This is a genomic window from Aquirhabdus parva, from assembly GCF_003351745.1.
In the GTDB taxonomy this organism is placed as follows: domain Bacteria; phylum Pseudomonadota; class Gammaproteobacteria; order Pseudomonadales; family Moraxellaceae; genus Aquirhabdus; species Aquirhabdus parva.
Window position 1 is genome coordinate 2,650,143 of record NZ_CP031222.1, and the last position, 922,746, is coordinate 3,572,888.

Annotated in this window: 844 protein-coding genes, 4 tRNA genes, 8 pseudogenes and 1 riboswitch (2 of these 857 running past the window's edge); of the genes and pseudogenes, 380 read left to right on the forward strand and 476 right to left on the reverse strand. The window is 48.4% G+C overall.

All coding sequences use genetic code 11. The features are described 5' to 3' along the window. The 4 genes in view from HYN46_RS11915 to xdhC are tightly spaced (at most 10 nt apart) and all read left to right on the forward strand, a layout consistent with a single transcriptional unit that may run on beyond the window. Nucleotides 1-68: the 3' end of a nucleoside deaminase gene (locus tag HYN46_RS11915; RefSeq protein ID WP_114899590.1), read on the forward strand. It extends 466 nt beyond the left edge of the window; only the last 68 of its 534 coding nucleotides appear in the window; the start codon falls outside the window, past its left edge; it ends in the stop codon at nucleotides 66-68. 10 nt (nucleotides 69-78) lie between these two features. Next, entirely contained in the window at nucleotides 79-1,674 is a 1,596-nt protein-coding gene (gene xdhA / locus HYN46_RS11920) for a xanthine dehydrogenase small subunit (protein WP_114899591.1), read from the forward strand. 3 nt (nucleotides 1,675-1,677) lie between these two features. After that, nucleotides 1,678-4,128, forward strand: a complete 2,451-nt coding sequence (xdhB, locus tag HYN46_RS11925; RefSeq protein WP_114899592.1) for a xanthine dehydrogenase molybdopterin binding subunit — start codon at nucleotides 1,678-1,680, stop codon at nucleotides 4,126-4,128. Continuing rightward, nucleotides 4,125-5,180 (forward strand): xanthine dehydrogenase accessory protein XdhC, encoded by a 1,056-nt coding sequence (xdhC, locus tag HYN46_RS11930; RefSeq protein WP_114899593.1) that lies wholly within the window; start codon nucleotides 4,125-4,127, stop codon nucleotides 5,178-5,180. Before xdhB ends, xdhC begins: the two co-directional genes overlap by 4 nt. A gap of 25 nt (nucleotides 5,181-5,205) precedes the next feature. Here xdhC and HYN46_RS11935 read toward each other — a convergent pair whose 3' ends face one another. Together HYN46_RS11935 and HYN46_RS11940 are read right to left on the reverse strand one after the other, a co-directional pair. After that, nucleotides 5,206-5,802, reverse strand: coding sequence for a cupin domain-containing protein (locus HYN46_RS11935; protein WP_210009166.1), 597 nt, complete (start codon nucleotides 5,800-5,802; stop codon nucleotides 5,206-5,208). Between the two features lie 208 nt (nucleotides 5,803-6,010). After that, entirely contained in the window at nucleotides 6,011-7,108 is a 1,098-nt protein-coding gene (locus HYN46_RS11940) for a porin (RefSeq protein WP_162818182.1), read from the reverse strand. Between the two features lie 209 nt (nucleotides 7,109-7,317). On the opposite strand from HYN46_RS11940, the gene HYN46_RS11945 reads away from it, so the two are divergent. Continuing rightward, nucleotides 7,318-7,965, forward strand: coding sequence for a DUF6670 family protein (locus HYN46_RS11945; protein ID WP_162818183.1), 648 nt, complete (start codon nucleotides 7,318-7,320; stop codon nucleotides 7,963-7,965). A 21-nt stretch (nucleotides 7,966-7,986) separates the two neighbouring features. Here the strand turns inward: HYN46_RS11945 and HYN46_RS11950 are convergent, their stop codons facing one another. Continuing rightward, entirely contained in the window at nucleotides 7,987-8,511 is a 525-nt protein-coding gene (locus HYN46_RS11950; protein WP_228254944.1) for a GNAT family N-acetyltransferase, read from the reverse strand. Between the two features lie 25 nt (nucleotides 8,512-8,536). Beyond that, nucleotides 8,537-8,920 carry a MerR family transcriptional regulator gene (locus tag HYN46_RS11955; protein WP_114899597.1) on the reverse strand — a complete coding sequence of 128 codons (384 nt, stop codon included), beginning with the start codon at nucleotides 8,918-8,920 and terminating at the stop codon, nucleotides 8,537-8,539. 125 nt (nucleotides 8,921-9,045) lie between these two features. Between HYN46_RS11955 and HYN46_RS11960 the strand changes: the two genes are divergently transcribed. Further along, entirely contained in the window at nucleotides 9,046-9,441 is a 396-nt protein-coding gene (locus HYN46_RS11960) for a hypothetical protein (protein WP_114899598.1), read from the forward strand. A 100-nt stretch (nucleotides 9,442-9,541) separates the two neighbouring features. Here the strand turns inward: HYN46_RS11960 and HYN46_RS11965 are convergent, their stop codons facing one another. After that, complete coding sequence (locus tag HYN46_RS11965; protein WP_114899599.1) at nucleotides 9,542-10,570, reverse strand: adenosine deaminase; 1,029 nt, start codon at nucleotides 10,568-10,570, stop codon at nucleotides 9,542-9,544. Between the two features lie 280 nt (nucleotides 10,571-10,850). Here HYN46_RS11965 and HYN46_RS11970 point away from each other — a divergent pair, with 280 nt between their 5' ends. The 5 genes from HYN46_RS11970 (at nucleotide 10,851) to guaD (ending at nucleotide 17,492) form a co-directional block, all read left to right on the forward strand. Continuing rightward, on the forward strand, nucleotides 10,851-12,440 hold the full coding sequence (locus HYN46_RS11970) for an ABC transporter ATP-binding protein (RefSeq protein ID WP_114899600.1): 1,590 nt from the start codon (nucleotides 10,851-10,853) through the stop codon (nucleotides 12,438-12,440). Nucleotides 12,441-12,513: 73 nt separating this feature from the next. After that, nucleotides 12,514-13,584 carry an ABC transporter permease gene (locus HYN46_RS11975; RefSeq protein ID WP_114899601.1) on the forward strand — a complete coding sequence of 357 codons (1,071 nt, stop codon included), beginning with the start codon at nucleotides 12,514-12,516 and terminating at the stop codon, nucleotides 13,582-13,584. A gap of 61 nt (nucleotides 13,585-13,645) precedes the next feature. Next, nucleotides 13,646-14,563 (forward strand): ABC transporter permease, encoded by a 918-nt coding sequence (locus HYN46_RS11980; protein ID WP_114899602.1) that lies wholly within the window; start codon nucleotides 13,646-13,648, stop codon nucleotides 14,561-14,563. 183 nt (nucleotides 14,564-14,746) lie between these two features. Continuing rightward, a complete protein-coding gene (locus HYN46_RS11985; RefSeq protein ID WP_114899603.1) occupies nucleotides 14,747-16,108 on the forward strand; it encodes an 8-oxoguanine deaminase in 1,362 nt (453 codons plus the stop codon). 67 nt (nucleotides 16,109-16,175) lie between these two features. Next, entirely contained in the window at nucleotides 16,176-17,492 is a 1,317-nt protein-coding gene (gene guaD, locus HYN46_RS11990; protein WP_114899604.1) for a guanine deaminase, read from the forward strand. A 42-nt stretch (nucleotides 17,493-17,534) separates the two neighbouring features. Here the strand turns inward: guaD and dctA are convergent, their stop codons facing one another. Both dctA and HYN46_RS12000 read right to left on the reverse strand, forming a co-directional pair. Beyond that, on the reverse strand, nucleotides 17,535-18,809 hold the full coding sequence (gene dctA / locus HYN46_RS11995; protein ID WP_114899605.1) for a C4-dicarboxylate transporter DctA: 1,275 nt from the start codon (nucleotides 18,807-18,809) through the stop codon (nucleotides 17,535-17,537). Nucleotides 18,810-19,045: 236 nt separating this feature from the next. Further along, the gene (locus HYN46_RS12000) at nucleotides 19,046-19,939 is read right to left on the reverse strand and encodes an outer envelope protein (protein WP_114899606.1); all 894 of its coding nucleotides are present in this window, start codon (nucleotides 19,937-19,939) and stop codon (nucleotides 19,046-19,048) included. 299 nt (nucleotides 19,940-20,238) lie between these two features. Here HYN46_RS12000 and puuE point away from each other — a divergent pair, with 299 nt between their 5' ends. From puuE to uraD, 6 genes are all read left to right on the forward strand, one after another. Next, on the forward strand, nucleotides 20,239-21,189 hold the full coding sequence (puuE, locus tag HYN46_RS12005) for an allantoinase PuuE (protein WP_114899607.1): 951 nt from the start codon (nucleotides 20,239-20,241) through the stop codon (nucleotides 21,187-21,189). Nucleotides 21,190-21,226: 37 nt separating this feature from the next. After that, the gene (gene alc / locus HYN46_RS12010) at nucleotides 21,227-22,249 is read left to right on the forward strand and encodes an allantoicase (RefSeq protein ID WP_114899608.1); all 1,023 of its coding nucleotides are present in this window, start codon (nucleotides 21,227-21,229) and stop codon (nucleotides 22,247-22,249) included. A gap of 18 nt (nucleotides 22,250-22,267) precedes the next feature. Continuing rightward, nucleotides 22,268-22,789, forward strand: coding sequence for an ureidoglycolate lyase (locus HYN46_RS12015; protein ID WP_228254804.1), 522 nt, complete (start codon nucleotides 22,268-22,270; stop codon nucleotides 22,787-22,789). A 21-nt stretch (nucleotides 22,790-22,810) separates the two neighbouring features. Beyond that, entirely contained in the window at nucleotides 22,811-23,149 is a 339-nt protein-coding gene (gene uraH / locus HYN46_RS12020) for a hydroxyisourate hydrolase (protein WP_114899609.1), read from the forward strand. 54 nt (nucleotides 23,150-23,203) lie between these two features. After that, nucleotides 23,204-24,505: a urate hydroxylase PuuD gene (locus tag HYN46_RS12025; protein WP_114899610.1), complete on the forward strand. Its 1,302-nt coding sequence runs from the start codon at nucleotides 23,204-23,206 to the stop codon at nucleotides 24,503-24,505. Between the two features lie 203 nt (nucleotides 24,506-24,708). Further along, complete coding sequence (uraD, locus tag HYN46_RS12030; protein ID WP_114899611.1) at nucleotides 24,709-25,266, forward strand: 2-oxo-4-hydroxy-4-carboxy-5-ureidoimidazoline decarboxylase; 558 nt, start codon at nucleotides 24,709-24,711, stop codon at nucleotides 25,264-25,266. 121 nt (nucleotides 25,267-25,387) lie between these two features. Here uraD and HYN46_RS12035 read toward each other — a convergent pair whose 3' ends face one another. The 4 genes from HYN46_RS12035 to HYN46_RS12050 all read right to left on the reverse strand — a co-directional run bounded on the left by HYN46_RS12035 (nucleotide 25,388) and on the right by HYN46_RS12050 (nucleotide 30,651). After that, entirely contained in the window at nucleotides 25,388-26,401 is a 1,014-nt protein-coding gene (locus HYN46_RS12035) for a LysR substrate-binding domain-containing protein (protein WP_114899612.1), read from the reverse strand. A gap of 203 nt (nucleotides 26,402-26,604) precedes the next feature. Then, nucleotides 26,605-27,888, reverse strand: coding sequence for a replication-associated recombination protein A (locus tag HYN46_RS12040; RefSeq protein ID WP_114899613.1), 1,284 nt, complete (start codon nucleotides 27,886-27,888; stop codon nucleotides 26,605-26,607). Between the two features lie 48 nt (nucleotides 27,889-27,936). Further along, complete coding sequence (locus HYN46_RS12045) at nucleotides 27,937-28,425, reverse strand: hypothetical protein (RefSeq protein ID WP_114899614.1); 489 nt, start codon at nucleotides 28,423-28,425, stop codon at nucleotides 27,937-27,939. Nucleotides 28,426-28,461: 36 nt separating this feature from the next. Further along, complete coding sequence (locus tag HYN46_RS12050; RefSeq protein WP_114899615.1) at nucleotides 28,462-30,651, reverse strand: RelA/SpoT family protein; 2,190 nt, start codon at nucleotides 30,649-30,651, stop codon at nucleotides 28,462-28,464. 386 nt (nucleotides 30,652-31,037) lie between these two features. Here HYN46_RS12050 and mazG point away from each other — a divergent pair, with 386 nt between their 5' ends. The 16 genes from mazG to HYN46_RS12130 all read left to right on the forward strand — a co-directional run bounded on the left by mazG (nucleotide 31,038) and on the right by HYN46_RS12130 (nucleotide 47,571). Further along, the gene (gene mazG / locus HYN46_RS12055; RefSeq protein WP_210009619.1) at nucleotides 31,038-31,835 is read left to right on the forward strand and encodes a nucleoside triphosphate pyrophosphohydrolase; all 798 of its coding nucleotides are present in this window, start codon (nucleotides 31,038-31,040) and stop codon (nucleotides 31,833-31,835) included. 5 nt (nucleotides 31,836-31,840) lie between these two features. Then, entirely contained in the window at nucleotides 31,841-32,854 is a 1,014-nt protein-coding gene (moaA, locus tag HYN46_RS12060; RefSeq protein WP_114899617.1) for a GTP 3',8-cyclase MoaA, read from the forward strand. Between the two features lie 124 nt (nucleotides 32,855-32,978). Next, entirely contained in the window at nucleotides 32,979-34,700 is a 1,722-nt protein-coding gene (pcnB, locus tag HYN46_RS12065; RefSeq protein ID WP_114900739.1) for a polynucleotide adenylyltransferase PcnB, read from the forward strand. Beyond that, nucleotides 34,701-35,252 carry a 2-amino-4-hydroxy-6-hydroxymethyldihydropteridine diphosphokinase gene (gene folK / locus HYN46_RS12070; RefSeq protein ID WP_114899618.1) on the forward strand — a complete coding sequence of 184 codons (552 nt, stop codon included), beginning with the start codon at nucleotides 34,701-34,703 and terminating at the stop codon, nucleotides 35,250-35,252. Nucleotides 35,253-35,324: 72 nt separating this feature from the next. Then, complete coding sequence (gene panB, locus HYN46_RS12075) at nucleotides 35,325-36,122, forward strand: 3-methyl-2-oxobutanoate hydroxymethyltransferase (protein WP_114899619.1); 798 nt, start codon at nucleotides 35,325-35,327, stop codon at nucleotides 36,120-36,122. A 62-nt stretch (nucleotides 36,123-36,184) separates the two neighbouring features. Next, complete coding sequence (gene panC, locus HYN46_RS12080) at nucleotides 36,185-37,048, forward strand: pantoate--beta-alanine ligase (RefSeq protein WP_114899620.1); 864 nt, start codon at nucleotides 36,185-36,187, stop codon at nucleotides 37,046-37,048. Nucleotides 37,049-37,284: 236 nt separating this feature from the next. Beyond that, nucleotides 37,285-38,136: an RNase adapter RapZ gene (rapZ, locus tag HYN46_RS12085; protein WP_114899621.1), complete on the forward strand. Its 852-nt coding sequence runs from the start codon at nucleotides 37,285-37,287 to the stop codon at nucleotides 38,134-38,136. After that, complete coding sequence (locus HYN46_RS12090; protein ID WP_114899622.1) at nucleotides 38,133-38,423, forward strand: HPr family phosphocarrier protein; 291 nt, start codon at nucleotides 38,133-38,135, stop codon at nucleotides 38,421-38,423. Before rapZ ends, HYN46_RS12090 begins: the two co-directional genes overlap by 4 nt. 126 nt (nucleotides 38,424-38,549) lie before the next feature. Beyond that, nucleotides 38,550-39,077 carry a ribosome biogenesis factor YjgA gene (yjgA, locus tag HYN46_RS12095; protein WP_114899623.1) on the forward strand — a complete coding sequence of 176 codons (528 nt, stop codon included), beginning with the start codon at nucleotides 38,550-38,552 and terminating at the stop codon, nucleotides 39,075-39,077. Nucleotides 39,078-39,314: 237 nt separating this feature from the next. Further along, nucleotides 39,315-39,767 (forward strand): pilin, encoded by a 453-nt coding sequence (locus tag HYN46_RS12100; RefSeq protein ID WP_114899624.1) that lies wholly within the window; start codon nucleotides 39,315-39,317, stop codon nucleotides 39,765-39,767. Between the two features lie 123 nt (nucleotides 39,768-39,890). Next, complete coding sequence (tfpZ, locus tag HYN46_RS12105) at nucleotides 39,891-40,625, forward strand: TfpX/TfpZ family type IV pilin accessory protein (protein WP_114899625.1); 735 nt, start codon at nucleotides 39,891-39,893, stop codon at nucleotides 40,623-40,625. A 147-nt stretch (nucleotides 40,626-40,772) separates the two neighbouring features. Further along, nucleotides 40,773-42,533, forward strand: a complete 1,761-nt coding sequence (locus HYN46_RS12110) for a PglL family O-oligosaccharyltransferase (RefSeq protein ID WP_162818184.1) — start codon at nucleotides 40,773-40,775, stop codon at nucleotides 42,531-42,533. Nucleotides 42,534-42,757: 224 nt separating this feature from the next. Then, a complete protein-coding gene (gene tig, locus HYN46_RS12115) occupies nucleotides 42,758-44,092 on the forward strand; it encodes a trigger factor (RefSeq protein WP_114899627.1) in 1,335 nt (444 codons plus the stop codon). A gap of 203 nt (nucleotides 44,093-44,295) precedes the next feature. Continuing rightward, a complete protein-coding gene (gene clpP, locus HYN46_RS12120; RefSeq protein WP_265935993.1) occupies nucleotides 44,296-44,916 on the forward strand; it encodes an ATP-dependent Clp endopeptidase proteolytic subunit ClpP in 621 nt (206 codons plus the stop codon). Between the two features lie 57 nt (nucleotides 44,917-44,973). Further along, nucleotides 44,974-46,317 carry an ATP-dependent protease ATP-binding subunit ClpX gene (clpX, locus tag HYN46_RS12125; RefSeq protein ID WP_114899628.1) on the forward strand — a complete coding sequence of 448 codons (1,344 nt, stop codon included), beginning with the start codon at nucleotides 44,974-44,976 and terminating at the stop codon, nucleotides 46,315-46,317. Nucleotides 46,318-46,488: 171 nt separating this feature from the next. Continuing rightward, entirely contained in the window at nucleotides 46,489-47,571 is a 1,083-nt protein-coding gene (locus HYN46_RS12130) for an AI-2E family transporter (RefSeq protein ID WP_114899629.1), read from the forward strand. A gap of 14 nt (nucleotides 47,572-47,585) precedes the next feature. Here HYN46_RS12130 and hemW read toward each other — a convergent pair whose 3' ends face one another. Continuing rightward, nucleotides 47,586-48,794 carry a radical SAM family heme chaperone HemW gene (gene hemW / locus HYN46_RS12135; RefSeq protein WP_265935979.1) on the reverse strand — a complete coding sequence of 403 codons (1,209 nt, stop codon included), beginning with the start codon at nucleotides 48,792-48,794 and terminating at the stop codon, nucleotides 47,586-47,588. A gap of 14 nt (nucleotides 48,795-48,808) precedes the next feature. Here hemW and HYN46_RS12140 point away from each other — a divergent pair, with 14 nt between their 5' ends. The 3 genes from HYN46_RS12140 to HYN46_RS12150 all read left to right on the forward strand — a co-directional run bounded on the left by HYN46_RS12140 (nucleotide 48,809) and on the right by HYN46_RS12150 (nucleotide 50,442). Next, the gene (locus tag HYN46_RS12140) at nucleotides 48,809-49,267 is read left to right on the forward strand and encodes an EVE domain-containing protein (RefSeq protein ID WP_114899630.1); all 459 of its coding nucleotides are present in this window, start codon (nucleotides 48,809-48,811) and stop codon (nucleotides 49,265-49,267) included. 64 nt (nucleotides 49,268-49,331) lie between these two features. Continuing rightward, nucleotides 49,332-50,144, forward strand: a complete 813-nt coding sequence (locus HYN46_RS12145) for a hypothetical protein (protein ID WP_114899631.1) — start codon at nucleotides 49,332-49,334, stop codon at nucleotides 50,142-50,144. A 115-nt stretch (nucleotides 50,145-50,259) separates the two neighbouring features. Continuing rightward, the gene (locus tag HYN46_RS12150; protein WP_114900742.1) at nucleotides 50,260-50,442 is read left to right on the forward strand and encodes a DNA gyrase inhibitor YacG; all 183 of its coding nucleotides are present in this window, start codon (nucleotides 50,260-50,262) and stop codon (nucleotides 50,440-50,442) included. Between the two features lie 7 nt (nucleotides 50,443-50,449). Here HYN46_RS12150 and HYN46_RS12155 read toward each other — a convergent pair whose 3' ends face one another. Next, nucleotides 50,450-51,571 carry a GGDEF domain-containing protein gene (locus HYN46_RS12155; protein WP_162818185.1) on the reverse strand — a complete coding sequence of 374 codons (1,122 nt, stop codon included), beginning with the start codon at nucleotides 51,569-51,571 and terminating at the stop codon, nucleotides 50,450-50,452. Between the two features lie 259 nt (nucleotides 51,572-51,830). Continuing rightward, nucleotides 51,831-53,138, reverse strand: a complete 1,308-nt coding sequence (locus HYN46_RS12160) for a GGDEF domain-containing protein (RefSeq protein WP_114899633.1) — start codon at nucleotides 53,136-53,138, stop codon at nucleotides 51,831-51,833. Nucleotides 53,139-53,725: 587 nt separating this feature from the next. Here HYN46_RS12160 and HYN46_RS12165 point away from each other — a divergent pair. Beyond that, a complete protein-coding gene (locus HYN46_RS12165) occupies nucleotides 53,726-54,568 on the forward strand; it encodes a class II glutamine amidotransferase (protein WP_114899634.1) in 843 nt (280 codons plus the stop codon). 119 nt (nucleotides 54,569-54,687) lie between these two features. On the opposite strand, the gene hemH is transcribed toward HYN46_RS12165, so the two are convergent. From hemH to HYN46_RS12180, 3 genes are all read right to left on the reverse strand, one after another. Beyond that, entirely contained in the window at nucleotides 54,688-55,710 is a 1,023-nt protein-coding gene (gene hemH, locus HYN46_RS12170) for a ferrochelatase (RefSeq protein ID WP_114899635.1), read from the reverse strand. After that, nucleotides 55,711-56,793 carry a DUF4062 domain-containing protein gene (locus HYN46_RS12175; RefSeq protein ID WP_114900743.1) on the reverse strand — a complete coding sequence of 361 codons (1,083 nt, stop codon included), beginning with the start codon at nucleotides 56,791-56,793 and terminating at the stop codon, nucleotides 55,711-55,713. Nucleotides 56,794-57,040: 247 nt separating this feature from the next. Further along, the gene (locus tag HYN46_RS12180; protein ID WP_114899636.1) at nucleotides 57,041-57,955 is read right to left on the reverse strand and encodes a LysR family transcriptional regulator; all 915 of its coding nucleotides are present in this window, start codon (nucleotides 57,953-57,955) and stop codon (nucleotides 57,041-57,043) included. Nucleotides 57,956-58,104: 149 nt separating this feature from the next. On the opposite strand from HYN46_RS12180, the gene HYN46_RS17615 reads away from it, so the two are divergent. The 3 genes from HYN46_RS17615 to HYN46_RS12195 all read left to right on the forward strand — a co-directional run bounded on the left by HYN46_RS17615 (nucleotide 58,105) and on the right by HYN46_RS12195 (nucleotide 58,840). Next, nucleotides 58,105-58,197 carry a hypothetical protein gene (locus tag HYN46_RS17615; protein ID WP_114900744.1) on the forward strand — a complete coding sequence of 31 codons (93 nt, stop codon included), beginning with the start codon at nucleotides 58,105-58,107 and terminating at the stop codon, nucleotides 58,195-58,197. Nucleotides 58,198-58,262: 65 nt separating this feature from the next. Beyond that, entirely contained in the window at nucleotides 58,263-58,649 is a 387-nt protein-coding gene (locus HYN46_RS12190; protein ID WP_114899637.1) for a hypothetical protein, read from the forward strand. Then, on the forward strand, nucleotides 58,646-58,840 hold the full coding sequence (locus tag HYN46_RS12195; RefSeq protein ID WP_114899638.1) for a helix-turn-helix transcriptional regulator: 195 nt from the start codon (nucleotides 58,646-58,648) through the stop codon (nucleotides 58,838-58,840). Before HYN46_RS12190 ends, HYN46_RS12195 begins: the two co-directional genes overlap by 4 nt. Nucleotides 58,841-58,844: 4 nt before the next feature. Here the strand turns inward: HYN46_RS12195 and HYN46_RS12200 are convergent, their stop codons facing one another. From HYN46_RS12200 to HYN46_RS17535, 10 genes are all read right to left on the reverse strand, one after another. Beyond that, nucleotides 58,845-60,362, reverse strand: coding sequence for a TolC family protein (locus tag HYN46_RS12200; protein ID WP_162818186.1), 1,518 nt, complete (start codon nucleotides 60,360-60,362; stop codon nucleotides 58,845-58,847). Nucleotide 60,363: 1 nt separating this feature from the next. Beyond that, nucleotides 60,364-62,508 carry a peptidase domain-containing ABC transporter gene (locus tag HYN46_RS12205; RefSeq protein WP_114899640.1) on the reverse strand — a complete coding sequence of 715 codons (2,145 nt, stop codon included), beginning with the start codon at nucleotides 62,506-62,508 and terminating at the stop codon, nucleotides 60,364-60,366. A 34-nt stretch (nucleotides 62,509-62,542) separates the two neighbouring features. Further along, nucleotides 62,543-63,811, reverse strand: coding sequence for an HlyD family secretion protein (locus HYN46_RS12210; protein ID WP_114900745.1), 1,269 nt, complete (start codon nucleotides 63,809-63,811; stop codon nucleotides 62,543-62,545). 288 nt (nucleotides 63,812-64,099) lie between these two features. Next, nucleotides 64,100-64,396 carry a DUF167 domain-containing protein gene (locus HYN46_RS12215; protein WP_210009175.1) on the reverse strand — a complete coding sequence of 99 codons (297 nt, stop codon included), beginning with the start codon at nucleotides 64,394-64,396 and terminating at the stop codon, nucleotides 64,100-64,102. Nucleotides 64,397-64,465: 69 nt separating this feature from the next. Further along, nucleotides 64,466-65,038 carry a YggT family protein gene (locus tag HYN46_RS12220; protein WP_114899642.1) on the reverse strand — a complete coding sequence of 191 codons (573 nt, stop codon included), beginning with the start codon at nucleotides 65,036-65,038 and terminating at the stop codon, nucleotides 64,466-64,468. 94 nt (nucleotides 65,039-65,132) lie between these two features. Beyond that, on the reverse strand, nucleotides 65,133-65,969 hold the full coding sequence (gene proC, locus HYN46_RS12225) for a pyrroline-5-carboxylate reductase (RefSeq protein WP_114899643.1): 837 nt from the start codon (nucleotides 65,967-65,969) through the stop codon (nucleotides 65,133-65,135). A 189-nt stretch (nucleotides 65,970-66,158) separates the two neighbouring features. Then, the gene (gene tilS, locus HYN46_RS12230) at nucleotides 66,159-67,475 is read right to left on the reverse strand and encodes a tRNA lysidine(34) synthetase TilS (protein WP_114899644.1); all 1,317 of its coding nucleotides are present in this window, start codon (nucleotides 67,473-67,475) and stop codon (nucleotides 66,159-66,161) included. A 43-nt stretch (nucleotides 67,476-67,518) separates the two neighbouring features. Beyond that, a complete protein-coding gene (locus tag HYN46_RS12235; protein ID WP_114899645.1) occupies nucleotides 67,519-68,349 on the reverse strand; it encodes an acetyl-CoA carboxylase carboxyltransferase subunit alpha in 831 nt (276 codons plus the stop codon). 58 nt (nucleotides 68,350-68,407) lie between these two features. Next, a complete protein-coding gene (gene ppx, locus HYN46_RS12240) occupies nucleotides 68,408-69,937 on the reverse strand; it encodes an exopolyphosphatase (protein WP_114899646.1) in 1,530 nt (509 codons plus the stop codon). A 221-nt stretch (nucleotides 69,938-70,158) separates the two neighbouring features. Further along, nucleotides 70,159-70,290 (reverse strand): hypothetical protein, encoded by a 132-nt coding sequence (locus tag HYN46_RS17535; protein WP_265935980.1) that lies wholly within the window; start codon nucleotides 70,288-70,290, stop codon nucleotides 70,159-70,161. 169 nt (nucleotides 70,291-70,459) lie between these two features. Between HYN46_RS17535 and trxA the strand changes: the two genes are divergently transcribed. Then, a complete protein-coding gene (gene trxA, locus HYN46_RS12245; protein ID WP_114899647.1) occupies nucleotides 70,460-70,786 on the forward strand; it encodes a thioredoxin in 327 nt (108 codons plus the stop codon). A gap of 759 nt (nucleotides 70,787-71,545) precedes the next feature. Further along, nucleotides 71,546-72,817 (forward strand): transcription termination factor Rho, encoded by a 1,272-nt coding sequence (rho, locus tag HYN46_RS12250; RefSeq protein WP_114899648.1) that lies wholly within the window; start codon nucleotides 71,546-71,548, stop codon nucleotides 72,815-72,817. 75 nt (nucleotides 72,818-72,892) lie between these two features. On the opposite strand, the gene HYN46_RS12255 is transcribed toward rho, so the two are convergent. Next, nucleotides 72,893-73,360 carry a copper resistance protein NlpE N-terminal domain-containing protein gene (locus HYN46_RS12255; RefSeq protein ID WP_114899649.1) on the reverse strand — a complete coding sequence of 156 codons (468 nt, stop codon included), beginning with the start codon at nucleotides 73,358-73,360 and terminating at the stop codon, nucleotides 72,893-72,895. Nucleotides 73,361-74,086: 726 nt separating this feature from the next. Here HYN46_RS12255 and mtlD point away from each other — a divergent pair. Beyond that, complete coding sequence (mtlD, locus tag HYN46_RS12260) at nucleotides 74,087-76,249, forward strand: bifunctional mannitol-1-phosphate dehydrogenase/phosphatase (protein ID WP_114900746.1); 2,163 nt, start codon at nucleotides 74,087-74,089, stop codon at nucleotides 76,247-76,249. Here mtlD and dinB read toward each other — a convergent pair. Both dinB and HYN46_RS12270 read right to left on the reverse strand, forming a co-directional pair. Then, entirely contained in the window at nucleotides 76,246-77,319 is a 1,074-nt protein-coding gene (gene dinB, locus HYN46_RS12265; RefSeq protein WP_114899650.1) for a DNA polymerase IV, read from the reverse strand. The two genes, mtlD and dinB, sit on opposite strands and share 4 nt — an antisense overlap. 39 nt (nucleotides 77,320-77,358) lie before the next feature. Further along, a complete protein-coding gene (locus tag HYN46_RS12270) occupies nucleotides 77,359-77,685 on the reverse strand; it encodes a rhodanese-like domain-containing protein (protein ID WP_407640804.1) in 327 nt (108 codons plus the stop codon). A gap of 137 nt (nucleotides 77,686-77,822) precedes the next feature. Here HYN46_RS12270 and HYN46_RS12275 point away from each other — a divergent pair, with 137 nt between their 5' ends. The 4 genes from HYN46_RS12275 (at nucleotide 77,823) to HYN46_RS12295 (ending at nucleotide 81,042) form a co-directional block, all read left to right on the forward strand. After that, a complete protein-coding gene (locus HYN46_RS12275) occupies nucleotides 77,823-78,311 on the forward strand; it encodes a YajQ family cyclic di-GMP-binding protein (RefSeq protein WP_114900748.1) in 489 nt (162 codons plus the stop codon). A 59-nt stretch (nucleotides 78,312-78,370) separates the two neighbouring features. Next, the gene (locus HYN46_RS12280) at nucleotides 78,371-78,868 is read left to right on the forward strand and encodes a DUF4442 domain-containing protein (RefSeq protein WP_322887809.1); all 498 of its coding nucleotides are present in this window, start codon (nucleotides 78,371-78,373) and stop codon (nucleotides 78,866-78,868) included. A 252-nt stretch (nucleotides 78,869-79,120) separates the two neighbouring features. Then, nucleotides 79,121-79,612, forward strand: a complete 492-nt coding sequence (bfr, locus tag HYN46_RS12285) for a bacterioferritin (RefSeq protein WP_114899652.1) — start codon at nucleotides 79,121-79,123, stop codon at nucleotides 79,610-79,612. 587 nt (nucleotides 79,613-80,199) lie between these two features. Then, nucleotides 80,200-81,042: a metal-dependent hydrolase gene (locus tag HYN46_RS12295; RefSeq protein ID WP_114899654.1), complete on the forward strand. Its 843-nt coding sequence runs from the start codon at nucleotides 80,200-80,202 to the stop codon at nucleotides 81,040-81,042. Nucleotides 81,043-81,101: 59 nt separating this feature from the next. Here HYN46_RS12295 and HYN46_RS12300 read toward each other — a convergent pair whose 3' ends face one another. The 17 genes from HYN46_RS12300 to HYN46_RS12380 all read right to left on the reverse strand — a co-directional run bounded on the left by HYN46_RS12300 (nucleotide 81,102) and on the right by HYN46_RS12380 (nucleotide 100,906). Then, entirely contained in the window at nucleotides 81,102-81,638 is a 537-nt protein-coding gene (locus tag HYN46_RS12300; RefSeq protein ID WP_114899655.1) for a hypothetical protein, read from the reverse strand. A 164-nt stretch (nucleotides 81,639-81,802) separates the two neighbouring features. Next, on the reverse strand, nucleotides 81,803-82,153 hold the full coding sequence (locus tag HYN46_RS12305) for a zinc ribbon domain-containing protein YjdM (RefSeq protein ID WP_114899656.1): 351 nt from the start codon (nucleotides 82,151-82,153) through the stop codon (nucleotides 81,803-81,805). Nucleotides 82,154-82,383: 230 nt separating this feature from the next. Further along, nucleotides 82,384-82,794: a hypothetical protein gene (locus HYN46_RS12310; RefSeq protein WP_114899657.1), complete on the reverse strand. Its 411-nt coding sequence runs from the start codon at nucleotides 82,792-82,794 to the stop codon at nucleotides 82,384-82,386. Nucleotides 82,795-83,073: 279 nt separating this feature from the next. After that, on the reverse strand, nucleotides 83,074-84,558 hold the full coding sequence (locus HYN46_RS12315; protein WP_114899658.1) for a bifunctional 2-methylcitrate dehydratase/aconitate hydratase: 1,485 nt from the start codon (nucleotides 84,556-84,558) through the stop codon (nucleotides 83,074-83,076). A 60-nt stretch (nucleotides 84,559-84,618) separates the two neighbouring features. Further along, nucleotides 84,619-85,812, reverse strand: a complete 1,194-nt coding sequence (gene prpF, locus HYN46_RS12320; protein ID WP_114899659.1) for a 2-methylaconitate cis-trans isomerase PrpF — start codon at nucleotides 85,810-85,812, stop codon at nucleotides 84,619-84,621. Nucleotides 85,813-85,958: 146 nt separating this feature from the next. After that, on the reverse strand, nucleotides 85,959-86,996 hold the full coding sequence (locus tag HYN46_RS12325; RefSeq protein ID WP_114899660.1) for a DUF1176 domain-containing protein: 1,038 nt from the start codon (nucleotides 86,994-86,996) through the stop codon (nucleotides 85,959-85,961). Nucleotides 86,997-87,096: 100 nt separating this feature from the next. Then, nucleotides 87,097-87,762: an RluA family pseudouridine synthase gene (locus tag HYN46_RS12330; RefSeq protein ID WP_114899661.1), complete on the reverse strand. Its 666-nt coding sequence runs from the start codon at nucleotides 87,760-87,762 to the stop codon at nucleotides 87,097-87,099. A gap of 136 nt (nucleotides 87,763-87,898) precedes the next feature. Further along, the gene (locus HYN46_RS12335) at nucleotides 87,899-88,777 is read right to left on the reverse strand and encodes a CPBP family intramembrane glutamic endopeptidase (protein ID WP_162818187.1); all 879 of its coding nucleotides are present in this window, start codon (nucleotides 88,775-88,777) and stop codon (nucleotides 87,899-87,901) included. A 303-nt stretch (nucleotides 88,778-89,080) separates the two neighbouring features. After that, nucleotides 89,081-91,681 (reverse strand): Fe/S-dependent 2-methylisocitrate dehydratase AcnD, encoded by a 2,601-nt coding sequence (gene acnD / locus HYN46_RS12340; protein ID WP_114899663.1) that lies wholly within the window; start codon nucleotides 91,679-91,681, stop codon nucleotides 89,081-89,083. Between the two features lie 459 nt (nucleotides 91,682-92,140). Then, nucleotides 92,141-92,749, reverse strand: coding sequence for a hypothetical protein (locus tag HYN46_RS12345; RefSeq protein WP_114899664.1), 609 nt, complete (start codon nucleotides 92,747-92,749; stop codon nucleotides 92,141-92,143). Between the two features lie 148 nt (nucleotides 92,750-92,897). Continuing rightward, nucleotides 92,898-94,553 carry a DUF4139 domain-containing protein gene (locus HYN46_RS12350; RefSeq protein ID WP_162818188.1) on the reverse strand — a complete coding sequence of 552 codons (1,656 nt, stop codon included), beginning with the start codon at nucleotides 94,551-94,553 and terminating at the stop codon, nucleotides 92,898-92,900. A 173-nt stretch (nucleotides 94,554-94,726) separates the two neighbouring features. Beyond that, nucleotides 94,727-95,857 carry a bifunctional 2-methylcitrate synthase/citrate synthase gene (gene prpC, locus HYN46_RS12355; protein ID WP_114899666.1) on the reverse strand — a complete coding sequence of 377 codons (1,131 nt, stop codon included), beginning with the start codon at nucleotides 95,855-95,857 and terminating at the stop codon, nucleotides 94,727-94,729. A 111-nt stretch (nucleotides 95,858-95,968) separates the two neighbouring features. After that, nucleotides 95,969-96,850 carry a methylisocitrate lyase gene (gene prpB / locus HYN46_RS12360; RefSeq protein WP_407640760.1) on the reverse strand — a complete coding sequence of 294 codons (882 nt, stop codon included), beginning with the start codon at nucleotides 96,848-96,850 and terminating at the stop codon, nucleotides 95,969-95,971. 223 nt (nucleotides 96,851-97,073) lie between these two features. Further along, nucleotides 97,074-97,394 carry a hypothetical protein gene (locus HYN46_RS12365; RefSeq protein WP_114899667.1) on the reverse strand — a complete coding sequence of 107 codons (321 nt, stop codon included), beginning with the start codon at nucleotides 97,392-97,394 and terminating at the stop codon, nucleotides 97,074-97,076. Nucleotides 97,395-97,448: 54 nt separating this feature from the next. Further along, a complete protein-coding gene (locus tag HYN46_RS12370) occupies nucleotides 97,449-98,468 on the reverse strand; it encodes an EF-hand domain-containing protein (RefSeq protein WP_162818189.1) in 1,020 nt (339 codons plus the stop codon). Between the two features lie 175 nt (nucleotides 98,469-98,643). Beyond that, nucleotides 98,644-99,351: a response regulator gene (locus HYN46_RS12375; protein WP_114899669.1), complete on the reverse strand. Its 708-nt coding sequence runs from the start codon at nucleotides 99,349-99,351 to the stop codon at nucleotides 98,644-98,646. Then, the gene (locus HYN46_RS12380; RefSeq protein WP_114899670.1) at nucleotides 99,344-100,906 is read right to left on the reverse strand and encodes an ATP-binding protein; all 1,563 of its coding nucleotides are present in this window, start codon (nucleotides 100,904-100,906) and stop codon (nucleotides 99,344-99,346) included. The genes HYN46_RS12375 and HYN46_RS12380 overlap by 8 nt, the downstream gene beginning before the upstream one ends. Before the next feature lie 169 nt (nucleotides 100,907-101,075). On the opposite strand from HYN46_RS12380, the gene HYN46_RS12385 reads away from it, so the two are divergent. The 3 genes from HYN46_RS12385 (at nucleotide 101,076) to creC (ending at nucleotide 103,976) form a co-directional block, all read left to right on the forward strand. Then, nucleotides 101,076-101,561, forward strand: coding sequence for a GNAT family N-acetyltransferase (locus HYN46_RS12385; RefSeq protein ID WP_114899671.1), 486 nt, complete (start codon nucleotides 101,076-101,078; stop codon nucleotides 101,559-101,561). Between the two features lie 122 nt (nucleotides 101,562-101,683). Beyond that, a complete protein-coding gene (gene creB / locus HYN46_RS12390) occupies nucleotides 101,684-102,439 on the forward strand; it encodes a two-component system response regulator CreB (RefSeq protein ID WP_114899672.1) in 756 nt (251 codons plus the stop codon). Nucleotides 102,440-102,482: 43 nt separating this feature from the next. Then, nucleotides 102,483-103,976, forward strand: a complete 1,494-nt coding sequence (gene creC / locus HYN46_RS12395; RefSeq protein WP_114899673.1) for a two-component system sensor histidine kinase CreC — start codon at nucleotides 102,483-102,485, stop codon at nucleotides 103,974-103,976. Between the two features lie 58 nt (nucleotides 103,977-104,034). Here the strand turns inward: creC and HYN46_RS12400 are convergent, their stop codons facing one another. Beyond that, nucleotides 104,035-104,799, reverse strand: a complete 765-nt coding sequence (locus HYN46_RS12400) for a ferredoxin--NADP reductase (protein WP_228254945.1) — start codon at nucleotides 104,797-104,799, stop codon at nucleotides 104,035-104,037. Nucleotides 104,800-104,954: 155 nt separating this feature from the next. Here HYN46_RS12400 and HYN46_RS12405 point away from each other — a divergent pair, with 155 nt between their 5' ends. Then, nucleotides 104,955-105,845 carry a LysR family transcriptional regulator gene (locus HYN46_RS12405; RefSeq protein WP_114899675.1) on the forward strand — a complete coding sequence of 297 codons (891 nt, stop codon included), beginning with the start codon at nucleotides 104,955-104,957 and terminating at the stop codon, nucleotides 105,843-105,845. A gap of 70 nt (nucleotides 105,846-105,915) precedes the next feature. On the opposite strand, the gene nuoN is transcribed toward HYN46_RS12405, so the two are convergent. The 14 genes from nuoN to ypfJ form a co-directional block, all read right to left on the reverse strand. Then, complete coding sequence (nuoN, locus tag HYN46_RS12410; RefSeq protein ID WP_228254807.1) at nucleotides 105,916-107,493, reverse strand: NADH-quinone oxidoreductase subunit NuoN; 1,578 nt, start codon at nucleotides 107,491-107,493, stop codon at nucleotides 105,916-105,918. 3 nt (nucleotides 107,494-107,496) lie between these two features. Continuing rightward, the gene (gene nuoM, locus HYN46_RS12415) at nucleotides 107,497-109,179 is read right to left on the reverse strand and encodes an NADH-quinone oxidoreductase subunit M (RefSeq protein WP_114899676.1); all 1,683 of its coding nucleotides are present in this window, start codon (nucleotides 109,177-109,179) and stop codon (nucleotides 107,497-107,499) included. A 1-nt stretch (nucleotide 109,180) separates the two neighbouring features. Next, entirely contained in the window at nucleotides 109,181-111,049 is a 1,869-nt protein-coding gene (gene nuoL, locus HYN46_RS12420) for an NADH-quinone oxidoreductase subunit L (protein WP_114900751.1), read from the reverse strand. Nucleotides 111,050-111,060: 11 nt separating this feature from the next. Next, nucleotides 111,061-111,366, reverse strand: coding sequence for an NADH-quinone oxidoreductase subunit NuoK (nuoK, locus tag HYN46_RS12425; protein WP_114899677.1), 306 nt, complete (start codon nucleotides 111,364-111,366; stop codon nucleotides 111,061-111,063). Then, nucleotides 111,363-111,989, reverse strand: a complete 627-nt coding sequence (gene nuoJ, locus HYN46_RS12430) for an NADH-quinone oxidoreductase subunit J (protein ID WP_114900752.1) — start codon at nucleotides 111,987-111,989, stop codon at nucleotides 111,363-111,365. Before nuoJ ends, nuoK begins: the two co-directional genes overlap by 4 nt. Then, nucleotides 111,989-112,537: an NADH-quinone oxidoreductase subunit NuoI gene (nuoI, locus tag HYN46_RS12435; RefSeq protein WP_114899678.1), complete on the reverse strand. Its 549-nt coding sequence runs from the start codon at nucleotides 112,535-112,537 to the stop codon at nucleotides 111,989-111,991. The genes nuoJ and nuoI overlap by 1 nt, the downstream gene beginning before the upstream one ends. A gap of 22 nt (nucleotides 112,538-112,559) precedes the next feature. Then, on the reverse strand, nucleotides 112,560-113,600 hold the full coding sequence (gene nuoH / locus HYN46_RS12440; RefSeq protein WP_114899679.1) for an NADH-quinone oxidoreductase subunit NuoH: 1,041 nt from the start codon (nucleotides 113,598-113,600) through the stop codon (nucleotides 112,560-112,562). Between the two features lies 1 nt (nucleotide 113,601). Beyond that, the gene (gene nuoG, locus HYN46_RS12445) at nucleotides 113,602-116,358 is read right to left on the reverse strand and encodes an NADH-quinone oxidoreductase subunit NuoG (protein WP_114899680.1); all 2,757 of its coding nucleotides are present in this window, start codon (nucleotides 116,356-116,358) and stop codon (nucleotides 113,602-113,604) included. A gap of 9 nt (nucleotides 116,359-116,367) precedes the next feature. Further along, nucleotides 116,368-117,864: an NADH-quinone oxidoreductase subunit NuoF gene (gene nuoF / locus HYN46_RS12450; protein WP_114899681.1), complete on the reverse strand. Its 1,497-nt coding sequence runs from the start codon at nucleotides 117,862-117,864 to the stop codon at nucleotides 116,368-116,370. After that, entirely contained in the window at nucleotides 117,861-118,388 is a 528-nt protein-coding gene (gene nuoE, locus HYN46_RS12455; protein WP_114900753.1) for an NADH-quinone oxidoreductase subunit NuoE, read from the reverse strand. The genes nuoF and nuoE overlap by 4 nt, the downstream gene beginning before the upstream one ends. A 15-nt stretch (nucleotides 118,389-118,403) precedes the next feature. Then, nucleotides 118,404-120,212 carry an NADH-quinone oxidoreductase subunit C/D gene (gene nuoC, locus HYN46_RS12460; RefSeq protein WP_114899682.1) on the reverse strand — a complete coding sequence of 603 codons (1,809 nt, stop codon included), beginning with the start codon at nucleotides 120,210-120,212 and terminating at the stop codon, nucleotides 118,404-118,406. A gap of 165 nt (nucleotides 120,213-120,377) precedes the next feature. After that, nucleotides 120,378-121,058 carry a NuoB/complex I 20 kDa subunit family protein gene (locus HYN46_RS12465; RefSeq protein ID WP_114899683.1) on the reverse strand — a complete coding sequence of 227 codons (681 nt, stop codon included), beginning with the start codon at nucleotides 121,056-121,058 and terminating at the stop codon, nucleotides 120,378-120,380. Beyond that, nucleotides 121,055-121,618, reverse strand: coding sequence for an NADH-quinone oxidoreductase subunit A (locus HYN46_RS12470; protein WP_114899684.1), 564 nt, complete (start codon nucleotides 121,616-121,618; stop codon nucleotides 121,055-121,057). Before HYN46_RS12470 ends, HYN46_RS12465 begins: the two co-directional genes overlap by 4 nt. A gap of 489 nt (nucleotides 121,619-122,107) precedes the next feature. Beyond that, complete coding sequence (gene ypfJ / locus HYN46_RS12475; RefSeq protein ID WP_114899685.1) at nucleotides 122,108-123,022, reverse strand: KPN_02809 family neutral zinc metallopeptidase; 915 nt, start codon at nucleotides 123,020-123,022, stop codon at nucleotides 122,108-122,110. 281 nt (nucleotides 123,023-123,303) lie between these two features. On the opposite strand from ypfJ, the gene HYN46_RS12480 reads away from it, so the two are divergent. Beyond that, complete coding sequence (locus HYN46_RS12480; protein ID WP_114899686.1) at nucleotides 123,304-124,473, forward strand: phospholipase A; 1,170 nt, start codon at nucleotides 123,304-123,306, stop codon at nucleotides 124,471-124,473. A gap of 682 nt (nucleotides 124,474-125,155) precedes the next feature. Continuing rightward, nucleotides 125,156-127,090 carry a DEAD/DEAH box helicase gene (locus tag HYN46_RS12485; protein ID WP_114899687.1) on the forward strand — a complete coding sequence of 645 codons (1,935 nt, stop codon included), beginning with the start codon at nucleotides 125,156-125,158 and terminating at the stop codon, nucleotides 127,088-127,090. A 99-nt stretch (nucleotides 127,091-127,189) separates the two neighbouring features. Here the strand turns inward: HYN46_RS12485 and HYN46_RS12490 are convergent, their stop codons facing one another. Together HYN46_RS12490 and HYN46_RS12495 are read right to left on the reverse strand one after the other, a co-directional pair. Further along, entirely contained in the window at nucleotides 127,190-128,155 is a 966-nt protein-coding gene (locus HYN46_RS12490; protein ID WP_114900754.1) for a SphA family protein, read from the reverse strand. A 149-nt stretch (nucleotides 128,156-128,304) separates the two neighbouring features. Beyond that, nucleotides 128,305-129,480, reverse strand: coding sequence for an MFS transporter (locus HYN46_RS12495; RefSeq protein WP_114899688.1), 1,176 nt, complete (start codon nucleotides 129,478-129,480; stop codon nucleotides 128,305-128,307). 308 nt (nucleotides 129,481-129,788) lie between these two features. Here HYN46_RS12495 and HYN46_RS12500 point away from each other — a divergent pair, with 308 nt between their 5' ends. Continuing rightward, on the forward strand, nucleotides 129,789-130,448 hold the full coding sequence (locus tag HYN46_RS12500; protein WP_114899689.1) for a TetR/AcrR family transcriptional regulator: 660 nt from the start codon (nucleotides 129,789-129,791) through the stop codon (nucleotides 130,446-130,448). 28 nt (nucleotides 130,449-130,476) lie between these two features. Here HYN46_RS12500 and HYN46_RS12505 read toward each other — a convergent pair whose 3' ends face one another. Next, nucleotides 130,477-131,631, reverse strand: coding sequence for an alanine racemase (locus HYN46_RS12505; RefSeq protein ID WP_114900755.1), 1,155 nt, complete (start codon nucleotides 131,629-131,631; stop codon nucleotides 130,477-130,479). A gap of 63 nt (nucleotides 131,632-131,694) precedes the next feature. Next, entirely contained in the window at nucleotides 131,695-132,993 is a 1,299-nt protein-coding gene (locus HYN46_RS12510; RefSeq protein WP_114900756.1) for a D-arabinono-1,4-lactone oxidase, read from the reverse strand. A 499-nt stretch (nucleotides 132,994-133,492) separates the two neighbouring features. On the opposite strand from HYN46_RS12510, the gene HYN46_RS17300 reads away from it, so the two are divergent. The 6 genes from HYN46_RS17300 (at nucleotide 133,493) to HYN46_RS12535 (ending at nucleotide 137,235) form a co-directional block, all read left to right on the forward strand. Continuing rightward, nucleotides 133,493-133,672, forward strand: coding sequence for a hypothetical protein (locus HYN46_RS17300; protein WP_162818190.1), 180 nt, complete (start codon nucleotides 133,493-133,495; stop codon nucleotides 133,670-133,672). Nucleotides 133,673-133,951: 279 nt separating this feature from the next. Next, nucleotides 133,952-134,818 carry an ABC transporter ATP-binding protein gene (locus HYN46_RS12515; protein WP_114900757.1) on the forward strand — a complete coding sequence of 289 codons (867 nt, stop codon included), beginning with the start codon at nucleotides 133,952-133,954 and terminating at the stop codon, nucleotides 134,816-134,818. A 46-nt stretch (nucleotides 134,819-134,864) separates the two neighbouring features. Continuing rightward, complete coding sequence (mlaE, locus tag HYN46_RS12520; RefSeq protein WP_114899690.1) at nucleotides 134,865-135,644, forward strand: lipid asymmetry maintenance ABC transporter permease subunit MlaE; 780 nt, start codon at nucleotides 134,865-134,867, stop codon at nucleotides 135,642-135,644. After that, nucleotides 135,641-136,171, forward strand: a complete 531-nt coding sequence (gene mlaD, locus HYN46_RS12525; RefSeq protein WP_114899691.1) for an outer membrane lipid asymmetry maintenance protein MlaD — start codon at nucleotides 135,641-135,643, stop codon at nucleotides 136,169-136,171. The genes mlaE and mlaD overlap by 4 nt, the downstream gene beginning before the upstream one ends. A gap of 101 nt (nucleotides 136,172-136,272) precedes the next feature. Then, entirely contained in the window at nucleotides 136,273-136,899 is a 627-nt protein-coding gene (locus tag HYN46_RS12530) for an MlaC/ttg2D family ABC transporter substrate-binding protein (RefSeq protein WP_114899692.1), read from the forward strand. A gap of 9 nt (nucleotides 136,900-136,908) precedes the next feature. Beyond that, nucleotides 136,909-137,235, forward strand: coding sequence for an STAS domain-containing protein (locus HYN46_RS12535; protein ID WP_114899693.1), 327 nt, complete (start codon nucleotides 136,909-136,911; stop codon nucleotides 137,233-137,235). Nucleotides 137,236-137,312: 77 nt separating this feature from the next. On the opposite strand, the gene HYN46_RS12540 is transcribed toward HYN46_RS12535, so the two are convergent. From HYN46_RS12540 to HYN46_RS12585, 10 genes are all read right to left on the reverse strand, one after another. Further along, nucleotides 137,313-139,379 carry a glycosyltransferase family protein gene (locus HYN46_RS12540; RefSeq protein WP_114899694.1) on the reverse strand — a complete coding sequence of 689 codons (2,067 nt, stop codon included), beginning with the start codon at nucleotides 139,377-139,379 and terminating at the stop codon, nucleotides 137,313-137,315. Beyond that, nucleotides 139,376-140,161 (reverse strand): ABC transporter ATP-binding protein, encoded by a 786-nt coding sequence (locus tag HYN46_RS12545; RefSeq protein WP_114899695.1) that lies wholly within the window; start codon nucleotides 140,159-140,161, stop codon nucleotides 139,376-139,378. Before HYN46_RS12545 ends, HYN46_RS12540 begins: the two co-directional genes overlap by 4 nt. A gap of 4 nt (nucleotides 140,162-140,165) precedes the next feature. Then, nucleotides 140,166-140,942, reverse strand: coding sequence for an ABC transporter permease (locus tag HYN46_RS12550; RefSeq protein ID WP_114899696.1), 777 nt, complete (start codon nucleotides 140,940-140,942; stop codon nucleotides 140,166-140,168). A 297-nt stretch (nucleotides 140,943-141,239) separates the two neighbouring features. Beyond that, nucleotides 141,240-142,259, reverse strand: coding sequence for a CorA family divalent cation transporter (locus HYN46_RS12555; RefSeq protein ID WP_114900758.1), 1,020 nt, complete (start codon nucleotides 142,257-142,259; stop codon nucleotides 141,240-141,242). Nucleotides 142,260-142,439: 180 nt separating this feature from the next. Further along, nucleotides 142,440-143,069, reverse strand: coding sequence for a ComF family protein (locus HYN46_RS12560; protein WP_114899697.1), 630 nt, complete (start codon nucleotides 143,067-143,069; stop codon nucleotides 142,440-142,442). 2 nt (nucleotides 143,070-143,071) lie between these two features. Beyond that, entirely contained in the window at nucleotides 143,072-145,138 is a 2,067-nt protein-coding gene (gene recG / locus HYN46_RS12565; RefSeq protein WP_114900759.1) for an ATP-dependent DNA helicase RecG, read from the reverse strand. Nucleotides 145,139-145,276: 138 nt separating this feature from the next. Further along, nucleotides 145,277-145,537: a hypothetical protein gene (locus tag HYN46_RS12570; protein ID WP_114900760.1), complete on the reverse strand. Its 261-nt coding sequence runs from the start codon at nucleotides 145,535-145,537 to the stop codon at nucleotides 145,277-145,279. Nucleotides 145,538-145,755: 218 nt separating this feature from the next. Then, nucleotides 145,756-145,983, reverse strand: a complete 228-nt coding sequence (locus HYN46_RS12575) for a hypothetical protein (protein ID WP_114899698.1) — start codon at nucleotides 145,981-145,983, stop codon at nucleotides 145,756-145,758. Between the two features lie 271 nt (nucleotides 145,984-146,254). Then, nucleotides 146,255-147,301, reverse strand: coding sequence for a GGDEF domain-containing protein (locus HYN46_RS12580; protein ID WP_114899699.1), 1,047 nt, complete (start codon nucleotides 147,299-147,301; stop codon nucleotides 146,255-146,257). A gap of 188 nt (nucleotides 147,302-147,489) precedes the next feature. Further along, nucleotides 147,490-148,323: an inositol monophosphatase family protein gene (locus tag HYN46_RS12585; protein WP_114899700.1), complete on the reverse strand. Its 834-nt coding sequence runs from the start codon at nucleotides 148,321-148,323 to the stop codon at nucleotides 147,490-147,492. A gap of 359 nt (nucleotides 148,324-148,682) precedes the next feature. Between HYN46_RS12585 and HYN46_RS12590 the strand changes: the two genes are divergently transcribed. Then, nucleotides 148,683-151,376 (forward strand): TonB-dependent receptor plug domain-containing protein, encoded by a 2,694-nt coding sequence (locus HYN46_RS12590; protein ID WP_322887810.1) that lies wholly within the window; start codon nucleotides 148,683-148,685, stop codon nucleotides 151,374-151,376. A gap of 77 nt (nucleotides 151,377-151,453) precedes the next feature. Here the strand turns inward: HYN46_RS12590 and HYN46_RS12595 are convergent, their stop codons facing one another. Beyond that, the gene (locus tag HYN46_RS12595) at nucleotides 151,454-152,683 is read right to left on the reverse strand and encodes a hypothetical protein (protein WP_114899701.1); all 1,230 of its coding nucleotides are present in this window, start codon (nucleotides 152,681-152,683) and stop codon (nucleotides 151,454-151,456) included. Nucleotides 152,684-152,917: 234 nt separating this feature from the next. After that, nucleotides 152,918-154,846, reverse strand: a complete 1,929-nt coding sequence (gene dxs, locus HYN46_RS12600; protein WP_114899702.1) for a 1-deoxy-D-xylulose-5-phosphate synthase — start codon at nucleotides 154,844-154,846, stop codon at nucleotides 152,918-152,920. A 514-nt stretch (nucleotides 154,847-155,360) separates the two neighbouring features. Between dxs and ribA the strand changes: the two genes are divergently transcribed. The 4 genes from ribA to aroE all read left to right on the forward strand — a co-directional run bounded on the left by ribA (nucleotide 155,361) and on the right by aroE (nucleotide 159,286). Next, nucleotides 155,361-155,984 carry a GTP cyclohydrolase II gene (gene ribA, locus HYN46_RS12605; RefSeq protein ID WP_114899703.1) on the forward strand — a complete coding sequence of 208 codons (624 nt, stop codon included), beginning with the start codon at nucleotides 155,361-155,363 and terminating at the stop codon, nucleotides 155,982-155,984. Nucleotides 155,985-156,021: 37 nt separating this feature from the next. Next, nucleotides 156,022-157,434: an O-antigen ligase family protein gene (locus tag HYN46_RS12610; protein WP_228254946.1), complete on the forward strand. Its 1,413-nt coding sequence runs from the start codon at nucleotides 156,022-156,024 to the stop codon at nucleotides 157,432-157,434. Between the two features lie 71 nt (nucleotides 157,435-157,505). Next, the gene (gene hemF, locus HYN46_RS12615) at nucleotides 157,506-158,474 is read left to right on the forward strand and encodes an oxygen-dependent coproporphyrinogen oxidase (protein ID WP_114899705.1); all 969 of its coding nucleotides are present in this window, start codon (nucleotides 157,506-157,508) and stop codon (nucleotides 158,472-158,474) included. Beyond that, nucleotides 158,471-159,286, forward strand: a complete 816-nt coding sequence (gene aroE, locus HYN46_RS12620) for a shikimate dehydrogenase (RefSeq protein WP_114899706.1) — start codon at nucleotides 158,471-158,473, stop codon at nucleotides 159,284-159,286. The genes hemF and aroE overlap by 4 nt, the downstream gene beginning before the upstream one ends. A gap of 78 nt (nucleotides 159,287-159,364) precedes the next feature. Here the strand turns inward: aroE and HYN46_RS12625 are convergent, their stop codons facing one another. Together HYN46_RS12625 and HYN46_RS12630 are read right to left on the reverse strand one after the other, a co-directional pair. Continuing rightward, nucleotides 159,365-159,724, reverse strand: coding sequence for a hypothetical protein (locus HYN46_RS12625; RefSeq protein WP_114899707.1), 360 nt, complete (start codon nucleotides 159,722-159,724; stop codon nucleotides 159,365-159,367). Nucleotides 159,725-160,028: 304 nt separating this feature from the next. Next, on the reverse strand, nucleotides 160,029-160,892 hold the full coding sequence (locus HYN46_RS12630; RefSeq protein WP_114899708.1) for a LysR family transcriptional regulator: 864 nt from the start codon (nucleotides 160,890-160,892) through the stop codon (nucleotides 160,029-160,031). Nucleotides 160,893-160,991: 99 nt separating this feature from the next. Here HYN46_RS12630 and HYN46_RS12635 point away from each other — a divergent pair, with 99 nt between their 5' ends. Then, nucleotides 160,992-161,927 carry a DMT family transporter gene (locus HYN46_RS12635; RefSeq protein WP_114899709.1) on the forward strand — a complete coding sequence of 312 codons (936 nt, stop codon included), beginning with the start codon at nucleotides 160,992-160,994 and terminating at the stop codon, nucleotides 161,925-161,927. A 142-nt stretch (nucleotides 161,928-162,069) separates the two neighbouring features. Then, entirely contained in the window at nucleotides 162,070-163,890 is a 1,821-nt protein-coding gene (locus tag HYN46_RS12640; RefSeq protein ID WP_114899710.1) for an acyl-CoA dehydrogenase C-terminal domain-containing protein, read from the forward strand. A gap of 49 nt (nucleotides 163,891-163,939) precedes the next feature. Here HYN46_RS12640 and HYN46_RS12645 read toward each other — a convergent pair whose 3' ends face one another. Together HYN46_RS12645 and HYN46_RS12650 are read right to left on the reverse strand one after the other, a co-directional pair. After that, the gene (locus HYN46_RS12645) at nucleotides 163,940-164,485 is read right to left on the reverse strand and encodes an RNA 2'-phosphotransferase (protein WP_114899711.1); all 546 of its coding nucleotides are present in this window, start codon (nucleotides 164,483-164,485) and stop codon (nucleotides 163,940-163,942) included. 135 nt (nucleotides 164,486-164,620) lie between these two features. Further along, nucleotides 164,621-165,454, reverse strand: coding sequence for an alpha/beta fold hydrolase (locus tag HYN46_RS12650; RefSeq protein WP_114899712.1), 834 nt, complete (start codon nucleotides 165,452-165,454; stop codon nucleotides 164,621-164,623). 299 nt (nucleotides 165,455-165,753) lie between these two features. On the opposite strand from HYN46_RS12650, the gene HYN46_RS12655 reads away from it, so the two are divergent. From HYN46_RS12655 to pta, 5 genes are all read left to right on the forward strand, one after another. After that, nucleotides 165,754-165,963 (forward strand): PspC domain-containing protein, encoded by a 210-nt coding sequence (locus HYN46_RS12655; protein ID WP_114899713.1) that lies wholly within the window; start codon nucleotides 165,754-165,756, stop codon nucleotides 165,961-165,963. Nucleotides 165,964-166,390: 427 nt separating this feature from the next. Further along, entirely contained in the window at nucleotides 166,391-168,469 is a 2,079-nt protein-coding gene (locus HYN46_RS12660; protein WP_114900762.1) for a M13 family metallopeptidase, read from the forward strand. 121 nt (nucleotides 168,470-168,590) lie between these two features. Beyond that, nucleotides 168,591-170,666, forward strand: a complete 2,076-nt coding sequence (locus tag HYN46_RS12665; protein WP_114899714.1) for a M13 family metallopeptidase — start codon at nucleotides 168,591-168,593, stop codon at nucleotides 170,664-170,666. A 186-nt stretch (nucleotides 170,667-170,852) separates the two neighbouring features. Next, complete coding sequence (locus HYN46_RS12670; RefSeq protein ID WP_114899715.1) at nucleotides 170,853-172,064, forward strand: acetate/propionate family kinase; 1,212 nt, start codon at nucleotides 170,853-170,855, stop codon at nucleotides 172,062-172,064. An 85-nt stretch (nucleotides 172,065-172,149) separates the two neighbouring features. Beyond that, nucleotides 172,150-174,273: a phosphate acetyltransferase gene (gene pta / locus HYN46_RS12675; RefSeq protein WP_114899716.1), complete on the forward strand. Its 2,124-nt coding sequence runs from the start codon at nucleotides 172,150-172,152 to the stop codon at nucleotides 174,271-174,273. Nucleotides 174,274-174,310: 37 nt separating this feature from the next. On the opposite strand, the gene HYN46_RS12680 is transcribed toward pta, so the two are convergent. Beyond that, nucleotides 174,311-174,652, reverse strand: coding sequence for a hypothetical protein (locus tag HYN46_RS12680; protein ID WP_162818193.1), 342 nt, complete (start codon nucleotides 174,650-174,652; stop codon nucleotides 174,311-174,313). 156 nt (nucleotides 174,653-174,808) lie between these two features. On the opposite strand from HYN46_RS12680, the gene HYN46_RS12685 reads away from it, so the two are divergent. Then, nucleotides 174,809-175,264, forward strand: a complete 456-nt coding sequence (locus HYN46_RS12685) for a hypothetical protein (RefSeq protein WP_114899718.1) — start codon at nucleotides 174,809-174,811, stop codon at nucleotides 175,262-175,264. Nucleotides 175,265-175,365: 101 nt separating this feature from the next. Here HYN46_RS12685 and HYN46_RS12690 read toward each other — a convergent pair whose 3' ends face one another. Next, nucleotides 175,366-175,641 carry a DUF4124 domain-containing protein gene (locus HYN46_RS12690; protein ID WP_114899719.1) on the reverse strand — a complete coding sequence of 92 codons (276 nt, stop codon included), beginning with the start codon at nucleotides 175,639-175,641 and terminating at the stop codon, nucleotides 175,366-175,368. After that, nucleotides 175,638-176,318 carry a histidinol-phosphatase gene (locus HYN46_RS12695; RefSeq protein WP_114899720.1) on the reverse strand — a complete coding sequence of 227 codons (681 nt, stop codon included), beginning with the start codon at nucleotides 176,316-176,318 and terminating at the stop codon, nucleotides 175,638-175,640. The genes HYN46_RS12690 and HYN46_RS12695 overlap by 4 nt, the downstream gene beginning before the upstream one ends. A 301-nt stretch (nucleotides 176,319-176,619) precedes the next feature. Here HYN46_RS12695 and HYN46_RS12700 point away from each other — a divergent pair, with 301 nt between their 5' ends. The 4 genes from HYN46_RS12700 to HYN46_RS12715 all read left to right on the forward strand — a co-directional run bounded on the left by HYN46_RS12700 (nucleotide 176,620) and on the right by HYN46_RS12715 (nucleotide 181,449). Next, the gene (locus HYN46_RS12700; RefSeq protein ID WP_114899721.1) at nucleotides 176,620-177,102 is read left to right on the forward strand and encodes an RNA pyrophosphohydrolase; all 483 of its coding nucleotides are present in this window, start codon (nucleotides 176,620-176,622) and stop codon (nucleotides 177,100-177,102) included. A 144-nt stretch (nucleotides 177,103-177,246) separates the two neighbouring features. After that, nucleotides 177,247-179,532, forward strand: coding sequence for a phosphoenolpyruvate--protein phosphotransferase (ptsP, locus tag HYN46_RS12705; protein ID WP_114899722.1), 2,286 nt, complete (start codon nucleotides 177,247-177,249; stop codon nucleotides 179,530-179,532). 3 nt (nucleotides 179,533-179,535) lie between these two features. Further along, nucleotides 179,536-180,399, forward strand: coding sequence for a tetratricopeptide repeat protein (locus HYN46_RS12710; protein WP_114899723.1), 864 nt, complete (start codon nucleotides 179,536-179,538; stop codon nucleotides 180,397-180,399). A gap of 117 nt (nucleotides 180,400-180,516) precedes the next feature. After that, complete coding sequence (locus tag HYN46_RS12715) at nucleotides 180,517-181,449, forward strand: patatin-like phospholipase family protein (RefSeq protein ID WP_114899724.1); 933 nt, start codon at nucleotides 180,517-180,519, stop codon at nucleotides 181,447-181,449. A 35-nt stretch (nucleotides 181,450-181,484) separates the two neighbouring features. Here the strand turns inward: HYN46_RS12715 and HYN46_RS12720 are convergent, their stop codons facing one another. From HYN46_RS12720 to HYN46_RS12735, 4 genes are all read right to left on the reverse strand, one after another. Continuing rightward, on the reverse strand, nucleotides 181,485-182,543 hold the full coding sequence (locus HYN46_RS12720; RefSeq protein ID WP_162818194.1) for a hypothetical protein: 1,059 nt from the start codon (nucleotides 182,541-182,543) through the stop codon (nucleotides 181,485-181,487). Nucleotides 182,544-182,649: 106 nt separating this feature from the next. Beyond that, a complete protein-coding gene (locus HYN46_RS12725; RefSeq protein ID WP_114899726.1) occupies nucleotides 182,650-183,936 on the reverse strand; it encodes an MFS transporter in 1,287 nt (428 codons plus the stop codon). 147 nt (nucleotides 183,937-184,083) lie between these two features. Beyond that, nucleotides 184,084-185,358 (reverse strand): MFS transporter, encoded by a 1,275-nt coding sequence (locus HYN46_RS12730; protein WP_114899727.1) that lies wholly within the window; start codon nucleotides 185,356-185,358, stop codon nucleotides 184,084-184,086. A gap of 157 nt (nucleotides 185,359-185,515) precedes the next feature. Beyond that, the gene (locus tag HYN46_RS12735; RefSeq protein ID WP_114899728.1) at nucleotides 185,516-185,980 is read right to left on the reverse strand and encodes a lecithin retinol acyltransferase family protein; all 465 of its coding nucleotides are present in this window, start codon (nucleotides 185,978-185,980) and stop codon (nucleotides 185,516-185,518) included. 277 nt (nucleotides 185,981-186,257) lie between these two features. On the opposite strand from HYN46_RS12735, the gene HYN46_RS12745 reads away from it, so the two are divergent. Then, nucleotides 186,258-186,746 carry a helix-turn-helix domain-containing protein gene (locus HYN46_RS12745; protein WP_114899730.1) on the forward strand — a complete coding sequence of 163 codons (489 nt, stop codon included), beginning with the start codon at nucleotides 186,258-186,260 and terminating at the stop codon, nucleotides 186,744-186,746. Nucleotides 186,747-186,776: 30 nt separating this feature from the next. Here HYN46_RS12745 and HYN46_RS12750 read toward each other — a convergent pair whose 3' ends face one another. From HYN46_RS12750 to HYN46_RS17505, 3 genes are all read right to left on the reverse strand, one after another. After that, nucleotides 186,777-187,508 carry a CDGSH iron-sulfur domain-containing protein gene (locus HYN46_RS12750; RefSeq protein WP_114899731.1) on the reverse strand — a complete coding sequence of 244 codons (732 nt, stop codon included), beginning with the start codon at nucleotides 187,506-187,508 and terminating at the stop codon, nucleotides 186,777-186,779. Nucleotides 187,509-187,760: 252 nt separating this feature from the next. Next, nucleotides 187,761-188,450 carry an HAD-IA family hydrolase gene (locus HYN46_RS12755; protein ID WP_114899732.1) on the reverse strand — a complete coding sequence of 230 codons (690 nt, stop codon included), beginning with the start codon at nucleotides 188,448-188,450 and terminating at the stop codon, nucleotides 187,761-187,763. A gap of 120 nt (nucleotides 188,451-188,570) precedes the next feature. Further along, nucleotides 188,571-189,506: an RluA family pseudouridine synthase gene (locus HYN46_RS17505; protein ID WP_228254947.1), complete on the reverse strand. Its 936-nt coding sequence runs from the start codon at nucleotides 189,504-189,506 to the stop codon at nucleotides 188,571-188,573. Nucleotides 189,507-190,914: 1,408 nt separating this feature from the next. Here HYN46_RS17505 and HYN46_RS12765 point away from each other — a divergent pair. The 8 genes from HYN46_RS12765 to plcR all read left to right on the forward strand — a co-directional run bounded on the left by HYN46_RS12765 (nucleotide 190,915) and on the right by plcR (nucleotide 204,878). Continuing rightward, the gene (locus tag HYN46_RS12765; protein ID WP_114899734.1) at nucleotides 190,915-194,382 is read left to right on the forward strand and encodes an Rne/Rng family ribonuclease; all 3,468 of its coding nucleotides are present in this window, start codon (nucleotides 190,915-190,917) and stop codon (nucleotides 194,380-194,382) included. Nucleotides 194,383-194,578: 196 nt separating this feature from the next. Beyond that, nucleotides 194,579-196,435: a long-chain-acyl-CoA synthetase gene (locus tag HYN46_RS12770; RefSeq protein WP_114899735.1), complete on the forward strand. Its 1,857-nt coding sequence runs from the start codon at nucleotides 194,579-194,581 to the stop codon at nucleotides 196,433-196,435. 262 nt (nucleotides 196,436-196,697) lie between these two features. Further along, a tRNA-Lys gene (locus tag HYN46_RS12775) sits at nucleotides 196,698-196,773 on the forward strand. Nucleotides 196,774-197,180: 407 nt separating this feature from the next. Further along, nucleotides 197,181-197,771, forward strand: coding sequence for a TetR/AcrR family transcriptional regulator (locus tag HYN46_RS12780; RefSeq protein WP_162818195.1), 591 nt, complete (start codon nucleotides 197,181-197,183; stop codon nucleotides 197,769-197,771). 11 nt (nucleotides 197,772-197,782) lie between these two features. Next, a complete protein-coding gene (locus HYN46_RS12785) occupies nucleotides 197,783-200,017 on the forward strand; it encodes a fatty acid desaturase (protein WP_228254809.1) in 2,235 nt (744 codons plus the stop codon). Between the two features lie 81 nt (nucleotides 200,018-200,098). Next, nucleotides 200,099-201,550, forward strand: coding sequence for a coniferyl aldehyde dehydrogenase (locus HYN46_RS12790; protein ID WP_114899737.1), 1,452 nt, complete (start codon nucleotides 200,099-200,101; stop codon nucleotides 201,548-201,550). 471 nt (nucleotides 201,551-202,021) lie between these two features. Then, a complete protein-coding gene (locus HYN46_RS12795; protein WP_114899738.1) occupies nucleotides 202,022-204,217 on the forward strand; it encodes a phosphocholine-specific phospholipase C in 2,196 nt (731 codons plus the stop codon). Between the two features lie 49 nt (nucleotides 204,218-204,266). Beyond that, nucleotides 204,267-204,878, forward strand: a complete 612-nt coding sequence (gene plcR / locus HYN46_RS12800) for a phospholipase C accessory protein PlcR (RefSeq protein WP_114899739.1) — start codon at nucleotides 204,267-204,269, stop codon at nucleotides 204,876-204,878. A 170-nt stretch (nucleotides 204,879-205,048) separates the two neighbouring features. Here plcR and HYN46_RS12805 read toward each other — a convergent pair whose 3' ends face one another. Then, a complete protein-coding gene (locus HYN46_RS12805; RefSeq protein ID WP_162818196.1) occupies nucleotides 205,049-205,789 on the reverse strand; it encodes a hypothetical protein in 741 nt (246 codons plus the stop codon). 363 nt (nucleotides 205,790-206,152) lie between these two features. Here HYN46_RS12805 and HYN46_RS12810 point away from each other — a divergent pair, with 363 nt between their 5' ends. The 6 genes from HYN46_RS12810 (at nucleotide 206,153) to HYN46_RS12835 (ending at nucleotide 210,276) form a co-directional block, all read left to right on the forward strand. Continuing rightward, entirely contained in the window at nucleotides 206,153-206,629 is a 477-nt protein-coding gene (locus tag HYN46_RS12810) for a VOC family protein (protein WP_210009179.1), read from the forward strand. A gap of 77 nt (nucleotides 206,630-206,706) precedes the next feature. Next, nucleotides 206,707-207,465, forward strand: a complete 759-nt coding sequence (locus tag HYN46_RS12815; protein ID WP_114899742.1) for a YciI family protein — start codon at nucleotides 206,707-206,709, stop codon at nucleotides 207,463-207,465. Beyond that, nucleotides 207,458-207,985, forward strand: a complete 528-nt coding sequence (locus tag HYN46_RS12820; protein WP_114899743.1) for an SRPBCC family protein — start codon at nucleotides 207,458-207,460, stop codon at nucleotides 207,983-207,985. The genes HYN46_RS12815 and HYN46_RS12820 overlap by 8 nt, the downstream gene beginning before the upstream one ends. A 46-nt stretch (nucleotides 207,986-208,031) precedes the next feature. After that, nucleotides 208,032-208,460 carry a YciI family protein gene (locus tag HYN46_RS12825; protein WP_114899744.1) on the forward strand — a complete coding sequence of 143 codons (429 nt, stop codon included), beginning with the start codon at nucleotides 208,032-208,034 and terminating at the stop codon, nucleotides 208,458-208,460. After that, on the forward strand, nucleotides 208,457-209,764 hold the full coding sequence (locus tag HYN46_RS12830; RefSeq protein ID WP_114899745.1) for an RNA polymerase sigma factor: 1,308 nt from the start codon (nucleotides 208,457-208,459) through the stop codon (nucleotides 209,762-209,764). Before HYN46_RS12825 ends, HYN46_RS12830 begins: the two co-directional genes overlap by 4 nt. Before the next feature lie 41 nt (nucleotides 209,765-209,805). Next, nucleotides 209,806-210,276: a GyrI-like domain-containing protein gene (locus HYN46_RS12835; RefSeq protein WP_114899746.1), complete on the forward strand. Its 471-nt coding sequence runs from the start codon at nucleotides 209,806-209,808 to the stop codon at nucleotides 210,274-210,276. Between the two features lie 69 nt (nucleotides 210,277-210,345). Here HYN46_RS12835 and HYN46_RS17425 read toward each other — a convergent pair whose 3' ends face one another. The 5 genes from HYN46_RS17425 to HYN46_RS12860 form a co-directional block, all read right to left on the reverse strand. Further along, nucleotides 210,346-211,551 carry a beta-propeller fold lactonase family protein gene (locus tag HYN46_RS17425; protein WP_210009181.1) on the reverse strand — a complete coding sequence of 402 codons (1,206 nt, stop codon included), beginning with the start codon at nucleotides 211,549-211,551 and terminating at the stop codon, nucleotides 210,346-210,348. Nucleotides 211,552-211,804: 253 nt separating this feature from the next. Next, the gene (locus tag HYN46_RS17430; RefSeq protein WP_210009183.1) at nucleotides 211,805-213,223 is read right to left on the reverse strand and encodes a lactonase family protein; all 1,419 of its coding nucleotides are present in this window, start codon (nucleotides 213,221-213,223) and stop codon (nucleotides 211,805-211,807) included. Nucleotides 213,224-213,469: 246 nt separating this feature from the next. Further along, complete coding sequence (locus tag HYN46_RS12850; RefSeq protein WP_114899747.1) at nucleotides 213,470-214,858, reverse strand: LLM class flavin-dependent oxidoreductase; 1,389 nt, start codon at nucleotides 214,856-214,858, stop codon at nucleotides 213,470-213,472. Between the two features lie 141 nt (nucleotides 214,859-214,999). Continuing rightward, the gene (locus HYN46_RS12855) at nucleotides 215,000-216,058 is read right to left on the reverse strand and encodes an ABC transporter substrate-binding protein (RefSeq protein ID WP_114899748.1); all 1,059 of its coding nucleotides are present in this window, start codon (nucleotides 216,056-216,058) and stop codon (nucleotides 215,000-215,002) included. 243 nt (nucleotides 216,059-216,301) lie between these two features. Beyond that, nucleotides 216,302-217,423: a sigma-54 interaction domain-containing protein gene (locus HYN46_RS12860; protein ID WP_114900764.1), complete on the reverse strand. Its 1,122-nt coding sequence runs from the start codon at nucleotides 217,421-217,423 to the stop codon at nucleotides 216,302-216,304. A gap of 356 nt (nucleotides 217,424-217,779) precedes the next feature. Between HYN46_RS12860 and HYN46_RS12865 the strand changes: the two genes are divergently transcribed. The 4 genes from HYN46_RS12865 (at nucleotide 217,780) to HYN46_RS12885 (ending at nucleotide 223,358) form a co-directional block, all read left to right on the forward strand. Continuing rightward, nucleotides 217,780-220,131 (forward strand): TonB-dependent receptor, encoded by a 2,352-nt coding sequence (locus tag HYN46_RS12865; RefSeq protein WP_114899749.1) that lies wholly within the window; start codon nucleotides 217,780-217,782, stop codon nucleotides 220,129-220,131. Nucleotides 220,132-220,264: 133 nt separating this feature from the next. Further along, nucleotides 220,265-220,486, forward strand: a complete 222-nt coding sequence (locus HYN46_RS12870) for a hypothetical protein (protein ID WP_114899750.1) — start codon at nucleotides 220,265-220,267, stop codon at nucleotides 220,484-220,486. Between the two features lie 544 nt (nucleotides 220,487-221,030). Continuing rightward, nucleotides 221,031-221,729, forward strand: a complete 699-nt coding sequence (locus HYN46_RS12875; RefSeq protein ID WP_114899751.1) for a hypothetical protein — start codon at nucleotides 221,031-221,033, stop codon at nucleotides 221,727-221,729. 48 nt (nucleotides 221,730-221,777) lie between these two features. Then, a complete protein-coding gene (locus tag HYN46_RS12885) occupies nucleotides 221,778-223,358 on the forward strand; it encodes a hypothetical protein (protein ID WP_162818197.1) in 1,581 nt (526 codons plus the stop codon). Nucleotides 223,359-223,938: 580 nt separating this feature from the next. On the opposite strand, the gene HYN46_RS12890 is transcribed toward HYN46_RS12885, so the two are convergent. From HYN46_RS12890 to HYN46_RS12900, 3 genes are read right to left on the reverse strand one after another with little or no spacing between them, the layout of a single operon-like run. After that, nucleotides 223,939-224,757 (reverse strand): ABC transporter permease, encoded by an 819-nt coding sequence (locus tag HYN46_RS12890; RefSeq protein ID WP_114899754.1) that lies wholly within the window; start codon nucleotides 224,755-224,757, stop codon nucleotides 223,939-223,941. Next, complete coding sequence (locus HYN46_RS12895; protein WP_114899755.1) at nucleotides 224,754-225,602, reverse strand: ABC transporter permease; 849 nt, start codon at nucleotides 225,600-225,602, stop codon at nucleotides 224,754-224,756. Before HYN46_RS12895 ends, HYN46_RS12890 begins: the two co-directional genes overlap by 4 nt. Continuing rightward, nucleotides 225,599-226,687, reverse strand: coding sequence for an ABC transporter substrate-binding protein (locus tag HYN46_RS12900; RefSeq protein ID WP_114899756.1), 1,089 nt, complete (start codon nucleotides 226,685-226,687; stop codon nucleotides 225,599-225,601). The genes HYN46_RS12895 and HYN46_RS12900 overlap by 4 nt, the downstream gene beginning before the upstream one ends. A gap of 429 nt (nucleotides 226,688-227,116) precedes the next feature. On the opposite strand from HYN46_RS12900, the gene HYN46_RS12905 reads away from it, so the two are divergent. Further along, the gene (locus tag HYN46_RS12905) at nucleotides 227,117-227,746 is read left to right on the forward strand and encodes a nitroreductase family protein (protein WP_114899757.1); all 630 of its coding nucleotides are present in this window, start codon (nucleotides 227,117-227,119) and stop codon (nucleotides 227,744-227,746) included. A 110-nt stretch (nucleotides 227,747-227,856) separates the two neighbouring features. Here HYN46_RS12905 and HYN46_RS12910 read toward each other — a convergent pair whose 3' ends face one another. From HYN46_RS12910 to HYN46_RS12930, 5 genes are all read right to left on the reverse strand, one after another. Next, entirely contained in the window at nucleotides 227,857-229,722 is a 1,866-nt protein-coding gene (locus tag HYN46_RS12910; RefSeq protein WP_114899758.1) for an ABC transporter ATP-binding protein, read from the reverse strand. Nucleotides 229,723-229,726: 4 nt separating this feature from the next. Next, entirely contained in the window at nucleotides 229,727-231,517 is a 1,791-nt protein-coding gene (locus tag HYN46_RS12915) for an ABC transporter ATP-binding protein (RefSeq protein WP_114899759.1), read from the reverse strand. A gap of 218 nt (nucleotides 231,518-231,735) precedes the next feature. Continuing rightward, nucleotides 231,736-232,431, reverse strand: coding sequence for a class II aldolase/adducin family protein (locus HYN46_RS12920; RefSeq protein WP_114899760.1), 696 nt, complete (start codon nucleotides 232,429-232,431; stop codon nucleotides 231,736-231,738). Between the two features lie 331 nt (nucleotides 232,432-232,762). Continuing rightward, nucleotides 232,763-232,978 (reverse strand): TOBE domain-containing protein, encoded by a 216-nt coding sequence (locus HYN46_RS12925; RefSeq protein WP_114899761.1) that lies wholly within the window; start codon nucleotides 232,976-232,978, stop codon nucleotides 232,763-232,765. 149 nt (nucleotides 232,979-233,127) lie between these two features. After that, nucleotides 233,128-233,946 carry an ABC transporter ATP-binding protein gene (locus tag HYN46_RS12930; protein WP_114899762.1) on the reverse strand — a complete coding sequence of 273 codons (819 nt, stop codon included), beginning with the start codon at nucleotides 233,944-233,946 and terminating at the stop codon, nucleotides 233,128-233,130. Nucleotides 233,947-234,259: 313 nt separating this feature from the next. Between HYN46_RS12930 and HYN46_RS12935 the strand changes: the two genes are divergently transcribed. Then, nucleotides 234,260-234,335, forward strand: a tRNA-Lys gene (locus tag HYN46_RS12935). 102 nt (nucleotides 234,336-234,437) lie between these two features. Here HYN46_RS12935 and HYN46_RS12940 read toward each other — a convergent pair. Both HYN46_RS12940 and HYN46_RS12945 read right to left on the reverse strand, forming a co-directional pair. Beyond that, nucleotides 234,438-235,124 carry a hypothetical protein gene (locus HYN46_RS12940; protein WP_114899763.1) on the reverse strand — a complete coding sequence of 229 codons (687 nt, stop codon included), beginning with the start codon at nucleotides 235,122-235,124 and terminating at the stop codon, nucleotides 234,438-234,440. A 197-nt stretch (nucleotides 235,125-235,321) separates the two neighbouring features. Beyond that, nucleotides 235,322-237,187: a sigma 54-interacting transcriptional regulator gene (locus HYN46_RS12945; RefSeq protein WP_228254948.1), complete on the reverse strand. Its 1,866-nt coding sequence runs from the start codon at nucleotides 237,185-237,187 to the stop codon at nucleotides 235,322-235,324. A gap of 340 nt (nucleotides 237,188-237,527) precedes the next feature. On the opposite strand from HYN46_RS12945, the gene HYN46_RS12950 reads away from it, so the two are divergent. The 8 genes from HYN46_RS12950 (at nucleotide 237,528) to HYN46_RS12985 (ending at nucleotide 244,577) form a co-directional block, all read left to right on the forward strand. Next, complete coding sequence (locus tag HYN46_RS12950) at nucleotides 237,528-238,010, forward strand: MSMEG_0572/Sll0783 family nitrogen starvation response protein (protein WP_114899765.1); 483 nt, start codon at nucleotides 237,528-237,530, stop codon at nucleotides 238,008-238,010. An 11-nt stretch (nucleotides 238,011-238,021) separates the two neighbouring features. Then, nucleotides 238,022-239,002 (forward strand): Nit6803 family nitrilase, encoded by a 981-nt coding sequence (locus HYN46_RS12955; protein WP_114899766.1) that lies wholly within the window; start codon nucleotides 238,022-238,024, stop codon nucleotides 239,000-239,002. Beyond that, the gene (locus HYN46_RS12960; RefSeq protein ID WP_228254810.1) at nucleotides 238,989-240,083 is read left to right on the forward strand and encodes an MSMEG_0568 family radical SAM protein; all 1,095 of its coding nucleotides are present in this window, start codon (nucleotides 238,989-238,991) and stop codon (nucleotides 240,081-240,083) included. Before HYN46_RS12955 ends, HYN46_RS12960 begins: the two co-directional genes overlap by 14 nt. Nucleotides 240,084-240,093: 10 nt before the next feature. After that, complete coding sequence (locus tag HYN46_RS12965; protein ID WP_114899767.1) at nucleotides 240,094-240,660, forward strand: MSMEG_0567/Sll0786 family nitrogen starvation N-acetyltransferase; 567 nt, start codon at nucleotides 240,094-240,096, stop codon at nucleotides 240,658-240,660. Beyond that, the gene (locus HYN46_RS12970; RefSeq protein WP_210009185.1) at nucleotides 240,650-241,690 is read left to right on the forward strand and encodes a sll0787 family AIR synthase-like protein; all 1,041 of its coding nucleotides are present in this window, start codon (nucleotides 240,650-240,652) and stop codon (nucleotides 241,688-241,690) included. The genes HYN46_RS12965 and HYN46_RS12970 overlap by 11 nt, the downstream gene beginning before the upstream one ends. Then, complete coding sequence (locus HYN46_RS12975) at nucleotides 241,671-241,961, forward strand: MSMEG_0570 family nitrogen starvation response protein (protein WP_114899768.1); 291 nt, start codon at nucleotides 241,671-241,673, stop codon at nucleotides 241,959-241,961. The genes HYN46_RS12970 and HYN46_RS12975 overlap by 20 nt, the downstream gene beginning before the upstream one ends. 49 nt (nucleotides 241,962-242,010) lie before the next feature. Continuing rightward, nucleotides 242,011-243,321 carry an MSMEG_0569 family flavin-dependent oxidoreductase gene (locus HYN46_RS12980; protein ID WP_228254811.1) on the forward strand — a complete coding sequence of 437 codons (1,311 nt, stop codon included), beginning with the start codon at nucleotides 242,011-242,013 and terminating at the stop codon, nucleotides 243,319-243,321. A gap of 233 nt (nucleotides 243,322-243,554) precedes the next feature. Beyond that, nucleotides 243,555-244,577, forward strand: coding sequence for a putative solute-binding protein (locus HYN46_RS12985; protein ID WP_114899769.1), 1,023 nt, complete (start codon nucleotides 243,555-243,557; stop codon nucleotides 244,575-244,577). Nucleotides 244,578-244,607: 30 nt separating this feature from the next. Here HYN46_RS12985 and HYN46_RS12990 read toward each other — a convergent pair whose 3' ends face one another. Next, the gene (locus HYN46_RS12990; protein ID WP_162818198.1) at nucleotides 244,608-245,891 is read right to left on the reverse strand and encodes a hypothetical protein; all 1,284 of its coding nucleotides are present in this window, start codon (nucleotides 245,889-245,891) and stop codon (nucleotides 244,608-244,610) included. 177 nt (nucleotides 245,892-246,068) lie between these two features. Then, nucleotides 246,069-247,769, reverse strand: coding sequence for a dihydroxy-acid dehydratase (gene ilvD, locus HYN46_RS12995; protein WP_114899771.1), 1,701 nt, complete (start codon nucleotides 247,767-247,769; stop codon nucleotides 246,069-246,071). A 448-nt stretch (nucleotides 247,770-248,217) separates the two neighbouring features. On the opposite strand from ilvD, the gene fmt reads away from it, so the two are divergent. Together fmt and rsmB are read left to right on the forward strand one after the other, a co-directional pair. Beyond that, nucleotides 248,218-249,186 carry a methionyl-tRNA formyltransferase gene (fmt, locus tag HYN46_RS13000; protein WP_114899772.1) on the forward strand — a complete coding sequence of 323 codons (969 nt, stop codon included), beginning with the start codon at nucleotides 248,218-248,220 and terminating at the stop codon, nucleotides 249,184-249,186. Then, on the forward strand, nucleotides 249,183-250,562 hold the full coding sequence (rsmB, locus tag HYN46_RS13005; protein WP_114899773.1) for a 16S rRNA (cytosine(967)-C(5))-methyltransferase RsmB: 1,380 nt from the start codon (nucleotides 249,183-249,185) through the stop codon (nucleotides 250,560-250,562). Before fmt ends, rsmB begins: the two co-directional genes overlap by 4 nt. A 58-nt stretch (nucleotides 250,563-250,620) precedes the next feature. On the opposite strand, the gene HYN46_RS13010 is transcribed toward rsmB, so the two are convergent. Continuing rightward, nucleotides 250,621-251,166: a TetR/AcrR family transcriptional regulator gene (locus tag HYN46_RS13010; RefSeq protein ID WP_114899774.1), complete on the reverse strand. Its 546-nt coding sequence runs from the start codon at nucleotides 251,164-251,166 to the stop codon at nucleotides 250,621-250,623. Nucleotides 251,167-251,307: 141 nt separating this feature from the next. On the opposite strand from HYN46_RS13010, the gene HYN46_RS13015 reads away from it, so the two are divergent. Further along, a complete protein-coding gene (locus HYN46_RS13015; RefSeq protein WP_114899775.1) occupies nucleotides 251,308-251,883 on the forward strand; it encodes a hypothetical protein in 576 nt (191 codons plus the stop codon). Between the two features lie 21 nt (nucleotides 251,884-251,904). Continuing rightward, complete coding sequence (locus tag HYN46_RS13020; protein ID WP_114899776.1) at nucleotides 251,905-252,702, forward strand: SDR family NAD(P)-dependent oxidoreductase; 798 nt, start codon at nucleotides 251,905-251,907, stop codon at nucleotides 252,700-252,702. A gap of 83 nt (nucleotides 252,703-252,785) precedes the next feature. Here HYN46_RS13020 and HYN46_RS13025 read toward each other — a convergent pair whose 3' ends face one another. Together HYN46_RS13025 and rocF are read right to left on the reverse strand one after the other, a co-directional pair. Then, entirely contained in the window at nucleotides 252,786-253,049 is a 264-nt protein-coding gene (locus HYN46_RS13025) for a hypothetical protein (protein ID WP_114900768.1), read from the reverse strand. Between the two features lie 79 nt (nucleotides 253,050-253,128). Beyond that, nucleotides 253,129-254,073 carry an arginase gene (gene rocF, locus HYN46_RS13030; protein WP_114899777.1) on the reverse strand — a complete coding sequence of 315 codons (945 nt, stop codon included), beginning with the start codon at nucleotides 254,071-254,073 and terminating at the stop codon, nucleotides 253,129-253,131. Between rocF and HYN46_RS17540 the strand changes: the two genes are divergently transcribed. Continuing rightward, entirely contained in the window at nucleotides 254,072-254,203 is a 132-nt protein-coding gene (locus HYN46_RS17540; protein WP_265935982.1) for a hypothetical protein, read from the forward strand. The genes rocF and HYN46_RS17540 overlap by 2 nt on opposite strands. On the opposite strand, the gene ampD is transcribed toward HYN46_RS17540, so the two are convergent. Together ampD and HYN46_RS13040 are read right to left on the reverse strand one after the other, a co-directional pair. Further along, nucleotides 254,204-254,803, reverse strand: a complete 600-nt coding sequence (ampD, locus tag HYN46_RS13035) for a 1,6-anhydro-N-acetylmuramyl-L-alanine amidase AmpD (RefSeq protein WP_114899778.1) — start codon at nucleotides 254,801-254,803, stop codon at nucleotides 254,204-254,206. Continuing rightward, complete coding sequence (locus tag HYN46_RS13040) at nucleotides 254,800-257,175, reverse strand: DUF1631 family protein (protein ID WP_162818199.1); 2,376 nt, start codon at nucleotides 257,173-257,175, stop codon at nucleotides 254,800-254,802. Before HYN46_RS13040 ends, ampD begins: the two co-directional genes overlap by 4 nt. 275 nt (nucleotides 257,176-257,450) lie before the next feature. Between HYN46_RS13040 and nadC the strand changes: the two genes are divergently transcribed. Then, nucleotides 257,451-258,311 carry a carboxylating nicotinate-nucleotide diphosphorylase gene (gene nadC / locus HYN46_RS13045; RefSeq protein ID WP_114899780.1) on the forward strand — a complete coding sequence of 287 codons (861 nt, stop codon included), beginning with the start codon at nucleotides 257,451-257,453 and terminating at the stop codon, nucleotides 258,309-258,311. Between the two features lie 103 nt (nucleotides 258,312-258,414). On the opposite strand, the gene HYN46_RS13050 is transcribed toward nadC, so the two are convergent. Both HYN46_RS13050 and rph read right to left on the reverse strand, forming a co-directional pair. Continuing rightward, entirely contained in the window at nucleotides 258,415-260,262 is a 1,848-nt protein-coding gene (locus HYN46_RS13050; protein WP_114899781.1) for a ricin-type beta-trefoil lectin domain protein, read from the reverse strand. Nucleotides 260,263-260,527: 265 nt separating this feature from the next. Then, complete coding sequence (rph, locus tag HYN46_RS13055; protein ID WP_114899782.1) at nucleotides 260,528-261,244, reverse strand: ribonuclease PH; 717 nt, start codon at nucleotides 261,242-261,244, stop codon at nucleotides 260,528-260,530. A 188-nt stretch (nucleotides 261,245-261,432) separates the two neighbouring features. Between rph and HYN46_RS13060 the strand changes: the two genes are divergently transcribed. Then, entirely contained in the window at nucleotides 261,433-262,005 is a 573-nt protein-coding gene (locus HYN46_RS13060) for a TMEM175 family protein (protein WP_114899783.1), read from the forward strand. Nucleotides 262,006-262,017: 12 nt separating this feature from the next. Here HYN46_RS13060 and HYN46_RS13065 read toward each other — a convergent pair whose 3' ends face one another. Both HYN46_RS13065 and HYN46_RS13070 read right to left on the reverse strand, forming a co-directional pair. Then, nucleotides 262,018-262,881 carry an alpha/beta fold hydrolase gene (locus HYN46_RS13065; RefSeq protein WP_114899784.1) on the reverse strand — a complete coding sequence of 288 codons (864 nt, stop codon included), beginning with the start codon at nucleotides 262,879-262,881 and terminating at the stop codon, nucleotides 262,018-262,020. 24 nt (nucleotides 262,882-262,905) lie between these two features. After that, on the reverse strand, nucleotides 262,906-263,688 hold the full coding sequence (locus HYN46_RS13070) for a nitroreductase family protein (RefSeq protein WP_114899785.1): 783 nt from the start codon (nucleotides 263,686-263,688) through the stop codon (nucleotides 262,906-262,908). A gap of 366 nt (nucleotides 263,689-264,054) precedes the next feature. Between HYN46_RS13070 and HYN46_RS13075 the strand changes: the two genes are divergently transcribed. Beyond that, on the forward strand, nucleotides 264,055-264,438 hold the full coding sequence (locus HYN46_RS13075) for a DUF1801 domain-containing protein (RefSeq protein WP_114899786.1): 384 nt from the start codon (nucleotides 264,055-264,057) through the stop codon (nucleotides 264,436-264,438). 38 nt (nucleotides 264,439-264,476) lie between these two features. Here the strand turns inward: HYN46_RS13075 and HYN46_RS13080 are convergent, their stop codons facing one another. After that, nucleotides 264,477-264,878: an SMI1/KNR4 family protein gene (locus HYN46_RS13080; RefSeq protein WP_114899787.1), complete on the reverse strand. Its 402-nt coding sequence runs from the start codon at nucleotides 264,876-264,878 to the stop codon at nucleotides 264,477-264,479. A gap of 320 nt (nucleotides 264,879-265,198) precedes the next feature. Beyond that, a complete protein-coding gene (locus HYN46_RS13085; RefSeq protein ID WP_114899788.1) occupies nucleotides 265,199-265,861 on the reverse strand; it encodes a hypothetical protein in 663 nt (220 codons plus the stop codon). 250 nt (nucleotides 265,862-266,111) lie between these two features. Here HYN46_RS13085 and dnaJ point away from each other — a divergent pair, with 250 nt between their 5' ends. From dnaJ to HYN46_RS13105, 4 genes are all read left to right on the forward strand, one after another. Further along, the gene (gene dnaJ / locus HYN46_RS13090) at nucleotides 266,112-267,239 is read left to right on the forward strand and encodes a molecular chaperone DnaJ (protein WP_114899789.1); all 1,128 of its coding nucleotides are present in this window, start codon (nucleotides 266,112-266,114) and stop codon (nucleotides 267,237-267,239) included. A gap of 213 nt (nucleotides 267,240-267,452) precedes the next feature. Further along, nucleotides 267,453-268,262, forward strand: coding sequence for a 4-hydroxy-tetrahydrodipicolinate reductase (gene dapB / locus HYN46_RS13095; protein WP_114899790.1), 810 nt, complete (start codon nucleotides 267,453-267,455; stop codon nucleotides 268,260-268,262). A 66-nt stretch (nucleotides 268,263-268,328) separates the two neighbouring features. Next, nucleotides 268,329-269,003, forward strand: coding sequence for an START domain-containing protein (locus HYN46_RS13100; protein ID WP_114899791.1), 675 nt, complete (start codon nucleotides 268,329-268,331; stop codon nucleotides 269,001-269,003). Between the two features lie 76 nt (nucleotides 269,004-269,079). Beyond that, entirely contained in the window at nucleotides 269,080-269,802 is a 723-nt protein-coding gene (locus HYN46_RS13105) for an LbetaH domain-containing protein (RefSeq protein WP_114899792.1), read from the forward strand. A 30-nt stretch (nucleotides 269,803-269,832) separates the two neighbouring features. Here the strand turns inward: HYN46_RS13105 and ispH are convergent, their stop codons facing one another. After that, on the reverse strand, nucleotides 269,833-270,783 hold the full coding sequence (gene ispH / locus HYN46_RS13110) for a 4-hydroxy-3-methylbut-2-enyl diphosphate reductase (RefSeq protein WP_114899793.1): 951 nt from the start codon (nucleotides 270,781-270,783) through the stop codon (nucleotides 269,833-269,835). Between the two features lie 190 nt (nucleotides 270,784-270,973). On the opposite strand from ispH, the gene gmk reads away from it, so the two are divergent. The 3 genes from gmk to HYN46_RS13125 all read left to right on the forward strand — a co-directional run bounded on the left by gmk (nucleotide 270,974) and on the right by HYN46_RS13125 (nucleotide 272,717). Continuing rightward, entirely contained in the window at nucleotides 270,974-271,597 is a 624-nt protein-coding gene (gene gmk / locus HYN46_RS13115) for a guanylate kinase (protein WP_114899794.1), read from the forward strand. 175 nt (nucleotides 271,598-271,772) lie between these two features. Continuing rightward, nucleotides 271,773-272,399, forward strand: a complete 627-nt coding sequence (locus tag HYN46_RS13120; RefSeq protein ID WP_114899795.1) for a DsbA family oxidoreductase — start codon at nucleotides 271,773-271,775, stop codon at nucleotides 272,397-272,399. 51 nt (nucleotides 272,400-272,450) lie between these two features. Then, complete coding sequence (locus tag HYN46_RS13125) at nucleotides 272,451-272,717, forward strand: hypothetical protein (protein ID WP_114899796.1); 267 nt, start codon at nucleotides 272,451-272,453, stop codon at nucleotides 272,715-272,717. Between the two features lie 26 nt (nucleotides 272,718-272,743). Here the strand turns inward: HYN46_RS13125 and HYN46_RS13130 are convergent, their stop codons facing one another. The 8 genes from HYN46_RS13130 to HYN46_RS13165 form a co-directional block, all read right to left on the reverse strand. Continuing rightward, on the reverse strand, nucleotides 272,744-273,439 hold the full coding sequence (locus tag HYN46_RS13130) for an N-acetylmuramoyl-L-alanine amidase family protein (protein WP_114899797.1): 696 nt from the start codon (nucleotides 273,437-273,439) through the stop codon (nucleotides 272,744-272,746). Between the two features lie 46 nt (nucleotides 273,440-273,485). After that, nucleotides 273,486-274,049, reverse strand: coding sequence for a GNAT family N-acetyltransferase (locus HYN46_RS13135; RefSeq protein WP_114899798.1), 564 nt, complete (start codon nucleotides 274,047-274,049; stop codon nucleotides 273,486-273,488). A gap of 41 nt (nucleotides 274,050-274,090) precedes the next feature. Then, nucleotides 274,091-274,540: a hypothetical protein gene (locus tag HYN46_RS13140; RefSeq protein ID WP_114899799.1), complete on the reverse strand. Its 450-nt coding sequence runs from the start codon at nucleotides 274,538-274,540 to the stop codon at nucleotides 274,091-274,093. 37 nt (nucleotides 274,541-274,577) lie between these two features. After that, nucleotides 274,578-275,087: a DUF6622 family protein gene (locus tag HYN46_RS13145; RefSeq protein ID WP_114899800.1), complete on the reverse strand. Its 510-nt coding sequence runs from the start codon at nucleotides 275,085-275,087 to the stop codon at nucleotides 274,578-274,580. Between the two features lie 163 nt (nucleotides 275,088-275,250). After that, nucleotides 275,251-275,751 carry a helix-turn-helix domain-containing protein gene (locus HYN46_RS13150; RefSeq protein WP_114899801.1) on the reverse strand — a complete coding sequence of 167 codons (501 nt, stop codon included), beginning with the start codon at nucleotides 275,749-275,751 and terminating at the stop codon, nucleotides 275,251-275,253. A 188-nt stretch (nucleotides 275,752-275,939) separates the two neighbouring features. Next, nucleotides 275,940-276,473, reverse strand: coding sequence for a thioredoxin family protein (locus HYN46_RS13155; protein ID WP_114899802.1), 534 nt, complete (start codon nucleotides 276,471-276,473; stop codon nucleotides 275,940-275,942). A 55-nt stretch (nucleotides 276,474-276,528) separates the two neighbouring features. Beyond that, nucleotides 276,529-277,086 carry a protein-disulfide reductase DsbD domain-containing protein gene (locus tag HYN46_RS13160; RefSeq protein WP_114899803.1) on the reverse strand — a complete coding sequence of 186 codons (558 nt, stop codon included), beginning with the start codon at nucleotides 277,084-277,086 and terminating at the stop codon, nucleotides 276,529-276,531. Between the two features lie 140 nt (nucleotides 277,087-277,226). Further along, a complete protein-coding gene (locus tag HYN46_RS13165; RefSeq protein ID WP_114899804.1) occupies nucleotides 277,227-277,787 on the reverse strand; it encodes a fatty acid desaturase CarF family protein in 561 nt (186 codons plus the stop codon). 169 nt (nucleotides 277,788-277,956) lie between these two features. On the opposite strand from HYN46_RS13165, the gene HYN46_RS13170 reads away from it, so the two are divergent. The 5 genes from HYN46_RS13170 (at nucleotide 277,957) to HYN46_RS13190 (ending at nucleotide 282,942) form a co-directional block, all read left to right on the forward strand. After that, nucleotides 277,957-278,718 (forward strand): helix-turn-helix domain-containing protein, encoded by a 762-nt coding sequence (locus HYN46_RS13170; protein WP_114899805.1) that lies wholly within the window; start codon nucleotides 277,957-277,959, stop codon nucleotides 278,716-278,718. A 151-nt stretch (nucleotides 278,719-278,869) separates the two neighbouring features. After that, nucleotides 278,870-279,142 carry a DNA-directed RNA polymerase subunit omega gene (gene rpoZ / locus HYN46_RS13175; RefSeq protein WP_114899806.1) on the forward strand — a complete coding sequence of 91 codons (273 nt, stop codon included), beginning with the start codon at nucleotides 278,870-278,872 and terminating at the stop codon, nucleotides 279,140-279,142. A 223-nt stretch (nucleotides 279,143-279,365) separates the two neighbouring features. Continuing rightward, entirely contained in the window at nucleotides 279,366-280,505 is a 1,140-nt protein-coding gene (locus HYN46_RS13180) for a hypothetical protein (protein ID WP_114899807.1), read from the forward strand. After that, entirely contained in the window at nucleotides 280,496-280,960 is a 465-nt protein-coding gene (locus HYN46_RS13185) for a three component ABC system middle component (RefSeq protein ID WP_114899808.1), read from the forward strand. Before HYN46_RS13180 ends, HYN46_RS13185 begins: the two co-directional genes overlap by 10 nt. Then, complete coding sequence (locus tag HYN46_RS13190; RefSeq protein ID WP_114899809.1) at nucleotides 280,957-282,942, forward strand: DUF3732 domain-containing protein; 1,986 nt, start codon at nucleotides 280,957-280,959, stop codon at nucleotides 282,940-282,942. Before HYN46_RS13185 ends, HYN46_RS13190 begins: the two co-directional genes overlap by 4 nt. A 184-nt stretch (nucleotides 282,943-283,126) precedes the next feature. Here the strand turns inward: HYN46_RS13190 and HYN46_RS13195 are convergent, their stop codons facing one another. The 3 genes from HYN46_RS13195 to rlmD all read right to left on the reverse strand — a co-directional run bounded on the left by HYN46_RS13195 (nucleotide 283,127) and on the right by rlmD (nucleotide 287,886). Next, complete coding sequence (locus HYN46_RS13195) at nucleotides 283,127-283,732, reverse strand: MarC family protein (protein WP_114899810.1); 606 nt, start codon at nucleotides 283,730-283,732, stop codon at nucleotides 283,127-283,129. A 118-nt stretch (nucleotides 283,733-283,850) separates the two neighbouring features. Further along, a complete protein-coding gene (locus tag HYN46_RS13200; protein ID WP_114899811.1) occupies nucleotides 283,851-286,214 on the reverse strand; it encodes a RelA/SpoT family protein in 2,364 nt (787 codons plus the stop codon). Nucleotides 286,215-286,464: 250 nt separating this feature from the next. After that, the gene (gene rlmD, locus HYN46_RS13205) at nucleotides 286,465-287,886 is read right to left on the reverse strand and encodes a 23S rRNA (uracil(1939)-C(5))-methyltransferase RlmD (protein ID WP_114899812.1); all 1,422 of its coding nucleotides are present in this window, start codon (nucleotides 287,884-287,886) and stop codon (nucleotides 286,465-286,467) included. Nucleotides 287,887-288,343: 457 nt separating this feature from the next. Between rlmD and HYN46_RS13210 the strand changes: the two genes are divergently transcribed. The 6 genes from HYN46_RS13210 to HYN46_RS13235 all read left to right on the forward strand — a co-directional run bounded on the left by HYN46_RS13210 (nucleotide 288,344) and on the right by HYN46_RS13235 (nucleotide 294,445). Beyond that, the gene (locus HYN46_RS13210; RefSeq protein WP_114899813.1) at nucleotides 288,344-289,366 is read left to right on the forward strand and encodes a sulfate ABC transporter substrate-binding protein; all 1,023 of its coding nucleotides are present in this window, start codon (nucleotides 288,344-288,346) and stop codon (nucleotides 289,364-289,366) included. 165 nt (nucleotides 289,367-289,531) lie between these two features. Next, the gene (locus HYN46_RS13215) at nucleotides 289,532-290,371 is read left to right on the forward strand and encodes an RBBP9/YdeN family alpha/beta hydrolase (protein WP_114899814.1); all 840 of its coding nucleotides are present in this window, start codon (nucleotides 289,532-289,534) and stop codon (nucleotides 290,369-290,371) included. Further along, the gene (gene cysT / locus HYN46_RS13220; protein WP_114899815.1) at nucleotides 290,371-291,204 is read left to right on the forward strand and encodes a sulfate ABC transporter permease subunit CysT; all 834 of its coding nucleotides are present in this window, start codon (nucleotides 290,371-290,373) and stop codon (nucleotides 291,202-291,204) included. The genes HYN46_RS13215 and cysT overlap by 1 nt, the downstream gene beginning before the upstream one ends. A gap of 63 nt (nucleotides 291,205-291,267) precedes the next feature. Beyond that, nucleotides 291,268-292,149 (forward strand): sulfate ABC transporter permease subunit CysW, encoded by an 882-nt coding sequence (gene cysW / locus HYN46_RS13225; protein WP_114899816.1) that lies wholly within the window; start codon nucleotides 291,268-291,270, stop codon nucleotides 292,147-292,149. A 73-nt stretch (nucleotides 292,150-292,222) separates the two neighbouring features. Then, nucleotides 292,223-293,281 carry a sulfate/molybdate ABC transporter ATP-binding protein gene (locus HYN46_RS13230; RefSeq protein WP_114899817.1) on the forward strand — a complete coding sequence of 353 codons (1,059 nt, stop codon included), beginning with the start codon at nucleotides 292,223-292,225 and terminating at the stop codon, nucleotides 293,279-293,281. Nucleotides 293,282-293,518: 237 nt separating this feature from the next. Then, nucleotides 293,519-294,445, forward strand: coding sequence for a CysB family HTH-type transcriptional regulator (locus tag HYN46_RS13235; protein WP_114899818.1), 927 nt, complete (start codon nucleotides 293,519-293,521; stop codon nucleotides 294,443-294,445). 76 nt (nucleotides 294,446-294,521) lie between these two features. Here HYN46_RS13235 and HYN46_RS13240 read toward each other — a convergent pair whose 3' ends face one another. The 4 genes from HYN46_RS13240 to HYN46_RS13255 all read right to left on the reverse strand — a co-directional run bounded on the left by HYN46_RS13240 (nucleotide 294,522) and on the right by HYN46_RS13255 (nucleotide 299,000). Next, nucleotides 294,522-295,154 carry a sterol desaturase family protein gene (locus tag HYN46_RS13240; protein ID WP_114900769.1) on the reverse strand — a complete coding sequence of 211 codons (633 nt, stop codon included), beginning with the start codon at nucleotides 295,152-295,154 and terminating at the stop codon, nucleotides 294,522-294,524. Nucleotides 295,155-295,243: 89 nt separating this feature from the next. Next, the gene (locus HYN46_RS13245; protein WP_114899819.1) at nucleotides 295,244-296,257 is read right to left on the reverse strand and encodes an AraC family transcriptional regulator; all 1,014 of its coding nucleotides are present in this window, start codon (nucleotides 296,255-296,257) and stop codon (nucleotides 295,244-295,246) included. A gap of 12 nt (nucleotides 296,258-296,269) precedes the next feature. After that, complete coding sequence (locus HYN46_RS13250) at nucleotides 296,270-296,773, reverse strand: hypothetical protein (RefSeq protein WP_162818200.1); 504 nt, start codon at nucleotides 296,771-296,773, stop codon at nucleotides 296,270-296,272. 244 nt (nucleotides 296,774-297,017) lie between these two features. Continuing rightward, entirely contained in the window at nucleotides 297,018-299,000 is a 1,983-nt protein-coding gene (locus HYN46_RS13255) for a phosphocholine-specific phospholipase C (RefSeq protein WP_114899821.1), read from the reverse strand. 477 nt (nucleotides 299,001-299,477) lie between these two features. On the opposite strand from HYN46_RS13255, the gene HYN46_RS13260 reads away from it, so the two are divergent. Further along, nucleotides 299,478-300,005 carry a DUF805 domain-containing protein gene (locus HYN46_RS13260; protein ID WP_162818201.1) on the forward strand — a complete coding sequence of 176 codons (528 nt, stop codon included), beginning with the start codon at nucleotides 299,478-299,480 and terminating at the stop codon, nucleotides 300,003-300,005. An 870-nt stretch (nucleotides 300,006-300,875) separates the two neighbouring features. Here HYN46_RS13260 and recD read toward each other — a convergent pair. The 3 genes from recD to HYN46_RS13280 are packed head-to-tail and all read right to left on the reverse strand — an operon-like array spanning nucleotide 300,876 to nucleotide 309,969. Continuing rightward, a complete protein-coding gene (recD, locus tag HYN46_RS13270; RefSeq protein ID WP_114899824.1) occupies nucleotides 300,876-302,609 on the reverse strand; it encodes an exodeoxyribonuclease V subunit alpha in 1,734 nt (577 codons plus the stop codon). After that, entirely contained in the window at nucleotides 302,606-306,376 is a 3,771-nt protein-coding gene (locus HYN46_RS13275; protein ID WP_114899825.1) for a UvrD-helicase domain-containing protein, read from the reverse strand. Before HYN46_RS13275 ends, recD begins: the two co-directional genes overlap by 4 nt. Further along, the gene (locus HYN46_RS13280; RefSeq protein ID WP_114899826.1) at nucleotides 306,373-309,969 is read right to left on the reverse strand and encodes an exodeoxyribonuclease V subunit gamma; all 3,597 of its coding nucleotides are present in this window, start codon (nucleotides 309,967-309,969) and stop codon (nucleotides 306,373-306,375) included. The genes HYN46_RS13275 and HYN46_RS13280 overlap by 4 nt, the downstream gene beginning before the upstream one ends. Before the next feature lie 235 nt (nucleotides 309,970-310,204). On the opposite strand from HYN46_RS13280, the gene HYN46_RS13285 reads away from it, so the two are divergent. Then, nucleotides 310,205-310,732, forward strand: a complete 528-nt coding sequence (locus HYN46_RS13285) for a hypothetical protein (RefSeq protein ID WP_114899827.1) — start codon at nucleotides 310,205-310,207, stop codon at nucleotides 310,730-310,732. Nucleotides 310,733-310,816: 84 nt separating this feature from the next. Here HYN46_RS13285 and HYN46_RS13290 read toward each other — a convergent pair whose 3' ends face one another. Next, a complete protein-coding gene (locus HYN46_RS13290) occupies nucleotides 310,817-311,098 on the reverse strand; it encodes a hypothetical protein (protein WP_162818202.1) in 282 nt (93 codons plus the stop codon). Nucleotides 311,099-311,346: 248 nt separating this feature from the next. Next, entirely contained in the window at nucleotides 311,347-312,954 is a 1,608-nt protein-coding gene (locus HYN46_RS13295; RefSeq protein ID WP_114899829.1) for a phosphate--AMP phosphotransferase, read from the reverse strand. A gap of 180 nt (nucleotides 312,955-313,134) precedes the next feature. Here HYN46_RS13295 and HYN46_RS13300 point away from each other — a divergent pair, with 180 nt between their 5' ends. The 6 genes from HYN46_RS13300 (at nucleotide 313,135) to HYN46_RS13325 (ending at nucleotide 318,683) form a co-directional block, all read left to right on the forward strand. Next, nucleotides 313,135-313,848 carry an FFLEELY motif protein gene (locus HYN46_RS13300; protein WP_114899830.1) on the forward strand — a complete coding sequence of 238 codons (714 nt, stop codon included), beginning with the start codon at nucleotides 313,135-313,137 and terminating at the stop codon, nucleotides 313,846-313,848. Between the two features lie 101 nt (nucleotides 313,849-313,949). Continuing rightward, nucleotides 313,950-314,870: a bifunctional demethylmenaquinone methyltransferase/2-methoxy-6-polyprenyl-1,4-benzoquinol methylase UbiE gene (gene ubiE / locus HYN46_RS13305; protein ID WP_114899831.1), complete on the forward strand. Its 921-nt coding sequence runs from the start codon at nucleotides 313,950-313,952 to the stop codon at nucleotides 314,868-314,870. 57 nt (nucleotides 314,871-314,927) lie between these two features. After that, nucleotides 314,928-315,614 (forward strand): ubiquinone biosynthesis accessory factor UbiJ, encoded by a 687-nt coding sequence (locus HYN46_RS13310; protein WP_114899832.1) that lies wholly within the window; start codon nucleotides 314,928-314,930, stop codon nucleotides 315,612-315,614. 106 nt (nucleotides 315,615-315,720) lie between these two features. Beyond that, nucleotides 315,721-317,337, forward strand: a complete 1,617-nt coding sequence (locus tag HYN46_RS13315) for an ABC1 kinase family protein (RefSeq protein WP_114899833.1) — start codon at nucleotides 315,721-315,723, stop codon at nucleotides 317,335-317,337. Nucleotides 317,338-317,374: 37 nt separating this feature from the next. Continuing rightward, the gene (gene mutM / locus HYN46_RS13320) at nucleotides 317,375-318,220 is read left to right on the forward strand and encodes a bifunctional DNA-formamidopyrimidine glycosylase/DNA-(apurinic or apyrimidinic site) lyase (RefSeq protein ID WP_114899834.1); all 846 of its coding nucleotides are present in this window, start codon (nucleotides 317,375-317,377) and stop codon (nucleotides 318,218-318,220) included. Between the two features lie 112 nt (nucleotides 318,221-318,332). Then, nucleotides 318,333-318,683: a hypothetical protein gene (locus HYN46_RS13325; RefSeq protein ID WP_114900770.1), complete on the forward strand. Its 351-nt coding sequence runs from the start codon at nucleotides 318,333-318,335 to the stop codon at nucleotides 318,681-318,683. A gap of 121 nt (nucleotides 318,684-318,804) precedes the next feature. Here the strand turns inward: HYN46_RS13325 and mscL are convergent, their stop codons facing one another. From mscL to HYN46_RS13345, 4 genes are all read right to left on the reverse strand, one after another. Then, nucleotides 318,805-319,239: a large conductance mechanosensitive channel protein MscL gene (gene mscL, locus HYN46_RS13330; protein WP_114899835.1), complete on the reverse strand. Its 435-nt coding sequence runs from the start codon at nucleotides 319,237-319,239 to the stop codon at nucleotides 318,805-318,807. A gap of 228 nt (nucleotides 319,240-319,467) precedes the next feature. Next, complete coding sequence (typA, locus tag HYN46_RS13335) at nucleotides 319,468-321,306, reverse strand: translational GTPase TypA (protein ID WP_114899836.1); 1,839 nt, start codon at nucleotides 321,304-321,306, stop codon at nucleotides 319,468-319,470. A 248-nt stretch (nucleotides 321,307-321,554) separates the two neighbouring features. Next, nucleotides 321,555-322,646 (reverse strand): OmpA family protein, encoded by a 1,092-nt coding sequence (locus tag HYN46_RS13340; protein ID WP_114899837.1) that lies wholly within the window; start codon nucleotides 322,644-322,646, stop codon nucleotides 321,555-321,557. 391 nt (nucleotides 322,647-323,037) lie between these two features. Beyond that, on the reverse strand, nucleotides 323,038-324,195 hold the full coding sequence (locus tag HYN46_RS13345; protein WP_114899838.1) for an OmpA family protein: 1,158 nt from the start codon (nucleotides 324,193-324,195) through the stop codon (nucleotides 323,038-323,040). 1,105 nt (nucleotides 324,196-325,300) lie between these two features. Between HYN46_RS13345 and HYN46_RS13350 the strand changes: the two genes are divergently transcribed. Both HYN46_RS13350 and HYN46_RS13355 read left to right on the forward strand, forming a co-directional pair. Next, nucleotides 325,301-326,479, forward strand: coding sequence for an acetyl-CoA C-acyltransferase (locus tag HYN46_RS13350; protein WP_114899839.1), 1,179 nt, complete (start codon nucleotides 325,301-325,303; stop codon nucleotides 326,477-326,479). 147 nt (nucleotides 326,480-326,626) lie between these two features. Further along, nucleotides 326,627-327,142: a GNAT family N-acetyltransferase gene (locus HYN46_RS13355; protein ID WP_114899840.1), complete on the forward strand. Its 516-nt coding sequence runs from the start codon at nucleotides 326,627-326,629 to the stop codon at nucleotides 327,140-327,142. Nucleotides 327,143-327,161: 19 nt separating this feature from the next. Here HYN46_RS13355 and HYN46_RS13360 read toward each other — a convergent pair whose 3' ends face one another. From HYN46_RS13360 to HYN46_RS13390, 7 genes are all read right to left on the reverse strand, one after another. After that, entirely contained in the window at nucleotides 327,162-328,070 is a 909-nt protein-coding gene (locus HYN46_RS13360; protein ID WP_114899841.1) for an ADP-ribosylglycohydrolase family protein, read from the reverse strand. Between the two features lie 22 nt (nucleotides 328,071-328,092). Next, on the reverse strand, nucleotides 328,093-328,896 hold the full coding sequence (locus tag HYN46_RS13365) for a tRNA threonylcarbamoyladenosine dehydratase (RefSeq protein WP_114899842.1): 804 nt from the start codon (nucleotides 328,894-328,896) through the stop codon (nucleotides 328,093-328,095). After that, nucleotides 328,874-329,722 (reverse strand): TatD family hydrolase, encoded by an 849-nt coding sequence (locus tag HYN46_RS13370; protein WP_114899843.1) that lies wholly within the window; start codon nucleotides 329,720-329,722, stop codon nucleotides 328,874-328,876. Before HYN46_RS13370 ends, HYN46_RS13365 begins: the two co-directional genes overlap by 23 nt. Nucleotides 329,723-329,734: 12 nt before the next feature. Then, complete coding sequence (locus tag HYN46_RS13375) at nucleotides 329,735-330,583, reverse strand: RsiV family protein (RefSeq protein ID WP_114899844.1); 849 nt, start codon at nucleotides 330,581-330,583, stop codon at nucleotides 329,735-329,737. A gap of 214 nt (nucleotides 330,584-330,797) precedes the next feature. Next, on the reverse strand, nucleotides 330,798-331,643 hold the full coding sequence (locus HYN46_RS13380; protein ID WP_114899845.1) for an RsiV family protein: 846 nt from the start codon (nucleotides 331,641-331,643) through the stop codon (nucleotides 330,798-330,800). A 182-nt stretch (nucleotides 331,644-331,825) separates the two neighbouring features. Beyond that, nucleotides 331,826-332,452, reverse strand: coding sequence for a hypothetical protein (locus tag HYN46_RS13385; protein ID WP_114899846.1), 627 nt, complete (start codon nucleotides 332,450-332,452; stop codon nucleotides 331,826-331,828). Nucleotides 332,453-332,574: 122 nt separating this feature from the next. Then, nucleotides 332,575-334,164, reverse strand: coding sequence for a peptide chain release factor 3 (locus HYN46_RS13390; RefSeq protein ID WP_114899847.1), 1,590 nt, complete (start codon nucleotides 334,162-334,164; stop codon nucleotides 332,575-332,577). Nucleotides 334,165-334,663: 499 nt separating this feature from the next. Here HYN46_RS13390 and HYN46_RS13395 point away from each other — a divergent pair, with 499 nt between their 5' ends. After that, a complete protein-coding gene (locus HYN46_RS13395; protein WP_114899848.1) occupies nucleotides 334,664-336,472 on the forward strand; it encodes a hypothetical protein in 1,809 nt (602 codons plus the stop codon). Nucleotides 336,473-336,619: 147 nt separating this feature from the next. Here HYN46_RS13395 and HYN46_RS13400 read toward each other — a convergent pair whose 3' ends face one another. From HYN46_RS13400 to HYN46_RS13420, 5 genes are all read right to left on the reverse strand, one after another. Beyond that, nucleotides 336,620-337,105 carry a hypothetical protein gene (locus HYN46_RS13400; RefSeq protein ID WP_114899849.1) on the reverse strand — a complete coding sequence of 162 codons (486 nt, stop codon included), beginning with the start codon at nucleotides 337,103-337,105 and terminating at the stop codon, nucleotides 336,620-336,622. A gap of 136 nt (nucleotides 337,106-337,241) precedes the next feature. Continuing rightward, complete coding sequence (locus HYN46_RS13405) at nucleotides 337,242-338,498, reverse strand: MFS transporter (RefSeq protein WP_114899850.1); 1,257 nt, start codon at nucleotides 338,496-338,498, stop codon at nucleotides 337,242-337,244. Beyond that, nucleotides 338,495-338,824 carry a hypothetical protein gene (locus tag HYN46_RS13410; protein WP_114899851.1) on the reverse strand — a complete coding sequence of 110 codons (330 nt, stop codon included), beginning with the start codon at nucleotides 338,822-338,824 and terminating at the stop codon, nucleotides 338,495-338,497. Before HYN46_RS13410 ends, HYN46_RS13405 begins: the two co-directional genes overlap by 4 nt. Nucleotides 338,825-338,826: 2 nt before the next feature. Then, nucleotides 338,827-339,381, reverse strand: a complete 555-nt coding sequence (locus HYN46_RS13415) for an isochorismatase family protein (RefSeq protein ID WP_114899852.1) — start codon at nucleotides 339,379-339,381, stop codon at nucleotides 338,827-338,829. 40 nt (nucleotides 339,382-339,421) lie between these two features. Further along, entirely contained in the window at nucleotides 339,422-339,874 is a 453-nt protein-coding gene (locus HYN46_RS13420) for a MarR family winged helix-turn-helix transcriptional regulator (RefSeq protein WP_114899853.1), read from the reverse strand. A 235-nt stretch (nucleotides 339,875-340,109) separates the two neighbouring features. Between HYN46_RS13420 and HYN46_RS13425 the strand changes: the two genes are divergently transcribed. The 4 genes from HYN46_RS13425 to HYN46_RS13440 all read left to right on the forward strand — a co-directional run bounded on the left by HYN46_RS13425 (nucleotide 340,110) and on the right by HYN46_RS13440 (nucleotide 342,182). Continuing rightward, nucleotides 340,110-340,829, forward strand: a complete 720-nt coding sequence (locus HYN46_RS13425; RefSeq protein ID WP_114899854.1) for a helix-turn-helix transcriptional regulator — start codon at nucleotides 340,110-340,112, stop codon at nucleotides 340,827-340,829. Between the two features lie 77 nt (nucleotides 340,830-340,906). Further along, on the forward strand, nucleotides 340,907-341,278 hold the full coding sequence (locus tag HYN46_RS13430) for a VOC family protein (protein ID WP_114899855.1): 372 nt from the start codon (nucleotides 340,907-340,909) through the stop codon (nucleotides 341,276-341,278). After that, nucleotides 341,275-341,703 (forward strand): EVE domain-containing protein, encoded by a 429-nt coding sequence (locus HYN46_RS13435; protein WP_210009187.1) that lies wholly within the window; start codon nucleotides 341,275-341,277, stop codon nucleotides 341,701-341,703. Before HYN46_RS13430 ends, HYN46_RS13435 begins: the two co-directional genes overlap by 4 nt. A 101-nt stretch (nucleotides 341,704-341,804) precedes the next feature. Beyond that, nucleotides 341,805-342,182, forward strand: a complete 378-nt coding sequence (locus HYN46_RS13440) for a hypothetical protein (protein WP_210009189.1) — start codon at nucleotides 341,805-341,807, stop codon at nucleotides 342,180-342,182. A gap of 142 nt (nucleotides 342,183-342,324) precedes the next feature. Here HYN46_RS13440 and HYN46_RS13445 read toward each other — a convergent pair whose 3' ends face one another. Beyond that, nucleotides 342,325-344,088, reverse strand: a complete 1,764-nt coding sequence (locus HYN46_RS13445) for a peptide-N4-asparagine amidase (protein ID WP_114899857.1) — start codon at nucleotides 344,086-344,088, stop codon at nucleotides 342,325-342,327. 350 nt (nucleotides 344,089-344,438) lie between these two features. Between HYN46_RS13445 and HYN46_RS13450 the strand changes: the two genes are divergently transcribed. The 8 genes from HYN46_RS13450 (at nucleotide 344,439) to HYN46_RS13485 (ending at nucleotide 350,897) form a co-directional block, all read left to right on the forward strand. Further along, the gene (locus HYN46_RS13450) at nucleotides 344,439-344,738 is read left to right on the forward strand and encodes a hypothetical protein (protein WP_114899858.1); all 300 of its coding nucleotides are present in this window, start codon (nucleotides 344,439-344,441) and stop codon (nucleotides 344,736-344,738) included. Nucleotides 344,739-344,952: 214 nt separating this feature from the next. Beyond that, nucleotides 344,953-345,888: a DUF6662 family protein gene (locus HYN46_RS13455; RefSeq protein WP_114899859.1), complete on the forward strand. Its 936-nt coding sequence runs from the start codon at nucleotides 344,953-344,955 to the stop codon at nucleotides 345,886-345,888. Between the two features lie 9 nt (nucleotides 345,889-345,897). Further along, complete coding sequence (locus HYN46_RS13460; RefSeq protein ID WP_114899860.1) at nucleotides 345,898-346,422, forward strand: FMN-binding protein; 525 nt, start codon at nucleotides 345,898-345,900, stop codon at nucleotides 346,420-346,422. Continuing rightward, nucleotides 346,403-347,305 (forward strand): FAD:protein FMN transferase, encoded by a 903-nt coding sequence (locus HYN46_RS13465; protein WP_114899861.1) that lies wholly within the window; start codon nucleotides 346,403-346,405, stop codon nucleotides 347,303-347,305. The genes HYN46_RS13460 and HYN46_RS13465 overlap by 20 nt, the downstream gene beginning before the upstream one ends. Continuing rightward, nucleotides 347,295-347,759 (forward strand): hypothetical protein, encoded by a 465-nt coding sequence (locus tag HYN46_RS13470; protein WP_114899862.1) that lies wholly within the window; start codon nucleotides 347,295-347,297, stop codon nucleotides 347,757-347,759. The genes HYN46_RS13465 and HYN46_RS13470 overlap by 11 nt, the downstream gene beginning before the upstream one ends. 295 nt (nucleotides 347,760-348,054) lie before the next feature. Continuing rightward, nucleotides 348,055-348,993 (forward strand): chromate resistance protein ChrB domain-containing protein, encoded by a 939-nt coding sequence (locus HYN46_RS13475; RefSeq protein WP_228254812.1) that lies wholly within the window; start codon nucleotides 348,055-348,057, stop codon nucleotides 348,991-348,993. Next, nucleotides 348,990-350,354, forward strand: coding sequence for a chromate efflux transporter (chrA, locus tag HYN46_RS13480; RefSeq protein ID WP_114899864.1), 1,365 nt, complete (start codon nucleotides 348,990-348,992; stop codon nucleotides 350,352-350,354). Before HYN46_RS13475 ends, chrA begins: the two co-directional genes overlap by 4 nt. A gap of 303 nt (nucleotides 350,355-350,657) precedes the next feature. Beyond that, entirely contained in the window at nucleotides 350,658-350,897 is a 240-nt protein-coding gene (locus tag HYN46_RS13485) for a hypothetical protein (protein ID WP_114899865.1), read from the forward strand. A gap of 67 nt (nucleotides 350,898-350,964) precedes the next feature. On the opposite strand, the gene HYN46_RS13490 is transcribed toward HYN46_RS13485, so the two are convergent. Next, nucleotides 350,965-351,633: an O-methyltransferase gene (locus tag HYN46_RS13490; RefSeq protein ID WP_114899866.1), complete on the reverse strand. Its 669-nt coding sequence runs from the start codon at nucleotides 351,631-351,633 to the stop codon at nucleotides 350,965-350,967. A gap of 190 nt (nucleotides 351,634-351,823) precedes the next feature. Next, a riboswitch (yybP-ykoY riboswitch) is annotated at nucleotides 351,824-351,977 on the forward strand. Nucleotides 351,978-352,071: 94 nt separating this feature from the next. Here HYN46_RS13490 and HYN46_RS13495 point away from each other — a divergent pair. Further along, on the forward strand, nucleotides 352,072-353,073 hold the full coding sequence (locus HYN46_RS13495; RefSeq protein WP_114899867.1) for a sodium:calcium antiporter: 1,002 nt from the start codon (nucleotides 352,072-352,074) through the stop codon (nucleotides 353,071-353,073). Nucleotides 353,074-353,193: 120 nt separating this feature from the next. Next, entirely contained in the window at nucleotides 353,194-353,385 is a 192-nt protein-coding gene (locus HYN46_RS17305) for a hypothetical protein (RefSeq protein ID WP_162818028.1), read from the forward strand. Nucleotides 353,386-353,428: 43 nt separating this feature from the next. Here HYN46_RS17305 and HYN46_RS13500 read toward each other — a convergent pair whose 3' ends face one another. Then, complete coding sequence (locus HYN46_RS13500; protein WP_228254813.1) at nucleotides 353,429-353,608, reverse strand: hypothetical protein; 180 nt, start codon at nucleotides 353,606-353,608, stop codon at nucleotides 353,429-353,431. Nucleotides 353,609-353,889: 281 nt separating this feature from the next. Here HYN46_RS13500 and HYN46_RS13505 point away from each other — a divergent pair, with 281 nt between their 5' ends. Continuing rightward, nucleotides 353,890-355,053 (forward strand): DUF4382 domain-containing protein, encoded by a 1,164-nt coding sequence (locus tag HYN46_RS13505; protein ID WP_114899869.1) that lies wholly within the window; start codon nucleotides 353,890-353,892, stop codon nucleotides 355,051-355,053. Nucleotides 355,054-355,151: 98 nt separating this feature from the next. On the opposite strand, the gene bla (HYN46_RS13510) is transcribed toward HYN46_RS13505, so the two are convergent. Continuing rightward, the gene (bla, locus tag HYN46_RS13510; RefSeq protein ID WP_114900772.1) at nucleotides 355,152-356,051 is read right to left on the reverse strand and encodes a class A beta-lactamase; all 900 of its coding nucleotides are present in this window, start codon (nucleotides 356,049-356,051) and stop codon (nucleotides 355,152-355,154) included. A gap of 366 nt (nucleotides 356,052-356,417) precedes the next feature. Here bla (HYN46_RS13510) and HYN46_RS13515 point away from each other — a divergent pair, with 366 nt between their 5' ends. Then, complete coding sequence (locus HYN46_RS13515; protein ID WP_114899870.1) at nucleotides 356,418-357,041, forward strand: protease pro-enzyme activation domain-containing protein; 624 nt, start codon at nucleotides 356,418-356,420, stop codon at nucleotides 357,039-357,041. Nucleotides 357,042-357,168: 127 nt separating this feature from the next. On the opposite strand, the gene HYN46_RS13520 is transcribed toward HYN46_RS13515, so the two are convergent. The 3 genes from HYN46_RS13520 to HYN46_RS13530 form a co-directional block, all read right to left on the reverse strand. Then, nucleotides 357,169-358,524, reverse strand: coding sequence for an outer membrane protein transport protein (locus HYN46_RS13520; RefSeq protein WP_114899871.1), 1,356 nt, complete (start codon nucleotides 358,522-358,524; stop codon nucleotides 357,169-357,171). 494 nt (nucleotides 358,525-359,018) lie between these two features. After that, nucleotides 359,019-360,092 (reverse strand): lipase family alpha/beta hydrolase, encoded by a 1,074-nt coding sequence (locus HYN46_RS13525; RefSeq protein WP_114899872.1) that lies wholly within the window; start codon nucleotides 360,090-360,092, stop codon nucleotides 359,019-359,021. A 168-nt stretch (nucleotides 360,093-360,260) separates the two neighbouring features. Next, entirely contained in the window at nucleotides 360,261-361,310 is a 1,050-nt protein-coding gene (locus tag HYN46_RS13530; RefSeq protein WP_210009191.1) for a lipase secretion chaperone, read from the reverse strand. A gap of 248 nt (nucleotides 361,311-361,558) precedes the next feature. On the opposite strand from HYN46_RS13530, the gene HYN46_RS13535 reads away from it, so the two are divergent. Together HYN46_RS13535 and HYN46_RS13540 are read left to right on the forward strand one after the other, a co-directional pair. After that, nucleotides 361,559-362,563, forward strand: a complete 1,005-nt coding sequence (locus HYN46_RS13535; RefSeq protein WP_228254814.1) for an AraC family transcriptional regulator — start codon at nucleotides 361,559-361,561, stop codon at nucleotides 362,561-362,563. Between the two features lie 121 nt (nucleotides 362,564-362,684). Continuing rightward, a complete protein-coding gene (locus HYN46_RS13540) occupies nucleotides 362,685-362,903 on the forward strand; it encodes a hypothetical protein (protein ID WP_114899873.1) in 219 nt (72 codons plus the stop codon). A gap of 91 nt (nucleotides 362,904-362,994) precedes the next feature. Here HYN46_RS13540 and HYN46_RS13545 read toward each other — a convergent pair whose 3' ends face one another. After that, a complete protein-coding gene (locus HYN46_RS13545; RefSeq protein ID WP_114899874.1) occupies nucleotides 362,995-364,404 on the reverse strand; it encodes a glycoside hydrolase family 130 protein in 1,410 nt (469 codons plus the stop codon). Nucleotides 364,405-364,556: 152 nt separating this feature from the next. After that, nucleotides 364,557-364,925 (reverse strand): hypothetical protein, encoded by a 369-nt coding sequence (locus HYN46_RS13550; RefSeq protein ID WP_114899875.1) that lies wholly within the window; start codon nucleotides 364,923-364,925, stop codon nucleotides 364,557-364,559. A gap of 1,117 nt (nucleotides 364,926-366,042) precedes the next feature. Here HYN46_RS13550 and HYN46_RS13560 point away from each other — a divergent pair. The 3 genes from HYN46_RS13560 (at nucleotide 366,043) to HYN46_RS13575 (ending at nucleotide 370,167) form a co-directional block, all read left to right on the forward strand. Next, nucleotides 366,043-367,932 (forward strand): S53 family peptidase, encoded by a 1,890-nt coding sequence (locus HYN46_RS13560; RefSeq protein WP_114900775.1) that lies wholly within the window; start codon nucleotides 366,043-366,045, stop codon nucleotides 367,930-367,932. 335 nt (nucleotides 367,933-368,267) lie between these two features. Next, nucleotides 368,268-368,537, forward strand: a complete 270-nt coding sequence (locus HYN46_RS13570; RefSeq protein ID WP_114899877.1) for a hypothetical protein — start codon at nucleotides 368,268-368,270, stop codon at nucleotides 368,535-368,537. 559 nt (nucleotides 368,538-369,096) lie between these two features. Next, the gene (locus tag HYN46_RS13575) at nucleotides 369,097-370,167 is read left to right on the forward strand and encodes a hypothetical protein (protein ID WP_114899878.1); all 1,071 of its coding nucleotides are present in this window, start codon (nucleotides 369,097-369,099) and stop codon (nucleotides 370,165-370,167) included. Between the two features lie 68 nt (nucleotides 370,168-370,235). Here the strand turns inward: HYN46_RS13575 and HYN46_RS13580 are convergent, their stop codons facing one another. The 4 genes from HYN46_RS13580 to HYN46_RS13595 form a co-directional block, all read right to left on the reverse strand. Beyond that, complete coding sequence (locus HYN46_RS13580; RefSeq protein WP_114899879.1) at nucleotides 370,236-371,486, reverse strand: MFS transporter; 1,251 nt, start codon at nucleotides 371,484-371,486, stop codon at nucleotides 370,236-370,238. 44 nt (nucleotides 371,487-371,530) lie between these two features. Continuing rightward, a complete protein-coding gene (locus tag HYN46_RS13585) occupies nucleotides 371,531-372,340 on the reverse strand; it encodes a siderophore-interacting protein (RefSeq protein WP_114899880.1) in 810 nt (269 codons plus the stop codon). Nucleotides 372,341-372,411: 71 nt separating this feature from the next. Continuing rightward, nucleotides 372,412-373,116, reverse strand: coding sequence for a PadR family transcriptional regulator (locus HYN46_RS13590; protein WP_114899881.1), 705 nt, complete (start codon nucleotides 373,114-373,116; stop codon nucleotides 372,412-372,414). A gap of 620 nt (nucleotides 373,117-373,736) precedes the next feature. Then, a complete protein-coding gene (locus tag HYN46_RS13595; protein WP_114899882.1) occupies nucleotides 373,737-374,219 on the reverse strand; it encodes a hypothetical protein in 483 nt (160 codons plus the stop codon). Nucleotides 374,220-374,494: 275 nt separating this feature from the next. On the opposite strand from HYN46_RS13595, the gene HYN46_RS13600 reads away from it, so the two are divergent. The 4 genes from HYN46_RS13600 to HYN46_RS13615 all read left to right on the forward strand — a co-directional run bounded on the left by HYN46_RS13600 (nucleotide 374,495) and on the right by HYN46_RS13615 (nucleotide 378,317). Then, a complete protein-coding gene (locus tag HYN46_RS13600) occupies nucleotides 374,495-374,926 on the forward strand; it encodes an SRPBCC family protein (RefSeq protein ID WP_114899883.1) in 432 nt (143 codons plus the stop codon). 663 nt (nucleotides 374,927-375,589) lie between these two features. Then, nucleotides 375,590-377,356, forward strand: a complete 1,767-nt coding sequence (locus HYN46_RS13605; protein WP_210009193.1) for a S53 family peptidase — start codon at nucleotides 375,590-375,592, stop codon at nucleotides 377,354-377,356. A gap of 145 nt (nucleotides 377,357-377,501) precedes the next feature. Then, the gene (locus HYN46_RS13610) at nucleotides 377,502-377,798 is read left to right on the forward strand and encodes a DUF1330 domain-containing protein (protein ID WP_114899884.1); all 297 of its coding nucleotides are present in this window, start codon (nucleotides 377,502-377,504) and stop codon (nucleotides 377,796-377,798) included. A 150-nt stretch (nucleotides 377,799-377,948) separates the two neighbouring features. Beyond that, complete coding sequence (locus tag HYN46_RS13615) at nucleotides 377,949-378,317, forward strand: hypothetical protein (RefSeq protein WP_114899885.1); 369 nt, start codon at nucleotides 377,949-377,951, stop codon at nucleotides 378,315-378,317. A 103-nt stretch (nucleotides 378,318-378,420) separates the two neighbouring features. Here HYN46_RS13615 and HYN46_RS13620 read toward each other — a convergent pair whose 3' ends face one another. After that, entirely contained in the window at nucleotides 378,421-378,645 is a 225-nt protein-coding gene (locus HYN46_RS13620) for a hypothetical protein (RefSeq protein ID WP_114899886.1), read from the reverse strand. Between the two features lie 260 nt (nucleotides 378,646-378,905). Here HYN46_RS13620 and HYN46_RS13625 point away from each other — a divergent pair, with 260 nt between their 5' ends. Beyond that, nucleotides 378,906-379,190: a hypothetical protein gene (locus HYN46_RS13625; RefSeq protein WP_114899887.1), complete on the forward strand. Its 285-nt coding sequence runs from the start codon at nucleotides 378,906-378,908 to the stop codon at nucleotides 379,188-379,190. A gap of 75 nt (nucleotides 379,191-379,265) precedes the next feature. On the opposite strand, the gene HYN46_RS13630 is transcribed toward HYN46_RS13625, so the two are convergent. Both HYN46_RS13630 and HYN46_RS13635 read right to left on the reverse strand, forming a co-directional pair. Then, nucleotides 379,266-379,499 carry a hypothetical protein gene (locus HYN46_RS13630; RefSeq protein WP_162818203.1) on the reverse strand — a complete coding sequence of 78 codons (234 nt, stop codon included), beginning with the start codon at nucleotides 379,497-379,499 and terminating at the stop codon, nucleotides 379,266-379,268. 239 nt (nucleotides 379,500-379,738) lie between these two features. After that, on the reverse strand, nucleotides 379,739-380,428 hold the full coding sequence (locus HYN46_RS13635) for a TetR/AcrR family transcriptional regulator (RefSeq protein WP_114899889.1): 690 nt from the start codon (nucleotides 380,426-380,428) through the stop codon (nucleotides 379,739-379,741). A 197-nt stretch (nucleotides 380,429-380,625) separates the two neighbouring features. Here HYN46_RS13635 and HYN46_RS13640 point away from each other — a divergent pair, with 197 nt between their 5' ends. After that, nucleotides 380,626-381,804 (forward strand): serine hydrolase domain-containing protein, encoded by a 1,179-nt coding sequence (locus tag HYN46_RS13640; protein ID WP_162818204.1) that lies wholly within the window; start codon nucleotides 380,626-380,628, stop codon nucleotides 381,802-381,804. Between the two features lie 280 nt (nucleotides 381,805-382,084). After that, the gene (locus HYN46_RS13645) at nucleotides 382,085-383,455 is read left to right on the forward strand and encodes a DUF2252 domain-containing protein (RefSeq protein ID WP_210009196.1); all 1,371 of its coding nucleotides are present in this window, start codon (nucleotides 382,085-382,087) and stop codon (nucleotides 383,453-383,455) included. Between the two features lie 95 nt (nucleotides 383,456-383,550). Here HYN46_RS13645 and HYN46_RS13650 read toward each other — a convergent pair whose 3' ends face one another. The 3 genes from HYN46_RS13650 to HYN46_RS13660 form a co-directional block, all read right to left on the reverse strand. Beyond that, entirely contained in the window at nucleotides 383,551-384,282 is a 732-nt protein-coding gene (locus HYN46_RS13650) for an energy transducer TonB family protein (protein ID WP_162818205.1), read from the reverse strand. Nucleotides 384,283-384,353: 71 nt separating this feature from the next. After that, nucleotides 384,354-384,866, reverse strand: coding sequence for a DinB family protein (locus HYN46_RS13655; protein WP_114899892.1), 513 nt, complete (start codon nucleotides 384,864-384,866; stop codon nucleotides 384,354-384,356). Nucleotides 384,867-384,959: 93 nt separating this feature from the next. Then, nucleotides 384,960-385,709, reverse strand: a complete 750-nt coding sequence (locus HYN46_RS13660) for a sulfite exporter TauE/SafE family protein (protein ID WP_114899893.1) — start codon at nucleotides 385,707-385,709, stop codon at nucleotides 384,960-384,962. A 133-nt stretch (nucleotides 385,710-385,842) separates the two neighbouring features. On the opposite strand from HYN46_RS13660, the gene HYN46_RS13665 reads away from it, so the two are divergent. The 3 genes from HYN46_RS13665 (at nucleotide 385,843) to HYN46_RS13670 (ending at nucleotide 387,633) form a co-directional block, all read left to right on the forward strand. Next, on the forward strand, nucleotides 385,843-386,754 hold the full coding sequence (locus HYN46_RS13665) for a LysR substrate-binding domain-containing protein (RefSeq protein WP_114899894.1): 912 nt from the start codon (nucleotides 385,843-385,845) through the stop codon (nucleotides 386,752-386,754). Nucleotides 386,755-386,876: 122 nt separating this feature from the next. Then, nucleotides 386,877-387,092, forward strand: coding sequence for a hypothetical protein (locus HYN46_RS17310; RefSeq protein WP_162818206.1), 216 nt, complete (start codon nucleotides 386,877-386,879; stop codon nucleotides 387,090-387,092). Between the two features lie 79 nt (nucleotides 387,093-387,171). Next, nucleotides 387,172-387,633, forward strand: a complete 462-nt coding sequence (locus tag HYN46_RS13670) for a DUF1398 domain-containing protein (RefSeq protein WP_162818207.1) — start codon at nucleotides 387,172-387,174, stop codon at nucleotides 387,631-387,633. A 71-nt stretch (nucleotides 387,634-387,704) separates the two neighbouring features. Here the strand turns inward: HYN46_RS13670 and HYN46_RS17315 are convergent, their stop codons facing one another. Both HYN46_RS17315 and HYN46_RS13675 read right to left on the reverse strand, forming a co-directional pair. Then, a complete protein-coding gene (locus tag HYN46_RS17315; RefSeq protein WP_162818208.1) occupies nucleotides 387,705-387,854 on the reverse strand; it encodes a hypothetical protein in 150 nt (49 codons plus the stop codon). Between the two features lie 370 nt (nucleotides 387,855-388,224). Beyond that, on the reverse strand, nucleotides 388,225-388,599 hold the full coding sequence (locus tag HYN46_RS13675) for a DUF6572 domain-containing protein (protein WP_162818209.1): 375 nt from the start codon (nucleotides 388,597-388,599) through the stop codon (nucleotides 388,225-388,227). Nucleotides 388,600-388,901: 302 nt separating this feature from the next. Between HYN46_RS13675 and HYN46_RS13680 the strand changes: the two genes are divergently transcribed. The 3 genes from HYN46_RS13680 (at nucleotide 388,902) to HYN46_RS13690 (ending at nucleotide 391,634) form a co-directional block, all read left to right on the forward strand. Then, nucleotides 388,902-389,393, forward strand: coding sequence for a hypothetical protein (locus tag HYN46_RS13680; RefSeq protein WP_114899897.1), 492 nt, complete (start codon nucleotides 388,902-388,904; stop codon nucleotides 389,391-389,393). Beyond that, nucleotides 389,393-389,695, forward strand: coding sequence for a hypothetical protein (locus HYN46_RS13685; protein WP_114899898.1), 303 nt, complete (start codon nucleotides 389,393-389,395; stop codon nucleotides 389,693-389,695). Before HYN46_RS13680 ends, HYN46_RS13685 begins: the two co-directional genes overlap by 1 nt. 181 nt (nucleotides 389,696-389,876) lie before the next feature. Beyond that, a complete protein-coding gene (locus tag HYN46_RS13690) occupies nucleotides 389,877-391,634 on the forward strand; it encodes an Ig-like domain-containing protein (protein WP_114899899.1) in 1,758 nt (585 codons plus the stop codon). 86 nt (nucleotides 391,635-391,720) lie between these two features. Here the strand turns inward: HYN46_RS13690 and HYN46_RS13695 are convergent, their stop codons facing one another. Then, nucleotides 391,721-392,446, reverse strand: a complete 726-nt coding sequence (locus HYN46_RS13695) for a TetR/AcrR family transcriptional regulator (protein ID WP_114899900.1) — start codon at nucleotides 392,444-392,446, stop codon at nucleotides 391,721-391,723. Nucleotides 392,447-393,065: 619 nt separating this feature from the next. On the opposite strand from HYN46_RS13695, the gene HYN46_RS13700 reads away from it, so the two are divergent. The 8 genes from HYN46_RS13700 (at nucleotide 393,066) to HYN46_RS13735 (ending at nucleotide 401,640) form a co-directional block, all read left to right on the forward strand. Beyond that, nucleotides 393,066-393,743, forward strand: coding sequence for a thermostable hemolysin (locus HYN46_RS13700; RefSeq protein WP_114899901.1), 678 nt, complete (start codon nucleotides 393,066-393,068; stop codon nucleotides 393,741-393,743). After that, on the forward strand, nucleotides 393,730-395,346 hold the full coding sequence (locus HYN46_RS13705) for an AMP-binding protein (RefSeq protein ID WP_114899902.1): 1,617 nt from the start codon (nucleotides 393,730-393,732) through the stop codon (nucleotides 395,344-395,346). Before HYN46_RS13700 ends, HYN46_RS13705 begins: the two co-directional genes overlap by 14 nt. A gap of 42 nt (nucleotides 395,347-395,388) precedes the next feature. Beyond that, nucleotides 395,389-395,733: a darcynin family protein gene (locus tag HYN46_RS13710; protein ID WP_114899903.1), complete on the forward strand. Its 345-nt coding sequence runs from the start codon at nucleotides 395,389-395,391 to the stop codon at nucleotides 395,731-395,733. A 45-nt stretch (nucleotides 395,734-395,778) separates the two neighbouring features. Next, the gene (locus tag HYN46_RS13715; RefSeq protein ID WP_114899904.1) at nucleotides 395,779-396,675 is read left to right on the forward strand and encodes a diiron oxygenase; all 897 of its coding nucleotides are present in this window, start codon (nucleotides 395,779-395,781) and stop codon (nucleotides 396,673-396,675) included. A 33-nt stretch (nucleotides 396,676-396,708) separates the two neighbouring features. After that, nucleotides 396,709-398,121 (forward strand): MFS transporter, encoded by a 1,413-nt coding sequence (locus tag HYN46_RS13720; protein WP_114899905.1) that lies wholly within the window; start codon nucleotides 396,709-396,711, stop codon nucleotides 398,119-398,121. 173 nt (nucleotides 398,122-398,294) lie between these two features. Then, nucleotides 398,295-399,176: a TauD/TfdA family dioxygenase gene (locus HYN46_RS13725; protein WP_228254815.1), complete on the forward strand. Its 882-nt coding sequence runs from the start codon at nucleotides 398,295-398,297 to the stop codon at nucleotides 399,174-399,176. 9 nt (nucleotides 399,177-399,185) lie between these two features. Further along, nucleotides 399,186-400,331, forward strand: a complete 1,146-nt coding sequence (locus tag HYN46_RS13730; protein ID WP_114899907.1) for an aminotransferase class III-fold pyridoxal phosphate-dependent enzyme — start codon at nucleotides 399,186-399,188, stop codon at nucleotides 400,329-400,331. After that, nucleotides 400,297-401,640, forward strand: a complete 1,344-nt coding sequence (locus HYN46_RS13735) for an aspartate aminotransferase family protein (protein WP_114899908.1) — start codon at nucleotides 400,297-400,299, stop codon at nucleotides 401,638-401,640. The genes HYN46_RS13730 and HYN46_RS13735 overlap by 35 nt, the downstream gene beginning before the upstream one ends. Before the next feature lie 54 nt (nucleotides 401,641-401,694). On the opposite strand, the gene HYN46_RS13740 is transcribed toward HYN46_RS13735, so the two are convergent. From HYN46_RS13740 to HYN46_RS13760, 5 genes are all read right to left on the reverse strand, one after another. Further along, the gene (locus tag HYN46_RS13740) at nucleotides 401,695-402,042 is read right to left on the reverse strand and encodes a cupin domain-containing protein (protein WP_114899909.1); all 348 of its coding nucleotides are present in this window, start codon (nucleotides 402,040-402,042) and stop codon (nucleotides 401,695-401,697) included. Further along, nucleotides 402,039-402,722, reverse strand: coding sequence for a biuret amidohydrolase (biuH, locus tag HYN46_RS13745; protein WP_114899910.1), 684 nt, complete (start codon nucleotides 402,720-402,722; stop codon nucleotides 402,039-402,041). The genes HYN46_RS13740 and biuH overlap by 4 nt, the downstream gene beginning before the upstream one ends. Nucleotides 402,723-402,758: 36 nt before the next feature. Continuing rightward, nucleotides 402,759-404,321 carry a regulator gene (locus tag HYN46_RS13750; RefSeq protein ID WP_114899911.1) on the reverse strand — a complete coding sequence of 521 codons (1,563 nt, stop codon included), beginning with the start codon at nucleotides 404,319-404,321 and terminating at the stop codon, nucleotides 402,759-402,761. Between the two features lie 60 nt (nucleotides 404,322-404,381). Continuing rightward, complete coding sequence (locus HYN46_RS13755) at nucleotides 404,382-405,059, reverse strand: cysteine hydrolase family protein (protein WP_114899912.1); 678 nt, start codon at nucleotides 405,057-405,059, stop codon at nucleotides 404,382-404,384. A 137-nt stretch (nucleotides 405,060-405,196) separates the two neighbouring features. Beyond that, nucleotides 405,197-405,985 (reverse strand): DUF3472 domain-containing protein, encoded by a 789-nt coding sequence (locus HYN46_RS13760; protein ID WP_114899913.1) that lies wholly within the window; start codon nucleotides 405,983-405,985, stop codon nucleotides 405,197-405,199. A gap of 451 nt (nucleotides 405,986-406,436) precedes the next feature. Here HYN46_RS13760 and HYN46_RS13765 point away from each other — a divergent pair, with 451 nt between their 5' ends. From HYN46_RS13765 to HYN46_RS13775, 3 genes are read left to right on the forward strand one after another with little or no spacing between them, the layout of a single operon-like run. Beyond that, nucleotides 406,437-406,892, forward strand: coding sequence for a hypothetical protein (locus HYN46_RS13765; protein ID WP_114899914.1), 456 nt, complete (start codon nucleotides 406,437-406,439; stop codon nucleotides 406,890-406,892). A gap of 43 nt (nucleotides 406,893-406,935) precedes the next feature. Beyond that, entirely contained in the window at nucleotides 406,936-407,370 is a 435-nt protein-coding gene (locus HYN46_RS13770) for a hypothetical protein (RefSeq protein WP_114899915.1), read from the forward strand. Beyond that, nucleotides 407,370-407,756, forward strand: coding sequence for a hypothetical protein (locus HYN46_RS13775; RefSeq protein ID WP_114899916.1), 387 nt, complete (start codon nucleotides 407,370-407,372; stop codon nucleotides 407,754-407,756). The genes HYN46_RS13770 and HYN46_RS13775 overlap by 1 nt, the downstream gene beginning before the upstream one ends. Nucleotides 407,757-407,830: 74 nt before the next feature. On the opposite strand, the gene HYN46_RS13780 is transcribed toward HYN46_RS13775, so the two are convergent. From HYN46_RS13780 to HYN46_RS13790, 3 genes are all read right to left on the reverse strand, one after another. Beyond that, the gene (locus tag HYN46_RS13780) at nucleotides 407,831-409,195 is read right to left on the reverse strand and encodes an NHL repeat-containing protein (RefSeq protein ID WP_114899917.1); all 1,365 of its coding nucleotides are present in this window, start codon (nucleotides 409,193-409,195) and stop codon (nucleotides 407,831-407,833) included. 114 nt (nucleotides 409,196-409,309) lie between these two features. Further along, on the reverse strand, nucleotides 409,310-409,717 hold the full coding sequence (locus HYN46_RS13785; protein WP_114899918.1) for a rhodanese-like domain-containing protein: 408 nt from the start codon (nucleotides 409,715-409,717) through the stop codon (nucleotides 409,310-409,312). 33 nt (nucleotides 409,718-409,750) lie between these two features. Beyond that, nucleotides 409,751-410,059, reverse strand: a complete 309-nt coding sequence (locus HYN46_RS13790; RefSeq protein WP_114899919.1) for a DUF1272 domain-containing protein — start codon at nucleotides 410,057-410,059, stop codon at nucleotides 409,751-409,753. Nucleotides 410,060-410,154: 95 nt separating this feature from the next. Between HYN46_RS13790 and ftrA the strand changes: the two genes are divergently transcribed. Together ftrA and HYN46_RS13800 are read left to right on the forward strand one after the other, a co-directional pair. Continuing rightward, complete coding sequence (gene ftrA / locus HYN46_RS13795; protein WP_114899920.1) at nucleotides 410,155-411,111, forward strand: transcriptional regulator FtrA; 957 nt, start codon at nucleotides 410,155-410,157, stop codon at nucleotides 411,109-411,111. Nucleotides 411,112-411,163: 52 nt separating this feature from the next. Then, nucleotides 411,164-411,607 carry a hypothetical protein gene (locus HYN46_RS13800; protein ID WP_114899921.1) on the forward strand — a complete coding sequence of 148 codons (444 nt, stop codon included), beginning with the start codon at nucleotides 411,164-411,166 and terminating at the stop codon, nucleotides 411,605-411,607. Nucleotides 411,608-411,609: 2 nt separating this feature from the next. Here the strand turns inward: HYN46_RS13800 and HYN46_RS13805 are convergent, their stop codons facing one another. Further along, the gene (locus HYN46_RS13805; RefSeq protein ID WP_210009198.1) at nucleotides 411,610-412,500 is read right to left on the reverse strand and encodes a LysR substrate-binding domain-containing protein; all 891 of its coding nucleotides are present in this window, start codon (nucleotides 412,498-412,500) and stop codon (nucleotides 411,610-411,612) included. Nucleotides 412,501-412,616: 116 nt separating this feature from the next. Here HYN46_RS13805 and HYN46_RS13810 point away from each other — a divergent pair, with 116 nt between their 5' ends. From HYN46_RS13810 to sigJ, 6 genes are all read left to right on the forward strand, one after another. Further along, nucleotides 412,617-412,802 carry a 4-oxalocrotonate tautomerase gene (locus HYN46_RS13810; RefSeq protein ID WP_114899923.1) on the forward strand — a complete coding sequence of 62 codons (186 nt, stop codon included), beginning with the start codon at nucleotides 412,617-412,619 and terminating at the stop codon, nucleotides 412,800-412,802. Nucleotides 412,803-412,890: 88 nt separating this feature from the next. Next, nucleotides 412,891-413,649, forward strand: a complete 759-nt coding sequence (locus HYN46_RS13815; protein ID WP_114899924.1) for an SDR family NAD(P)-dependent oxidoreductase — start codon at nucleotides 412,891-412,893, stop codon at nucleotides 413,647-413,649. Between the two features lie 292 nt (nucleotides 413,650-413,941). After that, nucleotides 413,942-415,057, forward strand: a complete 1,116-nt coding sequence (locus tag HYN46_RS13820) for a DUF6670 family protein (protein WP_228254816.1) — start codon at nucleotides 413,942-413,944, stop codon at nucleotides 415,055-415,057. Between the two features lie 111 nt (nucleotides 415,058-415,168). Then, nucleotides 415,169-415,597: a hypothetical protein gene (locus HYN46_RS13825; protein WP_114899926.1), complete on the forward strand. Its 429-nt coding sequence runs from the start codon at nucleotides 415,169-415,171 to the stop codon at nucleotides 415,595-415,597. A gap of 156 nt (nucleotides 415,598-415,753) precedes the next feature. Beyond that, entirely contained in the window at nucleotides 415,754-416,188 is a 435-nt protein-coding gene (locus tag HYN46_RS13830; RefSeq protein ID WP_114899927.1) for a carboxymuconolactone decarboxylase family protein, read from the forward strand. Beyond that, a complete protein-coding gene (sigJ, locus tag HYN46_RS13835) occupies nucleotides 416,158-417,090 on the forward strand; it encodes an RNA polymerase sigma factor SigJ (RefSeq protein WP_228254817.1) in 933 nt (310 codons plus the stop codon). The genes HYN46_RS13830 and sigJ overlap by 31 nt, the downstream gene beginning before the upstream one ends. 79 nt (nucleotides 417,091-417,169) lie before the next feature. Here sigJ and HYN46_RS13840 read toward each other — a convergent pair whose 3' ends face one another. Continuing rightward, entirely contained in the window at nucleotides 417,170-419,242 is a 2,073-nt protein-coding gene (locus tag HYN46_RS13840; RefSeq protein ID WP_114899928.1) for a phosphocholine-specific phospholipase C, read from the reverse strand. Between the two features lie 90 nt (nucleotides 419,243-419,332). Here HYN46_RS13840 and HYN46_RS17320 point away from each other — a divergent pair, with 90 nt between their 5' ends. Beyond that, the gene (locus tag HYN46_RS17320) at nucleotides 419,333-419,614 is read left to right on the forward strand and encodes a hypothetical protein (RefSeq protein ID WP_162818210.1); all 282 of its coding nucleotides are present in this window, start codon (nucleotides 419,333-419,335) and stop codon (nucleotides 419,612-419,614) included. A gap of 352 nt (nucleotides 419,615-419,966) precedes the next feature. Next, the gene (locus HYN46_RS13850) at nucleotides 419,967-421,007 is read left to right on the forward strand and encodes a threonine aldolase family protein (RefSeq protein WP_114899929.1); all 1,041 of its coding nucleotides are present in this window, start codon (nucleotides 419,967-419,969) and stop codon (nucleotides 421,005-421,007) included. A 156-nt stretch (nucleotides 421,008-421,163) separates the two neighbouring features. Here the strand turns inward: HYN46_RS13850 and HYN46_RS13855 are convergent, their stop codons facing one another. Next, complete coding sequence (locus HYN46_RS13855; protein ID WP_114899930.1) at nucleotides 421,164-422,516, reverse strand: agmatine deiminase family protein; 1,353 nt, start codon at nucleotides 422,514-422,516, stop codon at nucleotides 421,164-421,166. 621 nt (nucleotides 422,517-423,137) lie between these two features. On the opposite strand from HYN46_RS13855, the gene HYN46_RS13860 reads away from it, so the two are divergent. Together HYN46_RS13860 and HYN46_RS13865 are read left to right on the forward strand one after the other, a co-directional pair. After that, a complete protein-coding gene (locus tag HYN46_RS13860; RefSeq protein WP_114899931.1) occupies nucleotides 423,138-424,238 on the forward strand; it encodes a saccharopine dehydrogenase family protein in 1,101 nt (366 codons plus the stop codon). Then, the gene (locus HYN46_RS13865; RefSeq protein WP_228254818.1) at nucleotides 424,235-425,173 is read left to right on the forward strand and encodes a metal-dependent hydrolase; all 939 of its coding nucleotides are present in this window, start codon (nucleotides 424,235-424,237) and stop codon (nucleotides 425,171-425,173) included. Before HYN46_RS13860 ends, HYN46_RS13865 begins: the two co-directional genes overlap by 4 nt. A gap of 50 nt (nucleotides 425,174-425,223) precedes the next feature. On the opposite strand, the gene HYN46_RS13870 is transcribed toward HYN46_RS13865, so the two are convergent. Continuing rightward, a complete protein-coding gene (locus tag HYN46_RS13870) occupies nucleotides 425,224-426,915 on the reverse strand; it encodes a Hint domain-containing protein (RefSeq protein WP_114899932.1) in 1,692 nt (563 codons plus the stop codon). A gap of 1,650 nt (nucleotides 426,916-428,565) precedes the next feature. On the opposite strand from HYN46_RS13870, the gene HYN46_RS13875 reads away from it, so the two are divergent. From HYN46_RS13875 to HYN46_RS13895, 5 genes are all read left to right on the forward strand, one after another. Then, a complete protein-coding gene (locus HYN46_RS13875; RefSeq protein WP_114899933.1) occupies nucleotides 428,566-428,835 on the forward strand; it encodes a hypothetical protein in 270 nt (89 codons plus the stop codon). An 86-nt stretch (nucleotides 428,836-428,921) separates the two neighbouring features. Further along, nucleotides 428,922-429,551 (forward strand): DNA-3-methyladenine glycosylase family protein, encoded by a 630-nt coding sequence (locus HYN46_RS13880; protein WP_114899934.1) that lies wholly within the window; start codon nucleotides 428,922-428,924, stop codon nucleotides 429,549-429,551. Nucleotides 429,552-429,677: 126 nt separating this feature from the next. Further along, entirely contained in the window at nucleotides 429,678-430,613 is a 936-nt protein-coding gene (locus HYN46_RS13885; protein WP_114899935.1) for a hypothetical protein, read from the forward strand. 130 nt (nucleotides 430,614-430,743) lie between these two features. After that, entirely contained in the window at nucleotides 430,744-430,902 is a 159-nt protein-coding gene (locus HYN46_RS17325) for a hypothetical protein (protein WP_162818211.1), read from the forward strand. A 414-nt stretch (nucleotides 430,903-431,316) separates the two neighbouring features. Then, entirely contained in the window at nucleotides 431,317-431,748 is a 432-nt protein-coding gene (locus HYN46_RS13895; RefSeq protein WP_114899937.1) for an Hsp20/alpha crystallin family protein, read from the forward strand. Nucleotides 431,749-431,935: 187 nt separating this feature from the next. Here the strand turns inward: HYN46_RS13895 and HYN46_RS13900 are convergent, their stop codons facing one another. The 41 genes from HYN46_RS13900 to HYN46_RS14100 all read right to left on the reverse strand — a co-directional run bounded on the left by HYN46_RS13900 (nucleotide 431,936) and on the right by HYN46_RS14100 (nucleotide 468,355). Further along, the gene (locus HYN46_RS13900) at nucleotides 431,936-432,397 is read right to left on the reverse strand and encodes a hemerythrin domain-containing protein (protein WP_114899938.1); all 462 of its coding nucleotides are present in this window, start codon (nucleotides 432,395-432,397) and stop codon (nucleotides 431,936-431,938) included. Nucleotides 432,398-432,665: 268 nt separating this feature from the next. After that, a complete protein-coding gene (locus HYN46_RS13905) occupies nucleotides 432,666-434,111 on the reverse strand; it encodes a right-handed parallel beta-helix repeat-containing protein (RefSeq protein WP_114899939.1) in 1,446 nt (481 codons plus the stop codon). 150 nt (nucleotides 434,112-434,261) lie between these two features. After that, on the reverse strand, nucleotides 434,262-434,777 hold the full coding sequence (locus tag HYN46_RS13910; protein WP_114899940.1) for a lysozyme: 516 nt from the start codon (nucleotides 434,775-434,777) through the stop codon (nucleotides 434,262-434,264). Continuing rightward, nucleotides 434,774-435,049, reverse strand: a complete 276-nt coding sequence (locus tag HYN46_RS13915) for a phage holin family protein (protein WP_114899941.1) — start codon at nucleotides 435,047-435,049, stop codon at nucleotides 434,774-434,776. Before HYN46_RS13915 ends, HYN46_RS13910 begins: the two co-directional genes overlap by 4 nt. Before the next feature lie 88 nt (nucleotides 435,050-435,137). After that, on the reverse strand, nucleotides 435,138-435,482 hold the full coding sequence (locus tag HYN46_RS13920; protein WP_114899942.1) for a hypothetical protein: 345 nt from the start codon (nucleotides 435,480-435,482) through the stop codon (nucleotides 435,138-435,140). Between the two features lie 10 nt (nucleotides 435,483-435,492). After that, complete coding sequence (locus HYN46_RS13925) at nucleotides 435,493-437,259, reverse strand: autotransporter outer membrane beta-barrel domain-containing protein (RefSeq protein ID WP_114899943.1); 1,767 nt, start codon at nucleotides 437,257-437,259, stop codon at nucleotides 435,493-435,495. After that, entirely contained in the window at nucleotides 437,235-437,564 is a 330-nt protein-coding gene (locus HYN46_RS13930) for a hypothetical protein (protein WP_114899944.1), read from the reverse strand. The genes HYN46_RS13925 and HYN46_RS13930 overlap by 25 nt, the downstream gene beginning before the upstream one ends. 115 nt (nucleotides 437,565-437,679) lie before the next feature. Next, nucleotides 437,680-438,375 carry a hypothetical protein gene (locus HYN46_RS13935; protein WP_162818212.1) on the reverse strand — a complete coding sequence of 232 codons (696 nt, stop codon included), beginning with the start codon at nucleotides 438,373-438,375 and terminating at the stop codon, nucleotides 437,680-437,682. A gap of 404 nt (nucleotides 438,376-438,779) precedes the next feature. After that, nucleotides 438,780-439,541: a hypothetical protein gene (locus tag HYN46_RS13940; RefSeq protein ID WP_114899946.1), complete on the reverse strand. Its 762-nt coding sequence runs from the start codon at nucleotides 439,539-439,541 to the stop codon at nucleotides 438,780-438,782. Nucleotides 439,542-439,630: 89 nt separating this feature from the next. Then, on the reverse strand, nucleotides 439,631-440,563 hold the full coding sequence (locus HYN46_RS13945) for a phage baseplate protein (protein WP_114899947.1): 933 nt from the start codon (nucleotides 440,561-440,563) through the stop codon (nucleotides 439,631-439,633). 124 nt (nucleotides 440,564-440,687) lie between these two features. Next, nucleotides 440,688-441,350 (reverse strand): hypothetical protein, encoded by a 663-nt coding sequence (locus HYN46_RS13950; protein ID WP_114899948.1) that lies wholly within the window; start codon nucleotides 441,348-441,350, stop codon nucleotides 440,688-440,690. Nucleotides 441,351-441,392: 42 nt separating this feature from the next. Beyond that, nucleotides 441,393-443,465 (reverse strand): hypothetical protein, encoded by a 2,073-nt coding sequence (locus HYN46_RS13955; protein WP_114899949.1) that lies wholly within the window; start codon nucleotides 443,463-443,465, stop codon nucleotides 441,393-441,395. A gap of 209 nt (nucleotides 443,466-443,674) precedes the next feature. Further along, entirely contained in the window at nucleotides 443,675-444,328 is a 654-nt protein-coding gene (locus HYN46_RS13960; protein WP_114899950.1) for a hypothetical protein, read from the reverse strand. Nucleotides 444,329-444,501: 173 nt separating this feature from the next. Next, nucleotides 444,502-445,557: a hypothetical protein gene (locus tag HYN46_RS13965; protein ID WP_114899951.1), complete on the reverse strand. Its 1,056-nt coding sequence runs from the start codon at nucleotides 445,555-445,557 to the stop codon at nucleotides 444,502-444,504. 161 nt (nucleotides 445,558-445,718) lie between these two features. Continuing rightward, a complete protein-coding gene (locus HYN46_RS13970) occupies nucleotides 445,719-447,038 on the reverse strand; it encodes an MORN repeat-containing protein (protein ID WP_162818213.1) in 1,320 nt (439 codons plus the stop codon). A 33-nt stretch (nucleotides 447,039-447,071) separates the two neighbouring features. Then, on the reverse strand, nucleotides 447,072-447,368 hold the full coding sequence (locus HYN46_RS13975; protein ID WP_114899953.1) for an SH3 domain-containing protein: 297 nt from the start codon (nucleotides 447,366-447,368) through the stop codon (nucleotides 447,072-447,074). Nucleotides 447,369-447,814: 446 nt separating this feature from the next. Next, complete coding sequence (locus tag HYN46_RS13985) at nucleotides 447,815-448,489, reverse strand: hypothetical protein (protein WP_114899955.1); 675 nt, start codon at nucleotides 448,487-448,489, stop codon at nucleotides 447,815-447,817. A gap of 96 nt (nucleotides 448,490-448,585) precedes the next feature. Continuing rightward, nucleotides 448,586-449,428 (reverse strand): hypothetical protein, encoded by an 843-nt coding sequence (locus HYN46_RS13990; RefSeq protein WP_114899956.1) that lies wholly within the window; start codon nucleotides 449,426-449,428, stop codon nucleotides 448,586-448,588. Between the two features lie 91 nt (nucleotides 449,429-449,519). Continuing rightward, nucleotides 449,520-449,765, reverse strand: coding sequence for a hypothetical protein (locus HYN46_RS13995; protein ID WP_114899957.1), 246 nt, complete (start codon nucleotides 449,763-449,765; stop codon nucleotides 449,520-449,522). Nucleotides 449,766-449,843: 78 nt separating this feature from the next. Beyond that, nucleotides 449,844-450,086 (reverse strand): hypothetical protein, encoded by a 243-nt coding sequence (locus HYN46_RS14000; protein ID WP_114899958.1) that lies wholly within the window; start codon nucleotides 450,084-450,086, stop codon nucleotides 449,844-449,846. 20 nt (nucleotides 450,087-450,106) lie between these two features. Next, complete coding sequence (locus tag HYN46_RS14005; protein ID WP_114899959.1) at nucleotides 450,107-450,799, reverse strand: hypothetical protein; 693 nt, start codon at nucleotides 450,797-450,799, stop codon at nucleotides 450,107-450,109. A 448-nt stretch (nucleotides 450,800-451,247) separates the two neighbouring features. Further along, a complete protein-coding gene (locus tag HYN46_RS14010; protein WP_114899960.1) occupies nucleotides 451,248-451,985 on the reverse strand; it encodes a hypothetical protein in 738 nt (245 codons plus the stop codon). Beyond that, the gene (locus HYN46_RS14015; RefSeq protein WP_114899961.1) at nucleotides 451,985-452,788 is read right to left on the reverse strand and encodes a hypothetical protein; all 804 of its coding nucleotides are present in this window, start codon (nucleotides 452,786-452,788) and stop codon (nucleotides 451,985-451,987) included. Before HYN46_RS14015 ends, HYN46_RS14010 begins: the two co-directional genes overlap by 1 nt. A 37-nt stretch (nucleotides 452,789-452,825) precedes the next feature. Next, nucleotides 452,826-453,902 carry a hypothetical protein gene (locus HYN46_RS14020; protein ID WP_114899962.1) on the reverse strand — a complete coding sequence of 359 codons (1,077 nt, stop codon included), beginning with the start codon at nucleotides 453,900-453,902 and terminating at the stop codon, nucleotides 452,826-452,828. 38 nt (nucleotides 453,903-453,940) lie between these two features. Beyond that, nucleotides 453,941-454,822: a hypothetical protein gene (locus HYN46_RS14025; RefSeq protein ID WP_114899963.1), complete on the reverse strand. Its 882-nt coding sequence runs from the start codon at nucleotides 454,820-454,822 to the stop codon at nucleotides 453,941-453,943. Further along, nucleotides 454,819-455,031, reverse strand: a complete 213-nt coding sequence (locus HYN46_RS14030; protein ID WP_162818214.1) for a hypothetical protein — start codon at nucleotides 455,029-455,031, stop codon at nucleotides 454,819-454,821. Before HYN46_RS14030 ends, HYN46_RS14025 begins: the two co-directional genes overlap by 4 nt. A gap of 48 nt (nucleotides 455,032-455,079) precedes the next feature. Next, nucleotides 455,080-455,667, reverse strand: coding sequence for a hypothetical protein (locus HYN46_RS14035; protein WP_114899965.1), 588 nt, complete (start codon nucleotides 455,665-455,667; stop codon nucleotides 455,080-455,082). Beyond that, nucleotides 455,657-456,568: a hypothetical protein gene (locus HYN46_RS14040; RefSeq protein ID WP_114899966.1), complete on the reverse strand. Its 912-nt coding sequence runs from the start codon at nucleotides 456,566-456,568 to the stop codon at nucleotides 455,657-455,659. Before HYN46_RS14040 ends, HYN46_RS14035 begins: the two co-directional genes overlap by 11 nt. Next, nucleotides 456,565-458,178 carry a packaged DNA stabilization protein gene (locus HYN46_RS14045; protein ID WP_114899967.1) on the reverse strand — a complete coding sequence of 538 codons (1,614 nt, stop codon included), beginning with the start codon at nucleotides 458,176-458,178 and terminating at the stop codon, nucleotides 456,565-456,567. The genes HYN46_RS14040 and HYN46_RS14045 overlap by 4 nt, the downstream gene beginning before the upstream one ends. Continuing rightward, a complete protein-coding gene (locus tag HYN46_RS14050) occupies nucleotides 458,171-458,557 on the reverse strand; it encodes a hypothetical protein (protein WP_162818215.1) in 387 nt (128 codons plus the stop codon). The genes HYN46_RS14045 and HYN46_RS14050 overlap by 8 nt, the downstream gene beginning before the upstream one ends. An 8-nt stretch (nucleotides 458,558-458,565) precedes the next feature. Then, nucleotides 458,566-458,748: a hypothetical protein gene (locus HYN46_RS14055; RefSeq protein ID WP_114899969.1), complete on the reverse strand. Its 183-nt coding sequence runs from the start codon at nucleotides 458,746-458,748 to the stop codon at nucleotides 458,566-458,568. Between the two features lie 101 nt (nucleotides 458,749-458,849). Then, on the reverse strand, nucleotides 458,850-460,097 hold the full coding sequence (locus tag HYN46_RS14060) for a P22 phage major capsid protein family protein (RefSeq protein ID WP_114899970.1): 1,248 nt from the start codon (nucleotides 460,095-460,097) through the stop codon (nucleotides 458,850-458,852). A 71-nt stretch (nucleotides 460,098-460,168) separates the two neighbouring features. Further along, nucleotides 460,169-461,002 carry a hypothetical protein gene (locus HYN46_RS14065; protein ID WP_114899971.1) on the reverse strand — a complete coding sequence of 278 codons (834 nt, stop codon included), beginning with the start codon at nucleotides 461,000-461,002 and terminating at the stop codon, nucleotides 460,169-460,171. A gap of 12 nt (nucleotides 461,003-461,014) precedes the next feature. Continuing rightward, nucleotides 461,015-463,378 carry a portal protein gene (locus tag HYN46_RS14070; RefSeq protein WP_114899972.1) on the reverse strand — a complete coding sequence of 788 codons (2,364 nt, stop codon included), beginning with the start codon at nucleotides 463,376-463,378 and terminating at the stop codon, nucleotides 461,015-461,017. A gap of 109 nt (nucleotides 463,379-463,487) precedes the next feature. Beyond that, on the reverse strand, nucleotides 463,488-463,790 hold the full coding sequence (locus tag HYN46_RS14075; protein WP_114899973.1) for an STAS-like domain-containing protein: 303 nt from the start codon (nucleotides 463,788-463,790) through the stop codon (nucleotides 463,488-463,490). A 1-nt stretch (nucleotide 463,791) separates the two neighbouring features. Beyond that, nucleotides 463,792-464,763, reverse strand: a complete 972-nt coding sequence (locus HYN46_RS14080; protein ID WP_210009200.1) for a hypothetical protein — start codon at nucleotides 464,761-464,763, stop codon at nucleotides 463,792-463,794. A 111-nt stretch (nucleotides 464,764-464,874) separates the two neighbouring features. Continuing rightward, nucleotides 464,875-465,090 carry a hypothetical protein gene (locus tag HYN46_RS17330; RefSeq protein WP_162818216.1) on the reverse strand — a complete coding sequence of 72 codons (216 nt, stop codon included), beginning with the start codon at nucleotides 465,088-465,090 and terminating at the stop codon, nucleotides 464,875-464,877. Between the two features lie 163 nt (nucleotides 465,091-465,253). Further along, nucleotides 465,254-465,643 (reverse strand): VOC family protein, encoded by a 390-nt coding sequence (locus tag HYN46_RS14085; protein WP_114899975.1) that lies wholly within the window; start codon nucleotides 465,641-465,643, stop codon nucleotides 465,254-465,256. Between the two features lie 17 nt (nucleotides 465,644-465,660). Continuing rightward, entirely contained in the window at nucleotides 465,661-466,128 is a 468-nt protein-coding gene (locus HYN46_RS14090) for a hypothetical protein (RefSeq protein ID WP_114899976.1), read from the reverse strand. A 111-nt stretch (nucleotides 466,129-466,239) separates the two neighbouring features. Continuing rightward, entirely contained in the window at nucleotides 466,240-467,841 is a 1,602-nt protein-coding gene (locus HYN46_RS14095) for a terminase (protein WP_228254819.1), read from the reverse strand. Beyond that, nucleotides 467,831-468,355, reverse strand: a complete 525-nt coding sequence (locus HYN46_RS14100; RefSeq protein WP_114899977.1) for a terminase small subunit-like protein — start codon at nucleotides 468,353-468,355, stop codon at nucleotides 467,831-467,833. Before HYN46_RS14100 ends, HYN46_RS14095 begins: the two co-directional genes overlap by 11 nt. 275 nt (nucleotides 468,356-468,630) lie before the next feature. Between HYN46_RS14100 and HYN46_RS14105 the strand changes: the two genes are divergently transcribed. After that, the gene (locus HYN46_RS14105) at nucleotides 468,631-468,849 is read left to right on the forward strand and encodes a hypothetical protein (RefSeq protein WP_114899978.1); all 219 of its coding nucleotides are present in this window, start codon (nucleotides 468,631-468,633) and stop codon (nucleotides 468,847-468,849) included. A 90-nt stretch (nucleotides 468,850-468,939) separates the two neighbouring features. Then, nucleotides 468,940-469,137: a hypothetical protein gene (locus HYN46_RS17335; RefSeq protein WP_162818217.1), complete on the forward strand. Its 198-nt coding sequence runs from the start codon at nucleotides 468,940-468,942 to the stop codon at nucleotides 469,135-469,137. A gap of 49 nt (nucleotides 469,138-469,186) precedes the next feature. Here the strand turns inward: HYN46_RS17335 and HYN46_RS14110 are convergent, their stop codons facing one another. Beyond that, nucleotides 469,187-469,432, reverse strand: a complete 246-nt coding sequence (locus HYN46_RS14110) for a hypothetical protein (protein WP_114899979.1) — start codon at nucleotides 469,430-469,432, stop codon at nucleotides 469,187-469,189. A 478-nt stretch (nucleotides 469,433-469,910) separates the two neighbouring features. Here HYN46_RS14110 and HYN46_RS14115 point away from each other — a divergent pair, with 478 nt between their 5' ends. The 4 genes from HYN46_RS14115 to HYN46_RS14125 all read left to right on the forward strand — a co-directional run bounded on the left by HYN46_RS14115 (nucleotide 469,911) and on the right by HYN46_RS14125 (nucleotide 472,397). After that, on the forward strand, nucleotides 469,911-470,111 hold the full coding sequence (locus HYN46_RS14115) for a hypothetical protein (RefSeq protein ID WP_114899980.1): 201 nt from the start codon (nucleotides 469,911-469,913) through the stop codon (nucleotides 470,109-470,111). A 279-nt stretch (nucleotides 470,112-470,390) separates the two neighbouring features. Further along, on the forward strand, nucleotides 470,391-470,594 hold the full coding sequence (locus HYN46_RS17340; protein ID WP_162818218.1) for a hypothetical protein: 204 nt from the start codon (nucleotides 470,391-470,393) through the stop codon (nucleotides 470,592-470,594). 136 nt (nucleotides 470,595-470,730) lie between these two features. Next, nucleotides 470,731-471,000, forward strand: a complete 270-nt coding sequence (locus tag HYN46_RS14120) for a hypothetical protein (protein WP_114899981.1) — start codon at nucleotides 470,731-470,733, stop codon at nucleotides 470,998-471,000. Between the two features lie 524 nt (nucleotides 471,001-471,524). Beyond that, nucleotides 471,525-472,397 carry an AEC family transporter gene (locus tag HYN46_RS14125; RefSeq protein WP_114899982.1) on the forward strand — a complete coding sequence of 291 codons (873 nt, stop codon included), beginning with the start codon at nucleotides 471,525-471,527 and terminating at the stop codon, nucleotides 472,395-472,397. Nucleotides 472,398-472,745: 348 nt separating this feature from the next. Here HYN46_RS14125 and HYN46_RS14130 read toward each other — a convergent pair whose 3' ends face one another. From HYN46_RS14130 to HYN46_RS17350, 13 genes are all read right to left on the reverse strand, one after another. After that, a complete protein-coding gene (locus HYN46_RS14130) occupies nucleotides 472,746-472,952 on the reverse strand; it encodes a hypothetical protein (RefSeq protein WP_114899983.1) in 207 nt (68 codons plus the stop codon). Between the two features lie 143 nt (nucleotides 472,953-473,095). Further along, complete coding sequence (locus HYN46_RS14135) at nucleotides 473,096-473,563, reverse strand: hypothetical protein (protein WP_162818219.1); 468 nt, start codon at nucleotides 473,561-473,563, stop codon at nucleotides 473,096-473,098. Nucleotides 473,564-473,874: 311 nt separating this feature from the next. Then, nucleotides 473,875-474,069 (reverse strand): hypothetical protein, encoded by a 195-nt coding sequence (locus tag HYN46_RS17345; protein ID WP_162818220.1) that lies wholly within the window; start codon nucleotides 474,067-474,069, stop codon nucleotides 473,875-473,877. 43 nt (nucleotides 474,070-474,112) lie between these two features. Then, nucleotides 474,113-474,352 carry a hypothetical protein gene (locus HYN46_RS14140; RefSeq protein WP_114899985.1) on the reverse strand — a complete coding sequence of 80 codons (240 nt, stop codon included), beginning with the start codon at nucleotides 474,350-474,352 and terminating at the stop codon, nucleotides 474,113-474,115. A 196-nt stretch (nucleotides 474,353-474,548) separates the two neighbouring features. Continuing rightward, nucleotides 474,549-475,949, reverse strand: coding sequence for a glycosyl hydrolase family 28-related protein (locus HYN46_RS14145; protein WP_114899986.1), 1,401 nt, complete (start codon nucleotides 475,947-475,949; stop codon nucleotides 474,549-474,551). A 188-nt stretch (nucleotides 475,950-476,137) separates the two neighbouring features. Then, nucleotides 476,138-476,638 carry a hypothetical protein gene (locus HYN46_RS14150; RefSeq protein WP_114899987.1) on the reverse strand — a complete coding sequence of 167 codons (501 nt, stop codon included), beginning with the start codon at nucleotides 476,636-476,638 and terminating at the stop codon, nucleotides 476,138-476,140. A 45-nt stretch (nucleotides 476,639-476,683) separates the two neighbouring features. Continuing rightward, on the reverse strand, nucleotides 476,684-477,031 hold the full coding sequence (locus HYN46_RS14155; RefSeq protein WP_114899988.1) for a DUF968 domain-containing protein: 348 nt from the start codon (nucleotides 477,029-477,031) through the stop codon (nucleotides 476,684-476,686). Beyond that, the gene (locus tag HYN46_RS14160; RefSeq protein WP_114899989.1) at nucleotides 477,024-477,521 is read right to left on the reverse strand and encodes a VRR-NUC domain-containing protein; all 498 of its coding nucleotides are present in this window, start codon (nucleotides 477,519-477,521) and stop codon (nucleotides 477,024-477,026) included. Before HYN46_RS14160 ends, HYN46_RS14155 begins: the two co-directional genes overlap by 8 nt. Next, nucleotides 477,518-478,147, reverse strand: coding sequence for a hypothetical protein (locus tag HYN46_RS14165; RefSeq protein WP_114899990.1), 630 nt, complete (start codon nucleotides 478,145-478,147; stop codon nucleotides 477,518-477,520). The genes HYN46_RS14160 and HYN46_RS14165 overlap by 4 nt, the downstream gene beginning before the upstream one ends. Further along, entirely contained in the window at nucleotides 478,140-479,261 is a 1,122-nt protein-coding gene (locus tag HYN46_RS14170) for a hypothetical protein (protein ID WP_114899991.1), read from the reverse strand. Before HYN46_RS14170 ends, HYN46_RS14165 begins: the two co-directional genes overlap by 8 nt. Continuing rightward, on the reverse strand, nucleotides 479,254-479,436 hold the full coding sequence (locus tag HYN46_RS14175) for a hypothetical protein (RefSeq protein WP_114899992.1): 183 nt from the start codon (nucleotides 479,434-479,436) through the stop codon (nucleotides 479,254-479,256). The genes HYN46_RS14170 and HYN46_RS14175 overlap by 8 nt, the downstream gene beginning before the upstream one ends. Nucleotides 479,437-479,583: 147 nt before the next feature. Then, the gene (locus HYN46_RS14180) at nucleotides 479,584-479,808 is read right to left on the reverse strand and encodes a hypothetical protein (protein ID WP_162818221.1); all 225 of its coding nucleotides are present in this window, start codon (nucleotides 479,806-479,808) and stop codon (nucleotides 479,584-479,586) included. 532 nt (nucleotides 479,809-480,340) lie between these two features. Continuing rightward, the gene (locus HYN46_RS17350; RefSeq protein ID WP_162818222.1) at nucleotides 480,341-480,514 is read right to left on the reverse strand and encodes a hypothetical protein; all 174 of its coding nucleotides are present in this window, start codon (nucleotides 480,512-480,514) and stop codon (nucleotides 480,341-480,343) included. Nucleotides 480,515-480,651: 137 nt separating this feature from the next. Between HYN46_RS17350 and HYN46_RS14185 the strand changes: the two genes are divergently transcribed. Then, the gene (locus tag HYN46_RS14185) at nucleotides 480,652-481,353 is read left to right on the forward strand and encodes a S24 family peptidase (protein WP_228254820.1); all 702 of its coding nucleotides are present in this window, start codon (nucleotides 480,652-480,654) and stop codon (nucleotides 481,351-481,353) included. Nucleotides 481,354-481,518: 165 nt separating this feature from the next. Here HYN46_RS14185 and HYN46_RS14190 read toward each other — a convergent pair whose 3' ends face one another. Together HYN46_RS14190 and HYN46_RS14195 are read right to left on the reverse strand one after the other, a co-directional pair. Further along, nucleotides 481,519-481,887 (reverse strand): hypothetical protein, encoded by a 369-nt coding sequence (locus HYN46_RS14190; RefSeq protein ID WP_114899994.1) that lies wholly within the window; start codon nucleotides 481,885-481,887, stop codon nucleotides 481,519-481,521. 402 nt (nucleotides 481,888-482,289) lie between these two features. After that, nucleotides 482,290-483,282, reverse strand: coding sequence for a hypothetical protein (locus tag HYN46_RS14195; RefSeq protein WP_114899995.1), 993 nt, complete (start codon nucleotides 483,280-483,282; stop codon nucleotides 482,290-482,292). A 207-nt stretch (nucleotides 483,283-483,489) separates the two neighbouring features. Between HYN46_RS14195 and HYN46_RS14200 the strand changes: the two genes are divergently transcribed. The 3 genes from HYN46_RS14200 to HYN46_RS14210 all read left to right on the forward strand — a co-directional run bounded on the left by HYN46_RS14200 (nucleotide 483,490) and on the right by HYN46_RS14210 (nucleotide 485,979). Continuing rightward, nucleotides 483,490-484,068, forward strand: a complete 579-nt coding sequence (locus tag HYN46_RS14200) for a hypothetical protein (RefSeq protein ID WP_114899996.1) — start codon at nucleotides 483,490-483,492, stop codon at nucleotides 484,066-484,068. Nucleotides 484,069-484,397: 329 nt separating this feature from the next. Continuing rightward, complete coding sequence (locus tag HYN46_RS14205) at nucleotides 484,398-485,705, forward strand: type II toxin-antitoxin system HipA family toxin (RefSeq protein WP_114899997.1); 1,308 nt, start codon at nucleotides 484,398-484,400, stop codon at nucleotides 485,703-485,705. After that, nucleotides 485,698-485,979, forward strand: a complete 282-nt coding sequence (locus HYN46_RS14210; protein ID WP_114899998.1) for a helix-turn-helix domain-containing protein — start codon at nucleotides 485,698-485,700, stop codon at nucleotides 485,977-485,979. Before HYN46_RS14205 ends, HYN46_RS14210 begins: the two co-directional genes overlap by 8 nt. 56 nt (nucleotides 485,980-486,035) lie before the next feature. Here HYN46_RS14210 and HYN46_RS14215 read toward each other — a convergent pair whose 3' ends face one another. Further along, nucleotides 486,036-486,884, reverse strand: coding sequence for an alpha/beta fold hydrolase (locus HYN46_RS14215; protein WP_114899999.1), 849 nt, complete (start codon nucleotides 486,882-486,884; stop codon nucleotides 486,036-486,038). Between the two features lie 378 nt (nucleotides 486,885-487,262). Between HYN46_RS14215 and HYN46_RS14220 the strand changes: the two genes are divergently transcribed. After that, nucleotides 487,263-487,541, forward strand: a complete 279-nt coding sequence (locus HYN46_RS14220) for a hypothetical protein (protein WP_114900000.1) — start codon at nucleotides 487,263-487,265, stop codon at nucleotides 487,539-487,541. 30 nt (nucleotides 487,542-487,571) lie between these two features. Continuing rightward, complete coding sequence (locus tag HYN46_RS14225; protein ID WP_114900001.1) at nucleotides 487,572-487,874, forward strand: hypothetical protein; 303 nt, start codon at nucleotides 487,572-487,574, stop codon at nucleotides 487,872-487,874. Between the two features lie 111 nt (nucleotides 487,875-487,985). Here the strand turns inward: HYN46_RS14225 and HYN46_RS14230 are convergent, their stop codons facing one another. The 5 genes from HYN46_RS14230 to HYN46_RS14250 all read right to left on the reverse strand — a co-directional run bounded on the left by HYN46_RS14230 (nucleotide 487,986) and on the right by HYN46_RS14250 (nucleotide 492,557). Next, nucleotides 487,986-489,371, reverse strand: a complete 1,386-nt coding sequence (locus tag HYN46_RS14230) for a hypothetical protein (protein WP_114900002.1) — start codon at nucleotides 489,369-489,371, stop codon at nucleotides 487,986-487,988. 436 nt (nucleotides 489,372-489,807) lie between these two features. Beyond that, nucleotides 489,808-490,320 carry a DUF3592 domain-containing protein gene (locus HYN46_RS14235; protein ID WP_114900003.1) on the reverse strand — a complete coding sequence of 171 codons (513 nt, stop codon included), beginning with the start codon at nucleotides 490,318-490,320 and terminating at the stop codon, nucleotides 489,808-489,810. An 84-nt stretch (nucleotides 490,321-490,404) separates the two neighbouring features. Then, nucleotides 490,405-490,977 (reverse strand): hypothetical protein, encoded by a 573-nt coding sequence (locus HYN46_RS14240; RefSeq protein ID WP_162818223.1) that lies wholly within the window; start codon nucleotides 490,975-490,977, stop codon nucleotides 490,405-490,407. Nucleotides 490,978-491,022: 45 nt separating this feature from the next. Further along, entirely contained in the window at nucleotides 491,023-491,877 is an 855-nt protein-coding gene (locus tag HYN46_RS14245; RefSeq protein WP_114900005.1) for a pirin family protein, read from the reverse strand. 287 nt (nucleotides 491,878-492,164) lie between these two features. Next, on the reverse strand, nucleotides 492,165-492,557 hold the full coding sequence (locus HYN46_RS14250) for a hypothetical protein (RefSeq protein ID WP_114900006.1): 393 nt from the start codon (nucleotides 492,555-492,557) through the stop codon (nucleotides 492,165-492,167). 562 nt (nucleotides 492,558-493,119) lie between these two features. Here HYN46_RS14250 and HYN46_RS14255 point away from each other — a divergent pair. Next, nucleotides 493,120-494,109, forward strand: coding sequence for an SLAC1 anion channel family protein (locus HYN46_RS14255; protein WP_114900007.1), 990 nt, complete (start codon nucleotides 493,120-493,122; stop codon nucleotides 494,107-494,109). Nucleotides 494,110-494,210: 101 nt separating this feature from the next. Here HYN46_RS14255 and HYN46_RS14260 read toward each other — a convergent pair whose 3' ends face one another. Then, entirely contained in the window at nucleotides 494,211-494,858 is a 648-nt protein-coding gene (locus HYN46_RS14260; protein WP_114900008.1) for an MOSC domain-containing protein, read from the reverse strand. Nucleotides 494,859-495,079: 221 nt separating this feature from the next. On the opposite strand from HYN46_RS14260, the gene HYN46_RS14265 reads away from it, so the two are divergent. Next, nucleotides 495,080-495,787: an SDR family NAD(P)-dependent oxidoreductase gene (locus HYN46_RS14265; protein ID WP_114900009.1), complete on the forward strand. Its 708-nt coding sequence runs from the start codon at nucleotides 495,080-495,082 to the stop codon at nucleotides 495,785-495,787. Between the two features lie 118 nt (nucleotides 495,788-495,905). Here the strand turns inward: HYN46_RS14265 and HYN46_RS14270 are convergent, their stop codons facing one another. The 3 genes from HYN46_RS14270 to HYN46_RS14280 all read right to left on the reverse strand — a co-directional run bounded on the left by HYN46_RS14270 (nucleotide 495,906) and on the right by HYN46_RS14280 (nucleotide 498,103). After that, a complete protein-coding gene (locus HYN46_RS14270) occupies nucleotides 495,906-496,850 on the reverse strand; it encodes a LysR family transcriptional regulator (protein ID WP_114900010.1) in 945 nt (314 codons plus the stop codon). 172 nt (nucleotides 496,851-497,022) lie between these two features. Continuing rightward, nucleotides 497,023-497,385 (reverse strand): nuclear transport factor 2 family protein, encoded by a 363-nt coding sequence (locus HYN46_RS14275; protein WP_162818224.1) that lies wholly within the window; start codon nucleotides 497,383-497,385, stop codon nucleotides 497,023-497,025. Between the two features lie 76 nt (nucleotides 497,386-497,461). Continuing rightward, the gene (locus tag HYN46_RS14280; protein WP_114900012.1) at nucleotides 497,462-498,103 is read right to left on the reverse strand and encodes a DsbA family protein; all 642 of its coding nucleotides are present in this window, start codon (nucleotides 498,101-498,103) and stop codon (nucleotides 497,462-497,464) included. 363 nt (nucleotides 498,104-498,466) lie between these two features. On the opposite strand from HYN46_RS14280, the gene HYN46_RS14285 reads away from it, so the two are divergent. Continuing rightward, nucleotides 498,467-498,943: a RidA family protein gene (locus tag HYN46_RS14285; RefSeq protein WP_114900013.1), complete on the forward strand. Its 477-nt coding sequence runs from the start codon at nucleotides 498,467-498,469 to the stop codon at nucleotides 498,941-498,943. Here HYN46_RS14285 and HYN46_RS14290 read toward each other — a convergent pair. Further along, complete coding sequence (locus HYN46_RS14290; RefSeq protein WP_265935983.1) at nucleotides 498,940-499,902, reverse strand: GlxA family transcriptional regulator; 963 nt, start codon at nucleotides 499,900-499,902, stop codon at nucleotides 498,940-498,942. The genes HYN46_RS14285 and HYN46_RS14290 overlap by 4 nt on opposite strands. A gap of 866 nt (nucleotides 499,903-500,768) precedes the next feature. On the opposite strand from HYN46_RS14290, the gene HYN46_RS14300 reads away from it, so the two are divergent. Further along, nucleotides 500,769-501,932: a hypothetical protein gene (locus tag HYN46_RS14300; RefSeq protein ID WP_114900782.1), complete on the forward strand. Its 1,164-nt coding sequence runs from the start codon at nucleotides 500,769-500,771 to the stop codon at nucleotides 501,930-501,932. Between the two features lie 521 nt (nucleotides 501,933-502,453). Here the strand turns inward: HYN46_RS14300 and HYN46_RS14310 are convergent. From HYN46_RS14310 to HYN46_RS14335, 7 genes are all read right to left on the reverse strand, one after another. Then, the gene (locus tag HYN46_RS14310; protein WP_210009202.1) at nucleotides 502,454-503,845 is read right to left on the reverse strand and encodes a lipase family protein; all 1,392 of its coding nucleotides are present in this window, start codon (nucleotides 503,843-503,845) and stop codon (nucleotides 502,454-502,456) included. Nucleotides 503,846-504,043: 198 nt separating this feature from the next. Then, nucleotides 504,044-505,048, reverse strand: coding sequence for an AraC family transcriptional regulator (locus HYN46_RS14315; RefSeq protein ID WP_162818225.1), 1,005 nt, complete (start codon nucleotides 505,046-505,048; stop codon nucleotides 504,044-504,046). A gap of 278 nt (nucleotides 505,049-505,326) precedes the next feature. Then, nucleotides 505,327-505,545 (reverse strand): MBL fold metallo-hydrolase, encoded by a 219-nt coding sequence (locus HYN46_RS14320; RefSeq protein ID WP_114900018.1) that lies wholly within the window; start codon nucleotides 505,543-505,545, stop codon nucleotides 505,327-505,329. Next, nucleotides 505,538-505,699, reverse strand: a complete 162-nt coding sequence (locus tag HYN46_RS17355) for a hypothetical protein (protein WP_162818226.1) — start codon at nucleotides 505,697-505,699, stop codon at nucleotides 505,538-505,540. The genes HYN46_RS14320 and HYN46_RS17355 overlap by 8 nt, the downstream gene beginning before the upstream one ends. Before the next feature lie 167 nt (nucleotides 505,700-505,866). Further along, on the reverse strand, nucleotides 505,867-506,106 hold the full coding sequence (locus HYN46_RS14325; RefSeq protein WP_162818227.1) for a helix-turn-helix domain-containing protein: 240 nt from the start codon (nucleotides 506,104-506,106) through the stop codon (nucleotides 505,867-505,869). Nucleotides 506,107-506,504: 398 nt separating this feature from the next. Continuing rightward, nucleotides 506,505-506,990, reverse strand: a complete 486-nt coding sequence (locus tag HYN46_RS14330) for a hypothetical protein (protein WP_114900020.1) — start codon at nucleotides 506,988-506,990, stop codon at nucleotides 506,505-506,507. 10 nt (nucleotides 506,991-507,000) lie between these two features. Then, on the reverse strand, nucleotides 507,001-508,050 hold the full coding sequence (locus tag HYN46_RS14335; protein WP_228254821.1) for a helix-turn-helix domain-containing protein: 1,050 nt from the start codon (nucleotides 508,048-508,050) through the stop codon (nucleotides 507,001-507,003). A gap of 223 nt (nucleotides 508,051-508,273) precedes the next feature. On the opposite strand from HYN46_RS14335, the gene HYN46_RS14340 reads away from it, so the two are divergent. From HYN46_RS14340 to HYN46_RS14350, 3 genes are all read left to right on the forward strand, one after another. Beyond that, on the forward strand, nucleotides 508,274-509,077 hold the full coding sequence (locus tag HYN46_RS14340) for an SDR family NAD(P)-dependent oxidoreductase (protein ID WP_114900021.1): 804 nt from the start codon (nucleotides 508,274-508,276) through the stop codon (nucleotides 509,075-509,077). Then, nucleotides 509,077-509,379 (forward strand): YciI family protein, encoded by a 303-nt coding sequence (locus tag HYN46_RS14345; RefSeq protein ID WP_114900022.1) that lies wholly within the window; start codon nucleotides 509,077-509,079, stop codon nucleotides 509,377-509,379. Before HYN46_RS14340 ends, HYN46_RS14345 begins: the two co-directional genes overlap by 1 nt. Nucleotides 509,380-509,525: 146 nt before the next feature. Continuing rightward, complete coding sequence (locus HYN46_RS14350) at nucleotides 509,526-510,167, forward strand: YceI family protein (protein WP_162818228.1); 642 nt, start codon at nucleotides 509,526-509,528, stop codon at nucleotides 510,165-510,167. Nucleotides 510,168-510,442: 275 nt separating this feature from the next. Here HYN46_RS14350 and HYN46_RS14355 read toward each other — a convergent pair. Then, nucleotides 510,443-511,799: pseudogene (locus HYN46_RS14355) on the reverse strand (transporter). A gap of 155 nt (nucleotides 511,800-511,954) precedes the next feature. Beyond that, nucleotides 511,955-513,391, reverse strand: a complete 1,437-nt coding sequence (locus tag HYN46_RS14360; RefSeq protein WP_114900024.1) for an efflux transporter outer membrane subunit — start codon at nucleotides 513,389-513,391, stop codon at nucleotides 511,955-511,957. A 99-nt stretch (nucleotides 513,392-513,490) separates the two neighbouring features. Here HYN46_RS14360 and HYN46_RS14365 point away from each other — a divergent pair, with 99 nt between their 5' ends. The 6 genes from HYN46_RS14365 (at nucleotide 513,491) to HYN46_RS14390 (ending at nucleotide 521,051) form a co-directional block, all read left to right on the forward strand. Next, nucleotides 513,491-514,108 carry a TetR/AcrR family transcriptional regulator gene (locus HYN46_RS14365; RefSeq protein WP_114900025.1) on the forward strand — a complete coding sequence of 206 codons (618 nt, stop codon included), beginning with the start codon at nucleotides 513,491-513,493 and terminating at the stop codon, nucleotides 514,106-514,108. A gap of 87 nt (nucleotides 514,109-514,195) precedes the next feature. Beyond that, nucleotides 514,196-515,302, forward strand: a complete 1,107-nt coding sequence (locus HYN46_RS14370; protein WP_114900026.1) for an efflux RND transporter periplasmic adaptor subunit — start codon at nucleotides 514,196-514,198, stop codon at nucleotides 515,300-515,302. After that, complete coding sequence (locus HYN46_RS14375) at nucleotides 515,299-518,367, forward strand: efflux RND transporter permease subunit (protein ID WP_114900027.1); 3,069 nt, start codon at nucleotides 515,299-515,301, stop codon at nucleotides 518,365-518,367. The genes HYN46_RS14370 and HYN46_RS14375 overlap by 4 nt, the downstream gene beginning before the upstream one ends. A gap of 41 nt (nucleotides 518,368-518,408) precedes the next feature. Beyond that, nucleotides 518,409-519,728 carry a hypothetical protein gene (locus tag HYN46_RS14380; protein WP_162818229.1) on the forward strand — a complete coding sequence of 440 codons (1,320 nt, stop codon included), beginning with the start codon at nucleotides 518,409-518,411 and terminating at the stop codon, nucleotides 519,726-519,728. After that, nucleotides 519,722-520,291: a hypothetical protein gene (locus tag HYN46_RS14385; protein ID WP_114900029.1), complete on the forward strand. Its 570-nt coding sequence runs from the start codon at nucleotides 519,722-519,724 to the stop codon at nucleotides 520,289-520,291. Before HYN46_RS14380 ends, HYN46_RS14385 begins: the two co-directional genes overlap by 7 nt. A 163-nt stretch (nucleotides 520,292-520,454) precedes the next feature. Next, nucleotides 520,455-521,051, forward strand: coding sequence for a YceI family protein (locus HYN46_RS14390; RefSeq protein WP_162818230.1), 597 nt, complete (start codon nucleotides 520,455-520,457; stop codon nucleotides 521,049-521,051). A 55-nt stretch (nucleotides 521,052-521,106) separates the two neighbouring features. Here HYN46_RS14390 and HYN46_RS17620 read toward each other — a convergent pair. The 4 genes and pseudogenes from HYN46_RS17620 to bla (HYN46_RS14405) all read right to left on the reverse strand — a co-directional run. Further along, nucleotides 521,107-521,211: pseudogene (locus HYN46_RS17620) on the reverse strand (hypothetical protein); the annotation flags it as partial. Nucleotides 521,212-521,282: 71 nt separating this feature from the next. Then, nucleotides 521,283-523,544, reverse strand: coding sequence for a fatty acid desaturase (locus HYN46_RS14395; protein ID WP_228254822.1), 2,262 nt, complete (start codon nucleotides 523,542-523,544; stop codon nucleotides 521,283-521,285). Nucleotides 523,545-523,552: 8 nt separating this feature from the next. Then, nucleotides 523,553-524,143, reverse strand: coding sequence for a TetR/AcrR family transcriptional regulator (locus HYN46_RS14400; protein ID WP_114900031.1), 591 nt, complete (start codon nucleotides 524,141-524,143; stop codon nucleotides 523,553-523,555). 351 nt (nucleotides 524,144-524,494) lie between these two features. Then, on the reverse strand, nucleotides 524,495-525,355 hold the full coding sequence (gene bla / locus HYN46_RS14405) for a subclass B3 metallo-beta-lactamase (RefSeq protein WP_407640805.1): 861 nt from the start codon (nucleotides 525,353-525,355) through the stop codon (nucleotides 524,495-524,497). Between the two features lie 171 nt (nucleotides 525,356-525,526). Here bla (HYN46_RS14405) and HYN46_RS14410 point away from each other — a divergent pair, with 171 nt between their 5' ends. Next, on the forward strand, nucleotides 525,527-526,285 hold the full coding sequence (locus tag HYN46_RS14410; protein ID WP_162818231.1) for a tetratricopeptide repeat protein: 759 nt from the start codon (nucleotides 525,527-525,529) through the stop codon (nucleotides 526,283-526,285). A 109-nt stretch (nucleotides 526,286-526,394) separates the two neighbouring features. On the opposite strand, the gene HYN46_RS14415 is transcribed toward HYN46_RS14410, so the two are convergent. From HYN46_RS14415 to HYN46_RS14440, 6 genes are all read right to left on the reverse strand, one after another. Next, complete coding sequence (locus HYN46_RS14415) at nucleotides 526,395-529,040, reverse strand: TonB-dependent receptor plug domain-containing protein (RefSeq protein WP_114900033.1); 2,646 nt, start codon at nucleotides 529,038-529,040, stop codon at nucleotides 526,395-526,397. A 195-nt stretch (nucleotides 529,041-529,235) separates the two neighbouring features. Further along, nucleotides 529,236-529,835, reverse strand: coding sequence for a hypothetical protein (locus HYN46_RS14420; protein WP_114900034.1), 600 nt, complete (start codon nucleotides 529,833-529,835; stop codon nucleotides 529,236-529,238). Nucleotides 529,836-529,846: 11 nt separating this feature from the next. Next, nucleotides 529,847-531,922, reverse strand: a complete 2,076-nt coding sequence (locus HYN46_RS14425; protein ID WP_114900035.1) for a zinc metalloprotease — start codon at nucleotides 531,920-531,922, stop codon at nucleotides 529,847-529,849. 237 nt (nucleotides 531,923-532,159) lie between these two features. Further along, entirely contained in the window at nucleotides 532,160-534,268 is a 2,109-nt protein-coding gene (locus HYN46_RS14430) for a hypothetical protein (RefSeq protein WP_114900036.1), read from the reverse strand. Between the two features lie 993 nt (nucleotides 534,269-535,261). Further along, the gene (locus HYN46_RS14435) at nucleotides 535,262-536,209 is read right to left on the reverse strand and encodes a Vgb family protein (RefSeq protein WP_114900037.1); all 948 of its coding nucleotides are present in this window, start codon (nucleotides 536,207-536,209) and stop codon (nucleotides 535,262-535,264) included. A gap of 14 nt (nucleotides 536,210-536,223) precedes the next feature. Next, complete coding sequence (locus HYN46_RS14440; protein ID WP_114900038.1) at nucleotides 536,224-537,279, reverse strand: isopenicillin N synthase family dioxygenase; 1,056 nt, start codon at nucleotides 537,277-537,279, stop codon at nucleotides 536,224-536,226. 317 nt (nucleotides 537,280-537,596) lie between these two features. On the opposite strand from HYN46_RS14440, the gene HYN46_RS14445 reads away from it, so the two are divergent. Further along, entirely contained in the window at nucleotides 537,597-538,394 is a 798-nt protein-coding gene (locus HYN46_RS14445) for a hypothetical protein (protein WP_114900039.1), read from the forward strand. 12 nt (nucleotides 538,395-538,406) lie between these two features. Here HYN46_RS14445 and HYN46_RS14450 read toward each other — a convergent pair whose 3' ends face one another. After that, on the reverse strand, nucleotides 538,407-539,624 hold the full coding sequence (locus HYN46_RS14450) for a hypothetical protein (protein ID WP_162818232.1): 1,218 nt from the start codon (nucleotides 539,622-539,624) through the stop codon (nucleotides 538,407-538,409). A 271-nt stretch (nucleotides 539,625-539,895) separates the two neighbouring features. Here HYN46_RS14450 and HYN46_RS14455 point away from each other — a divergent pair, with 271 nt between their 5' ends. Then, nucleotides 539,896-540,870, forward strand: a complete 975-nt coding sequence (locus tag HYN46_RS14455) for a zinc-binding dehydrogenase (protein WP_114900041.1) — start codon at nucleotides 539,896-539,898, stop codon at nucleotides 540,868-540,870. Nucleotides 540,871-540,916: 46 nt separating this feature from the next. On the opposite strand, the gene HYN46_RS14460 is transcribed toward HYN46_RS14455, so the two are convergent. Then, nucleotides 540,917-541,210: an immunity protein TriTu family protein gene (locus tag HYN46_RS14460; RefSeq protein ID WP_114900042.1), complete on the reverse strand. Its 294-nt coding sequence runs from the start codon at nucleotides 541,208-541,210 to the stop codon at nucleotides 540,917-540,919. 115 nt (nucleotides 541,211-541,325) lie between these two features. Between HYN46_RS14460 and HYN46_RS14465 the strand changes: the two genes are divergently transcribed. After that, on the forward strand, nucleotides 541,326-542,489 hold the full coding sequence (locus HYN46_RS14465; protein WP_114900043.1) for a hypothetical protein: 1,164 nt from the start codon (nucleotides 541,326-541,328) through the stop codon (nucleotides 542,487-542,489). A 149-nt stretch (nucleotides 542,490-542,638) separates the two neighbouring features. Further along, on the forward strand, nucleotides 542,639-543,835 hold the full coding sequence (locus tag HYN46_RS14470) for a hypothetical protein (RefSeq protein WP_162818233.1): 1,197 nt from the start codon (nucleotides 542,639-542,641) through the stop codon (nucleotides 543,833-543,835). Nucleotides 543,836-543,915: 80 nt separating this feature from the next. Here the strand turns inward: HYN46_RS14470 and HYN46_RS14475 are convergent, their stop codons facing one another. Together HYN46_RS14475 and HYN46_RS14480 are read right to left on the reverse strand one after the other, a co-directional pair. Next, nucleotides 543,916-544,776, reverse strand: coding sequence for a class I SAM-dependent methyltransferase (locus tag HYN46_RS14475; protein WP_114900045.1), 861 nt, complete (start codon nucleotides 544,774-544,776; stop codon nucleotides 543,916-543,918). A 157-nt stretch (nucleotides 544,777-544,933) separates the two neighbouring features. Continuing rightward, the gene (locus HYN46_RS14480) at nucleotides 544,934-546,022 is read right to left on the reverse strand and encodes an AraC family transcriptional regulator (RefSeq protein WP_114900046.1); all 1,089 of its coding nucleotides are present in this window, start codon (nucleotides 546,020-546,022) and stop codon (nucleotides 544,934-544,936) included. Nucleotides 546,023-546,191: 169 nt separating this feature from the next. On the opposite strand from HYN46_RS14480, the gene HYN46_RS14485 reads away from it, so the two are divergent. From HYN46_RS14485 to HYN46_RS14495, 3 genes are all read left to right on the forward strand, one after another. Continuing rightward, entirely contained in the window at nucleotides 546,192-547,184 is a 993-nt protein-coding gene (locus HYN46_RS14485) for a lipase family alpha/beta hydrolase (protein ID WP_114900047.1), read from the forward strand. A 125-nt stretch (nucleotides 547,185-547,309) separates the two neighbouring features. Beyond that, nucleotides 547,310-548,350 (forward strand): lipase secretion chaperone, encoded by a 1,041-nt coding sequence (locus HYN46_RS14490; RefSeq protein ID WP_114900787.1) that lies wholly within the window; start codon nucleotides 547,310-547,312, stop codon nucleotides 548,348-548,350. A gap of 256 nt (nucleotides 548,351-548,606) precedes the next feature. Beyond that, a complete protein-coding gene (locus HYN46_RS14495) occupies nucleotides 548,607-549,515 on the forward strand; it encodes a LysR family transcriptional regulator (protein ID WP_114900048.1) in 909 nt (302 codons plus the stop codon). Between the two features lie 76 nt (nucleotides 549,516-549,591). On the opposite strand, the gene HYN46_RS14500 is transcribed toward HYN46_RS14495, so the two are convergent. From HYN46_RS14500 to HYN46_RS14515, 4 genes are all read right to left on the reverse strand, one after another. After that, nucleotides 549,592-550,812 carry an NAD(P)/FAD-dependent oxidoreductase gene (locus tag HYN46_RS14500; protein ID WP_114900049.1) on the reverse strand — a complete coding sequence of 407 codons (1,221 nt, stop codon included), beginning with the start codon at nucleotides 550,810-550,812 and terminating at the stop codon, nucleotides 549,592-549,594. Nucleotides 550,813-551,010: 198 nt separating this feature from the next. Next, a complete protein-coding gene (locus HYN46_RS14505; protein ID WP_114900050.1) occupies nucleotides 551,011-552,189 on the reverse strand; it encodes a saccharopine dehydrogenase family protein in 1,179 nt (392 codons plus the stop codon). A gap of 84 nt (nucleotides 552,190-552,273) precedes the next feature. Next, entirely contained in the window at nucleotides 552,274-553,239 is a 966-nt protein-coding gene (locus tag HYN46_RS14510; protein ID WP_114900051.1) for a metal-dependent hydrolase, read from the reverse strand. 31 nt (nucleotides 553,240-553,270) lie between these two features. Next, the gene (locus tag HYN46_RS14515; RefSeq protein WP_114900052.1) at nucleotides 553,271-554,128 is read right to left on the reverse strand and encodes an SDR family NAD(P)-dependent oxidoreductase; all 858 of its coding nucleotides are present in this window, start codon (nucleotides 554,126-554,128) and stop codon (nucleotides 553,271-553,273) included. A 143-nt stretch (nucleotides 554,129-554,271) separates the two neighbouring features. On the opposite strand from HYN46_RS14515, the gene HYN46_RS14520 reads away from it, so the two are divergent. Both HYN46_RS14520 and HYN46_RS14525 read left to right on the forward strand, forming a co-directional pair. Continuing rightward, nucleotides 554,272-554,907, forward strand: a complete 636-nt coding sequence (locus tag HYN46_RS14520) for a TetR/AcrR family transcriptional regulator (protein ID WP_114900053.1) — start codon at nucleotides 554,272-554,274, stop codon at nucleotides 554,905-554,907. Between the two features lie 292 nt (nucleotides 554,908-555,199). Beyond that, entirely contained in the window at nucleotides 555,200-555,769 is a 570-nt protein-coding gene (locus HYN46_RS14525) for an isochorismatase family protein (RefSeq protein ID WP_114900054.1), read from the forward strand. Between the two features lie 65 nt (nucleotides 555,770-555,834). On the opposite strand, the gene HYN46_RS14530 is transcribed toward HYN46_RS14525, so the two are convergent. Beyond that, complete coding sequence (locus tag HYN46_RS14530) at nucleotides 555,835-556,473, reverse strand: glutathione S-transferase family protein (RefSeq protein ID WP_114900055.1); 639 nt, start codon at nucleotides 556,471-556,473, stop codon at nucleotides 555,835-555,837. Nucleotides 556,474-556,748: 275 nt separating this feature from the next. Continuing rightward, the gene (locus tag HYN46_RS14535) at nucleotides 556,749-557,966 is read right to left on the reverse strand and encodes an alkane 1-monooxygenase (RefSeq protein ID WP_114900056.1); all 1,218 of its coding nucleotides are present in this window, start codon (nucleotides 557,964-557,966) and stop codon (nucleotides 556,749-556,751) included. A 228-nt stretch (nucleotides 557,967-558,194) separates the two neighbouring features. Here HYN46_RS14535 and HYN46_RS14540 point away from each other — a divergent pair, with 228 nt between their 5' ends. Next, entirely contained in the window at nucleotides 558,195-559,784 is a 1,590-nt protein-coding gene (locus HYN46_RS14540; protein WP_114900057.1) for a Na+/H+ antiporter, read from the forward strand. 50 nt (nucleotides 559,785-559,834) lie between these two features. On the opposite strand, the gene HYN46_RS14545 is transcribed toward HYN46_RS14540, so the two are convergent. Next, nucleotides 559,835-560,653, reverse strand: a complete 819-nt coding sequence (locus HYN46_RS14545; RefSeq protein WP_162818234.1) for a hypothetical protein — start codon at nucleotides 560,651-560,653, stop codon at nucleotides 559,835-559,837. A 646-nt stretch (nucleotides 560,654-561,299) separates the two neighbouring features. Between HYN46_RS14545 and HYN46_RS14550 the strand changes: the two genes are divergently transcribed. Further along, on the forward strand, nucleotides 561,300-563,096 hold the full coding sequence (locus HYN46_RS14550) for a S53 family peptidase (RefSeq protein ID WP_114900059.1): 1,797 nt from the start codon (nucleotides 561,300-561,302) through the stop codon (nucleotides 563,094-563,096). Nucleotides 563,097-563,216: 120 nt separating this feature from the next. On the opposite strand, the gene HYN46_RS14555 is transcribed toward HYN46_RS14550, so the two are convergent. The 4 genes from HYN46_RS14555 to HYN46_RS14570 all read right to left on the reverse strand — a co-directional run bounded on the left by HYN46_RS14555 (nucleotide 563,217) and on the right by HYN46_RS14570 (nucleotide 570,700). Next, nucleotides 563,217-564,581 carry a copper resistance protein B gene (locus HYN46_RS14555; RefSeq protein WP_114900060.1) on the reverse strand — a complete coding sequence of 455 codons (1,365 nt, stop codon included), beginning with the start codon at nucleotides 564,579-564,581 and terminating at the stop codon, nucleotides 563,217-563,219. A gap of 3 nt (nucleotides 564,582-564,584) precedes the next feature. Then, on the reverse strand, nucleotides 564,585-566,249 hold the full coding sequence (locus HYN46_RS14560; protein WP_114900061.1) for a copper resistance system multicopper oxidase: 1,665 nt from the start codon (nucleotides 566,247-566,249) through the stop codon (nucleotides 564,585-564,587). A gap of 197 nt (nucleotides 566,250-566,446) precedes the next feature. Beyond that, a complete protein-coding gene (locus tag HYN46_RS14565; protein ID WP_114900062.1) occupies nucleotides 566,447-568,000 on the reverse strand; it encodes an FAD-dependent oxidoreductase in 1,554 nt (517 codons plus the stop codon). Between the two features lie 162 nt (nucleotides 568,001-568,162). Further along, the gene (locus tag HYN46_RS14570) at nucleotides 568,163-570,700 is read right to left on the reverse strand and encodes a heavy metal translocating P-type ATPase (protein WP_114900063.1); all 2,538 of its coding nucleotides are present in this window, start codon (nucleotides 570,698-570,700) and stop codon (nucleotides 568,163-568,165) included. Nucleotides 570,701-570,783: 83 nt separating this feature from the next. Between HYN46_RS14570 and HYN46_RS14575 the strand changes: the two genes are divergently transcribed. Next, nucleotides 570,784-571,197 (forward strand): MerR family transcriptional regulator, encoded by a 414-nt coding sequence (locus tag HYN46_RS14575; protein WP_114900064.1) that lies wholly within the window; start codon nucleotides 570,784-570,786, stop codon nucleotides 571,195-571,197. 104 nt (nucleotides 571,198-571,301) lie between these two features. After that, on the forward strand, nucleotides 571,302-572,744 hold the full coding sequence (locus tag HYN46_RS14580; RefSeq protein WP_114900065.1) for a DUF3336 domain-containing protein: 1,443 nt from the start codon (nucleotides 571,302-571,304) through the stop codon (nucleotides 572,742-572,744). 184 nt (nucleotides 572,745-572,928) lie between these two features. Here HYN46_RS14580 and HYN46_RS14585 read toward each other — a convergent pair whose 3' ends face one another. After that, entirely contained in the window at nucleotides 572,929-573,816 is an 888-nt protein-coding gene (locus HYN46_RS14585) for a LysR family transcriptional regulator (RefSeq protein WP_114900066.1), read from the reverse strand. 436 nt (nucleotides 573,817-574,252) lie between these two features. Here HYN46_RS14585 and HYN46_RS14590 point away from each other — a divergent pair, with 436 nt between their 5' ends. Together HYN46_RS14590 and cpaB (HYN46_RS14595) are read left to right on the forward strand one after the other, a co-directional pair. Continuing rightward, a complete protein-coding gene (locus HYN46_RS14590; protein ID WP_114900067.1) occupies nucleotides 574,253-576,073 on the forward strand; it encodes a metallopeptidase in 1,821 nt (606 codons plus the stop codon). 112 nt (nucleotides 576,074-576,185) lie between these two features. Beyond that, a complete protein-coding gene (gene cpaB / locus HYN46_RS14595) occupies nucleotides 576,186-576,863 on the forward strand; it encodes a metalloprotease secretion chaperone CpaB (protein ID WP_114900068.1) in 678 nt (225 codons plus the stop codon). Between the two features lie 413 nt (nucleotides 576,864-577,276). Here the strand turns inward: cpaB (HYN46_RS14595) and HYN46_RS14600 are convergent, their stop codons facing one another. Continuing rightward, entirely contained in the window at nucleotides 577,277-577,468 is a 192-nt protein-coding gene (locus HYN46_RS14600) for a hypothetical protein (RefSeq protein ID WP_114900069.1), read from the reverse strand. A 430-nt stretch (nucleotides 577,469-577,898) separates the two neighbouring features. Between HYN46_RS14600 and HYN46_RS14605 the strand changes: the two genes are divergently transcribed. Genes HYN46_RS14605 through HYN46_RS17360 form a run of 3 tightly spaced genes read left to right on the forward strand, consistent with a single transcriptional unit; the run spans nucleotide 577,899 to nucleotide 578,532 of the window. Continuing rightward, a complete protein-coding gene (locus HYN46_RS14605) occupies nucleotides 577,899-578,105 on the forward strand; it encodes a hypothetical protein (protein ID WP_162818235.1) in 207 nt (68 codons plus the stop codon). Then, a complete protein-coding gene (locus HYN46_RS14610; RefSeq protein WP_114900071.1) occupies nucleotides 578,102-578,398 on the forward strand; it encodes a hypothetical protein in 297 nt (98 codons plus the stop codon). Before HYN46_RS14605 ends, HYN46_RS14610 begins: the two co-directional genes overlap by 4 nt. After that, the gene (locus HYN46_RS17360; RefSeq protein WP_162818236.1) at nucleotides 578,395-578,532 is read left to right on the forward strand and encodes a hypothetical protein; all 138 of its coding nucleotides are present in this window, start codon (nucleotides 578,395-578,397) and stop codon (nucleotides 578,530-578,532) included. The genes HYN46_RS14610 and HYN46_RS17360 overlap by 4 nt, the downstream gene beginning before the upstream one ends. A 53-nt stretch (nucleotides 578,533-578,585) precedes the next feature. On the opposite strand, the gene cpaB (HYN46_RS14615) is transcribed toward HYN46_RS17360, so the two are convergent. From cpaB (HYN46_RS14615) to HYN46_RS14645, 7 genes are all read right to left on the reverse strand, one after another. Then, the gene (gene cpaB, locus HYN46_RS14615; protein ID WP_114900072.1) at nucleotides 578,586-579,284 is read right to left on the reverse strand and encodes a metalloprotease secretion chaperone CpaB; all 699 of its coding nucleotides are present in this window, start codon (nucleotides 579,282-579,284) and stop codon (nucleotides 578,586-578,588) included. Nucleotides 579,285-579,437: 153 nt separating this feature from the next. After that, on the reverse strand, nucleotides 579,438-581,264 hold the full coding sequence (locus HYN46_RS14620; protein ID WP_114900073.1) for a zinc-dependent metalloprotease family protein: 1,827 nt from the start codon (nucleotides 581,262-581,264) through the stop codon (nucleotides 579,438-579,440). A gap of 352 nt (nucleotides 581,265-581,616) precedes the next feature. After that, the gene (locus HYN46_RS14625; RefSeq protein WP_114900074.1) at nucleotides 581,617-582,666 is read right to left on the reverse strand and encodes an NADP(H)-dependent aldo-keto reductase; all 1,050 of its coding nucleotides are present in this window, start codon (nucleotides 582,664-582,666) and stop codon (nucleotides 581,617-581,619) included. A gap of 89 nt (nucleotides 582,667-582,755) precedes the next feature. After that, on the reverse strand, nucleotides 582,756-583,625 hold the full coding sequence (locus HYN46_RS14630) for a cysteine ABC transporter substrate-binding protein (protein WP_114900075.1): 870 nt from the start codon (nucleotides 583,623-583,625) through the stop codon (nucleotides 582,756-582,758). 39 nt (nucleotides 583,626-583,664) lie between these two features. Then, a complete protein-coding gene (locus HYN46_RS14635; RefSeq protein ID WP_114900076.1) occupies nucleotides 583,665-584,408 on the reverse strand; it encodes an amino acid ABC transporter ATP-binding protein in 744 nt (247 codons plus the stop codon). 3 nt (nucleotides 584,409-584,411) lie between these two features. Further along, nucleotides 584,412-585,077, reverse strand: a complete 666-nt coding sequence (locus HYN46_RS14640; RefSeq protein ID WP_114900077.1) for an amino acid ABC transporter permease — start codon at nucleotides 585,075-585,077, stop codon at nucleotides 584,412-584,414. After that, nucleotides 585,067-585,726, reverse strand: a complete 660-nt coding sequence (locus tag HYN46_RS14645; RefSeq protein WP_114900078.1) for an amino acid ABC transporter permease — start codon at nucleotides 585,724-585,726, stop codon at nucleotides 585,067-585,069. The genes HYN46_RS14640 and HYN46_RS14645 overlap by 11 nt, the downstream gene beginning before the upstream one ends. Nucleotides 585,727-586,275: 549 nt before the next feature. Here HYN46_RS14645 and HYN46_RS14650 point away from each other — a divergent pair. From HYN46_RS14650 to HYN46_RS14660, 3 genes are all read left to right on the forward strand, one after another. Beyond that, nucleotides 586,276-587,259 (forward strand): DUF1852 domain-containing protein, encoded by a 984-nt coding sequence (locus HYN46_RS14650; RefSeq protein WP_114900079.1) that lies wholly within the window; start codon nucleotides 586,276-586,278, stop codon nucleotides 587,257-587,259. Nucleotides 587,260-587,294: 35 nt separating this feature from the next. Beyond that, entirely contained in the window at nucleotides 587,295-588,329 is a 1,035-nt protein-coding gene (locus HYN46_RS14655; RefSeq protein WP_114900080.1) for a methionine synthase, read from the forward strand. A 110-nt stretch (nucleotides 588,330-588,439) separates the two neighbouring features. Next, nucleotides 588,440-588,931 carry a flavin reductase gene (locus tag HYN46_RS14660; protein ID WP_114900081.1) on the forward strand — a complete coding sequence of 164 codons (492 nt, stop codon included), beginning with the start codon at nucleotides 588,440-588,442 and terminating at the stop codon, nucleotides 588,929-588,931. A gap of 89 nt (nucleotides 588,932-589,020) precedes the next feature. Here the strand turns inward: HYN46_RS14660 and HYN46_RS14665 are convergent, their stop codons facing one another. The 3 genes from HYN46_RS14665 to HYN46_RS14675 form a co-directional block, all read right to left on the reverse strand. After that, the gene (locus tag HYN46_RS14665; RefSeq protein ID WP_114900082.1) at nucleotides 589,021-590,430 is read right to left on the reverse strand and encodes a flavin-containing monooxygenase; all 1,410 of its coding nucleotides are present in this window, start codon (nucleotides 590,428-590,430) and stop codon (nucleotides 589,021-589,023) included. Nucleotides 590,431-590,522: 92 nt separating this feature from the next. Beyond that, complete coding sequence (locus HYN46_RS14670; protein ID WP_114900083.1) at nucleotides 590,523-591,365, reverse strand: SDR family oxidoreductase; 843 nt, start codon at nucleotides 591,363-591,365, stop codon at nucleotides 590,523-590,525. A gap of 113 nt (nucleotides 591,366-591,478) precedes the next feature. After that, nucleotides 591,479-592,723 carry an oxygenase MpaB family protein gene (locus HYN46_RS14675; protein ID WP_114900084.1) on the reverse strand — a complete coding sequence of 415 codons (1,245 nt, stop codon included), beginning with the start codon at nucleotides 592,721-592,723 and terminating at the stop codon, nucleotides 591,479-591,481. Between the two features lie 135 nt (nucleotides 592,724-592,858). Between HYN46_RS14675 and HYN46_RS14680 the strand changes: the two genes are divergently transcribed. Further along, a complete protein-coding gene (locus HYN46_RS14680) occupies nucleotides 592,859-593,473 on the forward strand; it encodes a TetR/AcrR family transcriptional regulator (RefSeq protein ID WP_114900085.1) in 615 nt (204 codons plus the stop codon). A 70-nt stretch (nucleotides 593,474-593,543) separates the two neighbouring features. Here the strand turns inward: HYN46_RS14680 and HYN46_RS14685 are convergent, their stop codons facing one another. Continuing rightward, nucleotides 593,544-594,752 carry an acyltransferase family protein gene (locus HYN46_RS14685; RefSeq protein ID WP_114900086.1) on the reverse strand — a complete coding sequence of 403 codons (1,209 nt, stop codon included), beginning with the start codon at nucleotides 594,750-594,752 and terminating at the stop codon, nucleotides 593,544-593,546. 322 nt (nucleotides 594,753-595,074) lie between these two features. Between HYN46_RS14685 and HYN46_RS14690 the strand changes: the two genes are divergently transcribed. Further along, nucleotides 595,075-597,666 carry a TonB-dependent receptor plug domain-containing protein gene (locus tag HYN46_RS14690; RefSeq protein WP_210009213.1) on the forward strand — a complete coding sequence of 864 codons (2,592 nt, stop codon included), beginning with the start codon at nucleotides 595,075-595,077 and terminating at the stop codon, nucleotides 597,664-597,666. A gap of 89 nt (nucleotides 597,667-597,755) precedes the next feature. Here HYN46_RS14690 and HYN46_RS14695 read toward each other — a convergent pair whose 3' ends face one another. Continuing rightward, the gene (locus HYN46_RS14695; protein ID WP_407640761.1) at nucleotides 597,756-598,211 is read right to left on the reverse strand and encodes a carboxymuconolactone decarboxylase family protein; all 456 of its coding nucleotides are present in this window, start codon (nucleotides 598,209-598,211) and stop codon (nucleotides 597,756-597,758) included. Nucleotides 598,212-598,759: 548 nt separating this feature from the next. Here HYN46_RS14695 and HYN46_RS14700 point away from each other — a divergent pair. Then, entirely contained in the window at nucleotides 598,760-600,064 is a 1,305-nt protein-coding gene (locus HYN46_RS14700; protein ID WP_114900087.1) for a M12 family metallo-peptidase, read from the forward strand. A gap of 69 nt (nucleotides 600,065-600,133) precedes the next feature. Here the strand turns inward: HYN46_RS14700 and HYN46_RS14705 are convergent, their stop codons facing one another. Then, on the reverse strand, nucleotides 600,134-601,291 hold the full coding sequence (locus HYN46_RS14705; RefSeq protein WP_114900088.1) for an oxygenase MpaB family protein: 1,158 nt from the start codon (nucleotides 601,289-601,291) through the stop codon (nucleotides 600,134-600,136). 107 nt (nucleotides 601,292-601,398) lie between these two features. Here HYN46_RS14705 and HYN46_RS14710 point away from each other — a divergent pair, with 107 nt between their 5' ends. The 4 genes from HYN46_RS14710 to HYN46_RS14725 all read left to right on the forward strand — a co-directional run bounded on the left by HYN46_RS14710 (nucleotide 601,399) and on the right by HYN46_RS14725 (nucleotide 604,478). Continuing rightward, entirely contained in the window at nucleotides 601,399-602,025 is a 627-nt protein-coding gene (locus tag HYN46_RS14710; RefSeq protein WP_162818237.1) for a PadR family transcriptional regulator, read from the forward strand. A gap of 236 nt (nucleotides 602,026-602,261) precedes the next feature. Continuing rightward, nucleotides 602,262-603,242, forward strand: a complete 981-nt coding sequence (locus tag HYN46_RS14715; protein WP_162818238.1) for a putative solute-binding protein — start codon at nucleotides 602,262-602,264, stop codon at nucleotides 603,240-603,242. Next, nucleotides 603,229-604,020, forward strand: a complete 792-nt coding sequence (locus HYN46_RS14720; RefSeq protein WP_114900091.1) for a glutathione S-transferase family protein — start codon at nucleotides 603,229-603,231, stop codon at nucleotides 604,018-604,020. Before HYN46_RS14715 ends, HYN46_RS14720 begins: the two co-directional genes overlap by 14 nt. Beyond that, the gene (locus HYN46_RS14725) at nucleotides 604,017-604,478 is read left to right on the forward strand and encodes a hypothetical protein (RefSeq protein WP_114900092.1); all 462 of its coding nucleotides are present in this window, start codon (nucleotides 604,017-604,019) and stop codon (nucleotides 604,476-604,478) included. Before HYN46_RS14720 ends, HYN46_RS14725 begins: the two co-directional genes overlap by 4 nt. 103 nt (nucleotides 604,479-604,581) lie before the next feature. Here the strand turns inward: HYN46_RS14725 and HYN46_RS14730 are convergent, their stop codons facing one another. From HYN46_RS14730 to HYN46_RS14740, 3 genes are all read right to left on the reverse strand, one after another. After that, entirely contained in the window at nucleotides 604,582-605,001 is a 420-nt protein-coding gene (locus HYN46_RS14730) for a hypothetical protein (RefSeq protein ID WP_114900093.1), read from the reverse strand. 603 nt (nucleotides 605,002-605,604) lie between these two features. Then, entirely contained in the window at nucleotides 605,605-607,860 is a 2,256-nt protein-coding gene (locus HYN46_RS14735; protein ID WP_114900094.1) for a SulP family inorganic anion transporter, read from the reverse strand. A gap of 384 nt (nucleotides 607,861-608,244) precedes the next feature. Then, complete coding sequence (locus HYN46_RS14740) at nucleotides 608,245-608,433, reverse strand: hypothetical protein (RefSeq protein ID WP_114900095.1); 189 nt, start codon at nucleotides 608,431-608,433, stop codon at nucleotides 608,245-608,247. A gap of 302 nt (nucleotides 608,434-608,735) precedes the next feature. Here HYN46_RS14740 and HYN46_RS14745 point away from each other — a divergent pair, with 302 nt between their 5' ends. Next, nucleotides 608,736-609,638, forward strand: a complete 903-nt coding sequence (locus HYN46_RS14745) for a helix-turn-helix domain-containing protein (RefSeq protein WP_114900096.1) — start codon at nucleotides 608,736-608,738, stop codon at nucleotides 609,636-609,638. Between the two features lie 135 nt (nucleotides 609,639-609,773). Then, nucleotides 609,774-610,775, forward strand: coding sequence for an aldo/keto reductase (locus tag HYN46_RS14750; protein WP_114900097.1), 1,002 nt, complete (start codon nucleotides 609,774-609,776; stop codon nucleotides 610,773-610,775). A 66-nt stretch (nucleotides 610,776-610,841) separates the two neighbouring features. Here the strand turns inward: HYN46_RS14750 and HYN46_RS14755 are convergent, their stop codons facing one another. Together HYN46_RS14755 and HYN46_RS14760 are read right to left on the reverse strand one after the other, a co-directional pair. After that, nucleotides 610,842-612,500 (reverse strand): ATP-binding protein, encoded by a 1,659-nt coding sequence (locus tag HYN46_RS14755; protein ID WP_114900098.1) that lies wholly within the window; start codon nucleotides 612,498-612,500, stop codon nucleotides 610,842-610,844. A gap of 161 nt (nucleotides 612,501-612,661) precedes the next feature. Continuing rightward, entirely contained in the window at nucleotides 612,662-613,378 is a 717-nt protein-coding gene (locus HYN46_RS14760; protein ID WP_114900099.1) for a response regulator, read from the reverse strand. 645 nt (nucleotides 613,379-614,023) lie between these two features. Here HYN46_RS14760 and HYN46_RS14765 point away from each other — a divergent pair. The 12 genes from HYN46_RS14765 to HYN46_RS14820 all read left to right on the forward strand — a co-directional run bounded on the left by HYN46_RS14765 (nucleotide 614,024) and on the right by HYN46_RS14820 (nucleotide 632,538). Beyond that, the gene (locus HYN46_RS14765; RefSeq protein ID WP_210009221.1) at nucleotides 614,024-614,623 is read left to right on the forward strand and encodes a TetR/AcrR family transcriptional regulator; all 600 of its coding nucleotides are present in this window, start codon (nucleotides 614,024-614,026) and stop codon (nucleotides 614,621-614,623) included. A gap of 131 nt (nucleotides 614,624-614,754) precedes the next feature. Beyond that, nucleotides 614,755-615,576: an oxidoreductase gene (locus HYN46_RS14770; protein WP_114900101.1), complete on the forward strand. Its 822-nt coding sequence runs from the start codon at nucleotides 614,755-614,757 to the stop codon at nucleotides 615,574-615,576. 31 nt (nucleotides 615,577-615,607) lie between these two features. Beyond that, nucleotides 615,608-616,615 (forward strand): NADP-dependent oxidoreductase, encoded by a 1,008-nt coding sequence (locus tag HYN46_RS14775; protein WP_114900102.1) that lies wholly within the window; start codon nucleotides 615,608-615,610, stop codon nucleotides 616,613-616,615. A gap of 205 nt (nucleotides 616,616-616,820) precedes the next feature. After that, a complete protein-coding gene (locus tag HYN46_RS14780) occupies nucleotides 616,821-618,737 on the forward strand; it encodes a M66 family metalloprotease (RefSeq protein WP_162818239.1) in 1,917 nt (638 codons plus the stop codon). Nucleotides 618,738-619,317: 580 nt separating this feature from the next. Next, complete coding sequence (locus tag HYN46_RS14785) at nucleotides 619,318-622,191, forward strand: ribonucleoside-diphosphate reductase subunit alpha (RefSeq protein WP_114900104.1); 2,874 nt, start codon at nucleotides 619,318-619,320, stop codon at nucleotides 622,189-622,191. Nucleotides 622,192-622,402: 211 nt separating this feature from the next. Then, nucleotides 622,403-622,762 carry a hypothetical protein gene (locus HYN46_RS14790; RefSeq protein WP_114900105.1) on the forward strand — a complete coding sequence of 120 codons (360 nt, stop codon included), beginning with the start codon at nucleotides 622,403-622,405 and terminating at the stop codon, nucleotides 622,760-622,762. A 566-nt stretch (nucleotides 622,763-623,328) separates the two neighbouring features. Then, the gene (locus HYN46_RS14795; protein ID WP_114900106.1) at nucleotides 623,329-624,609 is read left to right on the forward strand and encodes a ribonucleotide-diphosphate reductase subunit beta; all 1,281 of its coding nucleotides are present in this window, start codon (nucleotides 623,329-623,331) and stop codon (nucleotides 624,607-624,609) included. A gap of 98 nt (nucleotides 624,610-624,707) precedes the next feature. Further along, complete coding sequence (locus HYN46_RS14800) at nucleotides 624,708-625,364, forward strand: hypothetical protein (RefSeq protein ID WP_114900107.1); 657 nt, start codon at nucleotides 624,708-624,710, stop codon at nucleotides 625,362-625,364. Continuing rightward, a complete protein-coding gene (locus HYN46_RS14805; protein ID WP_162818240.1) occupies nucleotides 625,336-626,388 on the forward strand; it encodes an ATP-binding protein in 1,053 nt (350 codons plus the stop codon). Before HYN46_RS14800 ends, HYN46_RS14805 begins: the two co-directional genes overlap by 29 nt. Nucleotides 626,389-626,589: 201 nt before the next feature. Continuing rightward, nucleotides 626,590-627,390: a GNAT family N-acetyltransferase gene (locus HYN46_RS14810; protein WP_114900790.1), complete on the forward strand. Its 801-nt coding sequence runs from the start codon at nucleotides 626,590-626,592 to the stop codon at nucleotides 627,388-627,390. Nucleotides 627,391-627,631: 241 nt separating this feature from the next. Next, entirely contained in the window at nucleotides 627,632-629,776 is a 2,145-nt protein-coding gene (gene katG / locus HYN46_RS14815) for a catalase/peroxidase HPI (RefSeq protein ID WP_114900109.1), read from the forward strand. 524 nt (nucleotides 629,777-630,300) lie between these two features. After that, the gene (locus HYN46_RS14820; protein ID WP_114900110.1) at nucleotides 630,301-632,538 is read left to right on the forward strand and encodes an NADP-dependent isocitrate dehydrogenase; all 2,238 of its coding nucleotides are present in this window, start codon (nucleotides 630,301-630,303) and stop codon (nucleotides 632,536-632,538) included. Nucleotides 632,539-632,683: 145 nt separating this feature from the next. On the opposite strand, the gene HYN46_RS17435 is transcribed toward HYN46_RS14820, so the two are convergent. Further along, complete coding sequence (locus HYN46_RS17435; protein ID WP_210009223.1) at nucleotides 632,684-633,598, reverse strand: DinB family protein; 915 nt, start codon at nucleotides 633,596-633,598, stop codon at nucleotides 632,684-632,686. Nucleotides 633,599-633,632: 34 nt separating this feature from the next. Then, the gene (locus tag HYN46_RS14835) at nucleotides 633,633-634,043 is read right to left on the reverse strand and encodes a cupin domain-containing protein (RefSeq protein WP_162818241.1); all 411 of its coding nucleotides are present in this window, start codon (nucleotides 634,041-634,043) and stop codon (nucleotides 633,633-633,635) included. A gap of 360 nt (nucleotides 634,044-634,403) precedes the next feature. Here HYN46_RS14835 and HYN46_RS14840 point away from each other — a divergent pair, with 360 nt between their 5' ends. Beyond that, nucleotides 634,404-635,042 (forward strand): TetR/AcrR family transcriptional regulator, encoded by a 639-nt coding sequence (locus tag HYN46_RS14840; protein WP_114900112.1) that lies wholly within the window; start codon nucleotides 634,404-634,406, stop codon nucleotides 635,040-635,042. On the opposite strand, the gene HYN46_RS14845 is transcribed toward HYN46_RS14840, so the two are convergent. The 5 genes from HYN46_RS14845 to HYN46_RS14865 all read right to left on the reverse strand — a co-directional run bounded on the left by HYN46_RS14845 (nucleotide 635,036) and on the right by HYN46_RS14865 (nucleotide 639,263). Next, nucleotides 635,036-635,893 (reverse strand): arginase family protein, encoded by an 858-nt coding sequence (locus tag HYN46_RS14845; protein WP_114900113.1) that lies wholly within the window; start codon nucleotides 635,891-635,893, stop codon nucleotides 635,036-635,038. The two genes, HYN46_RS14840 and HYN46_RS14845, sit on opposite strands and share 7 nt — an antisense overlap. A 31-nt stretch (nucleotides 635,894-635,924) precedes the next feature. After that, nucleotides 635,925-636,926 (reverse strand): hypothetical protein, encoded by a 1,002-nt coding sequence (locus tag HYN46_RS14850; protein WP_228254824.1) that lies wholly within the window; start codon nucleotides 636,924-636,926, stop codon nucleotides 635,925-635,927. Between the two features lie 365 nt (nucleotides 636,927-637,291). Further along, on the reverse strand, nucleotides 637,292-637,834 hold the full coding sequence (locus HYN46_RS14855; RefSeq protein ID WP_114900115.1) for a GTP-binding protein: 543 nt from the start codon (nucleotides 637,832-637,834) through the stop codon (nucleotides 637,292-637,294). A 3-nt stretch (nucleotides 637,835-637,837) separates the two neighbouring features. After that, nucleotides 637,838-638,794, reverse strand: coding sequence for a hypothetical protein (locus HYN46_RS14860; RefSeq protein ID WP_114900116.1), 957 nt, complete (start codon nucleotides 638,792-638,794; stop codon nucleotides 637,838-637,840). 112 nt (nucleotides 638,795-638,906) lie between these two features. Further along, nucleotides 638,907-639,263 (reverse strand): roadblock/LC7 domain-containing protein, encoded by a 357-nt coding sequence (locus HYN46_RS14865; protein WP_114900117.1) that lies wholly within the window; start codon nucleotides 639,261-639,263, stop codon nucleotides 638,907-638,909. Between the two features lie 407 nt (nucleotides 639,264-639,670). On the opposite strand from HYN46_RS14865, the gene HYN46_RS14870 reads away from it, so the two are divergent. Continuing rightward, the gene (locus HYN46_RS14870; RefSeq protein ID WP_114900118.1) at nucleotides 639,671-639,856 is read left to right on the forward strand and encodes a CopG family transcriptional regulator; all 186 of its coding nucleotides are present in this window, start codon (nucleotides 639,671-639,673) and stop codon (nucleotides 639,854-639,856) included. A 130-nt stretch (nucleotides 639,857-639,986) separates the two neighbouring features. Here the strand turns inward: HYN46_RS14870 and HYN46_RS14875 are convergent, their stop codons facing one another. Together HYN46_RS14875 and HYN46_RS14880 are read right to left on the reverse strand one after the other, a co-directional pair. Beyond that, entirely contained in the window at nucleotides 639,987-640,343 is a 357-nt protein-coding gene (locus HYN46_RS14875) for a roadblock/LC7 domain-containing protein (RefSeq protein WP_114900119.1), read from the reverse strand. Between the two features lie 666 nt (nucleotides 640,344-641,009). After that, nucleotides 641,010-641,849 (reverse strand): hypothetical protein, encoded by an 840-nt coding sequence (locus HYN46_RS14880; RefSeq protein WP_114900120.1) that lies wholly within the window; start codon nucleotides 641,847-641,849, stop codon nucleotides 641,010-641,012. Between the two features lie 119 nt (nucleotides 641,850-641,968). Between HYN46_RS14880 and HYN46_RS14885 the strand changes: the two genes are divergently transcribed. The 4 genes from HYN46_RS14885 (at nucleotide 641,969) to HYN46_RS14900 (ending at nucleotide 646,389) form a co-directional block, all read left to right on the forward strand. Beyond that, complete coding sequence (locus HYN46_RS14885) at nucleotides 641,969-642,889, forward strand: LysR family transcriptional regulator (protein ID WP_114900121.1); 921 nt, start codon at nucleotides 641,969-641,971, stop codon at nucleotides 642,887-642,889. A gap of 113 nt (nucleotides 642,890-643,002) precedes the next feature. Beyond that, on the forward strand, nucleotides 643,003-643,773 hold the full coding sequence (locus HYN46_RS14890; protein ID WP_114900122.1) for a hypothetical protein: 771 nt from the start codon (nucleotides 643,003-643,005) through the stop codon (nucleotides 643,771-643,773). 298 nt (nucleotides 643,774-644,071) lie between these two features. After that, the gene (locus HYN46_RS14895) at nucleotides 644,072-645,247 is read left to right on the forward strand and encodes a zinc-binding dehydrogenase (protein ID WP_114900123.1); all 1,176 of its coding nucleotides are present in this window, start codon (nucleotides 644,072-644,074) and stop codon (nucleotides 645,245-645,247) included. A 230-nt stretch (nucleotides 645,248-645,477) separates the two neighbouring features. Continuing rightward, on the forward strand, nucleotides 645,478-646,389 hold the full coding sequence (locus HYN46_RS14900; RefSeq protein WP_114900124.1) for a DMT family transporter: 912 nt from the start codon (nucleotides 645,478-645,480) through the stop codon (nucleotides 646,387-646,389). Between the two features lie 39 nt (nucleotides 646,390-646,428). Here the strand turns inward: HYN46_RS14900 and HYN46_RS14905 are convergent, their stop codons facing one another. Together HYN46_RS14905 and HYN46_RS14910 are read right to left on the reverse strand one after the other, a co-directional pair. Continuing rightward, a complete protein-coding gene (locus HYN46_RS14905; protein WP_114900125.1) occupies nucleotides 646,429-647,934 on the reverse strand; it encodes an FAD-dependent monooxygenase in 1,506 nt (501 codons plus the stop codon). Nucleotides 647,935-648,244: 310 nt separating this feature from the next. Continuing rightward, a complete protein-coding gene (locus HYN46_RS14910; RefSeq protein WP_114900126.1) occupies nucleotides 648,245-648,736 on the reverse strand; it encodes a hypothetical protein in 492 nt (163 codons plus the stop codon). A gap of 253 nt (nucleotides 648,737-648,989) precedes the next feature. On the opposite strand from HYN46_RS14910, the gene HYN46_RS14915 reads away from it, so the two are divergent. The 3 genes and pseudogenes from HYN46_RS14915 to HYN46_RS17625 all read left to right on the forward strand — a co-directional run. Then, nucleotides 648,990-649,634 carry a riboflavin synthase subunit alpha gene (locus HYN46_RS14915; RefSeq protein ID WP_114900127.1) on the forward strand — a complete coding sequence of 215 codons (645 nt, stop codon included), beginning with the start codon at nucleotides 648,990-648,992 and terminating at the stop codon, nucleotides 649,632-649,634. 19 nt (nucleotides 649,635-649,653) lie between these two features. Beyond that, entirely contained in the window at nucleotides 649,654-650,199 is a 546-nt protein-coding gene (locus tag HYN46_RS14920; RefSeq protein ID WP_114900128.1) for a chorismate mutase, read from the forward strand. Between the two features lie 150 nt (nucleotides 650,200-650,349). After that, nucleotides 650,350-650,469: pseudogene (locus HYN46_RS17625) on the forward strand (LysR family transcriptional regulator); the annotation flags it as partial. Here HYN46_RS17625 and HYN46_RS17510 read toward each other — a convergent pair. Further along, nucleotides 650,425-650,571 (reverse strand): hypothetical protein, encoded by a 147-nt coding sequence (locus HYN46_RS17510; protein ID WP_228254825.1) that lies wholly within the window; start codon nucleotides 650,569-650,571, stop codon nucleotides 650,425-650,427. The pseudogene HYN46_RS17625 and the gene HYN46_RS17510 overlap by 45 nt on opposite strands. Nucleotides 650,572-650,595: 24 nt before the next feature. Between HYN46_RS17510 and HYN46_RS14925 the strand changes: the two genes are divergently transcribed. From HYN46_RS14925 to fdhD, 3 genes are all read left to right on the forward strand, one after another. Further along, nucleotides 650,596-651,255, forward strand: coding sequence for a LysR family transcriptional regulator substrate-binding protein (locus HYN46_RS14925; protein ID WP_228254826.1), 660 nt, complete (start codon nucleotides 650,596-650,598; stop codon nucleotides 651,253-651,255). A 192-nt stretch (nucleotides 651,256-651,447) separates the two neighbouring features. Further along, the gene (locus tag HYN46_RS14930; RefSeq protein ID WP_114900130.1) at nucleotides 651,448-653,859 is read left to right on the forward strand and encodes an FdhF/YdeP family oxidoreductase; all 2,412 of its coding nucleotides are present in this window, start codon (nucleotides 651,448-651,450) and stop codon (nucleotides 653,857-653,859) included. Between the two features lie 88 nt (nucleotides 653,860-653,947). Then, nucleotides 653,948-654,724: a formate dehydrogenase accessory sulfurtransferase FdhD gene (gene fdhD / locus HYN46_RS14935; RefSeq protein WP_228254949.1), complete on the forward strand. Its 777-nt coding sequence runs from the start codon at nucleotides 653,948-653,950 to the stop codon at nucleotides 654,722-654,724. A 23-nt stretch (nucleotides 654,725-654,747) separates the two neighbouring features. On the opposite strand, the gene HYN46_RS14940 is transcribed toward fdhD, so the two are convergent. Then, nucleotides 654,748-655,422, reverse strand: coding sequence for a DUF4850 domain-containing protein (locus HYN46_RS14940; RefSeq protein WP_162818242.1), 675 nt, complete (start codon nucleotides 655,420-655,422; stop codon nucleotides 654,748-654,750). Nucleotides 655,423-655,747: 325 nt separating this feature from the next. Between HYN46_RS14940 and HYN46_RS14945 the strand changes: the two genes are divergently transcribed. Beyond that, nucleotides 655,748-656,155: a DUF3597 domain-containing protein gene (locus HYN46_RS14945; protein ID WP_114900133.1), complete on the forward strand. Its 408-nt coding sequence runs from the start codon at nucleotides 655,748-655,750 to the stop codon at nucleotides 656,153-656,155. 67 nt (nucleotides 656,156-656,222) lie between these two features. Here HYN46_RS14945 and HYN46_RS14950 read toward each other — a convergent pair whose 3' ends face one another. From HYN46_RS14950 to HYN46_RS17585, 13 genes and pseudogenes are all read right to left on the reverse strand, one after another. Continuing rightward, the gene (locus tag HYN46_RS14950) at nucleotides 656,223-657,779 is read right to left on the reverse strand and encodes an FGGY-family carbohydrate kinase (protein ID WP_114900134.1); all 1,557 of its coding nucleotides are present in this window, start codon (nucleotides 657,777-657,779) and stop codon (nucleotides 656,223-656,225) included. A 47-nt stretch (nucleotides 657,780-657,826) separates the two neighbouring features. Beyond that, entirely contained in the window at nucleotides 657,827-659,314 is a 1,488-nt protein-coding gene (locus HYN46_RS14955; protein ID WP_114900135.1) for a glycerol-3-phosphate dehydrogenase/oxidase, read from the reverse strand. Nucleotides 659,315-659,380: 66 nt separating this feature from the next. After that, nucleotides 659,381-660,985, reverse strand: coding sequence for an FAD-binding oxidoreductase (locus tag HYN46_RS14960; protein ID WP_114900136.1), 1,605 nt, complete (start codon nucleotides 660,983-660,985; stop codon nucleotides 659,381-659,383). Nucleotides 660,986-661,307: 322 nt separating this feature from the next. Next, complete coding sequence (locus HYN46_RS14965) at nucleotides 661,308-661,601, reverse strand: hypothetical protein (protein WP_114900137.1); 294 nt, start codon at nucleotides 661,599-661,601, stop codon at nucleotides 661,308-661,310. Nucleotides 661,602-661,612: 11 nt separating this feature from the next. Continuing rightward, nucleotides 661,613-666,241, reverse strand: coding sequence for an RHS repeat-associated core domain-containing protein (locus HYN46_RS14970; protein ID WP_162818243.1), 4,629 nt, complete (start codon nucleotides 666,239-666,241; stop codon nucleotides 661,613-661,615). Between the two features lie 165 nt (nucleotides 666,242-666,406). Beyond that, nucleotides 666,407-666,646 (reverse strand): hypothetical protein, encoded by a 240-nt coding sequence (locus HYN46_RS14975; RefSeq protein WP_162818244.1) that lies wholly within the window; start codon nucleotides 666,644-666,646, stop codon nucleotides 666,407-666,409. Nucleotides 666,647-666,924: 278 nt separating this feature from the next. Next, entirely contained in the window at nucleotides 666,925-668,160 is a 1,236-nt protein-coding gene (locus tag HYN46_RS14980) for a serine hydrolase domain-containing protein (protein ID WP_210009225.1), read from the reverse strand. Between the two features lie 331 nt (nucleotides 668,161-668,491). Beyond that, nucleotides 668,492-668,941 (reverse strand): hypothetical protein, encoded by a 450-nt coding sequence (locus tag HYN46_RS14985; protein WP_114900140.1) that lies wholly within the window; start codon nucleotides 668,939-668,941, stop codon nucleotides 668,492-668,494. After that, nucleotides 668,938-669,618 carry an RHS repeat-associated core domain-containing protein gene (locus HYN46_RS17515; RefSeq protein WP_114900141.1) on the reverse strand — a complete coding sequence of 227 codons (681 nt, stop codon included), beginning with the start codon at nucleotides 669,616-669,618 and terminating at the stop codon, nucleotides 668,938-668,940. Before HYN46_RS17515 ends, HYN46_RS14985 begins: the two co-directional genes overlap by 4 nt. Before the next feature lie 105 nt (nucleotides 669,619-669,723). After that, nucleotides 669,724-670,050 carry a DUF6572 domain-containing protein gene (locus tag HYN46_RS14995; RefSeq protein ID WP_114900793.1) on the reverse strand — a complete coding sequence of 109 codons (327 nt, stop codon included), beginning with the start codon at nucleotides 670,048-670,050 and terminating at the stop codon, nucleotides 669,724-669,726. Between the two features lie 514 nt (nucleotides 670,051-670,564). Continuing rightward, nucleotides 670,565-670,669, reverse strand: a pseudogene (locus tag HYN46_RS17630) (RHS repeat-associated core domain-containing protein); the annotation flags it as partial. Between the two features lie 142 nt (nucleotides 670,670-670,811). Beyond that, nucleotides 670,812-671,117, reverse strand: a complete 306-nt coding sequence (locus tag HYN46_RS15005) for a hypothetical protein (RefSeq protein WP_210009227.1) — start codon at nucleotides 671,115-671,117, stop codon at nucleotides 670,812-670,814. A gap of 107 nt (nucleotides 671,118-671,224) precedes the next feature. Further along, complete coding sequence (locus HYN46_RS17585; protein ID WP_210009229.1) at nucleotides 671,225-672,172, reverse strand: RHS repeat-associated core domain-containing protein; 948 nt, start codon at nucleotides 672,170-672,172, stop codon at nucleotides 671,225-671,227. A 343-nt stretch (nucleotides 672,173-672,515) separates the two neighbouring features. On the opposite strand from HYN46_RS17585, the gene HYN46_RS15015 reads away from it, so the two are divergent. Both HYN46_RS15015 and HYN46_RS15020 read left to right on the forward strand, forming a co-directional pair. Beyond that, on the forward strand, nucleotides 672,516-673,790 hold the full coding sequence (locus HYN46_RS15015) for a hypothetical protein (RefSeq protein WP_114900142.1): 1,275 nt from the start codon (nucleotides 672,516-672,518) through the stop codon (nucleotides 673,788-673,790). Further along, complete coding sequence (locus HYN46_RS15020; protein ID WP_114900143.1) at nucleotides 673,784-674,353, forward strand: hypothetical protein; 570 nt, start codon at nucleotides 673,784-673,786, stop codon at nucleotides 674,351-674,353. The genes HYN46_RS15015 and HYN46_RS15020 overlap by 7 nt, the downstream gene beginning before the upstream one ends. A gap of 7 nt (nucleotides 674,354-674,360) precedes the next feature. Here HYN46_RS15020 and HYN46_RS15025 read toward each other — a convergent pair whose 3' ends face one another. The 7 genes and pseudogenes from HYN46_RS15025 to HYN46_RS15055 all read right to left on the reverse strand — a co-directional run bounded on the left by HYN46_RS15025 (nucleotide 674,361) and on the right by HYN46_RS15055 (nucleotide 681,383). Further along, complete coding sequence (locus tag HYN46_RS15025) at nucleotides 674,361-675,428, reverse strand: AraC family transcriptional regulator (RefSeq protein WP_162818246.1); 1,068 nt, start codon at nucleotides 675,426-675,428, stop codon at nucleotides 674,361-674,363. Nucleotides 675,429-675,545: 117 nt separating this feature from the next. After that, nucleotides 675,546-676,622 (reverse strand): AraC family transcriptional regulator, encoded by a 1,077-nt coding sequence (locus tag HYN46_RS15030; protein WP_114900145.1) that lies wholly within the window; start codon nucleotides 676,620-676,622, stop codon nucleotides 675,546-675,548. 98 nt (nucleotides 676,623-676,720) lie between these two features. After that, nucleotides 676,721-676,798, reverse strand: a pseudogene (locus HYN46_RS17635) (rubredoxin); the annotation flags it as partial. Nucleotides 676,799-676,850: 52 nt separating this feature from the next. Further along, the gene (locus HYN46_RS15040) at nucleotides 676,851-677,810 is read right to left on the reverse strand and encodes a TonB family protein (protein WP_114900146.1); all 960 of its coding nucleotides are present in this window, start codon (nucleotides 677,808-677,810) and stop codon (nucleotides 676,851-676,853) included. A gap of 197 nt (nucleotides 677,811-678,007) precedes the next feature. Continuing rightward, nucleotides 678,008-679,498 (reverse strand): flavin-containing monooxygenase, encoded by a 1,491-nt coding sequence (locus HYN46_RS15045; protein ID WP_114900147.1) that lies wholly within the window; start codon nucleotides 679,496-679,498, stop codon nucleotides 678,008-678,010. Between the two features lie 29 nt (nucleotides 679,499-679,527). Continuing rightward, nucleotides 679,528-680,358: an SDR family NAD(P)-dependent oxidoreductase gene (locus tag HYN46_RS15050; RefSeq protein WP_114900148.1), complete on the reverse strand. Its 831-nt coding sequence runs from the start codon at nucleotides 680,356-680,358 to the stop codon at nucleotides 679,528-679,530. A 59-nt stretch (nucleotides 680,359-680,417) separates the two neighbouring features. Then, nucleotides 680,418-681,383, reverse strand: coding sequence for a metal-dependent hydrolase (locus HYN46_RS15055; protein WP_114900149.1), 966 nt, complete (start codon nucleotides 681,381-681,383; stop codon nucleotides 680,418-680,420). A 581-nt stretch (nucleotides 681,384-681,964) separates the two neighbouring features. Here HYN46_RS15055 and HYN46_RS15060 point away from each other — a divergent pair. Genes HYN46_RS15060 through HYN46_RS15075 form a run of 4 tightly spaced genes read left to right on the forward strand, consistent with a single transcriptional unit; the run spans nucleotide 681,965 to nucleotide 683,720 of the window. After that, nucleotides 681,965-682,420, forward strand: coding sequence for an SRPBCC family protein (locus HYN46_RS15060; protein WP_114900150.1), 456 nt, complete (start codon nucleotides 681,965-681,967; stop codon nucleotides 682,418-682,420). Nucleotides 682,421-682,445: 25 nt separating this feature from the next. Continuing rightward, nucleotides 682,446-682,859, forward strand: a complete 414-nt coding sequence (locus HYN46_RS17640) for a GFA family protein (protein ID WP_114900796.1) — start codon at nucleotides 682,446-682,448, stop codon at nucleotides 682,857-682,859. Between the two features lie 59 nt (nucleotides 682,860-682,918). Beyond that, on the forward strand, nucleotides 682,919-683,386 hold the full coding sequence (locus HYN46_RS15070) for an SRPBCC family protein (RefSeq protein ID WP_114900151.1): 468 nt from the start codon (nucleotides 682,919-682,921) through the stop codon (nucleotides 683,384-683,386). Further along, the gene (locus HYN46_RS15075) at nucleotides 683,373-683,720 is read left to right on the forward strand and encodes an ArsR/SmtB family transcription factor (RefSeq protein WP_228254828.1); all 348 of its coding nucleotides are present in this window, start codon (nucleotides 683,373-683,375) and stop codon (nucleotides 683,718-683,720) included. The genes HYN46_RS15070 and HYN46_RS15075 overlap by 14 nt, the downstream gene beginning before the upstream one ends. 33 nt (nucleotides 683,721-683,753) lie before the next feature. Here the strand turns inward: HYN46_RS15075 and HYN46_RS15080 are convergent, their stop codons facing one another. Together HYN46_RS15080 and HYN46_RS15090 are read right to left on the reverse strand one after the other, a co-directional pair. Next, nucleotides 683,754-685,397 carry a S41 family peptidase gene (locus HYN46_RS15080; protein ID WP_210009233.1) on the reverse strand — a complete coding sequence of 548 codons (1,644 nt, stop codon included), beginning with the start codon at nucleotides 685,395-685,397 and terminating at the stop codon, nucleotides 683,754-683,756. An 88-nt stretch (nucleotides 685,398-685,485) separates the two neighbouring features. Next, nucleotides 685,486-685,644 (reverse strand): annotated as a pseudogene (locus HYN46_RS15090) (helix-turn-helix domain-containing protein); the annotation flags it as partial. A 776-nt stretch (nucleotides 685,645-686,420) separates the two neighbouring features. On the opposite strand from HYN46_RS15090, the gene HYN46_RS15095 reads away from it, so the two are divergent. Then, nucleotides 686,421-688,310 carry a M4 family metallopeptidase gene (locus tag HYN46_RS15095; protein WP_114900155.1) on the forward strand — a complete coding sequence of 630 codons (1,890 nt, stop codon included), beginning with the start codon at nucleotides 686,421-686,423 and terminating at the stop codon, nucleotides 688,308-688,310. A gap of 92 nt (nucleotides 688,311-688,402) precedes the next feature. Here HYN46_RS15095 and HYN46_RS15100 read toward each other — a convergent pair whose 3' ends face one another. Continuing rightward, nucleotides 688,403-688,807, reverse strand: a complete 405-nt coding sequence (locus HYN46_RS15100; protein WP_114900797.1) for a PaaI family thioesterase — start codon at nucleotides 688,805-688,807, stop codon at nucleotides 688,403-688,405. Between the two features lie 194 nt (nucleotides 688,808-689,001). On the opposite strand from HYN46_RS15100, the gene HYN46_RS15105 reads away from it, so the two are divergent. The 5 genes from HYN46_RS15105 to HYN46_RS15125 all read left to right on the forward strand — a co-directional run bounded on the left by HYN46_RS15105 (nucleotide 689,002) and on the right by HYN46_RS15125 (nucleotide 694,554). Beyond that, nucleotides 689,002-689,436, forward strand: coding sequence for a PaaI family thioesterase (locus tag HYN46_RS15105; RefSeq protein WP_114900156.1), 435 nt, complete (start codon nucleotides 689,002-689,004; stop codon nucleotides 689,434-689,436). 209 nt (nucleotides 689,437-689,645) lie between these two features. Further along, nucleotides 689,646-690,167 (forward strand): MarR family winged helix-turn-helix transcriptional regulator, encoded by a 522-nt coding sequence (locus HYN46_RS15110; protein ID WP_114900157.1) that lies wholly within the window; start codon nucleotides 689,646-689,648, stop codon nucleotides 690,165-690,167. Between the two features lie 111 nt (nucleotides 690,168-690,278). Next, complete coding sequence (locus HYN46_RS15115) at nucleotides 690,279-691,769, forward strand: efflux transporter outer membrane subunit (RefSeq protein WP_114900158.1); 1,491 nt, start codon at nucleotides 690,279-690,281, stop codon at nucleotides 691,767-691,769. 32 nt (nucleotides 691,770-691,801) lie between these two features. Beyond that, the gene (locus HYN46_RS15120) at nucleotides 691,802-693,001 is read left to right on the forward strand and encodes an efflux RND transporter periplasmic adaptor subunit (RefSeq protein WP_114900159.1); all 1,200 of its coding nucleotides are present in this window, start codon (nucleotides 691,802-691,804) and stop codon (nucleotides 692,999-693,001) included. After that, nucleotides 692,998-694,554, forward strand: coding sequence for a DHA2 family efflux MFS transporter permease subunit (locus HYN46_RS15125; protein ID WP_114900160.1), 1,557 nt, complete (start codon nucleotides 692,998-693,000; stop codon nucleotides 694,552-694,554). The genes HYN46_RS15120 and HYN46_RS15125 overlap by 4 nt, the downstream gene beginning before the upstream one ends. A 230-nt stretch (nucleotides 694,555-694,784) precedes the next feature. Here HYN46_RS15125 and HYN46_RS15130 read toward each other — a convergent pair whose 3' ends face one another. The 3 genes from HYN46_RS15130 to HYN46_RS15140 all read right to left on the reverse strand — a co-directional run bounded on the left by HYN46_RS15130 (nucleotide 694,785) and on the right by HYN46_RS15140 (nucleotide 696,834). Next, on the reverse strand, nucleotides 694,785-695,198 hold the full coding sequence (locus tag HYN46_RS15130) for a nuclear transport factor 2 family protein (RefSeq protein WP_162818248.1): 414 nt from the start codon (nucleotides 695,196-695,198) through the stop codon (nucleotides 694,785-694,787). A gap of 365 nt (nucleotides 695,199-695,563) precedes the next feature. Next, a complete protein-coding gene (locus tag HYN46_RS15135) occupies nucleotides 695,564-696,067 on the reverse strand; it encodes a DinB family protein (protein ID WP_114900162.1) in 504 nt (167 codons plus the stop codon). A gap of 119 nt (nucleotides 696,068-696,186) precedes the next feature. Beyond that, nucleotides 696,187-696,834 (reverse strand): TetR/AcrR family transcriptional regulator, encoded by a 648-nt coding sequence (locus HYN46_RS15140; RefSeq protein WP_114900163.1) that lies wholly within the window; start codon nucleotides 696,832-696,834, stop codon nucleotides 696,187-696,189. Nucleotides 696,835-696,906: 72 nt separating this feature from the next. Between HYN46_RS15140 and HYN46_RS15145 the strand changes: the two genes are divergently transcribed. Together HYN46_RS15145 and HYN46_RS15150 are read left to right on the forward strand one after the other, a co-directional pair. Next, complete coding sequence (locus HYN46_RS15145; protein WP_114900164.1) at nucleotides 696,907-698,028, forward strand: DUF2306 domain-containing protein; 1,122 nt, start codon at nucleotides 696,907-696,909, stop codon at nucleotides 698,026-698,028. 231 nt (nucleotides 698,029-698,259) lie between these two features. Continuing rightward, the gene (locus tag HYN46_RS15150; RefSeq protein ID WP_114900165.1) at nucleotides 698,260-699,507 is read left to right on the forward strand and encodes a S41 family peptidase; all 1,248 of its coding nucleotides are present in this window, start codon (nucleotides 698,260-698,262) and stop codon (nucleotides 699,505-699,507) included. On the opposite strand, the gene HYN46_RS15155 is transcribed toward HYN46_RS15150, so the two are convergent. Continuing rightward, a complete protein-coding gene (locus HYN46_RS15155) occupies nucleotides 699,479-700,372 on the reverse strand; it encodes an AraC family transcriptional regulator (RefSeq protein ID WP_114900166.1) in 894 nt (297 codons plus the stop codon). The genes HYN46_RS15150 and HYN46_RS15155 overlap by 29 nt on opposite strands. Before the next feature lie 224 nt (nucleotides 700,373-700,596). Here HYN46_RS15155 and HYN46_RS15160 point away from each other — a divergent pair, with 224 nt between their 5' ends. Then, nucleotides 700,597-701,190: an NAD(P)H-dependent oxidoreductase gene (locus tag HYN46_RS15160; protein ID WP_228254829.1), complete on the forward strand. Its 594-nt coding sequence runs from the start codon at nucleotides 700,597-700,599 to the stop codon at nucleotides 701,188-701,190. Between the two features lie 120 nt (nucleotides 701,191-701,310). Here HYN46_RS15160 and HYN46_RS15165 read toward each other — a convergent pair whose 3' ends face one another. Next, nucleotides 701,311-701,505, reverse strand: a complete 195-nt coding sequence (locus tag HYN46_RS15165; protein ID WP_114900168.1) for a hypothetical protein — start codon at nucleotides 701,503-701,505, stop codon at nucleotides 701,311-701,313. Between the two features lie 258 nt (nucleotides 701,506-701,763). Here HYN46_RS15165 and HYN46_RS15170 point away from each other — a divergent pair, with 258 nt between their 5' ends. Beyond that, entirely contained in the window at nucleotides 701,764-702,342 is a 579-nt protein-coding gene (locus tag HYN46_RS15170) for a TetR/AcrR family transcriptional regulator (RefSeq protein WP_162818249.1), read from the forward strand. A 22-nt stretch (nucleotides 702,343-702,364) separates the two neighbouring features. On the opposite strand, the gene HYN46_RS15175 is transcribed toward HYN46_RS15170, so the two are convergent. The 3 genes from HYN46_RS15175 to HYN46_RS17365 are packed head-to-tail and all read right to left on the reverse strand — an operon-like array spanning nucleotide 702,365 to nucleotide 704,071. Continuing rightward, on the reverse strand, nucleotides 702,365-703,480 hold the full coding sequence (locus tag HYN46_RS15175) for a pyridoxal-phosphate-dependent aminotransferase family protein (RefSeq protein ID WP_114900170.1): 1,116 nt from the start codon (nucleotides 703,478-703,480) through the stop codon (nucleotides 702,365-702,367). A gap of 56 nt (nucleotides 703,481-703,536) precedes the next feature. Beyond that, nucleotides 703,537-703,911 (reverse strand): hypothetical protein, encoded by a 375-nt coding sequence (locus tag HYN46_RS15180; RefSeq protein ID WP_114900171.1) that lies wholly within the window; start codon nucleotides 703,909-703,911, stop codon nucleotides 703,537-703,539. Further along, a complete protein-coding gene (locus tag HYN46_RS17365; protein ID WP_162818250.1) occupies nucleotides 703,901-704,071 on the reverse strand; it encodes a hypothetical protein in 171 nt (56 codons plus the stop codon). Before HYN46_RS17365 ends, HYN46_RS15180 begins: the two co-directional genes overlap by 11 nt. A 428-nt stretch (nucleotides 704,072-704,499) precedes the next feature. Here HYN46_RS17365 and HYN46_RS15185 point away from each other — a divergent pair, with 428 nt between their 5' ends. From HYN46_RS15185 to HYN46_RS15190, 3 genes are all read left to right on the forward strand, one after another. Continuing rightward, nucleotides 704,500-705,471 (forward strand): DMT family transporter, encoded by a 972-nt coding sequence (locus HYN46_RS15185; protein ID WP_114900172.1) that lies wholly within the window; start codon nucleotides 704,500-704,502, stop codon nucleotides 705,469-705,471. 187 nt (nucleotides 705,472-705,658) lie between these two features. Continuing rightward, nucleotides 705,659-705,934 carry a hypothetical protein gene (locus tag HYN46_RS17370; protein WP_162818251.1) on the forward strand — a complete coding sequence of 92 codons (276 nt, stop codon included), beginning with the start codon at nucleotides 705,659-705,661 and terminating at the stop codon, nucleotides 705,932-705,934. Further along, nucleotides 705,873-707,381, forward strand: coding sequence for a hypothetical protein (locus tag HYN46_RS15190; protein ID WP_114900173.1), 1,509 nt, complete (start codon nucleotides 705,873-705,875; stop codon nucleotides 707,379-707,381). The genes HYN46_RS17370 and HYN46_RS15190 overlap by 62 nt, the downstream gene beginning before the upstream one ends. A gap of 74 nt (nucleotides 707,382-707,455) precedes the next feature. On the opposite strand, the gene HYN46_RS15195 is transcribed toward HYN46_RS15190, so the two are convergent. Together HYN46_RS15195 and HYN46_RS15200 are read right to left on the reverse strand one after the other, a co-directional pair. Then, entirely contained in the window at nucleotides 707,456-708,220 is a 765-nt protein-coding gene (locus HYN46_RS15195) for a class I SAM-dependent methyltransferase (RefSeq protein ID WP_114900174.1), read from the reverse strand. Nucleotides 708,221-708,319: 99 nt separating this feature from the next. Beyond that, complete coding sequence (locus HYN46_RS15200) at nucleotides 708,320-708,739, reverse strand: (R)-mandelonitrile lyase (RefSeq protein WP_114900175.1); 420 nt, start codon at nucleotides 708,737-708,739, stop codon at nucleotides 708,320-708,322. A gap of 274 nt (nucleotides 708,740-709,013) precedes the next feature. On the opposite strand from HYN46_RS15200, the gene HYN46_RS15205 reads away from it, so the two are divergent. Next, nucleotides 709,014-709,907, forward strand: coding sequence for a LysR family transcriptional regulator (locus HYN46_RS15205; protein WP_114900176.1), 894 nt, complete (start codon nucleotides 709,014-709,016; stop codon nucleotides 709,905-709,907). A gap of 23 nt (nucleotides 709,908-709,930) precedes the next feature. On the opposite strand, the gene HYN46_RS15210 is transcribed toward HYN46_RS15205, so the two are convergent. The 7 genes from HYN46_RS15210 to HYN46_RS15235 form a co-directional block, all read right to left on the reverse strand. Continuing rightward, a complete protein-coding gene (locus tag HYN46_RS15210; protein WP_162818252.1) occupies nucleotides 709,931-710,530 on the reverse strand; it encodes an OmpW/AlkL family protein in 600 nt (199 codons plus the stop codon). Between the two features lie 159 nt (nucleotides 710,531-710,689). Beyond that, the gene (locus tag HYN46_RS15215) at nucleotides 710,690-711,004 is read right to left on the reverse strand and encodes a cyd operon YbgE family protein (protein WP_114900178.1); all 315 of its coding nucleotides are present in this window, start codon (nucleotides 711,002-711,004) and stop codon (nucleotides 710,690-710,692) included. An 11-nt stretch (nucleotides 711,005-711,015) separates the two neighbouring features. Next, nucleotides 711,016-711,135 (reverse strand): cytochrome bd-I oxidase subunit CydX, encoded by a 120-nt coding sequence (cydX, locus tag HYN46_RS15220; protein WP_114900179.1) that lies wholly within the window; start codon nucleotides 711,133-711,135, stop codon nucleotides 711,016-711,018. Between the two features lie 16 nt (nucleotides 711,136-711,151). Continuing rightward, entirely contained in the window at nucleotides 711,152-712,303 is a 1,152-nt protein-coding gene (cydB, locus tag HYN46_RS15225; RefSeq protein ID WP_114900180.1) for a cytochrome d ubiquinol oxidase subunit II, read from the reverse strand. Between the two features lie 10 nt (nucleotides 712,304-712,313). Continuing rightward, the gene (locus HYN46_RS15230; protein WP_114900181.1) at nucleotides 712,314-713,900 is read right to left on the reverse strand and encodes a cytochrome ubiquinol oxidase subunit I; all 1,587 of its coding nucleotides are present in this window, start codon (nucleotides 713,898-713,900) and stop codon (nucleotides 712,314-712,316) included. Nucleotides 713,901-713,935: 35 nt separating this feature from the next. Beyond that, nucleotides 713,936-714,091, reverse strand: a complete 156-nt coding sequence (gene cydP, locus HYN46_RS17375; RefSeq protein ID WP_162818253.1) for a cytochrome oxidase putative small subunit CydP — start codon at nucleotides 714,089-714,091, stop codon at nucleotides 713,936-713,938. Nucleotides 714,092-714,431: 340 nt separating this feature from the next. Beyond that, nucleotides 714,432-714,839, reverse strand: a complete 408-nt coding sequence (locus HYN46_RS15235; protein WP_162818254.1) for a SpoIIAA family protein — start codon at nucleotides 714,837-714,839, stop codon at nucleotides 714,432-714,434. A 318-nt stretch (nucleotides 714,840-715,157) separates the two neighbouring features. Here HYN46_RS15235 and fnr point away from each other — a divergent pair, with 318 nt between their 5' ends. Then, nucleotides 715,158-715,913, forward strand: coding sequence for a fumarate/nitrate reduction transcriptional regulator Fnr (gene fnr / locus HYN46_RS15240; protein WP_114900183.1), 756 nt, complete (start codon nucleotides 715,158-715,160; stop codon nucleotides 715,911-715,913). 435 nt (nucleotides 715,914-716,348) lie between these two features. After that, complete coding sequence (locus tag HYN46_RS15245) at nucleotides 716,349-717,554, forward strand: alkane 1-monooxygenase (protein WP_114900798.1); 1,206 nt, start codon at nucleotides 716,349-716,351, stop codon at nucleotides 717,552-717,554. 89 nt (nucleotides 717,555-717,643) lie between these two features. Here HYN46_RS15245 and HYN46_RS15250 read toward each other — a convergent pair whose 3' ends face one another. The 3 genes from HYN46_RS15250 to HYN46_RS15260 all read right to left on the reverse strand — a co-directional run bounded on the left by HYN46_RS15250 (nucleotide 717,644) and on the right by HYN46_RS15260 (nucleotide 719,237). Beyond that, complete coding sequence (locus HYN46_RS15250) at nucleotides 717,644-718,138, reverse strand: hypothetical protein (RefSeq protein ID WP_162818255.1); 495 nt, start codon at nucleotides 718,136-718,138, stop codon at nucleotides 717,644-717,646. 33 nt (nucleotides 718,139-718,171) lie between these two features. Continuing rightward, on the reverse strand, nucleotides 718,172-718,555 hold the full coding sequence (locus HYN46_RS15255) for a hypothetical protein (protein ID WP_114900185.1): 384 nt from the start codon (nucleotides 718,553-718,555) through the stop codon (nucleotides 718,172-718,174). 103 nt (nucleotides 718,556-718,658) lie between these two features. After that, nucleotides 718,659-719,237: a TetR/AcrR family transcriptional regulator gene (locus HYN46_RS15260; RefSeq protein ID WP_114900186.1), complete on the reverse strand. Its 579-nt coding sequence runs from the start codon at nucleotides 719,235-719,237 to the stop codon at nucleotides 718,659-718,661. Between the two features lie 162 nt (nucleotides 719,238-719,399). Here HYN46_RS15260 and HYN46_RS15265 point away from each other — a divergent pair, with 162 nt between their 5' ends. Beyond that, the gene (locus tag HYN46_RS15265) at nucleotides 719,400-720,287 is read left to right on the forward strand and encodes an iron-containing redox enzyme family protein (RefSeq protein WP_228254830.1); all 888 of its coding nucleotides are present in this window, start codon (nucleotides 719,400-719,402) and stop codon (nucleotides 720,285-720,287) included. An 81-nt stretch (nucleotides 720,288-720,368) separates the two neighbouring features. Then, a complete protein-coding gene (locus HYN46_RS17380) occupies nucleotides 720,369-720,533 on the forward strand; it encodes a hypothetical protein (RefSeq protein WP_162818256.1) in 165 nt (54 codons plus the stop codon). A 275-nt stretch (nucleotides 720,534-720,808) separates the two neighbouring features. Here the strand turns inward: HYN46_RS17380 and HYN46_RS15270 are convergent, their stop codons facing one another. Then, the gene (locus HYN46_RS15270) at nucleotides 720,809-722,338 is read right to left on the reverse strand and encodes a hypothetical protein (RefSeq protein ID WP_114900187.1); all 1,530 of its coding nucleotides are present in this window, start codon (nucleotides 722,336-722,338) and stop codon (nucleotides 720,809-720,811) included. 203 nt (nucleotides 722,339-722,541) lie between these two features. On the opposite strand from HYN46_RS15270, the gene HYN46_RS15275 reads away from it, so the two are divergent. After that, complete coding sequence (locus HYN46_RS15275; protein WP_162818257.1) at nucleotides 722,542-723,240, forward strand: TetR/AcrR family transcriptional regulator; 699 nt, start codon at nucleotides 722,542-722,544, stop codon at nucleotides 723,238-723,240. A 43-nt stretch (nucleotides 723,241-723,283) separates the two neighbouring features. On the opposite strand, the gene HYN46_RS15280 is transcribed toward HYN46_RS15275, so the two are convergent. Continuing rightward, nucleotides 723,284-724,162 (reverse strand): OmpA family protein, encoded by an 879-nt coding sequence (locus HYN46_RS15280; protein ID WP_114900189.1) that lies wholly within the window; start codon nucleotides 724,160-724,162, stop codon nucleotides 723,284-723,286. Nucleotides 724,163-724,191: 29 nt separating this feature from the next. Continuing rightward, entirely contained in the window at nucleotides 724,192-724,749 is a 558-nt protein-coding gene (locus HYN46_RS15285) for a hypothetical protein (RefSeq protein WP_114900190.1), read from the reverse strand. Between the two features lie 438 nt (nucleotides 724,750-725,187). On the opposite strand from HYN46_RS15285, the gene HYN46_RS15290 reads away from it, so the two are divergent. Beyond that, nucleotides 725,188-725,982, forward strand: a complete 795-nt coding sequence (locus tag HYN46_RS15290; RefSeq protein ID WP_114900191.1) for a PaaX family transcriptional regulator C-terminal domain-containing protein — start codon at nucleotides 725,188-725,190, stop codon at nucleotides 725,980-725,982. Nucleotides 725,983-726,157: 175 nt separating this feature from the next. Here HYN46_RS15290 and HYN46_RS15295 read toward each other — a convergent pair whose 3' ends face one another. Further along, nucleotides 726,158-727,171 (reverse strand): fatty acid desaturase family protein, encoded by a 1,014-nt coding sequence (locus HYN46_RS15295; protein WP_114900192.1) that lies wholly within the window; start codon nucleotides 727,169-727,171, stop codon nucleotides 726,158-726,160. Between the two features lie 32 nt (nucleotides 727,172-727,203). Continuing rightward, nucleotides 727,204-728,880, reverse strand: coding sequence for an acyl-CoA dehydrogenase family protein (locus HYN46_RS15300; protein WP_114900193.1), 1,677 nt, complete (start codon nucleotides 728,878-728,880; stop codon nucleotides 727,204-727,206). Nucleotides 728,881-729,294: 414 nt separating this feature from the next. On the opposite strand from HYN46_RS15300, the gene HYN46_RS15305 reads away from it, so the two are divergent. Beyond that, the gene (locus tag HYN46_RS15305; protein WP_114900194.1) at nucleotides 729,295-730,827 is read left to right on the forward strand and encodes a TerC family protein; all 1,533 of its coding nucleotides are present in this window, start codon (nucleotides 729,295-729,297) and stop codon (nucleotides 730,825-730,827) included. 11 nt (nucleotides 730,828-730,838) lie between these two features. Here HYN46_RS15305 and HYN46_RS15310 read toward each other — a convergent pair whose 3' ends face one another. Then, the gene (locus HYN46_RS15310) at nucleotides 730,839-731,378 is read right to left on the reverse strand and encodes a hypothetical protein (protein WP_114900195.1); all 540 of its coding nucleotides are present in this window, start codon (nucleotides 731,376-731,378) and stop codon (nucleotides 730,839-730,841) included. A 155-nt stretch (nucleotides 731,379-731,533) separates the two neighbouring features. Here HYN46_RS15310 and HYN46_RS15315 point away from each other — a divergent pair, with 155 nt between their 5' ends. Then, nucleotides 731,534-732,220, forward strand: a complete 687-nt coding sequence (locus HYN46_RS15315; RefSeq protein ID WP_114900196.1) for an MgtC/SapB family protein — start codon at nucleotides 731,534-731,536, stop codon at nucleotides 732,218-732,220. A gap of 12 nt (nucleotides 732,221-732,232) precedes the next feature. Here HYN46_RS15315 and HYN46_RS15320 read toward each other — a convergent pair whose 3' ends face one another. Further along, nucleotides 732,233-733,825, reverse strand: coding sequence for a phytoene desaturase family protein (locus HYN46_RS15320; protein ID WP_114900197.1), 1,593 nt, complete (start codon nucleotides 733,823-733,825; stop codon nucleotides 732,233-732,235). Nucleotides 733,826-734,008: 183 nt separating this feature from the next. Here HYN46_RS15320 and HYN46_RS15325 point away from each other — a divergent pair, with 183 nt between their 5' ends. Further along, nucleotides 734,009-734,542 (forward strand): PadR family transcriptional regulator, encoded by a 534-nt coding sequence (locus HYN46_RS15325; RefSeq protein ID WP_114900198.1) that lies wholly within the window; start codon nucleotides 734,009-734,011, stop codon nucleotides 734,540-734,542. 469 nt (nucleotides 734,543-735,011) lie between these two features. After that, nucleotides 735,012-735,722: a hypothetical protein gene (locus HYN46_RS15330; protein WP_114900199.1), complete on the forward strand. Its 711-nt coding sequence runs from the start codon at nucleotides 735,012-735,014 to the stop codon at nucleotides 735,720-735,722. A 23-nt stretch (nucleotides 735,723-735,745) separates the two neighbouring features. Here HYN46_RS15330 and HYN46_RS15335 read toward each other — a convergent pair whose 3' ends face one another. The 5 genes from HYN46_RS15335 to HYN46_RS15355 form a co-directional block, all read right to left on the reverse strand. Then, entirely contained in the window at nucleotides 735,746-736,771 is a 1,026-nt protein-coding gene (locus HYN46_RS15335; protein ID WP_210009235.1) for a 2-dehydropantoate 2-reductase, read from the reverse strand. A 91-nt stretch (nucleotides 736,772-736,862) separates the two neighbouring features. Then, on the reverse strand, nucleotides 736,863-737,504 hold the full coding sequence (locus HYN46_RS15340) for a lipase family protein (RefSeq protein WP_114900201.1): 642 nt from the start codon (nucleotides 737,502-737,504) through the stop codon (nucleotides 736,863-736,865). A 113-nt stretch (nucleotides 737,505-737,617) separates the two neighbouring features. Further along, nucleotides 737,618-737,938 carry an Mpo1-like protein gene (locus HYN46_RS15345; protein WP_114900202.1) on the reverse strand — a complete coding sequence of 107 codons (321 nt, stop codon included), beginning with the start codon at nucleotides 737,936-737,938 and terminating at the stop codon, nucleotides 737,618-737,620. Between the two features lie 157 nt (nucleotides 737,939-738,095). Further along, nucleotides 738,096-738,812: a Crp/Fnr family transcriptional regulator gene (locus HYN46_RS15350; protein WP_114900203.1), complete on the reverse strand. Its 717-nt coding sequence runs from the start codon at nucleotides 738,810-738,812 to the stop codon at nucleotides 738,096-738,098. A 130-nt stretch (nucleotides 738,813-738,942) separates the two neighbouring features. Then, entirely contained in the window at nucleotides 738,943-740,316 is a 1,374-nt protein-coding gene (locus HYN46_RS15355) for an MATE family efflux transporter (protein ID WP_210009243.1), read from the reverse strand. A 192-nt stretch (nucleotides 740,317-740,508) separates the two neighbouring features. On the opposite strand from HYN46_RS15355, the gene HYN46_RS15360 reads away from it, so the two are divergent. The 3 genes from HYN46_RS15360 (at nucleotide 740,509) to HYN46_RS15370 (ending at nucleotide 743,327) form a co-directional block, all read left to right on the forward strand. Then, nucleotides 740,509-741,435, forward strand: coding sequence for an alpha/beta fold hydrolase (locus tag HYN46_RS15360; RefSeq protein ID WP_210009245.1), 927 nt, complete (start codon nucleotides 740,509-740,511; stop codon nucleotides 741,433-741,435). A 127-nt stretch (nucleotides 741,436-741,562) separates the two neighbouring features. Beyond that, complete coding sequence (locus tag HYN46_RS15365; RefSeq protein ID WP_114900801.1) at nucleotides 741,563-742,153, forward strand: TetR/AcrR family transcriptional regulator; 591 nt, start codon at nucleotides 741,563-741,565, stop codon at nucleotides 742,151-742,153. Nucleotides 742,154-742,247: 94 nt separating this feature from the next. Continuing rightward, nucleotides 742,248-743,327: an MBL fold metallo-hydrolase gene (locus HYN46_RS15370; protein ID WP_114900204.1), complete on the forward strand. Its 1,080-nt coding sequence runs from the start codon at nucleotides 742,248-742,250 to the stop codon at nucleotides 743,325-743,327. On the opposite strand, the gene HYN46_RS15375 is transcribed toward HYN46_RS15370, so the two are convergent. Both HYN46_RS15375 and HYN46_RS15380 read right to left on the reverse strand, forming a co-directional pair. Further along, the gene (locus HYN46_RS15375; RefSeq protein WP_114900205.1) at nucleotides 743,278-744,780 is read right to left on the reverse strand and encodes a heavy metal sensor histidine kinase; all 1,503 of its coding nucleotides are present in this window, start codon (nucleotides 744,778-744,780) and stop codon (nucleotides 743,278-743,280) included. The two genes, HYN46_RS15370 and HYN46_RS15375, sit on opposite strands and share 50 nt — an antisense overlap. Beyond that, entirely contained in the window at nucleotides 744,746-745,432 is a 687-nt protein-coding gene (locus tag HYN46_RS15380; protein ID WP_114900802.1) for a heavy metal response regulator transcription factor, read from the reverse strand. Before HYN46_RS15380 ends, HYN46_RS15375 begins: the two co-directional genes overlap by 35 nt. A 483-nt stretch (nucleotides 745,433-745,915) precedes the next feature. Here HYN46_RS15380 and HYN46_RS15385 point away from each other — a divergent pair, with 483 nt between their 5' ends. Together HYN46_RS15385 and HYN46_RS15390 are read left to right on the forward strand one after the other, a co-directional pair. Next, nucleotides 745,916-746,158, forward strand: a complete 243-nt coding sequence (locus tag HYN46_RS15385; RefSeq protein ID WP_114900206.1) for a hypothetical protein — start codon at nucleotides 745,916-745,918, stop codon at nucleotides 746,156-746,158. A 302-nt stretch (nucleotides 746,159-746,460) separates the two neighbouring features. Beyond that, the gene (locus HYN46_RS15390) at nucleotides 746,461-747,504 is read left to right on the forward strand and encodes an NAD(P)H-quinone oxidoreductase (RefSeq protein ID WP_114900207.1); all 1,044 of its coding nucleotides are present in this window, start codon (nucleotides 746,461-746,463) and stop codon (nucleotides 747,502-747,504) included. A gap of 34 nt (nucleotides 747,505-747,538) precedes the next feature. Here HYN46_RS15390 and HYN46_RS15395 read toward each other — a convergent pair whose 3' ends face one another. From HYN46_RS15395 to HYN46_RS15415, 5 genes are all read right to left on the reverse strand, one after another. Continuing rightward, on the reverse strand, nucleotides 747,539-748,846 hold the full coding sequence (locus HYN46_RS15395) for a carbohydrate porin (protein WP_162818258.1): 1,308 nt from the start codon (nucleotides 748,844-748,846) through the stop codon (nucleotides 747,539-747,541). 68 nt (nucleotides 748,847-748,914) lie between these two features. After that, nucleotides 748,915-750,504, reverse strand: coding sequence for a GMC family oxidoreductase (locus HYN46_RS15400; RefSeq protein WP_114900209.1), 1,590 nt, complete (start codon nucleotides 750,502-750,504; stop codon nucleotides 748,915-748,917). A 64-nt stretch (nucleotides 750,505-750,568) separates the two neighbouring features. Continuing rightward, nucleotides 750,569-751,126 carry a sugar dehydrogenase complex small subunit gene (locus HYN46_RS15405; RefSeq protein ID WP_114900210.1) on the reverse strand — a complete coding sequence of 186 codons (558 nt, stop codon included), beginning with the start codon at nucleotides 751,124-751,126 and terminating at the stop codon, nucleotides 750,569-750,571. 8 nt (nucleotides 751,127-751,134) lie between these two features. Then, nucleotides 751,135-752,478, reverse strand: coding sequence for a cytochrome c (locus HYN46_RS15410; RefSeq protein ID WP_114900211.1), 1,344 nt, complete (start codon nucleotides 752,476-752,478; stop codon nucleotides 751,135-751,137). 393 nt (nucleotides 752,479-752,871) lie between these two features. Continuing rightward, entirely contained in the window at nucleotides 752,872-753,168 is a 297-nt protein-coding gene (locus HYN46_RS15415; protein ID WP_114900212.1) for a hypothetical protein, read from the reverse strand. 165 nt (nucleotides 753,169-753,333) lie between these two features. Here HYN46_RS15415 and HYN46_RS15420 point away from each other — a divergent pair, with 165 nt between their 5' ends. Beyond that, a complete protein-coding gene (locus tag HYN46_RS15420) occupies nucleotides 753,334-754,209 on the forward strand; it encodes a LysR family transcriptional regulator (protein ID WP_114900213.1) in 876 nt (291 codons plus the stop codon). A gap of 30 nt (nucleotides 754,210-754,239) precedes the next feature. On the opposite strand, the gene HYN46_RS15425 is transcribed toward HYN46_RS15420, so the two are convergent. The 3 genes from HYN46_RS15425 to HYN46_RS15435 form a co-directional block, all read right to left on the reverse strand. Continuing rightward, entirely contained in the window at nucleotides 754,240-755,034 is a 795-nt protein-coding gene (locus HYN46_RS15425; RefSeq protein ID WP_162818259.1) for an alpha/beta fold hydrolase, read from the reverse strand. A 237-nt stretch (nucleotides 755,035-755,271) separates the two neighbouring features. After that, the gene (locus HYN46_RS15430; protein WP_114900803.1) at nucleotides 755,272-755,970 is read right to left on the reverse strand and encodes an alpha/beta hydrolase; all 699 of its coding nucleotides are present in this window, start codon (nucleotides 755,968-755,970) and stop codon (nucleotides 755,272-755,274) included. 114 nt (nucleotides 755,971-756,084) lie between these two features. Next, nucleotides 756,085-756,888, reverse strand: a complete 804-nt coding sequence (locus HYN46_RS15435; protein ID WP_114900215.1) for an SDR family NAD(P)-dependent oxidoreductase — start codon at nucleotides 756,886-756,888, stop codon at nucleotides 756,085-756,087. Between the two features lie 214 nt (nucleotides 756,889-757,102). Here HYN46_RS15435 and HYN46_RS15440 point away from each other — a divergent pair, with 214 nt between their 5' ends. After that, complete coding sequence (locus tag HYN46_RS15440) at nucleotides 757,103-757,603, forward strand: hypothetical protein (RefSeq protein ID WP_114900216.1); 501 nt, start codon at nucleotides 757,103-757,105, stop codon at nucleotides 757,601-757,603. 198 nt (nucleotides 757,604-757,801) lie between these two features. Beyond that, entirely contained in the window at nucleotides 757,802-759,682 is a 1,881-nt protein-coding gene (locus HYN46_RS15445; RefSeq protein WP_114900217.1) for a potassium transporter Kup, read from the forward strand. A gap of 77 nt (nucleotides 759,683-759,759) precedes the next feature. On the opposite strand, the gene HYN46_RS15450 is transcribed toward HYN46_RS15445, so the two are convergent. Next, a complete protein-coding gene (locus HYN46_RS15450) occupies nucleotides 759,760-760,455 on the reverse strand; it encodes a VIT1/CCC1 transporter family protein (RefSeq protein ID WP_114900218.1) in 696 nt (231 codons plus the stop codon). A gap of 570 nt (nucleotides 760,456-761,025) precedes the next feature. Between HYN46_RS15450 and HYN46_RS15455 the strand changes: the two genes are divergently transcribed. The 3 genes from HYN46_RS15455 to HYN46_RS15465 all read left to right on the forward strand — a co-directional run bounded on the left by HYN46_RS15455 (nucleotide 761,026) and on the right by HYN46_RS15465 (nucleotide 764,756). Beyond that, nucleotides 761,026-762,675 carry an NRAMP family divalent metal transporter gene (locus tag HYN46_RS15455; RefSeq protein ID WP_210009249.1) on the forward strand — a complete coding sequence of 550 codons (1,650 nt, stop codon included), beginning with the start codon at nucleotides 761,026-761,028 and terminating at the stop codon, nucleotides 762,673-762,675. A gap of 38 nt (nucleotides 762,676-762,713) precedes the next feature. Beyond that, nucleotides 762,714-763,430 carry an MgtC/SapB family protein gene (locus tag HYN46_RS15460; RefSeq protein WP_114900219.1) on the forward strand — a complete coding sequence of 239 codons (717 nt, stop codon included), beginning with the start codon at nucleotides 762,714-762,716 and terminating at the stop codon, nucleotides 763,428-763,430. A gap of 111 nt (nucleotides 763,431-763,541) precedes the next feature. Beyond that, complete coding sequence (locus HYN46_RS15465) at nucleotides 763,542-764,756, forward strand: esterase/lipase family protein (protein WP_162818260.1); 1,215 nt, start codon at nucleotides 763,542-763,544, stop codon at nucleotides 764,754-764,756. Here HYN46_RS15465 and HYN46_RS15470 read toward each other — a convergent pair. The 6 genes from HYN46_RS15470 to HYN46_RS15500 all read right to left on the reverse strand — a co-directional run bounded on the left by HYN46_RS15470 (nucleotide 764,707) and on the right by HYN46_RS15500 (nucleotide 772,724). Continuing rightward, complete coding sequence (locus HYN46_RS15470) at nucleotides 764,707-767,106, reverse strand: molybdopterin-dependent oxidoreductase (RefSeq protein ID WP_162818261.1); 2,400 nt, start codon at nucleotides 767,104-767,106, stop codon at nucleotides 764,707-764,709. The two genes, HYN46_RS15465 and HYN46_RS15470, sit on opposite strands and share 50 nt — an antisense overlap. Nucleotides 767,107-767,296: 190 nt before the next feature. Beyond that, nucleotides 767,297-767,719, reverse strand: a complete 423-nt coding sequence (locus tag HYN46_RS15475; protein WP_114900222.1) for an EamA family transporter — start codon at nucleotides 767,717-767,719, stop codon at nucleotides 767,297-767,299. A gap of 74 nt (nucleotides 767,720-767,793) precedes the next feature. After that, entirely contained in the window at nucleotides 767,794-768,639 is an 846-nt protein-coding gene (locus HYN46_RS15480; RefSeq protein WP_114900223.1) for an SDR family NAD(P)-dependent oxidoreductase, read from the reverse strand. 127 nt (nucleotides 768,640-768,766) lie between these two features. After that, nucleotides 768,767-770,167 carry a WS/DGAT/MGAT family O-acyltransferase gene (locus HYN46_RS15485; RefSeq protein WP_114900224.1) on the reverse strand — a complete coding sequence of 467 codons (1,401 nt, stop codon included), beginning with the start codon at nucleotides 770,165-770,167 and terminating at the stop codon, nucleotides 768,767-768,769. A 722-nt stretch (nucleotides 770,168-770,889) separates the two neighbouring features. Beyond that, a complete protein-coding gene (locus HYN46_RS15495; RefSeq protein ID WP_114900226.1) occupies nucleotides 770,890-771,975 on the reverse strand; it encodes an AraC family transcriptional regulator in 1,086 nt (361 codons plus the stop codon). Between the two features lie 122 nt (nucleotides 771,976-772,097). After that, nucleotides 772,098-772,724 carry a hypothetical protein gene (locus HYN46_RS15500; protein WP_114900227.1) on the reverse strand — a complete coding sequence of 209 codons (627 nt, stop codon included), beginning with the start codon at nucleotides 772,722-772,724 and terminating at the stop codon, nucleotides 772,098-772,100. 426 nt (nucleotides 772,725-773,150) lie between these two features. On the opposite strand from HYN46_RS15500, the gene HYN46_RS15505 reads away from it, so the two are divergent. Continuing rightward, nucleotides 773,151-775,316 carry a TonB-dependent receptor gene (locus HYN46_RS15505; protein ID WP_114900228.1) on the forward strand — a complete coding sequence of 722 codons (2,166 nt, stop codon included), beginning with the start codon at nucleotides 773,151-773,153 and terminating at the stop codon, nucleotides 775,314-775,316. A gap of 76 nt (nucleotides 775,317-775,392) precedes the next feature. Here HYN46_RS15505 and HYN46_RS15510 read toward each other — a convergent pair whose 3' ends face one another. The 4 genes from HYN46_RS15510 to HYN46_RS15525 all read right to left on the reverse strand — a co-directional run bounded on the left by HYN46_RS15510 (nucleotide 775,393) and on the right by HYN46_RS15525 (nucleotide 777,404). Then, nucleotides 775,393-775,644: a putative hemolysin gene (locus HYN46_RS15510; RefSeq protein ID WP_114900229.1), complete on the reverse strand. Its 252-nt coding sequence runs from the start codon at nucleotides 775,642-775,644 to the stop codon at nucleotides 775,393-775,395. Nucleotides 775,645-775,813: 169 nt separating this feature from the next. Beyond that, the gene (locus HYN46_RS17645) at nucleotides 775,814-776,062 is read right to left on the reverse strand and encodes a putative hemolysin (protein ID WP_114900230.1); all 249 of its coding nucleotides are present in this window, start codon (nucleotides 776,060-776,062) and stop codon (nucleotides 775,814-775,816) included. A gap of 494 nt (nucleotides 776,063-776,556) precedes the next feature. Next, nucleotides 776,557-776,772 (reverse strand): CsbD family protein, encoded by a 216-nt coding sequence (locus tag HYN46_RS15520; protein WP_114900231.1) that lies wholly within the window; start codon nucleotides 776,770-776,772, stop codon nucleotides 776,557-776,559. Nucleotides 776,773-776,993: 221 nt separating this feature from the next. Then, nucleotides 776,994-777,404: a low affinity iron permease family protein gene (locus HYN46_RS15525; RefSeq protein ID WP_114900232.1), complete on the reverse strand. Its 411-nt coding sequence runs from the start codon at nucleotides 777,402-777,404 to the stop codon at nucleotides 776,994-776,996. A gap of 283 nt (nucleotides 777,405-777,687) precedes the next feature. Here HYN46_RS15525 and HYN46_RS15530 point away from each other — a divergent pair, with 283 nt between their 5' ends. Further along, nucleotides 777,688-777,888, forward strand: coding sequence for a hypothetical protein (locus tag HYN46_RS15530; RefSeq protein WP_114900233.1), 201 nt, complete (start codon nucleotides 777,688-777,690; stop codon nucleotides 777,886-777,888). Nucleotides 777,889-777,955: 67 nt separating this feature from the next. Here the strand turns inward: HYN46_RS15530 and HYN46_RS15535 are convergent, their stop codons facing one another. Further along, nucleotides 777,956-778,417: a hemerythrin domain-containing protein gene (locus HYN46_RS15535; protein ID WP_114900234.1), complete on the reverse strand. Its 462-nt coding sequence runs from the start codon at nucleotides 778,415-778,417 to the stop codon at nucleotides 777,956-777,958. A gap of 264 nt (nucleotides 778,418-778,681) precedes the next feature. On the opposite strand from HYN46_RS15535, the gene HYN46_RS15540 reads away from it, so the two are divergent. After that, nucleotides 778,682-779,527: an undecaprenyl-diphosphate phosphatase gene (locus tag HYN46_RS15540; protein ID WP_114900235.1), complete on the forward strand. Its 846-nt coding sequence runs from the start codon at nucleotides 778,682-778,684 to the stop codon at nucleotides 779,525-779,527. A 46-nt stretch (nucleotides 779,528-779,573) separates the two neighbouring features. Here the strand turns inward: HYN46_RS15540 and HYN46_RS15545 are convergent, their stop codons facing one another. Beyond that, entirely contained in the window at nucleotides 779,574-780,179 is a 606-nt protein-coding gene (locus HYN46_RS15545) for a GNAT family N-acetyltransferase (protein ID WP_114900236.1), read from the reverse strand. 248 nt (nucleotides 780,180-780,427) lie between these two features. Between HYN46_RS15545 and HYN46_RS15550 the strand changes: the two genes are divergently transcribed. The 3 genes from HYN46_RS15550 to HYN46_RS15560 all read left to right on the forward strand — a co-directional run bounded on the left by HYN46_RS15550 (nucleotide 780,428) and on the right by HYN46_RS15560 (nucleotide 783,066). Continuing rightward, entirely contained in the window at nucleotides 780,428-781,108 is a 681-nt protein-coding gene (locus tag HYN46_RS15550) for a dienelactone hydrolase family protein (protein ID WP_114900237.1), read from the forward strand. Nucleotides 781,109-781,273: 165 nt separating this feature from the next. Then, a complete protein-coding gene (locus tag HYN46_RS15555) occupies nucleotides 781,274-781,879 on the forward strand; it encodes a TetR/AcrR family transcriptional regulator (RefSeq protein WP_114900238.1) in 606 nt (201 codons plus the stop codon). Next, entirely contained in the window at nucleotides 781,876-783,066 is a 1,191-nt protein-coding gene (locus HYN46_RS15560) for an MFS transporter (RefSeq protein ID WP_114900239.1), read from the forward strand. The genes HYN46_RS15555 and HYN46_RS15560 overlap by 4 nt, the downstream gene beginning before the upstream one ends. Nucleotides 783,067-783,101: 35 nt before the next feature. On the opposite strand, the gene fadI is transcribed toward HYN46_RS15560, so the two are convergent. The 8 genes and pseudogenes from fadI to HYN46_RS15600 form a co-directional block, all read right to left on the reverse strand. Beyond that, on the reverse strand, nucleotides 783,102-784,406 hold the full coding sequence (fadI, locus tag HYN46_RS15565; RefSeq protein WP_114900240.1) for an acetyl-CoA C-acyltransferase FadI: 1,305 nt from the start codon (nucleotides 784,404-784,406) through the stop codon (nucleotides 783,102-783,104). A gap of 429 nt (nucleotides 784,407-784,835) precedes the next feature. Beyond that, nucleotides 784,836-785,771, reverse strand: a complete 936-nt coding sequence (locus HYN46_RS15570; RefSeq protein ID WP_114900805.1) for an alpha/beta hydrolase — start codon at nucleotides 785,769-785,771, stop codon at nucleotides 784,836-784,838. 141 nt (nucleotides 785,772-785,912) lie between these two features. Beyond that, nucleotides 785,913-787,103 carry a PepSY-associated TM helix domain-containing protein gene (locus HYN46_RS15575; protein ID WP_114900241.1) on the reverse strand — a complete coding sequence of 397 codons (1,191 nt, stop codon included), beginning with the start codon at nucleotides 787,101-787,103 and terminating at the stop codon, nucleotides 785,913-785,915. Nucleotides 787,104-787,238: 135 nt separating this feature from the next. Beyond that, nucleotides 787,239-789,368: a TonB-dependent receptor gene (locus tag HYN46_RS15580; protein ID WP_210009251.1), complete on the reverse strand. Its 2,130-nt coding sequence runs from the start codon at nucleotides 789,366-789,368 to the stop codon at nucleotides 787,239-787,241. Between the two features lie 40 nt (nucleotides 789,369-789,408). Beyond that, nucleotides 789,409-790,647 (reverse strand): MFS transporter, encoded by a 1,239-nt coding sequence (locus tag HYN46_RS15585; protein ID WP_114900242.1) that lies wholly within the window; start codon nucleotides 790,645-790,647, stop codon nucleotides 789,409-789,411. Between the two features lies 1 nt (nucleotide 790,648). Beyond that, nucleotides 790,649-792,514, reverse strand: coding sequence for an IucA/IucC family protein (locus HYN46_RS15590; protein ID WP_114900243.1), 1,866 nt, complete (start codon nucleotides 792,512-792,514; stop codon nucleotides 790,649-790,651). A 257-nt stretch (nucleotides 792,515-792,771) separates the two neighbouring features. Further along, nucleotides 792,772-793,242: pseudogene (locus HYN46_RS15595) on the reverse strand (methylated-DNA--[protein]-cysteine S-methyltransferase); the annotation flags it as partial. A 100-nt stretch (nucleotides 793,243-793,342) separates the two neighbouring features. Then, nucleotides 793,343-793,585, reverse strand: coding sequence for a hypothetical protein (locus tag HYN46_RS15600; protein ID WP_114900245.1), 243 nt, complete (start codon nucleotides 793,583-793,585; stop codon nucleotides 793,343-793,345). Between the two features lie 264 nt (nucleotides 793,586-793,849). Here HYN46_RS15600 and HYN46_RS15605 point away from each other — a divergent pair, with 264 nt between their 5' ends. Genes HYN46_RS15605 through HYN46_RS15615 form a run of 3 tightly spaced genes read left to right on the forward strand, consistent with a single transcriptional unit; the run spans nucleotide 793,850 to nucleotide 796,646 of the window. Beyond that, nucleotides 793,850-794,623: a COG4705 family protein gene (locus HYN46_RS15605; protein ID WP_114900246.1), complete on the forward strand. Its 774-nt coding sequence runs from the start codon at nucleotides 793,850-793,852 to the stop codon at nucleotides 794,621-794,623. A 23-nt stretch (nucleotides 794,624-794,646) separates the two neighbouring features. Further along, nucleotides 794,647-795,309 (forward strand): response regulator, encoded by a 663-nt coding sequence (locus HYN46_RS15610; protein WP_114900247.1) that lies wholly within the window; start codon nucleotides 794,647-794,649, stop codon nucleotides 795,307-795,309. Next, a complete protein-coding gene (locus HYN46_RS15615) occupies nucleotides 795,285-796,646 on the forward strand; it encodes an ATP-binding protein (protein ID WP_114900248.1) in 1,362 nt (453 codons plus the stop codon). Before HYN46_RS15610 ends, HYN46_RS15615 begins: the two co-directional genes overlap by 25 nt. A gap of 12 nt (nucleotides 796,647-796,658) precedes the next feature. Here HYN46_RS15615 and HYN46_RS15620 read toward each other — a convergent pair whose 3' ends face one another. From HYN46_RS15620 to HYN46_RS15640, 5 genes are all read right to left on the reverse strand, one after another. Further along, entirely contained in the window at nucleotides 796,659-798,128 is a 1,470-nt protein-coding gene (locus HYN46_RS15620; protein WP_210009253.1) for a metallophosphoesterase family protein, read from the reverse strand. Between the two features lie 45 nt (nucleotides 798,129-798,173). Beyond that, nucleotides 798,174-798,860, reverse strand: a complete 687-nt coding sequence (locus HYN46_RS15625; protein ID WP_114900249.1) for an energy transducer TonB family protein — start codon at nucleotides 798,858-798,860, stop codon at nucleotides 798,174-798,176. Then, nucleotides 798,857-799,258 (reverse strand): ExbD/TolR family protein, encoded by a 402-nt coding sequence (locus tag HYN46_RS15630; protein WP_114900250.1) that lies wholly within the window; start codon nucleotides 799,256-799,258, stop codon nucleotides 798,857-798,859. Before HYN46_RS15630 ends, HYN46_RS15625 begins: the two co-directional genes overlap by 4 nt. A gap of 2 nt (nucleotides 799,259-799,260) precedes the next feature. After that, nucleotides 799,261-799,947 carry a MotA/TolQ/ExbB proton channel family protein gene (locus tag HYN46_RS15635; protein ID WP_114900251.1) on the reverse strand — a complete coding sequence of 229 codons (687 nt, stop codon included), beginning with the start codon at nucleotides 799,945-799,947 and terminating at the stop codon, nucleotides 799,261-799,263. 116 nt (nucleotides 799,948-800,063) lie between these two features. After that, nucleotides 800,064-802,331 carry a TonB-dependent receptor gene (locus HYN46_RS15640; RefSeq protein ID WP_114900252.1) on the reverse strand — a complete coding sequence of 756 codons (2,268 nt, stop codon included), beginning with the start codon at nucleotides 802,329-802,331 and terminating at the stop codon, nucleotides 800,064-800,066. A 479-nt stretch (nucleotides 802,332-802,810) separates the two neighbouring features. On the opposite strand from HYN46_RS15640, the gene HYN46_RS15645 reads away from it, so the two are divergent. Continuing rightward, the gene (locus HYN46_RS15645; protein WP_114900253.1) at nucleotides 802,811-803,263 is read left to right on the forward strand and encodes an SRPBCC family protein; all 453 of its coding nucleotides are present in this window, start codon (nucleotides 802,811-802,813) and stop codon (nucleotides 803,261-803,263) included. A gap of 402 nt (nucleotides 803,264-803,665) precedes the next feature. Here HYN46_RS15645 and rtcA read toward each other — a convergent pair whose 3' ends face one another. Beyond that, nucleotides 803,666-804,679 (reverse strand): RNA 3'-terminal phosphate cyclase, encoded by a 1,014-nt coding sequence (rtcA, locus tag HYN46_RS15650; RefSeq protein ID WP_114900254.1) that lies wholly within the window; start codon nucleotides 804,677-804,679, stop codon nucleotides 803,666-803,668. A 61-nt stretch (nucleotides 804,680-804,740) separates the two neighbouring features. Further along, nucleotides 804,741-805,970: an RtcB family protein gene (locus HYN46_RS15655; protein ID WP_407640807.1), complete on the reverse strand. Its 1,230-nt coding sequence runs from the start codon at nucleotides 805,968-805,970 to the stop codon at nucleotides 804,741-804,743. Between the two features lie 275 nt (nucleotides 805,971-806,245). On the opposite strand from HYN46_RS15655, the gene rtcR reads away from it, so the two are divergent. From rtcR to ntrR, 6 genes are all read left to right on the forward strand, one after another. Next, nucleotides 806,246-807,829, forward strand: a complete 1,584-nt coding sequence (gene rtcR, locus HYN46_RS15660; protein ID WP_114900256.1) for an RNA repair transcriptional activator RtcR — start codon at nucleotides 806,246-806,248, stop codon at nucleotides 807,827-807,829. A 236-nt stretch (nucleotides 807,830-808,065) separates the two neighbouring features. Continuing rightward, entirely contained in the window at nucleotides 808,066-809,052 is a 987-nt protein-coding gene (locus HYN46_RS15665) for a putative solute-binding protein (protein ID WP_114900257.1), read from the forward strand. Between the two features lie 98 nt (nucleotides 809,053-809,150). Next, on the forward strand, nucleotides 809,151-809,570 hold the full coding sequence (gene yidD, locus HYN46_RS15670; RefSeq protein WP_114900258.1) for a membrane protein insertion efficiency factor YidD: 420 nt from the start codon (nucleotides 809,151-809,153) through the stop codon (nucleotides 809,568-809,570). A gap of 184 nt (nucleotides 809,571-809,754) precedes the next feature. Continuing rightward, nucleotides 809,755-810,666, forward strand: a complete 912-nt coding sequence (locus HYN46_RS15675) for a phosphoribosyltransferase family protein (protein WP_114900259.1) — start codon at nucleotides 809,755-809,757, stop codon at nucleotides 810,664-810,666. After that, the gene (locus HYN46_RS15680) at nucleotides 810,663-812,150 is read left to right on the forward strand and encodes a nicotinate phosphoribosyltransferase (protein WP_114900260.1); all 1,488 of its coding nucleotides are present in this window, start codon (nucleotides 810,663-810,665) and stop codon (nucleotides 812,148-812,150) included. The genes HYN46_RS15675 and HYN46_RS15680 overlap by 4 nt, the downstream gene beginning before the upstream one ends. 27 nt (nucleotides 812,151-812,177) lie before the next feature. Beyond that, nucleotides 812,178-812,930, forward strand: coding sequence for an ADPR responsive transcriptional repressor NtrR (gene ntrR / locus HYN46_RS15685; RefSeq protein ID WP_114900261.1), 753 nt, complete (start codon nucleotides 812,178-812,180; stop codon nucleotides 812,928-812,930). A 92-nt stretch (nucleotides 812,931-813,022) separates the two neighbouring features. Here ntrR and HYN46_RS15690 read toward each other — a convergent pair whose 3' ends face one another. The 4 genes from HYN46_RS15690 to HYN46_RS15705 are packed head-to-tail and all read right to left on the reverse strand — an operon-like array spanning nucleotide 813,023 to nucleotide 816,834. Beyond that, nucleotides 813,023-813,931 (reverse strand): alpha/beta hydrolase, encoded by a 909-nt coding sequence (locus HYN46_RS15690; protein ID WP_114900262.1) that lies wholly within the window; start codon nucleotides 813,929-813,931, stop codon nucleotides 813,023-813,025. A 29-nt stretch (nucleotides 813,932-813,960) separates the two neighbouring features. Beyond that, nucleotides 813,961-814,809: an SDR family oxidoreductase gene (locus HYN46_RS15695; RefSeq protein ID WP_114900263.1), complete on the reverse strand. Its 849-nt coding sequence runs from the start codon at nucleotides 814,807-814,809 to the stop codon at nucleotides 813,961-813,963. Between the two features lie 56 nt (nucleotides 814,810-814,865). After that, nucleotides 814,866-815,282, reverse strand: a complete 417-nt coding sequence (locus HYN46_RS15700; RefSeq protein ID WP_162818263.1) for an SRPBCC family protein — start codon at nucleotides 815,280-815,282, stop codon at nucleotides 814,866-814,868. A 55-nt stretch (nucleotides 815,283-815,337) separates the two neighbouring features. Next, nucleotides 815,338-816,834 (reverse strand): flavin-containing monooxygenase, encoded by a 1,497-nt coding sequence (locus HYN46_RS15705; protein ID WP_114900265.1) that lies wholly within the window; start codon nucleotides 816,832-816,834, stop codon nucleotides 815,338-815,340. 206 nt (nucleotides 816,835-817,040) lie between these two features. On the opposite strand from HYN46_RS15705, the gene HYN46_RS15710 reads away from it, so the two are divergent. Both HYN46_RS15710 and HYN46_RS15715 read left to right on the forward strand, forming a co-directional pair. Further along, nucleotides 817,041-817,673, forward strand: coding sequence for a TetR/AcrR family transcriptional regulator (locus tag HYN46_RS15710; protein WP_114900266.1), 633 nt, complete (start codon nucleotides 817,041-817,043; stop codon nucleotides 817,671-817,673). 111 nt (nucleotides 817,674-817,784) lie between these two features. Then, on the forward strand, nucleotides 817,785-818,825 hold the full coding sequence (locus tag HYN46_RS15715) for an SDR family oxidoreductase (RefSeq protein WP_114900267.1): 1,041 nt from the start codon (nucleotides 817,785-817,787) through the stop codon (nucleotides 818,823-818,825). A gap of 67 nt (nucleotides 818,826-818,892) precedes the next feature. Here HYN46_RS15715 and HYN46_RS15720 read toward each other — a convergent pair whose 3' ends face one another. Both HYN46_RS15720 and HYN46_RS15725 read right to left on the reverse strand, forming a co-directional pair. After that, on the reverse strand, nucleotides 818,893-819,990 hold the full coding sequence (locus HYN46_RS15720) for a fatty acid desaturase family protein (RefSeq protein ID WP_114900268.1): 1,098 nt from the start codon (nucleotides 819,988-819,990) through the stop codon (nucleotides 818,893-818,895). A 61-nt stretch (nucleotides 819,991-820,051) separates the two neighbouring features. Beyond that, on the reverse strand, nucleotides 820,052-821,164 hold the full coding sequence (locus HYN46_RS15725; protein ID WP_114900269.1) for a ferredoxin reductase: 1,113 nt from the start codon (nucleotides 821,162-821,164) through the stop codon (nucleotides 820,052-820,054). Nucleotides 821,165-821,280: 116 nt separating this feature from the next. On the opposite strand from HYN46_RS15725, the gene fabR reads away from it, so the two are divergent. Further along, nucleotides 821,281-821,961: an HTH-type transcriptional repressor FabR gene (gene fabR / locus HYN46_RS15730; RefSeq protein ID WP_114900270.1), complete on the forward strand. Its 681-nt coding sequence runs from the start codon at nucleotides 821,281-821,283 to the stop codon at nucleotides 821,959-821,961. A 31-nt stretch (nucleotides 821,962-821,992) separates the two neighbouring features. Here fabR and HYN46_RS15735 read toward each other — a convergent pair whose 3' ends face one another. The 3 genes from HYN46_RS15735 to HYN46_RS15745 all read right to left on the reverse strand — a co-directional run bounded on the left by HYN46_RS15735 (nucleotide 821,993) and on the right by HYN46_RS15745 (nucleotide 829,549). Then, entirely contained in the window at nucleotides 821,993-824,602 is a 2,610-nt protein-coding gene (locus HYN46_RS15735; RefSeq protein ID WP_114900271.1) for a TonB-dependent receptor, read from the reverse strand. A 257-nt stretch (nucleotides 824,603-824,859) separates the two neighbouring features. Beyond that, nucleotides 824,860-827,976: a BACON domain-containing protein gene (locus HYN46_RS15740; protein ID WP_162818264.1), complete on the reverse strand. Its 3,117-nt coding sequence runs from the start codon at nucleotides 827,974-827,976 to the stop codon at nucleotides 824,860-824,862. A 325-nt stretch (nucleotides 827,977-828,301) separates the two neighbouring features. Then, a complete protein-coding gene (locus HYN46_RS15745) occupies nucleotides 828,302-829,549 on the reverse strand; it encodes a lytic murein transglycosylase (RefSeq protein WP_114900273.1) in 1,248 nt (415 codons plus the stop codon). A 268-nt stretch (nucleotides 829,550-829,817) separates the two neighbouring features. Here HYN46_RS15745 and HYN46_RS15750 point away from each other — a divergent pair, with 268 nt between their 5' ends. Next, nucleotides 829,818-830,432: a LysE family translocator gene (locus HYN46_RS15750; protein ID WP_114900274.1), complete on the forward strand. Its 615-nt coding sequence runs from the start codon at nucleotides 829,818-829,820 to the stop codon at nucleotides 830,430-830,432. Between the two features lie 41 nt (nucleotides 830,433-830,473). Continuing rightward, nucleotides 830,474-830,956, forward strand: a complete 483-nt coding sequence (locus tag HYN46_RS15755) for a YchJ family protein (RefSeq protein WP_228254832.1) — start codon at nucleotides 830,474-830,476, stop codon at nucleotides 830,954-830,956. Between the two features lie 9 nt (nucleotides 830,957-830,965). Here HYN46_RS15755 and rpe read toward each other — a convergent pair whose 3' ends face one another. From rpe to HYN46_RS15795, 8 genes are all read right to left on the reverse strand, one after another. Beyond that, nucleotides 830,966-831,658, reverse strand: a complete 693-nt coding sequence (rpe, locus tag HYN46_RS15760; protein ID WP_114900276.1) for a ribulose-phosphate 3-epimerase — start codon at nucleotides 831,656-831,658, stop codon at nucleotides 830,966-830,968. Nucleotides 831,659-831,800: 142 nt separating this feature from the next. Continuing rightward, a complete protein-coding gene (locus tag HYN46_RS15765) occupies nucleotides 831,801-832,172 on the reverse strand; it encodes a 5-carboxymethyl-2-hydroxymuconate Delta-isomerase (RefSeq protein WP_114900277.1) in 372 nt (123 codons plus the stop codon). Between the two features lie 14 nt (nucleotides 832,173-832,186). Then, on the reverse strand, nucleotides 832,187-833,395 hold the full coding sequence (locus HYN46_RS15770; RefSeq protein ID WP_228254950.1) for an MFS transporter: 1,209 nt from the start codon (nucleotides 833,393-833,395) through the stop codon (nucleotides 832,187-832,189). A 505-nt stretch (nucleotides 833,396-833,900) separates the two neighbouring features. Then, nucleotides 833,901-835,178, reverse strand: coding sequence for a dicarboxylate/amino acid:cation symporter (locus HYN46_RS15775; RefSeq protein ID WP_114900278.1), 1,278 nt, complete (start codon nucleotides 835,176-835,178; stop codon nucleotides 833,901-833,903). Between the two features lie 305 nt (nucleotides 835,179-835,483). Beyond that, nucleotides 835,484-835,762, reverse strand: coding sequence for a peptidylprolyl isomerase (locus HYN46_RS15780; RefSeq protein WP_114900279.1), 279 nt, complete (start codon nucleotides 835,760-835,762; stop codon nucleotides 835,484-835,486). A 29-nt stretch (nucleotides 835,763-835,791) separates the two neighbouring features. Further along, on the reverse strand, nucleotides 835,792-836,430 hold the full coding sequence (locus HYN46_RS15785; RefSeq protein ID WP_114900280.1) for a LysE family translocator: 639 nt from the start codon (nucleotides 836,428-836,430) through the stop codon (nucleotides 835,792-835,794). 124 nt (nucleotides 836,431-836,554) lie between these two features. Further along, a complete protein-coding gene (locus HYN46_RS15790) occupies nucleotides 836,555-838,150 on the reverse strand; it encodes a flavin-containing monooxygenase (protein ID WP_114900281.1) in 1,596 nt (531 codons plus the stop codon). 47 nt (nucleotides 838,151-838,197) lie between these two features. After that, entirely contained in the window at nucleotides 838,198-838,869 is a 672-nt protein-coding gene (locus HYN46_RS15795) for a TetR/AcrR family transcriptional regulator (protein WP_114900282.1), read from the reverse strand. A gap of 281 nt (nucleotides 838,870-839,150) precedes the next feature. On the opposite strand from HYN46_RS15795, the gene HYN46_RS15800 reads away from it, so the two are divergent. Next, nucleotides 839,151-839,753 carry a glutathione S-transferase family protein gene (locus HYN46_RS15800; protein ID WP_114900283.1) on the forward strand — a complete coding sequence of 201 codons (603 nt, stop codon included), beginning with the start codon at nucleotides 839,151-839,153 and terminating at the stop codon, nucleotides 839,751-839,753. Between the two features lie 5 nt (nucleotides 839,754-839,758). On the opposite strand, the gene putA is transcribed toward HYN46_RS15800, so the two are convergent. Then, nucleotides 839,759-843,481 carry a bifunctional proline dehydrogenase/L-glutamate gamma-semialdehyde dehydrogenase PutA gene (putA, locus tag HYN46_RS15805; RefSeq protein ID WP_114900284.1) on the reverse strand — a complete coding sequence of 1,241 codons (3,723 nt, stop codon included), beginning with the start codon at nucleotides 843,479-843,481 and terminating at the stop codon, nucleotides 839,759-839,761. Nucleotides 843,482-843,644: 163 nt separating this feature from the next. Between putA and HYN46_RS15810 the strand changes: the two genes are divergently transcribed. The 3 genes from HYN46_RS15810 (at nucleotide 843,645) to HYN46_RS15820 (ending at nucleotide 845,371) form a co-directional block, all read left to right on the forward strand. After that, on the forward strand, nucleotides 843,645-844,103 hold the full coding sequence (locus HYN46_RS15810) for an Lrp/AsnC ligand binding domain-containing protein (RefSeq protein WP_114900285.1): 459 nt from the start codon (nucleotides 843,645-843,647) through the stop codon (nucleotides 844,101-844,103). A 53-nt stretch (nucleotides 844,104-844,156) separates the two neighbouring features. Then, a complete protein-coding gene (locus HYN46_RS15815) occupies nucleotides 844,157-844,900 on the forward strand; it encodes an SDR family oxidoreductase (RefSeq protein WP_114900286.1) in 744 nt (247 codons plus the stop codon). Nucleotides 844,901-844,984: 84 nt separating this feature from the next. After that, the gene (locus HYN46_RS15820) at nucleotides 844,985-845,371 is read left to right on the forward strand and encodes a VOC family protein (protein ID WP_114900287.1); all 387 of its coding nucleotides are present in this window, start codon (nucleotides 844,985-844,987) and stop codon (nucleotides 845,369-845,371) included. A gap of 226 nt (nucleotides 845,372-845,597) precedes the next feature. Here HYN46_RS15820 and guaA read toward each other — a convergent pair whose 3' ends face one another. Then, nucleotides 845,598-847,187, reverse strand: a complete 1,590-nt coding sequence (gene guaA / locus HYN46_RS15825; RefSeq protein ID WP_114900288.1) for a glutamine-hydrolyzing GMP synthase — start codon at nucleotides 847,185-847,187, stop codon at nucleotides 845,598-845,600. A gap of 251 nt (nucleotides 847,188-847,438) precedes the next feature. On the opposite strand from guaA, the gene gpmI reads away from it, so the two are divergent. Both gpmI and HYN46_RS15835 read left to right on the forward strand, forming a co-directional pair. After that, complete coding sequence (gene gpmI, locus HYN46_RS15830) at nucleotides 847,439-849,034, forward strand: 2,3-bisphosphoglycerate-independent phosphoglycerate mutase (protein WP_114900289.1); 1,596 nt, start codon at nucleotides 847,439-847,441, stop codon at nucleotides 849,032-849,034. A gap of 194 nt (nucleotides 849,035-849,228) precedes the next feature. After that, the gene (locus HYN46_RS15835; protein WP_114900290.1) at nucleotides 849,229-850,743 is read left to right on the forward strand and encodes a S41 family peptidase; all 1,515 of its coding nucleotides are present in this window, start codon (nucleotides 849,229-849,231) and stop codon (nucleotides 850,741-850,743) included. A 43-nt stretch (nucleotides 850,744-850,786) separates the two neighbouring features. Here HYN46_RS15835 and HYN46_RS15840 read toward each other — a convergent pair whose 3' ends face one another. Both HYN46_RS15840 and HYN46_RS15845 read right to left on the reverse strand, forming a co-directional pair. Beyond that, nucleotides 850,787-851,380: a hypothetical protein gene (locus HYN46_RS15840; RefSeq protein ID WP_114900291.1), complete on the reverse strand. Its 594-nt coding sequence runs from the start codon at nucleotides 851,378-851,380 to the stop codon at nucleotides 850,787-850,789. Further along, entirely contained in the window at nucleotides 851,355-852,866 is a 1,512-nt protein-coding gene (locus HYN46_RS15845; RefSeq protein ID WP_114900292.1) for a sigma-54-dependent transcriptional regulator, read from the reverse strand. The genes HYN46_RS15840 and HYN46_RS15845 overlap by 26 nt, the downstream gene beginning before the upstream one ends. Before the next feature lie 382 nt (nucleotides 852,867-853,248). On the opposite strand from HYN46_RS15845, the gene rsmH reads away from it, so the two are divergent. The 6 genes and pseudogenes from rsmH to mraY all read left to right on the forward strand — a co-directional run bounded on the left by rsmH (nucleotide 853,249) and on the right by mraY (nucleotide 861,003). Beyond that, the gene (gene rsmH, locus HYN46_RS15850) at nucleotides 853,249-854,220 is read left to right on the forward strand and encodes a 16S rRNA (cytosine(1402)-N(4))-methyltransferase RsmH (protein WP_114900293.1); all 972 of its coding nucleotides are present in this window, start codon (nucleotides 853,249-853,251) and stop codon (nucleotides 854,218-854,220) included. After that, nucleotides 854,217-854,702: a cell division protein FtsL gene (locus HYN46_RS15855; RefSeq protein ID WP_228254833.1), complete on the forward strand. Its 486-nt coding sequence runs from the start codon at nucleotides 854,217-854,219 to the stop codon at nucleotides 854,700-854,702. Before rsmH ends, HYN46_RS15855 begins: the two co-directional genes overlap by 4 nt. Further along, nucleotides 854,699-856,534, forward strand: coding sequence for a peptidoglycan D,D-transpeptidase FtsI family protein (locus HYN46_RS15860; RefSeq protein ID WP_114900294.1), 1,836 nt, complete (start codon nucleotides 854,699-854,701; stop codon nucleotides 856,532-856,534). Before HYN46_RS15855 ends, HYN46_RS15860 begins: the two co-directional genes overlap by 4 nt. 58 nt (nucleotides 856,535-856,592) lie before the next feature. Beyond that, complete coding sequence (locus HYN46_RS15865) at nucleotides 856,593-858,212, forward strand: UDP-N-acetylmuramoyl-L-alanyl-D-glutamate--2,6-diaminopimelate ligase (RefSeq protein WP_162818265.1); 1,620 nt, start codon at nucleotides 856,593-856,595, stop codon at nucleotides 858,210-858,212. Nucleotides 858,213-858,367: 155 nt separating this feature from the next. Next, nucleotides 858,368-859,810: pseudogene (locus tag HYN46_RS15870) on the forward strand (UDP-N-acetylmuramoyl-tripeptide--D-alanyl-D-alanine ligase); the annotation flags it as partial. A gap of 110 nt (nucleotides 859,811-859,920) precedes the next feature. Continuing rightward, the gene (mraY, locus tag HYN46_RS15875) at nucleotides 859,921-861,003 is read left to right on the forward strand and encodes a phospho-N-acetylmuramoyl-pentapeptide-transferase (RefSeq protein ID WP_114900297.1); all 1,083 of its coding nucleotides are present in this window, start codon (nucleotides 859,921-859,923) and stop codon (nucleotides 861,001-861,003) included. A gap of 67 nt (nucleotides 861,004-861,070) precedes the next feature. On the opposite strand, the gene HYN46_RS15880 is transcribed toward mraY, so the two are convergent. Together HYN46_RS15880 and gacA are read right to left on the reverse strand one after the other, a co-directional pair. Next, on the reverse strand, nucleotides 861,071-862,693 hold the full coding sequence (locus HYN46_RS15880) for a sensor histidine kinase (RefSeq protein WP_162818266.1): 1,623 nt from the start codon (nucleotides 862,691-862,693) through the stop codon (nucleotides 861,071-861,073). Nucleotides 862,694-862,739: 46 nt separating this feature from the next. Beyond that, a complete protein-coding gene (gene gacA / locus HYN46_RS15885) occupies nucleotides 862,740-863,375 on the reverse strand; it encodes a response regulator transcription factor GacA (RefSeq protein WP_114900810.1) in 636 nt (211 codons plus the stop codon). 676 nt (nucleotides 863,376-864,051) lie between these two features. On the opposite strand from gacA, the gene HYN46_RS15890 reads away from it, so the two are divergent. From HYN46_RS15890 to HYN46_RS15900, 3 genes are all read left to right on the forward strand, one after another. Continuing rightward, the gene (locus HYN46_RS15890; protein ID WP_114900299.1) at nucleotides 864,052-865,224 is read left to right on the forward strand and encodes a serine hydrolase; all 1,173 of its coding nucleotides are present in this window, start codon (nucleotides 864,052-864,054) and stop codon (nucleotides 865,222-865,224) included. Between the two features lie 350 nt (nucleotides 865,225-865,574). After that, entirely contained in the window at nucleotides 865,575-867,251 is a 1,677-nt protein-coding gene (gene gshA / locus HYN46_RS15895; protein WP_228254834.1) for a glutamate--cysteine ligase, read from the forward strand. A 57-nt stretch (nucleotides 867,252-867,308) separates the two neighbouring features. Further along, nucleotides 867,309-867,821 carry a disulfide bond formation protein B gene (locus tag HYN46_RS15900; protein ID WP_114900301.1) on the forward strand — a complete coding sequence of 171 codons (513 nt, stop codon included), beginning with the start codon at nucleotides 867,309-867,311 and terminating at the stop codon, nucleotides 867,819-867,821. A gap of 92 nt (nucleotides 867,822-867,913) precedes the next feature. Here the strand turns inward: HYN46_RS15900 and HYN46_RS15905 are convergent, their stop codons facing one another. From HYN46_RS15905 to HYN46_RS15950, 10 genes are all read right to left on the reverse strand, one after another. Then, nucleotides 867,914-868,504: a YidB family protein gene (locus HYN46_RS15905; RefSeq protein ID WP_114900302.1), complete on the reverse strand. Its 591-nt coding sequence runs from the start codon at nucleotides 868,502-868,504 to the stop codon at nucleotides 867,914-867,916. A 234-nt stretch (nucleotides 868,505-868,738) separates the two neighbouring features. Beyond that, nucleotides 868,739-869,197 (reverse strand): hypothetical protein, encoded by a 459-nt coding sequence (locus HYN46_RS15910; RefSeq protein WP_114900303.1) that lies wholly within the window; start codon nucleotides 869,195-869,197, stop codon nucleotides 868,739-868,741. 8 nt (nucleotides 869,198-869,205) lie between these two features. Then, nucleotides 869,206-869,487, reverse strand: coding sequence for an FAD assembly factor SdhE (locus tag HYN46_RS15915; protein WP_114900304.1), 282 nt, complete (start codon nucleotides 869,485-869,487; stop codon nucleotides 869,206-869,208). Beyond that, nucleotides 869,487-870,209 (reverse strand): ABC transporter ATP-binding protein, encoded by a 723-nt coding sequence (locus tag HYN46_RS15920; RefSeq protein WP_114900305.1) that lies wholly within the window; start codon nucleotides 870,207-870,209, stop codon nucleotides 869,487-869,489. The genes HYN46_RS15915 and HYN46_RS15920 overlap by 1 nt, the downstream gene beginning before the upstream one ends. Beyond that, complete coding sequence (locus tag HYN46_RS15925; protein ID WP_114900306.1) at nucleotides 870,206-871,078, reverse strand: ABC transporter ATP-binding protein; 873 nt, start codon at nucleotides 871,076-871,078, stop codon at nucleotides 870,206-870,208. The genes HYN46_RS15920 and HYN46_RS15925 overlap by 4 nt, the downstream gene beginning before the upstream one ends. After that, nucleotides 871,071-872,159 (reverse strand): branched-chain amino acid ABC transporter permease, encoded by a 1,089-nt coding sequence (locus tag HYN46_RS15930; protein WP_228254835.1) that lies wholly within the window; start codon nucleotides 872,157-872,159, stop codon nucleotides 871,071-871,073. Before HYN46_RS15930 ends, HYN46_RS15925 begins: the two co-directional genes overlap by 8 nt. Further along, nucleotides 872,159-873,088 (reverse strand): branched-chain amino acid ABC transporter permease, encoded by a 930-nt coding sequence (locus HYN46_RS15935; protein WP_114900307.1) that lies wholly within the window; start codon nucleotides 873,086-873,088, stop codon nucleotides 872,159-872,161. The genes HYN46_RS15930 and HYN46_RS15935 overlap by 1 nt, the downstream gene beginning before the upstream one ends. A gap of 149 nt (nucleotides 873,089-873,237) precedes the next feature. Then, the gene (locus HYN46_RS15940; RefSeq protein WP_162818267.1) at nucleotides 873,238-873,912 is read right to left on the reverse strand and encodes a hypothetical protein; all 675 of its coding nucleotides are present in this window, start codon (nucleotides 873,910-873,912) and stop codon (nucleotides 873,238-873,240) included. 36 nt (nucleotides 873,913-873,948) lie between these two features. Beyond that, nucleotides 873,949-876,315 (reverse strand): GSCFA domain-containing protein, encoded by a 2,367-nt coding sequence (locus HYN46_RS17385; protein WP_162818268.1) that lies wholly within the window; start codon nucleotides 876,313-876,315, stop codon nucleotides 873,949-873,951. Nucleotides 876,316-876,620: 305 nt separating this feature from the next. Beyond that, nucleotides 876,621-876,896, reverse strand: a complete 276-nt coding sequence (locus HYN46_RS15950; protein WP_114900309.1) for a metal/formaldehyde-sensitive transcriptional repressor — start codon at nucleotides 876,894-876,896, stop codon at nucleotides 876,621-876,623. 96 nt (nucleotides 876,897-876,992) lie between these two features. Here HYN46_RS15950 and dmeF point away from each other — a divergent pair, with 96 nt between their 5' ends. Next, the gene (dmeF, locus tag HYN46_RS15955) at nucleotides 876,993-878,072 is read left to right on the forward strand and encodes a CDF family Co(II)/Ni(II) efflux transporter DmeF (protein ID WP_114900310.1); all 1,080 of its coding nucleotides are present in this window, start codon (nucleotides 876,993-876,995) and stop codon (nucleotides 878,070-878,072) included. A gap of 61 nt (nucleotides 878,073-878,133) precedes the next feature. Here the strand turns inward: dmeF and folP are convergent, their stop codons facing one another. The 3 genes from folP to rlmE all read right to left on the reverse strand — a co-directional run bounded on the left by folP (nucleotide 878,134) and on the right by rlmE (nucleotide 881,888). Next, on the reverse strand, nucleotides 878,134-878,982 hold the full coding sequence (gene folP / locus HYN46_RS15960; protein WP_114900311.1) for a dihydropteroate synthase: 849 nt from the start codon (nucleotides 878,980-878,982) through the stop codon (nucleotides 878,134-878,136). Between the two features lie 87 nt (nucleotides 878,983-879,069). Beyond that, nucleotides 879,070-880,974, reverse strand: coding sequence for an ATP-dependent zinc metalloprotease FtsH (gene ftsH / locus HYN46_RS15965; RefSeq protein ID WP_114900312.1), 1,905 nt, complete (start codon nucleotides 880,972-880,974; stop codon nucleotides 879,070-879,072). A 221-nt stretch (nucleotides 880,975-881,195) separates the two neighbouring features. Further along, nucleotides 881,196-881,888 carry a 23S rRNA (uridine(2552)-2'-O)-methyltransferase RlmE gene (gene rlmE / locus HYN46_RS15970; RefSeq protein WP_114900313.1) on the reverse strand — a complete coding sequence of 231 codons (693 nt, stop codon included), beginning with the start codon at nucleotides 881,886-881,888 and terminating at the stop codon, nucleotides 881,196-881,198. Nucleotides 881,889-882,170: 282 nt separating this feature from the next. On the opposite strand from rlmE, the gene yhbY reads away from it, so the two are divergent. Together yhbY and HYN46_RS15980 are read left to right on the forward strand one after the other, a co-directional pair. Further along, nucleotides 882,171-882,494 (forward strand): ribosome assembly RNA-binding protein YhbY, encoded by a 324-nt coding sequence (gene yhbY / locus HYN46_RS15975; protein WP_114900314.1) that lies wholly within the window; start codon nucleotides 882,171-882,173, stop codon nucleotides 882,492-882,494. A gap of 326 nt (nucleotides 882,495-882,820) precedes the next feature. Beyond that, nucleotides 882,821-885,655, forward strand: coding sequence for an aconitate hydratase (locus HYN46_RS15980; RefSeq protein WP_114900813.1), 2,835 nt, complete (start codon nucleotides 882,821-882,823; stop codon nucleotides 885,653-885,655). Between the two features lie 55 nt (nucleotides 885,656-885,710). On the opposite strand, the gene HYN46_RS15985 is transcribed toward HYN46_RS15980, so the two are convergent. Genes HYN46_RS15985 through HYN46_RS16000 form a run of 4 tightly spaced genes read right to left on the reverse strand, consistent with a single transcriptional unit; the run spans nucleotide 885,711 to nucleotide 889,219 of the window. Continuing rightward, a complete protein-coding gene (locus tag HYN46_RS15985; protein WP_114900315.1) occupies nucleotides 885,711-886,499 on the reverse strand; it encodes a crotonase/enoyl-CoA hydratase family protein in 789 nt (262 codons plus the stop codon). Nucleotides 886,500-886,543: 44 nt separating this feature from the next. Beyond that, nucleotides 886,544-887,629 (reverse strand): AraC family transcriptional regulator, encoded by a 1,086-nt coding sequence (locus HYN46_RS15990; RefSeq protein WP_114900316.1) that lies wholly within the window; start codon nucleotides 887,627-887,629, stop codon nucleotides 886,544-886,546. Nucleotides 887,630-887,666: 37 nt separating this feature from the next. After that, a complete protein-coding gene (locus tag HYN46_RS15995; RefSeq protein WP_114900317.1) occupies nucleotides 887,667-888,431 on the reverse strand; it encodes an SDR family NAD(P)-dependent oxidoreductase in 765 nt (254 codons plus the stop codon). Then, nucleotides 888,431-889,219 carry an SDR family NAD(P)-dependent oxidoreductase gene (locus tag HYN46_RS16000; protein ID WP_228254836.1) on the reverse strand — a complete coding sequence of 263 codons (789 nt, stop codon included), beginning with the start codon at nucleotides 889,217-889,219 and terminating at the stop codon, nucleotides 888,431-888,433. Before HYN46_RS16000 ends, HYN46_RS15995 begins: the two co-directional genes overlap by 1 nt. Nucleotides 889,220-889,424: 205 nt before the next feature. On the opposite strand from HYN46_RS16000, the gene HYN46_RS17550 reads away from it, so the two are divergent. The 3 genes from HYN46_RS17550 (at nucleotide 889,425) to HYN46_RS16010 (ending at nucleotide 891,330) form a co-directional block, all read left to right on the forward strand. Next, on the forward strand, nucleotides 889,425-889,553 hold the full coding sequence (locus HYN46_RS17550; RefSeq protein ID WP_265935984.1) for a hypothetical protein: 129 nt from the start codon (nucleotides 889,425-889,427) through the stop codon (nucleotides 889,551-889,553). Further along, entirely contained in the window at nucleotides 889,550-890,227 is a 678-nt protein-coding gene (locus HYN46_RS16005; protein WP_114900318.1) for a glutathione S-transferase family protein, read from the forward strand. Before HYN46_RS17550 ends, HYN46_RS16005 begins: the two co-directional genes overlap by 4 nt. A gap of 239 nt (nucleotides 890,228-890,466) precedes the next feature. Further along, nucleotides 890,467-891,330: a metal-dependent hydrolase gene (locus tag HYN46_RS16010; RefSeq protein ID WP_114900319.1), complete on the forward strand. Its 864-nt coding sequence runs from the start codon at nucleotides 890,467-890,469 to the stop codon at nucleotides 891,328-891,330. A 104-nt stretch (nucleotides 891,331-891,434) separates the two neighbouring features. On the opposite strand, the gene HYN46_RS16015 is transcribed toward HYN46_RS16010, so the two are convergent. Further along, nucleotides 891,435-892,013, reverse strand: coding sequence for an FMN-dependent NADH-azoreductase (locus tag HYN46_RS16015; RefSeq protein ID WP_114900320.1), 579 nt, complete (start codon nucleotides 892,011-892,013; stop codon nucleotides 891,435-891,437). A gap of 165 nt (nucleotides 892,014-892,178) precedes the next feature. Here HYN46_RS16015 and HYN46_RS16020 point away from each other — a divergent pair, with 165 nt between their 5' ends. Continuing rightward, a complete protein-coding gene (locus HYN46_RS16020) occupies nucleotides 892,179-893,123 on the forward strand; it encodes a LysR substrate-binding domain-containing protein (RefSeq protein ID WP_114900321.1) in 945 nt (314 codons plus the stop codon). 59 nt (nucleotides 893,124-893,182) lie between these two features. Here the strand turns inward: HYN46_RS16020 and HYN46_RS16025 are convergent, their stop codons facing one another. After that, nucleotides 893,183-893,587, reverse strand: coding sequence for an OsmC family protein (locus HYN46_RS16025; RefSeq protein ID WP_114900322.1), 405 nt, complete (start codon nucleotides 893,585-893,587; stop codon nucleotides 893,183-893,185). 119 nt (nucleotides 893,588-893,706) lie between these two features. Further along, complete coding sequence (locus HYN46_RS16030; protein WP_114900323.1) at nucleotides 893,707-894,573, reverse strand: pirin family protein; 867 nt, start codon at nucleotides 894,571-894,573, stop codon at nucleotides 893,707-893,709. 295 nt (nucleotides 894,574-894,868) lie between these two features. Here HYN46_RS16030 and ppc point away from each other — a divergent pair, with 295 nt between their 5' ends. From ppc to HYN46_RS16045, 3 genes are all read left to right on the forward strand, one after another. Next, nucleotides 894,869-897,577, forward strand: a complete 2,709-nt coding sequence (gene ppc / locus HYN46_RS16035) for a phosphoenolpyruvate carboxylase (RefSeq protein ID WP_114900324.1) — start codon at nucleotides 894,869-894,871, stop codon at nucleotides 897,575-897,577. 110 nt (nucleotides 897,578-897,687) lie between these two features. Beyond that, entirely contained in the window at nucleotides 897,688-898,536 is an 849-nt protein-coding gene (locus tag HYN46_RS16040; protein ID WP_114900325.1) for a YfaP family protein, read from the forward strand. 149 nt (nucleotides 898,537-898,685) lie between these two features. Next, nucleotides 898,686-899,249, forward strand: a complete 564-nt coding sequence (locus HYN46_RS16045; protein WP_210009255.1) for a 1-acyl-sn-glycerol-3-phosphate acyltransferase — start codon at nucleotides 898,686-898,688, stop codon at nucleotides 899,247-899,249. Between the two features lie 113 nt (nucleotides 899,250-899,362). On the opposite strand, the gene HYN46_RS16050 is transcribed toward HYN46_RS16045, so the two are convergent. Continuing rightward, the gene (locus HYN46_RS16050; protein ID WP_228254837.1) at nucleotides 899,363-900,049 is read right to left on the reverse strand and encodes a phage tail protein; all 687 of its coding nucleotides are present in this window, start codon (nucleotides 900,047-900,049) and stop codon (nucleotides 899,363-899,365) included. A gap of 556 nt (nucleotides 900,050-900,605) precedes the next feature. After that, nucleotides 900,606-901,112 carry a nuclear transport factor 2 family protein gene (locus HYN46_RS16055; protein WP_114900326.1) on the reverse strand — a complete coding sequence of 169 codons (507 nt, stop codon included), beginning with the start codon at nucleotides 901,110-901,112 and terminating at the stop codon, nucleotides 900,606-900,608. A gap of 191 nt (nucleotides 901,113-901,303) precedes the next feature. Here HYN46_RS16055 and HYN46_RS16060 point away from each other — a divergent pair, with 191 nt between their 5' ends. The 3 genes from HYN46_RS16060 to HYN46_RS16070 are packed head-to-tail and all read left to right on the forward strand — an operon-like array spanning nucleotide 901,304 to nucleotide 902,739. Next, the gene (locus HYN46_RS16060; protein WP_114900327.1) at nucleotides 901,304-901,657 is read left to right on the forward strand and encodes an ArsR/SmtB family transcription factor; all 354 of its coding nucleotides are present in this window, start codon (nucleotides 901,304-901,306) and stop codon (nucleotides 901,655-901,657) included. Continuing rightward, nucleotides 901,638-902,162 (forward strand): SRPBCC family protein, encoded by a 525-nt coding sequence (locus HYN46_RS16065; RefSeq protein WP_210009257.1) that lies wholly within the window; start codon nucleotides 901,638-901,640, stop codon nucleotides 902,160-902,162. Before HYN46_RS16060 ends, HYN46_RS16065 begins: the two co-directional genes overlap by 20 nt. Beyond that, nucleotides 902,155-902,739: a dihydrofolate reductase family protein gene (locus HYN46_RS16070; RefSeq protein ID WP_114900328.1), complete on the forward strand. Its 585-nt coding sequence runs from the start codon at nucleotides 902,155-902,157 to the stop codon at nucleotides 902,737-902,739. Before HYN46_RS16065 ends, HYN46_RS16070 begins: the two co-directional genes overlap by 8 nt. A 197-nt stretch (nucleotides 902,740-902,936) precedes the next feature. On the opposite strand, the gene HYN46_RS16075 is transcribed toward HYN46_RS16070, so the two are convergent. The 11 genes from HYN46_RS16075 to HYN46_RS16125 form a co-directional block, all read right to left on the reverse strand. Continuing rightward, nucleotides 902,937-903,012, reverse strand: a tRNA-Glu gene (locus HYN46_RS16075). Between the two features lie 36 nt (nucleotides 903,013-903,048). Next, a tRNA-Ala gene (locus tag HYN46_RS16080) sits at nucleotides 903,049-903,124 on the reverse strand. 59 nt (nucleotides 903,125-903,183) lie between these two features. Then, nucleotides 903,184-904,707, reverse strand: coding sequence for a glutamate--tRNA ligase (gene gltX, locus HYN46_RS16085; RefSeq protein WP_114900329.1), 1,524 nt, complete (start codon nucleotides 904,705-904,707; stop codon nucleotides 903,184-903,186). Between the two features lie 112 nt (nucleotides 904,708-904,819). Further along, nucleotides 904,820-905,614, reverse strand: coding sequence for a YfaP family protein (locus HYN46_RS16090; protein WP_114900330.1), 795 nt, complete (start codon nucleotides 905,612-905,614; stop codon nucleotides 904,820-904,822). Continuing rightward, nucleotides 905,604-907,346: a DUF2300 domain-containing protein gene (locus HYN46_RS16095; RefSeq protein ID WP_114900331.1), complete on the reverse strand. Its 1,743-nt coding sequence runs from the start codon at nucleotides 907,344-907,346 to the stop codon at nucleotides 905,604-905,606. Before HYN46_RS16095 ends, HYN46_RS16090 begins: the two co-directional genes overlap by 11 nt. A gap of 1 nt (nucleotide 907,347) precedes the next feature. Further along, on the reverse strand, nucleotides 907,348-912,021 hold the full coding sequence (locus HYN46_RS16100) for an alpha-2-macroglobulin family protein (protein WP_114900332.1): 4,674 nt from the start codon (nucleotides 912,019-912,021) through the stop codon (nucleotides 907,348-907,350). Then, nucleotides 911,952-912,695 (reverse strand): DUF1175 family protein, encoded by a 744-nt coding sequence (locus HYN46_RS16105; protein WP_228254838.1) that lies wholly within the window; start codon nucleotides 912,693-912,695, stop codon nucleotides 911,952-911,954. The genes HYN46_RS16100 and HYN46_RS16105 overlap by 70 nt, the downstream gene beginning before the upstream one ends. A gap of 30 nt (nucleotides 912,696-912,725) precedes the next feature. Then, on the reverse strand, nucleotides 912,726-914,687 hold the full coding sequence (locus HYN46_RS16110; protein ID WP_114900333.1) for a DUF2138 family protein: 1,962 nt from the start codon (nucleotides 914,685-914,687) through the stop codon (nucleotides 912,726-912,728). Nucleotides 914,688-914,965: 278 nt separating this feature from the next. Beyond that, nucleotides 914,966-915,292 (reverse strand): chaperone modulator CbpM, encoded by a 327-nt coding sequence (locus tag HYN46_RS16115; protein WP_114900334.1) that lies wholly within the window; start codon nucleotides 915,290-915,292, stop codon nucleotides 914,966-914,968. A gap of 53 nt (nucleotides 915,293-915,345) precedes the next feature. After that, nucleotides 915,346-916,353: a DnaJ C-terminal domain-containing protein gene (locus HYN46_RS16120; RefSeq protein WP_114900335.1), complete on the reverse strand. Its 1,008-nt coding sequence runs from the start codon at nucleotides 916,351-916,353 to the stop codon at nucleotides 915,346-915,348. A 95-nt stretch (nucleotides 916,354-916,448) separates the two neighbouring features. After that, nucleotides 916,449-918,215 (reverse strand): NAD-dependent malic enzyme, encoded by a 1,767-nt coding sequence (locus HYN46_RS16125; protein WP_114900336.1) that lies wholly within the window; start codon nucleotides 918,213-918,215, stop codon nucleotides 916,449-916,451. Between the two features lie 182 nt (nucleotides 918,216-918,397). Here HYN46_RS16125 and HYN46_RS16130 point away from each other — a divergent pair, with 182 nt between their 5' ends. The 4 genes from HYN46_RS16130 to pgaD form a co-directional block, all read left to right on the forward strand. Continuing rightward, a complete protein-coding gene (locus HYN46_RS16130; protein WP_162818269.1) occupies nucleotides 918,398-918,892 on the forward strand; it encodes a GNAT family N-acetyltransferase in 495 nt (164 codons plus the stop codon). 370 nt (nucleotides 918,893-919,262) lie between these two features. Then, nucleotides 919,263-921,233, forward strand: coding sequence for a poly-beta-1,6-N-acetyl-D-glucosamine N-deacetylase PgaB (gene pgaB, locus HYN46_RS16135; RefSeq protein ID WP_114900338.1), 1,971 nt, complete (start codon nucleotides 919,263-919,265; stop codon nucleotides 921,231-921,233). Between the two features lie 9 nt (nucleotides 921,234-921,242). Beyond that, nucleotides 921,243-922,532, forward strand: a complete 1,290-nt coding sequence (gene pgaC, locus HYN46_RS16140; RefSeq protein WP_114900339.1) for a poly-beta-1,6-N-acetyl-D-glucosamine synthase — start codon at nucleotides 921,243-921,245, stop codon at nucleotides 922,530-922,532. After that, nucleotides 922,525-922,746 carry the 5' portion of a poly-beta-1,6-N-acetyl-D-glucosamine biosynthesis protein PgaD gene (gene pgaD, locus HYN46_RS16145; protein ID WP_162818270.1) on the forward strand. Its footprint extends 201 nt past the window's final position, so only the first 222 of its 423 coding nucleotides appear in the window; its start codon is at nucleotides 922,525-922,527; its stop codon lies beyond the right edge, outside the window. The genes pgaC and pgaD overlap by 8 nt, the downstream gene beginning before the upstream one ends.

Here is a 922,746-nt window from a genome sequence, read left to right on the forward strand (position 1 = left end):
CAACTACCGTGATTGGACCCTGCCTAATTGAAGAAGCTGCTGCCGTTCACGAAGGTTTTTGGAAATAACGAGGTCGATATGTCTTCACGCGCTATTCAATTTTACTTCCGCGGTGAAGTCCAGCAGGTGGAGGCGATTTCCCCCACCCGTACCGTCTTGCAATACTTACGCGAAGATTGCCACCATACCGGTACCAAAGAAGGCTGCGCCGAAGGAGACTGTGGCGCGTGTACGGTTGTGGTCGGAGAACTGGCTTCATTAGACGGTAAAGAATGCTTGCAACTACGTACGGTCAATTCATGTATTCAATTCCTCCCGACGTTAGATGGCAAAGCCTTATTTACGGTTGAAGATCTGGCGCAGATTCAAGCACTGCAAACCCTTAAAGACACTCATTCGCCTGCGATTAATGCGCATTCAGCCCATGCTGCAAGCAAAACACTGCACCCGATTCAGCAAGCGATGGTAGATCACCACGCCTCACAATGCGGTTTTTGCACGCCGGGCTTTGTGATGTCGCTGTGGGCAATGTACGAAAACCAAACCCATGCCCCTACTCGCACGGAAGCCACTGAACACATCTCGGGTAATCTGTGCCGCTGCACAGGCTACCGTCCCATCCTAGATGCCGCCATTGCAGCTTATGACTTGCCACGGGTCACCCTTGAACGCGAACCGATCATCAGTACGCTGAAAGCCCTAGAAGCACTCCCCGCACTGAGCTATCACATCGCAGGTCAACGGTTCTTTGCACCAAGGACTCGGGCAGAACTGGCAGTATTACGCATTGAATATCCACAAGCGCGTTTGCTTGCGGGAAGCACTGATGTCGGTCTCTGGATTACCAAACAAGGTCGTCAGTTGAGTGATGTGATTTATTTAGGTCATGTTACGGATCTTAAAAAAATTGATCATCAAGATGCTTACATTGAGATTGGTGCGATGGTATCGCTAACCGATGCCTTCGCCACGCTCACTCGTCTAGATACAGGCTGGACAGAATTGGCACGGCGCTTTGCCTCAGAACCGATCAAAAATGCGGGGACCTTGGGTGGCAATGTCGCCAATGGATCACCGATTGGCGACTCCATGCCCGCGCTGATTACACAGTCTGCGGAGATTGTGCTGCAGCACGGTGCATCCACTCGCCGCCTGCCCCTTGAAGATTTTTATCTCGATTACCAAAAAACGGCGCTGATGAATGGAGAGTTTGTTGCGGCGATTCGTGTGCCCATCTCTAAAACAATCGCGGGGATGTCTGCATACTTTCATACCTACAAAATCGCCAAGCGCAATGAGCAGGATATTTCTGCGGTATGTGGCGCATTTGCGGTAGTACTCAATTCAGCAGGAATCGTACAAAGCGCACGAATTGCCTATGGGGGTATGGCCGCCATTCCCAAACGCGCGGCATCTTGCGAGGCCGCACTGGTTGGGCAGCCATGGTCAAAGGCTCTCATTGAATCCGCAAAAAAAGCATTACAGCTAGACTTTGCACCGCTTAGCGACGGTCGCGCCAGTGCTGAGTATCGTCAGGTTATCGCGGCAAATCTCTTGACCCGCTTCTGGTTTGAGACCCTTCCAGCAGACGCTGCCACTCATGGCGCTCATGGACAGGCACCACACGTCAAGCGCTTAAGTGATCTGATCCCGACTCAAGCGGTGGAGGGCTAAGTCATGAATCAAGCGACGAATCTATCTGAAGTCATTCACATCAATAAAGACCCCGCGCTCAAGAACGCTGGGCCTATCGGCAAATCGATCCCGCATGAAAGTGCGCATCTGCATGTCAGCGGTCAAGCAACCTATATCGATGACCTACCCGAATGGGAAGGCACCTTGCATGCCGCGCTCGGTCTATCCACCTGCGCGCATGGGCGGATTAAGAAACTCGACTTAAGTGCGGTATATACGGCGGCTGGCGTGCGCTGCGTCTATTTGGCTAAAGATATCCCTCATCATAATAACTGCGGCCCCATCGTCGCCGATGAACCGATCATCGCTGATGATGTCATTCAATTTTATGGACAAGTCATTTTTGTGGTTGCGGCGGATACCTATCAACAGGCACGTGCCGCAGTGCGTCTGGCTAAAGTCGAATATGAAGCTTTTGAACCCATCCTAACCATTGACGATGCCATCAAGGCAGAGTCTTGGGTTTTACCTCCAGTCGATCTCAAGCGTGGTGAAACGGCAGAAAGTCTGAAGAACGCCCCCCATCGTCTGCAAGGATCGAGCGCTGTCGGTGGACAAGAGCACTTTTATCTGGAAGGACAAATCTCTTACGCCTACCCCAAAGAAGATCACACCATTCACGTTCACTGCTCAACCCAGCACCCCACTGAAATGCAGCATCTCATCTGCCATGCACTGGGTTATCGTGCCCATCAAGTCAGTGTGGAAGCTCGGCGTATGGGCGGCGGTTTTGGCGGCAAAGAATCGCAATCAGCGCAGTGGGCCTGCATCGCATCGCTACTCGCCGTCAAAACGGGGAAGCCGGTCAAACTGCGCCTTGATCGAGATGATGACATGGTCGCAACGGGCAAACGTCATGGTTTTGATTTTGAATGGGATGTCGGCTTTGATGATGAAGGACGCATCCTAGGACTACAAATTCAAATCGCCTCCAACTGTGGTTTCTCAGTGGATCTATCGGGTCCTGTGAATGACCGTGCAATCTGTCATATCGACAATGCCTACTATCTGGATGCGGTTGCAATCCGTAGTCTACGCTGTAAGACCCACACGGTCTCCAATACGGCCTTTCGCGGATTCGGCGGCCCTCAAGGCATGTTCCCGATCGAATACATCATCGACGATATTGCCTACTATCTAGGCCATGATCCTTTAGCTGTCCGTCTAATCAACTTCTATGATGATGTCACGCAGATCGCAGCCCACCCTGAAACTGCACGGAATACCACCCACTATGGCACGACCATTACGGATAACGTCATCCCAAGTCTCGTCAAAGAGTTGGCGCAAAGCTGTGATTACACTGCCCGGCGGGCAGAAATTGACGCATTCAATGCACAAAGCCCTATTATCAAGAAAGGTTTTGCACTGACACCGGTAAAGTTTGGGATTTCATTTAACGCGACGCTATACAACCAAGCGGGTGCCTTAGTCCATGTCTACAGTGACGGTACTGTACTGCTCACCCATGGCGGCACAGAAATGGGACAAGGTTTATATAGCAAGATTCGCCAGATTGTCGCCCATGAGTTTGCCATTCCCTTAGCCGATGTCCGTTTCTCGGCAACCGATACCAGCCGAGTACCCAACACCTCTGCAACGGCTGCCTCAAGCGGTACCGACTTAAATGGTAAAGCCGCACAAGCCGCTTGCATCACGATTCGCACCCGTCTCGCGATCTTTGCAGCAGAGCTTGCCCATACAACACTGGATCATGTTGTGTTCAGTGAGGGTCACGTCTATGCTGGAACTGACGACGCGATTGATGGTAAAGGATTGCAAAAATGGACCTTTGGCGAATTGGTGCTGCGCGCCTATCAAGCACGGATTCAGCTCTGGGACAGTGGTTTCTATAAGACCCCCGATATCCACTGGAATCCCGCCATTCGTTTTGGAAGACCTTTTTACTACTTCGCGTATGGCGCTGCCGCAACCGAAGTCGCTATTGATACCCTAACCGGTGAAACACAGATCCTACGTGTGGATGTACTGCATGACGTGGGGCAATCAATTAACCCCGCTATTGATATTGGTCAGATTGAAGGTGGCTTTATTCAAGGCATGGGCTGGCTGACCAGCGAAGAGCTGTATTGGGTCAAAAGCGGTGCCAAGACCGGGCATTTATTTACCCATGCGCCATCGACCTATAAGATTCCCACCGCTGCCGATTGTCCTTCGATTTTTAATGTCAAACTCTTCAACAATCAGAATGTTGAAAACACTATACATCGCTCTAAAGCAGTCGGTGAACCGCCATTTATGCTGGCACTGTCCGTCTTTTCTGCACTACGCGATGCGGTGAGCGCTGCGGTGGAAGCCGAAACAGGCATCAGAACCAAACTCAAGCCTAAGCTTGAAGCACCGGCTACACCTGAATCGATATTGCGGGCAATTCACCTTGGAATCAGCCAGCCCTTCGGACCACGGCCATGAAAGCATGGCTCAATACCTTGCCGACATGGCTGCTATCTCGGGATTGTGTTCTGGTCACCGTTGCTCGGGTCGAAGGCTCTACCCCGCGTGAAGCGGGTGCATCCATGTTGATCGGTGTTGATGAGACGGGTCAAACGCTCCAAGTCGATACGATTGGTGGCGGTCATCTGGAATGGCAAGCGACCGACATCGCTCAAAAGATGCTGGCAGGCTCAGAGCCTATACATCCGATTCACTTTGAACGCTTTAATCTCAGTGCCCGCTTAGGACAATGCTGTGGCGGCGTTGTATGGCTCATTTTTGAAAAGATCGCACCGGATCATTCGCAAAGTTGGCAAGCATTTATCAAGGCGTTAGAACAAGGCGCATGCCTACTCCGCACGCTTCGCCATGATCAAAGTCACTCGACGTGGACGACCCAATCAACGGGTAAAAATCGTGTCCAGCTCGACCATAGCACCGCAAAAAAATCGACGGTGGGAAAAAGTCAGACACCCGAAACTTTATGGCAATTTGAACAAGAAATTCTGGGTAGCCCATTTACGGTTTACCTGTTTGGTGCAGGACATGTTGGTCGTGCTGTGGTCGAAGCGCTACGTCCGCTTGATGCGAAAATTCGCTGGATCGACTCCCGCGATCATGGCTTTCCTGAGCATCAAGAAGCACATATTGATTATGTCAGTAGCGACGAGCCTGAAGATGAAATTGCACGAGCTCCAGCCAATAGCTACTTCCTGATCATGACGCACAACCATGCGCTTGATTTTAGATTGTGCTTAGCGTTATTCAAACGTAACGACTTTGCCTACTTTGGCTTGATTGGTTCGGAGAGCAAACGGGCTGTCTTTGAGCATCGCCTGCATGCACGCGGGGTTGACACCCTCCGTTTTCAAGAAATGACCTGCCCGATTGGCATTCAAGGCATCTACAGTAAAGAACCGGCTTTGATTGCAGTGTCAGTGGTTGCTCAAATGCTACAAGTCCACACTACCCGCCTCCAGACCGAACGGATCTATGGTGGCAAGACTTATCAGTCATCAAACTTGAGCTAGCGAAATCGACCTAGGACACCACACACTATGGCTTGCGCGTCAAATGGGTGATGATTTCGGCATGCTGCGGAAAAGCAGCAAGCAGTGCGCTACGCGATCCAATTTCAAAATCTTCAAAATCAAATCCCGGACTCACGGTGCAACCGACTAGCGAATACTCACTGCCTACCGCCGGTTCAGCCGCAAACCAGCTGCCACGCGGTGCCAGCGCTTGGAAGACCTGCCCCTGATGCGGATCATTTCCCAGCAGATGAATGATCAGTTGACCATCAGGCATCAACACATACAGTTTCAGCGGTCCCCCAGCATAAAAGTGCCATAACTCATCGGATTGCAAACGATGAAAGGTACTGTAATCACCTTTGTTTAATAGAAACTCAATTGCGGTGCTTGTCGAGCGTGGGCCTTTGTAGCGTGCGGGGAGCATCGCTTGTGTGTATTGCTCCTCAGACTTATACGTCTGCTTGTAGTAGCCCCCTTCAGGATGAGGCTCCAGCGAAAGTAATTTGACGAAATCTGACGACTGATCATGTGGTGACATGGCACACCCTGAAAGCAGCAAATAGGCAGGAATGGATATCGTCCAGAAACAATGACGCATCGCATGACGTAGATATTTCATTGCTCAGATCCGTCCTTTATCAAGGCTTAAGCTAACTTCGCTAGACAAGTAAGCTGGTCTCTTTAAACTAACGGATATGACTCATTGAACATAGCTTAATCTGGATATAACGTCTATCTGATTAACAGCATATAAGCGTTGAAATCGGAATGAACTAAATCAAACGATGTGAGGCAATTTTTTTAGAGTGACTCGTCCCCTATAGACTTTAGAATCGGTAGCGCACGCCTACGGCCGTAGACATCTGATTCTGATTGGGATATCCACCACCGACAAAATCAGCATGAGTATTTACAAAAGACTCCGTCGCGCCGCCTTGATTATGTAAGTACGCCAAATTGGCCGTGAGACTGAGCGGCTTGGAGATCTTATATTCACCCGACAAACGATACATGAGTGTCTGGTTAGACAACGTCGTATTGTCACGATAAATCACATTGGCGGATCCCGTAAACGCTGAAGTAAACGGATAGTCCACTCCGACTTCTACAGCATACGCTTTGCGTGCCGACATGGCACCGATGGACTGTAACTTGGCTGGACCTGAAATATCGGCATATGTCAGTCCCAGTCTGCCGTTAATCCAACCCCAGTTATAACTGCTGCCCAAAGTGGTGAGCAAATATCGATTGCCCGTATAATTTTCATCCACCCCAGTGTCTTCCTCATGGTTATGGGTTAAGCCCACCATGAGTGGACCTGACGTATATTTGACACCCAAACTATACATGGAGCCCGCTTGCTCGAGTTTACGGTAATCATTCAGCCCATACATGGCACCGACTTGCAGACCTGAGATTTCAGGTGAGGTGTATTTCACGGTATTACGATACAGCTCGCTGATCGCATCAAACTCGGAGAATTTGAAAATTGCCCCAGTGTTATAGCCCCCCTTAAACACAGTGCCAAAGAACCAGTCGTCATTAAAATCCCACTGTTTACCCAGCGTAAAAGTCCCCCATGGACTTTCAAGCCCGGCATAGGCATTGCGTGAGAAGAGCTCATGGTTAGTTGGAATTTGTAGTCTGGAAGGGCTAAAACTTGCCTGAAGATTCACGATCGCCTTGAACCCAGAGCCAAAATCATAACTGCCGCCTAGACCGAGACCCGATGCACTTAAAATCCCATCGGTCGTATCGGTCTTGATTTGATGTCCATCTCCGGTATGCGTCACCGCTACTAGACCCGTATCAATCAAACCAAATGCCTTCAATGTGGCATTGCCGCTGGTCACAGTTAAATCCGCACTTGCATTACTACTCCCTAATACCGCAGTGCATGTCAGCGCTGCTAAGGGGATATTCATAAACTTCATCGGTACAGCCTAAGTATCATTCTAATCAGTTCTTATTTTAGCTTATTCCAACCAAGCATATAGTTATCAATTAAATATAATTACCTTTTGGTCAAAATTAACACTGCATATATTTGATTCTTCATCCTAACAAATGCATTTTATTAAGAATAATCAAGATAAATGATCCTCTCACTTCCCCCACCAATGTGCCATATCCATTGACTCTATCGGCACGTGAAGATTTTGCAGTTGATATCAATCTCACTGCCACTGGCGATATCACATGGTTTGGTCACAGCCCCATTTACCAGCATTTTAGTTTATTGATGCGGTATGAAGGGACGGTCATCCATCAGGGGCAATCAACCCTAGTCAAAGGGCTATGTACTTGGGAAAACTGGCAGACGGTGTCTTTATACCTTCCTGTAAACAAACTGATTCCACGGCGCTTTAAACTGGGTGCAGATTTCTTCACCTATCAAGTGATCAATTTGGATCAGGATACGCAATTGCTTCTCGGCTATGTTGCTTTTCTGGATAGACCTATTGCCACAGTCGCTTACTTAAGAACAGTCGACGGCGGGAGTCAAAGACTGGATGCTGATGTCCGCTTTCAAGTCTTGACTGCCCAAGTGGAGCCAGCCATAGCACCAGACGGATCCGCCATGACATTGCCGCAAACCTTTCGCTGGACTATCACAGATGGCAAAGGAGAGCGTCTTTTTGAAATCAATGCAACCGTCGATACGCCCATGCTCTATGGCTTGGCAGCGGGGTATGTTGGTGCATATCACTGGGAGGGGACCCGGAATGGTCTGCCGCTGACTGGTCGCGGCTATGTAGAATATATCGATCAGCGTGACTAAGATCACATCGCAAAACCGAATCTATAGTTTAAAGATAAAATGAATATCCTCAGGCTCCAGTGCATACAGCGCTGGATCTGGCTCTAGAGTCATCATGCAGCCTAAGCTTTGGTAAAAATGAACGGTACTCTCGGATGGCGTTGCGGATATATAGAGAAATTGGGCGCCACGTCTTCTTGCCTCGGCGACTGCCAAGTTGAACAGTTTCCTCCCTAGTCCTTTGCCGCGGTATGCACTACTGACATGCAGAAACTTCAATTGCAACTGGTCCTGATCCTGACCCAAAAAACGATTATCAACCACCACAACGCCAATGAGTTTTCCACCCTCAAACAGTCCATAAAACCAACCGCCACGATCATAACAAGCCTCTAAAATCGGCGTATATTGCGCAGCCTCTCCCTCTGGCCAGCCCCCCATATCATAGTGCTCGGGCGTTAAGACCAACTGACCATCGATCAGATAGTAGATATGATGAATGATCTCGCTGCGATCAATCGTCCATACATCTTTGATCTCATCACGGCTCAACGCTCTACCTAACATCACACTAATCTCTTTATAAAATGAATCATCGCGTTACGGCGGCTATAGACAATGACGTATCCACGGGACAGGTCAACACACTAAACGTGTCCGTCAGCTCTTTTCTCATGGCGTAAAGTGCTGTTATTTTTTGATCGATCTGATCGATCTTGGCTGCCAAGCGTTTCTCGATCTCCATGCGCCCAAATTTCCCATCCAGTACATCTGGCATGATGTCTTTAATTTCTGAGAGTGAAAAACCCAGCGTCTGGCTACTCCGAATAAATTTCACGTGACGAACATCGTCATCTTTATAGAATCGATAGCCATTGTCTTGGCGCTTGGGCGTTCCCAACAGACCTTGCTTTTCATAATAACGAATCGTATCTGTCGTCGTTTGAGTCACTCTCGCCAGTTCACTGATATTCATTGACCCACTCCTTTGTCTACAGCCCAATCATAACACTTGACCTTGGTCTATAGACCAAGGTTTAAGGTGCATTTTCTAGGGCAATTTGACAACGCCCAGTACTAACTCTCTATAGAAGGTAGTGAATGATGATAAATACTCAATATCGAAAAATTGTCCGCGCTTCGGCAATTTATGACTTGCTGGTGACAGCACCTTTTGCAACACCGTGGACATTTGCAGTCGTATACCAACTCTTAAACATGATCGCCCCTGTCCCGCCCTTCGAACCTACCCATATTCTTTTTGTCAATCTCTTTGGCTCAATCGTGCTGGTCTGGTCGATTTTGAGGATTCGCGATCCTCAGCCTATTTACGGTTTTTATGATTCGATAGGTCGGGCACTTTTTTCAATCTGGTTTTTTTATTATTTAATTCGTTACGACATCAATCCGGTTACTTGGATTTTTGCCGTACTTGAACTATCGTGGTTTGTGATTCAGGCCTATGGATTCATCAGACTGTCTAAGCAAAGGGTCTGAGTAAAAATAGATCAACTCATGTCAATGAAGCATGATGACAATAAACTTGAGAACTAAGACCTTGCTGACTATTGTTGCAAGGTCTTAGTTGTATCCAAAGTTACTGAACACGCCATGCAGCCCAAACCCGGTCAATCTCCGCCAGCCACTTGGCTTTCTCGGCATCACTCATCCATGCCGCTTCAAAACTATTTTTAGCCAATTGCACTATATCAGCATCCGATAAATCTAAAGCCGCACGGCACGCGATAAAATTGTCATTCACATAGCCGCCAAAGTAGGCAGGATCATCAGAATTGATCATGACGGCTAAACCCATGTCCAGCATCTTTTTCAGCGGATGCAGCTTCAAATCGTTATAGACCTTTAAGCGCACGTTAGACAGCGGGCAAACAGTCAGCGGCATCCGCTCTGCAACGAGACGCTTGACCAAGGCCTCACTTTCAAGACTGCGAACACCATGATCAATGCGCTTGACCTGCAATAGATCTAGGGCTTCATAGACATACTCAGGCGGACCTTCTTCACCTGCATGGGCAACGACCGGTAGATTCAGCGCATGACAGCGTGCATAGAGACGCTCAAATTTTGAAGGTGGGTGACCCTTTTCACTGGAATCCAGACCAAAACCATCAATCCCAGATAGATATGGTATGGCCTGCTCAAGCACCTCAAAGCCTTCCGCCTCAGACAAATGCCGCAGAAAACTCATGATCAATTTAGAGGTCAAACCCCATTTGGCCTGCGCATCATCCAGCGCGCGGCGTATGCCGTTGTAGACGGTGGCAAACTGAATACCGCGCATCGTATGTGTTTGCGGATCAAAGAAAATCTCGGTATGCACCACATGATCCTGATGAGCTTTTTTAAGGTATGCCCAAGTCAAATCATAAAAATCCTGCTCATGGATCAGGACATCCGCCCCTGCATAGTACAAGTCTAAAAAGGACTGCAAATCTTTGAAATCATAAGCTGCGCGAATCGCATCGATGTCCGCATAATTTAACGTCACGCCATTGCGCTCGGCCAGCATCAGCATCATTTCTGGCTCTAAGGAGCCTTCGATATGCAAGTGCAGCTCGGTTTTGGGTAATTGTTGAATCAAAGAATCCAGAGGATGTGTGGTCATGCTGTTTCGCCCGCATAGATGAGGTGACTGGCAAATCTGCCTACACGTTTTGACGCCAATCACCATAAATGAATCTGCATAAAATACACTAATCTAGAGCCTGATAGCGTCTACTTTATGCTTTATATGCAATCTGCTATAGCAAATATAGATGGATACAAACGGTATCTGATTATGGCTCAGCGATTGCTTACTATTTGATGATGCTTAAAACATTAAGCGTGAACCGATGGTTCGTGCTTAATCAGCGCTTGACTCAAAACACAGTTCAGGAAATCTCATGACGCCGACGACCGAATCCATAGCACCGGCTCCATCACAAGATGCGACGCGATTTTTGCCCAAGCGTTTAGAGCTGCACAACATCACCAAACGCTATAGCAGCGTCGTGGCGAATGATGATGTGAGTCTCAGTGTTGCCGCAGGTGAAATTCATGCTGTGCTGGGTGAAAATGGTGCCGGAAAAAGCACCTTGATGAAGGTCATTTACGGTGCGACCAAAGCCAATCAAGGACATATCATTTGGAATGGTCGCGAAGTTGAAATCGACAATCCAGCGGCTGCACGTCGTCTCGGTATCGGCATGGTCTATCAGCATTTCTCACTGTTTGAAACCTTAAGTGTGGTGCAGAACATTGCGCTGGTATTGGAAGAGAAATATGACTTGGCAGGGCTTGCCGCGCGGGTCAAAGCCGTGTCAGAGAAATATGGTCTACCGCTTGACCCGCATCGACTTGTCCATAGCTTGTCGGTTGGTGAGCGACAACGCGTTGAAATTGTGCGCTGTTTATTGCAGAACCCCTCACTGCTGATTCTGGATGAACCCACCTCAGTCCTCACCCCTCAAGCCGTACTCAAGCTGTTTGAAACCTTGCGTCGTCTGGCCAGTGAAGGCGTTTCGATCCTCTATATCAGCCATAAGCTCCACGAGATTCAAGAGCTGTGTGATAGCGCAACGATCATGCGTGGCGGTAAGGTCACAGGCACTGCCAAACCCAAAGAAGAGACGACGGCAAGCCTTGCACGCATGATGATTGGTCGCGATCTACCTGCTTATGAAAGCCCTGTCTATCAAGGCACCAGTCGCCCTATCCTGCAAGTCAGTCATCTCAGCTTAACGTCGGAAGATCCTTTTGGTACACAGCTAGATGATATTAATCTGACTGTCAACTCAGGAGAGATTCTAGGCATTGCAGGTATATCGGGCAATGGTCAAGCAGAATTACTTGCCGCATTGTCAGGTGAAATGACCAGTAAAAAACAACATATTTCGTTAGACGGTATTGATGTTGGACATCTGGATGCGGGCAAACGTCGTGCGTTAGGCCTCGGTTTTGTACCCGAAGAGCGCCTAGGGCGAGGCGCTGTACCGGCCATGTCACTCACACAAAATGCCCTCCTCACTGCACATGCACAAGGCTTCGTAAAGTTCGGGCTGGTCAGTTACCAGAAAGCCCGCGCGTTTGCTCAAGCGTGTATTACGCGCTTTGATGTGCGTACGGGTGGACCAGAGTCTGCGGCACGCTCCCTATCAGGCGGTAATCTACAAAAATTCATTGTGGGCCGTGAAATCATGCAAACCCCGAAAGTCATGATCGTTGCCCAACCGACTTGGGGCGTGGATGTTGGCGCATCCGCCTTCATACGTCAAACCCTGATTGATTTGTCTAGGCAAGGGGTCGCAATCCTCGTCATTTCTGAAGAGCTTGAAGAATTGTTTGAAATCAGCGACCGCATCGCAGTCCTTGCAGAAGGCAAGCTCTCCGATGCCCGGTTAAAATCTGAAACCAATGCCGAGGCTATTGGCCTCATGATGTCAGGTCTCAAAAGCCAAAAGACAGCAGAAAAACCTGTGCTTGAGCCTGCATAACCCGATTATTTTTAAATTTTTATTATTTTTTTATATAGAGCATTGATGTTCACCAGAATTTTAGGACTGCCCTATGCACTTACTTGAGCCACGCGCCCATCCGTCACAACTCATGAAATGGCTGTCGCCTTTGATTGCGATTGCCCTCATGCTGATCACGGGAAGTCTGCTATTTCTTGCACTGGACAAGAATCCGATTGAAGCGTTTAAGGTCTTTTTTATCGATCCGCTGACCAGTAGCTATGGATGGGGTGAGCTCTTAATCAAAGCCAGCCCGCTGATCCTGATCGCTCAGGGTCTTGCGATTGGCTTTCGAGCCCGTATCTTTAACATCGGTGCCGAAGGTCAATTGATCATGGGCGCACTGTTTGGCGGGGGGATCGCGATCACGTTTCAGGGCATGACCGGATGGTGGATTCTGCCCTTGATGGTCATTGGTGGTGCAATCGGTGGTGCATTATGGGGCGCCCTGCCTGCACTTCTTAAGACCCAATTCAACGCCGAAGAGACACTGACCACATTAATGCTCAATTATGTGGCAACCTTTATTCTGCTCTATATGGTTAATGGTCCATGGCGCGACCCTGCAGGCATGAACTTTCCACAATCGATCATGTTTGATGGCAGTACGCTCCTCCCCATCCTGATTGAAGGGTCACGGGTAAATGCCTCGGTGTTTATCACCCTCTTCGCCGTGTTCGCGTTTTGGCTATTCACCTCGCGCAGTTTTCTTTCTTATCAATTAGAAGTCGGTGGTCAAGCTCCTGCTGCATCGCGTTATGCGGGTTTCTCCGCCAAGCGCACAGTGTGGTTCAGCCTCTGTATCTCAGGAATGATGGCCGGAATCGCAGGTGTTGGTGAAATCGCAGGGCCTGTCGGTCAGCTCAACCCCAACATCTCCCCAGGCTATGGTTTTGCCGCGATCATTGTCGCGTACTTAGGGCGCTTAAACCCAATCGGCATGGTGTTATCTGGGTTTCTGATGGCGCTTCTTTATCTCGGCGGAGAGGCTGCACAAATGTCCATGCAATTACCCGCGGCGATCACGGGATTGTTTCAGGGCATGTTGCTGTTCTTCCTGCTGGGGTCTGATGCGTTTATTGAGAATCGTCTACGCCGCCGTGCAGGAGCAAAACCTGCATAGCAAGTTTGCACAGAGATAAGAAGCCCTATTTTGAATTATTGGATTTTGAGGAAATAACGCCATGCTTGATTTAGTTCCGATCCTTGCAGGCACGCTCGCAGCGGGCACGCCGCTCATTTTTGCGGGTCTCGGCGAATTAGTCACCGAACGTACTGGAGTCATCAATCTCGGTGTCGAAGGTATGATGCTGATTGGTGCGGTGGCAGGTTTTGCCTGTGCGGCTGAGACAGGTATGGGCGCTGGAGCAGGACTGCTTGCCGGTGCAGCGGCTGGCATGGGAGCCGCGTTGCTCTTTGCCATTCTGGCCCTATCTTTAGCCGCAAACCAAGCGGCATGTGGTCTGGCGCTCACCATCTTTGGTGTAGGACTTTCGGCGTTTATTGGTCAGCACTATGTCAGTTATAGCCTACCGGGTCTAAAACCGTGGGATATTCCGCTGCTCTCGGACATCCCCTTTCTCGGCAAGGTTCTCTTTCACCAAGACTTCGTGGTGTATCTTTCGATCATTGCCTTTGGGATCGTCTGGTGGGTACTGGCCAAGACACGTTTAGGGCTATTGCTTAAAGCGGTGGGCGAATCCCCGGAAGCTGCCCATGCAATCGGCTATCCAGTGCTGGCCATTCGCTACGGCGCTACCCTGTTTGGCGGAGCGATGGCCGGTATAGGCGGTGCTTATCTATCTACGGTCTATACCCCACTTTGGGTTGAAAACATGGTCGCCGGTCGCGGCTGGATTGCAATTGCATTGGTAGTCTTTGCCACATGGAAACCTGCTCGCCTGATGCTGGGCGCTTACCTGTTTGGCGGTGTTACCATCCTGCAATTCCAAGCGCAGGCACTGGGCATTAATCTTCCCGTACAGCTCTTGGCGGCCTTACCGTACGCCGCAACCATCGTTGTGTTGGTCGTCATTTCACGTGATCGAAAGGTCCTGCAGATGAATTTGCCTGCATCACTTGGTAAATCATTTTTACCCTAGGGTGATGCCGATCAGATTTCCTTGTTTTATCAAAGCCAGATGAAACAAGGAAATAAATCCCAAAACGATAGAGCCCCCATTCATTCAGGGGATACACCACCATCGACCACTTCTCCCATGCAATCCCTGAGAGAAATATATACCTGCTCCAAAACTGCACTTGTAATGAAATAAGGAAAACCCATGTCTACACTCCTCCTCAACCATGCCGACGTCGTCATCACCATGGATACTACGCGTCGAGAAATCAAAGATGGAGCCGTATGGATTCGGGATGGCGTGATTGAGGCCGTAGGGAGCAGTGCAGAACTGGCAATGTATGCTGCCAAGGCAGATGAAGTCATCAATATGACAGGACGCATTGTGCTTCCAGGATTGATTAATACCCATCACCATATGTACCAAAGCCTGACTCGCACGATCCCTGGGGCACAAGATGCCGAGCTTTTCGCATGGTTACAGCGGCTCTATCCGATCTGGGCTGGACTCACACCAGAGATGATCAAGGTTTCAACGCTAACAGCCATGTCTGAGCTCATTCTGTCGGGTTGCACCACATCCAGCGATCACTTGTATATCTATCCCAATGGCTGCCGTCTGGATGACTCAATTGAAGCAGCCTATCAGATTGGCATGCGCTTTCATGCCTGCCGTGGCAGCATGAGTGTGGGCGAAAGCCAAGGGGGTCTTCCGCCTGATCATCTGGTCGAAGCAGAAGACTTTATCCTCAAAGACACACAGCGTCTGATAGAGCGCTGGCACAACCCCGAACGCCACGCCATGTTGCGTATTGCAGTTGCACCTTGTTCACCCTTCTCCGTCAGTCGCGATCTCATGCGTGAATCCGCAGTACTCGCCCGCTCTTATCACGTCTCTCTGCATACCCATTTAGCCGAAAATGATAACGACATTGCTTATAGCCGCGCCAAGTTCGGTATGACCCCAGCCGAATATGCGGACTCACTGGGTTGGGTGGGTGAAGATGTCTGGCACGCGCATTGTGTCAAACTGGATCATGCAGGAATTGCGCTGTTTGCACGAACAGGCACGGGGATTGCACATTGCCCTTGTTCCAACATGCGACTGGCTTCGGGCATTGCCCCCATTCCAGCCCTTCGGGAAGCAGGCGTTGCTGTTGGACTGGGTGTCGATGGTTCAGCCTCCAATGATGGCGCGCATATGCTCGGTGAAGCGCGACAAGCCATGCTGCTTGCACGCGTGGGTCATGGCCAGTCGGCAATGAATGCGCGGCAAGCCCTAGAGATGGCCACACTGGGCGGCGCACGCGTATTGGGCCGGGATGATATCGGGGCACTAGCGATAGGTATGTCTGCCGATGTGGTTGCGTTTAGAAGTGATACTTTGGCGATGGCAGGAGCCGCCGTGCACGATCCTGTCGCGGCTTTAGTCTTTTGTGCGCCTCAGCAAGTCGATCTCTCCGTGATCAACGGCAAAGTGGTGGTGCGCGATGGACATCTGACAACGGTTGAACTGCCCGTCTTGATTGAGCAGCACAATCATTTTGCGCGTCAGCTCATGATTTAAGTTTTCTCACAATTGTTAATTCTTTCTTTCGAATACGTGCATCATTCATGCACTGAGGCACAGGGTTATGTCATCCGCTTTAACGTTGGTTCGTGGTCAAATTTTGCACTTTCTGAGTGACCCTATTCAGGACGATCCGTCATCGTATGAATACTTCGCAGACGGCGCTTTATGGATTGAGCAGGGTAAGATTCTCAAAGTCGGCAACTGGGAAACGATCACCTCGACCATCACACCAGAAAAACTAAGTCGGGCAACGCTGTATGACTATTCGGGCAAACTCATCATGCCAGGACTCGTCGATACCCATTGCCACTATCCCCAAGCCAAGGTCATCGGGTCTTATGGGCGACAGCTTCTGGATTGGCTCAATGACTACACCTTCCCCACCGAAGCGGCATTTGCAGATCCCGATGTTGCATTGCGCGGTGCGGAATACTTCGTCAAGCGCCTGCTGGCTCACGGCACCACCACCGCCTCAGTCTTTGCGACGGTGCATCCGACATCCGTCGATGCCTTTATGCAAACCGCAGAGAAATATGGCTTAAGAATGCTGTGTGGCAAGGTCATGATGGATCGCCACTGTCCAGATAATCTACGAGACACTGCGCAACAATCTGGAATTGAAAGCCAAGACTTGATTGATCGTTGGCATGGCAAGGGGCGTCTACGCTATAGCATCACCCCACGCTTTGCACCGACCTCAACGCCGGAACAACTCCACATCGCGGGTGAGCTCTATCACAGTCGCCCAGATTTACATGTCCAGTCTCATCTTGCTGAAAATTGGGATGAGATTCATTGGGTGCGTAGCTTGTTTCCAGAGCTCTTCGATTACCTGAATGTCTATGAGTACTATGGATTGACGGGAGAGCGAACCATTTACGGCCACTGCATTCACCTATCCCCGCGTGAAATCCAATCGATGAGCGAGCAAGGCACTGCCGCAGCCTTCTGTCCGACGTCTAACTTATTCTTGGGCAGTGGCTTCTTTGATTACAGTAAAGTGGCCGAAGCCAATGTTCGCATCGGCCTTGCAACCGATGTCGGCGGAGGCACCTCATTCAGCCTGATTCGTACCCTGGGTGAAGCCTACAAAGTCTCTCAAGTGCACAAACAACCGCTGTCCGCACTGCGCGGCTGGTATTTGGCGACCTTAGGCGGGGCTAAGGCGCTTTATCTCGATTCGTTTATTGGTAACTTCACATCCGGTAAAGAAGCCGACTTTATCGTCATCGACACCAGTACAATTGAGGAACTGGATTATCGCCTACAAGGTGTAGAGTCGTTATCTGAGCGGCTTTTTGCGCTGATGATCATGGGTGATGAACGCAATATCTATGCGACTCATATTCAAGGCAATAAAATCTCCTTTGACGCATAACTCAAAGATCAAGTCATATCAGGGACCTGAGTTAATGAATACTTAACGCAGGTCTTTAATCGATACGGCATCCAGCATTTTTTGCGCTTGCACCCGATCAATATCTCGTTCCCAAACAGCAATCACCACAGTCGCAGCACAATTGCCAATCAAATTGGTCAGTGCACGTGCAATCCCCACAAACCAATCAATCGATAGAATCAGGACCAGACCAATGGCGGGAATCGCCGGAATCGCGGACAACGTCGCGGCCAAAATCACGATCGCAGACCCCGGAATGCCATGTGCACCTTTAGACGTCAGTAGTGAAACCAGCAGAATCAACCCCAAATCATGCATGGATAGCGGCGTATTGGTCGCTTGTGCAATGAACACCACCGCGAGACTCAGATAAATCGAAAATCCATCCAAATTGAATGAATACCCTGTTGGAATCACCAAGCCGACCGTTGACTCTTTAATGCCGAGTTGGGTGAGTTTACGCATAATTTGTGGCAAGACTGCATCAGAGGATGCCGTACCCAATACGATGAGTAACTCTTCGCGTAAGTATCCGATCAGCTTAAAAATATTAAAACCAACCAACTTCAAGATCAGTCCCAAAATCACCACGATAAAACTGATGCAACTGATATAAAAAACCAGCACCAGCATCCCCAACTGCTTGAGAGATGCCACGCCATATTTCGCCGTGGTATATGCAATTGCACCCAGCACACCCAATGGCGCCAATTTAATAATCATGCCCATGATGCGGAAGAGAATTTGTGACAGGCTCTCCAACAAGTCTGCCACCGGCTTGGCGGACTCACAAATCATCGACATACCTGCGCCAAAGAGCAGCGCGATCAATAGCACCTGCAAAATATCGCCTTGCGCAAAAGCATCCACAACCGTCGAGGGAATAATATTGAGCAAATAATCAGACACACTGTGCAGACTTTTGGTGCGCTCGACATAAGTCGCCATGGATGTCCCGTCAAGCGTCTGGGTATTGATATTCATCCCGACACCCGGCTTTAAGACAAAAGCCATGAGCAGTCCTAATGCCAGTGCCACCGTGGTCACAACCTCAAAATAGAGAATCGTTTTACCGCCTACCCGCCCGACTTTCTTGAGGTTACCTGCCCCATAAATGCCAAGTACCACCACGCAAAAGACGATCGGTGCCACAATCATCTTGATCAGTTTAATAAAGCCATCGCCAAGGGGCTTTAGATCTAAACCCAAATCAGGCACGATCACACCAATGATGACGCCCACAATCAACGCAAAGAGCACTTGGATAAATAATGATTTTTTGATGAAGGTCGGCATAGATGCTCTCAAAACAAAAAGCGCTCAGTTGCTCAAACAGCAAACAACTCACGCAAAATAAAACGATCTGTCAAAATTAAAGGTGCAATAACCACGCCATCAAGAAACCAGATGGTCGTTATAAATTACTCTTTAAAAGCATTATTTTTATGAAATGAACTAGATACCCACCGTCAAAACAAAATAATATCCCCAAACTTTACGTCAGGGGATATCGTTAAGCTTTTACATGCAGACTAAAAATGATATTCCGCTCGGATCATCGGCGTACTTGCCGTTGCACCCTTGCCCGCTTGGGATTCTGGGTTACCGAATTTGTTATGCCAATATTCATACTCAGCACCTACGCGGAACGTCTTTTTAGACATGCCCAGATCAGCACCTAAGTCATACATGACCTGCATATCGACATGAGTTTCAGGCGCGGTTGCACTACCAAACTCATTTTTCCCTTTAGGCCCGATAAAAAGTGCATAGCCCTCAAAGGATAAAGGCAACGAGAACACCGGCATGCCCCAAACCATTTCTAACATCGGATGGGTATCGTAGGTATATCGCTTATCAATCCCCGCAGGATCATTGCTCTCATTCAGTGCCAAGACGCTGATTTTAAGAAATCCCGGCACATCCATCATGATAGTAGGTCCAAGCACCAGCATGCGCTTTTTAGAACCATAACTGTCATTTTTGGTATTAAGGTCAAAACCACCGGTAATCCCAAACCCTTGAATCGGACCAATCTTTAAGTCCTTTTTAAACGCTTTGCCTAAATCAAAAGTATTGCGATACACCACATATACCTCTTGAGCGCCGTCTTTAGTACCTTTGCCCGGATCTTTATCATCCGATAGCAGCACATCTGCATTAAAGAAGTTGGTACCGTATTTATAGCCGCTGACGTGATTTAAAGAGATGATATTCTTACTGATATCCTGACGACTGCCATCGGGTTTGTTGTCATAGGGTTCAGCGAATGTGGTGCCATAACGCCATCCCAATGACGTATCACTCCATTCTGCCGCATGAATTTGTGTCCCCAAAGCCAACAGTCCCAGTCCGCAAAGCAGGCTTTTCTTTAACTTTTTCGTCGGAACGGTCGTGTTTAAAACGCTGACTGACTGAGCAATCATGATGAATCCCCCATAAGCTTAAGTGATGATCTTACGACTAAGTCAATTTTGTGATTAACTTATTTCTTATTATTCAATTTGCAAAACTCTGACCAATATTAAGACTATAGATAGTCCCGCATGTTCTCCATAACTGATCTTGTATAAGAAATAAAGCTCTGCCAATATAAGCTAAAATGATCAAAATCACGGATTTATTCCGCCCCCGATTCAAGCATCGTCTAGATAAAATTGATGCTGTTTCCTGCGAAAATTCAATGCATAGGATTCATTTAGCGGTCTTTTGAGGAGCGACAAGTATGTCCAAGTCCATCACCAGTTACCCGCGTGATTTGATCGGTTATGGTGCAACACCGCCGCATGCCAACTGGCCCAATGGAGCACGCATCGCTGTCCAATTTGTACTGAATTATGAAGAGGGCGGTGAAAACAGCATTTTGCATGGGGACGCAGGATCAGAACAATTCCTCTCCGAAATGTTTAATCCTCCGGCATTTGAGGACAGGCATTTATCAATGGAATCCATCTATGAGTATGGTTCTCGTGCTGGGGTGTGGCGCATTTTGCATGAATTTGAACGGCGCAATCTACCCCTAACCATCTTTGGTGTTGGCATGGCTTTAGCACGCCACCCAGAACTGGCTCTGAAGTTTCAAGAACTGGGGCATGAAATTGCCGCGCACGGCTTGCGCTGGATTAGCTATCAGAACATTGATGAAGCCACTGAACGTGCCCATATGCAAGAATGCATCACGCTTTTCAAGGAACTCTATGGCACTGTGCCACAAGGCTGGTATACCGGCCGCGATAGTCCCAACACACGGCGTCTACTGGTTGAACTGAATCAACTCGAACAAGGCGCAATCTTGTATGACAGTGATTATTACGGGGATGACTTGCCCTTTTGGACACAAGTCGAGTTATCGAACGGCGAGAAAAAACCACACTTAATTGTGCCCTATACCTTAGATACCAATGACATGCGCTTCTCATTGCCACAAGGTTTTGCAACGGGAGATGATTTTTTCCACTATCTACGGGATGCCTTCGATGTCCTGTATGCCGAAGGCAGCTCAACACCCAAAATGCTTTCTATCGGCCTGCATTGCCGACTGATTGGACGACCAGGGCGCTTCAAAGCCTTACAGCATTTTTTAGATTATGTGCAAAAACACGATCACGTCTGGGTTTGTCGTCGTGTCGATATTGCAAAGCATTGGATCGAAAACCACCCTTTTCAAACCCCTTAAACGCATTTATTTAAATTTTACTGTAGAGAAACGCCTCATGGATTTTATTGAATCACCAGCCGTTGAACTCCCTGAGTTTGCCAAGATCGGTATGAACCTTGCCGATGGCAGTTTAAATGCAGTCGTGCTTAGCGTGACCGATGAGTTCTTCGCACCGCGCGAGCGCATGCTCAACCCTGCACCAGCTCGCTTCTATCCTGGGCTGTATGATGATAATGGCAAGTGGATGGATGGCTGGGAAACTCGTCGCCGTCGCAATACCGGCCATGACTGGTGCGTGGTTCGCTTGGCCTATGCCGGCACTCTGCTGGGCGTAGATTTTGATACCAGTTTTTTTTCCGGAAACTTTCCACCGGCGGCGTCCCTTGAAGGCTGTTTCTGTGCAGAAGGAGATCCCGATGAACAAACGACGTGGGTGACGCTGATTGATTCAGTTGCCCTATCCGGTAATCAACATCACTTTCATGCGATTGACAGTCAGCAAACGATTAGTCATGTGCGCCTGCATATTTGGCCGGATGGCGGCATGGCACGATTGCGCATTTATGGTTTGCCATGGTGCAACTGGGAAAATCGGGATTTGAGTCAAAGCTACGACTTAATCGCCCTTGAAAATGGCGGTCGCCAGATCGCATGGAGTGATGCCCACTACGGTGAACCCCGTCAGATTTTAAAACCGGGTCGCGGTAAAGACATGGGGGATGGGTGGGAAACACGCCGTCGCCGTGAGCCCGGCAACGAATGGTGCATACTGGCCCTTGGGCAAGCGGGCACGATTGAAAAAATTGAAATTGATACCGCGCACTTCAAAGGAAATTTCCCGGATCGTTTTTCGATTCAAGCCGCATTTGAAGAGGTGACTTTAGAGCGGGCATTAGTCACCCGCAGTATGTTCTGGCCTTATCTCATTCCTGAACAACCCCTGACTGCCGATAGTATCCATAGCTATATCAATGAAATCAGCAAGCTCGGAAAAATCAGTCACGTTCGTCTCAACAGCATTCCCGATGGCGGTATCAGTCGTTTACGCCTTTGGGGCAAAGTCGACTCAGTACAGTGAGCGCTTAAGGAGCATGTCATGTCTGACCAGATGACCTTGAACATCGAGCCATTGACGGCTGAATCCTTCGCCCCTTTTGGTGAGGTGATTCAGACCGAATCTGCACACTCATTCCTGATTAACAACGGCACGACTGAACGTTTTCATGCCTTGGCTGCAGTTGAACTGCTCGAAGAGAATAGTGACGTCACACGAGAGAATCACTGCCGTGCCATCATTTCTATTTTCCGAGCAGAGGCACGGCACTTTCCATTTTCGGTCAGCATGCTGGAAAAACACCCCCTCGGTAGTCAGGCCTTTATCCCGCTTTCAGGTGAACCTTATTTGGTGGTCGTAGCAACAGGAATGGACTCACCTGGGCAACTGCGCGCTTTTATCGCCACGGCAACCCAAGGCGTCAATTATCGCGCTGGAGTTTGGCATCACCCCTTATTGGCCCTACATAAAACCTGTGATTTTCTGGTAGTTGATCGCCAAGGCTCGGGGGTGAACTGTATCGAGGATGATCTAGACCCACCCTATCTACTCATTTATCCGTAAAGGTTTTCCATGGAGTCGAAAATGCTGACAATCAGCACGCATGTTCTCGATACCAGTCGCGGTTTACCCGCTGCCGATATCCCTGTGGAACTCGCCATTTGGCAAGATCATGCATGGCATCATTTGGGATCGGGAGTGACCGATCCCGACGGGCGAATCCGCTATTGGGGCGAGCAAGTCTTTACGCTCATTGGTCACTACCGCCTGACCTTTCACTTAGTTGATTACTTTGCAGCACGTGAACAAGCGGCTTTCTTTCCTGAAGTCAGCCTACAGTTTCAGTCCGATGGTGCGCTCAAACACTTGCATGTTCCCTTACTCCTCAACCCATACGGCTATAGCACTTATCGCGGTAGCTAATTTTTTTGATCATTATTTTTAAACGTTTACGCTAAAAAAAGCGTGGGAGATGCCATGAGTGCATATCTGTTGGACTGGCTGAATTTACTGGTTCGTTTTATCCACGTGATCACGGCAATTGCCTGGATTGGCGCATCATTCTATTTCGTCTGGCTCGATAATAGCCTCGCAGAACCCCCTCAGGAGAAAAAAGACAAAGGGATCAAGGGCGACCTCTGGGCGATTCATGGCGGCGGATTCTATGAGGTTGCCAAATATCAGCTCGCACCGCCAGAGATGCCCAAGCATCTGCATTGGTTTAAATGGGAAGCCTACAGCACGTGGCTAAGTGGTTTTTTATTGCTATCGCTCATGTACTTTTTTGGCGCAACGACCTATCTCATTGATCCCAGCAAGGTTGCGTTCACACCTAAAGTCGGCGTTGCCGTAGCGCTTGCCGCCATCTTTGGCAGTTGGTTGATCTACGATGCGCTCTGTCGCACCAACTTCGCACGTACTCAAGGTAAAGCCTTCGCCGCGCTGCTCATCGTATTGATAGGTCTGCTCAGTTTTACCCTCAACCACATTTTTAGTGGTCGCGCTGCTTATCTACTGGTCGGGGTATCGATCGGCACCTGTATGGTTTTCAACGTTTGGCGGGTCATCATGCCTGCTCAAACCAAACTGGTAGAAGCCGTACGCTTCAACAAAACTCCGAATCCGGCCTATGCTCAAGCGGCAAAACTACGCTCACTGCATAACAATTACGGCACCTTACCGATCGTTTTTCTCATGCTGAGCAACCACTATCCGATGACCTATGGCAATGCCCATGCATGGCTGGTACTGGTAATTTTGGTATTACTGGGCATGTGGGTACGTCATTTTTTCAACCTGCGCCATCATGGCAAAATTCATCCCCCAATCCTGATTAGCGGGTTTATCGCATTCTTCGCCTTGGCCTTCATCTTAAAACCGCCTATGCCAGAGGCTCCTAAGCCCGTGAAGCGCGTACCGCGCATTTCAACGCCAGTGACTGAAGGTCTATCCCAGAATACAACGCCCACCAGCAGTGTCGCGCCAACAGTAACCAACGCGGTTCAAGCCCCTTCAGGGGATATCAACATGCAAGCACAGTCGATCATCAAAGAACGCTGTGCCGTATGTCACTCCAAAACACCAACCGACCCAACATTCACGACAGCCCCCATGGGTGTGATGCTAGACAATGAAGCTCAAATGAAGCAATGGGCAGCACGCATTCGCGCCAATGCGGTCGACAGTCACACCATGCCGTTTATGAATAAAACCGGCATGACCGATGCAGAACGTGAACAACTTCGCACATGGCTCGACAGCAGCACAAATAAACAATAAATCAATACCCTATCTCATATAACCTCCATCAGCTCAATGCTGCACGTGCTGATGGGTTTATATGAATTAGCACAACTTCGGTATATGCATGTACCCACTTGATGCCGTTTACAGAATCTTATACTTTCACCGTATACACAAAGATTGATAGATCAATCCATACCGAAACCCGATACAAATCGCCAAGCGCAGGGAAACCTTTTATGACCTTGACCACACTGCCAAAGATTGACGCGCAGCCGACATCGCATATCGCGGTCACCGCCCTGTCGAAATTGGATCAATCTGATTTTGTGCTCAAATTAGAAGGCATTTTTGAACATTCACCCTGGGTCGCTGCACGCGCTTGGGCAGACCGCCCGTTCCACAATCGCAGTGACCTTGAACGTGCGCTGCAATCCGCAATGTGGTGCGCCAGCCGTAATGAACTATTAGATCTGATTCGTGCTCACCCTGAACTTGCGGGTAAAGCAGCCGCTTCAGGACAACTCACCAAAGAATCCACTCATGAGCAGGCGGGTGCAGGGCTTAACGCGTGTACCCCCGAGCAACTGGTGAAGATCCAGCAACTCAATGCTGCTTATATGGAAAAGTTCGGTTGGCCCTTTATCGTCGCTGTGCGCGGCATGAATGTTGATGCCATCATAGCCGCGATTCAAACTCGGCTTGATCACACGGCTGAGCAGGAATTTGAGCAGGCTCTACAACAAATCAGCCGTATCGCCAGCCTACGCCTAGATGGACTTTTGATTGATGCTTAATTGATATCTCAAGGCAGGCGGTCATATCAGCCATAAAAAAAGCACTATACCTTCTCGGTACAGTGCTTTTTTATCGCTTCCTTTTAAATCATTGCATATACGTTTTAGTGCAAGTCAAAGATTAAGCATAAGCGACATGAGGAGCTGGCTGCTTGGTTGACACGGGTGCTTGAACTTTTGCCGGTGCGGACTGTGGACGCAAATACGCAGACTTGGTATCTCGCATCACCGCAATCACTTGTTCACGGAACCAACGACACTCTTCGGAATGGTGTGATCGATCATGCCAAAGTAAATAGAATGGAATCGGCGGGAAATCAATCGGAATATCAGAGACCTTAAGCGGCATCAATGAGCAGAAATGTTCTGCAAAGATACGCGGAGCAGAAAACACTGCATCCATCTGCATCAGCATATACGGCACCATATTAAAATACGGGACATACACCACCACATTGCGCTTCAAGCGCTCTTTGGCCAGATGTAAATCAATAACGCCACGCTGTCCTACCGTATACGGTGTCGGCACCAGATGCTCTGCATTCAAGTAGGTATCTTTGGTCAGGGTCTGACCTGCCAATGGATGCGCTTTACGCATCAAGCACACCACTTCATCTTCGAACAATGGTGCTAAACGTAAATGCTCTGGAGGCTGGGGCCAGTTGGCAATCACGCCATCGAGCATCCCTGTTTCTAATGCATTGCTATAGTTAAAATCAGGTCCGAGTGAATGTAGAATCACCTGAGAATTCGGTGCAAGCCTGCGAATCCGGCTCATCATCTCACCGAGCATCACTGCACTTAAATAGTCCGGTGTTGCCAAGTTATAGACTCGACGTGATTGGCTAGGGTCAAAACGCACTTGTTGAATGCCGATTGCCTCAATTTGGCTCAGCGCGGTACGCACGGGTTCGAGTAATGCTTGTCCACGCTCCGTTGGAATCATACCGTTGCGGCTACGCACCAATAGTTGATCCCCGGTAATTTCACGTAAACGACGAAGAGAAGTACTGACTGCTGGTTGTGACTGGTTCAAACGCCTTGCTGCATTTGACACACTACTTTCCGAAAGCAACGCATACAAAACTTGTAATAAATGAACGTCTAACGATTCCCACTTGCTGGAAGTACTCATTGCTTTAACCTCAATTTTTTCGTGATACAGATCATGTATTTTGAAAATGTTTTTTCAGTTTTTAAAATACAGATCGTGCATTTTCAAAATGAAAAACATACTAACCATGTGGTAAGCAATATTCGTTCCAAGAATCCATTTTTTACGAAAAAAAATTCAGGACAATGTATTTCTGTCAAGAGGGTCAAACTATATAGACCTTATTACTTTTTCTTAAAGTTCTGCCACTTATCGCTCATTGCCTTAGCCGTTTCACGCTCACGCGGGTTATCGCCAGCTTGATAAAAAATCGTCCCTTGCAAACGTTCTGGTAAAAATTCCTGCTGTACAAAGTTCCCTGCAAAGTCATGCGCGTATTTATAGCCCACGCCATAGCCTTGCTCTTTCATTAGCCGAGTTGGAGCATTACGAAGGTGCATCGGCACTGGAAGCTCTGCGGTTTTCTCGGCCAGATCCAATGCGGCGTTGATCGCAAGATAGGTACTATTGCTCTTCGGACTGGTCGCCAAATACACCACCGTTTGCCCCAAAATAATGCGACATTCTGGATAACCAATCGCCTGCACCGCACGGAAGCACTCCCCTGCAAGGAGCAATGCATTGGGATTGGCATTGCCAATATCTTCTGATGCCAAGATCAGCATACGCCGCGCGATAAATACAGGGTCTTCCCCGCCTTTAATCATGCGTGCCATCCAATACAGCGCCGCATCGGGATCACTGCCGCGCATCGACTTAATAAACGCAGAGACAATATCGTAGTGCTGGTCACCCGATTTATCGTAGCGCACAATATTTTGCTGGGCACTTTGCAGTACTAAGTCATTAGTGATTACTACATCAGCATCGACAGGCTGAGTATCTACAATCAACTCCAGCAGATTGAGTAGTTTTCGTGCATCCCCGCCAGACAACTGCAACAATGCATCTGGTTCACGCAGAACGATACTGCGATTCTTAAGTTCGGTATCAAGGGTTAGCGCCCGCTCAACGACCGCAATCAGTTCCTCACGACTCAGTCCGTGCAGGGTATAAACCTGACAGCGGGATAACAGCGCAGAATTCACCTCAAAAGAAGGGTTCTCGGTGGTAGCACCGATCAGCGTAATTTTGCCCTTCTCAACCGCAGCAAGCAGTGCATCTTGTTGAGATTTATTGAAGCGATGAATTTCATCGATAAACACTACTGGTGGCGCCAGTAACCCAGCTTGCTCACCGCCCTGTCCAATCACATCACGAATATCTTTAACACCCGCACTGATCGCCGACAGACTAATCAGTGGACGATCAACGGCCTCGGCCAAGAGTAATGCCAACGTCGTCTTACCGACACCAGGAGGTCCCCAAAAGATGATGGATGGCAAGCGCCCCTGATCAACGGCTTGTCTCAGTGGACCATGCTCACCCAATAAATGCTGCTGACCAATAACATCGGATAAACGACGCGGACGGATACGTTCAGGAAGGGGTATTAGAGAAGCTGTCATAAATACTGTGAATTCTATTCAAGAGAAGAGTTTATATATGGGGATGGATTATGCTAATCCAGCTAACCCTGTAAAACGTTTAATCAACATATCCCAAGCATCCGCGATTAAGTCCTCGTCGCCACCATTATCAAACTTTGACTGACAATAACTCAGCAACTCTTTGTAGCGTCCCTGTGATAATTTGATTCGAGCTGACTCAATAAAAACATCCATCCCTCGAATGCCTTTTGCATAAGTGACTAAATATGCAGATCCACCGCGCTCAAGCATTTCTTGCGCGAGCTCAGAGACTACACGATTTACACCCCATGCTTCATAGGCAAATAATGTTTCAGCTTTATACAGTGCTGCGATGAGTTCTATAGATGCCTTATTTTTTTCTGTTTTAAATATCTCACAAACTTCTCGTCTGAAAAGCATATTTGAATCCTCAAAGGATTCTGCATGCTTACCATTCCATGCAAAACAAATTTGATCTTCCATAGATGGATTATAGTTATTAAAAAACTTTTCTGCGGGGCTACTATTCTCCATATAACAAACTAGTCCATTCTTATAAAAATAAAACTCTTAAACCCCGAACCGCGTCACCCTCGGAAAATCGAGCAATATCCGCATTTCCTGAATCAAACGGGCAAGGTGGTTACGATCACGGACTAAAACAGAGAGATTGCTGGACTCTTCCAAGCTTTCTAAACGCTCAACCCCACCTTGAAACTGGCGGATCAAATAAATGAGCTGTGTGCTTTCTTCATCAGTGATCGGACGATCGATTTTGAGATGTACAGGGAAACGTGGGTCGGTATCTGTAGCAGTTTGCCAATGTAATCTCACCACATTTTCAGGATGGCGATTGAGTTCATGCTTTAAATTCGGACAACGTCTACGATGAACGACGAGACCGCGTCGGGTGAGATGACCATCGATACGGTCACCGAGGATCGGAATACAGCATGGTGCATAACGCACATCCAAGCCATCCGTACCGACGATCAGATTATTGGATTGATTTACATGCAGTGAACTTTCAGCGACTGCCGCACCATGCGATTCCGAAAGGTGCGTGAGCAGTCGTGTCGCAACCATTTGCGGGAGTAACGCGCCCAAGGCAATTTTCTCAAAGAGTTGGGCTTTACTTTTGAGGTGCTGCCAGTCCAAGACACCTAACCAATCGTCATCCGACAAACTTTGAATATCAATTTGATAGAGTTGCAGTGCACGGCTTAAAGCTTGTTGACCCAAGGCCAGACGATCCGTGGGTTCAGAGGCTTTCAACACTTGCTGGATAGCGCGTCGTGCCTTACCAGTATTCACAAAACCTAGCCAATCCGGATTAGGAGTTGCTAAATCATCGGTAATGATCTCGACCACTTGTCCAGTACTAAGCGGTGTCGCAAGTGGACAAGGCTGACCATCAATGGTTGCAGCAATCGCATGATTCCCTAGATACAAGCTCGCGGCGTAAGCAAAATCAACCGCGGTCGCGCCCTGTGGTAACTCATGCAAATCCCCATCAGGCGTATAGACCGAGATTTTTTCACGATGCAGATAATCCAGCAGCGCATCAAAAGTATTGGTCGCACAATCTTTATCGATCAGCTCACCCAAATTACGCAAGGACGCCTGAATCGCAGAACGAGATGACTGCGGCGCAATATCACCCAGTACAACACCCAATTGCGCTGCTTTGCGCATTAACTGAGTACGGAGCGTGATGTCCAGTCGTCCCCGCTCGTCACTAAGTGACAACTGCAATGCTTGATTACCGCCAGGTAGTGGATTACGAATATGATCCGTCAATTGTGACCATAAGAAATGCTCACGAACCACTGCAGCAAACTGATCGCACTCAGCAATGCTTTCAAGTTCTATCTCATAAGCATGGGTATGGAGTAACGTCGGGATATCCGCATGTTCATTTAAGAAGCGCTGATAGAGCGTAATGTCATTATTAATACAAATCGGGGTGCCATGTAAGTGATGGCCTGCAATAAAGCGCCCAATCTCGCCTGCCCAATGCTGCTTTGCACGAAGTCGGTCATCAGTACTTTGTACCAGTTCATCATGCAGACGCTTAAACAGCTCAGGCTCTAGATTTTCATAACACAAAATTTCAAGCTGATCGGCAATCTCATTGACGCCAACCAATCGTCCCATCGGGACAAAAATATTCAAGGTTTCCGAAGCAATCGCTCGTCGTCGATCAGGCTTGAGCGCTGCAAGGGTCGACATATTATGCAGACGATCTGCAAGCTTAATTACGATCACTCGAGGATCATTTAAGGTCGCAGTCAGAATTTTACGTAAGGTCGCAGCTTTATTATCATTTTTGTCATTTGAAACTGTGAGCTTGGTCAAGCCATCCACAATATCGGCAACGGTTTGCCCAAAACGCTCTTCAATTTCTTCTTTACTGACGTCAGTATCTTCAATCACATCATGCAGTAGGGCAGCCATCAGGCTTTCCGTGTCGAGGCGCATATTACCCAATACTTCAGCCACGGCAATCGGATGCACAATATAAGGCTCACCACTTTTGCGTGTTACGCCTAAATGCGCGGTATCGGCAAAAGCGCAAGCATCCATGACTTGTTTAATTTGCGAGTCGAGCAGATATTCACTAAGCGTCGCCCGTAGACCAGCCGTCAAGTCTGGAAGATGACTCCAACTTGAATGGGTGAAACCTGCTTTTTCAAAAGCAGTTGGCTGGACGCGCCCTTGATTTGACTCAAGTTCACGATCTGGCGTCGCGGTTGTCATGGGTGGTCAACTAGGCAAATGAATACGAATACAACGAACACACCTAAATGAAACGCATATCACGGTATATTGTCAATGAATATAAGCTATTTTTTTATCAGAATAAACAAAATACCGCCAAGCCTATCGACTAATTCACAACTTATCCGTCTTTCAGTAATGCAACTTTATCATCTCGTAAGTTAAAGCACAGATCGCATCACTATAGAGAAGCACTGCCCTTTCACGTACAATTGATTTGAAGAGACACGCACCATCGATCCACAGCAGGTTCAAAATCTCTATTTCACATTTTGCCACTTTCATTCATCCCCCTAGCCATGACGACCAATCCAATGATCTCAGAGCCATCGACCCACTCCCAACAAAAGAATGTGAGCGAACCGCTGCTTGAGCTACTCGCCGTCATGAGCCGCCTTCGTGCGGAGTGTCCATGGGATCAGGCGCAAACGCCAGCCAGTCTGACGCGCTACGCCATTGAAGAAGCCTACGAAGTCGAAGCCGCGATTCAAACAGGCAATATTGATCATATTCGTGATGAACTCGGTGACTTGCTACTACAGGTGGTCTTTCAAGCACAAATGCATGCTGAGCAAGGACACTTTAATTTTTTTGACATTGCCCAGACCCTTTCGCAAAAACTGATTCGACGTCATCCACATGTCTATGGTGATGATGTTGCGGCGCAAGCATCTGATGTGAGTGTGCTTTGGGAGCAGGTTAAGCAAAGGGAACGTGCAGCCAAGGGTGAGCAAACTTCCATTTTAAATGATGTTAAACATGGCTCCCCGCTCATCCAAGCCCAGTCTTTACAAAAACTCGCTGCCAAAGTCGGCTTTGACTGGCCGGATGTCCAAGGTGCACGTGATAAACTGTCTGAAGAAATTGCCGAACTGGATGAAGCCATCGCCGCAAAAGATCTCACAAAGATTGAAGATGAACTGGGCGATAGTTTCTTTGCACTGGTCAATGTGGCAAGAAAATCAGGGATTCAGAGCGAAAGTGCACTACTCGGCACCATCGCGAAATTTCGTAGACGCTTTAGTTTCGTGGAGAAACAACTCAAAACTCACGGGATCAGCCTTGAGGAAGCGGATTTAGCCACCATGGATCAGTTATGGGATGAGGCAAAACGCTTAGAGCGCCTCCCCACCCAATCGACTTTAGACCGGGAGCAACAATAACGCGCATGAATGCACATGCTGATCAACTCAAGAAGCCTGAGCTCATCGACCCTTTCGCGCGATCGATCAAGTACGTTCGGCTGTCGGTCACGGATCGTTGTGACTTCCGCTGCGTGTACTGTATGAGTGAGGACATGCGATTCCTACCTCGAAACCGCGTTTTGACATTAGAAGAACTGGTGCGCTTAGGTCAAATCTTTGCCAACCTCGGTGTAGAAACCTTTCGCTTGACTGGTGGTGAACCGCTGATTCGTCGAGATATACCATGGTTAGTTGAGCAACTGGCGAAATCTGGTGAGGTCGTCATGACCACGAATGGCTCACGTTTAGACAAACTGGCTGCACCCCTCAAACAAGCAGGCTTGTCCCGCCTTAATATCAGCCTAGATACACTCAACGACAAGCAATTCCATGAATTAACCCGTACAGGTCATCTCAAAGATGTGTTAAATGGCATTGATGCCGCTCAATCAGCGGGATTTTCAATTAAGCTCAATGTCGTCATGATGAAGGGACGCAATGACGATCAAATCTTGCCTCTGGTTGAGTTTGCAACTGCACGCGGTTTAGATATCAGCTTCATTGAAGAAATGCCACTGGGCGTTATCGATGAACACTCAAGACAACTGGCTTTTATGTCAAGTGCAGATGTACGCCAAGTGATCCAAACGCATTTTGATTTACAACCGAGCACACATCACACTAGCGGCCCCTCACGCTATTGGCAAATCGCTCAACCTCAAAATCCGCATGCCAGTCGCGTCGGTTTTATCTCTCCACATAGTCATAATTTTTGTGGAGACTGCAATCGAGTACGCGTCACTAGCGAAGGACGCCTCCTACTCTGTTTAGGTAATGAGGAAGGGACCGATTTAATGCCCTTGTTACGCGGAGGGGATGATGATGAAGTGATTGCCTCTCGTATCAAAACCGCACTTCTGATGAAACCCGAAAAACATCACTTTGACCTGAACAACGAACCACAAATTGTGCGCTTTATGAATATGACTGGAGGCTAATCATCAGCACCATGTCATTGATCACGAAATGAACCATTAAAACAATCCTTAAAACAGTTGCATAATGTAGTATTATCTCTCCAGTATTATGCAATTCCGCTCACATTAAGGAGCATCTGTGCCTCTGAAAACCCTCTCCGCCTCAAGTTTAGGTCTTAACGAATCCATGGTTTCCGCCGCAATTTTGGATGTCATCGACACCCTCATGCGTGCAGGATTTAAGGCATATATCGTTGGCGGCGGTGTACGCGACTTATTATTGGGTTTACGTCCTAAAGATTTTGATGCGGTAACCAACGCAACTCCGGCCCAGATTCGCGAAGTTTTTGGCAAACGTTCACGCATTATCGGACGACGTTTTGAGCTTGCTCACGTCTACTCCGGCCGTGAGATGATCGAAGTCGCCACCTTCCGCGCCCCTCCACGCAAAGTCTCAACAACTGCTTCTGGCATGATCACCCGGGACAACGTCTGGGGAACGATTCAGCAGGATTATGTGCGCCGTGACTTCACCATCAATGCCATGTATTACCAGCCACGTGAAGGAGTCGTTCTAGACTTTACCCACGCCATTTCAGATATCAAAAATAAGCAACTGACCTTACAAGGCAAACCTACCGTCCGCTTTGAAGAAGATCCGGTACGGATGTTGCGGACCTTGCGCTTTGCGGCGAAACTCGAGTTCACGATTGATCCTGAGATCACCAAAGTCTTGACACCTGCAATGACCCAATTATTGCTTGAAGTCTCCCCACACCGTATTTACGATGAAACCCAAAAGATGTTTTCAGGAGGTCACTTAGCACCCCTTCTGCCTCTCATGGTTCAATATCATGTCTGGAATAGACTCTTTGTTGACGTTTCTCCAGAACTCACACCTTTGATCAAGCAAGCTGCAGAAAACACGGATGCGCGGATCGCCATCGGCAAGAGCATTAACCCTGCGTTCTTTTACGCCGTGTTGCTCTGGGAACCGTTCCTTGCTCGCGTCAAAGAACTGGTAGCCACGGGCGCTCCGCATTCCATCGCTTGGACACAAGCGGGTCTTGATGTTCTCCGTCGTCAGTCTAAACACACCGCCATTCCACGCTTTAGCGAAATGTTCATCCGTGAAGTATGGGAATTACAGCCGCGTTTAGAACAGCCAAAACCGCGCCAAGTTCCAGCACTGGCTGCACACCCGCGCTTTCGTGCAGGCTTTGACTTTTTGCTTATGCGTGAGCAAACCGGTGATGTATTAGTAGGCACCATGGGGCAATGGTGGCATGACTACCAAACTCTGAGTAATGATGGTCGTGAACGCGCCATTGCCGACCTCAACCGTTTGCAGCAGCGTCTACAACGTAAACGTCAAGCGGGTGAAACTGTACAGCCCTTACAAGCGGTAATCGCGGAAGCTGATCATAGCGTTTCTACAGTAGAAATCACGGCTCAAAACACGGTGGATAACGCAACATTGAATATCACGACACCGACAACTAAAGCAAAGCGTGTACGAAACCGTAAGCCCAAAACAGCAACACATGAGCAAACCCTTGCAGCGCTTGCAGCTGAAGTACAAGAGGCGGCGATTTTTGACGAAAGCACGCCATTAAAATCAGCCCCAACACGTGAAAAGCCATTGGAGTCGGTGGAAGCTATTCAGTTACTGCCTTCCGATGATCCTGCGATGATCCATGCCAATCTTCGTGCAAAGCGCCGATCCAATCGTAACGACTCCCAAGGATCAAGCAATGGCAGCGATACTCGCTATAGCCTCGCCCCACGTCGTCGTCAACCACGCAGTAAACCGATTCAAATCGAGCCAACTATTGCGCCGTCAACCTCAGCAGAAGACGCGTCATAAATGGCGCGTGTTTTTATTGGTTTAGGTAGTAATCTTGCGAATGAATCTGGTGACTCACGCCAGATTCTGCGTGATGCAGTTCATGCATTACAGGCTCTGAGTACGAGCAAAACTCAAGTCTCAAGTTTATATGCCAGCAGCCCAATGGGTCCCCAAGACCAACCTGATTATTTGAATGCTGTCGCTCTGATTCATACAACCCTCCCTCCTCATGACCTACTTGATGCCTTACAAAAGATAGAGCAACGTGCGGGTCGTGTTCGCGTTCGTCGTTGGGGGGAGCGTACCCTCGATTTAGATATTCTTATTATGGATGAAGGAGACCTTCCCTCCAGCGATAATGCAGAAAACCCTTTTCCTAAACAGATCATTATGCATGATGAACGCCTCAGCATTCCCCATATCGGAATTTTAGAACGCTCATTTGTCGTACAACCACTCTTGGAACTCGACGCGAGTTTGAGCATCGGTGGTATTATCTTGACCAAATGTTCTGCCGCAACAGCACAAACCGGAATCCGGATTGTTGAAAATGTTGATTGGGCAGATTAAAGCCGTATTGCCCTGTCATCCTCCCCTAAACACGTCACAGATCGATGTGATGCAAAAAAGGAAGTCACTTAAATGATTCGTCTCAGTCAATTAGCCCAATATAAAGCTGAAGGTAAACCTTTCTCATGCCTGACTTGCTACGATGCCAGTTTTGCCAAGGCTATGGAAATCGCTGAAATCGACTCTATTTTAATAGGCGACTCGCTGGGCATGGTCATCCAAGGACACGACTCCACACTTCCCGTTACTGTTGAAGATATTGCTTACCACACCCGTGCAGTTGCACGCGCCAATCATCATGCGTTTATCATGGCCGACTTACCATTTATGTCCTACGCCACACTGCCCGATGCGATTCGTGCCGCAACCACGATGATGCAAGCAGGCGCACATGCGGTAAAGCTCGAAGGCGGTGCTTGGCTGGCAGAAACGATCCGTGTACTCAAACAAAACGGCATTCCTACGTGCGTTCATCTGGGGTTAACACCTCAATCTGTTAACGTTTTTGGTGGCTACAAACTGCAAGGGCGTAACCGTGACGCGGCGGATCATCTTTTGGCCGATTGCCAAGCCGTTGTCGATGCTGGCGCTGCATTATTATTGCTCGAAGTCGTACCTGCGCAACTTGCAAAAGAAGTTCAGGCACGATTTAATGTGCCTGTAATTGGGATTGGTGCAGGTGTTGATTGTGATGGTCAAGTATTGGTCATGCATGACATGCTGGGATTGAACTTTGAAAAACCGGCGCGATTTGTTCATGACTTCTTACAAGGCAAAGGCAATATTGTCGATGCGTTTCGTGATTTTCATCATTCCGTACAAAAGCGAGCGTATCCTGAGGCTAAACATGCCTTTCATATCGCGCTGTAACCCATTCGTTTGCTGTATTTTGAAGTCATTATTTAAGATTTAATTCGTAGAGTAAGCTAAGCATGAGAACCGAAACCACTATCCAAGGGCTACATGCCGCACTCAGCCCTGTGCGTGCCAGTCGTAAAAGTATTGGTTTTGTCGCGACAATGGGCAACCTGCATGAAGGTCATCTCAAACTGGTACAAGAAGCCAGTCAGCTCTGCGATGTAGTGGTGGTCAGCATCTTTGTAAATCCAACCCAATTTGGTCCAAACGAAGACTTTGCCAACTACCCCCGAACCTTTGAAGCTGACAGTAACCTTTTGGCTGAAGCAAACTGCGATATTTTATTCGCACCAAGCACTGAACAAATTTATGGCGAGCAACCTCAAAAAACAACGGTTCAAGTGAATTCACTTGCGGACGATCTTTGCGGTCGAACTCGTCCCGGACATTTCACCGGTGTAGCAACCGTTGTCACTAAACTGTTTAATATCGTTCAACCCACAGTTGCCCTCTTTGGTGAAAAGGACTATCAACAGCTCGCTATCATCCGCCATCTAGCCAATGATCTCTGCTTTGATGTTGATGTCATTGGTGTACCCACAGTACGTGCAGAAAATGGCTTAGCACTCAGCTCACGTAATGGCTACTTATCTGAAGAAGAGCTGATTCTCGCACCCGCTATTTATGCGGCTCTGCAAACGATTCAAGCGCAAATATTAGATGCATCTGAAAATGGTAAAATTGATTTTGATGGATTCGCAGCAGAAGGCCGCAAGGCACTTGAAAAGCAACAATTCGCTGTTGATTACGTTGAAATCCGCAATCCAGACCTTACTCCTGCGCAAATCGATCAGGGCAAATGGGTCATTTTGGTCGCAGCAAAACTTGGGAAAACACGTTTAATCGACAATTTGACAGTCACTCTGCCCAGCGCATAAAAGTAATATCTTATTTTCTATAAAAGCTGAATTCATTTACATTTCGAAATAAACCCTCACACCGTGGGGGTTTTTTTTTCGATAAAAGACCGCTCATAATGATAAAATCAATTGTATTCATCACGTGTAAAACGATTATGATGACACTCTTAACAGAAAACTTAGCTGAAAAGCGCTTTTGTCATCATTATTGCGAATAATAATGAATTGGAAAACTTTATTGTGAAGATCATATTTTGAAAAAACTTCTTATCGTATCAGGTCGTTCTGGAGCAGGGAAAAGCTCGACACTGCACATGCTTGAAGACCTTGGCTATTATTGTATTGATAATCTGCCTGTCTCTTTGCTGCCTGAAATTGTGGCAAAACTAAACGCCCAAAAAAATATCGAAATGCTGGCGCTAGGGGTTGATGTCAGAACGCCTCAATCCGATCTCATGCAATTCGAAGACATCCTCGAACAACTCCGCCAACATGGCGAGATCGAAGTGATCTTCCTAAATGCTCGCGATGATGTATTGTTGGCCCGCTATGGTGCTACACGCAGACGCCATCCGTTGACGGATCGATACAACACCATTGCAGAAGCTTTGCAAGCAGAAGACTCCTTGCTTTCAGGCATCGCACGTCATGCAACCCTAACGCTGGATACCAGCAACCTGAATGTGCATGAACTGCAACATACGCTGTCCGTAAAAATGGGCCAAAATGAACGTATGATTCTGATTCTACAGTCATTTGGCTACAAGCGCGGTGTTCCCCTTGATGCGGATTTCGTTTTTGATGTGCGTCACCTTCCTAACCCACACTGGCAACCCGAACTACGCGCTCTGACTGGGATGGATCTGGAGGTCCAAGAATTCCTGAACGGTAATGCAGATGTGACGGAAATGTATAATGACATCCTTGCTTTTCTGCTAAAATGGCTTCCAGTTTTCGCAGCAAGTCATCGACATTACTTGACGGTGGCTATTGGTTGTACCGGTGGCCAGCACCGCTCCGTTTATTTGGTTAACCGACTTGCTGATGCACTTAAAGCGCAATGGCCCACCCAAACCCTTCACCGTGAATTAAAGTATTGGTCATGAGTACAGCACAAAACGATCCAATTGACACCACGCTCGACGTGATCAATAAATTAGGCTTACACGCACGTGCTTGCGGCAAGCTTATAGAAGTGACCTCTCGCCATCGCTGTGATATTCGTATTGGTCGAGATGACAGTCTGGTTGACGCAAAAAATATTATGGCTTTGCTGATGTTAGGAGCAGGTAAAGGCTCAACGCTAAGGCTCGTCATCCAAGGATCTGACCAAGACAAAGCTCACGATGCCATACGAGAGTTATTCGCTCTGAGATTTCACGAAGCGGAATAAAGCATTTCTAACCCGTTTTACAGGTACAAGAGGATATTCCCCTTATCTTCTTGAATACTCGCCCTCTATTAATTCTTTATTTTTTAATATTCATTCATTTTTTTAGAGTTGATTTAAAAAACCATTATGCGTAAAAAACCCCATACCGATATCCCTGACTTTGAAGATCTTGAAGATCGCCCAAGTCGAACAGAACAAAAAAAAGCAATGGCTCGCTTACAGCTCTTGGGAGAAAAGCTTGCAGCGTTACCACCAGAGCGCATTAAAGCATTACCCGTCAATGAAGTATTGATCGATAATTTGCTAGAGATGGGTCGTATTCCTAGCTTTGAAGCACGTCGTCGTCAATCGCAACTTATTGGAAAACTGCTCAAACGTGAAGATGAAAGTGCTGTTCTAGCGACTTTTAACGCCAAACAACCCGCAAAAAAGCAAGCACAAATCACACGTTGGGTGGATCGTCTTATTGCACAAGGTGACGGTTCATTAAATGACTTCGTACGCCAATTCCCTGCCGCCGAGCGCCATACTTTACGCCAACACGTCATGCGTGTGCAGAAAGCCAAAGTCGAACAAGCTTCGGAGGAAGAACAAGCAGATGTACTGCGCGCACTCGAAAATTATGTCCATCAAGTAGCCCTGCTTTCTGATTAAAATCCGCCCTTTAGCTGCTGTAATACATAGCGACTACATCAGCTAACACAATAATTCACTATCTGACATAAATTGTCACAGATACACATTGATCACAAACATCCTGCCTATTATCAAATTCACATATCTAACTAATTTATATCAATTAAATATAATAATTTAAAATTGGCACGCCTTCTGCATAATCTCTAACAGAATCAGTACGTACTGATTACTTATTCCTCTAGGAGAGTTAAAATGAATACTGTACAAAAGGGTTTTACATTGATCGAATTGATGATCGTTGTTGCGATTATCGGTATTTTGGCAGCGATTGCTATTCCTGCTTATCAAGATTATATCGCTCGTTCACAAGCCTCTGAGGGTGTGTCTCTTGCGGATGGTATGAAAGTAACCATCGCAGACAATTTGCAAAATGGAGACTGTATTGATAGCGTAACCACAGCTAATAATACAGTAAATGGCAAGTATGTACAAAACGTCCTCTCCACTAAAACCGCTGCTTCTGCAGGAACTCCAGCTGTTTGTCAAGTAACCGCAACTTACGGTAGTGGTACTGCAGGGACTAGCGTTTCAGCTGGTATCAATGGAAAAACATTGATTATGACTCTCAATGGTAATGGATCATGGGTTCAAAGCGGTGGCACTATTCTTGCGAAATATGTTCCTAAAGCTTTAACTACTTCATAAGATGAATTAGATTATTAACCAACAATAGGCTGACAATACGGTCTATTGTTGGTTAACAGATTGAGTAGATGCAATCGTTTCAGTCAAACACTATAAACTTTAAGCATATGAGATATTCATAATATGCCTCCCCGTCTAAAAGCATTTGCTATTCATCTGATTGCATCCATCTTATTAGCCATTTTTGCTTTGATCTTGGTATTTCTCATTTGGTATCCCGCACCACTCGCACAAGCCGTAGGTGTAACTCACATATTCCTACTTATGCTAGGAATCGATGTAATACTAGGGCCACTTCTTACACTATTTGTATACAAAACGGGGAAACGCACACTAAAATTGGATCTAACCATTATTATTGTTATACAGCTTGCAATGTTTGGTTACGGCCTGAATACCGTGGCACAAGGACGTCCAGCTTGGTTAGTATTCAATAACGATCAATTTTACCTCGTACGACCATCCAATATTGACCCGCTAATATCGAGAAAAGCAGCTCCTGAGTATCGTTCGGCATCTTGGTTCGGTCCCAAATGGGTTTCTGTACAGTTACCAAGCGAAAAAATGGCGAGACGATCTATCATTTCAGAAACGCTTCAGTCAGGTGCAGGATTATTCAATAGTCCTACGTTATATGGTCCAATCCAACATGATCTAACCAAAATTGAATCACAAGCGCGTGACTTTCGGGAATTAGAAAAATTTAATTCGCCATTAGCTATTGAATCTACAATAAAAAAATGGCCAAAAGCTATGAAATGGCTACCATTATGGAGCAGCCAAAAAGGAATGACTGTTCTTTTGGATGGAATGGGTAATGTAATTGCAATCACTGACTTAAATCCGTGGAAGCAATAATATAGAACCTATATTATATGTTTGTAAATCTACGCCAAGCGTAGACATAATGAAATTTATAGGCAGTGTCTAACAATAATCCGTACACTTAACAAAAAATGTCTATAATCACAGCATCCAATTAAAACCCTGACACTAAGGTTGCAAGTGACAAAAACCATAATCTCCACACTGGCTGGCTTATCTCTCTTAATATCGTGGCTTATTCCCCATCACTATAACCCTTGGTTAACGAGTGACAGTGAGTTCTTAGCTTTTATTGCCGTATTACTCCTTTCCCCATTATTGTTTAATGCAAAAATCGCCCTACCTCGTATCAGTATCTTTATCGCTTTATGCGCGCTCATTCCAATCATCCAATGGGCATTCGGTGTCATTTTCTTTTTGGGCGATGCGGTTATTGTCTCGTCTTATTTGCTTGGTCTTGCAACTGCAATCATGTTAGGGCATAACTTCGCAGCCAATGAAAATGCCCGAAACCATGCCTACCTAGGTTTAGCCAGCATACTGATTATTGGGTCGGTAATCTCGACATGGCTAGCATTTCGACAATGGCTCCAATTTGATAGTGGCTTTAATAGTTTTTCTGCTTATATCCCACCTAATTCAGGCTATAGACCTTTTGCCAACTTTGGACAACCTAACAACTTAGCAACACTCCTGTGCATGGGTTTGGCTAGCGTTTGGTATTTATTTGAACGACATCTAATTAGACGCATTGCAGGTAGTTTGTTAGCGGTATTTCTGATTTGCGGGGTGACACTCACCCAATCTCGCACCCCCTGGGTCGGATCATTTTTTGTGTTGGTCTGGTGGGCTTGGAAAAGCCGCTTTATCAGCCCTCGCCTTTCTTGGCTCAGCCTGATTGCTTGGATCACCTTATATGTCGTTCTGATCTTAAGTCTGCCGACTGTTACTGACTACTTAAGAGTAGGAGAAGTCGATTTAGCAGGCCACGCACAAGCTTTTGAACGTTTGGGTCTATGGCAACAGTTCAGTCTGGCCGTCATTGATGGCCCATGGTGGGGCTATGGCTGGAATCAGGTCAGTGTGGCGCAATTGGCAATGTCAAATGTGTTTCCAGTAGCACAGATGACTAATTCGAGTCATAACATTTTACTCGACTTGCTTGTCTGGAATGGACCCATTGTCGGGATGATCATGATCTCTGTAATCGGGGTCTGGATTTGCCGTTTGGGATATTCAGCAAGAAATCAGGAAACCATCTTTGGTCTCATGGCGGTGGGTTTTGTACTCATACATGGCATGCTTGAATATCCACTGTGCTATGCCTACTTTCTATTACCTGTGGGATTCCTGCTGGGTTTAAGCAATGGTGAGCTTGCTCAGCCGATTACCTCCCCATTACTACGCTTCAAATGGGCTACCATACCTAATGTCACACTGCCGCACGTTGCATTTGCAAGCTTTTTAGTTTTGAGTGCCGGTTGCATAGCCTGGATTGGGCAAGAGTATTCAAATCTTGATAAGAACTACCGTGCTCAGAAAGTAGTGGAGCAAAATACTGCAAAACCGCTTTCAACCGAAGCCCATGCTATTTTGCTCACTCAACTCCGTGATCGCCTCCGTTTAAAGCACTCAGATCCAGCGGCCCGCATGACAGCTCAGCAATTGGATTGGACGCGCAACGTAGCCTATCGCTATCCACAAATAGCCAATCTTTACCACTATGCCGCAGCATTGGCACTCAATAATCAGCCGACTAAAGCCCAGTTAGAACTCACCAATCTGCGAGCCTTGTATGGTGAAACGGTATACACGAATGCATTGAATCAACTCGAAGCACTGGAAAAACAGACCAGCACATTAAGTACGCCACTGATGCAGAATCAGAAACCTTGCCGGAACCACCGCAAACACACGCATTGCCATAGCGTAATCCAGTGAATTCAAGAGATAGATCAGAGTGACGCAAACAAATTTCTTGCGTCTATCTCATTCCTTTTGAATCCGCCGACAATATCGCTTATACTTCGCCACTAATTTTTTCATGCAATGCGACCCGTAGCTTGTAGAGCCTCTTTTTAAGCTTCCGTACTGCAGAATTTAACTGATTTTAGCTATTTTTTTACAAACAACCCTAATTATCATTTTCTAGGATCGAGGAAACCATGCAAATTACGACTGAAGTGGTCTCTGGGCTAGAGCGCCGCCTGAACGTTACCGTTCCAGCACAACGTGTTAAATCTCAATACGACGCACGTTTGAAGCGCGTTGCCAAAACAGCAAAAATCAACGGTTTTCGTCCAGGTAAAGTGCCACTATCCCGTATCCAAGCTGAATATGGTCAAGGCATTCAACAAGATGTGATCAACGATCTCGTTCGTGATACGGTATTTGAAGCGATTGAACAAGAAAAAATTCAAGCTGTGGGCATGCCAAACATTGAATCAGTCGATGTCAATGATGCTGGCTTAACCTATAAAGCGCTCGTTGAAGTTTACCCAGTTGTGACAGTAAACAGCTTTGATGGTTTAACTGTTGAACGTCAAATCAGCACAGTTAATGATGCCGATGTCGATACTATGGTTGATAATCTACGTAAACAACGTCAAAGTTTTGCCGTTAAAGATGGTGCATCTGCTGACGGCGATCAAGTTACCTTTGATTTCGAAGGCAGCATTGATGGCGAACTCTTTGATGGCGGCGCAGCAAAAGACTTTAAACTGGTCTTGGGCTCAAACAAAATGATTCCTGGCTTTGAAGCCGGCATCGTCGGCATGAAAGCAGGCGAAGAAAAAGTAATCGACGTTACCTTCCCAGCTGATTATCAAGCTGAGAACTTGGCAGGCAAACTGGCTCAGTTCAAAATCAACGTATCACAAGTTGAAACTGCACAGCTTCCAGAAGTTGATGCTCAGTTCCTGCAATTATTCGGTATCGACCTTGCGCCAAATGAAGGTGGAATTGAAAAGCTCAAAGCAGACGTTCGCAAAAACATGGAACGCGAAGTGAAAAGCAGTTTGCGCAACCAACTGAAACAACAAGCATTTGATGCTGTTCTTGCAGCCAATGAAATTGAAGTGCCTAAAGCAATGATCGCTGAAGAAACAACCCGTCAGCGTAAATTGATGCTTCAGCAATTTGCACAGCAATTTGGTGGGGCACAACAATTTGATGAAAGCATGCTGCCTGATGAATTGTTCCGCGACAAAGCAGAACGTTCAGTAAAGCTTGGCGTATTGATCAGCAAAGTTATTGCGGATGCGAACCTGCAAGTGGATCAAGATCGCGTTAAAGCGATGATCGCTGAAACTGCAGAATCCTATGAAGATCCAAGTGAAGTGATTGAATACTACACCAACGACAAGCAACAACGTGCTCAAGTTGAAGCTGTCGTTCTTGAAGACCAAGTCGTTGATCACATTCTTGCGGGTGCTAAAGTGACTGAAGTCACTGTGGACTACCAAGAGCTGTTAAAACGCAACCAACAGCAACAAGGTTAATGCCATCGATTAAAATCAGAAATTAAGACAAGTGCTTAAAATCTGGTTTTCAGATCGATTTGATTAAAAAAGGCGCTAATAGCGCCTTTTTTTACAAATAAATTTTACAGTTGCCCTTTGCAATTTAGTGCAATATCCCCCATATTCAAGAATTAGCCCCTAATATCTACATAGCATTCATATTAAAAGGAAGAGATACGGTGATTGATTTATACACCCCTGAACGCAATGCTCTAGTGCCTATGGTCGTCGAACAGTCTGCTCGCGGCGAACGCTCTTTTGATATTTTTTCTCGCTTGCTCCGTGAACGCGTCATTTTCTTGACTGGCGAAGTTGAAGACCATATGGCGAATCTCGTCGTTGCTCAACTCCTCTTCCTAGAAGCAGAGAACCCAGACAAAGATATTCACTTATATATCAACTCCCCTGGCGGCTCAGTGACTGCAGGTATGGCGATTTACGACACCATGCAATTCATTAAACCCGATGTCTCGACCATTTGTATCGGTCAAGCCTGCTCCATGGGCTCTTTCCTGCTCACCGCGGGCGCCAAAGGCAAGCGTTTTGCACTGGATAACTCGCGTGTGATGATTCATCAACCGCTAGGTGGCTTCCGTGGCCAAGCCTCGGATATCGAGATTCATGCACGTGAAATTCTGTATATCCGCTCAAAACTGAACAGCCTTTTGGCACACCATACGGGTCAATCGGTGGAAACTATCGAAAAAGACACGGATCGCGATAACTTTTTAAGTGCTGAAGCTGCACGCGATTATGGTTTGGTCGATGCTGTGTTAACGAAGCGACCAAGTGTTGCTGAATAAGCTCAACAACAGCTTCGGTTTTGCTATAATTATTCACATTATTACTTGGGAGCTCCCATGACTGACCTTCCCAAAAACTCAGGTCATAGCGACAAGAGTTGTTCATTCTGCGGCAAACGTCAGGATGAAGTTAAAAAACTGATTGCAGGCGAAAACGCATATATCTGCAACGAATGCGTTGATATCTGTATTGATCTGGTTCAGACCCCTGCTCCTGCAGCAACAGGCTCGTGGGCAGAGCGTCCTTTGCCTAAGCCTGCTGAAATTCGTGCAGCGTTGGATCAATATGTGATCGGCCAAGAGCAAGCGAAGAAAACGCTTGCCGTTGCGGTTTACAACCATTACAAACGTTTGAAAGCATCTCATAACGTGCCAGCCAAAACCGGTGCACGTGAAGCTATGGTTGAGCTATCAAAGAGCAATATTCTCCTCGTCGGCCCGACGGGTTCAGGGAAGACGTTGCTTGCTCAAACCTTAGCCCGTCTGCTCGATGTCCCGTTTGCCATGGCCGATGCCACAACCCTCACCGAAGCGGGTTATGTCGGTGAAGATGTTGAGAACATCGTACAAAAACTGCTGCAAAAAGCAGAATACGATGTCGAAAAAGCCCAAATGGGTATTATCTACATTGACGAAATCGATAAAATCAGCCGCAAAAGCGACAACCCTTCCATCACCCGCGATGTTTCCGGTGAAGGCGTCCAGCAAGCTTTGCTCAAAATGATCGAAGGCACGGTTGCGTCTATTCCACCACAAGGCGGCCGTAAGCATCCACAGCAAGAGTTTGTGCAAGTTGATACCTCAAACATTCTCTTCATTTGCGGTGGCGCCTTCTCGGGTCTAGAGAAAGTGGTTAAACAGCGCAGTGAAAAAGGCGGCATTGGCTTTGGTGCTGATGTGAAGAGCAAAGATGGAACCAAGACTTTGGGACAATTGTTCCGCGAAGTCGAACCGGAAGATCTGATCAAATATGGTCTGATCCCTGAGTTCATTGGTCGTTTACCTGTGCTGGCTACGCTTGAAGAGCTGGATGAACAAGCCCTGATTCAGATTTTGACCGAACCACGTAATGCATTAACCAAACAGTACCAACGTCTGTTTGAAATGGAAAATGTGGATTTGTCTTTTGACGAAGCATCGTTAAAAGCGGTTGCCAAGAAAGCACTGGAACGTAAGACTGGTGCCCGTGGTCTGCGTTCAATTCTGGAAAACGTACTCTTGGACACGATGTACGATCTACCTTCCATGAAAGATGTCGGTACCGTTCAAGTGACTGAAGCAGTCATCAACAGCGGTGAGAAGCCTACGCTTAAGCCAGAACGTCTTCCGGCAGTCGCCAACGACAGCAAAGACCCGTTAGAGCATTTGCAAGTTCTAGAAAACACTCAAAAACTTGCTTAAACTCCCTCGGTCATTGATCTGATCTAAAGCCGCCTATACAAAGGCGGCTTTTTATTGGCGAATGAATCGCGAATACATAACTCTGACAAACCAGTGCCACTTTTTTGACTATCGTAGACTCATGCACTTGCCCGCAATTCATCCACGATAGAACAAGAGCTTGAGAGTTTTATGCCTGTAACATCAATGACCCAGCGTTTCTTATTACTCATTTTACTCACCGGGCTGCTGTTACTAAGCTATCAAGTTCTTGTCTTTTTTATTTCCCCTGTACTCTGGGCGGCCATACTGGCTTATGTCACATGGCCCCTTTATAGCCGCCTGCGCAGCCGATTGGGGGAACGCAATAATTTAAGCGCCCTACTCATGACCTTTGCACTGATCTTGGTTGTCGGTATCCCCGTACTCATTGGAACTTTCTTACTACAACAAGAAGCCCGTAATCTCTATCTCAGTCTGCAAGGACAAATTGCCGAAGGGCGACTCATCGTGCCAGATTCCGTGCTGAGCTTACCTGCAATTGGCGGTGAGATTAAAATCATTGTCGATAAAATCAATAACGATCCGAGTGAAACAGTACAAATGATTCGTCAGTGGACCCAAGCCCATCTGACCTACGGTAAAGTGATTATCAATGAAATCTCTCGCAATGCCGCAAAACTTGGCTTTGCCTTAATGACGGTATTCTTTCTCTATCGTGATGGCGATACCGTACTCAAGCAAATCCGTCGAGCGCTGCACCACATCATGGGACAACGCGTGGATGGCTATCTGTCTGAAATTGGTCTCACCACGCAGGCGGTGGTCTATGGTATTGGGTTAACGGCATTGGCTCAGGCGTTACTTGCAGGTATTGGATATGCGTTTGCTGGTGCCCCTAGCCCAATCCTCCTCACTGTCATGACATTGTTATTCGCCTTGATCCCTTTTGGAACTCCGTTTGCGTGGGGTGGCGTCAGCTTATGGCTTCTTGCTCAAGGCCATACGATACCCGCCATTGGCTTGGCACTTTGGGGAGGGCTGGTAGTGAGCTGGGTGGATAATATTATTCGCCCCATGGTCATCTCTGGAGTCACGCAGGTGCCCTTCTTACTGATCATGTTCGGTGTTTTAGGAGGGCTGGGTGCCTTTGGTCTCGTAGGCTTATTTATCGGGCCTGTCATTCTGGCCGTTTTACTCGCAGTCTGGCGCGAATGGCAAGCACGTGGCATCGTGATTGATGATGAACAAGCCATCCCCGAAGAGCAGCCATAACAACTCCTCAATGTTCAATCATCGGGCACGCTAAAGCGTTCGAGTACGGCATTGAGGTAATTAAAGCCCAATGCCGAACAAACCAGCTGTGATGGATTTGGCTGCATTAGCTGTTCTTGCTGCAATGCGCTAACCGTAGACCAGATTCGATCAAGCGATAATCCTGTCCGCTCTGCAAAGTAAGATTGTGGCACGCCATCTACCAAACGCAATGCATTCATCATAAACTCAAAAGGTAAGTCTTCTGCTATCACAGGCTCAAACTGTAAGGCAGGGGCCGGAACCTGCGCTAAATAATCCTTGGGCAATCGTGACTTTTGGAACCGATAAATCGTAGGCGTCTCACTGTCCTGCTCTTGCACAGTGATTTTGCCGTGAGCGCCCGCACCGATTGCTAGATAATCACCAAACTGCCAATAGTTTAGGTTATGACGACTGGGCAGCTCCTTCGCCCAAGCGGAGACCTCATATTGCACATACCCATGCGCACGCAATAACGCCTCACCAGCCGACTGGATGTCTGCCAAGCGATCTTCATCAGGAAGTACGGGCTGAGTCCGAAAAAAAACTGTATTGGGTTCAATCGTCAATTGATACCAAGAGATATGCGTTGCCCCACAGTCCATTGCGCTCTGGAGATCAAACAGGGCCATTTCCACCGTTTGATTAGGTAATCCATGCATCAAATCCACATTCAATCGATCAAAACCATCTGCGCGCGCACGTGCAATCGCAAGTCTAGCCTCATCTGAGCCATGAACTCGCCCTAATGTATGCAACAGCTCATCATTAAACGTCTGTACACCCAGTGACAATCGGTTAATACCTGCAATCAGATACTCTGAGAAAGGCGCATGTTCGAGCGTTCCCGGATTAGCTTCTAACGTGATTTCACAATCAGCGGCAAACTCAAAAATTTGGCGTAGCTCAGCGAAAAGCCATTGATAACCTGCTGCAGAAATGAGAGATGGCGTCCCTCCCCCAATGAACACACTCACCAAAGGTCGATTCTGGGCCCATGCGGCTTGCTGCTTGGCATCGGCGAGCAGCGCAGAAAGATACTCTTGCTCTAAACTGATGGATAACGTGCCTTCTACCGAAAATGTACCTTGCGGCACGGCATGTGAGTTAAAATCACAATAAGGGCATTTTTTTACGCACCATGGCATGTGGATATACAATGCTAAGGGAATGTGAGAATCAACAGTGATAAAAGGACTCAAAACGGGAGCATCCTATGGCCTATTGGCTAATGAAATCTGAACCAGAAACATTTGGCATTGAACATCTTAAAGCACGTGGCACGGCACTTTGGGATGGCGTACGTAACTATCAGGCACGTAACTTTTTACGACAAATGGCTGTGGGTGATGAAGCACTATTCTACCACTCAAACACCAAAGTGCCGGGAATAGTTGGACAGATGACGATTAGTCGTGCGGGCTATCCAGACCCTACGCAGTTTGATCCCCATCACAAATACTATGATCCGAAATCGACATTGGATAATCCACGCTGGACAGGCGTCGATGTTAAGTTTGGTGAAATCTGGTCGAAGCAACTACCGCTGGAACAATTACGATTGATGCCGGAGCTTGAAAGCCTCGCTTTGGTTCGCCGTGGCAATCGTCTTTCGCTCATGCCTGTCAGTCCTGCTGAATGGCAAGCCATTATGAAGAAGCATCAAAGCCTATAACGTCCAATATAGAATTTCAATCTTGAGATTGAATATCACGCAAGACCGAAAAAAAGGAATATTCATGTTACACAACAAAAAAATGCTACTCATCGGCCTGACCGCCAGCATCCTGCTCTCTGGCTGTGGCGGCGGTACGGGTGATGCGATTGTTGATGCGATTACACCGCCGGCCCTCACCGATGGTGCTGGAGGCCGTTTCTACGGCTATTATGTACAAAGTGCAGATACCGCAGATACGCCCTCAACCGTAGGCGGAATGTATCTGTCTTTGCCCAATAGTGAAGGCGGGTTTAATGGTCGTATGTCTTATCAATTCTTTGATTGTCAGCGGACCAATGCCCTGCAAATCACAGGGCAAAAAACTACGGCTTACCTCACCGGAAAAACCGTAGGCTCGCTAGACACCTTGAATTGGGATCAGCTGAATCCTACATTTGCGGCAACATTCTCAGGTAGCTACTCTCGGGCAACCGATAATTATTCTGGCAAATACAATCGCATAGACAAAAGTGGTGATGATCGTAAAACCGTCAATAACTGTGGAAGTTATACCGTTGCAGATAAAGGTACTTGGCAAGTTTACAAAGACTCCGTTACTTTTCCCAATAATTTTGCATTAACGCAAACTGGCGATCTGATTAACTGGACCTTTGTAAGCAACGCCACTCGCGCAGTGGTCTTGATTGTCGATCCAAGCCAAGTGGATAGTTCAAACAATGCGGTTGTGCGTCAGATCATTGCACCTGCAACGACGCTCATCACCAATGCAGTTAATAATAATGTCGCCCGCGGTCAACAATATCTGGCAGTGGTTGAACTGTTTGATATCAATAATACGCCTGTGGCTTTTAAGACCCTTGCCGTCAAGTTCTAATGGCCCCATAACAGCCTTTTTCGATATCGAATATTGCTGAAACTATTTTTCAGCAATATTCATTCTAAAATCTCATCAACGAAGGAAAACCATGACTACACCATCAACTCCTGCCATCCCAAGTTTTCCCTGTCCTCAGTGCGGTAAGCCGTCCCACTGGACCGACAATCCCAGCAGACCTTTTTGCTCTGAGCGCTGTAAACTGATTGATTTAGGCGCATGGGCCAATGAAGAATATCGAGTTCCAGAACGTCAAACTACGACTCGCTATGATACCAATCATGATGATGAGGTATAGAGCAAGGTCATGAGGTAAATACGACATCCGACTCTTTAAGAGCGGCGATAGGCACTTGATCATAGTGCATGACCAGATTCGTACCATTCTGCTGGGCTTGAGCGAGTGCTTGTTCAGCTTGTATCAAAATTGAATCGGCTCCCACCATGCCAAAAGGCAGACAGGTAGAGACACCAATACTCGCCGTTATCTGTATCTCAAGTCCAAACCCATCTGCAATGATGAGATTCTCAATCCGAACCCTGATTCGCTCTGCGACAGCCAAACCCACTTCACGATGGGCAGCAGATAAAATCACAATAAAATGATCATCGTCGAAGCTGCCTGCTAAATCTTGATTACGCAAACTAAGCTGTAAAAGTTTGGCAATCTTTTTCTTCAACTCATTGCAAAAAGTACGGCCATACGTTTTTTGAATATATTCAATTCTGTCGATGGCAATTAACAAAGTCGATATTTCTTTCTGATCTGAACTCAGTGTCACTAAACGCTCTAAGTGTTGATCAATACTGTAGCGACTTAGAAGATGGGTAAGCGAGTCTAGTTTGCTTTGCATCGCCGCATCGCGTTCGCGTTGACTCCATTGCCTTAAAATCACATCCATAATAAATAAGATAAATAGCAAAGGTGGCAGGGTAAAATAAAGCTGACTATATAAATAAAACGATGCAAAACCTTGCATCCCCACTAGGTCCTGATGGGTGAACAGTGGCGCATAAGGAATCACGTTCAGATTACTGGCTATAGTTAAAAGTACCATAGTCAACATCGTCAGAACGGCCATGATCAGCACAATTTTACGCGGAAATAAAACTAGTCCAATCAAAGGTGTTCCAATTACAAATACCCCTGTCGCAGGACTCAAGACGCCTAAACAATATCCTGATATACACATCGCAGTTGCGAAAAAGATGATACAAAAGATTGGAAAATAACGATTGACCCGCGCACTGGTCCGCCATGTATAGCCAAAAATCATTGCAGCAAATGCAATCATCAGAATGACCACATCTTTCCATAGTAAGATCGTCGAATTGACATTAATGAAATGGTGTAATGTTGGATGAAGCATGACAAAAGCAACATACAGCGCATACGATGTAAATAACACAACCATAATCGCAAGCAAGAGGATGCTCTTTTGAATAAAGCTCCACTCAATAATGATCAAAGAGCTGAGGTTTTTTTGGCGTATGTCACGAATGTGTTGTCTAATTTTTTTAAGTGTTAATGCTTGGGCCACCATGGTTCACATACCCATTTTAATAATATACGCTCAAAAATCAGAGCAGATCGAAAGTTCAAGCCTTCCATTCGATATGGCCTAAATTCAATACATTTTAGCGATTTATAGTGACCTAGTATACAAATTATCGACTAACAGTTTATTAAATTGAAGGAGGTATGGGATATGCCCCCATATGTTTAACCAGTGCCCCTTCTTCACTAACTTCAGCTTTAGCATCATAAATATGGAAATCGGGGGCTTGCTCTACAACCAACTGATCAAAATGAATGACTTGATTCCGTCCGGCATTCTTAGCGAAATAGAGCGCTTGATCGGCCTCGTGTAGCATAGGATCGATACCCGTCATCACTTGGGGGGCGCAACTGGATACCCCAACACTGGTCGTGATCTTAATCTCTTGTCCGTTTTTATCCAGAATGCGAATCGCTTGTATGCGATTACGTATCCGCTCCGCCACTTGCATACCTACCTGACGCTCAGAGCGGGCAAGGACAACGATAAACTCTTCACCACCAAAGCGTCCTGCGACATCATTTTTACGCATACTCTGTTGTAGCACCTGACCAACCGCCTTGAGTACCTCATCACCGATCATATGACCATGAGTATCATTAATCTGTTTAAAGTGATCAAGGTCCAAAATCAAAATCGAGATTCGCTCCGCTTCCGTACTTTCAATAATCAAGCGCTCAAGATGTTCATTAATCGTTCGCCGATTAAACAGATTGGTCAATGAATCGAGTTGACTGAGTAACGTCACTTCCCGCCCACGCATATGCCATTGCTTTAAAATCACATCAGCAGCAACCAAGATAATTAGCGACGGGGGCAGCATAAAATACATCTGGCTATAGAAATAGAAGCGTGAATGCTGCTTTAAATCTAAAATACCGCCGCTAGCAAAGAGTGGTGCATACGCAATCCAGCCTGATACACCAGCAAAAGCAAGCGATGTCATCAAAATCGTCGCAAGTATGGTCACCCACAACACCATCCCACGTGGAAACAAAGCGAGTCCGATCAGTGGCGTGCCGATGAGGAAGATGCCCGTGGCAGGGCTCATGGCACCAACCAGATACCCAGTAAGGCACATGGAGATCGCATAAAAGACAATAATAAAGAGAGGTAGATGTCGATTAGCCCAAGCACTTTTACGCCAGATATAGCAACAACAGAAGAAAATAGCAGCAAGTAGGGTGACTAGAATATCTTTCCAAATCAAAATTTTGAAAAGAGGAACATTAATATAAGCCGCCCACTCTGGATTCAGCGGTACTGCAAACATATAGAGTACATAGGAAGAATAAAGCATGATCATGAATACGAGCAACAGCATGCTTTTTTGAGCAAAACTCCACTCCATCACGATAACCGAACCAAGCGTCCGTTTATATAATGCAATAATTTGCGCTTTGAGGTCTTTGGGGTTTAAATCACTGATATTCATGTTCCGTCACAAATCAGCTAGCGTGTATTGTTCGTAAGACTGTAATGAAATAGTCTACATCCACCAACTCTTTTATGGTGATTTCCGACCAGCTCACTTATTGCCCTTATGAACGCGTTTTTTTGCTGTGTTGAAAGTCATACGTCCTTTATGACTAGTACGAGTATTCTAGCGCAAAAATTATGCAGTTGTGCTCATTTTTCGTCTGACATTTCATACCTCTGAAACAATCACTTTATTTCAACACTGGTAAAACACCCTATTTGATCGGATATGGGATCCATTTTCACGTTATCATTTGGCATAAGGATTGCTGCACTCTTAGTGATAAAGCCGTCTGACTGCATTGCTTCAGGATAAAAATTTGCTCCTTTTGCACTCTATAGCACAAGTGATGCAAACCAATCCTATATTCATTATTTGCATTAAGGTCGTTATAATCGGCAGAATTAAGACTATAAGTTCATGTGGCTTTCTTGCGTTTTAGATGGCGTAATGGATGTCTGATTTCAAAGCATCGATAGCACGTCAGAATATTAACTCTGTCGAACTATGCGATGAATGCCAAAATGGAGCCTAACTTCGATATGTGCCAATTACTCGGCATGAACTGTGCGACACCAACTGATATTACCTTTTCATTTAAGGGATTCTCGCAGCGTGCGGGCGTGACTTCGGATCATGCCGACGGCTGGGGAATTGCTTTCTTTGAAAATAAAGCCTGTCGCCTGTTTATTGACAATCAATCTGCGGTGAACTCACCGATTGCGGATTGTTTACGTCGTAATCCGATTAAGTCCAAAAACGTGATCGCGCATATTCGTAAAGCTACACAAGGCAATATTGAAGTTGAAAATAGCCATCCGTTCATGCGGGAACTATGGGGGCGGCACTGGATCTTTGCCCATAATGGCGATCTCAAAAATTATGCCCCAGTATTAAATGGCACCTACTTGCCTGTAGGAACGACAGACAGTGAACTGGCGTATTGTGCTCTGTTGCAAGGACTACGAGATCGCTTTGGTAACAATGAACCGGATCTTGCTGAAATTTTCTCGGTGCTGGCCGAACTTGCGCCGACCATTGCAGCCCATGGTACTTTTAACTTTATGCTGTCCAATGGTCAGGCACTCTTTGCTTATGCGACAACAAACTTGCATTGGCTGATTCGCTCGTGGCCTTTTAGCCAAGCCCATCTGGTCGATATGGATCTCGACATCGACTTTAGTCATTATGCTAAGCCTGATGATCGTGTTGCGGTCATTGCAACTGAACCGCTGACAGACAATGAACAGTGGACTGCTTTTACTTCGGGAGAATTACTGGGTTTTGAAAATGGTCATTTACGCTATCAAGCACAAACCCACGTCAAACTCATAGAGCCGCCCACGCAGCCTGTTCAAGAACAAGCCTTTGCCAATGCTGTTTAATTCCCCATAGCAACAAAAAAATCCCTTCCAGAAATAAAAAGGAAGGGATTTTTTTTATCCGATAAAGAAACTAAATCTCTTAGAACACTTGTCGACTCAAAACCATTTTGACAGTGGATTTAAGATATCGCCTCAAAGCCGTCTAGAATAGGATTAATCAGCGCTGCCATCATTTCAATATGGGCAACATCAGCATTCAGCGCTGGGATATATTGATAGGATTGACCACCCGCGCTAAGGAATACGTCACGATTTTCGATCGCAAGTTCTTCTAGCGTTTCTAAACAGTCTGCTGAAAACGCGGGACTGATAATCTGTACCGACTTGACGCCCGCTTGCGCCCACTCAGTCAGCAATACATTGGTATAGGGCTTAACCCACTCTTGTTTGCCAAAGCGCGATTGAAAGCTGATTGCCCACTGATCATCACGTAAACCCAATGCCTCTGCCACACGTTTAGCTGTCACATGACAACGCTCAGGGTAAGGATCGCCGCGCTCTGCATAAGGGATAGGAATACCATGAAAGGACATTAGCAGTCGATCAGGAGTCCCATGCTCAACTTGATAACGTCGCACACTATCAGCAAGCGCTTGGATATATAAGGGATGCGCAAAATAATCTTTAATAAAGGTCACTGTGGGTAAATTGCGCTGTGTCTGCATCCAGCGTGTTGCCACATCATAAACAGCGCCCGTGGATGTAGCTGAATACTGCGGAAAAAGCGGCAAGATAATGATCTGCTCGACCCCATCAGCGGATAAACGATCCAATGCTGCTGCCAAACTCGGAGTACCATACGTCATCGCAGGCAGCACCGCGACATCCCGATGTACTATCTGAAAATCAAGCATTTGCTGAAGTGCATTGGCCTGCGCGTTCAAAATTAACCGCATCGGTGAATCACCCATGGCCCAGATCGAAGCGTAGGCATGCGCAACACGCTTGGGCCGAAATGGCAGCACAAACAGATTAAGAATGATTGCCCAGATAACCCGCGGAATCTCTATCACCCGCGAATCGGAGAGAAACTCGCGTAAAAAACGCCGCACAGCCTGCGGCGTTGGCGCATCAGGGGTACCGAGATTAACGAGGAGCACAGCACGTTGGATTGCAGAAGTATCCTGGGAATTCGATGTCATCTATGAACCTGTTTCAAGGCGCTGACCTGCCATGAGTTTATTAAGTTGACTCTCTCCCTGCGGTGATAAGCCCCATAGGATGCGATGCTTTTCATCACGGCCGACTGGGACAATCCATTTATTATTTTTAAGCTGCATTTTAATGGCATGCAATGCACGAATATTAATCTGACAGCGAGCAGTCGCATGGGCACGCGGCATGGAATCTTTGACATCGCCCAGTGCTGAGATGTTCAAATAATCATTGATGATCCGCGCAAAGTCCTCTTCAGGTGCAGGCGGACGAAAGCCCGGACCCATTGCCATGAGCAGTTCATTCCATGACATTTGACGACGTGGACGCAGTTCTCGGAAATTACCATCCTGATAGGCATGAACACGATAGTCAAAAGCAACCACCTCATCCCCACGGACCACTGGGACCTCAAGCGGTGCCGGTTTTTCTTCGATATCCACAAAAGCCTGTTCAACTTCGGCATCCACAGGGGTCGGTCTCGCTGTAGAGCGACCACGACCTAGCGTCGTCAGTTGTTGAACTTTAAGACGTAGCTTCTCATTTTCAGCCTGCAATGCTTGCATCGGCCCATCGTTTGGACGCACCCAACCCAAGGAGGGGTAACGCTGTGTAAGTTGTGGCATGGCATGACGCAAAATCACTTCAAGTTCACGCGGTTCGCGGAACGTGACCACCATATCACGCTCGCGTTGCAATTGACGGCGGAAATCTTGAAATTTAACCTGCCCTTCTTGCGTCTTTTCCTGAAAATCTGGGGAACGCGTCTCAGGTGACTCGTGCAGAATCACAAAAACTGGTTTTTGTTTGGTAATGGCATAGATGTATTCAAGATGGACGTAACTGACGCCCGAAGCCGATAATTCACCATAGCGAGAACCCAGCATCAATACGAAATAATCGCAATCATCGATTTGACGGCGAGCAAAAGCTGTCGTCAGCGGTGTACGAGTCTCTAGTCCCCACGAGAAAAAGCCTAAACTGGCCAAAGTTTGTGCCAGTACCGACCGCTCAGCTTGCATATCCGCGCCAGTCGTACTGATAAATACATGATACCGCTTGTCGATCATCTGATCGCTCCCATTCATGACTGCCTTTGGCAATCTGCAGATTCATCCTTTTCTGCTTTCCCGATGAGTGTACATTTGCAAAGATGAGCACGCAACTAGCTCAACGCCCAACTCATGCAATAAATACGTCAATATGTGACATATTCTGCATAAAAGTGTTAAAAAGCATCATCCGCCTAAATTAACATCACCTCTCAACGATAAACTTTGCAGTCTGAGCATGAATAAGCCGTGACAAAAAATGTCACTATCGCCCTTGTGTCATGCGCGCCAGTAAGGTTAAAAAGCCCTGCATAAACACCAACTCCTGATCGACCTCGCGTACGGCGGCATAGAGCGTACGGCGTAATCCTAGCGGAGCTGCTTCAGCATTTTTTGGAATTAAACGGCGACTGACCACCCAGCCTTTTTGCTCATAATCCTTCACCACCCAATCGGGTAATGCCGCTATACCACGACCACTCGCGACTAACTGAATCAGCATCGGCGTCAGTTCAGTAGTGCGTAATTGAGCAGGCTTTAAGCCATAAGGGGTTAAATACCCCGCGACAATATCTAGTCGAGTCGGCTCAACCGGATAAGCAATTAGCGTCTGTGCTGCGACTTCTTCGGCATGAATCACCTCTTGTGCAGCAAGGGGGTGCGATGGTGCCAGGACTAGCCGGGATTCATAGTCAAATAAGCGCAGATACTGAATGCCCTTGACGGGTAAGCAATCGGTAGTGACCAATAAATCAATCTCGCCCTGCTGTAACTGCGTATGGGGCTCTGGCTCAAAACCACTGGCAAAGTCTAAATCGACATCGGGAAAATCCTGCCGATAGCGATTCAGAACCGGCATTAACCAGTCGAAGCAGCTATGGCACTCCGATGCCAGCAACAAACGACCAGTTTGTCCATGCGCCAGTCGCGTAAGTTCCGCACGCGTCATCTGTACCAACGGTAAGACTTGATCGGCAAGCTGGAGTAAGCGTAATCCGGCTGCTGAAAACTGGAGAGGCTTGGTCTTGCGATTGACCAACGACATCGATAACCATTGCTCAAGCTCTTTGAGTTGATGTGACAACGCTGAGGGGGTGAGGTGTAGATGCTCAGATGCGGCGGCCAAGGAGCCTTGCTCACGGAGCGCGTGCAATGTTTTCAAGTGGCGAATTTCCAGCATGAAGCGCACCTTTTCAAAATAAAAATATTTTAATGTTAATATTATTCATCTTATCATGAAAAAGATGAGCCTAATTCATGTTTGTAAAATAGTCACACTAGAACAGCGAAATTCTTGTTAGGCCGTAATAAAAATTAACCACGACTCATATCTTTGGATATCCGCGCATTGGCGAAAAACGTGAAATGAAGTTTGCGGAAGAATTTTATTTAGCAGCCGTTTCTATTCCAAGTAAAATGTAAAGTTTACTTGACATATTTTTATTTAACACTAAGATGTAAAGCATACTTTACATCTCTGGGGGTGCATGATGATCTCAACAAACTATAAATATGCTTACTTGGCTGAATTAACAGGCTCACTACTGGTGTATTTCATTACACTTGCGGCGTCTTTAACGCTCGGCGAACGAGTGTCGGGTATCTCGCAAACTCTTATCTATATTACCCCCATGTTGCCTGTACTCTTGATTATTTGGGCGATCGTTCGACAGTTTCGCCGCTCCGACGAACTTCTGCGTAAAACAATTCTCGAGCATATTGCAATTGCTACAGCAATTACTGTGGGTTGGACATTTACCTATGGCTTCCTTGAAAATGCAGGTTATCCCAAATTGAGTATGTTTATGGTTTGGCCAGTAATGGGGGTACTGTGGGCAATCCTTGCCATTTTTGATCGACGATACCATCAATGAAGAATATTATCCGTGATTTACGCGCAGAGCGCGGCTTAAGCCAAGCCGCTTTAGCCGATTTACTAGGAGTATCACGTCAAACCATCAACGCGATAGAAACGGGGCGCTACGACCCCAGTCTGCCTCTCGCATTTGCGATAGCTAAGATATTCTCATTAAACATTGAGGCCATTTTCTCTATTGATGAGTAAAAGCTCATAGCGCCCAAAGTCCAAGTCGCCCTAGGCTACTGGCCAACTTCAAACGTGCCACATGCCAATTCGAAAGCGCCTGTACACGTTGCTGCTCCGCTTTACTTAAAGCGCTTTGCGCATTCAGCAACTCAATAATGCTCCCTACTCCGGCCTTATAACGACCTTTCGCGGTATCGAACGCTTGTCGTGCACTTTTGAGCAGGTCGTCAGTGGCTTTAAGTCCTTCTGTCTCCGTGGCCAAAGCTTGATAGTTTTTCCATACCTCTAGCGAAACTTGCTGTTCAGCATTCTCAAGCTCCACGGATTTCAGTTCTGCTTGTGCTTTGGCTGCACGTACACGATAACTACGACCAAACCCTTCAAAGAGCGGAATTTTTAATTGTATCCCCACGCTACTATTATCAGACTCAGTCGCAGAAGGCGGTTGACCGATTTGCCGATTGCGGTTTGCCGACCCAAACAAAGACACTGAGGGTAATCCTTCATCGCGTACGGCATTCACATTGGCATTGGCGGCTGCCAGCTGTGCTTGTGCTGCCCGTAAACTGGGATGGGTACGCTTGGCATCAGCAATCAGTTGATTGATTGAGGTGACAAATGCCGTATCCGGCAAATCACGCGTATCGGTACTGACTGTAAAAGGTGTATTCGCATCGACACCCATCGCAACGGCAAGCGTACCTTGGGCAGTTCTCAAATCCCCTAATGCTTTCACACAATCCAGACGCGCTTGAGCGTAATCCGTCTGGGCTTGTAGCTTATCTACGAGCGTACCTGCCCCTGCATTATATTTGGCCTCGGCAGCCTTGAAACTTTCACCAGAAGTCTTTTCTGCCTCACTATAGGCATCCAGAGCACTTTGGGCGCTCATCAAATCATAGTAGGCTTGTGCGGCGGCGACAAAAACCTTCTGTAATGTCAGGTCTTGGGTGGCATTGGCTGCAATCAGCAATTGCCGTGCGTTTTCAAGATTGGCACGACGCAGCCCAAAATCAAACAGTACCCAATTGGCATTCACACCAATATTATGGGCCGAGGTCTTAGAATTAAAGCTTAAATCGGGTCGATCCTGCACCTGATAATTATTCGGTCCTCGACTATAGCTTAATGTTGCATCGGCGGTAGGGAGAAAGGCCGCTTTCGCAACACCGACCTGTGCAGCTTGAATCTTGACGTTGACCCACGCTTGACGCGCTTCAGTGTTACTACACATTGCCCGCTCAACGACCTCAAGCAAATCGACCGAAGTCTTGATACTGCCCCACGTACAGGGATCAGCCATGGCTCTGTCTGGCGCAGTACTACTCGCGGTGGGTTTTGTCGCAGGTTCAGCCCCAGCGGTAGAGAGTGATTCGAGTTGAGGCTGTTTTTTTTCCAACACTTGACCTTTAGAAGGTGTTTTTGAATAGAGCTTTTTTACCGAAAAAGGATCTATTTCAAAGGCATGTGCAGGATTTACGGTCGCATAAAGTGCGATCAACACCCCAACCGTGACCCCGTGACGAGCAAACTTGCTCATATCATTGCTCACTTGACGGTTGTAGCCCCGCCTCAACGGGGACATCGTGTACGACTTTACCGCCTGACAGTACAATCACACGCTTGGCCGATGCAATCGTTTCAGGACGATGGGCAATGATCACCCGGGTCACATCCAGTGACTTCACGACCTGATTGACCTCTTGTTCTTTAGCGATGTCCAAATGACTGGTTGCTTCATCGAGAAAGAGAATCTTTGGACGCTTATACAGCGCACGGGCAAGGAGAACACGTTGTTTTTGCCCACCCGATAAGACTGTGCCCATATCACCGACTAAGGTGTTATAACCCATCGGCATTGCAGAGATTTCAGCATCTACGGCGGCCATCTTGGCGCATTGTTCAACCCATGTCTGATCGGCTTTGGAATCAAAGAAACTGATGTTATCCGCAATCGAGCCAGCAAAAAGCACGTCGTCCTGAAGCACCGTACCGACCATGCTGCGTAGCGTATGGATACCAAGCTGCTTGGTACTGATTCCACCAATCAGCACATCACCGTCAGTCGGTGGTAATACACCCAGCAACACATTCATCAGCGTGGTTTTGCCACAGCCCGAGGGACCAATGATGGCGACGGAATCCCCAGCACTGATCGTAAAGTTCACATCATCCAAAACATAAGGTTCTTGGTCTGAATAGCGATAGCGTAAATTGGTTACGGTAATGGACGGCGTGAGTGGTGCATCCTCAGCCAGCGTTTGACGCCCAAAGACTTCCTCAGGCTCAGTCAACACGATATCTGCTAGACGCTCACCTTGCAGTTGCAGCATTTTGACTTCGACAAACTTATCAATCAACGAGCCCACCCGTCCATCAAACTGCCCTTTATACGCCATGAAGGCCATCAAGGCGCCGACACTGAAATTACCATCCAGCACCAGTAAAGCACCGAGCCAAATGATCAAGATGTTTTCAACGCCAAATAAGACACCATTAAACAGTCTAAACAGAATTTGTAATTTTTGAGTCCGTAAGCCAGCATTGGTTTGATCAACCACAAGCGTCAGCCATGTCGAACGGCGCTCATCTTGGCGTTCAAAGAGTTTGATCGCTTTAACGCCGCGCACCGTTTCCATGAAGTGGCTTTCTTGCTTGGCTGAGTGAATAATTTGCTCTTCAGTGGCATTACGCAGGGGGCGATACCAGATCCAGCGGCTCAAGGCATACAGAACCATCGCCGCAATGGCGATCAATGCTAGCTTTGGACTATAGATAAACATCATGATGAGCGTCACAACGGTCATCAGACCATCCAGAATCGCCTCCAAAAAAGTCGCGGTCAACGTATGCTGAATCTGGTCGATCGAACCAAAGCGTGAAATCACATCACCCAAATGACGTTTCTCGAAGTACTGCACAGGGAGGCGAATGAGGTGAGTAAAGACATTGGCGCGCCATTGCACGTTGAGTGTCGTCCCCATATACATGATGACCCAAGAGCGCATCACACTGACTGCTTGTTGCATCAGCATTAAAATCCCAAAACCTATCGCCAAGGTCGCTAGCAGATCACGATCAGCAGTCACAATCACATTATCGATTACCCACTGCATAAAGAATGGACTAACAAGTGCGAAGACTTCTAAAGCAAGCGCAAGCAATAAGATCTGACTTAAAGAGCGCCATAGTCCTTTAACATGCCCCATGAGCTCACGCAGTCGAACCGCCTGAACCTCTTCTTTCTTCTTAAAATCAGGGTTGGGCCATAGCTCAAGCGCTACGCCTGTGAAGGACTTAGAGACCTCATTCATCGATAACTTACGGGAGCCAAAAGCAGGGTCATAAATAATGACCGATCCGCTATGGACTTCTTTGAGCACGACAAAATGATTAAAGTCCCAATGCAAAATGCACGGTAGCTTGAGTTGATCGAGATCCTCAAGCTCCAGCTTCAATGGGCGGGTTGCCAGTTCTAATCGATTGGCTATTTGAATCAGATTAGCCAGTGTTGCGCCCTTCAGCGAGATCGGATAAGAGCGGCGTAATGTTGCCAGATCAGTACGATGACCATAGAAACCCGCAACCATGCCTAAACAGGCAAGACCACACTCCGTCGCTTCGGTTTGCAGTATAAGTGGTAATTTTTTAGAAAACCCAAAAGACAGCTCATCAAGAAAAGTCATCATTAGCAGCCTAAAATAGAGGACTTAAAAAAAATTAAAGTTTACCGGTCAAGCTATACAGGGGCTCCAGCACCCACTCATACAAATGACGCTTCTCTTGCAGGATGTCAGCATCCAGCAGCATGCCTGCTTGTAAGGATTGCGCTTTGCCGTAGGCTTGGACGGTTTGCTGATTCAATTTGACCGTAATGCGGTACAGGGGTTCACTATTTTGAGTTGTACCATTGATCGGGATACTCATATTGGTGATTTCACTGCTCGGCAAAGCCGTCTTGGATACAGAAATCACGACCCCTTTAGCATGACCAAACTTTTGATAAGGATAGGCCTGATAGCGTAGTAACACTGAATCACCCGGTTTGATAAAACCAATCGCTTTACTCGGGACATACAACTGCGCCTGTAAGATCGAACCGCGTGGCACAATACTCACCAAAGGCCTATTGTTATCCACTGTTTGCCCGACTTCCGCAGTTACTGTAGTCGCAATACCCGACTCGGATGCGGTAATCACCAAACGTCTTTTCGCTTCGCTCTCGGTCAGTTCCTGACTCGTACTGGCAAGTGTGCGATCAATCTGCGCCAACTGGTTTTGTTGATTGAGCGATAAACTACCGAGCGTGTGTTGCTGGGCATCCAATTCACGTCCAACCGTAATGCGATCCCGCTGCAGACTTTGCAGCCGATTGCGTTGATCGAGCAAGTCTTCTTGTTTTTGTTGAAATTGTTCTTTTGAAATATAATCTTGATTCAATAGACTTTGATAGCGACTGATGGTTTGTTCAGCTAATGCTACGCGGCTTTGTTGACCTTGAATTTGACCCGCCAAAGCAGAAAGCTCTGCGCGTAAATCGGTCACTTTTCGGGCCTGTGCAGCTTGGTCATCTTGCTGAATGGCTTTAGTCTTGATTAACTCATCGCGCAAGGACTGCTCGCGCGCTTGAACCTGCCGACTGATCGCATTTTGCGTATCGCCTTGCGTGCTTTGACGTTCACTGGATAGAACGTACAGGACATCACCTTGCTTAACCGCCTGTCCTTCGACCACTTTTTTCTCTAAGACAATGCCCGGCTGCTGCGCATAGATTTGCACAAGTCCCGTATTGGGGATAAGTTGCCCTGTAACCGTACTGCGCTTGGTATACGTTCCCCAGATCAGAAACAGGACCACAATCAGCGCAAGAATGCCTGCAAATGCAGTCATCATGCTAAAAGAAATGGGACGCGCAAGAATGATGTTGCCCAGCCAATTGACCTGTTGGGCATTCAACGCTTCTGTTCGGAAAAGTGGCTTGTTTGACATGGTTAATTTTTCTATATTTGATTTTTTAAATTGTAATTTTTTAAATTGAATCACTTGTTTCAAATTTGTTCCACATCACTAACACCTCCATTCCAAGCTATATCTACTGGCTGGTCAATGTAAGGCCTTAGTCTTTGAAAAAGTATTCCTATTAAGACGAATAGTCAACTATAACTATATAGATTTAGGCGAAAAGATGTCTATTAGTTTACAAAAAGAATAGGAGTCGATCTCCACTATAATCCAAATTCGGAGGCTCAAGATTCATCAGAAATTGATGATTGTCAGTCAATCAATATCGTTCAGTAGCGCAGGGATCACTTTTGGCTGATCAACCAAAATCCGCTTAATCTTTGAGGCTTCGCCGCTCTGAAGCGTGACTTGCCGAAGGGGCACATCAAATTGCTTTGCAATAAAGGCACACAGCACTTGGTTGGCTTTACCATCAATGGGTGGCGCCGCCAAACGAATTTTTAACATGGACGTAGGGATATTCGATGCAGGATGATTGATCGTCTCAAGCCCAAGGATCTCAGTTTTTTTAGCATTGGGCTGAACTTTGACAAAGAAAGCAAAAGCAGGCACAGAGTCACTCAAAATGCATGACTCACTTTTGAATAATGCGAATGACTGTCTGTGCTGCTAAAAAACAAGTTAGAGCATCCCTTGCAGCAGGAAATTATGTGCATAGCTGAGCAAGAAACGCGTAGCACCAATAGCAAGTAACGCAACCAATGGTGACAGATCCAGAGGCCCTAAATCCGGCATAAACCGTCTAAAAGGCGCATATAATGGCTCGGTCATTTGCATAACCAGTACAATCATTGGCGTCGGTGCTTGCGTAAACATCATGACAACGCTTGAAATTATGGACACATAAATCAGAATCTTACACATCCACAAGAAATCATCGAGCAGACCAAAAACCAACTCTAGAAGCAATACATCCGGTCCGATATTGGTTGAGCCATTCAACAAGTTCGTACCGCCTAGATCGACCAAACGAACCAGAACCATCAGTCCAAGTGCGGCCAAATTGATACGACCTTGACCGACTGTTGGTAAAATACGGCCAAAAATATCTACAATGTGCGTCGCACGAACCGTCGACATCACAATCGGGTTGTAAGGATCAACCTGAGTCAACTGCATCATAAAGCGCAGGAATAACAACAACATCGCCACACCAGTGACGATGTTAAAAATCTGTAAAATTAACGAATCCATACAACCGCGTCCTCATTTCTATTTTGTAAAACTTAGTCGATCAAGCATGACAATACATGTCGGGGAATGCGACTTGATATCAAAAGCGACGGTATCAATTGGCTGACAATTCGATACTACGTTTTCCCGCCGCACCTAATGCATCGACGATATGCGTGCGCACAGCATGATCATCCAGATAGTCTATCGCTGCTGCCGTTGTGCCGTTTGGAGATGTCACTTTTTGACGGAGTTTTGCTGGACTGTCTTCACTGATAATCGCCATCTGTGCTGCACCAAGCGCCGTTTGTAAGGTCAAGGCACGTGCAGTCCGTTCATCGAGCCCTTGCGCGATTCCCGCATCAATCATGGCTTCCATCAAATAAAAGAAATACGCTGGACCAGAACCGGATACCGCAGTGACCGCATGCATCAATGATTCATCCTCAACCCACAGCACTAAACCTGCTGCTGAAAGAATGGTTGCTGCCATATCTCGATCCAGTTGACTCAGCAGGTCATCTGCATACAAGCCAGTCGCACCTGTTTGTACCAAAGCAGGAGTATTAGGCATCGCACGTACAATTCGCTCATGTCCTGCAAGACCATGAGCAATCGTCGCAACCGAAATGCCAGCGGCAATGGAAATCACCAGCTTATCTGCAACCAGATCAGCCAATTCAGCCAATACCGCTTGAATGATTTGCGGTTTTACTGCAAGTACAACAACATCTGCACCATTCACCGCTTCAGTCGCGGTCGCAAACGCCCCGACGCCACGCAAGGCCAATATCTCTCGCAACTCAGCAACGGGCTCAGCAACGCGAATCATTGTCGCAGGTAAACCTTCCGCCAAAAGCCCACCAATCAATGCCTGCGCCATGTTCCCGCCACCGATAAATGCAACAATTTTGGTTGAATCAATTGGGGTCACATTGTGTTGTACGCTCATAAAACTAAATCCACGAAATTATTCATAAAAATTATAAAGATTCATCATAGAACAAATCATCAAAAACAAATCATTAAAACTGTGATCCTTTGATCACGATAAGCTGATCATCATCTGTGGCTGCTTAAAATAAACATGCCAAAATCACAGATGATCTCGCCACTGAGCATAACCAAAATCTATTGGAATTTAATGACACTGGATCATTCCCCAACCGGAAGTTTCGACGACCTGAGCCACAGGCCAAAATCCTGCCGCACTAAGGAGTGCTAAAGGCTCTGCATCTAAAGTTTCAAGTACCTGAACTTGCTCACGCTGCCAAGGTGACAAATCCAATGACTGTAACAGTTTTTTGAGTGGCCAGCGCCCCACCCGCCCAGATAAATGTAATGACTCTCCCAGACGACGTGGGCGAAGTCGTAAGGGTTGTCCTAAAAATGTTGGAGACAAGCCACTGGGCATCGATTGAACTTGCCACTTACCCGTGGCTAAATCCAACTGCTGCTCCAGCACAAAAGATCTTTCCTGAATATCGGCTTTAGGCAAATCAAGCGGCAAACGAAACAATCGCCCCTGATAACGCCTAAACTGATAGCTGGCTGTACCCGACTGCCAAATCACTACAGGTGTCGCATCCATTTGGGCATCCATCATCTGCCGTACGGCCTCAACTCGACTCAGTGGTGGAGCATAGCGCTCATCTCCCTGCATCCAGCGCGATAACAGCCACCGTGTCCGCGCCTCGGACAACGTCTGGATCGCAGCAATATCAAGGGTGTTTTGTGATCGCCGTACTGATGCAATATCCAGCAGACCTTGCTCTGTAAGCATAGATTCCGCATCAGCCATCAGTCGTGCAGTGCGTGTCATTGCTGCTTCAAATCCCGGCCACTGGGCTTGCAGCACAGGCCACACTTTCTCGCGTAATACAACTCGATCAAAACTCAAATCATGATTGGCCGGATCATCCACCCAACGTAATTGATGCTGCTCAGCGTAATACTGAATATCTGCACGAGAAACATGCAAGAGCGGCCTGACAATGGTCAATCCGTCTTGCACATTGACTTCCCGCATCGCCGCTAAGCCACTCACGCCGCTACCACTCAGCAAACGCATCAAGACCGTTTCGGCTTGATCTTGTTTATGATGCGCCAGTACCAGCACCTCATCTGCGTCAATCACGTCCTTAAATGCACGATAGCGTGCAATGCGCGCCTCATTTTCAAGATTGCCGGATGCAACTTGAACTTTCTTAACCACCACATCCAGATTTAAGGCTTGTGCCTGAGTGACCACTTGACGGGCCCACTCGCTAGAAGGTGCTTGTAAATCATGGTCCACGTGAACTACGCGCAGCCCAAAGCCAGACTCCGCTTCAGCGCAAATACGCTTCAGCGCAAACAGCAGAGCAATGGAGTCTAATCCGCCACTACAACCCAACAAAAAACGCTGATTCGGTTTAAACCGTTTCAGCGTTTCCTTAATCGCCTGTTCAATCAGCATGCAAGCTGCATCCGTTTTGTCTGAGCCTCACCCGCCGTTCTCATCATGTGATCGGTAAAGCGGGTAAACGACTCCCAAATTTCATCAATCGCTGATAACGTGCTTCAACCAGTTCTGCCACTGGTAATGCACTGAGTTGATCAAGCCATGCCGTCAACGCCACACGCAGTGCATCCACAGCATGATCTGGCGTCAAATGCGCACCCTCACCTTCACTGATCACTTGATCAATCAACCCCAAAGCTTTTAACTTCTGCGCAGTCAATGCCAATGCCTCACTGGCGCGCTCAGCCTGTTCGTTAGTTTTCCACAGAATCGAGGCACAACCCTCGGGTGAAATGACGGAATACATACTGTTTTCAAGCATCAGAACTTTATCCGCAACTCCGATTGCTAGTGCACCCCCTGAGCCGCCTTCACCAATCACAGTCGCAATAACCGGTACTTTCAACGTGGAGAGTACCGCCAGATTTCGCGCAATCGCTTCCGCTTGTCCGCGCTCTTCCGCACCTACACCTGGGTAAGCACCCATAGTGTCGATAAAGGTCAATACGGGTAAGCCAAAGCGTTCTGCCATTTCAAACAAACGCTGTGCTTTGCGATAACCTTCGGGATTGGTCATGCCAAAATTATGATAAATCCGCTCAGCAGTTGTCCGCCCCCGATGCTGCCCAACCACCATCACTGGGCGGCCATTGAATCGGGCTAATCCACCAATCAGTGCGTGATCATCACCAAAAGCGCGATCGCCATGCAAGATATCAAACTCTGTAAATAAGCCATTCACATAATCTAAAAATTGCGGGCGATCCGCATGCCGTGCAATTTGCACAGTCTGCCATGCGCTTTTAATCGGATTCAGTGATGCATTCATGTTTTATCCTATTCAATCATGAGCCAATTAAGGCGAGCAAACTGCTTTTAAAACACCATTATGCTTCAATTTCGGCTTTAATCAATTGCACGATATCCAATTCAATCCCCCAATTCGCAAACTGGACAATCTCCTGCTGCAGATCCGCTTGCAGCATAGGCCACTCAGCACCATGCTGATCGACCGCCAACTGCCACGTTTTCTCATCAATAATCGATAACACAAATGTCGGTACGACTTGATCATAGCGAGAATGATGGAACAGGACCGATAAGCGTAACAACAGACATAATGTTAATAACGACTGACCACCGGCATGCAGCACTTGCGCGCGTGTTTCAACCCGAAGCTTACGGCGATGCAGACCAACGAGAAAAGACAGACGTAATTGATCGACCTTAGAAAAGCCGGGCACATCAGAATGCTCAAGCAGGTACGCCCCATGACGATGATAACTACCATGGCTAATGGCCAATCCAATTTCATGCAAATAAGCCGCACGACGCAGTAAATCACCGTCTTCTTCATCAAGCTTTAAGGCATCTGCCACTTGCTCAAACAAAGTACGCGCGGTCAATGCAACCCGCTCTGCTTGACGAGGGTCAGCGTAGTAACGCGCCATCAAAGCTTGGACACTGCGATCACGCACATCTTCATGGCGGAAGCGTCCGAGCAGATCATACATGACCCCCTCACGCAGTGCGCCATCGGAATAGCCCATTTTTTCGATGCCGAGAATTTCAAATAAGCCCATGAGTATGGCAAGACCGGCAGGCAATACCGCTTTACGGTCTTCTTTTAAACCTTCGAAATAAATGTCATCGGTATGCTTCCACTTCAAGATCTGCTCACGCAATTTTTCGAGTGCCGCATACGTGATATGCCCTTGTTCGTCTGTGAGTCCTTGCTGCATGAGCAACTGACGCGCAGCCTTAATCGTACCGCTTGATCCGACCACCGTGTCCCAACCCGTTTCACGATAAATCGCTGCAATCGCAGTCACTTCCTTACGTGCTGCAGCTTTGGCACGTTCAAAAGACATTGGATTGATCTGGCCATCTAGGAAAAACTGGCGTGTATAAGCAACGCAGCCCATCTGTAGCGATTCAGTTTGTAGTGGCTCAAAATCCTGACCAATAATAAACTCAGTCGAACCACCACCAATATCGACCACCAACCGACGACCACCAGCCGCCGTAGTATGCGATACACCCAGATAAATCAGACGCGCCTCTTCACGACCGGCAATAATCTCAATCGACTTCGGCAGTATCCGTTGCGCTTTATCTATAAACTCTTGGGCATTGGTCGCTTCACGCAGTGCATTGGTCGCCACAATGCGCATCCGCTGGGGAGTGACACTCCCAAGCCGCCCCACAAAACGGGAAAGACAATCTAATCCACGCTGCTGCGCCTCTAAACTCAACACTTTGTCAGCATCTAAGCCTGCGGCTAACTGCACTTTTTCTGACATTGATGCAACTTTACGCACTTCGCCGTGATCTAAACGCGCGATTGCTAAATGAAAACTATTCGACCCGAGATCAATCGCGGCCAAAAGTTCTTCTTCAGGGAAAAAATCAGCCATCAGCAAATCCAAAAACGATAAAAACCATTAAAAGAAAAAAGAAAAATTGGAGAAATTCTCATCCAAAAAAAACGCTAAAACACGATTGGGGGTTAACTCGCTACCCGTCCTAGTCGCTTGCATCAAACGTATCACACGTCAATTGACCTGAGTTTAACGCGAAACGTCACCAAAGCCCAACCAAAACGTCATCCAAATCGACTCAAAATGCTACCAATATTTCACCATGTCGTCATATTAATGATATCGATACGCGTTAATAGGCGACTTTGGTCGGCATAACTCGCTGATTTAAAACTGACATCATCGACAGAACCGATCAGCCCCATCAGAAGAGCCCATTTGACAGTCAAGGCTTTACCCTTGAAAATGGCAACATTACCCTACATATCAACACTACGCAGTTTGAGTAGCGCCATGCTTTAATCACGGAAAGATCGATACTGGTAAAACATCCCAATGATCTTTCATGATTAAACATGTGTATCGTAGGTCTACCGATTCACCTATTTGGAGTCCGCCATGAGCGACCTGATTATCAACACCACTGACAGCAACTTCAAAACCGACGTCTTGGATTCAGACATCCCTGTACTCGTTGATTTCTGGGCAAGCTGGTGTGCACCTTGTAAACAAATCGCTCCAGTTCTGGAAGCACTGTCAGCAGAATACGAAGGCAAAATCAAAATCGTCAAAGTAGACGTGACTGCCAACGAACAAACTTCTGTGGATTATAACATCCGTAACATTCCTGCTCTCTTGATCTTCAAGAACGGTGAGAAAGTAGATCAAAAAGTTGGCGCAGCACCGCGCTCACAATTGGTTTCATTCATCGAACAACATATCTAACAGATCTTGAGTGATGGGCATGCAATGCATGCCCATTGCCGCTTATGCGTTTTTTTGTATTGTTTTTAAATTTAGATGCGTTACAACATTGACAAGTGCTTATCAAAGCTCTTATAGTTCCTAATAAGGAAAAGATGTTTATTTTTTGATAGACTGCACTGCCAGTTGATTCAAGACGACCGCTCGGTCAAACCTACTTCACTCCTATAAAATTTGTTCCGAATCGATTTAAATTTAATAATTTTGCTTTGATACTTTATCTAGGTTACAAAGTAATCTGAATCAAACGATTTTAAGTCTGTTTTTGTTTCAGAACCAACGCTTTATGATGTTGTAAAGATGATGCTTTTAAGATAACACAACGACGTTACTATCTTAAACAAACACAAAATATGACTGTCCGGGATGACGGCATTTTACTTAGTGATTCACTTGATCATTTTTAGCAACCCTGCATTCAGAGCATAAAGTCTCTTACTCTCTGATGGTTCGCGTTCCCGCTAAAACTAATCAATATCATCTGGCTAGACTGTACACATCCCTCTCAACAACTTTAATTTTTAATTTAAGACACTTCATGCACTGCTCACTGTATTTACACGCGATTGGTCCTTTTCGGATTTCGCAAAACCACAGGTCGCACCTAGAAATGCCCCAACTTGTCTTTTTAGCTGAACGAAACCAATCCTCATTGAACGATATCAATACCATGCAACATTTTGTTTCTCCCTCCCTCCTCCATTCCACGAATCCTGCTCTATGAATCTTACAGAACTTAAGAAAAAACCAATCAGCGAACTTGTGCATATCGCTGAACAAATTGGCTTAGACAATATGGCGAGAAATCGCAAACAAGATATTATTTTTGCACTGCTTAAACGCCATGCCATGAACGGCGATGAAATCTTTGGCGATGGTGTCCTTGAAATTTTGGGTGATGGTTTTGGCTTTCTGCGCTCGGCTGAAGGCTCTTATCTTGCTGGTCCTGACGACATCTATGTCAGCCCAAGTCAGATTCGACGCTTCAATCTGCGTACAGGTGACACCATCAACGGTACGATTCGCCCACCGAAAGAAGGTGAACGCTACTTCGCACTGCTTAAAGTGAATCAGATCAACTATGATTCTCCTGAAAACGCCCGCAATAAAATCCTCTTTGAAAACTTGACCCCACTGTTCCCAACGGAACAGATGATCATGGAATTAGGCAACGGCACAACTGAAGATCTCACAGGTCGTGTTATCGACTTGATGGCGCCGATTGGTAAAGGCCAACGTTCTATCGTGGTTGCACCGCCTAAAGCCGGTAAAACCATGTTGCTGCAAACTCTGGCGCAGTCAATTACCCGCAATACGCCAGAAGCCTATTTGATCGTTCTCTTGATTGATGAACGTCCTGAAGAAGTCACGGAAATGCAGCGTACTGTCCGTGGTGAAGTGGTTGCATCGACCTTTGATGAGCCACCAGCACGTCACGTCCAAGTAGCTGAAATGGTCATCGAAAAAGCAAAACGCCTTGTTGAGCATAAGAAAGACGTGGTGATTCTGCTCGACTCAATCACACGCCTCGCCCGTGCTTACAACACTGTGATTCCATCCTCTGGTAAAGTCTTGACTGGTGGTGTGGACGCACATGCGCTTGAACGTCCAAAACGCTTCTTTGGTGCGGCACGTAATATCGAAGAAGGCGGATCACTGACTATCATCGGTACCGCGCTGATTGAAACCGGTTCAAAAATGGATGAAGTCATTTTTGAAGAGTTCAAAGGAACTGGTAATCAAGAGATCAATCTTGAACGCCGTATCGCTGAAAAACGCGTGTTCCCAGCCATGAATATCAAGAAATCCGGTACGCGTCGTGAAGAGCGCCTGATGGATGAGGATACCTTACGTAAGGTCTGGATCCTGCGTAAATTGCTACATCCGATGGATGAGCTTCAAGCGATTGAATTCTTGCTTGATCGCATGAAAGATACCAAAACCAACGATGACTTCTTTGATCAAATGAAGAAGAAATCCGCTACGGCGTAATGCCCTAGGCAATAAAAAGCCGCACACATCGAAAGATGGTGCGGCTTTTTTGTGTTCAGAATAAATAAGGAATACTTAAGACTTCTTCAATGTATACATTGCAGCTTGTTCACCGGCAATCGGTTTACATGAGGTATCGTATTTAACAATGCCGCCGGGCACTACGCCAAAACATACGATATTGCCAGGGACAGCACTATCGGACTTTAGCGCAATATTGGTGCCGTCTTTGCTGGCTAGCCACAGTCCTTTCACTTCAGGTTGCTTAAACTCTTTCTCACGGACATAGGTTTCATTGGAGGTATAAGTACCATCTGCATTCAGTTGAATGATGGTTTTAATACTAGAATCTCCGCCTGGCAGAGTGCCCTCATATTTTCCTGCAATCGCAATTTGGTTCGCGGTGGGTGCTGGAGCTGATGCAGTGGCCTCAGCAGGCGCCGCATCGGCGGCAACACGTTGCTCGTGTTTATTACAGGCAGACAAGAACGTCACCAGAAAGACGCTACTCCACACCAGCAACATGGGCTTATTGATATTCATATACTTTTCCAAAGCGACTAAACCAGACGTTCATTTTAGAGCATCCCACCTTTAAAAAGATGCCCCACGCGTCCCGTTTATGTAAATAATCTCGCTCAAACAGATGTTGAGCGCACAGCTACAATGCCCCAACGATGTTTTATGTCTAGCGCTTACAATTTTAACGTAAGATGACACAGTGCTGCGGTTTGAGGATGTTTTACATCTTTTAACATACTGACACCACTCATACCGACAACAAACTTTACCATGTGGTAAAATAAATTTCGCAACTGAACATGGGTTGCTCAATCAATGCCCCATGTCAGATCAGAGCAGTATAGGAAAGTTCATGATTGAAATCATTCGTGGAATGATTTCCTGTATATAAAACGATAAGTCATCACCTCATTCCTGCGACTCACACGTGATCAACAGCTTCATGTTGAACACCTCAAAATACAGCCTCAAAAATAAATACGATAAATTTATATAAAAACAATGCGCTAAGCATGATACGGCATGCCCATGACCAAACAGGATGTCTCATTTTAAAAGCGCAAAGATGAACGCTTATCCATGAATCACGACGGTATTTCGCTGCCAAGCTACTAACCGTTTTAACTTTTCGTCAATCAACTCGATGACGATTACTTATAGACCCATACATGAACACGACAGAGAACCATCTATGAGCTGACATCCATTCCATTTTCATGACTACGCAATTGCGTCAAAGGTATGTATATGATTTTTAAAGATAGGACCATCAAGGCTGCCATTTTCGATATGGATGGCACCATGTTTGATACAGAACGACTTCGTTTTAAAACAATCCAGCAAGCGTCCGATGAGCTCTTTGGAACACCCATCAGTGATGAAGTCCTGATGGGCTCACTGGGTCTGAGTGCAAAGAAAGCCGAAGAGCTTGCCAAAAGTGTCTATGGCATAGACTACCCCTACAAGGATATCCGTCGCCGTGCCGATGAGCTAGAGCTAGCCCACATCCGGACACACGGCGTTCCTATCAAAAAAGGACTGTTTCAAGTTTTAGAACGACTCAAAAAAAATGATATGTTGATGGCCGTTGCCACATCAAGTCGCCGAGAGATTGCTGAAGAATATCTGATCAATGCCAATGTGATGAAATACTTTGATATCACCGTGTGTGGTGATGAAGTGCAGTTGGGCAAACCTCACCCAGAGATTTTCTTAACCGCAGCGCATGAACTGAACTGCGCTCCTGAACATTGCTTTATGTTTGAAGACTCTGAAAATGGTTTGCTGTCGGCCTTTGGCGCGGGTGGGATTCCCATCTTGATTAAAGACATCAAAGAACCTCGCCCTGAAATCAAGCAAAAAGCGTTTCAGTTTTATGAAAGCATGACTGAGTTTCTGCAAGAGTTGGCAGATGCAACACCAAACTTACCGATCCCCAAACTGATCGATGCTTTTCCTCAAGCCATTAATCAATTAAAAGTGGGTATCCATGGTTTTGGCGCCATGGGCGGTGGATATCTGACGCAAGTCTTCTCTCATTGGGATGGTTACACTCGCCCGATGGAAATCACAGCCGCCACAGGCAATAGCGTCCTGAGAAATCTGATCAATGCCTTCGGCAAATATCATGTGGACTACAGCAAACTTGCCTTTGACCAGACCATTGATCATATTCGATTGATTGATATCGCTGATGAAGAGGCCATGCTTCAGATGTATGTGGAATCTGAGATCATCGGCTTATGCCTACCAGAAGCGGCGATCAAACAACAAGCGACCGTGATTGCCCAAGGCTTACTTGCGCGTCACAACACTAATGGTCGCGAGATCACGCTATTAATTATCTTAAATAAAGTGTCTGGTGCGACCTTTGTGAAAAAGCATGTCAAGCAAGCCTTGTCCCTGCTAACGGATGAGATGACATGCAAACAGATCATTGATCACGTTTACTTTACCGAAACCGTGGTGAATCGCATAGTCAGTAAGGCCTCGAATAAAGCGCTGATCAAACAGGCCAAGATCAATTTTTATAGTGTGGAAGGGAGTCTAGCGGATAAGAATCTGCTCTCACGCAAAAATATCCGCACCATACTGCCGCAAGGCGAAGACCCAGCTGATCAAAGCATTCAAAGCATCTCTGAGAAACTGGATGTAATGTCGAATATCACCGATATCGTCAATTCGTTTAACGTGACGGTCTTTAATAGCGGCCCTGAAATGGCACTGTATGCTCAAAAAGGCAGTAAAATTCTGGAGCAATTAAGGCAGGTTCAAGTTTTTGATAATATGAAAGAAATTCAGATGATCAAAAACAAACTGCTTAATGGCACCCATGCCATCATCGCATGGTATAGCAGTTTACTGGGTTATCAAAGTATTGGTCAGGGCATGGGTGATCCACGGGTTTTGGCACTGGTCAAAAAACTGGTCAACCATGAGATCAAACCCGCCATTCTGAAAGAGTCTCCTGTCTCCGCCAACTTTATGAATACCTTTATTCATAATTTTATTCAAAGCTGTAAGGTCTCCTTTAAAGACCCTTGCTCACGCGTGGCTCGCGATCCCTTACGTAAACTGCAAAGAAAAGAACGCATCATCGGCAGTATTGATCTGGCACAGAAATATGAAATTGCCACGCCAATGCTGGAATTTGGCACCGCGCTGGGCCTGCTCTATGCAGTGCGTCTGATCAATCCGAATGACAAAGAAAGTCTGTTGATTCATTCGATCTATGAGGAACATCAATCGATCGTACCCATACTGACCTATCATGGTCGCTACAATGGTCAAAGCTATCAAAGCCTTGATCTGGAAAAAGACCATGCACTAATTGAACGGATTACGGATCACTTTAATCGCTTAAACGACCCGTCACTCAATCACCTTGATTGGCCGCTTGAAAAAGCCTAATCGAACAACTCCCCTTGCAGCGAGATCTCATCTCGCTCAACAAAGCCACTGAGCCCCACACCCACGAGTCGATAGTGAGTGCTTTCTGGCAGTTGAACACGCTCGCAGAGTGCGAGCGCGATTTGAGTAAATTCCGCTTCTGAACGAATTACGTGCTGCGGTGTAAAACTGCGGGTGATACTTTGAAACTGAGCCGTTTTAAGCTTTAAGACCACCGTGCGTCCAATACGATTGGTCTTCTTGGTCGCATTCCATGTTCTGAGCGCCAACTTCTGAATGGCTTCATGCAAAGCACTCAGGGGAAGATCGATACTAAAGGTATCTTCAGATGAGATCGACTGCACGGGTTGATTGGGCTCGACCGTGCGCTCATCGATGCCCCGCGCGCACTCAAACAGTCGCCGACCAAAACGCCCAAAACGTTGCTCAAGCTCCACAAGCTCTCGTTGTCTTAAATCCGCAACCGTTGCGATGCCAAGTTCTGTCAGCTTGGCCTGCATCACCTTGCCCACGCCATGAATCTTCGACACAGGCAGCGGTTGTAAAAAAGCTTCAACCTGATGCGGACGAATCACAAACAGGCCATCGGGCTTACGCCAGTCCGAGGCGATCTTGGCCAACAATTTATTCGGTGCTACGCCTGCTGATGCCGTAAGTCCAATCTCTTCACGAATCTCTGCACGGATTTGAGTGGCTATCGCAGTTGCTGATCCCAAATCTGCCTTGGGGGCAGTGACATCGAGATAAGCCTCATCTAAAGACAAGGGCTCAATCAGATCGGTATAACGATGAAAAATCTCATGCATCTGCCGCGAAGCCGCTTTATAACGGACAAAGTCGGGAGGAACAAAGACGGCATCAGGACATAAGCGCTCGGCACGGATTGCCGACATGGCAGAGCGTATACCAAACTTTCTGGCCTCATAGGACGCCGCACAGACCACCGAGCGCTCCCCTTTCCATGCTACCACGACTGGTTTGCCACGCAAGCTGACATCATCACGCTGCTCAACTGAGGCATAGAAGGCATCCATATCGATATGGATGATTTTCCGTGGCGATGTGCTCATGACCGATTTCGCTGTGGTTAGACTTTGCTTAGACGGCGTTTATGCTTCGCTGACAATCGGCCAGCCGGCCGCTTTTGCACCACGCGTGCCGCCTTTTAGTTCAACATAATCACGTGTGGGGTCTAAGGCTTCCAAAATCGTTACTGCACGACCCGCTTTAGTGCCACCGCCGCACAGTACATACACTGGCTCACCTTGAGGAATGCCAGCAAGGGTAGATGCATCCAGATGCTCAATCGGACGATTCACCGCACCCACGATATGCCCCTCAGCAAAAGACTTGCTATCTCGGACATCCCAGACATGCAGCTCTGGCTTATCCTGTTGAACCGCTGGAAAATCCGTAATTGCTAATTGTTTAATCACCGCACTACTCCTCATGATTTGAACTGATGCGTTCATTCAACTTAACACTTCATACACGTCAAAGCGCTGACACACCGCGTTTTGTAGGTACAATTTGCTATAATGACGCCATTCAATTTATCCGTATAGGTTACCTTATGCCATCACTCGATATTGTCTCAGAATTAGAGCTTTTTGAACTCAATCATGCTGTACAAAACACACAAAAAGAAATCCAGACCCGTTTCGATTTTCGCGGTAGTGAAGTCAGCATTGAACTGAATGAAAAAAACAAAGAAATTAAAATCAAAGGCGAAAGTGATTTTCAGGTTGAAAACGTTTACGCCATGTTAGAAAACCACATGACCAAGCGCAAAGTGGACATCCAAAGTCTGGACCCACAAGACATGACTGCGTCTGGTAAGTTCATCACCCAATTGATCAAACTCAAAGATGGACTTGACTCAGATAGCGCAAAAAAAATTAATAAAGCCATTAAAGAAAGCGGTATTAAAGTTCAATCTTCAATCCAAGGTGACAAGATTCGCGTCACAGACAAAAAACGCGATACCTTGCAACAAATCATGGCTTATCTGAAAGAACAACAGTTCGGTTTGCCATTGCAGTTCAACAACTTTAAAGACTGATACGGCATAACCCCATCAGATCTAGACACTAAAACCCCTTGCAGGATTGAGAGTACATTATGAGTAAGAATCTAATCGCCACTATCGTGAACGGAACCAAACTGCTACCGGCATCGGTTCGCGTTCGAGTACTCTCTACTGCTTTTGGTAAAGCGGTTCCTATGGTTGGCACAGCAGGTATCCGCTACGAATTGGTCACTCCAGAAAAAGTGATCTGCACCATCAAAAATCGTCGCCCCATGCAAAACCATATCCATGGTGTGCATGCGGTTGCCATGGCATTGGTTGCAGAGACCGCAACTGGCTTTGTCACCTCGATGAACCTGCCAGATGGTGAAAAACTGGTGCTGATTAAATCAATGAAATTGGAATACAAAAAAGTTGCCAAGGGTGATATTACTGCTGTCGCAACTTTGACCCAGACTCAACGTGAATTGATTGCCACTACCCCTAAAGGTGAAGTGACGGTCTCTTGTATCATCACCGATGAAACGGGCCAAAGCCCTGTTGAGTGCGAAATGATCTGGGTTTGGGTACCTAAGAAAAGAGCCGCTTAATTCTTTGCACCGCGCCATCGCTCAAGCCTCTCAATGATCGCTTGAGTGATGATTATCTAGTTTTCACTTTAGATCATAAAATAATCATATCCGTGAATCGGAATCACTATCAAACGTAAACAAATCTACTTTTGAATCCTATTCTTGATAGTCACAAAACTCCTCAATATTTGATTTTAAATTGATTTATTCTGTTGCCCTAGGCGTTTACAATCTGCTCCAGATTAATTAAAACTCACAAGGAGTCCTATCATGTCATTACGTGGCGACCCGCAAGTTATTGCCTATCTCAATAAAGTTCTGCTTAACGAATTGACTGCCATCAATCAGTATTTTCTGCATTCCAAAATGTTTAAAAACTGGGGCATCACTAAACTTGCTGAACATGAATGGCATGAGTCCATTGATGAGATGAAACATGCTGACCGACTGATTGAGCGTATCCTGTTTTTGGAAGGTCTACCGAATCTGCAACAACTGGGTAAATTGCATATCGGTGAAGATGTCAAAGAAATTCTGACCTGTGATTTGGGTATGGAAATGCAAGCACATCCCGATTTGAAAGATGCCATTGAACACTGTGAAAAAGTCCGTGACTATGTGTCGCGTGATCTGTTTAACGACATTCTGGAAAGCGAAGAAGAACACATCGACTGGCTGCAAACCCAGCTTGATCTGATCGAGCGTATCGGCATTCAGAACTATACTCAATCTCAACTCGGCTCTTCCGCAAACGATTCTTAATAGGAAACTAGACGACTAGTCGTCCGTTCTTATTTCATAAAAACGCCCAGATCGGGCGTTTTTTATTGTCTACCATAAATAAAGACTTGGCATATCTATAAAACGCGCATAAAAAAAGTCCGCCGGGGGAGGCGGACTGAAAAGGGGTCTTACTGTCTTTGGGGGACATAAGCAGTATATGTCCACATGCAGCTTGAGTCTGTTGCTAGGCTGTCCTAACTCTGTAAACAAATGTCAATTATGTAATGATTAAAACAAAATTGACACTATTTATCAGAATCTTGAAAACTATAATAATACATTAATAAACAACATATTAAATAAATCTATAGCACGCTTCAACTTCATAGAACGTTGACCGATTGCTTGGATAAATGTTAACACGTTTTTACCGTTCGGTTCAATATCGAGAAATAAAAAATATTCATGCTTTAAGAAATTGGTCAGAACCGACTTTTTTGATGCAGAAATGATCGATTTCGCCATTTGATTTGACACGCCTCATTGTCATGATGATCCTCTAAAAAAGCTTGTTCGCACGCTGTTGATGATCAATCACGTGTAAAACATCGTTTGGAGACTGAGCCATGACTGTTGCTATTCGACCCATTACCCGCCCGAAAGCCATCGGCATTACCGTACGTCGCCTCGCTTTTCAGCCTGCGCGGATACCGCGTCAGTACTTTGCACGGTCGCCGCTGGTCTCTCATTTGCTGACTGCCCTCTCCTCGACCTTTCCGATTGGTGAACAGTTCTTTGTTCATAGCGTGCGGAATGTGCGTGATCGGGTAAAAAACGATGCCCTACAAACCCAGATTTCTGCTTTTATTGGTCAAGAGGCCATGCACTCACAAGCGCATAGCCAATTCAACCAAAGCTGGCGTCGGGATGACTATCAACTGGATAGCTTTATGGCGTGGCTGGCACGTGAAGACAAACGAATCAAAGCCGTACCTGCACGCTATCAACTGGCGGTCACCTGTGCCTTTGAACACTTTACTGCGATGCTTGGCGAATACATCCTACGCAATCCCAAGTTGGTTGAGTCCTTTGACCAAGAAGCCATGCGCCTCTGGCTCTGGCATGCGATTGAAGAAGCAGAACACAAGAGCGTCGCTTTTGATGTTTATCAAGAAGTCTTCAATGATCTCAAAGTACGCCGTCAGGTGATGCTCTCCGTCACCACGGGATTTGCTTCACTGGTGGCCTATAGCACTTGGCGATTATTTTGGCAGGATCGACGCAATAGCCTATTTGCGCTACGCGGCAATCTGCGCGGTGTGGCTTTTCTCGGTCATATGTTCATCACGTTGGTGCCAGAGTATCTGGACTATTTTAAAGCCGACTTCCATCCTGCGAAACGAGATCGTACTGCCCTGCTAGATCACTGGCGTAAATATCTGGATGAGACAATGAAAATCGCTGCGTAAAGCGGATGAGCACAAAACAAGAAAGGGAGCATCAAGGATGATGCACTACTCATTAAATTTTAAGCTTTACTGATGGCGCGTACGCGCTCAGCCAGAAAGCTCTGTAAGTCACTATAGCTATAGATATCGGCATCATCACCTATACGGACAATAATCGTCACCAGCATATTATTGATCGGTGCTGCATAGATCTCGACGCGCTGACGCTGGTTTTGCACATCGCGGGTGCGGTAGGTAGTATGCAAAAAATCATGATTGTTGATGGTCAACTGATCAGGATCGGTCGCACTCATTAAACTGCACTTGGATGCCTTAAAATCACGCTCAACTTGTTTACGCAGGATCGAGAAAGCTGCAGCGGTTTTGGGTTGTTCGATGCTCTTGAGTAAGCTGGGTGTTTGGCTAAATTCAATGGTTCCCAGCGGCGACTCAAAGCGCTCGGCATGTTTGGTTGCCGACACTGAACGCCAGTCGTCTGAGCTGGCTTTAGGGGATGAGATTTGAGAGATCGTCACCGCTTGGTCTTCATAGGACTTACACCCACTCAGCAGCGATGCAGCCACCAGCAGTCCTGCGGCAACCTTCCATGTTTTCATTGATCTAGGCGTCCTTATCCTATCAAACAATTCAAAATACAAATATCTTTACCGGTTGGTCATAAATTAGACGATGATTCATCATACAGATTCATGACTTTAACCATGCAAAAAAACCGCCAGTTTACGGGCGGTTTCTGATAAACGGTCACAAATAAAGCAAATTATGCCTTTTTGACAAACTCTGACTTCAGTTTCATGGCGCCAATGCCATCAATCTTGCAGTCAATATCATGACCATCACTGGCATCAGGCAACAAGCGAATGTTTTTAACCTTAGTGCCTACTTTAACCACTAAAGATGAACCTTTGACTTTTAGATCTTTAATCACCGTCACGGTATCGCCATCTTGCAGCAAGTTGCCATTTGAATCTTTAATCACAGCACTGTCATCGGCTGCTTCAGTCGTGGCACGCTTACTCCACTCGTGGCTGCACTCTGGGCAAATATATAAATCGCCGTCTTCATAGGTATATTCGGATTGGCACTTTGGACAGTTTGGCAATGCGCTCATGGGAAAAGGCCCTTAAAAAGGGTGCATTGTAACCGAATTGGAAGAATTTATGCGCATCACATGCACATCAAATGATAATGATATACAGAACCAATCCCTTAACATCAATACCCTACCCCAGAAACAGATTGTCTGAAGTTATTCTTGATCTAGATCAATATCAGGACAGCACTAAGATCAAGATACAGTATCTCAATCTATTGCTGTCCTCTCGCTCGCTGATGAACCCTCTACATCATTGCAGATGCCGCAATGATCACGACCAGACTCGCAACAATGAACAACAGCGTGGTTTCCACCAATCCAGCCGCACGCGCTACCCGCTCTTCGCTAGAAGACAGGAGCAGCACAGGAAACTCTCTTAAGAAGATCAATGCTGAAAAAATCTGAACCACCACACAGAAACCGATCAGCAAGAAAGCAATCGGATGTTCCATACGGCTGGTATGCATTGCAGAGGTGGCAGAACTCGGATCGAAGAATGCGGTGATGATGGGTGCATCGGAGAACAATTTCCCGCCTATGGGTTCCATGGCGTAGAAAAACACACTTCCAATAAAAGAACCAATAAAGACCATGGCCAAGAACCATGGTGGGCAAACAGGTTTATACGACAGTACATTGCGACTAATTGCAGCCATGATATCTCTCCTTGTATCTAAACTCTACAAAGACAGCGGCTTAGCAGCTAACGTGTCTACAACGGTCTACTTTGGCACATCAGCTCTTTTTAAACACCCAAGCCTTAAGCTTTGCGTGGTTTATTCTTGAATAATGTCTGATTATTCTTTGAGCTTTTAATTTAATTTATACCCTTTATGAATCATTGTCAAATCGTAAGAACACAGCACGAATAGAGATCAACACTATGAATTATATCATTAATTTAAGAATATAAAACCAGCTCATCACGCCTATCCCTAGATCACAAACAAATCCATAAACTCATGCACAGGCGTTGCCTCTAATTGCACCGGATCATTGGTCAGATTCACGATCTCCTCAACCCGAATCGGCACAAAGCGCGTAGCCAGATTAGTCTTAAATTTCTCGATCAGCACTGGTATACCTTCTACACGGCGACGACGATGCCCGAGCGGATACTCTACTTCGACCTTCGCCGTTGAGGTTCCGTCTTTAAAGAAAATCTGAATGGCATTGGCAATTGAGCGGTAGGCGGGATCGTAATATTCCGCACTATAGCGCGGGTCTTCGACTACGATCATCTTGTCGCGTAGCACATCAATCAACGGATGTGCTGCATGGTAATCATCTTCATAGTCATCCGCCGTCAGGTTCCCTGTGATGAGGGGCACTGCCACCATGTACTGCAGACAGTGATCACGGTCGGCAGGATTGGCCAAAGGCCCGACTTTAGAGATAATCCGGATGGCGGAATCATGGGTGGTGAGAATGATTCTATCAATCTGATCCAGTTTGTCTTTGACTATCGGATGCAGGATAACAGCCGCTTCACAAGCCGTCTGACTATGAAACTCGGCAGGAAAACTGATCTTAAATAAAATATTTTCCATCACGTATGAGCCATAGGAGCGCTGGAATTTAAACTGGCGATCTTCAGGTGCTTTAGTCGCTAGATCTTTATTGGTATGGCTAAACAAGACATCATAAAACCCCCACTGAGGTGCAGTCAGTGCACTGGGAATGCCCATCTCGCCGCGCGCTGCGATGTCAACAAGACGTACCGCACGCGAGGTCGCATCGCCAGCCGCCCATGACTTACGTGAACCAGCATTCGGCGCATGGCGATAGGTCCGCAGAGACTGACCATCGACAATCGCTTGAGATAATGCTGCCATGGTGCGTTCACGATCCAAACCGCGTAACTTTGCTATGACCGCAGTAGATGCCAGCTTGACCAAGAACACATGATCTAGACCCACACGGTTAAAGGAATTCTCCAGCGCAATCACGCCTTGAATCTCATGTGCCATGATCATTGCTTCAAGCACTTGCTTCATGGGGATCGGCACTTTACCACGCGAGACTTGCACCTGAGACAGATGATCAGCAACCGCCAGAATCCCACCAAGGTTATCTGAAGGGTGCCCCCACTCTGCGGCAAGCCATGTATCGTTGTAATCCAGCCAGCGAATAATCGCGCCGATATCCCAAGCGGCTTTCACCGGATCAAGCCGAAACGATGTACCGGGCACACGTGCGCCATGCGGCACGATCGTACCTTCGACGATGGGACCGAGCAGTTTGGTACATTCAGGGAAACGCAGGGCCAGTAAGCCGCAGCCAAGGGTGTCCATCAGACAATGACGCGCGGTGGTGAGTGCTTCAATACTCTCGATCTGGTAGTGAAGCACATAATCCGCAATGTCCTGAATCACGTGATCGTAATCAGGACGGGTATTGAGGTCAAATGTAGCAGTCATAGCGAAGCTTCCTGCTGATCGGGGAGCTCAGGACAAGCTCCCCGCACTCACAAGCATACTCTAGAACGTGTCGCCAGGGATGCGCACCCAACCTTCCATCAACACACGCGCACTGCGGCTCATGATTGCTTTGGTCACGGTCCACTCGCCATCCACTTGAGTTGCTTCCGCACCGACACGCAAGGTGCCTGATGGATGACCAAAACGTACCGCAGTACGCGCGCCACCGCCAGCCGCAAGGTTCACCAACGTACCGGACACTGCCGCAGCAGTACCGATTGCGACGGCTGCTGTACCCATCATCGCGTGGTGGAGTTTACCCATCGACAGCGCACGTACTAACAGATCCACATCCGCAGCGTTAACCGCTTTACCACTTGAAGAGACATAGTCTTTCGGTGGGGCAACAAAGGCGATTTTGGGGGTATGTTGACGTTTGGCGGCCTCAGAAATGTCTTTGATCAAGCCCATACGCAGCGCACCATAAGCACGAATAGTTTCAAACATCGCAAGTGCTTTGGCATCGCCATTGATCGCCTCTTGCAGTTCAGTACCGGTATAGCCAATAGCATCAGCATTGACAAAAATCGTTGGGATACCAGCATTAATCATGGTCGCCTTGAATGTGCCGACACCCGGAACTTCGAGGTCATCCACCAGATTGCCAGTTGGGAACATCGAACCGCCCGCACCGTCTTCACCTTCATCGGCAGGATTCAAGAATTCGATTTGCACTTCTGCCGCTGGGAAGGTCACGCCGTCCAGCTCGAAATCACCGGTTTCTTGCACTTCGCCATTGGTAATCGGTACATGGGCAATGATGGTTTTGCTGATATTGGCTTGCCAAATGCGTACGATGGCAACGCCGTTTTGTGGGATGCGGCTGGCATCGACCAAGCCTGAACTAATCGCAAAAGCGCCTACTGCCGCAGACAGATTCCCGCAGTTGCCACTCCAATCCACAAACGCAGTATCGATAGACACCTGACCAAACAAATAATCGACATCGTGATCAGGCTGGGTACTTTTCGATAGGATCACGGTTTTGCTGGTACTGGAGGTCGCGCCGCCCATACCGTCGATTTGCTTACCGTAAGGGTCTGGACTACCGATCACACGTAGCAGGATTGCATCGCGTGCTTTGCCCGGCACTTGTGCCGCTTCTGGCAGGTCGGTCAGATTAAAGAAAACGCCTTTGCTGGTGCCACCACGGATGTAGGTTGCTGGGATTTTAATTTGGGGAACGTTGCTCATTAGGGTACCAAATGACTATTTAAACTTGCTAAGGATTATAGCGGCAATGCCCTATGGATTATAGGGAAAATGATGCTGCTTATTGTTGTGCATCCATAGGTCACATGCGTATCACGCCCTAATGCTCCTATGGAAATCAAACAAATCTAACGCACCGTTGAGACAAAGGTCGGCAAATTCCATGTTCCGCCGGCTGCCACAGCTTTACACTCGCCTGTCGTCGAGGCACCTGTATGAATAAACTGCTTGCCATCCCATGCCCATGACTCTGATGACCAACAATCTCCAACGCCACGCCCTTTTTGCGCAGAGGTGATTTTACCTTCCTGATAATCACTGGCATCCGTGGTAACGAGAACGGGATGGTAAGGGGCTTTGGCATCAATAACCCAGTAACCATACCCTTCGTTATATGCCGCGCGCCAACATAATGCAGAAGTAAGTAACTTCTGGTCATTGAGGCGTGTAATCGAGATTTCGCTGGCTCCTTCCTGTGGATCAGTCAGCATAGAACAAGCGTCATCATCACTTTTAAAGGTAGCCTTCAAAGCCGCACGGAGCTGACTCAGTTGTGTGGAATTCCACTGCACAGGTGACGATTTGACTTTAACTGTGGTGATCAGCGGCTTAGGCAATGCCGGCAATACATTGGCTTCGGTCAAAGCGCCTTTCTTCACAATGGCACCTGTGGTGTTGATACGGCCTTGCACGTCATCCATTTTGAGCAACACGGCGGCCACGCCTTTATCCGAGACACGCCACTTTTGCTGCTTACCGATAAAATCAATCAGGCTGGTCTTTTTCACTGAGGATAATATCCCTTCAACCTGCGCACTCGATAAGTGCCCGAGAAAATCACCATCTTTACTAATGCTTACTTTTCCAAAATTCTGACCATTAATCTTCATTTGCACTTCGGTATCTGTCGGGTCGGTATCAGTAGCGCCTAAACGAATCTGGCCGACGACCGCTTGATTCTTACCCGCTGCACGGGTCAACAATACAGAGACAGGTTGTTGAGTTCCATCATCTTCATTTTGATAACCCGCCGCACGACAAGTCCGCGTGTTATCACAGACGATCTCCCAATCGCCAGAGGTAAAGGAAATACCGTTTTCAATGGGATCGGCATATGCAAACTGTCCGATCATCAGCCCTAGAGATAACCAAGCCAAATTTTTCATTTTTATTTTCCGTTGTTATGGTGTTTGGTATAGCGCTTCTAAGCTTAAACGGAATGAATCTGCTGATCTAGCGGATCGCGATGTTTTATCGCTATGCTTTCTAAAAAGGCACTTGAGATCGTAGCTCTATCGGATGACCCTGTAGCGGATGTTCAAAGGCCAAATAACTGGCGTGTAAGGCCAAACGATTCAAGCGACTTTGCAGAGGATCAGGGTGATATAGCTTATCGCCGGTAATGGGATGACCGATATGCGCCAGATGCACGCGTAGTTGGTGTGAGCGTCCAGTGATGGGCTCTAATAAAATACGGCTGTGGTTCTCGCCAGCGTTATAGTCGAGTTGCTGGTAGAGCGTTTGGGCGGTTTTACCGATCTCAAAGTCTACTTTTTGTTTAGGACGATTGGGCCAATCGGTGATCAGCGGCGCCTCTATACTCCCCTCACCGATCAAATTGCCTTGGACTAAGGCGATATAGTGCTTCTTGACCGTGCGCGCCTGAAACATTTTACTTATGGCGACTTCCGCATCACGATGTTTGGCAAACATGAGAATGCCTGATGTCGCCATATCCAGACGATGAGTGACTTTTGCGTTGGGGTGTTTTTCTAATATGCGCAGGTAGGCACTGTCATGATGTTCAGGCAGGCGCCCAGGAACCGACAATAAGCCTGCGGGCTTATCGATCACCACAAGGTCATCGTCCTCAAACAGAATGGTTAAGGGATCTTGGGGTGGGGTGTAGATGAAGTTGTCGTTTAGGGGCATGGGGATTTATGGAGTAAAGTTGATTAAACAGTTTTGAAGTAATACGCAAGCTATTTGCATCAGCTTAACCAATTTATTAGGGACGTGAACGTGCTGATAAGGTTGACCCTGTAAAGCAACGGCACTCTTAAGACTTTTATTCATTTCGCGATTTATAGCGCAGGACTATGTATACATAGAATCCAAAAATCACAGGAAGCATGATGTAACTTGCCTCTGTGCCAAGTGATCCTCCATTGAGCCAAGCGGGTCCTAGAAACTCTGATTGAAGTAACGTACCAATGGGTTTATTACCGCCATTAGGCGTACCAATGACAAAAAACTGCATGAAATCGAAGGTAGTATGAAACCCCACAGCCAGCCATAGACTACCAGTACGCCGCACTGTGATGCATAAGACGATGCCAAGTATAACGATATTGAAGATATCTATGAAATTTTCTTCAGGCTTGTTCAAATGCATCGCACCGAAAATGAGTGAGGTGATCACGGCAGCAGGCCAAAACCCGATGCCACGACCCAGTACCTGCAACCCATAACCACGGAGCCACATTTCTTCACTAACTCCAAGGAAGATCATTGCCACAATCCACAAGAATGGTTGTACGAACCAATCATTTCCTTGCAATGCAAATCCGTGAATCTCTAGCCCTCCAAATGCATACATACCGCCAGCAACGATACCCGCAACAGCGATCCCTAGTGCGACTCCTTCCCAGAAATATCCTCGAAATGCATCACTGATAGGTAAACCATAGCTGTCAACTCTTCGACGTTCACATGTTGCCATAATCCAAGTGGCAGCAAAAATAGCTATTGTTCCCAAAACTTCAGAGATGAGTATCACTCCTGAATTAAGCGTGTGCTCATCAACTTGGAGTAGATGACAAAGCCAGGGTCTGACATAAACTTCTAAACCGATATAAAAAAACGTTGCAAGCAAGAAAAATGCGGCGAAGCGCCAACCTGTGCGTATTCCGCTTTTGTTCATGAAGATGCTTTTGAGGGTTATCAATTTATTTCCTTCATAAAAATCGATTTGATTTAGATATAGCCCTAAAACCTAGAGGCCATTTTTAAAACTGATCCAATCTACAAATTCTTGTTGAATCATTGTTAAAAAAACAAACCAAATAGTCGGAAATTAACGTAGAAAATTTATGAAGTTGTGCATAAATCAAAGAGTAATGAATATTATTTAAACAATCAACAAGAGTATTTACTTGGAAAGTAAAATATTTATCTAATAGAATTTAGTGACCACATTTAATAAAAAACCCCATCTTTCGACAGGGTTCTTTTGAAACTCAAAGGCTAATTAAGCCACCGCACCTTCCAAGAAGTCCTGTGCAAAGCGCTGCAATACACCACCCGCTTCATAGATCAACACTTCTTCAGCGGTATCCAGACGGCAAGTCACTGGCACTTCCACGCGCTCGCCATCCTTACGATGGATGACCAAGGTCATGGTTGCACGAGGAGTCGGCGTACCAATCACATCAAATACCTCAGTACCGTCGATGTTCAACGTCTTGCGGTTTTGACCCGCTTTAAACTCAAGCGGCAGTACACCCATACCAATCAGGTTGGTACGGTGAATACGCTCAAAGCCTTCAGCCACAATCGCCTCAACACCAGCCAGACGTACACCTTTAGCAGCCCAGTCACGGCTTGAACCTTGACCATAGTCAGCACCAGCAATGATGATCAGTGGTTGTTTGCGATCCATGTAGGTCTCAATCGCTTCCCACATGCGTGTTACTTTACCTTCTGGCTCAACACGGGTCAGTGAACCTTTCTTCACTTGACCATCGACTACTGCCATTTCGTTGACCAATTGCGGATTAGCAAAGGTCGCACGCATAGCCGTCAGGTGGTCACCACGGTGAGTCGCATAGCTGTTGAAGTCTTCTTCTGGCAGACCCATTTTATGCAGATACTCACCCGCAGCACTGTTCATCATGATCGCATTTGATGGTGACAAGTGGTCGGTGGTGATGTTGTCTGGGAGTACCGCCAGAGGGCGCATACCAGTCAAGGTACGTGGGTTCGCCGCCAGTGCACCTACACCCGTTGTATCCCAGTAAGGAGGACGACGGATGTAAGTCGACATTGGGCGCCAGTCATACAATGGACTTGCCGCTTCTTCTACCTTGCCCAAGTCAAACATTGGGATGTAGACCTTGCGGAATTGTTCTGGCTTCACGCTCTTGGCAACCAAGGCGTCGATTTCAGCATCCGATGGCCAGATGTCTTTGAGGCGAATCTCTTTGCCTTCATGTACACCAAGCACGTCTTTTTCGATATCGAAACGAATCGTGCCTGCAATCGCGTAGGCAACCACGAGTGGTGGTGATGCCAAGAATGCTTGCTTCGCATACGGATGAATACGACCGTCAAAGTTACGGTTACCGGATAGTACAGCAGTCGCATACAGGTCACGGTCGATAATTTCTTGCTGGATCACCGGATCAAGCGCACCGCTCATGCCGTTACAGGTGGTACAAGCGAATGCCACGATACCAAAGCCTAATTGCTCCAGATCAGTCAACACGCCTGCTTCCTGCAAATAAAGCTCAGCGGCTTTAGAACCCGGTGCAAAGGATGATTTGACCCATGGCTTACGCACCAGACCAAATTCCAGCGCTTTGCGTGCCAACAGACCTGCGGCTACGGTGTTACGAGGGTTACTGGTGTTGGTACAGCTGGTGATCGCAGCGATGATCACTGCGCCGTCTGGCATTTCGCCTTCGACTTCTTCCCAAGCACCAGAGATGCCTTTTGCTGCAAGATCAGCAGTTGCTACGCGTGCATGCGGGTTTGAAGGACCCGCCATGTTACGGCCTACAGCTGACAAATCAAAGGTCAGAACGCGTGGATAAACGGCTGTTTTGAGGCTCTCTGACCAAAGGCCAGTTTCTTTAGCGTAGATTTCTACCAGTTCAACTTGTGCATCATCACGACCAGTCAAACGCAGATAATCAAGCGTTTGGTTGTCGATGTAGAACATGCCCGCGGTTGCGCCGTATTCTGGAGTCATATTGGAGATCGTTGCACGGTCACCGATCGATAGATCATCTGCACCTTCACCGAAGAATTCGAGGTATGCAGAGACCACACGCTCTTTACGCAAGAATTCGGTTAATGCCAGCACGATGTCCGTTGCAGTGATGCCCGGTTGACGTTTGCCAGTCAACTCAACGCCAATGATATCTGGCAGACGCATCATTGATGCGCGGCCCAGCATAACGGTTTCAGCTTCCAGACCACCCACACCAATCGCGATCACACCCAGTGCATCGACGTGCGGTGTATGGCTGTCAGTACCCACACAAGTATCTGGGAATGCAACGCCGTCACGTGCTTGAATCACTGGAGACATTTTCTCCAAGTTGATTTGGTGCATGATGCCGTTACCCGCTGGGATCACGTCTACGTTTTTAAATGCTGTTTTGGTCCACTCAATGAAGTGGAAACGGTCTTCGTTACGACGGTCTTCGATGGCGCGGTTTTTGGCGAACGCATCTGGATCAAAACCACCACACTCCACAGACAGTGAATGGTCAACGATCAACTGTGTCGGGACCACAGGGTTTACTTTAGAGGGATCGCCGCCCATGTCTGCAATCGCATCGCGTAGACCCGCCAAGTCAACCAATGCAGTCTGACCCAAGATGTCATGACAAACCACACGGGCTGGATACCAAGGAAAATCCAAGTCTTGCTTGCGTTCGATCAATTGTTTGAGCGAATCCGTCAAAGTTGCAGGATCGCAGCGACGCACGAGGTTCTCTGCCAATACGCGTGAGGTATAAGGCAATTTGGCATAAGCGCCCGGCTCGATTGCATCGACAGCACTACGGGTGTCGAAATAATCAAGGTTGGTACCTGGAAGGGGTTTGCGGTTTGCTGTATTCATATGACGTCTAGGCTCAATCATTAACATTCAAAGGGGCTGGGTAGCGGGTGAGTCGATTAGATCGACCTGCGCCTTCTTCTGCCGATCTGCAATGCAGGATCAGCACGACCTTGCTTCGCTCAACGCGAAAAATCTAATCCATGCTCAAATAAGACTATTGTTTGTCTCTTAAGAGGCATATCGAGCAATCCGTAGATGCTGGCTTAAAAGGGCTTCAAAATGATGTTCGCTTTAAAGCTGCAGTATTGTACTCCTTCAAAATACCATTTCCCAAATCTTATATTAATCAAAAAGATAACCTTATATTTTGAATATTTTTAGAGTTTTTACTCAAAATCAGGCCATTTCGAGGGGGTTTAAAGGGTTCTTTTTCAAAAAAAAAGAACCAAATACAACTAACTATATAATTTATATAATAATAAATTTTAATTTTTAAATATGATAAATCACCAAATCTGGTTAGATCTTGGGCTTAATGGCCTGTACCATCCCTTTTAGCATCGCCAAGCGTGCCATGGCCTGTGCCTTGTAGGCAGCGGAGAAGCGTCTTTTTTGAATATGATTGCTCAACTCAGCAATCATCGACTCCGGTTGATTGAACAACTGCTGCACTTGAGCGCGGTCTTCAGCCGTCATCTTGCGAGGATTGAGCTTTGGCGCAAGCTGCCGCCACTCCAGCTTAAAGGCACGCAACTTCATGTCTTGGATATCCAGATACTCTTGATCATAAGTGCCCCACTGCTTTGTGAACGCGTCAATGTACATGGTATCGATCAAGTCCAACTGACTATGGGTGAATTGCGTCATCTTTTGAGTATCGCCAGTATTGGCTTGTGCTGTGATGAGCGTGGCTTCATAGCGATCTGGATTGAGGATTTTACGCAAGCGCATGCCATCTGGATCGGCATAGGTCATCAGGTGTGCAGGATGCCGACTCTGGGCTAATTTATAGGCATTAATATCGTTGTTATACGCCGCAAGTGCTTGGCTAAATGTTTCCTTATTCTGCTCGGCATGCAGTCCATTTGCAGATAGGAGCAGACAAAATATCCCTATAATTTTTTTCATGATTTCCTAATCAAATAAAATCCCCTAAGCCCGCAAATTAGCATACTCCAAATGAAGATCGTACAAAAATTGTCTCACAAGATGTGATGAATTTCTCAGATGAAAAAGGCTCAGATTTTCTAAGCCTCTATATAAACCTCACAATGGATTAGCGCTCAATCACGCGTGCATCTTTCGGAGAGCTGATCGTGTAGTTGGCAGCAAAACGTGTTTTTTTGTTTGCACCCAACTCCGTACTCCACAGTGTCAAACCTTGCTGTTTATTCCAGTTTTGTTTCGTTGGTGTCGGCTCAAACTGACTGGTGATATGGATGTTACTATCTAAAGCGACTGGGGCTGCTTCAAAGACTTGTAAAGTAATAGACTGATTATGCTTGTTTTCAACCACATAACCATGGACTACCTGACGCTCATGACGTGAACCGGTAAATCCTGCGACGGATTGCGTGTCTCGCACAGGTTCAGATAGAACACGAACCAACTCATCACGACCAAAAGGCAAATCCTGCTTGTCGGTCTGATCAACATTGAAATTGGTTGATCCAACAAAAGCGCCGTCACGATAGAGTTGCATCGGCCCTTCAGGCCAGATCCCCTCAGGTGGCGCAATCTCTGCTACCAAATAGGCATTTGCATCGAGCAGTGGACTGGTTCGAGCCACGATCTTGGCCATTTGATCGATCTGACCGAATGAAAATGCAATACGCTCGCCATTTGAGGGAACATCGATGTTGCCGGGAATATTAAACGCGGTGGTGTAGCCGTAGTTCACTACTTCGGGCGTATAATTTGGTTGCATCGCTGAACCAGACTGTCTAATCGGTATGTCTTCTGTCAATTGCGGTGTTGCTATTGGCGCTGGGGCTGGTGGGCCATATTCGAATGCGGAACTGGCCGCAGCAAAACGACGTTGTGGCTGTGGGGGCGGCAAAATATCAACGCCCCATTGCCTTGGAATCGGTGAGCTCGCATTCGCATGAGGCTGTCCTGTCGAAAGCGTCAAATTGACCCCGGACCAATCCTCCCCTGTCGATTGACTCACCATTGCCCGACGCTCAATGTTAAGTTTTCCTGTGCTCGTATCTAAAGATGCTCGATAAGCAGGTGACCAGTTTGGTCCGTGCACTAAATAATTCAAGCGGATTTCCGCATTTCTAGCCGTATACAGTGTCGCCTTTACGGTCGTGACTTTATCGTGCTTCTGTGTACGATCCCGCTCTGCAATTAAGGGTTGCAGTTGCTTGTCCAAGTTTTCTATTTTTTTGTCTAATTGATACTGTCTTACATTGTTATCTTGTCCAGAACGGCGCAAAGCATCGATTGTTGCTGTGATATTCTCGCTTTTAGAGCGAACTTTCCATGGGTGATCTGGGTCATAGGTATAGCTCTTCAAATACCCCTTCACCGTATCCAAAGAGTCACTCTCAGCTTGCAGAGCCGCCTTCTGATCTTGCAAGGCATCGATACGGGCATCTAATGGATGTGCTGCACAGGTCGTGGATAAACTGCGATCCTGAGTATCTACGGTCATCTCACCAATACTGACCCCCGTATCCGCAGTGATCTGCAAGCTTTGGGGATCCAGTCCTGCAGGCAAGCAATCAAAAATGACCGTTTTGGTTCCAGCATCGACCGTCATAGCACGCTGCACCGTCGCGGTTCCCGGATAGACGGTAACCGCAGTCAGATGCGAACTGGCCTCTGCCACCAAAGGCAGACCCAATAAAAGGACGAGACAGGAAGATGAGGGTAAATGAGGTGCAATAGCGCGTTTTAAAATAAGAGACGACAAGGGCTTAGGCATATCCATATCTCAAGAAGAATTGTTATCCATGATCTTTTGAGCATAGCAACATGTCGATCAGCCTGCCATAGCGATTTGATGACAATCACAGCGCTTGAGCTTTAGGAAAATGCTCAGCAATAAAAAAAGCCCCTTGGAATAAAGGGGCTTTTTTTGATTAATGCAGTAGCTAATTAGCCACGTGCAGCAATCGGGGTCACTTTACGCAGTTCTGGACCAGTATATTCAGCACTTGGACGAATGATACGATTGTCAGCGCGTTGTTCCATGACGTGTGCAGCCCAACCCGTTAAACGGCTGATCACGAAAATTGGCGTGAACAGTTTGGTTGGAATACCCATGAAGTGGTAAGCCGATGCATGGAAAAAGTCTGCATTACAGAACAGTTTTTTCTCACGCCACATGACTTCTTCACAGCGTACAGAGACTGGATACAGTACGGTATCACCGACATCAGCCGCTAGCTTTTCTGACCATTGCTTGATGATGCCGTTACGTGGATCGTTGTCTTTGTAGATCGCATGACCGAAGCCCATGATTTTGTCTTTACGTGCCAGCATCGCCAACATTTCTTGTTCAGCATGGTCTGGGCTGGTGAATTTTTCAATCATGTCCATAGCTGCTTCGTTTGCACCGCCGTGCAGAGGGCCACGCAGTGAACCAATCGCAGCAGTCACACAAGAGTGCATATCGGACAAGGTTGATGCACAAACACGTGCAGTGAAGGTTGACGCGTTGAACTCATGCTCTGCGTACAGAATCAAGGATACGTTCATGGTCTGTGCATGCAGTGCATTTGGTTTTTCACCTTTCAGCAAATGCAGGAAGTGTGAACCAATGCTGTCGTCATCGGTTTCAGTTTCGATGCGCACACCGTCGTGCGAAAAACGATACCAGTAGGTGATGATCGATGGGAATGCTGCCAATAAACGGTCAGTGGCGTCTTGCTGCTCTGCAAAGCTCAGCTCAGTTTCGAGGTTGCCCAGCATCGATGCGCCAGTACGCATCACATCCATTGGATGCGCTTCTTTTGGAATGTTTTCCAAAACGGTTTTCAGTGCTTGTGGCAAACCGCGTAAGGTTTTCAGTTTGGCTTTATAGGCTGCCAGTTGTGCTGCGGTTGGAAGTTCACCAAAGAAAATCAGATAGGCAACTTCTTCAAACTCGCAATGTTCTGCAAGGTCACGAACATCATAGCCACGGTAGGTCAGACCTGCCCCTTCTTTCCCTACGGTTGAGAGTGCAGTTTTACCTGCAACTTGTCCACGTAGCCCCGCACCGGATAATACTTTTGCTTCTGCCATGTTGTTTATTCCTATCGATTGTTGATTTAAAGGATAACGTCTACATTCTATTTTTAAAGCGAATCCCCACTCACCTGCATTTCTTCAAGCAGGTCAGCGGGATTTTTAAACTTATTTCTCAGATTTAAACAATGCGTCGAGTTTATCTTCGTAGGAGTAGTAATCCAGGAACTTGTACAGGTCGACACGCTTTTGCATCAGGTCGAGTACGTTGACTTGAGTCCCTTCTTTACGTACGGCTTCAAATACGGCCAGTGCCGCTTTCTGCATTGCGCGCGTGCCAGACAGCGGGTAAAGCACCATCGCGATGTCTTGTTCGCGGAGTTGTTCAACCGTGTAGTACGGGGTATCGCCGAACTCGGTGATATTGGCAAGAACGGGAACTTTAACCGCGTCACAGACCTTTTTGTACATGGTGATGTCGGTCATCGCTTCTGCGAAGATCGCATCCGCACCCGCTTCAACGAATGCACAAGCACGGTCAATCACGCCTTGCAGACCTTCAGCTTGCAACGAATCAGTACGCGCCATGATGACGAAGTCAGAATCGGTTTTAGCATCAACTGCTGCTTTGACGCGGTCAACCATTTCACCTTTGGTGACGATTTCTTTATTTGGACGATGACCACAGCGTTTTTGCGCGACTTGGTCTTCAATATGCACAGCAGCGACCCCAGCGCGGATCATTTCTTTAACGGTACGGCCGATGTTGAATGCACCGCCCCAACCCGTATCGATGTCCACAAGGAGTGGTGTATCGACCACGCTAGTGATACGGCGTGCGTCAATCAACACATCTTCAAGTGAAGTAATGCCCAAATCAGGCAAGCCATAGGAGTAGTTCGCAACGCCCGCACCGGATAAATAAATCGCTTTGTAGCCCACTTGAGTGGCCATCATGGCGGCATAGGCATTGACCGTGCCCATGATTTGTAGTGGTTTTTCAGCCGCTAAGGCTTCCCGAAAACGTTTACCTGCACTGCTTGTAGACATCAAAAACACTCCTGACAATTGAATCCTAGCCTTATCTTGAGCACGCTAGGATGAGATGAGCATATAAAATTTTGCCGATATTGTAGCGGATTCTTTACACAAGTTGAGTAATTCACTCCATCACGCTAAAAAATTCTCAATATAGCGCCTTTATAACGCCCTCTAGAAACGCAAAAGCCCAATATGGAGAACCATATTGGGCTTTGATATTGCTGATAAATCATTAAGGCAATTTGACAATGCCATAACCTGCGCCACTACGCTGATAGTAGTGTTTATTGGCAAAATAATAGGTTTGGTGATGGGATTTCACAATCCGGTAGCGATGCGGTAAGGTCTTAATCCATCCTTTGGTCGATGGTGGGGTCACCGCGGCTTTAGGATGAGCTTGATGCCATTTTGCGTCATGGACGGATTCAGCACGATACTTGCTGCTGGGTTGCTGTGGAATCGCTTGTGCAACCTGTAACGACCCAGCCCATAGCCCAAGCACCACGAGTGTGCCCAGACCTGCTTTCAACGTGATTGGATTTGAAGTACTCACACCTTCCCCTTTTTCATAACACCATCAAGTATTTAATACTTGATGGATGACGTTTTATGACGATGTTTTGGCATGCTGATTCTTGAAAAAAGCATGGAGCTCATCTTGACTAATCTGACCGTTATGATCTGTATCAATTTCATTAAAGTGTTGTGCGATTTTTGGAGCATTTGCTTGAGCTTCGCTCAAGCTAATCTGACCATCGCCATTGGTATCAATTTTCTTGAACCAATCGCCACGATCACGCCATGGGCCGCGATCATCACCGCCATGATGATGCTCATGACCAAACAAACGACCCCATAAATGATGCCAAAAACCACCATGATGAGGCTTGAACGCCAGCCATTCTGCCAAGGTCAACTGGCCATCATGATTGGTATCCGCCTTTTTAAAGGCTTCGGTACGCATCTCGATGCGCTTGGCATCCCATTTTGCTTTCTGAGCCTCATGGTAAGCCTTCAGTTCATCCTGACTAATCAAGCCATTATGATCAGTATCGATCTCATTAAAGTGCTTGGCAATAAATGGGGCATTCGATTGCGCTTCAGCAAGACTAATCTGATTGTCATGATTAGCATCTACTTTTTGCAGCCATTCTGCAAGATGTTTAGCACCGCGATCCGCTTCTGGAGGTGGTGGTGGTTGATCCCCAGCATGTTCTGGGCGCTCATCGGGGCGACCTTGATCTGGACCTCCACGATGCCCCTCAAAACGATGCTCAGGACGTGGCGGTTTAAACGCTAACCACTCTTGCAAACTTACCGTACCATCTTTATTGGTATCAGCGAGATTAAAAAGTTCGGTACGACGCTGAGTGCGCTGTTGCTCACGTTCGGCTTTATGCTGTTCGTGCCACGCTTTACGCTGTTCAGAGGTCAATTCTGGTTTAGCAGCCGGAGCAACACTGGCTGATGCTGTGGCTACAGCGGCACTTGCCGCACTATCATCGGCCCAACTCGCCATGGACAATCCACCACAACCGATCACGACTGCCGCGATCAGAGAGTGCTTAAAACTCGGCTGTTTGCTGAGCTGTTTTTTTGACAATTGCTTCGAAATAAATGTACTCATTTGATGACTCCGATTTGTCGGTACGGCTAATTGCCGCTTTTTGTGGACAAGACCAAAGTAACGTTCAAATGTCGGTACAATTTGCAGGAAATGAGGAGAAAACAAGGAGCTATATGCCTTTGCGTGACTTATACACGCTTTAGGTACATCACCTATTTTCTCCGCTTTTTTTATCCTACAGCTCCAGTTTATAGCCCACGCCATAAATCGAACGGATCACATCTTCAGGGGCAACCACGGCCATTTTCTTTCTTAAGTTTTTGATATGACTATCAATAGTGCGATCCGTAATGATGCGCTGATCATCATAGACATGATTGATCAACTGATCGCGTTGAAACACGCGCCCCGGAGCATCGGCCAAGGTCTTCAGCAAACGAAACTCAGCCGGGGTAAGCTCTAACAATTGATCGTGATAACGCGCTTCAAAACGTGCCTCATCCAGCTGTAATTGCGGAAAATGAGTCAATCCAGTGGTTTTGATACCCTGATCGCCATGCGGAATACGACGTAAAATCGCCTTGACGCGCGCCATCACTTCACGCGGGCTAAATGGCTTGCAGATATAATCATCGGCACCAATCTCAAGCCCGATCAAGCGGTCGATCTCTTCAACCCGTGCTGTAATCATGATGATTGGTACTTGGCTGATCCGGCGCAAGTCCTTGCAGACATCTAGACCATCACGTCCGGGCAGCATCAAATCCAGCAAGACCAGATCGGGTTGATCTGCTTTGGCATGTTCGCTGTAAAATTTCGCAACGTCACGACCGTCAGAAATCCAATGCGTCGCATAATCATTGGCGGTTAGGTAGTCGATCAGTACTTGTGCCAGTTTCGGCTCGTCTTCAACCACGAGCACTAAGGCTTTCTTCTCAGTCATCACTCTTTCCTTCTAAAGCTGGGTTCTCGTTAGGCAGTACAATATCAATCCAAATGCCTCCGAGCGGTGAATGTTTGGCTTGGATCGTGCCCCCATGCGCCTCAACAATCGTCTGGCAAAGCGGTAAACCTAAACCTGCGCCGCCCGTAGCCCGATTACGCGAGCTTTCCACTCGATAAAGACGCTCAAACAGTTGTGGCAACTCTTCGTCAGACACCCCCGGAGCTGAGTCTTGCAAACTGATGTGGACACCATGATCGGTACGCCGCACGGTAAATTTGACTTGTCCATTGGGGTCGGTATAACGCAGTGTATTTTCAAATAAGTTCTTAAATAACTGGGTTAATCGACGCTCATCGCCATACAGAAGCACAGGCTGATCAGGCTGTAGCACATATAAGGTTAATTGCTTCTGCTTGAATCGCTCTTGAAAAAGCGAAATCACATGATGCAAGCACGCATTAATGTCCATCTCTTGCATTTGATAACGTAAACCGCCGACATCTGAAAGCGATAACTGATAAAGGTCATCAACGAGCTGACTTAAGGCTTGGGTCTCGGATAATAATGAGCTCATCGCGGCAACATCGGGCTTTCTTATTCCATCCTGAATGGCTTCCAGCTCGCCTTTGAGGATGGCCAGCGGCGTTCGCAGTTCATGAGAAATATCCGCTACAAAATCGCGGCGCATTTTTTCATTGCGCTCAAGCGTTGCCGCCAGATGATTAAAGTCTTTTGCGAGCTGCCCCAACTCATCTTGCTGGTCCACATGGGTACGGGTCTCGTAACGACCTGCAATCAACTGCTGAGTTGCATCGGCCAAGCGGCGAACCGGTGCAAGAAACAGCCGAGCGAGCATCAATGCAGCGATGATCGCAACAATTGCTGCACCGAGCATAATCAGTAAACTCGACTTACGTTGCTGAGCCAAAAACTTCTGTTCAGCAGGCATTGCTCGTCTTTCACGCGGAGAAACTGCAAGCCAGCCTACGGGATTAGAATGAAAGAGGATAGGATAACGATGCGAGGCTTGAGAGAGATCGGTCTTACCCGCGATCACAACGCCTTTCTCATCGAGTAAACTCCAATGGGCAAAACGTCTGGAGCGATAATCCGAATTTGGTTGTGGACGTTTAAACTCTGCGGGATGTTGTACGCCCTCAGGAGATTTCTTCGGCTCGGCTTTAGCAGCCGCTGCATCATGGATATCCTGAAGTGTTTTTTTCTCAGACTCACTTACCAGACCTTTGAGCTGGTCACCAAAGGAAGGATCCATGGGTTGCCTGTTATTCAGCCCTCGCCAGATGCCGTCAGAACGCAGAATATCCCGCCATAGTTCGGGCTTATTACGAATAAAATCCCAACTGCCTTTATCATCATAAAGATCAGCAAGCGTCACCGACATCGCTTGTGCACGCTGATCATCCTGCTGTTCATTAAAGGCATTAAAACTATGACGCAGACTCCACGTCATGGCCCCACCCATTGCAAAAATGACCAGCGCACTAATGCCCAGAATGGCTATAAACAACTTGGTGGTGATGGCTATCCGCATGATAACCCTACCCGTAATTCCTTGATCATTGTACTCACGTCATTCAATTTTAAGGCTTTGAAGCATAGTATGCGAGGCAAATCCTGCATTCAAGTTGTGCGATGTATCCTTGTCAGCATAGACTAGGGTCTTTCGTGACATGAATTTTAAAAATAAAGGCAGGGAACCTATGATCATCAAACGCCTCGATCCAGACGCTGATGAAGCACAAATGATTATCACGCAGTCTGATGCCTATATGGCCAGCCTCTACCCCAGCGAGAGTAATCATCTGGCCAGTACCCATGCGCTTAAACAATCCAATGTACTGTTCCTCGGCGCTTATGTTCTAAACCCTGCTCAAGAAGAGAAACTCGCAGGATGCGGCGCAGTACGAATCCGCATGGATGATGGACACTATGGGGAAATTAAACGTCTGTTTGTCTTTGAGGAATACCGTGGTCTTGGGATTTCAAAAGAAATCATGTGTGCCCTTGAGTCCTCCCTGATTGATCAGGAAATCTGGATTGCCCGCTTAGAAACGGGGGTCAAACAGCCCGAAGCCATCGCACTTTATCAGAAAATCGGTTATATAGAGCGAGGTCCATTTGCGAGCTATCTACCTGACCCCCTGAGCTTATTTATGGAAAAAACGCTATCGCCCCATGCGCTATAGACCGTTCCATACGATACGTTTCGAGATAGGCCATCGAAACTTCACCTAAAATCCATAATCGATACTGGACATCAGTTGCGATTCATTCCAATAATGCATGATCATTTCTGACCTGACTGGCTATGTCTTCGATCACTCCTCCCGCAACGACTAAAAGAATCCTGTTGGTTGAAGATGACCCAGCCATTGCTGAACCACTCATTTATGCGCTGCAACGCGAAGGCTGGTTGGTCAATTGGGTCACGCTTGCCGCACAGGCCTTAGATCGACAAGCAGCGACACCACACGACTTTATGATTCTGGATGTCGGACTTCCTGATATGGATGGCTTTGATCTATGCCGTGCCATCCGGAAACAGTGGAGCACTCCGCTGCTCTTCCTCACCGCACGCAGTGAGGAAATCGAACGTATCATTGGTCTTGAGATTGGCGCCGATGATTACTGTGCAAAACCCTTTAGCCCGCGTGAAATTATCTCCCGTATTAAGGTCATCTGGCGACGGATGCAGAGTCCAGAGGTCGCACCTAGCCAGATGACCTCAAGTCCAGAACCTGTGCCGGACATAGAGCAACTGATTGCTTGGGGACCCTGGCACTTGAATCTGCTGACCTTTCATGTGCTTTATCACGCGCAGCCCTTGAGCCTAACCCGCTATGAACTCCGCTTACTGGAAGTGTTGTTGAGACACCCTGAGCGCGTCTGGAGCCGTAACCAGCTGATGCAAGCGGCATGGGAGCACCCGGATCATAGTTTAGAGCGCACCATCGACAGCCATATAAAAACTTTGCGTCAGAAGCTACGTGCGATTGATCCCATCGACCCAATTCAGACCCATCGGGGATTGGGTTATAGCTTAAGTCGTTCATCAGCAGATTAACGATGCTTGTCTATAATCGCAGGACGCGCAGCGGAGTACACCCATGTCGATCTTTTTAAGAATCTGGCTGGCTTTTGCCATCGTGCTGTTGGTCGGTAGTTACTTTACTTTAAGCGCCATGCAAAACCAAATTAAGCCAAGTGTGCGACAGGTTGTTGAAGAAATACTCGCTGACAATGCCAATATCATCGCCACGTTGATTGCAACTGACGTCGCTAACGGTCAAGTCCAGACCCCTGAATTTCAGCAAAAGATGCAGCAAATTCTGAGTCGCAAACTGGACGCCAAAATCTGGAATCAACAAAAAGATAACATCAGCCAGCAGCTTTATATCACCGATAGCAAAGGCGTGGTGCTCTACGACTCGCAAGGTCTTGCCGTGGGCCATGATTATTCCCGCTGGAATGATGTCTATCTGACGCTGCGCGGTCACTATGGTGTGCGCTCAACGCGTACTAACCCCAATGATGCCAGTACCTCTACCATGTATGTTGCCGCACCGATCCTCTGGCAAGGACAACTCATCGGTGTGCTTTCACTGGCAAAACCCGGAATATCAGTACAACCCTATATCGACCGTGCACAACATGAAATGATGTTTAGGGCGGTGTGGATTGTACTGTTGTCCTTGATTGTCAGTGGCGGTGTGGCATGGTGGCTGCGACATGGTATTGAACAAGTACGACGCTATGCCTTGGCGTTTACACCCAGATCTGCCACTGAGTCGCATTCACAAGATTCTGGCTATGCGCCCAGTAAGCCTGCTAAACCATTACGCTTTTGGATTGCCCGTGAGCTCAACGATCTGACCAAAACCATTGATGACATGCGCGAGGCTCTGGCAGGTAAGGCCTATGTCGAAAACTATGTCCATACCCTCACCCATGAGCTCAAAAGTCCGCTGACCGCAATCGCCGCCAGCGCCGAACTCTTGCAAGATGATTTACCGACTACGGATCGTCTGCGTTTTGCCAAGAACATTCATGAACAGACCGAGCGCCTGCAACTGCTGATCGAGCGCCTACTTTTACTCACCCGATTAGAGAAACAGCAGGATCATCTGGAACAACCTCTTGATCGACAACCAGTCTTACTCATCGAGCAGTTTAAGCAATTGCTGCATGAGCGCAGCGCCCTGATCGAAACACGGCAATTGCAGATCACGCAGGATATTCCCAATAACACCACGCTCAATGCCGAGCCTTTCTGGTTAGGTCAGGCCTTGGGTAATCTTTTGGATAATGCCATTGATTTCACGCCGCAGGGTGGTCGCATTCTGATCAGTGCCGGCCTTGCCACAGATCAGGAGCATAGCCTACGGATTCAAATCCAGAATGATGGTCAAGCGATTCCCGACTATGCGTTGCCACAAGTCTTTGATCGTTACTTCTCATTGCCTAGGCCCGGCAGTGGACGTAAAAGTACGGGAATCGGTCTAACGCTGGTGCGTGAGGTGATGGCGCTGCATCAAGGCTATGCGCAGATTGAGAATATTGCGAACGGCGTATTGGTCAGTCTGTACTTTAAACAAACTTAGGGAATAGCGTAGAGGCGTTGATTTTTATGAGAGTTCAACACCTCTAAACATTTGCAATCTACCAGTAATTCTCAACCGCGATATTGCCTACCCCACGACGATTCATGGTCAAGCCACGGGCTTTTAAGGCATTGCGCGTATCGTCCACCATTTGCGGATTGCCGCATAACATCACATGACTACTCTCGGGACGGAGTTCTACCCCAGCGGCCTCTTCCAATCGACCTGATGCAATCAATGTTGGCAATCGCTGGTGCAGTGGATAGTTAGAATCACGCGTCACAATGGGCAGGAATTGAAAACTGGCACCACCTTCATCACGGAATAGCTCGGGGAGCGCATTGATCTCGGTGACATACGCCAGTTCTTCCAACGTACGGACACTGTAGGCCAAAACAATATGCCGATAGCTCTGCCAGACTGTAAAGTCTTGCAAGATCGATAGAAATGGCGCAAGCCCTGTTCCGGTTGCCAGCAGCCAGAGGTCTTGTGGCAAAGGCTCCTGATAGCGTGCAAGCGTCAGATACCCGTAAGGGATACGTTCAAGCAGTAATTGATCACCGGCCTTTAAAAACTGCAACTTTGAGGTGAATGCACCATCCGCCACCACAATGGAGAAAAACTCCAGCTCTTCGGCAAAGGGCGATGACACCACAGAATAGGCACGGACTATCGGTGCTGCATCTGGGACTTCAATGCCAATGCGAGCAAACTGTCCGGCGTCAAAACGAAAATGGGCAGGACGCGTCATAACAAAGCTAAATAGAGTTGGGCTCCAACGACGTACGCTCAGGACGGTTTCTCTGGTGTATTTCTCGCTCAGGGCATCCACCACAGGCGCACTTACTCCCTCATCACTCACGCAAATATCTCCCCAACGGACTTTAACTGACTTAACTGACTGGGCCTATCTCACCTGCCAACATGGTAGCATGTCGCTTGCTTAAAGTGATTCATCAACTTGATTGAGATTGATCCATGCGTATGACCTTGCGCCAGCTTGCCGTTTTTGTTGCCATTGCCCAAGAGGGAACCGTTACCCGCGCCAGTGAAGCCGTGCGCCTCACCCAAAGCGCCGCCAGTATGGCGCTGTCCGACCTTGAAAATGGCATCGAGTCCCCCTTATTTGATCGTCAGGGCAAGCGTCTGCATTTAAATGATTTAGGACGCTATCTTCTGCCCCAAGCACTAGAAATTTTAGGTCGTGCGGAAGCATTTGAACAAGCAGCGCGTGGTGAGCTACAAACCGTTGATCTGCGTCTCGGCTCAACGCTCACCATCAGTGACTATCTAATGCCTGACCTGATGGCGGGTTTCTTGCTGAAGAAACCCGATGCACACCTGCGCCTGCAAGTGGGCAACACTCGCCAGATTATCGAAGCAGTCAGCCAGTTCCAACTGGATTTGGGATTGATTGAAGGCTCATGTAACCTCCCGCAGTTGCAAGCAATTCCATGGGGGGCGGATGAACTGGCGGTGTGCAGCGCGCCAACCCATCCCCTAGCGATCAAACAGCAGCACACAGCACTTCATCTTGATGACTTCCGAGATGCTGACTGGATCGTACGTGAGGAAGGCTCAGGTACCCGCGAGGTCTTTGATAAGATCGTGTTGAATGATCTACCGGATGCCCGCTTACGCCTGACATTGGGTCATAATGAAGCGATTCTAAAAGTGGTGGCTGGTGGGATTGGCATTGGCTGTGTATCGCGTCTTGCCGTTGAACCGATGATTGATGCAGGTCAATTGGTGGTATTGAATACACCGTTCTGGATGTTGATTCGCCCGTTCTTCTTGCTGGTACATCGTCAGAAGTATCAAGGACCAGGTATGAAGGCGTTTATGACGTATTGCCAAGAATCAATTTAACACAAAAAAAATGGGCAATAAAAAACCAGACATCGCGTCTGGTTTTTTATTATTTAAGCCTAATTTAGGTTTAGAAGCGTGCCATCGCAGCCAGTGCCAAGAGTGGCGCAGGATAGACCCCGAGGATCAACACCAGCAGAGAGCATAAGAGCACGACCACCCCACCCGCTTGCGTGCCCCAGTTGCCTTGCGCATCCAGCCCTTTGGTTTTGGCAGGAGTCATATAGAGCACGACCAATACACGCAAGTAGTAGTACAAGCCGATTGCACTACCCAAGATCACCACGGCAAGCAGATACCATGCACCGCCAGTGGTCGCAGAGAGGATCACGAAGAACTTCCCGATAAAACCAGCAGTCAGTGGAATACCAGCGAGTGACAGCATCATCACGGTCAGTACCGCAGTCAGTACCGGACGACGCCAGAACAAACCACGATAATCTGCCAAAGACTCCGCTTCATCGCCGTCATAAGGGCTCGACATCAAGGCCACTACACCAAAAGCACCAATCGTGGTCAGCACATAAGCGACCAAGTAGATATTGACAGTCGGTAAGCTTGCAGTACCTGCAACCACGATCGCAATCAGGATGTAACCCAAGTGCGCGATAGATGAATAACCTAGCAGACGCTTGATGTTAACCTGACGTACAGCCAATAAGTTACCAATGATCACGGACAATACTGCAATGACGGTCAGGACGATACGTGTCCCTTCCATCGCCAGTGCACCACTGCTGAACAAGAAGCGCAGGAGCAATGCCAAAACTGCGACTTTGCTGACCGTCGCCAAAAATGTGGCAACGGGTGCAGGCGCACCTTGATAGACATCGGGTGTCCAACGATGGAACGGCACCAATGACAATTTAAAAGAAACACCCACCAAAATCAGGCCAACACCCGTCACTGCAAGCGGCGCATGTAAGGTGCGCACCAAGACTTCGCCCAATTGACGGAAATCCAGTGTGCCGCTGTAAGCATACAAGAAAGCCATACCCATCAGGATCGATGCAGAAGCCGTTGCGGATAGCACCATATACTTGATGCCTGACTCCAACGCTTTGCTGCGCTCGTGGGTATACGCGAGCAATCCATAAGTTGGTACAGAAAGTAGTTCAAGACCGATAAAGAAAGAGGTCATGTTCTGCGCACAAACCAGCAGCATACCGCCTGCGATTGCAATCAACAGCAGAATATACAGCTCTTCTTTATTATCTTTATAGTCATGAATGTAGGCATGGGCCAAGGTACAGCACGCCAAACCTGCAATCAGGATCAGAATAATATAGAACTGTGCAAAACCATCCACCACGAACAGCGAGTTAATCGCATTGATTGCAGCGACTTTGCCCGTCACAAATTGCTCAGGCAGAAAGTCTAATTGGATAAATTCTTTAATCCCGAAACTTTGATCAGGACCTAATTGGAAATAACGACGCAGCACTTCCATCGGAATAATTTGCAAACGATGGACCGCAGGTAAGAACACCGATAACAGCGCCGCATTCAGACCAATCACCGTCACCGTCGCACTGAGGTTATGGTGACGCTTAATCGCAATCAGCAGCATTACTAAAACGGAGGTCAAACTGACAATAAAGACTGGCATTAAAGGCAGAAAATCGACCAAATTGAGTTCATTCGTCATGGCTTAGTGAACTCCCGTGCCAGTTGTTGTCGGTAAAGCTGGAACTGCTGCTGGAAACAGTGGCGAAGTAAACGAATTACTGATCCATTGCATGGTTTGATTCGAAGTATCCAAAACAGTTTGAGGATACAAGCCGAGCCACACCAAGCCGACAGCCATCACCACCAGCAGTGATAATTCACGTGCATTGAGATCAGTGATGGCAAAGGTTGCTGATGTAGCAGGGCTGTTGTGATGATGATCAGCAACAGGCGCTGTTGCTACAGGCTCATCATTTTCGTCATGTGCAGGAATCACGGTTTCATGTGCATGACCAAATAAGGTCTGGTGAATCATGAACAGTGAATACAGACCAGCAAGGACTAAGCTGACTGTCGCAAGCACCGTATACCACGGGTACTGTTTAAACGCACCGAGTAGAATCAGGAACTCACCGATAAAGTTTCCGGTACCGGGAATACCCAGTAAAGCAGCACTAAAGAACATCAAGAAGACGGGTAAGTAGCGCGCACGTCCCCACATTCCGCCCATCAGACGCAAGTCACGGGTATGCAGACGTTCGTAAATTTGACCGCTCATGATAAACAGTGCAGCGGATGACAAACCGTGTGCCAGCATTTGGACCATCAGACCTTGCATGGTCAGCAGATTGCCGGAATAGATCGCCAGCAGAATAAAACCCATGTGCGACACACTGGTATAGGCAATTAGACGCTTGATATCGGTCTGCAGGAATGCAACCCATGCGCCGTAGAACACGCCGATCATCCCGAGGGTAATCGCAATCGGTGCAAACTCTGCTGATGCGTGCGGGAATAATGGAATCACGAAACGCAATAGACCATAAGCCGCTGTCTTGATCAGAATACCTGCCAAGTCGACCGAACCCGCTGTGGGTGCTTGCGCATGCGCATCAGGCAACCAGCCATGGAGTGGCACAACCGGTAGCTTCACCGCAAAAGCAATAAAGAACGTCAGCATCAGCGCATATTCAAAGCCCGGTGGGAACTGCGTGCCCAGCAATGCCATATAGTCAAAGCTGAGTTGATGTGTTTGCTGATAGCGGATCAAGACCAGAGCCAAGATACCGACCAACATGATCAGACCCGATGCTTGGGTATAGATGAAGAACTTGGTCGCTGCATAGACACGGCTGTGACCATTCGATCCGGCATGACCCCACAGTGCGATCAGGAAGTAGATCGGCACCAGCATCATTTCCCAGAAGAAGAAGAACAAGAACATGTCGATCGCGAGAAACACACCGATCACACCGCCCAAGCTCCACAGCAGATTCAGGTGGAAGAAGCCCACATGTTTTTGGATCTCCCCCCAAGAACAGCCCACAGCGAGCACACCCAAAAGTGCAGTCAAAGCGACCATCATGAGTGAAAGACCATCCAGCGCCAGATGGATATTAATCCCCAACTGCGGAATCCACTGGACTAAATATTCTGCTTGCCATACAGGCGCTGTACCCGGTTGCACCAGATTATGCGCAGATAAGCTGTAATCACCGTGTATCCAGAGGTGTATCGTCAAACCCAACGTCAACAACATACCGAACAAGGCAATCCAACGCGGAAAGCTGATACTAATTTTTTCGCCAACCCAGCACAGAAATCCTGTAATAAAAGGAATCAGGATCAATAGCGGTAAAATCAGGTTATTTTGAAAATGTTCCATCTTATTTCCCCATCACCTGAATTGCCAACAGTGCAAAGAGCAATATGATTGCACCGAACGCAGTACTTGCAGCATAACCGCGTAATGAACCGCTTTGACCTTTGGTCGCCATAGCATTACCACCGCGTACAATTGCAGGGACGATACTCCAAAATTTATCCACAGGATCGCTTTTCACCAGACGTGCGATGAACAAGAACGGTTTGGTAAAGATGATGTCAAACAGTGCATCAAAACCACATGCGTTATACAGCCAATAGCCAAGGCCTGCACCAATCGTGGTTTGGTTAAATTTGTTGACCAAAGTGCGTTTGCCTGAGAACAGGATAAAGCCTACCAATACACCGCCCAATGCAGTCGCAATGGAGAGGTACTCGATAAAGTGTTCGTCATGTTCAAACTGAGCCAGTGCTTTAAAGTCAGGCAATACGCCTGCCAGTGGTGGATGAATCAACGCACCAACTGCGGTTGATAACACCAGCAACACAGACAGTGGCAACCAGTAGCTTGAGCCTTTAATCGCATGGGCATGACCATTCGGTTGACCATGGAACACAGTCCAGATCAGACGGAAGGTATACACCGAGGTCAGGAACGCACCTAGTAAGCCCGCATAGAACAAGCCTTGATGACCTGACGCCCATGCCTGCCACAGAATCGTATCTTTAGAGTAGAAACCGACGGTGATGAATGGTAACGCAGCAAGCGCACCACCACCGACGAGGAAACAGACATAGACGAATGGAATCTTTTTCCAGAGGCCACCCATCTTGAAGATATTCTGTTCATGATGCGTCGCAATAATGACCGCACCCGAAGAGAGGAACAATAATGCTTTAAAGAACGCATGTGTCATCAGATGGAAAATCGCCGCTTGCCATGCTCCAACACCGAGCGCCAAGAACATATAAGCAATCTGACTCATGGTTGAATAGGCCAACACGCGTTTGATATCGGTTTGTGCCAGTGCAGAGAAACCCGCCACCAACACACCGACCGCACCGACTTGACCCACAAACTCAAGAATGTTTGGCGCCATCAGGAATACGGGATGTAGACGTGCAATCAGATACACACCCGCGGTCACCATGGTTGCCGCGTGGATCAACGCAGAAACTGGAGTTGGACCCGCCATCGCATCGGCAAGCCAAGTATGCAGCGGAATCTGCGCTGATTTACCCATCGCACCGCCAAGGATCATCAGCGCAATCAATTGTACGTTTGCGCTATTGGCAATCAGTTCAGGCGCGCGCTGAATGATTTCCTGAATATTCAGGGTACCCAGCTCACGGAACAAGAGGAACATTGCAATCGCAAGGAATACGTCACCGACACGGGTCACGGTAAATGCTTTGATCGCTGCACGGCCATTGGCCAGATCAGAATAGTAGAAACCGATCAGCAAGTACGAACAGATCCCCACGCCTTCCCAGCCCAAGTACAACAGGACGAGGTTGTCACCTTGTACGAGCAGCAACATGCTGGCGACAAACAGGTTCATATAAGAGAAGAAACGGGCATAGCCGACTTCACCACGCATATACCATGATGCAAACAGATGAATCAGGAAACCGACACCAGTAATGATACCGGTCATGGTCAATGCCAGACCATCTAGATGCAGTCCAAAAGCAGGTGCAAAGCTACCGACTTGCATCCAAGTCCATAGGACTTGATGCGCAGCAATCGCATGATCACCAACAGGGATATGCAGGAACTCAAAACCGACCAATGCTGCAACCAGTGCAGACAAGGCCATGCTACCAACACCCACCAGTGCAGCGACATTCTCAGATAAACGATCACGGAAGATCGCTAAAATCAGAAAGCCTACCAGCGGAAAGAGAAATGTTAAAGGCAAGTAAGAAATCATTGATAGGCTCATCCGTGCATCTCACTGGCCGCATCGATATCCAAGTGCTGGAATCGACGATAAAACTGCAACAGGATCGCAAGACCAATACTGGCCTCCGCTGCGGCAAGGGTCAGAATCAGGATGAACATCACCTGACCATCGGGTTGCACCCAGCGCGAACCTGCGACCACAAATGCCAGCGCCGCTGCATTCATCATGACTTCTAAACTCATCAGGATAAACATCAGATTACGACGTGCCATCACACCATAAAAACCCAGCGCAAACAGAATTGCCGAGATCACCAAGCCATGTTCTAAAGGAATGATCATTTCGATGCCCCTTTATTCTGAGATTGTTGGCGAGCCAACTGTTTTTCTTTAATTTGTGCAGTCGTTTCTGCAGCGACATCACGGATCGCGATCGGGTCATTGAAGCCATCGGTATTGCGACCCAAATGGTACGCAGCAACCAAAGCCGCCAGCAGCAGTAAAGAGGCAAGCTCAACCAACAGCAAGTATGGCCCAAACAGGGAAATACCAACCAGTTTGGCATCGACCACCTGAGTACCAGTGATCGCGGTCTGTGGATCGTATTGACCACTGGCTAAAAGCCAGACCACAGCCAGCGCGAGTAAGAACGATAAACCAGCCGGCCATGCCCATGTCTCCGCTGTAAACCAGCGTTTTTCTTGTGCAGTCGTCGCCTGACCCAAGTTCAGCATCATAACCACGAACACGAACAGCACCATGATGGCGCCTGCATAGACAATCACTTCCAGCGCCGCAGCAAATGGTGCACCGAGACAGAAGAACAAACCAGCAACCGAGAGTAAGGAAACAATCAGACTGAGCAATGCGTGAACCGGATTGGTATTGGTTACGGTGCGAATGGTTGCAAAGATCGCAACCACGGCAATCGCGTAGAACGGCCAAGCGTTCAATATGGTCGTCATCATGGCAACAACCCCTTCACGTCGACTGGAGCCGCTTCGTGCTCACCAGAACCTTTAGGTTTGCCCGCAATAGACATCCCCGCTACGCGGTAGAAGTTATAGTCGTGGTATTTACCAGGACCTGAGATCAACAGATGTTCTTTTTCGTAGACCAGATTTTGACGGTCAAATTCAGCCATTTCAAAATCAGGTGTCAATTGAATCGCAGTCGTTGGACAAGCTTCTTCACACATACCGCAAAAAATGCAACGACTGAAGTTGATGCGGAAAAACTCTGGATACCAGCGTCCGTCCTCTTTCTCCGCTTTTTGCAGTGAAATACAACCGACCGGACATGCCACCGCACACAGGTTACACGCCACACAGCGCTCTTCCCCATCGGGATCACGGGTCAGGATAATCCGACCACGATAACGCGGCGGCGGATTAATCGGCACTTCAGGATACATTAAGGTGTCGCGCTTACGCCATGCATGGCTAAACACCATCAGCAAGCTGCGAATTTGAGACCAGACACCGGTCAATAAGTTTGCACTAGAATTATTCATTATGTTCATTCCAAAGCATGCTTTAAGGCTGCAACGGGCTGGTATAAAGCACCATGCCGGCAGTAACCAATAGATTCAATAACGTAATCGGTAAACAGATTTTCCAACCGAAATTCATGATTTGGTCATAACGTGGGCGCGGTAATGCGGCGCGAACCAAGATAAACATCATGACGAAAAATACAATCTTCACGACAAACCAGAAAATGGCCGGTACGTAAGGAATATTCCAGTTAAACGGCGCAAGCCAGCCACCAAAGAACAACGCACTGATCAGGGCAGACACCAGAATTACGCCGATATACTCACCGACGAAGAACATCCCCCACTTCATCCCTGCGTATTCCGTATGGTAACCCGCACCCAGATCCTGCTCGGCTTCTGGCGCATCGAATGGACTACGGTGAGTCACTGCCACGCCCGCAATCGCGAAGGTGATGAAACCGAGGAATTGTGGAATGACAAACCAAAGATGGGTTTGCTGATATTCAACGATGTCACGTAGGCTAAAGCTACCCACAGTTGCAACCACGCCCATCAGCGACAAGCCCATGAACACTTCATAGCTCACGGTCTGTGCAGCGGCACGAATACCACCGAGCAACGCGAATTTGTTATTCGATGCCCAACCGGCGAACATCACGGCATATACGCCTAGACCCGCCATGGCAAAGAAAAACAGAATGCCAATATTCAGATCAGCCACACCCCATGTCGGGGTGAATGGCACAACGATAAAGGACAACATCAATGCACCCATACCAATGGCAGGCGCAAGGATAAAGGTCAGTTTGTCAACGAATGGTGGAGTCCAGTCTTCTTTAAAGAACATCTTCAGCGCATCGGCGATGATCTGAAACAGACCAAAAGGACCCACGCGATTTGGACCATAACGATCCTGCCATAGCGCAAGGACACGGCGCTCAACAAAGCTTAAGAAACCTGCAACCATAACCACGAGTAACAGGATCAAGACCGCCTGTACAACCGAAAAGGTAATATCCCATTGCGATTGGGTCAGCGTGCCTGCCAGAAAATTCGGTAACGTTGGGTCAGCTCTCATCTTAGCCCCCTACCGCAGCAGATTGAACTTGTGGCGCCGCTTGAATCACGACCGCTTGGGACAGATCCAGTGCTGTGAGTTGGCCGAGAGGATAACCGATCACGCCCACAGGCAAGTTTTCAGTAACAACGATCGGTAAACGCACTTCATCAGAGCCAACTTGCAACAGAACATCTTGACCATCTTTCAACTTCAACTGTTCAGCCGTTTCAGTGCTTAAGGTCAACACCGCATCGCTGATACGTTCTTGCATGACGGGTGCACGTGCTGCCATCTCATCAGATGCATAGAGATTGGCGATCGGTAACAGTTTATAACCCACGCCAGCATCTGCATCAGGCGCGACATAAGTGCGTTTTGCAGTTTTGCGCAGTAGATCGAACAGACGTACGCCCGGATCACCCGCTTTCAGATGTCCACCCACTTCGTCTTGGAATTTATTCCAAGATTGTGGTGAGTTCCAGCCCGGTGCCCATGCAAAGGGAATTAACGAACCTGACTCTTGAGGACCTACATAACCTTCCATCGAGAAGGTCAATGCTGAGTCTTTATCTTGCGGTTGGCGCGGTTCATGTACAGATACTTTGGCACGCATAGAGGTACGACCTGAGTAGCGACGTGGTTCACGTGCAATCTTCAAACCCTGAACACGATAACCCGCATTCGGCGCAGCTTCGACAATATGCTCAAGTGAAGGCACCAGACGTGCGATAGACTCAATCACATCATCTAGTACTGTCCATTCAATCGCACGATTTTCAAGACCGACCTTGATCGCATGCAACCAGCGCCAGCCTTCTTTGATCGTGATCTTCGCGTCGTAATAGCTCGCATCGAATACTTGGAAATAACGCTGTGCACGGCCTTCACCCGATACCACAGTACCGTCACCTTCAGCAAAACTCGCAGCTGGCAGCACAATTTGTGCTTGTGCAGTGGTCTCAGTCGCTTGATGATCCAGCACAATCACTTGCTGTGCTTTGGCAAATAACGCTTCAACCTTGGCTTTCGGCAAGCGACGGGTCAGATCATTTTCAGCAATAACCAGTACGTCGTAATCGGCATCCAGCAGGCTTTCAAGTGGCAATGCGCCACCATGTTGAGCAAGCAGTGCCAAGCCCATGGAGTTAACTTCAGGCACGACCAGATTGATACCGGCCAGACCAGCATCAGCACCTTGAGCCGCGAAATACACACCCAAGTTTTGAACAATTTGTGCAGCCGCTTCCAGCAGTGCAGGTTCACGTAAGGTGGTTCCCGTCACAACCAAAGGTTTCTTCGCGGCTTTTAATGTCTCTGCGATTTGATGAGCAAATTCAACAGCCTCTTCAGCAAGACCTGTCAACGGCTCACCAGCAATACTTGCTGCAACTGCAAAACCTAAGCGCGCGATATCATTCGGCGTAGCAACACATACGCCTTCTGCCAGTTCATCCAGTTTGGTTTCAGAGACTGAGAGAATAAAAATTGGGCTTTGTTCACGCTGACCGATACGACTGACTGGCTCTGCCAACCACTCTTGAGTTTTCAGCTTGGCTGCCATATTTTCACTGCGGGTTTTCGCAGCTTGGCGTACTGCTAAGGCAACACGTGCAGCAGTTTGAGTAATGTCTTCACCCAAGATCAACACCGCATCAGCGTCTTCTACATCACGCAAATTCGGGTTATAGATACCTTCGGTTTGCAAAATTTCAGCGGTTTTTTCGATGAGCAATTGTTCTTCGCGAGACACGCCCGATGAAAAGTTTGCCGTACCGACCAATTCACGCAGTGCAAAGTTGGTTTCAACCGATGCACGTGGCGAGCCGATACCGAATACTTTTTTGCCTTTTAAGGATGCAATCACTTGATCCAGTGCCGCATCAACCGTAATTGCTGACTGTTTGCCCGCTACAGTTTGCAACGGTTGACGTGGACGGTCCACCCGATTGACATAGCCATAACCAAAGCGACCACGGTCACACAGGAAGTATTGATTCACAGAACCATTGAAACGGTTTTCGATACGACGGATCTCGCCATAACGCTCACCCGGGGAAGTGTTACAGCCGCTGGAACATTGTTGGCAAACGCTTGGTGCGTATTGCATGTCCCACTTACGGTTATAGCGTTCACTATGAGTTTTATCGGTAAACACACCTGTAGGACAGACTTCAACCAAGTTACCGGAGAATTCACTTTCCAGTACACCTTCAGTCGCACGTCCAAAGTAAACATTGGATGCCGAGCCAAACACACCGAGATCTTTACCACCAGCGTAATCATTGTAATAACGAACGCAGCGATAGCATGAAATACAACGGTTCATTTCATGCGAAATGAATGGCCCGAGATATTGGTTCTGGTGAGTACGCTTGGTAAAGCGATAGCGACGACGGTCATGACCCGTCATCACGGTCATATCTTGCAAATGACAGTGACCACCCTCTTCACAGACTGGACAGTCGTGCGGGTGATTGGTCATCAACCACTCAACAACGCTGGCACGGAATGCAACCGCTTCAGCATCATCAATCGAAATATACATATTGTCGGTATTGGGTGTCATACATGACATGACCAAACGACCACGACCAGCGGCGGCATCTTCAGCGGTGTTGTATTGCTTCACCGCACATTGACGACACGCACCTACTGAACCCAGCGCGGGATGCCAACAGAAATACGGAATATCTAAACCCAGCGACAAACACGCTTTGAGAAGATTATCCGCTCCATTAACATCAAACTGCTTTCCATCGACATGAATGACTGCCATCTCGATTCCTTATGCTTGTATAACTGAAATATGATTAATTGCGTCAACCTTGGTTGCGCGCACGCCTGCTTCAAACTCTGAGCGGAAGAACTTGAGCGCACTTTGTAGCGGCTCCATCGCACCGGGCGCATGCGCACAGAACGTTTTTCCAGGCCCTAAGAAACGGGTGAGTTGCAGTAAGACATCAATGTCCTCTGCTTTTCCTTCACCCTGCTCCAGACCTTTAAGCAGTTTCACCGCCCACGGCAAGCCATCACGGCATGGCGTACACCAGCCGCATGATTCACGTGCAAAAAATTCTTCAAGGTTACGAACGGCTGAGACGATATTCTGAGTTTGGTCAACCACCATTAAAAGACCAGTACCCATACGGCTACCTGCCTTACCAATCGTGTCAAAGTCCATCGCCAGATCCAGATGCTCAGGCATCAAGAAGTCCGTCGAGGCGCCGCCTGGCAACCAGCATTTCAGCTCAAGGCCATCTTGCATGCCGCCAGCAAGTGCCAAAATTTCACGTGCGCTGGTTCCGATCGGCAGTTCCCAAAGACCCGGGAACTTGACCTTGCCAGATGCACCATAAATTTTGGTGCCTGCATCGCCGCTACGGCCATTGGACAAGCCTTTAAACCATGTCGCACCGCGTACGATAATCGCAGGTACGTTACACAGGGTCTCAACGTTATTCACGATCGTGGGTTTACCCCAAGCACCGGAAATTTGTGGGAATGGCGGTTTGGTCCGTGGATTTGCGCGGCGACCTTCCAGCGAATTAATCAGTGCAGTTTCTTCACCGCAGATATAACGCCCAGCGCCAGTATGCACATGCAGGTCGAAATTGTGACCAGAATCAAGGATATTCTCACCGAGATAACCCTTGGCTTTCGCTTGATAAATTGCGCTATTGAGATTCTTCGCGGCAAGAACATATTCCCCACGCAAGAAGATATAGCCCGTTTGCGCACCTATCGCATACGACACCAGAATCATCGCTTCAACCAATTGATGGGGAAGTTTTTCCATCAACAAGCGATCTTTAAACGTGCCTGGCTCCATCTCGTCAGCATTACAGACCAGATATTTCGGACCTACGTCTGGGGAGCCTTCTTTATTCATCGGAATCAAAGACCACTTGATCCCTGCTGGGAAGCCTGCACCACCACGACCACGCAACACTGCATCTTTCACAATCCCTTGCACTTCGGCCGGGGTCATCTTCAAAGCTTTCTTTAAACCTTCATAACCTTCCAAAGACTCATAGGTATCGATACTGAGCACTTGCTGGTGATGCTTCAAGCGCCAAGTCAGTGGATGTGTTTCTGCTGTACCGTTGCCATGTATTGGGGTTGGTTCAGTTTTAGGAATCTTTGCAGCTTCAATTTTTGCGGCTTTCGCAGCGGCCTCAATAGCTGCTTTTTCTTCAGCTTTTGCAATCGCAACGCCAGCTACAACGCTGACCGCACTGCCTTCTGGCAGATCTTTGTTGTCTGGTTTGTTTTCAGATGTCATAGGTATTGCTCCAATACTTCAGCAACTTGGGCTCGGGACACAAGTCCGTAGGTATCTTCATCGATCATGAGCGAAGGGGCTTTATCACAATTCCCTAAACAACAGATGGGCAACAGCGTAAAACGACCATCCGGTGTGGTCTGACCGTATTGAATGCCTAACTGTTTTTTAAACACATCAGCCAGGGACTCATTACCCATCAGAAAACACGCAATCGAATCGCACAGCAGGATCACATGGCGACCGACAGGTTGACGATAAATACGGTTATAGAAGGTCGCAACGCCTTCAACATCAGGGATCGAAATACCTAACACTTGGGCAATGGCATTGACTTGTGCATCATCCACCCAGCCATTGCGCTTTTGCACATGTTTGAGTGAGTCGAGTGAGGCCGCACGTGGATCTGGATAGTGGTGCATAAAATCATGCAGCGCAGCGCGCTCACTCTCGGTCAGAACCGCTTCAACATTGATATGGGGCTGCTGATCAGTAACAATTCGCGCTTTATTTTTTAAAATCATCATACAATTAATTCCTTAGCGGTCAACGTCAGCCATTACGAAGTCAATCGACGCCAAATATGTAATCAAATCTGGAACCATACTGCCATTAATCACCGAAGGCATTTGCTGGAGATGCGCATAACTTGGTGTGCGGATACGCGTACGATAACTCATCGTATTGCGGTCACTGGTCAGGTAATAGCTGTTAATTCCTTTGGTGGCTTCAACCATCATGCTCGCTTCACCTTCAGGCATAACCGGACCCCATGACACGCTCAAGAAGTGCGTAATCAGTGTTTCAATGTCTTGCAGGGTGCGGTCTTTCGGTGGTGGTACGGCGAGTGGGTGATCGGCTTTATATGGACCTTCAGGCATATTGTCCAAGCACTGTTTGATAATACGAATCGACTGACGCATTTCTTCAATACGCACCAGACAGCGGTCATAGGCATCGCCGTTATAGGCCAATGGGACTTCAAAGTCGAAGTTCTCATAACCGCAATAAGGACGGGCTTTACGTAAGTCGAAATCAACACCAGTCGCACGCAGACCTGCGCCAGTCACACCCCAAGCCAAGGCTTGACGTGCGTCATACTGCGCAACACCTTTGGCGCGGCCCATGATCATCGAGTTTTGGATCGCGGCTTTGACGTATTCGTCCAAACGCTTCGGCATCCACTCGACAAAATCACGAACCAGCTTGTCCCAACCGCGTGGCAAGTCATGGGCAACACCACCGATACGGAACCATGCAGGGTGCATACGGAAACCAGTAATGGCTTCGATCACATCATAGGCTTTTTGGCGGTCGGTAAACATAAAGAAGATCGGGGTCATCCCGCCCAAATCTTGAATGTATGTTCCCAAGAACAACAGATGAGAGGTAACACGGAAGAACTCACTCATCATGATACGAATCGTATTTACACGATCAGGCACCTTGATGCCCGCAAGCTTCTCAACGGACATTACATACGGCAAGTTGTTCATGACACCGCCGAGATAATCGATCCGGTCGGTATAAGGAATAAAGGAGTGCCATGACTGACGCTCTGCCATCTTCTCAGCACCACGGTGGTGGTAACCGATCTCTGGCACACAGTCGAGGATCTCTTCACCATCCAATTGCAGCACAATACGGAATGCACCGTGCGCTGACGGATGGTTTGGACCCAAGTTCAAGAACATGAAATCTTCGTTTTTATTGCCCCGCTTCATGCCCCAGTCATCAGGATTAAAGTTCCCTGACTCTTCTTCAAGCTTGTGCTTTTCTGCATTCAAACGATACGGATCAAATTCAGTTGCGCGTGCAGAATACTCTTTGCGCAGTGGATGACCTTCCCAGTAGTTAGGCAGCAGAATACGACGTAAGTGCGGATGGCCTGTAAAAGTAATCCCAAACATATCCCACACTTCACGCTCGTACCAGTTGGCATTTGGCCAGATTTTGGTTGCGGTCGGAAGGTTAACATCTGATTCTTTTAACGCAACCTTGATACGGATATCGCTGTTACGCTCTAAAGACAGCAAGTGATAGAACACTGTGAAATCAGAAGGCGGTAGACCTGCACGATGAGTACGCAAGCGCTCATCAATTGCCGAGAGGTCATACAACATCACGTAGGGTTTAGGCAGGGTACGCAAGAACATCAGCACTTCTAACAGCTGCGAACGTTCAACCCACAAGGTTGGCATATCGTCGTGCGTCGCTTGCAAAAACAGCGAATCACCGAACTTGACACGTAATTCCTCCACCACCGCGAATGCAGGGCGAGGATCTATAAAAGGTGCAGCTTGATTCGCATCTTGCGCATCAGATGCTACCGCTTGAGCTTCAGCCATTGCTAGACTTCCCAAATAACAACAATTTCTTAAATATGTTTTAAATGCTTTGTTTGGCGATCACTGACTCATCTGATGCTGCTTTTTACTTAACCGCTTATGCTACTTATTGATGCATGCAGATGAAATCAGGTCAAAAGTCCATACAAATTAAAGAGAAACTTCTTAGCTCGCATCATCCGGCGAACGCAGATTGGTCACCGCAATACGCTCAGCTTGTTTACGATCACGCTCAGGCTGCATGATGGGACGATACAGACCCTGATCACCAACAACACTCGATAAAGGACGACGTTCTTTACCGATTGAATCCTGAAGTAACATCAACGCTTGCAGAAAGGCTTCTGGACGCGGTGGGCAGCCTGGGATATAGACATCCACAGGAATAAATTTATCGACACCTTGCACCACAGAGTAAATGTCGTACATGCCACCAGAGTTGGCACACGCACCCATTGAAATCACCCATTTAGGTTCAAGCATTTGCTCATACAGACGCTGTACAACCGGTGCCATTTTGACAAAACACGTTCCCGCAACCACCATCAAATCGGCTTGACGGGGTGATGCGCGAATAACCTCAGCACCAAAACGTGCCAGATCATGCGGTGATGTGAAGGCAGTTGCCATTTCAACATAACAACATGACAAGCCGAAGTTATACGGCCAAAGTGAATTTTTACGACCCCAGTTCACAGCCAAATGCGCCAAGTCTTCAAGCTTGGTCATAAAGATGTTTTTATCAACTTGGTCTTGCAGCGGATCGCTGACAACTTCACTTGAATGATCGGGGTATTGCAGGGCTGTTTCGCCATCTTGAGTGGCGCGAGTCAGTGTGTATTTCATACGCTTTCCTTTTGCAGCTTAGCTTGTTGCACAGCATTTGCAGCTGCATCGATCGACTGTCCGGGAATCATGCCGCGATTATCAAGCTCGAGTTCTTCCATGGGAATGAACCGCGTGATTTCAGCAAGATCCAATGGTGCTTGTTCGCTGCCATGTTTTTGACGTGCAGCTTTTTCAAGCGCAAGGCGTTTTTCAGGCGCCCAATCCAGCGCACCAATGCGCCAAACATAGATCAACCCAACGAGCAGCACGACAATAAAGACAGCAACTTCGACAAAGCCTACCCAGCCATTTTCGCGGACGGAAACGGAGTATGCATAAAGAAAGAGGGCTTCAACATCGAAAATGACGAAGAACATCGCCACCAGATAAAACTTTGCGGACAACCGCAAACGAGCTCCGCCAGCACCAAGCTGACCTGACTCGAATGGTTCTTCCTTTGTACGACCCACTGCTTTTCCGCCCATCAAGAGAGGAACAGTCAGCATAAAGCCCAACAAAAAAACAACACCTAGAACAAAAGCAATCAACGACCAATGATGGGCTACGATGGCACTCATGCGGGGATTACTCCTGGCTTGCCAAGCTCTAACGATGAGAAAAACCCCAACGTCAGAACCTTGATTAAAGATTTTAAGTAAACATTTTTGGGTTGATCGCAACTGATTACCCGATCAAAAACGTTTACTTAAAATTTCATAGGCGAACTATACCTGATATAGACATCGCTTTTCTAGATGAAGCTCAAAAAAGCGCGGGGAAATAATGAACCAATGATTCTTTTTTAGCAACCATGACTTAGCTAAAACGCCACCTCTTCACGCCTTACACTGCTGCTCAGCCCACCCTTTCACGTCTAGCAATCAGGATGTTCCTGAAGACCTGCAAGCCCACTCAATAGCTACAAGGATGAACGCACGCACTTTATAAAAACAATCAAATAATGAAATACCCAACATCAACAAATCCATATCACCAAAGGCTAATAATGATCCATCCGATCATCATTAGCCCATGCCTGTAGCCCGCACTTGAAGCAACCGTCACGTTCAAATGGTCTGCCCAAACGTATCGCAGACCTCAATCCGCCCTTGTTGAAAGCCAAGCTGAAACCACTTGACACGCTGAGCACTGGTGCCATGGGTAAAGCTATCTGGGACCACATAACCACGAGCACGCTGCTGCAAACGATCATCGCCAATCGCGGTTGCCGCATTTAATGCCTCTTCAATATCACCCGCTTGCAAAAAATTCACCCGCTGCTGATTGCGATTTGCCCAGACCCCAGCAAAACAATCCGCCTGTAACTCCTGACGTACCGAAAGTGCATTGGACTGCACCTTACTCGCATTTTGCCGCGCACTTTGTATCTTATCTGCGATACCCAGTAAATTCTGGACGTGATGCCCGACCTCATGTGCCACCACATAAGCACGGGCAAAATCACCAGCCTCATCATTAGACCCTGATCCACTATTTTGCTGATCACCACTGATGCCTAACTGCTGACGCATGTCCTTAAAGAAATCCATATCAAGATAGACTTTTTGATCCATCGGGCAATAAAAAGGACCCATTGCCGACTCTGCTGCACCGCAACCAGACTGGATGGTACCGCTAAATAACGTTAACTTTGGCGGCTGGTAGGTCGCATGATGCTCTTGAAAGATCTGCCGCCAAGTATCTTCGGTATCCGCCAGCACTACACTGACAAACTTCTTATCCCGAGCACTCTCAGGCGTATCCACCACCGGCTGACCACTTTGGGTTACAGCCGACCCTGTCGATTGCACCTGTTGGCTTAAACCCAAAGTCACGGAAGGATCAATGCCGCACCCCTTCCAAAGCACCAGTGCTAAAACAAGCGTCCCTATGCCTACCCCACCGCCAACCCGAAAACCACGACCACTGCTTCCGCGAGCGTCTTCGACGTTGTCACTTTCTCTTCGATCTTCCCAACGCACAAGAGCACCTCTTCTCGAAACAAATGATTTAACTCGCTTATACACCAACATCCATAGACTGCATATAGTCAAAAAAGTACGCACAATGCGCGTATTAAGACTCAAATCTCCACAGCCTCTCTATTTTCAGCATCTTCCTCAAAATGGACACTGACTCATCATTTATTCATCTAAGACCTCAACGTAAAAAGGCATCATCAGAATGAAATTCATTTGTTTTTTGTACAAAATATGATAATGATGAGACATGATTCACACCAATCAGATAATTAGGATCCTCTATGGCGCGTTTACAAACGGCACTCTCTCTCTTGATCGCCAGTACAGCACTGCCTGCTTTTGCAGCCACACCCAAAGCAACACCGCAAAAGGCACCCAGTCTGGTTGAGATTCCATCCGCACCAGAAAACAATCCATCGCCAGCTACACCGCAGGCCTGTACGAGCATCGATGCCGATGCTGCGCGGCTTGCCTGCTATGATGTTGCATTAGGTCGGCAAGTCAATGTGCCCACCGCAACCCAAAATGATAATAAAGCGAAAGCCATTACCGTCACGCAGACTAAAGACGTCCCACTCTCGACTGCAATCAACCCTTTTGATGCAGCCAACCAAAGTACCACTCCGATTACACCCACGACATCGCTACTCGATCGACGTTGGGAGCTTTCTCCAGAATCAAAATTGGGGACATTTACACTACGCGCGCATAAGCCATTATATATTTTACCTATTTTCTACAACAACAACCCCAACACCACGCCATCAAGTCCTAACCCACTTAATACCGTGACTAAGCCATTGAATATCGACGATGCTGAATCAAAATTTCAATTCAGCTTAAAAACTAAAGCTCTAGAAAATATCTTTGGTAACAATGGTGACTTATGGCTCGGCTATACCCAGACATCCCGTTGGCAAGTCTACAACGCTGAGGATTCACGACCATTTCGTGAAACCAATTATGAGCCTGAAGCCAGTTTAATCTTCCGTACCAATTACAACTTTTTGGGCCTTGATGGCAGGTTACTCGGGCTTACCTTAGACCATCAATCCAATGGCCGTGCATTACCTCTCTCTCGCAGTTGGAATCGGGCGATCCTAAATATTGGACTTGAGCGCGGAGACTGGGTCGTTATGCTACGTCCTTGGTATCGTATACCCGAAAGCAAAGCTGATGACGATAATCCAGATATCAGCAACTACCTCGGCCGCGGTGACCTACAGATCACTCGGAAGTGGAATAACCAAGAATTCTCCTTAATGCTGCGTCATAGCCTCAAAACTGGTGATAAGTCACACGGCGCAGCACAACTCGACTGGACATTCCCGCTCCAAGGTAATCTACGCGGGTTTGTTCAGGTGTTTAATGGTTACGGTGAAAGCCTGATCGACTACAATCATCAATCTACTTACGTTGGGCTCGGCGTCTCTTTGCTGAACTGGTACTAGCCGCGAGATTACCCCAAAGCCCCCTCAGGCTCTCATCTGGAGGGGGTTCTATACAAAATGGACCACACAGTCAAAAAGAAATATTTTTTCTTTATACTATTTTTAGATTTTTAATGCTGATGCCTTGCTTATTGATCATTGTTGCCCTACAATCTCGCCACGCACTTTTCACGTTCATGCCTGAACTTTTCCACTGACCAGTCAGTTTAGTCACGCCGCCTTAAAACAGCCAAAACTAAGCGACTAAATTAAGCGTCCACATTCAAGAGAATGTAACCAACGCCCAAGTCGATAGCCTTATCGACAATCTTCAGGCCACGTCCAAAAGCATTTGTGTGTTTTTGTGTATAAGCCCTGCATCGTCTTTTTCAGGAAGCCTCTATTGAATTGATTCATTTTGAATCATTTGATCTGATTTGGCTTTGTTTAAAGAATTTAGGTCATCTATTTGATATGTCTCGTATGTGATGCTTTTGCTTTTTATTTTAGAGCAAGCAACCATGGCGAGCGAAAGTCAAACTACCGATGTGCCCACATTCAAAACGATACGAGACTCGTCAGACTTTATAACCGACGATATAAACGGTTTTATAAAGTAATACGTTGGTCCTTATCCCTGCTCGCGCCGATGCGCTATTTTGATTTTTTTTAATTGGAGTGTCCGAGAAACGGACAAAACCCCATGAGCATGACTTTTTCTGATTTTGAGCTAGCCCCTAGCCTACAACAAGCACTGACCGATCTTGAATATACCGCACCGACTGATGTTCAGTTGCAAGCGATCCCTGCAGCACTCGCAGGTAAAGACCTTCTCGTATCAAGCCAAACTGGTAGCGGTAAAACTGCTGCATTCTTGCTGCCAACGTTAAACGCTCTGGCGATGCAAGACCAACCATCCCTGAATGCACGTTTGAAAAACATGCCTTCACCGAACATTCTCGTACTCTGCCCAACCCGCGAACTTGCACAGCAAGTTAGTCAAGATGCAATCAAACTGGTTCGCCATGTACGCGGTGTACGCATTGCAACCGTTATGGGCGGCATGCCTTTCGGTAAGCAAATTGCACAGTTGAAAGGCGCGCAAGTTCTCATCGCTACACCAGGTCGTCTGCTTGACCTCGTAAACCGTCGTCAACTCGCACTGAACGAAGTCGATGCGTTGATCGTCGATGAAGCTGACCGTATGTTGGATCTGGGCTTCTCTGAAGACCTAGAAGCCATCGGTGACTTGGCTGCAAACCGTAAACAAACACTGATGTTCTCTGCAACATTCGCAGATCGCATCATCCATCTTGCAAAACGCATGATGAAAGCTGACCCAACACGCATCGCGATTGAAACAGGTCACTCAACCAATCTAGACGTCACCCAAACACTGCATTGGACTGATGGTTTTGAACACAAGAAAAAATTGCTGTCCCATTGGTTGAATGATGAAACCATGGATCAAGCCGTTGTGTTTGCAAGCACTCAAGAAGATACCGACATGTTGGCTGAAGAGCTGGCAATGGCGGGTCATCAAGTGGTTGCACTGCATGGTGCGATGCCACAAGCCGTACGTATGCGCCGTATCCGCAGCCTACGTGAAGGTAAAGTTCGCGTTCTGGTTGCAACCGATGTTGCGGCACGTGGTCTTGACGTTCCTGCGATCAGCCATGTAATCAACTTTGGCTTGCCAATGAAAAACGAAGACTACGTACACCGTATTGGCCGTACTGGACGTGCAGGTCGTAGTGGTCAAGCGATCACCTTGGCGACTCATCGTGAACGCAGCAAGATTCGTGCGCTTGAAGACTACTTACAAGCCAAAATCAACGTAACCGAAATCGCTGGCCTTGAGCCAAGCCCACCACCTGCAGGCAGCGATCGTCGCGGCCGTGACGGTGGTCGCGGTGGTTTTGGTGGCGGCCGCAACAGCGGTGGTTATGGCCGTGATGGCGGTGGTCGCAGTAGCGGTTATAGCCGTGATGGCGGCAGCCGTGATTCTGGTGGCTATCGCGGTAACCGTGATGGCGCAGCAGCACCGCGCGACTTCGGTAACAGCGAAGGTGGTCGTGGCTTTAGCCGTGACTCTGCGCCACGTGATTCAGCACCACGTGATTTCAATTCTCCACGTCCAGAACGTGATGGCCAACGCTTCAACAGCGACCGTCCACGTGGTAATGATGAAAACCGTGGCAATCGTTTTGACTCACGTCCAGCCGGTGATCGTCCACGTCCAGCGGGTGACCGCCCGTATCCATCACGTGATGGCGGTGCTCCGCGTAGCGCAGGTTTCAGCCGTGATGGTGGCGATCGTGCACCGCGTGGCGACTTCAACCGTGATTCAGGCGCAGGTCGTGGCTTTAGCCGTGATGGCGCTGCACCACGTCCGTTCAGCAGCCCGCGTGCGGGTGGCAACGAACGTAGCTTCAACTCAGAAGTAGGTGGTCGTAACGAAGGTCGTGTCGTTGGAGAACGTAACTTCAACCGTGAAGGCGCAGCCAACACTGCACCAGCGCGTCCACGTCGCGAATTCCAAGCTGGCAGCCGTGATGACCGTTTTGAACGTCAAGAACGCCGCTTTGGTGGAGACTCTGCTCCGCGCACTGACTTCCGCAAAAAACGCGAAGACTAATTTTATCTAAAAGATGAAATCAATGATCCCTCTGCATGTTGAAGCATGCAGGGGGATTTTTTATGGCTTAGTATCGGATAACGTAGATTGTTTTAATACTTAAAAAAGATACGGCAAGCTAACCTTCGCCCAAACCGTTTGTCCTTCAGGGCGATTACGTGCATCAAATTCTTTCTCCCAGCGCAATTCTGCCGACGCGTATTTTAAGAAAGTGAGATGCACGGCTGGGCCAATGGCAAAGGCTTGACCTCGATTTCCATTCGATACTGGCATACCCATCACGTCTGTGACGGCTTCACCATACTGCTTATCATCGGTCGTCTGCTTGAAGTAGTAGCCATTGACACCGAGGTGCAGGTTATCTGCCACTTTGTACGTCAGCGAATAATCAAAGTGAAAGATTTGCCCTGAGCGGTAATCGGTGTCTTTGTTTTTTTGATTAAAGCTGTACGAGAGTTTGGTAGAGACCTCGACGTTGTCATTGGGCTGCCAAGTAATTGGAAATACTGGCTTATAGGTATAGAAGTTATTGCTGGTATTGGCCAGACGCGTGGCATCATATTTTCCGGTTGGAACCGTGACTTCAAGTCCAGTACCCACAGTCAGATTTTTGCCAAAGCCCCACAAAATGATAGGCGCAAATTGAATATCACCAAGCCCATCACGACTGTCCTTATTCACTCCCCCGACAAAATCTGGAAATGAAACCGTTACTTTGGTGAATGGGACGGCAAGATACCCAGCGAGTCGACCGCCGCCGGGCAGCGTAATACCACTGAGATAATCAACACGAGGAATGATGCTGTTTGAATTGACCTTAAAGTCTGGGATATCTCCGCCTAGGATCGCCGAATTAAACTTCGTGGCGGAATAATGGTTGTAATACAGATCAAACACGAAAAGATTATCCGGTAAGCTGGCAAGATCCAGAGGGGCAACAAACATACCATCACTACCCGCGCCGACATTGTCAACCCCTGTTTCTGTGGCCAATGCCGAATGGCTAAAACACACAGCGACTGCCCCTGCTAAAGCGAGCTTGATAAACGAGATTCGATTTTCCATTTTCGATGACACCTCATGCATGATTGACTCAGCGCTCCATATCGATGGAACCCATTGGACAGAACTTTTCCTACCCCGCTCTTTTTTGCCTCCACTCCAACATTCAATAATTGATATAGAATTAATTTAAATTTTACTTAGACCATGTATTAATACTTCGTTACAGTCGCTGACTGGACGCTCCCACGATTACGCCGCCAGACCAGCAATAACGCCACCACCATCACTCCCGCAAACCCAATACTGACCAATGGAACACTTGCTGCGTTGTCATTTGTGACACTGAACGAAGCAATCAATGGCCCAAAGGCACAACCCAGCAACTGTGACGCTGGTACAAGCATGGCAACGCGCCCTGCTGGATCAGCAGCCATGGCTAGCCGAATTTGGAACGGCATAAAAAATTGCCAGACAAAGCCAAATCCTAAACACAACATGGCAAAAATCAGTGTATTGCCCGTAGGTAATACATAAATCACCAGCGCGATTGCGCCAATGAGAACAGCACCCACGCTCATCGTGATTAGCAATGGCAATTTTCTAACCAGCAGAATGGCAACGGCGCTGCCTATGATTTGTAAAAGTAGCACCCAAGCGATCAGCGTTTGCACACCGATAGCACCGAAACCCACGGCACGTCCCAGTGGATCCATATAAGCCCATAGCGCCCCTATCGCACTCAGAAATGCAAAGGGAACCGCCAATACAAACACTGTCATACCGGATGCAACTGGAGGTGTCGTTTCATCTACGAGCGTAGTGAGCTGTGTCGGAATAAACGGTAATAACAAAAGAGAGAGCAGCGCCAATATGGCAAGTGCAACAAAACCTGATTGCCAGCCACCCGAGGGCATGACATAGCGAGCCAAGAACAGTGTCACCAGCGCCTGCAAGAAGGTTTGCACCATCAGAAATAGCCCTGCCATCTGATCGGGATGTGCGGTACGGACAATCATACTGGTGGTTAACCACAGCATCGCACCTTCGATCAGTCCCGCGAACATACGCAGGATCGTAAAGGCAGTATCACCGCTGCCCCTCACCATGATCACATTGATGACGGCTAACAAGATAATCGTTACACACGCTATCCAGCGTAAACGATGTATAGAGAAGAATTTTTCCGCAAGAATGACACCGATACCAATCGCGAAAATCTCACCCATGGCGACAATCCCGACTCCCTCCATAGTGATTTGATGTTCTGCAACCAACTCACCCAGTAGTACAGGCTGCAAACCCAGTATCAGTAGCGCCAGAGAGCCCAGCATCAGTGCTGCGGCTTTCTCAAAGCGGCTGAACTGGAAAGGGGGTTTCGTCGTCATGCACATCATCCTGATGCTTAAGAAAGTGATAGATTGATCTTTAACCTTTGCATACCATCACGACTGATCTCATTTGCCGCGACGGATCATGCTCTTTGTATAAAAATGCACGCAAGTCCTTGCACAATCTCGGGTTGTAATCTTGAAAACCCGCCATAGAATGGGATAAGTCGGAGCGACGACAAATACCTATATTGTTCTGTTGTTGCTCATTCACCACTTGCACACAAATATAGTCATCACTATAATATAGTGATGACTATATTATAGCCAATGCAATTACGCAAGCCTCATTGGAAATATTTTTTATGGCCACTTCTCGCCCAAAAAAAACGGAATTGCTGGAACTGGAACCCAAGATGCAGCCCGCCCAAACGCGTGCGACTCAGACCTATGAACGGATTCTAGAAGCAGCAGCAGAAACACTGGCTGAGGTGGGCTTTGAACGGTTATCGACCAATCTGGTCTGCCAGCGGGCAGAACTCACGCCGCCAGCGCTTTATCGCTATTTCCCGAATAAATATGCGCTGTTGCATGAACTGTCACGTCGACTCATGGAGCGGCAAAATGCAATCATCCCGAAGTGGCTGACGCCAGAAGTGTTTACTGGTGGGCTCAAATCTTTAGAAGCCGCCCTACTCGGATTGCAGCTCGAAACTTATGAAATTACCCGTGAGACGACGGGAGGCATGTGGATTATTCGTGCCATGCGTGCCGTACCGATGCTGCAAGAAGTGCGTTTAGCTTCAGATCTGGAAGTATCAACCTATAATGTTGAACTCTTGCGTGAAGCATTGCCGCATATTGCCCCCGCCCAATTACTATTGATCAGCAGAGTTGCGATCGAGATGGCCTACTCCCCGATGGAAATGCTGTTCGATGATCCAGCACTGGAGCCCAAAGCTGTTATGTCAATCGTGGCCTCTGCTTTGGCGGCCTATTTCATCCGACTTGGTGCGGCTGAGTAATGTTGCTGTTTTAAATCAACGTCATGACTTAGATAAAAGTATGCCATGGCGTAAAACCTATACCATCATAAAGCCACACTTGCTCGAATTGACTGATGATGGATTCACTCTGCGTGGGTTGTAGAAAAACAAAATCGTCGACTTGAATTTGCGCAGATTTCGGGACATTCACCAAATCCTGATTACTGCTGCGTCCAAACAAGCGATTGGCATGTGCGCCTTGAGGATAAACATAGTCGGCCATCCACTTCCCTCCATAGATAAACAAAGCATCTTGAAAGGAAGGTAAACGGTCCAGTAAAGTCAGCCCGGGAATTTGCGTGGATGGCAGCTTCTTCAATACTGGCGCGGCAATCCACAGCGCAGACTGGAAACCATCGAGGCTTGGGATATCAAAGTCTTTAGGCTTGAGCAACATCGAGCCAAAGGACAGATCGTTACACACACTGTGTTCTGTATGCAGACTAAAGGTTGGGCTACCCGAGCCATTGAAACAAAGATTCTGATGGTAAAGCTTGGGAAAATCTTGCTGTATCGCATCAATATAATGCTGATAGTGCTGCTGTGACTCCGCATAGCCCTGTGCAATGGATTGAATAAAAGACGGAATCTTGGAAACATGGGCGTCATACCCCATCAAACCCGACAAGGCTAGATGCTCAGGATGTGCTTGAATCAAGGCCAAAAGCGCTTTAAATGGTGCAATATCTTTAATACCACCCCGATGCAGTCCGACATCAATCTCGATATTGATCTCAAGCTTTAGATTTTGTGCTTGAGCCAACGCCAGATATTGCTGCAATCGTTCCATAGTATCGACAAGCCACTGAATGCGTACGGTATCTAAAGCTTGATGCTGAGCATAGAATGCTTGTACGGCTTTGATGGGCATCGGTTTGCCAAGCAGGATATCGGATTCTGGGAATAGATGAATGACTTTGCGAATATGGGGCAGATGAAAAATCATAAACCGCTGACAGTCTAATGCCTGCGAAATGTATTGTAATAACTCCATTGCACACAGTGATTTAACAACAATTCTGGATTGCAACATCGCTGGCAACATACGCTGGACTCGAGCCAGATTGGCATCAAGACGCGCTTGATCGATGATCAGCGTCGGCAGTGCAAAATTGGCTCGCTTTAACGCGGCATTCAAGCACTTAAAATAGTCAGACATAATACTCGACATCCCTTTTCAGTATTGATCAGCCAACTACACTATAAGTCAGCCACGCTCCATCCATTACTCAATAAACAACTGACTCAAATGAGGATTCAACCACTTCCGGGTCGGATCAAGCGTCTCTCTGATCGCCATAAAATCATCCCAGCGCGGGTATAGTGGTTTGAGTTCGCGGCAACCTAAGGTATGTAGTTTGCCCCAATGCGGACGTCCTTGATATTTCCAAAAGATGGGCTCAATCAGCTTAAAAATTTCTCGGCAATCCTGCTTGTGATATTGATGGATCGATATCGATGCTGAATCTTGCTGATAAAAAGGACTCAGCCAAATGTCATCACCTTTGACATAGCGATATTCGATCGGGAAAAATACTGGCGCTTTGTGCTTCTTGAGCATTGAGACGACTTCGGTTAAACATGCCAGACCCTGTGCCGCCGGAATTTGATATTCCATTTCATTGAAGCGCGTTTCTCTGACAGCTGGGAATATATTTGATGACCAGTCCACACGTGTGGTGGGTTTGATAAACACACCCAGCATTTTCTGGATACTGTGTCCAAGACTTGGTAACGTCCGTGTCAGTTCGCAGCATGCGGTTAATAATGTATCTTCAGAGGGCCACGCCTTAGGCAGCGTTTGAATCTCATCAGTGGTGGGATCTAGAGTTTTCAACATGGCGGCAGAGCCATGGGCGAAGACAAAACATTCAATATGGCGATGCTCAGTTTTCCATTGATCCATATTGTCTAAAATGTCTTGTAGAGGCATCAGCTTGACTTGTTCTTTTAAACGATAACTAGGCACGTTCTGCATGGTGATCTGACTAAGCACCCCAAAACAACCCAGTGCAACACGCCCGGCTGTGAAAATCTCACTGTTCTGTGTTCGGTCACACTCCAGTAACTCCCCATCGGCAGACACCAATTGAAATCCTTCCACCAACCCTGACAAACAGGTCAGGGTTTGACCTGTACCATGTGTGCCTGTTGCAACCGCTCCTGCAAGGCTTTGCTCATCAATATCCCCTTGGTTGGCAAGCCCTTGATTAATTCCCGCCAACAACGGTCCCAGATTTTTGAGCCGTGTTCCCGCATGAATCGTACTTTGCATGAGATTTTGGTCATGACGCACTAGACCTGATAATCCATCCAGAGAAATCAGCGTATCGTCAGTAGACACTAAAGGTGTGAATGAATGCCCTGCCCCAACGACACGACATTTGCTTGATTGGCGAATAACTTGGCTAAGTGCTGCTAAATCATGCGGCATCGCATAGTGCTGGGGATTGGATTGTTGTAAGCCTGACCAATTCTTCCAGTGATTAGCGGTGTTTGCTAGCGTGTGAGTACGGTTTGTCATGGCGCGGGCAATTCCATTTTGGGCATCAAATGTGTTCTTTTGCTTATAAATCATGACAGAGTAGCGCAACTTCGTATGAAGACAAGGCCTCCTCGTTGTCACAACAACAGGGAATGCCTCTGCTCTAAGTTAGCTCTCTATACAACTTACAACAAAACGATAGTCATGACTATATTATAGTCGTGACCACTCTGCAAGCATTCTCGACAAAATCTTTCAGACAAGCTTTCTGACTACCAAGTTGCACTTTAGACATACACACTTGGGTTTAGAAAAGGATGGCCATCACTTATTCTTATCAATTTTCGTATGGTTTACATTCAGCAAAAGATAATCGAGTCATGTCAGAAAAAAATAATGACGTGGTGTTGATCGATAACCATAAATTAATGGATTAAAAATGAAGAGAATTACGGCTTAATCCGTCATACAATTTGTTTTTAAATTAAAAAAACTATGTTATTGTTTGTATCTAAACAATGCACGGAAAAGCAATGTCATGCCTTATATTTTTGTATTCCTCGTAGCAATTAATGCTGCGTATTTGGGCTACCAGTTATTACAAGAGAACCAACCGACGCTACTGCAACCCATAACTGCAGTGACTCATCAGGATTTTCCGGTGACATTAGAGTTGGTTTCGGAAAAACCTCTCTTTCCAGAGCGAAGTCACTCTTAATAAGATTGATGGCATGGGGAATTCAGCAACGATATTAGAAATATGAATATCAGTACGATAAATTATCGAACTATACCAAATGGCTTAAATAACCCACGACATGCATTTGAGAAATTACCAACAAAATATGAATCTTAGTCCACAATTCACACAAAGCTTGTACATACAGAACAAGCAACTCTCTCTCAAATGTAAGCAATTTTGTGCTACATTGCACAATACGCATTTTATAATTTTGGCTTCTGCTGCATGACGACACCTTCTGCACCATCACCGTCGATGACCAACTCTACTCTCCCCTCATCAGCAACCAACTTGGTTGAAGCCCGAGCGCTTTCTTTCAGTTGGGGCGAGCGTGTGATCTATGATCGTCTGAATTTAGTGATTCGTCGCGGTCAAGTCACTGGCATCATGGGGCCATCAGGAACCGGTAAAACTACTCTGCTTAAGCTTATTGGCGGACAACTGATCGCTGATTCAGGACAACTGCTACTGAATGGTCGCAGTGTTGCCGAGATGAACCGTACCGAACTGTTTGCCGCACGTGCTCGCATGGGCATGCTGTTTCAAAGTGGCGCATTGTTTACCGACATGAGTGTCTTTGAAAACGTTGCATTTCCACTGCGAGCCCATACAAATCTCTCTGAAAATCTGATCCGAGAATTAGTCGGATTAAAGTTAGAAGCTGTGGGTTTACGCGGCACTGAAGATTTGATGCCTGCGGAGCTCTCCGGCGGGATGAATCGCCGTGTGGCGCTGGCACGCGCCATTGCGCTCGATCCCGAATTGATCATGTATGACGAACCGTTTGCGGGGCAAGACCCGATTGTGATGGGTGTTTTAGTACGCTTGATTCGTTCACTGCGTGATGCGTTGGGTCTGACCACTGTGATTGTTTCCCACGATGTAACTGAGACCCTGTCTATTTCTGACTATGTCTATGTAGTTGCCGATGGCAAAGTCATGGGCGAAGGCACACCAGAACAACTTCGCCAATCCGACTCACCGTTCGTACAGCAATTCTTAAAAGGTGAAGCAGACGGTCCGGTTAAATTCCAGTACAGCCAGCTCCCCTATTTAGGCAATACCAGCAACAACATCCAGCAAGATGCTGTATCTGTTAATAAAGGCAAGGACAACGCATGAAGGTTTGGATTATGTTGTCATTATCGTCGACGAGAGAGCATCAGCAATGAAATGGATACAGTTACTGGGTCGTGATGTCATCGATCGCATTACTGGCATCGGCGCGGCTGGTGTATTGCTCGCACGTTCAGCATTTGGCATTCCAAAATGGTCGGGTATCGGCTTGTTTGGGCAACAAATGTACCGTGTCGGGGTGATGTCGCTCCTCATTATTTTAGTTTCAGGTTTATTTATTGGTTTAGTCCTAGGTTTACAAGGCTTTACGATTCTTTCTAAATACGGAAGCTCACAAGCACTTGGAACCATGGTTGCACTGACCTTAGTCCGTGAACTGGGCCCCGTGATCACTGCATTGTTGTTTGCGGGTCGTGCAGGTTCGGCACTCACCGCAGAAATTGGTTTGATGAAAGCCACGGAACAGCTCGCCAGCATGGAAATGATTGGCGTTGATCCGCTCAAGCGCATTGTGGCACCGCGCCTCTGGGCTGGGCTGATCAGCATGCCGATGCTGGCTATTGTGTTTTCTGCTGTCGGTATCTTGGGCGGTAAACTGGTCGGTGTGGACTGGTTAGGTGTAGACGAAGGGTCGTTCTGGAACAGCATGCAAGTCAATGTTAATTTTACCAATGACGTCATTAATGGCGTCATTAAAAGTGTGGTCTTTGGTGTCGTATGTACGTGGATAGCCGTCTATCAAGGCTATGCTGCCACACCGACATCGGAAGGTATTTCTACAGCAACGACAAACACCGTTGTGTATTCATCATTGTGTGTTTTAGGTCTTGATTTTATTCTGACTGCGGTCATGTTCGGAGGGTTGTCATGAGAACTCGTGGTGCAGAGTTTGGGGTCGGGATTTTTATTATTTTAACGATCGCCGCGATATTTTTTCTGGCGCTACGCGTCAGTGGTTTACTGAGTGAAATCGATAAAGGTGGCTATACAGTAACAGCACACTTTCAGAACATAGGTGGGCTTACCCCGCGTGCTAAAGTAACATTAAGTGGTGTGGTGATCGGACGTGTGACCAATATCGCTCTAGATCCAAAACGATTAGATGCGGTGGTCACCATGCAGATCAATAACAGCATGAAAGAAATCAGCACCGATTCCACCGCCAGTATTCTGACTGAAGGTTTGATTGGTGGACAATATATCGGAATTTCAGTGGGTGCCGATGACACGATGCTCAAAGAGGGTAGTGAAATCGAACAAACTCAAAGTGCACTGGTTCTGGAGGACTTAATCAGTAAGTTCTTATTCAGTAAAGCAACCGAGCCGACACCTGGTGCAACAGGCGCTGCTTCAGCACCTGCTGCGACTGCTAAAGCTGCCACGAGCGATGCATTCTAAGATTGAGGTTATGGCTTGACGTGCTCATGACGTGAGCCATGTCCTAACTTCCTAAAGGGTCAATCTGCAATTTTATTCGTAATATGTTTGGAGTTTTTTGAATGAAACGTATACTTTTTCCAGCGGTGACTGCACTGACACTGTCCAGCTTGTTCTCAATATCGACTGCATTTGCAGCCGTTGAACCTGCGCCCGTATTTGTCAAAAGAATTTCCGATGCGCTGATCACACGGCTCGTTAATGAACGCGGTTCGTATAAGAAGAACCCAGCGGTTCTCAACGACATCGTACAGCAAAATATTGAGCCCTATATCGATTTTGATGGTTTCTCACGTGGTGTCATGGGCCCATTTTATCGCCAAGCAACGCCACAACAACGTACTGCTTTTGCGCAAACCTTTAAACAAAGTCTGATCCGTACCTATTCTAAAGGTTTGGCGTCTTACGACAACGAAAGCTACACCATCCGCCCATTCGTTGAAGGCAAAGACCCGAGCAAAGCAGTTGTGAATATGGACTTTAAAACCGATACTGGCACCATCGTTCCTGTTGCTTATCAGTTGATCCAAAGCGGAGACTCATGGAAACTGCGTAACTTACAGTTGAATGGTATTGATATTGGCTTGACCTTCCGCAATCAATTTGCGACTGCAGTACAGACCAATAAAAATAACTTGGATCTGGCGATCAAGAACTTTATCCCTTCCGCCAATGCGTCTGGACAGTGAGTTTAGACCTTGAGTAATACTCAAATCGCACCAGAATCGGTTGATCGTACCCCTGCAAGCGTCACGTTTGCAGGGGATACACTGATCATTGATGGTTCAGTCCACTTCGGCAATGCCAATAGCATCTATGAACAAGGCGTCAGCGCTTTAAAAGGTTTAAAAACCGAGATGATTACTTTTGATTTGGCAGGGCTCAGTCAGAGTCATACGGTACTACTGGCCGTGATTGTGCAGTGGATCCGCCGCTTAAATGCGGGACAGCGTCTACATTTGGTCAATGTCCCTGCAAAAATGCAATCGATCATTCAAACCTCCCGCTTACAGGAAATTCTCTAAGCGGGTGTTTCGCTCAAATATTTATAAAAAGTCACTCCCACCCCTCTTGCAATTTGATCACTATAGTTGTTTCTTGACTAATCACGTTTATTGATCTGCGTCCATAATCTGAATGTATGAAACAACTCAAAACCAAATGAGAACGGTTTTCTGATGGCACTTGATGCAACTCGATGCCATTGACCTGTTTTCCTTTTAAGATCATTAGGTATCTGTCGCAATAAACAAAGCATCATGTACGTAAATCGCAATATAAACTTAATCTGTTCTTTTACTTTAAATGGTAAACACCGCCCAATTCGATGTAGTCCATGCACAATATATAAGTCTTTATTCATACTGAGATAACCATTTAATAGACGCTTTTGTAGATTCGCCGTGGACTGGAATGACAATCCTTTCGATTCATAATCAAGCGTTTGAGTTTTTCTAGCATGCAATAACGATTTTAAGTTTGCCGTCAAAGAAAAATGACTGCGCGACCACTGTTTGAGTGCGTGCTGATGATGGGGTATGCAGGGAATCTCACACAATTCATGCACGATCTGCTGTGCCGTGCGTTGTCTGGATTGGCGCCCACTAAAATTATAGTACAAGGCCTGCGCCACATTGTTCATGGATAACCAACCCGGTCCGCCGAAATGATCATAACAGTACACCGGAAGTCCAAGAACCAAGGCATATTGAACCGTCTTACCTATACTCACGATCGCATCATACTTCGCCAGTAATGCTGGTGTGACTGGCTTCATATGGTCAGGTAATCCTATATGATCGACCACAATATCATGATGCTTTTGTAAGATCTGCATGGCTTCCGCAAGCTCAGGGCATAAATGGTTGGTGACGATGGCAATATTTTTTTTCGTCGACACGAGTCTGACCGGTGCTTCAAAGTTTAAGAACTCATCGGGTGCGGCATTCGGAAAGACCTGACTCATACGCACATACTCGGGCACATTTTCCGCTAGCCAATCCTGATTCTCTTGCGAGTTCACCAATAACTGATGACCCGGCAACAAACTCATCGGCGGACACTCTAAGGACTCGGTAGGACCTAGAGAGGTATAAAAGGCTTGTGCGGCATGAATCTGTTTGTCTTGAAAAACGTAAGCATAGGTCGGCCAATGCTGAATCCACACCAAATCATAGGTCGATGACTCTGGTAGATCCATCAGCAGTTTGATATCGATATCCAGACTCCGCGCCAAGGCCTGTAGCTTACCTCCAAATTTGAATGCATAGAGATCTACGCTAAAGCCCATGTGTGAAAAAGCCTGATACAACTCCAATGCATAGAGTTCGGAGCCCGCCAGATCAAAGAGCCTAGAGGTGGCTATCAGCGCTCTTTTCGGCTTAAATCCGATGCCCTTGAGATCAAATGCATCTGCCACACAAACGATGTTATAGCTAGGCTTATTGGGAAATTTAAACGGCGCTGGATATGACCACTGGTGTAGTGCAATCCGTGCTGATTCAATAAATGCTCGATTGCTTGCACTGCTGGTATTGCTCAGCTTGGAGACAAAATTTGAGCGCACAAAATTCATATGGTGCATGGCGATTTGATCAGTATCAAAACGCTTAAACCGCCCAGTTGCATGGATTAATCGACGTGTCGGATCGACATGCTCTACAGGAAAACGAGATTGCCTCTCAAAGATCAGCCCCTCATCAATCTTGGCAATAAAGCAGACATTAGTCGTGTCCGGCGTTGCAGAGCGATAGATCGGCTGATGGAGATAAAAATAAGAAGACACACAGCTATAGCAGATTTCCTCATCTTCAATCTGCTGCTTGGCTGCCAGAAACTGATCAGGCATATAGAACTCATCCGCATCCATCAGCAGGAAGTGACTGGCCTGCTTGGCAATCGCCACATCCAAACCGATACGACGCTTACGGAATTCATTTTCAGCAGCACGTAGAGTCAGATCAGGCTCATAGCAAACCAAATCATCAACCAGTCCCGTCTGCTGCAGACGGTTAAGTACTGCCATTGCATTTGCTGAGATCCCCTGCCCCCAATTCGATTGGCACTGGTAAACAATCGATAAATGCTCAACCAAAGGACGCATATGAAGCACTGCATGCCAGAGCAGCTCCTCACCGTTGAAGAAATTAATGCTGGCGGAGAGTCTCATGATTCTGACTCCGCCAAGGCATGCTGCAGATACTGGGCGATGATGGTTTGCGGATCGCCATCCGCCACCAAGCGACCATGATCCAGCCAAATCACTCGTGTGGACAGCTCAGCGAGCAGTGCCATATCATGCGAAACAAAAACCATGATACTGGCACTATCGATAAACGACTGCATGCGGATGCGGGCTTTACGGATGAAGTCGTCATCAGCGCCAGCAAACAACTCATCCAAAATCAATATATCTGGCCTGATCGCGGTGGCTATGGCAAAGGCCAAACGCATATACATGCCCGTAGAATAATATTTCACAGGCGTATCGATAAAAGGCTCAAGTTCCGCAAAATCGATGATGTCCTGCTCGACACTTTTAAGAGTCTTGATACTGCAACCCAGTATGGCGCCATTCAGATAAATATTCTGGCGGCCGCTCAGTTCGGGGCTAAAGCCAGCGCCAATTTCAAGCAGCGGCGCGACTTTACCTTGAACATCAATGCGACCTGTGGTGGGCTCATAGATGCGGCAAAGGGTTTTCAAAAGCGTGCTCTTGCCTGCGCCGTTATGCCCAACGATCCCGACTCGCTCACCATGACCGATCTTGACACTCAAATGATCCAAGGCATGAAACTCGGTAAGCTTTTGATAGCTATTCTTTTTGAATAGACTTGAGAACACCTCTTTCATTGAGGTGCTCTTTTGCCGAAAGAGCTGGAAATTAAGCGATACATCCTGCACATGAATATGCGAAGGGATAGCTTTGGAAGAAGTGCTTGCTGAGGTCATGGCGCTACAACCTAAAAATGATTTTGCGATCGTTGGCTTTGAAGATCCAAATCCCCAAAAGCAATGAAGTCAGAGCAAGAACGCTACACATCCCCATGGAATGCCAGCTCGGCAATACGCCATTGGAAATCGGCTGCCTAAACACATCTAGAAAGTAATACATGGGATTGAGTTGAAAAAAGACACGATATTGCTCAGGAATCTGCGTAATCGGATAAATAATCGGCGTCATAAAATACAAGGCTTGCAGCAGCGCCGTGATGATGTTTTGCATATCCCGCACAAACACCGTGATAATCGACAGCATCAATCCCAGCCCAAAACTAAAGATGGCCAGTAGCAAGAACGACACGGGCAAAAACAGCAAACTCAGCGTCATCGGCGCACCAAGCGCCATAGCAATCAGAAACAAACACACCGTGCTGAGCAACGAGTCGATGAGTAGACCGATTGCAGTCGATGCCACAAACAACTGCTTAGGCAGATAAATTTTTTTGATAATGCTTTCTTTAGCAATCAGCACCCATGCACACTGACTTAGGGTGGTGGAAAATAAGGTCCAAGGAATCACCCCAGCAAACAAATACACGGCAAAATTCTTGACCGGCATATGCATGACCGTAGAAAAAACGATGGCCAACACCGCCATATTTAACAGCGGATTGATCAGCGTCCACAGAAAGCCTAATGCGGTTCGGTGGTAACGCAATGTCAGTTGCAAGCGCACCAATTGAACCAACACCACACGGTAATCATAAAGACCACCAAAGAACCATTTCATCAACTCGATTACTCATGAAGTCAGATTTAAAGACTTGTTTATTTATTCATATCAAAGATAAAATTTTCATAAACTTAGATGAATTAATAGGCAAGCTTAAACCGCATTCTTTGAGGAAATATGGGGCAAATATGAAGTAAAAAAGGAGATGTGGGCGTTTGTGTGAGTGCGATCTAGAAGATCATTTAAGAAAATGACTTGCCTATTTTACCTTCGACTAACCGCTTTGCTGCGATGAGTTTCAATGATGGGTAAAGAAAAAAAAGAGAATGCATCTGCATTCTCTTTTTTCAGGCGTTACAACCAACCACGTCTACGGAAATAGACCAGTGGCACGAGGAAGAATAATAGTACGATACCCATGGTAATGATAAAACCATAGTGACTATTGGGGCTGACAAAGGGCAAACCGTTGACGTTCATCCCAAAAACCCCCGTAACCAAAACGGGCGGCGCCAGCATACTAGAAATCACCGAGAAGCGTTTGATGATGTCACTTTGTTCAGTGTTAATAAACCCGGATGTGGTGTCGAGTAAGAAGCGGACCTTTTGAAATAAGAAGGCGTTGTGCTCAACCAGTGAGCGCACATCTTCATTGAGCTCGCGTACATCCACATCATACTCATGACTGCCTAAGGCACGTGGACGACTTAAGAAATTCAGCACGCGGCGCAAGTCGATCAGACAAAGTTGCGCTTTTCCAAGGACGTCATCCTGCTGCGCAAGACGGGTAACCATGTCATCCAGATCCAGATGATATTCACGGTGATGATTATTGAGGACTTCGGTGGTGCCTTGTTCCAGGTCTTTGTGCACATCTTCTAAGATGTCCGCCAATTCATCCAGCTTCGCTTCGAGCAGCCCCAAGAGAATCCATACTGGGTCTTTGTAGTTCAGGTCATAGTCGTTGCGATGTGCGCGGGCGCGAAAGGCTCTGAACGACAACAGCTTGTGACCACGCAGGGTAAATAAGCGATCCTTGTGCAGAATAAACGCAACGGTATGGGCTGAGGCGAGGATATTACTGGATAGCTCGCCCTCACCATCGGCAGTTGAATTTCTATTCTTACTGAGGAAATAGGTACTGATGTGCAACACGCCATCGTCATCGCGATAGTAGCGTGCAGATGCCGAAATATCTTCAAGCGATTTTAAGGTTGGAATATTCTGTTCATAGGCTTCAGTCACCCATTGCTGCTCTTCTTGCGAAGGCGCAATCAGGTCAACCCAGACCAGATCTGGTGCGAGATCAAATCCACCGCGTAACGTGACTTCTCGTAGACTGCCCTGCTCGGTGGCTTGAAAGGCTTCCAGCATAGCGTCTCCTCCCGCCATCTTGCGGAGTTGATGGGCTTGTTTTAAATGCTCGGCAAGCATCTCCCTATGAAGTTGTCTATTCTAATGATAGCGCCTGATAAAAGGCAGTATTTAACGTAAATTTTCACACTCTTTTCGCGCTTACCTGAAGAGAACTGCGTATTTTTTCGCCATGTTTTCTTATTTTGTTTGACGGCTGGCGATCACCATCGCTTCAACCTGCTGCACACCATGCTGTTTGAGAAATTGTGTGAGGCTAAGCAGCGTACTTCCCGTCGTCAATACGTCATCGATCAGGGCCACGCGTGCTGGCAATGGCTGACCACCTCTGCCCTCAAGGCCAAATACGTTGGCAACATTTTGCAGGCGTTCGCTGCGGCTAAGTCCCTTTTGCCGTAAGCCATCCAGACGCGTGATACCCGCCCATACCGGAATTTTCCACGTTTGTGCCAGCCGCTTGGCCAGTTCATGACTTTGATTAAAACCCCGCTCACGCAACCGCGTATCAGACAATGGAACCGCAAGCAGCGCATCCACATCCGGTCGTTGTAACTGGGTCAGCCCAAACTGCAATACTGCCATGAGATCCAGACGATCCTGATACTTATACAGATGAATCAACCGATCCATCGGCCATGCATAGTCAAAAGCAATCTGCACCGCCAAATCTTGCACCCAGCGCGTGTCTCTGCGCCAAGGTAAATCCCGATGACAACCGTCACAGATGGGCTGTTTAGACGCGGCAGAACTCACCTGACAGAGCAAGCAAGGCTGACATAGCTGAAAAGATCCCAGAGCAGAATGAGTCATGGCTAGACACGCGCATAGCGCGGTGCGGTCGGTAGCCAGCGGTTCATCAACGCGTCACAGGCCTCAGGTTGTGCTTTAAGCATCTGTGCGGCAACCTGTTGCGCCCGCGGCAATAGATAATCATCGCGCTGCAATTGTACCAAACGAAAACCTAATAGCCCTGTTTGGCGCGTACCCAAAATCTCGCCCGGCCCGCGCAGTTCTAAATCTTTCTCAGCTATCACGAAACCATCGGTACTATTGCGTAAGGTCGATAGACGCTCCACCCCCGTGTCAGAAAGGGGGGCTTTATACATCAGTACGCAAAAACTAGCCGTGGCGCCGCGACCCACTCGTCCGCGTAACTGATGCAATTGGGATAGACCTAAGCGCTCGGCATTCTCAATGATCATGAGTGAGGCATTGGGTACATCCACCCCCACCTCAATCACGGTCGTTGCAATCAGCAAGTGCAGTTCATTGGCTTTGAACTGTTGCATGACCGCCTGCTTTTCTTCGGACTTCATCCGGCCATGCACAAGTCCAATACGCAGATGCGGCAATCGGCTCGACAATTCGGCATAGGTATCTTCTGCCGCTTTCGCATCGAGAGTCTCAGACTCTTCAACCAAGGTACAGACCCAATACGCTTGCTTGCCTTGTGCACAGTTGGCGGATACTCGTGCAATGACTTCTTCACGACGTTCAAAGGGTACTGCCACGGTGGTAATTGATGTCCGCCCAGGTGGGAGCTTATCGATGATCGATGTATCCAAATCCCCATATACACTCATAGTCAGTGTACGAGGAATTGGGGTTGCGGTCATCACCAGTTGGTGCGGACTCATGCCCGCCATACCCTTCTCCCGCAGTGCCAGTCGCTGATCCACTCCAAAGCGATGCTGTTCATCGATGATAACCATCGCCAAATGGGCAAATTGCACACTGTCTTGAAATAGCGCATGGGTACCGATCACCAGCCCCGCTTCACCAGTACTGACCGATAACTCAGCTGCAGCCCGTGCCTTTCCCTTCTGCTTGCCCGCTAGCCATGCCACTTGAACCCCAAGCGGCTCAAACCAGTTTTTAAAATTGATGAAATGCTGTTCTGCCAAGATCTCAGTAGGTGCCATGAGCGCGACTTGCCATCCTGCCTCTAGTACGTGACACGCGGCGAGTGCCGCGACCAAGGTCTTTCCCGATCCCACATCGCCCTGCACCAAACGCAACATGGCATGCGCTTGCTGTAGATCACGCCCGATCTCCTGCCCAACCCGCTGCTGTGCCTGTGTCGGCTTAAACGGTAAACGAGCCAATAATTGCGGAGCGAGAGTCTGGCTCATCGGCACCACAGGTGCCTTTTTTAATTGCAAGTAATAACGCCGACTGAGCAAACTCGCCTGATGCGCGACCAACTCTTCAAAGATCAAACGAATCTGCGCAGGATGGCGATAAGATAACAGTGCGCTGACATCAGCATCACTGGCAGGCTGATGCACCTCGCGCAGCGCCTGACGCAAGCTATAGGGTTGCGGCAGTACTGTTGACGGTAGTAACTCTTGCAGATCGGTAGGAAATTTCTTGAGGACTTGATCGACCAGCATGCGTAACTTCGCCTGACTCAAACCTTCGGTGGTCGGGTAAATAGCGGTCAGACGTGAAGGTGGCAGCGCAGCCCCAGCACTCACCATCTGGATATCGGGATGCGACATTTCAAGGCCACGTCCCCCCATGCGCACCTCGCCAAAGGCGCGCAGTGTACGACCCGTTTGGAACTTATCTTTCATTCCGGGATACATTTGAAAGAAACGCAGGGTGATACGCCCGCTACCATCGCTCAGATGCACGAGCAGTGATGTCCGTCCACTATGACGTGAATTTGTAGAGGGATGCTCCGTTGACTGCACAACCGCTTCGATTAATGCGCTTTGCCCAGGACGAAGTTCAGGAATCGGAACGATACGGCTGCGGTCTTCATAACCTCGCGGCAAATGAAACAACAAATCGCTGGCCTTATAAATACTCAACTTTGCCAGCAACTGAGCAAGCTGCTCTCCTACACCAGTCAGCGTTCGTATCGAATCATTCATAAAAGAGGTCAACAACATACCAGAGAAAAAAGTTTATGCAGCGCTATGCCTATACTGTAAAACATTTATGTTCCATGTAGCCTCAATTAAATCATAAAAAAAGGAAGCTCATGGCTTCCTTTTTTAAACAAGCGGCAATTAAGACGCTGTTTTAGCCGCTTCAGTTGGAGCAGGAGCTGTTGCAGCAGCACTGCTTGCAGCAGCACTCGCATCCGCAGCAGCATCAGCTGCAGGCACAGCTGCAGTCGCAGCATCAGTCGCAGCTTGCGCAGCTTGTGCAGCACTATCTGCGGTGGCAGCAGCGGAATCTTGCGCTTTTTGTTCTTCATGTTTTTGACAACCCACAACAGCAAGTGTCGATGCAATTGCAGCAGCGATGGCGATGTTTTTCAATTGAATTGGCATAGCAGTGTCTCTCACAGATTTAAAAAGGGCAAACAAAACGATAGCACATCCTGTGACAATCACACACCATCCTTGTAATACAACGCCTCGCTATTTGATCAATCACACTCATGAATATGAATAGACATCCTGTTCAGGAGATGAACTCAAATCGCAGGCACAAAAAAAGGAAGCCGAAGCTTCCCTTTTTTCAACACTATACAAAGGATCGATTAAGATGCAGTTGTAGTAGTAGTTGTAGTAGTTTCAGAAGCTGGTGCAGTTGCAGTTGCTTCAGAAGCTGGTGCTACAGTAGAAGCTGGTGCAGAAGCTTCAGTTACAGCTGGAGCAGACGCTTCAGTTGTAGTTGTAGTTGTTGTTTCTTCAGCTTTCTTTTGGCAACCAACGATAGCTACAGAAGCAGCAATAGCAGCAGCGATTGCGATTTTTTTGAGTTGCATAGCATCACTCTCACAGATAAAAAAAGGGGGATTTAAAAACCAACTGTTAATCTGCACTTTTTTTGCTATTAATACCTACAATATCAAACCGTAGGCGCAAGAGCTCTCAGGACAGACTAAATGGTGATATGATCTTAGCATTGGTTTTTGTGAAAAACCACTGTTGTTTCATAAAATTTTTTTAAGTATCAATTCTTACAGAAACAAACAAAAATAATGCTTATTAAAATCAAAGCATTAAAATCAAATATCAAATAGCGATAAAAATGTACTATAAGCTAATATGCTCTTGTTTTTCCTCAGTAACAAAGATAATTCGGTCTGTTTTCTGCTGTTTCGCCTGTTCAAGGGAGTCATGCATTCGTCTCAGCAAGGGATCAATCGCGGCATGATCGAGTGAAATCTGACTCACGGCAAACGTTAATTGCAAGGCTTTTAAAGACTCCAAAATCTTGACCAGATCTTTGGCTAATACGCTGGCACCCGATACAGAGGTATCGCACAGCAAGATCACTAGATCCTGATCATCTAACTGTACGAAAACATCACTGCGGCGAATTCGTCCCAAAACCGATGCAGCAAAGGTCTGCATGGTTTGCACATGATGCACGCGGCCTTCGGCACGAATCATGATCAAGCTGACGGGAATCTTATTGCGCTGATGATAAGGCAGCAAGTAATGGAGGCTGGTGTGTAACGCTTTCAAACGAGGCAAACCACTAATTGGGTTCAAATCGGTTTCAATATCCGATTGCTCATGCCCGGTTTTCTCAAAACGCCAAGCACCAAGCAAAGCAAACAGCACCAATAACGCTTGCAGCGCATGGATCGGCATCGGCACACTGCTTGCCAAGACACCCGAAAAATGAGCGACAACTAAAGCACACACCCCTAAAATCAAACTCTGACTGAGGATAAAGCGTCCGTTTAAGCCTTGTAGCATCGCCAGCATCGCAGCAACAGCAACGCTAAAACCAACCAGAGCAACGCCAGGGAAAAGCGCTAATAAACACACCACAAGTATCGTATCGCAGATACTGGAGGCGACAAACACTTCACGCTTGTTGACCCAGATCATTTGACAGATAAACAGTGCTGCGCTCGCCAGACTATAAGCAAGACAAACCAGTGTAAAAGAGTTCATCAACCATTTTGTCAACGCAGCGATATGCCATTGCCCCAGCGGAATCAGCTCCCACTGCATGGTCCAGCCAAAGACGACCAGCGCCAGCAATCGAATCAGTAGACCCGAAAACTGCTGCTGAGCCAGGCGACGATAGATATTGGGAGAGATTAAAGCTGCAGGACGAGACAACATGAGTTAAGTCACAATGAAAAAAATAAAATGTCTGATGTTTAAGGTGATCATCTGTTCAAATGGCTTTAAAAGCAGAATCAGATCTAAAGTTACTTCCTTGAACAAGCCTTGATCTACAACATTTAACGATCTAAGCGCTGACCTACTATTGTGGTCAACGCACATGCATCAGTAATGAAAAAATGCTCTTAACGAACAGCATCACCCCAAGCAGGAACAACCGCTTGCATCAAAGGTTTCAACAATTTCAATGGGCAAGCAAAAACCTGACCATTATTTAGGAAGTCAGAACCTCCTTTAGCGTCCACCACAGTACCGCCAGCTTCACGAACCAATAGCTCACCTGCAGCGATGTCCCAGCTCTTCAAACCGAGTTCGAAGAAACCGTCATAACGACCCGCAGCCACATAGGCAAGGTCTAATGCGGCAGAACCACAACGACGTATTTGTGCACCTGCTTCGGTCACTGCAAGCAGTGATGCAAAATGCTCTTTTGCAAAACTTTTCACCACACCACCCCGTTCTGCACGATACGGGTGACCGACAGCAAGATTGGCATGTTCAAGGCTGACTTGTTCAGAAACACGCAGGCGTCGCTGATTCAACAATGCACCACGTCCACGGCTCGCACTGAACATCTCATCACGCACCGGATCATAGATGACACCATGTTCGGTCACGCCTTTATACTGCACAGCGATTGAGATGCAAAAATGCGGCAAACCGTTCACAAAGTTTGTCGTACCATCTAAAGGATCAATGATCCAGCACCATTCAGGCTCTGAACCTTCTTGAAAGCCCTCTTCTTCACCTAAAAAACTATGCGTTGGATAGCTTTTACGCAAAGTGCTGATGAGTAAACTCTCTGCATAACGATCGACACGCGTCACTAAGGTCGTCATACCTGCAGAGCCTTTGCTCTCCACTTGAAGATCAATTTTATGGCGGTTTTGATGCGCCTTAAGAATTTCGCTGCCGACCAATTGCGCTGCGCGCGTCGCCATCACCACCATTGGTTCCATGTACCGTCACTCTTTAATAAGGCTTGTCTATAATAAGTCGGGTATTCTAACGTATCTTCTACACCTAGGGCTAGAAAAGCGCTAAAAAAGCATGCTCTCCAATAAAAAAAAGGCGGTTTTCCTACACCTCGCCATATCCGAGATGTATTCAATACATTTAAAGGCGATCATCTCCTCCTGATGAGCAATCAAAAATCAAAATCCGCTTCAACATTCATGAGCACGACAACAACTTTAACTAGACAGTCCACATTTGACCTTTTAGTTAAAAAATGAATATCGTTGTCATTTTTTACTGAAAGTAAAAACGGTCAAGCATGCTAAATTTTGCGTTTACAAATTTAGACATGGTTTATGTAATGCCTCAACAATTCACACCATCTCGCTACACATTTCCCCTGTCAGCGCTAGCACTCGCACTGGCTTCACTGTCTACACAGGGTTATGCCGCAGACAGCAGTACGACTGCAGACGCTCCCCAACAAGTCACGGTCACTGGATCGCGGATTTCGCGTGCGCAAAAAGAAGGGGCAACCAGTGTCACGGTCATCACCAGTGCTGAACTGGAAAAGAAAGGCTACAGCAATGCATTTGATGCCTTAAATGGTCTGACCCAAAATACTGGCTTCACCCAAGGCGCCGACTTCGGCAACACCTTTACCCCTGCGGCAAATGCCATCAGCCTGCGCGGTCTGGGGCCAAACCACACCCTGACCTTGATCGATGGACACCGCGTTGCCGACTACCCAGTGCCTTATGATGGTTCTGAAAACTTCGTCAATCTGGCCAACATTCCCACAGCCATGGTGGATCGCATTGAGATATTAAATGGCGGTGCTTCCGCAATTTACGGATCAGATGCTATTGCTGGGGTGGTCAACATCATCCTTAAGAAGAAATTTGACGGGGTTGAAGTCAATGTCAAAGGTGGTGGCACCAGTCATGGTGGCGAAAATCTACGTTTCCAACTCAGCGGTGGCAAGACATGGGATGATCTCAATCTGGTCTATGGTCTTGAAGTGAGTGGACGCAATCCCATTTGGGCACGTCAACGCGATTTCATGTCGGACCGTACTCGCCTCGGTGAAGCACCGACTGTGGTGTTGGGGCGTAAAGACGCAGAGTCAGGCAAATATCTCAATTTGGGCGGTTGTAATTCTGCAGCAGGATTATTTGGCGGTAGTGTCAGCAGCATTGGCAACCGCTGTGTGAGTGGTAAGGCCAGCCCAGACTTCTGGACCGTACAAACGCTCAATCAAAGTGAAAACGGTTACTTTAGTCTGGACTACACCTTGAATGAACATACTCAACTCTTTGGTAATCTCTTGTTCGGTTTCAACCACACGGAAAACAACACCCGTGGACCCAGTTGGACCTCGGCGGCAAATTCAACGGGCTACTTCCTGAACCAAGCCACGGGCGGATATGAGTCGTGGACCAAACGCTTTGCCCCTGAAGAAGTGGGCGGTGTCGATCACACCAATAAAGAATGGGATGATACCTCGGCGAATGTGAACTTTGGCGTGCGTGGTGATATCGGTGATTCGACTTGGAAATATGAAACCGCTTATAGTGGCTCGACCTACACCAGCAAAGCCAGCGTCTATGGTCGCCTACTCTCAGGTATCGATACTTACTTCCTCGGCCCGCAACTGGGCGTTGATCCCGATGGTGTGCCAATCTACAACCCCAACGTGAACCGCTTGAGTCAACCTTTGTCGCCCACTGAATTCCAAAGTATTTCAGGACGCTCGATTGAACGCGATAAATCATGGCTACACACCATCAGCGCATCAGCCAACGGCGAGTTATTTGATCTTCCTGCCGGTGCGGTGAAATTAGCAGGAGTAGCAGAGTACGGTCGCCAAGGCTTTTCCAACACCCCTGATGCGCTGATCAATCAAGGGGCTTTTTATAATGCTTCGAAAACCAGCAGTTATGGCGGAACCCGCACGCGTCAAGCTGTCGGTACTGAACTATTCATCCCTGTTTCATCACTCCTCAATGTAAACTTTTCAGGACGTTATGACCGCTACGCCCTCTCCGACAGCAGCATCGATAAATTCACCTACGGCAGCAGCTTTGAATTCCGTCCCATGAAGAGCCTGTTGTTTCGCGGTAACTATGCATCAAGCTTCCGCGCACCCGACATGAATTATCTATATCTCAAAGAACAGCATGGCTACTATTCAAATACAACCGATTACTGGCGCTGTAAACAAGCTGGACAACCCTTGAGTACCTGTGATTTCAACAACATGTCCCCAGGTGCTAACTATACTCTGACGGGCAATCAGGCTTTGAAACCTGAGGACGGCAAATCATTTGGTTTTGGCTTTGTCTGGTCACCGACCAAGAAATTTGACCTGTCCGTAGACTACTGGGATATCACCATCAACAATTTGGTCACCAATCTCGACGCGGATAAAATCCTGCGTAATGAAGCAGATTGCCGCAGCGGGATTCGCGACATCAACTCCAGCCTCTGTCAAGATGCCATCTCTCGTGTCGTGCGTAATCCTGATAATGCGGTTGTTGATGCGGGCGTGATCAATCACATCAATATCATTCCGATCAATGCCGCTAGAGAACATGTGGCAGGCGTCGATTTGGTCGGCAAACTGCGCTGGGACAGCGAGGACTTTGGCAACTTCTTATGGACCACTAACTATACCCAAGTGGTACGCCATACCTATCAGCAGTCAGGCGACGATCCAAAAGATAACTACTTGGCTGACCTCACCAATACTGACTGGCCGAATAAGCTCAATACCAGTCTGACCTGGAATCAGGATAAAGTCTCCTCAACGGTATTGCTGAGCCGCAATGGTAAAATTCCTAATGGTGAACAAACAGGCTACCTTAAACCGGGTGTAACCGTTAACTGGAGCGCAAGCTACAAAGTCACTCCGAAAGCCACAGTCTCTCTGATCGTGAACAATGTCTTCAACACCATCAAACGCGACGACACTGGCGGCTGGCCTTATTACCCGGTGGGCAATTACTCCCCGTTTGGTCGTCAAGGCTGGCTGGAGTTTAATTACCACTTCTAAGGTTCACGCATATGTAGACACCATAAAAAGCCCACGTAATACGTGGGCTTTTTGTTGGGAATTTAAAAAAAGACTTGCTAGACAGGTTCTGCATAGTCGACGTTAAGACCAAACAAGTTCACGACATCCAGCAATTGATCACTTTCTGGTTCCAGTGTCGATCGATTCACGAGATAGTCACCATCCCAATCGGCATAACGCGTAGCATTACTGGCCAGATTCAACGCATAGTCATCATTAAACGCGGTTTTCTCACGTTGATTCTGCTCCAGTTGGAAACCTTGCTGCCCCAAAAAGAACACCAAATCGGTCATCGCGTTCTCAAGCCGCCAACCATTTGCGGCATAGAGCGCCATTTGTGGCATCGCATTCAAATCACAGGTCAGCCAAGCCGTACTGCGGGTTTGTAGGCGAATCCGCTCAAAGCTCTCAAACACCTCATAGGTAAAGGAGAATGGATTTTCAAAACGTCCCACACCCACAATATCCCCTTGACCCGCAAACTCAAGCTCAGTTGGCAATACCTGCTCATCAAAATATGCATGGAGCAAGCTGCTCAATGCCTCAACATCTGGAATTTCAAAGGCCGGATAGTACAAGCTCTGTTGCTGATGCGCAGGTTGGTACTGCATCGGGTGGTTTTGCGGCTGATACCGGTACTGCACTTCACCCTCGACCATTGCACTAAAGGCATAAAACGTCACCTCAGACACATGCAACAAATCATAGTGTGCAAGCACTGCTGCCACCAATCCACAGCTTTCCATCAGGCTCCGGCGATAATGTGGAATATGGTGTTCAGGTTCTGACAACACATCAGAGAGATACTGTGAATGAGGGCGCCAGAAATCCCACTCATACACAATACCTTGATCAGTACTTGCCGTGGTCAATACCGCAGGAGTCTTGGCATGTAACGTATTACTCTGATGTCTACGGGCGAGCGGATAAGTGGTTAAAGAAGCCGCAAGCTCTGAAATAGTCAAATGCGTACTGGAATAAACAGGTGGAACGGGTAAAGGTATCTGCTCAGGCACAATTAGCGGCAAAGGATGCGCGGTTAGAGCGGATGTGTTGGGTAAAACTTGTAGTGCGTGTTGAGAGGTTTGAGGTTGGATGGTGTCGATTGGAAGGGAAACTTGTGCATCTAAATGAGGCGGGCTGTGACCCTCATTTGCGCTGTGATGCATTTGGATATCGTGACCACTGATTAGATCATCTATGAAATCAGTCTTTTGAGATGGTGCTCCTGTCGTGTCAGTTTTAGTGCCGAGGGGGGTCGAATCGTCTACTCTTGAATCAGTCATTTGACACGCTCCAATCGTTAAAACTCAACTACGAATGTATAAGATAATGAGTCAAAATTGAAGCTTTTTTTGTCGGCTTGCTGTGAATCTTGCAAATGAATTGTTTCAAAGATTTTACATCACGTATCGTGCAAAAAACTGATCAAACGACATCCGAAACCTTCAAGCTCGTTGTTGTTTGATCAGTGCTTCACATACGCTAGAAGTTAGGTCAGGTATGTTAATCGTCACCTATTAAAGAGCCGCAAGCTTACTTAAAAAAGCACTGACTGAACGGCTAATCCCTGCGGCATCCAAGCCTTCTTCTTTTAGCATCTCCCCATGTTCACCATGAGCAAGGAAACGATCGGACAGCCCTAAATTTAGGACAGGCTTAATGATCAGCATCTGATGCAATGCTTCATTGACCGCACTACCCGCACCAGCCATCACCGCATGCTCTTCAACCGTGACAAAAGCCTGATGGGTTTGCGCAAGTTGTTCAAGAAGCGCAGTATCCAGCGGTTTGATGAAGCGCATATTCACCACGGTGATGCCCAGACCGGTCTCGGCCAATTGTGCCGCTGCTTCAAGCGTCACCGTTGTCCGGCTACCAAAGGCTAGGAACGCAATTTGCTGAGGATGATCCACATTAAACGTTGCTAATACCTCAGCCTTGCCTATAGGGAGTGCGGTAAATGTCTCTTCAATTTTGCTGCCTACACCAGCTCCGCGCGGATAGCGCACTGCGGCTGGACCCGGATGCTGATAGGCGGTATGGAGCATTTGTCGGCATTCATTTTCATCTTTTGGCGCCATGATCACCAGATTCGGTAATGTGCGCATGAAAGCATAGTCAAATGTACCCGCATGCGTAGCACCATCTTCTCCGACCAAACCCGCACGATCGATACCAAAGGTAACGTCCAGATTCTGTAAACAGATATCATGAATCAACTGGTCATAGCCGCGCTGTAAGAAGGTGGAGTAAATGGCAACCACAGGTTTGATGCCTTCACACGCCATACCAGCCGCAAGTGTCAGGGCATGTTGCTCGGCAATCGCCACATCAAAGAATCGATCTGGGTAGCGCTTGGCAAACTCAACCATGCCTGAACCTTCACACATGGCAGGAGTGATCGCAAGAAGGCGCGAATCCAATGCCGCCTGATCGCAGAGAAACTGACCAAAAACATCAGAATATTTGACCGGCTTATGCGAAGCATATTTGGTGCTAACCGCACCGAGCTTATTGGCGCCCAGTTTGGCAATGGCATGGTAACCAATCTGGTCTTGCTCAGCAGGAGTAAAGCCTTTGCCTTTGGTGGTATAGACATGCAATAAACGACAACCTTTACGGTCTTTTAGCGCATTGAGCACACGCAGCAGTTCAGGCAAGTCATGGCCATCAACTGGACCGAAATACTCAAAACCAATAGCTTTGAACAAATTATCGGTGTTAACTTTAAAATGATCTGATGTCGGTTTACGCGCGCGAAAATCCCAATTCGGGCGCTGGCGCACTTCAGGTGTGCCGTCATCATGAACATGGACATAGAGTCCGTTTTGCCATAAACCAGACAGATGGTGTGCAAGTCCTCCGACACTGCCTGAAATCGACATATCATTGTCGTTCAGTACGACCAATAAATCGGCTTGATGCTGAACAGCATCATTCATGGCCTCAAATGCCATACCTGCCGTCATCGCACCATCGCCAATCACGCAGGCAACACGCGCCTGCTGCTGCTGATAGCGCAGCGCCAGCGACATACCGAGTGCGGCGGATATCGAGGTAGATGAGTGGCCCACCCCAAAGGTATCAAATTCAGATTCATCACGCGCTGGAAATGCCGCCAAACCATTTTTACTGCGAATGGTCGGTAACCGTTCACGGCGACCCGTCAGCACTTTGTGCGGATAAGCCTGATGACCGACATCCCAGACCAAACGATCACGTGGCGTATCCAAAATACGATGCAGCGCCACAGTCAGTTCAATCACCCCCAGATTGGCACCAAAGTGTCCGCCACTTTGCCCTGCGGCATAGAGAATATAGGCGCGAAGTTCCGCCGCCAACGTCTGTAGCTCGGCTAAATCGAGGTTTTTCAGCTGCTCAGGGGCATCAATAGCGTCTAATAACGGCGTATCGGGGCGCAGCTCTGGAATTTGGGTATACATCATAGCGTTAAGATATGCCGGAAGCTTAGTTAAAAATATTTGCTAAACCAATGCTTTGTCTATAAGAGTAATCATTCAAAGTCACCGTTTGTATCACAGCAATTGCTAAAACTGCCAATCTAAAGTCGAATCGTATCACTCTCGCGCAAAATGACCTAGTCACAAGATGCAAAAGCATGCCTTGGAATCTAAAACAATGCACGATTTCAGATCAATTGCACATTTGTCATCCAAAATAATGCATTAAAGCAGACTTATGCCCATCGATTCACCAGCAGATCCCCATCGCCTAACAAATCCACGGATAAAAAACGACTTGAAATTCGCAGACCTCAGCCCGATTAATGATAAGTCCGTCTTATGACAGATCTGACATGTCGTCTATACATTCCTTTTGTTTTATCAAACAAACAGAAAAACTTAAATGACATTGTTACTAAGCCACATAGTGGGATCGCACCAAGCGGTCTAAAGCTAGGCTATAATATTAACCCTTTAACGTATGACAGAGCACGTAATGCCAGTAGAGTTCGTTGCTGCATCCAAACTGCCGACCAAGCATGGATTATTTGATATTTCAGTTTTTCAAGATCCTGAATCTGGTCAAGAGCATATCGCACTGTCTATCGGACTCGTTGTCGATCCATCAGTCGCGCCCTCTGATGCTGCAATCAGTACCAGTATCCCAACCTTAGTTCGCTTGCATTCGGAGTGCCTAACCGGTGATGCGTTTGGATCATTACGCTGCGACTGTGGCCCCCAGCTTAATTCAACGCTAGCGCTACTTGCCAAAAAAGGACGTGGCGCACTCCTCTATTTGCGTCAGGAAGGGCGTGGTATTGGGCTACCGAACAAGATCCGTGCTTATGCATTGCAAGATCAAGGCCATGACACACTGGATGCCAACCTGATGCTGGGTCTGCCCGCTGATGCACGCACCTATGAAATGTGTCAGGTGATGCTAAATTTCCTGAATGTACAAAAAGTTAATCTCATTACCAATAATCCAGCTAAAATCGAAGCCTTAGTTGCGCTTGGATTAGATGTCGTCGAGCGGACTCCATTACACGTCGGCGAGAATCCGCACAATGCTGCCTATATTGAGACCAAACAAAAACGTATGCGCCACATCAAAGCTTAGGGGCGAAACAGCCAAGTCTGAGGACAAAGGATTGTCCGTGCTCTTGCTCTGGGGCACTCCTCTATTGGCCTTTTTAGCCTTTTCAGGGCTGTCATCATCCTGGGTACAAGTGCCTTATGATGAATGGCGTCTGACTCAAGTCGTCATCCTACTGTTGCTCTCTGGTTTTGCGCTTTTTAGTACACTTCCTAAAAAATCGATACTCACACCTCAGACCCATCGTCTGCTTTCCATCGGCATTCTGATGACCTTTGCGCTCATCATCATGACCGTGTCACAGGCGCAATACCCTGAACGCGCACTCGCCGATGCTGCACTCTATACATTGCTGCTGGCGGGAATATGGGCACAAGCCATGCTCATGAAACGCGCCCCTGCGCTTGCACCTCAGATTGCAGCGACATTAGCACTACTGCCATTGCTCACCGTGATATTTTTACCCATCAGTATCATCACTGCGGTATTTACTCATCTAGAGTCGGTGTGGCATCAATCCTTTAGTAATATTCGCATGCTGGATGATGCTTTACTGCCGTGCTTATTTTTACTCTGGCAACGTCCTGCATGGCTTGCCTACCAGCCCACTAAAACACACTTTTTTAATGTTGCACTAACCTTTGCGCTCTCCGCCATTTCGATCTTATATTTGATCGCTTTCTGGATGGATGGCGCGCGGGCTGGACTGCTTACCATCATCATGGGTTTAGGTCTGATTGGATTATTGCGTCGTGACCAATGGTCATCATTACGCTTACCCCTTTTCACGCTGGTGGCATCCGGCTTGATCTACGCTCTCCTCGTCCGACTTCTTCCCGCAGATTTTGCGGTCAGTGTCATGCGCACCGATAGCTCCCAGCGTACCCTGCTATGGCAAAAGGCGCTCGACCTTTGGCAGGCCCATCCGGTACTAGGTGCAGGCGGTGATCATTTTGCACTAGCCAAACCTTGGCTACTCAATGCTCACCCACATAATTTACTCTTGCAATGGATCAGTGAATGGGGATTCGCTGGACTATTGACCCTGGTTCTGTTCTTACCCATCATGCTGAACATACTCCGTCATCGGCAAACCTTACCTGCCTTTGCCCTCGCTGCCGTGGCCGCAGTCTGTATCGATGCCATGGTTTCAGGCGTACTGGTCTATCCGCTCAGCCAGATGCTAGGGTTATGGTCTGTAGCATGGTTGATCTCTTTACTACCGAACACGCATCAAACCTCGACTGCATCAAACTCTGATAAAAAGTCTATTGCATCACACTTTCAAATTTGGCAACGAAGCTTTAAGATCGTCACAGCTTGGGCCATAGTTGCGATGCTGGTCATTCATGGCCACGACTTGGTCTGTATCCACTGCATCAGTGTCGATAACGAAAATGCACCACGGTTCTGGCAATTTGGTCGGGCATTACACCTTGAAAAACAACATATTGCGCCCGTCATCGACCCTTAAAAAAAGTATTCGTCATGATGCTATAGAGATAGCAATTGCATATATATTCTTAACCGCTTTAGAGAGATACGATGAATCCTCAAGATTTAAATGCTGCTCCAACATCTTCTGATATTGATCGTGTTCGTACATTTTTACTCGACCTACAAAGTCGCATATGTCAAGGATTAGAAACCGAAGAACAACTGGGCGGTGGCAGCGCACGCTTTGTCGCTGATGAATGGCAACGTCCAGAAGGTGGCGGTGGGCGCTCCTGCGTCTTACAAGGCGGCGATGTGATTGAAAAAGGGGGCGTGATGTTTTCACACATTGACGTGAAGCATCTCCCCGCGTCTGCGACAGCACGTCACCCCCAGATTGAGGGTGCAACAGCACAAGCATTGGGACTCTCTATCGTTATTCACCCGAAGAATCCGCATGTCCCCACGACCCACGCTAATATTCGTCTGTTTATTGCTCAAAAAGAGGGAATGGAACCCGTATGGTGGATGGGGGGTGGCTTCGATCTGACCCCCTACTATCCCGTACTTGAAGATTGTGTCGCGTGGCATCAGCATGCCTTTGAAGTCTGCGCACCGTTCGGGGAGGCAGTTTATCCTGAGTATAAAGCGTGGTGTGACCAATATTTTTATCTCAAACATCGAGATGAACAGCGCGGGATTGGCGGTCTTTTTTATGACGATCTGAATGTATGGGGCTTTGAACGTTGCTTTGAATTCATGCAAGCGGTTGGTCATGGTTTCTTAAATGCTTACCTACCCATTGTGCAAAAACGCAGGCAGACCCCATACAGTGAATCAGAACGTGAGTTTCAACTTTATAGACGCGGTCGTTACGTAGAATACAACTTGGTGTATGATCGCGGCACCTTATTCGGCTTACAAACGGGTGGCCGAATTGAATCGATTCTGGTCAGCTTGCCCAACCTCGTCAGTTGGCACTATCGCCCAGAATGGGCCATCGACTCGCCGGAAGCACGTTTGACGTCATATTTTTTAAAACCCCGTAATTGGTTGCAACTGGATCAACAATCAACATGACCGCTCAAAACTCTATAAAAAAATTCGCCGTGATTGGTAACCCGATTGCCCACAGCCGCTCACCCGAGATCCACCAAGCCTTTGGACGGGAGATGAGCATTCGGCTGCACTATGACAAAATTCTGGCACCGCTGGATCAGTTTGCAGACACTGTTCATGATTTTTTTGCACAAGGTGGTAGTGGCTTAAATGTGACTGTCCCCTTCAAAGAACAGGCCTTTCTACTATGTAACCATCTGACGGAGCGCGCTAAAGCGGCTCATGCCGTCAACACCTTATGGATGGAAAAAGATCAAATCCATGGCGACAATACCGACGGTGCAGGTCTCGTCAATGCGCTCAATTTATTGAATTGGCCGCTCGATAATAGTCGCATTTTGATTTTAGGCGCAGGTGGCGCAACGCGTGGTGTGGTTCTCCCCCTCGCTCAAGCGGGTGCGTTGGAAATCGTCATCGCCAACCGCACTCAAAGCCGTGCGGACTCCTTGGTGGCTGACCTCAGTCCCTTTATTTCACAATCGGCTCAGAACACATCCTTGAGTACCAGCACACTGGTCGATCTGACGGGTCACTTCGACATTATTATTAACGCGACCTCCGCCAGTTTAGATGGTAGTGCTATCACGCTGCCCTACACCCTCACTTTTGATTACGCGTATGAAATGGCTTACGGCAAGCCGTCTAGCTTTATTGAACATGCCAAACAGAAAGATGTGCCTACGGCTGATGGTTTAGGGATGCTGGTCGGTCAGGCTGCAGAAGCCTTCTTTGTATGGAATGGCGTACGCCCATCCATTGAGAGCGCACTATAAGCAGTGTATGAAGAAATATGGACAATAAAAAAACCAGAGTGGATACCACTCTGGTTTTTTTAAATCATGAAGGAGTACTTATTTCGCAGTTTGTGAAATATCAACTTTTAACGTGTCTGAAGTTGATGTTGGCGCACCGAAGGTTCCAGCAGCTTGGCCAGTAGGTTCTACGTCATGGAAGACTACGCCATTTTTCCAAACGACACGCTTCTCAGCAGAACCTTTCTCATCGATAGCTTCTTTTGCAACTTTATGGGCTTTATGTTTCACTTTTTTCACCGCTTCATGGGCGGGCTTTGCTGCGGCTGGGGCCGCTGCTGGCGCTGGCGCCGCAGGAGCAGCTGCTGGCGCATCGGCTGCATATAAAGGAAAGCTGATACCCATTGCTAAAGTAGCCGCTGCAAAAGTCAAACGAGTGAAATGTTTTGACATGTTCATCACGAAACTCCAAGTTAGTTTTCTATATTGATTACTGTATCTAATACAAATATTGAACTTTATATATCATGCTAAGTCAGAACAGATGCTTAGTTTGTCTATTATCTAACCTTAGAGCGCGATAAGAATACGACAAAAATGTTAACCTGCTCATATAAATAGAGTCTAAATGTTATTGAAGGGTGAGTTTATGTGATCATCGCTCAGATGCTGAGCAAAACCAAAAGTAACTACAAAGTAACCCCCTTCAAAAACGTATCATTAATGAATACATAACGTTGAAAAATTTATCATATGCACAAATCTAAATCTGGTGTGAATCAGGCTGCATAAAGCAGTCGACCAGAAAATCCATCACGGCTCGTACGGCAGGGGTATTGTGTAGGTCCTGATGGACGGCCAACCAAATCTCTCGCTCTAATCCACCGTCTCCAAGGCTAACTCGTGCAAGCCCTCCGAGCTCTCCTAAAAAATAAGGTAAGACCGCCACACCCACGCCAGCACACGCAGCGATGCGCTGAATTTCGGGACTGTTGGTGCGCAGAACAATCGGTCGATCCGCCAGATGAGCCGACAGCCAACGCTGTTGCACAGACTGGACCAGACTAGAATCAAGCTCAATAAATACATAATCCTCTGGCTTGGTTTTGGCTAGATAATCTGGTGCTGCATAAAATGCAAAGGGCATTATGCCAATTCTGCGTGCCACCAAGTCGTCTTCCGTTGGACGACTCAAACGTACAGCAATATCCGCCTCGCCATGCGGCAAGGAGGCAATCCGAGTTTCAGCAATCATCGAAAGCAGGATGTTAGGATACTGCTGACGCAGTTTAGCCAGATGTGGCACAATAAAGTTAGCCGCCGTGGCAGGCGGGACGCTGATAGAGACTTCACCACTGATCGACTGCTGCCCAGCCTTGGCAATCCGCCCAATTGAAAAAGCACCCTCCACCATTTGATCGGCAATACTGGCAATTCGCTCGCCGTCTACCGTCAGGACATAGGCACGCGGTCTGCGATCGACCAATTTAAGCTGAAGTGATGACTCTAGCGCCGCAATACGCCGCGCCACCGTGGCGTGGTCAACACCCAGTTTACGGGCTGCGGCTGACAGCGACTTCTCGTGTGAAAACACCGCAAAATAATGTAAATTTTCCCAATCTAACATGTGCATTTTTCCACAGTAGTGGTGAGTCTCTGTGGAATTGTACGCCTTTCAATTCACGTCCAATATATGCTTTATTGTTAACATTGGATCACATCTCAGATGACCTCCTCACTGCGCTATGCTTACTTAGGCATCATCCTGACCACTTTCTTTTGGGGCACCAACTTCAATGCTGGTGCCTATATTATTCGCTTCATGTCACCAATCACTGCTGCAACCGAGCGCTTCGTCATTGCCACATTGTTATTGGTGGTTATCTTTGGTGGTTTAGGCCGATTGCGCCTCACCGCGCTCAAGCAAAACTTGTTGCCGTTTATTGCTATTGGTCTTCTTGGGGTTGTCGGCTTTAACATGGCGATGTTTTTTGGCCTGCAATCCACCACACCGATCAATGGTGCACTGATCATGGCAACAACTCCACTGACCACACTGGCATTGGCTTATGTGTTTGAGCGTGAACAGATGACCCTGCATAAGGTGATTGGCCTGATCTTTGGTCTTGCAGGGGTCATTTTAGTCATCACCCATGGCGACCTCATGCATCTACTCACACTAAAGATTGCCCATGGTGATGTCATGATTTTGGCTGGAAGTGTGTCATTCTCACTGACCACGATTATTTCTAGACGCTTCGTTGTTGAAGCGACACCCCTTGAAACAACCACTTTCTCGATGTTGTTTGGCACCCTGATACTCGTGATCCTAAGTTTAATCTTTGAACATCCACTCACGATGATTACGGCAATGCCTGTATCAGTGCATATCGCTCTCCTTTATCTTGCCTTCTTTGGTTCGATGATCGCTTATTTATTTTGGTTTAATGGGATTCGGCACATCGGCTCAAGCCGTGCTGCTGCTTTTTTTAATTTAGTGCCAGTCTTTACCATGCTGGTTTCGATCATCTTTGGCGCTCTTCCCAATATTTGGCAAATTTTAGGTACTCTTGGCGTCATAATTGGTGTAATCTTTACCACTGGCGCTATTCAAAAGCGCAAAGCCACCTCTCTAAGCCCGCCAAAAACAGCTAACACATAATTAAAAAAAAAGTAATGGCTGAAATGACCAAAATTTATGGCAAATACAGACATGCAAAATTTGCCATAGCGGTTTATGATTCGCCGCAGCGAAATTATGATCGCCCTTCGCATTACTTACTTTACCCACTAAAGGGGTCACTATGCCAACCTATAAAGCACCGCTTCGCGACGTTCGTTTCTTAATGAACGAAATGTTTGATTTCCAAGCTCACTTTGCAACTTTGTCTAACGGCGCACTTGCCGATAGCGACACTGTGGACATGATTTTGGAAGGTACTGCTGACCTGTGTGAAAACGTTCTCGCACCTATCTATCAATCTGGCGACCAAGAAGGCTGTCATTTTGACAATGGCGTAGTCACCACGCCTAAAGGCTACAAAGAAGCTTACGATCAGTTCGTACAAGGCGGCTGGCAAGGCCTGTCTTACCCAGAACAGTACGGTGGTCAAGGTCTACCGATGTCACTGAACTTGGTTAAGTCAGAAATGATGGGAACCGCAAACTGGTCATTCACCATGTACCCAGGCTTAAGCTCTGGCTGTATGAATACCATTCTTCAGTACGGTACTGAAGAACAAAAAGACACCTATATGCCTAAACTGGTTGAAGGCACATGGAGTGGTACCATGTGTTTGACCGAACCACAATGTGGTACTGACTTAGGTCAGGTCAAAACCCGTGCTGAGCCAGAAGCTGACGGTACTTACAAACTTTTCGGTACCAAAATTTTCATCTCTGCGGGTGAGCACGATCTGGCTGAAAATATCATCCATATCGTTCTGGCACGTCTCCCAGATGCGCCTAAAGGCACCAAAGGGATTTCACTGTTTATCGTTCCTAAATTCATCCCTCAAGCTGACGGCACCATCGGTGAACGTAACCCAGTAACTTGTGGTTCAATCGAACACAAAATGGGTATCCGTGCTTCTGCGACTGCCGTATTGAACTTTGACGGTGCAATCGGTTATCTGATCGGTGAGCCTAACAAAGGCTTGAACGCGATGTTCACCTTCATGAACACTGCGCGTATCGGTACTGCTGTTCAAGGTATTGCACACGCTGAATTGTCTTATCAAGGTTCATTACCTTATGCCAAAGAGCGTATCTCGATGCGCGCACTGTCTGGCAAAAAAGATCCAGATAAAGTTGCTGATGCGATCATTCACCACGCCGATGTCCGTCGTCTGCTCCTGACTCAAAAAGCAGTGGCTGAAGGCGGTCGTGCGATGATCTATTATGCAGCGCAACTTGCTGACAAAATGACTGACGGTATCCTCAAAGGCGATCACGCTGAATACGAATACTGGGATGACAAACTCGGCTTCTACACCCCAATCCTGAAAGGTTTCTTGACTGAAATGGGTCTGGAATCTGCAAACTTGGGTATGCAAGTTTTCGGTGGTCACGGTTATATCAAAGAACACGGCATGGAGCAGATCGTTCGTGATGCACGTATCTCTACCCTCTACGAAGGTACTACAGGTATCCAAGCACTCGACTTGCTAGGCCGTAAAGTATTACTCGGTAGCCGCGGTAAAGTAGTCCGTGACTTCACTGGCGACATTCTGAAGTTCTGTGGTCGTCAAGCCAGCCACAAAAACATGCGCGGTTTTGCATGGGATCTGACCAAGATCTGTGCACAGTGGAATACACTGACTCTGCGCCTGATGTTGATGGCACGTAAAGATCGTGATGTGGTTTCAAGTGCATCTAACGACTACCTGATGTACTCAGGCTACGCGATGATGGCGTACTTCTGGGCTCAAATGGCTGCTAAGTCATTCGAATTGCTTGAGAAAGGTGGCAAAGAACAACCTGAGTTCTATCAAGCCAAGATCCAAACTGCTGAGTTCTTCTTCGAGCGCTTGTTGCCACGTGCACAAGGTCATGCTGAAGCAATGATCAAGCCATCTAAATCACTGATGCAGATGGATATCAGCAACTTCTCATTTGATTACTAATCATTTGAAGTGTTGAGAGTAAAAAAAGGAAGCCTGATGGCTTCCTTTTTTATGATCTCTCATCTCTGATAAACTCTCTAGGCACACTCTGCGTCAGCCAAACCCCATTTTCAGAAAGAAAAAATTTAAAACCTTGCTGCTGCATTTCTAGTGCATCAATCTCTAGCAAGACAGGTTTACCATAGCGTCGACCAACAGCAATGGCAGTGTCTTGATTATGAGATAAATGTACATAATGCCTTGATCCAGCCAGAAGCCCCTGCTCGCGTATGGATTCTAGAAACCGAGTGGCGGTTCCGTGATAGAGTGTTTCCGGAGGGATTTGTTCAGGAAAGCTTCGCTGCACCGTTTCAGTCGAGTGCCCTTGCACAGCACGAATCAAAGCGCCATCTTCTGAAATTGCAAAACGTTTTTTATCACTCCCATCAACCACGGCTTCAATAAGCTCGTAACTTAATTCTTTGCCATCTTTGCTTGCACCGGCAATGAGATCATCAATACTCACCCACCCCTCACGATCAAGCGTCAATCCTATCGCTTCAGGTTGGTGCCTTAAGACAAAACTTAAAAACTTACTGATTTCGGTATACGTCATTCAAACTCTCAACATGGTGCAGTATTCATTCATGATAACAGTGCTCAATAAACCGCAAATCATTAAATAATGAATAAATTGGCTACAAAAAAGACTCTGAATGACTTGGATTCAAAGCCTTTAATTTTTCACTATTTAACCCGCCAAAAATTCCAGCAGCGCCGCATTAACTTGATCCGCATGAGTCCATGTCAGACCATGGGGAGCGCCTTTGATCAAGACGAGCTTGGCATCTTTGACAGCTTGATGTGTTTTTGCACCTGATAACTCGAAAGGAACCATACGATCACTATCACCATGAATCACCAGAGTCGGAATGGTAAATTTTGCCAGATCCTTACGGAAATCCGTGCCCCAAACGCCCACACAATCAACAGTCGCTTTCGCTGATGCAGCAACAGCAATATTCCAACTGTATTGGACAACCTGATCACTAATCAGCACACCACCCAGCACATCAAGATTATAAAAATCTTTGAAAATTCCGGTCAGAAATGCAGGTCGATCGGTAAGTAGCCCTTGCTGAATACCTTTGAAAACACTGACATCAACGCCGTCCGGATTATCATCGGCTTTTTGCAAACATGGCGTGACACCACCAATGATAACCGCCTTACTTACCCGCTCAGTTCCATATAGACCGACATAACGCGCCACTTCCCCACCACCCATCGAGAAGCCCACCAACGTCACATCATGCAGATCCAGCTTGGTCAAAATTTTGTTTAAATCTGATGCGAAAGTATCGTAGTCATAGCCGGTAGAGGGCTGAGTAGAACGCCCAAATCCCCGACGATCATACGTGATGACTCGATACCCCGCTGCAAGGAGCGCCGCTGTTTGTTTTTCCCATGACGCCCCGCTCAGCGGCCAGCCATGAATCAGGACGACGGGCTTGCCCGAGCCCAAGTCCTCATAGTGCAGATTGATATGAATTGAGTTTTCGATTCCGACATTAACGAGACTCACGATATTTCTCCTGAAAAAAGAGGGTTCCTTTCCATCCCAGTGTGCAACGAAACGTCTTACAAATTTTCTGAAAATCGTGCTGATTGTGTTAATCATGATCGACCATCCGAATGAATAGTTGATGAATGCCAAGTGGATCACACCGCTGCATGAAAACAGATCAGTACATTTACAAATTCCGCTTATGCCGTCACATGCTGCTAATGAAACACCACATAGTCGCACTACATCCTGATATAGAAAGCATAGATAATGATTTCACTGCCACTTGGCAGAACAATTGACGGAGAACTGCTGCTATGAATGGTCTGCAACGCTCAACTCAACATCATATGATTGCTGGGGTTATGGGTGGGATTGCTGAACGGTTTGGTTGGAATGCTAACCTCGTCCGATTGGTGTTTATTGCAATATCGCTGGCCAGTGCAGCTTTTCCCGGAATCCTCGTCTACATCGTCCTGTGGATATTGATTCCCAAGCAACAGCCAAACGGCTGGGTATCACGTTAGTAGATAGCACCGAACCTTTTTTAAAAGCCATTAACGCTTTATAAGCCCAGTTACCCCACTGGGCTTTTTTTTGGTTGCGATTTCGTCTTGTCATGCATATCAATATAAGACTCTGTTCATTCTTTCAACAGTCTGTATAAATAAAATATTTATTAACAATTATGTTTATATTCATAAGCATATATTGATTATCTGGGAAAAATGACAATTCAACCTTCCTTTTCTATTTTTTATAATAATAACAAATACCTAAAATTTTTAGCTTCAGAAACAGGCTACAGAACCGGATCACACGGTCTCTATGTCAGTTACCATATTCAACAATAATCCTATTGCATCAAGCTGATATAGTCGAAGATTAGCTCAATATTTCCATGAGCCCCCTATATAACACCCTGCTAGAGGATTTTTATTCGTGAAGCATGTGATGACCCGAACTCTGATTGCCGCTGCCGTGCTCACGCAGATGACTGCAATCGCTTATGCTGTTGAAACAACAGCGACGCCTGCTGCACCTGTCGCAGCGACCGCCGCAACAAGCCCTGCGCCATTGATCTCAGGTATCGACGCACAAAATGCCGACACCAGCATCCGTGCACAAGATGACTTCTATGACCATGTGAATGGCAAATGGATCAAGAATACCGAAATCCCTGCCGACAAATCACGTTGGGGTGCATTCAATGAACTGGCTGAAAACTCACTGAATCAACTGCATACCATTGTTGATACCATCAGTGCGAAAAAAGACATTCCTGCGGGTTCCGTTGAACAAAAAATTGCAGACCTCTACGCTAGCTATACGGATGAAGCCGCACTAGAAAAACTCGGTGTGACGCCTCTGAATGCCGAGTTCGCCACCATTGATGCGCTGAAAGACAAAAAACAGATCGCAGCATACACCGCCCATTTAGCCAAGATTCAGGTCAGCTCACCTTTTGAACTGGGGATTGGTCAAGATGCCAAAGACTCAACCAAGATCGTTGCAGGCTTTGACCAAAGTGGACTCGGTCTACCTGATCGCGACTACTACCTCAAAGACGATGAAAAACTCAAAGATGCGCGCGTCAAATACCAAGCTTATGTCGAAAAATTGCTGACACTGTCTGGTGACGCAAAGGCCAAAGAAAATGCAGTCGCTATCTTGGCACTTGAAACCGAACTGGCAAAAGTACAATGGACCAAAGTGCAAAACCGCGACCCAGTCAAAACCTACAATAAAGTTGAAGTGGCTAAACTGGCAGGTCTAGTACCGCACTTTGACTGGAACAGCTACTTGGTGGATACAGGTCTCAAAGATAAAATCACCTATGTGATCGTTGCACAGCCTAGCTATCTCAAAGGCTACGACCAAGTCCTGCAAAAAACACCTTTGGACGTCTGGAAAGCGTATTACAAATTGCGCGTGCTGAGCCACTTTGCACCTGACTTGTCCAAAGCCTACGTTGATGAAAACTTTGCCTTCTACGGCACCACCCTACGTGGTACGCCTGAAAACGAACCCCGCTGGAAACGCGGTGTGAAAACCGTTGAAGCTGCACTGGGCGAAGGCTTGGGTAAACTCTACGTCGAGCAGTACTTCCCGCCTGAAAACAAAGCGCGCATGGAAAAACTGGTCAATAACTTGATCACCGCTTACCACCAAAGTATTGATACTTTAGACTGGATGGGACCTGCGACCAAGAAACAGGCGCAAAAGAAACTGGCTACCCTGATGATCAAGATCGGCTATCCAAAGAAATGGCGTGATTACTCTGCCCTTGAGATCAAAAAAGATGATCTGATCGGCAATGAAATCCGCTCTGCGGCTTTTGAATACGCCTATCAGCTCAACAAATTGGGCAAACCAGTTGATCGTGATGAGTGGGAAATGACGCCACAGACCGTCAATGCCTACTACAATCCATCACTCAATGAAATCGTGTTCCCAGCCGCGATCCTGCAACCGCCATTCTTCAATGCCAATGCAGATGATGCAGCCAACTATGGCGGTATCGGTGCGGTGATTGGTCATGAAATCAGCCATGGTTTTGATGATCAAGGCAGCCAATTTGACGAAGTGGGTAATCTGCGTAACTGGTGGACCAAGCAGGATCACGAGAAGTTCGCTAAAAAAACCAAAGCTCTAGTTGAACAATACAATGCCTATAGCCCAGTCCCTGGTTATAACGTCAATGGTGAGCTAACCCTCGGTGAAAACATCGCGGACAACTCCGGCCTTGCTATTGCCTACAAGGCCTACAAACTGTCTCTGGGTGGCAAAGAAGCACCAATCATTGATGGCACTACGGGTGATCAGCGCTTGTACTTAGGCTGGGCACAAGTGTGGCGCAACAAAATCCGTGATGCACAGGCGATTGTATTCGTGAAAACTGACCCACACTCTCCAGCGCAGTTCCGTGGTAATGGTGCGGTAGTCAACCAACCTGCATTCTACAAAGCGTTTGAAGTCAAAGAAGGCGACAAGATGTACTTGCCGCCTGAAAAACGCGTGATTATGTGGTAAATCGGGTGAACACATAAGACTGAAAATGAATGACCTGTTAAGCAATTAATGGGTCATTTTTTTAAACGAGTCACATCAAGCCAAACTTTTTTAAATCATATTGATCAGATCGAGATAATCCATGAAACAGATCATGACCCGTACACTACTTGCTGCTGCGATACTGAGCCAGATCAGTGGTCTATCCCATGCTGCAGAGACCACTGCGAACACAGCAACATCCACGACTACAGCAGCAACATTAGTTTCAGGCATTGACCCGAAAAACTTTGACCTCGCCGTACGCCCACAAGATGATTTCTATAAATACACCAATGGCACATGGCTTAAAAACACCGAGATTCCCAAAGACAAATCCAGTTGGGGGGCTTTTTATGAACTGTATGAGCAGTCTCTAACCCAATTGCAAACCATCATCACGCAAATGAGTGAAACAAAAGACTTGCCCAAAGGCAGCGTAGAAGAGAAGATTTCATATTTCTATCAAAGCTTTATGGATGAACTCGCTTTAGAAAAACTAGGGCTAACTCCCCTTGCTCCAGAACTGTCTAAAATCGATACGCTGAACGATAAAACCCAACTCGCCGCCTTGCTTGCCCATTTGTCTCTGATCAATGTAGTCTCCCCTATCGAGTTCGGAATCAAACAAGATGACAAAGACTCCACCAAAATGACCGTGGGCTTGGGTCAGAGTGGTTTGGGGCTACCTGACCGCGACTACTATCTGAAAGACGATGCCAAACTCAAAGATGCACGCATCAAATACCAAGCTTATATTGAAAAATTACTGAGCATGTCTGGCGATAATGCAGCAAAAAAACACGCGGCTGACATCGTGAAATTTGAAACCGATATCGCCAAGGCGCAATGGACCAATGTCCAGAACCGCGACCCGATTAAGACCTATAACAAAGTCACCACCGCAAAACTGCCGCTACTGACCCCACATTTTGATTGGAATGCCTATCTGACCAATGCCGGTCTGAAAGACAAAACCAATGAAGTGATTGTCAGTCAGCCCACCTACTTTAAAGCACTTAGTCACATTATCGACAAAACACCCGTAGACACATGGAAAGCTTATCTTAAGTTCCATCTGATCAATCATTTTGCACCGGATCTGTCCAAGGCTTACGTTGATGAAAACTTTGCTTTCTATGGTACGGTGCTGTCGGGCACGCCGGAGAATACACCGCGCTGGAAACGAGGCGTTCAGACCGTCGATGCGTCACTGGGTGAAGGACTCGGTAAAGTGTATGTCGACAAATACTTCCCGCCTGAAAACAAAGCCAAAATGCTGGTACTGGTGGATAACCTGATCAAGTCCTATAAGACCAGCATCAGCCAACTGGACTGGATGAGCCCAGCCACCAAAATTGAGGCACAGAAGAAACTATCTACGCTGATGGTCAAAGTGGGTTACCCCGACAAATGGCGTGACTACACATCTCTGGAAATCAAAAAAGACGATTTAATCGGTAACGAAATCCGCTCTGCGCTCTTTGCCAGCCAATATGAAATCAACAAGCTCGGCAAACCAGTAGACCGTGCGGAATGGGGCATGACACCGCAAACCGTGAATGCCTACTACAACCCATCCCTCAATGAAATCGTATTCCCTGCGGCAATCTTGCAGCCGCCATTCTTTGATGCCAAGGCAGATGATGCGGTCAATTACGGCGGAATTGGTGGGGTGATCGGACACGAAATCAGCCATGCCTTCGATGATCAAGGTAGCCAATATGATGAAGTGGGTAATCTGCGTAATTGGTGGACTGCCGCTGATCACAAGAACTTTGCAGTCAAAACCAAAGCACTGGTTGCGCAATACAATGCGTATAGTCCTGTACCCGGCTACAAGGTCAATGGCGAGCTGACACTGGGTGAGAATATCGCCGACAACTCGGGTCTGGCGATTGCCTATAAGGCGTATCACCTTTCACTGGCAGGCAAAGAAGCACCAGTGATAGACGGCAAGACTGGTGATCAACGCTTGTACTTGGGCTGGGCACAAGTCTGGCGTGAGAAAGTACGTGATGATGCCGCTATCATGGCGGTGAAAACCGACCCACACTCGCCGTCTGAATTCCGCGGTAACGGCGCACTACTCAACCAACCGGCTTTCTTCAAAGCCTTTGACATCAAGGAAGGCGACAAGATGTATCTGCCTCCCGAAAAACGCGTGGTGATGTGGTAAATCTGCATTCGTGCATTAATCAATCCCAGCCTGTTCAAGCAATAGGCTGGGATTCTTTTTGAAGCTCAAAGAAAAAACTTTCGTTACGCTTTAAGCACATATCACCTTCATTTTGGACTAAATTCTGCCGTCAAATCTTCATTTTTCCAGTCTATAATGCAATGAAGCTCATCACAGTCATCTCCTATGTCTCGTCCAATCTTAGTGATCAATTGCGGTTCATCATCGATTAAATTTGCACTTGTTCCCGAACACGTCGCCGCTCATCAAGTGCGTCGTTCAGGACTGGCGGAAAACTTAGGCACACCGGAAGCCTTACTGAATATCACGACCGAAGATGGCAAAAAAACGTCGGTGGCGATTCCCCATGCAGATCATCAAGCGGCACTGACAGAGATATTAAAAAGACTCGGGGATGAACTCCCTATAGCGATTGGTCACCGCGTGGTGCATGGGGGTGAGAAGTTCACTCATGCCGTGCAGATCGACGAATCGGTCTTAAAAGTGATTCGTGAAACTACACCGCTTGCCCCGCTGCATAACCCTGCGAACCTGCAAGGGATTGATGCGACATTAAAGCTGTTTGCAGATTTACCGCAAGTCGCTGTATTTGATACGGCATTTCACCAGACCATGCCCCCGCAAGCTTTTCGCTATGCGCTGCCAGAGGATCTGTATAGCAAGCACCACATTCGCCGCTATGGTTTTCATGGCACCAGCCATGCTTATGTCACCCAACATACCGACCAGCTTGTCGGTGGTGATAACAACGGCTGGATCTCTGCACATTTAGGCAATGGCTGTTCCACCTGTGCCGTCTGGCAAGGCAAGAGTATGGACACCAGTATGGGCCTAACGCCGCTTGAAGGTCTGGTCATGGGCACCCGCAGTGGCAATGTCGACCCCAGTCTGCACATTCATCTAACCCGAACACTGGGCTGGTCACTGGAAGAAATTGACCAGATCCTCAATAAAAAAAGTGGTTTGCTTGGTCTGTCGGGTTTGTCCAATGACATGCGCACGCTGACTGAAGCGGCTGCAGATGGACATCGCGGTGCAGAGCTTGCCATTGATGTCTTTTGCTATCGCCTTGCCCAGTCATTAGCGGCCATGAGTTGCGCATTGCCTGTGTTTACGGGCATTATCTTTACGGGTGGGATTGGCGAAAATGCAGCGGTGATTCGTGCCAAAACATTGGCGCTTCTCCCCCATTTTGGACTGTATCTCGACGCGGATAAAAACCAGAAAATGATCCGCGGTGCAGAAGGACGTATAGATCAGGGCGCGAATGACACGGAACTTGGGATCAACGCCTATTTAGGACGTCAGATCTGGGTGATTCCCACCGATGAAGAAGGTCAGATCGCACGAGAAACACGGAGTGTGCTGGGCTTATAAGAGTCACTCGCGTGGCACATTTCACGTGATAGCGCCAATAACACCACCAAAACATTAGTAACACCATTTTAAGGGACTTTTTTTCATGCAAACTTTTTTGATCGTCCCCACCGGTATCGGCGTTGGCCTCACCTCGGCCTGTTTGGGCTTAATTCGCGCACTCGATATGGCGGGTATGCGTGCGGGCTTTATGAAGCCTTTTGTCCAAGCCGAACTCAATGCCGATGGTGACGGCAGCGACCGCTCCAGTCTCTTGGTCAGTAAAACCTTAAATCGACCTGTGGTTCAAGCCATGCAGCAAAGCACGGTCGAACGTATGCTGGGTGATGGTCACATGGATGAACTGCTTGAGCAGCTCATGAGCATGAAAAATGAAAGCGGACAAGGTCAGGATGTCCTGATCGTTGAAGGCCTCGTCCCCACCAGCGAAAGCAGCTATGCTCCTCAGCTGAACGCGGCACTGGCCCAATCTCTTGATGCCAGCGTGATCATCGTCACCACAGCGGATATCGATCATCTGGAAGGACTGGCTGATCGTCTAGACCTCGTCGCACAAGCCTTTGGGGGCACCGCTTCAGAGCGCACCCTCGGCTATATCTTAAACCGTGTCAAAGGTGTGACCGAAGCTGCGTTGGGCGAGCCGGCTGAACTGGCCGTTCTGCAAAGTCGCATTATCCAAGCCTTAAAGCCACTTTCCCAAGATGTAGGCACGGATAATTTCCATTTGATTGGCGTAGTGCCTTTCAATGAAGCTTTAAGTTCCCCGCGTATCATTGATGTCGCACAAGTTTTAAGTGCCAAGTTCTTAAATCGCGGTGAAGCTACAGAGCGCCGCGTCCGCCGTGTTTCCTTATGTGCCCGTACCGTAAAGAATATCCTGTCAGCACTTACCCCAGACACCCTAATCGTCACCCCCGGTGATCGTGAAGATGTCTTGGTTGCGGCTTGCCTTGCCTCAATGAATGGCGTGCCGCTGGCGGGCGTGGTTCTGACCGGTGACTATCTGCCCGAAGAACCCTTGCTGCAGCTCTGTACCAATGCCTTTAAGTCGGGTCTACCGGTACTGTCCGTGGAAAGCGACTCGTTTGAAACCGTGCAGCGCTTGAGTCAAATGAGCAACGAAATCCCTGCCGATGACCATGACCGAGCGGAACAAGTCATGGCTACCGTAGCGCGCCACCTTGATGTTGACTGGCTGAAAAAACACTTCGCCGCACAGCGCTCTGAGCGACTGTCTCCATCGGCATTCCGTTATCAACTCGTCAAAAAGGCCCAAGCGGCAACCAAGCGGATTGTCCTGCCTGAAGGTGCTGAACCTCGCACTATTCAAGCAGCGGTCATCTGCCAAACACGCGGTATTGCGCATTGTATTTTGCTGGCAAAACGTGAAGAGGTTGAAGCGGTGGCATTGGCGCGCGGCATTACCCTGCCCCCTAGCCTTGAAATCATCGAACCTGAAAGCATCCGTGCACGCTATATCGCGCCTATGGTGGAACGCCGTAAAGGGAAGCTCACAACACAGCTTGCCGAAGCCCAATTGCAAGATACTGTGGTGCTCGGCACCATGATGCTGGCACTGGGTGAAGTCGATGGACTGGTGTCGGGTGCAATTCATACCACCGCCAACACCGTACGCCCCGCCTTCCAATTGATTAAGACGGCTCCCGGCTTTAGCTTGGTATCCTCAATCTTCTTTATGCTGCTCCCTGAGCAAGTAGTCGTCTATGGCGACTGCGCGATTAACCCAGACCCGACAGCAACCGAACTGGCTGAGATTGCGATCCAGAGTGCCGACTCAGCAGCAGCATTTGGCATTGAGCCACGAGTGGCGATGATCAGCTACTCAACCGGTGAATCCGGTACGGGTAGCGGCGTGGATAAAGTGCGTGAAGCCACCAAGATCGCGCAAGAGCGCCGTCCAGACCTGATGATCGATGGTCCATTGCAATACGATGCCGCCGCGATTGAAAGTGTCGGCAAACAAAAAGCTCCTGATTCCAAAGTTGCTGGACGTGCGACGGTGTTTGTGTTCCCTGACTTGAATACAGGGAATACCACTTATAAAGCCGTACAACGGAGTGCCAATGTGGTAAGTGTAGGACCCATGTTGCAGGGCTTGAATAAACCAGTGAATGATTTGTCACGCGGCGCATTGGTCGAAGATATTGTGTATACGATTGCGCTGACGGCGATTCAGGCTGAGGGATAAATCTTTCCAAGACGTTCTGGACAATGGTCCGAACGTCTTAAGCATAAAATAATCGATAAACAAAAATGATAAAAAATACCCCCGCAACATAGCGAAAAAAGCTTCGGGCTTTGTATGAGACACCGATTGGGGCTGTTTGAATCTGCGCATGGATTTGCGACAAGGTTTTGTTCAATGAAATGCGAGGGCCAAAAAGAAGAGAGATGCTATACGCTAAAAATGCTGCATATAAAAAAATGACAGTAAAACGATGTTCGAGGAACCGACTCACAACTGAATAGGCCATCACTACTATCAGAAGAAAATCTAACCAACGAGACTTTATAAACTGCACAGCGGATTGCTTTTCGTTAAACGGATTTTCTGTATTGCTGGCCATGATCGGCGTACCAGAGATATTTGCAATACAGTACTATTTCTACCAAAAAGTCAGAAATATTTATAGCTGATATGGTTATTTTATTTTTGGGAATGCACAGATATTGCAGTAATATCGAAATGAGAAAATGCCGTTCTAGTCTATGAAGTGAGGCAAATGATGAATCTTGCAACCGAAGCTTTAGCATACAAAAAAGCTCTACTCTGGAATGTAGTAACGCTCCCTGAAGTCATCCAATGGGCTGATCATTTGATTACAGTAGAAGATAACCCTGATCCGCAATTATACGAGATATCCCTTGCAAATAATAACCATCAAGCCAACGATGCTCTGACAGAACTTACAAAAGAAGCATCAATCCTTGATGTAACGTATAAAATAATAGAGATGCTTGCACGCAAAGCTTCTAAGAATGACATTAATTATAAATTCACTGCAGATATATTATATAGGATGGCATGTGAAAATTTTATTCTAGATGAGGATTCACAATTTGAAATGTCTCGACTAACTGATGCTTTATACCTTGCTGAAGAAAAAATTTACGGTGACCCAGAAGAGATCAAAACTGAAATACGTCAATTTCTCAATCAATATGCCACAAAAAAATAATCTAAACTAAAATTAATCAACAAAAACCAAGGTGATAACTTTTCTTTTCTCAACCTTGGTTATTAACGACTCATCCTTCAAATATCGGAAGTTTCACAATCTCACTTCACCCGCTGCGACGCTCTCTCCGCCTGATAATAGCGTTTTCGCTCAGCATACCGCTGCGCTTTGAAGTTGCGGACTTGAATCGCTTGGTGTCGCTGATATTCATAATGATCGGCCGTAAGCTTTGAATATGGCAACATGCGCGCATTCGATGCACATGACGTCTGGGAATAATGCACCCCACCACCTGCATCCTGACACTTATAAACATCATGTGCCAAGGAAACTGAAGAGACTAAACATAATCCTAAACCCACTAAAACGAGTCTCATCCCCAGACTCCTGCGCGAACCGACCAATTTTCTACCGGCCACTGATGATCCAATGCATGAGCATGCAGACGTTTATCTGGAGTCACCGTAATGGGATGATCGACAAAATTCAGTAAGGGCAAATCATTAAACGAGTCGGAATAGCCCCAGCTATTCTCCAGTTTCTGATCCGGATTATGCTGCGCCAGCCAAGCATTGAGATGATGTAACTTACCTGCTTGGAAGCACGGCTCCCCCACAAGCTTACCAGTGTACACGCCATCAATGATCTCAGGTTCGCTGGCAATCAAATGCGAAACGCCAAAAGCCTGTGCAATTGGGGCTGTGACAAAACTGTTGGTCGCAGTGATGATCACAATCTCATGACCCGCTTGACGATGTTTCTCAATCGCAGCGATCCCGAGTGGACGCATCGCCGGGCGAATGATAGTGTCTAGATATTGATCACTGATCGCTTTTAATACGCTCGGTGCTTTGCCTTTTAAAAATTGAAAAACGAATTCATTATAGGCCACGGCATCTAAAGTACCGGATTGATAATCTGCATAGAACTGGTCGTTACGTTTGCGGTGTTCGGCTTCATCTACCAAACCCTGTGCAATTAAAAACTCGCCCCACTCATGATCTGAATCCAAATCTAATAAGGTATGATCCAAATCAAATAACGCCAATTGCATGCTCGCCTCCAATGGGCTCAAAAGTTATCAAAACAGATTAAAAATACAGCGTTTTCGCCAATAATGTCGCTACATCTTGACTTGTAAAATTCACTTAGTGATTTAACTCACAAAAAACTGTAAAAACTATCGCCGTAAGCCTACAGAATTTCGGTAAAATAACATCAAATTTCATGTACTTTCCTTGCCTTTATATCAGCTTTTAGAAGATGTCATGATGTTATGCCCTAGTATGACACGCGATGATGAAAAATAAGGATGGTCATGCACCACATTAGGCATATTTTCTGGAATTGTTTCAATGATAGATGCAGATGGCTTTCGGCCCAATGTCGGCATGATTTTGTGCAATGCACAAGGTCAGGTGCTGTGGGCAAAACGAATCGGTCATAATGCGTGGCAGTTTCCACAAGGTGGGATTTCCGAAGGTGAAACCCCAGAGCAAGCGCTCTATCGTGAGCTTTGGGAAGAAGTCGGATTACAACCTACGCATGTGAAGATTCTGGCTCAAACCCAAGGCTGGCTTCCTTATCGGTTGCCACATCGCTATGTGCGGCAGGACGATGCTCCACCAGTTTGTATTGGACAGAAGCAAAAGTGGTTTTTACTACAATTGACCGCAAGTGAGTCAGAGATTCATCTGGATGCCCAGACTCCTGCAGAGTTTGATCATTGGATGTGGGTGAGTTATTGGTATCCCCTGACCGAAGTGGTGGCATTTAAGCGTGAAGTTTATCGCAAGGCATTGCTTGAGCTGATCCCGCATTTGCCCGTTTTAAATTAAACGTTGTTGGCTGAATAGACCATATAAAAGAATTGATGCGACCTAGCAATACGCCTCTTGATGAATGATCATTCTCATACGTCAATGCTTATTTATCCAGGGAAATAAAAGATAAGACAACCCTAAATCGGAATTGGAGATGTCATGCAGATTGAAAGCCTGCGCAAGATTGTACAAGACGTAGATGCCGCACCGAATCTCCATGCGGCACTCGAAGTCATGGTACAACTGGTTGCCGAAGCCATGGAGACGGAAGTGTGTTCGGTCTACCTTTTGGACGAACGCAATCAACGCTATATTTTGATGGCGTCCGTTGGCTTAAACGCAGATTCAGTCGGAGAAGTGTCTCTATCCACCACCGAAGGTCTGGTAGGCTTGGTGGGACAACGTGAAGAAATCGTCAGTCTTGAGGATGCCTCTAGCCATCCACGCTTCCGCTACTTGCCTGAAACGGGTGAAGAACGCTATAGCGCCTTCCTCGGCGTACCGATCATGTATCGCCGCAAGGTTATGGGCGTCATGGTTGTACAGCACCGTGAACGTCGTGCCTTTAGTGAAGCAGCAGAATCTTTTCTTGTGACGTTATGCGCCCAGCTTTCTGGTGCCATTGCTCACGCGCATGCGGTCGGGCAAGTGGATGTTTTTAGAAAACCCAATAGCGCATCCTCGCCGCAAGTATTCCAAGGTGTTTCTGGTGCGGGCGGTATCGCCATTGGTCGTGCAGTCGTACTGTATCCCCCAGCTGACCTGTCACTGGTTCCGGATCGCAAAATTGATGATGTGAAATCCGAGCTGGTCGTCTTTAAAGATGCACTTGAGATCGTACGCAAAGACATCCGCGATCTTGATGAAAAGATGCAAAAAGCCCTGCTCGAAGATGAACGCGCCTTATTTAGCGTTTATCTGCGGATGCTGGACGATCATGCACTCCCCGCCGAAATCAATGCCAAAATCAAAGCCGGCAATTGGGCGCAAGGTGCAGTCCGTGCGGTGATTGATCAACACACCGCCCACTTCGCGCAAATGAAAGATGAATACCTGCGTGAACGCGTCGCAGACTTGCGTGATTTGGGTCGTCGTTTGCTTGCACGCCTGCAAGCTTCCGACAATCAGCATCGTGAGATTGGTGAAGAAAGTATCCTGATCGGTGAGGAAATCTCGACCGCCATGCTGGTCGAACTCCCACTGGATAACGTTGCGGCGATTGTCACGACCGAAGGGGCTGCCAACTCTCACATGGTGATCGTGGCACGTGCGCTGGGTATCCCGACAGTGATTGGCGTCACCGAACTGCCGACGACATCACTGGATGATGTCGAGATGATTGTTGATGCTCATCAGGGTCGTATCTTCGTTCATCCGATCCGTCAGTTGCGTCAGCGCTACAAAGAGATTCAAAAAGAAGAGCAACAAGCCGCTCAAGACCTCAAAGCCTACGAGCGCCGCGAAACCATCACCCCAGATGGTCACGTGATGCCGCTGTATGTGAATACGGGTCTGATGATCGATGTGATTCGCGGGGCACAGCGCGGGGCCAAAGGCGTTGGACTGTATCGCAGTGAAATTCCCTTTATGCTGCGCGAGCGCTTCCCCGGTGAAGAAGAGCAACGTCTGATCTATCGCCAACAGCTCAGCCACTTTGCGGGCAAGCCCGTGGTCATGCGTACACTCGACATCGGTGCAGACAAAGACTTGCCCTACTTCTCAATTGAGGAAGAAAACGCCGCCTTAGGCTGGCGCGGCATCCGCTTTACGCTGGATCATCCTGAGATTTTCTCTGCGCAAATGCGTGCGATGCTTAAAGCCAGTATCGGACTCAATAACCTGCATATCCTCTTCCCGATGATCACCTCGGTCAGTGAGGTTGAAGAGTCGTTATACCTGCTTGATCGCTCCTTGCATGAAGTGCAGGAAGAGGAACAGGTCAAGATCAACAAACCCAAAGTCGGTGTGATGATCGAAGTGCCGAGCGTACTCAGCATCATTGATGAGCTGTCAGAGTTGGTTGACTTCTTCTCTGTCGGTTCTAACGACTTGACCCAGTATCTACTTGCGGTCGATCGTAATAATCCGCGTGTGGCGACCTTGTATAACCACTACCATCCTGCGGTACTTCGCACGCTGAATCAGTTGGTGAAACGCTGCCGTGAGCTAGATCGTCCTGTCAGCATCTGCGGTGAAATGGCGGGTGATCCGGGTACAGCGGCGCTGATGATGGCGATGGGCTTTAATGCCTTGTCGATGAGTTCATCCAATATTCTGAAAGTGCGTAAGGCCTTGATCCAGATCCCTCTGACTGAGGCGCAAGAGTTGCTTGCTGAAGTACTCAAGATGGATAACCCTGCGGTGATTCGCAGTTGGGTTGAGATGTTTATGATCAATAAAGGTCTGGGTAGTTTGATTAAGCCTGCGCAGAAGAGTTTGGGGTGAGTGATGCTTGCTGAAACAAAGGCTCAAGAACTGCATGAATTAGGGCAGCGCCTCAGTGATGAAGGAAAGGAGCAAGAAGCGATATCTGCTTATCTACAAGCAATAGAACTTGACCCTAAAAAGTCTGAGAGTTTTTATAATATTGGTCTAATTTATAAATATCAGAATGAATGGACCAAGTCTTTTGAATACAACCAAAAGGCCTACTCCCTTGATCCTTCTGATGAATCTGCAAGATGGAATCTGGCAATTGCAGCCACTGCTCTAAGAGATTGGGCAACAGTACGTCAGGCATGGCAAGACAATGGCATAGCTCTTGATGGAAAATCTGGCCCCATCGACATGAATTTCGGCATAACTCCTGTGCGATTGAATCCCGATTACGATGCCGAAGTAGTCTGGGCCACTCGAATAGATCCAGTCAGAGCCAGAATAGAAAATGTTCCCTACAAAGAATCTGGATTTCGGTACGATGATATCGTTCTGCATGACGGTGCCGCTGTCGGATACCGAAAGAATGGAAATAATGAATATCCGGTTTTTAATGTATTAGAACTTTTTGAGCGCTCAAAATTTTCGACAGCACTTGCATCTATTCAAATTAACAGCGAACAAGATATCGCTGTCCTTGAAAATTTATTCTCAAAATCTGTTCATCATTTTGAAGATTGGACAAAAAACGTCAGAACTTTATGTCGGCAATGCAGCGAGGGAATGCCTCACGAACATCACGATTCGGACTTAACACCCGACTTTAATCACGAAAGAACTTTAGGCGTAGCAGTACGTGAAGATGAATCGATATTACCAATATTTGAGGAGTGGCAAAGATTAACAGGCGGTAAGCTATTAAGTTTCAATAATTGACTTAAAAATAGTCCCGCTTCGAAATTGATCACTAATCCAACAAATCGCTTACCCGCTCCCCCGATAAACCCGCTTAAACTCTAGACAATACCAAATCGATTCTCATGGTGAACTCTCATGGCAAAGTATCGAATACTCAGTCTGGATGGCGGCGGTCTACGCGGTCTCATCACTGCCCGCTTGCTTGATCGCCTTAACAAACATCAGGATATTGCAGGATGGCTTGATGGCGTTCAATTCTATGCAGGCACATCCACGGGCGGCATTCTTGCGCTGGGGCTGGCTGCGGGCAAAACACCTAACGACATTGGTGATCTCTACAAAGATAAAGGCCGAGAGATTTTTGATGATAGTCTTTGGGATGATATCCGCGATCTGGGCCGGACTATCGGTGCGGAGTACTCAAATAAAAACTTAAAAGCAGAACTCAAAGCCATCTTCGGTAATCAGAAAATCACCGACCTCAGCAAGAAGGTCGCCATCCCAACCTTTGATCTCGACAATGGTGCACCAGCAAACCAGCGAACATGGAAACCCAAGATTTTCCATAACTTTAAGGGTTCAGACTGTGATGATGACTGCTTGATTGCAGACGTCGCCCTCTATACCAGTGCTGCGCCGACTTACTTCCCTTCAGCCGATGGCTATATCGATGGGGGCGTCTTCGCCAATAATCCCAGCGTGGTGGCGATTGCACAGGCGATCTCACAGAAGAATGATCCTACTGAGCGAGCAAGTCTTGATGAACTGGTTTTGCTATCTGTTGGCACGGGTGTAAGTCTGACTTATATCAAAGGACAAACCCTCGACTGGGGTTATGCGCAGTGGATCAAGCCACTGATCAATGTCTTGACCGATGGGGTGTCTGGCGTATCGGATTATCAATCGCGTGAACTACTAAATGATCGTTATCATCGACTACAGATTGTCTTCGCACCCAATGAGACGATTCCATTGGATGCGGTTGATAAGCTAGATCGTATGGAGCAGATCGCAGCAGAGTTTAATCTGGATGAGACCGTGGCGTGGATTAAGGATGAGTGGCTTTAAATCCGAAACTATGGATCAGAACACTCCAATATTAATTATTTACTTTTAGGTAGATAAGTTAAGCACTGTTTAATACTTTCTTTAGGAAGGAAAACACTGGGAGGCGTTCCTTCACCGTAAGCCCCAAACTCTTCAACATCAAACATAAATTGCAAGCCCAAAGGCGATGGGAGAAACTTTACCTGTTTGTAAGATTGCTGAGTAATTTTAAAGTATTTAGCACCACTTATTTCTCCCAACCCTTTGCGAACTAAATTAGAGAGCATTGCTAAGCAAGTCGGTGAGAATTTTAAAAAATGATCTAAAAATACTTCCTGTGATATACCAGATGCCCAAATATAATGTCTAGTAAGAGAACTATAGTGCCCATGTGCTGATCCTGCGTCATACCACCAAAACTCACTACTCAGACTCAATAAATTATTGTAGTAGCCAAGAATATAGATACCATTACTGCATTCCTGATCATGATCACATATAGCTGCATCTTCTAAGTTTCTTTTATCGATTTTCTCATCATTAAAAACAGGAAAAACGGCACTAAACTTAAAAGGACGAGTTGGATCAATAAATCCGACTTCATAAGACTCTAGTGGACGCGATGCATAAATACTTTTATGGGTCACTGATATCTCTTTGTATACGCTAATTTGTTGCATTGAGAAATTCAGCGTTTTTTTCTTTTGGTTCGCAGTATGCGTCCATATTCCCGATGCATTCTTTTTATCATTAGATAGCGTCCCAACAAACTCTTCTTTATAGAGCACCTTCCCTTCAGTATTCGGATCATCAGCTATTACTGAGAGTGTAAAAGAGTCTCCTTGAAAAGAACTCTGCCTAATTCCGATAGCCTCGCCTTTCAATTGTCTGGGATATTGATATGAGGAATATTTCTCATCCTCTTTAGAATAGTACAGTGTCATTTGAAAAGGCGTTCCGTCAGAGAAACGACCTTCATAAAAACCACCTACAATGGATTCAATACGGCTTTTATCTTTTAAATAGTTAACATCTGGATTATCCGTATCAGCAAAAGCACACTGCCAGAGACATAAAATTTGAACTACAAAGAGGAGTATCAGCTTATTTTTCATAGTTATTAGTCTGATGATAGGTGTTAGGCAATTTGGCATCATGTACAGAATGAAGTAGTTCTTCATCTCTATGCTACTTCATTACCCTACTACAAACATATGCAATTCAAGCTGTTTTTTTCATCATCAACAACGCAATCAGCGTGATCAATGCCGCCGTTGATAAATAAAAGCCGACATAGGCCAACCCATAATGCCCCGCCAACCATGTCGCGATATACGGCGCAAGCGATGCACCCAGAATCCCTGCAAAGTTAAACGCCAATGACGAACCCGTATAGCGCACAGGTGTGGGGAATAACTCGGCAAGTGCAGTGCCTAATGGTCCATAAGTAAACCCTAGAAGCACCGAACCAATACTGAGGCACACGAGCATTGCCCCCGCATCAGTCGTGGCAAACAGCGGCTCAAAGCCCAGTCCAAATGCAAGGATAGCAAGCGTCACAGCAATCAATACGGTGCGCGGACTATAGCGATCAGAAAGAAGCGCAGACAATGGGATGGTCAAGCAAAAGAATAAAATGGCGATCATCTGCAAGACTAAGAAGTCTTTGCGAGCAAAATGTAAGGCGGTGGTGCCCCAACTTAAGGTGAAGATCACGATCAAATAGATCAACACAAAACCTGCCAGCGCGACAAAGGTCCCAAGAAGTACCCGACCGCCATACTCTTTAAACACCGTACTGATCGGCAGCTTGACGCGTTCATTATTAGCAATCGCCTTTTGGAATTCTGGGGTTTCAGTCAACTTCAAGCGGACATAGAGACCGACCACAACCAACACGCTACTGAGCAAAAATGGAATGCGCCAGCCATAGTCAAAGAACTGGGCATCAGTCAGCGTCTTGCTCAGGATTAAAAATATTCCCGTGGAGCATAGGAAGCCGAGCGGGGCACCCATTTGTGGAAACATGCCGTACCACGCCCGTTTGCCTTGCGGTGCATTTTCGGTGGCGAGCAAGACTGCCCCGCCCCACTCTCCGCCCAGCCCCAAGCCCTGACCAAAGCGACATAAGGCCAGTAACAAAGGTGCAAGGATACCGATGGATGCATAAGTCGGGAGTAAACCGATGATGACCGTTGAGAGTCCCATGGTCAGCAAGGCTGCAACCAAAGTGACTTTACGTCCTACTCGATCGCCAAAGTGACCAAACACCGCAGAGCCAATCGGGCGTGCAATAAAGGCTAAGGCAAAGGTGGCAAACGACTGCAACGCCGCTGTGGTGGGATCACCCGCAGGGAAAAACAACTTGGGGAAAACCAATACCGCAGCAGTGGCGAAGATATAGAAGTCAAAGAATTCGATGGTGGTGCCAATCAGACTGGCAAAGAGGACTTGAGCGGGCGAATTAGCGGAAGAGTGGGCAGATATATCCGTACGTGTTGTCGTCATAAGTCATCCCCTTTGCGCTTTAATTCAAAATGATAGAACACCACACGTGTTATAAACGTTTTTCTCAGCCTTTGCTAAAAATCCAGATTAGGCGTACATCCATGTACGCCCCATACATCGTCCTTGAGGGAATTGCCCGTTTACGAGTTAGTCCGCTTTCTTGATCATCAGCAGTGCTGCTAATGTCAGCACTCCCGCAGCAGCCAAATAATAACCAACATAAGCCAAGCCGTAGTGACCCGCTAACCACGTGGCGATATACGGTGCCAGTGATGCACCGACAATACCGGCCAAGTTAAATGCAAGCGATGCGCCAGTATAGCGAACGGCTGTCGGGAAAAGCTCTGACAGCGCAGTGCCGAGTGGCCCATAGGTTAAACCCATGAGGCTTAGACCAATTGCCAGGAATGCGAGCACTTCAAATGAGCTACTTGCCGTAAACAGTGGTGCAAAACACAGACCAAAAACAATAATCGCAATCGTTGCCGCAATCAGCATGGTGCGTGAACTAAAACGATCAGCAAGCAGTGCAGAAACTGGAATCGCCAGACCAAAGAACAACACACCGCCCATTTGCAGGATCAGGAAGTCCTTACGGGTGTAGTGCAGTGCGCTGGTCCCCCAGCTAAGTGCAAACACAGTCATGAGATAAAACAATACGAAAGTAGCCAGCGCTGCGAATGTACCGACCAACACTTTACCGCCATGCTGAGACAACACCGTGCCTATCGGCAGTTTGACGCGTTCGTTGTTTTCAATCGCTTTTTTAAATGCTGGGGTTTCATGCAAGGTCAAACGTACATATAGACCGACCAAGACCAATAAGCTACTGGCCAGAAACGGAATACGCCAGCCAAAATCAAAGAACTGCGCTTCGGTTAACGATTGAGTCAATAGCAAAAATAAACCGGTGGAGCACAGAAATCCAATTGGCGCACCCAATTGTGGAAACATGCCGTACCATGCGCGTTTACCCGCAGGCGCATTTTCAGTGGCGAGCAATACCGCACCACCCCACTCCCCGCCCAAGCCCAGACCCTGACCAAAGCGGCAGAGCGCCAACAGCAATGGTGCCAGCACCCCAATCGACGCGTAGGTTGGCAGTAAGCCAATGATGACGGTCGAGATCCCCATGGTCAGCAGTGCCGCGACCAGTGTGGCTTTGCGACCAATCCGGTCACCAAAATGACCAAAGACTGCTGAGCCAATCGGACGCGCAAAAAACGCGAGGGCAAAAGTCGCTAGGGACTGCAAGGTTGCGGAAGTCGCATCGCCTGCAGGGAAAAAGAGTTTAGGAAAAACCAATACCGCTGCCGTGGCATAGATATAAAAGTCAAAAAACTCAATCGTGGTACCAATCAGACTAGCAAAAAGGACTTGAGCCGGTGAGTTGGTTTTGGAGAGCGCATGGGATTGAGACATCAATGATTGCTCATATTTTGGATTTATTGAAAGAACTAAAGCGAATTTAGAAGAGGCGTAGTCTAGTCGATTTTTAACCGAGTGTTAAGGGATGTAAACGGATTAGATCGCCATGCGCAGGCGATCTATCGAAACATCTTTTTTTATAATGAGGTGATTAGGATTGCACACGTGCCAAATGGCGTGCTTCCTGAACTGCGCGCCAGCCTGCCGCTACTTTGGAGGCCAAATTACCAATCCCTTCAAGCGTCGCAAAGCTAATGGCAGCAGCATTGAAGGTGAGTTTTTTGATTTGTGCACTGGAGTGCACGCCTGAGATGCACCAACTGACAAAGTGCTCGCAGTTATTAAACAAGATGTGATAGTCGTCTTCGCCCAAGCGGCTATAGGCGCGCTCAACGCTCTCTGCTCGGTCGAACTTGCGGTCATGCTCTTGCACCCAAAAGCCAAAGCCGTTATCAAAACGTTCAAGCGAAGTAATCGCAACAGGGCCTTTTACTGCGAAACCATCGATAAAGCCCGCATAATGCATGACGCGTTGATCACCGATATAGATGCCATGATGGGTAAAACCCATTCTTGGGGTGACGACATGATCACCGAGGCTGACTGACTTGCTCACACGCTATCTCCAACAAACAAAGGCGCTGCCACCTCAAAAAAATGCTCAACAAACAAAGGCGCTGCCACCTCAAAAAAATGCTCAACAAACAAATGGTGTCCAAAAAACCATCTGGTCAATTAACGTCCGCATATTACGCCTAACACAAGAGTTGCGTCAATCACATGTTTCCCGTTTTATGCAATTTTTGTAAAAAACGGACAATGCCCACTAGACACAATTTCTGAAATTTAAGGTATGCTAGGATTTAACAGATAATGACCAGTGAGTCCGATCCATGACCGCAGAGCTAGACTTATATACGAGCGTCCCTGCCCTCATTGGCTCTCTGCTCGCCAAGCGACGGATTGAACGGGATTTATCGCAGACGGAAGCCGCGCATTTTCTAGATATTGGCAACTCATCTTGGTCGCGGATTGAGAATGGTGAAAGCTCACTGACGATTGAACAGCTCTTTTCGATTTGTCATGGCATGGATTTAAAGCCGAGTGGTTTTTTGGCCTTGGTCGAAGAAAAACGTGACCTTCTAGCGCGTAAAGGCGTGGTGGTCAGCCTACATAAACTCAGCAAAAAGAAACAAGTCAAACTTGCAGATGCCTTAAAAGGTAAAAGCGGTAAGGACAGCAAAGGCACGTTTGTCATGGAAGTGACAGGCACGGGTCTCTGGCCGTTGATTGGCAATGTCATCTTTGAATCGGCAGGACTGATTACAGATGAAATCGCGCCAAGTATCACACCCAGCGCGGGTAAAAATAAGAAGAAATAAGAGAGCTATTGATGATTCGCATGCAATAAATCAAGCAATCCCATCGTGATACTTAAAAGAAGCATGGGTGCCATCGCAAAAAGGTTTATTTGACGACTGGCCACAGCGACACAGGGCTTGTCGATTGCGAATCTCATATGACTGTCCATCCGCACTTTCCACACGAACTCCACCACGTACCATCAGCGGTCCACTACAACCGATAGCCGGATCTTCAATGGGATGAATCCCGATGGTTTCTTTGCTTTCAATCGGTTGCTGCGTTTCTCGATCCCAGACCAACAAGCGACCACCAGCGCAGTTATGAACCATGAATTCGGTCAGCCGCTCATGCTGCTCCCCTTTCATCTGAACCTCACCCCAGACTTGATGGCCGTTATCGCAGAAGCGTGAAAAGGCACAATAAGACTCGTTGTCGGTTAGCAGTTGTGTGGGTCCGTCGAATTCTTTAGAGCCCGCCAAAAGGGGCTGAAAACTGGCCGTTTCGGTTAAATCAACAGGGGCTTTAAGATGTGAACCATCGCAAAAAGGCGCATGTTTGCTGTGTCCACAGCGACATAAAGCCATTGATTCTGAGGACTCGAAGGATTTGCCTGCGGCGTATCGACCCGAGTTACCCGTTTCATTTTTTTCGATAATCACTTGCTGGACTGGCGGCTTGCCGTGGACTAGATAAGGTCCGCCTTTAGTCACCTGAATATAGATATCTTCGGGTGCAGGCACAGTACCGATTTGAACGATATGATCAATCTTTGTTGTCATGACACTCACCTCTGAAAATACATTGATTTAAATGGTTTACAGGTGGTCACAGACCGCATGCTCACCCCATGAACGCAACAGCACTCATCACAATAAATAGGCTTTTCCTAACGGGGAGTCAATCAACAAACGATCGATATTCACAAAACAGCTATATATAGGGCGGTTAAATACAAAAAAGAATCCCTGCTCATGCGACTTAATGCATGAGCAGGGATTCTTTTGCAAATAGGCAGAGTTGCCGGAATGAGCTTAAACGCTTTGACTGACTTTAGTATTACCCAAAACGTGCCCTAGCTCAGCTACGGTACTGACCAAAGCCGTTGGTGCGCAGCTTGCCAACTCTTCACGCGAATGCGCACCCCACAACACACCCACTCTCGGCATATCCAAGGCTTGCGCCATTTTCAGGTCAAATGAGGTATCACCAATCATCACCGCGTCGGCAACATCGATCCCGGTTGCCTCAAGAATATGGGTCAACATCAACGGATCAGGTTTAGATTTAGCTTCATCTGCACTGCGTGTCATCACGAAGTAGTCACGCAGTCCACTTTGATCAAGCACACGATCCAGACCGTTACGATTCTTGCCCGTTGCTACAGCAATCTTGATATCGCGTGCACGTAATTCATCCAGAACATCGGTTAACCCTTCAAACACAGGCGCGATGTTGTTGTAGGTATGGTAATGCTTGGCATAGACCTGACGCATTTCATCATGACGATCCGCATGATTGGGGAATAAGCGATGCATGACTTCAGGCAGCGCCAGTCCAATGATGTGCTGTGCGGCCGCGGCGGGTAGATCGATGTCAAAATGACGCCCAACCGATTGTAAACTCGCCACAATCTGCCCCACCGAATCCATCACGGTGCCATCCCAATCAAAGATGGCGAGTTTTAGGTTATCGTTAAAACGGTATGTTCCAATCTCAGACATGCACTCATCATCCTCATCGCCAATAAAATCGCCAAAGACATGATGCTTTGGCGACTTTGATTTAAAATTTCAAACCTTTTCTGCGGTTAGCCGCAAAGGAAATGATCGTGCGTAATACGATCAACGATGCCCTTTCACTTCACCCTTCAATTGTTCAATCAACGTCACAAAGTCATCTGGCTTTGGTGATTCAAACAAAGGATAGCCAGGAACAGACAGACGCACAGCGTGTAAGCACAAACGGCGTGCTTCAGCACCTTGATAAGGACGCTCATGACCGTACTTGTCATCGCCCAAGAGCGGATGGTTGATCGACAAACCATGCACACGGATCTGATGGGTACGACCAGTTAGCGGACTCGCTTCAACCAATGTGGCATGCGCGTAACGTTCAACGACCACAAAATCCGTCTGACTTTCTTTGCCATGACTGTCTTTATCAGTCGCCACACGAACTCGGCGCTCACCGCTAGGCAGTTCGATTTTAGCTAGTGGCACATCGACGCGCTGTTTATCGAGTGTGACCACACCCTTCACGATAGCAAGGTAAGTCTTACGGATTTTGCCTTCGCGCAGATAATCCTGCAGCACCTTCAGCGTTGAACGCTTCTTGGCAATCATCAGCAATCCCGAAGTCTCGCGGTCTAAACGATGCACCAACTCTAAATAAGGCTTACCCAAAGTCTGACGAATCGCTTCGATCACGCCAAAATCCACACCACTGCCGCCATGTACAGCAAGACCTGCAGGTTTATTCAGGACGATTAAGCCTTCATCTTCATAAAGGATACGTTCCCGTAAGCTATCCGCAAGATTCTGCCCAATGACTGGCGGCGCGCCAATCTCACGCATACGGATCGGCGCAACACGAATCAAGTCACCAGTTTTGATACGGGTATCCTGTTTCACACGACCTTTATTAATGCGGACTTGCGATTCACGGATTAAGCGATAGATCCGAGTCTTGGGCACGCCTTTGAGACGTGCAACTAAGAAGTTATCTAGGCGCTGACCGTCATGATCTTCATCCACGGTATACCACGTGACTTGTGGCACATTGGTTTGGGCGGGGACAAAAGGCGCTTTCGGTTTAGGCGTGCCATTTTCAGACAGCTCTTCAACCACCTCAGAGGTATCTACAGGCTGATACTTCCAATACACCGCAGTTTCGGCACTACCGAAAATCGCATCTTCTGGATCCTCTTCATCGTTATACGCGGCTGCAGGCTTAGAGCGCGTATCAATGCGTTTGCGTTCTTCATGTTGCTGCGGTGCATCAGGACCGCGATGCTTGTTTTGCTGATTGCGATTTAAAAAGGTGCCAGCGCGTGAGCGCAATTGCGGCTTACCACGTGAATCTGGACGGCCACGCGACTCACCAGAACCACCACGGCGATTGCCAGATGCACGCTCATTGTCCCGAATACCCGCTTCTAAGCGATTTTCAGCAGCAGATGGCGCAGCGCGCTGTTCGCTTGGACGTGAATCCTCGGTTTGCGGACGCGCAGGGCGTTTTTTAGGTTTAAAAGCTTCTGAGCGACGGCTGTCAGCTGGGTATGAAGACGGTGCACGGCGTGATGGGGCGTGCGTTGATCGCACCCGAGTCTTATCAGAAGCGGGTTGCTCTTTACCACGGAAATCGTCATTTGACGGGGTTTCCGCATCTGAGCGGTGTTTTTTTGATGTTTGTGCGCGAGAAGTTGTCATGAAAATGTATGCTTGTTGCCAAAGGTTTGCTATAGTCGGCGCACGGAAAACGGTCTAGCCTGCTTGAAATCCAAAGCAACTAATGACTATCCGGACAAATACGCCCCGTCGAGGCTTTCTAGTATATCGACAAAACCCGTTCTTGCTTAACTCTTCGACACAGATTTATGTACACAACCGTGTAAATAGATCAACGGTGAAGAGTAACAACACGGTTAACGGTTCTTTTTGCCCTGATTGTTTAGACGCATGGCAAAGAACCACACATAAAACCGATGCACACCAGACAGGTTGATTGCCTGTATTTGCATCGATGCTTGATTGGTTTAGCCTGATGACAGGCAAGGAAGAGCACAGTACGCTTCATGGTTTTTGCTTACAACAAAGCCATGTAATCACAAGTGTCTAAAGCCCCTTGCATCATTCCGCACTCCACTCACAGACACTGATGTTGATACTGACTACACCCAAAATACTTGCTTTGCTGTTTAATTGAACTTCAACTTTAAGCAGCAAAGAGATGAATGAATGACTTATGCGCAAATCAGGCTTTGCCTGATGTAATGAATAGAACTATGCAGCAAGATGAGGATTTACACCCAAATCTTTTGCACTACATGCTTTTACCAAAAGTCCATGTGACTGGTTTCTAACGCGCTAATATTTCAGAACTTGCTAGACGTATTATTGTTGAATGATCTTGCAAGAGACCACCGTCTGCCGTGTGTGTCGCACCAAATAAAGGTGTCACACTGCAATGAAACGTATGCTGATAAACGCGACACATGCCGAAGAAATTCGCGTCGCACTGATTAACGGTCACCGTCTTTACGACTTTGACTTAGAAAACCGCACCCGCGAACAAAAGAAATCCAACATCTATAAAGGTCGCGTCACACGCGTCGAACCTTCCCTCGAAGCAGTCTTTGTTGAATATGGTTCCCAGCGTCAGGGTTTCCTGTCGATGCGTGAAATCGCCAATTCATACCTGAACAAAGATCCTCGCTCAACCAACAATATCCGTGAATTGATCACCGAAGGCACTGAGCTGCTCGTTCAAATTGAAAAAGAAGAACGTGGCAACAAAGGCGCTGCCCTCTCGACATTCATTTCACTGGCAGGTCGTTATTTGGTGTTAATGCCAAACAACCCTAAAGGCGGTGGTATCAGCCGTCAAATCGCGGGCACTGTCCGTGAAGAGATGAAAGAAATCCTGTCATCACTCGAAGTACCACGTGCCATGAGTGTCATCGTGCGTACTGCAGGGATTGGTCGTAGCCAAGAAGAGCTACAACAAGACTTGCAACACCTGCTCGGTCTTTGGCAACAAATTCAAAATCTAGCGCAATCTGGCCCATCACCAATGCTCGTCCATCAAGAAGCGGGGGTCGTTACCCGTGCAGTGCGTGATTACTTGCGTGATGATATCGGCGAAATCCTGATTGATAATGAACAGGCTTATAACGAAGCGTATACCTTCGTACAGCAAGTCATGCCGCATCAGATTCATAAAATCAAAAAACACTTGGCCAATGAACCATTGTTTGCAAGCTTTGGCATCGAAAGCCAAATCGAAACCGCTTATCAACGTGAAGTGAAGCTGCCATCAGGCGGTTCGATCGTGATCGATCAAACTGAAGCGCTGGTTTCTATCGACATCAACTCTGCTAAAGCCACACGTGGCGCCGATGTTGAAGATACCGCCCTCAACACCAACCTTGAAGCGGCTGATGAAATTGCGCGTCAATTGCGCCTACGCGACATGGGCGGTCTAGTGGTTATCGACTTTATCGACATGGGTAAAGATCGTAACCAACGTGCAGTTGAAGCACGTCTGAAAGAAGCCACCCAAAGCGACCGTGCCCGCATTCAATTCGGTTCACTGTCACGCTTTGGTCTGCTTGAAATGAGCCGTCAGCGTCTACGTCCATCCCTAGAAGAAGCGACGGGTTACGTCTGCCCACGTTGCCACGGCACAGGCATGATTCGTGACTTACGTTCATTGTCCCTGTCGATCATGCGTGCGATTGAAGAAATTGCGCTGCGCGAGCGTCAAGGCGAAGTCCAACTACAAGTTCCGATTGAAATCGCAGCGTTCTTGCTAAATGAAAAACGCGACTCTCTCGTTTACTTAGAGCAAACCAGCCGTTGCCGCATTACCATTTTGCCGCACCCACATCTGGAAACACCGCACTATCACATCAGCTTTAACCGTGAAGGCAATGCACCAGCAAGCTACGAGCTGATCGAACGTGATGAAGCCCTCGGTTATGAAACCGACTGGCAACAACCCGGTCAAGTAGCCGCCCCAGCGCCTGCACGTCAAAATCGCGCCGCTTCCGCTGCTCAAGCACCAGCTGCTGCACCAACAGCACCTGCCAGCGTTCAATTCGCATGGCTTGAAAACCTGTTCACCCCACGCCAAGCCCGCCCACAAGGTGCCGCAAGCAGCAATGATGCAGCCAGCGCCATCGAACAATTAGTCAATGGCGGCGCAGTCAGTCGTGGGATTTACGGTGAAGTCACCACACCAGCACCACGTGATCGCCATGCGGTTGCGGATGTACAACCCAACGCCTATGCGACGGGTACTCCCACAGCACAGGCAGGTCAAACCCCAGCGGCACAGCCGCAAGGGGGGTCCAACCAAAAGCGAGACCGAAACAACCGCAATCGACGCGGTCGGGACAACAATCCCAATAACAACACAAACGTCGATAACGGCGCAAACGACAACCTACAGTTTGCCCAACCTCCCGTTGACAACGCGGCCTTCGGAGACGAAGCCCCAGCACCGCGCCATCGCAACCGCCGTGGTGGACAAAACAACGGTCAAAACGCGAACCAAAACGATGCCGCCAATGTCGAACGCGACATCAACGCAGCGCCGGAGTCCAACAACTCAGGTAATGTTCCGCCTCGCCGTGATCGTAATAGCAATCGCAACAGCCGTGGGCCTCGCCAACGTGATGCGAGTGTACTTGCACCATCCGCTGACAACGCAGCATCCGCAGACGTCCAAGTCGCTGAGCTAAATGCAGCACCAGCCGCGATTGCAGAAGTTGCAGCAAACCCACTGGCAACGCAAGTGATTGCCAATGGCGATGAGCAAAGCACAGGCAATCTCGTAGTCTTTGGTCTGGATGACTCTGCATCCACCAGCACGACTCCACTGGTTAGTGAAGTGCCTGAAGTGGTTGCAGCAGCAGAACCATCAGAAGGCGTCCATGAAAATGGCCCAACTGAAGACGTGACTGCAGCCATCGCCGCTGAAGCCCCACGCGCCGCCAACGATCCACGTGAACGTCGTCGTCGCCGTGAATTGGGTCTGGATCAACCAGAGCCAGTCGCAGCAGTTGCCGCTGCTGAACCTGTTGTTCACTTTGAGCCTGTCGCTGTACATGGTTCAGTGGGTGAATATGTGGTTGACGTATTAGGCGCAGAAGGGACTACCCTGCTTGCTGAAGGTCGCGTTGTTGAAGCGTTCTTAAAAGCACTGCATGGTCGCCCAGTCGTCACAGCCCCTCTGGTCGTTGCAGAAGTCGCACCCGTTGTGACTGAAGTAGAGGCAGCACCCGTTGTTGCTACTGCAGCAGCGTCGTTGCCACCGATGACCACTGAAGTGATTGCACCGCCAGTCGCTGACCGCCCACGCGCAGCCAATGACCCGCGTATGCGTCGTCGTTTGGCCGCCGAAGCCGCAGCGCGTGCTGCTGCAGGTATCCCTGAGCCAGCCGAAGCCGTAGAAGTAGTCGTTGTCGCTGAAACGACAGAAGTTGCTGCGGCTGAAGCACCGGTTGAGGTGGTTGCTGAGACTACAGAGACCACTGCAGATGTCGTGACCGCACCAGTTGCAGTTGTGGAAGAAGCACCAGTCGCTGAAGCTCCTGTAGCCAGCTCAGGCTTGCAAGCCAACCTGATCTTCCCTGCCGCTGAAGAAACCATTGCTGTTTCAACAGAAACGGTAGCCGTTGAATCAGCAGTCAGTGAGTCAGTTGCTGCCCCTACAGAAGTTGTCGCAGAAGCTGAATCAGCACCTGTTGCAGTTGAAGTTGATGCTGAGCATGATGATGAAGACGGTGATGACTTCGTCGAAAGTGCGGAAGGATCAGATGAGGATCACTCCCACGAGCCTGAAAACTCAAATCTGGACAGCCGTGGTCGCCCACGTCGTCCACGTACTGGCGGACGTCCTCCAAAAAAACGTGCTCCAGCCGTCGAGTAAACCCCAAAAAGCAACCGATCACTTGATATAATGAGTGGTCGGTTTTTTTTAAGCATACCTTTATGAAACTTAATACGAAAACCAAATAGTTTAGGTATGCTACTGGCACTATTAGCCATCACCGCTGTATGCAGCAAAAATTCAAATTGAAGCGACAGCGTATTGATTAGTTTAGATTGATTACAGGAATCCATTTATGTCTTTATTCACAAGTAAACGTAAACCCGCGCACTCTGATGTGATTACGATTACCGATGTAGCTGAACGGATTCCCAATCTGATAAAAAAACTTCCCCATGTCGCACACGGTTTAATCCTCGCCAATGACTCCCGCCCCAATAAGCCTACAGGCTTCGGCGTAGAATTCGAAAAAGCCACACGCAGCAACCCGTACGGCATTGCGTTATATTATAAAGACACCCAATTTACCTATACCCAGTTCAACGAATGGGCCAATCGCATCGCACACTACTTCTTAAGCCAAGGCATCAAAAAAGGCGACGTCATCACGCTCTTTATTGAGAACCGCCCTGAACTACTGGTGTGTTCACTGGCTTGTGCCAAAGTGGGTGCCATTGCTGCACTCGTTAACTGTTCACAAACGGGTAAAGGCTTGACCCACAGTATCAATCTGGTCAAACCCAAAATGATTATTGTTGGTGATGAACTGACAGGGCCGCTGAAAGATGTGCGCTCAACGCTAGAACTCTCAGATGATCAATTCTTCTGGCTGGCCGACGCCGATACCCGTAAGCCAAACCCACAAATCAAAGCACCGGCAGGCTACCAAAATCTTGCTGATAAATTGACGAGCCAACCTCGCTTCAACCCACCGAGCAGCTATGAAGTCTTCCATCAGGATGGATTATTTTATATCTACACTTCTGGCACCACAGGTTTACCAAAAGCGGTCGTGTTTAAGCATGGTCGCTGGATGAAAGGCTACGGCACCTTCGGTCATATCATGAATCTGAACAAAGATGACATCATGTATGTCACCTTGCCCTTCTATCATGCGACCGCTATGGTTGTGTGCTGGTCTGCAGTTATTGCAGGCGCCAGTGGCCTTGCGATCCGTCGTAAATTCTCAGCGCGTGAGTTCTGGTCGGATGTACGCCGCTATAACGCTTCGGCGATTGGCTATGTCGGTGAGCTCTGCCGCTACCTGATGGATTCCCCAATGGATTCCGCAGACCGTAAACATCGCGTCACCAAAATGGTTGGGAATGGTCTACGCGCCAGTATCTGGCATGACTTCAAAAAACGCTTTGGTGTAGAGGAAGTCTTTGAGCTTTATGGCTCAAGCGAAGGCAACGTGGGCTTTAGTAATATTTTCAACTTTGAAAATACAGTGGGTTTCTCACCAGTTCCATATGCGATTGTGCGCTACGACCAAGAAAAAAATGAGCCGATTTTGAACAAGAAAGGCTTTATGATCAAAGTGAAAACAGGCGAAAGCGGTTTGTTGATCGGTAAGATCACTAAATCCTCTCCTTTTGACGGTTATACCGATCCAGAGAAGAACAAAGCCACGATTCTTGAAAATGTCTTTACCAAAGGCGACCGCTACTTCAATACCGGTGACTTAATCCGTGACTTGGGTTTCCGTCATGCGCAGTTTGTTGATCGTCTGGGTGATACCTACCGCTGGAAAGGTGAGAACGTCTCCACCACTGAAGTAGAAAACTGTATCTCCGACTTCCCTGCCATCTCTGAAGCAGTGGCTTACGGTGTTGAAATTCCGGGCACCAATGGTCGTGCAGGTATGGCAGCTATCACTCCCACACCTGATAGCAATATCGACTACACCGAACTGTTGACCTTCTTTAAAGGCAGCATGCCTGCTTATGCGGTTCCGATTTTTATCCGTGTTCAAGCACAGATGGAAACCACAGGCACCTTCAAGTACCAAAAGAACAACCTCAAGAAAGAAGGTTTTGATCCAAGCCAAACCAGCGACCCTCTTTTGGTCTGGTTACCAGGCACCACTTGCTACACCCCGATCACTGCAGAAGTGTTTGAAGGCATCCAGATCGGACAGTATCGTTTCTAATTTTTTTAGACTGTGATCAAATCAAGGACAGCATAAGCTGTCCTTTTTTTCGCCTATCTTCATCATTTGCTTAGAGATTGATCAGCATGGCTTTTGAGGCATTCCACTCAAAAAACGGAGAATTGCTCTTTATTTGTTCAGAAAACCCGTTATTTTCATCTTTTTTAGTGAAAATGGCTCTTTTATGTTCAAACGAATCATATCTCGTTAATTTTAGGTTGTCTTTCCCTGAAAAATTGATAGAATGTGCGCTCACTGAAACGGGTCGTTAGCTCAGTCGGTAGAGCAGTTGACTTTTAATCAATTGGTCGCAGGTTCGAATCCCGCACGACCCACCAGTGTTAAGATACTAAAGAAAGCCTTTGCATGATTGCGAAGGCTTTTTTTTATGCTTGTGGCGGACTCATATATTCCGTTCGAAAATAATGTGCGGAAAACCTATCGCCCAAATCACGCCATGTCGTGCAAACGACATGCTCACGACATGTGACCTTCCTCTTTTAAAGACTTTTCCCACAAATACAAGAAGAACCTGCACCTGAAAATACTTTTCCTTAGCATCCTCAACTCTGCAAAAACGCACTAAAGCTGTTTTTGGAGAAAGGTGCGTCAAAACATCTGATTAGCTCTATATGCAGTCCTCATCCTGTAAATTTTGCCTCATGCCTAATTGTTACTTCATTGACAATTGATCGTCTTACATTTAATCTACTTTCAAGTTGATTAAATGTAAAGAATGTGGCAAATGGCTAGACCCAAAAGAATTGAAGGTGACACGGATACGCCTGCAAAGATTATCAATGCCGCCCGTTTAGAATTTTCTCAGAGTGGTTTATCTGCTCGGCTTGAGGACATTGGAGCACGGTGTGGTCTGAGCCGTGCCTCCATCCTGCACCATTACGAATCCAAACAAATTTTATTAGATGCCGTTAATGAACACGCGATCAATAAAGCCCGCGAACGAATATTACAGGCCTCACTAAAGACTCAGAACGATTATTCAGCAACGATTCGTGGCGTAACCCTAGCTCTGCGGCAAATTGAAAATGAAGAAAATGGGACTGCTGCAGTCATATTACATGCCATATTTGCTGAGCTCGTAAGTACGAAATTAAAAATCATGATGCAAGAACTGTTGGCATTACTCGCACAATCCGCCATACAAGCAGGTGCTGAGGCCAGCCACTCTCCGGAACTGACGCGTGCGGCAATTGCACATATCGTCATGGGTGAACTCTGTCGTCTCGCCTTGGGCAAACAAGCCCATGATTATTGGGGCAGCGCTGATCCGATCCTTCCCCTCATGGACACCTTTTTTAAACTCCCCTCTGCTTGAGGAACCCCATTATGAATATCTCATCACATTTAATGCAAACCCCAGCCACCACACGTAGCTTGGCGGATGACTTACAACAGCTCTACGATGAAACGCGTGCAAAAGTAGGTCAAGAAGACATTGATCACATTGAAAAGATTGCAGCATATTCAAATGCGATCAAAGCACGCAGCCGTGAGCTGCTGCAAAAGGGCGGGAAGCCTGATGCCTTTAAACGCGGCGTAACTTTGGCTGTTCTGCATACCCTCCTGGAATTCGCAGAGCTTGGTCACAACATCATGCATGGGACTTATGACAATTTGCCTAATGCAAAACGATTCCATTCAGATCAGTGGGTCTGGGATTTCATCACCGATCCTGATGAATGGAAGATCATGCATCACCAGAACCATCATCCCTTTACCAATATCATCGACAAAGACCATGATATTGGCTACTCCATGATCCGGATGTTTGCAGGTCAAAACTGGTATGGTCACCATGCTCTGCAGCCCTTGGCGTTGGGTGCATTGGCCTTACCCAACTATTTCTTTAGTATGTATACAGCATCATCTGCTGCACGCGTAGAAGAGCGTCCAGCACTCGGTCTGAAAACTTTTGAGCGTGCATTTAAACTTTTAGGCAAGCATGCACGCCGCAATTACATCCAAGAACCTTTGGCTGCAGGTTCGCGCTTTTTGCATACAGTGGTTGGTAACTATCTGGGTATCGTACTCGGTTATGACCTGATTATTCTGATGCTTATGTTGGAGCACCATGCCCATAACGTGCAAGTCTTTGTTGATCCAGGCCCAGGTGAAAGTCGTGATGAATACTTCCGTCGCCAACTCCTCGCCACATCGAATTTCATCCCGACAAGTGCTATTGATAGCTATTTAAAGAGTATTTTGGATGAGGAAGTAGACTTCCCCAATCCACCTGACTTTGAAGTGTTTTATGGAGGCTTAAGCACCCATCTTGAACACCACTTATTTCCCGATTTGCCATGTAATCGCCAACGCGAGATTGTGCCGCAAGTACAAGCCATCTGTGCTGCACACGGTCTCCCCTACAACATCGTACCTTTTGAAGAAGCTATTCCGAATGTCATTAAACGCCTGATCAAATGGGCAGTGCCTGCTGGCGAGCAAGAACAGCAAAAAACGTTGACCTCCCTCGTTCGCCGCCCACGTCAGTTATTCAAACGTGTGAATCATGGTATGCGCTATAAGGTGCCATCACCCTACACGTATATCCAAACAACGCGATATTTCAATGCTCCAGCAGAAGTATTGGCTACACGCATTGAAGCTGGTGGACAAGCCCTCAGCATTCATCTGGCTAAACCACTGGGCTGGGACGAACAAGTCTGGGATGCTGGGGCGTATATCTCCTTGCGGATCAAAATTGGTAAAGAGGAATTTGTCCGTCAATACAGTCTGACCAGTGATAGCCTAGACAGCGATACCTTAGATATTACGGTCAAGCGGGTGGAAGGTGGACGCGTTTCCAACTTCATCAATGACACCGTGAAAGCGGGTCAGTTCATCACCCTTGTCGGTACACCGCAAAATGATGGCAGCTTTGTTGTGCAACAACTGCCCAAGCTGCCGATCTTCATCGCTGGCGGTGTCGGTATTACCCCGATCATCAGCATGATGCGTAAGCTACGCCGTGACAACACGGATGCCCAAGGCACGTTGCTGTATTTTAATCGCAACCCTGAATCCATTATTTTTGAAGATGAGATTCGCGCACTGGCAAAACAGGCACGCCTGAATGTACATCTGATCTGTGACAGTGCACCCGAGCATCGCACGGATCTCATCCAAGAGAAACTCTCTCCCAAGCTTTTAAAACAGTACATTCCTGATATCTGCACTGCTGATGTTTATGTCTGCGCACCCCCCGGATTTATTGATATCGTCAACACACAGCTCATCACGCTGGGTTTACCCGAAGGACGTTTTCATACCGAAAGCTTTACCCCACCGACCTTGGTAAGAGAACCCAGTGATGGTCGTCAATATCGCATCCACTTCAAACGAAGCGGTCAAGAAGTCACGATTGAAAGTAATGTAACCCTGCTTGAAGCCGCACGACAAGTCGGCATTCAGATTCCATCGGGTTGTGAGCGTGGCCTCTGTAAAGCATGCGTATGCACCAAAGTCAGTGGTCAAACCCAAGATGAAATCGGAAAGTCCACGCAGACCCGTATTACGATTTGCAATAGCATGCCGCGCTCAGATATTGAGCTCGATGTGTAACAAGACTTTGAACTCAAAAGTAATTTATATAGCTAACCCCGCCTTAGGACGCTAGGGCAACAACAATAGAGATTGATCCATATGAATACATCAGCCAATCTTACGCATATAGACAGTGCTGTACCTTCAGAAGTACAGCGTATCCATGACTTACTCAGTGCTCAAAAAGCAGCCTATCGCGCTAATCCCATGCCATCAGCGGCTGAACGCATTGAGCGTTTGTCACGCCTACGCCGTGTTTTAGTGACGCATCAAGATGCGATTGCTCAAGCCATCAGCGATGATTTCGGTAATCGGTCCATTGATGAAACCAAGATTTCAGAATTGATGACTTGCTTAGAATATATCGACTATGCCAGTAAACGGGTGGCCCGATGGATGCAACCGTCTAAGCGTCATATTGGACTCATTCACCAGCCTGCAAAAGGTTGGGTGTCTTATCAGCCTCTCGGCGTGGTCGGTATCATGTCACCGTGGAACTACCCTTTATTCCTCACCATTAGCCCACTCATCTGTGCACTGGCAGCAGGGAATCATGCCATGCTCAAAATGTCGAGTTCCTCGGCACGATTAGGTGCGCTTCTGGAAAAGATTTTTGCTGAGGTTTTTCCTCTAGAGCTTTTGGCAGTCGTGAATGGCGGCGGCATCATTTCGGATACCTTCTGTCGTCTGCCTGTCGATCTCTTGGTCTTTACAGGATCGAGTGCGATTGGCAAAACCGTAATGGCTGCTGCGGCAGAAAATTTGACCCCTGTGGTCTTAGAACTCGGCGGTAAATCACCAGTACTGGTGCATGACTCTGTACCCATGAAAGACGTGGCTGAGCGTGTGGCATTTGGTAAAGCATGGAATGCAGGGCAAACCTGTGTAGCGCCCGACTACATCTTGCTGCCGCGGGGTAAAACCCATGAGTTTGTTACCGAGATGCGAACATTGATCAGCAAGCACTATCCAACTCTGCTTGAAAACCCTGATTACACGTCGATCATTAATGATAAGCAATATCATCGCCTGCAAGGCTATCTAAGCGATGCACGTAAGCAAGGTGCAACGTTCTTTGAGATCAACCCTGCCAATGAAGACTTGAGTGGCACCCGCAAAATTGCGCCGACCCTACTTACCAATGTGACCGCCGAAATGGATGTTTGCCAAAATGAAATTTTTGGCCCGATCCTGCCGATCATTGAATACGACACGATTGAAGAAGCGTTGAACTATATCAATGATCGCCCACATCCACTGGCCCTGTATTATTTTGACTACGATGCAAAACGTGCTCAGTATATTGCGGACCACACCCACTCTGGTCAGTTTGGGATTAATGCCGTACTGACTCACCCTGTACACAGTGATTTGCCATTTGGTGGCGTGGGAAATGCAGGCATGGGCAAATATCATGCACAAGAGGGTTTTCTCACCATGAGTCATACCCGTGCTGTCCTGCAAAATCCAAAATTTTACAGTCTAAAAATGATCATGCCGCCCTTTGGTAAGCGCGCACATCAGATACTTGGCAAAGTATTCTTTCACTAAGATCTCTGTTTAAAGTTTCAATTCGGTAGCCATCAATGTATATGCGGTGGCTACCTTATTTTTATGAAACCATATTAAGTTTCAGTCAGAAAAGCCCTAAAGCACCTCTCCTATCCGAGCGTCTCTCTTAACAACGCCAAAGCCTGTTTACCCTCCATTTCATTGATTAAGCCTTCACCCTTCATCTAAATGGCGTTAAATGCCAAAAAAATGGTCATCTTCAGTCAAATTCCTCCTCCAGACATTCGGCATGATTGGACGCTAGTCGATGAGGCAGGAAATGGATAGCCACCTCATAGCCTGCAATATCTGAGGTTTTCCTCAGCACATTTACTACCCATAAAAAAGCATTTCTCATGATGCAGAGCAAGCACGATTGTCATATTTGCTCGGTAGCATATTGGGCCATGAAATAAAGGGTTCGGACGACTTCGTCTATACATTCAATGTCTATTTTAGGGAAGAAATAACGTGACAAACCCGCAAGATATCAATCGCCGCTTGTTCTTAAAGCATAGTGCTCAATTAGCAACTCTAGCTGGGGCAGCAGGATTACTCCCTGAAACTATCCAACGAGCTCTGGCGATTGCGCCGAATGTTCGTACGGGCACGATTCAAGACGTCGAGCATGTCGTGATCTTGATGCAAGAGAATCGCTCTTTTGATCACTACTTTGGCAATTTGAATGGCGTACGTGGTTTTAATGATCCGCGGGTACTCAAGCGTCAAGACGGTAAGCCTGTCTGGTATCAATACTACAATAATAACAATTACTCGCCTTACCACTGGGATACCAAAGTCACCTATGCCCAATGGGAAGCATCCAATTACCATGACTGGTCACCTTATCATGGCGTATGGAACGAAGGCCGTAATGATCAATGGATGACGATCCAATATCCAACGGCAATGGGTTACTTCAAGCGCAGTGATATTCCTTACTACTACGCCATGGCTGATGCCTTTACTCTGTGCGAAGCGTATCACCAATCGATGTTGGGTCCGACCAATACCAACCGCCTCTATCATATGACTGGTCGTTCCGCCCCTACAGGTGATGGCACAGGCGTTTACACGACCAATAGCATGGGCGATGGCACCATTGGCGTAAGCGGCACTGTAGATTGGATGACCTATCCAGAGCGCTTGAGTGCTGCAGGGATTAACTGGAAGATTTATCAGGAAGGAGGCTATCAATCCTCGTCGCTATGGTCGCTTTATATCAATCCTTTTAGCAAATACACGATTCAAGAAAAAAATAACTATGACTGTAATGCACTCGCATGGTTTAAGAACTTTAAGAATGCAGGGACTAGCTCTGACCTCTGGCAGCGCGCTATGGTCGCACGTGGCGTGGATAAGCTGCGCACGGATGTCTTAAATAACCAACTCCCGCAAGTGTCATGGCTGATCCCTCCTTACTGCTACTCCGAACATCCATGGTGGGGTCCTTCCTTTGGTGAATACTACGTCTCTAAGATCCTTGAGGCGCTGACCAGTAATCCAGAAGTGTGGGCAAAAACTGTCTTTATCATCAATTATGATGAAGGCGATGGATTCTATGATCACGTCTCCGCAGCAGTCCCCCCATGGAAAGCAGGAACAGGACTCTCGACCGTCAGCACTGTCGGTGAAATCGAACAATCCGGCCAACTCCCCATCGGACTAGGATATCGCGTTCCTCTACTGGCAATCTCACCATGGTCAAAAGGCGGTAAAGTCAGTGCTGAAGTCTTTGATCATACCTCCGTGCTGCGCTTCTTGGAAAAACGCTTTGGGGTGGTTGAAAGCAATATTTCACCATGGCGCCGTGCGGTTTGCGGTGATTTAACCTCGCTCTTTGATTTTTCTGGACAAAGCAATCCTACGGTAGAACCTGCGCTAACCAATGTGGCGCAAACCAACAGTCAAATGCTGGACGCCTACAACAAGCAGTATTACTACAAGAAGCCCGATTACTGGTCTTATCCGCCAACGGGCTTACCAGGACAAGAGTCTGGGCAACGCGATGCCTTAGCTGTGCCTTACGAGCTCTATGCCGAAGTCGCCATCACCAAAGCGACCAAAAAGCTGGTTCTATTCCTCACCAACAATGGTAAAGCGCTGCCCGGTAATCCTGAAGGCAAATCTGCGGCGGTCTTCCAAGTTCATGCCACCAATGGCAGCACCCCACGCTTCTATACCGTGACCAGCTATCTGGTCACCCAAAGCGATGGCAGTACCTTAGGTAAAACCATCAGCGATGACCTTTCTGCACTGGTAGATGCCAGCGGCAACTACAGCTTTCAGGTTCGTGGTCCAAATGGCTTCTACCGGGAATTCGTTGGCAATATTAATGCCGGTATCCAAAGCGCTGAACCTGCGATCTCTCTTGTATATAAAGTCGATGGCAACATCTACTTAAGTATCAAGAATAACGGGACACTGCCATGTCGGGTCACCGTACAGACCAACGCGGCGTATAGTAGTGAGGCGGCACATAGCTATGATATCGGCGTCGGTAGCACCATTCAGGACCTATGGAATCTACAAAGCAGCCAAGGCTGGTATGACCTCAGTGTCACGTCAACCAATACCTCGACCAGCTTCTTGCGTCGTCTAGCAGGGCATGTGGAGACTGGGGTTTTGAGTAAAAGCGATCCACTCTTGAACATCAATCAGGTCTAAACTACAGACCTGCGTTCAAACCCGTGTTTAAGAACATCAAGGATAGAGTATGAAGTCGATGTGGGTATGGATTTTTATCGGAGCGCTCTGCTGTGGATTGGCATTTGCGCTGTATACCCTCTCGCCTTCTGCCAATCCTATCCCCAGTGCCAGCGCTTCCTCAGGTGCTGGAATTCGCACGCCGATAGATACTAGAGAACCTGCAATGAAAGTTCAAAATCCTGCATCCTCTGTCTCAGCAGACATGGAGCATTTTCTAAAAAACGTATCGACCCTTTCAGATGCTGAACGCAAACAAACTGCACAAACGATTATCGATGAGCTAAAAGCCTCTGTCTCCGATGGTGCTGATCCGCGCACGGTCTTTCAGCAAATTGAACAATTCACGCCTTATGTAGAACCTGACCCAACACGACGGGAGGCAATGAACTTTGAAATCTGGCAGTCGTTAAGACAAGCCAATGTTCAACGCGAACTCCCGCCCACCCCAGCAGAGCAGCAGCAACTCAAAGACTATGCAGCGGCATCGGATCAGATTATTGAAGATGTGATGAAGACTGAAAGCGATCGTGAACAGCAGCACCGGGTGATTGACACCAAGCTTCGTGCGTTGCGGTTGCAGATTTTTGGGGAGGAAGAGCCGAGGGTGTTGAGAAGGTAACAGCGATATTTTTAGGGTTATTGTCATGGACTGATAAATACTTAAGCCATACATAAAAAAAGCCTTTGCAATTACGAAGACTTTTTAGCTTTGATTCAAATGAATAGACTAGAAACAGCTTACCTTTTGTCATAAACCCAAAGATAAGCCTTCTCCTTAAATCGACTGTCTTATTTCTGACTTTGCAATACCGTCGTCTCTTGAGTCACATAACCTGAAGCTGGTAAGGTTCCACTATACGAGTACGCATCAAACGTCTTGACCACCAGCCCAGTATTCACATCCCTCCAAGTCGAGGTGTTATCGATCACGTTTGTCCCTGTACTCGTGGTATAGGTGGTGGTACTGAGGATTTTAAGCGCGCTAAAGGTGCCTGCAGGTACAGTGACACTTTCCACACCAACCACGGCGCCGCTATTGGTGAAGGACTGTGGAATGCCATTGGTGCCGCATTTTTTTGAGTACGTCATATTCCACGTCGCTCCAACTGTGGTCGGAAAAGTCACACCGCCGCCATTTGGTGTAAATGTACAGATACCTGAACCGCCCACAGTTGTTGTGCCGTCAAGAGATTGTTCGGAGAGTTCTTGTCCAGAGCTATTTAGCGTTTCAAGATGGGGGGTGATGCCATACGACACCCCATTAAAAGCAATAGCAACTTTTGTAAAAGGATCAACGATACTTCGCGTAAAACTTGTAGCAGTCGCAGCAGTCACCGTATCGGTATACGACTCATTAATCGTGTTCGATGCATTATCAATAGTGGTCCGCGTCCAAACACGCTGTAAGCCCACGGCGGGGATAACAAATTTATAAGTCGTTGGGGCAATAATCGTATCGTTACTACCCCCACCACAAGCTGCCAATATTGACGTTAAAAGGATTAGACTACTTATTCTTCCTGATTTCATTATCTGTCCATGAGTGATGAGATGCGTAATGCACAGCTAGCATAACACTCCAAAAACATAGCGATTTATCCATTTTCTTCTCACTCACCTTTGCGATACAAAACGATACGTTCAACGAACAATCCAGACCAAATGGATCATATCCCGCCTACCCCATGATCATTTTCTAATCTATACTTTTCAAATAAAAATTTTTTTAATTATTTTTCTCATTCTTTGTCGAAAACAACAAATCTCGTTCGTCATAGTGGTGAGAGTTTAAAAAAGTATCGGTTTATGCGTCGCTCTCTGCACCCTTAGTGCTGCAAAACGCTTAAGCTCAGATCAACAATTTTTAATTTAAGTCGATAAGGAGTAAGGATTATGTCTAGCGTAAAACCCATTCCCGAAGGGATACACACCATCACCCCTCATCTCGTATGCGACGGTGCAGCCGATGCTATCGAGTTTTATAAGAAAGCCTTTAATGCCGTCGAGGTGACCCGCCTTGCAGGTCCGGACAACAAATTGATGCACGCCATGCTGCGCATTGGCGACTCAACCATCATGCTTAATGATGAGTTTAAAGATTGGGGAGTTCTTGGACCCAAAGCAATCGGCGGCACCGCAGTCACCATCCACCTTTATGTCACTGATGTCGATAGCGCCTTTGCACAGGCTGTCGATGCAGGTGCAACCGTAAAAATGCCTGTTGCTGATATGTTTTGGGGAGATCGCTATGGCGTACTGATCGATCCTTTTGGCCACAGTTGGTCGATTGCCACCCACAAGCAAGATTTGACCCCTGAACAAATTATTGAAGGGATGCATCAAATGACACCGGGCGAAGGCTGTAATTAACAACGGATTGGTATGGGCGATAGCACTTTGATTTCTATGTTATCGCTCACTATTCCTTTCATGACACGGAGCGCACCATGCGATTTTTGATTATTCATCAGTTAGACAATCCTTCGGCAGAAGCCATGGCTGCCGAAGCGGCTCTTATCAAAACAATGCTGCGGGATGATCCCGTCGTGGTGCAATCCGATGTCCTGCTCAGCAGTAGTCGCTTGCATCAGCAAATGCCTGCAGCGCGGTTGGAAGTGACCCAAACGCATGCGCCTGTGGTACTCGACCCATGGACAGATACAGCGGAATATACCCGCAGCTTCCTCCAGATCGATGTGCCAGACCATGAGGCGGCACTGGCTTGGGCTCAGCAATGGCCTGCAAGCCATGTGGATAGTGTAGTCGAAGTGCGTGCGGTCGGTTGCCCCGGCGGTGTGCACAGCGTCAGTGGTGATATCCCTGCTGACGCCAAGGCCGATACTGAACACTTTATGGTCATTATCCATGAAGAGAGTCTGCTCAGTGAAGGAACCGTGCCACCGCAGTCAGTGCTGGATGGCATGGAGCGTTACAACATTGAAAGTGTCGAATCCGGCATCTTGCTCGCAGGTCACGGTTTGCATCCCAGTCCTGACGGTGCACGGGTAAAATTTACCGCAGGCAAAGCAAGCGTCATCGATGGTCCGTTTAGTGAAAGCAAAGAGCTGATTGCAGGCTACTGGCTCATCCAGACCAAATCAAAGCAAGAAGCGATCGAATGGGCTAAAAACTACCCCTTCCCCGTATTTAACTCAGCCACGATTTCGGTTCTTCCTGTCGTCGGCTTGGAGCACAAACATGTTTAAAACAATCTTACTCATCGTCGTTGCAGTGATTGTCGCCATCTTGATCTATGCGGCAACACGTCCCGACAGTTTTAGTGTTGAGCGCAGTATCACCATTAAGTCTCCACCTGAAAAAGTCTATGCATTGATTAATGATTTTCACAGTTGGCCCACATGGTCCCCGTGGGAAAAACTTGATCCGACCATGACCCGCCACTACAGCGGTGCAGCGCAGGGGGATGGCACTGTCTATGAATGGATTGGCAATAGCAAAGTCGGTTCAGGACGAATGGAGATCACCAGCAGCGTGCCTGCCAGCAAGATTGTGATCAAGCTGGATTTTCTAAAACCCTTAGAAGCCCATAACACGGCGGAATTTACCCTACAGCCTGCCGGTGACAGCACCACGGTAACTTGGCGTATGTACGGCCCGAATCCCTATGTTGCCAAGCTCATACAAGTGTTTTGCAGCATGGACAAGATGGTCGGCAAAGACTTTGCAACCGGTCTGGCGAATCTTAAAGCCCAAGCTGAAAAATAAATTCATCACTCATATTTTTAATACGGTTTTATAAGGAGTAATACTCATGAGATTCATGCTCATCATGATCCCCAAGGGATACGAAAGTGCCACCCCAGACACCTTGCCCGATGCCGATGCAATCGCGACGATGATGAAATATAACGAAGATCTGCAAAAGGCGGGAATCTTGCTGGCGCTGGAAGGACTCCATCCACCCGCTGCGGGAACACGTGTGTCCTTTGGGAATGGTAAGCCTGTCGTCACCGATGGTCCCTTTGCCGAAGCCAAAGAAAGCGTGGGCGGTTATTGGATTATTCAAGTCAAATCCAAAGAAGAAGCCATAGAGTGGGTCAAGCGCTGCCCCGCTGGTGCGAATGACACGATCGAAATTCGTCAGATCTTTGAGCCAGCTGACTTCTCTGAAGATGTGCAGCAGGCCGTTGAAGAGTTCACTGAACGCTTTGAAAAATCTACCGAGACAACCCCATCATGACCGATATCCGCCGAACGATTGACGCAGTCTGGCGGATCGAATCCGCCAAGCTGATCGCTGTGCTTACCCGCATGGTTCGTGATGTCGGTCTGGCGGAAGAGTTTGCACAGGATGCACTGGTTGCAGCCCTTGAGCATTGGCCACAGACAGGCTTACCTGATGAGCCTGCCGCGTGGCTGATGACCGTTGGCAAACGCCGTGCCCTCGACCATCTACGTCGTCAAAAGCTGATTGATCGCAAGCACGAAGAACTGGGACGCGAGCTGGAATACGAACAACAAAGCATGATCGATCACGACTTTGATACCGCGCTTGAACAAGAGATTGACGAGCGTCAGACGGCCAATATTGATGATGATCTGCTGCGTCTGGTGTTTATTGCCTGTCACCCTGTATTGACCTCTGAAGCGCAAGTCGCGCTGACGCTCAAGCTACTGGGTGGACTGAGCACCGACGAGATTTCACGGGCATTTTTGGTCAGTGAACCGACCATTGCACAGCGCATTGTGCGTGCCAAACGTATTTTGAAAGAAGCTCAAGCCCCCTTTGAGCTCCCCCATAAAGAAGAACTGCGCGCCCGTTTAGCCTCTGTCCTTGCGGTGTTGTATTTGATTTTTAATGAAGGCTATGCCGCAACCAAAGGCGAAGACTGGATGCGTCCAGCGCTCTGTGATGAAGCCTTGCGACTAGGACGCATACTAGCTGAGCTGATGCCGCAAGAACCTGAGGTCCATGGATTGGTTGCGCTGATGGAAATCCAAGCCTCTCGCTTTCATGCCCGCACGAATGCCGCTGGCGTGCCGATTTTATTGATGGATCAGGATCGTAGCCGTTGGGATAAGCTCCTTATCCAGCGTGGCCTTGCGGCATTGAAGCGTGTCGATACCCTCGGGCAAGGCTATGGTCCTTATGCATTGCAAGCGGCTATCGCCAGTTGCCACGCCCGTGCCTATCGTGCGGAGCTCACCGACTGGACGCGGATCAGCGTGCTGTATGATGCTTTGGCAGCACTCTCCCCTTCACCCATCGTTGAGCTCAACCGTGCAGTTGCTGTTTCTATGGCATTCGGCCCCGCTCAAGGGTTGGCATTGGTGGATGAACTCCTCCATGAGCCGACTCTGGCCAAATACCATTTACTCCCCAGCGTACGGGGCGATTTCTTATTCAAGCTAGGACGATTCAGTGAGGCACAGCGTGAGTTTGAACGCGCAGCAACACTGACTCAAAACACCCGTGAACGTGATTTGCTGTTGACCCGTGCCCATAGCTGCATGGATCAGCATCCCGTTACCCTTTACTCTTAAGATGTACAGATCGATATTTCACTCCACAAGGAAGCCGCATCATGATCGACGATCCCGTTATTATTCATACTGAAGCCCAATTAACGGCAGTGATCCACCTCACCATTCCGCGCGAGGACTCCATAACATTCATGGGTCCTGCCATCCATGAAATTCTTGATGTCCTTAAAGAGCAAGGCATCACTCCTGCGGGTGCTTTGTTTTCCCATCACCTTAAAATGCCCACGGAAATCTTTGATTTTGAAATCGGGATTCCAGTCAATACCCCCATCACGGCGGCTAAACGCGTCAAACCCAGTACGCTGCCTGAGACTCGCATCGCCAGTACCACCTATCATGGCGGTTATGAAGGACTCGGGGATGCTTGGGGAGAATTTAAAGCATGGATCAGTACCCAAGAGCTTAAAGAAGCCCCTGATCTCTGGGAAAGCTATGTCTTAGGACCTGAAACCGATCCTGATCCAAAAACATGGCGTACAGTATTGAATCAGCCGTTGGTGGATGAAGCATAGACCCAAGCTTCTAGACAAAAAACCTAGACATATATATCTAGGTTTTTGTCATAATCACTCGTTACTTTCTTACTTTGAGAGCGTTATTCCGATTGGATGATTGGTCGGAGCATTAGTAATAATGTTTTGGAACAAAGGCTTCAATGACCCATCCGTCTGAATGGTATAACCCTCGACGGAACCATAGTTAGTGGTATAGACATATTGGTTTGAAGAGTCAATCACCAGAGCATTTGCTCCCCGAATCGTGACAGTAGACGTTGGTAAAAGTGGCAATGATCCATCGGCCCGCAAGCTAAATTGCCAAATATTAGTATTTCCAAAAGCATAGGCATTTTTGCCTGTTGAGTCGATCGCCATACCATATATAGGATTTGAGTATGTTCCTCCGCTGGGTATCGATGTTAATCCACCTGTTGCGCCGATCGAATAAACCGATACTATACCTGAATGAATTGCGCCTATCACATAAAAGGTATTGGTCACCAGATTAATCGCACTATCATTATTAAAAGTACCTGAAGTTTGCGGGAGTGACAGCGCAGTTAAGGCACCATCAGTAGCAATACTAAATCCATTAATCGCACCATCATTAACACTCTTGATTTGATATGCATAGTGACCCGTCTTATCTATTTTTAAATCGGGATAACCGGATACAGGAACAAAAGGGACTGTCATTGCAGTCAATGTGCCATCATTTTCAATATTAAACTGACTAATTCCAGCGCCACCGCTTGAGCTATTATTTGATACGTAAGCGTGTGTGCCTGTTGAATCAATCTTGATATTTTGATAATCGCCAGAGACATGATAAGCACCTATTAGCGTTGGTACACCCCCGCTCCCGATACGATATGCATTCACGATGCCAATACCGGCGGCATAAATATAAGGTCTAGTGGGGTGACTCGTAATAGCATGAAGCGTGGTACCACTAAATCCTGTCGGTGTTGTTGAAACTGGTGCAGATGAGAAAGCCCCGCTACTATCAATGCCATATTCAATAATGTCAGGACCAGTCAATACATACGCATACTTGGATGTTGGGGTTGGGGTTGGCGTTGGCGTCGGGGTTGGCGTTGGCGTCGGGGTTGGCGTTGGCGTCGGGGTTGGCGTCGGCGTCGGCGTTGGCGTCGGCGTCGGCGTCGGGGTTGGCGTTGGGGTTGGCGTCGGCGTCGGCGTCGACGGGTCATCAGATCCACCACAACCGGACAGAAGTACCGCCGCAATCAAGGTGAGGCTGGCAGACAGTGTGGACATATTATTTTTCATTTTTACACCATTGAGTCAAATCGATAGGGCAATACTGGCATGATCAGAATTTAAGCACAAGATATTTAAATTACCTTTTAAAACGATTTTATGCCCCCAGTTGTCGCAGATATCCTATCTCCAAAAAATAGCCCTGAAGCAAAAAATTTTGTCTCTGATACAGGCACCTAAATCATCCGTAATGAATAATAAAAAACCCCAGACAATAATCTGAGGTTTGATCATGAAAGTGAAATACTATTAAACGATTAAATCAGTGCCAAAGCACTATATCTATCGGAGAATCATTTGATGAGGATGACACCGGATTCTTAAACAGCGACTTCAACGATCCATCGGCTTGAACCGTATAACCAGCAACAGAATCAGTACCCGCGGTATAAAGAAATTTGCTCGATGGATCAATCCCGATAGCTGTCGCTGGAGTGGCTATCGTAACGATAGGATCATCTTTGATCGCACCATCAGCAGCTATACGAAATTGTAAAACATCAATATTATTATAGGCATACGCATTTTTTCCAGCAGGGTCAATAGCCATCCCATGTATGGAATACGCACTCGAATTCCAAGCGCCTATCGGTGAAAGTGCACCTGTTGCATTGATCGAATATGATTTGATCTTCCCACTAAAAAACGTTCCCATTTCATACAGTGTATTAGTCACAGGGTTAATTGCACTATCCAAGGTATAACCAAATCTAACCACGTTGAGGGGGGGCAACGCTGTTAAAGAACCATCTGATCCAATACTAAATCCTAGCAGATCACTATCATTTATACTCTCTAATAAGTACCCAAAACGACCTGATTTATCTATTTTCAAATCAAGAAATGCTGAACTAAGGGATATAGAAGGCACTGGCATCAGGGTACCATCACTTGCGATGTTGAATCGATCAATTTCAGCGCCGAAATGATAGCCATTAGCAGTTGCATAAAGATATTTACCAGAGGCATCTACCTTAAGACTCAAAAGATTACTGTTTGATGTTTTATACGTACCAATCAATACCAATACGCCATTTGTCCCAATACGATAAGCATTAATCACCCCATAGCTTCCTGCATAAACATAAGGACTAGAGGGGTGGGCCGTAATGGCATGAAGTGTTGAACCGCTAAATCCTGTCAATGTTGTCGCAGCAGATGAAAAATTTCCATTACTATCTATGCTGTATTCAATAATTCTAGGACCCGTAAATACAAAAGCATACTTGGAGGTGGGGGAAGTTGGAGTTGGAGTTGGAGTTGGAGTTGGGGTTGGGGTTGGGGTTGGGGTTGGAGTTGGAGTTGGAGTTGGAGTTGGAGTTGGAGTTGGAGTTGGGGTTGGGGTTGGAGTTGGAGTTGGAGTTGGAGTTGGAGTTGGAGTTGGAGTTGGGGTTGGGGTTGGGGTTGGGGTTGGGGTTGGGGTTGGGGTTGGGGTTGGCGTTGGGGTTGGCGTTGGCGTTGGCGTTGGCGTTGGGGTTGGGGTTGGCGTCGGGGTTGGCGTTGGCGTTGGCGTCGGGGTTGGCGTTGGGGTTGGCGTTGGCGTTGGAGTTGGCGTTGGCGTTGGCGTTGGGGTTGGCGTTGGCGTCGGGGTCGACGGGTCATCAGATCCACCACAACCGGATAGAAGTACCGCCGCAATCAAGGTGAGGCTGGCAGACAGTGTGGAAATATTATTTTTCATTTTTACACCATTAAGTCAAATTGATAGGGCGATACTGGCATGATCAAAATTTAATCACAAGTTATTAGAATCCCTATTTTGTAAATATATTCTGATATCAATATGGCTTTAAATAATGCGATATAAAAGTCAAAAATAGCATTGAGTCAACAAATCTTGACGGAAGCATAGGGTCTAACCCACAAAAAAATTCCTCATCAACACTTGCGATGAGGAACGATGGAAAGTACTTAATGAAACGATGCATTAAGCGTGTGAATACTGATCCTGTGCAATGACAGGCTCTTCCACTGCCGCCTCTTGGGCAACATCGGCTTTCACTCCGGTATGCGGATTGGCCGGACGTTTCAGACCCAGATTCTCGCGATAGGTCTTGCCCGTGTACTCGGTACGGAAGAGGCCTCTACGCTGGAGTTCTGGCACCACCAGATCGACAAAGTCTTCAAAACCTGATGGCAATAGCGGAGGTACCACGTTAAAGCCATCAGCCCCTTTTTCCACAAACCATTCTTCAATGGTATCTGCAACTTGTTTGGTTGAACCCACGACTTGGATATGCCCTTTGGCAACGCTAAAGCGCAGCACCAATTGGCGAATCGTCAGATTATCGCGCTTCGCCAGCTCCACCATCTGATGGAAACGACCTTTACCCGTTTCAGGTTCAGGCAGATCCGGTAGCGGACCATCCAGTGGATAGTCTGATAAGTCCACACCCGCCACTTCTACCCCATGACTAAAGTCCACGGCGTTTTGTAGCGCCTCAAACTTGTCACGCGCTTCTTGTTCGCTCGCGGCCACCACTACGGACAATCCTGGGGTGACTTTCAGTTCATCCGGATCACGCCCGTACTTCGCCATACGGCCTTTGACATCGGCATAGTAAGCCTGTGCCACGGCTAACGACTGCGCTGAAGAATAGGTCATCTCGGCGATCTTGGCCGCAAACTCACGACCCACTTCTGAGTTTCCAGCTTGTACAATCACCGGATAACCTTGAATCGGACGTGCGATATCGAGCAAGCCTTCGGTCTTGAAGTATTTGCCGGCTATCTTAACTTCGTGGGCGCTCTTGGGATCAAAGAAAACACCGCGCTCACGATCAGGATGATCATAGGTGTCATCATCCCAACTATTCCACAGCGCCTTGGCAATGCCTAAGAACTCATCCGCACGCTCATAGCGCTCTGCGTGGGTACGTGGCCCTAAACCAAAGTTCTGTGCGGTGGTATCCGAAAAAGAAGACACCACATTCCATCCAGCACGCCCACCGCTAATATGATCAAGGGAGGCGAATTGACGGGCGATGTTATACGGCTCGGTGTAGTTGGTGTTGGCGGTCGCAACCAGCCCGATGTTTTTGGTCACCGCTGCAATGGCTGACAATAAGGTAAACGGTTCAAACTGAAAGCTGCCATTCTGGTGGCTTTGTTTTTCCAGATTTTTGGCACTACGTCCAATAAAGTCGGCTAAAAAGAAGGTATCGAACTTCCCTTTCTCTGCAAGTTGAGCCATCTTAATCCAATAGGCAACGTCAGGTCGGCCGCTATCACGCGAGGATGGGTGGCGCCATGCCGCTGGATGATGACCAAAGCGCATGAAGAAGGCATTCAAGATCAATTGGCGATTGGATGACATAAGAGAGTCCTCTTGTTCTGCATGAAGTTTTTACATGAGCTTGCGACATGTAAAGTGTTGAATGAGTGTGAAATGATTGGCTTTAGAAATCAGCCTGAGACCCATCAAAACGTCTTGGATCGGTCTCAGGCAGCAAATGCGTTATGCAACAGACTTATGTTTTTCTACCGCTTCAAAAGGACGGATATCGATCCATTCCAAGACGTTGACTTGATTTGGGATAAACTTCCAGCGCCATAAGAAATCGGTGAAATCTTGTAGCGCGCGGATTGAGATATCGGACAGATCGGTCTTCAAACGCAGATGCGCATCGTTGCCGTAAGCCTGAGTAATCCAATACTCACTGCTGTTGGTTTCATGCGCGAGGAAACGACGCGTCTCATCGGGATGGGTCCATGCCCACTCTTCGGCACGGATCACTTGGTTGAGCAGACCTACGGTTGAATCAAAATGGTTTTCAATCAGGTTTTGATCCACCGTCAGAGTACGCGGCGTCCCGTTATTGGCACGAATGAGTGGATCAGGGTGGGAACCGGTATCGATCACCGTATGCAGACCAAACTGATAAGCCTGCTCAACGGCATGCGCGCCCTTTAAGAAAATCGCATCGACTTCACCACGTAACAATCCCACAAGCTCCGCATTACGACCACCCGCACGGCGGCTGCCGCCAAACAGTTGAGTTCCTGCGGCTTGTATGGCGGGGCTATCGCTATAGCTGCCATCCACGACATAATCGATCAACTCGACATCAGAAACTTCTAAGCCTTCCAGCTTCAGGGCATTTTCAAGGCCACGGATCGCCTGTGCACGAGCAAAGTCGATTTTTACTTTTTCCCACTTCGGCAGACCAAACTTTTTGCCTTTCAGGTCTTTTGCAGTCTTGATGCCGGAGTCGGGCAAGGTCAAGATTAACTGCACTTCATCCGCCCATGACAGACCGATCACACGGGTTTCACGACCAACCGAACGTGCCCAGATCGCAGGGATGTTGCCACCATGACGAACAGAGTTTTGTAAGGTATGGTCGAAATGCGACTCACGCACCGCTTGATCATTGGATTCGCGCAGGGATTTGATTTCTGTTTTCTGCACGTGGAATGCTTCTTTGAGCCATCCTTTCTGGATGGCGATCCCAAGGCCTGTTGGCACAGGGCAACGGGTATACCACAGGGTGTCTAGTTGTAGAGACTGGCTCACGATATTACTCCTTCATTAGATAGTGTCACCGGCCTTCTGGCTGGCGATTTACCCTGATGGAGCAACTGCTATGCCATATCTACAAGTTACTAATAATATTAATATTATTTAAATTTAGCCTTGGATATATGGTCAAAACTGTTGGATAGCCAACATCACAAATCAATCAGGTGTGGGGAAAGAAACAGCTCAGCAGCAGAACAGATACAACGTGACGGTCAACATGAAAGAACAGCTATGGCGTTAAATCACACTGCTCGAATCGGCCAATAGCCCATGGCGTTTGAGCATGGTTCGCATCACATTACGAGTCACCCCAAGTAGTGCAGCACTATGCACTTGGTTCTGGCGGGTATATTGAAAAACCTCCTGAACCACCAAACGCTCAAGGCTATCAAATAAATTTGGCGACGCCTTTTCAAACTCAATCTTCAGCGAGTGCGCGATCTGTGCAAAGGGATCAGCAGCGGAATCCAAAGGTGCTTGAGTTGGTGTCGAGAGTGGCGTATTCCAGTGACTCACGACCTGATTGGCATCTCCCCATCCCCCCTTCACCTTCAAATGCTCAGGTCGAACCTCTGAGGTCTCTGCAACCAATAATGCAAAATGAATGACGTTCTCTAGCTCGCGGATATTGCCCGGCCATGCATATGACAACAACGCTTCGCGCGCATCACTGGTGAGATGGGCGGTGCCGATGTTCATCCGTTTGCTGTATTGTTTGATGAAGTGATTCGCCAGTGGCAGGATGTCACCCGGTCGTTCACGCAGCGGTGGTAGGTGTACTTGGGCGATGTTGATGCGATACAACAAGTCACGTCTGAAATGTCCGGCATTCACAGCGGCATCCAAATCAACGTTGGTGGCAGCCACAAAACGTACATCCACAGGAATCGGTTTACGAGAGCCGATACGCACCACTTCTCGTTCTTGCAGGACGCGGAGCAGTTTGACTTGCAAATGTAGCGGTAGGTCGCCAATTTCGTCCAGAAATAAGGTGCCGCCTTGTGCAGCTTCAAACCAGCCTTCACGGCGACCCGTTGCGCCGGTAAAGGAACCGGCTTCATGACCAAACAATTCACTCTCGGCCAGTTGATCGTTAATCGCGCCGCAATTAACGGCTAGGAATGGTCCTTTGCGTCCACTGAGTTGATGGATGTGACGAGCGACCAGTTCTTTACCTGTACCCGTTTCGCCGATGATCATGACGGGAGCTTCGCTGGGTGCGAGGCGCTCAATCAACGTCAGCAGACGACAAGACACTGGATCGGTAAACACCAAGGCCTTAGCACGGATGCTCAGCGGCTGGGCATTGGTGCCTTCAAGCGATAGGACGATGGGTCGGTGCCAAACTTCATCTCTCATCAGGGTATCCATTAAGTTAAGGTCAACATTCAGGTCAGACCACATAGGAAAACATCGAATTATTGAAATATAGTAATCCATCACTGCCCATCAACTTATATGGATTGCTGGCTTAGATATCGCGGTAGTTTCTATTCGATGGCTCTCACGTTCATCTGCTGAAAACTCAACAAAGCACTGTTACATCCTCAACAATTCATCCTGTTTTTTGTTATCGATCTTCGACAAAATATTGACCAATCCAAATATAAACCATTAATAATATTTAATTAATTTTATTTTATATGCAATTGGCATAAAAGCTGCCCTACCTAAGCCGAAATACGCATATGCGTACATGAATTAGGGGAGTTTTTATGCAGTTTCAACAGAAGCCTCTTGCGAGGCTGATTTTTCAAGTATTATTTGGCGGGGTTTCGCTGGTCGGTGTTGCACACGGTGCAGAGACTGAGTCTGTCAGCACCGCCGCTCAAACCACAGGGACGGCACAATCCGCCGCAGTAGCACAGGCAGCTTCCGCAAAAAGCGATGACAGTACTGCCGATGCAAAACCTAATCAGCTGAATTCCGTGGTGGTGACTGCCAACCGCCGTAAAGAGCGGGTGCAGAAAGTACCTTCCGCAGTCAGTGTGATTAGTGGCAAAGACCTGATTGACAGTGGCGTTGGAAAAACCGCAGGTGAAATCGTTCAATCCATCCCCAATGCCTCTGCAGCAACCAGTGGCGGACACACGCGTCCACGCTGGTGGATCCGCGGTGTGGGAACGGGCACGCAAGGACTTGATTCGCCAAGCCCTGTCGCCATTTATCAAGATGATGTTTACTTAAACAATGCTGCAGCCACTGGCTTTCCGCTCTTTGATCAAGACCGTGTTGAAGTACTGCGCGGTCCGCAAGGTACGCTGTGGGGTAAGAATACGACCGGGGGTGCGGTTAACTTCCTGTCTAAACGTCCTTCATTTGATAATAACGGCTACGCCAAACTCGACTATGGCAGCTTCAATGACAAGACGATTCAAGCTGCTTATGGCGGAAGTATCATTGATGACACCTTGGCCTCCAGAGCATCGTTCTATCGTGAAAGTCGGGATGGCACCGATCGCAATGGTTACTCAGGACAAAAAGATGGTGGCTTTACTGATACCGCAGGTCGTATCCAGTTCCTTGCCCACCTGACTGATGACACGGAAGCATTACTCAACTTACACTTCCGTGATTACACCACCGATGGCACCACCGCCACTGTGATCGGCAGTGGCAAAAACGGTGCCTACTGGACGACAGGGATTCCTACACCTTACATCCCAGCGACTGGCTCGGATGATGTCAACGCCAACACCGATGCCACCAATACGATTCATCAAGAAGGTGCTAGCCTGAATCTCAAGTCACAGTTGGGTCGTTTGGAGCTCACCTCGATCACCGCCTTTGAGAAATACACCAACGAATCACTCACCGATGGCGATAACACTCCGCTTGAGTTATCTCGTACACATACCGATGCCAGCAGTCATCAATTCACTCAAGAATTCCGCCTCGCCTCACCGAAATCGGATCAACTCAGTTGGGTCGTTGGCACGCACTATTTTAGCGAAGGTATAGATTCCGATATCGCCGCTGCGACCCTACCTGTCAGCAGTAAACCGAGCAATCGTGCGACCGCCTACAACGATGTCGTCTTTAACCAAAGCACCGACAGCTATGCGGTCTTCGGCAGCACCACCTATAAATTCAATGAGCAATTCTGGCTGACTGGCGGTCTACGCTGGTCGACTGAAAAGAAAGATATTGATCTAACACGCTGGACTAACCCTGCCGCATCACCCGCACAATTTGGCAATCTACCGAGTTGGTGGTTACGCTCCGCAGTCAGTTCACCGCTGGTGATTAATGCCACCCAAGACGCGTCCAACAGTTGGAGTGATTGGACCTATGATCTAACGCCTGAATATCACTTCTCGGATACTGCGCGCATCTACGCCAAAGTAGCTACCGGTTTCCGTGGCGGCGGTTATAACAGCGCACCAACCTCACAAGCGGGTGTCAACGTCCTCAGTCCTGAACACCTACTCTCCTATGAGTTAGGCTTTAAATCAGAGCTGCTGGATGGCCGAGTGAACCTGAATGCCAACGTCTTTACCTATGACTACAAAGACATGCAGATCAATGCCGTGATCCCTTCCCCAACAGGCGCCTTGTCACAGCTTCGTAATGCCGCGCGCGGAAAAGCCAAAGGGGCAGAGCTGGAAGTTGAAGCATTGCCAATCCAAAACTGGCATCTCAAAGCCAATCTGGGCTGGCTGGACACGCGCTTTAAAGACTTCAAAGATGCCAGCGGTGACTACTCAGGCAATAAGTTTGTCCGCTCACCAGAGTGGACCAGCAGCCTCTCCTCTGAATACGACATTCCACTCGGCAATGGCTCTAAAATTAAACTGGCGGGTGATGCGCGCTATCAAAGTAAATTTTACTTCTATGCCAATAACCAAACCGATCCCAACCTCGCTCAGAATGCTTATGTGTTAGGTAATGCACGGATCTCGTTTATTCCCGCAAACAACAAGTTTACGCTGACTGCTTATGTCAACAACGTGACCGACAAGCAATACAAACAGCACACTTTGCCGGGCACCAGCGGTGCAACAGGCTCTACGGTCTGGTGGGGTGACCCGCGTACTTTTGGGGTGTCGGCTACGACCAAGTTTTAAGCGCGTTTGAGTATCGACAAAAGCCTCGAGAATCTCGGGGCTTTTTATCGATTGCATCGCCTCTAATAGAGTACCTATTGTTTAATCAATCGAGATAGAGGAGTATAGAAGAAGTAAATACTGGAGCTATATCATGTCTGATCGCCCTTACATTCCAATATTACTTGTCTCATCAGTCATAATGCTATTTGCTACGATAGGTAATGTATTAGTGTCCAAAATCGTGCCGCCTCTTGAAGCTTTTCGTTTACTCACTGTAGGCTTATTCTTCGGCATGACCTGCATGATGTGGGATCAAGAAAGAAAAAGAAAAAAACAAATGTCTATGGAAGACGATGATGCTCGGCTGGGATAATTCTGGAAAACACGCTTTTAAATGATTTCCAGCGTATAGAGTAGTTATCATTGTCTTCTGGCATTGTACAAATCGTATGAATGTGATCAGGTAAAAAGATCATCGCGTCAATCAGGATAGGATATTTTGAAATCATTTGTCGATGGGTTGCTATAGGCTTAACTCTATGGATTCGACTTTATCAGATGCTGTTGATGGGTTAAAACCCACCCTATGCCTTCTACTCAGATGTAAAAACCTACAAGGTATCTTGACTTAACGACAACTGAGTGACATATTCAGTTAAATATTTATAATTCACAAAAGTGTCTTATACGTCACACTTTGGTATTTTTTGAGTCAATGGTGACACATTAGAGTAGTTGGAGTTTTGAGAGTAAGTGATCTTCGGAAGTGCCGGACAACGGTAACATCTGGGGACGCGGCCACAAGAGTGATTATAGAAACTCTCAAGGAAGAGCAACATCTTCAAGAAGAAATGCCAGGCTACGCCTAGAGTATTCATAAATAATAAAGAACGACCAGAACAATAAGGGGAACTTTTTTGCTCACAAACATTTTTTACAGATCGCTGTTCGCTGGTGTTTTAGCTTTCAGCCTGACTTCTTGTGCGACGCTTCCACTGAAAGCACCTCTGGAAGATCGCTACGTAAACTTGGTTAATGAAGACCAACTTAATCAATCACGAACCCATATTGAGAACGCGAAGAGCAAGGTTCTGGCAGTCGTTTTCTCGAAGAACACGGTGAACTCTCTCACTTACAACGCCACTCTAAGGGAGCGGTTCAGCACCGTAATCGGCAGCATGAGTCTTAACCCAGATGAAATTGCGGAGGACCGTGAAATCGTCCTTTCGGAACAAGGGTTGATGGGCGCGCTCTTCCTTCCACTGAAGACCGTGTTTAAGGAAGTTCGTATCGTTAAAAGCATCCCAGAGGGCTTCGAGGGCGGTGCAGATTATGTCGGCGTCATGGATCTAGATCTCAACTTCATTAACCTAGACAGTAAATTCACCCCTTCTTCCATCATTCACAATGATCACACCGCGAATTGTTCGATCATCTTTATTGATCCCAATCTGGTAGCGGGCCCCGACGTGATTGCGAATGTAAAGCACAGGCAGGAGACGACTCCTAAGTTTGCAGGTGCCAACAACCGTGACTTTATGTACGCCGTGAAGATTGCGCGGACCAAATTGGTCAAAAGCTTTGCTGCGCAAGTAAAGACGGCTGTATCCCCGTAGAACTTTCGCTTCTGCAATCAAGACCCGACTAAAACTAGGGAGATTGAGTTGATTCCAAAATCTTATTCAGTCGGCGCTGTTTTCAGTTTCGGCTTGATGTGGCTCTCAGTCACGGCGTCATTCGGAATAGAAAGCGTGCTTGATAATCCGTCTTGCAGGGAAACATTGTCCGCCGATGAGGCGAATAAATTACGAATCTGTATGTCACGTAGCAATACCTGTGCAAAGTACTGGCCAAATTCATCGGCTGATCTGCAGGACTGCGGAAAGACAACAGCCTGGATTCGTGCTGCCATGCAGTGGCCTGAGAATCTCCAAAGAGAACTCTTCGGGACCACCATTTCTAACGCCCCTGAACCTGCTTGGAAGCAGCTAAAACGGATGGAGATTGAGGGTGCCTCACCACAATTTGATCTTTCAAAGCCGGCCAAAGCGAATCCATACTCAAAAACAACACAAGCGATCACGCCAGAAGCCGCTAAGGCAGCAGGTTTTAATCCGAGCATCCTTATTGGAATCATTCAGACGACAGGTCAAGTCATGCAGGACAAAGCCGCTCTGCAAGACCCTGAAGGATCTGCTGCGGCGAAGGACGTTCTGAAAACGGTAGGACTAGAGGACTACGCAGCGTCTGATCACGCTATACAAGATGGGCGGCAACGTGCCGCGCGTGCTGAAATGGAGAGGCAACGTGTGGCCGCCGAACAAGCGGCTCGCTTCAAGACAGCTCCCATCCCATCGCCGCCACGCTCCGTCACTACTACCTCTGAGCGCCCATATTCCACGGCTCAGACCATGCAGAGCTTAGAAAGCCTTGAAGAGCGGAAGCAACGCGCCGAAATTGATCGTCAGCAAGCACTGCGGAGCATGGGGCTACCGGTAACCTCCAGCAACGATCGGGTGGCGCCGAAAATCGGCGCATCGCCCGTGCAGACCACGAGCAGCTCGCGCGCTGGAGGTTTCGTGACGGCGAGTCCAATGCCGCCACCAGAACCACTAAAACCGCTGCCACCGCGGGTGTCTCCCGCTGCCCCATCTATTGAGCAGCGCTGGGCAACACCAGCGGATCGCCGCGCCGTGCCGACATCTGCAGACCTGCATTACCCGTTCGGGGTCGCACCGCCTCCCCCCATACTGCCGTCCAGCCTCAATCAGCAATCAACTGTGCGACCGCCATCGAACGTTCACAGCGGGTCCCAACTCGACTTGGGCAACTCCCAGTCGAACGAAGATCTTAGCTCGACCGAGCCTAGCGGCAACGAGAGCTCCGAATACTTACAAGCCATGCAGGAGCGCCAGCGGCTGGCGGATGAGGAACGCCGTCATGTCGCACAACGGAACGCCGAACGCGAGCTTGAACGTGAGCAGCAGAGCTCCTGCCGAACAGCACTCGCTCAAGTTCACACTGACATGAGCGATGCCTCAAGTCGTTGGACTGGCGCCCTGCAGTCTTTAAGCGGCACGCTCTGGTGGACGACCCGCCTGATCGACACGACCCGGGCCCAATGCGTGGGTGTGGAACCCGAATACTCCCAACTCCAAGAGCTTGTAAACGCGGCTGCACAAGCGAGGGCTGGTTGCGAACAGCTTACCGCTGGCGGCGGCGACTGTGTGCCCCATCCCTACTAACACGCGTAGATACCGTCTTGGCTGTCAACATCACTCAAGCTAATTTTGATTGATGATCGGCGTTGCCAAACCGCACGTTCTCCTTTCTTTATGTGACTTATAGAACGTTGTGATTGAGGCTCGGCTGGGATAATTCTGGAAAACACGCTTTTAAATAATTTTCAGCGTATAGAGTAGTTATCATCGTCTTCTGGGTGTCCAAATCGCATGAATGTGATCAGGTAAAAAGACCATCACGTCAATCTGGATCGGATATTTTGAAACCATTTGTCGATGGGCTTGGCGTAACTCATCGACATGCTGTGTGAGCAAACTTGACTGGCGACCTAATATATTAACCGTGAAAAAATAACTCCCTCCCAGTATTCGATCACGGCGATAAGCGGTAAAGCGGTATGGCTAGAATCCAAGAAAGGATTTAAATCTATGAACTCGGATTTATCAGATGTTGTTGATGGGTTAGAACCTAACCTAAGCCAACTAAATAAATTTCTACTAAAAACCATTATTCCTCCTATCGCCCCGCCATAAAAAAAGACCACTCCTTTAAAGAAATGGCCTTTTTAAGATCTCTACCACATCACTTACTATGCCGCGAGGTGTAAGACAGTGGCGGCCGCCATCTAAGCAACCTTCGAGACAAGCCCTGCACCACTTGAGTCATCAGTACCCCCAAGATCGTCACGGTAATCGCACAGATAAGGATGATATCCATATGTGCGCCGACTTCGGCAGTCATCATCAGATTGCCTAAACCCGCTCCCGCATTAAACAACAACTCACTGCCAATCGCAGTAATCCAGGCGAAGGTCACCGCATGCAAGAATCCCGTTAAAATACTCGGAATCGCCGCAGGTAAGCGCATACGCCAAAAGTACTGGCGACGATTGAACTGATAAACCTGTGCCAACTCCGCATGTTGAACATCAACCTGACGTAAGCCCTCATAGGTATTTAGCACTACAGGGAAAAAAGCCGCCAACGTGATGATGAACATTTTGGCTGGCTCGCCATTGCCCATCCAAAGACCAATCAACGGAGTGAGGCCTAAGATCGGGACTTGGCGAATCGAATGATATAGAGGACCAATCAGTGTGTTAGCAATCTTGGATATGGCCATCAATGCCCCAACCAGCAAACCCAAGACGATACCCAGCAGCAGTCCAACGGTCGTGCGATGCAGGCTACCGAGCAGATTAACCCACAGTTCGCCCGAGGCCAGCAAAGCCTTAAGAGATGACCAGACTTGCTGTAGAGGTACGAAGGCATAGGCATGGCTGGCATCCCTGCCTGACATATACTGCCATAGCAATAAGAGCAATACCGGAACCAGCAACCCTTTAAAATCCCAACGCATGATCCAGCGTTTCAATACGGACGGTTCATTGTTTTGGCTCATGTTGAAGTCTCCACCGGTTTCCAGCGACTGAATAAACGCTCGATGATGCGCAGCCCTTTATCCAGTCCAAAGCCAATCAGTCCAGTCAAAATCACGCCAACCATGACGATATCCAGACGCAGCATCTGACGTGCCATTTCCATCATCTGACCGATGCCACTGTCCGCAGCCATGAGTTCCACCGCAACCAGAATTAACCATGATCGACTTAAAGCAATACGAATGCCAGTCAATACAGGCGGCAATGTCGCAGGGAAGATGATTTTACTAAACCAAGTGAAGGGCTTTAACTGATAGACCTTTCCCAGTTCCAGATATTGATTGGGGATCGTACGTACGGCTTCCTGAGTCGCCATAGCGACCGGGAAAAAAGTAGCTTTGACAATGATCACGATCTTCAGGGTTTCATCAATGCCGAAGAACAAGACAAACATCGGGATAAGTACCAGCGTCGGCACTTGGCGTAGCGCTTCAAACAACAAACCAAAATAAGCACGTATCGTCTGCGACAGTGCTAAACCCACCCCAAATAAAACCCCACTGACCACCCCAATACCAAAGCCTGAAAACAGCCGGAAAAGGCTAGCATGCAGATGCGTTTGGAGCTCACCACTGTCTTTGAGCTCAACGAACGCATCCCAGACTACACTCGGTGGCACCACAATTTGCTCAGGAAAAAGTTGGGCTTTGGTCACCCAGTACCATGCCAATAACAACAAAACTGGCGAGATCCATCCCGCCAGTATCCCCAAGGATCGTCGCTGCAGTGGCCAGCTCCACTGAAAAGTTCGTGGCTGCGACTCGGTCTCCTCGTTCCTTACCTCATGTGCAGTCAACAACGTCATGGTTTCGCTCTCGCTGTACTGCTACTCCCCGCGCCATTACCAGTCGTCCAATATTTATCCAGCTTGAGATTTTTCAGCGCGACGGGGATAAATTTAGGTTCAAGCAATTGATTCGAATCCACGGGCTTGCGAATCAATTTAGCGCTCAGCGCGTAACTTGCGACTTGCTGATAATGTTGTGTGAGTGTCGGAGTGAACAGAGGTGACCAGTTTTGCTGCCATGAGCCATATTTATTCTGATACTCCCGTTGGATCACACTCTCAGGTTGCCCAAATTTGGTTTGCTCACGGATGAAGGTATCTTTATTTTTATCTTGTGAAATCCAGTACGCGGCGCGCACGTTCGCATCGACCAAGAGTTGGGTAATCTCAGGATATTTTTGGATGAAATCCGTGGCGCCCCATAGCTCAGCACGCATTTTCCAGTCGTCAGACAAATTCTGTGATGACCAGATGATTTTGCCCACGCCTTTATCCGCGAGGGTATAGGCATCACTCATCGTAAAGAAAGCATCGACACTGCCCGCAGCCAAAGCCGCAGCGCCTGCTTGCGGATTAAGGTTGATGACTTTGATGTCGTTAAAGGTCAGGTTATTGGTTGCCAATAGTTTGCCAAAGCTGACTTCCCAAGGACGACCACGGTGCAGGGCTATCCGCTTCCCTTTAAGATCAGTAATTGAACGAACATTGGAGTTAGGCGGTACGACCAGATAAACATTGTTGCCAACGCTCCCCGGCGCAATTAAGCGGGTTGAAGTGCCCGATGAATTTAAGATAACGGAGGGTAAATCGCCATAAAAAGCAAAATCGATCTGCTTATTGGTAAAGGCTTCATTAACCAGTGTTGCGACCGATGTTGGGGTAATAGGCACCCACTGCAGGGCTACATGACGCTTGGCCAGCTCGGATTTTAAAATCTCATCATTCGCTACGATCTGTGGCGAACCCACAAAACTGACTTTGCCGGAAACGGCATTAGCCACGACCGCAATACGTAGCGCTTGGGGCTCAGTTTCTGCATGGGTCTGCTGGATGAGCAGGGTCACAGGCAATACCAGAGTTAAAACCGTTTTAAAAAAACGCATATGCTTACCTCTCAATCACCGCTATGAAAAGCGGTTAAACGGATGTCTATCGACAAAAAATGATGGATCTCATCCTGATTGAGCAAGAGGCGCGCCAGCTTATTTTTAATAACCGAATTAAAATAACAATGTATTTAATTTCAATTAATTAAATAATTTTAAGGGCAAAAAAATGCTGCATAAAACTGAATTTGTATATTCAATAAAATGCTGATTTTCTATTTTTAAAGCGATTTTGATGAAAATGCAGCAGTTGCATTGTTGATTTTTCAACAGTCGATGTCGGGATTGAATCAGCCTATTTTTCACACCTTATAATTATTATATTTTTCAACATCTTAAATTTTAACTATTCAAACTTTATCGTGGCATGCTTTCTGCAAATCGAGCTCATCTTTTCAATTTTTTGGCCGATGGTCTGGAGTCATCATGAGCAAGTTCCCTACCCCTATTGAGATTCATGACGTGATCCGCGCACGCTGGAGCCCTCGCGTCTTTGATCAGAAGCGTCAGGTGAGTCATGATCAGATTCATAGCGTTTTAGAAGCAGCGCGCTGGGCACCCTCTTCTTACAATCTGCAACCTTGGCGCTTCATCGTCTGGAACAATCATCTCGATACCTCATCTTACGAACGCGCCTTTGCCACAATTGTTGAGAGAAACCAAGCATGGATTGGGCATGCACCAGTATTGATTGCGGTACTGGCTGATACACGCTCAACCGATGGCACGCCAAATAGCAATAACTCCGCGTCCTACGATACCGGTGCTGCAGCGCTGAGCCTTACCCTGCAGGCGCAGGTGCTTGGACTTATTACCCGCCAGATCGGTGGTTTTGATCGTGATGCACTACGAACTGCGTTTAATCTGCCTGAGCATATCCGCATCCTATCCTTGATCGGGCTGGGTTATCACAGTCCACATGACAATCACTTGAGTGAAGAGCTAAAAACCCGTGAATCCGCACCACGGGTGCGAAAACCGCTGGAAGAAATCGCTTTTGCCAATGGCTGGGGGCAGTCATTATTTGCGGAGAATACCCACAAAGAGAAGAACTGAGTTAAGGATAGCCCAGTGAAACGGGCGCTCAAGCCCTTTAAGCGTATTCAGGTCTGGACTGAATACGCTTTTTTTTATGGTCTGTACTTCTCATACTGTTTGAAGTGGGTTTAAACAGACGCAAGTGCTGGCGTTGTCAGAGGCACGATCGACACGCCATGGGCATTGCGCTCATAAGCACGGTAGAGGCTGGCGTAGATGCCATCTTGCGCTAGCAATTGCTGATGGTTATCTAGCTCGACCACTTGCCCATGTTGAATCACGGCGATCTGATCGGCATCGCGAATCGTGGTTAAGCGATGAGCAATGATGATCGCAGTGCGTCCTTCACAAAGCGTGCGCAGTGCACGCTGAATACGGCGTTCGGTAAGCACATCCACGGCCGACGTCGCCTCATCCAAAACCAAAATCGCAGGGTCTGCCACATACGCACGCACCAAACAGACCAGTTGCCGCTGACCATGACTCAGTGCACTGCCGAGCGACCCCACTTGAGTATGGTAGCCGTGGGGCAGCTTCTCCAAGACCTCATCCACACCCAAGGCACGTGCCGCAGCGATCAGCTGGTCATCACTGGACTCAGGTGCAGCCAGACGTAAATTATCCAAGATCGAGCCACTGAATAGCACATTGTCTTGGAGTACGACCCCGACATGGCGCCGTAGATCGGTTTGGCGAATATGGCGGACATCTACTCCATCGATAGTCACTGCACCTTCGTTCACATCATAAAAACGGGTCAGAAGCTGCACCAACGTACTCTTACCATGTCCTGTCGGTCCAACGATCGCCAATACCTGACCGGCAGGAACTTTCAAACTCAGGCTTTCAATCACGGAGCGACCTTTGGCTTGGTAGCGGAAATGAACCTGTTGAAACTCAACATCACCCCTGACTTCAGCGAGTGGCAGGATGCGCTCAGCATCATTCACATCAGGCTTGGTATCCAGCAGTAAGAAAATACGCTGGGCGGAAGCTGTGCCATTGGCATAACGCTCAAACAGATCATTAAGCTCCTGCAGTGGCCCCAAAAAAATAAAAATATAAAACATGCTGGCAGCGACCTGCCCCATGGTAATTACACCCAATGCCATGCCGCGTGCACCCACCAGCAGTAAGATCGCCATTGCCGTTGTGGTCAGTACCGCTGTAAACGGCGCAAACCAGCTGGAACGCAGATTGCCACGGATCAAAGCTTGATTGAAGTTACGCAGTAGACCACGATAGACGTTGAGATTATCCAGTTCACGCCCACCTTGTTTGATCAAGCGCACGCCTGCTACGGTCTCAACCAAATGTGCGGTAAAGCGACTGCGATTCTCAGCCACCACGGCCCAGTTTTTCTGGGAGATGCGCTTAAAGATTATTGTCGCCAGCAACAGTAAGGGAATCACGCCTGCCACGCTGGCAAACAACAGCGGCGAGATATGCCACAGCATAATCCCAGCCACGACTGAGCGCAGAATCGTAGAAAGAAACTCGGGCGGCCCCTGAATCAGTAGTGGCTCCAGCGTATTGACATCACTGTCTGCGCGCGCCGTGATCCGGCCGGCTTTGGTGCGATCAAAGTAACCGACACTCAGCGCCTGCACATGGCGGAAAATCTGAATGCGCAAATCATTGATCACCTGTATCGCTGCACTGCCTGACAGATATTGCCCGACTCCAGCCAGCAGAAAGCGCAGCGACCACGTCAGCCCTAGCCCAAAGGTCGCCCAACCCAGTACCGACCAGACCAAGTGATAACCACCCTGAGGATCAGGCAACAAGCCATGGTCAATCACAACGCGTACCAACCACGGTCTAAAAAAGATTGTCACCACCAACAGAATCTCAATCAGGATGGCACCCATCACAAACTTGCGCACTGGGCGCAGTAATGGCCATAAACGCCAGAACATCCCGCGATCCAATGACTGCTTGGCCAGCGCTTCTTCGAGCTCAATATCACTGAGCGCCTTATTTCCTCGAATCATGTTGTTATATTCCCATCAATTCACGGTATGCCGCGCTGGTTTCTTTGAGCTGATGATGCGTGCCTTGGGCTTGGATATGCCCATCTGCGAGGACGATGACGCGATCCGCCATAAGTACGGTCGATAGTTTGCTGGATACGATCAGTATGGTGATCGGATGACCGTTGTTTTGTTGATACTGTCTGACGTTATGCAGAATGGTTTGTTCAGTCGCTGCATCCAGCGCACTGGTCGCATCATCGAGTCCCAGAATCGAAGCGCGGGTTAACAGTGCACGGGCTAAACAAATACGCTGACGCTGACCACCCGATAGCGTGACCCCACGATCACCCAGCCGTGTCTCAAGACCATGCTCAAGGCGTTCAAGCACCTCACTCGCTGAAGCCAAACGCAGCGCTTCTAGCAACTCCTCGTCCGTGGCGTCGGATGCAGACTGACGCAGATTGCTGGCGAGTGTATCCGAGAAGAGAAAGCTCTCTTGCGGCACCACATGCACGCGTTGACGTAGCTCACTTAAATCCAGATGCTGGATATTTTGCCAACCATGCTGATCGTTGCCGATTGCGACGATTCCCTGATCTGCATCCATCAAACGCGGCAGCAGGCTCATCAGGGTACTCTTGCCCGAACCCGTTTGACCGACCAAAGCAACGATCTCACCCGGATTCACTTTAAAGGTACACTGCTGCAAGATCGCCTTACCGCCACCTTGTGCAGAGACTTTAACAAGATCAAAAGACAAACCCAGCGCGGTATCAGCCACCGCTTCCGCACCACTTAAAATCTCAGGCTCCGCGTCCAAGACATCCCATAGTCTTGCTGCGGAAGAGCGCGCATCGGCAAAGACCTGCATGACGCGACCTATCGTTTCTATGCGCAGAATCAAAGTATTGGCAATCAACACTGCTGCAACCAATTCGCCTAAATTTAGACGCCCTTGACTAACCAGCCACGCGCCATAACCCAATACCCAGACATGACCCAGTGCAATCACCATCTGTGGTAAAGGAATGCGGGAGGTAGCATAGGCCAGTGCAGTGCGGGCATGCGTCGTAAAGACTTGAACCTGCTGACTAAAACTTTCAATGCGAATAGGCTCTAGTGCAAAAGCCTTAATCACCCGCACACCTGCCACCCCCTCACTCAAGTTTTGATTGACTTGGTCATAGGCCTGCCCCACCGCCCGATCCAGTGTTACCAAGTGATTGGTTTGCTGCACCAGAATCAAGATGCCACCGAGAGTCAACAGCAACGGAACCAACCCAAGCCAAATGTCATACCAGCACATGATCCCTACGGCGGCGAGCACCACCACTCCTGTTTCAAAAACTTGGCGCCAGAAGTTAATCAGTGCGTCACGCAACTTGTCGGCATCCCGTGTGGTGCGGGTGACGATCTCGCCCACCCCATGCCGCCAGTGATACGCCAGATCCAACCGCTGTACTTGCGACAGAATGCGTTCACGCAGGATGAAAAGCAGATCCTGACCGATGGTCAACGACATGATGCCTGCCAGATACTGTAAGACCCCACGTGTCAGTGCGACACCGATTAAGACCAAAAGCCAGAATAACGCCACGTGATAATCCAGCACGCCGTTGGGCAACTGCACCACAGCCACGTGTCGCTCCACATCATGGACCGCACGACCAATCAACCACTGCTGTCCCGCTAGGCTTAGATTGACGATCAAAAACAAGCTCGCCGTCAGCGTAAAGCCCCATGGCATATAGCGATAAAGCAGCAGGCAGCGCAGCAATGGATAGCGCTGATTAAATGTGTTTACCTCGGACATATCGAGAACCTTAAAAGACTACACAAACCTATTTTTTTTAATGAGATATGGCTGATGACATCCCTCATCACTGCATCAGGTCGCATCATTTTTTTAGCATAACGTTTTATCTAATTTTCTAAATCGATATCAAGACAAGAACTGCTGCACCCCGTATTGCTACGCAGCAGCTCCTGAATTTCATGACTCTTGATCAACGTATAAAGATGGCTAATGTTTTAAGCAGCGCTATCCTGCTTTTTGACAAAGCCCATACTCCACTGCTGGTCCAGCACGCCCGGGCCAAACTCTTTAGATCCACCCAAATATTCAGCGACACCTTGGAAGTAAGCGCCCTCTTCAAGATTTAAAATAAACTTAGAGACCTCAATGATGCTCTGCCCCCAGAACGTGGCTCCGCCATTGGCTTCCAAAATCGCAGGCGTATGCGGATTGGCACGAATTACATCATTGATGAAAGCCGGCTCACCGGGACGGCGATCAACATAGACAGGGATTTCGCGCGCCAAGGTATGGCGCTGTGCCGCCGCGTAAAGGATGGGCAACACACGATGCGAGCTTGCCCAGCCACCTAAATAAGGGGTGTGAACATGAATGACCACATGAACATCGGCATTGGCTTCAAAGATCGGCGCGTAACGTGACCCCTGACGACCCGCAGCAGCCGCACCATGGACAATTTCACCCTCGAAAGTACCGACAACTGCGCGAGCCTCGGTTTCTCCTTTCCATAAATCAGGAGGGGTTAAGGCAACGACAAGCTTTTGATTGGGTACTCGTACATAAGCCTGAAAAGTTCGCGTTGCAGACAATGTGTTGGTTTCGGTAAGGATACGCAGCGACTTTTCAAAGTCGGCTTTGACGGCTGCGATAAAGGACAGTAACGATGAATCTTGGGATTGAATAGCGGACATGAGATGCTCTCCTGAACAATGAATATCACGTTAGCCTGAATCAATCAGGCGCTTATTGATAACAGTGCAGAAGCTATGCCAAGACAAATATTTAATTTAAGTTATTGTTTATAATTATTTATTTAAATTTTAAGCTTTCATGAGTACCGATCGATTGCGTACTACTAAACACTCAGCTGTTGAGAAATCACCAACAGGCGATTAATGATCTTGGGGGGATTTAGTCAATATGAAGTATGACTTGATGGGAGAAATAACCTGCGGTCTTGTTCTTATAGAAAAATACAATCAGCGCGTCAGATTCATCAAGACTCAAACGCGCCAGAAGTCATTACAGCGTTGCGAGTGATACATCGGTCGATTTAATCAATGCAACAACCGACTTGCCGACATCGAGTTGCAGCTCATCAACCGAACGAGTCGTGATGACAGAAGTAATCACTCCAGCAGCGGTCTCAATATCCACTTCTGAGACGACTGGACCGCGGATGATCTCTTTAATCGTCCCTTGGAATTGGTTACGCACATTAATGGCATGAATGGTCAAAATAACCTCCCTCAAAAGTAGTATTGAATAATATAAATGAATTGCATAACAAGTGATCCAATTCATAAAAAACAGTCTAGCCAAAAAAACACATAAACCAAAAGATGATTTTCAGATGAAGGTATATGCAAAAACGCCATATCACTCGCTCACCAAGAGAGTCGATACGCCTTCAAGTTCTGCAAAATCGGTTTAGCGGCTATTGGTGGCTCAGGGATCAACTCACCAAATTCAGCCAGTGCCTCACGCTTAATCGCCAACAGCTCAGGACTGTGCCGATCCCGTGGATGGGCTTGTGGGACTGAGATAATACGGCGAATACGCCCCGGACGTGGCTCCATAACGACCACCCGATTACCCAGAAAAACCGCCTCTTCAATATCGTGAGTGACCAAGATCATGGTGATTTTTTCAGTGCGCCAGATGCGCTCTAACTCCTGCTGTAAGTGCCCACGAGTAATCGCATCCAGAGCGCCAAAAGGCTCATCGAGCAGTAGGATATCTGGACGATTGACTAGCCCCCGCGCAATCGCCACACGCTGTGCCATGCCGCCGGATAATTGATGCGGATAGGCATGTTCAAAGCCATTGAGTTTGACCAGATCAATATGCTCTTGGATGGTGATTTTTTTTTGTTTTTCGCTTAAAGGCGCATTATTCAGAGCCAGCGCAATATTCTGTGTGACCGTAAGCCACGGCAATAAGCGATGCTCCTGAAAAACCAATCCGCGCTTTAAGCTGGTTCCGACCACGGGCTGATCACCGAGTAAGACCGTCCCCTGAAACTGGTTATCCAGTCCTGCGATCAGTCGCAGTAAGGTGGACTTGCCACAGCCACTGCTACCGACAATACTGATAAATTCACCTGGCTGGATCACCAGTGAAAAGTGCTCCAGCACGGATAGGCTCTGCCCCTTTTGCGTGAAGGACTTGTAGATATTTTGAAGCTGTAAGATGCCTGCGCCCATGGTGAGATCGACCAAAAAAAGAATATCTCAAGATTCTGCAAAGAATATACCAATAATCATGCTATTGATTTTTATATAAATATAAATTTTATCAAAGCTCGAAATGTTTAAAAATCAACAGTTGCTGCTGAATCCTTTATGAAAGAAATTCCATGTTCTATTGATATTGGATAAAGTCATTTATTGGCTTAAGTCCTGCTAAAGGCTTTGTATCAAATATTAAATCTTTGCTTCGAAAGGCTTTCTTGTTTATCGATATCTATAATATAATCGCCGTCCTCCTTGAAGATACCATCAGTATCGACAGTCAGATGGGTTGTTAGCTCAGTTGGTAGAGCAGCGGACTCTTAATCCGTAGGTCGTAGGTTCGAGCCCCACACAACCCACCATTTAATCAATCAAATAAATTAGATAGCATTAGATTCTATTCAAATAAAAAGGGGACTAAACCATGGTTTAGTCCCCTTTTTTTATTACCGAGTTAACTTCAATCAAGCAATCAAAAACTCTTCCAGATGCCGTGCGACCACCGGATAAAGATTCATGGGAATGCTGGGTGCCAGTTTACGCAGCATATGTTTATTGAGCATTTTGACGATACTGATCACGCCATCCAAAGTCTTGTTTACCACAAAATTAAATTTCATCAGTTCTTTTGGACGGATCAATAGTGGCTGCAAAGTCTCATCAAACACCTCGACCAGTAGGTCTACGATCTCTTGTACATCCGTGACACGCCCATCAGAAAGTTTGGCAAGGGCTTGTTTCAGCACGGCGGCAAAATCAGTGGTGATGTTAAACGCCATATAGGGTTTGGAACCACTGCCCAGATCCATCTGATGCATCAAGGTATAGTAGTGCGCGATGACGGGTGGTAAGCGATCATTGGAAATAAAGGGACCGATCCAGCGGATGTAGTGCCGAGCCTTTGATTTGATATCTTCAATCACGGCATTGGCGTCGAGCAAGTCTTTGGAAGGTTGCAGGCGTGAAAGCTCCTCAAAGATGCTGCCGAAACAGGTATCCAGAAGATCACAGTTTGCCTCAATCAACAATTCAAGACCGAGTTTCTTATCGGCATCGCTCACCCGTGAACGGGTACGTTGATAGAGCCCCTCTAACTCCGTAGTAATACGATCTTGCACGGTACTTGCAAGAAACGGCGCATTGATGCTCATTTTCTTTTATTCCAATTTTTGTGATGTTTCGGTTGTTTTTTTTATTGATCTTGAGCTTGATAAAATGCCCAATGATTCACCAATATCATGGCACTAGATGTATAGAAATGGCAAGTCCTGTCAAACAAAATTTTGACATTACAGTACAGTTTTATTGAGATCAGACTCTATCGATCATTAAATCGCCAAAAAATATCTTAACGCGATTCAAACTGCACATCCGCTTTCTTTAATCGGGAAGCGAGTGTCGTGGGCTTGATACCCAGTTTTGCCGCAGCCCCATCCGTACCAAACAATTTACCATTGCAGGCTTTGAGTGCCGCCAGCATGTTGCGATGCTCTAGATCACGAAGCTGAGCATCGGTGAGGATTTGATCCGATGCCGCATTGGAATTGATCACATCACTTGCCGCGATGGATGGGAATGAATCAGACAGTTCAATATTTAAATCTGCGCCGCGTGAGGTGATGAGGGCACGCTCAATCACATTCTGCATTTCACGGATATTCCCCGGCCACTCGTAGTGTTGGAGACGCTGGATATCACTCTTACTCAGGCGACGACCCGGCATTTTAAGACGTTCACTCACGCTCTTTAAAAAGTGTGTCGCTAGCAAAGGAATATCGCTGCGCCGCTCTCTGAGCGCTGGCGAATAAATCGGAAAAACATTCAAGCGGAAGAACAAGTCTTCGCGGAAACGCTTGGCAGCAACTTCACGGCGTAAGTCACGGTTGGTCGCAGCAATGACACGCACCGTCACATTCCGCGTGCGCTCTTCACCCACCCGTTCAAATTGCCCCTCTTGCAGGACACGCAAGAGCTTACTTTGTAGCTCCAGCGGGATCTCACCAATCTCATCGAGAAACAGGGTGCCGCCATTGGCCAGTTCAAAGCGCCCCACCCGATCACGAATCGCACCGGTAAACGCACCGCGCACATGACCAAAGAATTCACTTTCAAACAGATCATCGGGGATGGCTGCACAGTTGACGCGAATCAACGGTTGATCGCTGCGCTTGCTGGCTTGATGGATGGCACGCGCAATCAGCTCTTTACCCGTACCCGACTCCCCGTGAATCAGCACATTGGCATCGGTGGGTGCAACCACATCAATCTGCTTGGCGATTTGCAGGATGGCATCACTCTGACCGACGATCTCGCGGTAGTTATGCTCGGTCAGGATTTCTTCTTGCAGGTAGGCATTTTGTTCTTCCAAGCGTTTTTTAAGTGCTTGCAACTCAGTCAGTGCATTCTGCAATTGAGTCTCGGTGTTTCGTCGTTCCGTGATATCACGAAAAACCACGACTGCACCGACTATGCTGCCTGCTGAGATCACTGGCGTGCTGGTGAACTCGACGGGAAAGAAACTGCCATCGCGCCGCCAGAACACTTCTTGCAGACCCTCGTGCACCACACCATCACGTACTGCGGCATAGATCGGACAGTCTTCCACAGGGTAATGACTACCATCAGCATGGGTATGGTGATGAATGCGATGAATGTTTTTGCCCAGCATCTCTTCAGGCTTCCAACCAAGCATTCGCGCACCCGCAGGATTCACGAAGGTCGCAAGGCCTTCACTATTAATACTATAAATCCCATCACCAACCGCACTGAGCAGTAATTGATTACCGCGTTCTGATTCTTTAAACAGATTGAGAATGGTCTGCCATTCAAGCAGTCCGGCACGCATGGTGCGCTCAGTCTGTGCTTGGTCTTGTTGGTAGCGCTCATGATGCAGATCACGGATCACGAGAACTAAGTGGGGCTTGCCTTTGAGCTTGAGGTAAGTCGCCGAGATTTCGACCTCAATGCGATCACCGTCTTTATGAATGCAAGTCAGTTCATTCGACCATGCACTGCCATTTTCCATAGCCGCTTGCGTGAAGACGACCAGATCAGGCAGTTGTTCACGATGTCCGAGTACTTTGGTCGCAGATAACGAGAGCAACGCTTGTCGTGAATAACCCAGCAATTGACACGCTGCGATATTGACATCATCAAAGCGATTTTCAATTGGATTCAACACCAATAAAGCTTCGCCGCAGTGTTCAAACGCCATATGACGTGCTGAATTGGCCAGCCCCGCTTCTCCTGCGATGTATTCAATCTCATCCACGGCGATCCCCTCAAGCAAAACTACGAAATATCGTATATTAACTACGGATATTCGTAATTATACGATAGTTCGTAGAATTAAACGAGCAAAATAGACACACCACAAATTTTCAAAAATTTAATTATATCTAATCAATTCAATGTATTAATCATAAATACACATCATTTTGAAGCATTAGTTTTCCGTTGGCACAGTCCTCGCAATAACAGGGATAACAGCAGCACGATTTGGCACCACCAATACCCTGCTGTTTAAGCCCCTATCTATTCGGAGAAAATGCGTCATGCCTACCGTCAATATCCCAGCCTATAAAGATGGCGACTTCCTCGTAAACTACGAAGAAAAAGTCTTTGAAGACGTTAAAGCGGAGCCCGGCGAGAAAGCGTTAATCACCTTCCATACTGTGGCGTTTGAAGGCTCTATCGGTCTGGTCAACATGCTGCAAGCCAAACGCTTACTGCGCAAAGGTTTTGAAACCAAAGTCCTGCTTTACGGTCCAGGTGTGCAACTCGGCGTACAACGTGGTTTCCCAACCTTGGGTGCCGAAGCCTTCCCCGGTCACCTTGCCGTCAACAATCAGATCAAAGGATTCATTGCCGAAGGTGGTGAAGTTTATGCCTGTCGTTTTGCCCTGCAAGCCCTCTACGGTCAGACCGAAAAGGCCTTGATCGAAGGCATCCGCGCCATCAATCCGCTGGATGTCATGGACCTGCGCCTGCTGATGCGACGCGATGGCGCGCTCATTATCGACACGTGGACGGCATAAGGAGCAAAGGCATGACGATCATTAAAGCAGCCGCAGTGCAGTGCAGTCCTGTTCTGTATAGCCGTGAAGGCACCATCGCCAAGATCTGTGGCCTGATTGAGTCATTGGGTTTACAGGGCGTGCAATTCGCAGTCTTTCCTGAAACCGTCGTGCCATATTACCCCTATTTCTCCTTTGTGCAGCCCGCCTTCGCAATGGGGGCACAGCACTTGAAGCTGATGCAAGAGTCGGTGGTTGTCCCTTCAGCGGCCACTGAAACACTAGGCGAAGCCTGTCGTAAAGCGAATATGGTGGTCTCGATCGGTGTCAATGAGCGTGCTGGCGGCACGATTTATAACGCCCAATTGCTGTTTGATGCCGACGGCAGCCTAATTCAGCACCGGCGCAAAATTACCCCAACCTATCATGAGCGCATGGTCTGGGGTCAGGGTGATGGATCAGGTTTACGCGCGATAGACAGTCAAGTTGGGCGCATTGGTTCGCTGGCGTGTTGGGAGCACTACAACCCACTGGCGCGCTATGCCCTGATGGCCGATGGTGAGCAGATTCATGCTGCGATGTTCCCCGGCTCACTCGTGGGTGACATCTTTGCCGATCAGATTGAGGTCACCATTCGCCACCACGCACTGGAATCTGGCTGCTTTGTGGTGAATGCCACGGCGTGGCTTGAACCAGATCAACAAGCACAAATCATGCAGGATACCGGCTGTGGCATTGGGCCGATCTCAGGCGGTTGCTTTACCGCAATCGTTTCCCCCGAAGGCAAGCTGCTCGGTGACCCGCTGCGCAGTGGCGAAGGCGTAGTCATCGCTGATCTCGACTTAAGCCTCATTGATAAACGCAAACGGATGATGGATTCGGTTGGGCACTATAGCCGCCCTGAGTTACTGAGCCTGCTGATCGACCGCACCCCAACATCAACCACACACGACCGCATCACAACCCCTCATCCGCAGCACTCGAACCTGGAGCACGCTTATGTTGGCAAATGATCTGATGGCCAATGATTTGATGGCAGAGTTACAGTGTCATGGTGTCCTGTGGGATGGAGAGACTGGCCTTGCCCGTAAGGGTGGCGCAGGTCCTTCCGACCACAAGGCACTGAGCATGGGATCAAGAACGCTGATGATCCCGATCTTGAACCTAGCTTCACGCGAATCCCCCTACTCGGCAAAAATCAGTGCCAATGAAGAAGAAGCCTTTATCTTTCGCGAAGGGTTGCAAGTCGGGACTGTGAGCATTCCGCATATGCCCAAGTTCTATGGACTATCAACTGAGGATGGTACGCCCTATAGCCAGATTGCGACCCTGCATGGTCGTGACGTGTTGGCAACGACCATCTTGCAGCATTGCATCCGTATGAATGACCCTGCAACCGCCTGCCAATTCTGCGCGATCAGCCAATCGCTCAACTCCGGACAAACCATTGCCCGTAAACGTCCGGCACAACTGGCGGAAGTCGCCAAAGCGGCGGTGGAGCTGGATGGCGTCAAGCATATGGTGATGACCACTGGCACCCCGCAGACCTCAGATCGCGGTGCCGCAATCCTCTGTGAATCCGCCGCAGCTGTGACTCAAGCGGTGAATCTTCCCATCCAAGCTCAATGTGAACCCCCTGATGACAACATCTGGTTCCAGCGTCTCTATGACAGTGGCGTCGTGTCACTAGGCATGCACTTGGAAGCAGTCAATCCACAAATTCGCGCTCGTATCATGCCCGGCAAAGCCGAAGTACCGCTCAGCCGTTACTTCGAGGCATTCGCTGCGGCAGTGGATGTCTTTGGTCGCGGACAGGTCAGTACCTACATATTGGCGGGTCTGGGTGATACTGAAGACGAGATTTCCGACATGAGCGAACGCTTAGCAGTAATGGGGGTCTACCCTTTTGTGGTGCCGTTTGTCCCGATTGACGGGACGCCGCTGGCGCAGCATCCCAAACCCAATGCCGAGATGATGATGCGTCTCTATCCTCGCATCGGCAAGCATCTGCGTACCCATGGTTTGCACTCCGAGCAGATCAATGCCGGCTGCGCCAAATGCGGCGCCTGCTCCGCCTTGAAACAATACGAGTAGGAGTCCCGTCATGGCCACTGCATTCGATCTACATATCGATGATTTTATCGAACCTGCGTTCGTCCCCGCTGACATCCAAGTCAAACCGGTCAGTGAAGCGTGGGAAAGGCAAGGTTACTTTGCTTTGCGCAAACGCGTCTTTTCGCAAGAGCAGCAGTTGTTGCATCGTGATCGTGATACCCATGACTTTCAAGCAATTGGCATTGTGGCGATAGCCAATATCTGCGGTATGGCCGATCAAGTGGTCGGTGCGGTGCGCATCTATCATGCCGAAGCGGGTCTATGGTACGGCGGACGGCTCTGCGTTGCACCAGCCTATCGACATCACCATGATATTGGCAAGGCACTGATCAATGAAGCGGTTGCACGCGCCATAGATTTGGGCTGCATGCGCTTTCTGGCGACCGTACAAGTGTCCAATGAACACTACTTTCAGCAATTGCACTGGCAAACCTTAGAGCAGATCACACTGCTTGGTCGTCCACATTGCCTGATGCAAGCCGAACTTGCGCACTATCCCTTTATGCCGCGCGGTTTTACCCCGCCTTTGCATGTGAGTCACCATCATGCCTCTTGACTTCAGTTTGGATCAGATGATTCAGCAGATCCACGCCCTGCCGGCCATACAGGCTAAAAGGGACATTCAGACGGTCTCTCATTTACTGACGCGTGATGATGACATTCATGATCTGACCTTACGCTATGCCCTGCCCGGTGATGACTGTGCGGCGATTGCTAGCGGCGCTGGCTATCAGTTGCTGGCGATGGAAGGCATGCTACCAAGCTTTGTCCAAGCAGCGCCGTGGTTTGCTGGCTGGTCGGCGGTGATGGCCAATGTCAGTGATATTGCAGCTATGGGTGGACGCGCGACAGCCATCGTCAATGCCTACTGGCATCACGATGAAGATTCTGCCCGCGAAATCATGCGAGGTATCCGCGATGCCTGCCGCGCCTATGGACTCATACTCGCGGGGGGGCATAGCAGCATGGGTGCCCATGTCAGCGCGAATCTTGCCGTTGGTATCATGGGTTATGCGCATAAGTTACTCTCGACTTTTCATGTTGAACCCAATCAGTGTATCGCCATGGCTGTGGATTTAAGCGGTCAGTGGCATGCCAACACAGCCTACTGGAAAGCCTTTGAGGGCAAAGCAGATAAGGTGTTACGCGCACAACTTGAAGTCATCCCAAAACTGACCGAAGCAGGTCACTTGCTCGCTGCCAAAGACATCAGCAATGCCGGCATCTTGGGCACGCTGCTCATGCTGCTTGAGACCACGGGCTGTGGCGCCGAGATTAATTTGGATGCACTGCCTTGCCCAGAGGGCGTCGATCTTTTACGCTGGCTACAAATCTTCCCCAGCTATGGCTTTCTCTTCACCTTAAACAAAACCGATCTGCCTACAGTCATTGATGCCTTTGAAGCAGAAGGCATCACGTGTGGGGCAATCGGTCAAACCACGATGGATGGCAAGGTTCATCTGACCCATCAAGGACAGCGCGCACCGTTCTGGAATCTGCGTATCCAACCTTTCACGGGCTTTAGCTATGCCGCCAAGCCGACCCTTAAACCCAAGGAGCCGCATCATGCCCGCTGTCAACTTTGAAATTCAGTGGCCCGATGGTCAGATCAGCAGTGGTTACTCTCCGTCTACGATCATCCATGACTACTTGGCTGAAGGCGTCAGCTATCCGTTAAACGACTTTATGCAGCGTGCGGAATCAGGACTGAACGCTGCATCAGAACGTGTCCGTACGGTCTACGGCTATGCTTGTAGTTCTGCCATGGACTGCCTCTACATTCTGCAAGAACAAGCCAAAAAGTATCCTGACCCCGAGAGCCAGATTACCTTACTTCGCATGCGCCAATCGCCTTAAAGACCTGATATCTGACATTTCCTATTAGACCCTATTTTGGAGAACATCCATGAATTTCAGCATGATCCAACCCAGCATCTATCACGCCAGTCACTATCCCGTCATTATCGTTGGCGGAGGCCAGTCTGGGCTATCCGCCAGTCACTACCTCCAACAACTCGATATTGAGCATTTGGTGCTGGAGAAACACGAAGCCACTCATGCATGGCGTGAAAAACGCTGGGATGCCTTTAGCCTAGTCACACCCAACTGGCAATGTAACCTCCCCGGCTACCCCTACGCAGGCAATGATCCACATGGCTTTATGAAACGCGATGAAATCATTGCTTACTTGGATGGCTTCATCGACACCTTACAACCTCCGATTCGGGAAGGCGTGACGGTGAATCTGGTCACACCGCTTGAAAGTGGTGGATATGAACTGCAAACCACTGTCGGCACGTTCACTGCTGATCATGTCATCGTGGCATCAGGTGGTTATCACACCCCAATCATTCCTGACTTTGCTGCAAAGCTGCCAGCCACCATCACCCAGATCCACTCAGAACAATATCGTAATCCCGAGAGCCTACCTGAGGGTGCGGTACTCGTGGTGGGTTCAGGTCAATCCGGTGCACAAATTGCTGAAGATCTGCATCTGGCAGGTAAGCAGGTGTATCTCGCCACCGGTGATGCGCCGCGCTGCGCCCGCTTCTATCGCGGTCGTGATGTTGTGGATTGGCTGGCGGATATGGGCTATTACGATCTGCCGGTTGAGGAGCATCCACTGCGAGAAGGCGTACGGGATAACACCAATCACTATGTGACAGGTCGTGATGGCGGACGCGACATTGATCTACGCCGTTTTGCAAAGGATGGTATGGTGCTGTTTGGACGCTTAGAGCAACTCGATGGAGATACACTGAGCTTTGCGCCAACGTTGAAAGCCAATCTTGATAATGCTGATGCCGTCTACAACCGCATCAACCGCTCGATTGATCAATACATTGAGAAACAGGGCATTACTGCGGAAAGCGCCTCCAGATATGAACCGGTCTGGGAGCCTATGAACGAGCACAATACACTAAATCTGAATGAGGCTGGAATCACGTCCATCATCTGGTGTATTGGCTTTCGCCCTGACTTTAGCTGGGTGGATGTGCCGGTGTTTAATGCACAAGGCTACCCCAACCATCAGCGCGGCGTGACCACACACGCGGGGCTGTATTTCTTGGGATTGCCTTGGCTGTATACGTGGGGGTCGGGACGGTTTTCAGGGGTGGCGCGGGATGCGGAGTTTATTGTGCGGCTTATTGATGAGATCCGGGTGAAAGGGTATGTGGGTGCAAGTGAAAGTGGGTATGTGCCGAGTACGCTTTAGAATCCTACCCTGTCGTCAAACCAATAAAGCCGCAACACTAACATGCGGCCTGTTGCACTCCTAACCATGTATTTTCTTTCAAATACCAATATTCAGCGCCGCTGTGGGCCTTCATCTGATCAATTTCCCCCCCCTTCCAATCCCCTTCAATGCTTTTTAGGATTACAATGAATCAGATACGCATAAAATGTGACGTAATCGCGTAATATCGTGCTGAATGATGGGGATGATGTATGAAGAAAATTGCAATTGCGGCTTTACTGGCAGGCATCGGTTTGCAGGTCGCGCATGCCGCAGATGACAAAGTAACGATCTGCATTTTCGACCCTTCTGGTCAGCACGGTTATGCTTATGGCTATGCCAAAGACTATATGGTACAAGCACCACGCTTTGGCGTGATCAAACCGATTGATCTTAAAGTCTATACCAATGAAGAAGCTGTGGTGACTGACTTTAAAGCTGGACGCTGTGATGCAGCGATCATGAGCAGTCTGCGTGCTCGCGAGTTCAACTCATACACGGGTAGCCTAGATGCAGTCGGTGGACTCCAAAACATCAAAGACTTGAATATGGCACTCCAAGTGCTCTCTAGTAAATCTCTTGCCCCGAAGATGGTGCAAGGGGATTATGAGATTCTCGGCATCATCCCGATTGGTGCAGCCTACATGATGGTTGATGATCGCCGGATCAATACGTTTAGCAAAGGTGCTGGCAAGAAGGTTGCGATCTTAAATCTAGAAAAATCCGCCAATAAACTCGCACAAAAAATCGGTGCCATCCCCGTACGTGTCGATTTAAACACTGTTGCAGATCAGTTTAATAATCATAAAATTGATGTGCTAGCCGCGCCCGCTGTCGCATTTAGACCTTTTGAACTGGCCAAAGGTATGACTGGACCTGATGGTTCTGTAAAAGGGGGTGTGGTGCGCTTCCCTCTGGCGCAGATCACCGCTTCCTTTGTGGTGCGTAAGAGCAAGCTCCCCAGTCCTGACGTCAGTCAAAAGATCCGTGAATACATCTTTTCCCAGCTCGGTACAGCGTACAAGTTTATCGATAATGCGGAAAAAGATATTGATGATAAGTACTGGATCAATATGTCCCCTGCTGATCAGCAAAATACGCAAACCCTGATGCGTACTACACGTGTTGAGATGATCAAAGATGGCATCTATGATAAAGATATGATGCACTTACTGAAGAAGATTCGCTGCAAAACGAATCCGAATAATCCAGAGTGCAATTCAAACGACGAATAAGAAAACTGATACAAAAGATGTGGAGTAAAACTACTCCACATCCTCAAGTGCTGCAGAGAGCAAGGTTTCCACTTGCCAAACACGATATAAACTACAGAACACATGACGACGCCCACCGACTCGCAGAACAAATGCAGGCAGATCAGGCACGCCTAGCGCATCGGCACCTTTTTGATTGCGGTTGAGCCAGACCAGTGTACTCGCTGCATCACTGACTGCAACATCTGGCAGGACTTTGCTAAAGTGCGGGGCAAAGGCCATATCCGATCCTTTAGACCAAACACTCTCCAATAACTCCAGTGCCCGATTCATACGTGGCTCGTGCTTTAGGCTCGTCAGGGTCTTCGCCATCGCCATCACCCCGGCTTCATCTGGACGGCAAAATGGCGAGAATGGCACGTCAATCCGCTTGGCCAGACGTTGCGCCAAGCGCCAATCGAAGCGATCACGGCCCTGATAGGGCAATGGAAAAAACTTGATCTTCACATTGTAGTAGCCGACCATTTCTTGCTGTAGATAACGCAGCAGCAAGTAGGTAAACGGATCTTCCAGTGCACCATAGAACTTCAGAATCGGGCGCATCGCTTGAATATCGGCAAGCAGAACCGGGTCATTGACCAGATGCTCGCCCCACTCGACATGGTTGATCAAAAAGACCGGCTCGCTGGTCAGGAGTTTCTGCTGATTCAAACGCCGGGTTAAGCGCAGGAAGTCATCAATCGCCAAATAGCGACGCCCATCATGAATGATATACGCTTGATCCAATGGCTCATCGGTAAACTCGACTTCAGAGAGACTCGCGGTTTGTTCGACGGCACCAGTCCGCTGAAGAGCCATTTGATGTAAGAGTGCCAGTTTACCGCTTTGCCCTTGCCACACCATATGAAAGACATTTTGCAGCAAGTGCAAGAAGTCAGCACCCTTCAGCGGCGTTAAGCGTAAGATCTCCAAGCCCTGTGCCATCTGCCCTGCATCAGGCGCGACATAATTTTCCTGAAAAACAAAGCGATGCTGGTGGGCAAGCACCGCCGCATCATGATGGGTATAGCGTAGCCATTGTTCAGGGGTTAAAGACTTGGGTGGCTGCGCGGCTTGGGTGGAAATGATAATTTTAAACGGACGCATGCGCTCGATGAGCAGACTATCCAATTTTGCTAAGATTTGAACCAGTAAATAACTGTAAACATCGTCCAACCGAATAAACACCGTTAACGCATGACGGCCCGCATGTGCAGATAAGCGCGGCTGTCGAATCGGTCGTTGGAGCAACCAGCGTGACCGCAGAGGGTCTAACCATCTTCGCGTAAGCGACATTTTTTTGAATACCCAAAAGGCAAAAATTAACAGCTTAGTTTTTAACACAAAAGACGTCTGTTCGCCATGTTAAAACGAAGCAGACATCCATTGATTATGTATAAATCGATCTAAAAAAACGATCAGCCTGCATGACGCCAATCAGGATCATGCAGGGAAAAGCGGATGATAAACGACTTAATCTAGGTTTAAGTCGGTCACAGCACCAGTCGATGCGCTGGAAACCAAACGGGCATATTTCGCTAATACACCACGGGTGTATTTTGGCGCTGGGCGTACCCAAGCTGCACGGCGTGTCGCTAACTCTTCATCACTGACCGAAACAGAGATTTCACGGGTGACCGCATCGATAATAATGTTATCGCCTGTTTGTACCAGACCAATCACGCCGCCTTCAAAGGCTTCAGGCGTGATATGACCGACCACAAAACCATGTGAGCCACCACTAAAACGACCATCAGTGATCAGCGCAACAGATTTACCCAGACCTTTACCCATGACCGCAGATGTCGGTGACAGCATTTCACGCATGCCCGGACCGCCTTTGGGACCTTCGTCCTTGATCACGATCACATCACCTGCAACTACTTCACCATTTAAGATACCAGCCAGCGCAGCTTCTTCACCGCTATAGACACGGGCACGGCCTTCAAAGCGCAGGCCTTCTTTACCCGTGATTTTGGCGACTGCACCTTCACTGGCAAGGTTGCCTTTCAAAATTACCAGATGCGAGTCAGCTTTGATCGGCTTATCAAACGGCATGATAATTTGTTGGTCGGCTGGGTAATCTTGCACGTCAGCCAAATTCTCTGCCAAGGTTTTGCCGGTCACTGTCAAACATGAACCATCAAGCATGCCTTTATCCAGCATACGTTTCATCAGCGGTTGAATTCCGCCAATCGCGACCAATTCACTCATCATGTATTTGCCTGATGGACGGATGTCGGCCAGCAGTGGCGTGTCTTTACCAATGCGAACAAAGTCCTCCAAGTCCAGATCAACATCTACAGTGCGAGCCATGCCGATCAAATGCAGAACGGCGTTGGTTGAACCGCCGAGCGTAATCACGACTTTAATCGCATTTTCAAACGCGGACTTGGTCATGATGTCGCGCGGTTTGATGTCCAGACGCAGCAGGTTCATCACCGCTTCGCCTGCACGTTGGCAATCATTTTCTTTATCGCTGGATACGGCATCTTGAGCCGATGAACCAGGTAAGCTCATACCGAGCGCTTCAATCGCAGAGGCCATGGTATTGGCGGTGTACATGCCTCCACATGAGCCAGGACCGGGAATCGCAACTTCTTCGATTTGCTTGACTTGGATTGCAGACAGCTCACCTTTGGCATGCTGACCCACTGCTTCAAACACGGAGATGATGTCGGTATGACCCGCACCCGGTTTGATCGTGCCGCCATAAACAAACACGGATGGACGGTTCAAACGGGCAAGACCCATGATGCAGCCGGGCATGTTCTTATCACAACCACCGATGGCGATCAGACCGTCAAAGCCTTCACAGCCGGCAACCGCTTCAATCGAGTCCGCAATGATCTCGCGGGACACCATGGAATACTTCATGCCTTCGGTACCGTTTGCGATACCGTCAGAAATGGTAATGGTGTTAAAGATCACGCCTTTACCGCCAGCGGCATTCGCGCCTGCTTCAGCGATACGAGCCAGACCATCGATATGCATATTGCATGGGGTCACGTTAGCCCATGTTGATGCGATACCGATTTGTGGTTTTTTAAAGTCTTCATCAGTAAAACCGACCGCGCGCAGCATGGAACGGGCTGGAGCACATTCGATGCCGTCAACCACTTCAGAAGAGTGTTTGCGGAGATTTTCAGCGGATGGGGATGTCTTATCGTTCATGACTAAACCTTATCTTATATAGAAACTAAAAGCCTGATATCCGTCGTGAATATCAATAGTAATTGGGCTGGCGATCGGCAGGATGAATGGCGTATTACTGTCAACGAATCATCCAAACCGTACTGCTAATTGCGAGCTGCTGAGGCTATTTAGTCAAAACTGCGGATAACACTTTTGAGTAGAAACGTGGCAAGGGTGTATTGCGCACGCTTTGAATCTGAAAAAATCAGTCAGCGAAAAAATCTGGTGGCTAATTCTATCCTTCATGCCGTCAGAGGGAAAGGACAAAGCACAATAAAAATCAAAGTTCCCGCTATCCTTTTTCATTTTCCATACAAGACAACCAGTCAATGGGTTTATCGCATTCAGTACAGATCAATGAGACGCTAAGGCCAGCTTCGCGTTACAATAGTCGCTAAATCTTCATATGATCTATAAGAGTCGCTTCGTGAATCTGATTTTTGCCGGGACACCCGAATTTGCTGCAACCGCACTGCAAGCCTTGATCGATGCAGGACATCACATTGTCGCTGTATATACGCAGCCTGATCGACCATCAGGTCGAGGACAGAAACTCACGCCATCGGCAGTCAAGGCATTAGCGCTCGAACACAACCTGCCTGTCTACCAACCTGTCCATCTCAAAGCCTCAACCACAGAAGGTCTGGCTGCACAGGCAGAACTCGCAGCTCTGGTTGCAGATCATCAGGTCGATGTCATGGTGGTCGCCGCCTATGGCTTGATTTTGCCGCAAAGTGTGCTGGATATGCCACGTCTAGGCTGCTTGAATATCCACGCCTCCTTACTGCCGCGCTGGCGTGGGGCTGCCCCAATCCACCGCGCAATTCTGTCTGGCGATACCGAGACGGGCATCACCATCATGCAGATGGATGCGGGCCTAGATACGGGTGATATGCTGAGTAAGGTACATCTACCGATTGATCCTAAAGATACCAGCGCGACCTTGCATGATCGTTTAGCGGTCTTGGGGGGTAGCGCTATCGTGGATACTCTCGCCCATCTTGCGGACTATCACGCGCATAGAACGCCGCAAGCCAGTGGTCACGCCACCTATGCCGCGAAGCTCTCCAAAGCCGAAGGGAAGATCGACTGGTCGTGTGCCGCTATTGTCCTTGATCGTCTGGTCCGTGGACTCCAACCGTGGCCTGTCGCGTATACCCAGATTGGTGAAGATATCTTGCGTGTCTGGTCAGCGGAACTGGTGCATGATCGCGCCACACATACCGCAGCGCTTGCGGGTGAAATTATCGCTGTTGATAAACATGGCATCAGCGTTGTTTGTGGCGACGGTCAAGTGCTGCGCCTTACTCAGCTCCAATGGGCCGGCGGCAAACCGCTCAATAGTGTTCAAATTCTACAAGCCCAGAAACTTAGCGTCGGACAACAACTTCAATGAGCCAAGACAATTCGAAAAAATCGGCAAAACCACGTAAGTTTCATAATCCACCCGCCAATGCTCGCACTCGCCCAGCGCCGCTTAATTTACGCGCGCAAGTGATTCGTGTCATCATCGCAGTATTAGATGGTCAATCCTTAAGTGCTGTTCTGCCTGCAGCGCTCGAAAAGACGCTAGAACGGGATCGTGGTTTGTTTAATGAGTTGGTCATGGGTACGCTGCGCCACTGGTTTGCGCTGGATGCTGTTCTGCAACCCATGCTGGCGCGTCCGCTCACTGATAGCCGTGTACAAGCGGCCCTGCATTTAGGGCTTTATCAGATTTTTCAAACGCGCATTCCCGCACACGCCGCAATCAGCGAAACGGTGGATGCCGCTAAGCAACTTGGACAAGAAAAAGCCAGTGGCTTGGTCAATGCTCTGCTGCGTCGTACCCTGCGTGAACAGACCGAACTACAAGAGACTTTTGAAGCGCATCACGCGCTGCCCGACTGGTTCGCTGCGGCATTAGAACAAGACTGGGCAGAGGAATGGCAAGGTCTTGCGGAGTCACTGCGTCATAGCGCACCGCTGTTCCTGCGTGTCAATAAACGTCAGCGCACACGCACTGGCTACTTGGATGCACTGGCTCTACAAGGTATTAATGCCAACAGCACTGACAATACCACGCCTGAAGCGATTCAATTACTGCAACACGTCAATATCCCGAGCTTACCCGGTTACTTAGAAGGCTGGTTCTCGGTGCAGGATCTCAATGCCCAACGCTGTGCCGGACTATTCAGTGATGCACACTTTAACGGGTTAGATGGCAAAACGGTTCTGGATGCCTGTGCAGCTCCCGGCGGTAAAACTGCCCATCTCTTGGAGCAATTTAGCCCCACCCACATGACCGCAATCGACAGTGACTCCTACCGTCTAAAGCGCGTACGCGAAAACTTGAATCGTTTAGAACTGTTTGATCAGACTCGTGTGACCGTGGCAACGGCAGATGCAAGTGCATGGACGGCAGCGGAACCTGTGGATGCAATTTTGCTGGATGCACCGTGTAGTGCAACGGGTGTGCTGCGTCGCCATCCGGATATTCGCCTGCTGCGTCAATCTACCGATATTGCGACCACCGTTGCTCTGCAAGCCACACTGCTCGATCACTTGTGGACGCAGCTTAAAGTCGGTGGACGATTGGTCTACATCACCTGCTCTTTGCTTAAAGATGAAAACGAGCATCAGATTGCCGCGTTTCTTAAACGCACGCCCAATGCGACCGAGCGTGAGATTGATGCCAGTTGGGGCTTTAAACGTCCTGTTGGACGTCAATGCTTTCCGGAAACGGATGGCGGAGATGGCTTTTATTTTGCGGTGCTGGATAAGACCGCTTAAAGGAAATCATCGCCGATGCGTATTCAATGGTATGCGCATCGCCGATGTAAACTCTAGACTAGCTAATGCCAAACTGGCGTAAAAGCGTCTCGCAAATGCGCCGCTTCTCTTCCAAAGAATGTTCGTGTACCAGCAGCCCCTCGATCACAAAGACCAGCACTGTCGCTAAAGCGCCCACATCAGCTTCGGCAACATCATGGGCTTGCAATTCACTACGCAGCAACGCCTCACCCATACGATGAAAATTATCATGCCACAGGTTAATAGCCGGTGAGCTTTGTAAGCGCGAATGCACGGTGGTGATGAGCTTGCTGGATTCCTGCAAACGCGCAACCAGCCACAATAATTTATCGATCGGTTTCGGCAGAACGGCAGTGATATAAGCAAGCCATTGAGCTTGTAGCACTTCGGTCAATACCGTCGCTAGCACATCGTCTTTATCTTTAAAGTACCAATAGATCGTATTCGGAGCGATGCCCGCTGCTGCTGCCAACCGACTCATGGAAGTGGATTCAAAACCCTCTTCGATAAAAAGCTGGCGCGCCGTCGCTACGATTTCATCCAGCTTTTCCTGACGCTCTTGCGGACGTTTATTTTTTGCCATAGTGGGAAATCAATCAGTCATTGTTTGAAATTATATCTTGAATAGCGTTCAAGGTGTAGTTAGAATCCATTTCATCTTGAATAGTATTCAAGATGAAATTTAACCAAATTTGGGCCACGTCACCCGTGAAGGAGCAGAACAATGAGTTCAGCACTTGTTAGTCATACCGTAGAAGAATTAAAAAAACTCACGACAGAAGAACTTGTGGCGTTATTCAAGAGCTTACCCAGCCCTTCGATCACTGAAATGGATGGCGAATTCGCCGCTTGTCTCTTGCAGCAACCTTCATCACTATCGCGTCTTTTTGGGCACATCAGTGTCGCCAATCCGCTGATGCCATGGCTGTGCAAGGCATTCCGACCAGTCGACGCGGAATCAGGACGCGGATACAACACCTTTAGCCTACTGGGAAAAGTCGTACAGCGCTTTCCCATGCAGACCGTGATTGCCCCGTCACGTTATGACGGCAACCCTGCCTATACCTTGGTTTACCACCTCTATCACTCCATGTGCGGCGACATCCATATGGTCGATGAAGTCAGAAAAGTAGCCGATGGCGTTTATCTCGGAATTGGCACATGGGGCTTTACGCGCGCACAGCGCCAAATCCCACTGCCGTTTTTACTCGAAGGGCCGATCGGGGTATACCGCAAGGACATCGGTCGCAAACGCTCAGGTGCAGTGCTCGCCCGCGAAATCCCTGCACTCAACCGCTAACCTCTCAATCAGGAGCTAATAATGTCTTCCAACAATACCACCGCATTGATCACTGGCGCATCTGCAGGCATTGGCGCCTGCTTTGCACGCTTCCTTGCAGCCCAAGGTCATGACCTGCTACTGGTGGCACGCCGTGAGCAACGTCTACAAGAACTGGCAACTGAACTGCGTGCGCAGTATGGCATCCGCTGTGAAATTCTCGCAGCCGACTTGACAGATCGTCAGGCACCCAAGGCCATCATGGACTATGCCACAGAGCAAGGCTTAGAGATTGATGTGTTAATCAATAATGCAGGACTCTCGGGCAAGACCGCTTTCTCCGAGACCCCATGGGACATCCTTGATGCGGAATTGCAATTGATGGTCACGGCAGTAACTGAACTTGCCCACCGCGTACTCCCCGGCATGCGTGCACGCGGCTTTGGACGCATTATTAATTTGTCCTCTATCGCAGCGCTCTCCCCACCGGGTGGCAGCTTACTCTATAGCGGCATCAAAAGTTATGTCTTCCTTATGTCGCAGTCCTTGGATATGGAACTCAAACCCTACGGTATTCACGTCACGGCGCTGTGTCCCGGCTTCACCCACAGTGAGTTTCATGATGTGATGGGCACGCGTGATGCTGCAAACCATTTACCCGGCATCCTTTGGCAAGAGCCCGAAGCGGTCGTCAAGGAAGGATGGCATGCGGTAAACAAAGGTCAGCCTGTCTGCGTGCCCGGCACAGTCAATAAACTGCTGGCCGCCAGCATGCGCCCCATCCCGACACGTATTCAATATTTTTTAGGGAAGACCTTTAATCCGTTCAAGGAGAGCTAATTCAGGCTTTTAGTCAGTCATAGGGCACAGGACCGCATCGATCTTGTGCCTTATGTTTTTGAAGACATACTTACGAAGACGTATTACTTAAACAGCACTTTGCGTGCTTCCTGCCAGTCTTCCCAGCAATTCTCTGCAATCAGATCGGGAAAACCACGCGCTTTCTCCTGTGCAATCGCTTCGCTATACAGCACATTCATACATACCGCATGATCGCGAATTTTGAGCACTTCATCTTCTGTGAGTGGCGCACCACGTTCTTTTTCCAGCTTATACAGCAGCGCAACCAGCGGTGGTGTGAATACAAGGCACAGTGGATCGTCTACTTCAACTTCGTTGTTCGTCATAACACTCTTAGCTTTCAAAAAAAAGAATTCATCACATGCAATGATGTCACGAATCGACCCGTGCAACAATCCACAACCCTCAACCGGCTATGCGCTGAGGCCTACGCATCAACGTCGACTTACCAAATAAACTGCCGACCAAATCGACCGCCACATGTGCGGTTTGATTGCGTACATCCAGCGCTGGATTCAGTTCCACGATATCAAGTGACGCCATGAGACCCGTGTCGGCGATCATCTCCATACAGAGCTGTGCTTCGCGGTAGGTTGGACCACCGAGTACCGTCGTGCCTACTCCAGGTGCAAGCTCAGCATCCAAGAAGTCGACATCAAAACTGACGTGCAGATGGGTATCTTCATCAAGATCGGCCAGTGCAGCCTGCATGGTGCCGCGCATACCCACTTCGTCGATAAAGCGCATATCAAAGACATCCAGACCTTCTTGATAAACCAAGTGCTTCTCACCCAAATCCACACTGCGAATGCCGATCTGCTTGACCCAAGTTGATGAAATCGCTGGGGTATGCCCACCAATTCCGGTTAACTCTGGTGGTCCGTAGCCACACAGGCATGCCACGGGCATACCATGCACGTTGCCGCTCGGAGTTAAGGTATTGGTATTAAAGTCGGCGTGGGCGTCCAGCCAAATGATGCGTAGCTTCTTGCCGATATCGCGGCAATGACGTGCAACCGCACTGATTGAACCTATACCAAGACAATGATCACCACCCATCAGAATCGGTAAGCGACCCGACTGCAGCTCATGATAGACCGCATCATGCACGGACTGGTTCCATGCTGCGACTTCAAACAGGTGCCGGTAACCATTGACCGGGGGTAGCCATGGATTGGCAGGACCAAACAGATTGCCGCTGTCGAGGACATCGAGTCCCTGCCCTTTTAGAATCTCGACAATATTGGCGACTCGCAGTGCTTCAGGGCCCATCGATGCACCACGTGCGCCCGCACCAATATCTGTCGGTGCACCAATTAAACTGACATGCAGGTTAGGGGTCACAGTCATGATGGAATTACTCAATATATTTTTTCAAAAAAGTTCTTACTTAAACCTAGTCGTTAACGCAGCAATGCCCAAAAGAAGAGCCGCTTCATGGCTTGGCTTAAATACAGAGAATGCGATTGTTAAGCAATGATCACGCCAAGCTGCGACGTAACCGTAACCAATCGAAATGTACACCTGGATCGGTTTTGCGGCCGGGGGCGATATCACTATGCCCCGCCAAATGATTGACGGTATCGGGATACGCACGCTGGATGGCAGGAATCACTTGGGCGAGTGCAGCATACTGCGCGTCTGTGAACGGTAGATGATCGGCACCTTCAAGTTCAATGCCAATTGAGTAATCATTGCATTCAGGAACGCCCAAGTATGATGAGCGACCCGCATGCCATGCTCGGTCATCAAAGGAGACAAACTGAATAATCTCACCCACCCGTGTAATAAACAGGTGCGCAGAAACTTTCATATCTTTGATGATTTCAAAATAAGGATGTAGCGCGGGATCAAGCTGGTTTTGAAAGAAGATTTCGACATAACGCTCGGAAGCATATTTATCGAAATCTTCCAGCGTTTCAGCAGGCGGCAAGCTGATGTTATGAATCACAATCAAGCGCACTTTGCCATCAGGGCGTGCATTGTAATTGGGTGAAATGACTTGCTTTGCTGCACTCAGCCAGCCGGATTGAATCGTAAAGCCGGCTGAATCTGCAATGGAATTGCTGGTGGAACTCATGCTGATAATTTTCTTAACCCGTCAACCACAGATAATAGCGCACGATCGAACATTTGGGGTTGTTCTGTGAGCACAGCAGCACGATTTTGACTCAGTTCAATCGCCAATTGCATCATCGATAGCTCAGCCGCTTTGATACCGCGTTTATTGGCGAAGATCAGTTTTTCTGAAGAACGGATTTTAGCGACCAAGCGATGACGCACTGAGCTATCACTCTGTAAAAACTCTACCCATGTGCCTACAACCAGATGACGCACCTCAACCACATGCGGATCGTTGGGAGATAAAGTATCCCCCTCATAGATCGATGCCACTTGTGCTACAGGCATCGCCACAAACTTGATTTCATTAGGATGTGTGCTGGTCATCGCCTGCTGCACGGTGACTGCCTCGGCGCTCTCTTTGGCATTGGCTTTATTCTCAGGATCTAAAACTTCAACCAATGGTGCGCTCACACCATTGATGATCTCTTGATGACTTTGCAGGATCTCAGCAAGCATTTTTTCAAGCTGATGGGTGTCGAAGTTCACAGACATCAGTCCTTTACGCAAACTATTCAGCAGTTTAGGGGAGACCCCTTTTAAGCGCTCAATCCACTGCACATCACCCGCAGGCGGCAGCATACTCCAGATCAGCGCATCAACCACTTTGATCGACTGCCGCCATGACTCGGACTCAGTGCCTTCTTTCAGCGCGGACAGGTACAGCACATGCCGCCAGCCCTCTTGCAGAAGTTTGACAATCGACATCGGTAGCTTGAGGCCATTCAAACGACGGTTTAGGGCTTGCTGTACCAAAGTACGTGCAGCCTCAGCGCGGGCGCGGTTTTCTTCGGCTTCGCGCGTACGCGCATCCATGGCCGCCAGACGATCCTGCTGCTGTTGATAGAAATCTTGGAAGTCATTCAGAAGGCGTTCAAAGATACTAATTTCATCATGGAATTCGGTGAGGACGACAAAAACCACCTCTTCGACTTTCTTGTAGAGCACTTCACTGCTCTTGCTGTTCTCATCCCAGCTTTGGCCGGCTTTGGCGAGCAAGTTAAGCAGTTTACGCGCAGGATGATCTTCACCACTGAAAAAGCTCTTATCCACCAAGGCGACTTTCAGGATTGGAATCTGTAAACGACCAATCAATGCTTTCATCGCCGTTGGTAGTTCTTTGTCATCCAGAATATAGTCAAACAAGGTGGAGACCAAGTCGATCAGATTGGTTTCATTTTCTGCGATGACTTGCGTGCTCTCGGCATCGCTATGCAGATTCTGACGAATGTTATCGCGTACCGCAGCCACACTCTGCTGAATCTCGCTTTGCTGCATCGGCGTGCGCGGCTCAGCTGATTGCAGTTGTCCCAGTAAGCTCAAAAGCTCGGGTTGATCAAGCACCTGTTCATTGGCAAAAGGATGCGGATTAGGAACTTGCAATGGTGTACTGGCAATACTTTTGCTCATCGCCGCAAATAGCTTAGCCTGCTGAATCAACAATGCAGGATCAACCACCAGACCCCCATGCGGCGCAACATGCAGAATCGGAATGCCGTCTTCCATAATCGGTGGTGGCATGACAGGCTGTGGATTGACAGGTGTGGCACTGGCTTGAGCTGGGCCACTTGTAGAGGTTACAGGCTTAGGTTTTTCTGGCGCAACTGTTGACTTATTCGGTTGGAACTTATCGCGCTCTGGAACCTCTGCGTATTCAAGTGCAGGCAAAATCAGTGCTTTTAATTCATGTAGCGCAGGCAAATCCAGTTGGATCGCAAACTGACGAACTAGCGAGATACGCTGTGCAGGCAGCAATGACAATGGCGCAAGGCTATCGAGTAGCACCTGAAAAAGTGCACGCGGATGGAAAGGCAATTGGGTTTGATTGCTTAATTTTTCGGTAAAACGTCTTAAACGTTGAAAGGCATTACCCAAGTCCGGTTCAAGAGAATGAGCCAAACGATCCGCTAAAGCATCGACCGCAACCGCAACTTCAAAGTCGGCGGCATCCACCAGACCAATATGCTCAAAGTCGACATCGGGTAGTTTGCTTAGTTTGCTATCGCGAACTTGTTCAAGCTGCGAAAAACGATGCAACTGGGTATCCATGAAGGTCACGGCATTTTGTTCGATCAGCGTACGGCTACGGCGCAGCTCTGGAATGATCTCCATATAGCGTTGCTGCATCGGTGCTGGCAAGCTATCACAGCGCTCGATCACCCAGCCAGGGATCTCGTCCAAAAGCGTATTGAATTTGGGCGTAAAAAACTCTATGAGTGGCTGGCGGATCGCATCAGAAAAATGCGTGAGCGTCGCAGGAGCTTTGCTTTTTGACAATGCTCTTGGAAACAATGGATCATCTGGTAAAGACGAGTCTATATGAGAATTCATGGCATCATGCACAATATTTCAGTCCTTGAATGATAATATATACCGATTTTCGAGAGCCGCACAGTCGCTTTAGTCGATTAAACTAAGTTTATTACGCACTTCAATGTCAGTCAGTGCCACTTATGAGTACTGGTTGACACAAATTGTCATAGAAACAAAAATATATCGTGTATGACTGAACATACCACGCTAAATGCCGCAAATAAACCATCATCCACAGATTAATATATAATTTATTAATAATTTGCTAACCAGATGAACAGGATAAAGACTGTATGATTTCCGCCGAACTTCTAAACCGCACCATTTTGCGCAATATTGACCTCACCTTAGACGAAGATATCGGTAGCAACCTGGTTGCAGACAGCGGCGATATCACCGCACAGTTGATTCCCGAAACCGAGCAAGCCCATGCCCGAGTGCTGACCCGTGAGGCCATGGTGCTGGCAGGTCGTCCATGGGTCGATGCGCTGTTCGCCAAACTCGATCCGACCGTCGAGATTACGTGGCTGGCGGCTGAAGGCGATCATCTTGCTGCAAATACCGTTTTCTTGGAGCTCAAAGGCTCTGCACGCAGTCTACTGACTGGCGAGCGTCCCGCACTGAACTTTATTCAAACCTTGTCAGGCGTTGCGACTCGTGTTGCCGCTCATGTCAAAATCCTCGATGGATTAAGCACTCGCCTGCTGGATACCCGCAAAACATTGCCAGGTTTACGCATAGCGGAAAAATATGCAGTCGCAGTGGGTGGTGGTCAGAATCATCGCTTAGGGCTGTTTGATGCTTTCTTGATTAAAGAAAATCATATTCTGGCTGCAGGCAGCATCCAGCAGGCAATTACTGCGGCGCATCGCATTGCACCGGGTAAACCCGTTGAAGTGGAAGTTGAAACGTTTGAAGAACTCAACCTCGCCCTAGAAGCCGGTGCTGACATCATCATGCTGGATAACTTCAGTAATGACGACATGCGTCAAGCCGTCGCACATACCGCTGGCCGCAGCAAGCTGGAAGCCTCGGGTAACATCACCGATGCTAACCTGCGCAGCGTCGCAGAAACGGGAGTGGATTATATTTCACTGGGGACATTGACCAAGGACGTGAAAGCGATAGACCTGTCGATGCGCTTGGTGAAGTAGCTTTTATTTCAAGAAAATAACTCTCATCAACAAAAACAGGTTTTCAACATTGAAATTGAAAACCTGTTTTTTGTCAAACCATTATGATTTAGGAAATCCGTTGTTAAAAACGACTCCATTTAGGTGTAAACGAATACAAGACGAGATTACCATCATCTTGTAGTAATAGGAGCGCGCTGGTTGCCCCTGCAGTCTTACTATTCCACTGTGGGACATTGGTCGCTGAATACACTACAAAATTACCATCATTCTGTAAGACTGCGTAATTACCCGCTCCAAGTGTCTTGGTTTGAAAAGCAACAAAACCATCTGACAAGCGGGTCACAACCAAATTTCCAGATGCTTGCATCGTCAATGCAAACTTGCCATTACCGGATGTTACACTTTGACCCGAGATTAACTTTGACCCGCGCTGGAAGACATGGCCTCCTGTCCTGCTTGTTCCTGCGGTGGGATCTGAAAATCCGCTACTGAATTTAACAGCCAGATCATAGTTCACCAGATTGCCATCATCTTGAATCAGGAATACAGACGCCCCCGTATAACCTGTTTTAGCAGTCGACCATAAGGCATGGTCAGCACTGTCGGCCACTCCAAAATTACCATCATTTTGGATAAAACCCCTTATAGGAGTTTTTGCGCTTGTCGCAGTCGTCCATAACGAGGTATTACTGCTGTCAGTCAGGGTCAGATTGCCGTTTTGCAGGACATTCAAGTGATAATTCCCTGATGGTGAGCTCATGGTATCCAACGGACAAAGTGTCATGCCTTTGATGAGAAAGTTAGCATAGCTGGTCGGCGTCGCATTCAAACAACTCCAACTGGTTGAGTTCAAACTTTGAATCTCAGGCATGCTCCATTGCTGAGTTGTCAACGTGCTGCAATTTTGTACATTGACCAGAGGAGATGCTGCTGTCAAACACAAATTTGTGCCTTTTTGCACGATCTGACCATTCTGGAATCCCCATAACTGGGTCGCGTCACCTGTACACGATGCCACTGGAACACCTGCAGTATTGGTCAGACAGAGATGATTATTCTGAATCGCACCATTGCTTCCCAAGACCCAGCCTTGCTGACTATCAAAAGTACTGCATGTCCCTAACGCCGGTGTGCCGTTGTTATTGATGAGGCAATGGCCTTGCGCATCAAGGATTGGACCGCGTATCGAATTGTGAATCGCATTTTGCACCAATACATTTCCCGCCACCTTATCCACATTGGTGGTGGTATCGGGACTACAACTGTTGCCATTACTGGTAGAGCCGACTGTTGCGCTTGTTGCAACGCCGTTTACATTCACAATAGGCATGCCAAATGTGGCTTTGGTATAAGGCTGATCGGTACAGGTGGACAAGGGGCTGTTCCACTCAAAGAACTCAGTCCATGACACGGTGTTGCCTTTAGGATCAATGGCATCCCGACCTGTTTGAATACTGCCGACTTTATAAGAGGTATTGGTGGTTGTATCCGTGATGGTCAGACCAAACCATTGATCGCCTTCATTCACCAGATGGAACTGATAAGTGTGACCTGCTTGCCAGTAGATCGCCTGAGTACGGCAACTGACAAATGGAGAACCCTCGGTCCCATTTAAACAATAGCTCCCTGCATCACCCAATTTATAGACGTTCGGTCCCCAGATCGAGATCAGGAAAGTACGCTTACTGCCGCCATTGGACTGCATACCCATATAGCCCGTCAGTTTGGTCGGTGCAGCTGTGGTTGCCGCAAGGTCAAACTGATTACTCCAAAACACATTCGCCAGCGGACCTGGGTCTTGATTGACTTTAACGCTATAGGTGATATCGGTAATGGCAGTGACATTGGAAGGAAAAGACCACCAGATATAATTTCCGGGTGTCGTGCCTGTGGCTGCAAAAGCCCCCTGAGAACAGCACAACAAGAAAGCGAAGATCGCCCCTACTTTTTTGACAACATGATTTATCATCCGTTTATTCCTTAAACGTTATTAAACATCCTTGATTGATCAAACCACCAGATATCTCTCCCCTGAGATATCGCCAGACAAGGCTGGAATTGATCATTTTCCCAACCATGATTATAAAGATGTTCTGTGTATTTTTGATGCAACTCAATGGCTTAAATATGTTGTACCGATCACAGATTGTGTTTTATTTTTAAATAAATCCATCCTATAAGACGGCGCATAAAAAAACCCATTCGAAAATGGGCTTTTTTTACATCTTTAAAACTTACCAACCAAGCGCTTTCTGCTGAAGCAGGATCAAATCCTTGATGCCATCTTCGGCCAAAGCCAACATCTGATTACATTGCTCACGGCTAAACGGTTTAGTCTCAGCAGTACCTTGGATCTCGATAAACTCACCGGATTGAGTCATGACCACGTTGAGGTCAGTCTCGCATTTGGAATCTTCTTCGTAGCACAGGTCAAGTAGCGCTTCACCCTTGTACATACCCACAGAGATCGCGGCAACCAGACCTTTCAGCGGATCGGCGGTCAGTTTCTTTTGTGTCATCAGCACGCCCAGTGCATCCACCAGTGCCACTGCACTACCGGTGATTGCTGCGGTACGCGTACCGCCATCCGCTTGCAACACATCGCAGTCGATGGTGATGGTGTTTTCACCCATTTTCTTCAGGTCAACCATGGAACGTAGGCTGCGACCGATCAAACGCTGAATCTCTTGAGTACGGCCAGTCTGCTTACCGCGAGCGGCTTCACGGTCATTACGGGTATGGGTTGAACGTGGCAGCATGCCGTATTCCGCGGTGATCCAACCTTGGCCAGTACCTTTTAAGAAGCGAGGCACGCCATGTTCAATACTGGCGGTACACAGTACACGGGTGTCGCCAAACTCAATGAGCACAGATCCTTCTGCATGACGCGTGAAATTACGGGTGAAGGTAATTGGACGTAATTGGTCATTACTACGTTGATCGTGGCGCATGAGCTGTCATTCCGATAAGATGAAAAAAGAACTAAATAGGGTCTGCGGACATTCTATGGTGAATGATCGTCGTTGGGTTTCATTATAATGGTATCAACGATGATTAATCCGTAAAAAGGATGTATTTTTTCCAATCCTGTTGGACAGATCGAGAGCTATATTTTACCTTTTGAGAGCTTAAACCAACCATGAATACCAATCGATTAGAAGCCTTTAGTGATGGTGTGATCGCCATCATCATCACCATCATGGTCTTAGAGATCAAAGTGCCGCATGGCGAAACTTTAGAAGCATTAGCGCCACTCATCCCCGTACTTTTAAGCTACGTGCTGAGTTTTATCTACGTGGGCATCTACTGGAATAACCATCATCATTTCATGCATATGGTGCATAACGTCAATGGCAAGATTCTGTGGGCTAATCTGCATTTGCTGTTTTGGTTGTCCTTAATTCCCTTTGCCACTGGCTGGATTGGTGAAAATCATATCAGCGCCGTGCCTGTGGCGCTGTACGGCTTTATCTTAATGATGTGCGGGATAGCCTATACCTTACTTGCGCGTATCGTCATCAGCGTCCACGGACAAGACCCTAAACTGGCAGCAGCGATTGGACGCGACTACAAAGGTATCGTATCCGTCATCGCCTATCTATCCGCGATCCCACTGGCCTTCGTCAATCCATGGATCAGTATCGCACTGTACGTGGCGGTTGCCATACTCTGGTTCCTGCCTGATCGCCGGATTGAGCGCGTATTGGATTAGGATTCCAAAGCTTTAGGCATTCCAGTGGATGCGTGACTCAATGATTGTTGCAAGCACTTGAGGCGCTTCTTCTGGAATCCAGTGACTTAAGTTTTTCAGGATTTCCAGTTTGTAATCGGCATCGACAAAGCGATGCGTCAATTCAGCACCCGCTTTGGCTAAGGCCACATCCCCTTCACTCCAGACATGCGTGGTCGGAATTTTGACCTTGGTCAGCATGGTCTTAGGATTCATAAACGGCATAGCGCGATACCAATTGATCGCTGTGGTGAGTGCTCCGCGATCAACAATGTCATGATTAAAATGCTGAATTTGCTCAGGGGTCATGCCTGAATTTTTAAGCAAGCCTTTGATGGTCGGCGTTTTCATCGTCAGCCACTCGGGTACTCGTGGCAGTTGGAAGAGGACCATATAATACGATTTAAACAATTGATTACTGCTGAGCATCGAACGCACATAAGCCCCCGGATGTGGCACGGAGACCGTGGTCAAAGTCTTGATCGGATGAGTGTGTCTCTGCGCCACCCGCCATGCCACCATAGCGCCCCAGTCATGCCCAACCAAATGAATCGGCTGAGCAATCTGGTCAATCAACGCTTCAATATCAGCCGCTAAAAGATCCAGACGATAGTCACTGCGTTTTTGCGGGCGGGCTAAAGGTGAGTAGCCGCGTTGGTCAGGGGCAATGGTGCGATAACCCGCAGCATTCAAAAGACTGCTCACCTCTGACCATGACTCTTTGGTCGAGGGAAAACCGTGGAGCAAGACGACGACTTCGCCATCAAGCGGACCAGAATCAACGACATCAAAGGTAAGACCCTGATGCATGAACTGACTGATTCTTTGGCTGATCTTTGCATTACTCGACTTAGCCATCTTGAACTCCACGTTAAACAAACATTAAACCTTACGGATAAACAACTCACGATCAAAACGGACTTGCGGCCAGAACACGCCATCCAGTTCACGCTCACCTGCCCCAATGACCATAATCGGGAGTTCAGCAGAGGATAGATTCAGAATCTTACGTACCCGTACTTCATCAAAACCTTCCATCATGCAGGTATCAAAGCCATACGCGCGCAATGCCAGCACGAGATTCTCACACGCTAATGCAGTACTTTTGGTTGCCCAGAGTTTGACATCCTGACGGTTAAATGGACCGCGTGGTACGGCAGTGAATAATCCACCTAGTGCCACTGCTGATTTCTTCACAGCAGCAAAGCTATTCAATGGTCCTGGGTTATAGCTGAGGGGAATCAACTGATAATAGCGTTTGACCACAGTAGGCAGCGTGGGTGTAGGCCACTCGCGCAGCATTTGCCTTGCGAACTCATCAATGCGGTCGGTACGGGCAACGCAAACAATCAGCTCTTGTGCGGTGGATGCCGCGAGTTGACTCATACAGGCTTTGACCATTTGTTTTTTCTTATCAGGCGAGCGCACCACATAAAAAGTCCACGGCTGGAGGCCAGATGAATTTGGCGCCAGCATTGCCATATCAAGGCAATCATCCAGCACCGCTTCAGGAATTGGTTTACTGGTGAACTTGCGCACCGAGCGGCGGCTTTGCAGTACTTTTCTAAAATTTTCGACATCGATATCGGTCGGTGCAGGCTCGTAATAACGAGACTTGCCATTCATCATTACGGTTTTGGTTGTATCTGGTTCAACTGATTCCATGATTCTCTCGCCATATCTGTGTTTTTAGGGGGATGTAGGTTAAACATCTTGATCTTAAAATTTCAGCTTTACTCGGCAAAATAAATGCTGGTCCATTGAAGCATGACAGCCCGATTCATACCCTAGCCGACTGTGCTTAACAATAGCAGCCAAATCTTTACCTTTTTAGACAATATTTATTGTCAGTTAAAGCATGTTACACAGGTTCTTATTTGGAATCTAGTTGTGAAAACTGGTGAGTCATCTTACGCATCTCTACATAAATCAGTTGATCAGATGCAATCCATCCCAGTACTCTACTCAGGCTGGCACGGATGATGGACAATAAAACCAGATCAAAAAATTCCCCAATGAGGTGGATACAACATGGAAAAGAAAACGGCGACCAACGGTGAAACGCCTACTCAATTGATCGATGCAAAAATCGCAAGCTTAGATGATTGGCGCGGCAAAACCCTCGCCCATGTGCGCGCACTGATCAAACAGGCTGATCCTGATGTGATTGAGGAGTGGAAATGGAGTGTTCCGGTGTGGTCTCACGATGGGATCATCTGCACGGGTGAAACCTATAAAAAAGCCGTGAAGCTGACTTTCCCGAAAGGCGCTGCGCTGCCTGATCCGGCGGGACTTTTTAACTCAAGCCTTGAGGGCAATGTCAGACGGGCGATTGATTTGCATGAAGGTGTAGAGATTGATGAGGTGGCGTTTAAGGCGTTGATTTTGGCGGCGGTGGAGGTGAATCGGGGATAGGATTAATAAATGACCAGATGCTGCTAATGGATTAAAACTTATCCGACACTGGCTTCATCAATCTTACGTCGAATGAAGACATCAAAGCACGGCGCAACGACATTCACGACTATGTTGGTCGGATCAATTTCAACAACTTGCCAAGTTGTAACATCAAACCCTGTGTTGAAGCCTTGCAAGTCATCTCCAAACAGTAAAATATTTGATAGCAGAAAACTTTCTCCATAAACCTCCGAAGGCTCAAGCAAGCCGTCATAGAGCATATATGTGGACTCTCCAACCTCACCGTATCCGACTTCCTCAAGAAATGAAATATAATCTTGAGGAATACCAATATGGGTAGATTTGATTCGAGCAAGTTTAAAGTTTGAGACGGACTCAAGCTTATCAAGTGGCGTGCCGACTCTTTTTCCAGCAATCAGATCATCATAAAATTTCATTGTTAAGTCCCATTATAATTTCTGATGACAATACTTGCTCTTTTAATGCTTAAGAAACTTCAAATATATTTACAGCAGATGAGATTATAAATCTATAAACAGGTCTTTATCAGATACCACTGATGGGTTAAAACCCATCCTACGCTTTCTGAAATTTAACTAGCTACTGAAGGCAAGAGCCCAAATTCCTTTCTGATGTCATTTTTAAGCCTTTGCGAAATACTGGAACCAAATCTTGCAGAAGTTTTGATACTTTCATAAATTTCATCATCAGAATATCCAACATCTCTAGACTTATTAACCCGCTTAATTATCTCGGCTTATTCTTTGGCTGAGTCTTTTAAAAGACGCTCAAGCGGATCGTCTTCAACGGACTTCAAGTTTTTCATTACTTCGTTAATTTTTCTATCTGGTGTAAGGTAGTACTGACTCCCATAGAAAATGCGATTTGTATTAGTACATTCGCCGTTAAATTGATTAGCCGAGCCCTTAGGAGAGCTTACATCCTGATTTTTATCAGAAAGTAAATAATAGATACCAAAAGCAGTAGCTATTTCATTGTAAGTGAAGCCCTGTGAATGAGCTTTCTCGATTGCTATTGCGGTTTTATTTGTAATGGTCTTAGTAATGGGCATCTTCAAAAGATAGAAGAACTGTTCTGGTGAATAGCAATATTCTGATTGCGCTGCCTTAATTAATGCAAGTTCTTGTGAGGAAACTCCTGAGCCCGGTGCAGTTAGAATCGCTTCAACAGCAAGTCTTCTTTGCTCTTTACGATAATCATTTGCAAGTGAGAGGAACCCAGTTACTGCACCTAAAGCAGCAATTATTCCTAAAAAGAACCAAACTGCTGCATATAACCTAAACACAATAGGATGCTTTAATTTTAAATATTGTCCGAGTCGCCAAAACTGCATGGCTAGTAATGCCAATAGAAATATAGCAACCAAAGCAGCCACTACAGCCAGTGCGTAATAAATCATAATGGGTTCTTTTGAAATTGTGGTGTATGTATACAATCAACTACGTACGGTAGCAAGCGTAAATAGCCTTTAGCCGATCAATCCACATTCACTCTCTAGCCTAAAAACTACTTCATATCTCTAAAAACCCACTATTTTCCAAATTTCCCACTTTCTTATCGTCAAACTCTCTTGAAATGCATCCACCCTGCCCTCATCAAGCCGTCATTAGCCCTATTCTTTAGTTTTTATTTGTGGAGTGTTACCGCTCATGGCGAAGCGTGATTATTACGAAGTGCTGGGTGTCGCTAAAGGCGCAAGCGAAGACGAGATCAAAAAAGCCTATCGCAAACTTGCGATGAAATATCACCCAGACCGCAATCCAGACGACAGTTCTGCGGAAGCCAAATTCAAAGAAGCTTCTGAAGCTTATGAAATCCTCTCCGATGCCGACAAGCGCTCTGCCTATGACCGTATGGGTCATGCGGCATTTGACGGTATGGGTGGCATGGGCGGTGGCGGCGGCTTTGGCGGCGGCAACTTCCAAGATATGTTCGGTCAGTTTGGCGATATCTTTGGGGATATGTTCAGCGGTCGCCAAGGTGGCGGTCAATCACGCCAACGTCGCGGTGCTGACCTGCGCTACGTGATGGAACTCACTCTTGAAGAAGCCGTGAAAGGCGTGAAAAAGAATGTGACCTTTACCGCACCCGCACCTTGTACGGCATGTGATGGCAAAGGTGCTAAAGATCCGAAAGACGTACAAACTTGTGGTACCTGTCATGGTGCAGGTCAAGTGCGTATGCAACAAGGCTTCTTCTCGGTTAATCAAACTTGCCCAACCTGTCATGGTCGCGGCAAAACCGTTAAGAACCCATGTAATGTCTGTCATGGCAGCGGTGTCAAAGATAAATCCCGTACGCTCGAAGTCAGCATCCCAGCGGGTGTGGACAACAGTGATCGCGTGCGTCTAACCGGTGAAGGTGAAGCAGGCGGTGCAGGTGTACAACCGGGCGATCTGTATGTCGAGATCGTGGTTAAAGAACACAAAGTGTTCCAACGTGATGGCGCAGACTTGTATATGGAAGTGCCAATCAGCTTTACTGATGCTGCACTGGGTAAAGACGTTGAAATCCCGACCCTTGATGGTCGCGTCAACCTGAAAATTCCAGAAGGCACACAAACCGGTCGTCTCTTCCGTTTGCGCGGTAAGGGTGTGAAGCCAGTGCGTACCACGATGACAGGTGACCTACTCTGCCGTGTCACAGTTGAAACGCCAGTGAACCTGAATAACCATCAAAAAGAACTGCTGCGTGAGCTGCAAGGCTCGATGGATAACGGCGCGCAATCACCTAACAAAAAATCTTTTTTTGATCGCATTGGCGAGTTTTTCTCATAAGCCCTGAGCACCACATGTACAAAAAACGCCAGCGAATTTTCGACTGGCGTTTTTTTGTGGGCAAGCGATAAGAATCGACAACGCGTTTGACGGAGTTTATACGCCATCATGGATTCTTTTCAGCTACAATTCATGCCGTTCATTTTACATTTTAAAGGCAACGCTTCCTCTAAAATCAAGTAGAAGCAAGATGCCACAAGGACTTTAAACCGTATGACTACCTCCACACGCATTGGGATTTTAGGGGCTGGCGGCCGCATGGGACGCATCCTCATTCAAGCTGTCGCTGAAGCAGGCGCTACACTGGCTGCCGCAGTGGTATCACCGGGCAGTTCGCTGATTGGCGCGGATGCTGGTGAGATGGCTGGGATTCGTAAAAATGGCGTGAAGATCGTCGGCAATCTGGCTGATGAAATCCTGCACTGCGACGTAGTGATTGACTTCTCTACCCCTGCTGCAACCATGACCCATCTGGAAATGTGCCGCGCTGCGGGCAAAGCGATTGTCATTGGCACCACAGGCTTGACTGAAGAACAATTTGCCTTGATTGATGAAGCTGCACAGGATATCCCCGTGGTGTATGCCGCCAACTACTCTGTCGGCGTCAATGTCTCGCTGAAGCTTCTAGAACTGGCTGCAAAAGCCTTTGGCGATACCGTTGATATTGAGATCATCGAAGCGCATCATCGCCATAAAGTCGATGCACCGTCAGGCACTGCGTTTATGATGGGTCAATCCGTTGCGGGCGCACTGGGTCGTAACCTCAAAGAAGTCGCGGTGTATGGTCGTGAAGGCCACACAGGTGCGCGAGATCGTCAAACCATTGGTTTTGAAACCATCCGCGGTGGTGATATTGTTGGTGAACATACCGTGATGTTTATCGGTGAAGGCGAGCGGGTCGAGATCAAACATATGGCGACCAGCCGTATGAACTTTGCCAGTGGTGCTGTGCGTGCTGCGATCTGGGCTACACCGAAGCCCCCTGCACGCTATGATATGCAAGATGTCTTAAATCTAAAATAAACAGTAAGGCACGCTCGATTCGTCGGCGTGCCGTTACATCGATAACAAGGATAAGGAAAGACCGCCATGAAGAAGATGCTCAAAGTTGCCCTACTGCTCTCCACGCTAACGTTAGTCTCCAGTGTCTATGCCGAGGCCACACCACAAAAACTGTCGATTGATCGCGATGGGGTTAAAGTCTGGACTTATAAGGAAGACGGCAACCCTACAATGAACTTCCGTGCGACTACCGTGCTGGACAGTACCTTGGTGGGTGCTGTTGCCGTGGTCATGGATACCGATCACTCCTCAGAGTGGGCACCTTATACCGGTAAAGCACTGATTTTGGATCGTAATGATCAGGCAGGCACGTTCATCCTGCGTATGGATCTCGACTTTCCCTTCCCGCTCAAAGACCGTGATGTGGTGATCTCAGGCCGTTTAAGCCAAGCACCGGATGGCGTGGTCACGATCAAAAATGATGTGACGACTGATGGACGCGCGCCCGTACGCGATAAATTCATCCGTATCGACCACTACCAAGGACTCTGGCAGTTCAAACCGCTACCTAAAACTGCAAGCGGCAAGCCGCAAGTGGAAGTGACGGTAAGTGGCTATGCCGATCCGAATGGCATGTTGCCAAAAAGTATTGTGAATTTGTTTGTGCAAGAACAACCGTTTGAAATGCTGCGCAATATGAAAAATTATGTCAAAGCGGCAAAGTACCAGCAGGCGACTGTGGTGGGTGTGAAAGAGTTTTGATCTTGATTCCATCCTGTTCTTTACGGACAGGACGCCCGCTCCCCCTAGTCACCGGCCCTAATTCTGGATTTGCTGAATGAAAATTGTCACGGAACATGATTATATTGGGCAATCCAATGACCATCCTTGGCAATCCAAATTTGTGGTCTTGCAGTATGAGCAAGGAGGCTATTCATTTTTCCCTCATGCCATGTATCGAAACTGGTTTGATGATGAGGTAGACACAGGTCAGTTATTTATTGGTCGATGTTCAGGACTCGGAGTCGGCACCGTTGTGAACTGTGATACAGAGCATCAGTGTCTTCGTATTGGGCGTTTTGTGTCAGGTGGACAACGCTTACGTTTTCTGTTGAATGGGCAACATCACACCCAAACCATCTCCACTGCCATGCTCGGCATCCACGGCATGGGACTTCAGCACCCCTACCCCCCACAATATGCGGATTCAGTCATTAAAAATGATGTCTGGTTAGGTGATGAAGTAATGATGCTGGGTGGCGGTGTGGTTGAAAATGGCTGCATTATTGGCGCGCGCTCATTGCTTCCTCCCAATTTTAAATCTGAACCTTATGGCATTTATGCAGGTAGCCCTGCAAAACTGATTCGCTTTCGCTTCTCAGAAAAGATTCGTGAATGTCTGCTCCAGCTCGCTTGGTGGGATATGCCCCTGAGCTGGATTCAAACACACAATGCTTTTTTTCTTCAAGATCTGGGAACCGATGAAGGAAAGAGCCTAGAAATGCTCATGGAACTCATGCAATTAAAGACACAAGCTGAAGCGGTTCAACTCGAAGAATAAAACCGCATTGGAATCTGATTATCGAGCGTGTTAAGCCTGCGTCACCGCAATGCGTAGTTCTTTGGGCATGGAGAACACCACGTTCTCTTCACGTCCTGCCAGCTCAACGGGGGTCTGACCGCCCCACTCACGCAGACGTTGAATCACTTGGCTGATCAGAATCTCAGGGGCCGATGCACCTGCAGTCACGCCCACTTGCTTAGCGTCTTTAAACCATTCACGCTGCATCTCATTGGCGTTGTCCACCAAATAGGCATGTACACCTTCGCGCTCGGCCAGCTCACGCAGGCGATTTGAGTTAGAAGAGTTGGGGGAACCGACCACCAGAATCACATCGGCTTTGACCGACAGATCACGCACGGCGTCTTGGCGGTTTTGGGTGGCATAACAGATGTCATCTTTGCGTGGACCTTGAATCTCAGGAAAGCGCTCACGCAGTGCATCAATCACGCGTGCAGTATCATCCATCGATAGCGTGGTTTGCGTTACGAAAGCCAGTTTGCGATCCGAACGCACTTCAAGCTTGGCCACATCTTCTTCATCTTCAACCAAGTAAATCTTGCCGCCAAAGCCTGTATCGTACTGCCCCATGGTGCCCTCGACTTCGGGGTGACCTTGGTGACCAATCAAAATTGCATCTACACCTTCGCGCGCATAGCGAGTTACTTCGATATGAACCTTGGTCACGAGTGGACAGGTGGCATCAAACACTTTTAGCCCACGGCGACTGGCTTCGGTTTGCACCGCTTTAGAAACGCCATGCGCGCTGAAAATCACGATGGCATCGTCAGGCACCTGATCCAACTCTTCGACAAACACCGCACCACGCGCGCGGAGATCATCCACCACAAATTTGTTATGAACGACCTCATGGCGCACATAAATCGGCGCACCAAAGACTTCCAAGGCACGATTCACAATCGCGATCGCTCGATCTACGCCGGCACAAAAACCACGCGGGTTTGCTAATACGATATCCATGATGGCTACTCTAACTCTGGTCTACAAACAGGTGACGATGCTTATAAGCGATTTAAATTTCATTTTGCACTATAGATTACTGCATTGTGCAGCTTTTTATGTACTATATTGCCTACCCATATTTTATGCTGTTTTCATACTGCACAGTGTATGAGTAACACTTTTAACGAAAAGATTTTTGGAGAATCGCATGGCGGGCTTATTATTTGTGGTGGCTGCGGCCTCTGGCACAGGCAAAACATCACTGGTCAAAGCACTCCTTGAGCGCACACCTGAGCTCTCCTTGTCCGTTTCTCACACCACCCGCGCCATGCGTCCTGGTGAAGAGCACGGTGTGCACTATCACTTTACGGAAAAAACCGTCTTTGAACAAATGATCGGTGATGGCTATTTCATCGAGCATGCCGAAGTGTTTGGCAATTACTATGGCACTAGCCATACTGGCGTATCCCAGCAACTTGAACAAGGGCATGATGTCCTACTTGAGATCGACTGGCAAGGTGCTGAGCAAGTGCGCAAGATTTTCCCCAAATCGATCCAGATTTTTATCATTCCACCGAGTCTTAAAGCCCTGCGCGAGCGCTTGTCTAATCGCGGTCAGGATAGTGAGGAAGTGATTCAAACGCGCTTGAATGGTTCAGTGGAAGAGATTCGTCAGCATGTCAACTTTGACTATCTGATCGTGAACGATGACTTCGATGCGGCACTGTCTGATCTGCGTGCCATCATCCGTGCGGCTGGCCTCACCTCGGCACAGCAAGTGGTGAAGCAGCAGGATTTGCTGATTGCTTTATTGAATGGATCGCATGACTAAATAAGCATCCTCTCATCTATGCGTAAGACACCGAAGTCTTACGCATCAGTGACATAACACCTCAAATCTCACGGCTTGCATCACGCATAATCATCCCCATATTTAATGCACATCGACCACACGTGTCGCTTGTGCTTATTAGCATTTGGATGAGAATTGAGATTGGAGTTTGCGTATGAAAGTTGATATTTGGTCTGATATTGTGTGTCCATTTTGCTACATCGGCAAACGCCGTCTTGAAGCCGTCGCAGCGGAAGCAGGCATCACTCTCGATGTAACTTGGCATAGCTTTGAACTCGATCCCAATGCACCAACCAACCACTCAGAAGACCTCGCCACGCGCTTAAGCAAAAAATATGGCAGAACTCTTGAGCAAGTTGCCGAGATGCAAAAAGGCATCATCGCTGCGGGTGCAGAAGAAGGTATTCACTTCAAGTTTGATATTGCCCGCTCAGGCAACAGTTTTAATGCCCATCGCATCATCCATCTGGCGACCCAAAAAGGGCTGGGCAATGAAGCTGAAGAGCGCTTCTTTAAAGCCTACTTTATCGAAGGCGAAGCGATAGGTGACCGGGATACCGTTGAACGCTTGGCGGTCTCCATTGGGCTTGATCCTGCGGAAGTGAAGAATGTCTTGGATACTGATCTCTATGCCGATGCAGTGCGTCAGGATGAAGCCATTGCCCAGCAAGAATTAAAAGTTTCTGGTGTTCCTTTCTTTGTCTTCAATAATCGTCTCGCTGTATCGGGTGCCCAGCCGCGTGAAGTGTTTCATCAGGCGTTTCAGCAGGCTGCACAGTAAAATGGATAGACTCGGAGACTCTGAGCATAACCCTACCTTACAAGGATCAAAATGAATCCAAACGGTTATGAAGTCATCTTCCCTGAATGGTTTGAAGACTATGCTTGGGAATTCGAGTCAAAAGGTTGGCTAGATGGCATCATCATAAAATACGAAGAGCATGAATATCGTCCGGTATTTTATGATTCCGTCCGATTGGCACAAACCATTACTGATGATTTATCTTCTCAAGGCTGTTTCTTAGAGAAAAATCTCATTGTCGTTGAACGTATCAATCGTAAAAATCTATTGTCTGCGATAGAAGTTTTCATGACCTAAGAAAAAATCCGTCTTTAGCTTCAATATCAATGTTGATCACTTATACATACTTGAATGCCTGTTGAGATGGCATGTGCCACTCGCTTAATCGTCTCTGGCTGGCTCACACGAATCTCATCATCAGGATTGGCAATCACACCTATCTCGACCAACACTGAGGGCATGGGCGCAGTCTTCAGCACAATCAAATCATCATAGCGATGAACACCTAAGCGACGATCGATGAAAGGACGGTTCTCCCCAGCAATCGGCGTGGCATGATACAGCGAGGGCTTCTGTCCGCTCTTCAACATTTGCTGACCGATAGCCTGCGCACAGCGTACACTCTCAGCATATTTTGGATTTTTGGTCGAGACAAAGATCGAATAGCCTGAGAATTCACGGACTCGGCCTGCATCCATCCACGCTTTAAGAATAGAGTCATGGTGAATCGAGACAAATACATCTGCAGCGGGGTTATGGATGGCACGGTCAGGCAGTGCGATCTCCTTGCCATCTGCTGAGATACGCACTACGCGCTCATTGGCACGTATCAGGTCAGCCGCCAAGGCATCGGTCATATCCAGATTATAGCGATACTCGGCGCGCCCACTTGCAGCGGTGGCACCCGGATGTTCCGGCGTGTGTCCTGTATCTACGATGACAAGTGCCGCATGGGCAGGTAGGATCATGCCAATAGCCAAAACGGCGAGAAGGTGTCGGCACCCACTTAGATTAAACATTCAAACAGCCCCATAGCCCTCTCAGGCAATCCATTTAACGCATGACTTAATGCTGATTTGCATACAGATACTTGGTCATATCGGTATAGGAAAAATACTGATTATCGACCTTAAACATATCCCGCACTTCGCCCGTGATTTTAAAACCTGAACGGAGGTAAAGCCGAATGGCGGGAGTGTTATTGGACAGCACTTGTAAGTCGATCCATCCCACTGCGGTTTCTTGCTTAGCCCAGAGCTCGACATGTTCAATCAGCGCAGCACCCAATCCAATTTTACGGTGGGCTCGGTCAACTCCCATGCCCAGCAAGCAGCGTTCAGCACTCCACCGCTCGGTATGCGAGCGCAAGTCCACATGACCCACGATCTGTCCTGTCGCATTCCTCGCAACCCACGCCCGCCGCCAGCCATGTTGGGAGAGTGGAACATCCAGCGCACCTCTAAATGCTGCGGCACGCTGGGGTGAAAAGGCATGTTGACCTTGCGGCGAGGGCTGGAAATACGCGGTGCCATCCTTGCCGTTATCCGACAGATGATCATCCAGATAATCCATAAACTCAGCGAAGTCTAAGGGATGCAGGGGGACGATCTGGATTGATGATGGCAGCATCAGCACACGTTTCCTTTAACGCTTAACGAAGGTCTTTGAAATTAAGAGGACTGCAACGGTTTCACATCTGGATATAGTCGAGAAAATTTGATGATCGCTTCATCAGGTACACCAATCAGTATAGTGGCACTACTATCCCAACAAACAATCTCAAATTCCGCTTCAGCTAATTGAGGCTGAATCAGTTCTCGTCCCCAGTAGCTAGAATTGCCATCGGCGTGTGGGGAATCTTTAACGATGGGACGAAAGCCTTTAGGCAGCGCGCTAAATACAGCCCAAATAAACTGAACATCATGATTTGCCAAAAAGTGCTGTAAGTCCTCGCCCAAAATCCATTTATCGTCTTGATTAAAATCAGCAGTGAAATGATTCATCTCAATATCACTCACGTACCAATCGTATTCGGCAGCCAATATCCCGAGTGCATCCAAGGTTATTCGCATATTGGTAAAATAAGGAACTTGATTGGTTTTCTCAAGAATATAATTCATGGGTTATCAAGTTCCTGATTGATGTTCAACTTGAAAATTAAGTCATGGCTATGCTTTCTGGACGCTTCAGCGCCTTAAAAATCTGCGCAGCTATCCCACCCCATAATAAACCACAAACCATGCCCGACACGCCACCATAAATCAGGGGAGAAATATCCGTCTTTTGCAAGGTGCATTGCACAACATACACCGCCACTGCAAACTTACTCAGGAAAGCCAGCAGTGAAATCAGCAGCATACGGACTGTGCCCGGGCGGTGGATATGTCGGGTATGTGCATCATAGCGATAACCTTGCAAACCCTTAAATATCGCACCCCCTAAAGCCAGACCCACGATCAAGCCTAAGACTAGCCAGATCTCAAGTGCGAGTGCAACATGCCCGTATTTTGATAGCCCGATCCCCGCCCAGAGGGTAAAGCCCACGGGTAATATCAGCATGCCGGACAGTGGCATACTATTGGGACGCATGGCTTTCACACCGCGAATCACTAGAAATAATAAAATCAACCAGACCCAAAACGGCGTCATCACTAAAATCGTGCTCATGGTTTATCCTTCCCGATCAATTTGGATACTTAGAAATGAGATTTAAAAATTAAAGATGCGTGTGTACACCGCGCGCTATTTCATGCGCACGCAAGGTGACTCAATCAAAATTGGATAAAAGATCGATCAGCGGATTCTCATTTAGGTGGAATCCGCAATGTGTTTACAGCGACCTGCCGAGCCTTTTCTCCACCTGTTTCTTTTCCCACTTGGCATCGAAGAAAGGAAACAACATAAAGACACGTGCAGCGTGGAAGAGGATTGCAACGCCCCACCACAAGGCGACCCAGAGCACCCACAACACATGAGGATTGGTCACAAAATTGATCACAGCAAGCATACTGATGACCAATACATAGCGGATGAGATGCAGATAAAAACGTTTTAGGTCCTGAACATGGCGAAAAGCCAGTTCTTCATCAAGGCTTACGCCTCGGTTAAGCGCATGCTGTGTTTCTTGCGCATGAGATGGATCAGACATAGTGTCCTCCGTATGGATGGATGAAAAGTCAATTTCAAAAACGGCTGCAAGTGACTTTAAAGACTCGGTACTGGCAGTTTGACCTTGCTCAATGCGCTGAATCGTCCGAACACTAAGTCCAGAGAGTTCAGCCAACTGTTGCTGAGACCAACCGCGTTGTAATCTGAGTTTTTGGATAAGCATGATTGCCCCCTAAGTTCACTTGTACTGACTTTCACCCATTCCGGTGGATTTGACCACGACAGCCACCTGACTTTTACCTGACAGCGTCACGTCATCTCCGTGACTTCACACTGTCAGGCTTGTCATTGTTATGTTTTATCACTCCCTCTATCGATTAACAATCCATTTAGAAAATATCTCATCCCCCCTTATGCCGCTTTCCATTTCTCCAGAAACGCGGTGATATTCGCGATGCTATAGGACTTACCGTCTTCAAGATCACTGGTATCGTGCGAATGCAATAATTTGCCATCTTGATCCAAAACAAAAATATGCGGGTAGCCTGCGACTTTGGGGAACTGGGCAAGGAAGGCTTTGTTCTCATTTTCATCACTGAAATTGACATGAACCAACACGAAGTTCTTATCGCGTAATGCAGTCAATTCAGGATGACTGACAAAGATGCCTTCCAGACGACGACACCAGATGCACCAGTCGCCACCGACTTCAACCAGAATATGCTTATTGCCTTTCTTGGCATCCGCAATGGCCTGTGCTAAATCCTTGGACGGATCAGCCTTAATATCATAGATATGAGAGTCAACTTTGGCAGACTCGTGCTTCTTCACTGGCGCAGCGGTGGTATCAGCTGCGGCGCTCGCCGTCGTGGCAGGCGGGACATCAGCAAACGCCAATGCAGGGATGATGAGACTCAGCGCAAAACCATAAGATAAATATTTCATGCATGTTCTTCCAATATCAGGAGAGGATCAATTAAAGGGAGCGCTACTGCTTAACTCAGTGTGCGGCCAAGTGAGTCAAGGTGATCGGCACGGCTTTGGCAGTCACAGGTGCCGTACATTGCCCTTGTGGACTACACGTCATATAGCTGACCAAAACGTTATCGGTTAGTTTGCCACTGGCTGCTGCCGGTAAGGTGATCGGCAGACGCAAGGTCACAGGACCGTTGGGGTAGATTAGCAGTGGATCTTTGGCTTCAGGGATCACTTCCTTTAAGGTCGGGGCACTGTCGGTCAGTACACCTCGTGCCTTGATGGGTGAGTTTGCGGCAAGCTCGATCAAGGTCGGACGCCCAATGCCTTCTATTCCTTTACGCGGTAAGTCTTTGCTATACAGGTGATAGCCTTTTTGCAACGGCGTGAACTGCGCGACCAAGGTGGCTTGATGCTTCTGATCATATTCAACCGTAATCACTACCTTGGCTTCGTTTTCTTCAAAAGAAGCCAATGGTGTGGCAGGTGCCTTGGCATGGACCGAGACATTAAATCCAAGCAGCCCAATCAGGAGGGATTGAGCAGTCTTAACGGAAAAATTGGATGCTAAAGATTTTGACATGATGGGAAGCAATGTAAGGACAAGATGAAGTTGAATCTCTCATCCTACAAGCATTCCCGCAAGTCATTTTGCGTTTTTATTGATAAGCTTTTTACTTTCAGTCCTAAATCCTGACCAGTAGGATGATATTGCAATGAATTTTAGATAGCATCCTGACGACGGACCACACCCGTTACCCGCCAGATCGCCCACTCTAAGCCTACCCAAAAGTTAAGTTTTTCAAGCATTGGGTTCATCACGTTGGTGATCACACAGTAGTCGGTGTTCTTCAAGCCACTGTGGTGTTTGGCATGTTGACGCACGCCTTGCAGGATTTTCCAGTCTTGCAATTTGCTCACCAGTGCAGGACGTTCCATACGGTTTTGGTGTGACCATTTATGGATCTGGTTGCCATTGATACTCAGCACCATGAGCAGGATCAACCAAACGCTGATCTCTCCAAAAGCAAACCATGATACGGCAAGCACCACCAAACCAATCGCAATCAGGTCATAAGAACTCTGCCACCAGTTCTTCTTTAGGAAGTCACGCGGCTTCTCATGATGCAATAAATTCTCCCGGGCAATACCACCAACAAAACGCATCTCAGGACGTGCATAGGCATCTTCCAGCCAATGGACAAAGCCCGTAATAAAATCTGCCAATAGAACAATCAATAATGTTTTCAAAACTATAGATGTAATTACTATCGCCGTTACCATGATCAGTTGCTCCCATCAGAGCCGCCATGGCTCTGGATGACTTGAGCATAGTGAACGCAATTTATGCACACAATACCGACATATCAAGGTACTATATATCGATACCATGCGCATTATCTGATGATGCGAATGGCGCATATATCGATGTCAAATTGTTACCGAGTTGATCATGTCCAATACTGATTTACTGATTACTACCTTAAAACGCGTGCTGAAATCACGCGGGAAAACTTATGGTGAATTGGCCGAAGCACTGCACTTGAGTGAGGCGAGTGTTAAACGGTTATTTTCGGACAAGACCTTTACCTTGCAGCGTCTGGATGATATCTGCCAGTGGCTTGAGCTCGATTTCTTTGAGCTGGCACGGATTGCGCGCGGTGAATCGATGGCGGTCACAGAGATGACGGTTGATCAAGAGCAGATCCTTGCCAATGACTTACAGCTTTTGGGGATCTTTTATTTAGTACGCAACAACTGGCAGCTCGGCGACATTGTGCGTGACTATGACATCACGGAGCCTGAGTGTATTCGCCTCTTGATCAAGCTGGATCGTGCAGGCTTGATTGAACTCTTACCGGATAATCGTATTCGTCTGCGCGTTTCACGCCAAGTAAAACACCAAGCCTATGGTCCAATCCGCCTACAACATGGCGAAATGATGACCAATAACTTTCTTGGAGTGCGCTTTGATGAGCATGGCGGTTACTTTGAGTTTGTTGGCGGGGATCTATCCCCCGCCTCTGCTCTGATCATTCAGCGTAAACTGGATCGCCTTGCGGCAGAGTTTCATGAGCTGTCAGCACTGGATATCAACCTCCCCACACAGGACCGCACCTTGTATGGCCTAGCCTTTGGTATCCGTCCGTGGAATACGGCAGAGGAAATGTGTGGACTAAAGAGACGCACGAGCCGAGCTAAGTCCTCTTCATGACGAGATAATTCGACATAAGCGGTCCATCGATAAGTGATCGAAGGCACAGCGAATCAATCATGCGACAATCTGGGTCAAATCGCTTGTTTTATGGGCTTAAAATCTGTATCCTATGCAGTCCATTTTACCGTATACAAAGAGCGAGTTCAGCATGGCACGCGTGACTGTAGAAGATTGCCTAGGTGCAGTTGATAATCGTTTTGAATTGGTTTTAGTTGCTGCGAAGCGCGCACGTCAACTCGCTCGCGGTACCGCTGAGCCGACATTGGCTTGGGAAAACGACAAACCAACCGTGATGGCACTGCGTGAAATCGCTGCTGGTCACGTGACCAAAGACATCCTGAAAATGAAAGATGAGCCAGCACCGGTGTCAAACCTGGATGCGGTGATGTCTTCAATTTCATTGAATGACTTCACGTTCTAATCTTTAGAATGCCGGCATTAGCCAAATAAAAAATCCCGCATGTATTGCGGGATTTTTTTATGGTCATATCTTTAAATATAAAATAAACCAGTAAACATTGAATAAGTCATATTTAAAATTAGTTGGTGAGATAGTTGGCATAACTTATACAGATACCTAAATGATAATTCTATGGTATAAATGATTTAGCAAGTTCTTACTTTATAGAGTCTACGGAGGGGTCGTGACTAGAGAGAACAAAATTATCAATAGTGGAATAGCTTCTACTGAAGGAATTGTTTATCAATTTTATATAGCACTATGGCAATGTTTTCAGCTTGAAACAGGACAAAAACTCTGGATCGAAAAATTTGGAGATATTACTATTTCTGGCGAAGCTCAACTAGAAACTAAACATTACACTGATCCCTTAACAGATAGTCACCCAAATTTCTGGAAAACTTTGAAGAATTGGTTGCACCCGACCTTTAATCACTCTCACTACAAAAAACTTATTTTAATTACGAATCAGTCATTTGGATCTAAAAGTACGCTAATTAACTGGAATAGTGCCGATGAAAAGACGCGTTTGAAAATTCTAGAAGATATACTCCTAGATTCAGAAAAAAGACATACTAATATCGAAGGATCGAAGTCACCTTCACAGAATTTAATTAATCAACGAACTATACTCAATAAGCAACAAGACAAGTTAAAAGAAATCATACCCAAAATATATATATCTATAGAATATCCTGAGATGGATGAAATTTATAAAAGAATCTCCGATGTGCATGCAAGACTGATTCTTCAAGCAAAAAAAAATGATTTTTTTGAAGGTTTGATAGGTTATTTAATCACTCCATCAAAAATTAGTAATAGTTGGGAGATAACTTATGAAGGGTTCAATGAAAAAATAATTTCTTTAACTGAAGCTTATAAAAAGAACACTCAAGTTTTCCCATCCAAGTTTTTAATTGGTGAGGCCTCTGCTGACCAAATACAACAAAACTCCACCAAAAGATTTATAAAAAAAATATATCAAATAAATCACTTAGATGCGGTTTCTGATGCAATAACTCATTATCTAATAGCAAGTTTGACCGTATTGGAAGAATTCAAAAATTTTGAAGTTGATATGTCAAGCTATAACATCTATAAAAATAATCTCAAAGAAATACATAAAACTCAACATAGAAAAGCTAAAAGAAATTTGCTCGGAGATCCGATGATAGCATCACAGAACTTTTATGATGACCTGACTGGGGAAAACCCTTTGCCCTTCCCTGTTTTTAGAGATACTCCTATTGCATTTCGTAATGGTATATTTCATATATTGGCTGATGATAAGTTGGGTAATTTTGAGTGGAGGTTATGGGATTGACCAACGCTATAGAACATTTCGAAACACTTACAAGAAGTCCGCTAGTCTTAGCCAGAATCATAAATGCATTTTTCCAGCATTTACCAAATAAAGATAAAAGCTTCTTATTAGGATATTTAGTGCTTCCTATAGTTTTACATCCTGCATCTCAAGATTTTTTACGAAAAGCACGAAAAACAAGCTCCATAAGAACATTTTGTAATAACAGAGAGCTACTTGCAGGGCTTCCCCAACGTATAAATGCAATGCGTGTTATTACAAATCTTGCTATACAAAACTCACTAGACTGTGAACAACTCAAGCTCGGCCCAGATCTATCTTTGGACTTTATTGCTAATAAAAATCCAGAATCCATTCTAGAAAACCAACAAAAAGCTGCAAAAAATTTGGCTTTTATATTTGAACCTTATGATGTTCCTGCCATATATAAATTACTTGGAATTAAAGAGTTATGAATTGTTTTATAAAATTTATAGGAATTGTTGATAAAGAAAATCAAACTCACTGCATCGAATTCTTCAAAGGACTGAATATTATTACTGGTAAGTCTACGACAGGTAAAAGCGCACTAATCGAAATATTTGACTATTGTTTTGGAAGTGAAGATTACACAGTACCAAAAGGTGGATTAATAACTCGAAGAACTGAAATTTATTTCACAGCCCTGCAGTTTTCAAATTTTACACTTGTGCTTGCTAGGCGTGGCGAATCACAATCTTGCTTTATTAAAGAAATCTCAGATACCGATACTATAAAAAACTTACCGTCTGTGGACATAGATTTCTTTGATAAAAAATACTTTATGCCATTAAAAGATTTTAAAAAAGAATTAGGAAGATATTTTGAAATAACGCTTACTTCGGTTGATGAATCTATCGAAAGACGCCTTTACAATGATAAAAGATCACCTACCCCATCAGTCAGAAGCTTTACTTCATTCATGCTTCAACACCAAAATTTGGTAGCGAATAAGCATGCAATTTTTTATAGATTCGATGAGAAACAGAAAAAAGATCAAGCAATTGAACATTTTAAAATATTTTTAGGAATTGCTGAGCAAGAATATTTTGTACTCTCACAAAGACTAGACGAAATCAATCAGCGCTTAAAACAAATTGAAATTGCATTACCTAAAAGAGCGGATGAAAAAGAACGTACTGAACGGCACATTTCAAAACTACTTAAAGAATATCAATCTATTAGTGGTGTTCAGCTCTTAGATTCAGATGCTGTTAGCATAGTGAGAAACCCACAGCGAACACTAGACTTTATTGCAAATATTCCAATTCAAGTAGATGCTCTCAGCACAACATTTGAAAAACAAAGATTTTTACTTCAACAAGAACAATCTAGTACTCTTGCTAACTTGAGGGAACTACAACAAAAAAGTAATGCTTTATTAGCGTCGATTAATTATGCAGATAAATTCAAACTTTCAATCGAATCTATTGAGATACCAAGTTCAATTGACATTTCAGTTGCTACCTGCCCTTTTTGTTCATCCAAATCACATACTGTTGAACATGAGGTAAATCAACTTGAAAATGCTATTCATTGGCTTAATCAGGAACTTCGTTTAACACCATATATGCGCGAATCGTTTCATGAAGATAAAAAAAATATTGATAATCAAATCAATACAATAAAACTTAAATTGTCTTCCATTAATAATGCCATTAAAGCATTAGATCAACAAACCATTCATTTAGAAAAAAAAAGATCATTACCTGAACTTGCCACAAAAGCAAAACTTCACATTGAAATAATGTTGGAGGACTTAATTTCTCGTTCAACTTCAGACTTAGATATGGAGAAAGACAATCTAAATAGGGAAAAAAATATAGTCTTGACGAAACTCAAAAAGTTTAATGTTCAAGAAAAGCTAGAAGTGATTCAAGATCAAATAGTTGAATCAATGCGAGAAATTGGTAAAAATTTTGATTTTGAATATAAGCCTATCAACTTGAAATTTTCATTAGAAACTTTCGATCTTTGGCACGAAGATATTGATGGTAATAGAATACTCTTACGAGCTATGGGAAGTGGCGCTAATTGGCTTTATTGCCACTTAACACTATTTTTAGCACTGCATAGAATATTTGCTATACATAACCGAATATGCAAAATACCGCCAATTCTTTTTTTAGATCAACCAACTCAAGTTTACTTTCCGACTTTTCTAAATGATCACGAGGAAGAATTCGATTCTAAAAAGCTCTCAGAGCTGATAGGTCGTCAAGGAGATGAAGACCTAAATGCTGTCGTTAAAATGTACAATGAACTAATTAGATTTTGCAAAGAAACTGAAGAGCTAACCAACGTTGAGCCTCAGATTATAGTCACAGACCATGCCGATCGGCTGGATCTTGGTAATGGAAATGTATTCGAATCATATGTTAGAGCACGTTGGCGAACCCGAGGTTTTATTGCTGAATAATATTAAATTAATAAAAATTAATTACTTAAATACTAGACTACTTCCTAGCATCCGATGTTAGCAATGAAGTGAGCCGATGAATATGAGTTTCTTTTTTGAGAGTAAAGGAACTCATATTCATAACTGCTTTTCAGTATACTTATCCTGAACGCCAAACAATCACTATTATTTAAGATGCAATAGATTAAGACAAACTCTGAATAAAAATCCGCACCGACTTTAAGATCATCTCCACCGCCAGCACGACCAGAATCAAACCCATCAAACGCTCGAAAGCCTTGAGGACACTGTCCCCCAGTAAGCGCTGCATCTGACCCGACAGCAACAGTACCACGGCACAGACTGACATGGTCACCGCGAGTGCTGCAATCCACTCTAGCTTACGATCTGGCGCTTGCGATACCATCAGCATCACCGTTGCCATTGCTGAAGGACCCGCCAACATCGGCACTGCTAAGGGCACGATGAGGGGTTCTTCAGGTAAGACTTCATTTTGATTGCCATGGGAGGATGCCGCAGGAAAGACCATGCGCATCGCGATCAAAAACAAGATGATCCCGCCAGCCAGTTGCAATGACAGATCACTAAGCTGGAACATCTCCAAAAAGCGATGCCCGCCGAGCATAAACATCAGCAGAATGAAAAAGGCGATGGAGACTTCACGCAGGATAATCTTGGGACGGCGCTTAGGCGCGACCCCACGGAGTGCATTGACAAAAACAGGGACGCCGCCCAAAGGGTCGGTGATCAGCAACAAGAGTATTGTTGCTGAGACAAAGGTGTTATCCATTAAAGCTACTCTACAAGCGCTACTTTTAAGCGCTAGCTACAAAACACACGACTGCATTGATTGATCGAACCCCATCAGTCGTGCAAAAAACGATATTAAAACAGTTGCTTTGAAATAGCTATTTCATCCCGACCACTAACCGGCGTGCACTCATGATGCCCGGCTGTTGTTCAAGACGCGCAAGTAACCGTGACAATTGCGCCAAACCTTTCACTTCGATTTGCAGCTTCATATTGGCGATACCATTCGACTCGGTGATGGTATTCACTTGCTGGATATTGATTTGATCTGAGAAGATGACTGCGGTCAGGTCTTTGAGCAAACCACGACGGTCATAGGCTTCGATGACAATCTGCACCACTTGACCACTGGTCGGTTGCATCTCCCAGCCTGCTTCAACCGCACGATCTGCATCCTGCACAATCAAACGGCCATATTCAGGGCAGTTGAGATTATGAATACTGACACCGCGATGCTGGGTGATATAACCGGCAATGGGTTCACCATGCACTGGCTGGCAGCACTGGGCAACATGCAATTCGACATTATCCAGACCATCAATCAAGATGCCATGCTGTGACAGCGTACGGCTGGCACGGGCATTGAGCGTGGGTTTTAACACCAGCTCAGGCGTGTCCTCATCTGGTTGCATCTGTTTGTTGATCTGATTCATCAGTTGATGCAGGCTAATATCACCCGTCACAAGACCAATCAGAATGTCATCACCGCTTTTGACATTAAAGGCTTTGGCGTAGTCGGCCAGATCGATACTTTTGGGATGAATCGCCAGACGTGCCAGCTCTTTGACCAGTGTTTCACGGCCAATCTCAAGATTCTTGCTGCGATCCTGCTGACGGAACCAATAGCGCAATTTGTCACGCGCATGAGCGGTCTTGATATAGCCCAGCGAGTTCACCAACCAGTCACGGCTCGGATCACGGTCTTTCTTGGTCAGAATCTCGACCTGCTCACCGGTTTTTAGCTTATAGGTCAGCGGCACAAAGCGCTGATTGACGCGTGCGGCATAGCAGTGGTTCCCCACTTGAGTGTGTACGTGATAAGCAAAGTCGAGGACGGTGGCGTCTTTCGGCAATTCTTTGATGTCGCCATCACGACTAAAGACGTAGATTTTTTCAAACTCGCCCCAGTCGTTCAGCGGATCGATTTCGCCTTCATCAAAATCAGGATCATCCTGATTCTTCGATTTTTTTCCATCTTGCTTGTTTTTATTCTCTTGATAATTCTCAAGGACGCTACGCAATGAATGTAATTTATGATCGAAAACGATATCGCCATTCTTCTTGCCGGCTTTGGTGCCTTCTTTATAGTTGAAGTGGGCACAAACGCCGAGCTCGGCTTCGTTATGCATATCCATCGTACGGATTTGCACTTCAAGCGATTTGTTCTCAGCCAAGACAGCGGTATGTAGTGAGCGATAGCCGTTAGCTTTGGGATTGGTGATGTAATCATCAAACTGATCAGGGATATGACGCCAGAGTTGATGCGCCACACCTAAAGCGTGATAACACTCTGGCACCGAATCGACCAGCACGCGTAATGCACGAATATCATAGAGCTGATCAAAGCTGAGCTGTTTGCTCTTCATCTTGCGATAGATCGAATAGATGTGTTTTACCCGTCCAGTGACTTCTGCTTTGATGCCTTGTTCCGCGAGGGCATCTTGCAGCCTTTTAGTCATATTCTGGATGTATTGCTCACGCTCAAGGCGCTTCTCGCTGAGGAGTGTCGCAATTTCTTTATAGCGCTCAGGCGACAGGAAACGAAAGGCAATGTCTTCGAGTTCCCACTTGAGTTGGGCGATCCCTAAGCGATGGGCTAACGGTGCATAGATGGTGAGGATCTCACGCGCAACCCGCTCTTGACGTTCACGAGACGCATTGGCGAGCTCACGCACCGCAAAGGTACGTTCGGCCAGCTTGATGAGCACCACGCGCACATCTTCGGTGACCGAGATCAACATCTTATAGATGCCGGACAAATGCTCACGCTGGTTATTTTCGAAATGATCTTCCAGACGGCGATTGCGCTCAATCAGCTCAGACAAGCCCCCCATCGCTAGCGTACTGCGAATCAAGGCTTGGATATCGGGACCGAAAACCGTACCGACTTCTTCTAAGGTAATGAGGTTTTCACGCACGCTACGAAATAGAACGGCAGCAACGAGTGTTTCTTCATCCACACGCAGATGCGTCAGAATGTCCGCCATGCCCACACCGGCATGATAGGCGTTGGAACGCTGTTCGATACGGGTATGCGCCGCATTAAATGCGCGACTTGCAACCAGCTCGCAGGCTTGATGCAATTGGCGGATTGCCGATTTACTAAGTTGTTTAGAGAGGCGTTTTAACCAACCTTCTATATCCAACTCGACTTCGCCATATACCGCCGGCCCTGCACCAGACACCAGTGCACGACTTGCTTCATCCATACGCAGCGGTAAATCTTCGCGTATTCTGACCATATCAACCTCTCGCCATGAGCGCGACTTTTTAAATCACTTCCAAATCATTATTTTTGTTAAAACAACACGATAAAACACGTCGTGCTGTCCAAAGACTTCCCATAAAACCAATCTGCCAATCCCTAGCATGCCTTCTACAAAAAAGCGTGTTGGTGATGAAGATGCCGCACCCTTGCCCTCTATAAACATAAACATCATCTATAGATAGAGTCGGTCAAAGTGCCCGTGCAAAAGAAGCAATTTTTACAGCTTACTTTTTCACAAACAATGCTATCGACTCGACATGGCTTGTATGCGTAAACATATCCATCACGCCAGCCCGCTGCATCACATAGCCTGCAGCGGTCAGTATACCTGCGTCACGTGCCAGCGTCGCTGGATTACACGAGACATAAACAATCCGTTTGGCGTTGAAGCGGGACAGATAATGCATCACCTCTTCAGCACCCGTACGTGGTGGGTCAATCAATAAGGCATCAAAGCCTTGGGCTGCCCACGGCTGGTGGGAGAAGTCCTTGGTCAAATCCTGTGCATAGAACTGGACGTTATCAAGGCCATTCAGCGCTGCGTTTTCACCGCCGCGTTGCACCATCTCCTCACTACCTTCCACCGCAACCACTTGACCTGTACTGCCAACACGTCGTGCTAGAGGTAATGAAAAGTTACCCAGACCACAGAACAGATCCAAAACGCGCTCGCCTTCTTTTAACTCAAGCAAATCGCACGCCAACGTCACCATCTGGCGGTTGATATCGCGATTCACTTGGGTAAAATCAAGGGGTGAGAAAGCAAACTTTATACCAAAGTCAGGAAGCTCATAGTGCAAACGCATCGGAGCATCAGGTTTATCGATGCGATGAACAGTGTCGTAGTTGCCCGGTTGTAGGTACAACTGCCAGCCGAGATTGCGGGCGTAATTAAGCAATTTTTCTGTGTCAGTTTGATGAAGTGGTGACAAATGTCGCACAATCATCGCCACACTGCCGTCTTCATGCTCATCACCCACAGCAATCTCAAGCTGCGGAATCTGTTCGCGTGCTTGCAAGGTGCCAAGCAAGGCTTTGAGTTCTTCGATCCGACCGCCAATCTGTGCATCTAAAACTTTACATTCACTCAGCTCAGCCAGATAGCTGCTCTTGCGCTCACGGAAGCCGACCAGCATGGCTTCTTTCTTAATCACGTACTTAGCACCCAGACGCGCTTTGCGTCGATAGTCGGTGCGAGTCGAACGTAGAGCGGGCAGCCACTCTTTAGGCGCAAGTCCACCGAAGTGCAGGAAGTGATCGCTCAACACACTTTGCTTAAACGCGATCTGCGCATCGGTAGACCAATGCTGCAAGCTACAACCGCCACACACGGTGAAATGCGGACAAATCGGTTCAACGCGATCAGGCGATGGGTTTTCAACCGACAGTGCATCCGCTTCTTCATACTTTTTATGGCTTTCATGTACTTTGGCAACCACCGTCTCACCCGGCAGTGCAAAAGAGATAAAGACTTTCTTGCCCAGTTTTTCAATCGGATGCTGGTATTTGCTGACCGTCACGCCTTCATCACCCGTAGTCGGTTGTGATCCGTAGTGACTGACGCCGCGTCCTTCATGGGAGAGCTTTTCAATATTAAAAGTTAAAGCGGGCTGCTCGCGCAGTTTCTCGCGTTGATTACGTCTCATGTATAGGTATCTTCTTCAATGCTGGCTGGTATAAGTCAAAAGCGCGTTAAGACCATTTAAGCCTTGATGCCATCGTCCGTTTAAACGCATCGCATCAAGGGTGGGTGTTAAACGCTTTTTAAAAATCATTCTGGCTATAGGTATTTTCGAGTGCGCAATATTATAAAACAAAGCAGCCCTTCCCCTGTGACTTATTTTTCATGCATTTTGAGCTTTTGGTTCATTTTGGGCGGAAGCGATGAGTCAGGACAACGTATTGAGGTGGGCATTCGCATTTTTTCTAAACACTGACCACACCGCACTCGCCCCAGCCTTATTAATCACTTTTTCGTATAAGTAATTTACTTTTTAATCGTTCTATTGGGATTAGCTTCTTATTACGATACCAACATATAAAGCGTTCCATTCATCATTTTTTGTCATTAGTCAATTTATGTTAACAAAGGGGTCAAACAACATGTCATTCAATAAAGCCTTCCGTCCAGCGCTGCTCGCGATCAGCCTGCTCACCTCAAGTTTTGCTGCTGTTGCCGCAGGACCAAACGAACTACTCAACGTGTCTTACGACCCAACCCGTGAGCTGTATGAATCCTTTAACGATTCGTTTGCTAAATACTGGGAAAGCAAGACTCACCAAAAAATCACCATCAAACAATCTCATGGCGGCTCAGGCAAACAAGCCCGTGCAGTAATCGATGGTCTAGAAGCAGACGTAGTGACCTTGGCATTGGCCTATGACATTGATGCAATCGCAGACAAAACTGACCTGCTGCCAAAAAACTGGCAAGCACGCTTACCAAACAATTCTACCCCATACACATCAACCATCGTGTTTCTGGTGCGTAAAGGTAATCCAAAAGCAATCAAAGACTGGGGCGATATCATCAAGCCTGGCGTTGAAGTCGTAACGCCAAATCCAAAAACTTCTGGCGGTGCACGCTGGAACTACTTGGCAGCTTGGGGCTGGGCAAAACAACAACCAGGTGGCTCTGATAAAACCGCTCGTGACTTCGTACAACAAGTCTATGCCCACACCAAAGTACTCGACTCTGGCGCACGTGGCGCAACCACTACTTTCGTTGAACGCGGTCAAGGCGATGTGCTCTTGGCTTGGGAAAACGAAGCCTACTTGGCAGTACGCGAATCTGGCGACAAGTTTGAAATCATCACCCCAAGCAAATCAATCTTGGCAGAACCACCAGTGGCAGTCGTTGATAAAAACGTAGACAAACATGGTACGCGTAACCTTGCAACGGGTTATCTGAACTACTTGTACTCACCAGCAGGTCAGGACATCGCGGCGAAGAACTTCTATCGTCCACGTAACCCAACCATCGCTGCGAAATATGCCAAGACTTTTGCGCCTGTGAAACTGTTCACCATTGATAAAGAATTCGGTGGCTGGACTCAAGCACAGAAAGTTCACTTTGGTGACGGCGGTGTGTTTGACCAAATCATCACTGCAAATGGTACTAAATAAGCTAAAAGCCCTTAAACAGAACCTCCCCTTGTGATCAAGGGGAGTGATTCCCACAACAAAAAGCTGAATCGTTTCAAAACTTTTTTAGTCTTTGAGCGTCAAAAGCCTGAACTCCCATAACAACGAATTACCCATACAACCAAACGCAAAACAAAGGTGACGAGCATGACTACGCTTATCCTTCCGGGTGTCGGTGGTAGTGAGCCTGCGCATTGGCAGAGCTGGCTGGAAACCCAGCTTGTGGATGCCAAACGTGTGGAGCAAGCGGACTGGAATAGTCCGGTGCTGCATACATGGCGCCAGTCGCTAGACCGCGAACTCTTGTTAAATGCCACAGAGCCAGTCTGGATTGTGGCGCATAGCTTTGGTTGTCTGGTCACCATGTCGGCACTCTCTAGTCGTGTGCTAGCCAGTAAAGTCGCAGGCGTGTTGCTGGTTGCACCGGCATCACCAGAACGTTTTTCACTGGAAGGCTTTGCGCGTAGTAAAGATCAAGCGATTGATCCCCATGCACCGCAAGCGCCAGCACTGCTCAGTCGTATCCTCCCCCGTGCACCGCTTGGGGTACCGATCCGTCTGATCGCCAGTCGCACCGACCCGTGGATGACTTTTGAAGCCGCAGAATGGTGGGCAACCCGTTGGGGCGCAAAGCTGATTGATCTTGGCGATGCCGGTCACATCAATGTTGCGGCAGGCTTTGGGGCATGGCCACAAGTGATCAAAGAGCTGAATACGTTGAAATATGGTTCACAAGCCGTTAAGCAATTTGCCACACGTCACTTAGACGGCAGCGTAATTGCCAAAGATAATTCGCTGACGGATCGTTTAACGAAAGATGAGCCCAGTAGCACAGCATCAGATGAGAATGAGCTGCTCCCTACTTCGCCCATTGACACAACCTTAACGGCAACGCCTATCGAGCAATCCGCTTCAAATCAGGCTGCCTTTGGTCAAGAGTCGCATGGCATCGACACATTAAAATTATTGAATAAGCAGGTGGTGTAATGAGTTCAACCCGCGTTTTACCTGGGTTTGGTTTGTCACTGGGCTTTACGCTCGTGTATTTATCATTGGTGGTTTTAATCCCGCTGTCGGCGGTCTTTATTAAAGCTGCGGGGATCAGTGCAGATGATTTATGGAAACTGGTGAATTCACCCCGTGTACAAGCGTCGTTCTATCTGACTTTTGGCGCGTCATTGATTGCGGCACTGATTAATGTCTTTTTTGGTTTGCTGCTTGCGTGGTCTTTGGTGCGTTATTCCTTTCCGGGTAAGCGCTTGGTGGATGCCCTGATTGACTTGCCGTTTGCGCTGCCTACTGCGGTTGCCGGTATTGCGCTCACCACGCTATATGCCAGCAACGGTTGGATTGGTCACTTCCTTGAGCCATGGGGCATCAAGATCGCCTACACACGCATTGGGGTGACTTTGGCATTGATTTTTATTGGTTTACCGTTTGTGGTGCGTACCGTACAGCCTGTTCTGGCCGACCTTGAAGTGGAATTGGAAGAAGCGGCAGCAGCACTGGGTGCTCAGCGCTGGCAGACAATCTGGTATGTGATTTTGCCAGTCCTGTTCCCTGCCCTGCTGACAGGTTTTGCATTGGCGTTTGCACGTGCAGTGGGTGAATACGGTTCGGTGATTTTTATCGCGGGCAACATTCCGCTCAAGACCGAGATCGCACCGCTTTTGATCGTGTCGCATCTGGAAGAGTATGACTATGTTGGCGCTACGGTGATCGCTGCAATCATGCTAATCATCTCGTTTATTTTGCTACTGCTGATCAACGTGCTGCAGAACTGGGCTAGCCGTAAAACGGGCCGCACTGCCGTATCGTAAGCAGAAAAGATAATCCATAAACGACTGATTAAATAAAATTATTGTGAATTGTGAGCATAAACCATGAGTATCAACTCTTCACTGGGTAGCTATGAGTTAGCCAAGCGCCTTGAACGCAGTGACGCAACACGGGAAGCCGGGTGGCTACGCGGATTGATTTTAACCATTAGCCTCGTGTTCTTTGTGTCTTGTCTGCTGTTGCCACTGATTTTGGTGTTTGTCGAAGCGTTTAGAAATGGCTGGCAAACCTATCTGCAAGCCATCGTCGATCCTGAAACGATGTCGGCAGTCAAACTGACGTTACTAACGGCTGTGGTTGCCGTGCCTTTGAACGTGATTTTCGGAATTGCCGCGGCTTGGGCCATTGCCAAGTTTCAGTTCCGCGGTAAGGCCTTCTTGACCACATTGATTGACTTGCCGTTTTCGGTGTCACCCGTGGTTGCAGGTTTGATGTTGGTCTTGGTGTTTGGGACCCGTGGATGGCTCGGAGACTGGCTCAGCCATATTGATTTTAAAGTGATCTATACCCCGCTCGGTATCATTTTGGCGACTGTATTTATCACCGTACCCTTTGTCGCACGAGAGCTGATTCCACTCATGGAGTCGCAAGGCAATGAAGAAGAAGAAGCTGCGATTGTATTGGGTGCAAGTGGCTGGCAAACCTTCTGGAATGTGACGCTGCCGAATATCAAATGGGGTCTGCTGTACGGGGTGATTCTGTGTAATGCACGAGCGATGGGGGAATTTGGTGCGGTATCGGTGGTGTCCGGACACATCCGCGGCGAGACCAACACCCTGCCGCTGCAAGTTGAGATTCTTTATAACGAATACAACTTCAGCGCTGCATTTGCCGTGGCATCACTATTGGCTTTCTTGGCTCTGGTGACGCTGGTGATTAAAACTTGGGTTGAAAGCCGCGCTAGTCGTGATGCCAAAGCCGAATAAGACCTGATCTGGATTAGCAATACAGCATCGACGCTGACGCCATTAATGATAGTAATGAATTGAAGAGAATCTTATGAGCATACAAGTTAAGAATATTGATAAGTTTTTTGGTGAGTTTCACGCGTTAAAAGACATCTCCCTCGACTTCCCGGAAGGAGAACTGGTTGCCCTGCTCGGCCCATCAGGCTGTGGTAAAACCAGCTTGCTGCGCATCATCGCGGGCCTTGAAAGTGCCGATCACGGACAAGTGCTGCTGGAAGGTGAAGACGCCACCACGACCCACGTGCGCCAACGTCAAGTCGGTTTTGTGTTTCAGCACTATGCGCTATTTCGCCATATGACTGTATTTGACAACGTGGCCTTTGGTCTGCGCGTACGCCCACGCAGTACCCGTCCAAATGAAACCGAGATCAAACGCCGTGTATTGCAACTGTTGGACTTGGTGCAATTAGGCTTTCTGGCCGATCGCTTCCCTGCCCAGCTTTCTGGTGGACAACGTCAACGTATCGCCCTTGCCCGTGCACTGGCTGTTGAACCCCGTGTACTCCTGCTTGATGAGCCATTTGGTGCGCTGGATGCCAAAGTGCGTAAAGAACTGCGCCGCTGGTTGCGTAACCTGCATGACGAACTGCACATCACCTCGATCTTCGTGACCCATGATCAGGAAGAAGCGCTGGAAGTGGCCGACAAGATTGTCGTAATGAATCAGGGCAAGGTTGAGCAAATCGGTACACCGCGTGAAGTCTACGAGAAGCCAGCCACGCCGTTTGTGTTTGACTTCTTGGGTCAAGCCAATCGTTTTGAAGGTCAGGTGGATGGTCATCACTTGCAGATCAATCAGGATTCACTGGCACTGCCTGTCTCCTATCAGCAAGGCAATGTGATCGCGTTTGCGCGTCCACATGAGTTGGAGATTCTGACCACGGCACAAAGCACGCCGACCCTTGCAGCAACCGTGCTGCGTGAGGTGTGGGTTGCAGGACAGACCCATGTCGAAGTTCTCGACAGCAAAGGGCAAGTGATTGAAATCACGCTGGATGCAGAACGCTTGAAAGAGCTGGACCTAAAACCCCAGCAGCAGGTGTGGATTACCGCGCGTAACCTGCATGTTTTTGAAAACAAGCCTCATTAATACATCGCTTTAATATGAGTCGCCTGTTTTAACAGCAGTTAAATGCAAGATTGTTATAGAAATATTATTTTTTGAAGAATATTGCTTATTATCATTTACTATAAAGAAAATTGATTATAAGCACTTTATATTCTAAGTAGATTGTGCAGCCGCACATCACGTGGCATGTTTTTCATCAAACAATCGACGTGATGTGCGGCTTAAAGAACCACCGAAATAAGATGAGAGCAAAACATTATGAACTTTCAACAACTACGGATTATTCGCGAAACGATTCGCCAAAAATTTAATCTCACCGAAGCTGCGGCGGCTCTTTATACCTCGCAATCGGGTGTGAGTAAACACATCAAGGATCTGGAAGATGAACTGGGCGTGCAACTGTTTGTGCGCAAGGGTAAACGTCTGCTGGGTTTGACCGAACCGGGTCAGGCACTGTCGAGCATCGTGGATCGCATGCTGATTGATGCCGACAATATCAAGCGCCTATCCGCCGACTTCACCTCTACCAATGAAGGTGAATTGATCATTGCCACGACGCACACTCAAGCGCGTTATGTATTACCACCGATCGTGGCGCGCTTTAAACAAGCGTTCCCGAAAGTACATTTGATCCTACAACAAGCCAGTCCGGTTGAAATTGCAGAATTGGTCTCCCATGGTGAAGCGGATATTGGTATTGCGACCGAATCTTTGACGGGCTATCCGCAGTTGGTATCGTTCCCCTACTACCGCTGGGAACACAGCTTGATCGTGCCGCAAGGTCATCAGTTGTCACAGCAAAAGACCATTACCTTGTCAGACCTTGCCAACTGGCCACTGATCACCTATCACGGCGGTTTTACCGGTCGCTCCAAGATCGACGAGACCTTTAGACAAGCCAAGCTCACCCCTGATGTGGTGATGTCAGCACTGGATGCCGACGTAATCAAGACCTATGTCGAACTGGGCATGGGTGTAGGTATCGTGGCATCTATCGCCTTTGACCCTGAGCGTGACCGTCGTCTACAGCAGATCGAAACCTCGCTGTTTGGTGAAAACGTGACCCTGCTTGCGGTACGCCGTAACCATGTGCTACGCGGATTTGCCTATAAGTTTATCGAACTGTGCAACTCTGAACTCGACATCAAAGTCGTGCGTGAAGCGGCGCTGTCTGAGGTGGCATAAACCACCTCTTGCCTCCTCCTTTTCAGCGACAAAAAAAAACCCTCACATGATTGAGGGCTTTTTTATTCATCAAATCTTAGGACGCCATGATCGGCACTTCAATACCTAAACGCTGGTTTTCTTGCTCTTCTTCTCGGCGAGCATCCAATAAGACATAAGCCTTTGGAATCAAACGACGCGCGATGCGATTGACAGGACGTTCCACCCACGGGTGCAGTTTCATGCCCAGCGGATTGGTCTCGGCAATCGATACATCCCCGATCACCCGCGTGCCCATGATGTAATCAAACCATGGACGGGTCACGCACCAATTGGCGTTTTGATTACTGTTCATATGGTGCTCGTAGTGCCATGGCAGATTTTGCTTGGCCCACTCCGTATCCAGATGCGCTTTGCTATGTAGGCGCCAGTAGCGTGAAATCCCGTAATATAAGCCCATGGTAAAGAACGGTGCAACAGGTAGAAAGACCGTACTCGTCACCGCAAGCCCGATCAACGCCGTTTTTTCATTGTACATTTCGCTGTTTTTAAACATCGACTCGGCATAGCCTGCATCATGAAACTGATTCAGTCGTGCACGTTTATGGTGGGCGATATGGGTGAAAAACGGACTATTACGAAATTTGCTCGGGTACTCATGTAACCATACTTTGTGGGCATACCACTCAAACGCATTCGCCGCAAAAACCCCAACTGGAAAACCCAACATCATCATGGCCTCATCATTGTCGATGGGATCATTTTAGGAGTGTTTGGCCCATTCGCTTTGACTCTAGAGCCATTCATGCAGATGTCAGATCAGTCTACCTCGTTTGAATTTTGCTTACGATGGCGATAATCGGTAGGGGTTTCTCCAGTCCAGCGCTTGAACGCACGGGTAAATGCCGAAGGCTCTGAAAATCCCGTTAAATAAATGATTTGATCCAGAGGCAACTGTGTCCGGGACAGCAAGCGCCGTGATAAACGCTCGCGATAGGCCGCCACGACGTCATTAAAATTAGTGCCAATCTGCTGAAGATCACTGCGCAAAGTCCGTGCGCTTTTATCCAATTTGGCTGCGACCATTTCCAGCGTGGCCTGCCGCTCTTCCAGCAAACCACCCAGCTCGCGCTCCACCTGATAGATCAGTTCGCGCTTCTCAAGGTCGCCTAAATACTGCTTGGCAACCACTTCATGCATCAGCAGTAATTTGGGCTCTGCCGCAGGCGAGACTCGTTCGAGCTGATGCGCTGCAAACCGCACACTGCTTTCTGGCATACCTAAGAGAACTGGACAGCCATAAACCTCGATATAGCGTGCTGCATCTGCACCGTGTTCATAGTGCAGCCAGACTTCACTGGGTGCAAAGGCACCTTCGGAGATATAGCGGAAAAACTGTAAAAATATAGCAAAAGCGCATTCTTGATAGTGGCGTACAGGATGATCAAAACCGGTCAGAATCGCGGTGTCACCATCAATCCGAAGCTCAAACTTTAGGGCATCGGTCAGTAAGCGGTGATAACGCATGGCCCGCATGATTCCTTCGCCAAAGGTTGGGCTACTTAAAAATAAGTACTCCAGCACCTGCCCACGAAACGGCGGCATCAATCCACCAATCGTCAGACCAATGTCCGGATCTCCACTGATCCGTTCTGCCGCATCCCAAAAGCGCCGCTGGGTGGAGTTATTACGGCGTACACTCGTATCTGGTGGTTCATCCGGCAGATTGACACTCGAAAAGATCGCAGCCGTATCCAGCCCAGCTTTTTGCATGGCTTGGTAGGTCATCCACAGGAAGATGCCGGCGTCACTGGTCATGGCGGGGTGGGACATTTGGAGTTAAACCTATGACTGCTTGCGACACAAATCAGGTCTTAGCCCCCAGCTTAAACCAAAAGCATAAGCCCAATCGTTGGGTTGCCGATCCATGCCAAAATACTCAATCTCTGCGTTAAACGTGCCCTTACAAAAGATCATTGTTTTACCCAAACCGCGTCCTAAATCTCTCAGCTCTGACTCTTGTTTAAACTGCCAGCCATGTTTCGCAAGCTCATCGACGTAGTATTGTCGAATTTGCTGATAACTCGCTGTTGATAAGTAATAACCTTCAACCAAGGCATGCTGGTCTTTAAAAGTCGATTGATAATCTTGACTGATCGCGTGCGGCAAAGGGGCAATCGCTTTGAATTCTTTCTCTAATTCTTTTCGAACAGGCTCCCCAGTAGAAGGCTGCATCGAAAAATAAATAAAGACCGCTAAAAAGATAAGCGAGATTATTGTCCACAAAACACCCAACCATTTTTTTTCTTGCCAGAGGGTTTTTATAGAAGGTGTTCTTTTAAAATTCATCGGCGTCATGGATTAATACCATCAATGATTAAGGGCATACACGCGTCATTGGTCATGGCGTGGGTTTAAAACCTACGAATTCACTCACATCAACCCTCATGTTGAGATCAAGTATAGAATGAAATGACACTGATGGTTATCCCATTAAACATTCTCCTATTAAGTAAACATACATCATTTAGCCCCAGAAAATAAAAAAAGATGAGCAATTGCCCATCCTTTTTTAACTTACCCGAATCAGCTATTACCCCGAAACACTCTCAGTCCCCAACTCCACATGCCCTACAAAGCGACGTGAGAAGAGCGGATCGATGCTCACAGTTGCCGTGAAGTCATACCAGCAGTTGGTATAGAGCTGGACATTCCAGTAATCGGTCAAAGTCGAACCCGCAGTCAGGGTATAAGTCCACGGGCCATCACTGCGATAGCCATTTGAACGGACCGTAAAGGTGACTGAACTGGTGCTGTTGTTGGTCATGGTCAGGATTAACTTGGCTTGACCGGAGGTGGTGAAGTCATAAGAAGACGTCACTTCTACGGCAGCGCCTGCGGCATTGATATCGCCAATAAAGCGACGCAAGAAGCCATTAGGGCCATAGACTGACAGGTCGTACTTGCCTGCACCATAGGTCTGTACGCTGAAATAATCCGAAACTGGCGAACCATTCTTCACATCGTACTGCCACGGGCCATCGCTGCGGTAGTTATTAGGATAGATTGAATGATGCACCGATTCGTTGCCGATATTGCTCATGGTAATCCAGAAGCGTCCGGTGGACTTTTCCACACGTGAAGTCGCATTCGGCTGATAAGGAATCGCACGTGCAGGGCGAGTGCCACTTTCCTGAATGGGCATGCTCGGCGTGGTTGGTGCTTTCGGCGCTGGCAACGTTGAACACTGCGTTGCGGCTTGGGTCGCCAGCGTGCTGGTATTCGGCATCGCAGGAACGGTTACGCTGGTGCTGGTAAAGTTAAACGCTGAGGTTAAGTCGCCGCACACCTGACGACGCCAAGCAGAGATATTCGGCTCCTGCACGCCTGTCCACATCTCAAGGAAACGAATCACCGAGGTATGATCGAACACTTGCGAGCAGACATAACCACCCTTGCTCCACGGTGAAACAACAGTCATCGGAACGCGAGGTCCGAGTCCAATTGGCACTCCGCCGACAAACTCTGCCGCAGTGCCTGCAGGGGGCACAGGGGGCACGATGTGGTCAAAGAAACCATCATTTTCATCGTAGTTCAACAACATCACGGTTGAACCCCATACCGTTGGATCAGCGGTCAGTGCGGTTAAGACCTGATTGATCATGTCCGCACCTGCTGCTGGCGAAGAGCTTGGATGTTCAGAGGCAGACTCAGGAGCGACCACCCATGACACTTGCGGTAATGTTCCGTTTAACACATCGGCTTTAATCGCAGCGGCGACGTTTTGCACAGTGGTGTTCCCTGCGATCCTGGGCACAGAAACCATGCCGCGGTCATGCAGTGGATTCCCTGCTGGTGCGTTCTTGTACTGTTTAAACCAAGCTAAGGCATTGTCATCGTAGTTATCAGCGGTATCCTGATAGACCTTCCAACTGACGCCTGCGTTTTGTAGGCGCTCAGGATAGGTTGTCCAAGTAAAGCCAGGCTCATTATTATTAGTGATGGGTCCACCACCTGTGCCTGTTGGATCAACCATACCTGACCAAAGATATAGGCGGTTGGGATTGGTTGGGCCCATTTGCGAGCAGAAGTAGTGATCACAGATCGTGAAGGCATCGGCCAGTGCAAAATGAAATGGAATATCCGCACGCTGATAATAGCCCATGGTCAGGCTCGATTTGGCAGGTACCCAATTGTCATATTTGCCATTGTTCCATGCACTGTGGGTGCCTGACCATGAGTGATCTAAGTCTGCAACGCACTGTGCGCTGGTGGTTGCGGTATCCAGATGAAACGGCATCACCACGCTGGTGCCGCTTTTTTGGTTAAACACGGAGGTGCCATTTCTTTGCACAAACGCGGTACGGTCAGAAAAACCACGCACGCCCTTGAGAGTGCCGTAATAGTGATCAAACGAGCGATTTTCCTGCATGAAGATCACGACATGTTTGACTGCAGACAGTGAACTGCCTATGGCAGGTGCAGCCAGTGCGGCTTGAATACCGCTCGGCAATACGCCCGCTCCCATTACCGCTGCTGAACTTCCTAAAAAGCGACGACGTGAAAACTTGTCCATCCCTTAAATCCTTGTTGATTAAAATTTGAGTATTAAACCCGTGGTTTATGACAGCTCGGTGTCATAAACCACCTCAAAAAATATTTAATAATCAGTCTGAGACACGCATCACAGAGTTCATGTTTGGATTAAAAATGAATATTTTTTATCCATATCAAATCCATCTCGGCTCAATATTCGACATTTCTCAAACACAAAAAAATCAGGTCTGTCTTTTAAGCTACGTCTGCAAAGTAATGTGTATTGCAAAATAGACTAACGTGCAAGGAAGTGCGCAGTATGATTGATGGTCCGTTTAGAACGGCACAATCATCAAAAAATAATGTGGCAATGATCGTGTTTGGTGCTTTACCACGTCGAATATAAATGGATAAAATTCACACAATTCATCCATAATGAATGACGCGTGGCGCTTTTAATAACAATCACGCGATAAAAATCAAAGAATTGACTATCATGGCTTTTGGGGGCTTAGAGATGTGGCAGAAGAATAAATTTTCAGATTATCCGTTTTCAATCAAAGGGCGGTTTTCCAGACTGTCCTACTTGGCTTGGGCTGGACTACTCTCTCTTGTTACCCTGATCGTAGTCATGATCAATACACTACTGGTGTCCCGAAACATTAGTGCTGAAGCGATACTGGATCAGCCGCCATCACTGTCTTATCTGTTTTGGCCATCGTGGATCGTGCTGATCATTTCTTTCTATTTAAGTAACGTCTTTATGATCCGCCGCTTGCATGATTTAAATCGTACGGGTTGGCTTGCCCTGATTGTGTATCTGCCCGTGATTGGTTTTTTATTTTGGTTGTATTTGGTCGTTGCGCACGGCTCAACTGAACGCAATCGCTATGGTCGCCCGCGTGATGCAAGCGTTTGGGAGGGGATTTTTGGATTGGTTTGGGGCGGACTATTGCTTGGCGCGTTGTTATTTTTTGGCGTATATGCGGTTCTTAACCCCGGTATCCAGCACTTCGATATACTGAGCGTCTTCCTGAAGAAATAATAAGGGAGCTTTTAAAAGCGTTGCTTAAACGACGCGCATTAAAAAACCCGCGCTAATCTCATCCTGATAGCGCGGGTTCCACATGTCAACATCCTGTCATTGCTTCCATACCGTTTGTAGTTCATCATGAACCACTTACGTTTTCATCCTACGGCTGTCCTTCCCTCTGGCAATCCTTGCCGACATCCCTGTGCCGTGAAGCTATTATTATCAAAATTCCCTTTTGAAAATAGAGCAATTCACGTCTCATCATGTAAGCCAAAGACTACATCAGATGATTTAAGCACAATAACACGGCTTTACTACAATCTGGTTAAACTTCACAAGATATTGATAATATTATTAATTGTGAGAATTGCATCTCACTATTATTCCTTATCAGTCCAAAGATCAGAAGATGTTTAGAACCATATGTGTCCCCGTACACACTTTGCCAATTACGTCCTACTCGAATAGCCAACCGCACCGCTCTGAAGAGACTTCTTTTGAGATTTTGAGATTTTGAGATTTTGAGATTTTGAGATTTTGAGATTTTGAGATTTTGAGATTTTGAGATTTTGAGATTTTGAGATTTTGAGATTGATTAAATCTGAACTGCCAAAACTTTTCAAACGCGCAATAAAAAACCCGCACTAGTATCATCCTGATAGCGCGGGTTCCACATGTTAACATCCTGTCAATTGCTTCCATACCGTTTGTAGTTCATCATGAACCACTTACGTTTACGTCCTACGGCAGTCCTTCCTTTTGGCAATCCATGCCGACATCCCTGTGCCGTGCAGCTATTATTACGAAAAGCGGTCTGACAACATAGAGCAATTCACGTCACCTCATGTAAGCCAAAGACTACAAGAACATATAACGCCGACACTACCCTGCAATCTTTCTGGCAATCTGATTCATTAATCCACTGATCCGATTACTTTTTTTATGAATTGCTTGCAATAGCAGCGCTTGCTTTGACCAGACCTGTACACCCTCTTTCGCCCGCGTAATCGCGGTATAAATGAGCTCCCGAGTGAGCATCTCCTCCGCACTGTCATCCAAAACCATCGCCACCTGACGGAACTCTGAGCCCTGTGACTTGTGGATGGTCAATGCAAAAGCGGTTTCGATCTGCTCCGGTGGTAAACGTGTGGCGGCGATCGGAGCAGGACGATCAGGAAAATATACCCACTCCCGCCCCGTCTGATCGACCAGACAAACACCGATATCGCCATTGGAGATGCGTAGACCGTAGTCATTGCGGGTCATCATGGCAGGACGACCGCTATACCAGCCCTCACGCTTAATCAGACTGTGGCCCAGCGCCTGCTGCAAGGCTTCACCGATAGAACGATTAATTGCATGGGCACCGAGATCGCCTGCACGTTGGGCACAGAGCACTCGAAACTGATCAAAGGCTAAAAACAGGGCTTTTACTTGGTCTTCCGTCAAGGGATGGCTCGCCCCTTTCAGCTTAAGCAGTACCTCAAAATAAGGCTGAAATCCCTGCCAGAGTTGATGAAACACGGCGCTATTTGGGGTTTTGGCCAGATTAATATATTGCACCTGCGCACTGGTGGTCAGTGCCTTAAGAACCGCATCTTCCTGCTGATTCAACACCCCTGCGGCCAATAAACCAATCCCTTCATCAGCTTTAAAGCGGCTACTCTCTTGCAGCGCCACACGATAGGGGGCAAGAGCCGGCACTGCATCCAGATCAGCCAGTACCGCGCCTGCATCCACGGCGGCCAATTGATTGGCATCGCCCAAAATAATCACGCGAGTACCGACTGCAATGGCATCAAAGAGCAGGCTTGCCAGTGCCAGATCCAGCATCGAACCTTCGTCAATGACGATCAGATCAAATGGCAACGGCTCGCTGCGGTGATAACGCGGCGTACTACGCCCACCTAAACCGAGCAAGCGATGGATAGTTTGCGCAGTTTGGATCTGGGCACCACTCACCCCCGCCTGCTTAAACTCATTCGACAGGACGCTCTGCATCCGCTGCGCGGCTTTACCAGTCGGCGCGGCCAATGCAACGCGGAGTTGAGGCGCCGCTTGTTGTAAGGCTTTGACAATACGCGCCAGCGTATAGGTTTTGCCTGTGCCGGGTCCGCCAGTGATCAGGGTGAAGGGGTGACGCGCGGCCAGCTCAATCGCTTGGCGCTGTAAGTCTTTTAGGGATGTTTCTTGACTTAGATCCACAGCAACTGCGGCTGGTGCAGTCGCTGGATTGAGTAAAGCTGCCAAGCGCTCAGCAAGCTTCCACTCCTGATGCCAGTGGCGATAAAAATAGACATAGCGCGACTCTGCGTCCGCCTGTTCAACAACCAGCGGTGCAGGCTGAGTTAAGGCATGTTCGCCGCTTGCCACGAGGGGATGTCTGAGCCACTCCGCCTCTTCAGGGTTTAAATGATTGGTCGTTTGTTTAAGGCAAGTATCACCCAGCTCAAGTGCAGTTCCAAGCTGCACGATATACCCCGCAAGGGTTTCTCGGGTATGCGCTTGAGTCTCAGGAAATTTGCCTAACAGATTCTGCGCCAAGACCTGTGACCATGCGGGGACTTCATCTTGGGTGTCCTGTTGAGGCGTCTTTAAAAGAATCCTATCACTCATACGCCACTCCGAATCTGCGCTTGACCTAAGATCGCATCTAAGTCTAGTACCAACTGTGGATCTGGACGCCAATAGACGATCCCTGTTTGATCTGATTTGGCCTGCATGCCGCGTAAATACATATAGCAGGCCCCGCCTAAATGTTTGGTTATGTCATACCCGGGCAAACGCACTTTAAGATAACGATGCAACGCAACCAGATACAAGGCGGCTTGTAGCCAATAGCCGGAATGAGTCATGCTATCTTTCATGGCCTGATCGGTGTAGTACTGTAGTCCATCACCTAGATAATTACTCTTATAGTCAGCAACATAGAACTGCCCTTGATGCTCGTAGACCAGATCGATAAAACCTTTGAGGTAGCGAATGGCTTGAGTCTTGTGAATCTGCGGGACTTGGATGCCGCTCTCATGCAGACGTTTGACGAGGGCATCGCCATCAATGCGTTCATCTTTGAGCGAGAGATGGAACTCCAGCTCACGCACGCGGGCATTGAATTTTAAGTTCGACAGCTTCGCCCCATCGGGCAATGGCGCATCCACGATATCGCGGAACCACGGCACCATCGACTCAGGGTCTACATCGGGGATGGCATGACTCTGCATTTGCTTGGTGAAGGTATCGGTCCATTTGCTGCGCGCATTGTCATCATAGCGCGGGTCGAGATACTCCAGAATCTTATGCAGGCAGTTGCCGCCATTGGCACCGCGCTGGAAACGAAAGCGCACATCGTCAGATGGGATGTCCTCTTCAAAATCGAGAGAGGGCAGCAATAGCGAACCTTGTTTCATTTGCAATTCAAGCGCTTGTTTGGCTTGCTCTTGCTTGAGTTGCTTTGCGGTGAGCGGCACAGAAGCGGCAGGTGTAGACAAACGACTTTCCACAAAGTATTCGCCCTCTAACTCATCATCGGCATACTCAGGCGCCACCAGATCATTCGACAGCATCACTTCTAACTTGACCGGCTCGACATCGCGTACCAGCGCGCTAAAGCTGGTCATACCCCATGCTTTAAAGTGGCGATGGGCAATATGTCGTGTCGCCAGTTCGCTATGCTGAATCTTGGGCGGTTGATAGCGCCAATCAGCAGATTCCGGAAGTGGAGCTTCAATTTGCACCAGCCTGCTATGCTGGGCTACAAAATCAGCCACGCCTTGCGGGAACCAATGCGAAAAGGACGGCAGTGATGTTTGACCTTTGGAATTGGTCTTTTGTGCCTTTAAGAACAGATACTGGCGATACTTGGCACGGGTCAGTGCAACATAGAGCAAACGGCGCTCCTCGCCTACTTCGCGCTCTGCATGCTGATCAAGGATATCTTCATTTTGACTATCAAAGCCTAAAGTGCGCTGTTCATCTTCAAGATAAAATACCACCTCGGGCTGTTTAGTCCGTGTTGCCAAGGCCTTGTCTTTGATGCCCACGGCAAACACGATGGGGAACTCCAGCCCCTTTGAGCCATGAATAGTCATCATCTGGACACCGCTCTGACTCGGCAGTGCACGCTCGACTTCATCGCCGCGCTCGCTGGGTTTGGCGACTTGACGCAGCAGCCATGCCAGCAAATGATGCGCCCCCACGCGTCGCTCACTCTGCCGATGTAGCAGTTCAATCAAATGACGTAAATTCACTAAATGCCGCTCGCCGCTCACGCCCGAGACACCGCCTTGATCCCGCGCTAAACGCTGCCAAATCTGGTAGCGCCCGGCGATACGCTGCCATGCAGCCAGAAATCCCGACTTGGCCCAGACCTGTGCATCAATGGCAAAGGCGGCTTGCTGCTCAGCAAAATCCATCGCCTGTTGTTCAAGCGCGTCCAACTCTGTCAGTGTCTTGCCAATCATGAGCCCCGACAGTGCACGGCGGAAATAATCTTCGCGATAGGGTGACAGCATCAATTGCATGATTGCGGCGAGATCGTAGGTTAACGGGCTTAAAAACACGCTGGTTTTGGACTGACGCCAAACGGGAACATTCGCGGCTTGTAGGTATTGTTCAACAGTATTGAGATCACGATGGCTGGATGCCAGTACAGCGATGTCTTGCGGTAACACGGGTTTACCCTTGATCTGAAGCTGCCCCTGATCACTGGCTTGCAGCAACTGCATAATCCGCCATGCGGTCTGGGAGAGTTCATCACTGTCCTCAGTCAACTGCACCAGACGCAACGGCGTAGGATTTTCAATACCCTGATCAACCAGTGGCGCATGATCACGCGGAGCTGGGGTCACTTCAGGGTAATCGACACCATCACCTAAAGTGTCGTTGTGACTCAGGAAGGCATTGACCGCATCCACCAGAGGGGCAACTGAACGCTGATTCTGATCCAGCGCATGGACATGACCTGCATCACTGACCTGTTTCTTGGCAGAAAGGTAAGTATGGATATCACCCCCGCGAAAGCCATAAATCGCTTGCTTGGGATCCCCAACCAGTATCAGACACGGCGCATCAGGATCATCAATCTTAAAACGATTCTGCTGAATCTCGCTCTGGATGAACTGACGGTAAACCCGCTCAACCACGCGATCCTGATCGCTATTGGTATCCTGAAATTCATCGACCAGCGCGACCGGATAGCGATGACGAATTTGCTGTGCGAGTGCCTGCCCCGACTCCCCCTCCAGCGCTTGTGCCAGCATATGCATTTGCTCGGCAAAGGTCGTTTCACGATGCTCTGCAAGCAATTGCGGAAACTGCTCACGAACATGCAGCACAATGTGGTGATGCAAGTGCGCTTTGGCCTGTTTTAAGCTGTTTAGCAATCGACGGCGCAATAATGCAAAGTCTGTGACCAGTTGCGTTTGTGGGCTATTCAGTAAGTCCTGAATCCACGGTAGCTCATTGCCTGACTTATTGAAGTTGGTATTGAATTTTTGCTGTTCAAACAGGCTCAGTAACTTCATCTCGGGACGGCTGTCTGCCATGGTGAGGACATCTTCCAGACTGGCCTGACTTATCCAGTCAATCAGCGCTGGGAAAGACTCATGAAAATTGGCAAAAATGCGCCCACCCCAAAAATAAGGTTTGGCCCTAGCCCATGTTTCTAGCCACCCCGTCCAATCCTCGGCCTGAAGCTGGCTTTGAAAATGTTCAAGTGCAGGATAATCAAACTGAAAATCCGCTACAGGGGCAATCTGAGCACTCAGAAAGTTCATGACCGTCTGCACAACCCGCTCATGATCCGCAACGTCAGTGATCGCACCGCTCAGCACGAGCATCTCGATCAGACGCGGGTCTTGTTGGCTGCGCCATTCGCGTAGGGCATCATGGATCAACTGCTGGATCAACTGTTGATCTTGTTCACTGATCTCGCGTGGCTCGCCCTGCCCGACGTCAAAAGAAAACTCGCGCAGAATCTTCTGGCAGAAGCTATCTAGCGTGTTGATAAACAACTCATCAAAGGTTTCTAACGACAATCGTAATTGGTTCGACGCGGCTTGTTTTTCGGTGACCGTGAGCTTATCCAGCAAATACAACCCCAGCACATCCTTGTTGTCACTCGCACGCTGAACAGCCCGCTCAGGATGAGTGATCGATTCATTGAGTAGCGCCCAGACCTCCTGAATTCGTTGACGAATCCGATCTTGTAGTTCAGCAGCAGCGGCACGGGTAAAGGTCGTGGCGACGATCTGGCGGGTTTGCAGCTTGCGCTCAACCAGCAGGCGCACGATCAGTGCGGACAGTGCCCAAGTCTTGCCAGTACCTGCCGAGGCCTCGATCAGGTGCATACCATATAAATTCAGACTTAAAGCTGGTGTCGTCATTTGCTGGCGCCCCCGATCTCTTCATCCGCAATACTGATCTGCTCTACGAGCGGCGCATATAGCACTTCCGCATAGCGCTCAAAATCACGCATAAAGGCTTGTGCGGGGTCTTGTCCTTGGAGGATTAACTGCCAGTCGGGATGTAGAGCACAGTCTTCATTTTGCTGCGGTGGAACAAAGGCATTGAAATCATCGGCAGTCAGCCACTTTTGCAGCAGCTCGTCGAGTGCGGTGATCTTCACCTCACCAGTCTTTTTATCGATCTTGAACGCATCCACGACCAGCGCTGGCGGCAGTACAAAAGGCCGCTTTGCAGCGAGTTGCCAGACATACAGCCAATCTTGTAAATGCTTCAACGCATCCTCCATCGCCATTGGCTGGGCAATCAACGTCTGCGCGCTATACACTCCGATGCGCTGTCCAATCCCTTGCTCGACCTCTTGCGCGGTGGTCTTGCGCCATACTTGCCACAGCAAATGCTCAATCCAGAAGCGCAGTAAATGCTTACCGCGCCCACTACTGGCTGACTGGCTGAGCCACATGGACGCCTGCTGATCGGTCGGTACACGAATCGAAAGTTGCACCTCTGCCCGCTCTGAATGCCGCAAAATATCTGTTTCAGGGAGTGCGACTTTAAGCAAACGCTCGGTCAATGGGTTCACAAAGCCGCCGTAGAGCTGCAAACGCTGTTCAATGCTGACTTGCTCTCGCTCACCTTTTTGCCAATACGCCTTGCCTGCCGCACCGATCGGCAGTGCCGCAGACCACTGCGTGGCTTGCAAAGGCTGTGCACTCTGCTTGGCAAGTTGAAACTGATGGCGCAGTTGATACTCATCGAGTTTATTGAGGGTCAGTGGCTCATAGCCGGATAAGCCCTCCTCCAGATAAATCCGTCCGATCCGCGCCGCTGCCATGAAATAACGCGCTGGCTGGGTCAAGTCTTTAATCAATTGATTGGCATTGATCATGCCGATTTCAGCGTCTGCATCCTGTACTTTGTTCGTGGACAGATCCGCCCAGACCAACGGATCAGATTGCAACGTCTGTTGATTTAATTGCTGCGCGACTTCAAACCAGACACCGCGTGCACCCAAAGGCTGACGCGGGTCAAAGTTGGCTTGTTCAAACGGCAGCAGGGTATGTCGTTGATGAATGAACTGATCTAGTGGAGATACCCGTTGTTCAGGGTCGCTGGAACTCGGCATCGGACTTAAATGATCACGTAGAAAATCCATCAGCTCTTGCACGGGTGCCGCAGGCAGGCGCGGTTGATCATCCTGCACGTCTTGTCCATTGTAAAACAGCCAGCAGGCATCCGATGCGAGCAACAAAGCATCCAGAAATGCACCAAGATCATCTTCGGTACGTGAACGATCACCCAGAACTGATGGGAATGCGCCGATCAAATCAAAGGTATTCTTTTGTTCACGTTTGGGGAATTTCCCAGTATCCAGATTGAGCACCGCGATGACGCGATACGGTAGCGGACGCATGGTGCCGAGACGGGCAAAGGTCACGCGACCTGTCGGCGTGGAGCTCTGCATACTGGCGGTCAGGGCGGCTTGCAGCTCTTCAAGAACAAAGCGCAATGGCAGTCCAACAAACCCATCCTCTGAGCCTGCGTGGATGAGTGCGGCCTGAGTGTTTTTATCCATATCATCTAGCGCTTGCATGAGGCTTGCCCAACCGCGGGTATCGCGCTCCGCACTAAAGGCCTGCTGGAGATCCGCGCGCAGAATCGACAACCACTCTGCAATACTACGCTGCGTCGTCAGTTCGCCGCGATGTTGGTTTAAGTCCTGATACAACTGCTCCATCACCGCGATCAACTCAAAGTCATCACGCATGAGCGTCGTCATGGGCAAGGTGTCGGCATAAAGCATAGCCACAGGCATCGCCATGCCCAGAATCAAACGATCCAGCGCAAAGCGCAAGGTGAAACGCACATCCACATCGGCTGCACTTAAAGTCTGCGCCAGGTGCGCGCCATCGAAACCACGCCGAAAACCCGCCTCAACCAATAGCTCACCGATCCGCGTCACTTGCGGCACGCTTAAGTTATAACTCTGCTGAACCGGCGTGAGTGCTAACCAATCCAGCAAGGTCTCACAAGATAGACGCCCTGCCAGCAACATAAAACGACCCGCAAAGGCTTGCCACAAGGCTTCAACCTCAGGAGCCGCAAGCCCTGTGATCTCAATCGGCACACTGATCTCGGCATCGCTCTCAAACGTACGCGTGCTAGGGCTGCTGAACACCGCGCGAATCAACGGGGCGACATCATTAAGATCCGGAACCAAGACCAGAATATCGGAAGGCAAACGCGAAGCACTTTTAGCAACATCGGCCCCAAGCCACTGGATAATCTCCTCACGCAGCACCTCAAGCTGGCGCAATGCGGAATGGCAGGCATGGATCGCGAGTGACTGGTCCTGTGGATCAAAGTCCCAATCTTTGACATTGGACAGATCCAAGGCGTGCTGCTGAATCTGCTGTAAAACAGTGGGTTGATTAAGGCTTGTCGATTCAACGAAGGCGTCTTTCCAGACCTCTTGCACCTGCTCGGTAAACTCACCACCCGACAAATTGACCAACAGTTTAAAGACTTCCCGCGCTTGCTTGCCCATCCGGGTCAGCAGTGGATGCGTCTCGCGACCTTGGGCATCCAGTGCACGCTCACTCTGGCGACGTTTAAGCCAGCGGCTATCGACCAGATCCGCCCAGTATTCTTGCGAGGGGTTATAGTGCAGTAAGGTCACATCCACATACTGAGCTAGCTGGCGGATAAACATCAGCTCGGCCGGCGGCAGTTGAATCACGGTAAAAATGGTCAAGCTTTTGGGTAATTTTTTCGCCTGCGTAGGATCTTTTTGCAGGGTGGTCCAGAACTGCTGAACTTCGGCTTCTCGCCGTTCAAAGGTTTCGGCAAACAGGGTCTTCCATAGCCATGCTTGCCACGTCTGCATTTCGGCATAACGTTCAACCAGCCAGTCCGGTTTGTCCTCACCAGATAGACGCAGCAATCCACCGCGCCCCCAGATCCGTAACCACTCAGGTCGATAGGTCACATAACCAGCAAAAACTTGTGCGATCTGTGCTGACAGCACCCAGATTTTGCTTTTCACCTCGGCGTCATTACGCGCCTGCTGATCGGTGCTACTCCGATGTACTTGGTGAGTCATCAGTTTTTGGAGTAAAAAACTGAGTGCCGTCCGTGCGGCGGGATCAATGCTTTGGCTACCACCACTTGTAAAGGTACTTAGGTAAACCTGCCAGATATAGGCAAAGATTTTCCAGCGCATGATGCTGCCGGACAGTGGCGCTTGCTGCTGGATTTTTTGCGATAGGTCATTGGGATCGCGTTCCGCTAGACGTCCATAGAGTTCCCACTGAAACGCACCGATAAAATCGGTCGAGACTTGGGCAGCGATGCCATGCTGATTGGCCAAGTAAAGCTTTAACCACACCCCGACCCCATGCGACGGAATCAGGATTTGCCTCGACTCGAACACCCCAAGTGGATGATCGGCAAAGAAGCTCAGCATCTCTTCAAAAAGACGCTCAATCCGCTGGCTTTGCACTATTCTTAGCATAGATAACGCTCAAATTCCTTTACAAAACATCGCTTTTTCTGCAGTTGACTCAATGGATCGCTGACAATTGCCACACAGAGATTCGACATCTAAACATGTTTTCACTCTCGATTCACTATTATGTTTTGGGTATGATGCCTGAATGATCAATATTTTCGATTTGTTCACACCAGCCATCTCACAGATCCATGTGATAGATAAGCTCAGACCCATATAACAAGGAAAAGGGATACGTATGAAACTCGATAAATTACCCGGTCAAATCGACCCCAGCCTTGACCTCGACCAAGTCCGTCGCGAAGCCAAGGCCATGGTGAAAAAGCGCGCCTATATTTCGGCGGGTGTGTCGGCAGTACCCGTGCCGTTTTTGGATGTGATGGTTGACGCTGGCTTGCTCACTCAATTGATCCCTGAAATCAATGTGATGTTTGGTCTGGCTGCAGAGCGGATGCCCGCTTTTGATTTAGAAACTCGTGAAGTACATTGGAACGAGATGAGAGCTCGTGGACTTGAGTTTGCGGGTTTGGTCGCCACTCGCGGCGTGGTACGCATGTCCATTCAAGGCATGGCGACCCGTATACTGTCTAAACAAGTGATTAAGTTTATCCCGCTCGGTGGGCAAATTGTGGCCGCAACGATGGGCTATTATGTCATGAAGAAAATCGCAACAGATCACATCAACGAATGCTACGACCTCGCCAAAGGCTTGCAGAACAAACAAAGCGAGAAAGTGGTGGCAGGCCGGACAAAAAAGACCAAATAAGTCAGACGTATTTTAAGGCGTGATGGATATCACGCCTTTTTTATGATGAAGAGCGCAGTGTCAACGTCGTCTCTAAGACTACACTCAGTGCGTCTTTTGTTGCATCTCGATGTCCATCATTTCACGAGACAGAGACTCTTCAGAGCGTGGACTGAGCGCTGAACGGTAGAGATGATCCAGCAAGGTGAACGCCAAGATAATTAGCACACCACCGCCTAAATAGATCATCCATTTGATCGATGGACTGAAATAAACCAGCTTTTCAAGACAAAGACCAAAGGTCACTACGAACAAACCAATCATCATGTATTGCAGGAAAAATATTTTTTTCATCATGGCACCTGTTCTGGCAGATACAATCATCACCTAAAATCATGATTTTAATATGTTTATTATAATCCTTTACAAAGAACACATAACTCTCTTACTTGTTTACAATAATACATAAAAGCGTGAACTAAGTCACACCAATAATGCAAACCATTTGGTAAAACCACCTCTATTTTGTAACTAAATATATTCAGCCGAATCCAGAACTATTCGGCTAAAAAATATCCACCATCAATCCACTACATCCTTGTTTTTCAAAGTCTCCTTATAGTCCTCACTTTCTGTTAAAGCACCGACTCCAGACGTCGATTGAGGGACTCCAGCACCGCTAAACGGGCTGTTAACTTGTCATCCGATGCAATAATGACCCAAGGCGCCTCGGCGGTATTGGTGTGCTCAAACATATCGGCCGCTGACTGTAGATAATCATCCCAACGTTTACGGTTACGCCAATCATCCATGGTGATCTTAAAGCGCTTATGTGGTGTCTGCTGACGAGAGGTAAAACGCCGAGCCTGCTCGTCATTACTGATTGCCAGCCAGAACTTCAGTACGATCACCCCTCCTGATGTCAGATCACGCTCGAAGCGGTTGATCTCTGCATAAGCACTTTGCCACTCACCCGCTTTGACAAGACCTTCAATGCGCTCAACCAAGACTCTCCCATACCAAGAGCGATCAAAGATCGTCATCCCCACATGACCATTGAACTTTTCGGGTAGGCGCGACCAAAAGCGCCAGAGATAAGGATGACGCAGCTCATGGGGCTCAGGAGCAGCAATGGGGAAGACTTGATATTCACGGGGATCCAGCGATTCAACTACGCGAGTAATTGCGCCGCCCTTGCCAGCCGCATCCATACCTTCAAAAACCAGTACGATGGGACGATCACCGCGTCCGCGGATTAATGAAGCAAATTTCTTTTGCGCATCCTTTAAACGCGCCTTATACGTTTCCTTTTCCATCACGCTGCTATCCGGCAAGAGCAATGGTGCAGGGATCTCTGCCAACTGCCAGCGGCGTGCGGCTGTAGGGCTGGGTAGACGTGGAGTTTTCAGAGCATCGAGCACGATATGGCCAAACTTCAGATTACGCTCGCTGGCATCGCTACAATCAATATTGATCCAATCCGAACCCAACTCGGTGCGAAGCACTTGCAACTGATCATATTGCTCTTTATCACGCCAATCTAAACCATGCAGGTTTAACCAGCGCTCTTCGCTTTTATCCACCTCATCCAGACGCTTTTGCAGCCCATCCCAAGACAGGTCAAACCAGCATTTGCAGACCGTAATGCCTTGTGCACGTAAGTCTTGTTCAAAGGCATGCAGATGCTCAAGTTCACGTTGAAAGCGCGCACCTGTCATTTTCTGTGAGTCATCGCTGTCTTTACTGTCTTTATCCTTCTTCTTTTTGTCTGATTTTTTCTCTTGTTTATATGCCATATGGGCTTTAAGCAAATCACCGTACCAATTGCCAAACAGGATCACCGCCTCGCCTTTTTCTGGCAGTAAGGCAGCATCTTTGATCCATACGGGAGAATGGGGGGTCACGGGCATGCGTGCATGAACTTTAAATAAACGCGGATCAGCCCATGCACGCAGTTGGGTTAATGCCTCACCCTTGCCTGCCAGCTCAATACCGCTCATGAGAATGACCACTCCACGACCACGCGGTTTATCACGGGTATCGCGCAGGGCATACTGGGCTTCAATCAGAGCCAGCCTGAGACTATCTGGGGTATGCTGCCCCACATGAGGCACTGCCTGAATGCTGGCAACTTCATGCGCCACATCTAAGGGTTCAGTCACCACATCCTCTTGCACGACGGCTTGGTCCAGGCTTGTATCTAAAGTCTTTTGTGCTGTACTTTCCACTGTGGATTTGCCCATGTTTGTCACTTCCCTCAATCGACTTACGAAGAATATATTGTCTTTTAACCCTGTTTTCGCTAAAACTGCACGCCAATTGTTCAACATCCAGCCCGCACGACTCATCACTGTCATGGTTTTAGAGTATGCTTAGGTCTCTTTTGAACCCATTTATAACTCATCTGATTTGAATAAATAACTATGTCTAGTTTTGCTCCGATGCAAGCGTTGCTGTTACGTTACCATGCCCTTGAGTTCCATCATAATCCACAACTTGCCGCACGACTATTAGCTGTACAAAATTGGCAAAAGAAACGTATGGAACATACGCATAGAGCGTTGTTTGCTGTTCCTGCACATCAACTGATGACACAATATTTTTTGACCCGTCTCTATGCAGGCCCAGATTTTGCAATCTTGGCCAATCAATTTGAACGCGTGATTGCCAAAGCACAAAAGTTTGAAAAACTGGTGCCCGCAAGTACCATTCGTACCGGATGTGATGGTATCGAACTGGCAGTACTAGCCATTGAGCTAGATCAACAACTTGCAGAGCTTTTGTTGCAAGATCCTTTAGATAATACCGCGCTTGAATTGGATGATGATGCAGTGATTGCGCTCTACCATAAAGCCAATCAAGTCGAAGCTCGCCTACATCAGTTGGATCTACTGGATAAACTGGGATACAGTCTCGATAAATATGTGCGCTCCTTCGTGCTGCAAAGCGCTTTTAAAATGGCAAAGGGCGCAGCAAAACGCCATGATTTTGAACCGATGTATGCTTTTTTGGACGAAGGATTTGCGGCAATGAAACCGCTAAAATCAGCGGAAGAATTTGTGGGTGTCTTTACTCAGCAAGAACGACAAGTGATTGAACGTGTTCATGCGGGGACACCCAATCCTTTTGAACGCTAAGATCCAATGTTGATGCAGATCAAGGCATCAACCCATTACACTAACGGATCATCCATAACGGACCGTCCACAGCGCCACTTAGACAGTATGGAAGATAGAAGATGACTGACTCAAAACCAGAAGTAGAAGCCCAAACCGCAGTTGCACCTCAAGCGACGGGTACAAGCCCTTTCCATACAGGCGCGTTGCCGACGGGGACACCACAAGGTCAACAAAGCAGCTTGCCACAAGGGGCATCCACACAAGCGACTCCAGCAACTACGGCGGCCCCCACCAGCAATATCGGTGAAACCACCCACTTCGGCTACAAAACCGTACCGACCGCAGAGAAGCAAGCCAAGGTTGCTGAGGTGTTTCATTCGGTCGCTGCCAAATATGACCTGATGAACGATCTGATGTCGATGGGCATTCATCGCCTATGGAAACGTTTCGCCATTACCCTGTCCGGTGTGCGCCGTGGTCAGCATGTGCTGGACATCGCCGGCGGTACAGGTGATTTAGCGAAAGTATTTAGCCGTGAAGTGGGTTCGTCAGGTCGCGTGGTACTTTCAGACATCAACGAATCCATGTTAAACGTGGGTCGCGATCGCCTGCTGGATGCCGGCTGTAGCAATGTAGACTTTGTCCTTGCCAATGCTGAGACGCTAGAGCCATTTGCGGATGAGAGCTTTGATCTGTTGACCATCAGTTTTGGTCTGCGCAACGTGACCGATAAAGATGCGGCACTGCGCTCGATGTATCGTGTATTGAAACCGGGTGGTCGCTTGCTAGTCCTTGAGTTTTCGAAGCCTGTGTTTGAACCATTGTCCAAGGTCTATGACTTGTACTCCTTCACGGCACTGCCTTTCTTGGGCAAACTGATTACCAATGATGCCGAGAGCTATCGCTATCTGGCTGAATCAATCCGCATGCACCCCGATCAGCGCACCCTCAAACAGATGATGGAAAGCACCGGATTTAAAAACTGTGACTACCACAACCTGACCGGTGGTATCGTTGCCCTGCATCGCGGCTTTAAATAGTAGAGAACCCGATAACAAGGACATCGGCCCTTTGAGATTCAACACGGAGTACATGGCATGATCGCAACGCTTGCTCTTGCAGCCTTTGAGCGTCTGTTCAATGATTGGATCGACCTCGATGCCGCAACGCGCCTCGGCTTTGACCAACTCGCAGGCACAGTGCCCTCGACCAAGCTACTGCGGGTGGTGATTGATGCGCCAAGCTTGTCGGTAGATGTGCTGTTTGATCAAGGCCGGGTCCACCTGTCACCAACAGCATTGGGGCAACCTGAAAAACCGGTTTACTCCGTCTTTGAACAACGCCCTTATGACAAGGCACTGGCACCAGTCAAAGCGACTACCACGCTGCATGTGCCACATTTGATTGCCTTGGCGAAGCTCTTGGGTGCAGAGGCTGGTAGTACGGGGAATATTCCTATCCAAGGTGATATGTCGCTGCTGCAATCTCTGCAAAAGATCATGGCGCAAGCCGAACCCGATGTGGCGGGTAAGCTCGCCCCGCTCATCGGCGATATGCCTGCCCAGCAGATCGGTCAGTTCCTCCAGCAGGGTAAGCATGCAGTCCTGCAAGCAAGCAAAACCTTCTTAGCCAACAGTGAAGAATGGGTCAAAGACGACAGTCAACTGTTTCCAGCAAAATGGCAGAATGAACAATTCACCGAAGGGCTACAAGATATGCAAAGCGATGTGGAGCGGTTGCAGGCTCGTGTCGCACGGCTGCAAGCCCAGCAGAGTCAGCAATGATGGTGATGACAGAATTGATGACCACACCAATCATGCCTAAAAACGAGATAATATTAGCCTTCAGTACGCGCTTCTTAGCGAATACCCTTTTGGATCTAGACACCTTATGATTCCTCATCGCAAACGCTTACTTGAACTTTGGCGCATCGCTGCTCACTATCGCCTTGACACCCTGATTCCGCCCGAACAGATTCCCGATAAAGCCCGTCCTGCAATGACAGCGATTCGCCTGCATCCCGCAGCATGGAATAACCATACCCAAGACCCACTGCGTCTAAAAAATGCCTTACAAGACATGGGGGTGTTGTTTATCAAGCTGGGACAACTGTTGTCTACCCGTCGTGATCTGATTCCACCCGCATTGCTAGACCAATTGACTGAGTTGCAAGATCGCGTCACGCCCTTTCCTTATGCAGAGGCCAAAGCTCGAGTAGAAAGCTCTCTGGGTGCAACTCTTGAAACCTTGTTTGCCCGTTTCGATCCTATGCCACTGGCTGCAGCATCCATTGCTCAAGTGCATACCGCGGCATTTCATGATGGTCGTGAAGTCATCGTCAAGATTGTGCGCCCCAATATACGCCCGCAGATTATTCAGGATTTTGAGATTCTGGCGTGGATCGGTCATTGGCTCGAAGTGCGCGTCGAAGCCGCACGCGCACTGCACCTCAGCAAAGTGATTGATGATTATCGCCAAGTGATCCTAAACGAGCTCGATCTGGATCAGGAAGCGGCGAACACCATGCAGATGCGCCATAACTTCTTAGGCTCCAGCATGATGTATGTCCCTGAAGTCTATCGCAGTACGCGCGACATCATGATCGCGGAGCGCATCGTCGGGGCTCCCGTTTCGGACCTTGCGACTTTTGAGCGACTCGGCATGGATCGCGCTAGGCTCGCCGAGAAAGGTCTAACCATTTTCTTTACTCAGGTCTTCCGCGACAACTTCTTCCACGCTGACATGCACCCAGGCAATGTCTTTGTCGAGACCATCAATCCTGCTGAACCGCGCTTTATTGCACTCGACTGCGCGATTGTCGGCGAACTGTCCGATAATGACCGCCTGACCATCGCACGCATGCTGCTCGCCGTAATTCAAAGTAATTTCTCACAGCTTATTCAGATCGTGCATCAAGCCGGCTGGATTCCGCAAGGCACTGATCAAAATGCCCTGACGCGGGACATGCGCCGTGTGGTCAGCCCGATGATCTCAAAGCCCATGGATCAGCTCGACTTTGCCGGTATTCTGATGCAAGTTATGGACATCGCCAGACGCTATCGTTTAGATATTCCTCCGCAGCTCATGCTGCTGATCAAAACACTGGTGCATGTCGAAGGCTTGGGACGCGATTTGTACCCTCAACTGGACATCTGGAAACTGGCAAAGCCCATCCTCACCGAATGGGTTAGTCATCGCATGAACCCGGTCAAAGCAGTGCGCGATTTTGGTCAGCAAATCCCAGACCTGTTAATGGGTGCAACTGATCTGCCCGCGCTGCTCATCGACAGTCTGCATGGCATGCGTCAGCAAGGGGCTTGGCAAGACCGTCAATGGCGTGAACTACAGCAATTGCGCATGGACATCGTTCAGACCCGCCGTCGCGACTGGTTGGCTGGTAGTGGTTTTATTGCGCTGATCGCGATAGCCAGTAACGCGCCATGGCCGATTGCCAGCATTCTGATTGTCGTCGCCTTTTTTCTGGTTTTGTGGCGTGTGCTGATCTAAGCACGCGCGACAACACCCTCTGATAGAACGCCCTCTCATGCCTGAACTGCCAGAAGTCGAAACCACCAAGACCAGCCTTAAACCGCTGATTGGTCAACGCGTGACTGCAATTGAAGTCAGGCAGCCCAGCATGCGCTGGCCTGTGCCGAGTGATCTAGGCCTTCTGCAAGGTCAAACGCTGGTGAGTCTGGAGCGACGCGCCAAATATATCTTGGCGCATTTTAAGCATCTACAGACTGATCAAGCTGGGAATAGCTTACTACTGCACCTCGGCATGTCTGGCAGTTTGATGCTGGTACCCGCAGAACAACTGCTGCGCAAGCATGACCATGTGCTGATCAGCTTTGAACACACGCAACTGCGCTACCACGATCCACGTCGCTTTGGCGCAGTGATGTGGCTGGATCAGGACTCACAATCCCTGTTAGCAAAATTGGCCCCCGAACCGCTGACCGACGACTTCAATGCGGACTACCTGTTCGATAAACTGAAAAATAAGAATCTTGCGATCAAAGCCGCGATCATGGATAACCATTTGGTGGTGGGTGTAGGCAATATCTACGCGACCGAAGCCTTGTTTCACACCCATATCCACCCCCTGCGGCCAGCTAAAAGCCTATCTAAAGACGAAGTAATCTCACTCACCAGTGAGATTAAACGTATTCTTACTGCAGCGATTGCATTGGGCGGTTCAACCTTGCGTGACTACGTCAATGGCATGGGCGAAAATGGCTACTTTCAGCAAACGCTGGATGTCTATGGCCGGGCAAAACAGCCTTGTCATCAATGTCATACACTGATCGAAACAGTCAAAATTGGACAGCGTGCGAGTAGCTATTGTCCAAAGTGTCAACCGCTTGGCACAGTCGCCTCTATTGATTAAAAAATTACCCTCATTCACGAGGCTTAAGCACTTGCACGACTGCCTGAGGCGCGTTACAGTCACAGTAATGACACAGGAGTACAACAAAATGGTTTTATTACAGGGACAAATAATGAAACGTGCAATTGCTTCCATGCTTTTAGTCACAATGATGACCGTATCTCTTCCCGCCTCCGCAACCGATATCGTCGAAGACGATACCACAAGCAGCCGTCCGACCGTGTATGCCATGGGTCTGGATGCAGGCTTGGTTCGTCCTGTGGGCTTGGCAGCAACGGTGATTGGTGTCGGCTTATTCGTGGCAACCTTGCCGTTTAGCTTGCTCGGCGGCAATGTCAAAGAAAGTGCCAAGACACTTGTGGGCGACCCTGCCCGTCTGACCTTTTATCGCTGCCTCGGCTGCACCACCGGTCAAGACAATGAAAATACTACGGCTCATGAACTGCATGATGATGCGCAATAAGACTTTGCGTTAAGCGATTTATTCGGTCTATCGTTAGACTGTTGTAATAGTTATTCATGCTTTAGAACTGCATAAAAAAACGACCCTTGGGGTCGTTTTTTTATGTTCATCGTTAATGCAATTATGGACGGCGACGCAGTTCGTCACGGATCTCACGCAGCAAGGTCACATCTTCTGCAGGGGCTGGTGCAGGGGCTGGTGCAGCAGCTTCCGCCTTACGGACTTTGTTCACTGCTTTGACCATGAAGAATACAACCAATGCCAGTAGGAAGAAGTTGATCAGAATGGTGATGAAGTTACCGTAAGCCAGTACGGCAACATCAGCTTTTTTCAGCGCGTCGAGTGTAGTGAGGTGTTGCGGATTATCACCCAAAACCAGAAAGAGCTTGGAGAAATCAATCTTGCCACCAACGATAAAAGAAATGATCGGCATGATGAGGTCATTAACCACAGAATCGATGATTTTACCAAAAGCCGCACCGATGATCACACCCACCGCGAGGTCAACCATATTGCCTTTAACGGCAAAGTCCTTAAATTCTTGTACGATACTCATGAGGGAGACTCCAAAGACAGTTATTAGAACAAAAATGTTAAACAGTTATCAATTTTGACATCTTTCAGATTGCTTGACTGCCAATCTATGAGTCACTGTATACACTTTTTTTTTGAAAAATTCGAGTATCTTCATGTATGACATCAAGAAAAGAGCACAAACGGTCTATTTTTAGACATAAAAAAAACCGCTCGCAAATGCGAACGGTTTTTTTTATGCGTGGGTTAATTAATTGCCACGGCTATTACGTTTACGCTCGCTTTCGGTCAGGAAGCGCTTACGCAGACGAATTGACTTCGGTGTGACTTCAACTAGCTCATCATCTTCAATGAACTCAAGTGCTTGTTCAAGGGTATGACGGATTGGTGGAACCAGCGCAATCGCTTCATCAGTACCACTTGCACGCACGTTGGTCAGCTGTTTGGCTTTGGTTGGGTTAACCGCCATGTCGTCGCTACGTGAGTTGATCCCGATGATCATGCCTTCGTACACTTCAAGCTGTGGATACGCAAACAAGCGACCACGTTCTTGCAGGGTAAACAGCGCATAACCGAGTACAGTACCTTGTACCATCGACACGAGCACACCGTTTTGGCGTTTCGCGACTGAACCGGTTTGTGCCGGGCCGTAATGCGAGAAGCTCGAGGTCATGATGCCAGTACCAGAAGTCATGGTCAGGAACTCTGAGCGGAAACCGATCAAACCACGTGAAGGCACAGTTGCCTCGATGCGGGTACGACCTTTACCGTCTACTTCCATATTGGTCATTTCGCCGCGACGCAGACCCATTTGTTCCATGACGCCACCTTGATGTTGATCTTCAACATCAAACATGACATTTTCGTATGGCTCGCACTTCACGCCATCGATTTCTTTCATGATTACTTCAGGACGGGCTACACCCAACTCGAAGCCTTCACGGCGCATGTTTTCGATCAGAACAGACAGATGAAGTTCACCACGACCGGATACTTTGAAACGGTCTGGAGAATCTGTATCCTCAACACGCAGTGCCACGTTGTGAATCAATTCACGATCCAAACGATCACGAATCGCACGTGAGGTCACATACTTACCTTCTTTACCTGCGAATGGTGAGTTGTTGACTTGGAACTGCATGCTCACGGTTGGCTCATCCACGGTCAGTGGTGGCAACGCTTCGACGTTTTGTGGGTCACACAACGTATCAGAGATGTTCAAGCCTTCCATACCGGTTACACAGACGATATCACCAGCGCGTGCGCTGTCGACATCAATACGATCCAGACCGTGGTAACCCATGATCTTCAGCACGCGACCGTTACGCTTGTTGCCTTCTTTATCAACGATCACAACTTGGGTATTGGTTTTTACCGCACCACGTTGAATACGACCGATCCCGATAACACCCAAGTAGCTGGAGTAATCAAGGCTGGAAATTTGCATTTGGAACGGACCATCTGGATCCACATCAGGTGGAGCAACTTTTGAAACAATAGTTTCAAACAGTGGGGTCATGTCGTCAGCCAAATCATCAGGTGACAGACCTGCGATCCCGTTCAACGCAGATGCATAAACGATTGGGAAATCGAGCTGTTCTTCAGTTGCGCCCAAGTTATCAAACAAGTCAAATACTTGATCAACGACCCAATCCGGACGCGCGCCTGGACGGTCAACTTTGTTGATCACAACGATTGGCTTTAGACCCTGTGCGAACGCTTTCATAGTCACGAAGCGAGTCTGTGGCATTGGGCCATCAACTGCATCAACCAAGAGACATACGCAGTCAACCATTGACAGCACGCGCTCTACTTCACCACCGAAGTCGGCGTGTCCTGGGGTATCCACGATATTAATATCGTAAAGTTGACCGGTTTTCTTATCGGTCCAACGAATGGCGGTGTTCTTCGCCAAAATGGTAATGCCGCGCTCTTTTTCAAGGGCGTTAGAGTCCATTACGCGCTCAACTTCAGCAGCACGGTCACCGAAAGTTCCTGATTGTTGAAGTAGTTTATCAACAAGTGTTGTTTTGCCATGGTCAACGTGAGCGATGATGGCGATATTGCGAAGGTGCAGTAACTCTGACATGAAAAAGCCGCGAATAAATAAAAATGACGCGGCATTATACAGGAAAATAAGACCGTTTGATGACTAGCGGTTCAAACTGTATGCGATTTAATCAAATTATATGGTAACAAGCGTAAAAAAAACTCTAAAAACAAAAAACAGCCACCCAATGGGTAGCTGTTTTTTTACCAAACACTCAATGAACCGATCCAAGAATCAGCCCATTGAGTACGCTTGGGTGTAGCTGTGACGCCTCACCAAGTAACGAATTACTTAGTAACGGTACGGCTACCAGTGATCACTGCAACCACACGGCGGTTCAGAGCACGGCCTTCTTTGGTTTTGTTTGATGCAACTGGCTCATCCCATGAGTAGCCTTTTGCAGTCAAACGACCAGCATCGATACCGTAATCTTTAACCAGTGAAGATTTAACAGATTCAGCACGTGCTTGTGACAAGCGGTCGTTCAGTTTACGTGAACCAGTGCTGTCGGTATAACCTTTGATCTCAGCAGATGCATTGCTGAATTCTTTCAGCTTGTCTGCAACTTTTGCGATTTCTGGTTGATACTGTTTCTTGATGATTGATTTGTTGGTGTCAAAGAACACGCGCAATTCAAGTTTCAAGTCTTCGGTCAACACTTGTGGTGCTGGCGCTGGAACAACAACTGGTACTGGTGCTGGTGGTGGCACTTCAACTGGTGCTGGAGCTACGTATGGACGCTTGTGACCGCCCAAAGTGATTTGCAAACCAGTGAATGCTTTCCAGTCGAGCAAGCTATGGTCAGTATTTTCTACGCCACGGCCTTCAACACGAAGTGCCAATGCGTCGTTGATGCGATAGAACGCACCGAGACCCAAGTTAGCAATGGTGTCTTGGCTCTTAACGTGGAAGCCTTTATCGTTAACGTTCAGTTCTTGATGACCCGCACCGATCAGGATGTATGGCTTGAATTTGCCATCGTAATCATGAGTGATGAAGTCGCTGTTCAACAAGAAGTTACCTTCGATTGAACGTACACGGCCGTCGTGTTCACCATTGATGGTGCCACCTGGAACGTGAACAGAACCTTGGTTACGGGTTTCGTTATACTGAGCTTCGATGCTGAGTGATGGAGTCAACTCGTAACCGATCGCGATCGCGCCAAGTACATCACCGTAAGGCTTGAAACCTTCGCCGTAAGGCGCGTATTTGCCAACTTGGCTGCCTGGTTGTTTGATAGTGTCAGGAGCTGAACTATCAAAACCTTGCCAACCAACCATTGGGGTTACAGTCAGGCCAAGACCTGTGGTTTCAGCATGAACAGCTACTGATAGCGGGGCCGCTAATAGAACAGCCAACGCAACTCGATTTAACTTCATAAATTCCTCCAAAGGGACGTAAGAACAGTTTGAAATCGACCAGTGCTACACTTTTAGAATTTGGTCGAGAATCGCTCAAGTATTTAGGATGAAAAAATACTTTCTTGCTTGTAGCGCACACAATAGCACGATGTTTGAATTGAAGCGAGTGTTACATCTTGTTTCAATTAAAATTGAGCAAATTTTTTGTTATCAACAACAAACCGCTGCACGTAACTATTGCAAAAATTTTTTTATTCAAATATTTCTAGCTTTAAACCGCAGTATCTAGAACCAATTGAAAAAAAAACTTAACTCAAAAAAAACTATTTCAACCTACAAAACTAAGCATCTGGTCCATTGGAATGGACCAGATGCCTGAGGAAAACCTTTAAGTAACGTCAGATACGAATTACTTCGTAACTGTACGGCTACCTGTGATCACTGCAACCACACGACGGTTGAGTGCACGGCCTTCTTTAGTTTTGTTCGATGCAACCGGATCATCCCATGAATAACCCTTCGCAGTTAAACGACCACCGTCAATACCGTAGTCTTTAACCAATGATCCTTTTACTGCTTCAGCACGTGCTTGTGACAAGCGATCGTTCAGTTTACGTGAACCAGTGCTGTCGGTATAACCTTTGATCTCAGCAGATGCATTGCTGAATTCTTTCAGCTTGTCTGCAACTTTTGCGATTTCTGGTTGATACTGTTTCTTGATGATTGATTTGTTGGTGTCGAAGAACACGCGCAATTCAAGTTTCAAGTCTTCGGTCAGCTCTTGTGGTGCAGGTGGTGGAACAACCACTGGAGCTGGCGCTGGTGCTGGAGCAGGTGGTGGTGGCTCTACATAAGGACGTTTGTGACCGCCCAGTGTGATTTGTAAACCAGCCAGTGCTTTCCAGTCCCATGTACCATGAGAAGGTTCACTGATTGCACGACCTTCACCACGCAGTGCGAAAGTATCATTCAGGCGGTAGAACGCACCCAGACCTGCGTTGATAATCACACCCGTATCATGGATACGGAAGCCTTTATCATTGGACGTTAAATTCTGGTAACCCGTACCAATCAAGGCATAAGGTTTGAATTTGCCGTCGTAATCATGAGTAATGAAATCGCTATTTAGCAAGCCATTCAACTCATAAGAACGCGTACGCACATCCACCTTGCCCGGTTGAATCACGCCGCCATCACTCTTGGTGTAATGAACCGCACCGTCACCTTGCTTTTCTAAGTAGTTAAACTCAGTACTGAAAGATGGAGTCAGTTCATAACCCAGTGCTACGCCGTATACAACATCATCGTACGGGTTTAAAGCATGCCCATACGTTGGGAACTGTGCTTGACTGCCAGATTGTTTTAAATGTTTGGTCGTTTCAGTATGGTCCATTACACCGGACCAACCACCTAGTGGTGTGACACTCAGGCCCAAACCTGTTGTCTTGCCAAAAAGACCTGGGAAAGAATTGGTTACTGGATCCACAGGATCAGTAGAATCCGCATGAACAGCAACTGATAGCGGAGCCGTTATTAAAACAGCTAGCGCAATTCGATTTAGTTTCATAAATTCCTCCAAAAGGATATTAGAACAGTAATTAAATCGACCGGTGCCACACTTCAGAAAATCAGGTCGAATATACATCAACCACTCAAATTACAATATTATTCTGTAAACTGATTCACACATTATCACGATGTTTCACACGAAGCGAGCGTTACATCTTGTTTCAATTGTTAACGAACCTAGCGCTCGCATCTGTTGATGTTTAGTAAACATCCAATTCCATAGGACTGCAAGTAATTTCTTTCATATCCTAGGGATATTGTATAACAATCCATCTGCACCAGAAAAGCCGCGGCCGAATTTGAGCGCATCAAAAAAAACAAAAGCTCAGTCACATCCATCAACTTACGGACAAAATATGCAAATAAACCATTAATAAAAAACGATTTTATTTAATTCAACATCACCCCAAACCCAGTCAAGCATCAACGTTCCATATCAGTGCACCCAAGAACACCAAAACCCTCAAATACCGCACTCAACGAATAATTATAATCAATAAAAACATAAACTTATATTAAAATTAAGCCCATATTTTCATAAAACCAATACACGCACATTGTATGAGCATCAACTTACCACTTTAACCTCAAATACGCCTAATTTTTAAGCATTTTTACCGACGAAATGCTTAAATTTACCGACGTGAAACGTCACAATGTACAAAATAAATACGTTAGACCTGTCATTTTTTGCCTCAAAGCGACATTTTTTTAAACCACCCCAAAATTACTGAACAATAATACAGCAGCTCTCATTTTTTTACGAAATAAACATCTACCAAAAGCCAATCAATACACACTTTTAACAGAATCATCATAATCTTAGCGAATTACTTTATCAGTCTTCTATGATTAAACTCCCCTCATAAGCACCTTGATATCGCCTATTTAAGCACCTTGATATCGCCTATTATTGACTCCATCATGACCTCGTCAGTCAAAATGTATAGCGACAGCGTGCGTGTAGATTTTGTATCATTACGCCCGTTAAGTTCACGGCGATGTAACTACTATTTATTTCTTCTTTTGTTGTGCAGATTTAATCTAAAGTGTTTGCATCTATTAATTATTCCAAACTTTCATAGTCATCATCTGGAGCTCTCATGAGTGAATCTATCGTAATCGTTGGCGGTGCACGTACTGCTATGGGTGGTTTTCAAGGCGTATTTGCCAATGTTACCGCGCCAGAACTGGGTGCAACTGCGATTCGCGAAGCAGTCAGCCGTGCTGGCCTGCAACCAACCGATATTCAAGAAGTGATCATGGGCTGCGTACTCCCAGGTGGTTTAAAGCAAGGCCCTGCGCGCCAGGCAATGCGTAAAGCAGGCTTACCAGATACGACTGGTGCCGTGACGATCAACAAACTCTGTGGTTCAGGCATGAAAGCCGTCATGCAAGCCGCAGACATGCTGGCTGCAGGCAGTGCAGACATCGTGGTTGCGGGTGGCATGGAATCCATGAGCAATGCACCGTACATCCTGCCTAAAGCACGTACTGGCCTGCGTATGGGTCATGGTGAAGTCAAAGACCATATGTTCCTGGATGGCTTGGAAGATGCTGAAACCGGTCGCCTGATGGGTTCTTTTGCTCAAGACATGGCAAACACCTTGAGCTATACCCGTGAACAAATGGATGACTTTGCGATTCGCTCACTAAAGCGCGCGCAAACGGCAATCAATGAAGGCTACTTTAAAGATGAAATCGTACCTGTGACTGTAAAAGGTCGTGCAGGTGATGTAGAAGTGGTTCAAGATGAACAACCACTGAATGCCAAACTCGACAAAATTCCTACATTAAAGCCTGCTTTTGCCAAAGACGGTACGATTACTGCAGCTAACGCGAGCTCCATCAGCGATGGTTCATCAGCACTGGTTCTGACCCGCGAATCCACCGCGAAAGAAAAAGGCTTGACCCCGCTAGCACGTATCCTTGCCACGGCATCGAACTCACAACACCCAAGCGAATTCACGATTGCTCCAGTGGGCGCAATTGCTAAAGTTCTGCAAAAAACCGGTTGGGCAGCCAGTGATGTGGATCTGTGGGAAATCAACGAAGCATTTGCGATGGTCACCATGGCCGCTATCGACAAATACAGCCTCGATGCCGAAAAAGTAAATATCAACGGTGGCGCCTGTGCACTCGGTCATCCAGTGGGCTCAACCGGTTCACGCATCATCCTGACCCTGATCCATGCACTGAAGCGTACTGGCGGCAAAAAAGGGATCGCAGCATTGTGTATCGGTGGCGGTGAAGCCACTGCGGTCGCGATTGAGTTGGTTTAATCGGCTTAACGCGCTAAAGTAAAAAACGAGCCGAATGGCTCGTTTTTTTCGTCTCATGCAAAAATATCATTAATAACAAGAATGCTATAGCGTTTACATACGCACGCCGTATATTAGCGACACCCCAATGGAAGAGCATAAATCGGCATGACTAGCCTTGTGATTGAGTGGTGTCAAACTGCTGACCCAGATCTCATCGATACGTTGACTCATTTTTTTGTGAGTCATATCAACCCGGCTTATATTTCACATTCAGAACTGCAGAGTGGTAGAGCCATCACGACTAATGAATGGCATAGCAATATTTCTGAATTCATCAGAAATGATTTTATCGAAGCATTGATCGTAAACAACGACCCGACACCCAGCATCGCAACAGCACGAGACGATTCGGGCGCACTGATTGGACTCGTCATTATTTCCTTTCCTGATCGTCGTTTCGAGCATACCAAATTTGCCAGAGTTGATGATGTCGTCGTGTCTCCGCACATGCGCGGTCTTGGTGTGGGAAAAAAGCTGGTCGCGTGGATTGCCGGGCAACTTAAAGCGGCGGGGGTTCAACGCTTATTCTTGGAAAGTGGCGTGAATAACCATGGCGCGCATACGTTTTTTAAGCAGCAGGGGTTTGAGCAGGTGTCATTGACGATGATGCGGGAGTTGTGAAACTAGGACGGCTTATCGCTTATTGGCTGTTTCCGCCTTCCCTCAACAGCGAATCCGCCATGGCTTGAATGGCTCGGCAATCGTATAACTTCGTAAGCCACGTCTCTGGGATCTGACGCTCACTATAAAAAGCCCCAGCTAATTGCCCGCATATTGCTGCAGTCGTATCCGCATCATCGCCAAGGTTAGCCGCTTGTAAGATCGCTGCCTCAAAACTTTGAGTATGATAAAAACACCACAGCGCCGCCTCTAGGCTTTCGACAATATAGCCTGAACCTTTGATCATCTCGATCGATTTTGTTTTATAGCGACCTGCGGCAATTTCGATGATCTTCGGGCTGCTGAAATTCACATCAGTAACCGCATCTAAAATCTCATCCTTACTTTTGCCCGCCAGCGCCCGTAATAGGTAGATGGTAAATAATGCACAGGCATCCAAACACTCTGGCGCACCATGCGTGGTACGACTACTTTCACGCGCAAAATGGATGGCCTGTTCAGGCTGGGCAGAAAAATACAGTACCACAGGCGCTAAATGCATCAACGAGCCATTGCCTGCACTATTTGGATTTTCACTGCCTGAAAAAGGATTTTCGCTTTGCAAAAAGTCCATCAATGCCTTTTGCACCGTCATGCCGATATCAAAGCATTCGCCTGTACTACTGAGATAACCATAGCGATACCAATTCACATAACGACGCATTTGATCGGCGGCATCGAAACCCTGATTTCGAATCAAACTCTCGGCAAGGCACAGCGCCATTGATGTGTCGTCCGTCCATTGCCCTGCTTCAAGCTTGAAATAACCACCACCAATCATATCGGTTAAAGGCGGGAACGTGCCGCGTGGCATAAACTCAACAGCCGTACCCACCGCATCGCCGACAGCTAATCCCACTAAACAACCGCGATATCGATCTGGGTTCATCTGGTTGTTTCCTTCAATTCAATTAGCGCCCCAACCGCTTCAACACCTCAGCCGCCGCCACCATCCCAAACACCGACGTGACGGTCATCGCTGAACCATAGCCACCGCACTGCAAACCGCCTGTGTTGCAACTGGAGTCCGGTACAAAAGGATTATCAATCGAGTAGATACAGGTAATGCCAAACTTCTCTTTCGGCTTCTTGCACATGCCATTGGTGCGCAGTTCACGGCGAATCTTGGCCAGCATTGGGTCTTGTTCGGTCTGGGAGAGATCAGCCACGCGCACCTTGAGCGGATCCAGCTTACCGCCTGCGCCGCCTGAGACAATCAGCGGAATCTTGTTAAAGCGACAATGCCAGATCAGGGCGATCTTGGCTTTGACATCATCAATGCAGTCCAGCACCACATTCGGCTTATTGGCCAGCAGGTCTTTGACGTTATCCGGTGTCAGGAAGTCATCAATCAGATTAAGTTTGATGCGTGGGTTGATGGCGCGAGCACGATCCGCCATAACACGAATCTTGTCGTAGCCAAAGGTTTCGGTCAGTGCAGGAAGCTGGCGGTTAATGTTGGACGCCACAAGCACATCCATATCCACCAAAGTCAGCTCACCGACGCCACTACGCGCCAGCGCCTCGACCGCCCACGAACCAACCCCGCCAATGCCAATAACCATGACATGTGCCTGCTCAAACTGGGCAAAGGCTTTATCACCATAGACTTTTGACGCCCCGCCAAAGCGACGATCGTACTGATCATCCTGCGCCAAAGCTGACGCTTGCTCCACATCAGGGGTGTTCACTTCAGTGGCGTGTTTTATGACCATATTCCCAATTCAACCCTAAACATTGCTGCGTATTGTGCCAAAGTATCTGGGCTAATGCCTTTTTTTCAATGCCGAGTAACTGTACTAACTCGTCCAAGACCGCAGGCAGATTGACCGGGGTATTGCGAGTATGCGCTTCGCCTGCGACACGGCAGCAGATCGGCGTCATATCCGGACAGTCGGTTTCTAGCACCAAATGCTCCGCCCCCACCGCTTGCACCACGGTGCGCAAACGCTTGGCATTGGGATCAGTGACGAGACCATTGATACCGAGTTTAAAGCCGAGTTTGATAAACGCTTTGGCCTCCTCGATTCCCCCACCAAAGGCATGGGCGATGCCGCCGCGTTTAAAGCGATGTTGCTTCAGGATCGCAAGGCTATCAGCATGCGCACGGCGGATATGCAGCAGTACGGGCAGATCATGCGCTTTGGCGATTTCCAGTTGCTGACTAAAGAAGTTTTTTTGCCGCTCATAGACGGCAGGCAGTTTCATCTCTGCGGTGAACGTATCCAAGCCGATCTCCCCCACCGCAATGCATGTTTCTGCACGCAGGAGTTGATCCAATTGAATCAAATCAGCATTCTGATGCTGCTGGATATAAAAAGGATGTAGACCGGGTGCAAGCAGGGATACTGGACTGTGAGACTGTGCATTCAATTGGTGATGAATGGTGGTGAGACGCTCAAAATAACGCGCCACATAACCAATCAAAATCAGCGCCTCGACACCTTGCGCCGATGCCTCCTCCGCAAGCTGCGAGCGATCATGATCGAAGTCTTCAACATCGAAGTGGGTGTGGGTATCGATCAATGACCAAGGAGGCATACCATAGCTGCTTTAGAGATATTCAGGTTTGATGATACCGCTCAACTTGGCGTAAGGGATAGTGAATTCAGGCATGCCTGATGAATAGGGACCGATTTCATATTGACCGTAATGAAAAACCAATCCAGCAGGATTTAGTTCGATATTCTGCGTCAAAATAAACTTCCATGTTGTCTCATAGGTTTTCAGGTCAGTTTCAGGGCTGGTCTTTTTCACCCATGCCGTGAAGGCATCGTAGACCAAGTCGCGCAAGGATTGGCGTTGCCCGTCAATCAATAAGTCATCCAGTTGGACTTGTCTTTGCTGAACGATATCGAGTAAATAATATTGGTTAATGGCGCCGCCATGCGCACCGCCCGTATAAAAACTACTGTTGATCTTGAATTGCAGCAGACGGAGCCCTCGTGGACCCAAGCTCTCTGCCTGAACTTTCAAGGTATAAGGGGCACCTGCCCAGCCTTTTTGAACACTCTCATTGGAGCCCGCCACGACCCGATCAACGATCTGCTGCAACGTTAAATCGGGATTGAACTCGCCATAACCTTGGCTGAGCCCCCGAATTTTTTGATCTAAAAATTGATTCACCCAGTCATCGCTGGTGTTTAAGCGCTGAATGCTGATGTCTGGACAGAGCTTGCCCTCGCAGGCGGGCAAGGTGTAATGCGCCTGTTCTGACTTCACCTTAAAATACTGGGTTGATGATTGCGGCGAGAGTGCTGTCCCAGACACCTGACTGACTGCGGGCGTCCCATGAATGACAGTTGTGTTTTGTTGGACGCTATCCGTTTTCTCTGTGCTACATGCGGTCAGTAAAAAACTACCGCTGACGATTAATACACCCATCCCCAGTATCGCTTTCATAAACCCGCCTTGCTCAAAATTTATCCGACGCTAGCTTATAATAAATCATTGATGTGTAGAATTATTACGCAAATTACTTTTGATGAACTTGTGTAAATTATCGCACTAAAAAACTCTCTTCAAGAGCGTTCCAGTGATTAAATGCAAATACCGTGCACATCGACAGGAAATGCACGGTATCGGTCGTAGGCCTCAAGGGAGGTCTGATGCTGTTTTAAAGATATTCAGGTTTGAGGATGCCACTTAATTTGGCGTAGGGAATCGTAAATTCCGGCATACCCACCACATAAGGGCCGATCTCATATTGACCGTAGTAGAAGGTCAGGCCGTTTTTGTCAAGCGCGAAGTTATGGGTTAGCTTAAACTTCCACATCGATTCGTATTCTTTGAGATTGGCAGTAGGGTCACTGGCCTTCACCCAACGGGTGAACTCCGCATAGACCACTGCATAGAGTTTTTGCTTTTGGCCTTTGATGACCAGATCATCCAGCCGCAGCTGTTTATGCTGAGCCAGATCCAATACAAAATAACTGTTTACCGCACTGCCGTGCGCGCCGCCGGTGTAGTAATCGCCACTGACTTTAAACTGCGCCAGATTGGTCCCACGCTGTCCGATGTCTTCGGCATTGATGGACATGGTGTACGGCACGCCCATACCGCCATCTTGCGCATCTTCATTGGAGACTTTTACAAAGGCATCGATGTTCTGCTGAAGGCTGGTGCGATCACTGGGTTTCTCGGAGAAGCCCTGACTGAATTTCAGAATTTGATGATCTAAAAACTGGTTGACCCAGGGATTGTTGGTTTCCAGACGATGAATATCGACTTTGGGACATTGATCGCCTTGGCAGGCGGCTAAAGTGTAGTGGGCTTTTTCTACTTTTGCCGTCAGCGGCGGTGTGGCTGTGGGTGCCGGTGAAGACGCTGGAGCACTGCCCTGTATTTCTGTTTTCTGCTGGGCGGCAGATGACGAATCGGTGTCGGATTTTTTCTTGTCGCAGGCACTCAAGATCATGCCGCTACTGACAATCAATACCCCAACCCATATGCGCTTTTTCATCGCCACCTCCCCAGTCAAAATCTAAATACGAACTGTGAGCTTATAACAACTTGCCGATCTGTACCGTTTTGCTCCGCATGTTTTTTAGTGACCTTATGTAAGCAGAGAGCGATTTAACATCCTGATTCACAAGGTCATGTCATACCGATGTCATCTGACCATGCTGTGCTGATCCAATTCCCTTAAGAGGTTGTTTTCACCTGCCAGCCAGAATCCATCAGCACCACACTGCGCTGCTCGTGCGTGGGGTTAAAGGCCTGTGCTGCAACATTTTTAAAAGCGACTTTAAAGGCAGGTGTTTTTGCCCAATCGGCAATATCGGCCACATCATAGGAATAGGTGGCGGTGACCTCCTGCCCCAGACCATTTTGGGCGGGTTCCCACTTGAGCAATTGATTGAGTGAGCGACTGGCAAAGCACACGTCGGCTGGACGAACAGCACCACTGACATCCTGCCCAACATCCCGATAGAACTTTTGCCCTAAATCAGTCAGTTGATAACTTTTTGCGATATTGGAGCCGCCGATGTCTGCATTCTTGAGCGCGACATTGATGCTGGAGACCAGACCTGCCTGCTCCAGCACCTGCATTTGACCTGCAATACTGCTGGGGAACCGCTGAATCATTTTTAAATCATCTGGCTCTACAACGACAGGCCACTTGGATAATCCTAGACACAGCGCACCATCCTCTTTGAGATAGTGTTTGACGGCAGCGCTAATGCTGCTATCACTGGCAACTTTTGAGTTACTACAACCACAAAGCAGAACAACGACAACGATGCTAGACCACGACAACGCTTTAGACATGACCAATCCTTGGCTCTATGAGGAGTATTTATTGAAATAAAACAGTAACAATACACGATACCACACTCAAGGTTCCGCCCCAACGGCGAAACCTTGAAAAAATGATCAACTCACTTAAACGATTACTCGCGATGCTCACGGGTTGAGCGGAACTGGATATCCGGCCAACGCTCCTGCATGATCTGCAAGTTCACTCGACTCGGTGCAAGGTAGGTCAGGAAGCCACCGCCGTCTTGCGACAATTGGTCATGGGCTTTTTTCTTGAACTCTTCAAACTTTCGCTCATCGGTAGATGATACCCAACGCACGGTCGAAATCGTAATTGGCTCATACACGCAGTCGACCTTGTATTCCTCTTTCAAGCGGAATGCGACCACTTCAAACTGGAGTACCCCAACCGCACCCAAGATCAGGTCGTTAGAGTTAAACGGCATAAAGACCTGCGTTGCACCCTCTTCCGAAAGCTCTTTCAAACCTTTTTGCAATTGCTTGGATTTCAGCGGATCTTTCAAGCGTACGCGGCGGAACATTTCAGGCGCAAAGTGCGGAATTCCGGTGAAGTGTAGCTTCTCACCAGAGGTAAACGTATCACCAATCTGGATCGTACCGTGGTTATGCAGACCGATGATATCGCCCGGCCATGCTTCTTCAAGATGCGCTCGCTCCCCCGCAAGGAAGGTCAGCGCATCGGCAATACGAATCTCTTTGCCGACACGGACATGCTGCATCTTGACGCCTTTTTCATATTTGCCTGAGCAAATGCGCATAAAGGCGATACGGTCACGATGTTTTGGGTCCATGTTGGCTTGGATCTTAAACACAAAACCGCTAAAACCGGTCTCGCTGGCTTCAACAGTACGCTCAACCGTCGGGTGATCTTTTGGACGGGGTGCCCAATCGACAAAGGCATTCAGCACTTGATCCACACCGAAGTTACCGAGCGCAGTCCCGAACAGTACGGGGGTTTGCTTACCGCTAAGGAACAAATCAAGATCGAGCGGATCACTAGCGACTTGCACCAACTCCAACGACTCTTCAAAACGCGCAAACTCTTGACCCATGCGCTCACGAATATCCGGATGGTCGTAACCTTGGCGGGTTTCAATTTCCACAATTTCTGAGCCATGACCCGGTTTGTACATATACAGACGATCTTCCGCCAAATGATACACACCGACAAAATCACGGCCTTTACCCAGTGGCCAAGTGATCGGCACACATTTGATCTTCATCACGTTTTCGATTTCATCGAGCAGTTCTAGCGGCTCGCGAATCTCACGGTCGAGTTTGTTTACAAATGAGATGATCGGGGTATCGCGCATACGACACACGTCCATCAGCTTGATGGTGCGCTCTTCCACACCCTTTGCACCGTCGATCACCATCAGCGCTGAGTCCACGGCGGTTAGAGTGCGGTAGGTGTCTTCACTAAAGTCTTCGTGGCCCGGGGTGTCGAGCAGATTGATGATGTGGTCGCGATACGGGAACTGCATGACGGAAGTCGTGATCGAGATTCCGCGTTCTTTTTCCATCTCCATCCAGTCGGAGGTCGCATGGCGGTCGCTCTTACGGCTCTTGACGGTCCCTGCGATCGCGATGGCTTTGCCCCACAGCAGCAGTTTTTCTGTGATGGTGGTCTTACCCGCGTCAGGGTGAGAAATAATAGCAAACGTACGTCTAACCCTTATTTCATCTAGGATTTGTTGATTCATAATGTGGTGTTTTCAATGATGATATCCGGCTGCGGACATCAATTTTATAAACGCTACCCGAGATTTAAGGTCGTAGACAGCATGAAAGTGTCGCGCATTATAGCACTTGTCATTTGCATAATTGTAGATTCAATGATCGGCGCCGCAGGGAAATGCATCACGTCTAGAACAGCTTAAACCTTATTGCTTCACAGAAAAATTTGATATAAATACTGGTTTAAGCTAATCAGAGAATACCTAGACTCAATAATAACGTTAAAAACGGTATTTCTATTCATGGCACTACTCCACAAGGACACCTTGAAGTTTCTTTTTAATTTTTTTGATTCCCCTCTCCTCCAAGAGTTACTTTTCTAATCCGCCATATTTGCTGATTAAGAAATCAATTCTTACTAATTAATTAAATTTTTATAAAAAGAAATGACATTATCAATGTGCAACTTTATGGATATACGTTGCGTATTAATGTTTTTCTAACAAATATTAAGGATAGATAATCATGCAAAAAATTATTATTGGACTCACTGCACTTCTTATATCAAGTTTAACTTTAGCAGCAGACGTTACAAATGATACGGCTATCCCAGCAGGTGGCAGCGTATCTAGCACGATCGGAAGTCTAACTGGTAGGCTGATCACACCAAAAGATTTTGGTGCTAAAGCTGACCGTATTGTTATCGCAAATGGAGGATCAATTACATCCGGTAGTACATCATTTACGGGCACGACAGCGAGCTTTGTTTCTGGTGACATTGGGAAAACCATTGGTATTAATGGCGCAGGAACTTCTAACGGCTCTTTTTTTTCTAAGATCGTGTCAGTGAGCAGTCCCACAAATATTACGATTGCTGATCCAGCACAATCTACGGTGACGAACACCCCTTATACCTATGCAACCGACGATAGTACATCTGTTCAAAATGCTATTAATGCGTCAAGCAATAAAACTCTTTATTTAGGAAATTATACTTATTGTGTTTCTAATTTAAACGTTACTGGATCAGTAACCATTATTGGCCCAACAAAAAATATTAGTAATTCTGGGTTCGTAAACTGTGCAGCCAATCAAAATATCTTAACATTTGCAACCACTTCTAATGGGGCTATTCTCAAGAATGTGTTCATTTATGCTGGCAATGGTGGCGTTACTACTGCTGGAACTGCGATATCTGCATTAGGAACACTTACCGCAATTGAAGATGTATTGATAGCTGGTCCTTGTATTGGCTTTGATGTAGCCGGGAATAATGTTTCTTTGAATCGTATTCAGGTCATGGGAATGCCTCCTCAAAGTTCAGATTTCACTTGTGGTGGAATACGAATCGGGCACACGACTACACAAGGAGGGACTATCGATCCCCATATCACCAACTCATTGATACAAGCATCCGGAACTGGCTTTGGTATGAGAATAGAGGACTGCGGGGGGTGCTGGGTAGGTCGTAATGATATCTTAAGTGCGGCGGGGTATAACACATGGATCATCCCTGGGTTGAACCAGCACGTAGATTGGGGAAACTTTGTTGATACCGTTCTTTCAGATACCCCCAAATTAAATGGCGTATTTATTGATACCGCCGATTCAACTGCAAAAATTCAAGGCTTGCAATTTACAGGCACTTGGGCTTCAAATGCTGGCGTTGCTAATAGCGGAGGAACTAATATCATTATTAGAAACTCAGCGGGAGGCCTAGTTAATGGCCTTCATTTTGTTTCTCATCGATCTGAAGGAAACAGCGGTGGAGGGAACTCTATTGATGTTGCTGGCAGTGTTAACAATTTTAGTCTCGTTGATAGCCAAGTTTGTGGGTATAACTCGGCAAGAACTGGTGTTTACATTCAAGACAGTGTTCAGAACTTCCAAATACGAAATAATGTCATTGGTGGTACTTGTGATGGCTATGCATCAACTGGGGCATCGGGAGTAACCATTGTCAGTAATAACGGCGGCGGTATTATTACTGGCAACGATCTTCGTGCCAATACAGAGCCATTGAATCTTGGTAGCCTTGTAGATAGCAGTTATGTCATCAAAGATAATTTAGGCGTAGACGACATAATCCCCAATATTACATCAGCCTCAATAATTGCCCCTAAAGCAAGTTCAACAATTAATTTGACTGGCTCAGCAACCGTAAATGGTATTCGTCAAGGCTGGCAAAATCGCCAGCTTACTATTGCTACGCCGAATTCAATCCTCTTCCAAACAGGGGGTTCATCAGGATTGGCTATTTGCAATAACTACACATCTACAGCTGGCGTACCAGTGATTGCAACTTACATTAATGGATGCTGGATGTTGAAATAACGTTTAATAGCATGTTTCTAAAATCAATTATCGATATTAAGTTTTCATTTATTAGGTAGGTATCGTAAGTTACGATACCTACTTTTTACTTTATTTCACCATCTCACAAAAAATGGGCTATCAACGTCTTACAAAAGCATAGCCTCTTTACTCACACCAGCTTCCTGACTCAAAGAATGGTGCCGACGTCATCTGTCTATGTTGCACAATGACATTTTCCCCACTTAGGTCTCGTATGCCTCCTAGACACGAATCTCTTTTAGGAGGATCAATCATTTTTAACTCATAAGAGTGACCTGTTTTTGGGAAAAAGCTAAAGCCAAGCTGGCATAAAGAAACATAGCCTATATGAACGTCGCTTGTGACCGCACTCAGGGCGACTTCAAATGTTGTATCTAACAAAATCGGCTCAACTGAACGACTTCCTGCAGGTTCTCCTTTAGCAAGATTCCGACCTTTACATTGATAACTAGAATCATGAATCTGTAATGCTACAGGACGTGATGAGAGATTATTTAAATAAAACTTCGCCGTATTTTGACCCGTAGGATTTTTATATATAGGTGTAGTATCGCAACCAGTAAGTAAAGAAGAAATGAGTCCCACAAAAGCTAAAGTTTTTAATTCCATCATATGTTTACTATCTAATTAATATTATTAAAAGATACTAGAAAATGATACGAAAATACAATATAAAAATCTAAAATCACAAGAAATGAGTATTGAATCTGGTTTCCAAAATACGATCTTGATCTCGTGATGGCTATCATCATTCTTGTTCTGCAAGCAGCCCTTTAGTATCTATCTCACGTTCACGCCGATACCTCACCTGATACGTAAGCACCGTCAACGCCCCCGCAAACCCAGCCGCCGCCCCAATCCCCAGTGCCCAACGAGCCCCGAAAGTATCCGCCACCCAACCCACGATGGGCGCCCCTATCGGAGCGCCGCCAAAGGCAATCGCCAGCAGTATCGCCACCACCCGTCCACGCATGGCAGGTTCTGTAGAGAGCTGGATGATACTGACCGATCCCGTCGTCAGGACTTGAGCAGAAATCCCAATCATGACGAGCACCACGGCAAACAGCCAATAGTTGGGCATGAATGCGGCTAGGGTAAAACCGATGCCAAAGATCAACGCACTCACACCCAAAAGTGCGATGGGCATACGGGCACGCTTGGCGACAAGCAACGCACCAGTCACCGACCCGACCGCCATGATCGAGGTCAGAAGACCATAGTGACTTGCGCCGACATGAAAGACCGTGACCGACATGGTCGAGATAAAAATCGGGAAATGCAGTCCAAAGGTGCCCACCAGAAAAATCATGAATAGCAAGGCTTTTAGGTCTGGGCGCTGCCAGATATAGCGAAAGCCATCGGCAAAGCTACCACGTGTCTGTGCGGTGACTTCTTTACGATGCAGTTCCTGTACGCGCAGCACAAAGAGTGCGCCCAATACTGCCGCAAATGAGAGTGCATTGATCAAAAAGACCCAGCCCGTTCCCACACCCGCAATGAGGAGACCTGCCACCGCAGGACCGATCATCCGTGCAGAGTTAAATGACATGGAGTTCAGCGCGACGGCATTGGATAGATCGGTTTCCCCGACTAACTCGGAGACAAAAGTCTGCCGCGCTGGGGCATCAAAAGCGACGACACTGCCAAACAGAAAAGCGAATACATAGACATGCCATAACTGCACAAGTCCTGTCAGTGTCAACAGACCGAGTCCCAAGGACAGCAGCCCCATCAAGGCTTGCGTCACAAATAACAGTTTGCGTCGATCAAAATAATCCGCCGCATAGCCAGTCAGCGGCAGCAGTAGAATCTGCGGACCAAACTGAAGGGCCGTGACGATGCCAAGTGCCGTGGCGTTGGTATGCGTCAGCTCTGTCAGTACGAGCCAATCCTGTGCAGCACGTTGCATCCACGTCCCGATATTGGACACCAGCGCCCCGCCTGCCCAGATCCGATAGTTATGACCCGCAAGCGAACGAAAAAGGCCTGTTTGAGAATCACTCATGAGCTTTGGGAAAGATTCCCACCATTAAAACGACCAAAATGACGCGCCAGATATAGCGCTATCGACAAGCCACCTGTACCCAGTAGCAGTGCATCAGATGTCGCCTTTAGGTCAAAATTGCCTACGCGGCTGATCAGTACATAACCCACAGCAAGATTAAAAAAGCCCCACCAGACATTCATTGTCGATGAGGAAAGACCCTCGCCGCGCGGTGTAGCAAAGGGAGTCTGAAAAGGACGACCCATGACGCCACTCACCAGATGTGGGATGGAATTGGTCAGGAATGCCCCAGCAAAGAAGTAGGATACCGCATGAGATATGGGCATGGTTACGCCCTCTCCTTGAGCAGCGTGATCAAGTCTTGCGTTGAACCCGTCTCACTAATACGCGGGAAAATGCGAGTGATACTGTTGTGATGTGCATCCAAATTCGTGTCGGTGATGGCGTCGGTCACAATGCTGACGTGATAACCCAGCTCATGCGCCTGACGGGCTGTGGACTCGACACCAATACTGGTGGCAATCCCCACAATCACCACTTGCGTCACACCAAGCCCTTTGAGATGTGCATTCAAATCGGTACTAAATGCGCCCCATGTGCGTTTGGTGAGGCGCAAATCTTCAGGCTGTGCGGCGAGTTCAGGCACCAAATCCGTCCAATCAGCGGGGCGCTCACCCCTTGCCATCTGATCGGCACGTCCCGGGGCACCCCCTGCAACATTCACAAGAATGACAGGAAGCTGATGACTGCGGAATTGCTCAGCAATTGCTCGTGCCTTGGCGATCACATCAAGGGGGTCGTGCACCACAGGGAGGGAGACAATGCCTTTTTGCAGATCAATCACAATTAAAGCAGTCTTTGGATCAAGCTGAGTAAAAGCCATGGGAATACCTCGTATGCGTAAGGGATGTAAAACGGGGGACTTAATCGTCGGCTAAGCGTTTGAGCAGTGCGATACCTTGTGCCAGTTGCGTTTGTTCTTTGGCGGTCAATTTGGCTTGGATCGCGTGTAACAACCAGTCATCGCGCACCGCACGGTTCTCTGCGACCAAAATACGACAAGCATCGGTCAGAGTCAGAATGGTTTGCCGACCATCCCTAGGATGTGGGGTTCCGACAATTAAACCCGCAGAAACCAGTGCAGCCACAGTTGCACCCATGGATTGCGAACGAACCCCTTCAGCACGGGCAAGCTCAGTGACGGTGGCTGGGCCGTCACGTTCCAAACGACCTAATACGGTAACCTCAGACCACGTCAGATTTCCGATATGGACTTGCTCACGTAATAGCCGTCTAAGTTTGCCAATCGTAATGCGTAACTCACTCGCCATCTCTAAGGCACGCTCGGTATCCAAATCATCAGGTTGCTTGCTCATCGGTGTCGCCTTGTCTTTGTATTACGGAACAGCAAATAGGAAGATTAACTACCAAGTTAAACTTCCTATTTATCGTATATAAAATAAACCGATCTCGTCAAGCCAGATTTCAAAGGACTGTGTAACGATGAGTAAAGGGCTGTGCATGTCGAGGTTTAGAGCGTTCAATTGGGTGATAGGCACTCTGAGCATTAACTGGCATGATAGACGCACCATCTCACAGAGATTCAGACTCGTGTCCCGCGCCCAACGCCTACTTGATTTGATCCAGATTCTGCGTGGTCATCGCTTTCCGGTGACAGGCGCGCATTTGGCCAATCAACTGGATATCAGTCTGCGTACACTGTATCGGGATATCGCCACCTTGCAAGAACAAGGCGCGCACATAGACGGTGAGCCGGGCATCGGCTACCGACTGCGTCCGGGTTTTATGCTCCCACCGCTGATGTTTTCGGAAGATGAGATTGAGGCACTGGTACTGGGTGTCAGTTGGGTGACCAAGCGCAGTGATGAACGCTTAAGTGCGGCAGCGAGAATTGCACTGAGTAAAATATCGGCGGTACTCCCCAGTGATCTGCGCAACACGCTGGATGCCGCGCCCCTGCTTGCGGGTCCAAGTCAGACGCCGCAAACCAGTCACCTTGAACTGTATCCTGTTCGTCAGGCCATTCGCTTTGAATGCAAAGTCACGATGACCTATCAGGATCAAAACGGTCAGCAGTCAGTACGTACGGTCTGGCCTTTTGTATTGGGTTTTTTTGATCATGTCCATATCCTCGCCGCGTGGTGCGAGCTGCGCGAAGGCTTCCGTCACTTCCGTATTGACCGCATCTCAAGTCTGGAAATTACTGATCAGCGCTATCCACGCCGCCGACAGGCTTTGCTTAAAGAATGGCGCAAGCTCAATGGCATTAAAGATTCACTGCTGACAGAATCTGACAGTAGGTCAGCTTAGCATCGATGTTGAGATCAAGAGATGACAATCATCTCCTCTCTACCACTGATGCAAGTTCTGATATGGAGTCTTTAAAAATGACCAGCCCTAATTTCGTGATTTTGTACGTCGAAGCACCCGAAACCAGTGCCGCATTCTATGCAGATTTATTTGATTTAAAGCCTGTAGAGCTGTCCCCCGGGTTTGCCCTATTTATCCTGCCATCAGGTCTGAAGTTTGGCCTGTGGGCAAAGCATGATGTGCAACCAGCAATCACCAACTTTGGTACGGGTGGTGAACTGATCATCCCCGAGACCGATCATGCTGCGGTCGATGCAACATATGCGTCTTGGCGTCAACGCGGTCTTGAGATTGCCCAAGTGCCCACCGAGATGGATTTTGGCTATACCTTTGTGGCGGTTGATCCAGATGGTCATCGCCTACGCGTATTTGCGCCGAATGCATCATGAACCACTGGATCGCGGTAGCATCGGCTGAGCACGTCCGACGTGGGCGTGCTGGGGGCTTTATGCAAGTCTGTCATGGCAAGGCGGCGCCACTACGCCGCATCAAGCCTGATGATCGGGTGATCTATTACTCACCTTCAGAAGTCTTTGGCAGTAAAGATCGCTTCCAGACCTTTACTGCGATCGGGATGGTTACAGACGAGAAGCCTTATGCTTTTGATATGGGTGGGGGCTTCGTACCGTATCGACGCAATGTGCTGTGGTTGCCTGCAACAGAAGCGCCCATTCATCCCTTGCTGGATGTGCTGGACTTCTCTATGGGCGAGCGCAATTGGGGCTATCAATTCCGCTTTGGGATTCTGGCGATCAGTCAGCACGATGCGAATGTAATTGCGGAGGCGATGGAGGTAAAACTAACTGTTGAATAGAAAAAAGTATGATGTAAATTTTGATTATCTAGCATTTATTTATGCTGTTTTATTAAACATAATGAGTAAGAGCAACTTTACTTATTTCTGAGAGCTGTACAATGGTACAAGCAACAATATCAATGTGGAAAACTCAACCACTCCCCGAAGAGCGGACGGAATTAAATTTTTCAGCGTCTTATAGCAATGACGAAATTGAAAAAATGATACTTGGCGTAATTCCAAAGGAAATGGAAGATAAATGGTTTATCTATTTTCAAGACAACACTCTTTTCTTTCATCGAAGCTGGACTGGATTTTGTATCTTTACTTTAAAATTCATGTTCGACTCTATGGGTGCCCATGTCGTAGAGTCATGGGTTAATCGTAATACAAGTCAATATAACTCAACCTCAATTGAAGATGATCAACATAATCTTCAATTGATCATTGATCAATTCTTACTGCATATTCAACCAAAATCTGGGTGGCGACTTTGACGTCCACCCACTCCATTAAACATTGAATAATGACTGCCTTAATCTGAAACAACTTAACAATCCTAGCACTAAGACTTTAGAGCTGTTAATCGTGAAATTATTGCAGAAATATTCTCCACAATAACTTCACGCCTTAGACCACTTAATTCGCCAGTATCAACAAGCCATTCACGATGGCTTGTGATGCATCGGGTCGCACGTTATGCAGCCATGGTTTATCCAATAGCACGCCACTACAGCCCCCTTTATCCAGCGCCAGACTCGCCTTCATATCAATCGCCTCCACACGACGGTCAAAACAACTCCCTAGGCTATCGCTAGTCACATAGTGCTGGGTGCTGTGGCGTGTTGAAACCACAGGTGTGCCTGCACTACTGGTTTGGCTACTAATGGCATTATCCAGTTGACGGCGATAATCCACCTTGCCTGCATTGCTGAGAATGTGGGTGTATTGATCAGCAAAGTCGATGCCGATAGCCGTTTTGGAACCATCAGCCGCATAGCTAAAGTGCAAGGGGAAATGACTGCTGCGCTGCAAGGAAAACGTTTTGCGCCCAGCGGTGACGGTTGAGGTGGTATCCACATCATTACTCTGCACAAAGTCCTGCGTGGTCGCGGTGAACTTCTGGGTATTGCTAAAATCCACGGTCTGCTTCACATCCAACTGCTCATAGCCTTTGGAGCTATTAATAAAGCCAGAGATCACAAAGTCTTTATGACTGGTCGTCAACAATTGACCATTGGCATTGTTTGCCGAATCAAACGTGAGTTGTGAGTCGATCTTGGGCGCAAGTGAAGTGTCTAGCGTATTGTTGATGACTCCCCCAGTCACTTGTGAGAGGACTGGGTCGCGGAAAATCAGTAATGTGGCGGTCGCAAAGAAATATGAGCTGACATTCGCCACACGGATTGAGACTTTATGCGGTTTGCCATCACTCAAAATCCCCGCAAAAGGGGATAGATCTACACGATAAGGCTTCATGTTCAATGTCTGCACGCCCGGTGTTGGCCGCCATAATGCAGGGCTAATACCACCGGTAAAAATCCACGGAAAGACGGGGGCAACGCCAGCAGGTTGATCATCAATACTGACTTCGGTCTCACGAAATGGCGTATGACCACAGGTGTAAAGAGGCGTCGCCAAATCATCTGGCGCACAGGTATACCAAAACTCATCATCCGACTGCCCTTGAGCCAAGACATCCAAGTAAGCCCTGACGATGTTTGTCGGCAAGGTCAACGTTTGACTCAAACTGTCCTGTTTGGCATCCACATGTTGACCACCTGTTGATGACAGCGCATAAATTGCATCAGCTGTAGGCGGTACAACCGTTGTAGGGCTGGTAGGATAAAAGACTAATTTGGCACTGCCCGTGATCACTCCGGTATAAGTTTGATCGACCAGATTGGCCAACTCCACCCGACCCTGCTGACTTTGGGTAAACAGTGACGAGTAGTCCGTGACATCCCGCTCGACATGCCAACTGGGTGCAACAGTTGCCGACGGCTCTTGAGTAGTACCGGTATAAAGATTGACTCCACCTAAATCGATATAGGCAGACCGATCAAACTGGCGGCCTTGGGTCACCGAGAAGTCTGCTTCCAAAACCACTTTCGCCCATGGCCCTTGGCAACTGGGTGGCGCATAGTTGATGGCCTTAGGATCAAAATTGGCAAAAGTCATGTTTTTGAACAAATCAACGCTGCATGGCGTGGTGCTTGGGCGTGTCACAGTTGGATCAGCAACTAGCACATTTCCACTACCAACCACCACACCTGCCACGGCACGGTCTGACGCATAGGACAGATCATTACTGCCACTTCCTCCACCACAAGCTGACAGTAGACCCATGACGACAATGGGAATGAGCTTGTAATAAGAATACATAGTGTGTCGATTGCGCATTGATTTTTCCTCTTTATAAATAGACCAACCGGTCAACAATACCTCTCTATCTGGCAATTTATATGCCAGAGTGAATTTGATTACGGAGATAAAATCTGCATTAGTTATATGAAAATACGAATGTATTGATGAATCAGGAGGCTGTCATTGGAAGGCCACAGAGCTCCGCCTGTTCCGCGTGTAAAGATGCAGACACTGAAAATGCTTAAGTCCTGATCTGGCAAATGCTCCGAATACGACCTAAGGCTTATTTTTTATGAATTAATTGCATTTCCCCTCTTGCGATTAAGCGTGAATATCACGAAAATCATTTTTTTATTTTTACGTGATCGTCACACTATTCACAGCGCATGAAAGATATTTACGATACCAAGACTTTAGAGCTGCTCGAACCGATTCCCAAGAAGCGCGGACGCCCTGCGACTGGTCTTGCGATGACGCCTGCCGAGCGCAAAAGAAAGTCGGTTGAGAACTATCGGTTAATGGTGGCTGAGAAGTGCGCTGAAGACTACACCAAGAAAGATTGTCTGTTTGTGATTGAGAACAAATACTTCGATAACATCCCTGCTGCGCGCCGTGCCGCGTGGCTCAGGCTTGGCTATCTGCTCGGTATTGAATCGCAGTCGGTGCAGTTGCGGTTTGAGATTTAAAAACACTGTCAGCTATTATCAAACGCGAATCACGCATAAAGAAAAAATCCCCACCTCCATTTACCGCATTGCCTAGCCAAACACTAGGCTTGCATCGCAGTGACGCAAATGTTACATTTTGCAAATAATAGTCATTACCGTTATCAATACCAAAAAGTAATGATTCGCAACCGAACTTAATTTTCGCAATTTGCCTAATACTATTGGATATTCTATGAACAAAGTGACGCCTCTCTGTCGCATTGCGTGTGCTGTGATTTGTGTACTTAGCGGGACTGCTGCTTATGCTGAGGAAAGTCAGTTTGGCTATGTATATACCACCGACCTCCTGCCAGCTGGTGCAAAAGAAATAGAACAACACGCCACATGGCGCCATCAAAAAGACGGTGGCAAGTTTGATCTTGTTGAGGGTCGCACCGAATTCGAGTATGGGGTTAGTGATCGTTTACAAATGTCTGCTTATCTCAATTATGCGTGGACACGTGCGAGTCATGATGTCGGTGGGGAAACGGTACCCCCTGAGACCTTCGCTGAAGTTCAGGTTGATCCAAACTCTAATTGGCATGACAAGAAATTTGTTGGTGTATCAGTCGAAGGGATCTATCGCCTCATGAGCCCGTACACTGATCCTTTCGGTTTAGCGATTTACTTCGAGCCGACCATTGGCAATGGCCTGCGTGAAATGGAAACCCGCATCATCGCCCAGAAAAATTTCTTTGATGATCGCCTCATCTTGGCAGCCAACATTACTGCCGAACAAGAAGGTCGTTTCTTGCCTGCCGACCCCGCAGCAGATCCAGACAGTGTGGAAGCACGTGGACATTGGGATCATGAGACCGATATGAATGTTGGTGTGGCGGGCTCCTATCGCTTTGCGCCTAACTGGTCTGCTGGCATGGAATTTCAACAAGAGCGTGAATACTCAAGCTTTAGTGTGCAAAATAAATTCCGCACCAATCTTGCTAACTATCTTGGACCAACCATCCATTATGGCGGAAAGCACTTCTTTGCCACGATGACGTTCCTAGAGCAATTGGGAGGTGCCGTAGACTATGGCAATCCTGATCATGACTTCATTGCGCATGGCAGAACCTTTGCTGATGACTTTGAAAAATACCGTGTGCGTGTCAAACTGGGCTATAGTTTTTAGGAGTTTTGCATGAGCAGTAGCCAATGGACATTGATCCCTTTACTCCCTCTCGCAGCTATTTCAGTCTCTGCTTATGCAACTGAATATTTCACCACTGAACAAGTGCAGCAGGCGATTTTCCCCGGCGCAAAGTTTACGCCAGACACGGTGACACTCACTGATGATCAGGTGAAACAGATTGAAAAGATGACGGACGTCAATGTCCGCCATAAAGAGATCAAGGCTTGGAAAGTGGTGGGCGGAGGTTGGCTGATTGTTGATGAAGTAGTCGGTAAGCACGAATTTATTACCTATGCCGTAGGTTTAAACGCCAACGGCAGCGTAAAACAAATCGAGATTATGAACTACCTAGAATCCTACGGTTATGGGGTTCGAGAGCCCGCATGGCGTAAGCAATTTGTGAGCAAGACTTCGGCTGACCCGCTAAAACTTGAGCATGATATCGCCAATATTAGCGGTGCAACCCTATCGTGTAAGCATGTTACCGACGGGGTCAAACGCGTGTTGGCCACTTATGCTATCGCCCTTAAGTAACAGCCTGCAACGTGCCCGCCCACTTCTGGGCACGTTTGTTGAAATCAAAATCACGGGAGATCAGTCGCTGTCATCTGATGCTATGGCAGCGGCCTTCTCTACAATTGAACATGTCCAGAATATCATGAGCTTTCATGATCCGGGCAGTGATGTCGGCAGAATTAATGCGGCAAATGCGGGCATCCTCGTCACTGTTGCTCCTGAGACCTATGACGTTCTGCAATTTGCGAATCAACTCAGTACCCTGTCTGGAGGGGCCTTTGATATTACCGTTGCCGATGTTTTAGTGCGCAGTGGTTTCCTACCTGAACATTCTGACGCGAGCCCCCCCCCCTTTCGCGGCTCATACCAAGACCTCGTTTTACGTGAGAACCATAGCGTATGCTGGTTGCGCAAGGGATGGATTGATTTAGGCGGTATCGCGAAAGGCTATGCCATAGATGCCGCCATCACCTCCCTAAAGCAATGGGGCATCAAGGATGCGGTGGTCAATGCCGGTGGTGATTTACGCTGTATAGGTTCATCTCAGCGGATTCATGTGCGTCATCCCGAGGACGATATGACATTAATCGCTTTGGGATCGTTGACGGATGCGGCCATCGCGACCTCTGCAGGATACTTTTCATCGCAGATTGAAGATCAACGCGAGATCAATCCGATTGTTGATCCCCATACACGCCGTTGTGCCGCATGGAACCAGAGTATCAGTGTCATTGCATCCAACTGCATGACGGCTGATGCACTCACCAAAGTCGTTCGACTCCTGCCAGAAGGCTGCCATGAACTACTCAGGCACTTCAATGCACAAGCTATCTCGATCACTCCGCAAGGCATGATGACCTGTGGCACAACCCGTTTAAACGAGGACATTCATGAGTATTAAACATCAGCGTTTGCAGATCCGTTTGAGTAAGCAGCATGAACGATGGGTCTATGTTTTTGGCGGTCTGTTATTAATTTCAGGTTTAGGTTGGTTATTTTTTCACTTTTTTCTGGCAATCCCTAATGAATTTGGTGATGCGCATCACCCCTCAGAAGCCTGGTGGTTACGACTGCACGGCGCTGCAGCAATGGGCTTTCTGATTGTTTTCGGTTCACTCTTTCCGGGGCATATTGCAAGAGCTTGGCGGTTGCGCAAAAACCGAGCCAGTGGACTGTCGATGCTCATCTTGCTCGGCGTGCTGATCCTGAGCGGATATGGGCTGTATTACATGGGTGACGAACAGACTCGACCTTGGATCAGTTTAATTCATTGGATCATTGGACTCGGCGCAGCAAGCGCATTGCCTTTACATATTTGGCTGGGAAAGAGGCATCATGTTAAATTTGTAGAATAACTTTCTTTATCTATCTGCGCCATTCCGCTCAGGGTGTCATGCGACATGGTCACCGCGGAGAGGTTTATAACTCATTTCAATTGCATGTCACATGACAATACTCACCATATAATCAAAATTTTACATGGAATAAAAATTTAAATAAAAGATAACCTCAAAGTGTTGTTACGGGTATTTAAATAATTTTATTTTTATAAGATTAGCGGAAAATTTAATTTCGCCAGTCTGTGCCATTCTATGAACTTAAGTTATGATGTAACTATCACTACATACCAGTAGAAACAACTACATCATTATGACATTTATTCTACTCATCCTGACTCTGCCTACGCAAAATGCAACAGCGCGGATGCGCGCTTGGCGCACGCTTAAGGCATCGGGTGCCGCAGTCTTGCGTGATGGTGTGTATATCCTGCCGGATCTGGATGCTTGTCGCGCAACCTTGCAGACCGTTGCGGTTGATGTGAATGCGCATGCAGGCAGTGCTTATGTACTGGATGCGAATTCCCCTCAAGATGCTCACTTTGAATCGCTATTTGATCGCAGTACTGACTATGCCGCACTGCTCAATGAGATCGTCAAACTGCAGGAGCAACTGATCCTCGATCAACTTTCAGAAACGATCAAACAAACGCGCAAACTGCGTAAACAGTTGAGCGCTTTGATTGAGATCGACTTCTTCCCTACCCAGTCACAACCGCAAGTTACCGCAGCTTTACAAGAACTAGAACTACGCATCGCCCGCGCACAATCTCCAGATGAACCGCAGGCCGTCGATCAAGCTATTCCAAGACGTGTGGTTGCGGATTATCAAGGCAAGGTCTGGGCGACGCGGCAACATCCTTGGGTGGACCGCTTGGCGTGTGCGTGGCTCATCAAGCGTTATATTGACCCCAAAGCCCATATTCTGTGGCTCGGCACGCCGCTCGACTGCCCCGCTGATGCACTGGGTTTTGATTTTGACGGCGCGACATTTAGTCATGTGGGCAACGCAGTGTCTTTTGAAGTCTTACTCACCAGCTTCGAACTGATGGAATCGGGTTTACAGCGCCTTGCAGCATTGGTGCATTACTTGGATGTCGGCGGTGTACAGCCTGCTGAAGCCATAGGTATTGAAAGTGTTCTGACCGGACTCCGGCAAACTATTCACAATGATGATCAACTTTTAGCAGCCGCCCTGCATGTTTTTGATGGGTTGTTGGCTGCATTTGAAAACGGGGAAAGCACACCATGAACCATTCAGAATTACCTTTAACTAACCCACTTGACCTCCCACCACCCCCTGTCAGCTTCTGGGCTGCCTTCGCCTTTTGGCTCAAACTGGGCTTTATCAGCTTTGGTGGTCCTGCGGGTCAAATCTCGCTCATGCATCAGGAGTTGGTGGAGAATCGGCGCTGGATTTCGGAGCGGCGCTTTCTGCATGCCTTGAATTTTTGCATGCTTTTGCCTGGACCTGAAGCGCAGCAACTAGCGACTTATATCGGTTGGCTTATGCATCGCTCAATTGGCGGCATTACTGCAGGTGTGCTGTTTGTGCTGCCCTCCTTATTGATCTTGATCGGACTGTCGTGGGTCTACATCTCCTTTGGCGATGTGCCGATCATTGCGGGGCTGTTCTATGGCATCAAGCCTGCGGTGACGGCAATTGTACTGCATGCCGCGCATCGCATCGGTTCGCGGGCGCTCAAGAACGGCATCTTGTGGGCGATAGCCGCTGCATCATTTGTCGCAATTTTTGCCTTAAATGCTCCCTTTCCCCTGATCGTTGCAGTGGCGGCGTTGATCGGTTATCTGGGCGGACGCTTTTTACCAGAGAAGTTCTCGCTGGGCGGTGGGCATGGGTCAGCGGATAAATCCTTTGGCGCAGCCCTTATTGACGACCACACCCCTACACCTGAGCATGCACGTTTTAAATGGGCAGGGCTGATTCGGGTAGCGATCATTGGAGCTTTGCTGTGGAGCATTCCAATGGGCCTAATGACTGCGACCTACGGCTGGCATCATCCCCTGACTCAGATGGGCTGGTTTTTTACCAAAGCTTCGTTGCTGACCTTTGGCGGTGCCTATGCAGTCCTGCCTTATGTCTATCAAGGTGCAGTCGGACACTATGGCTGGCTGACACCGACACAGATGATCGATGGCTTGGCACTCGGTGAAACGACGCCGGGCCCGCTGATCATGGTGGTCGCGTTTGTCGGTTTTGTCGGTGGTTATGTCAAAGCGGTGTTTGGACCGGATAGCCTGTTTCTGGCTGGTGCTGCTGCAGCAACCCTAGTCACATGGTTTACTTTTTTGCCTTCCTTCTTATTCATTCTGGCGGGCGGTCCGCTGATCGAAACCACGCACAACGACCTGAAATTCACCGCGCCACTCACGGCAATTACGGCGGCGGTGGTTGGGGTGATTATCAATCTGGCTTTGTTCTTTGGCTATCACGTCCTCTGGCCACATGGATTCTCTGGCAGCTTTGATGCAGTATCAGCCTTGATTACCGTTGCCGCAGCCATTGCACTATTTCGCTATAAGCGAAATGTGATCCATGTGATCGTGGCGTGTGCGGTTGTCGGTTTAGTTGTGAAGACCGTGTTGATTTAAAACGTACTCATTTCGAGAAAAAGTGAGACTTAATTCACATAAAATACATATTAGAAATAAATAGATAGGAAAAGTGAGAACTGGTTGCTTTAATTTTACAAAAGTGCTATTTTTTGATCATTGGCACGATAATTAGTGCCTGAAATTTTCAGCTCATTTCTCTAAAGGATCTGAGCTTTTTTATACAGCGCGCAGCATCTTTTATGGCGTGATTTTTTTGCATACTTTTTGCACATTAGGGGGAGCCTGAGGTTTTTTAGAAACTTTAGGTAATACGTTAGATTTAGCTAAAGCACCTTTAACATGAACGTTAATATCGAACACAAACATATCGCTATGGTTGATCAAAACCAAAAAACGATCCAGATCAAACTTGAACGCTTTTTATTCTTAAAACCCACTGCCGCTGGTAACGATGAAGTTGCCTTGCATGGCAGTTGGCTCGCCTTTAATGAATACGGCACACGGCTCTTACAAGAAGGTCGTGATTATGTGACTGCTGATCGCCAGCGCCGCTATACACCCAGTTCATCTTTTGAATAATGGACAAGGAAGCACTCTATGCAAAGCAAAGGGGGCTTCGTATATTTATTCCTTTAATCCGATCAATTCAAGCCACGACCGTCGCCAATAAAAACCCATCGTAACCCTTACTGCCTACAGTCTGTATGGCTGTTGCTGACAGTCTTGGGTGGCTGGCGACAAAGGCTACCGCCGCGCGGGCACCTTGAATCTTTTCATCGGTAGTATGGGCATCCACCACTTCACCGTCTCTGACCACGTTATCCACCACGATGATGGTGCCGACACGTGCAAGCTTAAGGGACCAGTCTAGATAGTATGGATTGCTGGGTTTATCAGCGTCAATAAAGATAAAATCAAATGGAGCTAGCCCTTCCTGTGCAATTTGCGCCAACGAATCGACCGCAAGGCCCACGCGGATATCGACCCGTTCAGACAATCCCGCCCGTGCGATATTAGCCTTGGCGACTGCGGCATGTTCAGGGCTATATTCCAGCGTAATCAGACGTCCGTCTTCAGGCAGTGCTCTGGCCAGCCAAATGGTGCTGTAGCCGCCTAGCGTCCCCACTTCCAGAATACGGCGGGCACCCTGAATCTGCGCCAGCAGATGTAGAAACTTACCCAAATTGGGTGCAACGTTGATTTGAGGCAATCCGGCCTGATCACTATCGCGCAGTGCTTCGGACAAAACAGTATCTTGTGGGATCAGACTGTCGCATAGATAGGCATCTACGGCTGACCATTTTTCTTGGCTCATGGGGCAATCCTCGCACTAAAATTATTGTTCTCAGTTTCACATTCACTGCGTTCATATCATGACATTGTGCCGACATAAAACAGGTGTGATTGACGTTAAAACTAGCACAATTTTTTTCTCTGCCGTTATATGAAATGTAGATTTATGCCCCGCCTTCTTGTCATGACGGGCAACATTCAGTACCATGAAGCCTCCTGTCATTGGGGAGTAGCTAACCTTTTCTGTGCATCGTTTATGTACATTGTCGAAAAGGGGCTCATGTCAACATTCTTGGGGTTTAAGCATCCCATGGCGTGAGCAGCAACCGGAGCGATTTGCAGAGATTGTGATCCTTCGGCTTGATCAGCGAGACCTTTGGCCATCAACATGTCACCCAAGCCGGGCGAACCATGTTGCTGCGCCAATGGTTCACTGTTCGTCCGGCTATGCAACCCACTTATGTTTATCACCTTCTTGTTGTTCTTCATCTCTGCCGCGACGATTTATTTCGCCTGCGAATTCTTTGTCAATGGTGTTGAATGGCTAGGCCGCAGGCTTAACCTCAGCGCAACTGCAACCGGCACAGTGCTTGCCGCATTCGGAACTGCGCTTCCCGAGAGTGCGGTCACCTTTATTGCCGTGGTATTTGGCAACTCTCCCGAGCAAAGAGACATCGGCGTTGGCGCGGCCATGGGTGGTCCGCTGGTATTGGCAACGATTGCCTATGCCGTGGTTGGACTGGCTCTGCTTATGAATCGCCGAAAAAAAAGCCTTGCTGAGCGCTATACCATTACCGTCGATCAGAAGCGCTTGAGTCGTGATCAGGCTTGGTTTCTGGCGATCTTTGTCGTGAAGGCAGGGCTCGGCTTAGTGATCTTTAGCTTTAAGCCGTGGCTAGGGGTAGTGTTTCTGGCAGCCTATGCCGCTTACGTATGGCGTGAACTACGCGATGACGGTGATGATGAGGAAGAGGAACTTGAACCCCTTAAAATTCGCCCGCATGACGCAAACCCGACGATGGCTTGGGTTGCGCTGCAAACGGTTGCGGCACTGACGGTGGTAGCGATTGCGGCACATACCTTTGTTGCACAGATTGAGCTGATAGGCGTGGCATTTGGTATGGCACCGCATATGGCCGCTTTACTCTTAAGCCCGATTGCTACCGAGTTGCCGGAGATCATGAATGCCTTGATCTGGGTCAAGCAAGGCAAAGAACGTTTGGCGCTTGCCAATATCTCAGGGGCGATGATGATTCAAGCCACCATCCCCAGTGCCTTGGGAATCTTCTTTACCCCATGGCTGTTTGATGGTCCGCTGATCAGTGCAGCAGTGATCACGATGCTTGCGGTCGTTGCACTCTTTGCACTCTTCCGTCGCGGGGTGATGGATAGCCGAATTCTGGTCTCGGTGGGTCTCTTGTATGGGGTCTTTGTGGGTTATGTGATTTGGTATTTTAATTAATATGCCCCATCACTATCGCGCTTATCGTCTTAAACGATAAGCTCATGCATGTCATCAGATACAAATGATTGGAATGGTATAGACTTAAAGAACCAACCCTACGTTAGCTTAAGGCAATCTATGAAAATTACTAAAATGTTTTTGGTATTGGCGATCAGTACTTGGATGGTCGGCTGTGCCGCTTATACACCATTTGGTGATGTTGTGATTCCAGGCGGTGTTGTCGTAGATAGAGATCATGACGGCGGTGGTCGTGATGGTGGCGGTAGAGGCTTCTGTCCACCAGGGCAAGCCAAAAAAGGCAACTGCTGATTCCTACAAAAAACCGCTCATGTTGAGCGGTTTTTTAATCCCATTATTTGTGCCCATGTCCATGACTATGGACATCCGAGCCGTGATCGCCATGCGCTTTTTCATGGACATAACCAGTACCATGATGACTGCCATGATACGCATAGTGATGGTGGTAATGATGTCCTGCTGCAAAAGCAGGTACTGAGACCGCTGTGAGTAAAACCGCGCATAAATACTTCATGATATAGCCCCTCATGTTAAAGATAATGCTAAATTCTGACCAACCCTCTTATTTCATTCTCGGTGATCCATCCATACCATAATGGCTAAAGATCGCATATAAGATTACATTTTTGTCATCTTAACGTTTTTACACACCCCATCATTTCTTTGTTTTTCAATACACTAATAAATTTTAGTTTCAGTCTTCTTACACTTGATACAAATTGTTACTTCTTCTTTTTTATGATGAGACTTACCCTCCGCTCGCTTAATACTGAAAAACAACGGATGAGAATAATCATGAAAATTTTATTTCCAGTGACGCTGGTTACAGCGGCTCTTGCTTTAACAGCGTGCGGAGGCGGCGGGGGCGGCAATGATGCACCAGCAAGCAACTCAGGGACGGTGAATGTCGCAATCACCGATAATCCGTCATGCGGCTTTAACCATGTCTGGGTGACCGTTCAACAAATCCGCGTCAATGGCAGTGCCACGGCGGGTGATAATGATGCAGGCTGGCAAACCCTCACCTTGGCTACACCGCAGCGTATCGACCTACTCTCTTTAACCAATGGCGTGCTGCAACAGTTGGGTCAATTCCCGCTGTCCGCAGGACAATATCAACAGATTCGTCTAGTGCTAGTCGCGAATGGTAATACCGTGGTTCCGACCACCGCTACAGGCGCGGATGGTACCGAAGTTGCTCTCTCAACACCGAGCGCGACACAAAGCGGCTATAAAGTGATTGGGAACTTCACGGTTCAACCCAACACATTAACCGATCTGGTTTTGGACTTTGATGCTTGCCGTTCAATCGTGCAAAAAGGCAATGGCGCTTACAGCTTGAAACCTGTGGTAACAGCGACTCCTGTGGTGGTCAGTGGTCGAATCAAAGGCTACGTCTCCCCCACTGAAGTCGGTGCTATGGTCTATGCGGAACAAAATGGGCACGTGATTAAAGGCACTGTGGTCAACACCGATGGCAGCTTCACACTCGCCCCGCTTGTTCAAAGCAGTGCCAATGGCAATTACGATGTCGTGGTCGTTGATAAAGGCTACGCCGATGCAATCATTCGTGCAGTCCCGGTCACCGCGAATGCAGATACAACAGTCTCCACCGCCGCGGCTCCAATTTCTACACCAGCCTCAGGCGTCCAGATCGCTAGTGGTAGTGCGACCTCAGCCAGCGATGGCATATTGGTACGGGCACTGCAAACAGTAAATGGCGGAACCTATGAAATCGCCTCGATGGTCACCAATGGTAGCTTCTCGTTCACCCTGCCAGCGGGCACGCCAACCTATGTGGGTACCTATAGCAGCACCTTACCAATTGCATTGACTTCTAATGGTATCGCTGCTGGGCAGTATCAGATCGAAGCGGATGAAACCGTGACCGGTGCGGTTCAAACCACACCGATCAATATCACATCAAGCAGTATCACCAACTTAAACTTTAAGTTCTGATGACCTGCAAATCTGCCAGATTGTGAAATCTGAGAGGCTATAAAAAAAAGCCACCTCATGACGGTGGCTTTTTTTATGGTCATTGAACAAGAGGCGCTTTAAGAATAATCAGGATAATGCGAGAGCGCCAATTTGGTTGCAGCCGCCAGCACATCGCGGCGGTTATCCGCATCTTTTTTAAGCTGGGTGAAGTAGATCGTCAGCACCACAGGCTCACCTGAGGGTGGCCAGAGCAGCCCGATATCATTGGTGGTGCCATAGTTGCCACTGCCCGTTTTATCCCCGACCTTCCAGCCACTCGGCGCACCAGCACGGATGGTAGCATCCCCCGTGGTATTGCCCTTGATCCATGTGATCAGTTGTGCACGCAGGTTTGGCGCGAGGATGCTATTGCCCAGTGCAATTTTCTTCAGACTGTTTGCCATGGCTTTTGGTGTGGTGGTATCACGGATGTCAAATGGCAGTGCACTATTCAAATCCGGTTCAAAGCGATCCAGCCTAAAGTCACGATCCCCCAAACTCTGTGCAAAGTGATTGACCGCCTCTAAGCCACCAATTTGTTTAATCAGTAAATTAGCCGCGGTATTGTCACTGTATTGCAAGGTTGCAGCACAGAGCTCAGAGACACTCATGCCCTGCGCCAGATTTTTACGCGTGATCGGGGCATAGGATAAGAGGTCCTCTTCACTATAAGCGATATGCTGGGTCAGCAAACTCGCTTGAGTCATGCTTTTTTTCAGCACGGCGGAGGCGAGCATCAGCTTAAAGGTACTGCAAAAGGGAAAACGCTCATCACCGCGATATTGAAACTCCTGCCCGGTACCGGTGTTAATCAGTGCTAGGCCTAGCCGCCCTTTGCTGCTGGTTTCCAATGCTGTCAATTCTTGAGTAAGTATGTCAGAGGGTGTGTCTGCGGCTCGAACGCGCGCGGTGAGACTGGCAAAAGGCAACGCCACGCCAGCCAATAACAGAGTGCGGCGTAATGGAGAATGGGTCATGAAAGGCTCACCAAATAGATCGCGTGACAACGTGATAAACAGGTCATGATCAGCATCAAGACCTGATCGCAACAAGCGTGCGATGTGGGATGCGTATTGGAAAAATTGTTATGAAAAGCAAAATAGGTGTTGATGCACGTACCACACCCAGCCTATCCCTAAAGATAGCTGGGAACCTGCATCAACACAGATACGTTAAAAGTTTTGACCGGACGGTGCAATGGACGAAATGTTAAAAAGTGTTGATCGAACACAGTGAATCATTACAGTTCACCCCATTAAATCCCAACAAAAGTGTGTTCTCAGTCAAGCTTAAGTATCCGATACTAAAGAATACTTCTCTAAGGCCAAGACGTGGATACCCACATGCGATCTTTAGTACACCATCATACTGTAAACACATCCCCTCTAAAGGTCTTGGTCGCCTGTTGTGTTTGGGCTGTGGTTTCTGCCACCGCTTATGCGGATGAGGCTTGGGTCTCCACCCATACTCGGGCTTTTGCGTCTGCATTTGGAAAGCTCCCGACCTCAACAACACCCGTTGCCAATGATATGCCAGTTCACATCACCGTGGCCCTGAAACTGCGCAATGAAGCCGATCTAAATAAAAAACTCGACGGTGGTACACCACATCACTTTTTAACCCCTGCCCAGTTCGCTGAGCAGTACAGCCCGACAGAACAGCAAGCCAATCAAGTCAGCGACTATCTCAAAAAATCGGGCTTTCACGATATCAGCATCGCGCCTAATCGCTTATTGATCAATGCTGAGGGCACGGCTGAAAACGTGCAAACGGCATTTAATACCCCGTTATATCAATTCACCGCGCATGATGGTCGTCAGGTCTACGCCAACACCAAGGATGCTCAAGTGCCGCAGTCTCTGGCTGATATCGTGGATGCGGTCTTGGGACTAGAGAATGTCTATCTTTTGCATGTTAATCCGCCCAGAGCAGCAGCTCCAGTTCCCGCACCCGTAGCAAAGTCATAGCGGAATGACTCAATCGTTAGCGGATTATAACAACTCGCAAATCTCCCCTTTTTGAGTCATTCTACCCATAAAAAATGGCAATCCGTGGATTGCCATTTTTATTGAAGTTACTTAGCTAAGTAGCTGTTTAGAAGTGATAACCCACTTTAAAGCCGTAAGCAATGGCATGACCGTCTTTGAAGTCACCTGCATAGCTAGCTGCTTCATTACCCGGTACTGAGTGCGCGCCGGTTTCTGCTTTGGCATCACCTAGCCAGAAGTACTTGATCCCAGTCGAGATATCCCAGTCTTTCACAGGGCTATAACGTAGACCTAAGCCCACGTTCCAATAGCCATCGGTCGGTCCCAGGGTAGTGATCGGATTACCTGCACCACTGTCCCAACCTACAGAAGCGGTACCTGAGAATTGATCATTGAACTTACGGCCTAGACCTAAGTTTGCAGACCATTGGTCTTTGGCATAATCCACGAGGTTAAAGCCACCGGCATAGCCACCTTTACCCAAGATTGGCGACACGGCACCTGCCACTTGACCAAACTGATAAGGACGGATCGCGAAGCTCTTCCAGTTGACCCAGCGTACGTTGGCAAACGCCACGGTGTCCGCCATGATGCCGGTCTGAAAGTCTAAGTTGACGGATTGCGGGGTGGTGATTTTGGTATCGCCTGACGCGTTGGTGTTGATGCCTTTGGCTTTACCCAATGCACCAGCAATCGCAGCACGTTGTGCTGCTGGAACAAGGCTTAAAATACCGCCTAACTGAGCCGCAGGGATGCTCTGAATGGCATTGATCAATGGTGTCGATTCATCAGCCTGAACTTCGTGTTCAATTTCAGAGCGATAGGTAATCGAAGTTTTCAGCGCGATTTCTGGAATTTCGTAAGCAAAACCCGCCAACCAGCCGTAGGCATTGTTTTGCTTGATGTTAGCGCTATAGCCGTTAAACAGGCTGTACGTTGAACCACGGAGGTCTACTTTACCGCGCAGTTCTTGATAAACCACACCACCATAGAAGTTGAAGTTTTTGGTCGGTTGATAACCAAAGATCGCCGTGTAATCACGGCTCTCAACTTGAACGCGTGTTCCGCCATCGATACCCGCTTTCAAACTGCCGGTGGTAATCGGCAATGAACCCAATACCTTATCGGTTGGCTTAGCGACGAAGTTGCTGTTACCTGAGTAGCTGGCATCCGCGCCATACGGCTCATCAAAGAGTAAGCCGAACGAGAACTGTTCAAAGGGTTGCAGCTTGAGCGCAAACGCTGGGAAGCGATAGGTGTTCGCCATGTCGCCAGTGCCATTGCCACCGTTGTCATGACCAGAAACTGTTGGATCAAGTACGGTGAAGCCCGCTTCTGCATAATTCCCTTTTTGCAAAAACGCGCCAATGGATTGACCTGAACGATCAAGTGCTGCTGCAAAGAGACTGGTGGTAGGAAGAGTTGCTAAAACAATAGCAACAGAGAGAGATTTCATTCTCATGAGATCGGTCCTTGATGGAGTTATAAAAAATTAAATCAAAAATAACAGGGTGTCGCGCCGCATTATTTTTGACCACATAGTCCGCTTTTTCATTATAAAGAGAGAGCAGATAATAGACCAGCAGATTTCAAACGATTTATATACTGTTGGGGTTGAGACTTCAGTCGAAATACTATGCAGATCACGCAGCCCAAAAGGATGAGCAACAATGGAATAAGAACCTTTTGTTGAAGAGGTGACTTTGTCATTATTAAACAATCCATGTCATCGGGATAATATTTGTCCATCACTGGAGCAGATTTGAATACAAACTTTTTAAGCTTGGCTATAAAAGGGCTTGATGTTGGTCAAGCCGCATATTAGAAAGATCAAACTTATTTCACTAGCGCATTTTCAGACAATAAATTGATATTAACGGACATTAAGGTCAAAAACAGGAGAGCAACTTTCCTGTTTTTGGCTTTGGTAACAAGGCTTTTCAAAAGATCAGGTTATTAGAAACCTGCAACTTTCAAACGATTGGCTTGCTGGCGATACAAGGGAATAGGATCAGCGCCTGGTCCTGAACCCACCATGCCCAAAACCTGATTAACTTCATCCAAATGGTTTTGTGGATAGTCATCACGAATAACTTGACCTAAGTGACTTGAGCATTTCGGCACTAAGCCATCACTTGGACCATTTTGCAGCAAGGACGCGGCAACCATGCCATAGCTGGTCGAATCGAAAGCATTGGTCATGAGTCCCGTACCACCCCATGAATAGTAATTTACACCATTCGCTTGGGTTTCACTGGGTCCACAGGGTGTGGTTGGAATCGCTTGTGGGAAAAGGACATTGAACTCAGCCGCACCTTTGGTGGTGAGTCCATAGTTGGCTGCGACGATATCTTGCGGGGCATCGGCAGCCGCACCAGATGCAACACCCTCTAGAGACAAGAAAAAGTTCACAGCCCCTGCAACGATAGAATCCAGCCCAGTCGCTTTGAGTGGGTTAATGAGTACCAGTTGTGCAGCGTCAGCTACTGGAGAACCAGTATTTGACCCAGCGATACCCGTCACAGAAGCAACCAGATCAGGTCGCACACCGGCGACATAACGGACGGACTGTACACCTTGACTATGACCGATCAGATTTACTTTGTCAGAACCCGTCAATGCGCGTATCGCAATGACTTGCTTGAGCAGTTGCTCTCCACGCACCGCATCAGAGTTGCCTGAGGATACGGTGGTCACAAAAACATTGGCGCCATTGCTGCCAAGATCCTGAGGAATACCATGCCAATAATTGATCGGACCGATCTGCCCAAACCCAAACAGACCATGTGCGAGTACGATGGGATATTTGGTTTGTGCATAATTGCTGGTCACGGTCACCTGATCCAAAGCACTGCTTTGCTGACACACGGCTTGACCATTGTTAATCGCACAATTCTCATGCACGGCTTGAGGGCCTTGCCACCAGTTAAAAATGTTGTTGGGTACGGTCACTGCTGAAACCAAGACTGGGGTCAGCAAGATGGCACCAAACGTTAATGCAGGCACTATTTTTGAGGCTATTTTTGTCATTTTAGACAATCTCCATACTGTATTGATCATGCAGGATTTCATATCCCACACGTTTTTTGGTTATCGTTGTTTTCTATTGCCACTTTAACTCGACGTAATCGTTCTTCAGATACAAGGGCTCCTTATTCATAAAAATAGGGGAAACTTAAATTCATGGATGGGTTAGCGCTAAGATTGCTTTTTCAGGCTGCTGTCATGCATGGATTCAAATGTCTGAGCACGAATCCGCTCTTCAGGGGTACGAAATGATTGATTACGCAGTTCCGAAATCGCGCTTTGTTGCTGCGCTGGGTCAACACCACTAGCAGCAATCTGATCACGTGCGGCAAGATAGCGATCGACCTGACTTTGCCACTTGCCCTCCTCCACATCAGCTTGTTCCAAGCGGTCTGCTGCGGCTGCCCCAACGAGGCTTTCACGCATTTGACGCAGTTCCGCTGGTGAGCCACCTCTGGCCTGAATCTCACTGGTCAGTTGTTGCAATTGGTTATACTGCAAAATCGGGCGCATGCTGGCGACTAGGGATGCAGGCTGTTGACTAATAAGCTCTGCGCTTTTATCCGCTTTCTGCTTGGCAGTTAAACGCTTGTCATTATTAATGTTGTACTGAGCGATCGCGTACTGATCATAGAGCTCCTCATTGCCAAAAAAGACTGCTGCCTCTTTGACTGTAAAGATTTGGCGACGTAAGTCTTTCAGTGCGGATAAGGCTGTATTAAAACCATCTGGCGCATTGGTTTTAGCACTGGGCAGTGTAGAGCGACCATGCAAGTAGGCAATGTATTTATCCAATAACTGGAAGGCATAGGGTTGCGCAGTCTCTGGAAGTAGTCCGGTTAGATATTGACGGATATCCGCGGTCAATTGACTCTCGGTTTTCTCCCCTGTACTCGAAAAAAAATAATCAAAGCAGTTACGAATCCCAATGGTCAGAACCAGTTGTCCTTGACCATCTACCTGTAGCGGGCAATCCACCTCTGTACCCTGTAACGAGTTCGCTAAGACGGGCATGACGCCATGAAATTTTAAGGGTTTGGGCTCAATCGCACTTGCAGTTGCGGTCGCCGTGATTGGTGTTGGGCCGACACTGGTGGCGGCTGTCACGACGACAGACTTAGGCGCTGGTTTTAAAAACCAAACCATGCCGATGATAGCCATTGCCGCCAAGACAACGACCATGAGAATGCCGACGATTTTACGTTGAATCAAACCTTCCATGATGATGCTCTTATTCGCTGATGATCATTCGATAATATTCTTTAAACTAAATACCAATTAAATCAAATAAATACAAATTCACTAATTTGATTTTTCGCTTAGAACTCATTTAATCACTGCATCCTTGCAGATTTAGATCATGAATTGACTTTAGCGCCATACATTAGTCTGGATGGGAGTCTAGACACTCTGGGGATGATTTCGTATAGTAAAGTCAGACAATAAGTTGATAAAAACGGACAACGAATATGACGGATTGGGACTATCCGCGCAGTATCATGGGCATCAAATTGCTGATTGATCTTGCATCAAGCCATGACATGAGCGTTACAGACTGCCTTGCTGAAACTGGAATAGAGCCCGATTGGCTCTCCAATCCGCAGTCTGTCATCACCGCTCATCAAGAAATTCGTTTAATTCGCAATTTGATCCGTTCGATTCCTGTCGAGGCACTCGGACTTGACGCCGGTGAGCGCTATCACCTTACCATTTATGGCGTATTTGGCTTTGCTCTCACCAGTAGCCCAAGCTTACGCAATGTCATTGAGCTCAGTATCCGCTATATGGATCTGACTTATGCGTTCTGTCGTATGCGGTTAGAGGACGTGGGGGACTGCGTACGCCTACAACTTGATGATCAAGGCATTCCCGAGGATGTGCGTCGGTTTATCGTTGAGCGTCATACCGCGGTATTGATGACCCTGCAGCATGAACTTCTCGGTCGACGAATGCCGTTAAAGCGCATCACATTGCGCTTGCCAGAACCTCAGGATGTGTCGCGCTACTTGGAAACCTTTGGCGTGATTCCAGAATTTGGCGCTGATGCAAATCTGTTGGAAATGGATGCGTTATGGATGGATGCACCTTTGCCACAAGCCAACCCCCATACGCAAGAGATCTGCGAAGCACAATGTCGTGAACTACTCAGTAAGCGCAGCATCCACGAAGGTGTAGCAGCTCTAGTCCGTGAACGTTTACTTCATAAAGTAATGACGCTGCCTGATATGGAAGAAATGGCCACTGATCTTGCGATGACATCGCGAACCCTACGCCGCAAATTAACCATAGAGGGGACCAGTTATCGGGAATTGGTGGATGAGGTACGTGAAGCGTTAGCCGATGAATTATTGGCGATTCGAGGTATGCGCGTAGGCGATATCGCAATGCGCCTCGGTTACGCAGAAACCTCAAGTTTCATCCATGCCTTTAAGCGCTGGAAGGGCCGCCCTCCCCGTGGCAAAGACATTGCTTAAAAAGTGCACACCACATCACAAATCAATGAATTATAAGATTTTATTTTTGACTTCTGGCATGGTTCATGCTTTTATATTTCCGCTGTTCTTTTTTTAATCACATTGCTCAAGGATGACAATCATGAATACAGTGAAAGCACTGCCTCGACATTTTGAAGCCAGTTTCTGGTGTGAAGCGGATGATCTTTTTTTGAAAGAAAATGCGAACTTGCCCTTTGCACTGCTGGCGGATTTACTCCATAAACCAACATCCGAAATTCGCAAACGACGCCAGCAATTAGGCATCTTGAAAACCAGCGCCGTTTTGCACCATTTTGAAAACATGACGCTATCGGCTTGAATAAGGCCATCCGATTAATCGGTGCGCATCCCCCATAAAAAACCACCCAGAAAAGGTGGTCTTTTTTATAGAGATCATTCCATAGCAATCTTTAACTGATACCGACGACTTGCTCTTTCACATAAGAAATTCCATACCACCAGACCCTCAACTCAATCCGATGGCCAACACGACTTGAATCAAAATTAAAGGGCACTGAGAAGTATTCAAAACGATTGGCTTGTTTCCACTGTTTACGGGTAATGTCGCGTTGACCAATCAGTGCAGGTGCGGTTCCAGCATCAACATCATAGACCTCAAGCCGTACTATCTTACCGTTATCGGCTGTATTGTTATCTACTTGAAGCTTCCATGTAGCAATCTGATTACCAGCCTGCAATGTCGTGGTATACGGACCAAATTGCATATAGTTTGCAGTATCATGTACGTTAACTGACCAACCATCTACCTCTGCCCGACCTACTACATGTTGGATATTAGGGTTGGTCATCGTCCATTGTTGATCAAAGCCACCATTGGCCTCATCCGCAATTAATGCACGTCGTGTAACATTGGCACCTGGTGCACGGTAATACAGGTAATTTGAGCCATTTACACTAAATAAAGTCGAACCATCATTACCCATGGTATTTGTCGTTAGAGGAAGAACATTGTTCTGTGAAAATGTTGTCCAGTTTAAGAGATCAGTCGATGAGGCAAATCCCGAAGACCACTGAGCCGTGCCATAGGGCTGTACACCACTGCCCTCATAAGCCATATAATACTTACCGTTATTTTTTACAATCCCACGATGTCCCGCAGTACCCGCTTGCCACGTATTGGGTACGCTCTTAATAATGGGATTGGCAGAAAATTTGGTCAAGGCTGTGAGGCTCGTCCCTGTGGCAACGCCAATCTGACAAGTCACCCCATCAAAACCGTGGTAATGAAGATACCACGTCGCCCCCTCTTTATAGAGGCTGGGTGTGCCGATGTTGGCAGCTTCCCATCCCGTTTGATTATGGTAAAGAATTGGAGTGCTATTCTTGGTGAAGTGAACACCGTCGGACGATGTTGCAAGACCTATATCGCCCGGTGAACTGGTGCTTTGCCCAGCACCTTCATAAACTAAATAAAAGGTTCCGTTGTCATACCAAATGCCAGGAAAAGAAGCCATGCGATCATCCCACGCTCCTGCGGCTCCCGCTTGCAATACCACGCCCTGATCCGCAAATGTGACACCATCCGTCGATTTAGCTAGCCCCACCCCCATCTTGCCATTGCCATCCCCTTTGATGTAATACGCCCAAATCGTGCCATTGATCGTGACTGTAGATATGAAGTGCATCGAAAATGCCCCTCCAATCGCAGTATTGACCTTATCCAGTTTGAGAAATGCGAGATTGTTGTCAACCAGATCCGCAGGAAGTGGTGGTGTCGCGAACGCGGATGGGAGAGATAAGCTTAAAATTAATAGTAAATTGATTTTAAAGGCATTCGGAGACACAGTATGTTTACGCATAGGTTTCACCTTTTGGTTAAATGTAAAGTTCCATCTTTAACTACCAACAGGTCAAAAATATACCATCTACTCATGACATGAAATACATCATCACGAAAGAAGACGTGATGATGTAACAATTCATATCCGTAACCACAGCATTAATGTCCTAACTAAGGCACGACCCCGCCCAAACTACTCCAGACCGGAGCAAGTGAGGGATCATAGATCACCAGATTGCTGTCATCCTGCAAAGCGATAAAGCGCTCCGCTGAGACTTTGTCACGTCCTGTTTCTGAATGCCACAGCGGCAGGCTACCCTCGGGATCATAGACCACAAAATTACCATCGCTTTGTAGTAATGCCCAATTGCCTGCACCAGTCGTGTGCGACTGCCAGACGATACTATGATTAGATCTGGCGTAAATCACCAGATTGCCATTTAGCTGCATGAGCAAACGAAAGTTCCCCAACGGGGAGATTAAGGAGTCTCCCGCAGAGAGGCGCTGCCCCAATGTCAACATCGAACCTTTTTCAGCCATAAAACCACCTAATTCTCTCCAGTTCTTCCTTGAAGGATCAAATCATTACGCGTTTTTTCCACTTGGATAAAAATTCAAAATTCATTCCAACATGCAGGGATTTTCTTGGGAATATCGACTTTTTGCGTCTTAACTTTTCTTGAGCCACGTCGATATCGCAAAAAACTGTTTGAGCATCCGCTTTCCTTGCAGATCTCACCCATACCCGATGAAAGCTCCATATTATCATGAGCATATGTATATAATAAGACAACTGTTGATGGATTGCTGCTCCAGCAGCAGTCATTGCTAAAAAATTGAGCAACTATTTTGCTCGGATGGCTAAAATAATCATATTTAATTTAAAAATCTTATTTACTCACCATGCAGACATAATATCTCCACACAATCTACATAATATATCAATCAAAAATACATAATAGATAGACAAAACATAAAAATAATCACTCCCGATAATAAATCTGAGATAAATAGCGCATATCCGTTAGAAAAATACAAAAACAAAAGCCCCTCGTAAGCACGTTTTAAACATGTTTAAAGACCACGTCAGATACGACTTCATTGTGAAATATCTTCTATTACTCAAAACTCAAGATAATGATTTTATTGTATTTTAAAAAAATTAACACCGACCAATACGCAGTAAACCATCCTCATAGGCATCGCCCACCTTCGCTCAAAGAATCTCAGCCGTCTATCTGCTTTAAAACGCAACTCATCGCACTCACCCAACTATTTTTACCAAAAGGTAATAAATGGCATACTACTTGCTAAACATTAATTCAGCGATAAAGCTGATTTTAATACCAGCATTTATATTTCAGATTCGGTTGATATCCATATAAAACCGATATAAATATCTCAAGCTGTATATAAATTCGCAGATATCCAAAGCGGTTAAATGACCCACCGCCAGCAGCATAAGAGTCGCCACAAGCGATGTGGATGTGCGGTATGGCGATGTGGTTGGTATGAGAGGTTATTCCGACCAATGATGCGCTGTGGACACGATGCTCTGCACCATCAGCTGTTTTTTTAACGAATAAAAATGCTTCAGATTAGCAATCTTCTGACTGAAGACATTCAAACTTTAATAACGGTATCTCCGGAGATTTTCATGCAATTGACTACACCTAAAAGCCTTACCAAGGCTCGCGGTATCTTGTTTGCCACCACAGCATTATCCCTTGCTGTGGCATCATCAGCATATGCTACAGACCCATGGGTTTCGACTCAAACCAAAGCATTCTTACCCTTGGTACAATCTGGAAGCTCGACACAAGGCGTTACAGCCGCAACGACTCGATCAACATCAGCGGCGACCACTGACCTTGCTGCCAGCCAAGTGGTGCATGTCACTGTGGGTTTAAAACTCCGTAATGAAAACCAACTGGATCAGGAAATCAGCTTCTTGCAATCTGGTGGTTCTCGTCAATTCCTGACCCCAGCTCAGTTTGCTCAGCAGTACAGCCCGACTCAGCAACAAGTGGATGCGGTGGTTGCGCACTTGAAAAAAACAGGTTTCACCAACATCAATGTCGCCCCAAACCGTTTATTCGTGACTGCTGACGGTACACCAAGCGCGGTACATAGTGCATTTAACACCACCTTAAAGGGCTTTAAAGGCAAAGATGGTCGCAATGTATTTGCTAACGCGACCGACGCACAAGTTCCGTCTTCGCTAAGCAACGTCGTGCAAACGGTATTGGGTCTGCAAAACGTGGTGACGGCTCATACGTACCATAAGTTAAACCCTGTGCTGGTCTCTCCTTCAGCGACTGCCGGCGCTTCAACGCTGATTACCAAAGCGGCGACCACGCCTGTCGAAAAAGGGCACTACCCGCTTGAGTTTTCTACGCTCTATGGCGGCGGCACTACTCCAACTGCATCGGCAACTACTGTCGGGATTATTACGTCAGGTACACTCACCCAGACCATTAGCGACCTCAAAACCTTTACCACTAAAAACAGCTTGGCCGCGGTAACGACTTCGACCGTAAAAACAGGCGCAACAGGTCGTACCTATAGTGCTGAAGATCCAACTGAGTGGAATCTGGATAGCCAATCGATTGTGGGAGCAGCAGGCGGTGCCGTACAGAAAATTATTTTCTATACTGCACCCGATGATGCAACGACAGACGCTGCATTCCTAGATGATATTTCCAATGCCTTTAACCGTGCTGTAACGGACAATACTGCCAAGGTTATTAACGTTTCACTCGGTTGGTGTGAGTCTGATGCCTCTGGCACCAGCGTCCGCGTGGCCGACAACAACATCTTTAAACAAGCGGTTGCTCAAGGTCAGACCTTTTCGGTTTCAAGCGGCGATGAAGGCGCTTATGAGTGCAGCACCACACCATCGGGTTATGGTGGTAAGCCTAATGGCACCAACTACACCGTCGGCGCACCTGCCAGCTCTCCTTATGTCCTCGCCATTGGCGGTACTGCGCTTTATACTGCAGGCACGGGCGTTTACAGCAGTGAAACAACGTGGAATGAAGGTTTAGCGGCTGCAAGTCCGACCGACTCGGTTCAACGTCTGTGGGCAACGGGAGGTGGCTACAGTACTTTAGAAGCCGCACCAACTTGGCAGACTTCTGCGATTACAGGCTCAACCAAACGTGCAGTTCCTGATATCGCTTTTGATGCTGCATCCAACAGCGGTGCAATCCTGTATATCAACGGCAGTACCACGTTTACACAAGGTGGCAGTACCTACTACAACCAAGTGGGTGGGACCAGTCTTGCATCGCCACTCTTCGTCGGTTTCTACGCGCGCATTCAATCGGCAAATAACAACGCGCTTGGCTTCCCAGCCGCCAGTATTTATAAGTATTTCCCAACCAATACGTCGTTCCTGCATGACGTGACCACGGGTAATAACGGCTCTGGCAGCTATCCCGGCTTTACTGCAAAAGCAGGCTGGGATGCGGTAACGGGTTTTGGTAGCTTTGATGTGACCAAGCTCAATACCTTTATCAAAGCCACGCCTGACTTTGCTCACTAAGACATTACGCTGTTGAAGCAGATTCAAAAAAGACATCCATAAGCATATGGGTGTCTTTTTTATTGCGACTGGTATAGATAACGTCGCACCCTGTCTGCGCCCACACTACCATGCTCATTATTATGCCGCCTTTATACATGATGCCGATGGGCATAACATCGAAGCGGTGTGTCACGATGCTTGAGTGAATAACAACCCAGCAACATTGCAAAGCCTGCTTACAAAACGCAGGCTTTTTTTTAAGCTTTTTTTGAAGATCCCAGTATGCTGATCTTCCGCTCAGTTTTTAAGCGGATGCCGTCTTCCCATAAACGAAAAATGAGGTGAGTAAGGATATGAAAACCTATCTGATTAGCGCCGAGCTTTTGCCTCATCGCGATGACTCAGTGATCGCAGAGGCGATTGAGCAGCTTTCCACCCAGACCTTTAAATATCAAAACGCCAAATGGATTATCAAACATGATGGCGATGCAGGCAGTATCCACGCCGAACTCGTTCCCGCTTTAAAAAACGGTGAGAAACTGATGGTCTTGGGCCTATCGGGTGAAGGCGCATGGACGGGTGTCGCCCCGTCCAGTGATCACTGGCTGCATGTTCACCTCTAGCCACATCGCGACACAGATCGTTTAACACGATCTTGGGATCGTGTACGTATTCAATCCGCTATAAAAAAGCCTTTATCTCAATAAGCCGAGATAAAGGCTTTTTTTTGCATGATTCAAATGTAGGTAAAACGATAATCTGAATAGGACATTATATAAACCGTACAATCCTTACACAAAACAAAACATTTAAAATATTTAGCCATATCTCGTTCAATATTAAATAAAAAATGATTCTTTAATATTTAGTCAACTGACCAAGCACCAAAGTGTACCGAAATGCATACTTGTATACATTTGATAACAAGGGTACGGTGGCTTCGTCATCAGTATATTTACACCTGACAAATTAATAGAATCGAAACACTCACTCAAGTGTAAATAATTGAAATTTAAAATAATTATTCAGATAGATTTTACAAAATAATTATTTACAGACTGATAGACGATTATCACTAAATTATTAAAACTTAACAGTGACTTAATGTAGATTTTACCCTTTAGATAATAGGTAAATTCACCATATGGACTGGTCATAAAAAACAAATGGATTTTAAATATCATGAAATATTCAACATCTATTCTCAGCCTCATCACTTTTTGTTTTAGTACATGCAGTGTTTATGCACAGCAAGTCTTGGATGACGAATCATTAAGAGAAGTCTCTGGGCAAGCCGCTTTTTATACCAACTACATTCCGACTGGTGGTGCTAACCCGAATGCCAATATCGGTTTTTTTACTTTGGGCTTAGAGGGCAAAGTCGACTTAAACGCCAATATTGAGCATTTGCAACTCGGCTGTGGCGGGGTCAATGGACCGGGGTGCGATATCGATTTGACGCATGCACGTTTAAGCGGTGTAAACCCCGGTGCCAGTGGCACCTATGCGGATTCCGACGCAACCCTGACCAATCCCTTTTTGCAAATCGCGATCCAGAATCCAACGCAACTGGCGACACGCTCTGTGGCTGGGATTCGTTTTGGCGCCCAAGGGGTGCTGGGCATGCTCTCTATCGGAGAGAACCCGAATACCAGTAATCTGAGTGATGATACGGGGATTAACAGTCTAAGCGGCGATATCGGCTTGAACATTACCAATGCCAAAATTACCAATGCTTGTGCCACCCTACTCACGCTCTGCGTTGCACCCGTGACGGCAAACCTGAATGATTATAGTAAGCAATATCGTGTCACACGCGGAAACAGTCTAGATATCACTGGACTCACCGCAGTAACGACTGGAGTGTCTATTCTGGGGGTCATTAACTTGCCCTTAGGGATTACGCTCAATAATATCAATATCTATGGCGAACCCTTGAGAGCAGCGCATCAATTGGTGCTTGCTGGCAATGCTGCAGGCACGATTCCATCTAAAGACGTTTCGCTGTCCCTACAAAATCAGTCCATCAAATGGCAAAAAGGGGATGGTACTTATCCAACCACAGGCACTGAGAAGGGCTGGTGGATTAATCTGCCTAACCTACAAGTCAATAATCTGCAAATTTCGCAATACATTCCGATCGATGTGCTTCAAGTGGTTGGCAATCTGCTAACGATCCCGATCAATCTTGATCCTGTGGATTTAGGTCAATCACCTACGCGTAACTGTTATGGGACATTAAAGTTCTGTTAAGGACGAATCGATGCAATAAAAAACCACCGTTTAAGGTGGTTTTTTATTGCATATAGAAGACTGATTCCTCACCCCACTTGCTCTGTCTCCAGCGGTTTCGCGACTTGCACGGGAACTCGCGCGCCTCGGACATGATCAATCCATAACGTCGCCAAGACAGCAAGTCCTACCGCAGCCCAGCCCACCATGCCATAACCCTCAATCTGACCTGTTGCTGTATTCGACAGCATCAGTCCACCGAGCCATGCCCCACAGCCTGTACCGAGTGCTTGAACGGCACTATTGGCACTCAAGAATGCACCGCGATGGGCAGGCTCTGGTACGGTAGTCAAAAGCGCCTGCATCGGGATGATGCGTCCAGAAACCGTGACCATAAAGAACGGGAAAAACAGCACGATCAGCATAAACGGCAGTGCAGGCATATGGGTGACAAACAGGATCGGAAATGCAGACAAGATGACCGCAATCCGAAACACGCGTTTGTTGCCATAGCGATCTGCGAGTCGCCCCACCACACGCGAGGTAAAGAAGGTCGCAGCCCCACCCGCCATATAGATCCACGACAACTGCGCAGGCGCTACACCATGATTGGCGACCAGCACAGGAGAAATAAACGGGATCACCATCATCTGCGATGCCATCATGGTGAAGGTAAAGGCAAAAGCGTTGAGATGTCGCGCATTGCTAAACAAACGCCACAGGTTTGGCAGCACTTCGCTGAGCACGGGTGGGTTCTCTTTGAGATGTTCGGTCAGCGACGGTACAACCTTGATGGCTGCAATCCAGATCAATGCTGACAAGACCACCAAGAGGACAAAAGGGGCGGCCCAGCTAAAGTGCGCACCGAGTAAAACACCTGCGGGTACCCCCGCGATTGCAGCCAGTGAGAATGCGGTCATGATGATGCCCATGGCCGCACCGCGACGCTGCGGGGGAATCACATCACTGACAATCGCCATAACGACTGAGCCGAGCATGCCTCCAGTTATTCCGGCAAATGCACGGGCAAACAGCAATAACTCATAGCTATTGGCGAGCGCACAAATCAGATTGGACAGTGCAAATAACGCATAGGCAATCAGCAGCAAACGCCGACGGTCAAATCGGTCGATATAAGTCGCCGCCAGTAATCCAGACAGCCCAGAACACCATGAATACATCGACACCGCTGTCGCAAAGGCAACGGGGGTGATGTTAAAGGCATGCATCAACTGCGGACCGAGCGGCATCATGACCATGAAGTCCATGATGATGGTAAATTGGATGAGCGCAAGCAGCCAAAGTAGGCTGCGCTCTTGGGTCGTGCTGATGCTATACATCGACGTATTCCTTTTTAGTAATTCTGACATCGATGTTGCCGATGTCAATCTTCTAGATTTTCGTGCACGGCGGCGTCGCCGTGTTTCCAATAACTGGCTATCCTTAGACGGGATTTATCCATGCCACGCTCAGTACGGAAATGGTCACGGATGGCACGCATCGCTCTCGCCTCTCCTGCCGCCCAAACATAGCCTTCGCCTGCGGGCAACGCCAGCTCACGCGCGGCCTGCAAGAGCGCATTGCTCTCAAACACCGAAGCACTGCGATAACACCAAATAGCGGTCAGATCAGCTTGAGTGTCAAACTCCAGATGACCTGATGCATCCGCTACTTCCAAAATCGCAGTCACACGGGTACCCGCAGGAAGTTCACTGAGACGACGTGCGATGGCAGGCAACGCAGTGTCATCCCCGATCAGCACCTGCCAATCAAAACCCGTGGGGATCACCAGTGATCCGCGTGGACCACCAACCCCTAGCGACTGTCCAACTTGTGCTTGCTTCGCCCATGTCGCGGCGGGACCGGCTTCATGGATGGCGAACTCAATATCCAGTTCACGCGCAGCGCGATCAAAACGGCGCGGCGTAAAATCACGAGCGACAGGTCTAGGCCCAGTTGGGAACACCAGACCATCGGGTCCCATGGTCGGCATGACCAGTGGCTCGCTGCCCGTGGGAAAAAAGACTTTAATATGGTCATCAAATGATGCGGACTCAAAGTCGCTTAAGTCCTCACCGGTAAAGGTGACACGAATCAAATGTGGGGTTAATGCTTGTACATGAGTAGCCTCAAGCAAGCGAAATTTCAACGGGTGGCGTACGCGAGTCACGCTCAAATCTGGGGTATTTGACATTAATACGACTCCAATATTTCTCTAGAATTCAGAGTGGAACAATACTTAGCGGGCGGTACCGCGCAGTGCTTTTACTCTGCACTGCCCTTTTCACTTTGACCTTCGATCTCGGCTGTGGCGCGCGCCAAAATGGCGGCAATACGGCGCTGCTCATCGGCAGGCACATCACTGCGCAGGAGCAAAGCATGCTTCAGCGCACGACGCGCGGTGATCAACTCAGGCAACCAGCCACCTTCGCTGATATCGGCAGGTTCTTCACCAGAAAAGGCACGGCGTACCGAGTCCATCTTACGCGCGATATGCGTCAGCTTGGCGAACATCAATTCGACATGTGCTCGGTTGGCTTCCAAATTCTCACGACCAAGATCCGCCAGCTCATAGCGTTTACGGTTACCTTCTAGTTGAACGGTGACATAACCCAACTCTTCCAGATAGGTCAATGCCGGATAAACCATGCCTGGACTGGGGGCGTAAAAGCCATTGGAACGGGTTTCGAGTGCCTTGATGAGTTCATAACCGTGGCTAGGTTGGGCTTCTATCAGCGCAAGCAGCATGAGCTGCAAGTCGGCCGTACTAAACTTACGACCACGCGGCATACCATCCCCCTCACCGCCAAAGCCGCCACCACCAAAACCGCCGAAACCGCCTAAGCCACCAGGTCCACCTTGAAAACGATCTCCTCCGCCACGGCGACCATGACCGATCGCATGCCAGAGCTGATGAATTGAAAAACCACGAGCGCCGTGCTGGCGCGAAAAACGAGTATGGGAATGCATGACACATGTTCCTTTTTATATCTTAAGATATATTAAAAGATATATATCTTAAGATAGTTTGTCAAACGAAATGTGCAAAAAAAACACAAATATTTGATGTGTTAGCCAGACTTATTTTGGCTATGGTACAGATAGCCACGACATGATCGGTCGTAGCCTCTCAGAACCTAGCCCTCCAGATGGACATCAAGTTTTTATTAATCAATGATTTTTAGGCCTAAAAGCCGCTGAAAGTGGCTATAGGGGGAGAGCTTAGCGTTTATCCTTAGCACTAATTGCTCATCGGTGTGGAAGTAGGAATGTTGTCTTTGGACTTGATATTGTCGATGGCATCTTTTTACAGAACTCCACCTTTATATCTACCCTGCGGTCATATGATTAAACCAATAATAATGATACTTTTCTCACACTTTCACACTGTGCGCGCAGATGTTTAATTATTTATATGTTTGTTTAGCCCTTTTGATTCTCTGTATAGCCTTTCTGGTCTACGTATCGTTCTCAATAAACTTTTAAGCCTATGCCGATCTTTCGTTTGATGGCTGCAAGCCCCACAAAAAAGCCCACATGATCGTGGGCTTCTTTAGCATTTTTTACGTTTTATTTAGAAGAGATTTCCTTTACTGAGGAACCAGTGGCGCAAAATCTGGCGTTGCATCAAAAACCTGTGGGTTTGAAGTCTGAACCCTATTCACTTCCTGCCCGACTTCAATCAATCCTTTATTGATATTCGGATCAGAGAGAAACTCTTTGATCGCCGCACGACCTAAAGCCTGTCCAGCCAACCCCAGAGAGGCCTTACCTTCAAAGTTCACGGCGTCTTCAGTCTGGGTTTGGCAGGAGACGGTGAAGAGTCGATTAAAGACTTTACCAAATTCATCGCTAATCTCATGGCGTTTACGATCACTGATATTCACCAGATCCTTAAGCGGCTTGGTCGGTGAAAAGACCAAAAAGAAGCGCTGAATAAAGACTTGTTTATCCTGTGGCGTCGCTTCCTTCAGCAGACAACCGACCAGCCGCTGTGCGTACACACCGGCATGGGCACTCGCACTCATGCTACACGCCAAAACCAACATACCGAGTAACGCAAATCTTTTCATAGCCTCTCCCCAAGTCCTCCGAGATTAGCACATATACATCGGGGCTTAGCAGGGGGTATTTGCATTTAAATCGATTAAACAGTCACGGCCCTTTTCAGCTTAAGTATTATTCACCGCTAAATTGTAGCCACAGCCTTTTTCGATACGTCTGCTCAAAATCTCACTTACTCGTCATCGTCCTATGCTAGAATTAAAAAATTGACAACAATAATTGTCAGCTAGACAATTTGACAAACACCCCATCAACAAACCAGTGCGAATAACGGAGAAAAACAATGCTGAAAACCCAGAAAGTATATGTGATCCATGAGTTTAACGCACCAGTAGCCAAAGTCTTTTCGACCTTGAGCGAACATGAGAACTTGAGCAAGATCTTTGCCCCGGCCAAAGTCACCCGTTTAAACGACGGTAAAGATGCCCGTAATGGCGTGGGTTCAGCACGGAAACTATCCATTCCGTTGACCCCGTCTTTTGTAGAAACCAATCTGGTCTACCGGGAAAATGAGCTGATCGAATACGCAATCACCAGCGGTATTGCACCCATCAAGGAACATCGCGGTGTGATGAAGTTTATTGATCTGGATGGCAAGCGTACCCGTCTGGAATACACCATCACCTTTAAAGGTCGTGTACCGTTTATTGGTCCTATCATCAAAGCTGCACTGCAAGATGGTGTGGCACGTGGGCTAAAGAAACTGCGTTTTTAATTTTTAAACTATTGTCTGTGTATCCTGTCCAGATTGACCTTTTTAGGCAGTTTGGATCAGGGCAATGTTCACAGCCTAAAGGCTCACAATGATGAGTCTCCAAGGTCAACTTTGAATAATATCCATATAATCTACATATAACCTCCATACAATATACATAATTAAAGCTCACAGCCTATGTTCTACTTAATATACTTTCAGACCCACTCATAATAAAATTCATATAACTATCGATTATAAAACGCACAATCCATCACAATATTCAAAGGATATAAACTCAATAACCGTTGAGAAAACCAGTAATAACATTTACATCCAACTTAATCAAAAATAAAAATAAAACATTGTTTTATATCATCTAAATTTTATATTTTTTCGATAAATCAATATAAACCTCTCAAACATCAATAGCCAAAACCGCGCAAAAAAAGAAGAAATAAGAAAAGAAATATTATTATTTACTCGATTACATAAAAAATACAATTGATCATAAATCTTAAACCTATATTCGACATTCAAGCATTATTTGATGTTTGTCCCTTAAATATGAATACGCAGCATCATGAATATCATGTTGTATGCCATATGAATAAATTGGGCACTGCCCGGTCATTCTCAATCCATCTTAAAGCCAGCTGTCGTTTCTCAATCATGGAGTCTTCTATGCAAGTTTCGGATCTGTTTTCTGCTGTTGCGGTGCGTCGTGTGACGCTCTTGTCATCGATGGTTTCTGTCGTTTTGATGTCTCTTTCTGCACAGGCTGCAGAGCCTTGGGTATCGACCAAGACGCATGCGTTTAAACATTTTGACTGGGCCACCCCAAGTGCAACAACGGCAATTGCGGGGGCTGCAAGCACTGCGGTATCCGATGTCTCAGCAACGACTGCCGTGCCCATCACCTTGAGCCTTAAACTCCAGAATGAGGCACAGTTGGATAAGCTGGTGTCTTATTATCTCTCAGGCTCTGCACGCCAATACCTTACTCCTGCACAATTCACTCAGCAGTTTGGCCCCTCACAAGCACAAGTCGATAAAGTGGTCAGTTATCTCAAGAAATCCGGCTACACCAATATCACCGTCTCACCAAATCATCTGCTGGTAACCGCTACAGGTACCGCGGCTCATGCAAACAGTGCTTTTAACACCAAACTCAAAGGCTTTGAGAAAGATGGACACCATGTCTTTGCCAATAGCACTGATGCGCAGGTGCCACAATCTCTGGGCGGTATCGTGGAAACAGTACTTGGGCTAGATACGGCAAACGTATATCGCACCTTCAACCATCAAGTCATCGCCACCAATGCAAAACCCGGTTCAACAACCAATGCGACTCCCGCCAAAGTTGGACATAACCCGTTGGACTTCGCCACCATTTACGATGCAGCTTCATTACCTAAAGCAATCAATACCACAGCAGCTGTCGTAATGTGGGGAGATGGCACAGGTGCGGTTAAAGATCTAGGCACTTACACCACGGCCAATGGCCTAGGGGCTGTCGCAACGTCCGTGGTTAAAACCGGTTCGGCTTCTGACAGCTATACACTGACCGATGCTGAGTGGGATATGGATAGCCAGACGATTTTGGGTGCCGCTGGTGGTGCGATTCAAAAGATTATTTTCTATACCTCACCGGACTCACCAACCAATGCCAACGTGACCAACGCCATGAATCGTGCGGTAACGGATAATCTGGCCAAGGTTATTGATGGCTCGTTTGGCGAATGTGAGTCAGGCGATACGATTGCCGTCAACGATGCCATCTTTAAACAAGCCATTACCCAAGGTCAGACCTTCTCGATTTCTAGCGGCGACTCAGGTGCCTTTGAGTGCAATAGTGGCAAACCTACGAGTAATTATACCGTGTCCTCGCCTGCTGTTTCACCTTACGTGATTGCAGTTGGCGGTACTGCCTTGTATACGACAGGCACAACAGCTTATAGCAGCGAAGTTGTTTGGAATCAGGGCTTAAGCAAAGGAAAACTGGGCGCCACTGGCGGTGGCTATAGCAAGATCGAGGCTGCACCAGCGTGGCAAAGTGGGATCACGGCATCATCAACTTGGCGCGGCTTACCGGATGTTGGTTTTGATGCAGATCCTAACAGCGGCGTGAAAGTGTATGTGAACGGTGTAATTCAGCAGTGGGGTGGCACAAGCCTTGCCGCACCGATCTTTGCCGGACTCTGGGCACGCTTGCAGTCCAACAACAGTAACTCATTACCCTTCCCCGCAGCAGCGTTTTACTCCTACTTTTCCAAGTCTGCCAATGCAGGACTGCTGCATGATGTCACTTCAGGCAATAATGGTACGAGCACCTATCCAGGCTATACCGCTGTTGCTGGTTGGGATGCTTCAACAGGATTTGGTAGCTTCGATACTGCCAAACTGGATGCTTTCCTAAAGCAACAAACCAGTATTCCGACATCATTTTAAGTAGAGCTACTCATTGCAGCGCAATTGAATGGCCCTAAAAAAAGCCCGTATTGTTATGCGGGCTTTTTGTGTCTATCTCTTTACTTTAATAGATCATTTCTGCCAATCTGTTTGCTCTTTATCTCAAGACTTCAGGGAGCGCTCTATGGCGGCGTACGTCATTTTTATTCGTGAAAAAATCATCGATGCCGAGAAACTGGCGGAATATCGACAAAGCGTGGGCAGCACCTTTAAAGATCATCCGGTAAAGTTAATCGCGGCAAATGGCCCGCAGAAAACGTTAGAAGGCGAATCTGTCGATGATATCTTGATTCTGGAATTTCCCTCCTATGAGGCTGCATCCAATTGGTATAACAGCCCTGCTTATCAAGAGGCCAGCAAAACCCGCCTACAAGGGGCTTCTTTTCAAGTCTATATTACTGAAGGCTTTGCAGCGAAATAACCCAGTCTGACGGAAATGGAAATTGATGTCTAAGAAGCGTTCTTTCTGGAGGCGCGTTACAAGAAGAAAACCCATCATCACGGTGGGTTTCTTTGCTTTAAGCGTTGATTTTAGGCATCCTTAGGTCTGGATTCACTTAAGGGATGGACAATGCAAACAAGACAATGGGTCGCACTCTTCTCTTTACTGACCCTTTCAAGCTGCATTTTTGCTGAAGAACTTGATGATGAAGCGACCTGTACAGCCGCCTATAATCAATATGTCACCATGATCGGAACCAATAGTCTGTGTGCAGGTGCCGTATCAAAAGCACAATTAAATGATTTTGAAAAAGAATATAGCCACTACTGCCCGAAAACCGTCAATTTAAAGGTCTCAGAAGAAAAACAAAAAAACTTCCGCATCTTGTTTGGCAATCAGTATTTCAGCAAGGGTGGACTCACCGACAGTGAGATCAAGGAAAAGTTTAAACCCATCTGCGATGCAGCAATCAATGCGGCGAAGGACGCGGCATCGTAAATGCTCACTAAGGTCTGATGACCCATAAAAAAACCCACCATGATGGTGGGTTTCTTGATTTCATCTCAGCAGTCAAACGGCCTGATGGCTCATGCTTGATGACTTAGTGATGATACTTTTTCACGACCACCACTTTTTTGTGTTTGTAGACATGGTGATGCTTGCCGTGGTGCTTGGTATAGACCACACGTTTTTGGACATAGCCATGGTGGCGATCAACATGCACCGGATGATGAATGACCCGTTGCTCCACAATCGCGGCTTGTGACATGACTGGGGCTGCCATTACACCAACCAACGTTACACCCACTAATAGTTTCTTCAACATGATGCTTTCCTCACTTGTTTAAACCTGAGACTTGACTATACCCCCGAAAAATCACGGATTTAAGCAGACTCACACGCGACACATCAAAGACCTACCCGCCCTTGCCTTTTTATCCACATTTCAGAGTAGTTATAGATTTGAGTAAAGAAAATGGAGTAAAAACGAGGGGATAAAATAATCATCGCAAAACAGTTTTCATCGCTATGATTTGTTCGACACATCTGGCATCCTCAAACGATAATAAGACGAGGAACTCGACCATGAAAATAATCATTCTTGCTACGCTGTGCCTGCTGACTTTGCCTGCTTTTGCTGCAACGCCTGCCGATTCATCCAATCCACTGAACTACTCTGCTGATCAATCGGTGCCGCCTGTGGCATCACATCCACAATTATCTAAAAACCATCCGGCCAAACAAGCGGGCAAACACGTCAAAACCCCACGTAAAGACCACAAACCCTATAAAGCAGTAAAGTGTCATGATGGTTCATATCAACATCTGCGCCTAAGCTGTGCACCCCATGGCGGCGTGGCGCGCCACTAATTAAAAAAAAGAAACCCATCGCTTGGGATGGGTTTCTTTAGGCTCGATTTTAAAGCGAGGCTTTAAACAGCCCACTTAGCGCCAATGGTGATGATGTCTATAGCCATGATGGTATCTGACGGGGTGATATCGCACATGGTAATAACGGACATAGTGTGGACGATACACGACTGGGCGATAGTAACCGTGATGATGGTGGACATGATGCGCTGGATAATACACCACGCGCTCGACCACTGCGGCTTGTGAAACCACTGGAACCGCCATCACACCAACGAGGGCTGCGCCCATGAGAAGTTTCTTAAACATGATGTTGCACCTCTTCTTCTAGAATCTTGAGACTTCACTATACCCCCCAAAATCACGGTTTTAAGCAGACTCACAATCGATCCTACAAAGCGATACCGGATATTGTATTTTTATCCATATTTCCTAGGTTTGTAACGTTTAGGTATAGAAGGTGGAGAGAGGGTGGAGTGGCTCACCAAGTGCAGGAGATGGGACTGGAGAGATTATAAAAGAGACTACTCCCTCCTTTGCATGTTCGTTTAAGATGCGTCCGAATGTTGTGATGCTTCAACCAGCGTGATCAACCCCAAAAACACACTAAACATGGCGCTCAAGATCGTCTCTCGGTTTGTAGCATAGCCACTTAGCATCCAGCCAATTGCGGTCTGACCCACTGCCCCAAGCAGGGCTATAGTCAGAATCTCCCCTTCGGCATCCTCAATTTTCCATGTCGGATACTTACTGCGAAGAATGCCCAACAGCACGCCCGCAAGCTGACGCACGCTTTGGGTATAGAACTGATCAACTCTTGGACTCACGCCGAGTACTTCAAGCCAACTGACGCGCGTTACAAGCGGATCTTCGATCAGCGTGAAGGCACTCGCTAAACACTCCTGCACCAGCGTCCGCACATCTGCATCAGGGGCTAGACCACTGATCGCTTCCAAAATCGTCTGCTGGAACTTGACCAAGCAATGCTGATAAACCGCCATCAATAACGCTTCAGTATCGCTAAACGACTCATAGAAATAGCGATCCGTCAGCCCCGCCTGCTTACACAGTGCGCGTACCGTCACGGCACGATAGCCGATGGTGCCAAAGAGTACTAAACCTGCATCCAAGAATTGTTGCTGGCGACGTTGGGTACGGTCTTGCGAGCTCTCGCCGCCATAGACACGACTGGATGGAATTTGTTGGGGGTCTTTATTCATGAGCGTATTTGACAACATCTGTCGTCACATGTAAAGTGAAGATGGCTGTCGTCACTTTTGACATGCTGTGTATATCTAACGGCATATGCAACGCGTCATCACACAAGACTTCAGTAAAAGACACCGCAATACGGACGGATTCGTCAGCAGTCAAAACCAGACTTCAGGTCAGTCGTTTGTGCTGCTTGGATTGCATTTTGTATAGGGAAGATTCAATGAATGCTCAATCACAACCTTGGCGCTTATGGCTACTTTACCTACGGCGCCTCATCGGCTCGCAAACCATCCGTCCCATTACCCAGAGTAATTGGTATCAGCCGCGCGTGATCATCAGCGGTAGTACAGCCCCTGCCCTTCATGCCAGACCCGCAAGCGCTTCAGGCTTAATTGCGGAAGCAGTCTTGGACAGCATTGATGACTACTTGCAGCGGCAAAACAGCCATGCCCTATTGATCATGCATCAGGATCAATTGGTCCACGCCAAGTACTGGAACTTCAAGCCACATTACACCTTTAACTCCATGTCGATGGTCAAGACGGTACAAGCGCTTTCGATCGGCATTGCCATTGATTTGGGATTGATCGGCAGTGTGCATGATTCGGTCGCTCAGTATCTGCCCGAGTGGCGTAATGATGAGCGCGCCAAGATTACCATTGAACACCTGCTCACCATGCAGTCTGGCTTAAAGAGTGACCTCAGCCGACAAGGCATCACCGTTTTTCCAGCGATTGTACCGCTGTATTTGGGTACCAATATCAAGAAGCATGCGCTGGCACTGCCCGCTGTCGCAGAACCCGGCTGCTATTTTGAATACAACAATTACAATACCCAAATACTTGGGCTAATCCTCGAACAAGTCTCAGGCTTAAGCTCGGCGGCGTTCTTTTCCAAGTACATTTGGCAGCCGCTGGAGTGCCATGATGCCTCACTGTGGCTGGATCAAGAGAACGGTACAGCACGCACCTTCGGCGCACTGTTTGCCCGCCCTGAAGATTGGCTACGCGTCGCCAGCCTTTTTCTGACTAAAGGCAACTACAAGGGTCGCCAAATCGTATCGGAGGCTTGGCTCAAAGAAATGATCATCCCGCGCAATACGGAGGCACGCGGTGTAAAAGACGGCAAAGGCGACTACGGCTATCAGATTTGGCTCAAAGCCCATGATTACGGTCTGATTCGCGGTATTCCGTGGTTTGAAGCGACGCATGCTAAAGCGCCACATGTCGATGAAGAGATGTTTTATTTTGAAGGGATGCGAGGCCAGTATTTATTTGTCAGTCCGCGCCACAATCTGTTGATGCTGCGTATGGGTGAGCGACCAAAGCGTGACTGGGATGGAAGCTGGGCCATTAATCAATTGCTGCAACATCTGGATGAGGTACCAGAGCTGGCGTAATAAGACTGACAGGCTTGTATGAGAATACAAAAAATTCCAGCTCTCCACCCGACCTTATCATTTCAATGAATTTGAAGAAACGGTTCGTGAAATTTGCCGCACGGCTTAGGTCTACAAATTATGACTGCAAAACCATTTGATCATACGGTTTAACAAAGGGTCATCGGAACAATCGCCCCTTGGTCCTGTATGGCTAAGTTTGGGCTAAGGTGACACGGTAATGTCATATTCGGGTGTTTAAATCTGGCGCAGATTCATTCACCGTCGGATTACTTTTTCTATGTTCATCAATAAATTGCCATCAATTCTGATGGGAACACTGCTCGCAGTGAGCATCACCACAGCCCATGCTGCAACCTCACGCACCAGTTGGGTCGTCAATCAGGTTTATAACTATAACCATCCTTTTGCAGCGACTGACAGCGCTGATCTTGCGACCAAAATGTCTACCATGGCTGCCAGTGCATTCAACTTCTATCGTGGCACCAACCATATCTTCTACCAAGATACCTTAACCCTTCCCGCATCAAGCTATGTCACCTCACAAACAGGCTACACTTGGGTCGGCGGTGATGTGCATGTGGGCAATTTCGGCGGTCTGCGCGACAGCAGTGGCAACTCAATCTTCTCTGTGAATGATTTTGATGAAGCCTACCTGGGTCAGTATGTGTGGGATCTGCGTCGTCTAGCAACCAGTCTGGTGCTGGCGGGTCAAGCCAATGGCATTTCGAACACCGATATCACGACTGCGATTAGCACCATGGTCGGTAGTTATGTCAGCCAAATGAGCACGTTTAAAGGCAGCAGCGATGAACTAAGCTTCCAGCTTAAAAACGGCAATACCTCAGGTGCGGTACAGGATGTGATCAGTGCATCCAGTGGCGACAGCCGCTCTAGCCTACTCAGCAAATATACCCAGCTCTCTGGCAGCACCCGCACCTTCCAGAATATCGCAGGCTCTTTGATAGCGGTCAACAGCACGACTTACAACAATGTTGCAGGTGCGATGAGCAGTTATATCAATACCATCTCGGCTTCAAAACAATATGCTGCAAGCTACTATACCGTAAAAGATGTTCACCAAAAAATCGGCTCAGGTGTGGGCAGTTTGGGAAAACTACGTTACTACGTGCTCATTGAAGGTCCATCATCATCAACGACTGATGATGTAATTTTGGAAGTGAAGCAAGAAGTCAACAGCGCGGTTGCCACCGTGGATAATGGTCAGCTTCCATCGAGCTACTACGGCAATCATGAAGGGGGTCGTGTAGCAATGAGCGCCAAGGCACAGCAGTTGAATGCCGACGTGTTGATCGGCTATACCACCATCAATGGTCTGCCATACTATATCCATGAGAAGTCTCCGTATGCGGAAGACTTTGATTCGACCAAGCTGTCTACGGCGGGCAAGTTGAATACCGCTGCGACTTACTTGGGTCAAGCCTTGGCTGCCGCTCATGCCATATCTGATCAGGACTACAACAGCAGCATCGTGCCGTATAGCATCGACAAGCAAGTCACGGATGCGATCACCAGCACCAGCGGTCTAAAGTCTGAAATCTCTACTTTTGCCTTTAACTACGCAGCGCAGGTGAATCTGGATTGGCAGAGCTTTGTGTCTGCTTATAATGCAGGTACGCCGCTTTACTAAGAGTTTCAACGCTTAAAGCACTATGAACAAACGACCCCCGCACTCATCATGCGGGGGTCGTTTGTTTTATCTATACATGAGATGACCTGGCAACGCTAAGACTTTATCAACTCTAGCGTGACCTCAAAATGATGATCCGTCTCTGTCGCCCAGACATCAGGTGGGAAGGAAGCAAAGGCTGTACGGTTTAAGCTATTTAGCGCGTCATGATCCACTTGGGCATCGCCTGAGGACTGGACTATCGACTTGCTGATCAGCATACCGTCACGATTCAGGTCAAAACCGATTACCACACGAAGCGCCGCTTGAGGCGTGCTTGGATCGCTGGGGGCACCATCCGTAATCACCTTAAAGCGTCCGGTATGACCAAACTGGCTTTGCACGCCTTCGACATACAGTGACGCCGGATCGTGTGATCGCACTTGTGGTGTATCCGCTAATACCTCTTCTGGACGCTCGACATTGGACTGCGAGTCTGGGATAGGATTGGGCATTGATGTACTCTCTGCAACCGCAGGCACAGTGGATGTGGAGTCACTCACCAATGGTGCGATATGTACAGGGATCGGCGCAGGCATGGGTGATGGTGGCATCGATAATGCTGCGTGGCTTGCAGGTGCAGGAGGTGCCGCATTTTGAATATTGACGCTGAGCAAATAAGTTTCTTGCTCGGGTGGTTTAATTTTTTGTTGAGTGGGAAACATCACAATCAACACCCACGGGGTGACGGCCAGAATGCTTGCGATCCAGCGGCGGTATGCATAGGCATAGGTCATGAGGCGTGCGGTGTCTTTTTGACTCATCGGGTCGGTGTCACTCTCCAGCACAAAACCACTTTTACTCTCCCTGATGGTAGTTCACATCATCGCGATGAATCATGACAGAAAGATGGCGTGTCTCACACCCACCGCGGTAACCACGGAATATCAGTCACGCCAACATCATATCCTTGCTGATGCAGAATTGTGGTGAGTTGTCCGCGATGATGGGTCTGATGATTAAATAAATGGCTGACCAATGCCCATGTAGGTCTGACCCGCGTGCCACCATCGACATTGCTGATATAGGTGAAATCGGCGGCGAGTTGCTCTGCAGTGAGCGTTTGTGCCCATGCCAAAATCCATGTATCCACCTTGACCCGTTCAGCCCGTAGTTCTTCAAAGTCATCAAAGCGATGCTGATCAATCTTTTGCAGGGTGTACTGCCCGAGCGCCAACCGCTCCATCCACGCCAGATCACCATAGAGGATATGACTCAGCGTGCCATGGATGGACTTAAAGTATGCACCCAAATCACGACGGCGTAGCTCATCGGGGATGGTGGTAATCAGGGCATAGAGCCGCTGGTTCATCCATTGGTTGTATTCCGCCAACATGATATAGGGTTCGGGGATGAATATCGGCTGACTCATGAGTGGGCTCAAAGCGGGGATTCAATGGATGCTTTAAGTTATATGCCAGAAAACCTTTTTTTTCAATGCCGTGAAAAACTTCTACGACTCCCCTCATCCATAGGCCCGCACAAAGAACGCCGCAGTAATGCCAAAGGTCAGCATCAGCGTCGCCACACGCACCGCCTGAGGTGAGGCAAAACGGGCGATACGAGCCCCGCCATAGCCACCAATAATCGCAGCAACCAGCATGATCAGGGTTTGCTGCCAATACACGGCATGGGCAATAATAAAGGTCAATGCAGCAATGCCATTGGCGGTACTGACCATGATCGTGCGCGGCGGATTTAACGTTTTCAAATCGCGATTGGTCAGAACACTCCATACTGCCATCATCATAATACCCACCGCACCACCAAAATACCCGCCATAGATGCCCAAAATAAATTGCGCGATCAAGACCGCCGCAGGTTTGATATGGACATGACGGCGTAACCATTCGCCAAATTGACGACCAAAGCTGAGGACAATGGTTGCGATGAGCAAGAGCCAAGGCAGCAGATGATCAAAGGTTTGCGCTGAGGTCAACAGCAGTAAAACCGCACCAAGGATACCGCCGATCAGGGTGATCAACAGCAACAGACGCATGGAGACATTGCCTAAGGGTTGTAGTCCATCCCGATAAACCCATGCACTGGCAAGCCCACCGGGAAACAGTGCGACCGTGCTTGAAGCATTCGCTTGAACCGATGGCACCCCAGCAGCGATCAGTGCAGGGATGGTGACGAACGAGCCGCCACCGGCTAGGGCATTCATCGCCCCTGCCAAAAGCCCTGCCCCAGCAATCAAGAAAAAATGATCCATTGTCGCCACCTCTAAACCGATATAATGACCCGCAGTCTACGCCGATCATTTATCCACACAATCGGGCATTTCCAATGCTAGACTTCGGTAAAACCAGAGGCTTAAAACAGCCTCAGCACATAGGGGAATGATCATGCGTATCGACCTGACGGATCTACGCTTGTTTCTACTGGTGGTGGAACATGGCAGTCTAACCCAAGGCGCGGTCGCCATGAACCTGTCCTTGGCGGCGGTCAGTGAACGCATCTCCAATATGGAGTCGATCTTGGGCACGCCGCTGTTTGAACGCGTCCGACGCGGCGTGCGGACAACGGTCGCTGGGGATGCCTTGATTCGTCATGCGCGTTTGATCTTGGGTCAAGTCGAGCAGATGCGCGGTGAGCTGGATACCTATGCGTCAGGACTCAAAGGCCGCGTGCGGCTGATGTCAAATACCGCTGCGCTCAGTTCTTTTCTGCCGCAAAAGCTCTGTGACTTTCTTGCTCGTTATCCCGATCTGTCTGTCGATGTGGATGAGAAACCCAGTACGGATATTGTGCTTGCCGTCGCCAAAGGGCATGCGGACTTGGGGATTGTCGCGAATATTATCGACCTTGCCGCGCTACAGGCAGAGGTGATTGCGCAGGATCAGCTGGTGGTCGTGGTCAAGCGCACGCATCGCATCGCCAGCCTGCCCTTTGTGACACTGGCTGAGATTGTTGATGAGAAGTTTATCGGTCTGTCGGATGCAGCTTTGGAGCGACACTTGGGTGAGCGTGCCTCGCTGCTGGGACGCAAGATTGATTATCGGATTCGTATGCGCAGTATTGAGAATGTCTGCATGATGCTGGAGGCAGAAATCGGCATCGCGGTATTGTCCGCATCCGCCATTGAGTCCCTCCAGCGACCTGATCTAGTGATTGTTCCCTTACAAGAACCGTGGGCGACGCGTCAGCTTTATGTTTGTGCAAGAGACTTTGCGGCGCTGCCGCCGAGGACGCAGTTGCTGGCGAGTTTTCTAATGGGTGCGCTTGACTCTATAGAAACAGGCCGCTTGCAAACTTAACAAAGCGCTTACTTAACAAGCGACAAATGCAATAGGATTGCCCGAATTCATCCACATTTTCTTTAGATAGTGCATAAGCCAACTTTTTAGGCATATCTCAAGACGAAATCAATGGAGCGATGATGAAACGATTACTACCGGTGGCTTTGCTGGGTTTTTCATTGAACGCGTTTGCTGATGATCCGGCCCCAATGCCAACCTCAACCGATACCGGTCCTGCGCCTACGGACAGCCCTAGCCCACCACCCACCGATTCAACCAGTGCGCCATCTGCAGACTCCGCAAAGCCGCATAAGCATCACCACCACAAAGCCGATACACCGCCTACCGCTAGCTAAAAACATGCTCCCCCTTCAGGCAAGGGGGAGTGTTGACACGATCCATTTGCAATGCTCAATTTTGCCTGCCGAGAACATCATGTTTACCATCGATCATATTTCCCAGATTCATGCCAGCGTCAAATTGGGATCAAACTTTCCCCAATATGTGCAGGACCTAAAAGCCCTCGGTATGGCGTATTACGACGTCTTTGCCTGTGATGGTCACTCCGAGTATTACTCCACCAGTCGCGAGCGGCTGGAATCCCCGAAGAAGTATCCAACTATAGGTATTGCATCCAAAGGCGATGCCCATGCCCTACGCCGTACCATCAGTCTACATCAGCTCGGCAGCATCAACTTTCTGACCTTCTGCCATGAGGCCGCAAGTGCTGGAGTCAAATACTGGCGTATCGATGTGACGCACTTGCGCTGTATTTTTTATGATATGGCAGGGCATGAGATTTTGATTGAGCCGATTCCTCATCCTCAGCCAACGTCAATCCTTGCTCAATCTTTCAAATCACCTTTGTTTAAACCGATGGCCCATCAGACGCGATAGACATCGAGCCTCAAATCACGACCCTAAAAAAACCCGCATGGTGCGGGTTTTGATTATTTGGCTGAGCAAACTTAGATGCTGCGCTTCATTGAAGAGTCAGCAATGGTTGGCGTGTTAAAGGTGAATTGATCTTGGCTGGCGCTTTGTGCCGGCTTTTGCGCCGGGATTTGGTTGGCGACAGGATCTTTAGTAACGAGCGTATTTCCGGTAATGGCTGACATAGGGCTAATGCTCCAAGGATGATAAAACAGGGGGTTAATTCATCCTATGGATTTATTGCTCATTACAATATGAGCTTCATGTAGGGAGTTGTAGCCCTCTTGGACCATTTGTTTATTGTTATGTTAATGAGAATAATTCTTAATGATAACGTCATATGGGATTGTGATAATTGGAATGCTTATAAGCGTTTGGTGGGGTATCTTCTAGTATGAGCTTCGCTTCTATCCCCCACTTTCTAGAATGGTTTGCTTATATATTAAAGAATCTCAATGATTGCGACTAAGCACTTACGTGATGGAATATCAACCAAATATTATGAATAGATCTAATTCATATTGTGCACTATGTTTTTGTGTTGCAGACTATATTCTATAGCCTTGCTTGAACATCCGGATGTAAGATACGAGCATCCTGACTTATGACATCCAATATAAAACTAACACCAATACTTTTAGAAAATTCGGCTACGTGCTCATAAAACCGATAAGCGAAATCGCTTAAATTAGAGGTCGGCAAAATTCTCAAATAAAAATTAGAATTTTTGACAACAGGGTAGTCATCTATAAATCCACCATTCGCTAGATAACTTAAAGCATATTCTATAGCTTCATGCATTGCTTCCATCGCTTCATTTTCTTTTTGACTATTCCCTGATACTTCTAGCCAATTAAAATGGTCAGTTAAAGTCATTATTGCTAGTTTTTCTTCAGTGTTAATCAAAAATCCTATATCGTTTTTTGACATAAACCTCATTAATTCAGGGAGTATCGTACTGGAAAATATACTCATTTAATTTTTTCTCTTAATGACTTTTTCGCAACTATACATGTGGACAATTAAATTTCCATGAATAAATCAGGATAAATCTTCACTAATTGAGATCGCAAGTTTACATGATGGCTTATCAAAAAATTTTGAAGTTTCTCCTCCTTTACTCCTATTTCCTGTATCTGCATAACCATGATTTACATCAGTATGCAATTTCTCTTTTTCCTTGTTTTTTTTACCTTAAAGCATGGCAATCCTTCTCCTTAGCTACCTTTTAGATGTTAATCTCTACTAAGCATTTAACCAACTATGAATGCAGAGATTTCAATGAGCCCAACTTCCTTTCACTCCCTGTCACCATTCAGTGGCCATTAGATAAGCATGTGGCTTTACATTTATTTTTAAAATTTCAACTCCACGTGTTGGAAAAACTTAATATTCAGATTGCAAATGAAGTCAGTCAGGTCAATGACCCTCAGCTTCTCGCCACAGAATATTTGGCGGGTCATTTATCATTCGCAAGCCTAGATAGTGCAAGAGTTCAATGGTGGGACTATATCGATGATCATAATGGAATCACAAACTTTCAAGACCGAAATCTACTCATGGCTAGATTGGCAGTCTGTTTACTGATGACTAAAGTAAACGAAGGTGACACGTTGCAAGATCATCTCGATTGGTTTATCGAGTTTTTGAAAGCTTTAGGGGAAGACTCGAAAAAAGTGACTGCTTTAAAAAAAGATTATTTTAATTTAGCAGATCGAATTTAATGAAACCCGAGATCACCGCAACCGTCAAACTCTATGCAACGCACATCAGCGGACGCAAAAGCTCTCTCTTGCCACCCTACTTTGCATGTACAGCTCAGATTGGCGACGCTTTTCATGATGTCCGCGTTTACTATGATCACGTGTTGGAACTGGGGCAAGAATACACGCTGACCTTACAGTTTCTATGCCCAGAACTCGCGCTGCCCAAACTCAAAATAGGAAGCACTTTTTTTCTTACAGAAGGCGGTAGGAAGATTGCGGCATGTCGAGTAACTCATATGTTAAATAAACACCATGAGTAGCCCTGTTAAATTCACCTCTTTTTCACTCTAAATTCATCTGAATTTTTTTGTTTACTGACCATTTGGATGATAAGCTCTGCTGATCTTTTATCCATAGATAAGTGCAGAAATTCTCTTGAACGCGACCTCGCTCCATCCCCTTACTACAAAATATACAATTCAAAGTATTTTAATCCTTTTTATGAGTTTCATCCTTGCCGCATGTGGCGGCGGGGGTGGTGATGGCGGCGTGGTGACAGCAACGCTACAATCCGTGACAGTGACCCCGACTTCAGCCAGTGTAGCTGCGGGTCTGACTCAGCAATTCACCGCAACGGGTAACTACTCCGACGGCACCTCGCAAGCTATCGCTTCGCCGACATGGACATCATCCGATCAGACGGTTGCAACCATTGACAGTAAGGGTCTGGTCACCTCGCGTAAAGCAGGTACGGCAACCCTGACTGCCAATTTCAATGGCATCAGCGGAAGTACCACTCTTACGGTGACCACGGCTAAACTCCAGTCGATTACGGTGACGCCAGCCTCATCCAGTGTGGCGGCAGGACTGACTCAACAGTTTACGGCTACGGGGAACTACTCCGATGGCACATCGCAAGCGATTGCCACACCAGCGTGGAGCTCATCAGATACCACTACAGCAACGGTGAATGCTTCTGGCCTTGTGACCTCGATCAAAGCAGGCAGCGCAACACTGACCGCGACTTTGAGTGGGATTAGCGGCAGTGCAGCATTGACCGTGACTACAGCGACTTTGCAAAAGATCAATGTCACACCGGCTTCTCCGAGTATTGCAGCGGGACTTACACAGCAGTTGACGGCGACTGGTGTTTACTCAGATGGGACTACTCAAGCGATTGCCACGCCCATATGGAGTTCGACAAATACGACTGCAGCAACGGTAGATGCAAATGGGCTGGTTAAAACGCTTAAAGCAGGAAGCTCAACCATTGTCGCGACCTTTGGTGGCGTAGCAGGTAGTGCAACGCTGACGGTTACGGCGGCAAAGCTTGTTTCGTTTGTACTGGTTCCACCATTTGCAGAATTCACAACAACGACTGGACCAATTGTATTTCCGACATCTTCAACGATTCCAATTGATCTTGCTTCTAAAGCCTATATTGATCTAGCACAATTTAGCGATGGTACATATCACGATTTCAACCCGACTTGGACGTCATCAGACATCTCGGTAGCTACGGTAGGATCAACAGGAATGGTTACTGGTTTAAAGGCTGGTAAAGTTACGATCACGGCCACATATGACGGGATATCTCGATCCGTAACCGTGACGATCTCCACTGGAACGCTATCTTCACTTAGAATCCAAGGCTACGACATCATTACAAGTCTCCCTTTAAACTATAGGGCATCACTTCTTGCTGCTGCGGTGTTTTCCGATAATAGCAATAAGAGCTATAGCGTGACTGCGACATGGAGTTCATCGGATACATCAGTTGCAACCGTTGATGCTAAAGGGAATTTAGCTGTGATCGGCGTAGGTACTACCACAATCACAGCCAGCTATAAAGGGAAGTCTGTTGCTTTAACATTAAAATCCATTGCGCCAGTAGCCAAACCATCGTTTGTCGTCACTTGTGACCCCACCAAACCGATGACCATTTCGGCAGATACATGGAATGCCATATTTGGAAAAGATACGATCAACATTACACAATGGGTCATTGTTGACCCTGTTTCTTGTAAAAACTACCCTGTAATTAGGCTCAATATTGATCAAGGTTATATCCTTGAATCAACTCGGATCAGTTCAGCTCTTTTCGGGCCAGCAACAACCTATGGCAGTACGATCTCGCCGACTGGGTGGTGGCTGGGACCGACTCCATTGCCGTTATATGTCGGGGCAAAAGTGACTGTTGCTTATACTGATGGTGAGTCTGACCAATCAACGCCGATATATAGCTTCATCGCACAATAACCCCTTCCCTCAAAAAAAGGCCGTTTGCCCTCCCCTGAACATCGGTGCGGTCAAACGGCCTTTTTTTGCCTAAACCCTCTTAAACTTTAAGCAACCGACTCCCCCGCCTTCACTCCAAAGAACTCATGCAGGCGCTGCCAAGTGTCTTCGTAGTCCCAATCTTTGCAGAGTGGACGCCACTGGAGACCGTCGAGCATGACGCCGATGTTACGGATGAAAGCGGTGTCGGCATCAATACGCTCAATGGAACTGGCACGTCCTGCGGCTTGAAGCAAGGCTGTGGTGCCAAAGCTCATAGCCCAATTGGCAAAGGAGATGATCTCGACGGTATCGGCGCGAGGGGCTTGGATATCCCCCGCATCCATGGCGGTTTGTACAATCTCATCAAGTACGGCGGTGACGCGGCGCTCATAGGTGTGCCGCTCTGCCATCTGATGTGCCGAGGTTTTCTCCACGATGTTTTGCGCAAGGCCGCTCAGCACACACATAAACAGTGCCGGATGCTGACGGGCATAGAGATTGTAGGCATAGTGCAGCGCTAGGATCTTCTCACGTGAGTTGCCAGGAAAGTCGAAGACCCGTAAGTAGAGGGACAATTGGATTTGCAGGGCGCGGACGCACAATGCCGTGAGCAGATCCTCTTTACTCATAAAATGGTTATAAATCGTGCCTTTCGAGAATTCCGTTCTCGCTGCCAGTTTATCTAGAGATAGACTGGCAAAGCCTGATTCTTCCAGCATCTCTTGGGCAATATCCAGTAGCAGGGTATTGCGTTGCATCAGTTCACGTTGTTTACGCGCAATCGTACTCATCGTTCATGTCCAGCCAAGTTTTAAACCTAAGCCCCTGTCCGTTTATCGCGGTGATGGGGCAACCATAAATGTCCTCCGTTATTGTTGTAGTGATGCACATGGTCACCGGAAATCGACCATTCGTCTTATAATTTTTATATTCCGTCAAAATCTGACGATATGTCATTTTTGAATAAAAAACAAGCCTAACACACTCGAATTGCGTGACATGGGCGTTCAATTTGACTTAAAAGAGTCTTTAAAAGACTAGTAAAAAATAAATGATTCAAATAGTTATTTATTAGTGAATAAATCTGTCGCCCTGTGCCCAAGATGCATCATGCGTGGAACGAGGTCATTTGGCCTCAACTCCACGGAATGAATATGTTTTTCGCATATTTATTATTATATTTCATATAGATAATCAAGAAAGAAATGCATTTATAAGGACTAACTAAAACTCACCACTCATCCATTAAATTTGACCTTTTGGTTTAATATCGACATTATTTGACAAACTGTCATAATTTGACAACAATTCAAACTTACCATTCAGATCAATTAAAGCGTAGCACCTTTTTAAACCATTGCTGATTTAAGACTGTCGATTACTCATTTTTGATGGGGTGGAGAAGTTGAGATGAAAATCAAGTTTGCTTGGCCAAATACGCGTGAATGGGAAGATGCGGTACGTCTGGCCAAAGAAAAATATGTGCAAAGTTTTAATGCCAAAACCAGTCCCAACCCAACCTGCTTTGTGGTGGGGATTCTGCCTGATGAGTCAGGGACTGAAACAGTGGCGGCATGCGCCGGTCTGACCTTTGCGGATTCACGGCAATTGTTCTCCGAGCAATATCTGCCGCTGCCGATTGAACAGCATATTCAGCAGGCCGAGAACCAGTCGGTAGAGCGTAATGCGATTGTCGAGGTGGGTTCGCTGGCCTCGGTCTATCCCCAAGCCGGCAGTGAACTGGCGCGTTTGATGCCGCTGATCTGCTGGTGTATCGGTATGCGCTACTTCATTTGTACGTCTACCGTACAACTGCGCAAGCTACTAACCAAGCTGAATATTGCATTCAAACCGCTACTCGTGGTTGAGCAGCAGAACCTCAGTGAAAACATGGTAGAGCGCTGGGGTAGCTACTACGAACAACAACCCGAAACCGGCTATGTCTGTATCGCCCAGCATGCGACTAACTTTGGCTCTCATACCGGCTTGTTTATGTTTGAAAACTTGGTGATCAAAGCCAAGTTGCCACCTAAACAAAACCCAGTTACTGCAAAAAAAGACAAGGAAGACGACTATGCAATGGCTTAATCAAATCCTGACCCACTGCCAGAACAATCCCGATCATCCGATGGTGGAAGTGCTGTCCAGTGCGGGGGAATCGACGGTCTATCGCAGTCAGGAGATCGTGGCAACCGCAGAGGCGCTCAGCCAATGGCTAAATGAGTCGAAAGTCCTGCGCGGTCGTCCACTCAAGATTGGGCTGGTGACACACAACTCCGTGGAGTGGGTGGTGGCTGACCTTGCACTGTTGCTTTCAAACAGCATCGAAGTGCCAGTACCCCTCGCCTTCTCGACTGATCAAGCCGCGCACTTGCTGCATGATGTTGATCTGTGTCTGGTCGATCAAAAAGGGCTACAGCGTTTAAACGCTTGGTTCCCAGAGAATGATCCTGAACTTCGCTGCCCGCCCTATCACTTGCTGGAGATGGATACGCTGCTGGCACTTGCCAAGCACCGTGTGCCGGACATCAGCGCGGTGCATGCGCCTGCTGATGATGAACAGACTTTATGCAAAATCATCCATACCTCAGGCACGACCAGTCGCCCCAAGGGCGTTAAGATTCGCAGTCAAGGCATTGGTCACTTACTGGTGTCGCTGCATGGTCGTGTCGCCAAAGGCACGTATGCCCGCTATCTATCGCTGGTGCCACTGAGCCTGCTCATTGAGCAAGTGGTTGGCGTGTATTTGACGTTTCTGGATGGCGGCACGCTGGTGTTTTTGCCTGCCAATGAGCCGCTACTGGGTGAGTCAAATGCCACCACCAAGCAAATGTTGACCTGGCTTGCCCGTGCCAAACCGGCAGCGTTAACCCTGCCCCCGTCGATGGTCGAAGCCTTGCTTGCCGAGTGCCGTTTACATCCAAACGAGTCGGTCGCAGCACGCTTAAGCCGTTTGTTTGGTGAAGCGGCGGTGCCGTTCATTGCCTGTGGCGGCGCTCCGACTGATCCCAAAGTGCTACTGGAATTGATCGCTTATGGCCTACCTGTCTATGAAGGGTATGGCCTGAGTGAAAACAGTTCGGTGGTGGCATGGAACTCTCCGCACTGCTTCAAGCTGGGCACGGTCGGTAAGCCACTCGAACATGTGCAGATCAAACTCAACGCGCACAAAGAACTGTTGGTCAAGAGTACGTCTTTGTTTGCCGGCTATGCCAATTTAGATCCATCGAGCTGTGATATCGACAGCGAGGGCTGGCTGCATACCGGAGATATCGCAGAGATTGATGACGAAGGCTATCTACGCATCTTTGGTCGCAAGAAGAATCTGATCATCACAGCCAATGGCCGCAACGTGTCGCCGGAGTGGGTGGAGTCACGCTACAAGTCGCTGGATGCCGTGGAACATGCGGTGCTGTTTGGTGATGGGCTGGAGTCGCTGCATGGCTTCTTTGTCATTGCGCCGCAACATGATCTGAACCATGCGGCAACCGAAATTCAGGCTTTTGGTCGGCACCTGTCCGAGATTGAACGGGTGGAACAGATCAGTGTGGTGCAGAGCAGTGAACAGATCTATGCCGACTTTTTTACCGTGACCGGACGCCCACTGCGCGATCGGATATGGGCATGGATGAATGAAAGTCGTGCGGCCACCACCGCGACACATCCAGCACCGCAGTTGGTGGATGCTTAAAACAAAAGACGGGATATTCCCCGTACGTATAGGAGATCCAAGATGAAATACGCCATTGTTATTACCTATAGCTTCCATCCGGCATGGTTGCAAAAAACATGGCAGGAGCGCGAGGACTATACCCGCATCCATGTCGAGCCGATCTTCGCCAGCTACGCCGGTAAGGTCTCAGTGCGCTTGTTTGATGCCGAAGCGTTTAGCACGCGCTACAGCGACTTCATGCTGCTTGAGACCGAAGATCTCAAAGATTACTACTACATGATCGAGACGCTGCGTGAGAGCCAATTGTTCAAGGACAACCTCGTGGAATTCAAAGAGGTGATTCTGGGCATTGAAGATGGCTTTCGTAACTATGAACGCGATGTCTTAAATCACCCTAATCCTTAACCATCAATCTTTTATAAAAACTTATTTCAATACAGGAAGACTGTCATGATTCTTAAAGACTTAAACCAGATCAACAAAGAAGCGCATATCCACACCTTCCATCCGTCTGGATTGGATTGGCCTGAGCGTTTTGATGATGAAGAACTCAAATTCCTCTCTCGCGTCGCGTTCAATGAAGAAGGCCATGAGCGTGCAGCGATTGCCTATCTGACCAAAGAACTGGCGCAGTTGGCTGAGATCGAGCGCCATGTATCAGCAGTGATGACCATTGTGCTTGCTGACTTGCAGGGGGAAGAAGATCGCCTGTCGGAAGGCTTCGAGCTGCATCATGCGCTGACTTGCTTTGCGGCAGAAGAACTGCAACATGCCAATCTGTTTTACCGCTATGTGCGTCTCTTGTCACAAGACGACTTTAAATATGCCAACAACCTGTTTCAAGCGCGTTTGACCCCGTACCAAGGCACAGATTCTCCGTATATCAAACTGGCGGCACTGTGCTGCTCGGCTTATATCGGTGAGTCAGTCATCACCGTGTTTGAGCGCAAAACCCGCGCACTGGACCCAGAGATGAAGTACTTCTTCACTCGCCTGCTCTACTGGCATGGTCTGGATGAAGCCCGCCATGTGCAGACTGACCACTTCGTGTTTGAGCATATCGTGCCAAACCTGACAGCGGCTGAACAGCGCCGTATGCGTCAGATTCTGGACATCACCGAAGCGTTAAATGGTGAGCTTGCTACCCGCTTTGAAGCCTATACCAAAGAGAAGTTTGGCTTTGACTACACCGAAAACAACTATGCCCATCACACCCAACTGGAACTGACTGGCAAATTCCGCAGCCTCGTGTTTGGTGAGCGCATTTCTAAAGTGGATGACGCGATGGATGATGAAGGCCGTGCCCTACTCCAGCGCTTTTCTCAGGCTGAGACGATCCACGTCTAACCCCGTATTCGTCAGATTTAAAGGAGTTCTATCATGACCAGCGTCACGCAAAGTCATTTATCAGAATCGGCATTGCAGACTCGTCCTTTGCTGACTGCATTGGCAATGTTTGCCTTGTTTCTGGCGGCGATGGACAGTACCGCCGTCAGCACGCTGCTGCCCTATATCAAGGGTCAGTTTCAGGATCAAACCTTATATCCGTGGTTGCTGTCGGGCTTTATTCTCGCCAGTGTGCTGGTGACCCCAGTGGCGGGCGTGCTGTCCGACCGCTTGGGTGAGAAGCGTACCATGCAGACTGCGCTCGGCCTGTTTCTGATCGGCTCGATTGCCATTGGTTATGCACCCAGCATCAGTACCCTGATTGCAGCACGCGTGCTGCAAGGGATTGGTGCAGGGGCGATCATGGTGACGACCTATGTCATCATCGGCAAGCTGTATAGCAACCAAGAGCGCGGCAAGATGCAAGGCTTACTGAGTCTGGTCTGGGGTGTGGCGGCGATTGTCGGTCCAATGCTCGGTGCATTGATTCAGGAGTACTGGGGCTGGCAGATGGTGTTTTTGCTCAATGTGCCACTCTGTGCGGTCATCATCGTGATGATTGCGCTGCTCTATCCGAATAAACCAGTGGCCTCGCAAGGCGCCAAGATTGATGCCTTGACCCTGATCAGCTTTGCGGGTCTCTTGGGCGGCATCTTGCTGCTGATCATGGCGCACTCGCTGCAACTGGGACCACTGGTCAGTCATATTCTGGCGGTGATTGTGCTGGTCAGCCTGATCATTCAAGTGGTGCGGATTCGCGGCAACCAAAGTCGTAGTCTGGTGCCTGTCGCTTTCCTGCGGGAGCGCCGCTTTGTGATTCCGGCACTGCTGACGGCACTCGCCAGTATTGCGCTATATGCCACAGTAACCTTACTGCCGCTGTACTTAAGCGGTAGTAAACACTTGAGTGCGATTGAAGGCGGCTTTCTGGTGATGGCGTCAGCACTCGGCTGGGTGGTCGGTTCGGCAGTGTGTGGCGGCTTGATCAGTAAAACCAACTTCCGCATCACCGCGATCATCGGTGCGGTCCTGCTTGTCATCGGCGTGGGTGTGCTGCATCTGCTCGACAGTACTGCCAGCAATGCCTACTTCGCCTTTGCGCAAGTGTGCATCGGTTTAGGCATTGGCTTTTGTGCTACGACCACTTTGGTTTTGGTGCAGAACCAGTCCCCGCTGGCCAGTATCGGTGGCTTTACGTCTGCCGTGCAGCTCTGTCGCAATCTGGGTGCGGTGGTTGGGATCAATGTAGTGACGGCGTTACAGATCATGTCATTGCGTCATCTGGAAACCAGCCATAGCGCCAATGCGTGGTCACTGTCCTTTGCCAACAGCTTTACGGTGCTGTTGTATTTGACCATTGCGGCTCTGGTGCTGGCACTGCTGATGCCCAAACAGGCACAACAATAACAACAAGAAACTGCAACACCCTGATTTTCCCTGTCTAAGTTTTTCCTCTATTTCGGCTTGATCCTATCAGGCCGAGGTAGCGCACTGCGCGTTGAGTTTGCCGTGCAGCGCAGCATTTTCAATGTTTTACATGACCTTTAGCCACGAAAAATCATATGAGAAGGAGTAGCACTGTGGGTACTGTATATGAGTTTGATCCGAAGACGTCGGTTGCTGTGATCTCCCGCGATCACTTCGGTGATATCCAAAGCGACGAACTGTTTACCATTTTGGGTCAATCTGGCGTGATTATCCTGCGTGGTTGTATCAACACCGTTGAGGAATTCAGCGCGTTTGTCAAAAAACACAGCAGTCGTTTGAGTCTAGACCCAGCACGCAGCATGGTCGGTGGCGCAGCGCAACTGGTGGATGCTGGCACGCATGCGGTGGGTCTGCACTGTGAAAATGGGAATTCGCCATTCTGGCCTGACCTAACATGGTTCTATTGCCACCGCGCGCCCACACAAGGCTCACAAACCACCATCTGCAATGGTGCCGATGTCTACTGGCATCTGTCCGAAGGCTGCCGTAATTTCTTTGCCGATGCGCCAATCCGCTATCGCCGCCGTGTGGCGGGAGACAAATGGCGTCGATTGGTTTGTCATTATCGTCCGGATATCAATAATCCATCGCTGGTCTCTTTTCATGATCTGTTGAAACTGACCCAGCACGATCCACATACCACGATCACGCATGACGCCGAGAGTGATGATATTCACTACGCCTATGTCGTGTCGGCAATCCAGACCTCAAGCTTTAGCGCCCTGCCCGCCTTTGCCAACAGCATTTTGGGGCCATCTTATAACTATGAAAAACCGATCATCGACATGGCGGATGGACGCGAGATTCCTGAAGCCTATCTGGATGAAATCGAAACCATTACCCAAGCCCATACCCACCCCATCGGCTGGCAGGATCATGACATCGCCATGATCGACAACCGTCGGGTGATGCATGGCCGCGAGGAGATTCTGGACATGAATCGTCAAATTTTTAATGCACTCAGCTATCGCTAAGGAGGCCTCATGAATTTATCTCTACAACCTGCCATTGTCAGCGCCCGCTATGAGACTTTTGTCGATCAAGCTGGCGCAGAGCATATAGATCTGACGGGTGGTTTTGGCTATCAGGAACTGACCGTCGTCCATGCGGTCGATCAACAAGCCAAGCGTATGGGGCTGTCGAATCGTGTACTGATCTCAGCCCCCCTCTTAAACTTCTGTAGCACGCTTGCCAAAGTACTGCCTAAACCGCTCGACATGTCTTATGTCTGTAACTCTGGCGATGAGGCCTTTGAAGGTGCGCTCAAACTGTGTAAAGGATTAAAACCGCAGGGTCAGACCCTCGTCTATATCACTGGCGGGGACTATGGCTCGCTGACCTACGGTCGCTGTCTAAGCCATCCTGAACAGTATCCTGAAGTAGTCGAATTTTTGGGTATGCGCTTGATCGGTATTCAGAACATCCAGCAGTTAAAGTCGATTTCCCGCGTGGAGGATTGCTTTGCGGTGTGCTATACGCCGCTGATAATCGATGCCGAGGGTCGGACTCGTACTCTGGATGCTGCTCTTGTCAAAGCCTTGAGTCAATTTGCCAAGCAAGCCAAAGCCCCAGTGATCTGTATGGACTCACGCACGGCATTAGGTCGTACGGGCAAGACGTTTGGCTTTGAACTCTATGGCGTGGTGCCTGACATTGAAGTGCTTGGCGATGGTCTGGGCGGTAATGTGATTCCCATCGGCACGTATACCTGTAGCGCCAAGCTTGCTCATGGCGTCTACGGCAGTAGCTCACCCGCCAAACACGGCAGTACTACTGCGGGGAATCCGCTCGCGTGTGCCGCAGCACTGGCAGTACTGGACTATCTCCACCACCGCGATATTCCCAGCCGCTGTCTGGCGCATAGCCAAATCCTGCGTACCGCTTTGCAGGATTATCAGCCTACGGTCGCCGGGTCTTGGGTCAGCATCGTCATTCCAGATGGGATTGATAGCGCCACGCTGCAAGCTGATCTCTATGCACGCGGCGTCTATGTCAACGCGCCCATACAGCGCATTCTAAACATCAGTGCACCGATCATCGCCCGTCCTGAATCCATCCAAAAAGCCGCCACTATCATTCATGAGGTATTGCAACATGACCAGTCAAATTTCATTGCCAAAATTGCTTGATCAGTGTGAACAACACTGGAGCGCTTCTGCCGCCAAGCTGTACCGTATCAGCCAAAACTCGGTAGAGCAGGAAGCGGATGGCATCCATGTCTACGATCATCGCGGTCAGAAGTTTATCGACTGCGCCTGTAGCTATGGGGTGTTCATCGTCGGTCATCGTAACCCTGCGGTACAGCAGGCGGCGGTCGGTCAGTTAAAGACGCTGGCGTGGACACCGACAGGCTTTATCAATCCTGCCCAGCAAGCCCTGACGGATAAGCTCAAAGCGCTTGTTCCCGGCGCATGGGGCGATGTGCACTATATGGTGTCGGGTGCGGAAGCCATTGAGCAGACCTTACGCTATGTACTGAAGGTCAAAGCGGATCGTAAAGGAATCGTGGTGATGCTGGACTCTTATCACGGCAAGACCTTGGCGGCGATGAACATCCTCGGCCAGCATCAACATCAAAACACTTACGGCAAGATCGCAGACGAAGTGAAGTTCGTGCCGTATGGCGATGTTGAAGCGCTGCGTGCTGCGGTGGGAGATGGCGTGCGTGCGGTGTATTTGGAGCCGATCTTGGGCGGTGCACATCTGCGATTGCCACCAGCGGGCTACCTCAAACAGGTTGAAGCAATCTGTAAATCGACCGACACCCTGCTGGTCGCTGATGAAATTCAGACCGCATTTGGTCGCTGTGGTCGCTGGTTTGCCATCGAATACGGTCCGATCACCCCAGATATGATCATCCTATCCAAAGGTCTGACCGGTGGCTATGCCTCGATTGCCTGTGTGCTGTATAGCGAGAAGCTCAGCCAAACGCACCCGACTGATGTGATTGAACCCGATCAGCGCAGTCATGGCGGACATCCCTTTGCCAGTACGGCAGGTCTGGCTGCGATTCAGTTTATTGAAGATCAGCATCTGGTGGAGCAAGCGGATCGTCATGGTCGTCAGTTTGGTGAGGGTTTACAGCGCCTTGCCGCCAAGTACCCCCAGATCATTGAGGATGCTCCCGCGATTGGTCTGATGACGGGACTGCGTCTACGCGGTGCTGTGTATGAGGCGCTGCTGTCGATGCAGCTTGGCAAGCGCGGTATCCATGCGGGCAACTCCATGAATGAGAAGGCAGCTAATCCTGTACTGCGTCTTTATCCCCCACTGCAAATTGATCTGGCGAGTCTGGATCATGTACTGGCGATGCTGGATGAATCACTGGCGCAGATTGCCAAGATGCCGCCGCTGGTTATTCGTCTTTTAAAACCGCTGATTCATCATCTCTACAAAGCGCCGAATGATCTACTGCGCTGGGTTGAGGCGAAGAATTAAGCTTTTAAAATGAAATCAAAAGCGCTGTCTCAAAGGAGCCGGCGCTTTTTTTTGCTAGAGAAACTCGACTCGCTTTTCCCAGATCGCCAGTACGATACAGCCATCGACACTGTGGACATTGTGATCAGTTCCCGGTGGATGGATCAGCAGGGTGCCGGTGGGATGATGACCGACATCATCGGTTTGGCTGCCTGAGAGCACCAAAATATGCTCATAGCCCGCATGGCGATGTTTAGGTGCGCTGGCTCCGGCTTGATAGCGCAGCAGCATGGCGGCTGATCCTTGGTTGACCGCCTCATAGATGGGATAGCAATCTATCCCGTCGTGAAACGGTTGCCACTGCAATTGATGCTGAGTGCTCAGGATATCAAACAGCCCTTGTAATTGAATGATCTGGTTCATGCGGTCAGTGCCTTGATCAAGGCGGTTGAGTTTGAAACCGCGCCGAATACCCCGCCCTGCATTTTGATCATGCTCAGCGCTGCCAGATGATTCTGGTGGTCTGTCGCGCCGCAGCAGTCTTCCAGCAGTACACACTCAAAGCCACGGTCATTGCCCTCGCGCATGGTGGTATGTACGCACACGTCGGTGGTGATGCCCGTCAGAATGATGTTTTCAATGCCTTTGGTGCGCAGGATCAACTCAAGGTCGGTGGCACAGAATGAACCCTTGCCCGGTTTATCGATGATCGGTTCGCCGTCCAGCGGTTTGAGTTCGTCGATGATATCCCAGCCGACTTCACCGCGAATCAGGATCTTGCCGCAGGGTCCGGGATCACCAATGCCGGCGCCCATCTGCCGCGACCGCCAGCGTTTATTGGCAGGAAGATCAGTCAGGTCAGGACGGTGCCCTTCGCGGGTATGGATAATCAAAAAACCTTGCGCACGTAGCACGTCCAGCAGCGCTTTGATCGGCTCAATCGGCGCACGGGTCAGGCTCAAGTCATAGCCCATCTTGTCAACATAGCCGCCAACACCACAGAAATCGATCTGCATATCAATGATGATCAAGGCAGTATTTTCCGGACGCAGATCGCCATTGTACGGCCATGCATAGGGCGAGGATTCGATATACCGGGTCATGTGAACTCCTTTAAAAGATAACTATTATTTTTTAGGTTAACCATCCACTGATGCCACAGGGCTCTTGGCCAGCAATCCTGCATTTTTATGGCAGAGGAACAAAAAGATGCTGACGATAAGGTACGCGATAACCACTTCAGGTGATTTCATCACCCCAATGGCTTGGCTATGCATAAAGCCAAAGAAGGTCAGTACCGCACCGGCAAACGCAAATGCCGAGGCTTTATGGAAGGCTTTATCAATGATGCAAGCCGTGATCGCGGCAAGGATCAAACTGACCAGAATCGCGCCACTGCCAAGGATATCCAGCCCTTGATAGATGACCCCAGTGTTGGCGAGTTTATCCATACCGACGGCGGCAGCATTGGTGCCTGCGGCGCCCAAGGCATTGTCAATTTGCAACTTGCCCCAGCCCGCCACTTGCGGTATCAAGGCGACGATCACCGCAGGGGCATGCACACGCGGTGTCTCCTGAAAAGCCTGCGCACCGATTAACAGTCCGATATAGAGCAGGATCGGTGAAATCGCGACGATGGGGATAATCGCCATCATGAACGCCAAAATACCAAAACAGGACAGGATTAAAATCATCACCCCGGTTGCGGCGGAGTAACCAATGCGCCCGCCCATCGCCTTCCAGCCGGGATGTCCAATATAGACGGCATTGATAAACGGATTGCCCAAGCAGCAGCCGATGAGACTGACTATGCCATCCGCAGTCAGCACCCGCGTGGTTGGATAGTGGTCGCCACCTGCCTCGGCACTTTCGACATTGTCCATTGCTTCTACAAGGTCATAGATCCCGAAGGGAATTGCGGTGACCAGAATCACGGCCAAGTAGTCAAAACCATTAAAGACATGACCAAAAGCAGGGATCGGAATCGAGAAGCCAAAGCTGGCAAAGGAGTCACCGAGGTGACTTAAACTCATACCGCCGATATGAAAGCCCATGGCAAGGCTACCCCATGCAATCAGGGAGCCGACGATGATAGCCACCAGACCGGCGGGCATGCCCTTAAAGTAGCGCACACCGCCAAACCAGTTTGCCAGCAGAATCGCAAAGCACACTACCCCAACGATTGGGTCCATAAACATGTCTAGCGCAGGACGCAGTGAGATATAGGCAATCGACACGCCAGCCAATGCACCCAATAGCGCCACACGCGGCGTCACCCTGCGTATAAATGGTGCGATAAAACCGCCGATCATCAGCACAAAGCTCTGCACAAACACCCACGCAAGGCCCGCCTCCCAACCTTTGACCGGATCACCACTCGCCGCGCCGATCGGCAGCATGATCACAAACACCACCACAAACATGTGTGGCACGCTGATGCCTGAGGGCAACGCGCAGACATCGTTGCGTCCGGTTTTCTTGGCAAGTTGGTAGGCCATCCATGCGTAGTACATGGTGGAGAGAAAGAGCATGAACCCTGCAGCAGGGAGGATGCGCCCGAAGGTCAAGGCATCAGGCAGCTTTAAGACATATTTTAAGAGTGCGGTGAGGGTCAGCATATTGACCAAGATATTGGTGCCAAAGCCAAAAAAGGCGTTCCAATCCCCCACTGCCCAGAGGACAGGTTTGTGTGTGGTTTGCATGGTTTTCTCTCTTATCGAATCAATCACCCCATTTTTAAAAGCACATCAAACCGTCAAGCTTTATGGCGTTTGAAGTGCGTGGATAATGGCGTTTGAGTCAGAAACCCAGCCAAATATCCCCCCCTGTGCCGCGATCATGCGTAACGCAACTTCATGAAACTCTGGAAAATAAGATGCCGTGCAGTCCGCAGGTACCACACACTCAAAACCACGGTCATTGGCTTCGCGCACGGTGGTATGGACACAGACTTCGGTAGTCACCCCGCAGACAATGAGCGTGGATATGTTTTTGTTTTTTAAGAGAAGTTCGAGATCGGTCTGATAGAACGCGCCTTTACCCGGTTTGTCGAGCACAGGCTCACCGCTGATCGGTGCCAGATCGGGAATGATGTCGTGCCCGGCCTCACCACGAATCAGAATACGGCCCATGGGACCGATATCCCCGATACGCTCGGTGCCTTTGCCACGGTTTAATTTGGCAGGTGGGGCATCACTCAGGTCAGGACGATGCCCTTCGCGGGTATGAATAATAAAGAGCCCAGCAGCGCGGGCGGCTTGCAGGAGCTTTTGACAAGGGAGGATGGCTGAGCGCAGCAGTGAGACGTCATTACCCAGCATCGCGCCAAAGCCGCCCAACTCCAGAAAGTCACGCTGCATGTCGATGATCACCAAAGCAATATACTTGGGATCAAACTGCAGAGGGTAAGGTTCGGCTTGGATCTCGTGCTTACTTATCATGGCACCCTCTTATCACTGATTCTTCTATTGAAATCAGCAATAAATATGCCAGAGGGTTAACACTTTATTGACATGCAAAAAAATACCTGATGTTTCTTGGTCTATGCTATCAGGCTATTCTTATCGGATAATCCACTTTAACGCGCTGGGTTAGAGAGAAAGCCTGTCTCTACGACATAATCCAAGCTATTGGGTACGGCTGTCAGCTTCGCATTGGGCGTCCCTGCGGCGATAGCGCATTTATCTTTGCCCGCCTCTACTCGACTACCTGTGATTTTGGTCGCTGGATAGCTGACGTGATTGAAACCATAAATCGGTGACTGCACCAATAGCTTGGCATAGGGCACACAGACGCGCTGTGTCGGGTCTTTAGGACCCGCATTAAACGGGAAATACTCATCAAAAAACAGGCTGGAATTTTGCAGACCTTGGCGAGTGGTGGGGACAGTGAAACGTCCAATTTGCGTTTGCTGTTGGGTGGTGGTGTCTTTGATATAGCCCTCCCAGACTTGCAGGATATCGGTGGATTCAGCCGTATTGCGTTTCATGGTCAACAGGTAAGGCGTGCCCTTTTTCCAGTTATATTGGATTGAACATGAGGTGCCTGAACCACCGTCTGCTCCCGAGTGGCAATTCGGGGAAAGTGCGGCAGTTCCTGTGCCGAAGGTGCTAAAGATAACGAGATTTTTATTCGCCTGACGCGGTTGCAATCCCATGTAGATGGCGCTTTTGGCATCGCCAATAAAGTTGGCTTGCAGGGCAAAATAATAAGTACTGCCCGTGCTGGGTGCGGTATTGACTGTGACGGGCCACTGGATTTGGTCAAAGCCGCTGCTGCTGGGGCTTTGGGTCGTATAGTAAATTTGAGGATCGGCAAGCGCGACTGTGGAGATCAGCAGCGTGGTGAGCAAGAGGGGTTTTAGCATTGGTATCTCTGATCAGATGTCTTTGTGGATCAGGATATCGACTTAAGATTGATGGGGTATGAAGACGAGGTAATCGATTTGTGACTAATCTGGATAAGGTTGGTAGGTGCAGTGCCTCTTAAAGTAATGCTTTGTTAAACAGCCATTGACCTGTTGATCAATTTTAAGTGATGGAGAGAAGCCGCTGGCGTTTTTTTTGACAAAATAAGATGAATAACCGCATGATCAGGGGACCTGATGTTGGAATCACGCAATGCTTAGCACTTTCTTTTCACTTTTGTTTTATGTTTTTTTGATCACAACAACCTATCTACTCTTTCGACCGCATGGAATTCCAAGGCTTCGTATCATCATCTTCGGAATGCTTGCTCTGTGGATTCTATTGATGGGCAATGCCTATTTCCTTCACCCTCCTATTTAGAAAGACTAGACTTCATTTTGGAAAATTAATATGTCTAAATATGAATACCCCGCAGATTACGACTGTGTTTGGATTGCTTCAGATCGTGATGGATATATTGCGGCATTCATCACTGCTGGATCGGGGCCAATCCCAATAAATGCTTTCACCCCAGAACTCCAAGGTATCGAGCTAATCGAACAAGCAATCTTTCAATTACCTCAGGTCTCAGAAGCTAAACTTTTTGTTCAAGTGCCACGTCCAGACAGCTTTATTGCGCTCGCAACTCGCGGCTTCTATGTGTATGATTGGAGTGATATTCATAAGACAACCTCTGAATTAAACAGTGCTTACGAGTTAGCGGCAGCACCGACCAATCCTATTCAATGGAATACTCTACCCGAGCCACTTTCAGGACTGGTGAATCAAGTCAAATTCAGTGATGTAGCTTTTGTGAATCTTCTCAGCTTGGATGTCTATAGGCAGATCGAATGTCTAACTGCTTAAGGTTCCAATGATCAATCACTTTAAGTTCGGACATTCCATCACGATGAAAAACAACCTGCCTCTCCTGCTGATCAGTACCCTACTCCTTGGAAGCCTAGCGGGATGCGCAGGGTCAGGGGTCAATAGCAAACTGCCTCCGCCGACTGAAAATGCAGATGTGATCATATCCGCACCGCCAGCACCGGGCGCTCAAGATATGACGATTCATTCGGCTTTCTTAAAAAGAGATGCACTGGCACACAAAGACATCCAACAGGTGCTGATTGGAGTTTGCCGTGACTTTGCAAGTTTTTCACCGGATCAGAACTTTACACTGAGTGATGCCGATCAGGAACTCAACTCGATCCCTGCTTATCGCTATCAAGCACCGACCAAGAAGTATCCCCCACTACTCGCCGATGTGCAGCGCGGACGCTACTACCCACTGGATAAGGACTGGTGTAAGCAGGCCAGACGGGATAAAAAGAAAGGGCTGTGATGGTTACCACGAAAGTTGTAAAAGATGATGATGATCCATTCTACTATCATACATTGACTGCACGAGTACGCTTTGATCCCGAGTTCATAGGTCCGCAAATTGCGGCTTGGCAAGCCGAATATAGCCAAGGCAAAATCACTCGAACCTATGATCAATTCTTTGCACAAATCAACAATTACCCCAAACCAGACCGTCCTTCACACATGTGTCGTATTCAATCTGATTATCAAACATTTATAGATGGGTTTTATATTTGCACATTGATTATTGTAACTGGGTCCGATGAGAACTCTGAGATATTGACGGCAATCAGAGAGGCAAGGCACGCATATCTCTACCGTATTCCCAGAAGACCTTATATTGCAGAGTGCTTTTTGGAGGGGTGAATAAGAAGTAGATAGATGTTTAGCAAGCGTAAGGTGCAATAAGCTAAAGCGCATTGCACCAAACCTCAATCTAATTAATTTGAAAGCGTCATTTTCAATACCTGTGCCCCAGCGCCGCTCAAAATCATCGCTGGGATTGGCTCAGTTGAGGACACATCACCGCCACTCGTATAATACAAAGCTCCCTTGCTATCAGTTGTAAGTGTGCTTCCTAAAGTAATCCCTGATATAGGAAAGTTCGTGATGTTGCCTGATGTATCCAAACGATAGATGCCGCTGCTTTTTGAAGTGCCAACAAGCCTGACATAAATAGAAAAAATATTCCCAGCGGGATCAACCGCTATCTTGTATGAAAAACCAAAAGAGGGGTCAGATGGTAAAGTAATCGTACTCACTGTGCCGTCGGGCTTTATTTTTCTCAGTGCGGAATTGCCAGAATCAGCGACATAAAGATTATTCTGACCGTCAATTGCAACATCTGAAGGGCTATTAAACATTGCCGCTACACCCGCCCCATCGGCCAGACCCGCGGTACCACTCCCTGCAAATACAGACATTGATCCAGTCGGGTCAAACTTAACAATCCGATGATGAGTCGTATCTGCTATATAGAAATTACCAGCACTATCTAGCGCTAAACCTCCTGTTGTCAACGATGGAGGCGATGATGATGGAGGGGTAACTCCCCATTGCTTAAAAGCAATAGATTGTCCTGTAGCCGTTAATTCAAAGATATTGTTCGAATTAAAATACCCTCCAAGATTCGCTAAAGGTCCGAATCCTGGAATAATAAAACCTTGAGTCTGTAGGCTAACAAATACATTACCGCTCTTATCAATTGTAATTGAAGGGTTTAAATCTATATTTGTGACCTTAAAATCAGTCAGTGTCGTCACGACGCCTTCTGGTGTTATTTTCCTGACCTTACTCTGATTGGTTATAAATATATTGCCTGTTGCATCAACAGCCATTCCGTTTCCAACAATAAAAAAGGTTGCCGCGCTACCCACACCATCCAAGGATCCAGTACTCGTTGCCGAACCAGCAATAAACTGACTCGTCGCGTTTAGGGGGGCAACATTTACTACACCCGATGAAACTGTGTATGTCGCAGCACCTGTTGCACTGGATGGGACGTTTATTATCGAATTTAGAGGAACGATGGGCTTTGAATTAGAGCCATAAAGAAAAATGATGCTCCCACTTGGTGTTGTCACCGATGTGCCTTTCGGCACTAAATACTGCTCATTGGCAGCAAGGGTCGCATGACTTCCAGACGCCAATATTGTTGGCGTGATGGGCGTTGGCGTGACGGGCGCTGGCGTTACTGGTACTGGGGCAACTGGTGACGGTGCGATTGAAGCAGTATCGGAAGAACCACCACAAGCAGTGATCAATATTGATAATGTTAAAATGATAAGCTTTTGTTGAAAGTTCATTGATTGCGCCGATTTTTTCCCAAAAGAAAAAGATAACACGTTAGATAGGAGTGGGATAGCAAATTATTAAGCTGATATTAACTTGCCATTGACTAAAAAATGCGGATGTGATGGTTACACCATCACCTCCTCCCTCGCCAATTCAAACCCCTCATCGATCCACCCCATCACCCCACCAATCATCATCTTGACCGGATAGCCCAGACGCGCAAGACGGACTGCGCCGCGATGGGCACCGTTGCAATGCGGTCCAGCACAGTAGACGACAAACAGGGTCTCGCGTGGCCATTGCGCCATCTTAGCAGCGATGATTTTGCCATGTGGCAAGCTGATCGCTTGCGGCAAATGACCTTGGTTGTAGAGCTCATGACTGCGCACATCCAGCAGGACAAAATCCTGGGTGTCAGTAGTCAGGGCATGGTGCACATCCCAACAGTCAGTCTCAAAGCCAAAGGCGGCTTCAAAGTGGGCAAGGGCCACATCACTTGGGGCGGCTGGGATTAGGCTGACGGTTGAAGGCATGATGGGCTCCTTTTTTAAGATTTCAGTGAATGCTTAGCGGACTGCAGGGTTGATGTCTTTGATCGATGCGGCAAATGCGGCATGTGCCGTGGCATCCACAGGTTTATAGGTGACCGAAGTTGTTGCCGGATAATGCGCCAAGTCATTGCCACCCCGCCAGTTGTGCTGGGGGCGTATCGGTCTAGGCACAAAGCCACCGCCACAATTCGGGCAGACATTACCCAAGACCTGATCGACACAAGGGGCGCAAAAGGTGCACTCAAAAGAGCAAATGCGGGCATCGGCTGCGTCAGGGGGTAGTGCTTTATTGCAGTGTTCACAGCTGGGTCGCAGTTCGAGCATCTCATTCATCCAAGTGGCAGGGTGTGAGAGGATTTTGGCGGTTTGGTGGGGGAAATAAAATAGACGCTTATGACAACATTCGGTAAGATCACGCCATGTCTCATCTCGTCGCGATCCTTGCGTATGACCGACTCTGTACCTTTGAGTTTGGTTGCGCTGTTGAAGTCTTTGCCCTCAATCGATCTGAACTGGGGGTCGAGTGGTATCGTCATGTGATTTGTGGCATTGAGCCCTCGCCACTCTGGGCGATGGGCGGGATACAGGTGCAGGCGTCACATGGCCTTGAGGTGCTGCTTGATGCCGATACGATTGTGATCCCCGGTTGGCGAGATGCCCATGAAGTACCTCCCCAAGATTTACTCGATGCACTGCGGGCGGCACACTTACGTGGAGTGCGGATTTGCACGATCTGTTCAGGGGTGTTTGTCCTTGCCCATGCGGGGATATTGACAGGTAAGCGGGTGACGACGCATTGGCGCTATGCGGAAGCCTTAGCGGCGCAGTTTCCTGATCTGATTGTGGATGCCTCGGCACTGTATATCGATCAGGATTCGGTGATTACTTCGGCGGGCTCGGCGGCGGGGCTGGATATGTTGCTGCATATCGTGCGGCAGGATTATGGCGCGAAGGTGTCGAATCAGGTGGCACAGCGACTGGTGATGTCGCCGCATCGTGATGGCGGTCAGGCACAGTTTATCCCGCGTCCGATGCCCGTCAGCAAGATCAATGGCATTGCCAAACTGATGGACTGGTTGCTGGAGAATCTCGCCCTTCCCCACACTATCGAGTCGATGGCGCGGCAGGCGCATATCAGCAGTCGCACACTCCAGCGCCAGTTTAAAGACTCGACAGGTTTAAGCCCCATTGAGTGGTTGATTCAGGAGCGGATTGCTTTTGCCAAAGAGTTGCTCGAATCCAAAGCGCAATTGACGATTGATCAGGTGGCAGAGCTGGCAGGATTTGGTTCGACAGAATCCTTGAGACGACACTTTAGAATCCATGGCATCCCCACGCCGACGCGGTATCGCTATCAGTTTAAGCATGTGGGGTAAGTTTTCAATTTCAAATCACGTTAAATATAAGCTTCAAGAAAAAGGATGAAAGATGTCTAATTTGAGTAAATTGACTGTAATTCTACTCTCCATACTGACTTACTCATGCAGCGCTCTTGGTTATATGACTGTGAACGGAGACCTCACCCATGGTATCTTTTTTGGAGTCTCGACAAAAGGCGAAGAGCATCGCATAAAATCTGTGCATCTCTATGATATTAATGTGACGACTGTTGAACGAGGTTCCAATGGACTGGTTGATCCTTTATGGCGTCTGCATGGCGATGCTAAAGGTCTAAACCAAATTCAATACGGCGTAATTCCCTCTGGTTTTAAAGAAACTGCTCAAGCACTGCCGCTTCAAATCAATACAACGTATCGGGTAAGTGCAAGTGGTTCAGTAAGCTATGGTCTACGCGGTACTTACTCTTTTATGGCAGGGACCTGCTTTCACGTGAACGCCGATAGTAGCGTAGAAGAAAAACCGCATTGCTAAAGTTAACGCCCAAACCGCTCTATCAAAAAATCAATCATATGGCGTAGCTTCGCCGTGGGTCGTCGGTCCTGTGCATAGACCAGAGATACCGGCGATGGGATATATGACCAGTCAGGTAGTACCGGAACAAGGCGGCCTGCGTGGAGATCTTCAGTCAACAAGGTTTCTGGTTGCAGCACGATGCCTACACCGCCGATTGCAGCAATGCGCAAAGCATCGCCGCCATTGGCTTTAAATCTGCCCTGCACCGCCACCTTAAATCGCTCGCCATCTGGCCCGAGCAGGTGCCAAGAATCATGGTGCCGCCAATACGATAAGCCGAGACAGGAATGCTGCTGTAATTCTTCAGGATGCTTAGGCTGTCCATAGCGTTCGAGATAGGCAGGCGATGCCGCCAGTACGCGTCGATAGGAACATAGAGGCCGTGCAACTAAATTAGGATCATCCACCGTACCGATCACAATCCCCAGTTCATACCCCTCATGAATCAAATCAGGTTTGCCATTGCTGAGGGTCAGATCAACAGTCACTTCAGGATAGAGCGCCATGAATTCGGTGAGTACGGGCACAAGGCTATGAGAGCCAAAGCTGACGGGCGCCACGATGCGGAGTTGACCTCTAGGGGTAGCCTGTAACTCGGACGCGCTGGATTCTGCCAGTGCAACTTCCGCCAAGACTTGCTTGCAGCGCTCGTAATAGAGCGTGCCGACCTCGGTCAGATGCTGGCGTCTGGTGGTGCGATGTAAGAGTCGTGCACCCAAGCGCTCCTCTGCCATGCGGATGTGCTTGGCGACCATGGTCGCAGAGACTTCTGAGACTTCAGCGGCAGCACTAAAGCTGCCCAGCTCAACCACGCGTACAAACATCGCCATATTGGCCAGTTTATCCATCATTCCAAACCTACAGGTTTAAAGTCATCCAAATCCTAGCACATTTATCTTATTTTTATGCTGATCAATACTGGCCCCATCAACACTCTATCTCGGGGTGTTCTTTGAGGAGAAAGGCCATGCCTACCGTACATTTAGAAATGCTTCCGGGTCGTACCTTGGATCAAAAACGTGATTTTGTCCGTGAAGTCACCCGTGTCACTGTAGAAACACTGAACTGCCCACCTGAAAGCGTAGATGTCTTGATCACGGAATATGCCAAAGACGCTTGGGCCAAAGGCGGTACTTTGATTTCTGATAAGTAAGTAAATCGCTGAACCCTAGGAGAGATGCATGTGCATCTCTCTTTTTTCACAGACGCTCTCACACATCACCACAATCAGGAGTACTGACATGTCCAATCGTTTTTTAAATCAAGTCATCGTTGTCAGTGGCGGTTCCACAGGTATCGGTTTTTCCATCGCCAAGGCATTGCTGAGCGAAGGCGCTAAACGCGTCTATATCACCGGGAGATCGGCAAAGAGCCTTGACGCGGCGGCGGCTCAACTCGGTAGCAATGCAGTTGCAGTCGTCTCAGATGTATCAAGCCTAGCCGATCTGCAAAAGCTCAAACGCGAAATCGAAAACCGTGGAGATCATCTGGATGCCGTATTTGCCAATGCGGGAATCGCGGAGAAGAATACGTTAGGCGAGACGACCATCGATGACTATGCGAAGACCTTTGATATCAATGTTAAAGGGGTCTTTTTTAAGGTTCAAACGCTGCTGCCTTTACTTAAAGATGACGCATCCATCGTATTAACGGCATCGATTGTCGCCAATAAAGGCATGGAAAACTTAAGTCTGTACAGCGCCTCTAAGGCTGCCGTTCGTTCCTTTGCACGGACATGGGCCAATGATCTAAAATCACGTAAGATTCGGGTCAATACATTGAGTCCAGGATTTACACGTACGCCAATCATGGAAAATGGTCTGAAACTGGATGATGCGCAAATCGCCGCGCTAACCGAATATGCTGCAGGCGCTGTGCCGCTCGGCTTTGTCGCACATCCTGATGATATCGCTGGTGCAGCGCTGTTCTTGGCATCACACGATGCCCGTTATGTGAATGGCGTAGAGTTGACTGTGGATGGCGGATTTACGCAGATTTAAGGGGGTATCGGCTTAAGTTTTTTGATGAGGAAAAAGTACATGCTGTTGAAGATATTGGAATGAAAGCCTGTTGAGATAGGATAGCTTGCTTATCGACTATATTCACAATAAGAGCAGTGAAATTGACTCCAGAGGCATGATGATTTACGTCTCTATAGTCAAACATGGCCCCGTATTTCGTACTAGCATCGCTGCAAACCTCATGGTATGCGCTTTGTACCTAAAGAACCATAAAACTATCTTTTGGCAATCCATCCGCTCATCATCTCTGCATGACCTATGCAGCACGCCGATGACTTTCCCTTTACTCAACATCGAGGCAATTATGCAGATCAAAGAAAAATTCTTCACGAAAAAGAAACTGACGCAGTCAGCCACTCAATTTGCGATTAATCATCTTTATCCCTTGCTAGATAAGACGCCCGAGCAAGAGGGCAAGCCATTTATCCAGCCTTACCCAATGGTGCCGTATATCAATTCTAAGCAGATTGGTTGGACGCATTACGGCGTGATGATTCCTGATTTAGCCCCACCTCATCGCTTCTTTTCAATTATGTCGATTATCGGGATGCCTGGGGCTTTAGCTTTTGATACCGATCATGCTTTAGTCGGCAGTCCTCGCCGCAATGCGACGGTGGTGACGGGTACCGCAGCCACGCATCCCAACCTTTTCCGTGGATATTCCATTGATCGTGATTGCGATATGCGGGCGGATGGCAGCCTGATTCGCTTTGGGCAAGATCTCACGATTACCGGCAGCTATCCTGATTATCATGTCAGTGCGAACTATGCGGGTTTTGAGCTTGAGATTGATATTCACAATACCGACAAAGTGACTTGGTTTGTTAAGACCCCGATCTACGACCATTTGAGCTTACTCTCGACCTATACTGGATTTTTGACTTGGCAAGGGGAACGGCAAGCCATTTCGGGTCTATGTACCTTTGAGTATGCAGCGAGTGTCAGTCCTTATCTATTGCAGGATAAACCGCTAAATGATGCACTGAAAATTCCATTAGATTTCTTTACTTATCAGATCATCAATTTAGATCAAGATACACAGATCCTATTCAATCAGACGCAAATCAATGGCGTGACTGCCCTGAGTCAGGCTTTTCTACGCAGCATGGATAGTTACAATCAAACTTATAAAGCTGAATTTGAGGTCCAGACCTATCAGCCTGAGCTTGCGGTTGCACCGGATGGCGTACAGATGAAACTGCCCAAGACCTTTACGTGGCAGGTCTATGATCAGGATCGGATCATATTAACGATTCATGCTGAGGTGGATACGGCATTTACCTATGGTTTAGGCAGTGGTTATGTCGGTGGCTATGCCTATACTGGACAGCGTAATGGTGAAGCAATCTCAGGCCGAGGCTATATCGAATATATCGATCGACGCTAGGCCTTAGGCCTAGCCATGACTTTGTAAAGACACCATGGATGGGGTGACGCTGATCATCCTTTTGATGTTACCTTAAAGGCCGTAGTCCATCACGGCCAGATAGGTGAGATCATGAAAGAGCAATATGCGACGTGGTTCCCGCTCGGTAAGGATTTGCCTGAACTTGATTATGTCTCTATCGAGATTAATCAAGTCGGTGCCTTGAAGCTCTACTTGAAAAAAATCTACAACTCCCCATCGAGCCGCCTTAATCCCACCGATCGCGTGGTGATTGAGTTTGCACCGCGCCCGATTTCCTATCGGGTCGGTTCGGAAAGTTATCGACAAAGAACCTTGAGTGCATTGCCGGATGATTGCGGCGGCGGTAACTTTTTCTTCTCAACACATTCGTATTTCTTAAATGATTTCTATGAGGATGCTGGCGAGCGGCATAATCATCTGGGATTTGAGCATCTGTTGATTGTGACATCGGTCGAGGTTTTTGATTTTATTGTGAAGGAGCGCCCAACAGTTACGATTTTGAGTTTCCCTGAAGATTAGCGTTGAGCTTTCTTAATTTATAATTTTATATAAAACAGAAATTTATAAATATTTCATAAGAAATATTTCTTCCTTTGTCACACCACCCTGTCCTGAATCGTCAAGTTAGTATCCCCTTATCAGTTTTGAAGAAGGGCTAACTTACGGAGCAAGACCATGACCACCACCCTATCCATTGACCCCCTCAAAAACCACCCGACTGTGATTCAAGCACTCTACCAAGCGCACGTTAAGTTGGACGGTTTAAAGCTGATCGAGCGTAAGTTGCATCATCTGGTGGTGCTGCGTGCATCGCAAATCAATGGCTGCGCCTTTTGCGTAAAAATGCATATCAGCGAAGCCAAAGCAGATGGCGAGACGCAAGAGCGCTTGGACCGCTTGATTGTGTGGCGTCATTGCGATGACTATAGCGCGCAAGAAAAAGCCGCCTTTGCGTGGACCGAAGCACTGACTGTCGTGAATACTCAAGCGAACTTAGAGCCGCTGCGTCAGGAGTTGGTGAAATATTTTAGCGAAGAACAAATCTCTGCTTTAACGGTCACCATCGGATTGATTAACCTATGGAATCGACTGCAAATCTCACAGCACTGATGCAAACCAGAACATACCCCGAAAAACATCTCCAGTTGTTTGAAGAACGCCGATCCTTTTTGCTCGGCTTGTCATACCGCATCCTCGGCTCGTTTAGCGATGCCGAGGATGTGGTGCAGGATGTGTTTATAAAATGGTCCCAAGCTGCTATCGACCAACTCGATAACCCGCAAGCATGGCTGACCACGGTGTGTACGCGGCAGAGTATCGACCTGCTGCGTGCTGCGCATAAATCTCGTACTGAGTATATCGGCACGTGGTTGCCTGAGCCGTTTTATGAGTCGGCTGATGGTGCCCATCTCATCAGTGACGACTTGTCGGCGGAGCAGGAATCGGATGAGACCCTGTCTACAGCCTTTATGCTATTGCTTGAGCGGCTGTCGCCCAAAGAGCGTGCCGCTTACCTGCTCTATGAGATATTTGATCAACCGTATGCCGAGATCGCCCGTATCCTTGAGATATCGACGGTGTATTGCAGGCAGTTGATCGCGCGTGCACGGCAGCATGTCGCGGATGAGAAAAGCCAGATCACGACCCTCCCCTCGCATCGCCAGCAGGCTTTGCTTGCGGCGTTTCAGCATGCGGTGCAGACCGGTAATTTAGAGCAACTGTCACAACTGCTCACTGAGGATATCCAGTTACAAGCTGATGGCGGCGGTAAGGTGTCTGCGGTGGCGATGCTGGCTGGTAAAGAAGCGGTGCTGCGTTTCTTTGAGCGGTTGCTGTTTAGCAACTGGTCACAGCTCTCATGGCATGGCGATACGATTCATCACGGAGCGGGTTTTATCTGCACTGATCAACAGGATCAGGTGAATATGGCGTTGACCTTTGCATTTAGCGCATCAGGGCAGATTCGTAATCTGTATGTGGTACGCAATCCGGATAAGTTGAAAATGTCTTAAACAAGAATAAGACGCTTCAAGCGCAGTCATACCGACTACGCTTGAGGCCTTTCATCAGCTCATGACGATTGATCCATCATTAGCTACATTGCATTGGACTTAATGAAACCATGGTTCCGAAGGCGGGATCGCTCATGCTGTTTTTGCCGTCTTCAACATGACCGGCAAAACGACGCAAGAAGCCATTGGCCGTTGATGCCACCACCGACAGATCATACCAACCATGACTGTTCTTTAGGTCCCAGATGTCTTGTACATCTGTTCCCGGCTGGACGGTATAACTCCGGCGCTGAGTACTGTAGGTATTGGCTTGCACGGTGATGGTACACGCGACGGTTCCGCGGTTGCTTAAGGTCAGGATGACATTGCCATTGGCGACGTCATAGCAAAGCGTGGCGTCAGGATTGCCACGTTTGGGCAACGCAGTATCTGCTAAATTGCCATGAAAGACACGCAAGAAACCATTGGGGCCATAGACCGCAAGATTATAGTCGTCCCCTGTCCAGTAATCCGATGTCACCGCGCCTGCGCCGACGGTATAGAACCAAGGACCATCAGAGCGATTGCCCGCATAGACACGAAATGCCGCACCCGACAAGCCGCTATTGGCAAAATCCAGCCAGAACTTTTTCTGAATCGGGTCTTGGCGGGATTGGACAAAGAGCTCATAGGGGACTGGACGTGTGGGACGCTGGCCCGACTCTTGGACGGGTAAGACTTGCACCGATGGTACAGTAGGGCTTGGCAATAGAGACTGGCTGTCGGCAATTTGAGTGTAGAGACTGGTATTGGGGAGTGTGGGCACCTGTCCATTGGGATTTTTAAAATCAAACAATGAGGTTAAATCACCACAAATGCTGCGGCGCCAAGGGGTGATATTAGGTTCCATCACGCCAAACCGTTTTTCAAGGAATCGGATAACAGAAGTGTGGTCAAACACTTCTGAAGAGACCCAGCCGCCCTTAGACCACGGTGATATTGCCAGCATCGGCACGCGCTGCGCCAGCCCATAAGCGCCTGCGGCATATTTACTGTTTCCGGCAAAAAATTCATTCACCGTATCCACAGTCGATTTGCCTTGATTGCTCGAAGCAGGTGGAACTGGCGGCGCATCATGATCAAAGAAGCCATCATTTTCATCATAGTTGATGAAAAACACCGTACTGCCCCACACGTCTGGATTACTGGTTAAGGCATCCAACACTTCGGAGATATAACGCGCGCCGTAGCCCGGCGTCCACGATGGATGCTCGGTAAAGGCTTCCGGTGCAGCGATCCATGACACTTGCGGCAAAGTGTTATTGATCACGTCTTTTTTAAGATCAGCGAGGCTGTAGCCTGTGACCGCATTGGTATACAACGCTGAACCCGGCTTGGCATCTTGATACTTTTGAAAATACAGTAAGGAGTTATCACCATAGTTGCCGATATACGGATTGCTGGTCCATCCCCAACTACCGGCGGCATTTAGACCGATGCCGGGATCTTGATAGACCCGCCATGAGATATTGGCGGCTTGCAGACGCTCTGGATAGGTCGTCCATGCGTAGTTACCCGCTTCTGAGTTATCGATGACCGGGCCATTGCCTTTGCCATCATTGCCTGCCCAGCCCGTCCACAGATAGTAACGGTTAGGATCTGTCGATGCCATGATAGAGCAATGGTAGGCGTCACAAATCGTAAAGGCATCGGCGAGTGCATAATGATAAGGAATATCGGCACGCTTGAAATAACCCATGGCGTTTTGGCCTTTCGTCGTGACCCAGCCATCATACTTGCCGTTGTTCCATGCGCTATGGGTGCCAGTCCAGCTATGATCCATATCACCCAGTTGCTGGGCGCTGGTCTTGCTGGTGTCTAGATGAAAGGGCAGCACATAGCCGCCTTTGCCATTCGGCTGGTACCAGACTGGCGCACCACTCGGCAGTGGAGTCGGGCGCGCATCACCATAGCCACGCACGCCATTTAAAGTACCAAAGTAATGATCAAAACCCCGATTCTCTTGCATTAGGATCACGACATGCTTGACGTCGTTGATCGTGCCAGTCTTGGAGATCGCTGGCAGTGCCAATGCTTTTTGAATGGATGCTGGCAGTCCAGCCGCTGCGGCGGCAGTCGCCGACATGCGTAAGAAATTGCGTCTAGATGTCACGGCTCACCTCAGAAAATATCAAAATTTGGGAGACCACTAGCTACACGCTAGTGGCAAGCATTTGAATTCGGTTGGGCATTGGCGATGTGGTTGGTCGCTTTAGATGCACCGCTGGAAATATTGGCTGGTGCACAGTGGATCACAGGCGGAACACTGACCGGCGGCGTTGGAGGGACAACGGGCGGTGTGACAGGCGGTGTGACGGGCGGTATGACGGGCGGCGTGACCACGGGAGGTGTGGGTGTCACGACTGGCGGTGTCGGTGTAGCCCCAGATGAAGTGGTCGGTGATGCTGTTGGCGTCGGATCAGTGCTATCTGAACCACCACATGCCGCGAGTGCTAATGGCAGGATCATGATCAGCGGCCAATGAATTTTTCGCATGGAAAGACTCTCGTCAGTACAAAGTGATATAGGGCGCAAGAAATTTTGCCCGATGGTTAAATTCGATTATAGGTAAGCGACTGTGAATGGATCATGACAGTGTCACGCGAGGTTGACGATAAGTGCGACCAACATAGTTAAAGAAATTAATTTAATTAAAATCAATATCTTAAAAACAATAAATATTGAAAAAAATTCGTAGCGCTCGCGGGATAGAGATAACATTCATCACACCGCGGGGTTTATTTCTACTATTTGATAACCGATATACATAAACAATACGGGTTCGTATTCGACAGCCTTGCTAAAGTACGTGCCTAAATCGACGACAGGACTAAACCATGACTGACAAGAGTCAACAATTTGCCAGCGACAACTATTCGGGGATCTGTCCAGAAGCATGGGCCGCTATGGAACAAGCCAACCACGGTCATCAGCGCGCGTATGGCGATGATGAATGGACGTTTCGCGCCGCCAACGATTTTCGTAAACTGTTTGAAACCAACTGCGAAGTATTCTTTGCCTTTAACGGGACAGCAGCCAACTCCCTTGCATTGTCGTCACTGTGTCAAAGCTACCATAGCGTGATCTGCTCAGAGACCGCTCATGTTGAAACGGATGAATGTGGCGCACCAGAGTTTTTCTCCAACGGTTCTAAACTACTTACCGCGCGCACTGAAAACGGCAAGCTGACCCCTGAGAGCATCCGCGAGATCGCGCTCAAGCGCCAAGATATCCATTACCCCAAACCCCGTGTCGTGACGCTGACCCAAGCCACCGAAGTCGGCAGTGTCTACACCCCGGATGAAATTCAGGCCATCAGCCTCACCTGCAAAGAACTTGGCCTAAGTCTGCATATGGACGGCGCACGGTTCTCCAACGCTTGCGCATTTCTGGGCTGCTCGCCTGCCGATCTGACATGGAAAGTGGGCGTCGATGTATTGTGCTTTGGCGGTACCAAGAATGGCATGGCCGTGGGTGAAGCCATCTTGTTTTTCAACACCGAATTGGCTGAAGACTTTGATTATCGTTGTAAACAAGCTGGTCAACTCGCGTCTAAAATGCGCTTCCTCTCAGCGCCTTGGGTCGGCTTACTGGAAAACAATGCGTGGCTCAAACACGCCCACCACGCGAATCATTGCGCACAGCTGCTGAGTAGTCTAGTTGCTGATATTCCGGGCGTGAAGCTGATGTTTCCTGTACAGGCGAACGGCGTGTTTCTGCAACTCTCGGAACCCGCCATCGCTGCACTCACCGCCAAGGGCTGGCGCTTCTATACCTTCATCGGCAAGGGCGGCGCACGGTTCATGTGCTCATGGGATACCGAAGAAGAACGCGTAAGAGCGCTCGCCGCGGATATCAGGGAGGTGATGGGTGGCTGAGACGCTCGCAACAATGCTCATGGCATAGGGATACGATTCATCACAAAGTGCATTTAAGTCGCTGAATCAACAGGATCAAGTGAAGATGGAATAGATTTTCTATCTGCATATGGTCCACAACCCGTATACGTTTAAGATAGAGATCTGCGAAGCTCACTAAACGGCGATTTGTTGTTGAGTCGCACAGTGAATCGTACCACCGCCATTGGCAATCCCGTCAGTGGTGATTTGCATGATCACACGATCTGGAAAAAGTCTTTGCAGGGTCTCAAAAGCCGCTAAGTCAGCGTCGGCATCGCCAAACTGCGCCATCAGCACACAGCCATTCGCTAGATAATAACCGACATAGCCCGCAGCAAAGGCATGACTATTGAAGTTACGGCTACCCCGACTCCAACCATTCCGCGCGGTAACGACAGGTTGAAGCACACTAAAATCGGGACTCTCTAAAGGCACTGCATTGATCTTTCGCCCTGTGACATCGGTGGCGTTTTGCAGGATTTTTTGGTTGATCAGCGTTGCGGCATGATCGGGAGACTCTGGGTCTGGATCTAGGGTATAGACCACATGACCATTGTCCGCAAAGCGCGCATAGAAATCAATGTGCCCATCAGTGATGTCTTTGGCCTTACTGCCGGGTAACCAGATGACTTTGCGCACGCCAAGCGTTCGCAAAAGCTCAGCTTCAACATCAGCTTTGGTTTTACCGGGGTTACGATTGGGGTTCAGTATGCAGCTTTCCGTGCAGATCGCGGTGCCATTGCCATCCACTTCGATGCCACCACCCTCCATGACTAGCCATGTAGCGATCTTGGTCGCGGGGGCATGCGCAAGGGTAAAATCGGCGATGGTTTGGTCACGCGCAATCGGTTGGTCTTCGATGCCATTCACAGCCTTCAGGGGGTCTTTTTTCCAACCTACCGCACCTGTGTTCACTTGCCCCCAGCCATTAAAATTAAAGTTCACGCCATAGAGTGCTTTCTTGGCATCAACGACAAAGACCGCGCCGGTGTCACGAATCCATAAGTCATCCAGTGGATGAATCACAAACTGGATGCGGTTGCTTTGTATGGCGGGTAACGGTTTTCCTCCGGTAAAAATACTGCCCGCTTCATAATGATCGGTCTGTACACTCACGGGCTCTTGTGCAACTTGGCGAAGAAGGGTGTTGGCTTCTGCTTGATCGGCGGCGTTATTGACGATCATGATGACTGGCTCAAAGCGTGAAAGATTGGCGGCGATACGCATTAAGTCTTTACGGGCAATCAAACGATTGGCACCAAAAGCGCCGTTCGAGCCCCATGCTTGAACCGTGGCGCCATAGGCCATCCACGTCAGCTTATGCAGACTACTTTCATCGGGCATGCGTACAAATACACCCGCTGGGTTGGCATTGCCTGTCTTTGCGGTGGCAGCTTGTGCATCACCGTACGCAGTGAATGCATTGCCCATCAGGAAGAGGGCTCCACCTGCTGTAGTATTTTTGAGGAAAGATCGGCGAGTGGTCATGTGATCAAATACATCCAAATGCGAGTATTCTAAGTTTATGAACGTTGTCTGATATTGGCTATGCGGTTTGAGTAACGAGAAAAGCCACTTCTCGCGGAATGATCCCCATTTATGGCATCGCCAAATGTTCAATAAATTATCTAAAACCACTCTGTGGCTGACCTTAACCGCAGTCTCGATTTGCTTGATCTCATTGGCCAACCCTTGCAGATTCGCAACACGTTGATTGACCGCCAGACTGCACCTATTGCTTATTGTTTATGCTATTTGATGCTTTTGTTCATCGGCTTGCTCGCAATTATTGTATTTTTGACAATACTTATTTTCAAATAAATAACATGATCGCAAAATACATAAAACAATAATAAATGAATAGCATAGATAATCTTTTCTTGCGCGTCGTCAACAATGAATCAAGCTACACCACTCCTACCTCCTTGACTTAGTTCCTTAATGACATCTACTATGCAGCACCGCCCTCACTTAATGAAAAATAATGCAGCGTAATGGCTGACGTGATTCGGACGTTTAGCCGTTCCCAAGCGCAAATTTAAGCTTAGAATAGGTGGTCGATCCTGACCGAATAGCAATACTCACAACGACTACGCGGGGGAATGTCACATGGCGAAGAATGTCTGGTTAATCTATGGTGCCAACGGCTATAGCGGCGAACTGATTGCCCGCGAAGCGGTAAAACAAGGTCTGACTCCCGTTCTTGCGGGGCGTTCGCTCGCCAAGCTTGAGCCACTGGCAGCCGAATTGAATCTGTCGGCTCGCGCCTTTGATCTGGCTGATCCCAAGGCGGTTGCTGCGGCGCTTAAAGATGTGAGTGTGGTGCTCAACTGTGCTGGTCCCTTTGCGGCGACTGCGGCACTGTTGATCGAGGGCTGTATTAAAGCCAAGACTCACTATCTGGATATCACCGGTGAGATTGCGGTGTTTGAGCATGCGCAAGGCCTGCATGCCAGAGCCAAACGTGCAGGTGCAGTGATCTGTCCGGGCGTTGGTTTTGATGTGATCCCAACCGACTGTGTGGCGGCGGCGTTGAAGGCGGCGCAGCCCGATGCCACGCATCTGGCGCTGGCGTTTAAAACCGCCTCTCCCATGTCACCCGGCACAGCCAAGACCGCGGTTGAAGGACTGCAATTGGGCGGTATGGTGCGAGAAAACGGCGTGCTAAAGAAGGTACCGCAAGGCTTTGATATCCGCGATATCGATTTTGGTCGCGGGCCAAAATCAGCAATGACGATTCCATGGGGAGATGTCTCAACCGCCTTCTGGAGTACCAAGATTCCTAATATCAGTGTCTATATCCCCGTTCCTAAAGCCTTTGCTCTCTCGGCACGCCTCACTGGCAGTCGTCTGGACTGGCTGTGGAAGAAGCCAGCGGTGATCGACTTTCTCAAAGCCCAGATCGAAAAGCGTGTGCCCGGTCCGGATACCGAGAAACGTGCAGGGCTACCAACCTATGTCTGGGGTGAGTCTAGTAATGCACGCGGCGAGAAGAAAACCGCGCGCCTCAAGATGGGCAATGTCTATGATGTGACTGTGTATGGAGCGCTGGCGATTGTCAGTCACTTATTGCAAGAGAGTGCCAGTGACACCACGACGGTTGCGCTAAAAGAAGCTGGGCGTGCCGGCGGCTACTTCACGCCGTCGCAGTTGATGGGCTATGACTTTGTCTCTAGCCTCCCCGATGCAGGTCCAATCGAGATTCAATGATTGGCGATGCAGAGGATCTCTATCACCTTGGAAATACGACCATGAATCAAGCGGCATCGACGGATATCAGCAATACGGCAACCACAGCCAAAGTGACACTGACGCCGCGCTCTCTCGCAAAGTCAAAGACCATCACGATTCGTAAGACCCGCTTTCAAGCGGCGAATCTGACGGAGCAGTACTCCAAGTCACCGCTGATTTCGCACTTTCTGACAGCCCTGTCGATGTCGTTTCCGCGCGGGGAGATGTTCTTTGTCGATACGATCAAGAACGTACGTAGCGAAATCAAAGACCCAAGTTTAAAGGCCGATATCGCCGCTTTTATCGGTCAAGAATCGATGCATGCCAAGGCGCATGATCAGTTCAATACCGAGATTCAATCTGCGGATTATCACTTAAAGCGTTTTGATGCGGAGATTGATAAAGAGATGGCGCGTCTACGCACACTCTCTAAACGGCGGCAGCTTGCGGCGACGGTGGCACTGGAGCATTTCACGGCGATGATTGCAGGCTACATTTTGACTCATCCCAAGCTCGTCCAGCAGCTACCGCCCAATATGGCGTCCTTGTGGATCTGGCATGCCGTAGAAGAGATCGAGCATAAGCATGTGGCGTTTGATGTCTATCAGACCGTATTTAATAACCTCGCTCAGCGCCGCCGCAGTATGCGCACAATCAGCTTGGGATTTATCATCAGCAATACGGTAATGACCAGTCAACTGCTGTGGCAGAATCGCAAACAGAGTCTGGGGAGCGTGAAACAAATCTGGGCGAATCTACAGGGCGTGGGGACACTTGCGCATATGATGGTCAGCTTGCTGCCCGAGTATCTGGCGTTCTATAAAGAGAGTTTTCATCCATCAGAGATTGATCACACACCGCTTTTGGCGCGTTGGCGCGAGGAGTTGGTGAAAAAGGAGTGGGTGGAGGTTTAAAAAAATGGGGAAAAATATTTTCCCCGTTTTTTTATGGCGAATTGATGCTTTTAGGCTACGGTGCGTAGGGTGAGGCTAGGTGGTTGCTTGACCTGAATCGCTTCAGGGGACTTCAGCCAGCACGGATGAGAAACACTCTTCATGGTGACACGCAGTACAGAGAAGAATGCAGCATTGGCCGACCACAGTTGACTTGGCATGGGCAGACGGCCATTTGTCCAACGTTGACTCGATCCATCTGTGGTGACCTCAGGGATGTGGAAACCTGAGCTAAAGCAAGGATCATCGACTGCGACGTCTTGACTGCCTTTCATGCCATGAATATGGAAGGATTTGACATACAGCCCTAGTTGGCGACGATCACCTTGGTTAGTGGCTGACCACTCAGCAGGGACAAAGGTATTGGACATCAGTACCACATCCGTCGCATTTGCAGGGATCAAAAACTGGGCAACATGGCCATCAATCTCAGGATTGACGCGCTCGCCATTGATCATGAGATGGATATCCAAGTCTTCGCTTCTAACCCAGCCCAATTTCTCGGCACGTGTGCGCAATTGGGTGCGCACCGCCTCAAGAATCGCGCCACCTTGAATAACAGGGCGACCATAATCCCGACTCAACACACCATATTTGAGATCAGGATTACTGCTGTCCGATTTGTTTTTAAACCATGCACGATTGCCAGAGTCATAATAACTCTCTGCATCCAAACCATTGGCGATCAAAGTATCATGATTTTCGAGTTCGACATGCCAATAAGTCACTTGATCAACTTCCATTTGCGCAATGGTCGCGCCATTGGTCAAATGACCGACGGGGATGAAGATGTCATCAATTACATTGAGACCCACCGAGTGTCCTGGTGATAACCAGAGATCGCTATATGGCTGATCAGGACCAAAAGCACCCGCTTGTACTTTGATCGGCCATGCGTCTTCATAGCGCTGCTCATTGCTAAGATCAAATTTCAAGGTACGATTGCCCAGCCAGACTATCGGTTGTTGCTCACCAGATGCGGTGATGACGATATCACCCACCCGCAGGGTTTCAACAGGCACATCTCCGCGTACAGTCCGGATCAGAGAGCCTGATACGAAGCACACTGGCACGGTGGTATAAACGCTGTTGCCACTGACGATGAGATTGCTTGAGTCATAATTACCGGTCAGATTGATGGTGTAAGTCGAACCGTTTGAGGCATTAAACGTAATCGTGTTCGTGCCGACGGAGACTGAATTTACACCACCGCTATAGGAGATGAATTGACCCGCATGGAAGTTTTGAATGGTGCCGCCAAACTGCTGCGTGAACACAAAGGAATCGTTGATGCTGTCACCCATATCGATGGTTTGGGTGGATACGCCCGTGCCCTGCCAGAGATAGGTGCCGCCGTTGGTGAGTTGTACATTCCCCGTTGCCGAAGTCACATACTGACCTGCGGTCAAACTGCCGCCGTCAACGATCAATGAGCCTTGGCTTGAATCGATAAAATTGGGAACCATGTTGAGATGGGCAGCACCCACGGTCAGACTGCCTTGAACAGTCAATGATGCTGCTGGTGAGTTCATGGTCAAGCTTGCAATTTTGACCAATCCTGATGATGTAGTCAGCGTTGCGGCGGGACCACTGCTAAACACCACGCCATCTAAAGTACTGGGCAACGTGCCAGTAGACCAGTTTGCACTATTCCCCCAAGTCCCATCCCCACCCGATCCTGTCCACGTTTGTGTTGTTGGCATTACTCATCCCCTAATAAAAGTATATTACATTGTTGATGTGCAAGAAAAAAATCTGGCACGTTGTTAAAATACGGTTTTTAAAATTCAATCTTCGACACTTATTTTTCTAAATAATGAACATTCATTTTTTAAATCGCGCGCAGCAGATCCTTCGCTCGTTATGCGCCCCGCTTGTTGTACTCTTGTATCAAATTAGATGATTTTTTGCTAGTGATTTGTTCTACACTTTTGGCCTTTCAGATGAACAAAATGATATTTACCTGTAGTTGCATCCTTTTGTATTCACGCAGTATATTAGAAAGCCGCTTTGCACAATCATTCAAAAATTGACATCAATTCTTACATATCTGCACAAGCTTGACGATGTGTGAGGCTATAGGACACAGCCAAATCCTCTTGAATGACTTAAACTCAAGAAAGTGAATGCAAAAAATCAAAAAATAGGATGCTGGGGCTTGAGTTCAGGCTGTTTTGAACATGCACGGATATAGACAGAAATATTGGTCATGCGGGATGGCGACAGGGTTAAAGCAGGTGGTTTCTGGCAATACGATCCAGTGATGATCATGATGCGCGATTAAAATGAGTCCTAAAAAAGATCTCTACACTAAGCGACCCGTATAGAGACCTTTAGACAAGGGCATGGATAAATCATGCCTGCTACAAGGACGACTCTTAAATCAAATGACAACGAAATCGCAGCGTCATCGGATGATGCTTGCTATAGCGATAATGGATTGGGCTACACGAGTTTTCATGGCTGGACTTGACCCCATGCACACACCACATTTCATGATATTCATAACGACATTCCTTTTTTAAATAAACTTCCCTGATTATTCTTTATCGACTTTCAATCGATTCTTTTACTATTCCGTAATCGTTTTCGATGCGCCCTAGAAACCCTCTCTACACAGCCGAATCTAGAGCATCTTTTACCTAGACGCAATGTACGTTCATCGACTCAATAAAATATACAGACCTGTCTGTATATAAGTCAATATAAACAATCACTTTTTCTGATAAAAAAATAATGTTTTTTTTGAAAATTTGCTGGAGTAGTCATTTTTTTGAGGAAATTTCGACGTTTTAGCTTACAAGAATTTTTTTCATCCGAAAAAAACAACCATTCAGTCAATTCATGTTGGTAAGTTGTTGCTTTTATGTTTAAATCCGTGGGTCCTGCCACTTACCCTAGCGAGCAGGAATTCGCCTACGACCCAAAACGTAGGCTTTTTTTCGTCTGGAAAAAGATACCACTCGGTCAAATTTAAATTCCAAACACCCTGCGATGTGCTTATATTCCCTTGTCTTGTTTTTTTGACATTTAAACAAGATCTCTCTTGATGCCCGCAGATACCCCAACTGCGGGCTTTTTTTATGGAAAACTTGCGCAAATGCCATACGGTCAGCGAATGCAAAAGCATTGCGTCAGACTCTGACAATTTTTGACCATTTGCTTCCACAAACTCTACACACAAAATTAATTAAAAATAAATTATTTATATAAAACAACAAATTAATAAATTAATATTTTTTCCAAAAATTCAAATTTCCCTCACAATTATGATCAACAATACGTAAGCCTAAGCATGATGCTAGAAGGCTATTTTTTGTTATGGTCAAAATTGATCCTTGGGGAGGGATAAGATGACACCTGAAATTCGGAAACTCATCCGTAAACGTTGTGAACTCGATGCCGAGTTGATGTTCTCAACAGCGACACAACACTGGTCAATGCCGTTCCGTCCAAAGAACAAACAGTTCTTTGATCAAGAGACCGGCTTAACTGAAAACATTGGTTTGGCGGTGGAAATGTACCGTCCGGTCAATGAGGAACAACGCGAGCTTAAACATAAAATCATTGAGATTGATAAACAGCTCGAAGCGCTTACTGACGGACAGCTCTGTCATAGTTAATGGCAAGACAGCATGATCAGGAGGTTCGCACTTCCTGATCAGGCTGTTAATATGAGGCTGCTTAAAAGCTGGTCTCGTATACCCTCATGTACCCCACATTTACTTCTGCTAATTTTCAAATCCTGTGTGATGAACTCGCCGTCCGTGATGCTGACTTAGGGCACATCATCCACACCCACGGCTATCCCCCGATGTGGACACGCAACAACAGCTTTGAAACGCTCGTGCATATCATCCTTGAACAACAAGTGTCGCTCGCCTCTGCCCTTGCAGCACTTAATCAATTACGCGCACGAATTGGTATCGTAACGCCTGAACGGGTTCTTACATTAAGTGATGAAGAATTAAAAGCCTGTTATTTTAGTCGGCAGAAGACCGCCTATGTCCGGGGACTGGCAGAAGCGCTGATGACCAAGCAGTTAGATTTGATCGCGCTGGAGACGCTGCCGAATGATGAAGTCCGCCGGATCTTGTGTGGACTCAAAGGGATTGGCGACTGGACGGCGGATGTTTATCTCATGTTTGTCTTAAGGCGTACGGACCTGTTTCCGCTGGGCGATCTGGCTGCGGTAAACGCACTCAAGACGATCAAGGGACTGCCCAAGGTGACGCCACGTGAGACGTTGCTCACGATCACCCAAGACTGGCAGCCCAGTCGCACCATCGCAGCAATGATCTTATGGCATTATTATTTGAGTGTGCGAAAGAAAGCTTAAAAGAACATTGATCTTCCACTGATTTACTCATCCATTAAAGTTCTAACCATATGGTCTGTAATTTGCTTATGATTGAGCATCGTTTGTATGTTTAATACATACAGCCCAATAGAGAGTAGCGCTTTCATGCTGAAAAAAGTGATCATCTCGGTACTACTGTTGTGCGTGGTGATGGCTTATCAATATTGGCCGAGCACACCGCTTAGCCAGCCCCAAACATCAGCGCCTCTGCCTGTGATGCAAGCACCAACTCCAAAACCACCGTCTTCAGTGCAAACCAATATCGCGCCAGCGCCATTTGTACATAACCTGAATCATGAACTTGCCCTTGAACAAGCTTATCAGAGCAGCCACGACTTACATGGTTTCTATCTCAAATATCACAATAGCACCAATCCTGATGAGCAACTTTTTGCATTGAGGGCTGCTGAGCTCTGCGCTCAGTTTATTGCCTCACCCGAAGACAGTTTAACGTTGCAGATCCAAAGTCTGCCGAATCGTAATCGTAGTCCAGAAGCCCAACTGGCTATTCAGACTCTATTTGCGCGCTGTTCGGCTTTTAGTCATGAATTTACCACTGCCAAGGCATTTCGGGATGAAGTAGCGCGATTAAGCAATGAAGTGATACAGGGTGAAAGCTATTTCGGAACTGAAATGAGAGTCGCCATACAACAGGCAACTGGAGAAGGATCAAAAAACCAAATAAAACCTTTGATCCGAGCCGTACTGCTGTCTAAGGAACCAGAAGCTATTAACGGTATTTCTTCTTTTATGCTACCCATTTGGAAAACTGCTGCGCAGAATGACACTGACTCACCATCCTCACCCGCACGGGTCAACGCTTTAGCATTGATGTTAGCAACCTGTGAATTAGGGCGTGATTGTTCAAAAGATGCAAACGACTCGATTCAACACTGCACTTGCTCAAATGAGTGTCAAGGTTTGGTAGAAGCATCTATTGCAGATATCCCGCTTGATCTACGGCAAGTGGTGCTGAGTAAAAAAAGCGAATATGTACGGGCGATTCAACAAGGAAATCTTCAGATACTGGGGTTGGATTAGCTGATAAACGTTAAGCACTGCCCTCCTACACTGATTTACTCATCCATTAAAATTCTAACCATTTGGTCTGTAAATTGCTTATGATTGAGTATCGTTTCACGTTCGATGCCTCCCTCTCGGAAGAAACAGCATGTCGATTCCTGAATACTGGTATATCGGTCTAATCATCGCACTCCTGATCACTGCCGTGCTGTCGATCGAGGGCTACCATAAAAGCAGTTTTACTTTAATTGTGCTGTGTTTTCTGATGGCGTTGGGCGTGGTTATGGGATTCATTCGGGTGGAATGAGTTTAGAGGTCAGTTAAGCATGAATTTTAGATATTATTTTCGTTGCATCATCCTAGCACCCGTAATTGCATATTTTCTTCAATTGGCATTCCACAAAACAGGAAGCCTTACATCTTTTATCCTCAGTTGGGTGCTCTTTGCCGTGGTTTTATTTTTGGCGATGTATGCGTTTGCACATCATGACAAAATTGAAAAGAATTAAAGAAGTGGTAGGGAAACTCTTAGATATTATTCTGAGGATGAGTGGTGACAACCTTTCTCTTAAAATCACACCTCTATTCCCCCCTTGAAAATCACCAAAAACATCGCACATTAATAGATAGGTTAAGTACTCAGGCTCATGGTTTGAGGCACATCAAACCTGCGTGAGTATGGAACCTAAGCCCTCAATTTTGCTATAGAGGAGTGTGGGTCATGAATACTCATCTCACCAAATCCAATGGGATTTTTGATGATTTCTTTCGCGGGTTTTCCCCTGCATTTTATGTCAAACCCCTGCATGGCGATGGTCTGCCAGAGGCTGGTCAGTTTAAGGTTGATGTGAAAGAAACCAATAAAAAATATGAAATACACGCGGAGATTCCTGGCGTTAGCAAGGAGAACATTGATATTGCGATTGATCGCAATCTGGTGACGATCCAAGCGGAGATAGCACAGCATGATGAAGATCGTCAGGAAGGAAAATTGCTAAAAAGTGAACGCTACTACGGCTCTGTGTCGCGGAGTTTTACACTGCCCACAGATGTCGATGCGGATCATGCGAAGGCGTCTTATGAGCAAGGGGTACTGGTGCTGACGTTACCTAAGAAAGAAGGCAGCACTCATAAGCATCTGACGGTTGAGTAACGTGTATCAATCCGCGTGATTTCTTTATAACCCCTATTCAATATTTGGGATAGCTAGGCGCTCATTTATTGAACTAGAATGACTTATCCTGTTCCCCCACCCTAGCAGAGAACAGGAATTTTCCGCCATGTCCCCAAGACATGGCTTTTTTTATGGCTGGAAGTCAGGTGGCTTTGAGAAATGACCTCTATGCCTCTTCAGCAAATTTCACTTTTAAGCGGTCGTATTCGGTTAAATACGCTTGGGCAAAATCGGTTTTTTGTTTGTCAGTGAGTAGCTTGCCTGAGAACTGAAAAAAGCCATGTTCTTCTTCCCCCAAGTGATGTTCGATTTCATCCGCCAGTGCTTTGGCATGCGCCAGCCAGCCGGTGTTGCTATAGTCGGTTTCTTCAAGCTTTTCGACCAACTCATCGAGTTCATGATGCTCTGCGATAGCATGACGGGAGATGTTGATGCCTGAGTCTTGAACCAGTAAGGGAATGAGGAAGTGTCTTTCTTCGGCGGCGGCATGCGCGGCTAATTCAATTTTTAGACTGGTGAATAGTTCATCACGCTCGGTACTGTCGCCTTGGGTTTTCAGTAATTTGGCATAAAGGTCACGTTGAATTTCGTGGCTCTGACGCAGTGCTTCGTAAATGGTCAATGACATAACGATTCGCCTTGATCTGAAAGGGATTGAATGGAATGTTTTTTAAACATCGATTCAGAGATACCAGCCCAGCTAACCTAAGTCAATGAAAGGAATAAATCCTTACGCTTTGGAAAGTAAAGGGGGTGAAGGATGTACAGGATGTTACGGAAGTGAGAGATGACCATCACAAACCGTGATGGTCGATGTTAAAAAAACGACCTCATTTTTGAGGTCGTTAACTTTAGATATGATTCAAGGATTCAACAAAAAATATAAATTCTTAATATCAGGCTCCTAAAGTATGTGCTTGCCAATTAAAATACAAATCACCTGATGCAACTGTATTTGCAATTACTTTAAAGCTAGTTGCATTAAGAGTTGATGGGTCAATCCAGATATTACCAAGACCTGCCGCAGTTGGATTGCCACTGATATCAATTGATAACTCTTCTATCTTTGGAGTCACATTCAAATTGTGATTAACAATCACGAAGCTACTACCTGCAGAAAGTTTGCCTGAACCCTTGTTAACGGTGTTGAAACCGGCACAGGTAATGACTTTTAGCCCAGACGGTAAAGAAGACGGCAAGTTCATCCCACCAATTAAGTTCGGGGTCACATGCGATCCTAAAATCGAACATAATCCTGAGTAGCCAGAATCAATGGAAATGCCATAGTTTTGACGGTTTGTAAATTCTAATCCAGCATTTGCATAAAAACCGCCAGTGATATTTACGTTTCCGAAAGCATTACTAACTTGCAATCCGCCGACGGATGCTGTTTGACTGACATTGTTGCATAACACTTGAGTGCCTGACAAAGTGACCGCATCACCCTTTTGCAATTTAATGCCATTGTTCCAGTTGTTCATAAATGAGCCGCCGTTGATTTTTACAACCGAAACTCGACCACCGGATACACCTTCATCGACATACAGGCCATGGTACTGAGTTGTGCCATTGCCACAAGACGATCCCCAACAGTCAGTCATCAAAACCTCAGCGGTGGTGCCTCCATTGGTGCCAATTGCCCACCCATGATTTGCGCAAGTATCACAAAGAACGTTCGTAAAAAAACCAGATACATAAAAGCCTGTTGGCGGATACATCTCTAAACCGTGCTTTTGAGCCCCCATAATGTCAACTTTCGACATGTATATACCTGTTACCCGCAGCAATAAAACACCATCATTAGTGGTATTTGCAATGCTTCCCGAATCAATCCATAAATCTTGAACATTCGTGCTTGGACCAACCAAGACCCCAATATACCCTCCATTAATTTCAAAATTATCAAGGAAATATAAGTATTGCTGTGCCCCGCCATCAAACACAATGCCGTTATAGACATTATCGATACGAATGTCGGATATTCTGACATCATGACAGTTCGATACCGATATCGCAGCCCCACCAGTTTTGGCAACTTTTGATGTTATTGACAGACTACGAATAACATTATTATTACTGAGTGCCGAAACCGTAATAATATCCTGGGTTGCATTACCCGATGTGAGAGTTGTAGCACCTTTCCCTGATCCAATCAGGTTAAGATTGCTTTTATTGACATTGATTGTACTATTCAATAAATAGATGCCTGGCGGGAAGCTTAAATCTCCTGTATTTGCACCAATAGCAGTATTAATTGCAGTAGAAACATCAATTGATGCTGAGCCTGCTTGAACATCAGCAATTTGAGCTGCTGACATGTAATCAAAAACGCTTGTAGCCATGATATAACTCCAATGATTTTATATAGATAAATACAGTTATGAATCAACGCATATCCGCTAAAATGGATAGTGACTGGAACAATTGCTATGCATTAAGAATGATCTCGACTCCTCCTCTTCAGTTATTGTCATGTTTCATACCTTGCTAAATTACTCAACAACCCTTAAACATAACCGCCTCTCCTCCTCCCTCCGCGTGACCAACCCTTGCACCACCTTGCCCCCCGCTTTGTTATACAGCGCTATCCGATTGCAGCCTTCCGTATAGTTGCGCTGGTTGAGCTGGGTCACGATGCTGCTTTTGCAAAATGCAGTAGTACCGATGTTGTAGGCGATATCTGTAAAGGCGTTGTATTGGTTCTGGTTTAGGGGCACCTTGACGCACGACAGCACACCCCGACCTGCGATCAGGACGCGCTCTTGAATCAGGGCATCGCACTCGGCGCGGGTGTAGGTTTTACCTGCAATGACGCCAGCGCCGGTAATGCCTTCACATACCGTCAGCACCCCTGCGATATCACGATACGGTTTGTAGCGTGTGCCTTCGTGCCCTGCGATCAGAGCAATCAGAGACGCACCAGCCAGCACGAGGCTGGCACCGATGGTTTTGGGACTTTGGACGAGCGCTTTAAGCGGCGCTTTAGCAGGTGTTTTGACGGTACTCATTGATTGACTCCGCTCTTTTTCCTCACCCACGCTTCGATCACGCTTGCCCCTGCAATCCCCAAGGCACTGCCGATACCGACCAAAGCCAGTGGTGAGATGTCGGGGATTTGCATGACGATTGCACCCGCAACCAGCGATGAGCCGGAGCCGAGTAAGGTGCGACCGATGAGCAGACGCAGCGTGAGAATTTCATTGCTGGCGAGCACTTTGCCAAGGCCAATCAAGGCGCCAATCACGATGAGCATGAGGCCGTTTTTTTCGTAGTCTTGCATGGGGTTCTCCTTTGAGTATCGGGATAAAAATCAGGCATAAAAAAAGCCCTCTGGCGAGAGCTTTGGGATGTGTTTTGGGATATGTGATTTAAGATCCCTCAGCCACATCCGCACTCGTCACTACAGGCACACTCAATCGATTCACTTGCTCCTGTAGCAAGGTCGCTAATGCCTGCGCGGCATCCAGTTGGTTTTGCAGGTTGGTGAGTGTGGATTTCAGTTGGGTGTTCTCCCCCAAGGCGGCAACTGTTGCAGCACCCAAGGCTTGGCTTAAGTCCACGCTGGATAAGGCGACGGGATCGAGGATGTTTTCCGCAATCACGGTGCCATCTTTGGTCAGTACGTAGATCTGCTGGTGATGGGCGGTGATGGTGCCGTCGGCGTGATGCCGGATCAGGGTTTCGTAAGGTCGGGTTTGCTCTAAAATCGCCATAAAAGACTCCTTAAGCCACGGTGGTGGTTGTATTTAAGATTTGCCAGTTGGTGCCATTGGAGCGGCACGTTTTAGCACCGCCAGTCGCATCGGTGACGTCGATCAGATAGCCGTTGAAAGCAGCTGCACTGGGTAAGGTAGACAGGGTGTATTTGCCCAGACTGGTCGGAGACAAAAAGGATGCACTTCCACTGACCCGCAATTTATCGCCACCACTTGCGCTAGAAGTCCCCATCAAGACTTGCCCCATGGTGGGCAGGAGTTGTAAGGCGGTGACATTGATCCCCGTACCTCGGACTGCGCGCATGATTTCCGTGGTTCCGTTGGCCCAATTGTCTGAGGCTGTTCGCATAATGAATGACCCAGAGGGTGCCAATAGAAAGTCAACGTTCTTTTCATCCACCGCCGCGCCTTTCTTAACGAAGGTCAACTGCGCTTGTCCAGTCGTCGCATTGGAGATCAAGGCACCACCATTGGTAGTACCGTCAATATCGGTGCTACCAACAGAGGTCAATCCTTGCGAGAAGTAACCGCGTCCGACGACGCCGAATTTATCGGCTGAGGGAACCGTATTCGCCCCAACTACGACTTGACCACTGATCGGTAGAAGTTGCAGCATCGACCAGCTAATGCCCGATGATCGTTCCGCACGTAAGATACTATGTGCTGAACTACCAGCGTCGTTCAGACTGCGGATGTCGAAGGCCGCAGTTCCCAAATGGCGAATCTGAATCTTACCTTCATCAACGTTTGCACCTATACGCCGCATTAAGAAATTGGTTTCTACAGCGGTGCCGGATTTAATAGTCAGAGCCCCTGTTGTTCCTGAATCTATAGTGACGCCTCCCGTGGTGGTGATTGCGCCGCCTGTGATGTTTACAGTGCTGGCATTTTGCGTTGCCATGCTGCCGAGGGCAGCCAGTCCACTCGATACTGCGGACACAGAACTGGTGGTGATACTAAGACCTGATGAGATACTAGATACAGCACTGTTGGTGTTATTGATCGCAAGACCAAATGAGTCATAAGCCATGCTGAGTGAACTGCTGATGGCGGAGACAGAACTGGTCGTGACACTCAAACCACTGCTGATCGCAACGCCTGCTGCATTGGTATTGCTCAACGAGACCGTCACTTGGGCAATGGTACTGCTCAGACCACTACTGACTGCTGAAATGGCACTCGTGCTATTGCTGAGGCCAGTGGAGACGCTACTGAGTCCACTCGATACCGACGAGACACCGCTGATGGTCATACTGAGGCCACTACTCAAGGCAGACACCGCACTGTTGACGCTACTCAAGCCACTGGATACGCTGCTGAGCCCACTACTGACCGCCGAGACGGAAGAACGTGCGGTGCTGAGACCACTGGATACGGCGGAGACTGCTGATGTGGTATTGCTGAGGCTGGTTGAGATATTGCTTAAGCCTGCCGAGAGAGTAGATACGGCTGTGTTGGTGGTGGTCAGTCCACTGGAGATGGCAGAGACTGAACTGCGAATGGTACTGAACCCACTGCTCAGGGCAGACAGGATACTTGTGGTGTTGCTCACGGTGGATGCCACTATAGAGAGGCCACTGCTGATGGTTGAAACGCTACTGCTGGCGATACTGAGTCCGCTTGAAATGGCAGACATGCGACTCAGCACCAGCGTGTCAACAAGGCTTGAGGGATCGAGAACCACCACGGCACCGGCAACCAGATCAATCACGGTGCCGCTTTGGGTCTGTAAGGCAATGACGGTTTCACTTATCTGCAATTCGATGTTGGACATAGCGCCTCCAAAACGCGAAAGGTTGCACGGGCGGGCGGGTTCACCACCCCGCTTATCTGGATGCTCAAGGTCAGCACAGCTTGCTCATGCCAGTGCTGGGTGTCGGTGCTGCTGATGGTGAACTGACCGACGTTGTTGACTTGGTCGGGATTGACGGTGAGGGTGAGCGGTGTGGTGCCATGCCGACTACAGACGCTGGCAGTTAAGTGCACATCGCTGGTAATCGGTGCGGCATTGCCTTGCGGTTTATAGGTGCCGGTATAGATAAAGGGATCACCACGGTAGATCGGGGGAAGCATACTCATGGACGTACTCACATAAAAAAAAGCCCCGAAAATCGGGGCTTGGTTTTGGGTTTAATTGGATGATGGAAACGACTCGTGTTTAGCGTGCACGAGCCTTTTAATAATATGTGGTGAATTAAAAGATTTGCGAAAGAAGGAATATAGCAAGCTTAATCATTAACCATGCCAGTGAAATCATGCATGCAAAAGCGCTTAAAAGCATGATAGCCATAACAAGATACATCATGACATGGATGGCTTTTTCTCCAAAACGTCCACTCGCTTCAATCCTCTGTACGATTCGGGCCAAGAAATTTTCTTTATTCTGAGATGCGTACCACTCGTAGATTGCTTCTCTTTTCAGAGGGTCAGTTTCAGTACAGGAACGAATTTCCCAATCGATCGCTGCTGCAACCTCTTCTTTATTGCGCGACTTAAACAGATCGGCGATCTTTTGAAAAAATTCGTGATCCTCTTCCGAGTATTGGTAGGCGATTTTGACGACTGTACGCTTAGATTCTTTAAGGGTAAAGAGCGCCTTTCTGAATAAGCGATCATCATTAATCACAGTGGAGTGGTAAGGGTCAAGCGGATATGATTTAGCTTGAAAATATAGGAAAAGTTGATTCTGGTAGCCGTAATACGCAATCAGCTCATCTTGCTCATCGACCTCCGTGATAATGCCATTACCATTGATCGGGTAAGGTCTCTCCTCAACCATGGTATAAAGACCCGTTTGAGGAGATATCCTCACCCAAGTATGTTGAGACCTGAACGTTAGATATTCTTCAATTTGCTGCCAAACACCTATCGTCACAAACTTATCGTTCATCGTCCTCGGTTTCCTGAGCATTGACAAATCCGCCTAGACCTAAGGATAGTGGAGTCAGCGATTCACTTGTTAACCTTTCTTATAAACTCGATATCCACAATGTCGACACTCAATATAGCTCTTATTGAAATTATTTATTTTGAGCTTACGCCATCCACAACGAGTGCAACTGACATCATAAACTCTATATAAAAAAATTATGATGATAGCGAAGGAAAAGAAAAACAGTCCTAGATCGAGCCAATCAGGAAGATCGCCTAGATAAAAACGGTACGTTTCAGTAATGACGATGTTGGAGGCAAATACAAAGAGCACCGATAACGAATATGCACTCCAGCGACGTTCAACTTCATCAATAATATTATTCGTCTTCAATGCTCTCGCTCCCGTATTATGATCGTCAGCTATCTTCTTTTACTTTTACTATTGAAGTATTCAATAATATCAGAAGTCTTCAGCGTTTTTGGAAAATCTCGAACTCGATCACCTATTGAGTGTAATTGATTTGAAACGTCCTCTAAGGTTGGTGTTACGAAGGTCACTGTTCCAGACTGCCCAGTGAACCCTCCCGCTCCAAACCCTTGACCAATACCTTTTTTATGAGGAAAGGCAATTGAACCAGAGTTAATATTTCCATTCTCATCTTGAGTCGCGGAGATGCTTGCTGAAGGTCCATACCCTGCGTCAAATTCGGCATATTTTGACCGAGCGACTCCTGAAGTCGGTGCGTCGCCTAGAGTCACACCCGCACTGGTTCCAAGTCCTGCATATAACCCATACCCTTTTCCAGAATTTGCTTGGGTTTGGGCATATAAAGATGATCTTGGTCCGTCAAGATTCAACCCAAGCACATAGTTACTACCTAAACCAAGACCCGGAATAACAAGCGCTCCACCACCAGAAACCGTTAACTGCTTGGCGGTCGATAGTGGTTTGGAAGCTTTAGGTATTGGATTGGATGCATTAGGCGTCGCACTCAAATACATCCGTTTTCTGAGTGGTTGAGCATATGTGGTATCTGGGCGCGCTTCATCCTCATAAGTTTGTCCTCTCGGATACACAGCCCCACCGAGATAGGGCTGCTGATCATCTGGTAATACGTTCAAACGATCACCAGTGAGTTCAAAAGGTTGTGTGAATCTCGTTGGACGAGTATTTGATCCCATGATTTAAACCTCATATAAGAATGGACTGATTAAATAAAAAAGCCCCGAAATCGGGGCATGGTTTGGATCAACAACATCATTGAAGACACTTAAGACAGGCGCTTCCAGACGTTGACCACGTATGACGGCTGGACGTTGTTGTGCGGGGTGCCGAGGCCCGATGAGCCGGTATTGCCTGCCCCAGGTGTTGGGTCGGCTGAGGAGTTGGACCATGCCCGGCTGTTTGGCGCTCCAACGCCACCGTTGGTGTGACTATGCGGTCCGTTTTCATCGGTGGTGAGTGCATGGGCGTATTCACCGTAGGTGCTGCCCACGGACTTGGTCCATGCAGGGTCAAGCGGATTGGTGGAGAGACTGACCAAGGTCATGCCTTGGGCAACACGGCTCCATGACCCATAGCCCAAGTCACTGGCAGGGTTGGCATTGCTTTCGGTGAAGTACAAGCCACCGACTTTAATCTGGAGTCCTGCAATCTTGTTGTTCATATCAACACGCAGCGCATCCACGGCGGCTAGCATGGCACTGTTCTGAGTGCTGATGGCATTGGTCAAGGCGGTGGTCTGGTTGGTGCCCAAGGTTGTGAGCGCAGTGTTGTTGCTGGTTTTGTATGCGTCGAAGGTGTCTTTCTGGTTGTTGTATTGGTCTTGCAGGTCATCGACTTCGGACTCCAGATCACTAACCCGACTTTCGATGGTGGTTGAGCCGCCACTTAAACCGTCGATGATACTCTTGGCGACGCTATAGGCATCGGCAATGCCATCCCCTTCGGCAATCAAAACGCCGTTGGCATCTAGTATGCGGATGTAGTACGCACCGCTGATGTAGATGGCGGCTGAGCCGGCATCATCCAGCAAGACGGGCCATGTATTTTTAAAGAGTCGGTCTGGGTCGCTATAAGTGTCGAGCGCGACAGTGCTGCTGCCTGCTTGATAGGCTTCGACACGACCACCGATCAGAGGGCGACCGAGTTTGTCAAAGGCTTGAAAACGGGGGGCGACGAGAATTCCTGCGGTTGCAGCCATAGTGTGAGTCCTGTTGGGTTTGAGGCAATAAAAAAGCCCCTAAAAGGGGCTTGGTTTGGTTGATATATGAGAGTGTCTGAAGCTTGATTGGAGAACGATTTTCGGAGGAATAAATTAAAATCAGCTACGCGTACCGTATCATTTCCTCCTCCATACCCTCCAGTAACTCCCACCCATGAGACTCTATTCTTTTCAGTTTTTCAAACTGTTCCTTTTCAAAGATCCTCTCTAACCGCTCATGACCAATCACATTGAATTCTCGAAAGAAAAATCTAAAGATCATACGACCCTCCCAGATTGTATTGGCACGAATGATGTCGATGATGTCATCCCGAATGAGATCCAATACTTGAGGTGCGGTTTGTTTAAAGATAAGAATAAGGGCTTTCAACTGCTTATTATCACGGCCTCTTAAAACATAATCCACATACAAATCACTCATGTCTTTGCCATTTCGGATTTCCTCCAAGATACGCTCTATAGCCTTATCAAGCCTCTGTTGCTCGGTTGTTCGTGCAGCATCGTAGTCCAAGAGTGCTTGCTTGATTGCATCAGACAAATCAACTTTTGCTGCGAAAGGGTCAGCCGCAACGGTTCTAAGTGCCTTTAAATCATCTCGGATTTGCTGGATACCTGCCAAGAACTTTTCACGAGCAGGTCGAAGTTGATCCATGCATCTCTTGTTTTCTTTAGCTTCTTTAAGAAAGACATGTCTACGATAGAGCGCAACAATTAAATAAAGGACCCCTAAGGGCAAAGCGTAATACACGATCGTCTTGATATCCATGTGTAACACCCCAAATTGACTATTGTCTTAGAATATAACGTATTATCGGTTGCGTTGGTTATACTCACGCGCAGAACCTGTCGTGATTGCAGGTGTCAATCCAGCCGAAGTGACTCCCAAACGATCAAGAAGCTCGCTTTGCGCACCTGATAAACCCGCATACGCAGCTTTACCATTTTTAACAGGACTGGCGACACTGCCTTGTAAGGCTTTTTTGGCGGCGGATGTTTGAAATAGACCCGTCACACCAGCTTCTACTGGTTTTCTAAGCCACAAAGGTTTTGCAGCAAGTCCAGCAGCGCCAACGGCTACCTTTTCGGCGATGGAAACAGGAATTTTTGTTTTATCGACTACAGTGCTCAAAGGCTTATCTTTAAGCACTCTAGCCGCCCGTACAAAACTTTGCAGTTCTTCAAATTGATCTGCTCCAAAGATTCGCCTTAACTCCTTCATCCGTAATTTTTTTTCAGCAAGCTTGCCCGTGCCTTCAAAAGTATTCGATAACAACTTAATGTTAATCTCCCCATTCGATTCAATGCTGTTAGACAACAACTGATTAATCTCAGCACTGCGGCCTTTATTTGCTTTAGTACTTGCCCCAACATCTGTTTTAAAGCGTTTCAGTCCATCCACAATTTTTTTGGTGTCGGCAAGGAAATTGTCACTCAGGGTTTGACCTGCGGGTTGTTTTGCAAGCACTAATTCAATCTCGCGTTGTTTAGGATTTGTCACACGTTGCAACTGCCCTGTTGTGGCAGTCATCCCATTTTTCAGGATATCGACTTTATTAGCTACAGCTTCTGCATTCAAATCTCGGCCTCCCTTAACGGTCTGAACTGCTTCTTGATGCAAGGTCTGATAGACTGGTTTTGGCACGTTATCAGGATGAATCCCACTTAGCTTGAGTGCATTATCCAAGTTTGCCGCTGCCTCCTCTGCAATCCGCGCTTTTGCAGCCACCCCAGACACCAGTCGCGTAGCTGTACCCGCTGCCATTTTGACTGCAGGTGCAATCACTTTTTCACCGAGTGCCCCACCAATGACATTGCCGAGTGCACCAGATTTCATGTTATCCCACAACTCACGCCCATCTTTGGCATACTGCATAGCACCCGTTCCTGCACCGACCGCTGCCAATTTACCCATCACGTTGATTCCGATAGGAGACAGTATTTTGGCACCATTGAAGGCTTGACCTCCAAATAACATTGATGGGGCTGCTGCCATACCATTGCCGAGTAGCGATCCCCAATCAATACCCGTTTGCCCATTTGCCACTCGAGAGTCCTCGTATTCTTTGTTGTAATCATTAAAATCTTTCTTGGCACGCGCGAAACGATCCGTCCGTAGTGCTTGGCGACCCATGATGGCATTGAGCCCTTTTGATCCTGCATCTTTTAGATGCTCTTCCAGCTCATAAATGCCACCCAATCCATTGGCAATGCCATGGTTGACACTGCCAAGAAATGAGGTATCCAATTGTTCTTTTTCGGGCATTTTATATTTGACATCCAGCCCTTGCGCACGTCTTTGCAAACGATCGTAAAGATCTGTGACACTAGGGTCGGTAATGTTCAGGTTGAGTTTTTGAGCAATCTCCGCCTTGGTCAAACGGTTTGCAGGCATATTTCGGCGAGCATCTTCAATCGTACGTTGAGAACTTATCGGCAACTGCGTGAGAGGTTTGGCTTTAGTCACGGGGATGGGGAGCACATTCTGTTGCTTCCGATATTGATCTAAACGATCCGTGGGGAGTATCGGTGCCTTGGACAGTTTGTTAATCTGACCAGATAGTGTATCACCGAGATAAGCCACGCCTTGATTGGCATAACCAGCATCATGTTGTAATCCTGCCTTGAACGTTCGATCTGGGTTTACAGCAATCTGCGATGCAGGTTGGTCATCACTCACTGGTAAGTGCCTGAGATAGTCGTTATATACCGCTTGTACACGAGAGTCTCCAGAACCTAAACCCATTTGTTGTGCAATGTACATGACGCGCAGATGTGGATTGTCAATTTTCGCTCCTGTGTTTTTCGCAAGTGTAGCGATGTCGTTCATGGCTTGTGGACTATTCAGATCGATTGGTGTTGATTTCAATTGATTTGGACCCATGTGTCGTTCCTCGTAATTAAAGAAGGGATGAAAGATCATCAAGATTCAGACGTGTTAAATGAGACCGATGCTTGGTAGCATTGGTAGGGATGATTGGGTTGGTCGTTAAAATAGATTTTTCAGTAAGTACTAGTGTGTCATCGAAGTCAGAACCGTCGGCAGAATATTAAGTATTCACTCTCATCCGACTAATCTTAAAATCCAAAGATCTATTCAATCAGCATGGCTATAAACGACAGAAATCTGTCCGAAAAAAGGAAGAATAATATTATAAATGGCAACCACAATATAATCGTGAGGATCAATATGGGAATAAATGAGATTTTTGGCCATATCAATAAGGTGACTTTCCAGATCGGAGTCTCTTTTTCTCGCTCTATCGCGGAGTATTCCATATCAAGGGTGAGGCGTTTCACCAGATCAGTTTCCATAAAGCGACTCACCTTCCACTGCATCTTGTTGGCAACGCTGTCTTTATCTTTAGGCCGCAGCAGATTGGTAATACTTTCCAAAACATCTAACCTCACAAGAGACGGTCTATAGGCAATTCTGAGGACTTCCTGATCAAATTGTTTGAGGATGAAGAGCGACTTTCTATAGAACCGACGATGCAGGATTGCACTGGAATGATAAGGATTTAAGACATAAGACTGATGCCTAAAAAAAAGATTGAGTTGCTGGTTATAGGCATATAACGCAATAAGTTCATTGCGACTATCAACCCATTTCATATCAGCACTGCCGTTGCTCAAGAAAATCAAATACTCTTGCTCAATCAGGGTGAAAACTCCGGTGTCGGGGAACAACCGTACACATGTATTCTCAACACCTTCAAGCTTGATTGTGACAAATCCATCATTCACTGTTTTCACTTTCCTTAATATTGCTATACCGACCTTAGCTCAATACTAGCGGAATCAATGGGCTATTGTCAGTTTTTCTGACCATTTGTAAAACATAAAATTTCTGTGATGTTAGAGAGCAATAAAAAGCCCCTATAGAGGGGCTTTTTATTGCATACGAAGTTTGATCAACCTTAAGACTTCAGTATTAAATCCCACGTATAGGACTCCAAACGCTTCAATGCCTCAAACTGGGCAGCTTCAAAAATAGTCGCCAAACGCGTATGTCCGATCTCAATCCAAACCGTAAGCAGTTCGCGTAGTTGAGTGAGGTCGTTACCTACCGCAAACGAGCGGATATGATCGATGACCTGATCGCGAATGAGGCTGAGTACTTCGGGATCATGCTCTTTAAAGATGCGGATCAGCATCGCCAATTGCGCAGGCTTACCAGCCAGCACTTGCTCTTTGAACAGCACGGTTATCTCTTCTGACAGGTAGCGCTCATCCAGATCGCGGGTGTCAAAGTCATCTTTATGCTCGGCATACCATGCATCAAAATCGGCACTATCGCGGATATCCAGCAAAACAAGCCCCAATTCAGATAGGGATTGCGATGACAGACTTGCTTGTACAAAAGCGGCTTTGGCGTTGATCAATTCTTCTTGCGACACGGTATCGCTATCTAGACTGGTCGCATCGACAATGGTCTGCTCGACCTGTGCTTTGAGTTGATGCAGTGCGGTGTTAGCAACGCGATCGGTTGATCCCAGTAGCGCAGCATCCAGACGGGTAAGCAGGTCACTGGCCTGACTTAAACTTAAGTCCTGTACCAGATAGCGCTCTAGGTGATTGCGAATCGCAGACGGCAGGTAATCATAGTTCGGGCCAAGCTCGCTCAGCACATGGTTGACGAAGGCCACGGAATCAATCGCAAACTGCGCCCCAGCCAATGCCTGCGCGGCTTTTAAGTCAGCGGCGACTTGGGCGACCAAGGCTTTGCGGATTTTGAGCAATGACTGGCGGATGGCTTTGGACACGTCGCTGTCGGTGGTGACTTTGAGCGGATCAGGGACGGTGACACGTAGTTTGGTCAAGTCGTCGCGGATGCGCTGGGTACTAGCAAGGAGCTGATCCTGAGCATTTTTTTGTGCTTTTGCTTGGTTGCGGCGTACTGAGGTTTCGGCCATGAAGGCGAAGACCAGACTCACGATCACCAGTACAACCAGCACCCCAATCACGTATTCCATTTGAATATCCAATTTAATCACTACCTTATAATATAACCGATTCTGAAGAGGGCTTTAGGCTTGATTGTAGTACGGTTTAGGTAGATGGGTAAATTTAACGCGTTTTAAGGGCGTATAAAAAAGCCTACCGCGTGGGTAGGCTTTTTATACGCTTCATATCATCAATCCGGGACAGTACTTTTCTTCACAAAAGCGCCACGCACAAAGTGACCTTCAAAAGCATGTCCGTTTGCCTCGGTCACGACCCCATATCCATCCATAAGACCCTGTTTAAAAGTACCCATATAATTAGAGCCATCCGACCATGTTCGGGTGCCACTCCCCGTTGCCTCGCCACCGACAAAATCGCCTTCATAGCGATCGCCGCTGGTCCAGATGATGCGCCCTTTGCCTGTCCGCTTACCGTCAACAAATTGCCCGACGTATTGGTCGCCATTCGCCCACGTATAAGTACCCTGACCCGTCTGTTTGCTCTCAGAAAAGTCACCTTCATATCGATCGCCACTCATCCAAGTCATTGTGCCTTTGCCTGTCTTTTTACCATCGATAAACTGCCCCTCAAAACGATCACCATTGGCCCAGATATACACGCCATGACCCGTCCATTGATCATTGAGAAACTGTCCTATATAACGATCACCATTGATGCGTGTCAGAATGCCCTGCCCCGTACGTTTTCCCTGAACAAAGTCACCTTCGTAGCGCTCGCCGTTCGCCAAAAGATAGATCCCTTTACCTTGCATTTGGTCCTCAACAAAGTCGCCTTCGTAGCGATCACCAATCGCCCACTTAAAGATGCCTTTCCCTGTTCTCTTGCTATCAACAAGCTGCCCGTCATAACGATCGCCATTGGTCCATAGATACGTGCCTTGACCAGTCCGTTCACCTGCCAAAAATTGCCCGTCATAACGATCCCCATTAACCCACGTAAAGACACCGTGGCCTTCGGGCATATCGTTGATCGCTTCACCTTCGTACCGGTCACCATTGCGCTGTATCGCAACTCCTTTACCTTCAATGAGGCCATTCTTCATCTCGCCGTGATAGGTCATGTCTTTACGGATGATGTCACCAAACGTAATGTCTCCATGATTGAAGTGACCTTTCATGATATTGCCATTATCAAAAGTCACGATCCCCTCCCCATGAGGTAAACCCTCGCTGACTTCGCCTTCGTATCGATAATGCAGTGTCGGCCACGTCATGTGTGCATGACCGGTCTGGGAGCCGTTTAAAAATACGCCGTCTTGATGTAAATAGAGCTGTTTGCCATCAAACCAATCCAGTGACCCTGTACCGCTGACCCGTCCATTTTGACAAGTCCCCTGCCAGACCATGGTTGTTTGCTTTAGTGGGATTTCATCCAGGATATGCAATGCAGCACATCCTTTCTCATCTTTGACCCATGTGGGCTTGGCAAAGAGATGTTCTGAACTGATCAGCATCATTGTCATGACCGCATATTGCGTAAAGCGATTCATACCAGCAACTCTCATGGGCGAGTGGAAATAAGCTTAAGGGTGACTATCAGTAAACTCCATATAGCCGTCAAAAAATATCCAGCCCTCTTTGCCATCCGCGGTTTTCACTTTATAAACCATACTATCCTTGTTATAGCTTTCTTCCTCGACATCAAGTCGCATACCCGAAGGTAATATGGCGATCTGATTCTCTTTAATATCACGTTCTGTCAGCGCATCGTGTCGCTTCACTAAAGGCGTATCTTTGCCAAGAACAACCGTGCCTTCCGAACGACTACATCCCGTTAAAAACAACGAAATCAAGAGACATATACTCGTCATCTTGCCCATGGTGCACTATTCCCTTTTGCAGGTTTTATTTTTGGATGATCAATGGTCTGAAATAATAACTGCATGTTATAAATCAAAATGTCCCAATGGTTTTTTTGGATATTTTCTCCGATAGATATATATCCCAGCGCCTGATAACAAAAACGAACCTAGATATAGAAACATATAGCGGTTAATTTCATCGTTTTGCTGTTCAGTCACATAAGCAATTGAGCCATGGTTATTCAGTTTAATAGAATACGTTGCATTTGGGGTTTTGGAACCCTCGTGGTGGTACTTTTCAAATAAACTCGTATTCTTGAATATACAAAAAACTGCGCTTCCCATCATCACAAAGGAAAAAGCAAGAATATAGTAGTATTTCATCGGCTACCTTCTTTTACTTTTACTGTTGAAGTATTCAATAATATCAGAAGTCTTTGGCATTGTTCCGATGAGTATAACCTTCAGATTCCTCCCAAAAACCGATATAGAAACTTGCATAGAGGGATGATGAGAAAATACAAAGCGACTATGATCCACCCAACGATATATAGCCACCATATTGCCTTGTATAAGGCTCTACCAATAGGTCCACCATGTTCTAACGCATCTAGGATTCTCGATAGGAAATCTTTCCTGTATATGTCCGACAACCCTTCGAATAGTTCTGTCTTTTTTTCAGAATCAGTTTCGGTAAAAAAACGAATCATCCTATTGATGCTCTCCGCCACTTCCTCTTTATTTCGGGGTTTGAGCATCTTCGCGAGATTTTCTAAAATATTGTTGTCCTCAAAATCGTGTTTATAAACGATTCTTAATACTTTCCTCCTGGAGTGTTTGAGCAGAAAGACTGCATTCAACAGCCCTTCGACAAAGAATGCTTTTGAACGATGGGCATCTATAACGTAGGATTGATGCTTGAAGAAAAGATAGAGCTGATTGTTATATGCGTAGAGTGCAATCAACTCATCACGCCCATCCACTGCTTTGATATAGCCCCAGCCATTGAAGGCTAGATAAAGGTCTTCTTCAACTTCGGTATGCAGCCCTGTATCTGGAAACAATTTCACCTCCGTATAGGCATACGTTTCTAGCCCTAGAGTGTGCTGAACCCAGAGTATCACAGAGGCATCATTCATCGCCGCCAAGCTTCCTTCAAACACATGCAGGGAGACTCAGAGTCCAACACAGCGCTGACTTTGTCAAGCTGAAGAAACGCTTTTTTAAATAGCCAATCACGGCGTTTTTGGAATGATTGGCAATTTCCCACCGCTTTCCAAGAACTGCTGCATTTGCTGACGCTCCTCTGCAGTCATCGATAATCGCTGGCCAGAAGAGTCCCCCTCTGTCTCGCTGTAATTAACACGCGCCCCTTGACCTAATGATAGTGGGATTAGCACTTTATTGTAGTCCTCTCGAGTCTTTCCAAAGCTTTTTCTAGCTCTTTGAAAAGCCCTTTCAGAATCTCTTAAAGGATTAAATGTAAGAACCTCTTTACGTTTATTTTTAAAATCTTTTATTTCATCTAATTTCTTTTGCCAATGCTGCTGGAATGGTACTATCGCCTCTCGTTCTTTCTTACTGATGAGCGCAGGCCCTGACCATCTCTTCCATAGATTTCGAATATCTGAGGCTTTACTCAGCGCTTTTTCACTTTCAAGACCGCGTGCAGCACCTTTCCATATACCCGAATAGATGGCTCGACCAACCCCCATATTACCAGCCGCCAAAGAAGTAAGTTCCCCTGCTTTATAAGCACCTGACTTTCGATCAACCCCTCCATCAATATCAAGTGCCGTCCGCAAATTATCTCCAAAACCAAATAATAACGAATCACCCAGACCTGCTGAAAAATCGACAACATTTTGTGGCAAGGCGGGTAGATCATTATATTTTGGCGGCTGTTGTCTAAATGGATACGCACCAAAGCTGCTGCGTTGCTGGCTCATGATTGGATTTATAGGTACGTTTCCCTTCTGACTTGCAGTTGGATGTCGATTTATAGCTAATGCATTCAGATCATCAATGGTCAGCTCTCTAGGCGGAACAGATTGTGTTAGACGTGTATTTGATCCCATTATTTAAACCTCGCGCCAGATTGATTGATAAGGGCAATAAAAAAAGCCTACCGCTTGGGTAGGCTTGATGCGTTTTGAAAACCAATTCCAGCTATTTAAACTCATACTTATGGCTGAAATCAAAGCCATTGATAAAGACATCCGCACGATAAAGACCATCTATCCCGATACTTAGTCGATCGCCATCGCAGGGTCTTATATGAACTTCGCTTTCATTCGTGACCCCATGTAAGACAAGTTTTAGCATATAAAACTCTGCTAATGGAATATCAGTTCCCCAAGGTTCGATACTGACTGACTTAGGAAACTCGCCCACTCGTTTTATAACAAGAATCATATGATTGCATTCCCCATAAATTCATTGATTCATCGCCACGCATGATCTGCTCAAGGCGAGGACAACCATCCTTTGTCGCTATCTGAATCCATACTTATGAATTAAGCTAATATCATTAATGATGACATCTGCGCGATCAATATCATCTGTGGAAATATAGAGCTCACCGCTAGAACACTCTAAATAAACTTCGCTTTCATTCGTGACCCCATGCAGTACAAGCTTGAGTTCCTCCTCCTCCTCTAAAGAAACAGGAACCGCCCAAGGTTCAATGCTGACCCCTTTAGGAAACGAATTTTTCCGTTTTATAACAAAAATCATATGACTCTCCCAAGATTTTTTTACTCACCACCGCGTCGAATCCTGTCAAGGAGTATAGCTCGCATATAAGGCGTAGGTTGTGCCAAAAGGGGATCCCGCCTTCCTTTCTTTGCCATCTCCTCAGCCCCGAATCTCAAATAATAGTTACGCATATGCTCAAGGTCAGAAGCAGGAATTCTATTTAGGATTTGATTAGCTCGACTACTATTCATTATGGAGTTTTGATAGAAAGCTTGATTTGAGCCCGTTTTCCATTTAATGATATCGCCTGCGTCTCTTCCAAATGTTAAGCCACTGGCTGGTAATCTCTTCCAATCTTTAGTGAAATTTAATGGACCCTGAAAAAATGATGTTTCCTCTGGCGCTCTGACGGCAAGTCCTGCTCTAGCCACATTCTTAACCATGCCTAAGGGTGCTAGTGTCGCGACATCCGACAAAAACGTTGATCCCAATCGATCCGTTACACAATTCCCTGTAGGGCACTCATTCACAATTCGAGGCTTGGGCTGAGAAGGTGTTGGACTCAAATACATCCGCTTTCTCAGTGGTTGGGCATATGTGGTATCTGGACGTGCTTCATCCTCATAGGTATTGCTACTAGGGTATACAGCACCACCGTAATAAGTTTGCTTATTCGGCAGCAATACGTTGAGATGTTCACGGGTCAACTCGAAGGTTTGACCTTGTTTCGGTTGCCATGTATTGGATCCCATTATTTAAACCTCGTGCCAGATTGATTAATGAGGGCAATAAAAAAGCCTACCGTGTGGGGTAGGCTTGAGTAATGTATTTATTCAGCTGATAGGTGAAGGTATTCTTCTGTTAACCACTTCTGTGCTAATGCTCTTTTGTGTCGTCTTTTGTAGGTGGGGGATCAACTTCAAAGAAATGGGCTAACGCCATACATACTGATACAAACAAACAAATCAACAAGTTTTTCTTAATCTGAGTCCCAGATGAAATACATGCTCTACTGTCCAGTAAACATGATGGTATAAATACTATAAGACAAGTCAATAAACCAATTAAAAAACCCCTAGTCAAACTCATTAAATAGGGATGCTTTTCTGATTTAAATTCGGGCATCAGGAAAGATATCGCCACAACTAAAGCGATAACTAAAAAATCAACCATCACCGACTATCCTCACACCCTAAATTTTCAAGGTTTTTTTGATGATTTATAAGGTGTATCAGGCTCATTATAGGGCTGCTCTAATGAATTAAGATACTCTTGCGCCGCGCGTTTCAATATAGCTGTCTTCATAAATATATCTAAACCGACACGATTTTCCAAATTTTTGTATAAATTGGACCATGACACAGGTGTAACACCAGCTGCCGTCGCTAAACCCGCGTTTAATACTCCTGTAGCACTACCTAAAGCACCCGCCTTTAAAGTCTGCTTATAGTCAAAATCTCCCCCTTTTACTTTTTGACTAACAGCATTGAAACCACCTCCCCCTACAGCACCACCCAAAGCGCCTTGAGTCATTGGAGGCAGCGCTTTATACCCACTCGCTGCAGTTCTCGCTCCAGTCATCACGCTATCCGCAATTGCAGGTACAGCCTCAGTACCAGCGACTGCGCCTAGACCTACAATATATGGGCTAGCGGCAACACCCGCGCCTATCGCCGTTATATTACGCAGATTCGCTTGCTGGTTTAATGCTGCGGCATAATTTGGATCCCTTGCAAAGGCACTCATCGTTCGAGGAAATAGTGCTCCTAAAGGATCAAAACCTCTTGATGGCCTAGCCATGTTATTTGTTGGGCGAAAAAAAGCATTGCCTCCACCGCCCTGTTGAACAGGCTGACGATCCTTAAGTAATACGTTGAGATGGTCACGGGTCAACTCTAAGGGTTGATCCTGTTTCGGTTGCCATGTATTTGATCCCATTATTTAAACCTCGCGCCAGATTGAGTGATGAGGGCATAAGCCTGCTCAAGTGTCATGCCATTGTCTTTGGCAAATGCAGCGACCGTACTCGGTGCAACGACTGCGCCTGCATAAATGGGATTACTGGGCTGATCGCTTTGCTCAGGAATATCCCGCACAGTTGCCAGCGATGTGTAACGATCAGTCAGGCGATTGTAAGAACCCAACTGCGCGCCACCATCAACTCGCTGACTCTGAAACTTCGGCATGGGGTTTTCATACACTTGGTCTGGGTCAGCGCTGCGTGCCCGAAAACTCTGTACATAATCAGGCATGTTGTTAAGATTAACTGGCATTTGTGCTTTGACCGAGTCCGCAAGGGTTTGCGGCCAGAGTCCTGCTTCGGTGCCACCATCCAGCCCCTGCATCAGGGTCATGGGTGAGACGTTGTTTGGATAGCCGCCGAGATGTCGAGAGAGGTTCGCTGAGCCGATGGTGGTATTTTTGAGCTGCGCAGCGCGTAGATTTTCCTGAGATTGCTGATCTTCAAGTCTAGCTTGCTGTGCCAGCGCATTCCGTTGTTCGATATATGGTAAAAGCGTACTGGCCAAACCCGATTGCTGGGCAAGGGCTGCGACATGATCCATATTGAATTGACCCGTCTTCGCATCGTAGATGTCGGGATTGCTCATCAGCATATTGAGTGCTGAGGATTGACGCGCCGCTTTGATCTGGTTGCCCAGTGCCATTCCTTCAGAGAGGGATTGGGCAAGGTCGATTTGGGGGACTTTGACGTCCAGTAAACCTGAAGTATTGATCGCCATAGGTGTGATCCTTAAGTTGTGTACTCAAAGGGAAGGTCTAGCCCTTTGGGAAGAAATTGACGGGTGCAATTTTTGGGATGTTCACTTTCGAGTTGAGATCGGGGTTGAGGATGTTCAGCCCATTGGATTGGATATTGGGGAGATTGTTGCTGGTTGTGGACGGTAACGATGAGGAGCCGAAAGACTTACCGCCTCCCGCAGCAAGTGAGGTGCCGCCCGTAAAATAGGCGGCGGCCATCTGACCCGCCAGATTCATCATATTGCCAGCGCCCTGCCCGCGTGCGTTGGCAGCGCCGATGGTGCCATTGGCGATGGCTTGAGCGGCGTCGTTGAGTCCCGTCGAACGTGCCCCTGCCGCACCTAAAATCCCCTCTGCTTGGGCATTGGCTGCGCCTAAGATGCCTTGGGAGTTGGCGTTGGCTGCACCGAGTTGCCCTGTGTAGTACGCATTGCCGATACCAATCTGGTTATTGCCAATGTTAGTGGCATTTTGATAAGCCATATTGCCCATACCTTGGGCGAGGCTTTGGCCGTTTTGCGCAAGGCCTGCCAGTCGATTAAAGCGATTGGCTTGGTCGCTGTTATAGCGGTTATAGGCGTTTTGGTATTCTTGACTGGCAAGATTGCTGTTGTTGTTTTGCAGGGCTTTAAGGGTGGCGCCCGACATGAGACCACCGCCTGCAGCTGCGCTTTGCTGAATACCATTCATGCCTTGCTCCAGACGAAACTGATAGCCGGGATCTGCGCTGAAATCATTGGCACCAAAGGATCGGGTCAGGCTGCCGTCGCTTAGGCCTTGGGAGAGCTGACCCGTGGCTTGATTTCCAAGATTGCTGTACGGCTGCAAAAAACCTAATGCGGATTGGTAACCTTGATTCAAGGTATTGTTGGCATTGTTATAGCTATTCACCTGTGCCGCTGTGCCTGTGCCATAGGCATCTTGCAAAGCTTTGGCGGCTTGGGTCGCCGCACCCGATTGAATGCCTGCGGATTGGTTGTAGGCCGCGGCTTGTTGTTCAGCGGCTTGGCGTGCCGCGTCGGCCTGTGCTTTGGCGGCTTGTGCGGCGGCGTTGGCTTGGTTGGCACCGGTCAGGCTGCCTAAGAATCCACCCATGATTGTGCTCCGATGTGATGATCTTGATGTGATGTGGTTTAAGGACTGATGAGGTAGGTAAAGGTAAACGTGCCTGAGATGGTGTTGATCAGGCTATGCACTTGGATATTGACGGTACCATCTGTGGTGCACACGGCATGGGCGATAACGGCTTCGGTCGCCAAGGTCGCGAAGGGTTTATTCGCCACCATCATGAGCTGCGAAGTGGTTTTGACGTCAGTGTCCAGAAACGAGGTGCTGAAGTTTTTAGCCGCCGTTGCGCCCAGATTGACATCAACCGTCTTCATGATCGGTGCCAAACGACGGGCTTCCAGCGTGGTCAGGCGCGGCGTGGTTGCGGCTTTAAAGGTCTCTAAATCGGTCAGGCGTGTGCTGGTCGTGCTGTCAAAATTTTCAATCGCGGTGATGCGTGATTCGTGGTTACTGTCGTGCGCTTCCAAAGTGGTGAGCCGCGTGGTGTGATTAACACTGGTGTTTTGTAGTGCGCCCAGCCAGTTTTGCGTGGTGGCTTGGGTATTCTTGATTGCGGTAATGTCGGCGGAACTATCGCTGATTTTGTTGACTTTCGTGGTAAGACTAGTCAGCGCAGACTGGGTTGTGCTGCTACTGGTTTCCAGAGTGCTAATCCGACTAATGCTGCTGGTCAAATCAGATTGATTGGCTTTACTGGTTTTAAGTCCGTCAACACCATCCCGCAGGGTGTTGATACGGCTGGTTTGGCTATTGTTGGTGATGTTCGCCAGATTGGTGGCATTCTGGGCGATGGCGGCGGTCGAGAGCGCCTGCTGGGCGGTGGCTAATGCGGCTTTAGCGCTGTCGCTCGATTGATTGGAAAGACCATCGAAATAAAGTAACCACTTAGCACTACAGCGCCCACTCTCAAGCGCAATCGGATCATAGGCCGGGATTCCACTGCTCATGATAGCCGCGCCTCAATAATGACGATGTTGACCGGATCGGTGCAACGTACGCGAAACACCCGATCGCGTGCGGCACCCATGCGCCGGGTTTCAACGCGTTTACGATATTCGCCGACATTACCGAGAGGCAGTAAGCGGTTGTTTGACCACGTGTGTCCATAGTCATCTGACCAACTGACCATGAGTTGGGCTTCATCAGTTTGCATCATGCTTCTCCTTACTTGAACCCATAAAAAAGCCCACCAAGGAAGTGGGCTTTAGAGTTCATCAGCAGGTTTACGTTCGATTTCGATCTGGATACGCAGTTTGTTGTTCATCGCGACCCGTCTTAATACATTACCTTCGACGGGTCCCAGCGGGTATTCCACTCCAAAGCGATCGCGCTGTGCTCGGAAGAACAAGGAACGATCTTTAAGATAGAACATCAGTACATCGGAGGCACTAGACTGGGATGGACGTTTGTCATCGAGACAGAGTCTAGGGTTGGTAATGCCGAGATAAACGCTGGTGACCTGTGCACCGATTGCGGTGTTATACCAGTAGAGTTTCGGAACATCGTTTTGTACATAGGCGATATGCGGACGCATATTCTGGTCAAATGCCAATGCCACTTCGGTGATGCGCTGACCGGTGATCAGCTCAATCGCAGGGGTGTTAGGCGCACTGACCGCGATACCTGTACGGGTAATGGTCGCTGTCCACGTTTGGACTTCGAGTCCTTGGCTACTGTTGTTTAAGGCGATACCCCCGAGCTCGGTGTCGGTGGTATAGCGGAACGGTGTACTGTCGGGCGAGCTAAACTCGCCGATGATGGGCGTGGTCGAGAGGGTCTGGTTAGGGAGCATTGCGGCGGGACCAGGAGACCGAAAATGCAATTGTGAGTGATTTCGTGTTATCTTTTGCAAGAGGGGGATTAAAACCGAATTGCCAACTGGAGCCGCCAACAAATTGTAAATAAACAGAACTAATTAACCCTCCAATTACATTCTGATTAAGTCCAAAAATATAAGACCCTGTTACTTTCCTAGAGTTTGCTAGGTAAGCATCCAAACTACATGCCGAGGCTCCGGCACCTGAGCCAGAGGGGCTACTGGGTGTTAAGCCAATTAATCCAGAATATATCGTTGCAAATCCTGGATTACTTTGCAAATAAAACTGAGATCCTAACTGAGATCCCCAATTACTATTCGTGACAATAGCTGCCCTTCCCGTCACGGTCACATCCGTCCCATTGACATTTATCACACTCGTCGCATCCGTTGTCGGAGGGTATAAACGTAGCTCGTAGGTTACATCTAAAAATTCATTCGCCAGCACCGTAATCGTCGTCGGATTACCGCCTGTATCTAAAATAAGCGCTCTTGAAAAAAGTGATGTTGCCGTTGCAATGTTGTTGGTGTTATTCCACCCAACACCCACTTCGGACAGATTCCCTGCTGCAGCGCCTTGCGCAAAGCGAAAGGTTCGGATATACCAGCCATAATACGGCGCAGAACCTTGAGCGCCATAATTGGTGGCTTGTAATGTTTGCGTAGAGGCGATTTTATTATCCAAAGCTGTTTGAGAAACAATAGGGGTTGAACTGCCACTGCCTACCCTACAGTCTGTGAGATAACTCCCTTTGCCCATCTGCTCAAGTCCAGCATCAAGGATGAGATTATCAAACTCGGCCAATCGACGACGATTACCACATTCATCAACGGCCTCCATTATGAAATGTCCGCTTAGTCCAACTTCTAAGTTCATATGAGGGCTATTCCTGTAATTAGTGAGGAAACATCGAGGTATTCAGATTGCATGCTGGTTTGTACGAGTTGCTTGCTGATACTCATCGCTGTGATAGACGCGGAGGTATCCAAAAATTCAGGCGCATTGGTATAAATGCCATAACTGGCGAGAACATCGAGGGTAAGCCCTGTAATGCTTGCTGATACATCCAATAGTTCTGGGTTATAGTTTGAATAATTCCGATACGACACCAGTGTCTGTATATCAATACTTGAAATCCCCGCCGAAACATCGAGAAGTTCAATCGTATTTGGCGAATACAGCATATGCCCCATGTCAATCGCCCCCGCTGAAGTCAACGCCTCCACCACCATCACCGGATACATCTGACTGGTATAACGCTTTAAAATGGGCTGATCAGGATTTTTTTTTTGCTTAGGATTGCCCGTTTCGCAGACAATCTCTAAGCGACTATAGCGGCTCATCGCCCCACCCGTTTCGACCACCGGACAAGTCCGCTCGCGAGTAATCACATTGCCATCATCGCTATAGGTCTTGGGATCTAAGGCATAGATCTTGCCGTTGCTATAATCACCGACGTAATGCGTTTCATTGAAAAAAGCATGGACATGCGCCCGATGGCGATCATGCTGCCCCTGACGATTCGTCCAGGAGCGTTGGTGCCAAAGCTGGGTGGTCGCATCAAAGACAAAAGTAGTATTCCCCGACGGAAAACTGATGACATAAAAAGAATGCCCATTTTGTTGATAGGCATAGGCCACCGCATCTTTTAACGTCGGATAGCTACTGATTTCCGCTTCAATCGCATGGTTGCTAATGCGTTCAGGCAGACCTCCGCTGCCCATCATAATCTGCCCAGAACCAAACTCGGTGACCGCAAGCCAGACCACCCCAGCCCCAAAACGCACGACCGAATTCGCTGCCGCGCAGCCGATTTCCAGCACGCCGCCAGGCATCCGGGCAAAAGGCAGATCAAGATCCTGATTGGAGTAATAGCGCTCAGTAGTCTGTGTACCAAACATCCAGATTTCGCGCTGAAACTCGACCATCGCCACCATCGGATCAGGGCTGGCTTCGGCGGTGGCATAGGATGCCCCATCGATATTGGTTGAGTACAAATCGGTCCAAACAAAGCGATCCGATTTCTCTTTGTTGAGCACAAAACGTCCATCTAGAAACAGTACGAAGGATGAACGCGGAATATTGGAGCCTTGCAGTGTGGTTAACACCAGCGTCTTTAAATCCAGCACCTGATTGGTTGAACCATTAACGATCATGGCGACCGTGCCGTTGTCGGCAATGGAAACCAGACCCAGCCCCATGATAGTGCCTGTGATCTGGGTCAGATTGAATCGCCCAGCAGGGCTGTGGTAGAGCTTCTTGCCGATTACCGCTAGCAGTGCGCCATTGGACAGCACACGCAAAGCGCGCACAGGCGCCTCATCGCCGAGAAATGCCCGCACCAATCCTGGGGTCGGGATCAGGGCGGAGACCCGCGTGCCATTGGGTACCTCAATCGCTTGCGGATACCAGTTAATGGTATTTTGGCAATCAATCACAAGAGACGATAGCTGATAGGCGGGTCCGACAATCGGTAGATTAGCCATAGTAACGCCCTCGCAGATGACGACTCATCCGGCGTAAAGTCACATCGCCTTCGGTTTTCATTGGGCTGGTACTGTCACGCCGTACTGCGGATAAGCTGTTGACTGCGAGCGCTTGAAGCTCCGTTGCAGGCTCCAGCGCATTGTCGAGGCAGATTTGCACGGCCAAGTTATACATGATGGCGGAGGCGTAACCGTCGGGCAGATACAAGGTGTCCAGCACCTTGACGTTCTGCGGTAAAAAGCCCGAACGGATCGTCAACGCCCAGCCATCCAGCAAGGTATTCAGCGCCTCTAGTGATTCCTGCTCTTGACTTGCGTTCAGGTTTTCACCAGATGCGATGAGGTTTGCCTTGCGTGCTGCCTCCCGAAGCAAGGTCAAAACAGGTTTCATGATGAGCTGCCTAAGTCAGAATTAAACGGAGTCGGATCAATATGGGGCATTGCTTCAACGGGCTGTAAATCAGCAAAATCTTTAAATCCTGCTTTACGGGCTTTGGTCTCTGCACTTTTATCGGCCACAATGCGATAGTCATCAGGCGACTGATAAAGGGCCTTGGGGTATTCGAGCATGTCTAAAATCCTTGGGCTAAATGGTGATCCGTAGACCAGCGATAACAAAGCCACCCGAAGATGGCTTTGTCGTTTGTCAGAAGGGAAACGTCAGCCCGTGATTACAAACCCACGCCAGTACGCACGCCCCAGTTATTGCGCACACCAGTAAAGCCATACAACACATCCAGACGCGTGCCTTCGAAGTTATTCACCCCGTCGCCAAAGGTCATACAGCGGATGGCAAAGGTGCCCGCATCAAAAGTACTGCCGACACAGCCCGCCAGTAACTTCTGCGGCACAAAGGCCGCTGCATAAGCATCACCCTGATAGGCCAGACCTTGCTCGATGGTCTGGTTGGCTGCACCGACGAAGGTCAGACCGGTACCAGACGCAGGAGAAGCAGTCACGTTGGCATTGGCCTGACCTTGCGGGGTGATTTTTGGATAGATCGACAATGCACCCGTCGTACCGCCCATGGTCGCATCCGCCAAGACCACGAACTGCATTTGCACGCCCGTATCCTGCTTGGTCAGCGGATGGAGCATGTTCACGCCAGTTAAGGTGAAGATCATCCCCGCCTTAAAGATCGTGCCATTGGTCACGCCACCAATCGCCAATGTCCCACCCGTTTGCGAAGCACCCGAAACGGTGACACCCGCAACCTGCGTACCATTGGTTGAGCGATACAGCGATTGATGCTCATGAAAATCAAAGCCGGCATAGCGACCAATCCAGCCTTCGGTGTATTGCTTGGACAGGTCTTTTTGTGAGTTGAATAACTGACGCGAAGCCGATACCAGACCCACATTCATATTGCTGGTGATCAGCGCTTTACGGTTGTCATCAGGACACAGATTACGCTGTAGCGCTGCACGCGCGTAGTCATAAGGAGACAGCGTGGTCAGCGGTCCAGTGTTGGCGACAAAGTTATTGGTCAGCGTGATCGCACGTTGCAACATGTCCGCTTCCACTACCGACACCAGCGCTTTGACCGCTGGTTTTAAGATGCGCTCTTTGTAGCCGCCTTTGGCATTGTATTGCCCAAACTTAAGCGCCTGCTCGACCGAGCCAAACTTGAGACCCACATGCTTTGGCGTATCGACTTTCAGCAGGATGGTTTCTTCGACCGCGTTTTTGGCGGCATCGGTGGGTGACCAGACATCACCGTCGGTGACTACTGGTGTCGGTGGAATCTTGATGCGTACCGACTCACCTGCGGTATAACCGCCACGGTCTTTGCCGAACTCTTGTTCACGGTCGCGGTTGATGGATTTGACGAAGGTGGATTCCTCTAGAAACATCACTGCCGCATCTTTAGCAATAATGTCATGGGTAATCAGGGTGTTATTTGAAGTAGGCAATGCCATGTGTTGAATCCTCGATTATGATTAATTTGAAAATCAATGTGAAAGTCAGTTAAAAAAAGCGATTTAAAGCCCTAGCGCAGCCCCTTCGCCGCCAGAAAATCGCGATCACTCATCTTGTAAGGATCGCGCTTAGCGGAGGCATTGCTGGACACGGGGCTGATCGGTTTAGGCAGGTGCGCGGCCTGTGGGGTATGCTGGCGGCGACTGCCCTGTTTGACGGCGGCACGGATTTCACCTAAACGCATGAGTTGCTCAAGCGGTGGCATTTCCAAGAAGTCACTGAATTCATCCAAGTCCTGACCCAGCTCATACAAAAGTGCGGGCGCAACGTCGCTTTGTAAAATTACATCGCGAAGATGAGCAGGCAATCCATCATCACCCACCAGCACGCTGAGGTTATTCACCACATGCTGATAGTCTGGATTTTCCTTGCTGAAGCGTGACTCTGCCTGTACAAAACGCTGCCCGACCTCAGCCTGCACAGCCGCATGACGCTGCTCCTCAAACTGATGCGAGACCTGCTGATACACTTGCCGGGTCGCATACTCCTCCAGCGCGTGCTCATAGTCGGCCAGCGTATCGAACCACTCGATCATCGGACGACCATCCTGCGGACTTTGCTGCACTGGCTCTTCATAGCGCTGGCGCAGCTCATGGGCCACACGCTCCGCCTCCTCGGCACGGCGATCCGATTCATATCGCATGCGCGTCAGTTCAGCGATGCGCCGTTCGATGGCAGGCGGTTTGATTGGTTTCGGCTGCTCCTCCTCTTGAGACTCATCATCGTCTACATCCAAAGACTCAGCCTGCAAGGTCTCAAGTTCTGGCGCATCTCCAGTCTCGCCGCTGCCGTCAATGACAGGGTCAATGGCTTGATCGAAGCCTGCGTTTTCGGTTGTATCCATATCGGTTTCCTTTTAGCCCTGAATACCGTCAGGTGCGGTGGGTGATGCGGGTGCTGCGGCAGCCATGGGGTGCGCGTGACTCTCGATCTGGCCGTCATCGAGCGCGAAAGGGTGTGGCATGTTTGGTGATATTCCTTGCGGTATCACCTGTTGCGGTAGATGCAGTGGCATAGGAGCTTGTCCCTGTTCAGGCGTAAAAAAACCCGCTTGCTGCGGGCTTTGTTGAGGGTTTAGGTTGAGGCCCTGATTCGGATCAGCCGACATCAGATCTTGATTGACCTCGGCTGCCAATGGTGCGGGCACCTGCATATGCTGCAACATCAGCTTCACCGCATTGGTCAGCTCGTTTAAATTCTCTTTCGACTCATTGTTCATCTGGGCAATCGAAAGCCTCACCTGCGCATCCATCTCGGCCAGTTGCGCCTTATGATTCCGCTCGGCCTGCTTATCGGCAACCGCTGCTTGCAGTTGCTGCAATTGTTGCTGGAGCTGCTGCACCGTGGTATCAGCCTGCTGAAGATGCTGTTGCACCTCAGGGGGCAGTGGCGGCTGTCCATTAGGTCCGGGGGCATTGGGATCATTTTTGAGTTGCGGCGGAATCGAACGCTCGACTCGATCGGCAATCTCGGCAATACCCACACCATCCAGCGAACGCAGGATCAGATCACCCGCTTTTTGCATCAAACTCGGATCAGCGCGCACCAACTGTTGCAGCACCGCGGCTGTCTCTTGGCGCTGGGTGTTGTAGTTGGCACCGGTCTGCATCCGCACATCATAGCGACCAACGGTTAGATCATTCAGCCAACCATTTTTACTCAAGGTCTGGCCTTTTTGCAGCGGCTGACCGGGCATCATCGGTTGATTTAAAGTCACGGTTTGTGGCTTGCCGTCATCGCCAATAATGCGCTTGATATGCTGCTCGGTATAAAACGCCTGATACTGCGGGATCAGGATGCGTCCGACTTGGGCTATTGATTTATTGAGGTTATCGGGAAAGTGAAAGTTCGAGGTTTCCTGCTGGTTTTGCAGCTTACCGATGGCAATCCCCGACTGATCACTTTGCGCAGAACCCATCGCCGGCGCGTGCATATTCAGCACATCGACAATCGACTGCTGCGCCCCCATCGCGGCATTCAACACGCCAGACGGTGAACCAGGAAAACCCACCCGCTGCGGTGGTGGCAGTTGTTGTCCGGTTTGGTCGTCGCGATAGTTGTAGTGCAGTACGCGCAACCCTTTGGGATTCTTCCACTCCTCCTCATAGCCTGCGATCTGCTCGACCGCCGCCACATACGGCGCATCGCTCATCTCTGACAGTTGATGGGCTTCGGTGGATTTCCAGTAGTTAAATAAGCGCGCTGGATCTTTGGCAAAGTGCACCAGACTAAACACATGGCGGTCTTCGCCAATCCATGTCACCTCGCCATACACAGGCACCACCGGAATCAGTTGACCGACAAAAACGGTGCGATCCAGTACTTTGTTGCCAGAAACCTTGTACCAGTTGATCACTTTTTTGGCGGACTTGCGCGTCTTGATCACCTGCTCGCCGGCACTCACATCGCTCTTCCATTTGGTCGAGCCATCACCGAGCAGGCATAGTTCTTTTTCCTCCTGATCGAGCGTGAAGTACTCCGCCACCAGCACTTTCTTATCGCTGATGTTGTACCAAGACGACATATCGGAGAGGTCGCTGTCAAAGTCACGCACGGCATCATCGCCATGCTCTTTGATCAGTTGCTCTTTATCGACCCAGCTTTTCACCAATGCGCGGGTGTTGTCACTGCCATCCAGCGCCTTGGACATCGGGTCGATGTAGACCGATTCGGTGTTATGCACCGCGACGATGCGTGGCTCTTGCTCAAAGCTGTCCTCACTCACGTAGTCGGTAATCACACGAATAAAACCCATGCCACCGTACACGGCATTTTCCGCTGCGGCGTCATAGGCCGACTCGGCATCGCTCACCACTTCGGTATCTTTCACCAAGCCTTTGAGGGTTTTGGCGGTTTCGATATCGGCGTAGGAGTCCACGGGTACGGGCTGGATTTGTGGGCGGTTTTGTCGTTGGGTATTGATCTGCTGGCGGCAGTAGGTGCGCGCAAGGTTGATCTCAAGGCTTGGCAGGTTGTCTTCGTCACGTTCTTTTTTGGCGACCGCATCCCACTGGGCGCCGTCGATGGTGACAAACTCTTTGTCCTCACGGCCTTTGGCGTAGATCGGGTTCCAGTAGTTTTGTGCTTCGGTGAGGAAGTCCCGAATCTCCGCCAGTATCTCGTCATCGGTTTTTTGCTTGGGTCTGGACGTTGAGATGTCATCGTCTTTTTCCACATCCAGATCGATGTCGGGATGATCGAGTGATTGAGGTGGGTTCATTGGGGGCTCTCGTTTGCGATCAAATAGGGTTTAAAACTTTTGTGGAGGCGTAAAAAAACCCTGCGGGAGCAGGGTTTTTTTATCGAAAAAATTTAAGGTTTAAAATAGCTCAGGCACAGGCTCTAAACTCTTGTGAACGTCTCTTAATCACTGAAGCAATACTATGCAAAATGAAGTCATCTGCGTTGACAAGCTTCATATGACTCAAAACGGTTTCTTGACCGTAAGTTTTTACTAAAACACCAAATAATTCATCGGCATAAGATTCAGATATAGAGCTAACAGAGCGTAGATCGATCTCGATTACACTTTCTTGGGAAGAAATCGCTTCTTCAATTTTCTGCCGTTGTGGTATAGCCAAATTACGCGAAGCTAAATCCCCACTTGGCAATTCATGATATATAATATTCATTTTAGCCACCTCTTAGCCGCGACATTATAGCAGCTGTCTCCGCATCAATAACATCTTTTTCTATTTGACGCAATAAGGAAGACTCTTTAAATCTGCAAGAAATAGTAACCCCTTTCCATGGAGTTTTTACAGCGCTAAACTCTTTCGTATTATTCCGCATCGTAAATAAAGAATTACCTGAGGCTATGTGTAATACGCCATCGTATCTCTGAACAAGGCTTACTAAATTTGCCAAGCCCAAACCTTGATGATGATTTTCAGATGTCACAACGCCAACACGACCCATTGGACTTACGCCTGTAAAATCCTCTGGCAATCTCTGAAACCACTCGTCTTCATCATCTGCATGTTTTGTTGAATGACCCTCTACTATGCACCACTCAATGGCCTCTTGATCCGTGGATGCATAATTCTTTCGAGATCTTTTCATCTCTTCCAAAAAACCAAAACCGCGATCAGCTAATGCAAACTCTAGATAATAATCTCCACGATTCGTTCCTGTAACAGCCCATTTTTGAGCCATTGAAAATCCTGTTGATTTGCCATGCGACCAAACATTATCGTGCAACTCACCAACGACTTTAGTTAATTCACTTATTCCTTGAGATTGGCGATTTCGAACAAAGTTCCGAATACAATTATTAATAGTTGTTGTTGCGTTATCCACTTGCTCAGCATTATGCAATGCTGTTATTGGGGAATAGTTTCGCCCTTCATTCACTCGCTGAAAAGCGCCTACATCATTTCCCCATAAAACTCTGTGTAACCCCAAAGTTCGTAAGTAACTCATTACCTCAGAATGAGTATCAAAGGATCGCTCATCTACTCGCCGTTCAAATAATACGGCTGTTAACGCGGCTATAAAGCCTGGACCATAATGGCCCTTATCTAAGTAACAATCCCCATACTCGTCAAAACATGAATTTATTCGATTTAACGCAACTTGTAACCCAAGCATGACGGAAACAACCATTACTTCTTATTTAATTATCTTGATTATAGTTCTAGGAAAGCTTTCGATTCATGTTTTCTCATAAAAATTAAATATTAATTTTATTTGACTACTGAAATTTCAATATTTATATCACTCCCCCCTTCCCTCCACATACATCCAAAATAACGGCGACAGCACCAAGGTTAATAGCCCGACCATCAGCACAAAGCCCGAGCCAAATTCGACCCCGCGTCGCAAGTCAGATGAGCAATAAAGGATCAGGGATACCGTAATGAAGAACCCGATACACAGGGCAAGCAATTGAATGATTTTAGTGATCACGGGGAGCGTCCTTGTTGAATACATGGCACCTGCTTTTTAGCAAAGTGCGTGCCAATGGTTTTTCCTTTCACCTGAGTCTAAACTAAGCTGATCCAACTCACCAAACAGTCCATTATCTCGCTATTTGAAGGCATCCCCCAAAACAAAAAAAGCCACCCTCGCGGTGGCTTTTAAAAATCGTACATCATCATCCCATCGCTGAACACAGCTCCACCAGCACGCCATCCAGATCCCGCACATAGGCCACAACCTGTCCCCACGGTTTCTGCTCAGGGGCTTTGACATCGGTCGCACCTGCTGCAAGAGCTTTTTGATACGCCACTTCAACATCCTCCGCCACAAAAGCCAGTTCCACACCTAAGGGCGCTGCTTGCGGATCAGTTTTGATGTAGTGACCATGCAGGTTCAGATCACCCATTTCATGGGTGGCAAAGGCAAGCGCGGTTGCGCCCGTCTCAAGCTCGCCGTATTGATTCGACTCATGCAGAAAGCGCGTTTCAAAACCAAAGGCGTCTTTATAGAAATTTAACGTGTCAGGTACGGAACTGACATAAACGATGGTATAGCCGAATTTCATTGCAAATCCTTTGAACGCTAAGGCTGTATCGGCTCATCAATCTTGGGATCATTGACCCAGTAGTGATTGTTCATGGTGGTGAAGCATTTTTTGGCATCGATGTAGTTAAAGTCCTGATCGACTGGGCACAGCTCATTGACCACGCGCATGCACTTGACCGCCACGGTGTAATCATAGCTGTCGCCGTCTTTAGCCTCATTCAAGCACAAGCTCCATGAGTCATTCGGCGTGATGCGCTTATTGTTCAAACGGACCATCTCAGCAAAAGAACTTTCAAAAGCAGGCTTACACGACTTCTCAACACGCGCCTGATCTTCGCCCATGTTCTCCGCTTGCTCTTCGCAGCGGCTGATTTCGGTCTTAAGGATTTTCTCATGCGGCAGTACATCAAACACCGTATGCATGTGCGAATAGAGACCCGCAGACTCTGCGAGCGCAAGCGTTGATCCCGTCAGGGCTACAACCAGAAAAAAAATAGTGCGCATTACCATGCCTCCCTACACCTTCGCCGTCCGTACACATTCGAAGTGTACTGACCCATCGACTCTCAAAGTGTACTGCATACGGCATGCCAATATCCAACAGTTCGCCGACAATTAGCTCATCCAGCCTCCCGAGCGGCCTCTCTTTATTCCTTTTGGTTTAATTTTGACATTCATCAACCCCTGCGCCAGTGCCTGCGGAAACTGACGAAAGCTATCCGCACCCTCGGTGTGGATGTTTTTGAGGGGCTCATCGGACCACGTGCCGCGATGTTTGCTCCATGACTTGGTATAGCCATCCAGATGAGCAATCCCCTCCTTACAACCTTCTGCATCAAACCAGACATCGCCCACCAGACAATCCCGGGTGATCTGAATGCCCTGTTGCAAATCCAACACCCGATTGACCACCACCAGATGGGTTAATCCCAGATCACTGAGCATTTTCAGCGGGCTGACATTCGCTACCGCGCCCTGACGCTCATGCCCCGCATCATGCGGCAGGTAATGCTTACCCCATAGATAACCCGTTGTTTGTAGGGCTTTTACAAAGTAAGCATAGGGTTCGCCCCAGCCTTCCAGATAACCGATAAAGCGATCCTGCAAGCCCACGCGCTGATGCAGCCAGATGCCTGTACCGTCGCTATTGCCGATATCCCAGAAGGTATTCACAGGTACACCCTGCGTATACTTGACCGTGGTGATGCGTCCTTGTTTACGCACCAAAGTCATCTGCTCCGCGTAATAACAGCCCTCACGACTCACTTGAAAAGCCTCATCGACAAAAGACGGATACTCCTGCCACATCTTTTGCGGATTGCCGCTAAAGGTCACGTCGCGCTCGGAAACATACCAGGCGCGTTGACTGGCATCGAGTGTAATACCATGAGTCGCTTCAAGATTTTCAAAGTACTGCTGATCACGGGCACTGATCACCACCATATCAGGATTGACCCGATAGTTGGGCTCATCAAACCACGGCGCGAAGTGCAAGCGATACTCCTTTTGCGCAGTCTTGCGCCCTAGTTCATGGATCTTTTTGGCAGCTTGCGTCAGGTGATAAAACTCACCGTCCTGCCCTTCAGCAGTCGATTCAATCACCACAATGCCGTTTTTCGGCACTGCGGGCAGCGAGCCTGTAACCACCTCGTGAGCCTTGATCGGCGACATATGACAAATCTTGCCAAACTCTGACACCAGCAAGCGATGGATCGTGCCGGAGCGCATCGACGTCGCGACTTTGATGGAGCTGTTGTTGTGGGCAAACAGCAGTTCGGTGGCGTTATTCCGTGCCAAAGGCAAGGCGGTACGCAGCATCTCTGGCAGATGGTCATAAGCAAACTTGATCTTATCGCGAAAGATTTTCTCCACCGCTTCGCGATCCTGCGCGATGATGCCGCAGCGCACATTGGCATTAAACAAGGCATGGTCCAGCCATAGAATGCAGATCAGTGTGGTAAAGCCGAGCTGACGTGCCTTTAAGATCAGATTGCGATACCACAGGCGCTTGATCAGGCGCTGCTGGGTACGATTGGGACGGAAGGCTTGGATCAGCGCTTCTTCGTCCTGATCACCCTTGACCATGATCTGATATAGCGCACCGGAACACACCCGCCACAGCGCATCCTGCAGACAAATCTGCATCTCCTGTAGATTCTGTGGTCGATAGTCAAAGTCCACGCCGCCGTCTGCTCTGCGCGGAATCTCAATCGTCATCAGACATTGCCTCTGCAACGACAGGAATGGATGAGCCTTGCAACTGGGTCACCAGTAAGCCCACCGGATTTTGCGCATCGCCAGAATGACGCATACTGACCGCATCGCCATATTTCTTGGGATTCATGCGCGCGAGGATCCACTTACGCGTATCTATGCGCAGCCGCGAACGGGTGATGTGATCACGGTCGAGTTTGCCATTGCTCTCTCCGTCTTCATTCACGCCATAGTCATTCGTGCCGTCATCGGCGATATCCAGGAGTTGCTCAAACATCGCATCGGCCTGCAACTCCCGTGCGCGGGCGTAGAGTTCGGCAAAGGCTTGATGCTGACGCAACCAATTCATCACGGTGGAGATCGCTGGCATATCGTCTCTACGGCAGATCGTCCGCAAGGACTCACCCTCGATCAAACGCGCACAGATCGCCTCGCAAATCTCAAGGCTGTAATCCGATGGACGGCCCAATGCCGTAACCTGCTCAACCAGATAGGGCGCTTTTACCGTTGTGCTCACTGAAAAAGCTCCCATAAAAAAGCCCACGAAGCGTGGGCGGTGATGTGTTGAATGTCGCGGTCAAGTTGACCTGAGTTTTGACAATCCTTACGTAAATTAACCGATTTAAAACATGAACAATGCCCAATCCTAACAATTCGCTCAAGATAACTACTTAATTCAGCAGTAATAAAATTAAGCATACAAGACGTCACTGCGCTTTCATACGCTGTCCATCAAATGAACATAAAACAGGACTATATTGAGTACGTGATTTATTGTTGAGGAACAAGATAATGATGAGCTTACGTATTTCTTTAAAATGTCCGCACTGTGCTAACCCGATCCCACAGCCCAAAAACTACTTTGAAAAAAGTGCTTATTTTGAGGATGTCACGTGTTCAGAATGCGGTCACCTGATTACTGAAGCGGACAAACTCAATCAGCTTAAATCTTGGGCTCTCACTGAAATGGTGGTGAATAAACCCATGCAACCCATCGGACGAACCGTCTAATCCCGCAAGTATTTCAAGCCCTTACGCCAATACTTCCATTTTGAGTAACTATTCTTTTTTAATGAGATCCCACAGTGGGGGAGTATTAAAATGACCTACTATATCAATTTTGAATGCAGAAGCTGTCAACACACCCAACCCGCCACCGCGATTGATCCAGTCGTTGACTACTATCTATCCGGTTCGGTGTGTGTCCACTGTGGCCAAGTGATTCCGACATCAACCAAACGCGCGCAGTTGAAGGATCATATCCAATCATCTTTCAGGGCGTTATCTCGTAGTGCATAAGCGCCACTTACACGCCCAGCAAAAAGCCCATCTCATATGGGCTTCTATTTTAGATCAGGGTCAATGTACATGACTCGTGCGGCGTGTAGCGCTGCCTGCGATCCACCGTCACATAATCCCGACCATCGTGCACTAGCCGTTGATCCGCTTTAAATGCAATCCACGCACCAACAATCACAGGTGGGCGACTTTCATCGTCCGCGCTAAAGAACACAAAGCGTTCGCGGTGAATCTCAATATGCTGATGATTCTGATCGATAGCACAGATTCTTTGTTGTTCAAGTTTAAACTTCATTTTTAAGTTAACTGCTACATTCCATTGAAGAAAATGTGACTCCTGTCACTGGACTTGAGCATATCACAATGCCACCGCAAATCAAGAAACGTCAGACCGTTGGCACTTCTATTAATCACCACAGACAAAATGGACAAAGATTGACCTTTTGTTCATCATAGATGATATATTTTAGCCAATGCCTTTAATCCCAGCTCGCTTTAGAATACCGATCAAACAGGGTGGTTTCATCTCCCAAAATGCGGCTTTAGACGGGTCAATGGGCTTAAAATTTGAGCGCCTATGGCACCGTTTTCGCATGTTTTTCGGTCACACCCAATGCGCTGATTAACATGCAAAGACACCGATAAGTACAATACCAAGATATGCGATCTCAAAACGGATTTATAACGACAACTGACTCATCATAAATTGAGGACGCCCCATATTAAGGCGTCACCGGGAGGACAATGTGGAGAACTTCTTTGGATTTATCTGCATGAGCTGTCAGTCCATGCAGCCTGAAACCTTTATCGACCCGACCAAGATCAAAGACCTGTCCTCATCAATCTGCGCACATTGTGGTCAAGTGATTTCCACACTCACCAAACAGACCCAACTTGATGATTACCTGAGCGCCCATACTTTCTTTCATGACGAAAAGGTCGATTTCCTCAAACTGAAAAAACGCCAGTTTTAAAGTGAGGCGCCAATAGCCAGCAATAAAAAAACCCACATCGAATGATATGGGTTCTGACGTTACGGGTTCACATCCACAGTGTGTCTAACCGTCCCTTTTATCCGTGCAGGATAGCGCGCTTGTATGAACTGTTTATGACAGTCCATGCCGCCTACTTGCGCTCAAATGCATTTGGCATTATTTTCGCATTCATAAAGACCGATTAACCTCACCCATACCCATAACAGAGGCAAAATCGGCAAAAATAAATCTAAACTTTTGATGAAATCAGGGTGGAAAATGAATAATTCATTTAATTTCATATGTTTGAGCTGTCACGAACCCCAACCCGAAATCCCTATTAGCCCCTATACCGCACGTACCATTTCAGCAGCAATCTGCACCAATTGTGGGCAAGTCATTGCCAAAGAGACTCGCCAGGCGCAGCTTGATGCCCATCTCTACAGCCAACAACAACGTCGTCGCCAACTCTGGCTCTGTTGAAGAACCCATAATGTCCCGCCAGCGCCCTCGAAATATCTGGACATACATCCACACATGACGAGGGTTGAATCACTGCTCAAAAAGTGTACTCTTTTAATTCCACTTGCTGGACCGTGCTTGCACAAGGAGTTTTAGGATGAACGAGTTTCTGATTGCTTACGATCTGACGAATCGTAATAACTATACCGATATTTGTGGTGCGATCAGTGGTTTAGACACCAATAGCTGGCCATTTTTGCACTCGACTTGGATTGCGCACAGCGACCTATCCGCTGAAGAAATCACCGCCTGCCTGCGTCCTCATATCTGCAAACAAGACAAATTGTTTGTGGTGCAACTGGCTGGAGATTGGTCATGTGTTGGTCTACCCAAGTTTTCTGCGGATTGGCTACAAGCCAACTTGTAATCCAACCCACATTTTGCAGCCGGCTTTTATGATAAAGCTACGCACCTGAAAATACAGTCTTCAGGGTATTCATCATCGCCTGCATTCTTTGCAGTCCTAAAAAAAGCCCATCTCCTTTTGCGGGATATGGGCTTTACGAAATTTTCTTTGGTTGCATTTTTAGCGCCGCATCCGTGTACGAAATCTTCTTTGAGTAAGCGCTGTGTGCGACCTTAAATTCTGGAGTGATCAGCGCTTTATCGAGCTATTTCACGGTATAGAACAAAACAACTGGCTTTTATTTACACTTCGACCAGTATGGTTAAAACATAGCACATCCTTGCTATTAACGTCAAGCCCTCGGACCAAAAAAAATACATTTAAATCGATACCATCAATTTTAAAAATTGCGGCTGAAGCAACAGCCGTGCAGCAGTCAATCCACATTTAAGCCGTATATCAAACCGTGCTACAGTCGTCACCACGCACTCTCCTTTTTCATTGACCAACTGCTGGGCTTAAGACGAGGCTCCCACCCCACAATCATGTACGCCGATTTTAGTACCATCATTCTACCCATCTTCGTCTGCTCAGGTCTGGGACTGCTGTGGGTTAAGCTCAAGCTCCCCATGCACACCGCGACCTTAAGCAGTCTGGTGTCGAACCTCGGCATTCCTTGTTTGTTGCTGTCATCGCTCAATCGTCCGGGACTCACCTTGGCGGTGCTCGGACATACGTTTCTGGCGGGCGCACTGGCGCTCTTCGGCTTTGCCTTGGTCGGCATGCTGGCACTGCGCCTAATGCAACTGCCGATCCGCAAATATCTCCCGTCTCTGATGCTCCCCAATACCGCAAACCTCGGTATCCCCATCGCACTGTTTGCACTGGGACAAGAGGGCTTGCTCTACGCCGTTGCCTTCTCAGCACTTGTCCAGATAGGTCACTACACGCTCGGGGTCTGGCTACTCTCGGGGCATGGCTCACTACGCAATATCCTCACCAGCCCGACCATCTGGGCAATCCTGGTTGCGCTGGGCATGTTGGCTACTCACACCGCCCTACCAGACAGCCTGCAGACCGTCACCCATCAACTGGGTGCCATGGCACCACCGCTGATGCTCCTAATGCTCGGTGCCTCACTGGCAGAAATTCGATTGGAAGGTTTGGGACGCGTGTTGATCCTGTCGCTGGTGCGCGTTGGCGGCGGTCTAGGCATAGGCTTGCTGGTGGCACATGGTTTGGGTTTACCGCCACTGGCGGCTTCCGCACTGATCATTCAATCCGCCATGCCCGTTGCCGTACTCAGCCATCTGATCGCACAGCATTACCAAGGCCCCAGCCGCGATATCGCCGGCATGATTCTGGTATCGACGCTGTTGGTGTTTATCGGTTTGCCGCTACTCTTGTCGCTCATTTAATGACGCTTTAAGCCCATGTTATAGACCACGGTCGAAGAATCTCTCAGCCTGTAATCCCCAATAAAAAAAGCCCCATGCATGATCAGTGCACAGGGCTTTTTTTGTTTACCTAATTCTGTATAAAAACTCTACGGATATTCTGCGTATCATCCAACACCGTCCGCAAAGACCAGCATTGCCGTAAAGTAATCCTGTCCCGCTTCAATCTTTCTCGTTCATCACACGAAATCAATCTCATCAGTCAGGTCAAAACACCCCTTGTGTCATCACAAGGTGGACCACCATTATATTGTTGTTGATTACCTCTACCTCATAACTACCACAGAACCACGCACATCCAATACTGCATCACTCCATGAGCATAAATCGTCCGACACTGGGATCGGCATACTCAAAGACATTCTTATCTACTTCCAACATGGTGATCCCATTTTGATCATAGATCAGGTTACGTGCACGTGCGTCTTTACGCTCCCAACTCTCTACTCCAAAATAGATTTCTATTTCTTTACCTTGTTTTGGATCAGCTGCTTTTCTGGCCCATTTTCTTTCCATTTTAATCACGACTCCATTTGTGATAGGAGCCACGAGACTAACAAATTGTCAAACAATTTCCAATACAAAAAAGAGACCGAGTAGTCAAAAAATTGACTAATTTGTAGCCAATGCGAACTGTATCACACAATAATCAAGAGTCCCTATTTACACCAGCCCGCCATATCCGGAATCCATGCATCATTAGGGATACGCCGCTTGGCAGCAACAGGTTCACCGCTCAGATCCTGAATCTCATAACCACAGCGCTTGGTGTTGGAGAGGGCTTTTAATTTATAGACATGATTAGCTTTGGGGGTAAAGCTAAACACCGAATGGCAGTTAAAACTCATCATATTTCCCGACATGCCTGAGACCATCAACGACAAGGCGGTTTCGGTACCTGCAGGGAGATAAAACTCACCACGGCTATCTCGATCTAAAGACAAGGCCAGATTGCTGCCCTTACACTTTTGCGTCTCACCGTGGATCTGCACCGTGGTGGGATAGCCCGCATTGACCACATTGATTTTTGCACGCGGCTGATCACTGCCCGGCTGTACATAAGTAGTCACACAACCACTCAAGGCCACAGCCAACAGAATCCCGTAAAACCCCTTACAATACGGCATGATATCCACCACAATCAGGCAATCAACCTATAGTAGCAAAAGCTTTGCAGCGCAGATAGCGACCGCTCGATATCGATCAAAAAAAAGGCATAAAAAAGCCCAGACGTTTTGGAGATCTGGGCGAAACTGAGAAAGCGGTTAGAGCAATCTCTGTATGAAACTAAGATAACACTAAACTGTACTCTGCACATCCGTATATTGTCGGACATTGCCATCGTTTTTTTGAAATATCTTTTTCGGATAACTTAACGATGGTTCAATACCTCCACAAGTTCTCACTTGGACATTTATAAGGAGATCTCAACGCCATGCTAATGCTGTATATAAACCGAAAACGAATCAAGCACCTGTACTTTGAGCTGGCTGATTTTATGCGCCTCGGTCACCGTTTTCCCGCACTGACTGCACACGGCATCCTCAAAATACGCCTGCTTTTGCAGGCTGGTTAAAGGATGCGGCACGGGGAAACCACAATACACACAACGAAACGTATAAGGCGAACGCATGATCAACTCCTTACTAACGTGAACGAGCTAGCGCGTGTTAAAGCTAATGCATCAATGATTTGATGGAAATCGCAGCTTCTACGACGTCAGGCATTGAGTTCAGATGACTATCTTGAGCAAACGAGAGATCATCAACTTGCTGACATTTCGTTTCGGTCGAAATAATTTGCCCACAGTGATCACACATCGAGCCAGATAGATAAAGACTGCTAAGCGGAAGCGACATTCGACTGAACTGTGCCGCTTGGCAGCTCGGGCATACAAACGAAATAAACTGACTCATAGCGCACTCCGATGATTCAATGCTTAACCTTAGAGAAAAAACCTACCAATTGGTCAAGCAAATATTACACCATAAATGTGAACTAGTGCTCATTATTTAATTAAATTATCTTTTGTGTCTTATGTACTGGCTACGGTACAAAAAACCCACCGTTTAGGGTGGGTTTTCTTTATTCAAAGGACACGAGCAAAAGGGTTTAGCTGCCCAGACTATGGACTTGCCATACAAACGGCAAATTCGCCGTCACATTCACATTGGTATGCATGGTAAATGACGTTGCGTTCACTGAAGTGGTGTCCAGCCAGAAGTAAGACTCGCCAGTGGCTGCGCCAGTACGACTGAACGAAATGTCCTGTGGATTTGGTGTGACAGCCAGGCCATGATTCACCGTAATATTGTTGCTGCCTGATGGAATATACTGAAAGCCTTGGTTCTGACTCCGGAATCCCACGTTACCGCTGATGTAGTTTTCCACGCCCGTACTCAGATACTGGATGCCACCATTAATATTGCCATTCAGATTATTATTCTGAATCACAATACGATCAGTAGATGCACCGACACGAATACCATAGGCCTGCAAACCGTTATATAAACGATTTTGGGCGATACACCCAATCACCGTCGTATCGGTATTGCCTGCTTGAATATCTAGTCCAAATGCCTTGCCACTTCCGGCAGTCACACTATTACTTTCAAAAGTCGTGCCTGTGCCAAAGACAGTCCGTTTGGCATTGCTGGAAACCACACAACCACTGGCACCATTGTTAAAAAACCGCGTGCCATTGAACGTAATCGAGTCCGTGGTATTCAACGTTAAACCTGCGAATCCCGTGCCTGTGCGACCACCGCTAAACCATGAAGAAACAAACGTGGACTCTACAGAATTATTGATGGTCGATCCCTGCGCCGCCGAGTCAAAGTACACTGCGGTAAAAGAACAATACGCAGGTCTTGCAGCGATCGAATTACTGGGTGAATCCATAATCAATGAATACACACCCAATAAAACATCACCATCGGTGAGATTGATCGCTTCACATTGATTATAAAGGTTCACCCCACCAGATCGACCACGCACCAGATCCCCCGCATTCAAAACAAACTGCGAACAATAGATGTCATTGACCGAATCAAACAGTAAGCCCGTGGTCTCATAGTTCAGTATCTGGAATTCAGTCGCCATCTGCGCAGAGCCGCTACTGAACCGGATCCCAATATCACAATTGCGAATAATCACGGACTTGATATTGGTGTTTGCACCACTGGAATTGATCGCGATCGCACCCGTCGTTGGCGTAACACCGCTATAAATCATCGCCAGATCTTGAATAGCGTTAAACAAACCCGTGTTATTGAATATACCGACATTCGCAACAGTTTGCAGAATCAGGGTTTTGTATTGGTTATCACCATAAATCGTAACCCCTTGTCCCGTAACATTCAGCACCGCAGAAATCTTATAATTCCCCGATGGAATATACACCGCGCCACCTGCACTAACAGCACTGATCGCGTTTTGAATAGCGGTCGTATCATCCGCAACACCATCGCCCACTGCATTGTAAGGTGCATTTTTCACATTAATAATAGCCATGACTTCATTCCTCTTGCTGGGTTAATAAAAACAAACTGCACACCGTCAGACCCGTTGTCTAAACGATGTCAAATCTCAGCCTGTACTCACACAACAAGCGTATGGGCGATCACGTCCATACGTTTGAACCACTGCTTCACAACACGTGCAAAGACACTGAGTCCGCATGTCGTCCATGCGACCGTGTCTCACGCCACAATCAACTCCCTTTTCGTCTTCCGCAGATAATCAATCATCGACGACTCAATCTCCGCCTGTACCGCGAGCAAATAATCCGTAAGCCGCGTCTCAAATGGCTCCCAGCGCGCGCGATAGCCCGACTCACACATTGTGATGCCGCCGGCTTTCATGCGATCGGCACGGGTCAGACACACGTTGGGATACAACACCTGATACAGCGCAATGCTGGCGATCCCTTCACACAGCGCCTGCAAATCAATCTTGCGGCACTTCAATCCCGACTTTTCCACCTCATGCCGTGTTTGCTGAGCCAGCAGCGCCACCATGCGCGGTTTCTCTCGTCCGGCACGCGGGTTGTGCAGCAGAAACGCCAAGTCCTGTGCCACAGGGGATAACCTTGCCAGCGCACCGCAGACATCTTCCCAATCGATATCCGCCTTACCCCCCATCGACGGACGATAGTTCTGCGTCTTGGCATTCAACTTACTCATGATCTCAATGACACTCATCGTTTCTCACTCCTCATCCCAATGCCCAATCGATAAACACAACCCTCACAGCACCCCTCGCTCAATCAGCAGCAGCTCCACCATCGCCAAGAGCATATGCCGCGCACGCAAAAGCTCCGCCGTCTCTTTCACCTTCTTGATAAACCAAGCCTCCGAAGCTGCGCGATAGCCCGTCGGGTCATATTCCAGATGCACCTTGCCGCACAGTGGTATGGTGAACTCGTCACTGGCGAGTGCATCTTTACGGTGCCCATGTGCCGGATTTCTGGAATGGGCTGGTGCAACCCCACCGGCTCCGCAGATGCAGCACGGCAATGACCGTATGAGGGTCAAATGCATCGTTGACCGAAAATACTCAAAATCTGGATCGACTTTTTCTACACGACTATTCATTCCCCCCCCCTAAGCCATTTTTATGCTTCAATTTTTCTTCATGCTCACGTGAATACACTGACCCGCAATACAGCCCCATATAGTCACTGATCACCCGTTTGGCCTCATCAAAGCCATAGCACACGGCGGTCTGATAACCGTTTGCAGCGAGACGCGCCAGCACAATCTTCTGCAAAGGCGATACCACTCCCTGACGTGCTTTTAGCTCGATAAACAAACCATGAAAACCCTGCCGCGGCACATAGATCTGAAAATCCGGAAAGCCTGCCTGTGTGCCCATCTCCTTAAACTTCGCCCCCTCGCGCGGCGAACGTTTACCGCCATTGGGACTGTGATGCATCACATCAGACAACTTGCCATCGCCCCAGTTCATCATCCGCGCCCACTGCATCACCAGGCGATGCTCATGGTCCTCACGGGCTGGACGCGGAGACTTCAGTTTAAAGCCATCCAACTGTACCGCACGCGACTCACTGGCACTCAGTTTCATGCTCGGCACTCCTTCCCCATCTGCCCACGCATCTGTGCAATCGCCTGTGCCGCACACGCTTGCCGTGCCGCTTTTTGCGCCGCAGTTTCGGGTTCAAAAATGCTCTTGGGCGCAGCGATGGCCTTGGGAATCGCAAAGCGTGCACCACCCATATACTCACCCTTAACCGCCTTATACACCTCCATAAACACCGGACGCATTTGCGACTCCGCTTTATGGCGCATATCCCAAAAGCCAATCCGCCGCACCGTCTCATATACCAGAGGATCTGTGATTCGCTCATCCCCCGCCCTGCGGTAGGCTTCCAGATCACTCAGGAACTCCCCCTCAAAACACCACGCCAACAGTGTCGGAATCGATGGACAGAAATCACAGCTCGACGTGCTAATGCGTTTAAAGCACCGTGCCAACTGCTCAGGGCTCACCGCGCGAAACGACGCACAGATCGTCTCTTCCAGCATCGCAGGCTGAACACCCGCCCACTTGCGGTTAAACTCCGCACCATAAAACGACTTAAGCCGCTCAATAAAACCCCGAGCCTGTAGCGCAGTAAACCCTTGTGCACCAGATGCATGCGACGATGCTGCGTGACCTTGCGCGGATTGCGACAAGCTAAGCTTAAACATAGCGGATCCCCTCAATCCCATCCCAGTGCTGCGGCGTGACATCGATCAGCGCGGCTGACTTAGTTCCCGCATAAGCCACAGACGACTGCTCGGCAAAGTATTGATCCCAAGCCGACTGCGCCGTCCTGCGTGCAGGTTGGGATGCTTGACGCACCACGATCTCATCCAGCCATGCCTTTTGATTCAGGTAAGTTTCCGGATTCTTGCGAAACGCCTTATCCGGCTGCGCCAGCTTGTACTGCCGCACATGCTGCATGATCAGTTCACGCTCAGCATCTGTCAGACGTTGCCACTTCCTAACGCAAGCTTTAGGCTGAACCTTCTTGTCATACAAATCCCAAAACGTCTCAAAAGGAATGTTTAACGCATGACCTACCACCACTGGCGTAGCCGTTTGCGTTGCTATGGGCTGATCAATACCGACATGACTGGCATGGGCTTGGCTCACTTGGACTGGATCATCTGCGATTTGCATGCCGCAGCGCTCTGTACCTGCCCCTGTAGCGTTTGAGCATGCAAGCCATGAATCCTGCGCATGACCCTCGATCAAAAACACCTCCTGATCACTCTCAGCATACGCATCATCCTGTATCTCCGATGGCACAGCCTGTGCCGTCCAATCATCATTCAAAGAATCAGGAATCCAGCTAAAGGGATCAGGAATCAGAGAATCAGGAATCAGGTTAAAGGAATCAGGAATCAGAGAATCAGCAGGGTTAGACTCAGACCAACCCGGGGCTTGCCTCAGGTTGGTCTGGGGCTGTCCAGAACTCAAGGTTTGCTCAGCTTGAGGCGGTTTAGGAATTACCGACTGCGCCTCCTTATAATGTGGATTCTGGTGCTTGTCGAACTTACAGATATGAATGTACTTCGCACCCTCAGCCGTATAACGCTCCAAAAAACCCGCCCCCGTCAGATCATCCAACAGCGCATCGATATCAATCGAATCGGCCGGAAACAACGACATCTTGATCTTCTTCGGACGATCTTCCAGATAACCCTCGCGATCCGCTAAAGTCCATAAGCCGATAAACAACAAGCGCGCTGCAAAACACAACTCGATCAACTCATCATTAAAAAAGAATGACGGTTTAATGTTTCTCGCTCTAGCCATGATCCACCTCCGCTCTGCCGATCGCCTCAATTACCCCCTCATCCCATGCCTCATAGTCATCCCATGACTCATCCAACAGCTCAGTCATATGCACACTATCGAGTGCCGACAACGCATGGGCAGTCCCTTGGTCATCGCCCCAATCACCCACCTCAAAATCCAGATCGATACTCATCGCGCCTCTCCACGCTTTACCTCAGAATGTTTTACAAAAAGATATTGAAAATAGTCATTTTCAAAGCCTTTAAGCAGTTGATCCACCATACCTTTCATGCTTTAATCGCCTTTCTGCATTGCATAGCATGTCTGCAGAACCCCTTGGTCATGGCCTAGCCACTGACTTTCGAACCCGGCGGCAACGTTCGGGTTTTTTATTGCCCGGGGCATGGCTTCCCATGCCGTATTCATCTTTGCTCCACAGTCGCATGCTGTCATTTGAACTGTCCGGCATCCCCACCATCGGTGCAGGAATTTGCTCATGCCCCCAGTTCATGAGCATTTTTTTGAAAATTTGCAGTGATTCACTAAACTTGCGAATCGCATCCACAATCTCTCCACATCGCTATGCTCTAATCCTCTGGTCTTGTCCTGTCGCCTAATGGGGACAAGAATTAGCCCAACGACCCCAAATCTTGGGCTTTTTTTTCGTCTGTCAAAAACGACCACTTGGTTCATTTATGCTTGCACCATTTTGGCAATGTGCTTAAATGCACTCGTCCTGTTGTCTAACACATGCATACAGAACACTTGCCCACGTCCCAAAGCGTGGGCATTTTATTGGGCGACGTTTAGTCATCCCCTTATTTCCCCATCGCATCTATCCGCCTAAAATCAACAAATGCAGCGTTATGAATGTTTTATTTTTCCGATGTGACAAATTTTGACCATTTGGTTCATTTTCACTTGCAAAGCCATTCATAACGTGATGTAATTCTCACTTACTTGTTTGTCCCCAAACTAAACAGACAAGATTTTTAGCTCATGCTCCCCCGGCGTGGGCTTTTTTTTGTCTGGTGCGTAGCCTTTATGGAAACCAACCAGTCGCAATAAGCCCAAACCAGAAACCTAAAAAGAAACTGTCAAACTCGCATCCCCTGACGCTTAGGATCACCCACCACAAACTTCAGCTTGCCACCCGACTCCCCTGGGCGAAACGAACGGGTGCGTCCACCTTGGACAATATGTTGTTGAAACAACGCTTCCAGCTCATGGCTCAATGCATGCTTGGCAGGATTGTGATGTAATTTGATCATCGTCAGGCTCCGGTTTAGTTTCCACTGGTCAACTCATTAGTTTCCGTTAGTAAACCACAAGTTTCTTTAAGTGTCAATTAATTCGTTTACTCTTGGAAACTATTAGCGCAACCCTTGTCGCGCGCTGGAGAATCCTCGTGCAAACCATTTCTGATCGAATCAAAGAGCGCATGACCACGCTCGGCATCAAGCAAGTCGATATCGTCCGCGAAACCCATGTCGGCAAAGGCGCGGTGTCCAAATGGTTATCGGGATTGAATACCCCAAACGGTGAGAACCTCACTGCGCTAAGTCGTCTCCTGCAAGTCAGCGCCGATTGGTTGCTGACCGGCAACAACTCAGCCAGCAAAACGCAAATCCCAGTAGAAAGCTGGGACAGCGATACACCGATTGACGACGACGAAGTCGCCATTCCGTTTTATAAGGACTTTTTGTTAGCCTGCGGATCAGGCGCAGTGGGAGAAGCATTGAATTCAGAAACAAGACGGCTACGTTTAAGTCTCACGACTTTAAAAGCCGCTGGTGTAGAACCGGAGAACGCCGTAGCGATGACCGCCTTAGGCAACTCCAACTTTCCAGATATCAAAGACAAAGCGACGGTCTATGTGGATTTAGGATTTACCAGAATTGTCGATGGCTGCGTGTATGCCATTGATCATGGCGGCGTATTCAAGTTTAAGTACTTGTACAACTTGCCCAAGGGCGGTGTGCGGGTGGTGAGTAAGAATGACGCTGAGTATCCTGAGGAGCGCCTAACTGCGGAAGAAATCGTTGAGCAGGAGTTTAAGATTCTTGGTTATGCGTTTGACGTGCAGAATCCGTTGCCGAGAAGGTTTTGAGGGATTAAGTGCAATGGCTGTCATTGCACCTTACTTCACGCCAAAGTGATTAAGGCATTAAGATGACCCGATTAGAGCAATATCAACGCGTTGAGTCTCTCTTTGATGAACTGTTGATTTTATTTAATAGCACTTTTTTAAAACCAGAAATATTAGCCCTTAGAGCTAATCCCCTTTAACACTCATCAACTTAAAACAAATAACCCAAGAAGGAGCGTAAATAATTAAAGAAAAAATTGTTGAAATAAAAATTATAAAAATATTAAATTTATGTATTAAAAAAGAATCATAGTACCATGAAAAAATATCAAAAATTAATATGACAACTAATGCCAAATACCCAAACCATTTTTTTCGACTATCTATCCCTATATTTAAAACATATAAAATCATAAAAAATATAGCACAACCATGTATTTTAGACTCTAGAGCGGTTATCGATTGCGGATATGCATGAGGGGAGAATCCAAGTACATCGTAAAAATAAACCCCTGCATAAATAAACAAATAACTAAATATTAAAATACGTTTCATTCTTAAAAGGCTCATTGTAAATGATCAATCATCTATTCTTTGAATACAATCAAGCATAGGAAGTGTAAACCCTAGCGCATTGCACCCTTGCATTCAATTCTTCTGATACAGCGCCGACTCGAAATACACACAAGCATCGTGCTTGTCTGAAATCAATGTCACACCCAGAGTAAACGTAGGATGGGTTTTAACCCATCAACCAGTATTCAACTCTAAAACTGTATTATTTCATCGCTTTACCCTTTTAAAAAGCCCATCAATAACAGCAAAGCTAGGTCGCAATAAGCCCAAACGCATTACTACAAGCTCAATATACATTCACGACACCTGATTGAAATCACGTGTCTGATACCGTTGATGGGTTAAAGCCCATCCTACACTTGCTACCCCACGCTTACCGAATCAATAAGCCTTCAGTCCATGCCATTGATTTTTTAAAACTAAACCATAAGACACCCAACCACTTGGATACTGTAAGTCAGTTTTAAAGATGATGCCTTTTTTATTTGCCAACTCCTCTGTGACCAGATGAAGTTGAAGAAGATAAGGTTCTAATGCGTTTAAAAGCTCGTCCTGATTTGAAAGGTCTGCACGGATATCTGTTTTAGTTTTATTAATAAAAACCTGACCATCGATCTCATGAATCACATCGTAATAATAATCTTCATAGCCACAAATATTATGAATTTGGACAATGTGACCTATGATTTTAAGCTTAGGCAGATCGGCAATTTTACTCCAGCCAATATCCCGACTCCATTCTTCACCCTCAATGTGTTGACTCGTTAAATAAGTAGGCGCGTAGCTATAACTAGGGGCGTAGCTGGAATGCCCGTCCGAAACTAAATAGAAATCGCGTGCAATATGCTGCGTTTGAAAATCACTTCCTTTAAAGGGTAACTCTAGCTGTTCGGAATACGCTTTATTGTTTAGCACTAAAATGCCTTGCGCCAGACGATATTGATCAGGTTTGTAGGAAGATAGCGTATAGAGCATCACCTCCTTACCGTCATCCTTAGCCACATAAATAGAATGTCGATCTTTATAGTATCGCCAGCCATATCTCGCACTTTCATCCTCAGTCGTATTTTGGATAGGTTCTAAAGTCTTATAATCTTCTGCCCCTACAATCGGTCTCTCAAAAAAAAAGGCGTGGTTTCCATCAGACCCAAATCGTAATACTGAATAAATGTCTTGAGTCTGTACAATCTCTTTATAATCTTTCGCTAAATTGACTTCTTGCTTCCGAAACCCGTCTGTCGCTATGGTTTGATGCGTTTCTTCAGAATATTCATAATGAAATTGAGGCAGAGGCGGCATACAAGCCAGCGCTTTTTGAAAAAGAGCCCCTGTCGCCAGCAATACGATCAAAGATATTTTATGCATCCGCAACATAGATTGCTCCATTGCATGCCCAGTAATTTTTAGTGAGCATAAATCAAATATAAAGTATTTTCTAAACTTAAACAGCCAAGCACGTTTAAATTAATATTCCTCTATAACTCAGCAGAATTGATTATTTGCCAAGCCAAGAGAGAAAGCAGATATTTCGAAGCACATAAATTGACCAAACAGTCAATTATTTTCTTAGGAGTGTGCATTATGAAATTGGCTTTCATCATGGTCGCTTTATTGTCTACAGCTTCCTTTACAGTACACGGAGCGGGCTTAGAGAGCTCTGGGAATCAAAGTTTTAACCCGAGCTTATATCCCAGTATTAAAGCGTCAAAACATGGCGTTGTCGTCATCGGTAAAAGCTCTAAGACTTATGCGATATCCGATACAAACAACAAGAAAAGAACCGTTTTTGAATATGATGGGGATGCTCAAATCAACTTTAGCAACGATCTGCTTCTGACCTCTGATCATGCTCTAGATGACCCTGAAAAATCAAAAATTACAGCCAAATACCTGACGATTGTCAGCGTTAGCCAATCGAGTCAGATTCATACCACGCAAGGCCAAACCTTACCTGTTGAACACGGCAGTACATTAACCGCATCTCATGGAAAGTTATTTTTTAATGGCGCGCCCGTACAAGACAACACTTATAAATATACGCTTAAAGATAAGACGCTAGTCGCCCTGACACCTGAAGATAACGCCATAGCAGTCACTTACTCTATAGCACAGTCTGACACTGCTTCGACTCATGCCCTCAATCACGTGCACTCATCGTAACTCAAGCATTTCAAAGTTCGATCACGCCGACCCTCAAACCTCCTTCAAAAACCCCAACACCGCCTCCAGAAAAACATCACTCCAATCGCCGCCAGCTTTTCTACAATGAACAATTTAGCACTTAAGTACTAAATTGAGTCAAAAAACAGCTATTGTTTAGTACTATAATACCAATATGAATTAATATCGATCACATGCATCTTCTTTTCTGAGCCGCCATTTAGCACTCATGCAACGAATTGAGCATATTGATTGTTTTTTACACATATAAGCATTACTATACTTAATTATATGATTTAATTTCATTACTCTGGCATTAAAATTCCATTATGAAGCGAAAATGTACAGTCCAAATATTTAAAAATAATCTGTGGATGAATATCGCCGTTATTGAGTGTGCAGAACCTGAAATCCTCGGCGTGAACTCCCCTGCAACCGTCATCTATATATCGGATTATGCTTACGATGAATTTGAACGTCGCGATGCGGCAGCGCTTTCATACCGTATTCCTGTTGATATTGCACCAATGCACTTCCAAAAGTGGCCGCCATTTTTAATCGATCTTTTGCCACAGGGTTTTGGGCGTCACGAGTTGCTCAAGTATCTACAACTTCGGACCAGCGCCGAAATGACAGGGGACTGGCCTTTATTACTCGCTGGTGCTGGCAATCCCATAGGGCACTTAAGAATTCTGGATGCCTTCCAATGGCTCAATGAAAAAAGCAGTGAGGATCACCTTCCCATTCAAGGCTTTACCCGCGATGATATTATCAATCGTCATGAGGGTTTTCTGGAAAGTTTGGCACCCTATGGACTATTCATCACAGGGTCTTCGGGCGTACAAGGCGCTTGGCCCAAATTGTTACTCACGGAATCTGACGATGGACTGTTTTATCTGGATCATGTCCTGCCAGATCACACCGCGAAGAAACACTGGCTCGTCAAGTTCTTCAGGGGTGACAACGAGAACATGAAGCGGATCTTCATGGCTGAAGAACCCTACATGCGCTTAGCGCACTTTTTAGGACTGAGAGTTTTTGGCATGCTTGAACGACAAGGCAATGCACTCTTTATCCCCCGTTTCGATCGAACGGTTACAGATGGCACAGTAGAGCGACATGCGCAAGAAAGTATTGCCGTACTCTGCGGATATTCAGGATTCGGCGCCCTCATTAGCCACAATGAAATTTGTCGGAATCTCGCCAAGGCATGCACAGACCCGATCACAGAAATAATCGAATATCTGAAACGTGATATCGCAAACGTGATTCTAGGCAATAGAGATAACCATAGCCGAAATACCGCCATCACAAGAAGCTGGCAAGGTCACATCGCACTGACGCCCCTCTTTGATTTTGCACCGATGTGGTTGCACCCAGACGGGATCAGTCGTGACTCGCGCTGGGCGCGCGATGATGGCGGAGCTCCCAAATGGGCTTCGGTCATTGCGCAAATCGAAGCAGAAACGGACATACCCGCTTCTGACTTGCGCAATGTGCTGATCGATTGGCTGCCTACGTTGGAAAGACTTGAGTTACAACTCGACATAGAGAACATCGACGTCGGGATTCAAGAATACTGTAGACCACGTATCCAAGAGACCTGTAGACAAATTAAGGAACTTCAACATGGATAAGCGATTTAAACCGCAAACGCCAGAGCAGGAATACGAAAAACGGATTAATTTGACCAAAGTCATTAAAGCGAATCCAGACTGGACGATTGCTCAGATTGTCACTTATATCCGTAGCGAACTGCACCTGACACTCAAAGAAATGTCAAAGTTCTGCAAAGTCAGCGAAAAAACCCTGCAAAAACTTGAGGATGGTTTTGATAATCCGACCCTCGACACGCTAAATCGTGTCTTAGGGCGCTTTGGGATGAAGATGGGTGTCGTCTTTATCGAATGATGTCATCAGGATCAGAAATAATGCCAGAACAACCGATAGTGATACATACTACGCCCTCAAACCTCCTTCAAAAACCCTAACACCGCATCCAGAAAAACATCATTCTGATCACCAGCCACCATGTGACCTGCACCGCTCACATCCACCACACGGGCATGCGGGATACGGCGTTTAAACTCATCGAGATTGTCTCGACTCACCACATCACTCTCACTCCCCCGTACCAGCAAAATCGGCTGCGTCAATTGCTCAATCACCTGATACAGACGCTCGCTATGCGCCTCATCATGATGCGGACCTTGCAGTTGTCGCTGCTCAATCACACCGCGCAACATGTTGGGGTCCCAATGCCAATACCAGCGCCCATCCGCATGGCGGCGCAAATTCCTCGTCAATGAATCACTATTAGCACGCTGACTACGATGCGGCTGATAAGCCGCCACCGCTGCCCCTGCCTCATCCAGCGACGCAAAGCCATCCAAATGCGCGGTCATAAAATTTAAAATCCGCTTAATCCCTTCAGGATTAGCACGCGGTGTAATATCCACCAGCACCAGCGCAGCAGAGACCTCCTCAATCGCATTGGCCAGCAATGCCGTTTGACCACCCAGAGATGCCCCGACGATCACCGGCTTTTGCTTCAATGTTTTGATGATCGAGAGCGCATCAGCCGTAAAGTCCTCAGATTGATAGTGTCCTGCGACCCAATCGCTATCCCCATGACCACGTAAATCCACCGCCCATGCTCGCCACCCGAGCTCGCCCACAACCTCCCCAGCACGTCCCCATGCATGACGTGTCTGACCACCGCCATGAAAAAACAGGATCGGTCGTCCATCCACTGGGCCAAACGCAGAGTAAGCCAATCGATTACCCGCAGGCGTTGTAAAATAAAGCGTGGTCATAAACGTCTCTCAGAAATGGTTTTATACCGCGGTATCAAAGGTAGGCTTAATGATTACTTTTCACTGGAAGGGTTAAGCATAACTCCCGATCCAGAGGAAGTCAGTAAACATAGCGTTCAATCAACTCAAACCCATTGCTCACCCTCACCAAATGCACCCTGTTATAAACATTCGCATATCATCCCTCTCAACCTCTAACAAAACTACAACATTCAAAAAAACATCCTTCAAGTAACTTCGACCTTGATAGATATTTTACCATTTGGTCAGTAATTTCATGCAGAGTACTCATCCTGATCTGCATGAAACTATTTCGTGGTACTTCATCTATCGATGATCCATTCAATGCTTTTCTTCTTTTAATCCTTGGAGATTGTTATGCAAGAACTGACAACGTATGAAATTGAAAGAGTCACTGGTGCCAATCTCGGCTCCGAGGTCGGCGGTTTCGCAGGATCACTCATCGGTGGAACCATTGGTGGGATAGCCCTCGGAACCGCAGGTGGTGTCTTCGGATCAATCATTCCCATTCTAGGCACTGCCGTAGGAGCAGGTGTAGGTGCCACCATCGGCACGACCGTTGGTGACAAAGTCGGTGATTTTGCCGGCAACAAAATTGGTGGGGCGATTGACAGCCTACTGCACCTACCTTGGTAAACATCATTTTTTATCGATGAGGAGATACACATGCAAGAACTTACACGTTATGAAATAGACGCCGTTTCTGGTGGCAACTTAGGAAACTGGATCGGTGGGGCACTGGGTGGCGTTGTTGGCGCTGCGGCTGGCGGTGTGGTCGGCGGCGCGATTGGTGGTGCGATCGGATCCATCGCAGGATCACTAATTCCCGTGGTGGGTACGGCGATCGCTGGTGCTGGCTTAGGCACACTGGGTGGCACCATCGGTACTACAGTTGGCGGTATAGTCGGTGCTTATGAAGGCAATAAAATTGGCGGTGCGATTGATAGCGCCCTACACCTACCGTTCTAGTCTATAGGTCGGTACTCATCTATGTATGCTCACTGTTGTCTAGAGGCTCAATGAAATGACCTCCTTATCGATAAGGAGGTCATTTCATCACACCATACAAAGCGGATCTGTTTAGTGCGTAAAGCCAATAAACTGCCACCATGTATTATCGACTGCGGTCGTCGGGAAGTACCAATACTGTGCCGCTGTTTTTAATCTAAAGAGCATATTACCGCTTTGATAAACCGTACCCACTCGGCCATAGCGATTATTACTACCCCATACCCCATAAGTTTGCTGCTTCAGAGGTTCATTTTGAATAAAATGACGCCCGATATAAGACCAGTATTCATTACTCGATTTATCTATCGGATAATATCCAGCACCCGTTTTCAGCAACCGGAAATATTCAGTATCTTGGGTATAAGGATTGTTATAAACAAAAATATCCCCGACTTGAGCCGCTGCTGAATTACGCTCATTCCATTCAAAGATACGACGCCCTGAATGATAAAGATCATTAATAACCGGATACCCTAAACCAATATATTGCCAATCAGCATTAGACGTCCCTGTTGCTGGAAATGCTCCTAAACTCCCTGAGCGCAGTGCTTTATACAGAATCGGCTTAGCGCTTTTCGGATCGGCGGTATACATCACCCCAGACACCGCTTTATAGGTTGAATTGGGCCATTGCCACATGCCCCGATAGTTATTCCCCACCCCGATCACGGTATTTGAAGCGGTCAGTGAAGAAGACGAATCAAGCGCTGCTTGGGTCATATCCGCGGTTCTGATTCCTGCCGCACACGGCATCACATTGGCATTGTCATAACTGTCGCCATATGCTGAAGCAACCACCGTGGTCTTACCCCAATTGCCTTGTGGTGGGAAATAGGTGGTATGGGCATGGCGCAAAGTGTCGCACTGATACGGTCCCCAAAAATATTCGAGGAATAAACGATGATCATTGGTTAAACCACCCCAGCTTGGCGGCGTTTCGATTTCGCCCAAAATATCAGTCGTATTCAACGTTAAATCAGTAAGCGTAATCTGCCACCAGCCAGTACTTTTAACAGGACTCCGTTCGACCCTAAAACGATATTCATGCCCCACATGCCAATCATATCCGCCTTGCAGCGATGTACATGCGCCAAACTCATTACAGCCCACCGTAGGAATAGCACCACCTACCGCATTAAAATATTGCGCATTTGCAGGCACATTATCTTGCCAAATCGACGTAATCGCACGTTTCTGCCCACCCGAGCGCTGTAAACCCAAATAGCCGCCCGGGCTATTCTGAAATACTACATATTGCGCAAAATACACCGAAGAAGGCGAATACGTGTTGGTATCGTTGTAGTACTCGCCAGGGTCTACATCAACTCTAAAGAAGTAATCTCTGACGTCTGGCGACGCATTAGCAAGCGTCCATCCACCTGCTGGGGTGACAGCGAAGCTGGTTTGACAGGTTAAAAGCGCGAGTGCGAATGTATAAGACAATGCTTTTTTCATACGATGCATCCTTTAATAAGATAATAGTTCCTCTAAATCCAATGAGTATTTATTCGCTGAATTAGAAAAACCAACAAAACAGCATCGCTTTTATAGCATAGGAAATTTTTATTATTAAATTTTCACTCAATACGGGCTTTTAAAACAAAATATTTATAATTAACAACAACTAATAAATAATATTAAAATAAAACACATCAATCACTTTTTTATATTTATTTAAAACTCAAAATAAATGACCAACAATTCTCATTTTTACAATCACATTCACAATATATGAATATTTCCCTAATAATTATTTAATCTAATAATCGTAAAAAAATGTAAAAACTGATTAGGCATTGAAAAATACCTAAACGGATATATTCGCGCCTTGGAATACAGACCTTTTTTAAGAGGCTATTGATGGATTTAAATTTATTCGCAGCTAGCTCTATTACTTTTTATTTCCGACTTGAGGCGAGTCTTTCGCCCAAAGAGCAAGGATAGAGACCAAACCCAAAAAAATCGTGGCATAACCGAAGAAATCGAAGAGGAAATTTGGCTCTGTATCAGCAAAAGACAAATCACTGTTTTCGGCAGGATTCACAGGATTGACGATAATAGAGATGGCCGAACCATCAGGAAAGCGTGTCTTGAGATCATTGGTATAATCTATACCCCTTACACTGTCGTGACAGGGAAAGGTCGGATTCAAATGGGTGTGGTAAACCAGATGATTATAGTCGTAGCTGATTTTGATGCTGTCACAATGCGTATTACTCCCATTACGATGATGCTCATTGGTCGAATGGGTAGACACTATCGTTGCAGACACCTTGTCCCAGTGTGTTTTGGCTTGGATTTCTTGGTGGTGCTGAATCAATACGCCAACGCCAGCCAACAGCAACCATAAGCCCAAACCTAAAAAGAACAACTTCTTAACCGTCCAAAAATTTGTTTTCATCATGAACCGCCCGACTCAGAACTCTCAAAATGCATCCACCTATCCCCCAGAATCTCATCCAGCACATGCCGAGCACTCATTTACACCTCATTGGCTCCAAAACTTTTTTACCTCCTCACGTTCGCGCTGTGCTTCTGCCATTTTCATCGCGTCATAGTTTTCAGGGTAATAAGTCTTCATATTTTCCATCACATATTCTTGGATCTCACCGAGCTGACCTTCAACGAGCAAGCCAGATAATTCAATTAACTCTTCGCGCGTTCTGAACAACAAAGCAGAGCTACCTCCTCCCGTAGCCGTACCCAAAAATAAAGAAAGCAAAAAATTGAAGCTCCCATGAAGCAATGTTTCAAATCCAACTGAGCTGCCCATGCCCCGTTCAACATTCAAGATCAAATCCATCGGAATCAACTTTCTATCGAACAACTTAACCTGTATCACCGCATGTGGGGTAATGATCACCCGCTCCATCCAATACGGTACGAATGTCAACAGGTATAATAGGATCAAAATCATCATCACGCTAATCCGCGCAGTCCCTACGAACATGAGACCTAACACGTGATAAACAATAAGCATAACCACCACAGCGATCATCACACTAATGCCGATATCTTTGGATGTCACTTTAAAGACCTTACGCGTTTCCACAGTCATCATTGATCATGCTTTTTGATTAAAATAAAAAGTAGGAAAGATAACAACCTAACCCAACAGCCCATTCTTGGAATCTTCAAAAGCCTGTAGGATTTCTTCAAAGGTATTCATAATAAACAGCCCACGACCATAAATCGGTTCGTTCAGAGGCTCTCCCGTTAAAATAAGAAAGTGACTGTCTTCAAGGGTATCAACCGTAAAGTCAGCATGATGGCTGCTCATCACCGCAAGCCCCGCCGCTTCCATCGGCTCAGCATCCGCATACTGTAGAAGCCCCGAGATTAAATAAACCAACGCGGTATCACCCACCTGTGCATTAAACAGGGCCGACTTTGCCGCGCGCATCCGCACATCCAGCACATTCATACGGGTATGCGTCTCGGCAGGGCCAGTCACACCGTTGAATTGTCCTGCGATCACGCGCACAGTCCCTACCCCATCAGGCAGCTCCACAGTCGGGATATCGGCACTAGCCAGACCTTGATAGCGTGGCGGTCCTAGCTTGTCGCGAGCAGGCAGATTGACCCAGAGTTGAATCATCTCAAAAGGACCACCTTGCGCCGTAAAAGCTTCGCTAAACAGCTCCTGATGGATAATGCCATGTGCCGCAGTCATCCATTGCACATCACCAGCCCCGATGATACCGCCGCCGCCCTTGGAATCCTTATGCTCAATCTCCCCTTTAAAGACGATCGTCACCGTCTCAAAGCCACGATGCGGGTGGTCATCGACACCCTGACGGCGTGATGACGGTTTTAACCGACCGGGACCGATATGATCGAGCAATAGAAAGGGGGATACCGTATTGCCAAGTTCATAATGCGAAAAGACCGAAACCACCGGAGAAAAGTCACCCACAGCAGAGCGGGTATCGTTGCGATGAACAAAAGCAAGCGTTTTCATAATGTCTCTTTATTCAAAGCGTTGAGCAGCAGCGGGAGGGTGAGAATAGATAAAATATAGCATAAGACGTGTATGGCTTTGCGGTGATTTGCGTCATAAGGAGGCTGGGCTGGAGCGTGATTCTTTTTGTAGTTTATCGTGGGTTCAGCAAATTTAAGGTGCAATAATCTCAAGTAGCATTCACTTAAGAAATATTTATCACATGATCAGAATAGCTTATTGTCTGAGGTGAACTGCCATAACACTCACCTATTTTGACTAACTATTTAAATACTATTGACGAATGTTCACATCGGACAAGATAAGGGCACTGCTGGAGCAGGGCTACTAAACTGAGCATGACCAGAACAAACTGTATAAGATACAGACCAATTATTCGGGGACTTCAAACTTTCAGACTTCGCACTATGAATAAGTCTTGGTGTTGCACTGTTATCATCGTAAAGTTTCACTGATGGGGAAGATTGACCAACTACGTTTAAATTATTAACCTCCAGTCGTAAGCCATTCTTTAGTTTGATCGATGCAGACTCTCCTGAAGGAATACTTATATCTACCGCATAAGGAAGATTATTTTCTACAATTACTGATGCAGAAAATTTAAGGGGCAATTCTGACGCAACTGAAATGCTAGAGAGCATTGCGGTGCTTAATCCAATCAACAGTTTATGTGACAACATGGCATATTTCCTTTTCAAGAGAATATAGATTTTTAACAAACTAGAAGCTAAATTTTAATCCTCACCAGCACTCTTATTGAGTGTTTTTTGCTCACTCAAATTTAGACCATTTGGTCAACAACGCTCAAATAATAAATAGTCATATTGAAATAACATAAATGCATAAAATTATGTTTTAGAGAATTTGGAGGATATCCAAAAAAAAATGGATTAGGTTTGTTAAATTAACGAACTTATCAAGCAAACTTAGGGTGTAATAAGCCAAAGCAGATTGCATCAACCTATATGAAAATTTTCAGCATCGAATTGAGATCATCTCAGATATCGTTGATGGATTAAAATCCACCTTACCCTAGCCTTCCTTAGCTAGTAACTAGTTGATTGCCCCCCCCAAAAATGTCCCAAAACAACGCCTATCTGTCCCTTTACCGTTGTAGTTAAGCCATTCCTCACCCACCCAATCCCTCATACTCACCTTACTGGATCGGATCGAAAAAAGGCGTTAAACACCCCTTCTATTCGACCCAATCAGTTACACCCAGACGTGAAGAGGAACGCTAAAATGACACATGCACAGATCGCGGATCTTCCATCCGCTCCATCGACCACCTCCATCAAGAACCTGCCGATCAACCTGTTTGCGGCAGTCATGGGGATCTCTGGATTGGTGCTGGCGCTGCGCCAAGCGAGTCACCAATTCGGCTTAAGCCCAATGGCTGCTGAGAGTACTGGTGTGGTTGCGGTCGTCGTTTTCGTGATCTTGAGTCTGTCTTATATCATTAAAGCCATGCGATTTCCCGCTGTGGTGCGCGGTGAGTTTACCCACCCTATCGCCGGTAACTTCTTTGGCACCGTGACCATTGCCATCCTGCTGATCTCTAGCGTGGTTGCACCAGTCAGCACACTTGCCGCCGAAGTCATCTGGACCATAGGTGCACTCGCCGCGCTGGCGCTGGCCTTCATCATCGTCAGTCGCTTGCTACAGGGTAAGATCGACGCCACGCACGCCTTGCCAGTCTGGCTGATTCCCAGTGTCGGCACGCTGGATATTCCGGTCACGGGTGGTCATATGAGCATGGCGTGGGCGCATGAATTGAACCTATTTTCCATGGCTGTGGGCATGGTACTCGCGCTGGTTTTCTTCACCATGATCACCTCACGGCTGATTCATCAGGAAAAAATCGCACCGCCCATGCTGCCCTCGATGATGATCCTGATGGCGCCTTTTCCGGTTGGCTTCCTTGCGTATACTCATTTCACCCAACATGTCGATCAGTTTGCAGGGCTATTGTTTTACTTTGGCTTATTTCTATTTATCGTCATCAGCGTTAAATTGTTTAAAAGCCGTGTGCCGTTTATACCCGGTTGGTGGGCAATCAGCTTTCCGCTCGCTGCACTGGTCAATGCCGCACTGGAATACGCCACCTATGCCCAAACTTGGCCCATCACCTTGCTTGCAGGGGCACTGCTGGTATTCTTGAGCATCGTGATTATCGTACTTGCGGTCAAGACGCTGCAGATCCTCGCCAATGGCAAATTGCTCTCGGCGTAAAATTTAGTGTTTTGGCTTAAAACCATTTCAAAAAGATCCGGGGGCGAGTCTACAGACTTCGCCACTTGATCTTTTTATTGATGACACAAAAAAATCGAAGTCTATAGCAGACGCTTCCTCAACACATCTTTGAAGCTATGTTCCAGCGCAGGATTTACCAGCCAAGATTCAATCTCGGCACGATCTTTAAATCCTTTGTCATTATAGATTTGCCATAAGCGGGTTAAAGTCGCCTCGGGATAGTCCCGCTCAAGCAATATACATTCATCACCCATCTGCATATTGCCGACCATCAGCACGCGATAATACCAACCGACACAGCCCTGATCCTGCATAAACTTGGCGACCCCGCTATGGTTCAACTGACTGTCGATCTTCCAGCATGGACGCCTCGGACGCGTCACTTGAACCTGTACCGTCCCGATTTGAAATACGTCGCCGATACAGACCGTATCTTCATCCATATCACTCACGATCAGATTTTCCCCGAGCATGCCCTCATAGATGATCACCGTAGGAAACGCTTCCTTGATCAGCCCATAGACCTTACTCGGCATCTGATGGATGGCCTGTAGCGGACCGCCATGAAAGAACGAGTCCGCCTGCTCATCTCCGGCGAATCCAGTGCTGGTGACCGTGACCGCATCCACTCTCGATTTATTGATGGCACTGGTCTGCTCGCGCGCAAAAGGCAACGCCTCACCCACCTGTAGCCGCTTTACATGTCCACACAAAATGACCTCACTCATCGAATACGCTCCTTTTTCTACGCCTCAAGGTTAGTCAAAAGTATGAGTCTCATTATAGGTCCGCTTTCTCATGTCCATTTGTTCTCTACACGCACAAGTCTTTGTCCATGGTGGGTATTCAACACCCGCTTCCTAAGGCGTACCTTTTACTCACAGCAGATCATTGGATCTGAAGACAAAACCGCCACCCTTTGATCACAGATAAAATAGCGAGAACGATCATGAACACATCCAAAGTCATTATCATCACCGGCGCATCACAAGGCATCGGTGCAGAAACCGTCAAAACCTTCCTCAGTCGCGGCTACCGTGTGGTCGCCACCGCACGCTCAATCCAACCTTCAACTACCCCAGACCTCGTCACGGTCGCAGGCGACATCGGTGATCCAGACACCGCCCAGCGCGTGATTGATGCCGCCATGAAACACTTCGGTCGGATCGACACCCTCGTAAATAATGCTGGTATCTTTATCGCCAAGCCCTTCACCGCCTATACCGCCGAGGACTATGCACAAGTCAGCAGCGTCAATCTCAACGGCTTTTTCTATATCACCCAGCGCGCAGTCTCCATCATGGAAAACCAAGGCAATGGACATATTGTCAGCATCACCACCACGCTGGTCGAGCATGCGATCCAAGGCGTACCCTCGGTACTGGCTTCCCTCAGCAAAGGAGGGATCAGCGCCGCCACCAAGTCGCTCGCCATTGAGTATGCCCACAAAGGCATCCGCGCCAATGCTGTCTCCCCGGGTATCATCAAATCACCAATGCACGCCGTGGAAACACATGCTGCGCTGGCAGGGTTACACCCCCTCGGTCATATGGGAGAGATGAGCGACATCGTCAATGCAATTGTCTATCTGGACAACGCCCCCTTCGTCACAGGTGAAATCCTGCATGTCGATGGCGGCCAAAGCGCAGGGCACTAAGCTGAGATAGCGATTTATATGTAAGCTGTGCAAAGCAATGCTGATCTCAACGTCGGTATTGCTGAGTCATCAAAAAAACGTCATTAAAAAGACAACTGATGCATAACGATATAGTGGCTTAGCGCTTACGATTTTGGGCCGCAGTCACCAGATGCGCCACCAGAAAATCAACAAAAACCCGCACCCGCGACGACAGATAGCGGCTATGCGGATACAGCAAGGTAAAAGGACGCGAGCGCCCACCAAACTCCGTCAACACCTCAACCAACTTGCCCTCTCGCAAATCCTGCTCGACGATAAAGCGATACGTCTGAAATACCCCCGCGCCATTTTGCACCAACGTCACCCCAGCCAGCACATCACCCGACGTCACATAAGCACCACGGGTCACCAGATCGACCTCGACGGCATGACCATCGACCTTTTGGTTAAACAACCATGGAATATTGCGCCCATTGCTGGGCAGTTCAAACTGGATACAATCATGCGCCTCAAGATCCTCGAGCGTCCGCGGCACTCCCTGACGCTTCAGATAATCTGGTGTCGCGACCACAATCAGCTCAGCATCTTCCAGCTTGCGTGCAATCAACGTCGAATCGACAGGTGCACGTCCACGTATCGCCAGATCAACGCCCTCTTCGGTAAAGTCGATATTACGATTGCTCAAATGAATTTCGATATGGACATCCGGATACTGTCGACGAAAAGCAGCCAGCAAAGGCAACACCCGATAGTGTCCATAGGGTGTAGGCATACTAATCTTCAACACCCCAGCGGGAGTCGTCTGCTGCCCTGTGACCTCCCGCTCGGCATCGACCAACTGTAGGAGCGCCTGCCGGCTCTGCTCATAGTAGCGCTGCCCCGAATCGGTCAAACGAATCTGCCGTGTGGTTCGGACAAACAGCCGCACCCCTAGCCGCTCTTCCAGCCGTGCTACTGAGCGACTCACCGCAGCAGGAGTCACGCTCGCCGCATTGGCCGCAAGCGTAAAGCTACCATGCTCCGCCGCCAGACAAAACAGCTCGATACTGCCCAGCAATAAATCATCAAATTTGCGTTGCATATGATTTCCCTTGCATGCACGCCTATCTTCGTCCACGCAAAACCCGTATTGACTCCTGCCGAGTGTGCATGAATATCCCACCAGAAACCAGTTGCATCAGGCAAACAAAAAGGTGCCTAGAATGAATCAACGCTGCATCTTTTTTGTTATCGCGCAGACACTCAAGCCGCCCTCAAGGCTGATGAGTCAGTGTTTTGGTCATCACTCGCCAAGCCCTCTGCTGGCGAACCAAAGAAAAAAAGTTGTAATAATTAAAACCCAGCATTTGTACATGCAGTTTGACCATCGCAATCGTATGCTGCACATCCAAGGCCAGTAGCGTCATCACGACCGGATCGCCCACCTCTTCAGGCGACTGACGACCGGCAACCCCCGCCAAATACTCATCAATGTGCTTGGCATATGGGACACCATTGATCTCACCAATCACGCGCGCACGCGGATCAAATACCGAGCGCAACAATGCCACATCACCACGATACGTCGCATCAAAATAACGTTCAATCAAGGCCGTGATTGCTTTAACGTCTTGCATGATGTCCACTCCAATAATACTTAGACTTCCTTCAGCGCCCATGCACCATGACATTTGCACGGGGCTTATACAGTGACTAGGCAAGCTCAACTTCAAGCTCGCTCAGCCGATGCTCCAGTTCAGTCACGCTCGCATAACCCGGCGATACCACAAAGTACCGACCATCTTGCTCAAGCCACAATGCCGGAAAGGACTGAACCCCGATAGATCGTGCCCATACAAAATCAGCGGCAGTCTCCGTACGAATTTCTTCCGATGCCCAGCGCACTAAAAACTCATCCACACCGACCGACTGACCAGCAGTTTGCAGCGCCTCTGTCGCAATCTTTGCCAACACCACTCCCTGCGTCGTATCGTCACCGCGCGCATAAAAACCGTCTTGCAGCGCACGAAAAACCGCCAATAAGCCACCATCCTGAATAAAATGTCGCGCAGTCACCACCGCCCGGCACACCGGCTCAGTATCGTAAACAAAACCCTCCAAAGCCTTAAAGGCATCACGGTTAAACGGTAAACCGCTCAGACCCTCTACACGATTCCAGTGCTGAAGTCGAAAACGCTTACCGACTTCATCCAGCACGTCCGTAGCACCAGCACGTACCCCGCCTACCACAATCTCCAGACTCAAGTCTGGTGTACGTCGGATCAACGCCGTCAGCTCCTTACCAAAGCCATAGCACCACGAGCACATCGGATCACCCACATAGATCAGCTTCATTGTCAGCTACTCCCAAGAAATAAGCACCAATCAACCTCTCCACGCATAAACACCTTGCATCAGACGCGCCGCGATGAAGTGGAACTTGCGGACTTGGTCAGTCCATGACTTGACTATACAAATCTCTTCTCATGGCATACATCCACCGCCACGCATTTCACTTATTACACCGCGTATCGAAGCCACCCACATTAGCGACGAAGCGACCACCCCTCCCTCCCGACCAGAGCCTCCTGCGATTTACTGGATTGATTACACCGTGGATCAAAACAAGTGCGCTCGATGATATTTACACATTCACGACATCCCATTACAGTCGAGCCCCCCCTGGAAACTCACTCTCTTCCTCAAGGAGCACACATCATGACAACACGAGCCATCGAACAAAAACTCGCAGCACGCGGCTTAAGCCTCCCCAACCCACCAACACCCCTCGGCAACTACACCGCAGTGAGCCAAGCCGGCGACTTGCTGTTTATCTCAGGACAACTCCCCATTCAGGATGGCAAAATCGCCTACACCGGACGCGTCGGTGAACAGGTCACAGTTGAAGACGGAAAACTCGCCGCAGAGCTCGCCGCCTTAAACGTACTGGCTCAGATCTGCAAATATCTGGGTGGCTTTGAGCGCCTGCATCACATCGTGCGGATCGAAGGACATGTGAGTAGTGCGGATGGATTCTATAGTCAGCCCGCCGTGCTTGACGGGGCTTCGGATTTGTTTGCCGCAGTTTTAGGGGACAAAGCCGGTCATGCACGCTCCGCCTTCTCGCACAGCCAACTGCCGGGCAATGCCACGGTCGAACTGGTGGTCATCGCCCAGATCAAGGCTGAGGCTTAAGCGTGCTCTGCATGCTCGGTGGCATGGAAGCGCTGTTGATACTGCATCGGTGTCACGCCTAAGCGCCGTGTGAAAATCATGCGCATATGCGTGGCACTGTGGAAGCCACAGCGGTAGGCAATGGTTTTCATCGGCACATCTGTTTCCTCCAAGAGCTTCCTTGCGAAATCAATCCGCACCTGCTCAATAAACACCGATGGCGTCACCTGCGCATCCTTGGCAAACACCCGCGAAAAGGTGCGCCTGCCCACACCCACCGCATCCGCAATCTGCTCAACCGACAGCGTCTCAGAGATATGCTCAGTGACAAACTTCAGTACCTTGCCGACTATCGAAACCTCCTCCAGATCAGCCGCCTGATACGGGCTATATTGCGACTGCCCGCCATCGCGGCGGATATACACCACCAAGCGCTTTGCCACGCGCACCGCCAGCTCATGCCCCCAGTCTTCCGCGACTAACGACAAGCACAAATCAATCCCCGCCGTGACCCCCGCCGAAGTAAACATACGCCCATCACGAATAAAGATTTTGTCCGGCACCACACGCGTCAGCGGAAACTGCTCGGCCAGCAGCTTGGCATCACTCCAATGCGTCGTCGCATCGCGCCCATCCAACAAGCCCGCATGACCCAATAGAAACGCACCATTACACACCGAACCAAAGCGCCCCGCCTGCGCAGCCTGCTCTTGCAGCCATGCCAAAAATGCATGGTCAGGCTTCGAACCGGGCAATTGTGGGCCACCCGCCACCAGCAGTAAATCGCATTTTTCAGGATGACTCGAGTAGTCATTGGGCACATGCAGCGCCATGCCATTCGAGCACGTCACCATCCCAGCATGCAGCCCCACCACCGTCATCTCATACTGCTGATCAGCGGTGAGAAATGTATTCGCCTCTGCAAACACATCCAGCGGTCCTGCGACATCCAGTGCCTGCACCCCGTCGAATACAACCATCGTGATTTTCATTGTTGCCCCCAGCCACGCACGCAATTCCCTCAAGCGCCTACGATCAGACCCTGATGATCAATGAACTATATCTTAATTTAAAGCCATGTAATGAACGACTGAAGCAAGATCAAAGATGATTGAAAAAAGAAAAATAACACGAAGAAACTTCCCTGCTCTATTTAAAACAAAACCTGCTTTTATTATCACCCACACCACAATACTCTTAAAATAAGCACATGAATCATTAATATTCATCCAACCTGACCTATCACTCCATTATGGAGAATACATTGTCGCTTTATGGATATTAGATGTAGATTACGTAAAATTAGGTATAAACCAGTTATGTATATCAGATCAGTTATAATCAAAATCAACAATGTCACAAAATATATTTTTATATTAATTAGATATATAACATAAAAAACACCTTTATAAAAACCTAAAAAAACCTGCATAAATCCGATTACTTCCACTTCAAAAATTAACAAACACAATTCACCTTCATCGATTATTAAAGGCGTACACGCCCAAGGTTATTCAAATTTTAATATATTAAATTCAAATCACATCAGTTGGTTATTTTTTGGCAGATATGTTGCTTCATTAATCACACTATTCAACTCTTGCAATATGCGATGCGTTATACCGTTTAAATAGAGTCATGTCATACAAGCGTTTCGCAATCGATTTTTTGATTGCACCCAAAGGGGGTAAAGCCACTGCATGCAGTATTGGATAGTTTCATCTGGTGATTGCGTCATTCAGGTGCGTTTTTCTGGATGAACTTGATCTGGATGTCTTGATGAATGTTTGGTGAATGTATTGATGTCCTTTTTCTGATGTACTTTTTTGATAAACACGGAGTAATCATGCAATTTAAACAACCGAAATATGATGTGAGGAACTATCTACGTACCGCTACAGTCGCCGGAATTTTGGCTATCGCGAGTGCACCCTCTGCTTTTGCTGCGCAGTTCGGCGCCGATGTCGAAACACCAGCTCGTGCCGCTTGGCGCGACAACATGCATCAACTCAGTGTCCCTGAGGGCGAAGGCTGTTTTCATGCCTCCTACCCCAGCACCAAATGGGAAAAAGTGGCATGCGCCGCAGCACCCGGTTATCGCTCTAAACTCAGTATTGATCACCTAAAAGCCCTGCGTGCGAATCAAGCCCTGAGCAGTAACGAACAGGTGGTTGCGGGCAATGGCTATGACTTTGTCGCCCAGACCCCATCAGGCAACGTGTTTAGCAAAGTGGTTGGTACCTTCCCATCCGTAACCGGCGTCACCTCCGAAACAGGCGCAAATGTCCCATTCGGCTCAGGTGAAAGCGACGGCATCATCGGCACCAATGAATATACCCTCCAGCTCAATACCAACATATCGCATACCCCCGCTTGCGGCAGCTATACCAATTGCTTGGCATGGGTACAGTACGTGATGTCTACCAACACCCCAGCATCACTGACCAGCAGCACACTCACCAACAAAACCGAAGTTTTCGTCGAGTACTGGCTCTTTGACTACGGCACCAGCTCCAGATCCAAATGCCCTACAGGTTTCGTCAATGCCGGTCCAGATAGTACCAATGGCTTTGGTGGAGCAGGCGTAGACTGCGTACAAAACACGCCAGCGACTGTGGTCTATAACGGACAACTGCCGATCACCCAAATGGCCAATGTCAGCTTCTCTGGTTCAGTTGCCGCAAATGGCAACGACATCGCCACCGTGACCTATGGCGGTCAGGCATACTCCTCATCGGTTGCGGATAGCAAAACCGGTATGTCGAGTGGCTGGACACAGGCCGAGTACAATGTCGTGGGTAACGCAGGCGGATCACAAGCCCAGTTTAATGCCGGCTCTACCGTTGCCGTGAAACTTGCGCTGACCGACGGCTCTACTGCAGCACCAACCTGCCTTGCGCCATCAACCCGTTCTGGCACCACAGGTGAAACCAACAACCTGACACTGGGTTCAACCTGTACCGTAGGGAGCGGTGCGAGCCCATACATTCAGTTTACTGAGTCCAACTAAACGCAGCATGATCGCGGTTGGTTGAATGTCAAAAAAATGCCGAGATGGGAAAACCGTCTCGGCATTGTGATTTGACTAAGCACTTCGTATGCTGGTGAACTAAAGCCAAATCACTGTTTTGAATCTTTGGGGGGTGATCGAACATGAATGCATATGTTTATAAGCAATTAGTTTTCACTGCTCTTTGGGTCACCATTGCATTTATCATCTTATTTTTTATTAAATTTTATACCCACACGCTGTCAATATTCCTGCTCGTCGAATATCTAGCCATCATATTGGTTGGCTTAATCACGAGATACCTTGTGCTGAGAGATAAAAATCCGCAATAAGCGCTCTTCAGCCAAACCGCTACTGTTAGTATGGGAAAATTAAGGCTAATTGATCGAATTTTCCAAAATTAAATTTTATAATTTTTTTTGCACATTACTGTCATAAATGACCGCTAAGCTACAAAAAAAAGAAGTCGGCATCTTCATTCACGATACCAACTTCCCAGATCACGATAAGACTTGTGTCAGTTACTTAATGACAACGGGTGCCAATGATCGACCAGGCAACAACAACGAACCCAGCAGTGAGTTCATATATTTACAATTACTTGGCGGCGCTTTTTTGCCTTCAAAGCGATCATACAGCCATGGCAACATGCCTACCGCCCACACTCCCGCAGTAGCAGCGTGCTCAAAGGGTACCTCGGTGTATTGAATCTTTGTGCCATCCTTACAGAACTGCCGTACCAACGTACGTGCGTCTTCTGCAAGCATGACCCCATCACCCGCATTAGGTTTAAAGGTGCCATTGAGCACGCCCACACTACCTTGCGTGTAATAAATCGGAATAGTTGGTGACCCATAGCTTCCCGCGTTTACCGTGTTGGCCGCATCAATGATCGTCTTAAAGCTACTGTCAATCGTGCCAGTTTTTAAATAATTGCTCCATGCCGTTGCATACTCTGGTTTTAAAATTGATGAGAATTTCAGACCCAAGTACCTCGGCAGGATATAGGCCAAAGATTGATCTTGGATATCCTTGGCAACAGCGAGCCCCTTATCATTGAGATAAGGAGTCAAATCCAAGTCGTATGCTCGACTTAAACCTACCAACGCCGCTGGCGCAACGGCACCCCAGAGGATACTGCCATCCACATAATCGAGATTATGGATCGGGTCGATCAAATACCCACCAAAAGCAGCACCCACGAGTTGTTTATTGACTTCGGGTGCATAGGTTGGCGCCAGTTGGGCGGCCCATCCAGTACCAATTGCGCCACCGGAGTAGCCTATCATTGCGACCTTGCTAGAAGCAGTAAGCCCAATCTTGGTGCCAGAGCTGATCCCAACCGTGGAGGCATCGAAGTTGAGCACTGCGCGGATTGAATCTAAAGTGGTCATGCCATATTCTGGGCCAGCGGCGAAATCAGCAGTTACGCCCTGAGTATCGGGTACAATAATGGTATATCCCAATGCAGCCAGCGCCGCGAGTGGAATCGACTCACCACTGTAGACAATGGGCCCGAGATTGATGAGTTTGGTAATGTCTTTATCGCCAGCAATTACCTGAGATGGTGAATCTTTGGGATTCAACGAATCATAAGCAGACTGATAAGAAATAGCCTTGCCATTGCTCTTTGCGGGTAAAATGATGGATGTTACATTGACCACAGGTTGTCGCTGTGCATTATTCGTCCGGTAGAGTAACTGTACCGCAGTCGCGGCAGTCGGCACGCCCACGAGATGATAAGTGACAGTACGCTGTTTAAGGACAGTGCCCAATGGAATGGATACCAAGGGTTTGCTGTCGGTATAGCTGTAGAATGGATCAGTGATGGTGGCAGCATGCGCGCAGGTTACCCCTGAAGCGCTCAGCACGAGTGAAGCCAGCATGCCATAACGCATAGATATTTTTTTCATAAGCCAATCCTTGATTAAACGTTGGCCCACAGCGGTCGTGTTATACCATTGTGACTGTGGGATATTTTTATAGATGCTTAATAGATCAACATCCTGATTCATCTCATCAAGCCCTAGTCAGGATTGATTCATTAAGTCCATCGTGACTTTAATCAGAATAAAAAAAATACATAATGCGCGATCGCGCCATTCGTGCTGTCATTTAGCGTCAAACGCATGCTTAGGCTGTTCAAGAGATTTACGATATTCACTTGGGGTAATGCCCGTCCAGCGATAAAAAGCGCGGATAAAATTCGCACTGTTCTGATACCCCAACTTCACCGCGATATCATCCATTCTAAATTGGGTATTTTTCAGAAAATTCTGGGCATCCTTTAAGCGAGCCTCTTCGAGTAACTCTGAAAAACTCAAACCCACCTCGGTAAGCTTCCGAGTCAGCGTGCGAGCCGACATGCACAATTGATCAGCCAGACTCTGGATACTCGGATAAGCCCCCTCATGACAAATGACTAAGGCGCGAACATGATCAATCCAGTTGGTGAACAGTCCTAAGCGCGCCATCTCTAGCTCACAATGAGTCGTGGCAAAATGCACCAATGCCGGATTCGCCGTATGAATCGGCTGCTGGAGAATCTTGGCGGGAAAGCGAAACTGGTTGGCAGGCTGATTAAAGTGCAGCTCGGGCAAACGCTCCTTGTACGCTGCAAAATAATCGGGTTCAGGAAAATCAAAATACAATTCAAAGTGCTGATATTTCGTGGGTCGATACTCACCCAGCATCAAAGAGCGATAAATTTCTGCCGCATCAATGAGAAAATTTTCAACGATAAAAGTCCGAAAGCGCTCTAAGGGAAAGATCTCATGGAGGGTGATCACAACCGTGTCATTCTGGATTTCAAGCGTGGTTTCGAAGAAGGGATATTGCGTCCTCATATAGCGACGACCAAACTCAACGGCCTCCCATAGGGTGGTACTACTCATCAGACCCATGCCATATAGACCAATTTTAGCCAGATTACTGGCGAGTCCAATCTCAATCGCAAGGCTGGATTCTCTGATGATTTGCCGTAAATTATCCAGAAAAACTAGATGTTGCCAGACCTGAATATGCGCATTATTGGTATAAAGGTCAGTGACCGCAAGTCCTGTATTCGCCAGCAACTGCTCAGCGGTCGCACCTCGAAGTTCTGCAAATCGCAGCATGTAGCTTAGGTTCGAAGCGGAAAAAAGCGTTCCTTGATGTTTAAATTGCCTAATGACATCCATGACACATATCTCCAACCCAAACCGACTTTCTGGATGAACATGCAAAAGTCGATTCGCACTTTTAATTCACATTGTATTTTTTATGATCTCAACCACTGAGGCGCATGGCACTAATACCATAGAACGGTTGGTCAAAAATATGGTAATTAAGACAAGAATGAAGGGGCGTATAGTCAATTGGGGTGGATCACCGGGACCACCCGCTGCTTTTTGAGCTACTCTCGAAACCCCTGCTGCCGCACTTTCACAAACTTCTGATACCCAACCGAATCCACAAATACCGTAAATCCCACCTTCTGAAACCCCGGATACTTCATATCTAGATCAAAGTAGCTACCATGCGCCCCAAGGAAGATATCAGCAAGCAAAGACTTCAGCAGACTAAAGGTCTTCTCATAATCCGCCGCAATTTGTGGATAGACGTTGCTATCCAAGAGGTTGTAGCCCGGATTGAACCCCGTACTGCCGACGATACTTTAAAGTCTTGCCCGCCTCATTCACCTTCATCGTCCACGTGGTACAGCCCTTGCTACGGCCGGACTTCAGATGCGCGACTAGCTGTACCTCCAAGCTCCACCACATCGCCATGCGGTCGTTTTATACCATTGTGACTGCGGGATATTTCTATAGGGGCTTCAAAGATCAACATTCTGATTCATCTCATAAAGCCCTAGTCAAGATTGATTCATTCTGCCTATCGTGACTTTAATCAGAATAAAAAAAATACATAATGCGCGATCACGCCATTCGTGCTGTCATTTAGCGTCAAACGCATGCTTAGGCTGTTCAAGAGATTTACGATATTCACTTGGGGTAATGCCCGTCCAGCGATAAAAAGCGCAGATAAAATTCGCACTGTTCTGATACCCCAACTTCACCGCGATATCATCCACTCTAAATTGGGTATTTTTCAGAAAATTCTGGGCATCCTTTAAGCGAGCCTCTTCGAGTAACTGCTCTGCAGTCGCGCCTCGAAGTTCTGCGAATCGCAGCATGTAGCTCACGTTCGAAGCGAAAAAAAGCGTTCCCTGATGTTTAAAATGCTCGATGACATCCATGATCCATCTCTCCAACCCAAACCGACTTTCTGGATGAACACGCCAAAATCGATTCGCTCTTTTAATTCACTTTGTATTTTTTATGACCTCAATCACTGAGGCGCATGGCACTAACACCATAGAACGGTTGGTCAAAAATATGGCAATTAAGACAAGAATAGAGGGGCGTATTAGTCAATTGGGTGGGTCATCGCTAGTCCATACACGAATATAAAAGCTGGGTTTTCAGCTTTTATATCAATCCTGATATCGGTTTCATCCGCTATGAGAAAAAATGTAGGGAGCAGTAAGCTGAAGCACTTTAAAGCAGCCTGTATATAACAAACACTGACTCACTATTCAAAATCAATCCCTCGACTTTTCAAATACCCACAACCTTGCTCAATCTCCATAGAGAAATGAGCCTTCAAGTTAACGCGCTCATCTTTCATAAACACTAGTAGCCAATAAACCCACTCCGTATCATCCAAATCAATGGCTTTTTTTAACACGCGACTAAACGATGCGTGCAAAGGATCAATATCCATTTCAGATAAAAAGCCATACAAAACTGGAGATCCTGGCCAATTGATGTCCATGAAGCCCTCAAGTAATGGGTCTAGGTGGGCAATGACCAGATTTCTGGGTAAATAAGGCAACATCATTGCCAGATTCTCCCAATCGCTTCCACCCGACGGACTAATTAGCGATGAGAAGTCAATGGATTGATTATCCACCAACTGTTTAATCGTGAAGGCAAGTTCAATCACTGAATGAATATACAGCTCTTTCTCATGGAGCCTCTTAACGACCTCTTCCACTTCTAGCGATGGATTGATCATAAATCGTTTTCTACCTCTCGGATCGCACGGTTTGCGGGGTTTTACCCGTCCATGTCTGAAACGCGCGAGCAAAAGAATTAGAATCCTCAAAGCCTAATAGAAACGATATCTCGGCGCTCGACATTTCAGTATTGCGTAAATAATGGTGTGCCAGAGAATCGCGTAGCGTATCTAAAATTTGCTGAAAAGTTGTTCCTTCATCCTGCAACCGACGCTGCAATGTGCGCGTACTGACCGCCAGCCTTCGACTGACCATCAGCATAGAGACTTCGCCTGCTGGCAAGGCCTCAAGCAATGTACTCCGAACACGCTCGGCCATCCCCGCCGACCGATCGAGATCAGCCAGACGTTGACGCAAAGAAGGCTCAAAGAACAACCACATCTTGTGATTCTCAGTCAAAAAAGGACGCTCAATATCCGCAGCCGCAAACACCAAAGTCGCTAATGGCGCATCGGTCACGGGTATACCAAAATAGGACGTGTAAATAGCCGAAACGATATCAAGGCTTGGAGAGACGGGCCAACTCACCTGTAGCGGCTGGACAGGGCTGCGCGTTGCCAGTCGTGCCAGTTGGACAAATAACACCAGTTTAAACACCAGAAATACACTGGGCATCGTCTGTGTGTGGTCAAGAAAATCGATCGTCACCGTCGTATGCGCAGGCGTGTGCTTGACCTGTATCACCATTGGCGCAATCAACTTCACGTATTTAGCGATCCGTTCCAGCGCACTGCCCAAATTGGCACTGCACAACGCGGCGAAAAGCTCTGGATCAAACCAGTCTGATGACATCACTTTGGCAATTTGTAAGGGTGCTGGCACAGCCGCATCAATGGCGTCAGCCTCAGCTTCGATAGCCTCCCACAGTTTGGAGAAATCAATCGAGTTCAAGCGCACGTTTTGTCGTGTAAACAAATCCGCTGGCAACTGCGCACGGCGTAGCACTGGCGATGTTGCTAGACCTGCATCTTGCATCAATACACGCCAGCCCGGCCAAACGGCATACTCCAAAACAGAGTTGCGCTGACGACTCAGTGGAGGTTTATATTCAGTTTTCATGAACTCAGTCTAGGTTGCAGATCATGCCAACACAATAGCAAAGCGCGCCAAATCCTAAAAGTCATATTGGCGCGTTCCGCCGTTACGTTGGCGCGTTCCGCGAGTGCCAATAACTCAATTCATAGGCAAAGTACACCTTATCAGGTCGCATATTTTTGAAGAGCAAAACACCGCTACTCAGATATGCCATCAATAACCCTTTTGCTTTTGGAGAACTATAGACATGAAAAAGACCATTTTAATTACCGGTGCATCGTCAGGTTTTGGACTGCTGCTTGCCAACACCCTTCACCAGCAAGGTTTCAATGTCATCGGCACCAGTCGTGAACCCGAAAAATACGTAGGCAAAGTCTCATTCAAACTGCTACGTCTGAATATTGACGACGACCACTCCATCCAATCGTTCACGACCGAATTATTCCAACACACCAAACAGCTAGATGTATTGGTCAATAATGCCGGCTATATGGTCACAGGTATTGCCGAAGAAACCCCCATCGACTTGGGACGTCAGCAATTCGAAACCAACTTCTGGGGCACCGTCAAAGTCACCAATGCCTTACTCCCCTATTTCAGGGCGCAAAAGCATGGCCAAATCATCACTGTTAGCTCTATCGTAGGTTTAATCGGACCACCGAATTTATCCTTTTACTCGGCCTCCAAACACGCTGTTCAGGGTTACTTTAAATCCTTACGTTTTGAACTCGACCAATTCAACATCAAAGTCAACATGGTTGAGCCGGTTTGGTTTAAGACCAATCTTGCTCACAACGCTGTCTCCGCAGCCAATGGCAGTATCACGGATTACAACACTTATCGCAAAAAAGCCAATGCAGCAACGCAAAAGGGAATTGATCAAGCGGAGGCACCTGATGCCGTGGTCCATATGATTACCAAGCTGATTAACGCGAAAGAACCTAAGTTCAGCAATCCTGTAGGAAAAATGACAGGCATGATTCTTTTCCTGCAAAGCTACGCGCCCAAAATGTTTGAAAGTTCAATTCTGAAAAGTGTGGAAACTGCCTAATGAAATATTACCTTTGCAAATATATTCCACCACGGGCGGATTTTCTGGCGACCCTGTCACCCGATGAACAGGAATGGATGAGGCAACATGGCATTTTTCTCAATGAACGCCTCGACCAAGGTCTGATTGTTGCCCACGGCCCCGTGATGGATCCATCGGGCGGCTATGGGGTTTCACTCTACCAAATTCCTGATGACCAAGACATCGCAGCGCTCACAGCGGAAGATCCTATTATCAAAAATGGCTTGGGTCACTATGAGCACTACCCCATGCTTCATTTAAAAGCGCGTGGAGAATCATGATGACCACCACACGCATCACGGGCGTTTCAAGCGGCATGAAAAGCCTTTGAGCACACCCGAGGTATTCTGGCTGCTGGCTTTAGCAACGCCGCGCCAGCAGTACGCTATAAAGTCTGAAAAGTACAACGAAAACGAGGATGCATCTCATGCAGACGACCATTCGGGATCAAAGAAAGTACTCATTCATTAGAATGTTAGTAACGGGTGTATGTTTGACATTCAGTGCCGTCCAGACAGCGCTGGCTGCCGATTGGCAGATTGACCCCAGTCAAACCCATTTTCACTTTAAGACCCGCGGGCTGATACAGACTGAAGGGAGCTTTAGTCGATTTTCAGGTGCGATTAAAGGGGATGTGTTTGATCCCGCTCATTTGGAACTGACGTTTACGATACAGGCAGATAGTGCCAGTACAGGTTCAAGCATGACTGATGGCATGCTCAAGGGCAGTTCTTTTTTTAATGTTGAAAAATATCCAGAAATGACTTTTAAAACCACCCAAATCACTCAAGTAGATCCTGCGCACTCTAAGGTACGCGGTGAGTTAACCATGGTTGGTATCACCAAGCCTATTGAGTTTAAAGTCAATTTATCTACGCCATTAGTTGATCCGATTACGCACACAGTGACGATCAAAACCAGTACGTCTTTTCTACTTGATCGGAACCAATGGGGCATGAGTAGCTATGGATCTTTCGTCAATAAAAACATAGAAGTCCAAGTGGATAGTGCGATGGTTTCGAATAATGTAGACCCAGAAGTCATCGCAAAACTAACGGAGAAACCGTAAGCTGAGCATCCCCAAGTTTTGCGGGCTTCCAGAAGTCATGTTTCATACTGTCTGTTGCTGATTTTGGGTAAGGTCAGCGCTGACCAGTAGACGATGAAATGTTTCACAAACAGATGGATGGGTGTCTAGAATCTTGCTGGCTATTCAGGTAATGAAAAGAAGACATCCTCAATACCCAAAAATACCAGTCAGTTATGCACTGACTAGCATTACCCATATTAGAGTAGAGGGTGGTTTTTTAAACATACCATTTCATAAGTCGCGTAGATTCAGTCTTAGAAGTGATAACCCACTTTTAAGCCGTAAGCAATCGCGTGACTGTCTTTGAAGTCACCCGCATAGCTGGCAGCTTCGTTGCCAGGTACAGAGTGCGCACCTGATTCAGCTTTGGCATCGCCCACCCAGTAGTATTTTGCACCAAGTGATACATCCCAATCTTTTACAGGGGTGTAGCGTAAACCTAAGCCCAGGTTCCAATACCCTTCAGTTGGACCAAGTATTGCGCTTGGGTTGCCAGTACCACTGTCCCAACCCACAGACACAGTACCCGCAAATTGGTCATTAAGCTTACGACCTATGCCGACATCTGTAGACCATTGATCTTTAGCATAATCTATGAAGTTAAAGCCACCGGTATAGCCACCTTTACCCAACAGAGGCGATACAGCGGCAGCCACTTGACCAAATTGATAAGGGCGTAGCGAGAAGCTCTTCCAGTTCACCCAGCGGATGTTGGCAAATGCCACGGTGTCCGCCATGATGCCCGTTTGAAAATCTAAATTCACAGACTGTGGCGTAGTGATCTTGGTATCGACATTTGCATTAGTGTTGATCGCTCTTGCTTTACTGAGTGCACCTGCAATTGCGGCACGTTGCTGTGCTGGAACCAAAGCCAGAATACCGCCTAACTGTGCAATTGGGGCAGCTTGCAGCGCACTAATCACTGGCGTATTTTCATCTATTTGCGTTTCATGCTCGATTTCAGAGCGATAAGTAATAGCCGCTTTCAAAGCGATTTCTGGTTTTTCATACGCAACGCCGGCCAACCAGCCATAGGCATTATTACGCTTGATGTTTGCGCCATAGCCATTGAATAAACCGTAAACTGGGCCTCTTAAATCAATCTTCCCCTCTACTTCCTGATAAACCACACCACCATAGATGTTGAAGTTTACGGTGGGTTGATAACCGAAAAGTGCCGTATAGTCCCGAGTCTGTACAGTAACACGTGTACCGCCATCAATACGGGCACCCAATTGACTCATAGTAATTGGCAAGCTGCCCAGCACTTTATCCGTTGGCTTGGCTACAAAGTTGCTGTTGCCTGAGTAACTGGCATCAGCGCCAAATGGCTCATCAAAAAACAATCCAAAAGAAAACTGTTCGAACGGTTGCAATTTCAGTGCAAACGCTGGAAAACGGTAAGTATTGACCATATCGCCTGTGGCGTTGCCACTGGTATCACGACCTTCCACAGACGGATCCAGCACTCTAAGGCCAGCTTCAGCGTAGTTGCCTTTTTGAAAAAAAAACACTTATGGATTGGCCTGAGCGATCAAGTGCAGCAGCAAACAGACTGGTGGCAGGAAGGGTCGCTAAAACGATAGCAACAGAGAGGGACTTTATTCTCATGAGAGATCGATCCTTGATTGAATGTTTAAATAAAGTCAAAAATAACAGAGTGTAGCGAACCGTTGTTATTGACCAGAGAGTCTACTCACTCATTATTAATGAGTGAGGGTACAAGCCAGCTAATTTCAAACGATTTGCTTGCTGGCCGTATAGCGTTACAGGGTTGTCCAACCACCACCGAGCGCTTTGAATGCGGCGACAGCCGCACGTGCAGATTCGGTTTGCGCTTGCGCTCGCATATCAGTCGCACGTAATAAGTTCTCATCTGCTTGTAAAACTTCGCTAAAACTTACGACGCCTTTCTGGTATGCCACAAACGAGGCTCCTCTGGCTCGACTGAGCGAATCCACCCCCTGAGTGAGGATATCGGTCTGATCCTCGCGTTTTACCAAGGCCGAAAACGCGTTTTCTACGTCTTCTGTTGCACGTAGCATGGCAAGCCGATAACTGGCTAGCGCTTCAGCTTCCTGACCCTTGGCTAAATTGATCTGTGCATTGATGCGACCGAAATCAAATAAGCGCCAGCGAAGACCCAACACACCGGCAGCCTGACTTGCACCACCTGTGAACAGGTTGCCGCTTGATACCGATGTCGCGCTGCCAATCAATCCACTCAAGGAGAGTTTCGGATAATACTCAGCGATCGCCATACCGATACGAGCGTTCGAGGCAGCCAGGTGACGTTCCGCTACGATCAGATCAGGCCGACGTCTGAGCAAATCCCCCGGCGAGCCAGTCAATGCAATCTGCGGAGCAATTGGAATTGCAACGACATTCACTAACTCTTTTCGGTATTTACCGGGTGGTTTACCTAACATAACGTCAAGTGCATTCATGCTCGTATCCAACCCTGCTTCGAGGACTGGTACAGAAGCGCGCACTTGGGCTAGCGCACCCTCAGCCTGTCTCACTTGAAGTTCAGCTGCCAGTCCCTTACCATAAAGAAGATTCATAATTGAGAGCAGTTCTTGTTGCGTCTGCACTTGTCTGCGAGCAACGTCAAGGCGAGATTGTAGTCCTCGTATGCTGATGTAAATGTCAGCAGTCTGTGCCGCCACCGCTAGTCTTGTCGCCATAGCACCAGCTTCCGAAGCCTGATATTCTGCAAGTGCAGCTTCCCGTCCACGACGCACACCACCGAAAACGTCCAGTTCCCAACCTACACCAAGGTTGGCTTCATATGCGTTGCCGTAGCGATCGAAATTAGGCTGCGAATTCAAAACTTGTCCCAACGGTGTTTCAACGGACTGGTAGGCTCGAGTACTTTGAGCGTTGACGTTGCCGGAAGGTAGAAGTGCGGCATTTGCTGCGCCGAGCCCTGCTTGCGCTTGAGTGATGCGAGCAGATGCCTGTGCGAGATCCAGATTTTGCTCCAGTGCAAGCATGACAAAACGCGTGAGTTGTGGATCACCAAAGCCTTCCCACCACGCACTGAAGTCAGTGGCCGCTTTGGCATGCCTTTGCTCAATTGCAGTTTGACCTAAGTAATGATCTGGCATAGAAATGGTAGGTCGAATGTAATCCGGCCCAATAGCGCAACCTGCTAAAAGACTGGTTACAACAAGCATCAGAGGAGTGCGTTTGATAGGCATGGGCATCTTCCGCGAAGTGAAAAGATAAAATACTGAGTAACTATATTACAAATTAGTCACTCGTTGTGCAAATGAAATAAAAAAGGTAAGCTGTAAGACATGAACAAAGTAACCATTTCACCGGGTTCAGCCCGCGGCCCAGTCGATCACGATGTCCGAGATCAAATCATTGTTGCCGCTACCGAGCACTTTCGCTTGTACGGCTACGAGAAGACCACCGTCTCTGACCTTGCCAAGGCCATCGGCTTTTCCAAAGCCTATATCTACAAGTTCTTCGAGTCCAAACAGGCCATTGGTGAACTCATTTGCGCCAATTGCCTGCGTGAGATTGAAATGGATGTCACAAAAGCCATTGAGGGTGCTGATCACCCACCAGAAAAACTGCGCCGAATGTTTAAAACAGGTGTCGAGTCCAGTCTTCGTTTGTTCTTTGAAGATCGAAAGCTCTATGACATAGCCGCCTCAGCAGCCACCGAGAACTGGGAAACGGCAAGAGCCTATGAGGGTCGCATCAAGGCAATACTGCTGGATATCCTGCGTCAGGGACGTGAGAAAGAAGATTTTGAGCGCAAGACGCCGCTCGATGAGACCGTGATGGCGATATATTTGGTCATGCGCCCCTACCTTAATCCACTGCTCTTGCAGCACAATTTTGACTCCATGGATGACGCTCCAACCCAACTTTCAAGTCTCGTGCTCCGCAGCCTATCGCCATAAAAGAAGATTCAATATTGAAGTGACTATTGACAACATTGGTCACTAGTATCAAAATGGAAATCCTATAAAGTTTGACATGGGATTTCTATGCTCCGCCGTCTCGTTTTCTCTGCTGCCCTATCTGCATTGCCTCTTGCGTTGGTCTCTTGTGGCCAAAAAACGCCATCCGATCCCCGTACCGAAGCGCCGTTGGTACGTACAACGACCATTCAGGAAGCAGTTGCTACGTCACGCACGTTCACCGGAATCGTCGCCGCTCGAGTACAAAGCGATCTCGGTTTTCGGGTTTCTGGGAAGGTTTTGGAGCGACTGGTGGATACAGGGCAAGCCGTTAAGCGTGGGCAACCGCTTATGCGCATCGACCCTGTAGATCTCAAACTGACAGCCAATGCTCAGCAAGAAGCAGTCACCGCCGCGCGAGCACGAGCAAAGCAAACAGCAGAGGATGAGGCTCGCTACCGGGATCTGCGCGGAACAGGTGCAATATCAACTTCAGCCTACGACCAGATCAAAGCTGCGGCAGATGCAGCCAAAGCTCAACTCAGCGCGGCCGAAGCTCAGGCAGAAGTTGCTCGCAATGCCAGTCACTATGCAACGTTGGTGGCAGATACCGATGGCATCATCATGGAAACGCTTGCGGAACCCGGTCAAGTTGTCAGTGCGGGTCAGGTCGTAGTTCGTATAGCCCATGCTGGGAACCGCGAAGCCATCATCCAATTGCCTGAAACCTTACGCCCTCCCATTGGTTCATTTGGTCAAGCCACTCTCTTTGGCAAAGAAGGTATTACCGTTTCGACCAAACTCAGACAGCTTTCGGATGCCGCAGATCGACAAACGCGCACCTTTGAAGCCCGTTATGTGCTTAATGGAGAGCTATCCAACGCCCCACTGGGAGCTACCGTTACCATTCAGATTCCTGATGCAAATACTGCAAAAACGGACGCTTTGCGCGTCCCTATTGGTTCTCTATTTGACGCGGGCAAGGGGCCAGGAGTCTGGATAGTCGAAGGCAGTCCAGCAAAGGTTTCTTGGCATGCAGTCAAGGTTCAACGTTTGGATGATGATAGCGCTTATATCACTGGACCACTCAAACAAAGCGATCTCGTTGTCTCACTCGGTACGCACTTATTGCGCGAAGGTGAGCAAGTGCGGGTGGCGAGCCAAGCCGCTGTAGCATCGGGGGTGGGACAATGAAAGAAGGACGTTTTAATCTGTCTGCACTTGCCGTACGCGAACGCTCTATCACTTTATTTTTAATCTTCTTGATCTCGTTGGCTGGTCTTATTTCCTTCTTCAAACTTGGGCGGGCGGAAGATCCAGCATTCACGGTCAAAGTGATGACCATCATCACGGCTTGGCCAGGTGCTACCGCTCAGGAAATGCAAGACCAAGTTGCCGAAAAAATCGAAAAGCGCATGCAGGAATTGCGCTGGTATGACCGTACCGAGACCTACACTAGACCTGGTTTGGCTTTCACCACGTTGACTTTGCTCGATAGCACACCACCTGCAGAAGTGCAGGGAGAATTTTATCAAGCCAGAAAGAAGGTCAGTGATGAAGTCAATAATCTTCCTTCGGGCGTTATTGGGCCGATGGTCAATGACGAATATGCAGACGTCACCTTTGCCCTATTTGCCCTAAAGGCTAAGGGGGAACCACAGCGTTTGCTTGTACGCGACGCAGAGTCGTTACGTCAGCGGCTGCTACATGTGCCTGGTGTGAAGAAAGTTAATATTGTTGGAGAGCAGTCCGAGCGCGTATTTGTCGAATTCTCGCATGACCGACTCGCAACGCTAGGGGTCAGCCCACAAGAAGTATTTGCCGCACTTAATAGTCAGAATGTCCTAACACCGGCTGGCTCTGTGGAAACCAAGGGACCGGAGGTGTTCATTCGCCTTGACGGGGCTTTTGATGAGTTACAAAAGATCCGCGATACGCCGATCGTGGCGCAAGGCCGCACATTGAAATTATCAGACATTGCCACGGTCAAGCGCGGCTATGAAGATCCAGCAACCTTTATGATTCGCAACGACGGCGAACCAGCCCTGCTGCTTGGCATCGTCATGCGCGATGGTTGGAACGGGCTCGACCTCGGCAAGGCCCTAGATAAAGAAGTGGGAACCATTAACGCCGAAATGCCGCAAGGTATGGGGCTAACCAAGGTCACTGACCAATCCGTCAATATCAGTTCGTCAGTCAATGAATTCATGGTCAAGTTCTTCGCCGCGCTGCTAGTGGTCATGGTGGTGTGCTTTGTAAGCATGGGGTGGCGTGTTGGCATCGTGGTCGCTGCAGCTGTACCGCTCACCCTTGCGGCAGTCTTTGTGGTAATGGCCGCAACCGGTAAAAATTTCGACCGCATCACGTTGGGTTCTCTCATTCTGGGGCTGGGCCTGCTTGTAGATGATGCCATCATCGCCATCGAAATGATGGTGGTAAAGATGGAAGAGGGTTACAGCCGTATAGCCGCTTCAGCGTATGCTTGGAGCCATACTGCGGCACCAATGCTCTCGGGCACGTTGGTCACGGCTATCGGTTTTATGCCCAATGGCTTCGCTCGTTCCACTGCTGGCGAATACACGAGCAACATGTTCTGGATTGTCGGCATCGCACTGATCACGTCATGGGTTGTCGCAGTAGTATTTACACCTTATCTGGGTTTCAAACTACTGCCTGATCTAAAAAAGGTCGAAGGCGGTCATGACGCCCTCTACGATACGCCACGCTATAACCGCTTTCGCGAAGTACTGAAGCGCGTGATTGCACGCAAGTGGTTAGTCGCAGGTGCAGTCGTCGGCCTTTTCATTGTTGCTGTACTCGGCATGGCCGTCGTCAAGAAACAATTCTTCCCGATCTCCGACCGTCCCGAAGTGCTGGTCGAAGTGCAGATGCCTTATGGCACATCAATCGCTCAGACCAGTGCCACCTCAGCAAAGGTGGAGGCATGGCTGGCTAAACAGAAAGAAGCAAAGATTGTCACAGCCTATGTTGGTCAAGGTGCGCCGCGCTTCTACATGGCTATGGGGCCAGAACTGCCCGATCCATCGTTTGCAAAGATTGTGGTTCGCACAGACAACCAAGACGAGCGTGATGTGTTGAAAAACCGCTTGCGAAAGGTGATCGCCGATGGCCTCGCCCCTGAGGCACGTATACGTGTCACCCAACTCGTATTTGGTCCCTATTCACCGTTTCCTGTTGCCTACCGTGTCTCCGGGCCAGATCCAGACAAGCTACGCAAAATTGCGGCTGAAGTACAACAGGTCATGGACGCCAGTCCAATGATGCGTACAGTTAACAATGATTGGGGTACGCGTACGCCTACGTTGCACTTCACTTTACAGCAGGATCGACTACAAGCCTTAGGGTTATCTTCAAGCGCGGTGGCGCAACAACTACAGTTCTTGCTGAGCGGTGTGCCACTGACTACCGTGCGCGAAGACATTCGCACGGTGCAAGTCATAGCCCGGTCTGCAGGTGATATCCGGCTCGACCCAACCAAGATCGCAGACTTTACGCTGACCAGTGCCAGCGGACAACGCATCCCGTTATCACAGGTAGGCACGGTTGATGTGCGTATGGAAGAACCGATCATACGCCGACGTGACCGGGTACCAACGATCACTGTTCGGGGTGACATCGCCGATGGCTTGCAACCACCAGATGTATCCAGCGCAATCACTCAACAGCTAAAGCCTATTATGGATAAGCTACCGGGCGGCTACCGCATCGAAGAGGCTGGATCTATCGAAGAATCAGCCAAAGCGACGAAAGCCATGTTGCCACTGTTTCCAATCATGCTGGCGGTAACACTGCTCATCATCATCTTTCAGGTGCGCTCGATCTCAGCGATGGTTATGGTCTTTCTGACGAGCCCACTTGGACTGATCGGGGTGGTACCCACTCTGATTTTGTTCCAGCAGCCCTTCGGCATTAATGCATTGGTTGGTCTGATTGCATTGTCAGGCATCCTGATGCGCAACACCCTGATCTTAATCGGACAGATTCACCATAACAAAGAGGCGGGATTGGACCCCTTTCATGCGGTTGTCGAGGCAACTGTGCAGCGTGCCAGACCGGTAGTGTTGACTGCACTCGCTGCGATCTTGGCCTTCATCCCTCTGACCCATTCGGTGTTCTGGGGCACGCTTGCCTACACGCTCATCGGCGGCACGTTTGCAGGCACGATTCTAACCCTCGTGTTCTTGCCTGCGATGTATTCAATCTGGTTCAAGATCAAGCCCATCCAATCGGACCGTTAATGCAATTTCATCTCAATTTACCCGTAGCGAAAGGAATTGTTATGTTGAGTCCTAATGTGGTTATTCATCGGCGTAGACAGGCGATGAAGACCACCCTAAAAATAAAACCCATGAGCCGAATCACCACTCTCATGGGTGCACTCCTTCTGCTATCAATTCGGCAGATCAGCCATGCAGAACTCACAGGACTAGATGATCAGCACCTTGCTGATGTGACAGGGCAAGCCCCGATCTATACCAGCTATATCGACCCTTCCGCAGCAGGTAATGCCAGTGGGCTCGGTTTCTATACCCTTGGGATCAACGGTACCGTTTCGCTCAATGCCAATATTGAACACCTCCAGCTCGGCTGCGGCGGCGTCAATGGTCCGGGCTGTGATATTGATTTGAGTCACGTCCGTTTAAGTGGCACCACACCGGGGCCCAGTGGTACTTATGCCGACTCCGATGCCGCACTGGGCAACCCCTTCCTGCAAATTGCGATCAAGAACCCAACCTCACTGGCCAACCGTCAAGTGGTCGGAATTGCCTTGGGGGCGCAGAGCGCACAGGCCTCACTATCTATCGGTGAAAATCCCACCCCCAATGTACCCGGCACAGTCGGCGGTAGTCCAGGAGGAGAAACGGGGATCAATGTATTAAGCGGGTCATTTCAAGCCTTGGTTCAAGATTTGCGTAATCCACTGGCGATTACCTTATTGGGTATCCCGCTCGCAACAGGGAATGCCTATGTCAAGGCGACACCCACTCAGCCCAGCTTACCCAGTACGCTGATGACTCAAGAGTCCGCTAATAACGTTCAAACCGGCGCGTACTATCAATACGTTTCGGGCAGTCGAATGACGGGCGTGGACTTAGGGAAAATAACGTTGGTTGTGCCCCAACTCAGCGTGCTCTTGCCATTTATCAATATCAGTATAGCTTCCGCCAGTGCAACCTATAGTCCTATCAACCTGATCGATATGCATAACCTGAATGTCTCCAGCAATAAAAACTCAGGATTACTACTCTCACTAAATAACCAAGCCATTCTGTGGCCGCAGGTCGGCACATTGGGGATATCAACGTTTCCCACCACAGCCCAAAGTTTGGATGCCAATGGCAATGTGGCGACCAGAGGCTATAACTCCAACGGCAACGCAATTACCACTGATCAACTGATGGCGCAAAAAGGCTGGTGGTTATCTGCCCCGCAAGCCAACATCGGTGATCCCGCCAATGGCTTTATTACCACCTCCCAAGCCAACGTGGACATTGTGACGGCGGGACTGGGTCTGGTGCTGGGCAATATTCCTGTGGCGTCGGTCAATACCCGCCAGATTCCCGTGCAAAACTGCTATGGGAGTCTCAAGTTTTGTTAAAACAGCATTCCGCGCTGGCCTATCGCCAAGGACTTATCGCCCTTTTTACATTGCTTGGCATGATGCCGATCGCACAAGGCTCGATGCTTGAGCGCTGTGCGGCACCAGAATCCAACTACCCCGCATACATCCATACGATGCTGTCGCGGATCGAACGCAATCCGCAGGACTCCAATACAGCAAGCATCGCCTTTATTATGGCGGCGGCAATCACTGTGAGATATAACATCCCCGTCGATGCCGAAAAGATTAGTACTTTGCTTAGCCACGAGACTCTGGGTATTCGGCCGATCAGCATGCTGGATATCAAGCGTGTCTTTACTCAGTTAGGCTTTCAGGTCGATGCCCGTAAAACCGAACGCTCCGAGGAAGTGCTGACCTTGAGTCATCAGATCCTCATCACCCAAGACCAGCAAAAGAACTTTGTGGCGCTGATCACAGCGTCCAGCAGCTATGCTTATTTAATCTATGGGATTGTGAATCAACAGGCGCTGATCTGCCCCATTCATAAATCGGTGTTTATAAAATCGTATACCACTGAGAAGTTTTTGGTTTTGGATTAAATCTTGTTTAACCCATCAAATTAGAACGTTTGCAAATTGAGCATGATTTCGATGGTGGCTATTTTTTCAATTGTCAGATGTAAATTGAACTTGTCTTAAAAACACAACGATAACGAGGATGCATCTCATGCAAACGACTATTCGGAATCAAAGAAAGTACAGAATGTTAGCAGCCAGTGTATTTTTGGCATTCAGTGTTGCCCAAGCGGCGCTGGCTGCCGATTGGCAGATTGACCCCAGTCAAACCCATTTTCACTTTAAGACCCGCGGGCTGATACAGACTGAAGGGAGCTTTAGTCGATTTTCAGGTGCGATTAAAGGGGATGTGTTTGATCCCGCTCATTTGGAACTGACGTTTATGATACAGGCAGATAGTGCCAGTACAGGTTCAAGCATGACTGATGGCATGCTCAAGGGCAGTTCATTTTTTAATGTTGAAAAATATCCAGAAATGACATTTAAAACCACCCAAATCACTCAAGTGGATCCTGCACACTCTATGGTGCAAGGTGAGTTAACCATGGTTGGAATCACCAAGCCTCTTGCGTTTAAGGTCAATTTATCCACGCCATGGGTTGATCCGAATACACACACGATGACGATCAAAATCAGTACGTCTTTTTTACTCAATCGTAACCAATGGGGCATGAGTAGCTATGGATCTTTCGTCAATAAAAACATAGAAGTCCAAGTGGATAGTGCAATGGTTTCGAGTAATGTAGATCCCACAGTCATCGCCAAACTAACGGTGAAGCCCTAAGCCCAATACCTTATAACAAATCATAAAAATATCTTAACTTGCTCTACGTCGAGTAATTTTTTTTCGACCCTGAACCAATTGCTTTGAACTGTGCCGCATACCAAATGATTTCCATAATGCCTAATTGATCAATTGTGCGAAACCCAGTCTTAATGGGTTGAGTAATGTTCATTGTCATAAAATACATTCCTGTCCTATCAATTTATCAGGGAAGTCGTCATCTGAATGGGCTTAAATATCCAAGACGATGTCTGATTTTGCAAAGCTATTGCACAACGTAATCGAGCTATTTTCTTGACTGCTGATTTTATCATTCATCAGTGTTTGCCCACTGGTTTTCGTACAAACACAGGCTTTACATAAACCGCGTTTACAGCCTGACGGTAATGACAATCCTGCTTTTTCAGTGGCTTCTAACAAAGTAATCGTACTGTCGATGACAATTTGTCGATTACTTTTGCTCAGCATAATCGTGTACTGCATCCCATCCGATACAGCACGTTTGATTTCAGGGGTCGTAAAGCTTTCATGGTGGAACTGTTCGGCAGGAACACCTAATTGTGTGAGATATTGCTTGGCTAATTGAATGACGATCGGCGGTGAACAAACAAAATAATTATAAGCAGCGACATCCCCGAGTAACCCCTCTAGCAAATCAGAACTAAGTCGGCCTTCGATCATATCGACTGATGCATCCGTGTGTTGATCACAAATGAAATATATTTTGAGTTGTGAACGTTTCGCCAATTTCTTCAATTCAGGTTCAAAAATGACGGATTGAGGGTTGCGGTTAAAATAGAGCAAGGTTGCTGGTTTATTCGGATTCTCATGAACATGCTTTTCGATCAAGCTAATAATCGGTGTAATACCAACACCACCAGCAATATAGACAGGCGCTAACGCAGAGTCATTAGCCACAAAGCCACTGTCATTTTGTGGCAGTCCAATGAGGGTAACGATATCGCCTGCCTTGACGTGATCATTGATATGGTTCGAGATCAGACCATGATCAACGCGCTTGACGGTAATGTTCATCGTTTGTGAGTAGTTGGCATCAGAGGTTAAGCTGTATTGGCGGACATAATCCACGTTATCAATCGTAAACCTCACCGAAAGATACGCACCAGCTTCCCAGATAACCTCTTCCCATCCCTCTGGTTTTTGCAGGTGGATTGAAAGGGCTTGTCCATTCGCCTCAATACGAGTGCTCACTACTTTTGCAGGGACATTATAAAATCTGGGAGCTTTGAAGTAAGTGTAGATATCTGGTGTTTTAAACTGAAAACCATTTTTCAGTCGCTGAAACAGCTCTTTGGGTTTACGGAGTAAACTGATTGGATCAGCCACTTCTCTGTCGCCAATCGGTGGCATCCACTCAAACATCGACTTGATGATATGCTTTGTAGAATCTTCAAATGCAATCGTATTGTAGGGGAGATCATACTTCGCCAATATAGCTTTGACTTCTCCCACAATTTCACGCTGACGATTACACGGTAGGTCAGGAAATAAATGGTGTTCAAGGTGTGTGGTTAACCCACCGTAAAACACCTCAAAATCAGGTGGATTAGCAAATGACACCTCTTGATCTAGAATATTTTTAAAGTATGCATTCAGCCGGTGACTCGGCGTGAAGTTAGTCGTTCCATAAATTTGGCGAATGAAATATTGTTCTTCGGTCTCATGATCTCCCGTGTCGGCGAACAGCTTTACATTTGGGGCATGGTGTTCCAATGCTAAAATGAACGCAACAAAATCCGAACCCAATGTTGCCCCAAGGTAATTGCCAAACAGAGTGTGGAGTAAGCGGCTTGGTTTAGCAGCTAAGGGTTCTTTGATGTAATTTTTTAAAGCATGTTTTTTAACCAGTGCAATACTTTTAGTAAAAGTTGCCTTACTCAATACTTTACGCCCTTGGGTGCGTGCAGCAGACGTAGCCGTAAAGATCGTAAAGGGCAGACTACTGAATGTCGCTAACGCAAAAAACGCTGGTTGTATCGCATGATGTCCATACCAAGATTGCGATGCGAAAAAACGCATAAAGGAATAGCCGATATCATGGTCCTTTCCTACAATGTTGGTAAATGGATGATGGTTTTGATGATGCATCGTTTTCCATTCTTCAGGATCAATCAAAAAGTTCCATTCAAATTTGTCTGAATGATATTGACCCGCATTGGCGAGGTGGTTGTAGCCACCGTGCATAATGTTGTGCCCCAACTCTGAAAACTCGAGCAAGCTGTGCAACATGTATAAAATCACGCCATGTTTAAATGCATTTTTTGACTCTCCGTTTTGCAACAGCTCTAAACTTCTCGCCTTAATCGCTTTTGAATAAGCATCTATTTTTTCAATATGACGAATATCCTCATCGCCAATTTTGGCTTTGGTGCGCGCATAGAGATCATGTAGATCATCAACCAGCCCACTGCGATCAACGAACATTGCATTGATTGGAACCGCATTCATGATTTCAGTATTCAATGTGTTCATAGTCTTTCTCAAAGAGTTGGCAGTTGGAAGAAATGATTGAGAATTGGCATGAGCGGATCAGCTTCGCCCCAATAGTCTTGAGCCTGAGTACCTAGCGCTAGGCGGTTTAGTTCACCCATGAATATGTGGGCAATTGCTGCACGGATAAGATCGTGAGAATGATGTTGTCCTCCTCCTGCTTTTATGACCAGCCGCGTGATCAATCCCAACAGGTCTTGGAAAATCTTTTTAAGGGGTTCAACAACGGGTTTGGTCAGTAGCACATGTGCGACCACTGCGGAAGTACCTGGCTCATCCTTTTCGAGTTGACGCAGTGCTAAGGCGATACTACGAATGGTTTCAGCATAATTATCTTCATTGGCTTGTGCCACGCGTAGAACACGAGCGCTTGCATTATTGACCGCCTGCTCAAAGACAGCATCGAGTAGAACTTTCTTGGATCCAAAGTGATGAAGGATGGCAGTGCGAGTAAGGCCGCATCGTTTTCCGATGTCTTCAAGACGTGCGGCGTGACTTTGGTCGGCAAACTCTAAGCGCGCCGCGTTAAGAATTTTTTCAAAGGTGATGATCTCACCTTCAAATTTTCTGGGTCTAGCCATACCGGATATCGCCTTAATTAATTAACTTACTTTAAAGTAAGTTAAATTTAAAAGCAGAAGAAGTCAATCATTTTTTCAAATGAGGCGTGTTTGGCATGTTGGAAAGAGGGTATTCAAATATAAGAAAACGAATGGGGGTTGTTATGCTTGGCGGCTGCTAAGAAATGGGTTGGACTACTGACGGCAGAATGATCAGCCCACCACGACACTGGTATCGGGTTCATCCGTTATGGGAATAAAATGAGGTACTTTCAGGGGATGAGGGTGGATCCAATTAAATTCAACATGATCAAATATACTCAGCATCGAACTCAATACGATTCAGGCATATCAGCCCCTTGAGCGAATACCTCACCGCCCCGCCCGCTGCTTCGCTAACTCCTCCCGAAACCCCAGCTCCCGCTCTTTCACAAACTGCTGATACCCCACCGGATCCACAAAAGCCGTAAACCCAACTTTCTGATAGCGCGGATACTTCGCCTCCAGATCAAAGTAGCCACCATGCGCGCCAAGGAAAATATCGGTAGGTAAAGACTTCAACACCCTAAAGGTCTTTTCATAATCCGCCGCCATCTGCGGATAAACTTTGCTATCCACGAGGTTATAACCCGGATTAATCCCCGTACTACCGACGATCACCACGTTATAAGTCTTGCCTCCCTCAGTCACCTTCATCGTCCATGTGGTGCAGCCCTTGGTATGGCCGGGCGTCAGATGCGCAACGAGCTCCGTACCACCAAGCTTCACCACATCACCATCATGCAGCACCCGATCCACATGGGTTGGGGCGTACTTTGGCGTGGTGGGATCATTGCCATAGGCAAAGTCAGTCTTACCGCCCGACTCCACCACCGACACATCCTCATCCATCACCTCATACTTCGCACCCGTCAGGGTCTTGATTCGGTTACTCCCCGCATCATGATCACGGTGTGCATGGCTGATCAGCAGGATTTTGATATCCGAAAACTTAAAGCCCAGCTTCTCGACACTGGCGCGAATCTGCGGCACGGTTTCCTCCAGATTGCTATTAATCAGGATATTGCCTTGCGGTGTGGTGACGAGATAGCTTGCAAGGTCTTTACCGCCCACATAGTAGAGATTGCCTGCGATCTTGAAGGGTGGAAATGGTGCCGTCCATTCAGGTGGATTCTGGGCAGAGGCACGACCGACGCTAAGAACAGTCAAACAGAGACTGATCAGGATCATCAGTAGACGTGAACGTTTTTTTTGCATGGGGTAACACTCCAAAACGGTGAGGTGATTGTGGGGTAACAATTCGTCTATATCCACAAAATAAACGCATTAATCCTAGATACTTACATATCTTTTTATGTCATATTCGACCTCATGATTAACCCACTTTATTTTATTGAGATACCCATGATCAAGCGCCGTTTCGCGCATACATGCGTTATAGCATGTGCCCTTTTATTCGCGCAGGGGATGAATGCTGCTGCATCAACCATCACCACCACGGAGGATGCGGCCATCCAAGCATTGCAAAAAGCCGCCTCCGAAGGCGATGTCTATGCTCAGCGTGATCTGGGCTATCGCTATCGTGACGGCTTAGGCGTTGCAGCGAATCCGACCACCGCATATGAATACTTTCTACAAGCCGCGCAGCAAGGCGATCGCGATGCCATGGCTACCGTGGCAGAGATATACCGCATGGGTCAAGGCACCGAAACCAACCCCACTGAAGCTTTTAATTGGTATAAAAAAGCCGCCGAAAGCGGGGACCCGATGTCCCAATTCGCTCTAGCGCTGCTTTACAAAAGTGGCTCAGGCACAGAGGTCAACATCCCCGAAGCCATTCGTTGGTATCGCCAATCCGCCGAGCAAGGGGTTGCGGCAGCGCAATATAATTTGAGCTACATGACCGCGACAGGGCATGACCTCCCCAAAGATTATGTCGAAGCCTACTCAAGAATCATCATCGTCATCGCCTTAGCGGGTGACCGAATGTTGCTACTCACCGCCATGGCCAAGGACACGAAGTCATTTCTCGCCGCACGCATGACCAAGCCGCAAATCAAGCGCGCCAAGCTGCGCGCCGCCGCATGGCTCGCTGATCACCCACCAGCCGAGTACGCCAACATCAATGTCCAGCGCAGCGATACTACTCAAAAGACACCTTAAAGCTCATCCACACGCATGATACAAAAGCCAGCGAACCCACCTTCAAAACCAAAAAAATCGCCCAACTTCCGTCAGGCGATTTTTTTATATTGGCAGACTTCTACAGCCCTTACATGAACTTGTAAGTACCACGTAAGAAGATCACACGACCCAGCGGATCGGTATAGCGTGGATCGTAGCCCACTTGCAACTGATCTTGTTGATTGGTTGCAGGTGGGTTCTTGTTGAACAAGTTCTTCACACCCAAGGTCAGCGTTGCATTCTTAAATCCAGAATACGTACCTGACAGGTTGTAGCGCATATAAGAACCTACACTGCGATCATCCGCACCATCGGTACCGGTCAGGTTTTGATCCTTATAACCCGTTTGGAAGGTTTGTTGCAGCACTGCGCTCCAATCCCCGTTTTTCCAGTTCAGACCCGCAGTATGGCGCCAGCGAGAGATCGGATTGGTTCCAGCATAAACACCCGCTCTTTGCTCGTAAGGACCATTTTCTTCGGTTTGATACTTGTAGCTTTGTACCAAAGTACCATCCAGACTTAGGTTAAAACGACCCACTGGGGTCTCTGGCAAGCGCCAGTCAAAGCTGAAATCCACACCCGAAGTACGGCTGTTGCCCAAGTTGAAATTGGTGTTGGTCACATAGTTCAATGAACCATCGGGATTGCGGACATACAAGCCTGAATATTTTTCATAGTCATTGAAAATATCCGCTTCTGACAGCGTATCCACTTGATGCTTCAGCAGCACATTAAAGTAGTCGATCGATACCGTGACATCTTTAACCGGCTGAATCACCGTACCAAAACCATATGAACGTGAAGTCTCTGGCTTAAGATCGGTATTACCACCGGTCAATTGATACAACTGCTGTTTACAGTCACGTGACGCTACGCCGTTTGGTGCAACCACGCCGCCTGGACAGAGCACTGGATCGCTGTACTTACCAGCGGTTAAGCCACGGGTGTTTTCACTGTGCAGTTCATATAAGCTCGGTGCGCGGAAACCCGTGCTATACGAGGTACGGAACATCACTTCTTTCATCGGTTCCCAACGGAAAGACACTTTCGGATTGGTACTGCCACCGACATCGCTATAACGGTCATAACGCACCGCGAATTGCGCTTCCAAGGTTTTCAGGATTGGTACATGCAGTTCAGTAAAGACCGCACTGATGTCACGGCTGCCTTCTCTGCCATTGGCATCTTGCAGGGACAAGCCATTACTAACCGCTGTGATGTCGCGGTTGTAATCAAAGCTCATCTTCTCATGACGGTAAGAGGTTCCGAGCGCAAAGCCCACACCACCGGCTGGCAATTGGAATATTTCACGGCTGATTTTGAAGTCAGCACCGACCGAAGTCGATTTCGCATTGATAAACGTGCCTTTTAGGCCTGAAGCGGCATAGACATCTGGGTCGCCTGCCGCTTGTGGACCAAAGGGATTCAGCGTACCGTTTTCCACCGCTTGCTGGATCAAATCGCTATTCAAATAACCAGCCACTACACGGCTCTTCGCCGTAGAACGGTTCAATGCGATACCACCGTCATAGTCCCAGCCATATTGCGTGCCGTCTGCGGTGAAGAGCAAGCGATCAGCAACGTTATAGCTTTCGTCTTGGCGCACACCTGCATCCACGGTACGGAAGTTCACTGCCAAAGGTTGACCTGTAACACCATCAATGCCTGGAGTAATGCCATTGCCTGGATAGTATTTGCTTGAAGCGTTGATCGTCGTGCCAGCCCATGAAATATCCGCAGCAGAGGTATTACCCACTTCACTTTGCGCGTGGATATATTCCACACCCAACTTATTGTTCTCATCCAGCTTCAGAGTGCCTTTACCCAAAAAGCTAAACTGCTTGCTTTGCGGCACAATGTTCGCAAGTGCAGGATAGTTATAACGGCAGGTGCCATCCCCTGTTGGATTGGAGAAAGGCGGTTTACAAGTGTCACCAAAAGGATTGGCATACACTTTTGGTACCTTGCTGGTCACGTTGGCTGGGAATGAGTTACCACTGGTCGAATCCAGACCCAGATCAGGACGGATACCGCCTTGGCTGGTGAAACTGCGATCGATTGCACTGAGCGGTTGTTGTTGTTGGAAATCCACAACACCAAATACGTTATAGCCGTCGCTGTCGAGATCACCATGACCGCCAGTCAAGTTGAAATGGGTTGAGCTGCCACCACCGCTATGGGTCGGATCGCTGCCCTCTACAGAACCAATCAGACCTTGATAAGAACGCTTGGTGATAAAGTTGATTACACCAGCAACCGCATCCGCACCGTAAATCGCCGATGCACCGTCCTTAAGCACTTCGATGCGATCAAGGGCATCCAGCGGAATGATATTCAGATCAACAGCTGCACCATCATTCGGGCTGGTCGGCATACGGCGGCCATTAAGCAAAACCAGCGTATGGCTACTGCCCAGACCGCGCATGTCAGCAGCAGCGCCCACACCACCGGTACCGCCCACGTTGCTGGCGACGGTGATTTGGGTTTGCACTGCAGAAATTGAGCTTAATGCTTCAGACGCGGTGGTGATGCCGAGCTTGGCAAGATCCGCGGTTTTAATCACGGTAATGGGAGAGGTACTTTGTGCCGCAACGCCCTTAATCGATGACCCTGTCACTTCTACCCGCTGCACGGCGTCTTCTGCATACGCATGCGCAGCCATTAAACCTAACCCCACGGACACACTGCCCGTGAAGATCACTCGAAGTGATTGAGATAACCGATTTTGTTTCATTGCGATGACCGCTCCTTTGGTATAAACCTTTTCAAAAAAACAACACTACTGTCATTTTTCATTCATTATTAACCAAACGGTAACTTATATGGACTAAATGGTCAACATTAAGTGAACCAAAACTGTGCATGCAATAGACGAACGGTATGACGCATCCGTTCAAAGGCACCAAAAAAAAGCGCCGAAGAAAGCGCTTTAGAAGGCTATTTTAGACGGGCACGTCGCTAGCCGCCGCATCGCCCAATCCGCACGCGGCTCAGACTCCATTTTGGCCAGACCTTGCGGCATCGCTGTGCCCAGTAAGATAAATTGCCAGCAATTCTGCGTTTGCTCATCACGCAGGATTACGGCTTGATGCAGATCAACGCGCAGAGGCACGCGTTGTTTGAGGAGGTAAACATAATCCACATAGACCTTACCCAGTGTCTGACCGGGCAATAACTGACTGCCCAGCCCACCGTTTGCGGTCAGTATTAACCACGGTGCAGACTCGCTGGGCTTACGAAAAGTGACACGCTGAATCGGTCCGGCAGGATGCACCATCGTTTGAGCGCTCACGTATTGCGGCGCCAAACGTTGCGGAAGCTGCTGCGGCCATGGACTGATCCATACCGCATGCTGATCCAGCTTAAAGCGTAAGTCGCCTTTCGCGGTGCGTTGGAAGCGTTTAACCAACGCCTCCTCCGAACCTTGATCGAGCGTCGGCACACCGGTGATATCCAATACCGCCGCAGGAACCTGAAAACTCAGCCCCAGCAGCAGCAAGCCCATCCCTCGCCATGCCATATTCACCATAACGCCACCTCTTATTGGCTACTCAATTGCTTGAAGTGCGCCAAAACATGGGCTGGCAATGCGTCTTCAGTTTGCACTCGACTGGTTTTCACCAGCGGAGGTTGATATCCGCCAATGCCATAACTTTGCGCAACGCCCACCAAGTTATAGTTCTTACCGGTGACCAATGCCAGATGACCCCAATCATTGAAATCATGCAGCACCGCATAGATCGGATTACCAAAGTTATCGGTCTGGCCGGTAATCGAATACTGATAGGCGGCATTTTGTCTCACGCCATCATAATTCCAATCACCAAACACCGCCGCACCCACCCCCGCACCGCGTCCGATATACGACCCTTCGTTCAATGCACCTTCATCCATATTACTGCTTGAACCATCCGAATAATCCAGTTTAAAGGTATTGGTAGTCGGGCCATGCGGGAGTGCCGTGTAGGGGTACGAATAGGCGTTATAGGTCGTTCCCGGATTACTGGTATTGGGTACAACGATGCCATAATAATCATTGAGTTGCAGATAGTAGCGCTCTACGGCATCACTATTGGTGCCCGAAGTCGGCACACCAGAGAGCTGATAGAGATAGTTCATGATACTGACATAGTTGGGTTTGTAATTGACATACAGCTCATCCCCACCATGTCTTAAGCTCAAGCTATGACCCACTTCATGCATCAAGGTTGCGGCTTGGAAATTGGTGCGCATTTGCTGGCCATTGGCATTTAAAGGATCGGTCAGGAAACCATGCAGCGTCACCAGCACTTTATTGCCCGGTAATTCTGAAATCCCTGAAGATGAAGAACTGCCATCCGCTGCAATCGACGATGCAAACATCGCATAGCGGAAGAAAGCGCGACGACGCGGATCGACGTTTTGCGTATAGTAACTAAACAACGTATTACAGCCTGCACTCGGCACCGAGACTTGCGTACAGCTGGAGAAAGGACGTTCGTGGCTCTTGCCTTCCAGATTGTAATGTGCGCTATCCACGTTGGCAGAATAGATCGTGCCGGCATCAAAGTGCACGGCAATCTGATGCGGCGTGAACGCATCAACCATTTTAGTCAGTGCGGCCTCAGCGGGCACAATCACCGACTCTTTGGTTCCTGTCGCTGGATTGGCCGCCAGATAGTCCACTTGAATAAACATATCTTTACGTCCCGGACGCGCGCCCATGGTATAGAGGTCTAAACCAGCAAAAGTACCGCCAGCCACTTTGGCGGTATCGGGAATGCCGTCATGATCACTGTCCACTACGCCTGCCGCCACATCATTGGGGCCACCTGAAGTTGGAAAGTTGACCAAGGTCCAATCCGCTTTGGTCTTTGAGACATTAAATGCACTGGTCAGACGCACAATCGACTGATCATGAGTATCCAATGGATCAACGGATTGACTGCCAACATAATTGGCTGCTGGAGTCGCAAAGGCTGGCACATTGGCGCCCGACCATGCGCCTGCCGTCAATGGTGACGTTGTGCTGCTGCCAAAGCGGACAAAGTCTAGCGTCTTTGCGGCAACCGTTGCCGTCTTTACCGATTGCAGTTCAATGAAGCCCGAAGCATTATCCCAATACGGCAAATAGGTCTTGGTGGAATCAAGGATATACACCACCTTACTGTTTTCATTGACGTAAGTGTTTTTCAGCTCAGGTGATTTTCGACCCGCCAGCACCACATAACCGTGGGCAGGAATCGACACCTTTGGTAGCGCAAAACTCACTGACTGACTGATTGACGTCGGATCATTTAATTTAAGACCGCCGGTACGCAACACATAATCCTGCAAGCGCACGGCTACATTCTGGTTGTTATATAGCTCGACCCACGCCACGCTATTGTTGGTCGTGCCCGCATCGTAATCTTTATCCTTACGGAAATTGCCTGCCACCTCACTGATATATAGTCCCGCAGGCACCACCGCTGGTGCCGCTTTCACTACTGCAGTACCAGTGGTTTGTTTCGCCGCAGAACTCGCCATTGATGACGGTGCTGATGCGCTATCCCCACCTTCCCCACACCCGACCAACATGATCGCTAACATCAATGGTGTGACTTTCCCCAGTTGCATTGTTATGCGTTGTTGCATATTTATGACCCTAAATTAAGTGATTATTCATGCAAGCCAACTTCCCTGTGAATTGACCTGTCCGCGAATGTAACTAGCAAAACCCAGACCACTCTTGACCTTTTGGTATGAAATATTTTACCCAATGGAACGTAGTGTGATGCAAAACACAAAACACCAACCCCAAGGTTGGCATTTTGATTACGCCCCTGCGAAAAGGCACTTACTTCTACAGGCTTATAACCTGATAAGATCGTCCTATTGCGCACTGATCGCTTTCATATTCGCCAAGACTTGCGGCGGTAACACATCCTCACGCTGGATTTGACTGGTCTTCACGACGGGTTTAGGTCTGTTTTTGCCCACTGCACTCTTCAGGCTCACCCCTAAGCTCCCACTAACCGATCCGCTATAGTCCTTACCCGTGACCAAAGCCAGATGTCCCCAATCATTAAAGTCATGTATTACGCCATAGTAGGGATTGCCGAAATCATCTGTCCGACCAGTCAGGGAGTACGAATAGGTCGCATTTTGCTTCACCGCATCCATATTCCAGTCGCCATAGGCATTGGCATCCGTCCCGGCGCCATGTCCCACATAGTCCGCCTCACTGAGCGCACTTTCATCCAGATTTGCACTGGTGCCACTGGAATAATCGATGACAAAGTCATTGGTTGCTGGTCCATGAGGAATCAGACTTTGACTATAGGTATATGCAGCGTAGGTTGTCCCAGGCACACTGTTATTCGGCACCTCTACGCCGTTATACCAATTTTGACGTGAATAATAGCGCTCTATGGCATCGTCGCCGGTAAAGTTGGTCGGCACGCCTGAAAGTTGATACAAATAGTTCATGATACTCAAATAGTTAGGCTTAAAATTGACCGCCAACTCATCACCACCATGCATCAAACTTAAGCTATGCCCGAACTCATGCATCAGTGTCGCCGCTTGCCAGTTAATACGCATCAACTTACCTGCCGCACTCAGATTGTTTGCGAGGAAGCCACCCAGCGTGACCAGCACTTTATTGCCCGGCAACTCAGACACGCCAGAAGACCCCGCTTTACCATTCGACTGCTGCGAAGACGCGATCATGCCATAGCGGAAAAAAGCTCTCCGGCGTGGATCGACATTTTGCGTGTAATATTGATAGAGCGACGTACAACCTGCATCCACAGATGTTCTTTGATAATCAGTGGTATTGGTCATTTGCGCACACTTGTTAAAAGCGCGCTGATGACTGAGACCATCGAGGTTATAATGGCTCGCATCAATATTCGCGGCAAATAAGTTGCCCACATCAAAATGCACTGCGACCTGATGCGGACTAAAGGCATTGACCATTTTGGTGATCGCACTTTCTTGCAATTGACGCGCGGAATCCTGTGTCGTCACACTCGAATCATTACCCATGTAATCCAGCTGTATAAACATATCCTGCTGACCCGGACGCGCACCTAGCGTATAGAGATCCAAGCCTGCATACGTACCGCCTGCCACTTTGGCACTATCGGGGATACCGTCATGGTCACTGTCTACCACACCGGCCGCGACATCATTGGGTCCACCCGAGGTTGGGAAGTTAACCTGTGTCCAATCCGCGCTCGTTTTCGATGCTGCAAAAGCATTGGTCAGACGGACAATCGATTGCTCATGGGTATCCAGTGGGTCTAAAGACTGACTGCCCACATAGCCTGCCGCAGGAGTGGCAAAAGCAGGAACGTTACTGCCTACCCAAGCGCCTGCCGTTAAAGGCGCAGTTGCACTGGAACCAAAGCGCACAAAATCAACCGTCTTCGCCGCAGTCGTGGTCGTTTTAGCCGCTTGCAGTTCAATAAAGCCCGAAGCATTATCCCAATACGGCAAATAGGTATTGGTTGCATCCTTGATATAAATCACTTGGCTTGCGCTATTGACCGTCGAATTCAACAGAAAATTCGATTTTTTACCCGCAATCACCACATAGCCATTGGCGGGGATCACCACATTCGGTAGAACATAATTCACGGATGCACTGGTGACCGTTGGATCGCTGGCTTTTAGCCCACCCGTACGCAGCACATAATCTTTGAGATTCACCGACACATTTTGTTTGTTATACAGCTCGACCCACGCCACGCTATTCTTTGACGTCCCTGCATCGTAATCTTTATCCTTACGGAAGTTACCTGCCACCTCACTGATATACAGACCGGCGGGTACAGCAGCCGCAGCGTTGACCACCGCAGCACCCGCCGTGATTTGCTTGGCTGCACCGCTCACCAGTGACGAAGGATTTGACGCACTGTCCCCACCTTCACCGCATCCCACCAGCAGTATCGCGATCATCAATGGCGACAGTTTTCTGAATTGAAGCATAGTCATGACCCTTACTTAATATATCTGATATTTTTTCAGACCAGTTTTTTTTGTAAAACTGGTTTGTCCCAGATAAAATTAAGCAAAACTCAGACCATATTTGACCAATTGGTATAAATTAATTTAAAAAAAAAGCACTGCTGGGGAGAACAGTGCTTTTAAAGCGATGGATCAAGGTGATGAAAGCGACTTATGTCGATGACTCACTGACCCTAAATACAATAAATGACTTACAAAAATAAGAATGCGTTTGAATACAAAGCATTGCGTTTGGAAATATCAAAGCTGGTTAAACCCGTTGATTCAACTTTCAGTTGCCTGCGCTGAAAATGATGACAAAACAGTCATGGATAATACTGTTGAGAGGGATGCTACGAGCACAGCCTGGGTAAGGACTTGCGGTGCAAATTGATGCATAAAATCCTCCAGATTATGGGCATTTTTTCCTCCACGTCATCATACCGATCAATTATTAGAATTAAATTGATATAGAGGCAAATCGAGTATATCGATTAGAGATATAAAATGTATATATCAGCCACATAAAAATTTCAGAAAAGTACACATCAATTCAAGATATACACGACATACTTATACTTGGTATAGACCAGTTATCAACCAACAATAACATCAATAAATAACTGTTTTATATATGAAAAATTATAAATTAACGCGACTTTTCAACCTTTACAATTTGTCACACATAATAATTCACACATAGATAACCAGAGATTCATATGGTTTTTATATAAAAAATAAATAAACATGCTATCCATGTCTTTTTTTAACAACTATTTGTCCGATAATATATATAATAGTTTTTATAATGCACACTTTGTCACAGTGTTAAAGCTAATTTTTTATACAAAAGGGACTTCCTGAGCTCCACTGAGCATCCTGTGCCCAAAAAATATCGAGCGTCGTTTGCTGTTCAGATCGACTCCCCCAACAACCCACCGGATTGTGTTCGGTTGTTTGGGCAAACTCCATAAAGATGACTTACCGAGTATTCAGCACCCACACCCGATCAATATCATGTGCAGTCACCCAGACATGATCGCCCGCTACCATCACCCCGCCACTGCCGACCCCTGCGGAGGGACCATAAGTCTTGGTAATCTCAAGGCTGTGCGGATCAATCGCCATCAGCAGTACACCCGTGGTTCTCACCCACACCTGACCACCGCCCGTGGTTAAATCACCACCATCCCCTGCGGCCTCAATCGGAAGCGAAATGGGGATCACCTCATGGGTTTGGGGGTCAATCCGGCTCACCGTGCCATCGCCCTGATTCAAGCTCCACACCGCCCCCTCACCCGCTGCGATAAACCACGGAATCTCCCCCACCGCGATGGTCGCCACCACGTGATTGCTGATCGGATCAATACGCTGCACACCTCCCTGCTTTGGATTGGACACCCACAGCGCATCATGACCAAAGGCAACGTTATAAGAAAAAGGCGCGATCGCAATCTGGGCGATCACCGTATTACTCTGGGGATCTATGCGCGACAGCACACCTGCCACATCACTCACCACCCAGATTGATCCCGCACCCGCCGCGATACTCAGCTCCCCCGTGCCATTGATCACTCTCCCTGCCACTGCGACCTGCGAGGCATCCGCAAGCCCTGTCGGGATCACCGCTTCGACGCACATCTCCGCAAGGCTCACACGATAGATGGCCTGATCAGTGTGACTCGCCACCCACAGAGAGCCAAATGCCGTAACCATCACCCCCACAGGTGCAGGTACCGCTACGCTGGCAATTGGCGTGTCTGACCCGAGCCTATATTTCTCCACCCGATCCTGATTGGTCGCCCAGATGGCATCTGCTTCTGCCGCCATAAAATCGACAAAGCCAGGCACATGCAGCGTCTTAAGCCCATGTTGCTCGATGTCCAAAAAAGATGTAGGGACTTGCGGGTTATGAGAGTCGCTCGCCATAGAAATCACCGCGCTCACATCGTTTGCCGATGCTGGCCAAATTTGCGAGTCGAACTGTGAAAGGTCAGTGTACCCGCTTCTTTCATCTTCTTGATATAGGCAAAGCCATCACTCGACACACTGAATAAATGCTCGCCTGCAATCAAAGGCGGATACTTGGCGACGGTTTCCGGTGTGCGGAACTGCGGCAGTGGCTCGATTTGCACATCATAATCACAGGCAAAAAACAGCGGGAAGGAATAGCGCTCCTCAGCCACCTTACGCACCCGATGCGAGGTCGCCACAAAGCGCCCACCACTTAAGGCTTCCGTCATATCGCCAATATTAACCACAAACGCCCCTTCAATCGGCGGTGCATCAATCCACTGCCCTGCAGAATTCATCACCTCAAGGCCGGGCGCAGTCGGCAGCAAAATGGTAAACAGCTCCATATCGGTATGCGCACCGATGCCTTGCACATCCACCACCGTCTCATCATAGGGATAATGCAGCAAGCGCAATTGCGAAGTCGGTTTGGTGACCAAGCGATTTAAAGTATCCACCTCCAGTCCCAGCGCCAACTCAAAACCACGTAGCAACACCCGCCCGAGCGCAATCACCTCGTCATAATACGCACCAACATCCTGTTTAAAATCGGGCAAATCCGCCCACACATTCGAGCCATGCATCGGCTTACCCGCCAGCACATCGGGATCGTCTTCCGGCAGGTCCCAACTGAGGTCAAAGGCTTCCTTGCGGTCGGGTTTACGGGTGGGATCAATCACCTCCTCGCCTTCTGGTACATAGCCTCGATGCTTGATGCCAAACTTGCCAGCGTAATACTGCATCTTCTCCTCAAGGCTTAAAGCAAAAAACGCCTTGGTCTGGGCAAGCAGTGCCGCTTGTAACGCCTTGCTCAGTTGATGTCCGGTGATATAGAAGAAGCCGACATGATGCGCCGCATGACCGAGTTGATCCGCAACCTGCTGGCGGGCAATCGGATCATCGCCATAGAGGGCTTGGATGTCGATGAGGGGAATATGGTCGAAAGGGAGCTGCGTCGCTGACGCGGTTGAAATATCAATACTCATTTGAATGAACTCAAAATGAGCTTGGTCGTCCAAGCAAGTTTCACCGTATCGCTTTGGGTCGTCCCAAAAGGTGTATGAAATAAATCCGAACTACTGCACATTAATCAGCAAAAAACATACCATTTTTTGCTATTCAGTCCAACTCATCCCCTGCTGTGACTCGGCTTGCGCAGCCACACCGAATCCGTCCATCCACGCCTACAGTCAACCCACCCCAGCGCCTATTCATTAAAAATTAATCTTTCAAAATCAGGCATTCCCGATTTCTTTTTGCTACAATTTGCCAAGGACTATACACAATCAAGAAAGGAATCTCGATGTCTATCATTGTCTCTATGGCAGTTGCTGCTGCCAGCTATTACGTGTTTTATAAGTGGTACGAATCTCGAAATAAAGATCAGGACATCCGCGACATCAAAACCTTTGTCCGCATCGAATCCATGTCTCCGCCCAGTGGCAGCACCATCCACGTTGCCGAAAAGATCAATATCACCCTGCGCTACGAATGCAGCGCGCCACGTTCGCAAACCTTTGCCTTGTGGGTACAAGGCTGTGACGAAGACGTGCCCTGCAATTACGCCTCCACCGACCGTGCCATGTCGATCCCTTTTGGCTTTAAATCCGGCAAAGGCAAAGTCACCCGCTGGATCAGCCCAACCACACCCGGCACGCTCAAAAATCTAATCGTCGTGGTCGAAACCGATGACAACCAACCCTTGTATGAGTGCGAGATTCCGGTCAACTACACCGTGCTCCCCAACCCCAAACTTGCCCACCTTCAAGGCGACGGACGCGCCTCACGCATTACCGGCATTGCCTTTGCACCCAGCTATACACGCGAGGTTCCCGTCAACGGCACCATCACCGTGACCCTCGACTATGACATTGAATCGCAAAAAGGCTTACATGCCTACGTCACCCCCGAGACCGATCTGGTCGTGCCCGGACGCTACGAGCCATCCAGTGGATTGTTAAAAGGACGTGGAACCATCAAGCGCGAGTTCTCACTCGGCGGACCATGTCGCGTCGAAGCGGTGCGCGTGGCGCTGTATAACATCGCCGAAGAACTGGTGGTTGAAGAGTATTTTGAAGTGGATTATCGGGTAATGGGCTAACCGCTCCCTTACTTAATAGCCCTTTAGCTCATACTCATGCCCACCCAGAAACAACTGATAGCGGTCTGAATACAGCGCACTTTGCACCTCTGGTTTCAGTGCGATGCCCGCCTGCTCCGCCATGATGGTGGGAATCAAACGGTAGCGAAACAAGTACGGCGTAAAGTTAAACAACAGCTCATCACGACCTGTAGCCGCATTGCTGGTTGGGGTCGTAGATGCCGCGCTTGGCGCTGGACTGGTTGGGGCGCTCGCCGATGGGCTGGGCGTTGAAGGCGTTGGTGGACTAGTAAAGGGATCGGTAAATCGACTCGGACGTGATGGACTCGGAGCAGCCGTCTCTAAACGAGAAGTCTTAGCGCGCGAGGTCTTGAGGTTAAAAGGATCAAGGGTAGAGCCGCTCACAGCCGCACTCGTGGACTTTGCAGGTGGACTGATATAAGTGGGGCTGGCAATGCTGGTTAGGTTTTGGTTGACCGCAATCTTGCCTTGCAAGTCATAGATCACATCATACAGATAGTGCGTTTCCCCACACTCAAAGTGGATATTCTCGATACTGCCCAAGATCGTAAGTATCGGCAGATTAGCAATCTTGACCCAACCGAGTTGACCGTACCACGTCTGCCATTCATCCACTTCGTTATGCGCCAGAGCAGTTGGCGCATAGGTTGTCTTGCCATCCGAGATCAGATAGAAATCTTCCTGCACATGCTGAGTGGCAAAGTGGCTCCCTTTAAACGGCAATTTCTGCTGCTCGGAAAACGCCTGATCACCCACGATCAAAACCCCCTGCGCCAAGCGCTGCGCTTCCGACTTACGCGGTGCCAGCCGATGCAACACCACTTGGCTACCCGTATCCTCTGCCGCATAGTAGGCAGTGCGATCCTGATAATAGCGCCAACCATAGCGATGACTCTCCGCCATGCTGCCATTTAAGATCGGCGTTAAGGACGCGTAATCACTCGCCCCGATGATTGGCTTTTCAAAGAAATAGGCATGTATACCATCCGAGCCAAAGCGCAGCACACGATCCGCACTGGTTTGCTGAACCACCTCTTTATAACCTCGGTTGAGTTGAATCGCCTGTTCGTTGTAGCCATTAATGGCATAGGTTTTTTGCGCGGTGTCATCATAGCGATAGGTAAATTGCGGCAGCAGGGTTTCGCAGGCGGCGGCGCTTTGCATCCCCATCCATGCCACCAGTAGCACACCGCTAAACCGCTTCCTCATACATCGCACTCGTTCGTTGACATAACCCACCCCAAGCGCTCGATCATAGCAGTTCACATCACAGCAGAACATCTCAAAACCAAGCCGATCTGAGCTTACCTTCCCACTCAAAAACCATGAACCCGCTGCATAACCGACCATGCACAATGATCATTTTACAGCGCGTACAACACCCCTCAATATAGACACCCATTTAAAACACGGGCTCTGCATCTATCCTTGTAAGATAGATCATCGTTAAGGTAAACCCGTATCACAAAGGATTATGGATATGCGTGCAATCACCTACGCCACATTTGGCAAACCCAGTGAAGTCCTCGAAGTCTCAGACATCGCCCTGCCCGAACCCAAAGGCAATGAAGTGCGGATTAAAACCCTGCTCGCCACCATCCATAATCATGACTTGGTTACCATCTCCGGTAATTACGGCTTTAAGCCCACACTCCCCGCTCAAGCGGGCACTGAAGCTGTGGGTATCATCGATGCGGTCGGTCAAGACATCAAGCATCTGCAGGTCGGCCAGCGCGTCGTCGCCTCAAATCCCGGTACATGGGCAGAATACTTTATCGCCCCTGCCGCAATCGTCGTGCCGATTCCTGATACCATTGATGATGCCACCGCCGCGCAATTGCTGGCGATGCCGATGAGCGCCTTGCTATTGCTCGAATTTGCCAACGTGCAGTCTGGACAATGGATTATTCAAAATGGCGCCAATGGTGCCGTAGGACGACTGGTTGAACAGATTTCTCAGATCCAAGGTTTTAACGTCATCAATCTGGTGCGTAGTGCATCCAGCGCGGATGCCCTTAAACAATTGGGTGCCAAGCATGTCATCACCACCGATGCACCAGACTGGAAAAAAGCCGTCAAAGCATTGATTGCCGATCATCCCCTGCAAGTCGGTATCGACTCGGTTGGCGGCACAGCCAGCCAAGACATTCAGTCATTACTCACTGAAAATGGCCAATTGATTACCTTTGGCTCCATGTCGGGTCAGCCGATGCAACTGCACAGCAGCCTGATCATCTTTAAAAACATTGTGGTCAAAGGATTCTGGGGCGGTAAGATTTTCGCAGCCCTCGGCACCCCTGAACAAAAACGCGTGATTACCACCATAATCCAATGGGTCGCCAAAGGTCAGCTCAGTTTACAAACCGAAGAGATTTTTAAATTCGAACAGATTAAGGATGCAGTCAATGCCAATTATCGGGCGAATCGAACTGGGAAGATTTTGCTGAAGCCTTGAGGGGTTTAAGGAAAAGCAAAGGAGCATAGGGAGTGATCACTATGCTTCACTCGATTGTGATATTCATTTCACTGAAGAAATCTGAAAAGAAAATTGAGAAAGACTCATCTTTCTTAAAATCCCCACTTCTATTAAAAATAGTCTGACCAGCGCTGACATCAATAATCTCTGCAACGTATTGATCAGCCTGACTCCAGTACACAATTTCTGAAACAAAATGGTCGGAATCAATACTCATTTTCGTAAAATAATTTACTACAGATGTGACTTCGACATCAAAGTTTTGTTGCTTAATCTGGACCGCAATTTCATTTACCCATTCTGTGAATTTTTCTAACATTTTGAATTCCATTCGCTAGCTATATGAAGGAATTGTGTTGTAACCTTGAGAATTTAAAGATGGGTTAACAAACCTCACATCGTCACCACAATAATCTCATTTTTAGGACAGCGTGATGAGAAAATTTATTTTGTGGACCTTATTCACGCTCTGCTGTTCAAGCGCCTTCGCAGGAGAAGTCCAAGGTCGACTGCAGGTGCAAAAGCACATCCATGATCTTCTGGCTCAAGGCAATTACGCAGAGCTCGACAGAATCTACCAGCACGACAACACAGATAAAGTTCGTACATCCAATGGTGAATATGCATTAGATGTAGAGTTCTATGCTGGTCTATCCTTCAATCAAAAAAATGCTAAACCAAACAGCAAGACGTGGTCACAGGATGAGAAAGCCTTCAAAAAATGGATGATCCAGTCTCCTACATCTGCGGCTCCACAAATTGCCTATGCAGAATTACTAGATCATCATGCCCTGTCTTATCTTGGTAAAGGCGATCTGCGTCATGCGACTGAAGAGTACTGGCATCTCTATCATGACTATGTCAATCACGCGCAACAATATCTGACATCGACACAAGCCTTAGCCGACACTGATCCGCACTGGTATGTTGTCGCGCTCAAAGTGGCAGACGATGAGGAAATGAATTGGGCTGATAATGCTACGCTTTTTTTTAAAGCAACCAATAAGTACCCAGCCTATGACCATATTTATATGGTTGGCATACCTCGGCTCATGCAAAGCAGTGAGGCAAAAGGTGTTCTCGACAATTTGGTTCATACTGGCGTTGTCATGAACTCATCACCTTGGGATCGTCTACCAGGCGAAATAATGTATGCACGGATATATTCAGCCATTGAAGCTCAGCCTAAATATCAGGGAACTTCATTCTTTTATGAAACCTTGGCGGATTGGTATCGGATGAAAATAGGGTTGGATGCGATCCTCTCTCAATATCCAGATGACTGGAATACAGCCCATTACGCCTACCTGTCTTGTACCGCACTCGACCAAGCTAAGACAGCAGAATTATTTAAGCGAGTTAAGGGTTACTCGAAAGAAAATTGGCCGTCCTTTAAATTTTATAAGGCTTGCGCCTCTTTTGCTTCACAACGACTTAGTCCAGCATTACAAGAGAAATGGAATACATACGAAGACGCTGCAAAAGCAAATCTCGATAAACTCAGATCATCGCCCGCTTACATACTAGAAACCCATGAGTCGGATGCCATGCATAATACCTATAACGAATACTTGCAGGCTTTAATGACGAATCAGTAATCGGTTTTTCACTTCAGCTTAAAGATGGTTCTTAATGCGTTTAGAGGAAGCTCTTAGAAATCAGAGTAAGTTCTTCACCAGACAGGCAAATGATTTTGACACTACCCTTTCACTTTGAATCGATAAATTTAAATTAGAGTATATTCAACATGATAAAATATTTAACACTAGGAGCCCTATTCGCATTCAACTGCACAATAGCTTGCGCAGGAGAACTGCAAGACAGGCAGACCGCTCGTCAGCACGTGGAGGATCTATTTATTCAAGGCAACTATGCCGAACTTGAGAAAATATATCACCACATTAAAGATAATGATGTCAGAACTGGAAGCGGCATCAATGCCCTTGATGAAGAATTTTATAATGGCTTATGGTCAAATATCTACCAAGTGCCTCCAAAATTTAAAGTCTGGGATGACGACGAAAAATCTTTGAAGAAATGGATGGTGCAATTTCCAACATCACCAGCACCTAGGATTGCATATGCTAAACTTTTATTGGAGCATGGCTGGGCGTATCGAGGGTATGCCACCAGCGATAACGTAGGGAAAATGGATTGGAAACCCTTCCAGCAATACGCTCTATCGTCTCAACAATACTTAAAGTCAATCAAAAAACTATCTGCATCTGATCCACAATGGTATGTTGTATCATTACAAACTGCTCTAGTCACAGATAAGGATGAAGCAAGCTATCAATCTTTACTGAACGAGGCAGCAACAAAGTTTCCAGAATATTATGGAATTTATTATAGTGCTCTCACACATTATTTACCGATGTGGGGCGGCAGCTTTGATGCGCTGGATCATTTAGCCAATTTTGCTGCTGAGAAAACCAAGCAAAAAGATGGCGATGAGCTCTATGCACGTATCTACTGGGGGATAGAAGGTGAAGCCGCTAATGGTCGTTTCAATTGGGTTAAAGACACTAAGCTTGATTGGGCACGGATGAAGGTAGGGCTCAACGGTATTATTGCGAAATACCCATCTGACTGGAATATTAACCATTATGCGTATCTAGCATGCACAGCTAAAGATCAGCCACAAACAGCGCTCTTATTTAAGCAGATTAATGGATATGTAAAAGAAAATTGGAAAAGTAGATTCTCTTACGGCTACTGTCAAGCTTATGCATCAAATACGCTTGAGGAATATAATAAAGATTTGAATGCTAATGGCATGACCCTAGACCCTGTCGCCCGACAAAAATATCATGAATATATGGCCGCGTTTAAGGCCTATGAAAGTAAAACTAATGCGCTAGGCTACAAATATGACTCTCATGATACAGATGACTATCAACAGAAATACAATGAGTACATCAAAGCGATGTCTGAAAATCAATAATAATTCACACACTAGCCCACATGCTCACCTTTAGTCTGCTAAAGGTGAGACGTAGATTGTCATCATTACTGCTCCACCCCTCACACCGTCACCACAATAATCTCTTCCGAATTCGTCGGCGGGCGTAGTCCATCGCTGCGATTGGCAAAGTACTTCTCAGCCAATTGGTTTGCGGACACATGCTCCACATGGCTAAAGCCAACCTCATTCACCAGCGCAATCATCTGCTCTGGCGTAAAGTAACTGATAAAAGGCGTACCACTGGCCTTCGCGCCACTTTCGGCACGCCTTAAACCAAACTGCACCTCAGGATCAGCCATCTCGATCGGCAGCAAAAAGGTCATGATAAAGCAGGTCTTGGGTGCCAGCGTGGCAATCTGACGGAACATCGCCACAATCGCCTCACGGGTCAGATACATGCTGACGCCAGTGGAAGCAATCACCGCGGGTTGGTTCACATCAAAGCCCGCAGCCACCAATTGCTCAATCCACGAATCCCCCGCCTCAAAATCCACCGGCACAAAATGCTGCCAATCGGGGATGCCATACCCTGCCTCAACTAGCCGTTTTTGCTTCCACGCCTGATGCCCGGGTTGATCCACCTCATAGACTTGCAGATTGGCGGCCAGACTCGGACGACGCTGCGCAAAGGTATCCAGTCCCGCACCCAGAATCACGTACTGATGAATGCCCTGCTGTGCCAGTGCCTCAACCGAATCCTCGATAAATCGGGCGCGCGCAACAACCGATGCACGAAAGACTTTGGTAAATTCGGGGTGCATGTCTGGTCGCTCGCGCCAGCAATCCTCTGGTGCCACTAGCTTGATCCCGATCTCATCGCCGATCACATGGGGCGCTGCATCAACTTCTGCATGCAGTGCGCGCCACAAGGCCACGCGAACCGCCGTACTGTCTGGCGCAATTGCTAAGGTGTTATTCATGGCGATCAACCTCCTGTCAGCCTTATGTCTTAAGCAGATCAAAACCATGTAGGTCACACTATGCGTTCGATTCTAAACGACGATCCTCAGCACAATCCAGCGCGAGATACACATCGTTACCCGACATTTAACCAGTCGGTCAGCAAGAGCACCCGCCTTATATACGCTCACGATTGGCACGATACTCACGCGGCGACTGCCCCATCCACCCACTAAACGCCCGCGTGAAATTGGCAGGATTAAGATAGCCCAACAACCCAGCAATGGTCTGAATGCTGAGTGAAGTACTCTCCAAAAGATTCAAGGCGTCGCGCTGCCGCGCACTCTCGAGCAGCTCACGATAACTCGTGCCATGCGTTTGCAGACGGCGGCGCAGCGTGCGTACCGAGGTATGCAATTTCGCCGCGAGATCCTCTTGAGTTGGATAACTACCCTCACTCAAGATTATCAGCTCATAGACACTGCTCATGAAGTCCTCGCGCTGACCACCCATCAGCACACTTTCCCGCTCACACTGGGTAATCGCCATTTGCAACGCGGCAGGATTGGACATCGGCAAAGGACGGTCGAGCAGTTCAGCAGGAAAGCGCAGTTGGGAAGCGGGCATGTCGTAACGAATCGGCGGAAACTGGTCGCGATATTGCGGATAGTAATCCTGCTCAGGATAATCCAGCCAAAGCTCGCCTTGAATATTGTTATCACCCAGTAGCAGCGTAATGGCACGATAGAAGATCGCCATCAAACAATCAAAATGAACAATCCGCAAGGTCTCAGGATACGGTGTCAGCGCATAGAAATGCATCACGCCCCAGCCATCCTGCTCAAAAAAATGAAATTGCAGCGTGCGTTCGCGGATATGCCAAAAGCGCTTGAGTAACGTCACCACCTCACGCAAAGTCCCGCTGCACACCAGTGCATAACCCAGACTGCCATGTGCAGTCGGCGGCAGCCGCAGCCCCACTTCAAAACCCAGACCATGATTGCCCACCCGCTCAATAATCAGCGCAGCAAGCCATGCATAGGTCATCGGCGCAATCAAGCCAATCGGGTCATTCAGCTCGGTTTCACTCAGCCCGACGTCGCGAATCAATGAACGTGGTAACCCCCGCTCCTCGGCAATGCGAAGTACGGTCTGGGCATAGGAGACATGCACCACGGGTTGATATAACCAATCCTGGTCTTTATCGATATTATCTAGCGCCATCCGATTTGGCCGAAAATGATAGTAATTTTGACCGCTAAGCATCTCACAGACTCACCCCGTCTGGCAAATATAATGACCGCGCTTAATAAATAAACACCAGATGGCAAAATAGGTGACATACATCACTATCTGGTTGACTTCACGTCAAAATAGTCACGATGACACGGGCGCGTAAAGCCCCGAATAACACGAAGCATCATAAGGATATACTATGAAACTCACCCTCTCTGCTCTGCTGATCACTGGCGGTCTGGCCGTCACCAGCTTAGCCTCAGCAACCACCGCAACCTTTCAACTCTGTAGCACCGCAGGCTGTCGTACCGGCGGCAGTCAAACCGTGACATCGACCTACGCGCAGACCAAGTACCCGATTGTTTTTGCCAACGGCATGGGTGGATTCTCATCCATCGCAGGGATCTATAACTATTGGTATGGCATTCCTGAGAATCTGACCGCAAACGGCGCCAGTGTCTTCGTTTCGCAAGAAGCCTCTTTCAACTCCTCAGAAGTGCGCGGCGAACAACTGCTCAACCAAGTCCAGCAGATTCTGGCGATCACTGGCGCAGCCAAAGTCAACCTGATCGGTCATAGTCATGGCGGCCCATCCGTGCGTTATGTAGCTGGATTACTACCGACTAAAGTCGCCTCCGTGACCGCTGTCGCTGGCGTCACCTTTGGCTCACCAGTTGCCGACACTGTTCAAAGCTTGGTCAACAGTCCTGTCGGGCCGATCCTTGCACCCGTGATCTCTGCGGGGGTTAATGCATTCTTTACCATCGTGGGCGTCTCTTCGGGTCAATACTATTCGCAAGATTCTCTGGCGGGGCTGAGCTCGCTGACTTCTAAAGGCTCCGCAGCATTCAACGCCAAATTCCCACAAGGCGTACCGACCAATCAGTGCGACCAAGGCGCAGCCGTTGCAAATGGCATACGCTATTATTCATGGGGCGGTACAGCGGTGTGGACCAATGTCCTCAATCCGGCGGACTATTTGGTCGGCGCGACCAGCCTCCTGATCCCCGGTGCAAGCGATGGTCTAGTACCCCGCTGCTCCAGCCACTTGGGTCAAGTGATTCGCGATGACTACTATCAAAATCACTTTGATGAAGTGAACCAAGTGGCCGGTCTGATCAGTCCGTTCACCACCAGTCCAGTGACCCTGTTCCGTCTGCAAGCCAATCGCTTGAAAACTGCGGGTCTATAATTGCTTCAAGCCGTATTTCACGAGCGATAAAAAGAAGGACAGCAATGCTGTCCTTCTTGGCTTATCATCAAGCCGCATGGTTCATTACTGATCCAGTACCCGATAAAAACATGGAATGTTCAACAATGCCTTTTTCAGCAAAACAAAAGAAAATATTCGTCGTGTTGACGATCCTCATCTGCCTCCTTGCCGTCTCAGCAATCTGGCTGCTTAAACCCACAGCATCGACCACCGCCACCAGTAACACCCCAGTCGTCACGCCAGCGCAAACAGCAGCCAACGCCCCGACGCTGCGAGCCCAATCGCCACTTAAAGCCCACGGCCCATTGCCCACGCTTGCGCCTTCATTGCAAGGCACCCAAATTGACTGCCCGCTACAAGTGGATGCACAAGGCCAATTGGTTCTGACCATCGGCATTCGCAACTGCTTTGATTATTTCCTCTCAAGTCTTGGCGAAAAAACCGAAGCACAGCTCATTGCAGACATTCGCCTGTATCTCACCAGTACATTGCCTCCTACTGCACTGCCTTATGCGCTCAAACTGCTGGATCAATACATCGCCTATATGCACGCCAGAACCCAATCTGGTCCACAGTCTAAAACTATGACCCCAGATTCCTTACAGGTGATTGTGTCTGCACAAAAAAATCTGCGCATGCAATTCTTTACCCTTGCTGAGGCTACGGTGTTTTTTGGTAATGAAGAAGCCTATGACCAATACACGATTGATCAGATGCGGATTAATGCGGATAAGAGTTTAACCGCTGAACAAAAAGCGGCGAAGATTGCAGGGCTGATCGACCATCTGCCCCCCACACTTGCCGACAGCGTCCGTCCGCTCATGCAATACGCCGAGCTGCAACAACTGACCAAAGACATCAAAGCGCGTGGCGGCTCAGCAGAAGAGCTCCACCAAATGCGTGAAAGTCTGGTCGGAAGCGCCGCCGCTGGACGCCTCGATCAACTCGACGTGGACAATGCCAGTTGGCAGCAACAAGTGGATGGCTATCTCAGCGCCCGCGAGCAAATCAAAGCGAGCTACAGCGACCCAGTGAGTCAACAAAACGCCATCACCGCCCTGCGTAATCAAACCTTCAGCACCCCTGAACAGCGCCTCCGCGCCCAGACGTTTGAAACCATGCATGACTCAAACATCAAACCCTAGGGTTTTGCTGTAAATGCATTGATTTTTAAAAGTTCCCTTTTTAGCCCATGCAGCCCATCGCATGGGCGTTTTTTATGAGACTATTGATCTATGAGTCACACCCAACCGGACTTGCCCAGTATATTGATGTGATTTATGCTCACTAAAGCCCCAAAACGCAGGCAGTAATGCAGGCAATACGACCAAACCCTTTTGTATCGCAGTAATTCAAGCCCGTGAAGAATATCTACGACATCCCCACTCAGCAGAATAAAAAATGAAAGAATCAGAAATCGACCTGAATGGCATACGAGTGCTGCTGGCTGTGGTTCAAGCAGGTGGATTTTCAGCAGCCGCTCGCAGGCTTGGCGTTCCCACCAACCGCCTGAGCCGTCAAGTACAACGCTTGGAAGAAACCCTCGGAGTACGCCTTTTGCAGCGCACTACCCGCAAATTAAGCCTGACCACGGTTGGTCGCACGCTGCTTGATCGTGCCGAGCCCGCCATGCAAGAATTGGAATCATGGTGGCTACAGACCGAGGCACAAGCGGAGGAACCCCGTGGCCATCTGCGTGTGACAGCACCCATCGACTTTATGTCCACACGCACCAGTCAGCTTCTAGCACGGTTTCTTGAAACCTATCCAATGATCACTCTGGAAGTCGTACTCTCCGACGATCAGATCGATTTATTTTCAACCGGAATCGACGTGGCATTCCGTGCGGGTCCAATACATGATGAGAATGTCGTGGCGCGACGCTTGATCTCAAGTCACCTGCATGTCGTTGCCAGTCCCTCATTCGTTGAGACCTATGGGTTGCCTGAACACGTGGATGCACTGACCAATTACCCTTGTCTGGCTTTACGCAGCAAAGAAGGCTGGGCCGTTTGGCCGTTAACGGGTCCAGAGGGACAGACCCTGATCCATGTGCATGCACGGTTAACAGTCAATGGCATGGGTGCCCTTGTGGAGGGTGCTCGGGCAGGTATCGGCATGGCACTAGTCCCTGATCATCTTATTTCTGACGATCTGGCAGCAGGTCGCCTTATAAATCTGATTCCAACGTATTATCATGATGGTGGGGGAATCTATATGGTCTACTCAAGCCATAAGCATCCGCCTGCGGCACTTCGGTTATTTATCGATTTTATATTTAATGATGCTGAGTCGACCGCCAAACAGTAGCGACAAGATGGCTGTCTATAAAAAAACCGACAAAAGTAATGTCGATTTTTTATGAGTGTCAACCGTACCAGAAGGTTCAAGCATATTGCCGCATACCCTGCATCAATTGTGGCAGTGTCCGCAGTGGTGGAAGGAGTGGTAACGTTCCAGAAGACGTAAGCCCAATCATGGATAGCGTAGTCTGACAAACAAACTCCTTCCATTTTGCTGCGGCTGTGCCAGTCCAGACAATTTCCCGAGGTATATCACGACGATCAACAAACTGGATAATACCATCCTCACGCCCAAGGCAAATATTGCGAAACAAGTAGACAAATCGAAACGAGGGCGGCGTTTTGTTCATAAGCAAAGCGAGAATCGTTTTCGCACCTGTTGGTGCCATGGCCAAAGCGGTTGCACTGCCCATACGACACGAACCCGCACTCTCTGAACTGGCGCTTGCGGCATCCCCTACGGCAACAATGTTCGGATGACTCAGTGAACGTAAACTCTCATCAACTTCAATTTGCCCATGGTCATTGACTCGTATCCCTGCCTTTGCAGCGAGTGGCGAAGGCTTAAAACCACTGGTCCAGACACACGCATCAAAGGCCATCTGAGTACCATCACTCATCATCGCCTCCCCTGCCTTAAGTTGAACAATGCGCTTGCCAGTTTGCAATCGCACTTTTCTGCGCTCAAGTCCTTCATGCAGATATTGAACCGTTTTCTCAGAAAAACCACCCGGTGTGCGGCTTGCGCGAAATGGCTCGGACGTTGCCAAGGTGACCCGCAAATCAGGCAAACATTCCGCCAATTCACAAGCTGTCTCTATCCCTGTGAGGCCACCTCCAACGACCAAAACCTGGGCATTGGGTGATTCACGAAGTGTCGAATAGAGTTTTTTTGCGACCTCAACTGAATCAAAGGCATGAGCAAACTCTCTCACACCGGATACCTGATCCACATTCATAAAACTACCCAGCGCATAAACCAGATAATCGTAAGCGATATTCCCTCCCGTTCCCGTGGCGTATTCTAAACTCACGTTTTGGCTGTCAGGATCGATTGCCGTGATATAGGCTTGAATGAAATCAACCCCGAGTGGACTTAGAAATGCTGAATATGAAAAACTGTCCAGCGTTTGTCCAGCGGCAATTTGGTGTAAGCGTATACGCTCTTCAAAAGCGGGCTTGGCATCAATCAATGTGATTTGAGCATCAGGTTTTTGCTTACTCAGGCGCTGTGCAACTGTGAGTCCGGCATAACCGCCACCTAAAATAACGATTCGACGCTGTGGGGAAAATAATGCTGTCATGATTTTTTACTCTGAGTTGTGGTTCTCAGAAGCTTAAGATCGGCTCGTTGTTTTGATAATACCAATCTTATGGATCAGACTTTTCCATAAAGTGAAGTAATGGCAGGCAGCTAAGACAAGGCGCTAGAATCGCAAACAAAAAAACTGGGCAAAGGGATCGAATCCTGCACCCAGAATATAAATATGTTTGAAAACCCTTTAAAAACGCGCAATCACTTTAAAGCTCAAGCCCGCTGCTTGCAAACGCGCCAAGAGCGGCTCACCCATCGCCACAGCCGTTGTGAGTTGTCCACCCAGCGCTGGCAAATCATCAAACGCCAGACACATCGCCGACTCTGCCAGCATTTTTGCGGTTTCATCATAGCCCGGATCACCACCGCGCACTTCAGTCACCACCGTCTTACCGCCACCAGTGCCAGTGAACAGCACACGGAACCATGACTTGGCGCGCACCTCAGGCGATGGACCATCACCCGGTTTGTTGAGTGATAGTAAGAAACGCTTGGTCATTGGTGTCTGCGCCAAAGCAATAATGCCCGTCAGTCCACCCATCATCGCCACCACCGTATGCAAGTGCTTCACTTCCATAAAGTGCCCATAACGAAAATCGGGGCCATAAGAAGCCAATGCATTGGCACTGTGCTTGACGATCTGCGGATCAATGGTCGGAAACGGCAGTACCCAACTTTTCAAATCACGACTATAACGGAGCAGCGGCAAAGTCATGCCAATACGGCGCTTTTCCGCCTTCGCTTCACGTGCATGACGCTGGAAGTATGACTTCGCCAGAGGATACAAACGCGACATTGCCGTGACGATCGTATGGTAAGTACCACCTGATGGACGCGCATCCCCGCCGACAATCCCCTCAATACGCAGCGGCACATCTTTAGGCAATTGCTGCACGGTAAAGAACACACCGAGATCATGCGGAATACTATCCACTCCACACGAATGCACGATCTTGGCACCCGTCTTGACCGCCGTCTCATGCCAGTTGAGCCACGATTGATCCTTGAATTCAGGCTCACCCGTGATATCACAGTAATGCGTACCCGCCGTAGCACACGCCCCAACCATCGCATCGCCGCCATAACTGACAAACGGACCTGCCGTGGTAATCACCACCTTGGTCGATTCTGCCAAGGCTTTGAGTGATGCCGCATCTGAGGTATCCGCAGACAGAATTGGCAAATCTTTATAAGCAGGATTGATCGCGACGACACGTGCGCGAACGTCTTCAAGCTTGGCAATATTACGCCCCGCCAGCGCCCAACGCATGCCTTTAGGCGCATGCTGGGCGAGATACTCGGCCGTCAATACGCCCGTAAAACCGGTCGCCCCGAATAAAACGATATCAAACGCACGCTGACTCATAGCTTACTCATTATTGGTTTTTTAAATGAATGTTTGGAACGGATACGATCAGGGCTACCGCATTGAATCGGTAGCCCAACCGCCTTAAGCCTGTACGGTTTGATCAACAAACGGCACAGCAGCAGGTACGGGTTTTTGCGTGGCAAGATAACCAACCGAAGTCTCTAGATAAGCCAGCGCCTGCTCGGTTGAGCCTTCGTGGATCGGGTTGTAAAACGGTGAGAAGTAACCCAGCATTTTGCCTGCAACCCACGGCAGTGTCGGCAATAAACCCAGACTGGTCGCACGGCGCCATTGCTGACTAAACCACCCATGGGCAATGCTCGGATCAACCTTGATATCCGGATGCTTGCGCAAAATCTCAGTCGCCCCTTGCGTCCAGAGTACCGTGACCGCAGCCAGTACCAATCCTGTGCACATATAGCGCCCGACATAGCCACCGCCCACGCCGTGGTAAATATCAAACACCACACTGCGATGCTCAACTTCTTCCGCGCCATGCCAGCGCAGCAGATCCAGCATCACCGGATCAGCAACTTCTTCCCATTTCTCATGATCCAGCGCATATTGCCCCAGCACACAAGCGATATGTTCAAACACCGCCATACAGCCCAAGCGGAAAATCAGCCACTCTTTTTGCAAAGGTTTAGGCAAACGCACGCCAAACGGCTCATCCATCAGAATCTCTTCAAACAGCTTGTTCACCCGCTGCTGATATTCGTCTGGATACAGTCCATAGGCTTTCAAATGTTCATCCACCGCACTGCTGTGCGAGCGCGCATGCATGGCTTCCTGACGGATAAAAGCCCGTGCATCTTCGATCAGTTTGGGATCGTCAAGATACGGGATGGCACGATTGATCATACGGCACATCCACAGCTCACCCGCGGGGAACATCAGATGAATCGCATTGATAAAATGACTGGCAAAAGGCTCGCCCTTGATCCAGTCTATCGGCGTTGCGTGCCAATCAAATTTTACTTTACGCGGGATCAGATGGTGCGGCGAACTTGACACAATCTTGCGCATCCCTTTAAACATGATTCCCATGATGCTCTCCTGTTGAAGGACGAAGAATGAATTAAGGCGTAATATCCAGACGGGCAAACAGACGCGAAAATCCGGGTGAAATACGACCGAGTAAACGCATGCCCGTTGCCTCAAAGCCCACAGGGACTTCAGGCTCGTTATGTTCCACCGCATGCAAAATCGCTTCGGCAATCACACGCGGCGGCAAACTGCGTAAGCTATACAGCTTATTGGCTTTAGCACGGGTCTTGGCTTGCTCTGCTTCAGACAGACCCGCAAAGCGTGTGTTATTCACAATTCCTGTCGTTGAAAATCCTGGACAAATCGTACTGACCCCAATGCTGTAATCGGCAAGCTCACCGCGGATGCAATCGCTAAACATGCGCACCGCCGCTTTGGTCGTGGAATACGCCGCCGTAGTACGTGACGGCGTAAACGCTGCCATCGACGCCACATTGACGATGTGACCGGCTTTCTTCGCCGCGACCATCTGCTTGGCAAACAGACGCGAACCATGAATCACGCCCCACAGATTGACGTTCATCACCCGATTCCAGTCTTGTACGGTGGTCTCCAAGAACGAACCCGCCATGCCAATACCCGCGTTATTAATGATTACATCGGGTGCGCCGTAGACTTCTGCGACCCATGTCGCAAGTGCTTCCATCTGCTCTACATTGCCGACATCCACCTTGTGCGCATCGGCTTTTATACCTAAAGCACGTGCCAGTTGTGCGGTTTCTTCAGCAGCAGGCAGATTAATATCCACCGCCACCACATTTGCACCAAGGCTAGCAAACAACAGCGATGCTTCACGCCCAAACCCTGAACCCGCCCCGGTCACCACAACCACTTGACCCAATAAGCGCTGCTTACGACTTGGACGCAATAAATCACTGATTCTTGACATAAAAAACCTTAAATGATGAAAATCGATAGACGTGACAACAGCATGCGTAAAGCATATCCATGCTTAAACGTTGTGGAAGGTGTATGATGATTTCTATATCTTGCAGTGAAATGTTAACGTTGTCAACATCGAATAAAACACCCATGGACGATAAAATTGTAAACAGCGCCGCCTATCACCACGGCAATCTACGAATGGCATTGGTTGAAGCGGGCTTGGCACATCTGGAACTCGCCTCAGAAACGGGCAAAGAATTAAACCTCCGTGAGCTTGCACGGCAAGTCGGCGTCTCCGCAACCGCGACCTATCGCCACTTCGCCAATAAAGAAGCGCTATTAATCGCCATCGCCGCAGAAGGTTTCCGCCGCTTTACTGCCGCGCAAACCTTGGCATTCCTCGCCGAACCCGACCACCGCAAAGCATTCTTTGCCACGGGTCGCGCCTATGTCCATTTTGCCAAGAAGCAGCCTGCGCTGTTTAAACTCATGTTCAGTAGCTTCGCCTCTAAGCAGCAAGACCCTGAAATCAGTGAAGTCATGGAATTGGCTTACTACGGACTGCGCAAGCGCGTGGCTCTCGTGCTTGATCGATCAGATGACGACCCTATCGTGGCAACCGCTGTACTGCAAGCATGGAGCATCACCCATGGGCTGAGTCACTTGGTAGTGGATGGGCTAGTGGAGAAGCTCACGGATAATCTGGAAACCACGATTGATAACGTGCTACGCCAAACGATTATTTCGAATTCGAAGTTTCAAGGGGTGGAGAGAAAAGATTAGAGTACAGCTACAATAGCCATACTCATTCCCTAACTAACGCTATTTACGCCTGCGATAACAGTGGACATAATCGAATAAATATAAGGATGTTGCCACCCTTCAGAAGGTCTGGTCATTCGTTCAACGATAGCCATTTCTCCTTCTTTTACGCCCTTTGACTCTGTACTTTCTGATATCTATACGGCTCAACGCAGTGATCAATGACATCAAAGAAAGCTCGACTTGGTCACGACGCTAATTGGATTTAAAAATTAGCCTCACTTCCCTCTTAATCGCAACTATTGGAGATACCATGAGTACGCTGGACAAACTGAATCCCGATAACGTCCTTATCGTTTTAGCCGATCTACAACCACCGATTTTGGCTGCCGCGAATAAAACAAACCCTGAAGCCAATCTCAAACGCGCCGTGTCGGTTCTCACCGAAGGTGCTAAGGTACTGGATATCCCGATTTTCACATCGGCTGTTCCGCTTCAACCCGATACAGCACCCGCCCTCATCGACGAACTAAGCTCACAGACCATTGTCGTTCGCACGACACCTGGCGTCTTTGACGATGTAGCAAGCCAGCAAACCATCGCAAACCACAAGCGCTCAGTCATTGCGATTGGAGGCGTTGCGAGCGAACTAGCAGTACTTCAAACTGCGCTTGGTGCACGACGACTCGGCTACGATGTCTATCTGCTCACAGATGTGAGTGGCGGCTTGAGTGATCGAACAGAACAAGCAGCGTTTCGCCAACTTGAAGCGGCAGGCGTCACGCTATCCAGCGTTGCAGGCTTCCTGAGTAGCCTGATCCCACCGCCAGAAGATCCTAGAGGTCAATCCATCTTTGCAGCGCTGGCTCGCTTCTTTGGTTAATGCGATTCAATCGTTCAGATCAGGTGCAATAAGCCCAGCGTATTGCACCCTAACCTCAACAATCGTTAATCCGCCGCAGCAAAGTACGCCATCTGATCCGCATAGGCTTTTTGGAATGCGGGGCGCGCTATCGCACGGGCAACATAATCACGACAGGCGGGATATTGGGCTAAACCACCAAATTTATCCACCAAGCGGAGCACGTCCGCCATCAGTATATCCGCTATCGAAAATGACCCCGCCAGCCACTCGCGCTTAGCCAGAACCGACTCCATATGCAGTAAGCGAGAGTTAAGAAACGCTTCCAGCTTTTGCAGTTCCGGTGTATCAAAGGACGCATCGGAAAACTTGAGCATGGACCAAGGCTGACTGGCCATCTCAACCGAATTCAGTGCGGCAAAGAGCCACTCCAGAACATCGCTACGCGCATGAGGCTCTGTCGGCAACAACTTGGTGCTCAGTTCACCCAGATGAAACAGAATCGCCCCAGTCTCAAAAATGGACAGGTCGCCATCAAGTAACCACGGCACTTGCCCAAAAGGTTGATGCGCCAGATGCTGAGGACCACGCTCCTGAAAAGGCACACTTTTAACGCTATAGGGTAATCCAGCTTCCTCCAATGCCCAGCGCACGCGAATGTCACGTACAAAGCCGCGCGGCATATCGGGCACCCAATCAAACGTGGTGAGAACTAAATCAGACATCTGGAATTTCCTTATGTAGGTTTCTCAAAGAAATGCTATAAATAACATGGCACTAACCGTAGATTATCAGGATTATTCTATTGAGCATATATGTAAATCACCTAAACTGATTACAGCTTGGTTTAAATTTTCGCATACCTCTTTTTCCCAAACGGGTATGGCTGCCACCCATTGCTCCTCTACCGATACTGCCCTGTATTACGACGCTGACGTTTAAAATGCAAAAAAAATACCCACCTTTCGGTGGGTATCTTCATGCGCACAACACTGACAAATTATGACTCGACTTCTTCTAACTGCTTATCGACAACACCATATTTAGCAAATAAGCGAGCACGTGCTTTTACATGGACATTGGCTTTATTCAAATCGCCTTTATAGTTGTCCACCACACGTTGATCCATGAGCTTGAACCACCAGCCAGGAATAATCGCGGGTAATAGCAATGATGCATAACCTGCGGGCAACTGAGGAACATCTTCGAAATGACGCAATGCCTGGAATGAACGTGTTGGATAAGCATGGTGATCCGAGTGACGTTGCAACTGGTAGAGGAACAGGTTGGTGACCATGCTGTTATTATTCCAGCTATGCTCAGGCATGGTGCGTTCATATTTACCATTGTCCAGCTTTTGACGCTTCAAGCCATAATGTTCAAGGTAGTTGATCACTTCAAACAAGGTAAAGCCATATACGGCTTGCGTAGCCATAAATGGGATAACCCGACGACCAAATACCGCAATCATCGTTGCATGGAATGCACCAGCCATCGCCCAGCCTTGCAGGAGCTCATTATCGAGTGACCACCAGCCTTTGCCACGACGCTTCAGACGTGCTTTTTCGATCTCAATGGCGGATTTAAAGCTACCGATGACGGTACGTGGCCAAAATTGCCAGAAAGTCTCACCCATTTGTGAAGATGCTGGATCTTCAGGGGTGGCAACACGTTTGTGATGGCCGTAAGGGTGTTCAATACGGAAATGAATATAACCCGTTGGCAACAATGCCAAGTGGGATAAGTAGTGATAAGTTTTTTCAGACTTATGGCTTAATTCATGTGCCGTATTCAGTGCGATACCATTGACCGCACCCACAGACATGCCCAGCACAATCTGGTCGATCAAAGGCGTGCCTTTACGGCTGGCAGCGTAAGCACCCACAATGGTGGTCAGATATTGCAAAGGGATATACGCTTTGACGATGCGCATATAATAAGGGTCTTGCTCTAACTGTTTAATCGCTTCTTCTGGATGATTTTCTGCATCGGCACCGACTATCTTATCGATAAATGGAATGACGCCATGCAACATCACAGGACCAAGAGCGGCCACAGCACGTAGTTTTTTAGGGGCAATGGCATAGCCTGTCGCGGCGGCTAAACCAATTAATGGTAGCGCTGGGCTAAGTAACCACAAATAACGTTTAGGATCTTTATGCTTCGGTGTCTGTTCTGACTGCGGCTTTAACGTCGCAAGTTGGGTAGTAGCATTCATGAGGCTTCGCTCGTTACTTTGTCATCTATAGTCTTGGACTATGATTCTATAAAACGCATTCCATAACCAGACTCAATCGTCCGAAAAACTTGTGCTAAACGCTTAAAGTCTTTGTTGTAGGCTTAAAAAAAGCGTTTCTCCACGCGTTTACTCGCATTCATCTCCCACAAAAACTGCCAACTCGTCTACAATTTCTATCAATAACCCATTGTTTTATACAGGCCTTCCATGACCTCAGTCGAAACCTTTAAATTTATTTTGCTCTTACTGGTCGCGGTATTGGGGCTGGAACTGATTGCCCGACGCTTAAAGCTCCCCTCATCTGCCGCGCTGCTGCTTGGCGGCATTGCGATTGCTTTCTTGCCTGGCATCCCCTCCTTTCATATTGACCCAGAACTGGTCCTGATCGTCTTTTTACCCCCCCTCCTGAGTGATGGCGCGTACTTCACGGTCTGGGCGGATTTTAAGAAAAACATCGGTGGCATCTTGTGGCTGGCTTTGGGAGCGGTCATCTTCACCACCTTTGCGGTCGGTATGGTCGTGCACTGGATTATTCCTTCCTTACCGTGGGCAGCGTGTTTTGCACTCGGGGCCGTGGTTTCTCCGCCAGATGCCGTAGCAGCCAAAGCCGTGCTCGGTACGGTTAAATTGCCAAGACGCCTCATGGTACTGTTAGAAGGCGAAAGCCTACTCAATGATGCAACGGGCCTTGTACTATTCCGCTTCGCCGTGGCTGCGGCATTGACCGGCACCTTCAGCCTCCAAGAGGCCAGCATTTCCTTTCTGGGGTTGGCGCTTGGCGGAGTCTTTGTAGGCGGCATAATCGGCTATTGCTTTGTCATGATCTTCAGATGGATCAAGCTGTCGACCCTAGTGATTATGGCTTTCTTCCTCATTACTTGGGCAGCGTACATCTGCGGTGAAGCACTCCATGTGTCAGGTGTCATCTCAACCGTCACCTGCGGCATCATCATCGGTTGGTATCAGCACGATATCCTTTCTGCCGAAATTCGTGTACAGGGCGGTGCTTTTTGGCGCGTGATGATCACCACCTTTGAAGCCTTGGTCTTTATTCTGATCGGTTTGTCACTACGCGATGTCATTGGCAATCTAGACAATCACAGCATGAGCAGCCTGCTGGATACTATGCTCTACCCGATCATCGGTGTCATCGTCGCAGTGATTGTCTCGCGCTTTGTCTGGGTCTATGCCACCGACTACTTGCGCGCTGGCATCGGGCGGCTATCTGGCAAGTCAGTCAGACCCGCCTCACCCGCCTCCTCCTTTCTACTCAGTTGGGCAGGCATGCGCGGCGTGGTGACCATCGCCATTGCCCTGACGCTACCAGAGAACATGCCGGGTCGTGACTTGATCTTGCTGTCGGCGTTTGCAGTGATTTTGTTTACCGTACTCATCCAAGGCAGCACCATTGGGCTGGTGATCCAACTTCTCAAGCTGAAAGACGATCCGCATCCCAGCGGGTTGCTGACCGCAGCGCAGGCCATGTATCGTCTGGAAGCCGCACAGCTCGCCGTCGTTGAAGCACTGGCGTACGATGAGGCAGGCGTGCTCATCCATACGCGGTTGCTTGAACAGTACACCTACCGCACCAACATTACCGAACGCTATAGCCAAGCACCAGAAACCTTCAGCGACCAGCAAGCGGCGCATTATGATGTGATTCTGGCAGCGGTCGCCGCTGGCCGCGCCGAATTGCTCAAGCTGCATCGCTCAGGTCAAATCCACGATGAGGTATTGCATGCGCTGGAGAATGATTTGGATCTACAAGAAATTACCGCGATGAAAAATCGTGAGTAAGGCTTGATTCACGAAGCATGAGTTTAACTCATGCTTCATGTCATTTGCGATTAACGCTTCCGCTCCACACCCTCGGTGCCTCCCTCAGGCAGCACCCAGCGATCCGGTGTCAAAATCCGACTTTCCATACCTGCAGTCACTGTGGTCATGAAAGAAATAAAATAGTCTTGTTGTGCGGTATTGACGTTATTTTTAAAAATAAATGCGCGATAGGACTCCACCAAGCCCTTGATGGTCTCCGACGTCGAGTCAGATAAATCGGCAAACAGGATCGGATCCTGATCCGCCAGCCCCGTCGGTTTTAAGGTCGTCACCAAGAAAGGACCGGACTTTTGACGCAGCGCATCCTTGATCACTTCTGAGGAGACATGACGGCTGATACTCTGCAGCATCAGATTGGAATACTTAAAGTCATAACGTGCGATATTGATCGCCCGCTCTCGGCCATCGCGACTGTAGCGCTTCAACAGCTCTTTAGGATCTTCTTCCTTGCCATCCTCACGGCTGGGGATACAAAACAAGTTCAGATTCGCAGGTTTATTGCGACCGACCGCTTGATTGGAGTCCACCACAAAAGGATCTTCAATCCCATCGGTAAGCACTTGCAAACGATTCTTCTGATCACGGGTCAAGCTCTTCAAATCCTTGGCGCGCATCAAGACAAAGGTATACGCCCCGAATTGATCAGTCTGCATATTATCGGTAGGCACTTTGATAAACAGATTGTTATTTAAAGAAATATACGAACTCGGTAGCGGTCCCACCACGGGTACAGGCACCGTAACCGGTTGTTTTGCACATGAAGAGAGCAGCGCGGCTAAGAGCAGGCTTGCTGCCATAGGCATTGCGGATTTGTGGAATGTGTTCAAAGAGAAATCCTTCTAGATATTATTGTTTGTTATGGGTTGATCATAGCGGGAAGCCAAGCTGCTGTGCAATAAGACCCAGACGCATATACTCATGTCGTCATACCATTAACGCTGAGGTAACACTTAAAGCAAAATCCTTATTCTTCATTTAAATTAATCCTACATATTATCTCCACATAAAATACATACAATACACATAGTCATTATTATATATTTCGCAAAAAAATCATTTAACTTCAGTTAATCATCAGCCACTAAATTCATCATCATAATATAAAAATCACTCAATGCGATTTAGAACATTCACTCCACACCATTTGTTCAACGCCTAAAACTAGGAAGATCATAATATTTGTAAATTAATGTTAAATAAAAAAATAGTTACATTAAAACATATGCTTAATATAATATTGTGTGTTTAAAGTCACTCTTTACATTGTAAATAGTGATAACGTGTATTCAATCTTAAAAATCAATATATTTAGCTTTAGATAATCAGTTCTCATTATTTTTAATTTATCACTACAACCTCAAAATCCATTTTCTTCCTTTATTATTTTATTTGTCGTAAGGTCGGCTCATCTTTAGCAATTTCACTCATGATAATGTTTAAAGATAAATCCCCCTTTATAATTTGGAGAAGAATATGGATCGTTTAAAACATCAAAGCCACACCCAAGTTCGCCGAGTGGCATTTGTTCTTACTGCATTATCCTTTGCGCTCACCACACTTGCAGCACACGCTTCAGCGAGCGCAGAACCTTGGGTCTCCACCAAGACCAAGGCTTTCCACGAATCAAGCATCGCCAGAGTTGCAGGGGATGCCAAACCCACAAGCACAGCAACTGCCATCACCGAAAAAGTCTCCATCACTGTTGCGCTCAAACCTCATAATGAAGCCCAACTCGACCAACAAGTCGCCTTTACTCAATCTGGTGGAGCCCGTCAGTTCCTGACCCCAGAACAGTTTGCCAACAACTACGGCGCCACCCAGCAAGACATCGCCAAAGTCATCGCACACTTACGCAAGGCGGGCTATAGCGACATCACCGTTTCGCCGAACCGCTTATTTATCACAGCAACAGGAACTGCAGCGGGTGTCAAAAACGCCTTTAACACCACGCTCAAAGGCTACCAAAAAGCTGGCCGCAATGTGTATGTCAATACCAGCGATGCTCAAGTTCCTAAATCACTGAGCAATATCGTCGATGGTGTACTCGGTCTACAAACCGCAGTCACCGCACACACCTACCATCACGTTGTTTCCAATGCTGCTGTCGCTAAAGCATCTGCAAGCCAAGTCGCAGCCGATGTCATCAAACCCAACACCACCACGCCAGTGGTTGGACTGCATGATCCATTGGACTTCGGCATCATTTATGGTAATACCCCAAACTATCTGTACCAAGCCTGGCGCACCACGGTGGGCGTGATCTCTTGGGGTAATGTCGATGACGTTGCAGCCGACCTTAACCTGCTCACCACTCAACATAATCTGGCACAAATCCCAGTCACCGTCGTCAATGTTGGCACCGCATCCCACACCGTCAACGATCTAGAATGGCAGCTTGACAGTCAGGCCATCGTCGGGGCATCTGGCGGTCTGGTCAAAGGCATCATTTTTTATAATGCCTCTGACATCCCGACCAACAACAATATCTTACTGGCTATGAACAAAGTCGTGACCGACAACAAAGTCAAAGTGGTCAACATGTCCTTTGGTGAACCGGAAGGAGATGAAACCTATCGCAATGCTGAAAATGTGATTTTTAAGCAAGGTGTCTTGCAAGGCATTACCTTCTCGGCATCTGCGGGTGATGCGGGCGCCTATGAAGACGCAGGTGGCGCACCCGTCAGCCATACTTCTGTCTCTCTTCCTGCCACTTCTCCCTATGTCGTCTCGGTAGGGGGTACTGAACTCTCCACCATCGGCGCAACCACCTATGCCAGCGAAACCACTTGGAATGAAGGTTTATCATGGGATCAAAACCTAGGTGCAAACCGGATCTGGTCCACAGGCGGTGGTAACAGTGCTTACGAACCTGCGCCTTCATGGCAGCCCAGCAGTTTGACTGGCAGTACCTATCGTGCAATTCCAGATATAGCCTTTGATGCCTCAGGCGCTTCAGGCGCGATCATCTATTACCATGGTAGCCAGTATGGCGTCGGCGGTACCAGCCTTGCTTCTCCGATCTTTGTCGGTCTCTGGTCACGAATCGAAAGTGGTCACAACAATGCACTGGGCTTCCCGATTACCAATTTCTATAAATACTTCCCAACCGCCACCACCGCCGGTCTGCACGATGTCACAACCGGCAATAACGGCTATACAGGTTACCCCAGCTTCGCGGCCAAAAAAGGCTGGGATGCCACCACTGGTTTTGGTAGCTTCAATGACTTGAGCCTTTATCACTATGTGGGTAGTCAGCCCACTTGGCAATAAGCCAGTATCTCATCAGAGTTTGAATCACGCCTATCTAAAATAGATGACAACGTGAATCAAACTCTTTCATATCATCAATGCCCATGCCGCCAAACGCACGGGCATTTTTTCACACCTCACTCAAAACCACAGCCTCACCCCAGCCACAGCCATGGTCTGACTGGCCGACTCGCCTTTCGCACGCGCATACGCCGCAGTCTTGTCATAGCGCTGCTCCGTCTGCACCCCGACATACGGCGCAAACTCACGGGTAATGTCATAGCGCAGCCGCAGACCCGCTTGCAGGTCACTCACCCCTTGACCGATATCCCGTGCAGGATCATTCTTGCTATAAATATTGGTCTCAAGCGTGGGCTGCAAGATCAAACGCTGCGTAATGCGCCAGTCATAGGTTGCTTCAAGACGCAGTGCCGCGCGTCCCGAGTCACCCACATATACCGTACCGCTTAAATCCACCCAGTAGGGAGAAATCCCTTGTAGCCCGAGCGCCAGCCACGTGCGATCTTTGCCCGCACCGCTGTCTTGACGCACGCCTAACTCGCTATTCCAAAAGACACCGACTGGACGTCGCCACAGCAGCTCAGTACGGGCATCCTCCAGATCACCGTTGGAGGTTGACCCTTCGGCTTTGAGCGCTAAGCGGTTCCAATCCGTGCCGACCCATGCATCGACATCGTAGTTGGTAATGGTCTTGTCATGATCTTGTCTAAAATCGTGTCCCACTTCCAGTTGATTGATCAACAAATTGGCCATGGTGCCCGCGCCCATCATATGTGGCGGAGCAATCGGCCCAAAGTCACGCCCTTGCGAGTAGTCTGGACTACGCGCATCAGCAGGGGCTGAGCCACCTTGCATGGAGCCCATACGCATACCGCCCATGCCACTCATATTCATCTGGCTATGATCAGCATGATCCATCGTACCGTGAACGGTCGCTGGCATCGCCATGCCGCCCATGTCCATGCCCTTCATATCGTCAGCACCGTGATCTTTAGACATGTCCATATGCGCCATATCATGCGTCGAGGGTTCAGCCTTAGATGTTGCAGACTTTGGCTTTTGCTCATGCGCCATATCCATATCGGACATGTCCATATCACCACTCATATCCATGCTGCCATGATCCATCTTCGACATATCCATCGCAGGTTTAGCTTCAGGCGCAGCATGAACCTCGTGTTTGTGAACATGGGCTTCGACATGACCGGAAGTCTTGGCTTTGCTAGGGGGCATTTTTTTGCTGGCAGGCTTTTTAAGCACTGGCTTGACTTGAGCGGGCGCACTCATGTCCATGCCCGGCATCGACATATCCATATGACTCATATCCATCTGGCTATGATCCATGCCCGCCGCCCAGACGGAAACACTCAGCATACTGAGGCTTAGAGTCAGCAACTTGGGCAGAATGCGATGGGAAGTCTGGTGGGTCATCGTCGTCATGCTCTTCGTGATCTTAGCAGTGGTCTTATTTGCAATTGTATTCATAAGTCAGTCCACCACCACTTCACGAAACATCCCCGACTCCATGTGGTAGAGCAAGTGACAATGCCATGCCCAGCGCCCCGCCTCGCCCGTCACATCAAAGGAAATCTTCTGCGCCGGCTGCACAATGATCGTGTGTTTACGTACTTGGAAGTCGCCGCTAGGCGCACGCAGATCACTCCACATCCCATGCAGATGCATCGGATGATTCATCATCGTGTCATTGACCAACGATATCCGCACCCGTTCGCCTTTGCCCAGCCGCACCGGCTTCGACTCATGAAAGGTCAGTCCATCAAAGCCCCAGATATAGCGCTCCATATTGCCCGTCAGATGCATCTCGATCTCGCGCGTCGGTTCGATCTGTTCTGATTTTGCCAATCCAATCGAGTGTAGATCGGCATAGGTCAGCACACGACGACCATTGCCACGCAAATTGACGCCCGCATCATCAAGATTAGTACGCGGCATATCGACATGCATATCCGTGCTGGAACCATATTCGGTACTGGCATGGCGCGCCATGGCTTTATTCGAAGTTGCCGAACCCCACATATCCCCCATCATATCGGCATGACTCAGCCACTGGATTTTATCCAGCGCAGGAATCGGCGCCTTTAATCCCGCCCGCACCGCCAGCGTGCCGCAGGCATAACCCGAGCGGTCGATGTTCTGGGCAAAAATGGTATAGGCATCTTCCGCAGGCTCAACCAGCACATCATAGGTTTCCGCGACCCCTATGCGAAACTCATCCACCGTCACGGGATCAACCAACTGCCCATCACTGCCGATCACGGTGAGTTTCAAACCGGGAATACGGATATCAAAGATGGTCTGCGCACTGCCATTGATAAAGCGCAGCCGTACCTTGTCACCCCTCTTAAACAGCCCCGTCCAATTCGACGCCGGATTGCTGCCATTCATCAGGTAGGTATAAGTATGGGCAGACAGATCCGTGAAGTCTGTCGGCATCATGCGCATCTGGTTCCACATCTTGCGATCTGCCACGGCTTTGGACCAGCCATGTTTACGCACATCAGCAAAGAACTGCACGGCAGTCGGCTGCTGATAGTTATCAAAACCCGACTCCATCTTGAGTTTGCTGATCAGCCCCATCGGATCGGCATCGGTCCAGTCTGAGAGCAGAATCACATGATCACGATCCACCTTGATCGTCTCACCCTCACGGGGCTCAATCACAATCGCTCCCATCAGACCCGTTTGCTCCTGAAAGCCCGAGTGGGAGTGATACCAGTAGGTGCCGCTTTGCAGAATCGGAAACTGATAGGTAAAGGTGGTATTGGGAGGAATCCCCTCAAAGCTGATGCCGGGCACACCGTCCATCTGATAAGGCAACAGCAAACCATGCCAATGAATCGACGTGGGTTCATTCAGGCGATTGGTCACACGAATTGTGACCGTCTCACCTTCCTTAAAGTGCAGGATCGGTGCTGGCAGACTGCCATTGACCACCGTCGCCATACGCGTTTTGCCCGTATAGTTGACGCTGGCTTCATCCACAATCAAGTCAAAGCTATTGCCTTGAAGATGCGGCACATCGCCAATCAGCGCAGCCGCCCGTTCAGACTTGGCCCAGACGCCCGTACTCACAGCAATGCCTGTGACAGCGACGCCTTGCACAAACTGACGTCTTGAAAGTTGATGACTCATACCTTACCTTTTTTCGATGACTTCAAATAACTTCAATGGGATAACAAGGCTGCATGTGAGTACCCTCACCTAAACACCCTACTTCATATCACAAAATTTGGATGCTGCACGCAGATTGGCAAAAATCCATAGCGGTGACTGTGGGAAGCTCAGCGGCGTCTAGACACCGCAGCCCCATGAGCCGTTCAACACCTGATTTAACTCACCGCATAATTCCTAGAGGAAAAATAGTGGCTCAACGTAGTTGTCGATGCTTGCGGATCGACCAAGGCCACAAACGTATCGGGTCGCAGCAAGTAAAGCGCATCCTCGGTCAAACCGGCTTTGTCATGCTCCTCTGTCCAATCAAACAGATGCAAGGGCACACCGTGCAGTTCGCACCACGCGTAGATCTCGGGCGTCACCGTGCCATAGACATGAACTTGCCAGCCGATATGCGACAAGGACGCATAGTTGTCAGACCCTTCTAAGGCGACCCACGGCAAGCGGTCACCGCCTTGAACTGCGCCCGCTTTGCCTTCGCTCAAAGGACTCTCGTGATAGTTCATCATGGTCTGCGAAACCAGCCGAAACATCAGCTCACGCGCGCTCCCAATTTTGGATGCCGTGTTCATGATCAGCTGTGCAATATGGTCCTTCACAAAATCGGCCAAATGACTTTCCGCAGTGACCACGGTAAACACCCGGTCTGTGGTATTGACCAGCCGCAATGCAAAGGCACGGCGTTCGATACCATAGCTATCGAGTAGGCTATTCTCCAAGCCGCTCTCCACACCACGATCAACACCACCAGACGCTTGCGCTTTCAAAGCCGCCGCCAGCTTCCACGCCAGATTGATGGCATCATGAATCCCCGTATTCATCCCTTGCCCGCCCACCGGACTATGCACGTGCGCGGCATCACCCAGTAAAAAGACACGCCCCTCACGGAAATTGGATGCGACGCGGTGGTGGACATGGTAGGTCGAGAACCAATTGACCTTGGTGATCTGAATCCCCAAACCACGAATCGCATCATTACTCACATCATCAAACACCAGCTTCTCAGCATGTTCCGCGCGCTCATCTTTGACGGTGCCAATCAGTCGATATTGATTGCCATGACCATAGGACATCAACAGCACAAAGTCGCCCTTGTCAAAAGCAACGTGCAATTCACCAGCAGGTTCCAAGCCCTCTACCTCGACATCCGCCACATAAAACACATGCTGATACGTCCCGCCTGCAAAGTCGCTACCCAGCGCATGCCGGATTGTGGATCGCGCGCCATCACAGCCCGCCAGATAACGCGCCGTGCAGATCTGCTCGCTGCCGTCAGGCAGACGCAAACGTGCACTCACACCATCGCCCTTATCCTCAATGGCAAGGCACTCTACGCTCCTTTCGACCGTCACCCCGAGTAGACTTAAGCGCTCCACCAGCAGACGTTCGTGTTGATCCTGCGGGTAGACGAGCACGAACGGATACGGTGAAATATCCGCACCGGCGTCGCCTAAGGAGAGCTGCGCCTTGTGTTTGCCACGTACCCACATATTGACCGCAGGATTTTTATGTCCAGCGGCGATGACAGCATCGGTCAGATCAAGCTGGCGATAGAGCTCGAGGGTACGTGCATGCACCGCCATGGCCCGCGATGTCTCTCCGGGCCCTGTACTTTTATCAATAATCCGAACGTTGACACCCTGTTTTGTGAGCCACAGTGCCAGCGTCAGACCGGTTGGGCCAGCACCCACAATCAGAACTTCTTCCATGACCTACTCCCTAGAAATATCAATGCGGCTCAGATCAATGTAGAACTCGCTTGCATGATCGTCAAGGCATAACGCTAAGCACTTCAGTGAATGAGAAACAACGCTGTAGACTCGCTTTATGCTGAAGGCGAATCAACGCTTCCCCTGTTACGCAACACCGTACTAAGACGTTAACGCTTGACCACGCAGCCGCAGTGCATTACTGATTACTGATGCCGAACTTAAACTCATCGCCAGCGCCGCAATCATCGGTGAGAGTAACCAACCAGTAATGGGAAACAATATCCCCGCCGCTAGCGGAATTCCGAGTATGTTGTACAAGAAGGCAAAGCCCAAATTCTGCTTCATATTATCGACCGTGGCCTGTGAAATCGCGCGAGCAATCGCAATGCCGCGTAGATCGCCCTTGATCAGCGTCACCTGCGCGCTATTCACGGCAACATCCGTACCCGTACCCATCGCAATCCCGACATTCGCCTGAGCCAAGGCAGGCGCATCATTGATGCCATCACCTGCCATCGCCACCACCTGCCCCGCAGCTTGCAGCTTTTTCACCAGCGCCAGCTTGTCTTCTGGACGCACCTCGCCGTAGAACTGCGTAATACCCAATTGCCCTGCCACATACTGCGCCGTTGCCTGCCCGTCCCCTGTTGCCATGATGACGTTGATGTGGGATTTTGCCAGCGCAGCGAGTGCATCTCTGCTCGTCACTTTGATCGGGTCACTCACTGACAGAATCCCTAGCAACTGAGTCTCCGTCGCCAAATACATCACGCTCGCCCCTTGTGCGCGCAGCGTTTCTGCCCGTGACTCAAGCGACTGTACCTCAATCTGTTGTTGGTGCATCAGCGTGGCATTGCCCAAGTAATAAAGCTGCCCCGCAATCTCACCTTTCACCCCAAGTCCGGTCAATGAATCAAAGTGCACAACCTCCGCCAAAGGCAGTTGCTGCGCAGTCGCCGCCTGCACAATCGCCACCGCTAAGGGATGTTCACTGCCCTGATCCAGACTTGCCGCCCACTGCAACACCTGTGCATCCCGATAACCCTCTGCCGCCACAACCTGATCAAAACGCGGACGCCCTTCGGTCAACGTTCCGGTTTTATCCACGATCAAGGTATCCACTGTGCGCAGCGACTCAATCGCGCTGGCATCACGAAACAGAATGCCCTGCTTCGCCGAGCGTCCCGTCGCCACCATGATTGACATTGGCGTGGCCAAACCCAATGCACAAGGACAAGCAATGATCAGCACCGCCACTGCATTCAATAGCCCATAGACCCAACCCGATTCGCCGCCAAACACCCCCCACGCCAAGAACGTGATCAGCGCAACCGCCACCACCGTCACCACAAAATAACCCGCAACCCGATCCGCCATACGCTGCATCGGCGCTTTGGAGCGCTGCGCTTCGGCCACCATCTGCACGATCTGCGCCAGCAACGTCTCTGCACCCACCCGCTCAGCACGGATGGTCAGCGCACCGGTCTGATTCTGTGTCGCGCCCACCACCCGATCTCCCGTTTGCTTATGCACAGGCACAGGCTCTCCGGTAATCATCGACTCATCAATACTGCCTCCGCCACTCACCACAACGCCATCAACCGGCACCTGCTCACCGGGGCGTACCCGCAGCAGATCGCCAACCTGTACCTGATCCAGCGGCACATCCTCCTCCTGCCCATCAGCCAGAATGCGGCGTGCAGTTTTGGGGGTTAGACCCAACAGCGACTTGATCGCCGCAGAGGTTTGTGAGCGTGCTTTAAGCTCCAGCAATTGCCCGAGCAGGGTTAGACTAATGATCACTGCCGCCGCCTCAAAGTAGACGGCGACATGACCGTCCATCATCTTGAACGCCATCGGAAACACTTGCGGCGCCAAGATCGCCACCACGCTATACAAGTAAGCCGCACCTGTGCCGATACTGATCAGCGTCCACATATTGGGGCTGCGATGGATAATCGACTGCACCCCGCGCACAAAGAACGGCAAACCCGCCCAGAGTACGACTGGCGTCGCCAACACAAACTCGACCCAGTGCCGCAGCAGCGGATTGATCACATCGACCATATCGCCAAACATCGCCAAAACAAACACCACCAGAGTCAGCGGCAGCGTCCACCAAAAACGACGACGAAAATCGACCAACTCATGCGACTCTTCGTCGTCAAGACTCGGCATTTCCGGTTCCAATGCCATGCCGCATTTCGGACACGCGCCCGGATGATCCTGCCGAATTTCAGGGTGCATCGGACAGGTATAAACCGTGCCTGCCACAGGTGTAAAGGTTGCCGACTTCGCGGGGGGCCCTGCCAAATACTGCTCAGGAGTCGCCTTAAATTTCTGTAAGCAATGACCACTGCAAAAATGATAGCGGTGATCCTGATAGACATACTGATGCGGCGAATCAGGACTCACCGTCATGCCGCAGACGGGGTCAAGCTCACTGGCTGAGATCGTGTCTTGCGATCCCGCACCGCCGCCGCAGCACGAAGACGCAACGGGTGCAGCGCCCTTGGGCTGGTGGTCATGATGATGGTCGTGATGATCTTCATGACCATGCACATCATACTGCACCTGATCTACATCCTGCCCTTGCACTGGCACCACAACTGAATGGGCTTTGCCCCCACAACACGACCGGGGTTCAGTCTCTAAAGCGGGTTTTGCCTCTGGTGCGGCATCGGGAGAATGCGTCATAGCGATATCCAAAATGAATCAACTGTGCTAGCCTAAACCCTGTAGTTAACCCCAGAGTCAAGCCTTTGTTTGGAAATCATCCTATGCAAACCACCACCATCGGCAAACTGGCCAAAGCCGCTCATGTCGGCATCGAAACCATTCGCTATTATCAAAGCCGCGACCTGCTACCCACCCCTGAGAAAACAGAGGGCTATCGTCAATATCCAGTCGCGTTGATCGAACGCATTCGCTTTATTAAACGCGCGCAAGAGCTTGGCTTTAGTCTGGATGAAATTTCCGATTTATTGTCATTACATGGCAATCAGCGGGAATCCATCCAGTCCATTACCGCTGCACGCCTGACGCAGATTCGCACCAAGATCAGCGACCTACAGCGTATGGAAACCGTACTGACTGAATTGCTGCATGAATGCGAGCACACCGATCTGAGCACGCCGTGCCCGATCATTGCCTCGATTGGTGGGCAGCGGTCATGCGACAACATGCAGCATTAGTGTCCCTTTAAAACCCGCTTGCTTTGACATCTGCGCTTGCTAAACTCAGCCCAGGTTTGACGACTTGACCATCAACGCCACGGTTAATCCCACAGGACATCCACATGCCGCTACACCCCAAACGCCGTGAACTGGATCAGGCACTTGCCCATGCCAGCAGCTATCAGGAATGGCTCGGCATAGCCCAAGAATTAGATACGCGAGATGGATTAATGGATTGGCGCAGTAGCGATGCCTCCGCGTTTTGCCATGAGCGCTTGATGCGTGAGCATATCCAGCAGATGCGTTCGATGATTGAGCATCAAGATTTGGGTGGCCTTGCGACCTTGCTGCAAGAGAGCGTGTATCGTCATCTGGGCGAGTTGAATAATCCCGAACTGTATCTCTATGCCCGTTCAGGGACTAAACAGATTGTCAGCGAATATCTGGACGAAGTGGAGCACGTGATGCGTAGCTTGTCCGAGCAACCCATTCCCCAAATGTCTGAACAGCAGAAGCTAGCCCTGTTTGAACAAGCTGCACGAATCTACGGCTGCCCCGCATTGATGCTAAGCGGCGGTGCGACGTTTGGGATTTATCATCTGGGGGTGGTCAAAGCGCTGTTTGAGCAGAATCTTCTGCCCAAGGTGTTGGTCGGTTCCAGTATGGGCGCGATCATCGCCGCCGGGATGTGCAATCGCACGGATGAGGAACTGGCCGAGTTCTTTAAAACTCAAGTCTATGAGATCCATCGCGATGCTCTGCGCTGGCGGCGGCCACAGGCCATGCGCAAACAGCACAGCGCCATGGATGAACAGCAATTGCTTGAACATATCCGTGTTAACGTCGGCAGTGTCACCTTTGCCGAAGCCTATGCCAAGAGCGGACGGGTACTGAATATCAGTGTCTCCCCAACCCGCACCCACCAAAAACCGCGCGTACTCAACTACCTGACTGCACCCGATGTGCTGGTAGAATACGCCGTGCTTGCGTCGTGTGCCGTGCCGCTGCTCTATCCGCCAGTCACCTTATATGCACGGGGTAAGGATGGGCGCAAAATCCCCTATATGAGTACTGAAACTTGGATAGACGGCTCCGTGCATGGCGATCTCCCGCGTGAGCGCTTGGCCCGCCTGCATAACGTCAATCAGACCATCATTAGCCAAGCCAACCCCCATATCATTCCGTTTATTACCCATCGCAATCATCGTGGTGTGCGAGCGCTGGGCAAACAAGTGCTGTCCTCGGTCATCCACGTTGGCAGTGCCGAACTGCTGGACATCGGTCGCCATATCTTTAACAAAACCCCGCTGAGTCCGCTGCTGAGTCACGCCCATGCCATCGCTGCACAAAGCTATCTGGGAGACATCAATATCCAGTTCCCATTTCAGCCCGCTGCTTACCTCAAAGTCGTCACCAACCCAACACCCGAAAGACTTGCGCACTATATTCGTCTCGGCGAGCAGGCTACATGGCCACAAATCGCCATGATTCGCGATCTAACCCGGATTAGCCGCTTGTTTCCGGAGTGCATTGCACAGATCAAAGCCAATATGGCAACCACTTAAATCGCGGTATCCGCTTAAAACGATATATGTTTATCCAAAACGTAACAATTCATTAAAAATGATAACCAGTTCACATTTTTAATGGTAAAAAGAAGATGTCTTGTCCATCTTCCTACCTATTGGGGGCAAGAATTCGCTCACACGCTCCCCTCGCTGTGAGCTTTTTTTTATGCCGATTCCAGTCTCACAAGGTACACAACACCTGCTCAGTAGGATCAGGTTCGGCAATAATAATATCCATGAAATCTTCGATCTCAGCATTCAACTGATTCTTCTTCCAGATAAAATATAAATCCACCGTCGCAAGCTCGGGAATATGATGAATATTGACGTTATATTGCTGACTAAAAACACTTTTTTCGATCAAGGACAGCGGAAAACACGAAATGCCGGTTCCCGCTTCGACACAGGCTAAAATCACCGCGAAGTAATTCATTTCCAGTATTTTTTTTGGTTGCTTCTGATGACTAGCGAGCCACTCCAAGGCTTTGATCCGATACAGACTATCATCACTAAAGGACAGGAAATCATAATCACTCAAGATGTCGGGGGAAAACTGGGTAATCTCTTTAGGCGTAATCAGCACCAATGACTCACGAAAGGCAAATCGGCAATCCAGTAACGGGTGCTCAATCGGGCCATCGGTAATGGCCATATCCAACTCATGGTAGATGACCCTTTTTTCCAAAGCCAATGTCGGTCCACGGATTAATTCAAGGGAGATATGCTTTTTCAGTTGTCGATAACGGGCGACCTTCGCCGGCAGATGACTGATTAACGCCACGTCGAGACAGCCGACGCGCAGTGCACCGCCACCCTTCTCCTGAACCAGCTTTTCGGTATCGGCCCAATCTTTAAAAATACGCTGTGCACTCTGATAGAGCAGCCGCCCTTTGGGCGTCACATATAAGCGATTTTTTTCCCGGGTAAATAATTGAACGCCAAGCTCATCCTCAAGCTCTTGAATCCGCGTCGTGATATTCGACGGTACACAAAAGTTCTTATCAGCAGCTGCCTTGATGGTTCCTTCTTCGACCACAGAACAAAATAACTGGAGTTGATTGATCTTCATATATTCACTTTAAAGAATTTAATGGCAATTAATAATCACTTTAAATAAACAAATTGCCCGAATCACACCAATGACTAATACAACTTCTTTAAAAAATAACGGGACCAAATCGATAGAGTGACCCAAAATCAGAATCATCATAGGCGTAGAGAATAAGCACCTCTCAGGCCAGAGACACCCCTACACCATACCCTAAAAAATAAATTTAATTCAAAGAATCATAAAAACCAAATGGTAACAAATGATGAAAAAACGCCTTTTGAATCAAGTTTATGATTAAAAAATCAACTCACCACCCGTCTCATAAAAATAACAACAAGACCGACCTGTCTACCTATTCACTTTTAGAGAACTTAATGCTGATTAATCGTTACTTTCAATACAACAACGCATTAGGTACTGTACGACTACATATTATTTTTTACCGGACGGTCAAATGAAAAAATTTGCGTTTACCGCACTCGCAACAGGCTGCTTCACCACCATGGTGTTTGCGGCAACAACCTTAACGCCGAATACCAACAACGGTAATGGGGGCCAAATTCCCAGTGGTTATGACGACCTCATTTTCCAGCTCGGCGACGGCAATTGGGTACCCAATATAACGCTGCCCCTCACGGCCAAAGATGGTGCCAAACTTGCCATCACATCATCAGCAAGTTATGAGAGCCAAATTGATACGACGCGTTCAGATCTCCCTGTGGCGCAGATTAAGGTCAAAGCAGGCAGTACTGTTAATTTCACTTTTAGTCAGTCTTTAGGAAAATGGCAGGTAGAGAGTACAGTCTACACGCCAAATACCAATGGTGCGGTGATACCTGTCCCTACCAGCAAGGATGTTCTATCCACCTATAAGCTGGCAGATGCCAACTGGGTTCCTCTCGTCACCCTACCTGCATCGGCAGCAGACGGACAGTTTGTCAGTGTGCAATCGTCTGCAACTTGGGCAAGCAAGATTAATCCACAGAACGTCTTGTTCCCGAGTAGCTTTACAGTCAAAACAGGCGATCGCTACTATTTCCGCTATGTGACTGCTTTAAGTCAATGGGTGCCCGAGTTGACTCCAATCCGCAAACTCAGCCCAGCCGCACTGGCAAATCAGACGGCAACAACGCTGACCGCTCCGATCAATGAAGTCACCGTTACCGATCAGGACTCCGGCGAAATTAACCTTCCCGTCAGTGCCAATGATCGTGATCAGGTGATCATCAAATCAGCAACCGATCAAAATGTGCAGATTAACAATGCTCACACCAATACATCGGCAACCTTAAACGTTAAACGTGGTGATCAGTATGAGTTTCGCTATATTGCGGATAAAAACTACTGGATCGTACAATCGGCACCCACCCGAACATTCCAACTCAAAGATGTAGCGCAAGGTCAACTGCCCACACCAACCGCGCCCCTTACTGAAGTCAAGGCCGCTGATAGCAACTGGCAATCCACCTTGCAGCTCCCCCTACAAGCACAAGAAGGCGATCGCGTGGTACTTCGTAACACCGCGCCAGAATCAGTGAATGTGGTGTCCAGCCAACTCTCTGAAAAAGTCAATACGGGTGAAAATGTGCGTTTCATCTATACCGCGCAACATCAATGGCAGCGCGAAACACGCATTATCACCCTGCTCCTGACCTACAATGGCGCGACATTGACGGCGCTCGGTGAAACTGCTGCCAAACTTAAAATGCTGGAAGAGTTTCGCCTCACCAATGAAGCGTCTGAAAACAATCGTTTGAATTACTATGTTAAACAAGTCGGCGAACTCTTTCAGCGTGACTTATCCGTATCGGACCACCAGCTGAACACCGCGCTTGGAATCGAGAAAAACGATGCGACCATTTACAATGAGCGTCAACGCGTTAAGGCCGACGTCACCTCATACTTCGGCACAGAATCTGGCGGTGGGTGGGCTTATACACGGGCTGACGCAAAGTCGGCCTATATCGCAGCGAATTTATTAGAACCCGCGACTGTCTTACGCCATGAGTTTGGTCATATCCTAGGCTCACACCACAATGCTCCCCTAGAAGAATCGGCGGCGAGCCATTATTTGGCCTATGGCTTTGCTCACCCGCTGGGAAGTACGATCATGGGTGGTAATAGCCTGCCCTTTTACTCAAGTCCGAATATATATAGTCCGCAATATGGTGTGCGTCTGGGTATTGAGAACCAAGTAGATGCCTCAAGAGTATTCAATGAACGCTCAGAAACAGTATCTAACTTTCATAATCAGTTGACCTATACCCTGCCATAACACCAGTAACCGCTATGTGACACATGATTGCCCCTCCAAGCAATCATGTGCCGCAACTGTCCTCAATCCCGTCTGGTAGTCCAGACCGCCTTTCTCATGCAATATTTAAACTATGGCTTCTAAAAAGATTAAGCTTTTAATTCTGATCAGCGCGTTGGCGATCATCATCGCAATTTTAATCGTGATCTTTAAACCCACCTCAAACCACGCCGAAACATTAAACCAATCTACGACGACATCATCAGTAGCAGCAACGACGGGCACTCCATCTTCAGTAGAACCCACCAATGCTAAACGCTCTTTTAGTGACCTGCTTAAAGCCAGTCAACAGCGCCGGAGTCAGTTTCATCTGGATGAGAACCGTCTAGCCACAGCCGCAAATCAACAAAAGATTATGCAAAACAGTGATGCACAAACCGTTGCACAACATTTTCCGCTCCTAAACGAAAAGCAGCAAAAAGATGGGCGTCGCTTTGTGCAATACGATCCTTATATTGTCGAAGCAAAGTTTGTCGGAGATCACATCAAAATCGACATCCCTAATACTGGAAAATCCTATGACGGCAAAATGACCGATGTCGAGCAAGTGGATGATGATATCGTGCGCTGGCGTGGGGATCTGGATGGTGTAAACGGGCAGATGTCGAACTTCACCGTGACCCAAACCATGAAGGATCAATATGCGATCGCCGTCTTTCACACACCGCAAGGTGAATTCATTATGGAAAGTAAAAATGGCTATGGTTGGGTGGCCAGTGGCGAGGCAGAATTAGATAATGATCAAAAATAGCAAACCATTCAAACATTTGCTTTGAACAGACATTCACTCTTTCACGTTTGAGAATGATGAAGTGGTTTCGCCTGCCCAACAATCCAAACAGTCATTGAGCATAAGTAGGGCTCTTGCTCTGCTTAAGCCCTTCTCATGCATTTGGCGCCGAGCACACCATAAAACGAATAAATCGAACTATATTTGATCAAATAGTCAAAATAATAGTTATAAATGTGAATTAGTTAACGTTATATTGATACAATTACTTTGCCGATTTAAAAATCCCGGCATTTTGGTCCAGCATGCCACAAGTGCTTGAACCTGCCCCCAGCAAAGGGGCTTTTTTTTGCCTGAAATTCTCTAAGCGGTAAAACACAAACAACCCAATACCGATCGTCTGCAGACTTCGGTTTGAAGACCGTCTGTTGCCATCACATCATCGCTTTTTGATAATGCGCCAGTTTGGACTTCTCATCTCTTAATTGCTCGGCAATCTTTAGCCTGCGTTGTTTGATCGCAATCGGTGTCGAGTAATGACACGCAGCACAGCGCCCTTGGTGAAAAGCAGAACTGCCACACTGTGGACATGAGAGCGTAGGGATCGGGAGTTTGAAGTTAGCCATCACACACCTCAAGCATTCTTCGCATTTTGGGGTGGTTATTATTTAACCTAAAAATTGCAATTTCATTACACGTGCAGATAAAGCACCGATCAATGGCATGAACGGGCAATATTCACTGATCACGATCCTCAGTGGTTGAGTAACCGCAAACTAAAGTGCGCGTTCATCCGCACACTAGCCTTTTCGAGCAAGCATCTCCATTTTATTTAAGTTTCCCACAAGAAACTATTTCTTGACCTTTTAAGTTTCCTTTAGTAAACTTATTGTCTAGAGACCAATATCATCGCACAAACAAAAACGCCCCCTCTGTCCGTCAAAACAGAGGGGGCGGCTCTAGGTGTCCCTTGTAGGTAGATACGCTAGAGAGGAAATTATGAATGCATTTCCAAGGCTTACGCAAGTGGATTTAACCACTTGGTACTTCGATCCGATGAGTGAACAAAATTCCCAGACGATCTGCTTACAGCGCTCTCTTGAGGACTGCGCAGGCTACGCAGTCGTGCACTGGCGCACAGGACAAATCATCGAGGCTAAAGAAGCATGGATGATAGGGCTGACAGCCACCATCAGTACCACACAGGAAAACGAATACGACGACTTCATGCAGAGCAATTCAACATCAGGAGTAGACGAATGAAAATCCTCAATCACTATATCCGCATCTCTGACATTGAGCACTTGGGGCAGCGCTACCAAGTCCGCCACAACCGTATGACAGGACTAAACACCTGCCGGATTGCTTCGATTCATCGTGTGACACGCCTCACCGCCTATGTCACCCATGTCGCTAGCGCGAATTGCAAAGCCACGTTTAAAGCTACTGACCTCATCATGCTGCGCCACCACATTACTGCGCATGCCGCACAGACGCTACAACGCATCCATGATTTTGAACAACATCAACAACACACCAAGGAGTGCTTCGCATGAACGACTTTGACGACATCCCGCAAAACCGCCTGAACCGCTGGCTTAGCCAATGGTCAGGACTGATTGGTGGCACCGTGGTGATGGGTTTTCTGATTGGACATGTGGTGTTGCAGACCTTGGGCTATGCCTCCTGAACGCTATGCGCCCACCAAGGCGACCGATGAAGGGTCGCCCTTGGTATCACTGATCAATGTGCGTGTTCTTTCATCTCATCATTCAGCGTCTCTGCTGAACCGGTGGTCACCCAACCATAGCCATTTTTGCTTTCCATGATGTACTCGCCTGTCGGGGTATGAAAGACCGCAATCGCGTACTGATCCTTCATGGTCTGGGTCACGGTAAAGTTCGACATCTGCCCATTCACACCATCCAGATCCCCACGCCAGCGGACAATATCGTCATCGACCTTCTCAACATCCGTGATCGTCCCATCGTAAGAGCGCCCGGTGTTTGGAATATCAATCTTGATATGGTCGCCGACAAATTTACCTTCAATGGTATACGGATCGTACTGTACAAAAGATCGTCCATCTTTCAACTGCGTGTCGTTTAACAACGCAAAATGCTGAACAACTGTTTTGGCATCGCTGCGCTGCATGATCACTTGCTGATGTAGGGCTTCGGCTAAACGCTGCGCATCGAAGCGATACTGCGGGCGACGCTGTTGACTGGCTTTGAGCAGTTCAGCACTGGTTTGTCGTTTCGCGGTGATCGCAGTGTGTGTGGCAGACTGCGACTGATTCATAGGCATGCCAGAGGCTGCAACAGAAGTCGATACGGTACTCTCCCCACTTAAATTCGGTTTGAATCCCCAGACTAAAGCGATGGTGATGATGACAAGCACGATCAGAATGAGAATGAGCCGCTTCATCTGTTTAGAAGTCATGATGGTGTTTTATCCAAGCGATCTAGGCGATAAGGGTATACGGTGGTTTATACGTTTAATGTCGCACTATCAAAAAAAGAAGAGGATCGTCTACCGACCCATGATTGCTGGATATCTTGCAATCATGAGCGGTATCCGACCCGTCAGGCATCCTTAGAAGGAATAGGTCAACTGATTATGAAAATCAGAGACTGCCGCAGAGTGACCATTCAACACTTGTGAGGCATCTACCTCATTCGCCACACCGAGGCGCACACCGTACTGCGGGCTATAGACATCAGGGCTTGAGTAATACGGCAAACTGTTGCCGCCCATAATCGTACTGCCGAGCGGATGAGCAAAGCCATAACCCAAGTAATGGGTCGCAACGGCTTCTTCATGGGTTGTATTGTGGTTTGAGCCCATGTTGTGACCAAACTCATGACGCATCACGGTCACACCGCAGCCCAGATCGTTGGCGGTATACATGCTGCGGACATCAGCATAGACATTCGCCCAGCCACATGCAGAAATGCTCTCACGACCAAAGTAAGCTACGGCATCCGCTTTAACCCGTTTACGCTCATTCAGAATCGCCGCATCAGACTTGGCAACGGACAGTGCCGTCAGCAGATCTTGATCCGGAACGACGAGATCACGCTGGAATAAGCCGCCGACCTGTTTTACATAGTAGTTTAAATGGCTGTTTTCAGCACCCTCATTAGCAAGGCGTAGCGACTCGATCATCTTCAGCTTCGCCGCACTGTCTCCCAGAGTAGTCAATACCGCGCTGTTGTAGGTCAACAGCATGGTGATCAGACGCGTCTCACGTTGCCATTGATGCTGCGCATTGTAGATGAAGCGCACGTTCTCACCCGTATAGACACGCTCTGCCAATGAACCTGACACCACATTGACGCTGTAGGTTGCTGTGCTGCGTAGGATCACACGATCACCCTCTTGGGCAGTCAACGGCAACTGTAGGGTGGGTTGCCAATTGGCATCCGCCGCCTTCACTTCAGTCACTGGAGTCGCCGTAGCAGGTAGTTGACCTGATGGCACATCCTTCAACTGAAACAATGGGGTTGGAGATGACTGCACAATCCAGTACGCCTTATCCGCGATATAGCGGAAGGTATACTGATCACCGCGTTTCACATTCAGGGTCGCCAGCGTATTGGTATGCGCATTGTTGATATGCACCACACGATCTGTCGCTGACTTCACGATCACCTGATCGCGATCATTGGCACTGGCAGGCAAACTGATCGCAGCCATGAGGTCGGTATCGGTCAATGTCACCTCATTGATCGGTGAGGTGATGGTACTGGCGGTCTGGCTCCCCAAAGCCGCTGGGCTGATCACGCGTGTCGGCGAGGACTCTGGCACCCACTGACTTAAAGCAGCGACATAGCGGAAATAATAGCGATCACCTGTTTTGACCGTGAAGCTGCTCGGGAATAACACATTCTGGGTATTAATCTTGCTTGCCCAAGTCGCAGTGGATTGCACACTGACAAACTGCCCATCGACAGCCGACGCAGGTAATGTCACTTCAGGCACCCAGTTGGCATCCGCCAGTTTATACGTTGACAGGAAGTCCGTCGTGGCTGGAACAGGCATCACCGCACCATTCGCATTCGGCGTATAGACTTTGCTCTGTAACTGCCACTTGCCTGAAGCCAAACTGAAAATAAAATTAAAGGTATTGCCGGCTTTCACCGTAATCTGCGCTACAGGGACATCAGAACGCGTTGCATCCAGTTGACTGTCATAGCCTGCTGAAGAGGTAATGCTGAGTTTAGCGCCGTCTTTTGCAGTGAGCGGCAGTGTCAGGTTTGGCACCCAATTGCCATTACTCAGTTGAAAAATCAGGTCATCATAACCACTGGGAATCGTGCCGCTCTGATTATTCTGATTCGGTGACAAGGTGGTTGCGGCATAGACCGTCGTCGCCGCGACAGCCAGCACCAGTAAACTGCGTGAAAAAAATGTTCTCATCGATTGATGTCCTTATACTTGATACTGATGAATAGGAAAACGGCCTACGTCAAAGCCGATTGGATCAAAACACATCCTATGGAGATCACTTCGGCTCTTTTTTAGTGTAGGGAAAAAATGAGTTTGGATAAATAACTTTCACAGCAAATAATCAATTTATTTTTATCGTATGCTACTGATTAAAGAGACTTAAATCACGTTTCGTACATTGTAAACTTCAGACCGCCAACCCGGTCACACAACAAAGAAAACCCGACCATAGGGTTACTCGGGTCGGGCTAAAATAAAAATTAACCAGATAAACGTCTCATACATGTCTATCACGACATGATGCAACTTCGACTAATCGCACTTAAGGACAGGGATTCGGATGCGCCAAATGAATCTGCTCAATCCCCGTCAGCACCTCATCGGACAACTTGACCTCCACACTCGCCAAGTTCGCTTTGAGCTGCTCCAAAGTCGTCGCCCCGATGATATTACTGGTGAGGAATGGGCGGGTGTTCACATACGCCAGCGCCAACTGCGCGGGGTCCAGACCATGATCACGTGCAAGCTGCACATAGGCGGCAATTGCCTGCTCAGGGATGACGCCGTTATAACGCTTAAATCGCTCCCAGCGTGACAAGCGCGCCCCTTCAGGTCTAGCACCGTTTAAGTACTTGCCCGTCAGCGCGCCAAACGCCAGCGGTGAGTAGGCCAAGAGCCCCACCTGATCACGGATCGCTACCTCAGCATTACCAATTTCAAAGGTGCGATTCAGCAGGTTGTAGGGATTCTGGATACTCACCACACGAGACAGTCCGGTACGCTCTGCGATATTGACGAACTGATTCACACCCCATGGCGTCTCATTGGATAGCCCGATATGACGGATTTTTCCGGCTTTGACGAAGCCATCCAGAATCGACAAGGTCTCTTCTATCGGCACCGCGTCTTCATCCGCCACATGTTCATAGCCTAGTACGCCAAAATGATTAGTCGTACGATCTGGCCAATGCAGTTGATAGAGATCAACATAATCGGTTTGTAGACGCTTTAAGCTGTCATGCAGTGCTGCTTCCAGATTCGGACGGTCGTGACGGGTCTTGCCACCGCGTATATGTGCGGCTTGGATCAGTTTGAGCGACGGTCCAACCGCTTTAGTGGCAACCAGCACCTTCTCACGGTTGCCGGATTTTTTAAGCCAAGTGCCGAGGTAAGTTTCGGTCAGACCTTGGGTTTCGGGTCGCGGTGGCACCGGATACATCTCAGCGGCATCGATCAGGTTAACCCCATGATCCACCGCCAGATCCAACTGTACATGTGCTTCGTTTTCGGTATTCTGCTCGCCCCAAGTCATGGTGCCGAGGGTAATGATACTGACCGGGGTGTCAGTCTTGCCGAGAGGTCTATACAGCATAGTCATTCCTATAGGTCACATCATTTAAAGAGTCAGACTGAACCTCAGTTCAAGAGAGCCTATGGATTCAGCCTTGATCAATCTTAGGGTCATTCCACCAATAAATCTTTAGGATTAATGCTATCGCCATACACCGGTTTTAAGGTCTTCTCATAAGCCTCACGGATCGCGCCGTCCTTGGACAGCTTGTCCAGATCACTATTCAGCCAATCCAGCAGCTCCTTATTGCCCTTTTTCACGGCTGGTGCAATCAAGTCCTGCTCACCCAGATTCGGGATCCCAACGGTATAGTTGGGATTCGCTTTGGCCCATGCCAGCACCAGTAGATTGTCATGTGCCAGCGCCACACCGCGACCGTCTTTCAGTGCATCGAAAGTTTCGGTGTTTTGCTCATACTTTTGCAGCTTGATGTCGGGATATTTTTTGGTAAAGAACGCATCGGCCGTGGTGCCTTTGTTGACCAGCAAAGTTTGATCTTTCAATTGCGTAATATCAGTAATCGGATGGCTCTTGGGTGACACCACCCCCAGCGCCACTTTCAGATAAGGCTTGGCAAAATCCACTGCTTCTTTGCGCTCCGGGGTAATCGTAAAATTGGCAAAGATGATATCCACCTTATTGGCTTTGAGATACTCGACGCGGTTCGCAGCTTCCGTCAGCACAAACTGGACTTTGCTTTCATCTCCGAGTAAATCCTTCGCCACGTGCTTGGCAATCTCGACATCAAAACCTTGGCTCTTGCCTTGTGCATCAATATAGCCAAACGGCGCTTTATCGCTAAAGACCCCGATACGTATCACCCCATTTTTCTTGATCTGTTCGATGCTGGACGGGGTGCGGCTTGAAGCATCGCTACCTGCCGCCTGATCCGGTGAAGGACTCTTGCTACACGCCACAAGCAAGCTTAAGGCAGAGACCGCACAGAGCGATTTGATCGTGTTTGCCGTAAAGATATGCATGGTTCATTTCACCTTATGATATGGATTCAATCCGAAAAATTAATACGCCAAAATATTTAAAAACGCACGTGCCCGCTCAGTACTGGGATTGTCAAAGAAATGATCGGGGCTTGCTGACTCAACGATCTTGCCATGATCCATAAACACCACCCGATCCGCCACGTTGCGTGCAAACGACATCTCGTGGGTCACGATCAGCATGGTCATGCCCTCTTTTGCAAGCCGCAGCACCACATCCAGCACCTCACGCACCATCTCAGGATCAAGCGCCGCAGTGATCTCATCCAGCAAAATCACCTCAGGATTCATCGCCAGCGCCCGCACAATCGCGATGCGCTGTTTCTGCCCACCCGACAGTTGACGCGGATAATCATGCTTGCGGTCGAACAGCCCCACACGCTTGAGTAGTGCATCCGCAGCTTGCTCCGCCTCGGCGCGCTGTCTTTTCTGCACCTTGAGCGGCCCCAGCAAAATGTTGTCGATCACGGTTAAGTGACCAAATAACTCATAGTTCTGAAACACCATGCCGATCTTTTGCCGTACATCTGTCCACGGGATATCCTGACCCAGCACGCCTGAATCTGCTAAGCGAATCTCCCCACCTTCAATCGGCTCCAAGCCATTAATGCAGCGCAGCAAAGTGCTCTTACCACAGCCCGACGGGCCCAGAATCACGATGACCTCGCCTTTTTTCACATCAAGATCAATTCCTTGCAAAACATGGCTTTGGGTATGTTTGCTTGAATAGTACTTCTGCAATTGCTGAATCGATAACAACGCCACACGCTACTCCCAGACACGTTCTAAATGCGTCGCCAATAGCGACAAGGGATAACAAATCAGGAAGTACAAGATAAAAATAAAGCCATAAATCCACAGCGATGCACTCGGTACCGTGAGCAATGAGTTTTCAATAATCTGCTGCCCAACCTTGATTACCTCCACCACGCCAATCAGCGCTGCTAGCGAACTGGTCTTGACCATGCGTGTAAACAGATTGATCGCACCCGGCGTAACCCGCTTTAAACTCTGTGGAAACACCACATATAGCAAAGCTTGGCGCTGAGTTAGCCCGATCGCATACGCCGAATCGCGCTGATGGCGATCAATCGAAGTTATCGCCGCACGCACCAGATCACCCATCTCCGCCGTGCCCCACAGCACAAATACCACGATACACACCCCGCTTGCCGATAGTTGCCAATCCAGCCATGTCGCCAGACCAAAGTAGAAAATAAACAACAGCACGAGGATCGGAATAATGCGCATGGCTTCTAAATATAATTGGCAAGCAAGCCTAACCACACGAGACTTGGAGGTCATAATCACGCCAAGCAATGTCCCTAAGATCGCGGAAAAGAACACCGAAATAAATGCAATGCGCGCCGTGACCCACAGACCCGCCAGTAACCGTTCCAGATGTCCCGCCTGAAATAAATAGTCAAACCCCATGCAGGCCTCGCCGACTACGATGCTCAAGGAAGCGCGTGAAGAGAGATACTGGCAACAAAATGATTAGATATGCCGTGATGAGCAACGCTAACGCTTCAGAGGTTTTGTAATCCATACCGATCACATCCTTGGTAACAAACAGTAGCTCCACCACGGCAATGGCACTCACCACCGAGCTTTCCTTGATCAGAAATAAACAGTTGGCACCGATTGCAGGAATCGACACCGTCAAGGCTTGCGGAAAAATCACATATCGGAAGATTTGTGCAGGCGTTAAGCCAATACTTTTGGCTGAATCAATCTGGCCTTTGGCAACTGACTGTAATCCCGCTCGGAATGCCTCGGCCATATAACTGCCACCCAAAAAAGTGAGACCAATCACCCCGCAGGCAAAACCATCGATACGGATGCCGATCTTGGGCAAGCCGTAATAGAGGAAGAAAAGCTGAATAAGGAGCGGTGTATTGCGCGACAGCTCGATATAGATCTTCGCCAGTCGATCCAGCACCCGCACGCGATAGGTGATCAGGACACTGCACACCAGCCCCACGACCATCGCCAAGATGATACTGAGCACAGAAATCTGTAGTGTCATCCACAGGGCTTTGGCAAATTGCGGGCTCACCTGTTCAATGTACTGCCAATCCAATTGAAGACACCCAATTTTGAATAATGAAAAAATCGTGCGATCTGTTTGAATTCAAAAAAGACGACAACTCAAAGAATGGTATGCCTTTTAATTTTGTTGAAAAATATTTTTATAAGATAAATTAATCTTTAAAAAAGATATGTATATATTGACTAGATGGATTTTAATAGCAATTTAAAAGCACTAAGAAATATCAGTGATCTCTCTCGACCACTTCAGGTTGATTTCACTGACTTAACTTGCCAAAGAAGACGTCGCTCACTTTCCTCCCTTTTCTTCTGAAATGAGACAGAACACTCAATAGTGAATTTCATTCATCTTTTTTTGAAATAATATCGTTTTATTCATGATCCTGTTCGAGTATAGAATTCACCATGCTCTTCACTCTAGACAACATCATCGTTGATTCTGAACTGTATCGTTAGGCATACATCAGAAAAGACTGGGAATGCTATTGGCTGGAAAGATCAGTAACGAAAATTGAAAAGTCCAGAAAAGAGCATGAAATAAATTCAGGTTTTATCTCAGAAATTAGGGTACCAGATCATCATGAGTAACGAGTTCACATTCACGATCAAAAGCATTTGTTTCGATGAAAACTATCATCCCTCAGAGAATACGCGGATCACAACCAACTTTGCGAATTTGGCGAGAGGACAGAGTCGCCAAGAAAACTTGCGCAACACTTTACGGATGATTGACAATCGTTTCAATGCCTTGGCGCATTGGGATAACCCCAAAGGCGACCGTTATACGGTCGAACTTGAAATCGTTTCGGTTGAGATGAATATTGATGCCAAAAGCAGTGGCCCTGCCATCCCTTTGATTGAAATTTTGAAAACGAAAATTCTTGATCGAAAAACCAATGAACGCATTGACGGTATTGTCGGGAATAATTTCTCCTCTTACGTGCGCGATTATGATTTTAGTGTATTGCTGCTAGAACATACCAAGAATCAGCCCGAATTTAGCACGCCAGATAATTTTGGCGATCTGCATGGGAAGCTCTTTAAGTATTTCATCAATTCAAATGCTTACAAAGAACACTTTAAAAAACCACCCGTGATATGTCTAAGTGTTTCGAGTAGTAAGACCTATCATCGCACTGAAAATCAGCATCCTGTATTGGGTGTTGAATACCTGCAAGATGAATATTCTTTAACGGATGAATATTTCAAAAAAATGGGCTTAAAGGTTCGCTATTTCATGCCGCCGAATAGTGTTGCGCCTTTGGCTTTCTACTTTGTCGGCGATTTGCTGGGTGATTACACCAATCTTGAGCTGATCAGTACCATCAGCACGATGGATACCTTCCAAAAGATTTACCGACCTGAGATCTACAATGCGAATTCTGCGGCAGGAAAATCCTACCAACCCAGCCTAAAGCATCAGGATTATTCATTAACGCGCATTGTTTACGATCGAGAAGAACGTAGCCAACTGGCGATTGAGCAGGGCAAGTTTGTTGAAGAGCAATTTATCAAACCCTACCAAGCCATTCTTGAGCAGTGGTCCGCTCATTACACGCTTTGACTCATCAAAAACACACGGTTATCAGGTCATCTATTATGAAAAAATTACTACCCACATCAACTGCTGGCAGCTTACCGAAACCCTCTTGGCTTGCACAACCGGAGACACTGTGGTCCCCGTGGAAATTGCAAGATGAGGAACTCGTTGACGGCAAACAAGATGCTTTACGTTTGTCCTTGCAAGAGCAACTCCATGCAGGGATTGATATTGTCAGTGATGGTGAGCAAACCCGCCAACATTTTGTCACCACGTTTATTGAGCATCTTGATGGCGTTGATTTTGAGAAACGTGAGACCGTTAGAATTCGTGATCGCTATGATGCGAGCGTACCGACAGTCGTTGGCGCTGTGACTCGCCAAAAGCCCGTTTTTGTGGAGGACGCCAAGTTTTTACGTCAGCAAACCAATCAACCGATTAAATGGGCCCTGCCGGGTCCAATGACGATGATTGATACACTTTATGATAACCACTATAAAAGTCGCGAAAAACTCGCTTGGGAATTTGCCAAAATTCTCAATCAAGAAGCCCTAGAATTAGAGGCTGCTGGTGTTGATATCATCCAATTTGATGAGCCGGCATTTAACGTTTTCTTTGATGAGGTGAATGATTGGGGGGTCGCCACCTTAGAAAGGGCCATTGAAGGTCTTCAATGCGAAACGGCTGTTCATATTTGCTATGGTTACGGCATTAAAGCCAATACAGATTGGAAAAAGACACTGGGTTCAGAGTGGCGGCAATATGAAGAAGCCTTCCCCAAACTGCAAAAATCCAGTATCGATATCATCTCGCTGGAATGTCACAACTCGCATGTTCCCATGGATCTGATTGAACTCATTCGCGGTAAAAAAGTCATGGTCGGGGCCATTGATGTGGCAAACCATGCGATTGAAACCCCTGAAGAAGTCGCCAACACCCTACGCAAAGCGCTTCAGTTTGTCGATGCTGACAAGCTCTATCCGTGTACCAACTGCGGCATGGCTCCGCTACCTCGTGCCGTCGCAAGGGGCAAGCTCAATGCGTTAAGTGCAGGTGCAGAAATCGTTCGAAGAGAGCTCTCGAACTCATACTAACCGATATTGAAATGAGCAAAGGGTTGCCCGTTTGATTGGATATTCATGATCAGTCCCGTAACCCCGTGCGCAATGAAGACATAGCATCGGTTCAACTGAGGAACAACATAATGGTTGAAGTAACAGACTTTAAAAATGCAATGTCTTTGTTAACAGGTGCGGTCAATGTCATTACCACGGCTGGAATTTCTGGCCGTTATGGATTTACTGCATCTGCCGTGTGCAGTGTCACGGATACCCCGCCGACATTGTTGGTTTGTATGAATAAAGCGTCTCGGTCACATATCCATTTTATAGAAAATAAAATTTTAACCGTGAATGTGTTAGGCGCGCACCATCAGCATATTTCCAACGTATTTTCGTCCAAATTGAGTTCTGAAGAGCGGTTTGAATATGGTGTTTGGACAGCATTAAAAACTGGCGCACCCGTGTTAGAGGATTCTCTGGTGAGTTTTGATTGTCAGATTGAGCAAATTCAAGAAGTCGGAACCCATGCTATTTTTATTTGCCGTATTGTCGCGATTCAACAAAATCAACACGATCAAGGCTTGGTTTATTTTAATCGGGCTTATCATCCTGTGGGGCAGGCGAAAATCGCCTAAACCCACTTTTTATTTAGCATAAAACCGTATACGACAACCTTGCACCAAGACTACGCATAGCATCCTCTTTGAAAACAGCAGTCCTTAGCTCAAGCCGTCAACGATAACTTCGGCTTGGCTTTCGCAGGTCCCTTCGGCTGATACTTCGAGGGAAACTTCTTGTAGTTTTTCTTCACGCCTTCAGGCGCTTCTCCAATATCAATCCCGACCTTCTTCAACTCGGCTTTGAGATCATTGCGATGTCCGTGATAGTCCACCTCAACCGCATGGCGTTGACCGCCTTCAAACTTAAAGTGCGGATGATCAATCTCATGCTGAATCGCCGCGTGCATATCATAAGGACGCTGGTAGTTACCCAATATCTCCTGACACGCCAGCTTCGCCTGATAGTCTGCCAAAGGCCAGATACAACCAATCGGCTGAAACAGTCCAATGAAATACAAGTTGGGATAGTCGGCATGCATCATCTTGCGATACAGCGGCACCTTCTCGACATGTTTAAAATTGATCATCGACTCGTCAAAGAACGGAAACGTGGTCCAGAATCCCGTGCAAGCGCAGATGATATCAAAGCGTTCGCGCGTACCATCGGTAAACTCCACCACCCCACCGTCTAGACTCTTGATCCCGGGGCGCGGCTTGATGCGACCATGACGGATAAAGTCGAGCAGATCAGAATTTGCCGTCGGATGATTCTCGAGCGGCAAGCAGGTATTCTCTGGCAAACCATACTTTTTATAAGACCCTTGCATCAGCGTCAGTACGGCTTTAAGCGAATGCTGGCGTATACGTCTAGGCAACCATTTACTCCGTGCGGCAAACACATCAGTCGGTTGACCAAAGATAAACTTGGGCACAAACCACTGTGGACTACGCATCGACAGCTTTACCGCGCCTGCAATCCGTGCTGACTCCACCGCCACATCACACGCCGAGTTGCCGCCGCCAATCACCAGCACCTCCTTGCCACGCCACTCTTCAGTCACGCCTTTAAAGTCATGCGAGTGCATCATCTTGCCAGTGAACTTACCCTTAAACTCAGGATATTTCGGGTCCCAGTGATGACCATTGCTGACCATCAGTGCGGTAAACGTCTCTTGATGCTTCTGACCATTCGCATCCAGAAACTCCACTTGCCAATTGCCGTTTGGCAAACGACTGACATGCTGCACGGTATGATGAAAGCGAATCTCATCATAGACGCCAAAGTGCTTGGCATAGGACTCGAAGTAGGCTTGTAGTTGCGAGTGCTTGGGATAGTCTGGGTAATCCTCCGGCATCGGATAGTCTTCATATTCCGACCAGACTTTCGAGCTGATAATATGGGTATTCTCATAGACGCTGGAGTGTCCGGTCTTTGAATTAAACACCCAGTTGCCACCCACCTTGTCATTCTTCTCAAAGACGACGACTGGCAGCCCCGCCTCCAAACAATTCTTCGCCGCAGTAATCCCGCTGGGACCTGCACCAATCACACACACCCGTTGATTCGCTTTCATCCTTGCATCCTCTTTTTATGTTGATCATCAAAAACCACATTTATTGTTGGACGTCACAACCGATCTGCATGCTGGCGCAGGACTTTAAAGATTTAATCCAAGAAAAAGTCCTTTTGCAGCTTATCGAGATGGTCCGGTGAGCAGGCATAATGGGTCAAATCCGTCACCCCAATGCGAGCCAAAGACTCCTCATCGGTAAAAGCATGACCCGTGACCGTACCCTTCGGGCTGGCAAAAATGGCATGGGCCGCATCAGCCATGATTTCAGGCTTACGGCTAACCAGCAGGGTGTTCTCCCCGCCCAGATTCACTGCCACCGCAGCAGTGGCGATATAGGTTGCAGGCCACAGCGTATTGCACGAGATGCCATAGTCACGGAACTCCTCCGCCATCCCTAAAGTCAGAATCGTCATGCCGTATTTTGACAAGGCATAGGGCGAGAAAGGCTTAAGCCAATGCGGTGCCATATTCACCGGTGGCGACAGACTTAAGATATGCGCGTTGGTGGATTTCTTCAGATAAGGCAGCGCGGCTTGCGCACAGATAAAGGTCGCGCGATGATTGATGGTCTGGATCAGGTCGTATTTTTTCAGGGAGGTATGTTCAACACCCATTAGGTTAATCGCTCCTGCGTTATTAACCAGAATATCGATGCCACCGAAGTGTTCTGCCGCTTGTGCCATTGCCGCGATCACTTGATCGGCATCACGGACATCAACGATAAGCGGCAGCGCTTTGCCCCCTGCCGCAACGACTTCCTCCGCCACGCTATAGACGCTACCCACCAGCTTGTCACTCTCGACCGCCGTCTTGGCCGCGATCACCACATTGGCGCCATCGGCTGCCGCACGCAGTGCAATCGCACGTCCAATCCCGCGACTACCTCCGGTAATAAACAGGGTCTTTCCACGCAGGCTTTCTAGTTGGGTCGTCATCTTTGCATATTCCTTATAGAGTCCATTTGACTCCTTCGAGTCTTTCATATCGTTGGTCTGATTCACAATGACATCACGCTGACCGCATAAGTCACTGTTTGAGCACTTCGCTCCTAGACATGTGCCGGATGATGCTTATCGGGTTGAATCGTCCCGTGTCCATGCTCCCCAAACTGTGCCAGCATATCGAGCTGCGCTTGCCGTCCGCGCTGCTGGAGTGCTGAATGGATCGTCGGGACCAGACGCTGCGCGGTATAACTGACCACATTGATCGGTGCGGTAATCAGTGGAAACCACGGAAGCGTTTGCTTGGGTAACCCCAACTGCTGCATTTTTTTCTGGCCTAAGAAATAACGACTGACGCTTAAATGCTTGTGGTAGGCATACAGTCGGCGTACCGACTCCAGATTCGCGTAATGGCGACTTAACGGTTCAATCGACAGCGCCTTGCCCAACTCTTGACTCGTCCAATCGGGTGCCGACTGGGTCAGGGTGGTGTGATAAAGCAAGGCAATACTCTCGCGCTCACTGGCCAACAGCCACTGCTCATCCACCCCCATCAACCAACCGACATAGCGCCATAAGTGCATCACCGCCTTCGACTCATGCGGCGTTGCAAAGATCCCTAGCGCCCGAAGTCCGGATAGAAACACCACCGAAAACGCTAAATTGGTCGCGGCCATATCCACCTGGCAGATCGGCAATCCCCATTCATCGCTATCCCATTTTTCACTTTTGGCGAGATTACGACGCACCAGCGCATGAATGAAACGCACATGCAGCGTTGATTTAAAGCCCACCCCAAAACGCTGTAATCCTTGCGGCTCCGTACAATCAATCCACCACTTATAGGTCTCACCTACCCGTTTTGACGCGCCTTTATTCAGCGCACCCGTCATCACCAGTGCCTGATTAAAACCCGACAGCAAATAGCCCCCCATCAACGCCGCATCACGCAGCACATGATTGGCATAGGTGCCCGTGCCATGGATAAACGCGAGTGCATCATCAATCAGTGTCTGATCAAACCATTCAGGCGTGTGCTCAACATGCTTAAACAAGCGTTTAAGCGATTCTGGACAATCCTTAACCGTATGAATACCCTGATGCAGCGCTTGATCAAACTGCTGCTTGCCCACTTTAGGACTATTGCTAAACATCCATTCGACGAAGTCATCCATGATCTGATCCCCTTGCGACAAGCCGGAAATCAGCGCGCGATATTCTCTATAACTGGGTTTGAGATCCCGACCGATCACCGGCTGAAACAGTCTAAAACTGAACGGCGTTTGCTGGGTCTGCGCAAAAGACTTGGCGCGATGCGGGCGTGAATTGCTGATATCGAGTGAAGCAGTCATGCGATTCATCCAGTAAAGGTTGCATTCCACCGACAATAATACGAATATATATTCGCATTCAATTCGCATTCAATTCATATAAAGTATTCGCCAATAAGCATCGCCGACTCATACACAAGCAGTGAGCATCCCCATATGCGCAAACGTCCCAGACAAGAACGCTCCCAACAGATGGTCGAGACCCTGATCGAAGCCACCGCCCGTTGTGTCACCAAGTATGGTCTGGAAGGCGTGACCACGCCCAAGATCGCCGAGGTTGCAGGCGTCAGCGTTGGCTCGCTATATCAGTACTTTGATGATAAACAAGCGCTGATCGAAGCCCTGCTTGAACAAAAGACCCGAGAGATGATCTTGAACTTGCAACAGCTCATCACTCGTCTGGACTCCGACGATCTTGCCCACATCGTGCATGAGTCGATCCTGTTTGGCTTCGGCCTGTTTAGGCAAGAAGATGGGCTGTACTTGGAGATCGCACGCAATTGGCATCGTCTGCCGATCCAGAAGATGATCGACACCATGCAGAATTACTCACTGGATTTTGGACGTATTTATTTCCTGAAGTTCTATCAGAAATACCCGATCGAGAACCTGCACGTGCGTTTCTTTATTATTGTGAATAGCACCTTGTTCACCATGACTCAATACATGACCGCCCCGCAGAACATGATGAAGGAACAGGAGATCGTGGAAGGCTTGACGCAGATGGTGGTGGGGTATTTGCAAATGGCGAATCCGGTTAAACCTGCTTAAATACAAGAATGCCCTTCTCTTTGGGGGATGAAGACTAGGTAATACATTGACCAACACCCGAAACCCACCCTCACCGAAACTCCACAATCTGCTCGCCTTTTTCCTTCCGCATCAGCTTCTTTCTAAAGTAGCGGTTGAGCGGATCGGAATACAGTCGGGCAATCGCATAGCTGAGAATCAGGCTACCTACCGCAAAGACCACCAGCAGCAGAATCTTCTCATTACCCACCACTGACGCTGGTGGATAGAACACCTTGATCAATCCCAAGATCACCAGATGAAATAGGTAGAGTTCATAGCTGCGTTTACCCAGACTCCGGATGGCACGCGCGATGATATTCTGCTTAGCGACAGGCAACAGATCATCACTTTTTACACTGCCGTTTTTCAAAACGCTAGCCACCAGCAGAATCGCCGTGCAGAACGACATGAAGGTCACGCCCCAGATGTTGTTAGCACCAATGGACGCGTACAAATAAAACACCACCATGGTGATGATCGTGACAATCTGGATGACTTTGCTGATAGCAGGATTAAACACGATTCGCTTAACCGCAAGCGTATTCGCCAGTACCGCCGCGCAGCAGCCAATCGCAATGCCGTCAAAGCTAGAGAAATAGGCATACAGATAGGCTTCGCTATCACCATCCTGATGAAAGGAACGATAGATCGGCCCGATGATGATAAACACCAGCCAAAACAAAATCAGATATTTCGACTTCCTTAAAAACAAACAGGCTATCGGGAAGCTTAGATAAAACACCTCTTCCACCGACAACGACCACAGCACCCCAAGCGCATAGTTGACCCAGCCATACTTGATGATCAGCACATTCATCCAGAAGGTGAGCGATGCAAAGTTCACCACTGCATAAGAGAAAGGTGCGCCGTTATAGTCATCATTCAAAAAGGGTTTCAACTCAAGCAAGCTCAAGCCATTGACGATGACCAGCAGCAACAGCAAGCTTGGGATGATTCTGGCGATGCGCATGCCGTAGAAAGACCAGATATGCACCCGATCCAGACTGTGCCAGCGCTTGATCGCATGCGAGGTAATCAGAAATCCTGAAATCACAAAGAACATCGTGACCCCATAGTTACCATTTCGGGCAATGGCTCGGAGCAGCGGAAAGCCGAAAATATGGAAGTTCAGGAAGGTATCAGAGATGCGATAGGGAATATTAAAGTGATGCAAGAGCACCACTAAAATCGAGATGCCGCGTAAAAAATCAATCGTCAGGTTCCTTGAGCGAACCCCCGTGGGTAAAGTGGTTGTCATCCAGAGTAATTCTCTATAAAAATTGGACAGCATGGTTTATCTATAACAATGTTTATAAAGGAAACTTAATGCGGTTTTAAAATTTTATGTATAACAATTGAAAAGTACATCGCGCAAAAAGCGTTTAGACCAATGCAGAAGCTCATGCCTATCCACCACAGGCTGCAAATGTATACAGCATCCCCACGTCACAGATAACGTTATCAAAAATACGTGTTTGCCTGCACTGGCGATTTAATCAAGAATAGATTTGAGTTAATTTTTTTACTAAACGGTAAATATTCAGCACTTTTCTTTTTTTAGACGCTTAGGGTTTCGATTTATGTTTAACGCTTTCCGTAGAAATGATGGGGTATCTCTACGCCAGACACCGCTCACCACCCAAAAAACAGTGTTGCAAAGATCAATGCACACGCGACCAGCCATCCCATTGCCCCTCTCTATATCTGTCGGCACGATCATCCTCGCGCTGCAATCAGGCGTCGTATATGCCGAGACGCAATCCAGCACAGCAGCGACCTCTACCACCACGGCTGCACCAAGCGATAGCCGCGAGAATCCTGTTGAAGCGGTAGTCGTCACGGGCGTACGCCGAGTCAGCGGCTTAAAAGCCGTGGACAGTGCATCGCCAATCACTGTACTGGATGCGGCGACTCTCAAACGCACAGGTCAACCCGATCTGGTCCAAGCACTCGCGCAAAATGTGCCTTCCTTTACGGCTCAAGCAGCAGGCGGGGATACGGCAAGCCTGACCCTCGCCGCACAGTTACGTGGATTGAATCCCAATGACACGTTGGTGCTGATCAATGGCAAACGTCGCCATACCAATGCCAATCTGGCTGTGGATGGTAATCCCTTTAATGGCCCCTTTAATGGCGCTGCGGCTACAGATTTAAGCCTGATCCCCATCGCATCCATTGACCATATTGAAATTCTGCAAGACGGTGCCGCAGCGCAATACGGCACTGATGCGATTGCAGGGGTGGTCAATATCATCCTCAAAAAAGATGCCAGTGGTGGCAGTGTTTCAACCACGGGTGGACAATACATCGATGGCGGCGGCAAGACTGCAGATGCCTCTGTCAATGCAGGCTTTGCGCCGACTGATTCGAGCTTTATCAACGTGACGGCAGAAACCAAATTTCATGGACACAGCGTACGCAGCAGCATCGATCCGCGCATCACCAGTCCTGCCAATATTGCCGCTATACCCCACCTCACCAGCATCCCCGGCTACCCCAACCTAAGCCCCGTGGTGGGTGATGCGGCATACCATCTCAATCTGTTTTCGGTCAATGCGGGCATTGATCTAAACGAAGATCTTCAGCTCTATGGCTTTGGTACATATGGGGAAAAGACCTCTAACGCCTATGAAATCTACCGCCTACCCAATGCCCTACCTGCTCTGTATCCCAATGGCTTTGTGCCGAGCGAAACCATCGACGAAAAAGACTTCGCTTTAACCACAGGGATCAAAGGTCTGCTCTGGAATAAATGGCACTGGGATCTCTCCACCACATACGGCAGTGATAGCGATGAACTGGGCAACATCAATACCGCCAATATCTCCCTCTACCAAGATACCGGCACAACCCCGACCGAATTCCATGTCGGCAAATTCAAAACGACTCAATGGACGACCAATCTAGACGTCAGTCGTGAATTTGATATTGGCTTGGCCAAGCCAATCAATTTGGCGTTCGGCACTGAATATCGCAAAGACACCTATGCCATAGGTCAAGGTGATCCCGCATCAACCTACAAAGAAGGCTCGCAAGCCTTCCCGGGTTTTTTAGCCACTGATGCAGGTAATCATAGTCGCAACAATACCTCCCTCTACGTCGATCTTGCGGCTAATCCCTTGGAGAAGCTTAAAGTTGATCTGGCGGGACGTTATGAAAAATACAGTGACTTTGGCAGTACACGCGTGGGCAAACTCACTGCACGCTATGACTTTGTGCCCGAGTTTGCCATCCGTGGTACCGTCAGCAACGGTTTTCGCGCACCGACTTTAGCGGAAGAATACTACTCCGCCACCAACGTCAGGCCAGACTCCGCCACGGTGCAACTCCCCCCGAACGCACCGGCAGCCTCGCTCATCGGCATCAATGGTTTGAAACCAGAAAAATCGCAAAACTACAGTGTCGGCTTTGTGTTTAAACCAATTCCGAAAGCCACTATTACTTTAGATGCCTATCAGATTGATATCCGAGATCGCATCGTCAACAGTGGCACGCTCAATGGTTCAGGCTACGCTATAAATTCGCCTGCAGTACGGAGCGCGATCATTGCCAATGGCAATATTCTCGACCCCAGTGTAACCAAGACCGGGATCAGTATCTTCTCCAATGCGGTCGATACGCGAACCAAGGGAGCCGAGCTGGTGTTTAACTATGCCAGTGACTATCAGGATTATGGCCGTGTCGATTGGTCGGTTGCCGCCAGTTACAACACCACCGATGTGGTCAAAATCAACCAGATCCCCAGTCAACTCGCACCGCAACGTTTGCTCGACCAAGCGGCCATATCTGACCTTGAAACCGCAACGCCCAAGTACCGTGTCAACTTAGGCGCCCTCTATCGCAATGGCCCTTGGACAGTCAGTCTACGGGAGTCCATTTACGGACCGTCTTCAGAATACTCAGCGGCACCCGATGGACAAACCTTTTACAAGTCCACGATTTCAACCAAGTTCATCACCGACTTGGAAGTCGCCAATCGTCTAACCCCATCGGTTACCGTAGCAATCGGGGCGAATAATCTCTTTAATCAATATCCCAACAAAGTGAATGGTGAATTACTCGCGATTGAACAAGCTCAAGGCAGCTTCTTAGCCGGACGGGATCTACCGAGCTTTTCACCGATTGGCATTAATGGCGGTTACTACTACGGCAAGCTGACCTATACGTTTTAATACGGTCACGCAGAATCTCCACGCATAGCCACTCGCAAAACAAAACCCTCTCATCGAATGAGGGGGCTTTGGTTATTGAACACTGGCAATCAAGGTTTGACCGGATAACGACTCGAAATTGCAATTCTGTTCCACGCATTAATTACCACACCCAACCATTCAATGGCCGCCACTTCCGCTTGCGACAGCACATTCGCCGCCTCATCATAGACCGCATCAGGTACCTGCCCCACAGAGATCAGGGTCACCGCCTCGATCAGCGCCAAAGCCGCACGCTCCTTCACCGTAAAATATCCCGTCTCACGCCATGCCGGCAGCACATTAATCCGATCACGACTCTCACCGCTGTCTTCGGCATCTTTACCATGCAACCGCACGCAGTAAGCGCACTGATTGAGTTGAGACGCACGCAAACGGAGCAGATGGGCAAAGCCCTCTTTGATCCCCGCTTGTTCGAGTTGCTGCGTTACCAGATTGTCGAGCTGAGCCACACCCTGATACATCTCTTGCGATGCCTTGCCGAGGTTAATCCGTGAACTGCTCATGGTCATTCTCCTGTCTTTTTATATTCATATTTTTTGTCTTTGAGAAGCCCGATTCACAGACGAAAACGCTCAAAGGGGATAGATTTATAGTGTGTTTGCAGGGTTTAAAGATCAAGGGATGGTTGCAGGAAAGCAACAGAGTAAGGGTATGGGCAGAGAGGTCATAGATGCAAAGCATAGTGCCTCAACCCAATGTCTTAATCCCCCGTTAAATACGGTCTCGCGGCCTGATGCCCCCACTATTCAAAATTTCTGATTCTTTTTCATATCGATATATGACGATCCACATACTCAAAATTAAACTCATATTTTACATATACATACCAAAAGGTAAATTCAAAACACGGATTTTACTTAACTATTTACATGTTTAAAATTTACGCTACTATCAAGCACGGCATGATTTATTCCATGCCGAACGCTGCATGACTATAGAAACAAAGATAGAAAGATCGATAGAAACAACGTTTTAAGCTGCATTATTTTTTAACCGTATCTGGCGACGATACGTCTATATCCATATTTTAAAAGCATAGGATTTATAACGCATGAAACTCTTATCCAAGATGATCGCAGGCATCGTCCTGTCCTCAGCAACTATGACTTCCGTCTACGCGGCCCCCCTGTTTAGCCCAGTCTCTCCAGATCTATTGACGCAAGCGCGGCAGGGTCTGACAGCAGGGGCCAGCATTCAGTCCAAACAACTGAGCCGTATCCAAGGCAACGCCACCACCAAAGGCTACAGCCTCGTCAACATCAACACCGCCACGCTTGATCAAGCCAGTCTGGATTTGAATCTGAGCAGCACCGATACCGAAGTGGCCACCCGTAAAAAGATCAATAAACGCAGTGCCAGCGATTACTCATGGTTCGGGACCACCAAGGAAGGCTATGCCCTGCTCAGCGTGCACGGCGATGCGGTCGAAGGAATCATTCATAAAGCAGGCAAAGTCTATCAATTGAAATCTCTCGGCAGTGGTCTGCATGCCCTTGTCGAAATCGATCAATCCAAATACCCGCGCGATGAGCCACTGGGGTTTGACAGCACGCCTGCCATCAACCCGCTATTCTCCGACGTGCTGCGCCCCATCACCCAAGCCACCTTAAACAGCGCCAAGCCCAAAGCCACGGTCACGGCTGCGGCAGCCACACCCGTGATCGATGTCCTCGTTGCTTATACACCTGCGGTGCTATCGCTCTATGCCGATACCGATGCCTTGCTTGCGCATATTCAGTTAGCGGTTGATGACGCCAATCAAAGTTATACCAATAGCGCTGTTAACGCGAAACTCAATCTAGTCAAAACGACTCAAGTCACATACACCGAAAATGCTACCTCCTCGCAATCCATCCTCAATGACTTCAAGGGAAAAACCGATGGCTATATGGACGATGTCCATGCTCTGATCAGCAGCAGCCTTGCAGATGTCAACGTCCTTATCGTCAATAAAAGCGGGCTGGATTCCTGCGGTATCGCCGCCACCATCGGTGGTGCAAACACGACCAATGATTTTGTCGTAGTACAAGATAGCTGCGCCGTCGGTAACCACTCCTTTGCGCATGAACTCGGTCATATCTTTGGTGCGCGCCACGACACAGGTTCCGACCCAACCAAAACCCCATATGCCTATGGACATGGCTATCACTATGCCAGCGCATGGCGCACGATCATGGCCTATCCGGCTTCTTGCCCTAGCGGTTGTACCCGTCTCGGTTACTGGTCAAACCCCAATGTCACCTATCCAACGGTGGTCAATGGTGTGACCCAAGCCATCCCAATGGGCACGACCACCAAGGAAGACAATGCACGCGTGTTAAACGCCAATGTCAGCGTGCTGGCGAATATTCGCTAAGTCGCCCTCATCTCTCATCAAAAACGACAGCCCGTAAACTCTGCAGGCTGTCATTTTAAGAATGGTTATTCAATGCGGCTGGTAATCCGCCGCCACCCCAGCAAGCCCACGCTTGACCATATTATTCACATAATGCTTGCCAAAGGATTCGGCACGACGTGCCACAGCGGGTATCCACAGCATCCAGCTATACAATCGCAGTCCCAGTACAAACACACCTGCAAGCCATGCCCCGATGGGATGGCGCGGAATACCCATCGCATCGGCCTTGTCATCCCCCAACATCCGCCGCGCCAATACCTCATGTACAGATCGCGGCACCCGCTCTGCATCTGGCAGTTTTTTCAGGCCCGTCAGCAGCACCTCTGCCAGTAAACGGGAGTTGTCATCAGGGCTAAAGCACAGCGGTAAGATTCGTGCATCGATCGCCTTTTGCTCCTCCACAGTCTCACCCAGTAGTCCACGTGGTACGCCGAGTAAGCGCGTCACATAACGCCAGATCAGATAGTAGCCCTCATACTCATCGGGCTGGATGCTGGCGCCAAGTGACTGCAGCCGCTCCAACACCATCTCACCAAAGAACAGAGGTCCGGCGGCAGTATGCAATTGGTTGATTGGCTGACCATGAATCACTTGCCAACCGCCCGTGGACACCAGACGCATCCGCACCATGGCATGCATCAGCCGCACGCGTAAACAGATTTCCCATGCCGCACCGCCGGGTCTCAGTGCCTCAGTATCCAGCACGCCAAAGAACAAGGTCGAGGACTCAAACAACCGCCGGACCACGTTCTGCTCCAAACGCCCCGTGCCTGCAAGAATCCGCGCCGAGTCTGCACTAGCAAACGTCGTCATCAACCCGCCGTGTATCAGCGCGATCATCAACTGCGGGAAGTGGCGGTATGCCATCTTGCCGCCGCGCCGCATCAAATCAAAATCCACCCACTCCGGCACTGCCTCCATATCCGCCAAAAAATCACGGCAGACCGCATTACCCTCACTTGCCAGTTGTCGAATCGCAGGCAGCGGACGACTGAGTGGTAATTGACGCGCACGCAGTTCGGTCACCACGCCTTCCGCAAGCGGATCACCCTGCGCAAGCCACGGTGCCAGTGGCATCGCCCATAACCATGATGTGCGCGACAAACCCGGCAGTGGGCTGGTGGCGAGATGCGGGTTCAGCTGATCAGGGTCAAATAAGGCGGAGATTTCAGCATAAGCATCCATGGCAGCACCATTACGGTTAGAAAAGGAGATTTTCAGGTTAGCAAATGCATTTTATATATTCAACATGTTGAATATTAAATCTGACGAATGGATGGTAGCATCATTCTTTGCATCGGAGGTCTGCCATGTCATTACGTCACGTCCTGCTCGTCTATCTCGGCACAGGTGCCGCTAGCGGCTATGACATTGTCAAAGGCTTTCAGCACACTTATGGTTATCTATGGAATGCCAGCTTCCAGCAGATCTACCGCGACCTTGCCAAGCTCCACACCGACGGTCTGATTGACTGCGAAGTCGTCGAGAATGCTCCACGTCCACCACGTAAGGTCTACCAGCTCAATCCCAAAGGCTATGAAGCCATGCAGGATTGGCTTGCCGCACCGCTAAAGCTACCGCATATCAATAGCGCCCTTCTAGTCAAGCTGGCTTCGATCCACTTGCTAGATCGCAATGTCTTTGTCCAGGAATTCGAGCAGCACAAATTGGCGTATCAGAAAACACTGACCGATGTTTACCGCATGCAGGCTGTTTTCCAATCACTGCCTCCCACCGTTCTGGAAAAATTTGAAGGGGTGTACCTGACGCTAAAGCACGGGATCGGCCAAATCGAACGCTGGCTGGAATGGGCGAAGGAAGTCGATGTCTTTTTGCAAAAGCAAAAGTGGCTCGAAATCACACCTGCTGATGCGCAAGTCTTCACGCAAGTGATTCAACGCAGCAATCCAGACAACTAAAAAAAACCTCCCTGCCCCAATACGAATTCGATCGATAGCCACCCTCATTCGAGGGTTTCGGTCATGTCCAGTGATTTAAACAGTAAATATGAGCCGCATCGACAACCCAATGAATCGGGCCATACGAATTTTCGCACTTTATTATATTCATCAAATTTACTATTCAACATGTTGAATATTTAAATTGCATCTGCTAGCCTAAAAAACATCCACTCTACTCTCAAGGGAAGATGAGCATGAAAATCGGATGTTCCCTACTCATCATGTGCTTGCTTACAGTAGGCTCTGCACAGGCGCAAACCTTCTGTGTTTTTGACATGGTCGGCGCGCAAGGACCGCTGGCGCTGGCCATGCGCGATTACGCCGCACAGGCCAAGGCGTGGGGTGCCAATATCACCATCCGCTCCTATGTCGCAGAGCGCGTGGCAGCGGAAGACTTCAAAGTAGGACAATGTGATGCCGTGTTACTCACGGGTATCCGTGCCCGTCAGTTCAACGCCTTTACGGGCAGCATCGACTCGATTGGAGGGTTACCCGACTATCCGCAATTGAAATTGCTGATCAATACTTTAACGCGCCCCGAAGCCAGTAAGCTGATGACCGCTGGTAACTACGAAGTGGCGGGTCTAATGCCCCTTGGCGCCGCTTATATTTTTCTGCGTGATCGCCGGATCAATAGCGTGGCAAAAATGGCCGGTCGCAAGATGGCTGTGCTCGACGATGACAAAGCACAACTGGTGATGGCAGAACGCATCGGTGCCCAAGCGGTTGCCAGTGACGTCACTACCTTTGCCGGAAAATTCAATAATGGTCAGGTCGATGCTGCCGCATCCCCAGCCGTGGCTTATCTGCCACTGGAACTGTACAAAGGTGTAGGCAGCACGGGTGCCGTCTTAAAAATGCCTGTGGCGCAGCTCACTTTCCAGATGGTGATCCACCCTGAAAAATTTCCGGCAGGCTTTGGTCAGCAATCACGCGCGTATTTCTATAGCCTATTTGATCCCACGCTTAAAACCATCCGTAGCGCCGAAGATGACATTCTATTTTTCTTCCCACCACCCGATGGCGATGCACCCAAATACCGAGAAATGATGCGCCAAGCCCGCATCAGCATGACGCAAAAAGGCATCTACGATCCCAAGATGATGACGCTGATGAAAAAAATTCGCTGCCGTGTAGAGCCAGAACAATCGGAGTGCAGTGATGGACAAGAGTAAGCGCGTGCTCTACCAATTCCCACTCTCGCTCTACTGCGAGAAAACCCGCTGGAATCTGGATGCCAAAGGACTGAATTATACTTGCCGCGACTTGCTGCCGGGTCCACATGCGTTCATGGCTTGGTGTCTGGCAGGTCAGCGTTGCCTGCCCATACTCCGCGATGAACGACAAATCGTGGGAGATTCGACAACGATCGCACTTTACCTTGAACACCATTACCCTGAATCACCGCTATTGCCCAGTGACCCCATTGCCAGACAACAAGTGCTCACACTTGAGGATGCGTTCGATACGCTGGGCGATCATGTGCGGCGCTATTGCTGGAGCATGGCTATCGACAGCCCTGAAGTCAGCGATATCTTCTTCGGCTTCACGGGTTACACACGCTGGCAGCAAATGTTGGCTGCATACAGCAGGCCACTACTCAGACTGATGATTCGACATACGTTCAAGATCTATGAACCGAGGGTTGCCAAGTCTTGGCTGTATATTCAAAGCGCCCTGCAACAGATCGAGCAACTCTTGCAGGGGCGCGCAGATCGTTATCTCGTTGGCGATCACTTTACCCTCGCCGATCTCACGGCGGCCAGCATGCTGGCACCCTTGATTGGTCCAAACAACAGCCCATGGTCAGATCATCGAATACCGCATTTAGCCCAGCAACAACGTGCCGAATTGCGTGCCCATCTGGTGGGGCAATGGGTATGGCGTCTCTATCACGACCATCGCGTTCATCCCAACGACATGTCACACAGTGTCATTCAGGAGCAATCATGAAAAAAAGTCTCATGTCCCTACTGGCAGCATGTGCCTTATCAAGTCAAACGCATGCCGAAGAGATTAAGCCCGATACCGCCGCCCGCTTCATCGCCACTTTCTATCAAGCCATACAGCAACATGATCTGACAACCGTGAGCCGGATGATCGATGATCATGTGGTTATCAAAGTGCTGTGGATACAGGCCGCTCCTGCGCAAACCTTTAGCTTGAGCAAAGCCGACTACCTCCAGCAGTTGAAAGCCACATGGCACTTTGCATCTAATGATCACTACGAGATCAAAAATCTAACCGCCAATATTGTCAATGGCGTGGCTGTCGTGACCTTACAGGACAATGAAAGCCGTGTGCTCTTCGGCAACAAGGCAGGCCAGTTGAACAACCTAAAGATCAGCCTCAGCGGTGATAATGGCAATCCACGTATCGCCACCATTACCAGTCAAACAGCATTCTTATAAAAACCAGAAAACCACTGCAAGCAGTGGTTTTTTTGACATGACAACAATAGCTTGTGGACGCGGGTTTAACGCCCGCCATCTCCAGCCAACCGACACATCAGACTTAGCCCTGTGGGATCGGACTCAGCGCTGGATTCGGATTCACTTGGCAGTGGATTGGGATCGTCGCGAATGTATTGGCTGAGTCAGCCTTCAGCACTTGCTTGCTATATGGACCATCGGTAGTTTGCACATGCACCGTCAGTGTACCCGAGCGGTTTTTGCTCAAGCAGGCGACTTGTGCCTTATTGGTACCGGCGATTGGCTTTAAGCTGACATCGCGGCCTTGCCAATGATAGTTATAGTGCACGCCCTCTACTGGCTTGATCACATTGGCTTCACAGGCACCGCCTGTCGAGCCTTCACATGACAAGGTAATTCCCGCCACACCCGGGATCACTTTCCCCTCTTCCGCCTGTACATTCACACTTGCAACCAGCCCAACCACCACGCCTAATAATACTTTCAACGAAAAATGTTTCATGATGCATCCTAATAATAGTCTCAACAACAATGCCAAGCTGTACGGCACTTAAATTCAATCGGTCATCACGACCTCATAACCTTAATCGCGTCAGATCAGCTCCGATACAACAAGATCTACTCTAAGGGATATATGACAGCATAATGACAAAACACACCATTCATATATAAAAAATACACATATAAACCCGAATTATTAATAACGCGTATATTCGGTTTGTTTTATATATCTAAATCGACAATATAGGGTATATGAGATTACAGATGAGCAAACATTATGGGTTTAATTGAAATTAAATATTTAATATAAAACAATACTTTTTTATTATTTATTATTCATTTATTTTTATTTAAAAATAGCCTACCTACTGCGCAAATAAATCATTTTGCACAATCAGCATTCCTTAAAAATATTATCCAATTCCGCATTAAATTAAAATTGATACTGGCAAGCCATATAATCTTAAATTAATCGACACTGTTGACGGCTTTACATTATCTTTGCAACGTTCAAAACGACTGCACACGATGCGACAGTGAAGCCCTCAACAGCGATCGATAGCCCTCCTCTTAAGGATAAAAAGAGGGCCTCTGCATCAGGACATTAGGCAGGCAACAACGCCGGCTTGTGGATCTGGGTGATCTCCGCGGTTTCTTCAAAGAAGGTCACCTCACCACTGCCCACGTCATAGATCGCACCGACCAACGCCACCTCGCCACGCTCAATCATGCCGCGCAACACATCACTGTTGCTACGAATAAAGTTCATGGTATTTTGCACATTACGAATCGCCACACGGTTGACGAAGTCAGTCGTGACGCCATCATCACCATCAACCACCCGCTCCTGCTGTACTGCCTGCATGATCGGACCAATGATGTATTTGATGTGCGGCGCTTCTTTGGACTGTGCCACATCGACGTTTTGATATGCCATCTTGCAGGCCGCAGTCACCGCGCCACAGTCGGTATGACCCAGCACCACCAGCAGCTTGCTACCCTTCAGGTTACAGGCGAACTCCATGGAGCCGAGTACCTTTTGCCCTGCGATATTGCCAGCGATGCGCATACTGAAGATGTCACCCACACCCAAGTCAAAGATCAGCTCCGTCGGTGAACGTGAATCCATACAGCCCAGCACAGCGGCAATCGGATGCTGTCCGCTCGAAGTAGCGCTGACCTGATGCGCCATGTCTCGGTGCAGGCGCTCGCCTTTAACAAAGCGCTGATTGCCTTCTTTTAAGATCGTCAGCACTTGTGCAGGGGTGAGCTGCGTTTGCACTTCCCGGGTACTGACATCGACATGCTGCACCTGATCTTCCATCTCGCTGTAATGCTTTTTAAAGCCGATCAGACTGACATTGATATGGCGCATCACCGCTTCCTGATCACGGAAATCAATGATGAGTTGATAGATATCAGGATCGATATAATCCGTGATGCTCGCATCAATGATCACATTGGCGTGATTCGGCAGACCGTTTAAAGACGATGACAATGCCGCACGATTCAAAAAACTCACCTGCGAACCCAACTGCAAACGCGTCACATCACCACCAAGATGATGCTCCTTGATGGTATGTACCCCACGGCGCAAGTTGCTATGCAGGATGAAGCCCATGCTGATCACTAGACCGATGATGATCCCGACCAACAGATCGGTGAAGATAATCGCCACAACCGTGACCACAAATGGCCAGAACTGCTTCCAGCCCTCACTGTACATTTGATAAAACAGCGCCGGACTCGCCAGTTTAAAACCGGTCAAAATCAGGATCGCCGCCAAAGCCGACAGCGGGATGGTATTGATCAGGCTCGGCAGCGCCAATACCGCAATGATGAGCAAAAAGCCATGAAAGATCGCCGAGAAGCGTGTCCGCGCACCCGAACTAGCATTGACTGAACTACGCACAATCACGGATGTGATCGGCATGCCGCCCAGAAAACCCGACAGCGTATTCCCTGTCCCTTGCGCAAACAATTCACGATTCGGGGATGCCGCACGTTTGAATGGATCGATCTTCTCCGATGCTTCCAGATTTAAGAGCGTCTCCAGTGAAGCCACAATCGCCAAGGTAATCGCACCGGTATAGATCACCGGATCGTTCCAATAGCTAAAGTCAGGAAACAAGAAGATGCCTTCGGGGTGATTCATCACATCCGGCAGGTTAATCAGATGCGATGGCACAATCGCCAGCGGTGAACCCAGCGCAATAAAAATCGAATTCAGACCCGCACCCAACACCACCGCAACCAGCGCGGAGGGAATCATGGTTTTCTTTAAGCGCGTCTTATCCCACAGCAGAATCGTGGCAATACACAGGAACCCGATCAGCGCTGCACCCAAATTAATATTGAGTGACAGCAGTGCGGTAAAGGTATTCGACCCATCGCTTTGCACAAAACTGATATTGTCGGTATTGATCGACTTGCTATAGCCCACCAGATGCGGCAACTGGGTCAGGATCAAAATAATACCGATCGCTGCCAGTAGCCCACGAATCACATTGCTGGGAATATAGTTGGCAAAGAAGCCGAGCTTCAGCGCACTAAACACCAACTGCAAAATCCCGGCAAGGATCATGGTGAAGAGAAACGCCTCGTAGTTGCCGTGCAGCTTATCGAGCTGCGCCAGAATAATCGCGGTCAGACCTGCGGCAGGTCCCGACACGCTGATGTGGGAGCCGCTAAGTGCACCCACTACAATACCGCCGATCACGCCAGCAATGATGCCGGATAGAATCGGTGCGCCAGAGGCATGAGCAATGCCCAAACACAAAGGCAGTGCCACCAAAAACACCACCAGACCCGAGAGTGAGTCCTTCAAAATATCTTTCATCTGTAATCGTGCAGATAACATCCCGTTAACCTCAAGGTTTCAAAAAAAGAAGAAGATTAGATTGATCGCTATGAGGCTAAAGGGTTTCGCAAATGGCTTTTGATGATGAATTGTGGAGATCTCATCGAGGCCATGTCATAAATCTGTCATTTTTGTATGAAATTGCTTACATATATGGTTATTTTGTAAGCATATACTTACATTTATTGGCGCTTTTCGCTAAAGTTCTCTATTTTTCGTTACGTTATAGCATGTCAGGCGTAATCGCTCAGACATAAAAAACCACTGCCGCGATTGCGAGCAGTGGTTTTTTAACGCCTTGCCTGTATTCTCTTTTGATTGAGGAGGTATTGAGTCAGCTTCTCGTCGGACTGGGGAGCTCGACATGCAGAGAGTGACCCCATACTACAGATCAGCAATCGCGACGACCGTAACCATCAGCCACAAGAACGTTCCAAGCATCATCAAACTCATCAACACATGCCGAAAAAACAGATAAACGTAGTGGAAAATCTCATCCAATGTGGCATTTTTCACATCTCCACGCTGCAAGCGATCTGTAAACGTTTCCGTGGAGACCAGTGTGGATGTCATAGAATGATCTTTGAACATGATAGCGTGACCTTATCGGATAACTGATGTCATGCAGTATTCAGAATTCGCTATAAAAACGGTCGAGTTTATGCATGCTTGGGCATAAAAATCATATCAATGAGCCCTCGTGGATGTCCTGTCAAACATGACCCTTGCAACAGGGTTATCTCATGCGGACAAAACCAATCACACCATCTTCTGCATTTGACCCCACAAAAAAAACAGCCTATAAATAAGGCACCATTATTTGATTTCTATAATTGAATCACCATCCCTTGGCTTAACGCCTTCAGGTCTATCTTATGGAAACCCTCCACGATTTCTATCATCGCTTTGCACTCACCAAGAATAACCCTGAGTCAATCAACCTGACCTCTTTTGGTCATTTCAATGTCTTTAAGCGGGACGCCTGCTCGTTTCTAACCCCCTATAGCCGACGCGACTACTATAAGATTTCATTAATCTTGGGTGTTGGCGAACTGCATTATGCCAATCGCTGGATCAAGGTTGATCGTCCTGCATTATTGTTTTCCAACCCCATGGTGCCTTACGCTTGGGAAACCGCCTCATCCGATCAAGATGGCTGGTTTTGCCTGTTTACGGAAAGCTTTATCAGCCAAGAATCCCGCCAAGGCTTCCTGCATGAGTCGCCGCTGTTTAAAGTAGACGGCAATCCCATCCTGTTTTTGAATGACGAGCAGGTTCATGAAATATCGACTATTTTCAAAAAAATGAATACTGAGATCGCTTCAGAGTATGCGCATAAATACGACATGCTGCGTAGCTACCTGCATCTGATTGTGCATGAAGCCCTGAAAGTGAATCCGCCGATAAAGTTTGAAAAGCATGGCAATGCATCAAGCCGCATCTGTCATTTATTCTTTGAACTGCTTGAACGACAGTTTCCGATAGACTCACCGGAGTACCACCTCAAGCTTAAAACTGCCAATGACTTTGCCTATGGCCTATCGGTACATGTCAACCATCTCAATCGCGCGGTGAAAGAAGCCACTGGCAAAACCACCTCAGAACACATCAGTCGCCGCATCACCGATGAAGCCAAAGCACTCCTGCAATTCACCAATTGGAACATCTCCGAAGTTGCTTATAGCCTAGGCTTTGAATACCCCGCCTACTTCACCAACTTTTTTAAGAAAAATGCCGGACTCTCTCCGAAAAACTTCCGCGAGGCCTGCACCGCATAATGCGCTGAACCTTGTTTGAATTTTATAAGAATTGGTTTGAATGTTATACGTGTCTTAAGCCCGAAGTTTCCTATACTTTTTTTGACCCACAGACTCACCGCATAGTCTTTCATCATCTCAAAAAAGGATACGGTCATGAAATATAGAGAACTCGGTCAAACTGGTGAGAAGCTATCCGCCATCGGCCTCGGTTGCATGGGCATGAGCTTCGCTTACGGCAGCTCCGATGATCAACAAAGCATGGATACGCTGCATAAGGCACTCGATCTTGGAATCAACTTCTGGGATACCGCTGATATGTATGGCAACGGGGCCAATGAAGAACTCCTAGCGCAAGTCCTGCAAAGTAACCGTGACAAGGTCTTTCTCGCCACCAAGTTTGGTTTTCGTTTTAAGGGCGATCTCGCCCAGCACAGCAACTCCAAAGACACCTATGTTGATGGCTCACCTGCGTGGATACGTGTTGCAGTTGAAAACAGCCTTAAACGCCTGAAGACCGATGTCATCGACCTCTACTATGCTCACCGCATCGACCCCAATGTGCCCGTCGAGGACACCGTCGGTGCAATGGCCGATCTGGTCAAAGCCGGTAAGGTCCGCTACTTAGGTCTAAGCGAAGCCTCTCCAGAATCGATCCGAAAAGCCCATGCGATCCATCCCATCGCCGCCTTACAGTCAGAATACTCCTTATTATCCCGCGACATCGAAGGTGAGATTTTAAACACCACGCGTGAACTGGGAATCTCCTTGGTACCGTACTCGCCACTGGCACGCGGTCTGGTCACTAATGCCCTCAATGTGGATCAGCTTGAAGACAGTGACTTTAGAAAAATGCTGCCGCGCTACCAAGGGGATAATCTGAAGAATAATCAGGCGCTCGCCTCTGCTTTTGCGGCCTTCGCCCAGCAAAAAAAAGCCACCGCTGCACAGCTTGCCCTCGCATGGGTACTGGCGCAAGGTGATGGCATCATCCCCATCCCCGGAACACGAAAAATCAATCGTTTAGTCGAGAATGCCGGTGCCGTAGACTTTGAGCTATCTGCCAGTGATCTTAAGACCATTGACGAAATTCTGGCAACCTACCCTCATGTCGGCGCGCGCTATACCGAGACACAGTTGAAGCAAGTGAATCATTGAGCGGTGCACACCCATAAAAAAAACCACTGCAAGCAGTGGTTTTTTTATGTCTACAAGTGATCAGACTTACTTCATCTTCACCGGCCACACCATCATAAAGCGTGCCCCTCCCAAGTCGGGACTCTGATCCACATGAGCGACGCCGCCAAACCAGAAGGCAATCTTGGCCACAATCGATAACCCCAGACCATAACCCCCTGATGCCCGCGTGCGGCTATCATCCAAACGTGCAAACGGCTGGAAAACCTTGGCGCGATCTTTCTCGGGAATCCCCGCGCCGTCATCTTCGACACAGATAAAGGCATAGCGCTTATCGCCCTTACCATCAATCCCCGAACTGATCCGAATCTTGCTGTTGGCATAGCGCATCGCATTACCGGCAAAGTTCTGTAGCACCCGATGCAGATAACGACGATCAGCCAATGCCACATCCGATTGATTCGGCTCATAGACCTCAATGATGGTCGGCTTGCCAAGCGCACGGGTTTCTTCACCCACTTGACGTACGATCTCATACAGCGGGATCGATTCGACATTTAAAGAGGGCGTGCCCTGCTCAAGCGTGGCGTAAGTCAGAATCTCATCAATCAGCTTATTGAGCTCTTCGATGTCTTTATCAATCTTTTCCTGCTGATCCCAGCGTGAATCGACATCGTCAGTGTCCGCCAGCATATCCACCCCGAAGCGAATCCGCGCCACAGGGGTACGCAATTCATGCGATACCGCCCTCGTCAGTTCACGCTGCGCTTCGATCAAACGCTGAATGTGCTCAGTCATATTGTTAAAGGTCATCGCCAAGTGGCTCACCTCATCCTGACCCAGCACTGGCACACGCGCCGAGAAATCACCCGAACGCACTTGGATCACGCCCTTTTGCACCATGCGCAGCTTGCGATCCAGCGGCCAGATCAGCGCATAAACACCCAGCAGGATCAGTACCAAACTGGATATGGTAACAATCGCAACCAACCGAAATGGCATCGCATTAAACAGCGCAATCGGACCAATCTCCAGCACCTGCGAACCATCCGCGGTGTTAATCGGGCCCAGAATACGCAGGGTGGGATTGCGACTGGTGCCCGTATCACGATACACCGGCACTACATCTTTGCGCAGGATCCGCTCGCGCTGATCTTCATCGAGGTTTAGATCGGTTATCTTTTTCAAAGACAAGCGGAACGGTAGATGCTTGTTCAACTCATTCAACCGCTCTTGCTCATGACCGACATAGTGGGTCAGGTCTTCCAGCAAGAAAACACCCAAGGCACGAATCTGCTGCTCACTGACCCGATCCACATGGGCGTGTAGCATCACATCACGACCGGGAATCGCCGTATAGATGTCTGCATAAGACTCACTGGGTTGGCCGGACATCGACGGCGCACCCGATTCATAGCGCACCACCGACTTACCCGCTTGTACTTGCTGATTTTCATGGCGACTGAGCGTCATCAGCACCTGTGCGCTATCAACAACCGTGAGCTGTTGATTGAGCAAAAGCGAGGCATCATCCAGCCAGTCCTGCATCGCCTTAACGTCCGGCTGACGCGCTACCCCTTGGGCAATGATATAAAACGCACCAGACGCCATCGTCTCGCGATACTTGTCTATGCGATAGGCGTTGACCTCGTCTACCAATACATAGGCAAACAGACCCACCAGCGCACAGACCAACAGCAGTCCCGCGTAGATTTTTAGAAAAATACTGTAGCGCAGCTTATCCATGACTAAAGCCTATCAATCCATCGCCCGTGCATCAGGTGAGATGAATTGCTTCGAATGAAATATAAAACCGTAGTTTAAGCGATTAAGGAATCTGTATAAATGACAAAGGCAGGAATGATCCTGCCCTCGTGTGACGCTGTTCGCGGTCCGTCAGAACCGGATTACGCAGCAATCGACTCTTTAACGAAGAGATAGCCTTTACTGCGTACAGTCTTGATGCGTTTTGGATTTTCAGGATCATCGCCAATTTTTGGACGGATACGTGAAATACGCACGTCAATCGAACGATCCTGACCATCGTACTCAATACCGCGTAGACGTTCAAAGATGTCTTCACGGGACAGGATACGACCTGCATTAGAAGCCAGTAGCCACAGCAAGTCATATTCTGCGCTGGTAAAGTCTACAGGCTCGCCTGCCAGAGTCACCGAACGACCACCATTATCGATCACCAGATCATCAAACTCTAAACGCTGAGCAACATCTTCTTCGATGACTTTATCTGTACGACGCAGCAAGGCACGGATACGCGCTAGTAATACGCGTGGTTGTACGGGTTTAGCCACATAGTCATCTGCACCCATTTCCAGACCCAGTACTTGGTCCATGTCATCGGTACGTGCAGTCAACATCAGAATCGGGTGGTTATAATGAGGACGCACTTCACGGCAAACGGTCAGACCATCCGCACCTGGCAACATCACATCCAACACCACCAGATCAGGTTGCTCAGCAACGATGCGGCGGATCGCACGATGACCATCAGTCTCTACACCGACTTCCAAACCATTACGAATCAGATAATCTTGTGTCAATGTGGCCAAACGTTCGTCATCTTCTACAATCAAGATACGTGGCAATTTTTCTTCTTGCGTCATTACATCTCTCCAAGCCTTATATGGCTATATTTTCCAAACTTCAATACTGTGTGAATGTTTCAATCATATCCCGTTCGACTGCAAGGAGATCTGGGTAGCTGATCGGTGTGATCGTCGCACGCCCCTTGCAGTTCATGTTTCAAATCATGCAGTAATCCATCGCCGTTTACAATGTAAACGAGATGTCCTTCACGAAACTGATACATCCATGAAACGTGTAAACAGCACAATCTGCACTATTGGTTACATTTCAAAAAGCACCATTCAGCACGCGTATTTCGTCATTAAATTCACCTAGAATAATTTAATAAACACCAATTAAAACAGATAATTAATCACTTAAATATTTTGCACAATATCCCTTTGTAAAAACCGACCAATCGCACAAATTTGTCCGAGCAATTGTGGAGACAGTTACATTCCATCAATTATTTTTTAATTTTGGCGGATGGCAATGTTGCACATTTTTACAGCATTTGGCACGCGGAATGCTTAAATCGGCACGCTTAATTAAGACATCAATTGATCACGGTGGACTGCGTCAGGTGCTCGTTTGCCCAAGGCCTCCTCATCAGACCTCTGTCCAACACATCACTCGCCTTCGTCCACTGGTATTTTCCGCCCAACTAGAATATGATGATCATCATGAAAAAATCACATTCAGACAAAATCAGCAAAAAGAAACTCTCACACGACCGGATCGTCGAGGTCACCTCGCACGCAATCCGCAAGAGTGGCTATGACGGCACTGGCATCGCTGACATCATGAAGCAAGCAGGACTCACCCACGGGGGGTTCTATGCCCACTTTGATTCGCGCGAAGCATTATTGGCTGAGGCCGCGGATCATGCTGGAGCGGATTCAGTCGCCTTAGCAGCAAGTATCGCCGCCAGTGCACCGTCCGGTCAGGCGCTGGCAGCAATGCTACAAGCCTATCTTTCAGAGGCGCACATGCAAAGCATCGAATTCGGCTGCCCCATTGCTGCGCTGGGTTCAGAGATGCCACGTCAGGCGGATGAGGTTCGTCACGCCGCCACACGCCATATCAAAGCCATGATCGATCTGGTGGCGCGTCAGTCTCCGGACTGGGGACAACCTGCAGCGCATGAAGAAGCCCTGTTTACCGTGGCGGCAATGGTCGGCACCCTACTGCTGGCACGTGCGGTTGATGATCCCAAGCTATCCAGCAACCTCCTAAAAGCCAGTCTGAAGCACTTAACACCCGACTCTCTAACCATGCCCTAGTCGCTTATTGCAAAAGCATGAATGAACGGTTTCAATTCGTTTACATAAAAATATGATGATCATCATATTTTGTGTTATCTTAAGGATCAGCCCATGGGACTCCTCCCCATCACCTCGATAGGACACCAATGATGAACAGTAAAATTGCAATCGTGACCGGTGCATCATCCGGAATCGGCGAAATAACCGCAGAAGTTTTAGCCAAAGCGGGTTACACCGTATATGGTACGAGTCGACGCGGTACAGCGTCGGGCAAACGCCCTTTTGAAATGCTCGCACTCGACGTTACCAGCGAAGAATCGGTTCAAGCAGCCATTAATGAAGTCATCCGCTTGCACGGCCGCATTGACCTGCTGGTGAATAACGCAGGCTTTGGCGTTGCGCCTGCTGGCGCGGAAGAAAGCTCGATTGCACAGGCACAGGCCATATTTGATACCAATTTCTTTGGCATTGTGCGCATGACACGCGCAGTCGTTCCACACATGCGCAAGCAAAAGAGCGGTCGCATCATCAATATCGGTTCCGTACTCGGCTTCCTGCCCATGCCTTATATGGCACTCTACGCCGCAACCAAGCATGCGGTCGAAGGCTACTCCGAGTCGCTTGATCATGAACTCCGCACTTGGGGAATTCGGGTTTCAGTCGTTGAACCGGCCTATACCAAGACTGGGTTTGATGCCAACCTGCTTGCGCCCGATGAGAAACTGATTGAATACCAAGCCATCCGCACCGCAGTTGATCTGCGCATGAAAGAAATACTGCAAACCGCAGACGCACCACTCGTCGTGGCCAATACCGTCCTTAAAGTCGCGCAGAGCGACCACCCCAAGCAGCGCTATACCGCAGGCAGCACAGCCGGCCGCCTAAAATTACTGCGCCGCTTTGCCCCAGCGGGTGTACTCGATGCGGGATTGCGTAAAGATCTCAAACTCAGTTCGGTGTCACAGCACTAACGAATAGAATGAGATTGCGGAGAAAAATAATATGAAAGCCTTTATCATTGATCGTTATGGCAAGTCCGCTGTCGGTCGGATTAGCGAGACGCCCGCACCTATCGTGGGTGCGTACGATGTCCTCGTCAAAATCCACGCCACCAGCATCAACCCCTTAGATCTCAAGATCCGAGAGGGCGCATTTAAACTGATCCTGCCCTATCGGCTACCGCTGATCCTGGGCAATGATCTGGCGGGTACAGTCGTTCAAGTCGGCGCTAAAGTCACACGCTTTATCGTCGGCGATGAAGTCTATGCACGTCCCGATGATGATCGTATCGGCACATTTGCCGAATTGATTGCCGTGCGTGAAACTGCGCTGGCCCTAAAACCCAAAACGCTAACCATGAATGACGCCGCCTCAATTCCCTTAGTGGGTCTAACTGCGTGGCAAGCACTCGTCGAAAAAGCCCAACTCAAGAAAGGTCAAAAGATCCTTATCCACGCTGGTTCAGGCGGTGTTGGCACGTTTGCTATTCAACTTGCCAAGCATCTGGGGGCAACGGTCGCCACCACAACCGGCACCGCCAATGTCGACTGGGTAAAGAAACTGGGGGCCGATATCGTGGTGAACTACAAGACCACGGCTTTTGAAAATGTCCTGCATGATTATGATGTCGTTCTGGACACCCAAGGCGGCAAGACGCTTGAGCAGTCTTTAAAGGTACTGAAGCCCGGCGGTAAACTGATCAGCATTGCAGGCGCACCGGATCCACAATTTGCCAAAGACATTCATGCCAACTGGGTTGTGAAAATCGCCGCTTACCTTTTAAGCTTTAGTATTCGCAAGAAAGCCCGCCGTCAGAACATCAGCTATTCATTTCTGTTTATGAAAGCGAACGGCGCACAGTTAGGTCAGATTACCGAGCTCATTGATCAGGGTGTGATTCGCCCTGTGGTGGATCGGGTCTTTGCTTTTGAGTCGATCGCGGAAGCACTCGCCTATGTAGAACAAGGACGAGCTAAAGGCAAAGTGGTAGTGAATCTGATCAAATCATAAGTTTACTCCAACGCCAGATGCATAGTGACCGCATCTGGCCAAGACAATAAATCCGAAAAAACCTCCCTATAAACACTCGACTAACCCATCCCAGCCTCAATCCACATATCTATTTTTTATATAATACTTATCTGAAAATTCGCATACACATTTTTTACCATTTGGTCTAATATCGAATCTCCTCTCACCCTTAAAGGATTATCACGTGAAGACGAATGGACTCTCTAAACTCGCCCTCAGTGCAGCCATCAGCAGTATCCTGCTCACTGGATGTGGTTCAAATGATTCAAGTTCTCCTGTCAGCTCATCCGCTTCAGCCACTGGACTCAAGGCAGCGACCGCAGCACTTGACACGACCAGCGCCCCAACAGGAAAAATTGAATACGCCCAAACCCACGTGGTGCAACAAACTGGCGGAACGTTATTAGCCCCTGTCCCGACTATCGGACGCCAAACTCTGATTCTCTTTACACCCGACTATCCCCTTGCGGCTGATGAATCCTTTAACCTGATCATCCAAGATGCACACGGCACAGTACTGGGCACCCAACCACTCGATGTTCCCGCAAATCTGCCCTCGATTCTGGAAAGCGGTTTAACCACCAAACCCCTTGCACCCTACAGTACTCAAGCGTGGAGTATCACAATCCCGGGGGAACTGGTCAGACCTCCCCTTAAATTCCTGATCGAATCCACTGCCCGTAGCGGCGTCACTTTAGACGCCACGCCAAAAAGCTGGTCTCGTCCTGCTGACTTTGATATTGGTCGCACTGCTTATTTACTCTGGGGCGCAAAGATACCCAGTAACTATGTCGGTGCAGAAGTCGGCGAAATGTCACAAGATTTCTTTGCCTCAGTCCCGCTCTCCCACCTGAACTACTTCGACTATCCAACTGTCGATCTCGATTACGCCGTGATCAAGACCGGAACACTTGCTCCAAAGAAATATACAGGCAGTGCCACACTGTACAGTGATGGTGGAAACATTGATCAAATCTATGGCTTTATCAAACGGCTCGCAGGTCGCGCTAGCATGGCGAATACAGGTCGCGGCTTGATTCTGGATACGGCTGAAGATACCTCTCCATATAGCGTCGGCACATGGATGAGCCGCGGCTGGTTTATCGACAGCAAAAGTGGTCAAACCAAAGACATTACAAGTACTTTTGGGATGGCTGGCGGAAGATATGGCTGGTCAACAACATGGTCAGGCAAAGATTCTGAATGTGGTAATGAATATATTCATGAACTCGGTCACTCCCTGTCACTAGATCATTTCGACACTGGGGCATCGGCACGGTGGCAAATCAGCAGCGAATATCCTTATGATGGCGTAAATGGCCCACAAAACCCATGGGGTTATGACTCGACTCGTAACCAATTCCGCACATGGTATCGTGTCGATAGCACAGGCCCAGTGACCAGCTTAAGCTCGCCTTATCCGGGGCAATTGGTTGGTAAACGTGATCCTATGAACGGTGGAGAAGCGGGTAACATCATTACCTGCTACCCACAATTCACCGCTTATCAATCCCAAAAAATGCAAAAATGGCTGGATAATACTCCGACCTTGACCACTCAAGCAGGCAAACCTATCCTCGCCAAATGGGATAAAACCACTGCAAGCTACACCCCAGTCCCACTGGCAGCTGGCGCACTCAACCCCACAGTGCTCGGTGTACCTGTCGTGACCATCATCGGTTCACTGACCAGCGATAGCAGCAATGGCACCACCCAAATCTATCCTGCAAACGCGGCGAACTATGGTAACTTGTTTGACTTGCCTGATCCGACCAATCCGAATCTATCAAGCTTCTACACAGGCGCCGTGTATTATGCCAAAGTCACTTTTGCCAATGGCTCCACGAAACTGGTGCTGATCCCATCAGCCGCCATCACCAACAGTGCAACGCTAAATTACTTCTCGTTCAATGTTGATGCAAAACTGAGTCCGACCAAGGTCGAACTCTATAAGTCAGCGACAGGATATCCACAAGTCTCCACCACCAACAGCACCTTACTCTACAGTCGCGACATCCCGGCATTCAATCTGGATGCGCTGCCGACGGTCCATCAGCAAGGGCTTGACCCTAGCTTTGACTTAAGTCAATTGGGGCTTTAATCAGGTAAACTTCAGGGCATCTATGGATGCCCTGCTTATCCCATGATCAAACGATCATCTCCCCATGGCAAACGCCGGACAAAAACCGATAAAATCCCCCACCACCCCGCTCACAATTCAGAAACATTTTGTCAAAAATATTTCATATTTGAAAAACAAAATAATCCACAGGAAGAACCCGCTGCAAAGCCAATAGTTAAGGGATTTTGCACAGGGTTATCCACAGAATTACCCCCATAAATCCCCTATATTTTATCTGACGAATACACTTGCAGTCTGACAAAAAAAACCGTATCTTGTGCCTAGGCTACAAGGCACACACTATAAGTTGTGTTTTGCACAATATTTAAACCATTGCGCGACAATGGTGATCACAGCGCGGTGCATGCCCTATAAAGTGGCGAATTGATGGACGCACTTCCGCACATAAACAGTGCGAAAGTTTATGCAAAAGTCCGGGCAAAACCCGCTGTGACGGGCTCCTAGCGACCACTGATGTGATCGCGTACAGAGCACTTAATAAAAGTTATTGAACACTATTTTTTTATTCATCCATTTTGAGATCCCGCAAGGAGCAAACATGAACATTGCCACCAACACCGCACTAGACACGACCAGTGTCGCGGCTGCACCCGGACAACTGCGCGTCATCAAGCGCGGCGGCACTGTCGCTCCGTTTGATGCCGAGAAGATCAGCGTTGCGATCACCAAAGCATTCCTCGCGGTTGAAGGCAAAGAAGCCTCCGGCTCAAGCCGTGTGTTTGAACGCGTCCAACACCTGACCGACATGGTTATGGGCACCTTTAAGCGCCGCATGCCTTCAGGTGGTACTGTCCATATCGAAGAGATCCAAGACCAAGTTGAACTGGCCTTGATGCGTACTGGCGAACATAAAGTCGCACGTGACTACGTGATCTACCGTGAACAACGCGCCAAAGTGCGTGACTCATTAAAAGTGAAGCCTCATCCAACATTAAATGTCATCGATGCTGATGGCGTACGCAAACCACTCGACCTCGCCAAACTTGAGCGCACCATGCAGTTCGCTGCACAAGGTCTGGAAGGCATCGACGTACAAGACGTGATTGATGAAACCATCAAGAACCTCTACGACGGCGTGCGTGAAGATGATGTCGCGACCACCATGATTCTGGCGACGCGTACCCGCATCGAATCCGAACCCAACTACACCTACGTCACTGCACGCCTACTGCGTGAAGACCTGTTGAAAGAAGGTCTAGGTTTCTTGGGTCTGCCACTGGATACCCCAGAAGGCGAAGCGCTGGAAGTCTACCTGAAACGTGCGGTTGAACTGGAACTGGTTTCTCCAGAACTGCTCAAGTTTAACCTCGACGTATTGAAAGCAGCGATCAAACCAGAGCGCGGTGCTCAGTTCACCTACCTCGGTCTGCAAACTCTATACGACCGCTACTTCCTGCACAGCAACGACGTGCGCTTTGAATTGCCACAATTGTTCTTCATGCGCGTCTCTATGGGTCTGGCGATCCAAGAAGAGAACCGCGAAGAACGTGCGATCGAGTTCTACAACCTTCTGTCCAGCTTTGACTACATGGCGTCCACACCGACCCTGTTCAACGCTGGTACCTTACGTCCACAGTTGTCTTCATGCTACCTGACCACTGTGCCGGATGACCTGCATGGCATCTATGGTGCGATCCAAGACAACGCGATGCTGTCCAAATGGGCAGGCGGTTTGGGTAACGACTGGACGCCAGTACGTTCATTGAATGCCTACATCAAAGGTACCAACGGTAAATCTCAAGGTGTTGTGCCTTTCCTGAAAGTCGCGAATGACACCGCTGTTGCGGTCAACCAAGGCGGCAAACGTAAAGGCGCAGTCTGTGCGTACCTTGAAACGTGGCACTTGGACATCGAAGAGTTTTTAGATCTGCGTAAAAACACGGGTGATGACCGTCGCCGTACCCCAGACATGAACACCGCGAACTGGGTCCCTGACTTATTCATGCAACGTGTGATCGAAGATGGTGACTGGACGCTGTTCTCGCCATCCAACGTGCCTGATCTGCATGACCTGACTGGCGTAGCGTTTGCGAAACGTTATAGCGAATACGAGCAACTGACTCAAGAAGGCGCGATCAAGCCCTTCAAGAAAGTCCGTGCACAAGACCTATGGCGCAAAATGCTGTCGATGCTATTTGAAACAGGCCATCCATGGATCACCTTCAAAGACGTGTGTAACCTGCGTTCACCGCAGCAGCACGTTGGCGTAGTGCACTCCTCGAACCTGTGTACCGAGATCACTCTCAATACCAGCGCTGATGAAATCGCGGTGTGTAACTTGGGCTCGATCAACTTGGTTCAGCACATTACCAATGGCAAGCTCGACCACGACAAACTGGCACAAACCGTAAAAACGGCAATCCGTATGCTGGACAATGTCATCGACATTAACTACTACGCTGTGCCACAAGCCAAGAACTCGAACTTGAAGCATCGTCCAATCGGTATGGGCATCATGGGCTTCCAGGACGCACTGTACGAATTGGGTCTGGCTTACGGCTCAGAAGCAGCGGTTCAGTTCGCCGACACCTCAATGGAAGTGATCAGCTACTACGCGATCAGCACCTCCAGTGACTTGGCAGTGGAACGTGGTGCATACAGCAGCTTTAAAGGTTCACTGTGGGATCAAGGCATCCTGCCCATCGATTCACTTGAAATCGTGGCAAAATCACGCCCAGACCGTATGTTTGAAGTCGACCGTAGCCAAACCCTTGACTGGGCAACCCTACGTGCCAAAGTGCAAAAGAACGGCATGCGCAATAGTAACGTGATGGCGATTGCACCAACCGCAACCATCTCCAACATTTGCGGCGTGGCACAGTCGATCGAACCGACGTATCAAAACCTGTATGTGAAGTCGAACCTGTCCGGTGAATTCACCGTGATCAACCCGTACCTCGTCCGTGCTTTGAAAGCCCGTGGTCTGTGGGATGTGGTGATGGTTAATGACCTGAAACACTACGAAGGTTCTGTCCAACAAATTGGCCGTGTACCGGATGACTTGAAAGCCCTGTTTGCAACCGCGTTTGAAGTTGAACCACGCTGGATGGTGGATGCAGCAAGCCGTCGTCAGAAGTGGATTGACCAAGCGCAATCGCTGAACTTGTACATCGCCGGCGCTAACGGTAAGAAGCTGGATACCACTTACAAAATGGCATGGTTACGCGGCCTGAAAACCACGTATTACCTCCGTGCCTTGAGTGCGACCTCAGCCGAGAAATCAACGATCAGCACCAGCACGCTGAACGCGGTTAGCTCGAAAACACCGACGTTAGTGGCTCCTGTTGCAGCGCCTGTGGCGACGCCAACTGCACCAGTATCGGGCATTTCGAGCGATGACGCATTCTCTCAAGCAGCCCCAGTACCACTGGCCTGCTCGATTGATAACCCAGATTGTGAAGCGTGCCAATAGGTTAACAATTTAGTTCATTTTTACACTTCACTAGTTGCCGAATCTCTGCTATTTATAGTAGAGGTTCGTATAGAAAATTGATCAGCGATTGTCCGACAATCGCAATCAACACGCTGTATGAAAAGCCCGATGTATGATGTAACCAGTAGGACTGTACAGGCATGGAGCCTGCACAAGATAACCTGATACGACAACAAATGAGGTGGCTGCTATGAACACTAAAACCGCAAAAAAAGAGTTTGTTGATGCAATCCGTGAGAAAAAACGCGTCAAAGTGATTTTTTACTCACAAGAGCAAAAACGCTTCCTCGTCAAAGTTTGCGCGCCTATCGACTACGGTATGAGTGCAGGTTTAGATGAAGGCTCAAATGCGGCTAGTGCGACTGAGAGCGGTGCTGAGCGCCTACACTTCTGGGACTTTGAAGGTCAACCAGAAGGTCAACATGCTGGAGAGCACAAACTGAGCCTCCGCGCTGACCAAGTACGCGGCATCAACGTACTCGATGAATTCTTTGATCCCAGCGAATTGGTTGCTGATGGTCAAAGTGCAACTGGACGCAGCTACTCTTAATTGAGCGACGCAGCATCTCTTCCGCAATCGGCGGGAGAGCATGAAATATTTTTCAAAAAAGTGTCAAAACGTTTTAAAAGAAAGACCGGAAAACGTAGCAGGATATCTCCCGATGAGATGGGAATATCAGGATAGAAGCCTTGGAATTGAACCTTGAGCCGCATCCTTGGAATAGTTTGGAAATGGAATGAAAAACTATCCCTGCTACGCCATCCACACCAAGTAATTAAGCAGCAACTTAAGCAACACCGCAATCGTTTAAGTAGCAACAATCTAATACGCGACACGCAACAACAAGCGAAGCTTTAGATCTGCCCCATTACCGATATTGCACGTTTATTGAACACTTCCGTTCTATAGACGCTCAATTTTTGTTGCTAAAATATGGGTTATTCACAAGTTTCAGAACGATGTAAAACCAGATGTACCACGCCAATAATGTATAATAGTGGCTTGAATAACAAATAGATTTTCCGCTTGATTCAAGCGTTAAGCCGCGAGACCAACTGCCTCGCACCCCAAGATTATGTACACGCAATATTTGAATGCACAATGAGGAATACAACATGTCAATTTTAAGCTGGGATGACTTCAATGATGATGAAGAAGAGAATGGCGGCACGGCAACTGCGACTCTACCGCAACCAGCAAATCCGCCGCAACCTGAGAGCCAACCTGCGCCGTCATCACCAGAGCCAAAGCCGGTTGTGGCTGCTGCTCCATCCTCTCCAGCCCCAACTCTCGCTGCTGACGCCAGTGCCGCTGAGCGCGCTCAACATGCTGTAGAGCACCTCGACGTTGCTGCCGGACTTGAAGACTTGGAAATGGGCGCACAGCGCATTCAAGTCGACGACAAACGCATGATCAACTGCCGCGCTGACTTAAACCAGCTCGTGCCGTTTAAATACGAGTGGGCATGGCAGAAGTATCTGGACGGCTGTGCCAACCACTGGATGCCGCAAGAAGTGAACATGACCGCCGACATCGCGCTGTGGAAGTCTGAAAACGGACTGACCCCCGATGAACGTACCATCGTCATGCGCTCACTCGGTTTCTTCTCAACTGCTGACTCACTCGTTGCCAACAACCTCGTGCTGGCACTGTATCGCCACATCACCAACCCAGAGTGCCGCCAGTACCTACTGCGCCAAGCCTTTGAAGAAGCGATCCATACCCACGCCTACCAGTACTGTATCCAGTCTTTGGGCATGGACGAAGGCGAAGTGTTCAACATGTACCGCGAAGTGCCAAGCGTCGCGAAGAAAGCCACTTGGGCGCTGAAATACACCCAAAGCCTCTCCGACCCAACCTTCCACACGGGCACCCCAGAAAACGACCAACGTTTGCTGCGCAACCTGATCGCATTCTACTGTGTCCTTGAAGGTATCTTCTTCTATTGCGGCTTTACTCAGATTCTATCGATGGGTCGTCGCAACAAGATGGGCGGTGTCGCTGAACAGTTCCAATACATCCTGCGTGATGAGTCGATGCACCTGAACTTCGGTATCGATGTGATCAATCAGATCAAAAACGAAAACCCACATCTGTGGACGCCAGAGTTCCAGCAAGAAATCATCCAGATGATTCTGGAAGGCGCGACCATCGAGATCGAATACGCACGTGACACTATGCCACGCGGTGTACTCGGTATGAATGCGGCGATGATGGAAGAGTACTTGAAGTTCATCGCTAACCGTCGTCTGAACCAATTAGGCTTGCCAGAGCAATACGCTGGCGTGACTAACCCATTCGGCTGGATGTCTGAAATGATGGACCTGCGTAAAGAGAAGAACTTCTTTGAAACGCGTGTGACTGAGTATCAGACTGGTGGGGCGTTGAGCTGGTAAGGTTGGCTTAAAAGTGATAAATGATTGAATCATTTATCACTTTTATAAATAAAAAAGAATTATCTTTTCAAGAAATAAAATTACAAGTAGCGTAAAGTATGGATTATTTTGATATTTTTAAGAACAACGCAGAATGGGTTATAGCAACATTAACATTCATTGGATCCATAATTTCTTTTATTGTTTACAAAAAATGGAAGCGTCCAAATGGGCCTCTAGCAACACAAGAGGGTCAAAGCTCAACACAACTTACGCAAAGCCCTGTACAAAACAATTCTATAATAATAAACAACTCTAACTCCTCGAGTCCACCTATAGGAAATATTCCTGAGGATAGTCATATGACATCATTAGATGCCCAAAAGAACTTAACAAAGATTTTATTTATTGATGATGATAGTAAATTCAAAGTAGTTCAAATTCTAAAAAATAGCGGATGGCTACATACTTCAACGATAAAAGATGTACGCTCCCTTGATTGCGATGATGTTAGGAATGCTCATATATTCTTCGTGGACATACAAGGTGTTGGTCACTTGCTTGGCTTTGAGGATGAAGGGTTAGGGCTAGCGGATGCTCTGAAAAGAAAATATCCTCTTAAGAAGACAGTCATATATTCTGCGGAAACAAAAGGTGATCGATTCCATAAGGCCCTACGTAATGTTGATTCTTTCTTAGCAAAGAATGCCGATCCATACGAATTTCAACAACTGGTGGAGGAATATAGTGCTGAAATTGCAAAAAATGGATATTAAATTTAAATTATTAGATATAAATGATATTTTAATATGCTCAAATATAGACAGTCACTATCAAGAATTAGTATCAACATTAACTAAACCATCTGAGATATTCACAATTAATGGAAAGAAAGTCAGGGCCGGAACGTTAAAAACTGCTTATGGAAAAATATATGCCGTAACTGATGTAGAGGACTATATTCGAAGTTCAAATACATTCAAAACAAAGATATCCGCCGTCGCTGAAACAATTGAATACCTAATCACATTAAAGGAAGAAGTTTCTGATAAAGTAAATAGCGATACCGCAAGACTACTGCATAATTTAACATCCCTGAATGCACACAACATTCAGGAAATTTATAATCTTGTTTCTCAAGATACTTTAGCTATCACTAACAGTGGCCCTCCACAGATTGACGTCGTTGACAATGCTATAAAAAAGAATACCAAAGCTTGTGCAAGAAGTTTACTCAGAATTGCTAAAAATAATACTGCAATAAAAACAGAATTTTCAGTATTTAAAAAACTATATGAGTCGGCTCCTCAACTATCTGAAAGGAAACATAATGTACATAAAGTATTAATGAATACTCTTTACTTATTTTTCCCTGAATTTACAGATAAGACTGTGAATGTTGATGTGCAACAAAGTCAACTAACTGCTATATTTGACTATGAGTCTGTAAGTGTTGTTCTGTATCATATAATTGAAAACTCCGTCAAATATATTCTACATAATTCTCAATTAAATATTAAAATTCATGAAGATGATATCTATGTAACAATTGACTTTACTATGGAAAGCCTTGCAATCGAAGAAAATGAGCTAGAGCTTATTTTTAGTGAAGGGTATTCGGGTCAATTCTCAAAAAAAACAGGGAAAGCTGGTACTGGCTTAGGAATGAATCTTGTCTCAAGACTTATTAATATGAATGGTGGAGCAATCAAGATTATTCCTAACTATTCTTCGCGAAAAGAATATATAGGAATACCTTACCAAGAGAATAGAATTCTTGTTTACTTGAAAAAAAAATAACTTGCTTAGAACTGAGTATTATAGACTAGTTGGGCGTTGAGCTGGTAAAGCTGAAGCGCGTAAGACGATAGATTAGCAGTCATCCAATAAAATTAAAGCCCTCCTTAGGGCTTTAATTACTTTGAGGCTACACTTTTTCAAATCAGTGACACAGCATAAATAATGGAAAACGAGATCGAGCAGAAAGACTTCAACAAACACATGATCGTAACGGGACCTCCAGTCGATCTGCATGAGGATCAGCTCATCTCTGGGTGGCTTGACGCCCGGTTTCATCACGCCATTGGTGCCACTGTCTTCCTTGAGCAGACGCGTGCCATCAATGCCAAGTGGCACCTCTTGCGCTTGTACGATTCAAAAGCGCCGGACGCGCTCCTTGGCGTCGCGGTGGCACTCACGGGCGGCACCTGCTTCTGGCTGCCAGAAGATGCCTCCGCAGCCGGAGCGCTCTTTCCCGCAATATTGGACCTTAGGCCATGCCGGATCGTGACCAGCTCGATGGGGCGTGATCTGTTGCGTAGTAAAGTAGTACCACGGGCGCACTTCGTACGAGAGTACGACCAATGGGTGATGGTCTCGGCGCGCCGCTTCCCGCAAGCGAGTGGACGCATGGCGATAGCGTCGGACATTGCCCGCCTTGTTGAGTATCAGCACCAGTACAATGAGGAGCGCTCCGTCGATGATGCACCGAACTGGGAGACACTTGTCGCACAGGAAAAGGTTGCTGTGGTTGATACCGACGGACAGATCGTTTCGGTCGTTCGCTTTGGGATCGAAACTGATCGAATGGTCTCTATCGGTGGGACCTATACTTTCCCCGCGTACCGTCGGCGGGGTTTCGCTGAGCGCGTATTAGAATTCGCGGTTGATCGGATTGTCACTGCTGGTCGCACCGCCCACTTGATCGTCGACATCGACAACGAGCCCGCGGTCGCACTGTACCGCCGGATGGGCTTCGAGTGCGTCGGGTCGTCTTACGTCGGCTACCTCGAGTATCAATAAGTATTCAATCTTCCTCCAAAAAATGAGACCTATTAACGATTTCCTAACAGAACTCTCTCCGCAAATTACTGATGATGGGACGTTGGAATAACGTCACTAATCAATGATCAGCAAAGCAATAGGATTCGTTCTATACATTCTGGTGACAAGCCATAATCCCTCGTCCGTACAGGCAACGGGCTTGGTGAGTGGTTGAACTTTTGTGGCTAGAGCAGCGTCATCAACATTCACGGAGAAAGACATGTCCACTGCATCCAAATGCCCTTTTCATACCGCTGGTACCGGCACAACAAACCGGGACTGGTGGCCCAAGCAACTGCGCGTAGATCTGCTCAGTCAGCATTCGGAAAAATCCAACCCACTGGGTGAAAAATTTGATTACGCCGAGCAATTCAAAACGCTGGATTACCACGCCCTAAAAGCAGATCTGGTCAAACTCATGACCGACTCTCAAGACTGGTGGCCTGCGGACTTTGGTCACTACGGCCCGCAGTTTATCCGTATGGCTTGGCACAGTGCGGGGACCTACCGTGCGCAGGATGGACGTGGCGGTGGTGGACGTGGACAACAGCGCTTTGCCCCGCTCAATAGCTGGCCTGATAACGTCAATATCGATAAATCGCGTCGCTTGCTGTGGCCGATCAAACAAAAATACGGCCAGAAGATTTCTTGGGCTGACCTGATTCTCCTGACGGGTAATGTGGCACTGGAGTCGATGGGATTCCGCACGTTCGGCTTTGCCGGTGGTCGTGAAGATACGTGGGAACCAGACAACGACGTCAACTTTGGCGCAGAAACCGCATGGATGGGTGACGACAAACGCTTCCATGGCGCACGTGAACTCGACGACAATATCGCTGCGACCCATATGGGTCTGATTTATGTCAATCCGGAAGGTCCAAATGCCAGCGGTGACTTCCTCGCTGCAGCCCACGACATCCGCATCACCTTTGGCAATATGGCAATGGACGACGAAGAAACCGTCGCCCTGATTGCCGGAGGTCATACTTTTGGGAAAACCCATGGTGCTGGACCCGAAGAGTATAAAGGTCCAGAACCAGAAGGCGCGCCGCTTGAGGCACAAGGCTTGGGCTGGATCAGCAGTTTTGGTCAAGGGCATGGTAAAGACACCATTTCCAGTGGTCTTGAAGTCACGTGGACCAAAACACCCGCGCTCTGGAGTAACAATTTCTTTGAAAATCTATTCAAGTTCGAATGGGAACTGACCACCTCTCCCGCAGGTGCCAAGCAATGGATCGCCAAAGATGCGCCGGACATCATCCCCGATGCGCATATTCCCGGTAAATTCCACAAACCCACCATGCTGACCACGGATCTGACGCTGCGCTTTGACCCTGAATTCGGCAAGATTTCCAAGCGCTTCCACGAGAACCCTCAGGCCTTTGCCGAAGCATTCTCGCGCGCTTGGTTTAAGCTGACCCATCGTGATATGGGCCCTAAAGCGCGCTATCTCGGTCCTGAAGTGCCGAAAGAAGATTTGCTCTGGCAAGATCCGCTGCCAGCACCCATCTACTCCCCAACGAGCGCCGATATCGCAGAATTGAAAGAGAAGATTGCCGCATCGGGTTTAAGCGTATCGGAGTTGGTCTCGGTGGCATGGGCGTCCGCCTCGACCTTCCGCGGCGGTGATAAACGCGGCGGCGCCAATGGTGCACGTCTGGCACTGGCACCGCAAAAAGATTGGGTAGTCAATCAGAATGCTATTCCCGCACTGGAGCGTCTCAAAGGCATCCAGCAATCCACTGGCAAAGCCTCACTGGCTGACATTATCGTGCTGGCAGGTGTGGTCGGTGTGGAGCAAGCCGCCAAAGCAGCCGGTATCGAGATTCATGTGCCATTTGCACCGGGTCGCGTCGATGCGCTGCAATCGCAGACTGATGTTGAGTCCTTTGCCTTTTTGGAACCCCATGCAGATGGATTCCGCAACTACAAAAACAGCAATGTCGATGCGAGTACCGAGGCGCTGCTGATCGACAAAGCACAGCTACTCACCCTGACCGCACCGGAGCTTACGGTTCTGATCGGTGGTTTGCGTGTCCTTGGGGCGAATTTTGACGGCAGCGCACATGGCGTCTTCACTGATCAAGTCGGCGCTCTTTCCAATGACTTTTTCGTTCATCTGCTGGATATGGATACCCAATGGCAACCCGTTGATGCAACGACGGAAATCTTTGCCGGAAGAGACCGCAAAACGGGTGCCGTGAAGTACACCGCCACACGCAATGATCTGGTCTTTGGTTCCAACGCCGTGCTGCGCTCCCTCGCTGAGGTCTATGCCAGTACGGATGCCAAAGCTCGATTTGTCACGGACTTCACTGCGGCATGGGTCAAAGTGATGAATCTGGATCGTTTTGATCTGCGCTAACTTGATCTGCCCGAAAGAGGGCGGATCAAACTGAAACTCTGGTGATGGTCGGCCATTCATTGAGTTAGCCCCAAAAAGCGACAGCACGATCAGTTGTCGCTTTTTGATATCTCCATGGACATCGGGTGGCGTAACGTCCTATTGGGGTTTAGTACACTCTCCGCGAAGGTCCGTTGCTAGGCTTCGTAGCAATAAACGCCACCCACCATAAATTTTCGTGATGTCGCCATTTAGACACTCACTATGTATAAGCCACTATTCCACCCCACCCATAAGGTAAACTATGTCGCCTGCGCAACACATGTCTACTTTTTGGTAAATCTTTTCTTACCATGACATGGGACTGACTTGGATCATGGATATGATCTCCATCGAAATGACATTCAGTTGCACGCGTAGACAACCCATCATGAGGCTTTTGCTGAGTGCATACCACAAAAGCCGTATAGAAGGATCTGAAAAAAATCGCGCACTAATCCCAGATCAGGCGCGTTTGTTCCACCCACCAACCGCGAGACGACGAGATGAGTAATCAGCAACCCACAATCATCTACACACTGACCGACGAGGCGCCTCGCCTAGCTACTGCATCATTCCTGCCCATCGTGCAGGCCTTTACAGCACCGGCTGGTATCGATGTGACGACCAGCGACATCTCTGTAGCGACTCGTATTCTGGGTCAGTTCCCTGGCGCACTGACCGAGGCACAACGCGTACCCGATACCCTAGATGCACTCGGTAAGCTCACACTTTCGCCTGAAGCCAATATCATCAAACTGCCCAACATCAGTGCCTCGGTGTCACAGCTCAAAGCGGCGATCAAAGAATTGCAAGCCAAAGGCTACAAGATTCCCGATTACCCCGAAAACCCGCAGACCGACGAAGAAAAAGACATTCGCGCACGCTATAACAAGTGCATCGGCAGCGCCGTAAATCCCGTACTGCGTGAAGGCAACTCTGACCGCCGCGCACCGGCAGCGGTCAAAAACTACGCCCGCAAGCATCCGCACAGTATGGCGGAATGGAGTCAGGCTTCGCGTACCCACGTATCGCATATGCACTCGGGTGACTTTTATCACGGCGAAAAATCCATGACGCTGGATCGTGCACGCGACGTCAAGATGGAACTAATCACCAAGAGTGGTAAGACCATCGTGCTCAAACCCAAGGTCTCTCTACTCGATAAAGAAGTGATCGACTCCATGTTCATGAGCAAGAAAGCCTTGTTGGCTTTCTATGAACAAGAGATCGAAGATGCATACAAAACCGGCGTGATGTTCTCACTGCATGTGAAAGCCACCATGATGAAGGTCTCGCACCCAATCGTGTTCGGTCACTGTGTCCGAATTTTCTACAAAGACGCGTTTGCAAAACACGGCAAGCTGTTTGACGAATTAGGCGTGAATGTGAACAACGGGATGGTGGATCTGTACAACAAGATCGCCGTGCTGCCACAGAGTTTGCAGGACGAAATCAAAGAGGATATCCACGCCTGCTACGAGCACCGCCCTAAACTCGCCATGGTTGATTCAGCAAAAGGCATCACCAACTTCCACTCACCCAACGACGTGATTGTCGATGCCTCGATGCCTGCTGCGATTCGCAACGGCGGCAAGATGTGGGGTGCTGATGGTCGCTTGAAGGATGTGAAAGCCGTGATGCCTGAATCGACTTTTGCCCGCATCTATCAGGAAATGATCAACTTCTGCAAATGGCATGGTGCGTTCGATCCGACGACCATGGGCACAGTGCCAAACGTAGGCTTGATGGCGCAGCAAGCTGAGGAATACGGCTCGCACGACAAGACCTTCGAGATCCCTGAAGACGGCGTCGCGAACATCACCGACTTGAATACCGGTGAAGTGCTGATGAGTGAAGATGTCGAAGCAGGTGACATCTGGCGGATGTGTCAGACCAAAGACGCTGCGATTCGCGACTGGGTCAAACTTGCCGTGACGCGCGCACGCAACTCAGGCATGCCCGTAGTATTCTGGTTGGATTCCTACCGCCCCCACGAAGCACAGTTGATCGCTAAAGTGCGGACGTACCTGAAAGAACACGATACCACAGGTCTGGACATCCAGATCATGAGTCAGGTTCGCGCGATGCGTTACACGCTGGAGCGTGTGATTCGTGGGCTAGATACCATCAGTGCCACGGGTAACATCCTGCGAGATTACTTGACCGACCTGTTCCCGATCATGGAACTGGGTACATCGGCCAAGATGTTGTCCATCGTACCGCTGATGGCTGGTGGTGGTATGTATGAGACTGGTGCTGGCGGTTCGGCACCTAAGCACGTCCAGCAACTGGTGGAAGAAAATCACTTACGCTGGGACTCTCTGGGTGAATTCTTGGCACTTGCCGTAAGTTTGGAAGAACTGGGCATCAAGAATAACAACGCTCGGGCCAAGATCCTTGCCAAGACGCTGGATACCGCGACTGGCAAGCTGCTCGACAACAGCAAGACCCCTTCCGCAAAGACTGGCCAGCTCGACAACCGTGGTAGCCATTTCTACCTCTCCCTATACTGGGCGCAGGCGTTGGCTGAACAAACAGATGATGCCGAATTGGCTGCCCAATTCAAGCCACTGGCTGAGAAACTCGCAGCGAACGAGCAAGCGATCATCGATGAGCTGGCTGCTGTACAAGGCACACCTGCGGATATCGGCGGTTATTATTTGCCGGATGTGGCGAAAGTGGATGCAGTCATGCGCCCAAGCCCCACATTCAACGCGGCGATTGCAACCTTAACCTCTTAAGGTTGATGTAAATCAGCAAAAGAAAGCAGGCCACCTTTGTGCCTGCTTTTTTGTTTTTGAGTGATGACTCTGGGTCGCTGTGATCTGTGTTAAGCGTGATGAATTCAGTATTCAAGTTTATTGATGCTGAATACTTGTTCGCCCTCTAGCTTGCACTGTTGATAAACAGTGCTTTCATCTGGCTTTGCAATCCTAGAGCAACGCCCATGTCGGATACGCGGAGACGTCCGCTAAGGACTGCAGCCATCGGCGCAAGTTTACCTTGACCGATGGCACGCAGGTCATCCATGCCAACACTGAGCGTCAAATCTGCTTGCTTGTCTTCATTACTCACCACCTTCCCATCGATGAAAATAAAGCCATCACCTTTGAGATTAAACTTGAGCGTTTTGCCTAATATGATGCCTGATGCGACGGAGTCTTTTATCCGCTCAGTCAAAGCCTCCAAACGTGAAATCTCGAGCGGCTCTACTTTCGCTGTGTCGTGATATAAAGCCCTAACCGTTACATCATTCCCCTTCTCGCCCAATAAATCGGGTGCGAGGAGCTGGGGAGTCGTGTCGCGACGTCGCACAACAGCCTCAGCAGCATGCAGATAGCGGGTCAAACCATCGGCAGGTGGCGTGACACCATTAATTGTGAGCATCCAGCCAACTTGGCCTCGATGATAGCTGCTATGGGTAATCAGATGCATGAGCATCTCGCTACGCGACATGCGGCCCAGATCCCCATCGACAAAATTAAAGTCGATAACCTCCGCTAATTGACCATCATCTACTTGAGTGACGTATGCGACCAGCTCGCTATCTGTCGCTTGCATTTCATCAGACAGTTTTTCCAGTGTTGGTGCCACGGTTGCGTTAGCGGATGTATAGTCATGACCCGCACACGTCATGTGAGCAAGAAATATCTGATCCACGATAGATACATGAGCCAAAGTCCTGATCGCGATTTCTGTCGCTGGCGCGGCGCGATCAAGAGATGCCAATGCAGCAAGAATCTCACGGTCTGCCTCTGCTTTGTAGCGGAACAAATGTTCTAATGCTTTGACTCGACGCATCTTAAACTCCTCCTGCACGGTGGATATTCAATTTTCACAACCCTTTGCCATCGCCATACAACGATTCGGAATCTGCGTGAAACCGATGTTCAGTGCCCACTGGCGGTTTAACAAAGAGTAATTGAGCTGGCTCAATCACATGGATGCGATGCCATATGCCTTGCGGCACGATAAAGACCTGACCTGTAAGGAGATCGATACTTTTTTCTTGTTTATCCTCCAACAAAAGGGTCAGTAAGAGACGACCCTCAATCAGATACAGGATTTCGTCGCCTGCAGGATGGCGCTCCCATATCTCTGCATGCACGGCTTGATCATTAGCGGCAGTCACAATGCCAACGACCCAATCTGGCGCGACTCGCGCCAACATATTCCATGAGAGCGTTGAAGCACGCTTGTCGGTGCCGAGAGCGATGAGTTGGGAATGAAAATCAATAGCCATCATGGTGGTGTCCATAATCTGCAATGAACCCATTATATAAGTGATAGCTCACATAAAATACTCGCATTAAACATGCTCAAACCATGCAAGACTCACTGAATAAATCCTATGAGATCAGTAGCTCACAGGTCAAAGCAATGGGGCAGAGGCATGCTCAACAATAACCGCTCACATTTCGCTAATCCTTGGCCGACAGGGCTTATATCTCTATCAAATGTATTCATTCATCCCATCCCAGCTCATGCAATAGATACGATCCACAAGCTTTCCCAAATCATGATTTGTGTATATAATTTGAGCAATAACATAAGCAATAACTCATATTTGATACCAACTCTTAGTCCTAATGAGGACACTCTAATTATGACGCTCCGACTCCAGACGAATCCGCGCAAAATCGCCTCTCAAAAGCGCTCACGACTAACTGTCGATGCACTGATTGAAGCAACGGCGCTGGTTTTGCGTAAAGAGGGGTATGATCGGACAAGCACCAATAAAATTGCAGCCGTGGCCGGAGTCAGTATTGGCTCTCTTTACCAGTACTTTCCCAGCAAAGAAGCATTAGTCACCGCCGTGATTGAACGCCACACGCAAGCTTTATCGCAGATCGTCGGAAGTGCCTTACTAAAAGTCGCCGAGCACCCTATTGCAATTGGCGTGCGTGAACTTGTCGTGGCAGCGATTGAGGCACATCGTATCGATCCAGATCTACATCGCATCCTCGCCGAAGAAGTCCCTCCGACAGGGCGACATGAAAATATCGACACTTTTGTGCGCAATGCGCAAACATTGATTCGCAGTTATCTAGAAGTTCACCGTCACGAGATTGGTATCCGCAATCTCGACCTTGCTGCATTTCTCATGGTCAATACCGTAGAGGCACTCACTCATTCTGCGGTATTGAATCGTCCGGAGCTGCTAACTGGGGAAATGGCTGCTGAATTTGTGGATGAAGTAACACAGATTGTGCTGCGCTACCTACAATCAGCACCTCCTCAATAAAATTGATTCGCGGCCTGAAAGGTACTGACATGGAGTTTGACCAGATCTGGCAGTGCCTGATAACCACCCGCCAGAACAAACATAATCGGAATTTGCTCGCGCTTGGCAAACTCAAAGACCAGACGATCCCGTCTATACACTGCCGCTGAGTCAAACCATGATGATCCATAAGGATCGGCCTGATGACAATCCATCCCCGCTTGGTAAATCACTAAATCTGGACGCTGCGCACGGATCAGCTCAAACCCCTCCTGCAAAGCCGCCTCATACAGCGTAAAAGAACCGTCCTTGGGGTGGATATGACGCCCAATGCTCCGCTCATAGTCGCGGCAACCATAAGCCAAACCATAGATGGTGAAATTGAACAAATTCGGCAAACGGCGTGTAAATTCAGCAGTACCATCCCCACCATGCTGATCACAATCCAGCACAAAGATCTGCTTATCCGGAAACTCTTGTGCGACCAACGCAATCCCATTAAAAGTGCAAAAGCCGCCGCCGTATTCATACATCGCATGATGAAATCCCTGCGCAATATTGGCAGAAATCCCCTCAGCCAAAGCAATCTTGGCAGCCATGAGCTGACCGCCCTGTATTGCCAGCACCGCATCACGCAGCGCTTCCGACCACTTAAAACCCGACATCCGCGCTAAAGGCGCCTTGCCCTGTAAAAAAGCATCGACATAGTTGGGCGCATGCAGCATCCGCAAGATATCCGGATCGATCAACTCAGGTTCAACCAGCTGCGCCAAAGACTGCTCAACAATCGCTTGTGCAACAAATTGCAATTTTTCCATACTGTTGGTATGCGTTTCTGCAAAATAGCGCGAAGAAAAACAGGCCTTAATCACACTCAAGATTCCTTAATTTGATACGTTCATGCTAGGCGCCTGTGACTTGTCGCGAAGCCACTTCTTTCAATTGAGAGAGGGTCGCCACATCGGGACTGAATAAACCTTTTTCAACTTGCTGGTCAAAATGGGTACTAAACGCACGCTTGCGGTTTTGCGGAGAGACCACCAGTGTTGTCAGGCGCAAGAACCAAAAGCCCTCAATCTCGGACACGGGCATGATAAAACCCGCTAAACCTTTAGCCTTCTGCTTGCTCACCCGCTCGTCATCATACGCCACGGCAAACGAGCTGCCTGGGGGGACGCGTACACCATTCACCAGTAGCGTTTCCAGACTAATACAGGAGTGGTCATCCCCCATATTAATCTTTTCAATCAGTAAAGGTCGATTATTTGCATCGACAAATACATTCACCAAGCCACGCCGCGCTACCCGATAATAGGCAATTTCCAAGAAGAACTTTTCAGCCATGGGGCAAGAGCCCACTTTGGGACGCTCCAAGAGCACGGGCAAATCAGTCAGTCCATCGGTTTGCTCAGGCGGCAAAATAATGTCTTGAATCACCGCAACAATCAGCAGACTTTCCTCAAGCTTCACCTGTGCATGTATATGGCGTAACTGATGCTGCCACTCGACCTGCTCCTGCAGCGCTTGAGCAAACGGAGCGCTAGCAGGATCATGTTGCTGCAAATACTCCCGCACATTGGGATTGATATCCAGATTGCGCCAGCTGTCCAGCACCAGTCCGTTTGAATGAGCGTGCACCATGACTTCGCGTAGCGACTTCATCGTTGCATCTTCAAACAGCTTGAGATCATCAAACTCAAGCAGCGATCTGGGCAAATTAATGTATTCAGCTAATACGCGGGTGGCCTGTGTATAACCACAGCCCCGCCGCTCACTTTGATGGAGAAAATGCTCATTCAGCATTTCGACCAATTTCACACTGAGCGGCATTCCTTGCCGCTTGAACACACTCACGACCTCATGGTCATCGTGTTTCATACTCTGTGCCTTAAGAACTGCACTCATGGCATCCCTCCCCCAACACTTCCGTAAATAACTGGCAGAACAAAGATTCTTGCATGATAAAAACAGCCACTCTCTTTCTTCCGATGGCTATAACCTGCGTTGAAACGACTGAAATTGATCCATGGCAGTCATCCTCTGTTCTTCCTTTCCCTGTTTCTACTTAGACATCACACATTGAGCCTATCCTCACCGGGTATCCTTATCGAATATCGTTGAGGAAGATAAGCAGGTTAATCGTCAGCAAGTTATCTTTTGAATGCCACAGAAAAAGACTGTCAAATCAATACAGCTGCATTATAACCACGACGACAAACAACCTTGTTGCCACCAAGATCTAAATTTGACCAATTGATCAAACTTAAATATTAAGATGACATGCTTATCTTTGCTTCAAAAGATGCAATGATCGACTCAATCAACAACAACACATCCTCCCTTTTACGTGCATCAATCGCAAACAATGGGTAGCTTAGCCCCTGCTCCGTCAGCCAATCCCGATAAATCGACATGGGGCGTTCAGGCATACCGTCCACATGCGTGACCCCGATCACCACATGCGGTATTCGCGCGCTAAACTCCCCTAAATAAATCGCCAGATCTTCCAGAGGATTGTAGGCCGTATGATCAATCAGAATGATCACACTTAAAGCCCCTTGCGACACAATCGGCCAAATGAATTGAAAGCGCTCCTGCCCCGGCGTACCGAACAGCGCAATTTTGGTCTGATCATCCAATGTAATCTCACCATAATCAATGCCGACCGTGGTCAACATTTTCTGGTGAGCATCTTGATCCGTATTGAGAACCTCCGTGGCAAATACCGCGGTTTCAGAGATACTACTGATGGCCTGTGACTTGCCTGCCCCCATTGGACCGCTAAACACAATTTTATAGCGTTGCTGCATCATGATTTACAGCCCCAGTCGGTCTCTAAGCTTAGAAAAAAGCGATTTGAGTCCAGAGAATCCGCCTTCGCCTGCGTCGCGTTTTACCACCGCTTCTGCCAAGATCTGCTCAGCCAGATTTGCCGCAATCAATGACGAAGCAAAATGCTGAACCAGCGTTAGCGGCAGACTATTTTTCCCCGCCACCTCACATACCCGGGCCCCACCTTCAAAGCAGGCCGCCATCCGCAAAATATCACGTCGGTCTTGCAGTCCCGGCTGAGGCCAGAACTTGAGCCGGATATAGTCCTCACTGCCCGCCAAGGTCAAAGGCTGGCTAGAACCCCATAGGATTTGCCATATCCATTGCCGTAAGTCATACGGTGTTGGGTCGATTTCACGGCTATCGCGATTGGTCGAGTAAGTCGAACTCCACGTGTGATCAACTTGTTTGATGGACTGTAAAGACTTGGACAAAAATATCTGTTCTTTTTGTGGGTTGATCACGCCAATCAGCCCATCCGCACGACTCAACTTGATGGGTCCAGCCTGACGATCATGCATCCGCTCAAACAGCGAAAAATCCACATGCTGGTTAGTCAACGCCGCTGGCGCTTGCTGTAATAGCTCGCCAGCAGTGAGTGAGGACAACAACGGCACATGCTGAAACAGCCAATCCTGCAAACTCGACAGATCATCGACGGGCAAATACAAGGTATCGTTTTGCAGTGAACCTTCGCGTCCTATCTCCGCAGAAACCTTCAGCATCGGAAGATTACGCTGACCCAATAGATTAAAGACGTGCGGTGAATCTACGGACACGCTATTGACGATTAGAAGATGAACATTCGTATCAATGAGATTAACCCAAGCCAGCTCAAAGACATCTGGAACAATCTGAGTTAAACAATTCCGTATCAACACGGTTGTGCCTACACTTAACCCCACGATAGACACATTAAAAAAACGATGAGCGCTCCCCATGTACCATGCCTCACTCGAAAAACCTTATTAATATAATTTTTTTTTTAATAGAGCGAAGCCGCGGATCAACATGACCCACGGCTTGAAAAACATGTATTTTTAATGAAAGGGATTAAGAGAAATCCAGCTCTTTTTCGAATGATTTCAGTTCATGACGCGCCATCGCCAGATTCGATTTGTTGCGATCCAGAACAACGTACAAAAACAGATTTTCATTGCGATCCAGCGGACGAATCAAATGATACTGCTTACTCAAGGTAATCAGAATATCTTCAATCTTGTCATTGAGCTTCAGCGCACCAGCCACTTTGCGTTTAGCGCGAACCACTTCGGTATTACCTGCTGCTGCCAACTCCAGATCGATCCCCGTACCCAAGGTCGCCAGCGCCAGACCACTTTCAGTATCCACTAACGCTGCAGCCACAAAACCATCAGTTGCAGACAATCCGTTCAATGATATCTTTGACATATAACACCCTATTATAAAAATAAAAACTTCCATGTGAGTAAGCAAATCGTATTGCTTACACGCTGATTAAATCACACTCCGTTTTTTTGTTCTATATCCATAAATTGATTTTTAAAAAATAATTTTAGTCGATGTATTACGAACCGCTCAGTACAATAATCCTTTTTATGACAAACATTTAAGGCTCCATTATCAAACTCAAGCCCAGCAAGCCTTTAAACAGTAGTTTGTAAAAGAAGAGACTCTCTCACAGGTAATCGCATCTGGAATAGACTCGATTACAACTCCCCACCACACTCAATTGACGAGCTACCTCGGACGTGGCATTCTGGGACGTGATTAAATTATGTTTGTGCCCTTGTTATAATTTGATTATCATTTAATTATAATATTGGAGTTAAATCATTTTGGAAAATAAAACCGCACGCCTTACTGTATTGATTGATCCGGTCAAGAAACAAGCCTTTGAATCGCTATGCACCTCGCAAGACTTGACCCCCTCTCAAGTGGTGCGTCAATTAATCCGCGACTACCTCAAAACCCACGGCGTGAGCTACGGTAAACAAGCGGCCAACTCAGAGCCCAACGAATAAGCAGCAAGCGCCACTCGCGACAAGCCCTACGACCCCAAAATCCCCTGTACATCATCAAGAAAAAAAAGCAAAAAAAAACACGAACGGCCGCAGCGGTTCGTGTTCGTTTAGTCATGTTTTAAAGAAGGGATTAAGCGAAATCCAGCTCTTTTTCAAAAGACTTCAAGGTGTGACGCGCCATCGCCAGATTGGATTTTGAACGGTCTAGAACCACATACAGAAACAAATCCTGATTCTTTTCCAGCGGACGAATCAAATGATACTGACGGCCCAAAGTAATCAGGATGTCATCGATGCTGTCATTGAGCTTCAACGCACCAGCCACTTTGCGTTTGGCACGAATCACTTCCGTATTGCCCGCCGCAGCCAGTTCCAAATCTATCCCGCTTCCAATATCCGCCAAGCTCAATCCACTGGTTGAATCCACAATAGCGCCAACCATAAAACCATCTAAGGTTTGCAGCGGTGATAAATCCAATTTAGCCATGATTTAAATCCTTTTATAGTCAATTGAAATGAATCATTAAACACCAATTAAATGTGCCTATGATGTGTCTAACATTACAATGAAAGCATAATACTATTCAAATTAAATTATTCACCATTTGGATAAAAAAAAGACTATCACACTCAGGTCATGTGGCGATCCCAAGGTCAGGTAAAGGAGGGTGCAGCAGAAGATGTGTAGAAGATCTCAGAAAAAATGCCCTGCAGTGGTGTGCTGTGTGTGAGGTCATACTGAGCGCTGGGCTATCCCCAAAAGTGAAAAACTCCCTCAATCACTTGAGGGAGTTTTCCTTTTAATGTGAGCAGCAGATTTTTTTATAATTAAAAAATGTGTCTATAAACCCCCTACCAGATTAGATAGGGACAACCGTCCCAAATTTTATAGACACTAAACCGCCCGAAGGCGGGCTTTTATTGCTCAAGAGATGGACTCCCTGAGCAATAAAACCTAAAGAACAATATGCTCACGAATAAGCCACTGCTCCCACTCTGTCAGATCAAGACTGCTTGATGATTGATATCATGACTATCAATTTCGAGCAGACCTAAACTTCAGAGGAATACCTCTTGTGTGTTCTGATGTGGTTTCTAGCGTCCACATTTTCCCCAGCGAACATGTTCAACGATTCAAGCGAATCATTTTAAATCAATCTTTAATCCAATCTGGCACGATATCCTGCGCCATCTGCAAGGTATTTTCGTTATAGATCAATATTGTATCGGCAGAAATCATGCCGGAGTCTGCAACCGTCAGACCAAATTCACCAACCAACGTGCCATCCCCATGTATGGTATTGGACGGGGTATACAGGCCATATCCAAATGGAATCTGATAGGCCGTAAAGCAATACAAATCCGCTTCTAAATGGCGACCAATCACAATATAGCCACCGCAGTCTTTGGTGAGCGGAATATGGATGTGCGGAAACTCATGCGTTTCCAAAAACATGCCACCGCCACCCTGCTCTTGCATTAAATATTCTTTTTTATAAAAAGCGGTATAGTCATATTTCATCATGACGATATCCACTTTTTCAGAGCGCACGGTGAATGGCTTTTTATTCTCGATCAGCTCAAGACCATAGAACTTTACGTTCTCAGGACTTGCCATCACGGTCGGAATCGCAAAACCATCGGGAACCAGTAAAGCCCCCATACCGCCAAACACATTGGCATTGCCACCGGAAACCACACGGATATCCGCGCGCAGTGCATCAGTCGCGGTATACCAGAGCGCTCGGACACGCACCATCGGTGGAATATCTTCCTCCCACGGCACCATGCCTTGCAGCGAATCATGATCAATCGCCCAGTTCGACACACCTTGCTCGATGAAGCACATGCCTGCATCGGTACTCAGCGCGACTTTATGCTTGTCGGGATGACCATGTTTGACCGCATAGCGGGTAATATCTACGCTTTTGACCACCGCATCTGTCAGCAGGGTTCTTTTAAAATAAATAGGAAAGTTAAATGAGTCGCTCATGTGTCTTTCCTTAAAATCCCTGTGATGCCATATAACTTATTAAGGCATCACAATAACTGAATTTTTTACCCTGATCAGCATATAATACGAGAACACAGTGTTCGTGAGACCAGAACAATATGGACAAACATATCCGTCATATGCTGTATTTTGTGGAAATCGTGGAAGCCGGCAGTATCAGCGGCGCAGCGGCACGGCTGGGGACTTCCAAGTCGGTGGTCAGCCTGCATTTAAAGACGCTGGAAAGTGAGCTGGGCTTAACTCTGCTTACCCGCAGTACCCGTCAGCAATCCCTGACCTCGACCGGACAGCAGTTCTATAAACGCTGCCGCGAGATGCATGATGTCCTCTCTCAGGCTTGGCAAGAGGCACGGGATCATCAGCAATTGGCACTCGGCACGCTCCGCATCAGCGCGCCACATGCGCTCATCGGCCCGATCGTGGCACCTGCAATTGGCGACTTGGTGAGTGAGCATGAAGGCATCACGCCGTTTTTGATGGGCAATGATAATCGCGCCAATCTGATCGAGGATAAAATCGATCTCGCGATCCGCGTTGGCAAAATGCCGTCGAGTGAATACAAGCAAAAGAAAATTGGCGGTTTCAATGATGTGCTCTGCGCCAGCCCTGAATACCTGAAAAAACACAATATTTCACCTGAGCAAATGCTGGCGGCGCACCTGTCCATGCAGAAGGTGGATTATGTGGCGAATAGCTGGCAGGGCACGCAGATTACCCATGCGCTTAAGCATAAACAAACGCAAGAGGTGGTCAAGCTGTCCTTTACTGCCAACCGCAACTGTAATTCATTGCTTGCGGTGGTGGCGATGGTGCGGGCGGGTTGTGGCTTTGCCTTTATCCCTGATTTTGTCTTTCACCCCTATGAGCAAAGTGGTGAACTGGTGCAGGTCTTTCCGGACTATGTGTGTGAGTATGCGCCCGTGTATGCGGTATATGCCTATAAGGGGCAACCGCCGACTTTGGTGAGGCTTGCCATAGATGCGATTAAGAAGAAGTTGGGGGAGTCGATGGAGGATTAGAGGCAGCTTTCCCAAATGTGTACACGCACCTATGCAAATCATCTATCAAGCTTTTGATTAGGAAGTTAAACTCATGGGCACGATTTTTTCGACAAGGGACGTTAAGGAAATCTATGAATCACAAGCATCGTAAAGAAATTTTTCATATATTAAATCAATTGGATCAATATCCAAAAAAATTAATAAAAAGAGCCAACTATAAAAAAAAGGAGCTGTATCTTCGATGTCTATACGGTGCGTTAGCTACATTTGTAGCAGCAATCATAGCTGGAGGCCTTTCACTTATCTTAAGTGAAAATATATACCTACAACTTTTTGCGTTGATATGCTTACTCATCAGTGAACTTTTAATTATTGCCGCACAAATTTTAGAAATTGTCTTTGAACGAAAAGATATCCTAAAATTCATTAGTCAACCATCTAAAGTTTTTCTAGAAAATGCAAATATTACCACTCGAATAGATATGAAATTTATTCCTGCGTTATTGAACTTTCCTCGAGAAGATATTGATCTTGTCAAAATAGAAATAGCGCATGAAAGAGCTCATATAGAAAAAAGAGTCGCCGTCGTGTGTGGTCCAATTGATAAATTGGGTTTTTTCCCCAGTCTTCTGGTTACTGCTATTCTAATAATTGATAAACTACCTGATCCTAAAACACATAAAATTTTAATCATCGGCAATAACTTCCATGAACTTATCGTTGGATTAGTTCTCATAATAATGATATTCCAGTTTTTCTCCATATTCGTGCATGGCGCAGCTGCTAAGTTAGAGCGGATCGTTCAACTTCTAGAGCATGTATCTAAACTACAAAAAGAAATGCAAGTCCCAAAAGAAAAAGATGAAAAAACGGATTCCAACCATACAAAGACATCAAAATAGGAATTTTGGAAATCTATAAATATAGATCACCCTGAAGATTTAAATGTGAAAAACATAAAGTCAAATAGCACTAAAATATTGTTTTTAAATATTAATTATCACTATAAAATCCGCTTAGCTTGATATCTAAAAAGAAGAATCAAGTTAGAGGAAGATATCAAGAAGAACTGCCTACACTTAAGGCTATATCAGCATCCCTCCTAAAAAAATGCCATAATCCCCCACTCAAAACCACCTGCCTCTGGCACCCACCCACCCTCTAGGCGATGTCTAAAAAACTAAAAAAGGAAGGCTTCATATGAAATCAGTACTCTGTCAAAACAGTGAACTTCGTGTGGCGGATCGCCCTGCACTCGTCCCGACCAAAGGCCATGTACTGCTAGAAGTCGTGCGCTGCGGGATTTGTGGCTCTGACCTGCACATGCAGCACCACTGTGATCATATGCATAACCTCGCCTCACGTGTTGGGTTCAACGGCATTGCCAAAGCTTCTGATGAATTCGTAATGGGTCATGAGTTCTGCGGCAAGATTCTGGACTACGGCCCAAAGACCCGCCGTAAACTCAAACAAGATACTTTGGTCTGCGCTATGCCACTCCTGAAAGTAGGCGACATCGGCTACCAATCTACCGGTCTATCTCCCAATGCTTCTGGGGGCTATGCCGAGCAAGTACTGGTGCAGTCGAGCCTGATGTTTGAAGTGCCGAATGGTCTGGACGTAGACAGTGCAGCGATGACTGAGCCAATGGCGGTTGCCCTGCATGCGGTGCGCCGTAGCCGGATCAAAACCAGTGAACCCGCCATCGTGATTGGCTGTGGTCCTGTGGGTCTGGGTGTGATCCTGATGCTCAAAGCCGCTGGGGTTAAAACTGTGGTTGCCAGCGACTTCTCCCCAAACCGCCGTAAACTTGCAGTGCAGTGCGGTGCCGATATCGTGATTGATCCAAAGCACGAATCACCGTTTAAAGACTGGAAAGAATTTGGTCTGCTGGGCGGTGTCTCGGAAGCCATTAACTTTGGTATGGGCTTGTTTGAAAAGATTCAGGCCGTACCGCTACCATGGTGGCACGCTTGGCGCGTAGCGGACAAACTCGGTGCACTGCCGAAGCGTCCGGTGATCTTTGAGTGCGTGGGTGTACCCGGCGTACTGCAACAACTGATCGAAGGCGCGCCGCTGTTCTCGCGTATAGTCGGAGTGGGCGTGTGTATGCAGAGCGACAAGATTGAACCTGCACTGGCGATTAACAAAGAACTGGAGATTCAGTTTGTGTTGGGTTATACCCCACTGGAGTTCCGCGATACGCTGCATATGATTGCGGAAGGTCAAGTCAACGTCACACCACTGATCACCGGTGTGGTGGGTCTGGAAGGCGTGACCAATGCCTTTGGCGCCCTGCGTGATCCTGAGCAGCACGCCAAGATCCTCATCGATCCTAAGCGTAAAGGCGCGGATATTGAGTTAATCAAACACTAAGGTTTGCCGTGGATTGGGGTTAAAGGTCTGACTCGAATCAAGCGGTAGTACGATAAAAGGGGCATTGAATCGATGCCTCTTTTTTTATGGCGGATCATTATGATTTTAGCCCGTCATTTAATCTCATGTGCGCATGTGTTTTTAGGCGCAATCCATGAGAAGATTAAAGTGACCAAATAGTCCAAGTTTGTGTCTATTTTTATAGCCGAACCGCACAAGGCACCCCGCACATGACCCTACCTGCCACAACCACCAGCCGCTACCCACTCCTCGGTCTTTATCTACGTTTGACGGCCGTCCCGTTTTTTTGGGGTGGGACGTTTATTGCAGGGCGGGTGATTTCGGCAGAGTTACCGCCTGCGACTGCGGGGTGTATTCGCTTTGTCTTTGCCACACTGGCACTGCTCATTGCATTGCATCTGACCGAAGGGCTGTCCGTACTGAAGCGCGTCACACGGGCACAGTGGGCAGGCACATTTGTGCTGGGGCTGACGGGCATCATGCTCTATAACATCTGTTTTTTTAATGCCTTAAAGTATATGCCAGCCAGTCGCACGTCCTTGTTTATCGCGCTCAATCCGGTGGTGACGCTGATACTGGCGGCGGTGTTCTTTGGCGATCGCATCACGCTCACGCGCTGGTTTGGGGTAGCGCTGGCCTTGGTCGGGGTACTGGTAGTGGTGACACATGGTGATCTGACCCAGCTTGCTGGCTCCTTTGGTGCCGGTGAGCTGTCGATGATTGTCGCGGTCAGTGCATGGGCGATCTACACCTTGCGCGGACGCAAACTGCTACGCGAGTTGTCGCCACTGCTCACCACTTTACTTGCTGCGCTGTGGGGTACGTTGTTGCTGGCACTCTGCGCGATTCCAGAGTTGCCGAGGCTGCATGTGGAGCACATTAACCTGAAGGTTTTTGCTGGGCTGTTTTACTTGGGCGTGTTTGGTACGGCAGTGGGGTTTGTCTGGTATTACCAAGGCGTCTCACGCATCGGCGCAGCAAAGACCGTGATCTTCAATAATCTGGTGCCGGTCTTTGGGGTATTGCTGGGTTGGCTCTTGCTCGGTGAGCAGCTCACCCCGAGTCTAATCGTCGGTGGATTGTTGGCGATTACAGGGGTGTTTTTGGTCAATCGCCCCTAGCGCAGCACCATCGTGATGACTGCGCGTCAGCCCACCGCCTTATGCGGCTGAGCCAAACCACTTTTCTAACGCAGCATGTAATCCGCTATCCGTGCCGTCTCCCACCCAAGCGACATAGCCGTCGGGTCGGATGAGTACGGCAGAGGGCGCTGCGACTTGCCCCAGTGCTGGTAGCTCCCAAAGCCCAGTGTATTCAACATCGAAACGTTGCACCCGATCTGCCCAAGAGGTGATGTCGAGGTTGTCGGGCTTGCCAAAGTTAAGCAAGACAGGCCGTGCACTATGCAACAAGCTGTAGACGCGAAGCCCACCTGTTGCAGTGGTCAAATCTAGATCGGGCATACGACGCCCCAGCAGGGGATGCCCTTCGCCAAGATGATCATCAAGATCATAATGGATGCCCAGACCAGACATCATCGCGGCAAAACGTTTACGCGGTTCATCCATGCTTAGTAGCTCGACGATAGTCTCACCCACCGCTTTGGTGCGCTCATCCTGACGGCGTAGCGCGACCAAGGCCATGGTATTGCGCAGCACTCGCGCACCTATAGGATGGCGCTCGGCATGGTACGTATCCAGTAGATCATCTTGCGATATGCCTTTGACCACCTGAGCCAGCTTCCAGCCCAGATTGACCGCATCTTGCACCCCAGTATTCATGCCTTGACCTCCGTCCGGGGCATGCACATGCGCCGCATCGCCAGCCAGCAGCACCCGTCTGTCGCGATAGGTTGCCGCTTGCCGAGTCATGTCGGTAAATCGAGAAATCCATGTGGGGCTATGCGCGCCGTAGTCGGTACCGCATACCGCAATCAACGCGAGTCTAAGATCACTTAAGGTCGGTTCAGTCTTATCGCCGATTTCGGCTTCAGTCACCATCACCCGAAACGGTCCTTCATCCAGAAAGACCACCTTGCCATCCTGAATCTCGTACTTCTCCTTACCGAAGGAATGTATGCCCAAGGCGGTACGATGGATGCCCAGCTCTGGCTTCCCCGTCATCTCGACCTCAGCAATCAGACAACTGACCGTCGGGTCCCACCCGGGGAAGTCGATGCCTGCGATCTTACGAATCAGACTCCGTCCACCATCGCAGCCGACAAGATACTCAGCACGTAGCGACTGACCGTCAGACAGCGTGACGCTCACGCTGCTGTCGTCCTGTGTAAAGTCGCTCACCTCACGGTTGCGATAGAAGGTCACGGGCAGCTCAGCCACCCAATCCGCCAAGATGCGTTCAATATGCTTTTGCCACAACCCAAGTCCATAGGGGTGCCGGGTCGGGAACTGACTGAGATCCAAGGACACCCCGCCGAATACGGCTGTCTGCGCGATCTTGCCTTCCTCAAGGAAGCGATCCACGATGCCACGCTGGTCAAAAATCTCTAAGGTGCGCGCATGCAGACCCCCAGCGCGCGAGCCTGCCAACTCCTGATTGGCGCGGCGCTCGACAATCGCGACATCCACACCTGCCAAAGCGAGTTCACCTGCCAGCACCAAACCGGTAGGTCCTCCGCCAACAATGATCACGGCATGTTCAGTCATACATCACCTCTCTGAGCTTCTCAATCGAAGCGGAATCAAGGTGAGTAGAAATACCGCAAATGTGATGATTTAAAAACCTGATCTTGAATGGATTTTGAGCGTGTTTTGGTGAGAGAATTGTTGACTCGCGCAAAGGCGGCCTTATAATAAAACTATAGGCGGAGGACAGGCTGAATAACGCACTTAAGAGGCTAACGCCTGAGAGAGTAAATCCCCTTCTTCAACATATGGGCAACACCCACCCTGCTCGGGCTTTTTATAGCCCGACTTCGCAAGTGAATCAAATCAGTTTAAAGATAAACGCGGTGGCTTAAGACGACTTCGGCTTCGATGCCTTCTTCGCCATATAGCCATTGATGAGTTTGACCGCCAATTTCAGATTATCGACGTCATTGATGGCTTCTGCTGCTTTGAGCAGGGCGTTGGCATCATAGATGAGCACATTGCTATACAGGTCGAAGTATTCAGCAGAGACCTCTTCATGGAAGTGTTGACTCCAGTAGCTACTCATACATTCAATCATTTCATCATTCAACTGAATCATATTGCGGATACGGTCAATGACTTGGCGATATTGACCCTCTTTGAGATCACGTTTATTAAACGCGCGCCAAATGATGAATAGCTGTTGGTAGTGACCATGAAAAATGGATGGGGTGATACAGGCGGAGAGTAGAATCTCTGCGGCTTCTTCAAGCTTTCCTTGTTCTTTCAAAACCATGGCATCGCTATAGCGACTATCGCTATCAGTACTTTTTAACCTTTTTTTTGCAGCCGAAACTTTTGATGCTGTAATGTCCATTTACAACGCTCCTTTATCGTTCATAAAGCCTAGCACAATGAGAACTGGTTGGCAAAATTTTGTACATTTCATCAAACATTGCGCTCATAAACACCACACACTGACACCATCCTGATATCAAACTGTGGCTTTAAATCTCATCCATCATGATAGATACTCTCCTTCCTCATCGTCCTTATGATGTATATGATGCCGCATCAGCCATACATCAAGACGCGTTACATTAAACCGCAAAACATCTGGAGCGAACGATATGTTCACTGGCATCATCAAAGCCGTCGCAACCATAGACGGAATTCGTGATTTTGAAGGGATTCGTACCTTTGATATTGAGTTCCCCGCCGGATTCTGCACGGATTTAGAGATTGGCGCTAGTGTTTCCATCGATGGCACCTGTCTAACGGTCACCGAAGTCGTGACACCGACTCGCGCTACCTTTGATGTGATGCAGCAGAGTCTGGATGTCACCACACTGGGTTTATACACCCAAGGCAGCCGTGTCAATGCCGAACGCGCCTCCAAAGAAGGCGCCGAGATTGGTGGCCATGTGCTGTCTGGGCATATCGATTTCTGTACGACGGTCAATCAGGTGCGTCAGGTCGAAGCCAACTACGCGATCCGTATTAACGTGCCACAGACTTGGCTGCGCTATATTTTTGCCAAGGGCTATATCGCCATCAATGGCGCCAGTCTGACCATTTCCGAAGTGAACAAAACAGAGGGCTGGTTTGAAGTCTGCCTGATCCCCGAAACCCGTCGCGCTACGGTGTTTGAAGACAAGCAGGCAGACAGTCCCCTGAATATTGAGATTGATCGCACCACGCAAGTGATTGTGGATACGGTGGAGCGCATCATGGCCGAGAAACTCGCCAGCGACCTCCTGCCTCAACCGCACTGATATCTTCTGGATCATACGCATGAATAAAACACTGCTCACCGCAACAATGACCGCTGCCTTGCTGCTGACTGCGGTAGATAGTCATGCGGCTAATATCACCGATCTGACCACACTGATGAATCAGCGTCTATCCTATATGAAGGATGTAGCCGGCTATAAAGCGGCTAATCACCTCGCCATCGAAGACAGTGCCCAAGAGCAGAAAGTGCTGGATGCAGCGGTGGTGCAAGCGCAAGCGGAAGGCCTAGATCCAGAGTCGATCAAGCCCTTTATCACTGCACAGATGAGTGCCGCCAAGGCGATTGAATACCGTTACCTGGCTGACTGGCAGGCTGTGCCTGAGACCAGTTGGCAACCTCGACCACTTGATGTGGTGCGTGCCGATGTTGCCGCGCTCTCCACCAAAATCATCACGCAGATCCATGTTTTGCTTGCTGCGGGCATGCGCATTGATCATCTCCAGCAGCATGATTTCATGCAGAGTCTCAAACAACCCAATTTAAGCCGCGCCGATGAAGAGCAACTGTTTCAAGCGCTTAAGCAGGTTAAATTGATTCAGAAATAACGGATCTAAAGCCTCGGCAATGCCTCAGGATGATTCATATCGCCGAGGCGCTATCACTTAGCCAAAAGCCCTGCCAAATCAATCCCTATCTATGCAAAATCAGGGTAAACTCGGACTGATCATCGTCAGGAAGAGACCCCGCCCATGTTCATGCGTCAACTGAACTATCTCATCGCATTGGACACCCATCGCCACTTTGGTCGCGCTGCCGAGAGTTGCCATGTTTCACAGCCCGCCTTGTCCAACGGCATTCGCGAGCTGGAACAAGAGCTGGGCATCACCATCGTCAAGCGCAGCCGTACCTTTCAAGGCATCACGCCTGAAGGCGAGCGGGTCATCAGTTGGGCGCGAGAGATGCTGCACTCGCTGCATGGCCTGCGCGAAGAAGCCGACCTCATGCGCACTATCCCCAAAGGGCATCTCACCATCGGCGGCATACCGACTGCCATCCATGCTGCCACCCTGCTCTGCGCCGAGTATCGACAGTCGATTCCGCAGTTGACGCTGGAGATCCTGTCTTTAAGTACGCCTGCCATCTTAAAGCGCCTTAAGGAGCAAGAGCTTGATCTTGCCCTGCTCTATGACCGCTCGGTGATGGACGAGACGTTTGATGTACTGCCGCTGTTTTCTGAGCGCTTTGTGCTGATCGCCAGCGCGCAGACTTCGCTGCCACACGAGCTCAACTGGGCGGAAGTCGCAGAACTCCCCTTAAGCCTACTGGGTCAGGATATGCAGAACCGCCAGACGCTGGACCATATTTTTAAGACCTTTGAATCCACCGCACATGTGGTGCTGGAAACCAACTCCATCGATATCCTGCTGACCGAAGCCTTAAGCGGTCGCAGCTATACGGTGCTGCCCTTGAGCGCACTCCCCACCCAATACGCCCGAGCAGGACTACGCATCCACCCGATCACCCCCGAGCGCACTGAGGATATCTGTCTGGTCAGACTACGCCGTGATAATCAGTCGGCCTTATCCAAAGCAGCTTGGCGGCTTGCGGCCAGTCTCGATATTCAAGTGATCTTGGATGAGTTGCTGCTGCCTGGACTTTGATGATCTGTTGTTGATAACCTGTAGTTATCAAGCATTCAAATCAAACGATTAGACGAGATATGTACACGCCGATAAAGTAGAGATACAACTGTTAAACCATATGGTGTTTTCTGAGCATGGCACTCTGATGCAAGCGGGAGTACTCTAGAACCATGTGAGACATGTAGGCACTTCGATGAGAGGATTAAGGAAATGGACGATAAAGTAGACGAAAATCCCGTAAACGTGCAGCCCAATATCGGCCACGCCAGAATCACCAACTATACCCATCCCGCAGCAGGTTGGGGCGCACTACTCAGCGTGGCGCGTAATCTGACCCAACAGGGGATCATGGCCAAAGGCGCCATTACCCTGCTCAATATCAATCAGCCGACCGGCTTCGACTGCCCGGGCTGTGCATGGCCTGAAAAGAAACATGCCCATGCGTTTAACTTCTGTGAAAATGGCGCCAAGGCGATTGCCTTTGAAGCGACCAGTAAGCGCGTTCCTCCGGAATTCTTTGCCGAGCGTACCGTCAGTTGGCTATCGGAACAAAGTGACTACTTCCTTGAACAACAAGGCCGCCTCACCGATCCGATGCGTTACGATGCTGCAACCGACCGCTATGTGCCGATCTCGTGGGAAGAAGCATTCAGCATCATCGCTCGTCATCTGCATGCGCTCGACAACCCCAACCAAGCTGCGTTCTACACCTCGGGGCGCGCTAGCAACGAAGCGGCTTTCCTCTATCAGCTCTTTGTGCGCAACTTTGGTACCAATAACTTCCCCGATTGCTCGAACATGTGCCATGAGACCACTAGCGTAGGGCTGGCAGAGTCGCTAGGTCTAGGCAAAGGCACAGTCACGCTGGATGACTTTGAACTGGCGGATGCGGTCTTTATCTTCGGGCAGAATCCCGGCACCAACCATCCGCGCATGCTGAGTACGCTGCGTGAAGTCTCCAAACGCGGTGCACGAATCATTTCGATCAACCCCCTCAAAGAACGCGGTCTGGAACGTTTCCAAGACCCGCAAAGCCCGATCGAGATGATGACCAACGGCAGCACGCGCATCAGCAGCAATTACTTCCAGCCTAAAGTCGGCGGGGACTATGCGGTGCTGATGGGCATGATGAAGCATCTGCGTGAGTGGGATCAAAAAGCACTGGCGGCAGGCGAACCCTCCCTGTTCGACCATGCCTTTATCGATATGAATACCGATGGCTTTGAGGCGATGATCGATCAAGTCGATCAAACCTCATGGGCAAGCATCCACGAACAAACGGGCTTGAAACCGGATGAATTAAAGTCACTGGCGAAGATGTTCTGTGATGCAGAACGCGTGATCTTCTGCTGGGGCATGGGTATCACCCAAAACCGCAATGGCGTCGCCAATGTACAAATGCTAGCCAACCTGCTGCTCGCGCGCGGTCATATTGGTCGTCCCGGTGCAGGTGCCTGTCCGGTTCGTGGCCATAGTAATGTGCAGGGTGACCGCACCATGGGTATCCATGAGCGCCCATCCCCTAAACTGCTGGATAGTCTGGATCGCGTCTTCAATATGAAGTCGCCCCGTGAAAACGGCATGGGGGTGCTTGAGACCATCGAAGGCATGCTAAAAGGCGATGTCAAAGTCTTCTTTGCCTTGGGTGGCAACTTTGCGGTTGCGACTCCCGATACGCCAGTCACCTTTGAAGCGCTGCGCCGTTGCACCCTGACCGCGCATGTGGCGACCAAACTCAATCGCAGTCATCTGATCTTGGGCAAAGAAGAAGCACTGATTCTCCCCTGTCTGGGACGCACGGAGATTGATGAGCAGTTGCATGGTCCGCAAGCAATCTCGGTAGAAGACTCGATGAGCAATGTCCATCTGTCCGCTGGCAAGAACGCACCCGCCTCACCCAACCTGCTCTCTGAGCCCGATATTATTGCGCGTTTGGCCGAGGCGGTATTGCCGGATAGCCCGATCAAGTGGCGCTGGTATATCGAAAGCTATGACCGTATCCGTGATGCGATTGCCGAGGTATTTGACGAGTTCCACGACTTCAATGCCCGCGTCTATCCACCGGGTGGATTCCACTTGCAGCATCCTGCCAATGAGCACGATTGGCATACCAAAACAGGCAAAGCCGGTTTCTTCATCAAGCCGATCGATGAGGTCTATGCCGATAAAGAATATGCCTATGCCGCGCAGTATAAGGGACAGCACAAAGGTCAACTCTACACCCTGATGACCATGCGCTCGCATGATCAATACAACACGACGATTTATGGACTGGATGACCGCTATCGCGGGGTGTTTGGTCAGCGCCGTGTCTTGTTTATGAACAAGGACGACATCAAGGAAGCTGGCTTTGTGGCGGATCAATGGATCGATATCGAAAGTATCTTCCCCGATCAGGTCAAACGCGTGGTGGAAAGCTTCCGTATCGTACCCTATGACATTCCGCGTGGCAGTCTGGGCGCGTACTATCCAGAGACCAATCCACTGGTAGCGCTCAGCAGTCGTGACGAACGCGCCATGATCCCGGCCTCCAAGAGCATCCCCGTGATTCTGCATGCAGGTAAAGCCCCTGAGCACTTTAACCTTGCGCTGCCGGTTGATCCAGAGGCTGTCCATGGATAACCATGACGCCATCACGCCGTTTACGCGTCGTCATACCGACGACGCACGGCCTGCTCAGCCATTATCACCCTTTGCCGAAGGCATTGACGTGCTGGCGGTGCACCGCTTTAAGAACGGTGAGTTCACCCGCGTGCTGGATCATGTGGTGCGTGAGACGCCAGTCGCACTGGTCTACAACGGTATCTCCCATGCCGTGATGATGACCACACCCACCGATCTGGATGTCTTTGCCATGGGCTTTAGTCTGTCCGAAGGCATCATCCCCGACCTCAAAGCGTTGTACTCGCTGGATATACAGCAGACGGAACTGGGCGTCCAGATTGACATGACCATCGCCTCCAGTGCCTTTGCAGCATTGAAAGAACATCGGCGGATGATGGTGGGACGGACGGGATGCGGGCTATGTGGCATCGAGAGCTTGCAGCAGTTTCATACCGCACTGCCACGGGTCACGACCGAGGCAAAAGCAGACTGGTTGAATCAAATTCCCGATGCTGTCTCCAAGCTGGAAACGCAGCAGGAGATCACCAAAGTCACGGGCGGTGCGCATGCAGCAGCGTGGGTGGTGGGTGGCAATATCGTGGCGCTGTTTGAAGATGTCGGGCGCCATAACGCACTGGATAAACTGCTGGGCTATCTGGCGCAGCAGCAATTGGATGTCAGTGCCGGCTTTATCGTCATGACCAGTCGCGCCAGCTACGAGCTGATCCGCAAATGCGCGCAGTTGAATATTGCTTTACTGGCCAGTATCTCCGCACCCACCACCATGGCGATTCGCATGGCCAAGCAAGCGGGGCTCACGCTGGCGAGCTTCTGTCGCGGCAGTAGCTTTGTGGTGTATACAGACTATCCGGATGTGTTTTGAGCGATAAAACGCACCCATGCTCATCATTTTCGCGCGGAAAAGTTCAAGAGTGTTGAAGCCAATGCACGCTCGGTCTTCGGCAGGGTAACTGTCGTGACAGAATAGGGTTCGTCGCTATCAGGATCAAAATAGGCCACACCATTCATTTCCATCGTCGCATTTACAGCGCGGCTAAAAATCACTTTTTTGGCATTCACTTTGATCAGGTGTAAACCTTTCGGACGCGGCTCAATCAGAAAGTCGTTTTCCTTAGCCAAACGAATTGCATTGTCGAAATATTGTGCAGCAGCACCATAAGCACATCCCACACAAGCGCCTGCGTTATAATGAGCAAGCTGACTCGTTGATAAGTTCTTTCGATCCTTCTGGGAATAAAAAACGAATGAAGTAGAGCCATCTACGCCCACCCCAGCATAAACCTCACGCCACTCCCGTGGAACCAGTGTAACGCCGGTATCTGGAATTTCGACAAGCTGCAACTGATCCTTCTGCGCGTCAGGAATCGAGAAAGCAAATGTGCATGTTTTCGATACCTTATGACAATCTGAAAAGTCATTCAGTACACCTACATCCATTGGGTTCTCTACTGAAATGCCATACATCGGCAAATTAATACCGTTGTTAAAAGTGGCTTTGCCTATAGCAGTCCATTCCGGAATGAATGCTTTTTCCTTTGCCAGACTTATGGTAGAAATCATGCTGATGAAAAACAACACCATACCGCGTTGAAAAATTGATTTGGTTTTCTTTATTTTGTTCATATGATTCAAAGACCCTCTAATATTATTTGAGTGTGTGATGTTACAAAGCATTCTTCCAGTAGAACTTTGTATCGTCTACTTGGCGTTCATATCGCCAGAGAAACCAGCTAATCCTGACAAATTAACAGCGTTAATCATTTCCAAACGACCATTTATAAAATCACTACAATGCGCCAATCCTGAAATACGCTAAGATCACTTCGCAGATTTTCTGCATTGGTTATCTATAAAAACGTTTTTCAATGATTAAGGGATAGGGCAAATGGGAATTTTTAACACGATATTGAACAAACTAGGTTTTGGCCATGATGATGCTACGCCTGCCGCAGCGCCTGCGCCTGCACCAGCGGCTCCAGCAGATGCCGCACCTGCTGCGGCACCGGCACCAGTTGCACCCGTGGCCATGAGTGAAGTGGACGTAGTCTCCAAACTGGATGGTCTTGCCGCCGCAAGTAGTCAGGAACTCAACTGGCGTGAGTCGATTGTAGATCTGATGAAACTACTCGGTATCGACAGCAGCTATGATGAACGCAAGAAGCTCGCTGCCGAGTTAAATTGCCCTGCCAACCTGATGGACGATTCTGCACAAATGAACATGTGGCTGCATAAAACCGTGCTGCAACAAGTGGCTGCCAATGGCGGTAACGTACCAGCCGATTTACTCGGATAATCACTCGCCCTTAAGTCATAAAAAAAGCCTCTGAATAGAGGCTTTTTTTATTGGACAAAACACAGACCTACTTCGGATAACCCGTGATCTGACGGATTGAGCGATACAGGGGCTGAAGCTGCGGATAGATTTTGCTATAGACCTGCTTATAGAGCTGGTCATACAGTTCCACACTCCCCGCCTCTGGGGTAAACACATCGCCGCGATGACACATGACCGCCACCGCATCGGCATGACTCTTATAGTAGCCCGCACCCACTGCCGCATTGATCGCTGCCCCAAGCCCCGAGGTCTCAAAAGTATGCGGACGCTCGGCATGCATGCCAAAGATATTGGCAGTGATCTGCATCACTTCGTTACTTTGTGAGCCGCCCCCAGCCACTTTCAGACTGGTAATGGGTCGGCCATTGCGTTTCTCCAGCATGTCTTTGCCTTGGCGTAATGCATAGCCGATCCCTTCGATGATGGCACGATACAGATGCGCACGGGTATGCACATCGCCAAAGCCAATGATCGACCCTTTCGCCTCGGGTCCGGGAAACTTGACCCCGGGTGACCAGAAGGGTTGCAGTATCAAGCCCATGGCACCGGGCGGTGACTGGCGGAGTAGATCATCAAACAGCAATTCCGGCTCAATGCCTTGTGCCTTGGCTTGTAGCACTTCTTGCGCCGCAAACTCACGTTTAAACCAATTGACCATCCAATAACCACGAAAGACCATGATCTCGGAATTATAGGTATGCGGTACGGCAGCGGGATACGCAGGCAGGAATGGCAATGGCTCAACATAGCGGCTATTGCCCGTGTTAAAGGTTGCGGTGGTGCCATAGCTTAAGCAGCCGACATCCGGCGTGATCGCCCCGGCACCCAGCACCTCACAGGCCTTGTCTGCACCCGCAGCATATAGGGTTAACCCTTCAGGAATGCCCGTGTCACGCGCCGCCTCACGACTGATGATACCTAGAGGTTCAGCGGCCTGTACCAGCGGCGGCAGTTGATGGCGCTTAAGCGTAAGCGCTCGCCACTTGAGATCCGACGGCGCGGCCCATTGCTGGCGCTTATAGTCAAAAGGGATATAACCGATTTGCGATGCCACGGCATCATTCAGTTGATCAGTGAGCTTGAGTGTGAGATAGCCGGAGAGCTGAACAAAGTGCTTGGTCTTCGACCAGACATCCCGATAGTCCGCCGCCAACCAGTTACACTCGGCTTTGGACTGAAACTGATGGATGATCGGCTCTTGTCCAGCGAACTTAATACCGGCCTTTAGCCAGAGTGGCAAATGGGGATAATGCTCGGTACGCCGTGAATCCAGCCAGATTGTGGCGGGACGAAGCGGTTGTAAGTCCTCATCCAGACAGAGCATAGTCGCGCGCTGACAGGCCAGCGACACCGCGACCACCCGTGATTTAAGTTCAGGATGTGCAGTCCACAGCCCCTGACAGGCTAGGGATAGATTCTCCCAAAAATAGCCTGCCTCCTGCTCTGCCCAATTCGGCTGCGCAGCGAAGTAGGGTTCGATGTATTGCTGTGACTTGGCCACCAATTGCCCATCGAGATCAAACAGCATCGCTCGGACACTTTGCGTGCCTTGGTCGAGCGCGAGAAATAAATCTTGTGACATTTCTTATTATTCCTGATTCATAGGGATTGTCATTGCTGCGGGATCACTTACAGCACTGCATAACTGCGGCGGATGATCTCTTGATAGCGTGTCACCTCAGCCTGCCAGTGCGCCTCGTCCCAAGCCAGATGCTCAAGGCATAGCGGTTTGATCTGAGCGAGCACTTCACTGCCGCCATCTACCAACAGATTCCCCGCACGCAAACGACGCAGCATGAGATCATCCAGATGCTGCACCATCTCGTTTTGTAAGATCCACGTCACCTGATTCAAGAGCGCCGCGCCCGTCGCAACTTTGACCAGAGGCGCATTGAGGTGATCGGGGTCTTCAATCCGGTGATTAAAGCAGCGCAGCTTGGTATTATTTTGTGCATTCTTAAGTGCTTTACTGTCCAGCCAGCCCAAAGCCGACAGCACATCCAGCGCAATCAAGCGGAAGGTGGTGAGTTTGCCGCCAGAGACGGACACCACACCGTTCTTGGCGCTCCATACCAGATGATCACGCCGCTCTTTGGACGGATCACTGCCCTTGCCTGACGCAATAATCGGACGGACACCCGCAATGGTGGAAATGATATCCTCACGCGTGATCGATGCCGACACAAACTGCTGATTCGCCACTTTCAGCAAATAATCAATCTCGACAGCGGTACAGTGCGGCTCCAGATTAATCGCGTCGCGGTGATCCAGATCGGTCGTGCCGATGCAAGTCTGCCCCTTCCAAGGATAAATAAATACCGGACGCCCATCATCGGGATGCATGACCGTGAGGCAGTCCTGAACTGGTAACTTATTTTCGGGAATAAAGATATGGCTGCCGCGCTGTGGACGCACTTTGGCGATGTCGGCAGACAGCAAATCCGCCCATGCCCCCGTGGCATTGACCACTTGTGCAGCATGGATATCCAGTACCTCACCACTGATCTTGTCTTCGACACGCAGCGTAAAGCCACTCGTGCTTTTCGTGATACTTTTAACTTCGCTATAGTGATTCGCCGTACCGCCTTCCAGCACCGCCTCATGCAGTACACGCATTACTAATCGCACATCATCCACCAAGGCATCGGTATAACGCATACCGCCTTTTAGCCCAGTCGCGTTTAAGCCCGGATATTTTGCCAGTAGCTTGTCGCGTGGAATCCAGTTGTGATCCGAGATGCCTGCTAGTTTGTCATAGACAGTCAATACCGCTTCCATCGCTAGGCGACCGGGAAAACTGCCTTGGCGAATCGGAAAAATATACGGAAAACGCACCACCATATGCGGTAGCTCCGTCAAGAGTCGCTCACGCTCAGTCAGCGAATGCTTGGTCAGGGTAATGTCGCCTTGGGCGATATAGCGCAAACCACCATGCACCATCTTGGAGGAACGGCTCGATGTACCCCATGCAAAGTCTTGTTGTTCAAGCAGCAAGACTTTTTTACCCAAGCGCGCTGCCTCAAGCAGGATGCCCGCGCCCGTGATGCCACCGCCAATCACCACAAGATCCCACGTGACTTTGTTCAAGTTACCCAACGGTTGCCGATGACCCAGCATAATCCACACTCACTCAAGCAATATATTCAAAGAAAAGAAACACAACCCAATCTGACTGATTGACGATCAAGACTCATCAATCAGCAAACAGCCGGGATTTAATTGCTGCTTTGGATCAAAATGGTTGACGATGCTATGCAGGAGCGCCATGCCTTCAGCGCCTTTTTCAACGTTGAGCCACGGCGCATGATCACGTCCGATGCCATGTTGATGGCTGGCTGTGCCGCCTGCCTGTGCGATGGCATCGCCCGCTGCCTGCTTGTATTTCTGCCAGCGGGTCAGTAGCGCGGCATAGTTGTCTGAATTTTTGAAGATATAGGTGGTATAGATGCTGCAACCCTGTCCATACATATGAGACAGATGACTGAAGACCTGTACCGGTTGACCATCGCTTGCGTCTTTAATCGCCTGCTCCATCGCATTCATACAGGCATTGACCTTGTCCCAGTTGATACAGGTCTCGAAGGTATCGACCGAATAGCCATGTTCCCACAGTCCATTACGGAAATACGGCGAACGGAAGCGTGAGTGCTCCCAGATGCCGCCCATAAAGCTGCTGGCGATATAAGTACCGCCTGCGTGATCGATCGCAAGCTTCGCCTCAGCCAGTGCAAAGCGCGCTTGGCGTTTGCTGCCCGTCACGCCAAAAGTAAACATACAGCGATCGCCATTGCGGCATTTTTTGAAGCTCAAGAAACGGTCATAAGCTTTAAACAGTGGATGATCCCCCCCCAGTGACAGATGCGATTCGGTTTCATCGGCATTAGAGAGGCGCATCAGCGACAACTGCACCTTGCCCTGCGCCAGTTCCCGCACCATCTTTAAGCCAGACTCCCAATCCGGCACAAAACCGACATGGAAAGACTCGTGCTCAGGTAATGGCGTGACACGTACCTTCACCTCGGTAATCGCGCCAATACGCCCTTCACTGCCCATCACCACTTCACGCAGATCAGGACCCGCAGACGACGCGGGAATATCCTTGATGACCAGTTGCCCGCGCGGTGTCTCCATGGTACATCCGGCAAACATCTGTTCGATACGACCATAGCGCAGCGACTGCTGCCCGGAAGAACGACTCGCCACCCAGCCTCCCACCGTAGACAGCTCCCACGACTGCGGGAAGTGCCCCAACACATAGCCTTGTTCTTTGAGTTGTGACTCAACGCGTGGCCCGGGTGTGCCCGCGCCAAAAGTCGCGACATTACTTTGGGTATTTAGATCAAGAAGTTGATCCATCTTTTCTAAAGACAGTGTCAGGACGGGTTTATCCGAGGCGGGCACATTGATATGACCTGCAACCGAAGTGCCTCCGCCATAGATAATCACGGTAAAGCCGTGGTCATACGCCCATGTCAGGACTTCACGCACTTGCTCGCCTGTCTTGGGTAGCGCTACGCCATCTGGGAAATAACCAAACTCACCCGAATGCTTGGCAACCCAATCGGGGAAGCTCTCGCCACGTGCATGACGAATCCGCAGTTCGACATCCTGCGAGACCAAGGGGTGTGCAGGTAAGCGTGATGGGGGAACTTTGATGGTGACATCTGCAAGGCTGGCATCCGGCAGAATGGTGCCTTTGCCGCCCAGTTTCTCTCCCAAGAACTCCAGCCCCTTCGCCTTGAGCGGAAAGTCCTGCGCATCATCACCCCAGCCATTCCAACGACGCATGATTATTTAACCCTTTAGATTATGGATATTAGATGGGTCTATCATGCCAAAGATTAGCGTTTGAGAATTGGCTGGATCACTCCATTTTTTTGACATTTCACGCCAAGTACGAAATTAAGTTCAGATAAATCTAGGCTGAGAGAAGTGAGCAATTGCCTTATCCTAAGATTAACAACCACCTCGCATAAGGTGACTCTCTATAAAAAAACTATAAGAAGGATGGTATAAATTAGCAACTTTCACTCGTCGATGAGTTTGATACTTCTCAGACTTGAACCTTCGCATAACTTTTGATTAATCCCTAAATAATATAAGTTTTCTATTAAATCTTGCGAATCTCTGACATGTGCCGAATACCATCATTATCAATACGGCAACACCATTTAACATGACTAGACCATCCGCTACTGTGGTTTCGCTCAACGACACCAACCGCTATCAGATTATCAGGATTACCTTTATCATCCATATCATCCATATAAACAATAACCTGTAGTCCTTCACTCAACAAAACCTTATTCCCATTTATATCCGCTTTATCATTGGTTGCAGATAACAAAACCAGATCTGGCTCTAACATTTCATTAAAGTCCACATAAAGCATACTTTTACTCATTATTCACTCTCCTAAAAACCTCGCTTATTAGGCGGAACTGGGTTTGCTCTTGTTGGTGAAAATAAACCCTCTAGCTGCTGGGGGGTCAGGTTATCTACTGTTGCGTGATTCGGATTATTAGGATGACCGTCTGCTGTCACTTTCCCACCTGCCTCACGTATTTTACCGACGGTAGTAACACCCACCTGATTATTTTTAAAAGGTTTCGATAACTCTTCAACCGTAGCTCCGGCACGACTCTGAGTAGATACACCTTGCAAGGTTCCATCGGCTGCTTTCGTTACACCACTACCATTTGCAAAACTATCCGCTTTACATGCCCCTCCTCGGCAAACCAGTGCACTATTTGGAAGACTTTTTTCAGCGAGTGCAGCACTATCCTTGGCTGCAGTTTTAGCCATATTACTACTAGCCGCGTTTTTGAAACCTCCTCCTGGTGCTTCACCATCACTCATCGCCATGACATCAATGATATCACCCACCACAGGTAAAAATCTTAATATATTCAATCCATTAATATCTACATTATTAACAGGATTATTCCCCGCATAACTATACGGATTCAGACCACCCTTAAGACCAATTGGATCAGGCTCCATATACCGACCCAACTCAGGGTTGTAGTAGCGGTTATGGTTGTAGTAGAGACCACTTTGCTCATCGTAGTACTGACCCGGGAAGCGTAGATTGATCTGTGCTCCAGACTCAATCGGTTTTTTTGCTCCATAAGCATCAGGGTTCCATGACCAGACCACTTGTTGAGTTGCTGCATCAATCCCACGACGTGGCTTGTTCTGATGATCAGTGACAATATAAACGATACGATTGCCCGGATAGACTGCCGCAATCGGTTTGTCTCCCATCCAGATGTATTCAACGATCATCGTGCCTGTCGGGCCGTACTCCCCAATCAGATGGCTACTTTCATCATAAGCATATTGGCGATCAATATATGAACCACCGCGGAAAGTACGCTCATTTTTATGATTGTAGTCCATATACATGCCTATGTATTTGGTACTACCTGGCACACCTGACTCACTACGACGACGACTAGCATGATCATATGCGGAAGTGCCCATATAGCTTGAAACTAACTCACCTACTGTTGTATAGCCTAAAGGTTGGGCATCTCCACCGTTCTTAGTCCACAGGTTCATATGGTTGGCTGTATATCGATAATCTTCTGAGGCGTAACTAAAGCCCCAATTGCCTGTAGATCGAAGCGATGTACGATTACCATTTTGATCATAGGTATAGGTGAGTGAGCGTCCGTCACTCGTACTCTCTGTCAACAACTGAGAATTTTTGTCATAACCATACGTCGCTGTATTGTCCCCAGCGATAGTTTGACTGGTAATACGGCCATCCAGATCAGCCCCATAATTGAGTTGGAGAGCGGTCTGACCACCTGACAATGTGCTCTTGATTTGAGTGAGCTCACCTCCATCATTCAACCATTGTTGCCATGAACCGCCTTGTCCCCAAAAGAAGTAGCTTAGTCTGCTTGCGCCGTCATAACCAATATTGTTGATAATCGGGGTACTATTGAGCTGGATATTATCCAACATGCCATTGGCACTATAGTTATAGCTCACAACATTGCCAGAAGGCGTTGTCAGACTGGTGAGTTTGCCAGCACTGGTATAGGTATAGCCATTCGTTAGAGTAGAGGTCGCATAGCCCCAAGTGACAGGTGTGTTGTTATGCTGCGCTTTGCTGATCACACGACCAAAGAGATCATATCCATAAGCAGTGCTAACACCATATGCAGTGACGGAGGTGACCTTATCTAAATTACCAAAGGCGCTTGTATCATTCAGATAATTATCATTAACGATCAGTTTAGGATCACTGTTGCTTGTAGACGAACAATAAAAAGTCCTTTGACGTCCAAGCTGGTCAATTTGATTATTGACGCAACTACGATCCCCTTGCGTTTTCTTGATTAAATTTTCCGCAATATCATGATAGTAATCAACTCGACCAAAATCATCATTGATCTCGGTTGCAAGCGTACTTTGGTTTTTAAAATATCTTGTTGAACCAGCACTATTTGCTGCACTTTCAATAACGTTATTATCGGCTGCATCAAATGTTTTGGTATCGACTTTGCCATTGCCATCGGTATGTGTAAGGACTCGATTGAATGCGTCGTAAGTCCAATACTCATCAATCCCTTGAGCTGTATGAATATGGTCAACATTCCCATTGGCATCAAAACTTCTCATAGACCATAGTCGATTACCATCACCGCCTTTGCGCGTATAGTAAACACGTCCCGCACTGTCTAATAATGTCCATGTAGTCTCAAACATTGTATTTTGAGCATTATTTTTCCCAATGAAACTTATTTGATTATTGGGAAAGAATTGATAGGTTGTACGATTCCCATTAGGCTCAATCGTAATATAAGGTCTTCCAATACTGTCATAGGTATAGGTCGTTGTTTTACCATCAGCATCTGTTGACGTCAGTAAACGTTCAACTAAATCATAGGTATTACTAGTACTTTGTGAAGTTGTTGTAGAGCCATGAACTTTAGTAAGTATTTGATATCCTTTATCATAGTTAATCGTATCGCTAGTACTATCAGGATTACTAATATTCTTAGCTAGACCCGCACTATTATAATTACTATAGCTTGTCGTACGATTAACTGGACTGCCAGATGCATCATTGACGACGACAGTTTTACTAGTAATATTCCCAAAAGAGTCGTAGCTATAAGAAGTTGCATCGATAACATCGCTTCGCGGAGCATCATACATTGCCAACAAACCGTAGTTAGGCTGTGAGGAATCCTCGTAAAAAGTATAAAGGTATGTCTTTGGCGCACTTCCACTCTGAGTTGAGCTCTGTACTTGAGAAACAATTTGCCCACGAATATTCAGCGTATTAGTGATGGTTTGATATGGTCCCTGAATAACAGTAGGAATTGAATAGGGGTTTATGGCCCCATTATTTAGGTTCCCATATGTATATGTTGTAGTGCGAGATTGTGATGTTCCTGCCGCCTCTTCAATCGTCTGAATCCGATTCTGACCATCATAAGTAAAGTTAGTTTTATTACCATTCGCATCAATTATATAATTGACATGATTGACTCTGACATCAACATTCATCGCACTTACAGGTTTACTGTTATAGGTCAAACAGGGAAACCCATTAAATGTATAGTTAACTTCTGTGGTATTTGCATCACCACTGGATTTCATGGCCACAGAGTCAGTCGCGCTAGAATCATTAAAATCTGTTGTCAGCGTATAGTTCGAACTCCAACTTCCCCCAGTAACCTGACTGCCACCAAACTCACTTGAGCGCGCCGTATAAAGTACATTCTTAGGCGAGAAAGGTTTATAGGAGTCTTTAAGCATAGTCCAGCCAGACCCTGTTGGAGATGCTGCATAATCCCAATGCAGCGATGTCTCCCCTAGTTGATTCACCACATCAGTTAAAACTGGAACCTGATAGGGATCACTATACATTCCCACGTTTTTTATGATTGCTGACTGTAGCCCTGCTTTTTGGTTATATAGATAAGTTTCTAACCCATACAAATTTGATTGGGCACTCGAGATCGTGTAAAAATTTTGATTTTGTCCATTTTCAAAATTTGTCCACGAAGAAGTTTTGTATTGATACGTGACCGTTTGCTGATCTGGGAAAGGCGTATATCCGTTTTGCGCACTGAGTGAAACCTGATTCACAACACTGCGTAAAGCATTGCCATCCATATAAAGCGATCTTTGGAAGGTAAGCAAATGCCCGCGGTTATCAGCAACAGCCAATAAACCAATACCGCCATAAGTTTCATAACTCAGACCCAACGTTCTACCTTCGGGATAAATAATACGAGCGGCCTTATAAACAGGAATGCTGCCTATCGGAGCTTGATATTGGAACTGGTAGATCGTGCCTTGATTATTGACGTAAAAAGAAAGTGAATTGAAGTTGACACTATTTGTTATTGTTTTACTGCCTCTGACAGGAGTATATGTAGAAGATATTGTCGATGAGGAAACAAGAACCAGCTTTCGATCTCGATGATCTGTTGACATGTAGCCGACTCGATCACCCTCACCAGACTCTATATGATTTCCATCACCATAGGCAAAATAGTTCGCCTCGAATATTAATGGTGTGGCAGAGAAGATGCGTTGGATACTTGATACCGATTGATTTACGATGATCGTATAGTCTTGAAAAGTCAGTTTATCTTTATCTTGTGCAGTTAAGACAGTGCCGTCTGGGTATCTGCGATCACGTCCATTTGAAACATATGTGAGAACAGATGCTACCGTAGCAATATAATAGGTATCATCTTTATCCCCTGGAAGCCTGACGCGTATAATACCCCCAGTACTACTTCCCGCTACAAAAGCATAATTATTATAATTATCAGTCCACCCACCTATGGATTTTTGCCCATCAGTCATATCATTGGTACGATTTTGATTGTAACCTAACGTTGTTTCATAATGCCTACTATAAGGAAGTGCGCCCACAATATCCGTGCGGTCATACTCGGCTTCCTCACTAAGCATATCTCGACCGACAGTACAACTTTGAGTATTCGGCATCTGTGCCGCTTTATATTGCGATTCGCCTTTAGCAGCAAACGCATGGTGCGTAGTCAACAGATATAAAAATCCTGTGAATATAAATAATAGGAAAAAGAAATTAACTGAAAAAAACGAAGCATTTCTTGAATTTGATGTGGCGCATATTACTGACATTATTAATTCTTTTCCTAAACGTTTATTTGAACCACGTGTTATTTACGAAACGATACATGGCATTGATTAGCTAGCGGAACGCGCAGGCTTGGGCTTACCGAGATAATCAAAATCTGGAGGCGTATTAGCGAGATTGATCGCTTCCTGCTGATGTTTTTTCGTCACTTCTTCTTGATGTTTTTTGATTTTATGCTCTTTGCTTTCACAACCTGTAAAGCTAATGAGCATTAATATTGATGTCACGATCAGCAGGGAATACTTAGAGTTTTTCTTATTCCGTTTTTGAATAAACTGATAAAGTTCCACCACCATCTCCTGAATTAAGTTGATATACATTGACCAACTGGCAATATTTACAAAAAACATACCAATGATATATAAACAAAAAACAGAGCACAACAATTAACCTATGCTTTATTTTAAATCTATTATTTTTATAAAAATATTGCGACCTAGTTCCCAAAACCTTAGCTCCTACTACAAACTCATCATCTATCGAATGATGGTCAGATTCCTTGATACCTAAAAAATCATGATCACTCCATTTTTTTAACATTTCACGCCAAGTGGTGTGAAGAGATACATCACCCAACCTGACTGGTCAGCAGACGATTGGCGATGTTTTTCACTGCAGTTCGACTCTCTGCGGTCACTGACATATTCGTAAAGATCACCACGCCGCTCTGGCTTGCAGGATCGAGATACACCGCTGTGAATACGCCCGGATCACCACCCCAATGATTGGGGAACGGTTTACCCGCCAGATTGGAAGCCCCCCATCCCAGACCTTGCCCCGTCAGCCATGTTGGCAGTTCAGGCGGAGTCCGCATATCCAACATCTCTGCCATCGCCGCTTTGCCAAGGATTTGTACCTGACGTGTCGAACCGCCATTGGCTGAGGCCGCAACGAAGCGGGTGAACTCAGCGACCGACGAGCGGAGCATGCCCGCCGACCAATCGGGGAAACCCACCATCTCCATCGGCTTCAGCACGCCATCGACCAGATCGTAAGGCGTGGCGCGCCTTGCTTCGGAAGTTCCCGCAATCGTCCAACTGCTGTGCCGCATGCCGAGTGGTGCAAAGATCTGCTTGCGGGTTTGCTCACGCATATCTTCACCGCCAATCCGACTGGCCAGATAACCCAGTAACCCATAGCCAACATTACTATAATCCCACGCCCCACCAGGGACGACCTTGGAAAAACATCCCTCGGCGGCATAGTTGCGACCGCCCGCGACAAGATAGTCCTTGAGAAAATCGCCCAGCAACACAGTCGAGTCACGACCATGTTGACGAAAATCGATGTCGTAGTATTTCGCATCGGAAATGCTCGACGTGTGCATCAGCAGTTGACGAAAAGTGATTGGTGCATCGGGGTGATGCGGATTGATCAGCGGAAAGTCGAGGTGACCGGCAACCGAGTCATCAAGGTGAAATTTTCCCGATTCAGCCAAACGCATCACGGCTGTTGCGGTGACCGTCTTGGTCACGGATGCGATGTGAAACAGTGTATCAACCGTCACGGCTCGCCGATGTTCAATCTCAGCAAAACCATAGCCCCGCGTCAAACGCACTTCGCCCTTTCGGGCGATACCGACAGCCATGCCCGGGATATTGGCGCGGCTCATCTCACCACGAATAAAGGCATCCAGCTCGTCGCTTGATGCATGTACGTCAGTCACTTTGCCGAATGCAGGCAATGTAACCGCAGCGAGTCCAGCAGCAAGAAAACGACGACGGCGGATGAGAAAAGCGCTTGCGGGACTCTGGTCGATCATCTTCGGTGCTCGTCTCGTGAACTCGATGGTCGGGATTGCCATCAATATCTCTCGATACTCATTGATCGTGATATCGAAGTCAAGAAGTGGCATTTGAGAATTGGCAGGGTCACTTCATTTTTTTGATATTTCACGCCAAGTACGAAATTAAGTTCAGATAAATCTAAGCTGAGAGAAGTGAGCAATTGCCTTATCCTAAAATCAACAGCCACCTCGCATAAGGTGACTCTCTATAAAAAACTATAAGAAGGATGCTATAAATTAGCAACTTTCATTCGTCGATGAGATGATTAGATTGTAGTTGGCGCAATGTGCTTTGACTTATTGTGCAATCCGTGATGCTACAGCAAATAAGCACATCAGGAGCAACTTGCTAAGGTACGACATCAGCTCGCATAAGGCTGACCTTTTTGATGATGTCTACATCTATACGATACTCTATATGGATAGTATAGCCAGAACATGTAAAGCGATCCCACGCTCCATATTCACCGAGAATTGGATCGCTAATTTTTCCTCCTCTCTTGGATGGGGTTCCAAGGTGCGCAATGACTTCTTGGCGACTAGATGTTAAAGGCATATCATGAACGGCCGCCCTAAAATATCTCAATTCGTCAGAGTAGAGAAAAATTGTGTTTACTTTATCGTCTCCATCACTCACGAAGTCCATACCATCTTGAGTAAAGACATAATCTATAAGCGGCTTTTTAAGGTCAACATCCAAGTACCTCTCAAAGACCCAGTTTTTAAAAGGCAAATCAGCCAACAAAATCGAAGCATCTCTGCCCAAATAGGTTGCAAGTTTTTCAATTGTTAATATCATCGGTTTCTCATCGCTCCATCAAAAACTGCTCGATCTCGAGTTGCAGCGTTATTTAAATCTGCGGCATCTCCAGCTATTCGGTCTGGATTGTTTCTGCCGCCGTAGGTTGGGCTTGTTTGTTGATGCACTTCCCGAGGTAAAGCAATTGCTGGTGTCTTTGTCTTCAAGGTAGCACGTTCAGTTGGAGTCAAAGTTCTGCCAAGTGCAGACTCTCGTGAGGAAACTTGTGCGGCAAATGATGGTTGGTGGTCCATATCGAGAGGTTCAGTTTCTCCAAACTCTCTCTTTTGCGCCTTAAGTTCACCATATGTTCCAGTTTGTCCTGGCCTCACAGGTCCCTTCGCTGCTAGCTCGATCTCTTTTGAAGCCGCTTGTCTCAATCTACTGGCTGCTGTGTATACATATCTTCCAGCTGACGCCACCTCTGGTGCAATATATCTATAGGTCGCCAGGGCTGCGGCTTCAACATAAGGTGCTGCTTCTGCAACAACTATTGCTTCACCTATACATGCATCCTCAATACAAAGTCCCGTCGGATCAACTTGGTTAACAGGATTATTACCCGCATAACTATACGGATTCAACCCACCCTCAAGCCCCGTGGGATCAGGTTCCATGTAGATACCCAATCTTAGGTCGTAACATAGATTGTTGCTGGGATACCTGCTATTGGTCAGGTCGTAGTATTGGCTTTCTTCCTACCAGAAACAATAAACGTTCATCGAACCAAATATCCTTCTAGATAATCAAATTGCGTTGCAATGCACTTTGGCTTATTTCATCTACGAGGGATTAAATATTTCATACTTAAACGAAATATCTGCACTCTCAACTATGACTTTAGCATGCTCAAGAAAGTTTCTTGCATTTTCATCTGGCTGATATTTCAGGACTATATTAAATAATATCCTTCGACCTTTTGCTTCTGGGTATGTATCAAACACCTCGCCACTTTCTATGAACCTCAGATATGCGTTAATTTTTTCTTGTAGAAGCAATAAATGTTTGCTAGAACCCCACTCTAAAGAATCGAGGATAGTTAGCACTAGCTCTTCTGATAATTTATTTATGCTTATAGCATCAACTATTTCTGTTTGATCTACAGTCATTATAGCTTTCCTCATGGTCTTTCAATATTAACTCGTGTAGGAGGTATTACCGTTCCCCCAGGAAAATCAGGTTTTCCTTTACCGGCGACCACGCCCCCAGACCGCTCAATTTCAGGAAACGCAGCTTTTGATTTCCAGTTAGAGGGGCAGTGCTTGAAGCCTTGCACTCAGTGCAAGCTATATTCCCATTAGCATCTCTACTCACGAAATCCATACGGGTTTTTATCCCGCTTTGCGTTTTTATAGTGACTTGTTGAGCAATATTAGTATCTGTTTGTTCAAGTCTTGCCATGAATGCTTGCTCCCAAGCATCACCTGCAGCCTTGTTTGCTTGCAAAGTAGTCTTCGCAGCAGCTCCAGCTGTTCCAATAGCCCCAACACTGCCAGCCGAAGAAGGTAGTAAACTATCCGCAAAAGCAGCAATACGTGGCGCATTTAGATAAACATAACGACCCACAATAGGAGCTGCATCAACTGCCATTTCATAACAAGCTATCGCAAGCGGACCAAGACATAGTCCACTTGGATCAGTCTTATTAACAGGATTATTCCCCGCATAACTATACGGATTCAACCCACCCTCAAGCCCAATTGGATCAGGTTCCATGTACCGTCCGACTGACGCACTTTCACCCTAAATAATCACATTTTCCCTATATAGTACAACACCTTATAGCGCGAGCTTTTAGCGCCAAACACCCATATTTCGTAAAAATCCCTAGAGGCACATTTTTAGTCCAGAAATTTAGATTCGCAATTTTTTATCTTGACCAATTGATTAGCCACTCGCACTCTAGAAAATAGCGATTCAAAGCATCCTTATCTTCAACCCAGTTGTCATAGCCACTACGGAATTCAATATCATCCGCAATTAGAATTAAAAACCCGCCTGTATTTTCAGCGTCATCGACAACTTTAATATATCGACCTTGCTCGTCACCAGAGATGATTTTCCCAACTCTACCTATTAATATGTCTGTCATTTTTAATCCATTAATTTGTAAAGGGAATATGGTTGTTCGTAACGGGCTGTGTTTTATTTGGATTGTATTTTTCCAAATGCCCATGAGGAACGCCTGGAGCATGATTACCCTCTAGTGAGTTCTTATCAATTCTAAATCCACGAGTTTCATCAGCACTTCTAAATACTCCACTTCCTGGCTTACCTAGCTCTTTATAGCCGTTGCCTAGAAATTTGTCCCCCTGCAGTTAACAACTCATCGGCTGTAAGCGTATGTTGACTTGTAATATTGCCCTTGCCAGCTAGTGTTTCAGCAATTACTGCGTCTGACTTAGCAACCTTCGCAGCAACCGCAGCAATCCCAACACTGCCAGCAGACGAAGGAAGTAATTCTTCTGCAAATGCCGCGATACGTGGAGCGTTAAGATAGACATATCGACCTACAAGAGGTGCTGCATCTACTGCCAACTCATAACAAGCTATTGCAAGCGGACCCAAACATAATCCACTCGGATCAGTTTTATTTACTGGATCACTACCTGCATAAGCATACGGATTTAAACCCGCCTTTAACCCCAGCGGATCAGGTTCCATATACCGACCCAATTCAGGGTTGTAGTAGCGGTTAAGGTTGTAGTACAGACCACTTTGCTCATCATAGTACTGCCCCGGAAAACGAAGGTTCATCTGAACACTACCGCTGGCTTGTTGTATACCAAAAGCATCCGGATCCCATGCCCAAACCACACCTTGAGTTGCGGCATCAATACCACGGCGTGGTTTCTTCTGATAGTCGGTCACTAAATAAACAATGCGGTTTCCTGCATAAATTGCCGCGATAGGACGATCATCCAGCCATACATACTCAACAATCATGCTTCCAGTTGGACCGTACTCGCCAATCAGATGACTGTTTTCATCATACATATATTGGCGATCGATATACGATCCACCACGAAATGTACGCTCATTCTTGTGATTGTAGTCAAAATAAATCCCTATATATTGGGTGCTATTCGGTAAACCACTTTCTGTTCTACGGCGGCCCTTATAGTCATATGTTGCGCGACCTTTATAGGAGCCATCAATCTCACCTTGACCTGTCAAAGAGAGTGGTTGTGTAATGCCATCCTTACTCCAACCCGTCAAATGATTGCCCATGTAAGAATGATCTGCAGTTGAATATCCAAAGCCGGTATTCCCTGTAGCTCTAGACCCAACTCGATTTCCATTATTATCATAGTAATAATGGATTGGGCTGCCGTTTAACAATGTTTCATTATTCAGTTGTGAAGCATTGTCATACTCATAAGCTGTTCTCGCTCCTAAGTACTCTTGACTCTTCAAAATGTTATTCAGGCACGTTAAAACCATCGATTACGAAAAATAAAAATCAATTGCCCCCAAACATTGGCTCCCTCAGTCAAATGTTGGCACCCGCTGCCAAGCACTCTTCTGCTCCAATGATGATCTAATTCTCATCACAGCAGGTCGCAGACAGGCGATGAAGACCACTCTAAAAATAAAACCCAAGCGCCGCATCACACCGCTGGTGACCGCACTATTTCTGCTCTCGCTTCAGCAGACCAGCCATGCTGACCTTACGCGACTGGATGATCAGCATCTCGCAGACGTGACAGGACAAGCGCCAATCTATACCAGCTATATCGACCCTTCCGCATCGGGCAATGCCAGCGGTCTTGGCTTTTATACCCTTGGGATCAATGGCACCGTTTCGCTCAATGCCAATATCGAACACCTGCAACTGGGCTGCGGCGGGGTGAATGGTCCGGGCTGTGATATCGACTTAAGCCATGTACGATTAAGCGGCACTAGCCCCGGTCCCAGTGGCACTTATGCCGACTCGGATGCCACACTGGGCAATCCCTTCCTGCAACTTGCAATCAAAAACCCGACCTCATTGGCCAATCGCCAAGTGGTCGGAATTGCACTCGGAGCGCAGAGCGCACAAGCCCTACTATCCATCGGTGAAAACCCTACGCCCAACGTGCCCGGCACAGTCGGTGGTACGCCCGGCGGCGAGACAGGGATTAATGCATTAAGTGGCTCATTTCAGGCTTTGATTCAGGATTTGCGCAATCCCCTGGCGATTACGGTACTCGGCATTCCCGTAGCCACGGGAAATGCCTATGTGAAGGTGACCGCTACCCAGCCTAACCTGCCCAGTACGCTCATGACTCAAGAGTCTTCTGGCAATGTTGAAACGGGTGGGTACTATCAATACGTGTCAGGCAGCAGACTCACTGGGGTGGACTTAGGTCCGATCACGCTGGTCGTCCCAAAATTGAATGTTCTGGTGCCGTTTCTGAATATCAATCTCTCGGCGAGTGCGACCTATACACCCATCAACCTGATTGATCTGCATAACCTGAATGTTTCCAGCAATAAAAACTCAGGCTTGCTGCTCTCGCTAAATAATCAAGCCATTCTTTGGCCGCAGGTGGGTACGCTTGGGGTATCAACTTTTCCCACGACCAACCAGAGCTTAGATGCCAATGGCAATGTGGCCACCAGAGGCTATAACTCCAATGGTGATGCGATTACGACCAATCAACTGATGGCGCAGCGCGGCTGGTGGTTGTCTGCTCCGCAAGCCAACATTGGTGATCCTGCGAATGGCTTTATTACCACCTCGCAAGCCAATGTGGATATTTTGACGGCAGTGGGTGGGCTGGTACTCGGCAATATCCCGGTAGCATCAGTCAATACTCGCCAGATCCCCGTGCAAAACTGCTATGGCAGCCTCAAGTTTTGTTAAAACAGCAGCGTACGACCGCTTATCGCCAAGGACTTATCGTTCTTCTATCCTTGCTCGGTATGATGCCGATCGCCCAAGCCTCCATGCTTGAACGCTGTGCGGCACCCGAATCCAATTACCCCGCATACATCCATTCAATGCTGTCACGCATCGGACATCACCCGCAGGATTCCAACACGGCAAGCATTGCCTTTATCATGGCGGCGGCTATCACCGCGCGGTACAACATCCCCGTCGATGCCGAAAAGATCAGTAGTTTACTGAACCATGAGACGTTGGGCATTCGGCCGATCAGTATGCTGGATATCAAGCGTGTTTTTACGCTGTTAGGCCTGCAGGTCGATGCCCGCAAAACCGAGCAGCCCGAGGAAGTACTGACCCTGAGCAGCCAGATTCTCATCACCCAAGACCAGCAAAAGAACTTTATGGCGCTGATCACGACATCCAACAGCTATGCCTATTTGATCTATGGGGTTGTGAATCAAGAGGCACTGATCTGCCCGGTTCATAAATCCGTGTTTATGAAATCGTATACGACTGAGAAGTTTCTGATTTTGAATTAAGTTCTGCTTAACCCTTCAAACTCGCCCGCAATTCGCTCGGACTTTGCTTCTTGACCCGTTTAAAGGCACGCGAGAATGCTGACAAATCGCTATAGCCCAATTGCTTGGCGATATTGGACAAGGGTAATGACGTGCTGATCAATAGCGTTTCGGCACGTTCCATCCGCACCTCCTCAATCAGCTTAGACAACGTATAGCCTTCTTCTGATAAACGCCTGCTTAAGGTGCGCGTTGATAACGCGAGCATGTCGGCAATCTGTGCAGATTCAGGGTAATTGCCTTGCTCGACATAAGCGGATAACAAACGCCGCACGCGCACAGCGACTTGATTATAGCTATGTAATAACAATAGCTTGCTATCAAGCATTGATTCCAGAGTCAGGCGAGTACTGCGGTTGCGCGTGACCAAAGGAAAGTGCAAGCCCTCACGTGGCAGTATTAATTGATCCTCCAAACTCGAAAATTTTAAGGACACATTATTATATTTTTGATAAGACTCAATCTTGCCGCGTGGAGAATGGCGAAAATGAACCTCGGCCCCAAGCAATTGGCTAAGCGCTTTGCCTTGTGACGTTGTCTCAGAAAACTGCACCACTTTAAGAATGTTGCCGATCACCACTTCTACCAACGTCTCGTCAAACGGACTGCCAAGACGCACCAGTGTTTTGACACGGATATACACTTTATTGCCGCGATCCTCTCGCAAGAGTTCAATACACGGCATAATCAACGGGAAATAGCGCAGGCCAATGTCCAGCGCATCACCAAGCGTATCTGCGCTCATCACTGCCATACCCACCATGCCATTGATCGTCACTGGCATATAGCGCATAAGTTGCCTTGAGGCGGGCTCATCACTGTTTAGGTATTGTTTTGAAAACTCCATCAACGCCACAAACTGCGGGATGGTCAGTCGGGTCTCAGGATCATTGATTTCGGCGAGGGTCAGTCCACAATGCTGATAGATCAGTTGAACATCCCCATCGCACGCACGGACCAGCCCTTCCACCATTTCCAGATACTGAATCGGAAAGGTAATCAATGAAGACGAGCGAATGACAACAGGGCTGGGCAAAATGGTCAAATCTCCAAAGGCATAAAAAAGCACTATACGCTCGTCACCAGCATTTGGCAGAAAGTACGATGCTCTCCACTCAATTCACTTCTGGCTGACAACACCCAACAAGAGGGATCAGGGTTTCAAGCTCGCCCGCAGCTCACTCGGACTTTGCTTCTTGACCCGCTTAAAGGCGCGCGAGAACGCCGACAAATCACTATAGCCTAATTGCTTGGCGATATTAAATAAGGAAAGCTGCGTACCGATCAACAGCATCTCTGCACGCTCCATCCGCAGCTCTTCCATCAGTTTGGATAGGCTATGGCCTTCCTCAGACAGGCGTCTGCTAAGCGTGCGTGTGGACATCGCCATCGCATCGGCAATCTGCTGGGGATCAGGAAAGTGACTGAGCGCCGCAGATCCCGATAGCAAGCGCCGTACTCGTACTGCGACCTCATCATGCTTCTGCATCAATTGCAGTTTGGTCTCAAGCATCGTCTCCAGTGCCATGCGCGTACTGCGGTTACGCGTCACCAGCGGTCGGCTTAACACCTCCCGGGCAAAGATCATTTGATTATCCAGACACAAGAATTTAATCGACGTATGGCAGAACCGCTGATACACATCAGCATCACCAACGCAGGCATGACGGAAGTGCACTTCACTGCCCAATATTTCAGAGATCTCTTTGCCATTGACTGGCGTCTCGGAGAAGCGGACCATTTTGAAGAAATTACCGATCACCACTTCAATCATCGTCTCATCAAAAGGGCTGCCGAAACTTGCCAGATTGCGTACATGAATAAAGACTTTATTTCCCCGATTCTCTCGCGTCAGTTCAATGCAAGGCAGGATGAGTGAGAAGTAGCGCAGGGTAATATCCAGCGCATCGCCCAGCGTGTCCGCGCTGATACTTGCCATACCGAGCATGCCGTGAATGGTGACCGGCATATGGCGTAACATCTGGATTGACGCAGGTTCTGCGCAGTTCATATGCTCTTTGGCAATCTGCATTAGCTCGGCAAATTGAGACAAACTGATCCGCGTCTCAGGATTATCCAGCTCATGTTGCTCAAGCTGAGCACGCACGTAGATCTGCTGGACATCCCCACCGCGCAGGCGCACCAGCGCCTCTACCATTTCGACGTATTGAATAGGAAAGGTAAAGGGCGATGAAGAGCGAATGATTGAGCTTCTCAAAAATGTAGTCATGTCTGTATAGCAACACAAGACACTGTACACCTGTCGCCAACATTTGACTTAATTTGCCAATCTGAGTAGTCGTTGGCGAAAATGGAACCTAGACTTCGCTAGATTTCGACCATTTGAAAATCGAGCTTCGCAACACCGCAATCTGGGCAGACCCAGCTCTCACGGATATCTTCCCATCGCCAAGGTGGGACCTAATGAATTTCGATTGGGTTTAAAACAAGACTGAACCTACATCTTCGGCAGGTCAAACTCAATAATCTCTTCGGTCTTCACCCCGCGCGTCACGCCCCGATCCGGATCGACATAAGGGGTGTAGACATAGTGCATCACCGCATCCCGCGCCGCCATATCCAGCGCTTCCGAACCCGATGAACGATGGATGGTGACATTGGTGACTTTGCCTTCATCATCGACAGAGGCCCAAACGATCACGACCCCAAACTCGCGATTGGCCAGTGAGGTTTTGGGATAGACCGGCTCACTTTTCTTGACGATTTTGAGCTGGTGAAAATTATTCATCAGATAGAATTGACCAATATTCTGCGGGCGATCGGGATCGATCTGTCGGTTCTGTGCTGCAAGCAGGGTCTCAGCCTTAATTTGCTCAGCCGTTTTGGTTTGTACGGGGGGCACGAAGCCTGCACTGACTGCTTTGTCTTTCCAGAATTTGGCGAGTCCAGAATTCTGAGCCACGCCTTCGCCTTTTTCATACATGCCGCCCACTTCCCACTGCGCTTGTATCGAATTCTGCTGTGCTGCCATGAGCAACCAGTTAAAGGCTTCGGTGGTGTTTTCCTCCATACCTAAGCCTTTTTCAGCCATAAAGGCAAGATTATGTTCGGCGGGAACAAAGTTCTGCGCAGCGGCTTTACGATACCAACTGACGGCGGTCACATAACTTTGTGGAACCCCATAGCCGTGATAGCTCATAAAGCCAAGCTTAAACTGTGCAGCTGCATTGCCCTGTTCTGCTGATTTGCGATACCACTGCAAAGCCTGAGCATAATCCTTAGACACGCCTTGTCCAAACTCATACAGTTGTCCTAACTGGACTTGAGCTAGAGGATTGCCCTGAGTTGCTGCTGCCGTGATTGCGGTCAGATCAATAGGTCCGGTTTGATTCACCGCATAAGCCGCTGTATAGGATGCGGCACCAATAATCAGACCACAAATAACCGTCTTAAACATGCCGCAATCCTTGGTGAGTGTTTCTGAATTTTAATTCACTCTTATATCCTGTACGGCGGCAGGGCGTCCAGTCTAAATCCATCAATTCGTGCTTGATTTGCAATAAAAAAAAGACCCACGCCTGTGAGTCTGTCAATACGACAAAAAAGTGCGCTGGGGCGGCTGATGCGACCCCAGCGTTGAAGATGGCTCTATTTTTATTTAGACGCGATATAGCTCACGTGATAATCATCAAGATTCAATGCGGTGAGTCTTTGCTTGAGTTTCTTCAATGACCATGGCCATGCGGCAAAGTTGCGGCCGTTTTGATCAAGGTAGTAGCTCTTGCAACCCCCACTGTTAAACACGGTGGTTTTGATGTGCTTTTGCACAAGATCGTTGTGCTTCTTGATCACGTCCGATTTCACTGCAAGCTTGCTGATGCCTTGCTCTTTGATCTTTAGCAGACCATCGATAATGAAGTCGAGCTGTGCTTCAGCCAAGCCAATGAATGAATCATAAACAAGAACATTTGGACCCAGCACCAAGAACGCATTGGGCGTATTTTCAAGGCTAGTGCCAAGGTAAGCTTCAGGCGAAGTATCTTTCCAAAGGTCCGCCAACACCACGCCTTTTTCATTGGTGACTTTTCTACCGATAGGCGGATGCGACACTTCAAAACCCGTACCCCAGATGATCACATCCACTTCATGGCGCTCGCCATTGGCGGCAATCACGGTGTTGCCTTCAACCTTCACCAGACCATGCGGAATCAGATGCGTATTGTCCTGCTGCAGCGCTGGGTAGTAGTCGTTGGCAAACAGAATCCGCTTACAACCGACCAGAAAGTTTGGTGTCACATCTTTCAAAAGGGTCGCGTCTTTGACTTGGAGCTTAAGCAATTGCTTGCCCACTTCATTAACTGGCTTTAAGAACTTCGGATTACGCAAACCAAAGTTGATGATATTAAGTGACGTAGCTACTGACTTGCGCCAGCTTTGTTGGATGATCGGCATATTTTCCATCACCGATTTGCCGGTTTTGCCGAGATTCATATCAGGCTTTGGCAACACCCACGGTGCGGTACGCTGGAATACATACAACTCTTTCGCCAAAGGCTGAATACGCGGAACAAACTGAATGGCAGAAGCACCCGTGCCGATCACCGCAATGCGCTTGCCTGCCAAATCATAGTCATGATTCCAGCGTGCGGAGTGGAACATTTCACCCGTAAAGGTGTCCAAACCGTCGATCTTCGGAATCTGCGCTTCGGTGATCGGACCGGTGGCAAAGATGACGGTACGAGACAGGTATTGCCCCAGTGTCGTATCCAACACCCATAAATGCTGCGCTTCATCCCATACCGCTTTGAGCAATTCATTGTTAAACTCAATCAGGGGTTCTACATCAAATTTCTTACTGACATCTTCAAGATAGCTCAAAATCTCAGGTTGCTTGGCAAACAAGTGGCTCCACTTGGCGCTCGGCGCAAACGAATAGGAATACAGTGCAGACGGCACATCACAGCCACAACCGGGATAGGTATTCTCACGCCATGTGCCGCCGACGCGACTGGCTTTTTCAATAATCTTAAAATTGTGATAGCCCGCTTTATTCAGTTTGATCGCTGCTGCAATCCCGGAAATCCCCGCGCCGATAATCAGCGTGTCAAAAATATGCGCACTTTGCTTTTTAGCGTTTGAAGTCATGCTTAAAACCTTAATTGATCATCGATATTTTATTTAAAGAACTGATACGACGTACCCAGAAAGCGGGCATAAAGACTGGGTGATGTGCGTTTCATCAACCAGAACAGCTTCGCATCGATTTGCGGGATCGTATACAGATCGCCACTATCCAGACGATTTAAGGTTAAATTCGCGACAGAATCACTGGTGGTGAAGGCATAGTTGGTCAGCGCAGTATCGGCAAGCTTAGAGTAGCGTCCAGGGATACGACCATTTTTGATAATATTGGTCGGCACCAGTGTGGGACACAGCACATTGACCTTGATCTTGAACTTACGCAGCTCAGCAGACAGTGTTTCGGACAGCGACAGCACACCCGCTTTGGTGACGTTATACGCGGTCATTTCTGGGGCGGCAGCATAAGATGCGGCAGAAGCGACATTGATAATCGCGCCAAAACCTTGTGCTTTAAACTTCGGCACAAAGTAATGGCAGCCATGAATCACGCCCCATAGGTTGACGTGCATACACCATTTCCAGTCATCCAGCGTCAGTTCATCAAACTTACCGCCCAAACCCACACCGGCATTGTTGATCACCAGCGTGGTTGGATGTCCCATCAGCACTTCAGCTTGATCAGCAAGCGCTTTCACTTCTTCAGCGTTGCCTACATCACATTGCACGGCATAACCTGTTGCACCTACGCCTTTGAGCAAGGCAACGGTTTCCTCCGCAGCCGCCTGATTGATATCTGCACAGACTACCGTACCGCCACGCTTGCCCAGCTCTAATGCAAAGCTACGACCAATCCCACTCCCCGCGCCAGTCACGACTGCGTAGGCTTGGTGACTGGTTTTTTGCTTTTTACTAAATAAACTCATAATGATTCCAAACACGTATTGTTGTTATGACATTGATAAACAGGTATGGGCTTGACTGTTCAAGCCGCTCTGACCTTAGGAACCACTTCTTTAATGAAGTAAGGCGTCAACAAACCCGTTTCAGGATCTAGCAGACGCTCTTTGTAGTAAGCCAGATACTCAGAGGTATCGTGGTCGTTCGGATGGAAGTCTGGGCGCAAGTAATCGAGGATGTGACCCACAGTACTGCCATATACGCCATCTTTAGGACCCAGTAACAGCGCTGCACTGCGTTTGACATCTCGCCAATAGCTGAGACTCCACAGATTGCTCGGCTTTCTGAAGAACGGAATCAGCACGCCGCCCAGTGGCACCAAGAACATGATGGTAATGAACGCTGCCGCAAAGCCCGTGATACGCAGTGCATAATTACCAGAGAGGGTCTGATAGACATCATAAGCAATGTCTTTATGCTCAGACTCTTCGAGCATATGCCACATCCAAAGGCCGCGCTGACGGTCATCCTGACTGTAGAAGAAATTGGCTTCATGCTTCATCATGAACTCAGCCAGCACTGCGGTGAAGTGCTCAATCCCTGCCATCAACGACAGTTTCATCGGTTGCGGAAACTTGAGGAAGCCGTAGTTGAATACGTTGCGGGCCAAAAAGCGGTAGAAGGTGACTGGAAAGTCTTTTGCTTTCAGGATCTCATTCCACTCTTCATGGACTTTAGAATGCAAGGCTTCTTGACCAATTAACGCAGTCACACGTTGCTTAAGAATCGGGTCGGTCAGGAAATCGCGATGATAGCGCGCAGTCTCAATCACAAGGTCTTCACCAAAGGTCAGAAAAATGGATAGCGCTTGAAAATAAGCACTCGCCAATTCTGCATTCATATAGAAGTCAGGATCTGCTTCGTCCGCGTTGAATTTAAAATCAAAGTGACGAATAGGGACTAAGCCCTTTTTAGAAAAATCTGTAGTGACCGCTTGGTTTTTGGTTTTGAATTTACCAAAAACGGAACTTTTGATTGCTGGAGCGTTCATAGCAATTCCTTTAACTTAAGCAGTTGGAGAATGTGTTGTGAGGGTCTGGCGTCGTTCTGTCATCTTCAGGCAAGAACGTCGGACACGCGTTCATCTCTCTTGCAATACCTGAGATGGCAATGTCGTTGATCATCCTATTTACAAATTAGCAGACGGTCTTGGGCTGACGGAATTTGTAGTCATTGACTTACAGTATCCTATACCGAACTTTTGTTCGGATTCAATTCGGGTAATCCCTAGTTACCAAACCCAACCAACCGCTTGCTTGGTATGGCTCAGGGCTTGCAAATACTGTGGGTGCGCTTGGGGTTGTTCTGATTTTTTTGGGTGAGATTCGGGGGTTGAGGAGGACTGGATCGGGTTTCATGCACTCGAGAAATGTGATCAAGTCGGCGAATTACACAAAACTTGAGACAGATAGCCTCATACAGATGTATGAATCCATTAAGAACGTTATCTAAATACCATTTATTCGTATCTCAATTTAATGCAACAAAACAGTTGCATTAAATTTTACTTAATGCATAATGCAACTACTAGGTTGCACTTAATGCACCACTCATAAAATAGGAGCAAAGATAATGTTCGATATTTTGCACAAACTGGGCATTCAATCGACGTCTGTCGATGATGTCTATCAGTCCCTCACCACACGGGAAGGTCTGTCAGGGTGGTGGGCTAATGACACCCATGGCAAATGCAATGTCGGCGACGTGATTCAATTCCGATTCAAACTCAAAGACCGTACAGCCAACATTGACATGAAGGTGCTTGACCTTGAGCCCGCCAAGAAAGTGCTTTGGCAAGTGGTCGATGGACCTAAGGAATGGATCGGCACACAAGTAAGTTGGCAACTCAGCCAAGAAGACAGTTGGACCATTGTTCTGTTCAAGCACCAAGGTTGGCAAGAACCCGTCGAGTTCATGCACCATTGCAGCACCAAGTGGGCAATCTTTCTGCTTAGCCTGAAGTTATTGCATGAAACAGGCAAAGGGACACCTAACCCAAAAGATTACAAGCTCGAAAGTTGGGAGTAATATGATGAATAACCCAAACGAAAACATGATTAAGCCCTATACCGGCGGTTGTGCCTGCGGTGCCATCGGTTATGAGATTTCTGAAGAACCCATTTTCTCAAATCACTGCCAGTGTCTAGACTGTCAACACGCGAGCGGCACGGGACACGGGTCTTATTTGACTTTCCCCAATATGGGCCATGTGACACTGAAGGGCGAAGCAAAGCACTGGGACAGAGTCGCCGATAGCGGTCATGTAAAGACTCATTGGTTCTGTCCCAACTGCGGATCACCAGTCTATCTAACCTTTGCCGCCATGCCTCACTTGTTTACTGTGCATGCAGCAAGCCTTGACGATCCCAGCAGATTCATACCGCAAGTAGTCACGTACAACGATCGAGGTCATTCATGGGATCAACTTGATCCCATATTGCCAAAATTCGAAAAAATGCCGCAGTAGAAACATGTGCAGAATCAATAAAATTAGCTTTCATCAATAAACAATTATGAGGTAGCATCATGAACACATCGACAGATCGTATCGAAAAGCAAATCGTTTTAAAGGCACCGCGCAGCCGTGTCTGGCAGGCCATCTCCAATGCAGAACAATTCGGAGAGTGGTTTGGTGTGGCGCTCACAGGTAAAACCTTCAGTGCAGGGCAATATACCAAGGGCAATGGATTCTCACCATGCAGTGGCGACCTTGGCTATGTGTGGGAAGCCTTGATTGAGCGCATCGAACCGGAGCACTTCTTTTCATTTCGCTGGCATCCCTATTCAGCGGACAAATCAATCGACCTTAGCAAGGAGCCGATGACACTGGTCGAGTTTGAATTAAACGAAGTGGACGGCGGTACATTGCTTCGTGTAGTAGAATCAGGCTTTGACGCCATCCTGCCATCGCGACGTACGCTTGCTTTCAGCATGAATACCAACGGTTGGGATCAGCAAATCAAAAACATCGAGGCTTATATTGCTAAACTTTAATGGTTCTAAAAGCGCCGCACTGCCGACCTTCGCGCCGCTGTTTGCGGCGCTGGGGGACGAAACGCGCTTACGTCTGATCGCAGTGCTGTGTGCTGGCGGTGCGATGTCGATCACCCAACTGACCACAGGCACCGAGATCACCCGCCAAGCCGTGACCAAGCATCTCACGGTCCTTGCGGATGCTGGGCTCGTGCGTGATGTCAAGGTTGGACGCGAGCGCCTCTGGGAGTTTGAACCCAGTCAGTTGGATGAAGCCCGCCGTACCCTTGAAATCATTTCACAGCAGTGGGATGAAGCACTGGAGAGACTCAAGAAGCTGGTTGAAGGCGACTAACATTCGCTGAAAGTGCACTTTAAACCCTATCCCCTACAAACTCCCACACAGCGCATGCACATTGTAGGGACTACCCTGCCCTTGTTTCAGATCAATCTCTTTATTCTGCAAATAGCGCAGCGCTTGTGAAAACATATAATCCGTCGCTGTGGCATAGGTCTTTGCCAAGACTGGCGGCGGCATATCCTGTTTATGCTGACTCATGCTCATCAAAATCTCGCTACGCCGTTTAACCCGTTCTTTACGAATCTTTTCCAGAGGGTTAGCAGGGTCTATCCCTTCGTATTTAGGGTGAGCAATATCAACTTCGTGAAAATTAAGCGCATCGTCCGGATCACCATTTTTGCGCTCACTGACAAAATAATCGGGAGTAATGCCATACCCGTTGACGGGGCAACCCGATGGCGTGAAGTAGTTGGCGGTGGTTAGACGCAGTCCCGTACCATCAATCCGTGGTGATATCGCTTGTATCGACCCTTTACCAAAGGTTGTCTTACCGATAATCGTTGCACGTTTAAGATCCTGTAGCGCACCGCTCACCAATTCAGGCGCGGACACGGTATTCTGATGCACAAGCACAACCAGCGGGATGGTTTTATACAGCTCGGGTAAGTCAGCAAGCGGATCTTTGGTGACGCCATCCTTGGTATTAGCCGCGGTCTTATAATCATCAAGGGTGGTATAGAGATAACGCGTGTTTTCCGGTGATTTGCCTTTGGTCAGTACCGCCTTTTGTTTGTCTTTGACAAAGATCGAGACCACACCAACTGCACCCGACAAAGAACCACCGCCATTGTTACGCAGGTCTAAAACAAGTCCTTTGAGATTAGGATTGGTTTTGGCAAGGTCCTGCAACGCGTCGACGGTTTTGGCAACGACATTTTCATCAAAGGATGAAATACGCACCCAGCCATAATCGGATGCAACGAGGCGATGATAGACCGTTTCGCTATTGATCTTGGCGCGCGTGATATTGAAATACGTTTTTTGCATTTTAGGCATGCGCTGCACGGTGATCTTGACCACAGTATTCGGCAGGCCTGCGATGCGCTCGGTCATTTCTTTAAATGTTTTACCACTAAAATTCTCACCATCCGCTTCGACGATCAAGTCATTGGGATGGATATTGGCTTTTTCGGCTGGACTGTTATCAATCACTTGATAAACCCGTAAGCCATCGCCCTCTTGCCCGACGACGACCCCGATACCCACATAGCCTTCTGCGCGCCATGTTTTCCACATATCGGCAAATTCGGTTTTATCCATGAACTGTCCATGAGTCAGTGTATCCACCGTGCGCTTGATCCCTTGATTGAGAAACTCATGAATGTCGACAGGGGTGTAGGAGTCCTTTTTGATGGCCTCAACCACATCTTTGAGTTGGCAGATTTCTGCTTCCCAATCAGGCGGGCACGGACTTGGACTTGGACTTGGACTTGGACTTGGACTTGGACTTGGACTTGGACTTGGGCTTGGGCTTGGGCTTGGGCTTGGGCTTGGGCTTGGGCTTGGGCTTGGGCTTGGGCTTGGGCTTGGGCTTGGGCTTGGGCTTGGGCTTGGGCTTGGGCTTGGGCTTTCAGCATATGAGGCTGTTGCACATATGCCTATAGAAAGTACAGCAATTTTTATAGCGCGGCTGAGATAACGTAAGCGGTGTTTATTCATTGGGTTTGACATTAATCTTCGAATGCTTGATAGCATCATCAAAACCTAAAAATCGTTGAAACACAAGATTGTTTGCTGTAAATGCTTCTACAATCACGCCTCAAATCCGCCCTATCTCACCCCGAAACTGACTCGGTGTCATCCCCGTCCATTTCTTAAACGCCCGCGTAAAGTTTGCAGGTCCCACATAACCCAGCAAACTGCTGATACTCTGGATATCCATTTCGGTCATCGTCAACAGCTTTTCTGCTCCTGCTTGTGTGGTTAATCAAGCTTGGAGAGATAAGTCGTATTTATTACTTCTCAGATCACATTTTTTGCCAAGGCACATTAGAAATATTACAGAACAACCGCTCAAATCCAATCTGCGAAGTGGGTCACACCCTGTCCTATTTTGAAACATTTTGTATTAAAAAACACCAAATTTGGCACCAAAAGGTAAAAATCAATCACTAATAGGTATATAAAACATAAAAAAATCATGCCATAACAACTCATAGCTTTCTGCTTCTAAAAAAAGCATAAAAGTTGTTTTTAAATATTCTAAAAGCCCACACCGAGCATGACACCACTCATTCCCAGATGAATGAGGGATATCGGTCAGATAGGCAAATTTGTTGTGGTCACACTCTTCAAAGACTTTGTGACATGTTTTGCACTCGACGTTCAAAACTGATTGATGTGCAGTAAATAGTTTGAGTGCAAGACACCCAAACCTAAGTTCCTTGCGAAGTTACATTGCTCATGTTTATGCGACATTGATGATTGACCCGTGCGTGGTAATAACATGGGTAAGTCTTTGATGATGGCGTAAACATGATCAAGGTAAATAACTTTAATACTTGATATTCACAATCAAGCATTAAGAGAGTTTTAGATACCGAGATAAGGATCAGCCGCATTGTTGCGACGTACCCACGCAGCAGTGCACAGATCAACAGAAGTTTTACCCAAACTTTCCAACCAGTCACAGTTGGCAGAGATATACCCATCATCTGTTAGTCATGTACTGGAACATTACAACATGGAGTTCTTATGAAATCTCGTATTAAAGTACTTTCTGCTGCCGTTATGTTATTAGCAGCACACCAAGCAACCGCAGGCGACACAAAAAATCAGGCCGCAATTGATCGCGCTCTGGGAGTGATTCAGCAAAATAGCAGTACGTTTAAGCTCTCGACCGCAAGTTCATCGAGTGCTAAAGGACTGGGAATCGCATCCGATGCCCTCCCTACAAACACAACGTCTGGGGACCAATTCAAAGCCAAGGATGTGATTGTGGATCGCGATGGCACCGAACATGTGCGTTTTAATCGCTTCTACAATGGTATGCCCGTGATCGGTGGGGATACTGTCGTCCACTCTTACCATGGACAACTCAAGCATGCGAGCCTGTCACAAACAGCCCCGATTAATCTGACACAGGGCACAACGGGTGCGGGCATTACTGCGGGTGATGCAAAAGCCAATATTACTGCGGCGACAGCCAAGAGCATTGCAGTAAAAAACTTTGGCGGGACGGTTAAAGAAGTACTGACTCCAAAACTGGTTGTATTTGCACGCAATATTAAACCGACACTCGCATACCAAGTCAGTGTATCAGGTGAAGAATCAAGCTTGACCAACTCAGCGCAAAAATCACCTAAACTCTCGTTGTTATACATCGCTGCGAACAGTGGCGCGCTTATCGGTCGTGATGAGCAAATTCAACACATGTCAGCACCGCCAACCACCCCGCCATCAACCACACCCGCCTCAGTTGTTGCAACAACAGGAACGGGGAAGACGTTACTGATCGGCAATGTGACCCTCGATATCGGAAAATCGACCGATGCCCTCAGCCAGACCACAACCTATTATTTGATCGATCCAAGCCGCGGCAACGGGCAGGTGAAAGACGCCAAGAATGTCGCACCGCCGACCACGACAACGGGATACGACAACCTGACCAAAAGCGCCTCTTCATTTTCAAAATCAACCAATACTTTTGGCTCGGGTACAACCAGTGATCGAGCTTCAGCCGCCACTGATATCGCCTATGGCGTAGCAAAAACATGGGACTTTTACAAAACCTTAGACCGTAAAGGCATCTTTAATGATGGCAAAGGAGTAACCACTTACGCCCACATCGGTACGAACTACTTTAATGCGTTTTGGCAAGACTATACCAAGAGCATGTACTACGGCGATGGAAACAGCGCAAATGGAACTACCGCCGTTGTCGCACTGGATGTTGCAGGTCATGAGATGAGCCATGGCGTAAACAGCGCCACAGCAGGCCTTGCATATGACAAAGATGCAGGAGGACTCAATGAAGGCAACTCAGACATCATGGGAACGCTGGTTGAATTCTATAGTGCAACCACCGCTCACCCTGCCAATTACCTGATTGGTGAAGATCTATACACGACCAAAACCAATGCGGATGGTACGCCCAAAGCAATGCGCTATATGTTCAAACCGAGTCTAGATAACTTCCCCATCCAGCTCAGTGATGGTACAACAACTAACTTTGGTTCATTTGACTGTCTACCCGCAGGTGGATTTGCCAATCCAAAAATCCTTCAATTGAAGCCTGGCGCTTACAACGTCAGTTCCATTGATGCCTATGACCCGCACAACACATCAGGTGTTGCCAACCATTTCTTTTATTTGGTCACTGAAGGTGCCGTCGTTCCGACTGGATTTACGAGCAAACTCACTGCCAAAGACCTCGTCTGCAATGGCGATACCACAGTGAAAGGAATCGGTCGGGATAAAGTGGCTAAAATTTGGTACAAAGCCCTGACCCAATATTTCACATCAGGGACTACCTATGCACAGGCCCGTACGGCAACGCTGAATGCCGCAACCGATCTCTACGGTGCGACATCAGATGAATATAAAACGGTCGCTGCAGCGTGGAGTGCAGTGTCTGTCAATTAATGAACTTCTTCATCGCCTTAACTTAAAACAAAAAGCCACGTGATTAACGTGGCTTTTTGCTGAGAACAATCTATCACCATCCAGCGCACACTCTACACCTTCACAATCGTCCCCTGCGCCACCGCACAGAGCTTTTCCACACCTTGTGCGTCAACCGCATAGATCTCGCATTTGCAGACCGCCTGCTGTTTCCCCGCATGGAGACTCTCTGCTCTAGCAATGAGTCTCTCCCCGATAGCGGGTCTTAGATAATTGATCTTAAATTCCGATGTCACCGCATCGCCCAGCACTGATCCACCCGCAAAGGTCAGCGCATTATCAGCCAGATAACTCACCACGCCGCCATGAGCAAAACCATGCTGCTGTTTAAGAGTATCTGTCAGACGGAGTGCAAGTTCCGCTTTGCCAGACTCAAAACGAATCAGCTCTGCACCCAACAATTGACTAAAGGGCTGCGACTTCAAAATAGTCTGTGCAAACGCTTGTAGATCATCCATAGACATCACCTTCTCTTAAGAAGATTCAATTCATATCACAACCTTTCATTGCGGTCTGCCCATTTGGTCAAACTGACCAGTCATTGAATAAATTGACAACGCCTCAGGCTGAGCATACTCTTTTTAGAGTAGATTCTTTTTTAGAACTATATCGCATCTTTGTATATCCAATTTTTTACAGTGAGTCCATCCAGATGAATCCTAAAGAAATGACTGGCCTTGAAATTATGACGGCTTTTGGCAAAGGACTATTTCCCAAACCAGCGATTGCAGATACGGTCCCGATGGAGCTCCAAACCATTGAGCATGGTCGCGTGGTGTTTATTGCCACCGCCAATAAAACGCACACCAACCCACTGGGCGGTGTGCATGGTGGTTTTGCTGCAACCGTGCTGGACTCAGTGACTGGCTGTGCAAGCCATACTGTACTCGCTGCAGGCGAAGGCTATGGCACGATTGATCTGAATATCAAAATGTGCCGCCCGATTCCGTTTAACCAGCCGATGATTGCGGAAGGCAAAGTCATCAATACGGGACGTAATCTGGTGATCTCTGAAGGGTCGATTCGCGATGAAAGCGGCAAGCTCTACGCCCATGCCACAGCGACCAATATGATTATTCGCCCATAACGGCAGAAACCTCGGCTGCTATACGTCATAGCGTCTTGTAGAGCAGACGCCCATGAGATCACCCTAAGTCACCCCCATCGGCACGCGTCTTTGATGAAAACGCTGCCGATACAATACTTTCCAGAAAGTAAACTGACCAGTCATCAAATTCTGAACCAAATGTTCAAAATAGTTCTCAAAATAATAGTTACATATGGTACTATTTCATAATGAACAAATCCAAACGCCTTAACTACGCAGAGACTCGTGACCGGATTGAACGCTCCCACAGCCTTGTGACGGGTGGACCTCTGGGCACGATCCAGATCAACTTATTGATCAAATACAACGGCTGGCTGCTGCATGAATTCTTGGGCAAGACCTTACAAGAGTTCAATCTCAGTACTGCGGGCTATATCACTATGCACTTGATTAATAGCGCCCCCGATCAGATCGCCAATCCTTCTGACCTGACTGTATGTACTGGGGAAACCCGCGCCAATATGACACGCATCAGCGATGAGTTGGTCGAACGCGGCTTGTTGCGCCGTGTAACCAATGAACATGATCGCCGCCGTGTCGATCTGTCACTCACGGATGAAGGGAACGCGTTGCTCAAGCAAGTCGTGCCGCATGCCCGAGCCCGAGGCAAAGCCATTTACGGTGTGTTTGATGATGAAGAGCTCGCCATGTTTGAAAAGTTGCTGCTCAAACTGCTGCACTCTTTAGAGTTACGCGTTGCAGGGCAATAAAAGTCTCTTGAGTCGTTTTTAAGTCGCTATCCAAAGTGGCTATACAAGTTTTCAAAACGAAAATCGCCCTTAACAGGTTGAATTGTCGTTTATTTTGCAAAGGTCGTACGTATGAACGATATATCTGGAACATCTCGATTCAAGCCCGCACTCACCTGGGCACCGCTGACCCTCGCGATCCTGATCGCTGGCTGCGCGTCATTACCGGATGCAGATCCCGCCCCACGGTTAAACAATGTCCACAGCACAGACTTTGTCCAAAGCACCACTGGACAATGGCCTGCGGCGACTTGGTGGCAGGATTTCCAAGACCCACAGTTGAATCAATTGATCGATCAAGCGCTCAAAGGCTCTCCGAGTATTGCCGTCGCCCAAGCACGCGTGTTTCAAGCGCAAGCAGCGACCGAAGGCGCATCGGCCAATCGCGGCATGAAGCTGACTGCAGATGCCTCGGCCAATGCCAGCCAATACTACACGCGCATCAACAAAAACAACGTCCATCTGCCGCCGATTCAGGAAAATCTGACTGGGGGGAATGCGTTGGCATCGTTGAAGCTGTCGTATGACTTTGACTTCTGGGGCAAGAACCGCAAAGCGCTGGAAGCTGCGCTAGGCCGTGAAGCCGCAAGTCGTGCGGAGGCCGCGGGTGCTGCTGCATCATTGTCGGCCAGCGTAGCCAGCACCTATTTTCAGTGGCAGATATTAAACCAGCGCATTGCGGTGCAAACCCAGATCGCAGGTTATCAACAGCACTTGCTCGACATCGAATTGAAGCGTCAGAAAGCAGGATTGTCTTCGGGCAATGATGTGGCACCTCTGCGCGCCAACGCCGCGCTGCCACAACAAACCTTGGTACAACTGCAATCGCAACGTGATGAAACGCTATCGCAGCTTAAATCTCTGGTTGCCAGTGGTCAGGATTTTCCCGCCCTCACCGCCCAGCCACTGCCGAAGTTTAATGGCGAGCTCCCGGGTAATCTGCCACTGGAGCTGATCGCACGCCGTACCGACATCGTCGCTGCGCGTGATCGCGTGACAGCCTCCTTGAGTGACGTTGAATCTGCACGTGCGGCGTTCTACCCCGACATCAATCTTTCAGCCAATGCAGGCATCTCGCATTATCAATTCGGTAATTTGCTTGCCTTGACGCCGCTGCAAGCAGGGGTCACACCGGCGATCAGTCTGCCGCTGTTTGACTCGGGTCGCCTACGCGCAAGCTTAAACAGCAATCGCGCCGAAGTAGCTCTGGCGGTTGCCCAATATGACCAATCGATTCAAAACGCGGTCAATGAAATCAACGATGCCGCACTGCATGTGCAAGGCGCTGACCATGAAGCAGAGCCTCTGCAACATCAACTACAAGCCCGTGAGCATGAACTGGCAAACACCCAGCGTCTGATCAAAGCCGGTCTGCAAGATGGTCGCAATCTGATGGGCATCCAGCTCAGCAAAGCCAACTTACAAGATCAAGAGATCGCACGTCAGGGGCGTGCCTTGCAAGCCCATGTTGATCTCATTAAAGCTCTTGGTGGTGGCTTTCATGCCCCACAAGAAACCACACAAGCAGACGCAAAGGTCACTGACCAGCGCGCGCATAACTAATCAGCAGCCTGCACACTATTCTGGAGAACACCATGACTGAACAGAACACCACTCCCGAGGCAGCTGCAACTCCTGCGGCACCTGAAACAGCACCCGCCAACGGCAAACGCAAACCGGTACTCCTCATCATCGCTGCAGTCTTTATCACGATTGCGGTGCTGTATGCCCTGTATTACTTCCTGATCGTCCAGTTCCGCGAAGGCACCGACGATGCCTATGTGAATGGCAATCTGGTTTATGTGAACACCCAAGTCAGCGGGACCGTGGTGAGCCTCGGTGCAGATGACACTCAATCGGTCAAAGCGGGTCAGATGCTAGTCACGCTGGAAGGGGCTGATAGCTCGGTTGGTTTGGCCAATGCCCAAGCTAGCCTAGCGCAGACCGTCCGCCAAACCCGTCAACAATATCGCTCATCCGATGAAGCCAGCGCAGTGGTCGCCCAGCGCCAAACTGACCTGACCAAAGTCACCGACGACCTGAATCGTCGTACACAATTGGCAGGTACGGATGCCCTGACTGGCGAAGACCTCGCCCATGCCCGTGCCGCAGTTGCTACCGCTAAAGACGCCTTGATCGTCGCGCAAAAACAACTTGAGTCATCACAAGCTTCGGTTGAAGGCACGACCTTGCGTCAGCATCCTGCCGTGCTGCAAGCACGCGCCCAATTCGTACAAGCGTATTTGGCCTCACAACGTAATGTGATTCCGTCTCCGATTGAAGGCTATGTCGCACGCCGTGCCGTACAGATCGGTCAACGTGTCACCTCAGGCACCAACCTGATGGCAATTGTGCCGCTCAACGGTTTGTGGATTGATGCCAACCTGAAAGAAACCCAATTGCGTAATGTGCGTATCGGTCAGCCTGTCAAAGTCACCACGGATGTCTACGGCGGTCATGTGGAATACCACGGTAAAGTCGCAGGCATTGCCGCAGGTACCGGTGGTGCATTCTCACTGTTACCACCACAAAACGCGGCGGGGAACTGGATTAAAGTCGTGCAACGTGTGCCTGTACGGATTGCGCTTGATCCCAATGATCTTGTTAAACATCCACTGCGTATCGGCATGTCCACCATCGTGGATATCGACACCCATAATCGTGACGGCTCGGTATTGACTTCACTGCCGATTGCCAATGTCCCGATGACCACGCCAGTCTTTGATCAACAGTTGAAAGATGCCAATGCCAAAGCGGATGAAATCATCGCCCATGAAGCAGGCAGCAACTCATGAGTAGCGCGATAGCGGCTGCACGCCCACCTCAATATATGACAGGTCTTCCGCTGATCATTTTAACGATCGCGATTGCTCTGGCCACCTTTATGGAAGTTCTGGATACGGCGATTGCTAACGTCGCCGTACCGACCATTGCAGGGAATATGGGGGTCAGTTCCAACCAAGGTACTTGGGTCATTTCCTCTTATGGTCTGGCTGCCGCGATGGCGGTTCCGGTCACAGGCTGGATCGCCAAGCGCTTTGGTGAGGTTAAGGTCTTTGTTGTCTCCGTATTCTTGTTCACCATCGCCTCAGCCTTATGTGGTTTTGCGCAGAGTCTGCCGGAACTGGTGGCCTTTCGCTTCCTGCAAGGCCTGGTCTCAGGTCCGATGGTTCCCCTATCACAGACTCTGCTCCTCTCCAACTACCCGCCAGAGAAACGCGGCACCGCCATGACCATTTGGGTCATGACCGTTGTAGTGGCACCCATCTGTGGCCCCTTACTCGGCGGTTATATCACCGACAATCTCACGTGGCCGTGGATCTTCTATATCAATCTGCCAGTCGGGTTATTGGCTGGATTTGTGGTGTTTACTTTACTGCGTAAAAAAGACACCCCAACCGAGAAACTGCCAATTGATGTGGTCGGCGGCATATTATTGGTCTTGGGTGTCGGCAGTTTGCAACTGATGCTAGATAACGGCAATGATCTGGACTGGTTTAGCTCCAATGTAATCGTGGGACTCTGCATCACGGCGGTCGTCGCGCTGACTTTCTTTGTCGCATGGGAACTCACCGATGATCATCCACTGGTTGATCTCAGACTGCTGAAGAAGCATAACTTTCGCTTTGGCGTGATTGCCTTGTCACTCGGCTTTATGATGTTCTTTGCGCTCACCGTGTTGTTCCCACTCTGGTTACAGACCGTGATGAACTACAACCCCAGTTGGGCAGGGATCGCGACCGCTCCCGTCGGGATATTTGCGTTGATTTGCTCGCCGATTGTCGCCAAAGTGCTAATGCCGCGTCTGGATTTACGCCTGCTATCCAGCGTCTCTTTTGTCATTTTCGGCATCACCGCATTCTGGTTTTCGACGTTTAATACCGAGACGTCAATCAACGAAATGATCCCGCCGCGTTTGCTGCAAGGCGTTGCCGTGGCATTCTTCTTCGTACCCGTCAATACCATCATTCTGTCGGGGATCGCCCAAAACCAAATGGCGGCGGCTTCGGGATTGTCCAACTTCTTCCGCACGTTGTCAGGCAGTTTTGGTACGGCACTGGTGGTCATGATCCTCGATCATCGATCCAAAGGTCACCAGATCCAGTTGGCTGAGCACGTGAACCCCACCAATCAGGCGATGTTTGATTATACGGGTCAGTTGCAAGCACTCGGCATTCCTCAAGGGGCCAGCTATGCCCAAATCCAGAATGTAATCGTGCAGCAAAGCACGATGATGGCGACCAGCGAGATTTTCTGGCTGTGTTCGATCATCTTCATTGCCTTGATTGGGGTGATTTGGTTGACCAAGCCCCCGTTCTTGGCTGGTGGTGCGGGTGGCGGTCACTAACGGTGATCTGATCTTAAAAAAATCAGTTGCATCAATACAAGACGGGTATCATCAATCGATGATACCCGTTTTTTTGACTGAAGCTTATTAATAAGATATTGATATTATTATAATTTTATAACATGTATTGCATAGTAAGGGCAATCACAGTGATTTTCCCTTACATAAAGCTCTCAAGCTATTATCTGCTTAACCACGAAGTGGATTCGGCTCGGATGCGTTGTTGGGCATCAATCAGCTAAGCGTTCAGGGATTGCCTTGAGCTTGTATACTTCATGGAAAAATAGGTCGGCTCGGTGTTGGTCAGAACAGAAATTGGTGACCTCTTTGATTTTTCCGTGCTCAAAACGAAATACTAGACACCAAGTTAAATCAAGGCCACTGCCAGCGGTACTCCAGCCTCGGTGGTGGTCTACGACATAATCTCCTTGCTCGGCAATGACCAATGGTTGGGCTTGAAATCCTGCTTTGCCCAACTGATCAAAGAAAGCTAATACCTCTTTAATGCCGTGCTTTTCACCCGCAAGAGGGTGATGACCAGGAATGCGCCAAATAATATCCTCGGCCATAACATCGCTGACCGCAGCGACGTTATTACTCGCATAAGCTTCGAACAAAGCACCAATTTTTTGAAGATTTGACACGAGAATCCTCCTGTGTGAGTGATGTGACGCCTAACTATTCATATCGGGCATAGGGTGACACTAAAGACTCAAATTTCTCAACGTAAGAGACTAATTTTATTAGAGGTGTTTAAAAGTCACTAATTTAATTCGATTAAAAACTATCACTGGACAAAAAGACTGTCAATGGCGGTTAAATGGAAGTTCATATACCAAAACAACTTTACCTAGTCAGTCTTTGCTCTTAACAGGTAAAGTATGCGTTGACACTGAGGCATACTCTAATTTCAATCAAATCAGAACCGCTTAAAATGAAACGGATATCATCAATCGATGCTATCCGTCTTTTTGCTTGGAGAATCTATAGTATTTAATCGACTCAGAGACTAATCATCTTTACGACGATGAAGCTCAGTATCATGCAAAAACTTGGTATAAATATCTCGAGGCGGAGCGATGGAAAGTTGCGCCAAAATACGTCCTACGGCACCCCGATGGTAGCCGCCATGCGTCACGATATGCGCCAGCATTTCCTCCCGCGTCATGTGTCCAAGATCGCCATCCACAAATGAAAATCGAATCGATTCACTCAAGCTTTCTGGAGAGATCTTGTCTACATACGCAATATACCAACCATCTGTTTCTGTGACAGCTTGATGGAGGTCTTCTAAAGTAGGCGTCTCTGGTGTATTAGTCGCAGTGTATGCATGGGTTGTTTGCTGTAAGTTTGCAACAAAGATGCGGTCAACCACATAGATATGATTCAAAATACGAATTGCCGAATGTAGCTCATCCTGATATTGAATAGGATCTAATACTTTTAGCGCGGCAAATAGCTCGGCATTTGCCCATGCTTTATAACGAAACAGAGATTGAATTAATGCAGACATGGGGTGAACCTATCAAATGACGTTTTTACAGATATATTGGAAAAAATCTCATCAACTCTTTCCTACTAGCCTACCTATTCTACTGATGCACACTCAATCCGAGATAGCCCTGTGCGAACTCATGCCAGCCCGCCCTTAATTCCCTGATCAATGGCCTGCTCTACTTTCTTCGCATCCGCCCCAAGCCCGACAAAGAAACGCTTTAATAATGGTTCAAGAACCTTAGGGATACTGCTACTCGCTTCAAAATATCCTGACAACTCCAGCAGCACGTAACCATGCGCTACCACCCACCACTCATTAGCAAGATGAAACGCATTACCCGGCTGTATGCTTCCTTCATCAATCAGTCGTTGAATCGCGCCCACGATCAGCTCAAGGGTGTATTTGCCTGTGTTTAAGGTTTCGGGTTTGACAGGCCGAAACTCTCCCAGTGCGATGGTACCAAACATGATCTTATACAGCGCAGGATGTTGTCTTGCATGCTGTAAATACGCTGCGGTCAAACACACCATATGCGTCAGTGCATCATCAGCGCCCTCAGCCTGCGTCATCTCCGCCTCAAGCAAACTAAAGCCAGAGAGCACCAGTTCATTCACCAGATTCTCGATTGATCCAAAGCGGGTATAGACCGACATGGTGGTCGTTCCGGCGGCGGCAGAAATCTTGCGCGTGGTTAAACTGCTTATGCCTTGTTCCGCAAGAAGCTGAGCGGCGGCATCGAGCAGTCTGTTTTTCATGGTGAGATCGGATTGAGTGATCGTCATACATCCTCTAAACAATATAACAACCGTTATAACATGTGTTATTATGACACAAATTGATCACGGTGACTGAAGATGAATCTCATACTTAAACGCCAAATTTCGACGTTCTTCTGGATATTGATCGCATTGATCAGCCTATTATACGGCCCAATGGCGATTGAATATTTTGCGCACTTCTTCACCCCGAATGCGCCCAAACTATGGCTGCATGTTTTTACATGGTTCGCGGGAGAGAAACATACCCAAGGCGCAGGTTCCGTTGAAGTCGTACAGCATACGGTGTATACGCACTCTCGCGTGTCCATGCTATTTCATACCGTAGCCGGCGGTACCGCTATTCTACTGGCATCGCTACAGTTTTATACGCCTTTTCGGAAAAAGTATCCGCACATCCACCGTACCATCGGTAAAGTCTTCATGACTATTGTGGTCATCTCCATGATCGGTAGCATCTCTTTTCTGATTGCGACAGGTCCAAAAGAGTCATTCAATGGCCTGCCCTTCTACCTACAACTGTGGATACTGGCTCTCGGCACGCTCACTTCTGCAATTCTGGGCGTGATTGCGATCATCAAGGGCCAACTCAAGATGCACCAAGCCGCCATGATCTTTTGTTTTGCCTTGCTCTTGTCTGCACCAGTGCTTCGAATTGAGTGGTTGTTTATCGGTGGATTACTCAATGTGACCCATCAGACCTCTAACTTTTTTAGCTCTTTGATCTTTGGTTATCTGGTCGTTCCTTGTGCCATTGCGGCAACCCGACTCACTGATTTTAGAAAATCCTCCGCTAGTTCACGCTTAACCTTCACAGCGGTGGATAAAGGATTGATAGGACTGGGCATCCTTGCCACATTAGCCATCGCGGCAAAATACAGGATGCAAATTGGAGAGCTGACCAATGTCACGATCTGTGTGATTATTTTGGCGGTAATGACGCTTGCGGCATATGGACTTGCATGGCGTGCATCAGTTCGCGCCCATAATGAAGTTGCCATCAAAGAGTGGCGGATTCATCTTTTGGCCTATTTCATTTCTCCCATTGTTTTCATCGTCTTTTGGCAAATCCTGTGTCAATTCACCACTGTGTATGAAGCCTTTGAAGCAACCAGCTTTACTGCACCGCCAATCGCCTTCGCGATCGGATATCTGTTTATGGCGATTTCGCGTTATGTGAAGCGTGCTCCGCTAGCTTAATGAGTAACATAGCCTTTACCTAAGCACGATCCAATGTCTAGGCATTACTTTTATAAAAAAAACTAAATATTATCTAATGCAAATAGATAAATGGACTATTTGCATTAATATCCATTCCAGTTTTGTCCCCTATGGTGTATTTATTGCCTATAGAATGCAGGTAATGACTGCCCACTAAACCGTGTCATTTTCTGCATCCACCATCAAGATCAGCCCACTGGAACCATAGTGATGAAAACGTGGACTCTCTCACGCCGATCCTTCGCTCGCGCCAGTATCGCTGCGCTTGCTGGACTCACCTTGCCACGTCTAACTTTTGGCGAACCTGCGCATGATGTGTCTAACGAAGAGGACTTTGATGAACTATGGAGCACACTCAAGGAACGCTACTGCTTCTTTGAGGACAAACATACCGATTGGGAGAAAGTTCGCACGCTTTACCGCCCCTTAGCCATCGCCGCTGAAACCGACGATGCCTACATGGCCGTATTAGGACAAGTCTTAAACGAACTCTACGATGCCCATACCCAACTGTCGAATGCCCCCGATGGCACACAGCGCGGACCCTTTTATGACCTGCTGGTTGAGCGGTTGGATGCTGGCACTCAAGGTGCTGTTCGCATCAAAGCGATCCGTGATGGGTCCGCAGCCGTTGATGCCGGATTGATGATTGGTGACTTGATCACGGAAATCGATGGGCAACCCACTGAGCATGTTGTCCAAGCGCTCATGCCCAAATGCCTATCGACTCCTGATCAAGCGGCAGATACTTACATCATCAATGTCGCCGTCTCGGGGCGGCGTGGGCAAGCCCGACGTTTTACCGTTGTTTCACGCCATCATCATCCGCGTGAAGTCCAACTCCCTTTTAAGAAATGGGTAGAATTACCGAATATCGAAAGCAAACGACTGGAAAATGATATTGGCTATATCGTCATACGTAGTTTTGCGGATAATGCCGTTTTGGATACATTTGATCAGGCTTTAAGTGATTTTCGTGATACCCGTGGTTTGATCATTGACGTGCGCAATAACGGTGGGGGTGATACAGCCATCGCTAAACCCATCATGGGTCGCTTTATCAGTCAGCCACGACCCTACGCCCTCATGCGTCGACGCGAAGGCGAAGGACTCAGTGATCCGTGGACAGAAATATTGGAGCCGCGCGGCCCCTTCACCTATACCCAACCTGTAGTCGTGCTGACCAGTCACTGGAGCGCCAGTATGGCAGAGGGCTTTCCAATGGGGATGCGCGGGATTGGACGAGCAACGATAGTCGGCACCCCAATGATGGGACTTGGCGCTGCCGTCTTCCCGATTCGCCTTGATCGTACAGGCATTCAAGCTCAGTACTCGGGCGAGCCTGTCTACGATACCCAAGATCGCCCACGCTGGCAGATGCGTCCAGATGTGGAAGTAGCGTATGGCGGTGATATTTTGGCGGCGGGGATTAGAACGCTGAAGAAGAAGACTCTCTGACTCGCTTAATATCACGTAACGGCGGTTCGCCAAACAACCGAGTGTATTCGCGGCTAAATTGCGAGGCGCTTTCATAGCCGACACGGATCGCCGCGCTACTGGCATCCACATCTTCATTCAACATCAGTTGGCGTGCATCCTGCAAACGCAAGTGCTTCACGTATTGCAAGGGGCTCATCCCAGTGACAGCCCGAAAGTGCTGTCTAAACGTGGATGGGCTCATATAAGCTTTCGCCGCTAAATCATCCATCGTAATATGGGTGGTAAAGTGCAGCTTCAACCACGCTATCACCTTAGCAATCTGCTGACTTGGTGCGCCCGCCGTCACCAGATGGCGCAATGTCGGTCCATGCTCTCCACTCAACAGTTGCACCACGATCTCTTGCTCAATCAGCGGAGCCAGTGAGGGAACCAAATACGGTTCATCGAGGAGACGAACCAATCGCGTCAACGCATCCAGTAGCCCCTGATCCATACTCACCACCGACATTGCCCGCACCGCAGATGCCTTTAGTGGTGGCAAAAAATTCATCACGGAAGCCACTTGGGCAATGATAGCTGCATCAAGTTCCAGCCGCATACCCAAATATGGCTCGCGAGCATTGGCTTGCGTCACATAGGATGCAACAGGCAAATCAATCGACGTGACCATCGACTGTTCAGGGCCATAATCAAAAATCTCATCCCCCAGCGTTACCCGCTTTCTACCTTGCAACGTGATCCCCAAGCCCAATCCATAAATGCACGGGATAGGATCGGAGGCAGCACTACGACGGTAGACCATCAGCATTGGAATCGACGTGCAGTAGTCTCCATCGCTTTGGGCAATTTCTTCAACCAACTGAATCAACGTACTATGCTGCATGATTTTCTCTTCTCTGCATATTTCATGGCTATTGAGCCAATGCCTATCTCTAATCCTAGTCTATCACCAACCGTCGACAGGTATTGCAAGGGCTGCTGATAACTCATCAGTTTAGGCAATAACCTGATCAAATCAGACAAACGAATAAATCGACTCTGCACCCACAATAACCATCAGCAAGCAGCATCCCTGATATCTGTGATTACCCATTTTTTTGAGGAATAATGATGAAAAACGTTCTGATTATTAACGCGCACCAATTTTATGAAGGCATTTCTTCAGGCAGCCTGAACCAGACATTGGTAGAGACCATCAAAGCAGACATGGAGCAACGCGGTCACACCGTGCAGCTTACTGATATTGAACAAGGTTACGATATCGAAGCAGAGGTGCAAAAACACGTCTGGGCAGATCTCATCATTCTGCAATCCCCTGTGTACTGGTTTGGGACTCCGTGGATCTACAAGAAATATGTCGATGAAGTCTTCACCGCAGGTCTCACTGATCAGCGCTTGCTGGTCGATGATGGCCGCACCCGCGAAGATCCAAGCAAACAGTACGGCACAGGAGGAAAAATGCAGGGGAAACAATACATGTTGTCTCTGACATGGAATGCCCCTGAAGAAGCCTTTGGCAATGATCAGCAAGTTTTGTTTGCCGGTAAGACAGTGGATGATGTGTTTGTCAGTAATAGCGCCAACTACAAGTTTTGCGGTGCTGAAGTTCTACCGTCCTTTTCTAGCTTTAATGTCATCAAACAGGCCGATGTTCAGGGTGATCTTGCAAAGCTACGCGAACACCTTGCAGCAGTCCTCTAATCTCACCCTACCAACGCTATCTAGTCATTTGGGCAGAATGTAATGGTTGCAACTGGATTTTGAGTATCAGATGCACGTTTATAAGCGCCATCTTGATGTGATCTGAATTCAAGCGATCCGTTAAGCCTGCGAAGAAACCGAGACCAACTTTCCAAACTCATTATAAGTCAGCACCTTGCCCATATGACTGACCCGAACCGCCTGTGCGGTATAGTCTACCAGACCGCCAAAGGCATTGATCGTTGCGGTCAGTTGACCATTCTCATTATGAATATGAAGCATTCTGCTGACTTGAGTCACACTAACAATAGACATACTTAATGATAAACCAAATATAAGATGTTAAATTTAAAGTGTTATTTTTAAAAATTTATAAAACAACACGCCGACCCATCTTTAATTCAGATTATTTTTTATTGTTAACAACTTATTATTACATCAATATAACAACGTTATAACTTCATTTCAATCCTTCCCCTATTATTCTTTTTTACAAAGTCAGTTCATTTGATAGATAATAAAAAAAAGGTGGAGGGTGAAGAATGAATGTCATCTCGAGAAAAAGAAAACCGCATGGATAGCAATACTATCGATCTGAGAAATAAGCTGATCATGACTGCACGTCTGGTGGTGCGGGAATCAGGTATGGTCGCCTTTAACCTGCGTATGATTGCTGAACGCGCTGAGACATCCACTCAAGCGATTTATACCTTATTTGGCGGTAAAGCAGGGCTGATTCTCGCGCTATATCAGCACTTTGTGGTGGAGCTTGAGCAACGCCTGCTGTTATTGGTCCCGCACTCCACCCCCATCCAACTGATTTATCAAACTGCACAAATTTACCGTGAGCAGGCACTTTCAGATTCAGAACTCTATCTATCCGCCACCACACCCATTGCAACTGAAGCCGATGTACTGGGAATGTTATACAACTCAAAAGTCTTCGCTTTGTTTACCAGCTTTATTGAACAGGCTACCGCCGAAAAATTACTCCTACCGACTGAAGACCCCAAAGCGATCGCAAAAATCTTATGGTCAACAGTCCATGGTGCAGTCCTCTTCGAACTCTGTACCCGCGAGCCTCATGCTCGAACCAATATGGTTAATGAGTTATTGCCCATATTGCTGCGTGGACTCGGTACATTCGCGTAGATACACCGAGCGTTAGTCACATCTAATTCGCCATCTGCTGTTCCAACTCCCTCAAGAACGCATCCAGACCCTCTGCCGTCATGTCCGCCATATGTGGAATTCGGAACGTCTTGTATTGATACTTTTGGATCAACTCCTGATTTAGACCTGCGTAGCCGACATCCATCAGATAGCCTTGCTCACGCATACGCTGCTTAAGACCCGCTAGATCAAAGTCCGCAGGCACACGAATGGCACTGACTGAAGGGCTGGCATCCGCCAAAGCAGGATAGAGCGATAAGCCCTGCTGCGTGATCCACGCCAACACCTGCGCCTGAAGCTGCTGATGGCGCGCAAAACGGTTTTCTATGCCTTCAATCTGGGTAATATAATCAAGCTGAGCATCCAGTTGATTCCACAAACTGCAATTCGGCGTGGTTAATACTTCATGCTTGCCAGCGGCAGTCAGATAGCGTTTTAAGTCCGTGGTATAGCCACGATTAGGCACCTGTTCAATCACTTGCCTGGCCACATCTTTACGTAGAAAGACAATGCTTAAACCCGCAGGCAGCCCCAAACACTTTTGCGTTGCGGTGATGTACGCCAAAGGTTTAGTTTGAGACAGATTGACCGGCGCACCAGCAAACAGACTCACGCCATCCACAATCACCTGCTTCCCCTGCTGTGCTGCCCATGCACAAATTACAGCCAGATCATTGGTCACGCCTGTCGAGCTCTCATTATGGGTAAAGACCAAAATCTCAGCACGTGCAACCTGCTCATCTTGTGCAAGCGTCGTCAGATCAATCGCCGTGCCAGCTTCAAACTGCACAAGTCCATGATTGGCTTTATCACAGCCCTGCGCGATCTTGGCGAACAGCTCACCAAACGCACCGACTGTCAGGAATGTACTACTGCCATCATCACGGATTAGAGAGCGAACGCAAGCCTCCATGGCGTTGGTGCCACTGCCATTAATCAGCAGACAGTCATATTCATCGCGGGTAGTTCCAGCAATGGTCAACAAGCGCTGAGAGATACGCTGATACAGTTCATGCGCAGCACTATCGCGATGTCCAAAGGCCGCATGTAGCTCAGGTCGTTTTAGCGCATCCCGCAGATTGACCGGTCCGGGGATCGCAATGGTTAAAGAGGTCATGAATGAATACACCTATACAAAATATGGAAAAAGTTAGTGCTCAACGTTTCGATGAACTATTCACGTAAAGCGTGAACGCGATACCAATAGTGATAACGCTGCTGGAAGCCTTGCATCTGGGCTAAGTGAATAGACGTGTGATCATGAGCCGCTATGTGCAAATCTGATGCTTGCGCACTTAGTCGTATTTCCCGAGTCATCACCACCATTTCACCTTCACGACCATAACCGCGCTGAGCCAGCCTTTCATCCGTAGCCGAATATGCGTGAAGTGAGATCAGCAGAAATAACGGATGAATATTTCGATTTAGGTGGAACGTCTCCAAGGCATCAATCTCGGCATGAGATAGATTCTTCTGGATCGTAATGGCGTGATCTTCCGCCAATATCGGCCATGTGCTGAATACCGTATGTTTAAGCTCAATCATCATGCTCACCTATCTTCGGTATCGGTGGTTTGAAGAAAGTATGCAATCCCCCGTTAACAGCGCACATCCCACCGACTTCAAACATGGTGGCATGTAGGGCACGACTAGAATTGGTCAGCGTGGAGATCAAGCGGCGGTTTGCGTTACGTTCAGTTTTCATCATTTTTCTCGCATAAAAAAAAGACCACGATTTAAGTCGTGGTCTTTGTGAAAATATTTTGCTGGGTTTGGTTAAGGCTTTAAACACTATCCTAAACATTCAGCCAAATTTTGACACGCAGACCACCGTTCCCCATGATTTCCCATGGAGACGGAGGCGCAAAATCGGACGTTGAATAGGTATGTGTTCATGCTTTGATCGTATGGTCAAAGATACTGCGCTGTCAACCGCCTTTAGTGGATTAATTCTAAATAAAAAAGATATTTTATAAGGTGGTTAAAATAACCCGTGCTCAGGAAACTGGGCATCTAGAAGTCATTCATCGAAGCCTAACTGAAGATCACATCTTGACCATTTAATCGTTTGGTCTGCTAAGATAAGTCACTGCATCACATCGTGATCTGCAAAACAAAATATGCAGAAAACGAACGATGCTGATGCTTATTTTCCCTGATCACGCCTCGGATCATGCGATGCATAAAGACTTCTCCAGCGGTGCAGGCTTTGCCCTGATCGCAGCGCTCTCTTGGGGGCTCACAGGCGTTTTTGTACGCTTATCGGGTCATCACACTGCATTAGAGGTCACCGCAGGACGCTTGCTGATCGGGCTAATCTTTGTCATCCCCCTGCTACTGATCATTCGCTCACGGATCAACTTTAAACTGAGCCCAACCATCTGGATCTTAGGCGTTTTGCAGGGTCTTTATTTTTTGACCGCGGTTATCGCCTTTCAGTTTGCCCCAATCGCCATCGTCGCCTTACTCATTAGTACGTCCCCTGTTTACGTCCTGATATGCCGCGCAATTCTAGGAGAACAAATCAATGGACGTGAAGCCTTGGGGGCGGCATGTGCCATCATCGGGGTCATTATCATCTGTATGACGGGCGTTCATCTCGTCACAAGCCAAATCACCCGCCCTTGGATTGGTTATATTTTTGGGTCACTGGCAGCATTATCCACAGCACTTTCTGCCGTCATCATTCATAAACAGCAGATTAGAGATCAGAGTCTGCCTTTAAAAATCGCGATGGTCTGTTTGGGATTTGGGGGAATCATTGCCGCAGGTATTGGGCTTATGTCTGGTCAGATCAGTTTACCCTTACACTGGTCTTTTCCAGAACTGCTTGCTATGTTCGCTCTCGCGTTGATCTCTACTGTATTGGCAACGCTATGTTATAGCGCAGCATCCCAAAGACTACCGCCTCTGCTCAACGTCACGATCATGCTATCAACGCCTATATTGGCCACGCTCTTTGCCTATATCTTTTTGGGAGAGCAACTGTCGTGGTCACTCGTTCCCAGTTGTGCTTTGATCTTGATCGGTGTAAGGATCATCGCATCTGCTAAGGTAACCCAAGGATTACAAAAACAGCTCAGCGAACAGGTCGATCAGGCTAGATGACTTTAGGGTGATATCCCGTCAATGTAGTTTGACCTTATCTTATAATTAATCACTTTTGTCGAACAATCCTTGCAAATGAACACCAGATCACAGATGATAGGCTGTCATCCTAGGCACCGCTCAACAAAAAAATCACGGTAGCCAAAGAGACCAACAACAAAAGCATCGCACTGATTGAAATCCCAATTTGACGGAAGGTCATGTGGTTTCACTCAGTGATACTCCACTCAATATCGCTGGGATCAAGCCATATAGAGCATGGGTAAAAGAGTTAAAACAAAAAAGTAAGGCCGCAACAACAAAAAAGCCGTACGGCAAAAAAATGCTGTGCAGCACCAAAACAATAAAGGACGATAATGATGGACGTAATAAAAGCAACGAGGAAACTCGTCTGTGTTTTGATGCCACTGTTTGCCGGGGCATTATGGGGGAATGTGGCGATCGCACTCACACCATTGACTGAACAAGCCATGCGTGATGAAACGGGGCAAGCCGCCTACTACACCAACTATATTGCCCCCTCCGGCTCAGGAACGGGCGCGACCACCTCCGACTTTGGCTTCTTCACGCTTGGACTCCAAGGCGAACTTGCGCTCAATACCAACATCCAGCATCTACAATTAGGCTGTGGTGGGGTGAATGGGCCAGGTTGTGACATCGATATCAATAATCTGAGCTTGAGTGGTAATCCAGGTAGTAACGGTTGCCCTGCAGGAGCCAGCCCCGCCAGTTGTGATGCGGTATTGACCAACCCATTCTTGCGTTTGGCGATTAAGAATCCCACCAGTCTATCAACACGGCAGATCGCAGGTGTTCAGTTTGGTGCTCAAAATGCCACGGGTCTGCTCCAGTCGGGTGATAATACGACAACAGCTAACGGGATCAACACCCTGTCCGGATATGTCCATGTTCAGTCTACCAGTGCAGCGAATACCTTGACGGGTACGATCAGTACGGCACCAGCAATATTCCCAGTCTACAATCCGGGAAGCGGACCTGCCAACTACACCATCAATGGACAGTTGACCGCTTTGGGTGGATTAGGGGCAACCGCCAACTTCACGCTGACCTCAGGCACGATCACCATTCCAGGATTCTCGGGGATCACCTTCAGTGTCCCTGCCCCAACCGTCAATGGATCACGCGTGACCGCCATTACCGTCAATCCTTCCGCCACACTGCCCAACGTGATTCTGGGCTATAACCCCGATAACAACGATTGCGGCGGGCTGGGCATTGGCGCGTGTAATCAGTATGGCACACCGACCTATAACTCAAACTACAGTGCTGCTGGTTCATCGGGCACTTATCCCAATAATGGCACTGTGGGTACGCAGGGGGGGCCTGTGGTCGCACAATCCACATCCTGCTTTGGTTTAGGCTGTCTGATCCTGCCTAATGGTGGTGTTGGTGATAATTTTAATGTACACATGTATGCCGCTATTCAGAATATTTCAGCTCAGGTGGCTTTTGTGCAACCGTTGGGCTTCGTCCACTCACTGCCGGTCAACTCACCGATCTCATTGAGTTTACAGCAACAAAGTATCCTCTGGCCCGGATCACCCAGTGATAACGTTGCCCAAAAAGGCTGGTGGCTTGGCGTGAATAACCCCGTCTATCTCGGTGATTTGAAGCCCAGCGCTCCGATCAACCTGTGCGCGGACCCAACCAGTGCGACAACCTGCGTTTTCCCGCAATTCGCGCAGCAATTCAATAACTATCTGGCAGGTCATGCGATTAATTCAAACGACCTTTTTGGCCTACTCTCTGGTGCCAACAACCCTAACTCATCAATCGGTGCACAAGTGGGTACGGTGGGCTTAACTCCTATCGCCATCACCTTAAACGGTGTGCAATTGAGTAGCCAAAATACCATTCCCAACTGCTATGGCAGTCTGAAGTTCTGCTGACCCCCCCATCGTGAGCGCGTGATCAGCACCGCTCACGATGGCGTCATCCTCATTTATATTCAGCTTTATTACGATCACTGCTCCACCACATGACCCGCCACGATATGCAGCGGCATGGTGATTTGCATCGTCCCTTTCGGCACAAAACGTTGCGCTGCATCTGCACACAGTTTTTGCAGTCCAGACGCCACAGTTTCATTTTTAAGTGCATGTTTATACGCTGACCATGTCTGCATATATTTAATCAATTGCGCAATCGTCCACACTGTCTGAATGGCTAATCGCGGTGGTGTAATTCGTTTAAATGGAAAAGCGATACCCTCATCATGAAAACCATCCCACAAGATTCGGTTGTTCATCGCCCAGTATGGCTCAATCAATCGGCGGAAGGGTTGCACGAACCCCGTATCCACCTCAGGATCACAGGTAAACCAAGCATAACCCCACGCACAAAACAGCGCATTCGGCTTGGCTACCCGGAGCACCTCAGGCCAGAACCGCGTATAGTCAAACCAGTGCAATGCCTGAGCAACGGTCACCAGATCAAAGGTTTGATCTAAGAATGAGGTCTGTTCTGCGGGCTGTATGGAATAGTGAATGTTTGCCTGTTGCATTCCCTCTCCGACCTGCTCCGCACTGATATCGGTGGCTTCGACCCGTGCAAAATGCGCCGCCAGATCGATCGCCGCCTGACCACTTCCGGTGGCGCAATCCCACACCGCATCGCGCCCAGATGTATGCGCCAGCATCCAGTTGTAAAGATCACGGGGATATCGCGGGCGCGCTTGCGCATAGACATGGGACGCTTGAGAAAATGGGTTGGACTCTTGAACGGGCATACGAACTCCATCAAGTTGATCATTCGATCAAGACCTTTAGAGTGCCATATGCAGGGCGTTATTGCACCTCTCTTTCGATCATGCTCAATTTTCTGCAAATCAACCGACTAATCGCACCCGTTCTGCGCCTTGGTATTGTTCTTCGCTTACGGACTCAGACCATTCCACGGTCTTACCAATCCATTGCTCTTGGATCTCGATATGGGTCAGCGAACTGGTCATGGTGGCGCCATGCCAGTGTTTCTCACCGGGCTCAATCCAGACCACATCACCTGCCGTAATCTCCTCAATCGGACCACCCCAGCGCTGTACCCAGCCACTGCCTGCCGTCACAATCAAACTCTGACCCAGTGGATGGCTATGCCATGCGGTACGTGCACCTGCCTCAAATGTGACACTGGCGCTCACTGCACGTGCTGGACCATTGGCCTTAAACAGCGGATCAACCCGAACCACACCAGTAAAATTTTTAGTTGCCCCTTGTATTGAGGGCTGTGCACCACTTCTTTGAATATTCATGCTGATAACCTTTGAATAAAAATGTCAAAACGGCTTAAAGCGCAATCTATGCGCTCATTAGAGTGATCTATAAGATGTGTACGAGATTTGATTTTAAGAACCGCAGAACTGGGTTCTTGGATGGTCAAAAATTTATCAGATGAAGCACCTGCCGACTAGATGCGATAATCTGCATGAACTTATGAATTTTACTCATGAATAAGATTGACGCCAAACCCCTGCATCAGAGAAGATTAGACTTCAATTTCTTATCAAGCTAACAAAGGATTGCACCATGGCACGTGAAAATTTTAACGACCTGCAAGCCTTTGTGATCGTCGCCCGAGAAGGTAGTTTCACCCGCGCCGCTGCACAGCTCGGTGTCTCCCAATCGGCACTGAGCCATACCATACGCGCACTTGAAACCCGTCTAGGTCTCAGACTCCTGACCCGCACGACTCGCAGCGTCGCCCCCACCGATGCCGGAGATCGTCTGCTCTCAACCTTGACACCGCGCTTTGAAGAAATCGAAGCCGAACTGGCTGCACTGACTGAGCTTCGGGAAAGACCTGCGGGGAGCATACGCATTACAACGGCTGAACATGCTGCCCATGATGTCATCTGGCCCAAGCTCGCTAAATTTTTACCCAATTACCCAGACATCAAAGTCGAAATCAATATCGACAACCAACTGACCGATATCGTTGCCGAGCGCTATGACGCAGGGGTGCGCTTTGGCGATCAAGTGGCCAAAGATATGGTCGCTGCGCGTATTGGTCCAGATATGAAATTTGCGCTGGTCGGAACACCTTGCTATTTTGCCCAATACCCTGTGCCACAGACGCCTCAGGATCTGGCTGAACATAACTGCATTAACATCCGTTTGCCAACCTATGGCGGGCTGTATGCGTGGGAATTTGAAAAGGACGGACATGCGCTTAAAGTTCGCGTTGAAGGGCAACTGATCTTTAATAGTGCGGAGATGATTATGAAGGCGAGCCTTGCAGGCTTAGGATTGGCCTATCTTCCTGAACAAATGCTCGCCGATGATATTGCGGCAGGACGATTGGTCAAAGTGCTTGAAGACTGGTATCCCACCTTTCCGGGCTACCATTTGTATTACCCCAGCCGGCGCCAGTCTTCGCCTGCATTCAACTTGTTTGTCGAGGCAATGCGCTATCGTGGATAGCGCATGACCCGATCAATTGATCCTTAAAAACGATAGGTCACACCCGCGCCAAGCACCCAAGGATTGATCGTGAGATCACCGATCTTGTTGCCATCCAGTTTGACCTTGCTGACGATATCGATATAGCGAATATCAACCGCAATACCAAAGGGTGATTTCGGGATACGATATTCTGCTCCGATCAAGCCCGCCATTCCCAAGCTATTGATGGCATTGAGCTTACTGCCTACAACAGGTCCTTCCGTTTTCTCATCCCAGAACATCGTGTAATTCACCCCGAGTCCAAAATAAGGCTGAATACCCTGAATCGCGGGAAAGCGATACTTCAATGACAAAGTCGGTGGCAGCTCTTTGAGCTTAACGACGCGTATACCGTTCAACGTGACGTTGTGACCAAGTGGCGCGGCCAGCAGTAATTCTGCCGAGAGCGCAGGATTGAATGCGTACTCCACACTGGGTGTGAATTGCACATCATTCGACGAAGACGCTTGCATCCCTGCCAAGGTGCCGCCGTCCCGTTTTGGCACCACGTCGGAAACACCGAGTTTCACCAACCACGGTGACTCCGCATAACTGGTGGACGCACAGCATAATGCACAAGCAATAAGTAGGATTTTTTTCATGATCATGACCCCTTTGTTAATGCCCTGATCCATTCAGGGACTTTGCGTTGCAAAAAAAAGTCAAAGGAACCCACACAGCGTCCAAAGACGCTATGAAATAAATGACAGTTAGATTAGGAAACTAAAAAGTGAATCGATGCTTTAGATCCGCTCAATCCTCTAGTGCAGCATCAGATAGAGCGTGATCAGCAGCCCCAGCACGCACGACGCCGTGGAAAACAGCCAGCGCAAAATCCGCGTCCGTGGAATGAATCCCACCCCTCGAATAAAGCCCGCACTCATCGCCCAAAACAAGGCACTGGCTGCCGCATGGTCAGCGTGGCCTTGGCCGTCGACCAAAAACCGAGGGAAGATCGTGACCGCAATACAAATGGTCCACGCGATCAAGAGCGGAAACAAAGCGATCTTGGACGATGCATAAACATCGGGCTGATCGGATGGTTGCTCAAAATGGACGACGTTTTCGATTGACATCACGATGCTCCTTATTGGTCTGGGGAAGGATCTTGCGGGAGACGATCTTTTTCATGCTCACCCCACATGCCATTCAAGATAGCGAGGAAGATGGCAAAACTGACACCGAGAACCCAAGTGAAATACCACATGACGTGCTCCTTTTTTCTAGTAAGTACTGTGATTGTTTTCACGGATATACGCCGCAGTGACTTTGCCGCGCATCACGGCATAGGCCCAACTGGTATAGATTAAAATGATAGGGACAAAGATCAGTGCCACGACCAGCATAATGAACAACGTCAGGTGGCTCGATGTTGCATCCCACACCGTCAGGCTTGAACGGGGATCGCTGGATGACGGCATGATGAATGGAAACATCGATACCCCAGCAGTGCCAATCACCCCCGCAATGCCGACAGCAGATAAGATAAAGGCCCATAAAGTCTTGCCGCTGCGCGCAAACACGACCGCGGCGATAACCCCGACATAACCAAGTAAGGGCAACGCCATAAACAACGGCCAGCGACTATAGTTCTGTAGCCATGCCCCTGGTGCACTGACCACGGTCTTCGCCAGAGGATCTGAGAATCCAGCAGGATCAATCGCCGAGGTAATTTGATAGCCAGATATCCCAAACGCCAGCCAAATCCCTGCAAGGCTGAACAGCACGACAAAAAGTAGACCGAGCACACTGACCCAAATCCGTGCACGGCGCTGGATCTCACCTTCGGTGCGGTGCATCAGATAAACACCGCCATGCAGCGTGATCATGCATGTGGAGACCAGACCACACAGCAGGGCAAATGGATTGAGCAACCCCCAGAACGATCCGGTATAAGTGGATACCAAATCATGATCAAAGTGAAATGGCACGCCGATCAGTAAATTGCCAAAAGCCACCCCAAAGATCAGCGGTGGGACAAAGCTACCGACAAAGATCAACCAATCCCATACCCCACGCCATAAGTGGTGCTCAATCTTGCTGCGATAGTCAAAACCGACGGGGCGGAAGAACAGTGCCCACAACACAATCATCATGGCCCAGTAGAATCCTGAGAATGCGGTCGCATAGACGAAAGGCCACGCCGCAAAGATCGCCCCGCCCGCCGTAATAAACCAGACTTGATTGCCATCCCAGTGCGGTGCAATGGTATTGATGGCAACCCGACGCTCCACATCACTTTTTGCGACAAAAGGCAATAACGTACCGACACCCATATCATGGCCATCCATGATGGCAAAACCGATGAGCAGGATGCCGACCAGCAGCCACCAGATCACACGCAAAGTGGGGTAATCAATGAGATCAATAATCATGGCCGACTCCTTAATGGTTAATTGCAGCGGCGTGATGAACTGCTTCACGCTGATAACGACCCGTACCGAGACTGCCCGGGCCTTGGCGTGCGAACTTGATCATCAAATACACCTCCGCAATCAGCAGCAGCGTGTAGAAGCCGATAAAACCGGACAATGACCCATAGACGCTGTGCACTGAAATTGTCGAGACCGAGAGATGGGTCGGCAGGACACCATAGATGGTCCATGGTTGACGTCCATACTCCGCGACAAACCAACCCAGCTCCGCTGCGATCCAAGGCGCAGGCAACATGATGAAAGCCCATTGGTATAACCAGCGACGGCGATGCTCAAAGCCGAGTTTTAAGGTATGCCAGAACGACACCAGAAACAGCGCCAACATAACAAACGCCAAGCCGACCATGATGCGGAAGCTCCAGAACAGCGGTGTGACATGCGGTACGGTTGAGTCAACGGCTTGCTGAATCTGTGCAGGCGTTGCAGTGCCGACATCATCCGTATATTTCTTAAGAAGTAGACCAAATCCGAGGTCAGCCTTATGCGCTTCAAACGTGGCTTTTACCGCAGCGATATTCGGTGCTAGAGGATTGATACGAATGGTCTCAAGAGCACTCACCGCTTGTATGCCCGAAATGATCCGCTCACGATTCTTGACTTTGATATCAATGATGCCAGGGATCTGCTTGCTGGTTGATCGAGTACCAATCAGCCCCATCACCCATGGCACCTCTACAGACCAATCATTCTTCATGGTTTTTTCATTGGGCCATGCAATAAGATTGAACGATGCCGGCGCAGGTTCGGTTTTCCACATCGCCTCAATCGCCGCCAGCTTGGTTTGCTGTGACTCCCCCACGGTATAGCCCGACTCATCACCCAGCACAATCACCGACAATGCCGAGGCCAAACCAAAGGTTGCGGCAATGCGAAAACTGTTTTTGGCAAACTGCACATCGCGCCCTCTCAGCAAATACCAAGACGATAGCGCCAAGACAAAGATCGATGCCGTGACATAGCCCGCAGAGACGGTATGCACGAATTTAGCCTGTGCTACGGGATTAAACAGAATCGTCCAGAAGTCCGTCATCTCCATGCGCATGGTGGTGTAGTTGAACTCAGCACCAACCGGGTTTTGCATCCAGCCATTGGCAATCAAAATCCACAGCGCCGATAAATTAGAACCAATGGCCATCAGAATCGTGACCAACAGATGCTGCTGCCGCGAAAGTCGCTGCCAGCCAAAGAAAAATAAGCCAATAAAAGTCGATTCGAGGAAGAAAGCCATCAACCCTTCAATTGCCAGAGGCGCTCCAAAGATATCCCCGACATAGTGCGAGTAGTAGGCCCAATTCGTCCCGAACTGGAACTCCATGGTGATCCCTGTCGTCACCCCCAAGGCAAAATTGATTCCAAATAACTTGCCCCAGAATCGGGTCATGTCCTGATAAATCTGCTTCCCCGTCATCACATAGATGCTCTCCATGATGACCAGAATCCACACCATCCCCAAGGTCAGGGGGACGAATAGAAAGTGATACAGCGCGGTTGCAGCAAACTGCACCCGCGACAGATCGACCAACTGTTCACTAATCATATTTATTCCTCAATGCGCACGTCAGCACGCTGTATTCAATGGGGTGCAAGCAGATGATCCATCGTAGAATGAGGAGTGACCGCGACATGTCGATCTGCGACCCAAAGCGACCAAATGCCGTACAGCAAAATGAGCTTGATCGCGAGTACAATCAAAATCTCATGCAGTAATTTACGGTCTTGGCGTTTCATGTCAGCCCCCTTCCCACTCAGTATCAGATAGCCTCTGATGACAATTTTTTGCTCTAATCAAACGATCTCTTTTTTAAACGAACCAACATTAAGATCGCAAAGTGAAGTGTATGAGGACTATGAAATCGAACCTTGATCTACATCAAACTTCATGAGGGTTCTAACCAATTGGATCATAAATTTCATTCTTTTGTGATCGCAGGCGTGAACTTCTTCCCTGTAGATAGATGTCAAAATCAGACACCCCACCCATAAAAAATCCGGTGTCTGAGCGATCAGCACCGGAAAAAAGAAGACTCATACAGTTAATACCTCCGATCAGCCGCTCATCAAAAGCAGATCAATCCTGATACTCATCGAGTGAATCAGAAAGCACCTCCAATGACTGATCACTGAGCCAATCTATCGCAGGCTGTTTATCCTGAAAGGCAAAACTACGGATCTCGGCATCAACAAAATGCTTAATCAATGCAGGAATAATCGCACTGGTCATGTCATCGGTCACTAAGCTAATTTTTTGGATCTGTTGATGGTGATTGCGAATAAATTGTAGGTGCGGTAGCAACAACTTAAAGGCTCTCCAATTGACAAAAGACTGGGTATAAATCATCAGCCCATATAGTCTTCCACCACGCTCAAGATAAGGGTCCACTAACAGCGATAGACGTTCAAAATCAGACTGACTTAACGTTCCAGCAGGTTTGATGATCAAAGAACGGTGATCAGGTAAAAGGTCGGCATAGATCATGGCATGTGTATCCATCCATAAAATGAAAAAACGTGAAACCTGCAGGTCAGAGAATTTAAAAAATCAGCCTCATCGACACATCTCCCCTGTGTCGATGAGACAAAATCCTCACATCTGCAAATCATCTTTTTTCATTGTACAAACAGAAAAGACACGCCATCACAGCAAATGACGTCAAGAATTTGATCTAGATCAAACTTCTGATCGTTTGTTCAAAACGGTCGCTCAAGATCGGACATAATGCGAAAAATCGGATCAAAAACCCGCAAGAACTTCAGACACTTCGACATTCGCGAGACTCAAGCGTTAAGGGGAGATATGAACCACATCATCAAAAGCACGCAGCTGGCTTCGGGCTATCGAGAAACGCATTGTAGCGATTGCGCATTATCGCTGGTGTGCTTACCGCCGAGTGTTCAAGCGTCTGAATTATTGCAACTGGATGCCATCATCGAGCATCGTCCACCGATCAAACGCAACGACGCACTATTTTTTCAAGGTCAGGCCTTCAATCGGGTCTATGCTGTACGTTCTGGCGCAGTCAAAACGACTCTCGTGCTTAATAACGGTATTGAGCAAGTGACAGGGTTTTATTTGCCCGGAGATATCATTGGTCTAGACAGTATCGGTCATCACGAGTATGTCAACAGTGCCTACGCCCTTGAGACGACAACCCTGTGTGCTATACCCTATACCGACCTCAAATCATTGGGCCGATTAATCCCTAGTCTACAAGATCACATCTCTGGATTAATGAGCTATGAGATCCGCCAAGGACAACAAGCCTTACTTTCCATCAGTAAGTTAACCGCTCAGGAACGCATCGTAATGTTTTTGCTGTCCATCTCGACCCGCTATCAGCGCCGTCGCCTATCTGGACATCACTTTCATTTACCCATGTCCCGCAGCAGTATTGGCAACTATTTGGGTCTAACGCTAGAGACTGTAAGCCGTGTGTTTGCCCAATTGCAGCAACAGCAGGTTCTGACGGTGAATAACAAAGACGTCCATATCCTTGATTTTGATTATCTCAGTCAAATGGTAGAGCCCAAGTCAGTCCGTGCAGTGTCATAACCCCTCGCGAATGAACCATTCACCTCGATATTTCACATCCTGCTAACTGGACTAAATCCTTAGTCCAGATCTGACAGATGATCTATCCAGTTTATTGAAATTTATCAATAAAAAGATAACTTGATTCAGATCAAGATCACCCTTCTGCTTTTTTGCTCTAATCAAATTGAGATGATTTCTTGCCAAAAAAGATTTCTACCTTGCATGCCTCCTGATAGCGCATCGGGTCATCGCCCTGTTGATCCAAAGCCAACTCAGCAATCAGCGGCACTTTAAAAATGGACTTTCAATGAACTCAGCGCGACAGGACCTGACCTGTGGACATGGCAGTCTTGCGAAAGATCAATGAACAGCGATAGCAGAGGTAAAATGATGAACTCTCAAACACCGATTGACCTGATCCAGAATGATGTACAAAGCAGTCGCCCTAACGAGATGACGAGCGAAAGCCCTCATGAAGTCTCTCCACAACCGACTCAATCAGACTGGATTGATGCCAAACGCTACTTATGGTTATTAAGCCCCGCATTACCTGTCATCGGGGTGGGCGCGATGATCATTTATCGGGTTGTACCCAAAAAAATGCGCGGCTTGGCGTGGATCGGCCCCATTGCGATCCATGTGGTGATCCCCATCCTTGACCGAATCATCGGGGAGGATAAAAATAACCCGCCCGAAGAGATCGTCGCCAAGCTTGAGCGCGACCCATACTATGCGACCATCGTTAAAGCCTTTATCCCCTTGCAATATCTGGCCCTGTTTATCGGTGCGTACCTGTATACCCGCAAAGAGACACCAGCTTTCGACAAGCTCGGTATCGCTATATCTGTCGGTGCCTTAAACGGTATTGCCATCACCAATGCCCATGAGAACAGCCATAAGAGCGACAAATTCAACCAAATCATGTCGCATTTAGTTTTAGCGCCGACGGCCTATGGTCATTTCCGGGTCGAACATCCCTATGGACATCACAAACGGGTTGCCACCCCTGAAGATCCCGCCAGTGCGCAAATGGGTGAGTCGTTCTGGCGCTTCCTACCACGCACCGTGATCGGTAGTTTTAAATCTGCAATCGAGATCGAAAAAAACCGCCTCGCACGCCGTGGCAAAACCTTCTGGTGTCTGGAAAATGAGCTGTTACAAGGCTGGGCGATGACTGCGGGCTTATACAGCACCCTCGTGGCTATTTTTGGTCGGAAAGTGATTCCGTTTATTGCGATTCAGGCGGTCTATGGATTTAGCTTATTGGAAGTGATTAATTATGTTGAGCATTACGGGTTGCTTAGAGCCAAGCAGAATGGCAAATATGAACGGACCAAACCTGAACACAGCTGGAACAGCAATAAGATCGTCACCAATTTGTTTTTATATCAATTGCAACGTCACTCCGACCACCACGCCCATCCGACTCGGAGCTTTCAGGCTTTACGGCATTTTGAAGATGCACCGCAATTGCCTTCTGGCTACGCAACCATGATTCTACCGGCTTATATCCCTGCCCTGTGGTTTCGTATGATGGATAAACGCGTGGTGGAACACTATAAAGGGGACTTGAGTAAAGCCAACATTTTGCCGGCTAAACGCCGTGCGTTAATGAAGAAATATGGCGGGGCCAATCGCTTGACGTCCACTCACCACTGATAGCAGCCATAGAGACCAAGGCTGACACGACGAATCTGGTTGGCAGTTAAACTGTCAGCCATCGGTCTCAATCCATACCCTTACTAGCGTCAAACAAACCGATCCGGCAACTGCAAGCCAAACTCATTGGCAATGTCCGCAACAGCCACAAGCATGACCCCAAAGATCGCGTCAAAAACATTGCCGCTGTTATGCAGATCCATCTGATACAGCCAACTGTCCTCAGAGAGTCCGGCATAGATCACGCGATTAGGTTCCCCATGCGCCCACAGTAACTCTAAACAATAGCCGCTGCTCAAATGATCCACCGCTGCGTCGTAATAATTAGAATCCGTCATTTTCACCAGTCGGATCCGATCTGATCCAATGCTCGACACCCAGTGTTTGACATCATCTAGCGATTCAAGTGCCACGTTATAGGTCAGACCATAAAAGGTATGCTCATAGCACAACAAGTCTGGCTGAGACGGCCACGGCGAGCAACCCAGCATAAAAGAGTGCCCATTCAAAACATAGGGCGGTGATAAGTCCTGTCCGGCATAAACTCTAGGCTGTGGTATGGCCTGAACAACAAGCGTATCCATTAATTAAGTTCTCTTCTTTTTAAAGTACCCTAATCACGCTGGTTGCCTGGAGTTCAAGGTATGATTTGGGTCAAATACCGCTGCCCCATATGCCTGCTTAAGTTCAGTCGACACTAAAACTTCTCGCAAAAATGCATAATTCCGTTCGCCATACAGACGGATATAAATTTCTTCAATCAAATGACTGTCGTCATAGTAAACATTCATTTTGATGTCATCACTCCGATACACATCAAGACTGCGATGTGACTCTTGCTTCAAAAGCGACAACGCTTGTTCAAGAAAAGTCACCACATTGGGGCTGATGCGCTGCTCTGCTTCAAACAACCAGCCACAATCTTGCAAGACTTTATGCGCATCGATCGGAAGCAGAAAGAAAGATCGACAATGCTTGTTTTTTATTAAATTTATCTTCATTTTATCAATGCCTTGCCTACATCCAGTTGACTTATCACCCACTTAAGATGAGAAGATGATCTCACCGAATTTGAGCAGATAAGATTAAGTTTTATAACGGGTCTTAACTGGGTAAACTCACACTACTTTCGATCACCTGCTTGGTATATTTCCATGCAATCTCGGTCTGATTCACCACTGGGCTATCAAACATCGTTAATTTCACCGTCAGACCATCCAGAATAACCAACAAATGCGAGGCAACCTCCAGCGGCGATTCAACGCCAATTTCCTCAAGACTTTCCTGCATGAGCTCCGTCAACCACATTTTGTGATTTTGGGAAATCGTTCTGATGTTTGATTTGGCATCTGGAAACTCTTCCGATGCACGAATGAACATACAGCCGTGAAACTGGATGCTCTTAAACCAAACCTCGTACCAATCAAAGATCGCTTTGAGCTTATGAATGGGATCTGAAGCTTTATTCACCGCTTCCAGAATGCTTGCACGTAATAAAGAGTCGCGTTTTAATAAAACGCTTTCGATGAGCAATTCTTTAGACGGAAAATACTTATATAACGTCATCTTGGCTATTTTTGCTTCGGCAATGATCCGATCAATGCCGACTGCGTGATAGCCATGCTCCGAGAATAAGAGTAGCGCCGTTTCAAGAATGTCTTCTTGCTTAGTTTTTTTATTCAATTTTTATCCTTCATAACCGTAAAAACCAGTTGACTATACTATAACAATTATACATAGTATGAGACAGACAGGTCTGTATAGATTAGTAACCTTTTCAGGTTGAATCTTACGCAAAGTTTAGACACACATCACATAATATTTATTAATCGATAGAAATTAAATATGACCATAATCGTTGATGATCCAAGGAAAAACGCTATTGAAGCGTTGAGGGCAAGCGTCTCGACATCAGTCTGGACCTCTAATAAACAATTCGTTTCGGACTTGAAAGCCGAAATAAAACAACATGCTTTAGCAAGTAATCCGATTATTGATGTCTTTAATCAGGGTCTATTGAGCTTAGAAGCAGTCAAGACTATACACCTTGAATACCGACATGCAATCGTACAAATATTTACGGATGCATTGCTCATGGCGCAGTTCCAAACACGCCAGCTTGAGCCGCGCTTAAGCCCAGGCAGCAAAATGCCCGCAAGATTTTTGCTGACCTTAAATGTTTTAGATGAGTTTGGTTTTCAGCCGGGCTATGACCAATCGAACTATTACAAGGGCAATCCGGCCTATGCGCACTATCCACTCTTTGAAAAAGTGCTGGATGATTTAGGGGTCTCGGATCGTGAACGTCTGCATCACATCCCCAGTCAGATTGCTGCGGATGTCCGCAACTTTTTGGAACTCAGCTTTCCCAACTACAACAGCGTTGTTGCACTGCTTGCGGTGGCTGAAGAACAAGTCATTCTCTATAGCCCACCGCTAAGAGAGTCAGTCAAAGCAATCGGCGGGCATGTTGCCGATGGTTATTACCACGTCCATGGGGTCACCACTGACCATGGTACCGAAGCGGCAGACGATGATCATGAGGATGATCTATGGTACGCACTCATGCAGGCTGCCACGTCTGATCAGTATGATCAGATTCGCTATATTTGCCTTGCGTACTGTGACTTGTGGGATAAGTTCTGGACCTTTCAATATAACGTCCATTGCCGCCATTTGTTTCCTACGCCCCTTTCCGCACTCGCGGAGAATGCCAGCAGGATTATTTATTAATCCTTTGGCATAAAGACCGATCTCAATCGAGCAAAATGATGAATGAACCTCATTGTTTTGCTCAGTTTTAGGAAGAGCAGCATGATGAACGAGCGTTTTTTGATGGATGATGATAACCGCGGATATACCGTTGAAGAATCCCATTTGAGCACGTCTTCAAATGTGTTGTTTGTGCAGGAACAAAACATGATTTGGGATAAACCCATCTCAGTACAGAATGACGAGCCGTATGTGCTCGACATCTAAAATTTTGCACCATTTTTTCTGGTGCTAAATCAAAAAAGTCTCGCTAGGGTAATAAGGGCTTTTTGAACAATTAGAAAGATCTAATAAAAATAACTAGATAATAAGAACAACATCACCTCGGCTTGGCCCAAATCAGCAGTGTCTCCCCGCTGATTTGGGCTGCTTATTAATGGCTCATGAATTGTCCAAAAGCCATTCCTATGTCGTGGTTGTCCACCTTTCTCTAAAAATGATCGCATTTAACGCCAACGCGTCATCTCATATCCGATATCTGATTACAATCTGGCTTTTTCTTTCACCCAGCCATAGACCGCCGAAAAGGGTAATGCGCTACGGGCAAGGTAAGGAACACGCCAGAGGCCGCCATGATTGGCACTTTCACTGATTAACTCCAGAGGGTGATCGAGAGGATTGGCAGGATTGGCAGCGCTCTCTACACAGCGCAGATCATGCACCCAGATCGCAGCCATGATGGCATTGGTCGTTGCTGGCTCAAAGGCCTCGACCTGAAACAAATCGGCGCCATCAAAAGCTGACTTTAAGATCGGATTTTTAATCACTGAATGGGTCATGGTAGACGGAGCTACATTTAAGCAAACACGCTGACCCTCATGACGCGCTAGCGTTGCACGCCACTGCTGTAGGCGTTTTGCCAAGGCATAGTTCGGTCCTTGCTCAATTACCAGACAATCTGCCACCCCATACGACTTTCCATTTTCCGAGCGAATGAGCGCATCGGTATTAGGTACAAAGAAATTCTTGAGCAACGCGACATGAATCGCATCGGTTAACACGCGCCGCACGAATGGTCGCTTGCCAAAACGGTCTCTTGCCTCATTTGCCGTTTCGGCGTTAATCGCATAGATATCCGTTGGAGTCAGCATATACATCAGGCTGGAGTCCGACTTGGCACGACTCACTTCACTCATCACCGCATCCATCGCCATTGACACGCGGACATGACGCTCACCATCCAAATAAGCAATTGCCGCCAGATCAAGCGGCTGATCAAATCCTTTAAGCCATGTCGCAATTTCAGGAGTCTGAGTCAGTAAATTCGCACCAGCTATTTTGACTAGATCGCTGACTTTCGTACTCAGTTTGTCTTCAGTATCGATCGGAACAGGAAAGAAAAGCTTGGCATTACCGCGTTGTATTGTCTTGACAATTTTCTCCCAGACCACGGGATTTGGCAGGTCAATGGCAACAATATTTGCGCGCCACTGCGCAAGCCATGTGAGCGGTCCTGCCTCAGAGGCTGCACCGAACAGCACCATGGTGCGATCCGATAAATCGAGCCACTCCGGATGATCCAGCACACGGCGTAACGCATCGGCATGGCTGGGTTCAACAATGCCATCACGCTCCCAGAGTCCGATCTGCTGACGCAAGCGATCGCCATATAGCATTTCCCCACGATAAGGGACAACCCATTCGGCAACGACCGGGCTTCCCGCACCATGCAATTCGATGGTTTTGAATGCAGGCGTCTGGAATGTACGCATCGCTTCAGGCAACGCATACTGCTGACGGTTTCGGATAAAAACAAATTGTTTACAGGCTTCTGCCAAACCACTCTTTGCAATATTAATCGCGGCTTTGGGGGAACGAATGCCCGACTCTACCAACGCCCGAAAATGTACGGGGTATTGTTTACGCCACTGTCTCTCTCGGCGCACTGCCTCTGCTGCTTTCAAATTACTGCTCTCTAGAGCAATTGCAACAATCGCTTTACCGGTTGTGGTTGAGCTGGGTTGACCTTTATTTACAGGGGGAAACTGAATTCCCTCACCAATCGTAGACATACGTACAAGCCTCTAGGCGGATTCATCACGCCCGATCATAAAATCCATTCATTTTTATCTGGATGAAAATATTTCAGAATGCACAAATGGACTTTCATAGCATCTCTGAAATACCGTCACGCCTGAGATTTCCTCAATTGCTTGTTGATGCCGATTCAACTAAAATATCCGACACCTGTAGCATTTCTAGGAAAATATAACACGTGTCGGATTTAGAGACAAGCACGTCTATAAACACGCCTGAAGAGGAACTTGTTGGAAAGCCATTGCCAGAGAGCAGAATGCCTTTGCAAGAACGCAGTCAACAACGCGTCGCCAAAGCACTGACCGCGGCCGTCGCCATGCTGGAGCGTCTGGGCCCAGAAGAAACCTCTATTTCTGAAATTGCCAAAGAAGCAGGGATTCCGAGAGTCAGTCTTTATCAGTTTTTCCCCAGCAAATATGTGCTGTATACCCACCTCTCTAAGCTCTATCTAGGAGAGCTGCGGATGCTGTTGATTCAACTGACGCCAACCATCCGTCATAAATCATGGCAAGAAGTCATCGTCGCCATCATTCATGAAGCAACTGTTTTTTATAATAAAACTCCTGCAGCAAGTATCTTGTTGCTCGGTCGATCCACCAGCAGAGCCGCACATTTGGTGCAAAAGTCTGCACTGAATGCAGTGGGTCAGGAAATTCACAACACTTTCGCGTCTTTGGATCGCCCGCTCTATCTGCCCACCAAACCGGATGTTGCAGAACTGGCTATCGACATTGGCTTTGCCTGTATGAAGCACGGTTACTATCGCGATAATTACATTTCACCCACAACGGAAATCGAAGCTGCACGCGCCGTTATCGGTTATGTCATTGCACTTAACATGCAAATTCCTACCGTAGATGTGACGGATCACCCATAAAAAAACACCCCATCACGGGGTGTTTTTTATGGGTAGAAACAAACTAAGGCAGCGCCACAAAGGTAATACGGCGATTTTGCTGGCGACCTTCAGCCGTGTCATTGCTGGCAATCGGTTGGCTTTGACCATAGCCTTTAGCCACCATACGATCCGCAGCAATGCCTTTACGCGTAAGATACGCCACCACACTAGCTGCGCGTGCCTCGGACAGTGTCTGATTGCTAGGTGCATTGCCTTGATTATCAGTATGCCCTGCAACCTCAAAACGACCTTCTTTCAAACAAGTCGAAACTTGATCAAGAATCTCTTTGCCTTTGGCTGCCAATACAGACTGACCAGAAGCAAACTCTATACTGGATTTAAGAGTCTCCTCACACGCGGAGTCTTTGGCCATATTGCTCACTACCGCAATCTGCAATTGATTATCGATGCGATAGGCTGCGCCAAATAAATCCTGTGCAACCTGCCCTTGAGCAACTTTGGCAATATCATCCGTGACCGTTCCAGTCAGCAGCACCGTTTTGTCATGAATCGCGATACCGGTAATTCCTGCTGATTTTTGCCATGCAAACAGTTTACCGAGATCCATACTGGGATTGCTTGCTGCAGCATCGATGGTCAATTGATCCGTCACATGATCCGCTCCGTACTGGGCTGTAGCAGCCTGAATGATTGCATCTTTAGTCGCCTGATCCTTTACTGCCCCAGTTAATATCAGATGACCATCCTTCAGTTCGGAAGTAAAGGACACCCCGTGGGCGGTTTCGGCAGCGGTTGTCGGGGCGACAGTGGGGACGACCTCATGTTTTTGCATCCAGCAACCGCGTAACAATAGCAACAGTAAAATGGCCGCCACAATCCAGCGTACCCAATTGCACCATGCAGGCCGCGCAGGTTCACAACAATTATGATAGTTAAGCATTTGATTTCTCCTGAGCCTTGGATGGACGCTTAAGTCCGTACGCCACCTTTTAACTCGCCAATCAATTGCTCAAATGCGGCAACGTCGCCTTTGGCAATGAGTGCGGCTTGTTCAGGCCATGTGCCAGGATTGGCCAATTGAAAGTGCGATCCGCCCTCTTTCAAAATTCCCTCAAGCGTTGCAACAGGTGTAGTCGCCAGTTCGTGAAAACGATGAATACCAGCAGCATTCAAGAGCTCACCAATTTTTGGGCCAATCCCTTCAATGACTTGGAGATTATCGGTGCCATCTTTGTTGAGAAAAGCGGCAAGCGTCGGCAGCACAGCAGCGGCAGCTGGCACGGGAGCAACCACAGGAGGTTCAGATGCGGCATCCGTCACGACAGGAAGGACTGTTGGCGTGGTTGGGGGATTGGGTTTGAAATCAGAACGTGGGGTCGGATTATAGGGAGTGGGGGTATTTTTTTTAGTGCCGTGCTTGCTGCAATTCTCATTGGTGCATTTGCATTTACAAAACAGAATATTGAAAATCCAATGCATGATCCAGCCAATTAACAGCCCAAGCGTCAGCCACCAGAACTTATCCATAATATACTCCGTCAATTTATCATTATAAAAACACCATCAGTCCATGGCTCAAAAAGCCGATTCAAGAGGACAGCCATTGCGCGGTGCAACACCGTCATCTCAAGCACAGGACAAGTTTCCAATTAATAAATTGCTGGAGCTGTGATTGCCAGATCAGAAATTCAAATTAACGCGTCTTATATGGCAGAAAAAAATCCATCACCAGTCTTATTATTAATGCGAAATTTGTCACAAGATCGACTCGAATCTACGCCTAGTCCTTGAAATACGCAATATTTTTGTACAAAAATACCGCAATTGGGCGACACCCTCACCCTTTAAAAGTTGAGGTCGTTAAAAATATTAAATCCGCGCGGGGTTGGCCACGTAACATCAACGCATTTGCAAATTTCACGGCTATGCTATGCTAGAGAATATTCTTATATTTTAACGCCATTGATGAAGATTACCCCACGCAAACTCATTCTTGACCTTCTACTCGCTGGTGACGGTCAGCCGCTGACCTCTAAAGAAGCCGTTGCCGCCTGTGGTTTATTTCAGATTGGTGAGACCAGCGCGCGCGTGGCATTAACCCGTTTACTGGCAGATGGTTTGATCAAAAGTGTCGAACGTGGGATCTATCAGCTGGGACCGAATGCAATTGAGTTGGCTGGAGAGATTGCCGCGTGGCGCACCATAGACCGCAATGTGCGAGAGTGGACCGGGGACTATATCACTGTCTTTACCGCAACCTTGGGACGTACCGACCGCACCGCTTTAGTTCGCCGCGAGCGCGCATTGAAAATGCTCGGTTTTCGCGAACTGGACAAAGGCTACTATATCCGGCCCAATAATATCGGCACTGACCTCAATCCCATCATCGAAAAGCTGCGTAATCTGGGACTCGAGCAGTCCGCCATCGTTGCAACATCGGATCACTTTGAAACGGCGGTTGAGGCACAGATTAACCGACTTTGGGATGGCAAAGCACTAACCAAAAGCTACGCCGCGTTAAGCAAAAAACTGGAAAACTGGATTGCGCATGCGGATCAACTGGATCTGGAAACCGCCGCCCAAGAATCATTGATCCTCGGTCGCTCGGCGATTCATCAGGTGGTGTTTGATCCGTTATTGCCGCTACCTTGGGTTGATCCTGATGTACGTAATCAATTCTTCGCCGTCGTGCGTCACTTTGATCAAGTGGGTAAAGTCATCTGGCTTAAGTTACGCCAGAATGGCTTTATCCCGAATTAGAACCCTGACCAGCTACATTCACCCTAAAAAGGTCTGTGATGACAGGCGAAAGCCTGATAGAGCAGAAAAAGCAAAAAACCGAATGCCGCATATAACAATACTTCACTACAACGAACAAACATAACGCTAAGCTTCCTCTTTTTTATTTTGGGTCATGAAGACCCTTTTCTTGTTTTTAAACCATGGGTTTAACCTCACGGCTTGACATGACTCTCAGTACTTCGAAATAAGTCGGTGGCGCGGGCACATAACCCCGTGCACGCAGTAGCTGATGCATGTGCGGCAGACGAAAATACGGAACCGATGCCATCAAATGATGTTCGATATGAAAGTTTACCCGAATCGGCGCAACCAGCGCACGCGCGATAAAGCCTGCCTCGGTAGTTCGTGTGTTGCGGAGTACATCAGTTGTCGTCTCCATCGCCGCATGTTCTGCCATGGAGCGGATACGGATAAACAATGGGAACGGCGTGATATAGGCCAACAGCCAAAATAGATAGAATGCTGGATGACCCGATAACCACAGCAGCCCAAACAGCATCCCATTGGTGATGATCGTCGCGCCGCTGTTTTTCAAGAACGTGAGCGGATAGGACCACCAACAACGACCCGCCTGAGGAAGGCGCTTGATCTCATTGGTGACGGTCCATTCAAAGATACCGACATCCATCAGAATACGACCAACAATAAACTTCAGCCCTGTCACACCGAAGATATCACGCAGGAACTTGCGCCGTAGAGAAGCCTGAGTCGTCGGCAAACCCGCGACCAAAGACAAATCAGGGTCATCAATTGTGGAAGTTTTGGCATGGTGTTTTAAATGATAAGGGCGATAGTTGTACAAGTTATTCCACACGGGACGCGCGCAGAGCCATTGCGTTAAATGATCATTAAGCCATGGCGTTTTAAACAAGGTGCCATGTGCAGCATCATGGGTAAGAATCCCCAGCGCCAGTTGTCTGCCCCCCAAGATAATCAAGGCGAGGATACTAACCAGCACCTTACCGACTTCCCCCCAAACACCCAATCCACTCAGGATAGGCCATGCAAGGCTCAGCCCGACGAAGGTCAGTGCAATCACCGACCAAGTAAAGCCAATAGCATAAGCACCCATCCAATCGGACTTTTTCGTCAAGAGATCAATCTCTTCCCGACTAAAAAGTGAGGTCACTGCGGTACGCTGATTCATAGTGGTTTTCCTTATTCTTTTTAGGGCTGCAGTCACGCGGTGAGCGGGTTACCACGATTGATCAAATAGGCACAATCAATGCCGCGCGGTAAAGTGCCATAGTTACGCTCGCCATGCGCGCCGAGACGCGACTGGATAAACGCATCAGACACCACAGCATTACCCGCTTGCACCAGCAGACTGGCCTGCATCGTCAAGGACATCTGCTCAACGATATGGCGTGCCCGATATTGCATGTCGCTTTGGTCTGTCAGTTCTTGATGCAGCGCTAGGATTTTTTGATCCAGCAGGGCGTGCTGGCCTTTAGCCTTATTCAATTCGGCAAACCAGACCTGTACGGCTTCTGGGGTTTTGGCCATCGCACGCAGCATATCCAGCGCCTGTACGTTGCCTGACCCTTCCCAGATGGCATTGATCGGTGCATCCCGATAGAGGCGCGCCATGATGAAATCATCCATCACCCCATTGCCACCGATACACTCCATCGCCTCATAGGCATGGTTAGGATTGCGTTTGCAGACCCAGTATTTCCCTGCGGGCAGTCCTAGGCGCAACAGCTGTTTTTCATAAGGGTCTTTCGGCTTGTCCAGAGCCTGTGCCATACGCATAGTGATGGCGAGTGCGCCTTCGACTTCAAGCTGAAGGTCCGCCAATACATTCTGCATTGCGGGTTGATGAATCAGCAGATCACCAAAGGCGCTGCGATGCGCCGCATGATGAATCGCTTGAGCCACGCCATGACGCATGCTGGCGGTGGAACCGACCATACAATCAAAGCGGGTCATCCCCACCATCTCGATAATGGTCGGAACACCACGCCCTTCTGCGCCAACCATCCAGCCCAGTGCGCCGCGTAATTCAATTTCAGACGAGGCATTCGATACATTGCCCATTTTGTTTTTCAGCCGCTGGACTTGCACCGGGTTCTTGCTGCCATCGGGACGCCAACGCGGTACGAGGAAACACGATAAGCCGCCAGCCGATTGTGCCAGCATCAAAAACGCATCACACATCGGCGCCGAGGTAAACCACTTATGACCGATCAACTCATAGGCTTTCCCCTCACCTTCAGCCCCGAGTGCATAGGCACGGGTGGTATTGGCACGCACATCTGAGCCGCCTTGTTTTTCGGTCATGCCCATACCGATGGTCAGTGCCTGTTTTTCCATATGCGGCACATTGCGTGGGTCATAGCCTTTGGTCAAAATCTTGGGTAACCATTCCGTAGCCAATGGACTACCCGCTAATGCAGGCACAGACGCAAAAGTCATGGTCACTGGACAGCCATGCCCGGCATCCACCTGACCTTGCAGCAGATTCATGGCGGCTCTGGCCACATGGGCACCCGGTTTAGGATCAATCCATGGTTCTGCATGCAGACCCGACTCCAGCGCCAGCGCCATCAGGTTGTGGTAACCGTCATGGTACTTGACCAGATCGACCCGGTTGCCCAAGCGATCATGACTATGGAACTGCGGTTTGAATTCGTTGGCCAGATAGCCCCACTCCATGACCTCGCTGCTGCCAGTCCGTGTGCCATGGGCTGATATTTTGGGGATCGCCCATGCAGCACCACCACGTACCACGGCCTCTTTCAGCGCGGTATCTCCTTCAAAAGCGTTGTAATCCACCAGCGGTGGTGTCTGATTAAAGACCTCATGGGTACTGGCGAGGGGATCGGGGTGCAGTTCTAATTTGGATGCGTTCATGGAAAGTCACCACTATAGCGTTGGTGGGGTCTGTAACATCAGACCAATTAATTACACATATATTCAATATATGCTATAAATTGTAATAATACAAATTAAATTTACCGCTGCTCATCAGCGTGATGGGTGTCTTTTTTATAAGGCTGTAATGAGCCTGAACGGCAAGTCCGTGCATGAGTCATATGCTGTTTTTTTACATATCATTACGGACAGGGTCATGAATCCTGCTAGAAATAAATCCTTCGTTATTAGACAATCAAGGACATATGAGCCTGATATCAGGCCTAATTTTTAAATTTTTCTTTTCTTTATCGAATAGGCATATTTTCTCATGGACAATGATCCTCCCAGTCGACAGACGCAGAAATTCCATTTCATGCTCAATCAAACCTCAATGCATAATAGAGGTCCGATATGGAATTTCTAATGGATCCGTCAATTTGGGTGGGTTTAGCCACCTTAGTCGTTCTAGAGATTGTGCTTGGCATTGACAACCTCGTCTTTATCGCCATCTTGGCCGACAAGCTTCCGCCGCATCAACGTGATAAAGCACGCCGTATCGGTCTTGCGCTGGCACTGATCATGCGCTTGGGTCTGCTTTCGATTATGTCATGGGTCATGAAGCTGACCACCCCCTTATTTAACATTGCTGATTTTGGCTTCTCAGGCCGAGATCTCATTCTGATTTTCGGTGGTTTGTTTCTGGTCTGGAAAGCCACCATGGAACTGCACGAAAAGCTTGAAGGCAAGATCTACGTGGAGAATAAAAATCCCGTCTATGCAGGTATCGGTGCGGTCATTACCCAAATCGTCATCCTTGACTCGGTGTTTTCACTGGACTCCGTCATTACCGCTGTAGGGATGGTCGATAACATCTATGTGATGATGGTCGCCGTCATCATTGCCATGGGCGTCATGCTGCTTGCCTCAAAGCCCCTGACCCGCTTCGTCAATCAGCATCCAACCGTGGTCATGCTGTGTTTAAGCTTCCTGTTGATGATTGGTTTTAGTCTGATCGCAGAAGGTTTTGGTCTACATATTCCGAAAGGTTATCTGTATGCAGCGATTGGTTTCTCCATCCTGATTGAATCACTCAATCAATGGCGTATCCGGAATTTCAACAAGAATACCGATGCCCTGCCGCTGCGTGCGCGTACGGCGGATGCGATCCTGACCCTGATGGGTGGTCGCCGCGATACAACGCCTTCCAGCATTGATGATCCATCACCAGCACTCGCCTTTGATGAAGAAGAGCGCTATATGGTCAGTGGCGTACTGACTTTAAGTGAGCGCTCGATTCGCACCATCATGACCCCACGCGCCGATATCTCATGGATCGATATCAATGGCACTGCAGAGCGTATTCGTGAACAACTGCTGGATACCCCGCACAGTCTATTTCCGGTGTGCCGCGATCAACTGGATCGAATCGTGGGTGTGGTGCGTGCCAAAGACCTGATTGATATCCTTGATCATGACTTGAATATCGCAGATCTGGTGGGTTATCAGCGCCCCATTTTTGTCTCTGAAACCATGCCGGTTTTGAAGCTGATCAATATCCTGCGCAACTCCAAAGGCGGGCTTGCGATTGTCACCAACGAGTTTGGTTCGGTACAAGGATTGGTTACACCGCTCGATATCTTTGAAGCAATTGCTGGTGAATTTCCCGATGAAGATGAAACCCCAGATGTCATTCAGCAGGATGAGCATACTTGGCTGGTGAAAGGCAGTGCCGACCTGTATCAACTTGAGCAGGAGCTCGGCACGAACCATCTACTGGATGATGAAGGCTATATCAGCGTTGCAGGTTTGATCCTGAATGAACTCGGTCGCTTGCCTACGGTTGGTGAAGTCGTAGCGCGTGGCAACGTGAGCTTTACAGTTCTGGAACTGGCAGAGCAGCGTATTCATTTGCTCAAGGTGGAGTTGGATGATCATGAGGTTTAATCCCCTCCTTCTCACAACTTCATAAACGGCGGCGGACTAAGTGGATGCTTTAAAAACCACTGTGTCGCCCCGCCTGCCAAAAAGCGATGAAAGCCCACATTGGGAAAAGCCGCTTTGGCTTGTTTGATGGTGGCGCTGGGCAAGCCAAACTTGATCACGCCCAGCGATACGTCAATCAGATCGGCCTTGCGGAAGACTTCAACCAGAGGGTATTGGATACTCTTATAGGGGCGGATTTGATGATGCAAATCAATCATCAGCGTAATTTCCTCACGCCATGCCTCAAGTCCATGTTGTCCCAAATACTTCTGAGCCTCCAAAACGGAAGGCGGTAGATAATCAAAGGTACCCGCTGACCAAAGACCCAGATCATGAAAGCAGGCTGCGATAAAAACTTTTTGCTGTTCTTCAGGAGTGCAATCGCGAAGCTGTAAACAGAAGTTGATCATGCGATAGACATGATTTTTATAACCCGTATAGATACTCCCCATCACCGCAGCCCACGGTGACAGAATCTCTTCGACCAATTCAATTTTTTGTTGGATTGCCATGAACGCTGCCTGCTGGATGTCCTTATCGGTTTAAGCCAAAAAATACTAGCATATCTAACGTATTTTTAAATAAGTTATCTCACATGCTTATTTGTCAGGTCTGACTCACGGCTTTATATTGAAAATGCTCATTATTAAGTTAAAGAGGATCTTCTATGCTCAGCCAAACAGAACTCATTTGTCGTCTGCTCCTTGCAGCTGTGCTGGGGAGTCTAATTGGTTTTGAACGCGAACGCATGTCATGGGCAGCAGGTCTGCGTACTCACATGCTGGTCAGCGTCGGGTCTGCGCTGATCATGATTGTCTCGTCTTTTGGCTTTGCCGATATTCTGGATAATCCACATGTGATCCTCGACCCGTCACGGGTTGCGGCACAAGTGGTTTCAGGGATCGGCTTCTTGGGTGCTGGCTCCATCCTGCTGCGTGGTGAAGTGATTCGAGGGCTGACCACGGCTGCTAGCTTATGGTCGGTTGCGGCAGTAGGACTTGCCATAGGCGGCGGGCTTTATGTCGCTGCGATCAGCGCAACCTTGATCATTCTGTTTATTCTGGCGGGTCTTAAGCCTTTGGAAAAATGGTACTTCGAATCCAGACAGCGCTACAAACTGCATCTGATCGTGGATGAAGGCAGTATGACCATTCATGCCCTTGAGTTGGCTTTGGGGCTGGGCAGCTCACGAATCAAAAAATTCGTCGTCCGTCAGGGCGAAAATGAACCCGACACCGACGAAGTTCTGATTTCGTTTGCACGCCTCTCAGAGCGAGAGTTCTCCAGTGTACGCCTGCAAATCGAACGGATCAAAGGCGTGCGCCGTATCGAAGACAATACCGCACACGATTAGTTGATAAGCTGTCTATTTCAATAGCTTCAGCACTTTGTGGGCGCCTAAACCCTGCATTACCACTGTCGTCAACAAGCCGCTCATGAGTGCACCGGTTACCCCTGCGGTTAGGATATCCTGTCCCGTCAGATAGAGTCCTTTGATCGGCGTCTGTGGACGGAGCCAGTCCTGTTTGAAGCGATCGACGGTGTGATCCAATCCGTAAATCTCACCATAGGTATTGTTCTGAAACCAAATCGTTGAGAGCGGTGTAGACAGCTCGCTGTAGTCGAGCTTACCGCGTAGCTGCGGGACATGGTGGTACAGGGCGTCCAGAATCCGCTCACTGAGCTGTGCCTTCACCGCCTCATAGTCCTCACCGCGCTGGTTCCATGTGGTGCCCGTCCATTGATCAAATGACATCGAAGAAGGCACCACGACTTCTACTGTCGATTTACCCAAATAATGCTGATCCCATTCCGGATCTTTGGCAGAAGGGAATGAAATGTACAACACAGGAAATTCATTGTCAGAGTCCGCTTCATGCCGTGCGATATTGCCCCCATGATCGGCCGAAGGATAAACCCAGAGATTAGTTTTCGGCAGATTAAGCTCTTCTGCGGTCCCTTTGAATCCGGCAAACAGGTTGAGATAGCCTTTTGAAGGAGCAACCTGCTTCAGCTTTTTGGCAAAGCCATACTGCTGCTGGATGTTGGGTGAGAGTAACTTTTCAAAGGTGAGGCGCACATCGCAGGCACTCACCACTTTATCTGCACGCAGCACATCGCCATTGTCCAGACGCACGCCAACCGCTCGCTTATTTTCGATCAAGATTTCTGCCACACGCGCATAGGTAAACACCTCGCCACCACTGGCACGAATCACAGGAATAATGGTATCGGCAATCTTCCATGCCCCACCTACCGGAAAATTCCCACCACCAAAGAAGTGCTTGACCAACATGGCATGCATAAAGAATGGCGACTCTTGCGGCGGCGTACCATAGTCACCCCACTGTGCAGCAAGCACACCGATCAACTCTGGATTACTGGTCAACTCCTCCAGCACCGTCTGCGTTTGCATCATCGCTTCACGCGGCAAAATACGTGACTTAAAGCGGGTATAGACGTGGCTTAAGAGCTTCGGAATCGCTTTGTCCATAAATACCAGTGGCGAGGCCTTAGCGACTTTATCGACAAGCGCGACATACGCATCAATCGCCTGAGCGTCGTCTGGAAAGTGCTTTTTCAGGTTCGCTTTGAAATTATCGCGCCCACGCACCAGATCATAGGACGTACCGCCAATGATCACCCGATCATAGACATCATCCATCGGTGCCCACTTGAGCTGTTGATCAGAGATCACATCAAACAGTTTGCGAATCGGTGAGTGGGGCTTATGCACCTCGCCGATGTAATGTACGCCCACATCCCACTCATAGCCATTGTTTTCATAAGAGTGGGTGAGGCCACCTGCGGTATAGTGCTGCTCCAGTACACAGACTTTCTGACCCACCTTACTCAACAGCGCCGCGGTGGTCAGACCAGACATCCCAGAACCAACCACGATCACATCATAATGTTCGGCCGCACGACCCGTGCGATAACGCTTGCCTGTCCGTTTCATCCTTAAAAATCCATATGCAAATATTTGCATATAAATGTACATTAAGTAAACACCATATGCAATATCTTGCATATATATTTACGAGTCTCTAAACTTTCACTTTTAGAATCACTACGATGAGTTTGCTGCGGTGATGAATAAGCATCACTTGGCTTTTAAAAATCGTTTTTATGGGAAGCAGGCATGTCGCTTAAATACGCTATTCTGGTGTTGCTACGCTCAGAACCCGGATCGGGCTATGACCTCGCCCAGCGCTTTAAACTAACGCTCGGCAATTTCTGGAATGCGAGTCATCAGCAGATTTATCTGGAACTGAAAAAACTCAGCGAAGAAGGGTTGCTCGAATATACCGTGGAGCATCAGACTGATAAGCCTGATCGCAAAGTCTACTCCATCACATCGCTGGGTATCAGCGCACTACAAGGCTGGATGCGTATTCCGGTCAGTCCCCCACGCATCAATGATGCCTTCTTGGTCAAGCTTTACGGCGCCCAGCCACAAGATCTGGAAATCATCCGCGCGGAGCTCGTGCAGCATCGCATTATTCATCGCCAGCAACTCGAGAAGTTTCAGGCATTAGAACAATTTTTTATCCAAGCCGATGTGGCGCGCCGCCGCGAGTTTCAAATGCCTTACTTGACTTTAAGGCGTGGAATCAAAAGTGAAGAAGCATGGCTGAGCTGGGCCGACGAGGTTGAAAGTACCTTGTTTCAATGACATTACAGCGGAATACAGTGATCAACCCTGTATAAACTGCACAAATTACATTTGCACACGCGATATCCCTTGAGTAAACGCTACAATAGACTGACCATTCGGTCAATAAAGTGCCTACAAATGCTCGGTTGAAAATGAGCATCTGCACTGACATTTGCGCCACAAGGATCTGCTTTAAGGTCAATGATTCGTTATGAAAACTCAATTAGACTCGACCATCAATCAGCGCTTTTTCGACAAGCAAAGACGTCAATCGCCCATACGGCAAGTCTCTACTCACGAATATCTCAGCGCGATGTCTAAATCTACACGTCTCAAGGAAGGGATAAGGTCTGGAATAGCATTTCGAATGATGAGGCACCCATTGATAGACATGTGACGTCTAAAGACAGTACTTCACATAGAAATCGGCGTCATCGCTATCTAGACTACATAAAAGATGAACACTTCGCTTTAGGATCATATAAAAATGCAGACCCGTTTGATGAAAGCCAGCAGCATCCAGCCACCGTACTTTGCCAATACCGTGCGCGACTATATTCCTATTGCCTTCGAAGGACTCTATCATCGCACCAGAACAGAAGTGACTGATGCCGATAAAAAACTCGGACTGGAACTCCTCATTGAAGCCAACTGCGATCTGATCGACTCAGGTCTAGTCACGTTGCTCGATGAATTGGCACGTATGAACCCTTCGCTGAAATTCGAAGATACGCAAGTCAAAGTGGAAGATGTAAAAGCCAAGGCTCGCTACTATATCCAGTGGGTCGGCAGCTATATTGCCAACGATCGCCTCCCTCCCGTAATTGAGCACTACTACACCATGATGCATCAGCTTGAGCTGAGTGGTGATAGCAAGCCCTATCTCGCCTTTAACATCACCCCAGAATTTGCCACGGATTTACAGCGTGTACTCGGCTCACTGGCCGATGGCAGTAATGATAACTTGGACGAAGTGATCGAAATGTTAGTGCGGGCATTAGAGGAAACGATGAAGCCGCTGTTCATCACCCCAAAAGATCTGATGAAGTTTAATTATGTGGTGGATAAAACTTTAAATGGTGTCATTGCTCTGGTGGTCTCGATTTACAAACGTATGCTGCGCAAAACCATTCCTGAGATTCCGCGTGAGCTCTATCCACGCATTGCTGAACATTTGAATACGTTTGTGGTGGTTTAACCGCTCTTGATCAAGTCTGCTTTCTAAAGTCGATCCGTCCCCGGGCCTGCAATAAGCAGTTCCGCAAGTAACTCCGATCCCTTCCAACTCGGGCGAATCTCACTGCGTTCAGCACGATGTATGAGCTCGATCAAACGCGCATTCACTGGCGCTTCTCGGCCTAACTGCTGCGCCAAGCGCACGACTTCACCATTGATCCAATCCACTTCTGTCATACGCCCCGCCGCCAGATCATCGGACATGGATGAGCGAGCTTGTGGATCGATAGTCAGCATCTTGGCACCCAGCCGCGTAAACAGCAGATCCGGTACATTCAACAACCGTGGAATCCAGTGTGCAGGAATCGGTGTCAGCTTGGCAGGCTCAATCTTCGCGGCGCGAAGCAAAGTCAGCGCCTCACGCTGGGCCAGCGCCAGACAGCGGCGGTAGTCGAGTTGAGACAGCTCAGTTTTTAGCGGTAGATTCGCCAAGGCATTGATAGAATTATTTAGATTGAGTAACAGCTTTGCCCACTGGATCGGAAGCATATCGAAGTGCTCGATCAACGGGAGCCCTGCGCGTTTAAAATCAGCGAGGAAGGCATATAAACCCGCATGCTCACGCACCTCCAGTTCGCCTTCGGAGCCTTGATGAAAGGTATGCCCATCATGCACCACATTAAACGGCACCATGCCTTCTAGCACAGTATGGTGGGGCAAAGCGCGATGCAGTACATCGGTATTGCTCAGGCCATTTTGAAAACTGATCACGATCGCGTTGGGTTTCAGCACATCAGCAAGCTCCGCCGCAGCGGCTGCAGTCGCGGCCGACTTGACCGTCACGAGAACCAGATCTGCATCCTGAGCTGCCGACACATCGGTTGCAAATACAATGGCATTCGGCTCTACATGCCACCGCTGCCCCCGATAATCCGATAGAGACAGACCATGCTGACGCAATTCATCACCGATCCGCGCACGCCCAATCAGACTCACATGACTGCCTGAAGCGCGTAAACGACCACCGATATAGCACCCAATTGCGCCCGCACCATAGATGCAAATTTTCATGATTATTCCCTAATCACCCGCAGGATTTTGCAGTTTAGAATTGTAATTTAATATATGACAAACAACCGTGATTTTGAAGTCTACTCCGACTTTACTCGGCTTGTGTATCAAGTTGTGATAGCTCCGTCAGCAGCCGATCCAAAAACAGCGTCTGTACTTCAGGGAGCACCCGTTTGGCTGGATAGCAGCGCACGATTGCAAAATGGTCCACCCCCGCTTCCAGCGGATAGCGAATGTTTTCCAAATGCGTTTTTGCGGATTCAGCATGCGCCAAATTGTCATCGACATGTCGATCAGTGCCAAGTACATCACTCGCGGCAAAGTAATTCAGATAGCGCTTTACACTGGCGGGAATCTTGCGCATATCAAACCCCCACTGCGCTGGGAACCAGCGGCCTAAACCTCCCGCTGCAAGGGAGATGACCAGATCACTGGCGTAACCCAGCTCGCCCAGCTTACGCGCAACTTTGACCACCTGAATCCCGCCTTGACTATAACCAATCAGCACAATCGGACGGCCTGCTTTAGCGGCGACCGCCAGATCTTTGGCGATCCGTGCATGGTACAGGTGGTTGCTATAGAGCGTGGTATCTGGATAACCATGGGCACGCAAGAAACTGAGCAAATGGCGCTCCATATGTTTTCCTGCTGCCAAGCCATGGATCAGCGCAATACACGGACCGCGATAACCCGTGGGAACAGTAGGACGCCATGCAATCGGTGTTCTGGCCATATTAAGTCTCTTTAATCATCTATTTTGGGTTTAAAGAAAAGCCGAGTCTCTCTTTGAAAGTGACTCGGCTTAACTGGTCGTGATGTCGATCCGTCGCTGGAACTAACACATGATTAGGCAGGAGTTTTAGTTTCCACAACCTTCAAGCCTTGCTTCTGCGCCCACCACAGTGCACCCACCAATAACTGACGGCGATCTTCGGTGAAAGAAGGTTTTTTGCCTTCAAAATAATGACCAACAAACTGAAAACCCCAACCCACGGTAAACAGCGGAACCGCAATCGGCAGACCGATGACTGTCGCACCAATCGGCAATGAGGCCAAAATCAGAGGAATGCCAATACTGTGGCAGCGTTGATTGCGAGGGTCTTGATGGTCTGCTTTGTATTGCTGCATCAGGTTAGACCATTCTGCATTGAGTTTAATGGCGGGCATGATGTAATACTCCATGTGAATGTGCTGGCTTTTTTATTCGTCCATAGGCAACCGCTTCGAGGATGCTCATAGACACGTTATTCGCGTAGCGATTTGTTGTTAGGATTATCTTAAATCAATTGCAGGCTGTGCTTTGTCAAATAGCCGACAATTGCCGCTATTTGCTGATCGACGGCGGGTCGGCAAATGTTCGTAGCCCATCAATATCCAAAATCTCAATTGCTCCATAGACCAATTTAATCAAGCCTTGTCGCTCCAAGTCTTTCAGCAGTTGGTTGGTAGTCTGACGAGTGAGGTAGAGCATCATCGCCAATTGCTCTTGCGGAATCGGGATGATGCGACGGCTGCGATCACTACGATTGCTGGCATTCTCAGCAAAGTACACCAAGCGATTCGCCAGACGCTGGCCCGTAGTACGCAGTGCCAGATCTTCGGCTTGATTCAACAGTAAACGAATTTTGTCGGTAAGCAACTGTCCGAAGTTCTGCCAATAGTGCGGCTCTTTTGCCAAGAGCTGATCCAGCAGCTCACCGCGGATATGAATCAGCACGGTATCGCCAAGAGCAACCGCATTATGGGTGCGATTCATGCGATCAAACAGCGTGATCTCGCCAAACCAATGTGGGGACTCCATCAGGGTGAGTAGCGCTTCTTTACCATCGGCACGTTGCCGACTGATACTGATGCAGCCCGAGATTACTGCATACAGCCCATGTGCCGTATCATTCTGCTCAAACAACACTTGCCCCGCATGCAGATGTACTATTGTGGCGGCATCGAGCAACCCAGTTTGCAATGACGCAGGTAATTGTGCAAACCACTGCCCCGTTCGCAAGAGCCCTTCATAACGCGTGACAGTGTCGTGAGGATTCATATGAGCAACTCGATTACACGCAAGGCACCACCCCAGATCAATGAAGGATTGCCATGAGTATATGCCAGCATACGCGCTTATGGCGACCACCTGCATGACCACACATACAGGGGCTACATCAGAACACTCTTTAAATCAGGCGTGCAATCTGTTTATGACGCCAGACCAATCGGTAGTAGAGGGCGTTTAAGCTGAAAATCGCCACGAAGGTCAACGCATAGGCGTACCAAATCCCCTCAATGCCAATTCGCGCGTTCAAGACATAGGCAACGGGCAGCTCAATACACAGGATAGCAAACACCCCCAATGCAGTTGGCGGGAGCACCGTGCCACTGGCGCGCATGGTTCCCGTCAAGACCGTCGCCAATCCCAGCACAATCACGCTCCATGCCACGATATGCAGTAAGGTCAGCGCCATCTGAATCACAGCAGCATCGATGATAAACAAGCCGATGATGGTCGGAGCCAGCAGATAAACCAACGCGACAAAAAAGCCCGTAATGACCAGATTCAATCCCAAACCAGTACGTACGATGGCACCCAATCGATGACCGTTCCCCGCCCCAATGGCATGGGATGCCAGAATGGATGCGGAAATCCCCAGCGACATGGCGGGCAATTGAATCCAGCTCATCACTTGGTTCACCGCGCCGTAAGCGGCCGTTGCCTCTGAGCCATGACGATTCACCAAACCCAATAGCACAACCTCTGCCACAGCCATGGTGAGCATCTGAAAGCAGGAGGGTAGCCCAATACTCAAGATTTTGCGCGCGATCACGCCATCCACCCGTACACAGTTCAACAGCGCCTCATTGAAGGCCAGCGGATGTCCCTTGCGGTGCCAATGCCACATCATCCATGCAATCCCAATCACCGAGGCAATCAGAGTGGATGCCGCTGCGCTGATCACGCCTAAGTGAGGCAATCCCCACCAGCCACGTATGAATGCAGGAGTGAGCACCAGTGAAATCAACGTCGTCAGTACCAGTGCCCAAAGTGGCGTCACGGCATCCCCCACCCCGCGACTCATGGATGTCATCAGCCACAACAAGAAGATGACCGGCATGCCCAACAGCATCAAATGTGCATAGCGCGTGGCATCAACCAGAATATTAGCCGGTGTGCCGAGTAGTTGCATCAAATGCGGTGCAAACGCACTGCCCACCATACTGATGGCAAAACCCAGACTTAGCATCAGGCATAGTGCCGTACCAGCGACTGCACGGACTTTCTCCAAATCCTTGGCACCCCAAGCCTGACCGATGAGTACGGTCGTACCCGAGCCCAAACCAATTATGATCGCAAATAAGAAAAAGAAGATCGGAAAAAATGTCGAGACCGCAGCCAAGGCATTCACCCCGATCATCTGTCCGAGATAAATAGTGTCAATGGTGCCAGCACTGGCCTGCAGGACATTGGTCAGCATCATGGGGATTAAAATAACCAGATAGGTACGCCACAGAGGCTTGGGTGCAGACGGGGCAGCAGATGAGAGGGAGGTCATACACGATTCCTAAGACAAAAATTTTACGGCGCCTTGCAAGCATAGCGCATACAAGAATCACAGTGAGCAGAATAATATTACCCGTATAAAATTATGTCGTCAATATTACCCGGGTAAAATTTGACAAATAAAAATCTGATCCGAGGTTCGCAGATCTGTCTTATCGATTCGACTAATACGATGGCGTATGCTATGAATACGACATCATCAGAATGGGTTAAAGGATTAGCGATGACTCGCATCACATTAGCGAACTGGAAAGCGAAAGGGCTGTTTTTTAGTCATCGCGGCTATCGTATTTTCTCACGCGTTGAAGGCCCTGCCCCAGCTCCCGTGTTGCTGCTGATTCATGGTTTTCCTACTGCGTCTTGGGACTGGGAAGCAATATGGCCAGCATTGACCCGCCATTATCGCGTGATGACGCTAGATATGATTGGTTTTGGATTTTCAGATAAACCAATGGACTATCCTTATAGCATCATGGATCAGGCCGATATTTTTGAGCGCCTATTGGCGGAGCATCAGGTGCAGAGCTATCATCTGCTCGCCCATGACTATGGCGACACTGTCGCGCAAGAGCTACTTGCACGGCACAATGCACAAGAACAACCGCGCCCGCAATTGGGCAGTGTCTGCTTTTTGAATGGTGGTTTATTCCCAGAAAGCCACCGCCCCTTGCTCATTCAAAAATTACTGCGCTCTCCCATCGGTCCGATCCTTGCCCGCCTCAATAGCCGCAACAAACTCGCCGACAGCATGCAACGCGTCTTCGGTCCAAATACGCAGCCTGATGCCGAACTCATCGATGGCTTTTGGCAACTGATCTCAACAAACAAAGGTGCGCGCTTACTGCCTAAGCTCTTGCACTATATCCCCGAACGTCGTCAACACCGTACCCGCTGGGTCGGCGCCATCCAGCAGGCGACTATTCCAGTCAAAGTCATTGATGGTATCGCCGACCCCGTGTCAGGTGGACATATGGTTGAGCGCTACAGAGCCCTGATTCCGAAACCGAATGTCACTGCACTGCAAAACATCGGTCACTATCCGCAGGTCGAAGACCCGCAAGGGGTGTTGGATGCTTACATCCAGTTTCGTTTAGCAAAGACTGAGTCATAACGTCATAGGTTCATCATGAGCTAGCCAGCCCACTGCATCAGTTTATTGCTCAGCGTACAAAAAATAAACTTGACCTTTATTGAAAACCATATATGATTGAGTGATCACTCATTTAATGATTTGGATTATGGCTCGCCCCCGCAGTGAAGATAAACGTGATGCAATTTTAAATGCCGCCATCAATGTTCTGGCTGAACTGGGTGAACGTGCGCCGACGTCAAAAATTGCCAAGCTGGCAGGTGTTGCTGAAGGCACGCTGTTTACCTATTTCAGCAGTAAAGAAGAACTGCTCAATCAGTTATATCTATTGCTAAAGTCGGAACTGCGTCAGGTCATGATGTTGGACTTCCCTACAAACTCCGACTTCAAAACGCAAATGCATCATGTCTGGCAAAGCTATGTGGAATGGGGTGTGACCAACCCACTTAAACGTAAAGTCATGACTCAGTTATCAACCTCCGAGCAAATTACCGCAGAGAGCAAACAGATCGGCATGCAATCCTTCTGTGATCTCACGCAGAGCATCCAAATCCAGATCAGCAATGGCGTGCTGCGTGACTACCCACCGCTGTTTATCGGTTCGATTTTAGGAGCGCTTGCCGAAGTCACCATGAACTATATGGCACAAGATCCGACGCAGGCAGAACGCTACCGTGAATCGGGTTTTGAAGCCTTTTGGCATGCCGTGGTAGAACATGAGACACCTGCATTACCGTAAAACAAAGGGGGCGACAACCGTCCCTGTTTTTAAAGATATCGATGAGTGATTAATCATTCATTTTAAATACTATTTGATGACGAGGATAAGCAGCATGATCAGTGACGTACTCAGTCCCAATACCTCATCCAGTCTAGAGACCGCTTCCGATTTGAAAACGGAACGTGACCCTAAGCCCACTCTACTGTCTTCACAGCAGCGTGATGGACGTTTCTGGAATCTACGCCCCAACCTGCACAAGACCACCTTGTGGAAAACCCTGCAGTTGATGTGGCGATTCGCCTTCAACAAACCTGCAGGCACAGTGCCTAGCCAGCCTATCCCAGTGCTTACCATCACGCAGGCACAATTGCTTGCCGCACCAGATCGGTCGTTGTTTCGCCTCGGACACTCGACCATGTTGGTTAAGCTACGCGGTGAGTTCTGGCTGACGGACCCTGTGTTTTCCAAACGCGCCTCACCTTTCCAGTGGATCGGACCAAAACGCTTTCATCAACCGCCGATCAGTATTGCGGACCTCCCACCGATCAAAGGGGTGATCCTGTCGCATAACCACTATGATCACCTCGACTATGACGCAGTCATGCAGCTTAAAGATAAAGTCGAACACTTTCTAACGCCGTTGGGTGTTGGCGATACACTAGTCAAGTGGGGTGTGCCTGCAAGCAAAGTCCAGCAACTGGACTGGTGGCAAGAGACCCAAGTCGAAGGATTAAAGTTTGCGGCTACGCCTGCACACCACTTTTCAGGGCGCGGATTATCAGATAGCAATGCCACCCTATGGGCATCTTGGGTGATTATCGATAATGATTTGCGCGTGTTTTTCAGTGGCGATACGGGTTATTTTGATGGCTTTAAAGAGATCGGTAACCGCTATGGCCCATTTGATGTGACCATGATTGAAACTGGCGCTTATGGTCAGGACTGGCCAGATGTCCACATGCAGCCCGAACAAACCCTACAAGCCCATGTGGACTTAAAAGGCAGAGCTTTGCTGCCTGTGCATAACGGCACGTTTGATCTGGCATTGCATGTCTGGAATGATCCGTTTGAGCGCATTGTGGCACTGGCGGAGCGTCATGGCATAGCGGTCAGTACACCGCAGATGGGTGAGCCTTTAAATCTTAATGAACCCCGAGCTGAGGTCCGCTGGTGGCGTGCCCAGCCGGTCTAAGCCAGAGACGGATCGTGAAGGTGATCTGCTGTCCTTCGGAACGGACTTCAATATCACCGCCATGCATCTGCACAATTGACTTGGTGATCGCAAGGCCAAGACCCGTGCCTTCGTCAGTCCGCTGCTGTGCACTCGCACTGCGATAGAAGCGGTCAAAGAAATGCATCAATTGTTCAGCAGGTACTGGGGCAGCGTCGTTTTGTACAATAATGGTGGCGAAATTCAGGCTTTGAGACAGATCGATCAAAATTGTACTGTCTCGGGTGCCATAACGAATGGCATTTGAAATCAGATTACTCAGAGCTCGGCGCAACATCAGTTGATCACCATGCACAATAGCACGGCCAGACAGCTTAAGCTGCATGCCCTTCTCTTCAGCCAGTGCGTCATAGTACTCATACAACTCAAAAGCTTCTTTGCCGATATCAACATCTTTAGCATGAAAAAGATTAATACCGTGATCCGCTTGGGCAAGTAGCAGCATATCGGAAATCATGCGTGATAAGCGCTCATATTCCTCTAAATTGGAATAGAGAATTTCCTGATAAGTCTGATTGTCCCTTGGCTGTGTTAAACAGACCTGGGTTTGGGTCATCATATTATTGATCGGTGCACGCAGCTCATGCGCAAGATCAGAAGAAAACTCTGAAAGCCGGATAAAAGTGAGTTTGAGTCGATCCAGCATCTCATTAAAAGAATTGGCCAGCGGTAGCAGTTCCGTTGGTGCATGATCCGTATCTAGTCGCTCAGTCAGATTATGTGCCGAAATCTGTTCTGCTACACCGACCATGGACTGAGCACTCGACAAGCCTTTTCGCGTTGCATACCAGCCAAGCAACATTAGACAGAGGGTCCCAAGACCACCCACTGCAAGTAACAATTCGCGAAAGTGATGAAGAAAACGGGTGTGCTTTCGCACCTCAAGACCGATCATGATGCGATAATTGGTGGCTTGATCGACCGTATTCTGTTGTGTCAGGAGCATGAACAAATAGCGCTTTTGATTAATCGGCCACTCTTGCTGCTCTAAGGTTTTGTCCTGTGTAATCAACAAGACCTTACCCTCTTTCTGATGATCTTGCCACTCTTGCAAAGTTGGTCCTTGACTGACGACAGGCTGGCTCGGCGAAGATTGCAGATTTTCGGTGGTAAACAGCGGGGTTCCAATCGGACGCTCAATGCGGACTATGGGTTTACGGCGACTGATAAACGCAGACTTTAATTCGTTAATGGTATTCTGGCTGTTGCCGGGGTGGTCTTTTAAAATACTTTCGACCTCAGACATACGCATTTCAAGTCTTTCGCGATCAATCGCAATCAGTTGCTGCGTCACTAAATGATCAATCACCAGCCCCATGATCAAAAAGATAATCAATGTGCATAGCGAAAAAATGAGACTGATGCGGACGCTCAGAGACCTAACGATTTTCCTCAATTTCAGTTTCCAAGACATAGCCCATACCGCGTATCGTTTTTATCAGCTTCGGATGAAAATCCTGATCGATTTTATTGCGTAATCGCTTGATAGCAACTTCGACCACATTGGTATCACTTTCAAAATTCATATCCCATACTTGGGATGCGATCAATGAGCGAGGCAGTATCTCACCTTGCTTACGCATAAACAGCTCTAATAACAAAAATTCTTTTGCAGTAAGGTCGATTCGGCGGCCTGCGCGTGTAACTCGACGACGGCGTAAATCGAGTTCAATGTCAGCTACCGTGATCACATCATTCTCTTGCTGCTGACTGCGCCGCAAAAGGCTCTTAATCCGTGCAAGCAATTCAGTAAAGGCAAAGGGCTTAATCAGATAATCGTCTGCTCCGAGCTCTAAACCTCGGATCCGATCATCTAGATGACTTTGTGCTGTAAGGAAAAGTACTGGCATCCAATATTCTGCCTTACGGATCGTAGACAATAAGGTCCAGCCATCCATTTTGGGCAACATCACATCTAAAATCAGCAGATCATAGCTATCGGTCAATACTTGATTCAATGCCGATTGGCCGTCACTCACCCAATCGACTGTATATCCCGCTTCAGTAAGACCTTGCTTGAGGTACTCTCCAGTCTTGGATTCATCTTCAGCAATTAAAATTTTCAAACGTTGGTGTCCCCGTATTAGCTGCCAAATCCGCATCACGCGTTCATGGAGTGTAAAGTCACGTCCATTATAATGAGTTGTTTTAATATGGCAAAGCAAGCACGTTATAACACCTGACGAAAACAAAAACGTTGCAATATACGCACAATATATTACTAACCTATGACAATTTTAATAAAAAATTTACCCTAGCGCAATATATAAGTACATCAAGTAATATTTTTACTTATGAAAAATATAAATTATTATTTAATAAATAAATAATATACATTAAAAACAAATATTTGATTGTATTTTCAATTTAAATTATCAAACTTATATCTCACCTACAAAATACACACACGCATATATACATATTTATTTTTTAAAAAAAATTTCAACTGACACCAAAATGACGCCAAGATTACTTTTTTGTCATTTTGTGGATTTTAAAACATAAAGACGCATATTATGGATATTAAATGAACACGAGCAATTAATATCATGAAGGCTTTTTTAATTGAACATCAAAACATGACCAGAGAATATCCGAGTTCATCACTCATACCAGTCGAAAATGAAGTGGCGCATATTGCCGATTTGGAGTTTAATTTGAGTCAGGGCTCGATTAAAAAGTCTGGACAGGAAATCAATGTCACTGCAAGACAGTATGCCTTGCTGGAACGCTTTATTCAGGCCCGCACAGAATCACAAAACGCCTATCTCGATATTTCATGTGATACTTGATTGAAATGGTCGCGCTTAGATCGCGCCTATTCACTCTACTTCCATGAAATAAAACTGTGCATTGAATGGGACAAAGTCTCCCTTATATCTTGATCCTAAAGCACTAGCTTAGAAGTAATTTCGTCCGCAACACCGCTCTCTGCAGCAGAGATAACTCAATAATACATGAACCAAGTCACAATAATCGACAAATTTACGATAGATTTGTATAGAAAATAGAGTACGCTCTCTGCTAATCATTCCTTAGCATGTCCGGATGACGGATCAATTCTTTACATTCTGTGACCAGTTTGAGATCTCTCATGAATAACCCGATTCAATTTCCCAATGCTCACCTCCCAGAAAGCATGACCGAAATCAGCATCACTCATCCAGGAAAACCTGAGGTGTTGGTGCCGCATCAAACTGCAATCCCTGTACCCGCTGCGGATGAGTTACTGATTCAAGTTTTTGCCGCTGGCGTGAATCGGCCTGACGTCATGCAGCGCCAAGGCATCTATCCGATGCCCGCTGGTGTTAATCCTGTTCCTGGACTTGAGATCTCAGGACTGGTCGTCGCGAAAGGTGCCAATGTCAGCGGATTTTCACTCGGTGATCGGGTATGCGGACTAACCAATGGTGGCGGCTATGCCGAGTATTGCGTGCTCCCAGCTTCACAAGCGCTGCCTATCCCCAAAGGGGTCACGTTTATTCAAGCGGCCGCCATCCCTGAAACCTTCTTTACAGTTTGGGCCAATCTCTTTCAAATCGGCAAGGCCAAAGCAGGAGATCGCGTTCTGATTCATGGTGGTAGCAGCGGAATCGGTACGACTGCCCTGATGCTGTGTAAGGAGTTGGGCATAGAGAGTTTTGCAACCGTGGGGAGCGCAGAAAAATGTCATTCAATTGCTCACCTTACCCAACCGATTAATTATCGTGAGCAAGATTTTGCGACCGTGGTTTTACAGCAAACCCAACAACAAGGTGTTGATGTGATTTTGGACATCGTTGGAGGGTCTTATTTTGCACAGAACCTGCATGCTCTTGCGCGTGATGGTCGTTTGGTGATTATCGGCTTTATGGGCGGGGTCACAGCTAAAGACGTCAACCTGCAAGAATTGGTGTTAAAGCGCGCTATCGTCACCGGCTCCACCATGCGGGCAAGAACCCGTGCTGAGAAAGCGGAAATTACCCAAGCGCTACTTGAGCATGTCTGGCCACTATTGGCTGCGGGCAAATTTTTGCCGATGATTCATGCGGCCTTTTCACTGTGTGAAGTGGTCAAGGCACACGAAATGATGGAAGCAGGTGATCATGTCGGCAAGATCATCCTCACCGTACCTCATAAAGATGTGCCAAATCCCTAATTGGTCTATTTGCTCAAATGAAACAGCTCATCGGCTAAAAATTAACATTGGTTTTCAACCCAAAAACCAATGCGTTTTTATTGTCAGTAGTACCGCCCGGATGGATCACATACTGTAGATCTGGCGCAATCGACACGGAATGGATCAAACCAATGTTATAGATCGCTTCAAGCACATATTCATTGTGCTTGGGTGCGACCTCGGCCTTGTTATGCACGGCATTGCTTTGATCAACAAAAGTGTTATAGCGATCATTGGTATGCAGTGCGCCAAAGGTGAGTCCAAAGTAGTCATCTGGACGGTCAAAAGCACCCACGTATTTAGCACCCACGTTGATCACCCGATCAGTCTGTGAGGTCGCCTGATCCGCAAAAGCCGAGCGCCAGAATAGCGATAAACCCTGACCTTTGGCCACACCAGTAATTTGCTGATCAATGTTCTGATAGCTGCCATAGCGACTATTGCGCTGCATCGGCTCGCCACCACTTACAGCTAGAGGTTGACCTTGGGTATTCAGCAGCAGATCATCTCCCCCTGCGTTGTTATACCAAAAGCCCAGCCGATAGCTGGCCGGATAACCCGCAACTGTGGGCAACCAACCGAGCTCCAGAGGAAAGACTGCTCCGCGCGTGCCTTTTGGATTATCAGGTCGCCAGCCGTAGTCTTCTGCATAAGCCGTGGTGCCGATCACCGGATTGACCTGATAAACGCCCAATTGCGCATAGGTCTCCGCAGTGGTTTTGACTTTAAGACGCGCCGCCCAGACACTCACCGGATAGGTAAACCAATAGCTGCTCACGATCTTGCCCGGTACTGAGCCGCAGATCATATTGTTCTGGAAGTCACACGGAAAGCTTGAGAAGTCATCGCTTAAGGTTAAGCGTCCAATCCGCAATGCGACCGTGTCGCCCCACAGTTTCTGATCCAAATAGAAACGGGTTAGACGCCACGTTTCTCCGCGACCATAGATTTCCTGCACTTGTTGCAAGGTACCTAAGTGTGCATCATTACTGGTGCTTTCCCCACCGCGCTTGCTATAGGTGATCTGAAAGCTCCCACCCTGCCAGCCTAGTAGGCGATCCAAATCCAGCGTGGTGCCGAGTGCAAATTGATCAGCATAGTCCGAGACGTGAGAGGTACCACCGCGAAAGTTATGCGCAAACTCGCCTGTATAACCCAGACTAAACGTCACACCATCTTGTGCCAACTGGGTCCGCACGCCTCCCCAATCACCCAATAAATATGGACGTGTTTGCAAGTTTTGATCGCCGTTATCTGCTGAGGCGTAACCAGAAACAAGCAGACTCATCGCGGTGATGAGATAGGCGGCACGTTTTATCATGATAGATCTCTCATGCAAATAAGCTTGCGACGCTCTCCCACACGGGATATCCATGCGGGAGCCTTGGATTAGATTTCGCGACTGATGATGTCACCGATACGCAGTGCAAGGGCATAGCCAGTCAGTGTTGGATTGACCACCGTTGAACTGGCATGCACACTGGTACTGGCGATAAACAGATTGGCATGATCATGAGTACGACACTCGTGATTCACCACGGAGTCTTTGGGATTAGCCCCCATAATAGTTGTACCCATGATATGGGAACTGGGAACCCAATCGTCAGGATTGCTCAGCACTTCAGTGGCCGCAAAGACGGTACGGAACTGATCATAGTCCTGAAACAGGCGTGGCAGCGCGGCCAGTGAATACGGTGTCATGCGAAAATCGGTCTTCGGCTTGGCAATGCCCAGCGCATCGACCTGACTGCTGAGTTGTACGCGATTGATGGGATCAGGTAACACTTCAACATATGAGGCGATCTTCAGATAGCGCGCCGCATCGTGACGGATGGCTTCATCCAGTGCAGGCCCCACCACGCCTTTATCAATCAGACGTTTAGTGATCAACTCGTTAGGTACGGTATTGTCCAAAAAGTGGCGAATTGAGCCATGTTCTTTGCGGAACTCCCCATCGCGCCAAGTATTGATACTACCCTGCTGCGTTGGACCACGACCTGCCCACACCGGATCCTTGACCAGCATCGAAATCGACTTGCCGATATGCCCCATATAATTACGTCCGACTTGGTCGGAGGAATTGGCAATGTTAGAGATCAAAAGTAGTTTCGGAATCTCCACCCCATGTGCCGCCAGAATAAAATACTTGGCGGTCAGACGTGTAGATTTGCCGTCTGGGGTCTTGTAGTGAATCGCAACGATCTTACCGTCATTGCCTTTTTCAATCTTGTACACCACAGCATTGGTCAGAAGTTTAGCACCATTCTCACGTGCCCATCTCACTGGCATATCGCCAGAGAACTGCGCGCCGATCGGGCAGATCGGAGCACAGTTATTATTGCCCGCGCAGATCGGACGACCGTTATATGGACGGGTGGCACGTGCATTGGGCTCATCAACAAAGTGATGACCGACACTACTGGTTTTGCTGGCGACCTGCTGGGTCAGATAGGTCCATGCCTGCATTTGCATCGGATAGGGTTTGGAGCGCGGTGGGAACGGCTTACCGCCCTGTCCACTTTGGTCATCTGTATCTGAACCCGACACCCCAATTTCCTCTTCTGCCTGCTGGTACCAAGGCTCAAGGTCATCATAGGAGATCGGCCAGTCACGCCCTTGTCCGTATAACGATTGCAGCTTGAAGTCGCTCGGCAGGTTACGCCATGTGGCGCCGCCCCAATGCCAAGTCGTGCCGCCGACTAAACGGAGATAAGCAGGCTTTTGGACAATGGGTCCGACGCTTTCAATATAATTAGGTGTCGATGACTTGGACGCCCATGGCTGCTCTGGGTATGGGCCGTTGTAGTCCGATTTATTACCAAAATTGCGGAAAGAATTGAGGATTTCAGCGCGCTTCACTTCAGGACCCGCTTCCAAAATCAGCACGGCGTGCTTCTTCTTGGCCAGTGCATTGGCGACTGCGCCGCCTAGGATTCCTGCACCTACTACTATTACATCTGCATCGTATTCAGTTGCCATAATACACCGTCACTCTCATATTCATCTTGTGGGTAAGTCGCCATGCCTGCAAGGGATATCGTCTCTAGACACCCGTGAGTAATGGCGTCGCCGTCCAATATTCTGGTCGCCCGCGGATATAGGTTGGAATCACCGTCACATCTTTGGTGGTATCAAACATCAGCGCCATCTCGTAAGCGACGGCCTTCGCAGTCGCACCGCGCCCGACATTGCCGGTATAAAACGTTTCAATGATCAATAGACAGGTTTTACGCACTGCTTGATCAGCCTCGGTAAAGCCTGCAAAAAGCTGCGTGACATCGGGTGCTTGGAAGCGTTTTACGGTATCCAACACCGCCTGTAACTGCGGTGCAAAATCAGGGATATTTTTTTTCAGTGCCGAAAAAACCGCTGCAGCATAGGGCGCAGACAACTGAGGCTTTGCCACCAAAAAGGTCGCAAGACTATAAAAGTCGGTGGTACTGGTGTCAGGACTTGGTGCCGCACTGGCGATCAAACCCGACGCCAACAGCACTGAACTGCTCAAGACACTGAGTTTAATAAAGTGTCTGCGACTTGGCACACTGCCCACCTTTTGCGATTCAAGTTGATTCGACTGGTGTTGATTAGACATCGTCATCATGATTCTCCTTAGTGGGCGGGTCTGAGTTTTTTAACATCATGCGCAGAGACCGTACCTGCCCCATGCCCAAAAGTCACGGTGACATAATTCGCCAGTGTCGCCAGTTCCTCATCATTTAACTCACCCGCAAATGCCGGCATAAAGTAGTGGTCTTTACCATTCTCCACTTCTGCGCCATTGAGCATGACTTGAATCAGGTTATGCGCATCTTTAGCACCCAGCACACTGTTATGCACCATCGAAGGATAGTAGCCATCTGAGGTGCCGACACCGGTTTTGCCATGACAGCTGGCGCAGTGATTCAAGTAAAGCTCAGCACCCGTTGGAGCGGCCTTACCGCCTTGTGCTGCAAAACGAACATCCTGATAGTCGGTAGTGGGTTTACCAAAGCTTGAGCGTGCGGCGGTTTGTTGATCTTGATAGGCGGGTACGGTTACGAGATAAGTCGCCATCGCCTGTAAGTCGGCATCAGACATCTTGCTAAAACTATGGGTAATCGCCTCAGCCATGCCCCCTGCGGCCTGCGCCTTGTTGGGAACATTGCCTGTGCGCAGATACTGCACAATCTCAGCTTTAGTCCATGTGCCAATGCCGGAGTGCGGATCACTGGTGATGTTATAGGCTTGCCAGCCGCCTAACGCTGCACCCGCAAGATAGTGCTTGCTGGTTTCATCATAAGCTTTTTCTTGCATTGCCAGACCACGCGGGGTATGGCAGGTTCCACAGTGCGCTGCGCCTTGAACCAGATACGCGCCGCGATTCCACTCCGCACTTTGCTCAGGTTTATTTTGGTAAACCCCTTTGCTCAAAAACAATTGATTCCACACTTTTAACGGGAAGCGTAAAGTCAGTGGCCATGGAAAATCAGGTTTGCGATTCTCCTGCGCCACAGCAGGTACGCCCTGCATAAAGTAGGCATAGAGACTTTGGATATCATCCGGCGTAAGCTTAGCGTATGCGGTATAAGGCATTGCGGGGTATAGATTACCCCCATCACGGCGAATGCCATATTGTACTGCGCGTTGAAACTCTTGCAGGCTGTAGTGACCAATGCCGTGATCTTTGTCTGGCGTGATATTGGTGCTATAGATATTGCCCATCGGTAAGGGCATCGGCAGACCACCAGCAAAGGGTTTGCCGCCTGTGGTACTGTGGCAAGCGACACAGTCGGAGGCTATTGCAAGTGCTTTACCCTGTTCGATTCGTTCTGGGGTGATTACAAGAGGAGCTGAGATCAGTGCGTCACTGTCTTTCGCTTCGGAGTGCCAGATGAATATAGCACCCAGTAAAACTATCAGCAGGGGCAGACCTAAGAACGTCACAATAATTTTTGAGCGTCTTCGTAGGGGCATAATGAATCACTCTTTTTAAAGCCAATCCACGATCTACTTTAAGCCGAACGATGGAGGAGATGGCATGTCATTCGACATCAAACCAAATCCTGCTATTGATCGATTCGGCCAAAATAAACCAAAAAAATATCATCTATCGAGATCACGCATCTAAAGACAATAATCGACCTGATTTCATTGTGTATTGAACCGAGTATAAGCAACCTGTCGGACCATGAAATGATTTAGAATCCATAGAATCATTGCAATCGTCCACAACATTTGAAAACATCGGAGATCACATTTTGATTTGCCGTGATAAACACGGTATATCAAGAAAAAAAAACACTGCCCACAACTGAAGCAGTGTTTATAAATGTGGGCGTATGCCCACCGCTGCGGAACGCATTGGCGTTACTCGTTACTTGCCGGTAAATGGAGCACCGGAAAGCTCAAGTCAACATTTGACTGGTCATCGTCCAGCTCTGAAATGGCTGTGCCGATGGTGTAACCGTGATACTGAAGTTGGCGATTAAGGATTTCCAAACCCGCGGGGCCTATGCCCTGTGTAGCCAGACGCTCTAACGTCCAATGCTCAAAATCGCGAATGGTTTCGATACCCGCAGCCTGCAACAAACCGATATATTTTGGATGGATATTCAACTGATCCACGGACGTATCTGGACTCATACGTTTCGATGCAACTTTCATTGGATCACCTCTATCTCAAGTTCAAGGTGCAGAGACACCCTGTCAAACTTTCACCATCCTGTTATACCCATCCTATCGCCTCAATATTAAGTTGCCATCTTAGTGATTGTGCCCAAAGTGCACAAGATGTAAAATTTACGACACTCTATTGCGAATTTAGCACCAATGGACCTAAACCATCTGCAATTGTTTATTGAAGTCGCCAAAGCCGGCAGTTTTTCTGCAACCGCCAAGAAGCTCAACGTCGAGCGGTCATCCATCAGCCGCAACATAGCCGCTCTTGAAAAAGCTTTAGGGGTACAGCTCTTAAGTCGCACCACGCGCCAAGTTGCTTTGACCACCGCCGGTGAACAGTTGTATCGCCAAATTTCGCCACATCTCGATTCACTGCAAGAGGCAGTCACTGCCCTGCCTGAGCGCGAGGAACAACCCGCAGGGCTGATCCGCGTCACGGTACTTGGTGATATTGCGATTAAATTTTTGGCTGGGGCGTTGGCAGGATTCACCGCACGTTACCCTGCGATTCAAGTCGAAGTGCATATCAGCAACCATCTGGTTGATCTGGTGAATGACGGTATTGATGTCGCTCTACGAGTCGTGAAATCCAAGCTGAATGACTCCTCTTTGATCGCCCGCCCCCTGACAAACATCGATATGCATGTCTACGCAGCACCTGGTTATTTGGCGCGCGCAGGCATACCGCGCACGCTCATCGAAGCGGCAGATCATCAATGGTTGATTTTTCGAGATATGCGCATTCCCCAACTCGTACAGCCTACACAAAAACCTGCGGTGACGGGTGATGACATGTTGTTTTTACAGGAAGCTGCCAAGGCTGGCATCGGTATCGCAGCCTTACCAACTTTTTTGGCACGTCATGATGTCGCGGCAGGTAATCTGGTCCGTATCCTGCCGGAGATATCCATTACCATCGGTGTGTTGAATATCATGCATCCGCCTGCAAAACAATTGTCACGAAAAGTGCGGGTTTTTCGGGAATATTTGGTGGATTATCTGAGTGTGCATCCGCTGGTGGGATAAGTTTTGCGTTCTTAACCGCAAAAAAAGCCTTTAAGCCTCACCCAAAAAACACACCACTTCCCGAATGACTTCAGCATCCGCAAGCAAACGACGATGACCAAGCCCCGTGAGCGGCACAAAGCGACTCCCCGCCCACGCAGCCGCCACACTTTGCGCCGCAATTATCGGAATCACCCGATCATCATCTGAGTGCAGGATCAAAGCAGGGATCGTGAGGTGCGTTGCAGACTTTTGCAGATCAACATGGACTGGGTCCACGCCAAATTCCCGCAGCGTATCAATCATCTCTTGCCGAGCCATCTCGTCATAACCCAGTTGAGCCGCCGTCATGTCTATCCCATCCATAAAGCGACGGGGCGGTGAGATGAGTACGACTTTGCCTGCGACGAGTCCACGCTCAAGTGCATCGCCGCTAATGCCTGCTCCCAATGAATGCGCAACAACCACATAAAAATCTTGCCCCAACCCAGCCTGAATCTCTAATAGCGCCTTCGCACATGCGGGAATTGAAGTCCGCTTCCCCTCTGAGCGACCATGTGCTGGAAGGTCAATTGCCGCAACGCTAAAACCCTGTGCAAGAGTCGCCATAATCAACGGTTCAAAATCCAGAATACTGCCTTCCCAGCCATGCACAAACATCACCAAGGGTCCCTGCCCCGCACTGGAGACATGCACCTGCCCGGCTTGGGTTGTGATCATACGCGTGCTTTCCACCCAATTGCCTAACTGACTTACAGCAGCTTGTTTACGTGGATCAGGGGTTAAAAAGCGCATGGCAATGTCTCGGGGGCTGAAACGCTGTGGCGTGATGCTGGCGTTATTCATGGCGACTCTCCTTCTTTGGCCTTGACGAATATTATAAATGATTATCATCATATATAATTAATCTTATGATGATCATCATGTAAAAACAAGACTCAAGGAATGTCATTGTTTGAATGTCGATTTAAAAAAATATTTGTCGCTTAGAAAGTAAGCCTTCAAAATAAAAAACGGACAATCAACGCAGTCATTCGTTGTCGTCCGTCAGTTTGCAATCATACTTTAAAACTAAATCAGTCCTTAGACATAACCCAGTGCATGTGCCGCTTCATCGATCAGATCAGTGACTTGTACAGGCTGTGAGGCGAGTGAAGCATGACTAGAATTCAAAGTAATCACTTTACGTGCGCCTAAGCGTGCTGACATCCGCTGCTGATTTTCAGGGGCAATCATGCGGTCTTCACTGGAAATCTGATACCACGATGGCTTATTTTTCCACGCTGGAGCTGTGATCGCATCGCCAAAGGTGCTTGCCAACGGTGCTTTCTGCGTCACAGCCATCACCAGCCCCTCATCAGAGGTCAAATCCTGACAGAAGCTTTCACGAAACAGCTCTGGCTTGATCCACAAGTAGCCGTCGCTATCGGGTGCCAGATTAGCTGCGGCAACAGGAGGATGCTCTTGGGTGATGCCTCCGGGGCTCTCGCCAGCATCGGGTGCAAAGGCTGCAATATAGACCAGCCCGATCACATTCGTTTGATCGCCCGCTTCCGTAATCACGGCGCCGCCATACGAGTGGCCAACCAGTAGAACAGGACCTGCTTGCTGAGCAATCATCTTGCGGGTACGCTCGGCGTCTTCGGCCAGCGAGGTAAGCGGAAGCTCTACAGCTTTGATCGAGGTATAGCCTTTTTTGGCCAGTTCCACGATCACTTTACTCCAGTGGGCAGCGCCGCCCCAAAACCCATGAACGAGTATAATTGTTGGTTTTCTCATGATTGTTGCTCCATTTGACACCTCAATGTGTGTCCTGAGATTAATCTTCCACCTACGGCCTGCCCAGTAGTCGATTGTTGTCGATGCGCGAACATTGCGTAACCAGAGCCCACGAACTCAACCTTTAGCTAAGCGATCTTTGAGCCGTTTATCTCGCTTACGGAAATAGGGCTGCATTGCTTTGATCACCACGCTAGGCATCGCAGCCAAAGCCACCTCCCCCATAACGCCAACCGGGCTACTGACCCGAACAGGACGCTTTTCCACAGCCTCAACAATCCAGCCCGCCGCACGCTCAACCGTCATCATCCGCTCATGTTTATAAATGGCAGTACGTGACGACATCGGGGTGCGCACCAAGGGGAAATACACCACAGTCGTGGTGATGCCTTTATGCGCAAACTCGGCCAGCAGAGAACGCGAAAAGGACTCCAGCGCCATTTTGCTGGCGATATAAGCGGAGAACAGTGGGATGGGGAACTGCGACGACATGGTCGAAATATTCACCACATGACCGCTGCCTTGCTCAATAAAACGCGGTAGGATGCGCAACGTCAAGCGCACGGCGCTCAGATAGTTCAATTGGATAGTCCGCTCGTAGTCATGTGGACGATCCAAAGAATCTTGTATCGAACGACGAATGGAGTGTGCCGCGTTATTGACCAGCGCATCAATCCTGGGGTGCGCTTGTAAGATCGCTTCGGCACAGGCATTGACCGAAGCAGGCTCGGACAGATCGCACGGATAAACCCAAGCCTCACCGCCTTTGACCCGAATCGCGTCTGCAACACGTTCAAGCTCCTCAGTGCGTCTAGCGACGAGACATAAGCGTGCCCCGAGATCTGATAATTGATAGGCGGCTTGCTCACCAATCCCGCTGGATGATCCCGTCAAAATAATGGTTTGTCCATGTAGCTTCATCCCTAACCTCTCCCTATCGATACACCTGTTTTAAAGTCCCGAGCCTTAATTAATACCTCGGCTTAAAAAAGCATACGCCACATCCAGCGGAGCACCATTGACCTTGAATCTCTTTTTTAAGGTCAATAAATGCAATTTTGGGTCAATGAGGCAAACTATCCCAAGCTTTTTCTGTGTTAATCTTTCAACTTGGGGAGAGGTAGAGGTTATGGAGATGGTTCTAATCGTCATTGCAGTGCTGATTGTCTGTGCAATCGCGTATCTTGCAATTCGGTCAATTAAAAAACACGTCGATTTTTTTCAGACGACAGCATCGATCTATAAAATCACGGGTTACAAAGAATTTGATTTTGAAATTGTGGGGGAGCATAGCTATCAGCAAGCGCTGAAACGCATCGCAGGTGCAAAAACGGAAACGCCTAAAGAACACTATGCCGTTGCCACCTTAAATCACGAACCCAATAACCCCCATGATCCCGAAGCGTGCGTGGTCAAGATCAATACCGAAACCGTCGGTTATCTCTCCAAACAAGAAGCCTTCGACTTTCTGGATGAACTGGATACCTTAAACATTGCCCGCAGCACCTTCTTTTTAGTCGATGCCGTAATTATCGGTGGCTGGAAAAACAAAGACAGCGAAGGCAGTTATGGCGTCAAACTCGATATGCCCTTTAATATGGGTGACTTGAGTGAGAGACTTAAAAGAATGGATTAACCTCTGCTTGATGTTAATCCACAACAGCATGCCACACGAAAATCCCACTGCTCTCCATCAAAAATAAAGATAAATCCTACAAGATGGCGTATGGTTAGCGTATCTGATCCTGCTATGATCCAGCGATAACATCAGAAAAAATGCCAGCGGCGACAATAATTTTATTTCATCAACGATGACGTTTGGGTAGTCAACATCATGACCGAATCCACCATAAAATCACCGCATACATCCATGATGGCGCTCGGCGCTCTAGGCGTCGTTTTTGGCGATATCGGCACCAGTCCGCTATACGCTTTGACGACCTGCTTTCATAGCGATGGCGGCATACCGATCGATCATGCCAATGTACTTGGGATTCTGTCTCTGATCTTCTGGTCACTCATGATTGTCGTGTCCTTGAAGTTTGCCATCATCATTATGCGGGCGGACAACAAAGGCGAAGGTGGCATCATGGCTCTGCTGGCGCTTAATCTACACAATCCTAAATTCGGTCCAAAAATGCGTAACATCCTGATCGCATTGGGGCTCTTTGGTGCGGCATTGTTTTTTGGTGATGGAATCATTACCCCTGCAATCTCGGTGTTGTCGGCAGTTGAAGGTTTATCAGTTGGGACCTCCGTTTTCACGCCTTATATTCTCCCCATCACCATCAGCGTATTGATCGCATTGTTTATGATTCAGCGCAGAGGAACAGCCGCCGTGGGGCGCTATTTTGGGCCGATCATGCTGTTGTGGTTTATCACCATTGGTTTGATTGGACTCAATAAAGTTATTGAGCATCCGGCTATTCTCGCACTGGTCAATCCGTACTGGGCTATCCATTTTTTTGTTATCCACCCCATGACTGCCTTTATCACTATGGGGGCAATCGTTCTGACCATCACGGGTGCTGAAGCACTCTATGCCGATATGGGGCACTTTGGTCGCAGACCCATTCAGTGGGCATGGTTTATTGTCGTTCTCCCTTGCCTCGTTTTAAATTATGCTGGGGAAGGCGTACTGGTGCTACAGAACCCAGCGGCAATTGAAAATCCGTTTTATCTGCTGGTACCAAAAATGCTGATGTACCCGATGATTGTACTGGCCACCATCGCTACCGTAATTGCCTCACAGGCTGTCATTTCGGGCGTCTTTTCGATGATCAGACAGGCGATGCAACTGGGCTATTTACCACGCATGACGATCCTGCATACCTCCGAATCGGAGATTGGGCAGATTTATATCCCTGTATTGAATTGGCTACTGCTCATCCTGATCGTGATTCTAGTGGCCATGTTTAAGTCCAGCGCAAGTCTGGCATCAGCTTATGGCATAGCCGTCACGATCACCCTGTTTTGTGACACGCTGCTGGTGGCCTGTCTCATGTATTACGCATGGAACTGGTCTTTGCCCAAAATGCTGTTGGTTGCGATTCCATTCTTAGTCCCAGACCTACTGTTCCTGACGTCCAACATGCTTAAGATTACCGATGGTGGCTGGTTCCCGCTGTCTGTTGGCGTCATCGCCTTTACCATCATGATGACCTGGAAGCGGGGCCGAACACTTGTTCTAGAGAAGTTAAAAGCAGGCTCTCCGCCGCTCGACATCTTTATCCAAAGCGTATCTAAGCATGCCTTTAAGGTCTCGGGTACGGCGGTATTTCTCACCACCAATCAAAATATTGTGCCCAACGCCCTGATGCATAACTTAAAACATAACAAAGTCTTGCATGAAAAAAATATTCTACTCACCGTGGTCGCAGAAGACGTGCCCTATGTTGATGTCGAATCGCGAGTACGCGTGGAGCAGATTGATGATCACTTTTATCGTTTGGTAGCGTGCTATGGCTTTAAAGAGAGCCTCAATGTGCCGCATGCGCTAGAGCAAGGTCTCGCCTTGCTGCGCCTGCCCTGTGATTTTATGCAGATCAGCTTTTTTATCTCTCGCGAACGCATCCTGCATACCGTGGGTTCTGGCATGGCGCCTTGGCGTGAAAAGCTATTTATCTCAATGACGCGTAACACCTCTGCTATCAGCGACTACTTCCAGATTCCGCCTAATCGCGTTGTGGAGATCGGCAGTCAGATCGAGATTTAAAAACGGATGAATAAAGCGATCCTTGTGCACACCATGTAGATTATGTGCAAAGGAGTGTCACTGAATTACTACTAGTTTTAAACATGTGTCCCGAACAATGAACCAATCCAAGCCGTGACCAGCATAGCCAAAATCCCGCCGATGGTCACGCGAACAATCCCTTTATACAGTGGTACGCCGCCAGCATAACTGGATAATCCCCCTGAGATCATCAGCGCCAACGTACTCACAATGCCAACAACTAGGGCTGCGATATGCGCTGGGCTCAACCATGCAGCCACAATGGGAAAAATCGCACCTACAGTGAATGACAGCGCTGACGCCATCGCCGCATGAATCGGCTGCGCGGCCAGCGTTTCGGAGAGTCCAATCTCATCCCGAGCATGTGCCTCTAAAGCGTTCTTTTCCGTCAGTTGCACCGCAACCTCATGGGCAAGCGTGGGGGTTAAGCCACGCTCAACATAAATCTGAGTCAGCTCTTTTAGCTCAAATTGCGGATTACGCTTGAGTTCAGCTTGCTCTTTGACAAGATCGGCTTGTTCCGTATCGGCTTGCGACTGAACTGAAACATACTCCCCAGCCGCCATAGACAACGCACCAGAGACCAGACCCGCAATACCCGTAAGCAACACCACAGAAGGCGCAGCACCACTGGCTGCCACACCAATCACAAGGCTCGCTACGGACAGAATGCCATCATTCGCCCCCAAGACCGACGCGCGCAGCCAGCCCGTGCGATTGCTATAGTGAACTTCGTGATGAGCATGCGACATGATGACTCCTTATTGAATCTTACGAATTAGGCTTCGCGATATTGGGTGATCTCTTTTACCGTTTCTCAAGTAATCTTAAATACACTTAGATGACCAAATGATATCGAAATATAAAGATCTTTTGTCACCTTAACATACTCCCCCCCACTATAGGGTAAAACAACAGTTTTTTGCTTGACACTCCAAAAAACGAGGCATATAGTCCGCTTGTTTTCATTACATAGGAGTCCTACGTGGATACTTGTTCGTCGTGTTGGTGTAGCCAAAGACTTTGGCACTGACCCGGTAAGATCACGCAGGATTCCTCTTGCCACTATCTTGCCGCGGGCAGATGGTGGTTCATTCCATGATTGATGTGCTGATGTCTAGCCATAAATCGTCTGTTGTACCTCCTACATCATCTTGAGTCGTCACTGTTTTGGTTTGACCACCAAAATTGCGGGCAGCATTCAACCTTAATTTCTTGCAGATCGAACTGATCTGCGAACCGTGCCGTGATGTCTTCTGCACACGATAAGGCTGTATGAGCAAGCATTGACGTAGGGCTCTCTAGCAATCGCGGAGAGTACCATGTCTACCAATACCCCTTTAAAAATGACCCCAGTCGATCATGGCGCGGTGCTGGATAACGCCCATGTCGGTGATATCCACGGTGCCTTCGGTTCCATCCGAGCACATCACCCAAACCACAAACTCGGTTGGAAAGGCCGACTCACCACACTGCTGGCCATCATCGGTCCCGGCCTGATCGTGATGGTTGGCGATAATGACGCCGGGGCATTCGGCACCTATACCCAAGCCGGTCAGAACTACGGCACCACACTGCTCTGGACCCTGCTGCTCCTGATCCCCGTTCTATATATCAATCAGGAAATGGTGTTGCGCCTTGGTGCTGTCACTGGCGTGGGTCATGCACGCCTGATCTTTGAACGCTTCGGCAAGTTCTGGGGCGCATTTAGCGTCGTTGACCTATTCATCCTCAATGCCTTGACGATCGTGACGGAGTTTATCGGCATCAGTCTGGGTCTGGATTATCTCGGCGTACCTAAAGTTGCAGGCCTCATCGCCGCCGCCATCATCATCATGCTGGCAGCAACTACAGGCAGTTTTCGCCGATTTGAGCGCTTTGCCATGTTTTTGGTGCTGGGCAGCTTGCTGCTGATCCCTGTCTTGCTTATGGTTCATCCACCAATGAGTCAGATTGCTCATGATTTTGTCACCCCTGCCATGCCTGCTCATAGCAAGCTTAGCGAAGTAATGCTGCTCATCATCGCCATAGTCGGTACCACCATTGCGCCATGGCAATTGTTCTTTCAACAAAGCTATCTGATCGACAAACGCATTACCCCACGCTATATCAAATACGCCCGTATCGACCTGTGGCTCGGCATCATCATCGTGATCATTGGCGCAGTGGCAATGATGGCGTTTTGTGCACAGACCTTTGCGGGTACGCCAGAGTTTGGCAACTTTGTTGACGCAGGTGCTGTTGCACACGGCATTGAAAAATACGTGGGGCATCTACCTGGCGTGCTCTTTGCCATCGCCCTAATTGATGCCAGCATTATCGGTGCCGCAGCGGTCTCACTCTCTACAGCCTATGCCCTAGGAGATGTCCTGTCGATCAAACATTCCTTGCATCGCAAGGCCAGCGATGCCAAAGGCTTCTATGCGGTGTTCTGCGGTTTGATCGCCATCGCTGCGACTTTGGTATTGACCCCACATGTGCCGCTCGGCTTACTCACCAATCTCGTGCAAACCCTAGCAGGGGTGCTGCTGCCCAGTGCCACTGTTTTTCTCTTGCTGCTCTGCAATGACCGCGCAGTGCTCGGACCATGGGTCAACTCGCACGCAATCAATCTCTTCTCTGGTGCAGTTGTGGCGGTGCTGGTTATGCTTTCGATAATTTTGACGGCATCGGTGTTGTTTCCAGCGATCACTGGGTCTCAGATCGTGTGGATTCTGGTGATTGGCAGCAGCGCCACACTGCTTTCTGTCATCAGCGTGAAAAGCTATGAGCGTATAAAAGGCGTGTCACCTGCAACAAAATTCACCTACAGCAAAGTCCTGCAGGAAACATGGCGTATGCCACCGCTGCATGAACTGTCGCCCGCAAAAATCAGTTTACTGAGCCGAATCTGGATGATCGTACTACGGAGTTATCTCGTGGTCGCAGCAGGCATGCTCATCTTCAAAATGATCATGCTGGCCATCGGTTAATACAAGTTTCCCCCTCTTCACATTTAGGAGACCTGCATATGCATAGCTGGCAACTGGTGAACCTCACCGATACTTTGGATTCCTTTATCTGCCTGACGGCAGCCTTTATCTTGGGTTCGCTAATTGGCTATGAGCGGCAATATCGACAACGTACCGCTGGCTTACGCACCAATACACTGGTCGCGGTTGCTGCGGCATCCTTTGTCGATCTTGCCATGCATCTCAATGGCAATATCGGCGCAGCCCAAGTAACGGCCTATGTCGTCTCGGGTGTCGGTTTTTTAGGTGCGGGAACCATTATGAAAGAAGGGCTTAATGTGCGCGGTTTAAATACCGCGGCAACCCTATGGGGCTCTGCGGCCGTGGGTGCCTGTGCTGGGGCACATCTGATCGACCACGCCGTATTGATTGCTGTGTTTGTACTGGCTGCCAACACGTTACTGCGTCCCGTCGTGAACTCGATTAACCGTAAACCGATCAATGATCAATCCAGTGAAGTGACCTATCAATTGCATGTGATCGTGGCGAACGAGGAACAGCGTTTTGCCATGATTACAGTTGAACACTTACTGGACCATGCCGAGTATCCCCTCGCGCATATCGATGTCGAGTCATTTAATGAAGACGATGTGGAAATCACTGCAACCCTGCTGTCCACCTCGGCAGAGTCGCAAACGCTGGATCAGATTACCGCACGGCTGGTGGACAAGCCCTATGTCAAACATGCATTCTGGAACTCAAGCATTACCGAGTAGTGCTTAGAAGTGTAGCGAGCAATGTGCTTTGTCAGCTGCATTAAAAAGGCATTGACATTGTGCATGGCTCAGCCTAAATTGGTGTACAAGTGTTCACTAAAAGATATCATCATGAATGCACCGGCACTGATTCCCCAAGAACAACAATCACCCAATCCGTATCGCGGCGCACTCAATATTGCAGGTGCCGTGCTGCATCTTGCCATGCGTAGCGCGCAAGAAGTCACCCACCTTGCGGCAGAAGTGCATAGCACCATCACCGACATGCCTGCGCCATTGAACCAGACCCATCGTGCCAATCCGCGCCGTGCACCATTGGCATATCGCATAGTAGCCAGTAGCTTTGCGCTGCTGGCCCGCTTTAGTCATCTGCTCACCACCCAGCAAACCGAGTTTAATCAACTACCAACCTTACGCAGCCAAGCCGCATTGAATGGTGTATGCGGCGACAAACTTGAAGCATGGGCCAGCCCTTTTGCGCTTACACTGACCTTGCGTGGCGAGCGCGGCAGGCTTATGGATGCCGCAGAGTGGGCATCGCCTTCGGAAAAGGGGCATGTGTTGTTTCTGCACGGTCTCTGCCATAACGATCTGGAATGGCAGCAATCTGCGCATCATCAAGTGTTTTATCAAGAATTAGAAGCCGCAGGCTATCGCGTCGCATGGCTTCGCTACAACACCGGACGCGCGATCCATGTCAATGGGCAGGCACTTGCCGAGTTGCTTGAGCAGTACTTTGCCGATCACGGTCAACCGCTCTGGCTGATTGGACATAGCATGGGGGGCTTGCTCATTCGCAGTGCCAGCCATTGGGCAGAGACACATCAGCATCGTTGGCTCAATCGCCTGAGCCATGCCGCCTATCTAGGCTCACCGCACCTGGGGGCGCCGTGGGAAGTTGTGGGCAATAAACTGAATAATATTTTGGGCATTACACCCTACACGCGTCCTTTTATGCGCTTGGGCGACATTCGCAGTCGCGGTATCAAAGACCTGCGCGGCGCACATATCACCGCTGATCAAAACATGCCGCCCTTAGTCGAAGGCGTCAATCACTTACTACTCGCCACCGCTTGGAGTGCGGCCCATACCGACAACTGGATTGGGGATGGCATCGTGCCTGTATCCAGTGCGCTGGCACAGGATGCCCAAGGGGATCGTTTGCACGCGCCGAAACTTAAGCGCGTACTGTTGAATGATATCCATCACATCGCTATCTTGGACGATGTGCGGGTTTATCAAGAACTACGGCAGTGGCTGGGCATTGAAATGAATGCTAAACCACAGCCTCCTCTTCTGCTGGCATGGCATCCACAGCAACCTTAGCCACAGCTGTCAACTGACAGCGCACGTATTTTAATGCAGGGATCGCGGTGTATTTATCGCGATCATTGACATCGGACAGCTCATTTAACGTCACACCAGTACGCGTTGGTTTACCGGTAACAGGGTCTGGATACTGCATATCAAAGATATTGGGCAAATGTAGATGTCCTTTCCGTGTGCTGGTATCGACTTTCACTGGTACGGTCACTTCGCCGCGCTTGGTGGTTAGTTTGACCATATCGCCGGAAGCAACACCCACCAGCTCGGCATCCTCAGGATGAATGAGCATCGCATAGTGGATATCTCGCCCTTTACGCCATGACGGATCGCGCACGATGGTATTGGCGGTCCACCCCGTACGCATGCCTGCATCCAACACAAAAGGATAATCCGTGACTGCATCTTCCTGCCCCATGAGCACTTCTAAGTCAGCAATGAAGTCCGCCTGATATAAGCGTGCTTTCTTATCGAAGTAATGACAGAAATCCTCAAAATTACGCGCTTCATCCATCAGACCCAAAACCACCCCTTCCGGATGTTCATTGATCAGATCAAAGACTTTTTGACCGATAGCAAAGGGATTTTTGATCGACTTAAACTCAGGGAACTGTAAATCAAACTGCTTACGACGCGTTAGTGCATAACCCATTGAAAGCAACCAGACATAGGCCATCAATGGATTTTTAAGCTGTGGTCCGAGCGTTTCATACAAGGTAAAGAACAAGCGACCGACTGTGGCAAGTACTCCTTCTTTGCTGAGTTTGCCTTTGAATGAAAGCGCACCTATCGCCGCCAAATAGGCTGGCGCATAAAGCGGGTTGGTAGCCTTTGCAGCCAGGCGATATATGAGCTTGGATGCAGGTTTTACGATGCCCATCGCAAGTGCCAGACGATGATAAATTTCGATCTCAGGCAATGCATCAGGTGAACCACTCACCACAGGTGGCCGGACTTGGGCATAGATCACATCTTTGGGAAATACTGCCATTTCCCATTTTTCATAACCGGCTGGTGTCGGCAAGACATAATCCGCCGCCTGTGCGGTTTCAGTCATATTCGGCTCTATCACCACCAGCAGATCAAGCTGGGCAAACGCTTCGCGGAAACGTTTGGTATCTACATAACTGACCAGTGGATTCGCACCATCGACGATCAACGCTCGGATGCGATGCGGATGTGAGGATAGGATCTCTTCGGGAATCAGATTAGGGGAAAACTGCATCATCGGTGCAATCAATGCCGAGGCAATGATGTCGGACTCCAGAGGCTTTTGCAGACGCGGCAGAATGGGAAACTTCGGACCAAACTGCTGTACGAAAACATTACCGCCGCGTACACCGGTATTCCCTGTGATCAAAGACAGCATCCGAATCAGGTAGCTATTGAGCGTGGTATTGATGCCGTGATCGACACCGAGGTCATAACAGATCGCCGCTGTTGGTGCCGCGGCAAACGCGCGTGCTACCGCCTCGATATCTTCAATGGCAAGCTCAGTACGTCGTGCCATATCTTCACGATCGACTTTTTTCAGCATGGCCGCGACTTGCTCGAAGCCTTTCACTTTTTTGGCAATAAAGTCGCGATCATAAAGTTCTTCCTGCACAATGATGGCATTAATCGCTAACATCAAATACACATCTTGCGCGGGTTTGATACAGAGATGGAAGTCCGAACGGCGAGCTGTTTCGGTCAGACGTGGGTCCACCACTGCAATCTGACGGTTCGGATCTTTAACGATTTCTTTGATGGTGTCGGTGGCATTCACCCCGCGATTACTAATCAGCGGATTGGTGCCCAAGTACAAAACAAAATCAGCCTTATGCTCATCCCCTGCCAGATAGTGGTCATGACCGGCTTTAAACAAACGCCCATCGACCAGCGGATGTTGGATTTTCTCCTGACCCAGCGCATTGAAGAACGATCCGGAACCAATGGCATAGAGCAGCGGTAATGCGCCAAACACATTGGAGTGGTTACCCTGCCCACCTATGCCAGCTACCGCGACTGCGCGCGGGGCATAGGTATGACGAATATGGTTCAGCTTGGCGGCAATTTCTGAGATCGCCTGATCCCAAGAAATTTGTGCAAACGTACCATCCGGCATTTTCTTGAGTGGGTGTTCTACACGCTGCTTATGGTGGACGCTGTTCGGGATCGCAAAGGCTTTATTACAGATATAGCCTTTGGTAGTCGGATTGGTTTTATCGGCTTTGACTTTGACGATGATATTGTCTTCGATATCCAGCTTCACCCCACAGTTATGCGAGCAGAGGATACAAACACTGGATAGATCAGTGGCATTAGGCGGTACATGTGCGGCGCCTTGTTGAACTTTGGCTGAGGTCGTCATGGCAGATTTCCGTGGCTTTGGGGTCAACTGACCCATCTATGATGTATATCGTTTGAGTGAAGAATGTTTACACAAGACACATTCATAGTAAGTACAAAAATGGAACTTGTCAATTTTGATGAATGATACCAATCCACGTCTATTGATTATCCATGTTTATATTGAATAATTTGTTTATAGAATTTTGTTTCTACTTCTTAGAAATAATCAGCAGCCCCAGTACAATGCATGCTGCACCAACAACCATACGGAGGGTGATCACCTCCCGCAGGATCAACCACGCAAGCAGAATCGCCACCACCGCACTGCCCTTATCGATCAGTGCAATGGTCGATACTTCACCGAGTTTGAGAGCTTTGTAGTAGTAGATCCAAGACAAGGTCGTGGTGATACCAGACAGACCCAGCCAGAATAGATTCTTGCTATTGACCTGAGCCAGCTCCTGACTGGAGACAAAGCATAATGCAAAGCCCAAGACGAACACCGACACAAACACTGTGCGAATGGTGAGCCCAAGCTCACCCGAAATCCCCACCAAGCCCTGCTTAGCGATGACCGAGGTGAAGCCGGCAAAGAACATAGAAATAAAAGCAAAGAAGACCCAGTTTTTCATCACTGCACTCAACGCTAAAGACCTCAAGCAGAAATAGGTGAACCTACCTCACAAACTTAAACCCTCACATTCGCTCAATGCTTCTGCGCATAATCCTTCAGTTTGCGAAAAGGCTTACTGCGCTGCACAACATCAATGAGTGATGGCGTAAAACGCTTGCCCGCATACATCGCCCATGCTTCAGGACTCACCGGCACAACCGCGCGGTTATGAATGATTGCGCCGACAATCGCCTCTGCCACCAGTTCTGGACCATAGTTCCGCTTACGATAGATATCGGCAATCTTTGCTTGGGCTTGCTCTGCAGCACCATGCGCGCGCATGACATTGACAATGTTGGTATTAATTACACCGGGACAGATAGCGCTGACACCGATGTTATACTCCGCAAACTCGATACGTAACGACTCGCTGAGCCCCATAACCGCATGCTTGCTGGCAGAATATGCCGCCATCTCAGGCGCGGCGTAGTAGCCTGCCATAGAAGCAAGATTCACAATATGACCAGATTTCCGCTCAGCCATCTTCGCCCCGAATGCCTTACAACCATGCACGACACCCATGACATTGATATCCAGCAACCAGCGCCAATCTTCTATTGGCGTACTTAAAAAATCACCAGAGCTCGCAACACCCGCATTATTCACTAGCACATCCAGCACACCGTGCTGGGCATGAACCCGATCGGCCAGCCACTGCATCGCCTGCCAATCCGACACATCGGCAATCTCTAAAACCGGATAATTGTCTTTTTGAATAAGCAGTTGAGCAGTCTCTTCCAATGCTGCCAAGTGGCGGTCACAGATCACGAGCTTTGCACCCAGATCCGCAAACTTAAGTGCAGTAGCACGACCAATCCCTGAACCCGCGCCAGTGACTAGAACCAATTTATTGTTAAAATCTTTCAGGTGATGACTCATGACTGCCCCAGCGCGATAAATAAAAAGTGGCGTTCAAATCGTAACGCCTATACAGACCAGTCTAATTCAAACTACGCCAGAAAAATACATGATTCAGCAACGATATATGCCAACTCAACCACCCTATTCACGCGGGGATGACGCCAAAGACCGTTTCGAGCTCAGTTAAAGCCTCTCCCGCATAGACAGCCATTTTTTGTAATCCGGGCAAACTGTCACGGCTGCCGGTAAAGCCAACATTGAGCTGCCCTGCATAACTAACACACGTGATGTTGAGCGCCTGCCCTTGCACAGGGATCGAAATCGGAAATGTCGCCTCAAGCTTCGCACCATTCAGATATAAAATATGCTCAGGGCCCGGCACATTGGAAATCGTGAGATTCATGGGTGGCCTGACCTTGGCACCAAGCCCACTCATCAGTACTAATGCTGTGGGCATACTGGTCAGCAAGGTAAATGCAATACGCGCTTGCTGGGGCAAACTTTTCAGGTGATTTTTTGAGACTTCCATGGAGGCACGGATTGCAGCGAAACGTTCTTTAGGATCGCTCAGCTCCGTCCCCAACGCAGCCCATAAAAAGCCGATGGCATTACTCATCGAGTCATCCCCCGCCTCGCGCAAACTGACAGGCACGCCAGCAATCAAGGAACGATCGGGCAAGGCATTCTGACTCTGCAGATGCCGTCTTAGCGCAGAGCTACAAACCGCAAGAAAGACGTCATTCAGCGACCCGCCAGCGGCTTTAGCAACCCGTTTCATCCGCTCCATATCGAGCTGCTGGGTTGCAACCCGACGCGCGCAGGTCACCTCGCCATTCAAAATCGAAGGCGGTGCTTCAAAAGGTCGTAGTACAGACTCACTCCCCGGCTCACGCTTGAACATGGGCTGAAAGGCCTGCTTCATAATCTGTGGCCACTCCCGTGCGGTCAGCTTTGCAGCGACCGTGCGCGCCTGATCATGAGTCCGTTTACGTTTATGCGTCGGCTCGCGATGCTCCCATGCAGGAAACCACTCGCCATCAGGTTCAGTCGATAACGCACGGGCACTGAGTCGCATCGCACTGATGCCATCGGCAAGGGCATGATGCATTTTGGAGTAAATAGCAAAGCGATTATTTTGCAGCCCTTCAATCACATGACAAGTCCATAGGGGTCTGGAGCGATCAAGCAGTTGACTATGTAGATGTGACACCAACTCACCCAGTTCACGCTCACCACCCGGATCAGGGAGTGCCGAATGACGCACGTGGTAAGACAAGTCGATGCGATCATCATCGACCACGATCATGGACGGAGCAATCCGCGCCCAAAGCGTCTTTTCCAGTTTCATATTAAAAGGACGACCAACCTTGGCAGTATTGCGGAAGCGGCGAACAATATTTTTAACAAAATCTGGCGGTGCGTTTGGCGGTAATGAAAAAATCTGTAAGCCCCCGATATGCATCGGCGTATCGCGTGTTTCTACATTGACAAAGGCAGTATCCAGCAGTGACATCCGTCTTGTGGCTTGGCGCGTGGTCGTCGTCATTGTTATTCTCCTTGACTTACACATCCCATGATATTCAGTCGATCTTTATTGTTTTGGCGTGCCAGTGACGTCATCGACTTTGGCGATATTTTAGTTTACTGCGCTTTACTGCTGATCTGGGACATGATCAGGTATCGTTTATGTTGTAACAGCCCTCTTCATCTTACCTCCCTAAATCTAAGGTTCTCGATCTTTTTTAAATGGAGGGCATCACACTTCATGTAAAATAAGGTTCTAAATTGGCACGCAATGATAATGATCTGGCGCGAAATGAACTATTTCCATAGAGCAAAAATCAAGAGAATAGTAAACTCAGTAAGTCGATTAAACTTATGATATTCAATCATATAATATGACCATGTGAATCAATGCATATGCCCATGCGTTATTGCTATTGAACTGAACACCTGCATATCTCGACTCTCAACCTGACACTTCTCAGTTGTATTTTTACCAACGCTCCAATCGTTCGATGCTCTTTTTTTGCATGGAGAAATACGTGGACAATCTTGTTGAATTTCAATGCCTCAGTTGTGATGCAATTCATCACGAAAAGCTGACTCAGATTCTCCTCAACAAATCATATTTATTTTGCTCCATCTGTCCCAGTTGTGGACAGGTGATCGGCAGTGAAACTAAAGGCGCGCAATTAGAGGATTATCTCAATACGCACTTTGTCTTGAATGATACAGCGACCAATCTTCCTGATGCATTTCAACAAATCACTTCAGGCTCTTATAAACGACGCGCTGCTCATTAAAAATGCTCCCTTGACCTATATATTGACCCGGAGTCTTTTGCGTCCAACGTTTAAAGGCACGGCTAAAACTGGCATTTGTGGCATAGCCCAGCTTGATTGCAATCTGATTTAATGACAAATCTCCCCGCTGAATCATCATCCGTGCAGTTTGTTCCCGAGTCTGGTCATATAGGGCATTAAAATTCTGATTCGCATTTTTGAGCAAACGCTGCAATGTACGTTTAGATAGACGCAGCTTTGCAGCAACAACTTCGATTGATTGCAATCCATCCTTTTCACAATAAATCAGTTCTCGAACCAAAACCGTGATATCTCTTTTGGCCTGTATAAAATCCAATTGCTGCTGACACATTTTCCGCAAACGCCTAGCGGTAGATGGATCAGAAAACTTCAGGGGTAAATCCAGATAATGGGCAGGAAAGGCAATCCTGGATTCAGGTTGACCAAAGCGTACACGAGCCATCGTACTGCTCAAGATACCCTCAAAGCGATCAATATAATCAGGACGTTTAAAAGAAAAATCAACCTCAGGCTTCACGGCTTGTCCTGATAGCATCGGGATGATCTCTATACTGACCAATACGGCATAAATCGCCCCGACCTCGTACAACATGCGATCCATTTCTTTATTCAAATCGAGCCATGCACATCCAAAATACAGATAGGCAGTCTCGGTCTGCAACTCCAAACGTACTCGCGCAAAAGGAATTCGGATAAGCAGGAACTGCTCGATCACATCAATCAGTTCACGCAAGGTACTGGTGACCATGGCTGCATAGGCGACCAAACCGAAACTACTGAACTTCATTTTGCGACCAATCAAGAATCCCAAACCCGGCTCTTGTGTCAGTTGGATAGCGCGGTAGTGCAACTGAATAAAGACTGCATAGTCCACGCTGAAATGATTATCTTCTAATGCCTTAAGCGTGATTCCGGTGCCTTGTAGTAAGGTTTCAGGTGCAACTTTCCAATCTGCAACGGTTTCAAGCAGCACCTTGATAAAAATCACAGGCATTCTTGGGCGATCTAGCGCAGGAGCTACACTCATAGCAGTTATTTTTAGTCAGCGTTTGGGGTGGAAATCTATTTTTTTTATATCGATTTCAAAAAGATCACATACCCGAATCAGTCATTCAATCCATTTTTGTATGATTAGCGAGCACCGCTAAATCATGAGGTTTTTCTGATGCCTTTGTATAGGGGGTTGATAATATTTTTTTTTGCGTTATTCGCCTCTTCAACAAACAAGATTGGCGAACCTGAAAACTGCTGTTGAAATGCTTGGCTCGGTATCGGACAGACTGCACCGTTGGTATAAAGCAGATATTTATACTGTGCGGTCGATGCAAAAAGCAATGCCATCAGGGCTTGATTGGCGACCGTTTGACGATCGACCAAAAAAGCAATCTTGCCAGAGGTATCCTTTAGCTCTGTTGGGCTTTCCATTTGAAAGCCATAAGCATCATAACCCAGCCTACGGATTGTGTTTCTGACGTCAATTAAATTTCTACGGTCATATTGCAAAGGGGGTTCCATTACCGCTGCGACATCGCGAACACGGATATCACTGCCGTTTTTTTGATGTAATGCCACGGCAATCAGGATTGATATTCGCGTAGAGTCACTGAGTACATCGTTCGGATTAACCTGATCTAAAAAAGAGCGTAACGGTTCCAGCACCCCAATTTCTGGTTTGGCGCAGCCATCCACGATTCTGATCGGCTCAGCATGAGTCATGGCAGACAAAGATAAGCTCAAACTCCACAAGATGACTTTAGCTGACTGTAGATAATCCATGATGAGATGTCCTTAGACGATATTCAAATGATGCAGCCTTACATTCATTTGCGTTATAACGTCCAATGTTGCAGCAATTGTGAAGCGATGACTGCGCGCGTGACGACTGATTTTTATCCTTGGGCGCCAATCAAGTGAATCTTTTATCCATCCCGTACCCCATTCAAGCATCAGGCGGACATTTCTTATGGAATAGGCAAGTGCCGTAATTCAATACTGCTATCTTTATATTATGAGAATTAAAAGTTTAGCGATCACTGATCAATAACGCTAAAAATTTATCTGAAGCGAGTTGAACAGACAGCTCAACTGTAATAATATAACATTTCCAAAGACTCTTAGAGTGCGTGCACCAGACTCTACCCTTGTATACAGATGATGCTGATTTAGCCCCCTTGCCCGTTTTCCATCCTTTTGAGACTCGCCATGCGCCCTAGCTCAACACGCCATCCCGTTCATCCGCTGTCTTTTGCCATTGCACTCCTTTTCACTGCACCGCTCTCTATGTCGGTTTTTGCCGCAGCCGATGCAGACAACACCGGATCAGACTCGAGTATCACACCCACATCCGCGCAAGATAAAGTGGCTCAGGTTGAGGTTAAGGCCAAGCGTCTGGATCAAGCACGTAACGGACTTTCTGTGGAAACAGGCGGGAGTAGCTATCGCATCAGTGAAAAAGATATCGCCAATATGCCACAAGGTGATAGCACCCCGATGAATCAGGTGCTGCTCCAAGCACCAGGTGTGGCGCAAGACTCTTACGGGCAATTGCATGTACGCGGCGATCATGATGATTTGCAGTATCGAATCGATGGAGTTATTTTGCCAGAGAGCATCTCAGGTTTTGGTCAGACGCTGGATCCCAGCTTTATCAAAAGCGTTAATCTGCTGACAGGTACGCTACCCGCCCAGTATGGCTATCGCACCGCTGGCGTGGTCGATATCCAGACAAAAACCGGTGCAGTAGATACTTCCGGCAGCCTCGGGGTGTCGATGGGTAGTAATAACACCCGTGAAGTCATGGGCAGTGTGAGCGGCAGTCAGGGCAATCTCAACTATTTTCTGAACGGCTCGTTTCTGACCAACAACATCGGTATCGAAAATCCGACCTCATCCAAAAGTCCGATCCATGACACTACCGATCAATTTAAGGGCTTTGGCTATTTTTCCTATCTCGTTGGGGATGCATCACGGGTCAGCCTGATTTTAGGCAGTACCGATAGCCGCTTTCAGATCCCCAATAGCCCGGGACAGCCGATGAACTTTCAGTTGGCAGGCGTAGCTAATTATCCATCTGAGAACCTCACAGAAAGTCAGGATGAAATCACGCACTATGGTGTGCTGTCATTCCAAAGTTCAATCGGCGATCAGTTTGATTATCAGCTCTCGGCATTCTCCCGCTATACCTCAGTCAACTTTAATCCGGATAATATTGGTGACCTGATCTATACGGGCGTTGCCTCACAAATTGCACGTAGCGGCTGGGCGAATGGCCTGCAAGCCGATGGCAGCTATCATCTAAACCCCGAACATACCATTCGTGTTGGTGCGTTCTATAGCCGTGAGGGTCTGGATAACCAATCCAACGTACTGACTTTCCCCGCTGATGATAGTGGCAATCAAACGTCGGATCAGCCCGTCCCCTATAACGTCACGAATAAGAAAACCGCGTATCTAGAAGGCATCTATCTGCAAGATGAATGGAAGGCTACCGACAAGCTGACCATCAACTATGGCGGGCGCTATGATCATGTCGATGCCTATGTGACAGGCGATCAATTCAGTCCAAGACTCGGTGCCGTCTATCAGTTGTCCCCTGAAACCATAATCCATGCAGGCTATGCACGCTATTTCACCCCACCACCGATGGAACTGGTGAGTAACGATACGATTGCCGCATCAGTCGGCACAACCAATGCACCAGCCAATACGCTCAATGATCCGGTGAAGTCGGAAAGCTCCAATGCCTATGACATCGGGGTTAGCCATAAATTCACGCCGCAATTAACCATGGGTGTCGACAGCTACTACAAGCAAGTCACCAATCTGCTGGATGAAGGTCAGTTTGGTTCAGCACTGCTCTATACGCCGTTTAACTATGCCAAAGGCAAAGTCTATGGCGTGGAGCTAACCGCCAATTATCACGACAAGAATTTCTCAGCTTATGGCAATTTGGCACGTGCAACCGCACTGGGCAAGGACATCACCTCCAGTCAATATACTTTTGACAATGATGAACTGGCATATATCTCCTATCATGATGTGCATTTAGATCACGACCAGATGCTGACGGCATCCGCAGGCATGTCCTATCAATGGCATGGCACCACATGCAGTGCGGACGCCCTCTATGGCAGCGGACTGCGTAGTGGCTTTGCCAATACCGAGCACCTACCCTCTTATGTGGTCATGAATGCAGGCGTCTCTCATGATTTCCATACGCGTGAATTTGGGGAAGTCGAAGGACGTTTCAGTGTTGTAAATCTATTTGATCGCGTCTATGAGATCCGCGATGGCTCAGGAATCGGGGTCGGCGCACCGCAGTATGGGGCTCGACGCGAATTGTTATTTGCCGTCTCGAAGAAGTTTTAAGACAGTCGCCAATCCAACAAACTCATAAAAAAAGCCCCTCAATACGGTGGCTTTTTTTTTATGATCGAAAATCATTTTATTGAATACTGCGATGGTCACGTCTAAACAGCGCCCATGAATCCAATCGTTCACCGCTGGGGAGAATACAGTCCGAGCGCTGACCTTCTGGGGTATCGATGAGGACTTCTTTGCCCTCCAACTTGGCACAATACACTGAAGCCGGATTTGCCATCCCAACAGATTGATCAGGATATGGCATTAGATTTTTGCATCCTGCGAAACAAACAATTCCTACACTGCCGATACTGATTATAATGGCTTTTTTCATCGTTATTATTCCTTGGTTTTTCTTTTATTGAAGTGACGGTCTTACACGATTGAGACTACCACTTATTTATCCTTTCAGCGACGCTCATGATCAAAAATTAAAATCATTTCCTCACTTCACCGATAGCCGTTGAACAATGAAATATAGGCATTGCACACCGATCAATTTATTAAATACTTTTATGATTTCGGCTAAACATTGTCCACTCATTCAACCGCTCAACGCTGGGTAAAATGCAATCAGCCCCCCGAGATTCGAACGAATTGTTAATCACACTTTTACCCCCTAACTTGGCACAATACACAGAGGCAGGATTGACCGCTTCCACAGCTTGATCTGGATGCGACATGAGATTGCTGCACCCTGCTAAATCAACGACTCCAAGAGTATACAAACTTAATATCATCAATTTTTTCATCGCAATTGCTCTTTATAGCGTTTGAGCCGCTCATAGAATCATCAAAAAAACTTTCTGTTCGATATTCGCGCATTTGAGTCGAGAAGTCGATGAAAAAGCATCTAACGTTAATAAACCCACCGTACTAAAACCACCAAAAATAATAGTAACTTATGAAAATAAATTCTTAATTATCTGAAATTTAAAATAAAAAATGACTCACTATTTAAGGAGTCATTTTTAAAGATCAGACATTAGTATGCGTTAATGAATACGCTTAATGAAAAAAGAAATACGCAATCACCAAGACGATACCCGGTACACCCAGTACCCAAGCAAGCAAATATTTTCCCATTTTGAATCTCCAATTTCTTTTAGAAAAATGAACACACACTGACTCAAGGGATAAAAAGCATGCCCCCTTCAGAGGAACATGCTTTTTACGAAGTAACGATCAATTGACTGATGACAGAAATCTAGATATCAAAGCAGTCTACGATCTATTGAAAACAAATTTAGACTTTACGGTCTGGGTCATTTTTATCCCAGAAAGCTTGAACTTGCTCGTGCGCTTGTTCTTTGGTTTTGCCGTAGCGCTCTTGCACGACGCCAACCAGATGATCTTTACCCGCTTCGGCTTTTTTCAGATCGTCATCAGTGAGGTCTGCCCATTCCGCTTTTGCTTTGGCAACCACTTGTTTCCATTTTCCAGCGATAATATCGGTATTCATAATCAATATCCTTCTTAATCGATTGTCAGATGGCCACGACATTGTGACGTTACTGCCTAATCACTATAGCAAGAGATACTGTTTTGATGAGGCGGCTTCTTGTCGGCGTTTAACCGGGCTTCCGCCCTATTGCTGTAACAACCGTAAATTATTGAAACATCAGGGGCACAATTCGTACAACCCCTTTTTTATCTCAGTACACCAATTTGAATGCTGTTGGGCTAGTTTTTGGGATCATCTTCGCGTGTATCTTGTTGATCTGATCCACCACGCGCTGAGGTTCCCATGGTTTGATACTTCGCATTCATCTCTTTAAGTTTTTGGTCATCTAGATCTTCCACATCCAGTAACGCATTAGCAGCACCTTTAGTCGCACATATGAGTTCATCGAGTTTGAGCTGAATCGCTTGGGTATCCCGATTTTGTGAGTTTTGAATCACAAAGACCATAAGAAAGGTGATGATCGTGGTAAAGGTATTGATGACCAGTTGCCAAGTATTGCTATAGTGAAACATGGGACCCGTGATAATCCAAACCAAGATCAGTACGACCGCTGCAATAAACACTTTTGGTTGACCACAAAAGTTAGAAGCCCATTTTGCAAAACGGGTATATATCGATTTATTTTGCATTTTTCCTCTCCAACGGTCTTTGTATGCAGGCATTGATCATTATTCATACTGTGCAGTAGAGATACGGTGCTTTGGTAACAATCACGTTACGGGGCGATACGTTATGTTGATCTTAGATAGGTATCGTTATTTGACGAATCATCACATCTTCACAAAACTGTATAAAATACAAATCATTATTAATTAGCATTCTGTTAGCCAGCTTACATCTCATACAGTCCACCCCCAGAGGTGATCAAATAACGTGCTACGATTTTTCTTTTATAAGTAGGAGAATAACGCGATGACTGAAGAATATAAAACCGCGCCGCCCGAGAGGAAAAAGGATAAACGCGTAGCCTATGCTTTACTCTTTACTATTGTGGCGATCATGCTGGCAGCCATTATCATTGGCTTTAATCTGTGGGAACATCCAAAACCTTCGGAAAAACTTGTTCTGCCACCCGCTGTGGCAGAGAGCAATACAGGTACAGCTGCTAAATAAAAGATGCATTGATATAAAGAAATCGCCGCCCATAAGGGCGGCGATTTTAATGGACTAAACGACCTTTCTAAACCACCATTTTCTTCACTTTTTGCAGCTCAATGGCAAGTTCTTCAAAATCCAAATCCACATGTTCGAGTAGCGGGAAAATATAATTTTCTTCTTCCTCGATGTGATAACACATGAGTTCTGCAAGTTTTTTGAAGGTACAGTCATAAAGAGGATCAAAAGGGCTCATGCCGCCTAACTTCTGAATCAGATGCCGCGCACGATCATGCTCAACAATCGACTCACTGACCAATGCCGGACCATGCGGAAGATGTTTAGCAATCAGCGGATAGAGGACATTCTCTTCGGCAACCAGATGCGTCATTAAATCCAGAGCCATCTGTTTCATCACTTTTTCTTTGATTTTAAAGTCCAGATCACCAAGAGCCGCGAAATAGTCGAAGCATTCTTTGGCTTTAAAATGGTCGATTTTTAAGAGATCAATAACGGTTGTAGGTATCATTTTTACTGGCGCATTCATGATAGAACTCCTTGGCCGATTACCAGCCAGATGAGCCAAAATTGCTCAAATCTTGTTCAACTTTATTTTACATCTGCGAAGCGTTGTTATGGGTGTTGTTGTCGATGTTGTTCTGTGTTGTTATGAAATATTGCGTATCTCAATGTTTAGATCGCACGCTTATGCAGAAGCCTAGGCAAAAAAAATTGTCGCCGATCTTCATCAAATCTCAATTGAGGGGTGCTAGCATCGAGCCTTTCGTGACTTCACTATAGATGCTGTGCAATGAACCTACTCCATGTTTTTATTCTCGCCCTCATCCAGGGGATTGCAGAACTACTGCCTGTCTCAAGCTCGGCCCATGTCATCCTGGCTGAGAAACTGATGGGGCTAGACCCGTCATCTCCTGAAATGACTTTCCTGCTCGTGATGTTGCATACCGGCACCATGTTTGCGGTGATCGTGTACTTCTGGCAATCATGGCGCACCTCGTATTTCTCCTCGTGGCGCACCTTTCGCGACAACCTGGCTTTTGTCTTATTTGCTACCGCGATCACCGGTGTGATTGGTCTTGCACTGCTTTACATCATCAAGCATGTGTTCTTTGCTAACTCGCCAAGTTTTGAGATTGAGCACTTATTTAATAACTCCAAACTGATGGCTACCGCATTGGCCGCCAGTGGCGTATTGATCATCGCCTCTTCACGTATGCAAGGGAGCGAAGATAAGCCATTATCTATCCGTCGCTCTCTGGTCATTGGTGCGGTACAGGCGCTGTGCTTACCATTCCGTGGCTTCTCGCGCTCAGGCGCAACCATTTCCACTGGCCTATTCTTGGGCATTTCACGCAAAAAAGCCGAAGAGTTCAGTTTTGCGCTTGCGGTCGTGCTTACACCCGCTGTCATTGCCAAAGAATTCCATCGTCTCTATACCGCCTATCATGCAGCGCCTGTCGCCCACAGCACCGACTTTATGAGCTTAGTTGCGCCGAGCTTATTTGGCATGGTGTGCAGCTTCCTGGCGGGTCTCTTAGCACTCCGCTGGTTATCATCATGGCTGGACAGCGGTCGCTGGTATCTGTTTGGTGGTTACTGCCTAGTGTTTTCGGTCGTGGTTCTGGTTCTGACTTAAATCCTGCACGTAAAAAAAAGCCCCGATAGTGGGGCTTTTTCATGTTTTAATTTAAGGGGCTAATGGTTTCATTTGCTTCGAGATGCAGCATATTTTCTAAATGAGCCTTCACCTCTAGCCACTCATCATCAATGATACTAAAGCGCACCGAGTTGCGTTTTCGTCCATCAGGCATGATCCGTTCATGACGTACAATTCCTTCCTGCTTGGCGCCGATCCTTAAGATCGCTGTACGCGACTTGGCATTGATTTCATCGGTGGTAAACTGCACCCGCACACAATTCAAGTGTTCAAAGGCATAGCGCAGCATCAGGTATTTGGCTTCCGTGTTGACGAAAGTCCGCTGCTGCGACGCGGACAACCACGTACTGCCGATCTCAAGTTTGCGGTTGTGACGGTCAATTTTCCAGAAGCGCGTTGAACCAATCACCTGATTATTTTCACGCAGTACGATGACAAAAGCCATGACTGTCCCCGCCGCCATGCCTTGCAGTGCGTGAAGTACATAATCATGGACCGTGTCACTCGAGGGGACCACAGTGAAAGGCAACTGCCATAACTCCCCATCACTCGCTGCATCCACCAGCGCATTGGCATCGTTTTCAGTTAATAGCCGCAATTGAATGCGATCACTGCTCAGTGCATTCCTCATAGATCTATATTCTTTTTTAATCCCATGCGCTTAGATTAGGATAAATGATAGGGCTTTGGGGAGTAGCCTTTTGTATATCCCCGTTGAGTTTCATCGCTAGTGAGCTGATTAAAGACTATTTTAAAATGCGGTGCATGCCGATACTTCCATCGAATAAAGCCATAAACCTTTCAATCTGGGCAGTGATACTATCAAGCGCACTTGAAACCGCATCACTGGATGGCTCACTCATTCGCTGGAGATTGAAGATGGAAATCAAACAGATCACGCTCGGTACACGCACCATTGATGTCGAGGTTTATGCACCCGACACCCCGACATCTGCTCCGGGTATCCTCATGCTCCACGAGCTGTTTGGGGTACTGAACTTCTATCGTGAGGATGCGGCTGACCTTGCTGCACGTGGCTATCTGGTCTATGTACCCAATCTCTTCACCGATGGTGCACTGCGCTACTGTATCCGCGCCATGGTTACCGAAGCTGGACGCCTGAACCGCGCCAACAGTGAGCTAAATCAAGAGATGCATGCGCTGCTGGATGCCCTCAAAGCCGATCCGCGCTGCAATGGTCGTCTGGGGATGCTGGGTCAATGTTTAACAGGCGGTTTTGTACTGCAAATGGCGAAGCGCGATGACCTGTTGGCCCCCGTGCTTTACCATCACTCGCTGGGGCTTCAAGGCTCAGGTATTCCTGACGAAGAGTCACTGGATGGTATCCGTCTACTACAAGGTCACTGGTCCACCATCGACCCGATCTGCCCAGCCAGTAAACGCGAGAAAGTCATTAAAGGACTCGGACAGCGCGTCGAAGCCTATACCTACGCCATGCCGCATGGCTTTCGCAGCCTTAGTCGTGCATTGCCGGGTGCCAAAGTGGTCTGGCAGCGCACCGTGGATTTCTTTGATCGGGAATTGAAGCAAGCCTCGTAAAACCAAAGTTCTCATCCTCCAATGCATGATTGCTTGGAGGACCCCTCCTCCTTTCCTCAATCATCGAATAAAGCGCTCACATATCGTCTCCTTAAAATTTAATTGACAACTTCGCTTATTATCTGTACGGTACGGTTTCGTACACTTAACATTAGAAGAAAAATCATGAGTCGAGGCAAGCCGCGTGAAATCGCCATCCTCAATGCCACTATTGAACTGTTGCAAATGCATGGCTATCAAGCCCTGACGATCGACAGTGTCGCAGCGCATGCACATGCCAGCAAGGCGACCATCTATCGCCGCTGGCGCAATCGGGTGGAGCTGGTCAAAGCGGCCATTGATGCCTTCGATCAACAGCGCAATGAGTCGATCCCGGATACGGGCAAACTGCGTAGCGACTTAATCGCTGTACTAGAAACCTTACGCGATACCTCTACGGCTCCTTATCTGGCCATGATCAACGACCTGATCGCCGCATCTAAACATGATCGGGAGCTGGCAGCAGCACTACAGGTACATGTCAGTGATGAGGCTCTTTCCCCATTTCGGCGTGTGCTCGCGCGAGCCATGGCGCGTGATGGCCTAGAAGCCGCTGGGTGCGAAGACCTGATCCATGACGTGGCAGAAGCCATGATCATCCGTCAAGTTCAGCTTGAACGCCCTTTCGATGATGCGTTTATCTTCCGCGTCGTCGATGACATTCTCCTGCCTCTGCTTGAGATCTATCTTCGTCCAGGGAACTCTCTATATAAAAAGGATCCCCCTTTATGAAAAATAATAAACTGTGGCTGGTCATCGCCATGACCGTCTTAAATTCGATGGGGCTAACGATTGTCATGCCCCTCTTCCCATTCCTTTTAGGGCAATACCTTACCAACAACCAAGTGGTGATTGGTCTTAGCATCCTGCTCTCGGTTTTTTCTGTGTGTCAGTTTCTATCTTCGCCTGTCCTTGGTGCCATTAGTGACCGTTTTGGTCGTCGCCCGATTCTGGTCATCAGTATCTTGGGTTCCGCCATTGGTTATGCCGTAATGGGTGTGGGCGGTGCACTCTGGGTACTGTTTCTTGGACGCATCATTGATGGTCTGACTGCGGGCAATATGAGCACATTATTTGCCTATATTGCTGATAGCACTGCAGCCCATGAGCGCACCAAGTGGTTTGGCTATATGGGTGCGGCTATCGGCATTGGCTTTATCACCGGTCCTGCCATTGGTGGACTACTTGGAAGCGCCTCCTTGCAACTGCCTTTCTATATTGCAGCAGGGATTTCATTGTTTGCCGCTATCGCAACCCAACTCGTCTTGCCAGAATCCCTGCCATTGGAAAAACGCTCTAGCCATTTTTCATGGCAACATCTGAATACCTTTGCCCATTTCAAAGATGTGCTCAGCCTAGGTGCAGCACGCCCGTTCATTCTTATGGGATTGCTATTTGGCTCTGCGATGTTTCTTTATCAAAGTAATATCACGGTCTTTTTGAAAGATATTTATCTGCTCGGTCCCGCAGGAATCGGGGTGATTCTCACCCTGATCGGTGTTTGCGATATCCTCTCGCGTGCGATCTTACTGCCACGCCTTATCAAAATCTGGACGGAAGTCATTGTGGGTAGAATCGGTCTGACACTGACCATTGTGGGCTTTGGCTTAGTGGCACTCTGTGCTTTTGAAACCTATCTGCCATTAGTCTATGGTGCAGTGGTCTGTATCACGATTGGAGAAGGACTGTTTGAGCCTACCTTAAACAGCATGTTATCTACTGCGGTGAGCGAGGATCAGCAAGGCAAGCTTCAAGGCGCGAATCAAAGCTTCCTGTCTTTAAGCCGTGCCATTACCCCGCTGATCGCAGGCGGCATTTATGTCTACAGCCAAAGTGCGGTTTATGCCTTGTCTGCATTTTTGATGGCCTGCGCGCTGATCCTCTTTAGCCGATTAGCTACGGTACGGGTCTACTCCTAAATGCTGTACTAAGCACTTTAGATAAACCTTTACGATTAATCCGCTTCAACCACCATCGCCGCGCCAATACCACCCGCAGCACAAGCCGTGGTCAGTGCAATCCCGCCCCCGCGACGTTTTAATTCATAGAGGGCTTGGCTGACCACACGCGCACCCGTGGCACCAAAGGGATGACCAAAAGCGATCGACCCGCCATTGACGTTGAGAATCTTGCGATCCACTTCACCGACAGCTTTGGTTCGATTCAAAGTAGTGCGGGCATAGTCGAGTGATTCCAGCCCTTTCAGGTTACAGGCTAGCTGTCCCGCAAACGCCTCATGCATATCCACAAGACTAAGCTCCTGCAGCGTGATGCCCGCACGATCCAAAGCGATCGGAGCTGCCAGTACAGGTCCCATCAAGAGATCATCTTTAGGCGTCTTAGCCGCAAACGCAAAAGAACGAATATAGCCAATCGGCTCAAGTCCCAGCGCTTTGGCTTTGGCTTCACTCATCAGCAGGACAGCTGAAGCGCCATCGGTCAGTGAACTGGCATTGCCCGCAGTGACCGAACCAGCCCCAGAAAAATCAAAGCATGGTTTTAGCTTGTCATAGGCACTACGCTCTGGATTTTTGCGCACCAGATTATCGTCTTTTAAGGTTTTACCATTGCCGAGTGCCACCGACATGACCTGATCATCCAGATAGCCATCTTTCCAAGCACGAGCCGCATTGTGGTGTGAGGCATAAGCCAGATCATCTTGTTCGGCGCGGCTTACGCCCCACTTTTTCACCATCTTTTCACAGCTTTGTCCCATAGTTTCACCGACCGAGAACTCCGTAATCGAAGGCTCTAGTGGCAAAATATCTTTGGGACGTAAAGAAGACAATAAGCGCACACGATCTTTGAATGTCTTGGCAAAATTAACATCACGTAACGTCGAGGAAAACTTCTGTGACATCGGCAAACGCACACTGCTGGTTGAATCAGTGCCCCCTGCAATCACGATCTCGGCATTACCTGCCAAGATGCTCTCGGCGGCACTGGCGATGGTTTGAAAACTGGTGGCACAGGCACGCGTGATGCTATAGGCATCGACATCATCCAATCCACAGGCCAGCGCGACTTCACGAGCGATAAATGGCGCTTCAGGAATCATTACGGTCATGCCGAAAACCAGTTGATCAATCTGTTTAGGCTTGAGGTCGTTGCGTTTGATCAGTTCGTTCACCACAAAGCTGCCCAGATCTATGGCACTCAAGTCACGATAGTGCGTTGCGATCCGTGCAAAAGGCGTTCGTACACCATCGACGATGGCGATTCGTCCATTTTGATTGGAGAGATTAACGGTACTGCTCATGGGGTTCTCCTGACGCGTAAGGAAAGAAATGATCTCAATCGCATCAGAATATAAGCGCAGATAAAAGGCGTCACATTGGCTTAAGCAACGGAGAAAAATGTCAGATGGGTGATTTAGGCAAGAAAACCCTCAAAAAGAAGTGACACCCAAAAGGCAATATCTTATATTAACACTTATTATGTTACGATATAACATTACAAAAATGTAATGAATAGACCTTATATCGCATAAACATCTACAAGGATACCCGAATTTAATTTTGACTAATGGGAAATTTTTTTTATGCACTGCTTACTGGCAATTACCTTAAGTTTGATGGCGCTCATGATGCTCATACTCCTCATTGAAAGTATGTTATAAAAATCAAAACAGCGGCACGCGGTTCTCTTTTACCCCAAGACTTCAATCTGCGTCATGCAAGCGCAGCCATTAATCCCCCAGTAGATCACCATTGTGCTTGAGCCAAGCCAGAAATAAGGCCGGCCATGCAGTAGTCTGAGTATTCGTCTGACCAAGCCCCCAACCGTGTCCTCCTGTTTGAAACACATGCAGCTCAGTGGGTACATGATGAGCACGTAATGACGCGAACATCAAAACACTATTATCCACTGGCGAAATGGGGTCATCCAGTGCTTGAGCGAGAAAAGTCGGCGGCGTCTGATCTAGGGTCTGCATATTGACCGAATACGTTTGGCTTTGTGCAAGTGTTGGATGATCGCCCACAAGCTCTCGGCGTGTACTGGTATGGTCAAAAGGGGGCATTAACGTGATCACAGGATAGATCAATCCCGCAAAGTCTGGACGTGCAGAAGTCTGGTCTGCAGCATCCACAGCCTTATAAAGTGGTGCTGTGGTAACCGCAGTCATACCCGCCAAATGTCCTCCAGCGGAAAACCCCAATATGCCGATATGATTGCTTTGAACTTGATAGTTGACTGCCTGAGCGCGGATCAAATGCATCGCACGCTGAGCATCCTGAAAACTGGCGGAAACAGGCCAATCTGTCGGCAATCGATAAATGAGTTCAAAAGTGGTGATGCCTTGTGCCTGTAGCCAACGTGCCGCAGGAATGCTCTCTTTACCGCGCTCGATCTGTTTATAACCACCTCCTGCAATCACTAAAACAGCAGTGCCATTGGGGTGTGCTGGCCGATAGACAACCAAGCGTGGCACGGCAACATGACTGACTGCACCATGTTTACTCAGTTGTTCGGGAACGTGAGGTAAAACCTCAGTGAGTGGCGGTTTCGCCCAAAGTGAAATGATTTCTTCTTGGACTGACTGATTCTGAGGCGCAGAGTCCGCCCATACAGGAGTACTCAAACAGTAGATAGATCCCAGTAGCACACGAGAAAAACGAAGCATGATGACATCCCCCATCCCAGATTAAAGCCATACAATACTGTGAGTGCTTTGATCACTCAGGTTCAAGCCTGACTTTGGGGTCAGTTTGTGTAAAATCCCGCATCGAAAATGATCATTAAAATCGCCTTCCCCCTGAATCGCTCATAAACTCCGGCTTGGCTTACGTTTCCTGTGCCACATCAGCCAGCCCGTCACCGCAAAGAACAGCGGCATCAGTCCAAACAGACTAATAAAGACGCGTCCCAATAGCCCAAAAGCCTCGCCTGAATGCAGTGGAAACATCCAGCTTAAAAACACATCTCCAGAGGTACCCCTTAAAGGATCACGTACCTGCAAGATCTGTCCGCTATATGCGTCGATCTTGATCCGTGTTGCGCCATCATTTTCTTGAATCTCAGTGGGTTGCCGCGCACGAATCTCATACGGATCGCTGCTTTTTTTGGGGAGGACAATACGCGAGAGACGTGCAGTCGGATATCGGTCTTGAGCGTACTGCATGGCTTCAGCAACCGTCAACATGGCGGCCTCTTTGCTCACAGGGTAATTGGTCACTTTGTCATTTTTCGATACCGTCATGACGCGCTTCACTACAGGTAGCGTCCAATCTGGTTGATTGAAATACAACCCAGAGAAAGCTAGGACAATCAGTACAGGGGCGGCAAAAAAACCCAGAACCCGATGCGCTGAAACCTGTAAACGCGCCATGGACCCCGCATAATGAATTCGAAACGCGGCACATAGTGCACTGAATTCGGCACGCGGAAACCACAATATGAGACCCGTGATCGCCATGATCAAGAATGCACAGGCGGTTATCCCACTGATGGTTTTGCCCGTTATCCCAAGCAAGAGATAGCGATGTAAATAAAAGATCGTCGGCATCAGTTGAGTCTTGGATAGACCTGCCTGCCCCCATAACCGCTCACCTTTGATCTCGTCGGTCTTGGGGTCAATCATGACTTGCCGAGTGACATCCGAACGAAAAAGATCGGACGTGCCTTTTTCTGTGGGGATTTTATATGACACCACATAGACATCATCGGCTGTCTCGGGCAGTGTCAACTGACTCGGTTTGCCATAGCTCGGTTGCTGACTTAATGTGTCAATGATCTGCTGCACCCGCTGCGGCGTAACCCGAAAAGGCAGGGTTGACTCATCCCCCGACTCGGGTTGTGATGCCACCAACAACTCAGGATTCAGTGCACGATCCAGCTCTGGCAGCCACGCGATCACGGTACCGGTCAGGCCTAGGAGCACAAAAATAACGCCAAAGACCAGCGCAATCGAAAGATGCAGCGTCTTAAATAGACGTCGAACCCTACCTTTGATCATCGTAGTTTACTCATCATTGCCATCACTCGCCCTGTTAATCCGCCCGTAGAATCAAGAACATCTCGATGCCAAAAATCCACTCCAACCTGATAATCGGGCTGAAATGGATTTTCTCGTTGGCATAAAGCACGCTATTTAAAAACGATAACGTGCGCCTACTGTCAGTGTCACCGGTGCGCCGGGCAGATTATAGTCATTCGCCCCGCTATGTCCGGCAACAAAATATTTGCGATTCAGCACATTTTGTAGTGTTGCATTGATATCAAACTTCGCCGATTCATAACCCGCTCCCAGATTCATCACGCCATAACCGGGCAATGTGGTCAGATCATCCGCTGAAGCAAAGCGGGACGACTCTGCCTTAGCCCCAGCCGCAACATAGAATCCATCATCCAGTTTATGTTTGATCCAGAGATTAAAACTGTTACGCGGAGTCAACGAGGCTTCATTGCCATTGAATGATTTACCAGTCGAAGTCTTGGCCGTTGAGCTTAAGATTTCGCTTTTCATATAAGAATAACCCGCAAGGACATCCCACTGCGGCGCGATCTTACCAGTAAACGATAACTCCAGCCCACGGGTGCGCTGCTCACCAATTGGCACAGCAAGCAGTGGATTCAGCGGGTCTTGATTCTGGATATTGGTTTGTGACATCTCAAACAGGGATGTCGTCAGACTGGCTTGCTGAGTCAGATCCCACTTCACCCCGACTTCTTTGTTCTTGGTTTCGGTCGGTTTAAGCTGATCACTGTTGGCATAGAAGGTAAAGGCATCGGCTATCGGCTGATACGATTTGCTGTAGGACGCATAGAGCGATACCGCCTCAATCGGCTGATACACCAAACCAATGCGCGGTGAGACCGTGTTATCGGTGCGATCCAAATCAAGGTTAGCTTTGGTACGATCATCACGATTCTGCTCAATGCGATCAAAACGTGCCCCAGCAAGCAGCTTCCATTCAGGTGTGATCGTTACGAAGTCCTGTAAATAGAGACCATAGATATCAAACTGGCTCTTATTGTCATTACTGGCTGGCGTATTGTGCGGAATCGGTGGTAGATCGACCAGTACGGGCGCAAATAGGTTATAGGTCGCCACATTTTTAACCGTGTACAATCGCTCGCTCTTGTCTTGATGCCCCACTTCAAGCCCATACAAAATCTCATGTTTGACACTGCCCCAATTCAAAATCTGTGACAGTTCATTTTGCAAGTACACGCCTTTCTCATCACGCACACGTTTGGTTTCGGCAATTGCGACCTTAGCGGTTTTTTCATTCACCGTTGGGGTGGTGTAGTTGCGATCCAGTGAATAGTCATACGCACGCAATACCGAATGCAATTTAAGTGTATCGCTAAACCGATGATCTACCGTAATCGCGCTGCTCAGCACTTCGGATTCGACATAGGCGCGATCCCGACCATTGGCTGCACCGTAGTAAGTTTTGATTGGGACATCGACAGGACGACCGTGATAACTTGGCACACCTTGATCCGCCAAGCGTTTATCATGCAAATAATCGGCTTGCACCATGACTGTAGTATCGGGTGAAATCTTGAACAGTGCTGATGGCGCAATGGCTTGACGATCTAAGAAATAACCATCCCGAAAGCTGGATGAACTTTCCACCGCGCCAGTCAAGCGAAACTGCATGTCTTTATCACTGGTGGTCGTACCCAAATCAAACTCACCACGTTTTTGCCCTCGTGAACCAAACGTCACACCGACCTCCTCGACTGGATTGGCACTCGGTTTCTTGGTAACACGATTGACAATCCCACCTGCAGAACCACGACCATAGACCACTGCTGCAGGGCCTTTCAGGACTTCAATCTGTTCGATATTGGATAGATCACGAAAATAGAGTGCATCATCACGCACGCCATCAACAAACTGATCCGTGATGTTTAAGAACCCCCGAATCACCGTCTGATCACGCTGACCATCTCCCACACTGGCACTCAAACCCGGCACATTGATCAAGGCATCTTGCACAGATGCCGCGTTCTGATCGCGCATCACCGTTTTATTCACCACACTCACGGTTTGCGGTACGTCATGCAGCTGTGCTGCGGTCTTGGTTGCTGTGCTTGAGACTTTGACCTGATAGCTGGGCTCTGCTTTCTTAGCATTGACCACAATCGTGGGCAAGCTGGATTCCGTAGGCGTGGATGATGTCTCTGCCATGGCAGGAGATGCAAACACTGCACAAGAAACGGCCATCATCGGTAGAGAGTGTGTGGTAAGTATACGGATCACGTTCATAGTATTAAAAAGCTCAAGAATCAAAAATTTAAATATAAAGTTACGACGGGTTGGTTAACGATGCCGAGGGAGTCGGACTAAACACTTGTGGCTTTAAACGCAACAGGCGAATCCCCAGCGCAGCAACGCCATAGGTCACCACCACAGGCCAAAATAAATAAGCGACAGGAAGCCAAATCATGGTGACTGCGCCAACTCCTATCCCGATCAGCGCGCCGGCTTTGGCAGCACTATTACCTAAGCCCAACACATGACCTTGCTGATGATCTGCTGCAGCTTTGGATAACAAGCTATAAAACACGGGGAGCAACGCACCGAGGCAAATCCCCCATACCACGCGCGCCACAATAAAAATGACGATGTTGCTGCTCATCGCTTGTGCCATCACCACCAGTACGCAAACCCATGTGATCCACTCCACTTGCTGGAGGACTTGCGACTGACTCTGATGGGCAAAGCGTTTACCCCAGATCGGCGCAGCCACACATAGCCCTACTGCAACAGCGCCATAGCACAACCCCACGACGGTTGCGCTGGCATGTAGCGTTTGCTCGGCAAAAATGCCAAAGAAGGCTTGCGGCATCATCTTGCCCGCTTGAACCAGCACGATGCCGAGCAATAACCCAAAGAACGCCGCGAACGGCAGTGACACCTCCGTAGTCGCCTCTGACGATTTAGATACTTTTTTCACCTGCGTTGCAGGCAGCAGCCACCACGCTGCCAGAGCACAGCCAAAGCAGATCAATGCGGCAATGAGGTTGAGCCACGCAAAGCTATAAAAATCAAAGATAATGCCACCAAGTAAGGGACCAATCATCGAACCCATCGCTGTTGCCACCTGAAGCTTGGCCATGAGCGCTGAGCGCCCCTCGCGATTGACCAGCGTCGTACCGTAGGCTTGTGATGCGGCAATAAACCCCGCCAAGCCACCTTGAACTAAACGCATTACTAAAATACTGAAGGTATCGTTCAACCATGCGATACACAGCTGCGTCAGCGCCAGTGCAAATAGCGCTCGCAGCAGCATCGGTTTGTGTCCATAGCGATCTCCGAGTCGTCCCCAAAGTGGCGTGAAGCACATTGCCATCACCATTGGGCCTGCATAAGCAACCCCACTGGCAATGGCCAGCCAATGTGCTGATAGTTGCCCCGTCGCCTTGAAATGCAACGCCCAAAAAGGCGCACTCATCTCCATTGCACCCATGGAGAGCATCTGAACAATAAATAGCCACAGCAATGGATGGCGCACATTTTTCCCATGCAAACGACGCTCAGTCACATCAGATCGCCTTCAAAGGATTCGGCATCTGACCATGCACATCCTCCTGCGTATTGGACAAGCGCATGCGTAAGAACGCTTTGGCAGGCCAAGGTAACTCCAAAAACGCCTCACGCTCGGCCTCCCACCGTTCTGGGTTAGTACGTGGCCGCAGGGCATCAAAAACTTGAATGGTTTGCTCGCGCAGTACCGTCCAGAAGATCAGTGCCGATTGTTGTGTGGTCCGTGCCAGAAGCAGCGCCATCTCACTCAAATGACAGAGCATGACTGCATGTAAAATCTTGTCGCGTACGGGCATGTGATCGTCATACACGGTATGACCTGCACGGAAAGGATCAAGCGTGTACTGCATCTTCTCAAGCGTTGAGGCATGCACACGGACATCCCCAAAATCGCGAGCCAGCAAACACACCGGACGGTAGGCCTGATCAACCAGCATGAAACTGTTTTGTTGATGTGCCTCAAAGGCGATACCATAAATGAGGTAGGCACTTAAAGTCGCAGTCAACACGGTCTGGGTATATTGCTGGAAAAACTCCGCCGCCGCAGTGTCATGGCCGCCATAACCCAATGCAACCAACTCGGCAATCAAAGGACGTTTGGCATAGGCAGAACTGGAAAATAACGCACCAACAGGCAGTGGAAACAGTGCATCGGTGCGTTTGTTCAGGGGATTTTGACGATACAAGACGGCCAGATGACGTGAACGGTTATCATCTTGGTTCGGATCCAGATAATGGACTCCAACATCTTCCCCGACGATTTCAAGACGCTGACCAAAACCCTGCTCTACCGCCAAAATACGGCGTAACAACTGAGTAATGCGCGGCCCCATCACGGCTGATTTTGGCGAGACAGTACGCTCGACACTGGTCAATCGCAACGACACCGGCAACTTCATATGCGGCATAGCGTCTGAATGCTCTGGAACCACTGTCCTAAACGACATGGTCGGTGACGCAGGAATAGAGACATTGTCCAGAAGCACGAGCGTGCCTTGGGCAATCTCAGCAGCAAACTCATCATCGATAAATCGCTCTGCCTGATAAGGATGTATCGGCAAAGGCACCCAGTCATCAGGGGCGTATCCTCTTTGGGTCAGAGCCTCTTGCCAATGGGCAAAAGCATTTGGAAACTGGCGTGCAAACCAAACGCTATACGATATATCAGAAGAGGGATCCGTCGCTTCTAACTGTAATTCTGCATGAACCTGGTCTTTTTTGATTGCAGCAATCGTAATCTTCAGCTCCGCCTGAAACTCAGGGGACATCCGCATCACATCCACCGCACTCAAACCCAGTTTGGTCTTGTATGTGGGGTGCCAGGGATGACCTATCGTGCCCCACTGCTCTAGTGTCAGCAGTGGATTAGCCAAGTTACTGGTGCGTAAAAACGTCAGGAAATAGCGATGATCACCCCGGCTGCGCAAGAGCTCCCGACCCCACTTTTCACGATAGGTCAGGCATAAAGCATCATTATCAATGCTGTTTTCCAGTTCCAGACACAGACGCTCAAGATCTGCCAAACTGACGGGCATGGGCAATGCATCGGCAACAGCGCGCAGGAGTGCTGAAGGGGTTTTAATCGGATAAGGTCGATTGCCCGTTTTATGACAGGTGATGCCACCAACCAGTTGGCAACTGCCGATGCGACCAAGCTCTAAGCCCTCAAAGCGCAGTAATGTTTTTTGGCTCCAGAGCGGCAACCATGCGATAGAACCTTCGACCACCAAGTGACTGGCATCGAGTAACTTCTCACGAAATAAGGCTTGAAGGGTGCGTACCAAACCTTGCTGACAGGCTTGTGCATACTGTGCATCCGTACTTGATATCGCTGTGACAGTAGGGTGCAATTGCTGCATGTCCATACTATTTTTACCAAATGATCAATGTGCAATTAGTCTAGAGCAGATGCTAATGGGATGTCAATCGATAATCATTATCAATTACAATTAAATGGGCATGCGCTCTACCAATTGCTTAGAATTAGTTTTTAATATTTATTATTCAGATATTTAAAAAATTTCTGGGTAGCTTTTTATTAAAACAGCCCCATCTGCTGGGACTCCATATGCGATTTCGTCCGCAATTTAGGCAGTGCATGGATTGCATCGGGGATATACCCTTCCAGCCGCAGCAGCAATTCTTTGGCTTTCAGTCCACCGGCAAACCCAGTCAGATCACCCGATGCCCCAATCACCCGATGACACGGCGCGATAATTGAAATCGGATTACGACCATTGGCCGCACCCACTGCACGTACCGCTTTGACATTGCCAATTTGCTCGGCAATGTCGCGATAACTCCGGGTTTCCCCAAACGGGATAGTCAACAGTGCCTGCCATACTGCTTTTTGAAAATCGGTGCCCTCAAAATCAAGAGGCAAGTCAAAATGCTTTCGCGTACCCGCAAAATACTCAGTCAGTTGCTGCTGGGTTTCAAGCAAGGTAGGGTGCTGCTGATCTTCAGTCATTTCACCAAGTGGCACCCGATTGGGGCGGTCTTCTTCCCAGAGGATTGCAACAAGTCTTGCCCCTTTGGCAACCAGCGTTAATGAACCAACAGGCGAGTCCATCATGGTATAGACATAAGGCATGGCTTGAGTTCTCTGGCAATAGATATAATCTTGTTCTGTTGTACCCCAGATGCCCCTCCACGTCTAGGCGCTTTTCTTACCTCGTCATACGGAACAAAAGCTAATGTCCAATGGCAGAATGAGCACGGCTCGGTGATGATAGCAATGATGCAATCACTTGATCACTATTGATAATTTTGGTGAGTAGAAAGTCATCGCGTTGACGCCGCTTGGTTTGAGCAGTGATGATCTGACCACAATAAATACACAATGATCCTGCTGCATAAAGCATAGTCGATGAAGTGCGCGTATCCAGCTGTACAGCATGGCAGCTTTGACATATCAAGCTAAAACACTCATACATGACGCCTCCTTACACGCGTGCAGATCGAATACTTCTCACCTCTATATAAGCAAACTTCAAACCAGATGGTTAAATATTTACCAAACTACATCAGATTGATTCTTTGCTATTCACATCGCCACCTCACTGCCATCAATGTGGAAAAATCTGGCGTATTATTTTTTACTTTTTCCCACCATCTATGCTTGGGATAAGTCTTCCTCGTCATAGTGCAACACATCATGTTCATCTCGATTGGCATCGCGTTTGGGATTTCTAAAAATAATGCACACCTCACTTATCGTTCCACCTTCTCCTTTGCTCAATAAGGTTCCGGAAGTCACACTCTTCTTCTGGATTATCAAAGTCATGTCTACAACAGTTGGGGAAACTGCTGCGGATTTTTTGATTTTCAATTTGAAATTTGGCCTCACCATCACCTCACTGCTGATGGGTGGTTTACTGTTGATTGTCCTATGGATTCAGCTCAAATCCCGTCAGTACACCCCTTGGAAGTATTGGCTTGCTGTGGTCTCGATCAGCATCTTTGGGACATTGCTGACGGATAATCTGAGCGACCATTTTGGCGTGCCTTTAATCCTAACAACCAGCCTGTTTACAATCGCTCTCATCATCACTTTTGTCCTATGGTATCGTTCAGAGCACACGCTCTCGATCCAGAGTATTCATACTCGACGGCGTGAAATACTGTATTGGATTGCCATTTTATTCACCTTTGCACTGGGTACTGCGGCTGGTGATCTGGTGGCCGAAGGCTTTAGACTAGGTTATCTGACATCAGGACTCATCTTTGGATCACTGATCGGAGTCATTGCCCTTCTGTATTATGTTTTCCAGCGCAATGCCATCGCATCATTTTGGGTAGCCTATATATTGACTCGTCCCTTTGGTGCATCATGGGGGGACTACCTTTCCCAGCCAGTCGGTAGCGGTGGACTGGGCTTAGGCACGTTTGGAACCAGTACGTTGTTCCTTGTTGTCATCGTGGGGTTAGTGAGTTATTTGAGCATCAGCCATCAGAAATGGATCTCGCAATGAAGAAGAACGATAGAGACTAAACCATGCGCGTATTACTCGTCGAAGATGACAAGATGATCGGGGAAGCCATTGAGCAATCTCTCAAAGATGCCACCTATGCCGTCGATTGGGTACGTGATGGCAACACCGCCCTGACAAGCCTGGGATGCCAGCACTATGATGTCGTACTTCTTGATTTAGGACTACCCAAGAAAGATGGCTTAAGCGTCTTACGCAGCATCCGATCAGCAGGCAATGATGTTGCCGTATTAATCATTACCGCACGGGATGCCCTAGATGATCGCATACTGGGTTTAGATGCTGGTGCAGATGATTATCTGCTCAAAAGCTTTGAAATGGCTGAACTTCTAGCACGGATGCGCGCCGTAATCCGGCGCAAAGGCGGACTTGCCGCACCCGTACTCAGTAATGGCGTGATGTCATTAGATCCCTCGACACACGAGGTTAATCTAGCGGGAGAAACTACGCGACTGTCCAAACGTGAATTTGCCTTGCTCCATGCCCTCATGATCCGCCCAGGCGCAATCTTATCTCGCTCGGATATCGAAGACCGCATTTATGGCTGGAATGAAGAAGTAGAAAGTAATGCGGTGGAATTTTTGATCCACGCATTGCGTAAAAAGCTAGGCAGTCATGCTATCAAAAATGTTCGAGGTGTGGGATGGATGGTGCCCCAAGAAAAATAAGACAATCGCTGCAATTTAAGCTGTCCATGCGTTTATCCGTGGTCATTCTACTGACCGCTTTAATCGCCGGAATTCTGTCTTTTGTTTCAGCTTTTCGCGAAGCCAATGAACTGCAAGACGATCAGCTTAAGCAAGTGGCTGAGCTCATCAATCATCATCACTTTTCGCTCTCCGTGACTGACGCCCAAGATGGTGTGCCCGATATCGACCCTGAGTCACGCGTCGTAGTGCAAGTCGTGCCGACCCGCCAACCCACTCGTCCCTATGATGCAGGCGCACTCGCTCTTCCACTGAATCTGCCCGATGGACTGCAAACTGTGACAATCAATCAGGAGACATGGCGCCTCTTTGTGAGAAAGTTGGACACCGGCATCCGTGTCGCGGTCGGTCAGCAAACCATTGTCCGTGATGAGGTCGCACAAGACAGTGCCATCAGAACCTTATTACCCTTGATCATCCTGATCCCGATTCTCGTATTGTTGGTTGCGGATCTCATTTATCAGATGTTTAAACCCCTAAAAAAACTGGCACTGAATATAGAAGATCGATCCGATAACGATCTGGATGCTGTCAGTGAGCAAAACTTGCCGTCTGAAATACGACCTTTTGTGGTGGCGATTAATCGCTTGTTTGCCCGGGTTGCCCAATCCGTTGCCACTCAGCGACGATTCTTGGCGGATGCCGCACATGAGATGCGCTCTCCTCTCATGGCGCTGTCGTTACAGACTGACCGCTTAAGTGCCAGCGACATGTCAGAGGAAGCTCAAGTCCGCTTGGCGACGCTACGCACTGGACTACAACGCACCAAAGTATTATTGGATCAAATGCTCACGCTCGCACGTCTGCAGGAAGACAGGACGGAACGTAGAAAGTCTGTCGCCATGCAGCAGGCTTTTAGACATGTCGTTGAAGACCTGCTTCCGCTTGCAGAAGCTAAGGAGATTGATCTGGGTGTCGTGGGGAATGCCGATGCGACCCTCATTACTCAAGCGCTGGATCTACACATCATGCTCAAGAATCTGGTCGAAAATGCGATTAAATACACCCAGCATGGCGGCAAAGTTGATTTGTCGCTACAAATCAAGCCAGATCAGATTCAGTTGATTGTCGAAGACAATGGTCCGGGTATCCCGCTGGATGAACTGGAGCGGGTCTTTGATCCTTTTTATCGTGTCCTAGGTAATGATGAAATCGGATCAGGATTGGGTCTTTCGATTGTCCAAACCATCGCGAGCCGCATCGGCGCAACCATCCATCTTGATTCATCGAATGGCATGGACGGCAGAGCCAGCGGACTGCGCGTCATCGTCAGCTTTACTGTGCCGTTGCCCGCTTAAAATCCATCACCATCACTTCACCCGCGCCACATCACAAACCGAGTTCTTGCCATCAATATGGCACGTATTCACTTGTTTGCCATGGCGATCCCAAACCTTGACCAGCCATTGATTATTATCGGTGCTGGTGCGTTCCATGGTCATAAAACCAAAACCACTCACCCATGAACTAAAGTGGTCGACCACAGCGCCCACCGCAGGTGTTGCACCGACTGGCAAGGTCTCAGGTAGCGGCACGACATCCTCTTCGGTGCCTGAGAATCCTGCGATAAACTGCGTCGGATGCGGCGTCGAAAAACTCACCTCTTGCCACAAATGGACATGACCCGATAGCATCGCATTAATGCGTGGTGGCAAGAGTAATGGGTTAATCGCCGACAATACTGATTGCAAACCCTGATTTCCGGGCAATAGCATGACATTGCCTTGTTTATCTTTTTTCGCGGTAAAGCCCAAGATCGGATGATGATTCACCCCAATGTTGTACGCAGCATCCTGCGATAAAGTCTCCATCTGATGGTACATGTCGCGATACTTGGTCTCACGGATGTCGCCCGCGGGAACGGGTTTACCCGCTGTATTGGCCGTATCCAACATAATCAACTGTGCGTTACCGCCGATCGGCACCGCATAAGGATCACTATAATCGCCGACATCGTCATGAGCAGCAAGGTTACAATCTCTACCGACTTGCAAGGGACGTGGATCGACGAAGCGCCACCAGCCTTGTCCAGCTCGCGCGCATGACTCATGATTACCACGCGCCATCGCCCACGGTGCGGCTTGCAACAGTGCCCGACCCGGTGTAAAGAAATCAGCATCCCACGCATCCCAACCATAGCCCCATGGACTGCCGGTACAGCCTGCATTCCCTTCTGGACAAGCGGTTTCCCGATAGAGCAAATCGCCCACATGGATCACGAGGTCCGGATGCTGCGCAGCGGCTTGAGCAGCTACTTGAGCAAAAGGATATTGCTCAGGATCATTACAAGCCTGATAGGCATGGTCTGATTTTTTCATGCGACAACCCGTATCGCCGATAACCACGATCCGATTGACTAATGTTTTGGGTAGCGGTAAAGCCTGGCCATTTATACTGGCTGACAACGCACCTTTAGGAATCACTTTTTCACAGGTCAAGATCGGAAAGGCGGAGGGCTTTGATTCGCTCGGATCGGAAATGGTAGGCCGCTGTGCAACCGTTTCTGGCTTTGCACGGACATCCATAGGCAATGCTTGGCCATCCACCAACAGCACGGGACACTGATCAGCATGGGTCAACGCCCGTGCAATGGGTTGGCCTTTCTCACCCAAGATCACAAACGCAGCGACATCAGTAGATATTCCTAGCACTGTATGAGCAGAAGTTTGTGGCGTTGATCCGCAGCCCATTAGCGTCAAAGACATGGCCAAAGGCAGCATCAGCGCACGGCTAGCCACGTTGACCTGCACGGATACCAGTTTAGGCATAAACGATTTCATACGTGATTCCTCGATATTCAACAGACAAACCTCTGCGGCCCGTGACTACTGACAATTTAAATCAACCCACGTCTGATAGTTACGCAAGCTGCCCTTCATCTCTGCGGGTGGCTCAGGAATGCGCGCATCCAGCACCGCATGACGCGCCGCCTCATCAATCGCGGTCACATGACTACCGACCAGAATTCGAATACTGCTGGGATCGGTATTACTCAAACTAAAAGCAACCCGTACGCGCCCACTAAATTGCACCCCATCTGGACAGTGCGTTGCGGCTTGCACCGCCGCCAGCAATTTTGCCGCATAGCTACTGACCACATGTGGGTCCACGTCGCTTTTCACCACTGGAGGTGTCACTGGCGCAGGCGGCGTCGGCTCGGTTGCTGCGGTTGGTGTTGCTACTGGTGTGGGTAGCGCTTTTTCTTCTGCAGGGATCGGCTTGGGCGGCGTTGGCTGAACAGGTTTCGGCTCTACCTTTTGCTTCACCAGTTTTGGCGGGTCAAGTGGCTTGGGTTTGGGCTTCGGCGGTTCGACTTTGGGTTTGATCTCAGGCTTTACTTCCGGTTTCACCTCTGGGGTGGTCTCCGTCAGTGTGATCATCGCCTCCGACTTCACGTGTTCATAGCTGACATGATTGACACCATAAATCACCACCGCCGCGATGAGTCCGACCTCGATCAACAGCGCAAAGCCAAACGCCTGCACAGACGGATTTTTGAAATCAACCTTCATGGTGCTGGCGCCGCATGGCTGGCTGAGAGTGCCACTTCGGTCGCCCCTCCCTGTTTAACCGCATCGATCACACTCATCACCGTTTGCAGAGACGCATTCTGATCACCGGCAATGGTAACCACGGTTTTTTTGCTGTCACGGCTCTTCAGCAATGCGGTCAGTTGTGGCAAAGTCATCGTATGATTCTCAACCACGACATCCTGATCCAGCGTGATCTCCACCAACAGCTTGGTTGGCGGAATCGTAACAGCTGTTGAACTGGTTGGCAGCTTGGTCAGATGTCCCGATGTCGGAATCATCTTCAGCGTCATCATGGCAAAAAACACCAGTAAAAACAGCATAATGTCGATCATCGGAATGATCTCAATCCGTGCCTTTTTGGTTTCAAGATAACGCATCTTTAGATTCCTACTTGCACAGGCTGAGCGTTTGAAGCAACACGAGACTCCGTCACCGCCAATTTAACAGGCGCTTGCTTCAACTGTTCATGGCGATTCACGAGCATGATTTTGATCGTTTCAAGCTGATGTAGCACGATGCGTACACGCGTATGCAGCGCATTAAAAAATACCAAACCAATAATCGCAATAAACAAACCCGATGCCGTGGCAATTAATGCCTCAGCAATACCGCCAGTGATTTCTGGGGTACCATTCTGGATATCACCCATCACACTAAACGCATTAAACATGCCGATAATCGTGCCAAACAATCCCAGTAAAGGCGCAAGTGTAATCACCGTGTCCAATACCCAAAGCGACTTATCCAATGTCGGCACTTCATGCATCAAAGCCTCTTCCAAATGATCGCCCAATACTTGGGAGCTGACATTAGCCGGTTCATGGCTCAGCACATTCAATAAGCGTGCTTGAGGCAATTGTTTGAGCTTGGCTGGCAAATCGTGCAACTGCTGGGAGCTAGGGTTGCTTCTTAAGAGCGCGATAATTTTCTCGCCGCCTTGCAGCATGGAAGATAGATAACGCGTCCGTTCGATGATGACGGTCAAAGCCACAAGCAGTAGGACCACCATGAGATACAGTGTGCCACCGGAATCATTCGCTAATTGGATGAGATGAGAGATATGCATAAGATCACTTTTAGGCACGAGGCCTGGTTAAAAAATAAAAAGAGAGAAGCGCGCTAAAAAACGCGACTCCTCTGAGGAGAAACTAATGGGTATCAATAATTCCAATGTCCAAAGACTTAGAAGTTCTGGGTCACGGTGAAGGTAAAGCTACGTGGCGCAGTTACAGTCAACTGATCATCTGGTGATGCTGTAAATGCGCTGGTCTTGGTTGGCGCATTGGCAGGAGATACACCCACGACATTCTGTTGGCTGAACAAGTTATTGATCGCAAACTGGAACTTGGTTGATAGCGATGGATGAGCAGAGCCCCATGGCATGGTGTAGTTCGCAGTGACATTCGCCACGTTATAGGACTGAATCTTGACCGCTTCTGGAATAGCGCCATTTTGATTCCACATTGAACCAATGCGTTTATCTGTGATGCCAACATTCCAGTTGCCTTGGGCATAGTTAATGCCCAACGCTTCAGTATCGGTCGGGGCTTGAGCCGCTGACTGATCTTTCAGCACGCCGCTGTTGTACTTGTTGGTGCCGTAGGTGGCGTTCAAGTAGAGACTGATGCCATTGCCCAGCAGAATATTACTTTCCGCTTCGATCCCTTGTGCAGTTGATGAACCCGCTGAATAGTAGTTGGTTTCGCCAGACTTTGGATCAAAAGACGAGGTATATGCATTGTCAAAACTGACATGGTAGATATCCACATCCAAGGTATAGCGATCTGATTTCCATACCGTCCCGATTTGAGCAGTTTTGCTTAAGGTAGGCTTTGGATTAGTCAGGACTTTAGAGCCCGTCACATCGAATACACTCGATAGCGGGATGATATCGCCATAGGCATACTGCGCATACACCGACCAGTTTTTGTCCAGTAGATAATGCACATCAATCGATGGTTGCCAATCGCTATAGGTCGCTGACGTTTTGATATACGGCAGACCACCCAAGTTGCCTTGAATCTTGCCCGGATACTGAGTGAAATCCTGATCGTAGTGCGCATATTTCACACCCGGTGTCATTTTCAAAGCATCTGTGACATTGAATGCGTATTCCACATACGGTTGTAGAATTTTGGTCGTAAAGGCTTGATCAAACTTCTGTGGGAAGGTATCCACCAGCGTCACAGGATTCGATGGAATCTGATGACGGTTGGTATCCGCTTGTTCTGCCCACAGGCCTAGACGCAAGGTGCCGTAACGCGAATCTTGACTCACACGCAGGATATCGCCAAAGGTGTGATACGCGTTTAACTTATCGATCGCGCTGGTTGGACCAATCGCGTTTTTAGTACCGGGCAACGCACTATCATAGTATTGGGTATTATGATAATCATAGCCGTACAGTTTGTTGTCCAGCTTCCAGCCGGCGCCCAGATCAGAGACCAAACCTAAATATTCAAAGTCAGTATGAACGCGGTAGAAGTTATAGCCAACATAGTTCGGCTGACTAGGATCATCGACAAGATAGTAGTTATCGCCAAACTTATCCAACTGTGAGCGTGTGGGTGAACCATTCGCGGTATTGGCTTTGACTTCTTCGGTTGTACCGAACAAGGTCAGAATGGTGTTTTCAGTCAGTGCGTATTGGTACTTTGCAGCTAGATTCTGACGTTGCTGGTCGTTCTGGGTCTCATAGCCATTGGAGTTCATCTGGCTGGCATTGATCATCAAGTTAGATGAACCATCAGGACCAAAGTTACCCGTATCGACTTTCGCGCCAAACAAACGGGTATTCCATGTGCCATACGATGCGGTGACACTGCCACTTGGATCAGGCGTCAAATCGTTGGACAGTAAATTGATTGAACCGCCAAAGTTGGCAGGTCCAAGTGTTGATGCACGGCCCGGGCTACGGTCAACAACCGCACCGCCGATAATCTGACCGGGAAAGAAAACCCATGAGTGGTGTGTCGGCGAGTTGGTATCCTGAAATGGAATCCCATCATAGGTCATGGTGTAATTGCCGTCAGAGAAACCGCGGAAGAAGGTACTGGATTGACCCAATCCCGGACCATTAGGGCTAAAGCTAAAGGTTCCCGGCGTCATTTGAATCACTTGCGCAAAGTCAGCGTTTGGCGTCAGCATATTTTGAATATAAGACGTGCTGACTGCAGACTGTGCCGATGCGGCCTCTAATGAACCTTGTGAAATGGCTGCCTTGGCTGCGGCAGGCAAGTCTTTTTGTTTGTCGACTTGAGTCTTGCTTAAGCGGTCTGTATTCGTCGGTTGCACAGGTTGTGCAGCACGTGTTGCACTTACCGTCCCCAGATCAATTACATCTTCTGCAAACACACTGCTGCTCATCGTCGCGCATACACAATAGGTTAAAACGGACAATGCAAATCCATTTGAAACCTTGCCACCCCGTAAATCATTCAAAATTTTCATCAGTTCAAACCTTATTAGTCGATCATTCGAAGACGTGTTGTTAAGGTGGTCAAACTACAGCCAAAATATGACACCTAAATGACATATTAAAAATTAAATTCAATGAATTTAAATACTTAGCTGAAACTTAGCAAACAACTAATTGGTAGATGTAAACGATGGTTTTTTAAAGGGTTCTTGAAGGGAAATATCAAAGAGAATGGAGCGGCTATAAGCTGTTTTATGACACAATTCTACTTTCACGACCAAGGCTCATTTACACCTATAATAATCATTAAAACAATAAGTTAAATTATTTCTTTCAATCAATATAAAATAGATTTTAAGCCCACGCACTGATGATGCCATCAGAGAATAAAACGTAAGCTCCCTGTTGAATGATCACCAAATACAATGTAAGTTCCATTACGAAACTTATACTACTCTAGTAATCCATCGCGTGATTTAAATACCGCCATTTAACGAATCGAGCCCTCATCATGTCAGTCACCTCCCGTGCCTCACTCTATATGCCTTTTTCAGTCGCACGTGTTTTTAATGCGATGACCGATCCATCGACTTACGAAAAGCTGCCTCTAGTAGACCAAACCTCAGTCGTGCTCGCCGCGCCAGATGGGTCATTCAATGGCATCGGAGCTATTCGAGAACTGCATATCAAAGGCATGGTGATTCAAGAACAGATCACAGGACTTGAGATCAATCAGCGTATGGACTATCTCTTTATTCTCTGGCCACTTCCTCTTATCCATCTGGGGGGTAGCATGATCTTTACGCCTTACAAGAAAGGCACTTTCGTAGAATGGGTATCAACGATTGACAGTAACCAACCTTTAATTCAAAAAACACTGCCGATCATCAAACTGCAAGCCGACTTGGGCCTCAAATTTATGCTGTATCAATTTAAAAAAATCATAGCGGCGCAAGAGGCTTAATTTAAGGATTTCACTATCAATAGTAGATTGAAAAACCTCAAAAAAGCCTGCGATATGAGCAGGCTTTTTTATATCATTTTTTTGTTTTCTTGGTCGTAAGCAATTGCTCAAAGTGCAATTTATGCCAGTGTGTGAGATCACTTTTTTTCTTATTCGCACTGTTTGAATGAGACGGTATGACTGACTGCGATTGACGTTGATTGTTGCTCATTTTCTTCACCTCAAGGCTATGTAAAAAAGATGACAATATCACTTGATTCAAACAACGCGAAAAAAAGCCCCGCTGTGAGGGGCCGCTGAATCAGCTAAATCGAATTACCATACGTAGAGGTGTATGGCCATTCGATTTAAACAGGTGTTTATGAATAACGTATGACAAGACTTTGGATTTTTAAGCTGTTGTTAAACCTCAACCCGAACAACATAATAATCCCGCTGCTCCCCCTCCTCAATCCGAATCTTCGCTGTCAAAAACGTCTCAATCATGAGTGCTTGTGTGCGGGTATGATCCGTAATCTCACGGCAACTAAACTCACCGCCTACGCCAAGCGCCAGAGGCAAAAGTAACTGATCCGCAAGGTGCTCATCGACTGCACAAGTTGCCATCAAATAGCGCTTAACCTCATTAGCCAGTTTCTTGGCGACTTGCTCTGCGGTACGTCCCATCTCGCCAAGTGCCGTAAACACTTCAGTGTGATGCTTGCTTACGACTTCAACAAACGCAGTATTCCCCTGTCCTCGTCCACTCAAATGCAGATAACCTTGGTTGCTCAATGTCAACATCTGGTCAAGAACTGCAAGCTCACGTTCGACAATATGCCCATCTAGGTTCAAGACGCCAGCATAGGCATTCGACTCACGTAACGCACCACGATCAAGCAAGCTCAATGGCTTACGATCCACCCATGGCTGAATGGTCACGTTAATAAGCCCGCCACCGACAGGAAAGAATCCCACTTGCTCACTGAATACCTCTGCCTGTACACCGATCTTAGCCAGTGCAGGTAAAAAACTGCGCTGCACAAAATCCAAGGTCGGCGCCATCGGATTATGAGTCCCGCCTTCGATCTTGAAGGTACTCGGCTGATCTTGCATCATCAAGACAGGCAAGAGCGTTTGCAACACCAACATCGTACTGCCCGCCGAGCCAATCGGAAAATGATAATGCCCCGCCTGTACCGTATGGGGAGTAAAGGTCAGTTCAGTACTGTGCAAATGGTCGCCAACCACAGTCGCGTGTCCTATGGCTTTTGCCGCTTGGACACAGACCAGATGCTGACGCATCAATCCCGGCTTTTTACGTCCTGCACGGATATTGCTCAGGTGAAAAGGCTTACCTGTCAAGAGTGACAGACTGAGCGCCGTCCGCAAAATTTGTCCACCGCCTTCGCCGATGGAACCGTCTAGTTGAAGCATTTTTTTTACTCAATAAAAAAGGAACATACTGTTAGTGCAAGGTGATTATGAAGGAGTAACCTTACCCCTTCACACACACCACCTGACGCAGCGTATACACCACTTCCACCAGTTCACGTTGTGCAAACATCACGGCATCGATGTCTTTATACGCCGATGGGATCTCATCGATCACCCCTTCGTCTTTCCGACATTCCACCCCTTCCGTCTGCGCCACTTGATCGGCCACGGTATAACGCTTCTTCGCTTCAGTACGGCTCATTACGCGTCCTGCACCATGCGAGCAGGAGCAAAACGATTGCTCATTTCCCAGACCACGGACGATAAATGACTTCGCACCCATTGATCCCGGGATAATCCCATACTCACCCAGACGCGCCCGCACCGCACCTTTACGTGTTACCAATACCTCTTCACCGAAGTGCAGCTCACGGTCCACATAGTTATGATGACAGTTCACTGCTTCAACACGGGCATCAAAGGCACGCGGAATCACATTGCGTAGGGCCTTCAAGGCGTTTTCCATCATGATCTCACGGTTGGTCATCGCGAAGCGCTGTGCCCAACCTACCGCAAACCAGTAGTCATCAAAGTGCTCGGTCCCTTCTGGGAAGTACGCCAAGTCTCGATCAGGCAGGTTGATAAAATGCGTTTGCATATCTTTCCGCGCCTGCTCAATGAAATGGTTTCCAATCGCGTTCCCCACCCCACGCGACCCTGAGTGCAGCATGATCCACACTGAATCGTGCTCATCCAGACACACTTCAACAAAGTGGTTACCCGTTCCCAGTGTCCCCAGATGCTTACGGTTGTTAGTGTTTTTCAGCTTCGGATTCTTCGCGCAGATGAGATCGAAGTCATCAGCCAATCCCGCCCAAGCCTGATCTACACGCTCAGGTGCGTCATGCCATGATCCCCGATCGCGTCCACTACGCTTCGGCGTCATTCCGTGTGGAATCAAACGCTCAAGCTCTGTCCGCAGACCAGACAAGTTATCGGGTAGATCTGATGCAGTCAGGCTAGTTTTCACCGCCATCATTCCACATCCGATATCCACACCCACCGCAGCAGGAATAATCGCGCCTTTAGTCGGGATCACACTCCCGATCGTGGCACCAATTCCCACATGCACGTCCGGCATCACGGCCATCCACTTATAGATAAAAGGCATCTTTGCCGCTTTGATCAGTTGGCTCTTGGCACCCTCTTCAACAGGCACGCCTTGCGTCCACATCTTGATCGGCACACCGCCTTCAGCCTGCATCACATCGTGCAGACGTTCAGCGGGCATATGGGTCGCTGTTTCAATCATCGAGGTGTTCATTTTCTTCATCCTTATTCATATCTAATTGATTACACCATTATCATTGCCAGAGGCGTGCCAACCCTTTACTATTCGCAAAAATTAACTATTAACTAGATGTTTTTAATAAATTAAATAAAAATTAGCACAATAATTTATTTGAATAGCTCCAATATTTAAAGACAAATAACTAGATTATAAGATAGCTAATTAGAGAATATGCTAGGATAAAACTATCGCGTATTTTGCAGAGGCTCACGGGTATGAGCAAACCTACCATCGTTTTAGGTTTTGTCGGTTCCACCTTTGATCAGGGCTATAAAGAAGATCGGTGGCTGCGCTGGCGCCCGACGATCAGTCTATGTATGCAGGAAGACTTGCATATCGATGAACTGCATCTACTGCATGACCCACGCGACAAACGCCTAATCAAACAAGTCAAAGCCGATATCGCACAAGTGTCACCGCTCACTAAGGTGGTGGCAATCCCCTTCACCTTGCGCGATGCATGGGACTTTGCCGAAGTCTATGGCGCACTCTACGACTGGGTACGCGCCTTTCGCTTTGACCCCATGCAAAACGATTACTTGCTGCATATCACCACGGGAACGCACGTGGTACAGATTTGCTGGTACTTGCTGTTGGAATCGCACTATTTACCAGCACGAATTATTCAAAGCTCACCAAGCGCAACGCGTGAGCCACAAGGTAAATACCATCTGATTGATCTGGATCTGTCACGGTACGACAGTCTACGGACGCGGCTAGAAGCTGAACAACAAGCCAATTGGCAACAACTTAAAGCCGATATTGCCACTCGCAATCCCGCTTTCAATCGTCTGATCACCGAAGTCGAGAAAGTCGCGACGCGCTCCACAGCACCGATCTTGATCATGGGTGCAACAGGTGCTGGAAAATCACACCTTGCCAAGCAGATTTACGAACTCAAAAAAGACCGCTTTCGCCTGACGGGACGCTTTGTTGATGTTAACTGTGCGACTCTGCGCGGCGACAGCGCCATGTCAGCACTGTTTGGACATATCAAAGGCGCATTTACAGGTGCTGCCACCAGTCGTGCAGGACTGCTCAAAAGTGCAGATGGCGGCTTACTCTTTTTAGATGAGATTGGTGAAATTGGCTTGGATGAACAAGCCATGCTGCTTAAAGCGCTTGAAGACAAGAGTTTTTTTCCTGTCGGTAGTGATAAAGAAGAACGTGCTGATTTTCAGCTCATTGCAGGAACCAACCGTGATCTGCGTGAAGAAGTCTTAAAAGGCACCTTCCGCGAGGACCTGTTCGCACGGCTCAATACCTGGACCTTTGATCTGCCCGCGCTCAAAGACCGTACCGAAGATATCGAGCCTAACTTGTTGTTTGAGTTAGAGCGCTATAGCCTAGCTCAACAGCGCCAATTACGCTTTCACCGAGAAGCACTGGATCGTTATTTGAATTTTGCTCGGACTGGCGAAGCACTATGGCGTGGGAACTTTCGTGATCTGTCGGCGAGTTTAATCCGCATGGCCACACTGACTGAAGGCTCACGCATCACCCTTGAGAATGTAGAAGATGAAATTCTACGACTCAAAAGACTGTGGTCGGTTGACCAGCCCCAAGCGGATGTTCTCACCGACCTACTAGGTCAAGAGGCACTATCTCAAATTGATGAATTTGATCGTATTCAGCTCAGCGGGGTAGTTGAAGTTTGTCAGAAATCCAAATCAATGGCCGACGCTGGTCGGCAACTCTTTTCTGCATCGCGTGCCCAAAAGGCCACATCCAATGACAGTGACCGCTTGCGTAAATATCTAACGCGCTTTGGACTTAACTGGGAGAATATCCGGTCATAAAAAGTTCTGGCCGAAATTGAAAAGAATATCCCCTTGTGCCATAGCTTTTGGTCTGAAAGTTATCAATAAATTTTACAATCTGATGCATCGGCTCAAATTTTTGGGTAACATCACGCCCAAGCATTGAGCAACGACCTGCAACGTGCCGTGGCAACTCCCCTTGAAAATGGAACTCGACAGGGGCAGAACCATCGTAGAACACAACGATAAAAAATAAGTAATAGGGATATTCAAAAATGAAAGCAAAAGTGATTTTTGCCGTAACAACGCTTATTGCCGCAAGTTCAGTAAACGCTCAAACCCTGTGCGTATTCGACCTCTTGGGTGCGCAGGGTGATAGCTATGCACTCATGAAAGACTATGCCCTTGCAGCCAAGCAATGGGGCGCTAACATTACTTTAAAACCTTACCCTGATGAACGACTTGCCGTTGAAGACTTCAAGGCTGGACAGTGCGATGCGGTATCCTTGACAGGTATACGGGTCCACCCCTTTAACAGTTTCGTGGCTTCGATTGATGCCATAGGCAGTGTACCGAACAACACCGCAGCAAAAACGATTTTAACACTGATGGCAAATCCTAAGCTTGCACCCGATATGGTCTATAAGAACTATGAGGTTGCAGGCGTGACGTCATACGGTCCTGCTTATATTATGATTCGAGACCGTAAAATTAACTCCCTCATGAAAGCCACCGGAATCAAGTTTGGCGTGTACGACTACGATAAAGCGGAAGCCATGATGGTTGAAAAGATGGGGGGACAGCCCGTTGCCAGTGACTTAATGAATATTGGCGGTAAGTTTAACAATGGACAGATTGATGCATTGGGTATGCCTGCTATTGGATTCCGCCCCTTGGAACTGGCTAAAGGACTCGGAACTAAAGGGGGGATATTTCGCTTCCCCGTGGTTCATGTCACTTACGACATTATCATTCATCAGAATAGATTTCCTGACGGCTACGGTCAAAACAGCCGGAATTGGGTTGTAGGACTGATTGGTCGGGCCTTCGAGACGACGAACAAAATCGAAAAAGGCATTGATCCTAAATATTGGGAAGAACTTCCTGCCAACGATAAACTTGGGTATGTCAAACTTATGCGTGAAGCTCGCATCAGTTTGACTAACCAAGGTTTTTACGATAAGAAAATGATGGCACTGCTTAAAAAAGTACGCTGTGCCTTGGATCCCAGCAGCTTTGAATGTTCTTTGACGGGAGAGTAAGTGCGCTAAAGCACTTACTGATTGATTATGATTCTAGAATGTCGCGATAATCCTTCGCGACTAGACACCCCTATCCATAAGCATTGAGTCTCAACTCCGTGAAAATATTTGTTTTGCTGATGATTCGGTTCTATCAGCGCTTTCTATCCCCAATCAAGGGCTACTCATGTGCGTATCGTGTCTATACAGGACAAGACAGTTGCTCCGCGTATGGCTACAAGGTGATTGATCGTTATGGCGCTTTTATCGGTTATCGACTGATTCAAAGACGGATCAGAAAATGCAGCGAAGTGATTCAGCAGCAGAACGACCGCCGCGGTACAAAACGATATCAACCTCGATATCAGTCTGGGGATTGCGATCCGGGTTGTGACTCTTTTGATTTACCCAGTTGTGACTCGTCTGATTTATCTGATCTTTGTACGCTCCCCTGCGACTCATGTGATCTTGATTTTTCTAACGATAAGAAAAAAGACCAAAAACCCATGAAATATCAGCCCCTCCCTGAAAAGATTTGATCAATCAAAAATCAAATCATTTTACCTTCACAAAAAGGCTGAACATAAAAAGTCTACGTCGTACGCACTTTCTAACGCAATCAAGATTTAGATTAAAAAAAAATCTCAAAATTAATCTTGCAATATATAGTGGCTTTATGCCACTATATATTTACACCAGAGATAAAGAACCCCAGAGGTTTGTATGTCGATTCAAGTGATAGCAAAAAACGGAACTATTGTTCCTATCAAATTCCTTCAGTTTTCAGGTGGTGAGCGCCATGTTCAAATCGCTGAAGCTGAATTCAATAGCCTCAATGGCAACGTCACGGTTCGTGCCCGTATGCAATCCAGCAATGACGTGATGGATTATGTGCTACTTGAGAACGTGCTGCTTGATGCAGGTTGCACTATCGACCTTGAGATCCCTTATTTTCCTTACGCCCGCCAAGATCGGGTTTGTGCTACGGGTCAGGCATTCTCACTCAACATCATGACACGTTTGTTAAACATAAATGCGAGTGGAGAGACCGCAGGGCTACAACGCAGCATCAAAGTCTGGGATTGCCATAGTCAGGTCACAACGCGCTTACTTCGCGAAAATACCCACTTCGCTCATGTCACCAATATCAGCCCCGCAGAAATCATTCAGCAATCAAACACGCTATTAAGTATCTTGCAAGAGGAGAAGACTGTCTTGATTTGTCCAGATCAGGGGGCGAAACAACGCACAAAACTGATTGCCGATAGTCTAAATCTAACCGATGCCGCATCACGCATTATCTACTGTGAGAAGAAAAGAGATCCTGCGACAGGCAAGATTTTAAATGCCAAGGTCAATGCCACCGACCTTACAGGCTATACCGCTGTGATTACCGATGACATCTGTGATGGCGGGGCTACCTTTATCGGCATTGCGCAAGAGCTGCGTAAGCTCAATTGCAAGACCATTATTTTATACGTCACTCACGGCATCTTTAGTCGGGGCTTGGGTGTCTTTTCAGGACTCATCGATCAGATATTCACGACTGATAGTTTTCCGCAGGAACCATCCGACTTACTCAACGTTATCAACTTTTCAGCCCCATTTTCTCTAGACCAAGGAGACCAATCATGAGTATCAAAATTAATCCACTCAATGCCATCGACTTCTATAAAGCCGATCATCGCCGTCAGTACCCTGAAGGGACTGAATATGTCTACGCCAACTTTACGCCTCGCTCTTCACGCCTCGCCAAGATGTTGCCAGACTTTGATGATCGCGTGGTGTTCTTTGGCTTGCAGGGTTTTATCAAACACTTCTTGATTGATACCTGGAGTGAAGGTTTCTTCAGTCAACCAAAAGATAAAGTGGTTGCGGCTTATAAACGCCGCATGGACAATTCGCTTGGTGAAGGCGCAGTACCTGTTGATCACATTGCCGCCCTCCACGATCTAGGCTATTTGCCGTTGTGTATCAAAGCCCTACCTGAAGGCAGCCGTGTCAATATGCGTGTACCCGTGCTGACGCTGGTAAATACAGACCCCAATTTCTTCTGGTTAACCAACTATATTGAAACGGTACTCAGCGCTGAACTATGGAAATCATGCACAACTGCCTCGATCGCGTATGAATATAAACGCTTGCTCACTCAATATGCCGAGAAAACTGGTGCTCCTCTCGACTTTGTTGCCTTACAAGGTCATGATTTCAGTAGCCGCGGCATGAGCGGTATCTATGATGCCGCACAGACTGGTGTCGGTCACTTAACCAGTTTCATCGGTACCGATTCGGTAGCATCCATTGATTATGCTGAAGAATACTACGGTGCAACGGGCGTGGTAGGTGTATCGGTTCCTGCAACCGAGCACAGCGTGATGTGTATGGGCACGGAAGGTAATGAACTTGAGACCTTTAGACGCTTGATCTGTGACTTGTACCCATCAGGAATCGTCAGTATCGTTTCGGATACTTGGGATTTCTGGCGTGTGATCACTGAGTTTACTGTTGCTTTGAAAACCGAGATATTAAATCGCAAGCCGAATGCGCTGGGTCTTGCCAAGATGGTGCTGCGTCCAGATTCAGGTGACCCAGTGAAGATTATTTGCGGTGACCCAGAGGCACCCATCGACAGCCCGGCTTACAAAGGTGCAGTGCAATGTCTCTGGGACATCTTTGGCGGCACGACAAGTGATAAAGGCTATAAAATGCTCAATGAACGCGTCGGCTTGATCTACGGAGACTCGATCACTCTGGCGCGTGCTCAAGCGATTCTGTCGGGTCTTGAAGCCAAGGGGTTTGCCTCATCCAACATCGTATTCGGCATTGGCAGTTATACTTATAACTTCCTGACCCGAGATACCTTTGGTTTTGCCGTCAAGGCAACATGGGGTCAGGTCAACGGTATCGGACGTGAACTGTTCAAAGATCCGATTACTGATTCAGGCGTCAAAAAATCGGCTAAAGGTTTGCTGCGTGTTGAGCAGACTGCAAATGGCTTTGAGCTTTTTGACCAGCAAACGCCTGAACAAGAGCAAAATGGTGCACTTGCTGTGGTTTTCGAAAACGGTAAGATCGTTAAGGAAGTTACCCTTGATGAAATACGTGCCCGTTTAAGCTAATGCCATAACCCAGAAGGAAATAGCAATATGTCGATGTCAGAAAAAGAGTTCTTACAAAACTATAATGCGCGGGACTATGACGCCCCGCTGATGTCAGTCGACATGGCGATATTTTCAGTGCTTGCAGGGCGCCTGCAAGTGCTGCTCATTCAACGGGCTAACTTCCCGAGAAAAGGAGAATGGGCACTGCCCGGTGGATTTATCAATCTAGTCAGCGATCAAACTTTGCTTGCCACGGCACACCGCAAGCTCTTTGAAAAAACGGGGATCGCTTCGCCCTATCTTGAACAAGTGGCGACGATAGGTAATGCGACCCGTGATCCGCGCGGCTGGTCGGTCACGGCTCTCTACTTTGCCTTAATTGATTTCAAAGCGTTCCAACAGCAGGAATCTCAGTTGCTTGAACACTGCGAATGGATTGATGTAGAAAAGGCACGCGTAATGCCACTCGCTTTTGATCACCATGAGCTGCTTGAGGCCGCTATCGAACGTTTGATCAATAAAACCCGCTATACCGCCCTACCGGTCAGCCTACTACCGGCACTATTCACACTGACGGAACTTCAGCATATTTATGAAATCATTCTAGGGCAGTCGCTGGATAAAAAAGCTTTCCGCAGACGGATGATCGAAGCTGGAGCCGTGATTGAAACGGGTCAAAGTAAGGTTGTCGGAAAACGGCCCGCACAGCTCTACCGTTTTAATGCCGCATCTTTTGATTTCACTTTTCCAAGATCGTTAGAACTACCGAAGACCCAAAACGAAAACGTTTCGCCTTGAGCCCTTCTGATATCAACCGCTCTAAGCAACTCCTCTTAAGCGCGACGCACCACATTTAAAATTTTAAAAAAGATGATTCTACTGCGAGATCATCACCCGCCCGTGTGCTGCTTAACAAACAACGCAATCTGATTAGTCGCCTGATCAGCCACAGGAAAAAATGCATTAAACATCTGAAAGTTATGCCACATGCCATCAAAAATCTGGCAATCAACATCTACACCCGCAGCCCGCGCAAGCTCAGTCAAACGCAAGGCATCATCCAGCAAAATTTCCTCACTTCCGACTTGTATCAGTAAGGATGGCAAGCCTCGTAGATCGGCAAAAAGTGGGGATACCCGAGGATCATGGGTTTTTATTGAACGATGATAGCCAAGTGATCCGCGTCGTAGTGCATATGCAGTTAGCATAGGATCACGTGTTTTTAACGTCGTAATCGATGCCGCGCTAAGGGTCATGTCGACATAAGGCGAAATCATAAACAACCCAGCGGGCAACGCCAGACCTTGATCACGGAGTAGAACAGACAAACTGAGGATGTGCGCACATCCCGCTGAATCACCGCCTAAAACAATATTATGTGGATCATACCCCAGAGCCAGTAATGCCCGATAAGCCGCTAAACCATCATCCAGTGCGGCAGGATAAGGATATTCAGGGGCTAATCGGTACTCCAGCATATAGACAACGGCTTGCGCACGTGCTGCAAACTCAGCCCCTAAGGCACGATGGGTCTTTGCAGAACCAGTAAAGAATGCACCGCCATGCAAATGAAGAATAACCTTGTCGGTTTTTTGCTGAGGACTTAAACGTTCAGCACGAATACCCCCAATGGTCACCGACTCGACCTGCACATCTTCCCGAACCTTAAACAACTGAGCACTTTGCTCCATCCCACTACGTAACACCGCAACAGGTAAGGGAAGAAGGCTAGGCAGCTTGAAAGAAAGTCGGAGGCCAGCTTTGATGGTGAGACGGGCGAGATCGTTTTTAATACTCATGCTAATTTTCTTGATATGTTTAATAAAGTTTATTTTTTTACCGCAAGCTTGGCTATACGCTGTTCATAACCCGCATGCGCTTTATGATCCAAGTTCGTCAGGATTCGATTGTCCCCCAGTATACGACGACCACGTTCCTGCAACCAGCTGGGCACTAACCCGTAAAGTGCATGTGCCGTCTGCAAATAGTCCGGTACCGCGACCATCAAGCGGGGGTGACGGACAGCATTGACCACAGCTTGTGCAACCTCTTGTGGACTGACCGCAGGGATACCGCGACCTGCATCATCGGTGCCTGAGGCCAACTCAGTGGTCACTTTAGAAGGCATGATGATGGTGAAATTTACCCCTGAACCCCGATTCTCTGCCGCAACGGCTTCGGTCATCCCTACCACAGCAAACTTGGTTCCGGTATACACAGCAGCTCCCGGTATAGCAAAGCGTCCAGCCAATGATGCGATATTCACGATATGCCCACGATGACGTGTCAGCATGCCTGGCAGCGCCAGTTGCGTGCCGTAAAACACACCGCGGAAGTTGATGTCGATTTGCGCTTCGGCAAGCGCTGGATCTTCATTGGTAAATGCACCCATCGGCATGATCCCTGCGTTGTTCACCAATACATCGATCGGTCCCAATGCAGTCTCGGTAGCGTCCAAAAATGCTGTAAAAGACTCCCGACTCCGCACATCCAACCGTGCAGCAAAAATGCCAAGGCGCTGAGCTTCTTTTTCAGCCAGCGCGACATCGATATCCCCAATACTCACCTTGGCGCCTGCAGCAAGCATAGCTTCGGTAATTGCTAGTCCAATCCCGCGCGCCCCGCCTGTGACAGCAACCACGGCCCCTTCCAGGTTCAACGCTTTAGTGCGTGCCATATCCATTTCCTTAAAATTTATAATGTTATTAAAACCCACAGATTAATTCTCGGACTTTACTTCAATCGTTTTAAACCCAGTCTTAAACCCAGCTTCAAAACGTGCTGTACGACTGCACCCACAAATGGCAGCGATGAATCGTATTTAATCCGCCAGATCACCTGTGAACCCGAAGCGGTTTGATCAAAAACCAATGCTCCAATATGATTTTTAAGCGGCGCACCACCGCGACTAATCCGATAATCAATCGAACGATTCGGCTCAACCGCAACCACAGTTTCCTCAACCGTCAGAGGCCAAATTCCCATGCGGCGTACCGAACCAGCGCCATTGACCCCATCATTGCCATTAATCACACGTTTGACCGGAATACCCAGTACCCGCCCTAATTGATTATGGTCTGACAGGGTTTGAAAAATCGTTTCAACAGGCTTTTGATAATTTTGAGTCACTTCGATGAAGTACTTTGTCATGGCGTTCTCCAGCATCGTTGGCAGTAAAAGATGAATCAATTAAATGAGGATTTATTTACTTGACGTCATAATCCGCAAGCTGGACGTGATGCAATTTATGCTTGATCACAACGCCATACTCTGGCCAGACGAAATGATTACGACCGGCGTCATCTAAGTAGTAGCTTTTGCAGACATCTGGACGGATCGGCATCCGTTCGAGCAATTTATCGATGCGGGTATTAAAGTCATCTTGAACGTTCTTTTTGACTTCAATGCGTTGAATCTCGGCATCATGAATCGCCTTAATGGCTTTTGAGATATAGACGGCCTGTTGCTCCGCAGTCCACATCACCGAGCCTTGGACGTTATTGGAGTTCGGACCCAGCATCATGAACATATTCGGGAAACCATGGATTGCCATGCCTTGATAGGCACGCGGCTGGCCCTGCCAAACTTCGCTCAAGGTGCGACCATCGGCACCTTTGATAATGCGATAGATTGCTGGCTCCGCGACCGCATAACCCGTACCAAAGATAATGGTATCCACAGGGTATTCACGACCATTGTCAGCAACCACGCCGGTTTCAGTAATGTGTGATAAACCTTGAAAGACCACATGGACATTCGGTTTCGCAAGCGCCGCATACCACTCATTGGAAAACATCGGACGCTTACAACCCAGCGTATGATCAGGAGTCAGCTTCTCCCGCATCCCCGGATCGGTGATGGAGCGACGGATGTTATACAGACCAATAGGGTGTGTCGCTGCACGGAGTACACGCTCGCGCATAAAGATCGGTAATGATGGCTCAAGGCCAAGTAATGCGGTTTCACGTACCAACTTTTGTACTGTTGGAATCTTCTTGAAAATCTGACTCACCACCTTTGGCATCGCAAAATCTGGTTTAGGCAGTACCCAGGATGGTGTGCGCTGAAAGCTGATCAGGGTTTTAACTTTGGGCTGTATCGCTGGTAAGAACTGAATTGCCGAGGCACCACTACCAATCACGGCAACACGCTCACCCGTCAAGTCATGTTCATGATTCCACATCCCTGAATGAAAAATCGTGCCCTTAAAGCTGTCTTGCCCCGGAAAAGACGGCATTTTCGCTTCGCCGATAAATCCAGTTGCCGAAACCAATATCTTGGCGGAGTACGCATCACCTGCCGTGGTCGTGATCTGCCAACGCTCGGCTTTGCTATCCCAGTGCGCATCATTGACTTCGGTGTTCAAGCGAATGTGATTGACGATCTCAAACTGATGCGCAACATCCTCCAGATATTTCTGAATCTCCGCTTGCGGGGCGTAAGTGCGTGACCAATTCGGATTTGGCGCAAAACCCAGTGAGTACATTTCACTCGGAACATCACAGCGTAAACCCGGATAGTCATTGAGTGCCCATGTGCCCCCAATGCGACTCGCTAGATCCAGAATCACGGTATTGGTGATGCCAAGCGCCTTGAGCTTGATACAAGCACTTAATCCGGAAGGTCCTGCACCGATGATCAGTACATCCACAGTCTGGGGGGATGGTTTTTTAGGGCGTACCGCTTTGCTACTCGCAGTCATGGATTTACTCCAGTGGATCCAATAATCAGTTTCGATCAGGACATCTTGCTGTGCTCAGCAATCAATGTCATTCACGCAAATCACCATAATGTCACTTGATCTGGAACATCAGACCAATTTCGGAACAGTTAATCATTTTCGGAATGACGTGTCAATTTTATTTAACAAGGGTCGCCAATCCATCGACAATCAGCTATGATTCCCTCATGAACGATACCCCCACTCTCTCTCGAGCCGAACGCAATCGCCTGCAACTGCGCGCGGATATCATCCAAACCGCTTTTGAAGAGTTTTCTGCCAAGGGCTACCATCAAACTGCCATTTCCGATATTGCGAAACGGTTGGGCATTGGGCACGGTACCTTTTACCGCCACTTTGAAAATAAACGCGATATCCTTGAGCACGTGATCAATGATGTCAGTGCCAAGATCATCAATGCGCTCTCGGCGGAAAATGCACCCACCGCGGTAGCCACCCTTGAGGGTTATCGCGAGCAAACCGCGCGTATCGCCAAAAGCCTCACCGCTATTTTTGCGGAAAACCCCGGCGTTGCCCGACTGATCCTTTTTGAAGCGACCTCCATTGATGAAGAGATGACCCAGCGCTTGCTCAACCTGTTGGACTGGGGCGGACGCCTCACGGCAAGCTATATGGAAAATGGCGTGAAGTTAGGTTTTTTCCGCGCCGACCTCGATACCGAAGCAACGGGTCATGCCGTAATCGGGATGATTTTGATGAGTGTCGTTCGCTTCTTGAACACGCCGGATGATCGTGAAGCGCAGAAGAAATTTGGCGATGCAATCCAGCGTTTACTGGTTGATGGCGTTGCACGACGTTAAAGATTTAAAGAACTGACCCTTTATATGTCATATTGACGACTCGTATAACGCGTTAAACTGCGGTGACCTGCACAAAATTTATAATGCCTTAAACTTTTTTGGGAATCGAGTATGAGCACCATTTTGGTCACCGGCGGTTCGGGTTTTATCGCCAATCACATATTGATTCGGCTACTCAGTCAAGGACATCAAGTCCGCACGACTGTCCGCAACATCAACCGCGCAGCTGATGTCCGTGCCATGATCCATGAAGGCGGCATCGATCCTAATGAGGGTCTCTTTTTCTTTGTTGCTGATCTTGAACAAGATCAGGGCTGGGCAGAAGCCGTCGCAGGCTGTGACTACGTACTGCATGTCGCCTCGCCTTTTCCTGCGCAGGCGCCTCAGCATGAAGACGATCTGATTATCCCTGCCCGCGAAGGCACCTTACGTGTGCTCCGTGCAGCACGAGATGCTGGGGTAAAACGCGTTGTACTCACCTCGTCTTTTGCAGCGATTGGTTATGGTCATCCCGAGCAACACCTGCCATTTGACGAAACCACATGGACCAATCTGGATAGTCCAGATGTCACGGCTTATGCCAAATCAAAGACTATTGCAGAACGAGCAGCTTGGGATTTCATCGCCCATGAAGGCGGTAGCCTTGAATTATCGGTCATCAATCCTGTCGCCGTATTTGGCCCAGTTTTAAGTGCAGATTATTCATCATCCATTACCCTGATTTATAACATGCTGACTGGCAAGCTTCCCAGTTGCCCTAAACTCTATTTTGGCGGTGTGGATGTCCGGGATGTGGTGGAGTTGCATCTGCATGCAATGACTCACTCGGCAGCAAAAGGAGAACGCTTTATTGCGGTTGCAGGCAACTTCCTGACGGTACGTGATGTTGCGCGGACGCTTAAAATGGGTCTGGGGCATGCAGCAGACAAAGTGCCCAATTCAGAATCGCCCAATTGGCTCGTGCGTTTAACAGCGCTGTTTAATCCCACCGTCAAACAAATTTTGCCGGAGTTGGGAAAATTCAAAAATGCCACCAGTCTAAAAGCCCAAGAACGCCTAGGCTGGCAGCCTAGGAGCAGTGAAGTCGCCATCATTGCTTCGGCACAAAGTCTGATCCAACTGGGGCTGCTGAAGAAAGCCAAGCCGGACTAACACCCTCATGTCCTATAAAAAATACCGCGATTGATCGCGGTATTTTTTATGGCAATGACGCTCAGGCTTAGGCCGCTGTCATATTCGGAAAGAGTCCTACACGCTTTACTTTGGATGGGAAGGCATGACGCAGAATACGCCAGCCCACTTGAGCATACTGACTGATAAACGATCCTTCATTGTAGTGCTGATCATAGCGCTTACAGATGTCTTTAATCTCAACCGACAACGACTCATAGCGCCATGCGGGGATATCAGGGAACAAATGATGCTCAATCTGGTGACTCAGATTACCCGACATAATGTTAAAGATCTTACCGCCCGTGAGGTTGGATGACCCCCGAATCTGACGCATATACCAGTGTCCACGGCTTTCATTCTTCAGCACACTTTTTGAAAAAATCTCGACATCCTGAGTGAAGTGACCACAGAAAATGATGGAGAAGGTCCAGACATTGCGAATGCCATTGGCCACAAAATTACCTGCGAAGACGGGTAAAAACATGGGTCCTGCCAACACAGGAAATACCACATAGTCTTTAAGCAGTTGGCGAATCATCTTTTGTTTGGTCGGTTCAAACTCGACTTTAAAATCTTTCATCGATTTCTTGCCGTTAAACAGTAACCCTAAACGCAGTTCCTGAATCGCTACGCCCCATTGAAACAACAAAGCAAAGATCACGGCATAGACTGGTTGACCCAAAAAGAACGGCTTCCAGCGCTGCTCAGGAAACAAGCGTAGCACGCCATAGCCAACATCATCGTCTACCCCTTTGATATTGGTGTAGGTATGGTGCATATAGTTATGGGTTTTACGCCAATGATCACTGGTGCCAACAATATCCCACTCATAGGTTTTGCCATTCAGCGTTGGATCACCCATCCAGTCATATTGACCATGCATGACGTTATGCCCAAGCTCCATATTCTCAAGGATCTTCGACACACCCAGCACTGCCGTACCTGCAACCCATGCGGGTGGGAAGAAGCTGGCCATCAGCAGCGCACGACCTGCCGCGTTGCTATAACGCACCGCCTTTACAATCCGACGGATATATTTGGCATCTTTCTCGCCCAGATCCGCCAGCGTGCGCGCACGCAGAGCGTCAATCTCTGCGGCGAATTGGACTAGCTCGTCTTCACTTAAATTTCTGCTTAATGACATAATGGATTCGCTCTTCGCCTAATTTTATGGTTCAAATGTTGTAATAGTTCATCGCTGTGTCTTACAAATCCAGCGTGAGGTCAGAACGCGCGCTGCTGACGCAAATTCGCACACTGTCTCCCGCTTCGCTATGACGATCTTTAGTCAGGACATGCTCGGTAGTCCCGGCGTGTTTGATACAGGCACAGGTGTTACAAATGCCCATGCGGCAACCTGAGGCTGGTTTTAACCCTTGTGCCTCTAGTGCAGCCAGTAGTGGCTGACCCACAGGAACACTGACTGTACGATTGCTCTTCGTTAACTGAACATTGATCCGTGCACCGTCCGTCTCTGCCAGCAATGGCAAGCTAAATGCCTCACCATAAAAGCCATGCGCCTGTGCTTCGGTCAACTCTCGTGCCAGTTCCACAAATCCCGCAGGGCCACAGGCATAGACGATCTGTTCATCCAGATCGCTGACCAGACTTGCGAATAATTCCGCATTAATACGTTCATTCAGTTCATGAGGTTGAACACGATCTTCTTGGGTCAATGCATAGTGAACACGAAAATTGGGATATGCCTCAGCCAGTTGGTTGAACTCCATGGCATTGCACAGTTCATCACGTGTCTGCGCCCAATAGATTAAAGTCAGCGACCCCACAGCACCTTGCGCTACCCAGTGACGCACCAGACTGATAAACGGGGTAATGCCACTACCCGCGGCCAAAAAAGTGTGTTTCAACTGTTGGTCAGAGAGAGTCATAGCTCCAAATGCATCGCCCACCTCAATGACATCACCAACGCTCGCCTGATCAATCAACCAGTTACTCACCTTACCACCCGCCATGCGCTTGACGGTGATGGTGAATACACCGTTCTGATTCGGGATAAAACTTGGGCTATAACTGCGACTCAACCGTATGCCATTGATCTCAGCCACGATATTGACGTGTTGTCCTGCCAAAAAAGACTGGACATGGCGATTAGGTTTTAGAGTCAGTGTGATGGCGTCTTTTGCCGCTGTTTCTTTTGCGACAATCCGCGCCAACGGGCGCTGCCATGACCACGCCGCATTTATATGACTCGCCCAAAAATCAAAGGTAGTAGGCGAAAAAACAGACTCAACAACGGATTGAAGCAATGAGCTGTGTTGGATGTTCTGACTTGATTTTGGAATTATCTGTTGATTCAATTTTATTAATCCTCATGCGATTACCAATTATTATACACATGTATAGACAATCGTAAACTAATTTGTTTATTTTATGTTTATAATGTGACATCTCCATGACTCAACCGTAGGCATTTATGCTGACACCTACACCCGTAGCGACTGATCCTTCGACAGCGTTATTGGCCACTCCGACGACTCTGCCGCGCGTGCCGCAAGGCCGTAAGGCCGTGATTACTAGTGATGAATTGATCGCGGCTGCCCTCAAGCTAGTCGGGCCGCATCGCAGCATTTCGACCATCAGTCTGCGCGAAGTCGCTCGAGAAGCTGGCATTGCCCCCAATAGTTTTTATCGTCATTTTCGTGATATGGATGAACTCGCCATCGCATTGATTGAGCTTGCGGGTAGTTCTTTGCGTAAGGTTTTCAGTGAAGCACGTCAGCACAAATCGCTAGAGCCGAGCATCGTGCAGATCTCGATTGGGATTTTTATGGATCAACTGCACAGTGGGGATGGCTACTTGCCGATTCTGCTGCGCGAAGGAAAAGCAGGGTCTGCGGAGTTTAAAGAAGCGGTTGAACGTCAGTTGGTGTTCTTTGAAGATGAGTTACAGCAGGACTTAATCCGCATTGATCAGGCCAATGGCAATACCATGTATCAGCCCGCGCTTGCCGCACGTGCGATTACCCGTCTGGTCTTCACCATGGCTTCAGTTGCCATGGATCTACCACCGGCTGAGCAAGAAGCACGCATGTCAGAGACTATTGCGATGATTCGCATGATTCTAGAAGGCGCACGCGCTTTGGCGAAGAAATAAGGTTCTCCGCCAAATCACAGCCTATCGTCAATTAGAACTTATAGCTCGCACCCAGTGTGATGAAACGTCCACGAGGGTCGTATAACGAAATATCGTAATAGGGCGTGCTTGGATCCCAAGAAGGTTTCTGATTCAGGATATTCTGCGCTGCGAGTTTCAAGGTTGTATTCTTGATCCCGGTATAGGACACACTTAAGTCAAAAGTACTATTACCCGCAACGCGTGTGGGATAGTCATCCTCACGTAAGTTATCATCAATCTTATAGCTACCGGTGTAATACCAACCCAAAGTGCTTGAGATATCACGATAATCCCAAGTCAGCTCTGTTGTTCCACGCCACTTTGGCAAAGCACCAAAGGTATTGCTGCCACTGCCATCAACCGAACTTTGCCCCGCAACTTGCGGTTGCTTGAAGTTAAGCAGATAAGACCAGCCACCTCTTAAAGTGAACTTGCCCAGATCGCCAGCGGGGAAAACTTGACGCACATCCAGATCCAACCCAGAAGTCGTGCGTGCACTTTGATTCTGATATTGATTACTGATGGTCAAGATACGGCCTTGTGGATCACGCACTACACGACCCGGATAGAGCGCCGGATTCTGCACGATATAGTTCAGATCATCAGGCCCAATAATGCCCGTCTGACTAATGCGATAGTAGTCCAACGCAATACTGGTATTGACCGCAGGTGAGAGAACGATACCTAGGTTATAGTTCTTGGAGCGTTCGGGATCCAGCTTCGGATTTGCCGCATAAACGCCAGTGATGCTACGGACCTGATTTGGGGTAATGGGATCATAGGGATCTTTGACCGAGGTATAGCTGATCGCGCTGCTGTTGGTAATCTCTGGTAGGGATGGCGCCCGGAATCCACGTGACGCTGTACCGCGCAGCAGTAACCAGTTGGTCGGCTGATAGCGCAAACTGAATTTTGGTGAGAACGCGGTGCCGAAGTCACTGTAATGATCCAAACGACCTGCGACATTGGCCTCCAGAGTCGATAAAACAGGGACTTTGAATTCAGCAAACAACGCTGAAACATTACGTGAACCGTCAATAATATCAATCGCTGGACGCAGTTCGGTACCTGACAGCACTGCAGTTGAAGTTTGTGAATTTAACGACTCATTGCGGAACTGATAACCTGCCGCAAAGCCAATATCTCCAGCCGGCAACGTCCACAAGGGGCCTGCAATGGTGGCATCAATGACATTCAACTTCGATACCGCAGGGCGTAACGTCGACAGACTCAACGCATTCACGGCGCTGGCTGGATTATTGATTGTCGTAAAGTCATAGCCACCATTGGCAAGCAATTGCTGGAAAGCATAGCGATTACCAAAATTGGTCACCGTCTCTTGTAGACGACTTTCGGAATGGAGTGCAGATAGATCCCAATCCCACGTATTAAAGCTGCCTTTGAGTCCAATGACTTCACGGCTGAACTCCGTACTGTCAGTCTTATTACGGATACCCAAGCTCCAGAGGTTGGTCGAAACGGGGGTCGGTACCGCATTCGGATTGGCGGGATTGCCCACGGGTAGTGTCGTATCAATCTTGGTCAGGCGCTGATTGGCATTATCCCATGCTTGTAGTGAGCTACCAATCGACAGTGGACCGCCAAAGATGAAGCTTGCTGTACTGTGGCTATAAAGTAATTCACTGTAGGCTTGCAGTTGGTCATTGATTTGCAATGTACCGCGCAGCAAAGCATGGTAGCGATTAATGCTCGGCATTAAGGTGTCGTATTGAGCCGGGTTATACGCCCAAACATCGCCTTTTTTACCCGGTGAAATTTCACCCCAAGGCACACGCTGTACAGGGCCTACGGCCTTGCTAAAGCCTTGTGTCGGATCGTTGTTGTAGTAATTGGTCGGCGTCCAGTTCAGACGTCCACCTGCTTTGCTGCGAAAATCACTATCCCGCAAATAGCCGACATCGGTTGCATCCAGTTCCTCACGAATCTGACCATCCAGCGAGAAGAAGATGTTATAGCCATCTTTATTCAGATCCCCTTTCCCCGCAAGGAACTGATAGTTACGCTCATCCTGACCTGTGCCGCCGCCCGAATGACCGAGGCTTCCGCCCAGTTCTACTCCTTGAAAGTTTTTCTTGAGGATAATGTTGACGACACCTGCGACAGCGTCCGAACCATAGACGGCTGATGCACCGTCTTTTAAGACTTCAATCCGCTCAACTGCCGCCAAAGGCAGGGAGTTGATATCAACAAAGGTATCCTGCAGATCCTGCGCGGTGGCATAGTTCGCCAAGCGTTTGCCATCCAGCAGAATCAGAGTGTTCTTCTGTCCTAGACCACGCAGTGATACTCCTGCGGTTCCAGCGGAAAAACTTCCCGTATATTGTTCATTGAAGCTATTGCCACTATTGGCTGAGATTGAGCGCAAGATATCTGGCAAATTGGTTTTACCGCTGGCTTTGATTTGCTTGGCAGTAATCACTTGCACGGCGCTAGCGCCCTCTTTTTGTACACCGCGAATGTTTGATCCGGTGACCACGACTTGCTCTACAGGTTGATCATCCTTTGGTTTGGATGGTTGTGCATCGCTGGCCTCTTGAGCTGCAGCGATTTGAGCCGCAAGCAACGAGATGATCGTTGCAGCGAGTAAATTCAATTTCATGATGACAATCTTTCTAAAAAAAGGCGGATAAAAAACAAAGACCTTTCAAAATGAAAGGTCTCGTCAATGGATTGTGTTTGAATTATGGATAATTATTTACCGAATGGTAAATAATGATTTTAGATGCAGATATACGCAGAAGTGGAAAACGCACCAAATTAAGGCAAGATAAGCCCTAAAAGAAAACCGCCGCCTATGCGATAGGCGGCGATTCAAAGTTATCACGCACTAATTAAACTCTAGCAGGAAACATTAAATCAAGGTGCACCAATCGAAACAAACCTCAAGTCTTCATCAACAATATCAAAATTAGATGATTTGGACACTAAACCAATGACGATCAATCCATCAGCAGAAGTGACGAGCTTAAAAGCTCTCTCAGTCGCATCACTTCCCCATGAAATAAATGCAGAACCTCCTACCTTATTAACGCCGTTGATAACCAAAAACCCGTAATGATACGTTGGAGTGTTGGGATAGTATGTAATTTGATCTTCACCCGAACAAATAACCCGTCCTTCGGATGCAATGGCAACACGCGTTCCTGAATAGCGCATCCCAGGACCAGCAAAACCAGCGACGAGCTTCATATCCTGAGTAGTGAGCGCTTTGCAATACTCATCGCTAAACAAATACGCACCGTCAGGACTTAGACTGAGATTACCATACCCATAATCATTATCACTCGCATCAGTTGCAGCCCTCTTTTCCATCATTATAAAACCGCCTGCAATACTAGAATAATCCAAGTTATAAGCAGTAACTCCATAGATTGGACCATTACGATATCCAGACTCTGCTTTATAATAAAAGCTACGACCATCTGTTGATATGGCAAGCTTTCCATAATCTGACTTGATAAGACTATTCACCCCAAAGACCTGTTTACCTTGTTCAGAATACGCAGCACCGTCGTTCAGAAAAACGAGATCCACACCATTTACTCTAGCAGTCTGTATATCGTAGATACGCGAAGTACTAATGAGTTTCCAATGATTAATTTTAATAGACAGATCAAGGTCGACAGTCGATATTTCACCATTACTACGATCATTAACATATAGCCTGCTACCATCCTGAGAAACCGCCATCATGCCCGACTTCAAACCGACATTAATCGAACGAACTTTCTGGGCTGTATACACATTATAGACATCGATCGTTGGTCCACCATTATTAAAGTAGATATAAGGGCGAATCTTATCTGCTTGTACAAACAGCATAACACCCTGATTGTCAATACTTGCTGGCACGGGCGTGGATTGTGTGCTTACAACACCATTATTATCTTTCCACAATCCGACACGCACTACTGCGGGTACCACACCTGTAAGTGAGGAAGACAAAGTCACTTTGGCATAGCTAATAGTATTTAAAGGTAAAGATGCAGGGTTTGCTGTAAAAGTAACATTTGAACTCGAACCCGTAGAGCCACTCGAAGTCACAGTTAACCAGCTACTGTCTGAGGTGGCCGTCCATGGTATATCACCCGCATAATTATCCCGCACTTGAAGCGTTCGTGTTAGGGTCGACAGATTTGGTTTACTCGTAAATGCAATCCCCCAATCTGACATCAACAACTTACGTTGATCTACGTTCAGGTTCAGTGTGATCGGGTATACGATAGTATCGCCATTCACTTGAGCGGTGATGTTAACAGTATAACTTTTTGATCCAACAGTCACTTTGGTTGGATCAACTGTGAAGTCAAGTAACACTCCATCTTGATTCACCAAGCCTGCAACTTGCGAACTAGTCACACCTGTAGGCAATGCTGACATAGTCCAAGGCCAGCTCTGTTTACCCGTATTTAAACTCACGCGCAACGATTGCTTAGCAAAATCACGGCCTTTTACGCCACCCAACGTTAGAGTATTGGTTGCCGCAGATAAAACTGGCTTGGTCAGGGTCAATTTGCTGGTAACCGTCTGATCTGGAATACCCGATGATGACAATGTCACATTAGCTGCATAAGCACCACTGGCGAGTTTGCCCTTGCTTGGGTCAGGCTGCAAAGTGATTTTTGCGGGTGTTGATGAACCACTCAGTGGTGTTACGATCATCCATGGTGCCGAAGAAGCAGCACTCCAAGCCACTGACGCTTTGCTATTTATCTCAAAACTAAAAGGCTGAGCTGCAATAGATGCACCATTGACTGATGTAAATGTTGGTACACCAGATAGTAAAGCAAACTGAGGCTGTAATACTTGAAGCGTAAAGTTGACTGCAGCACTTTGTCCATCTTTGGTATTAACAGTTACTTTACCCGTGTATGCACCAACAGTCAGTGCGCTAGGGTTGTAGTGAACCGTGAAATTACCATCACCCACACCTGACGTATTGACCAAGCTTAACCAACTGACATTCGTAGAAGCTGACCACTCAAGCTTGGCACCTGTTACAGCGATTTGGACATCCGTTGGTGCAGCAGAGCCTTTATACATTGAACCGGTTGTCGTACTAACCGCTGCAACCCCCAGAGGGGCAACATCTTCCGTAACTGTAAAATCATACGGTAACGACACTGGTGATCCCGCAAAGCTCTGGCTACATTTCTCATCCTTGCATAATTGGATCTGAAATGTGCCCTGATAACGACCTTTAGGTGTCGTAGGCGAGGTATAAACTGATACCGAAAAATGCGTTGCATCAATCGGTGCAATATTCACGGTTCCTGTCAGTAGCTTTGTCGGATCAACTACTAGCACATACAAAGACCCACTTTGCAACAGATCGAGATTATTGACTGTGGCTTGTACCGAAAGGGTCGCTGTGGAACCCGTCTTGTAGTTTGTTGTGAGTGTTGCTGGCGAAAAGGAAACAGGGGTCGATGATCCAGGCGGGGTCACAGGTGGCGTAACTGGTGGAGTAACAGGTGGTGTGACTGGCGGCGCAACACCACTGTCATCTGTCACAGTCAGATCATAAGGGAGTGGTACGGGTGAACCTGAATAAGACTGCGAGCAACGTGCGTCTTTACACAGTTGAATCTGAAATGTACCTTGATAATGGCCTTTAGGCTTACTTGCCGAGGTATGTAAGGTGAGCGTGGCGTTTTTCCCACTGACATCAGAGATATCAACGGCCGAAGTCAGTACTTGATTACTATCGACCACATAGACATATACAGGATCCGTCGTATTTTGCAGATCACTATTATTAATGATGGCACGAATACTTAACGGGATAGAGGTCCCTGTTTTATAACTCGCGCTCGCTGTGGATGGTGTAAAAGTCAGAGCCGCAGAGGGTGTTACAACAGGAGGCGCCACTGGAGGTTGTGCAGGAGCAGGAGCTGGACTTGAGCCGCCTCCTCCTCCGCCACACCCAGTCAACAGCGCCACACTGAGCGCGAGCATAAAATGACGAGACAATTGAATATCCTTCTTGAAAGAAAATTTTATAAACGAATAAAGCAGCCTAACATGGAACAAAAATCACCCAAGTGGATGAAAAACCTTACCAATTAGTCAGCTCGCATTTAACAACATTTCTTCACATACTCTCACGACAAAAACATAAATATTTACATATATACACAAATAAGACATGAGATATACATGTTTTATTCATCTTTATAGGATTCTTTCACCTATCTGGTTCCTGATATTCTAAAAATGAATATATTCTTTTATCTACATATCACCATCGACCAAAAAAAGAGCCCTCGGAGGACTCTTTTTCTATTGTGTATTTTGACTACGAAGCGGGTTGTTGAGGCTGTGCCGGAACCACCTTCTGCTCAGCACGCAGCGCCTGCAATATCTTTTGCCCACCGCGACCATTCATGGTCAACCCAAGACGCTGCTGCTCAGTGCGAATCGCTTCGCGGGTTTTATCTCCGATCATGCCATCAGGCGCGCCAATGTCGTAGCCTTTGGCCAGTAGCAAACTTTGAATCTCTCGACGCTCCGCTCTTGAAGTACCCGCATCGTCCGTAGGCCATGGCGTAACAAAGGGCGCACCGCCGCGCAGACGATCTGACAGATGTGCAATCGCCAGACCATAGCTCTCTGCCGCGTTATAACCATAAATCGCATCAAAGTTTTTAAACACTAGAAACGTCGGACCATTAATCCCTGCGGGGGACATGAGACCTGCAGAGGATGAGTCACTGAGACCACCTTGCACCAGTGGTGAACCATCGACACGCGTGAAACCACGATCAGACCACGTGGAAAGCGCACGCTTATTACGCCGACCTTCCCCATCCGCACTAAAGCCAGCCGGGACTTTCACTTCAAAACCCCATGACTGCCCCGTTTGCCAACCCGCTTTTTTCAAGAAATTCGCAGTCGAAGCCAGCGCATCAGGCACGCTGTCAATCAGATCACGGCGTCCATCGCCATCAAAATCGACCGCAATGCGTTCAAAGGTAGAGGGCATAAACTGAGTATGTCCAAACGCACCGGCCCAAGAGCCTTTGAGGCGATCCGCAGAAATACTGCCGGATTGCAAAATTCGCAGTGCGGAAAAAAATTCGGAGCGAAAATAAACCTGACGTCGCCCATAACAACTCAATGTGCCGAGTGCCTGCACTAGGGGGTATTTACCTGAAATATCACCATAATTACTTTCCACACCCCAGACCGCAACCACGGTCGCAGGATCAACACCATAGGTCGATTGTACTTTCTTAAGCACATCGGCATATTTGCCGAGCATCTTTTGGCCTTGCGCCACGCGCTCATCATCGACCAAACCAGACAAATAATCCCAGATTGGCGTACTAAACTCGGGCTGATAATTAAGCTTCTCAATCACACTCAGGTCAGGCTCTAAACCTTCGGTATAGCGGCTATAGGTCTCACTGGAAACCCCTGCGGCCTTCGCAGCGCTGCTGAGTTGCCCAAGACAGGTATTAAATTCTGGGTCTGCATAAACCTGCACGCTCGCCATCGCCACGAGCAAACCACTCGCCCAGATGGTGTTTTTGGTCAATACCATGAATCAGTCCACATTTTTGATCAACATGATGCAACCATAACACGGGGATTGCATCCAGACCGTGATCTGGTCGAACGACATTGTTTAATTTTGGCAAAGCTGGGGTTATGGTATTGCACTAGAGAATCTCATGAAGTATCGGATGGCAAAATGATGAGATGCCCACTGCAAGAATGATTTCGCCGATATTTATAAGAAATTTCTATGCTAAAAGTCTTCTCCACAGGCATAATCCGTTGTCTATTTGGTAAAAATTCCTGATCCTGACATGACTGAGATTTATCTGGCTATGGTGCTGTTCGCCTTCTCGACCAGTATCACTCCCGGCCCAAACAACATGCTAATTTTAAGCTCTGGACTCAATCACGGGGTCAAGCGTAGCTTGCCGCATCTGCTGGGCATCGCCTTTGGCTTCCCCGTGATGATCATTATGATCGGCATTGGTCTCGGCACTATCTTTGAACGCTTCCCCATCCTGCACGAAATCATCAAGGTGCTCGGGGTGCTATACATGCTATATCTGGCGTGGATGATTGCGACTTCCAAGCCAAAGGATTTTGCCATTAGTCGTGGCAAACCGATGGGATTCTGGCAGGCGTTTTTCTTTCAGTGGGTCAATCCCAAAGGCTGGATTATGGCGCTCGGTGCCATCGCGGCGTATACCTCACTGAGTCACGACATGATTGTGCAGGCGATGATTATAGCCTTGGTATTTTTACTGGTGGGGCCACCTTGTACGGCATGCTGGTTATTCTTAGGGGCCAGTCTGAAGCATCTTTTGCAAAAACCGCATCAACAGCGCATTTTTAATGTCACGATGGCGTTATTATTAGTCGTCTCGATTGCACCCATTATTCAAGAGTTAATCATGAAATGGCTCTAGATCGATGCCATCTCATTTTTCACAACTGATCGCTCATCACTATGCTGACCTGCCCATGTAATCCTAATCATCTGCTTAGTCACTGCTGCGGCGTCTATCATGCGGGCACACCTGCCCCAGATGCAGAGCGCTTAATGCGATCACGCTATAGTGCTTATGCACTGGGACTCATTGATTACTTAGTCGCGACAACGCTGCCCGCACAGCAGTCTTTAATTGACCGTGCGGGGATTGAAGCGTGGTCAACCCGCAGTACGTGGCTGGGTTTGAGCGTTGAAAATCACACCGCGCTTACCGATAAACGCCATGCGACGGTCACTTTCACTGCGCGTTGGGCTGATGACAAAGCGCCAGATGCCGCAGCAAGAGCGGTGACACATCGCGAGCAATCAGGCTTTGTCAAAATTGCGGAGCGTTGGTATTTTCTGGACCCTACAGCAGCGCTCAAAATGGGCCGCAATGACCCGTGTCCTTGTGGGTCGGGTCAGAAGTTCAAGAAATGCTGTGCAGCTTGGCTAGAGTAAGACTCCGCATTAATCGGCTTTAGGTGTACCCACCAGCGCCAGTTCAGCACGCATGGCATCAATCACAGTTTTATAATCAGGCTGATTAAAGATCGCTGAGCCTGCCACAAACATGTCCGCACCCGCTTCAGCAATCGCACGAATGTTTTTAACATTCACGCCGCCATCGACTTCCAGACGAATATCGGTGCGACCACTTTGCTCGATTTTTTGTCGGGCGAGACGTAACTTATCCAGCGTGCCTGGAATAAAGCTTTGCCCACCAAAACCAGGGTTCACGCTCATTAAGAGCACTTGATCAACCTTATCCATCACATAATCAAGATAATGCAGTGGCGTTGCTGGGTTAAACACCAAACCCGCTTTAGCACCGCCGGATTTGATCAACTGCAACGAACGATCAATATGATGGGAAGCCTCAGGATGGAAGGTGATAATGCTGGCACCAGCCTCTAGAAAATACTCAATCATGCGGTCTACAGGTTCAACCATCAAATGCACATCAATCGGTGCGGTGATCCCGTAGCTTCGTAGTGCGGTACAGATCATCGAACCAAAGGTCAGATTCGGCACATAGTGATTGTCCATCACATCAAAATGCACCACGTCAGCACCCGCCGTCAAAACACGCTCGACATCTTCGCCTAAACGCGCAAAATCAGCAGACAAAATTGAGGGGGCAATCCAATAAGGTTGAGTCATAGCAAGCTCGGAGATCAGGATCTAGATCGGGAAATGATGAGCGACACACTAACAGAAAACACCGCGATTGGGGAACCAATACGCGGTGCTTTTCAGGTCTTGATGAATAATTGCTGTGCAGTTGAGCCATCCTGATAATAGGTTAACGCAGATGTGGATTGATCACCGCTTTAGCATATGACTCTGTTGCAATCTCAGTAATCTCGACGCACAGTTGCAGATGCGCAGCATGATATCCAACAAAAATACGATTCAGCTCATTTAGCAGCCGCTGCGATAGCGCCTGCTGAACCTCCAGCGTTCGACCTTTTAAAATCGAAAGCCTGACATGCACAAAAGCACGAGCTTCCGATGCCGCACCCACTTGAAATATCGAAAGTGGGATAGCACGACTCTTGATATCGACTTCGTCAAATAGACCCGACTCGATGAGTGAGAGATTGAGGCGGTTCAATGCATCTCTCACATTAACATCCGTTAAGTTATCTGTATATTCAAGCGTTAAATGCGGCATAAACAATCACTCACTTAATGCGATGCGACAGGCTGGGCTTCGACAGTCTTTGGCAAACCACGACCAAAGGATGCTAAAGTCACTAATGCAAGGATCGCAAAGGCTCCACCCATCCACATCACACTGGGAATATTGAGATGGTCAACTACGCCGCCACCAAGCAAAGAACCCACAGCAATCCCGACTTGGAAAGTTGACACGACAATCGCCGCACCACTTTCCATCGCCTCAGGGGCTGCGGCAAACATCCACATGTTGGCACAAACCGGTAATCCGCCAAAAGCCAAGCCCCAGAGCGCGATCGTTAACACCGCACCAAGTGTGGTTACGCCAAATAACGGGAAGATCATCATCGCTGCGCCCATAAGCAGCACGACCATCATGAAGGTTTTGCGGATATCACGCGATGCCGCGATGCCTGCCAAGATATTACCCACCACGCCAGCTAGACCGTAAACCAGCAACAATGTACTGATCAACTCAGCATGAAAACCTGAAATGACTTTGAAAAACGGCGTGACATAGGTATATGCCGCAAAATGCGCGGTCACCAAGAAAACTATGCCGAGCAAACCGACACGTGCATATTTATGACGAAACACATGAGGAAGATCGATAAGACGTACGGCGGATGTCGCAGGCAGCGATGGCAGCATAAATAATTGACCAAGCAGGACAATCGCGCCCAAAAGACCCGTAATACCAAAAGTCGCCCGCCAGCCAAAAATATCACCGATCCATGTTCCCAGTGGTACACCAAACACCGTAGCCATGGTCACACCAGTAAAGATGATCGAAGATGCGCGTCCCATGGATACGCCTGCTGGTGCCAGCCGACCACTGAGCGCAATCGCCGTGGCCCAGAAACCACCAATCCCGATCCCCAGTAATAACCGCCCAATCACCAAAACCGTAAAGTTAGGTGCAAACGCAGAAACGAGATTGGCTATTACCATGAGCAACGTCAGTAAACACAGTAAAATACGACGATCCAACTTACCTACAGAGACAGTGACTAAAGGTGCTGCAAATGCCGCAATAATCCCCGGCGCCGTGACCATCAGACCCGCTGTCCCTACTGAAACATGTAAATCTGCTGCCACACCTGATAGCAAACCCACGGGCAAAAACTCACTGGTCACCAGTGCAAATGCGCCTATTGCCACAGACAACAGCGCAAACCAAGATTTTAAAGTTGCTTTAGGCGGTGCATCAATGGCAATGCCGCCATCCGTAGGAATCGCCAATTCGGCGCCATGTTGAGGTGTCGTCACAAGAATCTCCAACCGCACAAGAATTAGAAAAGAAAGAACAGATGAAGAAGATCATTTTTATAATGATCATCACAGAATAGCGTCACTCTATGCCAAGGATGCAGCTCCGTCAATATTTTATATATTGATCGTTACAAATATAAACGTTGCAGATTGATGACACAGCGACGACATAGAATCAAAAGCTAGAGGTCCTGAGCAGGTTTATCACTCACAGGCATAGTCATGCCATACCTCTGGATATATCCGACCCACCTTACAGTTGCCATGATGACTACAACTCATGTTTTGGCGATATCGTGTGCAATCGAGAATCAATGCAATTGATCCAAACGGATAAAACCACATAATAACAGGATAATGAGACCTATATATTTCAAAAGCAGAGATCAAAGGCTCAGGCCATAAAAAAGAGCGATAAATCGCTCTTTTTTGTATTTGCACTCGACTTAAATCAAATCGCATCAATCCCCGTCGGGTGCTTCAGCTCTTTATCGAGTTGATCATGATCCAGCTCCTTGGCCCACTTAGCAACCACTAAGGTCGCCACACCATTGCCAATGGTATTGGTCAATGCACGGCCTTCAGACATAAAACGATCAATGCCCAAGATAATGGCTAGACCCGCCACAGGTACACCGCCTACTGCTGATAGCGTCGCGGCCAACACAATAAAGCCGCTACCTGTCACGCCTGCCGCCCCTTTAGAGGTCAGCAACAACACCGCAAGCAAAGTCACTTGCTGCAAGATCGTCATCGGCGTATTGGTTGCCTGCGCGATAAATACGGCGGCCATGGTCAGATAGATAGCCGTGCCATCTAAGTTAAAGGAATAACCGGTAGGGATCACCAAACCGACTACGGATTTCTGTGCGCCCAGTTTCTCCATCTTAATCATCATACGTGGCAGCACCGACTCTGAGGACGAAGTACCGAGTACGATCAACAACTCTTCTTTAATATAGTTCACAAAGCGCAAAATACTAAAACCATGTGCCCGCGCCACAATGCCTAAGATCACAAAGATGAATAATAGACAGGTGATGTAGAAGGTGCCCATCAGCTTCATCAAGGGCAACAGGGAGCCTATACCGTACTTACCGATGGTAAACGCCATGGCACCAAAAGCACCTATTGGAGCCAGCTTCATGATCACGGTAACAATAGAAAAGAGAATCTTGGAAAAGCTCTCAATCAGTTCAAAAATCGGATTGTGACGCCCACCCAGATGCTGCAAAGAGAAGCCAAACAAAATCGCAATCAGCAAAACTTGCAGAATCTCACCCTTAGCAAAGGCATCGACCATGGTGCTGGGGATGATATTCATAAAGAAGTCGGTGGTGGTCTGCATCTTGTGCGGATCGGTATAGGCGGCAATCCCATGCGTATCCAACAGGGCGACGTTGATATTCATGCCCTCGCCGGGTTTGATCACATTGATCATCACCAGACCCACGACCAGTGCCAGTGTACTCATGAGCTCGAAGTACAATAGCGCAAGACCGCCTGTCTTCCCGACCTTTTTCATATCCTCCATACCCGCGATGCCGAGGACCACGGTACAGAAGATGATCGGTGCGATCAGCATCTTGATCAGTTTAATAAAGCCATCACCGAGCGGCTTCATCGCAGCGCCAGTCTCAGGCACGAAGTGACCGAGTAATACACCCAGACAAATCGCAAAGATCACTTGTACATAGAGTGATTTATAAAATTTCTTGCCGCTCGCCATAACTCACTCCTTGACGCGATATCATTCCATTTTTATTGGTTAAATCATTCATAGAACCAGAATCCTGATTCGAACACATTTCTCAATGTGGTATTCGGTCTAGATGCGCAACCAGTATGATCGCTTGAGAAACCATTCCTGCGCTTTGATTTCATGAAAAACCAAATCGAGGATTGGACAAATAAGAAGCTGAATTATGCCGTGACTTTTCGCATAAATTGCATATGAATATCAGTCTTATTGTAAAAGAATACCTGATTTTTTGGCCTAGGTGGTCAACGAATCACGGTATCTACGACTAAAGTCTAATAGCGGAATTTGATCTCAACCAGATGAAAGCCAAACTGACTTTTGACCGGACCATGAACCACATGCTCCGCCTTGGTGAAGACCACTTGATCAATCGGACGGACCAATTGCCCTTTGCTGATTTCCCCGAGCTCCCCGCCGCGCTTGGCTGAGGTACAGGTCGAATGCTGCTTGGCGAGCTTAGCAAAGTCCTCTCCGGCGGCAATCCGGGTTTTAAGCTGCTCACACAAGACTCGATCCTTGACCAAGATATGACGGACGATGGCTTTGGCCATAAAAACACTCGAAAAGATGGAAGAAAGAATTAAGCCATTTTACGCTGTTCGATCAGCAAGCGTAATGCCAATCCCAACAACACAATTCCCATCACATAACGCTGGATCAGGAGCCACAGTGGGTTTAAAGCAAACCAGCGCGCAAGACCAGCCGCAGTCAGGATCACAGTCAAATTGACCATAAAACTCACCACAATTTGGGTAAATCCCAGCGTCAGACTTTGCGCAAAGACCGAGCCGTGCTGCGGGGAAATAAATTGCGGCAAGATGGATAGATAGAAAATCGCAATTTTAGGATTTAAGAAACTGGTCATAAAGCCCATGAGCCATAACTTGGGACGCGAATCTGGGGCTAATTCACGCGCCTCAAAGGGGGACTTGGCATTTGGCCTCATCGCTTGCCAAGCCAGCCACAGCAGATACCCCGCCCCTAACCACTTCAAGATGATATAAGCGATTGGAATCGTCAAGAATAACGCAGTCAAACCAATGGCTGCGGCAAACATATGCACCAAGAACGCCGTTACCACACCAAATAGTGAAACAATCGCAGCATTGCGCCCCTGACAGATGGAGCGCGAAAGCAAATAGATCAGATTAGGTCCTGGCGTAATCGCCATGATCAAGGCTGCGCCGATAAAAATAAACCAATGGTTCAACTCAATCATCGACGGTGACTCACTTTTTAAATGTCATGCGTGTCACAAACATAACATAAGCAAGAACGCTCAACAAACGAAAAAGCCGCCTCAGTTAAGTGACGGCTTTTTTGCCAACAATACGGAATAATACTTACGCGGTGAGAGCCATCCGAACCGTACTCAAGTGATCCTTGAAGGTCGCTTTGACAGGCTGACCATCTTGACCCACCAGTGTATAACTGGATGGGTTAAAACGCAGGATACGCATGCGGTATTCCGCATTGAAGCCGGGATACAGTGTGTTGTTGCGACCATTCGGGCTTAAGTACCAGCTTGCACAGCCTGATTTCCATACCGTGTGTTCACTGCGCTGGTCCATGATTTTGACAAACTCAGCTTCGACTTCCGCTTTGACCGTGATGTATTTCAGTTGACGGGCACGGCGTAGCTCAATCGCCTGCCAGACATAATCAATCTGCGCTTCGGAGTATGCAATCACCGAAGTATGACCGGGACCCGTAAAAGGACCAACCAGGAAATATAGATTTGGAAAGCCATGCGTGGTGATACCGTCAAACGCTTCAGCACCATCTTTCCAGCGTTCACCCAAAGACTCATTGTTTAAGCCGCGGACTTCAAACGGGGCACCCGTACTACGAACCTCATAGCCGGTTGCAAAGATGATCACATCCAATTCATAGTGCTTGCCATCCACCGTCTCAATACCTGTCTCGGTAATGCGTTTGATACCATGATCTTCCAGTGTCACATTGTCGCGTTGCAGGGTTGGGTACCAGTCACTCGAGACCAAGACACGCTTACAGCCAAACTTGTATTTGGGGGTCAGCTTTTCACGCAGTACGGGGTCTTTCACTTTGCGCTCAAGATAACTATGCGACATCTTTGCAGGAAAGGATTTGAAGGCATCGTACTTCAAGATCAGGAACGGAGCCGTGGCTTCATTGATCCAGTAGTTTTTCAGACGATCGACTCTCATCTTAAGGGGATTTTCACGGCTTTCTTGTTTTTCGGCATCTGTTCGGTCGCGATTCGGTCGCGGCATGATCCAGTTTGGGGTCCGCTGAAACACGGTTAAATGCGCAACTTTCGGTGCAATCGCAGGACCAACTTGTACACCGGTCGCGCCAGTGCCAATCAACGCCACGCGTTTACCGGTGAGATCAACACTATGATCCCAGCGCGCGGTATGGATTTTGATACCTTTAAAATCATTGATGCCATCAATCTTGGCAACAGACGGCTCAGCAAAGGGGCCCGGTGCAGCAACCACATTCTTAGCGCGGATGATTTCGCCGCCATCCAGTGTCAACTCCCACTCTCCAGCAGTTGCATCAAACTTGCCGCTCACGACTTTAGAGTTAAATTGAATATGCGGGTACATCCCATATTTTTCTGCACAAAAGCGGATATAGCTAAAAATCTCGCCCTGGTTGGCATAGGCATTGGACCACTCAGCAGAAGGCTCAAAAGAGTAGGAATACAGCGCTGACTTCACATCACAAGCACAGCCCGGATAGGTGTTATCCCGCCAAGTGCCACCGACCTCACTGGCTTTTTCAAAAATCTTAAAGTTGGTAATGCCTGCTTTTTTCAGGCGAATCCCCATCCCCAGCCCAGAAAATCCAGTCCCAATCACTGCGACTTCCAGAACCTCTGTGGGCGACACTGATTTTGCAGGAGCGGACTTTCTTGCTGCTGGCTTCTTTCTTGGCGTTGTAGTTTGCATGATGGTACTCACTGGTTAATCTCTCGCGATGGCGGAATGCCTTCAGCTCAGATGACATCTGCTGGGATGGCCGCCCAGAGCGGCATGAGGTGTTGCAACTTGTCTTTGGGGATGCTCATGATCAAACTCCCAATTGTGTATTGCGTGCACATTTTTGCGGCCTCAATCGGTGTTGGCGTGCCTTGCAACACCATGCGATAGCCCAGATGCTGGACCATCCCGATCATGGCATCGGACATATCGCGATGACTGCCGATCTTCAGTAAGCCTGCACTTTCCGCATGTTGATAATCCTGACTCAGCGCCGCAGCCACCGCATCGCAGATCTGCCAGTACAGCACCTCAAGTCCGGGAATTGCTGAGAAGCCAGAGCGAAATACCGATAAGGTGATCTCCTTGTGCTTCATCAGCGTTTCAAAAATCAGGACATAGATCTGCTGCGTAGCCATGATGGATTCCAGTGGCATTTGCAAATTCACACCGCGACGCACTTGCATGACGCCACTGTGCAGTTCGGTAAAGACCTCATTGATGATATGCAGAAAGAGCTGACTCTTGTCCTCAAACTGACCATAAAATGCACTCATTCCCACGCCTGCATTCTGGGCGATTTCGGCAACTTGGGTGCGCGCAAAACCTTTGTCCGAAAACAACTGCTTGCCAGATGCAATCAATGCCTGCCTTGTTTCCGCCAGTTGTGCTTGGGTACGACGAGCCATTATGGAGTCTGCTTGATCAATGGAGTTAATATATGGAATATATATTCCAATTAATTTTAAGTATTGTCAACTGCTTTCATCGAGATCATTTAATGATCGATGCAGTTGCATGATAGTAAAGGGTTTATAGTTATAAAATATGCAGCAGATCATGATAACGATATGCATATCCGTCATAAAACAGACAACAATTTTGCTCTAAAATGCATGCCATACTGCCATTAGAATCAGCTAGAACACTCGTCTACCCTCCTCAAAACTGATCTCAACAAGGAATGATCATGCCCAAGCTCTACTACACCCCGCTGTCTGGACACAGTTATAAAGTGCGTTTGTTATTGTCTTTTTTGAGGGTGTCTTTTGAGCCGGCGGTACTGGATTTCAGCACGGGTTATCATAAAAGTGCGGCGTATTTACAGATTAATCCACTCGGACAAGTGCCACTCTGGGTGGATGGTGAGGTGGTGGTGCGCGACTCACAAGCGATCTTGGTTTATCTTGCCCAGCACTATGCTGATCCGGCTTGGTTACTGCCTACTGATGCTTTAGAACTCGCCAAGATCGTGCAATGGCTATCGGTCGCTGCCAATGAAATCACCCATGGTCCAACACAAGTGCGCGGCTACTGGCGCAAACAGCCCAGCACCATCGATATCGATGCCGCCACCAAACGCACCCATGCTATCCTAAAGATCATCAATGACCATCTCGCGACACGTCAATGGCTCGAACTTGAGCGCCCAACCATTGCTGATGTCGCGTGCTTTCCCTATATCTCGCTGGTTCATGAAGGCAAAGTCTCTCTGGAGGACTATCCACATGTGCAGGCATGGGTCGAACGCTTTAAGCAGCTCGATGGCTATATCCCGTTAGTCTCGGCATAAAAACCTCACCCATTCTGAGCAGTGTCAGCCTGCAACATCATGAGGCTGGCATTGCCCCCGACAGCCGTGGTGTTGACACACAGCGCCCGCTCGATCATAAGACGCCACAGTGGGATGGGGTTATAGGCCGTCGTGAGTTGATATGAGAGAAGATGACCTGTTTGCTCGGATATGCGAAGCATTGTCTCTGCAAGCGACGACGTGAGCGGGGTATCACTTAAGATCAGCCCAATGATCGCGGAATGATCCGATTCCGATTGAATGATGCCCTGAAGTGATGGCGGTAATGCTTTAGGCAATACGGCTTGGGCTGTCACATCCAGCACGGGGGTATTGCCCGTGAGCAACACGGCAAGCAACTGGTTGATCAGGGTAGGCAATGTTGTGGCATGACAGAGTATGCCGCCGCGCGGAACAAAAGATAAGGTGTTTTGCTCCCCGGTCGGGCTCACCAGCCCGAAAGATGTGCCGAGTAGACTCGTGCGCTGATAGGCGGCGATAAAATCGAATAATACCGAGTCTTGAGTCCTGACCCATTGCGCTAGATCACTCAAGACATTCCGTTCTACAACGCTTTGATCTTTGATTACGGTGGCATGATGTGTACACACCTCAGCCGCACTCGTCCGCTGCAAGCGTTTGAGATACAACGGCCCACCCGCTTTAGGTCCTGTCCCGGACTTCCCTTCTCCGCCAAAGGGTTGTACCCCAACCACTGCACCTACGATACTGCGATTGATATAGATATTCCCAACATGGGCATGCTGCACCACATCCTGTATCGTTTGATCAATCCGCGAATGCACACCCATGGTCAGACCAAAACCACTCGCATTAACCGCTTGAACTACATCAGGCAATTGATCCCGCTCATAACGCCAGATATGCAGGACTGGGCCAAAGACCTCACGCTTAAGTTCAGCAATCGTATCAATCTCAATCAAGGTCGGTGCGATGAAAAAACCGTGCTGACACGATTCTGGTAAATCCTGCTGCGTCACAACTTTACCCACTGCACGCTGTGATTCGATATAGTCCAATAAATCACGCTGTGCATCGGCATCTATCACAGGACCAATATCCACAGCCCATTGATCAGGACGACCGATTTGTAACTCTTGCATCGCCCCTTTTAGCATCGCTATGGTCTGATCGGCGATGTCCTGCTGTAAGCATAAAACCCGCAGCGCCGAACAACGCTGACCCGCGCTGTCAAAAGCGGATACCAACACATCCTGCACTACTTGCTCAAGCAATGCACTGGAGTCAACGACCATGGCGTTCTGCCCACCGGTCTCAGCAATGAGCGGAATATCGCGTCCTTCCTGCACGGCACGCTGAATCAGGGTGTGATGAATCATCTGTGCCACTTGTGTCGATCCAGTAAAGACCACGCCATCGACCCGTGCGTCTGCGACCAAGGCCGCTCCAATGGTTTCACCGCGCCCCGGTAGCAACTGTAATGCATGCGCAGGAATGCCAGCCTCATGCAGCAAAGACACCGCACGAGCAGCCATGAGTGGCGTTTGTTCAGCAGGTTTTGCTAAGACCACATTGCCTGCGGCCAGTGCCGCACTGACCTGCCCGACAAAGATCGCCAACGGAAAGTTCCATGGACTGATACAAACCACCAGCCCCAAAGCCTGTGCATCCGTTTCCGCCTCAAACCGCGTTTGTGCGGCGTAATAGCGCAAGAAATCAACCGCCTCTCGCACTTCACCCACTGCATTGGCCCACGTTTTGCCCGCTTCACGAATCGCCAGCGTACAGAGCTCAAGACGATGCTGCTCAAACAAATCCGCCGCGCGTTCCAGCCATGCAGCACGACTTTTCGGCGCTTGCTGCGACCAGTCGGCTTTTGCCTGCTCCGCAATCGTTAGTGCTTGCTCAACATCGAAAAGCGTTGCATCAACCACACGTCCCACCACATCACGACGATCCGCTGGGTTATAGATAGGCTGTTCGTTGTGCTTGAGTTCATTGTTCAGAGTCGGGAATGCCTGCCATGATTGACTCGCCCAACTTGCGGCATGACCTGCAAGATCACGCAAGACCTGCTCATTGCTCAAATCCAGCCCCGCAGAGTTTTTTCGTGCCGGTGCATAGAGCGCCTTGGGCAATACGATCTGCGGATGCGGTTGACCATTCAATAAGCGAGCCTCATTAAAAGGATCTGCGATTAAATCGGCTACCGGAATCTGCTCATCGACGATTTGATTGACAAAAGAGGAGTTCGCGCCATTTTCCAATAAGCGGCGCACCAGATATGCCAATAGCGTGCGATGCGATCCGACTGGCGCATAAATACGACATGGTCGATCAAGATGATCGCTACCGACGACTTGATCATAAAGCGTTTCTCCCATGCCATGCAGGCATTGAAACTCATAATCCTCAACACCCTGCGCCTTCGCCCACTGATAAATGGTGGCAACGGTATGGGCATTATGGGTGGCAAACTGGGGATAAATTAGATGACTGGCATCCAAGAGCTTCTGAGCACAGACGAGATAGGACACGTCAGTATGCACTTTACGAGTAAACACCGGATAGCCGGACAACCCATCGACCTGTGCCCGTTTGATCTCGGCATCCCAATACGCCCCTTTCACCAGACGGATCATCATTTTCCGTCCACTACGTTTAGCGAGATCCACTAAGTAGTCAATCACATAGGGACAGCGCTTCTGATAGGCCTGCACCACAAAGCCCACACCAGCATAACCCGCGAGCGACTGATCAAAAGCGATCTTCTCCATCATCGCCAGCGACAGCTCCAAACGATCTGCTTCTTCGGCATCAATGTTCAGACCAATGTCATAACTTTTGGCCAATCGCAGCAATTGCAATAAACGCGGCAACAACTCCGCCATGACCCGCTCATGCTTTGCTCGGCTGTAACGCGGATGCAGTGCCGAGAGCTTGACCGAAATCCCCGCCCCCTGCTGTATGCCACGTCCTTGCGAGGCTTGACCGATGGCATGAATGGCTTCCTCATAGGCGGCAAAATAGTGAGTGGCATCCTCTTTTGTTAACGCGGACTCACCCAGCATGTCGTAAGAATAGCGATAACCCCGCTCCTCTTGTGCTTGGCTATTGTGCAAAGCCTCCTCAATGGTTTGCCCCAGTACAAACTGATTGCCCAGCATCCGGATCGCCATGGCAACCCCGCTGCGAATCAAGGGAGCACCCCAGCGGGCAACCGCTTGGGTCAGTACCGTCTTCAACGTCTGTGCGGAAGGTGTGCGCACAATCTTGCCTGTGACTAACAGCCCCCAAGTCGCGGCATTGACAAACATCGACGAGGATCGCCCCAGATACTGCTCCCAATCCGCCGGTCCGATCTTATCCGCGATTAGACGGTCTACCGTGCGCTGATCAGGAATACGCAGCAGCGACTCTGCCAAACACATCAGTGCAATGCCGCCCTCGGATGACAAGGCAAACTGATGCATGAGCGCATCAATCCCTGACGCATGCACCCGCGCCTGTCGCACGGCCAGCACCAGTCTTTTCGCCAAAATCTGACTATCAATCCGAGTGGGATCACTGATCTGCTCTTGTGCAAGTAATGCCTGAACCGCTTCGGCTTCAGGCATGCGATAGGCAGCGGTAATTGCCTGCTGCAGGCTACTCGGTGCGGCTTGAATATCAGATTGCAGGGAGGAAAAGAGCTCTGAAAAATCAGAGGATAAGGGCTGTGAGGGCTGAGGATCTGGCTGGGGCATGGTCGGGAACTCAAGTGCGCGGAGGAACGCAAGGGGATGATGAAATATGCTTAAGATTCTAGAGACGAAACCCCTATATTAATTCTGTAAATATGCGCTTATATTTGAATTTAATTTGACCAAAATACTTTCTACCAAATTAAATTTAGATGAGAAGCACCTCATGCTCGATAAAGTGAATAAAAGGATTCTCACCGAACTTCAGAACGATGGACGGATGAGTAATATCGACCTTTCCACCAAGGTTAACCTATCCCCAGCCGCTTGCTTAGAGCGCGTTAAACGCTTGCAAGAAGCGGGCTATATCATGCATTACAGCGCACATCTCAATCCCAAACTGCTCGATGTCTCGCTCTTGGTCTTTATTGAAGTCGTACTCGATCGCACGACCTCCGACGTCTTTGAAGAATTCTCGAGAAGTATCCAAGATATCCCTGAAGTGTTGGAATGCCATATGGTGGCTGGCGGCTTTGATTACTTGGTCAAGGCTCGTGTCAAAGACATGGATGCCTATCGTGATCTACTGGGCAAGACGCTCTTACAGTTACGCGGCGTACGCGAAACTCATACCTATGCCGTCATGGAAGAAGTCAAAAATACGACTAAACTGCCAATCAAATAATTAACGTCAAACCATCATTTCACGTCGTCGCTCAACCTCAAGGAGGATTTCTCATGTCTACCCCTAATACGCTCAAAACGGCTATCGTCACTGGCTCCTCCCGTGGCATCGGTCGTGCGATTGCCCTGCGTTTGGCGCAAGAAGGCTATGCTGTCGTGGTCAACTATGCTGGGCGTCAGGAAGAAGCGGATAAGGTTGTCGCTGAAATTCATGAACAAAGCGGCCAAGCGATTGCCGTTCAAGCCGATGTGTCTAAAAAAGACGATTGCATCCGTTTATTTGCCGAGGCTGAGCATGCCTTTGGACAAGTTGATGTTCTCGTGAATAGTGCAGGTGTCTTTCACCTAGCGACCATCGCTGCGGCAAGTGATGAGGATTATCATCAGACTTTTAACATTAACGTGCTGGGCACGCTGAATACCATGCAACAAGCGGCGTTACGCTTACGCGATTTTGGTCGCATCATTAACTTTTCCACCAGTGCGATAGCCATTGCGCGTCCAGGTTATGGTTTGTATATCGCATCTAAAGCCGCTGTCGAACAGTTGACTCGAGTGATGGCTTCCGAATTACGTGGGCGCAATATCACGGTTAATGCCATCGCACCGGGACCAGTCGCCACCGAGATGTTCTTATCCGGCAAGAGTGACGAACTCATTCAAGAGTTTGCCAAAATGCCACCGCTGGAGCGTCTGGGTGAGCCTGAAGATATTGCCGGTGTAGTAGCATTTTTGGCGGGTGCCGATGGTGGCTGGATCAATGGGCAAGTGCTGCGGGCAAATGGTGGGTTGGCTTAAAAGATAGCGTATAAAACCGACATTATTTTGTCTTTAATTTGATCTACACTGTATTGATAGCACCCTTCAATCTTGGAGACTCTCATGAAACGTGTGACTGGCATCGGCGGTATTTTCTTTAAAGCCAAAGACGCAGCAGCCCTACGCGGCTGGTACAAACGACACCTCGGTATCGATGTACAAGCGTGGGGTGGCACAGCATTCACATGGACAGACGATGAAGGTCAACCGGTTGCTGGATCAACCGTCTGGTCGATTGGTTCGTTGGATAGCGATAGCTTTGCACCCAGCGTCGCCCCCTTCATGATCAACTACCGCGTAGAAGATCTCCACGCACTGGTGAAGGTTTTACGTGAAGAAGGCTGTAATGTGCTGGAGAAGATTGACGAATCCGAATATGGCAAGTTTGCCTGGGTGATTGATCCGGAAGGGAATAAGGTGGAGCTTTGGCAGCCACCTGTAGGACAGTAAAAAAAAAAAGCCCGCATGATGCGGGCTTTTTTGATGTTTGAAGGTGAGAAGCAATGCGTCTTGAAACCCATTCATTGCAGTTTGAGCGTCAGACACCCTGCCGCGGGCATAGCCCTTGGCGTAAATTTGGCAAGCGGCAGCGCCGCTTGAAATCCCAAAATAGCCAAAGCGTTGCACCGCTTTGGCGTTCGCTAGGCTGGAAGCAGCGCTTCCAGAAATCCCTAGCTCACTCCCATTCAATAGTAGCCGGAGGTTTGCTCGACACGTCATACACCACACGGGAGACTTCAGCGATTTCATTCATGATGCGGTTACTGATCAGCTCAACCAGATCATAAGGCAGATGGGCAAAGCGTGCGGTCATGAAGTCGATGGTTTCAACAGCGCGCAGCGCGATAACCCATGCGTAGCGACGGCCATCACCCACCACACCAACCGACTTCACGGGTTGGAATACCGCAAAGGCTTGTGCCGTTTTGTCGTACCAGCCACTCTTACGCAGTTCTTCCATAAAGATCGCATCGGCACGGCGCAGGATGTCTGCGTATTCTTGTTTAACTTCACCCAAGATGCGCACACCCAGACCTGGACCCGGGAAAGGATGACGATAGATCATTGCATGCGGCAAGCCCAATGTAGTACCCAGCTTACGCACTTCATCTTTAAACAAGTCGCGCAGCGGCTCAACCAAGTCAAAGTTCAAATCCGCTGGCAGACCGCCCACGTTATGATGTGACTTGATCACATGCGCCTTGCCCTGCTTGCTTGCTGCTGATTCAATTACGTCGGGATAAATGGTGCCTTGTGCGAGGAACTTCACACCATCCAGTTTACGCGCTTCTTCGGCAAAGACTTCGATGAACACACGACCAATAATTTTACGTTTGGCTTCTGGATCAGTCACACCAGCCAGTTCTGACAAGAAGCGATCTTGCGCATTAGCACGGATCACTTTCATACCGTGATCGCCAGCGAACATGGTCATGACATCATCACCTTCGTTCAGGCGCAGCAGACCATTATCCACAAACACACAAGTCAATTGATCGCCAATCGCCCGGTGTAAGAGCGCCGCAACCACAGAAGAATCCACACCGCCAGACAGACCCAAGAGTACTTTTTCAGAGCCTATCTGAGCGCGGAGTTGTTCGATACGCAGGTCAATAATATGTTCAGGTGTCCACAGACCGTGCGCGCCGCAGATGTCGATGACAAAGCGCTTTAGAATCGCTTCGCCTTGCTTGGTATGTGTCACTTCTGGATGGAACTGCACGCCGTAGAAATGACGCGCTTCATCGCTCATCGCTGCAATCGGGCAGGTCGGTGTGCTGGCGTTTACGGTAAAGCTCGGTGGCAAAGTATTCACTTTATCACCATGACTCATCCACACATGCAATGTGTTTGGCTCGTCTTGAATATCTTTAAACAGGCCATCGGCTTGTTCAATTTTAACATCTGCACGCCCAAACTCATGCACCAGACCATTTTCAACCGAGCCGCCCAATTGCTCCGCCATGGTTTGCATGCCGTAGCAAATCCCCAGTACAGGCACACCGAGATTGAAGACCACTTCAGGCGCTCGTGGGCTGTTATCTGCGGTCACGCTCTCAGGACCACCAGACAGAATGATGCCGTTTGGATTGAAAGCACGGATATCCGCTTCATCCATATCATAGGCATACATCTCAGAGTACACGCCTGCTTCACGCACACGACGTGCGATCAGTTGGCTGTATTGCGAGCCAAAATCAAGAATCAGGATACGGTCTTTGGTGATGGTCGTTGCGGGAGTGGTGCTATCGGCGGGACTGGTCATAAGGGCGCTTTATTCGGGCTAAATATAGGACGCGGCATTTTAGCAGTTTTTTCACACAAAACGGGAGTGTAAGCGACCTAAATCACCTCGATTCGAGAGGTTTTCTCATTTACAACTCTTTAACCGACGAACTTTACCCAATCTGCATCGGCTTAGCGTAAAATAGCACCACTTATGAATGATCTTTAGTATCACCTTTCAGCGCATGATGACGACTGAATATTTTTTGATAGTCCTATTAGAGCCTAGTTATGACTGCTGCCTTAACCACAGAAACGAAACCTGAAGCCCATACAGAAACCACAAAAACTAAAAAAATTCCGCATGTCTTGGTGATTTTAGATGGCTTTGGCCATCGTGATGAGGTCGCAGACAATGCCATCCTCGCAGCAAAAACACCCCATATTGATGCCATCAAAGCCAAACACCCCCACGGTTTAATCTCAGGTTCTGGCGAAGACGTCGGTCTGCCTGATGGTCAAATGGGCAATTCAGAAGTCGGTCATATGAGCCTGGGCTCAGGACGAGTGCTATACCAAGACTTCACCCGCATTGCCAAAGATATCCGCGAAGGGACTTTCTTTGAACATCCAGTGCTCACCAAAGCAGTCGATGATGCCTTGGCAAACAAAGGCGCCGTACATGTGATGGGCTTGCTATCTGATGGCGGTGTCCACTCGCATGAAGATCACCTCGTCGCCATGTGTCAGTTGGCTGCACAGCGCGGCGCAACCGTGTATGTCCATGCCTTCTTGGATGGTCGCGACACCCCGCCAAAAAGTGCGGATAAATCACTGGCCAAGATGCAAGCGGTACTGGATGCAGTATCAACCCCTGAACATCCAGCGCGTATCGTTTCCTTGTGTGGTCGCTACTATGCGATGGATCGCGATGAACGTTGGGATCGTGTTGAATTGGCCTATCGTCTCTTGACCGAAGGCGTCGCAACCCGCCATGCCGATACCGCCGAAGCTGGACTTGAGCTGGCCTATGCGGCGGATGAAAAAGATGAATTTGTCAAACCAACCAGCATTGGCGCTCCTGTTCATATCCAAGATGGCGACAGTGTCGTGTTTATGAATTTCCGAGCGGACCGCGCGCGTGAACTCACCCGTGCTTTTGTTGAAGATGACTTTGCTGGCTTTAGCCGTAAAGCACGTCCACAGCTTGCCAACTTCGTGATGCTGACCCGTTACTCGGCCAAGATCAACGCACCGATTGCTTATCTGCCGCTGGAAACTCATAACTCATTGGGTGAATACTTATCTACACTCGGCAAAACTCAGCTCCGCATCAGCGAAACTGAAAAATATGCCCATGTCACGTTCTTCTTCAGTGGCGGTCGTGAAGATTTGTATGATGGTGAAAAACGCATCCTGATCAAATCACCCGATGTCGCCACCTATGACCTCAAGCCTGAAATGAGTGCTTTTGAAGTCACCGATGAATTGGTCACCGCGATTGAATCCGGCGCGTATGACGTGCTGATCGTCAATTTTGCCAATGGTGATATGGTCGGTCATACCGGCGTGTTTAGCGCAGCCGTGAAAGCGGTTGAAGCCTTGGACCTTTGCGTAGGTCGTGTCTACGATGCCGTGATCAAATCGCACGGTCATATGCTGATCACGGCCGATCACGGTAACGTCGAGCAGATGATGGACTATGACAGTGGTCAGGTGCATACCCAGCACACCACCGAACATGTCCCGCTAATTTATGTTGGAGATGAGCAAGTTCAGGTTCGCACGGGCGGTATTCTTGCGGATGTAGCACCGACTATTCTGACCCTGATGCATTTGCCCATCCCTGCTGAAATGACCGGAAAGACACTCCTCACACCCGTGTGAATATGACCATAAAACATGCCTAAATTGTTTTGATTGCAGAGTACGCATTGAAATTGAATACGATTTAGGCATAAGCTCCAAGGGTCGCATGCTGTTGTATACCAGCGCCCATGCACACAATATAAAAACCTTGGGGATGACCTGCGTTTAGAGAGGATGTCGACCCTATTCATTTTTTGGGATGAGTGTTATCCATGATTTTGTTCGATGTGAATGATTTAACGCCATCCAATGAACAATATTTGACGTCTGTAAGCCCCGTCAACACGGTGCCCGCAAAGCATAGTGCGTTGAAACTCGTCCTTGCACTCTCGCTCATCCCGACTTTTAATCTGGCATTCGCAGCACCCGCAACGCCGACCACCACCACAACACCAATCTCTTCAAACACCGACGTGGACAATCAGCCTCTGCCGATTGATGCCATGCGCCGCTTTGTCGATGTCTATGAAAAAGTACGCCAAAACTACGTGGAACCGGTCAGTGATGATGTACTGTTTGATAATGCCTTAAGCGGATTACTCAATAAGCTTGACCCTTACTCTGATTATTTAGATGCAAAAACCTACGATGCCATCGTCGATTTTACCGATGGCGAGATTGGACAAACAGGCCTTAGCATCAGTCCCGTCAACAGCCCAGAGAACACCGATCAAACCACACCCGTCGGCACACAAAGCGCGCCGCAGTGGCAAATTACTGCAGTGCCTAAAGGCTCCCCCGCCGCCAAAGCAGGCGTACAGGTCGGCGATATCTTACTGAAAATAGAAGGGAAAAGCGTCAAGACCTTGAGCCAAAGTGATATCGAACAACAGTTGCGAGGTCCGCGTAATAGCGCGGTGCGTTTATCGGTCATGCAGCCTGGACGCCATGCGCGTGACATTCGCGTGCTGTTGGCCATCCCAGAAGATAATGCAGTCAAAACCTTTATCCAGCCTAATGGTCTTGCCGTTTTACAGCTCCGTGCCTTCCAAACGCAGACTGGCGAGCAGATCAGCGAGTTCCTTGATCCGCTGTTTAAATCTGGCAAGTTAAAAGGCATTGTGCTCGACTTACGCGATAATCCGGGTGGTCTACTCACCTCTGCGATTGAAGTCGCCAACTATTTCTTGAATGACGGACTCATCGTCTACACCCAAGGTCGCGGTGAACCTGAAAAATATTATCGGGTGGTGACTCCAGAACGCTATCCTGCGATCCCCGTATATATTCTGATTAATCACTATTCCGCGTCAGCAGCAGAGGTATTGACTGCCGCACTGCGCGATCATCAACGCGCCACAGTGTTTGGCGTAACCAGTTACGGCAAAGGGTCGGTCCAAAAGATCTGGCCGATCGGCCAAGGACGCGCGATCAAAATGACCGTGTCACGCTACTTTACGCCCAATGGCCGCATGATTGAGGGTACGGGTATCGACCCCGATGTGATGATCCCAGAAGCCGAAACCAAACCGATTAAGAGTACGGGCGATATCATCGACCCCAAAGACATTGCGTTGCAACAAGTCATCAACACGCTCGCCACTTCGCTCAAGCTTAATGTGGTGCCTGATGGCAGCAAAACAACGGATAGCAAAGCCAACGAACCCGCCAAACCGCTGCCCAAACTCGCCCCTACAAACATGGCCAATGGCAAAACGATGAGTCTCACGGGCGCACCCAAAGTCCGCAGCAACAATACGCAGCCTGTCACTGAAAACGTTGAATAATAACCAAAGATAAGGGTAGTCGTTCTGTTACAACCAACGTGATCTACAGCGGGTTCGCCGCGCAGACGATTGCCAGATCCGCTAAAAACTTCATATTTTCATCCAGCTTTGCCGAAGCAGCCGCATCCAGACGGGTTGCAGGCAAGTGGGCAAGGCTTTCTGCCTGACGGTATTGCACACAGCTCGCCGCAATCTGATTCGCCAGGAGTTGGGCATTGGCCGCACCCATATGTGCGGATGCCGCAAGCGCAGTACGCCCTTGCGACTCATACAGTTCTGCGGCGGTTTGAAAAAGTTCAGCCGAGCGCTGATAGGCTTCGGTGGTGGCAGGCGGGGTTTGTAAATCTTGATAGCGCTTGGATTTATAGAGTTCAGCCAGAGCCCAATTGGCTTTGGCCTGACCGATCACATCGCCCGCTTCGGTATAACCGTGAAGCGCATTTTTCAAGAAGTGTTCAGCAGAATCGATATGCGCTGATTGGGCAAACCCTAGCCCTTGATGCAACTGCTGGTCTGCTGTCATCGGCTGTGGGGCTTGGCAGGCCGTCAGGGTGAACATCAAAGCAAGGCCGATCCCTCGACCAGCAGCAAACGCTCGTGCAAGCCCGAAATTAGGCGCTTTGGATTTCTTCGTCATCGATATCGTCTTTATCAAGATCCGTGCCCAGACCCAGCTTTTTCAACCGGTAGCGTAGTGACCGGAAAGACATGCCCAGCTTTTTGGCTGCGGCGGTTCGATTCCACAAACTGGCATCCAGCGCCTGCTGAATAATATGGCGCTCTATATCTTGCAGATAAACCTCGAGACCTTCCGGCGGCAGATTTTTTAACGATGGGATCGCGGAAATCGCGGCGGCAGGCACACTGCCGTAGACCGCATTGCCCGTTGATACCTGACTGAGACTCGATAGATTCGAAATATAGGAATCACTTACATCGGAAACGCGCCCAGTGTCAGCCAACTGATACGCGGCATTCAATTTCAAATGCTCAGGCAAAATCATACCGTCATCACATAACGTCAGTGCGCGCTCCAGCGTATTTTGCAGTTCACGCACATTGCCCGGAAAGGCATAGGTCAGTAATTGCTGTTGTGCGGCTTTGGAAATTTTGGGCGGGGTAATGCCCCAGTCTGCACATAAACGCTGTAAGAAGGTATCTGCAAGTAGCAAGATATCGTCGCCACGATCTCGCAGTGGCGGAACTTGAACTTCAATAACATTAATCCGATAGAACAAATCCTGACGGAAGCCGCCTGCATTGACCTGTGCTTGTAAGTTCTTATGCGTGGCACTCAATAAACGGATATCAACCGAAACTTCGGTCTGGGTACCGATCGGACGGACTTTCTTCTCTTGAATAGCACGCAGCAACTTGACCTGCATCGCCAGAGGCAGATCGGCAACTTCGTCCAGAAACAAAGTGCCGCCATTGGCCGATTGAAACAGACCGAGTTTATCTTCAGTCGCGCCAGTAAAGCTGCCCTTCTTATGACCAAAAAATTCGCTTTCCATCAGCTCTGCAGGGATCGCACCGCAGTTCACGGGGATAAAAGGACCGCTACTACGTGGACTGAGTAGATGAATCAGGCGCGCAACCACTTCTTTACCCGTTCCCGACTCCCCACTGATATAGACGGGTGCCTGTGAACGGGCCAGCTTGGTTAGAGTAGTGCGCAGAGCCAGCATGACCGGCGCCTTACCGATCAGCAAACTCTCACTGAGTTGCGCTTCTTCATTGGCCGCAGCTGACGGCGCATTAACTTGCAATGCCCGTTCGACCAACACACGCAACCGCGCCAATTCCACCGGCTTGCTGACAAAATCAAATGCACCTTTTTTCAAGGCATCAATCGCTACATCCATACTGCCATAGGCGGTAATCACAGCAATCGGCATATTGGGATAATCACGCGCAACGTCACTGACCAGACTGAGGCCACTGCCATCAGGCAAATTCAAATCGGTGAGACAGAAATCAAAACTCTGTTTTTTCAATAAGCGTTGGGCATCTTTCAAGGTCGATGCCGTCTCTGCATCGACACCCATGCGCAGTAAGGTCAAGCGCATCAGCGTCAGCAAATCTTCTTCATCATCAACAATCAGCGCTATAGGACGTGTCACAAGAGAATCCTTTCAAAATAGAGTTTAGCCAGCACACATCTACTTGTGCGCACATGAAACGGCTATGGGGATAGCATCACCCAATGATCAGGCAATAGACGATATCCCCGATGAATATCGATATCCCAGCATGCTAGTGCATTTTATTTTAAACATGCAATCAATTTTTAACGCGCAATTTTAACGGAAGTGTCTTGACGCACCATCTGTCGCTGCGATAATGCTAGATTGTGTGACATGATACGGAGACTCATCCGTGCACATTCGTTATCATGGGTCATGCAATATCGTGATCCGCATCACAGGGTCAAGGTATTCGTGGCGCGATTTCGCCCCTTGACTTGAAGTCACACACCATTTTTCTCAAAGGTAAGACAACCGCATGACAGAGGCAACAACACCGGCAACGACGACATCAAGCGAGTCAAGCGCCCATCTGTCTGTGTTACTCCATGAAACCATTGATGCCCTGCTGGCTCATCGCACCAGCGGCATCTATGTGGATGCCACGTTTGGACGTGGTGGACACACACGTGCACTGTTGGCAAAACTGGATGCAAACAGTCGTGTACTGGCCTTCGACAAAGATCCCGATGCACAGGCTGAAGGCGCACGCCTAGCTGCGATTGATCCTCGCTTAACGATGATTCATGCGAGTTTCTCCGACCTAAAAGCACAACTCCAACAACTCGGCATTCCACATGTCGATGGCATCATGGCGGATTTGGGCGTGTCATCCCCACAGTTGGATGTCGCGGAACGCGGTTTTAGCTTCATGAATGATGGCCCGCTCGACATGCGGATGGACAACAGTCAAGGCATCACTGCTGCTGATTGGCTCATGCAAATTGAAGAATCTGATCTTGCCGATGTGCTCTATCAATATGGTGATGAACGCCATAGCAGACGCATCGCACGCGCAATTAAACTCGCAGGTCGCATGGAAACCACCGCCGAACTGGCTGAAGTGGTCAAAGTCGCCCATCCCAAATGGGAAAAGCACAAACATCCTGCGACACGCAGTTTTCAGGCGATCCGCATTGTGATCAATCGAGAACTGGCCGATTTAGATTTATTTTTACCGCAAGCAGTGGAGAGTTTAGTTGCGGGTGGCCGCCTTGCCGTGATCAGCTTCCACTCGCTGGAAGATCGCCGCGTCAAACAGTTTATACAGCTTGCCTCTACCGCCAGTATCGAAAACTCAAGCTGGACACCGATGCCGCTGATCACGAAGACCAAAACGTTAAAGAAAATTGCACGTATTGCGCCCTCCGATGCCGAAGTTGATGCTAACCCAAGATCACGCAGTGCTTGGCTACGCGTCGCGGAACGCACCGATGAGGCGATCACATGAGTACAGCACGCCCTATGCCGACGAATCCTAGCACCCCTGCCAAAAAGACGCCTGCGAATGCAGTTTATCAGCCTCGTATTGCCCTATTCGATGCCGTGTTAGTGTCGTTACTGGTTGCAGGGATCATCGGCAGCGCGCTGAGTGTGGCGTTTCAAGTCCATGCGACTCGTCAAGAATTCAAGATTTTACAAAAATCCAAGCAAGTGCGTGATCAACTCGAAGTGGAATGGGGTCGTTTATTGATTGAACAGCAGACCTTTGGCGCTACGACCCAGATCGGCAGTCGTGCGGTGATTTACCTGCATATGTTTTCACCGCCCGCCAGTCAAGTCATGACCGTGGACATGACCGATCACAATGCACAGACGACTGCACAGTTCTCCAACCCAGACAGTAAAGTCGTTGCCGCACCGGAATCCGCCGCCGCATCAAACTTGCCGCCAGAGTCTCCCCAGCCCACAGCGCAAGGAGACCTGCCATGAAATCACCTGTAGCCGCATCACGGCGCACCGCCAATCGCCCCAGCAGTGTTTCACAGCGTTCAACCGTTGAGCGGGACAGCTGGCGATTTCGTATTCTGTGGGGTGTTACGATCCTCATTTTTGTGCTCGTTCTGGGGCGTGCGTTTCTACTCCAAGTCGTGCAGCACAAATTCTTGCAAGCCAAAGCCGATGCGATGGTCCTGAGTGTGGACACCATCCCCGCCCACCGCGGCATGCTCCTTGATCGTTTTGGCACGCCCCTCGCCATCAGCACCCCGTTGACCACGCTGTGGCTCGACCCGAAAGAATACTTGCAACAAAAAGCCGAGATGGAAGATACGCAAGCCAAACTGCGTAAAGACCCGAATAGTAAATCGTTAAAACTGAAACTGCCCAAGACCAACTTTGATCTGGGTGCACTGGCGTTGGCAGTCGGAATTGATCCCAATCAGTTGAATGCCCAAATCCAAAGTAAACCCCGCTCGCGCTATCTGTCACTCAAACGCCAGATGCGCCCGGAAGATGCGGATGTGGTAATGTCTCGCAAATTCCAGTCAGTCTACAAACAAACCGATTATCAGCGTTACTACCCGCAAGCCCAGCCTAATGCACAAATCCTCGGACTCACTAACCGTGCAGGCAAAGGGATTGAAGGTCTTGAAGCCAATTTTGATGAAGCATTGACGGGTCATGATGGCAAAATGCGGGTCATGCATGACAAACAAGGTAATCGCATCAAGGATGTGGATCTGATCGAATCAGAACGTCCGGGTGAAGATGTCAAACTCAGTATCGACGGGCGTATTCAGTACATCATGTATCGCGAGCTTGCCGCTTCAGGCATCGCCAATAATGCCCGCTCGGCTACCGCGGTTGCGCTCGACCCACAAACGGGTGAAGTGCTCGCCATGGCCAGTTGGCCGTCTTATAACCCCAACGATCCCGATGGTTTGAACAACAAAGACGCCATGCGGAATCGTGCGGTGATCGACAGCTTTGAACCGGGTTCGACCATGAAGCCGTTTACGATTTCGGCAGCACTGGAATCCGGCAAATATCAGCCCTACACGCAGGTTAACACCTCACCGGGTTCGCTGACCATTGCCGGTCATACCATCCATGACCACGGCAACAACGGCATGCTGGACTTAAAAGGCATCATCGTTAAATCCAGTAACGTGGGTGCGGCCAAGATCGCCTTGTCACTCCCCAGCAATACCTTGCCGCTTTTTTATGAGCGCATTGGATTCGGTAAAAAAACTACACTCGGCTTTCCCGGTGAAAGTCGCGGTTTGATTCTGCCTGAAAAACTGTGGAATCCAGCCGAAGTTGCCACCATGTCCTATGGCTACGGGATTAACGTGAGTCTCATCCAATTGGCTCAAGGCTACGCCACGATTGCAGCAGGCGGAGTTCAGCACCCCGTCACCTTGCGCAAAGTGGAGGGAACCGCACCGGGTAAACGTCTGTTTGATGAGAAAATTGCTTCTGAAGTCATCACCATGATGGAAGGGGTAACCGCACCGGGTGGTACTGCCAAACAAGCTGCGATTCCAGGCTATCGCGTTGCGGGTAAAACCGGAACGGCGCATAAATTGCGTCCCGATGGTCGAGGCTATTCTGAAACCGAATATCGCGGATTATTTGTCGGACTAGCCCCTGCTAGCCATCCGCGCATCGTCATCGCAGTCGTGGTTGAAAACCCCGTTGGGCAATATTATGGTGGCTTGGTCGCTGCGCCGATTTTTGCCAAAATCATGACCGAATCCTTACGCCTCATGAACGTCCCCATGGATAAATCACTGGCTGTCGACAAAAAAGCGGGCAAGTAATGCTGGGAAGTCAGCATAGCAATCATCGTGTAATGATCGGATGAATGAAAAGGAAAACATGATGAGTAATGAGGTCCAGAAGCAAGAACATCAGACCGCGACTACTGAAGGGATAGCCCTCTCCGCGCTGCTGGAGACGAGCCTCTTGTCAGAACCTTTGAACCCGGAACTCGCCAAAGTCCGTATTCAATCCTTGGCGATTGATAGCCGTCAGGTTCAAGCGGGTACGCTGTTCTTCGCAATCAAAGGCACTGCACCCGGCGCCACCCTTGAAAGCTTGCACAGCAAGATCGCAACGTTTATTCAAAGCGCACTAGATCACGGTGCAGGGGCAGTCTTATCCGAGGTTAAACCCGATATTTTGGGTCTGAAGGCGTCACAAATCATCTACGTCCCTCATTTGCGTCAGCATATCGGTGCCATCAGTAAACGTTTCAACCAATTGACGCGCCCTGTGCAAACCCCGCTTCGGGTTGCAGCCGTGACGGGCACCAATGGCAAAACCACCGTGACCAGACTACTGGCCGAGCTCCTGACCTTATCAGGACGACGCAGTGCGGTACTCGGAACCACAGGCAACGGTATCCTGCCCAATCTCGTACCGTCCAGCCACACCACCGTCGACGCCCTGCAACTGCAAAATAAACTGCATGACTATGCGGAGCAAGGCGCAGTCTTTGCCTGCTTGGAAGCCAGCTCTCATGGTCTAGAGCAAGGTCGCTTAGCAGCCACCCCCGTTGAAGTCGCCATCTTTACCAATCTGACACGTGACCATCTGGATTACCACGGCACCTTTGAAGCCTATGCCGCAGCAAAGGCGATTCTTTTTGATCCGGCGCACTTTCCCGATTTGAAATACGTGGTCATCAATGCCAACGATTCTGCCAGCGAACGCATGCTCAGTCACTTATCGGCCGATATTGTGGTCTGGCGCTACGCCACCAACCTATCAAATGCGGAAAGCAAACCTGATTTCTACATCATAAACTCTACCTTTAGTCTCAAAGGCGCCATCCTTGAGGTGCAGACGCCTTTTGGGATAGTCACACTACATAGCCCCCTGCTGGGTCGTTTCAATGTTGCCAACTTATTGGCGGCAGTGGCTGGTGCTTTGGCATTGGGTTTAACGCTGCCGGAAATCGTCAGCGCCGTACCCCAGATCGTTGGTGCGGCGGGGCGGATGCAACTGATTGCAGATGAGTCGCTGCTGTTGATTGTTGACTACGCCCACACGCCCGATGCCATCACCCAAGTATTGGCAAGCCTCAGACCTCATACTGCTGGCTCACTCACCTGTGTCTTTGGCTGCGGCGGGGATCGAGATCGCGGCAAACGACCGCTGATGACCCGCGCAGCACTTGAGGCTGCGGATCGAGTCATCGTCACTTCGGATAATCCGCGCACAGAAGCCATCGATGCGATTATTGCCGACATGCTACATGGCTTAAGTGCAGCAGAGCTTGCACGAATTACCGTTGAGCCTAATCGCCGGCAAGCCATTCAGTTGGCCGTACGGGACAGTCATGCTGGAGATGCGGTTGTTGTAGCCGGAAAAGGCCACGAGGACTATCAAGAAATCGATGGTGTCCGCCATTGGTTTGATGATGCCGTCGAGCTGGCTCAGGCCCGACAAGCCCTGCTTGCATTGCCAAGCACATCAGATGCGACTCAAAATTAAACCATGATATAAAGCCTGAATCGATAAAATCACAAAATACGCAAGAAGACGTCCACCCCAAGACTAGCAAAATAAGGGCTAATCAAGGACAATTCAAAGCGATTAGATAACAGCGATTCAGATATTTTTATTCTTTTTAAGACGATTGATTTTACATGACAGACTTATCAACGCCACCAGATACTTTGCCGCTTTGGACGGCTACAGCACTCGCAGCAGCGACTGGCGGCACATGGCATGGACTACAGCCAGATCATACTCCTTCAATCGCTCGTATTATTTCCAATACCCGTCAAATTCAGGCACAGGATGCATTTCTAGCGCTGATCGGTGAACGCTTTGATGCACATGACTTTGCACAGGATGCTATTGCCAAGGGCGCAGTCGCACTGATTGTCTCACGCCTGATTCCGGATGTTGCCGTACCACAACTGCTGGTCGATGATACGCGTCTCGCCTTGGGTCGTGCAGGTGCAGCAAGACGGGCATCTTTCCCAGCACTGCAGACCACCGCACTCACTGGTTCAAGTGGCAAAACCACCACGAAAGAAATGCTGGGCAGTATCCTGCGCGCCCATTCAAGTAGCGCGGAGGTATTGGTCACTCGGGGTAATCTGAACAACGATCTGGGTGTTCCCATGATGCTGCTCGAGCTGACGCCACAGCATCATTACGCAGTCATGGAGCTTGGCGCCAATCATCTGGGTGAAATCGGCTATACCACCACCATGGTGAAACCCCATGTGGCTGGCGTACTGAATATTGGCACCGCACATGTCGGCGAATTTGGCGGACGCGCAGGCATTGCCCGCGCCAAATCAGAGATTTTTCTAGGCCTAGATCGTGATGGCATTGCTATTATCCCCGCGCAAGGGGATTTTCATGATGTTATTGCTGAAGCAGCAAAATCCTTTAGAACCATTCGCTTTGGCGGAGATGCCAGCAACAGCGACGTCTATGCTAGCGATATCCAGTTGCTACCGACCTCCAGTATCTTTACCTTAAATACCCCACTGTCGACTGATCAGCAGAGCATTACGGTCCACCTGCCTTTCGCTGGTGCGCACAATGTTGAAAATGCTCTTGCCGCAGCCGCATTTGCACAGGCGTTAAATATACCGCTGACCACCATTGCCGCAGGTCTGGCAGAGGCACAAAGCACTAAAGGTCGGTTGAATTTTATCAAGCATAGCTTGACCGATACCCAACTGACCCTGATTGATGACACCTATAACGCCAACCCACATTCAATGCGTGCAGCGGCTCAGGTTCTCACCGCACAGGTAGGCGCGCGCCTCATGGTATTGGGCGATATCGGAGAGCTCGGTGACAGTGCGGCCAGTGAGCATCGTCTGCTCGGTCACGATCTCGCCAAGCTGCCATTGGATGCCGTGTTTGCCGTCGGTCAATTTGCCCAAGATACGACTACCGATATTCAAGGCAGTCCTGTTCAGACGCAAGCCTTTACCAGTAAAGATCAACTCTTTGTTGCTCTCACCCAATGGCTTCAGCAACAGCGCGATGCCAAACAGCCCCAGATTACAATCCTGTTTAAAGGATCACGTTCCACGCAGATGGAAACACTCATCACTTCTCTTGAGACGTTCTTAAATGAAGAGCGTCTACAACAAGACTTAAAACAAGAGCATGACTTGGCGACCTCGCCCAAGCACCTGACAACCGACCCCGCTGTAACGGAGACACGCTAATGTTACTTTTGCTGTTTAATTTTTTGGGGCAATTCCAACGTACTTTTTTAGTCTTTGATTATTTAACAGTTCGTGTCGTGTTTAGCATCCTGACCTCCTTAGGTTTAAGCCTACTGATTGGTCCCGCCATGATTCGCCGTCTGCATGCCCTGAAATATGGTCAAGCCGTGCGGAACGATGGCCCACAAACCCATCTGGTCAAAACTGGTACCCCCACCATGGGCGGGATCCTGATTTTATTCAGTATCGCGGTGAGCACCTTGCTATGGTGTAACCTGTCTAATCCCTATGTCTGGATTGTGCTTGGTGTGATGGTGGTTTTTGGTACCGTAGGTTTTATGGATGACTGGCTCAAGATCAAGCATAAAAACCCCAAAGGGCTATCCGCCAAGAAAAAATACTTCTGGACCTCGGTAGGTGCTTTGGGTGCGGGAGTCGCCTTGTTCTATCTGGCCAAATCCCCAGCCCAAACCGATCTGCTGCTCCCCTTCCTCAAGAACTACTACATTCCTCTCGGTGCAGGTTTTATTATCTTCACGTATTTGGTGATTACGGGCAGCAGTAATGCCGTCAATCTCACCGATGGTCTGGATGGCCTAGCGATTATGCCTGTGGTTTTGGTCGCGGCCGGTCTTGGGGTCTTTGCATATCTATCTGGTAATGTTGGATTTTCTCATTATTTGCATATCCCTTATATTGCGGACAACAGTGAGTTGGTCGTGATCTGTGCGGCAATGGTTGGCTCTGGGCTCGGCTTCCTCTGGTTCAACGCTCACCCCGCACAAGTCTTCATGGGCGATGTCGGCGCGCTGACCTTGGGTGCGATGCTTGGCGTGATCGCGGTCATGGTGCGTCAAGAAATGGTACTGGCGATCATGGGTGGTTTGTTTGTTGCCGAAGCCATCTCGGTTGTGCTGCAAGTCGGTTCCTACAAACTACGCAAGAAACGCGTGTTTCGTATGGCACCGCTGCACCATCACTTTGAAGAGCTGGGCTGGCCTGAGACCCGTGTGGTCGTGCGCTTCTGGATCATTACCATCATGCTGGTGCTATTAGGCCTAATGACCTTAAAGTTCCGCTAAGTAGCCCAACCTGCATATAAAAAAAAAGCCTACTCGCGTAGGTTTTTTTTATGCGTCACTTGTAAATCTATACCCCAAAGGAGATGCGGAAGCATGCGCCTTTCTCTTGTGGCACACACCATAAGGACGCACCATTGGCCTCGCAGAATGCCCGCGACAGATAGAGCCCCAATCCTGTTCCCCCCGACTCTGTGGTGAAGAACGGCTCAAATAAAGAACTTGCCACATGCGCAGGAATACCCCCGCCTTGATCCACCACATCCAGCATCACCAAGCCCGACTCTAAGGTTTTGACTCGGAACAAGACTTTGGGCTGCTCATGCTTTTTACTGCCGTGATGCAAGCCATTATTGACCAGATTAGTCACGACCTGTTCCAGTTGCATCGGGTCAAAGCTGACATGCAGTTGCGTAACCTCAGGATCCAGCAGCTTAATACGCAGTTGCTCCGCACTATAGGTCTGTGAATTGATGCGCTCGGTGGTATTGGGGACAAAATCGCGACAGAACTCACTTAACCACCCCAGCAGCTCAATCGTTTGCGGCTGGGAGGTATTACGTCTCGACAATTGCAGGATGTCCTCGATCATGCGATTGAGGCGCACACTTTGCTTTTGGATCATGGCCAACAGTGCGCGCTCATCGGGCTGGGTGATCGTCTCGGTCAAGAGCTCACCCGCCTGACTGATCGCTGCTAAAGGATTACGAATCTCATGCGCGATGCTTGCGGTCAAACGTCCGAGTGACGCCAGTTTTAATTGCTGGGCTTGCTGATTGGCTCGACTGAGATTTTCCAGAATCACCACAGTGGGTGCGGTTTGCATGGGTTTGATGTGTTGGCTGAGTACGGTCTGATCAAGGGTGATCAACTGCACGCTGAGCGCCACGCTTTTTTCATCTGCAACCATGATAAATGGCGTAAATTGTTCGCGGGACAATGCCGCATTAATCTGCTGATCCAATACTGTGGACAATTGCGACAGAGTCCAGCCTTTTTCTGCATCGGGCTGATGTAGCCATTGCCGCGCAGCATCATTGATCAGCATGATGTCCTGAAACTGATCCAGTACCAGAATCCCCGTATGCATCTGCTGAATAATATGCTGATTGATCGCCTGAAACTGGGCCGCATGCTCGCTCTGGATCTCCGCCTCTCGCTCAACCACACGCAGACGCCGCGTGATCAACTGCCCCAGCAAGGATGTCGCCACAAAACTGACCGCCAGCAGACCAACGGAACTGGCCATTTGCAACTGGCTGCCTTGCAGTAAGGAAAAGTACAACTGCTGGTAAATGACAGCGAGTGCTGCGAGCAGTGCAATCACCATCGCACGGCCTTGCGTGAGCAAAACACTCGCCGCCATCACCACCACCAGATACAGCATAGACAATTGCAGACTCGGTCCACCATTGGCATACAACATCAAGGTCATCGCAGTGACATCGATCACCAGCATTAAAAAAAGCTGAGTACCCTCATAGACGGGCCAGTAACGCAGTAACAAATAGCCCAGCAGTGTCGCAACGCAATAACTGGTAATGGTTTGCAGATACAGTTCAGGGTCATTTGCACCGAGAATCGAATTGTTTTGCGCCAGCAGAAACAGCATGATCAAGAAGAATGACAGCGCTATCCGGTAACAGGCATAAATAACGTTGATACGCTGTTGAGGCGCGCTTGCAGGCGGCATAGACATCACCGAAGAATGAACAATAGAATCAAGTCCGACATAATGCTTACGGCGTGATTAACCGATAGCGCATCGCCAGATGGGTCAGTTTCACATCACTATCAATCTGAAGTTTCTCAAAAATGCGGTAGCGATAGGTATTTACCGTTTTGACACTGACGAACAAGCGATCGGCAATCTCTTGCGCACTCACACAGTTCACCACCATCATGGCGACTTGCATTTCACGCTCAGACAATAAATCAAAAGGAGAGTTTTGTTGATCGGATAAATAGCTCGACGCTAACTGCTCAGCAATATCCGCACTGAAATACTTGCCACCCTGCATGACTTTACGAATGGCACGCACCATTTCATCAAGCGGTGCGCCTTTGGTGATATAGCCACTGGCACCTGCTTTGAGTAATAAAGAAGGATATGGCTCTTCACTGAGTCCACTGACCGCCAAGACTTTGATGCCTGTAACCGATTGAATCAATCGCCGTGTGGTTTCTACGCCACCAATCCCAGGCATGTTGACATCCAGAAGCACGACATCAGGTTGATGCTGACGCGCAAGCTCAATAGCCTGTTCACCAGATTCCGCCTCACCAACCACTTGAATCTCTGGGGTATCCACCAGCATCCGGCAAATGCCAGTGCGTACCAGTTCGTGATCATCTACCACTAAAACTTTGATCAATTGTGCCTCTCCATTTGCATGACTTTCAAATACCGCCATTTTTGATGAGCTTGTATTGATCAAAATGACCCTGTTAAGACGGTCCATTGTGAACAAATCGGCTGTTTCAAAAAATTATTGTTCTAATCGGATTTCTTTGTTTATCCCAGACGCAATATAGCACCACCATTGATCAATTATCTATGCTATCGCTGACTTAATCCGCATGATTTAAGTACTGCGACGATACAATTCATGGCCCTACGTTTACATGTCATCGGGTTAAATCATTTCATGATGTATTATTTTGCAGATTGTAGTTGATATTCGGCTCACTTGTATGCTATTTAAGCAGCATTAGATGCGATTTGTTTCATGAAACAAACATTATGTAAAAGTGCTTCATGTAACAATACTGATTAAACGTCTCTCCCGCGGAGGCGGCAGCAAAAAACGTAAGGCAGCGCAGCGTGCGTTCAGCGTTTTTTTTGTGATGGATCACAACATAATCTGATGACGTAACCTATACACCTCACCAGCAGTGTACATGAATGGAAGCCCCTATTCTGTCGGGCTTCATACTGCATTTTCTGGTGCTAGGCACTTGTTTTTAATTGATTAGACGGAATCTATAGAGTATGAGCAGATCAAATATGCGGCGACCTATAGATGATGTTTTTGCAAGGAATTGAAGCCCATGAACACTCCTTTATTGCATGATGCAGCAACACATCCGGGCAGTATTGCTGATCAAATCATTGATCGTGGTCAAATCACGCGCCCGTTACTTCGTGGCACTGTGACTCTGGGGCTGATCTCTTGGCTCTTTGCAGCACAAGCACACGCCAACTTACAGATTAGCCAAAGTACAGTCCATCCAACGACTGCTGCGAACAATGGCCAGATCACATGGTCTAATGATTCCAATAGTCGCGCCAGTCGTCTGATGCATAATGACAGCGATGAAGACGATGATTCACCGCCAGCCAGTCTAACGGTCGATATCCGCACCCTGCCCAAAGCACCGGTCAGCCGATCTGGATCGCTATCTGGACTGATCGAAAGCGTACGCGATAAAGTCACCGGCAATAGCAGTGATACGCAAACGGCACTGTCATTGAATGCCAATGCTGCATTGGTGATGGATAGTAATACTGGCGAAGTGTTGTATGGTAAAAATATAGACCTCGTCCGCCCGATGGCCTCGATCACCAAGCTGATGACCGCGATGGTCACCTTGGATGCACGCATGCCGATGGATGAAAAAATTACCCTGCAGCCTGAAGACTTTGAAGGCCCGAAAAGAGCCAGTTCCAGTCTGCGTCCTTTCCAGACCTATAACCGTGCTGAAGTTTTACTCCTTGCACTGATGAAGTCTGAGAATCCCGCCGCTGCGGCATTGGCACGCACCTATAGTCAAGGTCGCACCAGCTTTATGGCGCATATGAACAGCAAGGCCAAGACTTTGGGCATGAACACCGCTTTTTTTGGTGATCCCACAGGTCTGGATAACCGTAATTCAGCCTCACCGCGCGACTTGGCAAAAATGGTGAAAGCCGCTTATGAGTATGAAGTAATTCGCCGCTTCAGTACCACGGCTGAGCACGATTTCTTCAATGACAACGGCATCCTGCATGCACGCAACACCAATGCCTTAGTTCGTGAAGGACAGTGGGATATCGGTCTATCCAAGACTGGTTATATCAGTGAAGCAGGACGCTGTGTGGTGATGCAGGCTCGTGTTAACCAACGTCCGACTGTAATCGTGCTGATGGATGCGCAATCCTCACAAGGACGCACAGGCGATGCCAACCGCATCATGTCTTGGCTGGGTAATATCTTCCAAGGCAATGCGTCAAACGCCAATTAATACTTCGTCAAATTTCATCACGTCTAGCCTCATCATTTTGGTGAGGCTAAACTTTCTTTAAAACACCTTCATCAATAAACACCGCTCTCTATTTTCATACGCACTCCCTTGCATTCATTCTTGTCGCCTCAAAATAAACCATGTAGTACGCACGTTTGAGACTATCCGTAAAGTCGCCAGTGTAATATGCTTTGCAGTTCTAGATGTTTAAACGATTTGATAACAGTCGCATAAGTCCTTTTATCCGAAGCGATTGAATGCTTTCACCTTTGCCTACAGGCATGCATGATCCGATTGGTCTGACTCAGACCAGACTGGACGATATCCATGAACACGATGAGTGAACCACAATGAGTGAAACGATGGCCAATCAGACCACCACAGAACAATCACCGATTATTCCCCAGTGGCTAAAGCCTGAACACCTCAAAGGCATGAAACGCGGTATCGAAAAAGAATCGCTGCGCATGCAAGCCGATGGTCATGTCGCACAGACCGATCATCCTGCACAACTGGGCTCCGCGCTCACTCATCCACGGATTACCACGGATTATTCTGAAGCCTTGCTGGAGCTCATTACACCGCCTTGCGACACGCCGCAAGCCGCTTTGGATTGTCTACGCGATTTGCATCAGGTCACCGCTCAAGCACTGCCTGAAGGAGAAACCCTCTGGCCACTATCCATGCCGTGTATGCTGGATAAAGACGAGGAAAAGATCCGTTTAGCCGCCTATGGTTCATCGAATCTGGGAAAATTCAAAACCCTCTATCGCCGAGGCTTGGGTGTACGCTATGGTCGTCGTATGCAGACCATTGCCGGGATTCATTACAATCTCTCCTTCCCCAATACCTTATGGCAAGCCTGGCAGCAAGAACTGGCGCTGCATCCGGTCAACACCAACCCAACGTATGATGCCGAATGCACTCCGCCATCAGCTACACCCTTATCCCTACAAGACTTTGCCAGCGAAAAATATTTTGGCTTGATTCGAAATTTCATCCGCATGACGCCAATGGTGATCTATTTGCTGGGCGCCAGCCCTGCGGTTTGTGCTTGCTTCTTGAAAGGCCGTGAACATCATTTACAACAACTGATGGATGGCACCTTGTACTTGCCTTACGCCACAGCGTTACGAATGGGCAAGCTGGGCTATCAAAACAATGCACAGCGCAGTCTCGGCATTCACTATAACTGTTTGCGGGCTTATGTTGCAGGCCTTAAGCGCGCCATTGGCGATGTCTATCCGCCATTTACTGCGCTTGGACTGGATGATGCACAAGGTCAACCGCTGCAAATTAACGACCATATCCTACAGCTAGAGAATGAATACTACAGCTTGATCCGCCCTAAGCAGATTGCTGAAGCTGGTGAGACTCCCTCTGCTGCATTAGCAGCACGCGGTGTGGCTTATGTCGAACTGCGCGCCGTGGATCTTGATCCATTTACCGATGTCGGGATCAGCTTGGCGACCGCCAGCTTCTTAGAAGTACTTGCGCTGTACTGCCTGCTCTCGCCAAGCCCGCTCTTGCTGTTTGGTGAAGAAGAACGCATCGCGCGTAATCAAGCACGCGTCGTGGATCAAGGACGTCTGGCAGGTCTAACTGTCGAAACAGCAACGGGTGAAGAAGTATTTAGCATGTGGGTTGCACAGCACTTAAGTGCCATGCTGCCTGTCGCCGCACTATTGGATAGTGCACACGGCGGGAGTGACTATCAAGACAGCCTGAAGGTTATGCAAACCCGCCTGGATCACCCTGAGCAAACTCTGTCGGCACGCGTGTTGGCCAAGACTGAATCCAAAGGCATCTGGCGCTTTGGCTATGAACTGGCTCAACAATACGGCACCCAGTTTAAAAATCTTCCTCTATCGGAATCGGTTGCAGCGGAATACGCAGAGTTCGCAAAACAATCAAGAATACAACAGAATGCCATCGAAAATAGCGATACGATCAGCTTCCGCGAATATCTTGAACGCTGGCGTACTGTGCCCGTTTCGGACGCTGAAAAGATCGTGCAGAATGCTTAATCGCACGCTTAACCTTTAATCCGTAATTGATGTATTGTATTTTTGAGGACAACCGCTATGGCCCGACGCAGCACACAGGGACTGAGTTATCGACGTGTCAGCTTTGGTCTATTTTTAGCCAGTGTTGCGGGCATGGGCTTCGCGCTCTACCTCCAACACTTCCAACATCTTGATCCCTGCCCACTGTGTATTTTTCAGCGCATCGGCTTGATGATCATGGGCTTCGTTGCGCTAATTGCCGCGCTACACAACCCGAAAAGTCTATTTGGCCGCCGCTTCTATAGCCTGCTTGCCACACTGGGCATTCTATGGTCGGTTGGTGTAGCAGGTCGTCATGTCTGGCTACAGCATTTACCCCCAGAAGACGTCCCCGCTTGTGGCCCTGGCTTAGACTACTGGTTACAGGTCTTCCCACTGCAAAGCGTTGTACAAAAAGTGCTGCATGGTTCGGGTGAATGCGCCAAAGTGGATTGGACATTACTCGGCTGGTCCTTGCCGCATTGGGGATTGTTGTTCTTTACCGGACTATTGCTCATCAATCTTTGGCAACTGACTCGCCGTAGCCGATAAGTCGCTTCCAAAACAAAAAAAACCGTCCTGAATTGGGCGGTTTTTTTATGAGTGATAGATCTATCAGCACAACACTAACAGATTATTATCAATCATTTACCAAACAAACCGCCTAGCTGACCTAAGATCGCACCAATTTCATTGTCAGCCGCACCTGCCGTTGAGGTATCGCCATTTGGTGTCAATTGATTGATCACATGAGGGAGCAATGAAGCCAATCCATTTTGTACCGCTTCTGGACTCACACCGACTTGTGAGGCCACTTGTGCAATTTGATCCGCACCAAAAACCTGACCTACCGCTTGTGGATCTACTGGGTGATTCTCACCAGCGCCAATCCATGATTGCGCTTGAGCACCTAAACCTGAATTAGACAAGGATTGCAGAACATTACCGATGCCACCCTGCTGTTGTACCCAGCCCAAAACCAACGGTAATAACGCAGCCAGTAGCTGAGGACTATTCCCCCCTAGACTAAAACCACCACTTTGACCATCCGCTTGCGCAGGTTGCTGTCCGCCACCCAGTAAACCGCCCAACAGACCGCCTAAACCACCGCCACCGGCTTGTTGCTGTTGCCCACCCAGCAAACCACCCAATAAGCCCCCTAAACCGCCCTGCTGGCCACCTTGTGCAAGTGCTTGCTGTGCAATTTGACCGACTAATCCGTCTAACATTCCCATGATGATCGTCCTATTATTTCGCTCTCAAAGCGGTATGAATAATTGAGTGGCACAACAATAATTGTCTGCCAAAACGTGTTGCCCTTGATGCGGTATTGCAAAATCACTGCAATCTGCAAAGCGCTAGTAAGAATGTTATTGCGAGGAAATACAACAGAAATTTGGTATGAATTAGTAACATAAAACGATAACCACATCACACTATATACCATGGCTCGTTTCTTCGTTGACGGATCAGCGCTTTGACGGATTCATTTCCAAAGGCGTCCAAAATCGCGCCAACACCATCAAACGTCGCCAATCATCAGCACACACTTGATCACGCCAGATGACCCAATATCTGATTTGACATTTAGATGAACTCTCAATCCTAAACCCGAGAACCATCACCCACCCCACGCGGTGCAGACTATGCAAATGCCCTTCTGCTTTATTTTCCGCCAAAGGGGCCTTAGGCAGGACAGTCACCCAGCGCCAAACTTGACGATCCATATGAATCAGTTGCACAAGCCGCGTCTGATGGAGGCCTGCATAATAGGTATAAAAAGCATAACCTGCCAACCCTAGCAAAAGGACTACTTTGGCCAAAAGAGGTAATGTGCTTAGAAGACTAAGGAGCACCACAAATAAAAACGCCACGATAGTCATCCCCCACTGCATCTTGCTGGGCTGAATCGTGGCGTTGATTTGCATGGAGCCTCTTACGCTCTCAGCGATTTCAAACGGGCAATAATCGCGGTGAGACTGGCTGGAGGTTCAGTGACGTTCATAAACCAATCGAGCAAATCAGGATCCTCCTGATCGATCAGTTCGGAAAAAGCTGCTTTCTCCGTGCTATCGGCTTGCAAAAAATGCTCACGCACATAAGGATCAAAATAATAATCCAGCTCTTTTAATCCACGTCTGGCGCGGTAAATCACTTTACGATCCGCAAGATTAATTTCTGCTGGGGTCTCTGGATTGCTGATAGCTTGATTCGACATTACGCTTCTATTCCTGCACCGAGATAGGCCGCTTGAACGCGGGCATCATGTAATAAATCTTGTCCTGTGCCACTCAAAGTCATTTCGCCATGTTCCAGCACATAAGCGCGGTCTGCCAGTTGCAATGCACCGCGTGCATTTTGCTCGACCAGCAGGATGGATAGACCGGTTTCTTTGAGCTCTGCCAAAGTCTTAAAGATCAACTCAATCATGAGTGGCGCAAGCCCCATAGACGGCTCATCCAGCAGCAGCAGTTTGGGACGCGAAAGCAAAGCACGACCAATCGCCAACATCTGCTGCTCCCCGCCCGACAAGGTTCCCGCCAATTGGTCACGGCGCTCTGCCAAACGCGGAAAACGTGCAAAGATGGACTCCAGCTCACTCTCACGCCAATCATGCAGATAAGCACCCATTTGCAGATTTTCCAGCACGGTCATTTTAGAAAAGACACCGCGCCCTTCGGGCACCAGTGCTAAACCTTGACCGACGCGCTGGTGGCTGGCAAGCGTGCTGATTTCCTTGCCTTGATAGATCACAGAACCCGTAGAAGGCACCAAGCCTGCCAAAGCATTCAAGGTCGAACTCTTACCCGCGCCATTGGCACCGATCAGACAAACCAATTCGCCTTGATTGACTTCAATATTCAGACCCTGCATCGCATGGATGTTGCCATAGCGGACGTGCAAATTACTTACACTTAACAGTTTTTCATGTACGCTCATGGTGTCGTTCCTGCGTGGTCATCTTGTAGTGAGCCCTGTGCGGTCCCGGCGATAGGCATCGCGCCTTTTCCTGAGTTGGGCATATCATCACCACCTAAGTAGGCCTTAATCACCCTTTCATCGCGGCGGATCTCTTCTGGGGTGCCATCCGCAATCTTCTCACCAAAATCCAATACACTAATGCGCTGACAAAGACGCATCATCAATCCCACATCATGTTCAATCAGCACGATCGTCATGCCATCGGCATGCAGACGACGAATCAAATCTTGCAGTTGTGCCGTCTCGGTCGGATTCATACCCGCTGCGGGTTCATCTAGAGCAAGTAAGCGCGGTTTAAGTGCCAGCGCCCGGGCAATCTCCAAACGGCGTTGGTCGCCATAAGACAAGGTGCGCGCAACGCGATCCGCCACATCTTTGGATAAGCCCACATACTCCAGCAAGCGATAGCCTTCTTGACGAATCAAGCGCTCTTCGCGTCTTGCAGCAGGAGTCCTCAGCACAGCACCAAAGATTCCCGTTTTGGTCTGGCTATGTTGCCCCACCATGATGTTTTCCAGCGCCGTCATTTCACTGAATAAACGAATATTCTGAAAGGTTCGTGCGAGTCCCTTTACGGCCAACACCTGTGGACTGGTTTTAAGACTTAAGGATTCGCCATCAAAATTGAAGCAGCCAGAGTCGGCCTGATACATACCCGTCATCACGTTAAACAGGGTCGTTTTACCCGCCCCATTGGGACCGATCAGGCCATGAATGGTGCCTTGCTGAACGCTCAAACTGACATTTTTTAACGCATGTACACCGCCAAAGGATTTATTGATCCCTTCAAGCTGGAGTAAGGGTTGAGATAGGCTGGGATTAGTCATGATGGAACTCCTCCTTGCGGCGACGCGACGGCAGTAAGCCTTCAGGTCTAAAGAGCATCATGCCCACCAGCGCAATGCCGAAAATCAGCATCCGCACATTATCCGGATCAACCACTTGGCGTCCAAACAGTGCCTCTTGCAAAGGGTGAATAACGGCACGCAAAGCTTCTGGGGTCAGCGTGAGCAATACCGCACCCAAAATAACACCCGCGATATTACCCATACCGCCTAGTACCACCATACACAGCACCATGATCGATTCCATCAAACCAAAGCTGGTTGGATCGATAAAACCCTGAAAGCTGGCAAACATGCCACCCGCAACGCCACCAAAACTGGCACCCATCGCAAAGGCCAGTAGCTTGATGTTCCGGGTATTGATGCCCATCGCCTTAGCCGCAAGCTCGTCTTCACGAATCGCAACCCAAGCGCGGCCGATGCGGGAGTTTTCTAGACGCATACATACGCCGATGATGATCAGCACCAGAATTAAAAACAGGTAGTAATAGAGATAAGCGCCATTGAAATGCTGGCCAAAAAGATCAAAACCCGAGCCAAAGGAGTGACCAAAGAAGGCGAGATTATCAATCCCACTGATTCCTTGGGTACCGTTGGTGATATTGACGGGACGATCCAGATTTTGCATAAACAAACGCACAATCTCACCGAAACCCAAGGTCACAATCGCCAGATAATCCCCACGCAGTTTCAAGGTCGGGGCACCCAAGATCGCACCCGCAAGACCGGCAAAACCCGCGCCTATCGGAATCAGAAGCCAAGGCGAAACATGGATATTTAAATGGGGTGATGCCAGCACCGCCACCATATAGGCACCCAATGCATAGAAAGCGATATAGCCCAAGTCAAGTAGACCCGCATACCCGACAACGATATTCAGACCCAGCGCCAGCATGCAGTACAACAGCGCATAGTCCGCTGTCCGTACCCACGATGGACCCATCAAGCCCAATGCAAAGGGCAAAAGGATCAGTGCGAGTGTGAGGATAAAAAATGCCGATTTCTGTTTGACTGAACGCGGCTTCATCTTTTTCGGTGCCAGTGTGTCATTGATGGTTGTCATTATGCGCGCTCCGACTCACGTTCACCCAGTAAGCCTGAAGGACGCACCATCAGTACTGCGATCAGTACGATAAAGGCAAAGATATCTTTGTATTCACTGCCCATCAAACCGCCGGTCCAATCCGATAAATAGCCAGCCCCCATCGCCTCGATAATTCCAAGGACAAAGCCACCCAATACCGCGCCACGAATATTACCAATACCGCCTAATACCGCCGCAGAGAAGGCTTTTAGACCGAGCAAGAAACCCATGGTGGCGCTAGCTTGACCATAACTTGCGGTGTACATCACCCCTGCTAAACAGCCAAGTCCAGAACCCAGCATAAACACGCTACTGATGATTCGATTGACATTCACCCCCATCAGCGCCGCCACGCGATCATTCTGCGAGGTGGCACGCATGGCACGTCCTAGACGGGTGCGCTGTACAAGTATCCAAAGACCAATCATAAGCACAATGGACAGTACAAAGGTGCCCATCTGATATGCGGTGATGCGTGCACCCAGAATATTAAACGGATCGCTGGTCAGCACTTCTGGGAAACGCTGATAACCGCGTCCCCAGATCATCATCGCCAGATTCTGCAGTACAATCGATACACCAATACCGGTAATCAACGGCGCAAGGCGTGGCGCACGGCGCAGTGGCCTATAGGCAATCCGCTCAATACTAAAACCGAGTAAGGCACAGACAGGCAGTGCAAGCAGGACAGCAACCACGAGGAGCAGATAAGGCGGAATGCCTAAATTTAAACCAATTAATGTCGTGAGAATCGTAACCGTGGACATTGCGCCCACCATTACCACGTCACCATGTGCAAAGTTGATCAAACCGAGAATCCCATAAACCATGGTATAACCCAGTGCAATCAATGCATAAATACTGCCAATAATCAAACCATTAGCAAGCTGTTGAATGAAAATATCCACGAATACTTGTATTCCTAAAAACGTATAAGGCGATCATCTAAACGATCAATTAGAGGTATTTTAAAGCATGAAGTATGCCGTTTTTATTGAATTCGCGATATATAGATTGTTTTCTATTTTTATAACTGACCATTTGGTTAATAGGGCAACTAGAAACTCTGTCTGAGCACATCACCCAACGTTAAGGCATTGGGGACCCAATGCTGAAGTAACCATGCCCCACCAACCACGACCAATCCAGTAAAGAATAGAGACCAGCGCGTTAATTGCCAAAATGTATAGAGATAGGGTTGAACATCAGCACGGCGTAGACGTTGATAGATCTGGACAGAGATCACGCTGTCCAGTGTCAATTCTGCCATCAAGGTGGGGGCTGCATAAATTAACCAGAATGTACCACCCAACAGCACAAATAAAAGCAAAAATTCAAGATCCATTATGCTGGTGGGTAAGACATTGGCTGCATCCACATAATCTACTTTCGATGAGGAATGAGCCGATTGTGAATTTTTGCTCATCTCATTGGCATCAAGATCCGAAGCAATATGCTTGGGATGCGATCCTGTCCATAGCCACAAACTCAGACAAAGGGTCAGATAACCAAAAAACAAACCTGCCGCATAGCGTAACGCCATGCTCTCCGTACCGACTTTCAATAAAAGACTGGATACAATAAAAGCAACGAGCCCCGCAAGCAGCACAAAACTCGCCATCGTCAGTTTAGGCGAACGCCACCACCGAATTTCGTATTCAACTGTGGTAATCGCCTGTCTACGCGAACGAAAGAAAGGCCTCCTCCTTGAACCTAAATCACTATCGCTCAACACAACACTCCATAGCCGATTCAATCAAGAACCTTGTCAACGATCCAGCGCCTCTTCATCACAGACAATCGCAGCAAGTCGGGCATTTTGCTCCAGTAGTTCCTCACTAAAGGATTTAGCATGATGCGTAATGTCCGATTGCTCAGTAAGCAGCGAAGCGATAGAAGGCGCATCACTTGCATAGTGCTGTAAGAAAAGCCGCATTACATGCTCCACGCCTTCCGGTTTCACCGAACGCAGATCACTTTCAAAGTATTCACCACGGGTGTAACTACCCGTGATGATCTCATAAGAGGGAAAGTATTCGCACATGCTGTGCTGTAAGGAGATTTCTTCAGCTGCAGCACGCAGCGCGGACTTACTGTATGTTGTGGAAACCAGCACATGGCGATCCTCATAGGTCGCAATCAAAGGCACGGGTGAGACCGTGATCAGCATCTTGGCTTTAGGATTGACCCCAAGTAATCGACCAATAAAACCTTTTAAGTCAGCAACGACATCAGCGACTTGGAAGTTAACAAATTCATAGCGAGTCGTATCCATCTCGCCCGCCACAACCCCTGGCGCCAAAGGAAACACCGCACCATCGGTTCGGCTCTGCCATGACTCGGTCAGGCCCAGCGTAAAGACCAGCACATCCAGACTTTCAAACATATCGCGTACCGAAGCAAAATGCTTCTCACGGTCCGCATTTAAGTCTTCAATCGACGTAAAACCTTCAGGCTCAACCTGCGGTCTAAACGGATCAACCAGCTTGCCATCATCCCGCACCCAATAGCTTTCCTCTGGCGTGTAATGACCATATGCACGATCAAATAATTGCAGCAATTGTCGAGCCGTATAGATATTGCCGAAACGTGCTGAGAACACCCCATAATTACGGCGCTGGGCTTCGTCGGCAGTCAGATCAATTTCTGAAAGATCGCCCTTTTCACTGATGAAGTAGTTAAAACCCTTCTTCTGCAATGTGCGGGAGATGTGCTGAGCAAAACAACTGCCGGCAGTAGCCACTTTATCTTGGCGATCTATTTTAAATCCTGAGCGCAGCACAGGATCAATCGTATGCATGGCTGACTTTTCTATGGCGAGGCGCCAAGCCGAATCAACATCCTTCATGGCGGGTCGTTCTATCGCACGGCGCCAGAATTGATAATCCGCCAATCCACGATAAGGATTACCACTTGGTGCAACCTCTGGTGACGCTTCGCTGGACACAAGGTCTACGCTTACCGCTGCCTCTGCCACTGGTGCAATAGCTTCTGAGCGAGGCTTTGCATGCAGGTTCGAGGCAAATTGGGCTAAATTTTCAAAACGTGCATGACTAAAACTATCGCACGTTAAATCATCGCGATTGAAGGTCTCAAAAATCTCAAAAGAACCGTGCACAAACTCCTCAAGCCCCAGCATATCTACTTGGCGACCCGCAGCGTTGCCACGTTTAAAATGCATGGATGTGAACTCAGGTTTCATCCCGAGCGCACGGCCAATCTCAGGATAGACGGGCCATGCCGTCAAACTGCCGAGGTCATCTTTAATATAATCTTCCACATAGGGCAGCGTGCTAATTCCCTCACGCGCAAGCGCTGCCCGTGCTACATCCGCTAGGACAAAGAGTTTAGGATGGTTCATGGTATGCATCCAACAACCACGCTTGGACCAATTGGCAATATGGTCGCCAAGGGGAATCCCGCACCGCTCCCACTCATTATTCAGCCACGCAACAGACGCATCCCAATAGTCAAAGAAACCAAGCGCTTCATAGACATCGGGATTATATAAACTGATAGTCTTTTCAGGACTAAAGCCATTCTTCCAGCTATAAAAAGCCAACGATGAACCATATGGACCGATCGGGCTGGGGACATGGTAGCCTTCACGATGAATATGCACACAATCCGGTTGGAATGCATTGAAGATTACGATGGGCAAGGCTTTGCTTTTCTTGCGGATATCCGGATAGTACGCTTCGATCAGGTTGACCGTATCCCAACCGGACTGGACCAATACCAGATCAGCCTCCATAAAATAACTGATATTAAACTGTCCCATACGGAGACCCTGCAGCAGTTCAGGCGTATGACAATAGAACTTGGTCACGACTTCGGTAGACAGGTAAGGCATGATTTTGGCCATACCGCGCCCATGACAATTGCCAACCACAACAATACGCATCTTACCCGGCGTTAGCCAAAGCTCATCTTCATTTTCGGCAACGGTATGGAAATCAGCGACCCCAGAGCCGACATTATTGCGAATCTTATATTCTTCGGATTGCATCAGGAGATTGATGAGAGAACCTTCATCAAAATTCTGCATATGTGAAGCAATGACTGCAGGAGACTCTGGCAGTCTACCCAACATAAATCGATATGCCCAATTAACTGCTTCTTCACTTAACGCCATGTTAATACCCCAAATATTAATTCAGCGCTTAAGCCTGCACAGAGTCCTTTGTCTTTAGAGCTTAATTACGCAGAATGACGAATAAAATTTTCTTAGATTTAATTGTTTTTTAATGATTAACCTTAATCATCTATCTTCACTTGTATCATGACAATCTCTGATAAACAAGCATGATTTTCGGCTTCTTTGAAACACATCTTGATCCTGTAGGCGACGATCTGAATAGGCATCAACTTTAAATTGAATGCGTCATGCCGTAGCCAAAAACCTCAAGCATGACTTAAAACCTTTAACGCCTATACAGCCTACTTTAAATACGACTTCAAAATGCCCACAACCTGCTCCACTTCAAGCTGACGCTGCTCAGTTGTTAGATCATCAACGCCAAGATGTTCACGGATATGTCCATCCAGCACCTCAACCATGAGGCCATTAGCGGCACCCCGAATAGCGGCAATTTGCTGAAGAATTTCAATACATTCCACTTCTTGATCAAGAACTTTTTCAAGTGCTTCGACCTGACCTTTAATCCGGCGAATGCGGGTCATAATTTTCTTTTTGTCATGGATCGTATGGGGCATAGCAACCTCGATTAAGTTTCTTTATACTAGGGGGGAGTATACACACGAACGCCTAAATTCGCGACGCTCCCCCTCTACCGCTTTGGAGGCATGACCATGCCAGCACCGCTATCATCGCATCATTCGCATGAGACAGTCACGTCCATACAACACGCTCGGCCTAAAACCTATTCTTTCAATATCAGTAACCCCATGGCTGAAAAGAAAATTAAGTGGGCGGTTATCCTGACTGCGCTGATGATGGTTGCAGAGATTGCGGGTGGTTATATCTTTAATTCGATGGCGCTGCTGGCCGATGGCTGGCACATGAGTACCCATGCCATGGCTTTGGGGTTATCCATGCTGGCTTATGTCTTGGCAAGGAAGCTCTCACAAGATGCCCGCTTTACTTTTGGAACGTGGAAGATAGAAATCCTCGCCAGCTTTACCAGCTCAATCCTCTTGATTCTGGTTTCTGCATGGATGCTATTTCAATCCACCGATCGCCTACTCGCTCCCACACCGATTCACTACGATGAAGCTATCTTTATTGCCATCATTGGTCTTGCGGTCAATCTCATTTGTGCTTGGCTACTCAAAGATAACCATAGCCATGGACACAGCTCTTCACACACTCATGGACATGATCACGGGCACGGTCATGACCATGCCTCGCATCACGACCACGCCTCACATGGACATGACGACCATGGGCATGCATCGCATGGCGGTAACCACGATCTGAATCTGCGCGCTGCTTATATCCATGTCATCACTGACGCGGCAACATCTGTGCTGGCCATTATTGCCTTGATCGCAGGTAAGCTCTGGGGCGCGAACTGGCTTGATCCAGTGATGGGTATCATTGGCGGTATCTTGGTGGCCATCTGGTCATACGGCTTGATTCGCGACTCTGGGCGCATTCTGCTCGATGCAGAAATGGATGCTCCCGTGGTAGCCGAGGTGATCGAAGTGATTCAGCACAGTCCAATCCCTGCCACTATCAATGATATCCATGTCTGGCGCGTTGGCAAAGATCAATATGCCTGTGTCTTGAATCTCTGCACGGATCATGTTGAAGCCAATTCAGATTATTTCCGTAAACAGCTCAGCATTCATGAAGAATTGGTGCATATCATCGTCGAGGTCAATCAACCTTTGATCAATAATGAGCAACATCTCCACCCTCATGCATAAGCAATAAGCCATAAAAAAGCCTGATTCATCATGAATCAGGCTTTTTTATGCGTTCAAATGCTTAGGGTAATTGACTAAACACCGACAGCATCTCAACCGTCGCGCGGACATCATGAGTCCGAATAATCGACACCCCCTGCTGGACTCCGAGCAATGCCGCGCCCAGACCCGCATAGATCCGCTCATCCACAGCGGCACCATTAAGAATCTCACCCAGCACCCGCTTGCGCGAAATACCCATCAGCATCGGCAGCTCTAAAGTATTCAGCTTCCAGATTTCATTGAGTAGTTGCAGGCTCTGCGGCGTATCTTTGGCAAAGCCAAAGCCCATATCAATAATAAGGTTATCGGCCATAATTCCTGCCGCAAACGCCTCTTCAATGCGAAAAGACAGCTCGGTATGCACCTCACGCGTCACATCGTGATACACCGCCAGATCATTCATGGTGGCTGGCTCACCGCGCATATGCATCAGGATCACAGGCAGTTTTAGCCTTGCAGCCGTATCCAACGCGTTGGGGCGAGTTAAAGCACGTACATCGTTCCAGATCGTTGCACCCGCGTCTACCGCCGCACTAAACACCTCAGGACTACTGGTATCAATCGAGATGATTGGATCAAAACCTTGCGTAAGCGCCTCCACTAAAGGAATGACCCGATCCAGTTCTTCCTGCACTGACACTGGCGCAGCATTCGGTCGCGTCGACTCCCCACCAATATCAATAATACTGGCCCCTTCATCCAGCATCAGTTCGGCATGCTTAAGCGCAGTATCTAAATGATTAAAGCGTCCGCCATCAGAAAACGAGTCCGGCGTGACATTCAAAATACCCATAACCTGTGGACGCGACAGATCAAGCGTATGCTTGCCGCATTGCAGGATACGTTTAGGCAAAGGATGCAGTTTCATCTCAAAGTTCCTTTTTTATAATCTAAGCCTTTTTATAAAATAAAAAGCCCTCGTTTTCACGAAGGCTCTTTGATCACATCTTCAAGATTACATCGCTGGTAGTGGGGGCGGTAAAACCGCACCTTCTGGTGGTACTACAGTGACTGGCACAGGGTTAACTGGTTCGTACACTTTAGGCTCACGTGGCTTACGGCCTTCCATGATATCAACCACTTGATCACGATCAATGGTTTCCCATTTCAGCAAGGCTTCTACCATCACTTCAATCTTGTCTTTGTTGGCTTCAATCAGATCACGGGCAACGGTATATTGCTCTTCCAAGATTTTACGAATCTCTTGGTCGATCAATTGCTGTGTTGCTTCGCTGACCGAACGATTACCGATTTTGCCAAAGTAACCACCATCTTGCGAATCATCTTCGTAAACCATGATGCCGAGTGCATCGCTCATACCGAACTTGGTGACCATCGCACGGGCGATTTTGGTCGCACGTTCAAAGTCGTTTGAAGCACCGGTTGATTTCTGATTCACAAACACTTCTTCAGCAATACGACCACCAAACAGGATCGACAACTCATTCAACATCTTGTCTTTGTAGTTGCTGACGCGGTCAAACTCAGGCAACTGCCAAGTTACACCCAGAGCCCAACCACGCGGCATGATGGTGACTTTATGCACAGGATCAGTGTTTGGCAACAGCTCAGCAACCAAGGCATGGCCCGCTTCGTGATAAGCGGTATTTTTACGCTCATCTTCACGCAGCACCATCGATTTACGCTCTGGACCCATGAAGATCTTGTCTTTGGCATCTTCAAAGTCATGCATATCGACCGTGTTCTTGTTGCGACGTGCTGCAAACAAAGCCGCTTCATTTACAAGGTTTGCCAAATCCGCACCGCTCATACCCGGCGTACCGCGTGCAAGCACTTTGGTTTCTACACCCGTGGCAGAAGGCAATTTCTTCATGTGAACATTCAGAATTTCTTCACGGCCTTTGATGTCAGGCAAGCTCACCGCCACTTGACGGTCAAAACGACCGGGACGCAGTAAGGCTTTGTCCAATACGTCTGCACGGTTGGTCGCAGCAATCACAATCACGCCTTCTGAACCTTCAAAACCATCCATCTCAACCAGCATCTGGTTCAGTGTTTGTTCGCGCTCATCGTTACCACCGCCCATACCTGAACCGCGATGACGACCAACCGCATCAATCTCATCGATAAAGATGATACATGGTGCATGGCGCTTGGCTTGTTCAAACATATCACGCACACGTGATGCGCCGACACCGACAAACATTTCGACAAAGTCAGAACCTGAAATCGAGAAGAAAGGTACTTTCGCTTCGCCAGCCACTGCTTTTGCCAGCAAGGTTTTACCAGTTCCCGGTGGGCCAACCATCAGCACACCGCGTGGAATCATCGCACCCAGACGCTTGAATTTAGTCGGATCACGCAGAAAGTCCACCACTTCAACCAATTCAGCTTTCGCTTCGTCACAACCTGCGACATCGGCAAAGTTCACTTTGATCTGATCTTCAGTCAGCATCTTGGCTTTGGATTTGCCAAAGCTCATCGGACCACGACCACCGCCGCCGCCCGAACCGCCGCCTTGCATATTACGCATGAAGAACATGATCAACAGGATGATCAACAGTACAGGAAAACTGGCCACCAGCAGTTGCATCCAAACGCTTTGACGTTCTGGAGCAGCACCTTGGATTTCCACTTTCTGTGCAGTCAGACTTGGCATCAGCGCATTGTCAGCGATACCTGGACGGACGGTTTCAAAAGGGGTCTTATCCTTGCGCTCACCCGTGATGCTCTCGCCATCAATCTTGACGCTCTTGATTTGCCCTGCGTTAACCGCAGTCACAAACTCAGAGTAGCTCAGAGGATCGGGCTTCTTTTTGTTCTCGAAATTGCTGAATACCAGCACGACAATGCCAATAATCACCAACCACAGTACTGTATTCTTGACGATATCGTTCAAGGCTTTTCCACCTATGGTTACTTAATTAAATAAAAAAGTCAGTCAAACTTTTTCAAACCTACACTCATCATTTGTTTGACTTACATTAACGTGATTACAGTCCAGCAACAACCTTATTCCGTGGTCATTACGTCGGATTTTGTCACGTTTTGTACATCTACGCGTTACATAACTTCACAATTCTGTTGCTGCAAATCGCCTGTCACGGCAGCTCAAATCCATCAATCTTCGGTATCCATCACATCAGATTCGGCATCATTTGATTTGATCGCGCTGACCTTCCGCCCTTGAGCAAGCAAATACACTTCGGGTGAACGAGGACGTGAAGCCTTCGGCTTGACTGCTTTAATGACCGTAAACTCTTTAAAAATCGCTTTCCGATACTCATCAAAGCCTTCACCCTGAAAGACTTTTACCAAAAACTGACCTTTTTCATCCAGCACCTTGCTGGCAAAGTCGAGCGCCAATTCGCATAGATACATCATACGCGGCTGATCGACAGCACTATTACCTGATGTATTGGGTGCCATATCCGAAATTACAATGTCTACTCGTCGGCCATCTAAGATTTCGAGCAATTTATTAAAAACACTTTCTTCACGAAAGTCGCCCTGTAAGAAGGTCACCCCACCCAGATGATCCATCTCTAAAATATCTGATGCAACAACCATACCGCGCTCTCCGGTCAGCTTGGCGGCGATTTGCGACCAACTACCCGGTGCCGAGCCCAAGTCCACCACAGTCATGCCGGGCTTGATCAATTTATATTTTTCATTGACCTCAAGCAGCTTATACGCCGCACGTGAACGGTAGCCATCCTTATGGGCTTGCTTCACATAGAAATCATCCAAATGCTCACGCATCCAAGCCTTACTACTTTTGGATAGTTTGTTATTGGTAATACGAGTTGCCATGTGTTGCGTTCCATTTGAATATACGGGTGCTTTGCTGCGCTGGGCTAAAAACAATCAAGAGCTGGTTTTTAAATGAACAGCGCAAATTGATGCAAAAACAACGAAAAAATTTTGTGATATTTGTCTATTTTAAGCCAAAAGTCGTTTGGATGCTTGATTGATGTGATGATCTGTCATATTTAAGCGCGTTTTTAAGCTACAATAGGTATCACTTATTTTTTTAAACGATTCTTTTGCCACACAGCAAGGATCGGTTGTTTTACATACTACAAAGGTTTTGCTATGCCCGCTCTTACCACTCATGAACGCAAACGCTTACGTCGCATTGGGCATGAACTTAGTCCCATCGTGATGATCGGCAACCACGGCCTGTCGGATGGCGTCATTGAGGAACTCCGCCGTGCGTTGGCTGACCATGAGCTGATTAAGGTTAAAGTCGCTGGCGAAGACCGCGAACTGCGCCAAACGCTGATCGACAGTGTGATTGAAGTCAGTGGTGCAGACGTTGTGCAACAAGTCGGTAAAATCATCCTGATGTTTAAAAAAGCCGAAAAACGCAATGTTCATCTCTCTAACTTAGTGCGCTTTGCGCATTTGGATGACTAATCCCACAAATGACGTTTTATAGAAGCAAAAAGCCCAGAATTCGATTCTGGGCTTTTTTATGAATTAAACATTCACTCGTCATCTGAGCACATTATCTTTTTCTAGCTCTGATATAGAGTCTTGATCTCAGAAAATATCGTTGATATCTAGACCTGTCGCCGTGCACTAACCCATTTGCATAAAGAAACAATCCAACTACTTTCCAAGCCTCTCTCGTCCAAAAATGAAGCGTAGAATAAAGCGCACAATCTGCAAATCATTGCGGGTTAATGAATTCGTCTAATGTCGCTCGCCTGAAATTTTGCCAGCAAAACCCAGAGGTCATCATGTCATTACACAATCTGCACGACACCCTAAAAACAATCACTTTAAAGAATGGCGAGAGCAGACAGCTCTTCTCGCTCCCGGCATTGGAAGCCGCAGGTGTGGGGCCGATCTCCAAGCTGCCAGTTTCGATCCGTATTGTCCTTGAAGCCGTACTGCGTAATGTCGATGGCAAAAAAATTACCGATGAACACGTCAAACAGCTCGCCAATTGGGAACCGCTTGCCAATCGTGTTGAAGAAATTCCTTTCGTAGTCGCACGTGTAGTGCTGCAAGACTTCACTGGTGTGCCACTACTTGCCGACCTTGCCGCAATGCGTAATGTCGCCGCGCAAATGGGCAAGAACCCCAAAGCCATCGAACCGCTGGTGCCTGTTGATCTGGTGGTTGACCACTCCGTGCAAGTGGACTTCTACGGCACCGCAGACTCACTGCGTAAAAACATGGAATTGGAATTCAAACGCAATAATGAACGCTACCAGTTTATGAAGTGGGGCATGCAAGCCTTTGATACCTTTGGTGTCGTGCCACCCGGATTTGGTATCGTGCATCAGGTCAATCTGGAATACCTCTTCAACGGCGTACAGAACAAAAATGGCGTGCTCTATCCCGATACACTCGTCGGTACTGACTCTCATACGACCATGATCAATGCTGTCGGCGTGGTCGGTTGGGGTGTGGGAGGGATTGAGGCCGAAGCTGGCATGCTCGGTCAGCCAGTCTACTTCCTGACCCCAGATGTGGTGGGTGTCGAACTTAAAGGCAAACTGCGCGAAGGCGTGACCGCAACCGACTTGGTACTCACCATCACCCAAATGCTGCGTAAAGAAAAAGTGGTCGGTAAATTCGTTGAATTTATTGGTGAAGGCACCTCGTCGCTGTCGCTCACGGATCGTGCCACGATTGCCAACATGGCTCCTGAATACGGCGCAACCATGGGCTTCTTCCCTGTGGATGAAGTGACAGTAGACTATATGCGGGGTACAGGTCGTAAAGAAGAAGACATCGACGCATTTGAGTCATATTTCAAAGCGCAAAATCTATTTGGGATTCCCAAGGGCGGTGAGATCCATTACAGCAAAAGTCTTGCTCTAAACCTCGATACCATTGTGCCATCACTGGCTGGACCGAAGCGTCCGCAAGATCGCATCGAACTGCCGAGCATGCAAAAAGACTTCGATCATCTGTTCAGTGCCCCACTGCCTGATAACGGATTCAACAAAAACCAAGGTGATCTGCATAAGCGCTACACAACCAAGCGTACGCTGCCGCATAACGTCGAAACACCGCATAAATCAGACTATCAAGGCACAATCATTCGCGGTGAAGCCGACATGATTGCCAATCGCCCAACCGCAGATGCTGCCGCGCCAGTTGCGCATGCCACCGAACAATACCTTGATCTGGGACATGGTGATGTATTGATTGCGGCGATCACCTCTTGTACCAATACCTCAAACCCCAGCGTGTTGATCGGTGCAGGTTTACTGGCGAAAAAAGCCGTCGAAAAAGGTCTACAGGTTAACCCACGGGTCAAAACATCGTTCGGTCCCGGTTCTCGCGTGGTTCCAGAATATTTAACCGCGGCAGGTCTGCAATCCTCACTGGATAAGCTCGGATTTAACGTTGCGGCTTTCGGTTGTACGACCTGTATTGGTAATGCCGGTGATCTGGCTGCAGAGTTCAATGAGTCGATTATCGAAAATGACATCATTGCAGCAGCGGTGCTCTCGGGAAACCGTAATTTCGAAGCGCGGATTCATCCTAATATCCGCGCCAACTTCCTTGCCTCTCCGCCACTGGTCGTCGCCTTTGCCATTGCAGGCCGAGTCAATATTGATATGACCAGAGAACCACTCGGCACAGGCAGCGATGGTCAACCGGTCTATCTCAAAGACATCTGGCCGACGAGTGAAGAGATCAATGCGCTGATCAAATACGCACAAGATCCTGCTGTCTATCGGGAGAAATACTCCGACTTCACCAAAGACAACGATCTGTGGAACGATATTCAAAGCGCACATGGCGATGTCTACACTTGGCCGACTTCGACCTATATTGCCAAGCCGCCATTCTTTGAAAACTTTGCCATGACCCCAAGTCCGGTTAAAGAAATCAAAAACGCCAAAGCCTTGCTGGTGCTTGGCGACTCGGTCACCACTGACCATATTTCGCCAGCAGGTTCATTCCGTGCAACCACACCAGCGGGTACGTACTTGACTGAACACGGCGTGCAATTGGCCGACTTCAATACCTACGGCTCACGCCGCGGTAACCATGACATCATGATTCGCGGTACCTTTGCCAACGTGCGGGTAAAGAACCTGATGCTACCGCTACGCGATGATGGTTCTCGCATCGAGGGCGGTTTCACTCTGCTGGATGGCAAACAAACCACGGTCTATGACGCTGCGATGGAGTACATCAAACGCGGCACGGCAACGGTGGTCTTTGCGGGTGAAGAATACGGTACGGGTTCCAGTCGTGACTGGGCGGCAAAAGGCACGCAATTGCTCGGGGTCAAAGCCGTGATTGCTCGTAGCTTTGAGCGGATTCACCGCTCAAACTTGGTCGGTATGGGCGTGCTGCCGTTGCAGTTTAAAGGCACGGATTCAATCGAGTCACTGAAGATCAAAGGCGATGAAACCTTTGATGTGATCGGTGTCAATGATCATATGACTCCACAATCTGACATCACCTTGAAAGTCACTCGTCCTGATGGCTCCACCTTTGATGTGGTACTGCTATCGCGGATAGATACGGCCATCGAAGTGGATTATTTCCGTCATGGCGGCATCCTGCCATTCGTGCTGCGTGAGATCTTAGCCAAAGCTTAATGTTAATTATCTCTAATCTTTCCCCCTCTCTAAGAGGGGGAAATTTTATGCTCCATCAGTTGCCTTCAAACTTTGCCGTGGTTCGGTTTTTAAAGGCTTCCACCCCGCGTTTTGCATCCTTACTCAAGAATAATCGTAGAATCTGCCATTTAATCCGTGACAACGCGGTTCGGCTGCCTTCGGCTTGTGCCAAACGCGTCGATTTTAAAATCGCTTGTACACCCAGCGGTGCTTGTGCAGCTATTTTCTGTGCAATCTCAATGGCCGTTTGTAGCTCCTGACCATCTGGCACAACTTGCTGCACCACCCCCAGTCGATAAGCCTCATGGGCATCAAACCAATCGCCCGTCAGGATATAACGGTAAGCATTATTCAGACCCACCGATTGCGGCCAGCGCACCGTGCCACCGCCAAAAGGAAATAGTCCACGACTGACTTCGTATTGGGTAAACTTTGCCGACTCGGCTGCCACACTGACCTGACCACTCAGCATCAACTCAATACCGAGTGTAAAGCAGCGGCCTTGTACAGCAGTCACAATCGGCTTAGGGCACTGCGGTGTACTGACACCCCACGGATCAATCATGCCTCGCGGCACCAAGGGTTTGATTAAGCTTTTGGGGAGATATTTAGCGATGGCGGGCATGTCGAGACCCGCGGTAAAATCCTTGCCTTGCGCCCAGACCACGCCGCAGCGCAGCTCGGGATCCTTTGCCAATTGGGTATAGGCAGCAGCAAGTTCATGAATAAGTTCAGGGGTAAACGCATTCAATTTTTCGGGACGGTTAAAGCCGATGAGCAAGAGATGCCCACGCTTCTCAACCAAAATATGCGATTGATCCATGACATGATCTCCTTGATCTTAAAGTAGACAAAACCATTCGCTCTTTAACCTATCAAGCAGTCTTCTTCATTTTTGTCTGGCTGCATAGGATGTTTACGTAAGTCACCGGGTGTACGCCCCGTAGCCTGTTTAAAAGCACGCGTAAACGCCGCCTGACTGCTAAAACCCAGTTGCTGCGCCACTTTGCTGAGGGGCAACTCACCACTGGTCAGCAGCCACTCAGCCCGCTCCATGCGCACACTTTTGGTCAGTTCCAGCAAAGAGGATTCCTCTTCACTAAGGCGCCTCGCCAATGTGCGTACCGACATCGACAATTGACTGGCGATCTCAGCAGCATCCAACTGCTGCCCATGAATAATCCCTTGCGTCAGTAAACGTTGTACTCGCTGGGTCAATGGTCTGGCTTGTGGGATGCTCTTTAGTTGGCGAGAGAGCGTGGTCAGCAGCATGTCATGGGTAATGCGATTATGCGTCAACAAAGGCTGATTTAAGATGCTACGGCTGATGGTAAAACCATTACGGGCACTACCAAACTGCACCGGCTTACCAAAAAAGTGTTCATAAGCCTCCAGATTTTCAGTGCGTATATGGGTCAGCTGCACCTGAGTATCTTTTCGGACCTGAGGGCGAGCATGCAACTGCGTGCCACTCACAAACTCTGTCATGCGAGCAAAGCCTGCAATAACGAACTCCATCTGCACTTCGTCAAACGGTGAACCAAACTCTTGTAATCGCTTGATATAGACGCGCGACTCATGGTGCAAGTCCTCACGGTGCAGCTCCATGGAAGGCATCAACAGAGGAAAGAACTCAATCGCAACATTCAGCGCATCCCCAAGCGTTGCCGAAGTAAGTGCAGCGATACCGACTAAGCCATGAGCCGTGGGTGGAAAATGAGCCAGCAATTGCAAAAAATGCGGCTCTCCCGGCAGCATATATTCAGATCCCAACTGCATGGCCGTTTTAAACTGGGCCAGCGTCAGATACTGATTGGGATCGACCAGATCTTCAGGGGTGAGCCCCATTCGCTCAAAATATTGCGCTTCATTGCCCTGACGAGCACGAATCAGCGACAGCGTCAGCTCGGCATGAGACACGGGAAACAAAAACTCTCGAGTCGTCTTACGCATACCTGTTACATCCCATTTTCATTTCACGCATGACAAGTCACCATGCCGCAGAACTTGGACGCAGTTCAAGCTCTTGCGTCCATGCTTCTTTCGCTTGGGTATGGATCTGCCAACACGTCGAGGCTACCGCTTGTGCAAATCGCTCAGCGGGTTCTCCGCTCACATCCCCTTCATCCAGCAAAATATGCGCGATGTGAACGCCTTGTGGGTCAAACTCTCGCGCCATAGACTGGGCCAAAGCACGCACTCCGGCTTTCACCGCCCCAAAACCACTGAAGTTCGGCTGGCTGTGGATCGCATCGATTGCGTCAACAAAAATAATCGTTGCGGAGCGCTGAAGCTTACGCTTTGAGCGATGAAGTAACATCGCTTTCAATGCTGTCTGGCCGATCACAAAGGCACTCAACCCATGCACACGCCACAAAGACTCTAATTCCTTCGGGGTCATCGTCAATGTGGCAATCGAAGTCGATCGTGTTGGCGCATGAACAATCCATTCTGGCACTAAACCCGCAACCGCCAGATCAGTAAATAATGATTGCACCGCATCCACCGAACAGATATCCAGACGGACTGCATAAATACTCGGTAGATCAATTTCAAATGCAGGTATCGCACACGTTGCCTTAGGCACATCCGGATCATGAATCACGCGATAGGTAACCAAACCCGAGCGAATAGCCTGCGCACAGAGTGCAGAAACCACTGCGGAATCCTGATCCAAATCCACAATCACAGCACAACCCCGTGCGAACTTGGACTTGCTAGAGAAAATGCTTGGTAAGGAGATTTTAAAGGTCATTAGAACTTCTCCTTAAATGGACGTAAATCCAGCTCATGCGTCCACGCCTCAATCGGCTGCTGATGCAGATGCCAATAGTTCTCAGCAATCGCTTCAGGTTTGAGACTACCGGATGCCCCCTTGATCAAGGTTCGAACTACACGACCAACGCCAAAACCAAGTTGATTGATCCGATCGCCATCTACTGCGCCATCAATCACGACATGTGCCACATGCAGCCCTTGCCCAGCAAACTCACGCGCCAGACTCTGGGCAAAATTGCGTAAGCTCGCCTTGCCTGCAGCAAATGCGGCGAACATCGGTTTACCTCGCAGTGAGGCCGATGCCCCGGTGAAAATGAGTGTACCGTGACCTTGCGGCAACATACGACGTACGGCTTCTTGTCCCACCAGCGCACCCGCCAGAAATGTAGTGCGCCAGAGATGCTCATAAAAGCTGGCTTCTGTATGCAAAAACCGCGATGGGGTATTGCCACCCACATTGTGCACAACCAGTTCAGGGACTCGCTGCTCATCGGCAATATGCTGGAATAACGCAGTGACCTCAGCAGGCTTCGTACTATCAATCACATACGCGGAGGCTTGCCCACCTTGTTTGATAATTTGTGCCACAACCTGCTCAATCTTGCTCGCGGTGCGACCCGCCACATACACGTGTAATCCCGCTTTGGCACTGCGTAAGCAGACCGCCCCGCCTATGCCCTGCACTGCACCCACGCCGATCACGACAGCGCATGGCGTCATACTAATGTATTGATTAGTCAAATTTTCTATATTTGAAGAAGCCATATCATGTTCTATCCTGCATCCCGATGTGACGCCATGCTAATCGATAAGGAATGATTATTTTCATTAAGTTCTTATTTGGAACTTTAGTATATTATGATGGGGACCACAAGCTGAATATATGCCGATGTCCATCAAGCAGCAATGTTTTGGCAGACAAAGGTAAGTGATGGCACACGAAGTCTAAACATTTCACCAGAAGTGAAACGTGGGTTTCGTCCCCGCTGCAGAGAATGCTTCACACGCTGGCTTTGGTGGTTTAAAGTCAGCCACGGACATTGATGCCCCCTTTATCCTTAAAACACTGATTAAAACCTCACAGGACTACCGAGCATGAGCCAAAATATTGTTCTTCATCAGTGGGAAATTTCCCCTTTTTGCCGTAAGACGGCATTGACGCTCGACCACAAAGGATTGGCTTATGAAAAACTCGACTATAACGGCTTCTTGGGTGCCAAAGTTGTTAGCCTAAGTCGCGCCGGGAAATTACCCGTGCTGGATATCGATGGCAAGCGTATTCAAGACAGCACCCGCATCGCACGTTACCTTGATGAGCACTACCCAGAGCACCCGCTCTACCCTGTTGATCCCATTGAAAATGCACAGGCTGCCGTTTGGGAAGATTGGGCTGATGAATCGCTATATTGGTTTGAGGTGTACTTCCGCTATATCGACAATAACGCCATGGAGCAAGTGCTCGATATCGTCTGCGCAGGGCGACCCAAGTATGAACGCATCGCGATTAAGGCTGCGCTGAAAGTCGATTTCGCCTTAAAACTCCGTATGCAAGGCCTAGGCAGACTGAGCTACGACGATATCGTGGCTGAATTTACTCTACATCTGGATCGGATAGAGGCGGTACTCGCGCGCCAAGATTGGCTGGTTGGATCTGAACGGAGTATCGCGGATATTGCCGTGGGTGCACAACTGGCTGAAGTTGTCCGTACCAGCCAACTGCGTGATGTGATTTTGGCGAGACCTAACCTTGGAAAATGGTTAAAGCGCATTTAATATAAATAGTTACGATAAATAACATTCAATGACGGTCATCAAGATCATGACCAAAAATTGGCAGACTTCGCCTATACATGGCGACACAAGCTAATCAAGATTCGTTGTAATGGCTATATTCAGCGCATTCTAGAAATTATCATCTCGATAATACCAGATCGCTTCCGGCATCATGATTCAAGCAAGAAAACTCGCTTGAATCATGATCAAGCCGACTCCTTATCCTTGTGAGGTTAGCCATGACTGCCATGTTCTCGCACCAAATTGAAGTCCGTAGCCATCTGGATTTTCAGTTGAATGAAGTCCCTAGATTTTGGTTCGACAATAATCCCTATGCCACCCGCCTATTTGATTCAATCTCGATGCTATTTCCAGTCGGTGAGCGCTTCTTTATCAGCAGTATCCGTCCGTATCGCGCGCAGATTCAAGACCCGGCCCTTGCCGAATCCGTCGCTGACTTCTGCAAACAAGAAGGTCAGCATGGTATCCAGCATACGCTCTATAACGACCTCTTGATTCAGCAAGGCACCCCCACTGCAGAAATCATTGATAAATTTTCAGAGCGTTTGGAAGAGATTAAGAAAGCTGCACCACTGGAAATGCATCTGGCGACTACCGCTGCGCTTGAACACATGACCGCCTTAATGGCTGAAGCCATGTTTAGTCGTCCTGAAATTATGGCCAATGCCCACCCGAATATGCGTGCGCTATTGGCTTGGCATGCGATTGAAGAAATGGAACATCGTGCCGTCGCGTTTGATGTGCTGACCAAAGTCGTCAAAACCAGCTATCGCAAGCGGGTACTGGCGATGACCATGGTTGTCCCCCGTTTCTGGCGAGATGCACTGGTGCATACCGATCAAATGCTAAAAGCCGATGGCTTTAGCCGTCTGGAGCGTCTGAATATGGCGCGCAAAACCTTGCCGTTGTTTTTTGGACGCAAAGGTATTCTGACCGCGGTATCCAATGAGTTCTTTCAATACTACCGCCGTGACTTCCACCCCAATGATATCCCCGTCCTCAAACACTATCCGCGTTGGTTATCTGCGTTTGAAGCCAGTGGTGATCCGATCTATGCCTCACAGCAGATGTATGCAAATTAAACCCTGCCATTCATGCTGATCAACACGCATAAAAAACGGTGAGTCATCAAGACTCACCGTTTTTTTGAAGATCACATCGCAGTGATATCGAACTTCAATAAAGCTCAGCTTGCTTTCGCTAGGCTTGGGATAGCCGCATGCGCCGCAGCCAAGGCATCAGTACGATGTTGTGGCGAGTAAGCAATGCCTTCTGCACGGATAAACTGCACATCAGTCACGCCGATAAATGCAAAAATCTGTTTCAGGTATTTTTCCTGAAAATCCGCTGGGCTATCTTCCCCAAAGGCACTACCACGACCACTGGCGATGATCACTTTTTTGCCCGTCACTAAACCTTTAGGACCCGCTTCGCTATAGCTGAAGGTACGACCTGCAACGAGCACACGGTCTACCCATGCTTTCAAGGTTGAAGGAATACCAAAGTTGTACATTGGTGCACCGAGCACCAGGATGTCTGTATCTAAAAACTGCTGGAGTACGGCTTCTGCTGCCGCAGCTTCTGCAGCGTCTACTTTTGCCAAACTTGCACCAGTCAAATGCGGTACAGGATCTTTGTCCAAATCACGATGCGTAATGGTGAGGTTTGGAACGGCTTTGTTTAAATCAGCAACAATCGCTGCGGTCAACTCACGTGTAACTGAATGATCGCCGAGTGCACTTGAATCGATATGTAATACTTTCATGGAAATCTCTATATTCTGGTTTACGGAAGTACCGCGTTGGAGTCACTATAATCGTTTGATTAATGCTATCCAATACCCTAAAATAAGACGAACTGTTGCAATAATAGAACAACATTACCTTATAGCCTCAACCCTACAATTTCTGCATACGGTTTGGAGTTTCTTATGGATAACCTCAATGATCTCTACCTCTACGCCATGGTGGTGGAACATGGCGGGTTTAGCAAAGCCGAGCGTGCACTAGACATCCCAAAATCACGCCTCAGCCGACGCATCTCCCAATTAGAATCAGACTTGAACGTACGCTTACTGCAACGTGACTCCAGACACTTCACCGTCACCGATGTCGGGCAACGGGTCTATCAGCACGTGCAGTCGATGCTCACCGAAGCCCAAGCCGCGCGTGATGTAGTCGATGAGCTGAGTGCAGAGCCTCGAGGCATCCTGCGGGTTAGTGTGCCTATCGATATCGCGGAACAGCAGATGCCGTTGATTCTGCCTGAATTCATGCGCCTCTACCCCCATATCCAAATCCAGCTCACTGTCACTAATCGACGTATTGATTTACTCAATGAAGGGATCGATGTGGCATTACGTGTCCGTGACAAGCTAGATAACGACGGCAATCTGGTGATGCGCAAATTCGGTCAATCCGAATCGGTATTGGTGGCCAGCCCTGCTTACTTAAACCGTATGGGACGTCCACAACATCCGGAAGAACTGCTGCAACATGTCACCCTCAGCCACAATGAAAACGACATTAAACAGCAATGGGCACTGCATGGCCCACAAGGCAAAGTACTGTTTGATATCAAACCGCAAGTCATCGGATCGAGTTTTGCGTTATTGGGTGCACTGGCTGAACAAGGGGAAGGGATCGTTCTCTTACCGCTCATGCGCTGTATTGATCAGATCAGGAGTGGCAAGCTAGAAGTGGTGCTGTCGGACTGGCGTTTACCACAAGGGATCTATCATGCGGTGTTTGCCTCAAGACGAGGAATGCTGCCTGCGGTGCGGGTCTTTATCGACTTTCTGGCCGAGAAAATTCCACCGATGCTCCAAGAGCTGCATGCTAACTGCCCTAGCCATCCCGCCGAACGACACGCTTAAGTAGCGACTTGTCCTGTCATGCGTTTTTGGTGCATGACAGGACAACGAGACATCATCGATTAATCCGCAAGATCCGTATCAATCGAGATCGTTCCGGTCAGGACCTTATGGATCGGACAGGCATTGGCGACTTGCAGCAATCGTTCACGCTGCTCATCGCTCAAATCTCCGGTCAAGGTAATATGCCGAGCAATCACATTGGTGCCCGGCGTTTTGCCATTAGGATTAAGCTCCAATTTGACATCAACCTCATCCAGCGGCCACTCTTTGCGCTTGGCATACATTTTCAAGGTCACCGATGTACAGGCTCCTAAACTCGATAGCAACAGCTCATGTGGGCTGGGACCCGCATCCAAACCACCCAGATCGGTAGGCTCATCGGCATACCATTGATGGTGATCATTGCTTAGGGTCACCAAGTAAGGCGTGTCTTGAATGGAGGCTTTCACGGTAAAATCACTCATAAGGGTCATCCTTTGGCAAATGCTACGTTGTGTCGTCTAAATATCAATCTATTCTTCAATGTTCCACTCCATGCAAAAGCGCCTAGCCCACCGGAATGGACTAAGCGCATGTCATTGCATTAGCGTGAAATTTTTCCAAAGTTTCCGCTATTGAAGTCTTGCATCGCTTCATGAATCTGCGCGGCAGTATTCATGACAAATGGTCCGTAGCCTTCAATTGGCTCATTCAGTGGTTGACCACTCAAAATCAGAAAACTCGCATCACTGTTGGCTTCAACCGTAAAGTCAGTGCCAACCTGATCCAACACCACCATTTGCGCATCACGCGCAATCTGGGTGTCATTGACTTGTACCGTACCGCGCAGCACGATCACAGCCAGTGTATGTCCTTCGTTGACCGTGAAATCGGCACGTTTACCGGCATTCAGACGCACATCCCAGACATCGACGGGTGAGTAGGTTTCGGCAGGACCGACAAAGCCTTCAAACTCACCGGCAATCACGCGCAGAGTGCCAGCGCCATCTTTAAGCTCAACACTGGGGATCTGCGCATTCTGGATCGCTTGATAATGTGCTGGGGTCATTTTGTCTTTGGCAGGCAGATTGACCCACAATTGCACCATCTCAAAATCACCACCTGTTTTGGTGTATTCATGAGAATGGAACTCTTCATGAATGATCCCGCCGCCTGCGGTCATCCACTGCACATCTCCCGGTCCGATCACCCCGCCACCACCACTTGAATCGCGATGTTCGACTTCGCCTTTGTAGACAATGGTCACGGTCTCAAAACCACGGTGTGGATGCTGACCCACTCCACGCGGTGTGGTAGTCGGTTTAAACTCGGTTGGACCCGCATAGTCAAGCAACAAAAACGGACTCAACTGCTGTCCAAACGTGTTATAAGAAAACAACGAACGTACGGGAAAACCATCGCCGACCCAGTGTTGACGTGGGGCACTATAGGTACCTAATACTTTTTTCATGTATTTCTCCTGTGTAACGGCTTATTGAATGTCACACGATTTAAGCCATCATACAGCGGTAACAATATTGCGACTAGATAGCCAAACTGCGCATCAGCGTTTCATCAGTAGAACGATATTACCCTTGAAATCTGACATCCCTAGATTGCACGCCTGCAATATGAATAACCAGCGGCATAGGGCATGTAGATACGCTTTTGATACAGAGCCGGCGGCTCATTCTGATCAAAAATGAGCGATAGATCTTGTGATCAACCTGTTGTATAACGTATAGATTCTCGATTGGAGACTCCTCATGAATGCGCCCTCATCATCACCCGTTTCTGATCCCCATGCAGCCTTGCGCGATGATGTCCGACTACTGGGTCATCTCTTGGGTGACACGCTACGCCAGCAAGTTGGCGAGGCGCTGTATGACAAAGTCGAAACTATCCGCAAACTCGCCAAACAAACCCGAGATGGCGATAGCCATGCAGGCGTTGAACTCAATCGCGTGCTGTCTGCACTGGAAGACCACGAGCTGTCCCCTGTAGCCCGCGCCTTTACCCAATTCTTGAATCTGGCCAATATCGCCGAACAATACCACCGTGTGCGCCGCCGTCGCGCATGGCAATCGCTGGAATCCGCAGCCCCGCAGCATGGCTCTACCAGTGAATTGTTTCCACGTCTCGCCGCCAACGGCATCGATGCCGAGACGATTTGGGAGAGTGCACAGTCTTTAGACATTGAACTGGTCCTGACCGCGCACCCCACCGAAATCAGCCGCCGTACCCTGATTCAGAAATATGACGACATCACCGATAGTCTAGAACGCTTAGATCGTCTAAATCTCACTCCTTTTGAGCGTACCGAGGAGCTGGCCAAACTCAAACGCGACATCATCGCCGCATGGCATACCGATGAAATCCGTCACCACAAACCCACACCCGTCGATGAAGCCAAATGGGGCTTTACCGCCATTGAGCAGAGTTTATGGTTTGCCGTGCCGCAATTCGTTCGCGAGTTTGATAACAGTATTTTCCAGCATACGGGCAAGCACTTACCCCTGACCAAAACTCCAATTCGCTTTGCCTCTTGGATGGGCGGTGACCGTGACGGCAACCCGAATGTCACCCATCAAGTGACCGAAGAAGTGCTACTCCTGTCGCGTTGGCAAGCTGCTGATCTGTATTGGCATGACATTGACGCACTGCGTTGGGAACTCTCGATGGATGTCTGTAGCCCCGCGCTCCTCACCCATCTGGCGGCACAAGGCATTACCAACAGTAGCGAGCCTTATCGCGATATCTTGCGTGAAGTGCGCCGTCGTCTGGGAAGAACACGAGATTGGGCTAATGCACGGCTACGTAAGGAAACAGGCGTTGATGACAGCGATATCTACCTACATGCCCATGAATTAATGGCGCCTCTCAAGCTATGCTATGAATCCTTGATCGACTCCAATATGGAAGACGTCGCCAATGGTGAATTGATCGATATCATCCGCCGTGTTGCTTGCTTTGGCGTAGAACTGCTCAAGCTGGATATTCGCCAAGAGTCTGCACGGCATGCCGAAGTATTAAACGCGATTACCACGTATCTCAATATCGGCAGCTATGGCGAATGGGATGAAGCGGAGCGACGGGCATTCCTCATCCGTGAACTGAAAAACCCACGTCCGCTTTTACCGAAGACGCTCAAAGCCGCACCGAATGCCCCGATTCTGTCTGCCAATGTCGTCGAAAGCTTGGCGACCTTTGATGTCTTGGCTGAACATCCGGGTGAAGCGCTGGGCGCTTATGTCATCTCGATGGCACAGAACGCCAGTGATGTCCTTGCTGTGTTACTCCTGCAAAAGAAAGCCGGTGTACAGAAATTGCTACGTGTGGTGCCACTATTTGAAACCTTGGATGACTTAGACCGTGCGCCTAGCGTACTAGAGGCGTTGTTTTCTATCCCTGAATACATTGATGAGATTCACGGTCATCAAGAAGTGATGATTGGCTACTCAGACTCCGCTAAAGACGCAGGCTTCCTCACAGCCAACTGGGCACAGTACCGTGCTCAAGAAGCGCTGACCGCCGTTGCAAAAAAACATGGTATCAAGCTCACCCTCTTTCATGGCCGTGGTGGTTCGGTGAGTCGTGGCGGCGCACCCACCCATCAAGCCTTACTGGCTCAGCCTCCAGGCTCCGTCCAAGGCTCAATCCGTGTGACTGAACAAGGTGAAATGATCCGCTTTAAATTTGGCATGCAAGGCATTGCCATTCGCAATCTTGAACTGTATGCCACCGCCACCCTAGAAGCTTCGCTGCTACCGCCACCAGCGGCAAAGCCCGAATGGCGTAAGCTGATGGATCAGATGACCCAAGTCTCGGTCGCAACCTATCGTGAAACCGTGCGCGAGACGCCTGACTTTATCCGCTATATGCGCACGGTTACACCCGAACTAGAGCTGCAATTGTTGCCTCTGGGCTCACGCCCTGCACGACGCAACACGGGCGGTGGGATTGAATCACTGCGGGCGATTCCTTGGGTGTTTGCATGGACGCAGATTCGCTTGATGCTGCCTGCATGGCTCGGTACGGGGCGCGCGCTGAATACTGCGATTCATGATGGCAAAGCGGATCTCATCAAAGAGATGAGTCATGATTGGCCGTACTTCCATGCCCTGCTCGACATGCTGGAAATGGTCTTGGCGAAGGCCGACCCTGCCATCGTGGCCTACTATGAATCACATCTGACCAAAGACCCGGCCCTGCTGCAACTGGGTACTGAACTCCGCCGCCGTTTAGGCAGCGCCACGGCAACATTGCTGAATGTCACTAATCGCAAACAACTGCTTGAAACCGCACCTGTACTCAAACGTTCCATCACGGTACGAACCCCATATATCTTGCCACTGCATATGCTGCAAGCCGAACTGATGCGGCGTCGGCGCGAGGTTGAAGGGTCCAAAGTGTATGATCATGCGCTGATGGTGACGATTGCAGGAATTGCGGCAGGGCTGCGTAATACGGGTTAAACACCCATAGGACGAATCGCATCAGGCACATTAAAAAACATAATGATTATTAAACCTGATGCGACCTATAAATGATCCTTTGATACGGAAATCAATGAAAGGCAACTCCCATGCAATACGGTATAGATGCAATCAAAAATAATAAATCCAGAATAATATCGACACATGCCAAACCACTGATTCTAGTCAGTGGCTTATGTCTAGTCCTAAGCTCTGCCCATGCTGTACCCACAGCAGCTCAGCCAGCAGATGGCCCCAAAGGCGGCTGGAACTATTCAGGGCTCACCGACCGCTCAACCGATAACAATATGAGCTACCCGACTCCGCCGATTTACCGTGGGCTCACCCGAAACCGTACCCCGATCAAAGGCACCATTCCGCTTACCGATCAGCAAATTCCTGAGCTAATCGTCAATGGCAATGCCATGCGCCTCAACACCGACAAAAGTGGACACTTCGAACGCTTCTATGCATTTGGCTCAGGCTCAAACAGTATCGAGGTTAAAGCCGCTAGTAACAAAGTAGGACACCGCACCCAATTTTATGAATCGAATCCGAGCCAAGTCACGCCACACTTACGCATCATTTGCTCATGGGATGCCCCTGAAGCAGAAGTCGATCTGCATATCCTGACCCCAGATCGCCAGCATGTGACTTGGAGCAGCCCACTGCTTAAAGAAGGCGGCGGGCTTGATGTCGATAGCGTTGATGGACCGGGACCGGAGATGTTTACTGTCGCCAGTCCCTTACATGGCACCTATCAGGTGTATATCAACTACTGGGGTAACCTTGATGAGTCTGGTTATAACTTTGACAAAACCAAACTGAAAAAACCGATCGTCACCTCCACCATTACCCTCGTCTTTAATGAAAATACACCGAATGAAAAACGGGAAAGCTTTATCGTACCGCTGCGCAAAATTGGTGAACTGACGATGGTGAAATCATTTTTATACTAAGAAATGGATAAAACATGCTCTTATTTGTTCAATAAATATCTCATTCATCCCACTTAGAGTATTTTCAAGCCAATCTCAAGCAACTTAATATCAGGTAAAATAGCCAGTCAATAAAGCGCCATCGCGATTTACAACAAACGAGAAAAATCATGATCGATCAACAGCTGGGAAAGCTTATTTTCAAACTGAATGGCTGGAAGTACGAAGTCAATCCAGAAGCACTTAGCGACGCCAAACAGGTCATCATCGGTTTTCCGCATACCACCAACCTCGACACTGTTCGCGCAGCCATTTTCTTTCATATTTTGAAGTTGAATTACCATATCTTGGTCAAGAAAGAACTGTTTAAGTTTCCACTGGCACCGATCTTAAACCGCTTGGGTTTTATTCCCGTCGATCGCGCTAAATCGCAGAATGTCGTGCAGCAGATGGCGGATATCTTCGCCAAAAGCGAACGCTTTAGTCTGGTGATTGCGCCTGAAGCCACACGGGGGAAAAATGGTGAAAAACGCCCGATCCGTACCGGTTTTTGGCATATTGCCAAAGCCAGTGGCGTGCCGATTGTACTGATGCTATGGGATGACGCGGTTGAAACTGGCCGGATCTTTGCCAAGATCATGCCGAGTGAGTCGATGGAAAACGATCTGAAAGAAATTCAGCGTCTCTACGCGGCCTACGGCACGCAGATTGAGTTACCGCAAAAAACGATTTAAAACGCGCTCAAACCGACACCAAACGCCCACTCCTTGTGAGTGGACGTTATGCGAAGTCTTTCACTTGAAAAGAGCGATAAAAATCTTTGCTCACCAGCTAAGCCACTAAAGATTTAATTGTGCGAAGGAAAGATCCCTTGTGTCGCAATACAATAAATCAATCCCAGTGAAGGCGGCTGAATAGGAATCGGCTGGCTACCCCCTGTTGCACCTACTGCACCATTGGTTAAGCCTGTCGCTGTCGCACCGCCCAACGCTACGACACTCGAATGTGTACCCGTGTAGAGTTTAGGTGCGCCTGCCGTCGCATTTACAGCGCCCAAATAATTGGCGCTATTACTTGGGGTACTTGATGTTCCCGCGGCGGTACTGACATTAACATTGACCTGCAGTGCAGTACTCGATGGTGTAAAGGTATGGGAGTGCGAAGGTAACTGAGAAACGGTCAGTGTCGTTGTTGGCGATCCAAGCGTCTCCCCAACAAAGACTTGATCCAAACCAGGTCCCTGACCCTCACCCACAATCACACGTCCTCTCAAATCCGGCAAAGCAAAGGTGGTCTGGCCATTTCCGCCATAATTTGTTCCCAGCAATGCAAACAGCGCTTGATTCTGACTAATGGGCAGGAGTTGACCCGAAGTTTCAAGATACCCCACTGGACAAAAGTTAAATGCAAAAGGACACACCTCGCCGAGGAAAGGTTGTGATCCACATGCAAACGCCGACTGAGCACCCAGACTTAATAGTGCTACGGCTGCATAGCCTGACATTTTTATAGCCACATTTTTCTTGATACGCATTCTTTTTTCCCCTATTTATTAAATAAAATCACTTCAAACCACTTCATTATAAAAACAACAACACCATCGATACCGCCAAACACCCCCAACAACAACACAAAACACTAGGCCAGATCCCAAAGTATCAGGATCAAAAAGAAGACATCAAAAGAGAGCAGGAAACAATAAAGATCTTGAGCAAACTCAGGATGGGCTGCCGATCAGCATAAGAAACGCTTAAAGATTTAAACATTTAAAAAGCCCCCTCTATTCAACACTATTCTTGATCTCATCACGATTCGTTCTAAAGACGATCGCTATTCTTGTTCTTATTTTCCTCATCTATAGAGGAAAGCCTTTGATTTTTTTACAATCTATTCTTATTCAGGTCGTGATTAAATGGTTATTGTTAACAGCTTTCGAAACAGTAATTTTGGATATATTTTAACCAGAATATTGCCCCAAAAGATTTAGAAGCGCAAGATAAACTTGATTTAGAGCCATGCGATTTCACAGACGCAAGGAATACAGCATCTTTATGCTGTACCCATGCTCGAAGTGTTTGATCATCATGCACTTAGAACATCGCATTGCCGCTTGCGGTCTTCTCAGGAATAGCTTGAGTCACATCCCAATGCTCGACAATCTTGCCATGCTCCAAACGAAAGATATCAACAATGGCGACACCACGATCACTGGGACTCGTCGTTTTATGCACATGCAAAATGACGAAGTTGCCATCCACAAAAGACTGCTTAATTTCACTATGCGATGTCGGCAGTTTCTCTTTGAGGAAGCTGACGAAGTGTTTGAATCCGTCTATGCCATCTGCTGCGCCAGGATTATGTTGCTTATAGTATGGCCCAAGGTATTGGCTTGCAGCCGCAAAGTCTTTTTGATTCAATCCCGCATCGTAAAAAGCGAGCACGGCTTGCTTATTGGCTTGTTGCTGGGCTGCGGAAGGGACTTCGATATTGGACATCGGGGTTGCTCCTGAAGAAGGTATAGCTGTTGTTGATGTAGCCGCACTCACACTCGATAGTGAAAAACTAGTCAATAACACAAAGTACCAGACACGTTTCATCGTAACTTTTCCTGTGATCGATATCTCCTGATCATGATCATTTCATGACGAGTCTTCTAGTAGAGATTGTTTAATGCCAACGAATCTCACTTGGAAGGTGTCAGCACGGAAATGAATATCTATATTGACAAGCGGTTTTAAAACATTTTATATTTAACCTTAAGGTTAATTAACCATTAAGTGTAATACATATGTCTACCGACTCTCTAAGTACCACCTTTGCTGCGCTCGCTGATCCAACACGTCGCGCGATACTTGCCCAACTTGCACTGGGAGAGGCCACGGTCGCGGAGTTAACCAAACCGTTCTCAATCAGCGCGCCCGCCGTGACCAAACACCTCAAGGTGTTGCAACGTGCCAAATTGATCACTCAAGGTCGCCACGCGCAATGGCGACCCTGCCAACTCAATGCCACGCCATTGCGCGAGGTTGCCGATTTTATCGAGCAATACCGCCAGTATTGGGAGCAAAGCCTAGATCGTCTGGAAGCATATCTAAAAATACTCCAAACCGAGGAGATGCAAAGTGCAGAAAAAAAAGACTGATGCGGCAAACGCTGCAGATACCAGCGACCGCGAGATCATCATAACGCGTCTGATTGATGCGCCGCGCGAACTGGTCTGGGACGCAATGACCAAACCTGAGCATATCGTGCATTGGTGGGGTCCTAATGGCTTTACCAATACACTGGAGAAAATGGATTTTCGCGTGGGCGGTGAATGGCATCACATCATGCACGGCCCAGATGGAAGAGACTATCCTAACCGTAGCATCTATACGGTCATCGACAAACCACAACGCATCGAGTTCTGCGTGGGTGGCACCCATAAGGGCGATCCAAACGCGGTTTTTGAATCGACGTGGACGTTTGATCTGGTGGATGGAAAGACCCAAGTGACCATCCATATGATTTTTCCAACTGCGGCAGCGCGCAATAAAGTCGTCGAGGAGTTTGGCGCGATTCAAGGCGGAAACCAAACATTGGCACGCCTTGCAGACTATGTAAATAAAAGCGAATCACAAGATCACAAAGGAGAAGATCATGCGTAAAATCGTTTCATTCGTCCATGTATCACTAGATGGTTTTGTGGCCTCTATCGATGAGGGCATGCATAGCCTAGGCTGGATCAGTATCAGCGAGGATCTGTTTGCATATGTCGAGCAACGGATTCAGCAGACCAACACCGCGCTTTACGGGCGCGTTACCTTCGAGATGATGGAGTCATATTGGCCAACCGCCGCCGATGCGCCCGATGCCAGCGCCCATGACCATGCGCATTCACGCTGGTATAAAGCCGCCCGTAAGGTAGTCCTATCAAAAACCCTGACAGAAAAGGATCATCCCAATACTCACATCATCAGCAGCAATTTAAGCGATGAAATCAACACACTCAAGCAGAGCGCGGGCAGCGATATTTTAATCTTTGGCAGTCCCTCAGCCACGCACGCGTTGATGGCGGAAAACTTGATCGACGAGTATTGGTTATTTGTCAATCCGATTCTATTGGCACGGGGTATTCCCTTATTCCAAAACATTCAGGACAGAACTGCACTCACACTGGTAAAAAGTCACATTTTTGCGTCGGGTGTGGTGTGCTTGCAGTATGAGGTAAAACGCAATGAATGAGGTAAAGCCAAGCAGAAAGCTTAATTTAGCGGACTAATATTCAGAGTCATCGTTGCAGCTATTAGCGATATAGTCTGATCCCGTTAAAAGACTTCGATTTTAGTAGCAATCTGTGAACAACGACGGGCAACAAAAAAGCCTTAAGTCAGTAAACTTAAGGCTTTATGTACTGTAATGGACTACAGTGATCTCGAATTTGGCGTCCCCACGGGGATTCGAACCCCGGTACTCACCGTGAAAGGGTGATGTCCTAGGCCTCTAGACGATGGGGACTGGACGTGTAACATCTGCGTTTACCAATTTGACGTTTGGTGGAGCCTAGCGGGATCGAACCGCTGACCTCTACAATGCCATTGTAGCGCTCTACCAACTGAGCTAAGGCCCCGCACGGCAACGCAGGCGCACATGTTAGGGATTCAGAACAGCCATGTCAATCACATCTGGTTACTTTTCGACCCCTTCGTCAATGATTTTTGGTTCATTTAGCGAAATATCGAGCTTTTGCCACTCTGAGGTCTCTTTTTTGCTAACGCCTCCAAGAATTTCAACTGCTTGGCGTAGACGTGCATAGGTCAAATCGGCACCCAAAATCGCCATCGACTCCATCACAGGCGTCGAAGTCGAACTACCGGCAATCGCAATAAAGAACGATGGCATAAAATCACGCAGTTTGATTTCCATCTGTTCAGACAGGGTCATGAGTGTGGCTTTGACAGTCTCTTCATTCCACTGCATCAAACGCTCAAGGCGCCAAAGCGACAATTGCAATACCTGACGGACTTGGTCTTGGGTGAGCTTCTTATGTGCAAACGACTCAGCCGTCAGCGGCTGCGTCGCTTTGGGTGAGCCATTAAAGAAGAATCCGGCCCAATCGGCAGCATCTGACAAAGTATTGATCCGTGGCTGGATCGCGGCAGTAATCTTCTCAAGCTGCGCACGGTTACCGCGCCATGACAGGATTTTATCCAGCAATGCCGCTGGTGATAGATCGCGAATCCACAGGCCATTCAGCCAAGTCAATTTCTCGACATCAAAGATCGGCCCACCCAACGATACGCGTTGGATATCAAAGTGCTCAATCATCTCACTCAAGGTGAACTGCTCACGTTCATCAGGCATCGACCAGCCCATACGGCCCAAGTAATTGAGCAGGGCTTCAGGTAAGAAGCCCATATCACGGTAATAGGTGATGCTGGTCGGATTCTTGCGTTTAGACAGTTTGGATTTATCCGGATTGCGCAGGAGTGGCAAATGACAGAGCACTGGCATGTCCCAGCCGAAATATTGATAGAGCAATTTGTGCTTCGGGGCCGAGGAAATCCACTCTTCACCGCGCAGCACATGAGTGATTTCCATCAGGTGATCATCGACCACGTTAGCCAAGTGATAAGTCGGCAAACCGTCTTGCTTGAGCAGGACTTGCATATCCACTTGCTCATAAGGGATCTCGATCGCACCGCGTAGCAGGTCATCAATATGGCAAATACCTTCCGTCGGCACCTTCATACGCACCACATGCGGTTCACCCGCTGCAATGCGCTGACTGACTTCTTCAGCGGTCAAATGCAAACAATGGCCATCGTAACGTGGCGTTTCTTTATTAGCCATTTGTGCATTACGCACTTCGGTCAGGCGCGCTTCGCTACAGAAGCAGTTAAATGCATGGCCTTTTTCCAGCAAGATATTGGCATGCTGAGTATAGATCTCACGGCGTTCGCTTTGACGATACGGGGCATGTTTACCGCCAATATCTGGACCCTCTGTCCAGTTCAACCCGAGCCAACGCAGGGAATCCAGAATCATCTGCTCGGATTCAGGTGTGGAGCGGGTTTGGTCGGTGTCTTCAATACGTAGAATGAACTCACCGCCATGCTGACGGGCAAAACACAGATTAAACAGCGCGACATAGGCGGTGCCTACATGCGGAAAGCCTGTCGGAGAAGGAGCAATACGAGTACGAACGGTCATAAGAGTCACGTCAAAGAAAACGAATAGGGTAATTTGGGATAGATGATAACAAATGTAGCGCAGCTTGGCTTTTGTTTAGGTATCAGGATTGCGCCTTAGCACAGCGCGTAACTTAATAAATAAACTGCGCGACCTGTGTCAGTTCCCCAACCTTACGCAGCGGCACGATATAGGTCTGTTGTTTCTCATTCGGGGTATTTTCATTGGTAATCACGGTCACCGTTACGGTGGTAATCACTTTGCTGGATTCCCCGCCATAATAGTTAGCGTAGATCAGATACGTGCCATGCACCGCATTGGGAGTTGCGAAGATCTCAGGACCATAGCCATCGGTCGCGTCGATATCGATAGAGCCGCCGCTCGGAATGGTTCGCTGACCATACCATGCATGTTCCCGATTAGGTGTGACTACGTGCAGATCAACGTCGGTATGATTGGTATCCCACGACATCACAACGCGTATCTTGGCCGGCACTTTGCCTGCGTTGGCTTCATAGAACTGGCGCCGTGTCTTGTCACCATTGGCAGTACGAACTTCGATACTGTTGCTCCCCGAACCAAAAGCATAGGGACGTTGATAATGTCCTGACTCATCAATCGAGAGTGGCATCGTAACGCCATTGGCGACCATAGTCGCAGGCTGATCTTTAGATTTCGGCGCGGCTTTAATCTGCCCTTCAATCAAGGCACTCCATGCATGTCCACCACTATTGGTATGGGTTGCGGGATAGTTGACGGTTTGGGAGAAGTTCCCTTGGCTACTGTCGCTAAAGCGCCAGCCATTGGTTGGTCTAGAGGCTGTCGTGCCCTCAGCATCGGCCTGCATCATCAAGCCACTTCCGACCAACACCAGCACGGCACCTGTAATCGATAGCAAACGAAATCCTCTGATCTTGTTATTGTGCATGACGGATTTTCCTGAGGGTCGATGGTGTAGAAGTAAAGGATGACAAACCTAAGTCATCGGTGAGTTGTCGCGCCTGTTGCTCAATCCAAGTTTCGTCCTGTCCTCGCGGGTGGAAGCGTAGCGCCAGATGCAAATACTCATGCCATAAGGTGACACGATCATTCTGACTGCGCCAGTCGCGGACATAAATATTCAGCGACTGTTGATCGGCATAAGGATTGCCATAGTCTAACCGACAGACATTGACCGATTTTAATGCCTCAAAACCATCAATACTCGCCATACGCTGTTGCACCTTAACCAAATTCCGCTGGAGATACTGCTCAGCCTCAAGGATCGGCTGGCATTGCTTGCCGTCTGTCGCGAGTTGCCAACTGGCCTTGGGGAAAGCCTGCTTTAGAATATACAGATAGTTGCTGCCCTGCTGCGCTTGCTTCACCGCGTTCTGCCAGCTGAGCAAACCCTCTTCAGCCTTGGTCTGATGATAGCGGATTGGACTGCCTGTCAAACTCAAACCCTCGGTAAACGCCACGATGCGCTGTGCATTGGCCGTTGCGGGATTAGGGGAGACACGCTGATAGCGGCTGTCATCATCAATCTGCAAACAGCCTTGATGGAACTCGGCGTTTTGCAACAGATAACTGCGTGCTGCAATACTCAGTGCCCGCGCCGCCTGTGTGATATCCGCGCTCCCCTCACGATCCACCACCCGCGCCAAATAATCTTGTAGCCCTAGCCGTCCGATAATCTGCACTGGCTGGTTAGCAGGTTTCTGCACCGAAAGCTCACCTTGACTACGAATCACCAAGCTCTGCTGATTGGCAAATAGGACGCGATAATCCCCACGTAAATGGCCACTTGAGACTACCGTTTTCAAATCATCCACCCGACTGATCTGTGCAATGGGATAACGCTTAAAATAATGCACCGACACGCACTGATCATCACGCGGGATGATCGCTGGCGGTAAACGCTCGGCCAGCAGCGGACTTAAACGCTGGACTACTCGATGACTACCGCCTGTCGCCCCTAACCAAAATGCAGTGCCATCAGCTAGCCAACCCGCCGCACCGCCAAAATATCCGCCCGCCAATGTCGGATGTGCCCACGTATACGTCTTAAAGCGATAGCCTCCACCCAACACGGGCAAGACATCACTCCACTGCGGCTGCAACATGCGACCTAGCAGTGCCTCACGCGTAAGACTCATCACTTTAGGCGGCACACGGTTGAGTGCATTTAAAATATCCGTCACAGGCACCTGCGTCTGGGGTTGTACCCGAGATAGATCCTGCAACCATGGCACATCTGGCGCTTGCTGCTGCCAGTAGCGCTGCCAGTCTTTGGCCTGTATCTGCAAACGCTGCGGCTGGAAGTACGCGCCACACGAGCGCAGCAGCGCCACATCGCGACTGATCGACTCATCATGGGTACAGCAATACTCATCGCCAGTTGCTGCTTGTGTACCCGCATGACAGGCATAAGGCCGATCTGCTACGTGCTGATCGACACTATAGGTATACACCCAGAGCTTCCATAAGCTCCCCAACGGCACCCGCGCCGGCATCTGTTTAGCATCCCCGAGCAACCACGTCGGGTGGTTAGGAGTTTGCTGACTGACAATCCAGCCTTGGTTGGCTGAATTTAAAGAGGTATTCGCATAGACATGAGATTGCAGCATCACGCCCACCATGCCAAATGCTACGCCATACCAACGCTGCCAGCGCATCATCCTATTCCACAGTCACACGATTACGCGCAGCCGACTCCAGCACCTGAGCATCAGGACGATACATGTTGTAAGCCCGTGCAGCGGGCAGCACATACTGACCGCGCTGGCTAAAGCGCAGCAAATGTTGCACCGTGGTTGCATCGGTGACTTGACCTAGCGGGACGGCATACCCGCCTGTCATCTCTTGGAAATTAGCGCGCGGCAACTCATCACGATCTTTGATCTTGATGCCCCAAGTACCCGGTTCAATCTGCGCACCCGCAGGCAGCGGCGCATCGATCACCATGTAATGTAAGGCTTGTTTCGGGGTCAGGGTATAGGTGTCCAAGTACAGACTATCAGTATGGATCGTGTCTTTAGGCCCCACTTCCTCTGCTTCAAACGAACCATCACTTTGTGATTTCAGCAAATACAATTGATGAGTCAATGTCGCTGGCAAGGTCGAGACTGAACCGTGCTGCGCACTGTCATAGCTCAGAACCGCATTGCTACTACTGGTCAATATGGTTGGTAAAGGCGCAGGCGGTGTTGCTGTTTTTACCAAAGAGGCCGATGGCCATTGATACACTTTGCCGCCGGTTCGTGTCGTTTGCAGCGTCCACGGTGAAGCTAAGGTTGCAGGCGTCTCAGCCGCAGCACCTGATGCCAGACTTTGTTCAAGCCATGTCAGCATCACCGCACGGTCGATGGTCGCATACTCACTGCTGGCTTCGGCAAGCAGTGCATTGGCGGTCTTGCCATCGCCTTGTCCTAGACTCAGGAGTAATGCCGACCCCAACAGCGTAGGCTTGGCTTGCATACGCGCGGTCGCTTCAACCACTTTACTACTGAATTCCGCAGAGCCTGATTGGCTTGTGGCTTTCAATACACGGCTCGTCAGTAGCACAGCCAAATCCTGTGTTTGACCACTATTGTCACTCAAGATCAAACTATCACGAGCACCATAGCGCGCTTCACCGAGCGCCGCGCCATTGACTTCTTGAGTCGCCAAAGCCGATGCCATCGAACCCACAGGCAGACCGATCTGACGCATCCAGTCCAGCATCAGGGCACGCTGCCAGAACGGCTGCTTCACCCCATCACTGCTATAGACATCCAACAGACGCTGCCAATGATCCGCAGGCAGATTGATCCCGAGCACTTGCGCAGTACGCCAATCGGCATAGTAAGCATAGGTGGTCAGGAAGGGATCAGCCGCCATGGAGCGCCCCCACCAGCCAAATTTTGCCTCATCACCGGCCATACTCGCGAGGCGAATCCGCTGGGTATAGAGCTGGCGAGCTATCTCGCTCTTACGCGGATCATCCGCAGATAAGGATTGATAGACCAGCGCCAGCGGAATCATACGGCTCGCGGTTTGCTCGACACAGCCATAGGGTTGATCGATCAAGTTGTCCATGACCCGATAAAATCCTGCACGGCTGCTGTCGATCCAGCGCAAGCTGACATTGGTCGCGTCCGCAGGCAATCCCAGTGTCAACTGATTATTGACTGGGCTCACCAAGCGATCAAAATGGGTCAAACGACCATTGGCTCGAGTAGACAGATTGACCAATAAACGATCCCGTACTTGACCCTGCTGGTTCAAGCTTAAGGTCAGTGCGCCGCTTTGCTGCCCCTGACGCGGCACTTCGATAAAGTTAATGCCGGGTTGCAGCGTCACATCTTGGCTATTGGTCAGTGCACCTTGCATCACCAACTGGGCTTTTTGCACTTGATTGGTTTGGTTAAAGATCGCAAGGTTCCCAGTCGATTGATCATCGGCACGCAGCCAACGCGGACTCGTCCACTTCAAGTACACGTCTTTATTACTCAGGATATGAGTGGTGTTCTGACCAACGATGCCATCTGAGGTCATGGCCCGTGCCGTCACACGCCAACGTGTCAACACATCCGGCATGGTAAAGGTGACCTGTGCCTGCCCTTGGGCATTGGTAGTCAATTGCGGTGCCCAGTAGGCGGTATCTACTTCATCCCGACGCGGACGTTCAAGCACTTTGATGGCACGTTCATGGGTACTGTGTGTACTCGCGGGCTGATCCAGTTGATTGCTGGATAAGTCATAGCCAATGAAGGATGGACTATATTGCGTACGCACATTATTACGCCGTGGGTGGTAAAAGAAGTCATGAATGTCTGGTGCAATCTCAGGTTGCAGCACATAGATCATCTCATCAACCACACCCAAACTGACTGATGCCGGCACGGGCTGACCCTGCACACGGGTTTGCACATTTAGCTTCACCACCTCACCCGGTGCATACTGAGTTTTATCCGCAGTCAGGCTGATTTCAACCGATTTGCTGGCGACCACCAGTCCTGCATTCTCAAACACAAATTGATCTTGTTTGACATAAGCAACCGATAGCGTGAGATTCGGTGCAAACTGCTCTGTAACTGGCACCGAGATCCGCCACTGCTGCGGCGACAACTGCTCGGTCTTCAGCCATCCTGCGGGGGTTTTCAGCAGGCTTAGCCCTTCGACCTTATCGCGCTCAAGTGTGATCAGTGCCTGATCCACGGGTTCAGAGAAAGTAATCAAACCACTGGCGCTATCACCGACTTGGTAGCGATTCTTATCCCAAACAATTTCGATATGACCTGTCGGCACTTTCAAGTCTGCACCGCTGACCCAATGACTTGTGGCGCCTAAAATCGATCCATCAGCAGCCAAGAGACTAATCACATAGGAGCCGGACTTATCCGGTTTGACCGTAAAGCTGTTTCCTGAGAGATCGCCTGTTTGCTCGCTATTGTCTTCTAAACGCACCAGTTTCCAGCGCACTGGCTTCACGTTCACGACCGCTTGACCCGTTGGACCTGCGGCAGTGACTTGATGAATTGAGACATTCACTGGCTGATGCACTGCGGAAAAACGCACTGGGGTGTCCAGTTGCCAGGTCGCCAGCGCACGTTCAATCAAGAGTTCCTGAGTGTGACGCACGCGGTAAGCTGCACCATCCGTGGCAAGAACCGACACCACATAGCGACTAGGTTGTTTGACTTCGGGTAGGCTGATTTTGACATTACCATTACTATCGGTCTGGTATTGCTGGGTGGTGAGTTTGATCGGAAATAATCCCCCATAACCCAGATCCCCCTCCACCATACTCAGTGCTTGTGCCTTGACGTCCAGATCCACGCGCGCATTTTTAACGGGCTTGCCATCGGGATAACGCAATTGCACCACGGCGGGAATCGCTTGTTTGGTTTTAAGCTGATCTTTATCCACTGACAAATTGATTTCAAAATGCGGCTTTTGGAAGTCCGCCACGCGGAATGCCGCGCTGTACACTTCACCCAGATAGGTCAGTTGAATTTCATAACCGCCCGATGCACTGCCCGCAGGCAAACGCACGGCGGCATTACCACCCGTCTGCCCCTCAAAAGTCATACTCTGACTGGCGACGGGCATGCCGTTCGGGTCCAGCACATTGATCTGGATCGGTGCGGAGGTCAGCGCCTTAGACTCACGCGCATTGACAAACTCACGCCCCACCACTTTGATCTGCACCGTATCACCTGCGTGATAGAGCGGACGATCCGTCGTCGCAAACAGCTTGGTATTGTAAATCTCACTGTCGTAATAGAAATTCTCAGAGATCAGCACACCCCCTTGCGGATCTTGAGCATAGACGTAGGTTTTCTCAGGTGAGGCATGTTGTAGTTGCACCCAGCCTTGTGCGGTGGTCTTGCCAGCGGTGAGATCTGCCGTCCCATCGTTCCAGTGCACATTGACATCCGCTACGGGCGCACCTGTTGCACGATTAACCGTCCATACCGTCAACTCAGAAGATGCGATCTTGCTCACTGCCACCGTATTGCCCACAAACACCATGGTTACTGCACGCTGTTGCCCCAGCATCGCCTCAACCACATAGAGACCTGGTGCGAGCTTACCAAGCGGAACATAGACATTGCCGTTAGATAGTGGCGCTGGCTTCGGGGCATCACTGGCTGAGCCAGTAGAACTCGACGCATTATTTGGCGAGTCACTATTAAACTCAATATTGCCTTCAATATTGGCACCTGTCAGTTGGGCATCAGCGGGGGTAATGTCTTTGGCAAATTGCACCGGATAACGAAAACGGGATATCGGCGTAAAGCCTGCGAGTGGCTTATAGGCCGATTCCGCTTGCATCGAGTGCCCTGTCATCAGATCAGCACGCTGATGCAGATCTGGTGCAACCTCGACGGTTCCACGCCGTGCATCCTCAGAAAAAATGGCGCGCCACAGCAAACGCGCTGAACGAGCAACCTTATCCCAGACCGCAACCACCGAATTCCAAAGTCCGGCTTGTTTCGGCACAGCTTTAACATTAATACGATGCAAGTTAGTTTGCGCTTGCAAGAAACCGATCGGATTCGGCACCTGATAGACGGCTACCTCGACCCCAGCCTTGTCATTAACCGCCTGTACATCCTGCATCTCCAGACGCACTTGGGCTTGCTCATTCGGGCTAAAACTGCGATCCGATAGAATAAAAAAACCAGCATTGGCTGAGTCATCCGGCAAATCTTCCGCATGCAGAACTTGCAGACCGAGCAGCATGACCAGCAGCCCGAAGATCACAGTTGCCCCAATCTCTTTGAGCCCCATGACCATTAACCCAGACTTAAAAATGCCAAGCGATACAGGCCGAGGAAATTTGGATTTTGTGCTTGAGGCTGCCATCGGGTGTCTTTCCAATTTATTAATTTTTCAAGTGGATACGCGCGTAAACCATTATCTGTTTTGGTCACAGTACCCGTATGGTAGGCCACATATTGACCCATCCAGATCATCAGGTGCTGTGCTTGTCCTTGATCAAACAACAACAAATCCGCTGGTAAGGCATTAATCAAATCACGCCCCACCAAACGGCAATTATATTGAACCAACTCCAGCGCACTGACATAAGCCCCACGCTGACCATCGGCGCGGCGCCATTCATGGCGGATCGCAGCCAATTGTGCATCGCTCAAATTCGGCTCAGGCGGCAGACGCCGACCTTTAAAGCCATTGGCTCGTAGCCACTTTTCATCATGACTACGTAGCGCCTCAGCACAGGCAAAACGCACCAGCCCCACACAATCGTGCTGTTCCCAGCGCGGAGTCGGTCCCTGATTCAGCTGCTGCGCCACAATCAATTGAATCCACTGCCGCACGGCCTGCACTTGACGTGCATCTAAAGCCACCTCAGGCGGCAGCTCATCTGGTGCAAAAGGATTGCTTGCATCATTCGCCACCATGGCCAGCGCCTGATTGGACACTCCCAAAGCAGCCGCTAAGCCTATAATCCGTTCCAGACATTGCCGCCGGGACAGGAAGGCTGCTGTTGAACACTCAAGATCGAAAGGTTTATCCATCATCAATCTCGTTAAATCATCGCGCGCCCGCTAAGGCGCGCTGTGCCAAATCATCGGCTGCCATGCAGTCGTATCATTTCCTGTACTCACTGATGCATTTTTCAACGTTACGGCAAAAGGGGCTTGCTGGGCTAAAGCACTCATCCGGCTAGGCATATGATAGTCAAACGCGGCGCGCAGACGCGGCAGGCTCTTTTGCGGGAGCGCATCATGACCCGTCTCCGTCATCAGCGTCGCGACTTTAGCCGGATTGACGTAGAGCAACGTCACCGCTTTGGGATCAATCAGTCCTTTAGACGCTTCTTGGACATTCGGATAGCGCTGGTCAGCGACTTTCATCGCACGTTCAACCAAGGGGCTACTTGGTGAGAAATACAGCACTTGGTTGTTGAACGCCAGCATCGGATTGGTGCTTTGCGTCGGCAAAATCTCAAGCGTGCGTTTGATGGTGGTAAAGCCACCTTGCTGCTGGGTCGTCAAAGCTTCTGCGGCCTTAATCTCTGGATCGAGTTTTTGCTTGGCGGCAATCAGCGCTTCACGTGCATCATCCTGCTGCTTTTTCAGATCTTCTTTTTCAACTTTCTTCGCCGCCAGTTGATCGCTACGCTCCTGCTCCCGCGCAGCGCGCTCTTCTTTCCCGAGATCCTGCATTTCGGATCGGTCTGGTGACTTTTTCAGTGCTTTGATTTCATCATTGACGGCTTGGAGCTGTGCTGCAAGCTGGCGTTTTTTTGCCTGTATCTCGCGAATCGGCTGATAATAATCACGATTGGTCGATACGCCCCAATTAAACAGTGCCGTAAGGTCTTCTGTCTTTAAGGTGGACTTTTCAGTACGCAGCCCGATAAATAAGGGCTTGGAGACATCATCACCCGCTTCGGTATACCAACACACTGCGCCAGTCGGTGCCAGACTCTCCAGCGCCTTACTTTCCAGCATCTGATCCACAGGCGCTTTAGCCGACTTCAGCGCAGCTTCCACCTGAGTCCAATCGATCGAGGTACTGGCACACCATGCCGCATAGGCCGGAATCTGCGCCCATATGCGGGAATCGACGTGAATTTTGCGGGTATTGGCTTGGCTGGTCCACCTGCCATTGTCATAGTCGAAACGCAGTGCCTGAATATCCGGCATAAATGCGCCATAACCTTGCGCAAAGAAGCGATTAGACATCCAGACAGTTTGCGCATGCGTCGTGCTCAGCTCCGGCGCCTGACTATCATTAATCAGTTTGCCACGTGCTTTGGCATCTTTAGCCAGCAGCGTTTGGACAAAAGCTTCTGCGTTGGTGTCCAACTCACCCGCATCACGACTCACCATCGCACTGTCTGAAAATAAAACTAACCGCTTTCCATGGGCGGCGAGCACCAAACTACGCTGCGATGACAATGCAATTTTGAGCAAAGGAATCTCATCGCCATCGACTTTGATGCGGCCCACTTCGGTAATTTGTCGATCGGCGACCAGCTTCATTTGTGCCAGTTGCTGCGCCACCGTCAGCAACGGATCCCGCTCAATACTGAGCGCCCAATAGCGCAGGGCATGAGTGCCATCGCGCCACAGATAAACATCCGCAGGCGCTGCAGCAATATTTTTAAGCAAGTTATCCGACCAATTCAGATCATGCTCAAAGCTCAAACGACGGATTGCACCTTGTAGGCTAAGCCAATCGACATCTTGCTGATAGAAATATAAAAAATCTTCGGTAAGCACGCTTTTTAGAATAGGAATTTGCAACAGGTCATGGGGCAGCAACGCTAAATTCTGGCTGTGAATCCAGACATCCGGCGTGCCCAAACTGATCTCCGCTTGATTGTCAGGCTGTACCGGCAGCCGCAGACGGTACCAGGCAAAAACAGCCACAGCGACGAGCAATACCGCCACAATGGTCAAGGTGCCTTTTAGCTTCCAAGACACCGGCTTTGGCGTGTTCGGGGATGGTGGAATCGGGGCTGGCGTCGGGATATCTGTCGTCAAAGTCGAGGTGCTCATGGGTCAGGCATGCTCAAGTGCAAATCATCATTTTTTCAATCAAAATGATGGCGTTGTATTTATAATCGCGTGATCGCGTATTGTTGTTCAATGCGGATGGAATGATCCTTTTTCCCACAAGAAACGATCTGCTCTAGTAGAGTCGATCTGATGCTGATTTGTCCAGTCTTGGAACATACAAGTTGTAAATATTTCGACGCTTTTACACTAACCAGATGGCAAATAAAATAAAAACGGCATCCAGTTCACGTTCTAACGGATGCCGTCCCAAGTGCTGATCATGCATCGATCTCATGCACCGCCAAATGCTGTAACTTGGCCCGCAGCCCCGCAATCTCGTCCATCAAATCCAACGCCAGCGCCACCCCAGCCGCGTTGACGTCCAAATCCCGCGTTAGACGCACCGCAAGACGAGCACGGCGCAGCGAAGGCCCTCTAAATCGCCATTCGGTCGGTGTCTGACCTTCTGGTTCTAGTACCCCTTCGACCACCCAGACATGAATCTGCTCAACAGGGGCATGACTGGCGCGGCACAACTCAATCAAGTTCAAGTCGACATTTTCTTCCACGACAACCCCATGGATCAGCGCTGTATATTCACTCATGACTTCTTCATCCTTCTTTCATCTGACCTCAATCTCAAGGTCTGCAATTGAATTTATTGACCACTCTTTAAATGCTGGCGTGGATTGAAATCAAAGGCCTCTGCCATGGCCCGATACGCCTCTTTCTCACGATCGGTATTGGCAGGTGGTAAAGCGATCTCCAGAATCACATAGAAATCTCCCGCAGGACTATTGGCAGAACTACTTGGAATTCCTTTGCCTTTTAAGCGCATCTTGCGCCCGGCCACAGATTTGGCCGGAATCGTCAAGCTAACCTGACCATCCGGAGTGGGAACATTAACACTTGCGCCAAGCGCCGCTTCCCATGGTGCAAGTGGCAGGGTTATATACACATCCCGATCCTCTACGCGATACAAGGAATGCGGATTAAAGGCGATTTCAAGGAATAGATCTCCCGCCTTACCTGCACCCTTTTCGCCTTGACCTGCAAGACGCAGATGCTGTCCGGCATGAATCCCTTTAGGAATGTTGACATCCAGCTTCCGCTCGGTCATCACTACATGGCCACTGGCATCCACACTGGGCGTTTTCAATGAAATACTGCGCTTGGCACCCGTATAAGCATCTTCCAGATCAATCAGCACCTTGGCATGATGATCTTGCCCTTGCTCAGGCGGCTGCTGACCAAAGCCTTGGCCTGATTGACGTCGTTGGCGTCCTTGACCAAAAAGAGACTCAAAAAAGTCGCTGTGATCTTGACCACCACCGAAGCTACCCCCAAAGCCGCCACCGAAACCACCCATCTGATCATCCGGCGCACCGCGTCCACCAAACTCAAATCCAGCATTCCAGTTCGGTGGTGGCTCAAACTGCTGGCCACTCTTCCACTGACTGCCCATCTGATCATAAGCCGCACGCTTCTCAGGATCTTTGAGCACCTCATTGGCCTCACCTAACTCCTTAAAACGTTCTTCAGCATCTGGCAGCTTGCTCACATCGGGATGGTACTTCCGCGCAAGCTTACGGTAAGCCTGCTTAATCTCATCTTGTGTCGCGGTACGCGGCACACCGAGTACTTGATAATAATCTTTGTATTCCATGCATTACCCCTATCTACGACGATAATCAAAATACGAATGTACCCACATCAATGGCAGTTGCAATGCGTGTTTTCAATGGCTATGCCGATGATTTTTTATACGCGTTGATAAGGTCGATACACTGGCTCCCAAACCAACGCTTTGATCCGCGCTAACACTTCCGCATCACTACACTGATCGGCAATCCCATCGGCTTGAGCCTGACGTGCAACCGCTTGCGCAACCGCAACTGAGACCGCACGCAGCTCTTCAACGGGGGGCAATAAACGAGCAGTCTTATCCAGCCGAGTCGGAGACAAATCGGCCAGTGCCTTACCTGCCGCCATAAACATCGCATCGGTGATACGCCGAGCATTTACTGCCAGCACCCCCAAACCCACGCCGGGGAAAATATAGGAATTATTGGTTTGGTTGATCTCATAGTGTTCCCCATTCCAAAGCACAGGCGGAAATGCAGTCCCTGTGCCAATCAAGGCTTTGCCATTGGTCCAGTTCATCAGATCCTGAGGTTTGGCTTCACTCTTCGACGTCGGGTTGGAGAGTGGGAAAATCACCGGACGTTCTACCTGCTGCGCCATCATCCGCACCACGGGCTCACTAAACGCCCCAGCTTGTCCGGACACACCGATCAATACAGTAGGCTTGGCATTGGTGACCACATCCAGCAGGCTAATCCCATCTGAAGAGGTACGCACCCAGTGAGCAACATCCTGTTTATTTTGTACAAATAACACTTGAGCAGGACGAATATCCGCCATTCCTTCAACCAATAAGCCATAGCGATCAACCGCATAAAATCGTTTGGAAGCTTCAGCCGCACTAAGACCGGCATCAACCATGGCCTGATGCAAAAGAGAAGCGATCCCACAGCCCGCAGATCCTGCGCCCAAGAAGGCAATACGCTGTTCAGTCAGAGGAATCCCCGTCACGTTAATGGCGGACAACAGGCTTGCCGCAGCAACAGCTGCCGTGCCTTGAATATCATCATTGAAGGTACACAGACGATCGCGATAGCGCTCAAGTAAGGGTCCAGCATTGGCACCGGCAAAATCTTCCCATTGCAGCAACACGTTCGGCCAGCGCTCTGTCACCGCAGCAATGAACTCCTCGACAAAGGCATCGTATTCGGCTCCACGAATGCGCTCATGACTCCAACCGATATACATCGGATTATTCAGCCGATCCGGATTGTTGGTGCCAACATCTAGCAAGATCGGTAAGGTTTCCAGCGGATGAATCCCTGCACAAGCGGTATAGAGGGATAACTTACCGATCGGAATCCCCATACCCCCTGCGCCTTGATCACCCAGTCCCAAAATCCGCTCACCGTCACTGACCACAATTACCCGCACGCGGTCATAACGCGTATCGGCAAAAATTTCACGGATCTTGTCTTTATTGGTATAGCTTAAAAATAAGCCGCGCGGTTTACGCCAGATTTCGCTTAAGCGCTGACAACCCTCTCCCACCGTTGGGGTATAGACCAAGGGTAAAAGCTCCTCCAGATTATGCACCAACATCGCATAGAACAACGTTTCATTACTGTCCTGCAAATCGCGTAGGAAGGCATAGCGCTCAAAGTCTGTCGCAAAACTACGCAGCACCTGCAAGCGGCGCAAGATCTGCTCATCCAAAGTCCCAACATGTGGCGGCAATAAACCATGCAATTGAAAGGCATCACGCTCGGCTTCACTAAATGCCATACCTTTGTTCAGCATGGAATGCGAAATCAGATCAAAACCTGTGAGACTAGTTTGCAGAGGATCATCAGAATGGACAGTCGGCTGATATTCGGGGTGGAGGACATTATCTAATATGGGGTCATTTACGATTTCTTGTTCTGAAGCGGAAGGTTGCGTCATGCTGGCTCTCTCCTGATGATCTTTGGCATAGACCATAATGGGGTCTACGATGGACGTTTATAAATCCCTGAGGTATTGGTTAAGTGTAGACCGAGTTCATGCAGCTTAATGTTATTCTATGTCTATAAAATGTCGATCTTGATCGTTTTTTAGCGTCAAGATGAATGCGCTGTGGAGAATCCATGTTTCAGATCAGAGCAATGCAGCACGGTGATATAGAGACGGTGATGCAGATTCAGGCCGAATGCTATGTGTTGGATGCCATCGAACCCCAATCCACCTTCATCGACCGGTTACACACGAGCCCAAAAACCGCATGGGTGGTCGAAGATACGCTGGGAGTTTGCGCCTATCTGGTTGGCTATTACTCAACTGTAGGTAACATTACCCCATTGGGTGGGCGCTTTAAACCCACCCTCTCCAATTGTTTATATTTGCATGATTTGGCGATTTTGCCGCGCGTCGCAGGTCAGCGCCTTGGCGTGACCTTGGTTAATACGGCGTTGTCTCAACAACCTGATCATATTCAATATACTGCGCTGGTTTCGATTCAAAACTCCGTGTCGTTTTGGCAGAAGATCGGCTTTGAAACTCAAGCCCTAGACACCGACCAAACGGAGAACTTACAAACCTACCCGCAGCCTGCTTTTTATATGCTTAAGCGCTTGATAAAATAATATCTATACTACAAAAATTACAATTTTGTGACTAGATTTTAACCAATGGTCAAGGTATGTTGTCAGCCATTCTGTGGATGAGGCATAGGGCTATTTTGAAATCTATTGTTGTTATTTAGGCGCAGATATCATCGGTTTGCCCCGCTGAACTGAACACTTTTAAGTCAAGGTATGATATTTATTAAAATACCAACGAATTCAATACTTAAAGAAGCACTGTGAACAGGTATTAAAAAAGTTTTCCCTAGACAATGCGTTTAGTGAATTTTTTTAAAATGTTCCTGCTAGAATGCGCCACCTTCATTGCACAATTGCTGTGCAGTCTATATATTTAATTTTCTGTATTTTATAACTTTTTCTGTCCGATATCATGACTCGAATTATTGCTTTCATCGCCATCTACGTGCTGTGCTTCACCAGTTCGATAGCCACTGCTTCATTACCGACTGAATTAACAGTGATTAGTTATCATGAAATCGCTGACCCCAAAGATGCGCTGATTCCGCAATATGCCGTGTCACCGACCAATTTTGTCCGTCAAATGGATTGGTTGAAGAATCAGGGCTATCATTTTGTCAGTGTGGATCAGGTTCTGGCTGCTCGTGCCGGCAAGCTCCCGCTGCCTGAACAAGCCGTGTTGATCACCTTTGATGATGGCTATCGTTCGGTCTATACCAATGCCTTCCCAATCTTAAAACTGTTTAATGCCCCAGCCGTCGTCGCTGTGGTGGGCAGTTGGCTGGATCAGACCAAAGGTGAAGTAGTGAACTTTGATGGTCGCTCCGTTTCGCGTCAGGAGATGTTGAGCTGGGATCAGATCAAGGAAATGACATCAAGTGGTCTGGTTGAAATTGGTAGCCATACTTACGGTTTGCACGATGGGATTCTTGCCAATCCGCAAGGTAATATGGAGCCAGCGGCAACCACACGCTTATATTTGCCCGCATTGAAGCGTTACGAAGATGAAGAAACCTATAAAAAACGCATCTTTACCGATTTAAAGAAAAATAACGAACTTTTACGCCAACACGGCATTCGTGCTCCACGTGTGATTGCGTGGCCTTATGGTAACTACAATATCGAGACCCGTGTCATCGCTGAAAAACTCGGTATGCCGATCGGCTTAACGCTTGATGACGGCCCAAATACCGTATCTACACCCTTGTGGGGCTTACGCCGTATTCTCGTCGAAGGCCGTATGCAACTGTCTGATCTAGACCGTGAACTGGCTACTCGCATCGCCAATATTTCAGACAATGATCGCCCGCAGAAAATCATGCACGTCGATCTGGACTATATCTACGATCCAGACCCCGCACAACAAGAAAAGAATCTCGGCCATTTGCTGGATCGCATTCAGGCGATGGGTGTAAATACCGTGTATCTGCAAGCCTTTGCCGATCCTGATGCCGACGGTGCAGCGGATATGGTGTATTTCCCAAATCATGTGCTTCCGATGCGCTCAGACTTGTTTAATCGCGCCTCATGGCAAATTCGCACCCGCACACAGGTCAAGCGTATTTTTGCTTGGATGCCACTGCTGGCGTGGAAACTGCCTGCAACGAATCCCGCTTACAAAGATGTAGTTGGAACGGAACAAGCCTCAAGTGGCGACCATCTCAACATGGGCTACCCACGTCTGTCCCTGTTTTCACCCCGTGCAAAAATGGCGGTGCGTGAGATCTATCAGGACTTGGCGCGCGGCGCACCGATTGACGGCATCTTATTCCATGATGATGTAACCTTGTCGGATTATGAAGATGCAAGTAGCTTCGGTATCGCGCAGAATCAAGCATGGGGTTTACCGGCCAAAATCAGTGACATCCGTAAGAATGATGATCTGCTGGGTCGCTGGACCATTTTAAAGATCAATGCCTTGGATCGCTTCGCCAATGAACTGGCGGACATGGTCCGTGCAGAACAGCCGAACTTACTGACTGCACGTAACCTCTATGCGCAAGTCGTACTTAATCCACGCTCAGAAGTCTGGTATGCCCAGTCGCTCGACAACTCGCTGGCCAACTATGACTTCACCGCGATCATGGCCATGCCGTATATGGAAAAAGCGGAAGATCCGAAAGCCTTCATGCAAGAGATTGTCAGCAAAGTAAAAGCCTATCCTAACGCCATGCGTAAAGTCGTGTTTGAACTGCAAGCCGTGAACTGGAGAAATGATCAAAAAATCCCGAGCGCTGAGCTTGCTGCAACCATTCAAAGCCTTTACGATGCAGGTGCACAGCACGTTGCTTACTACCCCGATGATCCAAGTAAAGACCATCCGGATCCTGCGATAATTCGCCCCGTGTTTGATCGCAAACCAAATATGCCTGAATTACGTTAAGGTGCTATAATGGTGATCAACGACTTCATCGCACTATGGCATGGCATATTAGGCTTTGTCTTCTATTATCCACTGCTCATGTCTTATCTGTGGATGATTGGTGCAATTTTGTTTTACTGGCGGAATGAGCGGACACAACCGCTATTTAATCATCCGCCCGTTTTAGAGGATACGCCCTCGGTCAGCGTACTGGTGCCTTGTTTTAATGAAGGCGTCAATGCGGAAGAGACCATTGGTCATGCACTCGCACTCGACTATCCCGACTTTGAAGTCATTGCGATCAACGATGGTAGCACTGACGAAACCGCTGAAGTCTTAAATCGTCTGGCGCAAAAGTATCCCAAACTAAAAGTCGTGCATTTGGCAGAGAATCAGGGCAAGGCCATGGCCTTGCAAGCTGGTAGCTTGCTCGCTAAATCAGAATTTTTGATCGGAATTGATGGAGATGCATTACTCGACCCGCATGCCGCACACTGGATGGTTCGCCACTTTGTCGCGCACCCTCATGTGGCTGCCGTCACGGGTAATCCACGGATTCGCAACCGCTCAACCCTGCTTGGTCGGGTACAGGTCGGAGAATTCTCGTCGATCGTCGGAATGATCAAGCGTGCACAGCGTAGTTTTGGTAGGCTATTTACAGTTTCTGGTGTAATTACCGCATTTCGTAAATCTGCGGTACATGAAGTCGGTTATTGGTCAGCAGATATGCTGACCGAAGATATCGACATTACTTGGAAGTTACAACGTGCTGGATGGGATGTCCGTTTCGAGCCGAATGCGCTCGTCTGGATATTGATGCCCGAAACGTTGAAAGGTCTATGGCAACAGCGTCTGCGCTGGGCCATGGGCGGCGCCCAAGTATTGCTTAAAAATATCGATGTGTTTTTAAGGCCCAGTCAGAATTTTTTATGGCCATTGATGTTTGAGCTTTGCCTCACACTGATCTGGTCCTATTTGATGTTGATTCTGGTAGTCATTTGGATCGTGGGTTTGGTCGTGCCGGCAGGCACTTGGCCCGTGGTTGGATCGCCACTCATCCCGCAAGGGAGCGGTGTGTTTTTAGGTGCGACGTGTTTGTTGCAGTTTGCCATCAGCAAGTGGCTCGACAGTCGCTATGAGAAAGGCTTAGGCCGAAATTATTATTGGATGATTTGGTACCCTCTAGTGTTTTGGGTGATCAACATCGCCACCACGATTACGGCGTTTCCCAAAGTGCTTTTCCGGCGCGATGGTAAACGCGCGCGCTGGGTTAGCCCTGATCGTGGCATACACTCTTTGGAGAAGAAAGACCATGAGTAACTCGTTAATCATTAACATCCGACAGCAACTGCACTGGTACCAGCGCTTTTTCTCGGATAGCTCTACCGCACTGATGTGGGGAATGTGGTTGTATCTATGGCGCCCTCTGGTCGTCATCACTGGCGCACATGCGTTCAGCAAACAACCCTTTCTGGTTCACTTCGTGACTAAAATTTCACCCATGACCATGGGTTATATCATTGTGTCCGTCATG

Excerpts from the sequence above, each read along its gene's own strand:
- HYN46_RS14960 (WP_114900136.1), bottom strand. The coding sequence starts at position 660,985 with ATGCGTCGTTGGAATGGCTGGGGTGATGATGCGCAGGACTTTCCGCTC.
- HYN46_RS14705 (WP_114900088.1), bottom strand. The coding sequence starts at position 601,291 with ATGGATGCTTATGCTGAAATCTCCGCCTTATTTGACCCTGATCAGCTG.
- HYN46_RS15880 (WP_162818266.1), bottom strand. The coding sequence starts at position 862,693 with ATGCCGCCTGCAAGCGCGCCTCAACAGCGTATCAACGTTATTTATGCC.
- HYN46_RS13345 (WP_114899838.1), bottom strand. The coding sequence starts at position 324,195 with ATGAAACTAAATCGAATTGCGCTAGCTGTTTTAATAACGGCTCCGCTA.
- HYN46_RS15145 (WP_114900164.1), top strand. The coding sequence starts at position 696,907 with ATGAATCTCATACTTAAACGCCAAATTTCGACGTTCTTCTGGATATTG.
- HYN46_RS17540 (WP_265935982.1), top strand. The coding sequence starts at position 254,072 with ATGATGGAATTACTCAATATATTTTTTCAAAAAAGTTCTTACTTAAAC.
- cpaB (WP_114900068.1), top strand. The coding sequence starts at position 576,186 with ATGGCTTCTAAAAAGATTAAGCTTTTAATTCTGATCAGCGCGTTGGCG.
- HYN46_RS15100 (WP_114900797.1), bottom strand. The coding sequence starts at position 688,807 with ATGGATGATCTACAAGCGTTTGCACAGACTATTTTGAAGTCGCAGCCC.
- HYN46_RS15785 (WP_114900280.1), bottom strand. The coding sequence starts at position 836,430 with ATGATTGAGTTGAACCATTGGTTTATTTTTATCGGCGCAGCCTTGATC.
- HYN46_RS13525 (WP_114899872.1), bottom strand. The coding sequence starts at position 360,092 with ATGACAAAAATAGCCTCAAAAATAGTGCCTGCATTAACGTTTGGTGCC.
- HYN46_RS12050 (WP_114899615.1), bottom strand. The coding sequence starts at position 30,651 with ATGACAACCGCGACGCCAGATCGTGAACTTGAGTCAAATCAAGGGCGC.
- HYN46_RS14600 (WP_114900069.1), bottom strand. The coding sequence starts at position 577,468 with ATGGCTAACTTCAAACTCCCGATCCCTACGCTCTCATGTCCACAGTGT.
- HYN46_RS14820 (WP_114900110.1), top strand. The coding sequence starts at position 630,301 with ATGAGTAATCAGCAACCCACAATCATCTACACACTGACCGACGAGGCG.
- HYN46_RS14010 (WP_114899960.1), bottom strand. The coding sequence starts at position 451,985 with ATGGGATCAAATACATGGCAACCGAAACAGGATCAACCCTTAGAGTTG.
- nuoC (WP_114899682.1), bottom strand. The coding sequence starts at position 120,212 with ATGGCTGAAGCTCAAGCGGTAGCATCTGATGCGCAAGATGCGAATCAA.
- HYN46_RS12090 (WP_114899622.1), top strand. The coding sequence starts at position 38,133 with ATGAGTACAGCACAAAACGATCCAATTGACACCACGCTCGACGTGATC.
- HYN46_RS13740 (WP_114899909.1), bottom strand. The coding sequence starts at position 402,042 with ATGAACCAGATCATTCAATTACAAGGGCTGTTTGATATCCTGAGCACT.
- HYN46_RS14195 (WP_114899995.1), bottom strand. The coding sequence starts at position 483,282 with ATGTTGCGGATGCATAAAATATCTTTGATCGTATTGCTGGCGACAGGG.
- nuoG (WP_114899680.1), bottom strand. The coding sequence starts at position 116,358 with ATGGCAGTCATTCATGTCGATGGAAAGCAGTTTGATGTTAATGGAGCG.
- HYN46_RS13515 (WP_114899870.1), top strand. The coding sequence starts at position 356,418 with ATGCGATCTTTAGTACACCATCATACTGTAAACACATCCCCTCTAAAG.
- HYN46_RS13065 (WP_114899784.1), bottom strand. The coding sequence starts at position 262,881 with ATGGCTAAGTCGAGTAATGCAAAGATCAGCCAAAGAATCAGTCAGTTC.
- nuoK (WP_114899677.1), bottom strand. The coding sequence starts at position 111,366 with ATGATCATTCCTTTAGAACATGGCTTGGTGATCTCGGCAATTCTGTTT.
- HYN46_RS15950 (WP_114900309.1), bottom strand. The coding sequence starts at position 876,896 with ATGCCCCATACGATCCATGACAAAAAGAAAATTATGACCCGCATTCGC.
- HYN46_RS12750 (WP_114899731.1), bottom strand. The coding sequence starts at position 187,508 with ATGACAACAAAGATTGATCATATCGTTCAAATCGGTACTGTGCCTGCA.
- HYN46_RS15470 (WP_162818261.1), bottom strand. The coding sequence starts at position 767,106 with ATGACGACCTCAGCCAAAGTTCAACAAGGCGCCGCACATGTACCGCCT.
- HYN46_RS13945 (WP_114899947.1), bottom strand. The coding sequence starts at position 440,563 with ATGGCTGCAACCGCAGGAATTCTCGTCGCCCCCCGTTTTCAAGCCTTT.
- HYN46_RS15775 (WP_114900278.1), bottom strand. The coding sequence starts at position 835,178 with ATGGCGAGCGGCAAGAAATTTTATAAATCACTCTATGTACAAGTGATC.
- gltX (WP_114900329.1), bottom strand. The coding sequence starts at position 904,707 with ATGACCGTTCGTACTCGTATTGCTCCTTCTCCGACAGGCTTTCCGCAT.
- HYN46_RS15710 (WP_114900266.1), top strand. The coding sequence starts at position 817,041 with ATGAACGATACCCCCACTCTCTCTCGAGCCGAACGCAATCGCCTGCAA.
- HYN46_RS15605 (WP_114900246.1), top strand. The coding sequence starts at position 793,850 with ATGCACACCTCACTTATCGTTCCACCTTCTCCTTTGCTCAATAAGGTT.
- HYN46_RS14245 (WP_114900005.1), bottom strand. The coding sequence starts at position 491,877 with ATGAAAACGCTTGCTTTTGTTCATCGCAACGATACCCGCTCTGCTGTG.
- HYN46_RS12955 (WP_114899766.1), top strand. The coding sequence starts at position 238,022 with ATGACGATCATTAAAGCAGCCGCAGTGCAGTGCAGTCCTGTTCTGTAT.
- HYN46_RS15445 (WP_114900217.1), top strand. The coding sequence starts at position 757,802 with ATGACCGAATCCACCATAAAATCACCGCATACATCCATGATGGCGCTC.
- HYN46_RS15305 (WP_114900194.1), top strand. The coding sequence starts at position 729,295 with ATGGAATTTCTAATGGATCCGTCAATTTGGGTGGGTTTAGCCACCTTA.
- HYN46_RS13075 (WP_114899786.1), top strand. The coding sequence starts at position 264,055 with ATGGAAAAGAAAACGGCGACCAACGGTGAAACGCCTACTCAATTGATC.
- HYN46_RS12745 (WP_114899730.1), top strand. The coding sequence starts at position 186,258 with ATGACCGCAGAGCTAGACTTATATACGAGCGTCCCTGCCCTCATTGGC.
- HYN46_RS12540 (WP_114899694.1), bottom strand. The coding sequence starts at position 139,379 with ATGAGACTCTCCGCCAGCATTAATTTCTTCAACGGTGAGGAGCTGCTC.
- HYN46_RS14680 (WP_114900085.1), top strand. The coding sequence starts at position 592,859 with ATGCGCAAACGTCCCAGACAAGAACGCTCCCAACAGATGGTCGAGACC.
- HYN46_RS17340 (WP_162818218.1), top strand. The coding sequence starts at position 470,391 with ATGAATAATTCATTTAATTTCATATGTTTGAGCTGTCACGAACCCCAA.
- HYN46_RS13170 (WP_114899805.1), top strand. The coding sequence starts at position 277,957 with ATGTCCAATACTGATTTACTGATTACTACCTTAAAACGCGTGCTGAAA.
- HYN46_RS15480 (WP_114900223.1), bottom strand. The coding sequence starts at position 768,639 with ATGAGTCATCACCTGAAAGATTTTAACAATAAATTGGTTCTAGTCACT.
- HYN46_RS13500 (WP_228254813.1), bottom strand. The coding sequence starts at position 353,608 with ATGAAGTATTTATGCGCGGTTTTACTCACAGCGGTCTCAGTACCTGCT.
- HYN46_RS14585 (WP_114900066.1), bottom strand. The coding sequence starts at position 573,816 with ATGAAGATCAATCAACTCCAGTTATTTTGTTCTGTGGTCGAAGAAGGA.
- HYN46_RS15165 (WP_114900168.1), bottom strand. The coding sequence starts at position 701,505 with ATGTCTATTGTTAGTGTGACTCAAGTCAGCAGAATGCTTCATATTCAT.
- gpmI (WP_114900289.1), top strand. The coding sequence starts at position 847,439 with ATGACTGCTGCCTTAACCACAGAAACGAAACCTGAAGCCCATACAGAA.
- HYN46_RS15180 (WP_114900171.1), bottom strand. The coding sequence starts at position 703,911 with ATGATGATTGAGCTTAAACATACGGTATTCAGCACATGGCCGATATTG.
- HYN46_RS14555 (WP_114900060.1), bottom strand. The coding sequence starts at position 564,581 with ATGAATACAATTGCAAATAAGACCACTGCTAAGATCACGAAGAGCATG.
- HYN46_RS12235 (WP_114899645.1), bottom strand. The coding sequence starts at position 68,349 with ATGAATGCATCACTGAATCCGATTAAAAGCGCATGGCAGACTGTGCAA.
- HYN46_RS14235 (WP_114900003.1), bottom strand. The coding sequence starts at position 490,320 with ATGATGAAAACAAATTTTTGGACGGTTAAGAAGTTGTTCTTTTTAGGT.
- HYN46_RS14440 (WP_114900038.1), bottom strand. The coding sequence starts at position 537,279 with ATGAGTATTGATATTTCAACCGCGTCAGCGACGCAGCTCCCTTTCGAC.
- fadI (WP_114900240.1), bottom strand. The coding sequence starts at position 784,406 with ATGAGCAGTACCGTTAATCTCTCCAATCAAAATGGACGAATCGCCATC.
- HYN46_RS15645 (WP_114900253.1), top strand. The coding sequence starts at position 802,811 with ATGTCAGTCACCTCCCGTGCCTCACTCTATATGCCTTTTTCAGTCGCA.
- HYN46_RS15615 (WP_114900248.1), top strand. The coding sequence starts at position 795,285 with ATGGATGGTGCCCCAAGAAAAATAAGACAATCGCTGCAATTTAAGCTG.
- HYN46_RS12790 (WP_114899737.1), top strand. The coding sequence starts at position 200,099 with ATGAATACATCAGCCAATCTTACGCATATAGACAGTGCTGTACCTTCA.
- HYN46_RS12895 (WP_114899755.1), bottom strand. The coding sequence starts at position 225,602 with ATGACGTTGTTGACTGCACATGAGGTAAGGAACGAGGAGACCGAGTCG.
- HYN46_RS14560 (WP_114900061.1), bottom strand. The coding sequence starts at position 566,249 with ATGAGTCATCAACTTTCAAGACGTCAGTTTGTGCAAGGCGTCGCTGTC.
- HYN46_RS15720 (WP_114900268.1), bottom strand. The coding sequence starts at position 819,990 with ATGTCATTAAGCAGAAATTTAAGTGAAGACGAGCTAGTCCAATTCGCC.
- HYN46_RS13135 (WP_114899798.1), bottom strand. The coding sequence starts at position 274,049 with ATGCTGCCATCATCAATCCAGATCGTCCCCCTGCATCCCTTAGACTTC.
- HYN46_RS11985 (WP_114899603.1), top strand. The coding sequence starts at position 14,747 with ATGTCTACACTCCTCCTCAACCATGCCGACGTCGTCATCACCATGGAT.
- HYN46_RS13310 (WP_114899832.1), top strand. The coding sequence starts at position 314,928 with ATGATCGCAACGCTTGCTCTTGCAGCCTTTGAGCGTCTGTTCAATGAT.
- HYN46_RS14445 (WP_114900039.1), top strand. The coding sequence starts at position 537,597 with ATGTCTATCATTGTCTCTATGGCAGTTGCTGCTGCCAGCTATTACGTG.
- HYN46_RS13830 (WP_114899927.1), top strand. The coding sequence starts at position 415,754 with ATGACCACCACCCTATCCATTGACCCCCTCAAAAACCACCCGACTGTG.
- proC (WP_114899643.1), bottom strand. The coding sequence starts at position 65,969 with ATGAGCGTACAACACAATGTGACCCCAATTGATTCAACCAAAATTGTT.
- HYN46_RS12255 (WP_114899649.1), bottom strand. The coding sequence starts at position 73,360 with ATGAATATCAATAAGCCCATGTTGCTGGTGTGGAGTAGCGTCTTTCTG.
- bfr (WP_114899652.1), top strand. The coding sequence starts at position 79,121 with ATGTCATTACGTGGCGACCCGCAAGTTATTGCCTATCTCAATAAAGTT.
- HYN46_RS11950 (WP_228254944.1), bottom strand. The coding sequence starts at position 8,511 with ATGTTAGGTAGAGCGTTGAGCCGTGATGAGATCAAAGATGTATGGACG.
- HYN46_RS15205 (WP_114900176.1), top strand. The coding sequence starts at position 709,014 with ATGGCACGTGAAAATTTTAACGACCTGCAAGCCTTTGTGATCGTCGCC.
- HYN46_RS17380 (WP_162818256.1), top strand. The coding sequence starts at position 720,369 with ATGATGAACGAGCGTTTTTTGATGGATGATGATAACCGCGGATATACC.
- HYN46_RS15505 (WP_114900228.1), top strand. The coding sequence starts at position 773,151 with ATGCGCCCTAGCTCAACACGCCATCCCGTTCATCCGCTGTCTTTTGCC.
- HYN46_RS14910 (WP_114900126.1), bottom strand. The coding sequence starts at position 648,736 with ATGGACATTACAGCATCAAAAGTTTCGGCTGCAAAAAAAAGGTTAAAA.
- HYN46_RS12730 (WP_114899727.1), bottom strand. The coding sequence starts at position 185,358 with ATGTCTCAATCCCATGCGCTCTCCAAAACCAACTCACCGGCTCAAGTC.
- HYN46_RS15255 (WP_114900185.1), bottom strand. The coding sequence starts at position 718,555 with ATGAAGATAAATTTAATAAAAAACAAGCATTGTCGATCTTTCTTTCTG.
- mutM (WP_114899834.1), top strand. The coding sequence starts at position 317,375 with ATGCCTGAACTGCCAGAAGTCGAAACCACCAAGACCAGCCTTAAACCG.
- HYN46_RS13695 (WP_114899900.1), bottom strand. The coding sequence starts at position 392,446 with ATGAGTACGATTGCGCGTAAACAACGTGAACTGATGCAACGCAATACC.
- HYN46_RS14875 (WP_114900119.1), bottom strand. The coding sequence starts at position 640,343 with ATGGCTAAATTGGATTTATCACCGCTGCAAACCTTAGATGGTTTTATG.
- HYN46_RS14165 (WP_114899990.1), bottom strand. The coding sequence starts at position 478,147 with ATGTTTAAGCTTAGCTTGTCGCAATCCGCGCAAGGTCACGCAGCATCG.
- HYN46_RS13735 (WP_114899908.1), top strand. The coding sequence starts at position 400,297 with ATGACCAGTCAAATTTCATTGCCAAAATTGCTTGATCAGTGTGAACAA.
- rph (WP_114899782.1), bottom strand. The coding sequence starts at position 261,244 with ATGCGCCACGATCAACGTAGTAATGACCAATTACGTCCAATTACCTTC.
- HYN46_RS13690 (WP_114899899.1), top strand. The coding sequence starts at position 389,877 with ATGAGTTTCATCCTTGCCGCATGTGGCGGCGGGGGTGGTGATGGCGGC.
- HYN46_RS15200 (WP_114900175.1), bottom strand. The coding sequence starts at position 708,739 with ATGAATATTCAAAGAAGTGGTGCACAGCCCTCAATACAAGGGGCAACT.
- HYN46_RS13625 (WP_114899887.1), top strand. The coding sequence starts at position 378,906 with ATGAAAATAATCATTCTTGCTACGCTGTGCCTGCTGACTTTGCCTGCT.
- rpoZ (WP_114899806.1), top strand. The coding sequence starts at position 278,870 with ATGGCACGCGTGACTGTAGAAGATTGCCTAGGTGCAGTTGATAATCGT.
- HYN46_RS14275 (WP_162818224.1), bottom strand. The coding sequence starts at position 497,385 with ATGCAAGACGTTAAAGCAATCACGGCCTTGATTGAACGTTATTTTGAT.
- HYN46_RS15925 (WP_114900306.1), bottom strand. The coding sequence starts at position 871,078 with ATGACTAATCCCAGCCTATCTCAACCCTTACTCCAGCTTGAAGGGATC.
- HYN46_RS15105 (WP_114900156.1), top strand. The coding sequence starts at position 689,002 with ATGAATCCTAAAGAAATGACTGGCCTTGAAATTATGACGGCTTTTGGC.
- HYN46_RS15055 (WP_114900149.1), bottom strand. The coding sequence starts at position 681,383 with ATGAACGCTCCAGCAATCAAAAGTTCCGTTTTTGGTAAATTCAAAACC.
- HYN46_RS12165 (WP_114899634.1), top strand. The coding sequence starts at position 53,726 with ATGTGCCAATTACTCGGCATGAACTGTGCGACACCAACTGATATTACC.
- HYN46_RS13370 (WP_114899843.1), bottom strand. The coding sequence starts at position 329,722 with ATGCCTCCTTGGTCATTGATCGATACCCACACCCACTTCGATGTTGAA.
- HYN46_RS14135 (WP_162818219.1), bottom strand. The coding sequence starts at position 473,563 with ATGCCGTATTGTAAGGGGTTTTACGGGATTCTGTTGGCTGTGGCCTTG.
- nuoN (WP_228254807.1), bottom strand. The coding sequence starts at position 107,493 with ATGACGAATGAACTCAATTTGGTCGATTTTCTGCCTTTAATGCCAGTC.
- HYN46_RS14730 (WP_114900093.1), bottom strand. The coding sequence starts at position 605,001 with ATGAAACATTTTTCGTTGAAAGTATTATTAGGCGTGGTGGTTGGGCTG.
- HYN46_RS14335 (WP_228254821.1), bottom strand. The coding sequence starts at position 508,050 with ATGAAAACTGAATATAAACCTCCACTGAGTCGTCAGCGCAACTCTGTT.
- HYN46_RS14220 (WP_114900000.1), top strand. The coding sequence starts at position 487,263 with ATGCAAGAACTGACAACGTATGAAATTGAAAGAGTCACTGGTGCCAAT.
- HYN46_RS13570 (WP_114899877.1), top strand. The coding sequence starts at position 368,268 with ATGAAAACCTATCTGATTAGCGCCGAGCTTTTGCCTCATCGCGATGAC.
- tig (WP_114899627.1), top strand. The coding sequence starts at position 42,758 with ATGCAAATTACGACTGAAGTGGTCTCTGGGCTAGAGCGCCGCCTGAAC.
- HYN46_RS14090 (WP_114899976.1), bottom strand. The coding sequence starts at position 466,128 with ATGCGCACTATTTTTTTTCTGGTTGTAGCCCTGACGGGATCAACGCTT.
- HYN46_RS14315 (WP_162818225.1), bottom strand. The coding sequence starts at position 505,048 with ATGCTGCGATTTGCAGAACTTCGAGGTGCGACCGCTGAGCAGTTGCTG.
- HYN46_RS15040 (WP_114900146.1), bottom strand. The coding sequence starts at position 677,810 with ATGTTTAAGACGGTTATTTGTGGTCTGATTATTGGTGCCGCATCCTAT.
- HYN46_RS13790 (WP_114899919.1), bottom strand. The coding sequence starts at position 410,059 with ATGCTCGAACTGCGACCCAGCTGTGAACACTGCAATAAAGCACTACCC.
- HYN46_RS16000 (WP_228254836.1), bottom strand. The coding sequence starts at position 889,219 with ATGGCTTCTTCAAATATAGAAAATTTGACTAATCAATACATTAGTATG.
- HYN46_RS15525 (WP_114900232.1), bottom strand. The coding sequence starts at position 777,404 with ATGCAAAATAAATCGATATATACCCGTTTTGCAAAATGGGCTTCTAAC.
- HYN46_RS13775 (WP_114899916.1), top strand. The coding sequence starts at position 407,370 with ATGGTTACCACGAAAGTTGTAAAAGATGATGATGATCCATTCTACTAT.
- HYN46_RS14675 (WP_114900084.1), bottom strand. The coding sequence starts at position 592,723 with ATGACTGCTTCACTCGATATCAGCAATTCACGCCCGCATCGCGCCAAG.
- HYN46_RS12685 (WP_114899718.1), top strand. The coding sequence starts at position 174,809 with ATGATGAATCTTGCAACCGAAGCTTTAGCATACAAAAAAGCTCTACTC.
- HYN46_RS15310 (WP_114900195.1), bottom strand. The coding sequence starts at position 731,378 with ATGGCAATCCAACAAAAAATTGAATTGGTCGAAGAGATTCTGTCACCG.
- HYN46_RS17315 (WP_162818208.1), bottom strand. The coding sequence starts at position 387,854 with ATGTCAGCCATTACCGGAAATACGCTCGTTACTAAAGATCCTGTCGCC.
- HYN46_RS13120 (WP_114899795.1), top strand. The coding sequence starts at position 271,773 with ATGAAAGTTGATATTTGGTCTGATATTGTGTGTCCATTTTGCTACATC.
- HYN46_RS14890 (WP_114900122.1), top strand. The coding sequence starts at position 643,003 with ATGAATCACAAGCATCGTAAAGAAATTTTTCATATATTAAATCAATTG.
- HYN46_RS13705 (WP_114899902.1), top strand. The coding sequence starts at position 393,730 with ATGCAATGGCTTAATCAAATCCTGACCCACTGCCAGAACAATCCCGAT.
- HYN46_RS15125 (WP_114900160.1), top strand. The coding sequence starts at position 692,998 with ATGAGTAGCGCGATAGCGGCTGCACGCCCACCTCAATATATGACAGGT.
- HYN46_RS13315 (WP_114899833.1), top strand. The coding sequence starts at position 315,721 with ATGATTCCTCATCGCAAACGCTTACTTGAACTTTGGCGCATCGCTGCT.
- HYN46_RS12145 (WP_114899631.1), top strand. The coding sequence starts at position 49,332 with ATGTTACACAACAAAAAAATGCTACTCATCGGCCTGACCGCCAGCATC.
- HYN46_RS14610 (WP_114900071.1), top strand. The coding sequence starts at position 578,102 with ATGAAAATCCTCAATCACTATATCCGCATCTCTGACATTGAGCACTTG.
- HYN46_RS13950 (WP_114899948.1), bottom strand. The coding sequence starts at position 441,350 with ATGGATATCAAGACGATCGTGTATTACGCTTTGCCCTTAGGGGTCCTT.
- HYN46_RS13070 (WP_114899785.1), bottom strand. The coding sequence starts at position 263,688 with ATGGAATCAGTTGAACCAGATACAACCAAAACCGTAATGATGAATGGC.
- HYN46_RS15690 (WP_114900262.1), bottom strand. The coding sequence starts at position 813,931 with ATGAGTATTAAAAACGATCTCGCCCGTCTCACCATCAAAGCTGGCCTC.
- HYN46_RS15045 (WP_114900147.1), bottom strand. The coding sequence starts at position 679,498 with ATGACTTCAAACGCTAAAAAGCAAAGTGCGCATATTTTTGACACGCTG.
- HYN46_RS14980 (WP_210009225.1), bottom strand. The coding sequence starts at position 668,160 with ATGGCAATCCCGACCATCGAGTTCACGAGACGAGCACCGAAGATGATC.
- HYN46_RS12830 (WP_114899745.1), top strand. The coding sequence starts at position 208,457 with ATGACCGATATCCGCCGAACGATTGACGCAGTCTGGCGGATCGAATCC.
- HYN46_RS12510 (WP_114900756.1), bottom strand. The coding sequence starts at position 132,993 with ATGACAAACCGTACTCACACGCTAGCAAACACCGCTAATCACTGGAAG.
- HYN46_RS17345 (WP_162818220.1), bottom strand. The coding sequence starts at position 474,069 with ATGCGTTCGCCTTATACGTTTCGTTGTGTGTATTGTGGTTTCCCCGTG.
- HYN46_RS13935 (WP_162818212.1), bottom strand. The coding sequence starts at position 438,375 with ATGAACGATAAGTTTGTGACGATAGGTGTTTGGCAGCAAATTGAAGAA.
- HYN46_RS15460 (WP_114900219.1), top strand. The coding sequence starts at position 762,714 with ATGCATAGCTGGCAACTGGTGAACCTCACCGATACTTTGGATTCCTTT.
- HYN46_RS13445 (WP_114899857.1), bottom strand. The coding sequence starts at position 344,088 with ATGCGCAATCGACACACTATGTATTCTTATTACAAGCTCATTCCCATT.
- HYN46_RS15635 (WP_114900251.1), bottom strand. The coding sequence starts at position 799,947 with ATGCATATCTCTCATCTCATCCAATTAGCGAATGATTCCGGTGGCACA.
- HYN46_RS14390 (WP_162818230.1), top strand. The coding sequence starts at position 520,455 with ATGTTAGCAGCCAGTGTATTTTTGGCATTCAGTGTTGCCCAAGCGGCG.
- HYN46_RS16070 (WP_114900328.1), top strand. The coding sequence starts at position 902,155 with ATGCGTAAAATCGTTTCATTCGTCCATGTATCACTAGATGGTTTTGTG.
- HYN46_RS12825 (WP_114899744.1), top strand. The coding sequence starts at position 208,032 with ATGAGATTCATGCTCATCATGATCCCCAAGGGATACGAAAGTGCCACC.
- HYN46_RS14375 (WP_114900027.1), top strand. The coding sequence starts at position 515,299 with ATGAAAGAAGGACGTTTTAATCTGTCTGCACTTGCCGTACGCGAACGC.
- HYN46_RS13550 (WP_114899875.1), bottom strand. The coding sequence starts at position 364,925 with ATGGCTGAAAAAGGTTCGATGTTGACATTGGGGCAGCGCCTCTCTGCG.
- HYN46_RS11980 (WP_114899602.1), top strand. The coding sequence starts at position 13,646 with ATGCTTGATTTAGTTCCGATCCTTGCAGGCACGCTCGCAGCGGGCACG.
- HYN46_RS12575 (WP_114899698.1), bottom strand. The coding sequence starts at position 145,983 with ATGCAACTCAAAAAAATCGCAATCGCTGCTGCTATTGCTGCTTCTGTA.
- rlmE (WP_114900313.1), bottom strand. The coding sequence starts at position 881,888 with ATGGCAACTCGTATTACCAATAACAAACTATCCAAAAGTAGTAAGGCT.
- yhbY (WP_114900314.1), top strand. The coding sequence starts at position 882,171 with ATGCCCGCTCTTACCACTCATGAACGCAAACGCTTACGTCGCATTGGG.
- HYN46_RS16110 (WP_114900333.1), bottom strand. The coding sequence starts at position 914,687 with ATGAGCACCTCGACTTTGACGACAGATATCCCGACGCCAGCCCCGATT.
- HYN46_RS14300 (WP_114900782.1), top strand. The coding sequence starts at position 500,769 with ATGCAATTTAAACAACCGAAATATGATGTGAGGAACTATCTACGTACC.
- HYN46_RS14055 (WP_114899969.1), bottom strand. The coding sequence starts at position 458,748 with ATGCTCGAATACCCCAAGGCCCTTTATCAGTCGCCTGATGACTATCGC.
- HYN46_RS13015 (WP_114899775.1), top strand. The coding sequence starts at position 251,308 with ATGAGTTCAGCACTTGTTAGTCATACCGTAGAAGAATTAAAAAAACTC.
- rho (WP_114899648.1), top strand. The coding sequence starts at position 71,546 with ATGAATCTTACAGAACTTAAGAAAAAACCAATCAGCGAACTTGTGCAT.
- HYN46_RS16060 (WP_114900327.1), top strand. The coding sequence starts at position 901,304 with ATGTCTACCGACTCTCTAAGTACCACCTTTGCTGCGCTCGCTGATCCA.
- HYN46_RS14920 (WP_114900128.1), top strand. The coding sequence starts at position 649,654 with ATGAATAAAACACTGCTCACCGCAACAATGACCGCTGCCTTGCTGCTG.
- HYN46_RS12805 (WP_162818196.1), bottom strand. The coding sequence starts at position 205,789 with ATGAAATCAGGAAGAATAAGTAGTCTAATCCTTTTAACGTCAATATTG.
- HYN46_RS12175 (WP_114900743.1), bottom strand. The coding sequence starts at position 56,793 with ATGATCGACAAGCGGTATCATGTATTTATCAGTACGACTGGCGCGGAT.
- HYN46_RS14255 (WP_114900007.1), top strand. The coding sequence starts at position 493,120 with ATGACACATGCACAGATCGCGGATCTTCCATCCGCTCCATCGACCACC.
- ntrR (WP_114900261.1), top strand. The coding sequence starts at position 812,178 with ATGTCGATGTCAGAAAAAGAGTTCTTACAAAACTATAATGCGCGGGAC.
- nuoM (WP_114899676.1), bottom strand. The coding sequence starts at position 109,179 with ATGGAACATTTTCAAAATAACCTGATTTTACCGCTATTGATCCTGATT.
- HYN46_RS12655 (WP_114899713.1), top strand. The coding sequence starts at position 165,754 with ATGAATGGTCTGCAACGCTCAACTCAACATCATATGATTGCTGGGGTT.
- HYN46_RS14925 (WP_228254826.1), top strand. The coding sequence starts at position 650,596 with ATGCGCACTATCCCCAAAGGGCATCTCACCATCGGCGGCATACCGACT.
- HYN46_RS12350 (WP_162818188.1), bottom strand. The coding sequence starts at position 94,553 with ATGCCTAAGCCCTTGTCGTCTCTTATTTTAAAACGCGCTATTGCACCT.
- HYN46_RS14900 (WP_114900124.1), top strand. The coding sequence starts at position 645,478 with ATGACCCTACCTGCCACAACCACCAGCCGCTACCCACTCCTCGGTCTT.
- HYN46_RS15995 (WP_114900317.1), bottom strand. The coding sequence starts at position 888,431 with ATGACCTTTAAAATCTCCTTACCAAGCATTTTCTCTAGCAAGTCCAAG.
- HYN46_RS12900 (WP_114899756.1), bottom strand. The coding sequence starts at position 226,687 with ATGCGTTTTTTTAAAACGGTTTTAACTCTGGTATTGCCTGTGACCCTG.
- HYN46_RS13140 (WP_114899799.1), bottom strand. The coding sequence starts at position 274,540 with ATGAATTATATTCTTGAGAAAACCAATCAAGTTCCTTATTTTACCAAT.
- HYN46_RS13020 (WP_114899776.1), top strand. The coding sequence starts at position 251,905 with ATGTCTTCCAACAATACCACCGCATTGATCACTGGCGCATCTGCAGGC.
- HYN46_RS12130 (WP_114899629.1), top strand. The coding sequence starts at position 46,489 with ATGCCTGTAACATCAATGACCCAGCGTTTCTTATTACTCATTTTACTC.
- HYN46_RS13380 (WP_114899845.1), bottom strand. The coding sequence starts at position 331,643 with ATGAAAAAGCGCATATGGGTTGGGGTATTGATTGTCAGTAGCGGCATG.
- HYN46_RS14865 (WP_114900117.1), bottom strand. The coding sequence starts at position 639,263 with ATGTCAAAGATATCATTGAACGGATTGTCTGCAACTGATGGTTTTGTG.
- HYN46_RS15915 (WP_114900304.1), bottom strand. The coding sequence starts at position 869,487 with ATGTCGAATCAAGCTATCAGCAATCCAGAGACCCCAGCAGAAATTAAT.
- HYN46_RS14250 (WP_114900006.1), bottom strand. The coding sequence starts at position 492,557 with ATGTTGTCACATAAACTGTTGATTGGATTAAGCACCGCAATGCTCTCT.
- rocF (WP_114899777.1), bottom strand. The coding sequence starts at position 254,073 with ATGACTGTGACCCCTAACCTGCATGTCAGTTTAATTGGTGCACCGACA.
- HYN46_RS15095 (WP_114900155.1), top strand. The coding sequence starts at position 686,421 with ATGAAATCTCGTATTAAAGTACTTTCTGCTGCCGTTATGTTATTAGCA.
- HYN46_RS15705 (WP_114900265.1), bottom strand. The coding sequence starts at position 816,834 with ATGACTGCGAGTAGCAAAGCGGTACGCCCTAAAAAACCATCCCCCCAG.
- HYN46_RS14410 (WP_162818231.1), top strand. The coding sequence starts at position 525,527 with ATGATCAAGCGCCGTTTCGCGCATACATGCGTTATAGCATGTGCCCTT.
- HYN46_RS13660 (WP_114899893.1), bottom strand. The coding sequence starts at position 385,709 with ATGGATCATTTTTTCTTGATTGCTGGGGCAGGGCTTTTGGCAGGGGCG.
- HYN46_RS14140 (WP_114899985.1), bottom strand. The coding sequence starts at position 474,352 with ATGAGTCAGTTTATTTCGTTTGTATGCCCGAGCTGCCAAGCGGCACAG.
- HYN46_RS12500 (WP_114899689.1), top strand. The coding sequence starts at position 129,789 with ATGGCCACTTCTCGCCCAAAAAAAACGGAATTGCTGGAACTGGAACCC.
- HYN46_RS13350 (WP_114899839.1), top strand. The coding sequence starts at position 325,301 with ATGAGTGAATCTATCGTAATCGTTGGCGGTGCACGTACTGCTATGGGT.
- HYN46_RS13985 (WP_114899955.1), bottom strand. The coding sequence starts at position 448,489 with ATGAATGATGCCTCTGTGATACTCTGGGTTCAGCACACTCTAGGGCTA.
- HYN46_RS13450 (WP_114899858.1), top strand. The coding sequence starts at position 344,439 with ATGAAAGATATTTACGATACCAAGACTTTAGAGCTGCTCGAACCGATT.
- HYN46_RS15600 (WP_114900245.1), bottom strand. The coding sequence starts at position 793,585 with ATGTATGAGTGTTTTAGCTTGATATGTCAAAGCTGCCATGCTGTACAG.
- HYN46_RS13665 (WP_114899894.1), top strand. The coding sequence starts at position 385,843 with ATGCGTATCGACCTGACGGATCTACGCTTGTTTCTACTGGTGGTGGAA.
- creB (WP_114899672.1), top strand. The coding sequence starts at position 101,684 with ATGTCTTCGATCACTCCTCCCGCAACGACTAAAAGAATCCTGTTGGTT.
- HYN46_RS11955 (WP_114899597.1), bottom strand. The coding sequence starts at position 8,920 with ATGAATATCAGTGAACTGGCGAGAGTGACTCAAACGACGACAGATACG.
- HYN46_RS12785 (WP_228254809.1), top strand. The coding sequence starts at position 197,783 with ATGAATATCTCATCACATTTAATGCAAACCCCAGCCACCACACGTAGC.
- HYN46_RS13785 (WP_114899918.1), bottom strand. The coding sequence starts at position 409,717 with ATGCCTTCAACCGTCAGCCTAATCCCAGCCGCCCCAAGTGATGTGGCC.
- rsmB (WP_114899773.1), top strand. The coding sequence starts at position 249,183 with ATGAGCCAAGACAATTCGAAAAAATCGGCAAAACCACGTAAGTTTCAT.
- HYN46_RS15795 (WP_114900282.1), bottom strand. The coding sequence starts at position 838,869 with ATGGCTCGTCGTACCCAAGCACAACTGGCGGAAACAAGGCAGGCATTG.
- HYN46_RS15155 (WP_114900166.1), bottom strand. The coding sequence starts at position 700,372 with ATGCAGCATAGTACGTTGATTCAGTTGGTTGAAGAAATTGCCCAAAGC.
- HYN46_RS12910 (WP_114899758.1), bottom strand. The coding sequence starts at position 229,722 with ATGATTCGAGGAAATAAGGCGCTCAGTGATATTGAGCTCGAAGAAGCG.
- recG (WP_114900759.1), bottom strand. The coding sequence starts at position 145,138 with ATGAATGATTCGATACGAACGCTGACTGGTGTAGGAGAGCAGCTTGCT.
- HYN46_RS12380 (WP_114899670.1), bottom strand. The coding sequence starts at position 100,906 with ATGCGGATAGCCATCACCACCAAGTTGTTTATAGCCATTCTGGGCATT.
- HYN46_RS15160 (WP_228254829.1), top strand. The coding sequence starts at position 700,597 with ATGATGAAAAACGTTCTGATTATTAACGCGCACCAATTTTATGAAGGC.
- HYN46_RS12665 (WP_114899714.1), top strand. The coding sequence starts at position 168,591 with ATGAAACAGATCATGACCCGTACACTACTTGCTGCTGCGATACTGAGC.
- HYN46_RS13365 (WP_114899842.1), bottom strand. The coding sequence starts at position 328,896 with ATGGTCATAAAACACGCCACTGAAGTGAACACCCCTGATGTGGAGCAA.
- HYN46_RS12905 (WP_114899757.1), top strand. The coding sequence starts at position 227,117 with ATGAGCAAGTTCCCTACCCCTATTGAGATTCATGACGTGATCCGCGCA.
- HYN46_RS15170 (WP_162818249.1), top strand. The coding sequence starts at position 701,764 with ATGGATAGCAATACTATCGATCTGAGAAATAAGCTGATCATGACTGCA.
- HYN46_RS15415 (WP_114900212.1), bottom strand. The coding sequence starts at position 753,168 with ATGAAAGTTGCATCGAAACGTATGAGTCCAGATACGTCCGTGGATCAG.
- HYN46_RS14040 (WP_114899966.1), bottom strand. The coding sequence starts at position 456,568 with ATGAACTTAGAAGTTGGACTAAGCGGACATTTCATAATGGAGGCCGTT.
- HYN46_RS12965 (WP_114899767.1), top strand. The coding sequence starts at position 240,094 with ATGGCCACTGCATTCGATCTACATATCGATGATTTTATCGAACCTGCG.
- HYN46_RS12530 (WP_114899692.1), top strand. The coding sequence starts at position 136,273 with ATGAAACGTATACTTTTTCCAGCGGTGACTGCACTGACACTGTCCAGC.
- HYN46_RS15070 (WP_114900151.1), top strand. The coding sequence starts at position 682,919 with ATGAACACATCGACAGATCGTATCGAAAAGCAAATCGTTTTAAAGGCA.
- HYN46_RS13410 (WP_114899851.1), bottom strand. The coding sequence starts at position 338,824 with ATGCCCATATCTCATGCGGTATCCTACTTCTTTGCTGGGGCATTCCTG.
- HYN46_RS15680 (WP_114900260.1), top strand. The coding sequence starts at position 810,663 with ATGAGTATCAAAATTAATCCACTCAATGCCATCGACTTCTATAAAGCC.
- HYN46_RS14630 (WP_114900075.1), bottom strand. The coding sequence starts at position 583,625 with ATGCATATCTTTACGGCAAACACGATCAAATCGCTCTGTGCGGTCTCT.
- HYN46_RS15440 (WP_114900216.1), top strand. The coding sequence starts at position 757,103 with ATGGTTCTAATCGTCATTGCAGTGCTGATTGTCTGTGCAATCGCGTAT.
- HYN46_RS12295 (WP_114899654.1), top strand. The coding sequence starts at position 80,200 with ATGACTGTTGCTATTCGACCCATTACCCGCCCGAAAGCCATCGGCATT.
- HYN46_RS13455 (WP_114899859.1), top strand. The coding sequence starts at position 344,953 with ATGAACAAAGTGACGCCTCTCTGTCGCATTGCGTGTGCTGTGATTTGT.
- ampD (WP_114899778.1), bottom strand. The coding sequence starts at position 254,803 with ATGAGTTCCACCAGCAATTCCATTGCAGATTCAGCCGGCTTTACGATT.
- HYN46_RS12195 (WP_114899638.1), top strand. The coding sequence starts at position 58,646 with ATGAAGAATATTATCCGTGATTTACGCGCAGAGCGCGGCTTAAGCCAA.
- HYN46_RS15990 (WP_114900316.1), bottom strand. The coding sequence starts at position 887,629 with ATGCGTAAGACGACTCGAGAGTTTTTGTTTCCCGTGTCTCATGCCGAG.
- HYN46_RS14550 (WP_114900059.1), top strand. The coding sequence starts at position 561,300 with ATGGATCGTTTAAAACATCAAAGCCACACCCAAGTTCGCCGAGTGGCA.
- HYN46_RS13925 (WP_114899943.1), bottom strand. The coding sequence starts at position 437,259 with ATGTCCAACATCGAATTGCAGATAAGTGAAACCGTCATTGCCTTACAG.
- HYN46_RS15865 (WP_162818265.1), top strand. The coding sequence starts at position 856,593 with ATGATGAGTAATGAGGTCCAGAAGCAAGAACATCAGACCGCGACTACT.
- HYN46_RS13765 (WP_114899914.1), top strand. The coding sequence starts at position 406,437 with ATGTCTAAATATGAATACCCCGCAGATTACGACTGTGTTTGGATTGCT.
- HYN46_RS13400 (WP_114899849.1), bottom strand. The coding sequence starts at position 337,105 with ATGATGGAATTAAAAACTTTAGCTTTTGTGGGACTCATTTCTTCTTTA.
- gshA (WP_228254834.1), top strand. The coding sequence starts at position 865,575 with ATGAGTGAAACGATGGCCAATCAGACCACCACAGAACAATCACCGATT.
- HYN46_RS14605 (WP_162818235.1), top strand. The coding sequence starts at position 577,899 with ATGAGTGAACAAAATTCCCAGACGATCTGCTTACAGCGCTCTCTTGAG.
- HYN46_RS15745 (WP_114900273.1), bottom strand. The coding sequence starts at position 829,549 with ATGGTATTGACCAAAAACACCATCTGGGCGAGTGGTTTGCTCGTGGCG.
- HYN46_RS13645 (WP_210009196.1), top strand. The coding sequence starts at position 382,085 with ATGTTCATCAATAAATTGCCATCAATTCTGATGGGAACACTGCTCGCA.
- mlaE (WP_114899690.1), top strand. The coding sequence starts at position 134,865 with ATGAAATGGATACAGTTACTGGGTCGTGATGTCATCGATCGCATTACT.
- HYN46_RS12810 (WP_210009179.1), top strand. The coding sequence starts at position 206,153 with ATGTCTAGCGTAAAACCCATTCCCGAAGGGATACACACCATCACCCCT.
- HYN46_RS15900 (WP_114900301.1), top strand. The coding sequence starts at position 867,309 with ATGGCCCGACGCAGCACACAGGGACTGAGTTATCGACGTGTCAGCTTT.
- HYN46_RS15185 (WP_114900172.1), top strand. The coding sequence starts at position 704,500 with ATGCTGATGCTTATTTTCCCTGATCACGCCTCGGATCATGCGATGCAT.
- HYN46_RS15375 (WP_114900205.1), bottom strand. The coding sequence starts at position 744,780 with ATGTCTTGGAAACTGAAATTGAGGAAAATCGTTAGGTCTCTGAGCGTC.
- creC (WP_114899673.1), top strand. The coding sequence starts at position 102,483 with ATGTCGATCTTTTTAAGAATCTGGCTGGCTTTTGCCATCGTGCTGTTG.
- HYN46_RS12470 (WP_114899684.1), bottom strand. The coding sequence starts at position 121,618 with ATGAGTGCCATCGTAGCCCATCATTGGTCGTTGATTGCTTTTGTTCTA.
- HYN46_RS13100 (WP_114899791.1), top strand. The coding sequence starts at position 268,329 with ATGAAGAAGATGCTCAAAGTTGCCCTACTGCTCTCCACGCTAACGTTA.
- HYN46_RS12370 (WP_162818189.1), bottom strand. The coding sequence starts at position 98,468 with ATGAGTACATTTATTTCGAAGCAATTGTCAAAAAAACAGCTCAGCAAA.
- HYN46_RS13680 (WP_114899897.1), top strand. The coding sequence starts at position 388,902 with ATGTTAATCTCTACTAAGCATTTAACCAACTATGAATGCAGAGATTTC.
- HYN46_RS16130 (WP_162818269.1), top strand. The coding sequence starts at position 918,398 with ATGTTTCAGATCAGAGCAATGCAGCACGGTGATATAGAGACGGTGATG.
- HYN46_RS14790 (WP_114900105.1), top strand. The coding sequence starts at position 622,403 with ATGAACACTAAAACCGCAAAAAAAGAGTTTGTTGATGCAATCCGTGAG.
- HYN46_RS13860 (WP_114899931.1), top strand. The coding sequence starts at position 423,138 with ATGGCGAAGAATGTCTGGTTAATCTATGGTGCCAACGGCTATAGCGGC.
- HYN46_RS14650 (WP_114900079.1), top strand. The coding sequence starts at position 586,276 with ATGAGTAACGAGTTCACATTCACGATCAAAAGCATTTGTTTCGATGAA.
- HYN46_RS12490 (WP_114900754.1), bottom strand. The coding sequence starts at position 128,155 with ATGGAAAATCGAATCTCGTTTATCAAGCTCGCTTTAGCAGGGGCAGTC.
- HYN46_RS12330 (WP_114899661.1), bottom strand. The coding sequence starts at position 87,762 with ATGCCCCTAAACGACAACTTCATCTACACCCCACCCCAAGATCCCTTA.
- HYN46_RS13215 (WP_114899814.1), top strand. The coding sequence starts at position 289,532 with ATGACTACGCTTATCCTTCCGGGTGTCGGTGGTAGTGAGCCTGCGCAT.
- HYN46_RS12770 (WP_114899735.1), top strand. The coding sequence starts at position 194,579 with ATGTCTTTATTCACAAGTAAACGTAAACCCGCGCACTCTGATGTGATT.
- HYN46_RS14420 (WP_114900034.1), bottom strand. The coding sequence starts at position 529,835 with ATGGTGAATATGGCATGGCGAGGGATGGGCTTGCTGCTGCTGGGGCTG.
- HYN46_RS12480 (WP_114899686.1), top strand. The coding sequence starts at position 123,304 with ATGGCGCGTTTACAAACGGCACTCTCTCTCTTGATCGCCAGTACAGCA.
- HYN46_RS12940 (WP_114899763.1), bottom strand. The coding sequence starts at position 235,124 with ATGAGCATCAATGCGCCGTTTCTTGCAAGTACCGTGCAAGATCGTATT.
- HYN46_RS15265 (WP_228254830.1), top strand. The coding sequence starts at position 719,400 with ATGACCATAATCGTTGATGATCCAAGGAAAAACGCTATTGAAGCGTTG.
- HYN46_RS13200 (WP_114899811.1), bottom strand. The coding sequence starts at position 286,214 with ATGGTCAGAATACGCGAAGATTTACCGCTGCGTATGGATGAAGCAAGT.
- HYN46_RS14930 (WP_114900130.1), top strand. The coding sequence starts at position 651,448 with ATGGACGATAAAGTAGACGAAAATCCCGTAAACGTGCAGCCCAATATC.
- HYN46_RS13300 (WP_114899830.1), top strand. The coding sequence starts at position 313,135 with ATGTCTAGTTTTGCTCCGATGCAAGCGTTGCTGTTACGTTACCATGCC.
- cydP (WP_162818253.1), bottom strand. The coding sequence starts at position 714,091 with ATGAAACGCCAAGACCGTAAATTACTGCATGAGATTTTGATTGTACTC.
- rtcR (WP_114900256.1), top strand. The coding sequence starts at position 806,246 with ATGAGCAAACCTACCATCGTTTTAGGTTTTGTCGGTTCCACCTTTGAT.
- HYN46_RS15340 (WP_114900201.1), bottom strand. The coding sequence starts at position 737,504 with ATGGCCAGAACACCGATTGCATGGCGTCCTACTGTTCCCACGGGTTAT.
- HYN46_RS14895 (WP_114900123.1), top strand. The coding sequence starts at position 644,072 with ATGAAATCAGTACTCTGTCAAAACAGTGAACTTCGTGTGGCGGATCGC.
- HYN46_RS13285 (WP_114899827.1), top strand. The coding sequence starts at position 310,205 with ATGAAACTCGATAAATTACCCGGTCAAATCGACCCCAGCCTTGACCTC.
- HYN46_RS13750 (WP_114899911.1), bottom strand. The coding sequence starts at position 404,321 with ATGCAAACCACACACAAACCTGTCCTCTGGGCAGTGGGGGATTGGAAC.
- HYN46_RS14770 (WP_114900101.1), top strand. The coding sequence starts at position 614,755 with ATGAACAGTAAAATTGCAATCGTGACCGGTGCATCATCCGGAATCGGC.
- pgaB (WP_114900338.1), top strand. The coding sequence starts at position 919,263 with ATGACTCGAATTATTGCTTTCATCGCCATCTACGTGCTGTGCTTCACC.
- HYN46_RS12990 (WP_162818198.1), bottom strand. The coding sequence starts at position 245,891 with ATGTCGCTTACGCGAAGATGGTTAGACCCTCTGCGGTCACGCTGGTTG.
- HYN46_RS14125 (WP_114899982.1), top strand. The coding sequence starts at position 471,525 with ATGTACGCCGATTTTAGTACCATCATTCTACCCATCTTCGTCTGCTCA.
- HYN46_RS12915 (WP_114899759.1), bottom strand. The coding sequence starts at position 231,517 with ATGTCCGAGGTAAACACATTTAATCAGCGCTATCCATTGCTGCGCTGC.
- HYN46_RS15450 (WP_114900218.1), bottom strand. The coding sequence starts at position 760,455 with ATGTCGCATGCTCATCACGAAGTTCACTATAGCAATCGCACGGGCTGG.
- HYN46_RS15475 (WP_114900222.1), bottom strand. The coding sequence starts at position 767,719 with ATGAAAAACTGGGTCTTCTTTGCTTTTATTTCTATGTTCTTTGCCGGC.
- guaD (WP_114899604.1), top strand. The coding sequence starts at position 16,176 with ATGTCATCCGCTTTAACGTTGGTTCGTGGTCAAATTTTGCACTTTCTG.
- HYN46_RS15345 (WP_114900202.1), bottom strand. The coding sequence starts at position 737,938 with ATGCCCGCCATTAAACTCAATGCAGAATGGTCTAACCTGATGCAGCAA.
- HYN46_RS13325 (WP_114900770.1), top strand. The coding sequence starts at position 318,333 with ATGAAACGTGCAATTGCTTCCATGCTTTTAGTCACAATGATGACCGTA.
- HYN46_RS12645 (WP_114899711.1), bottom strand. The coding sequence starts at position 164,485 with ATGACGTATACCGAAATCAGTAAGTTTTTAAGTTTTGTCTTAAGGCAC.
- HYN46_RS13130 (WP_114899797.1), bottom strand. The coding sequence starts at position 273,439 with ATGTTTAATCTAAGTGGGTGCCGACACCTTCTCGCCGTTTTGGCTATT.
- HYN46_RS14795 (WP_114900106.1), top strand. The coding sequence starts at position 623,329 with ATGTCAATTTTAAGCTGGGATGACTTCAATGATGATGAAGAAGAGAAT.
- HYN46_RS12780 (WP_162818195.1), top strand. The coding sequence starts at position 197,181 with ATGGCTAGACCCAAAAGAATTGAAGGTGACACGGATACGCCTGCAAAG.
- HYN46_RS13470 (WP_114899862.1), top strand. The coding sequence starts at position 347,295 with ATGAGTATTAAACATCAGCGTTTGCAGATCCGTTTGAGTAAGCAGCAT.
- HYN46_RS13295 (WP_114899829.1), bottom strand. The coding sequence starts at position 312,954 with ATGGGCAAATCCACAGTGGAAAGTACAGCACAAAAGACTTTAGATACA.
- fabR (WP_114900270.1), top strand. The coding sequence starts at position 821,281 with ATGCTGACACCTACACCCGTAGCGACTGATCCTTCGACAGCGTTATTG.
- HYN46_RS13720 (WP_114899905.1), top strand. The coding sequence starts at position 396,709 with ATGACCAGCGTCACGCAAAGTCATTTATCAGAATCGGCATTGCAGACT.
- HYN46_RS14955 (WP_114900135.1), bottom strand. The coding sequence starts at position 659,314 with ATGCTGGGTCATCGGCAACCGTTGGGTAACTTGAACAAAGTCACGTGG.
- HYN46_RS15625 (WP_114900249.1), bottom strand. The coding sequence starts at position 798,860 with ATGAAGGTTGATTTCAAAAATCCGTCTGTGCAGGCGTTTGGCTTTGCG.
- HYN46_RS15610 (WP_114900247.1), top strand. The coding sequence starts at position 794,647 with ATGCGCGTATTACTCGTCGAAGATGACAAGATGATCGGGGAAGCCATT.
- HYN46_RS14035 (WP_114899965.1), bottom strand. The coding sequence starts at position 455,667 with ATGCTCCCTAACCAGACCCTCTCGACCACGCCCATCATCGGCGAGTTT.
- HYN46_RS14210 (WP_114899998.1), top strand. The coding sequence starts at position 485,698 with ATGGATAAGCGATTTAAACCGCAAACGCCAGAGCAGGAATACGAAAAA.
- HYN46_RS14070 (WP_114899972.1), bottom strand. The coding sequence starts at position 463,378 with ATGAACCCACCTCAATCACTCGATCATCCCGACATCGATCTGGATGTG.
- HYN46_RS17360 (WP_162818236.1), top strand. The coding sequence starts at position 578,395 with ATGAACGACTTTGACGACATCCCGCAAAACCGCCTGAACCGCTGGCTT.
- HYN46_RS15590 (WP_114900243.1), bottom strand. The coding sequence starts at position 792,514 with ATGGACATGCAGCAATTGCACCCTACTGTCACAGCGATATCAAGTACG.
- HYN46_RS12670 (WP_114899715.1), top strand. The coding sequence starts at position 170,853 with ATGTCTCGTCCAATCTTAGTGATCAATTGCGGTTCATCATCGATTAAA.
- HYN46_RS17330 (WP_162818216.1), bottom strand. The coding sequence starts at position 465,090 with ATGTATTCAACAAGGACGCTCCCCGTGATCACTAAAATCATTCAATTG.
- HYN46_RS12860 (WP_114900764.1), bottom strand. The coding sequence starts at position 217,423 with ATGAGAGATGAAGTTTGGCACCGACCCATCGTCCTATCGCTTGAAGGC.
- HYN46_RS16010 (WP_114900319.1), top strand. The coding sequence starts at position 890,467 with ATGACTGCCATGTTCTCGCACCAAATTGAAGTCCGTAGCCATCTGGAT.
- HYN46_RS15560 (WP_114900239.1), top strand. The coding sequence starts at position 781,876 with ATGAAAAATAATAAACTGTGGCTGGTCATCGCCATGACCGTCTTAAAT.
- HYN46_RS15675 (WP_114900259.1), top strand. The coding sequence starts at position 809,755 with ATGTCGATTCAAGTGATAGCAAAAAACGGAACTATTGTTCCTATCAAA.
- HYN46_RS14850 (WP_228254824.1), bottom strand. The coding sequence starts at position 636,926 with ATGAGTGCAGTTCTTAAGGCACAGAGTATGAAACACGATGACCATGAG.
- HYN46_RS12495 (WP_114899688.1), bottom strand. The coding sequence starts at position 129,480 with ATGACGACGAAACCCCCTTTCCAGTTCAGCCGCTTTGAGAAAGCCGCA.
- HYN46_RS15820 (WP_114900287.1), top strand. The coding sequence starts at position 844,985 with ATGAAACGTGTGACTGGCATCGGCGGTATTTTCTTTAAAGCCAAAGAC.
- fnr (WP_114900183.1), top strand. The coding sequence starts at position 715,158 with ATGAACCACATCATCAAAAGCACGCAGCTGGCTTCGGGCTATCGAGAA.
- HYN46_RS13520 (WP_114899871.1), bottom strand. The coding sequence starts at position 358,524 with ATGAGAATGAAATCTCTCTCTGTTGCTATTGTTTTAGCAACTCTTCCT.
- HYN46_RS13535 (WP_228254814.1), top strand. The coding sequence starts at position 361,559 with ATGACGGATTGGGACTATCCGCGCAGTATCATGGGCATCAAATTGCTG.
- HYN46_RS12870 (WP_114899750.1), top strand. The coding sequence starts at position 220,265 with ATGTCTGATCGCCCTTACATTCCAATATTACTTGTCTCATCAGTCATA.
- HYN46_RS15140 (WP_114900163.1), bottom strand. The coding sequence starts at position 696,834 with ATGACGATCACTCAATCCGATCTCACCATGAAAAACAGACTGCTCGAT.
- HYN46_RS12315 (WP_114899658.1), bottom strand. The coding sequence starts at position 84,558 with ATGACTGCTACATTTGACCTCAATACCCGTCCTGATTACGATCACGTG.
- HYN46_RS13390 (WP_114899847.1), bottom strand. The coding sequence starts at position 334,164 with ATGAATCAACAAATCCTAGATGAAATAAGGGTTAGACGTACGTTTGCT.
- HYN46_RS13145 (WP_114899800.1), bottom strand. The coding sequence starts at position 275,087 with ATGAGCACGATTTTAGTGATGACGCCGTTTTGGGTCTGGTTGATTTTA.
- HYN46_RS14835 (WP_162818241.1), bottom strand. The coding sequence starts at position 634,043 with ATGATGGCTATTGATTTTCATTCCCAACTCATCGCTCTCGGCACCGAC.
- HYN46_RS15190 (WP_114900173.1), top strand. The coding sequence starts at position 705,873 with ATGCCACTGTTTGCCGGGGCATTATGGGGGAATGTGGCGATCGCACTC.
- HYN46_RS14670 (WP_114900083.1), bottom strand. The coding sequence starts at position 591,365 with ATGACGACCCAACTAGAAAGCCTGCGTGGAAAGACCCTGTTTATTACC.
- HYN46_RS14885 (WP_114900121.1), top strand. The coding sequence starts at position 641,969 with ATGGACAAACATATCCGTCATATGCTGTATTTTGTGGAAATCGTGGAA.
- rpe (WP_114900276.1), bottom strand. The coding sequence starts at position 831,658 with ATGACTCAACCTTATTGGATTGCCCCCTCAATTTTGTCTGCTGATTTT.
- HYN46_RS13275 (WP_114899825.1), bottom strand. The coding sequence starts at position 306,376 with ATGACGACACCAGCTTTAAGTCTGAATTTATATGGTATGCACCTGATC.
- HYN46_RS13970 (WP_162818213.1), bottom strand. The coding sequence starts at position 447,038 with ATGAATCGCTTTACGCAATATGCGGTCATGACAATGATGCTGATCAGT.
- HYN46_RS13585 (WP_114899880.1), bottom strand. The coding sequence starts at position 372,340 with ATGTCAAATACCCCAGATTTGAGCGTGACTCGCGTACGCCACCCGTTG.
- HYN46_RS15420 (WP_114900213.1), top strand. The coding sequence starts at position 753,334 with ATGGACCTAAACCATCTGCAATTGTTTATTGAAGTCGCCAAAGCCGGC.
- HYN46_RS14700 (WP_114900087.1), top strand. The coding sequence starts at position 598,760 with ATGAAACTCTTATCCAAGATGATCGCAGGCATCGTCCTGTCCTCAGCA.
- HYN46_RS14280 (WP_114900012.1), bottom strand. The coding sequence starts at position 498,103 with ATGAAGCTGATCTATGTGGGTGATCCGATGTGCTCGTGGTGCTATGGC.
- HYN46_RS14175 (WP_114899992.1), bottom strand. The coding sequence starts at position 479,436 with ATGAGTATCGATCTGGATTTTGAGGTGGGTGATTGGGGCGATGACCAA.
- HYN46_RS16100 (WP_114900332.1), bottom strand. The coding sequence starts at position 912,021 with ATGGCAGCCTCAAGCACAAAATCCAAATTTCCTCGGCCTGTATCGCTT.
- HYN46_RS14475 (WP_114900045.1), bottom strand. The coding sequence starts at position 544,776 with ATGAATAACACCTTAGCAATTGCGCCAGACAGTACGGCGGTTCGCGTG.
- HYN46_RS15780 (WP_114900279.1), bottom strand. The coding sequence starts at position 835,762 with ATGGCCAAAGCCATCGTCCGTCATATCTTGGTCAAGGATCGAGTCTTG.
- HYN46_RS15300 (WP_114900193.1), bottom strand. The coding sequence starts at position 728,880 with ATGAACGCATCCAAATTAGAACTGCACCCCGATCCCCTCGCCAGTACC.
- HYN46_RS12515 (WP_114900757.1), top strand. The coding sequence starts at position 133,952 with ATGACCAACTCTACTCTCCCCTCATCAGCAACCAACTTGGTTGAAGCC.
- HYN46_RS13190 (WP_114899809.1), top strand. The coding sequence starts at position 280,957 with ATGAATTGTTTTATAAAATTTATAGGAATTGTTGATAAAGAAAATCAA.
- HYN46_RS14270 (WP_114900010.1), bottom strand. The coding sequence starts at position 496,850 with ATGCAACGCAAATTTGATGATTTATTGCTGGGCAGTATCGAGCTGTTT.
- HYN46_RS17510 (WP_228254825.1), bottom strand. The coding sequence starts at position 650,571 with ATGCAGCGAGTGCAGCATCTCTCGCGCCCAACTGATGACCCGCTCGCC.
- HYN46_RS15110 (WP_114900157.1), top strand. The coding sequence starts at position 689,646 with ATGAACAAATCCAAACGCCTTAACTACGCAGAGACTCGTGACCGGATT.
- putA (WP_114900284.1), bottom strand. The coding sequence starts at position 843,481 with ATGCCCCAGCCAGATCCTCAGCCCTCACAGCCCTTATCCTCTGATTTT.
- HYN46_RS15120 (WP_114900159.1), top strand. The coding sequence starts at position 691,802 with ATGACTGAACAGAACACCACTCCCGAGGCAGCTGCAACTCCTGCGGCA.
- HYN46_RS12720 (WP_162818194.1), bottom strand. The coding sequence starts at position 182,543 with ATGAAAAATAAGCTGATACTCCTCTTTGTAGTTCAAATTTTATGTCTC.
- HYN46_RS14745 (WP_114900096.1), top strand. The coding sequence starts at position 608,736 with ATGGAAACCCTCCACGATTTCTATCATCGCTTTGCACTCACCAAGAAT.
- HYN46_RS14565 (WP_114900062.1), bottom strand. The coding sequence starts at position 568,000 with ATGGAAGAAGTTCTGATTGTGGGTGCTGGCCCAACCGGTCTGACGCTG.
- HYN46_RS17365 (WP_162818250.1), bottom strand. The coding sequence starts at position 704,071 with ATGATGAAAACTGAACGTAACGCAAACCGCCGCTTGATCTCCACGCTG.
- HYN46_RS13955 (WP_114899949.1), bottom strand. The coding sequence starts at position 443,465 with ATGGGTCCAAATCAATTGAAATCAACACCAATCGATCTGAATAGTCCA.
- HYN46_RS14080 (WP_210009200.1), bottom strand. The coding sequence starts at position 464,763 with ATGGTTGTTTCCGTCATGCTTGGGTTACAAGTTGCGTTAAATCGAATA.
- HYN46_RS17640 (WP_114900796.1), top strand. The coding sequence starts at position 682,446 with ATGATTAAGCCCTATACCGGCGGTTGTGCCTGCGGTGCCATCGGTTAT.
- HYN46_RS14260 (WP_114900008.1), bottom strand. The coding sequence starts at position 494,858 with ATGAGTGAGGTCATTTTGTGTGGACATGTAAAGCGGCTACAGGTGGGT.
- HYN46_RS14760 (WP_114900099.1), bottom strand. The coding sequence starts at position 613,378 with ATGACGCAAGAAGAAAAATTGCCACGTATCTTGATTGTAGAAGATGAC.
- HYN46_RS17355 (WP_162818226.1), bottom strand. The coding sequence starts at position 505,699 with ATGGCGATGTGGTGGAGCTTGGAGGTACAGCTAGTCGCGCATCTGAAG.
- HYN46_RS14360 (WP_114900024.1), bottom strand. The coding sequence starts at position 513,391 with ATGCCTATCAAACGCACTCCTCTGATGCTTGTTGTAACCAGTCTTTTA.
- HYN46_RS15235 (WP_162818254.1), bottom strand. The coding sequence starts at position 714,839 with ATGATCTATGCCGACCTTTTACCTGATCACCGTTCTTTGATCATCAAA.
- HYN46_RS14535 (WP_114900056.1), bottom strand. The coding sequence starts at position 557,966 with ATGAATGCTACTACCCAACTTGCGACGTTAAAGCCGCAGTCAGAACAG.
- HYN46_RS15115 (WP_114900158.1), top strand. The coding sequence starts at position 690,279 with ATGAACGATATATCTGGAACATCTCGATTCAAGCCCGCACTCACCTGG.
- HYN46_RS14685 (WP_114900086.1), bottom strand. The coding sequence starts at position 594,752 with ATGACAACCACTTTACCCACGGGGGTTCGCTCAAGGAACCTGACGATT.
- HYN46_RS17645 (WP_114900230.1), bottom strand. The coding sequence starts at position 776,062 with ATGAAAAAATTGATGATATTAAGTTTGTATACTCTTGGAGTCGTTGAT.
- HYN46_RS13615 (WP_114899885.1), top strand. The coding sequence starts at position 377,949 with ATGCAAACAAGACAATGGGTCGCACTCTTCTCTTTACTGACCCTTTCA.
- HYN46_RS14755 (WP_114900098.1), bottom strand. The coding sequence starts at position 612,500 with ATGGATAAGCTGCGCTACAGTATTTTTCTAAAAATCTACGCGGGACTG.
- HYN46_RS14840 (WP_114900112.1), top strand. The coding sequence starts at position 634,404 with ATGACGCTCCGACTCCAGACGAATCCGCGCAAAATCGCCTCTCAAAAG.
- HYN46_RS12275 (WP_114900748.1), top strand. The coding sequence starts at position 77,823 with ATGCCATCACTCGATATTGTCTCAGAATTAGAGCTTTTTGAACTCAAT.
- HYN46_RS13435 (WP_210009187.1), top strand. The coding sequence starts at position 341,275 with ATGAACCACTGGATCGCGGTAGCATCGGCTGAGCACGTCCGACGTGGG.
- tfpZ (WP_114899625.1), top strand. The coding sequence starts at position 39,891 with ATGCCTCCCCGTCTAAAAGCATTTGCTATTCATCTGATTGCATCCATC.
- HYN46_RS12680 (WP_162818193.1), bottom strand. The coding sequence starts at position 174,652 with ATGGCCAGCAATACAGAAAATCCGTTTAACGAAAAGCAATCCGCTGTG.
- HYN46_RS15630 (WP_114900250.1), bottom strand. The coding sequence starts at position 799,258 with ATGCGTTATCTTGAAACCAAAAAGGCACGGATTGAGATCATTCCGATG.
- HYN46_RS12325 (WP_114899660.1), bottom strand. The coding sequence starts at position 86,996 with ATGAAAAATTTGGCTTGGTTATCTCTAGGGCTGATGATCGGACAGTTT.
- ribA (WP_114899703.1), top strand. The coding sequence starts at position 155,361 with ATGCCAGTAGAGTTCGTTGCTGCATCCAAACTGCCGACCAAGCATGGA.
- HYN46_RS15270 (WP_114900187.1), bottom strand. The coding sequence starts at position 722,338 with ATGTCTACGATTGGTGAGGGAATTCAGTTTCCCCCTGTAAATAAAGGT.
- dmeF (WP_114900310.1), top strand. The coding sequence starts at position 876,993 with ATGCCAGCACCGCTATCATCGCATCATTCGCATGAGACAGTCACGTCC.
- HYN46_RS16045 (WP_210009255.1), top strand. The coding sequence starts at position 898,686 with ATGATCGATCAACAGCTGGGAAAGCTTATTTTCAAACTGAATGGCTGG.
- HYN46_RS12755 (WP_114899732.1), bottom strand. The coding sequence starts at position 188,450 with ATGTCTGAGATTGGAACATACCGTTTTAACGATAACCTAAAACTCGCC.
- HYN46_RS12695 (WP_114899720.1), bottom strand. The coding sequence starts at position 176,318 with ATGCAATTGGCGTTATTTGATTTGGATCATACCTTATTAGATTTGGAT.
- HYN46_RS13685 (WP_114899898.1), top strand. The coding sequence starts at position 389,393 with ATGAAACCCGAGATCACCGCAACCGTCAAACTCTATGCAACGCACATC.
- mtlD (WP_114900746.1), top strand. The coding sequence starts at position 74,087 with ATGATTTTTAAAGATAGGACCATCAAGGCTGCCATTTTCGATATGGAT.
- HYN46_RS12930 (WP_114899762.1), bottom strand. The coding sequence starts at position 233,946 with ATGGGCGCAGGCATCTTACAGCTTCAAAATATCTACAAGTCCTTCACG.
- HYN46_RS12690 (WP_114899719.1), bottom strand. The coding sequence starts at position 175,641 with ATGAGACTCGTTTTAGTGGGTTTAGGATTATGTTTAGTCTCTTCAGTT.
- HYN46_RS14120 (WP_114899981.1), top strand. The coding sequence starts at position 470,731 with ATGAACGAGTTTCTGATTGCTTACGATCTGACGAATCGTAATAACTAT.
- HYN46_RS12640 (WP_114899710.1), top strand. The coding sequence starts at position 162,070 with ATGCCAACCTATAAAGCACCGCTTCGCGACGTTCGTTTCTTAATGAAC.
- HYN46_RS15150 (WP_114900165.1), top strand. The coding sequence starts at position 698,260 with ATGAAAACGTGGACTCTCTCACGCCGATCCTTCGCTCGCGCCAGTATC.
- HYN46_RS13255 (WP_114899821.1), bottom strand. The coding sequence starts at position 299,000 with ATGGACAAGTTTTCACGTCGTCGCTTTTTAGGAAGTTCAGCAGCGGTA.
- HYN46_RS13150 (WP_114899801.1), bottom strand. The coding sequence starts at position 275,751 with ATGCTTATCCAAAAACTCAGATTACAACGCGGTTGGTCTCAGCAACAG.
- HYN46_RS17350 (WP_162818222.1), bottom strand. The coding sequence starts at position 480,514 with ATGATCAAATTACATCACAATCCTGCCAAGCATGCATTGAGCCATGAG.
- HYN46_RS15050 (WP_114900148.1), bottom strand. The coding sequence starts at position 680,358 with ATGAGTTTATTTAGTAAAAAGCAAAAAACCAGTCACCAAGCCTACGCA.
- HYN46_RS12950 (WP_114899765.1), top strand. The coding sequence starts at position 237,528 with ATGCCTACCGTCAATATCCCAGCCTATAAAGATGGCGACTTCCTCGTA.
- HYN46_RS12405 (WP_114899675.1), top strand. The coding sequence starts at position 104,955 with ATGCGTATGACCTTGCGCCAGCTTGCCGTTTTTGTTGCCATTGCCCAA.
- HYN46_RS13675 (WP_162818209.1), bottom strand. The coding sequence starts at position 388,599 with ATGTCAAAAAACGATATAGGATTTTTGATTAACACTGAAGAAAAACTA.
- HYN46_RS14215 (WP_114899999.1), bottom strand. The coding sequence starts at position 486,884 with ATGACCACGCTTTATTTTACAACGCCTGCGGGTAATCGATTGGCTTAC.
- xdhC (WP_114899593.1), top strand. The coding sequence starts at position 4,125 with ATGAAAGCATGGCTCAATACCTTGCCGACATGGCTGCTATCTCGGGAT.
- xdhA (WP_114899591.1), top strand. The coding sequence starts at position 79 with ATGTCTTCACGCGCTATTCAATTTTACTTCCGCGGTGAAGTCCAGCAG.
- HYN46_RS13910 (WP_114899940.1), bottom strand. The coding sequence starts at position 434,777 with ATGAGTACCGTCAAAACACCTGCTAAAGCGCCGCTTAAAGCGCTCGTC.
- HYN46_RS13385 (WP_114899846.1), bottom strand. The coding sequence starts at position 332,452 with ATGTCTAAAGCGTTGTCGTGGTCTAGCATCGTTGTCGTTGTTCTGCTT.
- HYN46_RS15385 (WP_114900206.1), top strand. The coding sequence starts at position 745,916 with ATGAAGGCTTTTTTAATTGAACATCAAAACATGACCAGAGAATATCCG.
- HYN46_RS12590 (WP_322887810.1), top strand. The coding sequence starts at position 148,683 with ATGCCTCAACAATTCACACCATCTCGCTACACATTTCCCCTGTCAGCG.
- HYN46_RS13710 (WP_114899903.1), top strand. The coding sequence starts at position 395,389 with ATGAAATACGCCATTGTTATTACCTATAGCTTCCATCCGGCATGGTTG.
- HYN46_RS13165 (WP_114899804.1), bottom strand. The coding sequence starts at position 277,787 with ATGGTAACGGCGATAGTAATTACATCTATAGTTTTGAAAACATTATTG.
- HYN46_RS15370 (WP_114900204.1), top strand. The coding sequence starts at position 742,248 with ATGATCAGTGACGTACTCAGTCCCAATACCTCATCCAGTCTAGAGACC.
- HYN46_RS14225 (WP_114900001.1), top strand. The coding sequence starts at position 487,572 with ATGCAAGAACTTACACGTTATGAAATAGACGCCGTTTCTGGTGGCAAC.
- HYN46_RS12595 (WP_114899701.1), bottom strand. The coding sequence starts at position 152,683 with ATGACTGATTCAAGAGTAGACGATTCGACCCCCCTCGGCACTAAAACT.
- HYN46_RS13210 (WP_114899813.1), top strand. The coding sequence starts at position 288,344 with ATGTCATTCAATAAAGCCTTCCGTCCAGCGCTGCTCGCGATCAGCCTG.
- HYN46_RS13245 (WP_114899819.1), bottom strand. The coding sequence starts at position 296,257 with ATGTCCCACCCCGCCATGACCAGTGACGCCGGCATCTTCCTGTGGATG.
- HYN46_RS15570 (WP_114900805.1), bottom strand. The coding sequence starts at position 785,771 with ATGCTTCGTTTTTCTCGTGTGCTACTGGGATCTATCTACTGTTTGAGT.
- dinB (WP_114899650.1), bottom strand. The coding sequence starts at position 77,319 with ATGAGCACATCGCCACGGAAAATCATCCATATCGATATGGATGCCTTC.
- HYN46_RS14965 (WP_114900137.1), bottom strand. The coding sequence starts at position 661,601 with ATGAGTAAAAGTATGCTTTATGTGGACTTTAATGAAATGTTAGAGCCA.
- HYN46_RS12560 (WP_114899697.1), bottom strand. The coding sequence starts at position 143,069 with ATGACTCATTCTGCTCTGGGATCTTTTCAGCTATGTCAGCCTTGCTTG.
- ftrA (WP_114899920.1), top strand. The coding sequence starts at position 410,155 with ATGTCTCATCTCGTCGCGATCCTTGCGTATGACCGACTCTGTACCTTT.
- HYN46_RS13160 (WP_114899803.1), bottom strand. The coding sequence starts at position 277,086 with ATGTCAAAATCTTTAGCATCCAATTTTTCCGTTAAGACTGCTCAATCC.
- HYN46_RS13420 (WP_114899853.1), bottom strand. The coding sequence starts at position 339,874 with ATGAGCAAGCAACCTGATGATTTGGATACCGAGCGTGCCTTAGAGATG.
- HYN46_RS15390 (WP_114900207.1), top strand. The coding sequence starts at position 746,461 with ATGAATAACCCGATTCAATTTCCCAATGCTCACCTCCCAGAAAGCATG.
- HYN46_RS13920 (WP_114899942.1), bottom strand. The coding sequence starts at position 435,482 with ATGGCGATTTTAGAGCAAACCCGACCTTACGAAACCCTGATCCGGCAT.
- HYN46_RS14625 (WP_114900074.1), bottom strand. The coding sequence starts at position 582,666 with ATGCTGTATAGACCTCTCGGCAAGACTGACACCCCGGTCAGTATCATT.
- HYN46_RS11935 (WP_210009166.1), bottom strand. The coding sequence starts at position 5,802 with ATGAAATATCTACGTCATGCGATGCGTCATTGTTTCTGGACGATATCC.
- HYN46_RS14460 (WP_114900042.1), bottom strand. The coding sequence starts at position 541,210 with ATGTTAGAAAAATTCACAGAATGGGTAAATGAAATTGCGGTCCAGATT.
- HYN46_RS12865 (WP_114899749.1), top strand. The coding sequence starts at position 217,780 with ATGCAGTTTCAACAGAAGCCTCTTGCGAGGCTGATTTTTCAAGTATTA.
- HYN46_RS12305 (WP_114899656.1), bottom strand. The coding sequence starts at position 82,153 with ATGAGCGCATTGCCAAACTGTCCAAAGTGCCAATCCGAATATACCTAT.
- HYN46_RS14365 (WP_114900025.1), top strand. The coding sequence starts at position 513,491 with ATGAACAAAGTAACCATTTCACCGGGTTCAGCCCGCGGCCCAGTCGAT.
- HYN46_RS15855 (WP_228254833.1), top strand. The coding sequence starts at position 854,217 with ATGAGTACAGCACGCCCTATGCCGACGAATCCTAGCACCCCTGCCAAA.
- nuoI (WP_114899678.1), bottom strand. The coding sequence starts at position 112,537 with ATGAATAATTCTAGTGCAAACTTATTGACCGGTGTCTGGTCTCAAATT.
- HYN46_RS14690 (WP_210009213.1), top strand. The coding sequence starts at position 595,075 with ATGTTTAACGCTTTCCGTAGAAATGATGGGGTATCTCTACGCCAGACA.
- chrA (WP_114899864.1), top strand. The coding sequence starts at position 348,990 with ATGAACCATTCAGAATTACCTTTAACTAACCCACTTGACCTCCCACCA.
- HYN46_RS14765 (WP_210009221.1), top strand. The coding sequence starts at position 614,024 with ATGAAAAAATCACATTCAGACAAAATCAGCAAAAAGAAACTCTCACAC.
- yjgA (WP_114899623.1), top strand. The coding sequence starts at position 38,550 with ATGCGTAAAAAACCCCATACCGATATCCCTGACTTTGAAGATCTTGAA.
- HYN46_RS14130 (WP_114899983.1), bottom strand. The coding sequence starts at position 472,952 with ATGGAAAGAAAATGGGCCAGAAAAGCAGCTGATCCAAAACAAGGTAAA.
- HYN46_RS14775 (WP_114900102.1), top strand. The coding sequence starts at position 615,608 with ATGAAAGCCTTTATCATTGATCGTTATGGCAAGTCCGCTGTCGGTCGG.
- ptsP (WP_114899722.1), top strand. The coding sequence starts at position 177,247 with ATGCAGATTGAAAGCCTGCGCAAGATTGTACAAGACGTAGATGCCGCA.
- HYN46_RS16120 (WP_114900335.1), bottom strand. The coding sequence starts at position 916,353 with ATGGAATACAAAGATTATTATCAAGTACTCGGTGTGCCGCGTACCGCG.
- HYN46_RS14400 (WP_114900031.1), bottom strand. The coding sequence starts at position 524,143 with ATGGCTAGACCCAGAAAATTTGAAGGTGAGATCATCACCTTTGAAAAA.
- HYN46_RS12970 (WP_210009185.1), top strand. The coding sequence starts at position 240,650 with ATGCCTCTTGACTTCAGTTTGGATCAGATGATTCAGCAGATCCACGCC.
- HYN46_RS15395 (WP_162818258.1), bottom strand. The coding sequence starts at position 748,846 with ATGATAAAACGTGCCGCCTATCTCATCACCGCGATGAGTCTGCTTGTT.
- HYN46_RS12580 (WP_114899699.1), bottom strand. The coding sequence starts at position 147,301 with ATGTTGTCTCGTCCTGCAGCTTTAATCTCTCCCAATATCTATCGTCGC.
- HYN46_RS14505 (WP_114900050.1), bottom strand. The coding sequence starts at position 552,189 with ATGAGTCAGCGTGCGTTTGATATCGTTTTATTCGGGGCGACCGGTTTT.
- HYN46_RS15695 (WP_114900263.1), bottom strand. The coding sequence starts at position 814,809 with ATGGCACGCACTAAAGCGTTGAACCTGGAAGGGGCCGTGGTTGCTGTC.
- HYN46_RS12485 (WP_114899687.1), top strand. The coding sequence starts at position 125,156 with ATGAGCATGACTTTTTCTGATTTTGAGCTAGCCCCTAGCCTACAACAA.
- HYN46_RS13105 (WP_114899792.1), top strand. The coding sequence starts at position 269,080 with ATGAAAATTGTCACGGAACATGATTATATTGGGCAATCCAATGACCAT.
- HYN46_RS12205 (WP_114899640.1), bottom strand. The coding sequence starts at position 62,508 with ATGACTTTTCTTGATGAGCTGTCTTTTGGGTTTTCTAAAAAATTACCA.
- HYN46_RS13875 (WP_114899933.1), top strand. The coding sequence starts at position 428,566 with ATGACACCTGAAATTCGGAAACTCATCCGTAAACGTTGTGAACTCGAT.
- recD (WP_114899824.1), bottom strand. The coding sequence starts at position 302,609 with ATGAGTGATAGGATTCTTTTAAAGACGCCTCAACAGGACACCCAAGAT.
- HYN46_RS14030 (WP_162818214.1), bottom strand. The coding sequence starts at position 455,031 with ATGATGCAAACTGATGAAGCCCAACTCATGGTCAGTTGGTCAGATGAC.
- HYN46_RS13610 (WP_114899884.1), top strand. The coding sequence starts at position 377,502 with ATGGCGGCGTACGTCATTTTTATTCGTGAAAAAATCATCGATGCCGAG.
- HYN46_RS12985 (WP_114899769.1), top strand. The coding sequence starts at position 243,555 with ATGAAGAAAATTGCAATTGCGGCTTTACTGGCAGGCATCGGTTTGCAG.
- trxA (WP_114899647.1), top strand. The coding sequence starts at position 70,460 with ATGAGCGACCTGATTATCAACACCACTGACAGCAACTTCAAAACCGAC.
- HYN46_RS13505 (WP_114899869.1), top strand. The coding sequence starts at position 353,890 with ATGAAAATTTTATTTCCAGTGACGCTGGTTACAGCGGCTCTTGCTTTA.
- HYN46_RS14455 (WP_114900041.1), top strand. The coding sequence starts at position 539,896 with ATGCGTGCAATCACCTACGCCACATTTGGCAAACCCAGTGAAGTCCTC.
- HYN46_RS15400 (WP_114900209.1), bottom strand. The coding sequence starts at position 750,504 with ATGGCAACTGAATACGATGCAGATGTAATAGTAGTAGGTGCAGGAATC.
- HYN46_RS12015 (WP_228254804.1), top strand. The coding sequence starts at position 22,268 with ATGTCTGACCAGATGACCTTGAACATCGAGCCATTGACGGCTGAATCC.
- HYN46_RS13865 (WP_228254818.1), top strand. The coding sequence starts at position 424,235 with ATGATTGGCGATGCAGAGGATCTCTATCACCTTGGAAATACGACCATG.
- HYN46_RS13595 (WP_114899882.1), bottom strand. The coding sequence starts at position 374,219 with ATGAAAAGATTTGCGTTACTCGGTATGTTGGTTTTGGCGTGTAGCATG.
- HYN46_RS15330 (WP_114900199.1), top strand. The coding sequence starts at position 735,012 with ATGCAGACCCGTTTGATGAAAGCCAGCAGCATCCAGCCACCGTACTTT.
- HYN46_RS17305 (WP_162818028.1), top strand. The coding sequence starts at position 353,194 with ATGAAAATTACTAAAATGTTTTTGGTATTGGCGATCAGTACTTGGATG.
- HYN46_RS14160 (WP_114899989.1), bottom strand. The coding sequence starts at position 477,521 with ATGAAACTGAGTGCCAGTGAGTCGCGTGCGGTACAGTTGGATGGCTTT.
- HYN46_RS13895 (WP_114899937.1), top strand. The coding sequence starts at position 431,317 with ATGAATACTCATCTCACCAAATCCAATGGGATTTTTGATGATTTCTTT.
- ppx (WP_114899646.1), bottom strand. The coding sequence starts at position 69,937 with ATGGCTGATTTTTTCCCTGAAGAAGAACTTTTGGCCGCGATTGATCTC.
- HYN46_RS12555 (WP_114900758.1), bottom strand. The coding sequence starts at position 142,259 with ATGCTGGAAGCCTTTCAAGCCACCGAGCAGGGCAGTCTACGAGAAGTC.
- xdhB (WP_114899592.1), top strand. The coding sequence starts at position 1,678 with ATGAATCAAGCGACGAATCTATCTGAAGTCATTCACATCAATAAAGAC.
- uraD (WP_114899611.1), top strand. The coding sequence starts at position 24,709 with ATGACCTTGACCACACTGCCAAAGATTGACGCGCAGCCGACATCGCAT.
- nuoE (WP_114900753.1), bottom strand. The coding sequence starts at position 118,388 with ATGATTTTAAAAAATAAAGCGCGAATTGTTACTGATCAGCAGCCCCAT.
- HYN46_RS15315 (WP_114900196.1), top strand. The coding sequence starts at position 731,534 with ATGCTCAGCCAAACAGAACTCATTTGTCGTCTGCTCCTTGCAGCTGTG.
- HYN46_RS16020 (WP_114900321.1), top strand. The coding sequence starts at position 892,179 with ATGGATAACCTCAATGATCTCTACCTCTACGCCATGGTGGTGGAACAT.
- typA (WP_114899836.1), bottom strand. The coding sequence starts at position 321,306 with ATGTCAGAGTTACTGCACCTTCGCAATATCGCCATCATCGCTCACGTT.
- HYN46_RS15715 (WP_114900267.1), top strand. The coding sequence starts at position 817,785 with ATGAGCACCATTTTGGTCACCGGCGGTTCGGGTTTTATCGCCAATCAC.
- HYN46_RS14025 (WP_114899963.1), bottom strand. The coding sequence starts at position 454,822 with ATGAGCAGTGGAATCCCGGCCTATGATCCGATTGCGCTTGAGAGTGGG.
- HYN46_RS14905 (WP_114900125.1), bottom strand. The coding sequence starts at position 647,934 with ATGACTGAACATGCCGTGATCATTGTTGGCGGAGGACCTACCGGTTTG.
- HYN46_RS12025 (WP_114899610.1), top strand. The coding sequence starts at position 23,204 with ATGAGTGCATATCTGTTGGACTGGCTGAATTTACTGGTTCGTTTTATC.
- HYN46_RS15280 (WP_114900189.1), bottom strand. The coding sequence starts at position 724,162 with ATGCTTAACTATCATAATTGTTGTGAACCTGCGCGGCCTGCATGGTGC.
- HYN46_RS12815 (WP_114899742.1), top strand. The coding sequence starts at position 206,707 with ATGCGATTTTTGATTATTCATCAGTTAGACAATCCTTCGGCAGAAGCC.
- HYN46_RS15920 (WP_114900305.1), bottom strand. The coding sequence starts at position 870,209 with ATGAGCGTACATGAAAAACTGTTAAGTGTAAGTAATTTGCACGTCCGC.
- prpB (WP_407640760.1), bottom strand. The coding sequence starts at position 96,850 with ATGTCTACAAGCAGTGCAGGTAAACGTTTTCGGGAAGCCTTAGCGGCT.
- HYN46_RS15790 (WP_114900281.1), bottom strand. The coding sequence starts at position 838,150 with ATGCAAACTACAACGCCAAGAAAGAAGCCAGCAGCAAGAAAGTCCGCT.
- HYN46_RS14285 (WP_114900013.1), top strand. The coding sequence starts at position 498,467 with ATGACAACACGAGCCATCGAACAAAAACTCGCAGCACGCGGCTTAAGC.
- rlmD (WP_114899812.1), bottom strand. The coding sequence starts at position 287,886 with ATGAGACGTAATCAACGCGAGAAACTGCGCGAGCAGCCCGCTTTAACT.
- HYN46_RS15325 (WP_114900198.1), top strand. The coding sequence starts at position 734,009 with ATGTCGCTTAAATACGCTATTCTGGTGTTGCTACGCTCAGAACCCGGA.
- HYN46_RS13465 (WP_114899861.1), top strand. The coding sequence starts at position 346,403 with ATGCTATCGCCCTTAAGTAACAGCCTGCAACGTGCCCGCCCACTTCTG.
- mraY (WP_114900297.1), top strand. The coding sequence starts at position 859,921 with ATGTTACTTTTGCTGTTTAATTTTTTGGGGCAATTCCAACGTACTTTT.
- HYN46_RS14735 (WP_114900094.1), bottom strand. The coding sequence starts at position 607,860 with ATGTTATCTGCACGATTACAGATGAAAGATATTTTGAAGGACTCACTC.
- HYN46_RS16125 (WP_114900336.1), bottom strand. The coding sequence starts at position 918,215 with ATGACGCAACCTTCCGCTTCAGAACAAGAAATCGTAAATGACCCCATA.
- HYN46_RS13540 (WP_114899873.1), top strand. The coding sequence starts at position 362,685 with ATGAATACAGTGAAAGCACTGCCTCGACATTTTGAAGCCAGTTTCTGG.
- HYN46_RS14155 (WP_114899988.1), bottom strand. The coding sequence starts at position 477,031 with ATGAATAGTCGTGTAGAAAAAGTCGATCCAGATTTTGAGTATTTTCGG.
- HYN46_RS13375 (WP_114899844.1), bottom strand. The coding sequence starts at position 330,583 with ATGAAAGCGATACTGGGGATGGGTGTATTAATCGTCAGCGGTAGTTTT.
- panB (WP_114899619.1), top strand. The coding sequence starts at position 35,325 with ATGATTCGTCTCAGTCAATTAGCCCAATATAAAGCTGAAGGTAAACCT.
- HYN46_RS13475 (WP_228254812.1), top strand. The coding sequence starts at position 348,055 with ATGACATTTATTCTACTCATCCTGACTCTGCCTACGCAAAATGCAACA.
- HYN46_RS11975 (WP_114899601.1), top strand. The coding sequence starts at position 12,514 with ATGCACTTACTTGAGCCACGCGCCCATCCGTCACAACTCATGAAATGG.
- HYN46_RS12550 (WP_114899696.1), bottom strand. The coding sequence starts at position 140,942 with ATGAAATGGTTCTTTGGTGGTCTTTATGATTACCGTGTGGTGTTGGTT.
- HYN46_RS12820 (WP_114899743.1), top strand. The coding sequence starts at position 207,458 with ATGTTTAAAACAATCTTACTCATCGTCGTTGCAGTGATTGTCGCCATC.
- HYN46_RS15250 (WP_162818255.1), bottom strand. The coding sequence starts at position 718,138 with ATGGATACGCTTGTTGTTCAGGCCATACCACAGCCTAGAGTTTATGCC.
- HYN46_RS13545 (WP_114899874.1), bottom strand. The coding sequence starts at position 364,404 with ATGCGTAAACATACTGTGTCTCCGAATGCCTTTAAAATCAATTTACTA.
- HYN46_RS13250 (WP_162818200.1), bottom strand. The coding sequence starts at position 296,773 with ATGAATTTTAAAAGAACACCTTCTATAAAAACCCTCTGGCAAGAAAAA.
- HYN46_RS12035 (WP_114899612.1), bottom strand. The coding sequence starts at position 26,401 with ATGAGTACTTCCAGCAAGTGGGAATCGTTAGACGTTCATTTATTACAA.
- HYN46_RS13490 (WP_114899866.1), bottom strand. The coding sequence starts at position 351,633 with ATGAGCCAAGAAAAATGGTCAGCCGTAGATGCCTATCTATGCGACAGT.
- HYN46_RS16030 (WP_114900323.1), bottom strand. The coding sequence starts at position 894,573 with ATGAAAAAAGTATTAGGTACCTATAGTGCCCCACGTCAACACTGGGTC.
- HYN46_RS12180 (WP_114899636.1), bottom strand. The coding sequence starts at position 57,955 with ATGCTGGAAATTCGCCACTTGAAAACATTGCACGCGCTCCGTGAGCAA.
- HYN46_RS15245 (WP_114900798.1), top strand. The coding sequence starts at position 716,349 with ATGACGAGCGAAAGCCCTCATGAAGTCTCTCCACAACCGACTCAATCA.
- HYN46_RS13820 (WP_228254816.1), top strand. The coding sequence starts at position 413,942 with ATGACTTTCCCTTTACTCAACATCGAGGCAATTATGCAGATCAAAGAA.
- HYN46_RS13815 (WP_114899924.1), top strand. The coding sequence starts at position 412,891 with ATGTCCAATCGTTTTTTAAATCAAGTCATCGTTGTCAGTGGCGGTTCC.
- HYN46_RS13355 (WP_114899840.1), top strand. The coding sequence starts at position 326,627 with ATGACTAGCCTTGTGATTGAGTGGTGTCAAACTGCTGACCCAGATCTC.
- HYN46_RS13940 (WP_114899946.1), bottom strand. The coding sequence starts at position 439,541 with ATGGGATCAAATACTCGTCCAACGAGATTCACACAACCTTTTGAACTC.
- HYN46_RS14340 (WP_114900021.1), top strand. The coding sequence starts at position 508,274 with ATGAAAAAGACCATTTTAATTACCGGTGCATCGTCAGGTTTTGGACTG.
- nuoH (WP_114899679.1), bottom strand. The coding sequence starts at position 113,600 with ATGAGAGCTGACCCAACGTTACCGAATTTTCTGGCAGGCACGCTGACC.
- HYN46_RS12190 (WP_114899637.1), top strand. The coding sequence starts at position 58,263 with ATGATGATCTCAACAAACTATAAATATGCTTACTTGGCTGAATTAACA.
- HYN46_RS15575 (WP_114900241.1), bottom strand. The coding sequence starts at position 787,103 with ATGATCAAAGGTAGGGTTCGACGTCTATTTAAGACGCTGCATCTTTCG.
- HYN46_RS14395 (WP_228254822.1), bottom strand. The coding sequence starts at position 523,544 with ATGAACACATTGAATACTGAAATCATGAATGCGGTTCCAATCAATGCA.
- HYN46_RS15510 (WP_114900229.1), bottom strand. The coding sequence starts at position 775,644 with ATGAAAAAAGCCATTATAATCAGTATCGGCAGTGTAGGAATTGTTTGT.
- HYN46_RS13440 (WP_210009189.1), top strand. The coding sequence starts at position 341,805 with ATGGTACAAGCAACAATATCAATGTGGAAAACTCAACCACTCCCCGAA.
- HYN46_RS14915 (WP_114900127.1), top strand. The coding sequence starts at position 648,990 with ATGTTCACTGGCATCATCAAAGCCGTCGCAACCATAGACGGAATTCGT.
- HYN46_RS15750 (WP_114900274.1), top strand. The coding sequence starts at position 829,818 with ATGACTGAGATTTATCTGGCTATGGTGCTGTTCGCCTTCTCGACCAGT.
- HYN46_RS14430 (WP_114900036.1), bottom strand. The coding sequence starts at position 534,268 with ATGACTATGCTTCAATTCAGAAAACTGTCGCCATTGATGATCGCGATA.
- rsmH (WP_114900293.1), top strand. The coding sequence starts at position 853,249 with ATGACAGAGGCAACAACACCGGCAACGACGACATCAAGCGAGTCAAGC.
- folK (WP_114899618.1), top strand. The coding sequence starts at position 34,701 with ATGGCGCGTGTTTTTATTGGTTTAGGTAGTAATCTTGCGAATGAATCT.
- HYN46_RS13810 (WP_114899923.1), top strand. The coding sequence starts at position 412,617 with ATGCCTACCGTACATTTAGAAATGCTTCCGGGTCGTACCTTGGATCAA.
- HYN46_RS13990 (WP_114899956.1), bottom strand. The coding sequence starts at position 449,428 with ATGGGATCAAATACACGTCTAACACAATCTGTTCCGCCTAGAGAGCTG.
- HYN46_RS13575 (WP_114899878.1), top strand. The coding sequence starts at position 369,097 with ATGAAATATTCAACATCTATTCTCAGCCTCATCACTTTTTGTTTTAGT.
- HYN46_RS12040 (WP_114899613.1), bottom strand. The coding sequence starts at position 27,888 with ATGACAGCTTCTCTAATACCCCTTCCTGAACGTATCCGTCCGCGTCGT.
- HYN46_RS13880 (WP_114899934.1), top strand. The coding sequence starts at position 428,922 with ATGTACCCCACATTTACTTCTGCTAATTTTCAAATCCTGTGTGATGAA.
- HYN46_RS15060 (WP_114900150.1), top strand. The coding sequence starts at position 681,965 with ATGTTCGATATTTTGCACAAACTGGGCATTCAATCGACGTCTGTCGAT.
- HYN46_RS12300 (WP_114899655.1), bottom strand. The coding sequence starts at position 81,638 with ATGAAAACATGGAAGGTTGCCGCAGGACTGCTGGTGGCTGCATCGCTG.
- HYN46_RS16015 (WP_114900320.1), bottom strand. The coding sequence starts at position 892,013 with ATGAAAGTATTACATATCGATTCAAGTGCACTCGGCGATCATTCAGTT.
- HYN46_RS12375 (WP_114899669.1), bottom strand. The coding sequence starts at position 99,351 with ATGACTGAGAAGAAAGCCTTAGTGCTCGTGGTTGAAGACGAGCCGAAA.
- HYN46_RS12630 (WP_114899708.1), bottom strand. The coding sequence starts at position 160,892 with ATGTTAGATTGGGAAAATTTACATTATTTTGCGGTGTTTTCACACGAG.
- hemH (WP_114899635.1), bottom strand. The coding sequence starts at position 55,710 with ATGACATCGAATTCCCAGGATACTTCTGCAATCCAACGTGCTGTGCTC.
- HYN46_RS13995 (WP_114899957.1), bottom strand. The coding sequence starts at position 449,765 with ATGATTCTTGTTATAAAACGAGTGGGCGAGTTTCCTAAGTCAGTCAGT.
- HYN46_RS12210 (WP_114900745.1), bottom strand. The coding sequence starts at position 63,811 with ATGTCAAACAAGCCACTTTTCCGAACAGAAGCGTTGAATGCCCAACAG.
- HYN46_RS14695 (WP_407640761.1), bottom strand. The coding sequence starts at position 598,211 with ATGAGCAGTTCACGGATTAACCTCGGCAAGGCATCGCAAGAGATGTAT.
- HYN46_RS14200 (WP_114899996.1), top strand. The coding sequence starts at position 483,490 with ATGAAATTGGCTTTCATCATGGTCGCTTTATTGTCTACAGCTTCCTTT.
- HYN46_RS12975 (WP_114899768.1), top strand. The coding sequence starts at position 241,671 with ATGCCCGCTGTCAACTTTGAAATTCAGTGGCCCGATGGTCAGATCAGC.
- HYN46_RS15285 (WP_114900190.1), bottom strand. The coding sequence starts at position 724,749 with ATGGATAAGTTCTGGTGGCTGACGCTTGGGCTGTTAATTGGCTGGATC.
- ubiE (WP_114899831.1), top strand. The coding sequence starts at position 313,950 with ATGACTGACTCAAAACCAGAAGTAGAAGCCCAAACCGCAGTTGCACCT.
- HYN46_RS14880 (WP_114900120.1), bottom strand. The coding sequence starts at position 641,849 with ATGAGCGACTCATTTAACTTTCCTATTTATTTTAAAAGAACCCTGCTG.
- cydB (WP_114900180.1), bottom strand. The coding sequence starts at position 712,303 with ATGATTATTGATCTCATTGATTACCCCACTTTGCGTGTGATCTGGTGG.
- HYN46_RS12660 (WP_114900762.1), top strand. The coding sequence starts at position 166,391 with ATGACCCGAACTCTGATTGCCGCTGCCGTGCTCACGCAGATGACTGCA.
- HYN46_RS13915 (WP_114899941.1), bottom strand. The coding sequence starts at position 435,049 with ATGCAAGACTACGAAAAAAACGGCCTCATGCTCATCGTGATTGGCGCC.
- HYN46_RS13620 (WP_114899886.1), bottom strand. The coding sequence starts at position 378,645 with ATGTTGAAGAAACTATTAGTGGGTGTAACGTTGGTTGGTGTAATGGCA.
- HYN46_RS15640 (WP_114900252.1), bottom strand. The coding sequence starts at position 802,331 with ATGAAAATTTTGAATGATTTACGGGGTGGCAAGGTTTCAAATGGATTT.
- biuH (WP_114899910.1), bottom strand. The coding sequence starts at position 402,722 with ATGACCCGGTATATCGAATCCTCGCCCTATGCATGGCCGTACAATGGC.
- uraH (WP_114899609.1), top strand. The coding sequence starts at position 22,811 with ATGCTGACAATCAGCACGCATGTTCTCGATACCAGTCGCGGTTTACCC.
- HYN46_RS13125 (WP_114899796.1), top strand. The coding sequence starts at position 272,451 with ATGAATCCAAACGGTTATGAAGTCATCTTCCCTGAATGGTTTGAAGAC.
- HYN46_RS14785 (WP_114900104.1), top strand. The coding sequence starts at position 619,318 with ATGAACATTGCCACCAACACCGCACTAGACACGACCAGTGTCGCGGCT.
- HYN46_RS13715 (WP_114899904.1), top strand. The coding sequence starts at position 395,779 with ATGATTCTTAAAGACTTAAACCAGATCAACAAAGAAGCGCATATCCAC.
- HYN46_RS12625 (WP_114899707.1), bottom strand. The coding sequence starts at position 159,724 with ATGAACATGTCAAAACATTTCACTCGTTTGACTTTTGCAGCGGCTACT.
- HYN46_RS17385 (WP_162818268.1), bottom strand. The coding sequence starts at position 876,315 with ATGGCGTTAAGTGAAGAAGCAGTTAATTGGGCATATCGATTTATGTTG.
- HYN46_RS15655 (WP_407640807.1), bottom strand. The coding sequence starts at position 805,970 with ATGCCCGCTGAACGTCTGCACGATGTGATGCAGGCTGAAGGCGGTGTG.
- HYN46_RS13590 (WP_114899881.1), bottom strand. The coding sequence starts at position 373,116 with ATGCATTCCCATACTCGTTTTTCGCGCCAGCACGGCGCTCGTGGTTTT.
- HYN46_RS16025 (WP_114900322.1), bottom strand. The coding sequence starts at position 893,587 with ATGAGTGATTTTACCGTGAAAGCCTCCATTCAAGACACGCCTTACTTG.
- prpF (WP_114899659.1), bottom strand. The coding sequence starts at position 85,812 with ATGAGCAACGTTCCCCAAATTAAAATCCCAGCAACCTACATCCGTGGT.
- HYN46_RS14095 (WP_228254819.1), bottom strand. The coding sequence starts at position 467,841 with ATGACGATTGAGATTCCGCGCAGAGCAGACGGCGGCGTGGACTTTGAC.
- HYN46_RS14485 (WP_114900047.1), top strand. The coding sequence starts at position 546,192 with ATGAAACTCACCCTCTCTGCTCTGCTGATCACTGGCGGTCTGGCCGTC.
- moaA (WP_114899617.1), top strand. The coding sequence starts at position 31,841 with ATGAATGCACATGCTGATCAACTCAAGAAGCCTGAGCTCATCGACCCT.
- HYN46_RS15540 (WP_114900235.1), top strand. The coding sequence starts at position 778,682 with ATGAACCTACTCCATGTTTTTATTCTCGCCCTCATCCAGGGGATTGCA.
- HYN46_RS14015 (WP_114899961.1), bottom strand. The coding sequence starts at position 452,788 with ATGGCGATCAATACTTCAGGTTTACTGGACGTCAAAGTCCCCCAAATC.
- HYN46_RS14950 (WP_114900134.1), bottom strand. The coding sequence starts at position 657,779 with ATGTCACAAGATTTATTTCTCGCGCTCGACCAAGGCACGCAAAGTGTC.
- HYN46_RS13640 (WP_162818204.1), top strand. The coding sequence starts at position 380,626 with ATGAATGCTCAATCACAACCTTGGCGCTTATGGCTACTTTACCTACGG.
- HYN46_RS13260 (WP_162818201.1), top strand. The coding sequence starts at position 299,478 with ATGTGGCAGAAGAATAAATTTTCAGATTATCCGTTTTCAATCAAAGGG.
- HYN46_RS15175 (WP_114900170.1), bottom strand. The coding sequence starts at position 703,480 with ATGACCTCTTTAACCATTGCGATCCCCGGACCGGTCAATCTGCGGGAT.
- HYN46_RS13600 (WP_114899883.1), top strand. The coding sequence starts at position 374,495 with ATGCTGAAAACCCAGAAAGTATATGTGATCCATGAGTTTAACGCACCA.
- guaA (WP_114900288.1), bottom strand. The coding sequence starts at position 847,187 with ATGACCAGTCCCGCCGATAGCACCACTCCCGCAACGACCATCACCAAA.
- HYN46_RS15215 (WP_114900178.1), bottom strand. The coding sequence starts at position 711,004 with ATGTCAATCGAAAACGTCGTCCATTTTGAGCAACCATCCGATCAGCCC.
- HYN46_RS12835 (WP_114899746.1), top strand. The coding sequence starts at position 209,806 with ATGATCGACGATCCCGTTATTATTCATACTGAAGCCCAATTAACGGCA.
- HYN46_RS14145 (WP_114899986.1), bottom strand. The coding sequence starts at position 475,949 with ATGGCTATTATTAATGTGAAAAATGCACCTTACAATGCAGTGGGCGAT.
- HYN46_RS14995 (WP_114900793.1), bottom strand. The coding sequence starts at position 670,050 with ATGACTGTAGATCAAACAGAAATAGTTGATGCTATAAGCATAAATAAA.
- nuoF (WP_114899681.1), bottom strand. The coding sequence starts at position 117,864 with ATGACATCTGAAAACAAACCAGACAACAAAGATCTGCCAGAAGGCAGT.
- HYN46_RS17435 (WP_210009223.1), bottom strand. The coding sequence starts at position 633,598 with ATGCGTCGAGTCAAAGCATTAGAACATTTGTTCCGCTACAAAGCAGAG.
- HYN46_RS13155 (WP_114899802.1), bottom strand. The coding sequence starts at position 276,473 with ATGAAATATTTATCTTATGGTTTTGCGCTGAGTCTCATCATCCCTGCA.
- clpX (WP_114899628.1), top strand. The coding sequence starts at position 44,974 with ATGACTGACCTTCCCAAAAACTCAGGTCATAGCGACAAGAGTTGTTCA.
- HYN46_RS12850 (WP_114899747.1), bottom strand. The coding sequence starts at position 214,858 with ATGTCATCCAATCGCCAATTGATCTTGAATGCCTTCTTCATGCGCTTT.
- HYN46_RS15620 (WP_210009253.1), bottom strand. The coding sequence starts at position 798,128 with ATGAAATCGTTTATGCCTAAACTGGTATCCGTGCAGGTCAACGTGGCT.
- HYN46_RS13655 (WP_114899892.1), bottom strand. The coding sequence starts at position 384,866 with ATGAGTCAGCCGATATTCATCCCCGAACCCTATATCATGTTGGCGGAA.
- cysT (WP_114899815.1), top strand. The coding sequence starts at position 290,371 with ATGAGTTCAACCCGCGTTTTACCTGGGTTTGGTTTGTCACTGGGCTTT.
- HYN46_RS14370 (WP_114900026.1), top strand. The coding sequence starts at position 514,196 with ATGCTCCGCCGTCTCGTTTTCTCTGCTGCCCTATCTGCATTGCCTCTT.
- HYN46_RS13805 (WP_210009198.1), bottom strand. The coding sequence starts at position 412,500 with ATGATGGATAAACTGGCCAATATGGCGATGTTTGTACGCGTGGTTGAG.
- HYN46_RS15195 (WP_114900174.1), bottom strand. The coding sequence starts at position 708,220 with ATGCCCGTTCAAGAGTCCAACCCATTTTCTCAAGCGTCCCATGTCTAT.
- HYN46_RS14290 (WP_265935983.1), bottom strand. The coding sequence starts at position 499,902 with ATGGTTGTATTCGACGGGGTGCAGGCACTGGATGTCGCAGGACCGCTG.
- HYN46_RS12465 (WP_114899683.1), bottom strand. The coding sequence starts at position 121,058 with ATGAAATACACACTGACTCGCGCCACTCAAGATGGCGAAACAGCCCTG.
- HYN46_RS14000 (WP_114899958.1), bottom strand. The coding sequence starts at position 450,086 with ATGATTTTTGTTATAAAACGGAAAAATTCGTTTCCTAAAGGGGTCAGC.
- HYN46_RS13050 (WP_114899781.1), bottom strand. The coding sequence starts at position 260,262 with ATGATAAATCATGTTGTCAAAAAAGTAGGGGCGATCTTCGCTTTCTTG.
- HYN46_RS17300 (WP_162818190.1), top strand. The coding sequence starts at position 133,493 with ATGCCTTATATTTTTGTATTCCTCGTAGCAATTAATGCTGCGTATTTG.
- HYN46_RS15425 (WP_162818259.1), bottom strand. The coding sequence starts at position 755,034 with ATGAATAACGCCAGCATCACGCCACAGCGTTTCAGCCCCCGAGACATT.
- HYN46_RS15485 (WP_114900224.1), bottom strand. The coding sequence starts at position 770,167 with ATGACGACGACCACGCGCCAAGCCACAAGACGGATGTCACTGCTGGAT.
- alc (WP_114899608.1), top strand. The coding sequence starts at position 21,227 with ATGGATTTTATTGAATCACCAGCCGTTGAACTCCCTGAGTTTGCCAAG.
- HYN46_RS15840 (WP_114900291.1), bottom strand. The coding sequence starts at position 851,380 with ATGACGAAGAAATCCAAAGCGCCTAATTTCGGGCTTGCACGAGCGTTT.
- HYN46_RS13230 (WP_114899817.1), top strand. The coding sequence starts at position 292,223 with ATGAGCATACAAGTTAAGAATATTGATAAGTTTTTTGGTGAGTTTCAC.
- HYN46_RS15810 (WP_114900285.1), top strand. The coding sequence starts at position 843,645 with ATGCTCGATAAAGTGAATAAAAGGATTCTCACCGAACTTCAGAACGAT.
- HYN46_RS14310 (WP_210009202.1), bottom strand. The coding sequence starts at position 503,845 with ATGAAAAAAATATCTATGCGTTATGGCATGCTGGCTTCACTCGTGCTG.
- HYN46_RS13670 (WP_162818207.1), top strand. The coding sequence starts at position 387,172 with ATGTTTACCATCGATCATATTTCCCAGATTCATGCCAGCGTCAAATTG.
- HYN46_RS14525 (WP_114900054.1), top strand. The coding sequence starts at position 555,200 with ATGAGTACGCTGGACAAACTGAATCCCGATAACGTCCTTATCGTTTTA.
- HYN46_RS14720 (WP_114900091.1), top strand. The coding sequence starts at position 603,229 with ATGGACAAGAGTAAGCGCGTGCTCTACCAATTCCCACTCTCGCTCTAC.
- HYN46_RS12140 (WP_114899630.1), top strand. The coding sequence starts at position 48,809 with ATGGCCTATTGGCTAATGAAATCTGAACCAGAAACATTTGGCATTGAA.
- HYN46_RS15520 (WP_114900231.1), bottom strand. The coding sequence starts at position 776,772 with ATGAATACCGATATTATCGCTGGAAAATGGAAACAAGTGGTTGCCAAA.
- HYN46_RS13415 (WP_114899852.1), bottom strand. The coding sequence starts at position 339,381 with ATGGCTTTTACTCAGCTTGATCCAAAGACTGCTTTAATTGTGATTGAT.
- HYN46_RS12585 (WP_114899700.1), bottom strand. The coding sequence starts at position 148,323 with ATGGAACCAATGGTGGTGATGGCGACGCGCGCAGCGCAATTGGTCGGC.
- aroE (WP_114899706.1), top strand. The coding sequence starts at position 158,471 with ATGACCGCTCAAAACTCTATAAAAAAATTCGCCGTGATTGGTAACCCG.
- HYN46_RS15735 (WP_114900271.1), bottom strand. The coding sequence starts at position 824,602 with ATGAAATTGAATTTACTCGCTGCAACGATCATCTCGTTGCTTGCGGCT.
- HYN46_RS15500 (WP_114900227.1), bottom strand. The coding sequence starts at position 772,724 with ATGGATTATCTACAGTCAGCTAAAGTCATCTTGTGGAGTTTGAGCTTA.
- HYN46_RS12100 (WP_114899624.1), top strand. The coding sequence starts at position 39,315 with ATGAATACTGTACAAAAGGGTTTTACATTGATCGAATTGATGATCGTT.
- HYN46_RS16055 (WP_114900326.1), bottom strand. The coding sequence starts at position 901,112 with ATGAAACGTGTCTGGTACTTTGTGTTATTGACTAGTTTTTCACTATCG.
- HYN46_RS13800 (WP_114899921.1), top strand. The coding sequence starts at position 411,164 with ATGTCTAATTTGAGTAAATTGACTGTAATTCTACTCTCCATACTGACT.
- HYN46_RS14665 (WP_114900082.1), bottom strand. The coding sequence starts at position 590,430 with ATGAAAGCGAATCAACGGGTGTGTGTGATTGGTGCAGGTCCCAGCGGG.
- cpaB (WP_114900072.1), bottom strand. The coding sequence starts at position 579,284 with ATGACTTCTAAACAGATGAAGCGGCTCATTCTCATTCTGATCGTGCTT.
- HYN46_RS12700 (WP_114899721.1), top strand. The coding sequence starts at position 176,620 with ATGATAGATGCAGATGGCTTTCGGCCCAATGTCGGCATGATTTTGTGC.
- HYN46_RS15030 (WP_114900145.1), bottom strand. The coding sequence starts at position 676,622 with ATGACTACATTTTTGAGAAGCTCAATCATTCGCTCTTCATCGCCCTTT.
- HYN46_RS15360 (WP_210009245.1), top strand. The coding sequence starts at position 740,509 with ATGAATACGACATCATCAGAATGGGTTAAAGGATTAGCGATGACTCGC.
- HYN46_RS15410 (WP_114900211.1), bottom strand. The coding sequence starts at position 752,478 with ATGCCCCTACGAAGACGCTCAAAAATTATTGTGACGTTCTTAGGTCTG.
- sigJ (WP_228254817.1), top strand. The coding sequence starts at position 416,158 with ATGGAATCGACTGCAAATCTCACAGCACTGATGCAAACCAGAACATAC.
- mlaD (WP_114899691.1), top strand. The coding sequence starts at position 135,641 with ATGAGAACTCGTGGTGCAGAGTTTGGGGTCGGGATTTTTATTATTTTA.
- nuoJ (WP_114900752.1), bottom strand. The coding sequence starts at position 111,989 with ATGACGACCATATTGAACGCTTGGCCGTTCTACGCGATTGCCGTGGTT.
- HYN46_RS13630 (WP_162818203.1), bottom strand. The coding sequence starts at position 379,499 with ATGTTTAAGAAACTTCTCATGGGCGCAGCCCTCGTTGGTGTGATGGCG.
- nadC (WP_114899780.1), top strand. The coding sequence starts at position 257,451 with ATGATTTCCGCCGAACTTCTAAACCGCACCATTTTGCGCAATATTGAC.
- HYN46_RS16095 (WP_114900331.1), bottom strand. The coding sequence starts at position 907,346 with ATGATGCGCTGGCAGCGTTGGTATGGCGTAGCATTTGGCATGGTGGGC.
- HYN46_RS13460 (WP_114899860.1), top strand. The coding sequence starts at position 345,898 with ATGAGCAGTAGCCAATGGACATTGATCCCTTTACTCCCTCTCGCAGCT.
- HYN46_RS13395 (WP_114899848.1), top strand. The coding sequence starts at position 334,664 with ATGCAAAAAATTATTATTGGACTCACTGCACTTCTTATATCAAGTTTA.
- HYN46_RS15765 (WP_114900277.1), bottom strand. The coding sequence starts at position 832,172 with ATGCCGCATTTAACGCTTGAATATACAGATAACTTAACGGATGTTAAT.
- HYN46_RS16090 (WP_114900330.1), bottom strand. The coding sequence starts at position 905,614 with ATGCACAATAACAAGATCAGAGGATTTCGTTTGCTATCGATTACAGGT.
- HYN46_RS12960 (WP_228254810.1), top strand. The coding sequence starts at position 238,989 with ATGTTGGCAAATGATCTGATGGCCAATGATTTGATGGCAGAGTTACAG.
- HYN46_RS14520 (WP_114900053.1), top strand. The coding sequence starts at position 554,272 with ATGGACGATAAAATTGTAAACAGCGCCGCCTATCACCACGGCAATCTA.
- HYN46_RS14060 (WP_114899970.1), bottom strand. The coding sequence starts at position 460,097 with ATGGCATTGCCTACTTCAAATAACACCCTGATTACCCATGACATTATT.
- HYN46_RS15930 (WP_228254835.1), bottom strand. The coding sequence starts at position 872,159 with ATGACAACCATCAATGACACACTGGCACCGAAAAAGATGAAGCCGCGT.
- HYN46_RS14435 (WP_114900037.1), bottom strand. The coding sequence starts at position 536,209 with ATGGCGAGCGACTCTCATAACCCGCAAGTCCCTACATCTTTTTTGGAC.
- HYN46_RS13730 (WP_114899907.1), top strand. The coding sequence starts at position 399,186 with ATGAATTTATCTCTACAACCTGCCATTGTCAGCGCCCGCTATGAGACT.
- plcR (WP_114899739.1), top strand. The coding sequence starts at position 204,267 with ATGAAGTCGATGTGGGTATGGATTTTTATCGGAGCGCTCTGCTGTGGA.
- HYN46_RS14470 (WP_162818233.1), top strand. The coding sequence starts at position 542,639 with ATGATAAAATATTTAACACTAGGAGCCCTATTCGCATTCAACTGCACA.
- HYN46_RS13770 (WP_114899915.1), top strand. The coding sequence starts at position 406,936 with ATGAAAAACAACCTGCCTCTCCTGCTGATCAGTACCCTACTCCTTGGA.
- HYN46_RS14855 (WP_114900115.1), bottom strand. The coding sequence starts at position 637,834 with ATGATGCAGCAACGCTATAAAATTGTGTTTAGCGGTCCAATGGGGGCA.
- HYN46_RS14495 (WP_114900048.1), top strand. The coding sequence starts at position 548,607 with ATGAAAGAATCAGAAATCGACCTGAATGGCATACGAGTGCTGCTGGCT.
- HYN46_RS15910 (WP_114900303.1), bottom strand. The coding sequence starts at position 869,197 with ATGCAAATCAACGCCACGATTCAGCCCAGCAAGATGCAGTGGGGGATG.
- HYN46_RS15860 (WP_114900294.1), top strand. The coding sequence starts at position 854,699 with ATGAAATCACCTGTAGCCGCATCACGGCGCACCGCCAATCGCCCCAGC.
- HYN46_RS13560 (WP_114900775.1), top strand. The coding sequence starts at position 366,043 with ATGCAATTGACTACACCTAAAAGCCTTACCAAGGCTCGCGGTATCTTG.
- HYN46_RS15435 (WP_114900215.1), bottom strand. The coding sequence starts at position 756,888 with ATGAAGCTACATGGACAAACCATTATTTTGACGGGATCATCCAGCGGG.
- HYN46_RS14490 (WP_114900787.1), top strand. The coding sequence starts at position 547,310 with ATGCCTTTTTCAGCAAAACAAAAGAAAATATTCGTCGTGTTGACGATC.
- HYN46_RS15555 (WP_114900238.1), top strand. The coding sequence starts at position 781,274 with ATGAGTCGAGGCAAGCCGCGTGAAATCGCCATCCTCAATGCCACTATT.
- HYN46_RS14800 (WP_114900107.1), top strand. The coding sequence starts at position 624,708 with ATGGATTATTTTGATATTTTTAAGAACAACGCAGAATGGGTTATAGCA.
- HYN46_RS15350 (WP_114900203.1), bottom strand. The coding sequence starts at position 738,812 with ATGAATCCTCACGACACTGTCACGCGTTATGAAGGGCTCTTGCGAACG.
- HYN46_RS15405 (WP_114900210.1), bottom strand. The coding sequence starts at position 751,126 with ATGATGACGATGTCTAATCAACACCAGTCGAATCAACTTGAATCGCAA.
- HYN46_RS12890 (WP_114899754.1), bottom strand. The coding sequence starts at position 224,757 with ATGAGCCAAAACAATGAACCGTCCGTATTGAAACGCTGGATCATGCGT.
- HYN46_RS15210 (WP_162818252.1), bottom strand. The coding sequence starts at position 710,530 with ATGAAAAAAATCCTACTTATTGCTTGTGCATTATGCTGTGCGTCCACC.
- HYN46_RS13580 (WP_114899879.1), bottom strand. The coding sequence starts at position 371,486 with ATGTATAGCATCAGCACGACCCAAGAGCGCAGCCTACTTTGGCTGCTT.
- HYN46_RS14590 (WP_114900067.1), top strand. The coding sequence starts at position 574,253 with ATGAAAAAATTTGCGTTTACCGCACTCGCAACAGGCTGCTTCACCACC.
- HYN46_RS14660 (WP_114900081.1), top strand. The coding sequence starts at position 588,440 with ATGGTTGAAGTAACAGACTTTAAAAATGCAATGTCTTTGTTAACAGGT.
- HYN46_RS13235 (WP_114899818.1), top strand. The coding sequence starts at position 293,519 with ATGAACTTTCAACAACTACGGATTATTCGCGAAACGATTCGCCAAAAA.
- tilS (WP_114899644.1), bottom strand. The coding sequence starts at position 67,475 with ATGCTGATTGAACAGGCGATTAAGGAAACGCTGAAACGGTTTAAACCG.
- HYN46_RS13085 (WP_114899788.1), bottom strand. The coding sequence starts at position 265,861 with ATGATTTATTACGCACTGGCTGTAGTGGCTGCTTTGGTTGCTATATTT.
- HYN46_RS15890 (WP_114900299.1), top strand. The coding sequence starts at position 864,052 with ATGAACACTCCTTTATTGCATGATGCAGCAACACATCCGGGCAGTATT.
- HYN46_RS13855 (WP_114899930.1), bottom strand. The coding sequence starts at position 422,516 with ATGACCACTCGCCGATCTTTCCTCAAAAATACTACAGCAGGTGGAGCC.
- HYN46_RS15985 (WP_114900315.1), bottom strand. The coding sequence starts at position 886,499 with ATGGATCAATCGCATATTTTGGTTGAGAAGCGTGGGCATCTCTTGCTC.
- HYN46_RS14205 (WP_114899997.1), top strand. The coding sequence starts at position 484,398 with ATGAAGCGAAAATGTACAGTCCAAATATTTAAAAATAATCTGTGGATG.
- HYN46_RS15700 (WP_162818263.1), bottom strand. The coding sequence starts at position 815,282 with ATGACAAAGTACTTCATCGAAGTGACTCAAAATTATCAAAAGCCTGTT.
- HYN46_RS13700 (WP_114899901.1), top strand. The coding sequence starts at position 393,066 with ATGAAAATCAAGTTTGCTTGGCCAAATACGCGTGAATGGGAAGATGCG.
- HYN46_RS14170 (WP_114899991.1), bottom strand. The coding sequence starts at position 479,261 with ATGGCTAGAGCGAGAAACATTAAACCGTCATTCTTTTTTAATGATGAG.
- HYN46_RS15905 (WP_114900302.1), bottom strand. The coding sequence starts at position 868,504 with ATGGGAATGTTAGACGGATTAGTCGGTCAAATTGCACAGCAAGCACTT.
- HYN46_RS13965 (WP_114899951.1), bottom strand. The coding sequence starts at position 445,557 with ATGGAATACGTGATTGGGGTGCTGGTTGTACTGGTGATCGTGAGTCTG.
- pta (WP_114899716.1), top strand. The coding sequence starts at position 172,150 with ATGCAAACTTTTTTGATCGTCCCCACCGGTATCGGCGTTGGCCTCACC.
- HYN46_RS12715 (WP_114899724.1), top strand. The coding sequence starts at position 180,517 with ATGGCAAAGTATCGAATACTCAGTCTGGATGGCGGCGGTCTACGCGGT.
- HYN46_RS13485 (WP_114899865.1), top strand. The coding sequence starts at position 350,658 with ATGAACGTTAATATCGAACACAAACATATCGCTATGGTTGATCAAAAC.
- HYN46_RS13605 (WP_210009193.1), top strand. The coding sequence starts at position 375,590 with ATGCAAGTTTCGGATCTGTTTTCTGCTGTTGCGGTGCGTCGTGTGACG.
- HYN46_RS17585 (WP_210009229.1), bottom strand. The coding sequence starts at position 672,172 with ATGGGCAATCATTTGACGGGTTGGAGTAAGGATGGCATTACACAACCA.
- HYN46_RS14350 (WP_162818228.1), top strand. The coding sequence starts at position 509,526 with ATGCAGACGACCATTCGGGATCAAAGAAAGTACTCATTCATTAGAATG.
- HYN46_RS14085 (WP_114899975.1), bottom strand. The coding sequence starts at position 465,643 with ATGAAATTCGGCTATACCATCGTTTATGTCAGTTCCGTACCTGACACG.
- ppc (WP_114900324.1), top strand. The coding sequence starts at position 894,869 with ATGAATGCGCCCTCATCATCACCCGTTTCTGATCCCCATGCAGCCTTG.
- HYN46_RS12945 (WP_228254948.1), bottom strand. The coding sequence starts at position 237,187 with ATGGCGTTTGAACACTGCGGCGAAGCTTTATTGGTGTTGAATCCAATT.
- HYN46_RS13280 (WP_114899826.1), bottom strand. The coding sequence starts at position 309,969 with ATGCTAAGAATAGTGCAAAGCCAGCGGATTGAGCGTCTTTTTGAAGAG.
- HYN46_RS14655 (WP_114900080.1), top strand. The coding sequence starts at position 587,295 with ATGAAAAAATTACTACCCACATCAACTGCTGGCAGCTTACCGAAACCC.
- HYN46_RS12045 (WP_114899614.1), bottom strand. The coding sequence starts at position 28,425 with ATGGAGAATAGTAGCCCCGCAGAAAAGTTTTTTAATAACTATAATCCA.
- HYN46_RS13635 (WP_114899889.1), bottom strand. The coding sequence starts at position 380,428 with ATGTTGTCAAATACGCTCATGAATAAAGACCCCCAACAAATTCCATCC.
- HYN46_RS14510 (WP_114900051.1), bottom strand. The coding sequence starts at position 553,239 with ATGGGAATCATGTTTAAAGGGATGCGCAAGATTGTGTCAAGTTCGCCG.
- katG (WP_114900109.1), top strand. The coding sequence starts at position 627,632 with ATGTCCACTGCATCCAAATGCCCTTTTCATACCGCTGGTACCGGCACA.
- HYN46_RS13010 (WP_114899774.1), bottom strand. The coding sequence starts at position 251,166 with ATGGCAAAAAATAAACGTCCGCAAGAGCGTCAGGAAAAGCTGGATGAA.
- HYN46_RS15135 (WP_114900162.1), bottom strand. The coding sequence starts at position 696,067 with ATGTCTGCATTAATTCAATCTCTGTTTCGTTATAAAGCATGGGCAAAT.
- HYN46_RS15815 (WP_114900286.1), top strand. The coding sequence starts at position 844,157 with ATGTCTACCCCTAATACGCTCAAAACGGCTATCGTCACTGGCTCCTCC.
- hemF (WP_114899705.1), top strand. The coding sequence starts at position 157,506 with ATGAATCCTCAAGATTTAAATGCTGCTCCAACATCTTCTGATATTGAT.
- HYN46_RS14740 (WP_114900095.1), bottom strand. The coding sequence starts at position 608,433 with ATGACATCCACACTGGTCTCCACGGAAACGTTTACAGATCGCTTGCAG.
- HYN46_RS13900 (WP_114899938.1), bottom strand. The coding sequence starts at position 432,397 with ATGTCATTGACCATTTACGAAGCACTGCGTCAGAGCCACGAAATTCAA.
- HYN46_RS14465 (WP_114900043.1), top strand. The coding sequence starts at position 541,326 with ATGAGAAAATTTATTTTGTGGACCTTATTCACGCTCTGCTGTTCAAGC.
- HYN46_RS13060 (WP_114899783.1), top strand. The coding sequence starts at position 261,433 with ATGAATACCAATCGATTAGAAGCCTTTAGTGATGGTGTGATCGCCATC.
- HYN46_RS13760 (WP_114899913.1), bottom strand. The coding sequence starts at position 405,985 with ATGCTAAAACCCCTCTTGCTCACCACGCTGCTGATCTCCACAGTCGCG.
- HYN46_RS12310 (WP_114899657.1), bottom strand. The coding sequence starts at position 82,794 with ATGGCTGCAATTAGTCGCAATGTACTGTCGTATAAACCTGTTTGCCCA.
- HYN46_RS13405 (WP_114899850.1), bottom strand. The coding sequence starts at position 338,498 with ATGAGTGATTCTCAAACAGGCCTTTTTCGTTCGCTTGCGGGTCATAAC.
- HYN46_RS14065 (WP_114899971.1), bottom strand. The coding sequence starts at position 461,002 with ATGGATACAACCGAAAACGCAGGCTTCGATCAAGCCATTGACCCTGTC.
- HYN46_RS14150 (WP_114899987.1), bottom strand. The coding sequence starts at position 476,638 with ATGAGTGTCATTGAGATCATGAGTAAGTTGAATGCCAAGACGCAGAAC.
- HYN46_RS15755 (WP_228254832.1), top strand. The coding sequence starts at position 830,474 with ATGCTGACCTGCCCATGTAATCCTAATCATCTGCTTAGTCACTGCTGC.
- HYN46_RS14750 (WP_114900097.1), top strand. The coding sequence starts at position 609,774 with ATGAAATATAGAGAACTCGGTCAAACTGGTGAGAAGCTATCCGCCATC.
- bla (WP_114900772.1), bottom strand. The coding sequence starts at position 356,051 with ATGACCCATTCTCCATTACGCCGCACTCTGTTATTGGCTGGCGTGGCG.
- HYN46_RS14110 (WP_114899979.1), bottom strand. The coding sequence starts at position 469,432 with ATGAAGTTTAAACTTGAACAACAAAGAATCTGTGCTATCGATCAGAAT.
- HYN46_RS13340 (WP_114899837.1), bottom strand. The coding sequence starts at position 322,646 with ATGAAGTTAAATCGAGTTGCGTTGGCTGTTCTATTAGCGGCCCCGCTA.
- mscL (WP_114899835.1), bottom strand. The coding sequence starts at position 319,239 with ATGAGTATCGTACAAGAATTTAAGGACTTTGCCGTTAAAGGCAATATG.
- HYN46_RS17425 (WP_210009181.1), bottom strand. The coding sequence starts at position 211,551 with ATGAAAAATAATATGTCCACACTGTCTGCCAGCCTCACCTTGATTGCG.
- HYN46_RS14580 (WP_114900065.1), top strand. The coding sequence starts at position 571,302 with ATGCCGCTACACCCCAAACGCCGTGAACTGGATCAGGCACTTGCCCAT.
- HYN46_RS16115 (WP_114900334.1), bottom strand. The coding sequence starts at position 915,292 with ATGAGTGAATATACAGCGCTGATCCATGGGGTTGTCGTGGAAGAAAAT.
- HYN46_RS15800 (WP_114900283.1), top strand. The coding sequence starts at position 839,151 with ATGCCCAAGCTCTACTACACCCCGCTGTCTGGACACAGTTATAAAGTG.
- HYN46_RS15080 (WP_210009233.1), bottom strand. The coding sequence starts at position 685,397 with ATGTCAAACCCAATGAATAAACACCGCTTACGTTATCTCAGCCGCGCT.
- HYN46_RS15320 (WP_114900197.1), bottom strand. The coding sequence starts at position 733,825 with ATGAAACGGACAGGCAAGCGTTATCGCACGGGTCGTGCGGCCGAACAT.
- dnaJ (WP_114899789.1), top strand. The coding sequence starts at position 266,112 with ATGGCGAAGCGTGATTATTACGAAGTGCTGGGTGTCGCTAAAGGCGCA.
- HYN46_RS13495 (WP_114899867.1), top strand. The coding sequence starts at position 352,072 with ATGTTTATCACCTTCTTGTTGTTCTTCATCTCTGCCGCGACGATTTAT.
- HYN46_RS15980 (WP_114900813.1), top strand. The coding sequence starts at position 882,821 with ATGTCATTACACAATCTGCACGACACCCTAAAAACAATCACTTTAAAG.
- HYN46_RS13905 (WP_114899939.1), bottom strand. The coding sequence starts at position 434,111 with ATGGCTACAAGCGTTTTTGATTACATGTCAGCAGCTCAAATTGCTGAT.
- HYN46_RS15290 (WP_114900191.1), top strand. The coding sequence starts at position 725,188 with ATGAAGATTACCCCACGCAAACTCATTCTTGACCTTCTACTCGCTGGT.
- panC (WP_114899620.1), top strand. The coding sequence starts at position 36,185 with ATGAGAACCGAAACCACTATCCAAGGGCTACATGCCGCACTCAGCCCT.
- HYN46_RS14045 (WP_114899967.1), bottom strand. The coding sequence starts at position 458,178 with ATGGCTAATCTACCGATTGTCGGACCCGCCTATCAGCTATCGTCTCTT.
- HYN46_RS14330 (WP_114900020.1), bottom strand. The coding sequence starts at position 506,990 with ATGATCAATCCATCGCTAGAAGTGGAAGAGGTCGTTAAGAGGCTCCAT.
- HYN46_RS16105 (WP_228254838.1), bottom strand. The coding sequence starts at position 912,695 with ATGGATAAACCTTTCGATCTTGAGTGTTCAACAGCAGCCTTCCTGTCC.
- HYN46_RS14230 (WP_114900002.1), bottom strand. The coding sequence starts at position 489,371 with ATGAAAAAAGCATTGTCTTATACATTCGCACTCGCGCTTTTAACCTGT.
- HYN46_RS15545 (WP_114900236.1), bottom strand. The coding sequence starts at position 780,179 with ATGAGGAATGCACTGAGCAGTGATCGCATTCAATTGCGGCTATTAACT.
- HYN46_RS14345 (WP_114900022.1), top strand. The coding sequence starts at position 509,077 with ATGAAATATTACCTTTGCAAATATATTCCACCACGGGCGGATTTTCTG.
- HYN46_RS16040 (WP_114900325.1), top strand. The coding sequence starts at position 897,688 with ATGCAATACGGTATAGATGCAATCAAAAATAATAAATCCAGAATAATA.
- HYN46_RS12635 (WP_114899709.1), top strand. The coding sequence starts at position 160,992 with ATGACCTCCTCACTGCGCTATGCTTACTTAGGCATCATCCTGACCACT.
- HYN46_RS12160 (WP_114899633.1), bottom strand. The coding sequence starts at position 53,138 with ATGAATATCAGTGATTTAAACCCCAAAGACCTCAAAGCGCAAATTATT.
- HYN46_RS14480 (WP_114900046.1), bottom strand. The coding sequence starts at position 546,022 with ATGCTTAGCGGTCAAAATTACTATCATTTTCGGCCAAATCGGATGGCG.
- HYN46_RS15530 (WP_114900233.1), top strand. The coding sequence starts at position 777,688 with ATGACTGAAGAATATAAAACCGCGCCGCCCGAGAGGAAAAAGGATAAA.
- acnD (WP_114899663.1), bottom strand. The coding sequence starts at position 91,681 with ATGAATACAGCAAACCGCAAACCCCTTCCAGGTACCAACCTTGATTAT.
- HYN46_RS14940 (WP_162818242.1), bottom strand. The coding sequence starts at position 655,422 with ATGATTTCTACCATAAGTCTGGCAAAGGAAAAAGCATTCATTCCGGAA.
- HYN46_RS15835 (WP_114900290.1), top strand. The coding sequence starts at position 849,229 with ATGATTTTGTTCGATGTGAATGATTTAACGCCATCCAATGAACAATAT.
- ilvD (WP_114899771.1), bottom strand. The coding sequence starts at position 247,769 with ATGAACGATAAGACATCCCCATCCGCTGAAAATCTCCGCAAACACTCT.
- HYN46_RS15335 (WP_210009235.1), bottom strand. The coding sequence starts at position 736,771 with ATGAAAATTTGCATCTATGGTGCGGGCGCAATTGGGTGCTATATCGGT.
- HYN46_RS17430 (WP_210009183.1), bottom strand. The coding sequence starts at position 213,223 with ATGAAAAATAATATTTCCACACTGTCTGCCAGCCTCACCTTGATTGCG.
- HYN46_RS15005 (WP_210009227.1), bottom strand. The coding sequence starts at position 671,117 with ATGGGCATTTGGAAAAATACAATCCAAATAAAACACAGCCCGTTACGA.
- HYN46_RS14240 (WP_162818223.1), bottom strand. The coding sequence starts at position 490,977 with ATGATGACTGTGGAAACGCGTAAGGTCTTTAAAGTGACATCCAAAGAT.
- HYN46_RS16050 (WP_228254837.1), bottom strand. The coding sequence starts at position 900,049 with ATGCGTATCAAGAAAAATGTGGCTATAAAAATGTCAGGCTATGCAGCC.
- HYN46_RS14265 (WP_114900009.1), top strand. The coding sequence starts at position 495,080 with ATGAACACATCCAAAGTCATTATCATCACCGGCGCATCACAAGGCATC.
- HYN46_RS13195 (WP_114899810.1), bottom strand. The coding sequence starts at position 283,732 with ATGGATAACACCTTTGTCTCAGCAACAATACTCTTGTTGCTGATCACC.
- HYN46_RS13930 (WP_114899944.1), bottom strand. The coding sequence starts at position 437,564 with ATGAGTATGCTTCCCCCGATCTACCGTGGTGATCCCTTTATCTATACC.
- HYN46_RS14105 (WP_114899978.1), top strand. The coding sequence starts at position 468,631 with ATGATGAGCTTACGTATTTCTTTAAAATGTCCGCACTGTGCTAACCCG.
- HYN46_RS14945 (WP_114900133.1), top strand. The coding sequence starts at position 655,748 with ATGGGAATTTTTAACACGATATTGAACAAACTAGGTTTTGGCCATGAT.
- HYN46_RS14725 (WP_114900092.1), top strand. The coding sequence starts at position 604,017 with ATGAAAAAAAGTCTCATGTCCCTACTGGCAGCATGTGCCTTATCAAGT.
- HYN46_RS14540 (WP_114900057.1), top strand. The coding sequence starts at position 558,195 with ATGACCTCAGTCGAAACCTTTAAATTTATTTTGCTCTTACTGGTCGCG.
- HYN46_RS14380 (WP_162818229.1), top strand. The coding sequence starts at position 518,409 with ATGTTGAGTCCTAATGTGGTTATTCATCGGCGTAGACAGGCGATGAAG.
- HYN46_RS14620 (WP_114900073.1), bottom strand. The coding sequence starts at position 581,264 with ATGAGAACATTTTTTTCACGCAGTTTACTGGTGCTGGCTGTCGCGGCG.
- HYN46_RS14860 (WP_114900116.1), bottom strand. The coding sequence starts at position 638,794 with ATGGGGAGCGCTCATCGTTTTTTTAATGTGTCTATCGTGGGGTTAAGT.
- dctA (WP_114899605.1), bottom strand. The coding sequence starts at position 18,809 with ATGCCGACCTTCATCAAAAAATCATTATTTATCCAAGTGCTCTTTGCG.
- HYN46_RS14190 (WP_114899994.1), bottom strand. The coding sequence starts at position 481,887 with ATGAAACGTATTTTAATATTTAGTTATTTGTTTATTTATGCAGGGGTT.
- HYN46_RS14985 (WP_114900140.1), bottom strand. The coding sequence starts at position 668,941 with ATGATATTAACAATTGAAAAACTTGCAACCTATTTGGGCAGAGATGCT.
- HYN46_RS14640 (WP_114900077.1), bottom strand. The coding sequence starts at position 585,077 with ATGGGGTTTGACTATTTATTTCAGGCGGGACATCTGGAACGGTTACTG.
- HYN46_RS13430 (WP_114899855.1), top strand. The coding sequence starts at position 340,907 with ATGACCAGCCCTAATTTCGTGATTTTGTACGTCGAAGCACCCGAAACC.
- HYN46_RS14530 (WP_114900055.1), bottom strand. The coding sequence starts at position 556,473 with ATGTCTGATTTAGTTCTCACCACGTTTGATTGGGTGCCCGATATGCCG.
- HYN46_RS12220 (WP_114899642.1), bottom strand. The coding sequence starts at position 65,038 with ATGGATTCGTTAATTTTACAGATTTTTAACATCGTCACTGGTGTGGCG.
- HYN46_RS12000 (WP_114899606.1), bottom strand. The coding sequence starts at position 19,939 with ATGATTGCTCAGTCAGTCAGCGTTTTAAACACGACCGTTCCGACGAAA.
- ispH (WP_114899793.1), bottom strand. The coding sequence starts at position 270,783 with ATGGATATCGTATTAGCAAACCCGCGTGGTTTTTGTGCCGGCGTAGAT.
- HYN46_RS12545 (WP_114899695.1), bottom strand. The coding sequence starts at position 140,161 with ATGACCTCAGCAAGCACTTCTTCCAAAGCTATCCCTTCGCATATTCAT.
- HYN46_RS13755 (WP_114899912.1), bottom strand. The coding sequence starts at position 405,059 with ATGATAAGTAAGCACGAGATCCAAGCCGAACCTTACCCTCTGCAGTTT.
- HYN46_RS13080 (WP_114899787.1), bottom strand. The coding sequence starts at position 264,878 with ATGAAATTTTATGATGATCTGATTGCTGGAAAAAGAGTCGGCACGCCA.
- HYN46_RS12710 (WP_114899723.1), top strand. The coding sequence starts at position 179,536 with ATGCTTGCTGAAACAAAGGCTCAAGAACTGCATGAATTAGGGCAGCGC.
- HYN46_RS15495 (WP_114900226.1), bottom strand. The coding sequence starts at position 771,975 with ATGAGTGTAGCTCCTGCGCTAGATCGCCCAAGAATGCCTGTGATTTTT.
- HYN46_RS13530 (WP_210009191.1), bottom strand. The coding sequence starts at position 361,310 with ATGGAAGGTTTGATTCAACGTAAAATCGTCGGCATTCTCATGGTCGTT.
- folP (WP_114900311.1), bottom strand. The coding sequence starts at position 878,982 with ATGAAACTGCATCCTTTGCCTAAACGTATCCTGCAATGCGGCAAGCAT.
- HYN46_RS14115 (WP_114899980.1), top strand. The coding sequence starts at position 469,911 with ATGAGCTGTCAGTCCATGCAGCCTGAAACCTTTATCGACCCGACCAAG.
- HYN46_RS13185 (WP_114899808.1), top strand. The coding sequence starts at position 280,496 with ATGGGATTGACCAACGCTATAGAACATTTCGAAACACTTACAAGAAGT.
- HYN46_RS13870 (WP_114899932.1), bottom strand. The coding sequence starts at position 426,915 with ATGCCAACAACACAAACGTGGACAGGATCGGGTGGGGATGGGACTTGG.
- HYN46_RS15230 (WP_114900181.1), bottom strand. The coding sequence starts at position 713,900 with ATGATTAGTGAACAGTTGGTCGATCTGTCGCGGGTGCAGTTTGCTGCA.
- puuE (WP_114899607.1), top strand. The coding sequence starts at position 20,239 with ATGTCCAAGTCCATCACCAGTTACCCGCGTGATTTGATCGGTTATGGT.
- HYN46_RS14415 (WP_114900033.1), bottom strand. The coding sequence starts at position 529,040 with ATGAAACAAAATCGGTTATCTCAATCACTTCGAGTGATCTTCACGGGC.
- HYN46_RS17310 (WP_162818206.1), top strand. The coding sequence starts at position 386,877 with ATGAAACGATTACTACCGGTGGCTTTGCTGGGTTTTTCATTGAACGCG.
- cydX (WP_114900179.1), bottom strand. The coding sequence starts at position 711,135 with ATGTGGTATTTCACTTGGGTTCTCGGTGTCAGTTTTGCCATCTTCCTC.
- HYN46_RS13240 (WP_114900769.1), bottom strand. The coding sequence starts at position 295,154 with ATGTTGGGTTTTCCAGTTGGGGTTTTTGCGGCGAATGCGTTTGAGTGG.
- HYN46_RS15580 (WP_210009251.1), bottom strand. The coding sequence starts at position 789,368 with ATGAACGTGATCCGTATACTTACCACACACTCTCTACCGATGATGGCC.
- HYN46_RS15365 (WP_114900801.1), top strand. The coding sequence starts at position 741,563 with ATGGCTCGCCCCCGCAGTGAAGATAAACGTGATGCAATTTTAAATGCC.
- HYN46_RS13360 (WP_114899841.1), bottom strand. The coding sequence starts at position 328,070 with ATGAACCCAGATCGATATCGCGGTTGTTTAGTGGGATTAGCTGTCGGC.
- HYN46_RS12385 (WP_114899671.1), top strand. The coding sequence starts at position 101,076 with ATGATCATCAAACGCCTCGATCCAGACGCTGATGAAGCACAAATGATT.
- HYN46_RS12345 (WP_114899664.1), bottom strand. The coding sequence starts at position 92,749 with ATGAAAAAAATTATAGGGATATTTTGTCTGCTCCTATCTGCAAATGGA.
- HYN46_RS14575 (WP_114900064.1), top strand. The coding sequence starts at position 570,784 with ATGCAAACCACCACCATCGGCAAACTGGCCAAAGCCGCTCATGTCGGC.
- HYN46_RS13885 (WP_114899935.1), top strand. The coding sequence starts at position 429,678 with ATGCTGAAAAAAGTGATCATCTCGGTACTACTGTTGTGCGTGGTGATG.
- HYN46_RS13025 (WP_114900768.1), bottom strand. The coding sequence starts at position 253,049 with ATGACGAACAACGAAGTTGAAGTAGACGATCCACTGTGCCTTGTATTC.
- HYN46_RS15455 (WP_210009249.1), top strand. The coding sequence starts at position 761,026 with ATGTCTACCAATACCCCTTTAAAAATGACCCCAGTCGATCATGGCGCG.
- HYN46_RS15550 (WP_114900237.1), top strand. The coding sequence starts at position 780,428 with ATGGAAATCAAACAGATCACGCTCGGTACACGCACCATTGATGTCGAG.
- dxs (WP_114899702.1), bottom strand. The coding sequence starts at position 154,846 with ATGATGTATACCCAAATTCCAGAGCTGCGCCCCGATACGCCGTTATTA.
- HYN46_RS14810 (WP_114900790.1), top strand. The coding sequence starts at position 626,590 with ATGATCGTAACGGGACCTCCAGTCGATCTGCATGAGGATCAGCTCATC.
- cysW (WP_114899816.1), top strand. The coding sequence starts at position 291,268 with ATGAGTATCAACTCTTCACTGGGTAGCTATGAGTTAGCCAAGCGCCTT.
- HYN46_RS15465 (WP_162818260.1), top strand. The coding sequence starts at position 763,542 with ATGAATGCACCGGCACTGATTCCCCAAGAACAACAATCACCCAATCCG.
- HYN46_RS11970 (WP_114899600.1), top strand. The coding sequence starts at position 10,851 with ATGACGCCGACGACCGAATCCATAGCACCGGCTCCATCACAAGATGCG.
- pgaC (WP_114900339.1), top strand. The coding sequence starts at position 921,243 with ATGGTGATCAACGACTTCATCGCACTATGGCATGGCATATTAGGCTTT.
- HYN46_RS13040 (WP_162818199.1), bottom strand. The coding sequence starts at position 257,175 with ATGAATTCTCATATAGACTCGTCTTTACCAGATGATCCATTGTTTCCA.
- HYN46_RS12980 (WP_228254811.1), top strand. The coding sequence starts at position 242,011 with ATGAATTTCAGCATGATCCAACCCAGCATCTATCACGCCAGTCACTAT.
- HYN46_RS13975 (WP_114899953.1), bottom strand. The coding sequence starts at position 447,368 with ATGGGCAAGATGACGAGTATATGTCTCTTGATTTCGTTGTTTTTAACG.
- HYN46_RS15015 (WP_114900142.1), top strand. The coding sequence starts at position 672,516 with ATGAAGACCACTCTAAAAATAAAACCCAAGCGCCGCATCACACCGCTG.
- gmk (WP_114899794.1), top strand. The coding sequence starts at position 270,974 with ATGGCGGGCTTATTATTTGTGGTGGCTGCGGCCTCTGGCACAGGCAAA.
- HYN46_RS14005 (WP_114899959.1), bottom strand. The coding sequence starts at position 450,799 with ATGGGATCCAATACATGGCAACCGAAACAAGGTCAAACCTTCGAGTTG.
- HYN46_RS15295 (WP_114900192.1), bottom strand. The coding sequence starts at position 727,171 with ATGAATCAGCGTACCGCAGTGACCTCACTTTTTAGTCGGGAAGAGATT.
- HYN46_RS14515 (WP_114900052.1), bottom strand. The coding sequence starts at position 554,128 with ATGTCAAGAATCAGTGATTTATTGCGTCCAAGTCGTAAGCAGCGCTTA.
- dapB (WP_114899790.1), top strand. The coding sequence starts at position 267,453 with ATGACTACCTCCACACGCATTGGGATTTTAGGGGCTGGCGGCCGCATG.
- HYN46_RS14450 (WP_162818232.1), bottom strand. The coding sequence starts at position 539,624 with ATGAGGAAGCGGTTTAGCGGTGTGCTACTGGTGGCATGGATGGGGATG.
- HYN46_RS15355 (WP_210009243.1), bottom strand. The coding sequence starts at position 740,316 with ATGACCTCCCTCTCATCTGCTGCCCCGTCTGCACCCAAGCCTCTGTGG.
- HYN46_RS12725 (WP_114899726.1), bottom strand. The coding sequence starts at position 183,936 with ATGACGACAACACGTACGGATATATCTGCCCACTCTTCCGCTAATTCG.
- HYN46_RS11960 (WP_114899598.1), top strand. The coding sequence starts at position 9,046 with ATGATGATAAATACTCAATATCGAAAAATTGTCCGCGCTTCGGCAATT.
- HYN46_RS15665 (WP_114900257.1), top strand. The coding sequence starts at position 808,066 with ATGAAAGCAAAAGTGATTTTTGCCGTAACAACGCTTATTGCCGCAAGT.
- HYN46_RS12920 (WP_114899760.1), bottom strand. The coding sequence starts at position 232,431 with ATGTCCGCTATTCAATCCCAAGATTCATCGTTACTGTCCTTTATCGCA.
- HYN46_RS15535 (WP_114900234.1), bottom strand. The coding sequence starts at position 778,417 with ATGAATGCGCCAGTAAAAATGATACCTACAACCGTTATTGATCTCTTA.
- HYN46_RS16005 (WP_114900318.1), top strand. The coding sequence starts at position 889,550 with ATGAGCCAAAATATTGTTCTTCATCAGTGGGAAATTTCCCCTTTTTGC.
- HYN46_RS14020 (WP_114899962.1), bottom strand. The coding sequence starts at position 453,902 with ATGGGTGGATTCTTAGGCAGCCTGACCGGTGCCAACCAAGCCAACGCC.
- rtcA (WP_114900254.1), bottom strand. The coding sequence starts at position 804,679 with ATGCTTCAACTAGACGGTTCCATCGGCGAAGGCGGTGGACAAATTTTG.
- HYN46_RS11965 (WP_114899599.1), bottom strand. The coding sequence starts at position 10,570 with ATGACCACACATCCTCTGGATTCTTTGATTCAACAATTACCCAAAACC.
- HYN46_RS12765 (WP_114899734.1), top strand. The coding sequence starts at position 190,915 with ATGAAACGTATGCTGATAAACGCGACACATGCCGAAGAAATTCGCGTC.
- HYN46_RS14325 (WP_162818227.1), bottom strand. The coding sequence starts at position 506,106 with ATGCTGCGATTCGCAGAACTTCGAGGCGCGACTGCAGAGCAGTTACTC.
- HYN46_RS13825 (WP_114899926.1), top strand. The coding sequence starts at position 415,169 with ATGAAAGAGCAATATGCGACGTGGTTCCCGCTCGGTAAGGATTTGCCT.
- HYN46_RS17325 (WP_162818211.1), top strand. The coding sequence starts at position 430,744 with ATGTCGATTCCTGAATACTGGTATATCGGTCTAATCATCGCACTCCTG.
- HYN46_RS12280 (WP_322887809.1), top strand. The coding sequence starts at position 78,371 with ATGAGTAAGAATCTAATCGCCACTATCGTGAACGGAACCAAACTGCTA.
- HYN46_RS13850 (WP_114899929.1), top strand. The coding sequence starts at position 419,967 with ATGACTGACAAGAGTCAACAATTTGCCAGCGACAACTATTCGGGGATC.
- HYN46_RS11940 (WP_162818182.1), bottom strand. The coding sequence starts at position 7,108 with ATGAATATCCCCTTAGCAGCGCTGACATGCACTGCGGTATTAGGGAGT.
- HYN46_RS13780 (WP_114899917.1), bottom strand. The coding sequence starts at position 409,195 with ATGAACTTTCAACAAAAGCTTATCATTTTAACATTATCAATATTGATC.
- HYN46_RS17335 (WP_162818217.1), top strand. The coding sequence starts at position 468,940 with ATGACCTACTATATCAATTTTGAATGCAGAAGCTGTCAACACACCCAA.
- HYN46_RS12200 (WP_162818186.1), bottom strand. The coding sequence starts at position 60,362 with ATGAGCAAGTTTGCTCGTCACGGGGTCACGGTTGGGGTGTTGATCGCA.
- HYN46_RS14715 (WP_162818238.1), top strand. The coding sequence starts at position 602,262 with ATGAAAATCGGATGTTCCCTACTCATCATGTGCTTGCTTACAGTAGGC.
- prpC (WP_114899666.1), bottom strand. The coding sequence starts at position 95,857 with ATGGCAGAAGCAAAAGTATTATCCGGTGCGGGGCTACGTGGACAAGTT.
- HYN46_RS14570 (WP_114900063.1), bottom strand. The coding sequence starts at position 570,700 with ATGACGCATTCTCCCGATGCCGCACCAGAGGCAAAACCCGCTTTAGAG.
- HYN46_RS14075 (WP_114899973.1), bottom strand. The coding sequence starts at position 463,790 with ATGAATATTATATATCATGAATTGCCAAGTGGGGATTTAGCTTCGCGT.
- HYN46_RS14425 (WP_114900035.1), bottom strand. The coding sequence starts at position 531,922 with ATGCAACAACGCATAACAATGCAACTGGGGAAAGTCACACCATTGATG.
- HYN46_RS14500 (WP_114900049.1), bottom strand. The coding sequence starts at position 550,812 with ATGACAGCATTATTTTCCCCACAGCGTCGAATCGTTATTTTAGGTGGC.